Annotated in this window: 780 protein-coding genes, 6 tRNA genes and 4 pseudogenes (2 of these 790 running past the window's edge); 405 read left to right on the top strand and 385 right to left on the bottom strand. The window is 37.0% G+C overall.

All coding sequences use genetic code 11. The features are described from left to right. Positions 1–606, top strand: partial view of a TonB-dependent receptor family protein gene (locus tag IWB64_RS07375; protein ID WP_194533395.1) — the 3' portion only. 1476 nt of this gene lie to the left of the window's left edge; 606 of the gene's 2082 nt are visible here — the last part of the coding sequence; the start codon falls outside the window, past its left edge; the stop codon is at positions 604–606. Here IWB64_RS07375 and IWB64_RS07370 read toward each other — a convergent pair. After that, a complete protein-coding gene (locus IWB64_RS07370; RefSeq protein WP_194533394.1) occupies positions 603–2153 on the bottom strand; it encodes a glycine--tRNA ligase in 1551 nt (516 codons plus the stop codon). The genes IWB64_RS07375 and IWB64_RS07370 overlap by 4 nt on opposite strands. 37 nt (positions 2154–2190) lie before the next feature. Beyond that, positions 2191–3087 carry a hypothetical protein gene (locus IWB64_RS07365; protein ID WP_155597866.1) on the bottom strand — a complete coding sequence of 299 codons (897 nt, stop codon included), beginning with the start codon at positions 3085–3087 and terminating at the stop codon, positions 2191–2193. 56 nt (positions 3088–3143) lie between these two features. On the opposite strand from IWB64_RS07365, the gene IWB64_RS07360 reads away from it, so the two are divergent. Beyond that, positions 3144–3839 carry a ComF family protein gene (locus IWB64_RS07360; RefSeq protein WP_194533393.1) on the top strand — a complete coding sequence of 232 codons (696 nt, stop codon included), beginning with the start codon at positions 3144–3146 and terminating at the stop codon, positions 3837–3839. A gap of 86 nt (positions 3840–3925) precedes the next feature. Then, positions 3926–5500 carry an Ig-like domain-containing protein gene (locus IWB64_RS07355; protein WP_226975827.1) on the top strand — a complete coding sequence of 525 codons (1575 nt, stop codon included), beginning with the start codon at positions 3926–3928 and terminating at the stop codon, positions 5498–5500. On the opposite strand, the gene IWB64_RS07350 is transcribed toward IWB64_RS07355, so the two are convergent. Genes IWB64_RS07350 through IWB64_RS07340 form a run of 3 tightly spaced genes read right to left on the bottom strand, consistent with a single transcriptional unit; the run spans position 5487 to position 7369 of the window. Beyond that, the gene (locus tag IWB64_RS07350) at positions 5487–6260 is read right to left on the bottom strand and encodes an amidohydrolase (protein ID WP_194533391.1); all 774 of its coding nucleotides are present in this window, start codon (positions 6258–6260) and stop codon (positions 5487–5489) included. The genes IWB64_RS07355 and IWB64_RS07350 overlap by 14 nt on opposite strands. An 8-nt stretch (positions 6261–6268) precedes the next feature. Continuing rightward, positions 6269–6883 (bottom strand): NUDIX hydrolase, encoded by a 615-nt coding sequence (locus IWB64_RS07345; RefSeq protein WP_194533390.1) that lies wholly within the window; start codon positions 6881–6883, stop codon positions 6269–6271. Positions 6884–6895: 12 nt separating this feature from the next. Then, positions 6896–7369, bottom strand: a complete 474-nt coding sequence (locus IWB64_RS07340; RefSeq protein ID WP_194533389.1) for an ankyrin repeat domain-containing protein — start codon at positions 7367–7369, stop codon at positions 6896–6898. Positions 7370–7769: 400 nt separating this feature from the next. Here IWB64_RS07340 and IWB64_RS07335 point away from each other — a divergent pair, with 400 nt between their 5' ends. The 3 genes from IWB64_RS07335 (at position 7770) to IWB64_RS07325 (ending at position 10864) form a co-directional block, all read left to right on the top strand. Further along, on the top strand, positions 7770–9974 hold the full coding sequence (locus IWB64_RS07335) for a PAS domain-containing sensor histidine kinase (protein ID WP_194533388.1): 2205 nt from the start codon (positions 7770–7772) through the stop codon (positions 9972–9974). 9 nt (positions 9975–9983) lie between these two features. Then, positions 9984–10394, top strand: coding sequence for a response regulator (locus IWB64_RS07330; protein ID WP_194533387.1), 411 nt, complete (start codon positions 9984–9986; stop codon positions 10392–10394). A 77-nt stretch (positions 10395–10471) separates the two neighbouring features. After that, entirely contained in the window at positions 10472–10864 is a 393-nt protein-coding gene (locus IWB64_RS07325) for a response regulator (protein WP_194533386.1), read from the top strand. Between the two features lie 9 nt (positions 10865–10873). On the opposite strand, the gene IWB64_RS07320 is transcribed toward IWB64_RS07325, so the two are convergent. Next, positions 10874–12253 carry a DUF5689 domain-containing protein gene (locus tag IWB64_RS07320; protein ID WP_194533385.1) on the bottom strand — a complete coding sequence of 460 codons (1380 nt, stop codon included), beginning with the start codon at positions 12251–12253 and terminating at the stop codon, positions 10874–10876. A 10-nt stretch (positions 12254–12263) separates the two neighbouring features. Continuing rightward, positions 12264–14993 carry a TonB-dependent receptor gene (locus IWB64_RS07315; RefSeq protein ID WP_194533384.1) on the bottom strand — a complete coding sequence of 910 codons (2730 nt, stop codon included), beginning with the start codon at positions 14991–14993 and terminating at the stop codon, positions 12264–12266. Positions 14994–15114: 121 nt separating this feature from the next. On the opposite strand from IWB64_RS07315, the gene IWB64_RS07310 reads away from it, so the two are divergent. Beyond that, complete coding sequence (locus tag IWB64_RS07310) at positions 15115–16173, top strand: endonuclease/exonuclease/phosphatase family protein (protein WP_194533383.1); 1059 nt, start codon at positions 15115–15117, stop codon at positions 16171–16173. 83 nt (positions 16174–16256) lie between these two features. Here the strand turns inward: IWB64_RS07310 and IWB64_RS07305 are convergent, their stop codons facing one another. From IWB64_RS07305 to uvrC, 10 genes are all read right to left on the bottom strand, one after another. Next, positions 16257–16850: a 3-keto-disaccharide hydrolase gene (locus IWB64_RS07305; protein ID WP_194533382.1), complete on the bottom strand. Its 594-nt coding sequence runs from the start codon at positions 16848–16850 to the stop codon at positions 16257–16259. Between the two features lie 31 nt (positions 16851–16881). Further along, positions 16882–17322, bottom strand: a complete 441-nt coding sequence (locus IWB64_RS07300; protein WP_194533381.1) for a hypothetical protein — start codon at positions 17320–17322, stop codon at positions 16882–16884. Between the two features lie 95 nt (positions 17323–17417). Then, a complete protein-coding gene (locus IWB64_RS07295; RefSeq protein WP_194533380.1) occupies positions 17418–20120 on the bottom strand; it encodes a TonB-dependent receptor in 2703 nt (900 codons plus the stop codon). A gap of 171 nt (positions 20121–20291) precedes the next feature. Further along, a complete protein-coding gene (gene pgi / locus IWB64_RS07290) occupies positions 20292–21929 on the bottom strand; it encodes a glucose-6-phosphate isomerase (protein ID WP_194533379.1) in 1638 nt (545 codons plus the stop codon). Positions 21930–22007: 78 nt separating this feature from the next. Next, the gene (locus IWB64_RS07285; protein ID WP_194533378.1) at positions 22008–23303 is read right to left on the bottom strand and encodes a M23 family metallopeptidase; all 1296 of its coding nucleotides are present in this window, start codon (positions 23301–23303) and stop codon (positions 22008–22010) included. A 1-nt stretch (position 23304) separates the two neighbouring features. Beyond that, the gene (locus tag IWB64_RS07280; protein ID WP_194533377.1) at positions 23305–24276 is read right to left on the bottom strand and encodes a tryptophan 2,3-dioxygenase family protein; all 972 of its coding nucleotides are present in this window, start codon (positions 24274–24276) and stop codon (positions 23305–23307) included. 7 nt (positions 24277–24283) lie between these two features. After that, entirely contained in the window at positions 24284–25063 is a 780-nt protein-coding gene (locus IWB64_RS07275) for a DUF3108 domain-containing protein (protein ID WP_194533376.1), read from the bottom strand. Positions 25064–25541: 478 nt separating this feature from the next. Next, positions 25542–26684 (bottom strand): 4-hydroxyphenylpyruvate dioxygenase, encoded by a 1143-nt coding sequence (gene hppD, locus IWB64_RS07270; RefSeq protein ID WP_194533375.1) that lies wholly within the window; start codon positions 26682–26684, stop codon positions 25542–25544. A 193-nt stretch (positions 26685–26877) separates the two neighbouring features. After that, the gene (locus IWB64_RS07265) at positions 26878–29145 is read right to left on the bottom strand and encodes a patatin-like phospholipase family protein (protein ID WP_194533374.1); all 2268 of its coding nucleotides are present in this window, start codon (positions 29143–29145) and stop codon (positions 26878–26880) included. A gap of 21 nt (positions 29146–29166) precedes the next feature. Further along, positions 29167–30954, bottom strand: coding sequence for an excinuclease ABC subunit UvrC (gene uvrC / locus IWB64_RS07260; protein ID WP_194533373.1), 1788 nt, complete (start codon positions 30952–30954; stop codon positions 29167–29169). Positions 30955–31384: 430 nt separating this feature from the next. Here uvrC and IWB64_RS07255 point away from each other — a divergent pair, with 430 nt between their 5' ends. Continuing rightward, positions 31385–31948 (top strand): 5-formyltetrahydrofolate cyclo-ligase, encoded by a 564-nt coding sequence (locus tag IWB64_RS07255; protein ID WP_194533372.1) that lies wholly within the window; start codon positions 31385–31387, stop codon positions 31946–31948. A gap of 4 nt (positions 31949–31952) precedes the next feature. On the opposite strand, the gene IWB64_RS07250 is transcribed toward IWB64_RS07255, so the two are convergent. The 4 genes from IWB64_RS07250 to ileS form a co-directional block, all read right to left on the bottom strand. Further along, complete coding sequence (locus IWB64_RS07250; RefSeq protein ID WP_194533371.1) at positions 31953–32603, bottom strand: lipoprotein signal peptidase; 651 nt, start codon at positions 32601–32603, stop codon at positions 31953–31955. Between the two features lie 37 nt (positions 32604–32640). Beyond that, the gene (locus IWB64_RS07245; protein ID WP_194533370.1) at positions 32641–33255 is read right to left on the bottom strand and encodes a DUF4097 family beta strand repeat-containing protein; all 615 of its coding nucleotides are present in this window, start codon (positions 33253–33255) and stop codon (positions 32641–32643) included. Positions 33256–33326: 71 nt separating this feature from the next. Next, a complete protein-coding gene (locus tag IWB64_RS07240) occupies positions 33327–33710 on the bottom strand; it encodes a TraR/DksA family transcriptional regulator (protein WP_194533369.1) in 384 nt (127 codons plus the stop codon). A gap of 4 nt (positions 33711–33714) precedes the next feature. Further along, positions 33715–37113, bottom strand: a complete 3399-nt coding sequence (gene ileS / locus IWB64_RS07235; protein ID WP_194533368.1) for an isoleucine--tRNA ligase — start codon at positions 37111–37113, stop codon at positions 33715–33717. Positions 37114–37303: 190 nt separating this feature from the next. Between ileS and IWB64_RS07230 the strand changes: the two genes are divergently transcribed. After that, positions 37304–37657, top strand: a complete 354-nt coding sequence (locus IWB64_RS07230) for a hypothetical protein (protein ID WP_194533367.1) — start codon at positions 37304–37306, stop codon at positions 37655–37657. Between the two features lie 77 nt (positions 37658–37734). On the opposite strand, the gene IWB64_RS07225 is transcribed toward IWB64_RS07230, so the two are convergent. From IWB64_RS07225 to IWB64_RS07210, 4 genes are all read right to left on the bottom strand, one after another. Then, positions 37735–40146, bottom strand: a complete 2412-nt coding sequence (locus IWB64_RS07225; RefSeq protein WP_194533366.1) for a TonB-dependent receptor plug domain-containing protein — start codon at positions 40144–40146, stop codon at positions 37735–37737. A 1-nt stretch (position 40147) separates the two neighbouring features. Then, entirely contained in the window at positions 40148–40867 is a 720-nt protein-coding gene (gene recO / locus IWB64_RS07220; RefSeq protein ID WP_194533365.1) for a DNA repair protein RecO, read from the bottom strand. Between the two features lie 145 nt (positions 40868–41012). Next, positions 41013–42356, bottom strand: coding sequence for an NADP-specific glutamate dehydrogenase (gdhA, locus tag IWB64_RS07215; RefSeq protein WP_194533364.1), 1344 nt, complete (start codon positions 42354–42356; stop codon positions 41013–41015). A gap of 89 nt (positions 42357–42445) precedes the next feature. Further along, positions 42446–43600, bottom strand: a complete 1155-nt coding sequence (locus IWB64_RS07210) for a cystathionine gamma-synthase (protein WP_194533363.1) — start codon at positions 43598–43600, stop codon at positions 42446–42448. 86 nt (positions 43601–43686) lie between these two features. On the opposite strand from IWB64_RS07210, the gene IWB64_RS07205 reads away from it, so the two are divergent. Further along, positions 43687–44427: a DUF3298 and DUF4163 domain-containing protein gene (locus tag IWB64_RS07205; protein WP_194533362.1), complete on the top strand. Its 741-nt coding sequence runs from the start codon at positions 43687–43689 to the stop codon at positions 44425–44427. 3 nt (positions 44428–44430) lie between these two features. Here the strand turns inward: IWB64_RS07205 and IWB64_RS07200 are convergent, their stop codons facing one another. Next, positions 44431–44892, bottom strand: a complete 462-nt coding sequence (locus IWB64_RS07200; protein ID WP_194533361.1) for a DinB family protein — start codon at positions 44890–44892, stop codon at positions 44431–44433. Positions 44893–44978: 86 nt separating this feature from the next. Here IWB64_RS07200 and IWB64_RS07195 point away from each other — a divergent pair, with 86 nt between their 5' ends. Then, positions 44979–45332: an arsenate reductase family protein gene (locus IWB64_RS07195; protein WP_194533360.1), complete on the top strand. Its 354-nt coding sequence runs from the start codon at positions 44979–44981 to the stop codon at positions 45330–45332. Then, positions 45329–46231: a DMT family transporter gene (locus IWB64_RS07190; protein ID WP_194533359.1), complete on the top strand. Its 903-nt coding sequence runs from the start codon at positions 45329–45331 to the stop codon at positions 46229–46231. The genes IWB64_RS07195 and IWB64_RS07190 overlap by 4 nt, the downstream gene beginning before the upstream one ends. Here IWB64_RS07190 and IWB64_RS07185 read toward each other — a convergent pair. Continuing rightward, a complete protein-coding gene (locus IWB64_RS07185) occupies positions 46206–46682 on the bottom strand; it encodes an acyl-CoA thioesterase (protein ID WP_194533358.1) in 477 nt (158 codons plus the stop codon). The genes IWB64_RS07190 and IWB64_RS07185 overlap by 26 nt on opposite strands. A 123-nt stretch (positions 46683–46805) precedes the next feature. On the opposite strand from IWB64_RS07185, the gene IWB64_RS07180 reads away from it, so the two are divergent. After that, the gene (locus IWB64_RS07180) at positions 46806–47780 is read left to right on the top strand and encodes an NAD(P)H-dependent flavin oxidoreductase (RefSeq protein ID WP_194533357.1); all 975 of its coding nucleotides are present in this window, start codon (positions 46806–46808) and stop codon (positions 47778–47780) included. A gap of 83 nt (positions 47781–47863) precedes the next feature. Here IWB64_RS07180 and IWB64_RS07175 read toward each other — a convergent pair whose 3' ends face one another. Both IWB64_RS07175 and IWB64_RS07170 read right to left on the bottom strand, forming a co-directional pair. Continuing rightward, the gene (locus IWB64_RS07175; protein WP_194533356.1) at positions 47864–49516 is read right to left on the bottom strand and encodes an FAD-dependent oxidoreductase; all 1653 of its coding nucleotides are present in this window, start codon (positions 49514–49516) and stop codon (positions 47864–47866) included. A gap of 3 nt (positions 49517–49519) precedes the next feature. After that, positions 49520–49795, bottom strand: coding sequence for a UBP-type zinc finger domain-containing protein (locus IWB64_RS07170; protein WP_194533355.1), 276 nt, complete (start codon positions 49793–49795; stop codon positions 49520–49522). 111 nt (positions 49796–49906) lie between these two features. On the opposite strand from IWB64_RS07170, the gene IWB64_RS07165 reads away from it, so the two are divergent. The 3 genes from IWB64_RS07165 to IWB64_RS07155 all read left to right on the top strand — a co-directional run bounded on the left by IWB64_RS07165 (position 49907) and on the right by IWB64_RS07155 (position 52652). Then, positions 49907–50869 carry a YheT family hydrolase gene (locus IWB64_RS07165; RefSeq protein ID WP_194533354.1) on the top strand — a complete coding sequence of 321 codons (963 nt, stop codon included), beginning with the start codon at positions 49907–49909 and terminating at the stop codon, positions 50867–50869. A 75-nt stretch (positions 50870–50944) separates the two neighbouring features. Then, positions 50945–51430 (top strand): c-type cytochrome, encoded by a 486-nt coding sequence (locus IWB64_RS07160; protein ID WP_194533353.1) that lies wholly within the window; start codon positions 50945–50947, stop codon positions 51428–51430. A 106-nt stretch (positions 51431–51536) separates the two neighbouring features. Beyond that, complete coding sequence (locus tag IWB64_RS07155; protein ID WP_226975826.1) at positions 51537–52652, top strand: glycoside hydrolase family 88/105 protein; 1116 nt, start codon at positions 51537–51539, stop codon at positions 52650–52652. Positions 52653–52710: 58 nt separating this feature from the next. Here the strand turns inward: IWB64_RS07155 and IWB64_RS07150 are convergent, their stop codons facing one another. Both IWB64_RS07150 and IWB64_RS07145 read right to left on the bottom strand, forming a co-directional pair. Further along, positions 52711–54288, bottom strand: coding sequence for a SulP family inorganic anion transporter (locus IWB64_RS07150; protein WP_194533352.1), 1578 nt, complete (start codon positions 54286–54288; stop codon positions 52711–52713). 260 nt (positions 54289–54548) lie between these two features. Further along, positions 54549–55460: a nicotinic acid mononucleotide adenyltransferase gene (locus IWB64_RS07145; RefSeq protein ID WP_194533351.1), complete on the bottom strand. Its 912-nt coding sequence runs from the start codon at positions 55458–55460 to the stop codon at positions 54549–54551. Between the two features lie 180 nt (positions 55461–55640). Between IWB64_RS07145 and IWB64_RS07140 the strand changes: the two genes are divergently transcribed. Beyond that, positions 55641–56636, top strand: coding sequence for an NAD(P)H-dependent glycerol-3-phosphate dehydrogenase (locus tag IWB64_RS07140; protein WP_194533350.1), 996 nt, complete (start codon positions 55641–55643; stop codon positions 56634–56636). 99 nt (positions 56637–56735) lie between these two features. Here IWB64_RS07140 and IWB64_RS07135 read toward each other — a convergent pair whose 3' ends face one another. The 5 genes from IWB64_RS07135 to IWB64_RS07115 all read right to left on the bottom strand — a co-directional run bounded on the left by IWB64_RS07135 (position 56736) and on the right by IWB64_RS07115 (position 63072). Continuing rightward, a complete protein-coding gene (locus IWB64_RS07135; RefSeq protein ID WP_194533349.1) occupies positions 56736–58403 on the bottom strand; it encodes a glycerol-3-phosphate dehydrogenase/oxidase in 1668 nt (555 codons plus the stop codon). Between the two features lie 40 nt (positions 58404–58443). Continuing rightward, the gene (gene glpK, locus IWB64_RS07130) at positions 58444–59925 is read right to left on the bottom strand and encodes a glycerol kinase GlpK (RefSeq protein ID WP_194533348.1); all 1482 of its coding nucleotides are present in this window, start codon (positions 59923–59925) and stop codon (positions 58444–58446) included. A gap of 102 nt (positions 59926–60027) precedes the next feature. Further along, positions 60028–62373 (bottom strand): penicillin-binding protein 1C, encoded by a 2346-nt coding sequence (gene pbpC, locus IWB64_RS07125; protein WP_194533347.1) that lies wholly within the window; start codon positions 62371–62373, stop codon positions 60028–60030. Then, the gene (locus IWB64_RS07120) at positions 62370–62678 is read right to left on the bottom strand and encodes an antibiotic biosynthesis monooxygenase family protein (RefSeq protein ID WP_194533346.1); all 309 of its coding nucleotides are present in this window, start codon (positions 62676–62678) and stop codon (positions 62370–62372) included. Before IWB64_RS07120 ends, pbpC begins: the two co-directional genes overlap by 4 nt. A 40-nt stretch (positions 62679–62718) precedes the next feature. Next, complete coding sequence (locus tag IWB64_RS07115; protein WP_155597820.1) at positions 62719–63072, bottom strand: hypothetical protein; 354 nt, start codon at positions 63070–63072, stop codon at positions 62719–62721. A gap of 84 nt (positions 63073–63156) precedes the next feature. Here IWB64_RS07115 and IWB64_RS07110 point away from each other — a divergent pair, with 84 nt between their 5' ends. The 4 genes from IWB64_RS07110 to IWB64_RS07095 all read left to right on the top strand — a co-directional run bounded on the left by IWB64_RS07110 (position 63157) and on the right by IWB64_RS07095 (position 66114). Beyond that, on the top strand, positions 63157–63693 hold the full coding sequence (locus IWB64_RS07110) for a CvpA family protein (protein WP_194533345.1): 537 nt from the start codon (positions 63157–63159) through the stop codon (positions 63691–63693). 46 nt (positions 63694–63739) lie between these two features. Then, positions 63740–64786, top strand: coding sequence for an acyltransferase family protein (locus tag IWB64_RS07105; RefSeq protein WP_194533344.1), 1047 nt, complete (start codon positions 63740–63742; stop codon positions 64784–64786). A 74-nt stretch (positions 64787–64860) separates the two neighbouring features. Next, complete coding sequence (locus tag IWB64_RS07100) at positions 64861–65610, top strand: glycosyltransferase domain-containing protein (RefSeq protein ID WP_194533343.1); 750 nt, start codon at positions 64861–64863, stop codon at positions 65608–65610. A gap of 84 nt (positions 65611–65694) precedes the next feature. Continuing rightward, positions 65695–66114, top strand: coding sequence for a lipocalin-like domain-containing protein (locus tag IWB64_RS07095; protein WP_194533342.1), 420 nt, complete (start codon positions 65695–65697; stop codon positions 66112–66114). A gap of 74 nt (positions 66115–66188) precedes the next feature. Here IWB64_RS07095 and IWB64_RS07090 read toward each other — a convergent pair whose 3' ends face one another. Beyond that, positions 66189–71708: an alpha-2-macroglobulin family protein gene (locus IWB64_RS07090; RefSeq protein WP_194533341.1), complete on the bottom strand. Its 5520-nt coding sequence runs from the start codon at positions 71706–71708 to the stop codon at positions 66189–66191. Positions 71709–72050: 342 nt separating this feature from the next. On the opposite strand from IWB64_RS07090, the gene IWB64_RS07085 reads away from it, so the two are divergent. From IWB64_RS07085 to amaB, 5 genes are all read left to right on the top strand, one after another. After that, positions 72051–72527, top strand: a complete 477-nt coding sequence (locus IWB64_RS07085; RefSeq protein WP_194533340.1) for a CAP domain-containing protein — start codon at positions 72051–72053, stop codon at positions 72525–72527. Positions 72528–72663: 136 nt separating this feature from the next. Further along, positions 72664–73203: a 3-hydroxyanthranilate 3,4-dioxygenase gene (locus IWB64_RS07080; protein ID WP_194533339.1), complete on the top strand. Its 540-nt coding sequence runs from the start codon at positions 72664–72666 to the stop codon at positions 73201–73203. Between the two features lie 91 nt (positions 73204–73294). Beyond that, positions 73295–74905: a CHASE domain-containing protein gene (locus tag IWB64_RS07075; protein ID WP_194533338.1), complete on the top strand. Its 1611-nt coding sequence runs from the start codon at positions 73295–73297 to the stop codon at positions 74903–74905. 46 nt (positions 74906–74951) lie between these two features. After that, complete coding sequence (locus IWB64_RS07070) at positions 74952–75308, top strand: DUF1304 domain-containing protein (protein WP_194533337.1); 357 nt, start codon at positions 74952–74954, stop codon at positions 75306–75308. Positions 75309–75441: 133 nt separating this feature from the next. Continuing rightward, entirely contained in the window at positions 75442–76995 is a 1554-nt protein-coding gene (amaB, locus tag IWB64_RS07065) for an L-piperidine-6-carboxylate dehydrogenase (protein ID WP_194533336.1), read from the top strand. Positions 76996–77140: 145 nt separating this feature from the next. Here the strand turns inward: amaB and IWB64_RS20530 are convergent, their stop codons facing one another. Further along, complete coding sequence (locus IWB64_RS20530; protein WP_262893339.1) at positions 77141–77269, bottom strand: hypothetical protein; 129 nt, start codon at positions 77267–77269, stop codon at positions 77141–77143. Between the two features lie 422 nt (positions 77270–77691). Between IWB64_RS20530 and IWB64_RS07060 the strand changes: the two genes are divergently transcribed. Beyond that, positions 77692–78609 carry an OmpA family protein gene (locus IWB64_RS07060; protein WP_194533335.1) on the top strand — a complete coding sequence of 306 codons (918 nt, stop codon included), beginning with the start codon at positions 77692–77694 and terminating at the stop codon, positions 78607–78609. Positions 78610–78633: 24 nt separating this feature from the next. After that, a complete protein-coding gene (locus IWB64_RS07055) occupies positions 78634–79221 on the top strand; it encodes a hypothetical protein (protein ID WP_194533334.1) in 588 nt (195 codons plus the stop codon). Positions 79222–79565: 344 nt separating this feature from the next. Here IWB64_RS07055 and IWB64_RS07050 read toward each other — a convergent pair whose 3' ends face one another. The 4 genes from IWB64_RS07050 to IWB64_RS07035 form a co-directional block, all read right to left on the bottom strand. Further along, positions 79566–80564 (bottom strand): acyl-ACP desaturase, encoded by a 999-nt coding sequence (locus IWB64_RS07050; RefSeq protein ID WP_155595498.1) that lies wholly within the window; start codon positions 80562–80564, stop codon positions 79566–79568. 63 nt (positions 80565–80627) lie between these two features. After that, positions 80628–81353, bottom strand: a complete 726-nt coding sequence (locus IWB64_RS07045) for a metallophosphoesterase family protein (protein WP_194533333.1) — start codon at positions 81351–81353, stop codon at positions 80628–80630. Next, the gene (locus tag IWB64_RS07040; RefSeq protein WP_194533332.1) at positions 81350–82435 is read right to left on the bottom strand and encodes a DNA helicase PriA; all 1086 of its coding nucleotides are present in this window, start codon (positions 82433–82435) and stop codon (positions 81350–81352) included. The genes IWB64_RS07045 and IWB64_RS07040 overlap by 4 nt, the downstream gene beginning before the upstream one ends. A gap of 63 nt (positions 82436–82498) precedes the next feature. Continuing rightward, entirely contained in the window at positions 82499–83632 is a 1134-nt protein-coding gene (locus tag IWB64_RS07035) for an SPFH domain-containing protein (RefSeq protein ID WP_194533331.1), read from the bottom strand. Between the two features lie 326 nt (positions 83633–83958). On the opposite strand from IWB64_RS07035, the gene IWB64_RS07030 reads away from it, so the two are divergent. From IWB64_RS07030 to IWB64_RS07020, 3 genes are all read left to right on the top strand, one after another. Continuing rightward, positions 83959–87174 (top strand): SusC/RagA family TonB-linked outer membrane protein, encoded by a 3216-nt coding sequence (locus IWB64_RS07030; protein WP_194533330.1) that lies wholly within the window; start codon positions 83959–83961, stop codon positions 87172–87174. 18 nt (positions 87175–87192) lie between these two features. Further along, complete coding sequence (locus tag IWB64_RS07025; RefSeq protein WP_194533329.1) at positions 87193–89004, top strand: RagB/SusD family nutrient uptake outer membrane protein; 1812 nt, start codon at positions 87193–87195, stop codon at positions 89002–89004. Between the two features lie 241 nt (positions 89005–89245). Continuing rightward, positions 89246–90193: a carbohydrate kinase family protein gene (locus IWB64_RS07020; protein WP_194533328.1), complete on the top strand. Its 948-nt coding sequence runs from the start codon at positions 89246–89248 to the stop codon at positions 90191–90193. Between the two features lie 79 nt (positions 90194–90272). Here the strand turns inward: IWB64_RS07020 and IWB64_RS07015 are convergent, their stop codons facing one another. The 4 genes from IWB64_RS07015 to IWB64_RS07000 are packed head-to-tail and all read right to left on the bottom strand — an operon-like array spanning position 90273 to position 93725. Beyond that, positions 90273–90908: an MOSC domain-containing protein gene (locus IWB64_RS07015; protein WP_194533327.1), complete on the bottom strand. Its 636-nt coding sequence runs from the start codon at positions 90906–90908 to the stop codon at positions 90273–90275. 42 nt (positions 90909–90950) lie between these two features. Then, positions 90951–92087, bottom strand: a complete 1137-nt coding sequence (locus IWB64_RS07010) for an ATP-binding protein (RefSeq protein WP_194533326.1) — start codon at positions 92085–92087, stop codon at positions 90951–90953. Beyond that, positions 92084–92839, bottom strand: coding sequence for an SDR family NAD(P)-dependent oxidoreductase (locus tag IWB64_RS07005; protein ID WP_194533325.1), 756 nt, complete (start codon positions 92837–92839; stop codon positions 92084–92086). Before IWB64_RS07005 ends, IWB64_RS07010 begins: the two co-directional genes overlap by 4 nt. 10 nt (positions 92840–92849) lie before the next feature. Beyond that, positions 92850–93725 carry an aldo/keto reductase gene (locus IWB64_RS07000; protein ID WP_194533324.1) on the bottom strand — a complete coding sequence of 292 codons (876 nt, stop codon included), beginning with the start codon at positions 93723–93725 and terminating at the stop codon, positions 92850–92852. A gap of 157 nt (positions 93726–93882) precedes the next feature. On the opposite strand from IWB64_RS07000, the gene IWB64_RS06995 reads away from it, so the two are divergent. The 21 genes from IWB64_RS06995 to IWB64_RS06895 all read left to right on the top strand — a co-directional run bounded on the left by IWB64_RS06995 (position 93883) and on the right by IWB64_RS06895 (position 117913). After that, complete coding sequence (locus IWB64_RS06995; protein ID WP_194533323.1) at positions 93883–94884, top strand: AAA family ATPase; 1002 nt, start codon at positions 93883–93885, stop codon at positions 94882–94884. A gap of 89 nt (positions 94885–94973) precedes the next feature. After that, positions 94974–95840 (top strand): DUF58 domain-containing protein, encoded by an 867-nt coding sequence (locus IWB64_RS06990; protein WP_155595489.1) that lies wholly within the window; start codon positions 94974–94976, stop codon positions 95838–95840. Continuing rightward, complete coding sequence (locus tag IWB64_RS06985; RefSeq protein ID WP_194533322.1) at positions 95840–97507, top strand: BatD family protein; 1668 nt, start codon at positions 95840–95842, stop codon at positions 97505–97507. Before IWB64_RS06990 ends, IWB64_RS06985 begins: the two co-directional genes overlap by 1 nt. Then, on the top strand, positions 97508–98506 hold the full coding sequence (locus IWB64_RS06980) for a vWA domain-containing protein (protein ID WP_194533321.1): 999 nt from the start codon (positions 97508–97510) through the stop codon (positions 98504–98506). A gap of 60 nt (positions 98507–98566) precedes the next feature. Then, positions 98567–99613, top strand: coding sequence for a VWA domain-containing protein (locus tag IWB64_RS06975; protein WP_194533320.1), 1047 nt, complete (start codon positions 98567–98569; stop codon positions 99611–99613). Continuing rightward, positions 99614–100471: a tetratricopeptide repeat protein gene (locus IWB64_RS06970; RefSeq protein ID WP_194533319.1), complete on the top strand. Its 858-nt coding sequence runs from the start codon at positions 99614–99616 to the stop codon at positions 100469–100471. It abuts the gene before it with no gap. Between the two features lie 41 nt (positions 100472–100512). Beyond that, positions 100513–102255, top strand: a complete 1743-nt coding sequence (locus IWB64_RS06965) for a BatD family protein (protein ID WP_194535830.1) — start codon at positions 100513–100515, stop codon at positions 102253–102255. A 38-nt stretch (positions 102256–102293) separates the two neighbouring features. Further along, complete coding sequence (locus tag IWB64_RS06960; protein ID WP_194533318.1) at positions 102294–103052, top strand: tetratricopeptide repeat protein; 759 nt, start codon at positions 102294–102296, stop codon at positions 103050–103052. A 155-nt stretch (positions 103053–103207) separates the two neighbouring features. Continuing rightward, positions 103208–103408 carry a hypothetical protein gene (locus tag IWB64_RS06955; RefSeq protein WP_194533317.1) on the top strand — a complete coding sequence of 67 codons (201 nt, stop codon included), beginning with the start codon at positions 103208–103210 and terminating at the stop codon, positions 103406–103408. A 75-nt stretch (positions 103409–103483) separates the two neighbouring features. Next, entirely contained in the window at positions 103484–105076 is a 1593-nt protein-coding gene (locus IWB64_RS06950; protein ID WP_194533316.1) for a SulP family inorganic anion transporter, read from the top strand. Between the two features lie 5 nt (positions 105077–105081). After that, positions 105082–105927: an adenine nucleotide alpha hydrolase family protein gene (locus IWB64_RS06945; protein WP_194533315.1), complete on the top strand. Its 846-nt coding sequence runs from the start codon at positions 105082–105084 to the stop codon at positions 105925–105927. Positions 105928–105940: 13 nt separating this feature from the next. Next, positions 105941–106567 carry a carbonic anhydrase family protein gene (locus IWB64_RS06940; RefSeq protein ID WP_194533314.1) on the top strand — a complete coding sequence of 209 codons (627 nt, stop codon included), beginning with the start codon at positions 105941–105943 and terminating at the stop codon, positions 106565–106567. 97 nt (positions 106568–106664) lie between these two features. Then, a complete protein-coding gene (locus IWB64_RS06935) occupies positions 106665–107291 on the top strand; it encodes a carbonic anhydrase (RefSeq protein ID WP_194533313.1) in 627 nt (208 codons plus the stop codon). Between the two features lie 93 nt (positions 107292–107384). After that, on the top strand, positions 107385–109265 hold the full coding sequence (locus tag IWB64_RS06930; protein WP_194533312.1) for a SulP family inorganic anion transporter: 1881 nt from the start codon (positions 107385–107387) through the stop codon (positions 109263–109265). 78 nt (positions 109266–109343) lie between these two features. Beyond that, positions 109344–110363: a phenylalanine--tRNA ligase subunit alpha gene (pheS, locus tag IWB64_RS06925; RefSeq protein WP_194533311.1), complete on the top strand. Its 1020-nt coding sequence runs from the start codon at positions 109344–109346 to the stop codon at positions 110361–110363. Positions 110364–110372: 9 nt separating this feature from the next. Further along, positions 110373–110768: a hypothetical protein gene (locus IWB64_RS06920; protein WP_194533310.1), complete on the top strand. Its 396-nt coding sequence runs from the start codon at positions 110373–110375 to the stop codon at positions 110766–110768. Positions 110769–111023: 255 nt separating this feature from the next. Next, the gene (locus tag IWB64_RS06915; RefSeq protein WP_194533309.1) at positions 111024–111506 is read left to right on the top strand and encodes a GbsR/MarR family transcriptional regulator; all 483 of its coding nucleotides are present in this window, start codon (positions 111024–111026) and stop codon (positions 111504–111506) included. A 102-nt stretch (positions 111507–111608) separates the two neighbouring features. After that, on the top strand, positions 111609–112694 hold the full coding sequence (locus tag IWB64_RS06910) for an efflux RND transporter periplasmic adaptor subunit (RefSeq protein ID WP_194533308.1): 1086 nt from the start codon (positions 111609–111611) through the stop codon (positions 112692–112694). Between the two features lie 37 nt (positions 112695–112731). Continuing rightward, complete coding sequence (locus IWB64_RS06905) at positions 112732–115878, top strand: efflux RND transporter permease subunit (RefSeq protein WP_194533307.1); 3147 nt, start codon at positions 112732–112734, stop codon at positions 115876–115878. Positions 115879–115885: 7 nt separating this feature from the next. Next, the gene (locus IWB64_RS06900) at positions 115886–117289 is read left to right on the top strand and encodes a TolC family protein (RefSeq protein WP_194533306.1); all 1404 of its coding nucleotides are present in this window, start codon (positions 115886–115888) and stop codon (positions 117287–117289) included. A gap of 18 nt (positions 117290–117307) precedes the next feature. Then, complete coding sequence (locus tag IWB64_RS06895) at positions 117308–117913, top strand: TetR/AcrR family transcriptional regulator (protein ID WP_194533305.1); 606 nt, start codon at positions 117308–117310, stop codon at positions 117911–117913. 10 nt (positions 117914–117923) lie between these two features. Here IWB64_RS06895 and IWB64_RS06890 read toward each other — a convergent pair whose 3' ends face one another. Both IWB64_RS06890 and IWB64_RS06885 read right to left on the bottom strand, forming a co-directional pair. Then, a complete protein-coding gene (locus IWB64_RS06890; RefSeq protein ID WP_194533304.1) occupies positions 117924–118391 on the bottom strand; it encodes a CYTH domain-containing protein in 468 nt (155 codons plus the stop codon). Beyond that, positions 118384–119058 carry an NAD(P)H-binding protein gene (locus tag IWB64_RS06885; RefSeq protein ID WP_194533303.1) on the bottom strand — a complete coding sequence of 225 codons (675 nt, stop codon included), beginning with the start codon at positions 119056–119058 and terminating at the stop codon, positions 118384–118386. The genes IWB64_RS06890 and IWB64_RS06885 overlap by 8 nt, the downstream gene beginning before the upstream one ends. A gap of 28 nt (positions 119059–119086) precedes the next feature. Between IWB64_RS06885 and dinB the strand changes: the two genes are divergently transcribed. From dinB to IWB64_RS06870, 3 genes are all read left to right on the top strand, one after another. Next, complete coding sequence (gene dinB / locus IWB64_RS06880; RefSeq protein WP_194533302.1) at positions 119087–120187, top strand: DNA polymerase IV; 1101 nt, start codon at positions 119087–119089, stop codon at positions 120185–120187. A gap of 236 nt (positions 120188–120423) precedes the next feature. Next, complete coding sequence (locus IWB64_RS06875) at positions 120424–121245, top strand: AraC family transcriptional regulator (RefSeq protein ID WP_226975825.1); 822 nt, start codon at positions 120424–120426, stop codon at positions 121243–121245. A gap of 75 nt (positions 121246–121320) precedes the next feature. Beyond that, positions 121321–123795 carry a TonB-dependent receptor domain-containing protein gene (locus IWB64_RS06870; RefSeq protein WP_194533301.1) on the top strand — a complete coding sequence of 825 codons (2475 nt, stop codon included), beginning with the start codon at positions 121321–121323 and terminating at the stop codon, positions 123793–123795. A gap of 63 nt (positions 123796–123858) precedes the next feature. On the opposite strand, the gene arfB is transcribed toward IWB64_RS06870, so the two are convergent. From arfB to IWB64_RS06835, 7 genes are all read right to left on the bottom strand, one after another. Further along, positions 123859–124263 (bottom strand): alternative ribosome rescue aminoacyl-tRNA hydrolase ArfB, encoded by a 405-nt coding sequence (gene arfB / locus IWB64_RS06865; protein ID WP_194533300.1) that lies wholly within the window; start codon positions 124261–124263, stop codon positions 123859–123861. 3 nt (positions 124264–124266) lie between these two features. Beyond that, positions 124267–125247 carry an ABC transporter ATP-binding protein gene (locus IWB64_RS06860; RefSeq protein ID WP_194533299.1) on the bottom strand — a complete coding sequence of 327 codons (981 nt, stop codon included), beginning with the start codon at positions 125245–125247 and terminating at the stop codon, positions 124267–124269. 94 nt (positions 125248–125341) lie between these two features. Continuing rightward, on the bottom strand, positions 125342–127471 hold the full coding sequence (locus IWB64_RS06855; protein ID WP_194533298.1) for a prolyl oligopeptidase family serine peptidase: 2130 nt from the start codon (positions 127469–127471) through the stop codon (positions 125342–125344). A gap of 98 nt (positions 127472–127569) precedes the next feature. Then, on the bottom strand, positions 127570–128559 hold the full coding sequence (locus IWB64_RS06850) for an aspartate-semialdehyde dehydrogenase (RefSeq protein ID WP_194533297.1): 990 nt from the start codon (positions 128557–128559) through the stop codon (positions 127570–127572). A gap of 210 nt (positions 128560–128769) precedes the next feature. Continuing rightward, positions 128770–129174 carry a large conductance mechanosensitive channel protein MscL gene (gene mscL / locus IWB64_RS06845; RefSeq protein ID WP_194533296.1) on the bottom strand — a complete coding sequence of 135 codons (405 nt, stop codon included), beginning with the start codon at positions 129172–129174 and terminating at the stop codon, positions 128770–128772. A gap of 98 nt (positions 129175–129272) precedes the next feature. After that, positions 129273–130382, bottom strand: coding sequence for an alanine racemase (alr, locus tag IWB64_RS06840; RefSeq protein WP_194533295.1), 1110 nt, complete (start codon positions 130380–130382; stop codon positions 129273–129275). After that, positions 130375–131019: a thymidine kinase gene (locus IWB64_RS06835; RefSeq protein WP_194533294.1), complete on the bottom strand. Its 645-nt coding sequence runs from the start codon at positions 131017–131019 to the stop codon at positions 130375–130377. The genes alr and IWB64_RS06835 overlap by 8 nt, the downstream gene beginning before the upstream one ends. Positions 131020–131186: 167 nt before the next feature. Between IWB64_RS06835 and IWB64_RS06830 the strand changes: the two genes are divergently transcribed. The 9 genes from IWB64_RS06830 to IWB64_RS06790 all read left to right on the top strand — a co-directional run bounded on the left by IWB64_RS06830 (position 131187) and on the right by IWB64_RS06790 (position 138720). Next, positions 131187–131897, top strand: a complete 711-nt coding sequence (locus IWB64_RS06830; protein ID WP_194533293.1) for a hypothetical protein — start codon at positions 131187–131189, stop codon at positions 131895–131897. Positions 131898–132016: 119 nt separating this feature from the next. Next, the gene (locus IWB64_RS06825; protein ID WP_155595460.1) at positions 132017–132373 is read left to right on the top strand and encodes a DoxX family protein; all 357 of its coding nucleotides are present in this window, start codon (positions 132017–132019) and stop codon (positions 132371–132373) included. Positions 132374–132377: 4 nt separating this feature from the next. After that, positions 132378–133049, top strand: coding sequence for a 16S rRNA (cytidine(1402)-2'-O)-methyltransferase (gene rsmI / locus IWB64_RS06820; protein ID WP_194533292.1), 672 nt, complete (start codon positions 132378–132380; stop codon positions 133047–133049). Between the two features lie 5 nt (positions 133050–133054). Next, the gene (locus IWB64_RS06815; RefSeq protein ID WP_194533291.1) at positions 133055–133399 is read left to right on the top strand and encodes a HopJ type III effector protein; all 345 of its coding nucleotides are present in this window, start codon (positions 133055–133057) and stop codon (positions 133397–133399) included. Between the two features lie 6 nt (positions 133400–133405). Next, entirely contained in the window at positions 133406–133978 is a 573-nt protein-coding gene (locus tag IWB64_RS06810) for a uracil-DNA glycosylase family protein (RefSeq protein WP_194533290.1), read from the top strand. A 578-nt stretch (positions 133979–134556) separates the two neighbouring features. Next, on the top strand, positions 134557–134985 hold the full coding sequence (locus IWB64_RS06805) for an OsmC family protein (protein ID WP_194533289.1): 429 nt from the start codon (positions 134557–134559) through the stop codon (positions 134983–134985). A gap of 72 nt (positions 134986–135057) precedes the next feature. Further along, positions 135058–136746: a single-stranded-DNA-specific exonuclease RecJ gene (recJ, locus tag IWB64_RS06800; protein WP_194533288.1), complete on the top strand. Its 1689-nt coding sequence runs from the start codon at positions 135058–135060 to the stop codon at positions 136744–136746. Next, positions 136743–137129, top strand: coding sequence for a VOC family protein (locus IWB64_RS06795; protein WP_194533287.1), 387 nt, complete (start codon positions 136743–136745; stop codon positions 137127–137129). Before recJ ends, IWB64_RS06795 begins: the two co-directional genes overlap by 4 nt. Before the next feature lie 331 nt (positions 137130–137460). Next, positions 137461–138720 (top strand): MFS transporter, encoded by a 1260-nt coding sequence (locus tag IWB64_RS06790; RefSeq protein WP_194533286.1) that lies wholly within the window; start codon positions 137461–137463, stop codon positions 138718–138720. Here the strand turns inward: IWB64_RS06790 and IWB64_RS06785 are convergent. After that, positions 138710–139483, bottom strand: a complete 774-nt coding sequence (locus tag IWB64_RS06785) for a UDP-2,3-diacylglucosamine diphosphatase (RefSeq protein ID WP_194533285.1) — start codon at positions 139481–139483, stop codon at positions 138710–138712. The genes IWB64_RS06790 and IWB64_RS06785 overlap by 11 nt on opposite strands. A gap of 39 nt (positions 139484–139522) precedes the next feature. Beyond that, positions 139523–139975: a 6-pyruvoyl trahydropterin synthase family protein gene (locus tag IWB64_RS06780; protein WP_194533284.1), complete on the bottom strand. Its 453-nt coding sequence runs from the start codon at positions 139973–139975 to the stop codon at positions 139523–139525. An 87-nt stretch (positions 139976–140062) separates the two neighbouring features. Here IWB64_RS06780 and IWB64_RS06775 point away from each other — a divergent pair, with 87 nt between their 5' ends. Beyond that, positions 140063–140704, top strand: a complete 642-nt coding sequence (locus IWB64_RS06775) for a 2OG-Fe(II) oxygenase (RefSeq protein ID WP_194533283.1) — start codon at positions 140063–140065, stop codon at positions 140702–140704. A gap of 179 nt (positions 140705–140883) precedes the next feature. Here the strand turns inward: IWB64_RS06775 and IWB64_RS06770 are convergent, their stop codons facing one another. The 3 genes from IWB64_RS06770 to IWB64_RS06760 are packed head-to-tail and all read right to left on the bottom strand — an operon-like array spanning position 140884 to position 143535. Beyond that, on the bottom strand, positions 140884–141651 hold the full coding sequence (locus tag IWB64_RS06770) for an enoyl-CoA hydratase/isomerase family protein (RefSeq protein ID WP_194533282.1): 768 nt from the start codon (positions 141649–141651) through the stop codon (positions 140884–140886). A gap of 38 nt (positions 141652–141689) precedes the next feature. After that, complete coding sequence (locus IWB64_RS06765; RefSeq protein ID WP_194533281.1) at positions 141690–143024, bottom strand: MATE family efflux transporter; 1335 nt, start codon at positions 143022–143024, stop codon at positions 141690–141692. Positions 143025–143034: 10 nt separating this feature from the next. Continuing rightward, the gene (locus IWB64_RS06760; RefSeq protein WP_194533280.1) at positions 143035–143535 is read right to left on the bottom strand and encodes a GNAT family N-acetyltransferase; all 501 of its coding nucleotides are present in this window, start codon (positions 143533–143535) and stop codon (positions 143035–143037) included. Positions 143536–143585: 50 nt separating this feature from the next. On the opposite strand from IWB64_RS06760, the gene IWB64_RS06755 reads away from it, so the two are divergent. The 7 genes from IWB64_RS06755 to IWB64_RS06725 all read left to right on the top strand — a co-directional run bounded on the left by IWB64_RS06755 (position 143586) and on the right by IWB64_RS06725 (position 150436). Beyond that, positions 143586–144386, top strand: coding sequence for a universal stress protein (locus IWB64_RS06755; RefSeq protein ID WP_194533279.1), 801 nt, complete (start codon positions 143586–143588; stop codon positions 144384–144386). A gap of 74 nt (positions 144387–144460) precedes the next feature. Continuing rightward, positions 144461–144537, top strand: a tRNA-Ala gene (locus IWB64_RS06750). 148 nt (positions 144538–144685) lie between these two features. Then, a complete protein-coding gene (locus tag IWB64_RS06745) occupies positions 144686–145012 on the top strand; it encodes a hypothetical protein (RefSeq protein WP_194533278.1) in 327 nt (108 codons plus the stop codon). A 172-nt stretch (positions 145013–145184) separates the two neighbouring features. After that, positions 145185–145502, top strand: a complete 318-nt coding sequence (locus IWB64_RS06740; protein WP_194533277.1) for a hypothetical protein — start codon at positions 145185–145187, stop codon at positions 145500–145502. Positions 145503–145760: 258 nt separating this feature from the next. Continuing rightward, positions 145761–148142, top strand: coding sequence for a TonB-dependent receptor (locus tag IWB64_RS06735; protein WP_194533276.1), 2382 nt, complete (start codon positions 145761–145763; stop codon positions 148140–148142). A 59-nt stretch (positions 148143–148201) separates the two neighbouring features. Beyond that, on the top strand, positions 148202–149092 hold the full coding sequence (locus IWB64_RS06730; protein WP_194533275.1) for a DUF4625 domain-containing protein: 891 nt from the start codon (positions 148202–148204) through the stop codon (positions 149090–149092). Positions 149093–149107: 15 nt separating this feature from the next. After that, on the top strand, positions 149108–150436 hold the full coding sequence (locus IWB64_RS06725) for a DUF5074 domain-containing protein (RefSeq protein ID WP_194533274.1): 1329 nt from the start codon (positions 149108–149110) through the stop codon (positions 150434–150436). 98 nt (positions 150437–150534) lie between these two features. Here IWB64_RS06725 and IWB64_RS06720 read toward each other — a convergent pair whose 3' ends face one another. Beyond that, positions 150535–151620, bottom strand: a complete 1086-nt coding sequence (locus tag IWB64_RS06720) for a purine-nucleoside phosphorylase (RefSeq protein WP_194533273.1) — start codon at positions 151618–151620, stop codon at positions 150535–150537. A gap of 290 nt (positions 151621–151910) precedes the next feature. On the opposite strand from IWB64_RS06720, the gene IWB64_RS06715 reads away from it, so the two are divergent. Together IWB64_RS06715 and IWB64_RS06710 are read left to right on the top strand one after the other, a co-directional pair. Next, a complete protein-coding gene (locus IWB64_RS06715; protein WP_194533272.1) occupies positions 151911–155231 on the top strand; it encodes a TonB-dependent receptor in 3321 nt (1106 codons plus the stop codon). Between the two features lie 289 nt (positions 155232–155520). Next, the gene (locus IWB64_RS06710) at positions 155521–157059 is read left to right on the top strand and encodes an adenosine kinase (protein WP_194533271.1); all 1539 of its coding nucleotides are present in this window, start codon (positions 155521–155523) and stop codon (positions 157057–157059) included. Between the two features lie 77 nt (positions 157060–157136). On the opposite strand, the gene IWB64_RS06705 is transcribed toward IWB64_RS06710, so the two are convergent. From IWB64_RS06705 to IWB64_RS06660, 10 genes are all read right to left on the bottom strand, one after another. Further along, on the bottom strand, positions 157137–158054 hold the full coding sequence (locus tag IWB64_RS06705) for a metallophosphoesterase family protein (protein WP_194533270.1): 918 nt from the start codon (positions 158052–158054) through the stop codon (positions 157137–157139). Between the two features lie 135 nt (positions 158055–158189). Beyond that, positions 158190–158750: a type 1 periplasmic binding fold superfamily protein gene (locus IWB64_RS06700; protein ID WP_194533269.1), complete on the bottom strand. Its 561-nt coding sequence runs from the start codon at positions 158748–158750 to the stop codon at positions 158190–158192. An 18-nt stretch (positions 158751–158768) separates the two neighbouring features. Next, a complete protein-coding gene (locus IWB64_RS06695; protein WP_194533268.1) occupies positions 158769–161168 on the bottom strand; it encodes a TonB-dependent receptor in 2400 nt (799 codons plus the stop codon). Between the two features lie 38 nt (positions 161169–161206). Further along, complete coding sequence (locus IWB64_RS06690) at positions 161207–161539, bottom strand: hypothetical protein (protein ID WP_194533267.1); 333 nt, start codon at positions 161537–161539, stop codon at positions 161207–161209. 138 nt (positions 161540–161677) lie between these two features. Further along, positions 161678–163024: an exopolysaccharide biosynthesis polyprenyl glycosylphosphotransferase gene (locus tag IWB64_RS06685; protein ID WP_194533266.1), complete on the bottom strand. Its 1347-nt coding sequence runs from the start codon at positions 163022–163024 to the stop codon at positions 161678–161680. A 527-nt stretch (positions 163025–163551) separates the two neighbouring features. Further along, positions 163552–164817, bottom strand: a complete 1266-nt coding sequence (locus IWB64_RS06680) for a purine-cytosine permease family protein (protein WP_194533265.1) — start codon at positions 164815–164817, stop codon at positions 163552–163554. 11 nt (positions 164818–164828) lie between these two features. Beyond that, positions 164829–166274, bottom strand: coding sequence for an aminoacyl-histidine dipeptidase (locus IWB64_RS06675; protein WP_194533264.1), 1446 nt, complete (start codon positions 166272–166274; stop codon positions 164829–164831). After that, complete coding sequence (locus IWB64_RS06670) at positions 166274–167542, bottom strand: cytosine permease (protein ID WP_194533263.1); 1269 nt, start codon at positions 167540–167542, stop codon at positions 166274–166276. Before IWB64_RS06670 ends, IWB64_RS06675 begins: the two co-directional genes overlap by 1 nt. Next, the gene (locus tag IWB64_RS06665; RefSeq protein ID WP_194533262.1) at positions 167542–168594 is read right to left on the bottom strand and encodes a M29 family metallopeptidase; all 1053 of its coding nucleotides are present in this window, start codon (positions 168592–168594) and stop codon (positions 167542–167544) included. The genes IWB64_RS06670 and IWB64_RS06665 overlap by 1 nt, the downstream gene beginning before the upstream one ends. Before the next feature lie 34 nt (positions 168595–168628). Next, positions 168629–170950: a TonB-dependent receptor gene (locus tag IWB64_RS06660; protein ID WP_194533261.1), complete on the bottom strand. Its 2322-nt coding sequence runs from the start codon at positions 170948–170950 to the stop codon at positions 168629–168631. A 120-nt stretch (positions 170951–171070) separates the two neighbouring features. Between IWB64_RS06660 and IWB64_RS06655 the strand changes: the two genes are divergently transcribed. From IWB64_RS06655 to IWB64_RS06640, 4 genes are all read left to right on the top strand, one after another. Then, complete coding sequence (locus IWB64_RS06655; RefSeq protein ID WP_194533260.1) at positions 171071–172300, top strand: hypothetical protein; 1230 nt, start codon at positions 171071–171073, stop codon at positions 172298–172300. A 486-nt stretch (positions 172301–172786) separates the two neighbouring features. Then, entirely contained in the window at positions 172787–173671 is an 885-nt protein-coding gene (locus IWB64_RS06650) for a UDP-2,3-diacylglucosamine diphosphatase (protein WP_194533259.1), read from the top strand. Then, entirely contained in the window at positions 173672–174685 is a 1014-nt protein-coding gene (locus IWB64_RS06645) for a glycosyltransferase family protein (protein WP_194533258.1), read from the top strand. After that, complete coding sequence (locus IWB64_RS06640; protein ID WP_194533257.1) at positions 174686–176101, top strand: GH1 family beta-glucosidase; 1416 nt, start codon at positions 174686–174688, stop codon at positions 176099–176101. A gap of 237 nt (positions 176102–176338) precedes the next feature. On the opposite strand, the gene IWB64_RS06635 is transcribed toward IWB64_RS06640, so the two are convergent. From IWB64_RS06635 to uxaC, 4 genes are read right to left on the bottom strand one after another with little or no spacing between them, the layout of a single operon-like run. Beyond that, on the bottom strand, positions 176339–177634 hold the full coding sequence (locus IWB64_RS06635) for a TRAP transporter large permease (protein ID WP_194533256.1): 1296 nt from the start codon (positions 177632–177634) through the stop codon (positions 176339–176341). Between the two features lie 5 nt (positions 177635–177639). After that, positions 177640–178098, bottom strand: coding sequence for a TRAP transporter small permease (locus IWB64_RS06630; RefSeq protein ID WP_155595426.1), 459 nt, complete (start codon positions 178096–178098; stop codon positions 177640–177642). Position 178099: 1 nt separating this feature from the next. After that, a complete protein-coding gene (locus IWB64_RS06625; protein ID WP_226975995.1) occupies positions 178100–179041 on the bottom strand; it encodes a TRAP transporter substrate-binding protein in 942 nt (313 codons plus the stop codon). A 51-nt stretch (positions 179042–179092) separates the two neighbouring features. Beyond that, the gene (gene uxaC, locus IWB64_RS06620) at positions 179093–180490 is read right to left on the bottom strand and encodes a glucuronate isomerase (protein WP_194533254.1); all 1398 of its coding nucleotides are present in this window, start codon (positions 180488–180490) and stop codon (positions 179093–179095) included. Positions 180491–180795: 305 nt separating this feature from the next. Between uxaC and IWB64_RS06615 the strand changes: the two genes are divergently transcribed. Next, a complete protein-coding gene (locus IWB64_RS06615) occupies positions 180796–181506 on the top strand; it encodes an SDR family oxidoreductase (RefSeq protein ID WP_194533253.1) in 711 nt (236 codons plus the stop codon). Between the two features lie 20 nt (positions 181507–181526). Here IWB64_RS06615 and IWB64_RS06610 read toward each other — a convergent pair whose 3' ends face one another. The 4 genes from IWB64_RS06610 to IWB64_RS06595 form a co-directional block, all read right to left on the bottom strand. After that, positions 181527–184283: a PD-(D/E)XK nuclease family protein gene (locus IWB64_RS06610; protein ID WP_194533252.1), complete on the bottom strand. Its 2757-nt coding sequence runs from the start codon at positions 184281–184283 to the stop codon at positions 181527–181529. Between the two features lie 62 nt (positions 184284–184345). Beyond that, entirely contained in the window at positions 184346–185704 is a 1359-nt protein-coding gene (locus tag IWB64_RS06605; RefSeq protein ID WP_194533251.1) for an OmpA family protein, read from the bottom strand. A 113-nt stretch (positions 185705–185817) separates the two neighbouring features. After that, entirely contained in the window at positions 185818–187011 is a 1194-nt protein-coding gene (gene kbl / locus IWB64_RS06600) for a glycine C-acetyltransferase (RefSeq protein WP_194533250.1), read from the bottom strand. A gap of 4 nt (positions 187012–187015) precedes the next feature. Further along, positions 187016–190123 carry a UvrD-helicase domain-containing protein gene (locus IWB64_RS06595; protein ID WP_194533249.1) on the bottom strand — a complete coding sequence of 1036 codons (3108 nt, stop codon included), beginning with the start codon at positions 190121–190123 and terminating at the stop codon, positions 187016–187018. Positions 190124–190242: 119 nt separating this feature from the next. Here IWB64_RS06595 and IWB64_RS06590 point away from each other — a divergent pair, with 119 nt between their 5' ends. Beyond that, positions 190243–190851 carry a superoxide dismutase gene (locus IWB64_RS06590; protein WP_194533248.1) on the top strand — a complete coding sequence of 203 codons (609 nt, stop codon included), beginning with the start codon at positions 190243–190245 and terminating at the stop codon, positions 190849–190851. A 1216-nt stretch (positions 190852–192067) separates the two neighbouring features. Here IWB64_RS06590 and IWB64_RS06585 read toward each other — a convergent pair. From IWB64_RS06585 to purN, 4 genes are all read right to left on the bottom strand, one after another. Next, positions 192068–193966 (bottom strand): amidophosphoribosyltransferase, encoded by a 1899-nt coding sequence (locus tag IWB64_RS06585; RefSeq protein WP_194533247.1) that lies wholly within the window; start codon positions 193964–193966, stop codon positions 192068–192070. 45 nt (positions 193967–194011) lie between these two features. Continuing rightward, positions 194012–194938 carry a PfkB family carbohydrate kinase gene (locus tag IWB64_RS06580; protein WP_194533246.1) on the bottom strand — a complete coding sequence of 309 codons (927 nt, stop codon included), beginning with the start codon at positions 194936–194938 and terminating at the stop codon, positions 194012–194014. 187 nt (positions 194939–195125) lie between these two features. Next, positions 195126–195761, bottom strand: coding sequence for a ribonuclease H1 domain-containing protein (locus IWB64_RS06575; protein WP_194533245.1), 636 nt, complete (start codon positions 195759–195761; stop codon positions 195126–195128). Beyond that, positions 195761–196330, bottom strand: coding sequence for a phosphoribosylglycinamide formyltransferase (purN, locus tag IWB64_RS06570; RefSeq protein WP_194533244.1), 570 nt, complete (start codon positions 196328–196330; stop codon positions 195761–195763). Before purN ends, IWB64_RS06575 begins: the two co-directional genes overlap by 1 nt. 159 nt (positions 196331–196489) lie before the next feature. Here purN and IWB64_RS06565 point away from each other — a divergent pair, with 159 nt between their 5' ends. From IWB64_RS06565 to pyk, 5 genes are all read left to right on the top strand, one after another. Continuing rightward, positions 196490–196723, top strand: a complete 234-nt coding sequence (locus IWB64_RS06565; RefSeq protein WP_008269813.1) for an acyl carrier protein — start codon at positions 196490–196492, stop codon at positions 196721–196723. Positions 196724–196837: 114 nt separating this feature from the next. Continuing rightward, on the top strand, positions 196838–198091 hold the full coding sequence (fabF, locus tag IWB64_RS06560; RefSeq protein ID WP_194533243.1) for a beta-ketoacyl-ACP synthase II: 1254 nt from the start codon (positions 196838–196840) through the stop codon (positions 198089–198091). Positions 198092–198097: 6 nt separating this feature from the next. Next, positions 198098–198835, top strand: coding sequence for a ribonuclease III (gene rnc / locus IWB64_RS06555; RefSeq protein ID WP_194533242.1), 738 nt, complete (start codon positions 198098–198100; stop codon positions 198833–198835). A gap of 110 nt (positions 198836–198945) precedes the next feature. Further along, positions 198946–199410 (top strand): IPExxxVDY family protein, encoded by a 465-nt coding sequence (locus tag IWB64_RS06550; RefSeq protein WP_155595412.1) that lies wholly within the window; start codon positions 198946–198948, stop codon positions 199408–199410. A 3-nt stretch (positions 199411–199413) separates the two neighbouring features. Continuing rightward, positions 199414–200841: a pyruvate kinase gene (pyk, locus tag IWB64_RS06545; RefSeq protein WP_194533241.1), complete on the top strand. Its 1428-nt coding sequence runs from the start codon at positions 199414–199416 to the stop codon at positions 200839–200841. A gap of 42 nt (positions 200842–200883) precedes the next feature. Here pyk and IWB64_RS06540 read toward each other — a convergent pair whose 3' ends face one another. Then, positions 200884–201393 (bottom strand): PAS domain-containing protein, encoded by a 510-nt coding sequence (locus IWB64_RS06540; RefSeq protein WP_194533240.1) that lies wholly within the window; start codon positions 201391–201393, stop codon positions 200884–200886. Positions 201394–201573: 180 nt separating this feature from the next. On the opposite strand from IWB64_RS06540, the gene IWB64_RS06535 reads away from it, so the two are divergent. From IWB64_RS06535 to IWB64_RS06520, 4 genes are all read left to right on the top strand, one after another. Then, entirely contained in the window at positions 201574–202419 is an 846-nt protein-coding gene (locus tag IWB64_RS06535) for a helix-turn-helix domain-containing protein (RefSeq protein ID WP_194533239.1), read from the top strand. Positions 202420–202513: 94 nt separating this feature from the next. Beyond that, entirely contained in the window at positions 202514–202666 is a 153-nt protein-coding gene (locus tag IWB64_RS06530) for a hypothetical protein (RefSeq protein WP_194533238.1), read from the top strand. A 69-nt stretch (positions 202667–202735) separates the two neighbouring features. Next, complete coding sequence (locus IWB64_RS06525) at positions 202736–203284, top strand: carboxymuconolactone decarboxylase family protein (protein WP_194533237.1); 549 nt, start codon at positions 202736–202738, stop codon at positions 203282–203284. Positions 203285–203392: 108 nt separating this feature from the next. Continuing rightward, on the top strand, positions 203393–203782 hold the full coding sequence (locus IWB64_RS06520) for a cupredoxin domain-containing protein (protein WP_194533236.1): 390 nt from the start codon (positions 203393–203395) through the stop codon (positions 203780–203782). A gap of 89 nt (positions 203783–203871) precedes the next feature. Here IWB64_RS06520 and IWB64_RS06515 read toward each other — a convergent pair whose 3' ends face one another. After that, positions 203872–204030: a hypothetical protein gene (locus tag IWB64_RS06515; protein ID WP_194533235.1), complete on the bottom strand. Its 159-nt coding sequence runs from the start codon at positions 204028–204030 to the stop codon at positions 203872–203874. A gap of 203 nt (positions 204031–204233) precedes the next feature. Between IWB64_RS06515 and IWB64_RS06510 the strand changes: the two genes are divergently transcribed. Then, positions 204234–204692: a COG2426 family protein gene (locus IWB64_RS06510; RefSeq protein WP_194533234.1), complete on the top strand. Its 459-nt coding sequence runs from the start codon at positions 204234–204236 to the stop codon at positions 204690–204692. 15 nt (positions 204693–204707) lie between these two features. Here IWB64_RS06510 and IWB64_RS06505 read toward each other — a convergent pair whose 3' ends face one another. From IWB64_RS06505 to pdxA, 8 genes are all read right to left on the bottom strand, one after another. Next, on the bottom strand, positions 204708–205157 hold the full coding sequence (locus IWB64_RS06505) for a 3-oxoacyl-ACP synthase (RefSeq protein WP_194533233.1): 450 nt from the start codon (positions 205155–205157) through the stop codon (positions 204708–204710). 169 nt (positions 205158–205326) lie between these two features. Next, on the bottom strand, positions 205327–206448 hold the full coding sequence (locus IWB64_RS06500; RefSeq protein ID WP_194533232.1) for an NAD(P)/FAD-dependent oxidoreductase: 1122 nt from the start codon (positions 206446–206448) through the stop codon (positions 205327–205329). A gap of 43 nt (positions 206449–206491) precedes the next feature. Then, a complete protein-coding gene (gene accC / locus IWB64_RS06495; protein ID WP_194533231.1) occupies positions 206492–207844 on the bottom strand; it encodes an acetyl-CoA carboxylase biotin carboxylase subunit in 1353 nt (450 codons plus the stop codon). An 84-nt stretch (positions 207845–207928) separates the two neighbouring features. After that, positions 207929–208420, bottom strand: coding sequence for an acetyl-CoA carboxylase biotin carboxyl carrier protein (gene accB, locus IWB64_RS06490; RefSeq protein ID WP_194533230.1), 492 nt, complete (start codon positions 208418–208420; stop codon positions 207929–207931). A gap of 33 nt (positions 208421–208453) precedes the next feature. After that, positions 208454–209446: a beta-ketoacyl-ACP synthase III gene (locus IWB64_RS06485; RefSeq protein WP_194533229.1), complete on the bottom strand. Its 993-nt coding sequence runs from the start codon at positions 209444–209446 to the stop codon at positions 208454–208456. 179 nt (positions 209447–209625) lie between these two features. After that, a complete protein-coding gene (gene rpmF, locus IWB64_RS06480) occupies positions 209626–209823 on the bottom strand; it encodes a 50S ribosomal protein L32 (RefSeq protein ID WP_155595399.1) in 198 nt (65 codons plus the stop codon). 7 nt (positions 209824–209830) lie between these two features. Further along, positions 209831–210352 (bottom strand): YceD family protein, encoded by a 522-nt coding sequence (locus tag IWB64_RS06475; protein WP_194535828.1) that lies wholly within the window; start codon positions 210350–210352, stop codon positions 209831–209833. Between the two features lie 162 nt (positions 210353–210514). Next, on the bottom strand, positions 210515–211561 hold the full coding sequence (pdxA, locus tag IWB64_RS06470) for a 4-hydroxythreonine-4-phosphate dehydrogenase PdxA (protein WP_194533228.1): 1047 nt from the start codon (positions 211559–211561) through the stop codon (positions 210515–210517). A 59-nt stretch (positions 211562–211620) separates the two neighbouring features. Between pdxA and IWB64_RS06465 the strand changes: the two genes are divergently transcribed. Then, positions 211621–212217, top strand: a complete 597-nt coding sequence (locus tag IWB64_RS06465) for a riboflavin synthase (RefSeq protein WP_194533227.1) — start codon at positions 211621–211623, stop codon at positions 212215–212217. A gap of 1 nt (position 212218) precedes the next feature. Here IWB64_RS06465 and IWB64_RS06460 read toward each other — a convergent pair whose 3' ends face one another. Beyond that, positions 212219–216019: a transglutaminase domain-containing protein gene (locus IWB64_RS06460; RefSeq protein WP_194533226.1), complete on the bottom strand. Its 3801-nt coding sequence runs from the start codon at positions 216017–216019 to the stop codon at positions 212219–212221. A gap of 239 nt (positions 216020–216258) precedes the next feature. On the opposite strand from IWB64_RS06460, the gene IWB64_RS06455 reads away from it, so the two are divergent. Next, on the top strand, positions 216259–216675 hold the full coding sequence (locus IWB64_RS06455) for a hypothetical protein (protein ID WP_194533225.1): 417 nt from the start codon (positions 216259–216261) through the stop codon (positions 216673–216675). A gap of 24 nt (positions 216676–216699) precedes the next feature. Here IWB64_RS06455 and IWB64_RS06450 read toward each other — a convergent pair whose 3' ends face one another. After that, positions 216700–218511, bottom strand: coding sequence for a sodium:solute symporter family protein (locus tag IWB64_RS06450; protein WP_194533224.1), 1812 nt, complete (start codon positions 218509–218511; stop codon positions 216700–216702). 83 nt (positions 218512–218594) lie between these two features. On the opposite strand from IWB64_RS06450, the gene IWB64_RS06445 reads away from it, so the two are divergent. After that, positions 218595–219350 carry a sulfite exporter TauE/SafE family protein gene (locus IWB64_RS06445; RefSeq protein WP_194533223.1) on the top strand — a complete coding sequence of 252 codons (756 nt, stop codon included), beginning with the start codon at positions 218595–218597 and terminating at the stop codon, positions 219348–219350. Positions 219351–219680: 330 nt separating this feature from the next. After that, positions 219681–222245, top strand: coding sequence for a zinc-dependent metalloprotease (locus tag IWB64_RS06440; RefSeq protein ID WP_194533222.1), 2565 nt, complete (start codon positions 219681–219683; stop codon positions 222243–222245). 4 nt (positions 222246–222249) lie between these two features. On the opposite strand, the gene IWB64_RS06435 is transcribed toward IWB64_RS06440, so the two are convergent. The 21 genes from IWB64_RS06435 to cobA all read right to left on the bottom strand — a co-directional run bounded on the left by IWB64_RS06435 (position 222250) and on the right by cobA (position 246863). After that, on the bottom strand, positions 222250–223311 hold the full coding sequence (locus tag IWB64_RS06435) for a mandelate racemase/muconate lactonizing enzyme family protein (protein WP_194533221.1): 1062 nt from the start codon (positions 223309–223311) through the stop codon (positions 222250–222252). After that, entirely contained in the window at positions 223308–224381 is a 1074-nt protein-coding gene (locus IWB64_RS06430) for a DUF1611 domain-containing protein (protein WP_194533220.1), read from the bottom strand. The genes IWB64_RS06435 and IWB64_RS06430 overlap by 4 nt, the downstream gene beginning before the upstream one ends. Positions 224382–224392: 11 nt before the next feature. Beyond that, positions 224393–225454, bottom strand: a complete 1062-nt coding sequence (locus tag IWB64_RS06425; protein ID WP_194533219.1) for a pyridoxal-phosphate dependent enzyme — start codon at positions 225452–225454, stop codon at positions 224393–224395. A gap of 92 nt (positions 225455–225546) precedes the next feature. Further along, complete coding sequence (locus tag IWB64_RS06420; protein WP_194533218.1) at positions 225547–226587, bottom strand: Kelch repeat-containing protein; 1041 nt, start codon at positions 226585–226587, stop codon at positions 225547–225549. Between the two features lie 39 nt (positions 226588–226626). Then, entirely contained in the window at positions 226627–228066 is a 1440-nt protein-coding gene (locus tag IWB64_RS06415) for a rubredoxin (RefSeq protein WP_194533217.1), read from the bottom strand. A 12-nt stretch (positions 228067–228078) separates the two neighbouring features. Beyond that, entirely contained in the window at positions 228079–231609 is a 3531-nt protein-coding gene (locus IWB64_RS06410; RefSeq protein ID WP_194533216.1) for a nitrate reductase, read from the bottom strand. 142 nt (positions 231610–231751) lie between these two features. Further along, positions 231752–233095, bottom strand: coding sequence for an alpha-amylase family glycosyl hydrolase (locus IWB64_RS06405; RefSeq protein ID WP_194533215.1), 1344 nt, complete (start codon positions 233093–233095; stop codon positions 231752–231754). A gap of 48 nt (positions 233096–233143) precedes the next feature. Further along, positions 233144–233815 (bottom strand): response regulator transcription factor, encoded by a 672-nt coding sequence (locus IWB64_RS06400; RefSeq protein WP_194533214.1) that lies wholly within the window; start codon positions 233813–233815, stop codon positions 233144–233146. Between the two features lie 228 nt (positions 233816–234043). Beyond that, entirely contained in the window at positions 234044–235348 is a 1305-nt protein-coding gene (locus IWB64_RS06395; protein WP_194533213.1) for an alginate export family protein, read from the bottom strand. 35 nt (positions 235349–235383) lie between these two features. Beyond that, the gene (locus tag IWB64_RS06390; RefSeq protein ID WP_194533212.1) at positions 235384–236208 is read right to left on the bottom strand and encodes an ABC transporter ATP-binding protein; all 825 of its coding nucleotides are present in this window, start codon (positions 236206–236208) and stop codon (positions 235384–235386) included. 14 nt (positions 236209–236222) lie between these two features. Continuing rightward, a complete protein-coding gene (locus IWB64_RS06385; protein WP_194533211.1) occupies positions 236223–237062 on the bottom strand; it encodes an ABC transporter ATP-binding protein in 840 nt (279 codons plus the stop codon). Between the two features lie 21 nt (positions 237063–237083). Further along, the gene (locus IWB64_RS06380; protein ID WP_194533210.1) at positions 237084–238184 is read right to left on the bottom strand and encodes an ABC transporter permease; all 1101 of its coding nucleotides are present in this window, start codon (positions 238182–238184) and stop codon (positions 237084–237086) included. 39 nt (positions 238185–238223) lie between these two features. Next, a complete protein-coding gene (locus tag IWB64_RS06375; protein ID WP_194533209.1) occupies positions 238224–239609 on the bottom strand; it encodes a CmpA/NrtA family ABC transporter substrate-binding protein in 1386 nt (461 codons plus the stop codon). A 281-nt stretch (positions 239610–239890) separates the two neighbouring features. Continuing rightward, positions 239891–240607, bottom strand: coding sequence for a cytochrome c3 family protein (locus IWB64_RS06370; protein ID WP_226975824.1), 717 nt, complete (start codon positions 240605–240607; stop codon positions 239891–239893). Between the two features lie 2 nt (positions 240608–240609). Further along, positions 240610–241638, bottom strand: a complete 1029-nt coding sequence (locus tag IWB64_RS06365) for a 2Fe-2S iron-sulfur cluster-binding protein (RefSeq protein WP_194533208.1) — start codon at positions 241636–241638, stop codon at positions 240610–240612. Between the two features lie 6 nt (positions 241639–241644). Continuing rightward, a complete protein-coding gene (locus IWB64_RS06360) occupies positions 241645–242124 on the bottom strand; it encodes a hypothetical protein (RefSeq protein ID WP_194533207.1) in 480 nt (159 codons plus the stop codon). Between the two features lie 16 nt (positions 242125–242140). After that, positions 242141–242971 (bottom strand): c-type heme family protein, encoded by an 831-nt coding sequence (locus IWB64_RS06355; RefSeq protein WP_194533206.1) that lies wholly within the window; start codon positions 242969–242971, stop codon positions 242141–242143. Positions 242972–242994: 23 nt separating this feature from the next. Then, complete coding sequence (locus IWB64_RS06350) at positions 242995–243408, bottom strand: globin family protein (protein ID WP_194533205.1); 414 nt, start codon at positions 243406–243408, stop codon at positions 242995–242997. A 235-nt stretch (positions 243409–243643) separates the two neighbouring features. Beyond that, a complete protein-coding gene (locus IWB64_RS06345) occupies positions 243644–244363 on the bottom strand; it encodes a Crp/Fnr family transcriptional regulator (RefSeq protein ID WP_226975823.1) in 720 nt (239 codons plus the stop codon). A 40-nt stretch (positions 244364–244403) separates the two neighbouring features. Continuing rightward, positions 244404–245825 carry an MFS transporter gene (locus IWB64_RS06340; protein WP_194533204.1) on the bottom strand — a complete coding sequence of 474 codons (1422 nt, stop codon included), beginning with the start codon at positions 245823–245825 and terminating at the stop codon, positions 244404–244406. A 264-nt stretch (positions 245826–246089) separates the two neighbouring features. Then, positions 246090–246863: a uroporphyrinogen-III C-methyltransferase gene (gene cobA / locus IWB64_RS06335; protein WP_226975822.1), complete on the bottom strand. Its 774-nt coding sequence runs from the start codon at positions 246861–246863 to the stop codon at positions 246090–246092. 124 nt (positions 246864–246987) lie between these two features. Here cobA and nirB point away from each other — a divergent pair, with 124 nt between their 5' ends. The 5 genes from nirB (at position 246988) to IWB64_RS06310 (ending at position 253063) form a co-directional block, all read left to right on the top strand. Continuing rightward, a complete protein-coding gene (gene nirB / locus IWB64_RS06330; protein WP_194533203.1) occupies positions 246988–249504 on the top strand; it encodes a nitrite reductase large subunit NirB in 2517 nt (838 codons plus the stop codon). 39 nt (positions 249505–249543) lie between these two features. After that, positions 249544–249924: a nitrite reductase small subunit NirD gene (nirD, locus tag IWB64_RS06325; protein ID WP_194533202.1), complete on the top strand. Its 381-nt coding sequence runs from the start codon at positions 249544–249546 to the stop codon at positions 249922–249924. A gap of 97 nt (positions 249925–250021) precedes the next feature. Then, entirely contained in the window at positions 250022–250615 is a 594-nt protein-coding gene (locus tag IWB64_RS06320; RefSeq protein WP_194533201.1) for a DUF4202 domain-containing protein, read from the top strand. Between the two features lie 29 nt (positions 250616–250644). Continuing rightward, the gene (locus tag IWB64_RS06315; protein ID WP_194533200.1) at positions 250645–252495 is read left to right on the top strand and encodes a PAS domain-containing sensor histidine kinase; all 1851 of its coding nucleotides are present in this window, start codon (positions 250645–250647) and stop codon (positions 252493–252495) included. After that, complete coding sequence (locus IWB64_RS06310) at positions 252482–253063, top strand: precorrin-2 dehydrogenase/sirohydrochlorin ferrochelatase family protein (protein WP_194533199.1); 582 nt, start codon at positions 252482–252484, stop codon at positions 253061–253063. Before IWB64_RS06315 ends, IWB64_RS06310 begins: the two co-directional genes overlap by 14 nt. Positions 253064–253102: 39 nt before the next feature. On the opposite strand, the gene IWB64_RS06305 is transcribed toward IWB64_RS06310, so the two are convergent. The 13 genes from IWB64_RS06305 to mce form a co-directional block, all read right to left on the bottom strand. After that, the gene (locus IWB64_RS06305) at positions 253103–254104 is read right to left on the bottom strand and encodes an LLM class flavin-dependent oxidoreductase (protein ID WP_226975821.1); all 1002 of its coding nucleotides are present in this window, start codon (positions 254102–254104) and stop codon (positions 253103–253105) included. A 197-nt stretch (positions 254105–254301) separates the two neighbouring features. Beyond that, on the bottom strand, positions 254302–255327 hold the full coding sequence (locus IWB64_RS06300; RefSeq protein ID WP_194533197.1) for a Gfo/Idh/MocA family protein: 1026 nt from the start codon (positions 255325–255327) through the stop codon (positions 254302–254304). Positions 255328–255337: 10 nt separating this feature from the next. Beyond that, positions 255338–256606: an MFS transporter gene (locus IWB64_RS06295; RefSeq protein WP_194533196.1), complete on the bottom strand. Its 1269-nt coding sequence runs from the start codon at positions 256604–256606 to the stop codon at positions 255338–255340. 6 nt (positions 256607–256612) lie between these two features. Beyond that, on the bottom strand, positions 256613–257998 hold the full coding sequence (locus tag IWB64_RS06290; protein WP_194533195.1) for a four-carbon acid sugar kinase family protein: 1386 nt from the start codon (positions 257996–257998) through the stop codon (positions 256613–256615). Between the two features lie 5 nt (positions 257999–258003). After that, positions 258004–258642: a cyclase family protein gene (locus IWB64_RS06285; RefSeq protein ID WP_194533194.1), complete on the bottom strand. Its 639-nt coding sequence runs from the start codon at positions 258640–258642 to the stop codon at positions 258004–258006. A gap of 5 nt (positions 258643–258647) precedes the next feature. Next, positions 258648–259727 (bottom strand): tartrate dehydrogenase, encoded by a 1080-nt coding sequence (locus IWB64_RS06280; protein WP_194533193.1) that lies wholly within the window; start codon positions 259725–259727, stop codon positions 258648–258650. A gap of 323 nt (positions 259728–260050) precedes the next feature. After that, entirely contained in the window at positions 260051–261073 is a 1023-nt protein-coding gene (locus IWB64_RS06275) for a LacI family DNA-binding transcriptional regulator (protein ID WP_194533192.1), read from the bottom strand. Between the two features lie 166 nt (positions 261074–261239). After that, on the bottom strand, positions 261240–263741 hold the full coding sequence (locus IWB64_RS06270; protein WP_194533191.1) for a heavy metal translocating P-type ATPase: 2502 nt from the start codon (positions 263739–263741) through the stop codon (positions 261240–261242). A gap of 70 nt (positions 263742–263811) precedes the next feature. After that, positions 263812–264369: a helix-turn-helix domain-containing protein gene (locus tag IWB64_RS06265; RefSeq protein WP_194533190.1), complete on the bottom strand. Its 558-nt coding sequence runs from the start codon at positions 264367–264369 to the stop codon at positions 263812–263814. Positions 264370–264515: 146 nt separating this feature from the next. Beyond that, complete coding sequence (locus IWB64_RS06260; protein WP_194533189.1) at positions 264516–265112, bottom strand: hypothetical protein; 597 nt, start codon at positions 265110–265112, stop codon at positions 264516–264518. A 40-nt stretch (positions 265113–265152) separates the two neighbouring features. Continuing rightward, positions 265153–265680, bottom strand: coding sequence for a leucine-rich repeat domain-containing protein (locus IWB64_RS06255; RefSeq protein WP_194533188.1), 528 nt, complete (start codon positions 265678–265680; stop codon positions 265153–265155). A 224-nt stretch (positions 265681–265904) separates the two neighbouring features. Beyond that, positions 265905–265978 (bottom strand) — tRNA-Ile (locus IWB64_RS06250). Positions 265979–266221: 243 nt separating this feature from the next. Then, positions 266222–266626, bottom strand: a complete 405-nt coding sequence (mce, locus tag IWB64_RS06245; RefSeq protein ID WP_194533187.1) for a methylmalonyl-CoA epimerase — start codon at positions 266624–266626, stop codon at positions 266222–266224. A gap of 71 nt (positions 266627–266697) precedes the next feature. On the opposite strand from mce, the gene rbfA reads away from it, so the two are divergent. Next, complete coding sequence (gene rbfA / locus IWB64_RS06240) at positions 266698–267090, top strand: 30S ribosome-binding factor RbfA (protein WP_194533186.1); 393 nt, start codon at positions 266698–266700, stop codon at positions 267088–267090. Between the two features lie 2 nt (positions 267091–267092). Next, positions 267093–268286, top strand: a complete 1194-nt coding sequence (locus IWB64_RS06235; RefSeq protein ID WP_194533185.1) for an ABC transporter permease — start codon at positions 267093–267095, stop codon at positions 268284–268286. Positions 268287–268289: 3 nt separating this feature from the next. On the opposite strand, the gene dusB is transcribed toward IWB64_RS06235, so the two are convergent. Both dusB and IWB64_RS06225 read right to left on the bottom strand, forming a co-directional pair. Next, the gene (gene dusB, locus IWB64_RS06230) at positions 268290–269294 is read right to left on the bottom strand and encodes a tRNA dihydrouridine synthase DusB (RefSeq protein ID WP_194533184.1); all 1005 of its coding nucleotides are present in this window, start codon (positions 269292–269294) and stop codon (positions 268290–268292) included. A gap of 175 nt (positions 269295–269469) precedes the next feature. After that, positions 269470–271872, bottom strand: coding sequence for a TonB-dependent receptor domain-containing protein (locus tag IWB64_RS06225; RefSeq protein WP_194533183.1), 2403 nt, complete (start codon positions 271870–271872; stop codon positions 269470–269472). Between the two features lie 310 nt (positions 271873–272182). On the opposite strand from IWB64_RS06225, the gene lepA reads away from it, so the two are divergent. Then, a complete protein-coding gene (gene lepA / locus IWB64_RS06220) occupies positions 272183–273979 on the top strand; it encodes a translation elongation factor 4 (protein WP_194533182.1) in 1797 nt (598 codons plus the stop codon). Positions 273980–274034: 55 nt separating this feature from the next. On the opposite strand, the gene IWB64_RS06215 is transcribed toward lepA, so the two are convergent. Further along, positions 274035–274400, bottom strand: coding sequence for a hypothetical protein (locus IWB64_RS06215; protein WP_194533181.1), 366 nt, complete (start codon positions 274398–274400; stop codon positions 274035–274037). Between the two features lie 253 nt (positions 274401–274653). On the opposite strand from IWB64_RS06215, the gene IWB64_RS06210 reads away from it, so the two are divergent. Beyond that, the gene (locus tag IWB64_RS06210) at positions 274654–274887 is read left to right on the top strand and encodes a GTP-binding protein LepA (RefSeq protein WP_194533180.1); all 234 of its coding nucleotides are present in this window, start codon (positions 274654–274656) and stop codon (positions 274885–274887) included. Positions 274888–274971: 84 nt separating this feature from the next. On the opposite strand, the gene IWB64_RS06205 is transcribed toward IWB64_RS06210, so the two are convergent. Next, positions 274972–276840, bottom strand: a complete 1869-nt coding sequence (locus tag IWB64_RS06205) for a cation:proton antiporter (RefSeq protein ID WP_194533179.1) — start codon at positions 276838–276840, stop codon at positions 274972–274974. A gap of 112 nt (positions 276841–276952) precedes the next feature. Here IWB64_RS06205 and IWB64_RS06200 point away from each other — a divergent pair, with 112 nt between their 5' ends. The 3 genes from IWB64_RS06200 to IWB64_RS06190 are packed head-to-tail and all read left to right on the top strand — an operon-like array spanning position 276953 to position 282401. After that, positions 276953–277816: a universal stress protein gene (locus IWB64_RS06200; RefSeq protein WP_194533178.1), complete on the top strand. Its 864-nt coding sequence runs from the start codon at positions 276953–276955 to the stop codon at positions 277814–277816. Then, positions 277813–280041 carry a SulP family inorganic anion transporter gene (locus IWB64_RS06195; RefSeq protein ID WP_194533177.1) on the top strand — a complete coding sequence of 743 codons (2229 nt, stop codon included), beginning with the start codon at positions 277813–277815 and terminating at the stop codon, positions 280039–280041. The genes IWB64_RS06200 and IWB64_RS06195 overlap by 4 nt, the downstream gene beginning before the upstream one ends. Before the next feature lie 50 nt (positions 280042–280091). Beyond that, positions 280092–282401, top strand: coding sequence for a type IA DNA topoisomerase (locus IWB64_RS06190; RefSeq protein WP_194533176.1), 2310 nt, complete (start codon positions 280092–280094; stop codon positions 282399–282401). Between the two features lie 15 nt (positions 282402–282416). Here the strand turns inward: IWB64_RS06190 and IWB64_RS06185 are convergent, their stop codons facing one another. Then, positions 282417–284444: a cation:proton antiporter gene (locus tag IWB64_RS06185; protein WP_194533175.1), complete on the bottom strand. Its 2028-nt coding sequence runs from the start codon at positions 284442–284444 to the stop codon at positions 282417–282419. 203 nt (positions 284445–284647) lie between these two features. On the opposite strand from IWB64_RS06185, the gene IWB64_RS06180 reads away from it, so the two are divergent. The 6 genes from IWB64_RS06180 (at position 284648) to gloA2 (ending at position 291964) form a co-directional block, all read left to right on the top strand. Then, positions 284648–285508, top strand: a complete 861-nt coding sequence (locus IWB64_RS06180; protein ID WP_194533174.1) for an MBL fold metallo-hydrolase — start codon at positions 284648–284650, stop codon at positions 285506–285508. 391 nt (positions 285509–285899) lie between these two features. Beyond that, positions 285900–287531 (top strand): S8 family peptidase, encoded by a 1632-nt coding sequence (locus IWB64_RS06175; RefSeq protein WP_194533173.1) that lies wholly within the window; start codon positions 285900–285902, stop codon positions 287529–287531. Between the two features lie 6 nt (positions 287532–287537). Beyond that, on the top strand, positions 287538–289397 hold the full coding sequence (locus IWB64_RS06170; protein ID WP_194533172.1) for a M1 family metallopeptidase: 1860 nt from the start codon (positions 287538–287540) through the stop codon (positions 289395–289397). An 86-nt stretch (positions 289398–289483) separates the two neighbouring features. After that, on the top strand, positions 289484–289873 hold the full coding sequence (rnpA, locus tag IWB64_RS06165) for a ribonuclease P protein component (protein ID WP_194533171.1): 390 nt from the start codon (positions 289484–289486) through the stop codon (positions 289871–289873). A 54-nt stretch (positions 289874–289927) separates the two neighbouring features. Then, positions 289928–291559, top strand: a complete 1632-nt coding sequence (locus IWB64_RS06160; protein WP_194533170.1) for a S41 family peptidase — start codon at positions 289928–289930, stop codon at positions 291557–291559. A gap of 18 nt (positions 291560–291577) precedes the next feature. Then, a complete protein-coding gene (gene gloA2, locus IWB64_RS06155; RefSeq protein WP_194533169.1) occupies positions 291578–291964 on the top strand; it encodes an SMU1112c/YaeR family gloxylase I-like metalloprotein in 387 nt (128 codons plus the stop codon). 9 nt (positions 291965–291973) lie between these two features. On the opposite strand, the gene IWB64_RS06150 is transcribed toward gloA2, so the two are convergent. Both IWB64_RS06150 and IWB64_RS06145 read right to left on the bottom strand, forming a co-directional pair. Beyond that, positions 291974–292768, bottom strand: coding sequence for a 3-keto-disaccharide hydrolase (locus IWB64_RS06150; RefSeq protein WP_194533168.1), 795 nt, complete (start codon positions 292766–292768; stop codon positions 291974–291976). A 40-nt stretch (positions 292769–292808) separates the two neighbouring features. Next, positions 292809–293915, bottom strand: coding sequence for an acyltransferase family protein (locus IWB64_RS06145; protein WP_194533167.1), 1107 nt, complete (start codon positions 293913–293915; stop codon positions 292809–292811). A 95-nt stretch (positions 293916–294010) separates the two neighbouring features. On the opposite strand from IWB64_RS06145, the gene IWB64_RS06140 reads away from it, so the two are divergent. After that, positions 294011–294874: a fructosamine kinase family protein gene (locus IWB64_RS06140; RefSeq protein ID WP_194533166.1), complete on the top strand. Its 864-nt coding sequence runs from the start codon at positions 294011–294013 to the stop codon at positions 294872–294874. A gap of 32 nt (positions 294875–294906) precedes the next feature. Here the strand turns inward: IWB64_RS06140 and IWB64_RS06135 are convergent, their stop codons facing one another. Then, positions 294907–296100, bottom strand: coding sequence for a C40 family peptidase (locus IWB64_RS06135; protein ID WP_194535824.1), 1194 nt, complete (start codon positions 296098–296100; stop codon positions 294907–294909). Positions 296101–296158: 58 nt separating this feature from the next. Here IWB64_RS06135 and dcm point away from each other — a divergent pair, with 58 nt between their 5' ends. From dcm to IWB64_RS06120, 3 genes are all read left to right on the top strand, one after another. Then, positions 296159–297385, top strand: coding sequence for a DNA (cytosine-5-)-methyltransferase (gene dcm / locus IWB64_RS06130; RefSeq protein WP_194533165.1), 1227 nt, complete (start codon positions 296159–296161; stop codon positions 297383–297385). Between the two features lie 30 nt (positions 297386–297415). Continuing rightward, a complete protein-coding gene (locus tag IWB64_RS06125; protein ID WP_194533164.1) occupies positions 297416–298030 on the top strand; it encodes a hypothetical protein in 615 nt (204 codons plus the stop codon). 261 nt (positions 298031–298291) lie between these two features. Then, positions 298292–298666: a hypothetical protein gene (locus IWB64_RS06120; RefSeq protein ID WP_194535823.1), complete on the top strand. Its 375-nt coding sequence runs from the start codon at positions 298292–298294 to the stop codon at positions 298664–298666. Positions 298667–298709: 43 nt separating this feature from the next. Here IWB64_RS06120 and IWB64_RS06115 read toward each other — a convergent pair whose 3' ends face one another. The 3 genes from IWB64_RS06115 to IWB64_RS06105 form a co-directional block, all read right to left on the bottom strand. Next, the gene (locus IWB64_RS06115; protein WP_194533163.1) at positions 298710–299156 is read right to left on the bottom strand and encodes a GNAT family N-acetyltransferase; all 447 of its coding nucleotides are present in this window, start codon (positions 299154–299156) and stop codon (positions 298710–298712) included. A gap of 4 nt (positions 299157–299160) precedes the next feature. Next, positions 299161–300087 carry a cation diffusion facilitator family transporter gene (locus tag IWB64_RS06110; RefSeq protein WP_194533162.1) on the bottom strand — a complete coding sequence of 309 codons (927 nt, stop codon included), beginning with the start codon at positions 300085–300087 and terminating at the stop codon, positions 299161–299163. A 168-nt stretch (positions 300088–300255) separates the two neighbouring features. Then, complete coding sequence (locus IWB64_RS06105; protein WP_194533161.1) at positions 300256–300687, bottom strand: RpiB/LacA/LacB family sugar-phosphate isomerase; 432 nt, start codon at positions 300685–300687, stop codon at positions 300256–300258. Between the two features lie 650 nt (positions 300688–301337). Between IWB64_RS06105 and rnr the strand changes: the two genes are divergently transcribed. The 3 genes from rnr (at position 301338) to IWB64_RS06090 (ending at position 305060) form a co-directional block, all read left to right on the top strand. Continuing rightward, positions 301338–303527: a ribonuclease R gene (gene rnr, locus IWB64_RS06100; protein ID WP_194533160.1), complete on the top strand. Its 2190-nt coding sequence runs from the start codon at positions 301338–301340 to the stop codon at positions 303525–303527. Positions 303528–303588: 61 nt separating this feature from the next. After that, positions 303589–304269 carry a head GIN domain-containing protein gene (locus IWB64_RS06095; RefSeq protein WP_194533159.1) on the top strand — a complete coding sequence of 227 codons (681 nt, stop codon included), beginning with the start codon at positions 303589–303591 and terminating at the stop codon, positions 304267–304269. A 122-nt stretch (positions 304270–304391) separates the two neighbouring features. Then, positions 304392–305060, top strand: coding sequence for a LysE family translocator (locus IWB64_RS06090; protein WP_194533158.1), 669 nt, complete (start codon positions 304392–304394; stop codon positions 305058–305060). A gap of 97 nt (positions 305061–305157) precedes the next feature. Here IWB64_RS06090 and IWB64_RS06085 read toward each other — a convergent pair. The 6 genes from IWB64_RS06085 to IWB64_RS06060 form a co-directional block, all read right to left on the bottom strand. After that, positions 305158–305228, bottom strand: a tRNA-Cys gene (locus IWB64_RS06085). A gap of 147 nt (positions 305229–305375) precedes the next feature. Next, positions 305376–305738 (bottom strand): dihydroneopterin aldolase, encoded by a 363-nt coding sequence (folB, locus tag IWB64_RS06080; RefSeq protein ID WP_194533157.1) that lies wholly within the window; start codon positions 305736–305738, stop codon positions 305376–305378. 104 nt (positions 305739–305842) lie between these two features. Then, a complete protein-coding gene (locus tag IWB64_RS06075; protein ID WP_194533156.1) occupies positions 305843–306796 on the bottom strand; it encodes a PorP/SprF family type IX secretion system membrane protein in 954 nt (317 codons plus the stop codon). A gap of 31 nt (positions 306797–306827) precedes the next feature. Next, positions 306828–321401 (bottom strand): T9SS type B sorting domain-containing protein, encoded by a 14574-nt coding sequence (locus IWB64_RS06070; protein ID WP_194533155.1) that lies wholly within the window; start codon positions 321399–321401, stop codon positions 306828–306830. Further along, a complete protein-coding gene (locus tag IWB64_RS06065; protein ID WP_194533154.1) occupies positions 321401–323608 on the bottom strand; it encodes a PorP/SprF family type IX secretion system membrane protein in 2208 nt (735 codons plus the stop codon). Before IWB64_RS06065 ends, IWB64_RS06070 begins: the two co-directional genes overlap by 1 nt. Positions 323609–323618: 10 nt before the next feature. Then, entirely contained in the window at positions 323619–325874 is a 2256-nt protein-coding gene (locus IWB64_RS06060; RefSeq protein WP_194533153.1) for a T9SS type B sorting domain-containing protein, read from the bottom strand. A gap of 221 nt (positions 325875–326095) precedes the next feature. Here IWB64_RS06060 and IWB64_RS06055 point away from each other — a divergent pair, with 221 nt between their 5' ends. The 4 genes from IWB64_RS06055 (at position 326096) to IWB64_RS06040 (ending at position 329086) form a co-directional block, all read left to right on the top strand. Next, a complete protein-coding gene (locus IWB64_RS06055) occupies positions 326096–327778 on the top strand; it encodes a glutamine--tRNA ligase/YqeY domain fusion protein (RefSeq protein WP_194533152.1) in 1683 nt (560 codons plus the stop codon). Between the two features lie 412 nt (positions 327779–328190). Beyond that, positions 328191–328520, top strand: coding sequence for a YtxH domain-containing protein (locus IWB64_RS06050; protein WP_194533151.1), 330 nt, complete (start codon positions 328191–328193; stop codon positions 328518–328520). 3 nt (positions 328521–328523) lie between these two features. Continuing rightward, entirely contained in the window at positions 328524–328874 is a 351-nt protein-coding gene (locus IWB64_RS06045; RefSeq protein WP_194533150.1) for a hypothetical protein, read from the top strand. Next, a complete protein-coding gene (locus IWB64_RS06040) occupies positions 328871–329086 on the top strand; it encodes a DUF6327 family protein (RefSeq protein WP_194533149.1) in 216 nt (71 codons plus the stop codon). Before IWB64_RS06045 ends, IWB64_RS06040 begins: the two co-directional genes overlap by 4 nt. Before the next feature lie 76 nt (positions 329087–329162). Here IWB64_RS06040 and IWB64_RS06035 read toward each other — a convergent pair whose 3' ends face one another. Both IWB64_RS06035 and gltX read right to left on the bottom strand, forming a co-directional pair. Further along, entirely contained in the window at positions 329163–330092 is a 930-nt protein-coding gene (locus IWB64_RS06035; RefSeq protein WP_194533148.1) for an SPFH domain-containing protein, read from the bottom strand. 156 nt (positions 330093–330248) lie between these two features. Next, positions 330249–331757 carry a glutamate--tRNA ligase gene (gene gltX, locus IWB64_RS06030; RefSeq protein WP_194533147.1) on the bottom strand — a complete coding sequence of 503 codons (1509 nt, stop codon included), beginning with the start codon at positions 331755–331757 and terminating at the stop codon, positions 330249–330251. On the opposite strand from gltX, the gene IWB64_RS06025 reads away from it, so the two are divergent. The 6 genes from IWB64_RS06025 (at position 331756) to IWB64_RS06000 (ending at position 340254) form a co-directional block, all read left to right on the top strand. Further along, positions 331756–335361 (top strand): DUF4175 family protein, encoded by a 3606-nt coding sequence (locus IWB64_RS06025; RefSeq protein ID WP_226975820.1) that lies wholly within the window; start codon positions 331756–331758, stop codon positions 335359–335361. The two genes, gltX and IWB64_RS06025, sit on opposite strands and share 2 nt — an antisense overlap. Continuing rightward, positions 335354–335773: an rRNA maturation RNase YbeY gene (gene ybeY, locus IWB64_RS06020; protein WP_194533146.1), complete on the top strand. Its 420-nt coding sequence runs from the start codon at positions 335354–335356 to the stop codon at positions 335771–335773. Before IWB64_RS06025 ends, ybeY begins: the two co-directional genes overlap by 8 nt. Positions 335774–335847: 74 nt before the next feature. Beyond that, a complete protein-coding gene (mnmG, locus tag IWB64_RS06015) occupies positions 335848–337716 on the top strand; it encodes a tRNA uridine-5-carboxymethylaminomethyl(34) synthesis enzyme MnmG (protein ID WP_194533145.1) in 1869 nt (622 codons plus the stop codon). Between the two features lie 428 nt (positions 337717–338144). Continuing rightward, positions 338145–338564 carry a hypothetical protein gene (locus IWB64_RS06010; RefSeq protein WP_194533144.1) on the top strand — a complete coding sequence of 140 codons (420 nt, stop codon included), beginning with the start codon at positions 338145–338147 and terminating at the stop codon, positions 338562–338564. Then, positions 338542–339372: a class I SAM-dependent methyltransferase gene (locus tag IWB64_RS06005; protein WP_194533143.1), complete on the top strand. Its 831-nt coding sequence runs from the start codon at positions 338542–338544 to the stop codon at positions 339370–339372. The genes IWB64_RS06010 and IWB64_RS06005 overlap by 23 nt, the downstream gene beginning before the upstream one ends. Positions 339373–339747: 375 nt before the next feature. After that, positions 339748–340254, top strand: a complete 507-nt coding sequence (locus IWB64_RS06000) for an OmpH family outer membrane protein (RefSeq protein WP_194533142.1) — start codon at positions 339748–339750, stop codon at positions 340252–340254. A gap of 56 nt (positions 340255–340310) precedes the next feature. Here the strand turns inward: IWB64_RS06000 and IWB64_RS05995 are convergent, their stop codons facing one another. After that, entirely contained in the window at positions 340311–340709 is a 399-nt protein-coding gene (locus IWB64_RS05995) for a DoxX family protein (protein WP_194533141.1), read from the bottom strand. A gap of 64 nt (positions 340710–340773) precedes the next feature. After that, the gene (gene holB, locus IWB64_RS05990) at positions 340774–341925 is read right to left on the bottom strand and encodes a DNA polymerase III subunit delta' (protein WP_194533140.1); all 1152 of its coding nucleotides are present in this window, start codon (positions 341923–341925) and stop codon (positions 340774–340776) included. Between the two features lie 141 nt (positions 341926–342066). Here holB and IWB64_RS05985 point away from each other — a divergent pair, with 141 nt between their 5' ends. The 3 genes from IWB64_RS05985 to IWB64_RS05975 all read left to right on the top strand — a co-directional run bounded on the left by IWB64_RS05985 (position 342067) and on the right by IWB64_RS05975 (position 346061). Continuing rightward, positions 342067–343257, top strand: coding sequence for a phosphoglycerate kinase (locus IWB64_RS05985; RefSeq protein WP_194533139.1), 1191 nt, complete (start codon positions 342067–342069; stop codon positions 343255–343257). Positions 343258–343403: 146 nt separating this feature from the next. Next, entirely contained in the window at positions 343404–345047 is a 1644-nt protein-coding gene (locus tag IWB64_RS05980) for a lytic transglycosylase domain-containing protein (RefSeq protein ID WP_194533138.1), read from the top strand. A 12-nt stretch (positions 345048–345059) separates the two neighbouring features. Next, positions 345060–346061: a DUF4837 family protein gene (locus tag IWB64_RS05975; protein ID WP_194533137.1), complete on the top strand. Its 1002-nt coding sequence runs from the start codon at positions 345060–345062 to the stop codon at positions 346059–346061. 510 nt (positions 346062–346571) lie between these two features. On the opposite strand, the gene IWB64_RS05970 is transcribed toward IWB64_RS05975, so the two are convergent. Continuing rightward, on the bottom strand, positions 346572–349226 hold the full coding sequence (locus tag IWB64_RS05970) for an OmpA family protein (RefSeq protein WP_226975819.1): 2655 nt from the start codon (positions 349224–349226) through the stop codon (positions 346572–346574). A 362-nt stretch (positions 349227–349588) separates the two neighbouring features. After that, entirely contained in the window at positions 349589–349771 is a 183-nt protein-coding gene (gene tatA, locus IWB64_RS05965) for a twin-arginine translocase TatA/TatE family subunit (protein WP_155595309.1), read from the bottom strand. Between the two features lie 196 nt (positions 349772–349967). Between tatA and IWB64_RS05960 the strand changes: the two genes are divergently transcribed. The 23 genes from IWB64_RS05960 to purD all read left to right on the top strand — a co-directional run bounded on the left by IWB64_RS05960 (position 349968) and on the right by purD (position 374868). Next, positions 349968–350834, top strand: a complete 867-nt coding sequence (locus IWB64_RS05960) for a M23 family metallopeptidase (RefSeq protein ID WP_194533136.1) — start codon at positions 349968–349970, stop codon at positions 350832–350834. A gap of 76 nt (positions 350835–350910) precedes the next feature. Further along, positions 350911–352407, top strand: a complete 1497-nt coding sequence (locus tag IWB64_RS05955; protein WP_194533135.1) for a GH3 family domain-containing protein — start codon at positions 350911–350913, stop codon at positions 352405–352407. Positions 352408–352514: 107 nt separating this feature from the next. After that, positions 352515–353096, top strand: coding sequence for an acyltransferase (locus tag IWB64_RS05950; protein ID WP_194533134.1), 582 nt, complete (start codon positions 352515–352517; stop codon positions 353094–353096). Between the two features lie 224 nt (positions 353097–353320). Beyond that, a complete protein-coding gene (locus tag IWB64_RS05945; protein ID WP_194533133.1) occupies positions 353321–354259 on the top strand; it encodes a Gfo/Idh/MocA family protein in 939 nt (312 codons plus the stop codon). Between the two features lie 12 nt (positions 354260–354271). Continuing rightward, the gene (gene wecB / locus IWB64_RS05940) at positions 354272–355321 is read left to right on the top strand and encodes a non-hydrolyzing UDP-N-acetylglucosamine 2-epimerase (protein ID WP_194533132.1); all 1050 of its coding nucleotides are present in this window, start codon (positions 354272–354274) and stop codon (positions 355319–355321) included. 185 nt (positions 355322–355506) lie between these two features. Next, positions 355507–357192, top strand: coding sequence for a DUF6909 family protein (locus IWB64_RS05935; RefSeq protein WP_194533131.1), 1686 nt, complete (start codon positions 355507–355509; stop codon positions 357190–357192). 4 nt (positions 357193–357196) lie between these two features. Continuing rightward, on the top strand, positions 357197–358201 hold the full coding sequence (locus IWB64_RS05930; protein ID WP_194533130.1) for a hypothetical protein: 1005 nt from the start codon (positions 357197–357199) through the stop codon (positions 358199–358201). 40 nt (positions 358202–358241) lie between these two features. Beyond that, complete coding sequence (rfbB, locus tag IWB64_RS05925; RefSeq protein ID WP_194533129.1) at positions 358242–359291, top strand: dTDP-glucose 4,6-dehydratase; 1050 nt, start codon at positions 358242–358244, stop codon at positions 359289–359291. 26 nt (positions 359292–359317) lie between these two features. After that, on the top strand, positions 359318–360184 hold the full coding sequence (gene rfbA, locus IWB64_RS05920; RefSeq protein WP_194533128.1) for a glucose-1-phosphate thymidylyltransferase RfbA: 867 nt from the start codon (positions 359318–359320) through the stop codon (positions 360182–360184). After that, a complete protein-coding gene (gene rfbC, locus IWB64_RS05915; RefSeq protein ID WP_194533127.1) occupies positions 360184–360729 on the top strand; it encodes a dTDP-4-dehydrorhamnose 3,5-epimerase in 546 nt (181 codons plus the stop codon). The genes rfbA and rfbC overlap by 1 nt, the downstream gene beginning before the upstream one ends. Further along, positions 360726–361583 carry a dTDP-4-dehydrorhamnose reductase gene (gene rfbD, locus IWB64_RS05910; RefSeq protein WP_194533126.1) on the top strand — a complete coding sequence of 286 codons (858 nt, stop codon included), beginning with the start codon at positions 360726–360728 and terminating at the stop codon, positions 361581–361583. Before rfbC ends, rfbD begins: the two co-directional genes overlap by 4 nt. 8 nt (positions 361584–361591) lie before the next feature. Continuing rightward, positions 361592–363019: a lipopolysaccharide biosynthesis protein gene (locus IWB64_RS05905; RefSeq protein ID WP_194533125.1), complete on the top strand. Its 1428-nt coding sequence runs from the start codon at positions 361592–361594 to the stop codon at positions 363017–363019. Between the two features lie 11 nt (positions 363020–363030). Next, positions 363031–364095, top strand: coding sequence for a nitroreductase family protein (locus tag IWB64_RS05900; RefSeq protein ID WP_194533124.1), 1065 nt, complete (start codon positions 363031–363033; stop codon positions 364093–364095). A gap of 9 nt (positions 364096–364104) precedes the next feature. Then, positions 364105–365244, top strand: coding sequence for a polysaccharide pyruvyl transferase family protein (locus tag IWB64_RS05895; RefSeq protein ID WP_194533123.1), 1140 nt, complete (start codon positions 364105–364107; stop codon positions 365242–365244). Positions 365245–365269: 25 nt separating this feature from the next. Next, entirely contained in the window at positions 365270–366406 is a 1137-nt protein-coding gene (locus IWB64_RS05890; protein WP_194533122.1) for a glycosyltransferase family 4 protein, read from the top strand. 16 nt (positions 366407–366422) lie between these two features. After that, positions 366423–367190 (top strand): glycosyltransferase family 2 protein, encoded by a 768-nt coding sequence (locus IWB64_RS05885; RefSeq protein ID WP_194533121.1) that lies wholly within the window; start codon positions 366423–366425, stop codon positions 367188–367190. 398 nt (positions 367191–367588) lie between these two features. Continuing rightward, positions 367589–368482 carry an O-antigen ligase family protein gene (locus IWB64_RS05880; protein WP_226975818.1) on the top strand — a complete coding sequence of 298 codons (894 nt, stop codon included), beginning with the start codon at positions 367589–367591 and terminating at the stop codon, positions 368480–368482. After that, entirely contained in the window at positions 368457–369098 is a 642-nt protein-coding gene (locus tag IWB64_RS05875) for a DapH/DapD/GlmU-related protein (RefSeq protein WP_194533119.1), read from the top strand. Before IWB64_RS05880 ends, IWB64_RS05875 begins: the two co-directional genes overlap by 26 nt. 36 nt (positions 369099–369134) lie before the next feature. Then, on the top strand, positions 369135–370250 hold the full coding sequence (locus IWB64_RS05870; RefSeq protein ID WP_194533118.1) for a glycosyltransferase: 1116 nt from the start codon (positions 369135–369137) through the stop codon (positions 370248–370250). After that, positions 370237–371511, top strand: coding sequence for an O-antigen ligase family protein (locus IWB64_RS20575; RefSeq protein WP_317171956.1), 1275 nt, complete (start codon positions 370237–370239; stop codon positions 371509–371511). Before IWB64_RS05870 ends, IWB64_RS20575 begins: the two co-directional genes overlap by 14 nt. Continuing rightward, positions 371483–372238, top strand: a complete 756-nt coding sequence (locus tag IWB64_RS05860) for a glycosyltransferase family 2 protein (RefSeq protein ID WP_194533116.1) — start codon at positions 371483–371485, stop codon at positions 372236–372238. The genes IWB64_RS20575 and IWB64_RS05860 overlap by 29 nt, the downstream gene beginning before the upstream one ends. Positions 372239–372249: 11 nt before the next feature. Further along, positions 372250–373440 carry a glycosyltransferase family 4 protein gene (locus tag IWB64_RS05855; RefSeq protein ID WP_194533115.1) on the top strand — a complete coding sequence of 397 codons (1191 nt, stop codon included), beginning with the start codon at positions 372250–372252 and terminating at the stop codon, positions 373438–373440. A gap of 156 nt (positions 373441–373596) precedes the next feature. Further along, on the top strand, positions 373597–374868 hold the full coding sequence (purD, locus tag IWB64_RS05850) for a phosphoribosylamine--glycine ligase (protein ID WP_194533114.1): 1272 nt from the start codon (positions 373597–373599) through the stop codon (positions 374866–374868). A gap of 51 nt (positions 374869–374919) precedes the next feature. On the opposite strand, the gene IWB64_RS05845 is transcribed toward purD, so the two are convergent. After that, on the bottom strand, positions 374920–375141 hold the full coding sequence (locus IWB64_RS05845; protein ID WP_194533113.1) for a DUF6341 family protein: 222 nt from the start codon (positions 375139–375141) through the stop codon (positions 374920–374922). A gap of 318 nt (positions 375142–375459) precedes the next feature. On the opposite strand from IWB64_RS05845, the gene IWB64_RS05840 reads away from it, so the two are divergent. Genes IWB64_RS05840 through IWB64_RS05830 form a run of 3 tightly spaced genes read left to right on the top strand, consistent with a single transcriptional unit; the run spans position 375460 to position 377955 of the window. Further along, complete coding sequence (locus tag IWB64_RS05840) at positions 375460–376284, top strand: hypothetical protein (RefSeq protein ID WP_226975817.1); 825 nt, start codon at positions 375460–375462, stop codon at positions 376282–376284. Between the two features lie 32 nt (positions 376285–376316). Beyond that, complete coding sequence (locus tag IWB64_RS05835; protein WP_194533111.1) at positions 376317–376919, top strand: DUF4254 domain-containing protein; 603 nt, start codon at positions 376317–376319, stop codon at positions 376917–376919. A 34-nt stretch (positions 376920–376953) separates the two neighbouring features. Then, a complete protein-coding gene (locus IWB64_RS05830; RefSeq protein WP_194535820.1) occupies positions 376954–377955 on the top strand; it encodes a glycosyltransferase family 9 protein in 1002 nt (333 codons plus the stop codon). Between the two features lie 7 nt (positions 377956–377962). Here IWB64_RS05830 and IWB64_RS05825 read toward each other — a convergent pair whose 3' ends face one another. Then, on the bottom strand, positions 377963–378580 hold the full coding sequence (locus tag IWB64_RS05825; protein WP_194533110.1) for a TetR/AcrR family transcriptional regulator: 618 nt from the start codon (positions 378578–378580) through the stop codon (positions 377963–377965). Between the two features lie 350 nt (positions 378581–378930). On the opposite strand from IWB64_RS05825, the gene IWB64_RS05820 reads away from it, so the two are divergent. From IWB64_RS05820 to IWB64_RS05780, 9 genes are all read left to right on the top strand, one after another. Continuing rightward, positions 378931–379641 (top strand): TIGR04282 family arsenosugar biosynthesis glycosyltransferase, encoded by a 711-nt coding sequence (locus IWB64_RS05820; RefSeq protein ID WP_194533109.1) that lies wholly within the window; start codon positions 378931–378933, stop codon positions 379639–379641. A gap of 91 nt (positions 379642–379732) precedes the next feature. Continuing rightward, on the top strand, positions 379733–382951 hold the full coding sequence (locus tag IWB64_RS05815; protein WP_194533108.1) for a SusC/RagA family TonB-linked outer membrane protein: 3219 nt from the start codon (positions 379733–379735) through the stop codon (positions 382949–382951). Positions 382952–382990: 39 nt separating this feature from the next. Next, a complete protein-coding gene (locus IWB64_RS05810; RefSeq protein ID WP_194533107.1) occupies positions 382991–384433 on the top strand; it encodes a SusD/RagB family nutrient-binding outer membrane lipoprotein in 1443 nt (480 codons plus the stop codon). Between the two features lie 80 nt (positions 384434–384513). Next, positions 384514–385737 carry an ABC transporter substrate-binding protein gene (locus IWB64_RS05805; protein WP_194533106.1) on the top strand — a complete coding sequence of 408 codons (1224 nt, stop codon included), beginning with the start codon at positions 384514–384516 and terminating at the stop codon, positions 385735–385737. Then, on the top strand, positions 385727–386581 hold the full coding sequence (locus IWB64_RS05800) for an ABC transporter permease (protein ID WP_194533105.1): 855 nt from the start codon (positions 385727–385729) through the stop codon (positions 386579–386581). The genes IWB64_RS05805 and IWB64_RS05800 overlap by 11 nt, the downstream gene beginning before the upstream one ends. Continuing rightward, complete coding sequence (locus IWB64_RS05795) at positions 386571–387344, top strand: ABC transporter permease (RefSeq protein WP_194533104.1); 774 nt, start codon at positions 386571–386573, stop codon at positions 387342–387344. Before IWB64_RS05800 ends, IWB64_RS05795 begins: the two co-directional genes overlap by 11 nt. Further along, positions 387344–388063 (top strand): ABC transporter ATP-binding protein, encoded by a 720-nt coding sequence (locus IWB64_RS05790; protein WP_194533103.1) that lies wholly within the window; start codon positions 387344–387346, stop codon positions 388061–388063. The genes IWB64_RS05795 and IWB64_RS05790 overlap by 1 nt, the downstream gene beginning before the upstream one ends. Before the next feature lie 51 nt (positions 388064–388114). Then, positions 388115–389035 carry a nucleoside hydrolase gene (locus tag IWB64_RS05785; RefSeq protein WP_194533102.1) on the top strand — a complete coding sequence of 307 codons (921 nt, stop codon included), beginning with the start codon at positions 388115–388117 and terminating at the stop codon, positions 389033–389035. A gap of 41 nt (positions 389036–389076) precedes the next feature. Next, the gene (locus IWB64_RS05780; RefSeq protein WP_194533101.1) at positions 389077–389862 is read left to right on the top strand and encodes a patatin-like phospholipase family protein; all 786 of its coding nucleotides are present in this window, start codon (positions 389077–389079) and stop codon (positions 389860–389862) included. 43 nt (positions 389863–389905) lie between these two features. Here IWB64_RS05780 and IWB64_RS05775 read toward each other — a convergent pair whose 3' ends face one another. Next, the gene (locus tag IWB64_RS05775; RefSeq protein ID WP_194533100.1) at positions 389906–390955 is read right to left on the bottom strand and encodes a ferredoxin--NADP reductase; all 1050 of its coding nucleotides are present in this window, start codon (positions 390953–390955) and stop codon (positions 389906–389908) included. Between the two features lie 266 nt (positions 390956–391221). On the opposite strand from IWB64_RS05775, the gene IWB64_RS05770 reads away from it, so the two are divergent. The 19 genes from IWB64_RS05770 to IWB64_RS05685 all read left to right on the top strand — a co-directional run bounded on the left by IWB64_RS05770 (position 391222) and on the right by IWB64_RS05685 (position 409286). Further along, complete coding sequence (locus tag IWB64_RS05770; RefSeq protein ID WP_194533099.1) at positions 391222–392691, top strand: DUF5687 family protein; 1470 nt, start codon at positions 391222–391224, stop codon at positions 392689–392691. A gap of 52 nt (positions 392692–392743) precedes the next feature. Further along, on the top strand, positions 392744–393472 hold the full coding sequence (locus tag IWB64_RS05765) for an ABC transporter ATP-binding protein (RefSeq protein WP_194533098.1): 729 nt from the start codon (positions 392744–392746) through the stop codon (positions 393470–393472). 426 nt (positions 393473–393898) lie between these two features. Next, positions 393899–396454 carry a type IX secretion system periplasmic lipoprotein PorW/SprE gene (gene porW / locus IWB64_RS05760; protein ID WP_194533097.1) on the top strand — a complete coding sequence of 852 codons (2556 nt, stop codon included), beginning with the start codon at positions 393899–393901 and terminating at the stop codon, positions 396452–396454. 3 nt (positions 396455–396457) lie between these two features. Next, the gene (locus IWB64_RS05755) at positions 396458–396904 is read left to right on the top strand and encodes a bactofilin family protein (RefSeq protein ID WP_194533096.1); all 447 of its coding nucleotides are present in this window, start codon (positions 396458–396460) and stop codon (positions 396902–396904) included. Then, the gene (locus IWB64_RS05750) at positions 396882–397106 is read left to right on the top strand and encodes an AtpZ/AtpI family protein (RefSeq protein WP_194533095.1); all 225 of its coding nucleotides are present in this window, start codon (positions 396882–396884) and stop codon (positions 397104–397106) included. Before IWB64_RS05755 ends, IWB64_RS05750 begins: the two co-directional genes overlap by 23 nt. Before the next feature lie 2 nt (positions 397107–397108). Then, positions 397109–397495: a DUF6168 family protein gene (locus IWB64_RS20615; protein WP_226975816.1), complete on the top strand. Its 387-nt coding sequence runs from the start codon at positions 397109–397111 to the stop codon at positions 397493–397495. 95 nt (positions 397496–397590) lie between these two features. Beyond that, positions 397591–398769, top strand: a complete 1179-nt coding sequence (atpB, locus tag IWB64_RS05745; RefSeq protein WP_194533094.1) for a F0F1 ATP synthase subunit A — start codon at positions 397591–397593, stop codon at positions 398767–398769. 38 nt (positions 398770–398807) lie between these two features. Continuing rightward, the gene (gene atpE, locus IWB64_RS05740; protein ID WP_076453121.1) at positions 398808–398999 is read left to right on the top strand and encodes an ATP synthase F0 subunit C; all 192 of its coding nucleotides are present in this window, start codon (positions 398808–398810) and stop codon (positions 398997–398999) included. Positions 399000–399087: 88 nt separating this feature from the next. Continuing rightward, the gene (locus IWB64_RS05735; RefSeq protein WP_194533093.1) at positions 399088–399588 is read left to right on the top strand and encodes a F0F1 ATP synthase subunit B; all 501 of its coding nucleotides are present in this window, start codon (positions 399088–399090) and stop codon (positions 399586–399588) included. Between the two features lie 66 nt (positions 399589–399654). Beyond that, entirely contained in the window at positions 399655–400194 is a 540-nt protein-coding gene (atpH, locus tag IWB64_RS05730) for an ATP synthase F1 subunit delta (RefSeq protein ID WP_194533092.1), read from the top strand. Positions 400195–400249: 55 nt separating this feature from the next. Next, on the top strand, positions 400250–401830 hold the full coding sequence (atpA, locus tag IWB64_RS05725) for a F0F1 ATP synthase subunit alpha (RefSeq protein ID WP_194533091.1): 1581 nt from the start codon (positions 400250–400252) through the stop codon (positions 401828–401830). Positions 401831–401916: 86 nt separating this feature from the next. Further along, positions 401917–402777 carry an ATP synthase F1 subunit gamma gene (atpG, locus tag IWB64_RS05720; RefSeq protein WP_194533090.1) on the top strand — a complete coding sequence of 287 codons (861 nt, stop codon included), beginning with the start codon at positions 401917–401919 and terminating at the stop codon, positions 402775–402777. Between the two features lie 141 nt (positions 402778–402918). After that, complete coding sequence (locus IWB64_RS05715; RefSeq protein ID WP_194533089.1) at positions 402919–403365, top strand: hypothetical protein; 447 nt, start codon at positions 402919–402921, stop codon at positions 403363–403365. Positions 403366–403445: 80 nt separating this feature from the next. Next, positions 403446–404912, top strand: a complete 1467-nt coding sequence (locus IWB64_RS05710) for a lipopolysaccharide biosynthesis protein (RefSeq protein ID WP_194533088.1) — start codon at positions 403446–403448, stop codon at positions 404910–404912. A gap of 77 nt (positions 404913–404989) precedes the next feature. Continuing rightward, positions 404990–405424 carry a dUTP diphosphatase gene (dut, locus tag IWB64_RS05705; RefSeq protein ID WP_194533087.1) on the top strand — a complete coding sequence of 145 codons (435 nt, stop codon included), beginning with the start codon at positions 404990–404992 and terminating at the stop codon, positions 405422–405424. A 42-nt stretch (positions 405425–405466) separates the two neighbouring features. Further along, a complete protein-coding gene (locus IWB64_RS05700; RefSeq protein WP_194533086.1) occupies positions 405467–406408 on the top strand; it encodes a tetratricopeptide repeat protein in 942 nt (313 codons plus the stop codon). 14 nt (positions 406409–406422) lie between these two features. After that, a complete protein-coding gene (locus IWB64_RS05695; protein WP_194533085.1) occupies positions 406423–407217 on the top strand; it encodes a DUF4292 domain-containing protein in 795 nt (264 codons plus the stop codon). Beyond that, positions 407207–408436: a murein hydrolase activator EnvC family protein gene (locus IWB64_RS05690; RefSeq protein ID WP_194533084.1), complete on the top strand. Its 1230-nt coding sequence runs from the start codon at positions 407207–407209 to the stop codon at positions 408434–408436. The genes IWB64_RS05695 and IWB64_RS05690 overlap by 11 nt, the downstream gene beginning before the upstream one ends. Positions 408437–408443: 7 nt before the next feature. Next, complete coding sequence (locus tag IWB64_RS05685; RefSeq protein WP_194533083.1) at positions 408444–409286, top strand: aldo/keto reductase; 843 nt, start codon at positions 408444–408446, stop codon at positions 409284–409286. Positions 409287–409293: 7 nt separating this feature from the next. Here IWB64_RS05685 and IWB64_RS05680 read toward each other — a convergent pair whose 3' ends face one another. Beyond that, positions 409294–409806 (bottom strand): acyl-CoA thioesterase, encoded by a 513-nt coding sequence (locus IWB64_RS05680; RefSeq protein ID WP_194533082.1) that lies wholly within the window; start codon positions 409804–409806, stop codon positions 409294–409296. Positions 409807–409936: 130 nt separating this feature from the next. Further along, positions 409937–410896 (bottom strand): HU domain-containing protein, encoded by a 960-nt coding sequence (locus tag IWB64_RS05675; RefSeq protein ID WP_194533081.1) that lies wholly within the window; start codon positions 410894–410896, stop codon positions 409937–409939. Between the two features lie 105 nt (positions 410897–411001). Here IWB64_RS05675 and dprA point away from each other — a divergent pair, with 105 nt between their 5' ends. Next, positions 411002–412105 carry a DNA-processing protein DprA gene (gene dprA / locus IWB64_RS05670; protein WP_194533080.1) on the top strand — a complete coding sequence of 368 codons (1104 nt, stop codon included), beginning with the start codon at positions 411002–411004 and terminating at the stop codon, positions 412103–412105. A gap of 182 nt (positions 412106–412287) precedes the next feature. Here the strand turns inward: dprA and trpS are convergent, their stop codons facing one another. Continuing rightward, entirely contained in the window at positions 412288–413256 is a 969-nt protein-coding gene (gene trpS / locus IWB64_RS05665) for a tryptophan--tRNA ligase (protein WP_194533079.1), read from the bottom strand. A gap of 72 nt (positions 413257–413328) precedes the next feature. Between trpS and IWB64_RS05660 the strand changes: the two genes are divergently transcribed. Further along, complete coding sequence (locus tag IWB64_RS05660; protein WP_194533078.1) at positions 413329–414069, top strand: lysophospholipid acyltransferase family protein; 741 nt, start codon at positions 413329–413331, stop codon at positions 414067–414069. 16 nt (positions 414070–414085) lie between these two features. Here the strand turns inward: IWB64_RS05660 and IWB64_RS05655 are convergent, their stop codons facing one another. From IWB64_RS05655 to recA, 6 genes are all read right to left on the bottom strand, one after another. Then, positions 414086–415006: a YeiH family protein gene (locus IWB64_RS05655; protein WP_194533077.1), complete on the bottom strand. Its 921-nt coding sequence runs from the start codon at positions 415004–415006 to the stop codon at positions 414086–414088. A gap of 75 nt (positions 415007–415081) precedes the next feature. After that, complete coding sequence (locus tag IWB64_RS05650; RefSeq protein WP_194533076.1) at positions 415082–415966, bottom strand: LysR family transcriptional regulator; 885 nt, start codon at positions 415964–415966, stop codon at positions 415082–415084. Between the two features lie 92 nt (positions 415967–416058). After that, a complete protein-coding gene (locus IWB64_RS05645; protein WP_194533075.1) occupies positions 416059–417684 on the bottom strand; it encodes an outer membrane beta-barrel protein in 1626 nt (541 codons plus the stop codon). A gap of 56 nt (positions 417685–417740) precedes the next feature. Further along, a complete protein-coding gene (locus IWB64_RS05640; RefSeq protein WP_194533074.1) occupies positions 417741–418313 on the bottom strand; it encodes an RNA polymerase sigma factor in 573 nt (190 codons plus the stop codon). Between the two features lie 85 nt (positions 418314–418398). After that, entirely contained in the window at positions 418399–418827 is a 429-nt protein-coding gene (locus IWB64_RS05635) for a hypothetical protein (RefSeq protein ID WP_194533073.1), read from the bottom strand. A gap of 141 nt (positions 418828–418968) precedes the next feature. Next, on the bottom strand, positions 418969–419979 hold the full coding sequence (gene recA, locus IWB64_RS05630; protein WP_194533072.1) for a recombinase RecA: 1011 nt from the start codon (positions 419977–419979) through the stop codon (positions 418969–418971). Between the two features lie 520 nt (positions 419980–420499). On the opposite strand from recA, the gene trhO reads away from it, so the two are divergent. After that, positions 420500–421531: an oxygen-dependent tRNA uridine(34) hydroxylase TrhO gene (gene trhO / locus IWB64_RS05625; RefSeq protein WP_194533071.1), complete on the top strand. Its 1032-nt coding sequence runs from the start codon at positions 420500–420502 to the stop codon at positions 421529–421531. A 3-nt stretch (positions 421532–421534) separates the two neighbouring features. Here trhO and IWB64_RS05620 read toward each other — a convergent pair whose 3' ends face one another. Next, positions 421535–422704, bottom strand: a complete 1170-nt coding sequence (locus IWB64_RS05620) for an MFS transporter (RefSeq protein WP_194533070.1) — start codon at positions 422702–422704, stop codon at positions 421535–421537. Between the two features lie 175 nt (positions 422705–422879). On the opposite strand from IWB64_RS05620, the gene IWB64_RS05615 reads away from it, so the two are divergent. The 6 genes from IWB64_RS05615 to IWB64_RS05590 all read left to right on the top strand — a co-directional run bounded on the left by IWB64_RS05615 (position 422880) and on the right by IWB64_RS05590 (position 428883). Next, complete coding sequence (locus tag IWB64_RS05615; RefSeq protein WP_194533069.1) at positions 422880–424163, top strand: PSP1 domain-containing protein; 1284 nt, start codon at positions 422880–422882, stop codon at positions 424161–424163. After that, the gene (locus tag IWB64_RS05610; protein WP_194533068.1) at positions 424156–424641 is read left to right on the top strand and encodes a gliding motility lipoprotein GldH; all 486 of its coding nucleotides are present in this window, start codon (positions 424156–424158) and stop codon (positions 424639–424641) included. The genes IWB64_RS05615 and IWB64_RS05610 overlap by 8 nt, the downstream gene beginning before the upstream one ends. A gap of 3 nt (positions 424642–424644) precedes the next feature. Beyond that, the gene (locus IWB64_RS05605) at positions 424645–426987 is read left to right on the top strand and encodes a penicillin-binding protein 1A (RefSeq protein ID WP_194533067.1); all 2343 of its coding nucleotides are present in this window, start codon (positions 424645–424647) and stop codon (positions 426985–426987) included. Positions 426988–427104: 117 nt separating this feature from the next. Beyond that, positions 427105–427806, top strand: a complete 702-nt coding sequence (locus IWB64_RS05600) for a CoA transferase subunit A (protein WP_194533066.1) — start codon at positions 427105–427107, stop codon at positions 427804–427806. Positions 427807–427834: 28 nt separating this feature from the next. Beyond that, entirely contained in the window at positions 427835–428188 is a 354-nt protein-coding gene (locus tag IWB64_RS05595; protein ID WP_194533065.1) for a four helix bundle protein, read from the top strand. A gap of 41 nt (positions 428189–428229) precedes the next feature. Next, positions 428230–428883, top strand: a complete 654-nt coding sequence (locus IWB64_RS05590; protein WP_194533064.1) for a CoA transferase subunit B — start codon at positions 428230–428232, stop codon at positions 428881–428883. A 370-nt stretch (positions 428884–429253) separates the two neighbouring features. Here IWB64_RS05590 and IWB64_RS05585 read toward each other — a convergent pair whose 3' ends face one another. Further along, positions 429254–430411 carry a methionine aminotransferase gene (locus IWB64_RS05585; RefSeq protein WP_226975814.1) on the bottom strand — a complete coding sequence of 386 codons (1158 nt, stop codon included), beginning with the start codon at positions 430409–430411 and terminating at the stop codon, positions 429254–429256. Between the two features lie 111 nt (positions 430412–430522). On the opposite strand from IWB64_RS05585, the gene IWB64_RS05580 reads away from it, so the two are divergent. Further along, positions 430523–431497, top strand: coding sequence for a ThuA domain-containing protein (locus IWB64_RS05580; RefSeq protein WP_194533063.1), 975 nt, complete (start codon positions 430523–430525; stop codon positions 431495–431497). Then, complete coding sequence (locus IWB64_RS05575; protein ID WP_155595227.1) at positions 431498–431887, top strand: DUF2721 domain-containing protein; 390 nt, start codon at positions 431498–431500, stop codon at positions 431885–431887. Positions 431888–432148: 261 nt separating this feature from the next. Here IWB64_RS05575 and IWB64_RS05570 read toward each other — a convergent pair whose 3' ends face one another. Together IWB64_RS05570 and IWB64_RS05565 are read right to left on the bottom strand one after the other, a co-directional pair. After that, positions 432149–433138 carry a succinylglutamate desuccinylase/aspartoacylase family protein gene (locus IWB64_RS05570; protein ID WP_194533062.1) on the bottom strand — a complete coding sequence of 330 codons (990 nt, stop codon included), beginning with the start codon at positions 433136–433138 and terminating at the stop codon, positions 432149–432151. Positions 433139–433182: 44 nt separating this feature from the next. Next, positions 433183–434067: a RimK family alpha-L-glutamate ligase gene (locus IWB64_RS05565; RefSeq protein WP_194533061.1), complete on the bottom strand. Its 885-nt coding sequence runs from the start codon at positions 434065–434067 to the stop codon at positions 433183–433185. 258 nt (positions 434068–434325) lie between these two features. Here IWB64_RS05565 and IWB64_RS05560 point away from each other — a divergent pair, with 258 nt between their 5' ends. The 5 genes from IWB64_RS05560 to IWB64_RS05540 all read left to right on the top strand — a co-directional run bounded on the left by IWB64_RS05560 (position 434326) and on the right by IWB64_RS05540 (position 438950). After that, a complete protein-coding gene (locus IWB64_RS05560; RefSeq protein ID WP_194533060.1) occupies positions 434326–434994 on the top strand; it encodes a succinate dehydrogenase cytochrome b subunit in 669 nt (222 codons plus the stop codon). A gap of 2 nt (positions 434995–434996) precedes the next feature. Beyond that, positions 434997–437000, top strand: a complete 2004-nt coding sequence (locus IWB64_RS05555) for a fumarate reductase/succinate dehydrogenase flavoprotein subunit (RefSeq protein WP_194533059.1) — start codon at positions 434997–434999, stop codon at positions 436998–437000. A gap of 6 nt (positions 437001–437006) precedes the next feature. After that, complete coding sequence (locus tag IWB64_RS05550) at positions 437007–437753, top strand: succinate dehydrogenase/fumarate reductase iron-sulfur subunit (protein ID WP_194533058.1); 747 nt, start codon at positions 437007–437009, stop codon at positions 437751–437753. 90 nt (positions 437754–437843) lie between these two features. Continuing rightward, the gene (locus IWB64_RS05545; RefSeq protein ID WP_194533057.1) at positions 437844–438305 is read left to right on the top strand and encodes a very short patch repair endonuclease; all 462 of its coding nucleotides are present in this window, start codon (positions 437844–437846) and stop codon (positions 438303–438305) included. 99 nt (positions 438306–438404) lie between these two features. Beyond that, entirely contained in the window at positions 438405–438950 is a 546-nt protein-coding gene (locus IWB64_RS05540) for a type 1 glutamine amidotransferase domain-containing protein (protein ID WP_038236965.1), read from the top strand. 368 nt (positions 438951–439318) lie between these two features. Here IWB64_RS05540 and IWB64_RS05535 read toward each other — a convergent pair whose 3' ends face one another. Then, on the bottom strand, positions 439319–442207 hold the full coding sequence (locus IWB64_RS05535; protein WP_194533056.1) for a VPS10 domain-containing protein: 2889 nt from the start codon (positions 442205–442207) through the stop codon (positions 439319–439321). A gap of 383 nt (positions 442208–442590) precedes the next feature. Here IWB64_RS05535 and IWB64_RS05530 point away from each other — a divergent pair, with 383 nt between their 5' ends. Together IWB64_RS05530 and aqpZ are read left to right on the top strand one after the other, a co-directional pair. Continuing rightward, positions 442591–443883, top strand: a complete 1293-nt coding sequence (locus tag IWB64_RS05530) for an aminopeptidase P family protein (protein WP_194535818.1) — start codon at positions 442591–442593, stop codon at positions 443881–443883. Between the two features lie 81 nt (positions 443884–443964). Further along, the gene (aqpZ, locus tag IWB64_RS05525) at positions 443965–444654 is read left to right on the top strand and encodes an aquaporin Z (RefSeq protein ID WP_194533055.1); all 690 of its coding nucleotides are present in this window, start codon (positions 443965–443967) and stop codon (positions 444652–444654) included. 32 nt (positions 444655–444686) lie between these two features. Here aqpZ and brnQ read toward each other — a convergent pair whose 3' ends face one another. The 4 genes from brnQ to IWB64_RS05505 all read right to left on the bottom strand — a co-directional run bounded on the left by brnQ (position 444687) and on the right by IWB64_RS05505 (position 449873). Beyond that, entirely contained in the window at positions 444687–445973 is a 1287-nt protein-coding gene (gene brnQ / locus IWB64_RS05520; RefSeq protein WP_194533054.1) for a branched-chain amino acid transport system II carrier protein, read from the bottom strand. 791 nt (positions 445974–446764) lie between these two features. Next, complete coding sequence (locus IWB64_RS05515) at positions 446765–447805, bottom strand: alpha/beta fold hydrolase (protein ID WP_194533053.1); 1041 nt, start codon at positions 447803–447805, stop codon at positions 446765–446767. Between the two features lie 8 nt (positions 447806–447813). Then, complete coding sequence (thiL, locus tag IWB64_RS05510; RefSeq protein WP_194533052.1) at positions 447814–448863, bottom strand: thiamine-phosphate kinase; 1050 nt, start codon at positions 448861–448863, stop codon at positions 447814–447816. A gap of 59 nt (positions 448864–448922) precedes the next feature. Then, a complete protein-coding gene (locus tag IWB64_RS05505) occupies positions 448923–449873 on the bottom strand; it encodes a glycosyl transferase family 90 (RefSeq protein ID WP_194533051.1) in 951 nt (316 codons plus the stop codon). A gap of 316 nt (positions 449874–450189) precedes the next feature. On the opposite strand from IWB64_RS05505, the gene IWB64_RS05500 reads away from it, so the two are divergent. The 10 genes from IWB64_RS05500 (at position 450190) to IWB64_RS05455 (ending at position 458737) form a co-directional block, all read left to right on the top strand. Then, complete coding sequence (locus IWB64_RS05500; protein ID WP_194533050.1) at positions 450190–450519, top strand: HesB/IscA family protein; 330 nt, start codon at positions 450190–450192, stop codon at positions 450517–450519. A 63-nt stretch (positions 450520–450582) separates the two neighbouring features. After that, positions 450583–452028 (top strand): Fe-S cluster assembly protein SufB, encoded by a 1446-nt coding sequence (sufB, locus tag IWB64_RS05495; RefSeq protein ID WP_194533049.1) that lies wholly within the window; start codon positions 450583–450585, stop codon positions 452026–452028. A gap of 60 nt (positions 452029–452088) precedes the next feature. Beyond that, positions 452089–452841, top strand: coding sequence for a Fe-S cluster assembly ATPase SufC (gene sufC / locus IWB64_RS05490; RefSeq protein WP_133685917.1), 753 nt, complete (start codon positions 452089–452091; stop codon positions 452839–452841). A gap of 74 nt (positions 452842–452915) precedes the next feature. Next, a complete protein-coding gene (gene sufD, locus IWB64_RS05485) occupies positions 452916–454232 on the top strand; it encodes a Fe-S cluster assembly protein SufD (RefSeq protein ID WP_194533048.1) in 1317 nt (438 codons plus the stop codon). 141 nt (positions 454233–454373) lie between these two features. Further along, positions 454374–454964: an outer membrane protein gene (locus IWB64_RS05480; RefSeq protein ID WP_194533047.1), complete on the top strand. Its 591-nt coding sequence runs from the start codon at positions 454374–454376 to the stop codon at positions 454962–454964. 141 nt (positions 454965–455105) lie between these two features. Beyond that, complete coding sequence (locus tag IWB64_RS05475; protein WP_226975813.1) at positions 455106–456320, top strand: aminotransferase class V-fold PLP-dependent enzyme; 1215 nt, start codon at positions 455106–455108, stop codon at positions 456318–456320. A gap of 74 nt (positions 456321–456394) precedes the next feature. Then, positions 456395–456817 carry a SufE family protein gene (locus IWB64_RS05470; RefSeq protein WP_194533046.1) on the top strand — a complete coding sequence of 141 codons (423 nt, stop codon included), beginning with the start codon at positions 456395–456397 and terminating at the stop codon, positions 456815–456817. Between the two features lie 55 nt (positions 456818–456872). Then, a complete protein-coding gene (locus IWB64_RS05465) occupies positions 456873–457202 on the top strand; it encodes a DUF59 domain-containing protein (RefSeq protein WP_194533045.1) in 330 nt (109 codons plus the stop codon). Positions 457203–457210: 8 nt separating this feature from the next. Continuing rightward, positions 457211–457717: a DUF2480 family protein gene (locus IWB64_RS05460; protein WP_194533044.1), complete on the top strand. Its 507-nt coding sequence runs from the start codon at positions 457211–457213 to the stop codon at positions 457715–457717. 66 nt (positions 457718–457783) lie between these two features. Beyond that, a complete protein-coding gene (locus IWB64_RS05455) occupies positions 457784–458737 on the top strand; it encodes a DUF3078 domain-containing protein (protein ID WP_194533043.1) in 954 nt (317 codons plus the stop codon). 898 nt (positions 458738–459635) lie between these two features. On the opposite strand, the gene hflX is transcribed toward IWB64_RS05455, so the two are convergent. Further along, positions 459636–460847: a GTPase HflX gene (hflX, locus tag IWB64_RS05450; protein ID WP_194533042.1), complete on the bottom strand. Its 1212-nt coding sequence runs from the start codon at positions 460845–460847 to the stop codon at positions 459636–459638. 76 nt (positions 460848–460923) lie between these two features. On the opposite strand from hflX, the gene IWB64_RS05445 reads away from it, so the two are divergent. Further along, the gene (locus IWB64_RS05445; protein ID WP_194533041.1) at positions 460924–461898 is read left to right on the top strand and encodes an endonuclease/exonuclease/phosphatase family protein; all 975 of its coding nucleotides are present in this window, start codon (positions 460924–460926) and stop codon (positions 461896–461898) included. A 6-nt stretch (positions 461899–461904) separates the two neighbouring features. On the opposite strand, the gene IWB64_RS05440 is transcribed toward IWB64_RS05445, so the two are convergent. The 11 genes from IWB64_RS05440 to hemA form a co-directional block, all read right to left on the bottom strand. Then, a complete protein-coding gene (locus IWB64_RS05440) occupies positions 461905–462618 on the bottom strand; it encodes a 3'-5' exonuclease (RefSeq protein WP_194533040.1) in 714 nt (237 codons plus the stop codon). A gap of 437 nt (positions 462619–463055) precedes the next feature. Further along, a complete protein-coding gene (locus IWB64_RS05435; protein ID WP_194533039.1) occupies positions 463056–463529 on the bottom strand; it encodes a methylated-DNA--[protein]-cysteine S-methyltransferase in 474 nt (157 codons plus the stop codon). 49 nt (positions 463530–463578) lie between these two features. Beyond that, positions 463579–464685: a CNNM domain-containing protein gene (locus tag IWB64_RS05430; protein ID WP_194533038.1), complete on the bottom strand. Its 1107-nt coding sequence runs from the start codon at positions 464683–464685 to the stop codon at positions 463579–463581. A 51-nt stretch (positions 464686–464736) separates the two neighbouring features. Then, positions 464737–466068, bottom strand: a complete 1332-nt coding sequence (locus IWB64_RS05425; RefSeq protein ID WP_317171954.1) for a serine hydrolase domain-containing protein — start codon at positions 466066–466068, stop codon at positions 464737–464739. A 22-nt stretch (positions 466069–466090) separates the two neighbouring features. Next, positions 466091–467080: a porphobilinogen synthase gene (gene hemB / locus IWB64_RS05420; RefSeq protein ID WP_194533037.1), complete on the bottom strand. Its 990-nt coding sequence runs from the start codon at positions 467078–467080 to the stop codon at positions 466091–466093. 192 nt (positions 467081–467272) lie between these two features. After that, on the bottom strand, positions 467273–467923 hold the full coding sequence (locus IWB64_RS05415) for a hypothetical protein (RefSeq protein WP_194533036.1): 651 nt from the start codon (positions 467921–467923) through the stop codon (positions 467273–467275). Positions 467924–468102: 179 nt separating this feature from the next. Further along, positions 468103–469005 carry an oxygen-dependent coproporphyrinogen oxidase gene (gene hemF / locus IWB64_RS05405; protein WP_194533034.1) on the bottom strand — a complete coding sequence of 301 codons (903 nt, stop codon included), beginning with the start codon at positions 469003–469005 and terminating at the stop codon, positions 468103–468105. Between the two features lie 118 nt (positions 469006–469123). Then, positions 469124–469675 (bottom strand): GNAT family N-acetyltransferase, encoded by a 552-nt coding sequence (locus tag IWB64_RS05400; protein ID WP_194533033.1) that lies wholly within the window; start codon positions 469673–469675, stop codon positions 469124–469126. Positions 469676–469687: 12 nt separating this feature from the next. Continuing rightward, positions 469688–470722, bottom strand: a complete 1035-nt coding sequence (hemE, locus tag IWB64_RS05395) for a uroporphyrinogen decarboxylase (protein WP_194533032.1) — start codon at positions 470720–470722, stop codon at positions 469688–469690. Between the two features lie 59 nt (positions 470723–470781). After that, on the bottom strand, positions 470782–472365 hold the full coding sequence (gene hemC, locus IWB64_RS05390) for a hydroxymethylbilane synthase (RefSeq protein ID WP_194533031.1): 1584 nt from the start codon (positions 472363–472365) through the stop codon (positions 470782–470784). Further along, positions 472362–473618, bottom strand: coding sequence for a glutamyl-tRNA reductase (hemA, locus tag IWB64_RS05385; protein WP_194533030.1), 1257 nt, complete (start codon positions 473616–473618; stop codon positions 472362–472364). Before hemA ends, hemC begins: the two co-directional genes overlap by 4 nt. Before the next feature lie 204 nt (positions 473619–473822). Between hemA and IWB64_RS05380 the strand changes: the two genes are divergently transcribed. Both IWB64_RS05380 and IWB64_RS05375 read left to right on the top strand, forming a co-directional pair. Further along, positions 473823–474713 carry an AraC family transcriptional regulator gene (locus IWB64_RS05380; protein ID WP_155595191.1) on the top strand — a complete coding sequence of 297 codons (891 nt, stop codon included), beginning with the start codon at positions 473823–473825 and terminating at the stop codon, positions 474711–474713. Positions 474714–474890: 177 nt separating this feature from the next. Continuing rightward, complete coding sequence (locus IWB64_RS05375) at positions 474891–477701, top strand: ThuA domain-containing protein (RefSeq protein ID WP_194533029.1); 2811 nt, start codon at positions 474891–474893, stop codon at positions 477699–477701. A gap of 191 nt (positions 477702–477892) precedes the next feature. On the opposite strand, the gene IWB64_RS05370 is transcribed toward IWB64_RS05375, so the two are convergent. The 3 genes from IWB64_RS05370 to IWB64_RS05360 form a co-directional block, all read right to left on the bottom strand. Beyond that, positions 477893–478738, bottom strand: a complete 846-nt coding sequence (locus tag IWB64_RS05370; protein ID WP_194533028.1) for an N-acetylmuramoyl-L-alanine amidase-like domain-containing protein — start codon at positions 478736–478738, stop codon at positions 477893–477895. Between the two features lie 28 nt (positions 478739–478766). Continuing rightward, positions 478767–482291: a TraB/GumN family protein gene (locus IWB64_RS05365; protein WP_194533027.1), complete on the bottom strand. Its 3525-nt coding sequence runs from the start codon at positions 482289–482291 to the stop codon at positions 478767–478769. Between the two features lie 143 nt (positions 482292–482434). Next, a complete protein-coding gene (locus IWB64_RS05360; RefSeq protein ID WP_194533026.1) occupies positions 482435–483508 on the bottom strand; it encodes a mechanosensitive ion channel family protein in 1074 nt (357 codons plus the stop codon). Positions 483509–483769: 261 nt separating this feature from the next. Here IWB64_RS05360 and hemH point away from each other — a divergent pair, with 261 nt between their 5' ends. Together hemH and IWB64_RS05350 are read left to right on the top strand one after the other, a co-directional pair. Beyond that, positions 483770–484801, top strand: a complete 1032-nt coding sequence (gene hemH, locus IWB64_RS05355) for a ferrochelatase (RefSeq protein ID WP_194533025.1) — start codon at positions 483770–483772, stop codon at positions 484799–484801. A 39-nt stretch (positions 484802–484840) separates the two neighbouring features. Continuing rightward, positions 484841–486229 carry an MATE family efflux transporter gene (locus IWB64_RS05350; RefSeq protein WP_194533024.1) on the top strand — a complete coding sequence of 463 codons (1389 nt, stop codon included), beginning with the start codon at positions 484841–484843 and terminating at the stop codon, positions 486227–486229. A gap of 36 nt (positions 486230–486265) precedes the next feature. Here IWB64_RS05350 and IWB64_RS05345 read toward each other — a convergent pair whose 3' ends face one another. Then, positions 486266–487594, bottom strand: a complete 1329-nt coding sequence (locus IWB64_RS05345; RefSeq protein WP_194533023.1) for an alpha/beta hydrolase family protein — start codon at positions 487592–487594, stop codon at positions 486266–486268. A 59-nt stretch (positions 487595–487653) separates the two neighbouring features. Continuing rightward, positions 487654–488469, bottom strand: coding sequence for an EcsC family protein (locus IWB64_RS05340; protein ID WP_226975812.1), 816 nt, complete (start codon positions 488467–488469; stop codon positions 487654–487656). 145 nt (positions 488470–488614) lie between these two features. On the opposite strand from IWB64_RS05340, the gene IWB64_RS05335 reads away from it, so the two are divergent. The 7 genes from IWB64_RS05335 (at position 488615) to IWB64_RS05305 (ending at position 495640) form a co-directional block, all read left to right on the top strand. Further along, complete coding sequence (locus IWB64_RS05335; RefSeq protein ID WP_194533022.1) at positions 488615–489298, top strand: TlpA family protein disulfide reductase; 684 nt, start codon at positions 488615–488617, stop codon at positions 489296–489298. A gap of 76 nt (positions 489299–489374) precedes the next feature. Beyond that, positions 489375–489917: a CopD family protein gene (locus IWB64_RS05330; RefSeq protein WP_194533021.1), complete on the top strand. Its 543-nt coding sequence runs from the start codon at positions 489375–489377 to the stop codon at positions 489915–489917. A gap of 159 nt (positions 489918–490076) precedes the next feature. Then, the gene (locus tag IWB64_RS05325; protein ID WP_194533020.1) at positions 490077–491486 is read left to right on the top strand and encodes a sensor histidine kinase; all 1410 of its coding nucleotides are present in this window, start codon (positions 490077–490079) and stop codon (positions 491484–491486) included. 43 nt (positions 491487–491529) lie between these two features. Beyond that, on the top strand, positions 491530–492309 hold the full coding sequence (locus IWB64_RS05320; protein WP_194533019.1) for an enoyl-CoA hydratase/isomerase family protein: 780 nt from the start codon (positions 491530–491532) through the stop codon (positions 492307–492309). A 22-nt stretch (positions 492310–492331) separates the two neighbouring features. Further along, entirely contained in the window at positions 492332–493882 is a 1551-nt protein-coding gene (locus IWB64_RS05315; protein ID WP_194533018.1) for a hypothetical protein, read from the top strand. Between the two features lie 57 nt (positions 493883–493939). Beyond that, positions 493940–495013, top strand: coding sequence for a PA0069 family radical SAM protein (locus tag IWB64_RS05310; RefSeq protein WP_194533017.1), 1074 nt, complete (start codon positions 493940–493942; stop codon positions 495011–495013). A 66-nt stretch (positions 495014–495079) separates the two neighbouring features. Continuing rightward, the gene (locus IWB64_RS05305) at positions 495080–495640 is read left to right on the top strand and encodes a porin family protein (RefSeq protein WP_194533016.1); all 561 of its coding nucleotides are present in this window, start codon (positions 495080–495082) and stop codon (positions 495638–495640) included. 289 nt (positions 495641–495929) lie between these two features. Here IWB64_RS05305 and IWB64_RS05300 read toward each other — a convergent pair whose 3' ends face one another. From IWB64_RS05300 to IWB64_RS05285, 4 genes are all read right to left on the bottom strand, one after another. Continuing rightward, complete coding sequence (locus tag IWB64_RS05300) at positions 495930–497354, bottom strand: Gfo/Idh/MocA family protein (protein ID WP_194533015.1); 1425 nt, start codon at positions 497352–497354, stop codon at positions 495930–495932. Positions 497355–497429: 75 nt separating this feature from the next. Then, on the bottom strand, positions 497430–498110 hold the full coding sequence (locus IWB64_RS05295; RefSeq protein ID WP_194533014.1) for an HD domain-containing protein: 681 nt from the start codon (positions 498108–498110) through the stop codon (positions 497430–497432). Then, positions 498110–498853, bottom strand: a complete 744-nt coding sequence (locus IWB64_RS05290) for a lysophospholipid acyltransferase family protein (RefSeq protein WP_194533013.1) — start codon at positions 498851–498853, stop codon at positions 498110–498112. Before IWB64_RS05290 ends, IWB64_RS05295 begins: the two co-directional genes overlap by 1 nt. Positions 498854–498939: 86 nt before the next feature. Next, positions 498940–499350 carry a BrxA/BrxB family bacilliredoxin gene (locus IWB64_RS05285; RefSeq protein ID WP_038237079.1) on the bottom strand — a complete coding sequence of 137 codons (411 nt, stop codon included), beginning with the start codon at positions 499348–499350 and terminating at the stop codon, positions 498940–498942. Between the two features lie 202 nt (positions 499351–499552). On the opposite strand from IWB64_RS05285, the gene IWB64_RS05280 reads away from it, so the two are divergent. The 4 genes from IWB64_RS05280 (at position 499553) to IWB64_RS05265 (ending at position 503118) form a co-directional block, all read left to right on the top strand. Continuing rightward, on the top strand, positions 499553–500290 hold the full coding sequence (locus IWB64_RS05280; RefSeq protein WP_194533012.1) for a TerB family tellurite resistance protein: 738 nt from the start codon (positions 499553–499555) through the stop codon (positions 500288–500290). A 40-nt stretch (positions 500291–500330) separates the two neighbouring features. Then, positions 500331–500915, top strand: coding sequence for a HupE/UreJ family protein (locus tag IWB64_RS05275; protein WP_194533011.1), 585 nt, complete (start codon positions 500331–500333; stop codon positions 500913–500915). Between the two features lie 125 nt (positions 500916–501040). Further along, entirely contained in the window at positions 501041–501484 is a 444-nt protein-coding gene (locus IWB64_RS05270; protein WP_194533010.1) for a deoxycytidylate deaminase, read from the top strand. 8 nt (positions 501485–501492) lie between these two features. Next, a complete protein-coding gene (locus tag IWB64_RS05265; protein ID WP_194533009.1) occupies positions 501493–503118 on the top strand; it encodes a S41 family peptidase in 1626 nt (541 codons plus the stop codon). Here the strand turns inward: IWB64_RS05265 and IWB64_RS05260 are convergent. Both IWB64_RS05260 and IWB64_RS05255 read right to left on the bottom strand, forming a co-directional pair. Beyond that, positions 503115–503321 carry a hypothetical protein gene (locus IWB64_RS05260; protein WP_194533008.1) on the bottom strand — a complete coding sequence of 69 codons (207 nt, stop codon included), beginning with the start codon at positions 503319–503321 and terminating at the stop codon, positions 503115–503117. The two genes, IWB64_RS05265 and IWB64_RS05260, sit on opposite strands and share 4 nt — an antisense overlap. 52 nt (positions 503322–503373) lie before the next feature. After that, on the bottom strand, positions 503374–503952 hold the full coding sequence (locus IWB64_RS05255; RefSeq protein WP_194533007.1) for a MarC family protein: 579 nt from the start codon (positions 503950–503952) through the stop codon (positions 503374–503376). A 118-nt stretch (positions 503953–504070) separates the two neighbouring features. Here IWB64_RS05255 and IWB64_RS05250 point away from each other — a divergent pair, with 118 nt between their 5' ends. Further along, positions 504071–504643: a DUF3109 family protein gene (locus IWB64_RS05250; protein WP_194533006.1), complete on the top strand. Its 573-nt coding sequence runs from the start codon at positions 504071–504073 to the stop codon at positions 504641–504643. Here IWB64_RS05250 and IWB64_RS05245 read toward each other — a convergent pair. Further along, positions 504633–506420 carry a tetratricopeptide repeat-containing sensor histidine kinase gene (locus IWB64_RS05245; RefSeq protein WP_226975811.1) on the bottom strand — a complete coding sequence of 596 codons (1788 nt, stop codon included), beginning with the start codon at positions 506418–506420 and terminating at the stop codon, positions 504633–504635. The two genes, IWB64_RS05250 and IWB64_RS05245, sit on opposite strands and share 11 nt — an antisense overlap. A 203-nt stretch (positions 506421–506623) precedes the next feature. Next, positions 506624–507358, bottom strand: a complete 735-nt coding sequence (locus tag IWB64_RS05240) for a LytR/AlgR family response regulator transcription factor (protein ID WP_194533004.1) — start codon at positions 507356–507358, stop codon at positions 506624–506626. 364 nt (positions 507359–507722) lie between these two features. Between IWB64_RS05240 and IWB64_RS20525 the strand changes: the two genes are divergently transcribed. From IWB64_RS20525 to IWB64_RS05195, 10 genes are all read left to right on the top strand, one after another. Continuing rightward, positions 507723–507854 carry a hypothetical protein gene (locus tag IWB64_RS20525; protein ID WP_262893338.1) on the top strand — a complete coding sequence of 44 codons (132 nt, stop codon included), beginning with the start codon at positions 507723–507725 and terminating at the stop codon, positions 507852–507854. 44 nt (positions 507855–507898) lie between these two features. Beyond that, entirely contained in the window at positions 507899–508486 is a 588-nt protein-coding gene (locus IWB64_RS05235; protein WP_194533003.1) for a hypothetical protein, read from the top strand. A 684-nt stretch (positions 508487–509170) separates the two neighbouring features. Continuing rightward, positions 509171–509518: a hypothetical protein gene (locus tag IWB64_RS05230; protein ID WP_194533002.1), complete on the top strand. Its 348-nt coding sequence runs from the start codon at positions 509171–509173 to the stop codon at positions 509516–509518. A 20-nt stretch (positions 509519–509538) separates the two neighbouring features. Further along, positions 509539–510159 (top strand): hypothetical protein, encoded by a 621-nt coding sequence (locus IWB64_RS05225; RefSeq protein ID WP_194533001.1) that lies wholly within the window; start codon positions 509539–509541, stop codon positions 510157–510159. 34 nt (positions 510160–510193) lie between these two features. Continuing rightward, positions 510194–510565 carry a DUF4870 domain-containing protein gene (locus tag IWB64_RS05220; RefSeq protein WP_194533000.1) on the top strand — a complete coding sequence of 124 codons (372 nt, stop codon included), beginning with the start codon at positions 510194–510196 and terminating at the stop codon, positions 510563–510565. Positions 510566–510632: 67 nt separating this feature from the next. Beyond that, positions 510633–511133 (top strand): hypothetical protein, encoded by a 501-nt coding sequence (locus IWB64_RS05215; protein WP_194532999.1) that lies wholly within the window; start codon positions 510633–510635, stop codon positions 511131–511133. 624 nt (positions 511134–511757) lie between these two features. Next, a complete protein-coding gene (locus IWB64_RS05210) occupies positions 511758–512240 on the top strand; it encodes a T9SS type A sorting domain-containing protein (protein ID WP_194532998.1) in 483 nt (160 codons plus the stop codon). A 4-nt stretch (positions 512241–512244) separates the two neighbouring features. Beyond that, positions 512245–514944 (top strand): tail fiber domain-containing protein, encoded by a 2700-nt coding sequence (locus tag IWB64_RS05205; protein ID WP_194532997.1) that lies wholly within the window; start codon positions 512245–512247, stop codon positions 514942–514944. Between the two features lie 274 nt (positions 514945–515218). Then, positions 515219–516205: a ribonucleotide-diphosphate reductase subunit beta gene (locus IWB64_RS05200; protein ID WP_155595158.1), complete on the top strand. Its 987-nt coding sequence runs from the start codon at positions 515219–515221 to the stop codon at positions 516203–516205. Between the two features lie 118 nt (positions 516206–516323). Beyond that, positions 516324–518810 carry a ribonucleoside-diphosphate reductase subunit alpha gene (locus IWB64_RS05195; protein ID WP_194532996.1) on the top strand — a complete coding sequence of 829 codons (2487 nt, stop codon included), beginning with the start codon at positions 516324–516326 and terminating at the stop codon, positions 518808–518810. 834 nt (positions 518811–519644) lie between these two features. Here IWB64_RS05195 and IWB64_RS05190 read toward each other — a convergent pair. The 3 genes from IWB64_RS05190 to IWB64_RS05180 form a co-directional block, all read right to left on the bottom strand. After that, entirely contained in the window at positions 519645–520562 is a 918-nt protein-coding gene (locus tag IWB64_RS05190; RefSeq protein WP_194532995.1) for a hydroxypyruvate isomerase family protein, read from the bottom strand. Between the two features lie 100 nt (positions 520563–520662). Beyond that, entirely contained in the window at positions 520663–521310 is a 648-nt protein-coding gene (locus tag IWB64_RS05185; protein WP_194532994.1) for a gluconate 2-dehydrogenase subunit 3 family protein, read from the bottom strand. Further along, complete coding sequence (locus IWB64_RS05180; RefSeq protein ID WP_194532993.1) at positions 521310–523022, bottom strand: GMC oxidoreductase; 1713 nt, start codon at positions 523020–523022, stop codon at positions 521310–521312. Before IWB64_RS05180 ends, IWB64_RS05185 begins: the two co-directional genes overlap by 1 nt. 140 nt (positions 523023–523162) lie before the next feature. Here IWB64_RS05180 and IWB64_RS05175 point away from each other — a divergent pair, with 140 nt between their 5' ends. From IWB64_RS05175 to IWB64_RS05160, 4 genes are all read left to right on the top strand, one after another. Further along, the gene (locus IWB64_RS05175) at positions 523163–524158 is read left to right on the top strand and encodes a sugar phosphate isomerase/epimerase family protein (RefSeq protein ID WP_194532992.1); all 996 of its coding nucleotides are present in this window, start codon (positions 523163–523165) and stop codon (positions 524156–524158) included. 21 nt (positions 524159–524179) lie between these two features. Continuing rightward, entirely contained in the window at positions 524180–524620 is a 441-nt protein-coding gene (locus IWB64_RS05170; RefSeq protein ID WP_194532991.1) for a damage-inducible protein DinB, read from the top strand. An 11-nt stretch (positions 524621–524631) separates the two neighbouring features. Beyond that, positions 524632–525858, top strand: a complete 1227-nt coding sequence (locus tag IWB64_RS05165) for an MFS transporter (protein ID WP_194532990.1) — start codon at positions 524632–524634, stop codon at positions 525856–525858. Between the two features lie 84 nt (positions 525859–525942). After that, on the top strand, positions 525943–527082 hold the full coding sequence (locus IWB64_RS05160) for a Gfo/Idh/MocA family protein (protein ID WP_194532989.1): 1140 nt from the start codon (positions 525943–525945) through the stop codon (positions 527080–527082). A 92-nt stretch (positions 527083–527174) separates the two neighbouring features. On the opposite strand, the gene IWB64_RS05155 is transcribed toward IWB64_RS05160, so the two are convergent. From IWB64_RS05155 to IWB64_RS05145, 3 genes are all read right to left on the bottom strand, one after another. Then, on the bottom strand, positions 527175–530387 hold the full coding sequence (locus IWB64_RS05155; protein ID WP_194532988.1) for a glycoside hydrolase family 2 TIM barrel-domain containing protein: 3213 nt from the start codon (positions 530385–530387) through the stop codon (positions 527175–527177). A gap of 179 nt (positions 530388–530566) precedes the next feature. Continuing rightward, positions 530567–531031, bottom strand: a complete 465-nt coding sequence (locus IWB64_RS05150; RefSeq protein ID WP_194532987.1) for an ASCH domain-containing protein — start codon at positions 531029–531031, stop codon at positions 530567–530569. Between the two features lie 128 nt (positions 531032–531159). Then, complete coding sequence (locus IWB64_RS05145; protein WP_194532986.1) at positions 531160–532863, bottom strand: GMC oxidoreductase; 1704 nt, start codon at positions 532861–532863, stop codon at positions 531160–531162. 157 nt (positions 532864–533020) lie between these two features. Here IWB64_RS05145 and IWB64_RS05140 point away from each other — a divergent pair, with 157 nt between their 5' ends. Together IWB64_RS05140 and IWB64_RS05135 are read left to right on the top strand one after the other, a co-directional pair. Then, on the top strand, positions 533021–534076 hold the full coding sequence (locus IWB64_RS05140) for a sugar phosphate isomerase/epimerase family protein (RefSeq protein ID WP_194532985.1): 1056 nt from the start codon (positions 533021–533023) through the stop codon (positions 534074–534076). A 96-nt stretch (positions 534077–534172) separates the two neighbouring features. Beyond that, positions 534173–534928 carry a 3-keto-disaccharide hydrolase gene (locus IWB64_RS05135; protein ID WP_194532984.1) on the top strand — a complete coding sequence of 252 codons (756 nt, stop codon included), beginning with the start codon at positions 534173–534175 and terminating at the stop codon, positions 534926–534928. A 10-nt stretch (positions 534929–534938) separates the two neighbouring features. Here the strand turns inward: IWB64_RS05135 and IWB64_RS05130 are convergent, their stop codons facing one another. Continuing rightward, positions 534939–536246 carry a TolC family protein gene (locus IWB64_RS05130; RefSeq protein ID WP_194532983.1) on the bottom strand — a complete coding sequence of 436 codons (1308 nt, stop codon included), beginning with the start codon at positions 536244–536246 and terminating at the stop codon, positions 534939–534941. A gap of 471 nt (positions 536247–536717) precedes the next feature. Here IWB64_RS05130 and IWB64_RS05125 point away from each other — a divergent pair, with 471 nt between their 5' ends. The 20 genes from IWB64_RS05125 to IWB64_RS05065 all read left to right on the top strand — a co-directional run bounded on the left by IWB64_RS05125 (position 536718) and on the right by IWB64_RS05065 (position 547711). After that, positions 536718–538484, top strand: coding sequence for a helix-turn-helix domain-containing protein (locus tag IWB64_RS05125; RefSeq protein ID WP_194532982.1), 1767 nt, complete (start codon positions 536718–536720; stop codon positions 538482–538484). 472 nt (positions 538485–538956) lie between these two features. Then, positions 538957–539127, top strand: coding sequence for a hypothetical protein (locus IWB64_RS05120; protein ID WP_194532981.1), 171 nt, complete (start codon positions 538957–538959; stop codon positions 539125–539127). Between the two features lie 253 nt (positions 539128–539380). Further along, positions 539381–539530, top strand: a complete 150-nt coding sequence (locus IWB64_RS05115; protein WP_194532980.1) for a hypothetical protein — start codon at positions 539381–539383, stop codon at positions 539528–539530. Positions 539531–539584: 54 nt separating this feature from the next. Further along, positions 539585–539917, top strand: a complete 333-nt coding sequence (locus tag IWB64_RS05110; protein WP_194532979.1) for a hypothetical protein — start codon at positions 539585–539587, stop codon at positions 539915–539917. Between the two features lie 338 nt (positions 539918–540255). Continuing rightward, complete coding sequence (locus IWB64_RS05105) at positions 540256–540399, top strand: hypothetical protein (RefSeq protein ID WP_194532978.1); 144 nt, start codon at positions 540256–540258, stop codon at positions 540397–540399. Between the two features lie 47 nt (positions 540400–540446). Continuing rightward, complete coding sequence (locus tag IWB64_RS05100) at positions 540447–540599, top strand: hypothetical protein (protein ID WP_194532977.1); 153 nt, start codon at positions 540447–540449, stop codon at positions 540597–540599. 4 nt (positions 540600–540603) lie between these two features. After that, complete coding sequence (locus tag IWB64_RS05095) at positions 540604–540741, top strand: hypothetical protein (protein WP_194532976.1); 138 nt, start codon at positions 540604–540606, stop codon at positions 540739–540741. Between the two features lie 383 nt (positions 540742–541124). Then, positions 541125–541286 (top strand): hypothetical protein, encoded by a 162-nt coding sequence (locus tag IWB64_RS05090; RefSeq protein ID WP_194532975.1) that lies wholly within the window; start codon positions 541125–541127, stop codon positions 541284–541286. Positions 541287–541333: 47 nt separating this feature from the next. Further along, the gene (locus IWB64_RS20520) at positions 541334–541462 is read left to right on the top strand and encodes a hypothetical protein (RefSeq protein WP_262893337.1); all 129 of its coding nucleotides are present in this window, start codon (positions 541334–541336) and stop codon (positions 541460–541462) included. A gap of 161 nt (positions 541463–541623) precedes the next feature. Further along, complete coding sequence (locus tag IWB64_RS05085; protein WP_194532974.1) at positions 541624–541767, top strand: hypothetical protein; 144 nt, start codon at positions 541624–541626, stop codon at positions 541765–541767. Between the two features lie 176 nt (positions 541768–541943). Continuing rightward, positions 541944–542075 (top strand): hypothetical protein, encoded by a 132-nt coding sequence (locus tag IWB64_RS20515; protein ID WP_262893336.1) that lies wholly within the window; start codon positions 541944–541946, stop codon positions 542073–542075. A gap of 47 nt (positions 542076–542122) precedes the next feature. Continuing rightward, positions 542123–542257 carry a hypothetical protein gene (locus IWB64_RS20510; RefSeq protein ID WP_262893335.1) on the top strand — a complete coding sequence of 45 codons (135 nt, stop codon included), beginning with the start codon at positions 542123–542125 and terminating at the stop codon, positions 542255–542257. A 107-nt stretch (positions 542258–542364) separates the two neighbouring features. Then, entirely contained in the window at positions 542365–542490 is a 126-nt protein-coding gene (locus IWB64_RS20505; RefSeq protein ID WP_262893334.1) for a hypothetical protein, read from the top strand. Between the two features lie 53 nt (positions 542491–542543). Beyond that, entirely contained in the window at positions 542544–542669 is a 126-nt protein-coding gene (locus IWB64_RS20500; RefSeq protein WP_262893334.1) for a hypothetical protein, read from the top strand. A 53-nt stretch (positions 542670–542722) separates the two neighbouring features. Then, positions 542723–542848 (top strand): hypothetical protein, encoded by a 126-nt coding sequence (locus IWB64_RS20495; RefSeq protein WP_262893334.1) that lies wholly within the window; start codon positions 542723–542725, stop codon positions 542846–542848. A 53-nt stretch (positions 542849–542901) separates the two neighbouring features. Further along, entirely contained in the window at positions 542902–543027 is a 126-nt protein-coding gene (locus IWB64_RS20490) for a hypothetical protein (protein WP_262893334.1), read from the top strand. A 311-nt stretch (positions 543028–543338) separates the two neighbouring features. Beyond that, positions 543339–543851, top strand: coding sequence for a hypothetical protein (locus IWB64_RS05080; protein ID WP_194532973.1), 513 nt, complete (start codon positions 543339–543341; stop codon positions 543849–543851). 30 nt (positions 543852–543881) lie between these two features. After that, positions 543882–544958, top strand: a complete 1077-nt coding sequence (locus tag IWB64_RS05075; RefSeq protein ID WP_194532972.1) for an HlyD family secretion protein — start codon at positions 543882–543884, stop codon at positions 544956–544958. Between the two features lie 20 nt (positions 544959–544978). After that, positions 544979–547135 (top strand): peptidase domain-containing ABC transporter, encoded by a 2157-nt coding sequence (locus IWB64_RS05070; RefSeq protein WP_194532971.1) that lies wholly within the window; start codon positions 544979–544981, stop codon positions 547133–547135. A 195-nt stretch (positions 547136–547330) separates the two neighbouring features. Continuing rightward, on the top strand, positions 547331–547711 hold the full coding sequence (locus tag IWB64_RS05065) for a hypothetical protein (protein ID WP_194532970.1): 381 nt from the start codon (positions 547331–547333) through the stop codon (positions 547709–547711). 39 nt (positions 547712–547750) lie between these two features. Here the strand turns inward: IWB64_RS05065 and IWB64_RS05060 are convergent, their stop codons facing one another. Continuing rightward, entirely contained in the window at positions 547751–550789 is a 3039-nt protein-coding gene (locus IWB64_RS05060) for a lantibiotic dehydratase (RefSeq protein ID WP_194532969.1), read from the bottom strand. A 187-nt stretch (positions 550790–550976) separates the two neighbouring features. Between IWB64_RS05060 and IWB64_RS05055 the strand changes: the two genes are divergently transcribed. The 3 genes from IWB64_RS05055 to nadD are packed head-to-tail and all read left to right on the top strand — an operon-like array spanning position 550977 to position 553061. Beyond that, complete coding sequence (locus IWB64_RS05055) at positions 550977–551834, top strand: YicC/YloC family endoribonuclease (protein ID WP_194532968.1); 858 nt, start codon at positions 550977–550979, stop codon at positions 551832–551834. A gap of 26 nt (positions 551835–551860) precedes the next feature. Continuing rightward, a complete protein-coding gene (gmk, locus tag IWB64_RS05050) occupies positions 551861–552445 on the top strand; it encodes a guanylate kinase (RefSeq protein ID WP_194532967.1) in 585 nt (194 codons plus the stop codon). 31 nt (positions 552446–552476) lie between these two features. Continuing rightward, entirely contained in the window at positions 552477–553061 is a 585-nt protein-coding gene (gene nadD, locus IWB64_RS05045) for a nicotinate (nicotinamide) nucleotide adenylyltransferase (RefSeq protein ID WP_194532966.1), read from the top strand. Position 553062: 1 nt separating this feature from the next. Here the strand turns inward: nadD and IWB64_RS05040 are convergent, their stop codons facing one another. From IWB64_RS05040 to IWB64_RS05025, 4 genes are all read right to left on the bottom strand, one after another. Beyond that, entirely contained in the window at positions 553063–554130 is a 1068-nt protein-coding gene (locus IWB64_RS05040; RefSeq protein ID WP_194532965.1) for an amidohydrolase family protein, read from the bottom strand. A 195-nt stretch (positions 554131–554325) separates the two neighbouring features. Continuing rightward, positions 554326–554730, bottom strand: a complete 405-nt coding sequence (locus tag IWB64_RS05035; protein WP_194532964.1) for a hypothetical protein — start codon at positions 554728–554730, stop codon at positions 554326–554328. Between the two features lie 109 nt (positions 554731–554839). Further along, on the bottom strand, positions 554840–555793 hold the full coding sequence (locus IWB64_RS05030; protein WP_194532963.1) for a CAP domain-containing protein: 954 nt from the start codon (positions 555791–555793) through the stop codon (positions 554840–554842). Between the two features lie 119 nt (positions 555794–555912). After that, positions 555913–558162, bottom strand: a complete 2250-nt coding sequence (locus IWB64_RS05025) for an inorganic phosphate transporter (RefSeq protein WP_194535814.1) — start codon at positions 558160–558162, stop codon at positions 555913–555915. Positions 558163–558530: 368 nt separating this feature from the next. Here IWB64_RS05025 and IWB64_RS05020 point away from each other — a divergent pair, with 368 nt between their 5' ends. After that, positions 558531–558890 carry a toxin-antitoxin system YwqK family antitoxin gene (locus tag IWB64_RS05020; RefSeq protein WP_194532962.1) on the top strand — a complete coding sequence of 120 codons (360 nt, stop codon included), beginning with the start codon at positions 558531–558533 and terminating at the stop codon, positions 558888–558890. Between the two features lie 77 nt (positions 558891–558967). Here the strand turns inward: IWB64_RS05020 and IWB64_RS05015 are convergent, their stop codons facing one another. Continuing rightward, positions 558968–559363 carry a carboxypeptidase-like regulatory domain-containing protein gene (locus IWB64_RS05015; RefSeq protein WP_194532961.1) on the bottom strand — a complete coding sequence of 132 codons (396 nt, stop codon included), beginning with the start codon at positions 559361–559363 and terminating at the stop codon, positions 558968–558970. Positions 559364–559524: 161 nt separating this feature from the next. On the opposite strand from IWB64_RS05015, the gene dgt reads away from it, so the two are divergent. Further along, a complete protein-coding gene (dgt, locus tag IWB64_RS05010) occupies positions 559525–560868 on the top strand; it encodes a dGTP triphosphohydrolase (RefSeq protein ID WP_194532960.1) in 1344 nt (447 codons plus the stop codon). Here dgt and IWB64_RS05005 read toward each other — a convergent pair. Beyond that, complete coding sequence (locus IWB64_RS05005; RefSeq protein ID WP_194532959.1) at positions 560865–562001, bottom strand: DUF3078 domain-containing protein; 1137 nt, start codon at positions 561999–562001, stop codon at positions 560865–560867. The two genes, dgt and IWB64_RS05005, sit on opposite strands and share 4 nt — an antisense overlap. Further along, positions 561994–563769, bottom strand: coding sequence for a 1-deoxy-D-xylulose-5-phosphate synthase (locus IWB64_RS05000; protein WP_194532958.1), 1776 nt, complete (start codon positions 563767–563769; stop codon positions 561994–561996). Before IWB64_RS05000 ends, IWB64_RS05005 begins: the two co-directional genes overlap by 8 nt. Before the next feature lie 178 nt (positions 563770–563947). Here IWB64_RS05000 and IWB64_RS04995 point away from each other — a divergent pair, with 178 nt between their 5' ends. Next, positions 563948–564397: a nucleoside deaminase gene (locus IWB64_RS04995; RefSeq protein ID WP_194532957.1), complete on the top strand. Its 450-nt coding sequence runs from the start codon at positions 563948–563950 to the stop codon at positions 564395–564397. Positions 564398–564445: 48 nt separating this feature from the next. Here IWB64_RS04995 and IWB64_RS04990 read toward each other — a convergent pair whose 3' ends face one another. From IWB64_RS04990 to aspS, 3 genes are read right to left on the bottom strand one after another with little or no spacing between them, the layout of a single operon-like run. Further along, positions 564446–564697, bottom strand: coding sequence for a hypothetical protein (locus tag IWB64_RS04990; RefSeq protein ID WP_194532956.1), 252 nt, complete (start codon positions 564695–564697; stop codon positions 564446–564448). Between the two features lie 32 nt (positions 564698–564729). Then, entirely contained in the window at positions 564730–566514 is a 1785-nt protein-coding gene (locus IWB64_RS04985) for a chloride channel protein (RefSeq protein WP_194532955.1), read from the bottom strand. Between the two features lie 59 nt (positions 566515–566573). Then, a complete protein-coding gene (gene aspS / locus IWB64_RS04980; protein ID WP_194532954.1) occupies positions 566574–568328 on the bottom strand; it encodes an aspartate--tRNA ligase in 1755 nt (584 codons plus the stop codon). 188 nt (positions 568329–568516) lie between these two features. Between aspS and IWB64_RS04975 the strand changes: the two genes are divergently transcribed. Next, positions 568517–571195: a TonB-dependent receptor gene (locus IWB64_RS04975; protein ID WP_194532953.1), complete on the top strand. Its 2679-nt coding sequence runs from the start codon at positions 568517–568519 to the stop codon at positions 571193–571195. A gap of 70 nt (positions 571196–571265) precedes the next feature. Here IWB64_RS04975 and IWB64_RS04970 read toward each other — a convergent pair whose 3' ends face one another. Genes IWB64_RS04970 through IWB64_RS04955 form a run of 4 tightly spaced genes read right to left on the bottom strand, consistent with a single transcriptional unit; the run spans position 571266 to position 577945 of the window. Then, complete coding sequence (locus IWB64_RS04970) at positions 571266–574772, bottom strand: efflux RND transporter permease subunit (RefSeq protein ID WP_194532952.1); 3507 nt, start codon at positions 574770–574772, stop codon at positions 571266–571268. Continuing rightward, the gene (locus tag IWB64_RS04965) at positions 574762–575946 is read right to left on the bottom strand and encodes an efflux RND transporter periplasmic adaptor subunit (RefSeq protein ID WP_194532951.1); all 1185 of its coding nucleotides are present in this window, start codon (positions 575944–575946) and stop codon (positions 574762–574764) included. Before IWB64_RS04965 ends, IWB64_RS04970 begins: the two co-directional genes overlap by 11 nt. 31 nt (positions 575947–575977) lie before the next feature. Further along, positions 575978–577339, bottom strand: coding sequence for a TolC family protein (locus IWB64_RS04960; RefSeq protein ID WP_194532950.1), 1362 nt, complete (start codon positions 577337–577339; stop codon positions 575978–575980). After that, positions 577340–577945: a TetR/AcrR family transcriptional regulator gene (locus tag IWB64_RS04955; protein WP_194535813.1), complete on the bottom strand. Its 606-nt coding sequence runs from the start codon at positions 577943–577945 to the stop codon at positions 577340–577342. 190 nt (positions 577946–578135) lie between these two features. Between IWB64_RS04955 and IWB64_RS04950 the strand changes: the two genes are divergently transcribed. Continuing rightward, the gene (locus IWB64_RS04950; protein ID WP_194532949.1) at positions 578136–579110 is read left to right on the top strand and encodes a polyprenyl synthetase family protein; all 975 of its coding nucleotides are present in this window, start codon (positions 578136–578138) and stop codon (positions 579108–579110) included. Between the two features lie 9 nt (positions 579111–579119). On the opposite strand, the gene IWB64_RS04945 is transcribed toward IWB64_RS04950, so the two are convergent. The 7 genes from IWB64_RS04945 to IWB64_RS04915 all read right to left on the bottom strand — a co-directional run bounded on the left by IWB64_RS04945 (position 579120) and on the right by IWB64_RS04915 (position 594365). Continuing rightward, a complete protein-coding gene (locus tag IWB64_RS04945) occupies positions 579120–580805 on the bottom strand; it encodes a CRTAC1 family protein (protein WP_194532948.1) in 1686 nt (561 codons plus the stop codon). Further along, positions 580802–582160, bottom strand: coding sequence for a vanadium-dependent haloperoxidase (locus IWB64_RS04940; protein ID WP_194532947.1), 1359 nt, complete (start codon positions 582158–582160; stop codon positions 580802–580804). Before IWB64_RS04940 ends, IWB64_RS04945 begins: the two co-directional genes overlap by 4 nt. 17 nt (positions 582161–582177) lie before the next feature. Further along, a complete protein-coding gene (locus IWB64_RS04935) occupies positions 582178–585522 on the bottom strand; it encodes a VCBS repeat-containing protein (RefSeq protein ID WP_194532946.1) in 3345 nt (1114 codons plus the stop codon). 66 nt (positions 585523–585588) lie between these two features. Beyond that, positions 585589–587466, bottom strand: a complete 1878-nt coding sequence (locus IWB64_RS04930) for a RagB/SusD family nutrient uptake outer membrane protein (protein ID WP_194532945.1) — start codon at positions 587464–587466, stop codon at positions 585589–585591. A gap of 9 nt (positions 587467–587475) precedes the next feature. Further along, positions 587476–590700, bottom strand: a complete 3225-nt coding sequence (locus IWB64_RS04925) for a SusC/RagA family TonB-linked outer membrane protein (RefSeq protein WP_194532944.1) — start codon at positions 590698–590700, stop codon at positions 587476–587478. A gap of 133 nt (positions 590701–590833) precedes the next feature. Continuing rightward, complete coding sequence (locus IWB64_RS04920) at positions 590834–591982, bottom strand: lycopene cyclase family protein (protein ID WP_226975810.1); 1149 nt, start codon at positions 591980–591982, stop codon at positions 590834–590836. A 61-nt stretch (positions 591983–592043) separates the two neighbouring features. Next, positions 592044–594365, bottom strand: coding sequence for a TonB-dependent receptor (locus IWB64_RS04915; protein ID WP_194532943.1), 2322 nt, complete (start codon positions 594363–594365; stop codon positions 592044–592046). 78 nt (positions 594366–594443) lie between these two features. Between IWB64_RS04915 and IWB64_RS04910 the strand changes: the two genes are divergently transcribed. The 3 genes from IWB64_RS04910 to IWB64_RS04900 all read left to right on the top strand — a co-directional run bounded on the left by IWB64_RS04910 (position 594444) and on the right by IWB64_RS04900 (position 597342). Continuing rightward, positions 594444–595100: a metal-dependent transcriptional regulator gene (locus IWB64_RS04910; RefSeq protein ID WP_194532942.1), complete on the top strand. Its 657-nt coding sequence runs from the start codon at positions 594444–594446 to the stop codon at positions 595098–595100. Between the two features lies 1 nt (position 595101). Next, positions 595102–595923 carry a ZIP family metal transporter gene (locus IWB64_RS04905; protein WP_194532941.1) on the top strand — a complete coding sequence of 274 codons (822 nt, stop codon included), beginning with the start codon at positions 595102–595104 and terminating at the stop codon, positions 595921–595923. Between the two features lie 189 nt (positions 595924–596112). Next, entirely contained in the window at positions 596113–597342 is a 1230-nt protein-coding gene (locus IWB64_RS04900; RefSeq protein ID WP_194532940.1) for a sensor histidine kinase, read from the top strand. Positions 597343–597379: 37 nt separating this feature from the next. Here the strand turns inward: IWB64_RS04900 and IWB64_RS04895 are convergent, their stop codons facing one another. Beyond that, a complete protein-coding gene (locus tag IWB64_RS04895; RefSeq protein ID WP_194532939.1) occupies positions 597380–600013 on the bottom strand; it encodes an MGH1-like glycoside hydrolase domain-containing protein in 2634 nt (877 codons plus the stop codon). A gap of 229 nt (positions 600014–600242) precedes the next feature. On the opposite strand from IWB64_RS04895, the gene IWB64_RS04890 reads away from it, so the two are divergent. From IWB64_RS04890 to IWB64_RS04880, 3 genes are all read left to right on the top strand, one after another. Beyond that, entirely contained in the window at positions 600243–600674 is a 432-nt protein-coding gene (locus tag IWB64_RS04890; protein WP_194532938.1) for a hypothetical protein, read from the top strand. A 132-nt stretch (positions 600675–600806) separates the two neighbouring features. Continuing rightward, positions 600807–601175, top strand: a complete 369-nt coding sequence (locus tag IWB64_RS04885; RefSeq protein WP_194532937.1) for a nuclear transport factor 2 family protein — start codon at positions 600807–600809, stop codon at positions 601173–601175. A 96-nt stretch (positions 601176–601271) separates the two neighbouring features. After that, a complete protein-coding gene (locus tag IWB64_RS04880) occupies positions 601272–601658 on the top strand; it encodes a DUF423 domain-containing protein (RefSeq protein ID WP_194532936.1) in 387 nt (128 codons plus the stop codon). Here the strand turns inward: IWB64_RS04880 and IWB64_RS04875 are convergent. The 5 genes from IWB64_RS04875 to IWB64_RS04855 all read right to left on the bottom strand — a co-directional run bounded on the left by IWB64_RS04875 (position 601655) and on the right by IWB64_RS04855 (position 606877). Next, entirely contained in the window at positions 601655–603244 is a 1590-nt protein-coding gene (locus tag IWB64_RS04875) for a carboxypeptidase-like regulatory domain-containing protein (RefSeq protein ID WP_317171953.1), read from the bottom strand. The genes IWB64_RS04880 and IWB64_RS04875 overlap by 4 nt on opposite strands. A gap of 134 nt (positions 603245–603378) precedes the next feature. After that, positions 603379–603528 (bottom strand): hypothetical protein, encoded by a 150-nt coding sequence (locus tag IWB64_RS04870; RefSeq protein ID WP_194532935.1) that lies wholly within the window; start codon positions 603526–603528, stop codon positions 603379–603381. Between the two features lies 1 nt (position 603529). Beyond that, complete coding sequence (gene feoB, locus IWB64_RS04865) at positions 603530–605767, bottom strand: ferrous iron transport protein B (protein ID WP_194532934.1); 2238 nt, start codon at positions 605765–605767, stop codon at positions 603530–603532. Then, a complete protein-coding gene (locus IWB64_RS04860) occupies positions 605764–606009 on the bottom strand; it encodes a FeoA family protein (protein ID WP_194532933.1) in 246 nt (81 codons plus the stop codon). Before IWB64_RS04860 ends, feoB begins: the two co-directional genes overlap by 4 nt. Positions 606010–606202: 193 nt before the next feature. After that, positions 606203–606877 carry an SCO family protein gene (locus IWB64_RS04855; RefSeq protein ID WP_194532932.1) on the bottom strand — a complete coding sequence of 225 codons (675 nt, stop codon included), beginning with the start codon at positions 606875–606877 and terminating at the stop codon, positions 606203–606205. Between the two features lie 178 nt (positions 606878–607055). On the opposite strand from IWB64_RS04855, the gene rseP reads away from it, so the two are divergent. The 3 genes from rseP to IWB64_RS04840 all read left to right on the top strand — a co-directional run bounded on the left by rseP (position 607056) and on the right by IWB64_RS04840 (position 609429). Further along, the gene (gene rseP / locus IWB64_RS04850) at positions 607056–608414 is read left to right on the top strand and encodes an RIP metalloprotease RseP (RefSeq protein WP_194532931.1); all 1359 of its coding nucleotides are present in this window, start codon (positions 607056–607058) and stop codon (positions 608412–608414) included. A 76-nt stretch (positions 608415–608490) separates the two neighbouring features. Continuing rightward, positions 608491–608564: transfer RNA gene (locus IWB64_RS04845), tRNA-Asn, on the top strand. Between the two features lie 226 nt (positions 608565–608790). Then, positions 608791–609429 carry a hypothetical protein gene (locus tag IWB64_RS04840; protein ID WP_194532930.1) on the top strand — a complete coding sequence of 213 codons (639 nt, stop codon included), beginning with the start codon at positions 608791–608793 and terminating at the stop codon, positions 609427–609429. A 123-nt stretch (positions 609430–609552) separates the two neighbouring features. Here the strand turns inward: IWB64_RS04840 and IWB64_RS04835 are convergent, their stop codons facing one another. From IWB64_RS04835 to IWB64_RS04820, 4 genes are all read right to left on the bottom strand, one after another. After that, positions 609553–610647: a type I phosphomannose isomerase catalytic subunit gene (locus tag IWB64_RS04835; protein WP_194532929.1), complete on the bottom strand. Its 1095-nt coding sequence runs from the start codon at positions 610645–610647 to the stop codon at positions 609553–609555. A gap of 4 nt (positions 610648–610651) precedes the next feature. Beyond that, positions 610652–611914 (bottom strand): Nramp family divalent metal transporter, encoded by a 1263-nt coding sequence (locus IWB64_RS04830; protein WP_194532928.1) that lies wholly within the window; start codon positions 611912–611914, stop codon positions 610652–610654. Between the two features lie 521 nt (positions 611915–612435). After that, the gene (locus tag IWB64_RS04825) at positions 612436–613770 is read right to left on the bottom strand and encodes a hypothetical protein (RefSeq protein ID WP_194532927.1); all 1335 of its coding nucleotides are present in this window, start codon (positions 613768–613770) and stop codon (positions 612436–612438) included. Continuing rightward, complete coding sequence (locus IWB64_RS04820; protein WP_194532926.1) at positions 613767–615113, bottom strand: hypothetical protein; 1347 nt, start codon at positions 615111–615113, stop codon at positions 613767–613769. Before IWB64_RS04820 ends, IWB64_RS04825 begins: the two co-directional genes overlap by 4 nt. A 338-nt stretch (positions 615114–615451) precedes the next feature. Between IWB64_RS04820 and IWB64_RS04815 the strand changes: the two genes are divergently transcribed. The 4 genes from IWB64_RS04815 to glgP all read left to right on the top strand — a co-directional run bounded on the left by IWB64_RS04815 (position 615452) and on the right by glgP (position 621566). Next, positions 615452–616237 (top strand): universal stress protein, encoded by a 786-nt coding sequence (locus IWB64_RS04815; RefSeq protein ID WP_194532925.1) that lies wholly within the window; start codon positions 615452–615454, stop codon positions 616235–616237. A 20-nt stretch (positions 616238–616257) separates the two neighbouring features. After that, the gene (locus tag IWB64_RS04810; RefSeq protein ID WP_194532924.1) at positions 616258–618096 is read left to right on the top strand and encodes an SLC13 family permease; all 1839 of its coding nucleotides are present in this window, start codon (positions 616258–616260) and stop codon (positions 618094–618096) included. A 24-nt stretch (positions 618097–618120) separates the two neighbouring features. After that, positions 618121–619755 (top strand): phosphoenolpyruvate carboxykinase (ATP), encoded by a 1635-nt coding sequence (gene pckA, locus IWB64_RS04805; RefSeq protein WP_194532923.1) that lies wholly within the window; start codon positions 618121–618123, stop codon positions 619753–619755. Positions 619756–619892: 137 nt separating this feature from the next. Beyond that, positions 619893–621566, top strand: a complete 1674-nt coding sequence (gene glgP / locus IWB64_RS04800) for an alpha-glucan family phosphorylase (protein WP_194532922.1) — start codon at positions 619893–619895, stop codon at positions 621564–621566. A gap of 57 nt (positions 621567–621623) precedes the next feature. Here the strand turns inward: glgP and IWB64_RS04795 are convergent, their stop codons facing one another. Further along, on the bottom strand, positions 621624–622946 hold the full coding sequence (locus IWB64_RS04795; RefSeq protein ID WP_194532921.1) for an ATP-dependent 6-phosphofructokinase: 1323 nt from the start codon (positions 622944–622946) through the stop codon (positions 621624–621626). Between the two features lie 751 nt (positions 622947–623697). On the opposite strand from IWB64_RS04795, the gene IWB64_RS04790 reads away from it, so the two are divergent. From IWB64_RS04790 to IWB64_RS04725, 14 genes are all read left to right on the top strand, one after another. Continuing rightward, the gene (locus tag IWB64_RS04790; protein ID WP_226975809.1) at positions 623698–625089 is read left to right on the top strand and encodes an exopolysaccharide biosynthesis polyprenyl glycosylphosphotransferase; all 1392 of its coding nucleotides are present in this window, start codon (positions 623698–623700) and stop codon (positions 625087–625089) included. Positions 625090–625189: 100 nt separating this feature from the next. Next, a complete protein-coding gene (locus IWB64_RS04785) occupies positions 625190–626011 on the top strand; it encodes a polysaccharide biosynthesis/export family protein (RefSeq protein ID WP_194532919.1) in 822 nt (273 codons plus the stop codon). A gap of 102 nt (positions 626012–626113) precedes the next feature. Then, positions 626114–628636 (top strand): polysaccharide biosynthesis tyrosine autokinase, encoded by a 2523-nt coding sequence (locus IWB64_RS04780; RefSeq protein ID WP_194532918.1) that lies wholly within the window; start codon positions 626114–626116, stop codon positions 628634–628636. Between the two features lie 224 nt (positions 628637–628860). Then, on the top strand, positions 628861–630009 hold the full coding sequence (locus tag IWB64_RS04775; protein ID WP_194532917.1) for an O-antigen ligase family protein: 1149 nt from the start codon (positions 628861–628863) through the stop codon (positions 630007–630009). Between the two features lie 24 nt (positions 630010–630033). Further along, positions 630034–631407, top strand: coding sequence for a lipopolysaccharide biosynthesis protein (locus IWB64_RS04770; protein WP_194532916.1), 1374 nt, complete (start codon positions 630034–630036; stop codon positions 631405–631407). Between the two features lie 42 nt (positions 631408–631449). Further along, entirely contained in the window at positions 631450–632712 is a 1263-nt protein-coding gene (locus IWB64_RS04765) for a glycosyltransferase family 4 protein (RefSeq protein WP_194532915.1), read from the top strand. Between the two features lie 72 nt (positions 632713–632784). After that, the gene (locus tag IWB64_RS04760) at positions 632785–633990 is read left to right on the top strand and encodes a glycosyltransferase (protein ID WP_194532914.1); all 1206 of its coding nucleotides are present in this window, start codon (positions 632785–632787) and stop codon (positions 633988–633990) included. Between the two features lie 91 nt (positions 633991–634081). Continuing rightward, a complete protein-coding gene (locus tag IWB64_RS04755) occupies positions 634082–635209 on the top strand; it encodes a glycosyltransferase family 4 protein (RefSeq protein ID WP_194532913.1) in 1128 nt (375 codons plus the stop codon). A 67-nt stretch (positions 635210–635276) separates the two neighbouring features. Then, positions 635277–636374, top strand: coding sequence for a glycosyltransferase (locus tag IWB64_RS04750; protein WP_194532912.1), 1098 nt, complete (start codon positions 635277–635279; stop codon positions 636372–636374). Positions 636375–636484: 110 nt separating this feature from the next. Continuing rightward, on the top strand, positions 636485–637600 hold the full coding sequence (locus IWB64_RS04745) for a glycosyltransferase family 4 protein (protein WP_194532911.1): 1116 nt from the start codon (positions 636485–636487) through the stop codon (positions 637598–637600). 59 nt (positions 637601–637659) lie between these two features. After that, positions 637660–638658 carry a heparin lyase I family protein gene (locus IWB64_RS04740; protein ID WP_194532910.1) on the top strand — a complete coding sequence of 333 codons (999 nt, stop codon included), beginning with the start codon at positions 637660–637662 and terminating at the stop codon, positions 638656–638658. Between the two features lie 186 nt (positions 638659–638844). Next, the gene (locus IWB64_RS04735) at positions 638845–639906 is read left to right on the top strand and encodes a heparin lyase I family protein (protein WP_194532909.1); all 1062 of its coding nucleotides are present in this window, start codon (positions 638845–638847) and stop codon (positions 639904–639906) included. A gap of 655 nt (positions 639907–640561) precedes the next feature. Then, complete coding sequence (locus IWB64_RS04730; protein WP_317171952.1) at positions 640562–641575, top strand: MBOAT family O-acyltransferase; 1014 nt, start codon at positions 640562–640564, stop codon at positions 641573–641575. Next, positions 641572–642384 (top strand): hypothetical protein, encoded by an 813-nt coding sequence (locus tag IWB64_RS04725; RefSeq protein WP_194532907.1) that lies wholly within the window; start codon positions 641572–641574, stop codon positions 642382–642384. Before IWB64_RS04730 ends, IWB64_RS04725 begins: the two co-directional genes overlap by 4 nt. Positions 642385–642399: 15 nt before the next feature. Here IWB64_RS04725 and IWB64_RS04720 read toward each other — a convergent pair whose 3' ends face one another. Beyond that, positions 642400–642981 (bottom strand): serine O-acetyltransferase, encoded by a 582-nt coding sequence (locus IWB64_RS04720; RefSeq protein WP_194532906.1) that lies wholly within the window; start codon positions 642979–642981, stop codon positions 642400–642402. A gap of 355 nt (positions 642982–643336) precedes the next feature. Between IWB64_RS04720 and IWB64_RS04715 the strand changes: the two are divergent. The 3 genes and pseudogenes from IWB64_RS04715 to IWB64_RS04710 form a co-directional block, all read left to right on the top strand. Next, positions 643337–646594, top strand: a pseudogene (locus IWB64_RS04715) (PKD domain-containing protein); the annotation flags it as partial. 44 nt (positions 646595–646638) lie between these two features. Next, positions 646639–646710 (top strand): annotated as a pseudogene (locus IWB64_RS20610) (hypothetical protein); the annotation flags it as partial. Next, positions 646711–647625, top strand: coding sequence for a heparin lyase I family protein (locus tag IWB64_RS04710; protein WP_194532904.1), 915 nt, complete (start codon positions 646711–646713; stop codon positions 647623–647625). A gap of 52 nt (positions 647626–647677) precedes the next feature. Here IWB64_RS04710 and IWB64_RS04705 read toward each other — a convergent pair whose 3' ends face one another. From IWB64_RS04705 to IWB64_RS04685, 5 genes are all read right to left on the bottom strand, one after another. Continuing rightward, positions 647678–648748 carry a hypothetical protein gene (locus IWB64_RS04705; RefSeq protein ID WP_194532903.1) on the bottom strand — a complete coding sequence of 357 codons (1071 nt, stop codon included), beginning with the start codon at positions 648746–648748 and terminating at the stop codon, positions 647678–647680. A 231-nt stretch (positions 648749–648979) separates the two neighbouring features. Then, positions 648980–650044 carry a glycosyltransferase family 2 protein gene (locus tag IWB64_RS04700; RefSeq protein ID WP_194532902.1) on the bottom strand — a complete coding sequence of 355 codons (1065 nt, stop codon included), beginning with the start codon at positions 650042–650044 and terminating at the stop codon, positions 648980–648982. 189 nt (positions 650045–650233) lie between these two features. Continuing rightward, positions 650234–651199: a polysaccharide deacetylase family protein gene (locus IWB64_RS04695; RefSeq protein ID WP_194532901.1), complete on the bottom strand. Its 966-nt coding sequence runs from the start codon at positions 651197–651199 to the stop codon at positions 650234–650236. Positions 651200–651223: 24 nt separating this feature from the next. Next, positions 651224–652534, bottom strand: a complete 1311-nt coding sequence (locus tag IWB64_RS04690; RefSeq protein ID WP_194532900.1) for an NAD(P)/FAD-dependent oxidoreductase — start codon at positions 652532–652534, stop codon at positions 651224–651226. Continuing rightward, positions 652531–653538, bottom strand: coding sequence for an NAD-dependent epimerase/dehydratase family protein (locus IWB64_RS04685; protein ID WP_194532899.1), 1008 nt, complete (start codon positions 653536–653538; stop codon positions 652531–652533). The genes IWB64_RS04690 and IWB64_RS04685 overlap by 4 nt, the downstream gene beginning before the upstream one ends. A 384-nt stretch (positions 653539–653922) precedes the next feature. Between IWB64_RS04685 and IWB64_RS04680 the strand changes: the two genes are divergently transcribed. From IWB64_RS04680 to IWB64_RS04635, 10 genes are all read left to right on the top strand, one after another. Then, the gene (locus IWB64_RS04680) at positions 653923–654603 is read left to right on the top strand and encodes an NUDIX hydrolase (protein ID WP_317171951.1); all 681 of its coding nucleotides are present in this window, start codon (positions 653923–653925) and stop codon (positions 654601–654603) included. A 99-nt stretch (positions 654604–654702) separates the two neighbouring features. Further along, on the top strand, positions 654703–656397 hold the full coding sequence (locus IWB64_RS04675; RefSeq protein ID WP_194532898.1) for a ribulokinase: 1695 nt from the start codon (positions 654703–654705) through the stop codon (positions 656395–656397). Continuing rightward, the gene (locus IWB64_RS04670) at positions 656390–657094 is read left to right on the top strand and encodes an L-ribulose-5-phosphate 4-epimerase (RefSeq protein ID WP_194532897.1); all 705 of its coding nucleotides are present in this window, start codon (positions 656390–656392) and stop codon (positions 657092–657094) included. The genes IWB64_RS04675 and IWB64_RS04670 overlap by 8 nt, the downstream gene beginning before the upstream one ends. Before the next feature lie 21 nt (positions 657095–657115). Then, positions 657116–658681, top strand: coding sequence for a solute:sodium symporter family transporter (locus IWB64_RS04665; RefSeq protein ID WP_194532896.1), 1566 nt, complete (start codon positions 657116–657118; stop codon positions 658679–658681). A 23-nt stretch (positions 658682–658704) separates the two neighbouring features. Next, positions 658705–660207: an L-arabinose isomerase gene (gene araA / locus IWB64_RS04660; protein WP_194535809.1), complete on the top strand. Its 1503-nt coding sequence runs from the start codon at positions 658705–658707 to the stop codon at positions 660205–660207. A 217-nt stretch (positions 660208–660424) separates the two neighbouring features. Next, positions 660425–660961, top strand: coding sequence for a RidA family protein (locus tag IWB64_RS04655; protein ID WP_194532895.1), 537 nt, complete (start codon positions 660425–660427; stop codon positions 660959–660961). A gap of 2 nt (positions 660962–660963) precedes the next feature. Beyond that, positions 660964–661974 (top strand): TRAP transporter substrate-binding protein, encoded by a 1011-nt coding sequence (locus IWB64_RS04650; protein ID WP_194532894.1) that lies wholly within the window; start codon positions 660964–660966, stop codon positions 661972–661974. After that, positions 661964–662428 (top strand): TRAP transporter small permease, encoded by a 465-nt coding sequence (locus tag IWB64_RS04645; protein WP_194532893.1) that lies wholly within the window; start codon positions 661964–661966, stop codon positions 662426–662428. The genes IWB64_RS04650 and IWB64_RS04645 overlap by 11 nt, the downstream gene beginning before the upstream one ends. Continuing rightward, positions 662425–663699: a TRAP transporter large permease gene (locus IWB64_RS04640; protein WP_194532892.1), complete on the top strand. Its 1275-nt coding sequence runs from the start codon at positions 662425–662427 to the stop codon at positions 663697–663699. Before IWB64_RS04645 ends, IWB64_RS04640 begins: the two co-directional genes overlap by 4 nt. Positions 663700–663793: 94 nt before the next feature. Beyond that, a tRNA-Arg gene (locus IWB64_RS04635) sits at positions 663794–663865 on the top strand. A gap of 144 nt (positions 663866–664009) precedes the next feature. Here the strand turns inward: IWB64_RS04635 and IWB64_RS04630 are convergent. The 3 genes from IWB64_RS04630 to IWB64_RS04620 form a co-directional block, all read right to left on the bottom strand. Beyond that, positions 664010–667348 carry a VCBS repeat-containing protein gene (locus tag IWB64_RS04630; protein ID WP_194532891.1) on the bottom strand — a complete coding sequence of 1113 codons (3339 nt, stop codon included), beginning with the start codon at positions 667346–667348 and terminating at the stop codon, positions 664010–664012. A 91-nt stretch (positions 667349–667439) separates the two neighbouring features. Beyond that, on the bottom strand, positions 667440–669047 hold the full coding sequence (locus tag IWB64_RS04625) for a RagB/SusD family nutrient uptake outer membrane protein (RefSeq protein WP_194532890.1): 1608 nt from the start codon (positions 669045–669047) through the stop codon (positions 667440–667442). A gap of 19 nt (positions 669048–669066) precedes the next feature. Continuing rightward, positions 669067–672144 (bottom strand): SusC/RagA family TonB-linked outer membrane protein, encoded by a 3078-nt coding sequence (locus IWB64_RS04620; protein ID WP_226975808.1) that lies wholly within the window; start codon positions 672142–672144, stop codon positions 669067–669069. 275 nt (positions 672145–672419) lie between these two features. Between IWB64_RS04620 and IWB64_RS04615 the strand changes: the two genes are divergently transcribed. Then, entirely contained in the window at positions 672420–672656 is a 237-nt protein-coding gene (locus IWB64_RS04615; protein WP_194535807.1) for a universal stress protein, read from the top strand. Between the two features lie 305 nt (positions 672657–672961). Here IWB64_RS04615 and IWB64_RS04610 read toward each other — a convergent pair whose 3' ends face one another. Next, positions 672962–673693 carry a hypothetical protein gene (locus tag IWB64_RS04610; RefSeq protein WP_194532889.1) on the bottom strand — a complete coding sequence of 244 codons (732 nt, stop codon included), beginning with the start codon at positions 673691–673693 and terminating at the stop codon, positions 672962–672964. A 451-nt stretch (positions 673694–674144) separates the two neighbouring features. On the opposite strand from IWB64_RS04610, the gene IWB64_RS04605 reads away from it, so the two are divergent. From IWB64_RS04605 to IWB64_RS04560, 10 genes are all read left to right on the top strand, one after another. Then, a complete protein-coding gene (locus tag IWB64_RS04605) occupies positions 674145–675617 on the top strand; it encodes an arginine decarboxylase (protein WP_194532888.1) in 1473 nt (490 codons plus the stop codon). A gap of 1 nt (position 675618) precedes the next feature. Further along, a complete protein-coding gene (gene speB, locus IWB64_RS04600; protein WP_194532887.1) occupies positions 675619–676560 on the top strand; it encodes an agmatinase in 942 nt (313 codons plus the stop codon). Continuing rightward, the gene (locus IWB64_RS04595) at positions 676550–677524 is read left to right on the top strand and encodes a deoxyhypusine synthase family protein (protein ID WP_155595554.1); all 975 of its coding nucleotides are present in this window, start codon (positions 676550–676552) and stop codon (positions 677522–677524) included. The genes speB and IWB64_RS04595 overlap by 11 nt, the downstream gene beginning before the upstream one ends. Beyond that, positions 677521–677850, top strand: a complete 330-nt coding sequence (locus tag IWB64_RS04590) for a hypothetical protein (protein ID WP_194532886.1) — start codon at positions 677521–677523, stop codon at positions 677848–677850. Before IWB64_RS04595 ends, IWB64_RS04590 begins: the two co-directional genes overlap by 4 nt. A gap of 114 nt (positions 677851–677964) precedes the next feature. Beyond that, entirely contained in the window at positions 677965–679494 is a 1530-nt protein-coding gene (locus IWB64_RS04585) for a bifunctional GNAT family N-acetyltransferase/carbon-nitrogen hydrolase family protein (RefSeq protein ID WP_155595068.1), read from the top strand. A 1-nt stretch (position 679495) separates the two neighbouring features. Continuing rightward, a complete protein-coding gene (rimK, locus tag IWB64_RS04580) occupies positions 679496–680866 on the top strand; it encodes a 30S ribosomal protein S6--L-glutamate ligase (RefSeq protein WP_194532885.1) in 1371 nt (456 codons plus the stop codon). Between the two features lie 457 nt (positions 680867–681323). After that, positions 681324–681818 (top strand): CAP domain-containing protein, encoded by a 495-nt coding sequence (locus IWB64_RS04575; protein WP_194532884.1) that lies wholly within the window; start codon positions 681324–681326, stop codon positions 681816–681818. 364 nt (positions 681819–682182) lie between these two features. Further along, entirely contained in the window at positions 682183–685161 is a 2979-nt protein-coding gene (locus tag IWB64_RS04570; protein ID WP_226975806.1) for an Ig-like domain-containing protein, read from the top strand. 42 nt (positions 685162–685203) lie between these two features. After that, positions 685204–686127 carry a PorP/SprF family type IX secretion system membrane protein gene (locus IWB64_RS04565; protein ID WP_194532882.1) on the top strand — a complete coding sequence of 308 codons (924 nt, stop codon included), beginning with the start codon at positions 685204–685206 and terminating at the stop codon, positions 686125–686127. 12 nt (positions 686128–686139) lie between these two features. After that, positions 686140–688092: an OmpA family protein gene (locus IWB64_RS04560; protein ID WP_194532881.1), complete on the top strand. Its 1953-nt coding sequence runs from the start codon at positions 686140–686142 to the stop codon at positions 688090–688092. A gap of 142 nt (positions 688093–688234) precedes the next feature. Here the strand turns inward: IWB64_RS04560 and IWB64_RS04555 are convergent, their stop codons facing one another. Next, positions 688235–689176, bottom strand: coding sequence for an NAD-dependent epimerase/dehydratase family protein (locus IWB64_RS04555; protein WP_194532880.1), 942 nt, complete (start codon positions 689174–689176; stop codon positions 688235–688237). A gap of 64 nt (positions 689177–689240) precedes the next feature. On the opposite strand from IWB64_RS04555, the gene IWB64_RS04550 reads away from it, so the two are divergent. Further along, entirely contained in the window at positions 689241–689735 is a 495-nt protein-coding gene (locus IWB64_RS04550; protein WP_194532879.1) for a hypothetical protein, read from the top strand. A gap of 63 nt (positions 689736–689798) precedes the next feature. Here IWB64_RS04550 and IWB64_RS04545 read toward each other — a convergent pair whose 3' ends face one another. The 5 genes from IWB64_RS04545 to IWB64_RS04525 form a co-directional block, all read right to left on the bottom strand. Then, positions 689799–691100 (bottom strand): esterase-like activity of phytase family protein, encoded by a 1302-nt coding sequence (locus IWB64_RS04545; protein WP_194532878.1) that lies wholly within the window; start codon positions 691098–691100, stop codon positions 689799–689801. A 153-nt stretch (positions 691101–691253) separates the two neighbouring features. Continuing rightward, positions 691254–691964, bottom strand: a complete 711-nt coding sequence (locus IWB64_RS04540) for a tetratricopeptide repeat protein (RefSeq protein WP_194532877.1) — start codon at positions 691962–691964, stop codon at positions 691254–691256. 139 nt (positions 691965–692103) lie between these two features. Beyond that, entirely contained in the window at positions 692104–692475 is a 372-nt protein-coding gene (locus IWB64_RS04535; RefSeq protein ID WP_194532876.1) for a hypothetical protein, read from the bottom strand. 117 nt (positions 692476–692592) lie between these two features. Continuing rightward, positions 692593–693396, bottom strand: a complete 804-nt coding sequence (locus tag IWB64_RS04530) for an SDR family oxidoreductase (protein WP_194532875.1) — start codon at positions 693394–693396, stop codon at positions 692593–692595. Then, on the bottom strand, positions 693389–695674 hold the full coding sequence (locus tag IWB64_RS04525; protein ID WP_194532874.1) for a M28 family peptidase: 2286 nt from the start codon (positions 695672–695674) through the stop codon (positions 693389–693391). The genes IWB64_RS04530 and IWB64_RS04525 overlap by 8 nt, the downstream gene beginning before the upstream one ends. Before the next feature lie 204 nt (positions 695675–695878). Here IWB64_RS04525 and IWB64_RS04520 point away from each other — a divergent pair, with 204 nt between their 5' ends. Further along, a complete protein-coding gene (locus IWB64_RS04520) occupies positions 695879–696346 on the top strand; it encodes a CBS domain-containing protein (protein WP_194532873.1) in 468 nt (155 codons plus the stop codon). Between the two features lie 90 nt (positions 696347–696436). Here IWB64_RS04520 and IWB64_RS04515 read toward each other — a convergent pair whose 3' ends face one another. The 6 genes from IWB64_RS04515 to IWB64_RS04490 all read right to left on the bottom strand — a co-directional run bounded on the left by IWB64_RS04515 (position 696437) and on the right by IWB64_RS04490 (position 699715). Continuing rightward, positions 696437–696787, bottom strand: a complete 351-nt coding sequence (locus IWB64_RS04515; protein WP_194532872.1) for a hypothetical protein — start codon at positions 696785–696787, stop codon at positions 696437–696439. A 4-nt stretch (positions 696788–696791) separates the two neighbouring features. After that, complete coding sequence (locus IWB64_RS04510; protein WP_194532871.1) at positions 696792–697280, bottom strand: DUF6265 family protein; 489 nt, start codon at positions 697278–697280, stop codon at positions 696792–696794. Between the two features lie 153 nt (positions 697281–697433). Next, positions 697434–698009 (bottom strand): pentapeptide repeat-containing protein, encoded by a 576-nt coding sequence (locus tag IWB64_RS04505; protein WP_194532870.1) that lies wholly within the window; start codon positions 698007–698009, stop codon positions 697434–697436. Positions 698010–698071: 62 nt separating this feature from the next. Continuing rightward, complete coding sequence (locus tag IWB64_RS04500; protein WP_194532869.1) at positions 698072–698284, bottom strand: hypervirulence associated TUDOR domain-containing protein; 213 nt, start codon at positions 698282–698284, stop codon at positions 698072–698074. Between the two features lie 170 nt (positions 698285–698454). After that, positions 698455–699000 (bottom strand): DsrE family protein, encoded by a 546-nt coding sequence (locus tag IWB64_RS04495; protein WP_194532868.1) that lies wholly within the window; start codon positions 698998–699000, stop codon positions 698455–698457. 85 nt (positions 699001–699085) lie between these two features. Then, positions 699086–699715: a chloramphenicol acetyltransferase gene (locus tag IWB64_RS04490; protein WP_194532867.1), complete on the bottom strand. Its 630-nt coding sequence runs from the start codon at positions 699713–699715 to the stop codon at positions 699086–699088. 661 nt (positions 699716–700376) lie between these two features. On the opposite strand from IWB64_RS04490, the gene IWB64_RS04485 reads away from it, so the two are divergent. Further along, on the top strand, positions 700377–701102 hold the full coding sequence (locus tag IWB64_RS04485) for an energy transducer TonB (RefSeq protein ID WP_194532866.1): 726 nt from the start codon (positions 700377–700379) through the stop codon (positions 701100–701102). An 80-nt stretch (positions 701103–701182) separates the two neighbouring features. Here IWB64_RS04485 and IWB64_RS04480 read toward each other — a convergent pair whose 3' ends face one another. The 18 genes and pseudogenes from IWB64_RS04480 to IWB64_RS04400 all read right to left on the bottom strand — a co-directional run bounded on the left by IWB64_RS04480 (position 701183) and on the right by IWB64_RS04400 (position 715008). Continuing rightward, positions 701183–701902, bottom strand: coding sequence for a 3-ketoacyl-ACP reductase (locus tag IWB64_RS04480; protein ID WP_194532865.1), 720 nt, complete (start codon positions 701900–701902; stop codon positions 701183–701185). 14 nt (positions 701903–701916) lie between these two features. Beyond that, a complete protein-coding gene (locus IWB64_RS04475; RefSeq protein ID WP_194532864.1) occupies positions 701917–703446 on the bottom strand; it encodes a Dabb family protein in 1530 nt (509 codons plus the stop codon). Positions 703447–703475: 29 nt separating this feature from the next. Next, complete coding sequence (locus tag IWB64_RS04470; protein ID WP_194535806.1) at positions 703476–703964, bottom strand: GlcG/HbpS family heme-binding protein; 489 nt, start codon at positions 703962–703964, stop codon at positions 703476–703478. 91 nt (positions 703965–704055) lie between these two features. After that, the gene (locus IWB64_RS04465) at positions 704056–704628 is read right to left on the bottom strand and encodes a Crp/Fnr family transcriptional regulator (protein ID WP_194532863.1); all 573 of its coding nucleotides are present in this window, start codon (positions 704626–704628) and stop codon (positions 704056–704058) included. Positions 704629–704874: 246 nt separating this feature from the next. Beyond that, complete coding sequence (locus tag IWB64_RS04460; protein ID WP_194532862.1) at positions 704875–705633, bottom strand: alpha/beta hydrolase; 759 nt, start codon at positions 705631–705633, stop codon at positions 704875–704877. After that, a pseudogene (locus tag IWB64_RS20605) lies at positions 705585–705722 on the bottom strand (hypothetical protein); the annotation flags it as partial. The pseudogene IWB64_RS20605 and the gene IWB64_RS04460, both read right to left, overlap by 49 nt. A gap of 267 nt (positions 705723–705989) precedes the next feature. Beyond that, complete coding sequence (locus IWB64_RS04450; protein WP_194532860.1) at positions 705990–707450, bottom strand: sulfatase; 1461 nt, start codon at positions 707448–707450, stop codon at positions 705990–705992. A gap of 221 nt (positions 707451–707671) precedes the next feature. Then, a pseudogene (locus IWB64_RS04445) lies at positions 707672–707998 on the bottom strand (DMT family transporter). Between the two features lie 68 nt (positions 707999–708066). Beyond that, positions 708067–708630, bottom strand: a complete 564-nt coding sequence (locus IWB64_RS04440) for a Crp/Fnr family transcriptional regulator (RefSeq protein WP_194532859.1) — start codon at positions 708628–708630, stop codon at positions 708067–708069. A gap of 185 nt (positions 708631–708815) precedes the next feature. Next, complete coding sequence (locus IWB64_RS04435; protein WP_194532858.1) at positions 708816–709214, bottom strand: hypothetical protein; 399 nt, start codon at positions 709212–709214, stop codon at positions 708816–708818. 230 nt (positions 709215–709444) lie between these two features. Further along, a complete protein-coding gene (locus tag IWB64_RS20400; protein ID WP_317171995.1) occupies positions 709445–709873 on the bottom strand; it encodes a suppressor of fused domain protein in 429 nt (142 codons plus the stop codon). Next, positions 709834–710106: a hypothetical protein gene (locus IWB64_RS20395; RefSeq protein WP_226975805.1), complete on the bottom strand. Its 273-nt coding sequence runs from the start codon at positions 710104–710106 to the stop codon at positions 709834–709836. Before IWB64_RS20395 ends, IWB64_RS20400 begins: the two co-directional genes overlap by 40 nt. Before the next feature lie 90 nt (positions 710107–710196). Then, on the bottom strand, positions 710197–710820 hold the full coding sequence (locus tag IWB64_RS04425) for a hypothetical protein (protein ID WP_194532857.1): 624 nt from the start codon (positions 710818–710820) through the stop codon (positions 710197–710199). A gap of 294 nt (positions 710821–711114) precedes the next feature. After that, the gene (locus IWB64_RS04420; protein ID WP_194532856.1) at positions 711115–711861 is read right to left on the bottom strand and encodes a hypothetical protein; all 747 of its coding nucleotides are present in this window, start codon (positions 711859–711861) and stop codon (positions 711115–711117) included. Positions 711862–711957: 96 nt separating this feature from the next. Next, complete coding sequence (locus tag IWB64_RS04415; protein ID WP_194532855.1) at positions 711958–712218, bottom strand: hypothetical protein; 261 nt, start codon at positions 712216–712218, stop codon at positions 711958–711960. A 342-nt stretch (positions 712219–712560) separates the two neighbouring features. Next, on the bottom strand, positions 712561–713094 hold the full coding sequence (locus IWB64_RS04410; RefSeq protein WP_194532854.1) for a hypothetical protein: 534 nt from the start codon (positions 713092–713094) through the stop codon (positions 712561–712563). Between the two features lie 214 nt (positions 713095–713308). Then, positions 713309–713683: a hypothetical protein gene (locus tag IWB64_RS04405; RefSeq protein WP_194532853.1), complete on the bottom strand. Its 375-nt coding sequence runs from the start codon at positions 713681–713683 to the stop codon at positions 713309–713311. 437 nt (positions 713684–714120) lie between these two features. Continuing rightward, a complete protein-coding gene (locus tag IWB64_RS04400; protein WP_226975804.1) occupies positions 714121–715008 on the bottom strand; it encodes a hypothetical protein in 888 nt (295 codons plus the stop codon). A gap of 261 nt (positions 715009–715269) precedes the next feature. On the opposite strand from IWB64_RS04400, the gene IWB64_RS04395 reads away from it, so the two are divergent. From IWB64_RS04395 to IWB64_RS04385, 3 genes are all read left to right on the top strand, one after another. Further along, entirely contained in the window at positions 715270–715602 is a 333-nt protein-coding gene (locus IWB64_RS04395; RefSeq protein WP_038237398.1) for a single-stranded DNA-binding protein, read from the top strand. Positions 715603–715687: 85 nt separating this feature from the next. Continuing rightward, on the top strand, positions 715688–717808 hold the full coding sequence (recQ, locus tag IWB64_RS04390) for a DNA helicase RecQ (RefSeq protein ID WP_317171950.1): 2121 nt from the start codon (positions 715688–715690) through the stop codon (positions 717806–717808). A gap of 62 nt (positions 717809–717870) precedes the next feature. Further along, a complete protein-coding gene (locus IWB64_RS04385) occupies positions 717871–718194 on the top strand; it encodes a GIY-YIG nuclease family protein (RefSeq protein ID WP_194532851.1) in 324 nt (107 codons plus the stop codon). 167 nt (positions 718195–718361) lie between these two features. Here the strand turns inward: IWB64_RS04385 and IWB64_RS04380 are convergent, their stop codons facing one another. From IWB64_RS04380 to IWB64_RS04225, 32 genes are all read right to left on the bottom strand, one after another. Beyond that, positions 718362–719648, bottom strand: coding sequence for a phenylacetate--CoA ligase family protein (locus IWB64_RS04380; protein ID WP_194532850.1), 1287 nt, complete (start codon positions 719646–719648; stop codon positions 718362–718364). Beyond that, complete coding sequence (locus tag IWB64_RS04375) at positions 719648–721324, bottom strand: C45 family peptidase (protein ID WP_194532849.1); 1677 nt, start codon at positions 721322–721324, stop codon at positions 719648–719650. The genes IWB64_RS04380 and IWB64_RS04375 overlap by 1 nt, the downstream gene beginning before the upstream one ends. Before the next feature lie 48 nt (positions 721325–721372). Continuing rightward, the gene (locus IWB64_RS04370; RefSeq protein WP_194532848.1) at positions 721373–722254 is read right to left on the bottom strand and encodes a cupin-like domain-containing protein; all 882 of its coding nucleotides are present in this window, start codon (positions 722252–722254) and stop codon (positions 721373–721375) included. Then, positions 722254–723801 (bottom strand): phytoene desaturase family protein, encoded by a 1548-nt coding sequence (locus IWB64_RS04365; RefSeq protein WP_194532847.1) that lies wholly within the window; start codon positions 723799–723801, stop codon positions 722254–722256. Before IWB64_RS04365 ends, IWB64_RS04370 begins: the two co-directional genes overlap by 1 nt. After that, a complete protein-coding gene (locus tag IWB64_RS04360) occupies positions 723801–727487 on the bottom strand; it encodes an MMPL family transporter (RefSeq protein ID WP_194532846.1) in 3687 nt (1228 codons plus the stop codon). Before IWB64_RS04360 ends, IWB64_RS04365 begins: the two co-directional genes overlap by 1 nt. After that, positions 727480–728625, bottom strand: a complete 1146-nt coding sequence (locus IWB64_RS04355) for a DUF2062 domain-containing protein (protein WP_394370090.1) — start codon at positions 728623–728625, stop codon at positions 727480–727482. Before IWB64_RS04355 ends, IWB64_RS04360 begins: the two co-directional genes overlap by 8 nt. Positions 728626–728739: 114 nt before the next feature. Next, positions 728740–729243 (bottom strand): hypothetical protein, encoded by a 504-nt coding sequence (locus IWB64_RS04350; RefSeq protein WP_194532845.1) that lies wholly within the window; start codon positions 729241–729243, stop codon positions 728740–728742. A gap of 5 nt (positions 729244–729248) precedes the next feature. Beyond that, the gene (locus IWB64_RS04345) at positions 729249–729617 is read right to left on the bottom strand and encodes a hotdog family protein (protein WP_194532844.1); all 369 of its coding nucleotides are present in this window, start codon (positions 729615–729617) and stop codon (positions 729249–729251) included. Next, on the bottom strand, positions 729607–730209 hold the full coding sequence (locus IWB64_RS04340) for a porin family protein (protein WP_194532843.1): 603 nt from the start codon (positions 730207–730209) through the stop codon (positions 729607–729609). The genes IWB64_RS04345 and IWB64_RS04340 overlap by 11 nt, the downstream gene beginning before the upstream one ends. Further along, entirely contained in the window at positions 730206–730817 is a 612-nt protein-coding gene (locus tag IWB64_RS04335; protein WP_194532842.1) for a hypothetical protein, read from the bottom strand. The genes IWB64_RS04340 and IWB64_RS04335 overlap by 4 nt, the downstream gene beginning before the upstream one ends. Then, positions 730798–731415: a LolA family protein gene (locus IWB64_RS04330; protein ID WP_194532841.1), complete on the bottom strand. Its 618-nt coding sequence runs from the start codon at positions 731413–731415 to the stop codon at positions 730798–730800. The genes IWB64_RS04335 and IWB64_RS04330 overlap by 20 nt, the downstream gene beginning before the upstream one ends. Then, on the bottom strand, positions 731408–732184 hold the full coding sequence (locus tag IWB64_RS04325) for a polysaccharide deacetylase family protein (protein ID WP_194532840.1): 777 nt from the start codon (positions 732182–732184) through the stop codon (positions 731408–731410). Before IWB64_RS04325 ends, IWB64_RS04330 begins: the two co-directional genes overlap by 8 nt. Continuing rightward, on the bottom strand, positions 732178–733242 hold the full coding sequence (locus IWB64_RS04320; protein ID WP_194532839.1) for a beta-ketoacyl synthase N-terminal-like domain-containing protein: 1065 nt from the start codon (positions 733240–733242) through the stop codon (positions 732178–732180). The genes IWB64_RS04325 and IWB64_RS04320 overlap by 7 nt, the downstream gene beginning before the upstream one ends. Beyond that, entirely contained in the window at positions 733242–734444 is a 1203-nt protein-coding gene (locus IWB64_RS04315) for a beta-ketoacyl-[acyl-carrier-protein] synthase family protein (RefSeq protein WP_194532838.1), read from the bottom strand. The genes IWB64_RS04320 and IWB64_RS04315 overlap by 1 nt, the downstream gene beginning before the upstream one ends. A gap of 114 nt (positions 734445–734558) precedes the next feature. Continuing rightward, the gene (locus tag IWB64_RS04310; protein ID WP_155595020.1) at positions 734559–734816 is read right to left on the bottom strand and encodes a phosphopantetheine-binding protein; all 258 of its coding nucleotides are present in this window, start codon (positions 734814–734816) and stop codon (positions 734559–734561) included. After that, a complete protein-coding gene (locus IWB64_RS04305; RefSeq protein ID WP_194532837.1) occupies positions 734813–735421 on the bottom strand; it encodes a 3-oxoacyl-ACP synthase in 609 nt (202 codons plus the stop codon). The genes IWB64_RS04310 and IWB64_RS04305 overlap by 4 nt, the downstream gene beginning before the upstream one ends. Beyond that, a complete protein-coding gene (locus IWB64_RS04300; RefSeq protein WP_194532836.1) occupies positions 735418–736566 on the bottom strand; it encodes a beta-ketoacyl synthase N-terminal-like domain-containing protein in 1149 nt (382 codons plus the stop codon). Before IWB64_RS04300 ends, IWB64_RS04305 begins: the two co-directional genes overlap by 4 nt. Then, the gene (locus tag IWB64_RS04295; RefSeq protein WP_194532835.1) at positions 736559–736996 is read right to left on the bottom strand and encodes an acyl-CoA thioesterase; all 438 of its coding nucleotides are present in this window, start codon (positions 736994–736996) and stop codon (positions 736559–736561) included. Before IWB64_RS04295 ends, IWB64_RS04300 begins: the two co-directional genes overlap by 8 nt. Beyond that, on the bottom strand, positions 736986–738254 hold the full coding sequence (locus IWB64_RS04290; RefSeq protein WP_194532834.1) for an ABC transporter permease: 1269 nt from the start codon (positions 738252–738254) through the stop codon (positions 736986–736988). Before IWB64_RS04290 ends, IWB64_RS04295 begins: the two co-directional genes overlap by 11 nt. Continuing rightward, positions 738247–738990 (bottom strand): ABC transporter ATP-binding protein, encoded by a 744-nt coding sequence (locus IWB64_RS04285; RefSeq protein ID WP_194532833.1) that lies wholly within the window; start codon positions 738988–738990, stop codon positions 738247–738249. The genes IWB64_RS04290 and IWB64_RS04285 overlap by 8 nt, the downstream gene beginning before the upstream one ends. A gap of 64 nt (positions 738991–739054) precedes the next feature. Next, positions 739055–740050: a BtrH N-terminal domain-containing protein gene (locus tag IWB64_RS04280; RefSeq protein ID WP_194532832.1), complete on the bottom strand. Its 996-nt coding sequence runs from the start codon at positions 740048–740050 to the stop codon at positions 739055–739057. Positions 740051–740058: 8 nt separating this feature from the next. After that, positions 740059–740457, bottom strand: coding sequence for a hypothetical protein (locus IWB64_RS04275; RefSeq protein WP_194532831.1), 399 nt, complete (start codon positions 740455–740457; stop codon positions 740059–740061). Between the two features lie 35 nt (positions 740458–740492). After that, positions 740493–740945 (bottom strand): ABC transporter permease, encoded by a 453-nt coding sequence (locus tag IWB64_RS04270; RefSeq protein ID WP_226975803.1) that lies wholly within the window; start codon positions 740943–740945, stop codon positions 740493–740495. A gap of 1 nt (position 740946) precedes the next feature. Then, complete coding sequence (locus IWB64_RS04265; protein ID WP_194532830.1) at positions 740947–741384, bottom strand: hypothetical protein; 438 nt, start codon at positions 741382–741384, stop codon at positions 740947–740949. A gap of 1 nt (position 741385) precedes the next feature. Then, positions 741386–742519 carry a beta-ketoacyl-ACP synthase III gene (locus IWB64_RS04260; RefSeq protein ID WP_194532829.1) on the bottom strand — a complete coding sequence of 378 codons (1134 nt, stop codon included), beginning with the start codon at positions 742517–742519 and terminating at the stop codon, positions 741386–741388. Positions 742520–742528: 9 nt separating this feature from the next. Continuing rightward, positions 742529–743452, bottom strand: a complete 924-nt coding sequence (locus IWB64_RS04255) for a dialkylrecorsinol condensing enzyme DarA (protein WP_194532828.1) — start codon at positions 743450–743452, stop codon at positions 742529–742531. 72 nt (positions 743453–743524) lie between these two features. After that, the gene (locus IWB64_RS04250) at positions 743525–744412 is read right to left on the bottom strand and encodes an LpxL/LpxP family acyltransferase (RefSeq protein WP_194532827.1); all 888 of its coding nucleotides are present in this window, start codon (positions 744410–744412) and stop codon (positions 743525–743527) included. Between the two features lie 23 nt (positions 744413–744435). Continuing rightward, a complete protein-coding gene (locus tag IWB64_RS04245; protein ID WP_194532826.1) occupies positions 744436–744678 on the bottom strand; it encodes an acyl carrier protein in 243 nt (80 codons plus the stop codon). 12 nt (positions 744679–744690) lie between these two features. Continuing rightward, on the bottom strand, positions 744691–745908 hold the full coding sequence (locus IWB64_RS04240) for a beta-ketoacyl-[acyl-carrier-protein] synthase family protein (RefSeq protein ID WP_194532825.1): 1218 nt from the start codon (positions 745906–745908) through the stop codon (positions 744691–744693). A 17-nt stretch (positions 745909–745925) separates the two neighbouring features. After that, positions 745926–746681 (bottom strand): 3-oxoacyl-ACP reductase FabG, encoded by a 756-nt coding sequence (fabG, locus tag IWB64_RS04235; protein ID WP_194532824.1) that lies wholly within the window; start codon positions 746679–746681, stop codon positions 745926–745928. A gap of 107 nt (positions 746682–746788) precedes the next feature. Then, on the bottom strand, positions 746789–747916 hold the full coding sequence (locus tag IWB64_RS04230; protein ID WP_194532823.1) for a WG repeat-containing protein: 1128 nt from the start codon (positions 747914–747916) through the stop codon (positions 746789–746791). Next, entirely contained in the window at positions 747913–749451 is a 1539-nt protein-coding gene (locus IWB64_RS04225) for an HAL/PAL/TAL family ammonia-lyase (protein WP_194532822.1), read from the bottom strand. The genes IWB64_RS04230 and IWB64_RS04225 overlap by 4 nt, the downstream gene beginning before the upstream one ends. A 207-nt stretch (positions 749452–749658) precedes the next feature. On the opposite strand from IWB64_RS04225, the gene IWB64_RS04220 reads away from it, so the two are divergent. Beyond that, positions 749659–750912, top strand: coding sequence for an NAD(P)/FAD-dependent oxidoreductase (locus tag IWB64_RS04220; protein WP_194532821.1), 1254 nt, complete (start codon positions 749659–749661; stop codon positions 750910–750912). Between the two features lie 39 nt (positions 750913–750951). Here IWB64_RS04220 and IWB64_RS04215 read toward each other — a convergent pair whose 3' ends face one another. Then, positions 750952–751371: a hypothetical protein gene (locus IWB64_RS04215; RefSeq protein WP_194532820.1), complete on the bottom strand. Its 420-nt coding sequence runs from the start codon at positions 751369–751371 to the stop codon at positions 750952–750954. Positions 751372–751482: 111 nt separating this feature from the next. Then, on the bottom strand, positions 751483–751893 hold the full coding sequence (locus tag IWB64_RS04210) for a hypothetical protein (RefSeq protein WP_194532819.1): 411 nt from the start codon (positions 751891–751893) through the stop codon (positions 751483–751485). 212 nt (positions 751894–752105) lie between these two features. On the opposite strand from IWB64_RS04210, the gene IWB64_RS04205 reads away from it, so the two are divergent. The 4 genes from IWB64_RS04205 to IWB64_RS04190 all read left to right on the top strand — a co-directional run bounded on the left by IWB64_RS04205 (position 752106) and on the right by IWB64_RS04190 (position 756938). Beyond that, positions 752106–752981: a DMT family transporter gene (locus tag IWB64_RS04205; RefSeq protein WP_194532818.1), complete on the top strand. Its 876-nt coding sequence runs from the start codon at positions 752106–752108 to the stop codon at positions 752979–752981. A 161-nt stretch (positions 752982–753142) separates the two neighbouring features. Beyond that, positions 753143–754318 (top strand): imelysin family protein, encoded by a 1176-nt coding sequence (locus tag IWB64_RS04200; RefSeq protein ID WP_194532817.1) that lies wholly within the window; start codon positions 753143–753145, stop codon positions 754316–754318. 69 nt (positions 754319–754387) lie between these two features. Then, positions 754388–755818 carry a di-heme oxidoreductase family protein gene (locus tag IWB64_RS04195; RefSeq protein WP_226975802.1) on the top strand — a complete coding sequence of 477 codons (1431 nt, stop codon included), beginning with the start codon at positions 754388–754390 and terminating at the stop codon, positions 755816–755818. Between the two features lie 13 nt (positions 755819–755831). Further along, positions 755832–756938 (top strand): imelysin family protein, encoded by a 1107-nt coding sequence (locus tag IWB64_RS04190; RefSeq protein ID WP_194532816.1) that lies wholly within the window; start codon positions 755832–755834, stop codon positions 756936–756938. Between the two features lie 161 nt (positions 756939–757099). Here the strand turns inward: IWB64_RS04190 and IWB64_RS04185 are convergent, their stop codons facing one another. Then, complete coding sequence (locus tag IWB64_RS04185) at positions 757100–759169, bottom strand: M16 family metallopeptidase (RefSeq protein ID WP_194532815.1); 2070 nt, start codon at positions 759167–759169, stop codon at positions 757100–757102. A gap of 73 nt (positions 759170–759242) precedes the next feature. After that, entirely contained in the window at positions 759243–760565 is a 1323-nt protein-coding gene (locus IWB64_RS04180) for a M16 family metallopeptidase (protein WP_194532814.1), read from the bottom strand. A gap of 167 nt (positions 760566–760732) precedes the next feature. Between IWB64_RS04180 and IWB64_RS04175 the strand changes: the two genes are divergently transcribed. The 3 genes from IWB64_RS04175 to rpmA all read left to right on the top strand — a co-directional run bounded on the left by IWB64_RS04175 (position 760733) and on the right by rpmA (position 762369). Beyond that, a complete protein-coding gene (locus tag IWB64_RS04175) occupies positions 760733–761197 on the top strand; it encodes a DUF4199 domain-containing protein (RefSeq protein ID WP_194532813.1) in 465 nt (154 codons plus the stop codon). 185 nt (positions 761198–761382) lie between these two features. Next, on the top strand, positions 761383–762030 hold the full coding sequence (rplU, locus tag IWB64_RS04170) for a 50S ribosomal protein L21 (RefSeq protein ID WP_194532812.1): 648 nt from the start codon (positions 761383–761385) through the stop codon (positions 762028–762030). Positions 762031–762108: 78 nt separating this feature from the next. Next, positions 762109–762369, top strand: coding sequence for a 50S ribosomal protein L27 (rpmA, locus tag IWB64_RS04165; RefSeq protein WP_155594997.1), 261 nt, complete (start codon positions 762109–762111; stop codon positions 762367–762369). A 327-nt stretch (positions 762370–762696) separates the two neighbouring features. On the opposite strand, the gene ahcY is transcribed toward rpmA, so the two are convergent. Next, positions 762697–764013 carry an adenosylhomocysteinase gene (gene ahcY / locus IWB64_RS04160; protein ID WP_194532811.1) on the bottom strand — a complete coding sequence of 439 codons (1317 nt, stop codon included), beginning with the start codon at positions 764011–764013 and terminating at the stop codon, positions 762697–762699. Positions 764014–764095: 82 nt separating this feature from the next. Between ahcY and IWB64_RS04155 the strand changes: the two genes are divergently transcribed. From IWB64_RS04155 to IWB64_RS04100, 12 genes are all read left to right on the top strand, one after another. Next, positions 764096–764728 (top strand): 4'-phosphopantetheinyl transferase family protein, encoded by a 633-nt coding sequence (locus IWB64_RS04155; protein WP_194532810.1) that lies wholly within the window; start codon positions 764096–764098, stop codon positions 764726–764728. A 66-nt stretch (positions 764729–764794) separates the two neighbouring features. Next, a complete protein-coding gene (locus IWB64_RS04150; RefSeq protein ID WP_194532809.1) occupies positions 764795–765055 on the top strand; it encodes a thiamine-binding protein in 261 nt (86 codons plus the stop codon). After that, complete coding sequence (pnuC, locus tag IWB64_RS04145) at positions 765039–765677, top strand: nicotinamide riboside transporter PnuC (protein WP_194532808.1); 639 nt, start codon at positions 765039–765041, stop codon at positions 765675–765677. Before IWB64_RS04150 ends, pnuC begins: the two co-directional genes overlap by 17 nt. Then, positions 765632–766198, top strand: a complete 567-nt coding sequence (locus IWB64_RS04140) for an AAA family ATPase (RefSeq protein WP_194532807.1) — start codon at positions 765632–765634, stop codon at positions 766196–766198. The genes pnuC and IWB64_RS04140 overlap by 46 nt, the downstream gene beginning before the upstream one ends. Then, on the top strand, positions 766195–767733 hold the full coding sequence (locus tag IWB64_RS04135; RefSeq protein ID WP_194532806.1) for a DUF4301 family protein: 1539 nt from the start codon (positions 766195–766197) through the stop codon (positions 767731–767733). Before IWB64_RS04140 ends, IWB64_RS04135 begins: the two co-directional genes overlap by 4 nt. 230 nt (positions 767734–767963) lie before the next feature. Next, positions 767964–768272, top strand: a complete 309-nt coding sequence (locus IWB64_RS04130; protein ID WP_155594990.1) for a hypothetical protein — start codon at positions 767964–767966, stop codon at positions 768270–768272. A 363-nt stretch (positions 768273–768635) separates the two neighbouring features. Then, on the top strand, positions 768636–768953 hold the full coding sequence (locus tag IWB64_RS04125) for a hypothetical protein (RefSeq protein WP_194532805.1): 318 nt from the start codon (positions 768636–768638) through the stop codon (positions 768951–768953). A 507-nt stretch (positions 768954–769460) separates the two neighbouring features. Then, positions 769461–769772: a hypothetical protein gene (locus IWB64_RS04120; RefSeq protein ID WP_194532804.1), complete on the top strand. Its 312-nt coding sequence runs from the start codon at positions 769461–769463 to the stop codon at positions 769770–769772. Positions 769773–769842: 70 nt separating this feature from the next. Next, complete coding sequence (locus IWB64_RS04115) at positions 769843–770145, top strand: hypothetical protein (RefSeq protein ID WP_194532803.1); 303 nt, start codon at positions 769843–769845, stop codon at positions 770143–770145. Between the two features lie 69 nt (positions 770146–770214). Then, positions 770215–770526: a hypothetical protein gene (locus IWB64_RS04110; protein WP_194532802.1), complete on the top strand. Its 312-nt coding sequence runs from the start codon at positions 770215–770217 to the stop codon at positions 770524–770526. 69 nt (positions 770527–770595) lie between these two features. After that, positions 770596–770907 (top strand): hypothetical protein, encoded by a 312-nt coding sequence (locus tag IWB64_RS04105; protein ID WP_194532802.1) that lies wholly within the window; start codon positions 770596–770598, stop codon positions 770905–770907. A gap of 179 nt (positions 770908–771086) precedes the next feature. Further along, entirely contained in the window at positions 771087–772469 is a 1383-nt protein-coding gene (locus IWB64_RS04100; protein ID WP_194532801.1) for a sigma-54-dependent transcriptional regulator, read from the top strand. On the opposite strand, the gene IWB64_RS04095 is transcribed toward IWB64_RS04100, so the two are convergent. Next, positions 772444–774939 (bottom strand): hybrid sensor histidine kinase/response regulator, encoded by a 2496-nt coding sequence (locus IWB64_RS04095; protein ID WP_194532800.1) that lies wholly within the window; start codon positions 774937–774939, stop codon positions 772444–772446. The two genes, IWB64_RS04100 and IWB64_RS04095, sit on opposite strands and share 26 nt — an antisense overlap. Before the next feature lie 371 nt (positions 774940–775310). On the opposite strand from IWB64_RS04095, the gene IWB64_RS04090 reads away from it, so the two are divergent. From IWB64_RS04090 to IWB64_RS04080, 3 genes are all read left to right on the top strand, one after another. Beyond that, positions 775311–777476: a TonB-dependent receptor gene (locus IWB64_RS04090; RefSeq protein ID WP_194532799.1), complete on the top strand. Its 2166-nt coding sequence runs from the start codon at positions 775311–775313 to the stop codon at positions 777474–777476. A 111-nt stretch (positions 777477–777587) separates the two neighbouring features. Continuing rightward, on the top strand, positions 777588–778568 hold the full coding sequence (locus IWB64_RS04085; protein ID WP_194532798.1) for a Gfo/Idh/MocA family protein: 981 nt from the start codon (positions 777588–777590) through the stop codon (positions 778566–778568). A 59-nt stretch (positions 778569–778627) separates the two neighbouring features. Beyond that, positions 778628–779287, top strand: a complete 660-nt coding sequence (locus IWB64_RS04080; protein WP_194532797.1) for a hydrolase — start codon at positions 778628–778630, stop codon at positions 779285–779287. A gap of 7 nt (positions 779288–779294) precedes the next feature. Here the strand turns inward: IWB64_RS04080 and IWB64_RS04075 are convergent, their stop codons facing one another. Further along, positions 779295–779732 (bottom strand): Rieske (2Fe-2S) protein, encoded by a 438-nt coding sequence (locus IWB64_RS04075; protein WP_194532796.1) that lies wholly within the window; start codon positions 779730–779732, stop codon positions 779295–779297. Between the two features lie 145 nt (positions 779733–779877). Here IWB64_RS04075 and greA point away from each other — a divergent pair, with 145 nt between their 5' ends. Together greA and IWB64_RS04065 are read left to right on the top strand one after the other, a co-directional pair. Next, positions 779878–780354, top strand: a complete 477-nt coding sequence (greA, locus tag IWB64_RS04070) for a transcription elongation factor GreA (protein WP_194532795.1) — start codon at positions 779878–779880, stop codon at positions 780352–780354. A 12-nt stretch (positions 780355–780366) separates the two neighbouring features. Then, positions 780367–780756 (top strand): HIT family protein, encoded by a 390-nt coding sequence (locus IWB64_RS04065; RefSeq protein WP_194532794.1) that lies wholly within the window; start codon positions 780367–780369, stop codon positions 780754–780756. 5 nt (positions 780757–780761) lie between these two features. Here the strand turns inward: IWB64_RS04065 and IWB64_RS04060 are convergent, their stop codons facing one another. Together IWB64_RS04060 and IWB64_RS04055 are read right to left on the bottom strand one after the other, a co-directional pair. Continuing rightward, positions 780762–781103 (bottom strand): hypothetical protein, encoded by a 342-nt coding sequence (locus IWB64_RS04060; RefSeq protein WP_194532793.1) that lies wholly within the window; start codon positions 781101–781103, stop codon positions 780762–780764. 51 nt (positions 781104–781154) lie between these two features. Beyond that, on the bottom strand, positions 781155–782303 hold the full coding sequence (locus IWB64_RS04055) for a sensor histidine kinase (RefSeq protein WP_194532792.1): 1149 nt from the start codon (positions 782301–782303) through the stop codon (positions 781155–781157). A gap of 141 nt (positions 782304–782444) precedes the next feature. Here IWB64_RS04055 and IWB64_RS04050 point away from each other — a divergent pair, with 141 nt between their 5' ends. From IWB64_RS04050 to aat, 4 genes are all read left to right on the top strand, one after another. Beyond that, positions 782445–783329 (top strand): flavin reductase family protein, encoded by an 885-nt coding sequence (locus IWB64_RS04050; protein ID WP_394370083.1) that lies wholly within the window; start codon positions 782445–782447, stop codon positions 783327–783329. A gap of 90 nt (positions 783330–783419) precedes the next feature. Further along, positions 783420–784088: a hypothetical protein gene (locus IWB64_RS04045; protein WP_194532791.1), complete on the top strand. Its 669-nt coding sequence runs from the start codon at positions 783420–783422 to the stop codon at positions 784086–784088. A gap of 101 nt (positions 784089–784189) precedes the next feature. After that, positions 784190–784567, top strand: coding sequence for a DUF3127 domain-containing protein (locus IWB64_RS04040; RefSeq protein ID WP_194532790.1), 378 nt, complete (start codon positions 784190–784192; stop codon positions 784565–784567). 96 nt (positions 784568–784663) lie between these two features. Next, positions 784664–785338 carry a leucyl/phenylalanyl-tRNA--protein transferase gene (gene aat / locus IWB64_RS04035; protein ID WP_194532789.1) on the top strand — a complete coding sequence of 225 codons (675 nt, stop codon included), beginning with the start codon at positions 784664–784666 and terminating at the stop codon, positions 785336–785338. Here aat and IWB64_RS04030 read toward each other — a convergent pair. Genes IWB64_RS04030 through IWB64_RS04020 form a run of 3 tightly spaced genes read right to left on the bottom strand, consistent with a single transcriptional unit; the run spans position 785312 to position 787161 of the window. Next, the gene (locus tag IWB64_RS04030) at positions 785312–785998 is read right to left on the bottom strand and encodes a DUF2490 domain-containing protein (protein ID WP_194532788.1); all 687 of its coding nucleotides are present in this window, start codon (positions 785996–785998) and stop codon (positions 785312–785314) included. The genes aat and IWB64_RS04030 overlap by 27 nt on opposite strands. After that, entirely contained in the window at positions 785979–786566 is a 588-nt protein-coding gene (locus IWB64_RS04025) for a hypothetical protein (protein WP_194532787.1), read from the bottom strand. Before IWB64_RS04025 ends, IWB64_RS04030 begins: the two co-directional genes overlap by 20 nt. 31 nt (positions 786567–786597) lie before the next feature. Then, the gene (locus tag IWB64_RS04020) at positions 786598–787161 is read right to left on the bottom strand and encodes a DNA-3-methyladenine glycosylase I (protein WP_194532786.1); all 564 of its coding nucleotides are present in this window, start codon (positions 787159–787161) and stop codon (positions 786598–786600) included. Between the two features lie 202 nt (positions 787162–787363). On the opposite strand from IWB64_RS04020, the gene IWB64_RS04015 reads away from it, so the two are divergent. Both IWB64_RS04015 and IWB64_RS04010 read left to right on the top strand, forming a co-directional pair. Next, entirely contained in the window at positions 787364–790528 is a 3165-nt protein-coding gene (locus IWB64_RS04015; RefSeq protein WP_194532785.1) for a TonB-dependent receptor, read from the top strand. 118 nt (positions 790529–790646) lie between these two features. Further along, on the top strand, positions 790647–791966 hold the full coding sequence (locus IWB64_RS04010; protein ID WP_226975801.1) for an alkaline phosphatase family protein: 1320 nt from the start codon (positions 790647–790649) through the stop codon (positions 791964–791966). Here IWB64_RS04010 and IWB64_RS04005 read toward each other — a convergent pair. Beyond that, positions 791917–792576 carry a Crp/Fnr family transcriptional regulator gene (locus tag IWB64_RS04005; RefSeq protein ID WP_194532783.1) on the bottom strand — a complete coding sequence of 220 codons (660 nt, stop codon included), beginning with the start codon at positions 792574–792576 and terminating at the stop codon, positions 791917–791919. The genes IWB64_RS04010 and IWB64_RS04005 overlap by 50 nt on opposite strands. A 208-nt stretch (positions 792577–792784) precedes the next feature. On the opposite strand from IWB64_RS04005, the gene IWB64_RS04000 reads away from it, so the two are divergent. Together IWB64_RS04000 and IWB64_RS03995 are read left to right on the top strand one after the other, a co-directional pair. Further along, entirely contained in the window at positions 792785–793915 is a 1131-nt protein-coding gene (locus IWB64_RS04000; RefSeq protein ID WP_194532782.1) for an esterase-like activity of phytase family protein, read from the top strand. A gap of 183 nt (positions 793916–794098) precedes the next feature. Next, positions 794099–794725: a thioredoxin family protein gene (locus IWB64_RS03995; protein WP_194532781.1), complete on the top strand. Its 627-nt coding sequence runs from the start codon at positions 794099–794101 to the stop codon at positions 794723–794725. On the opposite strand, the gene IWB64_RS03990 is transcribed toward IWB64_RS03995, so the two are convergent. The 5 genes from IWB64_RS03990 to IWB64_RS03970 form a co-directional block, all read right to left on the bottom strand. Next, positions 794702–795385, bottom strand: coding sequence for a hypothetical protein (locus IWB64_RS03990; RefSeq protein ID WP_317171948.1), 684 nt, complete (start codon positions 795383–795385; stop codon positions 794702–794704). The two genes, IWB64_RS03995 and IWB64_RS03990, sit on opposite strands and share 24 nt — an antisense overlap. 117 nt (positions 795386–795502) lie before the next feature. Beyond that, on the bottom strand, positions 795503–796216 hold the full coding sequence (gene truB / locus IWB64_RS03985) for a tRNA pseudouridine(55) synthase TruB (protein WP_194532779.1): 714 nt from the start codon (positions 796214–796216) through the stop codon (positions 795503–795505). Positions 796217–796258: 42 nt separating this feature from the next. After that, positions 796259–797053 carry an undecaprenyl-diphosphate phosphatase gene (locus tag IWB64_RS03980; RefSeq protein ID WP_194532778.1) on the bottom strand — a complete coding sequence of 265 codons (795 nt, stop codon included), beginning with the start codon at positions 797051–797053 and terminating at the stop codon, positions 796259–796261. Positions 797054–797055: 2 nt separating this feature from the next. Further along, positions 797056–797325 carry a DUF3098 domain-containing protein gene (locus tag IWB64_RS03975; RefSeq protein WP_194532777.1) on the bottom strand — a complete coding sequence of 90 codons (270 nt, stop codon included), beginning with the start codon at positions 797323–797325 and terminating at the stop codon, positions 797056–797058. 67 nt (positions 797326–797392) lie between these two features. Next, entirely contained in the window at positions 797393–798271 is an 879-nt protein-coding gene (locus IWB64_RS03970; RefSeq protein ID WP_194532776.1) for a cell division protein FtsX, read from the bottom strand. A gap of 81 nt (positions 798272–798352) precedes the next feature. Here IWB64_RS03970 and IWB64_RS03965 point away from each other — a divergent pair, with 81 nt between their 5' ends. The 3 genes from IWB64_RS03965 to IWB64_RS03955 all read left to right on the top strand — a co-directional run bounded on the left by IWB64_RS03965 (position 798353) and on the right by IWB64_RS03955 (position 802561). Next, positions 798353–801382: a leucine--tRNA ligase gene (locus IWB64_RS03965; RefSeq protein WP_194535800.1), complete on the top strand. Its 3030-nt coding sequence runs from the start codon at positions 798353–798355 to the stop codon at positions 801380–801382. A 35-nt stretch (positions 801383–801417) separates the two neighbouring features. Continuing rightward, a complete protein-coding gene (locus IWB64_RS03960; RefSeq protein WP_194532775.1) occupies positions 801418–801672 on the top strand; it encodes a SemiSWEET family sugar transporter in 255 nt (84 codons plus the stop codon). 193 nt (positions 801673–801865) lie between these two features. Then, positions 801866–802561 carry a zinc metallopeptidase gene (locus IWB64_RS03955; RefSeq protein WP_194532774.1) on the top strand — a complete coding sequence of 232 codons (696 nt, stop codon included), beginning with the start codon at positions 801866–801868 and terminating at the stop codon, positions 802559–802561. 83 nt (positions 802562–802644) lie between these two features. On the opposite strand, the gene IWB64_RS03950 is transcribed toward IWB64_RS03955, so the two are convergent. The 4 genes from IWB64_RS03950 to IWB64_RS03935 form a co-directional block, all read right to left on the bottom strand. Continuing rightward, the gene (locus IWB64_RS03950; protein ID WP_194532773.1) at positions 802645–803157 is read right to left on the bottom strand and encodes a ferritin; all 513 of its coding nucleotides are present in this window, start codon (positions 803155–803157) and stop codon (positions 802645–802647) included. 103 nt (positions 803158–803260) lie between these two features. Further along, entirely contained in the window at positions 803261–803587 is a 327-nt protein-coding gene (locus IWB64_RS03945) for a hypothetical protein (protein ID WP_194532772.1), read from the bottom strand. Positions 803588–803627: 40 nt separating this feature from the next. Next, on the bottom strand, positions 803628–804098 hold the full coding sequence (locus IWB64_RS03940) for an Lrp/AsnC ligand binding domain-containing protein (RefSeq protein ID WP_155594960.1): 471 nt from the start codon (positions 804096–804098) through the stop codon (positions 803628–803630). An 87-nt stretch (positions 804099–804185) separates the two neighbouring features. Next, the gene (locus IWB64_RS03935; RefSeq protein ID WP_194532771.1) at positions 804186–805565 is read right to left on the bottom strand and encodes a saccharopine dehydrogenase family protein; all 1380 of its coding nucleotides are present in this window, start codon (positions 805563–805565) and stop codon (positions 804186–804188) included. An 81-nt stretch (positions 805566–805646) separates the two neighbouring features. On the opposite strand from IWB64_RS03935, the gene IWB64_RS03930 reads away from it, so the two are divergent. Then, entirely contained in the window at positions 805647–806033 is a 387-nt protein-coding gene (locus IWB64_RS03930; RefSeq protein ID WP_194532770.1) for a DUF423 domain-containing protein, read from the top strand. Between the two features lie 86 nt (positions 806034–806119). Then, the gene (gene pckA / locus IWB64_RS03925) at positions 806120–807718 is read left to right on the top strand and encodes a phosphoenolpyruvate carboxykinase (ATP) (RefSeq protein WP_194532769.1); all 1599 of its coding nucleotides are present in this window, start codon (positions 806120–806122) and stop codon (positions 807716–807718) included. An 85-nt stretch (positions 807719–807803) separates the two neighbouring features. Here pckA (IWB64_RS03925) and IWB64_RS03920 read toward each other — a convergent pair whose 3' ends face one another. The 3 genes from IWB64_RS03920 to IWB64_RS03910 are packed head-to-tail and all read right to left on the bottom strand — an operon-like array spanning position 807804 to position 810880. Further along, entirely contained in the window at positions 807804–808550 is a 747-nt protein-coding gene (locus IWB64_RS03920; RefSeq protein WP_194532768.1) for a uroporphyrinogen-III synthase, read from the bottom strand. 6 nt (positions 808551–808556) lie between these two features. Next, positions 808557–809213 carry a DUF4271 domain-containing protein gene (locus tag IWB64_RS03915; RefSeq protein WP_194535799.1) on the bottom strand — a complete coding sequence of 219 codons (657 nt, stop codon included), beginning with the start codon at positions 809211–809213 and terminating at the stop codon, positions 808557–808559. Continuing rightward, entirely contained in the window at positions 809213–810880 is a 1668-nt protein-coding gene (locus IWB64_RS03910; protein WP_194532767.1) for an ArnT family glycosyltransferase, read from the bottom strand. The genes IWB64_RS03915 and IWB64_RS03910 overlap by 1 nt, the downstream gene beginning before the upstream one ends. 162 nt (positions 810881–811042) lie before the next feature. On the opposite strand from IWB64_RS03910, the gene IWB64_RS03905 reads away from it, so the two are divergent. The 3 genes from IWB64_RS03905 to IWB64_RS03895 are packed head-to-tail and all read left to right on the top strand — an operon-like array spanning position 811043 to position 813531. After that, the gene (locus IWB64_RS03905; protein WP_194532766.1) at positions 811043–811771 is read left to right on the top strand and encodes a polyprenol monophosphomannose synthase; all 729 of its coding nucleotides are present in this window, start codon (positions 811043–811045) and stop codon (positions 811769–811771) included. Position 811772: 1 nt separating this feature from the next. Further along, complete coding sequence (locus IWB64_RS03900) at positions 811773–813107, top strand: dihydroorotase (RefSeq protein ID WP_194532765.1); 1335 nt, start codon at positions 811773–811775, stop codon at positions 813105–813107. Position 813108: 1 nt separating this feature from the next. After that, the gene (locus tag IWB64_RS03895) at positions 813109–813531 is read left to right on the top strand and encodes a DUF4296 domain-containing protein (protein ID WP_194532764.1); all 423 of its coding nucleotides are present in this window, start codon (positions 813109–813111) and stop codon (positions 813529–813531) included. On the opposite strand, the gene IWB64_RS03890 is transcribed toward IWB64_RS03895, so the two are convergent. Further along, the gene (locus tag IWB64_RS03890) at positions 813512–814519 is read right to left on the bottom strand and encodes an NAD-dependent epimerase/dehydratase family protein (RefSeq protein WP_194532763.1); all 1008 of its coding nucleotides are present in this window, start codon (positions 814517–814519) and stop codon (positions 813512–813514) included. The two genes, IWB64_RS03895 and IWB64_RS03890, sit on opposite strands and share 20 nt — an antisense overlap. Positions 814520–814621: 102 nt before the next feature. Between IWB64_RS03890 and tyrS the strand changes: the two genes are divergently transcribed. Continuing rightward, positions 814622–815917, top strand: coding sequence for a tyrosine--tRNA ligase (tyrS, locus tag IWB64_RS03885; RefSeq protein WP_194532762.1), 1296 nt, complete (start codon positions 814622–814624; stop codon positions 815915–815917). An 86-nt stretch (positions 815918–816003) separates the two neighbouring features. Further along, complete coding sequence (locus tag IWB64_RS03880) at positions 816004–816534, top strand: hypothetical protein (RefSeq protein WP_194532761.1); 531 nt, start codon at positions 816004–816006, stop codon at positions 816532–816534. Here the strand turns inward: IWB64_RS03880 and IWB64_RS03875 are convergent. Continuing rightward, positions 816531–817508: a LuxE/PaaK family acyltransferase gene (locus IWB64_RS03875; RefSeq protein WP_194532760.1), complete on the bottom strand. Its 978-nt coding sequence runs from the start codon at positions 817506–817508 to the stop codon at positions 816531–816533. The two genes, IWB64_RS03880 and IWB64_RS03875, sit on opposite strands and share 4 nt — an antisense overlap. A 267-nt stretch (positions 817509–817775) precedes the next feature. On the opposite strand from IWB64_RS03875, the gene IWB64_RS03870 reads away from it, so the two are divergent. After that, a complete protein-coding gene (locus IWB64_RS03870; RefSeq protein ID WP_194532759.1) occupies positions 817776–818207 on the top strand; it encodes an FKBP-type peptidyl-prolyl cis-trans isomerase in 432 nt (143 codons plus the stop codon). Positions 818208–818336: 129 nt separating this feature from the next. Here the strand turns inward: IWB64_RS03870 and IWB64_RS03865 are convergent, their stop codons facing one another. Continuing rightward, positions 818337–818660, bottom strand: coding sequence for a T9SS type A sorting domain-containing protein (locus tag IWB64_RS03865; protein ID WP_194532758.1), 324 nt, complete (start codon positions 818658–818660; stop codon positions 818337–818339). A gap of 222 nt (positions 818661–818882) precedes the next feature. After that, positions 818883–819191, bottom strand: a complete 309-nt coding sequence (locus IWB64_RS03860) for a T9SS type A sorting domain-containing protein (RefSeq protein ID WP_194532757.1) — start codon at positions 819189–819191, stop codon at positions 818883–818885. Between the two features lie 358 nt (positions 819192–819549). Here IWB64_RS03860 and IWB64_RS03855 point away from each other — a divergent pair, with 358 nt between their 5' ends. Beyond that, positions 819550–821481 (top strand): tetratricopeptide repeat-containing sensor histidine kinase, encoded by a 1932-nt coding sequence (locus IWB64_RS03855; RefSeq protein ID WP_194532756.1) that lies wholly within the window; start codon positions 819550–819552, stop codon positions 821479–821481. A gap of 12 nt (positions 821482–821493) precedes the next feature. After that, positions 821494–822159, top strand: coding sequence for a DNA-binding response regulator (locus IWB64_RS03850; RefSeq protein ID WP_194532755.1), 666 nt, complete (start codon positions 821494–821496; stop codon positions 822157–822159). A 480-nt stretch (positions 822160–822639) separates the two neighbouring features. On the opposite strand, the gene IWB64_RS03845 is transcribed toward IWB64_RS03850, so the two are convergent. The 4 genes from IWB64_RS03845 to dnaE form a co-directional block, all read right to left on the bottom strand. Continuing rightward, positions 822640–822713, bottom strand: a tRNA-Asp gene (locus IWB64_RS03845). Positions 822714–822785: 72 nt separating this feature from the next. Next, entirely contained in the window at positions 822786–823715 is a 930-nt protein-coding gene (locus tag IWB64_RS03840) for a DUF58 domain-containing protein (protein WP_194532754.1), read from the bottom strand. A 121-nt stretch (positions 823716–823836) separates the two neighbouring features. Continuing rightward, positions 823837–824154: a thioredoxin gene (gene trxA, locus IWB64_RS03835; RefSeq protein ID WP_038237640.1), complete on the bottom strand. Its 318-nt coding sequence runs from the start codon at positions 824152–824154 to the stop codon at positions 823837–823839. Positions 824155–824293: 139 nt separating this feature from the next. Beyond that, positions 824294–828733, bottom strand: a complete 4440-nt coding sequence (gene dnaE / locus IWB64_RS03830) for a DNA polymerase III subunit alpha (protein WP_194532753.1) — start codon at positions 828731–828733, stop codon at positions 824294–824296. Between the two features lie 306 nt (positions 828734–829039). Between dnaE and IWB64_RS03825 the strand changes: the two genes are divergently transcribed. Both IWB64_RS03825 and rimM read left to right on the top strand, forming a co-directional pair. Continuing rightward, entirely contained in the window at positions 829040–829591 is a 552-nt protein-coding gene (locus IWB64_RS03825; protein WP_194532752.1) for a 30S ribosomal protein S16, read from the top strand. A 16-nt stretch (positions 829592–829607) separates the two neighbouring features. After that, the gene (gene rimM, locus IWB64_RS03820) at positions 829608–830138 is read left to right on the top strand and encodes a ribosome maturation factor RimM (protein WP_194532751.1); all 531 of its coding nucleotides are present in this window, start codon (positions 829608–829610) and stop codon (positions 830136–830138) included. Between the two features lie 44 nt (positions 830139–830182). Here rimM and IWB64_RS03815 read toward each other — a convergent pair whose 3' ends face one another. The 3 genes from IWB64_RS03815 to IWB64_RS03805 form a co-directional block, all read right to left on the bottom strand. Beyond that, a complete protein-coding gene (locus IWB64_RS03815; protein ID WP_194532750.1) occupies positions 830183–831226 on the bottom strand; it encodes a sugar phosphate isomerase/epimerase family protein in 1044 nt (347 codons plus the stop codon). A 241-nt stretch (positions 831227–831467) separates the two neighbouring features. Beyond that, positions 831468–832925, bottom strand: a complete 1458-nt coding sequence (locus tag IWB64_RS03810; RefSeq protein ID WP_194532749.1) for a SusD/RagB family nutrient-binding outer membrane lipoprotein — start codon at positions 832923–832925, stop codon at positions 831468–831470. A 28-nt stretch (positions 832926–832953) separates the two neighbouring features. Continuing rightward, positions 832954–836076 (bottom strand): SusC/RagA family TonB-linked outer membrane protein, encoded by a 3123-nt coding sequence (locus tag IWB64_RS03805; RefSeq protein ID WP_194532748.1) that lies wholly within the window; start codon positions 836074–836076, stop codon positions 832954–832956. A gap of 599 nt (positions 836077–836675) precedes the next feature. On the opposite strand from IWB64_RS03805, the gene IWB64_RS03800 reads away from it, so the two are divergent. From IWB64_RS03800 to treF, 3 genes are read left to right on the top strand one after another with little or no spacing between them, the layout of a single operon-like run. After that, positions 836676–837335 carry a tRNA1(Val) (adenine(37)-N6)-methyltransferase gene (locus tag IWB64_RS03800; protein ID WP_194532747.1) on the top strand — a complete coding sequence of 220 codons (660 nt, stop codon included), beginning with the start codon at positions 836676–836678 and terminating at the stop codon, positions 837333–837335. A gap of 55 nt (positions 837336–837390) precedes the next feature. Next, positions 837391–838569 (top strand): acyl-CoA dehydrogenase family protein, encoded by a 1179-nt coding sequence (locus IWB64_RS03795; protein WP_194532746.1) that lies wholly within the window; start codon positions 837391–837393, stop codon positions 838567–838569. A 42-nt stretch (positions 838570–838611) separates the two neighbouring features. Further along, the gene (treF, locus tag IWB64_RS03790) at positions 838612–840210 is read left to right on the top strand and encodes an alpha,alpha-trehalase TreF (RefSeq protein ID WP_194532745.1); all 1599 of its coding nucleotides are present in this window, start codon (positions 838612–838614) and stop codon (positions 840208–840210) included. Positions 840211–840554: 344 nt separating this feature from the next. On the opposite strand, the gene IWB64_RS03785 is transcribed toward treF, so the two are convergent. Next, positions 840555–843392 carry a glycoside hydrolase family 2 protein gene (locus IWB64_RS03785; protein WP_194532744.1) on the bottom strand — a complete coding sequence of 946 codons (2838 nt, stop codon included), beginning with the start codon at positions 843390–843392 and terminating at the stop codon, positions 840555–840557. Positions 843393–843597: 205 nt separating this feature from the next. Between IWB64_RS03785 and IWB64_RS03780 the strand changes: the two genes are divergently transcribed. Continuing rightward, entirely contained in the window at positions 843598–844749 is a 1152-nt protein-coding gene (locus tag IWB64_RS03780) for a helix-turn-helix domain-containing protein (protein WP_194532743.1), read from the top strand. Positions 844750–844764: 15 nt separating this feature from the next. On the opposite strand, the gene IWB64_RS03775 is transcribed toward IWB64_RS03780, so the two are convergent. The 21 genes from IWB64_RS03775 to IWB64_RS03675 all read right to left on the bottom strand — a co-directional run bounded on the left by IWB64_RS03775 (position 844765) and on the right by IWB64_RS03675 (position 882791). Then, positions 844765–846270, bottom strand: a complete 1506-nt coding sequence (locus IWB64_RS03775) for a sulfatase family protein (RefSeq protein ID WP_194532742.1) — start codon at positions 846268–846270, stop codon at positions 844765–844767. 7 nt (positions 846271–846277) lie between these two features. Next, entirely contained in the window at positions 846278–848551 is a 2274-nt protein-coding gene (locus IWB64_RS03770) for a sulfatase-like hydrolase/transferase (RefSeq protein WP_194532741.1), read from the bottom strand. 570 nt (positions 848552–849121) lie between these two features. Then, positions 849122–850594 carry a sulfatase family protein gene (locus tag IWB64_RS03765; RefSeq protein ID WP_194532740.1) on the bottom strand — a complete coding sequence of 491 codons (1473 nt, stop codon included), beginning with the start codon at positions 850592–850594 and terminating at the stop codon, positions 849122–849124. A gap of 43 nt (positions 850595–850637) precedes the next feature. Further along, on the bottom strand, positions 850638–851978 hold the full coding sequence (locus tag IWB64_RS03760; RefSeq protein WP_194532739.1) for a sulfatase: 1341 nt from the start codon (positions 851976–851978) through the stop codon (positions 850638–850640). A gap of 15 nt (positions 851979–851993) precedes the next feature. Further along, entirely contained in the window at positions 851994–854111 is a 2118-nt protein-coding gene (locus tag IWB64_RS03755) for a sulfatase-like hydrolase/transferase (protein WP_194532738.1), read from the bottom strand. A 31-nt stretch (positions 854112–854142) separates the two neighbouring features. Beyond that, positions 854143–856026 (bottom strand): alpha-1,3-galactosidase-related protein, encoded by a 1884-nt coding sequence (locus tag IWB64_RS03750; RefSeq protein WP_194532737.1) that lies wholly within the window; start codon positions 856024–856026, stop codon positions 854143–854145. A 163-nt stretch (positions 856027–856189) separates the two neighbouring features. Further along, the gene (locus IWB64_RS03745; RefSeq protein ID WP_194532736.1) at positions 856190–858016 is read right to left on the bottom strand and encodes an alpha-1,3-galactosidase-related protein; all 1827 of its coding nucleotides are present in this window, start codon (positions 858014–858016) and stop codon (positions 856190–856192) included. A 9-nt stretch (positions 858017–858025) separates the two neighbouring features. Continuing rightward, positions 858026–859507, bottom strand: coding sequence for a sulfatase family protein (locus tag IWB64_RS03740; protein WP_194532735.1), 1482 nt, complete (start codon positions 859505–859507; stop codon positions 858026–858028). A 97-nt stretch (positions 859508–859604) separates the two neighbouring features. Continuing rightward, positions 859605–862985, bottom strand: a complete 3381-nt coding sequence (locus tag IWB64_RS03735; RefSeq protein WP_194532734.1) for a VCBS repeat-containing protein — start codon at positions 862983–862985, stop codon at positions 859605–859607. A gap of 238 nt (positions 862986–863223) precedes the next feature. Next, positions 863224–864762 carry a RagB/SusD family nutrient uptake outer membrane protein gene (locus tag IWB64_RS03730; RefSeq protein WP_194532733.1) on the bottom strand — a complete coding sequence of 513 codons (1539 nt, stop codon included), beginning with the start codon at positions 864760–864762 and terminating at the stop codon, positions 863224–863226. Between the two features lie 21 nt (positions 864763–864783). Next, positions 864784–867903 (bottom strand): SusC/RagA family TonB-linked outer membrane protein, encoded by a 3120-nt coding sequence (locus IWB64_RS03725; RefSeq protein WP_194532732.1) that lies wholly within the window; start codon positions 867901–867903, stop codon positions 864784–864786. Between the two features lie 352 nt (positions 867904–868255). After that, the gene (locus IWB64_RS03720; RefSeq protein WP_194532731.1) at positions 868256–868819 is read right to left on the bottom strand and encodes a gluconate 2-dehydrogenase subunit 3 family protein; all 564 of its coding nucleotides are present in this window, start codon (positions 868817–868819) and stop codon (positions 868256–868258) included. Between the two features lie 2 nt (positions 868820–868821). Then, a complete protein-coding gene (locus IWB64_RS03715; protein WP_194532730.1) occupies positions 868822–870534 on the bottom strand; it encodes a GMC oxidoreductase in 1713 nt (570 codons plus the stop codon). A gap of 162 nt (positions 870535–870696) precedes the next feature. Beyond that, a complete protein-coding gene (locus tag IWB64_RS03710; RefSeq protein ID WP_194532729.1) occupies positions 870697–871116 on the bottom strand; it encodes a hypothetical protein in 420 nt (139 codons plus the stop codon). 305 nt (positions 871117–871421) lie between these two features. Continuing rightward, positions 871422–872171, bottom strand: coding sequence for a GDSL-type esterase/lipase family protein (locus IWB64_RS03705; RefSeq protein WP_194532728.1), 750 nt, complete (start codon positions 872169–872171; stop codon positions 871422–871424). Between the two features lie 152 nt (positions 872172–872323). Beyond that, on the bottom strand, positions 872324–873880 hold the full coding sequence (locus tag IWB64_RS03700) for a sulfatase family protein (RefSeq protein WP_226975800.1): 1557 nt from the start codon (positions 873878–873880) through the stop codon (positions 872324–872326). Between the two features lie 204 nt (positions 873881–874084). Continuing rightward, the gene (locus IWB64_RS03695) at positions 874085–878218 is read right to left on the bottom strand and encodes a hybrid sensor histidine kinase/response regulator transcription factor (RefSeq protein ID WP_194532727.1); all 4134 of its coding nucleotides are present in this window, start codon (positions 878216–878218) and stop codon (positions 874085–874087) included. Positions 878219–878426: 208 nt separating this feature from the next. Further along, complete coding sequence (locus tag IWB64_RS03690; RefSeq protein ID WP_194532726.1) at positions 878427–879491, bottom strand: phosphotransferase enzyme family protein; 1065 nt, start codon at positions 879489–879491, stop codon at positions 878427–878429. Next, positions 879491–880381, bottom strand: a complete 891-nt coding sequence (locus IWB64_RS03685) for a nucleotidyltransferase family protein (RefSeq protein ID WP_194532725.1) — start codon at positions 880379–880381, stop codon at positions 879491–879493. Before IWB64_RS03685 ends, IWB64_RS03690 begins: the two co-directional genes overlap by 1 nt. A gap of 252 nt (positions 880382–880633) precedes the next feature. Beyond that, entirely contained in the window at positions 880634–881596 is a 963-nt protein-coding gene (locus tag IWB64_RS03680; RefSeq protein WP_194535797.1) for a helix-turn-helix transcriptional regulator, read from the bottom strand. A gap of 169 nt (positions 881597–881765) precedes the next feature. Further along, positions 881766–882791 carry a LacI family DNA-binding transcriptional regulator gene (locus IWB64_RS03675; RefSeq protein WP_194532724.1) on the bottom strand — a complete coding sequence of 342 codons (1026 nt, stop codon included), beginning with the start codon at positions 882789–882791 and terminating at the stop codon, positions 881766–881768. A 196-nt stretch (positions 882792–882987) separates the two neighbouring features. Between IWB64_RS03675 and IWB64_RS03670 the strand changes: the two genes are divergently transcribed. The 7 genes from IWB64_RS03670 (at position 882988) to IWB64_RS03640 (ending at position 893308) form a co-directional block, all read left to right on the top strand. Beyond that, positions 882988–885666, top strand: coding sequence for a TonB-dependent receptor domain-containing protein (locus IWB64_RS03670; RefSeq protein WP_194532723.1), 2679 nt, complete (start codon positions 882988–882990; stop codon positions 885664–885666). 94 nt (positions 885667–885760) lie between these two features. Continuing rightward, positions 885761–887071, top strand: coding sequence for an amylo-alpha-1,6-glucosidase (locus tag IWB64_RS03665; protein WP_194532722.1), 1311 nt, complete (start codon positions 885761–885763; stop codon positions 887069–887071). Positions 887072–887373: 302 nt separating this feature from the next. Next, positions 887374–888978 (top strand): sodium:solute symporter, encoded by a 1605-nt coding sequence (locus IWB64_RS03660; protein ID WP_194532721.1) that lies wholly within the window; start codon positions 887374–887376, stop codon positions 888976–888978. 10 nt (positions 888979–888988) lie between these two features. Next, on the top strand, positions 888989–890113 hold the full coding sequence (locus IWB64_RS03655) for a glycerate kinase (RefSeq protein WP_194532720.1): 1125 nt from the start codon (positions 888989–888991) through the stop codon (positions 890111–890113). A 157-nt stretch (positions 890114–890270) separates the two neighbouring features. Further along, on the top strand, positions 890271–890777 hold the full coding sequence (locus IWB64_RS03650) for a DinB family protein (protein ID WP_194532719.1): 507 nt from the start codon (positions 890271–890273) through the stop codon (positions 890775–890777). 316 nt (positions 890778–891093) lie between these two features. Beyond that, on the top strand, positions 891094–892455 hold the full coding sequence (gene hemN / locus IWB64_RS03645) for an oxygen-independent coproporphyrinogen III oxidase (protein WP_194532718.1): 1362 nt from the start codon (positions 891094–891096) through the stop codon (positions 892453–892455). Between the two features lie 31 nt (positions 892456–892486). Beyond that, positions 892487–893308 carry a universal stress protein gene (locus tag IWB64_RS03640; RefSeq protein ID WP_194532717.1) on the top strand — a complete coding sequence of 274 codons (822 nt, stop codon included), beginning with the start codon at positions 892487–892489 and terminating at the stop codon, positions 893306–893308. A gap of 59 nt (positions 893309–893367) precedes the next feature. Here IWB64_RS03640 and IWB64_RS03635 read toward each other — a convergent pair whose 3' ends face one another. Beyond that, a complete protein-coding gene (locus tag IWB64_RS03635; protein ID WP_194532716.1) occupies positions 893368–894759 on the bottom strand; it encodes a Gfo/Idh/MocA family protein in 1392 nt (463 codons plus the stop codon). Between the two features lie 187 nt (positions 894760–894946). Here IWB64_RS03635 and IWB64_RS03630 point away from each other — a divergent pair, with 187 nt between their 5' ends. The 9 genes from IWB64_RS03630 to IWB64_RS03590 all read left to right on the top strand — a co-directional run bounded on the left by IWB64_RS03630 (position 894947) and on the right by IWB64_RS03590 (position 903258). Continuing rightward, positions 894947–895459, top strand: a complete 513-nt coding sequence (locus IWB64_RS03630; protein WP_194532715.1) for a c-type cytochrome — start codon at positions 894947–894949, stop codon at positions 895457–895459. 54 nt (positions 895460–895513) lie between these two features. Beyond that, entirely contained in the window at positions 895514–897475 is a 1962-nt protein-coding gene (gene nosZ / locus IWB64_RS03625; protein ID WP_194532714.1) for a Sec-dependent nitrous-oxide reductase, read from the top strand. A 119-nt stretch (positions 897476–897594) separates the two neighbouring features. Further along, positions 897595–898239 (top strand): hypothetical protein, encoded by a 645-nt coding sequence (locus IWB64_RS03620; RefSeq protein ID WP_194532713.1) that lies wholly within the window; start codon positions 897595–897597, stop codon positions 898237–898239. After that, entirely contained in the window at positions 898236–898682 is a 447-nt protein-coding gene (locus IWB64_RS03615) for a nitrous oxide reductase accessory protein NosL (protein ID WP_194532712.1), read from the top strand. The genes IWB64_RS03620 and IWB64_RS03615 overlap by 4 nt, the downstream gene beginning before the upstream one ends. A 13-nt stretch (positions 898683–898695) precedes the next feature. After that, positions 898696–899148 (top strand): pyridoxamine 5'-phosphate oxidase family protein, encoded by a 453-nt coding sequence (locus tag IWB64_RS03610; RefSeq protein ID WP_194532711.1) that lies wholly within the window; start codon positions 898696–898698, stop codon positions 899146–899148. Between the two features lie 150 nt (positions 899149–899298). Further along, complete coding sequence (locus IWB64_RS03605) at positions 899299–900537, top strand: nitrous oxide reductase family maturation protein NosD (RefSeq protein WP_226975799.1); 1239 nt, start codon at positions 899299–899301, stop codon at positions 900535–900537. Next, positions 900534–901244 carry an ABC transporter ATP-binding protein gene (locus tag IWB64_RS03600; protein ID WP_194532709.1) on the top strand — a complete coding sequence of 237 codons (711 nt, stop codon included), beginning with the start codon at positions 900534–900536 and terminating at the stop codon, positions 901242–901244. The genes IWB64_RS03605 and IWB64_RS03600 overlap by 4 nt, the downstream gene beginning before the upstream one ends. Further along, a complete protein-coding gene (locus IWB64_RS03595) occupies positions 901237–902019 on the top strand; it encodes an ABC transporter permease (RefSeq protein WP_194532708.1) in 783 nt (260 codons plus the stop codon). Before IWB64_RS03600 ends, IWB64_RS03595 begins: the two co-directional genes overlap by 8 nt. A gap of 27 nt (positions 902020–902046) precedes the next feature. Then, positions 902047–903258 carry a hypothetical protein gene (locus IWB64_RS03590; protein ID WP_194532707.1) on the top strand — a complete coding sequence of 404 codons (1212 nt, stop codon included), beginning with the start codon at positions 902047–902049 and terminating at the stop codon, positions 903256–903258. A gap of 5 nt (positions 903259–903263) precedes the next feature. Here the strand turns inward: IWB64_RS03590 and IWB64_RS03585 are convergent, their stop codons facing one another. From IWB64_RS03585 to IWB64_RS03510, 16 genes are all read right to left on the bottom strand, one after another. Next, on the bottom strand, positions 903264–903590 hold the full coding sequence (locus IWB64_RS03585; RefSeq protein WP_194532706.1) for a 2Fe-2S iron-sulfur cluster-binding family protein: 327 nt from the start codon (positions 903588–903590) through the stop codon (positions 903264–903266). A 32-nt stretch (positions 903591–903622) separates the two neighbouring features. Continuing rightward, positions 903623–903970 carry a hypothetical protein gene (locus IWB64_RS03580; RefSeq protein ID WP_226975798.1) on the bottom strand — a complete coding sequence of 116 codons (348 nt, stop codon included), beginning with the start codon at positions 903968–903970 and terminating at the stop codon, positions 903623–903625. A gap of 52 nt (positions 903971–904022) precedes the next feature. Next, positions 904023–904757: an iron-sulfur cluster repair di-iron protein gene (gene ric / locus IWB64_RS03575; protein ID WP_194532705.1), complete on the bottom strand. Its 735-nt coding sequence runs from the start codon at positions 904755–904757 to the stop codon at positions 904023–904025. Between the two features lie 66 nt (positions 904758–904823). After that, positions 904824–905258 (bottom strand): RrF2 family transcriptional regulator, encoded by a 435-nt coding sequence (locus tag IWB64_RS03570; protein ID WP_194532704.1) that lies wholly within the window; start codon positions 905256–905258, stop codon positions 904824–904826. A gap of 79 nt (positions 905259–905337) precedes the next feature. Next, the gene (locus IWB64_RS03565; RefSeq protein ID WP_194532703.1) at positions 905338–905733 is read right to left on the bottom strand and encodes a group III truncated hemoglobin; all 396 of its coding nucleotides are present in this window, start codon (positions 905731–905733) and stop codon (positions 905338–905340) included. A gap of 163 nt (positions 905734–905896) precedes the next feature. Continuing rightward, positions 905897–907351: a vanadium-dependent haloperoxidase gene (locus IWB64_RS03560; RefSeq protein WP_194532702.1), complete on the bottom strand. Its 1455-nt coding sequence runs from the start codon at positions 907349–907351 to the stop codon at positions 905897–905899. Between the two features lie 66 nt (positions 907352–907417). After that, positions 907418–907906, bottom strand: coding sequence for a GTP-binding protein (locus tag IWB64_RS03555; RefSeq protein ID WP_194532701.1), 489 nt, complete (start codon positions 907904–907906; stop codon positions 907418–907420). Positions 907907–907933: 27 nt separating this feature from the next. Beyond that, positions 907934–908638: a sulfite exporter TauE/SafE family protein gene (locus IWB64_RS03550; protein WP_194532700.1), complete on the bottom strand. Its 705-nt coding sequence runs from the start codon at positions 908636–908638 to the stop codon at positions 907934–907936. A 7-nt stretch (positions 908639–908645) separates the two neighbouring features. Then, on the bottom strand, positions 908646–909092 hold the full coding sequence (locus tag IWB64_RS03545; protein ID WP_194532699.1) for a FixH family protein: 447 nt from the start codon (positions 909090–909092) through the stop codon (positions 908646–908648). Positions 909093–909109: 17 nt separating this feature from the next. Beyond that, on the bottom strand, positions 909110–910528 hold the full coding sequence (gene ccoG / locus IWB64_RS03540; protein ID WP_194532698.1) for a cytochrome c oxidase accessory protein CcoG: 1419 nt from the start codon (positions 910526–910528) through the stop codon (positions 909110–909112). A gap of 46 nt (positions 910529–910574) precedes the next feature. Beyond that, a complete protein-coding gene (locus IWB64_RS03535; RefSeq protein WP_194532697.1) occupies positions 910575–911528 on the bottom strand; it encodes a cbb3-type cytochrome c oxidase N-terminal domain-containing protein in 954 nt (317 codons plus the stop codon). Continuing rightward, positions 911525–911716: a CcoQ/FixQ family Cbb3-type cytochrome c oxidase assembly chaperone gene (locus IWB64_RS03530; RefSeq protein WP_194532696.1), complete on the bottom strand. Its 192-nt coding sequence runs from the start codon at positions 911714–911716 to the stop codon at positions 911525–911527. The genes IWB64_RS03535 and IWB64_RS03530 overlap by 4 nt, the downstream gene beginning before the upstream one ends. Positions 911717–911728: 12 nt before the next feature. Then, entirely contained in the window at positions 911729–913927 is a 2199-nt protein-coding gene (gene ccoN, locus IWB64_RS03525) for a cytochrome-c oxidase, cbb3-type subunit I (RefSeq protein WP_194532695.1), read from the bottom strand. 2 nt (positions 913928–913929) lie between these two features. Further along, a complete protein-coding gene (gene ccoS / locus IWB64_RS03520) occupies positions 913930–914139 on the bottom strand; it encodes a cbb3-type cytochrome oxidase assembly protein CcoS (RefSeq protein ID WP_194532694.1) in 210 nt (69 codons plus the stop codon). 173 nt (positions 914140–914312) lie between these two features. Beyond that, entirely contained in the window at positions 914313–914819 is a 507-nt protein-coding gene (locus IWB64_RS03515) for a DoxX family membrane protein (RefSeq protein WP_226975797.1), read from the bottom strand. A gap of 74 nt (positions 914820–914893) precedes the next feature. Further along, a complete protein-coding gene (locus IWB64_RS03510; protein ID WP_194532693.1) occupies positions 914894–917290 on the bottom strand; it encodes a heavy metal translocating P-type ATPase in 2397 nt (798 codons plus the stop codon). A gap of 122 nt (positions 917291–917412) precedes the next feature. Between IWB64_RS03510 and IWB64_RS03505 the strand changes: the two genes are divergently transcribed. The 5 genes from IWB64_RS03505 to IWB64_RS03485 form a co-directional block, all read left to right on the top strand. Continuing rightward, positions 917413–918102 (top strand): Crp/Fnr family transcriptional regulator, encoded by a 690-nt coding sequence (locus IWB64_RS03505; RefSeq protein ID WP_226975796.1) that lies wholly within the window; start codon positions 917413–917415, stop codon positions 918100–918102. 89 nt (positions 918103–918191) lie between these two features. Next, positions 918192–919094: a universal stress protein gene (locus IWB64_RS03500; RefSeq protein ID WP_194532692.1), complete on the top strand. Its 903-nt coding sequence runs from the start codon at positions 918192–918194 to the stop codon at positions 919092–919094. Between the two features lie 125 nt (positions 919095–919219). Then, complete coding sequence (locus IWB64_RS03495; RefSeq protein WP_194532691.1) at positions 919220–920497, top strand: NAD(P)/FAD-dependent oxidoreductase; 1278 nt, start codon at positions 919220–919222, stop codon at positions 920495–920497. Positions 920498–921147: 650 nt separating this feature from the next. Continuing rightward, the gene (locus IWB64_RS03490) at positions 921148–922305 is read left to right on the top strand and encodes a homogentisate 1,2-dioxygenase (protein ID WP_194532690.1); all 1158 of its coding nucleotides are present in this window, start codon (positions 921148–921150) and stop codon (positions 922303–922305) included. Between the two features lie 44 nt (positions 922306–922349). Further along, a protein-coding gene (locus tag IWB64_RS03485; RefSeq protein WP_194532689.1) for a nitroreductase family protein crosses the window boundary here: on the top strand, positions 922350–922746 show its 5' portion. Its footprint extends 158 nt past the window's final position; only the first 397 of its 555 coding nucleotides appear in the window; the start codon lies at positions 922350–922352; its stop codon lies off the right edge, out of view.

Below are 922746 nucleotides of genomic sequence, written 5' to 3'. Positions count from 1 at the left end.
AATAAGAAACTTCACGTAGACCTCGCCGTCTATCGCATGAACATTGAAAACCTTTTGGTGGACCAAAGAATTGGCGAAGACCAGTATATTGGAAAAAATGCAGGAAGCACCAAACACCAAGGAATAGATTTAGAATTAAGCTACACTATTGCACTCACCCCTAACCTTCAAATGAGACCGTTCATAAATTATACGTTGAGTGACTTCAGCTTTGTAGAATTTATTGATGGAGAAAATGATTTTTCTGGAAACCCGTTAACAGGTGTGCCAAAAAACCGATTAAATTCTGGTCTTCAGATGCAAATGAACAACGGATTCTATTGGAATACCACTCACCAATATGTAGATAAAATATCATTGACAGATGCTAACACGCTATACAGTGATGCATTCAATGTACTAAACACAAAAATTGGATACAAAAAGCAACTATCCTCGCGTTTCACGATTGGGCTTAATCTCGGTATCAATAATATTTTTGATACAGAATATGCCCAATCGGTTCTAATTAACGCTACAGGATTCGGTGGCAGTGAGCCTCGTTATTATTACCCTGGAAACGGGCGTAATTGGTACGGAAGCCTGAAATTAGGGATACGAATCTAAGACTCTTCCATCTTCATTAACCAGCCTTTCATATCTACAGCTGCATGAATAATCGATTTTAATTTCGATATTTCAACACGTTCTTGCTCCATAGAATCACGGTGACGAATGGTTACCGTATTATCTTCTTTTGTCTGGTGATCAACAGTTATACAGAAAGGAGTACCATTGGCATCTTGTCTTCTATAACGGCGTCCAACAGCATCTTTCTCATCATATATAACATTAAAATCCCACTTAAGGTCTTTAATAATGTCATGTGCAATCTCAGGTAAGCCATCTTTTTTTACCAATGGAAATATTGCAGCTTTAGTAGGTGCCAAAACAGCAGGTAATTTTAAGACCGTTCTAGTTGTTCCATTCTCTAACTCTTCTTCTTTTAAAGAATTAGAAAAAACAGCCAAGAACATACGATCTAGACCAATGGAGGTCTCAAGTACGTACGGCACATAACTTTCCCTAGTTTCAGGGTCAAAATATTGTAGTTTTCTACCAGAAAATTTCTCGTGACTGGATAAATCAAAATCGGTTCGTGAGTGTATTCCTTCAAGTTCCTTAAATCCAAAAGGAAAACGGAATTCTATATCCGAAGCAGCATCTGCATAATGAGCTAATTTCTCGTGATCATGGAAACGATAGCTGTCTTGCCCCATTCCTAAAGAGAGGTGCCACTTCATGCGCTTCTCTTTCCATTTTTCATACCATTCTTGCTGTGTACCTGGTTTAATGAAGTATTGCATTTCCATCTGTTCAAACTCGCGCATACGAAAGATAAACTGTCGTGCTACAATTTCGTTACGGAATGCTTTTCCTGTCTGGGCAATACCAAAAGGAATTTTCATTCTACCCGTTTTCTGAACATTCAAAAAGTTTACAAAAATACCTTGAGCAGTTTCAGGGCGCAAATAAAGATCCATTGCGGTCTCTGTAGTTGCTCCCAGTTTAGTACCGAACATAAGGTTAAACTGCTTTACATCTGTCCAATTCTTAGAACCTGACATAGGACAGGCAATATCTAACTCCTCAATCAGTCTTTTGACATCTGCTAAATCTTCTTTTTCCAAAGATTGACCCAACCTTTTTAAAATAGTCGTTGCTTGTTCTTGATAATCAACAACTCTTGGATTTGTAGCCAAGAACTGCTCTTTATCAAATTTATCACCAAAGCGTTTAGCTGCCTTGGCCACTTCTTTTTCTATCTTACCTTCAATTTTTGCTACGTGATCTTCAACTAGCACGTCTGCACGGTATCTTTTTTTAGAATCCTTATTGTCTATTAATGGATCACTAAAGGCATCTACATGACCGGAAGCTTTCCAAGTAGTAGGGTGCATGAAAATTGCGGAATCAATTCCCACAATATTTTCATTTAGCTGTACCATAGCCATCCACCAATACTCCCTTATATTTTTTTTGAGTTCAGAACCGTTCTGCGCGTAATCGTAAACGGCACTTAACCCGTCATAAATTTCACTAGATTGGAATACATAACCATATTCCTTTGCATGGGAAATTACCCTCTTAAAATCGTCTTCTTGTTTTGCCATGCGGCAAAAATAGAATATTAGGGCAATGACAGAAAATTTATTTTAGTTCAAATTCACTTGAGGATAGAAGTTTTTGGTTTTCAAAAACGTTAAGCCTGTAGATACCTTCCTCCAAAGAGCCTTGGGGCAGGGTAATGAAGTCGCAGACGTTAGTCTCTTCTCCACTAAAAGTAAACTCTACTCGTTTACTATAAATATTACCATTTACTGCAATAGTATTGGCATTATCTTCAATAACCCGCATATTTGGGCCTAAAAATTGAAAATAAACTACCTTTTCGGCATTTAATTCATGACCGTCTGCGGCTACGGTAACACAACCGCGAAGCTTTTCTATAAGCGATGCTTTGTTTGTTTTAATAGGCTTACCGGAACGCAATCTAAAACCACTTCCTTCAGTATTTTGCAAAGCCAAATATTTCTTTGCTTTGAGCTCTTTGTTTAACTCACTTATCTTTTTTCTTTGAAGTGCTTCTGCCTCGGCAAGGGAACTACTTTTTCCCCTTAAAACCTCTATCTGCTTTTTTGTTTCCTCGTACTTATCGGAAAGTAACATATTGTTGTACCTCAAGAAATTGTTCTTAAGCTTTAAACTATCGTTTTTGGCTTCTAACCTACGTAGTTCTGTTTTGTACTCTCGTAGTTTTTCAACAGTGAAGTTTAATCGGCCAACAGAATCTAACAATTGTTGTACCCTATATTTTGAACTTTCAAGTTCAATTTCATTTACTTCATTGAGAGCTGAAAGTCTATCCACATCAGTTCTCATTATAGTAAGATCCTTAACAAGTAATTCTTTCTCCTGCTCTAGATACATGATTTGACTTCTAGACTGGGCATAGCTATAGTAAAATGCTATTAAGATACCTATAAGGACCGCAACTAGTGCAGTAAGTATTATTTTGTAGTTAAATTTAGTATCTTGAACGTCCATTGGGGCGTGTGGGGCTTTTAAGTAGGTTGCACTAAGGCAAATGTTTGGTGTTTAAAATGTTAACAAATATACTAAATGATATCAATTCCGTCTTAGCGCCAAGGGTGTGTTTTGGATGTAATGCTCATTTAAACGGAGGAGAGAAACTACTCTGTACCATTTGCCGAAACGATTTACCGCTTACCGATTACACTTTTAACGATGAAAACCCAGTTGACCGTATATTTTATGGTAGAATTAACATAAAAAAAGCAAGTTCAATGCTTTTTTTCTCTGAAAAAGGTATCGTTCGTGAGCTTATTCACCATTTAAAGTACAAAAATCAAGAAGAGGTAGGCACATTTTTGGGAGATTGGTATGGGCAAGTCTTAAAAGAAAATCATGAACTCCTAAATAGTATAGACCTCATTATACCTGTTCCTTTACACAAGAAAAAACTTAGACAACGCGGATACAATCAAGTAGCATCTTTTGCACAACGGCTGGCCTTTCATCTTAATGCTGATTATGTAGATAATATTCTAATCAAAACAGCAAATACAAAAACACAGACCAAAAAAGGAAGAATTGGCAGGTGGCAAAACACCAAAGACCTATATACGTTATCAGATCCAAGTTATTTAAAAGACAAGCGTATTCTACTTGTGGATGATGTTATCACTACCGGTGCCACTATGGAAATTTGTGCAAGAACTTTGGCACAAGCAACAAATACAACTCTGTACATTACAAGTATGGCCGTAGTGCCATAAGTGTGGAATTAAAGAAAATTAGTTGTTTCTTTGTGCTATAGTTTAGTCATATGGTCCGCCGGTTTGTAACCTTTTTATTTTTATTTATGATTGTTGCCGTATTGTGGCAATGTGCACGGAGGGGAAGCCCTACCGGAGGCCCAAAAGACCTTACTCCTCCAACCCTGACAAAGACTGAACCGGATAGTATGACCACCAACTTTAAGGCAAGTCGTATCCGACTTTATTTTGACGAGTTCATTAAACTTATAGATATCCAAGAACAACTAATAGTTTCTCCCCCTTTAAAATATCAACCAGATATTAAACCCCAAGGTGGTGCCAGCAAGTATGTTGAAATTAAGTTCAAGGATACTTTACACGAAAACACCACGTATACCCTTAATTTTGGACAGAGTGTTCAAGATAATAATGAAGGCAACCCCAGTAGTTTTTTAACGTATGTTTTTTCTACTGGAGATTATATTGATTCTCTGGGTCTTACCGGAGCCGTTAAAGATGCCTTCAAGAAAAAAGCCGATGATTTTATTAGTGTAATGCTATATAAAATTGACACTGCTTATACTGATTCTACTATTTTTAAAAGACCGCCTAATTATATTACCAATACACTTGATAGCGCGGTGATTTTCAAACTTAAAAATCTAAAGGAAGGGCAATACAGACTTTTTGCCCTAAAAGACGAAGCTAAAAATAACATGTTTGACCAGAACGTGGATAAAATTGCTTTTCTTAATGATACAATCACTTTACCCACAGATTCTACTTACGTACTTACTCTTTTTAAAGAAGTACCCAATTATAGCATGGCCGTACCGAGTTTAGTAGCTAAAAACCGCATTATTTTTGGCTATTATGGCGATGCTGAAGATGTTGTTATAAAACCAATAACGGTTATACCGGATACTGTTAAGACCAAAATATTAAAAGAAAAAAATAAGGACACGCTAAATTTTTGGTTTACACCTTATGAAATGGACTCCATAGTCTTCACGGCTACTAATGAAAGACTAGAAAAGATTGACACGTTTACGGTAAAAAGTAGAAAAGTAGATGTTGACTCCCTACGGCTAAGCCCCAATCAAAATGGATCTCTTAATTTTAACGACCCATTTTTCATTTCTGCCAGTACTCCGATCAGTGCTTTAGATTCAACCCTATTTTTCATAACGAACCAAGATTCGCTGGCAGTAGATTTTACTACCAAATTAGATACAATTGATAACAAAATTGATGTTGATTTTGAAATTGAGCCCAATCAAAGCTATCAATTAGATATATTGCCAGGTGCTATTAAGGATTTCTTTGAGCAGGCGAACGATACCATATCTTACTATTTATCTACCGGAAGCTATGCAGATTATGGTAATTTAAGATTTAATATCACAGGAGGTGAATACCCATTAATCGTTCAGTTAACGGATGAACAAGGAGTGATAAAAAGGGAGATTAAAGCCACCGAACCAAAATTGTTTGAGTTCAATAACCTTGAGCCTGCAAAATATCTGATTCGAGTGATTTTTGACACTAATGGTAATGAAAAATGGGATACAGGTAGCTTTCTTAAAAAGCAACAACCAGAAAGAATTAGCTACTACCCAGATGTTATTGAGGTACGTGCCAACTGGGAAATGGAACAAAACTTTGTTATTCCAAAGTAAAGTAATCTCTATCATTCAAGAACTTTAGCTTATTCCGAACTTCATGAATATGTTTTTTTGATAAGGAAGTGGTCACAATTTCTTCTTTTGTTGAAAACACCAATTCTTTTCCCAAACCATCAAAAACTACCGAATGCCCTGGATATTTATGTCCAACCTCATCAGAGCCTATTCTATTTACTCCAATACAATGAGTCATATTTTCAATTGCCCGTGCTTTTAGCAAGGTATCCCAAGCCGTAATTCTTGGTTCTGGCCAGTTGGCTACATAAATCAATACATCATAATCTTCCGTATTTCTTGCCCATACTGGAAAGCGCAAATCATAACAAATCATAGGGCAAATCTTGAAGCCTTTATAGTTTACGATAAGACGTTCTTTCCCTGCTTGGTAGACCTTATCCTCTCCTGCAAGAGTAAACGTATGGCGTTTATCATAGATTGAGGTTTTACCATCTGGTTCAACAAAAAATAGTCGGTTTGTATAGGCGTCATTTTCATAGAAAACAATACTTCCCACCAAGGCAACATCTTTTTCTTTTGCTTTTTGTTGCATCCAAGCTAAGGTCTTTTGTCCTTCTTCTTTTCCTATGTTCTGGGGAGACATCGTAAAACCAGTCGTAAACATTTCAGGAAGAACTATTAAATCTATATCAGAAGTAAGTGCTTCCAATTTTGTATCCAATTCTGCTCTATTGGCTTTTGGGTCTTCCCACGCTAGTGACGTTTGCACTAAAGCCACATTTAATAGTTCATCCATAGAAAAAATCAATCAAAATATACATCCATTTTATTTTCAACTGCCATGGTATACAATTGCTTTATTTGTGATTCTAAAATGCGGTCCGTAGATAGTTCCGGCAAATCATCAATATCAAAAAAAGCAGCACCTTGCATATCAAAACCATGATTAAGCTCACCTCCAGCAAGCTGACAAAGAAAGCATAATTTATAGATATAAAAAGGTTGTGGAGGATGCGGGTGAAATTGTTTATCATACACCGCCAACAGCCTCACAACAGTTGTATTTAAACCGGTTTCCTCCTCTATTTCCTTTGTGACACAAGTTGAGGGAGGATAACCAACTTCGGCCCATCCGCCAGGTATCGTCCATTTACCATCAATACTTTCCTTGGCCATTAAAATCTGATTTTTTTCGTTTAGCACAAGTCCGCGCACATCAACTTTTGGTGTGGGGTAATCTGTAACAGGCATGTAGAAATCATCCAAAACAGCTAAAGGTTTGTCAGCAACAGAAGCCATCAACTCTAAAGCAATCTGTTTGAGTTCTTCATAGCGTTCACGATTGTATTCGTCTTCAGCATACACAAGTCCCGTCTCTGCCAATGTTTTTATTCGTTTAATTTGCTCTAGTTGTTTCATCTAAATCCTATATTAATTGGCAGCACTCAATAATTTAATTAGCTCCGGCGTACCCTGATTCTCCGCATGGGCCAATGCTGTATTTCCTCTAGCATCTTTAACCGTAGTATCCGCACCATGTTCCAGTAATAACTTAGCAATTTCAGGCCTATTAAAAGTAGCGGCATAAATGAGGCATGTTCCCCCCATAGAATTTCGCTCATTTACATTGGCCCCTTTATCAATTAACATTTTAGCAATGGCAGTAAAACCTTTAAAGCAGACTCCCATTAAAGCCGTATTCCCAGAGTCATCAACAGCATCTATTTTCGCGCCACTGTTTACCAACAATTCTGCAATTTTTATATGCCCGTAGTAGGTTGCCAAAATAAGTGGCGTGGACCCCCTTTTATCTACAACATTAACTAATTCTGGATTATCGTTTAATATTAAAGCAACCTCTTCCGAGTTGCCCAAGCGTATTTCGTTAAAAAACTTATCGTTCATACTTAATATTTTATCATGATTTTTAAGGTATCATCAGAGGCCGAATTACTTCATTTTATAAATTTAAACAAAAGAGTACCAGTATGTGTTGTGTCTCTTCTATTTTCTAAAATAGATTCATCTCCCAATCAAAACTAAACCCCTAACTCTCAGCCCTAACGATAGAATTGATGTGAACAACATCTTTTTCAAAGCGATTCCATTAGTTTAATTGGCAGCATAAAACAGATTTATTGTCGTTAAACTATTCCGTTAGAAATTTTCAAATAGTTTTTTCTGACAGATTTTTCGTATATTATTCTCGTATGTATCATTGAGTCATGCTAAACGAAAATGTAAAGCTATTTGTGAAATCACGCAACTCACTGTTAAACCCTATTTTTACATAAACAACTAGAAATTGCAAACCCTTTCCATAACCTCGTTAATTAAAGATTCTCCTAGCGCAATTGCTATTTTAGATACTCAAATGCGTTTCGTAGGAAATTCCAAAGTGTGGACAAATAATTTATGTCCCAACTACGAATCTATTACAGGAAAAAATTATTTTGATGTCATTCCCCGAACGCCTGAAAGGCTAAAATCTACACTTACAAAATGCTTGAATAACGGAGAAAAAAGCCTTAATGATGGCGAGAAATTCATTTATCCCAACGGTGAAATACAATGGTTAAAATGGAAAATAAATGCATGGACCAATGCCAACAATGAAATTGGGGGCCTCATTGTTCTTTTAGAAGATGTGACCGCAGCTAGACGTCGCGAAGAACTTTATGCAAAATCAGAAAGAGTTGCCCGAATAGGTGGTTGGGAGGTTGATATGCAGACTAACAATGGGTATTGGACAGATTTAACAAAAGACATACACGAGGTTCCTAAAGATTTTCAACCCAATTTAGAGAGTGGCCTAAACTTTTATAAAAAAGGAGAACATAGAGAGAGAATTACCAATCTAGTAACCAATGCCATAACTGACGGTACCCCTTGGGATACAGAATTAATACTCATTACCGCAAAAGGAAATGAACTTTGGGTGCGAGCCAAAGGTGAGGTAGAATTTATCAATGGCAAGTGCATCCGCCTTTTTGGCACTTTTCAAGACATTGATGAGAAAAAGAAAACTGAACTCGACTTCATAAGAATAAGTAATCGGTTAGCATTAGCTACACAAGGTGCCAACGTAGGTATTTGGGAATATGATTTAATTTCAGATTCATTGGTATGGGATGACATTATGTACAACCTTTTCGGAATTGAGAAAATTGCAAATCAAACAACCTACGATACCTGGCTTAATAGTGTTCACCCAGATGATATGAAACGTAGCAATCAGGAAGTAGAAGCTGCAATATCTGGTATAAAAGACTTTGATTCACAGTTTAGGATTATTTGGCCCAATGGAGAAATAAGACATATTAGAGGCATAGGCGTAACACAAAAAAATGCGCAAGGCAAAGTAGTGAAATTAGTAGGGACCAACTATGATATTACTGAACTAAAAAACACCCAAATGATGCTCCAAAAGAGCGAGGAATCATTTCATGGTGCTTTTGAGAACTCAGATACTGGTATGGCAATAGTAGCTTTGGATGGCTCCATTGAAAAAGTTAACCAATGCCTCTGTGTAAGCCTTGGCTATAATGAAGAAGAACTACTAGCCATGAACTTTAAGGACGTGACCCATCCGGAAGATTATGATAGCGATCTTTATTTGGTAAACCAGATTCTTAAAGGCAAAAAATCTAGTTACAAGCTTGAAAAAAGATATTTTCATAAAGACGGCCATATTATCTATGGTATATTAACGGTTACAGCCGTAAAGGATACCAATGGAGAGATTCTCCACTTCGTCTCCCAAGTAACAGATATAACGCCCCGAATTAAAAACGAAAAAAAACTGAGCCGTTTAGTAGATATCACTACGGAACAAAACGATAGCCTTTTAAATTTTGCTCATATTGTATCCCATAATTTACGTTCTCACTCCAGCAACCTATCCATGTTGACTAATTTTCTAATCAAAGAAAAGAGTGATTCAGAACGTGAAAATCTTCTAGTTATGCTTCGCGGTGCGACCGATAGCCTTAATGACACCATATTACATTTAAATGAAGTGGTTCAGGTAAAGGTGGGGGCTTTTGAAAAGATGAAGAATATTAATCTTTATGACACTATTACAGATGTGCAAAAGAACCTAAGCATCTTAATACAAGAAAAAAATGCTATTTGTGAAATAAATATTCCCAGAGACCTCAAAGTTAGAGTGATACCAGCTTATTTAGACAGTATTATTTTGAACTTATTAACAAACAGCCTTAAGTATAGCTCTCCAAAAAGAACACCTTTAATTCAAATAAGCTCTAAAATAGAATCTAATGCCATTACCGTTTCTTTTAAAGACAATGGTTTGGGCATAGATTTAAAACGAAATAGCGACAAACTCTTTGGCATGTACAAAACCTTTCATCGCAATAAGGACGCTAAGGGAATTGGGCTTTTTATCACAAAAAACCAAATGGAGGCCATGAACGGTAAGATAGAAGCGGAAAGCACCGTAGATGTAGGTAGTATTTTTAAATTATATTTTGAAAAACCATTAACATAGATTGTAATTATGAACATAACAAAAATTAGAAGCGTCTGCATTATAGATGATGACCCAATCTTTATCTACGGTACCAAGCGGATTATGAATGAGGCCGATTTTACAGATGAAATCCTTGTTTTCAATGACGGTCAGGAAGCCTTTGATGCATTAAAAACTATCACAGAAAAAGGTGAAGAATTACCTTCTATGATTTTTTTAGACATTAACATGCCAATAATGACCGGATGGGAATTTTTGGATGAGTTTATAAAATTGCCTAATAATAACAGTGAAAATATTATTATCTACATCATAAGTTCTTCTGTAGACCCAAGAGACATTGAAAGAATTCAACAATATAAAATCGTTAACAATTACATTTTGAAACCAATTTCAATAGAAGACCTTCATAATATTCTCAAAAGCGTTGGTAACTAAGAGGATTTGATTAATTTAGAGGATGATGGGTAACATATCATCACTCTCAAAACCTAGCAAACCTTACCACAAATTAAATGAGTGATTTTAAAAAAGTTTGTATTGTAGATGATGATGCAATCGTTGTTTTTGGATTAAAACGAGCTATGCAAACTATGGAATTTACACCAGAGTTGCTTGTTTATGAAAATGGTCTTGACGCTATTGAAAGTTTTCAGGAAATGATTAACGCAAACGCGGCATTACCATCTCTTATTTTAATAGACATTAATATGCCTGTAATGGGCGGATGGGATTTTATTTCAGAATTGCGCGAAATTTGGCCTGAGGAAAATGAGGAACCAACCATTTATATGATGACCTCCTCTATAAACCCGCAAGACACAGAAATCGCGAAGAGCTTTAATCTTGAGAACAACTATTTGACCAAGCCCATTTACTCAGAGCAGTTAAAAACTATTCTTCTTTAAGCACAATTATTATTCCCTACTTTTTGGAGAGAAATCGTCAGGAGCTATTTTTAGTTGCTTAACTGTTCCGGCATCGCCACTATCATTAGATATTAGCCACTCTTCTATATTATAAACAGAGTTGCCTATTAGTATTTCTGCTCGCCTAACGGCACTACCATCTTCAAATTCATGGTTAGTACCCGAACCGTCTTCGCCTACTACACCAAAAACATCTATAACCGTTTCAAAAGGATCTACCAATTGTAAATTATCATCTCCATTGGAATCTGCCGGGCTATTAGTTCCCACTCCTAAATCCGGAGCAAACCCATAAACAGTTTCAAACTCGTCTGCATTTGGCGAAATCACCAAGAAACCATTCGCATTAATAGTTAAATCTGATAAATCGATTTCTGAACTCACTTCTGTATTTGCGTTGGTATAGCGTTTCAGCTTCCAGCCTTTTAAGCTTATATCTTCACCTGAAGAATTATAGAGCTCCACAAACCGTGCTGAAGCATTATTATCGGGATCGGCCAGTTCTGAAATGAAGATACTATCCGAAGTAAACTCATCTATTAATTCGGCACAACGCTCTTTGTCAAAGTTGATATCAGAAGTACTGCGGATACTAATTTGATAACTATCATTTTCCCGAAACAAGACACCTGTTACAGTTCCTCTTCCATCAGGAAGTATCTCCGACTGAAAATCGGAATAACCACTATTGGACATCACAATCTGGTTATCATTACAATCTGTCAAAATGCGTTCAGTCTCCTCACCTACTTCAGCAAAAGGCTGCCCTAACTCGGCTTCTTCAAACTCTACATCATTAAAGGTCACCAAGGTATTCGTTAATTCCTTTTTGAGGTCTGTAATTGTAATTACCGTAGGTTCAATAGCAACTTCACCATCACAAAATCTAAAAACATGTTCATTTACGATTGCGGCGGGCAACCTGCCTACCGAAACATTTCCAAAAGAAGTGAATGTTGCCCCTAATTTAAATACATCCTTACTTTTACCCAGATATAGTCCTTTAAGTTTGATTCCTATTTTTGTTCCCACGGGATAAAACAAATGAGAATCACGAACATCTATTTCAATCCTAAAACCTTCTTTTGGATTTGCAGGACTATCCTGAAAATATAGCACACTAAAAAAATTACCCTCAACATCCGAAGAAGCTACAAACCCTTCAATAATTAAATCATCCTGAATTTGCAAAGTATTCCCTTTATAGAGATTTTTAACCTCTGTATACGTGGTATTAGCTACCAATCCCGAAACACAATTATCCGATGGCACATCATAACTACGGCTCTTTACGCAACTGCAGAAGCATATGGTCAAAATGACGGTAAACTTCAGAAGTAATCTGCTTAAATTAAAATATCCTATCATAAGTAATTTCTTAAAAACTATATGCCAAGTTTAAAAAATAGGTGCGGCCGTAACCGTACCAATATTTGGGAGCAAATGATGGGGTGCCACTTAAATTATCTTGCTTGAACTGACCATAATTGCCATTCCGGCTCTGTTCGTATCCTCCCGTTCGGAACACCCCATCAAAAAGATTATTGATACTCCCAAAAACACTGATATATTTTCCTTTTTTCAACCAAGATTTACCTCCTACTAGATTTAGAAGATAAAAGTTCTCCAACGGCTTTTGGGCCAATGCTTGGTTGACATTTTCTTCCGTAGCATCTACAAATGAAAGATTTGTTTCCGGATCTAAATAAAAACTTTGGGTTCTTGTAAGCGTAGAGATATTAGCATAGTTGCTTGCCAAGTAATTAGTTGTTGCACTTACCCACCAATATTTTGGATCACGATACTCTATACCAATTGCATAAGCTTGTTGCGGACCTTGCGCCAATTTATAATCTTTAATTTTGGCTACACCCAAATCAACAGTGCCCTCAAGATTTATAAGATCCTCTTCTCTTCCTGCGGTATCAAAATTAATAGCCACATTAGGATTGCTGGCATAAACATATTTCCCTACAGCGGCCACAGCGGTTAATTTTACCGCAGACGACAATTGATACTCAAGACCTAATTCCGTGCCCATATGCAGCTTATCCAACCCCGTAAGCACCTCCTGAACAAAGTCTGACCCAACACCAGCATCTGCAAAAAAGAAATTTACATCCGTGGTGTTTTGAAAACGGGTATAAAAGCCCGTAAGCCTACCCGTTAATTTAGGGAGGCGTAAGAAATAGTTAAGGTCTACCGTGGTATTGGTTTCACTTTGAATATTAGGCACTACACTATTATTTTCCCTTGGATTGATAAAAACATTTTGAAGCACCGGCGGCCTCTTCATATACGAACCGTGAGCAGATAGCCAATGTCTTTCGGTTAGCTTATAAGTGAAACCTGATTTCACCCCATATGTCTTGAAACTAATTTCTTCACCTTCTCCTAACGAACTACCTGAATAACGGTCATTCTTAAAAAGACCTGTCCGTTGGTAATTTGTAGTCCCATATTTGGCAGACATAAAAGCACTCCACTTTTCATGGTTATACTTAAATTGAATAAACGATTCAAACTGATCGGCATTCATTCGATAGTTATAATTGAAAATATCATCTTCTCTTTTTTCAATCGAGCCTTCGCTATCATTTAGCGTATCCGAAAAGGGGTCTACATCGGCATGGAAATCTGCTCCAAGCAAATCATTTATTCTTGCATAGTTTTCAGAATCCAAGTTTTTGTAGGTCAAACCAAAATCCATTAAAAGTCTATCGGTCAGAATCAGATTCCCGACCGTATTTACGCTAATTTGAGTATCGTCAACTACATCGTCATACAGCACATAAGCTGCTTGCCCGTTTGAGTTGGCGGTATAAATTTGATTCCAATCCATTTGAGGACTATTCAACAACCCCTCTTTTGCCGTATTGGCACTTATAAAATTTGCGCCAATTGGGCTATTCGTATAAAAACTCGGGAGATATCTATAATATGTTGGGTCCGGGTTTGGAGCATTATAATACCCTAATCTACTTCTAGAGTTTTTTCCAAACTGATATGCTATACCTGTATTTAAACAAAACCTCTCCGAATTGAAATAATGATTGAACATAAAGACGGGATCCGCAATTTTACGTTCTCTAGAATTTCTGACTTTTCCGTCTTGTTCTCCCCAATATGGATTATATTTTTTACCCACCAATTCAAAAACCTCTTCGGTAATAGCAGATGAGCGTCCTCTCCGGTTTGATGCCCAAAGTGCAGTAAAATTTATACTGTTCTTTTCATTAAATTGATATTCCAAAGCGCCAAAAAATGAAAACGCATCATACAGCGTACCATCTATATAACCCTGTTTTGCCCATCTTCTTGAACCAGATACCGTATAAGCCAAACCATTTTTTTGAACACCAGATGAATATGTTGCCATTAACCGACCTGCATAAGTTCTATTAGAATATGAAGTGGACAACCTGGTACCGGGACGCAAACCTGAAGGCCTCGTATCTATATTGGTATTACCTAAAATACCGCCAAAAGTATAATCTGATGCCTCCAATCCATTCGTGAATTGTTGATTTCTGGTTACATCGTTCATTCCTCCCCAGTTGTTCCATTGAGGCCTGCCGTCATAAAACTTGTTCATAGAAATACCGTTTAAAAGAACGGTCCCGTTTTGAGAATCGTAACCACGTACACGAAAAAAAGCTTGACTGAAATCAAAAGCTGCTCTGTTCAAAAACAAGTCTCTTGTAGCTCTTAGAAGGCCAGATGAATTTGAGCTCACTTCGTCATCCAATAATTCCGAATCGCTTAACGAAATGAGATTATCGGCCTGCTCTATTTGAATATTCTGTTCTAAAGAAAGTGCACCTAAATCTAAATTTGCGTTCTCTACAGAAATAGGTAATCGCTTTACTATATAATCAGTAGCTTCAATAGATATAATATACTCTCCCTTTTGAGGAATGGTTAGGCTAAATTTTCCATCACTATCGGATTGCGCTGAAATCAAAAAGCCTTCTATACTAATTTTTGCGTTTACAATTGGTGTTTTTGACCGAAGGGAAAGAATTTCACCTTCAACTGAAAAACTCGTTTGAGCGCACATGGTACTTTGCCATAAAAGAAAAAGGATAGCAATAAGAGAAAATCGCATTAACGGGGGTTTAATGGTCGGTGAACCCAAACAAGATATCGAAAACTTGAAATGACTTGCAAAAAACCCCTACAAAATCCATCGTTTTTTCGTTAATTGGTATTTATATCTATCTGATTATATGAATTTTAGACTTATACCGCTTTTTCTTTTACTTACTTTTTGGGCAAATTCGCAGGAAAATAAATCATATCGAATTCGGACTATTGCGTTCTATAATCTGGAGAATCTATTCGATATTGAAAATGACACCCTCATATTTGATGACGATAGAACTCCAGAAGGAAAAGATCATTGGACTTTAGAACGCTACAATAAAAAACTTGACCATCTTTCACAAGTTCTCTCTGAAATTGGATCAAGTACCAGCAAAACTTCTCCTGATATCATTGGTATTTGTGAAGTTGAAAACAGAAGGGTGGTTGAAGACTTAATTAATCACCCCAATTTAATCTCTAAAGGATACGGCATTGTTCATTATGATTCACCAGATGAACGCGGTATAGACGTCGCGCTGCTTTATAAGAAGTCCGTATTTCTGCCCACCTCTTCCACTAGCCATAGATTATTACTTATTAATAACGATGACGAAAGAAATTACACCAGAGACCAGCTTATAGTAGGCGGATTATTAGATGACGAGCAACTATTCTTTATGGTCAACCATTGGCCGTCCCGTAGCGGAGGTGAGGCCAGAAGTAAGCCTAACCGCATGGCGGCTGCAAAACTCAGCAGACGTATTATAGATTCTGTTCAGCGGTTAGATGCCAATGCAAAGATTATTAGTATGGGCGATTTTAACGATGACCCCAACAATGATAGTTTCAAAAAAATTCTAAAAACTATTGGCAAGCCCAACCAATTAGAAGGTCAAAGCCTATATAACCCCATGGAAAAGTTATATAAACAAGGAATAGGCTCTCTCGCTTACCGCGATAAATGGAATTTATTTGATCAGATTTTCTTCACAGAGAATCTTTTGCATCCTGAAGAAGGGAAGTACAAGTTTTGGAAAACCAAGGTTTTTAACGCACCTTATTTAATCTCCAAAAAAGGACAGTACAAAGGATACCCACAAAGAACCTATGCTGGCGGGAGTTATACCGGAGGATATTCTGATCACTTTCCTGTTTATATGTATTTGATTAAACCAACTTCCGAAGAAGAAACTCCCGAGTAAAAACCTACACCCATTCTAAAACAGAAAGCTGCCTATTGGTTTATAAACCAATAGGCAGCTTTCTTATCTCCTGTAATTAGGTACTATTCTAATTCGGTAACTTTAATATTTCTCCATTGTACTTTAATACCTCCGCCGTCATGAATTTGAAGAGCTATAGAGCCTTCGCCCGCACCTATTATTTCATCAGTAAGGGTAATCATTTCCGTACCATTTAGCCAAGACGTAATTTGATCGCCATTCACACGTATTTTCATGGTATTCCATTCACCCATTTTAAGGGCTTTATCTTTTTCAGGGGCAGGCTTGACCAACCAACCACGACCATAAGATTCGTACACACCGCCGGTATCATTTCCTGGAGGAGCTACCTCTACTTGCCAACCACTAACTTTGGTGCCATCAACAGTTGAACGAATAAAAACACCGCTATTTCCATTGGCTTCCTGCTTGAAATCTAAAGTTAATTCAAAGTTTTTGTAATGCTCCTCAGTTCCCAAGTAGCCATACTGTTCATCAGGACCGCTTTCACATACTAGAAGACCATCTTCTACATACCATTTCTCGGTACCATAGACCGTCCAACCTTCTAAGTTTTCTCCATTAAAAAGATCTGTTTGTTGACCAAACGTAAGTGACGTAAAAATAATTAATACTGCTGTTAATGCGCTTTTCATATAATCCATTTGCTTTATTAATTGTTTGATATTAACCTAACCATTGTCCCCAAGGAATACGACTAAGTATCAACACAAGACCAAGACCATAAAAAATGGCGATACTCTTGAATTTCTTTTTACCATCTACAAACTTTTTGTGACGCGACCAGCCTATGGTAATCAAAACAATTGCAATAATATTAATGAAAGGGTGTTCTACAGCTAACAATCTAGATGCCGAATTAAGGCCGCCCATACCCAAAGCCTGAATAGCCTGAAGGCCGCTTGGAGAAACAAAATAAAGTATTAACCCTACCAATAGCTGAATGTGAGCCAAAATTAAAGTAAATAGACTTAGACGGAAATCTTTTTCAATAGTAAATATTTTATTGCCTACTAATCCCATAATAGCATTGGCTACAGCAAAGAATAAAAGAGCCAAAACAACATAAGCCAAATAAGAATGAACAACCTGAATAACTTCGTACATAATATTTTTATTTTAAGGTTTAAATGTACTGATTTTTGCGCATAAAAAACCCTGCCAACTGGCAGGGTTTTTTTTATTAGTCTATAAATTTAATATTAGAAACTATAACGAGCACTCACGTTAAAAGTTCTTCCAAATCCAAAAAATACTTTATTATCAGTAGAAATTCCTTCGTACAAAGTGTCTCCACTTTCTGCAAACGTATTCGTTAAAGATTCAGCAATATATTCAGTATTAAAAAGGTTGTTTACGTTAGCAGCAATACTTAATTTGTTGCTTCCTCCTAAACCAAAAGTATAATAAGCACCTAAGTCAAAAAGAGTGTAACTAGGTAAACGTAATGAACCTTGATTATCAGCAGAATCAAAATCTTCAGCATTCAAGAATGCATATAATCTAGATGCGTTGTAAAGATTAGCGCTGATTTTAAGATCTTCTATTGGTCTAATGATCATTTCTAAATTAGTTGTGAACTGAGCAGCATCTCCAACTTTAACACCATCTAAGAATAAAGTTACATCTGGATCAATAACATTTCTGTCATCATCTAAAGCTTGACCAAATGCATTACCTGCATATTCCCAATCACCTAAAGAAAGCATACCTCTAAATTGTACAACATTTGATGCACGGTAATCTGCTTCAATCTCGATACCTTGGTGAATTTGTTCAACACCGTTAATGTTCGCGTTACCTTCATCTCCTGTTGGGGTTTCAATACCGACCCTTTCGAATCTATCTTTCCAAGTAGTTCTGTAAAGGTTAACTTTTGCTCTAAAATCACCAAGATTAAGACCGTAACCTATTTCTAAACCAAGAATCTTTTCATTAGTCAAATCTGGATTTAAATCATTTTGAAAGTTTATATAAACTGCATCAAACTGAGGTTGTTTTGAATAATAACCAGCGTTGAAAAATACGTTGTTAGCTTCATTTAGGTTAAAGTTAGCACCACCTTTAATGTTCCCTCCTAAGATGTTCTCCCAATCTGTTTCTTGTAAAGGATCAGAATCTAAATAATTGAAATAATCGATTCTCTTAAACCCTTGATTAGAAATACCACCTTGAACAAAAGCAGATACCACATCATCGGTATATTCTAACTGTCCGAAAGCACCAGTCCATCTTACTAGACCATCATTGTAGTAGTCAATTTTTTCCTCATCATCAATGCTCTTAAACACATTTAGGATAGAACTAAAATCAGAATCTATAACATCACCTTCACGGATAACATGAGTAGGGTCATTAATATTGTCATCATCCAAATAACCGTCTGCACCTAACAAGTTATCCATTCTTCTATAGTGAATACCTTTGTAGCTTCTTAAATCTAATCCAACATCATAGCTCCACTTTTCATTAATCTGAGTATTAAAGTTAGCAATAACACCAAACCAGTTATGTGAGTTTATAGATGCTCTTCTTGCCAAACCATCTCCGAAACTTGTTGTAATATATTCACCATCACCATTTGCAGATAATTGGTAATCGTTACCATCGTAAAACGTAACCGCTTCACCACCGTTAAAACGAGAGATTAAATCGTAATCAACTTGTCCTGTTGCAGGAATTCTATATCTGCTAGAACTAGCAAAACCAAAGTTCGGTCCTGAACCAATATCACCAGTACCACCACCACGGCCAAAAGATGCGTAAGCAGAAGTAGATAATGTAGATTTTTCAGATGTTTTCCATTCCCATGTTAAAGAAACAATAGGCTTATGATAGAAGTTTCTTCTCCATCCAAATTCCTCACCATTCAAAGTACCACCGTTAAAGTTGTATTTAGCACCATATTCCAAGTGATCTGCTAAAGTTGCCACATTAAAGAAACTTGATGTTCTTTGATTGTGAACTTGAGGAGCACCTGTTAAAACAAATTGAATGTTGTGTTTCTCGTTTGGCTCGTAACCCAAACCAATGAAATAGTTGTAACCTTCAAATTCCGTACCTTGAATATAACCATCACCAGAAGTTCTACCCAATAGAATAGAAGCTGCAAAACCTTTATCAGATTTTCCAGTATTGTATGCAACAGTAGTCTTTAAGTAGCCGTCATTACCACCACCTAAAGTTACCGTACCACCTTCTTCTTGTTCGGTAGACTTTGTAATAACGTTAATGGTACCACCAACAGAAGATATTGCCAATTTAGAAGAACCTAAACCTCTCTGAACCTGCATAGCAGTAGTAACATCGCCTAAACCAGCCCAGTTACTCCAGTATACAGCTCCATTTTCCATATCGTTAACAGGAATACCGTTAACCATTACAGCAGTGTTTCTAGAATCAAAACCTCTTACGTTAACTCTACCATCACCAAAACCACCACCTGTTTTGGTAGCATAAATAGATGGAGTAGATTTAAGTATTTCAGGTAATTCTTGTGAACCTAATTTTTCTTGTATTTCAGAAGCTCTAATAGTTGAAACCGCTACTGGGGTTTCTCTATCCTTAGCTATATCGATCACACCACTTACTACTACACCTTCTAATTCTTGTGCGTTTGGCTCCAATACAATTCTACCAATATCACCGTCACTAGTGTAAGCTACTTTTTTGGAAGTATACCCAATGTAAGAAACTAAAAGCGTTCCTGCATTTTCTGTAATTTCGATTTGAAACTTACCATCAAAGTCAGTAGAGGTTCCATTAGTTGTTCCTTGAATTACCACACTAGCACCAGGTAGTGGCTCATTAAGCTCACCGTCTATTACGGTACCTGTGATAGTTCCTTGTGAAAATGCCATGGTCGTCATTAAAAATAAGACCAAAGCGAAGTACATCTTTTTCATTTGTTCAGTTTTTACGTTTTCTCAATTTGCTGCAAAAGTGCGGCGTTTTAGGCATGCGAATGTTAAGTAAAGGTTAAATAACACTTTCGCAAATATACTATATGAGAGCTTAACTTCTCTTAAAAAAAAAGAAGTTAAGCTAGAATTGTAAAAAACTGAGGATACCCTAGTTTAACCCTTAAAATATTTTAAAAGTTGTAAAGTAGAGCTATCATGATCGGCAATTTCTGAACCTTGAATATCTTTCAAAATAGTGCCTGCTAATTGCTTACCTAACTCTACACCCCATTGGTCATAACTAAAAATATTCCAAATGATACCTTGCACGAATATTTTATGCTCATAAAGTGCGATTAAACTACCTAGGCTTTTTGGTGACAACTTATCTATTAGAATAGTGTTGGTAGGTTTATTACCTTCAAACACCTTGAAAGTTAATAATTTTTCTATTTCACTTTTAGCCATGCCTTTGCCTTCTAGCTCTTCACGAACCTGTCCGGCGGTCTTTCCGTTCATTAAAGCTTCGGTCTGGGCAAAATAGTTGGCCATTAATTTATTGTGATGATCAACATCACCATGCAATGATTTTTTAAACCCAATAAAATCTACAGGAATCAGTTTAGTGCCTTGGTGAATAAGCTGAAAGAAAGCGTGTTGTGAATTGGTGCCCGGCTCGCCCCAAATAATTGTACCCGTTTCGTAACCTACACGCTTACCGTTTCGGTCTACGCTTTTACCGTTACTCTCCATAATACCTTGTTGCAAGTAGGCTGAAAATCTACTTAAGTATTGGGCGTAAGGAATAATAGCTTCGGTCTCGGCTCCATAAAAATTATTGTACCAAACGCTCAAAAGCGCCAATACTACAGGAAGATTATCTTCAAAATCGGTGTTTTTAAAATGTTCGTCCATTTCATTAGCTCCCACCAATAGTAAATCAAAATTCTCAAAACCTACCGCCAATGCTATTGATAAACCAACCGCACTCCATAAAGAAAAGCGACCGCCCACCCAATCCCACATTGGGAATACATTTTCTGGAGCAATACCAAACTCTGAAATGGCTTCTGTATTTGTAGATACCGCCGCAAAGTGTTTGGCTATATCTGCCTGTGTGCCGTGTTTTAGAAACCATTTTTTAATGGTCGTGGCATTTGTTAATGTTTCTTGTGTAGTAAATGTTTTTGAAACGACAACGAAAAGCGTTGTTTCTGGATCAAGTTCTTTTAAAACTTCGTTCACATGATCTCCATCCACATTGCTCACAAAATGAAGCTTAAGATGGTTTTTATAGAATTTTAGAGCTTCGGTTACCATAGCGGGACCCAAGTCCGACCCTCCAATACCAATATTCACTACATCAGTAAAGGCTTTACCAGTATAACCCGTAGCACTTCCTGAAATAATAGTCTCTGTAAATTTCTTTATATGGTCTTTAACCGCGTAAACTTCTTCTACCACGTTTTCACCGTCCACTAAAATGGTGTCAGACTTTTTAGCACGAAGTGCTGTATGCAATACTGCCCGACCCTCTGTCTGGTTTATCTCGTCTCCGCCAAATTGTTTTTGAATTGCATCGGCCAAATTAACTTCTTTCGCTAATTGAAGAAGCAACTGTAATGTTTCGTCGGTAATTCTATTTTTGGAGAAATCTACTAAAAAATCATTCCACTTTAAAGTGAATTTTTCCGCCCTAGATGCATCAGACGCAAAAAGGTCTTTTAACTGTTCTTCTTTAGTGTTTTCAAAATGCTGTGCAAGTTTCTTCCATGCAGAAGTTTCAGTAGGATTTGTGCTCTGTAATGACATTTTCGGGTGTTTTAGTGTTAACAATTGTCTACGGCGAAAATAAGCCATATTCATTCTAAACCAAAACCCTATGTGCCGTTATTTTTCTGCGGATGCCAAATCTTCAGCTAGAATATCTTCTTCTATTGGACTTTCAGGATATTCCATACAGTCTAACTGATCTTTTATTGGATTAACATAGTTAAAGTAATCTGGCTGTAAAGTCTCGTCCAGAGGTTCTGCTAATGGAAGTTCTTCTTTTAACGGATCTACCTGTTTTCCATTTCTCCAAAAACGATAACAAACATGAGGTCCACTCGTGTTCCCGGTCATACCTATCCAACCGATAACATCTCCCTGTCTTACATAAGCCCCTCTTTTTACGTTCTGCTTGCTCATGTGCAAGTATTGCGTAGAATATGTAGCGTTATGTCTAATTTTTACATATTTACCGTTACCACCCCTTCTTGTAGATTCTGTAACAGTACCATCTGCAGTTGCCAAAATAGGCGTACCTCTTGGCGCTGCGTAATCCGTACCCATATGAGCTCTTACTTTGTTTCCGTAATAACGGATTTTTCTCTTCAAATTGTACCTTGAAGAAATTCTACTAAACTGAACCGGAGCCCTTAAAAATGTTCTTCTAAGGTTATTAGCTTCTTCATCAAAATAATCAACTATATTCTTTAACGAATCATTCTCATAGGCAAAGGCATAAATAGGCCTTCCGCTATGCTCAAAATAAGCTGCCTCTATCTCACCTGCTCCCGCGTAGATAGAATCATTAATGTACTTTTCTTTATAAATAATCTTGAACTTGTCCCCTTTTTGAAGACGAAAGAAATCTATTGTCCAAGCATATACTTCAGATAAACTATTCGTAAGGGTATAATCTATACCTTGATCTAAAATTGCCTGAGACAAAGAAGTTTCGATAACTCCAGAAGCTTCCCGCTCCACATAAGTAACTTCTTTCTTATCTCTATAAGCTTTAACAGTATCCCTTAAATCAACTACAGTATAGTTAATTGGATCATTTTCATAAATAAAAACTTGAGCGGCCTCTGTAGTATCTTTGGACTTTAAAATAAGATATGGTTTACCCACACGAATTCTTCTAACGTCAAAAGTATCTTTAAATTCTTGGGTAATTTTGGCGATTTTTGGGTAGTCTACTTTATTCTGAAGCATTAACTCTCCAAAACTATCTCCATTTTTAACCGTATCCAACTGCACGGTAAACTCATCTAGATTAAACCCAAACTGTTTTAGAACAGGTTTATCAGGAACAATGGAAGCCATCTGCTTAACAACCGGCTCTTTTAAGACAGGTTTGTCATGCTTACAAGAAATAGATACTAAAATAACGAAAAGAAGGCCCCAATATTTGTTCATGTTACTCTGTTTGTTTCTTATCCGGGTTAAAGATATGGTCTACCCATTCTTTTCCCCAATCATTTAACTCTTGTTTTGAATATAATCCAGGGAAAAACACGATTTTCTGAAAACTTGGAGGTAAATATTCCTTCCAATTCGTTCCTCCTGTAGCATCTATCTGCTCCTTATCTTTTCCTAAATATCTATGAGCAGACCCCATATGCATTAAAGGCCAATTTACATTGGCATTCATATCCAAAGTCTTTAACGCTTCTATCAACTCTTTATTATCTTTCTTGTCCGCTGATAATTGCTGGTATTTTTGATAAATAGTACTTTGTTCTACTTGCTTGGCAATTCGTATCAAACGTGGGGTATATCTGTACTCAAATTGCTTTAACGTTAAGGTCTTTTCACCTGTTGCCAAATCAGTCGCACCTTTCTTCCAATAGATTTGCTCATAAAGCTCCTCCAAACTATTTTCTGATGAAAAAGTATCTCGCTCCGTATGGTGAACCAAATTCTCCAAAGGAGTAGCATAAATCTCAATCATTCTATATTGAGCCGACTGAAAACCACTCGCCGGAAGCAACGCCATGCGGTATTGAAGAAACTGTTCTCTCTCCATACCTTTTATCATAATACCAAAAGAAGATATCAATGCCTTAAAATAGCTATTGATTCGTCTTGCTTTTTCTATAAAAAAATCGATGTTTTGAGATTTATCATCAACCAATTGTTTTTGCTCATGAAGAATGAGCTTAAAATACAACTCAGTTATTTGATGGTACATGATAAAAATTTCCTCATCGGGGAAATAGGTCCTAGGCACCTGAAGGCTTAAAAGAGTATCAAGATGAATATAATCCCAATAAGTAAGGTAACGCTGATAAAGAAGCCCATCTAAATAAGAGCTTAAATCCTGACCGGAATCTTTATACTTCTCTTCTAATTTTGAAATTTGTGAATCTATTCGCTCTTTATCTCTCATTGGGTTGTTAATCCATTATTATCTTGAACTGATGTTTCAGTCCGTTATATCCGTCAAGGTCTGCCTTTATAGCCCCTACACTTAAATTAGCTTGTATACGTACAGGTATCCTATTATCATCTGCCGAAACCCATAGCGAAAGACTTTCTTGTTCCTTAAAAACACGTCCTGACTGAACCAAGGGCCTAAATTTAAAACATTCTACCTTACCGAACTTAGTTTTAAGCACTTCTGTACCTAAATATTTAAGTTTGAAGTTAAAAATACCATCATCATCATACAACATCTTCAAATTTACAGCCTCTCCTATCACTAAATCGCTAGGCTCATAATTGTTTCGCAAATAATAAAACGCAGATATTAAATCTTGGATGCTGTCCTGTAGTTCAAAATTATATTTTTTGTTATGCTTTTTATCGTTCAGAACAGCTTTCTCTTCCTCATGATCAAAATTTATCTCAATGTCTTTTGTATACCCACCCTCATTTATCTTTCTAATAAATTTATAAGGCTTTCCATCTTCCTTTCCAAAATAGCTCTCATAAGTATCATCTACCTTAAAAAAGACACTGGCAAACCCAGTGGTCTCACCACGACCTACTACGTGATATACAGGAACATCATCTACCACGGCAGACTTTACATGTAAGGTTGCATAACTGGCATTTAGAAAACCATAATGCATTCTAAATTTCAACCATTCACCAGGATCAAAAGCAGACTCACTATTCTGCGAATGAGAAGAAAAGATGACAAGAAGAAAAAGTAATGTAAATGCTTTTTTCATAGCTATAGTATTACGATAAAAATACAAAATGCTCTTGTATTATTTTAAGGGCTTACAATTACTTAAACAAAATTTATTCCAAAGTATTGTATGCATAACACAACCATATCATTTTGGTCTTTTAAGCATTGAAAAGAAAGTTGGTGATTTTTAATAAACGCTTGGAAAAACGAGCTTAAAAAAAAGCCCTGACATTACATGCCAGGGCTTTTCCTAAATAACCAACCAAACTTTAAATTATGAAAAACCAATACTTAAAGTTGTAAGGGAACCACCCCTTACGAGTACAAATTTAAGGCATACTTTGAATCCTCAAATCGTTTTAACTTACTTTAACTATTACATTAACAGTTCTTTTTACTTACGGCTTAGAATTTGGCATTTCATTAAGAAATTTTACCCTTTTCGGGTCTAAAATATGTCTTATTTGAGACTGAATAGCCTTTTTGGGCATCCAAAAAACTCATCAAAAATTAAATTATAACGTACCTCTTGATTCTTGTTCTCTTTCTATTGCCTCAAAAAGTGCCTTAAAGTTTCCTTTTCCAAAAGATTTGGCTCCTTTTCTCTGAATGATTTCTATAAACATCGTTGGGCGATCTAAAATAGGTTTAGTAAATATTTGAAGTAAGTACCCCTCTTCGTCCCTGTCAATGAGAATTCCTAATTCACTAAGAGGCTCCAAGTCTTCATCTATTTCACCTACGCGGTCCAATACATCCTCATAATAACTAGGAGGTACGGTTAAAAATTCAATACCTCTTTCTCTTAAGGCTGTTACCGTTTCAATTATATTATCAGTAGCAAGAGCCATATGTTGTACTCCAGACCCATTATAGAAATCTATATATTCTTCTATTTGCGATTTTTTTCTGCCGTCTGCAGGTTCGTTTATCGGAAATTTTATTCGGCCATTACCATTACTCATCACTTTACTCATGAGGGCGGTATATTCTGTAGAAATATCTTTATCATCAAAAGACACTAACTGAGCAAAACCCATAACCTTAGCATAGAACTCACACCATTTATTCATTTCGTTCCATCCCACATTACCTACAATGTGATCTACAAACTTTAGACCAACATCCGTAGGTTTATAATAAGGGTTCCATGCTCTATAACCTGGCATGAACACACCTTTGTAATTTTTTCTTTCTACAAAAATATGAACGGTTTCTCCATATGTGTGAATACCCGAAAGTACAACTTCACCACTCCCATCTTTAACGGTTTTAGGCTCCAAATAACTTTCGGCTCCTCTTTTTGTTGTTTCAACATAACTCTTAGAAGCATCATCTACCCACAAAGCAATGGCTTTTACCCCATCTCCGTGGGCATCTATATGTTTATTGATTTCACCCCCAGAATTTAAAGGAGAGGTTAGAACCAATTTAATCTTATCTTGTTGAAGCACGTAGGACACCCTGTCTTTTAAACCCGTTTCAAGGCCTGCATAAGCCAATGGCTGAAATCCCCAAGCGGACATGTAATAATGGGCCGCCTGCTTGGCGTTACCTACGTAAAGTTCTATATAATCTGTACCCAACAAAGGAAGAAAATCTTCTGCTTCTAGGTTCTCTTTGGGTAAATGCAATGAGGTATTATCTAAAGTTGACATGTGTAAATGTATTTTAGTGAAGTAATCATTTTAAAAAAGTTGAGAAACAATACAATTGAGTTCACACCTAAATATGAACTATTGTTAACATGGCTAGTTACCACATGGCTCTAAGATGAGCAGTAATATCAACTCTAAATTGCAGCATACAACACAAATATCGGAAAAAAACTTCAACCTTAATTCAAGAACATTAAAACCAATACCCTAAACTAAAAAAGAAGTTATTACTCTTACCTTCAGGAGACCAAGAATAATGCATTTGCATGGGACCCATGAAAGACTCCCAACCATAACCAATTCCGTAACCGGAATAATTTGGCAGGGTGAACCATTCTCCTGTTCTAAAAAGGTCATCATCTACATTGGCATAATTTGCTGTAAACATTAAATGATTTTTTGGCGTAAACTCATAATCTAACCTACCATAAGCCTTTACAAAGGAATTTCCCGGCAAAGCCAAAAAATCGTATCCAAAGAAGGGCGTAAAATTATTTATAAGATTGGTTCCAAAACCTCCTAAGACAAAATCAAAACTAGAAACGTTAGATGTTCCTAACTTAAAACCACCTTCTGCCTCCACATTAAACGAAAAATTGTTTAAAAAAGGTACTGCCGTTCCAAGTTTTGCCTTTGCAATTGAAAACTCTTTGAAATTGTCATTAAAATCGGATGAGAACACATAAAAGTGGAAATCACCATCAAAATACAGTCCCTTGGAAGGGAAATATTTGTCATCATATGAATCAAAAGTCAACTGCCCAAAAGCGCTGTAGAAATTACTTTTTTCAAGAAACGTTCTATCACTAGAGCTACTACTTGTTGCGCTCGCCTGCGCATCTGCATTTTGCCCCAAAGTAGTAGTACTAACCTTCAAGAGCTTATGTTCCATACCCATCCTAAAAGAAAACTCTTCCCGTAATACCGTTTGGACGTAAACCTGATTGGTAAAGTCAGTTATATCTAGATTTATGGAATTTAAATTCGCCGCGGCCTGAAAATCAAAATTACTACGTACCAAATCAAAACTTACATCTTTTTCAAATTCATTAAAACTAGAATTAAATCCGTAACTCCAATAAAATCCTTTATCTACATAATACCGTAATTTATATCTAATATTGTCTCCAATAATAAAGTCGAACGAAGAAACGTCATCTCTAGTAATTAAACTTTTTCTTGTATAATTTAGAATTGCTGCAGTTTTATAAAGGTTATCATAATGCGCTCCCAACCGTATAAATGACTTGCTCTTATTTTCATCTAAATCAAGAATCATCTCTTGCTCATCGCTATCCGCATTATCTTGCAATTTATAATGAATTGTATGAAAATTACCCGTTGCCGCCAGATTACTAATACCTTGATGAACCCTTGAAAATGTTGTTGGTTTATCTACGTCAAATCTCAATTTTCCTTTTACGTAACCCCTAGAATAATTTTCACTTTCCCTTATAACCAAATGACTAATACTTAATGTATCTGTAGAAACAATATGCTCTCTTTCCTCATTTCTCTTGCTTTGCGTGGAAGCTACCTCTTTTAAGGCATCAAACTTTTCCCGTGCTGCATCTTCGCCACTTTTGATAATAACATCGTCTAGATTAAAATCAATTATGGAATAATCATCCATATTAGGTTTTATGTAGATATCAGTCTTTTTAGACTTTTCTACCATATCTAGAACGGTTTGGTAATTATTGATTTGCAATAAAATCTCCGTGGCGGTTAAAAGAGATTCTCTATCTCTTAAACCGTGCTGCACATCAACTCCTATTATAATATCAGCACCCATTTTTCGGACTTCTTCAATAGGGTAATTGTTTACTACTCCGCCATCTATTAAAACCTTTCCGTTAATTCGTGCAGGCTCAAAAAGTGAGGGCAATGTGCCACTTGCCATAACAGCTTCCGGCAGATATCCATCTTTTAAAATTACTTCCTCTCCTGTTTCTACATCCGTGGCAATACAAACAAATGGTATTGGTAAATCATTAAAGTCATTTATGTTCCGCACTGGATATAAAAATTTGACTAACTCATTATAAACATTCTGACCACCTGAATACGCTGGCGGAACCGATATTTTAAAATTATCGAAAGGCAGGGTAACCGCATACTTTTCAGAATTCTCTTTTTCGTAAAAAGTTTTAGCACTTCTAGGTAAGTTATCTTGTATAAGGTTAGTGAAATTGGTTGCCCTGAAAATAGAATCTAATTGATTACCCGTATAACCCGCGGCATATAAAGAACCTACAATAGCCCCCATGCTGGTTCCACCAATATAATCAACCCTGATACCAGCCTCTTCCAATACCTTAATAGCACCAATATGAGCCATTCCCTTAGCGCCACCGCCACTGAGCACTAAGCCCACCTTAATATCCTTCTTCTCCGAATCTTGCGCTACGGAAAACAAGGTAAAAAAAAGTAAACCAATACTTAAAATGGCTTTTTGCATACTATTGTATTCGTCGTAATTTTAGTGAAAAGCTTCATAAATTTTTTTAGCCCTAGACATGCCAACGATTTCCGTCAGGTTTTCTATGGAAGCTTCTTTTATACGTTTTACTGACTTGAATTTCTTTAACAAATCCTCGGCCGTTTTCTCACCGATACCTTCAATACTCTCTAATTTAGAATTTATTGCAGCCTTACTCCTTTTATTTCTATGAAAAGTTATACCAAAGCGATGCGCCTCATTTCTTAATTGCTGAATAATCTTTAAACTTTCTGACTTTTTATCTAAATAAAGTGGGATAGGATCTTCCGGAAAATAGATTTCTTCCAATCGCTTTGCTATTCCCACAATGGCTATTTTTCCTCGTAACCCAAGAATATCCAAACTTTTTAAAGCGGAAGACAACTGCCCTTTTCCCCCATCAATAACAATTAATTGCGGTAAAGCTTCATCTTCGGCAAGCAAACGTTTGTAGCGCCTAAAAACCACCTCTTCCATAGATGCAAAATCATCCGGACCATCAACGGTCTTAATATTATAATGACGGTATTCTTTTTTGGCAGGTTTTCCGTTCCTAAATACTACACAAGCTGCAACTGGGTTGCTCCCTTGAATGTTACTATTATCAAAACACTCCACATGTCTTGGCTCTTCAGAAAGATGTAAATCTTTTTTCATCTGTGCCATAATCCTGTTAGTATGCCTATCCGGATCAATTATCATACTTTGTTTGAAACGTTCTTGCCTATAGAATTTGGCGTTACGCTCAGACAGTTCAAGAATTTTCTTTTTATCACCTAATTTAGGTACCGTAATTTTTAAATGTGCCTCCACCGGAACTTCAAAAGGTAGATAGAGTTCCCTAGAAAGAGAATTAAATCGTTGTCTAATTTCTATTATGGACAGTGCCAGAAGATCAGCATCTGTTTCATCAAGCTTCTTTTTTATTTCTAGTGTATGAGAACGTGTTATGGAACCATGAGACAATTGTAGGAAATTAATATAAGCATATGCCTCATCTGAAATAATCGAAAATACATCTACATTATTAATTTTTGGGTTAACGACAGTAGACCTTACCTGATAATTCTCTAATACTTCTATCTTCTCTTTTACTTGCTGAGCCTCCTCAAACTTCATTTCTGATGCCAAGGTTTTCATTTGAGACCTGAAATAATTCAATGATGACTTAAAATCTCCTTTAATTATTCTTCTGATATCCTGAATCTGCTCATCATACTCCTCTAAACTCTGGAAACCTTCACAAGGGCCATTACAGTTTCCTAAATGATATTCTAAGCATACTTTGTATTTATCCGCTTCTATCTTCTCTTTTGAAAGGTCATAGTTACATGTCCGCAATGGATAAACACCTTTTATTAAGTCTAGCAAAATCCTAACGGTCTTCATACTTGTATAAGGACCAAAATACTCACTACCATCTTTAATTAATTTTCTGGTAGGGAAAATTCTAGGATAGCGTTCATTTTTAATACATATCCAGGGATAAGATTTATCATCCTTTAAAAGAACGTTATACCTTGGCCTATACTTTTTAATAAGATTGTTTTCCAGAAGTAAAGCATCAGACTCCGTAGGAACCACAATATGCTTAATGAGCTTTATTTTTTTTACAAGAACACGTGTCTTGCCATACTCATGATTTTTGGTAAAGTAAGAGGATACCCGCTTTTTTAAATTTTTAGCCTTTCCTACATATAGAATTTTATCATCTACGTCGTAAAATTGATACACTCCAGGGCTCTGGGGCAATGTACGTAATTGAACTTCTACAGGCACTTGGGGCATTACAAAAACGGTTTAAATAATTAAGTTGTGGGGACTTTTCTTTCTATCTGGTTAAATTACTACGTTTTATTAAAAGGGCTCCGTATTTTACTCTTTTTTAACGCATATCATTCCCTCACTCAATTTTAAAGAACCGAGGAGAAGGTTAAATCCTAATAGCTATTTATAAAATTTTGCACCTGAAAACGTGCAAATTTGTTAAAAAAACACTAAAAAACGCATTTCACCGATAAAAAGTTGCCGTTGACAGTGTTTTGGTTGATTTTTTTATTTAGCTTTAAGAATCAAAATCAATATACCACATGGATAAATACATTATAACCCTCGGCTTGTATCTCATCTTGATGATTTCTTTTAAGATTTATTACACCGTTTCAGCAAAAGAATAGGCTTATTTAGAGTTTCCCCAATTGTACTGAGGTCGTAATCAATGCTTAAAAAAGATTTAAGATCACTATACATAAACCGTAGATATGCAATAGATGAAGAGTCGCTAACAGACTCTAGTTTAAGTATTGCAAACGAACTACTCAGATTGCCGGTATGGTCACATGACTATTATCACATTTTCTTACCGATTTCGGAAAATAAAGAAATTGACACTACATTTATCTTGTCCATACTTCAAGGAAAGGATAAAAATGTAGTCTTACCTAAGGTAGGAGACAATACCACACTACAGCATTTCTTGCTCACTGATTCTACACGTTTAAAAAAAAACAAGTGGAACATACCTGAACCAGTTGATGGCATAGAAGTTCCCACTAATAAAATTGATGTTATTTTTATACCGCTACTTGCCTTTGATAAAAATGGAAATCGTGTGGGATATGGAAAAGGATTCTACGATACATTTTTAGCAGAATGCAGAGATGATGTCATTAAAATAGGATTATCCCTCTTTCCAGTAGAAGAAGACCTCATTACGGATATCTACGAGAATGATGTTCCTTTAGATTACTGTGTGACCCCTTCTGAAACCTACTCTTTTTGATAGATTAAGTCGTTTCTTCTATAGTTGTCTCTTCCTCATCTTCAGCCTTACCAAAAGCTCTCTTGTTGAAAACTAGAAGAACGCCTACACCAGTGCTAATAGCCATATCGGCAATATTGAATACCGGTTCAAAAAAACGAAAAGTAGAGCCCCCAAAATAAGGTACCCAATCCGGCCATGTAGTATCTACCATAGGAAAATAGAGCATATCTACTACTTTACCATAGAAAAGACTACCGTATGGTTGATCTGAAAAAGCGGTGGCCAATTGCTGATAGCTATCACTAAAAACAACTCCGTAGACCACAGAATCAATAATATTACCCAAAGCTCCGGCAAAAATTAAACAGACCGCTAGAATTAAGGTTTTAGAAGATTTCTTCTGTATGGTATCATATAACCAATACCCTATACCTGCAACGGCAAATAGCCTAAATACTGTTAAAACCAATTTACCCGTGGGTTCGGAAATAGGAAGGAAATCACTCAATTTGGCACCCCATGCTGCGCCAGAATTCTCAATGAACAGTATCTTGAACCAACTAAAAACTTCAACGGAATCCCCTAATATAAAATGGGTCTTTATATATATTTTGCTCAACTGATCAATTAACAATACTGCTATGATAATGAGCAATGACTTCTTTAAATTCATAGTACATCTACAACTTGAATGGGCAAAAATAAGTATATTAATCGGTTTTATTTATTCTGATATTTCCCGTTACGGAAGTCAGCGTATACTTAGCATCCCCTTCTGGAAGGTATTCTTTGGTTATTTTACCGTATTTACTAACAGCATTTATATCTGCATTTATAGCATGTACAAAAATACCTCCGCTTTGCGTATGAACTTTTACCTTTTTAGATACATTAAAAAGCTCACAACTACCGTCGCTTAACGAAACATCCAGCCCTTTATAATCTCCTTCTGCAGTTATATTACAACTTGTACCGAAGACGGTAACATATTTATGGCGAGGCAACATAACCTTTAATGAAATTGAGACTACTTTATGAGCACTAAGCTTGTCATTAGGATTATGAAAATTGGGCTGAAATCCACTACTTATCATTATAGAGCTACCTTCCTCTTTTACCGACAATATAAGGTCTTTTTTATATTCACCATCAATAATTGCCTCAACAGACATTTCATGACTCTCCGACGTTTCTAAAACTAACTTGTAACAGTTGTTTACGTCAATATTAATTGCCGTAACCGCATCATTGATCAGTGTTTTTTTCACCACCTTTTGCGCAGTCAAGAGATTGACGAAGAAAAAGAAAACAAGGAAACTCTTCATTTTTTTGGATGTAAAAAAAGCCTACAAGAACTAATTTCTTGTAGGCTCCCAATATTTTAATCTCGCTAAAATTACTTCTGCATATTCTTTGCCTCAATACTTAAAGTAGCATGAGGGACAAGTTTAAGACGCTCTTTAGCAATTAATTTACCTGTAACACGACAAATACCATAGGTTTTGTTCTCTATACGCAAAAGGGCATTTTTTAAATCTCTAATGAATTTCTCTTGACGTATAGCTAACTGTGTGTTCGCTTCTTTACTCATCGTTTCAGAACCTTCTTCAAATGCCTTAAACGTTGGCGAGGTATCATCTGTACCATTATTACCATCGTTCATATAAGAACTCTTCAATAAGTCTAAATGACTTTTTGCCTTTTCGATTTTGTCCTCGATCAATACTTTAAATTCGGCAAGATCCTTGTCCGAATACCTAACTTTTAAATCTTCTGCCATTATATTAATGTTTTTCAATAAATAATTTAGTTGTTACTTCATCAAAAGAAACCTCCGTTCCTTCATCCAATTTTTCCTCAAAAACAAGTTCGGCGGTCAGTGTTTCAGTCTTAATATAATCTAAATTATTAAATACCGCTTTTTCCACAAAACCGTCTTTAAGAATTTTCACGTCAATTCTATCGGTCACTTCAAATCCAGAATCTTTTCTTATGTTCTGAATTCTATTTACAAGCTCCCTAGCAATACCTTCTTCTCTTAAATCTTCGTTGATTGTTACGTCCAAAGCTACAGTAATAGGTCCTGAACTAGCCACCAACCAACCTTCAATATCTTGAGAGGCTATCTCTACATCTTGCAATTGTAATGTAATAATTTTATCGTCAATATCAAGTGAAATTTCGCCGTTCTGCTCAATTTTTTGGATATCATCTTGATTCAACTGACCAACTGCTTGGGCAATTTTCTTCATATCCTTCCCAAATTTAGGGCCCAAAACCTTAAAATTAGGCTTAATCTGCTTCACCAAAATACCAGATGCATCGTCCAGTAATTCTATTTCCTTAACATTAACCTCAGACATAATAAGATCAGCAACAGCTTCTATCTCATGCTTCTGATTTTCATCCAAAACAGGTATCATTACCTTTTGTAAAGGCTGACGCACTTTTATTTTTTCTTTCTGACGGATAGAAAGCACCAAAGACGAAATAGTCTGCGCTTTCTCCATCTTACTTTCCAGGTCCTTATCTACAATTGCCTCATTATATACCGGAAATTCCGCCAAATGTACACTTTCAAAAGACTCTGTATGAGTCGTATTTGTTAAATCTTTATAAAGTCTATCCATAAAGAACGGAGCAACGGGTGCCGACAATTTAGCCACCGTCTCAAGACAGGTATATAGTGTTTGATAGGCAGAGATTTTATCTTTCTCATACGTACCTTTCCAGAAACGCCTTCTACACAAGCGCACATACCAGTTACTTAAATTCTCCTGAACGTAATCTGAAATAGCACGTGTTGCCTTAGTAGGCTCATAATCGGCATAAGCTTCATCAACCGTTTTAATCAACGAATGAAGTTCCGATAAAATCCATCGGTCTATTTCTGGTCTTTCGTTCAACGGAATTTCATCCTCCGAATAATCAAAAGCATCTATATTGGCATACAGACAGAAAAAAGAATAGGTATTATAAAGTGTCCCGAAGAATTTTCGTTTTACCTCAACTATTCCTTCTGTGTCAAATTTTAAATTATCCCAAGGATTGGCATTAGAAATCATGTACCAGCGCGTAGCATCTGCTCCGTGCTCGTTCATGGTGTCAAAAGGATCTACCGCATTCCCAAGACGCTTAGACATCTTCTTACCTTCTTTATCCAATACAAGGCCGTTAGACACTACATTTTTATAGGCTACGGAATCAAAAACCATAGTACCAATAGCATGTAGCGTATAGAACCAACCTCTGGTTTGATCTACTCCTTCTGCGATAAAATCTGCAGGAAACGTCTTACCCTCATCAATGAGTTCTTTATTTTCGAATGGGTAGTGCCATTGCGCATACGGCATGGAACCACTATCAAACCACACATCAATAAGATCGCTTTCGCGTTTCATGGGCTTACCTGATGCTGAAACCAAAATAACACCATCCACAATATTCTTGTGAAGGTCTATTTTATCGTAATTTTCTTCGGAAAGATCACCGACGATAAAATCATCAAAAATATCTTTTTCCAGGACTCCCGCAGCAACTGCTTTAGCCATTTCTGACTTCAACTCAGCTACTGACCCAATCATTATTTCTTCTTTACCGTCTTCCGTTCTCCAAATAGGAAGCGGAATGCCCCAATACCTTGATCTAGAAAGGTTCCAGTCATTAGCATTAGCCAACCAGTTACCAAAACGGCCTTCGCCAGTTGATTTTGGCTTCCAGTTAATTGTCTTGTTCAATTCGAACATGCGGTCTTTAACATCGCTGATCTTAATGAACCATGAATCTAACGGGTAGTATAAAATAGGCTTGTCCGTACGCCAACAGTTAGGATAACTGTGAACATACTTCTCTACTTTAAAAGCCTTGTTCTCTTCTTTTAATTTTATAGCAAGCTCAACGTCTATTGATCTTTCTGGTTCTTCACCTGTTTCATAATATTCGTTTTTGACGTATTTACCGCCAAACTCTTTCATTTCAGGACGAAATCTACCTTGTAGGTCGACCAAAGGAACCGGATTATTATTTTCGTCAAGTACTAATAACGGTGGTATTTCTGGGGATGCCTGTTTAGCCACCAAGGCATCATCCGCACCAAAAGTAGGCGCTGTGTGTACAATACCGGTACCGTCATCTATAGTAACAAAATCTCCTGAAATTACACGAAATGCATTTTCAGGATTTTGGTAAGGGAGAGCATATTCTAATAATTGCTCATATTTTATACCGACCAAATCTTTACCAACAAATTCTTTTACGACATAGAAAGGTATTTTTTTGTCTCCAGATGTATATTCTAATAATTCTGGTTTAGTCTCAACTTGCTTAAACTTTCCAGAAAACTGTTTACCCACCAAGTTCTTGGCAAGTACCACGTTCATAGGTTTAAATGTGTACTGGTTGTACGTTTCTACCAAAACATAATCAATATTTGGACCAACGGTCAATGCCGTGTTGGAAGGAAGCGTCCACGGTGTAGTTGTCCAAGCTAAGAAATAAACATCACCTTCGTTCTGAAGAAAATCTGGTAATGATTCTTCTATAGCTTTAAATTGAGCAACCACGGTAGTATCCGTAACATCTTGATACGTTCCTGGTTGGTTTAATTCATGCGAACTTAGACCTGTACCTGCTTTTGGCGAGTAAGGCTGAATTGTATAGCCCTTATAAATAAGACCCTTGTCATATATCTCTTTTAATAGCCACCAAACGGATTCCATGTATTTTGGCTTGTAAGTAATGTACGGGTCTTTCATATCTACCCAATACCCTACTTGCTCCGTCATACGGTTCCATACATCAGTATAGCGCATGACCGCTTTTTTACAAGCTGCATTATATTCTTCTACAGAGATTTTTTTTCCAATATCCTCTTTGGTGATACCTAGTTCTTTCTCAACACCCAACTCAATTGGTAGTCCATGGGTATCCCATCCGGCTTTTCGTTTTACCTGAAAACCCTTCATGGTCTTATACCTAGGAAAAATATCCTTAATGGTTCGCGCCATTACGTGGTGAATACCAGGCATACCGTTTGCCGATGGCGGACCCTCGTAAAATACATAACTAGGTTTACCCTCTCTAGAGGAAACACTTTTCTCAAATATTTGGTTTTGTTTCCAGTAATCGAGTATATCCTCAGCTACTTTTGGCAAATCCAATCCTTTATATTCCGCAAACTTCATAATAAGTGGCTCTACTGCATTAATTTAAGGCTGCAAAATTAGGGATTTTTACCCGAATTAAATCGATTTGAAAGAATTGAAATACGGCTCGGAAAACAACTTTGTAAGAAAATGTTAAAATATAGCGTCCAAAATGTCGTTTGATACGTATATCACAAAAACAATTAAACAAAACTTTAAACACAAAATCATGAAAAAAGTAATTTTAGGTTCCGTTTTAATGCTTGCCTTGAGTATGTCTTTCGTTTCTTGTAGAGAAGCTGCTGATAAAGCAAAGAGTGCTACAGACGAAGCTGGTGCTGCAATGGAGCAGGCTGGTGAAGATGCTAAAGAAATGGGATCTGATGCCATGGATAAAGCAAGTGAAGCAGGTAGCGAAGCTATGGACAAAGCTGCTGAAGCAGGTGAAGATATCAAAGCTGGTGCAGAAGATGCAGCTAGCGATTTGAAATCTAAAGCTGAAGCTGCTGGTGACGACATCAAAACAAAAGCTAATGACGCTGCTGATGACGTTAAAGCAAAAGCAAAAGCTGCTATCAACTAATTATTAGTTATACTTATTATAACATAAGAACCCCGGCCTATGGCTGGGGTTCTTTATTTTTAGACTTTTCTGTAGTATTAAAACCGGTATCCCACCCCCAGAACCAAATTTATACCTGGGGCAGAAATTCCTGAAGAATATGAACGATACCGTTGATCTGTAAAATTCTCAAGGTTCAAAGAAACTTTAAGAGCATTGGTAACTTCATACTGCGAACGAATATTTAACGTATACCAAGACGGAGAATACGGATTTCCATCATTATCCAAAGCATATAAGTATTCTTTACTGCGTTCAGAAGTTGCCAAATCATAAAACAGAATCTCTCCGTTATAGTTCAAGAACAAATCTGTTTTTAGTTTTTGGTTCTTATAAACTAGATGTAAATCACCAAAAGTAGGTGAAACATGCCTTCCTGGGGACTCTGTACCATCTTCCTCTTCCTCTATACCCTCGGTGATAGTCAAATTAGAAACTATTGATATATTATCCGTAAAGAAAGCTTCAACCCCAAATTCAAAACCATAAACAAAAGCCTTCGCAGCATTCTGAATAGCTTGTACGCTACTCAATTCACCATTGTACATAATTTCATCTTCTCCATCAAACAAATAATCTCTACGTACCAAAGCATCTACCAAGTAGGTATAGAACGCCGCACTTTTAAAAACCAACTTATCATTAAAGTTTTTTTGAACACCTAATTCCATATTATAAGCATACTCGGGCTCTAAGTCAGGATTTGGGACCACTACGGCACCAGGCTCGGAATCAAATATTTTACCAACGTCATCTATATTAGGCGCTCTAAACCCTGTTGAACCATTTAAAGTAATCTGTAAATCTGCCTTTGGAAACCAGCTGAAACCCAAACTACCGGTTAAGGCGCCATTATTAAGATTGGCATCGTCAAAAGGAAACGAGTAATAAGTCTTATCAAAAGTAGCATCAATCCAAACATGACTGTACCTAAGGCCGGAAAGTAAAGTAAAATTAGGCTTGGCTTTATATTCTCCATTTACATAACCTGCCAAAGTTTGCCAAGTTGAGCCATCAGGATATCTAGAAGCTGTACCAGAAACTATATTGGTTTCTATATCTTCTTGACTACCCACAGAACCAACTTTGTTAAATATATACTCACCTCCATAATACAGGCGCAGGTTACCTATCTTCTTATTTTCAAAATCGATGTTAGTAGAAATTGCATCTACTTTCTCTTCTGTTGAATATCTAATTACATCCTGAAAACCCCTGTCATTACGGCTTTCCTCAAAATGTTGATACGCGGTAGTTATTTTTAATCCGTCGTAAAAAATACCCTTACCCCTTTTATTCATTTGTAAATTACCCATGAACCACTTCTGAGGCCCGTAAAACCATTCTGCAGAACGAAGCCCGTCTCCAGAACTATTAGGCCGTATTAAACGATCATATCTGTCGTAATCTGATGTTTCAGAATAATGAATACCTAAATCGTATTGCCAGGTATTATTAGGTTTATAGGCTATTTTTTGCATCAAATTAAATTGATTATAACCCGTAGGATTCTGTTCTTTAGGATTTTCATTGGACACAAGAACATCGGTTCCGTTGACGGTTGATACATATTGATTTCTCAAATACGACTCAGGGCCGTGAGATCCCATTTTCATATTATCAAAACTGTTGTAAGAAGCGCTCGTTAGAAAGGCCCACTCCTTTTTACCCAAATTAAAATCTACATGAACCGTATTTTCTGTATTGACCGAAGCAAAACGATAGCTGGCATTACCGGAAAAAGTAAGGCTATCGGAATTTGAAAACTCTGCTTTTTTTGTATAAAAATTCATAACGCCACCAATAGCATCACTACCGTAAATAACGGAACCCGGACCAAATATTATCTCCGTGCTTTTTATTGAATAGGGGTCTATTGAAATTACATTTTGTAAGTTTCCTCCCCTAAAAATGGCATTGTTCATACGTACCCCATCTACGGATAGCAATAAACGATTGGTAGCAAATCCTCTAATCATAGGGCTACCACCTCCTAATTGGCTTTTTTGAACAAATACTTTACCACTGTTCTGCAATAAGTCTGCTGAAGTCTGTGGGCTTGAAAAAGCTATGTCTCGCGCATCTATAACCGTAATTTTATTGGGAATATCTTTTTTCTGCTGCTCCCATTTTGAAACGGACATGACCACCTCATCAAGCTCTTCTGCTTTCATGACCAAAAAAAATCGGTTTCCATGCCTACGAATCTGACCCGGTGTACTCTTTCTTAACTGATAACTGAGATGACGGAAAGTAATCCGTTCTTCTGATTTAAAAATACTTAGGTTCACCTTTCCATCAAAATCACTAAGTGCTGTTTTTGTATGGTCATTATTATAAATAGCAACGTTCCCTATAGGTTCTCGAGTATCTACATCCAAAACCGTGATTTGCTGCGCAAACCCCACTTGAACACATAAAAAAATAAGTAAAAACAGAACTTTGTTCATACTAGCTAAAGACTTCGTTTAAGATGGCAAGGGATTTTGGTTTTCTAAACCCCTGTAAATGCAACTCATAGAACAGTACAAGCGATTGTAAAAGTTCTTGACGGTTGCTTTTATTCATTTTGATATGATGTATCTCATCAAAATTTATGCCCAAGAAGGTTTTAAAGTACGTAAGATTCTCCCCGGTTAAAATTGGATTTAACGAAAGTATGTTAGTAAACTCACCTTCTAGTAAATCAAAACAACTAAAATCCATCTCTTGCGTATCAGGATAAAACCCCAAATACCGGGTTAGACGAATTAAAAAATAAATATGAAAATTAGAAAATCCGCTTTGTGAATCCAACCATTGCAAAGAGGCTTCAATGAATTCAAAAAGTAATTCATTTGTCTCCTCTTCATGAATACTGTTTGCTAACATTTCTGCCAAAAACAACGTCATGGCATTTTTTGAAATATCTGAATGTAATGTCTGATAGGGATAATTTATTTTAGCTTCCTTAATACTTTCCAAAGACCCTTTATTCCTATGATTAGCAACAATTTCTAACTGGGTCAGTGGCTGGAAATAAGCCGTTTTCAATTTCCCTTTTTTAGAGGACAAAACGCCTCTTAGCAGATATGACTTTACTCCTCCAGATTCTGTAAACGCCTTTACAATTAAACTTGTATCACCGTATTTAATAGATGTAAGAACAATAGCTTTAGTAGTTACCTGCATTTATATGGGTGGCTTTACAACAAAGATAACTTTAAATAGCACGAAATTGAACATATCAATTTCAGGATAGAAAGTAGTGTATACTGAAATAAAAAGGCCTGCAACTTTTAAAAGTTACAGGCCTAAATTATAATAGTGTGTTTCTTTAAATAACACCTTGCGCTAACATGGCATCGGCAACTTTTACGAAACCTGCAATGTTTGCACCTTTTACATAATTACAAAAGCCGTCTTCTTCTTTTCCGTATTCAATACAAGAGTCATGAATGTCTTCCATAATATCACGAAGTCTTTCATCTACTTCTTCTCTTGTCCAGCTTATACGCAATGAGTTCTGTGACATTTCAAGACCCGAAGTGGCCACACCACCAGCATTGGAAGCCTTACCCGGAGCGAACAAAATTTTTGCTTCATGGAATGCGTGAACAGCGTCTGTATCACAAGGCATATTTGCACCTTCAACTACACACATACAACCATTAGCCATCAGCTTTTTGGCGTCACCAACTAGCAGCTCATTTTGAGTTGCACACGGTAGTGCTATATCACATTTAACTTCCCAAGGGGTTTTGCCTTTATGAAATTCAGAACCCTTATACTTTTCGGTATATTCTGATATTCTACCACGTCTATTATTTTTCAATTCCATTACAAAGGCCAACTTATCAGCATCAATACCTTCTGCATCATAAATATAACCAGCAGAATCAGATAACGTAACAACTTTACCTCCCAATTGAATGACTTTCTCCGCAGCGTACTGAGCTACATTACCAGAACCAGAGATAACAACGGTTTTCCCGTCAAAACTATCATTCTTTGTTTTAAGCATACTCTGAGCAAAATATACCGTTCCATATCCTGTTGCTTCTGGGCGGATTTTAGAACCACCCCAAGAAAGACCTTTACCTGTAAGAACACCTGTAAATTCATTTCTAATTTTTTTGTACATACCAAATAAGAATCCAATCTCACGGGCACCCACACCTATATCTCCAGCAGGTACGTCTGTATTAGGACCAATATGACGGCAAAGTTCCAACATAAATGCGTGACAAAAACGCATAACCTCATCATCGGACTTTCCTTTTGGGTCAAAATCAGAACCTCCCTTTCCTCCACCCATAGGCAAAGTAGTTAGACTGTTTTTGAAAACTTGTTCAAAAGCCAAGAACTTTAAGATACTTGCATTTACCGAAGGATGGAACCGCAAACCACCCTTGTAAGGCCCTATTGCCGAATTCATTTGAATACGATACCCCCTATTTACGTGAATTTCTCCTTCATCATCTACCCAAGCTACTCTAAATGAAATAAGCCTTTCTGGCTCAACCATTCGTAACAAAATATTCTTACCATTATATATTTCATTCTTAGCAATATATGGAATTACCGTTTCGGCAACTTCTTGCACCGCTTGAATGAACTCGGGCTCATGCCCGTTTCTCGTTTTGACTTCCTCCATGAAGTCTCTAATCTTAATGTCCATAACGAAATTTTTGTTGAATTTTGATTATAACGACAAAATTATGTTATTTATATAACTCATAGGCCCTTTTTTTAAAAATCCACTAAAATTTAATTAATTGCCTGTTCAAGATCAGTAATGAGGTCTTCAATATCTTCAATACCAACACTCAACCGTATCAATGCATCAACAACTCCGCTTTTTTCTCTTTCTTCCTTTGGAATACTACCATGGGACATACTGGCGGGGTGCCCTGCTAAACTTTCAACTCCTCCTAAAGACTCGGCCAAGGTAAATACCTCTAATTTCTCTACAATCTTAATAGCATCTTCATAACTACCTCCTTTGGTAACAAAAGAAATCATACCACCAAAACCACTCATTTGACTTTTAGCAATGTCATGGTTTGGGTGACTCTCAAAACCAGGCCAGTATACACTTTCTACTTTAGGATGTTTCACTAAATAGTTGGCTATTGCTTCTCCATTTTCACAATGCCGCTGCATACGAACGTGAAGTGTTTTTATACCCCGCAACACCAAAAAGCTATCCATAGGGCCGCAAATAGCACCACTTGCATTTTGAATAAAATAGAGCTCGTCGGCCAATTCTTTATCCTTCACAATTAATGCCCCAGCAACCACATCACTATGTCCACCTAAATATTTAGTGGCAGAATGCATAACGATATCAGCACCCAAATCTAACGGAGTCTGCAAGTAAGGCGTTGCAAATGTATTATCTACCGCCATTAGCACATCATGCTTTTTAGCCAGCTGAGCAACAGCTTTAATATCTATGATGTTCATCATTGGGTTCGTAGGAGTCTCTACCCATATGAGTTTGGTATTTTCAGTAATGGCAGATTCAATCGTTGTGGCATTTTGCATGTCTACGAAATTGAACTTAATTCCAAATTTCTCAAATATCCTTTTAAACAACCTATAAGTGCCACCGTACAAATCATTTGTTGAAACTACTTCATCACCAGGATTGAGCAATTTTATCACCGCATCCATTGCCGCAATTCCACTAGAAAAGGCCAAGCCATAGGTACCATTCTCAATACTAGCCAAAGAATTTTCCAAGGCCGACCTCGTTGGATTAGCACTTCTAGAATACGCATAACCCTTATGCCCACCCGGTGTAGACTGTGCATAGGTAGACGTTTGATAAATAGGAGGCATCACCGCACCATAAGCTGCGTCCGGTTTCTGACCTCCATGAATTGCCTTACTATTAAATTTTAACGTTTTTTCGCTCATTTTTTATAATTATTCGTGTAAATCTATCGTTATATTTGATATTGGATAACCCATTATCGTTTGCTTCACCCCAATGAACTACCTATATGAGAACCCAAGTTACCTATATCATTTTGCTTTTAGTCCTTGTTGGATGCCAAAAAGAGAACAAACTAACCTTTGAGACATTAAGTCTTGATGAGACCCGTTGTTCTGAATGTCCCAACGTAGAAATTAATATTCCTAAGGCTCTGGAAAACTCAAAAATCGCAGAGAGTATTAATACTGCCATTGATGAGGAAATCATAGAAACACTTAATTATGATGATGAACTAGAAGCTACCTCCATTAAGGATGCTGTTCAATCCTTTAGTAATGGATATTGGGAACTTAAAAAATTATATCCAGAAGAAGCCACAAGCTGGGAAGCTAAAATAGAGGGCAAAGTTTCTTATGAGAATGCAGATTTTATTTCGGTGGAACTCAACTCTTACATTTTTACCGGAGGTGCCCATGGCTATAGTTCTCAGCATTTCTTGAATTTCGATAAAAACAAAGCAAAAGAACTGCAAAATTGGGAGATTTTTAAAGACCGAAAAGACTTTGAACAATTTGCTGAGCAAAAATTCAGAAACCAAGAGCAAATTCCCCTAGAAGGCCCAATTAACAGTACCGGGTTTATGTTTGAAAGAGATACGTTTTACCTCCCCGAAAACATAGGGTTTACCGAGGAGGGTATAAAATTGCTTTACAACCCCTACGAAGTTGCATCATATGCCGATGGCCCAATAGTTTTGACGTTGCCTTTTACAGACCTCAAACCTTACTTGGTCAATAGCAAATCGTAATTTTTATTTACCTACTACTTTTAGCAAAGCAACAATTGCACCTGTATGCAACCCTTCATGGTATGCGTTAAAAGCAAGGGCATCATCCGTTGAACTTAAAGTTACTCCAGCACTAGTGGTATACTCCTTATATTCTTGAAAAAGACCGGCTTCATAGTCTTCAACCATCCATTCCAAGGTAGATATTAAGAAATCCGCAATTATCATCATCTCTTCTTCTGTGGCAGTTCCATCAGGTGTGGTTCCCTTCATGAACTTTTGAACTAGTTCATCCGAAACACGCATTTTAAGATGGCTAAACTTATACACCAAGACCTGAGTTGTAATTACCGTATGAGCTATATTCCACCAAATATTGTTATTGAAGCCCGCTGGAATTTCAAGTAGTTGCTCCTTGGGAGTTTCAGTCAATATTTTATATAAACGTTTTCTATTCTGTAAAGTAACATCAAAAAGTTTTTTCAAAGCATTCTCGTTTTAAAGTGGAGGTTAAAAATAGTACAATTGAACTGAATTGGGTTTCTTTGTAAAGTGAAATTATGTTAAGAAAGATGAAAAAAATCTACCACCTCAGCACCTGTGACACCTGCAAACGTATACTTAAAGAACTACAACCTTTGGATGGTGTTGTTCTTCAAGATATTAAAACCGAAGCTATGACTACCGAACAGCTAGAACAAATGCACAAACTCGCCGGAAGCTACGAAGCCCTTTTCAGTAAAAGGGCCCGTCTGTACAAAGAAATGGGACTTAAGGAGAAACAGCCGTCAGAAGCAGAATTAAAAGATTTGATTTTAGAGCATTATACTTTTCTTAAACGACCCGTCATAATTGTAAATGACCAAATTTTTGTGGGCAATAGCAAAAAAGTAGTTGAAGCGGCAAAAGACGCCTTGCACAATTGAATAAACGCACACTCGCCATATTAGCCGCTGTAGGAGCAACGATTATTTACGCCCTAAACCACACCATTGCCAAAGGAGTAATGCCAAATCATGTGCAACCATTTGGGTTTATCATGTTACGGGTTATTGGAGCATCTATATTATTCTGGAGTATTTCATTTTTTGGACCGAAAGAAAAAATAGAAAAAAAAGATTACCCAAGAATGTTTATTTGCGCACTGTTGGGAATGGGTCTGAACATGCTAGTTTTCTTTAAGGGCCTTGCCCTTTCTACTCCAATTAACAGTGCGGTCCTAATTACTACAACGCCTATTATCGTTGTATTGCTTTCTGCAGTTTTGATTAAAGAAAAAATTATTCCCCAAAAAATAGTAGGCATCCTTGTTGGCCTTTTAGGTGCATTGGGCCTTATTTTTTTCGGAACTGAAACAAGACAAGATGCCCCTAATATTCCTTTAGGGAATTTTCTTATCCTAATGAACTCCGTATTTTACGGCTCTTACCTGATTGGAGCAAAAACTCTAATAGCTAAATACCATCCGTTTACTTTTATGAAGTGGTTGTTTACTATGGGGATATTTATTTGCCTTCCGTTCGGGTATCGTGAATTTATTGCCATAGACTGGCCCAACCTGCCTTTTGAAGCTTTATGGAAAATTGTATTTGTAGTCTTAGGAACTACATTTTGCACTTATTTATTTAATATTTTCGCCTTAACCCAACTCAAAGCCTCTACATTAAGTGCCTTTGTATATATTCAACCCTTAATAGGCATTCTTTTTGCGGTTGCCACAGGGCAGGACAAACTAACCACGCTTAAAATAATAGCGGGATGTTTAGTCTTTTTAGGAGTGTATTTGGCGAGTAAAAAACCTAAACCAAATCCTTTGGGGTCCTAGCGAACTTTCTAGTATCTTCCTTGGTAAGCACTCTAAAACCTTCAGCTTTTTCAACAGTACTGAACTTCTCTAACAAATCATCTGTTAAACCAGTTAACTTTCTAGTTTTTAAATCTATCCATGCTCCCATCATCTCACAATGGGCAAAATTTCTTCCCTTGTAATCGTAGAAATTATGATGAAATTCAAAGAACTGGGCATCTTCGCTCATTCCCATAATTTCCATAGAAACTTTTACGGGTTTTCCTGGAAAAGCCTCTTTAAAATAATACATATGCTCATAAAAAACGACAGGACCTATCTCTTTTTCCAACAATGTTTTATGGCTAAAGCCTATTTCGGTTAGATAAGTCATTCGCACGTGGCTCATAAAATTCAAATAAGCAGAATTGGCCAAATGGCGGTTCGCATCAACGTCGCTCCAGCGTATTTCAAAGTCTTTTAAGTACATATTTTATGAATTAATTTATTATGCATGCATAAGAATAACAAAAATAGCATAGTTTTGAAAAAGAGAGGAATTTCTAACCTTAAAATTTAAAGCTATTTTTAATTGTTTTTAAAAACTGATGATATGAGCACAAAACCTTCTTTTATAAACGAATTGGCACTACCTGTCATTGCCGCCCCTATGTTTTTGATATCAGGGCCTAAACTGGTTGTTGAATGTTGTAAAAATGGAATTGTAGGAACCTTTCCGGCATTGAACCAACGTACTAGCGAAGGTTTTGAAGAATGGCTCATAGAAATAAAAACAGAGCTTGATAAATTCGAAAAAGAGACCGGTAAAAAAGCGGCTCCTTTTGGTGTAAATCTCATTGTTCACCCTACCAACCCAAGACTTGAAGCAGATGTAAAACTATGTATAAAACATAAAGTACCCCTTGTCATTACTTCTTTGGGTGCGGTTTCTATGGTTGTAGATGCTATTCACAGTTACGGCGGACTCGTATTTCACGATATCATCAAAAAACGTCATGCAGAAAAAGCTCAAGAAGCAGGAGTAGACGGGTTAATTCTAGTTGCAGCTGGTGCAGGCGGCCATGCGGGAACTATTAACCCTATGACTTTGGTTGCGGAAATAAAGAAGTTCTTTCACAAGACTATTATTCTTTCAGGATGTATCAGTACTGGTCGCGATATTGCTTCAGCCTTGCAAATGGGAGCTGACTTAGCTTATATGGGTACCCGATTTATTAATACCGATGAAAGCAAAGCATCAACCGAGTATAAGAAAATGATTATTGATGCCGGTGCAAATGACGTGGTATATACTGCTTCCATTTCGGGCGTTCATGCCAATTTCTTGGGAGCTAGTTTAAAAGCAGCTGGAATAACCGAGGAAGACCTGAAGAAAGACACTAAAATAGACTTTGGAAAAGAGCTTGATACCGAAGCAAAAGCATGGAAAACCATCTGGTCCGCAGGCCAAGGCTCTGCATTAATCGAAAACACCCTATCCGTAGCTGACCTAATTTCTGATTTGAAAACGGAATTTAAATCTGCTGTTCAAGATCAAATCATGCTTTTAGAGAAATATCCGAAGTAAAAAATTCTTAAAAGTAAGAACGTGGTCATTAGCTTTACATTTTCATAAGCCTAAGACCACGTTTTGTATTTTGATTTATAAGTCTATAACGCAGCTTCTATTGCCTTTATCTCACCCAAAAATTGATGTACTTGACTAACGGCCATTGAGCCTTCTCCTACCGCGGAAGCAACTCGTTTTACGGAACCTTTACGCACATCGCCCACGGCAAAAAAACCAGGTATACTGGTTTCTAGAGATTGTGGCTTCCTTTTCATATAAATATCACACATGTACAGGTCTTCTTCATCAATGCCGGGACCAGTACAAACAAAACCTTTTTCATCTGTGGCTACAATGCCTTCTAACCACTCCGTACATGGCTTCGCGCCAATAAAAGTAAATAGGTTCGTAATATTCATTTCGGTTTTTTGACCGTCATTCTTTTCCAAAACAAGGGATTCTAAATGATGGTCCCCATGCAATTCGGTTACCTGAGAATTTAATTGCACATGAATATTTGGCGCCGCCACAATGCGTTGCACCAGATAGTCGCTCATTTTTGAACCTAAATCGTCTCCCCTTAAAACTACATGTACCTCTTTAGCGTAATCCGCTAAAAATAATGCAGCTTGACCAGCCGAGTTCCCTCCGCCTACAACACCTACCAACTCGCTTTTACATGCAGAAGCATTCATTCCCGTAGCGGAATAATATACGCCACTGCCCTCATATTTATTGATATTCTCAATCGGCAATTGGCGGTAATTGGCCCCCGTAGCTGCCATTAAAGACTTTGCTCGTATTACTTTTCCATTGGTAGCGGAAAGCACAAAATGAGTTCCTGTATGTTCAATTTTTTCAGCTCTGTGTGGAATGGATATATTACATCCAAACTTTTGAGCTTGTACATAAGCTCGATTAGCAAGATCTCTTCCAGAAATCCCCGTAGGGAAACCCAAGTAATTTTCAATTTTAGAACTCTTTCCTGCTTGGCCACCAGGCGCGTTACTGTCTATAGTTACAACACTCAATCCTTCTGAAGCTGCATATACACTGGCCGCTAAACCAGATGGTCCTGCTCCAATAACCAGTAAATCAAAAACCTTATCTTCAAAATCCATCAACACCCCTGAAAAACGGGCAACCTCGTCCAAAGAAGGTTTCATATGCAACTGACCACCGTTACAAATCATAAGAGGTAAGTCTTTACCAGAAAGATCAAAACCTTTGAGCAAGTCATTAGCCTCACTGCTCTTATCTACATCCAAAAAATTGTACCAGATGTAGTTTTTATCCATAAAGTCACGAATGACATAGGCTTCTTTAGAATTACCGGAACCTACCAACTTAATGCCACCTACAAATTCGTTCAAAATTGTATCCTGACGCTGTAAAAAAGCATTAAGAAGTAAATCACTTAGATTACTATGCTGGGCAATGGCTTCTTTTAATTTTGAAGGACTAATCCGAATAAGTTCAGAACCCGCTTTGGCAACAGCTCTAAATTGTGCTCCACGATCAGATAACATACCACTATCTCCTGAAAACTCATTCTTACCATGAGTGACAATTATCTTTTGATCGTCATTAGGGCTAAGTATGGCAATTTCACCTTCCAGAACAACGAAAAAATCGTATCTAAGTTGGCCCAGTTCAAAAACTACGGTTTCTTTAGGGAAAGATTCTATCTTCCCATATCCCTTTAAAGTATTGATATGGCTTTGCGGTAATTCTGGAAATCTAGGGTCGTTCATCATTTAGTAATTAGCAATTTGTTCATCTTCATAACACCAAAGCCATCTCTCACCCGGCTCTGCGCTACTTATTACTGGGTGACCGCTTAATTTTGCGTGTTTACTTGCATGTTGGTTGGGACAGCTGTCACAACAAAGCGTAACACCACAGGTTTGACACGTACGTAAGTGCAACCAATTATCTCCTGTTTTCACACATTCAGAGCACTTATGCGTTTTTGCCTCTTTTACTTCTGCGACCGCATCTAAATGATCACAATTTCGTGTTATTTTTGACATGGCTAAATTTACAATAAAGTTTCACATGTGAGATTATGCTAAAATGTCATTTTTCTCCCGTTGTATAATCACTAAATTTACGTTACTCAGCTTCTAAATAATTAACATTAAATGCCAGTACTAGCTTCAGATTACAACCCTACTTTTATATTCAAAAACGGACATCTATCCACCGTTTATTCAGGTCTTTTTAGGCGAATAGAAGGGTTGGAGCAACAGCGAGAACGTTTAGAGTTAGCGGACGGTGATTTCATAGATTTAGATTGGAGTTATTCCAAAACCAAATCGGAGAAAGTGGTCATACTGTTGCATGGCCTGGAGGGCAATGCGCAACGCCCTTATATAACCGGAAGCGCGAAAGCTTTTAATGTTGTGGGAATTGATGCCTGCGCTGTGAATTTTAGAGGATGTAGCGGAGAAACCAATCGTCTTTTTCGTTCGTACCATTCAGGAGCAACAGAAGATTTGGATGCTGTTGTCCAATCTATTTTAAAGAAAAAAAAATATACAGAAATCTATATAAAAGGGGTGAGTTTAGGTGGCAATATGGCCATGAAATATGCTGGTGAAGAACGCGTACTGGCTCCAGAAATAAAAGCAGTAATAGGTGTTTCCGTACCCTGCGATCTTCATAGTTCACTAAAAGAATTAATGTCTACAAAAAACTACCTCTATTCCAAACGCTTCAAAAAACATCTGGTTGAAAAATTATACCCTAAACAAAAAATATTCCCAGATAACATATCTTTAAGTGACATCTCCAGCATTAGAACCTTAAAAGATTTTGACGATATTTATACGAGCCGAGCACACGGTTTTAAAAACGCATTAGATTATTATGAGAAATGTAGCTGCCGGCAATTCTTGTCTAATATTAAAATACCGTCTTTAATAATCAATGCTAAGAACGATTCTTTTTTGGGCGAGGAATGTTACCCATACAGCGAAGCCGAAAAAAACCCGAATCTTTATTTAAGGGTTCCTGAATTTGGAGGACACGTAGGCTTTATAGCCCCTTCTAACATCTATTACTCAGAAAAAACAGCAATTAAATTTATCCAAGACATGGTTTAAATTTAGTGAATCATTATATTAGCATCATTAATAAATGGCCCTCAAGCCAACTCGAATATTGAAACAAAGCATAAGATGAAAAAATTACTTAGCGTATTGGCACTTGGTGCCCTACTTGCCAGTTGTGGTGAAGAAAAAAAAGAAGAGAAAAAAGGTGGTTTTGAAATGAACAGAACCAAAACTGAAACTAAAGCAGTAGAAGCCAAATCAGAAGGTGTACCTGTTGATATGGATAATCAAGGTGTAGGTGACTACAAAGACATTTCTTTTGATGCTGATATTAATGCTGAAATGGCTGCTGCGGGTGAAGCAAAATTCAAAGCAGTTTGTACAGCTTGTCATATGGTAGATAAGCGTTTAATAGGCCCTGCATTAAAAGGTGTTTATGAAAGAAGAAGTCCATCATGGGTTATGAACATGATTGCGAACCCTGATATAATGTTGAAAGAAGATCCAATTGCACAAGCACTTCTTAAAGAATACAACAATGCTATTATGCTAAATCAGAATCTATCTGAAGAGGACACGAGAGCCGTTGCAGAATACCTGCGTACGCTTTAAGAGCTATAATTTTTATAATACTATGCCGTTATCCTGATTTTTTAGGGTAACGGCATATTTTTTTTCAATATATTAGTAGCTCTCAATCCACTTAAACCAAATTAAATTGAAACTACTACATCGTTTTCTTATCGTAATTATCGTTTTTTCGTGCACGGGCACGTCTTTTTCTCAAAAGATAAAACCTAAAAAAGTAAAAGAGTCCATGCAACAGGTTGCCGATTGGCAAATTGCCAATTTTGACGGCTTGTACAGCGACCGCAAAAAACCACACCACCCATTAGATTGGACAAATGCCGCACTCTATGTAGGCATGGCAAAATGGGCCAGCATGGCAGATAATGATACCTATTATGAATGGTTAAAAAATATAGGTGAAGAAAACGAGTGGCACTTACACAAGCGAAAATATCATGCAGATGATCATGCTGTGGGTCAAATGTATGTTGAATTATTCCGAAAGTATAACGATGAAAAAATGATTGCTCCTACCAAAGAGCAGTTCAATTTTTTAATGTTTCACCCTTCACAGAGTGCATTAAATTGGGGGACACCCTATCATCAAGACCGATGGAATTGGTGTGATGCCCTTTTTATGTCACCACCAGTTTGGGCTAAATTATATAAGGTTACAGGCGAAAAAAAATATTTGGATTTCATGATGTCCGAATTTAAAGCCTCCACTGATTTTCTTTTTGACGAGGAAGAAAATCTATACTATCGTGACGAACGTTATTTTGATCAGTTAGATAATGGCACTAAAGTTTTTTGGTCTAGAGGCAACGGTTGGGTATTTGCCGGCCTTGTTAATATCATGAACGAGCTTGACCCTCAGAGTGAAGAGTATGCGTATTTCTTGAATCTCTACAAAAAAATGGCAGAAAAACTAATTGAAATACAGACTCCTGAAGGCCATTGGGCTATGAGTCTATTAGGTCAAGAGTTTTATCCCACACCTGAAACGAGCGGTTCATCTTTTTACGTGTATGGATTGGCTTGGGGTGTCAACAACGGCATCTTGGACAATGAAACTTATGAACCCGCCGTAAAAAAGGGCTGGAATGCCATGGCAAGCCATGTTACCAAAGAAGGTATGTTAGGTTATGTACAGCCCATAGGAGCTGCGCCAGGAAAAGCTTGGCCAGATAAAACGGAGGTATACGGAACAGGCGCATATTTAAGTGCCGGTACTGAAGTTTATAAGCTATATGGCGGTGAGTAATTAACCCCTACTTATAAAAACTATCAAAGACTTTACTTATAAATGGTGCCTAGGAAAATTAAATATTTGCCCTGTCAGTTACTACCTTGTAAGTAGGGTCCTCTAAAACATTTACGTCAATGATATCAACTGCATTCTCTAGAAGAAGGATACAGTCTTTACTTAAGTGCCTTAAATGAACTTTCTTACCTTGATTGGCATATCGCTCTGTTAATCTATTTAGAGCTTCAATTGCCGACATATCGGAAACTTTACTTTCTGCAAAATCTATTACCACTTCGTCTGGATCATTTATCACATCAAACTTTTCATTAAAAGCAGTTACAGAACCGAAAAATAAAGGTCCATAAATTTCATAGTGCTTAACTCCGCCTTCATCTATGTACTTGCGAGCTCTAATACGTTTTGCGCTTTCCCAAGCAAATACCAATGCTGAAATTATTACCCCAATCAGTACAGCTAACGCCAAATTGTGTAGAATTACGGTAATTAAAGTAACCAATATCATTACAAAAATATCTGGTTTAGGCATTCTTCTTAATGCCCTAAAACTTGCCCATTCAAAAGTACCAACAGCAACCATGACCATAACTCCAACCAATGCAGCTATAGGAACAAGTTCTATTACCGATGCTCCAAATAATATGATTACTAATATAGTTAATGCAGCAATTATTCCTGATAATCTTGCTCTTGAACCAGCCGATAGGTTAACTAAAGTTTGTGCAATCATTGGGCAACCGCCCATTCCTCCAAAGAAACCATTCAATATATTTGCTCCTCCTTGTGCCAAACACTCTCTATTGCTACTACCTTTTGTACCTGTAATTTCATCTACCAAATTCAAAGTAAGCAACCCTTCAGTAAGACCAACTGCCGCCATTATTAATCCGTAAGGCAAAATGATTTTAAAGTCTTTGAATGTGAAGGGAATATTTGGTATGTGAAAAGAAGGCAAAGACCCGCTAAGCGACTTAAGTTCTTCTCCTGGTAAAGTATCTTGATTAATGATATCTACTACTTGCTTGGTATCTATATTTAAAAAATATACAACAGCAAACACCACAATAATTCCTATTAACGAAGCTGGAACTGCTTTGGTAATTTTGGGAACAAAAACAATTATTGCAATTGTAAACAGCACCAAGCCCACCATAGTATACATTGCAGGACCAGTAAGCCAAACTGCAGCATCCCCTTGTCCTACTTTAAATTGGTCCATTTGCGCCATAAAAATAATAATGGCCAAACCGTTAACGAACCCAAACATCACAGGCTGAGGAACTAAACGAATAAATTTACCCAACTTTAAAAAGCCTACAATCAATTGAAAAACACCGGCTAAAGCAACTGCTCCAAAAACATATTCTAAACCGTGAGAATTCATTAATGCCATTAGTACAACCACGGTTGCACCAGCTCCACCAGAAATTAGCCCAGGCCTCCCTCCAAATATTGCTGTAACCAGCCCCATAATAAAAGCTCCATACAAACCTACTAATGGTGAAAATCCTGCAAGAATCGCAAACATCAATGATTCTGGAATCATTGTCATGGCGACTGTTAATCCCGCTAAAATTTCATTTTTGTAATCTACTTTCTGTTTGAAATCGAACAAATTCAAATACTTCTTCACAACATCAAGATTTTAAGCGGGCAAAAATACGCCAAAATACCCTATAAGCCATAGACTTAGCAGCTAAATACATTTGAACAAATTACAAACCAAAATCATTAATTATCAACAAGTTAATATCAAAAATTATTAAAATTTAGAAGTATTTAATGAGGAGTTCATAATGAACACCGTCATTGAAAAATACAATTAAACAAAAAAACCGCCCTAAGCATTGCAGCTAAGGGCGATTTCTAACTAAATAACCAACCAAAAAACGTTTATATATCTCTACTTCTTTTCACCTTCATTATGGGATTGGAAGTCTTTTTTCTCTTTTTTTCCACTGCGCCTTTTCCGGCTTTTAAGTACTCTTGATATCCTTTTCCCCTGAACTCATATACTGTTTTACTACTCGGGTGATAAAGCTCAATTGTGCTCTCATTAATAACGTACAATTCAAAGTAATCATTGCTCGATGAACGGTAGGCCAGTGTTAAAGTTTTGAGCGTTTCATCGTCTACTATGTCATACACCGAGTAATCTCCTTCAAAATCCCATTGAAGGTTAACTAAGCGTGTTCCAACTGGATCAATAGACGACCTAAAGAAGGTAGGATTGAACTGTAAGAAGTTCTCATTATCAAACTCATTTAATGCTCCCTCAAGACTTGTGTATGTTTTTTCCCAAGCATTATATTCTTGTAAAAAATAATTGATATTGTCATAGAACAGCATGTCATAATCAAAATTACCTATTTGATATCCTCTTAAATAGTACGACGTATCTGAACGGGAATCATATAGTTCTATAGTATTTCCGTTTACCGCAAATACATCTAAAAACCATTGCCCATCTATATCATGGTCAATTTCTACAGCACCACGCACCGTATCATAATAACCTACATCTATACCAAAACCATTTCCGGTCTTACCTATACCTACTATATTATTGTTAGCGTATAATGTACCTTGGTTAAAAGAGATAGTGAATGCGCGTTGTAGAAAAGGAACCTCTCCGTTTCCGTTGGTAACGTTTATATCTACATACCAAAGGTCATACGATTGCAACACTTGACTTGTATTGTATACCGGCTCCTCTATAAACTCATCTTCAACAATAACCTCTGTATAACATGAGGTCATTAAAGTGGCTATAAAAACGGATAATAAAAGTAGTTTTGTCTTCATAATTTAGGTCTTGTGATTCTAACTAGATAAAACAAGCACCATGCCATTATTCATAACACACTGTTAAACAGTATTTAAGGTTTAAATTTTTAAATTACCTAATTTTGTATGGAGTGAAAGCCCAATACCAATACCCATAACCCACCAATTAACAGTAACTAAGTCATTTATTATAGTGCTATGAACCAAAAATTTACAGTATTAGGCGGCGGAAGCTGGGCTACAGCCATCGTAAAAATGCTTTGTGTGAACCAGGAAAAAGTAGGTTGGTACATGCGAAATTCAGATGCGGTAGGCTTCATTAACATTCAAAAGCATAACCCTAACTACCTTACTTCGGTAACTTTTGACACGGACCAATTGGAGTTGACAGATGATATTAATAAGGCCGTTAATAATTCGGACATTTTAATATTTGCTATTCCTTCTGCTTTTCTTGAGGGAGAACTGAAGAAAATAACTAGTTCGCTAAAAGATAAAATCGTGTTTTCTGCCATAAAGGGAATTGTACCGGAAACGGGATTAATCGTTGGGAAGCATTTTCATGAAAAATACGGTATACCTTTTGAAAACATAGGCGTCATTACCGGTCCATGCCATGCAGAAGAAGTTGCCTTGGAGCGTCTATCTTATTTGACCATTGCTTGTGCCGATACCGAGAAAGCCGAGTATATATCCAAAAATTTAAGCAGTGACTATATTAAGACCAAAGTTACCAAGGACATTATAGGAACTGAGTATGCAGCAATGCTTAAAAACATTTACGCTATTGCAGCTGGTATTGCACATGGTCTAGGATATGGCGATAATTTTCAGAGTGTGCTTATGAGCAACGCTATTCGTGAGATGAAACGTTATACGAAACGAATACATAAAATAGACCGAAACATTAATGAGTCTGCCTATTTAGGGGATTTATTGGTTACTGGTTATTCCACTTTCAGTCGTAACCGTATGTTCGGTAATATGATAGGAAAAGGATACACGGTAAAAAGTGCCCAAATGGAAATGCGTATGGTAGCCGAGGGCTACTATGCTGCCAAAAGTGCGTATGAGATTAAATCTAAGTTTAAAAAGAAGGTGAAAGTGCCTATTATAGATGCTGTATATGCTGTTCTTTACGAAAATAAAAGCGCTAAAAAAGTATTTAAAGCCCTGACGGACAAACTTGATTAACTTTTTAAACCAATAGGTATGAAAACAAAATCGGCCCGTTTCTTTGGGGAACGGACCGATCTCTCACTCAACACAATTTCTGAAAATATCTTAGACTTCTTATACCCTATCTAAGGAGAAGTTAGAATGCTCATCTAATTCACTAAGCAAAGTTTCACGCCATTCAGCTATCTGCGCATCATCAACAGCATAAATTGCTTTGAACTCTTCAAGAATAGGTTCCATTAAAAGTCGAACGCTATCAATATCAAAATACAACCTACCGGTTCTTCTAATGAAGAAATCCATTGGGTTCTGTACCATTTCGTAATCAATGCCAAAACGAAGCTCGGCTTTAGCCATACGAACATATTTGTCACTATCCTTTATTGTGGCGTAGTTTTCTAGTATCATTTCCGTTTGCTTTCCATAATTGGTTACCAAGAACCATGCATCATGTTTGGTAAAACCTTCTGGTTTCATACGGCCATAAATTTCAGCGATGTACTTTTCAACATGTTTAAATTTCTTGAAATCAACATTACCACATAAGAATATTTTTTCGGTAAAGCACTCCTTCAATTCAGTGCCATCTTCTTCATGCATTTTCTTGGCTATACGATCTACTACACGCTCAGCCATTTTACGGTAACCCGTAAGTTTTCCTCCTGCAATACTGATTAAACCAGTATCCGAAGTAAAAATTTCATCCTTTCTAGAAAGTTCAGATGCAGATTTTCCTTCTTCGTGAATTAACGGTCGCAAACCAGCCCATGACGAAACGATATCTTCCATTTCTAGGTTTATACTTGGGAACATATTGTTTACTGCAGAAATCAGATAGATAGCATCGGCTAAATCTGTACGAACATTATCTTTATCCTTATTAAAATTGGTGTCTGTAGTACCCACATATGTTACCTTACCACGTGGAATGGCAAACATCATCCTACCATCCGGAACATCAAAATATACCGATTGTTTTATAGGTAATTTTTTCTTTGGAAATACTAAATGCACCCCTTTGGTTAAGTGCAACTGCTTTCCTTTTTTAGAATTATTGGTACTTCTAAGCTCATCTACCCATGGGCCAGCTGCGCTAATGACATATTTAGACTTAATGCTAAAAGTAGCACCGCTCACACCATCTTTTACCTTTACACCGGCTACTTTGTCATCTGCATAGATAAAGTCTTCTACAGAAGCGTAATTCAAGGCCTGAGCCCCAAACAATAAACTTGACTTAATATTCTCAATGGTCAAACGCGCATCATCCGTACGGTACTCCGCATAATAACCGGCACCTTTTACTATTTTCTTGGGAAGTAAGGGCTCTAGTTTCATTGCCTCCTTCTTCTCTAACATCTTACGCTTATCCTCACCAGTTACCTGAGCCAATATATCATAGACCTTCAAACCAATGGATGTTAACCATTTTCCATAAGAACCATTTTCTATAAGTGGTAACAACATTTTTTCTGGCAATACCAAGTGTGGCGCTAGTTTATGAACAATTGCTCGTTCAGAACCAACCTCTTTCACCAACCAAAAATCGAATTGCTTTAAATATCGTAATCCACCGTGAATTAACTTGGTAGATTTACTACTAGTACCCGATGCAAAATCGCCTTTTTCAACCAAAGCAACCTTTAATCCCCTAGAAGCTGCATCAAGTGCAATTCCACCCCCTGTAATACCTCCACCAATAACAACCAAATCGTAGGTGTCGTTGGTTAATTCCTGGATTGTTTTTGCTCTATCTAAATTAGAAAACCTTATATTTTTCATAGCTTATTATGTCTTTCTATGTACAGTTTTTTACTATTGCTTATTTGTCATCCCATCCTTTGGTACGCTCAACAGCCTGCTTCCATTTTTTGTACAGACGTTTTCGTTTTACGCGGTCAAAGGTAGGCTTAAAGATTCTGTTCATTGGTCTATTTTGATCAACATCTTCTTGTTTCCATAACCCCACTTGAATACCTGCCAAAAACGCGGCACCCATAGCTGTAGACTCTATTACTTCTGGACGGTGCACCTCGGAATCTAATATATCTGCCTGAAACTGCATTAAATGGTTGTTTGCGCATGCCCCACCATCTACACGAAGGTGTTTCAACTGAATTCCAGAATCATCTTCCATCGCTTTTAAAATATCTTTTGTCTGGTAAGCCAATGATTCTAATGTAGCTTTCGCCAAATGCGCTTTGCCTGTATCTCTTGTCAATCCAAATACCGCTCCTCTGGCATACATATCCCAATAGGGTGCTCCCAAACCTGCAAAAGCGGGAACCACATAAACTGGGTTTTCGCCTTCAACAGAATCTGCCAAAGCTTCGGTTTCCTTTGCGTCAGTAATCAATTCCAATCCATCACGAAGCCACTGGATAGCAGCTCCTGCAATAAATATACTTCCTTCAAGTGCGTAGTTCACTTTACCATCCAATCCGTAAGCAATGGTGGTAAGAAGACCGTTTTTGGAAAATTGAGGTTTTTCACCCGTATTCATCAACATAAAACAACCTGTACCGTATGTATTCTTTGCTGTACCCTTTTTAAAACAACCTTGACCAAAAAGTGCAGCTTGTTGGTCTCCCGCTATCCCGGCAATTGGAATTTTCTTTCCGTCTATTACATAATCGCCAAAGTGATGCGCGGATGGTTTAACCTCTGGCAACATTAATTTAGGAATTCCCAATGCTTTCAACATTTTATCATCCCACTTTAGGTTTACGATATCGTAAATCATGGTACGTGATGCATTCGTATAATCAGTAACATGGCTTGCACCATTAGTCATGTTCCATACCAACCAGGTATCTACGGTACCCATTAGCAAATCCCCATTTTCAGCCTTTGCACGTGCACCTTCCACATTATCCAAAATCCACTTTACTTTGGTTCCAGAAAAATAGGAATCAATTACAAGTCCGGTCGTCTGTCCGACGTGATCTGATAATCCACTCTTTTTTAAATGTTCACAAATATCTGCCGTACGCTTATCTTGCCAAACAATAGCATTGTAAACTGGCTCACCGGTAGTTTTGTCCCAGACCATTGTGGTTTCCCTTTGGTTGGTAATCCCTATAGCCTGAATATCATTAACATCTACCTTCTCTTTTTTCAGCAATTCGTTTAAAACTCCTATTTGAGATTCAAGAATTTCTTTTGGATCATGTTCTACCCAACCTGATTTAGGGAAAATTTGCCTAAACTCCTTTTGAACCATGCCTTGAATCTTACCATCTTGGTCCACAAGCAGTGCACGAGAACTAGTAGTACCTTGGTCTAACGATATTATGTATTTCATATGATAAATGTTTAAAGCTAGAATTCCACACAAAGTAGCATAGTGTAGCACAGCAAATATAGATAAATATAAGCAATAATTCACAGAGGAAAAGGGCAAATTTTATTGAATCGATATTGATACAGCAATCTCATTCCCATATGCATCCAAAACCATTACTCTATGATTACCTTTTGAGGGAAGTACTGCCATTTCATGAAAGTTCCGAGTCTGGCCCACAAATGTTTCATCTATGTACCAATAAACTTCCGTCTCGGGCTTAGCATGAGCCAATTTTAAGATGAGCTCATTTGTTTTACCATTAAAATCTTTTGTTAGCGTAATGCTACTTCCGTTTTTAGGATATATAAAATCCATAGGAGATGCACTATTATTGCTACATCCTTTTTTAAAAGGTGGTAGTACTTTATATGATGGGTGTTTAGGTCGATAATAAAATTGCATTAAAGGAGGCAGGATAAACCAAGATTCGGACACCTCGGAAGCCAATTCGGCACAAGAAGAATTAACTCTAAATTGTTTTGCCTGGTCCAAATAAACCATCTGATGATATCTACATTCCGTAACATAATTTTGTTTATTAGGAATAGATATTGTCTTAGTTGGGCAAATATCAGTGGCCAGATATCCACTTTGGGCACACACCTCTATATCCGTAAACTCATCCAACGGTTTTTGAAACCATTTACTCCTTGGAAGCACATCAAAAACATCAAATAAAAGTGGTGCAGCAGACGTTACTCCAGTCACATTTGGTCTTCCCTCTCCATCTGCGTTCCCTATCCAAATACCGACTACATGGTCTGTAGTTACTCCAATAGCCCATGCATCTTTATTCCCAAAACTAGTTCCAGTTTTCCAAGCAATCTCTTTACTGCTATCGAAGAACTGCCAAGATTCATCGCCTTCTGGTCTGTTTACCTCCTTCATAGCCTGGAATGTGAGGTAAATGCTACCTGCATCAAAAACAGTTTTTTCAGTCGATAATTTTCCAAAATCGACCGTCTGGTTTGTTTTTAAAATCAAATCCGTGAACTCATTTTTAAAATATTCACTAGAACTTGTATTGAAATGATTCAGCGTAGAAGCCAAGTTCGCATAGGTTTTACAAAGATCCCATAAATTACTTTCCGCACCGCCCAAGATTAGAGTAAGTCCGTAATGATTGGCAGGTTTATTAATACCACCTAGTTTAAAAACATTCAATTGATCTCGAAATTTTTCTAGTCCGTATTGTTGCAACAAACGAACCGCAGGAATGTTCAATGAACGCGCCAAAGCTTTTTTTGCTTCTACGGCACCACTGTAGCTTTCATTAAAATTTTCAGGTGTATAGCCTGCTATCTGAGTTGGGACATCGGCCACCAACATATCCGGCAATAATTCACCCGCATCTAACATTGCCGCATAAAGCAACGGTTTAATGATACTTCCCGTGCTTCTATTGGCTTGAACCATGTCCACATCTTTCTGATGCTCTTTTGTTGTAGCTGTATTGCCTACATAGGACAACACCTCTCGCGTATGTACATCAAGCACCAAAACGGCGGCATTGTGAACTTGATTTTGTTTCAGGTTTTGATAATGTTTTTGCACTATGGCATTTACATTGCGTTGTAAATTCTCATCTACAGTTGTTTTGATGCGTTCACCCTTGTTCTTTTTAGCTAAATACTGCACTAAATGCGAAGCTATTTTGGGCAGAGGATAGGGTTTCTGTGGCAGCTCTTCTAATAAGGAAAGCTTATAAGTTGTTTGGTCTATGACCTGCTTTTCAAAAAGCTTCTTTAACAGACGGTTGCGTTTAGCTAGAAGTTTTGTCTGGTTTTTACCGGGGTAAATAAGACTTGGTGCATTTGGCAACACCGCCAATGTAGCAGATTCCGCCCAAGATAACTGATGCGGCCGCAACCCAAAATAACGCCATGAAGCAACATCAATACCAACTACATTTCCTCCAAAAGGAGCATGACTAGCATAAAGCTTAAGAATATCTTCTTTAGATCCATTTAATTCTAGCCGAGTAGCCCATATCAATTCAACAAACTTCTCAAAATAAGAACGACTTTTCCCGTTTCTTGCCAGTCTGATTACTTGTTGTGTGAGGGTACTACCACCCCTAACCGTTCTACCTGCAGATATATTGGCCCCTACAGCCTTGACTATAGCAACTGGGTTAAAACCAGGATGCTTATAGAAATGGGCGTCCTCAAATTGAAGAATACAGGCCTTAAACTTATACGGAACACTATCCACTTCAGAAAACCGCCACTGGCCATCATTGGCAATCATAGCCCCCAATAAAGTGCCTTGCTTACTTTCTACTACAGTAGCCGTCGGAGATTTGAATAAAATCTTGGGAAGGCAGAAATAATACGCAATAAGCAAAACCGCCAATAAAACTAGCTTCTTTGGATGCCTTCTACCAAATGAGCCAACTTTTTTCATTTTGTAAAATCATACTCCCGCTCTACAGCACAAATGCGCACCTTATACCATGAATACCAATCTTTAATTCCCTTTTGCTGTGCGAAAAGATGATCTGTATTAGCCTTCCAATTGGCTATAGACTCCATGCTTTCCCAATAACTTACGGTTATACCCACTTGCTCCCGAGCACTCTCAATACCCAGATAACCGGGCTGTGATTTGGCCAAGTTTTCCATTTGGTCGGCCATTTCCGCATAGCCTTTATCTTCCTCCGTAAGTAGAGAGGTGAAAATTACTGCATAATATGGAAGTTTGTTTTTCATTTTGAATGGTTACAAGTTCCAAAATTGACTTTTAGAAAAATTAGATATATTCTCGTTCTACGAAATAACCTACAATGGCTTCTTTCATTAAAACGGATTGCTCACCTGCCTTCAATGCAGGTAATTCTTCCTTAGTAATATAATGAGGCCAACCTTCTTCATCAAAAAACTCAAACTCATAATACCCATAAGGCTCCAATAAACGACAAATAGCAATATGCATTAAGTCTAATTTATCGTCCTTTTTGTATTTTTTATGGTATTGGCCCAATTCCTGAATCCCTACCAAATATATAATTGCGTCAAGCTCCAAAGTATCTCCATCTGCAAATTGGGCAGATAATTTCTCCACTAACACATTCCATCTTTCTTTTAACTCTTCGTCTCTTGCCATTAATCTTTTTGCATTTATCCGTTGAATGGATATAAGTCGCAAAGGTACAAATCAAAATACTACTTTTGCGTAAACACATTTGCCATGAGCTTCTTAGATATTATTTTAGGATTACTTCTTTTATACGGACTTTGGAAAGGTTTAAAAAACGGACTTTTCGTAGAGCTTGCTTCCATTGTTGCCTTAATTGCCGGGATCTATGGGGCTATTCATTTTTCATATTATGCAGGCAATTACCTTTCAGAAAATATGGAATGGAACGAACGATATATTAATATTGCTGCCTTTGTTATAACGTTTGTTGTCATTGTTCTTGCTGTACAACTAGCAGGACGGTTTTTAACTAAAATAGCCAATTTTGCCATGCTTGGCTTACTCAATAAACTTGCAGGTGGTATTTTTGGCGCCCTCAAGGTTGCTGTAATTTTAGGCGCACTACTCATTTTCTTTGAACGCATAAACGACTCTGCTGATGTTGTTAAAGATGAAACTATGAAAGAATCCGTACTTTATGGTCCTATTAAAGAGATTGGAGCATTTATATTCTCAAAGGTTTTAAAGGAGGATTCTCATATTGAAATTAAAAAAGAGACTGATAATGCCGAAAGCCTAGTCATCTAAAATAGATTGATAGTAGTAATTTGATTCCCCCATAATCAAACTTTCTATGTACTTAAATTCAATTAATACCTACAGGGGGATTGCCATATTACTTATTGTCTCAGCACATTGCTATACTATTTCGGAGCTAAAAATAAACACTTTTCCCGAAGCCGTATTTGCAAATCTTACCGCAGGCAGTACCATTAATTTTGTTTTTATTTCGGGCTTTTTGTTTCATCATGTTTTTTATATGAAGCAAAAAACACATCATTTTTTTAAGAGTAAAGTAAAGCGGCTTTTAATTCCCTATACCATTTTATCAATAATACCAATCTGCCTTAAAATGCAGTTAGAGCCCCACTTCTGGAATCAATATTTTACCTTGAATGAAGAAGGAGTGATCAACGAGTACATCGCTCCTATATTTCTGTATTACTTTACTGGAGCTCATCTGGTAGCATACTGGTACATAACTTTTGCTATTTGTTTATTTCTACTGTATCCTATTCATGTTAAGTTCATAGAATTAAAGCCGATATATCAATTCATTAATCTTTTATTACTATTTGTTATCGCACTTTTCATACATAGACCGGTAGACGAACTTAATGTAATTCAGTCCGTAGTATATTTTACGCCAATTTTTCTGTTGGGTATTCTTTGTTCAAAAAACAAAACCATTATTTACAAAGCACTAAAAAACAAAGAGTTTGTACTATTAGCAATTGTTCTCTGCATTGCCTCGCTACAGGCTTCACTCGGCAGGTACGATAACTATCAAAAGCGTGCTTTTGAATATGACGGAATTGATTTAATACTGCTTCAAAAATCAATACTTTGTATTTTCTTTATGTTATTCTTACATCGTTTTGAAAACACTAAGAATAAATTACTGAGCCTACTGGCCTCAACAAGTTTTGCCATATATTTTCTTCATGGTTACGTATTGCAATTATTCACCGTCTTAAAAGTCAAATTTCATATTCTAGTCCCATATCCATGGGCAACATATTTCATGGTATGGGCTGCCCTCATGGTTTGTAGTATAGTATTGGCTATCTTGGTTAAAAGAATCGTACCCAAGTACTCTAAATACATTACAGGGTATTGAACAATGTATTTTGATGTTATAGCTACTTTTTCAAAATTGTTAACGAACTTTGACCAAATAATCTAAAAATATACATGCGTAAGCTTGTCATTTATACTATAGCCCTTGGACCCGACTTCGGCTTTGTTCCGCAAAAAAGCATTGAAGGTGTAGACTTTTTTGCTTTTACGGATGACCCTAAAAAAGTCTGTAAACCGTGGAAACCAATTTTGGTAAAAGATGACATAAAGGACAAAGAACGTCTAAGGTCTCGCCACCCAAAGTTATTACCACATCTTTATTTTAATGATTACGATACTAGCATTTATATTGATAGCAATTATCTAGTTATAGGTGATATAAAAAAATTAGTGTCAAGTTTGGGTGATTTTCAAATGGGGGTTTTTGACCACAATCAATGTGATGATGCCCGGAACTGTGTATATGAAGAGCATCAGGCTCTACTTGAATTAGGCAAGCAACGGGGAGCTTACAAAGACAAGCCCGATATAATGGAAAAGCAAATACAATTTTTTAAATCCGAAGGGTATCCCACCGAAAACGGACTCATATTCGCTGCAGTTCTTATTAGAAAACATAATGACCCACAGGTTATAAAAGTTATGGAAGATTGGTGGGCTTTTGTCTCTACACAAAGCCTTCGTGACCAACTAAGTTTCAATTACGTTGCTTGGAAGAACAAATTCAACTACACAATAATCCCTGGAGACTTACGAACCGGGAACCCATATTTTTATTTTTTAGCATCAAATAGAAAAAGTTATCTTTGGCGGCTTATAAAATATCGCATAAAGAACTTATTGAACTATAAACTTCACCCTTAAAAGCTGCATTTGCTCTAAAACATGTCTTTTTATGTAATTTCCAAAATGCAAAAACGTTTTGATAGTTCACCAAATCAGATAAAAATGAAAAAACCAATACTTTTATTAATCTTAGCCATAGGCTGTACTTTCACCTCGTGTAAACAAGATGACTCCGGTGGTGACGGTGATTTATTAGGTACATGGCTCCTCACTGCATACGTTGTTAACGAAGTTGAAGAACCGGCCGACGAATGCCAAAGCATGAACATTATGCGCTTTAAAGATGGAAACATTTTTGATTACGAATTTCATACCACGGATAGTGCAAGCGGCGATTGTATAGAAGGGATTCATGATTCTGGTACGTGGTCATATCTATTTGACGGAAAAGTTCAATTAGACTATGGAACTGAGGGAAGATCAGACGTAACCGTTGCAAAATATAAAATTTCCGGAGATGTTCTAACGCTTACCTTTGATGAAGGTAACGGCGAATACCATGAAAAATATAAAAAAGAATAAAAGAATATCACATATTTTAAAACTCAAAAAAGACCCTTTATAAGGGTCTTTTTTTTTTAGATATCAACAATATTTTATTGAACTACCTCTACCCATTGGCCTTTGGTACGCACCATATATTCATTATCATACATGGCCTCTGCTTGAACACCAGGTAAATAATAACGCCCTAAATAAGATGCATTCATTAGCACTCTAAGCGTTTTACTTTCGTTCTTCTTCATGTCAAAATAAAAATTACTTCGGTCATCGCGAATATCTGTATACGTAACCTTATTGTCTGCAAATTCTCCAAAGTCCGTAAAACGAGTGTTTACAATTTCCCACCCACTTGGAAAAATCTCGGTGAGAGCTATATCCTTAATTTCTTTGCTAGTGGTATTGGTTAAAGTAACCTCAGCAACGAAATCTGTACCCTGTGTCATTTGCGTAACATCTAACTGAGACCCATTGCGACCTTTAAATCCTATTTTTGCAACCAAATTTCGCTGTATTACTTTCTCTTCTCCTACCGGTAAAATTCCTTGATTTACGATGGTAACAAACAAAGTACTAGCTTCATCATTTTTCAACTCCATAGTATTGGCACCCTTTTTTATTGAGAGCTCCCGTGTTGCCAGAGTCTTTGGTGTTACCACATTTTTAGAATGGCCATTTACGGTTACTACTGCTTTTATACCCTTACCTCCCACTAAATTGGCAAATTTGGCCATTGCAATTAAACTATATGCCGTAGTCTGGGTGCTCAACCACCTAGATTCAGAAATGCGTTCGGCAATAGTTTTCGCTAAATCCTGAGCTTTGCCCTTATCCTTACCTAAAACGTAGGTTTCTAAAGCCATAGCCCTATTTCTATCCGATGACCCGTACGTATGATAATCGTACTTGGAGTTTTCAAAATCAAGTTTTGCCATGCTCAGAACATCCTTGGCCACATTGTTTTGACCAATTAATGCATAGCAAACAGCTAAACGGAATTTCGCTTCATTGGACAAGCCGTTGCTTTCTCTCAACCGGTTCATACTAGACACATCTGCATTTCCGGATAAAGCCAGCGTATATAAACGATATGCCTGTGCTAAATCTGAGCTATCGTTATCCGAACGCCATTGTTTTGCACTATTCTGCTGGTACTTTAACCAACTTGACTTAAACCCAATTGGCAGCACATACCCTTTCTTCTCTGCCTCTATCAAGAAATGTCCGGCATACGAAGTACCCCAATCATTAGAATAGTTTTGGCCCGGCCAATATGAAAATCCTCCTGTAGCATTTTGATAACCGCCTAAAAATTTAATAGCACGTACCACATTCTGCTGAATACTTTTCTTCCTATTCCCGTCCAAGTCAAAAATATCCGAAAGATATAACTGCGGAAATGCTGCGGATGTAGTTTGTTCTAAACACCCGTGAGGGTAGCGAATCAGGTTTTGCATGCGACCATTAAAATTCATTGGCGGCAAAGTAGACAGCTCAATTTCTGCGGAATTGCTTCCTGAAATCCCGAAAGTTTCTAAGTTTATGGTCTGTGAAGAATTAGGCTCCAAGATTACCTTTTGCATTTCTGACGTAACCGGATTAGGATTTACCACATCAATAGGAATTTCAAAAAAAGCTGTTTCTCCATTACCAGAAGCTTCAACAATGACTTTTCCTATCCCTTTAAAATCAGCCACTTTCAATTTAAAATACGCCATTTTTTCATCAGGCTGGTCAAAAGTAACCACTTGAGTAACATCCCCGGAAATAGTAAACGATGGGTCCGACTTCAATTTTAAAGTAACATTTTTTATTTTCTTTTCCATAGCAAATACAGTGACTGGAAGGGTCACTTTTTCACCAGGTGTGATTTTTCTAGGTAACGAAGCCAACACCATCAAAGGTTTACGTACCGGAGTGGTCTTTTCTGCCATTCCATAAGCTTCAGTTTGAGAATTGCCCGCTACCACCATGGTCCGCACGGAACCAATATATTTAGGTATCTTAATCTTATGTGATTTGGTTTCCCCTTCTTTTAAACTAAAAGGACCTAAATGAACTACCATAGGTTCAAAACGGTTGGCCTTTTTATTTTTTGCTCCTGCGAGCTCTCCATCACCACCAATAGCAAATACTTGATTTACCTTGCCACCAAAAGCTCCAATAACATCATCAAACACATCCCAAGTTTTTACACCAAGCGCTTCGTGAGCATAGAAAATATCCCATGGGTCTGGGGTTACAAAACGTGTTAAGTCTAATAAACCTTCGTCTACTATTGTAATGCTATATGTCATTGCCTTTTTGTTCTTCTCACCAACCTTAACCGTTATGGTCTCTTCGGGTTGTAATATTTCGGGCATTGTAATAATAGGCTCAATTTTCGTAGCTGGGTTCTCTACCGAAACCGGCACAACACCATATAATCTAATTGGATTATCGTTCAAAGTACTGGCATGAGGCTGCAACAAAGAAATATGAATAAACACATTGGGCGCATAAAGCTCGCTCATAGCTAATTCAAATTTCGTTTCATCTTTTGCCGTATCTATCCAAAGACTTTTTAAAACCTCCGTACCGTTCTCTATGGTAACCAAAGCACGACTCCCTTCAGAACTAGGGAAAGTCACTGTAGCTGTTTCACCAACATTATAGGTTTCCTTATCTGTAGAAAACACCAACATAGTAGCAGCCGACGGATCCGTTTTACGAGATTTCCCTGCCCAGCCCGGCCAATCTATATACATAGTTTTTGCAGTTGAATGACCTCCGTTAGAGTCTTCCACACGCACTAAATAACGCCCCCATTCAGGATACTTTAATTCAAATTTAAAATTAGCCTTACCACTGGCATTTGTACTGATTACCTTTTCAAATACCTTCTCGTGATACTGACTACTGCTATAATTAGACAAATTATCAGCAGAAGTATCCCACCACCATCTCCAACTTACTTTATGGATGGTTACATTTAAATTTTTTGCAGCCTTGGGATTACCTTTTTCATCTACGGTAACCACATCAAAATTATGGGGTGTGTCCGTTAAAAGCATCCCCCTATTTTTATCACCTTTAGGTATGGTCAATCCAACATAAGTGTCATAGGGCGAATATGTTTTTGAAAACACGTCCGTACTAAAATCACCTCCATTTTCATATACTTTGGTGATAAAAGCTGCTTTTAGCATACCTGGTGCCTGACTTGTAAGCTGAGGATTCATGCTGAAGCGCGTCTTACCTTCTGCATCTACTTTACCATCAAAAACTACTTGGTCCTCTACCGAAAAATTACGAGTTGGGTCATCAAAAACATAACCGGGAAATTTACTGAATGTAGTGTTAGATGCATTAAATTTTGCTGTAATATCAGCTTTCAGATTTTTTGCAATTGCACCATGCAACCACTTTACTTCCATCTTACCAGTAATGGGCTTGGTTGCATTTAAAATTTCGTCATCAAACTCGGTTTTAATTTTTAAACGATTGGGTTTAATGGTTTCAATTTTCAGTGATTTTATAAACGTAGCGCCACCAACCGAAATTTTAGCCGACCAATTTCCAGTAGGCGCATTTTCATCTGTTTTTAGATTAAACTGATAAAAATTATTAAGTCCGTTTGTTCTAACCTCACGTTGAACAACTTTGTTATACGGGTCCAACAATTCTAATTTTACGGGATGGTTTTCTGGTAGTTTATGCGCGTTATCATTCAGCATAAAAGAAAGGAAAATTTCATCTCCCGGACGCCAAACACCTCTTTCACCAAAAATAAAACCTTTAAGTCCTTTTTGAAGCTCTACTCCTGATACCTTGAACTTACTTACAGAAAGCGCATTACCGTCATTTAGTTTTACATAGGTTTTTTGACCATTACTTTCGGCAACCGCAAAATAGGCTGGTTTTCCCGAATCAAACATAGATATGCCCTCAGTATCCGTTACCACATGCCCTAACGACTGTTGTTGATAATTGAAAAATGTAACCTTAGCTCCAGCAACAGGTTTGGTATTTAAAATGTCCGTTACGGCAACAAAGTAGCTTTTATTAATTCCCTTTTTGACAGTAACACCTAAATCTGACGCCAGAACATTCATTCCTACCTTTTTGTTGTAGTAATAGGATTTGTCACAAGGGTTTTCTCTTTCGTTCCAATTATAATCGTAGTAGTAATCATCATAGTAATAGTTCTCTACATTGTCCCAAGAACTACTCTCATTCTCTTCATCAAAATCTTCCTCATCTTCAGCCACAGACTCAAAATTGGAATTTTCACAACCATAGGCGCTATCTTCAGGGCCAAAATCTAATTCAACCCTATAAATAGCACCAACGTCAGGCGTAATAAAGGTTTTAAGGTCAAGCGCATGCGCCACCCATTTGCCGTTAGAACCAGATAAATTGTCTAAAGTTATTTTCTTGCGTGCAATAGGTCTTGCTACGGCCCGTAAATCTCCTTGTCCGTTTAAATTACTATTCTGCAGAAACTGTAGAATGTTATTTTCATAAATTTTAAAAACAGAAACTTTTACCGACGCTAAACTTACCGCCTCAAAATTGACTTTAAGATTATTGGAAGAAGGTAAAATTGTTCCATTGGAAAGAAATCGTACCTGTGGCTTAAGCTTTTCAAAAGCAATCCTATCCGTAAATTTGGTTTTCAATTTATTACCGTCCGTGCTCTCAATACCCTCATAAACTTCTAGTGCCACCGTACCTTCAATATCTTTAGAAGGGTATACTTTTAAGGTATTTCCGTCTACAGCATACTTAACGTTATCATCTTGCTCCAATACTACCAGCCCCTTAAAATTCTGACCTTTCTTTAATGGGTCTGAAAAATTGATGGTTACTACGGCACTTTCACCCGTCTCCACAGAAGCATCCAAAACAGTGAAGTTATTTTTACCCGGTATGGTAATGCTTTCAGAACCGCCACTTTCTATATCAAACTGCTTGCCGCTCCATGAAACTTCTAGTTTGGAGTCTTCATAATACCTCTGAATACTATCTATTCTAAAAGAAAACTGAGTCCCTTTTTCTGTTCCTGCATCGAACTTAATCTGGATTGGTTTTCCATTTTGGGTCGCAGAAACCAATTGCTCCGATTTTTTGAGAGGAAAAACATCTGCCATGCGCAACTGACCTGTGATGTATTGGTATTCCTTTGAGTACGACTGCGGGGCATTCGTATAAATATTAAACTGTTGTTCTAAAGTTTTTACACTGAAGTTCAATGCACCTAAATCACCTGGCAAATCACTTATAATATCATTTAAATTCAAGGTGAATTGATATTCTGTATTCTGTTCAAAACCATTTAAAGGAACGAAAGCTATTGTGCGGTTATCAAGAGCTACTACTTTACCTTCTACTTTTGGAGATACGTTGAAGAAATCTTCATTTAACTCATCACCGGCATTCCATTCTTCAACAGGCGTATTCAGAACTACTCTTACACTACTCTGAGCTGAAATAATTCCGTGAGAAACCTGACCTACGTAATCTTGAAAACGATTAAGGTTATCCTCCTGCTGGCTTACATCTTCCTTTTTAGAGGTACATGCTGTAAAAAAAACAAAAAGGAGCAGAAAACGAAAAAGAGAATTGACCTTCATAGAAAGATTGTTTTACACAAAAATAGCAGTTAATAAGTAGATTTTGTCACGGTTTTCCTTGAATTATGGATAGATAAAAACCCTGTTTTCAGTAGGGGAAAAATAAATCCATTGTTGTTTTCTTAACTCCAGAAAGCAAATAATCAGCGTACTTCGAGACTTGAACTTAACTAATAAAAAGGTGTATTTCATCGAAAACAGAAAGTAATCAACTGGAGTAAACAATATATTTTGGATATTCGCCTCACGATAACACCCCCTTATCAATTCGCTGAACACGAGAACTCCCCACTTTTCTCTCCTACTTTTTAAGAACACGCCTACTTACAAATAGAACTTTGTATGAAAATGAGAACGCACTATATTGCACTCGTTTTATTTGTATGCACATTGGCCTCTTGTAGTAAAGAGTCCGTTGAGGCTGCAGATATAATCGAGAAAGAAAATGCTGAAACCGTAGAGAAAGAACTTCTTGAAGCCGTTAATGGACACCGGCTATCTATTGGAGTAAATTCACTGGAGTTTAGCTCAGTAGCCTATTTACAAGCCAATAAACACACGGATTATATGATTTCTAAGGGCGCATTGAACCACGATAATTTTAGTTCACGTGCATCTGAAATATCTGCCGTAGAAGCTGCTGAATTCGTTGCCGAAAATGTGGCAAAAGATTATGCTACTGCTTCTGAAGCCCTTTCTGGATGGTTAAATAGTAGCAGTCATAAAAGAACTATGGAGGGTGAATTTACCCATACAGCGGTAAGCGTTAAAAAAGATAGTGACGGAAAATTGTATTTTACTCAAATATTTTTTCGTTAGTTTTTAAGTGTTAAAATCCACTATATACTACACACACTAGTAATACAACATACTTTTTCATAGCTTTGAGATGAAATGACCACCTTTTGCGCATGTACAAACATGAGCAAGAGGTTTTGGTTCTAAATGTCTAGATATGCCCATTAAAGCTCCTTTTAATCTCAATCGCTGGATAGAAGAAAACAGGCACACCCTTAAACCTCCTGTTGGCAATAAAAACCTTTACAAAGATGCCGGAGACTATATTGTTATGGTGGTTGCCGGGCCCAACGCCAGAAAAGATTACCACTACAATGAAACAGAAGAACTTTTCTATCAATTAGAAGGGAACATTGAAGTTCATATACAAGAAGACGGGCAAAAGAAAACAATGACACTTGGTCCTGGCGATATGTATCTACATCCAGCCAAAATACCACACTCACCTGTTCGTCATGAAGGCAGTATTGGTTTGGTTATTGAGCGTAAACGAGCCGATATGAACGTAGATGATGGTCTACTTTGGTTTTGTGACAATTGTAATCATAAACTTTACGAAGCTTACTTTACCCTAAATGATATTGAAGTTGACTTTTTAAAGCATTTCAAGCACTATTATGGTTCTGAAGACCTACGAACTTGCGATAATTGCGGCACAGTTATGCCCGTAGACCCAAGATTTGTTAGTAGTGATTAAAGATTATTTAATTAGTAAAACAAAAATTGCCGTTCTTTGGAAATAGCCCCAACCTAGCCGGTTTCTACAGATGTCCCCACATTAACCACTTATGACCAAACAACAAATTCTAAAATACCTGGCTATACTACTAGTAGGAAGCAGTATTTCTTTATTTATCTTCTTTTCTATAAACACTAGATATCTCCTTCGGAATAAAGCGACGATAGATAATGCGGTTAATAAATCTACAATAAAGTTAGAAGATGAACTCAACAAGATAAATCTAGTTGTTGAATCAATGGCCTTTTTTTACGAAAACAAAAATTTCATCCCGCAACATCTATTTGAGCGTTTTACCGATCCTTTTTTAAAAGAGCTTAAAGGCATAAAAGTACTTGCTTGGGCACCAAAAATCGAAGACTCGCAAAAAAATAAGTTTGAAAAAATTACTTCAATTAAAGAGGCTAATTCTCAAAATAATCTGGTTCCTTCCAAAAAAAGAGATCTCTATTATCCAATAAGGGTTCTAAATCCGTTAGAGCCTTTTAAAACAATAATAGGATACAACCTTTACTCCAATAATATTAAAAGAGATGTAATTCTCCAGTCCATCAAAACTAACAAACCGGCCATTACAGGACCAATAACATTGCTCGCAGCCAATAATTATGCAACGGGTATTCTTGCAATAAAGTCAGTAAGTGATTTAAAATCCACAGAGAGTAAAGGAATTGTTGTGGGAGTCTATCGTATGGATCAGCTTATTTCGGAAACCCTAAAATCAGAAGTTAAGGTCTTTGACATTTGCATTCATGATTCCACTGATGATGCGCTTCTATTTTCAAATGTTGATGAAAGTAAGATAAACGATAAAAAATTCTACAAAACAGCTATTGAAAAGACCATTAATGCGGTAGATAGGAAATGGGATGTTCATTTTGTTCCCAAAACCGAGTATTTATCCTTTCCCCATATTTTTGAATCTTATGTAGTACTCATTTTAGGTTTTGCCACAACATGTTTACTAATCTTGCTTGCTCGCAGAAGAGATAACCATAATGATCGCCTTGAAGCTCGTGTTCTATTGCGAACTGCGGAACTTGAGGAATCAAACAAACAGAAAGAAAATTTACTTAGGGAAATTCATCATAGGGTAAAAAACAACCTCCAGATAACTTCTAGCCTAATTAATATGCAGAAGCGGAAGTTGGTCAGCAAAGAAGCTATTACCGCCCTACAGGACAGTCAGGCAAGAATATCGGCCATTGCCCTTACACATCAAAAAATTTATCAAGATAAAGATTCAAAAGCGGTAAACCTTCACGAATACCTGAAGGATTTAATGGAGTATCAAAATAAAATATCTCCAACATTTAGTTATAAAATTAATTGCCCAGAAATTTCTATAGACCTTGATCGCGCGGTACCGCTTGCCCTTATTATTTCAGAATTGGTTACTAATGCCGTAAAGCATGCTTATCCGGACACCACCAAATACAATGAGCTTAGTATAGACGTTGATGTGCTGGACGATGGAATGGCCGCATTCTCAATTAAAGATAATGGAAAAGGACTACCTGAAGGTTTTGCGATTGAAAACGCAGAAGGTATAGGTTTTGATATTATAAAGGCTCTATGTAGACAAATTTCAGCTGAATTAACTTATAATTCAACCGATAGCGGAACCCATTTTACCGTAACTTTCGACAATAAAGTATAACTTACATCTTCCGGCAGTGGCCTGTAAACTTCAATATACAAAAGATATGGTACATAAAATACTGATTGGTTTTATCGCTTTCTTACATCTTTACTTTCTCTATTTTGAAATGTTTGCATGGACTACCAAAGGCCCTAAGATATTCCGCAAGTTCCCGAGGGAACTTTTTGAACCTACCAAGCCAATGGCCGCAAACCAAGGGGTGTATAATGGTTTTCTTGCAGCAGGTCTTATTTGGTCACTCTTTATAACTGATGTTGTATGGCAAACCAACGTATCCCTTTTCTTTCTTGGTTGTGTTTCAATAGCAGGCCTGTACGGTGCCTTTTCCGTTGAAAAGAAAATATTCTACATACAGACAATGCCCGCATTAATTACTATTGCTCTTATTTTATTTAGCTAACTACTTTTACCAAGAATACACCAACATTAAAGAAACCATTGCACATTAATGCATCTAGAAAAACCTGTTTTTTCTGGTCTAGAAAAAGTATCTTTATAAAAAATATAACAATACGTACTAAAAAAGTTATAAAATGTCAAAAGTAGCATCGCAATTCGGTATTGATAAAGCCTTAAGAGATTTAGGAATTCAAGATATAAATAACGGAACATCAACAGGGTCTTTAAATTTTGGTTCTGGTGAAATTATTTCGTCGTACTCGCCTGTAGACGGAGAGTTAATTGCAAAAGTAAAAGCTACTACCAAAGAAGATTATGAAAAGGTAATGCAGGCAGCAACGATTGCATTTAAAACTTGGCGAACCAAACCTGCACCTCTACGTGGTGAGATTGTACGCCAATTTGGAGAAAAATTACGAGAGAAAAAAGAAGCCTTGGGTAAACTGGTTTCCTATGAAATGGGAAAAAGTTACCAAGAAGGCTTGGGCGAGGTTCAGGAAATGATAGACATCTGCGATTTTGCAGTAGGCCTATCAAGACAGTTGCACGGTCTTACCATGCATTCAGAAAGACCTGGTCACCGTATGTACGAGCAATACCATTCCTTAGGAGTAGTTGGTATTATATCTGCTTTTAACTTTCCTGTAGCCGTTTGGGCATGGAATACTGCTCTAGCTTGGATTTGTGGCGACGTGTGTGTTTGGAAACCATCTGAAAAAACACCGCTTTGTGGAGTTGCTTGCCAAAACATTGCTGCCGAAGTCTTTAAAGCCAATGATTTACCAGAAGGTATTTCTTGTTTGATCAATGGCGATTACAAAATTGGTGAAATAATGACTTCTGATAGTCGTATTCCTTTGATATCCGCGACCGGATCTACACGTATGGGAAAAAATGTGGCGCAGACCGTAGCTGCTAGGCTAGGTAAGTCTTTATTGGAACTTGGTGGCAATAACGCCATTATTGTGACTCCAGATGCAGATATAAAAATGACGGTTATAGGCGCTGTATTTGGTGCTGTTGGTACAGCAGGGCAACGTTGTACTTCTACCCGAAGGGTAATTATTCACGATAGCATTTATGACAAAGTCAAAACAGCCATAGTGGAGGCGTACAAACAACTTAGAATTGGTAATCCTTTAGATGAAAACAATCATGTAGGTCCTTTAATAGATGTTGATGCCGTAGCTTCCTATAACACTGCACTCACTAAAGTTGTAGATGAAGGCGGAAAAATAATTATAGAAGGAGGCGTTCTAAAAGGTGAAGGTTATGAGAGTGGTTGCTACGTAAAACCTGCTATAGCAGAAGCTAAGGCCGATTTTAAAATCGTACAACATGAAACTTTTGCACCTGTCCTCTATCTTTTAAAGTATTCAGGAACTATTGAAAATGCAATTGAAGCACAAAATGGTGTGGCACAAGGGCTATCTTCAGCCATTATGACCAACAACCTTAGGGAAGCGGAACATTTTCTATCCGTTGCAGGAAGTGATTGTGGAATTGCCAATGTAAATATAGGAACATCGGGAGCAGAAATTGGCGGAGCTTTTGGCGGTGAAAAAGATACCGGTGGCGGTCGTGAATCCGGTTCAGATGCATGGAAAGTATATATGCGCAGACAGACTAATACCATAAATTACACAACAGAGCTTCCTTTGGCTCAAGGCATAAAATTTGACTTATAAGATTTAAGTTATTTTCAAATTTGAAAACCCGCCTTTAATCATTTGTCCTTCCCCCGAATAGACAAACGAAAAATTAGCGGGTTTTTAAAACACTAACTCAAATAACTATTTAAAGAACGTTTTAGTTTTACTTCTATAACTAAGATTAATTATTATGGTCTCTTCCTATTGGTTCTGTCTCATTTACCTTCCAACTTCCTTGAAGTAGCGTCTGCATGCCCAAGACAATAAACATGCAAAAAAAGGTAACTACCTTTACTATTTCAGCTTTCATAACCTGGGTCTTTTAGTCTTCTTTATTTCGTTTTATAAATGTATCCATCTTCGGTTAGGACAAAAAACGATTATGTGTAAGCCCATGGTATTTTCACATAACTAGTTCGTTTTTATGTATAATCGGCATTACTGCAAAATATTTTTTTTTGCATTAAGAGCTAAATATCAACCCAATAGACTTCTTTTAAGAATTACATTCAATTTCTCTCTCCAACAAACTAACCCTCTCATTACAAGTACTATACAAATTTACTTTATAAGCTCCAGAAAATTGGTATACCCTATTAACACAACTTTAATACAATTTGAACGTTTAATCCTAAAATTATAATTGTAGTACTTTACCTATTAATTTAGTAGATTTAGTACGAGTTATGATTTTTTTAATACATTGTAGTCTAAACACTTAACCCATTAACAATGAAAAACACCACCCTTTACCTACTTGGTATTATCATTACCATTGTAGTAGGCACCTATTTTTATTTTTCTTGTTGTAGTTATTGCGGAGCGGCAGTAACACAAAAAGAAGAGCCTAAAGAACAAGTTGCTCCGGCACCGGTTGCACCAAAAATCACATCCTACCCCTTTGCTTTGGGTGATGGTGATTTTGCTTATTCCACAGAAGACAATTTTAACTTCAACATGTCTTCGTCTGATTATCTGGAACCTGTTTCAGAAAACGTTAGAAACGGAATATTACCTGGTCTAAAAGATCATTTGACCAGCAACGAAAACAAGGTTTTTAACATCACCGGATATTATACCAGTGATGAAGAAAACAATTCAGCCTTTCCTAACTTAGGTCTTGCCCGAGCAAATTCGGTAAAGAACTATTTTGTTTCACAGGAAATTCCATCTTCGCAAATTAATACTAGCGGAAAATTGGTTGATGACATGGTTGCGGACAAAAATATATACCGTGGCCCAGTAGGCTATGCTATTGAAGAAGCTTCTGCCGATGCTGAAGACCAATTAAAGGCCCTTTACGACAAAATTACTGGGGACCCTTTAATTCTATACTTCGATACTGCCGAAGCCTCTATAAACCCTTCTGCAGCTCAACGTCAGAAAATAGCGGACATCACACATTATCTTGATAAAGTGGAAAAGGCAAAATGCCAGGTAATAGGTTATACCGATAGTCAAGGTAGCCGAAAAACCAACATGAGACTGGGACAAGAAAGAGCCGATTTTGCAAAAGCTTATTTAATGCAGAACGGTATTGCAGATCAAAAAATTAAAACAGACTCTAAAGGACCCAAAGACCCAATTGCCAGTAATGCTACTGATGAAGGTAGGGCCAAGAATAGAAGAACCGTAATTACAATAAAATAATCAACAAACTAAAATTGAATTAAAATGGAATCAGGAAATATAAATATTTGGTGCTGGCTAATCCCTCTTCTTGTAGGTGTAATTTGTGGCATTCTAGGTTATCTAATTGGTAAAGGTAATACCAAGGTAATAGACAACTCGGAAGATCTAAAACGCTGCCATGACAAGAATGCGAAATTAAAGGCAGACCTAGAAGCGTGCAACCGAAAGTTACTGACAATGCCTGAAGCACCAAGTGTATCATCCTCATTGGGAGCAACGGCGGCAGCAGTGGCGGCACCTATTGCCATGGCTCCCGAGCCTGTTACTATTCCTTTTGATGCTGCAGCTGCAAAAGCGGCCATTGGAAAAACCGTAAAAGAAAATGATTTAAAGGTTGTTGAAGGTATAGGTCCTAAAATTGAAGGCCTCTTTCAAGCAGCAGGTGTTAAAACTTGGAAAGCTCTATCAGAAACCTCTGTAGCCAAATGCCAAGAGGTTCTTAAAGGCGGAGGTGACCGTTATAAAATTCACGACCCTGCATCGTGGCCTATGCAGTCAAAAATGTGCTACGAAGGTAAATGGGCCGAACTTGCCAAATGGCAAGATGAACATGACCACGGAAAGTTATAATTTCAACTTTTGCTATTCCTACAAACCCTCCCTCAACGGAGGGTTTTTTTATGGCTATATGTTATTCATCGACTAAATAGAACATCTTATATTTTTCACAACACAGTTGGGTAAGTTCACAACAATAATTTAGATGAACAATAAAACGACCGTAAGTTTACAGTGTAATTAAGTGATAGTCTTGACCCCAAATCTACTCTTGAACTTAACCGAAACAAGTAACGAATCCCAAGTCCGCTACTTGACCTATAAAAAAAGAATTTACCTACTTAAGCAAAAAAAATCCGGTTCATAAATGAACCGGATTTTTTTAATTTTATCAAATGCCATAAAAGCATTTTAGCTTACACCATGCCGTTGGCATCTACCCATTTAAATTTATACTGATCTTCTGGAAATTTCATTCGCTCAGAAATACGCTCTAATCTGGCCGGAAGCTTAATTAGATAATCACGCGCCTTCTCTGCTTCATCAGAAAGACTTCTTACGTTGTCCAATTCCCAATATGCGTTTAGTTTTCTAAGAATTTCTACATAGTCTTGTGCCGTATAAACACCTAAGCGTTGTGCACAGTTAGAAAAGTTCTCAAAAGCAGTACCTATAGTTCCTCCAGACTCTCTTAAAAAGTGTGCCGGCATAACAATTTTTTTCTTCATCATATCTGCAAAGGCCAACATCATCCCAGATGGGTCTTCACCAAAAATTGTTTTCACGAATTCTCTATATGCCAAGTGGTGACGCATTTCATCACCAGCAATAATTGTACACATTTTACCCAATAAAACATTTCCTTTCTTTTTTGCCATTTGGCCTACTCTCTTATGAGAAATATTGGTAGCCAACTCTTGAAAAGAAGTGTATACGAAGTTTTTATAAGGATCTCTATCTGTACCAATATCAAAACCATCTGATATTAAGTGCTGAGTAGTAATTTCTATTTCACGCATATTTACCCTTCCGGACAAATACAGATATTTATTAAGTACATCTCCATGACGATTTTCCTCTGCAGTCCATGCTCTAACCCATTTAGACCACCCGTTTGTCTTGTTAGGTCCGTGTTGGTCAATTCCCTCAACGTCCATAAGCCAAGATTCGTAAGTTGGCAAAGCTTCTTCTGTAATGGTATCCGCTACCATGGTTACCCAAAAATCGTAACCTAATTCTTTTGCTTCTCCCCTAAGTTCTTTTACCGCTTCTAAAAAACCATCACTTTCTGAATCAGGTAAAAAATCAGTCGGTTGCCAGATGTCCTCTGGTTTAATTAAAAAAGAATCCATAAATCCATCCACCTGCGGCTCAATAGCCTGCATTACCTCTAATCTTATGTTCTTTTGGGACATATTCCTGTTTTTTGTAAAGATCGTTAATTATCTAGTGAAAATATAAAAATAAAACGGCTTTTTTCAATTTCTACCGGGTTCGTTTGGATACAATGTATCTACCGGGTCACTCTGCCAAACCTTCTTTGTATCAACGTCTAACATAGAAAGTGGCCCTTTAAATGCTGCTCCTGTATCTACATTCCATACATTAGCAGCTTGCTTAGGTACAGCAATGCCTGTTTTAGAAATAGGCGTATGGCCAATAAAAATCTCCTTGTAATGTGTTAATCGCTTTGGGTAATGTGCATCATTTATTTTTAGGTCTGGATTTAAAGACCTTGCCAATTCCCACAATGTGCGGTCCCAGTAAAAAGTTTGCTTAAAATATTCATGCTCAACACCCTTTAAATTAGTGAACCCAGCATGTAAAAACAATCTTTTCTCCGTATCTAAATAGTAGTTTTCAAGACTTTCATAAAAATGGATATGGTTCTCTTTTGTCTTCTTGTCTGCCTCCTTATAAGAAGCCAACGTAGCACCACCACCATGTTGCAACCAAAGCGGATTATCTTTACCGTCTCGCAACCATTCTAAGCAAAGCTCATCATGATTACCTCTAATAAACCTACAATTATGATTACTTTTTAAATCAATCAGGAAATCAACGGTTTCCACTGCTTGGCTCCAGCCGTCTACATAATCGCCTAAAAAAATAAGCTGGTCTTCTGTGGTTACTTGTCCTCTTTCAAGTACCTGTTTCAATCCCTCTAAACCAGAATGAATATCACCTATTACCAATGTTCTCATTGTGCAAAAATCGCAATTATCCCAAGGATAGCAATGATAAAAAGCACCAAAAAGAATATTTTCCAAAAAGAATACGGTCTTGTACCGCTTAATTCACCTGTTTGTCCATTAATATAGAAGTTGTAATCTTTATTATTATATCGATAGGAACTAATATATACAGGAAGCAAAATATGCTTAAAAGTTTCATCTGCTAGTTTTATATCTGCCTGAGAAATTCGTTGGGTATCTCCGCCAATATCTTTACGGATCCAACCATTGGCTATCTGTTTGGCTTTTTGAAACGATGAATGATGCCCCTCTTTTAGGGAAACGGTATATTTTTCGGTTACAAAGCCCGATAAATATTTTGAGTTGAAAGGAACCAACTCCTTTACATTCCAAAAAGCAATCTTAGCGGGAATATCTCTCCGCTTCTTTTCGGATGCATTGATAAGAATATCATCTACAAAACCATTTACGGCACCCGATACAGATGACCACCGTGTTTTTCTCACTTGCCGCGTCTGTGTACCGTTTTTTGTACGCACCCGCTCTGTTTCATAATAATAGTCGCCTCTTTGTCCTTTATACTGCGCATTTAAATTAGCATCAAAGGTCCAATAAGGCAAGTATAATCCATGTAAACCCTCGGGGTCAAGAGCAGCCCGTTTGAGCTTATTAGGCGCAAACCAAATTCCGCCTACCCATGTTTTGAAAGTGGCTTTGGCTTTTTGCGCATCTATTTGAAATGGAACGAGTGCCCCGGGTACAATCCACCCCTCTCTTTCAACATCTGCAAGAATTAAGGGCTCACTACAATAAATACAATCCAGCGATTTATAATTTTCTCCCACGTGCTGGTTCGCACCACAATTCTTGCAATGCAGAATGTCAATTGTTTCCGTATATGCATTCTCGCCTACCACTTTAAGATAGTGCTGAAGCTCCAGCTCCTCAAAACTACTTTTGGCCTGTTCTATAAATTCTTCGTAACCGCAATATTCACATTTAAGTTGATGTGAACCTGGTTTGAATTTTAACTCGGCACCACAATTGGCACATGCCTTTTTATGTTCAGATTGTTTTGTTTCTTCTTCCATTAATCAACGTATCTCAATTTCTACACAAAGTGTATTCATCACGAGACAAAAACGGTTTAGATATTAGATTGGTAATGGTGGTGGTGTATTTCCTCCTAAAAAGGATTTCAATTCTTCGACCTCTTTTAAGGCTATCCAATTTTGTATTCCTTGTTTCCAAACTAAAGAGTCCTTGTTAATGGTCCTACTGGCAAAAAGCTCTTTTAATTTATCAAAAGGAACCGGTCCTTTCTGTTTACCGTTTGCAGCATAGTAATATTGCACTTGAACAGGCATTGGTGGTGGCCCGCCAGCTGATGGTGCTTGACCTCCAAAAGGTTGTTGACCAGCTTGGGGATTCATCATACTGCCCATTTGTTGTGCAAGCACAAAACCCATGCCCATACCCATTCCGGCGCCAGCAGTACCACCTTCATTTTTTGCAGCAGCTTCCATTGCTTTGGCCGCTTTAAATTGAGAAAGTTTTACCATATCCAACTTATCTAGCCTACTATATTCAAAAATCTCTTTTTTTAGTTCTTCAGGCATTGACACATTTTCAATATAGAAGCGCTCTAGCTCTATACCTACTCTTCCAAATTCTGGTTGCATCACCTCTGTGCAAGTTTCTGAAAGTTCACTTGTATTTGCTGCATACAGTTCAATAGGGAGGTTTGCCTCGCCAACAGTATCCGTAAAACGCGTAACTATTAAACTTTTAAGATGTTCGTTTACTTCATAATTGGTAAAATTACCATCAGTACCCACTACATCAACAACAAATTTGCCCGGGTCATTTATTCTAAAACTATACGTACCAAAAGCACGTATCTCCACTAATCCAAAACGCTCATCACTTAACATCACAGGATTTTTAGTTCCCCACTTTTCATCGGTAAACAAATGGGTGTTCACAAAATAGACCTCAGCCTTGAACGGACTATCAAAGCCATATTTCCATCCCTTTAGCGTAGTAAGAATAGGAAGGTTCTGCGTATTGAGTGTATAGGTACCTGCCTTAAAAACATCTGCTAGTTGACCTTCATTAATAAAAACCGCAGTTTGCCCTTCTCGCACTATTAGCTTCGCATTATTCTTAATTTCATTTTGATACCGTTCAAAACGATGCACAATAGTTCCATTGGTATTGTCCAGCCATTCAATAATGTCAATAAACTCATGACTCAGCTTCTTTTTTATTTCGTTGAATAGATCCATTTCTAAGGGCGTTTAAATTTTTTAATAAGGTAGTGGATTTCTAGAAAATGGGCAAAGAAGGGAATAGGCAATTTTTCACATATAGTATGCAAATAAAAATACCAATTCAAAATTGTACAATAGCCTTACATTTCCATTTTAAACATCGCACCACTCTTGTCAAGAGTAGATAATGTGATACTAAATTTGCATCCTAACAATATATTTGTGCAATTTTTTGTAATTAATGCATTTTTTTGCAAAAAAATTGCATTAATCATAAGATTTTAATTACGTTTATACACTCTAAAACTTTAACAACATTTAACAACTAAACCTCTCTCAACATGAAAGACAAAGAACAAGCCTCGCTGCCTATAGCTAAAATATTGGCGGGTAGGTTAACAAAAATCTTTACTACAACACTCTGTTTTTTAATTTTTATAAGTACGGAAGTGCGGGCAAACGAAAATAACATTCCACTTCAACAACCAACCATTTCAGGAACTATTTATGATGACCTAGGAGCGCCGTTACCCGGTGCCAGTATTGTTTTAAAAGGAACTACTGTAGGTACAACCTCGGATTTTGATGGGAAATTTGAGTTAAATATATCAGGCAATAACACTATTTTAGTAATCTCCTATATTGGTTATAAAACCCAAGAAATTAATGCTACTAATAAAACTTCTATTGAGGCGACAATGGAAACAGATGCCGCCGCTCTGGATGAAATTGTAGTAGTTGGTTATAGTAGCCAAAAAAGAGCTACTGTTACCGGAGCCATAAGCACTCTTAAAGGCGGAGACATAGCTCAGGTTCCTGCAGCAAACATCTCACAATCACTGGCCGGTAGAATGGCCGGGGTTAGTATGCGCCCTAATGGCGGAACCCCAGGTAATGACAATCCAGATATTCATATTAGGGGTATTGTTACCACCGGTAACAATAAGCCTTTAATTGTTGTAGATGGTATTAGACGGGATAATATTAGCCAAGTTGACCCAAGTGTTATTGAAACCATAACCGTTTTGAAAGATGCCGCAGCAGTAGCGCCCTTTGGTATTGGAGGTGCAAACGGTGTAATCTTGATAACCACTAAAAAAGGTAAAGCAGGAAAGCCGGTTGTTAGAATCAATACTTCTTATGCCTTCCAAAAACCCACCTACCTTCCTGAAATGTTGAACGCACAGGATTACATGGCATTACAGAACGAGGGATATTTTAATCTAAATCCCAATGGTGATACCCCTCCAAATGACGCAGATTTAATTGCCAATTATCCTTCTTTACACAAACAAGACCCTTACAGGTATCCCGATGCTAATTTTCCTGAAGTATTCAAGAAAAATTCTGGAATACAAATTACCAATGCAGAAATTAGCGGTGGAGGCGAAAATGTTAGATATCATGCTGGTATTGGTTATTATGACCAAGGCGGTATTTTTGAGCCTTTAGGATACAAAAGATATTCATACAATCTTAATATAGACGCCAACCTTAGTGCCAACACCAAAGTAGGTATGTCTCTACTTGGAACAATTGAAAATACAGACGGTATTGATGCCGACGAATCACCAACCCATTTAATGCGAAGTTTTTACAAATTTGTCCCTACCCAAACTTTGCTTTATCCCGAAGGCGATAAATGGGGCGAGTCATCTGCAAATACACCATTAGGGGTACTAAGGTCCGATGGATATAATAGAGAAGAAGACAATACATTGCTTAGCTCTGTATATTTAGAACAACAACTTCCTTTTATAGAAGGCCTTAGTGTAAAGGGCGTATTCAGTTTTGATAACTCCCAAGGAAACGATAAACTTTGGCATGTTCCCTACAAATATTACAACATAGACCTCTCTCAACAGCCTTACACTTATACAGAAGCCATTTCATTACAAGAAGGCAATGGTGCTCCATATACTTGGCTTCAACTAAAAAATGAGCGATCAAAAAAATTCACTTATCAAGGGTATATTAATTATAACCGAACCGTGGGTGACCATGCAATCTCCGCATTGTTTGTAGCAGAAGCACGAGAAACCAAAGATGATTACTTCAATACCAGAAGGAATAATTTTGCTATTGCCATAGACGAGTTGAGTTTAGGAAGTTCTGATAAACTAGATTATGATAATGCCGGCTCTTCCAGTACAGCTTCAGAACTTGGTTATGTATACCGAGTAGGATACACTTATAAAGACAAGTATATTTTTGAGGCTTCAGGTAGGTATGATGGACACTACTCTTTTGCTCCAGGAAACAGATGGGGTTATTTTCCTGCATTTTCTGGTGCATGGCGTATTTCTGAAGAAAAATTCATGCAAAATGTTACAAGCGTAAACAACCTAAAATTAAGAGGTTCATGGGGTAAATCTGGTAACCTACCCTACATAGACGGAAATCTAGCTGCATTTCAATACTTAGCTGGATATGATTTACGAGGTAATGCTTATGCCTATGGTAATGGCGTTTTGGTTCAAGGTTCCAAAATTGAAAATGAACCAAATCCTAATATAACCTGGGAAATTTCTACAAAATTAGATATAGGTTTTGACCTTTCCATGTATAATGGATTACTAAACGTAGAATTTGATTACTTCCATGAAGACCGAACAGGTATGCTTTTAACGCCTCAAGTAACTTTACCAGTTGAGTATGGCCTCTCCCTGTCTCAAGAAAACAAAGGAGAAATGAACAATGATGGTTTTGAATTTAGTGTAGGGACGCAAAAACAATGGGATAGCGGTTTGCAATTGTCCGTAAACGCTAATATGAGTTATTCTGAAAACAATATGATCGAAGTTTTCCAAAGTGATGCAGAACGTGATAATCCTAATAGAACCAGAGTTGGAAGACCTTTTGGAACTCCATATGGTTATCAATCATTAGGATTGTTCTCTACTGCAGATGACATTAATAATGACGGTATTATTAATGCTACGGACGGGTATAACGTTGAACAATTTGGAGATTTGCACCCTGGAGACGTTAAGTATGCAGATTTGAGTGGCCCAGATGGTGTTCCTGATGGAATAATAGATGCCAATGATCAAACCGTAATAGGCAAGCCTGTATATCCTTCCACTACCTACGGACTTAATACAGCCGTTAACTACAAAGGATTTGATTTATCTCTATTTTTTCAAGGTACAGCTAGCTCAGATATAAATATTCAGACTTTTCTAACCTCCCCGTTTGCAAATAATGGTAGTAATACTTCGTATGAATATTATAATAATAGGTGGACACCGGACAACCAAGGAGCGAAATATCCAAGAGCAACTCCATCTCCCTATTCCAACAACACTCAGAGTTCTGATTTTTGGATGGTAGACACCAGTTATCTTCGTTTAAAGACTGCGTCTCTTGGATATACCCTACCTCAGAGCGTAACTGAAAAACTTAATGTTTCTTCTATTGGTTTTACGCTTACCGGACAAAATCTTTTGACGATTAGCAAACTAGACTTTATAGATCCTGAACTGGGGTATGATGCTCGCGAAAATTCCTATCCGATAATGCAATCATTATCCTTTGGAATGAATGTTTCTTTTTAATTAAAATTTATACAAATCATGAAATATTTACAAAATATAACATATTTAAAAGCAGCCTACTTCCTGCTTGTATTGATATCATTTTCGTGTGACTCAGAAGAGTTTCTAGAAAACGAAAATAAATCCAAACTTACTGATCAAACCCAATGGCAAACTGAGGGCAACGCAGACATATTTGTCAACGATGTATATAGTGAGATACCACGTGTATGTACGCTTGCCGAACAACTAGATTACTATACTGACGATTACAACATAAGTCATTATTACACCGCATCTAACTGGCGACAAGGTATTTGCCAAGCACCAGGTTCTAGTAATACTAGCCCTTGGGGTGGGACCTACGGGCCAACAAACGGGTATTCTTGGGAAAGCTTTTTTGTAAAAGTCAGAAAAAGCAATACTGGTATAAAAGAATTAGAAGCTAATAAAGAGAACTTCACAACAGAATATTTTAATCAGCGTATAGATGAATTACGATTTCTAAGAGCGTTTTTCTACAGCGAATTTTTTATGCACGTGGGCGGTTTACCTATTATAACCGAACCGTTGGACAGAAATACGATGAACGAAGAAGAGCTCCTAGTACCAAGAGCAACCTTCGAAGAAACATTTGACTTCATTACCGGAGAACTTGGCTCAATAGTAGACAATGGCCACCTAGAAGTTAAGTACAACAGCGGTGACGGAAATGCTGGCCGTGCTACTCTAGGTGCTGCATTAGCATTAAAAGGGTGGTTAGAACTTTTTACCGCCAGTCCTCTTTTCAACAGTGGTTCAGCATACCTGCCAGACACCGGTAATTTTGTACACTTTGCAACTGCAGATGATAATAGATGGGCAATAGCCGCTGCGACTAATAAAAAATTCATTGATGAATACGGTGGAGTTTATGATTTATTCGATGACCTTCCTAATTTATGGAGAGCTTCTAACGAATATAATTCTGAAGTTATTTGGGATCGTCAAATTGTAGCCAACATAAGTGGAATGGGAAGTAATTATGAGAGACGTGGTGGCGCAACTTATGTTCTTGGCCAGTACATGTCTTGGGGAAATTACAATCCTACTCAAGAAATTGTAGACCAGTTTGATATGGCAAATGGAAAGCCAATTACTGACCCTACTTCGGGCTATGACCCACAAAACCCCTATGAAAACCGAGAAAAAAGATTTTATGACTTTATCGTTTATGATGGTGCACCTTATAAACTAGACTGGATGCCAGAAGAAGATATCATTTACACAAGAATTGATGAAACTTATACCAACCCTGACAAAACTAACCAAATAGACCTTGCAGGCTCTACAGACGTTGGTGATTCTGGCTACTACCAAAAGAAACGTTTGAACCCAGATGCTGCTCCAGGCAATGATGCCAGTGGCCAAAACGATCTTTTTTACAGATATGCAGAAGTTCTATTAAATTATGCGGAAGCGCAAAATGAGGCATCCGGCCCTGATCAAACCGTTTATAATGCTATTAATAAAATTAGAACACGTTCAGACTTACCTAATCTTCCTACAGGCCTCAGTAAAGAAGATATGAGAGAGGCAATTCACAAAGAACGTAGAGTAGAGCTTTGTTTCGAAAATAAGCGATATTATGACAATAAGCGCCTCATGCAACAAGAAGAGTTTATGGGAGTGGCAAGAAACAACATGGTCATTAGAAATACGGTTCCATCCGATAATTCAGGAGTGTGGACATACAGTGTAGAACCAGAGGTAAAATACACTCCTAAATTTGAGGCACGACAATATATGAGTCCGATACCTCAAAATGTAATAGACCAAAATCCCAATATTTCTCAAAATCCCGGTTACTAGTTAATACTTATTTTAAAAGTTCATAAAGCCACTTAATAAATTAAGTGGCTTTTTTGTATCATAATTATAGACAACAGGTCTCTTGGTAAATAATCTCCCCAAAGCCCGCACAAAATTCTTAATTTTGATTTTGTTATCTTGACTTAATAAAATAAGCATCCAATATAATATTTAACACAAATCATTATTCTTTTGAATATGATAGTTAATTAGCATTCGTTTACACAAATCATCCCAAATAATGAAAACCATATACTGCATAGGAGAGTTACTTATAGATTTCGTAGCCATAAAGCAAGGCAACGACCTTTCTAAAGCTAAAGAATTTACTAAAAAAGCTGGTGGTGCACCTGCTAATGTGGCTTGTGCTATTTCTAAATTAGGGGGTAAAGGTCAATTTATTGGTGCAGTAGGAAATGACCCTTTCGGGACATATTTATTGAATGTACTTAAAGAGAATAGAGTTGACATTTCACTTGCACAACGTTCTAAAACCTTCACCACCATGGCATTTGTGTCATTAGCAGAAGATGGCGAACGCGATTTTGTATTTAGTAGAGGTGCGGATAAAAAATTGAAATACGACTCTAAATTAAAAAAACAGCTAAAAGGTAACATCGTACATTTTGGTGCTGCAACTGGATTTTTAGGCGGTGGATTAGAAGAAGCTTACGACCGTTATATATTTGATGCCATAACACAGAATGCTTTTATCAGCTTTGATCCCAATTTTAGAGGTGACCTTTGGAAAGGAGAAGAAGAATGCTTTATTAAAAAATGTTTAAGGTTCATTGGAAAATCGCAATTATGCAAGTTTAGTAATGAGGAAATTCAACTTATTACAGGAGAACCGGATATTGAAAAAGCCTGTAATATTGTTCACGAACTAGGTTGTCCTATCATATGCGTTACCCTAGGTGGCGAAGGCACTCTGGTAAGTACAGTAGACAAAAAAACAACTGTAAAGAGTATAGAAGTAACACCACTAGATACTACAGGAGCCGGTGATGCATTTATTGGTTGTTTGTTATATCAAATTGCCAACATTGGAGACCCACACCTTATCCTAAAAGATTATGACCAATTAATTGAAATGGTTTCCTTTGCTAATAGAGCAGGAGCTATTACGACAACTGGCTACGGGGCTATTCCTTCTTTACCCGAACATGATGCTGTATTTAAGAGTTAAGTGTATGAAGTCAGGTGTTTAAAAAATACTTTCATTTTTGGCTGAAGAGATAGCTGCGTTTAAATATTTACTTTGGTTTTTACTTTAGATACTTTTCTAATAATATTCTTTTCTTAGGAGGGATAGCTTTACTCATCATGGCTATTTTTAATAGCTTTTGATTTTTTTCTTCAGCAAATACCAAATGAAATAGTTCGGCTACTGTCAAAGTAGTTTTTAGACGTTCCATTAATGTGAATTCATCATTTACATTAACATATCCTTCTTCTAATACACTTAAATATGTGCCGCCCAAGCCATGTTGAATAAATTGTTTTAGTATTTTCTGAGTTCCGAATTTATACCCAAATTTATAGCAAGGCTCTCTATATTGAGACACTTGAACCAATGCTTCCCCTACTTTATAGATATCACCCAGAAAAACTTTTGTCTCATCAAATCCGGATACAGTTAGATTTTCACCAAACATCCCCCAAGTCCAGTCCAGATTAGGGTATAACTCTTTCCAATATGAATACTGGTCTGAAGAAAACAAGTAGCAAGCTTTATAAAATCCTCCATGATTTAAACGGTTTGAGATTTCATCATTTAGGACATCATTTTTTGTTAAGTAAATTGGTTTATCGGTAGGTTTCTTATAAATACCTGTTGATTCTTCTTTTCCCTTCCAAATAAATGTGGTTGGTTTTGAGGTGTTTACCGAAATTACTTTCATTAGTATTCTTACTTAAGTTATTAGAAAGGTCAAAATAAGCCTTTAACTATATCTTACTTTCCTTAAAATTCGTAAAGACTCTTTTATCCCTAAATATATTTTTGGGTACAGGTCTTTTAATAAGCTACGGGCTACTTCCATCTGTTCTTTAGCCTCTTCAAAACCGTTTAAGTAACAAATGAGATAGCTGTCGGGTAAATATTCCAAATCTACTGTTTCAGATGATTTTAAGCCTATACCTTTCTGAATTTTATCCAAAAGGGCGTTGTTGGCATTCCAAATATGAAAGAGATTTTTTTTGTTGTACCTAGGTGGTTCAAAAATTAAGTTACTTTCTATTTTGTATGTTCCATTATCAAAAAAATTAATAACTACTTTTTCTAATTGAAAATATCTTTGTTTAGAACCCAAGCCTAGCTGAACATATTCTATCATCGTAAACGAATGCTCATCATAGGCAATACTTATTTCATCTAAAGCCGAATAAAAAAGCTTCACTTGCTCATTGATCAATTCAATATCTACCCGAGAAAAAAAGAAATTATTCTTAACCTTTTTCTTGTTTCCCGCCCAACAGACTACAAATTGCTCCTTAAAAACTTTATAATCACTATTTAAGTTTTTATGTCGGTTGTTGATAAAGTCAATTACACCATCTAATGTCAGCTCAATATTATTACGAGCATGTTGTTCTATGGTGGCAACGGTATCAGAATTTATATCCTGAAGCTCTACACCGTAAGCTTTTGGCATACTAATGCTCCCTTCTCTAAAGAAAACCATACCTCCATAATATTTCCAAATATTCTTACGAAGGGCACAAACCTTTTCGCTAGACCTAATAGTAACCAAGCCCACAACCTTACCCTCTCGTAAATTAGGAAAAGGTATGTTCTCATATGAAATTAAGGGTGGATTATCTAAATAGGCATTGACCAAGTTTTGAATCTTACTGTCATCAAAAAAATCTACACCTACTATTTTGTTATCCTCGTCCTCTACCCCAATAACTATAAAAGAATTGTTTTTGGGATTACTATTGGCCAAAGCACAGACGTGTTTTAAAAACTTGGCTTTACCCTCTTTTTCTCCAATTGATATAAAACGCTTCTTGTCATAAAAACTATTCTCGTCATTATGAGCTAGCAGATTTTTTACAAGAAGGCGTTTATTAATCATAACGACCTATTCAATATGGTTGCAGAGGCTTGTGCGGTAGGCATGACTATTAAATCTGCAATATTCACGTGATAAGGCCTAGTTACTACAAAGTGAATAATTTCGGCAATATCTTCTGGTTTTAAAGGTTCAAATCCGTCGTAGACTGAATCCGCTTTATTATCATCACCTTTAAAGCGTACATTACTAAACTCGGTTTCTACAGCACCAGGGTTAATACCTCCTATCTTAATTCCGTAAGGGTTAAGATCCATTCGCATTCCTTTGGTCAGGGCATCAACCGCATGTTTACTAGCACAATACACATTTCCGTTGGGATAGACCTCTTTGCCGGCTGTAGACCCAATATTAATGATATGACCAGACTTTTTCTCCACCATATTGGGTATTATCGCTTTGGAAACATAAAGTAGACCCTTAACATTAATATCCAGCATAGCATCCCAATCATCTACATTACCCTTATCAATAGGATCAAGACCATGTGCATTACCTGCATTATTAATTAAAATATCTATCTGAGCGAAGTTTTCAGGTAACGAACCTATCTCTTTAAATACGGCATCTTTATCCCGAACGTCAAAATTTAGGGTGTGAACTTCGCATTGTTTACTTAATTCAGATTGAAGCGCATCCAGGCGCTCCTGTCTTCTTCCACAGAGCACCAATTTAAAGCCCTGAACAGCAAAAAGTATGGCTGTTGCACGACCAATTCCACTAGTTGCTCCTGTTATTAACACGGTCTTACTCATATTTCTATATTTACGCAACCTCCTGGCCGTTAGATGCCTCTAACATAATAAACCAATCAGTTTTTTCTATATTTATTCTTGTTGCATCCATAGCTGCGGACAAACGTGATTTTGTAGCTGTACCCACAACAGGAAGTATTCCGCAAGGGTGTTTCATAGCCCAAGCTAATAATAACTGATCTTCAGTAGCCTCATATTTCTCCAACATGGGTTTTATAGCTTTTTTTATCCGTTGTGAAACCTTGTCATCTTTCCTGAAATATGACCCAAGCGGACTATAAGACATTGCCATTCTCTTGTTGGCCAAAGCATCATCTAATGTGCCATCGTTCATTACTTCGTTCTGGGTCAGGGAAAATTCCACCTGATTCCCTTCAACGGGAAGAGCTGTCTCTATAAGTGCTATTTGGGATGGCAAAAAATTAGAAACTCCAAAACTCTTAATTTTACCCTGATCTTTTAATTTAGTTATTGCCCCTGCTATAGCATCTGGCTGCATTAATGGGCTAGGCCTATGTAACAAAAGCATATCTAAATATTCCGTTTTTAGTTTTTTGAGCGATTGTTCTGCAGACCAAATGATGTATTCTGTATCGTAGTTATAATGTTTTACATGGTTTTTACGGGCGTCGGCATCCATTTGAATACCACATTTAGAAATAAACTGAACATTTTCACGAGAGATGTTACTGTCCTTGAACGCATTCCCAAAGTCTTCTTCTGTGGTGTAACCCCCATAAATGTCAGCATGATCAAAGGTGCTTATGCCTTCATCCACGCAGTGGTTCATCACTTCAATTATACTAGATTTGGAAAAACCTTTTCCCCAACTGCCCCAAGTCATAGTTCCTGCTATAACTCTGGAATAAAAAGTGTTCTTTTGCATAGAGCCGTTAAATTAAAAAGAAATCCCTTAAAAACTTCATAAAAAGAGGGGTTCTCTATTTTTTTTAACCAATCGTTAACAGCGAAGCAGCTAATAAATTTTCAATTTGCATGTCTGTTAAAAAACAGTGGGCCCAAACCAAAATTTGTAAGGATATATGGAAGAAAATACTACGGTAGATATTAATGCGGTTAACGAGAAAATTGCACAAGAAAGTGCATTCATCGACCTGTTGATATTAGAAATGAACAAAGTAATCGTTGGCCAAAGACATATGGTTGAAAGATTACTCATTGGTTTACTTGGTCAAGGTCACATTTTATTAGAAGGTGTACCTGGGCTAGCAAAAACATTGGCCATTAATACCCTATCTAAAGCGGTAAAAGGAAGCTTTAGTAGAATTCAGTTTACTCCTGACCTTTTACCTGCAGATGTTACTGGTACTCTAATCTACAATATGAAAGAGAATGACTTTTCTATAAAGAAAGGTCCGATTTTCGCCAATTTCGTGCTCGCAGATGAGATTAACCGTGCTCCGGCCAAAGTGCAATCAGCTCTTTTGGAGGCCATGCAGGAAAAACAGGTAACCATTGGTGACGAAACTTTTGTTCTAGATAAGCCGTTTTTGGTAATGGCAACCCAAAACCCGGTAGAGCAAGAAGGAACTTATCCATTACCAGAAGCACAGGTTGACCGTTTTATGCTAAAGACCGTAATTGATTATCCTAAGTTGAACGAGGAGCAACTAATTATGCGCCAAAATCTAGCGGGATCTTACGAAACAGTAAATGCAGTAGTAAGCATAGAGCAAATATTAAGCGCACAAAAGGCTGTTCGCGAAGTATACATGGACGAAAAGATAGAGAAATACATTCTTGACATTGTTTTTGCCACGCGTTACCCAGAGAAATACAATCTTGAAGAGCTAAAGCCGCTAATTAGCTTTGGTGCTTCGCCAAGGGGTAGTATAAACCTAGGTATTGCAGCAAAATGTTACGCCTTCATTAAAAGAAGAGGTTACGTGGTTCCTGAAGATGTAAGAGCTATAGTTCATGATGTATTACGCCATAGAATAGGTATTACTTATGAGGCTGAAGCTGAAAATATTACTTCCGAAGAAATCATCAACAAGATTGTTAACGAGATCGAGGTACCTTAAAAGGTAAGCGGTTGGCAGATGCTTTAGGTAGTAATAGACCCTTTGTCACTACCATTGAAAACTGCTTGCCAAAAACTGTTTGCTGAGAAATGGATACTAAAGAACTACTTAAAAAAGTACGGAAGATCGAGATTAAGACGCGCCGTCTGTCCGATCATATATTTGGCGGGGAATACCACTCCACCTTTAAAGGTCGTGGTATGACCTTTAGTGAGGTACGTCAATATCAATTTGGTGATGATGTCCGGACTATAGATTGGAACGTTACTGCACGTTATAATGAACCCTATATAAAGGTTTTTGAAGAAGAACGTGAGCTTACCATGATGCTTATGGTAGACGTAAGTGGCTCAGAACATTTTGGAACCACTAATCAGTTTAAAAAAGATATAATTACAGAAGTATCGGCCACTTTGGCCTTTTCTGCTTTACAGAATAATGATAAAGCGGGCTTGATTCTTTTCTCTGATCAAATCGAACTTTACATTCCCCCTAAAAAAGGAAAAAGTCATGTTCTACGTATCATCAGAGAGTTACTGGAATTCAAACCAAAAAGTAACAAAACCAATCTTGCCGAAGCCTTAAAGTTTCTAAGTAGCGTAATGAAGAAGAAAGCAATAGTTTTTGTGCTATCGGATTTTATTGATGAAGACTATGAGAAGACTTTGAAGATTTCGGGCAACAAGCATGATGTTACGGGAATTAGAATATACGATGAGCGCGAAGAGAGTATTCCTAATCTAGGAATGGTTCAGATGCAGGATGCGGAAACCGGAAAAGTAAGCCTAGTAAATACACAGTCAAAAAGTGTACGTATGGCGTACAGTAAATACTACCAACAACGGGTAGATTATTTTAAAGAAACGTTTACCAAATCTGGCTGTGGTGTACTCAGTTGTAGGGTAGACGAGAGTTATGTTAAAAAATTATTGGGCTATTTTAAGCGACGAGGTTAATGCTAAATATATACTTTACAAACTACTATAATAACAACGGAACATCGCTCTTAAAGCGGTGTGTTTTACTTTGCGTTTTATTTATAGGGTTTTCCGCTTTTTCACAAACCACGCCTAAAGTAATTACCAAGGTTGATACTACCTCCATAAAAATTGGAGAGCAGATACAATTTACGGTAACCGTTGAGGCAGATACTACCGCACAAGTTATTTTTCCTGAGGGACAAACATTTTCTCCGTTAGAAACAGTAGAAGCTTTTGCTACGGATACGACTCGTAAAAACGATCGTATGACCCTGCAGAAAATCTACGCCCTTACCCAATTTGATTCTGGTTCTTATAAAATACCGGCTCAGCGTATAGAGATAAATGGAGAAGGCTTTTTGACCGATTCCACTAGAATTGTTAATGTTGCAAACATTGCCGTAGACACCTTGGCTCAAAGGATGTACGACATTAAACCACTAATGGAAGTTGAAAAAAACAACTCCAGACTTTGGAAAATTATTTTATTCGTACTCCTTGGACTCCTTGTTATAGGAGGGTTAGTTTATTGGTTCTTCTTTAGAAAAAAACAATTGTCAGAAGAAGAAAAAGTGGCGCTTTTGCCGCCTTACGACCGCGCCCTGTTGGAACTTAAAAATCTTGAAAAATCTAAATACCTTATTCAAGATGAATACAAGGAATATTACTCTGAACTAACAGGTATTGTTAGGTCATATCTAGAAGAGGATGTAAACGTTTCGGCCTTAGAAAGTACAACGGATGAATTGATTACCAAGTTAGAATTGCTAAGGGATGCCGGAGAGTTAAAAATAGACGATGAGACCCTGCAACAGTTTAAACGTATTCTTCAGACAGCGGATTTAGTAAAATTCGCAAAATCAAAACCGGACACCTCAGTCGCTGAAAATGACCGTCAATCCATTGAACAAATCGTTCACAAAACCCATGATGCACTTCCAGAGCCCACAGTAGAAGAATTGATGGAGCAAGAAGAATACAAAGAAGAGCTCGAAAAAAAACAACAAAAGAAAAAGATTATTTACGCAAGTGTTGCCGTTCTTGGGGCACTTTTTATTGCTTTAGGTGTATCTACTACATATTACGGCTTTACGTACGTAAAAGATACCATTTTGGGCCATCCTTCAAAAGAACTGCTAGAAGGAGACTGGGTATCTAGCTCTTATGGTTATCCACCAATAAGCTTAGAAACTCCGCGTGTTCTCAAAAGGCAAGAAACAAAGCTTACCCCAGAGATGAAGGCCAACATTAAAGACCTGCAAATGTTTATGTACAGAAGCGAAAAAGGTTTTTTCAGTGTAGGTACCACGTCAACTACTTTAACACAGGAAGTAGAGCCCGAGTTTAATAAATCCATTGAAGCCTTTATTAAGAATCTAGAAAAACAAGGAGCAAAGAACATTATAACCAAACAAGAAGAATTTACTACCGTTACGGGCGTAAAAGGAATCAAGGTTTTTGGTAGTGGCGATTTTCCTGTTCCAGGGTCTGAGGAATTAGTAGATGGCAAATACAGTATTTTACTATTCGGTGCAAAAGGGCTTCAACAGCAAATCATCATAAATTGGCTAGAAGACGACACCTATGCACAAGAAATAGCAGATAGAATATTAGGTTCGGTAGAAGTAAAAACAGAATTATAGATGTTGGATAATATATCATTCGCAAATCCGGAATTTTTTTGGTTGCTATTATTGCTTCCTCTGGCCGTGCTGTGGTATTTCTACAAGCGCAAAGAGCAGGTAGCTTCTTTAAAAATACCTACGATTAAAGGTTTTGCAAATACGGGTTTTCTCCCAAAATTAAAACCACTGTTATTTGTACTGCGTCTATTAGCTCTTGCAGCAATTATAGTTGCCATAGCCAGACCACAGACCGAAGACATTTCAACAAAAACAAAAACTACAAAGGGTATAGATATTGTAATGGCTATAGATGTTTCTTCTAGTATGTTGGCAAGGGATTTAAAACCCAACCGTTTAGCCGCCCTAAAAGAAGTTGCTGCAGAATTCATTAAAGAACGCCCCAATGACCGTATTGGTTTGGTGGCTTACGCAGGTGAAGCTTATACCAAAACACCTATAACAAGTGATAAGGCAATTGTTCTAAGGGCACTACGCGATATAACTTATGGGCAATTAAATGATGGTACTGCCATAGGAATGGGCTTGGCTACTTCCGTAAACCGCCTAAAAGAGAGTAAAGCTTCTAGTAAAATTATTATCCTATTGACGGATGGTGTCAATAATTCCGGGTTTATAGAACCACAAACCGCAGCAGACTTAGCTATTGAGTATGGTATAAAAACATACACTATAGGATTGGGTACCAATGGTAACGCTCTTTCTCCGGTAGCATATAACAGTGATGGATCTTTTAGATACGGTATGCGCCAAGTTGAAATTGATGAAGATCTTTTGAAGGATATTGCAAAATCTACAGGAGGTAAATTTTTTAGAGCCACAGATAACGAAAAGTTAGAGGCTATTTACGACGAAATAAACAAGCTAGAAAAAACAGAAATAGAAGAATTTAAATATTACAAATACGAAGAAAAGTTTAGGTCATGGGTGCTTTTGGCCGGTGCCCTGCTTTTATTGGAATGGCTCCTGAGGAATACCATTTTTAGAAGTTTTATTTAAGAAACTTTTAGCGCAATATTTAATAAACTTGTATTAGCTTCAAACTAGGAACAAAGCAGAATGATTCAATTAGACGAAAAAATATATTTCTATTTACTGGCCATAATACCGGTCATCATCGTCTTGTTCGCACTTTTGCAAATTTGGAAAAAGCGGACACAGAAGAAATTTGCCGAGAGCCCCCTTTTAAAAAGGCTATCTCCGGACAAATCTAATTTTAAATCCAGTCTAAAACTCTTGTTCTTTTTATTGGGTCTCACTTTCCTTACTCTGGGATTGGTAAACCCAAAAATTGGAACAAAATTAGAGACGGTAAAACGTGAAGGTGTTGATGTCGTTTTTGCGGTAGATGTTTCTAAAAGTATGTTGGCGGAAGATATTGCGCCCAACCGTTTGGAGAAAGCCAAACGTCTAGTTTCAGAAATCATAAATCAATTGGCAAGTGATCGTATTGGTATCATAGCTTATGCCGGTCAAGCATTCCCGCAATTACCTATTACAACAGATTATGGTGCTGCCAAAATGTTCTTACAAAGCATGAATACAGATATGCTTACTTCACAAGGAACAGCTATAAACGAGGCAATTACCCTTGCTACTACCTATTACAATGATGAAGAGCAGACCAATCGTGTGCTTTTTATTATTTCCGATGGAGAAGATCACTCAGAAGGTAATACCAAAGATGCTGTGGAGAAAGCCATAGAAGAAGGCATTCAGATTTTCACTATTGGTGTTGGTAAACCTAAAGGTGCTCCTATTCCCATTAAAAGAAATGGCGTTGTAGAAAGTCTGAAGAAGGATTCCCAAGGAGAGGTAGTTATTACCAAGCTGAACGAAGACGTACTTATAGACATTGCAGATGATGGTAATGGTGAATATATTAACGGTTCCAATACCGAAGCTGCTGTAGAGCGTATAACGGAGCTGCTTCATCAAATGGACAAAAAAGAGTTTGAAGCCAAGCAATTTGCAGAATTCAAAGATCAATTTCAATGGTTTCTTGGTATTGGCTTGTTGTTTTTACTTTTAGATATCTTTGTTCTTGACAAGCGAACAAAATGGTTTAAAAAGCTAAATTTATTCAACGAAAAAGAAATAGAATAAATGAGAAATATTGTTTTCATATTGTTTTTTATCGGTTTCGTTTCTTTGGCGCAAGAAGAGGAAAAAGCGCGCGAGCAAGCGCTTGACGAATCAAAAAATCTAACCTGGGAAGCTAACAAAGAACTTTCAGAAGATAATTTTGTAGAGGCCGAAGTAGATTACCGAAAGGCAATAGCCAAGAGTGAAGAGAATTCTGCTGCACCTTACAACCTGGCCAATGCATATTACGCCAAAGAAACCTATAGTGAAGCTTTTGGCCGTTACAAGCAAGCTGGTGAATTGGCCACTGACAAAGCCGATAAGCATCGTGCCTATCATAACATGGGCAACGTGTTTATGAAAAGAAAAGACTATCAAAAAGCAGTAGAAGCTTATAAGGAAGCCCTCCGCAATGACCCAAAAGATGAGGAAACCCGTTACAATCTAGCTTTGGCCAAAAAAATGCTCGAAAAAGAACAAGAGCAGAACGACCAAAACGAAGACAACAAGGACCAAGAAGATAAGAACGAGGATAATAAAGACGAAAACGAGGACAAAAAAGACGGAGACAACAAAGAAGAAAACCAAGATCAAGATAAAAAGGACGAAGGAGACAAGGGAGACGAAGGAGACAAGAACGAAGAACAAAAGGACGAGAACAAAGAGGGTGAAGGCGATGAAAAGGAAGAACAGAAAAAACAGCCTGAAGAAGGTGATAAGCCCCAAGAACAACAGCAACAGCCTCGTCCTAATCAATTAAGTAAACAGCAGGTGCAGAATCTTCTGGAAGCCATGCAGAACGAAGAGAAAAAAGTACAAGAAAAAATAGACGCCAAGAAAGTAAAAGGTGTTAAGGTTAAAAACGAAAAAGATTGGTAAAGACCAGTATACATAGAATTCTTTTAGCATTATTTTCTATAATGTTCCTTGTCTTTTCAGTGAACGCTCAAGATGGCAAAGGCATTACCTTTGAAATGAAACTCAGTAAAGAAAAACTGGGTATGAACGAGAGATTACGGGTAGATTTTACCATGAATAAAGACGGGGACAATTTTAATCCTCCAGATTTTCAGGGCTTCCGGGTTTTGATGGGACCATCACAATCTATAAGCTCCTCATGGATAAATGGTGTGCGTAGTTATTCAAAAACATACTCATACACCTTGGCTCCTACTACTAGGGGAAATGTGACCATTAAGCAAGCATCTATTGTGATTGATGGAAAAACTTATAAATCATTACCAAAAAAGGTAGAAGTTACAGCTGCAGTAGACAAACCCAGCGATCAAATGACCGCAGACGATGTAGCGGACGAAAGTCTACATCTTGTTGCCGAGGTTTCTAAAACGGACCCATACCTAAACGAAGGCCTAAGCGTGGTCTACAAACTATATGTGAGCCCGTCTATTAGTGTATCTAACTATCAACCATTAGACAACCCTAAGTACAATAATTTTTGGAGCCAAGATATTCCCGTTTCTCGCCCAGTTGCTGAAAACGGAACTTATAAAGGAAAGCCTTATAGGTATGTTATATTAAAGCGAGTTGTACTCTACCCTCAAAAATCAGGGAAGTTAGAAATAGAACCCCTTTCATTGGATGTTACTGTAGATGTACCGTCCAACAAACGGGATTTCTTTGGAGGTAGAATTTACTCCCAAACCAACAAAACGGTTTCAGCAGGAAAACGAACCATTAATGTAAAAGCTTTACCTGAAAAAGGGAAACCTGTTAATTTTAGTGGGGCAGTTGGTAATTTCGATTTTTCGGTCACTAGCAGTAAGACGGTTTTGAATGCTTCTGAATCATTACAGGCAAAAGTTGAGGTGAGTGGTAAAGGAAATTTAAAACTCTTTCAGTTGCCCGACCTAAATTTACCCGCTTCATTGGAGGTATACGAGCCTGAATTTGATGAAAAAGTACGTACTACCTTATCCGGCTCACAGGGTAAGGTGAGTAATAGTTATACGGTTGTACCTTCCTTTAAAGGCAAATATCCTATTCCTAGTATATCCTTCACTTATTTTGACCCTAGCGCTAAAACGTATAAAACGGTTACTTCAGATGAAATCGTAATCAATGTAAAAGAAGGTCCTACAGACTCAAGCATAGGTAGTGCAGTAGCTGGTGGAACTAATAATAAGCAAACCGTTGCAGTAGGAAATCAATTTAATTTCCTAAAACTAGACGCCAATTTGGTACCTATTGGTTCTAGCTATTTTTTAGGGACTAAAAGCTATTATTTATGGTTATTACTGCCATTAATATTGATTCCCTTTGCCATTTTACTAGGTAAAAAGCGTGAAGCAATTGCTAGTGACGTGGTGGGCAATAAAGTTAGGAAGGCCAACAAACTTGCTAAAAGATATCTCTCTAAAGCCAAAAAAGAATTAGGTAATAAGGAGGCGTTTTACGTTGCCTTAGAAAAAGCGTTGCATAATTATTTAAAGGCAAAACTTAAAATAGAGACCTCAGAATTCAGCAAAGACAAAATAGCATCTCTCTTAATCGAAAAACAGGTTGATAACACAACCAATGAAGGTTTTATTTCGCTACTTAAAAATTGCGAAATGGCACGTTACAGTCCCTTTTCCGAAGTGCAGATGCAACAAGATTACGATAAAGCAAGTGAGGTAATTACATATTTAGACAAACAACTCTAACGAAAAAGTTATAAATTATTCAATTTGAAAATCACAAAGTGAAAAACATACTTTTCATACTTATTTCCTTATTAACCTTCACGGTTACCGCCCAGAATAATGCTCTGTTTGATAAGGCTACGGAAGCTTATAATGTAGGCGAGTACCAAAAGGCGGTAGACAACTATATGGAGATTTTGGATAATGGTAAACATTCCGCAGAGCTCTATTACAACCTGGGCAATGCCTATTATAAGCTTAACGAGATTGCGCCAAGTATCTATTATTACGAAAAAGCACTTTTGCTAAAGCCCAATGACAGCGAAATAAAGAATAATTTAGGATACGCCAAGAACATGACTCTTGATGCCATTGATGAAATGCCAACTACAGGCCTTTCTAAAATTTACGATAGCATCATTGGTACATTGTCTTTTGATCAATGGGCATATCTATCTATTATTTTTATGGTAATATTTGTGTTTTTATACATTGCATTCTATTACTTTCATTATTCATCTAGAAAAAGACTTGCGTTTATCTTTAGTGTAATTTCACTACTTATCATGATAACTTCCGTAGTTTTTGCTTTTCTTCAATACAACAAATTTAAAGCAGACCAACCCGCTATTGTCTTTGCCAAGGAAGCCAGTGTAAAAGCTGAGCCTAACAAAAAAGGTCTTGAGACTTTTGCACTCCACGAAGGCACTAAAGTCCAAGTTGTTGAAGAACTAAACGACTGGAAAAAAATCCGTATTTCTGACGGAACTACAGGCTGGATCCCATCCGAAGACATAAAAACATTAAAAGATTTTTAATATTTCCTTAACGCGTAATAAAATAGTTGGTGCTATATTTGCGTTTGTTACTAACTGCTATGAAAATTTTCGCTCGTTTTCTTTTGCTTGCTCTATGGCTATTAGCCATTACAGCTCCGAGCGTTATAACTTTACTAGACGTTGATAATCCTGTTATGATAACGAACCTCAATGAAGAGGAACAACAAGAAGCAGGCAAAAAGTCTTCTCTAGAAGAAAAATTCGTAAAAGATAATTACTTTGACTATTCTCTGATAGCTTTATCAGAACAATCTGTTATGGGCGATTACCATGTTATGGATTATATTGATTTCACACTCGAAATCCTCCTTCCTCCCCCTGAACATATCAGTTAATTTTTTTCAGGAAATTTATTTCGATTAGCTAAAAACTTGTCCCCAATTGCCATTGAGGGCTAAATTATTATTTATATGTTTAAAAATCTAAAGAGCGACCTTCCCGCAAGTGTCGTAGTATTCTTCGTTGCTTTGCCTTTATGTTTGGGTATTGCCCTTGCCAGTGGCGCACCATTGTTCTCAGGATTAATAGCCGGTATAATTGGTGGTGTTTTCGTTGGAGCACTCAGTGGTTCAAAAATTGGAGTTAGTGGTCCTGCAGCAGGATTAGCTGCCATAGTTTTAACCGCTATTGGAACCTTAGGTGGTTTTGAGAATTTTCTAGTTGCCGTAGTTTTGGGTGGCGTTATTCAAATGGTATTCGGTTTTTTAAAAGCGGGTATTATTGGATACTATTTTCCGTCTTCAGTTATAAAGGGAATGTTAACGGGAATTGGTATCATTATAATTCTAAAACAAATTCCACACTTTTTTGGTTATGACCCTGACCCAGAAGGGGACTGGGCTTTTTTCCAAGTAGATGGAGAAAATACCTTTTCGGAAATTTTAAATACAGTCAATAATATTAGTCCCGGTGCTACATTGGTAGCTATCATAGGTCTTTCTATTCTTTTGTTATGGGATAAAGTTCTTTCTAAAAAAGGTAGAATTTTTCAATTGGTACAGGGACCATTAGTTGCCGTTGCCATTGGTATTATATTTTACATTGTAACTCAAGATAGCGGAACATTGGCTATTTCTTCAGAACATTTGGTAAGTGTGCCTGTTCCTGAAGATGCCGCTTCTTTCTTAGGTCAATTTAGCTTTCCAAATTTTGGAGCCATTACAAACCCTCAAGTTTGGATTACTGCTTTTACCATAGCGCTGGTAGCCAGTTTAGAAACATTACTGTGTGTAGAAGCCACAGATAAATTAGACCCACATAAGAATGTAACTCCAACAAACCGAGAGTTACTTGCCCAAGGCGCCGGTAATATACTGTCCGGTTTAATTGGAGGACTGCCTATAACTCAGGTAATTGTTCGTAGCTCAGCCAATATACAATCTGGCGGAACATCAAAACTATCTGCTATTTTGCATGGTTTTCTTTTATTGATTTCAGTAATTCTTATTCCAACTTTGTTAAATATGATTCCGTTATCCGTATTGGCAGCTATTCTTTTCATAGTTGGTTACAAATTGGCAAAACCTGCACTTTTTGCAACGATGTACAAACTAGGATGGAAACAGTTCGTTCCTTTTATGGTAACGGTGCTAGGGATTGTGTTTACAGATTTGCTTGTTGGAATTAGTTTGGGCTTAGCTGTTGGAATAGTTGTTATTCTATTAAAAAGCTATCAAAATTCTCACTTTCTTCATATTGAAGATGTAAGCAACGGAAAGCATAAAATAAAAATGTCTCTTGCAGAAGAGGTTACATTCTTTAATAAAGGCGCTATTCTTAAAGAACTAGATAGTCTTCCAAGAGATACCTATTTGGAGCTAAATCTACTTAAAACAAGGTATCTTGACATTGATATTATTGAGATTCTAGACGATTTTTCAATAAAAGCCAAAGAACGTAATATAGATATTAAACTGGTATCTAAACGTGGCGTTATAGAAAACCCTATTAGTTATAGTGAGTTTTTTAGAACAAGACCAAAATCTAACCTAAGTTTAAGTTAAAGGCTATGGAAAAAAATAAATATAAAATAGCATTACTTTCAGATTTGACGGATGGTATGCACAACCTTTTAAAAAGCTCGGTTAGCTTAGCTAAAATGGTTGATGCCGAAATTGAGGTTTTCAATGTGAGAAAACCAACTGATATTGTTGGAAAAGACAATCAATTATCAGCTATACGGACAATAAACCACGAGTATATTGTAACCGACAAGCGCATGAAGAATTTAATTGCTCCATTCTCTAAAGATTACGGGGTTCCCATTCGTTATTCAAGCACTTTTGGCAATGTAAAAACTGAAATTTCCCGATATTTAGATGATAACACTCCAAATATTATAGTTCTTGGTAGAAGAAAAACAAAACCTTTTAATACTGTAGATGATAGGATTATCAATTTTGTTCTAAGTATTTTTAAGGGATCCGTAATGATTGTTTCAGAAGAAAATGGTCTAGAGCCTAACATGAATATAGGGATTGGTACACTGAACTGTTCTAACGAGTTATTGAGTTCTTCTTTTCCAGAAGCCCTCTTTGCTAATGCAAACAGTCCTCTAAAGGCTTTCAGCATTGTTAATGGACCTACAACACAGCCTCAATCCCATGAATTTTTAGGAAAGAAAATTGTAGATTATGTCTTTGATTATAATGACAATACAATGAAAAAGCTTCCAATCTACTTATCTAAGAGCAAAGTTGATTTATTATTTGTGGAGCGGAAAAAAAAGGAAAAAATAAATACTTCTACGCCATCAAATATTTACGACATGGTGAAGAAATTAGATATCAACCTTATGATTGCAGGCGAAAAAAATTCGCAAGGCAATTATCAAAGTAAACTAAACATAGCATAATTAAAATAAACATATGAAAGCACATACTAAGGAGACACAAGCAACGATGACTCCAGAAAAAGCACTTAATTTTTTAAAAGAAGGAAATCAACGTTTTCAAAATAATTTAAAAGCTAACAGAAATCTTTTAGAACAAGTAAATGATACTAGCGATGGACAATTTCCTTTCGCTACTATTTTGAGCTGTATAGATTCTAGAGTTTCGGCAGAATTGGTTTTTGACCAAGGATTAGGCGATATCTTTAGTATTCGTATCGCAGGAAACTTTTCTAACGAAGATATCCTAGGAAGTATGGAATTTGCATGTAAGCTTGCTGGCACTGAACTAGTTGTTGTTTTGGGTCATACTAGTTGTGGTGCAATAAAAGGTGCTTGTGACCATGCCAGATTAGGCAACTTGACAGCTTTAATAAATAAGATAGAGCCAGCGGTTGATGCAGTTAAAGAACCTACTGACGAAAGTCTTAGAAATTCTAAAAATCTTGACTTTGTAGATAAAGTTTCTGAAAAGAATGTGCTTTTGACAATAGATAGTATCCGTAAGAATAGCCCAGTTTTATCTGAAATGGAAGAAAACGGAGAAATAAAGATTGTAGGTGCCATGTATGACATATCTAATGGTGAAGTAACTTTTTACTAATAAGCTTAGATTCAATAATATACAATGGGCCAACAATGCATTGGCCTTTTTTCAAGTATTGCCGTAGAATTAGTCTTATTTTGTAAAAAATAACACCATGAATCTAGATACTGTTTTTGACAACAATGAAAAGTGGATAGCGGAAAAGCTAAAAACAAGTTCAGATTATTTTGAGCAGTTGGCCAAGGATCAAAGTCCTGAATTGCTTTATATTGGTTGTTCAGACAGTAGGGTTACTGCAGAAGAAGTGATGGGCGCAAAACCCGGAGAGGTTTTCGTACATCGTAACATTGCGAACATGGTAATCAGTATAGATCTTAACGTACTATCTGTTTTAAAGTATGCTGTAGATTATCTGAAAGTAAAACATATAATAGTTTGTGGTCATTATGCATGCGGAGGTGTCAAAGCTGCCATGCAATCTAAAGATTTGGGTGTTCTAAACCCATGGCTACGTAATATTCGTGATGTATATCGTCTTCATAAAGAAGAGCTGAATGCTATTGAAGACGAAACAAAAAAATACGATAGATTAGTAGAACTGAACGTAAAAGAGCAATGTGTAAACCTGATCAAAACAGCAGTGGTTCAAAAAGCATATCGTGATCACGGATTAAAAGTACATGGGTGGATATTTGACGTTCATACCGGAAAATTGATAGACTTAAAAATAGATTTCGAAGGCTACCTTAAAAATATTATGGAAATCTATCATTTGGATTAATCCAAAGCTGATTTGTAGAAACCAGACGTTCAATTAGCCATCTACACTTCTTCACAAAGCTTAAAACAATCTCTTAGCATTAAACTTAACTCTATGAAAAATCTTTTCTCAAACTTTAAAGGAGACTTATTTGGAGGAATAACAGCAGGAATTGTTGCCCTACCCTTAGCATTAGCGTTTGGTGTTAGCTCAGGCCTTGGGCCCAGCGCGGGATTATACGGAGCCATATTCATAAGTTTTTTCGCTGCTCTTTTTGGCGGTACTAGTACACAAATCTCCGGACCTACCGCACCAATGACAGCGGTTAGTATGGTTGTTATAGCAGGTATTATAGCTCTAAACGATGGTAGTCTCGAAAAAGCGCTGCCCGCTATTTTAGTTGTATTCTTATTGGCCGGCCTTATGCAAATAGGTCTTGGACTTCTAGGTATAGGTAAATACATCCGGTATATCCCATATCCAGTTGTTTCCGGTTTCATGACCGCAATTGGCGTTATTATTTTGGTTACGCAAATATTACCTGCAATAGGATATTACCCTAAAGAAGACCCAGAGTTTGTAAACCAGTACAAACCCATGGCCGAAGAAATTATATTAGATAATATTTTAAAGGAAGAAGCTGGGGAAGGTATTCTAGTTTTAGAAAATTTTGAGGAAACCATCAAACGTGCCGAAGGCATTACCGAAGCAGATATGCTCAAAGAAGCGCGTACTTTGGCAAAATCTGAGGCTTCTGGTGTATTGGGAGCTCTTAAAGTAATGCCCAGGGCTTTGCAAAATATTAATTGGTTAGAATTTATTCTCGCCCTAACTACCATTGCCATTATTTATGGCTTCAAAAAAATAACTACTGCTATACCAAGTGCGTTAGTAGCTTTAATTGTGGTCTCTGGGGTAGCGTATGGTTTTGGATTGAACTATAGACCAATAGAAGAAATACCAAGTGGTTTTCCGATGCCTAACTTGGGTATATTCACCAGTTTTGAACTTGGGTCGGTAACGCCCTATATTTTTACGGCACTAACGCTGGCTTTATTAGGTGCCATAGATTCACTTTTAACATCGGTAGTTGCGGACAACATGACAAAGACCAAGCATCAACCTAACAAGGAATTAGTAGGCCAAGGAATTGGGAACAGTATTGCCGCTATTTTTGGGGGGATTCCAGGAGCAGGTGCTACAATCCGTACCGTTGTTAACATTAACGCAGGTGGTAAAACCAAATTATCCGGTATGGTAGCAGGGGTTTTACTTCTAGTTGTTCTTTTGGCTTTAGGGCCTGTTGCTTCTCAAATACCCGCCGCTGTACTTGCTGGTATTTTAGTAACCGTAGGTATTGGCGTTATGGATTATAAAGGATTAAAAGCTATACCTAGTTTACCTAAGGACATGAGCTTGGGTCCAATAAAATTCAGTTCAGAGGTAGTTATTATGCTAGTTGTACTTGTTCTTTCCTCTGTTTGGAACTTGGTATATGCAGTAGGTGTTGGTTTAGTTATCGCTTCTTTAATGTTCATGAAGAAAATGGGTGATCTTACAGCAGAAAGGTCCGATGTAAAGTCTTTGGAAAAAGAAGAAGGCTGGGCAGATGAAGTTGGTTTCCCTAAAAACCTGAGGGACCAAGTCTTTATTAAACACCTTAAAGGACCCTTATTTTTTGGTTCTACCAGCGAATTTCAAATATTGGCAGACCAAATACCCAGAACGGCATCTACCGTTATCATTCGTATGGACCGTATGCAGTATATGGATCAATCCGGGCTATATACATTGGAAGATGTGTTAATAGATTTACACAATTCTGATATTGAAGTCTTGTTTGTAGATGTCCTTAAACAACCAAGATATATGATGGAACGTGTAGACCTTATTCCTGATTTAATTCCTACAGAACATATTTTTGACACCTTTGCCGAGTGTTTACGGTACTTGGAACGTAAGACTTCAAAAAAGAATATTGAAGCTTCTGCATAACATTTAGACCAATTTATGATGAATTATGTATTCGGTAATGCCGCAAATGTCCTAAATTTGCGGCATTAGCCGAACATCATGATCGATACTATTAAAAAGCATATTACTGAGGTAGAAAAGTTTACTGCTACCACCAAAGAGGAGCTAGAAAGCTTCCGTATTAAATACTTAGGCAAAAAGGGACTTTTGACCGATTTCTTTGCGGAGTTCAAAAATGTACCTAACGAGCAGAAAAAGGAATTCGGCCAAACAATAAATCAATTAAAGCAAGCCGCAAACGATAAACTGAATACCTTAAGGGATTCGCTTGAAAGCAAAACCGAGGAAAAAGGTATTTATGGCGATTTGACACGGCCAGGTGAACCTTTAGAGCTTGGGGCAAGACACCCTATTTCTATTGTAAAGAACCAAATTATAGAAATTTTCTCCAGAATAGGTTTCAATGTATCGGAAGGTCCGGAAATTGAAGATGATTGGCACAACTTTACTGCCTTGAACCTACCTGAATATCACCCTGCCAGAGACATGCAGGATACATTTTTCGTTCAAACCGATCCAGATATTCTATTACGAACCCATACCTCCTCGGTACAGGTTCGTTACATGGAAAATAATAAGCCGCCTATACGTACCATCTCTCCAGGAAGAGTATATCGTAATGAGGCTATTTCGGCACGTTCACATTGTTTCTTTCACCAAGTTGAAGGCTTATATATTGATAAAGATGTTTCCTTTGCAGATTTAAAGCAAACGCTTCAATTCTTTACCACGGAACTTTTTGGTAAATCCAAGATTCGTTTACGTCCATCATACTTTCCATTTACGGAGCCTAGTGCAGAAGTAGATGTATATTGGGGACTTGAAACTGAAACCGATTACAAGATGACAAAAGGTACCGGTTGGTTAGAAATCATGGGCTGTGGTATGGTTGACCCCAACGTACTTGACAATTGTGGTATTGATTCCAAAGAATACTCCGGTTTCGCTTTCGGAATGGGTATTGACAGGATTGCCTTATTACTTCACCAGATATCTGATATTCGCTTGTTAAGCGAAAACGACGTGCGATTCTTAGAGCAATTTAAAAGTGCCTTATAATTCAGTTCAGTGAAAAAAGACATAGAAATACCAATTGCCAAAGATGTTCAAGTAGCCATTATTAGGGAATGGAACGAAGAGTTTCTTTCAAAAGACTGGAACGCCTACATCATAAATAATAGAGCAGACCAAATTGAAATGGTAATGGTAGTTTCTAAAGGCTTTGATGAAGAACGCCAAACAACGACCATGCGCCATAGCATGGGCACGATTTTACCTAATGACATTAAAAAGATAGAATTACTACAAGAAGAAGTTCTTGCACTAGACAATGAATTCTTTGTTACGTTTTTCGCCGAAGGCAAGCTTTTTGAAAAACGTTTCTTATTCCCAAAAAATACAGTCTCCGAAAAAAATCTTAGCACCATTCCGATAATTGAAAAGGATGGAATTTCCGCAAAGTAACTTGCACTTCCATTTTTCTTCTTCCATTCTACTTACCATTTTTTCAAGTTTACACAGTTTCTTTCTTCTCCGAAAGCATTTACTTACAAATACTTTATCGGTCAAAAACTATATTTATCCAGTTAATTTTCAAACAGTTACCTCTTTACCTTGCATTACTCTAACAAAACTTTAACTCATTTTAATAAAAATTAAGTTCTTTTAGTTTGTTTGGTTCCGAACTAACATTATCTTTGTCCCTTGAATTTTTCAATTATGAAAATAGAAGAAATAAAGAATAAGTTAATCGAGGAGCTTGGGGTTCATTTTGAATCTGAGTATGATCTACCACCATTGGCTGCTAGAATCTTTGCGAACCTAGTTATTACAGAGGAAGACGGTCTTACTTTTGAAGATTGCCTTAACAAAAGAGGCGCTAGCAAAAGCTCAATATCAACGTCGTTAAACCTTTTGTTGCAAATGGATTTTGTAAACTATTTCACAAAATCAGGAGATAGAAAAAGGTATTTTAAAGTTGCTGAAAAAAATACGTTCTTCATCAAGAAGCTAAATCGCTCATTAAATCAGCTGGAAAGGGAAAAAGAAATGATTCTTAAAATAACCGCGTATAATAAGCAGTACCGTCCAGAGAAGCATGAAGAGAACAAAAACAAAATAACAGTTTATGGTAAGTGTATTTCAGACATGACCACAAGTCTAAAAACAACTATCGAAGAATTAAAAAAGCAACAAAAATAATTTTTTTATCAGAATGGTTCGTTTTTAACCGAACATTCTGAATTAACAAAACCTTAACAAGACCCAGTCAACAATCTAATACAATTAAATATCCCTTTAAAAATGAAAAAGTTATCAATCATAGGATTATTAAGCGCAGGACTTCTTTTAAGCTCCTGTTTTGGAACAACGCCAACGGCCCCTGCGGCTGGCGCAACGCCTCCTCCTCCAAGCTTGAAGGTTGGTGAATTAAAAAAACAAGACCTTACGGTATATAATGAATTTGCTACTACCTTAGAAGGTAAGCAGAATGTTGAAATATGGCCTAAAGTTGCTGGTTTTGTGCAAAAGGTATATGTAGAGGAAGGTCAGAAAATTAAAAAAGGACAACCTCTTTTTAAATTAGAAACCCAAACTTTGAACCAAGATGCCAATGCTGCTAAAGCTTCTGTGAACGTGGCACAGGTAGAAGTAGATAAACTTAAACCGTTAGTAGAAAAAGGCATCATTAGCGAGGTTCAGCTAGAGACTGCCAAAGCGCAGCTTGTTCAGGCCCAAGCCAATTACCAAAGTGTTGCTTCAAACATTGGTTACTCTCGTATTACAAGTCCCGTTGACGGTTATATTGGTGAAATTCCTTTTAAAATAGGTGCCTTGGTAAGTTCTGCCATGAGTCAACCATTAACTACTGTATCTGACGTTAGTGAAGTTCGTGCTTATTTTTCTTTAAACGAAAGAGAGCTTTTAAAGTTAAAAGAGTCCATGCCTAAAAATGAAAAAAACTTAGTGGATCTTGAAAAAGCACCAAAAGTAACACTTGTTATGATTAATGGCGAAGAATATCCAGAAACAGGTAAGATTGCTATGATCAATACCATCATTAACAGTACCACAGGAAGTGTAACCGCCAGAGCTGATTTTGACAACAAAAATAACCTGTTAAGCAGTGGTAGCACCGGGAAAATTAAAATACCCACAATTTATAAGGAAGCATATGAAATTCCACAAGTAGCTACAATAGACCTTCAAGGTAAGAAACTTATCTATATAGTAAAAGATGACAATACGGTTACAACTATGCCAATAGATATCATTGCAAACACCCAAAAAGGTTTTATTGTTGAAAATGGAATTGAAGAGGGAACTACCATTGTTCTTGAAGGTGTAACTAAAATTAAAGACGGAATGGCCATAAGCCCGGCCAAGTAAGAATCCGCTATTCATCATAATTTATAAATAGAGAACAATGTTTCAAAAATTTATAGATCGTCCCGTACTATCTACGGTTATATCGATCATTATAGTTATTCTAGGTGTTTTGGGTTTAACAACCCTGCCTATAGAACAATATCCTGAAATAGCACCGCCAACCGTACAAGTTACAGCTACCTATACGGGAGCAAACGCAGAAACAGTACTTAATAGTGTTGTCACTCCTTTGGAAGAGCAAATTAATGGTGTGGAAGGCATGTTATACATGACCTCTAACGCTAGTAATGATGGTGCCGCTACCATAAATGTATTCTTTGAACTTGGTACAGACCCAGATATTGCTGCGGTAAACGTACAAAACAGGGTGGCTCGCGCCAACAGTGTTCTTCCGCAAGCTGTAGTACAGACCGGTGTAATCACGCAAAAATCTCAGACTAGTGCGCTTATGTTCTTTTCATTGTTTTCAGACAATGAAAATTACGATGCCACTTTTGTTGAAAACTACGCTAGAATCAACTTGGTACCTAAATTACAACGTATAAAAGGGGTTGGTAACGTAACTGTTTTTGGTGCCAAAGATTATTCCATGAGAATATGGTTGAATCCAGAAAAGATGGCTGCTTACAACCTTATGCCATCGGATATTCAAAGTGCACTTAATGAGCAAAACCTTGAAGCAGCTACCGGTAAAATAGGTGAAAATGCTGATGGTGTTTATGAATATGTATTAAAATACAAAGGACGTCTTTCAGAAGAAGCCCAGTATGAGGACATAATTATTAGAGCTCAGGAAAACGGACAGTTTTTACGTCTTAAAGATGTTGCTGAAGTTGAATTAGGTGCCTTTAACTATGGTACCAAAAACGAAGGTATGGGTAAACCCGGTACTGCCGTTGGTATATTTCAAACATCTGGCTCCAATGCAAATGATATCATTAATTCCATTCAAACGATTTTAAAAGAAAGTAAGCAAGATTTTCCAAAAGGACTTGATTATGTAATACCGTACAATACTAAAGATTTCTTGGATGCATCTATAGACCATGTTGTCATGACTCTTATTGAAGCATTTATATTAGTATTTATTGTGGTATTTCTGTTTCTTCAAGATTTCAGGTCTACTTTAATACCCGCTATTGCAGTACCAGTAGCAATTGTAGGTACGTTCTTCTTTCTCTCTTTATTTGGATATTCTATAAACATGTTAACGCTTTTTGCGATGATCCTTGCAATTGGTATTGTGGTGGATGATGCCATTGTAGTGGTTGAGGCCGTTCATGCCAAGATGGAAGAAGGGGCCAAGGATGCAAAGGTCGCTACCAAGTCTGCCATGTCAGAGATTTCTGGAGCTATTATATCAATAACCTTGGTAATGTCGGCCGTATTTATTCCGGTTTCCTTCATTTCTGGTTCTTCGGGAGTTTTCTATCAGCAATTTGGTATTACACTGGCTATCGCTATTCTTATTTCTGCAGTGAATGCGCTTACGTTAAGCCCTGCACTTGCAGCACTTTTCTTAAAGCCGCACAACCCATCAGAAGAACATAAAAAAGGGATAACCAAGCGTTTCTTTGGTGCTTTCAACACTGGTTTTGATGCCATTACCAACAAATATGTAGGATCTGTTAAATTCATTGCCAAAAGAAAGTGGATTACCATAATAGCATTGGTATTGTTTACCGCTGCAACTGTTGTATTATTTAAAACAACTCCTGCAGGGTTTATACCAAATGAAGATAGAGGTCTTGTTTTTGCTGATATTAGTTTACCTCCGGGAACAACTTTAGAGCAAACTCAAAAAACCGTGAAGAAATTAGATTCTATTTATGCTTCAATGGATATTATAGAGGCTAGAATGAATATTACTGGTTTTAGTTTATTGAACAGAGTAAATGGTGGTTCTTATGCCTTCTCTGTACTTCGTCTTAAAAACTGGAGCGAGAGAACAGATCCATCACAATCTGTGGATGCCGTAGTTGGTAGTCTTTTCGGAAAAACTGCCGGCCTAAAAGATGCTAAGGCATTCTTCTTTACACCTCCAAGTGTACAAGGTTTTGGTAACTCTACAGGTTTTGAAATGAACCTACAAAGTAAAGATGCAGATGACTGGCAAACTGTAGGCAAAACCACAAATGAGTTTTTAGCTGCATTGAATGCTAGGCCTGAAGTTAAATATGCCATTACACAGTTTAATCCTAATTTCCCTCAATATGAGTTGAAGGTAGATGTTGAAAAAACCAAAACAGCAGGTTTAGCGGTTACGGATGTTTTCAATGCTATGCAAGGTTACTATGGAGGTCTGTATACCACCGACTTTAATAAGTTTGGTAAGCAGTACCGTGTAATGATTCAAGCAAAACCAGAAGACAGAGCAGATGAACAATCGCTTAATCACATTTTCGTTACCAATTCAAATGGAGAATCGGTTGCTGTATCTCAATTCGTTTCTTTGGAGAAAATTTACGGTCCTGAAATCGTAAGTAGGTTTAACCTATTGAGTTCCGTTAAAATTAACGGCGCCATGAATCCTGGTTATTCCACAGGTGATGCCATTAAGGCTATTGAAGAGGTTTCCGCTCAGGTATTGCCTTCTAATTATACTTATGAGTATTCAGGTCTTACAAAAGAAGAGAACAGTGCAGGTAGCCAAACGATTATCATATTTATATTGAGTTTGGTATTTGTTTACTTCTTATTGAGTGCGCAGTACGAATCTTATATATTGCCGTTTGCCATATTACTTTCATTACCCGTGGGTATTGCAGGTGCTATTGGATTTATAAACTTGGCAGGACTCGAAAACAACATCTACTTTCAGATTGCATTAATTATGTTAATCGGTCTACTTTCTAAGAATGCTATTCTTATTGTAGAGTTTGCGCTTCAGCGTAGAAAGCACGGCATGTCTATAGTAGAATCGGCATTAGATGGTGCTAAGGCACGACTAAGACCTATTTTGATGACTTCTTTCGCCTTTATTTTCGGTTTGATGCCACTTGCCTTATCAACTGGTATTGGAGCTGTAGGTAACAGATCTATTGGAATGAGCGCTGTAGGCGGTATGTTAATAGGTACCATATTTGGTGTGTTTGTGATACCCGCGTTGTACGTTATTTTCCAAACCATGCAAGAGCGTATAACCGGTGCGCCACAAGAAACTATTGAAGAATCAAAGAACTAGAGAAATCATGAAGAAATTAACAATAAATAAATTCTTATTGGTAGCTGCATTGCCGCTCTTGTTACAATCATGTTTTGTAGCAAAGAATTATGATCGGCCTGAAGTGCAGACGGATAGTCTGTACAGAACAGATAACCTACCGCAAGACAGTGTGTCGTTCGCATCGGTCTCTTACAAGGATGTTTTTACGGATTCACATTTAAAAACGTATATCCAAAGAGGGCTGGACAACAACCTAGATATCCGCATCGCGTTGCAAAGTATTGCAGCTGCACAGGCTTATGTTAAGCAGGGAAAAGCAGGTTATTTACCTACTTTAAATGGTGCTGCTAGTGCAACTAGAACAGCAAGGACCAGTGAAAACGGACAATTCGGAAGTTTTTTTACGCAACCTTTTAATCAATATGAAGCTTCAGGAACAGTATCGTGGGAAGCTGATATTTGGGGAAAAATAAGAAGTAGTAAGCGCGCAAGCGATGCAAGTTACTTGCAGACTGTGGCAGCACACCAAGCCGTGAAAACGGATTTGGTAGCTCAAATTGCTACAACCTACTACCAATTATTGGCTTTAGACAAGCAGATTTCGGTTACCGAACAAACTATTGCAAACCGTCAAAAAAGTTTAGAGACTATTGAGGCTTTAAAAGATGCGGGACAAGCAAACCTAGTAGGTGTTGATCAGACTGCAGCACAATTATATAGTGCACAGAGTCAATTGTTAGATCTTAAAAATTCGCTTTATCAAACAGAAAATACGATGAGTATTCTTTTGGGCGAAAAGCCACAATCCTATGTACGAAGTTCTTTAGATGAGCAATCTTTGGTTAATGAAATGACACTTGGTGTACCTGCCTTATTATTACGTAATAGACCTGATATCATGCAAGCGGAATATAACTTAGTGAACAATTTTGAGCTTGCTAATGTAGCGAAGAGTAACTTCTATCCTTCTATAACATTATCTGCACAAGGTGGTTTTCAAAGTTTGGAATTGGATAATTGGATAGATAGTAGTTCTATTTTTGCTAACCTTGTAGGTGGTCTTACTCAACCTATCTTCAACGGTAGAAAAATAAGAACTGCTTATGAAGTTGCTAAAACACAGCAAGAACAGGCATTGTTGATGTTTAAAAAAGCGCTTTTAAACGCTGGTCAAGAAGTATCAAACGCTTTATATGACTATAATATTTCTGTTGAAAAAGAAGGTTATGTTAGTAAACAAGTGGTAGCCTTGAAAAGAGCGGAAACCAATTCAGAAGAATTATTAAACAGTGGATACTTAACCTATTTGGACTTGTTAACCGCAAGGGAAAATGCTTTGAACGCTGAGCTTAGCTTAGTAGACAATAAGTTTTCACAACTATCTGCAACAGTAGAATTGTACCGTTCCCTTGGTGGTGGATGGCATTAAACACCTTCTGCATGCATCATGGATAAAGACAAGTTTTTAGAATTTGCACTTTCTAAATTTATAAGATTCGGAAGCAAGCGGTTTACGTTGGACGACCTCGCACATGAGATGAGTATTTCGAAAAAAACGATTTACGAAAATTTCAACAGTAAAGAAGAGGTTGTGCAGGAGAGCCTAATTGCATTTTTGAACAAGCTTCGCTCTGAAATTCATGAAAGTGTTGAGAAACAAAAATCCAATCCTATTCTAGCTGTCATTGACGTGTATAGAATAGGATTGGATTCTATTAAATCTTTTAGTCCCTCGTTTTTTTTCGGCTTAAAAAAATATTATCCTAGTGCATATGCTTCTATAAGCGAATTCCGAACCAAAGATTTAAATACTTTGGTAAAAAGTCTTCTGCAAAGTGCCAAAGAGGAGGGTCAGGTAAGAAACGATGTGAATATAGAACTTGTCTGTGAGCTATACCTCAACCGACTTGAACTCATCCTCTTCTCCACAAAAAATCTTTTTGAGAAATATTCCGTGCAAGAACTTGTAGAGCATATTATCATTAATAATCTTCGTGGTATAGCCACCCCAGATTATTTAGAAAAAAGCAATTACATACTAGTAATTAACTAGTGTCCTTTGGCTACCAATTTTTAAATGGATTTTTGCTTAGTTGAGAGTTGTAGTAGGCTACTTCTCCCGTTACTTCCTTACCCAACCATGATGGTTTTTTAAACGCTTGGTTTTCAGATTCCAATTCTATTTCTGCCACAACAAGACCTTTATTTTCACCATGAAATTCATCTACCTCATATTCGTGCGAACCTGATGGAACCCTAAACCGTACTTTATCTATAATTCCAGGTTCACAGATGAGCAACAGCTGCTCTGCATCGGAAACCGAAATTTCCTTTTCCCATTCAAAACGGATGGTTCCTGCATCGTTTGACTTTCCTTTTACCGTTAAAAATCCCGATTGGTCTTTTATACGAACCCTAACGGTTCGCTCTTTATCGGTATTTAAAAAACCCTGAACAATTCGTTCTTTAGATGAGGCCTGCTCTTGATACGCCGTAGACGTTACCAAGAATTTACGTTCAATTTCAATCACTTAAAGCTGCTATTTTATTTATTTGATCAGATTCTATTTTATTTACCTCGTAACCTGTATTAGCTACTATTACCAAAGCTTTTGCAATTGCGTCAGGTTCAATAGAACGGTATTTTGCCAGTGGCCCCACCAAAACAAGATTCATCACCTTCATTAACTGTTTAAACAACAATTCTCCGGTTCGCTTTTCTTCTCGTTTACCACCAATTAATGATGGTCTAAAGATATAGGTATTCTTAATTTTTTCATTAAGGACAGCATCTTCCATTTTACCCTTTACTTTATTGTAAAAGACAGTACTTTTTGCACTCGCTCCCATTGCAGAAACTACCAAATAAGTAGAAATTCCGTTTTGAGTACAAAGCTTGGCTGCCGTTACGGGAATACCGTAATCTATATTTTTATACGTCTCCTTATTAGGTGTTTTAGACTTGGTAGTACCAATGCAACAAAAAAGTTCATCTCCCTTAAAATCTTCTTTAAATTGTTCTAGGTGCATCAAATCGCCTAAATGCTCTTCTATTTTCTTGTGCGAGAGACCCACACTGGAACGAGAGAACAATTTTATTTTCCCATAACGATCATCTTCAAGTAATAACTGCAACAAAATACCTCCGGTAAGACCAGTTGCTCCTAGTATAATCGCCGTTTTTGTTTGTGTTTCCATCCAACTAAATATAACTTAATTTTGCAGTATGTCAAACGATTTTCCATTGCGAAAAATTATTCATGTTGATATGGATGCCTTTTATGCATCTGTAGAGCAATTGGATAATCCTGAATTGCGAGGAAAGCCCGTTGCCGTTGGCGGAAGTTCAAAAAGAGGTGTAGTAGCCGCAGCAAGTTACGAAGCCAGAAAATATGGAGTTCGTAGTGCCATGAGCAGTGTTATGGCTCAGCGTAATTGCCCTGAACTCATATTTGTAAATGCGCGCTTTGATAGATATAAAGAAATCTCTAAAATCGTACGCGGTATTTTCTATCAGTATACCGATTTAGTAGAGCCCCTTTCCTTAGATGAAGCCTATCTTGATGTTACAGTCAATAAAAAAGGAAATCCATCTGCTTCTTTACTGGCGAAAGAGATACGGCAAAAGATTTTTGATGCTACAGGCCTTAATGCATCCGCCGGAATTTCTATAAACAAATTCATTGCAAAAGTTGCCAGTGACATCAACAAACCAAACGGACAAAAAACGGTTAATCCAGAAGAAGTATTGCAATTTTTAGAAGACCTTGAAATCCGCAAATTCTATGGTGTAGGAAAGGTTACTGCCGAAAAAATGTACAAGCTAGGTATCTTTACCGGTAAAGACCTAAAACTAAAAACAGAAGCCTTTTTAGAAGAAAACTTCGGAAAAAGCGGTAGTTACTATTACAACGTTGTTCGCGGTATTCATAACAGCGAGGTTAAACCCCACCGTATTCCAAAATCTGTGGGTGCAGAGCGTACTTTCAATGAAAATCTGAGTAGTGAAGTATTTATGTTAGAGCGTTTGGACCATATTGCGGAAGAACTGGAAAAGCGTTTAAAAAAAGCCAATATTGCCGGCAAAACCGTCACCTTAAAAATTAAATACAGTGATTTCACACTTAATACCAGAAGTAAGACCTTAACTTACTTTATCTCTGCCAAGAGCCTTATCCTAGAAACGGCTAAAGAACTTCTGTATCAGGAGAAATTACAAAACTCCGTACGTTTACTTGGTATTTCTCTAGCCAATCTCAATACGGAAAAGGAAGAAAAAGACTCAAAAAAGGAAGTAGTCTCGGTGCAGTTAAAATTTGAGTTTTAAGCTTCACACTACTTTTAGACGAAAAAATTAACATTATTTTAAATATTTATCCCAAAGTGCTACAAATTAAACACTTTGTGTTAGAATTTGCTACCATTCTGGAGTGGTAGGAACCTGCAGGCGGCACTATAATCCGTTATCTTTATATCTAGCATAGAATGCGAATTACGCTATCTAAAAATATGTGTTGATTCAACAGATGATTTCAGCAAACAATCTTGTTAAAACCAGTCCGATTGATACGAACCAAAATTAGAACCTATTCCAAAATTTCTGCTCTGGCGGATATTAAAATCGAGCCGTTCGATGTTAATAAGCGCTACACCAAACCACACCGTCACAACAAGTATATGGAGCTGGTTTATTTTAGCGAGGGCAGTGGTATGCATTACATGGATGAAACAGGATATGCTATAGAGCCACCCGTAATTTTTATTATCAAAAAGGATGAAGTCCACCACTGGGAAATAGATACTGTTCCTGAAGGTTTTGTTATCATTATAAAGGAAGGTTTTTTAGAAAAGACCTTGGACAAACATATCAACTTACAACTAAGGCAGCTAGGGAACAAAAGAGTAATCAACCCCTCTTATGATTCTAGTATTCAGTCACTTTTTGAAATTGCATCAAAAGAAATCCAGGAAAACTGTGCCAGTAGAGATATTTTGGTAGAAGGTGTTCTCAAAGCCTTATTCTCTAAAATATTGACCTATGTAGAGATTGATGAAAAGGTGTCCGCAAACAATTTAGAAGAACGTTTTGAAGAATTGCTGCAAACCAAATTAAAGAACGATGTTGCATATTATGCGCAAAAACTAAACACCACGGCACAAAATCTCAATGCACTTTGCAAACGAAAACATGAGAAAACGGCTTCTACTGTAATTGCCGACCATATATTGAAGGAAACAAAACGCCTTTTACTTTACACTGACCTTTCGGTTACCGAAATTGCATACAAATTCGACTTTACGGATGTTTCTCATTTTGTCAAATATTTTAAACGTCACGAAGGTCAAACACCATTACAATTTAAAAAAGTAGCGATCGTACCTTAACTTTTTCAAACAGACCATAATTCAATAGGGGTTAAGGGTATTTTTGACACCTAATTAATACCAAACCTATTGAACATGAAGTTTTATCATTTATTAGTAGTAGTAATTTGCTTGGTTCCGCTATCAATATCGGCCCAAATTACCGGTAAAATTACGGACGGAGCTAATGAGTATCCTCTAGAGTACGCAACTGCAGCCATCTTTAACCAAGAGAATGGCGAACTAGTTACCGGCGTTATTACAGACCTCAATGGTTTCTTCACAATTGAAGGCGTTAAAAACGGAACGTATTACCTAGAAACTTCTTTTATCGGCTTTGAGACGAACACTATAAAGGACATTACAATACAAAATAGAAAAAGTGTAGACCTTGGCACTATAATGCTTACGATTGGAGGTACCCAATTAGAAGAAGTAGTCATAAAAGGCCAGCGTGCAACCGTCATCAATAAAATAGACCGACAGGTATTTGACACGAAATCGTTCCAAAACAGCCTTGGTGGTAGCGCCACAGATGTGGTTAAAAACATACCATCCGTAAGTGTTGATGGACAGGGAGAAATTAGTGTTCGTGGTAGTATGGGTTTTGTGGTTCTACTTAACGGAAATCCGGTTCAAGGCAATGCTTCTAACTTATTGAACCAGCTTCCTGCGAATGCCATAGAGCGTGTTGAAGTGATTACCGCACCTTCTGCAAAATATGACCCCGAAGGTAAAGCAGGCATCCTGAACATCATTACCGTAAAAGGTGCTGCAGACGGGACTTTTGCCCAAGTAAATATAAAAGGGGGACTTCCTTCTTTTGAAACCTACGGCAATGACAAAGCCCATCAACGTTACGGTGCAGATGCCACTTACAATATTCGTAAAGGCGATTGGAATATCTCTATGGGTGCCAGTTACCAACGTAACGACCTTGGAGGTAGACGTGAAGGTGATGTTTTTACAATCATAAATGATACTCTCACCCAATTCCCTTCTAGTGGAGAACGTAGTTTTGATGAAATTAATTATAGCGGACGGTTTACTGTTGATTATGCTCCAGATGATAAAAACTCCTATTCACTGGCGTTTTACGGGGGGAAAAGAAAAAAAGACCGCCTAGCCGATATCGTGTATTACGATAACCATGGGATTACCCCAGCCGTTGGGGGTGAACGATTTTATACCTTTCAGTATTACAATCATAATTTAAGAACTAGAAAAAGCGATTTTGCATTGGGAAGCTTTGACTATTCGCATGTTTTTGACAACACGTCCAAACTATCAACTTCATTTTTATACGAATACACATTGTTGGGCGGCCCTACGGAAAGTGATAACTTAGGGGAACCTGATAGAAACATAATATACCAACAAGAATATAATACTAATGACAACCCACTGAACGGTATTCGCCTCTCCTTAGATTATGCTTGGAAACCATTTGCAATTGGTCAATTAGAAACAGGCTACCAATACCGAAACCTAGACCATACAGGTGATTTTGTTTACGAGAGAAAAGATGATATAACTGGTGGTGCATTTGAACTTGTTCCGGAATTTTCAAGTGAAGTAGACCTTCAGAGAAGTATTCATTCCGGTTATGTGCAATTAACGGGTGCTAAGGATAAATGGGAATATGCAGCAGGGGTACGTATTGAAGCTATGGACCGCGAACTTGACCTTCGTGACAAGCAAGGTCTTATTGATACTACCTATGCTTACGATTATGTAAAACCGTTTCCATCGGCATCGGTTCAATATACTTTTGAGAACAATATAAAGTTAAAAGCGGCTTACAGCAAAAGAGTGGAGCGTACGGCAACCTTTAAAATGAATCCTTTTCCAGAACGCGAGCACTCAGAAACTTTAGAACAAGGAGATCCAACCCTAAAACCTGAATTTATAGACTTGTTTGAAGTGGGTATCAGTAAAAATTTTGATAGTGGAAATTCTGTTTTTGCCACGGCCTACTATCGTGATACCAAAAACTTGGTAAATAGAGTAAACACAATCTACAACGATACGATTCTAAACCGAATTTACTCTAACGTAGGTAATGCAAAATCAATAGGATTGGAGATAGGTACCCAGCTAAAAGCTACCGAAAACTGGTCCAATTTTATTGGGACAAACCTTTATAATTATTCCATTGACGGTGAATATGATGGTCGTGATGTAGACAGCAACTCCTTTGTGTATTCTATAAATGCGAACAGCACCTATACTTTTTCAGAAACCGCTTCTTTACAATTTACATTCAATTACCTCTCAGAAAGAGTTACGGCACAAGGTGAAGATTCCCGTTTTTATTCGCCTAACCTAACCTTTAAAAAGTCGTTTTTAGATAACCGCTTAACGGCTACTTTGCAATGGCAAAATATAGATATGGGGTTATTGGACACGAATGAACAACGTATTACAACCTACCGCGAAGGTGAATTTTTTACCACTACAAATTATGTGTATGAGGTAGATATGGTGTTATTGAACCTATCATATAATTTCAATAAGAACAAGAATAAATCCAAATTCATTGATAGTGAATTTGGTAAACAAGAATTCTAAAAACTAGTTGATGTTTAGTTGAGTATAGGGACCAAATCCCGGACAAGAAAGCCCCAATGATTTTTAATCGAGTTGGGGCTTTCCTCTATTTGTCTTTTTCTGTGCGTTCTTCTTTTTGTGCTTCAACCGTTTTTCAATAGATGATCTTGACGGTTTTGTTTTGCGACGTTTCTTTTTAACCTTTAGCGCATCTTCTATGAGGTTCAAAAAACGGGCAATGGCCAAATCCTTATTTCGGTGCTGACTTCGACTTTCATCACACTGCATTTGTAAAACGCCTTCTTTAGTAAGCCTATGGCCTATTTTTCTATGAATACGCTCTTTCTCCGTATTGGTAAGTCCATTAGAGTCTTCAACAGAAAAGCTAAGATCTATTTTTGTAGATACTTTATTTACATGCTGACCACCGGCACCACTGCTTCTAACAGCCTTGAAATTCAATTCTTGAAGCAGTTGGGATTTATTCATAACTCAAGAATCTCCCATACGTTGGTTAATAGTCTCAATGGAAATATTTAGATAAATCACTTTCCCAACTTCTAGAGGCTTATCATGATGAAAATAAATATCTTCCCCCTCGTAAACACCAACAATCATAAAATGGCTTCCCATATAATAGGCTCCTTTTACAACAACCTCTAAACCGGATTTACCTGAAACCTTAAACTCATGCGCATAAACGATAATACGTCTTTTAGTATCTGCATATGATTTTACAATATTTATAGGAATTTTATTGGCTTCGCCGAAAAGAGAAGCTACATAGAGATCTTTAGGATGCTCATAAAGGTTTTTAGGACTATCCTTAGCAACAATGAACTTATCTTTAAGCACGACTACTCTATCTGCAAACGGAAGCATATCCATATGATCATGTGTAGCCGTTAGTACGGTTATTTTTTGACGCCTTAGATAACCAAAAAGATTACGGCGTAAACTGTTCTTTCTAAAATTGTCAATATTACTAAAGGGTTCATCTAACAATAATACTTTGGGCTCTTGCGCCAATACTCTTGCCAATGCAACACGTTGCTGTTGCCCACGACTCAACAACTTCACTTTTGTTTTGGCAAATTTGGTCATCTCGATCATCTCCAAAAGTTCAAACGTGCGCTCTTTCAACTCTTCGGGTTCAAAAACGGACAAAAATTGGCTAATGTTCTCTTCTACCGTAGTAAAAGGCATCAAATCAAAATCTTGCGAGAGATACTTCATGTACGGCTCACCCGGCACCAAATTATGAAGAGGGCCTAAAACTTGGTTTTCATTCCAATATACTTCGCCAACTTCAATATGTAAGAGTCCGTAAATAATTTTTAAGAGCGTACTTTTTCCACAACCGCTTTCGCCTATAATGGATACATGTTCGCCTTTGGCCACTTTTAGGTTGATGTTTTCCAATATGGAAACACCATCTTCATAGTTAAAAGACACATGATCTACTTGTAACATATATTAGTGTTCTATAAACCGGAAGACTTTATACTAAAAAAGTCAAATCGGTATTTAATTTTTCTTAATAAAGCATTATTACCTTGAACTGAGATTAATACGGTAGTTTTTCAAACCCCATGTTGTACAATGTAAACGCAAAAATATCTGCGTACTGTTCAATGGTCTTACTTACCGGTGTACCTGCTCCGTGACCTGCATTGGTCTCTATTCGAATCAAGGTAGGATTTTTTCCCGATTGTTTGTCTTGCAGTTCTGCTGCAAACTTAAAACTATGTGCTGGTACCACACGATCATCGTGATCTCCTGTGGTAACCAAAGTAGCCGGATACTCCACACCTTCCTTGATAGTATGAACGGGTGAATACCCCTTTAAGTATTCAAACATCTCCTTGCTATCTTCGGATGTACCATAATCATAGGCCCATCCTGCGCCAGCGGTAAAAGTATGATAACGTAACATATCTAAAACTCCAACAGCAGGCAAAGCCACCTTCATAAGGTCTGGTCTTTGTGTCATAGTAGCACCAACTAAAAGTCCGCCATTACTACCACCACGAACGGCTAGATAATCAGAAGAAGTATACTTATTATCAATTAAGTATTCAGCAGCGGCAATAAAATCATCAAAAACATTTTGTTTTTGCATTTTAGTACCGGCATCATGCCATTTTTTACCGTATTCACCACCACCTCTTAAATTAGGTACAGCGTAAATCCCACCTTGCTCAAGCCAAACAGCATTCGCAATACTAAATGCAGGTGTTAAACTGATGTTGAAACCACCATAACCATATAAGATAGTTGGGTTTTTACCATTGAGTTCCAGTCCTTTTTTATGCGTAATAATCATAGGAACCTTAGTACCATCCTTTGAGGTATAAAAAAACTGATTAGATTCATAATCATCGGAATTAAAATCTATACTAGGCTTCCAATACGATGTGTATTCACCAGTTTCTACATTGTATTTAAAGGATGAACCGGGAATGATATAATTGGTAAAAGAAAAATAAAATTCCTTATTCTCTTTTTTGCCCCCAAAACCTGATGCACTCCCCACACCAGGAAGTCTAACTTCACGAATTAGATTTCCTTCGTAATCATACTGAAGCACCTTACTGATGGCGTCTACCATATATTCAGCAAAGAAATAACCACCGCCCGCACCAGCCGTTAATACGTTTTCGGTTTCTGGGATAAAATCTACCCAATTTTCCTCAGCTGGATTATCAGCATTAACCGTAACAATCCTTTTATTTGGAGCATTTCTGTTGGTAACGATATAAAGTTTTGAACCTTCGTTTTCGATAATATAATTGTCAGAATCCGTATCCTCAATTATAGGAACTAGCGGACTATCTTTCTTTGAAAGGTCTTTAATGAACAACTTGTTTCCTGAAGTTGAAACAGCTGCAGAAATTTGCAAATAACGTTCATCTTCAGATACCGATGCACCTATATATCTGTGCTTCTCAGCATCTACTCCCCCATATACCAATTGGTCTTCTTTTTGAGAAGTACCTAATTTGTGGTAATACACTTTGTGCTGATCGGTCTTTGCAGAGAGCTCGCTTCCTTCCGGCTTATCATAGCTAGAATAATAAAACCCTTCATTTCCTTTCCATGAAATTCCGCTGAACTTAATATCGGTAAGCGTATCTTCAACTACTTCCTTGGTTTGGGCATTTATAACAATGGCCTTTCGCCAATCGCTACCTCCTTCTGATATCAAATACGCAGCAAGCGAACCATCTTTGGTAAAACTTAATCCGGCTAGAGATGTAGTTCCATCTTCGGAAAAGGTATTCGGGTCTAAGAAAACCTCTTCGCTACCTTCACCTTGCTTTCTATAGATGACATACTGATTTTGTAAACCATTATTTTTATAGAAATAGGTGTAATTACCTTCTTTAAAAGGAGAACCTAATTTTTCATAATTCCACAGCTTCTCCAACCTCTGTTTAAGCGCCTCGCGAAACGGAATTTTTTCCAGATAATTAAAAGTAACCTCATTCTGTGCTTTTACCCATGCACCGGTTTCTTCGCTCATATCATCTTCTAACCAACGATATGGATCTGCTACGGGAATCTCAAAATAAGTATCAACAATCTCTGATTTATGGGTTATAGGGTAATTCACAATGCTCGTCTCTGTTTTTGGTTGTGATTTGCAGGCAAAAATACTTGCCCCCAATGAAAATAATACAAGGTATTTCTTCATGATTTAACGATTGAAATTCGCTAAAAGTACCATAAAAAAACCTATGCCGGCATTGCACAGCATAGGTTTTAACTAAAAATTTAGAAAGTATATGATTTTTATACCAAACGGTTTTCTAGAAGATACTCAGCAATCTGTACTGCATTTGTAGCAGCCCCTTTACGAAGGTTGTCTGCAACGATCCACATGTTTAAAGTATTACGTTGCGACTCATCTCTACGAATACGTCCTACAAAAACTTCATCTTTGTCATGTGCATAGATTGGCATTGGGTACGTATTCGTATCTGGATTATCCTGAACAGTAACACCAAGAGTATCATTCAACATTCTGCGAACTTCGTTTAGATCAAAGTCGTTTTCAAATTCAACATTTACAGATTCTGAATGACCACCTGCAGTAGGAATACGAACTGCCGTTGCACTTATAGAAAAACTACGGTCATTGAATATTTTTTGTGGCTCACGTGCCAACTTCATTTCCTCTTTAGTATATCCATTTTCTAAGAAAACATCACAATGTGGCAATGCATTTCTATTGATAGGATAAGGGTAGGCCATTTCACCTTGTACCCCAGCCATCTCGTTCTCTAATTGACGTACAGCCTTGACACCTGTTCCTGATACCGATTGGTATGTAGAGATAACCACACGTTTCATCTTATATTTCTTGTGTAATGGAGCAAGCGCCATTACCAACTGAATAGTAGAACAGTTGGGGTTAGCTATAATTTTATCTTCTTTGGTTAATTCACCTGCGTTTATTTCAGGAACCACCAATTTTTTGGTCGGATCCATTCTCCAAGCAGAAGAATTATCTACAACTGTAGTTCCTGCTTCTGCAAATTTAGGAGCCCATTCCAATGAAGTATCACCTCCAGCAGAAAATATAGCAATATCCGGCTTTGCAGCTACGGCATCAGCCAAACCTATGATTGTATATTCTTTGTCTTTATAAGAGAGTTTCTTACCTACTGAACGCTCAGAAGCTACCAATAGCAATTCCGTAACTGGAAAATTACGTTCGCTCAATACTTTGAGCATCACCTCGCCAACCATACCGGTGGCACCTACAACGGCTACTTTCATCTTTAAATAATTTAGAAGCACAAATGTAGTGCAACCCTATTGACTTGACAAGCATTTTAAATCCGTATCATCATTATTTAACAAATTGTTATAAATAAAACAATCAAGCAAAAAAGAACCGTCAAAGAAGTTGCGAACTTCAATGACGGTTTTAAGACTAAACTGCAGTGCAGCGGTGGTATTCCCTAAAAACTAGGAAAACCTTTATTCTTATTGCTTTTTAAGCAAGTCTCTAATTTCAGCCAATAAGTCTTCTTGAGAAGGACCTGCTGGAGCAGCTTCTGGCTCTGGAGCTTTTGTTTTGTTGTAAGCTTTAACCATTAAGAACATTACAAATCCAACAATGATAAGGTTAATGATGCTATTAATCCATGCACCGTAACGTATTTGGTTTGCAGGTGTAGTAACTGTACCATCTGCAGCAATAACAGCTGGGTCAAGTGTAATAGCCATTGCTGAAAAATCAATACCTCCTGCAAAGTGACCTACAATCGGCATAATCATATCCGCTACAAAGCCGTTTATAACTAGCCCAAGAGCGGTAGCCATAATAACTGCAACAGCGAAATCAATGACGTTGCCCGTCATAATAAAATTCTTAAATTCTTTTAACATGATAATTAGTGTTTATAATGGTTATTTAATTAATGGCGCAACTTAATGCACTGCAAATTAACAAAAAAAGGATTAATTATGGCGTGATGCCCCTGGTTTTAATTATCAACAACCACGCGAGCGACCCTTTGCGATATACCAGTTAGTATTTCATACGAGATAGTTTTAGCACCGCTCGCAAACTCTTCGGCAGTTGGACTAGTACCGAAAACAATGACCTCATCACCCTCTTTACAATCAATTCCAGTAACGTTTACCATGATCATATCCATGCAAACATTTCCTACAATTGGCGCCTTTTTTCCGTTGATGGTTACATATGCTTTTCCGTTACCATATTGTCTTCCAATGCCATCTGCATGACCAATTGGCAAAGTAGCCGTTACAACAGCCTCTTCTGCCTTGTAGGCTCGGTTATACCCAATACTTTGACCTTTATCAATTATATGGATCTGAGAAATAACGGTTTTTAGTGTTGCCGTAGGCTTAAGCTGGGCATCTATAGCTGCTTCGTTTCCAAATCCATAAAGTCCAATTCCACATCGTACCATATCATATTGAGCCTTTGCATAATTGATGACACCAGAGGTATTTAACAAATGAAGCATAGGTGTATGCTTTAATTTGGGAAGAAGCTCCTTGGTAAGGTGTTCGAAAGTCGCAATCTGGTTTTCGGTAAACTCCTGCTCTTTTAAATCTTCGGATGCTGCTAAATGTGAAAAAACAGAAACGACCTTGATTTCATCTTGATTCTCCAATACACCTGTTAAGACATCTATCTCACTTTCTACAAAACCCAACCTATTGAGGCCTGTATTGAATTTTAAGTGAATAGGGTATTGTTTTAATCCCTTATTTTGGGCGACCTGTAGAAAATTGGTCAATATTTTAGGCGAATAAATATTGGGCTCAAGATTATAAGCCACCAGATTATCAAAACTTACCGGTAACGGGTGTAACACTAAAATCCGAGTCTTTATTCCAGCTTCTCGCAAAGCAACTCCTTCGCTTACATAGGCAACAGCAAAGTAATCTGCTCCTAAAGCTTCTAGCTTTTTTACAATCGCTACAGAATCGCTTCCGTAAGCAAATGCCTTCACTACCCCTAAAAATTTAGTTTTAGGGTCTAATCTTGATTTCAAAAACCTGTAATTATGTTCTAGAGCCAAAAGGTCTATTTCTAAAACGGTTTCACCTGCTTTAGCCATCGATTTTCTTATCGTTAGATTTTATTTCTTCACTCTTCACCTCTAAATGCTTTACTTTTTCTTGCAATCTTGCCTTATAATATGCACCACGGCTCAAAGGTTCGTACTCTTCCGTTTCACCTAATAACACCAAATTATCATTATTGGACTTTCTATGACTGTAATTGGCTAAATTACCAGTACGTGTACAGATGGCATGTACTTTGGTAACATATTCTGCAGTAGCCATTAATGCGGGCATAGGACCAAAAGGATTTCCTTTAAAATCCATATCCAAACCAGCTACTACAACACGTACTCCTTTGTTGGCTAAATCGTTACAAACAGTAACAATTTCATCATCAAAAAACTGGGCTTCATCAATACCAACAACATCGCAGGTATCTCCTAGAATACGGATATTGGCGGCTGCAGGTACAGCTGTAGAACGTATTTCATTAGCATCATGAGATACAACCATGTTCTCATCATAACGATTATCTACCGTTGGTTTAAAAATTTCAACCTTTTGCTTGGCGAACTGAGCACGTTTTAACCTACGGATTAACTCTTCGGTCTTACCGGAGAACATAGAACCACAGATGACTTCTATCCACCCGAATTGTTCTTTATGATTAACAGTATTTTCGAGAAACATTTTGTAATTTTAGACGAAAATATAGGGTTTTTCGTTCTTAATATTGTAGAACCTTAGTGGATACATTGTTTTTATTAAAACATTCCGCTAAAGTTCAGAATTTAATGTTAGCAAAGATAGAGATACCTTTTTTACCCCAACCCGGTAGAATTAGAAAAAATTGACCGATGAAGAAAAAATTGAAGGAAGAGCTACGAAAATTATCTACTGATATTATCACGGCTCGTGATATGGATATGAGCGAGATGTATGATGTCGCTAAAAACTTATATGAAAAATTAGCGGTTCTTAAATACATAGAAGAGCAGCTAAACGATATAGAAATAGATGTTTCAAAAAATGTGATTGCTGCCAAATTCGAGAAAATGGCCAATGCCGTGCTTAACGAAAATGCTTCGGTACCCGAAAGCAATCCACACCAAGAAGATATAATGATACCTGGTATGGATACCATAAAAGATATGATCTCTGAAATGCCTAGCCACGATCAACGTGTAGATGAAGTATTAGAAGAGTTCATGTCCAAACCGGATTACATGAAAAACGATCAAGAACTTTTTGAACCTCAAAAACCAGTTGCACCTCAGCAGAACGGTGCCGCTCCAAAGAAAGAGGTACATACAAAATCTCTGAACGATAAAATTTCTAACAAAGAACTTAAAATAGACCTTAACAATAGGCTGGCTTTTGTTAAGCACTTGTTTAACGGTAGTATGGAGGATTACAACAGGGTTCTCTCCCAGTTAAACACCATAGATAGTGAAGAGCGCTCCATTGCTTTTATTAATAACATGGTAAGGCCAGATTATAATAACTGGGCTGGTAAAGAAGAATATGCAGAGCGATTTATGCAATTTATTGAACGAAAATTTTCTTAGATAAATCTCCATCCGAAATCCAAAAAAATATAGACCCTTTGTTTTGAACGAAGGGTTTTTTGTTGGAAATTAGTTTCAGATAGCAGTTTTCTTTATTTTATCGCCAAAACCTTACCACCATGAAAACCCAAAAAGCCCTTTATTGGTCTGCTTTAGTTTTGCTTACGGCCATTATGCTCTTTTCCGCATTTAATTATTTCACCAAATACGAAATGATAGCCGGTTTTTTTGAGCATTTAAGTTATCCCACCTATCTCATATACCCATTGGCCATTGCTAAAATTCTAGGCTTGATAGCCATATGGGGCAATTTCTCCTCATGGCTTAGAGAATGGGCGTATGCAGGTTTCTTTTTTGATACACTTTTAGCGTTCTTTGCACATTATATAACAGATGGCCAAGATTATCTATTCGCCTTTATTGCGCTAATAGCTACATTAATCGCCTATTTTACCGGTAGAGAGCTACGACCTTAAATTTATGGGAAAATTATATTTGGTACCAACGCCTATTGGCAATCTTGAAGACATGACTTTGCGTGCAATTCGCATTTTAAAAGAAGTGGATTGTATTCTAGCAGAAGACACCAGAACCAGCGGAAAATTGCTTCAGCATTTTGAAATTACCACTCAGATGCAAAGTCACCATATGCATAATGAGCATAAAACTGTAGAAGCGCTTGTTAGACGTTTACAAGCCGGCGAAAATATTGCTTTGATTTCAGATGCAGGTACCCCTGCAATATCAGACCCTGGTTTTTTGTTGACTAGGGCTTGTGTAGAGAAAAACATTGAGGTTGATTGTCTTCCCGGTGCAACGGCATTTGTACCTGCTTTAGTAAATAGTGGTCTTCCAAACGATAAATTTGTTTTTGAAGGATTTCTTCCTCCTAAAAAAGGACGGCAAACCCGCTTAAAGCTACTTGCCGAAGAGACGCGGACTATTATTTTCTATGAATCGCCTTATAAGTTGATTAAGACCTTAGGGCAATTTGCCGAATATTTTGGAGCGGACAGACAAGTTTCCGTTTCAAGGGAACTTTCCAAACTTTACGAAGAAACATTGAGGGGCACAGCCGAAGAAATGGTACAGCACTTTACCGAAAAACCACCAAAAGGTGAGATTGTAATAGTTGTTGCAGGAAAAAAATAATAAAGATGACATTAGATACTTTTATACAAAAACTAAAAACCGACCCTGAAACCATTGAGTTTTCAGAAACTATGGCGGTAATTGATACTAATTACGACTTTACTCCTACTGCTTTTACCAACGGTACATTAGAAAATGCCGAAGGACAAAATTCAGGTTCTTGCAAACTTTTTGCTTTTGCCAAAGAACAAAAACTTAGTAAAGATGAAGCTTTAGCCTGTTTTGGAAGTTATTATTATAATGATGTTCTAAAAGATGCCGAAGGTAAGGGACACCAAAATATCCGTAACTTTATGAAAAGCGGTTTTGACGGACTCTCCTTTTCGCAAGACCCGTTGAAAAAGAAATAGTCTCGTATGCTAAAACTGCTTTCTGAAATACGTTCGTGTAAGGTTTGCAGCTCCCATTTGCCTTTAGAGCCTAGGCCCATTTTAGCTGGCACTAAAAAATCTAAAATCATTTTAGTCAGCCAAGCACCTGGCAGAAAGGCCCATGACCATAATAAAGCATGGGATGACCCTAGCGGAAGAAAACTTAGGGAATGGTTAGGTGTAACGGAAGAACAGTTCTACAATCCGGATAATTTTGCGGTTTTACCTATGGGATTCTGCTTTCCAGGAAAAGGAAAAACTGGTGACCTCCCTCCTCGTAAAGAATGTGCACCCTTATGGCACGATGTTTTCTGGAGCCATTTAGAGCAAGTACGGTTGACACTTGTAATTGGCAAATATGCACAAGACCATTATTTAAAAGAATTGTACAAAAGAAACCTCACCGAAAATGTAGCTAGTTATCATGAATTTCTACCCAAGTTTTTTCCTTTACCACATCCTTCTCCAATAAATCGTTTTTGGATGTCAAAAAATCCTTGGTTTGAGTCCGATGTGGTACCGGAGTTACAAAAGCGGGTCAAAATGATTTTAGATTAGCCTTAACCTGATATTTTACAATTCATCAAAACTAAAGCGCAATTAAAACATTAGTAAATTTTTCATTGAACGAAACGACAAGGATAAATAATACTATTATAATGAAGGAAATACAAAATACTATCAACTTTATAGATTTATAAAGATATTTCCCTTTTAACTTAGTCAATATGTTCATATCAAAGTTCATTTTAAAATATATCCAAAACACAATGGAATAAAACCATACAGAAACTGTCTCAAACTTGCAGAGATCTGCTCATCCAGAATGATAAGTGAAATTAGACTTATCAAAATGAGTACATAGGCTAATAAATCTTTGTTATCTTTCAACGAATCTTATTATTGATTAGAGTAAATGACTTCCGCTCAATCATATAACGTAAAACTTGGATTATTGGCTAATCATAAATGCTTAATTCTATAAAAAAAATTTAGAAAGTGACTTGTAGTATCAGTAATCTCGGTATTTCTTCAAAAACATTCTTATTCATCACAAATACAGACAAGATCAATTTCCAACTTCAAAATCTATCTATTAATCGTATTTTTGATTCTTACTAGAAACATAAAAAATTATGGGTACTACAAATCATATTACAACCAAATGGCTTGGCAACATGCAGTTCGAAAGCACGAACCCATCAGGTCTAACCTTAAAAATAGATGCGGGTCCGGATGATGGCGGCGAAGGAAAAGGATTGCGACCAAAAGCTTTAATGCTATCTGGTCTGGCAGGTTGTTCAGGTCTCGATGTAGCCGCGCTTATCAAAAAAATGAAGCTAGAGGTAGATGATTTTCATATTGAAACTATCGCCAATCTAACTGATGAGCATCCAAAATTTTACGATGCCGTTACCATAGAGTACCATTTTCACGGAAAAGACCTAGCGGAGAAAAAATTACAAAGAGCCGTAGACCTATCTGTAGAAAAGTATTGTGGTGTAATGCAGATGTTCCGTCAATTTGCAACATTAGAAATCAAGACTATTTTTCATAAGGACTAAGTTTAAAACCTAAAGTTAAAGCTCAAAATTAAAGTTCAAGAGTTAAACTTGATACTTAAACTTTCACACCCTATGCGCTGGACCATTAAACCAAAACCTCAACAAGATGCTATTGACCAATTGGCTAATGCGCTCAAGGTTGACGATTTAGTGGCTCAACTTTTATTGCAAAGGGGTATAACTACTTATGAGGCGGCTAAGAACTTTTTTCGACCAGAGTTAACTCATTTGCACGATCCTTTTTTAATGAAGGACATGCACATTGCGGTAGAACGCATTGAAGAAGCCATTGCCAATAATGAAAATATTTTGGTTTATGGCGATTATGATGTGGACGGTACCACTTCAGTAGCTTTGGTTTCTTCCTATTTGCTAAGCTATTACCCCAATGTTGCCACCTATATTCCAGACAGATATACCGAAGGGTATGGTGTCTCTTTTAAAGGGGTAGACTTTGCCGAAGACAACGATTTTTCGTTGATTATCGCACTAGATTGTGGTGTAAAGGCTATTGACAAGGTGGCTTATGCGAAAGAAAAAGGAATAGATTTTATTATTTGTGATCACCACAGACCCGGTAATTCGCTACCAGATGCGGTAGCAGTTCTTGACCCTAAACGTGATGATTGCAACTATCCATACGATGAGCTTTGTGGCTGTGGCGTTGGTTTTAAACTGATTCAGGCGTTAGGCTCCCGACAAGGGGAAACTGTTGAGGACCTAATTCCTTATCTTGATTTGGTTGCTACGGCCATTGGTGCAGATATTGTTCCGATGACAGGCGAGAACCGCGTATTGGCCTATTTTGGACTTCGGGTAATTAATACCAATCCCAGAATTGGCTTCAAGGCCATTATTAATCAAATAAAAAAATCGGTACTTACTATTACAGATGTAGTGTTCATTATCGCTCCGCGGATAAATGCCGCTGGCCGAATGGAACATGGGCAACATGCTGTAAACCTGTTGACCGAAACCAATTTCACCCAAGCCGAAACCTTTGCTGCCCAGATTGAAAAATTCAATCAAGACAGGCGTGGACTCGACAAAGAAATCACTGTAGAGGCCCTTGAACAGATTCTTCATAATAAAGAAGAAGAACGTTTTACTTCTGTAGTTTATAAAGACTCGTGGCACAAAGGCGTTATCGGTATTGTTGCTTCGCGACTTACCGAAACCTATTACCGTCCAACACTGGTCTTTACTAAAAGTGGCGATAAGTTGGCAGCTTCCGCACGTTCCGTAAAAGGTTTTGATGTGTATAACGCCTTACAGGGCTGTGCAGATTGCATTGAGCAGTTTGGAGGACATAAATATGCTGCCGGACTCACATTACTAGAAAATCAGTTCGAAAACTTCAAAGCACAATTCGAAAAAGTAGTCTCCGAAACCATAGACCCAAAATTGTTGATTCCAGAAATCTCCATAGATGCTCAATTAGATTTTAAGGATATTTCACCAAAACTGATGCGTATCCTAAAACAGTTCGCTCCTTTTGGGCCTGGTAACATGACTCCAACATTCATGTCAGAAAATCTAATAGATACAGGCTATGCAAAAGGTGTAGGTGAAGATGGGGCACATCTTAAGTTAGCTGCTACTCAAAACGGAATTGGTCCTATTGGAGGCATTGGTTTTAATATGGGTGATAAACTCCCCATAGTAGCCAACAAGAAACCTTTTAGTGCTGTCTTTTCTCTAGATGAAAATGAATGGCAAGGAAATATAAGCTTGCAGATGAAATTAAAAGACATACAATGAAAATAGAACACCTCGCCATCTGGGTATCTGACCTTGAAGCCACGCGTCATTTTTACGAGCATTACTTTGATGCTGTTTGCGGAGAACGGTATCACAATCCAAATAAAAACTTCACGTCTCACTTTTTAAGTTTTGATGAAGGCTCGCGATTGGAGCTTATGCACAAACCGGAAATCACAAAGGCATCAGATTCTACAGAAGAACATTTGGGCTTTATTCATTTTGCGCTCTCCGTAGGTTCAAAAGAAAAAGTAGATGCCATTACCGAGCAACTTAGGTCTGACGGATTTCAAATTCCTGGTGAACCGAGAACTACAGGAGACGGTTATTATGAAAGCGTTATCCAAGACCCAGAAGGCAACCGGATTGAAATTACCATTTAACGGATTTCTTACTACGCAGTCCATCGATAAGCCCTATATAAATTAGGCTTGTTAATGCTTTTGCTCGGTTACTCTAAATAAAATTACAAACTACTTGGTTGGTTTTGATTTCTACAGTGCTTTACAAGCATATAATTATCACATTTCGCATTTAAAAAATAACCGTTCGTCGATGAAGTGCCCTTACACAGTGAATTCAAGGCTTTAAAAAACTGACTACTCAGTCGGTTTTAGGAAACAGTAACTTAAACGGCCTTTTGTATTTTAAGCGTACCGTTCATCGGATTATAATAATATCTTTGCGCCTTATTTCTATCGAAAAAGCGCGTTTATGGATCCTTATGCAGCCTTACGTTATAAAGAATTCAACATCTTTTTGTTGGTTCGTTTTGCTATGGTATTTGCATGGTCTATGCAGTTCATTGTTATAGAGTGGCAAGTATATTCCATGACCAAAGACCCACTTTCTTTGGGTATTATTGGGCTTATGGAAGTGATTCCAGCTGTATCCATGGCTCTTTTTGCAGGGCATATTGTAGATCAAAAAGAGAAACGTAATCTTTTAATAAAATGCATTTTGGGTTTCTCAGTAATCAGTTTTGGGCTCTTTATGCTCAGTTGGCCTTCTATGGAAGATAAGCTAGAAACCAAGACCATTTTATACGGTATTTACTTTTTGGTTTTCCTAGGTGGTATTGTTCGTTCGTTTCTTGGGCCAACCATATTCTCTTTAATAGCCTTAATCGTTCCTAAGAAAATATACCCCAATGCTGCAACATGGAGCAGTACTACTTGGCAATTGGCTTCCGTTTTAGGACCTGCTTTAGCTGGGTTTTCTATTAGCTGGATTGGCGTTCATTGGTCTATGTGCCTCATTTTTGGTTTCTCAATACTGGCATTGATATCCTTATTTCAAATTTCGACAAAACCCATTCTTAACCCTAAAATAGGAGAACCGGTATTTGAAAGTTTACGAGAAGGACTTCGGTTTGTATTCAGTACCAAAGCTGTTTTTGGAGCATTAACATTAGATATGATTGCAGTACTTTTTGGAGGCGCGGTAGCGCTTTTACCAATCTTTGCACAAGATATTCTGCACGTAGGTTCAGAAGGCTTTGGTGTTTTACGAGCCGCACCAGCGGTTGGCGCAGCACTTACCATGTTGGGGTCTACGCGATTTCCATTACATAAAAATGCCGGTAAGAAATTACTGTTCGCGGTATTTGGTTTTGGCCTCTGTATGATTGTTTTTGGCCTTTCTACCTACTTCTGGCTTTCAGTAATCGCCTTGTTCTTAAGTGGTGCAGTAGATGGTGTTTCTATGATTATTCGTCAGACAATATTGCAACTTAAAACTCCGGATAACATGCGAGGACGTGTTGCATCCGTTAACTCTATGTTTGTTGGGTCTTCTAATGAACTAGGAGCTTTTGAAAGCGGAGTAACAGCAAAACTGATGGGTACGGTAACCGCAGTGGTTTTTGGTGGTGCTATGACCTTAATTACAGTAGGTGCCACAGCTATTGTTTCACCTTCATTTAGAAAACTAGACTTACAGAAAGATATTGATGAGCACGAAGCTAATGAGTAGGTTCATATTTTTCAAGGCTTAGCTTTTCCCCATCAAAAACAGCATAAGTATAATAATGAATCCAATCGCCTAAATTGGTGTATTTTGAATTCTCACCTACCTTTATTTCCATAGGCAAGTGGCGGTGACCAAAAATAAAATGGTCATAATGCTCTGTTTCTAGCTTACGCTTGGCATACTGCACCAACCATTCATTGTCTTCGCCTAAAAACTTGGCATCGTCATCTCCTGAAATCAATTTATTTTTAACAGATAAATGTTTTGCAACTCGTACACCTATATCTGGATGCATCCATCTAAACAGCCATTTAGCTAAAGGATTGGTAAACACTTTCTTCATGCGTTTAAAGCCAATATCATTAGGTCCCAACCCATCTCCATGACCAATAAAAAAGGAAACTCCGTTAATATTGAATTGCTGTGGTTTATGAAAAACAGGAATATTAAGTTCTTCTTCAAAATAACCATCCATCCACAAATCATGATTTCCAACAAAGAAATAAATAGGGATACCAGAATCGGATATTTCGGCTAGTTTTCCCATTGTACGGGTAAAACCTTTAGGTACTACGGTTTTGTACTCCGCCCAAAAATCAAAAAGGTCACCCATTAAAAAAATGGCTGCGGCATCTTCTTTGATTTCATCTAACCACGCAACAAATTTCTTTTCACGCGGACGGCTTTCCGCCATAGTTGGCGCACCTAGGTGATTATCACTGGAAAAATAGACTTTTTTGCCTTGAGGAACGGTAATGGTTTTCATCTGATGTCAAATATAACGAATACCCTTTTGAGGAAGGTGTTATTGATTATCGGATGCGTACCACTCGGCAAACGAAGTATCGGTCTCTTGAAGCTTCAAAGAATGTAAACTTATATTCTCGGGCAACCTAGCTTTAATTTTCTTTGAAAAATCAATAACCATATTTTCACTGGTCGGTTGGTAATCTGCCAAAATAACGCTATGCCCTCTATCGGTCAATTCTTTTGCAAGCTCTACGTGTGGTGTGTTTTTATTAAAAACCGTAGCGTGATCAAACTGGTCCACAATTTCTTCTTTAACGATTTTCTTTAAATCACCAAAATCGATAACCATACCCTGCTTTACATGGCTTGTATCCGTAATTGGACGACCAATTACCGTTACCGATAATTTATAGCTGTGGCCATGCACATTTCTACACTTTCCGTCATAGCCGTAAAGCGCATGTCCGGTCTCAAAATTGAACTGTTTGGTAATTCTAATTTTACTCATGAAATAGGATTGTAGTGCAAAGGTATTCAATTTGTAAAACCAATCCGTTTATAGATTACATTTGCCGGCTTTTAAATTTTGTCCTAAGTGGAAGAACTGTATAATCAATTAGACTTTGCGGTGAAACCGCATTACGAAAAGATAATTTCTGATATCCTAGAAAACGGCTACAGTGTAGTTGATGATTTACTTTCCCCTGTCACTGTGAACGCCCTGCGAACAGACCTTTTAGAGAAATATGAAGATGACTTGTTTAAAAAAGCAGCCATTGGAAACCGACTAAACGAAGTGGTACAAACCGGAATACGCGGTGATTTTATTCTTTGGATGGACGAAAATGTAATAAATACCAGCCATAAATTTTTCTTTGACCGCATTAATGATTTAGCCTCTTATCTTAATAGAACCTGTTTTCTTGGCATTATGAGAAAAGAATTTCATTACGCCGTTTACCCTGAAGGGAAGTTTTACGCAAGACATCTAGACACCTTCCAAAATGATGACCGACGAAAACTTTCTATTGTCTGCTATTTGAACGAAGATGACTGGCAACCTGAACACGGTGGCGAATTAGTACTTTATCTGAATGGGGAAAACGGCGAAATTCCGAAAACCATCTATCCGCTTCCTGGCAGAGCGGTAATTTTTGAAAGTCGAGATATAGAGCACGAGGTGAAGCCTGCAAAACGCGAACGGCTGAGCATTACTGGCTGGCTAAAAACCCGCTAATCCGTTTAAATAAAGGGAAACTATCTCCTATATCTTTTTTTTGCGCGAACGCGATTTACAAAGTATATAACTACTACAAAAAGAGCGAGAAGTGGAAAAACAAGGTCGCCATTCAGGAAATCTAAAATATTCATAACTGAGATTTAAAAAAGTAAAACGTCAACGACAGTCGGTTATTGTTATTTTTTGAATTTAGATAATGCATTACGCGTAAAATCTGAAAGTACTAACTTACCACTTATGGCCGCCCGCTCAACCAAAAGATCGTTCCAATGATCCGTACCATGCCAAAGTGCTTTTTTCCATTCTTCAAGGGCTTCGGGATTGTAATCGGCTAGTTTCTGTACATGAAAATCCAGGTCCTTATCCAATTCCTTTGTATCATCAAACACTTTAGAAAAGAGACCCTTTTCCTGTGCCCAATAAGCACTCTTCCATTCGGTAGGTGCCAATGAGAGCTCAGAAATAGCGGCCGTTCCTATTTTTCGTTCCACCGCTGGAGCAATGACCAACGGAGCAATACCAATAGTAAGCTCGGACAAACGTATTGACGCCGCTTCAGATGCATAAACATAATCGCACGCAGCAACAAGACCTACGCCTCCACCTACTGTTTTACCTTGAACACGGCCTACAATGACCTTTTTACATTTGCGCATAGCATTGATTACATTGGCAAAACCACTAAAAAATACCTTGCCCTCTTCTAAAGTAGACACCGCCATAAGCTCATCAAAAGATGCACCTGCACAGAAAGCACGGTCTCCTTCAGATTTCAATACAATAACGGTTATATCATCATTATTAGAGAGTTTATCAATCTCCGCAGTCAAACGGCCCAATAGCTCAGCAGTAAAAGAATTACTGGCCGGATGACCAAACTCTATGGTAGCTATCTTATTATCTATTTTGATATAAAGGCTTCCGTTTTCTCGGGTAGTTCCCATAATTGTGATTTAAATGTTGAACAAATGTATCATCAAAATTACTCGTTTTGCACTAGAGGTCGAAACTTTCTGATAAACTTAACGACCAGAGCTCCCCCACGGATGACCATCCACACGGTAAAGGCAATCCAGATTCCGTATAAACCCAAATTCATATACTTTCCTATGAAGAGAACAGGAACAAAACCTAAAAAAGTAGCAGCTAGCAAGGTGTTTCTTAAGTATTTCATTTCACCCATCCCTTTAAAAATTCCATCAAAAATAAAGGCAATGGTATTCATTGGTAAACCTAAAATAATAATAAAAAATATGGCGTAAAAGGCATTAAGCACTACTGTTTCCTTAGAAAAAATAAGACCTATAGGTTTATAGAATAAAAACCCTACTACCATTAATAGTAAACTTACCAACAGACCATATAGCATTATCTTTTTTGCCAATTGCCATAAACCTTTATAGTTTTTCTCTCCCAAAAGCCTACCGCCCATAATATTTCCGGCAGCCGCATAGCCATCAATAAAAAAGGCAGAGAACAACCAAATATTAATTGCAATGGTATGTGCTCCTATAAATTTAGGACCCAGTTGCGTTGCTTCGCGAACTGCCAAAATCAATGCTGTATTTAACGCCAGAGCACGTACAAACAGATTAAGGCTCATGACTACCAACCTACCTAACTCATCGTGAATCGGTAATTTTAACTTAAGACTAATAGCTGTCTTGGTTACCAAAAGTATAAAGGCCATAACGGCCATGATTCCTTGTGCCAAAAGGCTTGCCCAAGCTGCACCTTCCAAATACATGGGTTCAATAATCCCTTCTATCCCGTAAACAAAGGCAAAATCAAGCCCAACATTTAGAACGGCCCCAACAATAGCAATCAGCATGGGATAGTAGGTATTCTGTAACCCGCGAAAAATACCCATAACGGCAAATACAAAAAGTGTGAGCGGAAAGCCCCAAACCCTTATAGAATAGTAAGAAACGCAATACTCTAGAATCTTGCCTGTGGCATTAAGTAGTTCAAAAATATCTTTGACGATAAAAATAGTAGACAACAGAACGACAATACTCAAACCTATATTCAAAAAGATAGCTTGCGCCGGCAACGTTTTTACCTCTTCTATACGTCCGGCACCTAAATATTGAGAAATAATGGCCGATATAGCGCTACGGGTCTGACCTAAAATCCATATTAACATGGAAAGAAAAGAACCAACAATACCAGCTGCTGCTAGCGATTCTAGCCCATCTACAGGAATATTACCCACAATAGCCGTATCCGTAATAGACAACAGCGGTTCTGCAATACCTGCAATCGTTGCTGGTATTGCTAATTTATTAATGGACTTAAAATTGATTTCGGCCTTCAAGGGGCCAAAATTACAACACTAATTCATAACAATGAAAGGGATGCTCGCTCTGTTTTGGAAAGAAAATATCACCCAAACGTTCAAAACCTCTAGTCTCATAAAATTTCTGGTTTCGCTTATTTTGGCTGAAAGTGTCTAGCCGTACCGATGCAAATTTATTTTCCCGCGCATAGTTTTCAGCAAAAGCCATCAACTTTTGGGCGTAGCCCTTACCCTGTAAATCAGGATGTACCGAAACTCTATGTATGTAGATATTATTGTTTGATGGTGTCAACCACTCAATAGGCACATATTCTTCGTCCATTAGTGTGGAGAGCACGATAGTACCGATTATTCGTCCATCTTCTTCCAAAACGTACAGTTCTCCTCGTTCAATATCTAACTCAAAAGCCTCTTTATTTGGGTAATCCTCGTTCCATTGGTAAATGCCGTTTTTAATCATTGCAGCGGCACATGCTCTAGTAATGTTGAGAATCTGAGGTATTTCCGATAACTTTGCTGACCTTACCATTTTTAGGATCCTATTTTAATTGTAAATTTAAACGATAAATCCAATAACATATGAAACATATACTAGTACCCATAGGTATTTCTCCCGATGCACACCAAACTTTACAATACGCTGTTGATTTTGCTGAGCAATTCGATTCTCGAGTTTATGTAATGGAGGTTTTTAATGTTTCTGTGGGAGCTGGTAAAAGTTTGGCCAATGTTACAAAAAAAGTAGCAGAAAGTGGAAAAGAACGATTAAAGGAAGTAATTGATAAAATTGATGCGAAAGGCGTTAATATCACTATTGCTACGTATAACGGTAGTATTGTAGATGGTTTAAAGGATATTGATAAAGAACTAGGCATAGATCTCATTATCATGGCTCCAAGAAGTAATGATGTTACGGAGGAATTTTATTTAGGCTATACCTCTGGAAAAATAATTAAACAGACAGATATACCAACTTTAATAGTTCCTAAAGGTCACGTAATGACGCCACCAAAGACTATTTTGACGGCTTTTAAATCTGGTATTCTTAAAAGAAACCGTATTCTATACCCGTTATTGGAAATCAAAAAGAAGTTTGGTTCTACGGTAAACTTGCTTTTAGTAAAGACACCTGGCTATTCCGATGATGATTTACGAATAAATACCGCATTGATGGACGCAAGCTCGCAAATAACCATGACAGAGGCGCCTACCACCTATCTTGGTGTTCTAGAACGTTTTGAATCACAACAACCAGATATGTTATGTGTTTTTAGACGTAAAAGAGGGTTTTTCAAAAAACTATGGGAAAAGAATACCATACAAAAATCTGAGTTTTCGGCCCGAGTTCCTGTACTTGTACTGAGCGTAAAAAAGGATTAAATAGGCAGCAGTAATTACTTGGCTCACAATTTTGATACTTAGTATAAAAGTATTTTCTTTACGCCAGCCTAAATGGGGGATTAGCTCAGCTGGCTAGAGCGCTTGCCTGGCAGGCAAGAGGTCACCGGTTCGACTCCGGTATTCTCCACCAAAAAAACCATCAATTTTTTATTGATGGTTTTTTTATATAAATTGATTCCTATCTTGTTAAATTATCCTGTTGGACAATCCTTTCATTTGTTTTTGTATCCAGACTTTCTATATTTGCTGCTAGCAGAAAATTCCCAAAAACAAAAGAAGTGAATCATAGTAAGCAAATAGTAAAATCAATTACAGCATTCTTGCTGTTTTGTGCATTACTGTTTCCTTCTACTGTTGAACTTTTTCACTTTTTTGAAGGTCATGAACATGAAGTTTGTAACGATAGTAGTGAGCATTACCACGAGGCTCCTACAGATTGTAATGTTTACCATATACAACTAACTTCATTCAATTACGACTTTTCTGTATTACCGGATATTATTCGTTTTGAATATGCTCAACGTGATGAGCAGCTTTTTTCTTCCGTAGTCATTGACTCTTATTCAAAGACTAATTTCCAATTAAGGGCACCCCCAATAGTTTAGTAAAATACTTCTTATTACTATGTGAACAAGCCGGTTTGTATCGTTTAAAAAACGACACTGACAATGCAATTTATTATTCATTTCGAATAATATTATTACAGATGCTTGCTTTAACTATAGTAGCATATTACTCTATTTATTTAAGAGACATTACATCCACTAAACTTTTATTTTGGGAACAAATTTGAAACGTAATATTTCCTATTTTCTCTTAACTGCCTTTATTTTATTACGGGTAGTTAACCTGCACATGGCTTCTCATGCTCTAACCGATTCGGAAATGGAGCATTGTGAGCTGTGTACGCTTATTTCTAGCTCCAACCAAGATACTCCCATCTACCAAGACGTTTTGGTATCAAAAATTGTCAAAACTGATTTTTCTATACTACACGAACAGAAATCAGAAAGTAAGTACCTTGCACCTTATCATAAAAACATACTCTGGGTATATTTCTACAACAAACCACCTCCTGTTATTTTCTTGGGATAAATACGTCTTTTCGCAAACTATTTTTATATAACCGCCTGCCTATATATGTGATTTTTAGGTAGAATTGGCTGTATAAAAACATCCTTGTAGACGCTTACTATCCCTCTTATTTTCGGACTCTTTCTACTCCTTTTTTGGTCTTTTATAACTACACCTATTCAACTGGACTCAATCATTTATTGGGAAAATTGATTATCAGTCAATTATAAAAAATCTCTAGGGCAATTTTATCAATCTCAAGTGATTCAACATCCATTCATGCACAAAACTAAAATTAGCTTTAAATGGCGATTCTTAATTTTTTTAGGCGCTCTAAGCTTTTTCTATATAGGGTCATCACAAGAAATTAATGGTCATGTTTTGAACGTCAAAGGTTTTCCTATCATAGGTGCCACGGTCAAGACATCACCTAGCTCAAAGTATACGACAACAGATTCGGAAGGATATTTTCAAATACACATTCAGCCTAACGATTCCATTCTATTTCTAAATATAAAGCACTTAGCTCATGCTCCAGTACAAATAACCTTAAGTGAATTGAAAACCTCATCTTCCATGACTATTACCATGCCAGATGCCGTTACAAATTTAGACGAGGTAACCGTGGTACAATCTAGAATATTACAACGGGCCATTAATCAATCACAGTCCATTGTCATCATTGACCAAGACTTTATCTCAAAAAATAATACGGGAACTTTTGCAGGTGCCCTAGCATCTATACCAGGAATAAACACTATGAATGTAGGGGTTGCTATTGCAAAACCCATCATAAGAGGAATGGGTTTCAATCGCATCTTGGTAAACAATCGTGGTATTAAGCAAGAGGGGCAACAATGGGGTGCAGATCACGGACTTGAAATAGACCCCTTCGATATTGAAAACGTAGAAATAATAAAAGGCCCAGCTTCCTTACTCTACGGGTCAGATGGTATGGGTGGGGTCATCAATATTACAGAAGGCACACGATTAGCTGAAAATGGCAATAATATTGAACTGAGTTCTTCCTATCAGACCAATAACGGTGCTATTTCAAATTCTCTTGAATGGAAAGGAAAGCATAACAACTGGTTCTATAGTGCCAGGTCTACCTATCAAGACTATGGCGATTATACCGTTCCTTCCGATGAGTTCACCTATGCCGGTTTTAACCTACCCATTTATGACAACAGGCTTAAAAATACCGCAGGCAAGGAACTTCATTTTAGTGGTGCTATTGGTTATGATTCTGAAAATTTCGAATCCAGTTTACATCTATCCAGCTTCAACCAAAAAGCGGGAATTTTTACTGGGGCAATAGGACTACCAAGAGCTTACAACCTTCAGCATAATGGTGAGTACAGAGATATAGATGTTCCTCGCCAAGAAAATAGTCATCATGCCATTACAAGCAATACCACTCTAAATTTTGGACCTCATAGTTTAGAATTGGACTTAGGATATCAGAGAAATAATAGAGAGGAATTATCGTTTCCCGGGGCTCACGGAATATCGCCAGAACAGGTAGACTCCAATCTTGCACTAGGTCTTTATTTAGACACCTACACCGCCAATTTACGATTTGGTCTAAACCCGAACCCCAATCATCAACTCATGTTTGGAACGCAATTGCAACATATGCGGAATAACAAAGATGGTTTTGAATACTTACTCCCCGTTTTTAAAAGTTTTCAGCTTGGCCTGTACCATTACCAATCTATAGATATTTCTAATAATTGGATGACAAATTTTGGTGTTCGTTACGATATAGGCTCTCATGATATTGAACGTCATTTACAACCAATATATGACCCAGGAACATTATTGCCAACAGGAGAATTCACAGAAAGAACGCCTGAATTCGAGCGCAGCTTTGACAACATAAGTGCATCGGCAGGCCTATCATATAAAGCCAATAGTCAAAACCATATAAAACTAAACCTGGGGAATAGTTTTAGGTTTCCTACGGCCATAGAATTATCTAGCAACGGAGTTCATCATGGTAATTTCAGACATGAATTGGGCGACCCTAATTTAGGTGTGGAAAGGGGCTATCAAGCAGATGTTACGTATTTGCACCAATCTAAATCCCTATTTCTAGAAGTAGCCGCTTTCTATGGATATTACACCGATTATATCTATCTGTCTCCGACCGGAAATTTTTCACCTCTAGCATCAGGAGGAACCTTGTGGGAGTACAGGCAAGACAATGCGATTTTTAACGGTTTTGAAATCACCGCAGGCTATGAATTCCCTTTCCAGCTACATGCCGATCTGGCCTTAGATTTTGTTCAAAACCTAAATCTGAACAGTAACCTAGGCCTGCCATTGACTCCCCAACCGGCAGTAGTGGGCAAACTGGAATATGATTTTGCCGAATTCAAACGTGTAAAAAACACTTCGTTTTATCTTTCCGGTCGCTACAATTTTCAACAGAACAGAACGGACAGAAACGAAAGGGAAACCCCAGACAGTTTCATTCTTGATATGGGAATTGCCTTTGATGTAATAATTGCCAATCAAAAAATTAAATGCATCCTAGGCGCCAATAACTTACTCAATACGGCCTATTTCAATCATATCAGCCGTTACCGGTTACTGAATTTACCAGAACAAGGGCGCAATTTCATATTTACTGTAAATGTCCCCATAAGCCTCTAAATCCACCTATAAATTATATAGAACAATAAATCCAATATGAATTCAAAAATGAAAAACAGATGAAAAAAATTACACTATTATCTCTCTTCTATCTATTTCTATTTTCCTCTTGTTTAAACGAGGATAAAGAAGATGAAATTGACTTAGAAGCTCCCTCTATATTACCCTACGCTAGCAACGCAAGTGTGCAACCGGAGTATTTTCTTAAGACGGACACCAATACCAATGAAATTCCCGTAGCTTTTTCCATTACGGATGCTACAGGTATTCAAGAAATAAAACTAGAATCGCATAGTGGTTTTGATGGTCATACCCATGGAAAAACAGCTTCTACGGTAAATTTAAAATTCAAGCTATTTAGCCATAGCGAAGTCATTGAAGCGGAACAAATAACAGACCCTACACTTTTTAACTATTCTACTAGTATTTTCTGGGATGACCGTAATCCGGACATAGATGAAGATGAGCTTATTTTGGGTGGACCCTATCACTTTTCAATTCAAGCGACCGATGTAGAAGGGAACGAGACGAAGTATTCCGACAACTCTACCTATCACACTACGCTATATCTTAATACAACCTACGCACCGCAGGTAGAACTAACAGATTTAGATATCGCCAACGAGAACATTGTGGGTAAAGTATATCGCAATACAGATCATAACGCTTCATCTGATATTTCTTTTCTATGGATTTATATAGAAGAACCAAGTACAGAAAATACGGGTCAAGAAGGTACCATTCTAAAGGAATGGGTCTGGGGTGAATCAAATTGGCCGCATCAGTACCGAGCAAATGAAGGCGACACCCTTCCTGACGCCCAGGAGATTGACCTACAAAGCCTATTCGCCAACAATTCTGACTTTTTCACAAAACTACAAGGCAATACGCTGGTAGTATGGGCGGAAGACACTAACGGAAATATATCAGTAAATCAATTTAATAACTAACTAAAAATGAAAAACATGAAACAATCAATTTTAAAAATTTCTGTCTTTGCAGTAGCATTCGGTTTATTTACCGCTTGTAGTAATGATGACAACATTATTGTTGACGACGAGTCGATTATTGAAGAACCTTCCGATACCGATTCGGAAGAACTGGAATTCCAGGATATGGAAAGTGACTGGGTACGATTATCACTGTTAACCGATGATTCTATAGACCTTATGCAAGCCGATTCGGGCGAAATTACCTATAGTGTTGATGCCGTATTTGTTGAAGGCGAAAGCTTTTACACCACTAATTCCGGGCGCTACTTAGCAGCTATTGATCGCGCAGGTGGGCAAGTACGCTTTTTTGATTCAGGTATCTCAAACCATGAAGACCATGGCCATGAATATGAAGCCCAATGGGCCAGCGCGGAATTCAGCAGCCTTTTACCAACTCATTATACGGGTTCAGAAGGAGATATTGTAATCTTTAATGATGGCGATGGGTCTATTGTATATGTTGACGAAGAGTCACTAGAAATCCCTTCATATCAACCCGAAGTTTACATGCTTGAAAATACTGTGGCACACCATGGCGCTGCTGTAAGATTGGATAACGGCATGTTCGTTGCAACCTTCAAAAACACTGATGAAGCCGGTGGTATTCCACAAATGGTGAAATTTATTGATGAAGAAGGTACTGTTATAGACGATAATGGTGGCATTGAAGTTGAAAGTATTCACGGAGTTGCTGTGAACGGTGACTATGGCGTTTTTGGTTCTACCGATGGAATAATACTAGTGGATACTGAGACCAATATGGATTTAATTGAAAACATAGAAGGTCTTAATGCTGATTCTGGCAACTGGTTGGCATCTATTAAAGGCCATGACGAATCCGATCATTTCTTTGCTAGAGCAGGTAATTTAGGTGTTTTTATGATTGACCCTGAGACAAAAGAATTAGCAAATATTTATTCAGGTGATGATGTATCCGGAGACTTGTTCAACTTTGATGGTCATTATTATATTCTATATACAAGTGATAATACAATTCATGTTTTTGATGCTGAAACAGGAACTGAACTTATAAGTCGTACGGTTGAAATAGCCAATATTCCAGAACTTGCCAATACAACAGAAGCTTCAAACGCAAACGCCTTAGATGAAGACCTTAGTCCGGTAATAGTGAGTTCCGATAAGTTTCTTTATGTATTAGCCCCTAATAGAGTTCAAATAAAAGTATTACAGATTGAAAACTTAGAGCATGTACATACCATTGAACTAGAAACACCTGTAAACAATATTAAGATTAATGGGTTCTCTATAGAAGGAGATCAAGACGCAGAGCACGACCATTAATTAAAATCAGAATAGTTTTGTTCATAAAAAAACCCACCAATAGTTATTGGTGGGTTTTTAATATTGGCTCTAACATAAAATTCATTATAAACTACCGCTTATTCGGCACTCGGTATATTCAATTTCATTTCGGTCCATTCCTTAACTATTTCATCAACGACAATATTCCCAACAGTATAGGCGGTTTCAAATGCAGGAATCCCTTGCTCAGGATATGGGGCGGTGGTACTCCACGAGGCGGATTGACCTTCTGGAGGCATTGTATAATTACTAACCGTTCTCAAGACCATGACCCTATTTGTTTTCACCAAACCTGCATGTTCTAGGCGCTGAAGTGCAGTTAAGGTGCCACTGTCTTCCATATTTGAGGTCATAAAATTTTTGTTTTTGTCACTATAAAGTTTCACCCAATCATTTGCCCACTGGTTTAAAAGCTTTCCGTGCCAATAGGTACTGGAAGATAATGTTTCGCCCATAGTCACAAAAGGGTCTTTTTGGGCATTAGGGTAGTTTTTGAAAAGTTTTTCAAAATCTTTAGTTTCTTTCCCTATGGTTAAAGGAGCATCTTTGGTCTTTTGGTAAGCCCATTTAGACAACCCTTCATTCAAATCAAATTTAATGGTATCGAGGGTCCATCCCGTGTAAATATCGGAAGGAGATTGAGCGGGTTTCTTAGCACCTAATGGTAAATAACCATATGGCCAATCCTCAGGTATTTCCCTTGCATCAATTTCATAAGCCAAATCACCATCAACTACAACAGTTGCCCAGGCAGCAGATCCTAGTGAAATATCATTGGGGTCTCCACCGGCTATACCCGCTATCAACCAATATGCGGATGATAGGTCAAAACGTTCATCAAGACCCAATGCCGTAATAGATGCGGTAGCATTAGATATACCTCCCCCAGTACAAGTTAGCAGAACATTATCTTCGGTTAGGAACAATGGAAATTCACCCATCTGAAATTCATAGGTCTTTTTAATTTCTTCTCTTTCTACCCATCTTTGTAGTTCTCCTGCAGTATCTCCCGTAGCCTCACCCTTTTCAAACATAGTGACCACGACCACCTTCACTTCAATTGGTAATGGAACAACATTAGATTGGGATGTGGAGAGTTTAGGCAACAAGAACAACAGCAGCACATTAGTTCCAAAAGTCAATTTTGAGAAAAATAATTTCATAGTATTTAAAATAATGGTAGTTAAAAAACACTTCAATACCTAGGTAAATCGTCATAATATAGAAATAAATCACAACACTTTTAATTTCAAAAAAACTTTGCTGGGAAAATAGTTTTTGCATTTATCGCAAAAAAATGCAGATAACAAAAATAAGAGAGGGCTAATTTTTTATACTGATTTTTTAAGGCGGGCTAATTTTAAAATACAGTAATTCTTACGTTAAATTTTTAAAAATAATAAAAACAATATATTTTTAGTTTCCTGAGAACCAACCGTTAAAAATGAAAATCATGTTAAAAAACCCCGTCGTAAAATCGATTGTTACGTCCCCGTCCTTCTTACTTAACTTTCTAAATCTCCGTCAAAATTTACCGCTACTTTTCTTTTTCTTATTATCTATTTCCTCGACTTTTTATGCGGTGGGCCAAGGTACTACGTCTGCAAGAATAACGGGATATGTTACTGATGAAGCAGGAGAAGTACTTCCTGGGGCCACCATTCAAGCAACCCATACCCCTACAGGTTTTAAATATGCTACCGTATCAAACATTGAAGGTCTTTTTACCTTAAACAATGTCAATGTTGGTGGACCATATACTATAGTGGTCTCCTATACTGGTTTTACAAATATTACAATGAACGATGTGTTCTTAAATTTAGGTCAAACACTTTCCTTAGATTTTGTCCTAAAAGAAAATATAACAGAACTAGAAGGCGTAACCATAACCGCTGGTGGTTTGTTTGATGGAAACAAAACCGGGGCAGAAACTAAGGTTACCCTAGAAGATTTACAGACTATACCAACCTCGGACAGGGGATTTTCCGACTACTTGCGCCTAACTCCACAAGCAAATATTGGTAACGCCGGTGCTACCAATAGCGGAGGTATATCTTTTGCTGGTATTAACAATCGGTTCAACGCAATTTTTATAGATGGGGCCGTAAACAATGATGTTTTTGGGTTGGCCAACTCAGGAACGAACGGTGGGCAAGCCGGAATATCTCCTATTAGCCCCGATGCACTTGAGCAAATTCAAGTAGTTTTAGCACCTTATGATGTAACCCTTGGTGGTTTTGCTGGTGGAGGTATTAATGCGGTAACTAGGAGCGGTACGAACACTTTTGAAGGTTCTGCTTACTTTTTTACAAGAAACGAAAACCTTTCTGGTAAAACACCAACGGATGATCCTGATGCAGAACGTACCAAATTAGCTCCCTTTTCATCAAAAACCTATGGTCTTAGACTGGGAGGGCCAATTGTTAAGGATAAATTGTTCTTTTTCTTCAATGCGGAAGTACAACGCGATGAAAACCCAAGGCCTTTTGTAGCCAATGATTACAATGGTAATTCAACTGACATCGTTGGCGACTTAGAAGCAATCAGAAATAAGTTGATCAATACTTACGATTATGACCCAGGAGGCTATTTAGACAACCCACAAACAATCAATGGTGAAAAAGTACTTATAAAACTTGATTGGAACATTAATGAAAAACATAAACTATCTGCGAGACATAGTTATGTAAACGCCGATACGGAAATACACCCAACACCAAATAGCAATACCGTGTATTACGGAAATGCAGGTTATGTATTTCCAACGACTACAAATTCTACTGCAATAGAGCTTAAGAGTAATATTAGCAATAAGATTTCCAATAACCTTATACTGGGCCGAACAAAAGTTGTTGATGACAGGGACATTCTTGGAGACCCTTTCCCCCAAGTTATAATTCCTGATGGTAATGCGCAGATTATTGTGGGAACTGATAATTTTTCTTATTCCAACATTGTAGACCAAGAAATTTACACCCTTACCAACAACTTGAACATCTATAAAGGTAAGCACACCATCACTATTGGAACCCACAACGAACTCTTTAGTATCAAAAATCTTTTTACCATATTCTCTACACCTCAATATGAGTATTTTTTTAATGGCATAGACCGGTTCTTGAACGATGAAGAACCTGATTTGTTTTTATTCGGTCACGAACAAAATTCGACAGGTGACATCCGTTTGGGCGACGAAGCCGAAAACTTGGGACCTACATTTAAAGCCCTCCAAATGGCGTTTTACGCACAGGATGAGTTTCAAGTCAATCAAAATTTGAAATTAACCCTGGGCGTAAGAGCGGATATACCTATTTTTTTAGACGATTCACCATTGGATAACGTAGATTTCAATACAAATACCGTCTCGCTTATTGAAGCCGAAGGCTATGATTTAAAGGGAGCGCAAGCCGGAAAAACGCCATCAACGAAAATCTTATGGAGCCCAAGATTCGGTTTTAACTGGGATCCTACCGGAGAAAAAGAAACACAAATTAGAGGAGGCCTAGGGATATTTACAAGTCGTGTTCCATGGGTTTGGCCTGGTGGAATATTCATTAGAAATGGTTTGAACAGTGCTTTTAACGTAGGTGTGTTTTCTGGTCAACCCATATATAGCGATCCTAATGATTGGGTAAATAATCTGGCCAGTACGGCCAGCCCTACTGGTGATGTAGATTTGTTTACTGAAGATTTTAAATACCCTCAAATCTTTAGATCTAGCCTAGCCGTAGATCAAAATTTGGGAGATGGCTTTAATGCTACATTGGAAGCTACATACACCAAAACAATTAACAACCTAGATGTAAAGAATGTTAATATCAAAGGCCCTATTGATTCTGATATAGCAGCTTTAAATGGAGATGATAGGGCTATTTTTGACCTGTCTGATTTAATTGATGACAGGTACACAGACATTATGCTTGTAGATAATACCAATAAGGGCTATTCCTTCAATTTGACCGCACAGCTTTCTAAATCATGGCAAAATGGTTTTGATGCAAGCGCCTCATATTCTTTTACCAGAGCCGATGCCTTGTTTGATGGTTCCGGTTTTATAAACGGCACCAACTGGGATAATATTCTAAGCGTAAATGGGAATAACAATCCTTCTGTTGGCCGTTCTATTTACGATGCCGCTTCACGAATTACCGGATTCTTCAGTTACAGAACAGAGTATGCTAAGAACTTCGCTACAGGTATATCATTATTCTATAGCGGGCAAAGTGGAATGCCCTATTCATATGTGTATTCCGCTCCTTTTTCGGACGTATCAAACAGCGCTGGATATGACGACATCTTGTATGTTCCAGCAAGTCAGGCCGATATTACTTTTGTAGATCAAACAAATGGTGATGGTCAAGTAATTGCCAGCGCAGCACAACAATGGGAGGCTTTTGACAGCTTTATTTCAGGAAATGATTATCTAAACGATAGAAGAGGAGATTATGTAGAACAGAACAAGGTAAGAACTCCTTTTGAGCATGTAATAGATTTAAAAATTACCCAAGACTTCTTTATAAAATCGGGGAATACAAAACACACCTTACAACTATCTTTTGATGTTTTTAACTTTACTAATATGATAAATAAAAACTGGGGTAGAAGGTATTTTGTTTCTGGAAACACATTCCCGCTATTAACAACGGTTATAGATGATGATGGTGCGCTTCAAGGCTTTCAGTTTAACGACCCGGGCGATACCTATGATATAGTTCAATCTGGAACTTATAGCGCAAGGTGGAATGCTCAATTCGGAATTCGCTACAGCTTTTAATAAAGTTGTATGAATAATAGACACAATTGGGCTTTTACCTATATGGTAAAAGATTTTCAATAAACACTGTTTCTATTTTCGAAACCGTTGGTGGATAACAAACAACCGTACCTATATACTTTATTGAATATAGGTACGGTTTTATTATTGGGAATATTGGTATCTTTAAAACCTTAACGGTTACGATTATTGAGGTTATCTACGAAGGTTTACAACATCCTGTTATTACTTAAATTTTTGTTTTAGCTGTACGATTACGTGCTTTTAAAATCTATTGCAAATGGGTATTATGATTCATATAATAAAGCATAAGTATACGTTTGTAGTACTCATCTTTATCCTTCTATTTGGAGCATGTAAAACTCCATCGCAAAATCTATTCAAGAACAATGCATATGATATTACAAGAGAAAAATTGATTGAAGCCGATAAGGCCCAAAGGTTCTCAGCAGATGTAGTCTTAAACCCTGAAGAGCTTAAACTTAACGAAAAACTTATTGCGTTAAGAAAAAGAATGAAACGGGAATACGATAGTCTTGGAGTCTTACCTCCTGCCCAGCCATTTGAAAAATATAAAGACCACGTTGAGCAAACAACTTTGTTCAAATTATTACAAAAGATGCCAAAAGGCGGTATACATCATTTGCACCCCGCCGCTGGTGTCGATTTTGAATGGTTGATCGATAAAACAATACAAGAACCCAAAAGCTATGTGTATTGGGGGAAATCTTCTGCAGAATACATTAAGGGGCAAATTGAATTTTTTGGTGAAAAGAAAGTTCCTTCAGGGTTTTACTCCATTTCAGAACTTGATAAAAACAACACTCACTTTAAAGAAGAACTTCTTCAATTATTGACCTTAACTAAAGAACCAACTGTTGATTCTCTAAACATTTGGATAGAATTTGAAAAGACATTTCAAAGAATTAATGGAGCCTATCAGTACAAGCCTTTGTATGAAGATTACATGAAAAATGTAATCGGTAATCTTATTAATGACAGTATCATGCATATGGAAACACGCCTTTTTCTAAGCAATAAATATGACATTGATACCAAGGGGCAGCGCATTACTTATCCCATAGACACCACCATACAAACATTAAAAAGAGTAGTTGAAAAAACCAAAATCGATTATCCTGGTTTTACTCATAAAGCCATCTACACTTCATTACGGTTCTATTCAAATAAAAAGATTGCCGAAGAACTTGTAACCGCGTTTCAAATTAGAAAAAAGTATCCCGAGTTTATTAAGGGGTTTGATTTGGTAGCTGAGGAAGACAATGGCCATACAACGCATTATTTTGAACAATCTTGGAAAATGATGGATTCATTAAAACAGGTGTATGGTATAGATATGCCCTTATACCTACACGATGGTGAAAGTAACTCTCAATCTGTAGACAATCTATTCGATGCAGTTTTATTAGGAAGCAAAAGAATTGGCCACGGATTTAATTTGATGAATTTCCCTAAACTCGTTGACCTCGTCATTGAAAATGATATTTGTATTGAAGTAAATCCGCTAAGCAATCAAATACTGGGTTATTCCAAAGATTTACGGCTCCACCCTGCATCGCTAATGCTTAGACACGGTGTTCAATGCTCTATAAGCTCAGATGATCCCGCCATCTTCAATTATACTGGACTTAGTTATGATTATTGGTATAGTATTATGGCGTGGGAATTGGATTTAAAAGACATTAAAAAACTTGTTTTGAACTCAATTACCTATAGTTCTTTGAATTCTAATGAAAAAAGAGAAGCTATGGACCAACTTGAAAAAAGTTGGATGCATTTTGTAAATTACGCCAATGAGTTTCTGTAAACTATAATGGTCCAAAGAGTACCCACAAAATAATATCCAAGAAAATTATACCGTAGCACTTAAATAAAGGCAAGTACTTAATACGTTACCCATTCATGCTTAGATGTTCCGTCCGGAAATAAATCTACTATGGTAAAAGCCGGTTCAAATTCTTGAAATGCTCCTTTCCACCAATTACCTGAAATAGCACCGTTACACAAATACTTTACGTTCAAATATTCAATTTCTTCCTGCATGTGTAGATGACCTGATAAGCAAAGTTTTACATTATCATGTTTGTTGATAAGGTTCTTAATTCTCAAAGGTTCAGAGTTCATAAGTATGCCTTGTGGCAACGTAATTAACTTTCCATCATCTCCAACAAGAAATATTTGATGACAAAAGGATAGCAATGGAATATGTGATAGTATGCAAACAAACTTCCCTTTTGATTCGCTCAAATCCTTCTCCAACCACTCCCATTGTTCTTCATCCAATTTGGCCTGATAAGCCAAATCTTTATACTGTACGGTATCAAGCACTATAAAATGCCAATCGTCATAAGAAAAACTATAATAACGTTTTGCGATACCCAACTCATCCATCGCCCATTGTTTTCCGGTCATTATAGTACTGGCCGTAGGATTTTTCAAAAAACCCCAACCAAAAATATCATGGTTTCCAATACAGGCGTGCATAGGCAAACTGTTCTCTTCTTTCAAAACTGTATGCCAAGATTTCCATTGCTTTTTTGTATCACTTTTTGTTGCCTCCATAGCATCAAAAATAGCATCACCTCCATTTAAAATAAAGTCAGGTTTTCTATCAAGTGCATTTATCTTTCGAAGGGCTCTTCTAAGTTCATTCTCCACATTTTTTTCGCCGTTAACATGGCAATCCGTTAGATGAATTAACCTAATTGACGCTTTTATTTCATCTACCGACTGAATTAATGGGGCGGCACATGTTGCAGCCGCTGCAACTGTGGATTTTGAGAGGAAATGTCTACGTTTCATATATGTATTGATATGATTCGAATATATAAAATTATAGGCTTTTAAGTATTACCATATGTATCAAAAATAAAGCCTCGACAATCAAAACATTTAGATTGCCGAGGCATAATTATAAAGGGGGATGTATTGTTATGTCTATTCTATTTCTACACTGAACATAGCTTCAACATCAGTTTCTCCACCTGCATCTGCCAAAGTTCCATCATTTGGTTTAGTTGGCTCGTGGCGTAAAGTAAATGTAAGTGTACCAGAACTAGCTTCACCTGTAGTAAGAGTAAATTCTGTTCCTAATGGGTTACCATCACCGTCAAAATTTGCATATTCCGTAGTTAAATCCAAACCACTTTCAACTGTATAGAAAAACTGGTGCTCATCGCTTTCCTCTTCAACTTCTTCGGTAATATCCTCTGCAGGACTTTCCGTTTCGTTCAAAAGAACTATGCTTCCGTCATAGACCATATTAGCCACTAAGCTACCTGACACTGTATAAACAGGCTCACCTGATCCATCACCATCAAGATCCTGTAATTGCAATGTAACGTCAGTTCCATCATCTTCCGGAGAAAGTGTAACGGTAACCGTCGTAATGATTTCTTCTTCATTTACAATTTCTGGCGTACTGTCATCATCATCTGAACAAGCAACAAATAAAGATCCTGCTAATACTAACGCACTAAATAATTTAATCTTTTTCATTTTTTTGGAGTTTACTAATTAATAATTGAATTTAAGGTTTAACAAATAGTTTCTACCCAACTCGTCTGCATAGTAGCGCAAACGATTCAGGTAATTTCGATATGAATTGTTAAGTAAGTTCGTGACTTTAAAACCTACTGTTAATTGCGATTTTTGGGTAATATTAAAATCAATACTAGAATTAAAATTTAAAAGGTGATATGCCCCTGGCGGCGTGCTTACATCTACTATTTCATAAGTTTCCGTTTCCGGTATATACACCTCAAAATTATTATCTGGATACTCGTTCTGTCGAAATACAAATTCGCTCTGCAACGCCAATCGTAAGTTATTGATCTTCGGGTTTTGATATGCCAAACTGTTTTTTGTATTGACAGGCGGCATACTTATTAAGGGTTCGTTTTGACTTTGATCATACCCCTTAACGAAAGAAAACTGGTGGTCTAAACGGAAGTTGTTGGTGAACGCATAAGAGGCATCCAAATCAAAACCTAACAACAGCGCATTGGTCTGGCGGTACTCCCAAACTTGAAAATTACCTCGTATGGTCTGCTCGATTGATGTGGGTTCAATAACCATAAAATCATTGATGCTATTGATAAACGGATTGACAGAAAAACTAAAAACCGGGTTTTTGCGCTCTAATGTTACAGCAACTTTATGAGCAACTTCTGACTTAAAACCAAGGTCTCCCATTTCTATTCGTGAAGCCGAATGGTGCAAACCTTCGCTAAATAATTCTGAAGGATTTGGTGCACGAGCGGCCAGCGAATAATTAAAAAAGATTTTGTATTCCTCACCAAAAGAATATGTTGCCCCTGCGGTAGCGGATGTGTTATAAAAATTTAATTGTGGATTCGTTAAAATCTGATTTCCCGTTTCCTCTATTACAATATCTGCATATAGTTGATCATAATTACGATTCTCCCAAGTTGATGTACGATAGAACTTAAATGCATCTATATACGTATAGTCAAAACGTGCTCCAAACTCAAGAAGAAAATTTTCATTCAAGTCGTAATCTGCAACGGCGTAAGCACCCAAATTATACATATCATAATCTGGTATTAACCTTCGAATACCCGTATTAGGATCGGCAAAATTAGTTTGGTATCGTGCCATTAGCCCGGTCTTCAAATTAATTTTATCAGAGAGGTCGCTATCTAAATCAAGTAAAACCGTATGCGTGTCCAGTTCTAAATCTATAGAAGCTTTATCTGCATCGTCACCTACACGAATGTCATATTCCAAGCGATTGTTCCGCTGAAAATCATATTGCAAACTTAGTTTTCCAAGACCATCAAAACGATAAAACATTTTAAGACGAGCCAAATGATGCGTAACATCTTGCCTAGGTTCCCCAACATCATAGGTAAAATCCTCAATTACAGACGGAACATCACTATTTATTGCCGCTAACTGGTCCGAAGCTCCACCAACATGAGATGCTCGGAGTATTCCTATTTCATTTTTAAAGAATGAATAATATCCCTCCAATCCATATTTAAAACGGTTCACACCAAAATGTAATGAAGCACTCCGCTCAAAAACGCCCGTATTGCTCAAAACATAATCTGGTGTTTCAAAATCACCATAGCGTTTTACTGTTCCTTGTGCCGTAGCATACCATCCATTTTGAAAGCTTTTGGTTAATTGTGATGTAACCGATGAACCTCTCCCGTTGGAAGCCAAGTTCATGAGTGTTTTACCGTACAAACTATCCTTTACCGGGACTTTTAATGCATCTGCAACTATGACCCCACCTATGGCATCACCACTATATTGTAAAGCTCCCGCTCCTTTTATCAAAGTTAGATTTGCTATGGAATTCACATCAATATTCGGTGCATGTTCCGCCCCCCATTCTTGATCTTCCATCCGGACCCCATTATTGATAATTACTACACGACTACTGTGCAGGCCGTTAACCATAGGTTTAACAACAGTACTACCTGTGTTTAGTGAGGAAACCCCACTTAAGCTGTTAAGTGCATCCCCTAAGGAACCGTTACTAAAATCTTCTAACTCGCTGGTGGATATCTTAGTCTTAGCTATGGTTTTTGCCTCATTTTGGTAGGCTTTCCCTTTAATGGTCACTTCATTAAGTTCTTCTAAATGATGCTCTAAGCGAAAGGTTTTTGAAGTATTTCCAGACACCTTTACCGTATAACCTTGTGTGGTACAATAAGGATGCGAAACTTGAATGGAATACGTGCCATCACAAAGCCCTGTTATTATAAATTTTCCATCTACATCAGTCTGAACGGCTTGTTCGGTTCCCGCAACAATAAGTAAGGCCCCAGATAATAGAGAACTATCGTGTAAATCTATTACTGTTCCTGAAAGAGTATTGTCACAATCTTGGGAAATAGGAGATATGCTGCCAAATAGCAGCATAGATATAGCGTATAAGAGCATATAAATTCTTAAATTAAATAAAACGGAATCCGTGTATTTTAACTAAGAAAATATGGGGGCGCCCTTAATTGGGTATTGGTTATTTTAAAGGAATGGAATAGTAATGAAGAAAACTGATTTTCTACTTTTTTAGGAATAGAAGAAACTATAAAATCAAGATATTCCGGAACTTTATAGTCAAAAGAAGCTAGATGAAAATGGCAGATTTGACAATCAGGTATATCCTCATGAATATGGGTGGTCAACTCATGACAAACTTTATGTTCATGTTCATCAAAGACATGGGAAAACTGCACGAGCATAGGCAACATTAATGCTGACATGAGCAATAATGCGACAATATCCTGCCCTATTTGTTTCCTTGTTTTCATTGAAATTTCACTACTCTCTTACTATAAGAGCCGTTTTTTGTAAAGGGCAAAGATATAAAACTATTTTCACAGTGAAAATTAATGATAAACAACTAACACCAATAAACTTGTGGTATTATAAGCCTTTCTTATAATTATTTAATACGCTTTTTCCTCTCCTCTTACCGCATTGACCACAGTAGAGAAAATAATACTTAAATCAAGTCCCATAGACCAACTTTCCGTGTAAAATATATCCAACCGAATACGGTTTACGATATCTGCTTTTTTAATAATTTCTCCACGATACCCTTTTATCTGAGCCAAACCAGTAACACCTGGTTTTACAAAATGCCGTACCAAATACTTATCTATAGATGTTTCATACTTCTCCGTATGAGACTCCATATGCGGTCTTGGACCAACAACACTCATCTCCCCAAGAAAAACATTAATAAATTGTGGCAGTTCATCAATACTGGTTTTACGCAGTATTTTGCCAATACGAGTTACCCGCATATCATTTTTAGTTGCCATAGCCGTATTAGCTTCTTTATTTACCGTCATGGATCTAAATTTGTAACACCAAAAAGCCTTTCTGTTTACACCATTTCTTTTTTGCTTGAAGAACAATGGCCCTTTAGATTCAGATTTCATTAAAACGAATAATAATGGAGTAAGCCATGATAGAACCATAAGAATAACAAGCGATGAAAAAACGAAATCAAAAGCTCTTTTTATAACTGGTGCATAATCCAACTCGAGAGGAGATTTCCTCATCGCCAACACAGGTATAGTGTCATATAGTTGAATTGACATAGACCGAGAAAAAATTTCTTTGTTATCCGGAATAATCATTAATTTTTTCAGGTTATTGTCCGCAAAGGTTACTAAATACTCCAGTTCTTTTTTTGATAATTTTGAAGCAATACAATAAATGTAGTCAATATCATTTTCAAGAATGTATTTAAAAGAATCATTCATCTTACCCAAATAAGTAGGGCTTCCAGAAGGTTTGTCATCAAAAAATCCCTTATACCTATAACCCAGTTCTGGCTGATCAAAAACCTTTCTAATTTTTTTTAAATTCTTATCCCTTCCGACAACTACTACATTTCTGAAGTTGCCTCCGTACAATCTATATTTTGTCCGCATCCAATAGAAAAACGATCTATAAGCAGTCAAGAAAAAACAAATAATAAGAAATACCGAAGCTCGGTACTCAAAAGGATAAACCACATTACTTTTAAAACCGTACAAGGCAAAATAAGATAATCCAAAAAGACCTAATAATTTAAAGTAACGTGCAAGATTAGTTTCAAACCGCTCCCTTCGCTCTGTAGGGTAATAGTTAAAACTAAAAGTAATAAAGAGCCAGGCTAAATTATAATAGAGCACATTACCTCCTGCCAAATATGTTGCAGGAGTCATGAAATAAAGAACACTATTGATTATACAAAGATGTACAAGAACCGAGAAAGGAATAACTAATAAAGACTTTTTCATAAGCATAAATTTTTCAAGTTGAAAAAATAAATAGTTTGCACTATCACCTACAATAATTGTCGTCTATCTCGTGATAATATATTGGCCCCAACTAAAGCCCAATCATATCGTTTTGCACTTGAATAGACTTCGGCAAAAAATGAATACGTAATGAGTTCAAATAAGAACATGGGGGAAATCAATCTAGAAAATCCATATTAAGCCCTCACAGGGTTGATACTTTTTTCTTAACGTAACATAAGTAGGTGTGCTTATAAGATTTAAAATAAGTACATCTTTATCAGATATTGAAGTGATTTGAAGAGTTATTTATAACAGTTTAAATACATCAGTGCATATTCATCAATAAAATACATGAAAATGTAGGAATAGTTAAAATAAGAAGTCAGTAATCTAATATGAGACATAAAATAGCCCACAAAATCAGAGATTCTATAATTAACATTTCATTAAGAAATTAACGAAGGTGTTGCTACGTTGGGGATGAATACAATTAACCCTAGCTTTTCAAGTATTAACAGACGGTTTTATTGTTTTGCTTCTCTAATTTCTTTCCACTTTAAGAGGATATAAGTCAATCCACCCATCAGAAACGAATCAACAAAGTAGGCGTGCGTTAATTGAAAAACGTCTAAATAGGTAAACACGGTTATTCCCGAGCTAATAACCCAACTGATCAATGCCTTTGGCTCCCATTCCGCAATTTCGTTCAATACGTAGTGTTGTCTTTTTACCCAATAAAAATGGATGATATAAATAGCAGAAATGGAAGGCGCCAAAACACCCAGAAAACTAAGAAAATCGAACAGATAATTTGAAAAACCGAGCAGCGCAAAAAGAATACCAAAAACACTTGATAACAAGGTCGTTTTCTGAAAAGACCAACCTGTTTTTACCGTAGAGAAAGTGAGTGCCGTAGAATAGAGATTACATGCGTTGCCCACCCACGTAGAAACCAACAATAAAACAAATGCAGGCAATACAAGGTCAAATTCCTGCATTACCTTTATAATATCTACTTGTCCCGTTTGTATAGATGGAATGGCACTTAAAATTAATGCCACAGGAAAACCAATAGTAATGCCCAGCACGGCAATCATACTTTGCCTGTCATTGTATATAAACCTAGAAAAATCTGCCATTAATACAGGGAAAAGAATAGAGGAACCAACCAGTATTGACGTAGCTTCGAACAAAGTCATGGTAGGATTTTCCGGTACAAAATCTAACACCTCCTGAAAAGACATGCCTTGATCGAACGAAACATAAATAACATAAATTAAAAACAATGTAAGAACAGGTACAGCCATATTTGCCAATCGTTCCAAACTTCGTATACCGCGAAAAGTGGTTGCGGTGATTAACATCCCCATTACCAAGATTATAATCCACTGTGGCAATACTACAGAAAACGTAGCGAATGCAGTGTCTGCGACCGCTATAGCCAATAACTCCAAGGCTACGGAAAACCAGCCCAAAAGAGTGATACCAAAAATGGTGTTCATAATCTTGGCCCCTTGCCTACCAAAGCTAAAATGAAGTATCATATAGGTAGAAAGACGAGAACGATTACCAATTCTAGTGGTAGCCAGACACATTATCGTTAATACGGCTGTACTTATACCAAAAGCCCATAAAGCACCTTTAAGCCCAATACCCAACGCAACTTCAGACCCCAAATAAAGGATAGGGAGCGTTAACCCTGTGCCGGCAATGAGCAATGCAATAAGCCAACCAGAAGTAAAATCTTTAGATTGTACTTTAGTGTTTGTATATTGATTATTCTCGGCCATCGTTTATGGGGTTATTCCAATTCTTTAAGTAATTTGACCAAGAGTTTCCAGAATTTTTGAGTGGAACTTATCTGTAACCGTTCTTCAGGTGAATGAGCTCCTAAAATATTAGGACCAAAAGAAACCATCTGCATAGCAGGAAAAGTCCCTGATAAAATGCCACATTCCAGACCGGCATGTATTGATTTAACAATTGGCGTCTCACCATTCAACTTTTCATAACACTTCTTAGTAAGACTTAAAAGTTCACTATTGGGTCTAGGTTCCCAACCTGGGTAAGGGCCAACTTCTATGACCTCTGCAAATGAGAAACAATCTTTTATTTTTCCCGCCAATTCATCCCGTTCACTATCTACAGAACTACGGGTGTGACATGCCGCATGAAAACGACCTTCGCCAATATGGAGTATAGCAATGTTATTAGAAGTCTGCACCAAGTCCGCAATACCTTCGGTCATTGAATACACCCCGTTTGGGGTGAGCAAAATAGCTTTTACTAATTGATTCTGTGTTTGTACATCTAAAACCGCTGTGGTGGTTTCTGTTTTTGAAAATGCTAACTTTAGATCTGCATCCGTAGCATGATATTTTTTCTTAAGCTTCTCGGCGATAGCTATAAACGCTTGTGAAAACAAATCGCTTTTATCCTTTGCAACTGCCACTATTGCCCAGCCATTTCTAGGTATTACATTGGTTAATGTACCCACATTCACGCTATGTAATCTACAACCTGTTTTAGATATCAAATCATCTAAACACTCGGCTAATACAATTATAGCATTTGCTTGGTTCAAATGTATCTCTACACCAGAGTGGCCCCCTGTTAATCCACTGAGCTTAATTTTAAATAAGCTATACTTCTTTGCATTTAAAAGTTCTGTCTTATATGAACCATCTATCGTCACATCAACGCCACCGGCACATCCAATGGTAATCATATCATCTTCTTCAGAATCCAAATTCAATAGAATACTTCCCTTTAACTGGTCATTAGTCAATGCCATGGCACCGGTCATACCCATTTCTTCATCTATGGTAAACAAAGCCTCAATAGGAGGGTGCTCCAAATCATTAGAGGACAAAACCGCCATAATCGCCGCAACACCAATTCCGTTATCCGCTCCTAATGTGGTTTCTTTTGCCTTTACCCAATCTCCATCAACGAACATTTCTATGCCTTGGCTTGCAAAATCAAAATTTGAGGTCGCCTCCTTTTGATGTACCATATCTAAATGCCCCTGTAAAACAACGGTTCTAGCATCTAGCTTTCGCTTAGTGGCCGGTTTCTTGATAATAACGTTCCCAATTGCATCAACAGAAGTTTCTAAGCTTAACGACTTCCCAAAGGCAACCATAAACTCAATAATTTCTTGTTCTTTTGTAGAAGCTCGTGGTATAGTATTAATGGCTTCAAAATGATGCCAAATAGCATTTGGTTCTAATTTGGTTATTTGCATTATTTCCAGGTTTTTTTTAGGATAAGATATAAGATGAAGGCCACTAAAAAGGAATCAAAAAAAGAAATAGCTGTTAGTGTAATATGATTGTAAGAGCCCAAAAAAGCTACTACGCAGGCCACCAACCAACTAATAATTGCCGGTATACCAAATGCTGGTAATTTATTAAAATCTTTTAGATCATAATCTTGATTTCTAATGAAGAAAAAATCAGCTATAAAAATTGCAGAAATAGGAGGGATTAAAATACTTAATACGTTTAATAGGGATATAAAATGAGTAGCAATACCAATTACAGCTACTAAAGTTGCAACGCAACTACCAATAAGTCCTAAAACAGCATACTTCTGCTTCTTAAAAACAGTAGATAGGGTAAGTTGAGTGGAATATAGATTAGAGGTGTTTGTGGTCCATGTAGAAAAAATTAAAATAACAAATGCAGGTACCGTTAAACTTAGTCCGATCATTATCTTCATAATATCAATCTCACCGGTTGCCAAACTAGGAATTGCCCCTGCCAACAAAATCAAAGGAAAACCAAATGCTAATGCCAAAACAGATATTAAACTATCTTTATCAGTACGGGCAAAGCGAGTAAAATCAGGCATCAAAACCGGTGTTAAAATGGTCATACCTACAATAGCAGAAATGGCCTGTATAATGGTCATGTTTCCATTACCCTCAATAGCCAACAGACTCCCAATACTATTCTCATTTGTACATACGTAAAGTACATACACCAGAAAAACAATCATTAAAGGTACTGCAATTGCCGAAAAACGTTCTACAACCGTAAAGCCATAAATAGAAGTTAGTGTCATTAAAATACTTCCTGAAATAATACTGACATATAATGGTACATCAATATCCAAAAGGTGTTTAAAAGCATCGGTAAGTGCTTCCCCAAATATTTCAACCGTTACTGCATACCATCCTAAAAGGGTTATTCCTATTAAAAAATTTATAAGCAAGGTTCCTTTTTTTCCGAAGGAAAAATGCAAAAGCATATAGGTTGACAATCTTGTTCTATTGCCTATAATAGCCGTAATGCCACAAAGCACACTTAAGACAATGTTTACCCCTAGAAAAACCCAAAAGGCATTTGAGAGCCCGATGGATTGTGCTACTTCTGCCCCTAAAAAAAAAGTGGGTAAGGTTACACCTATACCCACAATTATAGAAGCTATATGAATACCATGGACAGTTTTATCTTGAGGTACTTTTGTTTTTGAATAATCATCAACACCTACTTCTGCTGCATTTGACATTACGAGTTGTTTAGTAATTTTTCTGCTAATGGCTTTAATTCAGGATGGCAAACGACACCGTCATCCACGATTTGAATAGCGTCTAAAAAGATACTTACTTTTCCGACAACACCATCAAAATGAGATTTAGCCGGCTGGCCAAGAGGTGGCATATCCATTGGACTCGTATGACCGAAACCAAAATCTACGCCCCCCCAAATACGTTCATCTTCCACAATTTCTCCACATAATTTTCTAATATTTGGACCAAAGCCAAACATATTATGAGAAATCTTATACATATTTGGATCATCGAAAGAAGCTAAATAGGTCTTGTATTTTTCAGCTTCAGACCCACCTTTTACATCAGCAACCCTTCCGTCTTTCATTATAAATTCTAAATGATTGTCTGTGTTATACACATCTGCATGCTGTATCATATCAAAAACAATATTGCCATTCATGCTATCTGTTTTTGGAACAACGTTGACATAACCCGGCGCAGTACCAAATATGGGTTTCGAATAATCCCCACTATCAATATCGAACGAATAATCAGAATCCGTTTCATAAGTAAGTTTTGTGCCATTGGCACTGGTTATGGTAATGACTTTTGTTTTCATAGTCATTACTTTAATTTTATTCAAAAACTCTTCTAAAATATCAATCTCAAAACCTACAAACGTGCGTATTAAAGAAGGAATAGAACTTTCGCCAATAATTAAATATCTCAATTTCTTGTTGTTCTCAAATGCTTTTTCCCAAATGGTTGAATATAGGAAGACTTTAGAATTTAATTCAATCCAAACATCAACATGACTCAAAGCAGCTGTTAGGACTTCTGATGGCCAATCTTTCATACCGGCTTCTCCGTCTTGTTCTGCTTTTGGGGTCCATAAAATTAATGATTTACCTCCTGCAGCTTTGGTCTCTGCCGCCAAAGCATCGGCTAAATCTCTATTTGAACCATTATCTCCCGTTATAGCAACGGTCTCACCGAGTTGCACTTTAAACATCTCCACTATCATTATTTGAGAGAGTTTTGCTGTTTCTGAATTATATGTGTTACTCATAGTTTTGTTTTGTTTATTACCTATCAATCTCTTTTTAAAAGCTAAAAGTAAATGTAGTTCCAACTGTAGCAGGTGTTCCTAACCAACCAAATCCAGATTCAGAATATTCTAAATAATACTTTTTATCTAAAATATTACGTGCCCATAAAGACAACTTAATCTTGTTGATTGATAATGTTGCTTGCGCATCCAACAGTTGATAGGCATCTGATGTGTAATCTGCCGAATTGGAATCTTCCCAATATATTTTTCCGGTTCCGTTGTAGTTCACGCTAAGATCTAGAGTAGTTTTCTCATTGAACGGAATGTTTGACGCCAAGCCTAAATTGAAGTTGTTTTGAGGCACCAAGGAGGTGTTTTTATCATTAAACTGATTTAGGTCTCTTTCGGTTCCGCTTTCGCCTCCGGTAGATCCGCCTTCAGTTATTTTAGATTTCACGAATCCGTAATTGAACAAAATATCTAAATATTTAGACACTCTGGTTTTGGTGTCAAATTCAAATCCAACAATAGTACTCTTATCATAATTAAAATTACCGGGTGTAAAATCATCACCAGTAATAGCAAACTGTTGTCTGTTGGTAAAGTCAGAAAAGAATACTGAGCCATTCAAGATAAAACGATTGTTCCATGAAGACGTTTTAAAACCAACCTCATAATTATCGGAAAATTCTCCTTTAAAATCCCTATTGAATAGTGGGGTTACTTTTGGGTTAAACCCTCCTGCACGATATCCACGTCCATAATTTGCATAAAGCAATACGTTTTCTGTAGATTGATAAGACAGGGAGACTTTAGGTTGGAGTACATTCTCTTTTTTCTCATCGGTTTGGTCATTTAACAAATCATCCAAATCAAATCTATCGCTATCAAAACGTAGCCCTGCTGAAGCAGTCAATTTATCTGTTAGCTTATAATCAAAGAAACCAAAAACTGCCAACGTCTTAAAAGTGGCAACATAATCTGTAACGGCCCATTCATCGCTTAAAAAATAATCACTTTGAAAAAATGGACGCTCTATATTTTGATAAAAACCTCCTAAGCTCCAGTCAAATTTTGTGTCTGTTCTTCTATTTGTTAACCGCAGCTCTTGGTTAAAAGATTTGGTATCATTGGTTTCGCCTTGATCGAGCCAAAAAACTTCGATAAAATCTAAATCACCAACTGTTTTTCTTTTCACGTTATTATAAGATGTAATACTTTGTAGTTTTACATTTTCTAAACTGTATTCCAAATTAAGATTGGTATAGAAATTCTGCATTTCAGAATCTCCAAAAGTATCTTGCGAAATAACGTTATCACCTTTATCCGGGTTTGGATTCAAATAATCTAAACCAACAGCAAAGAAATCATTGTCCGCAGAACTAGGATTTGTAGAATAATATGTAGCTCCACCTTTAGAATCAATATATTGAGCCGTAACACTTGCCTTAAATTGTGATGAAAGTTTAAACATCATTTGCCCTCTAAGGGTAAACTCTTTTCTGAAATCTACTTTTTTATCTAAAAACTCGTTAGTCAACAGGCCGTCAAAATTTTTGTACTGTGTTGAAAGGCGGTAAAAAATCTTATCCTTTTTAACGGCTCCCGATGATACCAAACCTCCAGTTATTGCATTACCGTTACCATAACCCAAGGTTACTTTATTCTGCATGGTATTGGTAGGTTCCTTAGAGTAAATATTAATGGCACCTCCAATAGCGTTCTTTCCATAAAGAGCACCTTGTGGTCCTTTTACAACTTCTATCAAAGCCAAATCAAACAATTCTTGATTTAACAGACTAGGATCTGCTATTGTAACCCCATCTATTACAAATGCAACAGGAGCATCAGAATTTCGAATTTGAGGTATCCCTCTAATTACTAAAGAATTTACCCCGATAGCCTGACTTTCGCTCAACTTAAGGTTAGGCACTAAATTGGCAAAGTTGGCTACATTATTTATACCCGCTTTTTCAATCCCGTCAGAATTAAAGGCTGTAACGGATTCTGGAGTTGTCTGAATTGAAGCGGTACGCTTTCTAGATTTACCCATTACACCAGCAAAGCCCTGCACCACAACATTGTCTAATTGCTGTGCATCTTCTTCCATAACAATGTTTATGGTAGCGTTCTCTCCTATCGTTACTTCTTGTTTTTTGAAGCCGATATACGAAATCTCCAATACTGCATTGGTAGTGGTGGTAATCTCATAGTTTCCATTGAAATCTGTTGTTACCCCGTTGGTTGTTCCTTTTTCAACAATGTTTACCCCCGGCAAAGGCTCTCCGTTAAAATTTACGGTGCCGCTTACCGTCTTTTCTTGTGCCAAAATTACGATTGGCATCAACATTAAAATAAATAGTAGTTTTTTCATAAGTGACTGGCTTATATATGCTTTGAATTAGTTTGATAAAAGTAGTTCGCACATATTCTTATCAATTATTTACGATTACTAAAAGTTTATTTAATAATTTTAAAACATAAATCGGAATTCATGAAAAAACAGGAATTTTTTAGTCTGCCCCTCACCGCTGCGTATTTTGAAATTTTGATAGTGCAATTAAAAGAAACCTTCAAAAAAAAGCATGGTATAAAAGAGATACCGAAATCCATGCAATTCTATGGGTATGGAAATTATGATTCCGAGAAGCCAAACCTTAAAGAAGACTTAGAACATATTGGAAGCGATTTTATCAATGGAAAGTATCTTTATGACAAAGTTAGGGACTTTAGAAAGGGAAAACCGGTCATAAAAATCAACCAATATTACAAATCCGTTCTACTTTTATACTTAGGTTATGATTCCGTTGATAGTTTTCTTGATGAAAACCGGCTAGAAGAATCAAAGGAAAAAAAACAGCTTGCCCTATTGTATGATGAGCAGGCAAACAAAACTTTTTATTACATAAACTATTACTATGGGGAGGATGATGTTATCCTAAAAGGAGAAACAATTATATCCAACAACTGGAAAAAGATAAAGCATACCTATGTATACCCTCAAGAAGATGGAACGAAAAAAGAGCATTACAATTTTGGAAATATAGTCCGGAGAGAAGACACCTTGCACATTAATTCCAAAACCTTGTTAGACGGCAAATTGGTGGAGGGAGCCAGTGAAATCTATTACATAGGGCATACCGATCCCTCTAACGTAAGGTATTTAATAGGTACCTACTGTACTTTTGACATCTACACAAATACCGTGGCAGGGCAAACAATTCTTGAAAGATGTGACTCCAAGGAAGATATGGAGGAGCGGTCTAAAAATCCTAATATCCCCCCGTATATTGCCATGGAAATCAGGAGCAAAAGAATTGTAAACAAAAGCATAGTACCCAAGCACTTTCTTGAAATTTCCGAAGCTAGCCCATATGCATCAATATATGAAAGCCTTACTGGCTCCTATATGTTGACTTTCTATTTTCCTAACGGATTTGAGGAAAAACTCTATTTTAAAATTTTGTCTACCAATTATAAAATGATTGTTCAAACAGAGAATGTCTATTTTGAAGAAGATAATCTGGATTTACTCAACAAAGGTTCCGTAGTACATTTTAGTTTTAATTTTGCAGGTATTATAGCCTTTGACCATGTAGATATTTACTTTAAAACCTACTTCTTAAAAGACGACAGCGAAAGACATGATGGTGTTTTTAGCGGGATTGATAATGAAAATAGATTGGTTAGTGGTTCCGTATCCATAGCGTTTAGTAAATCATAGGTTAGGAAAGTAGAATCAACAGCTTCCTAAAGAACCTATATTTTCATAATGATAGCTTGATATTAAGTTAACTCTTTTACCACCTCTTTGACCGAATTTTGCGGTGTGATTATTTGAGTTAATCTAGTTTGAGTTAGTTTAGTAAAACCGATGTACGTCTCATGCATCGGTTTTTTCTTGTTTAAAATACAGTTCTTCTATTCAAATCACTGTTTACGGATAACTCTCATTGTACCCTAAAAAAAGAGACAACACCTCCACAGAACAAATCCTAAAATGTAAAGATTAACTAACGAATTGTTAATCTATAGTTTACGGTAGACCAAACTAAAAGAACAACCTTTATATAAACTTGTTTTCTCAGATGAAAATAGTTTCAATGTACTTGTCGGCCCTATTGACAAACCTTCTAATCTTACAATTTAGAGGCTACGTTTCGCCTCTAAAATTCAAAAAAACAAGAAAGTATAGCAACCCCTCTTTACCATGAAAAAAAGACCAGTAGATATTGTTGTCATTTCAGACATACACCTTGGCACATACGGTTGTCACGCAAAAGAACTTATTCAGTATTTAAAGTCCATCAACCCTAAGCAAATAGTACTCAACGGCGATATTGTAGACATATGGCAGTTTAATAAACGGTATTGGCCAAAATCCCATATGAAAGTTGTAAAACTGCTTATGGAGTGGATTACCAAAGGAGTAAAAGTGCACTACATTACTGGTAATCATGATGAAATGATGCGTAAGTTTTCAGGTTTTAACCTAGGTTCTTTCAGTATAGTTAATAAACTAGTCTTACCTGTTCATGGCAAAAAAGCTTGGATTTTTCATGGCGATGTTTTTGACGTTACCATGCAACACTCTAAATGGCTAGCAAAACTGGGTGCTATTGGGTACGACACCCTCATACTCATAAATAGCGCGGTAAACTTCTGTTATAAAAAATTGGGAAAAGGTCCTGTTTCCATGTCCAAAAAAATAAAGAACAGCGTAAAATCTGCTGTGAAGTTTATTAATAATTTTGAGCAAACTGCGGCCGACATTGCCATAGAGAATGAATTTGACTATGTCATCTGTGGACATATTCACCAGCCGGAAATTAAATCTATTAAAACCGATAACGGTTCCGTAATGTATCTAAATTCCGGTGATTGGATTGAAAACCTCACCGCGTTAGAATACGTTAAAGGCGAATGGACATTATACAGATATGAAGATGACAAGCACATTCAAGCAAATAATTCAGATAGTAATGACCACGTTGAAATGTTGGAAAAAAAAGAGCTTTTCCAAAGTTTAATGGCGGAGTTCAATGCCATGGTAACATCAAAAGTGAGCAAAGATCAACCTCAAAACACACATTAGATGAAAGTACTCTATGCTATACAAGGCACGGGAAATGGACATCTAAGTAGGGCCCGTGATATCATTCCCGCTTTACAGAGCAGAAATATTGAACTAGATATATTGGTCAGCGGCACCCAAGCAGACATTAAGTTACCCTACCCCATAAAATATCAACTCAATGGTTGGAGTTTCATTTTTGGAAAAAAAGGCGGTGTTGATATGTGGCGCACCTATTTAAAAACAAATGCCGCCAGAATAAAAAAAGAAATCAAAAGTATTCCCGTGGCGGAATATGATTTAGTGATAAACGATTTTGAACCTATATCTGCTTGGGCCTGCAAAGCCAAGAACCTACCATGTGTGGCTCTTAGTCATCAATCGGCTGTTTTATCTCGCTATGCTCCCAAACCGAAACAAAAAGACCATCTGGGCAAAATTATACTTGAAAAGTATGCGCCTTCTACCTCACAATACGGATTTCATTTTAAGAATTATGACGATAACATATTCACACCCATTATTAGGCAAGATGTAAGGTCTACCAAAACTACCCTGGGAGAACATTACACAGTTTACCTTCCTTCCTATAGCGATGAAAAAATTCTAAAAATGCTCTCGCAAATTAAGGATGTAAAATGGCAAATATTCTCAAAACATAACCAGAAAGAGTTTCTCTCAAAGAACATTACCATTAGACCCATCACCAACGAAGCTTTCGTTAACAGTATGGCAAGTAGTAGGGGTATACTTTGTGGTGCAGGATTTGAAACCCCCGCCGAAGCTTTATACATGCAAAAGAAATTATTAGTTATTCCTATGAAAGGCCAATATGAGCAACAATGTAATGCGGCAGCATTAAAAGATATGGGTGTTCCGGTAATTAAATCGTTAAAAATGAAGCAGCTGGACAAAATTAAAACTTGGATTAACACGGAGGCCAAGATAGATGTGAACTACCCTGACCTAACAGATGAAATAATTAAATCCGTTTTAGAAGAATCATTAACGTTTGAAAAAGACAAACAATTTTAAATGACGCATACAAGTGAGCAATCATCATTTAATTTGGATTCTAAGGATTTTGGTGAAGATTTTGTTTGGGGGGTTTCTACCGCTGCTTATCAAATTGAAGGCGCACATGATGCGCATGGAAAAGGAGCTTCTATTTGGGATGAATTTGTTACTAAAAAAGGAACCATTTTTGAAAATCAGCACGGACAGATAGCCTGTGATTTCTACAACAAGTACAGAGATGATATCCTTTTAATGCAATCGATGAATATTAATCACTTTCGGTTTTCATTGTCCTGGTCCAGAATACTACCAGAAGGAACGGGAAGAGTAAATCAAAAAGGAATAGAATTCTATAATGATGTTATTAATTTTTGTTTGGAATGTGGTGTTACGCCATGGATAACACTTTATCATTGGGATTTACCCCAAGCTCTAGAAAAATTGGGCGGTTGGACAAATCGGAAAATTTTAGATTGGTTTGAAGATTATGTAAAAATATGTGCAGACACCTTTGGTGACCGCGTAAAGCATTGGATGGTGCTAAACGAACCTATGGTATTTACCGGAGCTGGTTATTTTTTGGGTGTGCATGCTCCAGGAAAGAAAGGGCTTAGAAATTTTATACCCTCCATACATCATGCGGTTTTATGCCAAGCTTTAGGAGGACGATTACTACGTAAAATAGTGCCGGGCGCAATTATAGGAACTACTTTCTCATGTTCTCAAATTACGCCGCGATCAAATAGTAAAAAAGACCTTAAAGCAGCTGATAAGGCAGATGCTCTTTTAAACCGTCTTTTTATTGAACCTAGTTTAGGTCTCGGTTATCCTGACCAAAGTATTCCCGTGCTACGGAAAATTAAAAAGTACGAAAGACCGGAAGATGCGCAAAACAGTATTTTTGAGTTTGACTTTATCGGTATTCAAAATTATACCCGAGAGGTGGTTAGGCATAGTTATACCGTACCTTATCTAAGAGCCAAAATTGTAAAAGCACCTGTACGAAACGTTCAGACTACACTAATGGACTGGGAGGTTTACCCACCTAGCATTTATGAGATGTTGAAAAAATTCAACACTTACAAAGGTGTTAAAAAGATATTGATTACCGAAAATGGAGCTGCTTTTGAAGACACTTTAAAGGATGGAGCAGTTACCGATTTAGAACGAACCTCCTATCTTCAAAATTATTTAAAACAAGTACACAAAGCCAGCTCAGAAGGACTTAAAGTCTCAGGTTACTTTGTGTGGACTTTTACGGATAACTTCGAATGGGCCGAAGGGTATTACCCTAGATTCGGTTTGGTACACATCGACTTTAAAACTTTAAAACGGACTATTAAGACCTCTGGAAAATGGTATCGTGATTTTTTAGGAAAGAAAGAACAAAAAGAAGTCTTTAAAACCAAAAAAACCGATGTCCCCATCGGCTAAATAGTATTCAAGCTAATTCAAATAAGAACGTATGCCAGATAGCGCAAGGCAAAGATGCCTCTTATCCATGCCCTTGTCGTAATGTTAAGATTAGGGCTTTATTACGCTTGTGTTAAGTCCTTACAATTCCTCTCTTCTTGACTTATGTCCAATAAAAAAACTAACAATTATAGAGTGTCTCTCTAAACACCTCATACAATCGTTAGTTTTCTCAAAATTAAATTATCGTTCTATATTCTACAAATCAAACAAACTAGGCAACCAAAGGCTTAGTGCAGGAATGTAGGTTACTAGTAACAGTGCTATTACCATAGCTATAAACAGCGGCAACAGCGGTTTTATCACTTTTTCTATGGTTGTGTTGGCAATACCAACCCCCACAAAGAGTACAGAGCCTACAGGCGGCGTACACAGACCAATACAAAGATTCAGAACCATGATGATTCCAAAATGTACTGGATCCAATCCTAATTTTGTTACAACCGGTAAAAAGATTGGTGTAAAAATCAATACTGCTGGAGTCATATCCATAAAAATACCCACGAACAACAATAGTAAGTTGATGATAAGAAGTATGACAATTTTATTATCGCTTATACCAAGAAGACCTGAACTAATTTCTTGCGGAATGTTCTCGTATGATAAGGCCCAAGACATACTCATAGAAGCCCCAATCAGTAACATTACAATAGCTGTAGTAGAAGCGGAATCCAATAGAATTTTTGGAAGCCTAGGAAGTGATATCTCCTTGTAGAAAAATCCTAACAACATACTGTATAATACCGCGATGGCCGATGCTTCTGTCGCTGTAAAAATACCAGCCACGATACCACCGATAACTACTACCAGCATAAAAAGACTAGGCAATGCATCAACAAAAGTTTTAAAAACCTCTTTTAACGTGCTTCGTTTTCCAACTTTATAGCCCTTTTTCTTAGCCCAAAATGAAGCAATGATCATCAGAAAAAGTCCTGTTAATATACCCGGAATATATCCTGCTAAGAACAGAGCTGCAATAGAAGCCCCACCACTTGCCAAAGAATACACGATAAGTACATTACTAGGAGGAATAATAAGACCTGTAGTAGCTGCAGTGATGTTCACGGCCGCACCAAATTCACGAGAATACCCTTCCTTTTCCATTTCGGGACCTAAAATACTTCCCATAGCGGAAGCAGCTGCCATGGCTGAACCAGCAATTGCTCCCATGAGCATGGCGGAAACAATATTAATTAGTGCCAAACCACCTGGTAAGGAACCCACCAATGTTTTTGCAAAAGCAATTAACCGGTGTGCGATTCCCCCTTTGTTCATTAGTTCACCCGAGAGAATAAATAAGGGTATGGCTAAAAGGGCAAAACTATCTAGACCTGTGCCTATTCGTTGAGAAACTGTCGTAAATGCCGGTAACACAGGAATGCTTACCAACATGGTAAGAACAGATGATATGGCAATACTCCATGCAACGGGAGTTCCTATGGCCAATAGAACTACAAAACTCAGGACCAAAACTATAATTGGTAAATACTCCATAATACTTAGTCTTTAAGAAGGTCAGAAATTTTATAATAGATAATTAGCACTCCGCTAATAGGAATCACAAGGTAAACAAGAGATAATGGCACTTGTAAAGCTGGCGAATGTTGGTCCAAAACGTGAGTAATGTAAACCAATCTAGAACCACCAATAACCAAAGCTCCAAGACTAAACAGAATGACCAACCAATGCACTATTAATTGTAATTTCTTTTGTGTTCCCTCACTGAAACGCTTTGGCAACACATCAATTGCAACGTGAAGATTTTTACCTGATACGTATGCGGCACCTAAAATTCCAACCCAAATCATTAGGTATCTGGCTAGCTCATCTGTAAATGAACTTGGTGAACCCAATAAAAACCGACTGAATACCTGCCACAGTACGTTTAAGACCATTATTCCCATTATCGTGACGAGAAAATAGGCCAACACTTTATCAATGTTTTTCCTTAATTCCATATTATTTGGTTGCTTGAATTTCTTGAATCAATTTGTAGATAACTTCGTCATCCTTGTATTTGTCAAACGAGTCTTTTATTTTTTCCGAAAAGAGCGTTTTATCTGGTCTAATAATTTCAACACCAGCTTTTTCCACCTCAGCTAGGGCTTCATCTTCCGCCTCTCCCCATAATTTTCTTTGGTAACCCACTGAACCATCAACAGCTTTCTTTAACCATCCTTGCTCTTCCTCAGAAAGGCTATCCCATAAATGAGTACCTGCTAATAAGACATCTGGTAGTACGGTATGTTCATCTAAAGTGTAAAATTTACAAACCTCGTAGTGTCTGGAAAGATAGAAACTAGGCGGATTATTTTCTGCTCCATCTACCACGCCCTGTTGTAATGCCGTGTACAATTCACCCCAAGAAATAGGTGTTGGCGAACCTCCAAGGTCCTTAACCATATCCATGGCCGTGACACTCTCCATAACCCTGATTTTTAATCCCGCAAGATCATCCGGATTATTTATAGGTCTGTCTTTCGTGTAAAAACTACGGCTTCCCGCATCATAATACCCCAATCCTTTAAGCCAGTACTGTTCTCCGTCATTCAATAACTCTTGGCCAATAGGACCGTCAAGCACATCAAACGAATGTTGTCTATCTCTAAATAAGAAAGGTAAACCCAACACTCTCATTTTAGGTGCAAAATTTTCAAGGGTTCCCACAGACACCTTGGTCATATCTAAACTTCCTATTTGAAGCAATTCAAGACATTGGCGCTCGGTGCCCAATTGTTGGTTTGGATAAATTTCCAATAGCATTTTACCACCAGAAAGTTCCTTTAAGTCCTCACCCATTTTAACCATGGCCTTATGTACAGAATGGTTAACGTCTAACCCGTGGGCCAAACGAATAGTGCGGTTTCCACCAAGTTCGCCACAGCCGCTAATCAAAAACATACCCAGACAGAAAAAAACAAATTTTACATTCAATTTCATATAATAATCAAATTAGAGATCAAAGTACTCCTTAGCATTATTGTAGCAGATATTCTGTATCATTTTACCAATCCACTCCATATCGTTAGGCAATTCTCCTTTGGCCATTTCATTGCCAAAAAGATTACAGAGAATACGACGGAAATATTCATGTCTCGGAAAGGAAAGGAAACTTCTAGAATCCGTCAACATTCCCACAAAACTACTTATTAGGCCCATGTTAGAAAGGGTATTGATTTGCTCTATCATACCATCCTTTTGGTCTAAGAACCACCAACCGGAACCCCATTGAACTTTTCCTTTAACGCTACCATCATTAAAGTTGCCCGCCATTGTTGCCATTAAAGCATTATCACGCGGATTCAAATTATAAAGTATGGTTTTGGTAAGCTTATTTCTACGATCTAGGGTGTCCAGAAATTTAGAAAGACTTTCGCCTTGCGTATAATCACCAATAGAATCCCAACCGGTATCAGGACCTAGTTCGGCTAACATTCTTGTATTATTATTACGAAGCGCTCCTAAATGAAACTGTTGCACCCAACCAAACTCGTGATAGGTTTCTGAGAGATACAACAAAATAGCACTTTGGAACTTTGCGGCCTCTTCTTGGGTTACCTGGTGTCCCTCTCTCCTTTTCTTGAAAATTGCTTTCACTTCTACTTCCCTAAAATCTTCTGCATAGAGGTGAGACAAACCGTGGTCGCACACGAAACAACCGTTAGCATTAAAAAATTCGATACGATTACGCAATGCATCACAAAGCTGGTCATACGTGTTGATAGCAGAGTTAGAAACCTTCTCTAAGCTCTCAATATATTCATTGTAAGTTTCGCTACCAATCAAAATGGCTTTATCTGGTCTAAAGGCTGTGCTCACTTTGGTTGTAAAGTCGCTTTTGGCCAACTGCCTGTGATATTTTAAAGTATCCGTTGGATCTTCAGTAGTACAAAGCATATTTACATTCATCTTACTAATCAACCCTCTAGAAGTAAATTCTGAAGATTGTAACATTTCTGTAGTAGCATCGTAAACTGCAGAAGCATTTTTTCCGCTTAAGGTATCGGTTATACCAAAGTATCTTGAAAGTTCCAGATGTGTCCAATGATACAAAGGGTTTCGCATGGTATGTGGAACGGCTTCTGCCCATTTCACGAACTTTTCCTTATCCGTTGCATCTCCTGTGATATACTTTTCGTTAATACCAAGAGTTCTCATTGCCCTCCATTTATAATGATCCCCATCAATCCAAGCTTTTGTAATATTTGTAAAAACCCGATTCTCTGCTAAGTCTTTTGGCGGGAGATGATTATGGTAATCTATTATAGGCATTTGAACAGCATACTCATGATAGAGCGACTGTGCCTGCTTACTCTCTAGTAAGAAATTATCGTCTAAAAATTTCGTCACTTGTTATAATTTTTACTTCGGTTATATTATTCTTTGAAATACTATTTTGCATTATATTTCAAACAACCTTAAGCCTCTAAAATAGGTTTCTATTCTGGTATTGACAAGAAAAATTACAGAATCAACACTCAGGTGTCTAAGTCAGTGCAAATATTAACAATTTTGGTTGTTAAAATTGCATAAATAGTATCGATAGAATGATTTTACCCCCTTTTTAGAACGGACAACTTCTTATTTAAGAAAAGAATAACGTCCAAGACTTCTTCTTCAATCTTTATAGATTTAATTTTATAAAAAAGAACGATATGAATTTAAATGATAAAGTAGTTTATATAACAGGAGGTTCAAAAGGAATAGGGTACGGTGTTGCTGTTAAATTATTAGAAGCAGGAGCTAAAGTGGCCATAAGCGGAAGAACCCTTAAGACAGTTGAGGAAGCTGCAAAACAGCTAAATGCCCAAGACCACGTTCTTGCTTTGGCTTCAGATGTTTCAAAACACGGCGATGAAAAGGCTGCTGTTAAAAAAATATTGGATAAATGGGGCCAGTTAGATGTTGTTGTAGCAAACGCAGGTGTAGGTCATTTTGCACCCGTAGACGAGCTTACGGAAGACGCGTGGCATCAAATGATAGATACTAACCTTAGCGGTGTTTTCCATACGTTAAAAGCTTCGGTTGAAGCTTTAAAAAAATCAAAGGGATATTATATTACTCTGGCAAGTTTGGCCGGCACAAATTTTTTCGCATCCGGAGCAGGCTATAACGCTACTAAATTTGGTGTAGTTGGTTTTACGCAAGCAGTCATGTTAGACCTACGCAAGTATGATATTAAAGTTTCTACAATTATGCCAGGTTCTGTTTCATCCCATTTTGCAGGTAATGAACCAGATGAAAAAGATGCTTGGAAAATACAGCCTGAGGATATTGGCGAACTTGTACTGGACTTATTGAAAATGAATCCGCGTACCTTGCCCAGTAAAATAGAAGTGCGACCTACTAGACCGGATAAAAAATAGAATTTCTACTGGGTTGGGAGTTATACTTCTTTCTCCTCGAACGGAACTTTAATATTACAAATTTCAGTAATTAAAGCTGTGAGCTCAGTATAAAATAGGGAAAGAGTTTCTTTCCCTATTTTTGTTTCTTTTTTTGCGCCATTGCCCGCCTTATCCTTTGTCGCGAACTTCATTACGCCAGAACTCAGCTTTTTAAAGGATATAATTCCTGCTTCCATAAGTACTTCCGGATGTTCAGAAGCGTACATTGTGGCATAACAAAGGAGCTGAAAAGCTTTACTGAATTTATAATCTGATGTTATGGATATACCATCTACAATTTCCAATTGATTCCGTTCAACTCTTCCCGTTTTATAATCTATGATTCTTAACGTTCCATCTATTTCATCAATCCTATCTAATTTACCTTTCAGATTAATTGGAAAGTCTACCGAAGGAATATCTAGCGATATCTTAAGATTAGCTTCTAAGCCTACTATTTTAATCTGATGTTTTTTGACATCGTCAATTTCCAAATTAATAAAGTTCTCCATGTAACGAAGAACCACGTTAAAGGCAATGAGATTTTTACCTCTAGAGATATCACCATCTAAATAGGTCTTAGCAAAGTGTTTTTTTACTAATTCTGCTACTTTAGTTTTAGCATCCACTAGTTTTTCTTCAGTCAAAATACTTCCGATGAAAGGAGTATAGAGGTCCTCTAAAGTATCATGAACAATAGTACCAAAAGTATTGGCTGCTATAGTTTCTTCAACCTCAAGCACATCATCAATACCAAGTAAATTCCTTTTATAAAAATCAATAGGATTTCTAACGTAGTTGCTAAGCGATGTAGGCGAAAACCCCTTTAAAGCGTGCGCCTTAATGAGTTCTAGCAAGCAACTGTCTTTCTCAATAGACTCTAAAACATGTTGCTTAGGTGATATGATTGGCGATGCTACGCTCTCATTAATAATAGAACTTCTGTTCTCATCAGTCAGCAATTGGTTTATAAGTCTACTACGCTCTCCTCCTTCTAATACGTCTGGTTCTGTGTTATACAGGACATAGATATTTTTAGCACGCTGCAATAACCTGTAAAAGTGATAGGTATATACAGCATCCTTTTCCTTAAAGGTTGGAAGCCCTAATTGTACTTTTAAGTCGAATGGAATAAATGAATTATTTGATTTTCCTGAAGGAAGTATTCCTTCGTTTACGGAAGTAATAATAACCGTTTCAAAATCCAGGTTACGACTTTCTAGCATTCCCATTACTTGTAATCCTTCTAATGGTTCCCCTTGAAAATCAAGTGTTTCAGAAGATAATAGCTCGCGATAAAGGCCCAATAAGGATTTAAGGTCCGTTATAAAATCATACTTCTCCACCAAATCAGACAACTGGTTGAATAAATTAAAATATCTATAAAGATACTCTAGAGACAAAGCATCTTTGGTATCATGAAGTTTGTCTTTAAGCGCTGCTATTATACGCAAACAGTGTTCTAGAATTTCTTTTGGAGTAGGTGTTTTTTCATGAAATAGCAATGTGGAGGCCATAGTGCCATTTTTTTCCACTTGTTTAATATGATCTGTATTGATATACACCCAATTCTTATTTTTTATAACTTCTTCAATAGACTCTACGTTGTGACCTTCGTTATCATTTCCTAAAAGTATATGCACATAAGGGTGCGCCAAAAATGATAGTATATTCTGATAGAACCAACCTTGTTCGTTCCTATTGATATACAGGTTTAAAAACTGATCAAATAAACTAGCCAATGGAATCTTATTTAAAGGGTAACCCATGGTTACGTTGACCCTTTCAATACATTCAGGTATAGAATTTAAAATTGGGTTTAAAAGAGATTCATCACCTAGTACAACAGCGGTTCGTTTTAAATCAGAAGCTTTCTGGCCATGAATACTCTCAAGTAAATGGGCAGTATACTTTGCTTGTGAGACATTCTTGGGCACTCCGATCACGTTAATCGCTTTATCTCCTAGATAGTATGAGCTTACACCTTTAAGTGCATTTTCTTTTAGATAAGGCCACGTTTTAAGGTGTTGTCTCAAAAAGAAACCCGCGTCATGAACCTTATCCTCTAAAAAGTAAGAATCTATATCCCAATAAATATCAGAATTGGCATGATCAAGAATATGTTGTATTATTTTAGTTTCTGCCGTATTCAAAGCATTGAACCCTATGAATACAAAAAACTTCTTTGGGTTCTTTTCTAAGTAAGTTTCCAACTCAGAATGGGCTTTGCGGTACACCAAACCTTGATGTCCAAGACCCACGCTCAATAAAGCCGTATTAAAATTACCGTATAATGATTCCAGGTTATTCCAAAACCGAAGGTAATCCTCCATCATTTTGGTCTTTTCCTTCTGTAGGGACCAATGGGTTAATTCCTGTATTGCAGCTAAATTAGAAAAGAGTTTTTTGGCATCAACCAGATAACGGTCAATCTCATTAAAGTCTTGTAAAAGGGTTTGTGCCCAATTAGAAAAACTATAAAAGCTGTCTCTATCTTGTGAAGTTTCTTTTAGGTAAGTATTGTAGAGAATAAAAAGCTGCTGAGTATTACTAGCGTAGGATAAACCAGATATCTGCTCAATAAAGGTTTCAATACTATATATATCAGGAGCAAAAAAAGTGCTGTCCGCAGATTTTGCTATGGCATTTTTGAGGAAAGTACCGGCCCGCTTACTTGGAAGCACAAAAACGATATGCTCGTGCGAACTGTATTTTTCCCATACTTCTTTGACTACTTCTTCTAGAAAACTCTGCATAGTCAAAAATAAAAAAAGCCCTGACAAATGTCAGGGCTTTTAAACTTATTTAGTTAAGAGAATTACTTTACTAAGTTAATCTCAACTCTTCTGTTTTCTTTTCTTCCACTTCTTGTGTTGTTAGAAGCGATAGGCTTGTCTTCACCGTAACCGATAGCAGACAATCTAAATTCTTCAATACCTTTTTCTACTAAGAACTCTTTTACAGAAAGTGCTCTTGACTCAGAAAGGCTTTGGTTCAATTTCTGGCTACCAACGCTATCAGTGTGACCTTCTACTGTAAATTTAGCATTAGGATACTCTTTTAAGATAGTGATGATGTCAACCATTACAGAAGTAGACTCAGCTTTGATAGAAGACTTACCTGTGTCAAACAAGATAGTTCTAGCATAGTCATTCAATTGCTTCTGTACTTCTTCAGTTACTTCAGGACAACCAGCGTTAGCTACTGTACCTGCAACCTCAGGACATTTATCATCTTTGTCTAATACACCGTCGCCATCACCGTCAGCCCAAGGACAACCCTTGTTCTCAGCAGGACCTGCTTCGTTAGGACACTCATCGTCACCATCAGCAACTCCGTCACCGTCAGCATCAGGACAACCTGCTAGGTTAGCCAATCCAGCTTCGTTAGGACATTTGTCATCTTTATCAGCAACTCCATCACCATCAGCATCAGGACAACCGTTCATTTCTTTAGAACCAGCTTCGTTAGGACAAGCATCTTTGCTATCTTCGATTCCATCGCCATCAGCATCAGGACAACCGTTGAAAGCTTCAAGACCAGCAACCTCTGGACAAGCATCATCTTTGTCATATACACCATCACCGTCAGTATCAGTACCACCAAACTTAACAGAGATACCTGCTAAATGTTGCCAGTGCTTACGACCGTAATCTTCAAAAGCGTGCTTGTAAGTAGTCTGTACAGTAAGACCGATGTTTTCAGTAAACCAGAAGTTTACACCAACACCACCATTAACAGTACCAGCACCAATTTCATCAACCCAAGTGTAACCACCACCTACTTCAACGAATGGATCTACAACTTTTTCCTTAAGGAAGTTATATTTAATTGTACCATCTAAAGCGTAGTGAGAAAGATCGTCTACACCAATATCGCCTAATTTGCTGATTTTGTTTAAAGATCCTCTTACACCAACGGAGATACCGTCACCTACAGATCTAGATACACCAACATAGGAAATAGAAGGAAGAATATTCCAGTGATCCGTAGCGTTGAAAAGCTCATTACCGAAAGAACTAGTCTGTGTCGGGAAATTGTCATCGCTAGTCGGGTACACATCTATGGCATTAACTCCGAATTGTACTTGCCATGGATTATTCTCGTCTTGCGCTTGCATGTTGTTGATGCCTACAATAAGGACAGCAACAACGAATAATTTGCTAAGATGTTTCATGTATTAATTTTTAAGTTTAAGTGTTTATTAGCTGCAAATGTAAGTTGTTAAATATTATTAACAAAATCAATTTCTTATTTTTTTTAACGCATTTAATACCGTAAATAATGCAGTTAAACGATTTTTAACTCCTTTCCAACGGCAATAAAAGCCTCTATTGCAAGGTCTAAGTGCTTGATATCATGGGCGGCAGACAACTGAACACGTATTCTTGCTTTGCCTTTTGGCACCACTGGGAAGAAAAATCCTATTACATAAATTCCTTTTTCCAACAAACGACTTGCCATTTGTTGCGCTAATTTAGCGTCATATAACATTACAGGTACAATAGCCGATTCACCATCTATAATATCAAAGCCTGCTTTCTTCATTCCGACCTTAAAATAAGCGGCATTTTCCTGGACCTTATCACGCAAGGAAGTATCATCTTCTAAAAGTTCAAACACCTTAATAGATGCACCCACGATAGCAGGGGCCAAAGAGTTAGAGAATAAATACGGTCTTGAACGTTGGCGTAGAATCTCAATAATTTCTTTTTTCCCTGTAGTATAACCACCCATGGCCCCACCAAGTGCTTTACCTAACGTTCCCGTAATGATGTCAATACGGCCCATAACGTCTTTTTCTTCTAACGTACCTTTTCCCGTAGGACCTATAAAGCCTGTGGCATGACATTCATCTATCATTACCATGGCATCGTACTTATCTGCCAAATCGCAAATTTTATCTAAAGGAGCCACAAGGCCGTCCATAGAGAAAACACCGTCAGTTACTATTATTTTAAATCGTGCTTGATCTTCATTGGCTTGTATCAGTTGCTTTTCTAGATCCTGCATATCACTGTTCGCATAACGGTAACGCTTCGCCTTACATAATCTAACCCCATCTATTATTGAGGCGTGATTAAGTGAATCTGATATAATAGCATCTTCTGCAGATAGTAATGGTTCAAAAACTCCACCATTGGCATCAAAGGCCGCTGCATATAATATGGTATCTTCCGTACCATAGAAATCAGCAATTTTCTTTTCCAGTTCCTTATGAATATCTTGAGTACCACAAATAAAGCGTACTGAAGACATACCAAAACCATGACTGTCCAATGTGTCTTTTGCCGCTTGAATAACTTCTGGGTGCGACGAAAGACCCAAATAGTTGTTCGCACAAAAGTTTATAACCTCTTCTCCTGTAGAAATTTTAATAACAGCACCTTGAGGCGTTGTTATTATTCTTTCACTTTTATAAAGGCCGTCTTCCTTAATACCGGTAAGTTCTTTCTCTAGGTGTTCTTTGATTTTTCCGTACATATTATTATATGAATTCTGGTGCTACTTTTTCGTTTATATAAACTATAACCTTATTCTCTACAACATACCCCATATCCTCTAAAGCATCCGCATAGGAATATAATTGTTCTTTATATTTAGGATTTGATTTACCCGTTTTATAATCTATTAGTGTTGCGCGTTTTTCTCTAATTACTATTCTATCTGGCCTTAACATCTTGCCGGCAGCAGTAATAATATCTTTTTCATTCTTTATAATACTTCCTTTACTATAATAGACGTTGAGTTCAGGATGTTTTACCACACGTTGCAGCTTGCTCCTAATCTCATCTACTTCCTGGCTTTCTATTTCGCCCTGTTGCACTGCTTTCTGTAGCGCTGGTTCAATATCATCTTCCGTTTCTATGAAACCTAATATATAATGTATAAGATTACCTTTTGAAAGCGCAGCCTCGCGGTCCGTATCCCAAAGCATTCCGGAACGTGTCAATATTTTAAAGCTAGACCTGTCCTTATGCGTATAACTGTAATCTATTTTCTGTTGTTCATTTGGTTCGTGAATGACTGGAGCTTCCTCCAAATCACCAAAGCCATAAACTAATTGGTCATCCGACCATAGGTTCTTGCCTTTTAAGTAATCAATAAATAAGCCCGAATAATAATCGGTTTTATGTTCTCCTCTTGCCAAGTCTTTTTCTGAAATGACATAAAGGGCTTTCTCCGCACGTGTTAATGCTACATATAATAGGTTAAGTGCATCAAGCTCCATTTTATGTTCTTCTTCAGAATAGATTCGGGCAGCTTCTTCACCATAATTCTCAACTTCCTTTTTCTCGGTTATAAGAATTTCTTCAAATCCGTCAAAAGCATCGGCATTAAAAGGAAGCCATATTTTTTTATCCATCCGCTTATAAATATGCTCATTGGCGAAAGGAAATATCACAATGGGAAATTCAAGTCCTTTAGACTTATGCACCGTCATAATGCGTACTGCATCTATATTATCAGGAGCCGAAATACTAAGTTTCTCTTTCTTCTTTTCCCAAAGGTTCAAAAAAGCCTGAACGCCTGTTCCTTCCTTTTGTTCGGTTTCAAGGACAAAATCCATAAAAAAGGTAATATAGGCATCAGAACCTTCTACTAAATTACATTGACGTATAGCCCGCTCCAAACCATCATAGACTGAGAGTTGTTTTAGTTCATTAACGTCAAGACTATATTCCTTTAATAAAAGGTATTCTAAGTTTTTTAGATTTTTATAGATATATTGATGTCTGTTCTTTCCGTTTTTTGAAAGAAAGGCCAGTATATCATAGACTATCTCCAGATTACTGGGATTGCCAATGTACGTTATAAGGTTTGCCAGAAAACGTACTTTTTCACTGCTATTTAGCAGTAGGCTTTCAGACGAAATAGTTGGGATTTGTTGTTGTGTAAGAAAATCTGCTAATAATACACCTTGCCGGTTACCCCTTACTAGAATACAAATGTCTTCATATCCATATTTTTTTTCAATTACAGCTGCTATGGTGTTCAATACCTCATCGCAATACTGCTCATCCCTTGTTTTATCTTCGTCCTTATCAATAAAATTAAGCTGTACCGTTCCGCCTTTTTTAGAATTATAGCCTTGTTGGTTTCCATCAACAAACATGGTATTATACATGGCGTTATTCAAAAATGGACTGGTAGCTGTAAAAAAATCGTTATTAAACTTGATAACCTCATCATAACTCCGCCAGTTTGTTGGTAGAGATTCTGTTTGGGCCGGTATTGCGAAAGGACTCGCCGTCTGATTCACCAAATCCAAAAATTGTTCGGCACGGCCACCACGCCAGCGATATATTGCCTGCTTGGCATCTCCCACTAAAAACAATGAGCCTTTGTCCCCCTGCAGATCCTCTCCTTCTAAGGCGTGACCGATAAGAGGGATTAGGTTATTCCATTGTAATGTTGATGTATCTTGAAACTCATCAACAAAATAATGACGGTATTTTTCACCCAAACGCTCATAGATAAATGGCGCAGGCTGATTTTTTATTTCTTTTGATATAATGGTATTGAACTCTGCTATAGAAAGTTGGTCACGTTCATTCTGTAAGTTTTTAACTTCCTTTTGTATGGCATTCAAAACCGTTAAGGGCACCAGATTAGAATAGGCATTCTTTAAAAAGGAAAGTTCATAAAAAGTATGCTTTATCTTGTTGAAAATTTCAGAAAACTGAGGATGCAAATCATCTAATGTAGCTTTAGTGCCATCTGGAGTAGACTTGTTGTACAAAACAGCATCAACAAAATTTTGTTTCCAAGCTGCATTAAAATCCATTGTCAAATCTCCAGCAGCAATCTTGTCCATAAACTTTGGAAAATATGCTCCCTTAAAATCTTTGTATTCCAACCCGTTTTCCTCCATTAGCTGCAACGCTAGAGAAGCAAAATCCACGAGACTTTCCTGAGCAGCCTTTATTCGTGAGCGTAAAGTTTTTTTCAACTCTACAAAATCTTTAATATCCTTATCTTTTAAGTTTTGAAGGTGCTCCGCATGATTTTCCCTAAAAAGTAACTTACCAATATTCCCAAGATCATAAGCAATATCCCAGCTTTTATCATCATCAATCTTTTCTAAGGCAAACTCCAGCAAAACCTTTGTCAGTTGCTTATCTGTTCCCGCTTTATGAACCAATTTGGCAACTGCCTCATCCAACAATAAATCCGTATCCAATACCACCTCAAAATTTTGGGGCAGTTTCAAGTCTTTTGCAAAAGTTCTAATTAATCTATGCGTAAACTTATCTATAGTAGAAATATCAAAAAAAGCATAGTTGTGCAGAATCTCCTTTAAGGTCTGCTTGGAGCGTTTGCGTAGTGTTTCTGCATCTACGTTCAGTTCTTGCATCAGATCCAAGAAAAGCGGGGGAGCCCCAACTTCATCAGTTACTTTGCCAAATTTGAACAAACTGTCCAGAATTCGGTGTTTCATTTCGTTCACAGCTTTATTCGTAAACGTAATTGCCAAAATTTTACTGAAACGATCACCCGTAGAAAGAACAATTTTAAGGTACTCCTTGGTTAACGTATGCGTCTTTCCTGAGCCCGCGGAAGCGTTATATATTTTAAAAGTGCTGTGTTCCAAGTGCTTTTTTACGCAAATTACTAATTCTAAAAAGGTTCTTAACAAATTATTTAGTGAATTTGTATGTTAAAAAATGTAAATTTGGCTTCACTAAATTTTGAACTAAAAACATATATAACATGGCTTTTGAACTACCAAAATTACCATATGCATACGATGCATTGGAACCACATATTGATGCTAGAACAATGGAGATTCACCATACAAAACACCATAATGGTTACACGACCAAATTAAATGGTGCTATTGCAGGTACTCCACTAGAAGGGAAATCAATAGAAGATATATTAGAGAACTTAGACATGTCTAATGCGGCAGTTAGAAACAACGGTGGCGGTTTTTACAATCACTCTCTTTTCTGGGAAATTATGTCTCCTAATGGCGGCGGAAACCCATCTGGCGAACTTGCTTCTGCCATAGACAGCGCTTTTGGTTCTTTTGAAGGCTTTAAAGAAAAATTTAGCGGTGCCGCAGGTACTCGTTTTGGTTCTGGCTGGGCTTGGCTTTGTGTACACAAAGGAGGTAAATTAGAAATATGTTCTACGCCTAACCAAGATAACCCATTAATGCCGGAAACCGGTTGTAGTGGTTTTCCTATTTTAGGTATTGATGTTTGGGAACATGCATACTACCTAAACTATCAAAATAAGAGACCAGATTACATCAATGCTTTTTTCAATGTTATCAATTGGGATAAAGTAGCTGAATTATACGCTGCCAACAAATAAGAGCAGAGTAAGCATTTTCTTGAGATAAAGAAGAATTAAAAAAACCCATCCTGATTTGCTTCAGGATGGGTTTTTTTGTCTTTTAAAAATAGAAAAGGGCGGAGTAAACTCCACCCTTTTCGTCCCAAATCTTACCATAAACTTAACCTACTTATGCTATGGCGATACTAAAATACTGGTATTGTGGGAAATAAAAAAGAAATATTTAGGGTTTTTTTTTAAGCGAATTGTTGATAAGAAAATCTGAACATGCCTTAAGGCCGCATGTTTGCGAGGATTTTGTCAATAAAAAAGGCGGAGCATAGCTCCACCTTTTTCCCCAAATCTTACCATGAACTTAACCTACTTATGCTATGGTCCTACAAAAGTACTACTACAAAAGCCTTTAAAAAAAGGTTTTGGACAAACGATCAAAACTCTAGGTGAAATACATTTATGTCCAAAATCACTCATTTTTTTGAATTAAAAATGAAAGTTGAAAAAGTAATATATATAGTGTGAAGAAATCTTGAATGTGGAAAGTATAGAAAATAAAAAAGGCGGAGTATAAACTCCGCCTTTTCCCCAAATCTTACCATGAACTTAACCTACTTATGCTATGGTCCTCCAAAAGTACTGCTACAAAAGTCTTTAAAAAAAGGTTTTGGACAAACGATCAAAACTCTAGGTGAAATACATTTATGACTAAAATAAAACCCTTTTTAAATTGAAAAATGAAAGTTGAAAAAAGAGGAATATAGAGTGTGGAGAAATCTTGATTGTGGAAAGTATAGAAAATAAAAAGGCGGAGTATAAACTCCGCCTTTTTCCCCAAATCTTACCATGAACTTAACCTACTTATGCTATGGTTCTCCAAAGATATAGTGGCATTGATCTTTATGAAAACATCTTTGCCAAACTGTACGAAAATCGGTTAAAGGGTTCATGAATGAACGACGAGAGACCAACACGGTGAAAAAACAAATAAATAAAGAGGAATCTAGATTTTTTGGAGGGGTCGTAAAGAAAAAGAGAAAACAACTTTACAAAATAGTGGAAAATAAAAAGGTGGAGAAATCTCCACCTTTTTGCCCCAAATCTTACCATGAACTTAACCTACTTATGCTATGGCAAGACCAAATGTAATCTGACCTCCGCCCAAGCGGCTAAAAAAACGCCAAATAGCCAATATTATCGATGAAATACCTTTATTAGTGTATTTCATCGATAATGTTAATTAGTACGCACGTTCGCTCTTGCCTTCATAAAAATTAATAAAGGCCCTATTCACTACTCGGTTACCACCCGGGGTTGGATAGTGTCCGGTAAAATACCAATCTCCTAAATTATCTGGACAAGCTTCGTGAAGTGCTTCTACGGTTTGGTAGATAATCTCAACTTCTGCATTAATATCTTCTGGACTTAAAAGCTCCCCTATTTTTGCCGATATTTCTTCTGCAGTAAACGGTGCATAGAATTCCCTAACGTAATTAATAACATCTGTATCCTTATTATTAACCTGTTTTAGACACTTATCATAAATGTCATCTACTATATTCATAGTGAGTCGCTCTTCATGTAAAGCTAAAGCCGCTTTAAAAGCAATAAAATCTTCCAACTTAGCCATGTCGATACCGTAACAATCTGGATATCTAATCTGTGGAGCAGATGATACGACGATTATTTTTTTCGGAGACAATCGGTCTAAAATCCGAAGTATACTTTTCTTTAAAGTCGTTCCCCTAACAATACTATCATCTATAATAACCAGATTATCACCTTTCTTTACTGAACCGTAAGAAATGTCATATACATGTGCAACAAGATCATCCCTGCTACTATCTTGTGTAATGAATGTACGCAGCTTCGCATCTTTAATAGCTACTTTTTCTATTCGCGGACGAACTTCTAAAATTTCGTGAAGCTCCTCACTTGTAATTTTTGAACCTATAGCAAGTATTTGTTCTTCCTTTCTTTTATTCATATAATTCTGCGCTTCCCTTACCATTCCAAAGAAGGAGGTTTCAGCAGTATTAGGAATGTACGAAAAGACAGAATTCTTAATATCGTGATCAATAGACTTCAATATTTGCGGAAAGAGAAGTCTTCCTAATTTTTTTCGTTCTTCGTAGATTTCCTTATCACTTCCCCTAGAAAAATAGATACGTTCAAATGAACATGCCTTACGCTCCACAGGCTCTAAGATTTCGGTAACAGCAGAAGATCCATCCTTTTTAATAATAATGGCATGACCTGGATCAAGTTCCTTAACTTCTTCAAAAGGTACATTAAATACAGTTTGTATAGCAGGACGTTCAGAGGCTACAACTACCACCTCATCATCTTGGTAATAATAGGCTGGTCTAATACCAGCGGGATCTCTAAGAACAAAAGCATCGCCGTGACCTAAAAGGCCGGCCATGGCATAACCACCATCCCAATTTTTAGCAGCTCTTCTTAATATTTTATGAAGTTTAAGACGCTCTGCAATAATAGGCGAAGCTTCTTGTTTTGTATATCCTTCTTTTTTGATTTGCTTATACAGCTTAGCAACAGCATCATCCAAAAAATGACCTATTTTCTCCATCACCGTTACCGTATCGGCCATTTCCTTAGGGTGCTGTCCTATTTGAATCAAATTATCAAATAGCTCATGAACGTTGGTCATGTTAAAGTTACCCGCCACAATAATGTTACGGTGCATCCAATTGTTCTGTCTTAAAAATGGATGAACACTTTCAATACTGTTCTTTCCAAAAGTACCATAACGCACATGCCCTAAAAGTACCTCTCCTATATAAGGAATGTTCCTTTTCTGTGCAGCAACATCATCAACATACTCTGGGTGCTCCTGAAGTGTTGTGTTTATACGATCATTAATCTGCGCAAAGATGTCCTGTATAGGTTGTTGGGCAATTGACCGTACTCTACTCATGTACCGTTCGCCTGGAGCAACATCTAATTTAATACTAGCAAAACCTGCACCATCTTGACCACGATTGTGCTGCTTTTCCATCATTAGGTACATTTTATTAACCCCGTAAAAGGCAGTACCGTATTTCTTTTTGTAATACTCTAACGGTTTAAGTAACCGTATTACCGAAATACCACATTCATGTTTGATCGCGTCACTCATAGTAAATCTATGTATTAAAAAAGCCCCTAATATAGGGGCGTGTCATTATTTTAATTCTATATCAAACTGGGTCAAGGCCTTAAACTGATGCAGCCTTTTATTGACCTCTTCCTTTTTTAAGCCCTCCATACGTTCAGTTCCAAATTGTTCCACAGAGAACGATGCTAAATTTGAACCGTGTATGACGGCATTCTTCATATTATTAAACGAAATATTCCCGGTAGCAGCTAAATATCCTGTAAACCCTCCTGCAAATGTGTCTCCAGCACCAGTTGGATCAAAAACTTCTTCTAAAGGTAAAGCGGGTGCAAAGAAAATTTCCTCTTCATGAAACAAAAGCGCCCCGTGCTCTCCTTTTTTGATTACCAAATATTTAGGACCCATTTTCTGAATAGCTTTGGCCGCCTTTACCAAAGAGTACTCATTGGTTAATTGTCTAGCCTCTTCATCATTTATGGTAAGAACATCTATATGTTTTATAACCTCCATTAACTCAGGCAAAGCATTGTCCATCCAAAAATTCATAGTATCTAATACTATTAGTTTTGGTTGTTTTTTCATCTGATTAATAACACTTAACTGAGTGCTTGGGTGAAGATTACCTAACATTACCACATCTGCATCCTTAAAATCTTCCGATACTACAGGATTAAAGTCCGCTAATGTATTTAGTTCTGTTACTAACGTATCCCTAGAGTTAAGATCGTTATGATACTTTCCTTTCCAATAAAAAGTTTTTCCACCTTTTACAACCTCCAAGGAACTGAGGTCAATATTCTTGTTCTTTAAAACATCTATATAGCTCTGCGGAAAATCTTCGCCTACAACAGAAACAATTCCAGATTCTACGTTATATTGAGAGGCCGCCAAACCAATAAAGGTAGCTGCACCGCCCAAAATCTTATCGGTTTTGCCGAAAGGAGTTTCAATTTCGTCAAAGGCAACAGTGCCTACGATTAGAAGTTTACCCATGTAATTTTAAGTTTAAGCTGCAAATATACGCTTTTGTAATGCTATTTCATGCAAATATACCCTTACAAAAAAAGCCTAGGAGTATTACCTTTTTAGATTTTACACCCTTATACAAAACAGTTATTTATCCTCTAAAAAAATCGTAAAATATATTTTATATTAAAAAATGCTGTGGGTCTGTTTACGACTACTTTCGTCCGAAATCTGCTGGTATTTCACCCCATACTTTTGTTTCCCATTTTACCACTGGAGTACTATATGAATTGTTCTTAAGCCAATCTAAAGCCCTACGGATCAAATCAAAAACTTCTTTGTTCTTTGGAGTCTCCGGTAATTTGGTGTTACAGGTTTTCTTGCGCACCCAACTCATGGCGGTACGGGAATCCGTATAGATTATCCTATCACTTTTATTGTTCTTTAAAAAAGCAAGGCCGTGTACGATAGCCAAAAACTCGCCTATATTATTAGTACCCTGTGCAAAAGGTCCTTGTCTAAAAAGTTTCTTTCCCGTTTTGGTATCTACGCCTTGGTATTCCATAATTCCAGGGTTACCACTAGAGGCAGCATCTACCGAGATAGAATGGTAATTGGGTGTTCCAAACCGTTGTAGTTGCTCTGGCGTTATAGCTGGCTTGCCTTTTTTCTTTACTGTAAAGTCCGCATAATTTCCATTGAAAGCTTTTTTTGCTTTATCAAAAGTTTCGAAGGATTTGTATTGAGCTCCTTTAAAACCGCTAATTGCTGCTTTACAATCTGACCAAGAATCATAAATTCCGGGTTTTTTACCCTTCCATACCGTATAGAATTTCCCTTTTTTCGCCATTATTCCACCTCTAATATTTGGGCTATTACCTTAGGAAAATATTCGTATTCAAGTTGATGAACTTTATGTGCGATAGTTTCTGGAGTATCATCTGCAGAAACGGACGTTTTTACCTGCCGAATTATCGCTCCCTCGTCATAATTTTCGTTTACATAGTGAATAGTAATGCCAGTTTCGGTCTCATTATTGGCTCGTACGGCTTTATGTACATTATCCCCGTACATTCCCTTACCTCCGTATTTTGGCAAAAGTGCCGGGTGTATATTTACAATTTTATTTGGGAAATTAGCTATCAGATTTTCAGGCACTTTCCAGAGAAAACCCGCCAATACAATTAAGTCCGGTTTAAAGGTTTTTAGAATATCCAGCACACAATCGGTTTCATAAAAAGAGTTTCTGTTGAAATATAAACCATTAATATTTAGACGATTACACCTGTCCAAAACTTTTGCCTGCGTTTTATTAGTTAACACTGCAGAAATGTTGACTTCAGAATTTTCTTGAAAATATTCAACAATATTTTCAACGTTAGAACCTGAACCGGAAGCAAATAATACAATATTTTTCATGTGCCCTTTGACGTTACTGGTAGCAAAATATTTCGGTCAAAAATACCGCTCTTATCCTGAAATTTTATAAATTACAAGACATTTTAACGACAAATAGTGGTTTTAGTCCAAAGTTTTTTATTTTTGCAACCAATTTAATTTTTTAAAAACAATATTATTATGTCAGACATTGCATCAAGAGTAAAAGCTATCATCGTTGATAAATTAGGTGTGGATGAGAACGAAGTAGTAACGGAAGCTAGCTTTACTAACGACTTAGGCGCAGATTCATTAGATACCGTGGAATTAATCATGGAATTCGAAAAAGAATTTGACATCCAGATTCCAGACGATCAAGCTGAGAACATCGCAACAGTTGGCCAAGCCATTAGCTATATAGAAGAAGCGAAGTAATCTTTATGATTTCTTGAACAAGATTCAAAATTATCCATGTGGTAACTATTATCGCATGGATAATTTTTTTAATTTACGCTTGACTTATACTAAGTAAATCAAAAATTAGGTTCAATGCAATTAAAGCGAGTTGTAGTTACCGGGTTGGGTGCGTTGACGCCCATCGGGAATAATATTGATGAATATTGGGAAGGTCTTAAAAACGGAAAGAGCGGTTCTGCTCCCGTGACCTATTACGATACTGAAAAATTTAAGGTAAAATTTGCTTGCGAGCTGAAAAATTTTGACCCTCTTGAGCATTTTGATCGCAAAGAGGCAAGAAAACTAGATAAATTTGCGCAATATGCCTTGGTCTCTTCTGATGAGGCTATACTAGATTCTGGGCTTAACCTAGATGTAGTAGACAAATTTCGTGTTGGAGTTATTTGGGGTGCCGGTATTGGCGGTCTAGAAACTTTCCAAAACGAAGTAATGAACTTCGCCGAAGGCGATGGTACACCAAGATTCAACCCATTTTTTATACCTAAAATGATAGCAGATATTGCTCCTGGGCATATTTCTATTAAACATGGTTTTATGGGGCCAAACTATACGACTGTTTCAGCCTGTGCCTCTTCTGCGAATGCGATGATAGATGCCTTAAACTATATTCGTTTAGGTCATTGTGATGTAGTAGTTACGGGAGGTAGCGAAGCTGCAGTCACCATAGCTGGTATGGGCGGTTTTGGAGCTATGCACGCTCTATCTACCAGAAATGATAGTTATGAAACAGCATCCAGACCATTTGATGCTACCCGAGACGGATTCGTTCTTGGTGAAGGAGCTGGTGCTTTAATTTTAGAAGAATACGAACACGCCAAAGCGCGTGGCGCAAAAATATATGCCGAGGTTGCCGGTGGCGGCCTTTCGAGCGATGCATACCATATGACTGCTCCGCATCCTGACGGAATAGGAGTGGTACAAGTAATGAAAAACTGCCTAAGGGATGCCGGTCTAAAACCGGAAGATGTAGACGCCATAAATACCCATGGTACTTCTACACCCCTTGGAGATGTGGCAGAACTAAAGGCTATTAGTGAAGTCTTTGGCGATCATGCCCCTAACATCAATATCAACTCTACAAAATCGATGACCGGTCACCTATTGGGTGCTGCCGGAGCTATTGAAGCTATTGCATCAATTTTAGCTATGCAACATAGTTTGGTTCCACCAACTATAAACCATACTACTGTAGATGAAAATATAGATCCTAAACTAAACCTGACCCTAAACAAGGCTCAAAAACGTGACGTAAATGTCGCTTTAAGCAATACTTTCGGTTTTGGTGGTCATAATGCCTGCGTTATTTTCAAAAAATTTAGCGAGTAATACATTATGGGTTTTCCTTCCAATATATTCAATTCCCATCCTAAAGAGGATGGGGATTTTTTTGGAGGAATCTCTTCTATTTTGGGTTTTAAACCCAAGAATCTAGCCATATACAAAAAAGCCTTTGTACACCGTTCAGCTAATGAAAAGGACAAAGAAGGGAATCCTCTAAACTATGAGCGTCTTGAGTTTTTAGGCGACTCCATGTTGGGCACTATAATTTCCAAACATTTATACGACGAAGTTCCTGAAGGAGATGAAGGCTACCTTACTAAGATGCGTTCAAAAATAGTAAGCCGGAAACATCTTAACGAACTCGGTAAAGATTTGGGTCTTATTGATCATGTCAAAAGCCGTATTCCAAAATCTCACTTTGGAGAAAACATACACGGTAATGTTTTTGAAGCACTGGTTGGTGCAATTTATCTAGATCGAGGCTATAAGTATTGCGAAAAATTTATCAGCCAAAAGGTAATAGAGCCTTATGTAGATATTGAGCAATTAGAAGGAAAAGTCATAAGCTACAAGAGCCTTGTTATAGAATGGTGCCAAAAGCAGAAAAAAACGTTCGATTATGACGTTTATGATGATACCGGTAATGACAGCCTAAAACACTTTGCGGTAAAACTCAGTATTGCAGACACGGTTGTAGCAAAAGCTAGAGCTACCTCTAAAAAAAAGGCAGAAGAAAGAGCATCAAAAAGAGCATATTATGCGTTGCAAGACAAGATGGATAAGTCTTGAATCGTAGTTTTATGTAACCAAAATGTTATAGTTTGTTCAAAATTAGCATTAGCGCTGCCTAATCTAGGCGTTGTACGGTATTAATATTATCTTTACCACTTTGTGCCCATATGGTAGCAGTACATAAAATTACGAACGACTTTTACGAAGACTCATTCGATTTAGTTGCATTGCATAGTAGCCTTGAAGATTATTCCATAGCCTATGCTCTTAATCTTCATTTAAAATCGAGCTTTAAGAGGTCTAATGAAGATCTTGACCTTTCCGGTCATATTACAGTTCCAATTTTTGAATGGAAAGATGATATCAACGATAGGTATTGGACGTTGTTTACCAATAACGGTTTGGTAGAAGACACAGCAAACCAAAAAGGGTTATTTAAGGATGAACCGTCATTCACAGCGTTCCACATGGTACCCGAACACCGAGATGTAGACTATTTTTTAAAAATAGAACAAGATGGGTTCATTAATATGGAAAACCTTGTAAGAACACTGCAAAATATACCCAACATTATAACGGCTTACGCAATAGAAACTGACAAACTCAAATCTAAGAACAATTTAATTTTTTGATCAATGCCAATTAACAAAAAGACAAAAATTGTAGCTACCCTAGGGCCAGCTACAAGTAAAAAAGAAGTACTAAGGGATATGATGGAAGCTGGTGTGGACGTTTTTCGCATCAACTTTTCACATGCCGATTATGAAGACGTTACCGAACGCGTAAAAATGATTCGTGAGCTAAACGAAGAAACTGGTCGCAACACCTCTATTCTTGGAGATTTACAAGGACCTAAGTTAAGGGTAGGTGTTATGGCAAGCGAAGTTGTAGTTGCTCCTGGTGATGAAATTACGTTTGTAACCGGTGAGCCTTTTGAAGGTACCGCCGAAAGGGTATATATGAACTATGCCGCCTTTCCTCAAGATGTTAAGCCTGGTGAGCGCATCTTACTTGATGATGGAAAGCTAATGTTTGAAGTTGTTACTACAGATGGTAAATCTGAAGTAAAAACTAAAGTAATACAAGGTGGTCCGTTACGCTCTAAAAAAGGCGTTAATCTACCCAATACAAATATTTCTTTGCCTGCCTTGACAGAAAAAGATGTTAAAGATGCCATTTTTGCCATTTCACTTAAGGTGGATTGGATAGCACTTTCATTTGTCCGTTTTAGTCAAGATCTTATTGATCTACAAGCTATAATTAAGGAACATGCAGACGAAAAAATTCCGATTATCGCTAAAATTGAGAAGCCGGAAGCTGTTGAAAATATAGATAAGATTGTTGCGTATTGTGACGGATTAATGGTTGCCCGTGGCGATTTAGGTGTTGAAGTCCCAGCCCAGGAAGTTCCTTTAATTCAAAAACAATTAGTTCTTAGAGCTAAGAAAGCTCGTATACCAGTAATAATCGCTACCCAAATGATGGAAACGATGATTACTAGCCTTACACCAACACGTGCAGAGGTAAATGATGTTGCCAACTCTGTAATGGATGGTGCTGATGCCGTTATGTTATCTGGTGAAACATCTGTAGGAAACTATCCTGTTCAGGTTATTGAAAAAATGGCCAGTATTCTACAAAGTGTAGAAAATTCTGAACTTATTAAGGTTCCTCATGATCCACCACACATTCGCACAAAAAGATACATTACAAAATCTATTTGTTACCATGCTGCCATTATGGCCAATGAGATTAAAGCAAAAGCAATATCTACATTAACCAATAGTGGGTATACAGCATTTCAGATTTCTGCATGGAGACCAAGTGCACATATTTTAGTGTTCACTTCAAACAAACGTATACTTACACAATTAAACCTTTTATGGGGTGTTCGTGCTTTCTATTATGACAAATATGTTTCTACTGATGAGACCATAGATGACGTAAATGAAATGGCGTGCAAGAAAGGCCTTTTAGAAACGGGAGATATGCTAATTAGTTTAGCAGCAATGCCTATGAAAGACAAAGGAATGGTTAACACTTTACGTGTTACCGAGATATAAAAGAAGTAATTTATTGTAGATAGAACATGAGAGAAGTGGTTTTTAGGCTACTTCTCTTTCAAATGCAATATAGTTTACGAGCTGCCCACGGTTATTGAATATAGGCTCTGCCTTTATTTGGCAATTATAGGTGCTTCCGTCTTTTTTATAGTTTAAAATAACGGCCTCGAAAGGTGATTTACTTTCGATGGCCGTTTTTATTTTAGCCAAAGTTTCTTGGCTTGTTTCTTTGCCTTGAAATAATTTAGGGGTCTTTCCTATAATTTCTTCTGCCTTATATCCTGACATTGAGACCATATTACTGGTAGCATGTACAATGGTTAGTTTACTATTTGTAATAACAACCACTTCTCCTCTTTGTAAAGACAAACTATCTATTTTACGATAAGACCATCTGTTACTTTCAGCTATATTCTGTATAAAAATTGCATCTTTTCCGTTTTCACATAGCTCATGAAAGTTAAAACTATGAATATCCCATGAAGCCAGAGGCACAGGACTAATACTTATTTTACTATAAAACTTATCCGCTGCTGCATCGTACGCCTTCATTATGTTGGTAGTTAAGTTAACTAACTATGCTCATTTACTTCGCCAATAGTACAAAAAGCCTTTTTGTTTAACAAATACTTATAATTGTTTAACATATAAGTTTGATACTTATCATAATTTCACAGGTAAGGTTTTTATGTAAACGAGACTAATTTAGCCAAACAATCTAACCTATTCCAAATGAAATTTGAGTTCAATGATACCAAGCTAGGCTCTCATTTAGGGTTCACCAATGATATTAAAAAGTACCAGAGTCAATTTTCAGTAAGTTCAGGAAACATTTATATGTTATGGAACAGAAACCAACAACCCCTTGCTTTATATATTGATGGGATGGCAATAGAATTATTGCCAGACCAGTTGGTTACTACCACTTATTTGCAACATGTTTCATATGAAAAAACGGAGTTGCCATTAACTGCTTTTCATTTTAACAGAGAATTTTATTGCATTAATGATCATGATCACGAAGTTTCTTGTAACGGCATCCTATTTTTCGGAACCCAAGATCTTCCTATTATATCTATCCCCCAAGAACAAAAACGCAAGTTTGACACCCTTTATGAGGTATTTCAGGACGAGTTTTCCACTCCCGATGGCATTCAAGGAGATATGCTTCAAATGCTATTAAAACGATTAATTATCATTTGCACTCGTTTAGCCAAGGAACAACTCATTGTTAAAAAATTGGATAATGATCAAGTTGAAATCATCCGGAAATTTAATGTCCTTGTGGACACACACTATAAGACCAAAAGAAAAGTAAGCGATTATGCCAAGCTATTATTCAAAAGCCCAAAAACACTATCGAACCTTTTTTCTATTTACAACCAACAATCACCTCAGCAAATAATATTGACTCGCCTAGCTCTTGAAGCAAAGAGACTAATCAATTTTACAGATAAGCAAAATCAAGAAATTGCATATGACCTTGGTTTTAATGACCCAGCTCATTTTAGTCGGTTTTTTAAAAAAATGACAGGTGTTTCCCCCTCTCAATATAGAGAAACAGCCCCAATTTCCTAGTTACGGGAAATTTCTACAAGCGGTCGGGCAATCCCGCCTAACAAACAACTTCACTTACTTCTCATCTTTGCAGTGTAATTAAAAACAAAGCAAGATGAAACTAAAACATATATCACTTTTTAACCTTATTGAGATTTTCTCACGCCCTACTAGACAACTACAAACTGTAGATGTGCAAACACATTGTGAGCAAAAACATCACCATGATTTTTATTGTGATGCCGAACAATCTCACCAAAAATTTTAAAATAATAATAGTCATTGACCGAAGCGATAAAGCACCGCTCCAAGAGTATGACACAATATCATAAAGATTATGAGCAAATTTAATGTACCCACAAGAGAAGAAGTAAGCAAAACCAATCAAACAATTTTTGACAACTTAGAAAAAGGTGTTGGATTTGTACCCAATCTTTTTGCTACTTACGCTTATTCAGAAAATGCGTTAGCTAATTATTTGGCACTTAGTAATGCCAAAACATCTTTGAACGCTAAACAAAAAGAAGTTGTAAACCTAGCAGTAAGCCAAGTGAACGAATGTAGCTACTGTCTTGCAGCGCACACAGCCATTGGTAAAATGAATGGTTTTAGCGATTCGGAAATTCTTGAGCTTAGAGCTGGGAAAGCATCTTTTGATAACAAACTAAACGCCCTGGCCAGTTTTGCTAAAAACGTAACAGAAAACCGTGGTGCAGCAGATAGTTCAGTGGTTGAAAACTTTTTAAATGCAGGATGGACAAAAGAAAACCTAGTAGATACTATTGTATTAGTAGGTGATAAGACTATCTCTAACTATTTACACAAAACTACTGATGTACCTGTAGATTTTCCAGAAGCAGCCCCATTACAGGCAATTATAGCATAAAATACATCCTGTGCAATTTATAATTGCACAGGGTAACTAATCAAATTTTAAAATTCAATTCCTTTTAACAATCCGTCTTTTTAAAATAAAAGACAAAAACTAAAAATTATGAAAAATATAATAGCAGCAGTATTATTAGTATTTACGGTAGCATTTTCAGCAAATGCCCAAAACGAAATGAGCAAAAAAGATGTGAAAACAATTGCCTTAGAGCAGACTCCTGGTGAGTTTACTAAGAAGCAACTTACCGTTACTCCAGGTACTTATGTTTTTGAAATTGCGAACAAAGGTGTTGGTCATGATGTTGGTTTTGTTCTTGTAAAGAAAGGTGAAGATATTAGCAAGCCTGAAAACCACATTCAGACTGCCTATGTGACAGAAGTTGTTGCAACAGGTAAAACGCAATTATCTAAACCCACTGTATTGGAAGCTGGAGAGTATGTATATTTCTGTCCTATGAACCCAACTGCTACTGACAATACTATTCTTGTACAGTAATTGGCATACAGCCAAATTCTGAAAACTTTAGAGCATAAAAAAAGGGAACCTTTTCAGGTTCCCTTTTTACTATTTGTGTTGCAACAAACTTATTTGTTATCTTCCAATTTGATCACTTCAGTTCGTGCATCGTTGTTTTCCTCTTCTAGCTCATCGGCAATGTCTTCCAATTCAGATTTTACACTACATGAAAAGGCAGTCATTGATACAAAAGCAAGTAAAAATAATTTAGCGAATAAAGGTTTCATAGGTCAAAAGGTTTGGGTTATTAAATATATCTATAGTCTAAAACACAGATAGATAGGGAATATTGTACCACTCATCGAAAAGTTAAAAACTGTTAAAACAGGTTGTCTACTTTTGAACGGCACAATTTTTGAATTTATTTGTGAGTTAAAATGGTGCTTCAGACCCGTTGTATTAGTACTTTTGCCCGTTCAAAAAAATAGTTGTGATTATAGATTTTGTTATTGCCATATTATGGAGTATTTCTCCTTTCGGAGAAGCCAAGGTAGGCATACCTTATGGTCTGCTCAATGGCCTTAATATCTATTTGGTGTTTGTTTTTTGTTTTGCAGCTAACGTACTTGTCTTTCCTTTAATGATGTTCTTTCTTGAGAAGATAAATCGTTATTTCTTGAAATGGGATTTTTATAAAAAATCTGCCATATATGTTGCTCGAAAAGCAAAAGTAGGTTCGGGCGATAAAATAAAACGTTACGGATTTTGGGGTCTTATCTTTTTTGTGATGATTCCTTTTCCTGGCACAGGAGTATATGCAGGCAGCATAGCTTCCTATCTCTTCAAAATTGAAAAAACAAAGGCTTTTTGGGCCAACACTATTGGTATTTTCCTTTCTTCGGTAATTGTTTGGTCAGCTACTTTGGCCTCTATGAAAGGTATGGGCTAAAAGAACTCTTTCTTATTATTTTATTGCTATAATTTTTATCTCTTGACCGTTGAAGATTACGGTATCCCCTATTTGCTTCCCAAAAAGTATTTTAGCAATTGGGGTAGCGGCAGAAATACAATACATAGTTTTATCGTGTGCCTTATACTCACCTGCAGAAATTGCCAGAAAATAATCCGTTTTCGAAGTAACCACCCAACTACCCAGACCAACCACGGCAGTATTACTCTCCTTGGGTACTTTAGATAATACTTGTTTCATCTTTTCCGCTTCGGCCAATTGCTGACCTAATTTTTCACGCTCCAACTGTAACATAGCACGTCCCGTCTCATGTTTGTCTCCTGCGCTACTTTTAGTTTCTGAGGTCAAAGACGTTTGGATATCCGCTATGTTTTTTTGAATTCTGGCAATTCGTTCGGCAACGAAAGTGGCACAAAATTGATGTAATTGCTCTTTTTCTATCATATTCAATTAATACAAAACCTGTTTTATCTTTTCCAGTAAACCACTCGTCATTTCTTGTGTCTCATAAACTAATAGGAAACTAGACCTGGAACTACTTAAATTAAATGTAATAGTTCCGTAGACAAAACAAAAAAGCCATTTACTCAGTTCTAAGCATATTTCTTCTATTTCACAGCCTACTCGTTATATTTGCCAAATCTTTACCTATAGCGCTTCCTATGGCGATACCCATGCCTCCTAAGCGCACTCCGCAATACACATGGTTAGAGATTTGTTTAACAATAGGTTTCTTCTGCTGACCGACGCCCATTATGCCACTCCATCTCAAATCTATTTGATGAGGAGTGTTTGGTAGAATGACTTCTTTGAGTAATTTCTTTAAATTATCTTGAATTTGTTTAGAAGATCCAAACTGGCTAGTTTCCTCTCCTTTAAAGTCTAGGTTTCTTCCTCCTCCAAACAAAATACGATTGCCTACATTCCTAAAATAATAATACCCTTCATCAAAATGAAAAGTGCCTTTTATAGCTAAGTTTTGAATAGGTTCTGTAATCAACACTTGTGCTCTTGCCGGTTTGACTTCTTCATTTAGTAAACTAGCTGCGAACCCATTGGTGGCAATCAGTAATTTTTTGGTTTTGAATTCAAATAGATTGGTTTTGACATCCACTCCCGCTACACCTTCGGAAAAACTTTCAACTGTAATTGAATTCAATATTTTTATACCTGCCCGATGAACCAATTGCAATAACGAGTTCATCATTTTACCCGTGTCCAATTGTCCTTCAAAAACATTGGTGATGTACTTTTCTTTCACCTTATTAAAACCGAAGGTATTAGGCCCCAAATGAAATGCATCTGCACCATAAACCGGTCTTAAAAGCCTGTTGATTTCGACAAGCCTATTTTCGCATTTCTGAAAGAGTTCATCCGCTGAATTTAGAAATAATTCATGACCACCATGAACCTGAAAATCCATGGTATCATCACCCACGTTCTTACGAAGAAATTGAACGCCCTTCCAGCGCTGCTCCACCAACGCGACTACTTCTTTCTCTCTATGACACTCTAAGTCTGACAAAACCTCAGAAATACTACCAAAACAAGCAAAACCAGCATTTTTAGTACTTGCCCCTTGCGGTAGAAAGCCTTTTTCTAAAATCAGAATTTTAGCCTTAGGAAAACGCTTATAAAGCTGTAAAGCACAGTTAAGTCCTACGATACCACTACCAACGATAGTAAAATCGATATCTGACAACCAAGTCTTATATTCCCAATAGCTTAAATTCATTTTTATGCATAAAAAAACCCCAATGCATATTGGGGTTTTATTCTTAATCCGCTGGCTGAGGATCCATTTTAAAGTCATCCATAAATGCAGTGGTATAATTTCCTGCCAAATAATCTGGATGATCCATTAACTGCCTGTGAAACGGAATAGTTGTTTTGATACCTTCTATCACGAATTCATCTAATGCTCTTTTCATTTTATTGATAGCCTCTTCACGTGTCTGCGCAGTGGTTATCAATTTTGCTATCATAGAATCATAGTTAGGAGGAATACTGTAACCGCTGTATACGTGAGTATCCATACGAACACCGTGCCCACCTGGTATGTGCAAAGTCGTTATTTTACCTGGAGAAGGCCTAAAGTTATTATAAGGATCTTCCGCATTAATTCTGCACTCTATAGAATGTAGTTTTGGTAAATAATTTTTACCTGAAATAGGCACACCGGCAGCAACTAGAATTTGTTCACGAATTAAATCGTAATCAATTACTTGTTCTGTAATAGGGTGCTCTACTTGAATACGGGTGTTCATTTCCATGAAATAGAAATTTCGGTGTTTATCTACCAAAAATTCAATTGTACCCGCACCTTCGTACTTTATAAATTCTGCAGCTTTTACCGCTGCTATACCCATTGCATCACGAAGTTTATCTGTCATGAATGGTGATGGAGTTTCTTCCGTTAATTTTTGATGCCTACGTTGTATAGAACAATCTCTTTCTGAAAGGTGACAGGCTTTACCGTATTGATCTCCAACAATTTGAATTTCAATATGTCTTGGCTCTTCAATCAATTTCTCCATATACATGCCACCATTACCAAACGCAGCGGTAGCTTCTTGAACAGCACTTTCAAAGAGGTCTTGCATATCCTCTTCTTTAAAAACAGCACGCATACCTTTACCTCCACCACCTGCAGTTGCTTTGACCATAACGGGATAACCCATTTTCTTAGCAACCTTTATAGCATCGGCAACATCTTTTAACAAGCCATCGGAACCTGGAACCGTAGGTACGCCAGCCTCTTTCATCGTCTTCTTAGCAGAAGACTTATCTCCCATACGATCTATGTGTTCGCCAGAAGCCCCAATAAACTTAATATCGTGCTCCGCACAAATCTTAGAAAATTTAGAATTTTCTGAAAGAAATCCGTAGCCTGGGTGAATAGCGTCAGCATTCGTAATTTCTGCCGCTGCAATTATATTAGGTATTTTTAGGTACGACTCGCTACTTGCCGCCGGACCAATACAGACAGCTTCGTCAGCAAAACGAACATGCAAACTTTCCTCATCTGCTTTAGAATAGACCGCAACGGTTTTGATACCCATTTCCTTACAGGTCCGTATAACACGAAGCGCAATCTCTCCCCTATTTGCAATTAATATTTTCTTGAACATACTTTTTCAATTTAAATTCCAAAATCTAAGTACCAACAATTCATTCCCGACAGGGAAAACTCATTTGGGATTCAGAATTTATATTTATGATGGATCTACCAAAAATAAAGGCTGATCAAACTCTACTGGAGAAGAATCTTCTACCAAAACCTTTACGATTTTACCAGAAACTTCAGATTCAATATCGTTAAAAAGTTTCATCGCTTCAATAACACAAAGCACATCTCCTTTTCCGATAGTACTACCCACCTCAACGAAAACGCTCTTATCCGGTGATGGCTTTCTATAAAAAGTACCGATTATAGGTGATTTGATAGTAATATACTTGGAATCTTCTTCTTTATCAGATTTTGCCGCGTCTCCTGAAGCTGCTTCAATATTTTGAACGGGAGCTTGTTGAGAGGGCATCATTTGAGCTTGCGGCATAGGGATTTGCTGCACGTAGGTTGTTTCGTTTCCAGAATCTGCAGTACCTGTTTTAATGGTGATTTTTAAATCCTCCATTTCCAACTTTACTTCACTGGCACCTGATTTTGCTACAAACTTGATCAGGCTTTGAATTTCTTTAATATCCATGGAATGTTATTTATTTTAGTGATCGGTATTTATTTAATAAGCCCATTTTAGGTAAATGGAACCCCAGGTGAAACCTCCGCCAAAAGCGGCAAAGACAAGGTTATCCCCTTTTTTAAATTTACTCTCAAAGTCGGCCAATAACAACGGTAAGGTGGCCGATGTAGTGTTACCGTATCTTTCTATGTTCATTAGAACCTTAGAATTGTCGAGTCCCATTCTATTGGCTGTCGCATCTATGATCCTTTTATTAGCTTGATGCGGAACCAACCAAGAGACATCTGTATGTTCTAAATTGTTACGCTTCATTATTCTTTCGGCTACATCTGCCATGTTAGAAACTGCAAATTTGAACACTGTTTTACCTTCTTGGTAAATAAAGTGTTTTCTATTTTTGACTGTTTCTTCTGTTGCTGGCATTAATGAACCTCCAGCATCCATACCTAAGAATTGTCTTCCTGTGCCATCTGATCTTAGATATTCATCTTGCAATCCTAAACCTTCTTCATTTGGCTCAAACAATGCCGCACCAGCACCATCACCAAATATAATACATGTAGTACGATCTGTATAATCTATTATTGAAGACATCTTATCTGCCCCGATCAATAAAACTTTTTTATACCTGCCAGATTCTATATAACTCGCAGCAGTAGACATACCGAACAAAAAGCTGGAACACGCTGCCAAAAGATCATAGGCAAATGCATTTACCGCTCCAATTTCTGATGCTACAAAAGCAGCAGTAGACGCAACCATGCTATCTGGAGTTGCAGTGGCAATGATTACCAAATCAATTTCCTTTGGATCAATATCTTTCTTTTGAATAAGGTCTTCCGCAGCCTTGATAGCCAGATATGAAGTACCTTCTCCTTCTTCGGGTTTCAATACCCTTCTTTCTTTAATTCCTGTTCTAGAAACAATCCATTCATCATTGGTATCCACCATCTCTTCCAACATATTGTTGGTCATGACAAATTTTGGAACATATCCTCCTACAGCCGTAATTGCTGCTGTTGTTTTACTCATCTTAAAGTCGATTTGATATCAGAAACCCTCAAAAATGCATCAAAATTGGTGAAAAATAATCAATTTTAACCAATTTTTGGTTTAAAACTATACGTTTTTGAGATTTGAGTACTAGAAATAAAAAACTCCCGTCATTAAATACGGGAGTAGTTTATTCATTAATAAGATAACCGTAACGTTTATGCTTCGGCTTCTTCAGTCTTATCGATCAAAATTTGACCTTTATAATACAATTTTCCTTCATGCCAATGTGCTCTGTGGAACAAATGGATTTCACCAGTAGTTGGGTCAGTAGCTAAAGTTGGTGCTACCGCTTTGTAATGTGTTCTTCTTTTGTCCCTTCTGGTTCTCGATATTTTTCTCTTAGGATGTGCCATTTAAAACTTATTTATCCGTTAACAGTTTCTTTAATTCGTCCCATCTGGGATCACTTTCTTTTTTCTTTTCCTTAGGTTGCAATTCTTCAAGCTTTTTTAATGCTTCCGATTGCAATGTACCATCTAATACCCCTGGGTGAATTCTTTTTTGCGGTACGGCCAACACTAACATTTCGTATACGTATTGTGCAATATTGACCTGATGTTCTCTATGGGGTATAATCAGAATCTCATCATCATCATCATTAAACTCATCCCCAAACTTGACTACGAGCTCCAAATCTGCCTCAATAGGCTGATCAAATGGTTCGTTGGTCAGGTCGCAATTTACATTAACCGTGCCTTGGGCTTTCATCTCTAACTCGAGCATTGTGCTCGTTTTATTCAAAACTACATACAACTTAATGTCTGCTGCATTGAACTCATCATACCCAAAAGATTCAAAGAACGGGTTATCAATCGTATACTCAAATTCGTGTTTTCCTTGTCCTAATCCAGAGAAAGGAATGTTAAACTCCTTTTGCTTCATCATTTCAACACTATTTTTATACACCGCCAGATTAAAGGCGGGTGCAAAGATACTATTATTTAATAAACTTACAACCCTTTTTTAATTGGAATTCAATAAGTTCGCCTATCTTATAGACCTTTTCTTGAAATTAAAGGGGCTCGCTAATAAAAAAACATGCCTTTAGCGTCTAATTCGCTGCTTCTGTAAAGGGTTTTCAGTAAGTTCCATATACTCTTTTCGATTCTTAAAAATATGCAATGCCATAAAGACTGCTTCTTTAAAAGAACTAGGGTCTGCCTTACCTTTTCCTGCAATTTCATAAGCTGTTCCATGATCAGGAGAGGTTCTCACTTTAGATAAACCTGCCGTAAAATTCACTCCTTTACCAAATGACAATGTTTTGAACGGTATAAGGCCTTGGTCATGATAGGCCGCTAAAATGGCATCAAAATTTTTGTAAGCATCAGAACCAAAGAAACTATCTGCGGAATAAGGGCCGAAAACCAAATGTCCTGCATCTGACATTTCTTTAATCACAGGTTTCAAAACCTCATCATCTTCTTTGCCAATTATACCGTTGTCTCCGCTATGCGGATTAATACCCAACATAGCCACTTTTGGAGCGCGTATACCAAAATCCATCTGTAAAGACTTCTCTATGGTACGGACTTTATTTCTAATCAATATTGCGTTTATAGTTGCCGGAGCATCTTTTACTGCAACGTGATCGGTTAGTAAACCTACTTTAAGGTCATCCGTTACCATGAACATCAAACTTTCGCCTTCTAGTTCTTGAGCTAAAAAATCTGTATGGCCTGGGAATTTAAAATCTTCGGCTTGAATATTATTCTTATTTATAGGCGCTGTAACCAAGGCATCTATAGTGCCATTCTTTAGCGCTTCAACAGCTGCACGTAAAGACTTAATGGCAAATTTTCCACCTTCTTCCGTAGCTTCTCCAAAATTTATTCTAGGAACTTCCTTCCAAACATTTACCACATTTATCTTACCATCTACCGCTTTAGAAGCATCAGTAATACCGTGATAATTAATGTCTAGGCCCAACTCTTTTTTCTGAAATGAAATAGTTTTGTTGGATGCGAATATGACGGGCGTGCAAAAATCCAGCATGCGGGCATCTTCAAAGGTCTTGAGGACTACCTCACAACCTATTCCGTTCAAATCGCCTATTGAAATACCCAATTTAATTTTTCCTTCTTCCTGCATCTTATTCTTTACCTTTGCCTAATAATATAGGGTACAAAACTACTTAAATTTAACGGAACATGTTTACGGGCATTATTGAAACTTTGGGCGAAATACAACAATTGGATAAAGATGGTAGCAACCTTCATATTACGGTGAAGTCTCCGTTGACGTCAGAACTTAAAATTGATCAGAGCGTTGCGCACAATGGCGTCTGCCTTACCGTGGTTTCTTTGGATGAAAACACCTATACCGTAACTGCTATTGACGAAACTTTGCAAAAAACCAATCTAGATGAATTAAAAGTGGGTGAAAAAGTAAACTTGGAACGCGCCATGATTCTTGGTTCTCGCTTAGACGGCCATATCGTTCAGGGCCATGTAGATCAAACCGGAACCTGCAAGGCCGTTGAAGAAAAAGACGGTAGCTGGTTCTTTACTTTTGAATATGATGCCGGAACAGGGAACCCTACTATTGAGAAGGGCTCTATTACAATTGACGGTACAAGCCTTACTGTAGTGAATTCAGCAAAGAACAGTTTTAGCGTTGCCATTATTCCTTACACTTACGAACACACACGCTTTAACTCATACAAGGTAGGTACAGTTGTAAACCTTGAGTTTGATGTTATTGGCAAGTATGTAGCAAAGTTGATGTCTTATCAGAACAACGCTTAGATTATTTTTTACCTGAAAAACTAACCTTGGTTTCCTTTTTGTTTTTCTTAAAACCAATGAGTTGTTGCTTAGCATCTAAAGCCGCTTTTACGTAGGCCTTAAAGTCTTTGTAATCACTTGCGGCAATACGCTCTTTTGAGGTTTTAGCTTCTATAGTAATGTGTAGCTCGCTTTCTTTTGCCAACTCATAATCTATTTTAAAATGGTGTTTTTGAAAACTGTAATCCGCACTTTCTGGGATTTCAACAAAACGCTCATCATCTTTTAATTTGATTACGTAGCTAGATTTATAAACATCTGCATTTTCGTAAAGCAAATAGTCAATTGGGAAAGCACGCTCATCATCTTGAATAATTGAAGTATTGTAAGCATTATTCACAGCTGGAATGCGAAACACCTTCATACTCCCAATTTCATCTAACTTTTCGTTTACCGTTAAATTTGATGTGTATTTTAGAACGGGCGAACGAAGTTCATATTTAATATTATGTATGCTGTCAAAAGTAAAATCTTCTGTAATTCTACTTTTGAAATCATCCGTAATACTCTTTTTTACTACCTCATAATTGTCCTCTTTAAAAATAGCCGCATAGTGAGAATTAATACTTCCTCTTAAAGCAGATTCTATTTTTAACTGATGAGAACCATCACCTATTACATACTCCATATTACTCTCCAGCACCGTGGTCGTATGATCAATGTCCTTTAATTTGTAAATCCCTTTTTTAACGTCTTTCAACCATTTATTAGGGATATCCAAAGCCGTGGCACTCTCTAAACTAGTGGGTACTGACTTATAGGGCATGTTATTATCCGTAAGCTCTAAATACTGAGGTTTGCCATCAATAAAGACTTTGGCAATACAGTGATTAAAATCTTGACTAGGCAATACCATTGTACTTTCTCCATAATCTGAAGTAAGCACCAAAACCAAATGCGATTTTAAACCGGCCATTTGAGCCAGCGTGACATACAACGTTGAGAAATCCTTACAGTCGCCCAACTTAGATTTTATAGTTTTTGAAGGTCTTTGCGGAACAAAACCACTTTGTCTAAAACCAACATGGCTGTAGCTAAAGTTCTCCATAATATAATAGTAGATCTTAGATGCCTTTTCGTCTTCTGAGAATCCATCACTTCCTGAAGGGAAAATTGTTTTAAACGCTTCTTGAACATCAGAATTCATGACAATCTGGGGGCGCACCAAATCTGAATACCAATTGGCAATCTCATCCCAAGAACTTATTGTACTTACATGTACATAGCTAGCTACATCACTAAGACTTGGCATATAATTTTCCTCAGGTGTTAATTCTTTCTGGTCAATGGTTTCCCACTCATGATAAACATAATCATCTATATTTCGTTTTTGGTAAGTTACTTCCCCATTAAGGGTTTTAGCAGTAAACTTTTTACCCTTTGGCACCAAAATCTTTAACGTATTTTTATGGATAGGGTGAAAAGAATCAAACTGAAAATAATCTACATGATCTTTATAAAACCTTCCGCTATTGGCGTAGCTACTTTCATAATCTACATAAATGATATCCCCTATCTCTAGATTATTAAAAACAATACTAGAACCATTTTTTGAGGCCGGAACTATCTTTTTGTTGGGCTTAATGATTTCAGATTTGGTAATGTGATAGTTACCACTAAGACCTAGGTTTACTTCTTTTAAAGATTCTATACCACTATCACTAGTAATTTCAACGACGTAACGTGTCTGAGATTTTCCGCCACCTTCTGGATACAGCTGAAGCAAACTTTCATCTAACAAATAATTATAACCATAATTACCTATTACACCTTTGTCTCTATTTTTGGCCATGAACTCATATATGTCCGGCGTCGCTACTTCTTCAAAATAATTTTTGCCATTAGAGAGATCATCTATTTTCTTTCGTAAAGAAGTATTTGCCCCGTTATGTTTCAATGATTTTTTATACCAACCCAAAGCTTCTTTTTTCTTCCCAGATTGCTCAAGAGCAGTTCCTTTTAATTCCATCGCAACAAAAGAATACGGGAAATTTTTGAGCATTTGGTCTATGTAGGTCAGAGACTCTTCATAATTCTTGTATTCATGTTGATAGGCTATGTAATCCGATAAGTAGATGTTATCATGATCCACCAAATTGTATCGTTTTTCAAAAAGAGCCAAAGCTTCTTTTTTTCTATCTTGTTTATTGTAGAATCCGGCAAGCGACTTTAATGCGCCGTAATCAAAATAAGTATCATCAATCTCTTCCAGTATTTTTATGGCCTTGTCATCTTCATTCAAATAAGCCGAATAAATATTGAGATAAACCTTTAAAACACTAAGTTGATCTTTATAGTCTTCAGTAATTGTCTTTAACGTTTCTTTTACTGCAGACTTGTCTTCTTGCCTGATATTAAGTAATAATTGAGCCGATTTTTTCAAGATATCCATATCTGTCGAAGCTGCAAATTCTTCTACAAATTCTTCAAATTCTGGTAAAGGCAGTTTAAACAGTTCCCGCGAATCTTCAAAGCGATAGATGTACGATAAATAATATTTCTCGTCATCGCTTTCTATATTCTTCTGTAACTCTTTTGCAGAGGTATAATCCTTTTCTTTTGTGTAACATTCTATAAGATATTTCCTTAAGAACGAGCTTTCAGGATATGCATCTACCCAAGGTTGCAATGTTTCCTTGGCCTCATTAAATTTTGAATTCCTTAAATAGGCACTTACCAAACATACCGTATTGAAAAAATTGTTAGGATTTTGCTTTAACTTGTTCTGGAAAAAATCTTCTACCGAATGCGGAAGTTCTTTAGGAGCAATAGCTTCTATTGAACTTTTTTTATAGGCACTTGGAGCTGCATTATATTTTAGATCGTTGAAAACATTACCTTCTTCGTCCGTAATTCTAACAATGAAATAAGAAATTCCACTTTGATCGGCACTTTTAACCAAGAGACGGTTGTTGCCAGAAGGAAGGTTTACTAAAACATTATAGGCATCCATATCTGTTATACCATCATTAGTGTTCTCGTAAATCAAAACATCATTTAACCACACTCTGGCAAAAGATGAACTTCCTAAGCGCACCACAGCTTTTTTAGCCGTTGGGTTTGTAATAAAAGTCTGAGCATAATTTACACCGCCACCATACTCCGAGTGGTTAGAATAATATTGGTATGCATCTTTCTCGCGACCTCTTTGGTCATACCAATTAACGAATCCGTTACTGTTGGCATTAAAATCTGTTGTAGACGTCACATTCTTTTCAGGAGCATATTCCGTAGCCAAACCACTACCGTTTAAATTTTCGAAACTTCCGCAAAATTGCCATGCTTTAATAGCTGGTATAGCATTATTCAGTTGGTCATACGTTCCCCAATCATCTGAATGCTGGGCTACGGCAGATTTCAAATACCGAAGCGATTCCTTTACACTCGCATTTTTAATCCGGTCTAATGGTATATCATTTATATTACTAATATTTTTTCTATTAAAACCCGTGCTGAGATAAGAATCAAAAAAGAAACTCTGGTTCCACAAGGCATACAAATAGTACTCAAAATCTGGCTGAGAAATTACATTCTCAATAAACCCATCTGCAGCGGTAAATTTACCGTTCTCGTTGGCTATGATTTCATTAGTTAATATATCTGGTAAACTACCCTTGTTCTTTTTTTGGAATTTAACTTGGGCTTCTTGACGTTGATTCTTTAGGAGAAGCTGCCAATAAGAGTCAATTTTCTTATTTTCTTGTGCTTGGGAACAAGTTGCAGAAAAGACAAAGGCCACTAGTAGAAGACGGTAAAATCTCATGCGCAGGTAGGTTAATTAAGGTTTGGATAATTAATAACGCAAGTTTTCTCTAAATGGTATGCCTGGTTTCATGCCACATAAAAAATCCAGTATATCCAATACTTTCCTTTGTTGAAATTAAAGACCACACAACGAATTTATACAATAAGCCAAAGTAACAGGCGTTGATTCATAAGGTGTTAGAGAGTAGCACCTTCCCAAATCAGGAGACCCCAAATCCTCCTAAAAAAAATAGAATTATGAAAAAGCGCATTGTATACCTACTTTGCAGTGTTGTTCTGGTAATATCAGCAAGCTGTTCAAAAGACAAAGAAGAAGTTAGTCTTGTAAACGGAGAAGCCAAAATTTCTAATGATACTGGAATCTCCTTTGCAAATTCCACAGGGTTTTCAGCAGACTACGTGACTTTTAAACTTAGACATGGTACTGGAGCAGAAAAAGAATATGGTCAAAGCCTAAAAACCTATAGCTTAACAACATTGGAACAAGGACCTCGCACCATTTATCAAGTAGAAGCATTTAACGATGGTGAACAAGTTTCATTCAAATCGTTTACTTATAATGATGATGGTAGCAAAAATGAGGTTAAATCAACTTCAATTATCGAAATAAAAGCGAATGAAGTTCTACAGATTGTTTTAGAAGATGCAGAATAATTGACCTCTTCTTTGCACACCGTACTATAAAATATTTTCTTTCATTTTGTTCCATGCCCGTATTAGCAGAAAGGCAGCTATTACGGCTATTCCCGTAAGTAATAGTGCTGCTTCTGTTCTACCGTATATCCAATAACCTGTTGCGAACATAATGGTGTAGATAAGAATACACCCAAGAAGCATTGCGGTGATACCTTGCGGCACACTCCATTTTTCGTTGTCTTTAGTTATTTTTTGTCCGTCTGCATTGGCATCCATCACCACTTTTGCCCAACCTGGACCACCAGGTTGAATTCGCGTATAAAAAGAGCGAAGGGTCTCTTTAGATTCTGGTTGTGTCATAAATGTCGCCGACAACCATATGGCAGTTGTAACCAATACTACAAAAGGATACTCCATCCAATCTGGAAAAACTCCCGTTGTTTCAGCAAAAAGAAATGCACCCAAAGAAGTAGTTTTTAATAATATCGATATAATTCCTGAAGCGAACATAGCGGTAATTTCACTCCATGCGTTAATTCGCCACCAAAACCATCTCAATATAAAAATGAGTCCGGTACCCGCTCCAAAGGTCAATAGTATATCAAATATCTGAAGCGCATTTTCAAGCGCTAAGGCCAGTCCCGCACTTAAGATCATAAGCACTACCGTAGAAATTCTACCTACGGCTACCATTTGCTTTTCTGTAGCATTAGGGTTTACCTGTTGCTTGTAAAAATCAAATACAATATAAGATGAGCCCCAATTTAACTGGGTTGAAATGGTACTCATGTAAGCAGCAATTAAAGAAGCAAGAACCACACCTAAAAGCCCACTTGGTAATTTGGTCAACATGGCAGAATATGCCAAATCATGACCTAATTTATCCTCTGCAATATGCGGAAAAGCTTCATGAATACTTGCAACATCTGGATATACTACCAATGAAGCCAAAGCCACTAAAATCCATGGCCAAGGTCTAAGTGCGTAGTGCATAATATTAAAGAAGAAAGTGGCACCAATAGCATGGTTTTCATCTTTTGCAGCCAACATTCTTTGTGCAATATAACCTCCACCACCTGGTTCTGCCCCTGGATACCAAGAACTCCACCATTGTACCGCTAGCGGAATAATAAAGAGGGTAATCAGTGCTTTCTTATTGCTAAAATCAGGTAGAATATTCAGTTTGTCCGTTACATTTTCATTTGCCATCAACGCCTCTATACCACCTACTTCTGGAATATTCACCAAATAATATGCAGCTCCAATAGCACCTGCCATAGCAACAAAGAACAAAACAAAATCAGTATAAACAACACCCTTAAAACCTCCAAGCGCACTAAACGTAACAGTTATTAGACCAGCGCCAACAACAGTTTCCCACGGCTCAAGACCTAACATGATACCACCAATCTTTATAGCTGCCAAGGTTACGGAAGCCATCGTAATAATATTGAATAATGCTCCTAAATAAATGGCACGAAATTTTCTCAAAAAACTAGCAGGCGCACCTCCGTAACGCATTTCATAAAACTCTAAATCCGTATTTACGTTAGATTTACGCCAAAGTTTAGCATATACAAAAACGGTCAAAAGACCAGTAATTAAAAAGGCCCACCAAACCCAGTTACCGGATACACCGTTTGTTCTAACAATATCAGTAACTAAATTGGGCGTATCGGTAGAAAACGTTGTCGCTACCATTGAAAGTCCAAGCAACCACCAAGGCATGGTTCTACCAGAAAGAAAAAACTCAGATGAATTCTTTCCAGATTTTTTGGAGACATAAAACCCAATACCTAAAACAATAGAGAAAAAAACAATGATAAAACTGTAGTCTAAAGTAGATAACTCCATTAATAATAAAGGGTTTTAGGTGAATCGCTAAAGATATTGTTTTTTTAGGATACTTTTGCCCTTTATAAACCAAACCTATTCTCGTGTTTTTAACTACCACTTTTGATATTACACTTACCGCTTGGGCCCTTGCATTTACAGCCGCAACCGTTATCGGACTCTCAAAGGCTGGTATTAAAGGAATTGCGATTGTTAATGTGACACTTATGGCCCTTGCCTTTACGGCAAAAGCATCTACTGGCATAGTAGTTCCACTACTGGTTGTAGGCGATATTTTTGCTGTAATTTATTATAATAGGCACGCCAATTGGGCACATATTTTGAAATTTTTACCTTGGATTCTGGTGGGCATTGTCTGTGGTGTCTTTATTGGAAACGATTTGGATGAAGGTCTTTTTAAGATTGCCATGGCCATGATAATCTTGGTAAGTGTGGTCATGATGTACTGGTGGGACAGAAGAAAATCACAAGCCGTGCCCACGCATTGGCTCTTTGCAGGCCTAGTAGGAACTATTGCAGGTATTACTACCATGATAGGTAATTTAGGTGGTGCATTCAGTAACATTTACTTCTTAGCCATGCGCGTCCCAAAAAACGAATTTATAGGTACTGCCGCTTGGTTATTCCTTATAATCAATGTACTTAAATTACCCTTACACATTTTTGTTTGGGAGACCATAACCGTTGAAACCCTTTTATTTGATTTGAAGTTGGTACCCGGTATTATTTTAGGGGTTTTCTTAGGTATACGTCTAGTGAAAATTATTAAAGAGGATTTTTATCGAAAAATGATTTTGGTATTAACAGCCTTGGGTGCCGTAATGATTCTAATACGATAGAAGATTTAAAGATTGCCGTTTCATCCAGTCACCAAAACAGTTCTCTTTGTTGTTTTTCAATTTTAAAATTGACATCCACCTAACAGAATTGTATATTAAACTCGTCTTTTTTATTGAGATTGCCGTATATAACTAGGGTTGTAGCCGCAGGCTTGTTAAAGCCAATGCAATTTTCTGTTAAAAGCGAATAAGACTCAACCACAACCATACTAAAGTAAGAACTGACACGTTCGCTACTTATACGAAGACCCATCACGGGCACATTTTAAGGGGCGAATACCGACTACTACCTGTAATCCCAAATTATAGGAGCGGTAAATTTTTATATCAATGAAACAACTTTTTACATACATAGGGTTGCTACTGTTGGCTGTATCTTGCAGCACCATTGGCGTGGCTAGAAAATCAAACAAAAAAGGTAAAGTAGAAAGCCTAGCGGCAACAGGTGCTAAAGCTTACGACCGTTTAATTACTAGTGAGGCCATATCTAAAACAGGGCTCTTTGATGTTCATAAAGTAGGAGATAAGTATTATTTTGAAATACCTGATAGTCTTTTCAACCGAGAGATGCTTGTGGTGACAAGATTTATAAAAACACCGTCTGGAGGCGGAAACTATGGTGGAGAAAAAATTTCAGAAAATACTATAACCTTCGAAAAAGGCCCTTCAAATAATATTTTCCTTCGTATTGCCACATTAGTAAGTGCAGCGAGCGAAGACGATGCCATTTCAAAAGCGGTAAATAATTCTAACATCACTCCTATTCTTGAAGCTTTTACTATTAAAGCTACCAATGATGACAAGCAATCTCATGTAATAGATGTAACGGATTTCATAAATGGTGAAAATCCTCTATTAGCACTTAACGGAGACAAAAAAGACGACTACAAACTGACTTCCCTTGAAAAAGATAAGTCCTATATAAAGGAAATAAATTCGTTTCCATTAAATACCGAAATAAAGACCGTTAAAACCTATAAGGCCAAATCTGGATTAGACAAAAGAAAAGAGCTTCCAGCAGCGATTCTTGCAGGAGTAGTTACTTTAGAAATCAACAATTCCTTTATTCTACTTCCAAAAGTTCCTATGAGAAAAAGGCTGTACGATGACCGTGTAGGTTATTTTGCAAGCTCATATTTAGAATATGGTGATGATCAACAACAAGTAGATCGCAACACGTATATTCACAGATGGCGATTAGAACCTAAAGCTGAAGATTCCTTAAAATGGAAACAAGGCGAGTTGGTAGAACCAAAAAACCCTATTGTCTATTATATTGATCCTGCTACACCTAAAAAGTGGAGACCTTTTCTTATACAAGGAATAAACGATTGGCAAGTGGCTTTTGAACAGGCCGGATTTAAAAATGCCATTATAGGTAAGCCTTGGCCAGAAAATGATAAAAGCATGAGTCTTGAAGATTCGCGTTTTTCAGTTCTGCGCTATTTTGCTTCACCTTCAAAAAATGCTTACGGACCCAATATTGTAGACCCCAGGAGTGGCGAAATATTAGAAAGTCATATTGGATGGTATCATAATCTTATGAGCTTATTACACAGCTGGTATATGGTTCAGGCCGGTGCTGTTGACGAACGTGCTAGAAAAATGGAGTACGATACGGAACTTATGGGAAACCTCATCCGTTTTGTGGCCTCTCATGAAGTTGGTCATACGTTAGGACTCAGACATAATATGGGAGCTAGTTCTGCAACTCCTGTAGAAAAATTACGTGATGCAGCATTTCTAAAAAAGAACGGACATACAAGTTCAATCATGGACTATGCTCGTTTTAATTATGTGGCACAACCAGAAGACAGTATTCCTGTAGAAGATTTAATGCCGCGCATAGGCGATTACGACAAATGGGCTATTCAATGGGGGTATTCTAGATTTGCAGATGATTTGTCTATTAAGGACGAAAAAGACCTTTTAAGCCAAATGGTAGTAGACAGTGTTTCATCCAATCCAAGGCTTTGGTTTGGTGGTGAGGGCCGTGATTTTGACCCTAGGTCTCAGACCGAAGATTTAGGTGATGATGCCATGCAGGCTAGTATGTACGGCATTCTAAACTTACAACGAATTGCGCCGTTCTTGAAAAAATGGACACAAGAGAAAAGTAGCGATAATTATGCTAATCTGGATCAAATTTACAAGGATCTTGTTGGGCAGTATAGTGATTACATTTTTCACGTCTCCAAAAATATTGCAGGTATTTATGTTACTCCAAAAACCATGGGAGAAGAAGGTGAAGTGTACCGCCCTGTGGAAAAACAAAAGCAAAAGCAGGCATTGGTCTTCTTGAATAATTATATCTTCAAAGAGCCTAAATGGTTGTTACGAAACGATATACTAAATGCCATACAATCTCCGCAATCAAAAGAATCCGTTACGAAGACTATGGAAAGTATTATGCTCAATCTTTTAGGCGGAAGTCGTTTAAGTAGAATGACATTTATTGCCGAACGTTACGAAGACGAAGACCCTTATCTTCCTCAAGATTATATGGATGATTTGAACCAGTTGGTTTGGGGTGATATGAATGTTTTCTACCAAACGAACGCCTATCGAAGAAAATTACAGAAATCATATGTCTCTAACCTAATTACCCTCTACAAACCCGACGAAGCAGAAGGGATGGTAGAAGGTATTTTAGCTAAACTTTCTGAAGGCTATACGTCCAATACAGATGTTCGTTCTTTAGCATTAGATAACCTTATAAACCTTCAAGGTAAAATTAAGAGAACAATTCCCGTAATGACGGACAGGCTAACTATTGCCCATTTAAATTACCTGAAAAGAGAAATAGAATCGGTAGTTGGTGAGACAAAAGATGTTGATCCTCTGTTTATTCCTTTCCGAAGAGATATCTCTATTCAAGAGAGTGAAGAAAACTAGTTTATTACAAACTTATTTTTCCTAATCCGGGAGCATCCGATGGGTATAGTACACCCTTTTCTAAATTGAACAAACCTTTAAAAGGGTCATCCACAACATCTAAATGCCCATCTAAATCAGCATACCGGATGTTGGGTCTGGAGAGTGCAAAATGCAGTCCTGCAGAAATACCCAAAGCACATTCATCATTGCAACCCACCATAGTTTCAATACCTGCTGATTTCGCTACGGAGTTGATATGCATCCCTTCAAAAATACCACCAACTTTCATCAGCTTAATATTCACCATATCTACCCGTTCATTTTGGGCAAGTCTAAAAACATCAGTAAGAGTTTTTAAACTTTCATCAGCCATTAACGGTATGTCTATCTGATCCATAATTTGACCCAAGCGTTCTTCCTTTTCCTGTTTCGTAGGCTGCTCAAAAATTTCAATTCCAATTTGGCTTGTTGCCTTTACAAACGCAACAGAATCAACTACTGAGTATCCTTGGTTTCCATCGAATCGAAAAGTAACTTCAGGAAATTTTTCATGGAGCAACGTCATTTTTTCGATATCATCAGCTAAGCTATGTCCGCCTTTAACTTTAAGGATAGAAAAACCCTGCTGAACAAAATCTTTTGCTTGCGCCAATGTTTCATCCAACGATAAAATACCAATCGTTATACTTGTGGCAATGCTCTTACGATAACCACCTAAGAACTTATAAAGCGGCACATCTGCCTTTTTGGACATTAAATCGTAAAGCGCCATATCTACCATGGCCAAGGAAGACGATTTTCTGCCTAAAAGCTTTTTAAGTTCCATTAAGATAAAGGCATATGTAAAAGGATCCTTACCTTTTAGGTAGGGAATGATAAGTGCTTTTAGAGCCATCTCTACCTCTTTAGGGTGTTCTCCCGTAACTATCTTGTCCGGAGCTGAACACCCGTAACCTACAATGGTGCTATCTGTCTCAATTTTAAGTATAAAATTTACCGTATTATCTATCGTTTCATAAGCGATAGTGTAAGGCTCTGAGAGTTTTAAATCTAGCCTTTCATAAGACACATTGGTTATTTTCATTGAATTTTTTCCTTTAATAATGCCACTAGTTCTTTTGCTCCATACTTTAAAACATCAAAAGCAGGGAGTTTTGTTTCTAGGGTAATTTGTTTGCACGCCTCTAGAATCTCATCTTCTTCCATATCTTCATGGTTTACAGTAATGGCTATTACCTTTTTACCAGAAATAACTTCAATAGCATTTATCTGCTCTGCTAGAGAATGCATTTTATAGCCTGGAAATCCATCATATTCCAATCGTTTTGGGGCATGTTGCAATATGACATAATCAGGTCTTCCGGCTGCCAAAATCTCAAAACCACCTGGGTAAGCAGGGTTCATAAGACTGCCCTGACCTTCAATAACGATAACATCAGGGTCTTCATTTTTATATGCACTTACAACGGCATGTTCAATCTCACCCGAAACAAAATCGTTGATGCAACTATCCATAACCATACTATATTTTGCACCTTGCATCCAAGCAGTTTGCCCGGTACCTATCATCTCCGCTTTTTGACCTGCATCTCTTAAACCATGAACTAAAAGCCATGCTGTTGTACGTTTGCCAAGTGCAGAATCTGTACCCAAAACAGCCAATTTAAGACAATCTACTTTTTCTATTTCTCCTGTAAAAAAATGGAGTTTATCCCTGTCCGGTGTTTTACGTACATCACGAATGCGACAGTTATTTTTGGTAGCTATTGCCATCAATGCAGTATCGTTGGTCAAAAAGTCATGTAGTCCGCTATCAACATTCCAACCCATTTCCAAAGCTTTGGAAATAGTAGCTTTTGCTTCTTGTGGCAATCGACCACCATCAGGTGCTAAACCAATAACAAGTGATTCAGGAGTGTTACCCGAAGCTTTTAAGGTTTCAACACCCTGATCTATAGTTGCAAAAACCGGAATTCCACTAGGTTTCCCATCAAGTACTTCACCTGCATCCCTACCGGCATAATTAGCATCTATCACTCCTACAATATCGTAACGTTCCGTAAAACGAACCAAGCCGTGTGCGGTTTTCCCATTAGGTGTATTGAAAGCTCCATCGCAATAAACTAGAGCCTTTCCATCAATTGATTTTTTCATTCTCTTAAATATTAATTTTTTGCTGTCAGTACCGCTACAAAACGGTCTGGTTCAAAATTCATTTTTTCATCAAGTTCTAGCAACGCAATAAGTCCTGCAGTAGATGCCGGCAAAATGCGAAAGCCTTCTTTCTTTGCTAATAAGGCCGTCATGTCTTTCAGCTTTTTATCACTGATATTATATGCCTCACCACCAGACTCTTTTAAAGCGTACAAAGCCTCTTCGCCATCAAAACTATGCCAGTTAATTAGAGGTTCATTGTACTTGGTTTCTTTGATTACATCCGGATTCAAATCTTTACAATGGTCTAAACCTTGCAAGAACGATTGAATAATAGGATTTTTTCTAGAGGAAGACGCTGCAATCATTTTTGGTATTCTAGAGGTTTTCCCTCTCTTGTACAGACTAACAAACCCACGATAAATTCCCGCGAAAAGCGTACCATTGGAAACCGGAACTGCGCAATACTTAGGTGCATCTCCTAAATCTTCGAAAATCTCTGTTGCAATCTGGGAGTACGCACTAATCTGTAAAGGGGTGTTCGCTCCTCCAGGATTAGCATCATACCAATCGTTATTTTTTGCGAGTTCGCTACTTTCCTTTACAACATCTTCATAACTACCGGACATACGAATAATCTCTGCGCCCAGCAGTTGCATCTCAACAACACGGTCTGTATGGAAGCTTTCAGGAATATATATTTTACAGGCTATTCCCGCCAAATTTGCTGCCAAGGCAACAGCAACCCCATAATTGCCGCAAGTAGCCAAAGAAACCACTTGAAACTCTCTTCGGAGTGCATCGTAGATTTGTGCAAAAGCAATACGATCCTTTTGCGTACCAGTAGGGTTATCACCTTCATACTTTATATAAAGCTGGCGAATATCAAATTCGCGCTCCATGGTTTTGGCACGGTGTAGTCCCGTATCTCCCACCTCAAGATTTATAATATCTTCATACGACTCCAAGCGGTCCACCAAGGATTTACTTTTGTCCTTGACAAATTCGCTTAATTTTTTAGTCTCGGAAGACACCTTGTTTTCTGCGGTTTTAACACCGTCTCTTAAATCCATTTGTATAATTTGATATGGGGAAATTCCCTATCAAATGTAATATGTTTTTCATCACGATTTAAAAAATAATTTTAAAATTATTGGTCTGAAAATCAATCTTCTACACCAAATTTTTCCATAGTAGTCAGTTCAGGTGAACCTCCTCTACTTCCACATCCAGAAGCTATATACAAATCATCTTCAAAAAGCACCAGACCACTACCGTGTCTGCCCTCTACCATAGTAGGAAGCGTATGCCATTTATGTGTGTTTAAATCCAAAACCTCAACTTCAGCATGTGCTTTTTCCTGCGTTGTAGATTCACCCCCAACAACTATCAATTCATTATTATAAAGTGCAGCCGCATTACCTGCTCTTGGAGTTGGAATATTTTCTGGTAAAGTCTCCCAAGTATTACTTTTTATATCATACACATCAACCTCTCCTATGGTTCCCCCAAAAACAGAATCAGGATCAAGACCCGAATTTCTACCCGCTGGGGCGTAAATTTTACCATCTGCTAAAACCGCTTGAAAATGGTCTCTTGCACGAGGGGCATCTGCCAAAATTTCCCACTCGCCCGTACTTGGATCGTAACTATCCATCCATTTTTTATGGTCTCCTATATGACCATTTTTTATTCCGCAAGAAATGTAGATTTTACCCTCGTAAAGCACATTCCCTGTAGAACCACGTCTTCTCTCTTTTGGGATTTCATCTCCTTGCGACCATTCATCATTGGCAGGGTCATAAATAAAGATATGTTCCGTTGGAGTTTCAGCAGGGTATTTACCCGTCAATGCCGAAATAAGGTATATTTTATTCTGATAAGTTACAGGTTGAAAATGATGCAATTCAATAGGCGGCTTAGCACCTTCTGACCAAACTTTAGTATTGGTATCATAAATACTAACAGGGCGAATGTCCCTTCCTCCCAATAAATAGAATTTATCATCTACGCGAACAAATGCAGCTTCATGACGAGCCACAGGTTTACTATCATCTGCGGACGCAACTTGCTCCCATTTCAATGTTGGTTTTTGAATGGTTATCTCGTCTACCGGATTTTCAACTTTCGTTTTTTTGTCAGGATTGTTCTTGCAAGCCGTGAATAGTAAAATACAACTTAACAGGCCAATATACTTTTTGTTCATTTGGAATAATATTTAAGTACTATCCAAATTTAGCAAAAATCAGCTCGAAAATTTTAGTTCGGCTTTTTCAAATTGAGATTTAGGAGCTTCACAGACCGAGCAAACATACATATCGGGCAAATCTTCAAAAGCAGTATCTTTTGGAATACCAGCTATTGAATCGCCATATAAAGGGTCATAAACGGTAAAACATGATTGACATTGATGAATAGTCTTTGTCTCTTGCTCAATTGCCTTTTTAGGCGCTTCAGTTTTTTCTACCTCTCTCCCTAGTTGGTCAAAATACTTTTTACTGAGTTCCATTAACAAACCTGGCAACTCAATCTTATCCACATCTTGTGCGTATGCTAAATATTTTTGGGTGTTAGGGTCGAAGTTTACAAAGTGAAGTACGTTATACGTAGGGCGGACATCAAAATCTTTTACAATTGTAGGCGAACTATTCTTCTCTATAATTACCGATGCAAAATGAGATCGCTTGCCCACATCATTACTTATACCAAATGTAAGGCCGTAGGTACTAATATCATTCTGATCAAAACTACGTACCAAGAACTTTTTTAGTTCTAAAGCCTCATTATCATCTACCGGCAGGTGCCAGTTCATTTCTAATTGCGAATGTCTAACGTTAATTCCCCATTGCCCTAAAAAGCGCTCCAATGCTGGCCTACTCTGCTTTTGAATACCTTTTACAACAAATGATTTCCAAGGTGTAATACAGATTTTACCTATACTGTTATCTAAACAAAAACCACAGAATTCTTTTAAGAACGACAAATCATATCTATTGTTTCTCCAATACAGACCTAGCCAGTATTGATCTAATCCCATACGGTTCATACCTTCGTAATAAGGGAAAGTTAAATAAGGTACTTTTAGCTCCTTTTCTATGGTCTTGTTGTTGGTATCAAGATTCTTGTTCAAGATAAAAAACAGTTCTTCTACATCTTGAATTTCCTCATAAATTTCTTCAATGGCCTTAGAAACAGTAGTAATATCCCAACTGTAAATCAGTACAGGATAATACGCGGCTTTATCCCAATGTGGTAACTTAATGTTCAAGTACCAATAATCTTCATTTTCAGAAGCTATAAAATTAAGGTTGCCACTAAATAGCGGAACCAACCTTTGTTTAGGGTCTGTGATATTTACCTTTAATTCTGGCAGAAAATCAAATCCCTCCAAAATATAGAGATATGTAGAACCTTTAAGCCAGTGGGTCATATCAAAAATATCAGCAGCAACATAGGAGCTTACAATATTCTGATACTGCCTTTCGGTAATGATATTAGTGTTGAATTTTGAAATATGCTCAAGCTGACCTTCTTCAACCCCTTTTAAAGGGAAAAGCAGATCTTGTCTGGAACCAAAGTAGACTTCATTCAATCCCGCGGCCTCCAACAAGCCTATAATATCCTTGAGTTCCCCTGGTGAGGTAACTCCTCCTTTTATCAATATACGGTGCAGATCATCGTTCATAATCCCGATTTTTTAATTTGCTAATTGTAGTTGTTTGTTCATTATGGCCTTTACTTCTGGTTTACAGCTACCACAGCCTAATCCTGCTCCTGTTTCCGAACATAATGCGTTAAATTCAGAACAACCACCGGCTATAGCATCAATAATGTTGCCTTCACCCACTTGGCTGCAAGAACAGACCATTTTTCCTTTTAAAGGAACAGTGGTTGATGCCCCTCTAAGCAACTCGTTGCGCTTTTCTGATAATTCTATTTCTTCTTCTATCAGGCGTTTGAACTCGGCGAACTCATTCTTATCGCCCATCAATATCGCTCCTTTTAAAGTATCATCTTTAACGATACATTTTTTATAGAAGCGTTTGCTAACATCCATTAAAATAATCTCTTCATAACTACTATCTCCTGAAGGTGCATTCACCATACCGATACTACACAAGTCAAGATTTTCGAATTTTAGAATATTCATAAGTACAGAACCGTTATAAATACTACTATAATCTCCTAAAATATAATTTGCGGCAATATCTGCCTGTTGTTCCGCAGCCGATGTAATTCCGAAAAGCGAGTTGTTGAATTCTGCAATTTCACCCAAGGCGAAAACAGATGGATCATTGGTCTGTAAATATGAATTGACAATTACACCTCGTCTTGTATTTAAATCGGCTTTTTTTGCCAACTCAATATTTGGCCTTGTACCTATAGCGTAAACAATTGCATTACATTGAATGGTTCTTCCTGTTTTTAGGTTAACCAGTAATCTAAAAGGATTCTCTTTTTCCTCAAAAACAGTACTTACCTCACTATCAAAATAAAGGTTAATGTTTCTTTCGAAAACATCTTCTGCCAAAAGACGACTAGCAACACTATCTAACTGACGCTCCATAAGGCGCGGTGCCCTTTGTACAATACTAATATTGATATCTATCTTTTTAAGCGCTGCGGCTAACTCCAACCCTAACAAACCACCACCAACAATAACTACATGTTGTTCGTTTGCTGGTAGTCCTGTTTTTTGCAGGTATTGCTTTAATTTATCGGCATCTCCTCGTTCTCGCATCGTAAAACGACCTGGCAGGTCTATCTGCACTTCACTAGGAACAAAAGCACGGCTACCCGTAGCCATGATAAGCAAATCATATGAATGAATCAATCCTGCACTATCCGTTACTTGTTTCATGGAAGTATTTACATCTGAAATACCTATACCGGAATGCAACGTAACATTCATTTTTTGCAGTTCCCCCTTTTTTAGTTTCTCCAAGGCCTCCCATGAAAGCTCATCACTTACATATTCTGGTAACAAAACACGGTTGTAAAAAGGGTCTTTTTCTTTAGAGAAAACATGTAACTCGTCTTTTTTATTTTTTTCCCGATAAGATTGTATAAAACGATACGCAGCGGCACCCGCTCCTATAACTATAATTTTTTGAGCTGGTTTTACAAACTTCTCTACCTGAACAGCACAGTATTTGAAATCCGGTTCTTTAGAAATAGGATCAATCAAATCACTGGTAAGGTTGTTTGCCCTACCAAAATCATTATTCAATACTTTACCCCAATGCATAGGAAGAAAAACTACACGCTCACGAATATCAAAATTAATTTTCACCTTAACCTGTACTTCACCCCTTCTGCTCTTAATAACCGCAATATCCCCTTCTTTTAACTTCCGTAGAAAAGCATCTACTTTGTTCATTTCTAGGTACGGTTGCGGAACATGGGTAAGCAAACGCTTTACTTTTCCTGTTTTTGTTCTGGTATGCCATTGATCTCTTACCCTTCCTGTATTCAATATTAAAGGAAAATCAATATCTGTTTCTTCTGATTTGTTGTAAAGACTCTTTGGCGCATTAAAATGTGCCTTATTATCATTAGTAGGAAAGTTGAGATCCGTAAACAAACGTGGTGTACCCGGATGCGTTTTATGAGGAACCGGCCATTGGAAACTCCCCTCATTTTTAAGGCGTTCGTGCGATAGACCTGTAATATCTATATTGGTACCCTTTGTTAAAAGGCAATGTTCATCATAAACTTCAGCGGCATTTTTATAATCAAAACCTTCATAGCCCATAGCTTGAGCAAAACGCCAAAGAATTTCTACATCTGGCAAAGCCTCTCCTGGGGCATCAATAACCTTAGGTAAATAACTAATTCTTCTTTCAGAATTGGTCATGGTGCCATCTTTCTCTAACCACCCTGCAGCTGGCAATACTAAATCGGCAAACTTAGTAGTTTCGGAATTATGGCTAATATCTTGAACTACAACAAATGCAGCATTCTTTAAAGCTTTTTCGATCTTATTGGCATTTGGCATACTCACCACGGGATTCGTACAAATAACCCATATAGCTTTCATTTTTCCACTTTCCAGAGCATTGAACATTTCTGTTGCGGTATAGCCCGGTTCGGAATTAATTTCTTTTCCTCCCCAAAAATCGGAGACTTCTTTTCTATGTTGCGGATTACCCAAATCTTTATGCGCTGCCAAAAGGTTTGCCATACCACCCACTTCACGACCACCCATAGCATTAGGCTGACCGGTTAATGAAAACGGGCCACAACCAGGTTTACCTATTTGCCCGGTTAATAAAGAAATATTTAATAAGGCTACGTTTTTAGAAACCCCTATCACACTTTGGTTGAGGCCCATTGTCCACATGCTAATAAACTTATTAGCATCGCCAATATACTGTGCTGCCTTACGGATATCTGCAACTGGCACTCCACATTTTTCGGCTGCTTGGCGTAGAGAAAGTGTAAAAGCGCTTTCTTTACAAGCATTAAAATTAGAAGTATGTTTTTTAATAAAACTCTTATCTATCTTTTTCTTTTCAATGAGCCATCTAGCTATGGCATTGAAAAGAATAACATCCGTTCCCGGAAGGATTTGTAAATGCAAATCTGCAGACGCACAAGTCTGCGTTATTCTTGGATCTACTACTATTATTTTTACATTAGGATTATCTTCTTTATGTTGTTCTAGACGTCTGTAAAGAATAGGATGACACCAAGCAGGATTTGCTCCTGCAATCAAAAAACAATCGGCCAATTCAATATCTTCATATGAAATGGGAACTGAATCTTCACCCAGTGTTTTTTTATAACCCACCACAGCAGAACTCATGCATAGACGACTATTCGTATCCACATTATTAGTTCCAATGAAACCCTTGGTTATTTTGTTCACCAGATAATATTCCTCCGTAAGGCATTGTCCAGATACGTAGAAACCAACACTGTCCGGTCCATGCTTGGCAATGATACTTTTAAAAACGGCAGCAGCACGTTCAAAAGCCGTATCCCAAGTTACTTTTTCCAACGGATGGTTTCTACTCCATCTCATTTGTGGATGCATGATGCGGTCGCTGGTGTCTTGCGCTACGTAATTAAGATTTCTTCCTTTAGAGCATAACATACCTTTATTGGAAGGGTAGTCCGGATCACCATCTACCTCAATCTTACCTTTGCTGTCTACATCCACCAGTATACCACAGCCTACGCCACAGTATGAACAAACAGTCTTATGTGTTTTCTTTTTCAACATTGCTTTTCCTTTTTGATGCAAAACATCAAAATTAGATACAGCAAGTTATAAAATTACGTATATATACGTAGTGTTTTTTTCGTAATAGTTTGAGGTTATAATCCCACATCAACAAAAAAAGTGCCTTTTCACTACTTTTCGATCAATGGCTCAAGATACGTCCCCAGCATGGCGGAACTTCTATAGAAAGAGCTGTTTTATTGGATATTGAGGTATATCCGGCGTTCAGAAGGTCCGTATAAACTCCTAAGGGCAGTCCTTTCAAATCAATATTTACCTTAGCTACTTTTGTTGATGCATTTACTATTACAACAATGGTCTTATACGTATTTTTTCTAAAGAAGGCCAATTGTTCATTGGTAACCAACAACGTCTCATAAGATCCATTTACAAGGACTTTACAATTCTTTTGAACTTCTATGAATTGTTTTATGGCATCTAACAGCTTTGGATGCTTTGCCTGCCTCCCTAAGTCATTAAGCTTTACCCGTGGACGTAACAAATCATCGCTATGGGCTGTTTTCTTTCCTTCAAATCCCCACTCACCTCCGTAGTAAATAGCTGGTATTCCTGGCAACGTAAATAGTAGAAGGTATAATGGAAATAAATGCTCTGGTTTCTTCAAAGTACTGGCGGCACGGTTAACATCATGATTGTCCACAAAAGAATAGAGCGCTAGGTTCTTATAAACTCCTTTGGGACCGAACTCCCGTTCCACCGTTTCGGAAATTTTACCGAAATCCTTCAAATTAAAACTTTCATAAATAGGAGTGTGGTAATCATAATTGGTAACGGAATCTAACATGGTGGAATTTACCCACCGATTATAATCGCCATGAACTACTTCTCCCATTAACCAAAACTCCGGGTTTTCCTTTTTACAAAAGAGTGCAAGTTCTTTCATAAAATCAAAATCTAACACATCTGCAGTGTCCAAACGTAGCCCATCTATTTTATAAATAGCTATCCACTTTTTAACCGCACCGAAAAGATAATCACAGACCTCCTTATTTCTAAGGTTAAGTTTTACCAGTTGATAATAGCCTGCCCATGTATCATAAGTAAATGAATCCTTCAGCGGGCTTTTCTTCTTAAAATTTACATTTGAAAACCAATCAATATATTTTGAGTTCTTTCCGAATTTCTGAAGATCTCTAAAAGCGAAGAAATCCCTGCCCACATGATTAAAAACACCATCCAGAACCACTTTTACACCCATTCTGTGAGCTTTATCAACCAAAGCGATTAACGAAGTGTCGTCACCCAATCTACGGTCTATTTTATAATAATCTACAGTGTCGTACCCGTGGGTTGATGATTCAAACACCGGGCCTACATAAAGCGCGTTGCACCCTAAGTCTACCATGTGCTCTAACCAACCATTAAGTTCTGACAACCTATCAACCGGAGTAGAAACTAAATCATTGGTTTTTTCAGCACCCAAAAGTCCTAAAGGATAGATATGGTAAAAAATAGCGTGTTTCATGTACAGAAATAGTACCGACTTAGTTAATCATAAAGTAAAGATGAAATACTAAACCAAATTAAACTGCTGCGCCTTTTTTGAAAGATCTATTAAATTCTTGACCTCCATTTTACGCATAAGGTTAAACCGGTGTGTTTCTACGGTGCGCTTGCTATTCTGGAGTTTTTCGGAAATTTGTTTATTCGTTAAACCGGATAAAACCAATTCCAACACCTGAAGTTCCTTATTGGTCAAATCAAACTGATTGCTGGTAGAGGTAACATTTTTAGGAGTTTCATCGATTTTAGTGGTAGAACCCAATAAATTATTCACCAGAACATTAGAAATATCACCGCTGTAATACTTACCTCCGTCTCGAACGGTATGAATTGCCTTAATAAATTCCGTTTTCCCAGTATCTTTTAAAAGGTAACCGAGCGCTCCGGCCTTGACCGATTTTAAAATATACTCCTCCGAATCATGCATGGAAAGGATAATACATTTTACAGGCGAATTTTGGGCACTTAACTTTTCTACTGCTTCTATACCAGTCATTCGCGGCATTCTGATATCTATAATCAATAAATCAGGTGTGTTTTTATTCACCATTTCAATCGCCTCAATACCGTCAGAAGCCTCTGCAATAACTTTTAAGTCAGATTCGCTCTCTAATAAAGCTCTGATGCCGTCGCGAACCAAAGAATGGTCGTCCGCTAAAATGATACTTGTTGTTTGATTCAAAATATGCGTATTTATACGTACAAATATACTAGATTTTTACAAAGGTAGATTTTCAATAACCTATGACTATTCTTAGGCTAAGAATAAAAACCTAATTATTATGCCTGTATGTATACTCCGTGCAATCTATTATTATGAAATACACACCATTCAAGTAGAATTATAAAAAAGAACCGCTACAACAAAAAGGTTGTAACGGCCCTATCGAAGCATCTTTATAAATATGAACTATTTTTTTGCAGTGTTTAAAAACTTAGGTTTCATGGTCAATTGTACCCATGCCCAGTTTTGAACACTACCGGCAGCATCTTCAGTAATTCCCTTTAATTCGTACATGCCATCACTAGCAAACATTTGCGAATACCCTATGGCCAATCCGTATCCTTTGAAGTTTTTAGCAAAAACCAAGTCAACTTCGGTACCAAGTGATTTTTCACCACTTCCCAATTCTTGTTCTCCACTAAAATTCAAAACTTTCACCAATAAGCTAGAAGTTTCACTTAGTGCAAATTTGGCACTAGCATGAATATCTGTAAGTCCTATTGAGTTGGCATGATTACCTACGTAGAAATAATCCATAAACCCATTGAATTTATGATTGGTTCCGTATAATGGAAAGAAAGCTTCTGTCTTATCTGTGGTGCTTGCATCGTTTCCGCTAATAATCTCAGCTCCAAGCCCTAAAGAAACACCTTTTGATACTTTGTAGCTTAGGTCTAATCCTAAAAGATATGCCCCGCTAACATCTACACTATTTTGGCGCTCCCCGGTTTGCAAATACCCATTAAATGCAGCTCCAAAGCTTCCTTTTTTATAGTCTAAGTGCGTACCTAAAGTAATTAAATTGCTAACACCATCCGCTACAAGTGCATCTGCTTCGCCTGTAAAATTCTGGAAACCGTTGTTCAATATGAGACCGCTAATAGAAAAGGCTTCTCCTTTATGTTTTAAGTATAAGTACTGCATACTTTTATACGAGAAGAATCCCGTGGTATTATAAGCCGTGCCTGCAGACTGAAATCCTCCCGGATTTGCAGTGGTAGCTGTAAAATCTTGATTAAAAGCCAGACCAAGATCTATCATTAACTTTCCTTTGCTATACTTTAATAAAGCTGCATCATGATTACGTGCTTGCATAGCCCAGTCAACTCCACCAAGAATTCTTTGGTCATCATATACAAGCATTTGGCGACCTATTTTTGTAGAGAACCCTTCACTTAATTTGATATCTGCCCATGCTTGAAAAACAGAAAACGAATTATTACTGTCCTCAGGTTTTAATTGTCTGTTTTCTCCCCAAACCATAACGTCTTGAAGACTCATATAAAATTTAAACGCTTCCGTTTGGTAGCCCGCGTTCAAACGTAATCGCGTAGCGATTGCAAAGCCCGCATCTGCAGCATCTGGAATAATACTACCGAAACCGTTACGGTATTCGGTACGGGGCTTAAACTCCCCATCGAGTTCAAATTGTGCAGTAGCAAACTGAATCGATAGGACTAGTAGGGTTATTAATGTGTACTGTCTTTTCATAATCTAGGTATATTAAAAAAGTTTGTTGTTATGGTTTAATGTTCTAAAAAGTCAATCAAATGTTTTCTATAGGTGTAGTAGTCGTCATGTTCTAGTACCGACTTTCGAGTACGCGGTCTTTCAAATTCGATATCAAGAATATCCCCGATTTTTGCACTTGGCCCACTGGTCATCATTACTACCCGATCGGCCAAGAAAATAGCCTCGTCCACATCATGGGTAATCATCACCGCAGTAATTTTCTCTTTGTTCCAGATTTCAATTAATATATCTTGCAATTCTCCTCGGGTTAAAGAATCAAGCATTCCAAAAGGCTCATCCAACAACAGCACTTTAGGCTTAATTGCAAAAGCTCTTGCAATACCAACACGTTGCTGCATACCTTGTGACAATTCAATAGCTTTTTTATCAAAAGCGCCATCAAGACCTACCTTATGTAAGTAGTATTTGGCAATATCTTTGCGTTGTGCTTTGGTAGCATGAGGAAATACCTGGTTCACGCCTAAAAGCACATTTTCCAAAGCGGTCATCCAAGGCATTAAACTGGGAGATTGAAAAATAACGCCACGATCTGGTCCCGGCCCTTTAACAGGGTTTCCTAGAACGGCAATGTTTCCACCAGAAATAGGATTCAAGCCTGCAATCATAGAAAGCATAGTAGTTTTTCCACAGCCCGAATGCCCGATGATGGTCACAAATTCTTCCTTCATAATCTGAAGGTTTAAATTTTCCAGTACCACATAGTCACCTTTAGGTGTAGGGTACACTTTCTTTAGGTTAGATAAATCAAGCATCACTTTTGAAGGGAATACAATTCCGTTCTGCGTTGTGCCTTTGTTAAGTATGGTTTCTGTGCTCATAGGTTATTTTTTTATTAGGCCACAAAACTTTTAGGTGCTATATCAGGAAGCTCATAGGTTTCGTTAGAAACCGATTTACGTGCCTCACCAATATCCATTAAATATTCTATGATGGCATTTCTAGTCTTTTTGAAATTAGGATTGTCATTCATTGCGGTTTTATCACGAGGCCGTTCAATATCAATTTTAAATTCTGGACCTAAAGTAGCATTGGGACCCGGTTTTAAAGGGATAATTCTATCTGCCATATAAATACCCTCATCCACATCATTAGTAATCAATAAAGCCGTACGCTTGTCTTGGCTCCAGATATTCAATATTTCATCTTGTAAATTTCCTCGAGTCAAGGCATCTAAAGCGCCTAAAGGCTCGTCCATGATTATCATTTCCGGATTCATCGCTAAGGCCCTTGCAACCGCAACACGTTGGCGCATTCCCCCAGATAATTCTTTGGGTCTTTTATTAATGGCCGGTGTTAAGCTTACCATCCCAACATAGTCCTTTACTCTTTTCATTAGAAAAGCCTTGTTCTCTTTTGGAAAAGCCTCTTTTACCGCCATATATACGTTCTGTCCAACGGTTAACCACGGTAACAAAGAGTAGTTCTGAAAAATAACCCCTCTTTCATGACTGGTATCAACTACCGGTTCTCCTTTAAATAAAACCTCGCCACTTGTGGGTTTTAATAGGCCGTTAATTAAGTTTACCAAGGTTGTTTTACCGCTGCCTGTAAAACCTACAATGGCTACAAACTCCCCTTCTTCTATAGAAAGGTTAATGTTGGATAGTACATCCGTTCGGTTATCTCCTTCTCCGTAGGATTTGTAGACGTTATTTAATTCTAAGTATGCCATCTTCTATTGTTTTAGGTGAGGTTATACTCCTTCGTTTTTATTAAAAGACACCATGTTCTGAACACTTAACATAATTCTGTCTAATAGAAAACCGATAATACCAATAACAAACATGGCGACGATAATCTTGGCGTTGGAATCGTTAGCTCCGTTTTGGAATTCCTCCCAAACGAATAAGCCTAAACCTTGACTTTGTGCTAATAGTTCTATAGCAATCAATACCATCCAAGCCACCGAAAGGGTGATTCGTAACCCGGTAAATATTAACGGTAATGATGAAGGTAAAATCACTTTAAAGATTTTTTGAAAAGTTCCTAGTTTTAAAACCTTTGCTACATTGATATAATCTTTATCTACGGAGGAGACACCCATTGCTGTGTTAACCAAAGTGGCCCACATGGCACACAGGCCTACACTTATAAATGAAATCACAAAAGCATTATCAGAGCTATCACCGATGTACAAAGTTTTTACGATCATGAACACAAGCAAGTACCAAACTACAGGAGAAACCGGTTTAAAGATTTGTATGAACCAATTAAAAGCACTCCGTAATGATGGACTCAAACCTATTACAACACCAATGGGTACCGCAATTAAAAGGGCCAATAAGAAACCTGCAAAAACCGTTTTTATACTTGTAAGCACAATATCAACAAACGAGGCACGACCGGTATAAACAATAGCATTTTTACCTTGTGCTACTAATTTGGCGTTTGTTGCGGCCATCTTTTCATTAAAAGCGGCTTTATCTGCATTAATTACCTTATGATCTGCAATTAAAGTTTGCAACGACGCCCAAACCTGAGTAGGAGACGGCAAAGTATTAGGCTGGCAACTACTATCGCCGGAAGCGATACAATCACGTTCTGCATCAGCAGCTGCCTGACCTTGTTCTGTCAATGCTTTTTCGATTTTGTAATTCGCCTCTTTATTATATAATGCTTTAGAACCCATGTGCCAGAGCCCTAAAAATAACAGGATAGATAGTAAGGTAATGCCCGATTTTTTAAGCCATGGTAATAAATCTCCCTTTTGAAACTTAGGAGTAAATTTGGCTACCAAAGTTTTTAAAAACGCTAGGCCTTGTCCTTCTTTTTTTAATGTGATGTCTTGTTCCATGATAGTATGCTTTTGCTTCGATAAATTGTACTGTAAACCTTAATCTTTGTTTCCGATTGAGAAACTATTGATGTAACCAATTGGGTCTTTTGCATCATAAGAGGTACCGTCAATGAAATCTGTTGTTGCTGCTTTATAGCCATCCGTTTCAGGAACATCCGCTGCAGGAATTTGTCCTTCGGCAACTAGTAAATCTGCTGCTTTTTTCCAGATGTCAGGACGATAAATATCTTTGATCGTTTCGCTATACCATTCTGTAGTTTTTGTTTCAGGAATTTGTCCCCATCTGCGCATTTGTGTCAAGAACCAAATACCATCTGAGTAGAAAGGATAGGTAGCATTGTACTTGTAGAACACATTGAAATCTGGCATATCTCTTTTATCCCCTTTTTCAAATTCAAAAGTACCCGTCATAGAATTGGCTAATACCTCTTCTGGTGCACCAACGTACTGAGACATGGAAAGAATTTTTACTGCTTCTGCTCTATTTGATGGTTCATCTAACCATTTTCCTGCACGAATCATTGCTTTGGTAACTGCAATTGCAGTATTTGGGTTATCCGTTACGAATTTCTTCGTCATTACAAATACCTTTTCAGGGTTGTTTTTCCAGATATCATAGTTGGTTACTACAGGTACACCAATACCTTTAAAAACCGCTTGCTGATTCCAAGGCTCACCTACACAGTAGCCGTAAATAGTACCAGACTCTAAAGTGGCCGGCATTTGTGGCGGAGGTGTAACAGATAGTAAAACCTCAGCATCTATTTGACCTTGAACATTATCCGCAGTATACATACCTGGGTGAATTCCGGCAGCAGCTAACCAATAACGTATTTCATAATTGTGTGTTGAAACAGGAAATACCATTCCCATTTTAAAAGGCTTACCGCTATTTTTGTATTCCGTAATTACAGGCTTTAAGGCATCTGCTTTAATAGGATGCACTGGTTTACCATCTGCCCCAACAGGTACATTAGGCTTCATTTTAGACCAAACATCATTAGAAACGGTAATTCCATTTCCATTTAAATCCATTGAAAAAGGAGTCACCAATTCAGCTTGTCTTCCAAAACCTGCACCAGCGGCAATAGGCTGACCTGCTAACATATGCGAGCCATCTAATTGACCATCAATAACACGGTCTAAAACATTTTTCCAGTTGGATTGTGCTTCAACGGAAACAAAGAGGCCTTCATCTTCAAAGAATCCTTTTTCCTTTGCAATGGCTAGAGGTGCCATATCTGTTAGTTTGATAAAACCGAACGTAAGTTGTGGTTTTTCAATATCTAGTTGTTTTGTTTTTGAAGCGACTGCTTCTTCCGTAGCGGCTGCATCTGTCTTTTTTGTTTCTTTTCCTCCACAAGCCATAACTACTGCAGCTATAGTTGCTAGTAATGATGCTTTTGTAAAAATGGTTTTCATAATAGTATGGTTTTTAATTTAACTACGTATTAGTACTTACTTTTGACAAATGTATACGTAATTAACTTCTCATATAATGCAATAGGACATAAACATTTATCTTTTTATAACATATAAATAACTGCATAAAAACAGGTTTAACAGATAAAACCCTGATTTACAGAATACAAAAACTGCGTATCACCACTTTCTGAAGAAAGTATAAATACGTAGTATTAAAATTTAAGCGTTTGTAGAAACAATATTGAGAAAGCTACACCCCTCAGGTAGTGGATATTTTGTTATTTCTTTTGAAGCGTTTTAATCCATTCAGGTTCAGACAGCCCTAAGTATTTTTTGTCCGTTCCATACGGATCTTTGCCACCATCAAGATAATTCTGTATGATTTTTAGTGGTATTGTATCCTGAAGCTTAGTGGGCACATTATACCTATGGTTACCATGAAAATCATGACATTGAATACATGTAAACCATTGTTCGTTGGCTATTAGTTCTACATGGGATATATCTATAGGGTCATTCTCCATTTCTAAATCCTGGTGGCAATTCATACAGTAATTAATTGCAGCAACACTAACCCGCTCCCCATTGTGTTCCGTATGGCAGGTAATACAGGTAGTAGCATCAATTTTCTTTATTACCTTTCTGAATCTAGGTTCGGAAAATCTATACGTAGGATGGCGGTCATTGGGACGGTCATGGCATTCCAAACAATTTTTTACGGTTACGTCTTTGGTGCCAAAATCCACTCCATTTTCTCTCATTCCAAAGGCATGCGCCATATTGGATTGTATTTGCTGAGACAAATTGCCATTAGCATCTGTGTGACAAGCGGCACATGATATCTCATTATGACCATTATTCATCGGACCCAAGGAAATATATTCTTCTGATGTTTTTAGAGATAAAAACAAAATGATTCCTGCTCCTAAAACGAGGCCTGATAGACCTCCCAAAATTTGTCTCTTTCGTAAAGGTGATACTTTAAATATACCCATGTTTATATTGAGATTACGATATTTTCGCTTGCAGGATAGCTTATGCAAGTCAGAATTTTACCGGCATCAACTTCTTTCTGCCCCAAAAAATGACCGTCGGTCATATTAACTTTTCCAGATACACAGGAAGCCAAACATGTAGAGCACATACCGGACCTACATGAATAAGGCATATCAATGTTTTGTGCCATAGCAGCTTGTAGAATAGACTTGTTATTGGCAATATTCAACTCATGGCTGGTTCCGTTTAGCTGTATTTGCACCTTGCTCATCATACCATCGCTCTGTATAACAGTGTCCGGTCTTTTAAAAAGTTCTTCCTTTATTCTCGAAGGAGAAACACCATTTACATTCAGAATACTTTTTACCGCCTCCATAAACCCAAAAGGACCACAAATCATGTATTCACCATTTTTAAAGGATAGCTTATATTTATCTAGAATTCCCACAACCAAAGCATCAGTTATTAGTCCTTTATGATAGTGTGGTTTTGCAGGTGCGTTTTTGGAAATAAGATATTCTATTTTAAACCTATCTCCATATTGCTTTTGAAGTTCAACGAGTTCTTCATGAAAGATTATAGACTCAAAAAAACGGTTGGCATAAACCAATACAATACTAGATTTAATCTCTTTTTGTAAAACTGAATTTATGATTGAAAAAATGGGCGTAATCCCGCTTCCTGCGGCAAAAAAAACATAACTTTTTTGCTGTTTTTTTTCTGGTTCTATGAAAAAGCTTCCGTTAGGTTTATCAATTAGTAACTTATCGCCCACTTTTAAATAGTCATGAATGTAATTAGAAACCAATCCGTTCTCTACACGTTTAATTGTAATTTTCAAATCTTTGTCCGTAAAAGGATTACTACTAAAAGAATACGCCCTTTTGTGAATTTGATCAGCTATGGGAAAGTGCAGGGTAATGAACTGCCCTGGCTTATACTTTACCTTGCTGAAAAAGCCCCCATTGGTAAAACCAACGCTTATGACATCTTCTGTTTCCTTGATGATATTTTTTACTATTAGTTTCATGCTTTTTTATTTGTAGTAGAAGACCATGGTAATATGGAAAAACATCAGAATAGTAATAATGAGAGAAAAGGCTACGTGCAATATCATCCATCCCTTAAAAAGCAACTCACTATTATTTTTTATGACATCTAAATTGATGTATCCTAAAAGCGCATTTGCCAAAAATATATAAGACAACAAAGCAAGATATCCATAACCCATACCCATACTGTGCATATAAAAAAAGATTGGGCTTAAGGCTCCTGCCCACTTATGTAGTCCAGCCATATACATGGAGTGCTTTCTAAATTTTACAATCACCCTACTAAAGGTTAGCGCCCATTGGAATGTTATGAAAAGTGCTAAAAATAGCCCAGACCATCTCTTGTACATTTCTTCTTGCTGCAGTTCTTTTAACCACTGCCATTCTAGTTTAAAAAAAAACTGTACGAAGAAAAGTATCAAAAACAACAAGCCAACAAACGATGTCAAGTTTTTGTTTTTCAAAAAATAAATTTTATGGTTATTTACTTGCAATCAAGCTTTTCAGGGTTTCATATGAAGATAGTTTTCTAACGCTATCCAAGAAAACTTCCGGTGTTGGAAGGTAATTCCCATCCTCCGGCCATTTATCTCCAATTGTTGGTTTTTCCGAAGATTTAAATGCAGCGATTTCATCCAAATATTCTACATAGACATCTACTGTACCCTTGGCGTATGCATTAAGAACATCAAGCGCACCGGTATACGACAAGGAATCCTTTGGGTATTGCCAAGTAGTAGCCCCCATAACATCTCCCAACTTCCAGTCAGTTTTAGCGGTTTGAGGATGATCATTATGACAAGTAACGCATGCTTGGGCACTAGCAAGGTCCACAAACATTGCTGTATGTAATTTTTGAGATTCATCATAAAAGAATTTAGGGTCTTGAGTTTCTTTGATTTCTTCAAAAAGTTTCTCCTGCTCTCCTTCAAATTTGTTCGCATTGTTAATTGGAAAATCCGACCCTAAATACAGACCTAACGGTATAGGTCCTTTACGAATACTAGTAGCAACGCCACGAAGAAATAGGGCGGGTAGCGGACCGGCCTCAACATCGTCTTTACGCCAATCTTCGTCAAACTTCATACCCTGTAGTTTTCCTTTTCCGACTATTGCCTTTGTGTACAATGTTCTGGTTACATCATTTTCTTTTGACACCATTTCTAAAACTTCATCAACGGAAAAAACATTCCCTTCAGAAGCAGCACTCGTACTATTTTCTTCAGGAACACCTCCACAGGAATTCAATAAAACAAAACTTAAAATAAGCACTATCAATACAAGAAATGGTGAGGATTCTGGTTTTTTCATAATAAGGTGGTTTAAAAGATTAGTTAGTAGGACGCATTTATCATTACCGAAGACATAGTACCATATACTGATGCCCATGCTTCTTTTACTTCAGATGTAAAATCATCGCCAAGACCTGCTTCAAGTGTTCCCAATAATGCCGTGCCCACCGTCTCGTAATGTGAAGGTTCTACTTTGTATTCTATATGTCTTTTTCCTAGATTTTCTAAAACAGGTACCAACATCTCTAAATTGTTCAATCCGGCAACTGCACTAGAAAGCATGCTCATAAGTTTGTTTCCCTGAGCGGCAATCGCTTCCTCTCCCTTTGGGAATATTGCCCTTAAAGAAGGGTCCAAATCAAAGAGTTTATCATAAAATATTTTACCGGCTGCATTAGAAATTGGTTTTACTTTTTCGAAAGATTCCTGTACGAGGTCAATAGTAGTTTGTTCCATAGTTTTCTATATGATTTGATTAGTACTTAGACAAAAAGTAAGTATTAATACTTATTGTTTGAAGCAAATATAAAACCTAGACTACGTATGTACTATGTTGAAAAACAGGAAGAAAAATTCTTTTTAGCAGAAAAATATCTGCCTTATCATAGTTTTATCATTTTGTATAAAAAAAGCTTCTGCCCATCTATATTGAAATAGTGGGCAGAAGCTAACAGAGCCAGCACAAAAAGTACTAGCTATCTAAATAAAAGTTGTGTTCTGAAATTTCTTTTTGAAGTGATTCTAATTGCACTATACCAATACGCTTGCCACGGGCTACAATTAGATTTTCTTTTTTTAATGCGGAAAAAGCACGTATGACCTGCTCCTCGGTAGTACCTGCATAATCGGCATATTCCCGTCTACTTAATATGATGGAAATAAAGTCATTATCCTGTCCAAACTTTCTGTATACGTAGAGCAACGTATCTATAACTCTTTCGCGTACCGTCATTTGAGAAAGAGATTTTACTTTTACCTCGCTTTTACTCAACTCATTAGCGTAGAAAAGCATTAAATCGTAGGTAAATAATGGATCTGTTTTCAAGACTTCTTGCAATCTATCTTTTGCAAAATAACAAAGCGTGCAATCTTCCAAGGCTATCGCACTAATAGGGTATGATTCTTCTGTAGTAAAACCCCTATGGCCAATAATCTCACCTTCTTTGGCAAAGCGAACAATTTGCTCTTTTCCATGGAGACCTGTTCGTAATACCTTTACACTTCCTTTAAGAACAAAGAAGAGTCCGGTAACCGGCGCGCCCTCCATTATAAATTGTTGTCCTTTTTTACACCTGATCTCTTTTCTGTGTTCCGTAAAAGTTGATACGACTGGCGACTGATAGTTTTTCTTTATTAAACAATCCATATTAGAGCAGGTCCCACAAGCAGTGTCAACCATGCCTTTATTCATATGAATTTTATTTGTCAAAGTAGAAATCACGCTATCTTTTTTACTTGTCTCCTAAAACATATTTAGGTGTATTAGATTTATTCATTTCCAAAGCAGTAGCCTTCTCGTCTTCCGTAGAAAATTTTATTGCCAAGGATAGCCCGGCTGCAAGAACCACACAAATACCAATTACAAAATAGCCCGCAGAAACGGCCGTAGATGCAGCGGAAGCTTGAGCAATTCTAACCGCTTCTTCTCCTAAAGTACTATTCAAAGAAATGGCCTGTGTCTCTGCCATTGCCGATTTGGACTTAAGAAACATGGCAGCAATAAACGCTCCTACGTTACCACCGGCCCCCACAATACCTGAGATGGAACCAATTGCTTTTTTATTAATAAACGGTACTACTGAAAAGGTAGCTCCCTCCGCCATTTGAACAGATAAACTAAAGGCTATCAAAAAGAAGATACCCAAACCTATACTTGTTGTAGTTGAAAAAACAGTAAGCATAAAACCTTCTACAGCAAGAATCAAAGCAAGGAACATAACTCTTCCTCTTAGTCCTCTTAACCTTCCAAATCTATCTCCGAAAAATCCGCCAAGAGTCCTTGCAAAAATATTCATCAAGGCAAACGACAATACCAAATTACCAGCTGTGGAGCGCGTTAATCCAAAAGTATTTTGTAGATAATCATCCATCGTACCGTATACGGTAAGTTCCATTCCAAAAGAAGCAGCATATATAACGAACAAAATCCAAACTCTATAATCCTTTAATACACTTACAAAACTTTCTTCGTCTTTCTTAAGGGTAGGCATTTTACCTTCTTTCTTAAGTTGAGCGAAATTACCCTCGGGAGTATCTTGTGTGAAAAAATAATACACAACGCCCATAAGCATGGCAATAACACCAGCAATCATCATAGAATAACGCCAAGCAACCTCATCTGCAACACCAAAACTAACAACAGCAGCAGCTATCAAAGGCATCCCTAAACGATTGGCTCCACCACCTAAATTTCCCCAACCTGCAGATGTGGCATTAGCCGTACCAACAATATTAGGTGCAAACATTATAGAAGTATGAAACTGAGTGATAACAAAGGATGCTCCAATAAAGCCAATGAACAAACGGCAAACTAAAAATTGCGTTGGGGTTTGTACAAACCCTAAAAGAATAACTGGTATAGCGCCAATAACCAATAAATAGGTATAACATAGCCTAGGACCGTACTTATCACATAATTTACCTACTAACAGTCTAGCAAATACAGTTCCTGTTACCGCTAATATAATAGAGTTCCACTTCTGCTCTGGAGTAAGACCTAGATCTTTAACCACGTCGGGCATGAAAGGTACAATACCGAACCAAGCAAAAAAGCAAATGAAGAATGCTATTGAAGTAATCCAAAACGTACGGATAGGCATACTTTTTAGATCGGTCAGTTTTAAGGTAGTCGCTTTTTTAGATTGTGTTTCCATAATACTAATGTTTTAGGTTTAAGGATATCCAAAACTACGTATTAATATACGTAATAGTACGTATATTTAGAAAAACTACTCGTTTTCTAAGTATTTTTATGAAAACAGAAGATATAAGGAAGAAAAAATAAGGGATTACAAAAAAATCCAGGAAGATTTTAATTAAATGAAATTTTACCAAAGCAAATCGCTCTATATACTACTTAATATAAGTAGTATATAGAGCGATAATATAAAAAAATACGTACCTATTTAGGTAAATAATTAGAAACTAGAATGTAGTACACGTTGCACCTCTTCCTCAAAAAAGGAAGGGTGTTCAGCAACCACATCTCCTATTACAATAATGCCAGGTTTAGAAATATCTATATCTAAAATACCAGATTTAATACCTCCTAAAGTACTCAATACACATGATTCATTTTGAATTGTGCCATTTTGAATTACAGCCATTGGTGTTAAAGAACCCCTATATTTGCTAACTTCTGCAGATATTTCAGATAATTTTCTAACTCCCATTAGTATAACCATCGTGGCAGAAGATTGTGAGGCGAATTTTAAATCTTCGGAAAATGAGCCATCTCTTTTCGTAGCGGTCATCACCCAAAAACTACTACTTACTCCTCTACGGGTCATTGGTATGCCTTGACTAGACGGTACGGCAATAGCACTAGAAACACCAGGAACTACTGTAACAGGAATACCAAAAGATTCTACATAAGCTATTTCTTCATGAGCCCTACCAAAAACAAAAGGATCACCTCCTTTTAAACGAACTACATGTCCATGTTCAAATGCTTTTTCCACTATCAACATATTAATATCATCCTGATTAAACGAATGCACTCCACAACGTTTTCCTACGTATATTTTTGGAATACTTGCATCAATCTGCATTAATAAATCTTCGTCTATCAAAGCATCATATAACACTACATCTGCAGCCTTTAAAGCCTTTAAACCCCTAATTGTTATAAGGTCTGAGCTTCCCGGACCTGCTCCTATTAATGTAACCTTTGGCTCCTTCATTGATTTCATAACTAGTGATTTTATAGGGTTGTATTGGTAATTCCTCAACAAAACTACGTAATTATTTCGATAAAAACAGATGACTTATACGTATTTATACGTAATATTGCTAAGTAGTTTAAAATCGAAGCCTATGAAAACTATTATTGTTGTCGGAAACGGCATGGTCGGATACAAGTTCTGTGAAAAGCTCGCAGCTAAAGAAGAATCTAAAAACTTTAAAATCATCGTTTTCGGTGAAGAGCCAAGGCCAGCGTATGACCGTGTTCATTTAAGTGAGTTTTTTGAAAATCAAGATGCAAAAGCCTTAGAAATGGCTCCTGCAGAATGGTATGCTGAAAATAATATTGATTTAGTTGTTGGTGAACGTGTTTCTGACATTAATAGAACAGATAAAACAATAACCACAGCCAAAGATCGCGAGTTTTCATATGACTATTTGGTTTTAGCTACTGGTTCTTCCGCCTTTGTTCCTCCTATTAAGGGGGTTGAAAAAGAAGGTGTTTTTGTTTACCGTACGATTGAAGATTTAGAAGGTATGCTTGCGTATGCTGCTAAAATAAAAGAAAACAACCCTAATGCTAAGGCAGCAGTTCTTGGTGGTGGTTTATTGGGGCTAGAAGCAGGTAAGGCTGTTATGGATATGGGCTTAGAACCTCATATTGTAGAATTTGCCCCAAAACTTATGCCAAGACAATTAGATTCTAGAAGTAGTCAAGTACTACAGCTTAAATTAGAATCTATTGGTTTAAATATTCATTTAAGTAAAGCTACAAATCAAATATTAGGTGATAAGGCCATAACAGGAATGGAATTTGGCGAAGATGATGTTTTGGATGTTGAAATGTTGGTTGTTTCTGCCGGTATTCGTCCTAGAGATGAATTAGGGAAGTATTCTGGTTTGGAAATGGGTACTCGTGGCGGTATTGTTGTAGATAACAAAATGCAAACTTCAGACCCAAATATATATGCCATAGGAGAAATTGCTCTTTATAACCAAATGATATATGGTTTAGTTGCCCCTGGTTATGATATGGCAGGAGTTGCTGTAGATCAAATCTTGGGATATACAGAAACCCTTATGCCAGACGAAATAGATATGTCTACCAAATTAAAGTTAATTGGTGTTGATGTTGCTAGTTTTGGCGAACCTTTTATGCCTGCATCAAAAGGACATTCTATAATTTTTGAAAACAAGACACAACACTTATATAAAAGGATTAATGTAAGCCTTGACGGCAAATCATTATTAGGTGGTATTCTAGTTGGTGATGCATCAGATTATAGTATGTTACATCAAATATTTTTAAATGGAATGGCTATTCCTGAAGACCCGGCCCAATTGATTCTACCAACAACCGAAGGTGGAGCATCATTTGGTGATGTAATGGACTTACCGGAAGAAGCCCAAATATGTTCTTGTGAAAATGTAACAAAAGGGCAAATTTGTGGTACTATAGAAAGTGGAGAATCTAAGGAATTAGCAGATGTTGTTAGTTGTACTAAAGCAGGTACTGGTTGTGGTGGCTGTAAACCAATGGTAAAAGACCTCACTGAGGCAACTTTAAAATCTCTAGGTATTGAAGTTAAAGACTCTATTTGTGAACACTTCGATTTTAATAGACAAGACTTATATAAAATAATTCAAGTAAAAGGATATAAGACATTTAATGAAGTATTAGATAACCATGGAAATGATGGTCATGGTTGCGAATTGTGTAAACCTGTAGTTGCCTCATTAATGGCAAGTATTAATGCAGACACAGCTAACAAAGAATATGCTATTCAAGACTCAAATGATAGGTTTTTAGCCAACATTCAGCGTAATGGCACATATTCTGTGGTTCCTCGTGTTCCTGGTGGCGAAATTACTCCAGATAAGCTAATCGCTCTTGGAGAAATTGCTAAAAAATATGATTTGTACACCAAAGTTACTGGTGGTGTTCGTATAGATTTATTTGGTGCAACCTTAAACCAATTACCATTAATCTGGAAAGATTTAATAGATCATGGATTTGAAAGCGGACATGCGTATGGTAAATCATTACGTACCGTAAAAACCTGTGTAGGATCAACATGGTGTCGTTATGGAATGGCAGAAAGTGTAAGTTTTGGTATTGAACTAGAAAATAGATACAGAGGTATACGCGCACCGCATAAAATTAAAGGTGGAGTTTCCGGTTGTATTCGTGAATGTGCAGAAGCAAGAGGTAAAGATTTTGGTTTAATCGCTGTTGAAGGTGGTTGGAACTTATACCTTGGTGGAAATGGTGGTGCAACACCACGACACGCAGAATTATTTGCAGAACAAATTGATAATGAAACTGTCATTAAATATATAGATCGTTATTTAATGTTGTACATGCGTACTGCAAAACCTTTGCAGAGAACGGCTGCGTGGCAAGAACGTTTAGAGGGTGGCCTAGATTATTTAAAAGAAGTAATTATTGAGGACAAATTAGGTATTGCTGAAGACTTAGATCATGAAATGCAAACATTGGTCAATAAGTTTGAATGTGAATGGACTCAAGCTATTAATGATCCTGAAATGATGAAACGTTTCAATCACTTCGTAAATAGTGAAGAAGACGATGATAATTTAGTGTTCGTTCCTTTAAGAGAACAGAAAATGCCTGAAAAGTGGGTCTAATTAAGTTTTAAAATAACCTATTTCTAAATTAGAATTAAAATGATAAATATAGTTTCCGATAAATATAAAACAGTAAAACCCGAAGATGTAAAATTCTGGTTTAAAGCCGCTAGCACAAATTTATTTCCTAAAAATGGTGGTGCATGTGTTAAGTATAAAGATTTACAAATTGCAGTATTTAATTTTGAAAGATTAAACAAATGGTATGCATGCCAAAACCTATCTCCTGAAAAGCAAGAGATGGTTCTAAGTAGAGGAATGATAGGTGACCATAAAGGAATTCCTATGGTTGCTTGCCCATTACATAAAAAAACTTTTTCATTAGAAAATGGAGAAAATTTAAACGGTGATTTAGATGCCATTGCCACATACCCAGTTAAAGTAGAAGACGGATTTGTATTTCTTGGATTTTCGGAATAGGTTTTTTGGTTAAACTTTGAGAAAAAGATACGAATAGGTATTGAATAGATTCCGTACAGGTCTGAAGGTATTTGTATCTTAGGCCAAAATTAGACCTATGTCAACTTCTGATAAATTACAGCAAGCCTTTACATTGTTCGATAAGGCAAATGAGCAAGATCCTCATACAGAAACAGCTCCTTCAGGAAAAACATATCCAAAAGAGCTACTTTATGCTCTTCGTATGACGGAGAAGCTTAACGATTTTGCACCTAAAGCACCTGAAGCTTTAAAGTTAACAGCCAGGTGTCAGCATATTTGCCGATGGGAGATTCCCCGAGAATCCTATGAAATGAATCGTGCAGGATATTTAAAATGGCGCCAAGACCTAAAAAAATTCCATGCAGAAAAAGCCACTTCTATTTTAGAAGAAGTTGGTTATGATCAAGCTACCATTGAAAAAGTAGCATTTTTACTTGAGAAAAAACAATTAAAGAAAAACGAGGACACGCAGACATTGGAAGATGTTATCTGTTTAGTATTCTTAGAGCATTATTTTGAGCCTTTTGCTTCTGAACATGAAGATGCCAAGGTTATTGATATACTTCAAAAAACATGGCGAAAAATGTCTGAAGAAGGACACAAGGCTGCATTGAAATTACCCCTTTCAAAAAATTCACTTGAGTTGGTCACAAAGGCCATAACAAGTTAATTTACAGGTAGTAAATTGATATTTGTAACATGCAGAAAGACAAGACCCAATTACCGCTTGACTCTGAAACTTTTTTAAGTATAAGAAAGTGGTACCTATGGGCTTTGGCCGGTATAGCCGTAACCATAATTGTCTCTCAAATTTTGATTCAATTGCATCTAAGTTCGCAATTGAGCGATTCCCGTGTTATTAATGTCGCGGGATTCCAAAGGGCTTACAGTCAAAAGTTGACAAAGGAATTATTGCTTATTAAAAGTGACTTTTCCAAAGGTGAGATCGATCCAAAAATAAAGGAACTTTCTAAGACCATTGCCATTTGGAAACACTCTCATATTGCCTTGCAAAATGGTGATATAGACAAAGGACTTCCCAATGAGGATGATACTGAGATTTTAGGGCTGTTCAATAAGTTAGAGCCACATCATTCGGCTATGGTACAAGCCGCAGAAACCATAATTACTTCCTATCATAACAACAGCCTCTCTGAAGCTAGTTTAGAACAAAATGTAACTATTGTTCTACAAAATGAAGACCGTTTTCTACAACTGATGGATGACATCGTAAATCAATATGATGAGCGTAGCAAGGCCAAACTAAAAAACTTAAAGCAAAAAGAATATTTACTTCTTTGCATTTCACTCCTCATCTTAATACTTGAAATTGTATTTATCTTTAAACCCCTTTCATTACAAATTCGTAAGACTATAGGGGATTTAATGCAAAACCAGGTGAATTCAGATGCGCGTGCCAAAGAGGTGCAGCAACTTTATTCCGAAAAAGAAAAATCACTCCAAGAATTACAGGAATTAAACTTTGTAATAGATAATGCCTCCTTATTTGCAAGTGCAAGAAAAGATGGTAGCATCGTTTTTATCAGTAAAAAATTTCAGGGTTTATTGGGTATTACTGAAAACCAATTGAATAAGCCCTTAGCGGAAATTCTTACGACAGACTCTGGCCAACAAGAATATCTTAGAGAGGTCCTGAAGAGTAATAGAAAAAATGTAATCCGTACAGAGGAAATCAAAATCACCACTTTAGAAGGAAAGGATTTTTGGCTAGATATGTCTATCGTACCCATGCACCAATCCAGCAGACAACAAAGTATTCTTATCCTGTGTTCGGATATTACGGAGCGTAAGGAAAACAGCATTAAGGTAGAGCAACTTACCAAACAGAATTTTGAAGAGCGAATGCTTCAGAAAAAAGTACAGGCAAGCCAAATCGTGGAAGGGCAAGAAGAAGAACGCAAGCGTATTGCTAAAGATATTCACGATGGTATAGGGCAAATGCTGACGGCATTAAAATTTAATATTGAATCTATCGATCCCGAGAATAAAGATAAGACAATAGAAAAAATTGCCTATTTAAAGACCTTAGCTTCGGATCTTATTAAAGGTGTGCGTACGGCTACATTCAACCTTACGCCCCCAGAACTTAGTGACCATGGCATTTTTCCTGCACTTCAAAAAATGACTGTTGAACTTTCAAAACTGACAGGGAAAACCATTCTTTTCGACAACAAGACCGATGAACACATTAGATTTGATTCTTTGGCCGAAACAAATGTCTATAGGGTAGTACAAGAGGCGGTCAATAATGCTATTAAATACGCAGAAGCAAGTTATATTTTGGTGACCATTAATTTCAAAGATGATATCTTAAGTGTTGTTATTGATGATGATGGAAAGGGTTTTGACGATTCTATTTTAGGACAAGTACCAAAGAATAATAGTGAAGGTGGAATGGGGCTCTTTTTCATGAAAGAGCGAATAGATTATATAAACGGAAGACTATTTATTAATTCTATTCCAGGAGAAGGAACTCGTATCACCATCAATTATAAAACAGAAAAAGAAGAAGAACATGGAGCGGAATGAACTGTACCCGGTATTTCTTAAAGTATCGAATTTAAATATTTTAATTGTAGGCGGCGGAAATGTAGCTTTAGAAAAATTGACTTTTTTATTGAAGTCAAGCCCTAATGCTCAAGTAGAAATGGTATCACCCATGTTTAGGGAAGAAACAATTGCATTGGCCAATAAATTTGGCATTACTATGCATTCTAACAACTATAACAAAACCTTCCTTGGAGGTAAGCATATGGTGGTAGCCACTACGGACAAAGTAGAAATAAACGAGCAGGTGTACCATGATTGTAGAGCACAGAGCATCTTGGTAAATGTAGCGGACAACCCTCCTTTTTGCGATTTTTACATGGGTGGTATCGTCACCAAAGGAAACGTAAAAGTGGCTATTTCTACGAACGGAAAATCGCCCACTACGGCAAAACGTTTACGTCAATTTTTTGAGGATGTTATTCCAGAAAATATAGATGATTTAGTGAAAAACCTCAACGAATATAGAAAAACTATAAAGGGAGATTTTGAGGAAAAGGTAGAAACCCTAAATGAATTTACAAAAGGGTTAGTCAACAAAAAAGATTAAAATTAGGCTACGATTTACGCAGCCTATACTCAATCGTTTTTACATTTCTTTCATCGCTTCAGAAAAAAGTCGGAATGAATTGATTCTGTCTTCTTGATTGTAAATATGCGAAACCGCAATAATTTCGTTTACACCAGTCTGTTTGATGAATTCCTCTGTTTTTTGCTTAACGGTAGCTTTGCTCCCCACAAAAGAATACTTCAACATCCGCTGAAATGCAGGGTCTACCGAAATCTGTTTTAGTTCTGGTGTCATTTTTACGGGTGGCTGCATATAATCAATCTTACCGGTCATTACCCCCAACAACAAACGCAACATAGAAGTAGATACCGTTTCTGCCTCCTCATCGGTTTCTGCGGCTATCACATTTACAGCTGCTATAGAATAAGGTTCCTGTAAATATTTTGAAGGCTGAAAATTATTATAATAAATATTCAAGGCCTCCATAAGTTGGGTGGGTGCAAAGTGACTGGCAAACACATAAGGAAGCCCCTCTTTTGCTGCTAAATAAGCACTATCTGTACTTGAGCCCAGAATATAGATGGGTACATCCACACCCTCTGCTATAGGCGCCCTAACTTTTGCATCCTGGTTATCTTTTGAAAAGTACTTCTGAATATTATGCATTTCTTCCGGAAAGCGATAAACGGCCTGCATTCTATCTGGCCGAATGGCGTTTGCCGTAGTCTGGTCTGTTCCTGGGGCCCTTCCTAAGCCTAAATCTATACGGCCTGGGTATAATGACGCCAAGGTTCCAAACTGTTCTGCTATAAGCAAAGAAGAGTGGTTGGGTAGCATAATACCGCCTGAACCTACGCGTATTTTTTTGGTACCCCCGGCTATATAACCCATGAGTACAGAAGTGGCTGAACTAGCAATACTTAACATATTATGGTGTTCTGCCAGCCAAAAACGATTGTATCCAAACTCTTCGGCCTTTTGTGCCAATTCAAGACTATTATCAAAAACTTCTTTTGGTTTAAAACCAGCTCCAACAGTTGCCAATTCTAATATGGAATACGGTACTTTATTTGTTTTCATTTCTTTCATAATCAATCTATCATCAAAATTACAGAATACCCTCTTTTTGAACTAAATTAATGTAGCTCAGTGCGTTGCAAAAAATTCATTTTAAAAGGGAAATATAAGTCGTTCTAAAAGCCAAAACCTTACAACCAAAAGGACCATAAGAATACAAGCAAAATTAGAAATTAAGACTTAATTGGTAGGGGATAAATTTAAACCTTTAAAGGCATTTTTTTAGCGCTGGATTCGTAGATTTTTTCCAATACTAAAATATTCGGAATGTAACTGGCAACGTCAGTTTCAAAGGGAGTTCCTGCAATAAGGTTAGAGACAAAATGTTGCTGCGTGGCAAAAACACAGTCTCCTGCAAAATTTTGTTTTTTAAAGCTATACTTGTGTTCTTGCTCTTCTTTACCCAAAAGTTGAATGGTAATCTTTCCGTCATCATAAAGACGTAGACTACCCCTGTCTCCTTCAACAAGTACGGTACCAAAGGTTAACCTTGGGTCTTCGGAAGTGTTTTCATTATATCTATTTGCATCTAAAAAACCAAGACCGCCATTGGCAAAATCAAAGTTGACCCAAGCAAAATCTTCACCTTTAATATTTGTATTGAGCGTTCTAAGTTTAGCGTATACCTCCGTGATTTCTCCTCCCAAATATCTAAATACATCTATAAAATGAATTCCAGTTTCGTAGATAAGCAACCGCTCCATTTCCCTGAAATAAGGTTGTCTGTTCATATATGCATCGGTCTGCCAACCGTCGCCCATTCGCATACGCAAATTGATGGTGTGTAATTTGGAACCAATTACCTGAGTATCCAAAAGCTTTTTAAGCTCCCGGTGCCAGGGTTGAAATCGGAAATTTTCATGCACCATCATCCTAACATCTGAATTAGAAATAAGCGATCCAATCTCTTTGGCCTCTTCTAAAGTTGGCGCCAACGGTTTTTGACAGATGATATGAATATTATGCGTAACGGCTAATTTACAAAGCTCCAAATGGCTTTCAGGAGGAGTTACGATATCTACAAAATCGGGTTTCTCTTTAAGAAACATTTCCTCAACATTAGTGTAAGCCTTCTTAAAACCATAGTTTTTGACAATGTCTTCCGCCCGCTCTTTAACCGAGTCACAAACACCTACAATGTCCACAGTATCCGTTCTTTTCCATGCCTCAAAATGAAACTGACTAAAATAACCTGCTCCTATACAAACTCCTTTTAATTTTGCCATACTGCCTTTGTTAATAGGTAGAAAAATGCCTTTGTGGCTTCATATTAAACCACATTACGATTGCAATAGTATTCAATACTGCACCCACCACAAAGAACGGAGTGGTAGATTCTGTCCAAGACTGCAAGTATGGAAATGCCAGTGCGGTTAAAAATGCCCCAATGTTTCCGGCCATATTCATTGTCCCCGATACTGCTCCGGAATGCTCTTTACCAATATCTACGCAAAAAGCCCAAGACGATGGTAAGGTCATATCCGCTCCAAAAATTGCAAGGCTCAAAAATAAAATAGCACCTTCAACAGTAACCATATAAATACTGCCTATAAGCCCAACAGCTGCTAGAAAAAACCCGATTGAAGCGGGAAGAATACGAGATCTGTCCCAATTACCTTTTTTATAGATTCGGTCACTAAGCGCTCCTGATGTCCAGTTTCCAAAAGCACCAAAAATTAAGGGAATTGCCGTATATAAACCGGCCTCCATGGTGTTTAGACCATACTCGCTTTTTACATGTGGAAAAAGCCATGTAAGCGCAAAGAAGAAAGTAAAGTTACTGCAGAAGTATTGCCCCATAGCCAACCAAATGTTTTTTGACTTCAACAAGTCGCCTACATTTATTTTTTTGGTTTTTACCCCTGTATCTTGTGGCTGCCTTGTGGCTAAAATGAATTCTTTTTCTACGTTTGAAATATTAGGATGTTCTTCTGGCATATCTCTGAAAAACAGAAACCAAGCAACTGCCCAAGCTACACCAACGACCCCTAAAATCATAAAAGAAGACCGCCATCCAAAATCATCTATCATCCAAGCTACCATAGGAAGAGCGAATGCCGCCCCCAATCTAGACCCGGAAAAATTAATACCCGTAACAAGACCCCTTTCTTGCAAGGGAATCCACGTATAAATAGCTCTTGACATTCCTGGAAAAGCACCAGCTTCTCCTGCCCCAAAAAGAAACCGAACTACCAAGAGGGACATAAAATTAAATGCAGCCCCAGTTAATGCGGTAAAAACTGACCAAACAGCTACAATAGCCGCAAGTACTTTACGCGGGCCTAAAGAATCGGAAAGCATGCCGGCCGGAGTTTGAAAAAGAGCATACCCCAAGGAAAAGGCAGCCAAAACCCATCCCATTTGTTTATCGCTCAAGTCCAAAGCTGCAGAAATTGGCTCTTTGGCCACTGAAATACAAACACGGTCTACGTACAACAACAAGGCCAATAGAAATGTCCCTAAAACCATAAAATACCGCTTCGGAAAATAGCCCTGTGTTTTCATGTTTTTTTATTTCAATAAGGAAATCAGTTCATATAGTGCAGTATCATCTCCAACATTGCCAGGAAATACAATATAGGGCATATCAGGAAATTTTGCATCGCTGTCCAATTGCCAAACAGGTATGCCTTTTAGCACCTGTCCTAAAACATTTGCGCGGCGTACATTCAGACCTTTTGTAGCAACATCACTAGAAGTAATACCACCTTTTGCAAGAATATATTTTGGTCGTACCCTTATCTTTTTAACTATGGATATCAATGCATTAGAAACCCTATTTACAATTTCAAGACTCTCGCTTTTTGAGGTTCCTTTTTTGACTTCTCTACTGGTGAAAACTACAACGTCTTTACCCACTTTAAGATGGTTTTCTACTTTCTCCACCAGTAAGACCAATTCTTTACAGAAAACTCCAATATCGAACATATTGGTCACATTTAATTCAAGAAAAACTGCATTACTTCGCTCTTTTAAATACACCAGTTGAGCAGTAGTTTTGGGAACGTAAGAGCCAATTACTACAAGTGCACCATTTGACGACGGTTTTTTTAGAATTTCATCTTTTGTTAAACATGGTTTTATGGCAATACCAGAAATTGCATTAATAAAAGATGCCGCAGTTCTAAAAATAAAAGAACTTTCACTCTTTAAAATTGCAAGCGCCATGGCCTGCAAATCGGGATATGATGTGGCGTTCGCTATAATATGCGTTATCTCCGGTTGTTCTATTATCGATTTTATTTCTTCGGATGATGTATTTCTAAGCGCGTGAACCGAAACACTTGCAATATTTTTTCTGTTTACTTTTTCTTCCGATTTTTCTATTATCCAGTCTTTTAAATTGGATGCTGAATAACCAAAAGTGTTGTCTTGTGCAAAAGGAGTTTTTGCCGCAGGAATGAACTCATCTCCTTCTTTCACATAATGAATATCCTCATACGTGTAACGTCCACCTTCAAAAAAGGCGGGAGCTAATATGTGCTTTGTTTTTTTTAAGCCCATGCCTTTTTCCAAGGCATCAACTTCGTTGGGGTAATGCCCCCTTAAAGTAGAATCGCTTCGACTAATGACAATCAATTTTTTTTGATGTTTTTCGGCTACTTTCTGCAGTCGTTCTCCCAATAACTCACTTAAAGCATCTGCTTCATCTGCCTGTAAACTTCTAGAATTAGTGAGTATAAAAAAAACAGGGCTTACTAAAAGTTCGTTCTCCAATATTTCCTCGGTCCATTCTGTAATAACCGGAACATCGTGCACGGTTTGAGTGCCCGTTGGGTCATCATCTAAAACAACTATGGATTTTGGATTTTTGGCTAGTTCTGCACGAATTTCTTTCTCTAGGCCCAAAAGCCCCGCTCCCTCTTCAATTGATTTTAAAAGTGCTGAGTGCGACATGAAATTCAATTTTCTATTGCAATGATACGCGCGGGAGCGCCATCGCCATTTTCGACTTTCAACGGTAGTGCTACAAGCGTAACTTTTAATTGTGAAAGTGCTTCTAAGTTGGTAAGTCCCTCAACTATAATGATGTCGTTTTTCATTAAAATGGTATGTACCTCCGTAACTTCCTCGATATTGTTTACATCTGCTACAGAAGGAGGTTCAACGCCAAGAATATTTACCTTTTTCTCACCCAACCAATGGGCCAGTTCAGGGCTAATTCTTGGCAATGCATCGCGATACTCATCCGTACCCAACTTTTTACTCCAACCTGTGTGCAAAAGCAAACTTTGTCCTTCTTTTACTTCTTCAGCAGTCGCGCCCAAATGTGCCACCGTAATGGATTCTTTAGGTTTAATATCCGTGAGATTAACCACCCAAGCTTCGGAGACAAAACGTGCAACCGGAAGTTGGTCTATAGTCTGATCATTGACCTCAAAATGTACCGGAGCATCCATATGGGTGCCACTATGCGAATACAGATGCAAGGTTGTGGCGTTCCAACCATCGTTAGCCAAAGTTCTGGCCTGGTCTATAGCTACTCCCTTAACACCCGATTTGATGGGTAATGTGAGGTCAATGATTTTTCTATTTACCATTATACTTATATAGTTGATAATTTAGTTGCGTTGATAAATTGCACCACGCTTTCCGCAACTTCAGATGTTGAGGCCGTACCACGAAGGTCTTTTGTTAAATTGCCTTTTGCGGTCGTTGCTTCTATACCCGCCATAATTTCTTTTGCAGCTTCTGTTTCTCCCAAATGATCCAACATAATTGCTGCAGACCATATTTGCCCAATAGGGTTGGCTATATTCTGTCCTGCAATATCAGGTGCGGAACCATGAATTGGCTCAAACATAGAAGGAAAATCTTTCTCAGGATTAATATTTCCACTACCACCAAGACCTAAACTTCCCATGATAGCACCACCAAGGTCGGATAAAATATCTCCAAAAAGGTTAGTTGTTAGAATAACATCAAAAACTTCTGGACGCAATACAAAACTTGCCGAAGCATTATCTATATACATTTTGCTGTATTCTACATCTGGGTATTCTTGCGCTACTTCTGCAATTACCCTGTCCCAATACGCTAAGCTATTGATAAGCGTATTAGATTTGGTTACGTTAGTGACTTTATGGTTTCGTTTACGCGCCAATTTAAAAGAATAATGAGCGATGCGTTCAATGCCGAATCTAGTAAAAATACTAGTATCCATAGCCATACCACCGGGTTTATCAGGATGCATAATTTTTCCACTCTGAACGAACTCCCCTTCATTATTTTCCCGAACTACCACAAAATCTATGTCTTTTTCCGTCTTATAGCGCAACGGACTTTCTACACCTGGAAATAATTTTACCGGACGATAATTTACATACTGTTGAAAAGAGGTTCTTACCCGAAAAGTATAATCTCTTGCCGGCAACGTATCGTCTACCTCTGGCAAGCCTACCGCTCCGAAAAAGATAGCATCAAATTTCTTGAGGGTTTCTAAAGCATCATCTGACATAAATTTGCCATGCTTTTTAAAATATCCCGCTCCAAAGGGGAATTCTTGCTTATCTAGTGTAAATCCATATTTATTGGCTACCGCATCTAGTACGGAAACCCCGGCAGGAACAATTTCAGCCCCAATTCCGTCGCCATTAACTACAGCGATTTTGTACGTTTTTCCCATTTTAATTCTTTCTAATTGTAGTTATACTATATTTTGTGCAATATTTGTGCAAAAAAATATTAAATTGATAATATCAACGAATATAGTATAAATATCTATAAAAAGTATTACAAAATATAACCGAACATATATTTAAAACTACAAATGCGCAATATTTTGCATAAAATAAAATAGATTTACTATATCCTGATAACTGAAAAAAATACGTTTGAATACCTAGAGATAAGGTTGAGCACTCAGTGCTTCTCGAGAAGGATTGCCAAATTGAAAAACCATATTTAAACATAGTTTTTCCGTTTATGTGAAAGAAATTTTTACTGACTCTAGGACTTATTCTTGTTGGTAGAATTACGAATAACCAATTCTGATTTTAAGACCATACGTGATACGTCTTTATCGTAATTTTCAATCCGATCTATAATCAACTTTGCCGATTCTACACCCATTTCATAGCTGGGCTGATCAATACTGGTAAGTGAAGGCTCTAAAAGCTCATCAATAGGCTCATTATTAAAGCCGATAATTGCTAAGTCTTCTGCCATTTTCAGGCCGCGTTCTTTGGCTGCTAGCATTACTCCTATGGCTACTTGATCACTAAAGGCCAAAACACCGTCCGGGTGTTCAGGTGAATACAACAATTTTCTTGCGGTACTTAAATTTCCTTCCCGCGTAAAATTGGTGCTTTCAATAAGTTTCTCCTCCACTGGTAAGTTGGCGTCCACTAGGGCTTTCTTATAACCCAAAAGTCGTGTTGAGCTAATTTGTAAAATCTTTGGTCCGCCTATATATGCAATGCGCTTACATCCCACAGAAATTAAATGCTGCGTGGCATCGTAAGCTGCTTTAAAATTGTCAATGATAACTTTATCGGACTCAACCTCATCACAAAGGCGATTGAAAAACACTAATGGAATCTTCCTTTTCTTAGCTTCTAAAAAATGGTCGAATTCCTTGGTTTCACTTGCTAAAGACACAATCAGTCCTGATACACCAATATCCAAAAGCTCTTTCACCAATATTTTCTCCCTCTCATAGGACTCGTTGGATTGGCAAATAATGATTTGCATTTGGTGTTTCTCCAAGATTTCTTCTATACCGGAAATGGCCATAGCGTACAGGTGGTACTTTATGCTAGGTACAATAACACCCACCGCCTGTATTTTCTTTTTAGCAAAAGGATTTATGTGTTTGGTCTGGAAATAATTGTACTCTTTTGCCAACTCAAGTACTTTTTCCCTCGTTTGAATGCTAATGCGGGGGTTACCTTGTAATGCTCTGGAAACAGTAGAAATAGAAACATTAAGTTTCGAGGCAATATCCTTTAAGGTCGTTTGTTTTTTGTCCAAATCACTAATAATGAGAGCGACAAATATAACTTAAATTTACCATCGTATAGCTCCTGAGCTAAATTCTGTTTTTCCAAACCACTATTTATTTAGCACAAAATAGGGTGCTCATAGACAGTTTAGTATCATTTTCATATAAACACTCCTTTAATTATACCACCTTGTGTTACTCAATTTTAACCGTTCGTAGCCTTAGTGCATTCGCAATTACCGATAGCGAACTAAAACTCATGGCCAATGCGGCAATCATTGGAGATAATAAAAGTCCAAAAACGGGATATAGAATTCCCGCCGCAATGGGTATTCCAATAGTATTATATATGAGTGCGAAAAACAAATTTTGCTTGATGTTCTTCATTACGGCTTCACTTAAGTTTCTTGCTTTTACAATACCGTGCAAATCACCTTTTACCAAGGTTATCATGGCGCTTTCTATGGCTACATCCGTTCCGGTTCCCATGGCAATACCTACATCACTTTTGGCTAATGCAGGTGCGTCATTAATACCATCTCCTGCCATTGCTACTACATGTCCTTGTTCCTGCAGTTTTTTAACCTCTGCTAATTTATCTTCAGGCAGCATTCCCGCTTTAAAGTCGGCAAGACCGAGTTCTTTGGCGACTGCTTGAGCTGTATCGTGATTATCCCCAGTAAGCATAACGACCGCTACACCTTTATCTTGAAGTGCTTTAATAGCTTTGGCACTTGTTTCTTTTATTTTATCGCCAATAACAACAAAGCCAACAACCGCTTCATCAATAGCTAAATAGGATACTGTTTTGCCTTTCTTTTGGTGTTCATTGGCCTCGTTTTGAAAGTCGGTACTTATAGTCGCATTAACATGTTCCATCATTTTGATGTTACCCAATGCCACTTTTTTGCCATTAATCTTTCCCTCTACTCCTTTTCCTGTTACAGCATTAAAGTTTTCTGTTTTCAATACTTCAACATCTTGTTCTTTTCCGTATTTAACCGTTGCTTCCGCAAGTGGGTGCTCACTAGAACTATTTAAGGAGGCTATGTATTGTAATACTTCGTTTTCGGAATAATCTTTTCTTGAGGTGCCAATAGCTTCCACTGTTGGTTTTCCTTCGGTGATAGTTCCTGTTTTATCTACAATTAACGTATCTACCTTATACATTTTCTCTAGGGCTTCGGCATTTTTCACCAATACACCATTTTGAGCTCCTTTACCAACCCCAACCATAATAGACATAGGTGTAGCAAGACCTAAAGCACAGGGACACGCAATTATTAAAACAGCAATGGCATTAACTAATGCAAATACATACGCAGGTTCTGGACCATAAATGGCCCAAACCGTAAATGTGATTACTGAAACAACGACCACAACAGGCACAAAATAACTAGAAACCGTATCTGCCAACTTTTGAATAGGAGCACGACTGCGACTGGCGTCGTTCACCATTTGTACAATTTGGGACAATAAGGTTTCATTACCTACTTTTTCCGCCTTCATTAAAAAAGACTGGTTTCCGTTTATGGTACCACTACTTACTTGGTCATCTTCTGCTTTATTAACCGGAATAGGTTCTCCCGAAATCATAGATTCATCAACGGTGGTCTGCCCTTCCGTAATAACGCCATCTACAGGAATTTTTTCGCCTGGTTTCACACGTAGCGTATCCCCTTTTTGTATTTTATCAATGGAAACCTCTTCTTCATTACCGTCTACAACACGTACCGCTTTGTTGGGAGCGAGTTTCAATAATTCTTTTACCGCAGAATTTGTCTTGCTGTGTGCTCGTGCTTCCAGCACTTGCCCCATTAATACCAACGTAAGAATGACGGTTGCCGCCTCAAAATAGACATGTACTGCGCCAGAGTCTGTTTTAAACTGTGGAGGAAAGAAGTCTGGAAACAACATTCCAAAAACACTGAACAACCAAGCCACACCGGCACCAATACCAATGAGGGTGAACATATTTAGGTTCCAAGTTTTTATACTACGGTAGGCACGTTCAAAAAACATCCATGTAGCATAGAAAACAACTGGAATAGAAAGTGTAAACTGAATCCAGTTCCACCATTTCTGCTCCATAATATCGTACAGCGGATTGTTAGGAATCATCTCGCTCATGGCCATGAGAAAGATGGGCAAGGTAAAAGCAAGCGCTATCCAGAATTTTTTTGAAAGTTTTTTATACGTTTTCTCTTCCGCGGAAAGACTTGGCTTCATAGGCACTAAATCCATTCCGCAAATAGGGCAACTTCCCGGTTCATCGTGAATCACTTCGGGGTGCATTGGGCAGGTCCATTGCTCGGAAGAAGTGGGCGTTAAGTTTTGCTCTTCCACCAAATCCATTCCACAAACGGGGCAATCACCAGCCTCATCATAGGTTTTATCATCCTCACAATGCATTGGACAATAGAAAACACCGGTTCCCTTACCTTTTGGGCTTTGGGCTTTCTCTACTGGATGATGTTGATGTTCTCCTGCATTATGAATACTGTATGAACCCCCATCATCTAACAGCGCTTTTTGAAAAGTTTCAATAGGGATATGAGATCCCATCTCAATAGTAGCCTCAGCCTTCTCTAAATTTACCGAAGCATTGGTTACACCAGCAACCTTAGAAAGCGTCTGTTCTACATGACTGCGACATCCGTTGCAAGTCATTCCGTGTATATGATAGGTATGTGTCATTTCCTCATAATTTTAGAGTGTAAAATTACTAAGAGGTAATGCAAATCGTTTATATAATTACGATTCTTATTTATACAATTTTGTCCAGCGTTTTTCTATTCCAGCTTTTTAGATTTTTATACTCGGTCATAGACATGCCCGTACTGGTTTTGAACTGCCGCGCTAAGTGACTGCTGTTTTTATAATTTAAGGAATATGCAATTTCGGAGAAGTTAAGCTGCCCTAATTGTATATATTCTTTTACTTTTTCAATTTTTAGATTGATGGTGTATTTCTCTAGAGTCATTCCTTCCGATTTACTGAACAACTTGCTCAGCGCTGTTTCGGTCTTACCAAATTCTTCCGCTAACGATTGAAAAAGGTGTTCCGTTTCACCTGATTTGATCTTGCTTATCAATTTCACTTTTATTTGCTCTACCAGTGTTTCGGTTTCGTTGTCTATAAGTTCAAATCCTATTTCTTTTAATTTACTGGCTAAGGCAGACTTATTGGTTTTTTTACCTGCCGTCGCACTTACTTTACCTAGTTCTACAGACTCTACAGTATAATCTTCCTTGCCAAAAATATCTAGAACCGAGGCGATACAACGGTTACAGACCATGTTTTTTATGTAGAATGTTTCACCCATCTTCTTTCTTTTCTGTTACTTAATACAACTATGTACCAAGGTTTTTACAAGGTAGATTTTGTTGTCTAGTTTGTCGGGGTTTGAGGTGAAAAATTTCAATTTAAACACGTGATAAAGAAGTGAAATCACTCAAAAATTTTTGATGCTCAATTAATATCAATCCCCACCGAAAGTCCCACATTTTCAAAATTATAGGTATCATACAACCTTTGTGAGTTGTCAAAAGATTGCTCTAAATTCTGATAGGTATAAATTATTGAAACATCAGAAAATACAGTCTTATAAACCCGAAACCGATACCCCAGTAAAAACCTATGAAAACCGCCTCTTTTACTACTATTTGTAAAGTGCCCTCCTATTTGGAGCTCCGTATGAAAACTACTTCTTTCTACACCTCCGTTCAGAGCTATTCTTGTATATAATGGTACATAGTTAAAATTGGGTTGCGTAAATTTTTCGATGCCACTTCCGACACCTACCGAAAGACCATTTATAATATTGTAGTTGACTGAAATATTTAACCCGGTAAGCTTGGTATTGTCTGTAAAATCATAAGGATTGTCTACCTCTAATTCTGATTTTTCTCCATAATTGCTAATAAATGCTAGAAAACGTGTCCCTATAGTAATACGCTTAAATTTAAAGTTTTGCTCTTCCTCCTCAGGTTGCTGAGAATACCCGTAAGCCATAAAGAACAGTAATATAATGGCTAAGGATTTTCTAAAAAATGATTCTATTACCATATGCTTTTTGATTAATTATTCAGATGGTGTTTTTTACTTGCTATTCTGTTCTATACCCAATTTCAATATTTGGGTTTTCTTTTCTCCACGCTTCTATTTCGTTATTATCAATATGATTTCCGGAAAGGTATACATACTGAAGTTTCTTTAATCTTTTTAGTTTAGGGAGTTCATTGGAAATAGTCAGTTTATTATTAGATAAATCTAGATGTTCCAAGTTTTCTAATTTATCAAAATCTTCCGGGAGTGTTTTAATATCGAGGCCAATTAATGTTAGTTTTTGGAGTTTCTTAAGGTTTAATAATTCAGATGGAATAGTTCTGAACGGTGGCATATCTACCCATTGATCAGCAGCACTAAGGGGCGGATAAACTGTCCAATCATCGGTTCGGATAATTTCTAACTCTTTGACATTTTTAAGGGTTCCTATTTCTTTGGGTACACTGTCTAGCCCATACAAATTCAGTACAATAAATACCTTTTCTTTATCAACAAGACTTTTAAATTTATGATCAGATTCACAGGAAACCGTAAATATTAAAAGTGTAAGAAAACTAAAGCTCTTCATTTAATGATTTTGGGGATACCATCATAAATATCGGTATTTGTAGTAAAATACTGCCATATTCTCATACATTTTCTACATTAGTTTAACTGTTATTTGCGGAATCCTATGAAATTATAGAAGAAGGAATCTTAGCCCCAGACCAAAGGTTAACAATAGAAGAGCCTATAATTACCACCCTGAAATGAAAAAACCTCTCAAGAACAGATGTTCTGAGAGGTTTTTTGTGGTCCCACCTGGACTCGAACCAGGGACCACCTGATTATGAGTCAGGTGCTCTAACCAGCTGAGCTATAGGACCGGTTACAATTCAAAATTTAGCTTAGTAAATCCTTTTTTCGATTAAAATCGATAAAGACTGGTGCTCAAACCAGCTATTACATAACTCGCGAATTGCGGATGCAATATTACTACTTATTTTTAACTGACACAAGATTTTTATGCATAGTTGTGGAATACATTGGGTCATACCCAAAAGAAACTTATTAACCTATAGCGGCCTTAAACTACGCTAAGTATTACACTAGCTTTAAAAACAGCATATCTACTCCGCAATTTCTTGACACAACTCTATCAATACCCCATTACTACTCTTGGGGTGAAGAAAAGCAACTAGCTTATTATCAGCTCCTTTTTTAGGTTTTTCGTTGATCAAAATAAAACCTTCGGCCTTTAATCTTTTCATTTCTTTTTCAATATCATCTACGGCAAAAGCGATATGATGCATACCCTCTCCGTTTTTGCTCAAAAACTTGGCAATTGGCCCATCAACATCAGTAGCTTCTAAAAGTTCAATCTTGCTTTCTCCCGTTTTGAAAAACGAAGTGCGGACACCCTCAGACGGCACTTCTTCAATCTTATAATGTGGTTGCCCTAAAAGTTTACCAAAGCGTTCGTTTGCTGCCTCTAAATCGTTTACGGCAATGCCTATGTGCTCTATTTTTTCCAATTGAAGGGTGAATTTTGTCCGTATCGGTGTTTATCCCCCTAAATTACGCTATTTCTACGTATTTTTGCGGTATGGAAACACAACGACAGAAAAAGATTTCGGGGGTCATACAAGGAGATATCGTAGATATTCTACAACGTGCCGCCATTGAAGGTGGGTTGAAGGGTACGTTGATTTCGGTTTCGAAAGTTTCGGTAACTACCGATCTCTCTATTGCCAAGGTATATCTTAGTATTTTTCCTAACAAAGACGCCAAAGAGCTGATGGAAGGAATTAAATCTAACCAACCGCTTATAAAGCACGAACTATCTCAGCGTACAAAAAACCAATTGCGGAGAGTACCTGAATTGTTGTTCTTTTTAGATGATTCATTAGATTACATCGAAAATATTGAAAAGTCGCTTAAAGGCGAAGACAACCCTATTGAGAACAGAGACCTTTTGGACAAAAGAAAAAAGATATAAGGTTGAATTTTCCGTTCTACATTGCCAAACGCTATGTCCGTTCTAAAAGCAGCCAAAATGCAGTGAACGTCATCAACTTTATTACCTTTTTGGTGACGGTTATAGGCTCTGCGGCATTATTTGTAGTGCTTTCCGGTTTTGCAGGACTAAAAACCTTTAGTCTTTCCTTTAGTAATACTTTTGATCCTGATTTAAAAGCTTTGCCTGCTTCTGGCAAATTCTTTTCCATTTCGCCCAACCAAGAAGAACAACTTGCCCAAATTGAAGACCTTGCTTTTTACTCTAAAGAGCTTGAAGAAAAAGTATATCTAAAACATCGTGAAAAAGGGCATATTGCTTTTATAAAGGGCATAGATACCAATTACACCCATGTCATGGGTATGGATAGTATGCTGTTGTACGGTACCTGGCGAATAAATAGCCAAGAAGCCGTAGCTGGTATTGGAATTACGAACATTCTTGGCCTTACCGTTAACCAATACCAAAATCCTTTGGTGGTTCTTGCTCTAAAACCAGGAAAGGGTTCGCTTACCCAAAAATCGCTTAAAACAAAATCCCTTGTCCTTAGTGGTGTTTATTCCGTGGAAGAGAACCTGGATAAAAAATACGTTTTTGCTGAGCTGCCCTCTGTTCAACAGCTATTAGAAAAGCTGCCCAACCAAGTATCTGGTGTAAATTTTAAGGTGAAGAATAAGACGCAATTGGCAGATGTTAAAAGTAAAATTGCTGCCGTTCTCGGGAATGAAGTAATCATAAAAGACCGGCAAGAGCTTAATAGTACATTACACCGTATGCTTAACACGGAAAATTTAGCCACTTACCTTGTCTTTACCTTAGTTTTGATTATTGCTCTTTTTAATGTAGTTGGTGCGATTATCATGATGATTTTGGACAAGCTCCAAAACCTAAAAACCCTCTATAGTTTAGGTACTACACTAAAAGAATTGCGAAGTATTTATTTTGTTCAAGGTATATTGGTTACAGGCCTAGGCGGACTTATTGGTGTGGGATTGGCATCGCTTTTAATATGGTCTCAAATAGCTTTTGGTTGGTTGAAAATTATTCCAAGCCTACCCTATCCTGTAGAATATCAATTTATAAATGTCCTGATTGTTTTTGGTACGATATTCATTCTGGGAGTAATTGCTTCTAAAATTGCAAGTAGTAGAATTACCAAAAAAATGATTTCGATTTAAAGACTAGTCGATAGAAGATGCGAAGTCGTAATCGCCAAATTTCTCAAGAACCTCATCAAAAGCTGAAAATACGTCCACAGAATCATCACTAGTGACCATTTTCATGCGATACTCCTTAAAATTTGGTATGCCTTTAAAGTAATTGGTATAATGCCTTCTGGTTTCAAAAACACCTAATTTTTCACCTTTCCAGTCAATTGACATTTGTAAATGGCGTCTAGCAGCATCTACACGTTCTTGCATTGTTGGTGGTGCTTTATGTGTTCCTGTTTTAAAATAATGCTTTACCTCATTAAAAAACCATGGGTAACCAATACTGGCACGGCCGATCATAGCGCCGTCCAACCCATATTCATCACGCATTTTTATGGCGGCTTCCGGTGTATTTACATCTCCATTACCAAAAACGGGTATATGCATGCGCTGGTTGTTCTTTACGTCGACAATAGGTTTCCAATCTGCATCGCCCTTATACATTTGTGCACGGGTTCTACCGTGAATAGCAATAGCCTTACAGCCTACATCTTGCAAACGTTCCGCTACCTCAACAATTTTAATAGAATCATGGTCCCAACCCAAACGGGTCTTTACCGTAATTGGTAAGTTGGTGTGCTCCACCATAGCTTTGGTAAGCGATACCATTAAATCGATATCTTTTAATATTCCCGCACCGGCACCTTTACTAACCACCTTTTTAACAGGGCAACCAAAATTAATATCGATGATATCCGGTCTTGATTTCTCAACAATTTCTACAGATCGCAACATGGATTCTAAGTTGGCACCAAAAATCTGAATGCCTACAGGTCTTTCTTTTTCATAGATATCTAACTTCATAACGCTTTTTGCAGCATCGCGAATTAATCCTTCCGAAGAAATAAACTCAGTATACACCACATCTGCACCTTGCTCTTTACAGAGGGCGCGAAATGGTGGGTCGCTTACATCTTCCATTGGTGCAAGAAGCAACGGAAAATCAGGCAGTAGAATGTCTCCTATTTTTGGCATGGCCGCAAATTTACAACTTATCTACAAGCCGTTAAAATGCCCAACATAACTATCGTGTCTGAATTCTATGGATATTACCCTATATTCTAAATTCATACTCTTTGGTATAAAATAGAACATGCACCCAATTACAGTGTATTTGTCATCTTTAATTACCCGAATATTTTAATGAAATTTAGATACGGTTACGCTCATCAACTCTTTTAGACTTCTTGTTATCGCGCATTTTAGAGTTACCAAACTTATAGCGAAGGCTGGCAACAAACAATCGGTTCTCTCCTTTTTTTAAGGAGGTTCCGTTTTGGTCTTGGTAATTTCTGGTATTGAACTGGTTTCCTTGATTGAAGATGTCTTCAATACCCATAGACACGCTCAATTGTTTATTGTAAAACGTTTTTCTCATCATTAAGTTCACTGCCCCAAATGCATCAAATATGGCATTCTCCGATATTAATGCAGATGAATAAAAGAAATTAATATCTGCCGAGAGAGATTGATCGTTCAAAAATAAAAAACTGTTACTGTTTCTTATAAACCAACTAAACTGTTGTTGGTTTACCTCTATGTTAGTAGTGCGGTTCTTAAAATTAGAAGTCTCGTTATAAAAACTAGCTAAGAAGTAGCAATTGTAAAATTTGGAAAAGCTTTTATTAATGGTGAAATCAATCCCGTAAGCTACATTTTCATCCAAATTAGAAGAAATAAATTGCAATAAATTATTGTCGTTATTCTGAAAGATTAAGTTTGCGAGTCCATTTTTGGCCTTTTTATAAAATAATTCTGCCGTATACATTTTGTTAAATGTATACCCACCGGCAATGTAATATCTGGTAGCCGGCAGTAATTTTGGGTCACCTTCAATAGTTGAGAAGGTACTTTGAAAAGTCTGAAAAGGATTAACACTATTGTACCTTGGTCTACTGACCTTTCTAAAAGAATATACTTTAAAATCATGTTTTTTACTCGGAGAATATTGAAGCGAAGCAGAAGGGAACAGTCCAAAATTATGGTTTTCGTTTCTTTGCAATCCACCGTCCCAAGTTCCGGCAGTTTCTGCATATTCTGCTCGTACTCCAGATTTTAATTTCCAATGATCCCATTTGCCCGAATATGAGATATAAGCTGCATAAATAGATTCGTCATAATCAAAAGTGCCCGAATCAGTAGGTGCAACTCCTGGTTGGTCTCTATCAAAACCCCGTTGAATAATGGTGTTTCGAGATGAAATTCCCGCATAACGCAGACCGGTTTCTATTCTTCCTGCCTCACCTAAAGGCGATTCATAATCTCCTTGAACACTATATAGATTAATCTTTTGTTCCGTATCCGTAGTAAAATCGTTCATACCAAAGACACTATTATCCGTATTAAAAAAAGTAGAGTTTAAATCCTGTTCATTTTTATCGTCAAAAAAAGTATAGTGCCCGTTGAAGGATAATTGAGCTCCCTTGTCATTTAAGTCCTGTATATAATCTATGTAATATGAAGTATTCAACTTCCGTTGTTCTGAATTATTAATCGTGTGAAAATCTGACCATGAACTTGGATTAGACACATCTGTGTCCGTATCATAAATACGAGACCCATTTGGCTGCCAAAGATTAATAGTTGTAAAGCTCAGTCGTCTCTTTTTATCAATATCGTAATCAAAAAACAGAGAAATATTATGCTGTTGCTGGTTTTTAAGATATTCCTGCTCTGCCGTCCAAGTTGAAACCGTACCGTTATCTTGAGAAAAGTTTGTAATGTCCGTATAATACGTAACACCCCTATCTTGGCGAAAACTATAGTTTACTGACAACTGTGTTTTCTTACCCTTAAAAAAATGATCTGTACCAACAGTGTGTTTGGGCAGAATACCCTGAGTGTATTTATTATAGATTGCGCCATTATAACCCGCAACTATATTCTTTTTCATTACAATATTAATCAAGGCATTATCTTCTGCTCCATACTTTGACGGAGGGTTGTTTATAATCTCAATAGACAATACATTGGCGGCAGATGTTCCAGACAAAAGATTGACAATATCTTCATAAGGTATATTGATTTTCCGTCCATTAATTAAAACGCCTATGGCAGAACTTCCCTGCACCGTTAACCTGTTATTTAAAACCATAACACTAGGTGTTATTTTAAGTAAGTCCCAAACATCGCCATCAGCATAGGCGGTATTTTCTACATTAAAAACCAATCGGTCAATTTTTCTTTCTAATCTAGGTTTTTGTGAAGTAACCACCACCTCATCAAGCCTCTGATCTGATTCATCTAGTAGTATTGGTTCTAGCTCTTTATCCGCATCAATTTTAAAAGCTGTTATAGCACTTTCATTACCAATAAAACTAGCCTTGATCAAATAATTGCCTGCAGGTATTTTTATAATTTTAAAAGTTCCGTCTTCGCCAGTAGAAGTTCCTGAAATTAAGGTAGAATCGGCAGCGTTTAATAAGAGTACATTCGCATAAGAAATCGCATTATCCTCTTGACTCTTTACAACGCCAGTAACGGTAAGTTCTTGGGAATAAAGTAGGCAATTGAGGGATAATAGGAAAAATAAGGGGCAAATAAAATTCTTCACTAAATGCTAGGTTCTGTTTCAAATCTAACACTTTTTAAGGATAAAATCTTACAATAAATGTAATTTAAGATTCAGCACTCTATATAACTACCTTACAAATGAGTAAGGACAATACATTCTATAGCATCTTTAAAAAAGTCCCTAATTACAATTTCGGCTTATACAGTTTTGTTTATTTCAAATCAGCCAGCCCTCAAACATACTATTAAATGTCCCGCCTACATACGCTTTGATGATACAGGATTAAAATAACGTATCTTTGCCCACTTATACGCAATAGAATTCGCTTGCCTAAATCAGTTTATCATCAATGAAGAATATTAGAAACTTTTGTATTATAGCCCATATTGACCACGGTAAAAGCACCTTGGCAGATCGTTTATTAGATTTTACGGGAGCTGTTACCGATCGAGAGAAGAAAGAACAGCTACTTGACAGTATGGATTTGGAACGTGAACGTGGTATAACCATAAAGAGTCACGCTATTCAAATGGAGTACACTTATAAAGGTGAGGAATATATTCTTAATTTAATAGACACTCCTGGCCATGTTGACTTCTCTTATGAAGTGTCTAGATCAATTGCTGCCTGTGAAGGCGCTCTTTTAGTTGTAGATGCTGCCCAAAGTATTCAAGCACAGACCATTTCTAATTTATATTTAGCATTAGAGAATGATTTAGAAATCATTCCTGTTTTGAACAAGGTAGATTTACCAAGTGCCAATCCAGAAGAAGTTACTGATGATATCGTAGATCTATTAGGCTGTAAAGCGGAAGAAGTAATTCCTGCAAGTGCTAAAACAGGGATTGGTATTGAAGAAATTCTTTCGGCTATTATAGAGCGTATTCCTGCGCCTACGGGTAATGTAGATGAGTCTTTACAAGCACTTGTTTTTGATTCTGTATACAATCCGTTTCGTGGCGTTGAAACCTATTTTAGGGTTATTAATGGCGAAATAAAAAAGGGACAAAAAATAAAATTTGTTGCTACTGATAAAGATTACTACGCTGATGAAGTAGGAACTTTAAAGTTGACACAAGAAATAAAGAAAAGTGTAAAAGCCGGTGATGTAGGGTATTTGATTACAGGTATTAAAGATGCACGTGAAGTAAAAGTTGGTGATACTATTACAGACGCGGCGAACCCTACAAAAAATGCAATAGCAGGTTTTGAGGATGTTAAGCCTATGGTTTTTGCTGGTATTTACCCTGTAGATACGGATGAGTTTGAAGAATTACGTTCTTCTATGGAAAAGTTGCAATTAAATGACGCCTCATTGGTGTTTGCTCCTGAAAGCAGTGCTGCCCTTGGTTTTGGATTCAGATGTGGTTTTTTAGGAATGCTTCACATGGAGATTATTCAAGAGCGCTTAGAGCGTGAGTTTAATATGACCGTAATTACTACGGTACCAAACGTTAGTTACCATGCATTTACGCGTAAAAATCCTGATATACCAATTGTTGTAAACAACCCTACTGATTTACCAGATCCGTCAAGTATTGATCATGTAGAGGAGCCTTATATAAAAGCTACGATTATTACGAAAGCCGATTTTGTAGGTAACGTAATGTCTTTATGTATTGAAAAAAGAGGAGTGATAACAAATCAAACCTATTTGACCACGGAACGTGTTGAGCTTACTTTTGACATGCCTTTGGCCGAGATTGTTTTTGATTTCTATGATCGCTTAAAAACTGTTTCAAAAGGGTATGCCTCTTTTGATTACGCTCCTATAGGAATGCGTCCTTCTAAACTAGTACGTGTAGATATTTTACTAAATGCACAGCCCGTAGATGCCCTTTCGGCTTTACTACATGCAGACAATGCAGTGAACATTGGTAAGAAGATTTGCTCAAAATTAAAAGAACTTATACCACGGCAACAGTTTGATATTCCGATTCAAGCGGCTATTGGTGCAAAAATAATATCTAGAGAAACTACCAAAGCCTTACGAAAAGATGTAACGGCCAAATGTTATGGTGGTGATATTTCTCGTAAACGTAAACTTTTGGAGAAACAAAAGAAAGGTAAAAAACGTATGCGCCAAGTAGGTAATGTAGAAGTTCCTCAAGAAGCCTTTATGGCAGTGTTAAAGTTAAACGATTAAAAATAATCCCTTGCTCGAAAGAACAAGGGATTTTTTCATATAATAGTTTTTAATGCTACTCCTTTATAGCTAAAATATTCTCACCTTCCATAAGTGTGGTGTTACCTAATAATTCTCCTACAGTAAATGTATCCGTCCCTTCATCATCAGCATATATAACAATATAGGAATCTTCTGATTTCATCCAAGTAAATGTAGTTTCAAAATCTAATTCACCATTATAGCTCTCTGAATAATCACCAGATAAATCTGATTTAAACACCCACTTATCTTCATAATTTGTGGTTGATTGTCCATCAAAAGTGGTACTTGATTCCATTAACCAAGTACCGATAATTACATCAGTGTCATCTTCATCTTTAGAACAACTAGTAAAGGCTACGGTACTCGCTAAAGCGAAAAATAAAAATAGTTTCTTCATAATAGATTTGGTTAAAATAGTATAGATTAAGTGATAATAAAACGGCTCATACTTTAGAATATTGCCGTAATACAATTAACAAAAAAAATCTATGTCATACCCTTTACGAAATGGTGTTCAATGTAAATTATTCTAAATCAAATACTTCTGTTATTCCTACGTATAAATATTCTTTTTCTTACAAATATTTCAAATTTTGGGCAATTTTTAATGTTAGTATCTGTTTTAATAGTGTAAAACTATTTCGCAAAAAATGACCACGTATATAGCCCATTTTAACGCAAAGCACAGAACGATTCCTTCGGAACAGAATTCCATATTTATCTGGCAACAAGAAAGTGGTGAGATAGATATTAATCTACTGGAAGATAAAATTAAAAGGGAATCATCTATACATTTTTATAGCCTTGCAGGAGATGAATACATAGACGTGAAGCAAGATGATATAGATATATTTGTTTACAAGACCATGCCTTTTTCAGGCTAGTCTTAGAGTATTACTTCCTCCAAATCATTATTCAAGAAGAATCATAAAACGTATTTAAGTATGGATATGCCTAATTATCTTGGTCTATTCTTCTTCTTTTTGGTCAATTTCAACTTCGTCCTTTGTTTCATCAACATCAAATACTTTTCCTAAGTAAACCAATCGGTATTTATCTGTGATGTCCTCAAAGTCAGTGCTAAAACTAGAAATGATCTGTAAATCACCTTTTGGCGTTTTCAAGAAGATAGGTACAATATTTTCATCTGCTTTGGTAATTTCTATTAGTGCCTCGTAATGTTCCTTATCCTTTAATTCTATCTCATGCACTGCAGGAAATTTTCTTGCGGTTTCCGTTAATTTGATAAAGTCATCGGTATGTGAAAACAGTCCTTCTTTAGGATTATTTTCTGGATTATTCATCTCATCGGCATTTACCAACCTAAAAGAACCATTAGCTCCAAAATCTTTACTAAAATTATTAACCGCATACTTATTAATCTCAGAGTTCCCTGTCAATGCCATAAGATAGCCTACATCATTAAGTTCTATATTGTCTGTCAGTGTATCAGAATAAATATTTGCGGTAAAAGCCTCAAGGCCTAATTTCTTGGCTTTGTTTATGTTTGTTTGATTATTATCAATTAAAACTACATGACGGTTGTTCTTATTAAGATAATCCGCAATAAGACGAGATGCTTTTGATGCTCCTATAATTAGTATACCTTCCGATTTGGTCAAAAACACACCTACAGATTTCGCAAATAAACGTGCTGTAGTGGCGTTCAAGAGAACCGTTCCCAATACAATCATGAATACCAAAGGTGTAATAAATTCAGCACCAGGCTCTCCTTTAGCGAGAAGCTTAGAACCAAACAGTGAGGCAATACCGGCAGCAACGATACCTCTTGGCCCAACCCATCCTATAAAAAGTTTTTCATTGAATTTCAGGTTTGAACCGGATGAACTTAGAAAGACACCTAGCGGTCTAATCACAAAAACAATAATAGCAAACAGAGCTGCAGTTCTCCAATTAAAAATCAATTCAAGGTCAGAGATATTAATATTCGCGGCCAATAAAATAAACAAGATAGAAATCAATAAAATACTTAATGATTCTTTGAAGTATAAGAGTTCTTTAATGTTTGGAAGATCCGTATTACCCATAACCATACCCATAACAACGACTGCTAAAAGACCAGATTCATGTGCAAAGGAATCGGACATTACAAAAACAAGAAGCACTGTAGAAAGCGATGCCACGTTCAATAAATAATGCGGAATAAAATTCTTTTTAATAGCAAAGGTTAGCGCATGTGCGAATGTAAAACCAAACGTGAAACCAAAAAGTAAAATCTTACCGAACTCTATTAAAGCGGTTATTGTATAGGCTTTCCCCTCTCCTACACTTATGAATTCAAAAACCAATACGGCTGCCAAAGCTCCAATGGGATCAATTAATATTCCCTCCCATTTCAATACTGCCGAAACATCTTTCTTTAAAGGGATATTTCTTAAGATGGGTGTTATTACCGTAGGTCCCGTAACAATAATTAAAGCCGAAAACAAGAAAGAAACCTGCCAGCTCAACCCAAAAATATAGTGCGCGGCAATCCCTGCACAAACAAATGTGACCAATGACCCTAACGTAATTAGTTTCGTTATAACTGGACCTACATTTCTAATTTCCGAACGTTTTAGAGTTAACCCGCCTTCAAAAAGAATAATACTTATGGCAAGCGAAACAAAATAGTAGAGTGAATCGCCAGGGAAGAGTCCTATTTCTCCATTCCAGATAGGCTCTATGAGTTTTTGTCCATCAATAGTATACAAAGAGGCGATTGGCCCCACTAACAGCCCAATTAGGATTAAAGGAAGAATTGCAGGTAACTTTAGACGCCATGCAAACCACTGCGCTAATATTCCTAAAATGATGATTCCTGCAAGTTCTACCATAGCTTTTTCATTAAGATTGAAAAATAACTATTTTATCTGAAAAAATAGAATTGAATAAGTCAAGATATTCCTTTTTTATTATTATGCTATATTGGGCTCCCGTTATCTAATCATGGCATCAGAACTACAACCGTTTAAAACTATTTTATTTGGCTTTGCTTTCTCTCCTTCTTTGAGGGCTAATGTTATTGAAACTGCGCGTATCGCAAATTTCTTTGGTGCGAAGCTGATATTATTACATGTAGGAGAAAAGTCATCGGAGAAATCGAATCAAATTAATCAGATTCTTGAGCAAACGGCGCATAAAAATTTAGAAGTAGAAATTCAATGGGAAAGTGGTGATCCATATGATGTGATTTCAAATACTTGCAAAACATCAAAAATTGATTTATTGATTCTTGGTGCCATGCAACATGAAAACATGTTTAAGTTTTATGTGGGTTCCATAGCAAGAAAACTAACCCGTAAAGTGTGTTGTTCTGTTTTGCTTCTCATAAAACCATCTGCCGAACGCGTACCTTGTAAGCATATTGTTGTAAATGGCCTTGATGCACCTGAAACCCATTTTGCCATAACCAATGCTTTTTATGCCGCTAATGCCCTTGGTGCGCAGCAGTTGACCATCGTAGAAGAGATATTACAAAAAGAAATACATGTAACGGTAGAAGATGATCGCTCGCTTAAAAAAGCGAACCTAATGAAGGAACGCTTAAAGCATCGCGAAGAATCTAGAGTACGTAAGATAATTAATAACCTACCTCCATATCTAACAGATAACATTACCGTAAAAACACAAAGTATTTTTGGTAAAAGAGGGTATTCTATTGGACATTATGCAGAAGTGGTTAGGGCTGATCTATTGATTATGAACGCCCCTTCTAAAACCGGTTTTTTAGACCGTTTGTTTCCTCATGATATTGAATACATACTTTCAGACCTACCAACCGACCTTTTAATCATAAGAAAAACTAATTGACTCAAAAAACCAGTCACTCCAAGACTTTTACAAAAGCACTTCCTAAAAATTTATTTTCTGGTTTTGTAGTATCTCTAATAGCCCTACCATTAGGTTTGGGTCTGGCTTTAGCAAGCGAGGCTCCGCCTATATCAGGTATTATTGCGGCGGTAGTTGGTGGTCTGGTGGTCTCTATCCTGGGTGGTTCCAACGTCACAATTACTGGTCCGGGTAATGGATTGGTTATTGTACTCTTGGGTGCTATTACAACTCTTGGTGGTGGTAATATGTACCAGGGCTACCTATTTACCCTTGCGGCCATTGTTATATCCGGTATTTTGATGTTACTCTTAGGATTTCTTAAACTGGGAAGGTTGGCCGACTTTTTTCCTGCTTCCGCCATTGAGGGAATGCTTGCTGCAATAGGACTCGGAATCTTATCAAAGCAATTTCATATCATGGTCGGAAACAATGAGGCCTCTGGAAGTATTGTTGCCCTTTTAGGAAAAATACCAGTGGCTATCGTTGCGTTATTTCAGAATCCTGATAGCAGTATGCTTATTGCGGCGGCAATAGGTATTATCAGTCTACTAATTATGATTTTTTATTCCAAAATAAGGAATCCTTTCTTCCATCTAGTACCTGCCCCAATGTGGATTTTAATTCTATCCATTGGATTTAGTTACTTTTTTGTGTGGACGGATGCTCCCTACCCAATGAATGATGAATATTTGGTAAACATACCTGATGATGCCATTAGAAACATGGCTTTTCCTGATTTCTCCAAGATTTTAGAAACAGATTTTATTCTTGCTGTTTTAGCTATAACCCTAATTGCCAGTATTGAATCCTTATTAAGTATTAAAGCGGTAGATAAGCTTGATCCTCTTAGCAGACGTTCAAATGTTAACAAAGACCTTAAAGCTCTTGGGCTAGCAACAACACTAAGTGGTTTAGTAGGCGGTTTAAATGTAGTAACCGTTATTGCCAGAAGTTCTGTAAACGTAAATAACGGCGCTACAAATCGCTCGGCAAATTTATTTCATGCGCTCTTTTTGGTCATCTTTATTTTGCTGTTTCAAGACCAATTAAGACGAATTCCCCTCGCAGCATTAGCTGCAATTTTAGTCTATACGGGTTATAAATTAGCAACCCCAAAAACTCTTCAAAAAATTGCTAAAATCGGTAAAGAACAAATTCTCATATTCTTGGCCACGCTATTAACTACATTGTTCACCAATTTAATTACAGGAATAAGCGTTGGTATTTTGGTGACATTTATTGTTCATGTGCTGATGAACAAAAGCATGTCCTTGTTTCTTAGCCATATTTCAAAACCAAACGTGCTTCTTTTTAAGGAAAACGAAGGCGGAAATTTTTATGTGAGTATTAAATACTTCTGTAACTTTTTGAATTTCTATAAGTTGAAAAATAAATTAGATGTTATTCCAGAAACCGAGAACGTCATTTTAGATTTTTCACTCTGCACTTTCGTAGATCATACTGCTATGGAAGGTTTGGAAAACTACGCCGAAACTTTTTCCAAAAAAGGAGGTAGTTTAGAAATTATTGGCCTTGACAAGCACGGAGCTGATTCAACACATCCTTTTGCTATACGAAAAGTGCTTCCAATTCATAAACTAAAACAAATTGGTCGGTACTTTACCAAAAGACAAGGCCTATTAGAAAGTACTGCAAAAGAGCTTAAATGGACCTATAACGCTAAGAAAAACAAAAAAACTAAGTTCTTAAGTAGCTTTGTTTTCTTTAGAAGACGTCAAATTCCATATATCTACAATACCCTGTCTGATAAACAAGGTAAATACAATCTGTTTGACGTAGAGTTTACAGAAGGTGCCTTTATAGCCTACGAGGTGGTAAAAACCACTGTAATGCATATGCAACTAGAAGATGAAATTCCTGTTTTCACTTTAGATAAAGAAGGCCTTTTAGACTTTAAATACAGCTTAGCTGGTTTCAAAGATATTGACCTTGATGACCACCCTGATTTTAATAAAAGATTCTACCTAAGCGGAGAAAATCCAGAAAATATTAAAGCATTGTTCACTGATGAGTTAATTTTGTTTTTAGAAAGTAACCTTTACTATCATATAGAATCTAATGGCTCATCCCTTTTAATTCTAAAGAAAGAAAGGCTACTTAGTGTTACTGAAATAAAAGCAATGCTCTATTTCAGCAAGCAACTTTGTGAGTTGGTTAGCAGTACAGTCGTCGTCAGCGCATAATTACAATACCGTTTAAACTAGCTTCGCATTATTAAATTTCAGCATATAAAATGAAAGTCTGTATAGCCGAAAAACCATCTGTAGCAAGAGAAATTGCTTCCGTTCTTGGGTGCAACACCAAGCGTGATGGGTATTATGAAGGTAATGGTTATGCTGTAACATATACGTTTGGGCACCTTTGCACGCTTAAGGAACCAAACGATTACAAACCGCATTGGAAAAGCTGGGATTTAAACAATTTACCCATGCTTCCAGAACGCTTTGAAACTAAAGTTTCTAAAGATTCTGGTATTACAAAACAGTTTAAAATTATAAAACAGTTATTTGATAAAGCAGATGTTGTTATAAATTGTGGGGATGCCGGCCAAGAAGGAGAGCTAATACAACGTTGGGTTTTAAATCAAGCAAATTATAAGGGTAAGGTGGAAAGACTTTGGATTTCTTCGCTTACAACCGAAGCCATAAAAGAAGGTTTTACTAACCTAAAGCCATCTGAAGATTACGATAATTTATATTACGCAGGTTTTTCCCGAGCCATCGGAGATTGGCTTTTAGGCATGAATGCCACTCGTTTATACACTTTAAAACATGGTGGTTACAAGCAAGTATTATCTGTTGGCCGTGTGCAAACACCAACATTAGCTATGTTAGTTAACCGGTTTAAGGAAATAGAAAATTTTAAACCACAACCGTATTGGGAATTGCAAACTCTCTATCGCGATACTTTATTTAGCTACGAAGAAGGGCGTTTTCTTAAGGTTGAAGACGGAGAAAAACTAGCAAATATTGTAAAAGAACACGATTTTGAAATTGTATCTATCACTAAAAAGGCAGGAAATGAATACGCTCCAAAGCTGTTTGACTTAACCGGCTTACAAGTATATTGTAATACGAAATTTGGCTTTTCTGCAGATGAAACTTTAAAGATTGTCCAAAAACTATACGAACAAAAAGTAGTTACTTATCCTAGAGTTGACACCACGTTTTTACCAAACGATGTATACCCAAAAGTACCCGGAATACTTCAAAAATTAACGAATTACGCAGCTTTAACAGCGCCATTGCATGGAAAAAAATTAAAGAAAACGAAAAAGGTTTTCGATGATAGTAAAGTAACGGATCACCACGCAATAATACCAACTGGGCAGCAAATGAATTTGCAATACAACCAGCAACAGGTTTATAATATCATTGTACGCCGTTTTATTGCCGTGTTTTATCCAGATTGTAAAGTCTCAAACACTACAGTAATTGGTAAAGCCGAAAAAGTAAAGTTTAAAACTACAGGAAAAGAGATTTTAGAAAAAGGTTGGCGTGTTGTTTTTGAAACTCCAGATTCTCCGTCTAAAGAATCAGGAATACTACCAACTTTCGTAAAAGGCGAAAAAGGACCACATGAGCCCTCGTTTTTAGAAAAACAGACCAAGCCACCAAATCAATTTACTGAGGCCTCCCTCCTACGCGCTATGGAAACCGCAGGAAAGCAGGTTGATGATGACGAGCTTCGCGAGATTATGAAAGAAAACGGTATTGGCCGTCCTTCTACTCGCGCCAATATTATTGAAACATTATTTCGAAGAAAGTATATAAAACGAAATAAGAAGCAAGTCATCCCAACAGTTATTGGCATACAACTAATAGACACCATTCAAAATGAACTATTAAAATCTGCTGAGCTCACTGGTAAATGGGAAAAGCAATTAAAAGACATTGAAAAAGGAACGTTTAGTGCTGGAAGCTTCATTAAACAGATGAAACAAATGGTAGACCGTTTGGTGTACGAAGTACGAAGTGAAACCAAGAAAGCCAATATCTCGTCCGTAAATAATAAACCTGCTGGCGCAAAGAAAAGAGTAACCAAGAAAACCTCGGGAATAACGGCAGAAAAATGTCCAAAATGTAAGAATGGATCACTTCTTAAAGGGAAAACAGCCTATGGTTGTTCCGAATTTAAAAAGACTTGCGACTTTGTTATTCCATTTATATTTGAGGGTAAAACCATTTCAGAAAAACAATACGTAAGATTATTACAAAAAGGGTCTACCGTAAATCTAAAGGGCTTTAAAGTGAATGATGCCACTGTTGAAGGACTTGTTAGATTTGATGATGATTTTAAACTAAAGTTAGAGCCTAAAAAACATTTACCTCCTAAAAATGTTAAGGTTTCAACAACCACTTCAGAAGAAAATATTTGTCCAAAATGTAACAAAGGCACTATTTTAAAAGGGAAAACGGCTTATGGTTGCAGTGAATATAAAACTGGTTGTGATTTTAGATTCAGTTATGATGAGATTCGTAAAAAAGCTAATGGGCACCAACTAACAAAGGATTTGGTTTATAAAATACTTCAAGAAAACTAACCGTATTGGTATTCCTTATGGGTAAATAATTATTCTACTATAAGAGTTGAAGTATCCTTCTATTTTTTTTGGAATATTATCTAATGCCCCTATATGAGAAACGCTTCCTTTACGGGCAGAAACAAGAATAAAAAGGTCATTAACCTGAATTTCTTTGGAAATTATTAAAAAGTCATCCCAATTGGTCAGGTTATTAAACGTAAGGGATAATTTAATCTTCCTGCTTGTTAAATACTCTTTTATATACTTTTCGGTATCATCGTTACAATACAGCACTATAGGCACACTTATTTCAGAAGCTAGTAATACAATTTTGTCTACCCACTGTTTAAAACCTTTCTCCCTTTCAGCCAATTTTGGAACTGCTAATAGTATACGTCTATGGTTGGTTAAAGGCACATGAAAGTGGCAAATAAATAAAAGTTTATCTGTTTGGTTCAATACGCTATCCATCTTTTCGCCAACTAATTTTTCTATGAACCCGGTGTTTTCCGGCCAACCCATAATAATAGTATCTACCATAGTTTCACGAGCTGTACGCACAATTCCCGCAGCGGGGTTTAGGTCTATTGTTGCCGCTAAATTGGCTACCGTTTCTGAGGCTGTTGCTTCTTTTACCAAAAGCTCTAAACGCTCCTTGGATTTCATAATATTCCTTTCAGCCTGAATGTTGTTTGGTACTACGGTTAGAATGGTAATGGGGTGCGTAGATTTTTTGTCCTTTATTAAAATAGCGAACTCTAAGGCTTTATCCATATTAGCAGGATTCGCAATAGGCATTAGTATGTGCTCGTTTTTAAATACAGTAGTCATTGATTCTTCGTCAAATTCTTCAGCCTCTGAATCAACAACAATTCGTTTTGCCGCTTTTTCTGTAACAAAAGAGGCTATGATGCAGGTAAAAAGTATAAGAATTACGGTTCCGTTTAAGATATTACTATCTAATATTTTCGCTTTATAACCCACCAAGATTACCGCTAATGTTGCCGCGGCATGGGCGCTACTTAGTCCAAAAATCAAATTGCGTTGGTTAACAGAGTATTTATACACCACTTGCGTTACAAAAGCAGCTAGCCATTTCCCAAAAATTGAAACTACCGTTAATGTTGCAGCAATAATAAGTGCCATGGGACCGCTAAGAATCACCTTTATATCTACTAACATGCCAACGCTAATCAGGAAAAAAGGGATAAAAAGTGAGTTGCCAATAAACTCTATGCGATTCATAAGTGCGGATGAGTGCGGTATAAGCCTATTTAATGCTAAACCTGATACGAATGCACCTATTATGGGTTCAAAACCTGCAACTTCGGCTAGAAAAGCAGCAAAGAAAATAATAGCTAACACAAAAATGTAATGCGAGTGTTTTTCGGTCTGCATTTTCTGAAAGAACCAAGCGGCTACTTTTGGTACCACCTTGAACATTATCAATGAAAAGACAATGAGGGAAACAATCATCTTAACCCAGAAACCTAAACCTAAGTTACCTTCATGAGACCCCATAATAACCGCTAAGATTAGCAGAACGGCAGTGTCTGTCAATATCGTCCCGCCTACTGTTATGGCCACAGCCTGATTCTTAGAAACCCCAATCCTACTCACTATAGGGTAAGTCACCAAGGTATGTGTGGAAAACATACTCGCGGTTAAAAAACTGGCATCCACACCATACCCTAAAATATAATGGCAAACCGGAAAACCTACAATCAAAGGAATACTAAAGGTTAGAAGGCCAAAAAGTAAACTTTTGTTTCTGTACGCCCTGAATTCGTTAATATCTAATTCAAGTCCTGCTATGAACATAATATATAAAAGACCAATAGTAGAAAAGACTTGTACAAAGAGTCCTTCTTCCAATAACTGTAACCCGTGAGGTCCTATAATAATGCCCGATAGAATGAGGCCAATAATTCCGGGTACACGAATTTTGCTCAGCAAAATGGGCGCCAGAAGTATGATAAAAAGAATTAGGGAAAATATTAAAACGGGATTGTCCAGTGGTAACCTGAAGTGTTCACCCAAATGATTTAAAAATTCTTCCATAGATTTCCAAATTAAAAATCACATAAACTCAAAGTCAGTTTTTTCGTAAAAACTCAACTTATTCTCGCTACAAAAGTGAATCAAGAGCAATGGCTAAAAAACAACAAAAATCGATCTGTACTTGTTAAATAAAACCCAATAAAATGCCAATGGTTCAAATATCTATAGCGCTTTTAATACTTTGTTATTCTCAATATATCTAGATGGAACTATACCCCATAGAAACAGGAAATTTTAAACTAGATGGTGGTGCTATGTTCGGCGTAGTACCAAAAGCCATTTGGCAACATACGAACCCCGCAGATGCCAACAATCAAATAGATATTGCTGCTCGCAGCTTACTTATTGAAGATGGTAATAGACTAATTTTGATTGACACAGGAATGGGCAACAAACAGTCCGATAAATTTTTTGGCTATTACAACCTTTGGGGAAACCATTCTATTGATAGCTCTCTAAAGAAATTGGGTTTTCATCGGGATGATATTACCGATGTCTTCTTAACACATCTGCATTTTGACCATTGCGGAGGATGCATTCAATGGAACAAAGACAGAACGGGCTATGAGCCCGCTTTTAAAAATGCTGTGTTCTGGACAAACGAAGACCATTGGAAATGGGCTACGGAACCCAATGCACGTGAAAAAGCTTCCTTTTTAAAGGAAAATCTTCTACCGATGCAAGAAAGCGGACAGCTGAAATTCATTGAAAGAACATCTGACAAGTTCCAGAGTGAATCAGAATTAGGTTTTGGCTTTCACTTTGTAGATGGCCATACGGACAAGCAGATGCTACCCCAGATTTCGTATAAAGGAAAACAATTGGTGTTTATGGCTGATTTATTACCTACCGTAGGACATATTCCTTTACCGTATGTGATGGGTTATGATACCAGGCCACTTTTAACCCTTGCAGAAAAAGAATTGTTTCTAAATAAAGCTGTTCAAGAAGAATACCTTTTGTTTTTTGAGCATGATGCACACAATCAGCTAGGTACTCTTAAGCAAACCGAAAAAGGAGTGAGATTAGATGACATCTACACCTTTGACCAAATTTTTAATTAAGGTCGTTAGTTCGTTCAACTAAAAAAGGACTTAATCACGAAAAATAATTTCGTATACGAAACTGTATTTTTACCAGTGTTTTATGGTACTAAGGTTAATAACCTATTTTTTTATAGCCGATTTTTAAAAAAGCATTTGAAACTAAAAATAAGTAGTTGAAATAGTAAAATGAAGGTTGTCATTTTGTTCCGGGTTCAAAATTATTCAACCTTTTTCAGATAAAAAAATCATAAAAACATTATGATTTGGTTAAAAAATTGTGCCAAATCTTACCTTTGCAGCCATTTATGTTAAACTACTGAGTTGGTTCATGGGCAGATAAAGCCTTTTTTTAACCATTCACTCACTATAATTTTAAAACTAAAACAAACACTAAACTCAATTCAATAATATGACTTCATTTTTTTCGAAACCTTTATTAGGTTTATCTGCTGCCCTTGTTCTTATGGGTTGTGGCTCTACAGCGTTAGTATCTACTCCAATTGAAAGTATTGATACTACTCCATTAAAAATATCCGATTTATCAGATGCCCAGAAAAAAAACTGGGGACATTTAGACCTTGTTTCCGATACCATTCCAGGTATGAGCGTTGATAAGGCCTATGCAGAAATTATAAAGAACAAAAAAGGTGAAACGGTTATCGTTGCCGTTCTTGATTCTGGTATGGATTTAAAGCATGAAGATTTAGATGATGTGCTCTGGACCAACAAAGGAGAAAAAGCTGGTGATGGTATTGACAACGATAAGAACGGTTATGTTGATGATATTCATGGATACAATTTTTTAGGCGAATCATACAATGAGCAACTAGAAGCTACGCGTATAGTGAGGTTAAAATTGGGCGATGCTTCACTACAGGCCAAAGCCAAAACAAAAGTTGATACCGAATATGCTAAAGCATTGCAACAAAAACAACAGTACGAGCAAATTTTTCAAACTGTTAAGAATGCCGATGATGCCGTTAAAAAGGAATTAGGCAAAGACCTTTACACCGCAAAAGACTTAGCGGGCATTGAAACAACAGATGAAGGCATGCTGCAAAATATTGCCATTTTAACTCAAATGTTGAGCTACGAAGATTCTATTCCTGAGGTTCTAGAGCAAGTTGAAGCAGGAGTAAAACACTTCTCCGATCAGTTGAACTATAACTACAATGTAGATTTCAATGGCCGTAAAGATGTAGGTGATGATCCTTATGACATTAATGATCTTGGTTATGGTAACGGAAACCCACAGAATCGCCAAGAAGATGAAAGCCACGGTACACACGTTGCCGGTATTATTGGAGCGGAGCGTAATAATGGCAAAGGAGCTAACGGTGTTGCAAACAATGTTGCAATAATGAGTATCCGTGCCGTTCCAAACGGTGATGAATATGACAAAGATATTGCTTTAGGTATTCGCTATGCAGTAGATAATGGAGCAAAAGTGATTAACGGTAGTTTCGGAAAATCTTTTTCTCCTGAAGCTAAATGGGTTTATGATGCTATTAAATATGCAGCAGAAAAAGACGTTCTTTTTGTACATGCAGCAGGTAATGAAGGTGCGGATTTAGATGATCCTGCCAACCCTAACTTTCCAAATGATCAAGTAGACAACGGTCCCGAAATTGCAGACAATGTTCTTACGGTAGGTGCATTATCGTCTAAATACGGTTCTGAAATGGTTGCTTCTTTCTCTAACTACGGTGATGTAAACGTTGATGTTTTTGCCCCAGGCGATGAAATTTATTCGTCAATGCCAGGTAATGACTATGAATTTCAAGGAGGTACTTCAATGGCATCCCCTGCCGTTGCCGGTGTTGCTGCCCTAATTCGTTCTTACTATCCAAAATTGACTGCTTCTCAGGTAAAGCATATAATTATGGAATCTGGTCTTGCGCCAACAACAAAAGTAATTTTGAGCGGTGATGCTTCTAAAACGGCTACCTTGGATGAAGTTTCTACTTCAGGTAAAATCGTAAATACTTACAATGCACTTATCATGGCCGATAACGTATCTACCGGTAAAATAAAACTATAATATACCATGAAGTATTTTTTTAAAGGGATTGCTGCCGTAATGCTCTTATTGAGCCAAGCGGCTATTGCACAAAACGGTTCGTACTGGCAACAGCATGTGGATTACAACATGGAAGTGGACATGAACGTAGAGAACTTTCTGTATACTGGTACCCAAAAACTGGTCTATACGAACAATTCTCCAGACGAGCTTACTCGCGTGTACTACCACTTATTTTTCAATGCCTTTCAACCTGGAAGTGAAATGGATATGCGTTTACAAAGCATTCCTGATCCAGATGGTAGAATGACCGATGAAGAAAAGAATAGCCGTATTGCTGCATTGAAGGAAAATGAAATCGGTTATCTCCATGCTACGTCACTAACTCAAGATGGCGTTAAAGTAGATTTTGTTGAAGAGGAAACCATATTGGTAGTTGAACTGGCAAAACCACTTCCTCCTGGTGGCAAAACCACTTTTGAAATGGAATTTAAAGGACAAGTTCCTGTTCAAGTACGTCGCTCAGGAAGAAATAGTGCGGAAGGTGTTGCGCTATCTATGAGCCAATGGTATCCAAAACTGGCCGAATATGATTTTGAAGGCTGGCATGCTGATCCATACATTGCACGTGAATTTCAAGGCGTTTGGGGCGATTTTGATGTAAAGTTGACTATTGATAAGAATTATGTAGTTGGAGGTACTGGTTACCTTCAAAACCCTCAAGAGATTGGTCATGGGTACGAAGCACCGGGCACCAAAGTGAAAAAACAAAAAGGAAAAACCCTTACTTGGCACTTTAAAGCACCAATGGTACATGATTTCATGTGGGCTGCCGATCCTGAATACATACATGATACTTTACAAGTTGAGAATGGGCCTATGCTTCACTTCTTGTACAAAGACAATAAGGATATTTTAGATAACTGGAAGAAACTTCAACCTAAGACTGCTGAGTTTATGAAGTTCTTCAGCAAGAATATTGGCGAGTATCCTTATGAGCAATATTCAGTTATTCAAGGAGGCGATGGTGGTATGGAGTATGCCATGGCAACTTTAATTACAGGAGAACGCAAATTTGGAAGCTTGGCTGGTGTTACTGCACACGAATTAGCGCATTCTTGGTTTCAGCATATTTTAGCTACCAATGAATCCAAACACGAATGGATGGATGAAGGCTTTACCACTTTTATCTCTACATTGGCTATGAACGAAGTAATGGAAGAGAACAAGGAAAACCCTTTCGAAGGCTCTTACAAAGGATATTATAGTTTGGTAAATTCTGGTAAGGAACAACCACAAACTACGCATGCAGACCGTTATGACCTTAATTTTGCCTACGGTATTGCTGCCTATAGCAAAGGTTCCATTTTCTTGTCTCAACTCGGTTACGTCATTGGACAGGATAAATTAATGGAGACTATTCATAAATATTATGAAGACTTCAAATTCAAACACCCTGTTCCGAATGACATTAAGCGTACTGCCGAAAAAGTATCCGGTATGGAACTAGATTGGTATTTAACAGATTGGACCCAAACTACGAACACTATAGATTACGGTATTACCGAGGTTAAGGATAATGCTGGTAAAACCGAGGTTTCTATGGTCCGTACAGGAAATATGCCAATGCCTCTAGATATTTTGGTCATCTATGAAGACGATACAAAAGAGACGTTCTATGCGCCATTGCGCATGATGCGTGGCGAAAAAGAAAATCCATTTCCACAAATAGACCGAACGGTATTAGAAGATTGGCCTTGGGCACAATCTAACTACAGTTTTACAATTAATAAGCCAATTGCTAGTATTAAGGCAGTTGTAATAGATCCTTCTCAACTTATGGCCGATATTAACCAAGAGGATAATGTTTGGCAGAATATAAAGTAATTGACAACGAAAAGTCGTTATCCTTTATTCAATGATTAGATTTGCAATTGCCCCCGTTAACGGGGGCAATTTTTTAAAATACCTTTATGGCCGACTTCACTTTCCCGAAAAAAGAAAAGCTGAAAAGCAAAAAGCTTATCGAGCAATTGTTTGCTGAGGGGAAGCCTGTTTCTGCATTTCCTATAAAACTTATTTATCTTCCTACTGACTTTATAGAAGACACCCGCATAAAAATCGGTGTGGCGGTTCCTAAAAAGAATTTTAAAAGTGCTGTAAAAAGAAATCGCATCAAGCGTCTTATGCGAGAAAGTTATAGACTTAACAAACACCTAGTTTTTAACAATAGTGAAGGCTCTTTTGCGTTTCTATTTTTATACCTTGGTAGAGAGATGCCGTCTCAAAGCAATGTTGAAAAAGCCATGAAAGACGTAATGAAACGTTTTTTGAGCAAAAACATTCCAGATTCAGGCAGCTAGATTTAGAAACATAAAAATGGTCCACGACCAAAAACTCATCAAATTAGAGAACAAATGAAAAAGATGCTAGGCAAAAAAATATTAATTCCAGCCTTTGCAATAGTCATTTTGGTGGCAGGTAGTAGTTTCGTGAAAAGCGATTTTTTCGAAATTGCCAAGCAAATAGAAATCTTTACTACCCTGTTCAAGGAATTGAACATGAACTACGTAGATGAAACCAATCCGGCAGAACTAATGGATACCGCCATAAAGAATATGCTAGATGACCTTGATCCTTATACCAAGTTTTTAAACGAACAAGACGTAGAAACCTATCGTATTAACAATGCTGGGGAATATTCCGGTATTGGCGCTTTGGTGCGTTCATTTGAGGACAAGTTGTTGATTATTGAGCCTTACAAAGATTATCCTGCAGATAAGGCTGGACTAAAAGCTGGCGATGAGATTATTAAAATAGGCGCTATTAGTGTTTCGGACTTTGACAATAACGCTAGTGAACTCCTAAAAGGAGCTAATAATACTGCTGTTGAAGTTACGTACAACAGACAGGGCGAAACAAAAATAGCAACCATTACCCGTGCAGCTGTAGAAGTAGATGCCGTACCATTTTATAAGATGATAGATGACAAGACAGGGTATATTGTTCTGTCTAGATTTAACGCAAAAGCCTCTGCCCAAACAAAAGAAGCCCTTATTGACCTTAAAACTAAGGGCGCTGAAAAGATTGTATTGGATTTAAGGGACAATCCTGGTGGCCTACTTTCGGAAGCTATAAATGTTACCAACCTTTTTATTGAAAAAGGGGAGCTGATCGTAACGACCAAATCAAAGGTCAAAAAATTCAATTCAGAGTACAAGACCAAAAACAAACCAGTGGATACAGAGATTCCGCTAGTGGTTTTGGTGAACGGCAGCAGTGCATCGGCAAGTGAAATTGTATCCGGGGGATTACAGGATTTAGACCGCGCTGTAATTATGGGTGCACGTAGCTTCGGGAAAGGGTTAGTACAGCGTCCGTTGAAGCTAACTTATGGTACGCAGTTAAAAGTTACTATAAGTCGCTATTACACGCCTTCTGGGAGATGTATACAATCATTGGACTATTGGAACCGGGATGAGGACAATAATGCGGTTAAAAAGAGCGCTTTTAAGGACTTTACTACCCGTAACGGTCGTAAGGTGCAAGATGGTGGTGGTGTTTTACCGGATATTGAAGTTGCGGCAACCAAAGCAAATGAACTCACTACCGCCCTACTGAACAACAATGTTATTTTTGATTACGCTACAAACTACTTCTACAAGCACCAAATGGATGACGTGGCTAACTTTAAATTTTCCGATAAGGATTATGCGGATTTTAAAACCTTCGTTTCCAAAAGCGACTTCTCATACGAGACCAAAACCGAAAAAACTTTAAGAGCGGCCATGACCAACCGTGAAGAGGTTATTTTTAACGATGCTATAGAAAATGACTTTAAAACGTTATTGTTAGATATCGAGAAAAGTAAAATTGTTGCTTTAGATGATTATCAACGTGAAATTAAAAGTAAGCTTCAAGATGAAATCGTTAAGCGTTATTTCTATCGTGAAGGGTTGTATGATTATTACTTAAAAAATGATGATGCCATTTTAGCGGCCACCGAACTTCTAAGTAACGAAACCAAATATTGGGGTATCTTAAAATAAGAACTATCACCATTAGCTATGGCCTTCAACAAAGTACATCATATTGCTATTATATGCTCTGACTATAAAAAGTCCAAACATTTTTATGTTGACATTTTAGGTCTAGATATTATGACAGAAGTGTTCAGAGAAGAACGACAATCTTATAAACTAGACCTTGCCCTTAATGGAGAATACATAATAGAGTTATTCTCGTTTCCTAATCCACCTCAGCGCCCTTCTAGACCCGAAGCGCAAGGTCTCCGTCATCTAGCTTTTGAAGTAGATGATGTAATAAGCGAAAGGCAAAGGCTTATGGGTAAAGGTATAGCCGTAGAACCCATCAGAACCGATGAGTTCACGGGCCGCAAATTTACTTTCTTTGCAGACCCGGATGACCTTCCTCTTGAACTGTATGAAAAATAGCTTTTTGAATTAAGGCTTTAAGTTTTTGATTTTTACATTCCTAAAATCTATAGGCTGCCCTTCACTCTGCAAAGCAATCATGCCTTCTTTTAATAGTTTTCCGTCTTGTTTAACCTTCGGGTCAAAACCAACTACCGTACCACCACCAATTTGTGGTTTGGTGTATTCTAAAACTACTTCTCCGTTTATAATCTGCGTTACCAAAGAATCTCCTCTTACAATTAATTCCGCTTTTACCCATTGGTCTCCATAGTAGGTTTTAGATGAAGAGCTTAAACAGTGACTTGGGTATATTTTTCCATCATAAACAATCTCAGTTCCCGGAGAACACATGTTACCCGTTGGTCTTGCCTCACCTTCATTAATACCTCCTAAAAATTGCATCTCTACGGATATAGGCCAGTTCTGTTCTTTCAACATCGTTCTTGGGTCTTGCGAATGGTACATAACCCCACTATTCATTTCAGTAAAAACAGGGGCTCCAGGGTGCAAATTCCCAACAAATCTATATTCCATTGAAAGGTGAAAACTTGAGTAAGGTTTATCAAAATAAAGATGTCCAAACCTGTCATTAAAGTCCCCCTCATATTTATCATAGCGAACTTTGATCATACCATCTTCCGCACGAAACGTATCTCCAAAATTATCACCGGTTTCATAATGATGGATTTTAGTGGTCCATCCATCTAAGTTATTACCATTAAACATGTCCTCCCAGCCGGCTTCGGCAACGGTTGGCTTGGTAGAATTACAAGCCATAAGGGCAATAGAAGAGATAAAGAGAGTAATTTTAATGCGATTCATAGTATGCGTATTGAGTAAAAATATAATTGAGATATGAGTTTTATACTTTAAAGTACACCTTGTGCTTGTCCAAAAAGTAAGTAATGTACCAGAAGATGTACAGTACAAAAAAAGCATTGATGACCATGATTACTTTTTCGGAAATACCAATGGGAGCCAGCAAGCCCTCTGTCCAGATAAGACCAAATCCTTGAAACCATTGAACACCTACTGTTTCGGCAAATAGATAGATAAAAATTGAATTCGTACCTACTACAGAGAAAATCTTAAGCCAGTTCTTTTGATATCCTTTTATATCAATAAGCCAATAGAAAAGTGTTAATGTAAGAATAGCGAAACCTCCTGATGCCAAGGTAAAAGAGCTTGTTGCAATACGCTTAACTATTGGTGTGATGCCTGAAAAATCCATGGCAAAACCAAGAACTACCAAAGCCGTTCCCCAAATAAGAAATGGTTTTATTTTTTCAGCCGAAGACATATGTGATAATAAAACCTTTCCACAGACTACGCCCCAAATCGTATGGGCGGCAGTAGGAATAAAGTTTACGAACACCCAATATCCGTCATTTACCTGTCCCATGACCAACATATCGACATAAGCACCAAAGCTGTCATGTCCTTGCACATAGGGCGCTTCAGGATTATAGGCACGGTAAAGTATCTCTGTTAAAACCAATAAACCTAAAGATATACCAATCTGTATTTTATTAGGGAGGCTCATTACCGCATAGGCGATTAAAATGGTAAAGCCCAATTGTACCAGTACATTCCAAAGTTCCCAAACCAGCGCGTGACTGTACACACAATGCAATAAAACACCAAAAGCAAACAGTAAAAAGCATCTACGTAAAATATGCTTGGTTACACCTTTTCTATCTCCGGAAGCCAGTCGCTTGCGTAGGGAAAATGGCATGGCCACACCCACAATAAACATGAAAAAAGGTTGAATCAGATCCCAAAACCGGAGACCGTTCCAAGGGTGATGATGCAACTGATGTGCAAGACCTGAAAACGCCGTTCCTTCCGTTAGTTCTGAAAAGTTATGGTGAAAACCTGCCGCCTCGGCAATAAGTAAGAACATGGTTAGTCCTCTAAAAACATCTAAGGAAAAGAGACGCTTTGAGACATTATCGGCTAGTTGAGACATATTAAACATTAAGTTGGTTGATTCTTCTAAAATAGGGAAAATATTAGAGTTAGAGGCTCTTCATAATTTTCAGTCATTATACTTATCTTGGTTAAATGGATAACGACCTGAAGAAACATATTGAATATTTGCTTTGTATAAAGATTCAAACAATGCAATCTGTTTCTGGGGGTGATATTTCCGTAGCCTACTTACTGGAGACCGAAACGGAACGTTTCTTTTGCAAAGTCAATCATGGGGAAAACGGCTATGACCTGTTCAAGACCGAAAAAATGGGTTTGCAAACCATTGCCCAATCCAAAACCATAGGTGTACCGAATATTTTACTGTGTGAGCCCTTAGAAAAGGGCGGGTTTTTGGTGATGAATTATATCGAACCCAAACGACCCACAGAAACCGACTATGAACTTTTAGGTCATCAATTGGCTGCATTGCACCATAATGCTACACAAGATAAATTTGGGTTTTCTTCCGACAACTATATTGGCAATCTTGAGCAGTCCAATTCAAATCACACACAATGGGCTGAATTTTATGTTCAAGAACGACTTGTTCCCCAATTGCAACTAGCAAAAGATACTGGCAGGCTGAATGATAGCGAAATTCCTTCCGAAAACCAGCTTTTAACAACTTGTAAAAATCTATTTCCCAACACAAAACCATCTTTATTGCATGGCGATTTATGGAGCGGCAATTACCTTATATCAAAAAACGGTACCCCTTATTTAATAGACCCAGCGGTGTATTACGGCCATCATGAAGTAGATTTGGCCATGACCCGTCTTTTTGGAGGTTTTGGCAATTCTTTCTACAATGCTTATCAAGAACATTTTGCACCAATTGGTAATGAAAAAGAAAGAACGGATATCTACCAACTTTACTATCTCTTGGTACACCTCAACCTTTTTGGAAACTCGTACAAAGCCTCAGTTACGGAAATACTGCTGCGTTATTTTTAAGTTTTTAATTTCATTTCCCTAATAACTATAGCCTAATCCTTAAAAACAGGGTTTTTAACCAAACTGATCAAGGCTTCGTCATTTTCTTTTAAGATGCGTTTTGAGCGTAGATAACGGTTGTGATTATGCTCGTCATAATTATCTGCATTGGGATCCATACTGTTTATGCGTACCATCTCTGAGGCATGAATAAACTCATTATTACCAATCCACATACCTACATGTACCACTTTTTCTGTGGTAGAATCCGTTGCTTCTCTTCCAAAAAACAATAAATCGCCTTTTTGTAGCTTATCAAAGTTTTTGACGGAATCAATGGCTTTACCCGTATGTACTTGCTGTGAGGCATCTCTGGGAATGACCATTCCGTTAAGGAAAAATATAGTTTTAGTAAATCCGCTACAGTCCATTCCTTTAGTTGAGGTTCCTCCCCATAAATAAGGAACACCCATTAAAGTTTTTGAAGTAGCCACAAGACTTTCTTGGGTTGGTTCCAATTTCTCTAACCAAATATCATAGGGTTCTGATTCTTCCTTTCTAACCACCGCTTTACGGCCATCTGGGTACTGCACTTCAAAAAAATCATCGGTCTCGCCCGTCATTTCAATAATATCTCCTGCAACCAAGTCAGAAACACGTTGGGTTGCCTCCGTATCTTGATATGAATATCCAGCGGTTTGGGTATAAATTAGCTTTGCTGTGCTTTTGTATTGTTTTGCTTCCTCTTCATCCATCAGAACAATTCCACCTACATTAACCCATGACAGATATTTATCAGGCGTTTGAATGTAATACCAATTTTCTTCTTTTTTATACACTCTTACCGGTGTACCTAATGTAGCCTGTGTTGCCAGTTCTGCCGAGTGTTTTGGATTACTCCTAAGATTTGCCACTGAAATATTGATAACGGCCTGGGTTTTACCTTCAAGTTGTTTTGAGGGTAGTATTTCTATTTCACTGGTGTACTTAATATCTTGTTTATCCAAGTTAGCTTTTAATGCCTCAACAGCCTCAGCCATATTAGTCTCCCCTCTTAAAATATACTTTTCGGTATCTATATAAGTGTGCACATCAAAAAGAGCTGTTCTTTTATCCGGAGCATATTCTTTTCTTATTTGAGTAATAGTTTCTAAAAGCTTTGCTTCCTTCTTACTTTTTTCAGTACAGGAACCTAAAAACAACACCAAAAAACCAGTGAGCAAAACTGCTATCTTATATCTCTTCATTCTTAAATCTATTATCATGTTTACTTTGCTTTAGTGAAATTATGTAATTTTATCGCAAATGAGCAAACTCAAGGCAATAGAACTTTTTGCAGGGGTCGGAGGATTTCGCCTCGGACTAGAAAAAACCGGACAATATGAGGTAGTCTGGAGTAACCAATGGGAACCTTCTACAAAAGCGCAACATGCTTCTATCGTTTACGAAGAGCGTTTTGGTAAAGAAAACCATTGTAACCAAAACATATCCGAAGTTTCTACAGGTGTTATTCCTGATGGGGATGTACTCGTGGGCGGATTTCCTTGCCAAGATTACTCCGTGGCGACCACTTTACAGAACTCCAAAGGATTAATTGGTAAAAAAGGGGTGTTATGGTGGAGTATTCACCGCATATTATCTGAAAAGAAAAATCCTCCTAAGTACTTGTTTCTTGAAAACGTAGATCGTTTGCTAAAATCGCCATCTGCCCAGCGCGGACGAGATTTTGCCATTATGTTGAAAAGTCTTGATGACTTGGGTTATGCTGTTGAATGGCGCGTTATTAATGCCGCCGAATATGGTATGCCCCAAAGACGTAGGCGCATCTTTTTCTTAGGCTATCACAAATCTACATCACTTTATAGAGCACTTAAAAAGTCCAGTCCAGCAGATTGGGTACTTTCTGAGGGAACAATTGCTTCGGCTTTTCCTGTGCAACAAACCACTCAAAAACCAATTTCTTTTGAAATTAAGGACGATTTAGTACATATCTCAGAAAACTTTAATCTAGGCGAAAAGCTTTCTCCTTTTCAAAATTCAGGGGTTTTCATAAATGGTAAGGTGTTTACGGTAAAAACGCAGGCCAATTATGATGGTAAACGTACCGTTTTAGGAGATGTGCTTCAAAATGGAGAAGTAACATCAGAATTTTTTATTCCAGAAGAGGATTTCCATAAGTGGGAATATCTAAAAGGGGCTAAAAAAGAAGTGCGAACGGCTAAAACCGGATTTACTTATAATTATAGTGAAGGCGGAATGATTTTTCCAGATGCATTGGATAATGCTTCAAGAACTATTATTACTGGTGAGGGCGGAAAGTCCCCGTCTCGATTTAAGCATGTGGTACAGACTAAAAAGGGATTGAGGCGTTTAACACCTGTTGAATTAGAGCGTTTAAATATGTTTCCTGATAATCATACGTTATTAGAAGGTGTAAGCGATACCAAACGGGCCTTTTTTATGGGTAATGCCTTAGTTGTTGGTGTTGTTGAAAGAATTGGCAAGGCACTGGCCGATAAAATTGAAGTTTAGTTCTTTAAATTTCATACTAACAAATGTAATATGCCCCTTAAAAGTAATTTTAAGTCAGATTTAGAAAGGGAGCAGGAGCTTTGCATTTTATTGGACCGTTATTACAAACAGTATCTGAAGCATTATACCTTTGAGCGAGTATCCGATATGCCAAAGCAATTGGCCGGTATAGATTTGATTTTTATTCATAAAACGAATGGAAAAAAATTCTATATAGATGAAAAAGCACAACTGGATTATATAAACGAAAACCTACCCACTTTTGCCTTTGAATTGAGTTATGAAAAAAAGGGTATTCTAAAAGAAGGTTGGCTTTTTGATACCTCAAAAAAAACAGAATTCTATGCGTTAATAACTTCCATCTATGCAGATGACCCCAACACATTTACTTCTTGTAAAATCACCTTGGTAAATCGTCAAAAATTACTTGATCTTTTAATGGAACGCTCCATTACATTATCGGCTTTAAAAAAGTACATATTGCCAGAACAACGTACACATGGTAAAATAAAAATTGATGAACTGCACCACAGAAGTGAGGGATATCTCTTTGCTTCGACAAAAAATAAAGCTGAAAAACCTTTGAACCTTATTTTGAAACTAGATTTTCTAGAGGAATCAGGAGTTGCCAAAAGGTTGGCTTAATAAATTTTACAAACCAATTGGTTTGTAAAATTGATATTATTCTAAGATTCTTGACTAGTATGCACTTACAGCGATTTAAACCAGTATTTTATCGCCCAAAAAGCATACAATTTATCAAACCCATACATAGCCAACAAACCGATTGGTCTGTTTCTTGTGTCTAATAGAATTTAATGAATGGAACGTTTTTCAGTTCTTAAAATGCTGTTAATCAACACTCAAAACTTTTTTATTGCACTTTGTTTTACTATCTTCTCCGTTATGGTAACAACAGAAAAGTCAGAAAACAAGGAATTTTTAGAGAAGTCAATTCACCATCTAGAAGCCACCGGCTTCGAAGAAATTAAAGCGGATATTGACGGGTATGCAACTCCAAAATCGTACGTTAGAAAAGGTACTGATTTTAAGATTACACCAGATATTGTTGCGCTTAAAAATGGAAGAAAATATTACTTTGAAATAAGCCTTAAATCTTCTAAGCCTAGACTTCTAAAAACCAAGTGGCTTTTCTTGGATACTTTAAGTAGAATGAACTCTAACCGGTTTCGTATTATAACAACTAAAGGTCATTATAAGTTTACCGATAATATGTTGGAAGATATTAACCTTACGAACAAAGAACCTATTCGTATTTAATTTCACATAGTCATATAAAAAATAAGGTCCGCAATTGCGGACCTTATTTTTTTCTTCTAACCATACCAATATGTGGTATGCCATCTTCTAAATAACCATCTCCTACTTGATCAAAACCAAGTGTATGATAAAAGCGTTCTAAATATAACTGAGCAGATAATTTAATAACATCTTCTTTAAAATGCTTTTCTATAGCTGTAATCGAGGCTCTCATAATTTCTTTTCCGTAGCCGTATTTTCTTTCGGTAGGATTTACCACTACCCTTCCTATACTCGCTTCTTCAAAATAATCTCCTGGTTTAAATATTCGGGTATAAGCAACTAACTCACCTTTTCTAGTTCCTATTACGTGTAATGCTTTTTGGTCCTTACCATCTACATCTTGGTAAACACATTCTTGTTCTACTACAAAAACTTCTGATCTAATTCTTAGTATGTCGTACAGCTCTTCTGTAGTGAGCGCTCCAAATGATTTTACCGTTATTTTCATAATATCAATCTTGTACAATTATTTGCTTACTGTCGCTTTTCCCGTGTTCCGGTTGTATAGTAACGTGATTGATACCGAATTTGTGATAAACGACTTCCTCTATTACTTGAAGAATGTTGTCAAACTGCGAAAGCCTGATGTCTTCATTGAAATCTACGTGCGCCTCTAAGTGTACTTCATCTTCATTTAATTGCCAAATATGTATATGATGAATATTCTTTACACCGTCTATTAAACCTACTTCTTCCACAATTTGCTGTACTTGTATCGTATTTGGCGTAAAAAGCATAAGCACACGTGTAGCTTCTTTTAATAAATCATAACCTACAAAAATAAGATAGATGGCAATGGCAAAGGTTAAGGCTGCATCTATCCAATACACTTCATAGAACTTCATTAACAAGCCTCCAATAAGTACAGCTACAGATGCTAACATATCTGTTAATAAGTGCAGATAAGCAGATCTCATGTTCATATTGCTCTTTGAATCTTTTTTGAGCAAGAGTACACTAAAACCATTGGCAGCAATGCCCAATAAGGAAAGCCAAATAACCACATCAGATTCTATTTTCTGCGGTTCAAGAAATCGTACTGAGGCTTCTTTTATTAATATAATAGCTACAACTATTAACGTAGCAGCATTTACAAAAGCTGCTATGATTTCAGCTCGTTTATAGCCGAAGGTCTTATTGGTAGAAGCCTGTCTCTTAGCTAATAAGGTAGCTATATAACTAACAATAAGCGAAAGTACATCGCTAAAATTATGAAGCGCATCCGAAAGCAATGAAAGACTTCCCGAAACAACTCCACCAATTACCTGAGCTACTGTAATAAGTATATTTAATAGGATAGATATAATTAAATTCCTTCCCCTTAAATTAGAATGGTTGTGACTGTGCCCATGAGAATGGTCTTCGCGAGAATGCCCCATTTAATATGGAAAATAATTAATACGTTAATAAATATGTAATGGTACCTAAAATGCCTTCTTAACAAGGAATACCCAAGTTATGAACAACTAGTGTTACGTATGATGAAGTGGTTGGTTTGGCAAGACTTTATAAGAGTCTACTATATTTAAAAGTAAAGCTTTGAATGTTTACTTACAAGGAATTTTTTCTATTCTTCTTTCATGCCTACCACCCTCAAAATCTGTATCTAAGAAAGTCTTAACCATTTCTAGCGCCTGAGGTAGAGAAATAAACCTAGCGGGTAGGCTTAAGATGTTAGCATCATTATGTTCTCTACTTAATTGAACAATCTCTTTGGTCCAACAAAGGGCACAACGCACTTGTTGATGTTTATTAGCGGTCATTGAGGCTCCATTACCGCTTCCACAAATAATAATACCAAAATCAACAACACCTTTATCTATATCTGAAGCTACGGGATGAACAAAATCTGCATAATCAACACTATCCGCTCCATCGGTACCATAATTATTAACCTCTATGTTCATAGATTTAAGTAAACCTACTATGGCTAATTTGTAATCCGTACCTGCGTGATCATTTCCAATAGCTATTTTCATTATGCGTAATCTTGTTTAAACCTTTTTTTGAATACGGTTTTACTGTTATATAAAACCTTCTAATTGTTCACAAAGGTACGAATACTAGTACTTCACCACAATAAACATGGTGGTCACAACATTAGTTTTCTTCAAACAGGTATTCATTGTTAATTTGTTATTGTTAAAATGTGTTTATAATGTTAATAACCTTACGACAGAAAGTAGATCTTAAATTTTGATTTCTCACTAGAATAGTACTCTACAAAACTAATCTCTAATTGAGAAATTTACTTTTACTCTTTTTATAATGGGCTATTAAAATGTTATTGCCAGTAATTAACATTAAATTTACGTTTACTTATTAAATAATTTATGTTGATATCGTTTATCAACGAATATTGATAATTACGTTACTACCCTGATTCTGTGCTATATTATAATTGTAAAGATTGTCAACAACTTCTTTAAGTCGTTCAGAGCAACTATTTCCACATAATTTTATAAGCCTTATTAACACGCTATCATAATCACCATTTTAATTTTTAAAATTTAAAAGAAAAAGAAATATATAATATAGTTGTTGATAACCTTGTTTTCAGGTCAAGGTTCGTCAATAACAGGGTAATGAATTATAATTCGTAATTTACCCTATAAATTAAAAATAGTTAATGTCAAATAACAAGAAGAAAGCTCGTAACCATAAAGCGAACGAGATAACAAAAGGAATCTTTACCGTATTGGAAAAAGACCCTAAAAAGAGTTTCAATTATAAACAAATAGCCGCTAAATTAGGCTTAGATAATACCCAAGACCGTAATCAATTGATTAAAAGGTTAGGGCAACTTAAGGAAAAAAATAGAATACAAGAAGAAGGTAGAGGTAATTATATGGCACTGGAATCAACTAAAAAATACCAAACAGGTAAGGTTGATCTTACAGGACGTGGTAATGCATACGTTGTTATAGAAGGTATGGATGATGATGTCTTTGTACAAGCTAATAAAGTGAACAAAGCTTTTCATGGTGATATCGTAGAGGTATATATATTCCCAAGAAGAAAAGGGAAAAAGCTAGAAGGTGAGATTGCCAATATTATTGAACGTAAAAAGACTGAATTTGTTGGGATTGTAGATATACAAAAGACTTTTGCTTTTGTTCGTCCTACAGATTTTAGAATGTATACAGATTTCTTTATTCCAAAAGATGGAATAAAAGGAGCAAATGATGGCGATAAAGTAATTGTTAGATTAGATAGTTGGGATAGTAAAGATGATTCTCCTACTGGAACCATCATAGAAGTTTTAGGAAAACCAGGAGAACATAATACCGAAATTCACGCCATTTTGGCGGAGTACGGTCTACCCTATGATTTTCCTACCGAAGTAGAACGTTTTGCAGATACCCTTGATACTTCTATTAAAGAAGAAGAGATTGCAAAAAGAAGGGATATGCGAGATGTATTGACCTTTACTATTGACCCAAAAGATGCCAAAGATTTTGATGATGCACTTTCTTTTGTGGTTCTTGAGAACGGTAATTATGAGATTGGTATTCACATTGCCGATGTTTCTCATTACTTGGTTCCGGATACTATTTTAGATGATGAAGCTTATGAAAGAGCTACTTCCGTTTATTTAGTAGATCGTGTGGTTCCTATGCTTCCTGAAGTATTGTCCAATAATGCGTGTTCATTAAGACCAAACGAAGAGAAATACACCTTTTCTGCAATTTTTGAGATGGATAAGGATGCTAATATCAAAGATCAATGGTTTGGTAGAACGGCTATAAATTCTAATGAGCGTTTTGCTTATGAAGAAGCACAGCATATTATAGAAACCAAAGAAGGCAGTATACCAAAAGAAATATCTATCCGCGAAGATGCTTATACCGTTCAAGAAGATGTGGTAGAAGCAACTTTAGAAATGGATCGTATGGCTAAAATCATGCGTGGTAGACGTATGCAAGAAGGTGCACTTTCTTTTGATAAGGTAGAAGTACGTTTTAATTTAAACGAAGAAAGTGAGCCGGTTGGTGTTTACTTTAAAGAATCTAAAGATGCCAATAAGTTAGTTGAAGAGTTTATGTTGTTGGCTAACAGAAAAGTTGCTGAATTCATAGGAAAACAAAAACCGAAAAAGACTTTTGTATATCGTATTCACGATGATCCTAATGAAGATAAACTAATAGCCCTTAATAGCATTGTTTCTAGGTTCGGGCATAAGTTGGACTTTAAAGATAAAAAATCCATTAGCGCGTCTTTAAATCAGCTTTTGAGTGACGTTAAAGGTAAAAAAGAACAGAATTTAGTAGATACGCTTACTATACGTAGTATGAGTAAGGCCATCTATACTACCCAGAATATTGGTCACTACGGTTTGGCGTTCGATTATTATACACATTTTACATCGCCTATTAGAAGATATCCAGATGTAATGGTACATCGTTTATTACAACATTATTTAGATGGTGGTGCCTCTGTTAAAGAAGAAGTTTACGAACAGAAATGTAAGCATTCCTCAGATATGGAATATTTAGCTTCTAGTGCAGAACGTGATTCTATTAAATACATGCAGATTAAGTTCATGCAAGATCACCAAAATCAAGAATTTGTTGGTGTTATTAGTGGTGTTACCGAATGGGGTATTTATGTAGAGATCATTGAGAACAAGTGCGAGGGCATGGTTAGGATCAGCGATATAAAGGATGATTATTATACCTTTGACGAAAAGGAGTACGCAATTGTAGGAGAAAAGACAAAGAAAACCTACCAATTGGGTGATGAAGTTGTAGTTATGGTAAAGAATTCCGATTTAATAAAACGTCATTTGGATTTCTCTTTAATAGGGAAGCATGAGTAGTTATTAGTTTTTTGGAACGGATTTTGTCTTTGACTATCAAAATAACCTAAAAAGGTACATTATGAAAAAGTTCGTTTTGCTTGTCATTTGTATTCTTGGGCTGCAATTTAGTTTTGCCCAAGACGCAAGTATGACACAAGACCTAACTAAATTCTCGGAGGTTAAAGCTTTTGACGGTCTTTCTGTTAAGCTTATAAAATCTGATGTGAACAAAGTGGTCATATCTGGTGAGAATATAGATAAAGTTGCCATTGTTAATAACGATGGTGTACTTAAAATACGAATGCAACTAGGTAAGATTTTTAGTGGATATCGCACATTTGTGGATTTATATTATACTGAAGATCTTGTTGTAATAGACGTTAATGAAGATGCGCGTATTGCCTCTGAAGAAATTATAAAACAGGAAATTCTTGAATTAAAAGCACAAGAAGGTGGAGAATTGGTAATTAATGCCGAGGTAGAACAGATGCTGATTAAAACCGTAACTGGTGGAAGTATATCTACTATTGGTTCCTCTAATTTACAGGATATTGTTATAAACACAGGTGGTATTTATGAGGGTAAGGAGTTCAAAACTAAATTTTCTACCATAAATGTAAATGCAGGATCTCGTGCAGAAATTTATGCATCAGATTACGTAAAGGCTAGTGTAAAAGCTGGTGGCGAAGTATTGGTATATGGTGATCCAAAGAAGATGGATGAGAAAACCGTATTTGGCGGTACTGTAACGCGTATGTAATCGGTTTCATTTCCAATTTTAATCACTTAGCTTTGCATAGCAGCTAATACTAACTTGTACAAGAGTCATAGTAGCTGCTATTCCTTAGCTAGATTAGTAATGTAAAACACCCAGAATAATACATGTGGGAAGATATTCAGGCAGCAGTTCCATTAGGCTTTTTATTAAGTTTTATGATTGGGCCGGTTTTCTTTGTCCTTTTAGAAACAAGCGCAATTAAAGGTTTTAGAGCTGCTATTGTTTTTGATTTTGGAGTTATTCTTGCCGATGGTGTTTTTCTTGTTATCGCTTATTTTAGTAGTTATCAGCTTTTAGAGAATTTAAGTAACCAGCCAGGACTATATGTTTTTGGTGGCGTAATTCTTTTGGTATATGGTATTACCACTATTTTTAAAAAGCCTCCTAAGCATATAGATAGTGATATAAGGGTTAGTAAAAGTGATTATTTAGGTCTCTTTGTAAAAGGTTTTCTGCTCAATTTCATTAACATTGGTGTTCTTGTTTTTTGGCTGGGTATTATCATTGTTGTTGGACCAAGTTTAAATAATGATCCTAATCGTATAGTAGTATTCTTTTCAACCATGGTGGGAGCCTATTTTGTAACCGATATCTTTAAGATTCTATTAGCGAAGCAATTGAAGAAAAAGCTAACAGGAAATAGAATTTATTTGATAAAGAAAGGACTTGGTGTTATTCTAATTATATGTGGTATTGTACTTATTATAAAAGGATTTCTACCTAAAGATCAGTTCAATATAGAGAATGGTATTGAGCGCATGGAAAAGTTATAGTTCAGTATATAAATAATCTGATCATGTTTTCATTTTAAGGGATACCAGAAGTTATAAAACAAAAAAACCTTCGTATAATCACGAAGGTTTTTTGTTGAGGCATCGAGCAGATTCGAACTGCTGTACAAGCTTTTGCAGAGCTCTGCCTAGCCACTCGGCCACGATGCCATTTGCAGGTGCAAAGATAGTTTTTTTGATGGAAATGCTATTTTTACTTTACTTTTTTTTCACAATGAATATTTTCAAGGTGTAAGAAAATAGGTAAGTGTAAAGATTTGCAGTTATTTAGGATGCGAAATTAAGATGTTTGGATAGTTATTTTTTTCGCTTTTGCTTCAAAACTATGGTCACTTTTTCAACATCACCACCTATAGGAGGGTTAATTTTTGAAACCTCAACCTCAGCTTTTTTTACAATTTTTATTTCTAAGAAGATACGATCTAAGATACGCTTGCCAACATGTTCCAATAGTTTAGAAGGGATTTTCATTTCCTCCTTTACAATATGGTTAATATGAACATAATCTACCGTGTCAGATAATTTATCGGAAATTGAAGCTTTGGTTAAATCAGCATCAACAGATACGTTTACCAAATATTCACTTCCTATAGCGGTTTCTTCTTTTAAGCAACCGTGGTGGGCATATACCCTTATATTACTAACTTTAACCTTATCCAAAATCAAATATATTTTTGCAAACTTAATTCAAACGGTTCAAATAAAGGATAGAAAGCTAAGATGTAATTTTTATAAGTACAGAGATATTCAAAATAGTTCTTTTTTTAGTATGTACAACGACAGTTACTAAGCCCTTGGAACAAGTCTACACCTATGGTTACAACATGGGTACCTGTACTGTAGGTAAGTAGTTCATTAAGAATTATTTGATATGAATATCCAAAATAGAAGTTATTTTTCTTTAGACCGGCAAAAGGAGCTATAAAGAGTGGGCTACCAATTTGATCATTCAAAAAACGATAGTTTACACCAGCGTAGAAATAATCATCAAAATTATACCATCTAAATTTTAAGTTTAAATCTGTTTCAGAACGGCCATCACTTTCAAACATTTTAAACAATATAGAAGGCTCTATTTCTAAATCACTGTTCTTATTTTTTCTGTAACGGTAACCGGTATACACGTAATAGTTTCTTAACTCATTAGGCTCATCGGCATTAAAAGTAAAATTACTTGGATCTTTGCCTAAAAGGTTAGATGCATTACCACTTATATAAAATTTACCATATCGGTATAAAACACCCACATCAAAGTTATGGTTACTAGTTTGGCGGTTGTTTATAACTCCTGGATCAAGATTAGCATCCACAAATTCATCAATGTCTATTCTAAATTGGTTAAAGTTATAAGAAAGACCAAACGATAGAAACTCATCATCATATCTATCAAGAGTCAAGTGATGGGCAAAAGAAACCCTAGCACCTTGTTGTTTTGTATAACCGTTCTTATCATTATATAAAAACAGACCTATACCAGATTGTTCACCGAGTCGCATATCCGCTGCCAAAGACTGTGTTTGCGGAGCATCTTTAATGCCCACCCATTGGGTTAGACCGTTAAGTCTAATTTTTACATGGTCTCCTATACCAGCATAAACTGGTGATAGAACAAACGGGTTATCTGCCAAATATTGAGTAAGTTGGGGCGAATTGAGCTCCTGACCTCTAGCGGTTATAATGCCGGATAGGAGCAGCAAGGTCCATATGAATTTGCGCATGGTACTGTAGGTTGTAGGTTAAGTATTTTATTTAGCGATATAGGGTAAAGTGTCCAACGAATTCTCTGTCGTCATTCTCTCCGTTGAGTTTGATAACGTACCAGTAATCTCCTGAAGGAAGTTCTTTATTTAAATAAAGACCATCCCATCCTGAATCTCCGGCACCCATTCGGTACACCTCTCTACCATAACGATCAAATATGATGGTTAGTATCTCTGGGAAGCCATCTTCATTTTTAGGTTTCCAAGTCTGATTTTCCGCATCTCCATTTGGGGTAAAGAAGTTTGGAATATCAAGGTCAATAAACTCCATAAAGATGCTAGCTACTACTTCGCAACCATTTTCATCTGTTACGGTAACCACATAAGTATCAGTATGATTAATATAGAATGTGTTGTCAGAACCGTTATTTTTATCACCAAATGTGATGTTATAAGTACCTCTACCTCCGGTAACATTTGCAGTTATCTCGTTAATATTAGTTTGTTCTAACACAATGGTCAAAGGTTGGTAATCTTCTATCTCTATATCATAAGTTATGATACATCCATTTTCATGAGATATTGATATATAATGTGTACCAGGTGTCAGGTCTCTAAAGAACGGATTCAGTTGCATTTCTGCTGGATCTGTAGTATCCACTCCAAAAAGAACTTGGTCCGCAATACTAGTATCTTCCATCACAATATTAATGTAGTTATTTGGTGTGTTTCCATTACAACCATATACCGGTTCTACCGACGCATTCAGATTAACACCTGCATCTACCGTTATGGTTATATTTTCTTCACAACCTTGAGCATCACGAACAAATATGATGTAGTTTCCTTCGGCCAAATCAGTAAATGTTGTTCTGTCTTCTACAAAATCAGCTTCTGTATGCATTCTAGTACTGTAAACTGGTGTACCACCAGTAATAGTAAGCTCTATGGTTCCGTTTTCTTCACCTACACATATTTCTGGTGTGGATGTTCCTAAAACCTCAATTATAGCAGGCTCATCAATAGTATATTCCAATTCTATGAAACAACCATTCTGATCTTGTGCAATTACTCTGTAGTCTCCAGGAGCAAGGTCTTCAAAAGTATTATCATCATCAAACTTATTAAGGTTTGGTGATATCGCATATTGATAACCACCTGAACCACCGGATAGAGTAACGGTTATACTACCGTCTTCTTCACCATTACAAGTTACATTTATAACGTCATCTGTATAATCTAAAGCTGTAGGCTCAGAAATATCAATACGTTCTGGTGCAGCAATCGTACAATCTTGACTTGTAACATCTACATAATATGTGCCTGCTGTTAAGCTACTGAATGTTCCATTACTTTGCGGACCTGCTATACGAGAAGCAACGTTTAAAGAAACATCTGTATATAAAGCATATTGATAGTTTCCTAAACCACCATCTGCGGTTGCATAAATGGTAGCTGTATTATCTCCATTACAATTAATAAAAGCTGCAGTGGTATCTATTGTCAAAATAAGTGGATCAATAGGATCTTCTTCAATAGAATTAGATTGAACAGCTGTACATGAGTTAGCCTCATCTCTTACGTAGTAACGGTAGACACCGGCACTTAACATACCGCTTAGAGGCAAACTAACGCTGTTTCCGACCATCGTTGTCCAACTTACATTGTCTGTACTATACTCATAAGATCCGCTTCCGCCAGTGGCACTTAATTCGAATTCTACGCCTGTTGTACATGTCAACGGGCTAGTTCTAATTAGTGATGCTTCTACTTCCGTAGGATTAACGATTTCAATAATACGTGTTTCTTCAGAACACCCTACTTTATCACTAACGGTAACACTATAGAAACCAGCAGCCAAATTATCAAAGTCACCTGTAGCCTGCCCTACCGAAGTAGTCAACAAGATGCTTCCGGCTATATCTTCATACACATTTAATTTGTATTGATATGTAGGTGTAATATTTCTTGGATCAACAGTAGTAGATATACTAGCAGTATTTCCGTTAAAACATGATAAGGTCGTAGCTGTTATATCAGCTACAATATCATCAGGTCTAGTTAAAGTAATGTTATCAGAGAATACACATGAGAATACATCCGTAACAGTCACATGGAAATCGCCAGCAGATAAGTTTTTGAAAATAAATGCCTCAACATTTGTTTCAGTATATGTAGTAGAAGTAGTTGTATTTTCTAAAACAATAGTATATGGACCTTCACCACCTGTTGGATCAACAAATATCTCTCCTTGGTCATTGCTACATGAAACATTAGCTTCTTCTCTAAACGTTGCTGTAATTGGAGCACTTGGAGCCAATACTGTTATTACATTAGAATCATCATCACACAATGGTGCGGTAGTTTCTGTAATACGTATGTAATAGCTTCCTCCAACAAGATTTGAAATAGTCAAAGGCGTACTAGTGTTTCCAGTTCCACTAAATCCAGCTACAGGAATATCATTTAAATCATAAACTTGGTAACTGTAAGGACCAGTATAGTTGTTGATAACAACACTGAAACTTCCGTCATCTACGCCATCGTTCAAACATTGTTCGTCTGTTAATTTGGTTGCAATAACTTCTATAACATCTGGGTCGGCAATTGCATGAACCTTTTCAATAATACAACCTGTATCTACATTGGTGATGCTTATACTATAGTTGCCAACTTCTAATCCTGTAAATGTCTCAGGATTATTGGTAGAAGTAATTGTCTGTGTTGGGTAGGCTACATTAATACCAGTAACCGAATATTCTAAAGTAGGTGTTGCACCAGAAGGACTAACCGTTACGCCAACTTCTATTTCACCGTTGTTCAATGGAGAACAAGCGGCTTCTTCAGTAGTAGTAACTGTAGCATCACTGATTTCTACAAAAGGTACGACAGTTTCAGTAGCTGAAAGTGCGGAACATCCTGCATCGTCATATACTTGTAATTCGTATGAACCGCCTAGACCATCAGTTTCAAAATAGGTAGTGTTAGAACCATCCTGAACAACACTTCCATTTCGGATGAATACATATCTATTAAAAGTATTCGTACCACCAGATGCAGTAGTAAAAGAAACACTGGCATTATCGCCATTGTTTCCAACTGCACAACCATATTCAAGCACACTAATCGCATCTACAGTAATAACATTTAATTCAGTAATAGTAACATCTGTAGTTATGGTACAGTTGTTAGCACCTCTGGCTTCAATAGTATAGGTTATTCCAGCAATAGAACCTTCTAGTCCATCAAAGAAAGCTGAGGTTGCTGTTGAAGATGTCCCTGCTATTGGGAAGGTAGCCGAACTACCAGTACCCGTAATTATACTGAACGTATAAGGACCAACACCATTGTCGGTTACACTTACGGAGATTGTTCCGTCATCTAAGCCATTACATGTTACATTAGTAGAAGAATTTACACTCATAATAGGAATCACTGCTGTTTCTAATCGTTGTGTAATAGTTGAAATACAACCGTGGTTAGGGTCTAAATCGGTAATTGTAAATATATAATCACCTACTTGCGTAAGACCTGTAAAAATACCTGTATTGTTGGTATCATCTACGGTAGCTGGAGCTGATAATGGGTATTGTACATCATATCTGAAGCTTCCAGAACCACCTGTTTGTGAAATGGTAATCTGTCCACCAGGATCTGTAGTAGAACAATCAATTGTTTTAACTACGGATGCCAATGGTGAAATAGGTTCGTGTAAGTCAATGCTTGTATTTGTAGTACCTACACAACCCCATTGATCGCTAACAACTACTTGATATTCGCCTGCACCTAAGCCGCTAAATATAGCTGAGGTTTGTATAGGTCTCATATCTTCAAAAGTAGAAGTACCTGTATTGAATAGCTGTAACTGGTAACTATAGTTGCTACCTTGACCGTTTAGCACGTTGAAAACTTCAATTTCACCTTCTAAGTCGGTACAGTTAGGCTGATTTATTCTTAAATCTGCCGTAATTGGTGTTGGATCAGCCAGAACGACATCTGCTAATTGCTCAGCACATCCTCTAGAATCCATAACCCAAACTTCGTAGGTAGCTGCGGTTAGGTTTTCTTCTTTCTGGTTTGAAATATAACTTGCAGGGTCAGTAGTGTCAATAACTGGACCGGCCGCATCAAAGATGAGATACGAATAACCGCCCCATCCGCCAGTAATATCGGTAATGGTAATGGTTCCGTTGTTGCCAGGTACGCAAGTAATATCGGTAAATATCCTATTTGCGCTAATTGGGTCACTAGGACCTGCAATGGTAAATAATTCAGAAGCTACACAAGAAGGGTTACTGTCTTGGGTAACCTCAACACGGTACTCGCCCGCGCCAATGGCATATGGTGTAGTGGGACCTACGTTGGCCGAGGTTCCGGTTGCTGCAACAATGATAGTATCATCACCTATAGCGGCCGTTCCTTGTGAATTATATATTTGCCAAGTGAAACCGTCAGTGTATGGATTGGTAGCATCGCTTATAGTAAAGCTTACAGAACCATTATTTCCATTACATACTACATCTACAGTAGTAGCATCGATTTCAAATGTATTTGGATCTTCAATTTCAAAAGTAGTTTTTACGAAACATCCGGTATCCGAATTGGTTATGGTTACTTCGTAGTTTCCTACGCCTATTCCAGTAAATGAATTAGTAGGTTGATTTAAGTTGCTATATGCATTATCGGTTCCAATAACAGAATATTCTAGTGTTGGTGTTCCTGAAGGAGGAGTTAAATCAACTCCTATTGAAATTACAGCATCATCACCAGGATCACAGCTTACATCGGTATCAATGGTAACCGTAGGATTACTAATTTCAACAAAAGGAGCAATTGTTTCTGTAGTAGTACCAGAACAACCATTATCGTCATAAACGTTTATGGTATATGCACCACCTAATACATCGGTTTCAATATAGGTGTCATTAGAACCATTTTGAACCACAATATCTGCTTCAACAGCTACTGTAGCTGGATTATCATTTTTAATGAATTCATAACGAACAAAGGTATTTGAACCTCCTGCTACACTTGCTACCGTGATACTTGCATCATTTTGATTGTTAGCAGTTGTACAACTAAATTCAACCACCGGATCCATTGTTACAACAATAGCTGTTGGTTCTGCAATGGTAATAGCAGCACTATCTGTCGTACAATTGTTAGTAGTAGAATTACCTGTAAGGGTTACTACATATCCAGCAACGGTAGTTGTTGGTGCAAGACCAGTAAATGTGGCCGTAGTATTAGTAAAGCTTGTTGGGTTGATACTTGTTACAGCACCATCCATAGAAGTAATCTCAAAAGTATATGGTCCTGTTGCATTGTCTATTGCTGAAATAGTAATAGTACCGTCAGAATCACCTAAACAAGTAACGTCGGTAAATGCAATTGTATTCACAACAGGCTCTACTCTAGTTGGAACGTTTACAACAAACTCTCTATTACAAATTACACTACTAGGTGTATTGGTATCATAGATAGTAATTGTATAATCTCCTGCAGCAGGCGCTTGGTAATTGAATGGGTTACCCGGAATAACTGTTTGCATAACCGCTGGAGCTCCGGCAGTATTTGTAATTGAGTACTCATAACTACCTGAACCATCTAATACTTCAATTGCTATTATGGCATCTGGCGAAGCAGTACAATCCAATATTTTGGTGAGCTCTGCTTTTGCAGAAAGAACAGGGTTTACTGTGTAATTAGATTGGGAGTTAGTACAACCGTTTCCATCAATAATATAGACATCATAAGAACCAGCGGTTACATTTTCAAATAAACCGGCATTATCAAGATACGTTGTAGGTACAGGGTCACCTGCAAGTACAATAGCATAACGGATATTCCCAGCGGCTGAACTTCCAACAACAGTAAGGTCAATTGGTGCACTACAGTTATCCTGAGTAATTGACGTGAAAGTTGGATTTGCCGATAAACTTAAATTAACCGGTAACATGGTAAACGAACATCCGTATTGATCATTAATTGTAACCGTGTAAGCTCCTGCTGGTGAGTTTACAGGAATTTGAACCGGGTTAGTATTTAGGTCTGTTAAAGCTGTAAAACCTAGAGGTCCGGTTACATCATAGGTATAAGGAGCTCCACCACCGCCAGTGATATTGTCAACAGTAATTAAACCTGGCAAGTTACATGAGATGTCTCTTGTTGCAGTTGCTGTAGCATCTAATACCCTTAATTCTGGTACATAGGTGTTTTCACTACCTCCTGTACATGAATCTGTTGTTCCGTCAGACTGTACTATTTCTATATAATAATTGCCTTCGGGTAGGCCGGTAACATTTATAGTATTGTTATAAAGGATGTTTCCTCCACTGGTCTGAAGAGCAGTAGAATTGCCTACTTCAAAGAATTCCCAACGCATATGTGAGTATGCTGTAGTTGGGGTTATTGTATATTCTATTTCACCAGTTGAAGAACCAAAACAAGTAGGAGTAATTTCCGTAGTGATGGTAATGGGTTCAACAATTAGGTCATTTACGTTTACAAGACTTTGACGAACACATCCGGTATTATCTCTAACATAGAATACATAAGTTCTACCTGGTGTTAATCCTGTCCAAGTATAAGAACCTTCACCTGCAGGAACGGTAGCACCACTAGAATTTACTGTTCCACCTGGCTGCCAAGTGGTGGTAGCTGGATCAAAATTAGCCGGATCTTCTGAAAAAGCATATTCGTAGGGGGCAATACCAGCTGTTCCCTGAACACGTACTTGTAAATCATTACAGTCTACGACTATTGCACTAATACTGATATCTAAATTATCTAATGGATAAGGAATGATGTATCTATCAAAATCCATTTGGCAAATAGTGCCACTAGGTAAAGTAACTCTGATAGAAGGGAAAACTTCTGTACCAGAAATAGTACCTCTCAATTCGTTAGACAGTTGCCAAGATGTACCACCATCGTTACTATATTCAATAATACCACCGGATGGAGATGTTACATTATCAAACCTAAATCCGTATTCATTCGTATCAGGATCATTACAAGCCGCAGGTAAAATCGGAACGATATCTGCTGTTATTTCCGTGGCATTGTTAATGGTAATTGTAGCCGAAGTAATAGAACAACTGTTGGTGTCAGTAACCGTAATTTCGTAGTCACCAACTCCAATACCATTGAACGTCAATGTTGTTGTGGCTATGTTGGTATTTGTTATTCCGTAATCAATTCCATCAGCAGGACTCAAATCTACCAATTGATAAGTAAACGGACCTGTTCCTCCACCAGCTGTGGCATCAATAGAACCCAGACCATCAAAACACTCAGGGTCGGTTGCTGTTCCGCTTGCGGTTAATGTGGCAACAGGAGTTAAAATAATATCTTCTTGAACGAACGAACATGATGGCGATGCACCATTATTATCCAATACATGCACATCATAACCTGCTGGGTTGGCCGTTGCCATAGCACTAGTTATAGTCAATGAGTTTGTTGTCGTATAAAGACCAGAAGGGTCTGTGTTGGCAGGTACAATGGCATATACCAATGTTCCATTTCCACCCGCAGCATTAACGGTTATTGAACCGTCACTACATGCGCTAATATCAACAACAGCTACGGAGACTACTAATTGTGGGTCTATTGTAATCGTTTGTTGAACGGCTGTACACCCAAAGGTATCTCTAACGTCTATGGTATATGTACCATTTGCCAAGTTGTTAAAAGTATGAGTTGTTCCAGTAGCTGGAGTTGCCGCTACAAAAGGACCGCCATCAATACTGAAACTGTATCCTCCATTACCAGCAGTAACATCAACCAGTATAGAACCGTCATTGGTACCGGAATAACAGGCCGTGGTAGTGGTGTCAAAAGTTGGTACAATAGGAGCAGAAACGGTTATTGCCGTATTAATTTGATCACTACAGGTATTTGTATCTCTTGCTCTTACGATATAATCTCCTGCAGTTACTCCGGTAAATGTTGTTTCGGTTTGATAAGCAGTTAAAATTCCACCTGAATTATCTTCTAACTGATATTCATAAGTTGGAGTTCCTCCTATTGCGCTAGCGGTAATAGTAGCACCTGTATTGTTACAAGTAAACTGTTCTGTAATGCTTGCCGAAGCAACAATTGCATCCGGTTCGGTTAAAGGTTGATTTAATAGAACAGTGCAACCAGGAAGGCTTGCAACAGCATTGTCAACATCCCGTACTTCAATTGAATGTGCTTGTGCGTCAAGACCCGTAATTTGTTCTGCAGCTGTAAACGGACCAACAAATACAGCTCCGTTTAGGCTATATTCAAATCCTCCTGTTCCGTAGTTATCTGCGTTAATCGTAATGGTTCCAGAATTATCTGCATTACAATCTAGATTTTCAAAAGCAGTAATAGAAGCTTCAAAAGCATGTCCGTCTTCTACAATTTCAGTAATATCAACAGTACAATCACTACCGTAATTTACAACAATGGTATGGCTGCCTAACGCTACATTACTAAATACATTTGGTGCTTGAGCTATTGCTCCATCTATGCTATACGTATAAGTAGCATCATTTGGTAACACCGTAATATTTCCTGTTCCGTCACAATTGTATGTTACAGAAGTTGAAAGCGTTGGTTCTGTAGGTAATGGTAAAATTATAACATCAGACAAAGTAATCTCGCAAGAAGTGGCATTGGCATCTCTAACACGGATACTATATGTATTATCTGTTAGGTCCGTAAATGTATGTACTCCCGTTGAAGAAGAAGCTGTCCAAGCACCTCCGTTAATACTGTATTGATAGTTTGTTGAACCACCTGTTGTTGGAGTAACGTTACCAACAGTGATTTCTCCATCAATAAGACAGGTATAATTTTGTGTAATGGTAGCTTCTGCAGCCAATTGTGCTGGCTCCGTTACGATTACGTCTTCCGCAATAGTTTCACAATCATTAGAATCTTTAATACGCACAGGGTATGTACCAGCGGCAAGATTCGGGAAATTATTTTCTGTAACGTATGTAACTCCATTATCAATACTGTAAGTAAATGGTGCGTTTCCACCAGAATCTACGATTATAGAAATAGCTCCGTTTGATTCTCCGAAACATGTTACTGCTGTTAGTGTTGGAGTGATGTCAATAGGGTCATCTTTATCAACGGTTATGGTATAAACTGCAGAGCAATAATCCGTTCCTCCGCTGTTATCACGTACATGGACATCATAATCTCCAGCAGCCGAAACTGTAACAGGATTTGTTGTGTTAAAATTTCCGTCAAGAACTGCAGTACCATTAGTTACAACAGCAAATACATAGTTGTTGTCTCCACCTGAAGCTGCAATAGTAATATCAGTATCAGTTGCACAGGCTGTAATTGTTGGAGCCGAAGCACTGACCGTTAGTTGAGGGTCAATTGTAATATTTTGCAAAACACCAGTACATCCAAATCCATCTTGAACATTGATGGTATAGGTACCGTTTGAAAGACCGCTAAATGTATGAGTTACAGCATTGGTAGGAGTTGGAATTACCCAAGGGTTTCCGTTTAAACTAAAAGTGTAATCTCCATTTCCGTCTGTAACATCTACTTGAATCGTAGCGGTATTTCCACCAGGATAACAGGCGGTAGGCGTAACATTAAAAGTAATCGGGTTGGCAGCAGCAACTGTCAATGCAGTATTAATTGCATCTTCACAAGTGTTAGCATCTCGTACTTTAACAATATAATCACCGGCCGCTAAACCAGAGAAAACTGTATTTGCTCCGTTGGTTGCATAATCGAACAATCCAACAATAGCGCCTGCATTATCTTCTAATTGATATTCGTATGCTGCAGTACCACCAGTAACGCTAGCCGTTATAGTAGCACCACCATTTGTACAACTTAATTCTGTTGTGACAGAGGCCGAAGCTACAAGCGCATCAGGAGCGTTTATTGTTTGTGTCAGCGTTCTAGAACAGGTGTTTTCATCCGCTTTTCTTACCACCAATGTATGAGAACCAGCACCAAGGTTGGCTGGAGATGTTACAGGTGATAAAGTAGAGGCTACGAAAGCACTTCCATCTATAGAATATTCAAATCCGGCAGCATTAAAATTCTCTACTTCAAAGGTTATTGAACCATCTGATAGACCGTTACAACTTGCATCTGTAGAACCAGTTATAGCTGCTGTAAACACATTACCGGCAACAACGGTTACAGCCGTTTCTACAGTTTGCTCACAGACTTCAGGTACTTGAAAAACACTAATATCATCAATAGCAACATCATTACCTCCGTTACCTACTTTTTCTGTTCTGATAACAAAATCTAAAGAAGTATTGCTACCAGGATTTAAGTTAGCTGCAAATTCTATCCAGTTGCTAGCTCCCGTATTTTTGGCAATATCTCCTGTTCGTATAGATGCTACTACAGCATCTGTACTTGGGTTGCGAACTTCAATAGTTAAATCAGGATCCAAACCACTAGCACCATTTTTTAAAAGGTTGATTAACCAAAGGGAAATGCTTAAAGGTTGGTTGGGAATAATATCGTTTATAGCCTTTCTGTATATGATTTGGCCAGGGCTTGGCGTACCTACGTTTATAACTAAATAACGACCTTGAGATGCTTTTGTACCTGATGTATGGTCAATTGGGTTTATCCAAGAACCAAAAGGTCTTTCTATATTGCTTGTTACGGCATATTCATAGTCGTTTACGAAGGCTCCGTTGTCTATTGGAGCACCACTTGGAGTTGTATTATCAAGCTGATTTTCATAAAAATACCCAGATGTATTTGGGTTAGGTATTGTAGAGCCGCTTCCAAAGTCTTCGGTCAATAATAAACTTGGCGTTGGTGGTGTCTGAGATACATAGTTAGTACTTACCGTATATGTACCAGGCCCTACGTTTTCAAAAATATTGCTTGCTGGATCTGGTGAATTTACTACACCATCTAAGGCAAAAGTATAATTGTATGTTGAAATATTTGGCGTAGCAGTTACTGTGGCCAATCCATCACAATCATAGCTTACTTCTGGTGTAAGCGTTACTTCTGGCTCGTCTGGTACGTCTTCAACAGTAACGGTCATAGGAAATTCACAAGCAGCATCTTTTACGATAACCGTATAATCTCCAGGTGGAAGCGTTGCCGTACTAGAAGCACCATAACTGGCACCACCGTCAAAACTATATTGGTATGGAGCTGTACCGCCGGTAACATTCGTTACTCTTACTTCAGCACCATTAGGATCACAGGTAGCATCTCTTGAAACGCCAGCAGAGGCGCTTAACGGAAACGGCTCAGTTAAATCTACTGTTTCTGAAAACGTACAACCGGATGAATCCGTTACAAAAACTTCATAAGTACCAGCAATAAGGTTTACGAAATTTGGTGTTCCTTGCGTAGTTGTTCCACCATCAATACTGAATTGATATGGTGCAACACCACCGGTTGTATTAATTATTATTGCTCCGTCTGAATCACCACTACAGGAAGGTGCGGTTTCATCAATAGAGTCTAGGGTCATTGCCCCGTTATCATTTATTGTTACTTCGTTAGAGAAGGCAAAACAGTTATTAGAATCTACGATTACAAAAACATAATCTCCGTCTTCACCTGCAAAATATTCATCAACATCATCAGCATCTGTATCTCTCCACCCAAAAGTAAATATAGGATCGGTATCATAAGCATCACCTGGAATAGAGGCTACATCGGCATATAAATTGGTTCCGTTTTTACTCCAAATGGCATACGAATAATCAGGATTAGGAAGTCCACCAGCACCTGTAAGAGTTATAGTTCCAGCAGTACAACCAATATTTCTTGTGGTTAATGCCGTTATAGTTGGGTCTGGTGTTCTGGTAACTGTTACATCTTCAGAATAGGCACAACCATCTGCGGTAGAAACTTCTATGATGTAGTCTCCTGCATTTACATTAAAAGAGTGTGTGTTATCCGGATCTGCAGTTTCGTCATCAATTAAGGTTCCATCACTTCTTTTTAGGATATACGCATAGTTGGGCTCTACATTAAGAACGTCAATCTTTATAATTCCTTGAGCATTACAATTAGCTGGTGTGGTAGTTACGTTTACTTGAAAGTCTCTATCTAGTATACCAATGTCTGGAGTACTAAATATACAGGCATCTTCAATAGGGCTTCCAGAAGCATCTAATTGAGTAACGTCAACTCTGTAAGCTCCATTAGTAGAAATATCAAAACTAGGTCCGTTGTTAGCACTAAATGGAACTACAATGGAGTTGTTGGCTACATCTACAAGTTGGTAACCGTAATTGCTACCTAAATTGGTTATGGTGATATTACCATCTGTAGAACAGATAATGTCTCTATCATTATATAGAATATCTAAATTGTTCTGAAAAACATCGAAGTAAAAACGACTAAAACACCCATTGGTATAATTAATAACCAAACGGTATTTTCCTGCTGTATCTGCGTTATAATCGCTTCCTGTAGCCACTTGATTCCACGTACACCCTAAATTCTTATTCGCACAATCATCAGGTGCAGCTGTACAACTTCCTTCATCTAATTTCTCCCAAGCAATACTTTGAGCGTCTAGAATATCTAATGTAATAGCTTGTGTATCTGCCGTACCACAAAGAAATATTTTGGGTAAAAAATCACCATCAATACTACATTCAACAATTTCACCTTGAATATCATTGGTAGGATCCGCATCACTATTTGTGTCGTTAAAAAAGTCTACTAATGGATTAGTTTGAGTAGCGCCAAAACGCTCTACAATCATAATTTCTCTAAAGCCTTTACATGGAGCAGGTATAATCTTATCTACAATATAGGTTCCCGGTTCTGTTACAACAAGTGTGTTGGAAGTGCTATTTTGTAATACGGTATCTGTAGAATCAAAACTACCGTTGCCGTTATCATCACTTACCCATATATAAGAATCAAAATTTTCTCCTGCGTTTAGGGTTACACTATCACCACAAAGTTGAACGTTTCGGGTAAAATTACAATCTGATAAATCATCCAATAAGAAATTGGTCGCGCCAGGTGTAACGAATCCACAATTATCAAAATCAGATACACTAGGATCATCAGTAATACGGTTATCGTTTATTGCGCCTTGATAGGTAGAGTAGGCCAAGTTTTGTATGAGGTCTGTACAGGCATCTATAAAGTCAAAACAGTTTTCCGCAACTTTAACTCGCATACGAATCTGTGCCGGAGTATCACCCTCTTCCACGAATGTATCGGGAATGAAAAAATCAACTTCCCTTGTTGCTGGGTTATAGGTGTATGTTGTTCCAGCAGGCATATCTATATTTGCCTCATCCAATGTTACATTTATGGGTAAAATGTCACGAATGGTATAATTTACGGCATCATCATTACCTGTGTTTGTAAATGTGAGTACGTAATCTAAAATTTGACCGAGGTTTACACCTTGCCCGGTAATGTCATTACCTGCAATATCTTCTACCTTTTTTTCTAGAACAATATCTGGTTCGATAATTTCAATATTGAACGAGTTGAAAAACGGATAATACTGATCACCATTGGTCTGAAAGCTAAAGGTTGCAGCAGTCTCACTATTAGGTATAACGGAATTGGTTGGGTTGTTTAAATTAAAGATATCACTGTCAAAACCTAAGGTGTTTAGGCTAAATGGATCTCTATCATTAGCATGAACACCATTTCGTGTAATATTACTATTAAAGAAGTTGTTCGAAGGGTTGGTACCATTGCTTAACGTGGTAAAATTTGTTCTGCTCGCAGCTCTAATTCTTAATCTATCTCCTGTAATTCTAAAGTCGCCTTCAAGCGTAGCAGCACCAATATTTGCGGTCACAGGACCTACTGGAATGGTATTGAAACCTGTATAATTTATATCTACATTACTGGTGCCGGTAACCCTAGCAAAACCATCAAAAGTGGTAATAAGTTTACCACTAGAATTGGGGTTTTCATAAACAATAACAAGAGTCCAACCTCCGGCTGCACCACCTGTCATGCGAGAGGTTCCATTAAAGACACCATAACCTTGGGCACTAGGTACGTTAGCAATAGTATAATCCCCTTGAGGATTAGCTAAAGGGGTTATTAAACTGGTTACATCTGCGTAACATGCGTATGGGGCGTTAGCGCTAAGAGCTGGATTCGTTAGACCGTCATGGAGTATTTCATCTGCTGTAATATCTACATAGGTGCCATTAGGGACTTTAAATTTTATTTGGTCTATTTGGCGTGTTCTGGCTGTACCTACTGGGTCTGCAGTATCATCTCTTGGATACGTTGCAGACCAATATAGACCTGCATATCTTATAAGATTACAGTCGGCATTTGGAAATGAAAATGTCGCCGTACTAGAACTAAATGTAGAGGTATCACTATCTACATCTATGTACTGCATGTTTTTATAATCATTGTAGTTATAATAACCACCTGTTTCTGCGTTACGATTACTAGAAGGCCAATAATTGCCACTCGTGTTGAGGTTATTGTAAGGGTCTTCAGGTTCGGTAGCAGTAGTGCCTCCGTCCCTATTTACAATAGTGTTCGAAATAAATGTTAGATCCCCCTTAATGTTGTTCTGATAGCGAACTTCAAAGGAGTTGTATTCTTGTGAAAATCCTGCAAATGCCAATAAAAATAGAGCGCCCGCAAATATTTTTTTAAAGGATTTTGGTTTCATTAAGCTAGTAGGTTAGGTTTGACGCGCATAATCCACATTTTGTCATTGTACGCATCATTTAGGTTGGTATAGTAGGACAAGAGGGCGTTGTTCCAAGATTGGTGTCTTTTTAGATAAACATATCTCCAGTTATTATCTGGGTTTATGAAGTAACTGGCACTAAGCCCGTAAGAATTTAAAAGTTTTACAAAACGATTTGCATTTTTAGGATTTGCAAATACATTGGCGATGATATAATAGCCGGAGCCAATACCATCTATTTTATGAGTTTTAGGATCTAGCTCATTAGATACCATTTGGTCTTTTACTACTGCATTTGTGCGTAGTACGTCAGTATCATATTTAGCAGATTTTTCTTTTAGTTTATCTACGTTAGAAGCGTAAGCTTCGTTGGAGTAGCGGTTGTCAACATCCATAATCCACATTGCGCCATCATAGGCACCGTTCATGCCACTGTTGTGTGCGGCTACCGCTTCCTCCCAAGTATCATAACGTTCTAAATACACGTATTTTAAACCGTTACTAGGATTGTCTATATAGTCCGAAGAAAAACCATCGTTATTAAGTTTGTTCATAAACTTGTCCATATACTGGCCGCCTTTATAAACATTGGCTACTACATAGTAACCGTCTTTTACACCTTCTAAATTTTTGAATTTTCTACTTTTTACATCACTTCTATCAGCAACTGCTGAAGTTGTTCCAGAGGTTGTTCTACTATTGGCAGTTGAATTGTTTTGAACCTTATCTTTTACAATAGCAGGCCTAGACTGAGTAGTATTATTTGAAGCTAGGGTAGTTGTTGGAGTACTATTATTAGAAGAGTTGCTATTTATATTGTTGCTAGGTGTTTTGCTTGTGGACCCACCGTTGTTAGATGTGCTCGCGGATAATGTACTATTTGGTATACTATTGCTGTTTTGCGTATCATTGCTAGCAATAGCAGGGCGATCGTTATTACCCATAAATAAATTCTGGGCGCGGTCTTCAAGATCAGGACGCTCACCATTGGTCTCGTTGCGTACCATGCTCATCACCATATTAAAGCGATTCTCTAAATCCTTTTGACGATTAGATTCCAAGGAATCTTGACGGAACATTAGCTCTTGAATGATGGCATCGTTTTCTGCTAATTTCCGTTTTAGCTCTTCTATCTCTTCATTATCTACAAGATCGTTTTTATCAACTTCTTCGTTGTCAACTAAAGAGTCTTCATAATCATCTTCTAACATTACACGGTCTTCGGTAAGGTTAGGAGTAAATGAGAATGCGAATGAAATTTCATGAGTAACACCAAAATTATCAAAGTTGGTTCCAAAGCCTTTTTCCATGGTATATCCTAAGGAAAGTCTTTTGTTGATGTTGAAACCTGCACCTGCAGATGCACCGTAAAAACTGTCATAGCCACCTTGTAGCCAACCTAGTTTAGGTAAGTCCAAAATAACCGCACCTCCATAAGTCATATCTTGGGATTCTTCGCTTGCTGCCGCTAATCGGTTTTGCCCGTTCATACGTACTCTTGCAATTGGCATTAACCTGCTGCCCTCCATAATACCCTCATTATTATCAAAATGATGGGTATATTGAAGGTGACTAGAATATGTTTTATCGCCAAACTCTGTTAACGACTTGCTTGTCTTTAGATTATAATCGAATAAGTTTTCGGCAAAAACACCAAAATCTATGTTGCCATAAGAGATGTTGAAACCTGGTTGAAATGAAAGGACATTACTATCTTCAGTACCGGTTAAGCTATAGTCATTAAGATCAATAACATCAATGCTGTTCTGATCAAGCCCCGTACTGTAGTAGGCCAAATTACCACCAAATGTAAAATTACTTTTGTCGCTCAACTTTATCCCGTAGGCATAGTTGGCCAACACACCAATATTAGATACAGCTCCAACACTTTGCGTATAAAGACTGAGTCCTAAACCACTTTTATCTCCTATTCTACCACTGTAGCTTAAGAAGTAGGTCTGGTCATTATCCTTAAATTGTACCGATTGGTTTCGATGTAATAGGTTAATGTACGACTTGTCTTCCTGTACGGTAGAAAAGGTTGGGTTAATCAAGAATCTATTAAATTTCAATAAATTCTGTGACGCCGGACTATACAATAGAACTGGGTCATCTTCCTGCGCCTGAACGCTTCCAAACGTCAGGGCAGCCAGCAAAGTAAGTGCTATGTATTTTACAAATTTCATGGTGGGGTGGTTATCTAATAACTGTTATGGTACCTTGTTTCAATGTCTCGCTGTCATTTTTAACTACATAGTAGAAAACCATGTTTTGCTTAGCGAAGCTAATTGAAGACTCAGGCCAGTTATTTTGGTAGTTGGTTGAATTAAGTACTTCTTCTCCTTGGGCGTTATATATGATTACACGCACATCAGATTTATTAGAATACGAATTCGGTAGTATCCATTGATCGTTGGCGCCGTCACCATTAGGGGTTATAACGTTAGGTATATTAAATAGGTCTAAATAGGTTACGGTAATTGGTTTACTGATTTCACAGTTATCGATATTTGCAATCAATAAGTAGTTGCCCTCTGTAGTAAAAGTTGCTGAAGAAGAACTGCTTATTTCAATATTGTTGGCATCTAACCATCTATAGGCGGTACCACCATTTGCATTTACAGTTTTAGAACTTCCTTCTGGAAAAATAACATCTCCATCAACATCCAATGTAATAAGCTCAGGGTCTAAAGGAATGATGCTAATTTCATTTGATACTTGAGAACACGTACCTTTTCTGATTACCAAACGGTATGTTCCTTGTTGAGTAACTGACAAAGAACTATCTGTGGAATTAATAGCTTCACCATCACGTTCCCAATCAAAAGTTTCAGAAGTTAAGTCTGTAGTAGTTGATATAGTAATTACATCTGAAGAACTACAATAAACGGTACTAGTACTACTAATTGTTAGAGCTTCGCTTGCTAGTTGTACCGGCAAGTTGTTCGATGTTGTAGCCATTCCACTTAAATCAGTATTCACTGTGTAGTCTCCATTTTCATCGCTATTCGTCAAACTGATGGATTGTGAAGTTTCGCCCACTACGTTAGTTCCGTCCTTCTGCCATTGATAAGTAAAAGATGAAGCAACGTCTGCAGTAACATCAATTTCACTCGAATCAGTTAACACAGCATATATTTTGTCAACAGTTAAAGCAATGCTCGTACTAGTACATGACTCATAAGAAGTAGCATACGCTATTTCTGTTTTGAAAGCTGTAGGAGCCACAATTTCTGTCTCTTCAGAATTTACTGTAGTAGATGAACAAGTTCCTCCTGTTTGGGTGATGGCGGCGTGGTAAGTTCCAGCTTGGCTAACGGTTAAAGAAGAATTGTTAGAGCTAGGTATTGGAGTACCATTTCTAAACCACTCATATGTTGGTGAATTGGCGCTTGTTGTAATACTTAAGGTTTGAGACTGAGAAGGAAGCACTACAAGGTTAGCATTATTGTTTCTGGTAACCGTAAATGCTCCTGAATTTGTAATTGTAACTGCAGCAGATGTTTCCGTACAGATACCTGTTCCTTTTACTTCTACCGTATAGTCTCCTACAAAAGCGGGATCGGTTGTGTCAATGGTATAAGTAAAACCACCTACTTGAGAAGCTTGTATTTCAGTACCATCTTTATACCATGTATATATATAGGTAGCATCTTGTACGTTTGCTTCTAAAGGGGCAACAGTATCTCCTGCACACAAGGCAGTGGTTGTAGGCGTGTTAATTGCAATGCCTGTACTTGTACCAGAATTAATAATGATATGATTAGACTCTGTATTAGCAGAACCTGTACAATCACCGTAATCTATAAAAACAAAATATTCCCCCGTTCCATCTGTTACTATAGATGGCCCGTTATCAGAAAGTTTTGTACCGCTTCTGTACCAAGAATACTGATAGGTATTTAAATCTGCAGCCGGTATGTTATCTACGGTTAAAGTAATTTGTGTGCTACCGCAAGCTTGTAAACTTCCAGGGGTAGTTCCATCACCATCCGGACTCATGTGTAAGTTGGTATCAAAACCTAAATAGTACATGGAGTATCCAGCGGATGCCATTCCTGTTGATGCAGGACTAGTACTTCGTACGCGCATCATATAATTAGCACCTCTGGTATTATCAGGAAGGATAAAACTAGTAGTAAACTCGTTATTACTATTTTGATCGCTTACAGTTGAAAGTTCTAAAGGACTACCGAACGAACCATTAGGATCGGATAGCTCTAGTATAAATGAATTATCGGAATTTGCGGCTCCAGCCCATTCTATGGTAACAAAGAACTCGTTAAAGTCAGTATCTGCACATGCTCTTGGCCAAGTGTTCGTTCCCGATAGATTGGGGTTATCAGCAGGCACTGGTGCTTGCAATGCAATTTGCGCAGAGATTTGTGTGGTGAGCAGCACTAATAATGCTGTCAAAATTGTTCGCGGAATGTTAATTCTTTTCTGTCTCATAAGTAGGCGTAGTTTTGGGTTTACTACAGGTTTCAATGTCAGATTTGGGTTATGACATGAAGAATACACTAACAAATATGAGCTATAATACACGCGTAGAGAATTTAATGTTGTATCAAGGGATATAATTGTTGTGAAATGCAGGTATTTGTATGAATGAAGATTGAAAGCTGCCCGATTACTGCATTTTACGTACCTTTGTGGCACTAAAAATTAACCCTATGAGCGAGGCAGTTGAGTCGTTAAATTTCATTGAACATATTGTTGAAGAGGACTTAAAAAACGGTTATTCGGAAAAGGATTTGCGCTTTCGTTTTCCACCGGAACCAAACGGCTATTTACACATTGGCCATGCAAGCTCTATCTGTTTAAATTTTGGACTAGGATTACGGTATAATGCACCTGTTAATTTAAGGTTCGATGATACCAATCCGGCAAAAGAAGAACAAGAGTATGTAGATGCTATAAAAAAAGATGTGGAATGGTTGGGTTTTAAATGGGATACTGAACGGTATGCATCTGATTATTTTCAGCAATTATATGATTGGGCCATTGAACTTATTAAACAAGGAAAGGCGTATGTAGACGAGCAGTCTTCTGAAGACATGGCTATCCAAAAAGGGACACCAACACAAGAAGGAACTAACAGTCCATTTAGAGATCGTTCTGTAGAAGAGAATCTCACTATCTTTCAGCAAATGAAAGATGGAAAATTCGCTGAGGGAACACATGTACTTCGTGCAAAAATTGATATGGCATCTTCTAACATGTTGATGCGTGACCCTATTATGTACAGAGTACTTCATAAAGCGCATCATCGCACAAATACCGATTGGTGTATTTATCCAATGTATGACTGGACACACGGGGAGAGTGATTATATAGAACAAGTTTCGCATTCATTTTGTACGTTAGAGTTTGCCATGCACCGTGAGCTTTATGATTGGTTTTTGGACCAAGTTACAGACACTAAAAAGTTACGTCCTAAACAACGTGAATTTGCACGTAGGAATCTTAGTCATACAGTTGTTAGTAAACGAAAGTTGCTACAATTGGTAGAAAATAATGTGGTAACTGGTTGGGATGACCCTAGAATGAGTACTATTTCTGGTTTACGTAGACGGGGTTATACACCAGAGTCTATCCGTAATTTTGTTGATACAATAGGTATTGCCAAACGGGATAACCTTATAGATGTTTCTCTTTTAGAATTCCATTTACGTGATCATTTGAATAAAATTTCACCTAGAGTTATGGGTGTTTTAGATCCAGTAAAGGTGGTAATTACAAATTATCCAGAAGGAGAAGTGGAGTGGTTAGATACAGAAAACAATCCTGAAGATGCTTCAGCGGGCACGCGCCAAATACCTTTTACCAGAGAAATTTATATTGAAAAGGAGGATTTTAGGGAAGAAGCAAATCGTAAGTTTTTCCGCTTAAAACTAGGAGGTGAGGTTAGATTAAAATCTGGATATATTATAAAGGCGGAAAGTTGCACGAAAGATACCGATGGGAATATTACTGAAATTCAATGTACATATGACCCTAAGAGTAAAAGTGGTAGTGGTACGGAAGAGAGCCTTCGTAAAGTAAAAGGTACTTTACATTGGGTATCTGTTGCTCATGCTTTAAAAGCCGAGGTTAGACTATATGACCGATTATTTACAGATGAAAGTCCGGATACACATAAGGACAAGGACTTTATGGAATTCATAAACCCAGATTCATTAAAAGTGATTACTGGATTTTTAGAACCTAGTCTTTCACAAGCAAAATCTGGAGATCGTTTTCAATTTCAACGTTTGGGTTATTTTTGTGTTGACCCAGATTCAACTAACGATAAATTGGTTTTTAATAAAACGGTTGGCCTAAGAGACACTTGGGCCAAAATTCAGAATAAATAGATTTTTGTTTTTTTAAAAATTCTGGACTCCTTAAAGACATTTTGTTTTTTAAGGAGTTTTTTTTCGAATTACAACCAAAATATTGACTATAACTTTTATCTATGATAAACTGACTTTGTATTGATAACTTAAATTTAATATCACTAATTGTAATGCGATTTGCAAGGAATACAGATTTAAGCTTATTAATGTATCCAGTAATCAGGTTTTTGGCTATTAAAACGCTTTAAAACCGTTAAATGTCAGTTAAAATGATGTAAACGTTAATTTTCAAATTGATTGAGGTAATATCGCTGGAATGTTTGGTGTAAATTGCATTGTATATAGGAGATTGAATTGTTTAGCCACTTTAAAACGGAAAAATAATCACCTTATATTTTTAGTAGAATATTAATTTTAAAAAATACAGATTATGTCAAACGATAGTGGAAATGTTTTATTGGCCGTTATAACGGGAGCAATTTTAGGAGTAGGGGCTGGAATTTTATATGCACCGGCTAAAGGCGAAAAGACAAGAAAGAAGATTAAGAAGAACGCTCTGAAAACTAAAGACGATATCTCACACAGAATTTCTCAAGCAACAGATGAGTTAACCAAAACTGCTGAAGAAAAAAAGGTAGATTTTGAACTTAAGTTAGAAGATACTATTTCTAACATGAGCTACAAAGCAGACGATATTATCATGAGCTTAGAGAATAAGTTGGCCGAGTTAAAGAAAAAGAACGCTCAATTACAGAAATAGCATATGGCTTTTGAAGAACTAAAAGAGAGCATATCAGAAGCTGAAGCAAGTGCTAAGTCGTATATAGACAGTAGCACTGAGTTTTATAAGTTAAAGGCTTTTAAACTGCTTATGAAGGGTGTTACAGGGTTTGCCCAAGCAGCTTTTATAGGAATAGCTGTGGTTTTATCGCTTTTATTCTTATCCGTAGCCGCAGGTTTTTGGATTGGTGCCGAATTGGAGAATACGGCCTTAGGTTTTCTATGCGTAGGAGGGTTTTATATACTTCTAGGTATATTGGTTTTTGTTTTCCGTCGTTCTCTGGTAAAACCACTTATGGCTCGTTTTTCCGAACTTTATTTTGAAGAGATATGATACCAAAAAAATATACTTCTTTTAAGCAGATAAATCAAGATTTAAAAATCTTGAAACTACAGCAAGATATAGAACGCGAAAACCTAAAAATGCAGGTTCAGATAACAAAGAATAGTTTGTACCCAACGCATTTATTAGGTGGTTTTAGTGGCATTATTCAAAAACTAACTATTTCGATGGTAGCTAAAAAGCTATTGAAAAAGTTCAATTAAACCAAATATACAATACAAAACGGCCCTCAAGAATTTGTTCTTGAGGGCCGTTTTTTTGTTTTAGAAAAGTTTTATATTATTCTTTTTTCTTCTCTTTTTGCGTCTTTTTCATAGATTCACCAATCATATTGCTTGCGGTAAAGGACGCGACCATGTTATTTAGCATGTCACTACCAGCTTGTGGAGAGTTAGGTAAAAGAATTAAGTTCGTATTAGTTTCTTCCCCTATAGATTGTAACGTATCATAGTGTTGTGTAACTACGATTAGGGCAGAGGCCTCTTGAGAGTTTATACCCACCTTGTTTAAAACTTCAACGGATTCTTCTAATCCACGCGCTATTTCACGACGTTGATCAGCAATACCCATACCTTGAAGTCGCTTACTTTCTGCTTCAGCTTTAGCTTTTTCTACAATCAAGATACGTGCAGCATCACCCTCAAATTGTGCGGCTATTTTTTCACGCTCAGAGGCGTTTATACGATTCATAGCTTCCTTAACCTGTGCATCTGGGTCTATGTCCGTTACCAAGGTCTTAATGATGTCATAGCCATAATCTAACATAGCTTCCTGCAATTCGGACTTTACGGCAATGGCAATATCATCTTTCTTTACAAAAACGTCATCTAACTTCATTTTAGGCACTTCGGCACGTACTACATCAAATACATAAGAAGTAATCTGCTCATGCGGATACTCTAACTTATAAAAGGCATCATATACTTTCTCTTTAATTACTACATACTGAACGGAAACCTTAAGTTTCACGAATACGTCATCCAAAGTTTTGGTTTCAATAATTACATCTAGTTGTTGAATTTTAAGGCCCATTCTTGCTGAAATACGCTGTACAAAAGGTATTTTAAATTGAATTCCAGATTGTCGGACACTCGTAAATCTCCCAAATGTTTCTATTAAAACGGCCGTTTGCTGTTTAACAATAAAGACTCCGGAAAGCACCGTTGCAATGACGAAAAATATGATTGGTATCCAGATAAGATTTCCCATAATTTAGATTTTTTAGTTATTGATTGAATTTACGAAACGCTTCGTATATATGTAGTACTTTTCTTGAGTTTGTTACACTTGACTTCAATAAACGAAAAAGGAGCAGAGATTAGGGTTAACCAATTTCTGCTCCTTTTTAAAAAATATAAATCGATTTTAAGCTAAATCTGCAATCGCTTTTTGAATACGGGCAATGCTATCTTCTTTACCAATCATAGCCATAATATCAAATAAATGCGGGCCTTTCATATCACCAACAATTACCAAACGTAGTGGTGGCATTACTTTTCCAAAAGATAATTCTTGTTCTCCAATCCAAGCCTTTACAGTGGTTTCGACGTTTTCGGACGTGTAATCGGTAATTCCTTCTAATACAATTACCAAACGGTTTAAGATATCTGGGGTATCTTCTTTCCATTGTTTTTTGGCAGCCTTTTCATTGTATGAAGTAGGGGCTTCAAAAAAGTAGTCAGATAAGTTCCAAAAGTCAGAAACAAATACGGCACGCTCCTTAATCAGTCCAACAACTCTTTCAAGATAATCCTCCGACTTGTCATCAATTGAAACTGATTTAGACACTAGAATTTCAGCATAAAGGTCGGCCAATTCTTTGTTGTCCTTGCTTTGTAAATATTGTTGATTGTACCATTTGGTCTTATCAGGGTCAAAACGAGCACCAGACTTGTTTACACGTTGTAAACTAAAGGTTTCAACCAATTCATCAAGACTAAAAATTTCTTGTTCTGTGCCTGGATTCCATCCTAAAAGGGCTAAGAAGTTAACAACAGCTTCTGAAAAATAGCCTTCTTCTTTGTAGCCTTTAGACTCGTTCCAAGTCAGCGGAAATACAGGGAAACCCATTTTTTCGCCATCACGTTTGCTTAGTTTCCCTTTTCCTACCGGTTTCATAATCAATGGTAGATGAGCAAATTCAGGAGCTTTCCAGCCAAAGGCATCATATAACTGTTGGTGTAGCGCCAAAGATGGTAACCATTCTTCACCACGTATAACATGGGTAATTTCCATTAAATGGTCATCAACAATGTTAGCAAGGTGGTAAGTAGGCATTCCATCACCTTTAAATAGAACTTTATCGTCGAGAACGTTGGTATCTATATCAATGGTTCCGCGAACTATGTCTCTAAGATGTAATTTTTCATCTGGAGCCGTTAAAAAACGAACCACATAATCTTCACCCGCATCTAAGCGTTTTTGAACTTCTTCAGGTGTTAAGGAAAGAGAGTTATCTAATTTTAAACGGTTGTGCCAGTTATAAATAAAAGTCTTACCATTGGCCTCATGGTCTTTACGGTGAAAATCAAGCTTCTCTGCTTTATCAAAGGCATAGTAGGCCTTTCCGTTGGCTATTAGCTCTTCTGCATATTGCTTATATAAATGCTTACGCTCACTTTGTCTGTATGGGCCATAGTCTCCTTTTAAACCTGGGCCTTCGTCAAAAGTTAGTCCACACCAGTTTAGTGCGTTTATAATGTACTGTTCAGCACCTTCAACATAACGGTTTTGATCAGTATCTTCTATTCTCAGAATAAAATCACCACCGTGTTTTTTGGCGAAAAGATAGTTGAATAGGGCGGTGCGGACACCACCAATATGCAATGGCCCTGTTGGGCTGGGTGCAAAACGTACGCGTACTCTTTGGCTCATGGCTAAAAATTTATGGCGCAAAGGTATAAAAAGCACCCTAGCTCCCAAAGGTATACTTCTTAAACCGCGGTTATATGGGATAGATTGGTTGCTATATGCTCAGGTGCTTTTTTCCTTATCTTTACGTTATATGGAAGGTTACCAGAATATACTTCAGAAACTTAATGTTTTCGTTAGAAAGTACTATACCAAAATGCTCATAAAGGGCATGTTGCTTTTTATAGCGTTTGGTTTGCTGTTCTTTTTTGCTGTTTTGGGGGTTGAATTCCTCCTTTGGCTTAATTCTACAGGCCGTTTGGTGCTTTTATTGACATTCGTAGCCATAGAGCTGTGGTTGTTGTTTAAATACATTCTAACTCCCTTATTTTACCTTTTTAGATTAAAACAAGGTATTAACAACAGGCAAGCGTCCGTTTTAATTGGTAAGCATTTTCCAGAAGTAGGAGATAAGCTGTATAACTTAATAGACCTTGGTGAGGACAAAAACCAATCGGAATTATTACTTGCCAGTATTGATCAGCGAAGTATACGAATGAGCTTAATCCCTTTTACTAAAGCAGTAGATTTTCGGGATAACTTTAAATACCTAAAATACCTAGCTGTACCGGCTGTGATTCTATTGTTTATTTGGATAAGTGGAAACCTCACATCTTTTTTTGGTTCTGCGGACCGAGTTGTTAACTATAACTTGGCTTATGAGCCACCGGCTCCTTTTTCATTTTTATTGATGTCCAATGATATGAGTGTATTAGACTCAAAAGAGTATACTCTGGAAGTTACAACTGAAGGCAGTATTAAGCCAGAAACAGTATCTATTGTTATTGATGGCAAGCAATCCGTTCTACAGGAAAATAACGGTCGGTACCGATATACATTTACTCCGCCATTAAAAAGCGTGGAATTTTACTTCTTGGCTAACGGAATTCGCTCAAGAGCTTATGATTTAAAGGTGCTTAAGACCCCAGTTATAGGAGATTTTCAAATGAAATTGGATTACCCTAGTTATACAGGTAGACCATCTGAAACCTTAAAGAGTACGGGGAATGCACTATTTCCAGAGGGCACTAAGGTTACTTGGAGAATAGCCGGGGAGAATACAAAAACCATTCATTTAGTTACTAAGGATTCTGTTCAGGATTTTTCAAACGATAAAGGTATATTTTCTTTAGATAAACGGGTATATACAGACCTTGAATATGAGGTTACAACTTCTAATGAGAATGTAGTTGATTATGAGAAACTGGGGTATCAGTTCACAGTAATTAGAGATGCTTACCCAGCTATAAAAGTTAAACAAGTCTTAGACTCACTTAACCCTAATGTTGCGTATTACGCTGGTGAGGCTTCAGATGATTATAAACTGAAGAGTATAAAATTAGTTTGTTATGCTGATGATAATCCTGAAAACAAGCAAACTATATCATTAAGCAGCCCTAATAGTAATTTTAATCAGTTCTATTACACCTTTCCTTCTGGGCTTGAATTACAAAAAGACAAGAAATATAGCTTCTATTTTGAAGCAGTAGATAATGATGCTATCCACAAGGGAAAATCAACTAAAACACAAGTCTTCTCTCTGTCTTTATTGGATGAAGATCAATTACGTAACAAGGAACTAGAATCGCAACAGTCGTTAATTAACAATCTTGATAAATCTTTGGAAAAGTTCAAAGAACAGCAGGAAAACCTAAAGGATATTAATAAAGAACAGAAAGAGAAGAGCCAGTTAGATTTTACGGATCAGAATCAGGTTAAGGATTTTTTGAAGAAGCAGCAACAGCAGGAGAGTCAAATGGAAAAATTCAGTAAGCAGCTGAAGGAAAATCTAAATAAGTTAGATAGTGACGATAAGTTGAATAAACTACTCCAAGAACGTCTGGAACGACAGGAAATACAGGCAAAGAAGAATGAGAAGTTATTGGAGGAACTAAATAAGATCGCTGATAAAATTAATAAAGAAGAGCTTTCAAAACGGTTGGAAGAGTTGGGTAAGAAGCAGCAAAGTAGCAAGCGTAATCTTGAGCAGTTGTTGGAATTGACCAAACGGTATTATATTACAGAGAAAGTAGATCAGTTGGCTCGAGATTTAGAAAAATTAGCGGAGAAACAGGAAAAAGCTGCTTCCAATAAGGATGAGGAAAATAAAAAAGAGGAGCAAGGGAAACTTAATAAATCCTTTGAAAACCTAATGAAGGAGTTGGATGAACTTCAGAAAGATAACGAGGACCTAAAGAAGCCGCTTGATTTAGACCGCGACGAAGATAAGGAGGGTGATGTCAAGAAAGAGCAAGGAGAGGCTTTAAAAGAGTTCGAAAAGCAAGAATCAGAAGAATCTAAAGCACAGGAAAAGGAGGAATCCTCTAAGAAAGCAGAACAAAAGCAGAAGTCTGCTGCCCAAAAAATGAAGGAAATGGGCGAGCAGTTAAGTAAGTCTTCTGCCGGAGGTGGTAGCGAGTCTACCATGACTGAAGACGCGGAAATGCTTCGACAAATACTGGATAATCTAATCACTTTCTCTTTTAAACAAGAGTTGTTGTACGATAGTTTAGAGGATGTTGATTCTGACAGTCCACAGTTTTCTAACGCTATTCATAAACAACAAGAACTTCGTGAACTTTTTGAACATGTAGATGATAGTCTTTTTGCATTGTCCTTAAGACGTGCAGAACTTTCTGAGTTTGTTAATGAGCAAATTACCGAAGTGTATTATAATGTTGATAAGACCTTGGAGAGCGTAGCTGAGAATCAAATATACCAAGGTGTATCATATCAAAAATATGTGTTGAGTGCATCTAATAGTTTAGCAGATTTTCTTGCTAATATTTTGGATAATATGGAACAGAGTATGATGTCTGGAGAAGGGCAAGGAGAGGGCGAAGGTTTTCAGTTGCCGGACATAATTAAGGGACAACAAGAGTTAAAAGAGAAGATGGACGGTATGGGTAAACCTGGTGAAGGAAAACCCGGAGAAGGTAAGGCTGGAAAAGGTGAAGGTAAAGGTGAAAAAGGAAAGGGAACGGAAGAAGGTGAGGGTGAAGGAGATTCCAAAAAAGGTGAAGGCGAAAAAGCAGGAGAAGGACAAGGTGGAAGTAAGGGTGAAGGAGGCGAAGGTAAAAATGGCCGAGGTAAAGGAGGTCAAGAACAAGGTGGAGAATCTGGACAGGGGGGTAACGGACCGTCCGAAGCTGAATTGCAGGAGATTTATGAAATTTACAAAGAGCAGCAAATGTTACGTGGCCAATTGGAACAGCAGCTTAAGGACATGATGCATGCTGAAGATAAGCAACTAGCTCAAAAGCTCATTAAGCAGATGGAAGATTTTGAGAATGACTTACTTGAAAATGGGGTTACTCAGCGTAGCCAATCTAAAATTAATAACATTCAGTATCAAATGCTGAAACTTGAGAATGCAGCCTTAAAACAGGGCAAGAAACCAGAAAGGGAGAGTAATACAAATACCAATCAGTTTCAAAACCCCATTACTACTAAACCCTCATTATTAGAGAATTATCGGAATGAAATTGAGATTTTAAATCGACAAAGCTTACCTTTGCACCAAAATTTTCAAAACAAGGTTAAAGAATACTTTAAAAGCAATGATTGAGTTTCATTATAATACCAATTTTTCCTTAGAGAACGAACAAAAGTTTACTGATTGGCTTTCAACAGTCATAGATTCAGAAGGGGGTGTACTAAATCGGATTGATTATGTTTTTTGCGGTGATGAAGAGGTTTTGGAAATGAATAAAAAATACCTAGATCACGATACGTATACAGACATTTTGACGTTTGATTATACAGAGGATAAACTCATTGCTGGCGATATTTTTATATCTATAGATAGGGTTAAGGATAATGCCCATGAATTTAATATAATTTTTGAGGAAGAAATCCTTAGAGTTATGGCACATGGTGTGTTACATCTTTTTGGTTTTAAAGACAAATCAGAAGATGAAGTTGCTTTAATGCGGAGTAAAGAGAATGAGAAAATCAAATTGTTCCACGTGGAACAATAGAATATACCATTTGCTTTTTACTTAGTTTAGTATTTATAGTTTAGAGAGTAGTCACATTTTATATAGGAGAAGAGATGTTTGGAGAGGAGTATGATGTTATAGTTGTTGGTGGTGGTCATGCGGGAGCAGAGGCTGCAGCTGCAGCTGGAAATATGGGTTCAAAAACCCTTTTGGTTACCATGAATTTACAGACCATCGGTCAGATGTCCTGTAATCCCGCTATGGGAGGAATTGCTAAAGGACAGATAGTTCGTGAGATAGATGCATTGGGTGGAATGAGTGGAATTATCACGGATAAGTCTGCTATTCAATTTAAAATGTTGAACAAATCAAAAGGACCTGCAATGTGGAGTCCACGTGCTCAGAGTGATCGTATGCGGTTTGCTGAAGAGTGGCGTTTGGCTTTAGAGAATATACCAGGTGTAGATTTCTATCAAGAAATGGTTAGCGGTTTGCTAATTGAGAATGGAAAAGCAGTAGGTGTAAAGAGTTCTCTTGGTATAGATATTAGAGCTAAATCTGTTATCCTAACGAATGGTACTTTTCTAAATGGACTCATTCATATTGGAGAAAAACAGTTTGGTGGAGGTAGAGCAGGAGAGAAAGCTGCGACCGGAATCACAGAGCAATTATTACAATTAGGGTTTGAAAGTGGTCGTATGAAAACCGGAACGCCGCCAAGAGTTGATGGGCGTTCTTTGGATTATTCTGTTATGACTCCTCAGCCTGGGGATGCTATTCCTGAAAAATTCTCTTATTTAAAGACGCCAGTTTTAACTACACAGCGGGACTGTTTTTTGACGCACACAAGTGAATTAGTTCACGATGTATTGCGTGAAGGATTCGATCGTTCACCTATGTTCAACGGTAGAATAAAAAGTGTTGGACCACGTTATTGTCCTTCTATAGAAGACAAAATTAATCGTTTTGCTGATAAGAATAGTCACCAGATTTTTGTTGAACCAGAAGGTTGGGATACGGTAGAAGTTTATGTAAATGGCTTTTCTACTTCTTTGCCAGAGGATGTTCAATTTAAAGCTTTGCGTACTGTAAAGGGGTTTGAAAAGGTTAAGTTTTTTAGACCTGGTTATGCAATAGAATATGATTATTTTCCGCCTACACAGTTGAAGCATACGCTAGAAACTAAGCTGGTTGAAAATTTGTATTTCGCTGGTCAGATTAATGGAACTACAGGTTATGAGGAAGCAGCTTCACAAGGTTTAATGGCGGGTATAAATGCCCATCTTAAGGTTAATGAGAAAGAGGATTTTATATTAAAAAGAGATGAAGCGTACATAGGTGTTCTTATAGATGATTTGATTACGAAGGGCACGGAAGAGCCTTATCGCATGTTTACTTCTAGGGCAGAATATAGAACTTTGTTACGTCAGGATAACGCGGATTTAAGACTTACGCCTAAAGGTTATGAAATAGGTTTAGCTAAAAAAGAACGCTTAATTAGAATGGAGGAGAAGGAGTTAAAGTCTGATTCTTTCGTTAACTTTTTTAGAGAGACTAGTGTTAAGCCGGAAGAGGTAAATCCAATTTTGGATAGCGTTGATTCTGCTTTAGTTAAACAATCTGATAAGATGTTCAAAGTCTTTTCTAGGCCAAAAGTAACCATGAATCACATGCTTCAATTAGAGGCGGTTTCTGGTTTCGTAGAAGAGAATAATCTGGATAGGGAAGTGCTAGAACAGACGGAAATTCAAGTTAAATATTCCGGTTATATAGCAAAAGAAAAGAACAATGCAGACAAGTTATTGCGTCTTGAAAATGTAAAGATACCTGCTAATTTTGATTACTCGAATCTTAAATCTTTGTCTTATGAAGCACGAGAAAAACTGAATGCTATTCGACCAGTAACGATAGCTCAGGCGGCTAGAGTAAGTGGCGTGAATCCTTCAGATATTAGTGTGCTTTTAGTTTACTTAGGAAGATAAATTCAGCAACGTTCCACGTGGAACATGTGTATCTTCCATGCTATTTTCTTAATAAAAATAACACGGTGCTATAATAGCGATATATGCTCCATGGCCAATAAGAGGCGTGCTGGAGATTTGTATGTTGCGGTTAAGAAGTATTTAAAATAAAAGGGTTTCTCGTTTTGTCCTATTGTCAGGATTAACAAGAAATCCTTTTTCTTTTCCCTTAATATAGAACGAATGCAATGTCTTAAAATTGCTTTAGGCTCAGTTTTTATTGCAGTATAATTTTAAACAAAAACGGACTCGGAAATGAAACCTACTCTTCTTGTTTGTGCTTCGCCTTAATAGTTCATTCTTGTATTCCCGCCAGAATTGCACCGACGATAAAAGACAATAAATTAACCAAGGGAAAGAAATTTAAAAGAAGTCTTTCTAAACGGACCATGTTCATATTTGAGGCCCCGAAAGATGCGGGACATTTTTACAATTATGTGAACACAAAGTTTATGTTGAATGATGAAAATGTCTACGATGATATCCCGTTTCTTATTGAAGGTGAAAACTACATTTTTGCTTTTTATGAGATTGACATTCTATCTAAGGTTTTAAATTTAGCACCTGCAATTTTTAGAGCAACTTTGAATGCTGCATTAGATAATGAAGGAGATGATAATAATGTTGATAGTGAAGATATGTCGCGAACCGATAATTGGTATATTGCTATTGAAGTGTACAGTGATAAAGAAAAAGATTGCCTTCATCAAGATTCGTTTTCTAGAGAGCCAGTTTTAAATTATCTTCGGACTCTCAAAAAGGAATATCTTACCACGCACAACTATAATGAAACCGTTTTTAAAAATTAAGGACTTCTCAATTTCTGGTGAAAACTTTGAATTACTTTTAGATGAAGAACTAGAAATGTTGGTGACCAAACCCCAACCAAAAAATCTTCATAAGTATTACGAAAGTGATGCCTATATTTCACATACAGACGCTTCTAAATCTCTTCTTGATAAAATGTATCAAGCGGTCAAGAAATTTAGTTTGGCTCAGAAAGTGGCTTTGATAAATAAGTATGCAAACAAGAATAAAACCTTGTTGGATTTTGGTGCTGGAACTGGAGACTTTTTGTTGGAAGCCAAAAACAGAGAATGGTCAGTTCAAGGAATAGAGCCAAGTGAAGATGCAAGGGCTCGCTCACTTCAAAAAAAAATGGAGTTGCTTTCTAATATAGAGGAATTGCCCAACTCCAAATTTCAGGTTATTACGCTTTGGCATGTTCTGGAGCACTTGCCAAATTTAGATAAGCAAATTATAAATATCCTGAATCGGTTAGAAGATGATGGTACGCTCATTATTGCCGTTCCTAATTTTAAATCTTACGACGCAAAACATTATAAAGAATTTTGGGCAGCCTATGATGTGCCAAGACACCTTTGGCATTTTTCGAAAGATGCAATAAAAAGAGTATTTGCCAAACACGATATGGAATTAGTAAAAACAAAACCCATGTGGTTTGATGCTTTTTATGTTTCCATACTTTCTGAGAAATACAAAACAGGCAAACAAAATTTCATCAAAGCTTTTTTTGTTGGCCTATGGTCAAATAGTGTTGCTGTTTTCAATGGGCAACCTTCTTCAGTAATCTATATTCTTAAAAAGCAGTCATAAGCTTTCATTTTGGCTTAAAACTTATTTTAAGGGTTTTTAACGCTAGTTGAGAGGATGTAGCCTGTAACAGGGTGATTTGTTTGAAATCTCTCATGAGCGTCGTTTTTATGATGCCGTTTTTAATCATTTTCATTTATGGATACGTGTTTTTGCTATAAGTAATCCTTATGAGGTGTTTTTTAACCTTTTTGGGAGAAATAGAAATTACTTTTTTAATAATTGTTTCTTAAGTCACATTTATGAATAAGATGACAACAATTAGAAAAGCTTTTCTATTTTTGCGCAACTCGAAAATTAAATTCTTCTGAATTTAAGTAGGACAGATTTTAATATTAATTAGCGAAGAGTAAAAAGAAGATTAAAATAAATTGAATTATGAAAAACGTAGTAGTGGTATTTTTAATGTTGGTAGCAGTTTCTTGTCAACAAGAAAAAATTGGATTTGTAGATAATGTAAAGTTGATGGAAGAATATCAAGAGAAGATTGATGTTGAAGCTGCTTTTAAAGTAAAGGCTGATGCTCTTACAAAAAAGAGAGACAGTATTACGCAAGCTTTTCAAATGGAAGCACAAGCTTTTCAAGCGCAAGCTCAGAAGTTGCCTCAGCAAAAAGCTCAGGAACAATATGCAGCTATGCAACAGAGAGGTCAAATGATCGGTCAGCAATTACAACAAGAAGACCAACAACTTCAATTGATAGGCCAAACAGAAATGGATAGCATTATCGGTAAAGTAAAAAAAGAAGTAAAAGCATACGGTAAGTCTAAAGGCTATTCTTATATCCTTGGTGGTGGTGATGGCGGTAGTGTCTTATATGGTGCAGAAGCCAATGACTTAACTGCTGAAATCGTAAAACTTTTGAACGATAGTTACAAGAAGTAATTACCAATTACACTTATTAAAAAAGCGTCTACAGATTTTATCTGTAGACGCTTTTTTTATGTCTGAAGAATATAGACCAAAAGTATAGCCGGAATAAAATAGACAGCAATGGTTTTTGCTCCTTCATAGTCTTTGGCCATACGTTGGCCAAACATAAGCATTAACAAAGAAATACAAGATAGTATACTTCCATAAAGCGCAATGCTACTCTCTCCCAGGATTATTATTTGGTATAGTCCTATAGCGCATAAAATTCCAGATGCAGTTTCAATTAGGAGTAATGTAGCCAATAGTAGCGGAACTAAATTTTCTAAAGGAGTTTCTGAAAAATGTTCTTTGAGCCAGGAAAGGTTTTCTTTCCAATTGAATACTTTATCAATACCACTTTGCATAAAGACAATAATCAAAAATATTAAGATCAATAGCTCGGTAGCAGAGTGGAGAAAAGCATCCATAGTCGTTTGGTTTAGTGGTTGGGCACCATTAAGTTACCAAAAAAAAATGGTAGTATAGTGTAGACTAGGCAGATTTTCTGTGCAAAAGACGTGTTAACTTTATAGATAAATCGGTAAGTATAATCTTAGAATTGCCATTTCGTTCCACGTGGTAAATAGCATCCTCAAGTTCCTTTACAATAGTCACAATATTATTTTCATGAACAAAAGGCGCAAATTTATCCAAGCTAAAACCATCGGCATGTATGCGCATAAAAGCAAGCTCTCTTGCATTAAAATTAATGAGCATTGCTTGGCGCATTACTGCTATACAATAATGTAGAAATTTCTTTTGTGTTTCACGACCGGTCTTTGCTACTTCGTCACTCCACATAATAAGATCTTGAATGGCACTTTTGTTGCCCTTTGCCTTAAAAGCACTTCGGACCCATTGTACGAACCATTTTTCAAAGATCAGATCTTCAGAATCCTCGTTCATTAAATCTAACGCCTTGTTAAAGTTTCCGTTTGCTTCGTGAGCAATTCGCAGCGCTTCTTCCCTTAAAGCACCTTTTTCTACAAGGGCATTGGCCATGGCTTCTTCCGCAAGAGGCGGGAAGTGTAAAACTTGACAACGAGAACGAATGGTCTGAATAATTTGTTCCTCGTCTTCTGTTATGAGAATAAAGACTGTTTTGTTAGGTGGCTCCTCTATGAGTTTTAAAAGTTTATTGGCGGCAGCGGTATTCATTTTTTCCGCCATCCAAATCAGCATCACCTTGTAACCACCTTCGTATGATTTTAAGACTAGTTTTCTAACTACGTCCTGGGCTTCATCAACACCTATTTGGCCCTGTTTCTTTTCAATACCAATTAAACGGTACCAATCAAAAAGGTTGCCGTATGGTTGCTCTTTTACAAATTGTCGCCATTCTTCCATATAATGGTTGCTAACAGCGTGGCTTTTTATCTTGTCGGAATTGGCAACAGGAAAAGCAAAATGCATATCAGGATGTGAAAGAGAATCGAACTTTAAATTACAGCTTTGGTTCTCTCCATTGTTTTCCCCATTATTATTTTGGCAAATAAGATATTGGGCGTAAGCAATTGCCATAGGAAGGGTGCCTGAACCTTCAGGCCCTACAAATAATTGGGCATGAGGAACTCTGCCAGCATTAGCACTGGTGGCCAAATGGTTCTTGATATGGGATAGCCCTAAAATGTCATTGAACAGCATGGTCCAAAGATAACTTTTTTAATATATAAGATCTTCTGGGGGCAACTTCTTAAATATGGTTAATATCTATAGTCTAATGATTTTGGACTTCCAGTCTAACATCCTTTTTATTACATTTGCCACTCGCTAAAACCGCATAACATGAAAACTGTAAACGACTTTAATTTTGAAAATAAGAAAGCTCTCATTCGCGTTGATTTCAACGTTCCGTTAGATGAGAATTTCAAAGTAGTTGATGCTAACCGTATAGAAGCGGCCAAGCCAACAATTATAAAAGTACTTGAAGATGGCGGCAGTGCTGTTTTGATGAGCCACTTGGGAAGACCAAAAGGACAGGTAAATCCAGATTTATCTTTGCAACATATTTGCAGCAAAGTTTCAGATGTTATTGGTGTTACCGTAAAATTTGTTTCTAATTGTGTTGGTGAGGCTGCTGAAAAAGCGGTTGCTGAACTTCAGCCAGGTGAAATACTTTTATTAGAAAACCTTAGGTTCCACGCTGAAGAAGAAAAGGGTGATGAAGCCTTTGCGGAACAACTTTCAAAACTAGGTGATATTTATGTTAATGATGCTTTTGGTACAGCACATAGAGCTCATGCTTCAACAACTATTATAGCCAAGTTCTTTCCAGAAGCAAGATGTTTTGGTCTGCTTATGGCTAAAGAAATTGAAGCTATAGATAAGGTGATGCAAACGGGAGAGAAACCAGTTTTGGCAATTTTAGGAGGAGCTAAAGTTTCTTCAAAAATCACCATTATAGAAAATATACTAGATAAGGTAGATCACTTAATTATTGGTGGTGGTATGACCTATACCTTTATTAAAGCACAAGGAGGTAAAGTAGGTGACTCTATCTGTGAGGATGACAAGATGGATTTGGCTATGGATATTTTGAAAAAAGCCAAAGAGAAGAATGTTCAAGTACATATTCCCGTGGATGTTTTAGCGGCAAATGATTTTTCTAATGACGCCAATACACAAATTGTAGATGTAGATAAAATTCCTGACGGATGGCAAGGTTTGGATGCAGGTCCAAAAACGTTGGCAATTTTTAAAGAGGTTATCTTAAAATCAAAAACTATCCTATGGAACGGTCCTATTGGTGTTTTTGAAATGGAAAGTTTTGCAAAAGGAACTATTGCTTTGGGTAATTATATTGATGAAGCTACGCAAGGTGGAGCATTTTCGCTTGTTGGTGGTGGTGATTCGGTTGCAGCTGTTAAACAATTCGGTTTTGCAGACAAGGTAAGTTATGTTTCTACAGGCGGAGGTGCTATGTTAGAAAGTTTAGAGGGTAAAACCTTACCGGGTATCGCTGCAATAATCGGCTAACAAAGGCGTTATCGATAAACGGCGCGTAACGTTTAATTGAATAAAAATTTTATTTTTCAGAAAAAAAGTACGATTTTAGTAGGGTTACAGTTCGCTGTAACCCTATATTTATAAGAACTACCCGCATCGCTACATAAGCACTTTAGATGATAAAAAATAGAAAACGTTTCCTTACGGTATTTTCAAGTCTTGTTTTGTCCCTGCCTTTGGTGGCCCAAGAACAAGAAAAAGATTCTGTTGTAATTTCTCAGAACCCAACAGATGAAATTGTCGCGGATACCTTGGCAATGGATTTAAAGGGTATTGATCAGATGGAGAAAATGGCTCTGGACAGTACGCATATTAATGACAGCCCCATTGCCCTTAAAAAAGATAGCCTGGACTTAACAGTCCGGCTTAAAGATTTACCTGAAGCTGCCAAATATGATAGTCTTTGGATGAAGGAGCTTTACGCGAATGCATCGCTATCTGATGAAATGTTTCGTGAGATTGAGAAATTAGATTACGATAAGACCTACCCTACTTCCCTCCCTACGGACACCCTTAAGGCCCGTTTGGAGAGGTTGAATCAAAAAACACCTTTCAACATAGCTTACAACCCTTCTTTGGAGAACGTTATTAAGTCGTTCCTTTTTAGAAAGAGAGATCTTATGGAGCGTATGTTGACAACGAGCCAATTCTATTTTCCAATGTTTGAGCAAGAATTGGACAACTATGATATTCCTTTAGAAATGAAATATCTTTCTATTGTAGAATCGGCATTGAACCCTCGCGCCCGATCTCAAGTGGGAGCTACCGGTCTTTGGCAGTTCATGTATCCTACGGGTAAGCAATACAAGCTAGATGTAAGCAGTTATGTAGATGAACGTAGTGACCCTTTAAAATCGACTGTTGCCGCTTGTCAGTTCTTGGCTAAGCTTTATGATATTTATGGCGATTGGGATTTGGCACTTGCTGCCTATAATTCTGGCCCAGGTAATGTAAACAAGGCTATTAGAAGATCAGGGGGTTATAAAAACTATTGGAATATTCGCCGCTATTTACCTAGAGAAACTGCAGGTTATGTTCCCGCATTTTTGGCTACAATGTATCTTTTTGAATATGCCGAGGAGCATGGCTTAAGAGGAAAAAAAATAGAAAGACCTTATTTTGAAACAGATACCGTGCACGTTAAAGGTCTTATTACCTTTGACCAGGTTTCTGAGCTTACAGGTGTTGGTAAAGAGGAATTAAAAGTTCTAAACCCGTCATACAAGCTTTATGTGATTCCTTATATAGACGGAAAGAACAATGCCTTACGTTTACCAAAACACGCCGTTGGAAGCTTTGTTCATAATGAAGGGGCAATCTATGACCATGTTAAGAAAGAAATAGAAAGTAAGGAAGGTCCTTTACCGCAATTGGTAAAACAATCTGAGCAGAATAGAATTAGGTACAAAGTACGCAATGGGGATTTTCTTGGTAAAATTGCCGAACGTTATGGAGTTAGGGTAAGTCAAATAAAACAATGGAACGGTTTGCGTAGTAACAATTTAAGAATTGGACAGCGTCTTACTATTTTTCCTAGAAAAACTTCTGGAGCGGCAGTTGCTTCATCAAGTTCATCAACTTCTTCCAAAAATTTTGCGCCGGGTACGAAGACCCATACAGTACGCAGTGGAGACTCTCTTTGGACGATTTCAAGAAAATATCCTGGAATTTCTGTAGATAATTTACGAAAATGGAACGGTATTAGCGGTAAGAATCTGAAACCGGGCACAAAATTGAAATTGTGCGAATGCTCATCGTAAATCAAAACCAAAATGAAACAAGCTGGAACACTAATTTTACTATTTTCCCTAGCACTTTTATCCTGTAAAGACTCTAAGAAGACTAACTACCTCCCCTCTTCTATTGGAGCTATTAATTCGGTAGTTGTGATTATGGATAACGAACTTTGGAACAGTAGTGTGGGCGATAGTCTCAGAAGTCATTTTGCAGCCCCTGTAGTAGGCATGCCTATGGATGAGCCTTTGTTCACCATGGAACAATTAGCACCTAAGTTTTTTACGGGTACCATCAGAAATACGAGGTCTATTCTCTATGTTGAGCAAGATTCTTTAAATCTAGCACACATTAAGAGCGATATGTACGCTACACCGCAACGTGTTGGTGTTATTAAAGGGACTACAAAAGAGGAACTTATTGAAAATATTGATGCAAAAGCAGACGAGATCATAGCTTCTTTTAAAGACATGGAAATTGAAGCGGTCCAAATACGTTTTAATCGTTCATTGAATAAAGAAACTGTCTTACAGGAGAAGTTTGGTATTTCTTTAAAAGTGCCTTCTATATACAATGTAAGTAAGCAAGAAGACAATTTTGTTTGGATTGACCGTGAAATTCAGAAAGGCACCGCCAATATAATCGTTTATCAGATGCCTGAGGACAGTTTTAAAAATGATTCTACCTTGGTAAAGGATATTGTAGCTATGCGCGATTCTATAGGTGCTAAATACATTCCTGGTCCGGATGTTACTGGAAAGATAACCCATATGCACACAGAACCTGCATTTGCGCCGTATGTTTATCCTGTAGAAATTGCCGGTTTAAAAGGAGTTGAGGTTAGAGGCCTTTGGGATATTAAGAACTATCCAATGGCAGGTCCTTTCCTTACCTACATATTGAATGATAAGGAACATAATAGAAAGTTAGTACTGGAAGGCTTTGTGTTTGCACCAGCAACCCAAAAGAGAGACGATTTGTTTCAATTAGAGGCAATAATGAAGACATTGCGATTCGAAGAACCTGCAGCTAAGAAATAAAATACCTTAATTCTATAATAAAGACGCCCATCTCATAGAGATGGGCGTCTTTAGTTTTAACTACTTCTCATAAGTTATGCGAATGTGAGACATGTAACAGTTCTTTAAGTTATTACTGCTAAAATAGCCCTACAAAGTAGGACGAGTTCAAGAGAAGCGTTTAAAATACTCCTTACACTGGGTAAAATGGTCTATATCTAGAAGCAATTAAATGAAATCACTGAGGATATAGGAATTCTCTTGTATAATTATTTTAGAACTTGCGATACGACTTTAGGCTAATAGACTGTTCAATAACCATTTTATACCAACTGTAATATTCTCTTCCCTAGGTTAGAAATGAATTTGGGCAATAGTACTCTAGGCTGTTTCTGGTAATTCATCACTACCCTGGTTATTAAACCTGAGCATATTAATAAGAATCGAATGGCGAGGTACTTGCCTATAGTTTAGACACAAAAAAACCGCTGCGATTAAGGCAGCGGTTTTTAGATATGGGGTTTATATATTTTACATGTTTAGTATAATAAATTCTGACCTTCTGTTTAGCAAGTGATCTGCCTCTGAACAAGGTAATGAGCCATTACAATCATTAAGTAATCTATTTTCTCCGTAACCGGTAGCACTTTCTATACGGTTAGCATCAATTCCTTGAGATATAATATAGTCTCTTGTAGATTTAGCCCTCTTGTCTGACAAGTACTCGTTATAGGACTTGGTTCCACGCGAATCCGTATGCGATTCTACTTTAATAACAATAGTCGGGAATTCTTTCATCACACTAACTAACTTATCCAATTCTTTGGCCGCATCCGGTCTAATGGATGATTTGTCAAAGTTGAAGTAAATCATTTCAGTCTTGATTTTCTTAATCCCATCTTCAATGGCAATCATCTCTTCAAGACGCTTCATAGCTATATCAACTTTTACGGTATCGTTTACCGTGGTTGTTACTAGCCTTTCATTATCTATAAATTTAGGTTCAACTGTTTTTAAAGTATATTGAGTTGAATCGTTTAAGTCTTCAAAAATAAAGCTTCCGTCATCTTCGGTGGTCATTTCTTTAAGCTTGATTCCGTTTTCATCTAAAAGCTGTACTAGTGCTTGTGGCATTATATCGCCCGTCACCATTTCGGTTACTACACCAGCAATAGCATTGTTGTTTTCAGGAACTTCTTCCAACATCAATCGTTTGAAAGAGTAGATATCATCATCACCCTTACCACCTTCTCTATTAGAAGCAAAATATCCTTGTTGGTTTTCTTCATTTATAATATATGAAAAATCGTCCTTATTACTGTTAACAGGCTGACCTAAATTCTTAACCTCTGCAAACCCTTCTTCTGCATCATAGGCGCTTTCATAAACATCAAGACCACCTAAGCCGGTAAATCCGTCAGAAGAAAAATACATTTTAGTTCCGTTAAAGAATGGGAACATTTCTCGCTGTTCCGTATTTATTGTTGGACCTAAATTTCTAGGTTCTGTAAAACTACCGTCTTCTGTAACATCAACAACAAAAATATCTGTCTTACCTAAACTACCTGGCATATCAGAAACAAAATAAAGTTGTTTTCCATCAGGACTTAATGCTGGGTGGCCGGTAGAATAATCATCGCTATTAAAGGATACTTCTACAGCTTCGGTCCACTCGTTATCTACTTTGGTAGATTTATAAATTTTAAGGTGGTTTATACCTTTATCATCTCTCTTTAATTTTTTACCGTAATTATTACGTGTAAAATACATGGTGCTATTGTCCGGAGAAAAAGTTACCGAAGCTTCATGATATTTTGTGTTTATCTTTTTAGAAAATTTAAGTGCGTTTTTAAGATCGTTAGATTCTTCGTTTACTTTTGCTACATATAAATCTAAGTAAGGTTGATCATTCCATTTATACCGTCTGGTATTAAAAAATGATGAATCCTTAGCAGATGAAAATACCACTTGATTAGAATCTAAGAACATTGGAGAGAAATCTGAATATTCTGTATTGACCGCTAAGTTTTTAATTTCAAAATCTTTTTTGGAATTCAAGATGTTGTCTAAGGCAGTTTCATTCTCTTGGACATTATTGGCCAATTCGATAGCGGGCACATCTTTCATTTTTTTGTTGTAAAGACGCATAAGGCGTTTTGATCTTGCATATTTTCCTGTTCCTTTTAAAGAGTGTGCGTACTTAAATATGTTCTCAGATGACATTTCCTTGCCATAGTTTTCATAAAGCACGTTGTACCATTCGTACGCTTTCTCCATATTGGTGTTGAAGTAATACGAGTCTGCCGTCTTTTGAATAACGTCTTTTGAACGATTCTTTCCACCTTTCTCTAAAGCCTGCTCATAAAGATCAGCAGCCTCAGTGTACCACATTTTATCAAAGTAGTGATCTGCTCGTTGTAAAAGCTTGGTCTTGTCAGCTGTTTCTGCAATGTTAGTTATAGGTGCTTTTGTCTCTAATTCTATTTCTTCTTCTATTTCTGTTTCTAAAATTGTTTCTGTTTCAGGAACAACATTGGTAACAGTAGCAGTAGTAACTTCCGTTTGTATTTCTTCGAATTCCATTGCTTCCTCTACTGCTCCGATTTTCTCTAGTTCTGATAAATCAGAAGTTTCAGTAACAGCTTCTAATGGTGCAATTCCGTTTTCAATAGACTCAGCCTCTTCGTTTAAATCAACTTCCTCTCCTCCTATGGCAACACTATCTTCTATTTCTAATATCCATTTGTCATCTGTATAAGTGTCATCCAAATTAGAAGCCCAAGCATCTACTGCTTCTAGGCCAAAAGGATAGTAAGCTAAATAAACATAGTTAAGATCATTTTCTGGATTTACAATATAGCCAGCTGAATCAAAACCTTTCTTGCGTAGTTTCTTGAGTGTTTTGTTCAGTGTTTTTTCTTTACTAAAAACTCCTGATATAATATAATAACCATTCTCAGTACCAGAAATACCACTAAAAGTCCTGTGTGGAATTTCATGCCTGTTAGCAGCTTCTTCAAATGTTTCGGTAATTGAGAAGGTTTCAGTAGCTACAGGTGTAAAGCTTACCGTTTCAGTTTCCGTCTCGGCAGTAGTTACAATTTCTTCTGAATCCATATTTTCAAAATCCTGGGCGAAACTACCAAGGGATAGAAGAAAAATAAAAGCGGTTATTAGTTTTTTCATGATTGGGTTTTTAAAAAAATCAACGGATTTTTAAAATTTGGCTTGTGGTTTTTTATAGAAAATAGAGGTGTAAGAAGGACTGATAGCTATATATCTTACCTTAATACTATCTTTTGATAACGTAAATTTCGGGTGAAGGTTACGTATGTCCTGCTTTTTGTTGTGAAACCCTAATTTATAGAAGTGAATGCCTGTTAGGGTGTTGTTTGAATAACGGACTAAAGAATTATCTAATCCTTATCAAAGAATGAACTGTGTGATAAATCTGACAAATAAAATATACCATAAGGTATTAATGTAGAAAACAAAAAACCCCTTGACGTAAATCAAGAGGTTGTAATTTATAAAAATCAGGTATAAACCTATTCTTTTTTCTCTTCTAGTGCATCATCTTCCTTAGATGCATCTTTAAATTCTTTGATACCACTACCTAGTCCACGCATCAATTCCGGAATCTTTTTTCCTCCGAACAATAAAAGAACCACTAAAACAACGATTCCTATTTGCCATGGGCCTATCGCTAAAAATATTTGTAAACTTGTCATATTTTCATTTTTTGAACAGATTCAAAGATACTAAAAAAGTAACTTGATTAACCTTAAATGTAAAGTCATGCTGATTATTTTAACAGAATTTGGCTGGTTTTCTTAAATGTGATGAATGGATTGCCTTCGTATTTGGAAGAATCATTAATTTAGAGCAACGGTATAAGAATCCGATTCCATCCTTTATATTTGCTCCATGGCGAAAAAAGTCAAAAAGAGAAAAGAAATTAAACGCAAACTGCTACACAAGTATCGTTTGGTTATTCTCAATGAATCTACTTTTGAAGAGAAAATCTCTTTTAAATTAAGTCGTCTTAACGTCTTCGTTACAGGCTCACTTTGTATTATTGGACTAATTGCCTTAACAACTTTACTTATTGCCTTTACCCCATTACGGGAGTATATTCCTGGATACTCAAGTACCAAGCTTAAAAAACAGGCAACAGACCTTACTTATAAGACGGACTCCTTAGTTGCCTCATTAAATAATACCAATAGGTATTTAGAAAGCATTCGTATGGTGTTGCGAGGTGATGTTGCTTCTCAAGAAATCAATCTTGATTCGTTAAGAGAACAATTTAAGATAGACCCGTCTAGTGTAGATTTAACTCCCATTAAAGAAGATTCACTTTTAAGGGCTGAAGTTGCTTTAGAGGATAAATACAATCTTTTTGAGCGTAGTGCAACAGCATCTGAAATTGAATTATTTCCTCCTTTGAGCGGGGAAATATCCAATAATTATGATGCTGAAAAACGTCATTATGCAGTAGATGTTACCGCGCCTAAGGATACGCCTATTAAAGCAGTTGCAAATGGCACGGTCATTTTTTCCGAATGGACGGCAGATACAGGCTATGTTATTATTCTAGAACATAAAGATGGACTTTTGAGCGTTTACAAACACAATGGTTCGTTGAACAAAAAACAGGGTGAAGTTGTTAGGGCGGGTGAAGTAATTGCATCTGTAGGTAATACCGGTGAGTATACAACTGGACCTCACCTTCACTTTGAATTATGGAGTAATGGTAATGCCGTTAACCCTTTAGATTACATAGATTTTTAATTGGCGCACTTTTAAACCAATTAACTTTCAAAAGAAAAAAAGCGCACTTGCACTTTAACTGATACCTGATTTTTCTATGTCAATAAAATCACTAGGAGCCAAAATATTCGCGAAACGTATTGCTAAGCAAACGGCAAAATGGCGAGATAATCCAGTAGTTACACAGGAGAAAGTGTTTCGTGAATTACTTAAAAAGGCGAGCGCCACAAAGTTTGGTGTTGACCATGGTTTTGACAAAATAAAATCGCACGAGGACTTTGTAAATAAGGTTCCCATACGTGATTACGAGGCCTTAAAACCCTATGTAGAAGAAGTTGTGGCTGGTAAGGAAGACATTCTTTGGCCAGGAAAACCAGTGTATTTTGCTAAAACTTCAGGAACTACTTCTGGTGCAAAGTATATTCCAATTACGGATACCTCTATAAAGCACCAAGTAAATGCTTCAAGGAATGCCATTCTTAATTATATTGATGAAACCGGCAATGCGGATTTTGTTACCGGAAGAATGATTTTTCTTCAAGGAAGTCCTGAACTAACTGAAAAGAACGGTGTGAAATTAGGACGACTTTCAGGCATATCCGCTCATTATGTACCCAACTATTTACAAAAAAATCGATTACCAAGCTGGGAAACCAATTGTATTGAAGATTGGGAAACCAAGGTTAACACCATCGTTGATGAGACAATGAATGAGGACATGACCGTTATCGCGGGCATACCTTCTTGGGTACAAATGTATTTTGAAAAATTAGAAAATAAGTCAAGTAAGAAGGTTGGGGACCTATTCAAAAATTTTCAGCTTTTTATCTACGGAGGTGTCAATTATGAGCCTTACCGAGCCAAATTTGAAGGGTTAATTGGTAGGAAGGTAGACAGTATAGAGTTGTTCCCGGCAAGTGAAGGCTTCTTTGCGTATCAAGATTCCCAGACAGATAAGGGAATGCTTCTTTTGTTGAATTCTGGTATATTTTATGAATTTGTGAAGGCGGATGAGTTTTTTGAAGAGAATCCAAAGCGCTTAACAATTAAGGATGTAGAGCTTAACGTAAACTATGTAATGATTATCTCTACAGATGCGGGTTTATGGGCATATAATTTAGGAGATACCATTCAGTTTATTTCTTTAAAACCCTATAAAGTCATCGTTTCCGGGCGTATTAAACACTTTATCTCTGCTTTTGGAGAGCATGTAATTGCTAAGGAAGTAGAAGAGGCAATGCAATTGGCCGTAAAAGAAACTGGTGCGAGTATAAATGAGTTTACCGTTGCTCCACAGATTACACCAGAAAGTAATCAACTACCCTATCATGAGTGGTTGGTAGAGTTTGAAAGGGAACCGTCAGATATGGATAGATTCATAGAGCTTCTAGATAACTCACTACAAAAGCAAAACAGTTATTATTTTGATTTGATTGACGGAAAAGTTCTTCAGAAATTAAAAGTGACTAGTATTGCAGAAGGAGGCTTTAACGCATATATGAAATCTATAGGCAAATTGGGAGGACAAAATAAAGTTCAAAGGTTGGCTAACGATCGTAAAGTAGCCGACGGCTTATCTTCTTTTAAAAAATAGTTTATACTTATTGGTATTTATTATGGTCCTTTCAAAGTTCCAGTTTATTGTAATTTTGAAAACAAATAATGTAGGCGCTTAAAAATAACACACTAAAGCTTTTCAATATGTCTTCCGATAATTTTTTTGCTCATAAAACCGCGATTATAGATGATGGTTGTAACATAGGCGAAGATTCCAAAATATGGCATTTTTCACATATAATGTCTAATTGTATTATTGGAAACAACTGCAACATTGGTCAAAATGTAGTAGTATCACCAGAAGTTGTGCTAGGCAACAATGTCAAGGTCCAGAATAATGTTTCTATTTATACAGGTGTTATCTGTGAGGATGATGTTTTTCTTGGTCCTTCAATGGTTTTTACAAATATTGTCAACCCTAGAAGTGCAATTATTCGCCGTGATAGCTATCAAAAAACACTTGTAAAAAAAGGCGCTTCAGTTGGGGCTAATGCTACTATTATTTGTGGTAACACGTTGGGTAAATTTTGTTTAGTAGGCGCAGGAACTGTTGTTACTAAAGAAGTTCCGGATTATGCATTAATTGTAGGGAACCCTGGTAGACAAATAGGTTGGGTTGGTGAGTATGGACATCGTTTGGAGTTCAATAAAAAAAATTACGCGTTATGTCCAGAAAGTGGTCAAGAGTATGAGCTGAAGGATGATATTGTTGTGCGTTTAAAATAGTGCTTCCTTCTTTTAACCGGATTAAAGATAAATTACGATTTACAACACTTTTCTACCTTAGAAATAAACTTCCTAAATCTTAAAAAGATATTGTATTTCTGAATAATATATTAGAAGATTCTCTGTCCAAAAAGACGTCTTACCTATTTTATCAGGGGGATCGACGAAATACATGTGATAAAAATGAAAAGAATATATAGTTTCGAAAACTATAAACAGTTTAGATGAAAAATTTCGCACTTATTGGAGCAGCAGGTTATATTGCGCCCAGACATATGAAGGCTATCAAGGCCACCGGCAACCATTTAATAGCCGCTTTTGATAAAGGGGATAGTGTTGGTATAATTGATTCTTATTTTCCCAACACGGACTTTTTCGTGGAATTTGAACGTTTTGACCGTCATATTGAAAAACTAAAATACGAGACAGAAACTTACCTTGATTTCGTTAGTATTTGCTCGCCAAATTATCTACATGATGCGCATATTAGATTTGCATTACGAAGTGGTGCGGACGCCATTTGCGAAAAACCATTGGTGCTCAATCCGTGGAACGTAGACAAGTTACAACATGTTGAAGAAAAGACAGGTAAAAGAATATATAATGTTCTGCAATTAAGAGTGCACCCTAGTATAATAGCCCTTCGTGAAAAAGTAAAGCAAGCAAAGAAAGATACTAAGTTTGAAGTAGACCTTACATATTTGACCTCAAGAGGGCATTGGTATCAAACCTCATGGAAGGGTGATGCGGAAAAGTCTGGGGGAATAGCTACCAATATTGGAGTTCATTTTTATGATATGCTATCATGGATTTTTGGGGATGTTCAGGAAAATGTAGTGCATGTTCATGAAAGTGACCATGCTGCGGGCTATTTAGAGTTTGAGCATGCAAGGGTTAAATGGTTTCTCTCAATCAATTCTAAGTACTTACCTAAAGAAATCAAGGACGCAGGGCAGACTACTTTTAGGTCTATTAAAATTAATGATGAAGAGTTAGAATTTAGCGGAGGCTTTTCAGACTTACATACTATGGTATATAAGGATATTCTTGCAGGAAAGGGTTATGGACTTGATGCGGCCAGAACAGCAATTGAAATTGTCCATGATATTAGAAATTCAAAACCTATTGGGCTTAAGGGTAATTACCACCCTCTTCTAAAATAGAAAAACTATCACATGAAAATAGTAGCTATAATTGGGGCTAGACCACAATTTATTAAGCATTTTCCCTTTGAATTAGCAAGTAAGGGTAAAGTAGAGCTTATAACCGTGCATACTGGGCAGCATTATGATGAGAATATGAGTGATATATTTTTCACTCAGCTCAATATGAGTCCGCCAAGTTTTACGCTTCATGTTGGAAGTGGACCTCATGGGGAACAAACAGGTAAAATGATGATCGAAATAGAGAAAATCATAGAAGAGACAAAACCTGACGGTGTTGTGGTTTATGGCGATACTAATTCAACTCTGGCTGGCGCGTTGGTTGCATCAAAATTACATATACCCTTATTTCATATTGAAGCAGGCTTACGAAGTTTCAATAAAAAAATGCCGGAAGAGGTAAATCGTGTACTTACCGATCATATTTCTGACCTATTATTTGTTCCTAGTGGTATTGCTGTGCAAAACCTTAAAGACGAGGGTGTGGAGCAAGGCGTATATGAGGTAGGTGATATAATGAAGGATTTAGTTCAATACGTTACAAAAAACGACTTATTGAGAGACCACGCCCCAAAAGAAAAAAACTTTTACTATGCAACAATACACAGACCATATAATACTGATGATAAAGAGAGGTTAACGTACGTTTTAGAAACCCTTGAGCAACTTGATAAAAAGGTCATCTTCTCGCTTCACCCTAGGACAAAAAACCTGGCTTCTTATTATGGTTTGAATCTTGAAGATTATATCAACATTAGTTTTATAGAACCACAATCTTACTTTTCTAATTTGGCTTATCTTCAAAATTCCGAAGGTCTTATAACGGATAGTGGCGGTATGCAGAAAGAAGCATACTGGCTTAAAAGGAAGTGTATAACAATACGCAAAGAAACAGAGTGGAAAGAGACGCTTGAGGACAATGCAAATATTCTCCTTTTTCAAGATTTATCGAAGATCAATGATGAATTAGAGAAGAAGCCTCTTAGTTACAACATCAACTTATATGGTCAAGGCAGTAGTGCTTCAAAGATGGTAGATAAGATTATTCAGTTTATAAACTAAATAAGATTTTTTAAAACATTCTTTTAGGGATCATAAAACAGTTCTAATAATATATTCACATAAAGAGGCCTCTGTAGAGGTCTTTTTTGTTTCTGCCTGTTAATGTAGTATAATATAAAAAAGGCAAGAAAAATCTCATTCGCTACTACTGAAAAATTTATCGTAATTTTGGTTGAAATTTGTTTATGAGCAATACAACTACAACTACTCGCGCTCAAGAATCTACTAGTGCTATTGAGCGACTTTATATAACAATGAGACATTTGTTCAACCGTGGTTTTTATAAACCAACGGGTGTATCTGGTGAATCTTTAAAAAACGCATTATTACAACTAAGACCTGAGATTTACGGTTCTATCGCTGAAGAAAAGGCAGAGCTTAGTGGGCTTATTTATGTTTTAGAGCGTCTTCCTAAAGGGATTGAACAATGCCGTTTTATTAACTTGACTTCAGATGAGGGCTATAGTAAATCTCATTTTAAGCCAATTGTACCGCCAAAACGTCGTAGAAACTGTTATCGGATAGATGATGAGCAGATGAACATCGAAATTACTCGAGGTCGTTCGGATATCTATGATATTCTTACACACTTAACGTTCCTGTTTATTGAATCTGAAAAAATCTGTAAAAGAGTTTTAATTGAAGATACCGATAGGACTATTCGAGACTGGGCTAAATTGGAAAATGCTGTCCAAAAAGATGAATTAACTTTAGCAGAGAGAGAGGTAGCCGTTATTCATACAGCTAATATTTTGGGTCGTTCTTTTATCGAAATTATGGCCGTTCACAAGAATTTTGCAACTAAGGAACAGCCTGACCGTTTTTTAGAAATAATATATTGGTTGGGTAAATTGGCTATTGAGGAGGAAATAACAGGTGAAAAAAGGGCAATTACTTTTAGTGCTTTGCTGAGAGAACGTCTTGGTCACCACATTCATGGAGAGCGTTGGGCGGACATCGTAAAGGAAACTTTACAGAAAAATGGTCTAATACACCGTCCAATACACATTATTAGTGCAAATATGCACAGTGTGATGAACACCCTTTTTGCCAAGAATGCACTGAAGAAAGAGTTTTCCAATAAAGAATCCTTAAAAATATATGAGGCTTTAAGCTCGTCTTCGAATGAAGAATTACGTTCAAAAGTAACCAAGGTTGCCACAAAGAATGGAATGATTGCTATAGATGATCTTTCAGGAACGAATATTGACGTACAATTGTTTGATACTGCCAAAATGGGTTCAGATGTTTGTTGTTATCAATTGCCTAAAGGCTTAGCAGATAAAGATAAGCCTGTAATTTTTGTTATGGATTACGCTTTTGGTGAACAAGCTTATGAAACAATAGATGAATTATTGAAACCATATAAAGGAGCGGGAGATGAACCTATTTTCCTAGATGTAGCCTCCATTTCTATTATGGGAAAAGCTGGTATACTTGAAGGTGGTAAAGGTGATTTGATGATTCCATCCGCACACATTTTTGAAGGTACTGCAGATAATTACCCTTTTAAGAACGAATTGTGTGCAGAAGATTTTAAAGGTCATGGATTAAAAGTGTTTGAAGGCACTATGGTGACCGTTTTAGGAACATCTTTGCAAAACAAAGATGTATTGAAGTTCTTTCACCAATCTACTTGGAACGTTGTAGGTCTGGAAATGGAGGGAGTTCACTATCAAAAAGCAGTACAATCTGCTTCTAAGATACGCAAGAGTGTTCGAGAAGATATTAAGGTGCGATATGCATATTATGCCTCTGATAATCCATTAGAAACGGGCAGCACGTTGGCTTCTGGTGGTCTAGGTACAACAGGAGTAAAGCCAACATATTTGATTACTGAGAAAATATTAGAACAAATTTTTAATTCATAATTTAATGTCTGACAATAAGCCAACTAACGCCAATACCTCAGATGAAATTGATTTGGGGCAGTTGTTTAAAATTTTAAGGAAGGCTTCCAATCGTTTTTTTTATGGCGTACTTAAGATTTTTTTGTATTTAAAAAAGAACTTATGGAAATTGGTTGTTCTCATTGTAATTGGAGTTGGAATAGGTCTTTTCTTAAATACTATAATAGACAAGCGCCTCAAAAACGAAATTATTGTTAAACCAAACTTTGAAAGCAATGATTATTTATATAGTGTAATAGAGGAAATTCAAGCGAACATTCGGGCTAAGGACACCTTGTTTTTTAAAAACATAGGGATAGACCTAAAAGATTTAAGTAGTTTTTCTATAAGTGTTCAACCGATTGATAATAATGAACTTGATATAGAAAAGAGAAAGGAGAACAATAAATATCTTGAAACCTTACAAAATTATAAAGACAATGATTTTGTCATCGATGTAGTCAAATCTGAAATATTGAAAAAAAGTGTATTGACTTATCGAATTATATTCTCACACAAAAAACATAAGAAAGGGGAGAAAATTGCTTCACAATTAATGAAATATATTAATTCTAATCCCTATTTTAATGAGTTAAAAGAGGTTTACTTTAAAAATGCGAAGACACGTATAATTAAAAACCAACTGCTGATTGATCAGATTGACGGATTAGTCCAAAGTTATTCGATTAAACTATCACAAGATAGGCTAACTAATCAAAACAGTACCTTGGTCATAGAGGGGGAAAAAGGATTGGATATTACGGGGTTATTATCCCTAAAGAGCAGGCTTATTAAGGAGATAGAGAAAAAAGAAATAGAGTTGTCTGAACAGCAAGAACCAATTAAAATCATAAGTTTTGGTAAAACACAGATGATAGCCACACAATTTTTTAGTAATGGTGTTGTAATCATTCCCGCGACCTTTCTCTTCTTTTTTTGTTTGTTAGGAGTATTTTCTTATTTAAATAGAAAATCTAAAGAACTCCTATAGATTGGATTTAAGAGGTAGGCTTAATTTGAAAATTGTAGATATGAATGTTTTAATAACCGGAGGAGCAGGATTTATAGGGTCACATGTGGTGCGTAGATTTGTAAATAGTTATAAAGAATATTCTATATATAACTTAGATGCACTGACGTATGCTGGGAATTTAGAAAACCTAAGAGATATAGAGAATGAATCAAACTACAATTTTATCAAAGGAGATATTGTGGATGCAGATTTTGTCGATTCTATGTTCAAAAAGTATCGTTTTGATGCCGTTATTCATCTAGCAGCTGAATCACATGTTGACCGGTCAATTACAGATCCTCTGGCTTTTATTAGAACAAATGTATTAGGTACAGCAAATTTGTTGAATGCATCTAAAGCACTATGGGGTAAGAAAGCAAAGGATAAACGTTTTTATCATGTAAGTACTGATGAGGTTTATGGTTCTTTGTCAGAAGAAGGACTATTCACCGAGACAACTTCTTATGATCCAAATTCGCCTTATTCCGCATCTAAGGCAAGTTCAGACCATTTTGTTAGGGCTTATGGAGAAACTTTTGGGATGCCTTATGTAATAACCAATTGCTCCAATAATTATGGACCAAATCATTTTCCAGAAAAACTCATTCCTTTATTTATAAATAATATTATAGAAAACAAGGCATTACCGGTTTATGGGGATGGTAAATACACAAGAGATTGGCTTTTTGTTGAAGACCACGCTCTTGCAATAGATTTAGTATTCCATAAGGGAAGAAACCATGAAACATATAATATTGGAGGTTTTAACGAATGGCAGAATATTGATTTGATTAAGCTTCTATGTTCTATTATGGATAAGAAGTTAAATCGGCCCGTGGGAACATCAAAAAAACTAATTTCATACGTAAAAGATAGACCAGGGCATGACTTAAGGTATGCAATTGATGCTAGTAAAATCAATAAAGAATTGGGGTGGAAACCTTCTGTAACTTTTGAAGAAGGGCTAGAACGAACAATTGATTGGTATTTGAACAATAAAACATGGTTAAAAAATGTAACCTCAGGGAAATATAAATCATACTATAAAGAAATGTACCCTTCGGTATAGTCAAATTGTAAAAATTACGCAACACAATGAAAGGAATAATATTAGCAGGTGGATCAGGAACCCGTTTACATCCACTTACCTTAACCGTAAGTAAACAGCTAATGCCGATTTATGATAAACCCATGATTTATTATCCACTTTCTACATTAATGTATGCAGGGATAAGGGAAATATTGATTATTTCAACACCTAAAGACCTTCCATTGTTCGAAACCCTTTTAGGAGATGGTAAAAAGTTCGGTTGTGAGTTTTCTTATGCAGTGCAAGATGACCCAAACGGTCTTGCAGAATCATTTATTATTGGAGCTGATTTCGTGGGAAAGGATAAAGTAGCTTTAGTTTTAGGAGATAATATATTTTATGGCTCAGGATTAGCCAAATTATTACAGTCAAACAATGACCCGGACGGAGGGATTATCTATGCTTATCGTGTAAACGATCCAGAGAGATATGGAGTAGTCGAATTTGACAGTACCGGAAAAGCTATCAGTATTGAAGAAAAACCTTTAGAACCAAAATCTAATTATGCGGTACCTGGTATATACTTTTATGATAATGACGTTATTGAAATTGCTAGAAACATAACCCCAAGCCATAGAGGTGAACTTGAAATAACCGATATAAATAAAGTCTACCTTGAGAAGGGAAAACTAAGTGTAAGTATTTTAGATCGTGGAACAGCATGGCTTGATACCGGAACATTTCAATCGCTCATGCAGGCATCTCAATTCGTAGAGGTTATTGAGGAACGACAAGGGCTTAAAATAGGCGCTATTGAGGCCGCAGCGTATGAGATGGGATTTATAAATAAAGAACAGTTTAAAGAACTTGCTGCACCCCTTATGAAAAGCGGTTATGGAACTAATCTTTTAGGAATTTTAGATAAAGATTAATGAGAGTAACAAAAACTGAATTAGAAGGGTGTTTTATTTTGGAACCTAAGGTCTTTGAAGATGATCGGGGATATTTTATGGAGTCGTATAATTCTGAAATGTTTAATGATATCATAGGGAGAAAAGTAACTTTTGTACAAGATAACCAAGCTTTTTCTACCATAGGTGTTGCTAGAGGTTTGCATTATCAGATAGGGGAATATGCTCAAGCAAAACTGGTTCGAGTAATTCAGGGCAAAGTTTTAGATGTTGCTGTTGATGTTAGAAAGGATTCCGTAACTTTTGGTAAACACATAGCTGTAGAGCTAAGTGCCGAAAACAAAAAACAGCTTTTTGTACCAAGAGGGTTTGCTCATGGTTATGTTGTTCTAAGTAAAACCGCAGAGTTTTTTTATAAATGTGATAATCTTTATAATAAAAACGCTGAAGGTGGAATTATTTACAACGATAGATCGCTTAATATAGACTGGATTTTACCTCACGATGATTTAATTATTTCAGAGAAAGACCTTGTACTACCTTCTTTAGAAAATGCTTCATTATGAAAAGCATATTGGTTACTGGTGGTTCAGGTCAACTAGCTACTTGCGTTAAAGAGCTTTCGGAAGGTTATAATAACCTAGAGTTTGTTTTTATGGATTCGGCGGGATTAGACATTTCCCAAAAAGAGCAAATAGCCGAATATTTTGAAACTAATACTGTAGACTATTGCGTAAATTGCGCGGCTTATACTGCCGTTGATAAAGCTGAATCTGAAGAAAAATTAGCGAAAGCAATTAATACTAATGGGGCCAAAAACCTGGCAGAAGCTTGTAAAGAAAACAATTCGGTACTTATTCAGATTTCTACGGATTTTGTTTTTGACGGGAAAAAGACCGAACCATATAATGAAAAAGACGGCACTGCACCACTTAATATATATGGAAGCACAAAACGCGATGGGGAAATTGCAATTAGTTCTACCATGAAAGAATATTTTATTTTAAGAACAGCATGGCTTTATTCTGAATATGGGAATAATTTTTTGAAAACTATGTTGCGTTTAGGAAGTGAAAGAAAAGAATTGAACGTTGTATGTGATCAAATTGGAACACCAACTTATGCTAAAGATTTGGCGAAAGTTATAATGAAAATTATTTCTGAAGACATTAAAGAGTTTGGTTTGTATCATTTCAGCAATGAAGGCCAAGCAAGTTGGTCCGATTTCGCAAAAGCAATTTTTGAAGAGAGTGATAAAAATGTAAAAGTTAAACCTATTCCGACAAGTGAATATCCAACAGCAGCCGAACGCCCTATGTATAGTGTTTTAGATAAGTCAAAAATTAAAAATAAGTTGGGGGTTCAAACATCTCATTGGACTAAAAGTCTGAATGATTTTTTTAAACGCACCACAGAATAAGTGAACCTTTGGAATCAAAAAAAATAGTATCTGGTATTAAGTGGGCCGGTATTCAGGTCATTCTAGATACTTTTCTTCGGTTTTCTGTCAGACTTATTTTGGCCAAATTACTACTCCCTCAGGAATTTGGTCTTGTCGCTATGTGTACAGTTTTTATTGCCGTAGCGGAAGCTACTTCGGAATTGGGTATGGGTGCTGCTCTTATTCAAAGAAAGTCAACTGAAGAAAGTGTTGCCTTATATAATACTGCATTTTGGAGCGGTATTGTTTGGGGGTTAATGGTATTTCTTATTATGGCCTTTATAGTGGGGCCTTTTACCGCATATTTTTATGAGCAACCCAAGTTAGTACAAATTGTACCTCTCCTAAGTTTAGGCATTCTTGTAAAGCCCTTAGGCTTGATTCATGTGGTAAAATTGACTCGGGCTATGGATTTCAAAAAAATTGCCAAATCGTACAATATATCTGCACTAATTGCGGGTACGGCAGGAATAGTTCTGGCATATTATGATTTTGGGGTATGGGCACTTGTCGTGCATCAAGTCTTATCCTCGATTTTACCAATACCATTACTTTATTTTAGTACGAAATGGAAACCAGTAATGGAGTGGAACAGGCAACATTTTAATGAAATTTTTGGCTTTGGTGCTTATTCAACGGGAACGAGTGTCTTTAGTACCATAACGTATAACATAGATAATTTATTGATTGGCAAAATATTGGGAGCCAGTTTATTAGGGTCTTATTCGCTTTCATTTTCCTTAACGGAAAACCTTAGACAGATAATAAGTAACGTTCTAAACCGCGTTATGTATCCGGTATTTTCTCAAAGCCAAGACGATAAGCAGAAATTGAGAAATTATTTTTTAAAGATAATTAATATCAACGCACTTATAATTTATCCAATGATGACCGCTCTAATCCTTTTCGGGGACGAAATTATAAACGGTTTTTTTGGTGAACGATGGCTAAATAGTATCATGCCGCTAAAAATTCTTGCGTTTGCAATGATGGTACATTTACTGGTAAATTCATTTACTTCTCTTCTTAGAGGAATTGGCAAGCCAAAATTAGAAATGAAAATCATCATGGGTCTTACCATATTTGTACTTTTACCCTGTTTGTATATTGGAATAACATATTATGGCCTAATTGGTGCGGCTATAGCGATACTAATAAATAAAATAGCACTTGTATCTATTGGCCTTATCGTTTTAAAAAGAGAAATAAATCTATCCGTAGTAGCAGTGCTGAGCGCCATTAAAAATATTATCCTAGCGATTTGTATTTCGGCACTTGTTGTTGTTTTGGCTAGGAATTATCTTGGTTTTGAAAACAATATCATTCTGTTTGTGATATATATCCTAGTATATTTGGGCTTTATTTTTAAGCTAGAAAAACAAAATCTAATGGAACTAACGAAAAAAATTGGTTAAACCCTTGTTTAATGAAGAAAATTCTTGGCAAAATATATAGAAATCTGCTTGATTTCAAGAATGAAACTTTACCTAGGTATTTTATGGGCTCACCATTCATGGCAACAGTATATTACCTATTTTTTTCATCTAAGTTTCGAAGAGAGCAACATGCGGTCATTCAGGGAAAAGTTGCGCATATAAGGCAACTTAAGGTTGATAAGGAAAATATATACACACTTATAAGAAATACCCACAGGCTTGAAAAAGGACTGCTCATGCGTCCAAGGCGGAAAGTGTATGCCTTGGATTACATAGGCGAAACTGTAGATGCTTTTGTAAATATTTGGAAACCGGAAATGATGCTGGAAGATGCGCAATACAAATGGTTTCATGATGTGCTCTCGGAATACTTCTTAACTTCCGGGGATAATGAATTAGTTCATAATTTATCCTTGAAGTTTAGTTCCCACATAGAGAGTTACCCCTCATTAGAATTTAATCCTAAAAAAAATACAGATAAAAAAATTCCGTATTTACGAATACAGGAAATGAAACCCAAAATTTCTTTCGAAGACTTTTATAAGTTGAACAGATATAGAAGATCAGTGCGTTGGTTTTTGGATAAAAAAGTTCCTCGTGAATTGGTAGACAAAGCTATCCTTGCTGCTAATCAGGCACCTAGCGCGTGCAATAGACAACCTTACCAATACAGGGTTATAGATGACCCAGAATTGTTAGCAAAAGTGGCTGCGTTGCCAGGTGGAGTTAGGGGGTATGAGAAGGGAATCCCAATGATGGTGGTGGTTATTGGGAATTTGGACGCGTATTTTGATGAAAGAGATCGTCATGTAATTTATATTGATGCTTCGTTGGCCAATATGACTTTTATGTTGGCATTGGAAACGTTGGACCTGAGTAGTTGCAGTATAAATTGGCCTGATGTAGAGTATTTGGAAAGGCAAATGGAAAAAACATTGAAACTAAAGAAGCATCAGCGTACTATTATGTGTATGGCCGTAGGATATGCAGACCCAGAAGGAAAAGTAGCCTTTTCAGAAAAAAGAGACCTAGACTATATTAGAACCTATAATTAATTTATACTAATGAAAATTCAGATTGATGGTACTAATACACTGAATAAGGGGGCCGAGTTAATGTTGGTCGCTATTTATCAGCAAATAATCAAGAAAATACCTGCTGCAGAGATATTATATATTCCAAATGAGATAGAAGTAGGTTTGCCTATTTTTCTCCAGAATAAAAATGTAAAGAGAAGACGGGCTGTTGAGAAGGGTAGGATACCTTCCGCAATTTTACGAAGGTTACGTTTACCATACGCTTATTTTACTTCGAAATACGCATCTAAAAATATAGATTTGGTACTTGATGGGGCTGGCTTTCAGTTTTCCGATCAATGGGGTTATACTAAAGAAAGATTAGATATTTTAGAACGCTATTATAAAAATCTTAAAAACCAAGGTACAAAGATTGTATTATTGCCTCAGGCTTTTGGTCCATTCGAAACAAAGCAAGGGAAGCGAATGGTGAAAATCATCAATGACTATGTAGATATAATAATAGCCAGGGAAAAAATTTCCTATAAATTTATTGCCGATGCTGGGGCGAACAAAGAAAAGCTCTGGCTTTATCCTGATTTTACTCTTCTAGTAAAGGGAACCTTTCCTGAAAGATATGAGTCCATAAGGAATAAAGTATGTGTTATTCCTAACAAGAAGATGATTACCCACACCAAAAATGCGGCTAAGCATTATGGTGATTTTATTAAAGAAATTATCGTACATCTAGAAAATAGTGGTGAAGAGGTGTTTTTGCTTAACCATGAAGGAGCCGGCGATTTAGAAATATGTAAGCAAATAAACGAGAGTCATGGCAATACTCTAACTGTAGTCAACAATCTTACGGCTACTGAGGTAAAAGGGGTAATAGGAGCTTCTAGAATGGTCGTCTCTTCTAGGTTTCATGGTGTTGCTAGTGCTCTTAATCAAGGAGTTCCTTGTTTATCTACCAGCTGGAATCATAAATACCAGATGCTTTTTGAAGATTTTGGCCAACATAATACCGTTTTGGCAGTAGATGGGGAGTGGAATGAAGAATTAAAAAAAATTGACGACATTCGAACCAATCTCAATGCGGTTAAATCAGTGCTGGTGGAAAGAAAAATGGTATTAACAATTGAGGCCGAAACCATGTGGAATAGGATTTGGCAGGAAGTGGAAATTTAAAAGTGAACAGGGAATATCTTTTAATATGAAAGTTCTTTATATAACTCATTATGCAGGATTTTATGGGGCTAACCGGTCTTTATTAAAACTTATTTGTGAGTTGCGGGAGCTACATGATGTAGAACCATTGGTCATTATACCAATGCATGGAACCGTTGTTAAGGAATTGGTTAAAAATAAAATACCTTATAAAATATATAAGTTCTATAACTGGCAGGATATTAATAGTACTTGGTTTAAGGCAGCAATAAAGCATTTTCTGAATTGTTGCCAATTCCCGCTCATTGCTTTAAATTTAAGAAAAAACCATTTTGATATTATTCATACCAACACAAGTATTTGCAATCTGGGAGGATATTTATCAAAGAAAATGAACAGGCCCCATATTTGGCATATTCGTGAATTTGGAAAGCCAGATTTTAATGCGGAGTATTTTCAAGGTATTGTTAAAGCGGGTAAGTTTTTTACTCGCAACGCAACAGTGGTAATTGCTATTTCAAAAGCTATAAAAGAGTATTATAAAGATTATATAAACCCTGATAAAATCGAAGTTATTTACAACGGAGTAGAAGTTGAGCCGGATTTAGTAAAGAAAAACAACGAAAACAGACCGTTACAATTGTGCTTTACCGGAGTTATAACTGAAAACAAGAATCAAATGGAGGCGATTTTGGCTTGCTTATATCTGTTAAAAGAAAAAAAGGAATCCAACTTCATGTTAAATTTTATTGGTGATGGCCCGGACGATTATTATCCGTCGTTAGTTGATTTTGTTGAAAAAAACGGATTGAGCAATCATGTTAAGTTCTTTGGTTATGTAAATAATATAGATAATTTGTTGAAAGGTTTCGACCTTGGAATTGTATGTTCTAAAAGAGAAGCTTTTGGAAGGGTTACTGTAGAGTATATGGCTAGAAAAATTCCGGTTATCGCTTCCAATTCGGGGGCTAACCCTGAGATTATAAAGAATGGGGTTACAGGTTATTTGTATTCTCCCGGAAATCATGAAGAACTAGCTAATTACATTTACGAGGTTATCAATGAAAGATCAATACTGAAGGATATGGGTAGTGCAGCTTATAAAGATACAATTGGCAGGTTTTTGTCTACAACAAATACAAGTAACATTATAGAGCTCTACAATAGAGTTTGTAACAAATAAAACTCCAAATATTTGTATGATAAGCTTATCCGTAATAATAGCAACTTTTAATAGCGAAAAAACGTTACGGCGCACATTAGACTCACTTTTGGACCAACAAATTAGTACGTTTGAGTGTGTCGTTGTAGATGGCGGCTCAAATGATGAAACAATACATATAATAAAGGAGTATGAGCCGAAATTTAAAACAGGAAAGATTTCCTTTGAATGGCTTTCAGAACCCGATGGCGGTATTTACGATGCTTGGAACAAGGGTCTGAAACTAGTAACTGGCGATTGGATTTCTTTTTTAGGATCGGATGATATATACCTACCGGATGCATTAACACAATATCAAGAATCAATTATTTCTTTACCGAAAGAGAATGCACCTCATCTTCTGTATTCAAATGTTGATTATGTAAAAGGTAAGGTAAAGATTATGACAATTGATGGGGTTTGGTCATGGAAAAAATTTCAGCGTTATATGTGCATAGCGCATGTTGGATCTTTTCATAACAGACTGTATTTTGCTGAGTATGGACATTTTGATACCAATTATAAAATTTGTGGCGATTACGAATTGCTGCTTAGGGCAAAAAGTGAATTAAGAACTCTAAAAATATATAAGACAACTGTTCATATGGAAGCTGGGGGGATAAGTAATAATTTAGTAGTAAAAGCTTTTAAGGAAACATATAAAGCAAAAACTACTTCAGGGGGTTTATCTAAAACAATTGCAACACTAGATTATTATATGGCTCATTTAAAACATGGTGTTAAAAGAGTTTTGAGTTATCAATGAGTCAATATATGCGAGATTTTATCAACAAATTGGCTTTTTTTTTCGTTTTTCTGGATAACCTTTACCTACCGCTCAATTTAGGTTTTGATTTTCGGCTTAATTACCTGATTTACTTTGCTTTTATTATTTATTATATCTTTTCCTACCGCAAGTTAAGAATTACAGTAAGTGTGATTGTAACTACTAGTATAGTTGTGGTCGCACTCTTTTTAGTGCCCTTGATAAATGGAGGGGGTATTTCAGGTTACATAAAACAAATAGTCTTGTTAGGCTTAAACGTTCTCTTTTCTTATCTGTTATTAAATGCATATAGCTTTAACCTTGAAAAGATTTTAAAAGATTATTTTTCAATAATAAATATTCTTGTTTTAGTTGTTTTCGTGCAATTTGCCTCCTTAATGATAGGGTTTCACTATGGAGCAGATTTCTCATATCTAGGTTTTGAAATGGGAAATTTTTCATTCATTCAAAATCGGGCTCAAGCTTGGTTTCAAGAGCCTTCTTTTTTGGTTTATGCCATGATGCCAGCTTTATTTGTAGCATTAGCTAGATTTTTCAATATACATAAAACCATAAGCAGATTTCAAGCACTATTAATTTTGATCGCTTTTTTACTTTCGGTGTCGTCCGTTGGTTTCATAGGCTTGTTAATATCGTTATTAATCATCGTGTTTGGTAAGTTCCCAATACTAAAAAAGCCGCACTATCTAGCTGTTTTGATACTATTGGTGCCAATTACAAGCTTTTTTCTCTATCAAATGCCTGATGTAAAAGAACGAGTAGACGATTCTATTGAACTTTTCTTTAAAGAGTACCCTACTACTGCCGATATTAATAAGACAAACTTAAGTACATATGCGCTTTATAGTAATTTTAGAGTTACTCAAAAGACATTTTATACAAACCCATTTTGGGGTACTGGTTTAGGTTCTTATGAATATGATTATGATAAATATATAACTCAAGTAATTCCAGAATCTCCTGTTAGAGAACGTTATCAATTGAATAAAAAAGATGCGAACAGTCTGCTCTTTCGCCTATTGGCGGAAACAGGTTTAATCGGACTTTTCTTTTTTTGTCTTTACCTTTACAATAAAAGGGTGCGATTTAATGTAGTTGCTAATGGATCTGGTTTTTTGTGGGCAGTAAGTAATGGTATTTTTGTATTAGTACTTATACGCCTTTTAAGACAAGGGCATTATACATCGTTGGGGTTTGTTTTATTTTTACTGTTATATTATTATTTGAAAAATGCTATTGTAGAGAATGAAAGAGATTATAAGACTTTTTAAAAATTATTATTTTCTTGACGTATGTCGTTTGATAAGAGATATGGTTTTCAGCAAGCTTTTATTTCCCTCAGCAGTTCGACTTATAAGGCAACCTGCGTACATTGTCGGAAAAAAGCATATCTCTTTTGGCGAGAATTTTAGATCAGGGCCTAATCTAAGACTAGAGGTTTTAGATGAAAGTTTTGTGAGATCAGAAATTCACTCTAAAATGGGCACTCCAGAACTCATTATAGGGAATAATGTAAGTTTGAATTTTAACGTTCACATAGGTGTAATAGCTAAGGTACAATTAGGTGATAATGTTCTAATAGCTAGTAATGTTCTAATTATTGACCATAATCATGGCAATTACAAGGGAGAGGTACAGGATAGTCCCTTATTGGCACCAAAAGACCGGAAATGTATAGCAGAACCTATTTTTATTGGAGATAACACTTGGTTGGGTGAAAATGTTTCTATTCTTCCGGGAACTAAAATTGGTGAAGGATGTATTGTTGGAGCAAATTCAGTTGTTTCTGGAGTTTTTGAAAAGAACCAAATAATTGCAGGTGCTCCTGCAAGACCTATAAAAAGGTATGATTCGGAAACCTCTAAATGGGTTCTAATTAAAAAATAATAGAATCTTATTATACAAGAGTTGATTAAAATTTAGATGAAGAAGACAATTGTAGTATCGGCAATTAATTTTACTTCTGGTGGCCCCTTGTCCATTTTAAAAGAAAGTTTGGCTGAGTTGTCTCAGAATTTTGCTGCGAATTATAGAGTTATTGCACTTGTTAATAGTAAAGAATTGCTGTCGTTTGACAATATTGAATTGATCGCATTTCCTTATTCTAAAAAGTCTTGGTTAATACGCATGTATTATGAGTACATCTATTTTTACTTTTTATCCATTAAACTAAAACCAGATTTTTGGGTTTCATTACACGACATGTCCCCTAATGTAAAATGTAAGAATAGGTTCGTCTATTGTCATAACCCTTCTCCTTTTTACGAATCAAAAAAAACAGATTGGTATAAAAATACGAAAGCCTACCTTTTTTCTAAGTTTTATAAATATTTATACGGTATTAATATTAAAAAGAATACTTATGTTATTGTTCAACAAAGTTGGCTTAGAGACTATTTTATTAGTAATTGGAGCTTAAGCAATGTAATTGTTGCCTATCCACATGTGGTCATTAATAGTTTGGATAAAGATCAATATCAAATAGGTGTAGATACGTCAAATAAACCATTGGAGTTCTTTTATCCAAGCTTTCCTAGACCTTTCAAAAATTTTGAAATTATTTGTGAAGCGTACTCATTAATGTCCGAAGGTTATCGTAATCAGATAAAGGTTTATCTAACGCTGAACTTAGAACTCAATAGCTATGCAACTGAAATTGTAAATAAGTATAAGCATCTGCCTGGCATTGTTTTTTTAGGTCTTTTATCTAGAGATGAGGTTGAGAATTACTATACTAAAGCAGATTGTTTGATATTTTCATCAAAACTTGAAACTTGGGGACTACCGATTACCGAGTTTAAATCTACAGGAAAGCCAATTTTACTCGCTAATTTGCCGTACGCTAAAGAAACTCTAGGTAATTACGATAAAGTAAGTTTTTTTGATATTAATAATCCAGAAGAGTTAAAATCAAAAATGATTGGCATTCTTGAAAACCAGCCTATTTTTGTAAAAAATCGAAAGGTAGATGTTAGGCAACCTTTTACCGAAGGTTGGCCTGAATTGTTTAATTTGATTTTAGAGAATGAGAATCGGTAATTTAAAATTAAGCTATTGGGCCCTTTGCCTAGTAGTTCTTTTTCCTTTGTACCAAGTTCATTGGAATTCGTATGCAATTATTATTCTAGCTCTAGCATCATTTTATGAAAGTTTAAAAGACACTGATAGTAGAATCTCTTTTCGCTCTAGGTTATCTGCTAATAAAACTGTTTTTTTTAAAGCTACGTTATTGTTTTTTCCTTTTGTCATGAGTTTAGTATATACTGATAATATTTCATTTGGTGTAAAGGGTTTGCAGCATATTCTACCCATGATTATTTTTCCCTTACTACTGTTCTTTTTTATGAATGGTCTTTCAAAAAGGGAAATGTTCAATCTCTGTAAATTTTTTTTTGTGGGGTGTTTGTTACATGTAATATATCTCCAATACAATTTTATTCAACTAGAGCTTTTCAATAGTCTTGATCAAATAAGCTTCTACAATATGCCATTTCGTGAGGCGGTTTTATTACTAAAATTCGAAGCATTGCATCCAACATATATTTCGTTATGGTATTGCTTTGCTATATGCATTGCTTTTTACCATTTCAAAATCAGTAACTCAATAATATACAGGGTAATAATTGTTTTAGCAATTACTTTATTTCTCTTTACAATTGTACTGCTATCTTCAAGAATCGCAATTTTGTCGCTAGGTTTTCTTTCTTTTTTTTGGCTAATAAGGATGAAAAAAACCAATCAAAAATTAATTTTTAGTATTGCTCTTATGGGCGTAATTGCCTTCGGCCTAACCAAAGTTAAATTCATTTCATCTAGACTCATAGATGAATTCAAGCAGACCGAATTAGCTCCACCAATTGGTAAACGCCATAATTCAATAAATATACGAGTGGGCATATACCAATGTGCTGCAGATTTAATTAGAATGAACTCAATATGGGGTGTTGGTATAGGTGATGTTCAAGACCAATTAAACAGGTGTTATTCACGGTATGATACAAATGTATACCAACTAGATGAATACAACTCTCACAGCTACTTTTTACACGTTTACTTAGTGGGTGGTCTAATTGCTTTTTTTGCTCTACTTTATATGTTTTATGTTTTTATTGGAATTGCAATAAGTAGTAAGAATATATTGTACGGCTCCTTCTTAATTATTGTAATTTCGAGTATGCTTTTTGAAAATGTTTTAAGCCGCAACCACGGTATATTGTTCTTTGCAATTTTTAACAGTATCTTTATTTCCCATCTTTACTTAAACCGAATACATGCTAACGGCGGCGATAGTTCTCTATAATAATAACGAAAAAGTGCTTAGGCAGGCAGTCGATAGTTTTTTGTCCGTACCGCTCGAGAAAAGGCTATATTTAGTAGATAATAGTGAAACAGATGCGTTTAGAACGTGTTTTGTCTCCGATGAAATAACATATATTCATACGGGTAAAAATATTGGATTCGGTAAAGGACACAACTGGATTTTGGAGGAGTTGGAGGCAAAATCTAAATTTCATTTAATTTTGAATCCAGACGCATATTTTGAGCCCAACACCATTCCTCAGTTAATAAAGGAAATAGTGAATAGAGATAAAGTAGGAATTATTGCTCCCAAAATACTTTATCCTGATGGTAGTTTTCAATTATCTATTCGTAGATTCCCCAAAATCTATGATTTTTTTTTAAGAAGGATTCCTGGAATTAAAAATATATTCAAAGACACGTTCAAGAAAGGAAATTACCTTAACGGGCCGCTGGATAAACCAATGAATGTAGAGGCTGTTTCTGGATGTTTTCAGGTTTTTGATACCAATGTTTTTACTAAGATTAAAGGGTTTGACGAACGATATTTTATGTATATGGAGGATTTGGACATATGCAGAAAGGTTCATGAAGCAGGATATAATGTTTTGTATTACCCCTTAGTAACTGTTTATCATCATTCGGCCTATGATTCTAAGAAAAAACCTAAGCTGCTCTTGATACATTTAAGCTCAATTGTAAAGTACTTTATTAAATGGAATACTTAAAATTTTAAGATTTGTTTTTTCTAGAAACTGCCATATCATTATTTATAGGAGCTTTTCTTCTCACTTATTTAACAATACCAAAAATTATAGGTGTAGTTGAACATAAGCGGTTAATGGATGACCCTGACCACCGTAGTTCCCACTCTTCTAGAACTCCGACTTTAGGAGGGGTTGCATTTTTTTACGTACTCGTGTTAGCTCTTTTCGTTATAAGGGATCGTGATTTATTCGATGAGGCAATGTACATAATACCCGCACTTACGATACTCTTTATAATTGGACTAAAAGATGATTTAGTAGTGATTTCCCCTGGCGCCAAACTTTTGGCTCAAGTGTTTGCTATAATTTTTATTCTTATTAACCCTAGTTTTACCATACACTCCCTTAACGGATTTTTGAATATAAATGAAATACCATACTATTTATACTTGATTATTGCTGGGTTTATGATGCTCACTATTATAAACTCTTATAATCTTATTGATGGTATAGATGGCTTAGCATCCGTTGTGGGTATTGTAATAATGGTAATTTACACCACCATATTTTATATGACTGGAGAGTATTTTTTTGCACTGATTAGTATCACTATGAATGCTAGCCTTATGGCATTTTTGGGCTTCAATTTGTCTTCGGATAAAAAGATTTTCATGGGAGATACGGGGTCGCTAATGGTTGGTTTGATTATTAGCATTCTGACTTTGAAATTCTTGGCCTTAAGGCCAACATCATATACAGAGTTACCTTTTCTTCTTGAAAATGCTCCGTTGATTGCTATTAGTATCTTGATTGTTCCACTTTTTGATACGGCTAGAGTATTTACTATTCGAATAGCAAACAAAAAAGGTCCGTTTTCACCTGATCGTAATCATACGCATCATGTCCTAATTGACTATTGGGGCCTTTCTCATAAGCAAGCTAGTTTTATTATTGGTTGTTTTAATTTGCTCTTTGTAATGCTGTTTATTGTATTAGGTAGCACGGCAAAGAACATGGGTATGGTAATCATGTTGGTTTCTGTGGTTATTGTTTTAGGTTATATCTTCTTTAAGTACAATTATAATTTTGCGACCCTAAAGCAAAAGATACTTATAAAGAGAAAGGTTGATCGAATAAAATCTAAAGTAGAAGAGTCTAATCTTTCTAAAAGAAAAAAAGACCGCCAAAAACCCGAGGATAAAGAAGAAAATATTGAAGAATAAGATTTGTTAATTCAAGTTTTTTAAATGCTGTTCTCTACAGTTTATAGTAGTTAAGTTTTTATCTATTACGAGGTCTTTGAGAACTTTTCCGTCAATAATATATTTTCAATACCTAAAATTCCACTTCAAAACGTATTTTTGCGCAAACCTTAGAACATGAATATTCTTATTTTAGGTGCTGGCGGTCGCGAGCACACTCTTGCTTGGAAGCTTAGCCAAAGTCCAAAACTAAAGAACCTTTACGTTGCACCTGGTAATGCGGGTACTTCAAAAATCGCTACTAATATACCAGTTGGTGTAAATGATTTTGAAGGTATAAAGAATGCTATTCTAGAGAATGACGTAAATATTGTCATAGTTGGTCCTGAAGACCCATTAGTAAATGGTGTTCATGATTTCTTCCTCAATGATTCGAAATTAAAGAATATACCCGTAATAGGGCCGCAAAAGGCAGGAGCAGAACTTGAAGGAAGTAAGGAGTTTGCCAAAAAGTTCATGATTAGGCACAATATACCTACCGCAGCTTATGAAAGTTTTACTGCGGAGACACTTCAAGAAGGATTTGATTTTCTTGAAACCTTACAACCTCCATACGTATTAAAAGCAGACGGACTAGCAGCAGGTAAAGGAGTTGTTATCCTTGAAGATATAGCAGAGGCCAAAGAAGAGTTGAAAACCATGTTGGTAGATGCCAAATTTGGTGATGCCAGTACTACTGTGGTTATAGAAGAGTTTTTAGCCGGTATTGAATTAAGTGTTTTTGTTTTGACAGATGGTAGTGGTTATAAGGTTTTACCAACTGCAAAAGACTATAAACGTATTGGTGAAGGCGATGCTGGACTAAATACAGGGGGAATGGGCGCTATTTCGCCGGTTCCTTTCGCTGATGAGGTTTTAATGGACAAGATACACCAGCGTATTGTTAAGCCTACCGTAGAGGGTCTTAAAAAAGACAATCTACCCTATAAAGGTTTTATATTCATCGGTTTGATTAAGGTTGGCGATGAACCTAAGGTTATAGAATATAATGTACGTTTAGGTGATCCAGAGACGGAAGTGGTTATCCCTAGAATAAAAAATGATTTGGTTGAGGTTTTTGAGGCTGTTGCCAATGGAACTTTAGATGATATAAACTTAGAGCTAGATCCAAGAACGGCATCTACCGTTATGTTGGTTTCGGGAGGTTATCCTGAGGCTTATGAAAAGGGTAAAGAAATTACCGGATTTGATTCAGTAGAAGATTCATTGGTATTTCACGCTGGTACTCAATTAAAAGAAGGTAAAGTTGTAACTAGCGGCGGTAGGGTAATGGCAGTGACTTCCTTTGGAGATAATTTTAAAGAAGCATTGGCTACATCTTACAAGAACATAGAAAATATCAAGTTCCAGGACATGAACTATAGAAAAGACATTGGATTCGATCTATAAAAGAAGGAATCCAATGTCTTTAACGTAAGTTATCAATAAACTTGAAAAGGTTTATAGGTAAGAGTGAGAAGAGACAGACTTATCTTCTTCGTCATTGTCGCTAAATTTTTTAAGTTGCAGCATCCAATAAACAAAAGCGGCAAAACCAATTGCAGCAAGAGTCCAGTTTATAAAATTGGCGCCCCACCAGCTGTGCATATGACGCAACTGATCTAATGGCCAAAATAAATGGTTAACGAACAAATCTCCTATTCCTTCAAAAAATGATGTCATCTTAGCTATATTTACACTTGCAAAAGTATAAAAAGCTTAGGAACTTTCTAAATTTTAATTTTGATGAATTAGTTTGTTAATTTGAATGTGCTATCAAAATAGGATTAAGGATAAAAGCTATAGGTTCTTTTGTTAAATTTGGTTTCCGGCTTTGAAGTGATTAAAATGTAATACCGACCGGTGAAAATTTAGATAATTTTTCAAATGATATCAATCATTTTTGGCAAGACAAAGCCAATTAACTACATAATAATTCTTTCGTTTCTCTTTGTTTTCTATTGGTTCGTACACTTTTCTATGTTCGATAGAATCTATAGCATGAGCCAAACATTTTGGCAGATGTCTATATTGGCAGTTCTATTTTTTAGCATTTTCATAGTAAATTTTATAGTGAAGCGTAATAAGGTTACGGGCGCTAACTCTTTTTCTATTCTTTTTTATGGACTGTTAATGGTTGTCTTTCCGGAAACACTTCTAGATTCTAATGCCATTTTTTGCAGTTTTTTCCTATTGTTGGCCACTAGAAGACTCATTAGTATTAGGTCGTTAAAAGAGATTAAGTTCAAAATTTTTGATGCTACCATTTGGGTTTTGGTTTCAAGTCTCTTTTATGATTGGGCCTTGTTGTTTTTAATTTTAGTATTGGCCGCCATATATTTTTATGAACCAAAGAATATTAGAAACTGGTTGGTGCCGTTTGCCGCCATTTTTACCGTGCTTATGATTACAGAATGTGTTTTGGTTCTATCTGGCACCCAAGGTTTTTTCGCCGATCATTATAAGTTTACGGTCTCACTTAATATCACATACTTCTCGTATTGGGGGCATAGCACAAAACTTGTTTTATTCGCATTGACCACTTTTGTAGCTGGTCTTTTGGCTTTTTTGAAATTGGGAAAAGCCGGGTTCGGAAGAGTAATTACCATGCGCTTAATAGCCCTTTCTTTTATCATAGGTCTAGTTTTAAATATACTGCTGCTTTCAGACAATGTGTATCCGATTATGATAACTTTCTTTCCTGCCGTTGTTTTTATGACCAAGTATATTGAGTCGTTAAGGAGAGCCAATATTCGCGAGATTATACTCATGGCCGCAGTAATTATTCCATTTTTGGTACTGATGACTGCCATTGCGATAAAATAATTATGAATAACTTTGCGCTAAAGCAATAAAAGATGTTCAGCAAGTTCGCCTATACTATTTTTACGGAAAGTATTCAGAAATATCATGTTAAGGATGATGTTTATCAGTCTTTTACAAACCCCTACCCTAAAGATGATATTGCTCATTTGCTCTATCGTAAAAACTGGATAGATACGGTTCAATGGCATTATGAAGATATTATTCGTGATCCTGCAATTGTACCTACTGACGCGCTGGTTTTAAAAAGAAAAATCGACGCAAGTAATCAAGACAGAACCGATTTAGTAGAGTTTATCGATGGTTATTTTTTCGATAAATATAAAGACGTTAAGGTTAAGGAAGGTGCTACCATAAATACAGAAAGCCCTGCTTGGGCTATAGATAGGCTTTCAATTTTATCATTGAAAATCTATCATATGCAAGAAGAGGTTGGCAGAACGGATGCCTCTGTTGTGCATATTGAAAAATGTACTCAGAAACTGAATGTACTGCTTGAGCAACTTAAAGACCTATCTTCTGCAATAGACCAATTGTTAGCGGATATTGAGGCTGGCGACAAGTATATGAAAGTATACAAGCAGATGAAGATGTATAATGACGATGAGATGAACCCTGTTCTCCGTGGACAAAAATAAACCACATCACGTATTAGTCATTAGGCTTTCGGCCATGGGCGATGTTGCAATGACCGTACCTGTGCTTATTGCTTTAACAAAACAGTATCCCGAACTGAAAATTACCGTACTTACGCGGAAATTTTTCAGTCCAATGTTCAATACACTGCCAAATGTTACGGTTTATGAAGCTGATGTAAAAGGAAGGCATAAGGGTGCCTTTGGATTGTGGAAGCTATATAGAGAGCTCAGAAAATTAAAAATTGATGCTGTAGTCGATTTGCATAATGTACTGCGAAGCAAAGTTTTGAAGCGGTATTTTAAATATGGTAAAATTCCGGTTCAGCAGATTGATAAAGGTAGAGCTGAAAAAAAGGCGCTGACCAAAAGTACTTCTAAAGTTTTCCAACTTTTAAAAACAACCCACCAACGTTATATAGATGTATTTCAGGAATTAGGTTTTTCTATAGATTTATCAAAAGATTCGGTGTTACCTAAAGAAACCCTGTCGGAAGATGCTCTTAAAATTATTGGTTCAGATTCAAAAAAATGGATCGGGATAGCCCCTTTTGCAGCGTTTGAAGGGAAGACGTACCCTTTAGAATTAATGGAAGAGGTTATTACATCGCTTAATGATACCGGAAAGTATAAAATATTTCTTTTTGGTGGCGGTCCTATTCAAGAGGAAAAGTTAGAAGCTTTTGATAGAAAGTTTAATAACTGTTTAAGTATGGTTGGTAAACTTTCGTTTAGTGACGAACTTGCCCTAATTTCAAACCTAGACACCATGTTGTCTATGGATAGTGGCAATGCACACTTGGCTGCTATGTACGGTATTCCCGTAATTACAATTTGGGGAGTTACCCATCCGTATGCTGGGTTTTATCCGTTTGGTCAGGATATGGATAATGCTCTTTGTTCCGACCGGGAAAAATTCCCTCTCATTCCAACATCGGTATATGGTAATAAAATGCCAGAGGGTTATGAAATGGCAATGCGTACTATTCTACCAGAAACCATTGTAAACAAACTGCAACTCGTTTTAGATAAAGTATAAGTCGGTTTTATACTGTTGCTGTCTTAGGCTCTAAAGATTTGAAATATTGACGCAATTGAGACATAAATCTGTACTTACGTGCACTAGGAGCTGTTTCTACCATTAAGGTTCTAACACCTATGTAAGAGCTCATAAGATAAACGGCAACACCTTCACTATCTACATGTCTATCAATATGACCATTAAATTTGCCACGTTGTACGGCAGATACTAAATTCACCTCCCAAATACGAAGAATATCGTTCAGGTGCTTCATTATAGTTTCGTTCTTACCGTTAAACTCGTTGATAAAGTTACTCAGCACAAAACCAAAGTCGAATTCATTATGAACCGCAGTCTCTAAAGCCTCTTCAAAACATTGCGTAATAAGATCTAATGTATTGTCATGACCTTCAATAGGCTCAATAAGCTGACTGTACATTTTTCTTACCAATAGATTTTCAATAATCTGAACGAAGAAATCCTCCTTTGAATCAAAGTGATAATAGAAGGCACCCTTAGATAAGGACAACTCTTTTAATATATCATCAATACTTGTGTTATAGTATCCGTTTTTGTAAAAATATTCTAATCCTGTTACTTGCATTCTTTGCATGGTAGCCATACGTTTTAAGCTCTTGGTCATAATTTCAAATTTGGGTTAAACAGACCGTTGGGTCTCATACAAATAACCCCTGCAATGAATGCTATGTTCGAGAAGAGGGGTCATGCGACCAAATTTTTCGATAAAAGGACCAAATTGGCTAATATGTGGTCATTCAACGAGTGACGTACAAACCACATAGTCGGTAAATAGTGTCGATTACCGAGCTTAAATTGGTTGTATGTCATTAGAAGAATCGGCTTTTATGCAATAAACACACCACAGAGATGTAAGAAAATATACACAGGGACATGAATTGAATATCACTTCTTTAGTATCTTGCACCCAAAAGTGAAGTAAGGTTAAAAAACTATTACGACGAAAGTTGTTAGATGGGGCAAAAAAATAAGGATACTGCGATATTGATATTCTCGCTTTCGGCAAAGCTGGAGTCAGAACGGAAGTCGCTTTTTGGCAAACGCAACAAAAAATCCTCTAAAGGGTTTTTTGAAATCCTTATCAACCGTACCCACGAAATTGCCACCTCTACAAAGGCCGATGTTTTTGTAATAGACGAAAGCCTACAGAAAGGAACCTCATTTGGAGAACGGTATGCGAATGCTTTTCAAGAGCTTTTTGACCTAGGGTACACTAAAGTGCTGTCCATAGGTAATGATACCCCAGATTTAACTGCTAAAGTACTTGAGCAGGCTATTGACCGCATACAACATAATGACTTGGTCATTGGTCCTTCAACAGATGGAGGGGTGTATTTATTGGGAATGCGTCGCGAATTCTTCAATCTAAAGGAATTTAAGGCTTTGCCTTGGTTGCAATCTAGTTTGTTCAATACGCTGGTTAAGGGTGATTTCTGGATAAAAGCGAAGGCACATTATTTTGGTAAACTTTCTGATATTGATAGCGCTCATAGCTTACATCAATTTTTATATAGTTCCGATGATGTTACTTTAGTAGACTTCATCTTAAATCATTTAACGGTCTTTACAAACCGTGCTTTTCACTCAAAAATATTCTTCTTTTCAGATAATTATTCATCTTCTTCTCAATTAAGAGGTCCGCCTGCAGTTCTTTTAGCAGCATAGTTTAAGCCTTACATAGGTTAGAAGAGGATTGTTATAATATTATGGCATTTTCCTTTTCGCAAAACAAATAACAACCCTTTATTGAATTTTGATGAAAATAGCTATAATAGCGCTTATGCAGCTATGTACAGTATTGGCATACTGCCAAACCAATTCGTACACTGCAAAATTAATGGATACCGATAGCCAACCTGTGCCTTATGCCACGGTGAACGAGTTAGGTTCTAATAATTATGTAGTATCGGATGAATTAGGATTTTTTACGATACAGACCGAAGCAACAAATTTTACGATCAGTATTGCATCCATAGGATATATAACAAAAGAGATTACAACGGTTAACAGAAGCTTACCTGAGGTAATTACACTAGAACTTTCTTCCGAGCAACTAGATGAAATTGTGGTTACTGCATTAGGAATTGAACGAGAAAAGCAATCGTTAGTCTCTGCAGTAACCACTGTGAAAGCAGAACAACTCACAGAAGTGCCACTTACGAATATGGTGAACAGTCTTGCTGGTCGCGTAGCTGGAGTTCAGATCACGAACGGCTCATCTGGTATAGGTTCTTCATCTCGAATTGTTATTAGAGGTGAGAATTCCTTGGGCGGTAGCAACCAGCCTTTATTTGTGGTTGATGGTGTCCCCATCAGCAATGAGCAGATAACCAGTAACCTAGTAAATGATGGAGCTCTACAAGAAGTAGATTTTGGTAATGGCGGTGCGGATATAAGTCCAGATGATATAGCCTCTATCTCTATACTAAAGGGAGCCGGTTCAGCGGCTTTATATGGCGCGCGCGCAGCAAATGGTGTAGTTGTTATTACTACTAAAAGAGGCCGAAAGAAAAAGGGACTTGGTATAAGCATCAATAGCACGTTAACGGTGGAAAGCTTATTGACCTTGCCTGATTATCAGAATGAGTATGGTGGTGGTTCTAATGGTGAGTATGCTTTTCAGAATGGAATAGGTGCAGGTGTAAACGATGGCGGAATTAGTAGTTATGGTCCACGTCTAGATCAAGGACAACTTATTGCTCAGTTTGACAGTCCTTCGGTAGATATTGATGGAAATCCAGTGCGTGCAGGTGATGTCATTTCTCGTACCAGACCTGACGGTTCGTTTACAGATATAACGGGTACTCCTTGGGAATCAAGACCAGACAATGTTCGGAATTTCTTTGAAACGGGGGTAACCTACCAGAACAATATTTCTATTAGTACAGGTGGAGAAAAAGGAAGTGCACGATTATCATATACGAATTTAAAGAACGACGGTATTGTACCCAATACCGATTTAAAAAGAAACGGGTTGGCTTTTAGTATAGACCAAAATGTACATGAAAAGTTTAAAGTAAAAGCTTTTTTAAACTATATCAATACTCGAAGTGGTAATCGGCCCAATTTGGGATATGGCTACGAAAACCCGCTTTATGGATTTAACTGGACAGGTAGAAACACCAACGTTGAGTCGTTAAAAAATTATTGGCAAGCAGGCCAAGAAGGCATTCAACATTATGATTTTAACTATTTATGGTTAACAAACCCCTATTTAACCGTTTTTGAAAATACCAACAGTTTCAATAAAAACCGAATTCTAGGAAATGCCTCTGCTACCTATGATATAACAGATAAATTAAGCCTTAGCGTTCGTGCTGGTATAGATACCTATGATGATAAAAGGGAATTCCGTAGAGCGGTCAGTACCAACCAAAATCCATTGGGTACCTATCGTGAAGATGATGTTCGTTTTAGGGAACTGAATACGGATGTTTTATTTTCCTATTCGGATAAGATTAATGAGGATTGGAAATACAACATATCTGCAGGTGCCAACCGTTTTGATCAGGACATTCAATATAAATTCTCGGAAGCCTCTCAATTGGCAATTCCTGGTATTTACACTTTGGCCAATTCAAGAACACCGTTAAAAGGCGATAGTCAGAAATTTAATAAGCGTATTAATAGTGTATACGCAAGTGGGAACCTTTCCTATAAAAATTCACTTTATTTTGATGCTACATATAGAAATGACTGGAGTAGTACACTGCCCAGTGATAGTAATTCTTTTGGTTATTACTCTGCAGGCCTTAGCTATGTGGTAAGCAATATGTTTATGTTGCCCGAAGCTATTTCTTACCTGAATCTAAGGTTTAGTGCAGCTAGTGTTGGTAACGATACGGACCCATATCAAAACGTACAGAACTTTGTTTTCAATCAAAATTACGGGTCCAGTTTTCGGGTAACCAATGAAACGGTTTTAAAGAATGCCAATCTAAGACCAGAACGTTTGAATGCGCTTGAAGCTGGTTTGGAAGCATGGTTTTTTAATGGAAGATTTCAATTCGATCTTGCGGGTTATCAGAATACCAGTATTGACCAGATTATTTCAAGGCCTATATCGCAGACTAGCGGTTTTTCAAACTTTAATGTTAACGGAGGTGAGGTACGAACAAGGGGTTTTGAAGCCTTAGTAAGTGCAGAAGTGGTTCGTTCAGAAGATTTCAGTTGGGAATCTTCCGTAAACTATTCTACATATAGAAGTGAAGTAACCAAATTGCCAGATGGTGTAGATCAGTTTGTAACGGGTACTGCCGATATTTTTTCGGGTGGAGGTGGTTCTAATACCGTTTTTTACATCGCCAGGGAAAATGGTCGCGTTGGCGATATGTACGGTACTGGTTTTCTAGAAGTAGATGGTCAAACGGTCTTTGGAGCAAATGGTCTGCCTGTGCAAGACGGAAACCTACGACTTCTAGGGAATTACAACCCAGATTTTACGATAGGTTTTAATAACAAGTTTTCCTATAAAAATATTGATATGACCATCCTTTTTGATTGGCGAAAAGGCGGAACTATTGTTTCACGAATAAAAGCATTGGGAAGTACTTCCGGTGTTTTACAAGAAACCTTGGTGGGTCGCGAAGACGGAGTCATTGGTGATGGTGTAGTGAATGTTGGTACGGTGGATAGCCCGCAATATGTTGCTAATACCACCTCGGTACCTGCAAGTCAATTTTATAACAATTATTTTGACCGAGGTAATGAAGATAGCGCACTTTATAGCGCGTCGTATGTTAAGCTGCGTCAAGTAGGCCTGTATTATAACTTTCCAAAAAAATTATCAAAGTCTATCGGTTTTCAGAATATAAAATTGGGCTTGATAGGCAGCAATTTATTATTGTTCACCGAAAACCCCCATTTTGACCCAGAGCTAAATGCTTTACAAGGGCAGCGAATCGTTTACGGTGTGGAAGACTTTTCATATCCTTCGACCCGAAGTTTCGGATTCAACATCAAAACCGATTTTTAAGACGAGGGAATCATGATAGGAACTCAAAAAATAAATATAATGAACAAACTATATATACTAAGTTTCATTGGTTTTACTGTTTTATTAGGTAGTTGTACTGATGAGTTTGATGAGCTCAATGAAAACCCAAATTCACCAGAAACCGTGGATCCACAGTTTTTGTTGTCAAACATTATTTCGGTAGAAGCAGACCAAAATGCCTTTTCTCAAGGGTTTCGTCTAGCAAACTATATCCAACAATTTGCTGCTAGTGTAGAATTTGAACGAATTGACCGTTATGAGATGGGTACGAATAGCGAGTACTGGAATACGATTTTTCAGTTGTTGAGCGATATTAAATCCATGCGAGAGTTGCAAGGTTCTAATGATGCTTACAATGCTGTGGGTGATGTTATGCAAAGTTTTCTATTCTCTCAACTTACGGATATGTGGGGAGATGTTCCTTATTCAGATGCCGTAAATGCACTAGAGGGTCAGTTTACACCTACCTATGACACCCAAGAGCGTATTTATACAAACCCTGATACTGGTATTTTGGCAGTGTTGGAACAGGCTTCTATTACTTTAGAAAATTCTAATGCCACTATCAATGGCGATGTACTTTTTAACGGAGACTTGAACAAATGGATGCGTTTTGCCAATTCTTTACGTTTGCGTTACCTCATGCGTATCAGTAAGCGATTAACTGATTATTCAGAGATTCAGGCGTTGGCCTCTTCAGGTAAACTGATGCAATCAAATGCAGATAATGCAGTATTGCCATATTTGACATCAGCACCCAATCAATACCCAATGACATTATCAGCCTTGGGCTTATATCAAGAACACCGTATGACCACCACGGTAGATTCGGTATTAACATTGTGGAACGACCCAAGGGTTAATGTACTATACAAGCCTACTCAGGCCAGTGTTAATAATGGTGTTCCGGAATTTAAGGGGTTACAGAATGGCCAAGGTCGCGAAACAATTGCCGCGAGGGGAATTGATTTAAATGACGTTTCTTTGTTCGGTGCTATTTTTAGGGATGTACCCGATGGTGTAGATGCACAGTTTATGCAATATTCCGAAGTGCAGTTCGCTTTGGCCGAAGCTGCAGAAAGAGGTTTTATTTCAGGTGATGTACAGGCATATTATGAGGCGGGCATTGTGGCAAGTTTTGAGTATTATACTGTTGAGTTACCGGTTACGTATTTGTCACAAGAAACAGTTGCACTAAACGGTACAGATAATCTCAATAAAATTTTGACGCAAAAGTGGTTTAGTTTAATTGCAAATGGACATGAAGCTTGGTTCAATGTTCGCAGAACAGGCATTCCCAGTTTAAAACCAGGTCCGGACAACTTAAATAATAATAAATATCCCGTTCGGTATTTGTATCCTGAATCTGAGCAAGCAACTAATAGTGTTAATTATAAGACTGCTGCAGAACGAATTGGAGGGGATAACATCAATAGTCAAAATTGGTGGGAAAAAGAATAAGTTGGAAATAAACATTTTTTTTAAAGTTATATCCAGTTTTAACGACTAATAAATCTGTAAAATAAATAGAAGTAATCTTAATGAAAAGGATTAAATATATACTGTTCGGTTTTTTATTAGGTGTCACAGTCCTTTCTTGTAAAGAGAAAGTAAGGCAAGATGACGATAAACTCAAAAACGCATCTTGGGAAGAGATTGAGGATTATGCTGATGGCACAACCGTTAATTTTATGATGTGGCAAGGCAGTACTGCGATAAACGACTACATCAATAATTACGTGGTGCCCAGTGTTAAGCGAAAATATAATATTGATTTGCAGATTAGTGGAGGTCAAGGGCCAGAAATCGTACAGTTGGTTATGGGCGAGAAGCAGGCAGATATAGAACAAGGGCAAGTAGATATGGCTTGGATTAACGGAGAGACCTTTTTTCAGCTAAGAAAAGTGAAAGGTCTATGGGGTCCGTTTGTAGGATTACTCCCGAATGCATCTTTGATTAATTTTAAAGATTCATTTATCAGTACAGATTTTCAGCAACCTGTAAATGGCATGGAAGCACCGTGGAGCATTAATCAATTTGCAATCGTATACGATTTTGAGAAATTACCAAATCCTCCAAAAAATATTCCGGAGCTTAAAAAATTTGTTAAAGAGCACCCAGGTACGTTTACCATATCTAACGACTTTACCGGCATGACGCTTTTAAAGAGTTTTATGGCAGAATTGGGAGGCGGGCCTAACTCTTTGGACGGTAAGTTTGATGAAGACAGATACACTGAAATTTCTGAAAAACTTTGGAGTTTTATTAATGAAAACAAACGGTATTTTTGGAAGGAAGGGAGCACTTTTCCAAAAGAACAATCTAAAATGAATCAGCTTTTTGCTAATGGCGAATTGCTTATTACGTATGGGTTTAACGAAGGTGGTATTGAGGATAAAGTACTGAACGGTCTTTATACCCAATCTACTAAAGGTTACGCTTGGTCTAATGGTACAATAAGGAATTCTAATTACTTGGGTATTCTTTATAACTCACCTGAAAAGGCGGGAGCAATGCAAGTCATTAATTTCTTGCTTTCCCCTGAGGCCCAATTGAAGAAGGCAGATGCCAAAGGAATGGATTCCAATACCGTTCTAGCGATGGATAAGCTGGAGTCCGAATGGAAAGATAAATTTCTAGATGCGCGAAAACGCGAATACGGCCCTACCTTAAAAGAGTTAGAAGTTAACGCCATTGCCGAACCGGCACCGGAATATATGATACGCCTGTATGAGGACTTTAGAAAAAAGGTAATTGAAAATTAAGAAACTAAACATAGGTATTCTTTTGTTTGTATTGGTGGGTGTATTGCCTTTTGCCGCTGCATTCATTTATGCGCTATTGTATAGTTTTGGAATAATTGGTGTGGCCAATAATGGATTTACATTGCAATTCTGGAAGTCAGTTATAACTTCTGGGACATTTTTTAAATCTTTTGGGTACAGTTTTTTGATAGCGCTAGTAGCTGTGGTTATTTCTGTTGGAAGTGCGCTTTGGATTACATCAAAATTTAGACAGCAACTAGAAAAACGTTTCATGTCTTTTATAATCTATTTACCACTGGCAATACCGGGTATTGTTACCGGGTTTTTTACGTTTCAATTGTTTTCTAAGGGAGGCTTTTTTGCTCGTATCAGTCATAAATTAGGTTTCATTACAGAGGCTTCACAATTCCCTGATTTGGTAAACGATGGTTTAGCAATCGGGATTATATTTTCTTTCATCACCATGATTACGCCATTTTTTGTGCTGCTTTTTTTGAATGTTTACAAAAATGAGCGAGTAGAAGAACTTTCTTTATTGGCGCAGTCCCTTGGTGCAAATGCCAATCAGATTACACAGCGGGTTTTTCTACCTATTCTTATAAAAAAGACATGGGTGCTTATCATGCTTTATTTTATCTTTTTATTAGGCGCTTATGAGGTGCCGTTAATTTTAGGTCAAGAATCACCACAAATGCTATCGGTACTGATTATTCAAGAAATTAAACAATACGATTTAGATAAAATTTCAGAGGGATACGTGGTTGCCGTGCTATACACGCTAATTGTCTCAGTTGCCGCTATTTTATTGTTTCTCCCCAAAAGAAAAAGACCTTATGCAAATTAACTGGAAACCCTTTGTATTGAGTTTAGTGGTGCTGTTGATTCTGTTTCCATTCGTCTATCTCGTGTTCCTATCATTGGCCTCGGAATGGCGTTTTCCGGATGTTTGGCCTTCATATATTGGTTTCAGAAACTGGGTAACGGTTTTTAGTTCTGAAGTTGGATTATTAAAGAGTTTTTTCTCATCTCTGCTCATATCTCTGTTGGTGGCGGTGTTTTCTACGACTTCGGGCTTTTTAATCAGTAAAGCTGTTTTCTATCACCCTAAAAAAAGAATATTAACGCTGTTGGCTTATTTCCCTTATATATTGGCGCCTGTTGTTTTCGCCGCTTGCCTAAGTTTTTTCTTTTTGAAAATGGGTCTTTTCGGAAATACTACTGGAGTTGTAGTTGCACAATTTATTATCGCTTTTCCTTATGCTCTTCTGTTTTTTAGTAGTTTTTGGAACGAAAAGGTAAAAAGCTATGAAGACTTGGTTGCTACCTTAGGTGGTAATAAATGGCAGACCTACATAAAGGTATTGCTGCCTTTGGCAAAAGGACTTATACTCATCTGCTTTTTTCAAACGTTTCTTATTTCTTGGTTCGAATATGGATTAACCTCTATAATAGGCATCGGAAAAGTACAGACACTAACAATAAAAGTATTTTTGTTTATTAAGGAAGCTAACTATTATTATGGAGCTTTAAGTTGTTGTTTATTGATTTTTCCGCCTGTAGTTTTATTATATTTTAACAAGCGTTATGTGTTTAAAAAATTTGTCTAATGTTTCTTGAGGTTCAACATATCGTAAAGAGTTTTGGTGATGAAAAGGTGGTCAAAGACCTTAATTTTTCACTGAAAGCTAAACATACTTTAAGTATTTTGGGTAAATCTGGTTGCGGCAAGACTACTATGCTAAAGACTATTGGAGGACTCGTATCACCTGATTCAGGTAAAATTCTATTGAACGGAGAGGATATTACGGAGACCAAGCCGGAAAAGAGAAGCATTGTTTACTTGTATCAAGAAGACCTACTGTTTCCTCATTTAAATGCTTTTGAGAACATTGCCTTTGGTCTTAGGCTAAAGAAAATACCAGAAGGTTTAATTAAGGAGAAAGTGGAGCATATGCTCCATAGCCTAGAACTTAAGGGGCAGGCAGATAAAATGCCCACCCAGCTTTCTGGAGGACAGAGACAACGAGTTTCGTTTGGTCGTGCTATTAGTACCAATCCGTCACTTTTGTTATTGGATGAACCTTTTGGAAGTTTGGACACAGGTACCCGGCAACGTATGCAGGAACTTTTTAAGAAGTTGACTGCAGAATTTGATATTACATCACTTTTTGTGACCCACGATTTAAAGGAAGCAGTTCTGATGGGTAATCAAATTGGTTTTATGGCGGATGGAATTTTAAAAGTATACGAGGATAAGAAGGATTTCATTCAAGATCCACAAACCGGTGTACAGAGTGAAATAGAGTTTTGGGGTGGATTGATATAGCTTCAATCAATTTTAATAATAGTAATAAAAAGGATAGTAAAAATAATAGAGATGACGAAGAAGAAAGTATGGATAGACACAGATCTTTCCGTAGGTATGACCAGAGATAAACGTGACGGCTATTGTGATGTAGATGATGGTTTTGCTGTTTTACAATTGATGAAAGCCGAGAATGTTGAGATATGTGGAATAAGTGCTGTCTTTGGGAATACTAGTATTAAAAATTCATATCCGCTCAGTCAAGAAATGAGCAAGGAGTTCGCTATGGGTGAAATACCTGTTTTTAGAGGAGCAGGCGAAGCTATAAATTTGAAAGATGCAAATAGCAATGAAGCGGTTGAAGCTTTGGCTGAAGCTCTCCGAAAGCAACCTATGATCATTATGGCCATTGGTCCGGCAACTAACGTTGGACTGTTACTCTTAAAATATCCCGAGTTAAAGAATAAAATACAAGAAGTGGTTCTTGTTGCAGGACGTAGAACTGCGCAGGATTACTTTAAAATCGGTAATAAAGGAAACCACGCACAGGATTTGAATTTCGACTTGGATAATGATGCTTTCAGGCTAATGTTCGAAAATGGTGTTCCTGTAACTTTATGTCCATTTGAGATATCAAATAAGGTTTGGATTAAGGCAGCTGATTTAGATGCTTTGGCAAACGGAGATAAAGGCAACAAGTGGTTGGCCGAGGCTTCACAAGCATGGTTGCAACAATGGGTAGATCAAGGAGCAGATGGTTTTAATCCGTTTGACGTTTTGGCGAGTCATTACATTATTTCTCCTGAAGATATTGTATCTGAAGAATTGAATGCACGGCTAGAAATTCACCAAGACGATACGGTTAAAGAGAATAATAAACAGGTGTTTAAATCCTACTTATTATGTGATAAAGAAGCAGGTTCCCCTGTTAAGTACTGTTATGATGTTGTTCCCAATTATCATAAGAAGTTAATGGATAGTCTATTGAAATAGATACCTTCGTAGCATAAAATGCGTACAATCTAGGTACTATTATGAAAGACATACAATCAACATCTATTGGGCTTGTGCTTTCTGGCGGTGGCGTACGCGGTATGGCGCATATTGGAGTAATACAGGCAATGAATGAGTTTGGTCTATCGGCAGACGTGGTTGGCGGCAGTAGCGTAGGAGCCTTGGTTGGCGCGTTGTATGCTAACGGTAATTCTGTTTTGGATATGATGGAGTTCTTTAAGGAAACACCGTTATTTAAGTATAATTTCCTGACTATTGTAAAACCTGGATTTTTAGATACCGATAGGTATTTTGAAGTTTTTAAGGCGTATTTTCCTGAGAATACTTTTCATTCACTTCAAAAGAACTTACATGTAGCGGCTACGAATCTTCAAAAAGGTGATCTTGAATATTTTTCAGAGGGCGAACTCATTCGTCCTTTATTGGCATCTGCTGCGATACCTCCTGTTTTTAGTCCGGTTGAGATGAACGGCGAGCTTTATGCTGATGGTGGGATTATGAACAATTTTCCCTTAGAACCCGTAATGGGCAAGGCCGATTTTATTATTGGTAGCAATGTATCCGTTGTAGGTGAACTCAACAAAAATGCCCTTAAAAATTCATTACAACTTGCCGGAAGAGTAACGGGTCTCATGATTTACGCCATTAACCGAACAAAACTTGATGCTTGTGATCTGTTAATGGAGTTTAAGGAACTGGAAAAGATTGGTGTTTTAGACCGAAAAGGTATTGAAAAAGCATACCTCGTGGGATATGAAAACACATCGCGTAGGCTAGAGGAACTATTAAAAAAGCCACTACTGTAAGTTACAATCGTGGCTTTCTCTATTTTCCTAATCGATGTATTAATTAAACATCGTCATAATCAATTTTTAGTGTCGGAGTTGTTGGGTGTGCCTGACAAGTAAGTATCAAACCTTCCGCAATTTCACCATCGGTAAGAATCTGGTTTTTCACCATTTCCGCTTTACCTTCTTTTATTCTGGCGATACAACTACTACAAACACCACCTTGGCAAGAGTAAGGAGCATCAATATTTTGTTTTAAAACAGCATCAAGAACAATTTCCTTTTTGTCCATTGTTAAAGTAAACTCCTCATCGTCTACCACTATAGAAACCACGGTTTTGCCTTCTGGCTGTTCCGGCATTTCGTCTAAAATTTCAGTAGTTGTAAAAAGTTCAAAATGTATTTTATCCTTTGGGACATCGTTTTCTATCAAAGTATCGGAAACCAAATGTATCATGGCCTCTGGTCCGCAAAGGTAATAGCCATCAAAATCTACATCTTTATGCTTGTTCTTAAGCGCATAATTAACGGTAGAAACATCTATACGTCCAAAAAGTGAATCATCTTCTTGGGCTTGGCTAGTTACGAAGTAGGCTTTGAATCGCCCTGCGTAATCCAATTCCAATTTTGCCAAATCTGTATAGAACATCGTTTCCTTATGCGACTTGTTTCCGTAGACAAGAACAAATTTACTTTTAGGATTATCTGCTAAAACCGACTTAGCAATACTCATTATAGGCGTAATACCACTACCTGCGGCAAAAGCAGCTATGTTTTTGACTTTTCCAGTTGGTTGAAATGTAAACCTACCTTCAGGAGGCATAACTTCTAGTACATCACCAGCTTTTAGCGTGGTGTGCGCGTAATCTGAAAATCCGCCTTTATCAACTTTTTTTACGCCAATGGTAAAGCAGTCGCTTTTTGGTGAAGAACAGATAGAGTAAGCTCTTCTGATTTCTTTTCCTTTAAGCTCCATTTTAATAGTAATGTATTGCCCAGGAACAAAATCAAAAGTTTGTATAAGGTCTTTAGGTATGGTAAAAGTTATAGCAACCGAACTAGGTGTAAGCGGTTTAATATGTTTTACGGTCAAGGAATGAAAATGTACCATTGTATCTTTTTTAGTCAAATGTGACGGTAAAAATAAGCATTGATAGAGCCATTTGAAACGGAAACTGTAAAAAAAGGACTTAAATTTTATTTTTAATCGATGACGTTTTTGGATTGGAGGCTACTTGTAATATAGTTGAAGTTTACGTTCTTAAAAACGATTATAATTCTTCACTAAAATGAATTTGAAATAAAAAATGTAGAGTTTTATTGTAACAAATCTTACCTTCCCAAACACTAACTTACTGCACTAGTAATCTATTTCTTATGTTTAAAAGCTTTAGTAAGCTGCAATGGAAATCTTTCTTTCGTTCTTCATCAATGGGTAAAAGCCTTGGTATAAAGATAGTAATGGGCTTCTTTGCATTATATTTTTTGGGAATGTTGGCCTTTGTTGGCTCATCGTTATTCTTTGTTTTAGAAAAAGCAATCCCTAATACGGATCCGTTAGCTACCCTAAGTCAGTATTTATTATATTGGGTACTTGCAGAACTGTTTATAAGATATTTTATGCAGAAACTTCCAGTAATGGACATCAAGCCGTTTTTGACCCTTCCTATTAAAAAAAGCAGTATTGCCCATTATATTTTAGGGCGTTCAGCAGTTTCTTTTTTTAATTTCTTGGCATTATTTTTCTTTATACCCTTTGCTATTGTATTACTTGTAAAAGGATATGCTTTTATAAATGTGTCATTTTGGTTATTGGCAATGATAGGCATCGTATTGAGTATTAATTATATCAATTTTATAGTAAACAAGAGCGATAAAGCTTTAATCAGTATTGCTAGTCTTTTGGTAGCCTGTTATGGCTTAGAATATTTTAAGATTCTTCCTATAAAGGAATATGCGGGCAAGGTTTTTTATGCCCTTTATGAAAACCCGCTTTATGCCATCATACCCTTGGCAATAGCTGGGTTATCATATTACTTTAATTATTCATTTATACGAAATAGGATTTTTTTAGATGCCTCCCTAAAGAAGAAAGCCACAGAAGCCACTTCTTCAGATTTATCTTGGACAAACCGTTTTGGAGCGATTGCACCATTTTTACAATTAGATTTAAAGCTTATTTGGCGTAATAAGCGGACTAAAACACAAGTTTTTATGTCATTGGCTTTTGCTTTCTATGGGTTGTTTTTTTACGGTATGGATGACATGGGAATGGGTTCTGGAATGCTTGTGTTTGTTGGTATATTTATGACAGGCGTTTTCTTAATGAACTTTGGGCAGTTTATCCCTGCTTGGGATAGTTTTTATTATAGCATGATGATGTCGCAGAATATTCCCTTAAAGAAATACCTTGAAGCCAAGGCAGCACTTATTTATGTTAGTATAGCAGTAATGTTCTTACTTTCCGTACCCTATGTGTATTTTGGTTGGGATGCACTTGCAATTAATTTTAGCTGTGCACTTTATAATTTAGGCGTAAACGTTCCAATTATTCTTTTCTTCGGCTCAAAAAATAAAAAGCGAATAGATTTAAACAAAAGTGCAATGGGAAATATGCAAGGTATGAGTGCCACCCAGTTTATAGTAGGCATTCCTTTGTTTGGACTACCAATGCTTATTTACGGCCTTTTGGCCATTTTTGTTTCCTTTGAAGCCGCGCTTATTACATTAAGTTTTTTAGGGTTGGTTGGCTTTGTCTTTAGAAATGTGGTGTTAGATAGCATAACTAAGATATATCGAAAGAAAAAATATGGTATGATTGCAGGTTTTAAAGAGCAGAACAGTTAGCAATGTCTTTGTTTTAGAGTTATAAATTGAAACGCGAACTTTATTGAAAATTATGATAACAGTACAAAACCTTACTAAAAAATACGTTGGCAAAACTGTTTTGAACATAGAGCAGTTAGAAATATCAAAAGGACAAAGTTTTGGTCTTGTTGGAAACAACGGAGCAGGTAAAACTACTTTTTTTAGTCTTCTATTAGATTTGATTCAGCCTACCACGGGACATATTAATAATAACGAAGTGCAAGTAGATCAAAGTGAAGCCTGGAAGACAAATACCTCTTCTTTTATTGATGAAACTTTCCTGATTGGTTATTTGACACCAGAGGAGTACTTCTATTTTATTGGAGAGTTGCGTAACCAAAATAAGGCCGATGTAGATGCATTACTCGCAAATTTTGAGGATTTCTTTCATGGCGAGATATTGAATCAGAAAAAATACTTGCGTGACCTTTCTAAAGGGAACCAAAAGAAAGCAGGTATTGTAGCTTCATTTATCGGCAACCCAGAAGTAGTTATTTTAGATGAGCCTTTTGCCAATTTAGACCCTACAACTCAAATACGGTTAAAGAGCATTATTAAAGATTTGGCATCCAAACAGGGAGTCACGGTATTGGTCTCCAGTCACGATTTAATTCATGTAACCGAGGTTTGTGAACGTATTGTAGTATTGAACAAGGGTGAAGTTGTGAAAGACATTGAAACTTCAGAAGCTACTTTAAAAGAATTAGAACTGTTTTTCAGCGGAAAAGAAGAGTCTCAGGAAGATGTATCGGTGCAGTAATCCATTTTATTAAAACCGACTACCTGGTCTATATTTCTTTCTTCAACTTTTACCACGCTTAGAATTTTTATCGATAACCTGCCATTATCATCTATTTATGGGTAATAAAACCCTTTGTTAATCGGTGAACGGGGCAAACACAAACCGGTTAGTCGGTGAAAATTGAAATCTTCTATTTCTACTTTATGTAAACTTCACGTACTTTGTGATAAAGGAAAGTTGGTATAAATAAAAATTCTATTCCCCATTAGGAGGTAACAGGAGTATGAGGTTTGTCTAAGAGTTGGCATAAAATAAAAACAAAATTGTCTTAATAATCATACTTTCGGTTACGTTTGTAAACCCCGAACCTTAAACTTTTTATCGACCAACTGCATAATAATACCGTTCTTTTTTAGTTAATGTAAAGTACGTAGATATACAATTTTGAAGTCGCACTATAAACTTATCTTATTTTCAATTCTTGGGGGCATCGTTTTAAACGCATGTTCAACCAAAAAAGACGCATTTGTCAATCGTAATTGGCATGCGCTCAATACCAAGTACAACACCTTGTATAATGGTAATATAGCTTTTGAAGAGGGTCGCGAAGAACTTAATTTAAATTATAAAGATGACTATTGGGAAGTTCTTCCCATAGAGCGTTTGGAAGTTACGGAAGATATAAAGTTAGATTCAGAAGATAACAACCCCAACTTTATTATTGCCGAAGAAAAAGCTACAAAGGCCATACAAAAGCATAGTATGGAAATAAAAGATGAAGAGCGTAATCCACAGACGGACGAAGCCTTTTTGCTTTTGGGTAAGGCTCGTTATTTTGATCAGCGTTATATGCCTGCTCTGGAAGCTTTTAATTATATCATAAAAAAATACGATTATAGTGACAAGCTGAACGAAGCTCACATTTGGCGAGAGAAAGTGAATATTAGATTAGAAAATGATGAGTTGGCTATTAAGAATCTGAAAAGGCTTTTAAAATTTGAACGCCTAACAGACCAAGAATATGCAGATGCCCGTGCTATGATAGCGCAAGCTTACATTAACGAAAAGGTGATTGATACTGCAGTACAACATCTTAAAGTGGCATCTCATTACACCAAGAAAAATGCAGAAAAAGGACGCTATCTATACATTATTGGGCAGTTGTATAACCAAATGAATCAAAAGGATAGTGCCAACTATGCTTTTACTAAGGTAATTGATCTAAACAGGAGGTCACCCAGAGTATATATGATTAATGCGGAAATTCAGAAAATCCGGAATACTAAAATTAATTCTGAGAACAGTGAAGAAATGTTGGAGTTCCTTACGGAGTTAGAAGAGAATCGTGAGAACCGCCCATTTCTAGATAAAATTTATCGCCAAGTTGCAGAATATCATTTGGAGCAAGAGAATGACAGTATGGCTTTGGTATATTTCAACAAATCTCTTCGAGCTACACAGAACGAACCTAAGTTAAATGCACTTAATTATGAGAATTTGGCGGTCTATAATTTTGATCGTAACGAGTACAAACTTTCGGGAGCTTATTATGATAGTGTTCTGCCAAACCTAGAAGAGAATACGAAGAAGTTCAGGTCTACCAAGAAGAAACTAGATAACCTTGAAGATGTCGTTAAATATGAAGATATCGCCCATCAAACAGATAGTGTTATTACCCTGTACAATCTTCCGTTAGCGGAACGCACAGTTTATTTTGAGGAGTATATAGCCGATTTAAAAGCAGCAAAAGAAGCTGCAGCAAAGAAAGAAGAAAGAAGAATCACTTCTGGTTTTGCAGAATTTGCAAAAAGCAAGGGTGGTAAAGAGAATAAAGGTAAATTCTATTTTTATAACCTTACGAGTTTAGGCTATGGTAAGAATGATTTTGTCCAAAGGTGGGGTAAAAGACAGTTGGAGGATGATTGGAGATGGAGCAATAAAAAAAGAGCCTTGCCACAGGAGAATACAGATGATGCCCTTGCTACAAACGACACTATTCCAAGTGAAGTTGGTGAAGAAGAAAAGTTTTCTGTTGATTATTATCTAAATCGAGTTCCTACGGATGTAGCCGTTATAGATAGTTTGAAGGACGAGAGAAATTTTGCCAATTACCAATTAGGATTAATCTATAAAGAGAAGTTTAAAGAGAACCTCTTGGCAGCAGGTAAATTGGAACATGTTTTGGATTCCGATCCAGAAGAACGTTTGATTCTTCCATCTAAATACAACCTGTACAAGATTTACGAAGAAGAGGGCAGTCCGCTTTTAGCCTCCATGAAAGACAATATTCTTTCGAATCATGCTGATTCCCGTTATGCGGAAATCATATTGAATCCTAGAGCCGTTCTTGAAGATGATGCCGATAGTCCAGATGCACGTTACGCTACCCTATATCGTAAGTACAAGCAGCAAGAATTTTTAGAGACTATTACAGGTGCCGAAGAGAATATAGAAAAATACACAGGCGATCCTATTGTGCCTAAATTTGAAATGTTGAAGGCAAATGCCATTGGAAGACTAAATGGCTTTATACCTTTTGAGGAAGCTTTGAATTACGTTGCATTAACCTACCCCAACAATCCGGAAGGTAAGAAGGCAGAGCAAATGGTTGCCGAGCAACTTCCTAAACTAGCGGTCAAAGAATTTTCTACGGAACTTGGTTCATCAGGTACTGGCAATTGGAAAGTTGTTTTTCCCTTTAGAAGAAGCAATGATGAAATTGCTAAAAGGGTAAAGAAAGCATTAGAAGATGCTATTGTAGACTTAAGATATAAGAATATAGTTTCAAAAGATATCTATACCTTAGAAGACCAATTTGTGGTAGTACATGGCTTTAAGTCTAAGGACTATGCACTTGGCTTTGCAGAGCTTATAAAGTTTAACAAGGATTACCGCATTGAGAATGAGAATTTTGTTATTTTATCTACCAATTATAAAATTATTCAGGTACATAAAAACTTACAATCTTATAAAAATCAAATTTTAACCCCAAAACCTTAAACAATGTTTTCTGACAACAAAAAACCACGAACTATGAACGAAATTGGCGCACAACCTAACAGGATTTCTAAGCACACAAAAATTAAAGGCGATATCGAGTCTGAAGCTGATTTTAGAATCGACGGAAAATTAGACGGTAACGTAAAGACTACTGGTAAAGTAGTTATTGGTAAAGACGGCTATATACATGGCAAAGTAGAATGTGTAAATGCAGATATTGAAGGTAGCTTCAATGGAGAGCTACTAGTATCAGACCTACTTTCCCTTAAATCTTCGGCTGTAATAGAAGGTACGGTTTCTGTAACTAAACTGGCAGTAGAGCCAGGTGCTACATTCAATGCCTCATGTACCATGAAAGGAAAGGGCGGTTCACTGAACAGTGCTCCAAACAGCTTCAAATCCTCATTAAGCAGTTCTAATAGAAGTAATGAGCAAGCAAAAGCCTCGTGATAATTCTAATTTAGTACGCACTGCGGCTAGTTTTTCAGGTATTGCTTTGCAAATGGGTGCTACTATCTATTTGGGCAATCTTTTGGGGGCTTGGTTAGATGTAAAATTTGAAAAAACATTTTTAGAGGATACAATTACTTTACTTGCCGTATTTTTGTCAATGTATATCGTTATCAAAAAAGTGATGACCTTAAATAAATAGCATTGATCAAACAAATAGTACAATATATAGTCGTGTTCATTTTGGTGGGCACGACTTCTTTTTTTCTTCATCAATTTCTCCTGCCAGATGATAATTTAAGCTTCAATAGACTACTTCAAGAAGCTTATATTTTTCATTTCATTTTCTCTTTATCGGTAATTGTTACTTTTAAACTGTTCTCAAAAAACGAAAAGTTTTTTGCTCAATTGGGTTTCATTTATATGGGGACTTTAGTTTTTAAAATTGCAGCTTATACAGCCATGTGTTATCCGCAACTTATGGGAGACCAGTATTTACCGAGATTTTACAGGGCTTCACTTCTTATTCCTGTGTTTGTTTTTTTAGGCTTGGAAGTATTTTTTGTTTCAAAAATTTTAGAACGTAGATAGTTTCAAAATTTTATAGAATAAAAATGCTTTGTATTACAGCAAGATTACCTATTTTTGCGCAAAATTTCAGGAGCATAATTTTTTGATAAAAAATAATGAAGGAAGTTTCAAAAATGATCAGAACACTAGTATTACTTTGTACACTTTGCATTTCTCTTCAAGGTTTTGCGATCTCTGAGGGAGGCGATCAAGGGGCAGTTGACACAAAAGATGAGGTGGACGCGTATATTCAGCACCACATTAAAGATGCTCATGATTTTCATTTGTTTTCTTATACCGGAGACAATGGCGAACGCAAGCACGTAGGTTTTCCATTGCCGGTTATACTCTGGTCAAGCAATGGGTTGGCAACTTTTATGTCTTCTGAATTTCATCATGATGATGCAGGAAAGGTTATCGTAGAAAAAGGCGGATCAAAGTTCGTAAAGCTTCACAGTAAAATATACGAATTGAATGCAGGTGCTTCCGAAGTTCAATTTGATGATCATCACCATGCAGAAAATGCAGCTAAAGTTTTAGACTTTTCAATTACCAAAAGTGTTTTTGGAGTATTGCTTGTAGGTCTTCTTATGCTTTGGGCTTTTTCTTCATTAGCTAAACAATATGCTAGTAAAAAAATACCTACTGGTTTTGGTAGAGTATTAGAGCCTTTAGTAATCTATGTAAGGGATGAAATTGCTAAGCCAAATATTGGTGAGAAAAAATACCGTCAATTTACGGGATACTTATTAACTGTGTTTTTCTTTATATGGATTTTGAACCTTCTAGGATTAACTCCATTTGGGTTTAATGTAACAGGCCAATTAGCTGTAACCGCAGCTTTGGCAATTTTCACTTTGGTTATTTATACATTTAGTGGAAACAAAGATTACTGGATGCACATGTTGTGGATGCCGGGTGTGCCTTTTTTGATTAGACCTATTTTGGCTATTATTGAATTGGCGGGTGCATTTGTAATCAAGCCATTTTCATTATTGGTGCGGTTGTTCGCTAACATATCTGCAGGCCACATTGTGGTAATGAGTTTAATTGCCATCATGTTTACACTTAAGAAAAGCTTGGGTGTAGTTGGTGCAACAGGCCTATCATTGGTATTATCATTTTTTATTACGCTTATTGAAGTATTGGTTGCCTTTTTACAGGCTTATATCTTCACTATGCTATCAGCATTGTTTATTGGTATGGCCGTTGCAGAGCACGACCATGATCATGAGCAAGATGCAAAAGGACATGAAGTTCCAGACGCGGAAGACGTTAGAGGGGATTTTATCTAAAAGAGAGTTTTTTAATTTAATTATATAAATCAATTACTATGTACAACTTAATTGGAGCTGGTTTAATCGTAATCGGAGCAGGTATCGGTCTTGGTCAAATTGGTGGTAAAGCAATGGAAGGTATTGCTCGTCAGCCAGAAGCAACAGGAAAAATCCAAACTGCGATGATTATCATTGCTGCACTTTTAGAAGGTTTGGCATTTGGTGCCTTGTTCTTAGGAAAAGCTTAAGAACTTAAAACCTAAAGGCATTTTCCTGCAACGGTTGGTTGCAGGAAATGTTTTTAATCAAGTTTAGAATTTTAAAGTAATATTATATATGGAAACTTTATTAAACGATTTTTCACCAGGCCTTTTCGTAGTTCAGACGATATTGTTATTAGGTTTGATTTTTCTATTGGTGAAATTTGCATGGAAACCAATATTGACTTCATTAAACGAACGTGAGTCAGGTATTCATGATGCATTGGAAGCAGCGGAGAAAGCCCGTGCAGAAATGCAGAACCTTCAAGCTGATAACGAGAAATTGTTAAAAGATGCTCGTGCTGAGCGTGAAGCTATGTTAAAAGAAGCTCGTGAAATCAAGGATAAGATGATCACGGATTCTAAAGAGCAAGCTAAAGTTGAAGGCGATAAAATGTTGAAGCAAGCTCAAGCTGCTATAGAAAGTGAAAAGAAAGCCGCTGTTGCTGATATTAAAAATCAAGTAGCCGAACTTTCTGTTGAGATTGCAGAGAAAGTTTTAAAAGAGCAACTATCCAACAAAGACCAACAATTAAAGTTGGTTGAAAGTATGTTGGGTGATGTTAAATTGAATTAAGTAGCTATATTGCTTTTTGTTATGCCGGTTAGTTTCGGATAGCAGGACAATAAAACAAGATAAAAAATGAGCGATTCTAGAGCAGCAATACGTTACGCAAAAGCAGTTTTGGACCTAGCGGTGCAAAACAAGGCTACGGGTGCAGTCGAAAAAGACATGCGTTCTATTGTGGCAACTATTGCCGATAGTAAGGAGTTGAGAGCAATGTTGGCTAGTCCTGTAGTAACTGGGGAAACCAAGAAGAAAGCTTTAGCTGCTGTGTTTGAAGGTAGCGACCAGATTACCTTAGGTTTAATCAAAACACTTGTTGCTAACAAAAGAATATCTATTTTAAACGAGGTTGCTTTAAAATATATCATTCTTAATGAAGATTTAAAAGGAGAGGGTGTAGCTTATGTTACTACCGCGGTACCTTTAAGTGCTGATCTTGAGAAAAAAGTTCTTAAGCAAATAGCACAGATTACCGGTAATGCGGTGACCATCAAAAACAAAATTGATGAAAGCATTATTGGCGGATTTATTTTACGTGTTGGTGATTTACAATATGATTCCAGCATTTCAAATAAATTGAATACTATTAAAAGAGAATTTACAAGTAGTTTATAATAATAACTAGGGCTTAAGGTATATTTCTTAAGTTCGATGTCTTATATCTATCAAAATGGCAGGAGTAAAAGCCGCTGAGGTATCAGCAATTTTAAAGAAACAATTATCAGGATTTGAAGCCACCGCTACATTAGATGAGGTGGGAACAGTACTGCAGGTTGGTGATGGTATCGCCAGAGTCTACGGTCTATCTAATGTCCAGTACGGAGAATTGGTAGAATTCGATGGCGGCCTTGAAGGTATCGTTCTTAACCTTGAAGACGATAACGTTGGTGTGGTTCTTTTAGGACATTCCAAGACTATCGTAGAAGGTTCTACAGTAAAACGTACCGAACGAATTGCTTCCGTCAAAGTAGGTGAAGGCATTGTTGGTCGTGTGGTAGATACTTTAGGTAACCCTATTGATGGTAAAGGACCTATTGCTGGTGAAACTTATGAGATGCCATTGGAGCGTAAAGCGCCTGGTGTTATCTTTAGAGAGCCGGTAACTGAGCCAATGCAATCTGGTATTAAGGCAATTGATGCAATGATTCCTGTTGGCCGTGGGCAAAGGGAACTTGTAATTGGTGATCGTCAGACTGGTAAGACTACTGTTTGTATCGATACCATTTTGAATCAAAAAGAATTTTACGATGCTGGTAAGCCAGTATATTGTATATATGTTGCTATTGGCCAAAAAGCTTCTACCGTAGCTGCAATTGCGCAGACTTTAGAAGATAAAGGTGCTATGGCATATACGACTATTGTAGCTGCAAATGCTTCTGATCCTGCAGCAATGCAGGTTTATGCTCCTTTTACAGGTGCATCTATCGGAGAGTATTTCCGTGATACAGGTCGTCCAGCTTTGATTATCTATGATGATTTATCAAAACAAGCTGTAGCTTATCGTGAGGTATCTCTTCTTTTAAGAAGACCACCGGGACGTGAGGCTTACCCGGGGGATGTTTTCTTTTTGCACTCTAGATTATTGGAACGTGCTGCAAAGGTTATCAACGATGATAAGATTGCACAGAACATGAACGATTTGCCAGATGTATTGAAGCCAATGGTAAAAGGTGGTGGTTCTTTAACTGCACTTCCTATTATTGAAACGCAAGCAGGTGACGTTTCTGCATATATTCCTACAAATGTAATTTCTATTACAGACGGACAGATTTTCTTGGAGCAAGATTTATTTAACCAAGGTGTAAGACCAGCTATTAACGTAGGTATTTCTGTATCTCGTGTGGGTGGTAACGCTCAGATTAAATCCATGAAAAAAGTAGCAGGTACTTTGAAGCTGGATCAAGCACAGTTCCGTGAATTGGAAGCTTTTGCTAAGTTCGGTTCTGATTTGGATGCTGCTACGTTAAACGTTATTGAAAAAGGACGTCGTAACGTAGAGATTTTAAAGCAGGCTCAAAATGACCCTTACACTGTTGAAGATCAGGTAGCGATTATCTATGCAGGTTCTAAGAACTTGTTACGTGATGTTCCTGTTGAAAAGGTTAAGGAATTTGAGAGAGATTATTTAGAGTTCTTGAACGCTAAGCACAGAGATGTATTGGATACCTTAAAATCAGGTAAACTTACAGATGGGGTAACAGACGTTTTAACTGCTGTGGCAAAAGACCTTTCAGGTAAATATAGAAGCTAATAAAAGTATTGCATACCAGGTTTGGGGCACAACACAGAAACAAGTTAATTGTACTGTTTTGTGCTCGAAACTTATAACTTGAACAAATGGCGAACTTAAAGGAAATACGAAACAGAATAGCATCGGTATCATCAACCATGCAGATTACCAGTGCCATGAAAATGGTATCTGCTGCAAAGTTGAAGAAAGCGCAAGATGCCATTACTGCAATGCGACCTTATGCCGATAAGCTTACTGAGTTGTTGCAGGGCCTAAGTGCAAGCCTGGATTCTGATTCCGGGAGTGTATATGCTGATAACAGAGAGGTGAATAGAGTTTTGGTTGTTGCTATAACTTCAAACAGAGGTTTAGCGGGTGCCTTCAACTCTAACATCTTAAAGCAGTGTACGATTTTAATTAATGAAAAATACGCTGGTAAGCAGGTAGACTTTGTTGCGGTTGGTAAAAAAGCTAATGATTTCTTGGCAAAAAAATCTAATGTAATTGCGAATCATAGTAGTGTTTATGATGATTTGACTTTTGATAATGTATCGGCAATAGCTGAGGATTTAATGGAGCAATTTACTTTAGGAAATTATGACCGTATTGATATTGTTTATAACAAGTTCAAGAACGCTGCTACTCAGATTATAATGACCGAGCAGTTTTTACCTATTGTTCCTGTTGAAGGAGCGGAAAACTTGAGCAGTGATTATGTTTTTGAACCATCAAAAATAGAAATCATAGAGCACTTAATTCCTAAGTCTTTGAAAACACAATTATACAAAGGTATTCGTGATTCTTTTGCTAGTGAGCACGGAGCACGGATGACTGCAATGCATAAAGCAACGGATAACGCAACAGATTTAAGAGACCAATTGAAGTTGTCTTATAACCAAGCAAGACAGGCTGCTATTACTAACGAAATTCTTGAGATTGTTGGTGGAGCAGAAGCATTGAACAATTAAATAAATTACACACTTTGACAATGTCAGAGTATGTTAATTATAGAATATGTAACTCCACAGTAATGTGGGGTTTCTTTTTTGGTGGTAGTCTTACGACCTTCTTTACTCGTATGTATACCCAAATACATTGAAGAGACTAGTATGAAAAAATACATTTATATTTTAGGCTTAAGCTTATTTATGATTGTGGGATGTGCATCAAAAATGAAACTTGAAATGATTGCGCCATTCAGTTTGGGAGATGCATATGCTCAAAAATGGTCGGTAGAAACTCCTAAAGGTAGAGATGGGTACGAAGTAGTTGTTACTATTTTAAGTTTAAAAAACGATAAGGCCAAGCTTAAAAATATGTATTTCAAAGGTAAGAAGGCTCCAGTTTCAATCCTAATGACTGAGAAAGGCATCGTGGGTGTCGCAGAGTTTGGCGATGCGGCTGATAGTATTGAAGATTTTCCTTTTAATCTAACCGAAACGCAAGCCATTATTACATATATGCAAAAGGGTAAATTAAAATATTATAAAATAAATGGAATTAGTCAAAAGCTCCCTATTTCTTATCCGAACTTGAGGAAAAAAAATAGTCGATAGAAAAAAGAAAACTACGGCGGTTTAACTTCACTTTGCTACATCCCTTTAAATAGGTACTTTTGGATTAAAATGCAGCACTATTGAATCCGCTTAAAAAATTGTTCAAACAAACGGCTATCTACGGTCTCGCCACTGTATTGCCTAGAATGATTTCTTTCTTTTTGGTGAGGGTGCATACAGATGCTATGCCTCCGGAGATATACGGTGAACTAGCCGTAATTTTCGCTTATTTCGCTATGTTTAACGTGGTGTTGGCCTATGGTATGGAAACTGCTTTTTTTCGGTTTTACACCAAATCTGATGATAAGGAAACGGTTATTTCCACTTCGTTGACTTCTATTCTGGCGTCAACAATGCTGTTTCTGGTATTCTCGTTGATTTTTCAAAACGGAATGGCAAGTTTGTTGAACATTGACCCAAAGTACATAAAGTACGTTATTTTCATTCTTACGTTAGATGCTTTGGTAATCATACCTTTTGCGTGGTTGCGGGCTAATGAAAGACCGCTACGGTATGCAGTGGTGAAGATTTTGAATGTGGTAATTAATTTTGGTCTCACGCTATTTTTCCTTTTGTTATTGCCTAGTATTTCGGGAAGTAGTCCTGAAAGCTTCTTAGCGACCCTATACAAACCCAATTTCCAGATTACATATATAATCATAGCCAACTTGGTTGCTAGTGGTGTAACGCTCTTATTAATGTTAAAGCCATATTTGATTAGCAAGTATACTTTTGATAAGAAACTTTGGGAAGAAATGATGAAATATGCCATTCCTGTTCTGATTGCTGGAATAGCATTTTCCATAAATGAAGTTTTTGATAGGGTAATGTTAGAAGCCCTATTACCTGAAGATATAGCTAACAAAGAAGTAGGTATGTACAATGCCTGCGTAAAACTAGCATTATTCATGACGTTATTTTCTACGGCGTTCCGTATGGGTATTGAACCCTTCTTTTTTAGCCATGCGGGTACGGAGAATCCTCAGAAGGCCTATGCCCAAATCACCAACTATTTTGTAGTTCTGGGTAGCGTTATTCTTTTAGGAGTTGTCGTATTTGCGGATGTACTGAAGGTACTTTTTGTTAAAAATCCTGCATATTGGGAAGCCATGTCCGTGGTACCAATAATTCTATTAGCTAGTTTCTTTTTGGGTATCTATCACAATCTTTCAGTTTGGTATAAAGTGACTGATAAAACGCGTTATGGCGCCTTTATATCAGTGTTTGGGGCATTTATAACTATCGGTATAAATTATTTTTTTATTCCACATATTGGGTATATGGCAAGTGCTATAGCAACGGTTATGGCTTATGGCAGTATGATGGTGCTTTCGTACTATCTGGGAAAATCACGCTACCCGGTTCCATATAATTTTAGAAAAATTCTTTTCTACCTGGGCGTTTCTATTCTATTTTCCGCTCTCTCCTTTTATGTTTTTGATAGGAATTTAATTATTGGCAGTGTCTTACTTTTGTGTTACCTAGGTTTGGTGTATAAACTAGAAAATGATAAGTTGAAACAGATATTTCTAAGGCAGAAAAGTTAAGTCCGTTTTAGCTAAAGCATCCCAAAATAGTACTCGAATATAAAATCAAATTGATATTTTACAATTCAAAAAATAATATGAAAATTAAAATCATTAATAAATCGGAACATATCCTTCCACATTACGAAACCGAAACATCGGCAGGAATGGATATCAGAGCCAATATAACAGAAACGGTAACGTTACAGCCTTTGGAGCGTGCCATCATTAAAACAGGCTTGTTCATAGAGCTTCCAGTAGGTTTTGAGGCTCAGGTGAGACCAAGAAGTGGCCTTGCGGCCAAAAAAGGAATTACAGTTCTTAATGCACCTGGTACGATAGATGCAGATTACCGAGGTGAGATTGGCGTGATTTTAGTCAACCTATCTAACGAAAGTTTCGCAGTAGAAAACGGTGAGCGTATTGCCCAATTGGTAATTGCCAAGCATGAACGTGCCGAATGGAAAGAGGTTAATGAATTGTCCGAAACCTCAAGAGGTGAAGGTGGTTTTGGGAGTACGGGTGTAAAGTAACTAGCTCTTAGTTTTCAATAATAATAAGGCAGGTATTGTAGCATGAATATAAGTTCAATTATATCGACTTTTTTCTGGGGAATGTTATTCGTCTCCATAACTATCAATGCCCAAGAAACACCAGAAGTTGCAGAAAACCAAAGTGCGGAAGTTTTTCTAGATGACTATTCAGATGATTTTCAGGAGAAATTCTTTGAGGCTCTGAAACAGAAGGGCATTGAAAATTATGACAGGGCTATTAACCTCATGTTAGTATGCAAACAGTTGGATGACAAAAATTATGTGGTAGACCATGAGCTTGCCCAATTGTATTTGAAAGAGAAGCAATATGCTGTTGCAGAGCCGTATGCTTTAACTGCATTATTGGCCGAGCCCGAGAATTTGTGGTACACAAATACTTATGTAGAGATATTGCAAAAGCAGCAAAAATCCGTTGAAGGATATAAAGCACAATTACCTTTTGATAATGCTAAATTCAAGGAAAATCTTGCACTGGTCTATTACAGAAAAGGACGAGCAAAAGCTGCACAGTCTATTTTAAAGGAAACACCAGAATCTAGTTTCACTCAACAGCTGTCCGTAAAAGTAGAAGATTTGATAGCGGCTCAAGAAGCTGCAATCAAGAGCAGTTCATTTACAGTTACAAATGAAAGCAGAGCAGAATCTGGCTCTTTTGAACAATATAAAGCTCGCATTCAAGGTATGCTAAGGACCAATAACTTTCTAGCTTTGGACCAAGTTGCAGGAGAGGCTTTGGAAAGTTACCCGTCCCAACCTTATTTTTATTATGCCCAGGGGTATGCGTTCAATAAAAAAGCTAAACCACGTGATGCTATTGAGGCATTGGAAACAGGGTTGGATTATCTGGTTGGTGATATTGCTTTGGCCAACAAAATTTATCAAGAACTGGCAGATGCTTATAATTCCGTTAACAATTCAGTCAAGGCAAATATGTATCTTCGTAAGATAAAACCTGGGTTTTAAACTTTACAAAGACTATGGCGTTACCCTTACGAATTGCTTTGCGCTTAATGGCGCTGGTTTCACTTTCCTTTTTTCTTTCCTGTAAATCAACAAAAGTATTGGCTGACGGAAAGGTTGATGACAATCTTTCTGCGAAAACCATTGTGAGAAATCACTATGCAAATACAACCAATTTTAATACGTTAACCGGTAAAATGCGGATTGATTATTCCGATGGAGAATCGTCGCAAGGTGTTTCCGTGAGCTTGCGAATGGAAAAAGATAAAGCTATTTGGATGAGTGCTCCGTTAGGTATGGTCAAAGCCTATATTACGCCTGGTAGAGTTACTTTTTATAATAAATTGCAGAATGAATATTTTGATGGCAATTTTGAGTACCTCAGTAATTTTTTGGGTACCGAACTGGATTTTAAGCAAGTACAAAATATGCTAATGGGCCAAGCACTTTTTAATCTTAGAGATGCCAAGTATGATGCATCGGTAGTAAATGGAGATTATCAGCTGAAGCCAAAAAAAGCAATGGACCTTTTTAAGGTGATGTTTCAAATAGAACCCAAGAACTTTAAAATGGCCTCCCAGCAGCTTTCTCAACCTTTAAAGAAAAGATTGTTACAAGTAAATTATACGGATTATCAGAAGATTGGAAAGTATGTTCTTCCGCAACGTATTGCTGTTGCCGCTATTGAGGGAGAAGAACGAAAGACTGTTGATATAGAATATAAGAACATTGAATTTGACCAGCCAATAAATTTTCCGTATAAAATACCGAAAGGTTTTAAAGAAATCTCATTAACTGACGATGCGCGGTAACAAGCACTATATCGTTGTTTTTCTTTTTGTCTGTTTGTTTGGATTGAGCTTTGTTTGTGCTCAAAATGCCGATCAGGAAGCTCTTGAAGCGAAGCGTGAGAAATTGCAAAAAGAGATTGAACAGATTAATTACTTGCTTTTTGATCAAAAGAAAAAGAAAGGTAATGTAATTGATCAGATGGAGGCCTTGGATAATAAAATCAAGGTGAGGCAAGAGCTTATAGATGTCACCAACAAGCAATCTAATCTTCTCAACCGTAGAATTAATGCCAACATCAAGGTCATTTCCGGTTTAAGAAATGAGTTAGATAAGCTCAAGGATGATTATGCAATGATGATCCAAAAGGGATATCAAAGTAAAATTCAACAAAGTAAATTAATGTTTTTGTTGTCTTCTGATGATTTCTATCAAGCATTTAAACGTATACAATATATTAAGCAATACACAGAATTTAGACGAAAGCAAGGGGAACAGATAGTTGTTAAGACGGAAGAACTAAGTAAATTGAATATGGACCTTAGTGTCCAGCAAAAAGAAAAAGACCGCTTAATTGCAGAAAACTTAAAGGCAAAAAAAGCGATGACGCAGGAGAAGGAAGATCATCAAGCACTTTTGGGAACTATTCGTAAGAGCGAAACAAAATTTGCGGCACAGATTAGGGATAAGCAGAACCAAGCCAAAGAGATTGATCGGCAGATTGAACGATTGATTCGTGAAGCCATTGCTGCATCAAACAAAGAGGCTGGAAAGAAAAGTGATGACCCTAGCAAATTTTTATTGACACCAGAGGCTGCTATCGTAGCCAACAGTTTTACCGCTAACAAGGGTAGATTAATATGGCCGGTTGAAAAAGGTTTTAAAAGCCAAGGGTTTGGGGTGTACGCAGATGCTATCTATCCAGGTATAAAACACCAAAGTAATGGTGTGGTTATTACTACGGATCAAGGTGCTAAAGCTCGTGCTATATTTAGGGGTGAGGTAATTGCTATTCTCTCTATTCCTGGCGGTAATAAAGCTGTGCAGTTAAAGCATGGTAACTTTATAAGTACTTACTATAACCTCTCTATTTTATATGTAAAGAAGGGAGATAATGTTGAAGCTAAGACGGAATTGGGTGAGATTTATACCAATCGGTCTAACGGACAGACAAAACTGAAGTTTTACTTACACCAGAACACTTCTAAATTAAACCCTGAGGAGTGGGTGTACCAATTATAAGAACACTATGAAAAAGATAACAGACTTGCAAGGCTCGTTTAGGTTAAACAACGGTGTAGAAATGCCTTATTTTGGATTGGGAACCTATTTGGCAGACAATGACCAAGAAGTTATTGACGCCGTTAAAAATGCTTTGAACACTGGTTATAGACATATTGATACGGCTGCCGCTTATAAGAATGAAGAAGGAGTAGGTAAAGGTATTAGGGAAAGCAATGTAGCTCGTGAAGAGGTGTTTCTAGTTTCAAAACTATGGAATGCAGACCAAGGTTACGAAAGTACTTTAAAAGCCTTTGAGGAGAGTTTGGAGCGTTTAGGAGTTGATTACCTAGACCTGTATTTAATTCATTGGCCCGTGGCAGGAAAATACAAGGATACTTGGCGAGCTATAGAGAAATTGTATCGTGAAAAGAAAATTAGAGCTATTGGGGTAAGTAATTTTTTACAGCACCATTTAGAGGATTTATTGGAAACCGCTGAAGTTGTACCGATGGTCAATCAAATGGAGTTTCATCCATATTTGGTTCAACAAGATTTAATCGACTTTTGCAATTCTAAAGGGATTCAGTACGAATCTTGGTCGCCTTTTATGCACGGTAGACTTTTTGATGGAAAATCAGAGGTGTTTTCTGAACTAACAAACAAATATAACAAGTCAATAGCACAGATTGTTTTACGTTACAATTTGCAGAAAGGAATTGTGGTTATTCCAAAAACGGTACATGAAAATAGGATCAAGTCAAACGCCGATATTTTCGACTTTGAGCTTTCTGAAGCCGATATATCTTGTTTAGATAGTCTGGACAAAGGGGAGCGAACGGGACCTGATCCTGATAATTTTGATTTCTAACAAAGTATTAGTCCATAAATAGGGCTTTTAGTTCTGTGGCATCATGAGGGTCCATTTTACCTGCTAAAACCAGACTTAGTTGCTTTCTGCGTAAAGCACCTTCATAGCGTTCTTGTTCAAGTGCGGTTTCAGGTTGTAAAGGTGGTACTACTGTAGGTCTTCCAGTATCATCTACAGCTACAAAGGTATAAATAGCCTCATTGGCTTTAGATTTTTCACCAGTAAAACGATCTTCCATCCAAACATCAATATAAACTTCCATAGAAGTTCTAAAAGCACGTGAAACGGCTGCGTCTACCGTAAGGACACTTCCTACAGGTACCGATTGATTAAAGGCAACATGGTTTACCGAAGCGGTAACGGTAATACGTCTACTATGACGACGTGCAGCAATACTTGCGGCGCGATCCATTCGGGCCAAAAGCTCACCGCCAAATAGATTATTAAGGGGGTTGGTCTCACTTGGGAGTACCATATCGGTCAATATAGTTCTAGAATCACGGGGATTTTTAGCCTGCATATATCAATTTTTGGGCAAAGATACCTATTTTATTGGGCATAATGATGTAACAGTAAACTACGGTTTAGGGGTTAAATCGAAAAGCTTGAAATTAGCTTTTTATGAAGAAAATTATAAGATAAATGGATTACTAGTGACCTGATTTCAACCAAGCATCTTTCTGCGTAAGTTTAATTTGACGAAGTGCCTCTAAAGCTTTATTCGAATCAGTAAAACTATCATAAGCAACCAAATATAGACCAAAAGGATTTGTGCCAATATAAGAAGGGTTAAAGCCTTTGAGCTTAAGTTGCTCTATCTTCTTATCAGCATTGGTCCGGTATCTGAATGCACCTGCAATAATATGATGCATGCGTGCTTCAGCTATATTTGTAACTGCTTTTTTTGAAGTTTTAAGCGTAATGGTTGGTAACTCTAGTGGTTGTGCATCAAAAAAGGTAGCTTCTTGAATGCGTTGTGACACTTGTTGTTCAGCATCTTGGCGAGCCAATTGTTGGTTATTCTCGTTAGATTTATAAAATTGGAAACCTGTTACACCCAGCGTCAAAGCAATAAGGGCAACTGCCGCATATTTCAAATAAGGACGAAGTGTGAGTGCTTCACGTTTTTCTGGTGTAAAGGCAAACGGAACTTTTTCTTCTAGTTTTGCTACTTCTTCTTTTAGGACTTCGCGGGTTACCGGTGCCGAAACAAAAGAAGACATTCCAAAAGAAGCTGTTAGGTAATTAACATTACCTGAAGGTTGAAATTGGATTTTATCTTCTGAACTGTACCAAAGTGTTCCGATATCGGATAACTGTAATTGTCCGCCTTTTTTGAGGTCAGCTTTCCATTCAGCTACTATATCACTTACTTCCTTCAACATTTCTTCAAAAGAAATATTTTGGGCCTCAGCGGCATATGAAACCAATAGTCCGTCATTTGACAACAATTGTTGGTTGAATGAAACGGTCTTTACCGGTGGATAAAAAGTGTTAGTACTTTCATGTATAACAGCCGATTTTTGTTCCGTTAAAAAAGCTCCAAAACCTGGTACAACTACACAGTTATAGCGGTACATTAATTCGGAGATATAGCGTTCTAGTCCCATAGAACACAAATATGGAAAAAATTATAGGGTCAGACCAGTGGCAACATAACTTTTTATTAACATTATAATTTGTGTATTTTGTGGATAACTTTGATGCTTCTATAAATGACTACAGATGAATTGCTTGCGATTTTACGATTACAAGGTGCTCCAAAAATTGGAGATGTAACAATTAAGAAACTTATTGGGCATTGTGGAAGTGCCAGTGCTGTCTTTAAAGAAAAAAGACAAAACCTTTTAAAAATTGACGGTATAGGAACGCATGCTTTAAGAGGTTTGTATGATGGAGAACATCAGGAATCTGCCGAACAGGAATATGAATACATAAAAAAGAACGGTATTGGTTTTTCTTATTTTATGGATGACGATTATCCGGCTTACTTAAAACATTGTATTGATAGTCCGGTGTTACTTTATAAAAGGGGTAACATTGATTTAGAAGGGCGTAAAGTTATCAGTATTGTAGGAACACGTAATATAACCAGTTATGGTACGGCGTTTTGCGAGAAGTTCATAGAAGACATAGCCCCATTAAACCCTATTATAATAAGTGGTTTTGCCTATGGTGTTGATATTACTGCTCAAAAGGCAGCCGTTAAGCATGATTTGCAAACTATAGGTTGTTTGGCGCATGGACTCAATCAGATATATCCTAAGGTGCACAACAAGTATGTTCAGGATGTAGAAAAAAATGGTGGATTTTATACGGAGTTTAGAAGTACCAGTAATCCAGATCGTGCTAATTTTTTAAAACGGAACAGGATTATTGCCGGTATGAGCGAAGCTACGGTGGTTATAGAGTCTGCCGAAAAAGGAGGTAGCTTGGTTACCGCTGATATCGCGAATAGTTATAACCGAGATGTGTTTGCCGTACCGGGAAGAGCACAAGATAAATATAGTTCTGGTTGTAATAATCTTATAAAACAGCAAAAGGCACATATGATGACGTCCGCTGCAGATTTGGTGTATTTGTTAGGATGGGACATTGCCGAGAAAGAAACTAAAACAATTCAAAAACAACTCTTTGTAGAGCTTGAACCTGCAGAGCAATCCATTTATGATTATTTACAGAAAAATGGGAAGCAATTGTTGGATAGTGTGGCCTTGGAATGTAAGCTACCTGTATTCAAAGTATCTTCTACACTTTTGAATATGGAAATGAAAGGTGTCATACGTCCCCTACCCGGAAAACTCTTCGAAGCTATTTAACATAAACAAAAAATAAAACTTTAAAACTACCGACTGACTGGTTTGTAAAATTACTCCCAAAGCTCAAAGAATAGCTTTATTGGGGCTTTATCGGTAAAAAACCTCCTGAAAACCGAGCGATTCTAGTTTATTTTAAAGCATTATAAAAACAAAACCGACCAAGTGGTCGGTTTTGTTAAATTTTAATATCCCAGTTTTGCGCGTACTCTTTGGAGTACACCATCCGCAACTTTATGTGCTTTTTCAGCACCTATTGCTAGGGCATCATCAATTTCTTTAGTGTTGTTCATGTAGTAATCATACTTCTCCCGAGCATCACCAAATTTGTTAACAATGACTTCGTAAAGTGCTTGTTTGGCATGACCATAGCCATAATTACCAGCAAGGTAATTGGCGCTCATTTCTTCAATCTGTTCTTGAGCGGCCAGTATTTTATAAAGTGCAAAAACGTTATCGTTAGTTGGGTCTTTTGGTTCTTCCATTGGCGTACTATCTGTCTGTATGCCCATGATTTGTTTTCTCAATTTTTTATCGGTCTGAAAAAGGTTGATGAGGTTGCCTCTACTCTTGCTCATTTTCTCACCATCTGTTCCAGGAATGTACATTGTATTTTCTTGAACCTTTACTTCTGGAATGACAAAGGTTTCACCCATTTGATTATGAAAACGAGAAGCTACATCCCTAGTCATCTCTAAGTGCTGCATCTGATCTTTTCCTACCGGAACAATATTGGCATCATATAAAAGAATATCTGCGGCCATCAACATAGGGTATGTAAATAATCCTGCGTTCACATCATCAAGACGGTCCGCTTTATCTTTGAACCCGTGAGCTAATGTTAATCTCTGAAAAGGAAAGAAACAACTTAAGTACCAAGAAAGTTCAGTGGCCTGGGGAACATCGCTTTGACGATAAAAAACAGTCTTTTCAATGTCCAATCCAAAAGCAAGCCAAGTGGCAGCAATGGAGTAGGTGTTTCTGCGTAATTCTTCCGCATTTTTAATCTGTGTGAGGGAATGCATATCCGCAATGAACAAAAACGATTCGTTCTTTGGGTCTTGCGCCATTTCTATTGCTGGCATGATTGCACCTAAAATATTTCCTAAATGTGGTGTGCCTGTACTTTGTATTCCTGTTAATATTCTTGCCATTTGCTTGTTTTCAAAGAAGCCCAAAGATAAAAGAAATGTATTATACCTCGTAAAATTGTTACTTTTGATTTTATGCCCAGACTACTTAAAAAAATAGGCTACACCTTGTACCGTATTTGGTTCTATATTTTGGTTGCCTTGCCCATCCTATTATTTTTTCCGTTTTTATTGATTAGTACTTTGTCCGAAAAGTGGTATCCCCAATTTTTTTGGATGGCTAGAAACCTCTGGGCTACACCTATTTTATATGGTATGGGCTGCCCGCCAAAAGTATTTTGGGAGCAAAATATAGAAAAGAGAAAAAGCTACATGCTTGTGGCGAATCACACTAGTATGTTAGATATTATGCTGATGCTCTACATTAGCAAAAACCCTTTTGTTTTTGTGGGGAAGAAAGAATTGGCTAAAATCCCTCTTTTTGGATTTTTCTTTAAACGGGTCTGTATTATGGTGGATCGTAGTGATGCCAAAAGCAGAACGGCAGTTTATAGACGAGCCCAAAAACGGTTGGCTCAAGGTTTAAGTATCTGTATTTTTCCTGAAGGGGGCGTTCCTGATGATGAAAGTATTGTTTTGGATTCTTTTAAAGATGGTGCTTTTAGAATGGCCATAGCTCATAAAATACCGGTCGTTCCAATTACGTTCTATGATAATAAAAAGCGATTCTCTTTTTCTTTTTTTAGCGGTGGCCCGGGCCGAATTCGAGCTAAGGTGCATAAGTTTTTCAAAACTGAAAGTCTTTCCGAACCCGATAAGGTTAACCTGAGAGAAAACGTTAGAGCTGTTATTCTGAAAGAACTTCAAACAAGATAACCAGTGTATACTAAAACTAATATAGAATATACGTTAAGGAAAGGACGGATATAAAAACCCAAAGTAAAACCGCCAGAACCATGGGCTTTACACCTGTTTGTTTTAAGTCTCGTAAGGAGATGGTAGAACCCACAAGAAACAAAGTAAGTATTAGCAAGTGCTTAGAGCTAGATACTAAAAAACTAGTTGCTGGGGCTGGTATGAGATGATAGCTGTTTATGATGATGGCCCCTATAAAAAGAAGAATGAAATAAGGCATTTTTACTTTTTCGCTTTTCGTTTTAAAAACAAACATAGAAAGTAAGGATAAAGGTATTATCCAAAGCATTCTAGATAATTTTACGGTTGTTGCAATCCGCAAAGCTTCATCGCCATAACCAATTGCCGCACCAACTACAGAACTTGTATCATGAATAGCAACCGCACACCAAAGACCAAATTGATGTTGGGTTAAGTTGAGGTAATGCCCAACTGCCGGAAAAACAAACAAGGCTACGGAGTTTAGAAGAAAAACAACGGCCAACGCAATGCTAATGACCCTACTCTTAGCATTTATTACAGGCGAAATAGCTGCAATAGCACTACCACCACAAACCGAAGTTCCGGAAGTAATAAGATGCCCTAACTTAGTGTCTAATTTTAAAAATCTAGTTAGTAAAAACCCAAGGCTTACAGTTAATATAATAGAGAGAAAAGTTAAGGTAAATCCTTCTTTGCTGGTTTCCAACGTTTCTTTTAGGAACATACCAAAACCAAGACCCACTACTGCTATTTTAAGAAATGAATGAATAGCTTTATGACAATGGTCTTTAAAAGGATTGTCAAAGAATAAAGTAAATCCAAAACCAAGTAGCAAGGCAGTAGGGCTATTGACCCATCCGCTAAAAACGAAAAGAGCAATACCTAAAAACACCACTTTTGCTATTCTATCTTTCATATTACCCTGATTTGATAATACAAAAGTAAGCGAGTTAAATTACTTTTAAGCAATTTAAAATGCTATATGAAATAACTAAAAGTTATAGTTGTTTCTGGCGAATTTTTCAAAGTAGTCCATTACATTGGACTGGTAACCAGTTCTTGATACAAAATAAAACCAGCGTTCAATGGTCACATTCTTAATGTCTATAATTTTAAGTTTGTTGGCAACGAGGTCTTCATTAATGGCGTGAATTGAGAGCAACGCAAAAGTATCTGAATGGTTAAGGTAGTTTTTAATGGCCTCCGTGCTGTTCAGGGTTACTATATTGTTCAGTTTTTTAATCTGATATTCTTTTATAAACTCATATATGATTTCTCTGGTTCCCGAACCCATTTCTCTCTCGATCATGGGTAGTTTTTGAAGCGTTTCTGTGCTTATGGTACTTTGTTTGAACGCATGGTTCTTGACACTGGTAACCAATACAATTTCGTCTTTTATAAACTTTTTATAATGCAGTTTGCGGTTGGTATTGCTTCCTTCGGTAATACCAAAGTCTAATTGTTGGTTCAGTATAGACTCTTCTATTTCTTCTGAATTACCACTTTTAATATCAAAATTGGTATGCGGATGTTGCGTTCTAAACTTGGCAATAATCTTTGGAACGATATGATTGACTAATGTGGTACTGGCCCCAAAATGGATTGAATCTGGAATATGTTCTTTTTGATGTAGAAATTGATTCTCTATTTCGGCATGGATTTCTAATATTCTATTGGTATATACTAAGAACGCTTTGCCATCTTCTGTAAGTTCAATAGAATTACGTTTCCGAAGAAAAAATGTAGTTTTATATTCATCTTCAATACTACGGATGGCTTTAGAAACGGCAGGTTGCGAAATAAATAACTGTTCAGCTGCCTTTGTAAAGCTAGAGTGCAATGCTACCGCCTTAAAAATTTGAAGTTTCTGTTTCATCAACTTAAATAATCAGATAATTATTTGGTAAACCTATGCATAATTAAGGAAAATCAATAAATTCAGGTAATTCGAAATGCTTGGATGAAATTTTAGAATTTGAAATTAAGACCGCTATACACCCCAATTGAAAACGGTCTAAAATCGCCCGATACATCTGAAAAGGTATTTAGTTGATATTTAAAAACGGGTTCTACGTTGAAGCGAATCTTGGGTGTAAATTTATAATTAACCCCAAAACCAATGTTCGTACTAAAGTTAACAGAGTTCACGTTGTTTGCCTCACCTATTTCCGTAGTTAATTCACCAGAAGTGAGAGTTACAGAATTGTCAATTAAGAAGAGCGAACTAATTCCGCCAAGGATATTTAATCCAAACTTACGGTCTATTAAAGCATAATCTAGCTCTAATGGCACTTCTAGATAGTCAAATTGCTGTGCCATAGTTCCGTCTCTCTGCGAGCTACTAGCATTAGATATCTCAAAAGCGAACATAGAATCAGAAGTTGGTGAACTACTAAAATTACCGCTTTGGCTGGTAACCACTATGTTTTTGGCGGTACTAGTATAGTCTATATTTTGTATTTTTTCGGTAGAAGCTTCTTGTAGGGTAGATGAAAAACCCACGCCATTAGTATCATACCCGTAATCTACTTTATTCAGCCCTGATCGGATGCTTAATTTTTTATTTATTGCATAGGCAACAGTAAGCCCGTAGCTGAGGTTGGTATTACCGGACTTTGAGTTTTCGTTAAAGATGGAATTAACCGGTGATCCTTCACCAAGGGCATTGTAGTAAACCGGAGCAATATTGGGTCCTGCAGACCAACGCCCACTTTTATCTGCGTTTATAATTTCTTCCTCAGTTTCATTTTCATCAAAAATAGATTTCTTTTCTGTCTCCTTTTTTTCTTCTGGTTCTAAGGTGTTTTCCGTAACCACAGATTCACTTATTATATCAGGGTTATCGACTATATTCCTTTTGCTAGTCGAATTTTCAAAATCATCTGTATTAGCTTTTTGGTTGTTAGAACTGTTCTCTTTTGATGCAATACTTGCCGCTTCAGCTGGATTATTTTTAGATGAATTAAAATCATCATTTGACCGAGAATCGTCTGATGAGATAAGGGCTTTTTGATTTTTTTCAGACCCAAAAGCATAATCGACTTTATCTGAATTTTTGGTGTCGGTTTTTGCGTTTACCGCATCTTCTATTTTGTCGACTTGAGCAAGCTCAGTGTCTTGAGCCGTTTTAAAAGCTGGAGTATGGCCACTCTTATTTTTAGCATCTTTTTTGGCTGCCTCCGCACTTAAGGCATTAGAATTCCTATCTTCTTTTTTCTCTTGATAAGAGTTAGTAGTCGTATTAGCAACATTGTCTGCTTTGGAACTAATTACAACTGCTTCATCTATATTTTCAGCTGGCTTTATAATAGACTCATTGGTATTTTTTAACGAGTCATCCTTAGTGGTATTAACCTTTTCGGTGTTAGATATAATATTTGGAGCTACGTCATTTTTTGAAAAAGGGTAGAATGCAACAAGAGCAATAACCAAAGCTGCCGCTGCGCCACCTAATGTCCACCAGATAGGAATGACCCTTTTCTTTTTCTTTTTATCCAAAGAGGCCTCAATGCCGTTCCAGACCTTTTCGTCCGGAATTTCCTCGAAGTCGCGAAACTTCTCTTGGAACAAATTATCTATATTTTTCTTACTCATCCTTCAATGCTTAGGTACTCGGTATTTTGTTTTTTTGATGTACTATTTTCCAAAGGCTAAACGCAAAATCCTAATAAAAAGAAGATGAGTAGACCAATGATGGCTTTATTCTTTGTAATTTCTATTTTTTCTCTTAAAAGTTTTCGGGCACGGGCCAGGTTACTTTTTGATGTGCCTTGTGTGGTGCCTAAAAGCTCACTGATTTCTTTATGGGTATATCCGTCAAGAACATAAAGATTGAATGTTAGGCGATACTTATCCGGCAGTTCTTGAATGTGCTTCAGTAAAGTGTCTAAATTTACGTGTTCATAATCTCCGTCTACCTCCGGTTCTGCCTCTTCCGTATTTTCTGTCACCAAACTAAGTGGCTCCTCTTTGCGATACTTTTGAAGAACCGTATTCACGGTAATACGTTTAAGCCATCCTTCAAAAGAACCTTTAAACTTAAATTGATCAACTTTTTTATAGATGACCATAAAACTGTCATGTAGGTTGTCTTCGGCCTCTGTTTTGTTGCGCGAATACTTCAGGCAGATACCAAACAATATTCGGGAATAATCCCGGTACAATTGTTCTTGTGCCTGTCTGTTGCCCTTCTTACAGTTATTTATGAGTTCTTCTAGACCCAAAGCGGTATGGTGTTTTTAAAAACTTGTGGTTTACAGGCTTTGAAAGAATGTATTAGAAATTTTTAATGGCTTAGGTTAAAGATAATTATTCTTTTACCGGCACTTCTATTTCTAAAAATTCGGGTTCACTTTCCGTATTATCACCGGTATAAAATCTAAAAATATACGGTTTGGTATAGAGTACCTCAAATTGAAATCCGTCTTGTAATTCGTCATTAACTTCAATACAGTTTTCTTTATCCAGCGTAATACCTACTGCAGATACGGTTCTAATTTGTGTACTATCCGTAAACGAACGTCGTACATCAAACTGGTCTAGTAGGGTGCAATCGTCCGGTCTAAGAATATTCACATCTACAGTATACACTCGACCTAATTCAAATGTATCAGGTAAACTGGCATTGGTTATGTGAAGTGGTGTGTATTGAAAGTTTACGCGATCGTCATCTAAGCTACAAGATGCGATAATTAGCAAGGATGCTAAGCCTAAAATCTTAAGGTATGATTTCCTCATAGTACTTCAATTTTTCTTAGTAGATGAAAAATAGATGCAAGGGTTGCGTGAAGTAGCTTTAAGCTATAATAAAAAGTTGCGCCGATAAGAAACAACGATGTTTGTTGTTTCTTATCGGCGCAAATATATAAGAAGAAGTATTTATGCGTCTTTAAGGGCTTTTATAGCAGCTCTTATTTTCCCATCTAATTCTTCAAAAAGTTCTGGATTATCTAGTAACAAAGATTTAACTGCATCACGACCTTGTCCTAATTTAGTATCGCCATAACTGAACCATGAACCACTTTTCTTGATTATTTCATACTCTACACCAAGATCAATGATCTCACCAACTTTAGAAATTCCTTCGCCGTACATGATATCAAACTCAGTAGTTCTAAATGGCGGAGCTACTTTGTTCTTTACCACTTTTACACGTGTTTTGTTACCTTGAACATTACCGTCTGTATCCTTAATTTGTGTAGATCTACGAATATCAAGTCGTACTGATGCGTAAAATTTTAATGCGTTTCCACCAGTAGTAGTTTCAGGGTTTCCGAACATTACACCAATTTTCTCACGTAATTGGTTAATGAAAATAACCGTACAGTTGGTTTTGCTAATAGACCCAGTAAGTTTACGAAGTGCTTGCGACATCAACCTTGCGTGAAGTCCCATTTTAGAGTCTCCCATTTCGCCTTCAATCTCACTCTTTGGAGTTAAAGCAGCAACGGAGTCAATCACAACAATATCAATAGCTCCTGAACGGATAAGGTTATCGGCTATTTCTAATGCTTGTTCACCATTATCTGGTTGAGAAATAATAAGGTTGTCTATATCTACACCAAGCTTTTGCGCATAAAAACGGTCAAAAGCATGCTCTGCATCAATAAACGCAGCAATACCCCCATTTTTTTGAGCTTCCGCCATGGCATGTAGCGTTAAAGTGGTCTTACCAGATGATTCTGGACCATATATTTCAATGACTCTGCCACGTGGGTAGCCGCCAACTCCTAAGGCTATATCTAGGCCTAATGAACCGGAAGGAATGACTTCAACATCTTGAACCACACTATCTCCCATTTTCATTACGGCACCTTTTCCGTAAGTCTTGTCCAATTTATCCAAGGTCAACTTAAGGGCCTTGAGTTTTGCATCTTTTTCCGAGCTCATATTTTCTTTTTTTTAAGGGTTGCTAAATTACCATTTCTTTTATCATAATGCCAGTTCTATGCTTCATTTTCTAAAAAAGGGCAACTAGTTTTTAACTTATTCTCAATACGTTAAAATTTTCAAAATTGATATTTAAGCCTGTAAGGCATAAGATTATTAACCGTCTAAAGATATGTGTTTATTAAAAGTTGTTTCTCTGACGCAACCCTTAGAATGGCGTCGTATCTTATTTAAAATATTGTTTTGATTTAATAATCGGAAACTAACTCAAATAAGCTTCCCTTTTTAGTGTTAGGGAGCAATGGAGACCAGTTCCTTTTTTATGTGTTTTTGAAAGATGCTATGAAAAAGAAAAATAGGAACGGTCAATTAGAGCCTTGGTATTTTACCAGGGCTCTTTTTATTTTTACTGTGGATGTTGGTCTGGGAGACTTAATTCTATACATAGAAAAGAATTATCAATATTTCTTATCTTTGCGGCCTTAGAAAACTCTTTATAAACTTAAAACATTGGTATAGCATGCAACTGTACAATAACTTAAGTGCAAAAGAAAGAGCGGCTCTTATTGAAGAAGCCGGGCAAGAACGTTTGACCATCTCTTTCTACAAATATGCACAGATTGGCAATCCTGAACTATTAAGAAATCACCTTTTCATTAATTGGAACGAACTAGACGTTCTTGGGCGTATCTATGTGGCTAATGAAGGTATAAACGCCCAATTATCTATTCCTGCGGAGAATTTTGAACTGTTTAAGGCTCATTTGGACAGCATCACCTTTTTAGAAAATGTACGATTGAATATAGCCATAGAGCAGGATAATCTTTCCTTTTTGAAACTGAAGGTTAAGGTTAGAAAAAAGATTGTTGCAGATGGCCTGGTAGATGAAACTTTTGATGTTACAAACAAAGGAATTCACGTTGGTGCTGAAAAATTTAATGAACTAATTGATGACCCAGATACCATTTTGGTAGATATGCGTAATCATTACGAGAGTGAAATTGGTCATTTTAAGAATGCCATAACTCCGGATGTAGATACGTTTAGAGATTCGCTAGATATTATAGAAAAAGACCTCGCAGACCATAAGGAAGATAAAAAACTGGTAATGTACTGCACCGGTGGAATACGTTGCGAAAAAGCAAGTGCCTATTACAAGCACAAAGGTTTTAAACAAGTCTATCAATTAGAGGGCGGAATAATTGATTATACCCGCCAAGTAGAGAACAAAAAACTGGAAAATAAATTTCTAGGTAAAAACTTTGTCTTTGACCACCGCCGTAGTGAGCGGATTACAGATGACGTTATTGCGAATTGTCACCAATGTGGGAATCCTTGCGATAACCACGTAAACTGCGCCAATGAAGCTTGTCATCTTTTGTTTATTCAATGTGAGGAATGTGCTGAAAAAATGAATGACTGCTGTTCGGACTCATGTAAAGAAGTGCATGAATTGCCTTTTGAAGAGCAGAAAAAATTACGCAAGGGTAAAGGGGCCAGTAACAAAATCTTCAAAAAGGGGAGGTCAGAAGTACTTAAGTTTAAAAACTAAGTTTTACATATTCTTATCGCCGTATATTAAATGGGCTACTAGGGTTGTGACCGAAAGGATAAGCCCTAAAATGGAGACACCTACCCATTGGTAATGTTGCCATGCGAAGGCACCTAAAATTGTTCCCAGAGCTCCTCCTAGGAAAAAGATAACCATGTACACGGTGTTTATCCGGTTGCGGGCATTTTCGTTTCTAGAGAATATAATATTCTGGTTGGCAATATGAAGCGATTGTTGCCCAAGGTCTACCAAGATAACCCCAATGACAATGCCCATGATAGAATGATGAGAAAACAAAAATACAGACCAAGAAAGAATTAGAATAAGGGTTGATGAAATAATGATTCGGTTTTTACTCATTCGATCACTTAGCTTCCCTACTACGGTAGCCGCCAAAGCCCCTACAATACCAATGAGGCCAAAAGTTCCGGTAATGCCGCTACCATAACCAAAATTATCTTCCATAAGAAAAACCAAGGTGGTCCAAAAAGCACTTAAACCAGCAAATGAAAGTCCACCTCGTATTGCGGCAAGGCGCAAAGGCTGCTCGGTTCTGAAGAAATGAATTAATGATTTCATTAAATCCATATACTTGCCTTTGTAGACCGGCTCAACCTTTGGCAGTTTAAATTTCAGAACTATGAATAAAACAAACATCATAGCCGTCGCTACAAAATACATGGTGCGCCACCCAAACTGTTCGCCAACAAAACCACTAATTGCTCGGCTCCCCAGAATACCGATAAGCAAACCGCTCATAACTATTCCTATGGCACGGCCTCTATTTTCAGCGTTAGACAATTGTGCGGCCATGGGAACGAACAACTGTGGCAAGGCAGATGTACACCCTATAAAAAAGCTAGAAACAACAAGAAGCCATAAGGAGGTAGAGAAAGCAGCGGCCAGTAATGAGAGAAGCATGAATAGAAAATCAATTTTCAATATTTTTTGATTGGAAACCATATCACCTAGCGGAATTACAAACAATAAACCAAACGCATAACCCAATTGTGTGGCCAAAGCAACATTGCTTACTGCAGATTCGGTAACACCAAAACTCACAGAAATCATGTGTAGTAAAGGCTGGTTGTAGTAGAGATTTGCCGCGACCAAGCCTGCTGAGAGGCTCATGAGGTAGAGAACGGTATTACTAAGTGTTTTTTGTTTTTCCATGTAATGCAGCATCAATTTTTTAAAACAGAGCCAAATTTGGCGCAAAGGAACGAAGAACCTGTGTAAGTTGAGATAACTTTCTATCACATTAAAAATTTAGTACCTTTACATATAAAATTAGTAAGAACCCTATTTGGCCCAAAACCCCCGTTTAGGCCAAACCAAGATATAATATATGGGCTGTAGCAGTTGTTCGACCGGTAAGGACGGACAACCTTCTGGTTGCAAGAATAATGGAACTTGTGGTACCGATGGTTGTAATAAATTAACCGTCTTTGATTGGCTTTCCAACATGTCGCTTCCTAACGGTGAAAAACCGTTTGATTGCGTTGAAGTTCGATTTAAGAATAGTAGAAAAGAATTCTTCAGAAATAGTGAAAATCTGTCTATTTCAATAGGTGATATTGTGGCAACACAAGCACAATCCGGTCATGACATTGGTATGGTTACCCTTGTAGGTGAGTTGGTGAAAGTGCAAATGAAGCGCAAAAAAGTTGATTATAAAGACGAAAATCTTCCTAAAGTTCACCGTAAGGCGTCTCAAAATGATATCGATAAATGGCAGAAATGCCGTGACCGAGAAGAAGAGATCAAAAAGCGAGCAAGAGAAATAGCGATTATCTTGAAACTTCAAATGAAGATTTCTGATGTTGAGTTTCAAGGTGATGGTTCAAAAGCCACATTTTATTACACAGCGGAAGACCGAGTTGACTTTAGACAGTTGATAAAGGATATGGCTAAAGCTTTTGGTATCCGTATTGAAATGCGACAAATTGGTTATCGGCAAGAAGCCCAACGTTTAGGCGGTATTGGTTCTTGTGGACGTGAATTATGCTGCTCTACTTGGTTAACTGATTTTAGGTCTGTAAGTACGTCTGCCGCCCGTTACCAGCAATTATCTTTAAATCCACAAAAATTAGCTGGGCAATGCGGGAAGCTTAAATGTTGTTTGAACTATGAGCTAGATATGTACTTGGATGCCTTAAAAGACTTTCCTTCTCAAGATACCAAACTGTTTACTGAAAAAGGACTTGCCTTCTGCCAAAAGACCGATATTTTTAAGGGTATGCTTTGGTTTTCATATAGGGACGACCCAGCAAATTGGCATACGCTTACTAAAGAGCAGGTTCAGGAAATTTTAGAAAAAAATAAAAAGAAAGAAAAAGTTGCCAGCCTAGAGGAATATACGGTAGATAATTTCGTTAAGGAAGAAAAGGTGTTTGAGAATGTTGTTGGGCAAGATAGCCTTACGCGTTTTGATAGACCTAAGCAATCTAGAAACAGAAATAACCGTAAGAAGAATAAAGCCAAAAGGACTAGAGGTAACGCTAATAACAATAATAAGAGTACCAGTAACAACAACAATAATAACAATAACAGGAATAAAACGGGTAATGCAAATACTTCTAAAAATAAAAGAAGGAGAAACAACCCTAAAAAACAGCAAGATAATGGCTAGGATTTTACTGGTTTTTGCTGTGGCGGTATTGTGCTTTGCGTGCAACGATAATTTGGTGAAATCTGAATTTCAGGCTACAAAAGGTGGAGTGTGGAACAAGACGGATAATATTCTTTTCTCGTTCTCAGAAATAGACACTACAAAAAGGCACAATATGTTTATTACTGTTCGTAATGATGCTACTTTTCCGTATAATAACTTGTTTCTGATTGCAGAATTGGAATATCCTTCGGGGGAAACCGTAAAAGATACCCTAGAGTATGAAATGGCATTGCCAGATGGTACTTGGTTGGGGAAAGGATACGGCAGTATTAAAGAAAATAAATTATGGTTTAAGGAAAACATCGTTTTTCCTTCTTCGGGCGTATATAATTTACGTGTTTGGCATGCCATGCGTAAAAATGGTAGTGTAAACGGTGTTGAAAATTTAAAAGGCATAACCGACGTCGGTTTTGAAATAGAAAAAAGTAACGAGTAACGTATGGCCAAGGTTGTTAAAGAGAAAAAAACCAATGGGTATTTTAAATACATCAAGTGGTTTTGGATCCTGTTTATTTCAGGAATTCTATTAGTTGTATTGTTGTTTTTGTCCGCGTCTTGGGGACTATTGGGCGATATGCCAGAATATGAGTATCTGGAGAATCCGCAGACTAACTTAGCTACCGAGATTATTTCTTCGGATGCAAAAACATTGGGTAAGTTCTATTTAGATGATAACCGAACTCCTGTACCTTATGATAGTCTTCCACAAAATTTAGTGAATGCACTTATTGCCACAGAAGATGTTCGTTTTTATGATCACTCAGGAATTGATGGATTCGGTGTTTTAAGAGCTGTTGCAAAATTGGGGAAAAATGGTGGTGCCAGTACTATAACACAACAGTTGGCACGACAACTTTTTGTTGGGGTGCGGTCTAAAAATAAACTTGAGACCATCAAACAAAAAGCAATGGAATGGGTACTCGCTACCCGATTGGAAACTCAATATACAAAGCAAGAGATAATTGCTATGTATTTCAATCAATATGACTTTCTTAATAACGCAGATGGTATACGTTCTGCTTCAAAAATTTATTTTGGTAAAGAACCGCAACAACTAAAGACAGAGGAGTCTGCGGTATTAGTGGGTATGCTTAAGAACTCTTCTTATTTCAATCCAATTAGAAGACCGGAATTAGTGACCAATCGTAGAAATACGGTATTGGGACAGATGGCCAAATATGATTTTATTACCGAGCAGGAGAAAGATTCATTACAGGCTATGGAGATGGATATTAATTTTAATCCAGAATCTCATAAAGAAGGTTTGGCTACCTATTTTAGGATGTACCTACAAGGGTTCATGAACGATTGGATATCTAAAAACCCCAAGCCAGCTTTGGAAGGTGGTAGAGATAAATGGAATCTGTACTTAGATGGATTAAAAATTTACACGACTATAGATTCACGAATGCAGGCCAATGCAGAGGATGCTGTGCGTAAACATATGGCAAATCTTCAAAACGAATTCTTTCATCAAAATACGCCAAAGAGAAATCCTACGGCTCCATTTTTAGATTTGGAGAAATCTGAAATAAATAAAATTTTAGAGCGAGAAATGAAAAACTCTTCTAGATGGCGAGGCATGGCGGATGAAGGTAAATCTGAAAAGGTGATCCGTGAATCGTTCACCAAAAAAAGAGAGATGACCGTTTTTGATTGGAATAGTGAAGGACATGAACGCGATACTATCATGACTCCAATGGATTCAATCAGATATTATAAAACGTTTTTAAGAGCTGCAATGATGTCTATGGAGCCACAGACGGGCCACGTAAAGGCTTGGGTTGGTGGTATTGATTATAGACACTTCCAATATGACAATGTTATTCAAGGCTCACGCCAGGCAGGATCAACGTTTAAGCCTTTTGTATATGCTGCGGCTATCGATCAATTAAGACTATCACCTTGTGACTCTTTGCCGGATACGCAATATTGTATAGAGGCTGGAAAGCATGGCAACACAGAGGCTTGGTGTCCTAAGAATGCTGTAGGTCAATATTCGGGTAAAATGTATTCGCTTAAAGATGCGCTAGCAAACTCGGTAAATACGGTAACGGCACAGTTGATTGATAAGGTTGGCCCAGGCTCGGTAGTTTCTATTGCTAAAAACTTGGGTATTACTGGAAATATTCCTGAAGTGCCTTCTATTGCACTGGGTACCCATGATACTAATGTCTACGAAATGGTTGGTGCTTATGGAACATTTGCAAACCAAGGAGTCTATGTTAAACCAGTAATGGTAACGCGTATAGAGGATAAAAACGGAACGGTTTTATATGAATACGTGCCAGAGACTAAAGATGTACTGAGCAAAGATGTTTCTTACGCTATGTTAAATTTAATGGAAGGTGTTACACATGGTGGTTCTGGTACAAGACTTAGACATAGGGGTATGCAGAATACTACAGTTTACAAAGAAATTATTACTGGTTATCCATATGGATTCAAAAACGCTATTGCGGGTAAAACAGGTACAACACAAAACAATAGTGACGGGTGGTTTATGGGCATCGTTCCTAACCTTGTAACCGGTGTTTGGGTTGGTGGTGATGATAGATCTATTCACTTTGAATCTATAAAATATGGTCAGGGTGCATCTATGGCACTACCTATTTGGGGGCTCTATATGAAAAAGAACTATGAGAATGAAAATTTAGGAATTTCTGATAGTGAGTTTGAAAAACCTTCAAATCTGTCAATTAATATAGATTGTGACAGAGTCGTAGAGAATAATGACGAAGAAGATGGTTTGGATGATGATATAGATGATCTAAATTTCTAATACATAAAAGCAGATTACAGCTTGTTAAATTGCCCGTGACTTTCATTGAAAGTCACGGGCAATTTCGTTTAAAAATTGTAACTTGACTGCAACAGAAATCTTTTATTCCTTTATAGTATGATCTCTAAGAAAGTAGCTGATGTAAAAGAAGCCATGCAAGGCATTCAAGACGGAATGACCTTCATGTTAGGTGGTTTTGGCCTTTGCGGAATACCGGAAAATGCCATCACGGAACTGGTTTCTTCCAATATTAAAGATATTACCTGTATTTCTAATAATGCTGGGGTAGATGATTTTGGTCTGGGACTTTTACTTCACAAACATCAGATAAAAAAAATGATATCTTCTTACGTGGGTGAGAACGAAGAGTTTGAACGGCAGATGCTCAGTGGTGAGCTTGAGGTTGAATTGACGCCTCAGGGTACTTTAGCCGAAAAATGTCGTGCTGCGCAAGCAGGTTTCCCTGCGTTTTATACGCCTGCAGGTTACGGAACCGAAGTTGCAGAAGGTAAGGAAACTAGAGAGTTCAACGGAAAAATGTATGTGTTGGAAGAGGCTTTCAAAGCCGATTTTGCTTTCGTAAAAGCATGGAAAGGAGATGAAGCGGGGAACCTAATTTTTAAGGGTACCGCAAGAAATTTTAATCCTTGTATGTGTGGAGCAGCTACGATTACCGTTGCTGAGGTAGAAGAACTTGTGCCCGCTGGTGAGCTAGACCCAAATCAAATTCATATTCCTGGAATATTTGTGCAGCGTATTTTTCAAGGAGAGAACTATGAAAAACGTATTGAACAACGAACGGTTAGACCACAACAATAAAACAATTTGAAAATTATTCAATTTGAAAATGAGGAATGATAAAGAGAATTTAATTGTAAAATTAACTTTTGATTTAGCCCTTGAAGTTGTTAAGTTTTCTGAGGAAATAAGAGCTGATAATCGATTTGAAATGGCTTCGCAAATATTCAGAAGTGGTACTTCTATAGGGGCAAACATTAGAGAGGCGCAGAATGCAGAAAGTAAGAGAGATTTCATTCATAAGTTTAAAATTTCGGCAAAAGAGGCTGATGAACTTAAGTATTGGCTTCAGATATGTATGTCTTCGGAATTTTATCCAAACCCAGATGAAAGTTTAATGAAGAATTTAAATTCTGTCATTTTAATTATCTCGAAAATTATCTCAACTAGTAAAAAATCATAATTACCTAATCTTCAAATCAACTCATTTTCAAATCAATCATTATGTTAGATAAAAATGGAATCGCAAAGCGAATTGCAAAAGAGGTCAAAGACGGTTATTATGTTAACCTAGGCATTGGTATTCCCACCTTGGTTGCCAACTTTGTAAGAGATGATATAAATGTAGAATTTCAGAGCGAAAACGGAGTTTTGGGCATGGGTCCATTTCCGTATGAAGGAGAAGAAGATGCTGATATTATAAATGCGGGAAAGCAAACTATAACAACACTTAATGGAGCTTCTTTCTTTGATTCGGCTACGAGTTTTGGAATGATCCGTGGGAAACACGTAGACCTCACTATTTTGGGAGCTATGGAAGTTTCTGAGACCGGCGATATCGCTAATTGGAAAATTCCGGGCAAAATGGTTAAAGGAATGGGCGGTGCAATGGATTTAGTTGCTTCTGCCGAAAATATAATTGTGGCCATGATGCATACCAATCGCGCTGGTGAATCCAAGCTTTTAAAAAAGTGTAGTTTACCACTTACTGGAGTAGGTTGTGTAACCAAAATAGTTACTAATCTAGCAGTAATAGAAGTAACTCCAAAAGGCTTTAAGCTTCTTGAACGTGCTCCGGGAGTTTCTGTAGATGAAATTAAGGAAGCTACGGAGGGCACTTTGATTGTTGATGGTGATGTACCCGAAATGAATTTGTAAGTAAAATCCACCTATTTTTTTAGCGTAATTTTTGTGAGAAAATCACCAATTTGATTCTTCACAACAGATTAATGCTGCTTCACAACAAGATTTTTTTTAGTTGACGGTTAGGTACTATTTTTATAGTATTATTAATTGAAAGTCGCGTCCCAAATTCGATTTTGTCCAAAACTAAAACCTATGGAAGCCCAAATTAACCAATCATCAGAAGAGATTCAAGTGTACAAAAATGATTTTTTCAGCGGAATAGTAATGCTGGCTAGAAAGTTATTTATGCTTTAAAATTCTTTGAAAAAGAAATTAAAAGAAAGTGGCTCACCCAAAGGCCGCTTTTTTTGTGCCTTTATTTTTAAGTTTTTTTAGTAAAGAATTAAAGTGATTTTAGGATTTTTAAAGCTTGTTCTAAAGTTTCATTTTTCTTTGCAAAACAAAACCGTAAAACACCATCTTGCCTATTGTGCTCATTAAAGGAAGATATAGGTATACTTGCCAACTTGTAATCAACAATCAAGCGTTTTGCAAAATCTTCATCATTTTCTTTTGTGATTTCAGTATAGTCCAAAAGCTGAAAATAGGTTCCTTCTGAAGGTTTAAATTTAAATCTAGAATCTTTTAACCCCTCCAAGAACAAATCTCTTTTTTCTTGATAGAATGAAGGTAAGCTTAAATAGTTTTCCTCATTCTTAAGATAGGCTGCCATGGCTCGTTGTACAGGATGGTCTACACAGAATACCGCAAACTGGTGTGTTTTTCTAAACTCATTCATTAACTCTGCGGGTGCTACGCAATAGCCTATTTTCCATCCGGTAACATGAAAGGTTTTTCCAAAAGAAGCACACACAAAACTACGTTGTGCTAGATCTTCAAATCGCGATGCACTTTGGTGCTCGTTTCCTTCAAAAATAATATGTTCGTATACTTCATCACTTAGAACGATACAATTCGTGGGTTTTAGAATTTCTTGTAACTGAAGCATATCTTCTTTGGAAAAAACACGGCCGCTTGGGTTATGAGGTGTGTTTATGATAACCATTCGGGTCTTCTCCGAAATTTTGCTTTTGAAAATTTCCCAATCCACTTGGTAACCATCGGCATCTAACTGTACATATATAGGAATTCCTCCGTTGAGCGCAATGGCCGGTTCGTAGCAGTCATAGGCAGGTTTCAGTACAATAACTTCGTCACCTTTGTTCACGAATGCGGTAATGGCTGTAAAAATAGCCTGTGTTGCACCTACGGTAACTGTAATTTCAGTTTCAGGATTATAAGCTCTATTATGGAGTTTTTCAATTTTTTGTGAAATTATTTCCCGTAAGCCATAATAACCCTGCATGGCAGCATATTGGTTATGTCCGTTTTTCATGGCATGCGTAACAAGGCTTTTGAGTTTTTGGTCTACCTTAAAATTAGGAAAGCCCTGAGATAGATCTACAGCATTGTGCTTGCGAGCTAAATTGCCTACCGTTGTAAAAATTGTAGTTTTTGCATTTGGAAGTTTGGAAGCAAATTTTATGTTAGAAGATGCCATTTGTTGCTATTCGGTTAAGGTTTCAATTTACAACTTTATAGAGTGTATACTTTTTCTTTTTGTAGAATCTTAACTACAATCCCTTATATTTATACATCCAAAATATTTGATATGCGTAATTTCCGAACTTTAATTTTATTGCTTACGATGACTTTTGTCACAAATGCTCTTTTCTCTCAAACCTCTCCATCTAAAAAAATAAAAACACTTATTGTTGATGGTCAAAATAATCATGATGAGTGGCCGAAGATTACGTATATGTTGAAAACAGATATGGAGAACACGGGTTTGTTTACCGTTGAGGTGGCGCGTTCTGCATTTACGTGGAAAGGTGATAAGTTCATTTCTGAATTTCCAATAGCCAATCTTCCAAAAACCGAAGCTAAGGAAGAACCACAGGCAGATCCAAAGTATAGTCCGGATTTTTCAAAATACGATTTGGTGATTTGTAATTTTGGATGGAATGCTGCACCATGGCCGGAAGAAACGCAGAAGAAATTTGAAAAGTATATCAAAACGGGAGGTGGGTTAGTTGTTTTTCATGCAGCCGATAATTCGTTCCCTGAATGGGGAGCTTATAACCAAATGATTGGTTTGGGTGGTTGGGGAGACCGTACCGAAAAAGATGGCCCATATGTATATTATAATGATGCCGGTGAGTTAATCAGGGATGATTCTGCTGGAAGCGCAGGTGCTCATGGTCCACAAAGCGAATATCAAATTCAAATTAGAGAAGATCACCCAATTACCAAGGGAATGCCAGAAGTGTGGTTGCATACCAAAGATGAACTTTATAATAGCCTTCGTGGTCCCGCAGAAAATATGGTGGTTTTAGCAACTGCATATTCAGACCCTGAAAATAAAGGTACCGGCAGACATGAGCCAGCACTTATGGCTTTAGAGTATGGAAAAGGCCGTATTTTTCACAACATTATGGGTCATGTAGATTATTCGGTTGAGTGTGTTGGCTTTATGACCAGTATGCTTAGAGGAGCGGAATGGGCTGCTACCGGGAAGGTAACTCAAGCGATACCAGAAGATTTTCCAACTGCTGATGAAACAAGCTCAAGAAAGTTTAAAAAATAGATGGAACTGACCTTAAGTATACCTGCGCTACTTTTTCCGGCTATTTCATTGACCATGTTAGCCTATAATGCAAGATACTTGGCTATTGCAGCATTAATTAGGCAACTTCACCAGAAATATGAAGAAACATCATCGCCCGCCATTGCTTTGCAGGTAAAAAAGTTGCGAAAGCGGCTAACTATTATCAAGAACATGCAGGCATCGGCTATTTTCAGTTTTTTGTTAGCGGTGATTACGATGACTTTAATTTATGTTGAATTCAGCTTTTGGGCCAATCTGGTTTTTGGTGTCAGTCTTTTGGCACTAATGGTTTCTTTAATGTTGTCATTAGTAGAGGTTCAATTGTCTACTAAGGCACTTGAAATTCAGCTAGAGGATATGGAAAACTAATTTTTTAGGCTAAAGCACTGAAATTTAGAAAACAGACTATGCAGTTGGTTGAGGTCATATATCAGTTAAATGACCTCTTGGTAAGACTCCGTTTTCCGTATGTCAATCGTCGATGAACTACATTATTATATGATGTTCACCCAATAATAAAAGAATTTACAAACCACTTAGTCGGTTAAGTGAAACCTCTTTTTGAAAGTCTAAGATTAAGTCCTTTATTTTTACTCGATAAAACTTAACGGATATCAGATGAAATCAATCTTATCTATCCGCTTGTATCACACCTTCGTTAGTAGGCACGCCAATATGAAAAAGCGCATCGCCTCTATTTACTACAGCTTGGTGATTAATACAAAAGACCAACCCGTCCATAGGAGCTTTAACGATTTTACTTCGTTTAGCATAGGGGCCGGATACGATACCTAGGATTTGCCCTTTTTTAATTTTACTACCATTTTCTGTTTTAGGAATGAACATACCGGCAGTAGGTGCACGCAACCATTTTCGGTCATCAAGATGTACCGTTTTGTTTCGTTCAATGTATTTTGGCTCTATTGTTTCGATCATACCAAAGTGCTTCATTACATTTAACACGCCTTGCATGCCTTCTATAATGGAGTAATCATCAAACCGCATACTTTCGCCTGCCTCAAACACCACAGTAGGTATTTTTAGTTGATGCGCAGCATTTCTAAAAGACCCTTTTATTAATTTTGATGAAAAGGAAATTGGCGCATTAAATACTTTGGCCAGTTGTTCACTGCGTTCGTCATTATCGGTATATCTAATTTGAGGAAAGTTGTGTCGTTGTCCTCCGCCGGTGTGCAAGTCTATTCCAAAATCTACTTGAGAAAGAATTGCTGAGGTATAATGATAGGCAATACGTCCTGCCATGGAACCTGTTTTTGAACCAGGAAAACTCCGGTTAACGTCTTTTCCGTCAGGAACATCTCTGGAATAATGAATAAACCCAAAGATATTTAGAATGGGAACTGCAATCACAGCACCACTGGTAACGTTAAAGCGTTTTTCGGTCATCATACGCCGTACGATTTCTATTCCGTTTATTTCGTCACCATGCAAACCAGCTTGTATTAAAAGTGTTGGTCCTGGTTTTTTGGAGTTAAAAACATATACGGGAATGTCAATTAGTGTTCCCGTAGGAAGTCTGTCAATGCTAATATTTAAAAGCTTAGACTCACCTGGTTTTACATTTTCACCTTCTATGGTGATGGTTTTGTTGGTTTCCATATACTATTTGGATGTTCTCTTTTCCCTATTTATTAGGGGTTGTTTTATTTTTCCCTACAGTTTTGTTCTACAAACTGTATTATCTCCTTAGCAACGTTTATACCAGTAGCCGCTTCAATACCTTGAAGCCCTGGAGACGCATTCACCTCTATCAACAAAGGGCCTTTTTTTGAACGGATCAAATCTACGCCAGCTACTCCTAATCTTATGTATTTAGCAGCATTAATTGCCATTAATTCTTCATTGGGAGTTAATTTTACTGCAGAAGTTTTCCCTCCGCGATGTAAATTGGAGCGAAACTCGTCGTTCCCGCTGGTACGTTTCATACTCGCTACCACCTTATCACCAATTACAAATACACGAATATCTTCGCCATTGCTTTCCTCAATGAACTCTTGCATAAGAATATTAGTATCCATCTTATAAAAAGTATCGATTATAGATTTAGCCGATTTCTTGGTTTCGGCAAGAATAACACCTAGTCCATGGGTCCCTTCCTGTATTTTAATAATCATTGGTGTGCCCCCTAATAAGTCTATTTGTTGCTCAATATTATCTGGGTCTATAGAAAATAAGGTTTCTGGGATTGGAATTCCGCAATTTGACATAAGCTGTAGCGTCTTTGCTTTGTTTCTGGCTTTGGAAATACTAGCGGAGTTGGCAGTGCTAAAAACCTTGTTCATTTCAAATTGATTGACGACAGATGCACCATGACGTGTGACATTAGCGCCAATACGGGGTATGATGGCATCAAAAGAATCTAGAATATTTTCTTGTCTAAAGAGAACTTGAGGTTTGATGCCGCCTATTTTTATGGAACATTTGGTATGGTCTACCCATTCTATATGGTGGCCTAGTTTTTTGGCTTCATCAGCTATCCTTTGGGTTGAATAGACATTCATGCTTACGGAAAGAAGTCCAATGTTCATAATAAGAATATAGGTTTGGTGTTGTTAATTACTTGAATATCGGTCAAAAAATGCAGATGTCGAAACTAGATGTTAAATAAAACACTTTGATTCACTTTGTGTTTCAAAACCTCTATTTAAACGCTAATTAGTCTAATTTTTTACAGGCTTGCTTAAAACGTTTCTAAATACTTTACTAAACCGTCACAAAGTTTGTTAAAGCCAAGCTTATGCCCTAATTTCGTAGAAGTTTTTTAATTAACTCCAACGTATTATAAAATGAGCGGATTGATAAAATCTTCGATTGCCCGAAAAGTGGTCATGGCCCTATCGGGTCTTTTTTTGGTCTTTTTCCTTGGGCAGCACTTTGTGATTAACATTACATCTGTAATTGCACCCGATACTTTTAACGAGTGGTCGCATTTTATGGGCTATAACGTTTTGGTGCAATATCTCTTGCAGCCTGTACTTATAGCTGGTGTAATCGTTCACTTTGCTATGGGTATTGCACTTGAGCTAAAGAACAATAAAGCACGAGCAGTAAAGTACAAACAGTATAACGGAGGTGCCAATGCTTCTTGGATGTCTAGGAACATGATTATTACCGGTTTGGTAGTTCTTGCTTTCCTAGGTTTGCACATGTATGACTTTTGGATACAAGAAATATCCTATAAGTACATTGCAATGAACCCAGAAGATCCAACGCGTTACCTTGAGGAAACAGTTCATAAATTTGAGCCTTTCTGGCGTACAATTATTTATGTGATTTCTTTTGTTTTGCTAGCATTGCATTTATGGCATGGTTTCGCTTCGTCTTTTCAGACGGTAGGTTTGAACAACAAGTATTCTGCGGGCATTCAAACGTTCACAAAAATATATTCTATAGCCATTCCTTTAGGATTTATATTTATCGCTCTTTACCATCATTTTAACCCACTAACACATTAATTATGGGCATAATGGATTCAAAAGTTCCAAAAGGCCCGTTGGCCGCTAAATGGACTCAACATAAAAATGATATTAATCTTGTAAACCCTGCTAACAAACGTAATATTGATATTATAGTTGTTGGAACTGGACTTGCAGGTGGTTCTGCCGCTGCTACTCTAGCAGAATTAGGTTATAACGTAAAAACTTTTTGTTACCAAGATTCACCACGTAGAGCGCACTCTATTGCAGCTCAAGGTGGAATTAACGCAGCAAAAAACTATCAAGGGGATGGTGATAGTGCCTACCGCCTTTTTTATGATACTATAAAAGGGGGCGATTATCGTTCTCGTGAAGCTAACGTATATAGGTTAGCAGAAGAATCTACTAATATTATTGACCAATGTGTTGCACAAGGGGTTCCTTTTGCAAGAGAATACGGTGGGCTGTTAGATAACCGTTCTTTTGGAGGTGTATTGGTGTCACGTACTTTTTATGCTAAAGGACAAACAGGACAGCAACTTTTATTAGGTGCTTATTCTGCAATGAACAGGCAAATTAATCGTGGAAAAATCCAATCGTTCAACCGTCATGAAATGATGGATATGGTTCTTGTTGATGGAAAAGCAAGAGGAATCATTGCACGTGACTTGGTTACGGGTAAAATTGAACGTCACTCTGCTCACGCAGTTGTTTTGGCAACAGGAGGTTACGGAAACGTATTTTTCTTGTCTACTAACGCAATGGGTAGTAATGTAATGGCAGCTTGGAGAGCACACCGTAGAGGAGCTTTCTTTGCTAATCCATGTTTTACACAAATTCACCCTACTTGTATTCCGGTCTCTGGTGATCATCAATCTAAACTGACTTTAATGTCAGAGTCGCTTCGTAATGACGGACGTATTTGGGTTCCAAAACGTATGGATGATGCAATCGCAATTAGGGAAGGTAAGTTGAAACCTATTCAGCTTAAAGAAGAAGATCGTGATTATTACTTAGAAAGAAGATATCCTGCCTTTGGAAACTTGGTTCCTCGTGATGTTGCATCACGTGCCGCTAAGGAACGTTGTGATGCTGGTTTTGGCGTTAATAAAACTGGTGAGGCCGTTTATTTGGATTTTGCTGCTGCAATTCAGCGTTACGGTACCGAAGAAGCGCTTACACAAGGTATCAAGAATGCAGATGATAAGGAAATTACACGTTTAGGTAAAGCTGTTATTGAAGCTAAATACGGAAACCTTTTTCAGATGTACGAGAAAATCGTTGACGAAAACCCGTATGAAACTCCAATGATGATATACCCTGCAGTTCACTATACAATGGGTGGTCTTTGGGTTGATTATAACTTACAGACAACTATAGAGGGATGTTATTGTGCAGGTGAAGCTAACTTTAGTGATCACGGTGCTAACCGTTTGGGTGCTTCGGCATTGATGCAAGGTTTGGCCGATGGTTATTTTGTTTTACCTTACACTATAGGTGATTACCTTTCTAAAGATATTAGAACTGGTGCTATCCCAACAGATTCTCCAGAATTTGATGATGCTGAGAAATCTGTTCAAGATAGATTAGATAAATTAATGGCTGGTAGCGGTCAGAATTCAGTTGATTTTTATCACAAGAAATTGGGTAAAATCATGTGGGATAAATGTGGTATGGCAAGGAATGCGAAAGATTTGCAAGATGCAATCGATGAGATTTCTGCTTTACGAACTGATTTCTGGGCGAATGTGAAAATTCCAGGGAAAGCAGAAGGCATGAACCAAGAATTGGAAAAAGCAGGTCGTGTGGCCGATTTTCTAGAGCTTGGCGAACTGTTCGCTAAAGATGCACTTACAAGAAACGAATCTTGTGGAGGTCATTTCCGGGAAGAGTATCAGACTCCTGAAGGTGAGGCTTTACGTGATGATGAGAACTTTAAGTTTGTTTCCGCTTGGGAATATAAAGGTGAGCCTAAAGATGCAGTTTTGCATAAGGAGGAGTTGAAGTACGAGAATATTGAGTTGAAGACAAGAAGTTATAAATAAGTAACTATGAAGCTTAATTTAAAAATATGGCGTCAAAAAGATGCTAAGTCCCAAGGTCAGATAGTAGACTACCCTATTAAGGGTATTGAAGGCGATATGTCTTTTCTTGAAATGATGGACGTTCTTAACGAAGAGTTGATCAACAAAGGAGAAGAGCCAGTACAATTTGATCACGATTGCCGTGAAGGTATTTGTGGTGCTTGTTCATTGCAGATCAATGGTGAACCTCATGGGCCTGACCGTTTAGTAACCACGTGTCAATTGCACATGCGTAAGTTTAACGATGGTGATACTATCGTTATTGAACCGTTCCGTGCTACGGCGTTTCCGGTAATAACAGATTTGATTGTAGATAGAAGCTCTTTTGATAGAATTCAGCAGGCAGGTGGTTATATTTCTGTAAACACTTCTGGTAATACGGTAGACGCGAATGCTATTCCTATTAACAAACACGCTGCAGATGAAGCTATGGATGCCGCTACCTGTATTGGTTGTGGAGCATGTGTAGCTGCTTGTAAAAACGCAAGTGCTATGTTGTTTACTTCTGCAAAAGTATCGCAGTTCGCTTTATTGCCTCAAGGGCAAGTAGAAGCAGTAGATCGTGTTCAAAATATGGTACGCCAAATGGATTTGGAAGGATTCGGAAACTGTACGAATACAGGCGCATGCGAAGTGGAATGTCCTAAAGGAATTTCTCTAGAGAACATTGCCCGTTTGAACCGCGAATATATGAGCGCGACTACAAAAGGATAAAATGCATACGAGTGCTAACGGCACTTTTACAATTATTAAAAATCCCAAACTCCTCTTTATGGAGTTTGGGATTTTTTGTTATTTTATGGTATGTCCAAAGACTATTCCATAGAACGTATTAAAGTACCTCGGTTCAATGAAGAATCGGGTTTCTACACCACACCCCAGCGCTCTAAGATTATGAGTAAGATTAAGGGGAAGAATACGAAGCCAGAACTTGCTTTTAGAAAAGCGCTCTATGCAGCGGGTTACCGGTATCGCATAGACTACAAAAAACTTATTGGTAGACCTGATATTGTCTTAAAAAAATACAAGACGGTCATATTTGTAGATGGCGAATATTGGCACGGTTACAATTGGGAAGAACGAAAACCCAAAGTAAAGACCAACCGCGAATTTTGGATTGCTAAAATAGAACGGAACATACAACGTGATCAAGAAGTGAACGAAGAACTGGATCGTTTGGGTTATAAGGTATTCCGATTTTGGGAGACCGAAGTAAAGAAGGAGCTGGATAGATGCTTAGACGAAGTAACCCAATATTTAGAATAGTATCAATAGAGCAAATATCTATTTGTTTTCCGTTAATCTGAACTGTCTATTGCTGTTATCTTGCAGTATAATAAATTAATAATCATTAAAATTATACATATGAAGAGGATAGCAATTTTAGCTACAAATGGATTTGAAGAAAGCGAATTAAAATCTCCAAAAGAGGCCATGGAAAAAGAAGGTTTTAATGTAGATATCGTAAGTCTGGAATCAGGAGAGATAAAAGGATGGGCCGATGGTAATTGGTCTAACTCGTACAAAGTGGATAAAACCATAGATCAAGTAACTGCGGAAGATTATAATGCATTAATGTTACCTGGTGGAGTTATCAATCCTGATAAACTAAGAAGAGAAGAGAAAGTATTAACCTTTGTAAGAGATTTTTTTAAGCAAGAGAAGCCTGTAGCGGCAATATGTCATGCATCATGGACGCTTATTAGTGCAGATGTTGTAAAAGGCCGTAAAATGACTAGTTTTAATTCTATTAAGGATGATTTGGTAAATGCCGGAGCAAACTGGGTAGATGAAGAAGTGGTAGTAGACCAAGGTTTTGTAACAAGTAGGAACCCGGATGATTTACCGGCCTTTAATTCTAAATTGATTGAAGAAATCAAAGAAGGTAAGCACGAAGAGCAGCACGCATAAGACACATTGCGAAATACATAGAGATTAATTTGAAGCCCTTGCAGTTTGCGAGGGCTTTTTTATTTTAAAAACATCGCATTTTATCGATGAAATTAACCGCTCGTATTTTTCACAACAGAGTTGAGCAGGTTCACAACAATATTTTAGATAGGAGCGTAAACGGCCGTAAGTTTACAGTGTAATTAAGTAATAGTCTTGACCCCAAATCTACTCTAGAACTTAACCGAAACAAGTAACGAATCCCAAGTCCGCTACTTAACCTACTGAAGCTTACAAAAACACACCGGTCCCCACCGGAAAATCAAAAAAACCTACTTAAAAAGAAAAGCCCCAATTAGGGGCTTTCTTTTTGTTTACTATTGTCTTAATTATTCAATAGTGAAAGATACTTCAGATTGGTTTCCTTTCCCTTTTAAGTGAACTGTATAAGTGCCTTTTGTTAAATAAGTCTTTCCGTCTTCTGCTGATTTTAAATCAATTTTATTCTTTTTTTCATAAGCTGCTTTTCCACTATCTGTAAAGGACAAATCGTATGAAAGTACGTTTAATCCTTTGTCAGCTTTGAGCTCGGTTTCACTTACTATAATACCTTCATCCGATTTAATTACAGCCTCATAAGAATTTGGTTGGGCACTATAAAAAGTGATATCAAGACCGGGTGTATTGGCTTTTGCCCAAGAACCCGGTGGGTTACCCCAATTTTTGGAATGTTTAATATCATCTAGCTCAAAAACAACCAATTCCTTTTTGAGAAGTTCAGGAGTCATCTTTTGCAAAGCGGAAATATCTGCTTTGTAGATACTTCGCCCATGTGTGCCAATTAAGAGGTGTTTGGCCTCAGATTGAATAACCAAATCATGCACTGCCACATTGGGCATTCCGTTTTGCAAGCTTTCCCAGGAAAATCCTTGATTAAAAGAGGTATAAAGACCATTATCCGTTCCAACAAAAAGAAGGTTTTCGTTTTCAGGGTCTTCAATAATTACATTAACAGGCGAATTAGGAATGCCTGTTGAAATGGTTATCCAGGTTTTGCCATAGTCATCGCTCTTAAAAATATAAGGTGTAAAATCATCCCAACGGTAACCGTTTAGAGCAAGATAAACCCGTTCTTTTTTGTGTTTGGAAGCGACAACTCTGCTCACCCAAAGATTCGCCTCTTTTTGAACCTTTTTAAGGGCTGCAAATTGAGACAAGTCAATATTCTTAATAATATTTTCCCAATGAGCCCCGCCATCCTTGGAAACATTTACGAGACCATCATCACTTCCTGTATACAATACCCCAAAGGTGAATGGAGATTCTGATAAAGTTGTAAGCGTGCCATAAGCTACGTTCCCTTTCTTTCCGCCATGTGTCAAATCAGGAGAAATGACTTCCCAATCATCACCTTGGTTCATAGACCGGTGTAATTTATTGCCACCTAAATACAGAATATCTTGATTATGCGGAGACAGCAGAATGGGTGTTTGCCAATTGAATCTATACGGGTTTTCACCCAATTCATGTTTGGGCTGAATGTAATGTCGCTTCTCTGTATTTTTGTCAATGCGATAATAGTTTCCGAATTGATATCCCGTATAGACTGTATTATGGTTCCGACTATCAATTTGAATCTGCATACCGTCACCGCCCATAAGTGATTTCCATGGGTAATGGCCAGTTTGATGCCATTTGCTATTTTCTTCGGCATTATGAGGTCCTTCCCAAACGCCATTATCCTGTAAGCCACCATATACATGATACGGTTCTTGGTTATCTACATTTATGGCATAAAACTGACCAACGGAAGGCGAGTTGTTTTTTATCCAGTTTGCACCATCGTCATAAGAGATGTTGATTCCACCGTCATTTCCATTTATTAAATGACCAGGCATTTTCGGATTTACCCATAACGCATGGTGATCCGCATGAACATTGTCTCCATTTATAGACGTATAGGTTTTACCGGCATCTGCTGATTTAATAATAGGTACGCCACCCAAGTATATTTTATTTACGTCATTGGGGTCTACTCGTATTTCTCCAAAATAGTAACCATAACTATAGAGCAAACCATCAATAAAATCTTCGTTCTGTTTTTTCCATGTTTTTCCGCCATCGGTGCTTTTATAAACCTCGGCACCTATTACTGGAGTATCAAATAGTACAGTATTTGCATTTTCTAGGTATTTGGTGATGTCATAGGGTTTGGCCACACCACTGCGTATCATTTGCTTTATATTTTCGGCACGATACTTTTCTTGAAAATTATTGGTTTTGAGAAAAGCATTGAGCTTCTTGTCATCAAGTTTAAGAAAATCAGCTTCTGACATCGCTTTAAAATCTTCTTTTGATAATTCATTGGATTTCTCTTCGGACTCTTCAGTTTTCTCACGATGATTTTGGTTATCCAGAAGAGCATAAATGGTATTCTCATCAAAGACAGCTAAACCAATTCTGCCTACACCATGTCCAGTAGGGAAACCACTTCCGTCATTAGATATTTTCTTCCAAGAATTTCCTCCATCCGTACTCTTATAGATACTAGAGTCATTACCGCTGCCTAGAAAATCCCATGCTTTTCTATCCTTTTCCCATGCTGCGGCATATAGAACATTAAAGCTTTCGGGAGCTTGAGCAACATCTATTATTCCCGCAGTATCGCTAATAAACAAGGTTTTTTGCCAAGTTTTGCCTCCGTCAATAGTTTTGTAGATACCCCGTGCTGTATTCTTAGAATAGAGATGCCCTATAACACCTATTACCACTTCATTAGGATTATCATTATTTATAAGGATACGACCAATATGGTGTGAATCTTGTAATCCCATATTCTGCCAAGTTTTGCCTTGGTCTGTAGATTTTAAAATACCGATACCTGCATAAGAAGATCTAGAGGCATTATTTTCACCTGTCCCCACCCAAATAGTGCCCGTTTTCCAATGTACAGCTATGTCACCGATGTTCTGGGTTTGTGAGGAGTCCATTACAGGAGAAAAGGATGTGCCATTGTTATTGGTATACCACAACCCTCCACTGGCGTAGGCTGCGTAAAATTCAATTGGGTTGTTTGGGTTTACATCTAAATCTACTATCCTCCCGCTCATTACCGATGGGCCAATGTTTTTCAATTTTAGATGCTGCACCAATGATTTGGCGGCCATCTGTTCTTTAAGTTGAAGCGCCTTTTGAATACTATCTTTGGACGTGGATTCTATTTGACCAAAGGCCATTAAATAAAAAAGCATAAGGCAAGGAAGGATAGAAGATTTCATGAAAATCGTTTTCTTTGTAAATGAAAGTTAGCAAAACTGAATTGTAATGGTAACATAGTATGCAGAAATTACCAATTATACTTACGGTTTGTAGTTGATATGTCATCAGTTGACGTGAAAAAAGTGAATAATGGCGGATTATATTGTGCCTTAACTTAAATTTTTGTTAATTTATTCATATGAAAAACTGTAAAGCATCTTTATAAATCAAGATGTTGTACTAAATAAGACATTGTTCGTTCGCAATTTTAAAAAGGGGCGAACACTTTACAAGTAACATAACCAACTTTAATTAGGGACCCCAAAGGTTTTAACAAACCTTTGGGGTCTTACCATTTGTGGGTTGTCGTAAATCATTAATTTTGATGAAATTCAAGATTGATATGAAGTACGAGCAAATCAAGAACAGTCTATTTATAAAAAATAGAAAGAAATTTATGGCAGCGATGCAGCCAAAAAGCATTGCAGTCTTCAATTCTAATGATATTTACCCGATAGGGGCAGACAGTACGTTGCCTTTTGAACAACATAGAGACTTGTTCTATTTAAGTGGTGCCGATCAAGAAGAAACTATTCTGGTATTGTTTCCGGATGCGTTAGCAAAAAAGCATCGCGAAGTATTATTCGTAAGGGAGACCAATGACCATATTGCGGTTTGGGAAGGAGAAAAACTAACCAAAGAGAAAGCAACTGAAGTTTCAGGTATTGAGACCATCTACTGGTTACAGGATTTTAATAAGGTTTTTTTCGATTTGATGACAGAGGCCGAAACTATCTATTTCAACACAAATGAACATTACAGACAATCTGTCGAAACACAAACACGTGAAGACCGTTTTATAATAGATTGTAAGCATAAATTCCCTGCTCATAAAGTAGCTAAGAGCAATCCGATTTTACAAAAGATTCGCGGTGTAAAAGAGCCCGAAGAGATAGACTTGATGCAAACGGCTTGTGACATTACGGATAAGGGATTCCGTCGTGTGCTGAGTTTTACAAAACCGGGTGTTTGGGAGTATGAAATAGAGGCAGAATTATTGCACGAGTTCATTCGCAATCGGTCAAAAGGTTTTGCGTATTCGCCTATTATCGCGTCCGGTAACAACGCCAATGTACTGCATTATGTTGAAAACAATCAGCAGTGTAAAAGCGGTGATTTAATTTTGATGGATACCGCCGCGGAATATGCGAACTACTCGTCTGACTTAACACGGACTATTCCCGTAAACGGGAAATTCACACCACGACAAAAAGAAGTTTACGATGCTGTTCTTCGTGTGAAAAACGAAGCTACTAAAATGCTAGTACCCGGAACAATTTGGGCAGACTATCATGTAGAATGTGGAAAGCTAATGACCTCGGAACTTTTAGGTTTGGGTCTATTGGATAAAGCTGATGTTCAAAACGAAAGAAAAGATTGGCCAGCCTATAAGAAATATTTCATGCATGGTACGAGTCACCATATAGGATTGAACACCCACGATTATGGAGAATTGAAGAAACCAATGGAGGCTAATATGGTTTTTACCGTAGAACCGGGAATCTATATTCCGGAAGAAAAAATGGGAATTCGTATAGAGGATGATGTGGTTATTCAGAAGAATGGTGAGCCCTTTAATTTGATGGCCAATATCCCAATTGAAGTTGAAGAAATAGAAGACCTAATGAACAAGTAAGTATTTACTTGCAAATTAAATCTTAAAATTTTGCTACCTTATGGATGTATTTTTTTATAACCATTAACTAAATATTTCAAAATGAAGAAATTAGTAGCAGAATTTATTGGAACCCTTTGGCTAGTTCTAGGGGGTTGTGGAAGCGCGGTATTAGCTGCAGGCTTCCCAGAATTAGGAATTGGCTTCGTAGGTGTGGCCCTCGCATTTGGTCTAACAGTTATTACTATGGCTTATGCCATTGGTCATATATCTGGTTGCCATTTAAACCCCGCGGTATCTATTGGCCTTTGGGTTGGTGGCCGTTTTGATGGCAAGGAATTGGTTCCTTATATTATTGCTCAAGTATTAGGCGGTATAGCCGGCGCAGGTATTTTGTATGTCATTGCTTCTGGGCAACCAGGATTTGAGCTAGGAGGCTTCGCGGCTAACGGTTATGGAGAACACTCTCCAGGCGGCTATAGTATGATGGCGGCATTGGTTTGCGAATTAGTTATGACCTTTATCTTTTTGTTTGTAATTCTTGGGTCTACATACACTAAGGCACCAGGAGGTTTTGCCGGTGTGGCCATTGGTCTTTGTTTAACTTTGATACATTTAATTAGTATTCCAGTAACAAATACTTCTGTTAACCCAGCTCGTAGTACTAGTCAGGCTTTATTTGTTGGCGATTGGGCATTAGGAGAACTATGGTTGTTTTGGGCAGCACCAATTGCAGGAGCTGTTTTGGCAGGATTTGTATACAAAGCATTATCCCCGGAAATAGTAGAATAATATTTTAAATGGAATAGCTGGCAGAGGTAGTTTTAGGATTTCTTTTTATTGAGCAAATTCGTGATTATAAAAACCACCACTGCTGGCAATACCCATCCTAGGCTATAAGGACTTAATGGAATAAAAAATTGAACATTAGATAGCGTCTCGGTAAAACCGATGCTGCCTAAGAAATCGGGAATGCTAAAAATAATGGTGGTAATGACCACTGCTTTAAACACTTTTTCAGAAGCAAACTTATCCGGTACTATGTTCAAAATAATAAGTACTATAGTTATAGGATAGATAAACATTAAGGCAGGTAAGGCTACTGCAATAATGTATCCCACATTAAATTGACCCATTATTACCCCTAGAACACAACCCAAAATAGCTGTGGTTAAATATACAGGCTGGGAATCGTGAAATCTATATTTTATAAAATCTGCCGTTCCGGTAACTATACCCACAGCAGTAGTAAAGCAAGCTAGACTTACTAATATACTTAAGAACAGATTGGCCGTTCCTCCCAAGGTTTTTGTGCTAATACCACTAAGTAATGCTGTTCTTGAAATGTCCGCACTAAATTCACCGTGCATAATTGCGCCGGTAACTATAAGTCCTGCATAAATAAGAAATAGGCTTAAGCCTGCCAACCAACCTGCACGTCTTATCAAAATCTTTTTTTCTTTGTAGGTAGCTTCCTTTTTCTTCAGGTTAATCGAAATAATAATTACTCCACCTACTACAACAGCACCTATGGCATCAAAAGTCTGATAGCCTTCAAGGATACCTTCGGACAATGGATTATGAAATACGGTTTCGCTAAAAGTAAAATCATAAGAAAATAGTGCCGTACCTATTATAAGGAACAAAATAAGAATAATTGCGGGCGTCAAAAGTTTTCCGAGAATATTTAGAATCTGTGAACGGTTGATGACGAATACAAAAACCAGAGAAAAATATAAAATGCTAGTTAGTAGAGGAGGTGTGTCAAAAAATGGTTGGATTGCCATTTCGTGTGTAACTGCTGCCGTCCTTGGAGATGGTAGGCTAATAGAGATAGCATAAATAAGTAAAGAATAGACAAGGCTAAAAGTGGGCGAAACCTTTTTTCCAAAATCGAATATGGTACCCTGGAGTTTGGCGTGGGCCATAATACCCATAATAGGTATAAGTACAGCCGATGCGCAGAAGCCCAATGTAACGAGCCACCACATGTCACCAGACTTGTTACCTAGCAAAGGAGGCAGTATAAGGTTGCCTGCTCCAAAGAATAAGGAGAACAGGGCAAAAGCAGTAACTAAGACTTCTCTGGTTTCCTTTTTTAGGATAAACATGGATTAATAATATTAATGGAAATTAGTTCTACCTATCTATATTGTTTCTGTACTTTATCGAAAAAACGGGAGGTTATTCATCCAGATCGATGAACGGCAACCCAAAACTTCGCATGTTATTCTTATTGGGAGAAAACCGCAGCAAGATACCGTAAATTCAATTGATAACAAATGATAGAAAAGACCGATTTAAAGGTGTTGTTCATCGAATAAAATGTATTTCATCGAAAAAACGGTACAATGATAGAAAGGCATCCAATAAACAAAGATACGATGGCGTTCAAGTAAAAGAGTGCCTAAAAACATTCTAAAGTTCAGACCCAAATTTTTGCAGTAAGCGGTTTCCCAAAGACCGATTATGCGTTTTAAACCTACAACCATGAAGAAATTTTTTTGCAGTTTATTCGGACATCACTACACAGTATCAAAAAAAGTTACACTCCACATCAAAGAGTATAAATGTATTCATTGTCAAAAGCAAGTGACAACAGATGTAAGTGGAAACCTTTCAACTTTGACTCCGGAACTGCAGGATATAAATAAAACACTAGAAAATATATTTCAGAAGAGACATAGGGCAGCAGAGCATGCCGCCTAACTATGCTTTGGCACCGAAATTCTGAGCCGTTAAAGGTCTTGGAATTTTAAACTTTTTCCCGGAAATTTTGGAAACAGCCTCGTTCTCCACTGTCGTTCGCCCCACAACAGTATTAGTTAGGTATGCCCTTTGTTTTCGGGAATTTTTTGTTTTTCTACTTACGAAAAACTAATGTAAGTATCAGTTATTCAGTTTATTGAATATTTTTATCTTCTATTGTTTCCAAGATTTTAGCACTAATAAGGTCTATTTCTGCATCGGGTAAATCATGCCCCATATTGTCTACCCATAAACTATTTGCATTCGGAATAACCAATGCCATTTTTTTACCGTGTTCAAAAGGTATAACAGGATCTTGTTTTCCATGAATCACCAATACCGGTATTTTAAGTTTGGACAGTGCTTCATACCTAGGTTTGGCCGTTTCCATTGCTTTTTGATGTTGCCTACCAGCTATAAAATGATATCCATCTCGTTTCTTTAAATTGTATAAGGCTGCTTCTGCAAGAGGTTTACTTGCAATATCTCCTGTGGCTTTACCCATCAAAATTCTCTTGTGAACGAACTGTAGTTTTATTTGACTTTTCTTACCTCCAAAAATCCCATATTTTATTACCGCACTTATCATTTGTGGTAAGACTTCTGAAGAAGGAGCTGGAAGCGTGGAATCAAAAATATCTGCCGATGACATAATGGAAGTAAGGCTTTCAAATCGATCTTCATGTTCAATTGTCGCAAGCTGTGAAATCATGCCTCCCATGGAAACCCCAATAATATGGGCTTTCTCAATATTTAAACTGTCTAGAATCGTAATAGGATCATTTGCCATATTGGCAAGCGTATACGCTTTATCCGTCTTTTTAAGACGTTGAGTCAAACCCGTGCCTCTATGATCGTATCGTATTACTTCGTAACCGGCATCCGTAAATTTTGAAATGAAATTTGGCGGCCAACTCAGGGCATCATTGGCTGCGCCCATTACTAAAACAACAGTACCTTTTTTAGATGTTTTAGGTGGAATACGCTCATACCAAACTTTCCAACCATTGGAAATGGCAAACCCGGTTTTGCCCGTTACCATTTCGGGTATGGGCTCGTGCATTACCGTTTTGATCAGTAATTCCGTTTTATCGGATAGTTTTGGTACCGATGCACAGGCATAAAAGAGAAGAGAAATTATAGCAAAAACGGTCAATCGTATAGCTACTTTTTTTCCTCTTTTATGCTTTTTCATATTAAAAACTAGTTGTCCGAATTGAAAGAGTTCCAGCCTTGAGCGGTTAGTTCTATTTTGGTATTACCTCTTGTAACCAAATAGGCACCTTCTCTTTCGTCAGTCATGTGACCAATTACGGTTAAGCTAGGGTTTCCTTTTATTTTATCAAAATCGTTTTGTGAAATGGTAAAAAGAAGCTCATAATCCTCACCACCGCTAAGGGCTACCATAGTACTGTCTACATTGAACTCCTCGCAAGCAGAAATTACAGTTGGATCCAAAGGAATTTTCTCCTCAAATAAATTGCACCCTACCTTACTGCTTTTACATAAGTGAAGAATTTCCGAAGAAAGTCCGTCACTAATATCTATCATAGAAGTAGGCAGGACTTCCATCTCTTTCAAAAGTTCAACAATATCTTTTCTTGCCTCCGGCTTCAACTGTCTTTCAACAATATAAGAATATGGCGAAAGATCGGGCTGGTTGTTGGGGTTCACCTTAAAAACTTCTTTTTCTCGGTCTAAAACCTGTAAGCCCATATACGCCGCACCCAAATCACCACTTACTACAAGCAGGTCGTTTGGCTTAGCACCACTACGATACGTAATTTCTTCTTCTTTTGCCTCGCCAATTGCTGTAATACTAATAAGCATTCCAGAAGTAGATGAGGTGGTATCTCCACCAATAAGATCTACATTAAAAACCTTTGCTGCTAGGGCAATACCTGCATAAAGTTCTTCTAGCGCTTCTAATGGAAAGCGGTTAGAAACAGCCAATGAAACCGTAATTGAAGTTGCGGTTGCATTCATGGCATATACATCAGAAAGATTTACCATTACTGCCTTGTAACCCAAATGCTTTAGGGGCATATAGCTGAGGTCAAAGTGCACACCTTCTATTAGTAAATCTGTGGTTAGTACCGTCTTTTCTGTATGATCAAAAACAGCGGCGTCATCGCCAATACCCTTTACAGTAGATTTGTGATTTAGCTTAAAATTTTTGGTCAAATGGTCTATGAGTCCAAACTCGCCCAATTTTTCCAGAGACGTACGTTCTTGGTTTTTATCTTCTAGCATTTTGCAAAAGTAAGAAGTATAAATTTATACCGATTCATTTGAAGCGTCCAATAACAGTATTAAAATCGCAAAGCATCTTTTTGACCTGTTATTTCAGTATATCTTTCTAATACCTTTAAACACAATAAGTCTTCCAATTGTTTATTTTGAAATCGTTTTACGTGTTTGTGGGCGTTTTTTATAATATTCTCGGCTTGAGAGGTGTGTAATGTGTAGTATTGTATTTTTTCTTCTAAATCCGAATAATCATCCTTTACTTCAACATAATGTACTCCAGAAATTAATGTGCCTTCCATAAACCAAGTTTCATATTTTGGTTTGGGCATTAAGCATAATGAGTTTGATGACATAGCCCATTTTAAATTTGTAGCAACATCATTACCCTCAGGACAAAAGATGAATTTATATTTTAAGTGTTCTTTTTTAGATAAGAACTTTTTCATCCACGGTTCATCGTTATGTTGTTTTTTAATTTGTCCAATATTACAAAGTGGATGATTCCAGAATTTTTTAACAAAATTTGTGCGTAAAGGGTGTTTAGCTTTACCCCTCCAAACTAGGATGTCTTTTTTGTCTGAGAATTGAAGATCATCATTTACCCACTGGAAATGACGTCTTTTGTTTAGTTTGAATAATACTGAATTTTCATTGTCTCCGTGAATTGGTCTTGCTTTAAATAGTGTTGGGTATGTATTTATATGAGTTTCATCCCCAAAATGATAAGCAAACGAAGTGTTAGGTTTAAAATAATGTAGGAACTCTTTTAAATCTAAATAGTAAAAAGTACCCTTTGTTTTTTTGAAATTTCTAACTGAAATTGCCTCTTTAGGAACTTCGAAAGAGTCTTTTGTTTTAATGTAATACGCCAGTCTTTGGTCTAGCTCATTAATGTCACATAGCGCTTCATAAGCTCTTATTTTTTTGTATAAAAATTTAAAATAAATATTAGGAAATGCATTGCGGCCAAATCCTTTTATATAGCATATTACATTAATGTCATCTAGTTTCATGACAAACGAATATGGAGAAGTAGTTCACCTACCTGTTTATAATTTTTATACTTCAGCTTCATGTTTTTAAGAAAGAAAAACCTCGTAATTTTCATTAGAAATGAACATAGTTTGTCCAAAACTATTAAAATTAGTTTTAATACTACTACTTGGATTTTTGTTCTTTAATATTCTTCTCTTTTATGGAAGAGTTTTATATACCGTTTGGTCATAGAAAAAGCTTATTGGAATATACGTTATAATAATGTTAGTTCTTATTGTAAAACCCTACTAATGCCATATATTTGTGAACTATTTAGAATAAATCCAAATGCTTATGATTCAAGTATCTGAAACTGCGAAAAAGAAAGTCATAGACTTAATGACCGAAGGGGGTTTTGATTCCTCTACGGACTATGTTCGCGTAGGTGTTGAGAGTGGTGGGTGTAGCGGCTTATCGTACAAACTCGATTTTGACAATAAAAAAGATGAAGCCGATAAGGTTTTTGAGGATAATGATGTGCGTATTATTGTAGATAAAAAGAGTTTTCTCTACTTAGTAGGTACAACCCTGGAATATTCTGGTGGACTGAACGGAAAGGGATTTGTATTCAATAATCCTAATGCGCAACGCACCTGTGGGTGTGGGGAAAGTTTTTCGTTATAAACGAAGAATAGTAAAAGAACTAATTATTCAATTACCCTAGTGTAATTGGTATAAAAGGAAAAAATGGCATACACAGAAGAAGAACTAAAAAAGGAACTCGAAACTAAAGAGTACGAGTACGGTTTCTATACAGATATTGAATCTGATACTTTTCCAATTGGCTTGAATGAGGAAATCGTCATCGCCATTTCTAAAAAGAAGGAGGAACCAGAGTGGATGACGCTTTGGCGTTTGGAAGCTTTTAAAATTTGGAAAGAGATGGAAGAGCCTACATGGGCAAATGTGCATTATGAAAAACCAGATTTTCAGAAAATCAGTTATTATTCTGCGCCTAAATCTGCTGACCCTAATAAAACATTAGATGATGTAGATCCAGATTTGTTAGAAATGTATCGTAAGCTTGGTATTTCTGTTGATGAACAAAAGAAATTACAAAATGTAGCTGTTGATATTGTTGTCGATTCTGTTTCTGTAGCAACAACTTTCAAAAAGACACTTGCTGAAAAGGGTATTATTTTTATGCCTATTTCAGAAGCAATAAAAGAGCATCCGGAATTAGTGAAAAAGTATATGGGTACAGTAGTGCCAAAAACTGATAATTTTTATGCTGCATTAAATTCGGCTGTTTTTACTGATGGTTCTTTTTGTTATATCCCAAAAGGCGTAAGATGCCCAATGGAGCTCTCTACGTATTTTAGAATCAATCAAGCGGGTACGGGTCAATTTGAGCGTACGTTGCTTATTGCAGATGAAGATAGTTATGTAAGTTACCTTGAAGGCTGTACTGCTCCATCAAGAGATGAAAATCAATTACACGCTGCCGTAGTAGAGCTAATTGCCTTAGATGGTGCTGAGATAAAATATTCTACTGTTCAAAACTGGTTTCCTGGTAATAGTGAGGGTAAAGGTGGTGTTTTTAACTTCGTTACGAAAAGAGCTATATGTGAGAAAGACGCTAAAGTATCTTGGACACAGGTAGAAACAGGTTCTGCAGTAACTTGGAAATATCCTTCTTGTATTTTAAAAGGAGATAATTCGATCGGTGAATTTTATTCTATTGCCGTAACGAACAATTACCAACAAGCAGATACAGGTACAAAAATGATTCATCTTGGTAAAAACACCAAGAGTACTATTATATCTAAAGGTATTTCTGCAGGTAAATCTCAAAACAGTTATAGAGGTTTGGTACAGGTTAATAGCCGTGCCGATGGAGCTCGTAACTTCTCTCAATGCGATTCTTTGTTAATGGGTAACGAATGTGGTGCACATACCTTCCCATATATCGAAGCGAAGAATAAAACAGCAATGATAGAGCATGAGGCTACGACTAGTAAAATTGGTGAAGATCAAATTTTCTATTGTAACCAAAGAGGTATACCAACAGAGAAAGCGATTGCATTAATTGTAAACGGTTTCAGTAAAGAAGTATTAAATAAATTACCAATGGAATTTGCTGTTGAGGCACAAAAATTATTGGAAATTAGTTTAGAAGGTTCTGTAGGATAAAAAAGTAATTAAGATTTTAGTAAAACGCCATTGGCGCCACAATATTTAAAGTAACACATTATGTTGAAAATTAAAGATCTACATGCTAGCGTAGATGATAAGGAGATATTAAGAGGAATAAACCTAGAGGTTAAAGCAGGTGAAGTACATGCTATTATGGGCCCTAACGGTTCTGGTAAAAGTACATTAGCTTCTGTAATTGCCGGAAACGAGCGTTTTGAGGTTACTCAAGGTTCTATTGAATTAAGTGGTGAAGATTTAGAAGAAGTTTCTCCAGAAGAAAGAGCACACAAGGGTGTTTTTCTTTCTTTTCAATACCCAGTTGAGATTCCAGGTGTTTCTGTAACCAACTTTATGAAAACTGCTATTAACGAATCTCGTAAGGCTAAAGGTCTTGAAGATATGCCTGCAAAGGATATGTTGAAGTTGATTCGTGAAAAATCTGAGTTATTAGAAATTGACCGTAAATTTTTGTCTAGATCATTGAACGAAGGTTTTTCTGGTGGTGAGAAAAAGAGAAACGAGATTTTTCAAATGGCAATGCTAGAGCCAAAGGTTGCAATTTTAGATGAAACCGATTCTGGATTGGATATAGATGCTTTACGTATTGTTGCTAGCGGAGTTAACAAATTAAAAAGTAAGGATAACGCTGTAATATTAATTACACACTACCAACGTTTATTGGAGTATATCGTACCTGATTTTGTTCACGTTTTACACAATGGTAAAATTGTAAAATCTGGTGGTAAAGAACTTGCTCTAGAGCTTGAAGAAAAAGGATACGACTGGTTAAAGCAAGAAACAGCGGTTTAAAAATAGTACAGAGTACGTAGTTGTTAGTAAAGAGTACTTAATACTTTGTACTAACTACTTAATACTAAAAATATATGGATTTAAAAGATAAATTGATTTCCTCTTTTATGGCGTTTGAGAACAACGTGGATGTTGAACATCCGGTACACGACGTTCGTATGGAAGCTATAAAAAACTTTGAGGAAAAAGGATTTCCTTCTAAAAAAGAAGAAGCTTGGAAATATACTTCCTTGAATAGCCTTCAGAAAATAGATTTCAGCATTTTTCCTAGGGAAGAAAATACCCTTGAGTATAAAGATGTCAAGAAATATTTTTTACACGAGATAGATTCCTATAAAATTGTTTTTGTAGACGGTATTTATAGCTCATACCTTTCGGAAACTACCCATGATGGTGTTGATATATGCTTGATGAGCGCAGCGCTTACAAAACCTATGTATAAGCCTGTTATTGATGTCTATTTCAATAAAATAGCTTCAAAAGATGAGTCGCTTACTACGTTGAATACGGCATTCAGTAGAGAAGGAGCGTATATTTACATTCCTAAAAACAAAATGCCTAAAAAGCCTATCGAAATTATACATTTCGCTACGGGTAATGAGGCATCAATCTTGTTGCAGCCAAGAAGTTTGGTTGTTGTAGAAGAAAATGCTGAGGTTCAAATTATTGAGCGTCACCAGAGTTTAACATCAAACGACACACTTACTAATGCAGTAACCGAAATATTCGCTGCAAAAAGTGCTATTGTTGATTTTTATAAAATTCAGAACGATGCGGCTACAGCTTCATTAATTGATAACACATACGTTGACCAAAAAGATAAAAGTGTTGTTAACGTTCATACTTTCTCTTTTGGAGGGAAATTGACACGTAACAATCTTAACTTTTATCAAAACGGAGAGTATATAGACTCTACTATGAATGGTGTTACTATTCTAGGGGAAAAACAGCATGTGGATCATTACACATTAGTGCATCATATGCAACCGAATTGTGAAAGTCATCAAGATTATAAGGGAATTTATGGCGATAGCTCTATAGGTGTTTTTAATGGCAAAATTATCGTAGATAAAATTGCTCAAAAGACAAATGCTTTCCAAAAGAATAATAATATTCTAATTAGTGATAAAGCAAGCATCAACTCAAAACCTCAGTTAGAGATTTTTGCAGATGATGTAAAATGTTCTCACGGTTGTACTATTGGTCAGTTAGATGAAGATGCTTTATTTTACCTACAATCTCGTGGGATTCCTAAAAAAGAAGCTCGTGCTTTGTTAATGTACGCTTTTGCTAATAACGTTTTAGAAAGTGTACGTATACCTGAATTAAAAACACGTATTAACAAATTGATTGCTAAGAAATTAGGGGTTAATCTTGGGTTTGATTTATAAGCGATTGTAAGCTCTTTTTTAACAAGAGATTATCTTAAAATATAGAATTTATTTAACGGCACTTTAATAGTGCCGTTATTTTTTTGCCCGAATTTTCCTATAGATTTACGGACTAATTTAAACCACTAATTATTAGTTCGTATGAAAAAAATCTACTTTTTATCAGTTTTAGTATTCTTCTTAAGTGTAGGCTTGTTCGCCCAAGACCAGAAATGGAGTGTGGAAGCAAATTACCCGATTTCCGTTGGAGATGAACTGGGAAATGATACACCAGCAATTTTAGACATAGGATTAAAATACAGGTTTTTAAATTTGAATAAAGTAAAAATAGGAGCAAGTATAAATACAGGATATTTTCGACAAAATCATAATTACTCTGTTAATGAGGAATCGTTTGATTTCACGGAAACCCATTGGTTAATTCAGCCAAAGTTATTTGCTGAGTTCACTATTCCATCAATTCAAAAACTTCACCCTAGCGTAGGATTGGGATATACTTTTACAGAATCTAAAAACAAGGGAATTGCTTTTAATGAACCTTCTGAGTTGACACGTTCACCAGGAGGGTTAAGTTTTAATCTAGGGCTTTCTTATGATGTAACTAAGCGATTTTTTTTACAAGTGCAATGTGATTATACCAGAAGTACTGGTACGGTAGAGGGTGAAGGATACACCGAAAATATTAAAGATAATTTAGGTTTTGTAAAAGTGGGAGTCGGTTTTAGGTTCTAAATCAAACTATTAAGCCTAAAAAACCTCCAAGAAAACTTCTTGGAGGTTTTTCCTTTATAAGAATACTTCTAAATTAGAAAGCTTCTTGTTTTCTCTATAATTTAAGGCATAGTCGGTATCTTTGTGCTCAATTTAATTACTATGATAGACGTTACTAAAATTCGCAAAGATTTCCCTATTCTTAAAAGAGAGGTTAACGGGAAACCTTTGGTATACTTGGACAATGCCGCTACATCGCAAACACCACAACAGGTCATAGATGTTATAGTAGATTATTACCAAAATTACAATGCCAATATACATCGTGGTGTGCATGCGCTTTCGCAAGAAGCAACTGACCATTATGAAGTAGCGCGGCAGAAAATCCAGAAGCACTTTAATGCGAAAAACTCGTATGAGATTATATTTACTTCGGGAACAACCCACAGTATAAATATTGTAGCAAACGGATTTTCAACGCTTCTTGAAAAAGGCGATGAGATTTTGGTTTCCGCTATGGAGCACCATTCCAATATTGTGCCTTGGCAAATGTTGGCCGAAAGAACAGGTGCCGTTCTTAAGGTTATTCCAATGAACCTTGCCGGTGAGTTGCTGATGGATGTCTACGATGATTTACTTTCCGATAAAACCAAACTGGTATTCTGTAATCATATTTCAAATGCATTGGGAACTATAAATCCTATTAAGGAAATTATAGATAAAGCACATGAGGTTGGCGCTGCTGTCTTGATTGATGGTGCACAAGCTGCCCCACACATTAAAGCAGATATGCAAAAACTAGATGTAGATTTTTACACTGCTTCTGCACATAAAATATGTGGACCAACAGGAGTTGGTATGTTGTACGGAAAAGAAGAGTGGCTCAATAAATTACCTCCTTATCAAGGAGGTGGCGAAATGATTGCAGAGGTTACTTTCGAAAAAACTACTTATGCCGATCTTCCGCATAAATTTGAAGCAGGTACACCAAACATTTGTGGAGGTATTGCCTTTGGTGCTGCCTTAGACTACATGAATGCTATAGGTTTTGACGCCATTGCTGCATACGAGCACGAATTGCTTGAATATGCTACGCAAGAACTACAAAAAATAGAAGGGCTTAAGATTTATGGAACTGCAAAGAACAAAACCTCGGTTATTTCTTTCAATATAGAAGGGTTACATCCCTATGATATTGGTTCTATTTTAGACAAGCTTGGGGTAGCCGTACGAACTGGTCACCATTGTGCGCAGCCAATTATGGATTTCTACAAAATTCCTGGAACGGTAAGAGCTAGTTTTAGCTTTTATAATACTATGGATGAGGTAGATGTGCTAGTTAAGGCTGTTCTTAGAGCTAAGGGCATGCTAGAATAGCCATAAGCGTTATGATTCTCTTAAAGAATTGAAATCCATAGATACTTATTGTATTTTTACCCAAAACAGCAACAATGCAGATAAAGGAAATACAGAACGAAATAGTAGATGAATTCTCCATGTTTGATGATTGGATGCAGCGTTATGAATATATGATTGATTTAGGCAAGAGTCTTCCGCTTATCAATGAAAAATATAAGACTGCTGATAATATTATTAAAGGTTGCCAAAGTAAAGTGTGGGTTCATGCTGAGTTAGAAGAAGATAAGTTGGTTTTTACTGCAGATAGCGACGCTATTATAACGAAAGGTATAATTGCTATTTTAATACGCGCTTTTAGCAATCAGAAACCACAAGATATTATTGATGCAGACACCGATTTTATTGATGAAATTGGTTTGAAAGAGCATCTTTCTCCTACACGTGCAAATGGTTTGGTAAGCATGATCAAGCAATTGAAACTATATGCAGTAGCATACCAAACCCAATTAAATTAGGACACTGTTCGTAATTGAAATAGCCCTAAATTTTTAAAGAATTAATTCCAAGAAGATGAGCGAAGAAACAGCAGTAGATACCCAAGAATTGGGCGAAAAAATAGTAATAGTACTCAAGACGATTTACGATCCGGAAATCCCTGTTGATATTTACGAATTAGGTTTGATTTACGATGTCTTCGTGAATGAAGATAATGAGGTCAAAATTTTAATGACACTTACATCTCCAAACTGCCCTGTGGCGGAATCTCTTCCTGCCGAAGTAGAAGAAAAGGTGAAGTCTTTGGATTTAGTGAAAGATGCCGAGGTTGAAATTACTTTTGATCCACCTTGGACGCAGGATCTTATGAGTGAAGAAGCCAAATTAGAATTAGGGTTGCTTTAAAACAAAATATGTCAGAAGAAATCGTTAATAAAGTAGCTCAGAGCAAACTCATTACATTTAACCTGGAGGATTACTATCTCCCAGGAAAGCGTGTGCTTTTTGATATTTCAGAATGGTTGCTGGAAGGCTTTTTGCTAAAAGAGAAGGATTTTAGAGCGAAAGCTGCAGAACATGACTGGTCTCAATATCAAGATGCTTATGTAGCCTTACATTGTTCCACAGGCGCCATAGTGCCAAGTTGGGCCTATATGTTATTGGCAACTAAACTACAACCTTTTGCAAAGAGGTTTATTCAAGGCTCTTTAGAGGAATTAGAGACCCTTTTATACACAGAAACCCTAAAAGATTTAGATGTTTCAGGATTAAAAGATAAACTGGTTATTGTTAAAGGATGCAGCAATAAACCAGTGCCTCCCAATGCTTACGTATTGATAATAGGAAAGTTACAACCTGTTGTAAAATCTCTCATGTATGGTGAGGCATGTTCTTCTGTACCTCTCTATAAAAGAAAGTAGACTTTTATTCTCAAAATAAGTGACAATTAGTACTTTTGTGGTTCTAATTAATAAACACACATAACCATGAGAAAATTACTGCTTACATCTTTGGCGTTACTTACCTTTTCGGTGAGTTTTGCACAAACAATAGATGATTTAAAAACTGAACAGGCTACTAAAAAGGATTCTATTGCTGCCATTCAAGGTAGAGTAGATGCGCTACAAGGGCAAATTGATGCTTTTCCAGGTTGGAAAATAAATGCTTTTGGTACTATTGGTGCTAATCTTTCAAAATTCAACAATTGGTATTCACAAGGAACGCCAGATAACTCTGCAGGAAATATTGGAGTTACAATTAACGCTATTGCTAATTTAGATAGAGAGAAGTTCTTCTGGAGAAACTCTGCTAATGTTAATTTGCAATGGGTTAAACTAGATGACAAAAATAACCCAGCAGACGAAGAAGGATTTGGTAACACTACAGATGTTTTCACTATCAACTCTCTTTACGGTTACAAGTTGAACAAGAATTTTGCTATCTCTGCTTTGGGAGAATACAGAACGTCTATTGCTAATAACTTTAATGATCCAGGTTATTTGGATTTTGGTATTGGTGCTACTTGGACTCCTATTCCTGATATGGTAGTTGTTATTCACCCATTGAACTATAACTTTGTATTTGCAGATAACGATGCAGCTTACGAATCTTCTTTAGGTGCTAAAATTGTAGTTGATTATACTAAGCAATTAGGCGCTATTAACTTTAAGACTAACTTTTCTACTTTTCAGAGTTATAAAACCAGCGATTTATCTAACTGGACGTGGACCAACTCTTTTGGTTACACACTTTGGAAAGGTATTGGTGTAGGTTTTGAATTTGGATTAAGAAATAACAACCAAGAAACTTTGGCTAATGCAATTGATGTAGCTAAAGCATTGGATGCAGCTAATGGTACAACAACTCCATCTCCAACTTTTGACAGTATTGACAATAGCTTACAGAGTTTTTACCTTTTTGGTCTGAACTACGCTTTCTAAGAAAAAAATTAAGTTATATATAATGGAAAACGCCCCGATCTATATCGGGGCGTTTTTTAGTTAAGTAGGATACGTTAAGCTTGGTTATACAGTCAAATAATAAATCAAACCTTGGATTAAGTAATTTTTTGGGACATACACTAAAATTTCAAATACAAGACGAATGTAGATGGCAACTCCATAATTGTTAAACTTTTGTTGTGAACATGTCTTAATTTGTGGTGTAACTCGTTAAAATAAACATATCTCCGATGAACTACACTGTAAATAACAGGATTCGGAGCGATTGAGATTTCTAAAAAACAAAAAAGCCCGTGTGAACGGGCTTTTTTGTTAAGTAGGTTTACTAGTAAAATTTTGATTGCAATTTGGGGTCGCAATTTTAAGCTTTTCGTAGGTCAAGTTCGGATTTGGGATTCGTACTTGTTTCGGTTAAGTTCAAGATTCGATTTGGGGTCATTACTATCACTTAATTACACTGTAAACTTACGCTCGTTTACTGCTCTATCTAAATTATTGTTGTGAATCTAGCCAAGTCTGTTGTGAAAAATACCAGTGGTGCGGTATCTCCGATGAACGGTTTATGAGAGCTAGTAAAAAGTATGTTTCAGAAAATACAGAGCATAAAAAAACCCTCTGGTAAGAGGGTTTTTTTATCAAGTAGGTTTGGTCAATTTGGTATTATTTTTTTAGTCAAGCAATGGGTTTGGGTTCATTACTTGTTTCGGTTAAGTTCAAGATTCGATTTGGGGTCATTGCTATCACTTAATTACACTGTAAACTTACGTTGGTTTACTTGCCTGTCTAAATTATTGTTGTGAATCTAGCCAAGTCTGTTGTGAAAAATACAAGTCGTCCGGTATCTCCGATGAACGGTAAGTTCAAATCAAAAAATTAGCTAGTACTCGTCTAAATTTTCTGGGTATAGAAAATTATTGTACGGAAAGCGAGTTACATGAATATCCCTAACTTCGTCATAAACCCTTTTTCTAAATTCATCTAAGTTTTCTTTATTCAATGCCGATATAAAGAGTGCTCTGTCTCCCACACGTTGCATCCAAGTCTGTTTCCAATCTGCAATGGTAAAATGCCTTCCGGTTCTTTCGGTTGTCAAATCATCATCGTCTATTTCAGCATGTTCGTATTTGTCAATTTTATTGAATACCATAATAGTGTTCTTATCGGCACTATCTATTTCACCTAAAATCTTATTTACAGATTCTATATGCTCTTCAAACTGAGGGTGCGAAATATCAACTACATGAAGCAACAAATCTGCTTCGCGGACTTCATCCAAAGTACTTTTAAAGCTTTCTACTAGCTGAGTAGGCAGTTTACGGATAAATCCAACAGTGTCACTTAATAGAAAAGGTAAATTCCCTATTACAACTTTACGCACCGTTGTGTCTAGTGTTGCAAACAACTTGTTCTCGGCAAATACCTCACTTTTACTAATCACGTTCATTAAAGTAGACTTGCCCACATTGGTATATCCTACCAAAGCTACACGTACCAAAGCACCACGGTTACCACGTTGGGTCTCCATTTGCCTATCTATTTTAAGTAATTTCTTTTTTAATAGAGAAATACGGTCACGTACAATTCGCCTATCCGTTTCAATTTCTGTTTCCCCTGGTCCGCGCATACCAATACCACCACGTTGGCGTTCAAGGTGAGTCCAAAGTCCGGTTAGGCGAGGCAGTAAATATTCATATTGAGCCAATTCTACTTGCGTTCTAGCGTAGCTCGTCTGCGCGCGTTGGGCAAAAATGTCCAAAATAAGGCTAGTACGGTCAACGATTTTGCAACGTAAGATCTTTTCTATATTTCGTTGTTGAGCGGGCGTCAGTTCATCATCAAAAATTACGGATCCTATGTCGTTAGCTCTAACGAATGTTTCCACTTCTTCCATCTTACCGGAACCAATAAGTGTCTTTGGGTTGGGAACATCCATTCTTTGCACAAAACGCTTCAAAACCTCTCCACCTGCGGTGTAGGTCAAAAACTCAAGCTCATCAAGATACTCGGTAACTTTGTTCTCGTTCTGTTCACGGTTTATAATACCTATTAATACGGCCTTTTCGTGGTCTATGGTCTTCTTTTCTAACATATCTAAACTAAATTGCAAATTTAAGCAATACTGACCGAGCTATTTTCGTAATTTTAAGATCGCAATCGAGAAATTTATGATTTTTTCATTTTTCAGAAAAAAAAAGGGAAGCCGTTTAAATACAATTAGCTTCTATAACCTAGAAAATCTATTCGATACTATAGACGACCCTAATACTCTGGACGATGATTTTACCCCTAAAGGACGTAAAAAGTGGTCTTTAAGAAGGTACAAAAAAAAGTTGTATAAACTGGGTAAGACTATAGCCGAAATCGGGAATTCGGAAACGCAAAATCCACCCGTACTTGTGGGTGTGGCAGAGATTGAGAACCAGCAGGTTATGGAGGATCTTCTTGCTACGGAACATCTTGCAAACATTAAATATGATTATGTACACTATGATTCTCCAGATGAAAGAGGTATTGATTGTGGCCTAATTTATCATAAAGATCATTTTGAGGTTTTACATTCAGAGCCTATTGCGTTATTACTTTATGAAGAGAATGGAAGAAGGGATACTACACGAGATATTCTATACGTAAAGGGAAAGCTCAATAAAGAGGAGATACATATTTTTGTAAATCATTGGCCGTCCCGAAGAAGCGGCAATTCTACAACCGAGCATAAGCGTATGGTTGCAGCAGAGACTATAATTAAGTTTATGGGCAAGATTGAAGAGGAGGAGGCCAACCCCAATTATATTATAATGGGTGATTTTAATGACGGACCAAAATCTAAAAGTGTACGGTCCTTAATTGAAACCAAGACGTTGTACAATCCCATGGAAAAATTACTTACACCCAACCGCGGTAGTGCAAACTATAAAAGATCATGGATGCTTTTTGATCAAATTATGGTCTCACACAGTTTTCTTAATTTTGAAAAGGGTACCCATAGTTTTGCCCACGCCAATATTTTTGACGAACATTTTTTGACTGAATTTGAAGGCAAACACAGGGGTTCACCATTCAGAACTTATGTTGGTAACAAGTATATAGGTGGATACAGTGATCATTTCCCGGTGTATATTCAATTGAAGTATAACACTTAAATTCTGCTAGATACTTTTTATGTTGTTATCATCCAACAACTCATCTCCGCGCAAGCGTAAAAACACTTGTGCCGTTGTAACTACATCAAGCTCACAATACGTTACGATTCTATCTAGGTCATTTTCTTTGTAATAAACCTCGCGTACCATACTACCATCAATATCTTGTTTGGGGGAAGGAATACCTAAAATATTCGCTAATAATTTAAGCGAAGTAAAATTCTTGTAGTCACCAAATTTCCAGAGTTCCATGGTATCTAAATGCGTAATTTCCCATGGTTTTTTACCAAAAAGATTAAGTTTGTACGGTAGTTGAATTCCATTAATGATCATTCTACGTGCAATGTAAGGAAAGTCAAATTCTTTTGCATTATGCCCACAAAGTAAATGTTTCGGTGAGCCAAAATGGCCATCTAACAGGTTTTTAAACTCTTTTAAAAGTTTTGCTTCGTCACCATGAAAGGAAGTGGTTCTGAAGGTTTTGGTTTCTCCGCTTATACGAAAGTAACCGACAGAAATACAGACAATTTTACCAAATTCTGCCCAAATACCCGCACGCTCATAAAACTCTTCAGCAGTAAATTCATCTTTTCGCTGGTATCGAGTTTTCTGTTCCCACAGTTCTTTCTTCTCATCGTTCAATGTCTCAAAATCCGCTTCTTCTGGAACGGTTTCAATGTCTAAAAAAAGAATATGTTCAAGGTTAATTTTGTATAACACAGTGTAATGTAGTTTAATAGCTACTGAAATATACAAACTTATCCTATTGGTAGGCGTACTTGATACAAATACCTCGTTCACCTGTCTCATAGTCTCGGTAACCCGAAGGAGACGGTTCAACTAAGCAATGAAAAATGGTTTTGTTTCTAACAACATTTAATTGTAATGTGTATATATATGTTCTTTTCAATACTGCAAATACCCAAGCAGACGGAATTTTGGAAGATACTGGTGCAAGTAGAACTACCTACAACTAACAGAAAATCTATTTGATCCTATTTTATCAGAACCGACTGTTGAGTTGGTTGCTTTTAAGAGAGAATGAAATGGAGTGTAATAGAAAACAATTAAAAGAAATATTTTCATCGATGAACCGCAGGAAAATGAGGGTTTCGGTCAACTTTAATCCAAGGAACAAACTAGGTAGTCTTTAATCTTTAAAAGAGCGATTGTTGTTTTACTGGATTTTCATGGTCTAGTAGCCACTTCTTACGATGTAGACCACCTGCATACCCCGTTAAAGAACCGTCGCTGCCAATAACACGGTGACAAGGAACCACAATCCATAATGGATTTTTTCCGTTTGCTGCTGCCACGGCACGAATGGCCTTTACATCGCCCATGGTTTTGGAAAGGTCCAAATAAGAGACGGTCTTGCCATAAGGTATTTTTAATAATGTTTGCCAAACCCGTTTTTGAAAATCAGTGCCTTGCGGGTTTAAGTCAAAGTCAAAATTGTCTCGGGTACCAGCAAAGTATTGATGCAATTGTTTCGCAGCAATTTTAAGGTTTGGTGGAATATTGGTAGTTACCGCTTCTTCGGCATCGGTTACCTTAATTTCAGATAAACCATTACCGTCGCCTATAAGTTTGGCTACGCCAAGAGGTGTATGAATAAATGCCGTTTCCATAGGTAATGCGTTTAATAGGTGATTCGGAAACAAACCGTTTCGTCAAAATCTATTTATCAAGTATTCCGGAGCGCTTTGCGCGTGTTTCCCAATTTTTCCTAGCTAGGTCTTGTAAATCGGCTACGTTGTCGCTCTCATCCATTATTTCTAACCCTAGAAGGGTTTCTATAACATCTTCCATGGTCACTAACCCACTTACGGATCCGTATTCATCCACAACAAGGGCAATATGTATCCTTTTGGAAATAAATGTATCAAAAAGTCGGGGTATGGGCGTATTTCTTTCGGTAATTAAAATCTCCCGCTTTATTTGAGAAAGCGGAATATTTCCGTTATTGTTCACCATTTCTTCCAGAATAGTATCCTTCAATACAAAACCATCTATATGGTCCATCTTATCCCCATAAACAGGAATACGTGAAAAACGCATTTTTGGGTTGGCTTCAAAAAATTCGGCAATAGTTTTACCTTCAGAAGCAATTTTCATAACCGCTCTTGGTGTCATTACGTCTTTTACCAAAACTTGGTCAAAACGTAATAGATTCTTTATAATAGTAGATTCTGATTTTTCAAAAACGCCTTCTTCGCGAGCAATATCTGTCATAGCAGTAAAATCTTCACGACTTAGAACGCTACCATGATGACCTTTGCCACCTACCAGCTTTGTGAAAAGCTGTAAAATCCATAACAAGCCTGTATATTTTAAAGCAATAACCATAATTTTTAAGGCTTTTGCCGTAAAATTGGCCAATTGTCTCCAATAGGTTGCACCGATTGTTTTAGGAATAATTTCTGAAGCGACTAAAATTAGGATGGTCATTATAGTAGATACTACGCCAACCATTAAATCTGCTGTGAAAGGGATTCCAAAAATACTACTAGTTGTAGACCCATACATTTCTGCATAGGCAGCTTTAGCTTGTACCCCTACCAAAATAGCCCCTACCGTATGGGCAATGGTGTTTAATGTTAAAATAGCGATGAGGGGTTTGTCCACATCATTCTTCAATTCTTCAAGGGTTAAAGCGTACGGCTTTCCTTCCTTCTTCTTCAGATTCACGAAAGTTGGGCTAATACTTAGCAGAACCGCTTCTAAGATAGAGCAGAGAAATGAAATGAAAATTGATATTAAAGCGTAAAAAATTAATAAGCCCATGTAGGAGTTTTAGTAAAACGAAGATACCAATTAAAGTGTAATCTTAATATCTTATTTGCTTGGTAATGTGGCTTTATAAAATACTTGCTGCAATGCAGGTCGTATATTTAGGTTGTAGAGATTTCTATTTTCCCTAGTAGGATTCACTCGGTTTGAAAGAAAAATATATACCATTTGGTTTTCGGGGTCTGCCCAAACGAAAGTGCCAGTAAACCCGCTATGTCCAAAGCTATCCGCACCCACTTCTGGTGCGGGGTACGCCTTAGGTAAAGGCTGCTTTGCATTATCTAAATAGGGTTTATCAAATCCTAGGCCTCTGCGGTTATCGTTCTCTGGAAACTGTACGCGTGTAAATTCTTTTAGCGTAGCTTCGGAAATATAGCGTTTGCCGTCGTAAACACCGTATTGCATGTACATTTGCATCAGTTTTGCTAAATCTGTTGCGGTAGCAAAGAGACCGGCATTACCGGATACACCACCTAAAAGTGCTGCATTTTCGTCATGAACCCAACCTTGGGTCAAGGTGTGGCGAAACAGTGTGTCTACTTCTGTGGGTACGATTGTATTGGAAAAACCTTTTGTTTTGGGTTTGAAACCCATAGTGGGAGCATTCAACGGTAAATAGAAATTTTTCTCCAAATAAAACTCATAAGAATCACCGGTGAGTTGTTCAATGAGTTCAGGAAAAATCAAAAAAGCGAGACCTGAATATTTATATTTTTTTTCAGCCGATACTTCTGAACGGTCAATCAGACGGTACATTTTTCGATTGAACTTGTTTTTAACGAACAACTGGTCGTACGCCTGATGTTGAAATCGGCCATTTGGTAAAGTTCTAACAAACCTTTTTTTCAGTTTTTTGTTCTTTTTAAAAACCTCATTTAGAAAAACGATGTATGGTTCAAGTCCGGCTTGATGCGCCAGAATTTCACGAAGGGTAATATCTCGTTTGTCTTTTTCCCTTTTCCAAGGTTTCCAGTAGGTACTAAAAGGAACATCTAAACTAAGTTTTCCTTCGTCAACAAGTTTCATTATTGCGGGAAGGGCCGCCGTAACTTTGGTTACTGAAGCTAAGTCATAAATATCGTCTAAAGCTACGGGTTGAATACTGTCGTAGGTGTGATATCCATAGGCTTTGTGAAATATTATTTTACCGCTTTTGGCAACTAAAACCTGTGCTCCAGGAAAAGCATTATTTTTTATACCGTTTGTTATTATGTCTTCAATATTAGTATTGATGTAAACCGAATCTAAGCCAACTTCAAACGGATTGCCATAAACTAACGCATCACTAACTTCAATATTTAATGGTATTGGAGTTCCTTCCTGAGCTTGTGTAAGCTGGATTGTAAATAATAGAATTAACAGTTGAATTATCTTCACAAGCAAGCTTTTAAATTTTTATTTAGCCTAACAACCTCACCGCGTCTTTGGCAAAATAACTAGCGATTATATTGGCACCAGCACGTTTCATTGCAGTGAGTTGTTCCATTACTACAGCATCATGGTCTAACCACCCTTTTTCAGCAGCGGCTTTTACCATTGCGTATTCTCCACTAACTTGGTAAACGGCAACGGGCACATCTACTTCATTACGAATTTCACGTACGATGTCTAAATAGCAAAGTCCGGGTTTTACCATAACAATATCTGCGCCTTCATCAATGTCCATTTCGGTCTCTTTTAATGCTTCAAAACGGTTGGCATAATCCATTTGATAGGTCTTTTTATCCTTCGGTACATTTTTAACGTCCACAGGGGCGGAATCCAACGCATCTCTAAAAGGACCATAAAAAGCACTGGCGTATTTAGCACTATAACTCATGATGCCTGTGTTTATAAGATTTTCATCTTCTAAAGCTTCACGAATGGAAAGAATACGTCCGTCCATCATATCGCTAGGCGCAACAAAATCTGCTCCGGCTAGAGCATGAGAAACGCTCATTTCTGATAAGAATTCCGAAGTTTCATCATTAAGTATTTGTCCGTTTTCCACAATACCATCATGACCAAAAGATGAATAAGGGTCCATGGCAACATCGGTCATAACCAACATTCCAGGACAGGCATCTTTAACCGTCTTAATGGCGCGTTGCATTAATCCATCATCGTTTAAAGCTTCTGTACCCTTGTTGTCTTTTAAGTTCTCAGGAACTTTTACAAAAAGAAGTACGGCATGTAATCCCATATTCCAAAGCTCCTTAACTTCGGCCCCAAGATAATCAAGGCTCAACCTATAGTAATCAGGCATAGACGCAATTTCTTCTTTAATGCCCTTGCCTTCTGTTACGAAAAGAGGCACCAGAAAATCCTTAGGGGATATAATGGTTTCGCGCACTAAATCTCTGATAGAGTCGTTTGTTCTTAATCTGCGGTTTCTTTTAAGTGGGTACATGTTTTGCCTATTTTTGAATAGACAAAGTTACTTATTATCCTCCTAAAAAACAGAAAACAGACCAACTCTTGATTCAACTAATGTATAACCTGAAATTTAAGCTTGACTGGCGCAGTTATCAGCAGAACTTTCTCGATAATTTTGAGGATTATCAGCGTATTAATAACGTGGTGGAAGAAGTATTAGAAAAAATCACTTGGAAGTAATACGTTCGGTATTTTCTCTACAGCGTATCATTTGATTGAACTGTTTGCGATAACCATATGCCGACCATAAGGTGGAGTCTTCCTTGATTTCTACAGGATTTTCATCGGCATCTATAAATCGTTTAGTCGCGCCAACCAGAGGATGGTCTAAACTCTTTATTTTTATAATAGAACTGTTTCCAGGTATGGTCAATCCTCCTTCATAATCATAGCAGAAGACCAAAACTTTATTTCCCACATTAATATCCATATTACTGAAACAATCGGTAGAAAAATACTTCTGATTTGCATAACTGTTGTTACCCATATCTTTTATTTTATAAACCTCGTCAACGGCTATCGTTCCTTTTTGCGAGATGTACAAGGGGGCGGCATCGTGGTTGGCTTTATCTAAGTTTACGACGGTACCCGAAAACACAAGGGCATATTCTTTACCACAATACCCAATAAATGGACCAGATTCTTCCCACCAATAGGTATATCCTACATCTAGCGTATCTTGGACGAAAGTAATATCTATATCACTTTTTGCACGTTTGGAGTCGCAGGAAGTTCCTAACGCCAGAATCGCAAGCGCGAAAACCAACTTATAAATAAGGTGGTTTTTAATATTCATGGCAAAAGAGATTCTAATCATTTTCACGGGGTAAGTCCGGGGTTTTATGGCTTTGTTTTATAATTTCTTTCAAGCGCAATTTGCGCATTTCTTGTTCTGACTTTAATTTGGCCTTCTTTCGATTTAAAAGCTTGGTATGTTTGGCTTTATTGACCGTATTCTTTGCTTTTCCTTTTTTAGGCATAATTTGACTATTGTGGCTAAACCCAAATCTTAGGTTTCTTTAAAATTTCTACCAATCGGTATTCTTCGGTGTCTTTTTTAGGGTGATGGTCGTAATGCCACTGTACATGGGGCGGTAGGCTCATTAAGATACTCTCAATTCTACCGTTTGTTTTCAGGCCGAATAAAGTGCCTTTATCATGAACAAGATTAAACTCAACATAGCGCCCTCTTCGGACTTCCTGCCAATCCCGTTGTTCTTTTGTGTATTCTAAGTTTTTTCTTTTTAAAACAATCGGTACATAACTTTCTAGGAAGCTGTTTCCTACCTCGGTTACAAAGTCATACCAGTTTTGCATAGTCATCTCTTCCGTAGCCTTGCAATAGTCAAAGAAGAGTCCGCCTATACCGCGAGCTTCATCTCTATGGGTATTCCAAAAGTAATCATCGCATCTCTTCTTGTAAGTAGAATAGAATTCTGAATTATGTGCGTCACAGGCTGCTTTGCAAATGGTATGAAAATGAGTAGCATCTTCATCAAATAAATAATAAGGCGTTAAATCTTGGCCACCGCCAAACCATTGGTCTACAATGTTTCCTTCTTTATCGTACATTTCAAAATAGCGCCAATTGGCATGAACTGTAGGTACCATTGGATTTTTAGGATGAAGAACCAAACTTAGGCCGCAGGCATAAAAATCTGCATCTTCAACACCAAAATAGGTTTGCATACTTTTTGGTAGAGCTCCATGTACACCAGATATATTTACACCTCCTTTTTCAAAAACAGCACCGTTTTCTATTACTCTGGTGCGGCCGCCGCCACCTTCAGGTCTTTTCCATAAATCTTCGTGAAATTTAGCTTCACCGTCTATCTCCTGAAGCTTAGAAGTAATGGTATCTTGAAGATTTTCTATGTAACTAAAGAATTTGTCTTTCATTAAAAGAAATGGTTTTGTGCAAATCGTCTGTAAATTTACGATATACAAAGGAAGGTATGAAGAGATAAGGACTACAAAAACCTTTTTGCCGGATTTTATTTAGGGATATAGTTATTTGTTAAGCGTAAAGCTCATATAACTCCATGTCTAAAGGAACTTCATTTGGTGGAGTATGTTCTTTTGGGAGGGTTTTTTGCCAGGTGTATCCAGATTTTTCAGCTATTCTTACACTTCCAATATTAGTTTTATGAACAATAATTTGAAGGGTTTGAAGTCCTAAATCACTAACAGCATATTTGGATAGCGCATCTATTGCCAATGAAGTGATACCTTTACCTTCATATTGATAACCGATACAATAGGCGAGTTCTGCCTGTTTTTTGTTCCAATCTAGCTCTTTAATATAGGCTAGGCCAATAACGGTGCGGCTTTCATAATCCTTTAGGACAAAAAGAAACTCCTCTTCTTTCCGATATTCGCGGACTTTCTGTTCAACGAAAATTTCAGAAAGGGTTGGTGTTAGGTTCTTGGCTAACGTTTTGGGAAAATAGCGCTGTAAACGTTCAGAGTTTACGGTAACAAAGTCGCAAATCCGCCAAGCGTATTTTTCGTGTATGGGTTCTATGGAAAAGTCTTCGAAATGGGCAATTGAGCTATTTTCGTTCTCCATATCCAACCTATTTTAGCTTATTGGCTTCCACTCTTTTACCGCATCTATAAAAGCTTTCGCATTTTCAACGGGAACGTTCGGTAAAATACCATGACCTAGGTTTACAATGTAACTATCCTTCCCGAATTCATTAATCATTTGGGTAGCCATCTTCTTTATTTCGGATGGAGGAGATAATAATCTAGCAGGATCAAAATTGCCTTGTAGCGTAATTTTTCCTCCGGTCAGGTAACGTGCATTTCTTGCTGAACACGTCCAATCTACACCAAGAGCCGAAGCACCTGATTTGGCCATGTCTCCTAATGCAAACCAACACCCTTTGCCGAATACGATAACGGGAGTTTCATCTTTAAGAGCATCTATAATCTGTTGGATATACTGCCAAGAAAACTCGTTATAATCAGTTGGGGAAAGCATGCCTCCCCAAGAATCAAAGACTTGCACTGCGTTTACACCTGATTTCACTTTCGCTTTTAAATAAGCAATAGTAGTATCCGTAATCTTCTGTAAAAGTTCGTGAGCAACAACCGGTTGAGTAAAGCAAAGTTCTTTAGCCTTATCAAAGGTTTTACTGCCTTGCCCTTGTACACAGTAGCACAAAATAGTCCATGGAGAACCGGCAAAACCTATAAGCGGGACTTCATCGTTCAGCTTTTCTTTGGTAGCTTTTATAGCTTCCATAACATAACCTAAAGCGTCATCCACATCAGGAACAATAACACTATCAAGGTCTTTCTGCGAACGGATGGGATTTGGCAAATATGGACCGAAATCAGGCTTCATCTGTACCTCAATATTCATGGCTTGAGGTATAACAAGTATATCACTAAAAAGGATTGCGGCATCCATACCGTATCTGCGGATGGGTTGAACCGTAATCTCAGAAGCCAATTCCGGGGTCTGACAACGCGTAAAGAAATCATATTTCTTTTTGATTTCCATAAACTCAGGAAGGTATCTTCCGGCTTGGCGCATCATCCAAACGGGTGGACGATCAACGGTTTCGCCCTTTAGGGCTCTAAGAAAAAGGTCGTTCTTTAGTGACATAGGTATAATTTGATTCCCATGAAGCGGGAAGTCCGTTCATTATTCTATCGTAAAAATAATTAATTCTTACTGTAGGTTTGGTTAACAAGTTCAATGACGCTCTCTACTGTTGGCATTTTAGCTACATGAACCGTTTCAAAATGTTTCTTTGCTTCCGTTGCAGTGGTTTCGCCAATGCAGTAAGCTACTTTGTTCGGTGTGTTTTTTAACAAATAGCTGGTAACCGTTGATGGGCTAAAAAATAGAACACCCTCAACACTATCTTCAACTTCTGCAGGTGCGAGTTTTGTTGTATAAGCCTCAATCTCGTTAACTTTAATTTTGTTCTCTTCCAAGATGTTCGGGAGGTCATCAAGTCTAAGGTTGCTACAGAAATAAGTAACCTCGGCACCTTCCATATACTCAACCAAATAATTAGCTAGTTTTTTAGCATCTTTTTCTTGGTGTTTCACAGGGCCGATATACTTTTTTATCATGCGTTTGGTCTTCCCTCCAACACAATAGATATTGGTAAATTTTAATTCTTCCGGTGATATACTTTTAATAAGCGACTCCACAGCATTTTGGCTGGTTAGGATTGCGTTTTGAATTTCTTTCTTCAAGATAATAGTAGAAATTCGGTTAGAGCTTATTTTAATAAAGTCTTCCGATTTCACCTTAATTTCCGCATCAAAAAGTTCTTCTTGAGCTGGGGTCAAGTTCTTAGTAGAAAATATTTTGGTATTTTCTAAAGTACCTTCTTTGTAGGTCATAAGAAGCTTACCACCACGGCTAAGAATACTGTTTGCACAGTCTTTTGCCAAATAGGTGTGTTTGCCTAGCGGAGCAGTAAATTCTGCTTCTAATTTTTTCTTGCCATCTACAGTTAAAAGAACTCCTTTAAGAGTTACTTCATTTTCTTTGTCTATAGTAGCTATAGCTCCTATAGGTGCTGAACAACCCCCTTCTAGAATACGAAGAAATTCTCTTTCTAGTTTAGTACATATATCCGTTGGTTCGTGGTTTAGCTCTGCGCAAGCTTCACGAATAAATTCATCATCTTCCTTGGCTACAACCATAATAGCGCCTTGCGCAGGTGCAGGTACCATCCAAGTTAGCCCAACAGTTTCTTCTGGTTCAAGTTCTATACGTTCAAGACCAGCAGCGGCAAAAATGGCTCCGTTCCAATCGTTGTCCAATAATTTCTGATAGCGGCTATTAATATTACCACGAAGGTCTACTACTGTATGTGTTGGGTAGCGATTAAGCCATTGTGCTTTTCTTCTAAGGCTTCCGGTAGCTATAACAGCGTCCTTTTCACCCATGAATTCTTCATTCTTCTTAAAAGCCAAAATATCAAGAAAATTGGCACGCTCAAGTACTGCTGCTTGAACTATACCTTGCGGTAATGCGGTAGGTACATCTTTCATGCTATGCACGGCAATATCAATATCGTCGTTTAGCATAGCCACGTCTAGGGTTTTGGTAAAAATACCGGTAATACCCATTTCGTATAGTGGTTTGTCAAGAATAAGGTCTCCCGTAGATTTTACAGAGATTACTTTTACTTTATGACCTAAAGCTTTTAGCTTATTTTTGACGGTATTCGCCTGCCATAGCGCTAATTCGCTATCGCGTGTACCAATTCGTATGACCTTGCTCATGGAGTGTCGAGTTCGAGTTGAAAGACTTTTTGAATGAGTTCTAGACTAGTGTCAGAATCGACATTATCGTCTTTAAGATGATTTGCGAACTGCTTCGTTATTTTTTGAATGATTCTATTAGATATTACATCTGCCTGCTCTTCGTTGAAGTCCGATAGTTTTTTAGATTGATAATCTATCTCTTCGTCCTTCATCGTTTTTAGCTTCTTTTTCAAAGCTTTAATAACAGGTGCAAATTTACGTGTTTCAAGCCATTGGATGAAATCACCTTTTACTTCATCTATTATTACTTCGGCTTCAGGAATATATTGTTTTCTTCGCTCTAATGTGTCATCGGTAATTCTGGAAAGCTGATCTAAATGCACTAAAGTAACATTGTCAAGTTCCTCTACCGTTTCCGAAACATTTTTTGGAATAGAAAGGTCTAAGATTAAAAGTGGCTTTTTAGTATGGATAAGCTCTTTTGAAATGGTAGGTGATTGCGCGCCCGTAGCCACGATCAAAACATCTGTAGAACGAATTTCTGTTTGGAGGTCTCCGTAATCTTTTACCACCAAATGAAACTTGCCAGCAATTTTTTCTGCCTTATTCTTCGTACGGTTGATAAGGGTTATATGTGTGTTCTTGGTATGCTTAATAAGGTTTTCGCAAGTGTTTCTGCCAATCTTTCCAGTACCGAACAACAAAATGTTCTTGTCAGAAATATTAGCAACATTTTCCATAATGTAACGTACGGAAGCAAAAGATACCGATGTAGCACCTGATGAAATTTCCGTTTCGTTCTTGATACGCTTGCTTGCCTGTATTACAGAATTACAAAGACGCTCAATAAATGGATTGGCAATACCGTGTCTTTTAGAGCGGTTAAAACTTGCTCTTAACTGACTGATGATTTCAAAATCTCCTAGAATCTGACTATCCAATCCTGTACCTACGCGAAAAAGATGACTAATAGCATCGTTGTTCTTATATACGTAAGCAACTTCCTGAAACTCCTCTACAGAGCCCGATGTATTATCGCAAAGTAATTTTATAAGTTGAAAAGGATGTTGTGCAAAACCATTCAGTTCGGTACGGTTGCAAGTTGAGGTCACTAATAGACCGTCAATTCCCAATTCTACGGATTTAACCATTATGCGTTCCATGGCGGCATCATCTAAACTAAATTTGCCACGTACTTCGGCATCAGCTTTTAAGTAGCTAAGACCAATGGTGTAGAATGAGTTGTTTTTTGAAATGTGGTAATCTTTCATGAAAGCTTTTCAAGCGCAGGCAAAAATAAGAGGCCTGAAGCAATAAAAATAACGCTAGAGGAACAATAAGTATCGATGAGGGGTTTTTTGGATACTTATGAATGTAAATCCATTGAAAACCAGTATTTTTGTAGGAAATACTACGCTTTACAGCATATCTATTTAGAACGTTTCTAAATAAAAACAAACCAATTCGTGTTTTATATGGAAGGTAAAAATATCGCTCAAGGTTCATTTCAAGAAGTACTTATAGAAGACGGCTTTTATGTGCTCAAAATTCAAAATGACACGTTAGAAACCCAACATGTGGTGCGCGATATTGATAGTAGTTACATACAATTCCACTTTTGTTTAAAGGGGCAAGCTAAATTTATCTTTAACGAGGGGCGTTATAACCTTGAAGTTTCAGAAGAAAATTCTTTGTTGCTTTACAATACACAAATAGATTTACCAATGAATTTGGAATTAGAGCCCAATTCATGGTTGGTCTCTGTAGTAATGACTATTCGCAAGTTTCACTCGCTCTTTTCTCGCGAGGCAGACTACATTCCTTTTTTAAGTGCCGATAATAAAGATAAGAAGTACTATGCTCAAGAAGGAGTAAATCCGGGAATTGCAGTTGTTCTAAGTCAGATGATGAATTACAATCTTCATCCATCTATAAAAGAACTATATATAAAAGGTAAAGTGTATGAACTTATCTCTTTGTACTTTAATAAAAGTGATGATGCGGACGTAGAACAATGTCCTTTCTTGGTAGATGAAGACAATGTGCGCCGTATACGCAAGGCCAAAGAAATTATTATTTCTCGCATGGCAGAGCCTCCTACGCTTACGGAGCTATCTGAGGAAATTGGGCTTTCATTGAAAAAATTGAAAGAAGGTTTTAAGCAGATTTATGGCGATTCTGTATTCAGTTTCCTGTTTGATTATAAGATGGAATATGCCCGAAAGATGCTAGAAACAGGAAAGCACAATGTAAATGAAGTGGGTCTAAGAGTTGGCTATAGTACGGCCAGCCATTTTATTTCTGCTTTTAAGAAGAAATATGGTACAACGCCTAAAAAGTACCTAATGGCATTAGCAAACAATTAATAATTCTTCTCCCTTAGTTTATTTGGTCTTCATCAGTTTAGATATTCTGATTTTACCGTGTGTGCTATTTTGTTAATAACCTTAGTGTTAAGGCTTATTTTTACCAATAAAATTTCTGAATTTTGCTAGTGAGAAACTATAGTTACAAATTCACTTTACAAACGTCCCCCATTAAAAATGAAAGAAAGACCCATTGTAGGCCTGCTTTCCGCACTTTTTATGTGCATTTTATTATTTTTTATTGCCTGTGATAAGGACAAGAGCGACGACACTGTTGCCATTGCGCCAGATGTAGAGGCGCCTCTTCCTCCAGAAAAATTAGAAGCTGTTCAGGTTACAGACTCTTCTATAACCGTTACTTGGAAGGCTTCAAAAGATAATATTAAAGTTGTTCAATATGCGGTTTACCAAGATAGTGTAGAGGTTGTCAGTGATTCTATTATTTCCTATGTGGCAAAGAATTTAAAACCGGCTACGGAATATATTTTTGCGGTTCGTGCTGCAGATGCTGCTGGGAATAATTCTAAATTCAGTGAACAAATAAAAGTGCTTACAGAGGCTATCATAGCAGAAGATACGATAGTCAAAAATGATAGTATTGGAGGTTTTAGTTCAATTTTACGATCACCGTTGTTGTCCTTGGGTAAGGTTTTGACAAATTCCGTTGAACTGACATGGGAATTGGAAATCAATGCATCGGTAGTTAAAGAATATAGGATATTTCAAGATACTCTTCAGATTGGTAATGTCAATACCAAGTCCTATAAAGTAACTGACCTGATTGCGGGCGACAGCTATAAATTTAGTGTGGCAGCAGTAGATTTAACGGGGAAGGAGTCAAAACCAAGTAATGTTGTTGAAGTTGAAACCCCTCTTGAGAATATACAAGAACAGGACACTATTGCACCTACCGTTCCAATTGGTTTGAATGCAAGTGACATTCAAATGAACAGTATGAAGTTAGCATGGAATGCCGCTACTGATAGTGTGGGTGTTACTAATTACACCATTTATAACGATACTATATTTGTAGCCAAAGTTGCTGATACATTGTACTTGTTAGAAAATCTGGAAGAAGGTACTGAATATGGTTTTCGAGTGAGCGCTTCAGATGCAGCAGAAAATGAATCAATGCGCAGCGAGGCACTTTTTGTTAGCATTATTGAAGATGTAGAGACAGATAGTATTGTGCTTGAGGCTCCTAAGGATATACAAGTTGCTGAACTAGGTTCTACCATGGCAAGTTTTACTTGGTCTGCAGAGAATGATAGTATTCAGGTTTCTGAGTATACTGTTTATGTAGATAGTGTACTTGTTGCAAATACGACTAAACCGGAGTATGTAGCCGAAAGTTTAAATCCCAATACAACATATAGTTTATCGGTGGCAGTAACAGATAATTTTGGGAACAAGTCGAATAAAAGCGATCCTTTAAATTTCACGACTTTAGATGAGAGGGTAGTTTTTAAAGATACCATAGCGCCAACCGTACCTAAAAGTATAACAGTTGATACACTTACTTCTTCTTCACTAAAACTGACTTGGACAGCTTCATTTGATAGTATTGGTGTAGTTAACTATCGAGTTTTTCAAGATGAAAAATTAATAGACACTACCACCGAACCGAATTATTCCGTAGAAAACCTTGAGGCCAGTACGGAGTATATATTTTCTGTTTCCGCAACGGATGAAGCTCAAAATGAATCGCAACTAAGCGAACCTGTTTTGGTTAGAACCGAACCGGAAATAGCAGAGAGAAAAGCCACAGATGTAACCGCGCCCACAGTACCGCAGTCTTTAAGTTCAGATGAAATTACGCATACTACCGTAGATTTAAGTTGGGAAGCATCCAGAGATAGTGTGGGTGTCTCTGGGTACAGAGTGTTTCAGAACGGAAAGTTTCTGGTCATGACAACTAAAGTTGCATATAAGTTTGAAAACTTAGCGGCTGGAACGGAATATGCATTTTCCGTTTCTGCTATAGATGAGGCTCAAAATGAATCAAAACAAAGCACTTTATTAGAATTGACAACAGAAGCAGAAGTGTATGTAGATGATGTTTCACCATCTATTCCAGCTAGTTTAATGGCGGGAGAGATTACGGAAAACAGTATTAATTTACAATGGGGTACCGCAACGGACAATATTGGTGTGACCGAATATATTATCTACCAAAACGGACAAAGAGTTAAGGCCGCTACGGCAACAAGCTCTGTTGTAAATGGATTAGCATCAAATACGGAGTATAGTTTTAGTATTTCGGCTACGGATGCTGCTCAAAACGAATCACAACAAAGTGAAACGCTCACTATCTCAACATTAGAGGAGGAGCAAACGGTAGATAAGATTCTGGTATTCACCAAAACTGCTGAATTTCGTCATGGTTCTATTGAAAAAGGAATATCTACTTTCAATTCATTAGGAGCGGCCAATAATTTTGAAGTTGACCAAACGGAGGATGCAACCGATTTCACTCTCAATAACTTAAGCAGGTATAAGGCCGTAGTGTTCCTAAATACTACGGGTGATGTTTTAAATGCGAGCGAGCAAATTGCTTTTGAGAGATACATTCAATCTGGAGGTAGTTATATGGGCGTTCATGCTGCGACTGATACTGAATATGATTGGCCTTGGTACGGGGAGCTTGTAGGTGCTTATTTTAATGGGCATCCAGATATACAGGAAGCAACATTAAATGTCGTTAACCGCAATCATAGTTCTACATCTCATTTACCTAGCAATTGGGTACGAACTGAAGAGTGGTATAATTTTAAGGATATCAATAGTGATATTATTCCCTTGATACAATTAGATGAGTCCACCTATACAGGAGGAACAAATGGTGTTGACCATCCATTTTCCTGGTATCATACTTATGATGGAGGAAGAGCTTTCTATACAGCAGGAGGTCATGCCAATGCTTCTTATGACGAACCCGACTTTAGGAATCACTTATTGGGAGGTTTGATGTATTGTTTAGGGCGATAATTTTGTAATCGGCCAATGTCTATAAAACCGACCGAGTAGTCAGTCTAATGAAGCGTTATTGAAAGTACCAGTTATCATGGAGTAGGCGAGTGTTATGAAACTTTCGGTGAAAAGCGGAATAACTGTTGTTGGGCGTAAGGTTTTGATTAGAACAAACTAAGCAGTTGGTTCTTATTGGTATTTTAGATTAGTTAATTAGTAGGCCTAGCCACCATAATACCCGTATTTTTCTTGATTTTCTTCAGATATTCAGCAAGGGGTTTTTTGGAGACTTCTACTTTCATTGAACCCGTTGATGCATGAAGTAAATGAATGCGTCCATCTTTCTCTCTTGTGGCAATTCCGGTGTGGGTAATGTCCAATCCGTTAATTGCTGTTGTTAAAGCAATGATATCTCCTGTTTGAATTAAATGTTCATTGGCTGCAATCTCATCTTGCGCCAAAATACAAATAGGTCGATTGTTGAGGTAGTTTTCAGAAGCCTTTACTTTTTCAAAATTCTTGTCATCCTTTAAAAAAGGATAAAGGTCACGATGCGTACTCATAAAATTAATAGGCTTGGTAATTTGCTTACCCCCAATTTCAGCAGTAATATCCTTTAATAACCCTTTCTTTTCATTGTTGGCAATCCATTCTGAAAAGTAGTGTAGACGAGAGGCATATCCATCAAGCTCACCATCCTTATAGCGAACGCTTTCCAGAGTCTCTGTGAAATCATCAAAGCTGGATTCTCCATTTTTCAATATTAGGCCAAAAGCCAATACATTTTCTACGTAGGTTGTACAATCTAAACCCTGTAAGTTTATCACCAAAGTTTCTGTATCGCCAATCTCTAATGTTTTGGCAACATAGGGCGTATCCATAAACGTTTTCCCAATTGCAACCAGCGTTTTTCCGAAGTCTTTTTCTAAAAGCCCGTCAATAGCAATGAGTTTGTTTTCTACGGCCTGTTTATCTGCTGGAGAGCAGGTAATCTGTTGGGAGAAACACAAGGTACTTGTTAGAGTAAGCAATAAAAAAAGACCAAATTTGGACATAGTACGGATTTAATGTAAAAATACAATTTTATAACCCATGATGGCCATACATGCCATAGCCATGAGGTCTGTAAATATCTGCTCGTTTTCTGTCTTTAAGTTCAAAGGCTTCGGTGAGGTATTCAATAACATCCTTATCTCGGTCCGTATCTTCAATACGCATAGCGTCACTTTCATAAAAAGGCTTGGTTTGTAATCCCTTTCCATTTTCAAATATCAATACATACATAGAAAAATTCTTATCATAATCTTCTTTATTACGCTTTTTGAAGTAGTACCCGGTGTATTGTTTTTCTTTAAATTGTAATGATTTCTGGGTTACAAACACAACAGAATCTTTAGCGGGATTATATTTTGAACCTTCAAAAAGAAGGGCTTCTGCCAAATATTGTTGTGAATTATATGCAGGAGGAAAATGGCTTAGCATATCCGTTTCTTTCAGTTTATTGAACAAAGGCAACCTACCGTTTATATCCAAAGCCATATCTGTTAACTTCTGTTCTGAAACGGGCTTTCCGTTTTTAAGTAACTGGGCTAGGTAAGTAGCTTGTACGCCTGGGTCTTCAATTAATGAAATTTGATTGAAAAATTGTTCTACTGACCTATCAGTGTAAAAAGGGTATAGTAGGATAACATAGTCTTCTAATAATGAGGTGTTGGTTTTACTAGTCCGAGGATTATAAAAATCATTAGGGGTATTTACTATATCCCTACTAAGTTGCCTTTTAATCAGCGTTTTGGCATCGTTTAAAATCTGTGTTCTATACTTTTTATATAGTTTGGGTTTTATGGTATTGGTCATCAATAATTCAGAGAGTAATGAAAAAATAGGTTCCTTGTATTCTGGAATTGAACTGTAGTCCAATAGTTTTGGATATAGTTTTTTTGCCAATTCTAAATTCTCTCGGTAAGGTTTGAAAATAAGGCTGATATTGAATGTATTGGATAGCAGAGGTAAATCAGTCTCCATTAATTCCAACAATAGCTTTGTTGAGGCTTCATCAGATTTTTTGGCAATTTCTTGAAGCAATACTGCCTGTGCGGTGGAGTTATTATAAGATTTCGCATAAAAAATTTTATAGAACTCGGTAAGGTCAATATCTTTTAATTCTGCTAATTCGCGTATAAGGTGCAGCTGAATTTGCCGTTCACCTTTACTTAGATCAAACTCCGAAATATGTTTTTTAAGAGCATTGGCATGTTTGGTTTCGAATTTTATATATCTATAACCGTCAAGAGCAATGCTATCATTAGTGTCCAGTGCATTGAAGAATTCAGGCACTTTATCTTCAAACAAATCTCGACCTATTACAGTATCCTTCGGTACAAAATTGGCAAAGAATTCGGTAATGAAAGTACTCGGTTTTTCAACGGTATCAACTACGCCTTTTAATTCGTAAAGTAGTCCATCTTTCAAAATGTTCTTCACTAAAACACCCCGTGTGCTGGCCGTATCTGTAAGTGTCATTTGCAGTTCGTGGTAACCTTTTGTAGAACTTTTAGTCTCTTCGTTAATTATGGTATATTTTTTATGAGCGTACAGTTTCTTGCGTAAAGCCCAAGCGGAATCCAAATTCTTGAACATCAAAAAATCATGAGATTTGTTCAGTTCTACAGAAACAGCCTCGCCATTTTCATTTTTATAAATTGTTTTTTTATGAAACGCGTCGTATGGTTTTGTTTTGGGCGCGCCATTATAATAATTAGTACTGCTTTCCACAAATTTTGGCGGTTTCACGGTGCTTTTAGTAGTGAAATATAAAGCGGTGTCAATAACAGTTTCAAAAGGTTTTTGTGCTTTACTATTTTTTAGATTGAAACAATCAAAATACAAGGATGCTTCTTTTTCGTTTTCTCCTACCATACCTAACAGGAAGTATTCCCCTCTACGCAAGGCAGTCATGAGGTATAGGCGTTTATTGGTCTTGTGGTCAATTTCAGCAGATGAGGTAAGCCTCCTGCCATTGTAAGAATCATATTCAGGCTTCAGTTTTAAATCCTGATAAAAACGCTTCTGTATTTGTTTCAGTTCAAAAGTATCAACTTCGATAAAATTAAAGTCATTCAAAACAGATTTACGAAGAAAGAAATAATTATCAGCAATAGAATCATAACCTTCAATCCAACGATTACCGCTTCTACTGCGATTTGTAAAGCTATAAAGTGAGGGCATCTGAACCTCAAAATCTTCATATATAGAAGAAATTATTTTAGGACCTTGAACGGAATCCGTTCTAAACTTTAAACTATTAAAAACGGTGTCCGAAAATTTGGTAACGTAATCACCCTCGCCACCCATTTTTATGATGACAAGTTCTAAAGGTGTTTCAAAAATCTGATACCGTTGGCAGTCTCCATTTTTTAATAAGTTCTTAATATCAAGTCCCCTAAACTGACCGTTTTTAATAGCCTTTTTTTCTAGTATTTTACCAGGAATGTTTTCAAAAAGGAGTTTGTCTATTTCCTCTAACGAAAATAGGGCATCTTTCTTTAGAAAAGAGTAGGTAGGAATTCTATTAATAACCACAAAACTACCGTTTGCCAAGTCTGGTGAGACATAGGTGGTCTTACCAATATCAGAAATAGGATATAACTTATTAGGAAGGGCTACACTGAAAAAATTATCCTCAGGACCATGGGTACTGTATTCATTTTCGCGTTTCTTTTGTTCAAATTTAAGTTTTAGCTTTTTGCCTCTAGAAGTCGCTTTTGATAACAAGGGTTTTACGGTATAGCCCTTTTTTCGCAGGAGTGAAATAACACCTTGGTCTCCCGGTAAATGTGCTGCACCTATACCTGTAAAGACTTTTCCTTTTCGCATAACAGAATCCATACGTTTGGCCATGTTAGCGTTCCTTATGAACAACATGTTTTTCATATAATGCGGTGTATACATAGCTCGGTCAATAGAATCTAATAAAGCTATGTTACGTTCCCTGTATGCATCTTGAAGCAAGAACAAAGGGTCTGATTGCTGCATTTTCTTTTGAAGCCATTCGTCCGGTTTTTGTTTGACAGCATTTAGACTGGCCCTGCCTACGAGAGCGGCAGACTCTTCCATGTCTTCTAAGGCAATAATAGGCTTGTTGAATTTTCTGCCTGCTTGATAAATGAACATGTCAAGATAGGTTTCCTCTTCAAAATTCTGAGAAAACTCATTGGTACGGTATAGAATATTGTTCACAATGCGGTCTTCGTAGGCTAAATATGCACCCAATATCTCTTTTCTAGGATTTTCTACTTTAAAAGATCGGGCATAAAAACCTCTGGTAACAAAACCGGCTTCGGATCCGTATGGTGTAGATCCTATTATATTTTCTTTTTCAAGCCAAAGACCTGGATCTGATTCTAGGGCAACCATATCACTTTTATCCAAAGCATCAAAAAAGACATCATCTAGCCTAAAAGCAATTTTTTTGCTAACGTGCATGGTACCGTACAAGTACGATGATTCTTCTAAGCCGTTTCCTGAAATTTCCCATAGAAGACTATTTTTTTCTTGGGCCTGGCCCGAGAAAGAAATAAGCAAAAGAAAAATCGATACGAGTCGCATAAATGCTTTTTTGGTGAGGGATTACTCAATACTTCTGGCATGTGCCTGAAAATCGGAGCTTTATACAAAAGTAGAAAAGTGCCTAGAGCAATATATCCCTATAAACCGTTAAAATAAATATAGGTTTTAAGGTATAACGGCTATTATGGGGTTGTATTTTCTGCAGCTTCCATATTTTCTAAACGCAGTCTGGTACGTGGCAGGCTTTCAGGATAATTTTGTTGTAAGAAGGTAATTAATTTTTCACGAACAAGAACTCGTAAGTCCCATGCAGTAGGTGAGTCTTTAGCACTTACAAGGGCTCTAATTTCAACAGAATTCGTTTTTGAATCGGTAACTTGAATAACATTAACCTCACCATCCCAGAGGTCAGTATTTTCTAGAACTCGAGTTAGTTCTTTCCGAAGCTCATCAAAAGGAACGGAATAGTCGGTGTAAAGAAAAACGGTGCCTAAAATATCGGAAGAGGTTTTTGTCCAGTTTTGAAATGGTTTTTCGATAAAGTAGGTTGTAGGTAGTATCAATCGCCTTTTGTCCCAAATCTGTACTACGACGTAGGTAAGCGTAATTTCCTCAATACGGCCCCATTCTCCCTCAACTACTACAACATCGTCTAATTTGATTGGTTGTGCTATGGCAATTTGGATACCGGCCAGAATGGTGCCGATCATTTTTTGAGCAGAAAAACCAATGATAATACCTGCAACACCTGCAGAAGCAAATATGCTTACCCCAATTTCTCGAATGTTATCAAAGCTCATAAGAGCTATTCCTGCAGCAAGGATAATTATGATAAAAATGACAATTCGTTCTAATATATTAAACTGCGTAGCAACTTTACGGGCGCGCAAATTGTTTGTGGTGTTCATGTCGTAGGTGTGCATGACATGCTCTTTTACTATTTTAATCACTTGGATGATGAGCCAGGTAAAAGCAAAAATAAAAAGTAACGTACTGGTTTTTCTAAAATAGTACTCAAAGTGGTTTAAGCCCAGTAATTGCCTTAAGGAGCCCATTCGTAGTAATATTGAAAGTAAGATAAGGATAATAGGCGTACTAACCTTTTTTACTGAAGAAGGAGGGATTAAGTATTTTGGGTCTTTTCCAAGTCTTCTAAGTATTTTTAGCAATACAAAATAAGCGACCAGTAATACGGTCAATGACCCTAAAAGTAAAAGAAGGGACTTGTAGTTTTCATTAAAAAAATCGTTCAACATAACAGATGGTTCAAGAAGTAATATTAGTTTGTTTTTTTAATCCAACAGGTCTAAATCGCTTATATAATTGATGTTATCTATAACAGCATCAAAAAGTATTTTAATAACATGCAGTTTAGATAAGTTTCAAGGCTTATTTTTGTTAAAATAATACAATTGTCCAAGTAAATGGGCATTTGAAGATAGCCATATTCACTTAAAGCTGAAAGTTCTCTGCCGTGAAATAGCTTGTCTTACAAACCAAAAAAGTATTGCTACACTATGAAAGGAGTTTTATTGGTTAATTTGGGTTCTCCAGACAGCCCTACAGCAAAGGATGTTAAGCCTTATCTAGATGAATTTTTAATGGATGAACGCGTGATCGATGTGCCTAATTGGTTACGTAATATTTTGGTTCGCGGAATTATTCTGCAAACACGTCCTAAAAAATCTGCGGAAGCTTATGCTAAAATTTGGTGGGAAGAAGGTTCTCCGCTAATCGTCCTTTCGGAACGGTTTGCTAATAAGGTAAAAGAACATTCAGATATTCCTATAGCTTTGGGAATGCGTTACGGTAGCATGCCTATAAAAGGTGCTTTGAAAGAATTAAACGATAAAGGTGTAGATGAGGTTTTGTTAGTTCCTTTGTATCCGCATTATGCCATGTCATCCTATGAAACAGTGGTAGTAAAAGTTATGGAAGAGCAAGAAAAGCTTTTCCCTAATATGAAACTTACTACGCTTCCTGCTTTTTACAAAAACCCGGAGTACATACGCGTTCTTTCAGAACGAATTGCCGAAAGCCTGGAAGGTTTTGATTATGACCATATTCTGTTTTCATATCACGGAATTCCGGAAAGACATATTCGTAAGTCAGACCCAACGCGATTTCATTGTAAAATTGATGGCAAATGTTGCCAAACGAACTCTGTAGCACATAATACGTGCTATCGTCACCAGTGTTTTGATACGACCGAATCTGTAAAGGCATATTTGAACCTTCCTGCGGATAAAGTGAGTAACTCTTTTCAATCGCGTCTTCCTAATGATCCGTGGTTAAAGCCATATACAGATTTTGAATTTGAACGTTTTCCAAAAGAGGGTATAAAAAACCTTGCAGTAATTACACCGGCATTTGTTGCTGATTGTTTAGAGACACTAGAAGAAATTGCCATGGAAGGACAACATCAATTTCAGGAAGCTGGTGGTAAAGAATACAAACATATACCCTGTTTGAACGAAAGTGATGCTTGGGTAAAGGTTATGGCCAATTGGATTAAAGACTGGCAAAAAACGGGTGCTTTGCCCGCGTAAGATAGTGTAACGGCTTGTGCAACGTCTAATTGATTAAAAATGGCTAAAGTATCTGCAGAACAATTAGGGTCGGAACCAATAGGGAAGCTTTTGGTGAAACAGGCCTTACCCGCTTCTATTGGTATTTTAGTAATGTCGCTCAATATTTTGGTCGATTCAATTTTTGTTGGCAATTGGATAGGCTCTATTGCCATTGCAGCTATAAACGTAGTATTACCAGTTTCTTTTTTTATTGCCGCACTGGGCATGTCCATTGGTATTGGTGGGTCTAGTATTATTTCTAGAGCACTTGGGGCCGATAACCACGCCAAAGCCATAAAGACTTTTGGCAATCAAATCACTTTAACTTTGCTGATCACTATTATAATGGTAGTGCTGGGGCTTTATTATGTTGATGAGCTAATTCCTGCTTTTGGAGGAAAAGGAACCATTTTTGAACCTGCAAAAATATACTATACCATTGTGCTTTATGGAGTGCCTTTTTTAGCGCTTTGTATGATGGGGAATACGGTAATCCGTGCAGAGGGGAAACCCAAATTTGCAATGATTGCAATGATTATCCCTTCTATTGGTAACCTTTTGATGGACTATGTGTTCATCTATATATTTGATTGGGGAATGGAAGGTGCCGCTTGGGCTACAACCATTGGGTATGTGCTATGTGCGTCCTACATACTTTACTTTTTTCTCTCCGATAAATCTGAACTGAAACTAAAGCCAGCCTGTTTTAAGCTGGAGTTACCTATTATTAAAGAAATTGGTTCTTTAGGCTTTGTTACGTTGTCGCGTCAAGCAACCACAAGCGTAGTTTACCTTTTGATGAACAATATACTTTTTGACCTTGGAGGTGAGGCAATGGTTGCTGTTTATGCCATTATAGGACGTATGTTAATGTTTGCTCTGTTTCCGGTGTTTGGAGTTACTCAAGGGTTTTTGCCTATTGCCGGATTTAATTATGGATCAAAAAAATACCAAAGGGTACGAGAATCAATTATAACCGCCATTAAATATGCTTCATTACTGGCAGCGTTGGTATTTGTTGGGCTCATGATTTTTCCACAAGAAATAGCATCATTGTTTTTAAGTGATAGAGCAGGGCAATCGGCCGGTGATTTGGCAGCGAATGCTTATGTTTTGGAACATATACCTTTAGCTATGCGTTTGGTGTTCGCAGCAACCCCTATTATTGCGTTACAATTGATTGGCGCAGCCTATTTTCAAGCGATTGGAAAGGCAATTCCAGCATTGTTACTCACCTTATCTAGACAAGGTTTCTTTTTTATTCCACTGATTCTAATTTTGCCTGATTACTTAGGTGAACTAGGAGTTTGGCTTTCCTTTCCAATAGCAGATGTGTTAGCTACAATTGTAACCGGTTTCTATCTTAGAAGGGAGATTAGGAATACTTTAGTCGAAAAAGAGACATAGATTCTGCCTCTTCTCGACTTATAATTTTCAATTGTATTATTGTTTCATATTGGCTTCTGCAGCTTTAGCGTGCATCAACTGCATACCTGTTGATGATCTAGGTTTGAAGCCATTCCAATCTTTCTCATTAGATTCCACAGGAACGTCCAAATACTCGGCGTAATCAGCATCTTTTAAGTGGGTTCCCAAAAAAGCAGTAAGAAAGTGTTGGTTGATGTTATTGATTTTTCGCTGATCCCAAGAAGGTTCTGCATATCTGTAGTATTCATCAATGTGTAAACCTGGCTGTAAAGCCTCTGCTGGCGGAGGGTTTGGAGCTACGTTATGTCTCGCATTTTTATAGGTAAGCATATATCGGTCTGCGTTAACAGCACCTTCAAAAATTGCTTTAATACCTTTTTCGTAACCCGAAATATCATCTTGATCACCAGCCACGAATAATGTTGGTTTTTTTAATCCTGCCAGTCCATTAGCATCCCATACACCGCGTTCCATTCCCCATGGGGCAAAGGCAACAACCGCTTTGATTCTTGGGTCTACTTGTTTTTGATATTCGGTATTACTAGCCGCTAAGGTAGAAATTGCAGAGCTTCCACCTGTCATTTGTCCAAAGAAAGCAGTCATACCATCACTATAACCGGCGCCACCAACATTAAGTACACCATAACCTCCCATAGAATATCCAACGATACCAATATTTTCAGAATCTACCATCCCTGAAAGCTGGTCTTCTGATGAAGAGCCTCCTTTTTCGGCAATAGTATGAATTACAAATTTGATGTCTTTTGCACGGTTGAGCAATGTACTCTGAAAAGCATTGGCATCCTTAAAAGTTGAATCCGTATGGTCTATTGAAACCACCACATACCCTTTTGAGGCTAAATTTTCGGTTAAGTAGGTCATAAGATACCTAGAACCTACATATCCGTGAGATACTACTATTAAAGGATATCCACCCTCATTTGCTTTTACTGATGCATCCCGATAAGCTCTACCTTTAAAAGAAAAAGGAACCAATGGGCGTAATGAATCACCTCTGGTACCCATTACCTCTTCATAAGAAACTGTAGCTGTTTTGTTTGCCGGAGCTTCAGAAGGATACCAAACTTCTATGGTAAGTGGTCGGTCATACATAGGGTCTTTGCCCTCCTTTGAGTTTAATATATCTACTTGGTCTTTATGGACCAAGTTAAGTGTGCGCACTCCAACGGTGTAGTCTCCTCTTTCTGCTAATTTAGGTGCGTCGGGGAGTGCATCGCCATATAAAAAATCTTGGGCTTGAATTGTGAGTGTTGCGTATAAAAATAGCAAGGTCGCAGTTATTTTCACGTTTGCTTTACGGGCGAAGGGGACTTTAATTTTCATAGTGTTGAAATTGAGTTGAGTCTAAATGTAATGAAATTACATAAGAAGTTTATGAGACATTAGATTTTTGCAACGGACAGTTCTTCATATTGTAATCTAATTAGCTCTTCGCCATATTTGCGTTCCAGCCTTCTAATGCTAAAATGAGCATGCGCCATATTTTGAAAGTGATCAATGAAGGCAAGATTAATGGTAGCACCTCCTGCAGCGCCTACAATAGGTATGGCTTGGGCTACAAATTTCTCTGAAACCTGTACGCTAAATCTAGATGCTACTTGAGCTATTAATTGTAGTAGGGGGTTGCCCGTGGTGTTCAGTAAAGTGGTTACAGTTTTCCCTGCAATTCCACTAGCGCCTTTAACCGCAGAACTTATGGCTAATTTTGTAGCATAATAGCCGGTATCCAAATTGTCATCATGTTTGCTCTTTCCACCTAAAGCAAAAACTTGTAAACAGGCTAACTGTGAATCAAGGGAATTTAAATCCTCTCCCTCGCTGCGGGCGATATCCATAATGGAGCGCATCATGAGTTTAGTGGCTAATGTAAGGTCTACTGCAAAAGCACTTGCCCCCAATGCTCCACCAATGGCGCCAGAGGAAGTTACCAGCGCCTTGTATAAATTGTTCATGGGCGTAGTTTTGACTTTTTTATTCATCGAAATTAAATTTGTCTTTACTACGGTATGCAACACTTTATACGTAATTTGCTGTAACCAGTTGCGTTGCTTTTGGGGCAACAATTGAATACGACTGTCTATAAGGTTACCCATTTTATTCAGTCCTTGCATGGCCCAGCCTATTTGCTCCATTTTTAGCTTAGCTGAACGTAGCGTAACCAAATCTTCTGGAGTCAATGTGTTTTTTGTAATTTTCAAAATATCTGTTTTATATGGGTAGCTCTAAAATACGCATTACTGCAATTTATTGGGCTAATTAAGGCTACTTTTGTAATACGTTCATTTTTATTACATTTAAGGAAATGAATAGCAAAAATAAGTCTATTCGCATGCCATACCAACCATGAAAAACATCCCCACTTTTTTAGTATTCGCCATTCTATTCTGCACTCAACAAATAGTAGCCCAAAAATTTTTTAAAATAGCAAATGACGTGGTCGATGAGGCTACTTTTAAAGAAGGATTGGCGCTTATTGCACAAGAGTACGATCCGCAAATAGTTACGTATAAAACTTTTGAGCGTGTAACTTCAAAAGATAGTATTATTGAGAATATTTCTATTGTTGTTTTGCAGGAGGACGAGGAAGAAGAAGTTTATAGGGTATTTGATTTTTTAGGAAAGCCTTTACCGGATTTTGAGTTTAGTGACATAACCGGAAGTTCTATTTCAAAACAAAAATTCTCAGGAAAATATACAGTAGTGGGTCTCTATAAAGATGCCGCGCAGGTAAGAAAAGCACATATAAAATCATTGAATGCTTTGGTTAATACAGGGGAGTACAACGCTGTGGCACTTATAGCAAAAAATGGAAATATGGCGGGTATAGCTAAAAGAGCGGATTTCCCTGTTTTGAACGAGTGCATTTCATGGTATATTGATAATATTTCAATACCTGAATCGCCAAAATTTCTGGTCTTGGACGAAACTGGTAATCTGAAGTATATTTTTCAAGAATTTCCACAAAAAGAAGATATCATACAACCTATAGATCCAGTGCACTTAAAGATATATGATATTTTAAGATAGAAACCTTACCGTCTTTTTAGGGAGGAAATTCTTGTTTTTCCTAACTTTGAGGCGATAATACTTAAAGCTAGAACCAGTGTACCAATACATTAAAGCATTGCATCTTATTTTTGTGATTACATGGTTCGCCGGGTTGTTCTATATTCCTAGGTTGTTCATTTATCATATTGAAGCTTCGGCTAAATCTTCTCCTGAAAAAGAAATTCTTACCAAACAGCTAAAGCTAATGACTAAAAGACTTTGGTTTATTATAACATGGCCTTCGGCCGTACTAGCAACTGTTTTTGGTATTTGGTTATTAATTTTAATACCAGTTTGGTTAGAACAACCATGGATGCATGTAAAACTCGCATTTGTTGTATTATTGATTGTTTACCATTTAAAATCGCATCAAATCTTTAAGCAATTGCAAAGAGATGAGATAAAATATAGCTCTAAGTTCATGCGTATTTACAATGAGGGAGCTACTCTTATTTTGTTTGCTGTCGTATTTTTAGTTATTCTCAAAAGTGCTTTTAATTGGATTTTTGGTGTTATAGGTATTATTGTACTTGGTATTCTATTGATGTTAGGTATTAAATTGTACAATAGAATCAGGTCTAAAAACCCTGAGGCGTAGAATAGTTATATGTTAGGCAAGACATTCTCAACACATTAAATCGAAACCATTTTAAGCAGTTAATAAGCATGCGTAGAATGGTGTGATATTTGCTACCTTTGAGTAAACTCCAGTCTTTTGCTTACAAAATTTTCGCTAAGATCACGCATCTTCCTATCTATGATCCTTCTTGTGGTCGTGGCTTCTATTTTGATTGCAGGCGTAACTGTTTACCAGTATAAAGAACAATCAGAAGACTACCATTCAAACCGTTTAGAGCGTAAAGAAGAACAGGTAAGGCAGAGTTTGGAGTATGTTCTTAAGAAAACCACATACCCCGTTACTACCGAAAATCTAGGTCTAATTTTTAATGAAGAGATTTATGAGATTGCCAATGTGCAAAATCAACGGTTGAATATATACGATTTAGAGGGGCAGTTGATTAAAACTTCCAGAGCTAAGTTCGAGGTAGATTCTATATCAAATTGTCTGAGCCCTTACATATTATTCAAGTTAGGGTCTAGTCCAAATAAAAGGTTTGTAGACGAGAAAGCATTGGCTGGTGATAACTATAAAGCGTCCTACACGTATATCACTGATAAGAGATTTAAACCAATTGGTATTTTGAACCTGCCCTACTACGAAGACGATTCGTTCAACAACATGGAGCTCAGGGAATTTCTTTTGCGTTTAGGAGGGGTTTATTTTCTTATGTTGTTAATTGCTATAGGTTTAGCCTATTTCATATCTACATACATTACTCGGTCTCTTCAGACCATTTCTGATATGTTGGACAGGACTGATTTAGGGAAAAGCAACCATAAAATATTGATTGACAATCCTAGCGAGGAAATAGAAAAATTGGTAACCTCTTATAATGCCATGATAGATGAGTTGGAGCATAGTGCCGTAAAATTGGCCCGTAGTGAAAGAGAACAGGCCTGGAGAGAGATGGCAAAACAGGTGGCTCACGAAATTAAAAACCCGCTTACTCCAATGCGCCTTACCGTTCAGAGTTTCGAACGAAAATTTGACCCACAGGATCCCAATATAGATACTAAAATTGCCGAGTTCTCAAAAACGCTCATTCAGCAAATAGATACCATGAGTAGTATTGCCTCTGCTTTTTCCAACTTTGCCGAAATGCCAGCTCAACAGAATGAAACGGTAAACATAGTTGAGATTGTACGTTTGGCTTTGGATATTTTTAATGAAGATTACATTCATTTTATTTCGGAGGAAAAAGAAATTATAACGAAATTAGACCGTACCCAATTGATACGTGTAGTTACCAACTTGGTCAAGAATGCCATACAGGCCATTCCGGAAGTTGACGAGCCTCGAATTGTAGTGTCAGTTTCGTCCGACGGGGATTTTGCTAAACTTTGTGTAGCTGATAACGGAATTGGCATAGAAGAAGAGTTCAAAGAAAAAATATTTGAACCAAAGTTTACCACAAAATCAAGCGGAATGGGCTTGGGTCTGGGGATGGTTAAAAACATTGTAGAGACTTATAAAGGACACATCACTTTTACATCACAACCAGGAAAAGGAACGGTGTTTTCCGTCAAATTTCCAATTGTGAAATAGATTTAAATAAAGTACAAAACATACTACTAAAAAATAACGCGATATGAAATTCAATAATGTTCTGGTAGATGATAAGCAATCTACTGCCATCGTAACCATTAACCGTCCTACAAAACTGAATGCTTTAAATCGTGAGACTATTCTTGAACTCCACGATGCGTTTAAAGCGCTGGAGGCTGATAAATCCATAAAGGTAATTATCTTAACTGGTAGCGGCGAGAAGGCTTTTGTAGCCGGTGCGGATATTTCTGAATTCTCTGACTTTTCAGTAAAAGAAGGCGGTAAATTATCTGCAAAAGGGCACAAAGTTCTTTTTGATTTCGTAGAAAATCTTTCTAAGCCTGTTATTGCTGCAGTCAATGGTTTTGCTTTGGGTGGCGGATTAGAGTTAGCTATGGCATGCCATTTTAGAGTTGCAAGTCATACTGCTAGAATGGGACTTCCAGAAGTTTCTCTTGGTGTTATTCCGGGATACGGAGGTACGCAGCGTTTACCACAATTAGTGGGTAAAGGCAGGGCTTTTGAACTTATTATGACTGCAGGGATGATTGATGTAGAGCGCGCCTTGGATTATGGTTTAATAAACCACGTCGTGTCGCAAGAAGAACTCATTGGGTTTTGTCAGAAGTTGGCAAGTAAGATATCGAATAACTCGCCGGTTGCACTCAGTTATGCAATAAAAGCGGTAAATGCGGGTTTTAAGAACAGTAATGGATATGATGAAGAAATAAAGGCTTTTGGTGCTTGTTTTGGTACCGAAGATTTTAAGGAAGGTACCTCCGCCTTTTTAGAAAAGCGGAAGGCCAATTTTCCTGGCGAGTAACATATCCGCTTAAAACCTACTTATGCGAACCCGAAGAAGCCTAACAGTATTACTGTTTTTGGCTACCCTAACTTTTTCAAATGCACAGGACATTCCTGTAGACTATAAGCTTGGAGAAAATTATTCCGATAGGTATAAATACTCTACAGTACTAGCAATAGACCGTTCCGCTAAAGAACAGACCGTATTGGTACGTACGTACTATGGCGGTATGCCACTAAGGCCAAAAGGTCATTTTATTGAGGTATACGATACCGAACTTAATTTGGTAGCCGACTATAATTATAAATATGCCGGGAAACATATGGTAGACGGTTTTGTGAAAAATGGTCAGCTTTATTTGTTAGAACTGGTTTATGATCATAAGGATGAAGCCTACAACTATGTAGTGCACCAAAGTCCGTTAGATGAATTCAATTTTACAGAAAGAAAGTTGCTTTCCATTCCTTCTAAAGAAGTCATCAATCCGCTTGCAGTTAGCAAATACAATCAAAAATTTGGCAACGGATTTTCAACAGCAACTCATTTTAATGATGACAGGTCTGCTTTTGCAGTAACGGTTCATCACAGGGAAGGGAAAGAAGAAAAATATCACATCTACCTATATGGAACAGATTTAAAACTTCAGTTGGACTATGATTTTAGCGCCAATATTGAAGAAAAGAACTATGCTTTTGAAAATATTGAAGTTTCAAAAGATTTAAAGGAGTTGTACTTAATGGGTAAAGCCTTTTTTAAGAAAAGAAGGTTTGATGTTAAGGAGAGAAGATTTCAATATGAATTGGTTCGTATTACCCAAGATGGTTTTAAAACTCAAGAATTTGCAGATGCTGGAAGGTTTTCAGAATCCTTAAAACCGGTATTGTCTGGTAACGACATGAAGGTAGTAGGCTTCTACGCAGATAGAAAGGATAACAGATATAATGGTTTAGTTTATTTTAATTTGGATGCTAATTCATTGGCTATTAAAGCAAAAAAATACAATCCATTTTCGGATCAGTTTATGTTGGACAAATTTGGCCGCGAGGTAGATGCTGAAATCAAGAACCTTATTTTTAAGAGTTTTCATATTACGCCTAACAATGATATTCTCTTTAGTGCCGAAGAGTATTTTGTAACAGCCGGACAAGACATAGGAACGGGTGCCACCAAAAAGGTAGATCGTTTTCATTACAATGACATTGTGTTAGCAAAGCTGAATGCTTCCGGAGCCATGGAGTGGGCCCGTAACATCAATAAGGCTGAGGTTACCCAGGGGGATGCTTCTTACGCTTCTTATACGGCGTATGGCGAAGGAGAAGACATGTACTTCTTTATCAATTCTGGTGAAAACCCTCAGAAAATGAGCAAGGAGCGAATCTTGTTCAAACAAGGTTTTAGCAGAAACCCTAACATGTTCGTTATTAAAGTGGATGGCTCAGGCGACCTTTCCTATAAGAAATTGATTGATGATAAAGATGTGAGGTTACCTATAATGGTATCTAGACCGTTCATAGATGAGGCTTCTGATCACCTTTTATTTTATGCCAAACGTGGTACAAAAAAGCAATTGGTAGAAGTAACTGTTAAATAGCAGAAGTCTTTATTTAATATTGGATTATTTCCATAAATTTGGAATAAATCCATTAAATTGAAACCTGAATCATACATAAAGGGTCGTGGTGCCCAACAGAACGTTCACAATAAATTTCTTCAAAACGTCTATGAAACGCGAGACGATTTTCTTGAATTCTGTCATATAGAAGGAGAGGAAGCAGATAGGAACAAAACCCAGTACATTCCTATTTTTCCAAAGACTATAGTTAATAAAGTGACCAGCCCAGATGTTGGTATGCTATATTCCATGAATCCCTACCAAGGTTGTGAACATGGTTGTATTTATTGCTATGCTCGTAATACCCATGAATTTTGGGGTTATAGCGCCGGATTAGATTTTGAGCGAAAGATTTTAGTTAAGAAGGATTCTGCCAAATTACTGGAATCTAAATTAAAGAGTAAACGCTGGGAAGCGAGTACCATTGTGCTTTCGGGTAATACGGACTGTTATCAACCAGCCGAGAAAAAGTTTGAAATCACTCGCGATTGTCTCAAGATTTTTTTGAAGTACAAACACCCCGTTGGCATCATAACAAAAAATGCTTTGGTACTTCGTGATTTGGATATTCTAAAGGAACTGGCCAAAGACCAACTGATAGGGGTTAATATTTCGGTGACCTCATTATCTGAAGAAACCAGACACATTCTGGAGCCCAGAACTACGACTATTAAAAAGCGACTGGAAACTATTCGCATATTATCCGAAAATAACATTCCTGTAAATGCTATGTTGGCGCCAATTATCCCGGGAATCAATAGCCATGAGATTATGAATTTAGCGAAAGCGGTTTCTGAAAATGGAGCAAAGTCATTCGCATTCACCGTAGTCAGACTCAATGGCGCCATAGGCCAAGTTTTTACCGATTGGATTCATAAAACCTTGCCGGACAAAGCAGACAAAGTATTGCATCAAATTCAAGAATGCCACGGAGGCTCTTTAAATGATAGTCGTTTTGGTGTTCGCAGTAAAGGTGAAGGTAAGATTGCTACACAAATTCATGATTTGGTACGTCTGGCGCGGCACACTTATTTTAAGAACAAGTCTTTTCCTCCGCTCAACCACGAATTGCATGAGCAGTTTAAAGATGGGCAACTACGATTGTTTTGATAGATGTGTTAACCTTTTTTATATGATGACATTAACAGGGAAACTGTTAAATAAAACATGTAGATTATGAAAAAACTAGTATTCTTTTTAACCGCACTTTTAACTATTACCGCTATCAATGCTCAAGATTTTAACTTTGGGGTAAAAGGAGGGATTAATATTGCTTCAGTTGGAGGTAGTGCATATTCCAGTTTAGGAAGTTTAGGTACAAAAGTCAGCTTTCATTTAGGAGGAGTTGCAGAATTTCCTATTTCCGAAAAAATATCGGTACAACCAGAACTGCTGTATTCTTCTCAGGGAACAAGATGGAATTACGGCACTAACGATGACAATTTAAAACTGGACTATATAAATTTACCGATTTTAGGGAAGTATTATATTTTAGAAGGTCTAAGTGCAGAAGCAGGACCGTTAGTAGGTTTTTTATTATCAACCAATGAAGATGATGATGACCGATTTAATTCTCTAGACATTGCCTTTGCCATTGGTGCGTCATACAAATTGAACGAAAACATATTTTTCAGCCTTAGGTACAATAAAGGTATTGCCAATATTAATGATGATTCTTATACAGGAGGAAAGAGTCAGAACAATGTGTTTCAGCTTTCTGCCGGATACGCATTTTAAATAAATTTTGACTGGAATTTTGAGCGCAATAGAGAGTTATCTTTTAATAGGTTCTCTATTGCGCTCATTTTATGTTTTCTATTTTGACTTTCTATTTTTTAGCGTTTATCTACTGCTTATTTATTAGCAGAATCTTAAGTTAATAACTTCATTTTCAGCGTTATCATCAATAATTTTCTTGCAAAAAAGTAAATTTAATTTTTGTATAATCGAATCTAATAGTTTGGTTTCGCCCATTTAATGTTAAATTTAAGAAGAAGGCATTACTACAATTTCTTACAGCCTTTCTTTATTTCAATTCCCACCCTTTACGGTACTTCCCTTTAACCCATTCGTTGGCAAGGTCCCAGTTGGTAACATTCATATTGGCGCCATCCCAAAGAATTTTTCTTCTTCCAGGGTATTCAAAAGGATCCCAGTCCCCTATTTTTTTACCGTCTTTCAGTTTTTTGTACTGAAACGCTTTAATGGCCAAGTTGCCCATTAATACAGCTTCTGTTAATGGCCCTGATTTTTTAAAGTCTGATGAGGTCTCAGTACCGTTTAAGCAACCTTCTACAAAATTTCTCTGGTGTCCATCTACATCACCATCAATTCTACCTAAATAAGGCGCAGGCGCTTTAAACATATCCATGTTTTGGCTTGGTAGCAATCTTGCATTTCGTGAGTAGGTATCTGTAACTAAAATACCTTTGGTTCCATAAAATACAGAACCGCCTCCACCATCACCAATAGTTTCGCCATCTGCCAATTCATCCGGTAAATCAGGCATAAGTCCACCGTCATACCAGTTTAGTGCAATATCACCATGTTGCTCTGTATTGAATTTTAAACGTACGATAGAAGATGCAGGGCATGATTCACTGTAATCAGCTTCCACAAAATCGCCCACCCAATTGGTAGTACAACTAGCTTCAGCTTCTGTAGGATATCCTAAATTAAGTACGCTAAAAGGAGTTTCCATAATATGGCATCCCATGTCACCAAGGGCTCCAGTTCCAAAATCCCAGAAACCTCTCCATTTAAAAGGAAGATAGGCCTCATTGTAATCCCGTTGTGCAGCAACACCTAACCATAGGTCCCAATCAAGACCTTTGGGAATAGGTTGTTTCTCCGTAGGCGCTGGAACACCTTGTGGCCAGACCGGACGGTTCGTCCAGCAATCTACTTTATATACTTTTCCGATAATACCGGAATCTATCCATTCTTTTGCCTCACGGCTACCATCACTAGAAGCGCCTTGGTTCCCCATTTGAGTTACAATGCCATGCTCTTTGGCAACTTGGGTCATCATACGTGCTTCGTTGATATTATGCGTCAACGGCTTTTCAACATAGGCATGTTTTTTTTCACGCATAAAAGGCAGTGCAATAGAAGCATGCATATGATCTGGTGTTGCCACCATAATCGCATCTATTTCGCTGAGGTGCTTATCATAGACCTTTCTATAATCCTTGTATCTTTTTGCCTTCGGATATTTTTTATAAGTGTCGGCCGCTCTTCTGTCATCAACATCACAGAGTGTTACAAATTTTACTTTGCCGGTTCCGTCTAGCCCCTGCATAACTCCCGATCCACGACCGCCAATACCAAAAGCGCCTACATAAAGGGTATCGCTAGGTGCAACATGGTTCTTACCCATAACAAAACTTGGTACGATGGAAAATACGGCGGAGGCCGCTGCAGTATTCTTGATAAATTTTCTTCTTTGCATCTTCAAAAATTGGATTTAGGTTCTGAACTTGAAGGTACAAAAAAAAGTGAGGTCGCGGAGGTGATTTTTAATAGGTTAAGGTGTGAACCCTGTGTTTGACACTAGTGGGTCCCATTCTTTGTAAAACTGTTTGAGGAAATCTTCCATATATTGGTGGCGTTCTTCGGCCAACTTTGTGCCAGTTTTGGTATTCAATTTATCCTTTAGTAAAAGCAGTTTTTCATAAAAGTGATTAAGCGTAGGAGCGCTGGATTTTTTATATTCCGCTTTGCTCATTTTTAAATTTGGCGCAATCTCAGGGTTATAGAGCTCTCTATTTTTAAACCCTCCGTAATTAAAGGCTCTGGCAATACCTATGGCGCCTAAAGCATCTAGCCGGTCTGCATCTTGAACGACTTCTAATTCTAAAGAAGAAAACTTCTCCTCAGTTTTTTCAAGGGAATTTTTAAAGGAGATATTTTCAATAATCTTAATGACGTGGTTAATTGTCTCTTCGTTCACCTTTAAATCGTCCAAAAAATTTTGTGCGAGTTTGGGTCCAACGGTCTCATCGCCATTATTGAATTTTGCATCTGCTATATCATGTAATAGCGCACCAAGACTAACTACTAATATATCTACTTTTTCTTCTTTGGCGATAAGCAGTGTATTTTTAAAAACGCGTTCTATATGAAACCAATCGTGTCCTCCTTCGGCTCCTTTTAAAGTTTCTTTTACAAAAGCAATGGTCTGCTCTACTATTTCGGTGTCTGTCATTATGTTGATTTGAAAGAGGTGATACCTGAGTTAACCTTTTGTTCGGTCTCAGCTAAAACAGAATCAAAATTGGAGTTAACTTCAATAGGCTCGTGTACTTGAAAGGTAATATGGTTACCAATGCCATTTGGGAATTTCCCGTATTTGAGCATTTTCCATGAGTTATTGATACTTATGGGAACTACCAAGGCGGAAGGTGCATTTTTCATAAGAAGCTTAAGTCCTGTGGCCTTGAACGGTTTTGGATGGCCGGTGCGGCTTCGGGTTCCTTCAGGGAATATTACTGCACTTCTTTTATGCTTTTCTATATACCGCCCAAGTTTTGCAATTTCGGATAGGGCCTGTCTGCTATCGTTTCTGTCAATAAGAACAGAACCTCCGTGACGTAGGTTATACGAAACGCTGGGTATGCCTTTACCAAGTTCTTTTTTACTAACAAATTTTGGCTGGTGTTTACGCATGAACCAAACAATAGGGGGTATGTCATGCATGCTCTGGTGATTGGGTACGATGATTAATGGCCTATCTGTTGGAATGTCATACGGGTTATTAAACTCATAGGTAGTTCCCAATATATGCGTGCACCGCATAAGGGAAAGATTAAGGAGGGCTACGCTCATCCTATGGGCATCATACCCAAAAATATTAAAACAAACCCATTGAATAGGGTGATATATCAATAGACATAATCCAAAGAAAATTATGTAAATGAAAGTAAGTGGGTATGCCAATAGTTTTTGCATGGTACAAAAATAAAAAACCGCTTCAGAGGGAAGCGGTTTTTTGTATTCTTTTATACTCTCTTATAAAGAGAAGTGTTTAAACACTTCTAGCAGAACTCCTCGTAAGCACCAACAAGGTTTTCAGCAATCAATTCTGCCGGTCTACCTTCAATGTGGTGACGCTCAATCATATGAACCAATTCGCCATCTTTAAAAAGAGCCATACTTGGCGATGATGGAGGAAAAGGAATCATTAGGTTTCTTGCTGTATTTACGGCCTCAATGTCAACACCGGCAAAAACCGTAACGATATGGTCAGGTTTTTTAGCGTTGTGTAAACTTAATTTTGCCGCAGGTCTAGCGTTTGCCGCTGCACAACCACAAACAGAGTTTACTACAACTAAGGTAGTACCTTCTTTTTTGATTGCATTTTCGACTGCTTCTGATGTATGTAATTCTTCAAACCCAGCTGATGCCAAGTCTTGTCTCATAGGTTTTACCAATTCTGCGGGATACATATTTTTATATTTTATGATAGTTATCAAAGATACTTAATTTGTCGCGTTTAGTTGATAGACTTAACTTTTCGTTAGCGAAAAGTCTAAAATTGCTGCTGTAGATGGCTGTATTTACCAACAATTGTTTTTTAGTTGTCTCTCTGTTTTTTTAGAAGCTTAGTTCTTGTCGCTTTTAATATCTTTGCCCAAATTTAGAAAAGGCATGATTAAATGGTTCGCGGCCATCGCAGGGTATTATTTTTTTAGGTTTCCAGGAGCAATTTTGGGATACCTTATCGGTAGCTTTATTGATGGTCTTAAGATTAGTGGTGGGGGTGGAGCACAGTCTGTTTTTGGTGATATGACGCGTCAGAAAGTAACGCCGGCAGATTTTGAGCTGAATTTACTGTCTTTATGTTCTATAGTAATTAAGGCAGATGGTACGGTAAGCCAACGTGAAATGGATTATGTGCGGCAATATTTTGTTAGCACTTATGGTAAGGACAAGGCTAATGCCATATTCAGGACATTTAATGAAATCAATAAAAAGCATGAGATTTCTGCCCAGCGTATCTGTACGTTTTTAAATCAGCGTACTAGGTATGAAGTTCGTTTACAGTTGCTTCACTTTTTATTTGGTATAGCTCAGGCAGATGGTTCTGTAAGTACTCCGGAGATTCAAAAAATCCGTGAGATTGCAGGTTATTTGCGGGTGAGTCTTAGAGACTTTGAAAGTATTATGGCCATGTTCATCAAATCTGTGAACAATGCGTACAAAATTTTGGAGATAGAAAAATCGGCGAGTAATGACGAGGTAAAAAAAGCCTACCGTACTATGGCCAAGAAATATCACCCAGACCGTGTGAACACAGAAAACGAGGCTATTAAGAAGGGTGCCGAGGAAAAATTTAAGGAAGTGCAAAAGGCGTACGAAGAAATTCAGTCTGAAAGAGGTTTGTGAAAGTATTTTGGTTCTTTCATCGCCTTAATGAAGTTTGAAAATGCAAGAATTCTTTTTCTATATACAGATGGGTTTGGAGCATGTGCTGGATTTCAGTGCATATGACCATATTCTTTTTTTAGCGGCATTGGCCATTCCCTTTTCTTTTAAGACTTGGAAAAAAGTAGTTGTATTAGCTACTGTGTTTACAATTGCACACTGCTTATCACTTGCCTTGAGTGCCTATGGTGCAGTAACGGTAGATGTTAGCCTTATTGAATTTTTGATTCCCGTAACTATAATGATGACGGCTATCTTTAATTTTGTATACATGCGTAAAACGGCAACTACTCAAAATATGCAGGGTCATGTGCTGGCCACACTAGTTTTTGGTCTCATTCACGGTTTCGGTTTTAGCAATTACTTTAGAATGCTAATGGCCGAAGAGGATAATAAATTAGTTCCTCTTCTTGGTTTTGCTACAGGTATTGAAATTTCGCAAGTCGCCATAGTTTTGTCCGTTTTATCGGTGAGTTGGGCTCTAATTGCAGCTACGAAAGTAAAGAAAGCGCTGTTCGTCGTAATTACGTCAATTTTAATTATACTTCTAACAATACCAATGCTTATTCATACGTTTCCGCTTTAGTAACTAATTTATTTTCACTTAAAATTAACCCCTAATTATTGTTGGGCTTTTTTAAAGCAGGTATCTTAGTTGTATTGCAGGTAAGATAATTAGCACATATGTCTATTGTTGTATCTTCGCATTACATGAAAAAGTCAAAACAAGAAAAATACGATAAGGCCTATCTGCGCATGGCAGATGAGTGGGGTAAGCTATCCTATTGCCAACGTAAACAGGTTGGTGCCATCATTGTAAAAGATAGAATGATTATATCTGATGGGTACAATGGTACACCAACAGGTTTTGAAAATATTTGCGAAGACGATGAGGGGTATACCAAATGGTATGTTTTGCATGCAGAAGCAAATGCAATAAGTAAAGTAGCCTCTTCAACCCAGTCATGTGAGGGAGCAACACTTTATATTACGCTTTCTCCATGTAGGGAATGCAGTAAATTAATACATCAGTCAGGTATAAAACGAGTAGTATATAAAAGAGCTTACAAGGACGATTCTGGATTACAGTTTCTAGAACGTGCCGATATAGAATTAGTGCATTTACCGGAAATTGAATCTACGGTAGACGAGTAAAAATAATTATGAAAAAACAACAAAACTACATATGGCCTACTGTAATAGCTGCAGCACTTGCGCTAGGTATTTTTGTTGGAGGGAAACTGCATTTTGCAGACTCCCCTGAAAAACTCTTTACTACCAACTCTAAAAAAGACAAACTCAATAGACTCATAGATTATATAGATTATGAGTATGTAGATGATATTGATACGGATAGCATTGTAGATGTAACCGTTAATCAGATTCTTGAGAAATTAGACCCACATTCCGTTTATATTCCTAAAAACGAAATGGACCGGGTTTCGGAAAACATGAAGGGTGATTTTGTAGGGATTGGTATTAACTTTTACCCGTATAAAGACACTATTTCAGTAATTAGAACAGTTCCTAATGGCCCTAGCTATTTAAAAGGAATAAAAGCAGGAGACCGTATTCTGATGGCCAATAAAGACACTTTATATGGCAAAGACCTAGCTAGTCAAGATATTGTTGGCAAGCTGAAAGGAGAAAAAGGTAGTGCTGTAAAATTGAAAGTCTTTAGAAAATCAGAAAATAAAACATTCACGGTCAGTGTAAAAAGAGATATTGTACCTATTAAAAGCGTAGAGGCATACTATATGTTAACGGATGATATGGCCTATATTAAGGTGAATCGTTTTGCAGAATCTACATACAAGGAATTCAAATCGGCATTATCAGAATTGACCAAGCAAGGTGCCACGAAGTTAACTTTAGACTTAAGAGATAATCCCGGAGGTTATTTAGGTGTTGCCGAGCAAATGGCAGATGAGTTCCTTAAAGATGGTAAACTTATTTTGTTTACCAAAAACAAAAAAGGAAACATCAATAAAATATATGCTACCTCAAAAGGGAAGTTTGAGGATAAACCTATTTATGTATTAATCAATGAAAGGTCTGCATCTGCAAGTGAAATAATAGCAGGTGCTTTACAAGATAATGACATTGGTACTATAGTTGGTCGTCGTTCATTTGGTAAGGGTTTAGTGCAACGCGAGATGGAATTAGGAGATGGTTCTGCAATACGGCTTACAGTTTCTAGGTATTATACACCTACAGGTAGAAGTATTCAGAAGTCATATGAAAACGGAAATGAAGATTACTACAAAACGTTCACGGATAGATATCATAGTGGGGAATTAGTTACTGTAGATAGTATAAAAGTGGCCGATTCCTTGAAATTCACAACACCTAAAGGTAAAGTAGTTTACGGTGGAGGCGGAATTATCCCAGATGTGTTTGTTCCAATAGGTTCAAACGAGGAAGAAGCTGTGGAAAGCATGGATAGTTTTGGATGGCTTTCCTACTTTATTTTTGAACATTTAGATGATGATAGAAAACGTTACAATTCGTACACAAAGAAAGAGTTCATTACAGATTTTAAAGTAGACGATATTCTTTTTGAAAAATTTGTGGAATATTCGGTTCAAAGAAATCTAAGAATGAATTTCTATGAATATGAGAATAGTATTAAGCTTTATCTAAAAGCTGCACTGTCAGAACAGTTGTTTGGAGCCAATGTACATGCCCAAATAAAAAGCGCCGAAGATAAAATGTTACAGGAGGTGCTAAAGTTAGACAACCCAGTTTTGGAGCAAGAAGAAGCTGAAGCTATAGAAAGCAACAACTAACTACGTTGCTCTACTTTTTTCTGTATTTTTTTACTTGTTCTAAAAATTAAAATGAGCATTATAGCACAAAGTGAAGCTACAATACCAATTAAGGCAATAGTGCTATCTCCATTAAAAGGGTTCTCAAAATCAATCATCGTTACATTATAAGCTATAAGTGCAATGGCTGCTATGACTATGATAATAGTTAGTGTCTTATTCATTTTAATGTTTTTTACAGGTTTGAAAAATGGAGTATATAGCCTGTTGATTCTACTAGAATAACTCGTTAGCGTTCGCTGCGAATAGTTTTACTGCAATGGCCAATAGAATAACCCCAAAAACCTTTCTTATAACGTTAAGTCCATTTTTACCTAGTACTTTCTCTATCCTTCTTGAGGATTTTAGAACTAGATATACAAAAATAGTGTTTAAGGTGATGGCAACAATAATATTTTCTACGCGAAATTCAGCTCTTAATGAAAGTAACGCTGTTAGTGTACCTGCACCCGCAATTAATGGGAAGGCAATAGGAACTATAGAGGCACTTTCTGGCTCATCCTCTTTATAAAGAGTAATCCCCAATATCATCTCTAAAGCAAGAAAAAAGAGAATGAAAGACCCTGCAACAGCAAAGGAATATACATCTATACCAATTAGCTTTAGTATTTTTTGACCAACAAAAAGAAAGGCAATCATAATAACCAATGAAACAAAAGAAGCCTTTTCGGACTCTATATGCCCTACTTTTTTCCGTAAGCCTATAATTATTGGAATACTTCCTAAAATATCAATAACCGCAAAGAGTACCATAGTAGCGGTCGCAATCTCCCGTAAATCGAATTGTATGTCCATACCTTAAAATTTTTCGCAAAATTACATTTAATTAAACCGATAGAAAGCATAGATATGTAATTAATTTACGGGTAAAAATCCTCTTTAAAAAGTATCTTTGCGGTTCTAAACCCGCAGTATGTTTCAATTAGGTAATACCATAGTATCAGAAGAAATTATCGAAAAGGATTTTGTCTGCAATATTACGGCTTGCAAAGGCCAATGCTGTATAGATGGAAATGCTGGAGCACCATTAGAAGAAGAGGAAACTGAGATTATTGTAGATATCTATAGTAAAGTAAAACCTTTCTTGAGAAAAGAAGGTATTGATGCTATTGAGGAGCAAGGAGCTTTCGTTAAGGGAGATGATGGGGAATGGGAAACCCCATTAGTAAACAATAGTGAGTGTGCTTATGTTATTTTTTCTGACAATGGAACTGCAAAATGCGGTATTGAAGAGGCCTATAACCAAGGTGCCGTAAAGTGGAAGAAACCTGTTTCATGCCACCTCTACCCTGTTCGTATACGAGAGTATACAGAACTTACTGCTGTTAACTACCATAAATGGAGCATTTGTGATCCTGCCTGTGCTTTGGGGGATGAACTTAAAGTGCCAATATATAAGTTTGTAAAGGAAGCACTGATACGGAAGTTTGGTGAAGCTTGGTACAAAGAATTAGAACAAGTAGCCATAGAGCATACTAAACAGTAGGGATGTGAAGTATTACCTTGGTTCCCAAAGGTTCTTGATTTTCATCATATAAATCCACAATTTCCACATCAAAAGTATTTTGAAGGTCTTTGGAAAAGTTGGCAAGTCTTTCTTTTGTAATATCAATACCTACAGACTTCCGTTTTAAGACTTTGTTTCTTTTTATTTTATCGGCCATAACCCTTCCGACACCATTATCTGATATGGCAATGTGGATAAAATCTTGTTTGTCTTTTGAAATATGAAGGTCAATGATTTTCTCACCTTTTTTTGGAGAGAGTCCATGCCAGATAGCATTCTCAAGGAATGGTTGTAAAATTAATGAAGGAATTTTTACGGTGTGAGTATCTATATTTTTATCCACACGAATTTTAAAATCTATCTCGTTCGAAAAACGGATGTTTTCTATATTCATATAGAGATCTACAGTCTCTAACTCTTCGGCCAAGGGAATTTCTCGCATCGATGAGGATTCTAGAATCTTCCGCACCAATTTTGAGAATTTGTTTAGATAGTGAACAGCATTCTTCTGTTCGTTATTTATGATATATAACTTTATGGAATTGAGTGAGTTGAATAAAAAATGAGGATTCATTTGGCTACGTAGCATGCTTTGTTCCAAAGTCAATACCTTTTTTTCATTTTTAAGCTGATATTGTCTATAGAGGATGTAAAAAATACCCGCTAACAATGCTAGGGCAATACTGCCAATGAGAAGCGTTGTGTAACTATTACGGAGTTTCGTTTGAACCGCCTCCTTCTCTTTGGCCAAAATCTGAATTTCGCTATTTTTCTTCTCAGAATCATACCTATAGGTAATATCGTTTACGTAGCGAACGGTATTTTCATTTACGATTTCTTTTTCAAGTTCTGTTGCTTTTATATTGTATTCAAGTGCTTTTTTATAATCACCAGTTTCCTGGTATAGGTCTGTCAATAAGTTACTTGCCCGAGCGGCTTCGTTTCTAATATTAAATTTTTCAGCCACACGGAGTCCTTCTAAAATATTCTTTTTGGCATCTGCATAGTCTCCATTTACCATCTTTCCCCAGCCGAGATTGATATATATAGGAGATACAAGAAAGCCGTCACCTATTCTTTTAGCAGTAGGCAGTGTTGGTAACAAAAGTTTCTCGGCCTCGTTTATACGGCCTTTCTTTAGGTACACGCTTGCTATGTTTGTTTTGCAAATAACCAGGCCTGTATCGTCATTAATTTGCTCATTATAGGCTAACGACGTTCGGTAATTTTCTAATGCCTCGTCTAATTCACCTAAGGATTCTTGGCATTTTCCTATATTTCCATAATTAATTGCCATGCCCAAGGTATTGCCAAGTTCGGTTTCCAAAACCAAGGACCGTTTAAAATAATCTATAGCCTGATTATATTGGTTAAGCCTACTATATAGGTTACCAATGGAATTTAGAGATACGTTAATACTTTTTTGTAGATTCTTGGACCGATTCTCCTTTTTAACGGTCTCAGCAAGCTCTATTGCCTGTTGGTTATAATCCATTGCTTTTCGTATGGAAGATATTCTACGGTAAACGACGCCTAGATCATTTAAGCTAGCCACTTTAAACTCAATATGGTTGGTTTTACTGGCAATTTGCAAGGCTTTTTTATGCAATTCAACCGCTTGTACGTACTGAGATTTATTTCGGTAAGCCCTGCCTAGTTCGTTATAAGAATAAATTTGACCTGAAGTGTATTCTTTGTTTAGCGAAGCCGCAGAGAAATAACGCATAAGAAGGGTGTCCGTCTTATATTTTCGCATCACTGAGTGGATATCTAAATAGTTGGTTGGAGCTAAAGTTATAAGGCTGTCAACCGTTTTTTTAAAAGATGCGGGTATGGTTTGGGCATTAACTTTAGCTGGATAAAAAAAGCTAAATAAAAGTATAAACAATTTGCCCAAAAGGATTAGGTGTCTGAAGATGTAGGACTTTTTATTTTTGAGATTCGGACTCATTAATTAGGTTAGAGCATATCCAAAAAATCTGATTTTTTCTGTCTGGAAACGGGAATCTTATGATTGGATTCCAAGATAACATATCCATCGGTTTTCAAAAACTCTTTTATTTTAGTAAGGTTGATAATATATGAATTGTGAATTCTAAAAAAAGAATCTGCTGGTAAGAGCTCATTTACCTCTTTGAGTTTTTTGGTAAGTACAATCTTGTGGCCATCGGCTAAAAAAATGGTACTATAATTTCCATCAGACTCGGCATATAAAATTTCATCGCTATCTAGAAAAACTAACTTCCCATCTGTATTAAAAGTTATTTTTTTGTGCTTTGCGTTGGAGTTGAAATTTAATAATAACCTTTCCAATCGCTCTGCCGTAAAATTTTTGGCATTATGTTTCCTGATTTTTACGATAGTTTCTCTAAGGTCATCCGTATCAATAGGTTTTAGAAGATAATCTATAGCCTCGTTCTTTAAGGCTTTTATAGCATATTGATTATAAGCGGTTGTGATTACTACAGGAAAATTTTTATTTGTCAATTTTTGAATAAACTGAAAACCATCCATCGTTGGCATTTCAATATCCAGAAAAAGGCAATCTGGCGTATTTTTTTCTAGATAGGTCAATGCCTCAAAGGGGTCGGTAAAGGAAGCCTCCACTTTTATTTCATCGCTAAAATTGGTCAATTCCCAAGAAAGGCTTTGCAAGGCTTTGATTTCATCATCAACGATTACGGCTTCTATCATAGAACAATACTTTAAGGTAAAGTAAACAAAATTAATGGTATGGCATGTTTTATGATTATAAAGATGTATCGATGGATATAATTAAAGTGTGTTTGGTATAAAAATTGGTAAAAACGGTTCTGAAGGCTTTACATCAGACTTTCTAAAAAGATATTTGCGTTGAAATAAGCATTTTTAACCCATGTGAAGCCTTGTAAAACAAGGTAGTTGCCATTTATACAGAAAAGTAGACCATTTATACATAACCACGATAATCACGGGATGTTCAATATTACATTAGCCTCATGAATGTATGATGGTTATTAATGTTTCCCCAGGATTTTTATAACGGATTCTAATAAGGTAAAACTAAATAACAATAGCAATGAAAAAATGTCTGTTCATGTTCGCATTACTTGTAGTTACTCTAGTAGCGGCAGCTTTGACCGATACAAGTGAGATTAAAGAATTGAATAATGATTTAGTTGTTGGGGAGCAGGTTGCAGAAAATAGGTAATTAAGCTAACAAGAGTCAATTAAGAAATATAAAAACTAGTAGCTATGTATAGTTTACTATTTCAATTTTTCAGTAACGCAACCAAAGCTGGGTTTTGGTTGGTGTTCTCGGTTTTCTCTTTTTCGAATTCTGGAGTAGACCATAAGTTGTCACCTTCTTTTCTTTTGGAGGACACTTATGTATCAAACAATTTGGGAATAGCAGATAGTATAACTAATATTTTAGAACGCTCTTTAGTTTTTGAATCACGTACGATGGTATCTAGTAGCGGTATCTCATTTACAAGTATTGAGTTAAAACCAGATTTTGACGTTACGGAAAATAAGCAACTTTTTGGCATGGTAATTTCTAAACCTACAAAAGATTTAAATACGGTAATAGGTAGACATGAAGTTGCGGAGAGTTCAAATAGTCTATTGAGCGAGTTTAATGGCGTATTCGGTTTTATTAATATCACCAATCTTGATGAGAAACCCTATTTTACATATAAAGGCTCTGTAAATATTAAAGAAATCAATCAACAATGGATAAGGGGGCGTATAGATTTGTCTTTTAAAAATACAGAAGGCAGAATGGCATACGTTAGTAGAAAGTTTGAAGCTCAAAGAAAAGAAAGTTTAACCTTACAATAGAGGAACTGTTTAATCGTTACTTTAGTGTAGACTTGTGATGTTTATAACGATCTACGAATGATCACGTTAGAATCAATATTTATAGTGGTCTATGGTAGTCCGTGTTAAGAAAATGCTTATTTTTACAACCCCCCAAATTGGTAATCACCAATATTGAATATAGTACAAGTTTAGATACATATAAAAATACCAAACCAACAATAAGAAAAAACTACATATGGGGAACTATCTTACAATTTTATGAAACTGCCAATCCAAAAAGGTACGGTTCTAGGTAACATGTTATGAAATAGAACGTGTTTAGTCCGCCTAATGACACCATTTTGGGTCATCTATTCAACTTGTTGAAGAGATGATTGCCGATTATAGGTTTCGGGGGAACTACCTGAATCAGCACCCTTTCTGGTACCAATCGATTTTGATACATTAGAAGGACCGTACGGTTTGGTGGTATCATACAGTATTAAAGTTTGTCTAAGCCAGAAAATTATTTTTCTGGCTTTTTTTATGCGCTATGGTTTAGGAAATTTTACCACTCCTAAAATTTTAATCTTTAGAAAAATCAACCAGCATGTTAACCTTTTTTAGTTTGGGACATTAATTATTGTAGAAAGTGTTGAATCAGGGATTTTCCCGTAGAGAACACTACAAAATATAATTGATTAACAAATTAAAATTAGAATCATGAAAAATTTCAAGAGACAAATTCTTTTAGCTGTTTGCGGTGTGGCTGTTATGTTAACCTACAGCTGTAGTAAAGACAATCCATTAAATCCTGCAGGTAACTGCTTTGGAGGAAATTGGGCAGAAGGGTATACAGATGAATTAACTGCATGGACAGCGGCCATACAGGAATATAGTGATAATCCAACAGTAGAAAGCTGTACGAACTATAAGAGTGCAGCCAAGAATTACTTAGATGCCCTAGATGATATTTATGATTGTATACCTACTGCTAGTAGAGCAGAAATTGACCAAGAGATAAAAGAAGCCAAAGCAGATATTGATCAAGAAGATTGTAACAATTTATAGAAACCGTAAAATTTTCAAAGATGAAAAATATAGGCAAGTATATTGTTCTTGTAGCAGTGTTGATGGTTTTTGAGTCTTGCGTGGGCGAGGTCAAAGAAAAATTATCAAAAGCTACGGAAGGGGTATCAAACGTCAGCGCTTTTGTAAAAGAAGCTAGAAAGGTAGAGGGTAGGATAGAAAAACTTAAAGATGCTACTCCGCTAACCAATGAGCAACTAAAAGACTGGTTACCTCCTAATTTAGGAGATTTAGAAAGAACCGGATTCAAAGTAGGACAAGCGGGCATGTATCAAGTAAATTCTGTAGAAGGAACGTTTAAAATGCTCGATAGTAAAAAGAAGCTGACCATAATGATAATTGATGGCGCTGGGCCAACTGGCAGTATGATGGCCAGTGGTTATGGACTGTTGGGTAATTTTGAAATGGAGACTGAAGATGAATACCAACATCAGCAAACCGTTGAGGTAAATGATATAAGGGCTCAACAGACTTATAAGAAGAAAAGCAATGATACGCAGTTAATTTTTGCTTTTGCAGAGCGTTTTCTAGTGACCGTAAATGCAAATGATATGCTTCCCGATGAAACCTGGGATATGGTGGATAACCTTGAGTTAGAGCAATTGACCGATATGGCCGAATAAAAATCGAATTTTAACCAGTTAAAACAAAATACTAATGGAAAATACAGATACAAACTTAGATGCAGCTCAAACCACTGCTGCAACAAGTGAAAATGACAAGACAATGGCAATACTATCTTATATAACCATTATTGGTTTGGTGGTAGCTTTTGTAATGAATAACGATAAAAAACAAGAATTTGCCAGTTACCATATTCGGCAGTCAGTAGGGCTTTGTCTTACAGGATTGTCATTGGGAATTATTGGTATGGTACCAATTTTAGGATGGATAATAAATATACTCGGCATTTTTGTATTGCTATATATGTGGGTAATGTCACTTATGAATGCACTAAATGGCAAAGAAAGGCCGGCACCTATTTTAGGAAAGAAGTATGAAATTTGGTTTGCCGGAATCCAAGAATAACAAGCTTTAGCTATAGGCTTTCCGTTGGATAAGAAGATGGATGCCAGTTTAATAATTAACAAACGAAATGAAAACACTTGTTCTAATGCTACTCTTTGTTTCAATCTGCCAAAATAGTTTTTGTCAAGAAAAAGTATTGAGTATTGTAAATCAAACCCTCAGTAAAGAAGTGCTTTTAAAAGAACACCGAAGAATAAAGTTAGTTACTAAGCTGGGTGAAAAATACGAAGGTAAATTCAGGATTCTAAATTACAATACCATCAAGGTAAATGGTGTTATTATTGGCTTAAACGAAATTAGTATCATAAGAAAAAACCCTTTAGCGCTTACTATTTTGATTAAAGCTAATTTTTTCCACATGGGTACAGTTGGTCTATTTTTCTCAGCCCTGTTATCTGGCTTTTCGGAAAATGTTTCATTTGTTTTGGTGGGAGTGGGTATTCTTGCAAGCGATATATATGGTGGGATAAAATCCCCCAATATCAAGAAGGGGTATAAGGTTTCGGATAACTGGACATTCGCAATTACGAGTGGTAAAAAGGGAGTGAAAGAGCCCAATATAAAATAGCTGTAAGGCATACATTATATTTTCCTTTTTAAACAGATTATACATAAGTAGCTTCCAGTTGTACAATTTTAATTTATTAAAATAACGCTTACTGGTATATTGTCATTGATTTTAATGAAGCAATGTATCAACTGGTGTATATCTTCCCAAATCAGTTTCCCCCTATTCGCCGCAAGGTCTTGTCTTTAATATAAAGAATAAACAGATGGAACTGATTAATTCACACATACTTCGTTTTAGCTTTCTAATATCATATACAGATAAGTATGCTGTATTTCTGATTAAGAACAATTACTATAAAAGGCTTTATTGAATCCGATAAACTTTTAGTATCCCATTTGTGGATAACAATACTAAAACCCAAAACCCACAGCTATGAAAATTACATTTCTTTTACTTGCAGCCTTACTGGTCAATACTTCACGCATATTTTCTGAATCGCTTTTTTCACTCGTAAATTTTATTCATCCGCTATTCTTACTGGGTATTGAGGTGGTGTTACTTTTTCTTTTTGCAAACCATAAATTCTCGTCGGACTTCTCGAAAACTAAAAAAGGGAGATAATTATTCTGCACCCGAGTTAACCTCAGGCTCAGAATAACATTAATAGTAAAACAAACGAAAATGAAAGAAAAACTACTCCTCTTTTTTCTAATCCTAAACACCACATTTTCTTTCGCTCAGTCAATAGAGCGCAGTGTTATTAGCAATGTGGGTGGTGTAATGAGCAATACGGATATATCCGTGAGTTTTACTGTTGGCGAACCTGTAGTAGGCCTGATAGCGGATGCTAATTCTGTAGACCAAGGTTTTTGGGCAGGAAAGGGCATATTAATAATACCATTGAGCCCGGGTGAAGAACCTTCGGATATTTTAGTTTACCCAAACCCGGTTGTGGAAGAAGTTACCGTTTTTACAAGTGAAAATAAGGTGGTGGGAATAGAGCTATTTGCTGTAAATGGGCAACGGGTGTTCAGTCAGAAAATAGAAGAGAATAAACTGGAATACAAAATAGATATGGCCTATATGGCCAAAGGTGTATATGTTTTAAAGGTCTTTTTGGAAGGCAAATCCGAAACTAACGTGTATAAACTTATTAAAGAATAGAACCATGAAGAAAAACTACGTTTTAATATTTACCGTAATAACCATTATGTTTTTAGGAACATTTATGGTTCAGGCGCAACAGAAAAATTTCATCAATTACCAAGGTGTTGCCCGTAATTCTGAAAATGAATTAATGGAGCAAGAAACCCTGAATATTGGTATAGCACTAAAATTTGGCAGTGCAGATGCAACTGATCAATACAAGGAAAGCCATTCGGTAACTACAGATGCCAATGGTGTTTTTAACTTACAGATAGGAAGTGGAGTTAGTAATGGAGGCAGTTACGCTAATCTACCGTGGGGAGATGCTGTCTTTGTTACGGTTTCATTTAATGGCGCTGAGGTAGGCACTACAGAACTTATGGCGGTGCCTTTTGCAATAGCATCAGGTGATAATGTTTGGAAAGCAAATGGCAATGACATCGAAAATAAAAATGTTGGGGAAGTAAAAATAAAAAGCGATTTGAGAATTTTAGGTGGGTTCAATCTTAACTCTGGTAATCAAGTTAATGAAATATCTGATGATGGTGCGTTGGTAGAGAACAGTAACGGTATTTTACCTACGCAAAGAGCTGTTAAAACGTATGTAGACAACCGTTTGTTTAGTGGTGGCGGAGATGCTCAAATAGCATCTGAAGTACCTTATGACAATACAGATTCCGGACTTACAGCCGATAATGTTCAAGATGCTTTGGATGAGTTTGTTAGTACAAGTGGTGGTGGAAGTGATGCGGACGCCGACCCAACGAATGAATTACAAGATATAAGTCTTTTGGGAACAGATTTGAGTATTACAGATGGATCCACAATAGATTTATCCGCAATTATCCCGCCAGGAGGCACGGATGACCAGAATGCATCGGAGGTTCCTTTTGATAATACGGGTACAGGTCTTGCCGCAGGAGACACTCAGGCTGCTATTGAAGAATTAGCTTCTGGTGGGTTAGTAGATACTGATGATCAGAATTTATCCCTTTCGGGAACATTACTTGAAATTACTGATGGTACTGGAGTTGATTTATCCGCAATTATTCCACCGGGAGGCACGGATGATCAGAATGCTTCCGAGGTTCCTTTTGACAATACAGGTACAGGTCTTGCCGCAGCTGATACTCAGGCAGCAATTGAAGAATTGGCCTCGGGCGGATTGGTGGATACGGATGATCAAGGTCTGATTATGACTGGTGATGTATTGAGTATTGAAGATGGCACAGGATCGGTAGATTTAAATGATTATGTTGATGTTACAGGTGAAAGCGGATTACTTTTAGGTGATGGCTCTGTTATTGGCGGCTTGGTGGGTAGTGTAGATGGACAGGTCGTCAAGTGGGATGCCGGAACCGGAGAATGGGTTGCCGGTGTTGACGAAACCGGTGGAGGAGGGGGAGGCTCGGTGTGGAGCGTAAGTGGTAACAGAGTATATTATGAGTCAGGAGAAGTGGGTATAGGTATAAGTACCCCAAATAATGTGTTTCACGTGCATTCTGCAGGGGCTTCAGGAACCTTGTATACCCTTGATGGCTATGGTGATAGTGCCGTAGATGGTTTGAGGGTTGGTATATCTGAAGGTTTAGGCACTGCCGTAGGCTCAATTTCAATGAATGAAAATGGTCCTTTGTTTTTAGGGACGAACAGGGAAAATAGAATAGCTATTCGGGAAGATGGAAAAGTCGGAATAGGAGTGGCCCTGCCTGACACCCCTTTACATCTAAAAACTAAATTTCAGGGACATAGCTTAAAGCTAGAGACCGAAAATAATGACAACTGGATGTCTTATTACACCTCTGAAGGCTATGTGGGGTATTCGGGTGTGTATTCAGGGGATATGGATATGGATTTTGGTACCGGTGCATTGAATACTACAGGTAAGGTGCACTTGGTGACGGGGTCAACGCCTAAACTCACGGTAATTGCAAACGGGAATGTCGGCATCGGAAATACAAACCCAGAAGGGGCATTACATATTCTAAATAATTCATCGTTAACCAAACCCTTACTTAAACTAGAAGAAGAAGGCAATGATTTTGCCCGGTTGGAATTAACCAATAATGCGTCTGGGGGTGCTTTTTGGCACGTAGCAGGTTTACCGTCATCAACGGCGGCCAGTGCTAAACTTAACTTTTATTTTCGAAATGCTAGTGGTGGTGGTGATCGGATGACAATTACAGGAAATGGACAGGTAGGTATCAATACCAGTAATCCTTCTGCTCGTTTAACAATAAACCAGGCTGGTCAAGAGGTAGGTACCGGTCTTAGTTTTAGGGATGGTACAGCTAACAAAGATTGGCATATTACCCATGGTTTTGCCCTAATGTTTCATTATGGCGATGAATTACGAGGCTTTATTAACGCTAATACCGGAGCGTATACTTCTGCTTCAGATAAACGCTTAAAGTCTGAGATAAGAGAACTTCCAGATGTTTTAGAGCGGGTATCCTTGCTTAAGCCATCTAGTTATATTTTTAAAGCAGACAAATCACGGACAAGAGCAATTGGCTTTGTAGCTCAGGAGGTGCAACCATTATTTCCTGAACTGGTTAGTGAGAGCGGGGATGATGATATACTAGGAGTTAATTATGCGGGTTTTAGTGTAGTGGCTATAAGAGCTATACAAAAGCAACAAGAAATTATTTCAGAGCAATCAAGAATGATATCAAAACTAGAAGAAAGGTTACAAAGGTTAGAAGCTGTAATTACAAAATAGCCCGCTTAGATGGTGTTTTTATTTTTAAACCAAAAAGTATGTTTTTAATATACTTTTTGGTTTATTTTTTGTGTTCATCTTTCAGGTAAAATTTAGGCTAATTGTCGATTCGTGCTAAGGTCATGTATATTCAATGCCAGCCCACATTTCAACAATCTCTGTTAAAAACTTTGTACTGGAAATGATTGAACAATATGAAATTCCAGCGCTTTTTTGCGACCTTTGTTTCCGTCGCAAAGGAAGAATTTTCTTCTCAACACTCAAACCCTTTAATATGTCCGTAGCCTTAGAGCCTATTCTAGAAGAAAACAACGATCGCTTTGTAATCTTTCCTATTAAGCATGACGATTTATGGGAATGGTACAAAAAATGTGAAGCGTGTTTTTGGACAGCGGAGGAAATAGACCTTAGTGAGGATTTAAACGACTGGAACAATAAGTTAAGTGATGACGAGCGTTATTTTGTTAAACATATATTAGCTTTTTTTGCAGCTTCGGATGGTATCGTAAACGAGAATTTAGCCGAGAATTTTGTTAGCGAGGTACAGTATGCCGAGGCTAAGTTTTTCTACGGGTTTCAGATTATGATGGAAAACATTCACTCTGAAACGTATTCGCTTTTAATCGACACTTATGTGAAAGATGAGAAAGAGAAGAATACACTTTTTAAAGCCATTGAAAATTTTCCTGCTATTAAGAAAAAAGCGGATTGGGCCTTGAACTGGATTGACTCTCCAAGCTTTGCCGAGCGATTAATTGCTTTTGCGGCTGTTGAAGGTATTTTCTTTTCTGGTGCATTCTGTTCTATCTTCTGGTTAAAGAAAAGAGGGCTTTTGCCTGGGTTAACTTTTTCTAATGAGTTAATCTCAAGAGATGAAGGTATGCATTGCGATTATGCAGTTCACTTACATAACAAACACTTAATAAATAAAGTTCCAAAAGAGCGTATTACTGCAATTCTAGTGGATGCTTTAAATATAGAAAGAGAATTTATTACTGAGTCTCTTCCCGCAAGTCTTATTGGGATGAATGCTAAATTAATGACACAGTATTTAGAATTTGTAACGGACAGGCTTCTTGTGGAGCTTGAGTGCGATAGAGTATACAACGCTACCAATCCGTTCGATTTTATGGATATGATTTCTCTTCAAGGAAAAACCAATTTCTTTGAAAAACGCGTTTCTGAATACCAAAAAGCCGGGATTCTGAATAAGGATAACGATGAAAACGCGCAAAAAATAAGTTTCGACGCAGATTTTTAAGTATACTATAGAGAATCCTTTCTTGAAAGGGTTCTTGTCCCCTATTTTAAAATTGTTAAAATTTTAACAATTTACCTTAAACAAACCAAACGTTTAACCCCACTAAAAAAGTATTCACATGTTTGTAGTTAAAAGAGACGGCAGAAAAGAAGTGGTCATGTTCGATAAGATCACAGCCCGAGTAAGAAAATTGTGTTATGGTCTTAACGGTTTAGTAGATCCCTTAAAGGTTGCTATGCGTGTTATAGAGGGGCTTTATGATGGTGTAACAACATCTGAACTAGATAATTTGGCTGCAGAAATTGCGGCCACAATGACTACAACACATCCAGATTATGCTAAGTTAGCAGCCCGTATCTCGGTTTCAAACCTACATAAAAATACAAAGAAGTCGTTTTCTGAGACTATGAAAGACCTTTATCTGTATGTAAACCCACGTACAAATAAAAAGGCACCTTTATTATCTGATGAGGTTTTTAAAGTAATTTCTGAAAATGCGGAAAGACTAGATTCAACCATTATCTATAATAGAGATTTTGGATATGACTATTTTGGCTTTAAAACTTTAGAACGGTCTTATTTACTAAAACTTAACGGTAAGATTGCTGAGCGTCCGCAACACATGCTTATGCGAGTTTCTGTAGGGATTCATCTAAATGATTTAGACTCGGCTATTGAGACATATGAGCTGATGTCCAAAAAATATTTTACACATGCTACACCTACACTTTTTAACTCTGGTACGCCAAAACCACAAATGTCTTCTTGCTTCTTATTAGCAATGAAAGATGATAGTATAGACGGTATTTATGATACGTTAAAGCAAACTGCAAAAATTTCACAGTCTGCGGGCGGTATTGGCTTGTCCATTCACAACATACGTGCTACAGGGTCTTATATAGCCGGTACAAACGGAACATCTAATGGTATTGTGCCAATGCTTCAGGTGTTTAATGATACCGCACGTTATGTAGATCAAGGTGGCGGGAAACGTAAAGGTAGCTTTGCTATTTATATGGAACCATGGCATGCAGATATCTATGCGTTCTTAGATTTAAAAAAGAACCACGGTAAAGAAGAAATGCGTGCACGTGATCTTTTCTATGCCATGTGGATTTCTGATTTGTTCATGAGAAGAGTAGAGGCTAATGAAGATTGGACGTTGATGTGTCCTAACGAATGCCCAGGGTTGTTTACACGACATAGTGAAGAATTTGAAGAACTTTACATCAAATACGAAACCGAAGGAAAAGGAAGAAAAACCGTAAAGGCCCGTGAGCTTTGGGAAAAAATATTAGAGTCTCAAATAGAGACCGGTACGCCTTACATGTTGTACAAAGATGCCGCTAACCGTAAGAGTAACCAGAAAAATTTAGGCACCATTCGTTCATCCAACTTATGTACCGAAATTATGGAATATACCTCTCCAGATGAGGTAGCGGTATGTAACTTGGCATCTATTGCATTGCCAATGTTCATTAAGAACAAAAGCTTTGATCACAAAGAATTGTTTAAAGTAACAAAAAGGGTAACTAGAAATTTAAACCGTGTAATAGATAGAAATTATTATCCTGTAATAGAAGCTAAAAATTCTAACATGCGCCACAGACCAATTGGTCTTGGGGTACAAGGGCTTGCAGATGTGTTTATCTTATTAAGATTGCCTTTTACTAGTGAAGGAGCTAAAAAATTAAATCAAGAGATTTTTGAAACACTTTATTTTGCAGCTGTAACCGCTTCTATGGAAATGGCCAAAGAAGAAGGGGCGTATTCTACTTTTGACGGGTCACCCATATCTGAAGGAGATTTTCAGTTTAATCTTTGGGGTATTAAAGATGAAGAATTATCAGGAAGATGGGATTGGGCCAAACTTCGTAAGGAAGTTAAGAAAAATGGTGTTCGCAACTCACTTTTAGTAGCGCCAATGCCAACGGCTTCTACTTCCCAAATTTTGGGCAACAATGAATGTTTTGAGCCGTATACCTCCAACATATACACCAGAAGAGTGCTTTCTGGCGAGTTTATTGTAGTGAACAAGCACCTTTTGGAAGACTTAGTAGATTTAGGTCTTTGGAATGAGAATATGAAGCAAGATCTAATGAGAGCCAATGGTTCTATTCAGCATATAGAAACTATTCCTCAAGACATTCGTGATTTGTACAAAACGGTTTGGGAGCTCAGCATGAAAGATATTATTGACATGAGCCGTCAAAGAGGGTATTTCATTGACCAAAGTCAGTCTTTGAATTTGTTCATGGAAAATGCAAACTACTCCAAGCTAACATCAATGCACTTTTACGCATGGAAAAGCGGCCTAAAGACGGGCATGTATTATCTACGTACCAAAGCGGCTGTAGATGCTATTAAATTTACATTAGACAATAGCAAGAAAAATGCCGCACCAGTTAGTGTAGCTGCGGAAGCCGAAGCAGCAGCAACTACACCACCGCTAGAAGCAGCAGTAGCAATGGAAGTAAATACAACTTCAACAACGCCACAGGTTGAATCGGACATTCAACCCATGACCCCGGAAGAAATGAAAGAAATGATTGCTAGGGCCAAAGAAGGCGAAGCAGACGATGATTGCTTGATGTGTGGCTCTTAATTAGAAAGATTTGAATATAAAGTAAAAATCCTGACTCTAGAGTCAGGATTTTTTTTATGCCTTTAATTCAATGAATTTCAATTGGATGTAGTATTGGAATTTCGTGTAAAAATAAAACTAAATAGATTTAAGGAAGAACCGGTAGAAGTGAAAAACGTTTACACAATGGCGTATAGTCAAACATTACCCAAGAGGATAGTACTAAATTCTAAAGAGAAATTGTTATTTCTCTAAATATGGTCTTGCTACTGCTGAGAAAATATACGCAGCAATATATACGATTAATATGATGATGTACTTATCCATTGTGCCCCAATAAATGATTGTATATAATATACGTAGTAATAGGGCTGTATAGATTACGTGAAAATGTAGAAAAAGATAAATTTTGAGAGAACTTTAAGAAAAATGTTCTCTATTAAAGGGTTTCATCCCTTTTCTGACGAAACTGCAATAGTTTTGGCTTAGCAAAAGATATGCAATGTATTATTCTTTATTCGTAGTCACGGTTGAATTTCAACTATTCCAATTGGCTTTTTAAACCTTTTCGCTTGAAATAGTTAAACGCTAGTTTTGAGATTAGCATTAGTGCCGTGTAACTGATAAGTAGGTATATATATGAGTTCATATAATAACAACGGCTCTGTTAGATGCAATCTTATTCCTGTAGTATGTAGAACGTCGAAAAAGGTCAAAAAACTCGTTATAATGCATTATTCGCATCACGGCTTCGATGAAACGCATCACTTTGCCCTTGAAATACACATGTATGTAAAAAAATCAGCCTCTACTTTCAATTGAATGTAGAGGCTGATTAAGCATAAATGTTCACTATTATAGAAAAGAATCTTCTTGTATGTACGCATCTATTACGGCTTGCTCACCAGCTTTGCCATCTTTAGAATTGCCGTGTTCCATACCAAGTACGCCATTATATCCTTTTTCATGTATCCATTTAAATACGTTTTTGTAATTTATTTCTCCCGTAGTAGGCTCTTTTCTTCCAGGGTTATCTCCAATTTGGATATAGGCTATTTCATCCCAAGTAAGCTCCATGTTATGAATTAAATGTCCTTCTGTTTTTTGCATATGGTAGATGTCAAACAATATCTTGCATGAAGGACTGTCAACACCTTTGCAGATCATATAGGTTTGGTCTGAATTCTGTAGATAAAGGTCAGGAGAATCTGAAAGGGGTTCCAATACCATGGTCAGGCCATGTGGCTCCAATATTTCGGCACCTCTTTTTAAGGCTTCAATGACATTACCGTCTTGTACGCCTATGGGTAGTTTTCTTTCAAAGCCACCAGGTACAACGGTCATCCATTTAGCATTCACACGTTTTGCTGTTTCCACAGCTCTTCTACATCCATCTAAAAAAATATCAATGTACTCTTGTTTTCCAGCAGCCAGTGTATTTTTCATATTACCGCCTTTGTCTACAACAAAAACACCCATGGTCATACCTCTTTTTGCAAGAGTTTCTCCCATTTTGGTCTGCAGGGCAACATCGCGCTTCATCATGCCATTATCTTCAAATGCAGTAAAACCTTGGTCTGCCATAAAGTTAATTTGGTCAATGGGGTCATCGCCGGCCAATTCTTTGAACATACCCAAATGCGGAGCATAGTTAAGATTGAATTTATGTGATTTTAATGGGTTGCCGGTTAAATTGGAATAGGCAAAATTGCCCCCCAAAGAAATAGCACCACCTGTCAATGCTGTTTTTTGAATAAAATTTCTTCTTTTCATTTTGTGTATAGGGTTGAGAGTGTAATAAAAAAATAAAAAAGAGCCGCAAGTAAATAGTAATTTACCAACGGCTCTTTTTCTAAATACTATTGTTGTTATGTTAGAGTGACCAAGCTTTTCCGCCAGTCAATTCTTGTGTGTCTGCACAAGCAATATATTCACCAGGAATAGGCAGGTAGGCTAAAACTTTTTCGCCAACATATTCAGAGGTTTTGTAACCCCAAATTGTCATTCCTCTTAAGTTGTTTGCAAAAGCAAAACGAGCAATACCATCATCAAGAAGGGCTTCTTTTCCTTCGGCTATCGCCTCATTATATTGTTTGACAGCTAAATTATTTGTCACCTGGTCTTCTTTCGTCACCTTTAGAGCAGCAGCAAGAACAGGTTCCAATTCTTCAGGAGTTAAATCAGCAGCTTTCTCTTTGCCAACATCTTTCAACGCTTTTTCAATAAACCGATCCATAGACATTTTAAAGAAATCTTGTTGTTCCTTTTCCATTACCTGATCAGCAAAGCGATCAATGAAAATGTTTACTTGCGTTTCAGAAGCAGAAGGGGTATCTGTTTTTGGAAGAATAATATCTACCAATTTTGTCAATACCGCTCCTTGGTCCTTAGTAAAAAACTCAGGAGTCCATTCTAGTACGGTCTCATTTTTACAACTTTGAACAATACTTAGCAAAGTTGGGGTGGCAACGGTGTAACCCAACGCCATACCCATATTCTTGAGTGCTTTTCTTCTATCCATTATATGTTTCCTTTTTTAAGTTGTTTTACAGCATGATCTGCAGCCCTTGCTGTAAATGCCATATAGGTTAATGATGGGTTTACACAACTTGCAGAAGTCATAAATGAACCATCGGTTACGTAAACGTTAGGAACATCATGTACTTGGTTGTTGCCATTTAATACAGATGTTTTTCTGTCTCTACCCATACGGGCAGTACCCATTTCGTGTATGCCCAGACCTAAGCCAGTTTCGCGATCGTGACCTTTAACATCTTTCACACCAGCTTTTTCAAGCATGTCTATGGCAGATTGCATCATGTCCTTACGCATATTTAATTCGTTTTCTTTGAAGCCAGCATCAAATGTAATGGTAGGTAATCCCCAATCATCTAATTTTTCATAGTCAAGGGTCATTCGGTTGTCTTCGTAAGGAAGTACCTCACCAAATCCACCAATACCAATAGTCCATCCGCCTGGTTTTAAAACGGCATCTTTTAATTCTTTTCCGTAAGATAGTTCGGCAACTAAATCTTCCCAGTCTCCTCTACTTGCACCACCTTGGTAACCAAAGCCACGCTTGTAGTCTTTTCTTTCGGTATCACCGCCAATATTCCTAAATCTTGGAATGTAAACACCATTAGGTCTTCTACCTTTATAGTATTTATCATCAAAACCATCAAATTTACCAGAAGCACCTACACCTAAATGGTGATCCATAATGTTACGACCCAATTGGTCAGAAGCATTACCCATACCATTAGGAAATTCGTCGGATTTTGATTGCATTAATATAGAAGTAGAAGCTATGGATGAAGCACAAAGGAAAATAACCTTTGCTTTAAACTCATGAGCTTCTTTAGTAACTCTATCTATAACCTTAACACCGGTAGCTAATTTTGTTTCTGGGTCATAAATAACTTCATGAACAATAGAATCTGGGCGTAATGTCATGTTTCCGGTAGCTTCTGCTGCAGGCAACGTAGAAGAAAGGCTACTGAAATATCCTCCAAAAGGACACCCTCTAATACATCTGTTTCTGTATTGACATTTTGTACGACCGTCAAAGTTTTTAGTGCCGGTAATATGGGCAACTCTACCAACAGTTACAGCACGGCCATCAAACTCTTCACCTACCTTGGCTTTAAAGTGTTCTTCAACACAGTTTAAATCCATTTGTGGTAAAAAGTTACTATCCGGTAATTGTGGAAGGTCTAACGCTTCGCCACTAACACCAATAAAGTCCTCAACTTTTGCATACCAAGGTTCAATATCTTTATAACGTACCGGCCAATCTACGGCGATACCGTCTTTTTTATTTGCTCCAAAATCAATGTCGCTCCAGCGGTAACTCTGACGCCCCCACTGTAATGAACGCCCACCTACATGGTAGCCTCGCATCCAATCGAAACGTTGAATTTCATTATAGGGGTGTTTTAGATCGTTCACGAACCACATCTTACTGGCAGCATTGGTCGTATAACCCGTTCGGTTTTGTTTTTCCTGTTTTGCGATGTCCTCTTTTGTTGGCTTTCCTGCATTAGGGAAGTCCCAAGGGTCCATGTTCGCAGTTTCATAATCTTCGATGTGCGTCACCATACGTCCGCGCTCCAGTACCAAGGTTTTTAGTCCGGCTTCACACAGCTCTTTTGCTGCCCAGCCTCCACTTATACCTGTTCCTACCACAATCGCATCGTAAGACTCCTGCTCTTCGTTGTAATAAAATTTGCTCATGTACAAAATTGTTTAGTCCCTAAATTTATTAAATATTAAATTAATTTTCTACATTTAATCGCTATACATCTTGTTAAGGTGGCATATTTAAGAGTAATCTACCTCCAAATCCTTAAATTTCAATAAACTAATCACGAATAATGAAAAGAAGAAACTTTATAAGAAACAGTTCTCAAGCCGGTTTAGCATTTTCAATCTTAGGATTCGCTGCATGTAAGGAGACAAAAAAGGGAGAAAAAGTAATTGATGCTACTTCAGAAGGAGCAGAAACGGTCATAGAACCTTTCTTTAAATTGTCTCTAGCTCAATGGTCTATCCATAGAATGATTAGAGAAGATGGTGTTGATCCTTTCACATTTGCAGAGAAAGCAAAGAATTGGGGCTTTTCAGGTTTAGAATATGTAAGTCAATTGTACAATCCTGAATTAGAAGATGCTGGATATTCTGAAGAAGCAATGGCAGCTTTTGTAGAGAAATCTAATGCCGAGGCTAAAAAGCACGGTATGGAAAATGTTTTGATCATGATCGATGGTCAGGGAAATCTTGCTGTGAGTGATGAAAAAGAGAGAAATGAGACTGTAGAAAAACACAAGAAATGGGTTGATGCAGCAGCAGCAATGGGATGTCACTCCATTCGTGTCAACTTGAGTGGGAGCAATGATCCCGAAGAATGGAAAAAGAATTCCATAGATGGTCTTACAAAACTGTGCGCTTATGCAAAAGGAAAAAACATTAATATTCTTGTAGAAAACCACGGTGGACTATCTTCTAACGGAGCTCTTCATGCCGAAGTCATGAAAGCAGTAGCACTGGACAATTGTGGAACGCTACCCGATTTTGGAAATTTCTGTATTACCCGTAAAAAGGATAGTCGTGAGTGTGAGGTTATGTACGACAAATATAAAGGTGTAAAAGAATTGATGCCTTATGCTAAAGCAGTAAGTGCTAAAACACACGATTTTGATGCTGAGGGTAACGAAACTGAAATTGATTATGTAAAAATGCTTCAGATGGTAAAAGACCATGGATATACAGGTTTTGTTGGAGTGGAATATGAAGGCAATAAAATTGGAGAGGAAGATGGAATCATTGCCACCAGAGAATTGTTGCTAAAAGCATCAAAAGAAATTAGCTAAACCTTATTAATATCTGTTGCCGTGAAAGTATTATTCAATCAGCTGTTCGACTATAATTTCTATTGCAACAAAAAAATTATTGAGGCTAGTGCACTCAATGTTATGCCGGAGAAAAGTGTTGCGCTATTTTCTGAAATGTTGAATATTCACCATATTTATAATGAGCATATTTCCAAACGAAAACCTCAATATAAACTAGGCCAATTACATGAGGTAAGCACTTGGGGTGATATTCACTATGAAAATCAACGTAATTCATTTGATATTACCTCTGAAGCCGAAGATTTTGATAAGCGAATAGATTATGAAAACAATGAGGACAAATTGTTAATTCATACCATGCAGGACATGCTTTTTCATATTATAAACGAGTCCACTCACTATAGAGCCCTAATTGATGTCGATTTTGCGGCAAATGGTTTGGAATCACTTCGAACAAATTACATTACGTACAAACATTAGCACGCTTATCAATGACCATAAAGATCAAAGCACAGCTTTCAATAATGATGTTTTTGGAATTCTTTATCTGGGGCGGTTGGTTCGTTACCTTGGGTATATATCTCCCTAATACGCTAGGTTCTACGGGAAGTGAAATAGCTTTAGCGTATTCAACACAATCATGGGGCGCTATTTTAGCGCCCTTTATTATTGGTCTTATTGCCGACAGGTATTTTAACGCAGAACGTATTTTAGGTGTGCTACACTTAATAGGCGCTGCGTTAATGTATGCCATGTACCAAGCAACAGATTTCTCGGGATTTTTCCCATTTCTGTTGGCTTATATGATTATGTATATGTCTACTTTGGCTTTGGTTAATTCGGTTTCTTTCAATCAAATGAAAGACCCGGCCAAAGAATTCTCTCTTGTGCGTGTTTTTGGTACTATTGGATGGATAACCGCAGGATTGCTTATTAGCTATTTTAATTGGGATTCTCAAGATGGTATTATGGAAGGTTTTTTACGAAACACCTTTTTAATGGCCTCAATATCATCTGCCATATTGGGTGTGTTTAGTTTCACCTTACCTAAAACCCCGCCTACAGCAGACAGGTCGCAGAAAATAAAGTTGGCAGATATTCTAGGACTAGATGCATTGGCACTTTTAAAAGACCGTAATTTCTTTATTTTCTTTTTGGCTTCGGTTCTTATTTGTATTCCCTTGGCTTTCTATTACCAACATGCTGGTCAGTTTTTAGGGGAAATTGGAGTTGAAAACCCGGCAGGTAAGATGACTATTGGTCAGATTTCAGAAATCCTTTTTCTTTTACTCTTACCGTTCTTTTTTAAACGTTTCGGTTTTAAAATGACTATTGTAGCGGCAATGTTGGCTTGGGGGTTGAGATACTTAATGTTCGCTTATGGAAATACAGGAGAACTGGTCTTTATGTTGTTGACGGGAATTGCTTTGCATGGTGTGTGTTATGACTTTTTCTTTGTTTCCGGCCAGATTTATACGGATAGTAAAGCAGGTGCAAAATATAAAAGTGCGGCTCAAGGTCTGATTACTTTGGCTACTTACGGGATAGGTATGCTCATTGGTTTTTGGGTAGCTGGTGCTATTACCGATGCTTATTTAATTGATGGCGGACAACATGACTGGAGCATAATTTGGTTGTATCCTTCCGCTTTTGCATTTTTAGTGCTAGTACTGTTCGTTATTTTGTTCAAAAATGAAAAAATAGCCTATAAATCATAGTTATTTTATTAAATTCAAACTCTTAAAAAATAAGGAACACAAAAGTCCCAATATGGGTTTTTTACAAATTAAAAAGTTTACAAAATGCCAAAGAAAATCAGACTCGGAATTTTAGGTGGAGGTGGTGACTCTCTAATAGGTGTACTACATCGTGTAGCATCTCATATAAATGATAACTATCAAATTGTTGGGGCGGTTTTCAACCCAGATTTTGAGCAGAATATGGCTTTTGCCAAAGAAATAGATGTGCCTACAAATCGTATCTACAAGGATTTTGATACGTTGATTGAAGAAGAAATGAAATTGCCGGAAGATGAACGTATTCAAGTATGTTCTATTCTTACACCTAACTTTCTTCACTTTCCAATGGCTTTAAAATTGTTGGAAAACGGTTTTAACGTTATTTGCGAAAAACCAATGACTACCACCTTGGAAGAAGCTAAAAAACTACAAGCGGCTCATGAAAAGGCAGGTACTGTTTTTGCCTTAACGCATACGTATACCGGCTACCCTATGGTTCGCCAAATGCGCGAAATGATTAAGAACGGAGAGCTAGGAAGGATTCATAAAGTAGATGCTGTGTATTACCAAGGTTGGATCAATGAAATTATTCATGATCAAGAAAAGCGTTCTTCAGTTTGGCGTTTGGATCCTAAAAAGGCTGGTATCAGTTCTTGTATTGGAGATATCGGGGTGCATGCCTTTAATATGGTAGAATACACCACAGGTTTAAAAATTAAGTCTATTTTGAGCGACTTCAACTATTTGTATGAAGATAACCAGATGGATGTTGATGGAACGGTTCTTATTAGAATGAGTGATCATGTAAAAGGTATCATCCGAAGTAGTCAAGTTGCTACAGGTGAAGAAAACGGACTTGCCATAGCTATTTACGGCGAAAAAGGGGCTTTCAAATGGGAGCAGGAGAATCCTAACTATCTGTATGTAATGAGTGATACAAAACCAACTCAGATATACAAACCAGGTCATGCGTATAACAGTGAACTATCTTTAGGAGGAACAAAACTTCCTCCAGGGCACCCTGAAGGTATTTTTGATTCTATGGCTAATATCTACCTTGGTGTGGCGAAAGCCATAAGAGGAGAGCAATATGACAGTGGTGAGTATCCAACCATGACCGATGGTGTTCGTGGTATGAATTTCATTGAGGCTACAGTAGAGTCCAATAAAAACGGAAATACTTGGGTAGAATTGGAAGATTAAATCGTCTAAATTTCTACATCACATAAAAACACCCCGAAAGTATTTAGCTTTCGGGGTGTTTTGTTTCTGATCACATTAGCTGATATATACCCTTATTTTACCGGTAGTATCATAAAACTAAAAGATAAATTATCTGGTTTAATTTGATATTCTTCGTGTGGTAATAGTCCCCAGCTGTTATCGCCTCCAACACCCATTTGACTATAATCAATGTTGATGTTGATAAGGTCTCTTTGAGGAATATCATAGGTATGGCGCTGTTGTTTTTCCATGCCCTCATCAAAATCTGAATTGTATTGGTTATGGGCGCTAAAACCAAACAGTTTTGATGAAGAAATTTGAATTCCTTTACCGTTTTTATTTAAAAATGATAACGTACGGATATCGGTTCTGTTCCCATTCTCTTGTGGACGTATGTACTCAAAGTATAGGTCCTTTACTTTTGCATTATAGGTGCCCACCATTGCCGAAGTTTTTCGGTCTTGGTAATTCTCATGTGGACCTCTACCGTACCAGCTCACATTATCGTATGCCGAGTTTATGATAAAGTTATTTCCAAAACGAGGAACAATGGGCAGGCTATTCTTAATGTTAGAAAGGTCTGTACTTACTAAAATATCTCCCTTGTTATTAATAGCATAGGTTACTGTTGCTTCTCCTTGTACAGAAGGTAAATTATACGTGGCCGTAAGCTTTAAATCGTTTTTAATTTTAAACGGATTCTTACTAAGTTTTACAGCGTCAATGACTTTTTTGCCGTCATTGGAGTTCAGTTTTAAACTCGTCAGGTTTTGAGTTTCGGTAGCCTCTTTCCAGACGTTTAAACGTTTAGGCATATTGTACCCATAATCATTATCGGTAGGTGCGCGCCAGAAGTTTACGTTCGGTCCTTTTTTAATTAGGTTGCCTTGGCCGTAGTCTAATGTTGTCAAGCTACCATCAGTGCTATTAAAACCGATTTCAAATCCTTCTCCTTTAATTTTTACGGTGCCATCTACATTAGTAACCGAAAGTCCACTGGTTTCCATTTCAAAAACGCTGGGGGTAAAATCGGTCAGCTTAAATTGCTCATAGGCTAATAAGTAATCTTCAGGTATAAGAGCGTCAGCGCTTTTAGTGGTTGTATAAACATTCAAGAAGTATTCAGCTTTTTCGTCGGTCAATTCCGGTAGGGCAATCTGAAACTCTTTAGACTCATACGGAGCTACTGCTACATCAGGAATGGTTCCAGCATGTATCTCAATACCGTCTTTGAACAATTTCCAATTGAAATTATATTCTGAAAGGTTGGTGAAATCATATTTGTTGGTAATCGTTATTTTACCTGATTTAGGGTCATTCGATTTAAACTTTACATATTGATATACCTTTTTTACCTCATATAAAGCGGGGTGAGCCGAACGGTCAGGATTCACCAATCCGTTTAAGCAAAAATTATTGTCATTTTGTAGGTCCGAAGCACCAAAATCTCCTCCAAAGGCATAGAATTCAACACCGTCTTCATTTTTTGTTTTTAGGCCTTGATCAACCCAATCCCAAATAAAACCACCTTGCAACACGTCGTATTTTTCAATAACATCCCAATAATCCTGAAGATTACCAACGCTATTCCCCATGGCATGGGCATACTCACATTGAATAAGAGGTCTTTTAGGGTCGTTTTCGGCATATTTAATAGTCTGTTCTATAGTTGCGTACATTGGCGCTTGAATGTCCGTATTCGCATATTGGGTGGCTCCTTCGTATTGAACAGGGCGAGTAGCATCATGTTTTTTAAGCCATTCATAAGTAGCAAAGAAATTTTCTCCATTACCCGCTTCGTTACCCAAAGACCAAGTAACAATAGAAGTGTAGTTTTTGTCGCGTTCGTACATTCTTTTGGTACGGTCTAAATGCATGGCTTTCCATTCTGGTCTGTAGGCTGGGTGTATTTTCTTAGCTTCCTCATCGTTATCAAGACCTTGGTTGGTAGTTCCCATACCATGGATTTCAATATTGACTTCATCAACTATGTAAAAACCATATTTGTCTGCCATGCGATAGAAAAACTCATTTTTAGGATAATGACTGCAACGTATAGCATTTAAGTTGTTGCGCTTCATTACCTCCATATCTTTTAGTGTTACCTCTTTGCTAATAACATGACCCGTGGTTTCATCATGATCGTGTAGGTTGGCACCTTTAATAAGAACAGGTTGACCGTTGACCAAGAACTGGTTGTTTTTGATTTCAATTTTTCTAAAGCCTATTTTAGAACTTACGGCCTCGGTTACAACTCCTTTTTTGTTTTTAAGAACGAAAAGTAAAGTGTAAAGGTTAGGTTTTTCGGCATTCCAAGTTTTTATGCTTTTTAGGGATTTTTCAAAAGTTACTATAGCTGAATCTCCATTGAAAATGACTTCTTTTTCTTCGGAATAGAGTTCTTTGTCACCGTCTAAGAGTTGCACGGTTGCTTTAAATCCTTTTGCTTTTTTGGCTGTGTTTTCCAGTTCCAGGCTAACGTTAAGAAGACCATCAGAATAATTGTTTTCTAGGTCGGCAATAGCACGGTAGTCTTTAATGGTGGTTGCCTTCGTGGCATATAGGTAGACATCACGGTCAATACCGCTTAGACGCCAGAAATCTTGATCTTCCATATAACTTGCATCGGACCAACGAAGCACCTGTACGGCAAGTGAATTTTTTCCTGCTTGAATATATTTGGTAATATCAAATTCAGCAGGTGTTTTACTGCCCTCGCTGTAGCCTACTTTTTGACCGTTTACCCAAACATACATTGCTCCGCTAACACCTCCAAAATGTAAATAGATCGTATTGCCATCCCAGTCATCGGAAACCTCAAAATCGCGCTTATAACTTCCTACGGGGTTTTTGTCATGAGGAATGAAGGGAGGGTTCTTTGGAAATGGATATACTACATTAGTATAGATAGGAGTGCCGTGTCCTTCAAGTTCCCAATTGGAAGGTACTGGAATGGCATTCCAGGAGGACGAATCAAAATCAGGATTCTGAAAATCTACAGGTCTAGCCATGACATTTTCAGCATAGTTAAAAAGCCAATCTCCGTTTAATGATTGGTAAAAGGGAGAATTTTCCCAACTGTCATTTTTTAATGCGTTCTGGGCGGTTTCATATCGATAAAAAGAAGCTGTAGACGCTTCACGATTAATTTGAAATATTTCGGGATTTTCCCATTCAGGATTTTCCCATTTTGGAGCTTGACCTTGAGCAGATAAGAATAAAAAGAAACCGAACAAAGAAAAAATTATGCTAAATGCTGGTATTTTGGGCGTTGAGATGCGCATAGTTGAATTTGTTTACATTGATGCTGTACAAGGTAAAAAAACTTTATAATAAAGTAGCTCTTAGTATCACAATATAGCATAAGTGCTATTTACGGCGTATTCCCAATGAAGAATTAGGCTCGTTACAGATGTAATGGAGCTTTTCTGATGATATTTTGAGTGATTTCTTTTGGAATAGATTACCGAGCAAAAACTTTTTCAAATTCTTGGCAGACAATAATCATGCTTTCGTTAGGCTTGCGATTAAAAGCGGCTAATTCTTTGGTGTAGTAGTCCCAATGTACCTTTTTCCAATAAGCTAAGCTTTTATCGCCTTCACCTTCTAATTCGGCATAAGCTGCATCAATACTAAAATAAGGTTTCAGTTTTACGGCCGTGGTTCTAACAATGCACTGTGCTTCACCTTCCCAATTGGTTACAATCATGAAGTCGCCAATTTTAGGTAATGGTTGGTTAAGGTTCTGAAGGCCTAGCAAACAAGGAGATGTTGCTCGTTTGATGCCTTTTTTGACTAATGCCGCACATTCGTTGGCATCCAATTCATTATTGCAAAAATGAACTACTTTGGGTGTATCTACAAAAGCATGTTCTAAGTGCTTATCTAGGTAGTCTCCCCATAAATTTCGGGCTGAAGCGTTTTCCATATAGTTATTGCGGTTAGCGTATTTTTCACGGTTAACGTGAGAAATATATTTCAGCAAGATACAAACGACCGAACAATTTTAGTGAAATTTTAGAATATCAGGTTGATTTATCGGTCGTTATACATCATTTATGAAAATTTGCCCGCTTTTATTTGTTCTGCGGCATGGTTTGCTGCCCTAGCTGTAAATGCCATATAAGTAAGCGAGGGGTTAACGCAACTTGAAGATGACATAAAAGCGCCATCAGTCACATACACGTTCGGTACGGTATGAATCTGGTTATTTTTGTTGATGATAGAGGTTTTAGCGCTATGGCCCATACGTGCACCACCCATTTCGTGAATACCTAAGCCTGGTCCGCTAGATTCTTCATAAGGTTCTACATCTTTGAAACCAGCAGCTTTGAACATGTCTACGATTTCCTGTTTGATGTCTTTGCGCATATTATATTCGTTTTCTTTAAACTCCACGTCAAAATCCAATTGAGGTAAACCCCATTTATCTTTTTTAGTTTGGCTAAGTGTTACGCGGTTATCATCATAGGGTAAAAATTCACCAAAACCTGTAACTCCAATTTGCCAGTGGCCGGGTTTAAGAATAGACTCTTTAAGGTCTTTACCATAACTCATTTCGGCAATGTCTGCAGACCAATCTTCGCGACTTGCACTCCCCTGATAGCCAAAGCCTCTTAAATAGCCTTCGCGTTTGGTTTTTTGATCAAGGTTTACGAATCTCGGAATATAAAATCCGTTGGCTCTTCTTCCTTTATAATATTTATCTAAATGTCCATCTACTTTGCCAAATGCACCAAGTTTGTAGTGGTGGTCCATAATGCCACGCCCAAGCGCATCAGAATCATTGCCCAGTCCGTTTGGAAAGCGCTCGCTTTTTGATTGTAAAAGAATGCCCACGGATGCCATTGCAGAGGCACATAGGAAAATAACCTTTGCTTTAAATTCTATTTTTTCATTTGTCTCGGCATCAATAATTTTAACACCGGTAGCTTGTTTTGTAGTATCGTCATACATCACTTCGTAAACAATAGAATGTGGACGTAGCGTCATATTTCCGGTACGTTCCGCAGCAGGTAAAGTAGAGGAGTTACTACTAAAATATCCCCCGAAAGGGCAACCTCTCCAACAACGATTTCTGTTTTGACACGTACCTCTACCTTCAAAATCGGCTTCAGGGTCAGTTATGTGTGCTGTACGACCTATAGTAATCAAACGACCATCTTCAAATTTCTCGGCAACTGAAGCTTTAAAATCTTCTTCAACACAATTTAAGTCCATTTTAGGTTGAAATATTCCGTCTGGTAATTGCGACAATCCTAGAGCTTCTCCGCTTACCCCAATATATTTTTCTACTTTGTCGTACCAAGGTGCAATATCTTTGTAACGTACGGGCCAGTCTACACCAATACCCTCTTTCCTGTTGGCATCAAAATCAAGATCGCTCCATCGATAGCTCTGTCTTCCCCAGGTTAAAGATCTACCACCTACTTGGTAACCTCTAATCCAGTCAAAACGTTTGGTTTCAACATACGGGTGATCTAAATCATTAACGAAAAAATGCTTAGAGTCTTCGGTTGGTGCCCAGCCTACCCTGGCTTGCACATGGTATTTAGCTTTATCTTCCTTAGAGAGTTCTCCTTTTAAAGGATAGTCCCAAGGGTCATCGTGCATAGTGGTGTAATCTTCAATATGCTTAACCATAGGACCTCTTTCCAGTACTAACGTTTTTAATCCCTTCTCACATAATTCTTTAGCCGCCCAGCCACCACTAATTCCAGTTCCGATGACTATAGCGTCGAATGTTTCTTCTTTATTCACGGTAGTATTTTTTGTTTTAAACCTGTTGTAATGCCTATATTTATATTTTCCCTAAAGAAAAGGGTATCAAAAACACTTAAGAGAAATAAATATAGGGTTTTTCTATAAAAGGTTATCAAAAAGAATCTCCCCTTTACTAAACACAAAAAATGGAAGTATGAAGACAATTAAAGGTCCCGGTGTATTTTTAGCGCAATTTGTAGACGGTAAGGCACCGTTCAATACATTGGATGGCATGTGTAAATGGGCTGCAGATTTAGGTTATAAAGGTATTCAAATCCCTACTTGGGAAAGTTTTTTAATAGATTTGGATAAAGCAGCCGAGAGCCAGGATTATTGTGACGAGCTTAAAGGGAAAATAAATTCCTATGGTCTTGAAATTACTGAACTTTCAACGCACCTTCAAGGACAGTTGGTTGCTGTTAACCCGGCTTACGACCTTATGTTTGACAGTTTTGCTCCCGATGCAGTAAAAAACAACCCAAAAGCACGTACCGAGTGGGCCGTAGAAACGGTAAAAAAAGCGGCTACTGCAAGTAGAAGATTAGGACTTAATGCTCATGCTACTTTCTCTGGTGCACTGCTTTGGCATACTTGGCACCCATGGCCGCAAAGACCTGCTGGTTTAGTAGAAATGGGTTTTGAGGAGCTAGCAAAAAGATGGATGCCAATCTTGAATCATTTTGATGAACAAGGGGTTGATGTTTGTTACGAAATTCACCCAGGAGAAGATTTGCACGATGGAGATACTTTTGAGCGTTTTCTTGCCGCTACAGGAAACCATAAACGAGTAAATATCCTATATGACCCAAGTCACTTTGTTTTACAACAGTTAGATTATATAGAGTACATAGATCACTATCATGAGTTTATAAAATCCTTTCACGTAAAGGATTCAGAATTCAACCCTACAGGTAAAAAAGGGGCCTTTGGTGGTTATAACGATTGGGGAGACAGAGCTGGTAGATACCGTTCTTTAGGCGATGGTCAAATAGATTTTAAAACCATTTTTTCTAAACTTACGCAGTACGGTTGTGATGTTTGGGCTGTTATGGAGTGGGAATGCTGTATTAAAAGCCCTGAGCAAGGTGCTCGAGAAGGAGCGATTTTTATTCAAGACCATATTATTGAAGCAACGGAGAAAACTTTTGATGATTTTGCTGGTTCAGCAGTTGACAAAGAAATGCTTAAAAAGATATTGGGTATCTCTTAAAAAGGAGAGAACAATAGAAGTAAATAATACAGAACGATTCTCTTGTTTTACAGGCTAGAGAATCGTTTTTTTTTAAATATCTAAATCTCAAGAATTATGAAGAATATAGTACTTATTGTTTTTATGGCAGTAGTAGCCTTTGGTTGTAAAGAAAAAGCAGAAAAAACTCAAAAAGAAATGGAATCTGAACGCGTAGCGGAAGCGGAAGCCGAAAAACCACCTACAGAGTGGACGGTTCTTTTTGATGGCTCTTCATTTGACGGATGGAAAGAATATAATAAAGAAGGTGTTTCCGAGAATTGGAAATTAGAAGACGGTGCCATGGTTTTTTATCCTCCAACGGAAAAAGAAGAAGGTGAGGCATTTAATCTAGTAACCAAAAAAAATTACACAGATTTTATTTTGTCTTTGGAATGGAAAATTTCAGAAGGTGGTAATAGTGGTGTGTTCTGGGGTGTAAATGAAACTCCTGAACTATCTGAGGCCTACCAGACTGGTCCGGAAGTACAGGTGTTAGATAATGAGAAACATCCTGACGCCAAAAATGGTACAACTCACCAAGCAGGCTCGTTGTATGATATGATAGCACCTTCTGCAGATGTTACCAAACCTGTAGGCGAATGGAATAATATGGTAATTACCATAAATCATAAAGAGCAAAAAGGAAGTATCTCTTTAAACGGAACTGATGTTGTTGACTTCCCGGTTGGTAATGAAATGTGGAATGTTATGGTGTCCAAATCAAAATTTGCAGATTGGGACCATTTCGGAAAATTCACTACCGGAAAAATAGGTTTACAAGACCATGGTAATATGGTTTCTTTTAAAGATATAAAAATTAAGGAGCTTTAGTGGGTAGAGTTTAGTTTAAGCTAAAATCGTTTCCTGCATAAAACTGAAGCACTTTAACTTTAAAGATGTAATCGTATTTAGATTGGGCCACGCTAGATTGAGAACTGATAAAATTATTTTTTGAGGTTTCAAAATCAAAGTTATTAACTGTCCCTGTTTTAAATCGTTTTTCAGTAAAGTCTAGGGAAATTTCTCTAGACTTTAATGTTTTTAATGAAGCTTCATATGCTTTTCTAGCATTGAGGACATCAAGATATGCCGTCTCAATGTTTTGTCTGAGATTAAATTTCTCGTTGGCTAAATCCAGTTCTGCATTTTCTATATTTAGTTTTGCTATTTCTACATTGGTTTTATTACTAAATCCGGTGAAAATGGGAATACTTAATGATGCAGTTATTGCATGGCCTAAGTTATCTTCTAACTGTTTGCTAAAGTTGTCATGTTGCGCTCCTTTTATGTAAGAATAAGTAGCTCCATAGCCGTAACCTAGGGTTAGACTTGGTAAATAGTTAGCTAAAACAATCTTTAAATTCTTGGAAATACTTTCTATGCCTAACTCTGCCGCTTCAATTTCAGGTCTACTTTTTTCCGCTTCTTGATAAACAGTAGCTGGTGTTCTCACCTCTAGTTTATTAAGTAATTTATCTGCTAAAAGCTCTGCTACGTCAAAAGGCTCTTCAACAGGAAGCTGTAATTGTTGCTTTAACAATAATAATGATGATAGGAGTGTATTTTCCTGTTGCACTAAGGTTTGTTCATCTCTTGCTACTGTAGCCTCTACATCGTACACATTGGCTTCAGAGGTAACACCAGATTTTAACTGCTGCTTGCTAATGTCCAATTGTCTTTTTGACAGTTCTAATTGATTTTTCGCAACATTCAGTAACTCTTTATTGAGTAGTACCTGTAAGTAGGTATTTGCAATATTAAGAGCGACGTCATTAGACAAGATTTCAATATTTTTAGAGGCAATTTCGCCATCTATAAGAGACTTTTTATAATTGTTCAAGTTTTTAAACCCGTTAAAAACCGTCCAATTTGCATCAAGGAAATTTAAGGTAGTAGAGAAATTATCTCCTCTGGTACTAACGCTTCCAAAATAGTTGTTCTGCTGGCTGGCACCGGAAGATAGAGTTGGCATTAGAGAACCTTTATTTGCTTTAATAGATTGTATTTGGATATCAGCATTAACCCGCAACTGATTAATGGAAATATTATTTTCTAGTGCGTAAGAAATACACTCTTCTAAACTCCATTTTTTTTGGGCGCTTGTTATGCCAGTAAAAAGAATGAATAGTATGAATAGAATTTTTTTCATTAGGTTTAGTTGGAAATTGTAAAAAAAAAGTGAAGGTCGAGGTATCGACCTTCACTTTTAAGTTATTTGTAGGTTATATTTAATTAATATGCCCACATATACATGAACTAATGTTTTTTAGAGTCGTAGGGAGATTTTTGCCTCCTCCATTTACTTCTCTTAAGGAATTTTGATTTAATTCTAAAAGTGTGTTCTTGTCGAATTTCAATTTTCCTTTTTCAAAAGTGTTTTTCTTAAATTTCATAATGCTTGAGATATTATGTGGTTATTAATTATTTGATGTGATGAAAGTATAGTGAGTGATAGTTATTTCAAAATAAGAATTACGGATATTTATAAAAATAGGTTATGTTTTACTATCTTAAACCTCCCAAATCAAAGGCGGCTATGGTAATTCACATTATAAAAATTTAAATTTTGCAAGGACAGGCATTTAAGAAGGTGATAACAGTGTTTTTCGGTTTTTTTCTAATGAATTTTTCTTTTAGCCAAGAAATCTCGGAAGACTTAAAAAAGAAAATTGATTTTATTTATGAGCTTTCTAGTATTAATTTAAATCAAGCTTTGGTTGAATCCTATAAGCTTGAAGGTAAATTTGAACATTATGATTCATTCAATCAAGTTAGTATTTATCTTCTAATAATTGATTTACAGATAATGAACTCAGAATATAATAAAGCTATTAAGTACTGTGAGAAAGCTCTTGAAATATCTGAAAAAAACAATTTTGACCGCTACAGTCTTAATATTTATTATTACATGTCTATAGCGTATGACAATTTAAATCAAATTGAAAATGCATTAGCCATATATAATAACTTATCTACAGAGATGGATAAAACAGATTTGTCCTATATCTATAACTTGATGCAAATAGATTTTGGTTTGTTGAATAAAAAATTTGGAAATAATAAAAAAGCACTTTCTATTTTTGACGCACTTTTACGAGATAGTAATGAAATTTTTAACGGTGATGTAGAGCATCACGAGATACTATTACTGAATTTGGCTGATTTATATAATAAATTGGAAAATTCTGACTCATCTCAAGTATATTTAGAAAAATTCGAAAAATTGCATCTAGAAAACCCAGAAACGGCAAACTACTATTCTCTTAAGGTTAAAGGCGATATAGCTTTTGATAATCAAGAGTATAATGCTGCAATAGATTATTATAGTGAGTGCTTGGCTATCTTAAAAGAGTCTTACGATTATAATGATTTAGAGGTAATACTGAAAAAGAGTCAATCTTTCTTCTATTTAAATAATCTGGATAGTACTATATATTATAGAAACCATCTTATAAACGAAGAAAATTTTTCTAACCGACTTTCTGCGAAAGATTTAATGGATTTTTATGAACTAAATTCGGAAATTTTTAAAAGTCAAAATAAGACGGAAGAAGGAGATTTCTATTATAAAAAGTATTTATCAGCTAAGGAAGATTTTAATAAGCTTAAATTTAAAACTCAAGAAGGGCTAAATGAAATTAAAACTAAGGAAATTATTGCTGAAGGGAAACAGACCGAGAAAAAATATAAAAGTTATATAGCTTTTATATCTTCAATTTTAGGGTTTCTATTAGCTGCAGGTCTCATGCTGTATGTTTTTAATTATACAAAAAACAAAAAGAAATTTGCTCAATTAATGGCTACGGTTCAGAAGTACGAAGAAAGAAAGAGTATTGAACCGGTAAATAAAACAGTTTCTATTGTAGAAGAACTGCCACGAAATATAGAAAAAGAGCTCGTCAAAAAAGAAGAGGCTAAAAAACAGCCGGTTGAAATTGTAGAAGAAAAGGAAGCCGAAAAAATAGAGCAACAATCTAGTTCTACTACCAGTACAATTGTGGATGACAGTACATCTCCTATAAAAGATGAAAAAATCCAAGAGCTATTAGATAAGTTAGATAAGCTCAAAGATAGTGGCTATTTCTTGCGTCAAGATAGTTCTCTCTACAATACAGCTAAAAAACTTAAAACCAATACCTCATATCTTTCTAGTGTAATAAATAATACTATGGATACGAATTTTAATAGATTCGTTAATGATATCCGAATGGACTATATCATCTTAGAATTAAAGAATAGTAAACGTATGCGTTCATATTCCGTAAAAGGTATTGCAGAAGAAATTGGGTATAAAAGTGCAGATTCTTTTAGCAAATATTTTAAAGAAAGTACGGGTTTAACTCCATCTGCATATGTTAGAAACCTTAATAAAGAGTTCAAAGTATAGCATAAATACTTAAAAAGGTACTTCTACTTCATTTCAGTTTTATTTACAAATAAAAACCTTTTAAACAATTGAAATTCAATTTTTTAAAAGGTTTTTTTAATTTACTTCATTTATAAAAACAAGGTGGAACCGTTTGGTTTTCACCCTTTTTCCTTCTTTTCTTTGTGAAAGAATGCAGCTAACAAATTGCATTTAACTCAAGTTGCTATTTTTAGTTGTGCGCTCACACAAGAGCTTGCTTGAGAGAAAAGAAAGGGGAACAAAGGAGAAATACCTCCCCTTTCTTTTAATTGAAAGATATCATTAGTAGTAGTGATAAAAATTTTGCCTACTGAAGCTTAATTATAAAGTATTCTAACAAAGGGCCATCAACAAAAGGAGTAGGTGTCTGCATGAAACTTTCAGAACCGACCAATAAACCGGCCTATTCCTTTTGTTTTTAATCAAGATGTAATCAATTAAACCCTATATAATGAAAAACAAAAATGTAAACCCAAAAGAACTTCAATTTGAAAAAAAATCTCTGGTAGAGCTGGATTCTCTTGAGAAGGTGAATGTTGAGGGAGGAGATATTTCTAATGCTTTGGGAGCTATCTCTGATAGATTAAAAGAAATTGAGAAATATAGATATACTCAGAAGTAGGCTCAGAGAAGTAAATAACCAGGTTGATAATTAAAATAAATATAATGAAAGACAAAAATGTAAAAAAGAACAACCTGATTTTTAAGAAAAAGTAGTTGACAGAACTTCAAAAACAAGAGGATCTCTTGCTAAACGGAGGGCAGGCCCGTCAAGATACCCAGTATCATGATTATGACAAGTTTTTGAAAATAAAATTACCTAAGTAAAAATAGAAATCACAAAAAGTTTTAATATAAATCCTAAATATAAAAACATGAAAAATGTTTCAGAATTAACATTGCAAGAGTCAGTAGCACTTAACGGGGGAGTTTGGATTGGTCTTCACGGGCATGGTTGTGTTCCCATTCCTAAAGTGCCAAAAATGCCAGTAATACTTCAGGTTCAAGAACTTGGTGTAAGATAAGTGTATCTGAAAAGATGGTAATAAGTAATAACAGATAACCTTAAAATCATAATTATGCAGCAATTAACCAAACAGATTTCTTTGATCGAGCGTATAGATCAATTGGTAAGATTACATGCTACCGGTACACCGGAAGAATTGGCGGCTAGATTAAATATATCTAGAGCCAAGTTATATAGGGTCATAGATGTAATGAAAGCATTAGAAGCTCCTATAGTGTATGATATAAGCAGGCAAAGCTTTATGTATGAAGATGAAGTACGTTTTAAATGTGGTTTTTATGTAAAATCGCTGCGTGAAAATGAAGCCATTAGTATTAATGGTGGTACAATTGTTATGTCTTCTACCATTGCCTTTTTATTTTACCACCACAGAATTAGTTGTTGAGCGCATAGCAACTTTTTAAGTCTGAAAAGCCCAAGAGAAATCTTGGGCTTTTTTTTATGTAAAATTTTACTGGTCTCAGAAAATGAGACACTACGGCAATAGGTTTGAAACATGAAAGCGATAAGCTGCTTATAGCGTGTGATTATAAAGTTCTTATGGTTTAGAAAAAAATTAAGAGAGTCTCAAAAAATGAGACAAACGGGTTCTAAGTTTGAATCAAGAAAGGAGATAGGGCAGATATAAACATCTTAATTAATTCTTTTTAAAAATAAATATAGAGTCTCAAAAAATGAGACAAGCTGAAATTAGGTTTACAACAGAATTAAAAATAAAAGATTATGAAAACATCAAACTTATTCAAGGTAATTGCTTTACAGAAAACAGAACTAATCTCAATTGAAGGCGGAAGCGTAGACCCTGACGCATTACGGGAATATATAGAACACAGGTATCCAGAAGAGGCGGGTTTTGGCTTCAACTAGTAACATTAATAGTACTACTGTTTAACAAATAATAAAAAATTAGAAAGATGAAAAATTCAAAAAAGACGGAAAATTTAAAAGTTAAAGTATTGGCTCTTGAGATGTTAAGAAAAACTGAAGGTGGTATAACTAGAATTGATATCGGTATTGGGCAAACCTTAGGTATGATTGGAACAGGGCAGGACCCAATTAAATTCTAGAGATATGAAAAATCAAGAAAAAAAGAACATAACCAAGGCTAATGTAAAAGAATTGGCACTGGAGAAGTTGAGAAGTACTGAGGGAGGAAGGAATATTATTGATGAAATAAAGGAAATTATTTTTTTAGGAGGATTTTTTTAGGAACCCACCTTCGCTCTAGTAGTCTTGCGATAATAAGCGTATTTAAATAATCATTAAAACAAAGTTGTATGAAAAATTTAAGAGAATTTGAAATAAGCGAATTGTCTCTAGATGAGATGAAAAGCATAGAAGGAGGTTCCATAAATTTTGACCCAATACATATTTACATACCAAGAGAGCCCGTAATTATAAGGAGGAACCCTCTTAGGTTTAACAAATTGATTTTGTGGTCCTAATCTAAAAACTAATAACATGAAATTAGATAATTTAAAAAACGAAGAACTTATGCAAATTACTGCAGGCTTAGCATGTCCTAAAAGGTATTTAGATGAGGCTTATGTTAGAATTGTATTGGGTTCTTTAAGTAAATAAAAATAATAAAAATGAAAAACATAGAGAAATTTAGAGTTGAAGAAATTTCAACTTTTGAGACACAAGACTGTAATGGCGGAAGATTATTTGCCTATGGCTCATTAATGGATACTATTTGCACTGTAGTGGCAAAGGAAAGTTATAAAGCATTTAATGATTTTCTGGACAAATAGAAAATTGTGATTTTGATTATCTGAGGTATTAATTAAAAACTAAGAATATGATAGACTTAAAAGAATTAAACAATGAAGAAGCAGTAAAAATTGAAGGAGGGGGTTTTATCGAAGCTGTTGAAAATGCCTGGAGTCGATTTAAAGATTATGTCAATAGCATGGGGGGCAGGAATTAAATATTAAAGATGATATGGAACATTTGGTAGAATTAAGTAAAGAAGAAGCTAGTCAAAATTAAGACGGTAGTATTCTAATTATCATAAGAAATGGCATTGCTGTTTATAGTTTTATAAGAGAATTCCTTACTGGACTTCCTCAAATTTAAAAAATAAAAGTTATGAAAAATTTAAAGGTACAAGAGCTAAACTATCAAGAAAAGAAACAAACAGAAGGCGGTTTTTTTCCTGAAGGGTCATTCTTAGATAATTATTTTATGGCAAATTCAAGTAGTTACAGAGATTTTAAAGCTTTCTTATCATAGAAAAAAGATAAATATTCAAGATTGTATTTAGATATAAAATAGAAAGCCAAAACATAACGAGAAGTAAATACTTCCTAAATAAAGGGGGTGATTCTAGATAAATCTAGTACGTATAAAGGACTGCTGAAGCCTAAAATTTCAGAATAATCAATTATAGACCTTAAAAAACTAAAATTATGAAATTACAAAATTTGAAAGTAAAAGAACTATCAAAACAGGAAGAGAAAGAACTAGATGGAGGTTGGATTATGATACCAATTGCGCTATGGTTGGCATTATCTAGATATGATCATGACAATGGACATTAGTAGAATATTAATTTGAATCATTATCACCTATTTTAAAAACTAAAATTATGAAATTACAAAATTTGAAAGTAAAAGAACTATCCAAACAGGAAGAGAAAGAACTAGATGGAGGTTGGATTATGATACCAATTGCGCTATGGTTGGCTTTATCGAAATATGATCATGATAATGGTCATGAATAAAAAGTGGATGATAGAATTAATCACAGTAGTAGTTTTTTTGTATTTAGCAATAACTGGCTATACACATGAATTTCATTAGAACAAATAATCAATAAAAAATAAGAATTATGAAAGTTACAAATTTTAATAACATAGAAGAATTGACAATTGATGAGCAGTTAGAAATCGGTGGTGGAGAGTGGTGGTGTCCATATTGCTGGGTAGATGCTGTAAGGGACTATTTTAGCGAGTAATAGTCATTAACAAAGGTTTCATTAGAACAAATAATCAATAAAAAATAAGAATTATGAAAGTTACAAATTTTAATAACATAGAAGAATTGACAATTGATGAGCAGTTAGAAATCGGTGGTGGAGAATGGTGGTGTCCATATTGCTGGGTAGATGCTGTAAGGGACTATTTTAGCGAGTAATAGTCATTAATAAAGGTTTCATTAGAACAAATAATCAATAAAAAATAGGAATTATGAAAGTTACAAATTTTAATAACATAGAAGAATTGACAATTGATGAGCAGTTAGAAATCGGTGGTGGAGAATGGTGGTGTCCATATTGCTGGGTAGATGCTGTAAGGGACTATTTTAGCGAGTAATAGTCATTAATAAAGGTTTCATTAGAACAAATAATCAATAAAAAATAGGAATTATGAAAGTTACAAATTTTAATAACATAGAAGAATTGACAATTGATGAGCAGTTAGAAATCGGTGGTGGAGAATGGTGGTGTCCATATTGCTGGGTAGATGCTGTAAGGGACTATTTTAGCGAGTAATAATTTAGCAAAAGGTAGTCTCCGTTATATTTGAATCAAATTAATGGTAGGAGTACTAAGATTTAATTATTACTGTTCTTAAAATCATAGCCGTTCATAAATTGTGAACGGCTTTTTTTATATAGTGTGGATAGGTGCATAAACCCCGTTTTTATAAAAACGGGGTTCTTCAGTTTGGTTTATAGTGGTTTGATAATGTTACTTTACAAAAGTTAAAGAGCTATAATTATTCATTTATATAACCATACTATATGATCCTTATTAAAAAGAATATCGTCACACAGAGCCAAAAAGTTCAACTTGATGTTTATATGGAAAAAAACTTTTCCATAACTGTAGTTAACAATAAAAAAAAAGTACTTTTTCTTACAGACAGTGCTATATCTCTGATAGTAAATGAAAATCAGAAAAAGTTGTTGCCAGTCCCTAGTCCCGAGAAACATCTAGGCAAATTAAAAGAAGTATTGGGTGAAGTTTGGTTAGATGAAGCATTTTCGTTGCCAACCCAGTTTAGAAATCGTTCGTACCACATTACTAATAATTTTATACTATCTGCGGCTAAATTAACTGGTGAGGTTTCTATATGTTCAGACGATAGGCTTTTAGCTACTGTAAATGAAGTTCAAAATAGCTCAGAATTAAAAAACCAACTTTTTGATCTTTCACTTGCCTCAAATGAAATTCTATCACATTTAAAAACAGAAATAGAAATTAACGGTCAAAAGATAATTTCTGAAATGGAGGTGACATCTATTGAAGAGGTTATTATGCCAGAGGCGTATTATCAATTTCTAAATTATACGTTTACCTCAGAAGCGGCATAATTCAATACTAAATTTTAAACCAACTCAACTATGCGTATAACTTACGTAAGCACCTTAGCGTTTTTGGTAGCGGTTTTTATCGCAAGCTTTTTTATACATGTAAATGTTACAACCCAAAGTAGGTCGGTCGTGAGAAGCGCTGGCGAAAATACCCAATTGGTATCTGTAGTAAGTGGTAGAATAACTTTTATAGATCTTGAGAATAATCAAGTGGTAAAAAGAGGTGATACCTTACTATTGGTAGAAAGCGATAACCTTAATCTTCAAAATCGTTTAAAGGAAGAGCTACTTGAAAATTATTTGTCTCAGCTGTCTGATTTACAAAAACTGGCAACAGGGCAGGTAAAGAACTTCAGCCAATTGGAAACTGGTATCTACCAAAAACAGTTCATCAGTTTTCAAGAACAATTACGAGAGCTACGTTTAAAAGTGGGCCAAGCTGAAACCGTATATCTCCGTTACAAAGAACTTTTTGAAACCGGGGTTATCGCAGCAGTAGAATTCGATAATTATAATAGTAGTTGGGTAAACGCTAAAGCTTCTCTAAACAGTTTTAGAAATCAACAAATCAGTTCATGGCAAGCCGAAAACAGAAGCCTTGAGGACCTTATAACAAACACAACTTCTGAAAAACAACAAATTTTAGAGGAAAAGGAAAAGTACGCCATTATCGCACCAATAAATGGTACGGTTATGAATTACGGTGGTCTTCGGGAACAGAGTTTCTTGTCAGCAGGGCAACAAATAACAGAAATATCTCCAGATGATAATTTGGTAATAGAGTCTTATGTTTTGCCAAAAGATATTGGCTTTATTAAAGAAGGCCAAGATGTAAAATTACAGATGGATGCCTATAACTATAACCAATGGGGTTTAGCTACAGGAAAGGTTATTCAGATTGATCGGAACATTACCATTAGCGATCAAATGTCATATTTCAGGGTTTTGAGCAGTATAGATCAAAGCTATCTTGAGTTAAAGAACGGTTATAAAGGAGAGATCAAAAAAGGAATGACCCTTACTGCCAGATTTAAACTTACTGAAAGAACCATATTTCAATTATTGTATGATGGTGTAGACGATTGGATGAACCCTAAGCGAAATTAATAACCTACCAAGACTAAAGAATGAGCATAAAAGTAAAACAGCATGATATTAGAGATTGCGGTGCAGCTTGTCTGGCATCAATATCTTCATACTATAATTTAAAGATTCCTATTGCGCGTGTGCGCCAAATGGCACATACGGATAAAAGAGGAACAAATGTTCTGGGTCTTATTAAAGGTGCCGAGGCTCTAGGCTTTGATGCTAAAGGTGTACGAGGGGCACTAGATGCCTTACCAAATATACCGCTGCCAGCTATTGCACATATAATTGTAAATCAAAATTTGCATCATTTTGTGGTAATCTATAAGGTGACCGACAAATATGTACAAGTGATGGATCCAGGCGTAGGAAAAATGGAAAAATATACGCTAGATGATTGGGAAAAAACATGGACAGGCGTTTTGGTACTCATGCAGCCTAATACTAATTTTGAGGCTAGAGATGAGAAAACCAGTATGTTATCTCGTTTTTGGACTTTGGTTAACCCTCATAAATCTATTCTTTTTGAGGCGTTGTTCGGAGCTATTATTTATACCATATTAGGGCTATCTACATCCATTTACATTGAAAAGATTACGGATTATGTGTTGGTTGACGGCAATACCAATTTGTTAAACCTTATGAGTATTATTATGATACTTTTATTGGTTTTCCAAATATTCATAGGGAGTGTACAGAAGATTTTTGTTCTTCGTACGGGTCAGAAAATAGATTCTCAGCTTATTCTGGGCTATTACAAACATCTTTTAAAGCTACCTCAACGCTTTTTTGATACGATGAAAGTTGGTGAAATAACCTCTAGGATTGGTGATGCCGTAAAGATTAGAGCTTTTGTAAACGATGCGTCAATAACCTTGTTCGTTAACATCTTTATTGTGATTTTCTCTTTTGCATTGATGTACTCTTATTACTGGAAACTGGCTTTGATTATCACTTTAATTATACCACTTTATCTGGGGATATACTTTTTGATGAATCATCTCAACAAAAAGATTGAGCGTAAACTAATGGAAAACGCTGCAGATTTAGAATCACAGTTGGTAGAATCGCTTAATGCCGTAAAAACCATCAAGCAATTTGGAGTAGAAGATTTTGCAAACTTTAAGACGGAGACTAGGTTTACCAAGCTGTTGAAGTCTATATATTCATCTGGATTGAATTCTATTTTTAGTGGAAATTCTACTGAGTTTTTATCGCGATTATTCACTATCGTTTTATTATGGTCAGGATCTTATTTTGTTATAGAACAAGAAATTACGCCAGGAGAACTTCTCTCTTTTTATGCCTTGATAGGTTATTTTACGGGGCCTTTCACTTCTATAGTAGATATGAACAAGACCATACAGAATGCTATGATTGCTTCTGATCGTCTTTTTGAAATCATGGACCTAGAAAGGGAAGCGGTGGAGAATAAAATGGATATTACTGCAGATGATATAGGAGATATTGCATTACGTAATATAGATTTTAGTTATGGTACACGTGTAGATGTATTTGAAGACTTTAGCATGACTTTTAAAAAAGGAAAGGTATCAGCAATTGTAGGTGAGAGTGGTTCAGGTAAAACAACTTTAATTTCTTTGCTTCAAAATCTATACCCTATTAAAGGAGGAAAAATAACTATGGGGGAATATGATATAGCTCAAATTACGCCTAAAAGTTTACGCGATCTTGTAGCAGTAGTGCCTCAGAAAGTAGATCTTTTCTCCGGTAATGTAATAGATAATATTGCACTTGGTGATTATGAGCCGGACATCAAAAAAGTAATTAGCATAAGCCAGAAATTGGGCATAACAGAATTCATTCAAACCTTACCTAATGGTTTTGAAACGCATTTAGGTGAAAACGGGGCAATGTTATCAGGTGGCCAACGGCAACGTATTGCAATTGCCAGAGCACTTTATAAGGAACCGGAAGTTTTAGTATTAGATGAAGCAACAGCGTCTCTTGATACGATTTCAGAACAAATGGTACAAGGAACTCTTAGAGCACTTAAAAATCAAGGGAAAACACTAATTATTATTGCGCATAGGTTGAGTACTGTAGCCTTCGCAGATGAGATATTTGTTCTCGAAAAAGGAAAATTAATAGAGCAAGGCTCACATAATGAGTTGCTTAAAAATAAAGATGGGAAATATGCCGATCTATGGAACAAGCAAACTTTAGTAATTGAATAATATAAAATGAGTTAAATAACCTTAAAAACCCAGAATCATGAAAAATGAAACCGAATTTGACAACGCGTACTTATTGCCAGGAGAGGAAAGCAACCCAATATGGGACGATCTTCATGAATTTTTTCAAGACCACGATGATGAATTCTTAGAGCTGTAGTTTAAAACCTTCTAATTGTTAATTCTAAAAATAGAATCATGAAAAAATTTGATTGTCCTAGTTCACCTCCAATGCCAAATAGTAAATTGTTAGGGGTGTTCAACGAAGAAACCAACCGAATGGAAATTTTGCCAGAGCCTGTTCCAATAGACGAAGACATACGTAAGGAATTAGAAAGATTTGGAGATAAGAAGATGAAGACCGTTAGGTTAACCAACACATGTGCAACAAAGGCATGTGGCCAATGGGATGGTCATAAGTGTACGTTAATAGGTGGTATTCTTGAAAAAATTGAGGAGAAGAAAAGAGAAAAAGGATTGCAAGATTGCAGTATTAGGCTTACTTGTAGATGGTATGCACAAGAAAAAGAAGAAGCTTGTAAGGTGTGTACTTTGGTACAGTATGATCAGGCTAGTTAGCTGAAGCAACGCATAGTCGCGAATACCTATGCGTTGTTTTTATTTCTTTCTGTAACTTTTTCTTTTATAGTATTGGTAAAGAAAATCATAGACAATAGCTTCTTGTTCACGTTGCTTGGTTATAAACAGACGATTGCACAACATATGAATGTGGCTTCCCACGATTTGATGATTTAGCACCTTATTGGTTTTAATATATTCAATAATGCTTGGAAGCACTTTTTCATTTTGTGCCGACCGTTCTTTGACCAATTCAGCTAATGGGTAGAACGGGTGGTTTTTGTTAGAAAGCTCTAGTATTTCGCAAATATCTTTTTCATTTTCCTTATAAACGGCGTTGACTTTTTTGTTTACAAATTTGTCTTTCTTGAATTCACTACCAAAGCCATCTTTTAGGCTTTTCATAATAGCTAATTTTTGAGCTTCATTAATTTGAAAATCGTCAAGATAATTGTCTATTGATAAAAGAGAGAAAATCCAACGTATTTTTTCTCCTTCATCACCTTCTATCATATTCAAAAAGGCTAATGTACAATCGCTGTCATTCTGAAATACAGTTTCCGTCTCTGACATTATTTCAAGGCCGTAGCGCTCGTATTCTGGATGATAAGATTCTGTTTGAACTTTCCAAACTGTCTTAGAATCTGTGAAAAGCTTCATTTTTTCTTGTACTAACGTTAAAACTTTATAAATTTCTTTATTTTTTGGGATTTTGAACCGAAGTCTTAAATGGTGGCCTTCTGTATCATTATAGCGTATAAAGAACCATTTTTCGCAAACCTTATCTTTTTTTAATTTTTCTATTAACGGAATTATAGCATCTTTTAAAACCTGCTCTGCCACAGATGGACCACAGTAGAATTTAAAGTAAAGCCAATCAGGTTTTGGAGGAAATTCTTTTGTGAGGGTAAAGTTTGAAGTAGCTGCGGGAGAGCTTGAGATTTCATCTTTACTGCCAAATGCAATGAATTCATTTGCATAGCCTTTTGTAGCAGATGTATCGGTCATTAAATATTCTTGTAGAATTACCCTCCTTTTGTTTTTAATTAAAGAGAGAAATACAGAACAACTTAGTTTTATTTTAAAATTAATAACGACCTCGTTGTCTCCTTCAACAAAAACAACTAGGTTGGGTAGTTTTTTATTTCTGACAAAATTTCTCACATCATCTTCTGAAGGTCGTTTGTTGGATAGTAGAGCATCTATATCTTCCTTGCTTATATTCCACTGTGCTTTTGATAGAATACAGTTTTTATACTCTAACCTTGGCAAAAAAGGAAATGTCGCCGCCATTTCTCCCCAATCGAAAGCAAAACCTGAGCTGTATTGATTTTGTATGTCGCAAAGGAAATTATATATGGGTAACGCCATAAAAGAATAATTGTGGGCATTCCCTAATCTTGGAATCACCTCTTTCCTATGCTTTTTAGAGTATAGTATAACCTTGTCGTGTTTTACTGTTATATACAAATCAGTTAAATAGATTTGGTTTTCTTCAGGTAGTGAGGATTTTGCCAGATATGGAATTTCATACTCGCGTTGAAACTTTCGATGAAGAATGTTTCCTGTTCTGGCCTCGGGTAAGTGAATGATTTCTGCAATTAATTTATTGGGATGATTTCTTTGTTCAAGTTCACAAATTTCTTTTGAGATACCTAAAATGTCATCATGTAAATAACCAAAACGGCCAATTAGATTGTTAGCAGACGGACCTGAAACTGATTTTAGCTCAATTTTTTCTTGTTCAGCATCTCTAAAAAGACTGAAAAGAACTGAAAAACTATCAGGATATACCTGACTATCCTTTTCAAAAGAATTAAGTTCTTTTGGTTTTATTTCAATGGAGGTTAAGTTGTTTTGATAAGTGTAAAGAATTTTTTTTAGTAGAAAATCTTCACGTTCTCCATGATTTATGACTTTGTTTTTTGCAGTATTTTTTGTTAAATGAATTGTGTTTAATAGCGGAGTTTTTGCTCCTGAAATATTCATGTAATTTATACCTGCATCTGGGTCTAATGTGCCAGAAAGAGGCATCATTTCGTGGCCGTAACGGCGTATATATTCGGATTTAAAGTTTTTTAATTTTGCATTTTCATGATGGCTACTTAGCTTATTTAGAGCATGTATGCCATTTTGAAGTGTTTTTAATGTATTGTTGTTTAAAGTGTTGCCTGATAAAGGTTTGTAAGTGTCAATTTGAAATAATCTGTTCAGCTCAAGAGTATCTACACCTACTAGTTTTTTTATTTTTTGGAATAACTCTAAGTAATTTGGGATAGTTGTTGATGGCTTCTGAAGATTTTTTAACCCTTGTTTTAAAAATGTAAGATTACTTCTAACAGATTTACCTTTTGGAAAATTAAAACGAGGTTCTCCAAAAATTTCAATTAAAGAATCTAGATAATCGTTACCGGTAAGAGTCACATCTAGCTCACTAACCAAAAATTGCGCATCTATGATGCTTAAAACAAAATCTTCGGCTTCTTGAAATGAGATAGAGTCATCGGTTAATTGTTCGCACAATTCATTAACCGTTATTCCATTTTTGGCAGCTATTAATATTTTAGCTAAATACTCGTTAAAAGCTACTTCTGCTAATCTGTGAAACCTTTTATTATTGGCATAATAGAATTCAACATATCTAAAATTATCTAATATTTGGTACAAGGAGTTGTTAGGGTAGTAGCGTAACTTGTTCCTTATGTCTGCTTCAGAATTGATTTGGTCATTTAACAATCCCAAAAAAAGCATATCATATCTAATATTTTTCTCAAGGGTAGTTTTGTTCAACTCCAAATTTGTATGATCGGAAACATCAACAAGACCAACTGAGGCAAATAACCCAAAAGGCGTGCATCTATTGCTGAATCTTGAGTAATATTTATAAAGAGTTAGCAATTGTTTCTCCGTAAGCTCGTCAATAAGTAAGCTTTGGAAACTTGGAGAAGCAATGAAAAGTGCTTCCTGTATTTTTGGGTCTACTAATTTTTTTCGGATTTTAACTTCAGTGATTTGATTTTCAGTAGGTTCTAATGGTGTTCGGAGTAAAACTTTTTTAAGAAATGAAATATTTTGCATATGTGTATTCAATATGAGGGCTGTTAAAGTAATTTATATGTGTTTAAAACGCAACAGAATTTTTAACACTTTTGCATTATTGGAAAGAGTTTGAAAGGGTAAAAGAGAAATTGGAATACAACATGAAGTCGATGAAGTATTAAGAAGTTTCAAATTTAACTACCTTTGCCAAAATTCATAGCAATTTATGATTCAGTCCATGACCGGTTTCGGCAAGTACGTTATACAGCTTCCGACAAAAAAGATTACCGTAGAGCTCAAATCCCTAAACAGTAAAAGTCTAGATTTAAACGCACGTATGCCTTCTGCATATCGTGAAAAAGAATTGGAACTCCGTAAGACTATCGCTAGTTCTTTAATGCGTGGTAAGGTAGATTTTGGTCTATATTTAGAACTGACTAGTGGTGAAACTTCTACAGAGGTAAACGAGTTGGCGGTAAAGAACTACATGAAGCAATTAAAGAATATTGCTGATGGCGATGATATAAAGCTGCTAGATATGGCTCTTAGAATGCCCGATTCCTTAAAAACGGCACGTGAAGATATTGATGAGACGGAATATGAGTCTATAAAGCTGGCGCTTACAGAAGCTTTGAAAGAGATCAATACGTTTCGTTCAGAAGAAGGTGAAGTACTTGAAAGAGACTTTATTGAACGCATTCAGAATTTACAAAGTTTGTTGGAACAGGTAAAAATAATGGATCCCGATCGTCAGTCAGACGTTCGCGAACGATTGAATAAAGCCGTTAGCGACCTTCAGGCAGATATTGATGCCAATCGTTTTGAACAAGAACTTATCTACTACCTAGAGAAGTATGATATTACTGAAGAAAAAGTTCGTTTGGCTAACCACCTTGATTATTTTACTAGTACGTTAGAATCGGATGATTCTAATGGTAAAAAACTGGCTTTTATCGCTCAGGAAATTGGCCGTGAGATCAATACAATTGGGTCTAAAGCTAATTATGCGCCAATGCAACAATTGGTAGTGCAGATGAAAGATGAACTCGAAAAAATAAAAGAGCAAATGCTTAACGTGCTCTAACGTATTCAACCAAACTAAACGAACTCATGAAAGGCGGCAAACTAATAATATTTTCGGCACCCTCTGGAAGTGGTAAGACAACTATAGTACGTCACCTTCTCAAGCAAAAGGAATTAAACCTAGCATTCTCCGTATCTGCTACTTCAAGACCTAGAAGGGCTAAAGAAAAACAAGGAGAGCATTATTATTTCATGTCTATTTCCGCATTCAAAAATCACATTAAACAAGATGATTTTCTGGAATGGGAAGAGGTATATCGTGATAATTTTTATGGGACTTTGAAAACTGAAATAGAGCGACTTTGGTCGGAAGGTAAAAACGTGATCTTTGATATTGATGTAGCCGGTGGTTTGCGTATAAAAAGAAAGTTTCCGGATAAGACCTTGGCTGTTTTCGTAAAGCCTCCAAGTGTTGATGAGTTGAAAATACGACTTAAGAAACGTAGTACCGAAAGTGAAGATAAAATCAATATGCGTATTGCAAAAGCTTCAGTAGAACTAGCAACAGCACCTCAGTTTGATAAGGTGATAAAGAATTACGATCTTGATACGGCTTTGAATGAAGCCCATGATTTAGTAGCTGAATTTGTTGGTGCTAAAAGGGAAGAATAGTTCTTTGGGAAAATCAAATTTGTTTTAACGCATGAAAAAAGTAGGTCTCTATTTTGGCACGTTCAACCCAATACATATAGGGCATTTGGTTATCGCGAACCATATGGTAGAATTCTCTAATTTAGATGAGGTTTGGTTTGTGGTCACGCCTCAAAGTCCATTTAAAACAAAAAAGACCTTACTGGCCGACAATCATAGATATCAAATGGTGTACGAGGCTACAAAAGACTACCCCAAACTTAAACCCAGTAAAATAGAATTTGGATTACCGCAGCCAAATTATACCGTAAATACATTGGTTCATTTGCGAGAAAAGTATGGTAAAGGACATGATTTTGCACTAATAATGGGCGAGGACAACCTTAAGGGATTCCATAAATGGAAGAACTATGAGGTTATTTTAAGCGATTACAATCTCTATGTATATCCAAGGATTTCAGTAGGTGAAATTGAACACCAATTTAAGGGTCATGCAAAGATTCATAAGGTAGATGCGCCCATAATGGAAATCTCTTCCACTTTCATACGTAAAAACCATAAGGAAGGTAAAAATGTTAGACCGTTACTTCCTGATGCGGTTTGGCAGTATATGGATGAGATGAATTTTTACAGATAGACTATCGTTTCAGTAATTTTTTACCAGTCTCGTGGTAAATCTTTTTCAAGGTCTCGTCACCTAAATCCAGTCCATTAAGAGGCAAATGGTATGAGAAATAATCCCAAGCATAAAAATGTTCATCAGAACTTTCAAGAATCCTGAATGTAGTTTGGTACATGTCAGCCGCCATACCCATATCTGTTCCATATACCAACCGGTCTTTGTATTTAGTAAAGAAAGCCTTGGTACTTCTAGGGACCGGCGCAACCTCTGCGTAACGAGCAGATATATCCGCATATAAATTAGGGTGCTCATCCAATAGTTTGCCTAAAATGGTTAGGTCATAGCTGGTATTCGCTAAGTGGCACGCTATAAAGGTGGTTTCCTTATTATTTCTGACTGCGTTTGATAAGGTGGAGAGCAATTCTTCATGGGTAAGAACACCTTCTTCTGATGTGTTTACTTTCCAAGTATAGGCATTCATAAGTCCATCGTTCTTTTCATCCATTGGCAAGTACATCCAATAAGGGTCAGCAACATGAACGCTTATAGGCATACCTAGTTCGCCACACTTTTCTAGAAGTGGTTGTAAACGAGGGTCGTCTAAATGAAGGCCAGGCGCTATGGATGGTTTTGAATAGAAAAGCCCAAGACCCTTATCGCCTAGCTCGCCAACACCTCTTGCTCCTTTGGCAAAACACCTTTCCAACTCTTTTACAGCTTTTTTCGTCCATCCTTTTTCATTGTATCCTGTATAGTCAAAACCGCACCAAACTTCAATTTGATCACCATATTTAGAGTACATATCATAAATGCTGTCAAAACGAGACCCAGTGGAGTAGGTTAGGATGATAGATTTCTCAATGTTATGGCTTTTCATTGTGTCAATCCATTCGTCTAGTTCTTTTTCTGATTTAGCATCAGGATGTGAGTGGAAATCTATAACAGGATATTTTGCTCTTGTAATCTTTGTTTCAGGAGTATTGTAAATGCTTTGAGGTCTAAAATCTTTAAGGAGAAGGTTCTCCTGCGCAGACAAGGTATTAGTAAGAAAAAGGATTAGAATGAATGACGCCAATATTTTCATTGTAGGAAGGATATAGTTGATAGAGTTTGATGTTAAAAAGGTACTGAAAAGCTTCGGTTCTTCATAGGAGGATATGGACCGATTAAAAAAAAATGGGGGAAATTTGGTATTCTAAGTAGGAATAATTTTAAGTCTAGATTGGGAAGTAAGCGCTGCAGGAAACAATAAAAAAAGGAACGAAAAGGACGATTAATATTACTCTTCTAAATTTTTCACAACCCAATCATAAGCTTCATCCAGTTCATGGAATACAGCAATTGGTTTTTTTATAAACATTCTTTCTAAAGTAGCTATCATACGGCGATACTTGTTTTCTGAAACTATAGCCATTCCCATTAGATTAGGGAACATATCTACTATTTCTTTATATCCCATGGGATCCATTGAATATGAATTTTTCCTGTGCGAGACATAAATAAACGGAGTGGTTTTTCCGTATTGGCGTTTCAAAAGCCGAATAGGGCCAAGAGAATCTACCTGACTTACATCCGCACCTTCTGCAAACTCTCCAACCAAGAAGTTCGAATAGAACCAGAATTTGGCGAATCCGAAATCGTGTTCGGCCAATAGTTCGTGCTTGATTAATGTGGACGTTTTCATAATGTATCTTAGACGTTAAGATACAATTTTAACTAATTAAAATTGGCAGAATGCTAGAAAAGAAACAAAAGTGATATTTAGATATGAATTTATATTAGCTTAAATAAGGTTATTTCTCTGGGTCAAAAAGGGTTACTTTATATTGAAATTGCTGTGGCTCGGAATTGATAAGTACATTGTCTATAGTAATACTGTATGTGGTGTCTTCTGTTATGGAATTACCGTTTACCTCAGGTTGCCATACAATAGTGTTATCTCCGTAGATAGCTGTAAGTTCTTCTGTTTGCAGAGAAACGGAATTTCCGTTCTCAGTTTTCATTGAAATTGTTGTTTCTGAGAAATCTGCGTTTGCGATGGAAAAAGACCATCTGGAATAGGCCAGTCTTGCGGGTAGGTACCCTTCTGGTGGCCAAGCAACAAATTCAGGAGCATCTGCTGGAGCGCTTCCAGGATTTCCTAGAACCCAGACTGCATTATACTGACTGGTATTTCCTATGCCAATTTCTTGTAGTCTTGGCCATAACAACCATCTTCTATGCCCTACGGGGTAGTTTTCATTACCCTGATCACGCATGTATGAATCTATAGCGGCTGAATTTTTTGTTGATGTTAATAGCGAATTAGCTGCGGCTTCTTTTCCGTCGCTTGTAAAGCAGCTCCATGTTTCGGGAGGAAAATGGTTCAATGTGCCATTTGCATGCATCATTAGTGCCGCTTGTTGCGATTTAGCACTCTTAGTGGCATCTTCTTCAATGGTATTGTTTAAACCTACCGCCTTTCGGAAATACTGCAATCGCATTAAGATTTTATTTCTAATAGGCTCTGGGGCAGCACCAGGTTCACAAGTCTGCTCATTACCGGACCAAGCGACATCAGTATTTGTATTGCTAGAAGCTAAATAGTAGTCTTCGTATAATTTTTTGGCAACGTCTCTTGCACCAAGATTTAGAGTGGTAGTCAGCTCTTCCTCTTCTTCCTGAATAGAGGAACTACTCTCCTTACTGCATGATAGAAATAAGGCAAAACAGCACACTGCAGGCGCTACGTAGTTTATAAATCGCATTAGATAAAGATTTGGGTATCTTTTTACTAACGTCTAAATTTTTGGAAAGGTATTTTTTTTCGATGAAGTGAAGACAGTACTAAAATAGGGTTATTACAAAATACAGCAAACACCAAAAATTATACTTTGGTATTTGCATGTTGGTCGTAAGTCTCAAGCAAGTTCATTGTAGCCACAAGAAGATCTTTAGTTTCCAATAGTAAGCTAAAGTATAAAGCAGTGTTTTTAGGACTGGATTCATCATTCCGCGTACGTTCTACCTGTTTGTGAATTTTCAAATCAACTTTTTTAAACAACGCTTGTTTGTTAATAATGAGCTCTGTAAGTTTTAAGAAATCTTTTGTTTCAAATATAGTTTCGATTTCTTTAAAAAGATCATCCAGATATCCATCAGTCTCTTTAAGGTCTTTAATTTGGTTGAACCTTAATTTTTTATGGTTGTTATGTACGTGCTTATATCCTGCTTTAGCAATATATTCTAGGGATTGAGTCATATCCTGTAAATAGCTCAAGATAGAGATGTAGAAATTACTGGTGCTTACGCTAGATTCATCAAGGTTTTTAATAAAGTAAAAAATATTATCTCGGAGGTCCTCTACCTCTTTATCAAATTTTCTTATCCCTTTTTTACTTCTCTTAAGTGTCTCTATGTCATGTTTGGCCAAACCATCTATACTTTGTGTATAAATTTTATTCGCTCTTTTTATAGCGAGAGAAATATTAGTGGCACTTTCATCAATAACTCCTATGATAGAGTTGCTTTCGGCTCTTTCTAGCTTCTCCTCTAATTTGGTCTCTTTCATCTTTTTGGTGTGAGAAAGATAGTTTTTTCCAATTAAAAGGAAGGCGATAATCAGTAATGCACCAATAGCCCAAATACCCCCTAAGTGGATAATGTAAGCTATAATAGCTGCTGCGGTAAAGGCACTGATTGCGGTAAAGAACCATCCGCCAATAACATTAAGAACACCTGCTACACGGTAAACCGCACTTTCTGCACCCCAAGCTCTATCGGCCAAAGAAGTTCCCATGGCAACCATAAAGGTCACATAAGTAGTGGAAAGCGGTAATTTCATTGAAGTAGCCAAAGAAATTAGAACACTGGCAACCATAAGGTTTACGGATGCGCGAACCAAATCAAATGCAGGGAGATCTTGAACCCTACTTTTTGGTACATACACATAAGGTTTCTCAAAACGAGTATCCATTTTTTTCAATATGGAATCAGGAATAAGACCGGATATGTTTTCAGAAGCTGTGATAGTAAATTTTACGATTTGCCTAGATAAAAAGTTAGGTTGAAAACGTTCATCACCTTCATCTTGTCTAGATAAATCTACACTAGTTTTAACGACATTCTTTGCTTTTGAAGAGAACCAAAGGGTAATAACCATTATTATTCCCGATAACAATAACAGATACGAAGGTGTCTGTACGGCTGACGCAAGCCCTTCCATAGTATATTGATCTGCTGCAATGCCAGAATTGCTCCAAGAAGTATAAGATTCCATAGCGGCCAATGGAACACCTATAAAATTTACGAGGTCATTACCGGCAAAAGCCATAGCAAGGGCAAACGTACCCACTACAATTATTAATGTATAAATATTGATTTTTGTTAATGTGGATATCAACCAAGATAATAAGGTCCAAACTACGAAGTTGCACAAAATGAACAAGAATTGTTTGTTGGCTATTATTTCTAGAACCTCAGGACTAAAGACAGAAGCGCTTTTAAGTCCTTTAACAAGGATAAAGTAAATGATAGAAGTTAGCGCAAATCCTCCAAAAATAGCGCCTACCCATTTTGGTTTTTCTTCAAATTTAAAAGAAATCAGTAAACGGGAAACGAATTGTACTAACGCCCCTACACTAAAAGCGATAACTACCGATAGTAGGATTCCTAAAATAATTTCTGTGGCCTTATCCGTATTGATATAGGTCCATAGATCTGACATGCCGCCATCAATACCTACAATTTTAACCAAAGAAATGGCCACTGCTGCACCTAAAAGCTCAAAAACTATAGAGACAGTTGTAGAAGTTGGCATTCCTAACGTATTGAAGAAGTCTAATAAAAGGATGTCCGTAATCATAACCGCCATGAAAATGATCATGATTTCTGAAAAAACGAAATGCTCGGGATTAAAAATACCCTTTCTGGCAACCTCCATCATGCCACTTGAAGATATGGCACCAAAAGCTATACCAACGCTGGCAACAATCATTACCGTTTTAAAGGAAACGGCTTTTGAACCAATTGCAGAGTTTAAAAAATTCACAGCATCATTACTTACGCCAACGACTAAGTCAGTTATAGCAAGCACGGCCAGTGCAATAATCATAAAAAGGTAAAGGTTCTCGCCCATCAAAAATAAAATGTGCACAAAAATGATGTTATAATTTATTATTTACGTTAAAATAAGGTTATGAAGTAACAGTTGGTATCTGTTTGAATACTCCGGATTATTTTAAAGTACTATGTAATGGTCGTATTGCTCTCAAAGTTATATGTATTAAGAGTTTTATTAATATTTTGAGGGTAATTTAGGTTATTCATAGCATTTAAAAGAATGTATAATTAGCTTTTTTTAGAATAAGTGTTGCAGTTCAAGCAATATTTTGAGGATTACAACGTTTTCAATGTAAATTTAATGTTAACTAATGATGTTTTTAACGTAAATTTTTTTATCTTTGAAACAGTAAACAGGTATAGAACTATTTTAAAATCAACGACATGAAAAATTCAATCATACTTTTCGCCTTAGCATTAACAATGACAGTAGGGTATGCTCAAAAAGAAAAGGAAGTAAAATTAAATAAAGAAACCAATTTAGTAGAAGCTACTTATTTCCATGATAATGGAGAGGTTAGTCAAAAGGGAACTTTTGATTTAGCAGGAAAATTACATGGCCAGTGGATTAGCTTTGATGAAGTGGGAGAAAAAGTTTCTAAAGGAAATTACAATAAAGGTGTTAGAACCGGAAAGTGGCTTTTTTATAGCGATGGTGTTGTTAAGGAAGTAGAGTTCGATAACAATGTTATTGCAAATGTTATTAATAAGGAAAAGAAATCAGCAGTGGTTTCTAAGGACTAACAATTTTATTGAATAAAAAAAGGGAGTTTTCACACTGTGGGAACTCCCTTTTTTTTTTATGACTATTTTGGAAACGACTATTTTTCTAAACTAGTAAGTGCGGTTTCTGAATTTTGTATTGTGTTTTCATCTGCAAAAGACATATCTGATAAGCTTAGCGTCTGGGCTTGTAATCCCTGGGTAATTTCTAAAGTATTAGAAGCTAAAATCTCTACAGGAACCTCGTAAGATTCATAACCTAAAAAGGTAATCTTAAGTATATAGCTTCCAGGTTCAACATTAGAGATTTCAAAGTTGCCACGAAAATTGGTCTGGGTCTTAAATTTTGTATCCTTAATTTCTACATCTGCAAACAATAAAGGCTCATTGTTCATCTCCATATCAAAAATGGTACCTCTAATAGCTCCTCCTTCTTCTTGAGCAAAAAGATTTATGGTACATATAAAGGCAAGAAAGAATAACGTCTTTTTCATTGGTTCTTATTTTCTTGGCAAAGAAAACGTTAGTGTGTTAAATTAGCGTTATCTGAAGTTTAAGTATTGATTTTCTTAAGGTTAAATAACGGTGCGTTCTTTTGGTTTGAAAAGTATATTGAAATCGAAAAAATGTAACTTGCAGGACATAAAAAACTATTATGAACTGGGAAAATTTATTGTCTCTTAAACGTCAAGGTGATACGCACAAAAGACTACGAAAGGAGCAAGATGAAACAAGGTTAGGTTTTGAAGTAGATTATGATCGTATCATTTTTTCTAGTGCGTTTAGAAGTTTACAAGATAAGACCCAAGTTATACCCTTGTCAAAAACAGATTTTGTTCATACCCGTTTGACACATAGTTTAGAGGTTTCGGTTGTTGGAAGAAGCTTAGGACGTATTGCAGGAAAGAAAATTTTGGAAAAACATCCTTTTTTAAGTGAGATATATGGGTACAAGTTCAATGATTTTGGTGCTATTGTCGCCGCAGCCGCATTAGCTCATGATATTGGAAACCCACCTTTTGGTCATAGCGGTGAAAAGGCAATAGGTGAATACTTTATCACCGGAAACGGAAAAAAATATCAATCCATTCTATCTGGAAAGGAGTTTCAGGATATTGTAGATTTTGAAGGTAACGCCAATGGTTTTAGGTTATTATCCCAATCACGAGAAGGCGTGACAGGTGGTTTGCGATTAAGCTACGCTACTTTAGGCGCATTTATGAAGTACCCAAAAGAGTCCTTGCCTAAGAAAGCCACAAAACACATAGCTGATAAGAAATTTGGATTCTTTCAACCTGATAAAGAAGCTTTCCAAAATGTGGCAGCAGATTTGGGCCTTTTACAGACCAGAGATGGAGAAGACATCTCTTTTGCAAGACACCCGCTAACATTTTTGGTAGAGGCTGCAGATGATATTTGTTACACTATAATAGATTTTGAAGATGGTATTAACCTTGGGCTCATCTCTGAAGATTATGCTTTGGAGTACCTTATTAAATTAGTTAAAAATAGCATAAATACCAAAAAGTATAATTCTTTAAAATTTAAAGAAGATAGGCTTAGTTATTTACGGGCACTTGCTATAAATACTTTGATAAGCGATGCAATTTCTGTGTTCATTGAAAACGAAGATAAAATACTGAATGGTACTTTTCAAACCAGTTTGCTGGATCAAAGTGCTTTTAAAGCCCAGATTGAAGATATAATTTCTTTAAGTGTAGAAAAGATATACCGTTCTCAAGAAGTTATTGAAAAAGAGATTGCGGGCTATAAAATAATTTCTGATATATTGGATGTGTATACCAATGCCCTTATTCGCAAGAAAGAAGATAAAGCTTCTAATTATGATGCTTTAATGCTCAAAACGCTTCCTGAGTTCTATAGAGATACAGATAATTCTGTCTATCATATTTTATTGAATATCTGCTGCTATGTTGCAAGCCTTTCAGATAGTGCCGCAGTACATATTCATAATAAAATTATGGGTAAGCAGCTTTAAAAGATATAAGAGACGCCAACTCCAAGTAATTGTTTGAATTGTATACGGGTTTTGCCTGGGTTTAATACGCTGCCATTGGCATTTAGTTCTTCGTCAAAACGAATGTCATCATCATATATAATATGAGTGCCTATGGTGGTTAAAACATACTTGTTGACTTTTAAGTCAAAATTAAGTTCCCAATCTATATCTATATTCCCAAACTTTCTGAGGTAATCCGTATAAAGGCTTAAACGATTTTTTAAAATCATATTTTTCATTATTTCTTTCTCGTACTGATTCGTAACTAAGAAACCAAATTCTAGAAAAATCTTTTCCCCTTCTTTAACAACGTTACCATCATCATCATAAATTGCCCTTTCCACACCAAAAGAACCTTTATTGGCTAAGTCCTCATCTAAAACAAATGTTGCCTTTTGAGTGATAGGCGAAATGTAAAGATTAAATTTTTGATTTTTAGTAATGTAGGATGTTCCTGCTCCTAAAAATGAATAGCCCGGTGCCATAAAACGAGAAATTGGTGTTGATCTATCAGGGTATGAATAACCATTGGAAAATTGCGTGTTGAAGTTGGCTTTTGCTGAATAATACCAATTACTAATGGTGTCTCGTTGAAGACCAAAGGTGGAACTAAAGCGGATGGCATCATCTGTTTTCCTTAATTTCTGCTCGTCCTGTACGTTAAGGCCGTAGCGCATCTCCATATAATTATCCCACTGTATATAACGAAATTTGTAATTTCTTTCAAAACGGGCATTTCCCAAGGCAGATATGGAGTTGTTACCACCCGCGTTCCAGTTTACGAATGCCACCTCACTAAAATTGGCGCCAAGTTTGTTGACCGTTGTCCAAAAAGATGGAATCTTAAATCTATTAGGTTTCTCGTCTAGAGCATTAGTGCGATTAAATGAAATAACAGGATTCATTAAATCTACACTACGCGGAACAAATTTTATTTTGTCTTGTGTTTTTCTTATCACTACGGTGTCTACTACAGTTGTGTCTATTACCACGTAATCAACAAATTCTTTTTTTACAGGAGGTATAGAGTCTTGGGCCTGCCCAGAAACTTGGTGAAGACAAATGCAGAAGAGAAAAATAAATAGGTAAAAGGTAGTAGGGGAGTTATTCATTAAGTAGCATTTTTATTTGTTTTGTTATACTTAGTTGGTCAATTTTGGCTTGTTCGTGTAATTGTTCTACAGTGCCATGTTCTAAGAAAATGTCATCAATACCAAGAATATGAATCTTTTGGGTGTACCCAAGTTCATTTGCTAATTCCAGGATTGCAGACCCAAAACCACCTATTTTACTGCCATTTTCAATGGTTATTATGTGTTTGTATTCCTTAAATATATTAATAAGTAGCTTTTTATCCAACGGTTTTATAAACCGCATATCGTAATGACCAATTTTCTCCTTTTCTGCAATTTCTTCTATAACAGTAGAAACGGTATTTCCGATATGACCAATAGTTAATATAGCAACTTCAGAGCCTTTTTTTAATTCTCTAGCTCTTCCAATTTTTATTTTTTCAAAAGGAGTCTGCCACTTTTTTTGAATGCCCCTACCTCTTGGGTACCTAATGGCTATAGGATGATTCAATCCCAACTGAGCAGTATACATCATATGGCGAAGTTCGGTTTCGTTCATAGGAGCAAAAACATACATGTTGGGTATACACCTCAAATAGGCAATATCATAAACACCATGATGGGTTGCGCCATCTTGGCCAACAATACCAGCTCTATCTAAACAAAAAATAACGGGTAAGTTCTGGATAGCCACATCATGTATAACTTGGTCATATGCACGCTGCAGAAAAGTAGAGTAAATAGTGCAGAATGGTACTAGACCTTCTGTAGCCATACCTGCGGCTAAGGTTACGGCATGCTGTTCCGCAATACCAACATCAAAAGCCCTATGCGGTATTTGCTCCATCATATATTTTAGAGAGCTTCCGGTAGGCATAGCTGGTGTTATACCAACAATATTTTTGTTTTTTTGAGCCAATTCTACCAACGTATGTCCAAACACATCTTGGTATTTTTGAGGTTCGTTCGCGACAATTGGTTTCTTTTGAAGTTCACCCGTTAGCTTGTCAAATTTACCAGGTGCATGGTATGTCACTTGGTTTTCTTCGGCTTTTTTCAAGCCTTTCCCCTTGGTGGTAATAACATGCAGTAATTTTGGTCCGGCTACCAACTTCAAATGGTCTAGCTCACTTACAAGTGTATTAAGGTCATGTCCATCTAAAGGACCTGTATAATGAAAGTTGAGACACTCAAATATGTTCTCGTCTTTTGCAATACCTTTTTTTACGTTAGTCAGGTATTTTTTTAAAGCTCCTACACTTGGGTCTATTCCAATGGCATTGTCGTTTAGGATGACCAATACGTTAGAATTTGTAGAGCCAAGATGGTTCAGCGCTTCAAAGGCCATACCGCTAGCTATAGAGGCGTCGCCAATTATAGCAATGTGTTGTCTGTTGTTTTTATCGTTTAATTGGGCGGCCATAGCCATACCCAAAATAGCCGAAATAGAAGTGGAACTATGTCCGGTACCAAAAGCGTCGTAAATGCTTTCGCTTCGTTTTGGGAATCCACTTATACCCCCTAATTGGCGATTGGTATCAAAAATTTCTTTTCTACCCGTTAGTATTTTATGCCCGTAAGCTTGATGGCCAACATCCCAAATAAGTTTGTCATCCGGAGTGTTAAATACGTAATGCAAGGCAATGGTAAGTTCAACAACTCCTAGGCTAGCACCTAAATGCCCCTCTTTGGTAGCAACAATATCAATTATAAACTCCCTTAATTCTTTCGCAAGTTGCGGAAGTTGTTCCTTTGGAAGCTTGCGTAAATCTTCGGGATAAGTAATATGGCTTAAAAGTGATTCCAAATTAGAGGTGTAAGTTGCAAAAATACGTGTTTAGCAGTGCTGAGACAATTTTTTTTAGCTCAGCCTTGGGTTTGAGGGAAGCTAATTATAGTGGGTTTTTAGGTTGCGGATTCTTAATGATCACAAGTTATGTGGATCTTTCGAAAAGTATGGCATAAATTTGTGTTAAACCCTTGTTATGATACAGCCTTTTGATGACACCTATTACATGAAAAAAGCACTTCAAGAAGCAGAAGCTGCTTATGAAAAGCAAGAGGTGCCGATTGGGGCTATTATAGTTATACAAGACCGGATTATTGCTCGTGCACATAACCTTACGGAACAATTGAATGATGTTACGGCCCACGCAGAGATGCAAGCTATTACAGCTGCAGCTAATTTTTTAGGGGGTAAATATTTACAGAACTGTACCCTTTATGTAACCCTAGAGCCTTGCCAGATGTGTGCTGGCGCACTGTATTGGAGTCAGATATCGAAAATAGTATATGCCGCAAAAGACCCACAAAGAGGTTGCGGGGTTATGGGAACGAAATTACATCCAAAAACGGAAATAGTAGGTGGTCTTTTAGAAACCGAAGCAAGTGATTTATTAAAGCGATTTTTTGCTGAAAGAAGAAACAAGAACTAAAAACCCTAACAGAACACGGGTAATAGTTAGTTTAGTGCAGATAAAACATTATTGATTATTAGTCTTTTTAGGTTCTTCTCCCCTCATTTTTCTAACGTTTTCATCAGTTAGCATATAGTCTTTCATTTTCTTTCCTTTACTATAGGTGAAAAGAAATAAAGGCATCGCAACAAGAAACAGTCCCAACGTGCCCGAGCCTATGAATTTGTGACTTAGGGGTAGATTTTCTTCCTGAATATTAAAGCCGTAGATAATTGAGGCAAAACAGACTAGGGTTATAAAGGATACAAGATATTTCATAGTTCTTGTAAAATTACAAAACCTTTTACATCTTATCTTGTAAAATTTATAAGTTCTCTTCGGTAAGCGGTCAAGAGTTTAGACTTCGAAACAAAACCTATATACTTACCTTTTTTAATAACCGGAAGGTTCCAAGCGCCACTATTCTGAAATTTATCCATCACTTTTTGCATACTATCCTTTCCGTGGAAAATGTGTTCAGGAGCATTGTGCATAAAGGTCTCTACTTTGGTGGTTTCATAAAGTGAGGTATCAAACATAAATTCTCTAATATCATCTAATAAAACAATACCTACCAAAGATTGGTTTTTATCAACTACAGGAAAAATATTCCTAGCTGATTTTGCAACGGACTTGTGTAGCATGTCTCCCAATGTCATATCAGGATTTACAGTTTTAAAATCTTTTTCAATAACATCATCTAGCTTCATAAGAGTTAATACCGATTGGTCTTTATTGTGTGTCAGTAAATCTCCGCTTTGGGCTAGCTCTCTTGTGTATATGGTGTAATCAATTGCATTTTTAGTTATGAGATAAGATATGGATGAGGTAATCATTAAGGGCACGAATAGTTCGTAGCCGCCTGTAATTTCCGCAATTAAAAATATTGCAGTTAAGGGGGCATGAAGCACACCGGCAATAAGACCCGCCATTCCTATTAATGTGAAGTTACTTTCTGAAACGGAAAAACCTAAACCGGAATGGTTAATAATTTTGGCCATTACATTACCAAGGGCACTACCCATTACCATAGTTGGTATAAATATTCCACCAGCACCACCAGCAGCCAACGTAGTGGTCATAGCAACGGCTTTAAATATGGTAATCCCAAATAAAAGGGCAATAACCACCCAAATGTTTTCTATATATTTATCAAAGGGTGTTTTACCCAGTGCTTTAATATGGTCTCCGTGTAATAGGTCGTTGATAAAGCTAAAGCCCTCCCCGTATAATGGTGGAATAAAGTAGAGCATGATACCTATGGCCAAACCACCTACGAGAAGTTTATACTTAGGTGATTTTAATTTAGCAAATAGTTTCTGTATACGAAAGTACATCCTCGTAAAATAGATAGAAGCAAAAGCTGTTCCTATTCCTAATAAGATATAAAAGAAGGTATCCTTTACTTCAAAATTCTGTGTAAGGGTAAAATTGAAAAGTACCTCATTGCCTAGAAAAAAATAAGAGGTTAGTACTCCTGAAATGGAAGCCAACAATAACGGAAGCATGGAAAGCATGGTAAAGTCCAAACTAAAAACTTCTACGGCAAAAATGATTGCGGCTATGGGCGATTGAAAGATAGAAGCGATTGCTCCAGCAGAAGCACAGGCAATTAAAAGCGATCGGGTTTTGGCGTTAATATGAAAAAAGCGACCAATATTTGAGCTTATAGCGGCTCCCGATGCAACAGCGGGGCCTAAAAGACCGGTGGACCCTCCAAAGCCAATAGTTAAAGGTGCTGCAATTAATTGAGTATAAATATGATTTGGCTTAATTACGCCTTTCTTTTTTGAAAGCGAAAAAAGTATAGAAGAAACCGCATGTTGTAATGGTTCCTTATGGATGTACTTTACATAAAGGTAAACTAGGGTTAGACCTATAATCGGTAAAATAAAATAAAGTCCGTTGTTCGAGATAAAAATCCCTTTCTTCAAAGAGACCTCAATGAAGTATACAATATTCTTTAGGGTAACTGATGCTAGACCCGCCAAAAGCCCCACTAATACGCTCATAATCTGCGTAAAAGTCTTGTTGGAGATATTTTTATATCGCCATTTTAAAAATTTGGTAGATAGTCTTTGTAGTTTGGTGGGCATTAGACAGGTTTGCTACCTAAAAGTATGAAAAAATCCCACTTCAAAGCGGGATTTGTTTTCTATGCTTTGATATCTAGCTTTAAATTTAGTTCACGAAGCTGTTCTTGGTCAATAGCTGCAGGAGCATCAATCATAACATCACGTCCGCTATTGTTCTTTGGAAAGGCGATGAAATCCCTAATAGTTTCTTGTCCACCTAGGATAGATACCAATCGGTCTAAACCAAATGCAATACCTCCATGTGGTGGAGCTCCGTATTGAAAAGCATCCATTAAAAAACCAAATTGCGCTTCTGCTTCTTCCGGAGTGAAACCTAAGTGTTTGAACATTGTGCTTTGTACATCTCTATCGTGAATACGAATAGAACCGCCACCTATTTCATTGCCGTTTAAGACTAAATCATATGCATTGGCACGTACTGCGCCTGGATCAGTTTCCAGTAATTCTAACTGACCAGGTTTTGGTGAAGTAAATGGGTGGTGCATGGCATGATAGTTTCCGGTCTCTTCATCAAGTTCCAATAATGGAAAATCAATAACCCATAACGGAGCAAATTCCTCAGGATTTCTTAAACCTAGTCTTTCGGCAAGTTCCATCCTTAGGGCGCTTAGTTGAGCCCTGGTTTTGTTTGCATCCCCAGAAAGAACGCAAATAAGGTCTCCTGGTTTTGCTTGTGTAGCTTCGGCCCATTTGGCCAAATCTTCTTGGGCGTAAAATTTATCTACGGTAGATTTAAAGCTTCCGTCTTCATTATATTTTGCGTAAACTATTCCCATGGCGCCCACTTGTGGTCTTTTTACCCAATTCACTAAGGCATCCAATTCTTTACGTGTATAGCTTGCTGCACCGGGTACGGCAATACCAACTACCAGTTCTGCAGAGTTAAATACACCAAACTCTTTATGTTGAGCTACGGCGTTCAATTCGCCAAACTCCATCCCAAAACGAATGTCTGGTTTATCATTACCATAGATTCGCATAGCATCATCATAGGTAATTCTTGGAAAGGCAGATATTTCAAACCCTTTAATTTCTTTTAGCAAATGCTTGGTAAGACCTTCAAAAGCATCAAGAATATCTTCTTGTTCAACAAAAGCCATTTCACAGTCAATTTGCGTAAACTCTGGTTGTCTATCTGCTCTAAGGTCTTCATCGCGAAAGCACTTCACAATCTGAAAATACTTATCCATGCCACCAACCATAAGCAATTGCTTAAAAGTTTGAGGCGATTGAGGCAAGGCGTAGAATTGACCTTCGTTCATACGGCTAGGTACTACAAAATCACGAGCTCCTTCTGGAGTTGATTTTATCAAATAAGGTGTTTCAACCTCTATAAAATCTTGCTCGCTGAGGTACTTTCGTACTTCCATGGAAACCTTGCTTCTAAAAATAAGATTGTTTTTAACAGGATTTCTTCGGATATCTAAATAACGATATTTCATCCGTAGGTCTTCACCGCCATCGGTTTCATTTTCTATGGTGAAAGGAGGTGTTTTTGATTCGTTTAGAATAGTAACCTCGTCTACCAAGACCTCTATATTTCCAGTGGATAGTTTAGGGTTTTTAGAAGATCTTTCGATCACCTCACCCGTTACTTGCACTACGAATTCACGTCCCAAAGACCTTGCTTGTTCTAATAATTTTGAAGACGTACGGTCTTCATCAAAAACCAACTGCGTTATACCATAACGATCACGAAGGTCTACCCAGACCACAAAACCTTTGTCTCGGGTTTTTTGTACCCATCCGGATAGGGTTACCTTAGTTTCAATATGCGATTCTCGTAATTCTCCGCAAGTATGGCTTCTGTACATTATTAAATAGGTTTAAAGAACAAATGTAAGAAGATATGATGGTATCGTCTAAAAAATTATGCCAATCGTTTTAGTTGGTCATATCTTAATTAATTGCCCTTGTAAACACCAAAATTTAACAGATAGTTTAGTTTTATGGCAATTCTTGATTAACTTGGTAATAAAATGATGAATTTAAAACATAGAAAATGAAGAAAGCTTTACTTAAAAAGTTATATCTCCTTGCACTTTTAACACTGCCAATTACGGTATTTGCTCAAGGAACGATTACGGGGAATATTATGGACCAAAATGGAGAGCCACTTCCTGGTGTTAATGTCGTTTCTAAGGGAACAACGAATGGAGCCACTAGCGATTTTGATGGAAATTACAATATTGAAATTAATAGTTTTCCTGGGCTTTTAGTTTTCTCTTCTATTGGATTCAATACAAAAGAGGTTAACGTTACTGAAGCAGGAGAGGTAAATGTAACTTTACAAGAAGGAGTTGCTCTTGATGAAGTTATATTAGTGGGCAACAGATCTAAGCCTAGAACAATTTTAGACTCTCCCGTTCCAATTGATAATATTGGTGTTTCTGAATTGCGTAATACTGGGCAGCCCACCATTGATAAAATGTTGACCTATAAAGTGCCTTCGTTTAATTCAACTACACAAACCGTATCTGATGCTACGGCTCATTTTGATCCAGCAGATTTGAGAGGCTTGGGACCAAGTAGAACGTTGGTTTTAGTAAATGGAAAAAGGAAGAACCAAAGTGCTTTGGTTTATATCAATGATACACCAGGTAAAGGTGAGGTGGGAGTAGACCTTAAAAGTATACCGGCTGCTGCAATATCTAGAATTGAGGTTTTAAGAGATGGGGCTTCTGCTCAATATGGTTCTGATGCAATTGCGGGTGTTATTAATATGGTTTTGAATAAGAATGTTGAGTATACTACTGTAAATGTTACATCTGGTATTACAACTGAAGGAGATGGCTTTAAGCTTGGTGCAGATGTTAATACTTCTATTAATCTTGGTGATAATGGAGGGTATCTTAATTTAACAGTAGGTTATTATGAGCAAGAAGAAACCAATAGAGCTGGTACACCAGGAGATGATGTACTTTTTGGTGTTTCTGCTGACGACCCTACCTGGTCTTCTTGGTTATCATCTAATCCAGATTTGGGTATGACTGTAGGTCAGCCTAAATTAAATAAAGCGGACATTTTCATTAACGCTGGGGTTCCATTTAAGAATGGGAAAGGTGAGTTTTATACATTTGGAGGATTCACGTATAGAAAAGGAAAGAGCTTTGCTTTGTACAGACCGCCATATTGGGTATCTGACCCTTCTAATTTACTTCACGAAGCGGGTACAGAATACCAAGGCTTTCAACCAACTTTTGAAACAGACGTCAGGGATAATAACGCTACTGTTGGGGTAAAAGGAGAAGTCTTAGGTTTTGATGTTGATTTGAGTGGTACATATGGTAGAAACGCTATTGATTACGAAGTTAATAATAGCCTGAACGTTGATTTAGGGGCGAATAGCCCAACTTCATTTGATGTAGGTGCGTATTCGTTTAGCAATACACTTGCTAATTTAGATTTTTCTCGTATTCTAGGTCAGGTGAGTATTGCTTTTGGTGCAGAGATAAAAGAGGAACGTTTTACAGCAGAAGCGGGTGAACCCGCCTCATATTTTGGAGGTGGAGCACAATCTTTTCCTGGGTTACAACCTGCTAATGCCGTTATTGCCAAAAGAAGCAATTTTGGTGTTTATGGAGATTTGGAGTGGGAGCCAACAGAACAATTTTTGATTGGCGGAGCTATTAGATATGAAGATTTTAGTGATTTTGGAGATAATGTTTCTTGGAAGGTGAACGGAAGATATTCTTTGGGAGAAAAAGGAGCTTTGAGAGCTTCATATAGTACAGGTTTTAGAGCACCATCTTTACATCAGATTTACTTAAGTAATATTCAAACATTAGTATCAGGGGGAACCATATCTAATCAAGGTACGTTTAACAATGTTGACCCCGTTATTAGAGAAGGTTTGGGCGTGCCACAATTAACAGCAGAAACATCAAAGAATATTTCTGCGGGTATAACATTTGAACCGATTAATAATTTTACTGCCTCCCTGGATTTCTATAATGTTAAAGTAGATGACCGAGTACTTTTTACTGGAGAAATCGGTAATGATGGAGATGATACTACCACCAATCCGATTGAACAGATTCTTAATGATAATAGTATTACCAGTCTTAAATTCTTTGTTAATGCTGTTAATACAAATACTACTGGGATAGATGTAGTTTTGAATTATCGAAATATGAAAATAGGCAGTGGTATATTTTCTGCTACTTTGGCCGCCAACTTTAATGAAACAAAAATAGAAGGGCAAATTGATACGCCACCTTTATTGGCTGCAAATGATTATATAATTTTCAATAGAAAAGAACAATCAAGAATAACATCGGCGAGGCCAAAGAGTAAAGTTTTACTTGGTCTTGATTATAATATTGGAAAAATGAATTTGGCACTTAATAATACTTATTTTGGAGAGGTAAGCTGGATGCATAGTAGTAACGGACTTAATGGTGTTGATTTGGGGAATGGACCTCTGCCAACAGAGGATGAGGCTTTTGACCAAACTTTTGCAGGTAAAGTAATAACCGATTTAATTATTGGTTATAATTTTACTGATAAGATTTCAGGTTCGATTTCGGCAAATAATCTTTTCAATGTCTATCCGGATGAAATAGATACTAAAGGCGATTTTGTCACTGACTTAGGGGGTAGATTTAAATACCCATGGGAAGTGAATCAATTTGGTTTCAATGGAACGGTGATTAATGCTGGTTTGACTTTCAAATTTTAGTTCAGTACAGAATATAGAAAATTAAAAACCCGCCAATTGGCGGGTTTTTTTATAAAGTAAAGCTTAGTTTTTAAACTGATGCTTCTAAACTTTTTTCTGTAGTTCCGGGTCGTTCCTTTTTTCTTCCCCAAACAGCAATCTTTATTCTGTAGGTAATGTTGAATAATACCGGTACAATAATCAAAGTTAAAAAGGTTGCTACAATCAATCCAAAAATAACCGTCCATGCTAATGGTCCCCAGAAAACAACATTGTCACCTCCCATATAGATTTTTGGGTCAAATTCAGAGAACAATGAGAAGAAATCAATATTAAGACCAATTGCCAACGGAATAAGCCCTAAAACAGTGGTTATTGCCGTAAGAATTACAGGGCGTAATCTAGCTCTACCACCGGTAGTGATAATTTCGGTTACTTCTTCCAATGAAATAAGGTCTTTGTCATTAAGGCCCAATTCTACTTTCTTTCGGTCAATAAGTATTTGGGTATAATCTAATAGTACCACTCCATTATTCACCACAATACCAGCAAGTGAAATAATACCCATCATGGTCATCATAATTACAAAAGACCATCCGGTAATCATCAATCCACCAAAAACACCAATGAAGCTTAAAAAGATAGCAATCATAATAATAAGTGGCTTGGAGATACCTCCAAATTGGAAAATCAATATCAACATAATTAAACCAAGTCCAGAGAAAAATGCACCAACTAAGAATTGCATTTGCTTATTCTGCTCTTCGATTTGTCCGGTAAAGTCAATTTTTACATCGGTAGGAAGCTGCTTAAAATTCTCCATTTCTTTCTGAATCTCTGCTACAATAGCACCTGCGTCACTAAAACCAGGTTTTAGTTGAGAGTATATGGTAACCACCCTTGCTTTGTCCTTATGCTTTATGGCGCTAAAACCAGAAGAGTTTTTTTGTTTGGCTACCGCCGAAACAGGAATCTCTTTTATCTGACCATTTGCTGGGTCTCTAAAAATAATATTCTGATTGAAAAGAGCATTTTTATTATATCTAATATCTTCATTAAAACGCACATTTATGTCATAATCATCACCATCAAGCTTGTAAACACCTGCTTTTTCACCAAACAATGAACGTCTTAATTGAAGTCCCACTTGACCTACAGAAACACCAAGTTCACCAGCTTTCTCTCTGTCAACCACAACCTGCATTGATGGTTTGCTCTTGTTTACATCAATTTTCAACTCTTCAATACCAGCAATGTTCTTGGTGTTGATGAAGTTTCGAACGTCCTCGGCAGCACTGATCAATTCTGTATAATCTTTTCCTTCTAACTCAATGTTGATTGGGTATCCCGCCGGTGGTCCGTTAGAATCTTTTTCTACCGAAATAGCTACCCCAGGATAAATACCGGTAAGTGCCTCTTGTATTTCGCCACGAAGTATCTCCGTATCACGACCATCTCTATACTTATACTCGCGCATAGATACGGTTACTTTTCCACGATGCGGCATTTCTGCTGCAGAACCACCGTCTGTTTGTGGGTTTCCTGCTCCTTCGCCTACCTGAGATACTGCAGATTCAACTAAATAGTTAAAATCGCCATCGGTGTATTTATCTTGATTAACAACGGCAAAAACCCTTTCTTCAATTTCCTTAGTAAGCTTATTGGTTTTTTCAATAGCCGTACCCTGAGGGTATTCTATGTAGGCATATATCTCATTTGGTTTGTTATCAGGAAAGAATTCTACTTTTGTCCGCCCACTTCCTAAAGATGCTCCAAATGCCATAAATACGGCAATCAAAAGAAGGAAAGTAATTCCAAAATACCAATAGACATTCTTGCCTCTTAGAGAATGAGCAATCCGTCTTTCATACCAATTTTCAAAACTTACCATAGCCCCATTTTGAAAGCTGATAGCCCATTTTTTCAAGGCGTACTTATATACCCAGAACATAACTGCAGTTAAGATCATAACCGATCCTAAACCGCTCATCGTTCCACCAAAAATCAATATAAAAATCCCGGATCCACATAATATGGCACTAATACGGATTAAAGATTTTACGGTAAGTTCTTTTTCACCAATTTCCATGAACTGTGAAACCAACATAGAGTTCATGAATATTGCCACGAAAAGTGATGAACCAAGTACTACGGATAAGGTTATTGGGAAATAAATCATGAATTGTCCAAAAATACCTGGCCATAGGCCCAATGGTACAAATGCTGCCACTGTAGTCAAAGTTGATATAATAATAGGAAAGGCAATCTCACCAATACCTTTTTTAGCGGCTTCGGTACGAGACATCCCTTCGCTCATCAACCGGTACACATTCTCAACAACAACAATACCGTTGTCTACCATCATACCCAGACCCATAATCATCCCGAACAAAATCATGGTGTTTAATGTGTAGCCCAAATTATTCAATATCATAAAGGACATGAACATAGACATAGGTATGGCAAAGCCAACAAAAAGGGCATTTCTAAATCCTAGAAAGAACATAAGAACTGTAACCACCAAGATGATACCAAAGATAATGTTGTTTACAAGGTCATCTACTTGGTTAAGGGTTCTGCCGGAAGAATCATTGGCAATAGTGATGTTTAAATCTGCAGGGAAATAGTTTTCTTGTTCCTTTTTTACAATCTCCCTAACCTTGGTGGTTGCTTCGATCATATTCTTTCCAGAACGTTTTTTGATATCAAGCATCACAACGCTTGTACCAAATTCACGCGCAAAAGTGGTTTTTTCCTCTTCTGAGAAAGTAACCTCGGCAATATCTTTTAGATAGACTGCTCCATTTTCGGATTTTACTACAAAATCTTTTAATTCCTTAGGGTCCTTTACTTCACCTAGAATACGAATGGTACGCCGTTGACCACCAGAAAGAATATTACCTGCGGACATGGTAGAATTGCCATTTCCTATAGCACTTATTACATCTTGAAAACTGACCTTTGAAGCCATCATTTTATAGACGTCTACAGCAATTTCTACCTCTTTTTCCTGTGCACCACGAATGTTTACTTCCTTAACTTCCGGAAGGTCTTCAATTTCATCTTGCATGTATTCTGCAAACTCTTTCAACTTCTCTACAGGATAATCTCCGGTAAAATTCACGTTCATAATCGGGAACGACTCAGAAAGGTTCAGGTCAAAAACGTTGGGTTCAACCTTTGCATTATTAAAAGTAGGCCAGTCTTCACTAGCCTTTTCGCTGTCTACCTCATCTTTTACCTTTTGTTTAGCTTGTTCTACGGTTAGTTCCTCATCAAATTCAACTGTAATAATTGAATAATCTTCTTGCGAAGTTGAGGTTACTTCTACCACATTGCTCACATTCTTTAAACGATCTTCTAGCGGGTCTGTAAGTAGACGTTCTACATCTTCCGCAGTGTTACCTGGATATATGGTGCTAATGTATATTTTAGTCTCAACAATCTCTGGGAAATCCTCCCTAGGCATGGCAAAGTAAGACGATAGCCCAAGCCATAAAAATATAGCGATCATTACATAGATTACCGAGGGATTGTCTATAGCCCAAGATGATAGGCCAAACTCTTTACTAGCGTTTTTTTGCTGTTTACTGCTCATTGGTCTGGTCGTTTAGAATTTTTACCTTCTGGCCATCTTTAACGCTTCTTGCGCCTTCTTCAATAATATAATCACCATCGTTAATACCAGATAGAACTTCAATAAAAATTCCTTGCGTTTTACCTGTTTTAATGATGCTTTTCTTTAATACCGCTTCATTTTTTTCTCCATCTAGTTCCGCTATGAATACGTATTGGTCACCTTCTGCATTTTCTGAGATAATGCTCTGTGGAATAACAATTGCCTCATTGCTTGTGTAGTCGTTAATGTTAACCTTTGCCGTTAGGTTGGGCTTAATATTTCCTTTCTTATTAGGAACGGGAATTTCTACAGTAAAGGCTCTGTTGCTAGGGTTGATAAAGTTGCCAGTCTGTCTTACTTTAGTAATGACGGTGTCTCCAAGTACAGGAAAATATACTTTAGCTTCTTTACCTACTGTAATGCCACCTAAATAAGTTTCAGGAACATCTACTTCAATATACATGTCTGAAAGGTTTACGATACGAAAAACTTCAGAGCCTGGTCCTGGAGAAACTACAGTACCTTGGTCCTTAATCACATTATCAATAATACCAGCAAATGGTGCTCTAATAGTTGATTTTCCTAATTGACTTTGTGCTTGCTTAATAGAAGCTTCAGCGGCTTCGTAATTAGTTTTAGCTGACAAATATTCTATTTCTGAACCTATTTTTTGTTCCCACAAACGTTTTCTGCGCTCAAAAGTAGTTTTACTCAGTTCTGCCTGTGTTTTTAACTGAGATAATTGACTGCTACGGCCGCCGTCATCTATAGATGCCAATAGCTGACCAGCACTTACTTTTTGGCCTTCTTTTACGTAAACACGTTGTAAAGTACCGGACATTTCCGGGTAAACAAGAACGTTCTGTTTGGTCATAACGTTTCCTTGAAGTTCTAAGAAGTGATCAAACTTGGCTTCTTTGGCAGTTACCGTAGTAACTAGCGGAAGTTTTTCATCATTGTTCTTGGTGGCAATAACAGAATCTAGCTGATGAAGCTCTGCTTCTATAGCTTTTTGTCTTTCTGAAAGCTCGGTCTTTTTGGCTCGAATACTTTCTAAATCACCTTGTGCAATGATATCGCTAACAGAGGCTTCCTTCCCGCCGCAAGCGGAAAAAAGTAAGGCGGCAGTTGCTAAGTATAGTATTTTTTTCATCGTAAAAAGTTTGTTGTGTTATTTATCTTAATTACTTAAGATTAGAATTGGGTTCGTTTATAATGACCTCTAAATCGGTCTTTTTATTAATGACTTCTACCATTGATTGAAGATATCCTTGTTGGGCATCATAAAGTTGTGTTTGTGCCTGGCGTAGATCAAAACTACTGGCAATACCTTCTTTATACTTAATTTGGTTTTTGTTTTCTATGCGCTCCGCCAAACCAAGGTTCTGCTTAGCTGTCTCATACTCTTCAATGGAAAGAATATAATCGCTTTTCGCTTTTGCCAGTTGAAGACGTATTTGCTCTTCTGCTTCGGATAGCTGTGTTTTTGCTTTTTCCATTGCAATCTTAGCCCGTGCTGTACTGGCAGAACGTTTTCCGGAACTGAATAGTGGTATGTCAAGACTAACACCTAATATAGATGAGTCAAACCATTCTTGGTCACCTTTAAAGAAACTAAAGTCATTAGAATAAGCAGAGGAACCGTAGTTAATGAAAGTACTCAAAGTGGGTAGCGCTTTACTTCTTGCCAATTTCCACTCGTAGTAACGTTGCTCCGTTAGATTCATGGCCAATCTATAGTCCACATTGTTGGCCAAATTAAAATCGGTTTCCATTAGGGTGAAGTCAATTTGAGTTGTGACAAGGTTGTCTAAATCTTCCTCTAATTTGGTAGGTGCATCAATGGCAATACCCATAACAAGGTTTAGCATTTGACGCGTTATAGTTTCTAGTCGAATCGTATTTTTCAACTGGCTTTCAACAGATGATAAAGTAATTTGTAACTGTTCAACACTTTCTTCATCACCAAGTCCATTTTCATACAGCTTGTTTGTTTCAAAAAGATTTTTATCCAAGACGGCTTTATTCTTTTCTAGAATTGCTACACTTTCTTGTGCTAACAATACATTGCCATATGCCTCTACAACAGATTTTCTGACCTCTTGATCCGTTTTTTCTTCATTATTGGCACTATAACTTAAAAATGTCTTGGTAGCCTGTACACCTACGATATAAGAACCGTCAAAAATCTTTTGAGTTAACGTTGCAGTTGCAGTTGCAGATTGAGATTGGCTAAAGATTACATCTGCATATGTTCCTGGCTCACCTCCAAAAAATTCTGCGGGTATTACTGTAACAGGCTGCTTTAATTGGTTCTGATAACTCACAGAACCACTAATTTGTGGAAGCCCATCTGCAATGGTTTCCCATTTCTGTTTTCGGGCATCTATAACGTCGCGATTAGCGTTAATTGCGCTATAGTTATTTTCTAAAGCAAAAGCTATAGCCTCGTCTAGTGTAAAACTGTATGTTTTTTCCGGTGGATTTTGAGAAATTCCGAGCACGTTTATTAGCAGTGCTAGCAAAGTCAAATATATAGTCCTCATTTATTCATGGTTTGAGTTGATAATTTCATTTAATACTTTTCTTCCCTTTGGAGTGACAATACCCCGTATATGATATTCTAAATAATTATCCATTAAAGTGCGTACAGGAAACTGTTCCTCAGGAAATAGACGATAATCCTTAATGCTTGTTACACCAGAAAAGTAAATTCTGGACACGAATTCTATATTTAAATTTGCTCTATAGATTTCTTTTTCTACACCTCTTTTTATGTTAGCCACTACACATTCCTGCATTACCTTAAATTGCTGGTCTCTTAATGTATTGTGAATTTTTGGATAGTATTTCTGCAATTGGTACTGTGGTGACGATTTTTCATCTTTTAAATGAATCATCACAAATTTCTTTATGTCATAAAGTTCTTCAATGGGGTCTTTATGCAGTGCACAGATTTGGTTTATGCCTTGAGATATTTCACAAAAAAGATTGCCGGTGCATTCTTGAACCAGAGCAGTTTTGTTAGCGTAGTGAGTATAAATGGTCTTTTTAGAAATACCCATTTCATTGGCAAGATCATCCATAGTAACGCTCTTGAATCCTAAATTCAAGAACATGTCGGTTGCTTTGGCTAAAATTTTTTCTTTCATAGAAGCGGCAAAGATAAGTTCGGAAACTTTAAAAACATAAAAAGTTTCCAAAGTTTTACAATTATTTAACTTTTCATTAAGAAGGCTATGATTGAGTTTTAAATGCTTTTTATAAGGTTATTTTCTTACTAAATCCTCTAAAGGCCTGTTCTTTGTTTAAATGGTCTTATTTTTGAAAAAATTTTCTTGAATGCATTCCATAGAATTTTACCGTTCAGAGTTTATTTCATTTTTAGAACAACAGGCAACTAAAAAGGAGCCTAAGAATCTTTACGACCCTATAAACTATATTTTAGGGTTAGGAGGTAAACGACTACGACCAGTTCTTACGCTACTATCTGCCGAAATATTTGAAACCGATTATAAAATGGCGTTAGATGCTGCCTTAGCGGTAGAGACTTTTCATAATTTTTCATTAGTTCATGATGACATTATGGATGATGCTCCTTTACGTAGGGGGAAAACAACAGTTCATGAAAAGTGGGATATCAATACAGGTATCCTTTCAGGAGATGCTATGCTAATTACCGCCTATCAGTTATTTGAAAACTATGATGGGGAAACGTTCAAAAACTTGGCGAAACTTTTTAGTAAAACCGCTTTGGAAGTTTGTGAAGGTCAGCAATACGACATCGATTTTGAAGAAAGAGATGATGTTACTTTGCCGGAGTACCTTAAGATGATAGAGTATAAAACGGCTGTACTCGTAGCCGCAGCTTTGCAAATGGGAGCGATAATCGCCAAAGCATCAGAAAAAGAACAAAGTGATATCTATAATTTCGGGTTGAATTTAGGTTTAGCTTTTCAGTTGCAAGATGATTATTTAGATGCTTTTGGTGATCCAGAAACTTTTGGAAAACAAGTTGGCGGGGATATTATTGAGAACAAAAAAACGTATTTGTACATAAATGCCATAAAATTGGGCTCATCTGAACAGAAAAAGGAATTATTGGATATGTATTCTATTCAGCCGAAAGACCCATCTGCAAAAATAGAAACGATAAAAGAAATTTTTGTAAAAAGTGGTTCTGCAGAACACACCCAAAAAGCTATAGAAGACTATACCCAACGTGCTTTTAAACTTCTTGAAACTCTAGATATTTCAGCAGATAAAAAGGAACTCTTGCAAGAGTTTGGAGAAGGGCTTATGCGTAGAAGGGTTTAATTAAGTCTTCTATTTAATTACTGATTTTCTGCGATAGATTAAAAGAACTGATAAGCAGATGCCAGTTGCTACAATACCAATCAACCAATAGGATTGTTTTTTTTCTACTGGAATTTCAGTTATAGTTATTTGTTGATTGACTTTTTGGTCAAGTAAAACTTGCTTTTCCCCGCCTACCCAAGTAACTATTACCGAATCCACTTTTGTGGTGCTGGAGAGCCCAAAATGGGCTATGAGTGAGTTTTGAGACAGGTGGCTGGATCCTCCACCGTCAATTTCACGTATCATACGTTGGCCATTGGCCACTATTTCAACTCTAGACCCAATACCGTTTTTTTCGGCATTCACTCCCTTTAATACTACTTTCAGCCAGTTTCCAGTTGCAAAATCATTTCTGTACAATTTAGTTCTTGACGGAGTTGGGTATTCTAAAGTTGGTTTTTGATTTACAACTAATAAATCTAGATCGCCATCATTTTCTATATCAAAAACTACAGAGCCTCGGCCTATACCATAGTCGTTTAAACCTTTTGACCTTCCTTTTTCGGTAAAAGCAGCATTTTCATTCTCAAAATAAAAGTTGCCCATGGGTGTGCAATTAGGGTTCAAATCTCCATTTGAAACAAAAAGGTCTAAATCTCCGTCATGGTCAAAATCTGCGAAGTTTGCTCCCCAGCTTATGGCTAGATTATAGGTTCCCAATTCCTTGGCCTTATCTATAAAAGGCTTTCCTTCACCTTGGTTTTGCATTAAAAGGTTGAATTTTATGTTCGTGACGTAATAATCCAATAGTCCATCACCATTAAAATCTCCAACAGAGGAACCCATAGCGTTCTCCTTTAGATCCATACCCTTTTCTTCGCTAACATCTAGGAATGATTTCTCAGGATATAAGTTCTTATATAGAAAATTAGGAACAGCCTTATAACCAAAATCTTGATTGACCAGTAAATCTTGGTTACCATCGTTATCATAATCTGTAAAAACTCCACCAAAACCAAAACCCTTATGGCCTAGGTTATAATCTTCGTAAACGTTTTCAAATGTTTTTCCATTCTTGTTCAGTAGTAGGTAGCTTTTTGATGTCTGGTTTGCACTTACTATGGTAGCGTCTTTTAAAACTCCAAGTTCGCCCTTAAACTCTTGGAAATAATTACCAACAAAAAGGTCAGGATATCCGTCAGCATTTATATCTCCAAAACTTGGGCCTGTACTGAAGGAGTTTAATTCACTTAGTTGATATTCTGATGTGGCATTTCTAAAAGTTGAGTTGCCGTTATTAAGGAAAAGCAAATTTTCCGCCCTAGGAATAATATTCGTACTGTCAGTTGTATTGATTGTTGTGATGAAAAGATCGCGAAATCCATCACGGTTTATATCTGCACTAACCGCGCCTTGAGTAACATAGTTTTTACTAGCCTCTAAACCTGAATTCTCATAAATATTTTTAAATGTACCATCTCCGTTGTTGAAGTATAGTACGTCTGGTTTTGTGCCGCTGGTTATAAATACATCTTCAAAACCGTCATTATTAAAATCAAAAACAGTGGCGCCTCCACCAAATGTTCCTTCATAAACTTGAAATTGATGATTAATTCCAGCTGCTTCAGTAATGTCCGTAAAAGCTGTTTGACCTAAACAAGAAATGAAGGTTATAAAATTAAGAAGTAAGAAAGAATAAAACTTTTTTCTCATGGGTCTGTTTTTGTCCAGTCTAATTCAATGATATTTTTGGCTATTTTAATTCCTTCTTCCAAGCCTACGCTATTATCCTGAGGCGTATGAATGCCTCCATAGAATCTTGAGTCTGCTGTTTCTTCTGCGGCTTCCCAAAATGAATTGAATACTCTTGGAACAAAATCAGTGTCCCGAACATCATCACGCTCTCTGCCCTCATGGGCTTTATCTATAAAATGAAATTGTTTCCCAAAAGAATCTTCTAGAACAGTGGCAGCCGCAGCAGCTTGGATAGCATGACCTGAGGGAAATGCAGGAAAAGGCGGGTCTGGCCAAAAGGATTCCCATTCTTCATCTATATGTTTTGGAATAAACGTATTGGCTCGTTCTGAAAAAAAGTGAAATTTCCATTCCCAACACTTAATAAAAGAATCTGCAACGGCAATACTTGTTTTTGCATAGACCTCTGCACATTTAATGAAAGATGGTTTTTTTTGTTCGATAGCCAAGGAGGCTATATAAAAGGAGTGTCCAGGAGGTGTAAAAGTTACATCAGGATCATCTCCCCACCATATAGCTGCTTCTTTTTCTAATTTAGTAAGTGCTAAATCTTTCTCGTAGACCTGCAAAAATTCTTGGTAGTAAGGAGAATTTGATAAGGTGTCATAAGGTATAAAATGAGGTAGTGGTAAGGAACGGTTTTTTTTGTCAAAAGTTCTATTCTCGCCCCAATGTGGGTGTAATGGATGGTGACTAAAAGATTGCGCGAATAAAGGAGGTTTCCATGATCCCGGACGGTTTGGATGAATCATTTTCTTGTCAAAATTTTCTAGATAACCTCTATGGCCTCCATCCGTTTTTGACCATTCAAAAATAGCAGATGCAACGGCTTTCCCGTAAGCCGCCGATCGCTCAGCAGTTTCTTTGTTGTCCAATAGATTCGAATACTGCTTATGGATAGCATTTTCTAATGAATCTATACGTACTTTATTCTCGTTAGAAGTCTGTACATAAATGCTCCTTAAAATATCTGCCTGTGCTGCATTAAATGAAAGTACCCAATCATAAGTTAGCGATGGGTCTGGCTTAGGAAGGTTTGTAAGCCCATCTAACTGACCTTCTAGAGATATGTTTGAAGCATAGCCATTAACGATAGATTCGTACATTGTTAATCCAATATACGCGAAACCACGAGAGGCAAAAGTTGGGGAGTTTGATGGTGTGTATTGTGTTATGAAAAGTGACATATCTGCCCATTCAATTGCCACATCCTGTTCTGATAGTTGCTTTTCACTAGAAGTTGAACAACCAAGGTTAAAGAGTATTACTACTATTGATAGGCCATAAGAAATGGCTAAAATTACTTTCTTCATAGTTTTTATTCCAAATGCTATTTAGCAAGTTCGTAGGTCTGTATCTCGCTGCCATAGATTCCTAAATATAATTGGTTGTTATCCCAAATAGCGCTTTGTACAGGGCCCTTAACCTTTAGGCCAGATTCAATTTGTGTTCGGTAATTAAAATTACCTTTTCCATTTCCATAGAAAAGAGCACCATAATTTGCATCAAATTTTCCCAAACGTAATTTGTAATGGTTATGATTTCCAAAAAGTAGAAGGTCTTGGTTTCCATCAATATTAAAATCGCTTACAACTATAGAATGTGTTGGTGCATATTGAGCTTCCAAAGGTAGTTTTGCTATGTCATAAGTACCTTTTGTATTAGATAGTAATAAGGATGTTTCCATTTCATTTGCTGTAAGCTTTTGAGCATCTTTTAAATCATAATCAGAAAAAATAGTATTTATGTTTGCGTCTGCATAGCTTTTATAACTATTAAATTTATTTCTTTTACCGGGTAATTGACCCAAAAGTTCATCTCGGGTAAGATAGGGATAATTGGAACCCTGAATATAGAAAGTAAACAGAGGGTCTATAGAGCCGTTTTTATCAAAATCTTTAAAATATAGTTCAGCAGGTTCCTTCGAAGAAACTGAAAATTGGGTGTTAGTTCCTATGTTGCCTACAATAATATCTGGTTTTCCGTCAGAATTGAAATCATCTATTTTTATGGTGTTCCACCAGCCTTTTAATGGTTGGCTAATTAAAGAACTAGTTTTATTTACCAACTTACCATTTACATTTACGAAAATTGAGATAGGCATCCATTTGCCCACAATTATAAGATCCTTTTTGCCATCATTATTTACATCGAACCACTCTGTATCCGTAACCATTCCAAGATGTTCTGCTTCGGGAGCCAAGAACTTTATTTCGTTCTTAAAGATTCCGTTACCATCGTTAATTAGAAGGTAGTTGTCTGCTGTTTCCGGGTATTTCCCGGGTATTATACTTCCTCCTCCAAAAATATCAGGAAAACCATCTCCATTTACGTCTTCTACCGCTATAGAGCCCGTAGTTGAAAAGATTTTAGGAAGAGCATTCCTTTTTCTAGTAAAATCTCCTTTGCCATTACCAAGATAAAGCCGGTCTTCTAATAAGGCATCATGTTGTTGGTAATCGTGATAGCCTCCACTGGCTATATAAATATCAGGATGGTTATCTCCATTGGCATCAAAAATCATTACATCTGTATCATGACTTTTTTTATCGGTTTCAAAGTCCGGAACAGATTGACGAATAAAACGGTTATTTTTGTGTTGAAGGTACAGGGCTGTACTTTGATTTTTACCTCCCCCGATAATAAAATCTTTTAAACCATCATGATTAATATCTTCATTAATCATGCACGGTCCAGTATGGGAAAGTTGAGAGATTAGTAGTGATTGTCTTTTAAAATCATTAATTGAAGAGCCTTGGTGCAGGTAATCTATTACCTGACTCTTTTTTTTGAAAACAACCTTTTGGGATAGGGTTTTTTCATTTATCAGTTCTGCATTTTTTTCATTGGCTATTATTGTTTGGTTAGCTACGGCATTGAATATAGTTTGGCTTTTCCCTGTATTCCAAAGTATTTTTAGAGAATCAATTTCATTTGTCTTACCAAGTCCAAAATGTAAAACAGAGGAAACGGTAGATAAATACCCTCTAGTGGGCATTTGCTCTATATTTTGCTGATTGCCATCTGTATAGATAGTTATTTTAGAGCCAATTCCTTGAGTATTATGGCCTTCCCCTTTAAGTTGAATATTAAGATAATTAGATTCGGTTTTGTTTGCTTCATTTCTATAGACAAATGCAGGTTTATTAATATTATTGACAATTAAATCTAAGTCCCCATCATTATCTAAATCTGCATAGGCGGCACCATTACTGTTAGAAGGTTGCCCCATGCCATTACTTTCCGTTTCGTTGCTAAAAGTCTTTCCTTGTTGATTTGAAAAATAGTAGTTCGTTAAATTAGAAGATGGCATTTGCTGAATTATTTCTAATACATCTTCTCGCTTTAATCGTCCTTTAGATTTTACATAATCTTCCATGTAATTTATAAAGTCCAGATTAGTGTAATCCTTAAAGTAACCATTGGTTACATATAAATCTTTGTATCCATCATTATCATAGTCCGCAAATAGTGCCGCCCAGCTCCAATCTGTGTTAGATATACCAGCCAGTTGCCCTATTTCGCTATATGTACCATTACCATTATTTAATTGCAACATATTACGCATGTATTGGTAATGAAACCCACTGCGAATGTTCAAATCAAATTTTTCATAGTTATCCGGTGCTAAGAGTAGCTTTTGTCTGTTGTTACTCTCTGGGAGCATATCTAAAGTAAAAATATCAGACCAACCGTCATTATTTATATCAGCAATGTCGTTACCCATTGAAAAATGACTGGTATGCCCAATCTGTTCTTTTATTGAGTTGGTAAATGTTCCGTCTTTATTGTTAATATATAAATAGTCTGGTATAGTGTAGTCGTTAGATACGTAAAAGTCTGACCACCCGTCATTATTGAGGTCACTGATGCCTATACCTAATCCATAGGTAAGCGCTGACCCACTAATTCCAGCTATAGTAGTGATATCTGAAAATGTACCATTGTTCTGTTCGTATAGTCTGACCCCTTGTAAAAGGTCGTCTTTTTTTAATAACTCTTTAGAACTTCGTTCATTTAATACAGGAAGAGATTTTGGATTATGATTGAGCAATAACATATCCAAATCATTATCATGGTCGTAATCAAAAAAGAAACCTTGATTACTAAAGGCTTCACTATCAAGACCGTATTTTTTAGCTTGCTCTTCGAATATAGGTGTACCGTTTTGGTCATTACCTTGGTTAATGAAGAGTTGATTACTACGTTTTTGTGGCGGTAGAGCACCAGAATAACAAAGGTAAAGGTCTAATTTTCCGTCGCCGTTAACATCGGCGGCAGAAACACCAGTTTTCCATGGTCCCGGTCTGCCACCTACTTTTGCCGTTTTGGTAGCATCAAGAAATGTCATTTCACCTTGGTTGATGTAGAACTTGTTTTCTCCCATATTGGAAGTAAAGTAAATATCAATTTGATTATCACCATTAAAATCTCCCGTAGCAACACCTCCACCGTTATAAAGATATTCATATACCAACACATTGGCATTTAAACCTTCATTAAGTTCATTTTGAAAATGAATATTTGTCTCCTCTGGAGCCAATAGAGTAAATAGTTCACTACTGTTTTTTTCTAGATTGGCTTCGGGTGTCTTCGTTTCGTTTTTACAGCTAAGAGCCAAAAAAACAATCAATAAATATTTCCATTCAAAGTATGAGGTAAGAGATGTGGTCATAGTATAAAAGTAAAAATCTATCCGCTAAGTAACGGATAGATTTTCAACAAAAATTATTAAGTGGGATTAATACCCAGGGTTTTGAGTCAATAAATCATTACGATTAATTTCATCTCTACTTATAGGCATAAAATACATCTTATCATCCCAAGTTCTGGTCTCATTGTCCGTATTGTCTACCACATTATATGTGTAATCATAAACAGCTGGGTCATATTTGTACGGGGCATGAGCCGTTGCACCAGGCTTTAAGGTTGCCTCGACTTTCATGGTTTTAATCACACGTCCTAAGGTTTCTCCAGCAATCATCCAGCGTCTTGCGTCGTGATAACGATGTTCTTCGTATGCAAGTTCTACTCTACGCTCGTTTCTATATGCTTCTACTAGTTCGTCACCTGAAGCTGTTATCTCGGGCATTCCTACTCTGTAGCGTATTTTATTTAGCCAAGCTCTAGCTTCACCTTCGTCACCAAGGGCAATTGAAGCTTCTACATAATTTAGGACTATTTCCGTATAACGAATAAAAGGCCATGGAATTACCTGTGCGCTTGATTGGTTGTCAACGATTGCAGGATCGGCATCAATAAATTTACGAACGTAATACCCGGTTCTACTACCGTTCCAGTTTTCAATTGCCGAACTACGGGTATCTACCCCTGCAATTTTTTCACCTTTTCCATCGTCATAAGATCCGGTTTGTATCTGATTATTAGGATCTATTGCGATTACATCATCAGGTCGTGGCTTCCAGTCAGCACCATCATAAAGTATTGTTGCTTTTAGTCTAGGGTCACGGTTAGCATATGGGTCAGCAGCATGAGCAGGGTTTTCCCAGTCAAAATCAGACCCATCCATCATTTGGTAATCGTCTACCAACTGTTGAATAGGAGTGTTTCCGGCCCAGTTGTGATATCCATTAGGCCCATTGTTAATACCTTGGTGTATGCCTCCTAGAGGCCAGTTGCTTTCTTGTGTAAATAATGGTGAGTGTGTACGTTCAAAAAGAAGTTCAACATTAGCTGCGGCATCTCCGATTGCACTACCACCACCCATTGAAACAGACAAGTAATTTTGAAAACCTTCTTCTGCAGATACGGGTGCAGAAAGGTTTAATTTGTACCCTGAGGTCATATCCAAAATTTCCTTGGATGCAGTTCTAGCTGCTGTCCATCTTGCATCACGATCACCGGATGGGTAGGCCACTAAATCTAAGTTAGAGTAACTACTAATAACTGAAGATTTAGAAGTGGCTGTGGGACCATCACGTAAATCACTGGCGGCATAAAGCAAAACTCTAGATTTTAAACCCATTGCGCTAAGTTTGGAAGCTCGTCCGCGAGTTTGGTCTTTACCGTCAAGAAGTGTTATGGCCATTTCTATATCATTAAGTACAAAATCTACGTTTTCAGCATAAGTACCTCGAGCAATAGAATAATCTTCATTAAGATCATAAGGCTTGTCAATAAGTGGTGCGCTACCATAATAACGCATTAGTTGATGGTAGTAATATGCTCTTAAAAAATAAGATTCACCCATTAAGCGATCTTTAAGATCTGCATTATCAAAAGTTGATTCTGGTAATTGCTGTAGAGCGATATTAGCTTTTCTAACTGCCGAGAAGAGTTCGTTCCACTGTGGAATTATGTTAACGTTTCCGGTAGTTGCAGCAGATAGCGTCCCCTCATTTATAACGTTTATACCTCGTCCAGAGTGAGTAAACATAGCTTCATCTGTAAGAGAGGCTAGACTTTCTTCCTCAAACCCACCATAGCCCAATGATGCATATACATTGAATACGAATGCTTCAGAAAGCGCTCCGTCAGACCATGTGGCATCAGCCGAGATTTTGTCTAAGGGTTGGGTATCTAGAAAATCCTCTTTACAGGAAATTGGTAGCATAGCAACCACCAATAGTCCTAAAATTAATAATCTTTCTTTTTTCATGACTTTTTATTAAAATGTTAAACTAAACCCTGTGTTAAATACGGATTGCTGAGGATAAAACTGTCCATTCGTTACCGTTGACTCAGGGTCATAAATATCTTGTTTAGCCCACGTAACTAAATTCAACCCGCTTACGTAAACTCTAAATTTTGAAAGACCGAAGGGTTCAACCAATTTACTTGGAAAATCATATGCCAGTTGAACATTTTTCAACCTTAAATAATCTTTATCATACAAGTTATATGTATTGTTGCCATAAGCGCCTCCAGAATAGTAGGTGTCACCTCTACTTGCTAATCTTGGGTGTTCGCTGCTTGGGTTGTCAATACTCCATCTGTTATCATAACTGTACTTCAAGTAGTTTCCGATATCACCGGATTCCGTCTGAATAGGAAGTTTTGCTCCAGTGGCACCTTGAAAAAGAACGGAAAGGTCCCAGTTCTTATATGAAGCATTAAGGGTAACACCGTAGTTGAAATTAGGAAATAAACTCTCGTCCAATCTTACTTGGTCTAAATCATTAATGGCACCATCTCCGTTAACATCTTTAAACTTCATATCACCTGGTTCCAAATCACCTTTCACGGCACTATAATCTAGTGTATTACTAGAAATATCAGATAAATCTTTGAATACCCCATCAGACTCATAGACTAAGAATGAACCAATAGGCTTGCCTTCCATTTTTTGGTAGTCAGGAATTCCTGGAACTTCATCCAAAAAGTCTACAGTGTTTTTGGCGTAGCCTCCATTGAATCCTATTTCATACTTGAAGCCATCTTCGTTCCCGCCGTAATAGTTAAATGAAAATTCAAAACCTTCGTTACTTACTTTTCCTGCATTTACAGGAGGTAGAAGGGTTGATATACCTGATGAGCCTGGTGTAGACCCAGTTTCTTGAATTAAAATTTGATCTCTCTTGTTTAGGAAATATTCTAATGTGAAGCTTAGACTTCCGTCAATAATAATTCCGTCAAGACCTACATTCAGGTTATTTGCTTTCTCCCAAGTAAAGCTAGAATTGGGTAAAACTGTTTCTTGTAAGGTAGTTACAACATTTCCATCTATTGGATACTCTCCAAACCCGTATGTATTCAAAAAGGCATATTCTTGTAATTCATCATTAAAGAAAACTTGGTCATTACCCATCTGTCCATAAGAAGCTCTCAGTTTTAGGAAATCAATTGCTTTTACATTAAACCAATCTTCTTTGGAAATGTTCCATCCTGCAAGTACACCTGGGAAAAATCCAAAACGGTCTGCGCCTGGAAAGATATAAGAACCATCATATCTCCAAATGATTTCAGCCAAATACTTTTCTTTGTAATCATATTGAAATCTACCATAGTACCCTAGTCTGGTTCTATTGAAACCACTACCATTGGTATTTTGTTGGTCAGATCCACCGGCAAACAACTGATCGACTGCAGGAGAGAGGTAATTTCTTCTAAATGCAGAGAAGAACTCTCCTTGGAAAGATTCTCTTGTTACGCCGGCCAATAACCCCAGTGCGTGATCATCTCCAAAAGTTGTATCATAAGTAATAAGCCCCGTTAAATTTACATTAAGATTATTGGCTGAAAATTGAGTTAATCTTGGGTCTGTGAAGTTTGATTTAATAGCTCCTGTTAAAACTGGATTTCCCGTAGCAACGTAATTGTCTCTATCTAGAGAATAGAGGGTCCAAGGAGTTTCCCATAGTTTCTGACGTTGTTGGCTTTGGTCTACACCTGTTAGCAAAGTCATCTTCAGACCTTTTACCCATGGATTAGTTATGTCTACCGACGCAGTTAATTGAAGGTAATCTGTTGGGCGTTTATCGTAACCTGTTGCATTTGTTGTAACAACTACAGGCTGCTGTCCATTTTCAATATCCGGACCTGGAAGTCCATTTGGCCATACGGCAGTTTCATTTGGTCTACCACGCATAAGCATTCGGAAAATAGCACCCGCTCCTTGAGTTGGAAAAGTCCTGTCTTCTTTACGATAAGAAAAACCAAGTTTTGTTTTTATGTACTCATTTACTTCAATATCCGTATTGATACGAAAATTGTACTGCTGATACCTATTCGCTGAATTTTTATAGATAGCATCTTGATCAGTGTAACCTATAGAAGTATAAAACCTAGCGGCTTCACTACCGCCGCTAACCGAAAGATTATGGCGACTTTGCTCAGCATAATTCTTGAAAGTAGAATCAAACCAATCGGTGTCCGGATAAAGCCAAGGGTCAAGACCTTCTCTATGGCCTCTAACGGTTTCAGGGCTAAATGCAGCATTAACCGTTTCATCGGTACCCGGAATCGTATAGTTGCCTTGAGACTGCATATTGGCCCAAGCAGCATCCCATTGATCAACAGGAATGTTACTATTAAAAATTGATAATTCGTTCATAATTGTCAAATACTCAGAAGCATTTGCCATGTTAGGAACGCTCGTAGGTCTTGCTAAACCAAAATCTGCCTTATAGGTTACTGTTGTTTTACCCGCTTTACCTTGTTTCGTAGTAACTATTAATGCACCATTCGCAGCTCTTGCACCATATATGGCTGCAGAAGCATCTTTAAGTACCGAAATGTTTGCAATATCATCTGGGTTTAATCTACCCACACCACCATCTCTGTCAGGAATACCATCAATAACTATTAAAGGTTGATTGTTACCTAAAGTGTTTTGGCCTCGAATGTTAATACTAGACTCATCATTACCAGGCTCACCACTAGTCTGTATAATAACTACACCTGGTAGACGACCCGCCAAGGAGTTAGATACACTTATTGCAGGAGAGCTCTCTAATATTGCTCCTTGTACTGCTGTTACAGCACCCGTTACCGTTGCCTTTTTTTGCGTGCCGTAACCAACGACTACAACTTCATCTAGATTAGCAACATCTTCTTCCATTGCTACATTAAGGGTTTTTTGACCATTTACTGGAGTAATAAGTGGCTTAAAGCCGATGTAAGAAAATCTTAGGCTAGTATTGCCATTTTTTAAAGAGATAGTAAAATTTCCATCAAAATCAGCGACAACGCCCGTTGATGGGTCTTCAGTGTCAAGGACAGAAACACCAGGAAGTGGAAGTCCATCCGATGCGGAGGTAATTGTACCGGAAACAGAAATTTCTTGTGCGTAAATAGACGGAAGTGAAATTCCTCCAAGAAATAAAAATAGTGTTAAGAAACGGCAAAGTTTGAGCAAGCCGCCCTTCCTCCTAAAAAAGGGTTCGTAATTCATAAATTATTGTTTAGTGAGTTAAATTGAGTTAAAAATAGTTAATTATAATTAAAATTATAATTTTTTGTTAAATAAATAATATTGAAGTATATTAATTATGAATTTGAAAATAAGGTGAGGCGAATCTTATTGCTTAAATTCTTCTTAACAATGCCTTTACAAAGGGTTTTGTAGGACAAGCAGATATAAATTTGAAATCTTCCAAGAGGGTAGTGTCCTCATCTAGAAATTTAAATATTAATTGTGGCGGGCAGCTTTTAAAGAGCGATTCAAATATTTTATGTCCCTGGTCATTGTGCTTGGCTAGTACATCTAGAAATAATAAATCGTAGAACCCATACCTATTCTTAAAACTCAACTTGTTTAGAGGTTTTCCTGTCTTAATGAATTCAATTAACACCGGAACTTTCTTGGCAGTACTCATAAAGGTATAACCTGTACTGGGTTTTGCCCATCCGCCAGCAGTACCTATATAACGTATGTTTTTTGTATGGTGTTCTCTGAAATTATAAGCGGTCATCGGTATGCTGCCCCGTTCCGTTTCGGTGATTTCGTAAGTGCCACAGTCCAAATTATTTTCTAAATAACGGACCAAAGCTTCTTCATATTCTTCTTTTTGTAAACGATTTTCGGAAAATAGGGTGTATTCCACTAAAGCTTCGTTTTTAGAAAATGGAAGGATATACATAAAACGGATATTTCCTTTCTGTGGAATGGAAAAATCCATATAAGTGGCTTGATCAGGATTAAAAATAGGTTTTTCCGTTTTTATGGTCCACCCTAAAAAATGCTGTTGTAGTACAGGATATTTTTTTTGATGGGTTGCCATTTTGTAATCAAAACTACTTGTAAAGACTTTTGACGCGGAATAACTGGAATAGTCTGTGGTAATAATTACTATAGAACCTTCATCTATTACGCTTGTGACCTGTTCTTGCCTAAAAGAAATATTTGGTTTGTCTTTTAGTCTATCAAAATAAGCCCTGTAGAAATCAGCTCCATAGACCATTTTGTATTGGTACGGGGCAATCGCATAGTCTTGTGAGAATTCTGTGCTTCCAAAGTAAATGTTGTTCCATGTTTTAGAAACGATAGATTTAAACTCTCCTTCGCCTTTTTCCCAAAAACACCAAGTTCTATCGTTAGCTATTTTAGCATCCTTATCTAACAACAAAATAGACTTGTTTAAGAAAAAGTCATCTTTGACCATGGCACTAGCGAGCATTAGACCAGCTGCGCCCGCGCCTATAATGATGTAGTCAAAATTTGTTTCTTTTTCCAAGACTTATTTTAGAGTAGTTACTTTCTCAAAAATAGCGATTCTATTCAAGCTCATTCAATTTTTAATTAATGCGATAGCGTAAACCAAAGAAACCACGAATACCTTGGTTGGGTCCATATACATAAGATGGGTCAAAAGTTAACGCGTTTGGGTTGTTTGCTGTAGCTACAGCGGAAATACCAGAAGCAGATTCAGGTATATTTTGTGCACCAACATACTTATTGCCACTTTGGTCCTCAAAGGTTACATTGTTATCAAACGGGTCGTTCGCACGGGCAATGATAAAAGGGTTTCCACGGTTAGGCGTCCAATCCAAAAGGTTTTTTATACCTCCATAGAACTCAAAATTTTCAAGTCCTTTATAGGTGAATTGTATATTTTGAATACTCCATGTAGGCGAATACTCGCTACGGGGGTCTAAATCGCCCAGAAGTGGTAAGCGCATGGGTCCATAAAGGTTTCCGGAATAGTCTACTGATAAATTAAGTCTTTTAAATTCGTAAGAGGCACTCCATGTTCCAGAATAACTCTCGGTGAGTATTTGCCGTTGGGTGATGCCATCCTCCGTTTGACTCACATCTTGATATGTAGCACCTACCAAAAGTTTTAATCCGCTTGGAAATGAAAAGTCAACATTGGCACTTGCTCCTTTTGAAACCGATTTGCCATTTAGGTTGTCATAGATAATTTTATTTGGGTCCGTATCGTAATCCGGCAAGATGGCATTACTAAAATGAGTGTAAAAAAGAGAAGCATCTATACTAACAAAAGTACCATTGTCCGCATATATCTTTTTTAGGTAATTTAAATTGATGTTTAACGATTTCTCTGGGTTAAGCTCTTCTGTAACCACAACTTCTCGGGCACCAGTTAGGGCGGCGTGTTCTTCAGTAAACAGATTAACAACCCTAAAACCTGTACCGGCATTAAGTCGTAAAATATCGTTATCTGTTATCTTGTACCTGTATGCCATTCTTGGAGTGTAAATACTGCCGTGTCTTTTATCATAATCGTAGCGCATGCCCAGTAAAAGGGAGTGTTGCTCTGTAAATGATATTTCATCTTGTACGAACAAGCTGGGTATAACCACTTCATCCGCAGCTACGGTTGCGGTAGTATTATCATCGTAATAATTATACCTCAAAGCAGTTCCCACCAGAATATCATGTTTGTCTAGAGTTTTATCCCATGTGAATTGCCCAAATCCAATACGTTGATCGGCCAAATAGGGTACGTTTCCATAAACTGAGTTTTGGCTATGGTCATTATAGGAAAATGAAAAAAGCACTTTTTCTTTAATAGGTAACTGGTACTTTCCTAAAACTTCCCATCTACGGGTATATATACTTTCTCCGTAAATCTCATCTCCTCCTCTAAATTCTGGTGTCCATTGCATCTCTCCGCCCCAACGGTCTTCGTAGAAAAAGCGGCCCGCAAGGGAGAAAATCCGATTTTCGTTACGTTCAAAGTTCCATTTCTGAAAAATCGAAATACGGTCTTGTAAGGTTAGGTCTGTGAAATTATCACCGTTGTTATCAATAGGGTTTGAGTAATTAAAATAGTTAATGCCCAATAACACATCTGTTTTTTTGCCAATACTGGCTTTTGTGCCTACATCAAGATTTACTTCTCCCCAACCGGTTACGAAGGTATCCGCAAAAAAAGTAGGTGCGTCAGAGGTGTTTTTTGTAATTATGTTTATGAGTCCGCCAACAGCTTCGCTACCATAAAGACTAGAGGCTGGTCCTTTTACAATTTCTATCTGTTCAATTAAAGAATTTGGTATTCCGGAAAGGCCATATACTGTACCTAACCCACTAACAATGGGCATTCCATCAATAAGTACTAGTGTATAAGGGCCTTCAAGTCCATTAATATGAATATCACCGGTATTACAGACATTACAGTTAATTTGTGGTCGTACACCATTTACATTTTGTAATGCTTCAAAAATACTAGCAGTTGGATTTTTCTTAAGAAATGTGGGGCTGTAAACTTCTACGGGAACAGGACTTTCAGATCTGCTAACTGCTTTTAGTGTTCCGGTGACAACCATTTCTTCTAATTGCTCAGAAGCAGGGTTTATCTTAATATCGAGCGTTTTATTTTCATTTGATTCCAAAGTGATTTTTGTAGAGAAATCTTGATATCCTATGACTGAAACTTTTAGTTTATATGTTCCGGCGGGTATATCCTTCAAATTATACGTGCCATCTTCTGAGGATGAAGTCCCAAGTTTAGTGCCTTTTAAATAAATATTTGCAAACGGAACCGTTCCTTGGTCATCTGTAATAATTCCAGTAATGCTACTATTTTGAGCATTTACTAAACCTGTTAGTAGAATACATAATAAATATAGATTCGATTTTAATTTGATTTTCATCAGTATAAACAAATATTTAGACAAAGCTAAATATTTGTTTTTAGATATAAAAATGTATTTTTGTATGATTGAAATTTTATGACACTATCAGAAGAAGATTATATAAAAGCTATTTATCACCTAGGAAAGGGAGAGAACAATATTGTTTCAACCAATGAGGTTGCGGAGCAAATGAAGACAAAACCTTCTTCCGTAACAGATATGATGAAGAAACTTTCGGAGAAGGGCGTTGCTAACTACAGAAAATATAAAGGGGTCTGTCTCACGGAACATGGTCTAAAAGTGGCCTTGACTCTTGTTAGAAAGCATAGATTGTGGGAAGTTTTTTTAGTTGAAAAATTAAACTTTGCTTGGGACGAGGTACATGAGGTTGCCGAGCAATTGGAGCACATTAAGAGTGAAAAATTAACGGATAGCTTAGATAAGCTTCTTGGTTTTCCGCAAGTAGATCCCCATGGGGATCCTATTCCGTCAAAAAATGGGGAATTTAAAAAGGCTGTAAAAAAGCTTTTGAACGAAGTACCGGTAGGTACAAGTGGCACCTGTGTTGGTGTCAAAGATTCGTCCGCTCCATTTCTTAAATTTCTGGATAAAAATAGAATTGCTTTAGGGGACACGATTTTAGTATTGGAAAAGGAAGAGTTTGATGGATCGTTGCATATTCAGGTGAAGGGGAAGGATATTCGTATCTCTGATCAAATTGCGGCAAATTTATATCTTAAAATAACGGAATAATATGCAAGAGGTAATTGATTATTTTGAATCTATAGACCCGGTTTTAGCAGCATTTTACGCTACGCTATTTACTTGGGGTTTAACTGCTGCAGGCGCAGCTTTGGTATTTTTATTTAAAGGTATGAACCGCGCACTTTTAGATGGTATGCTGGGTTTTACTGGGGGTGTTATGGTAGCGGCCAGTTTTTGGAGTCTTTTGGCCCCAGGGATAGAAATGAGCCCTGGTGATGGATTCGTGAAAGTGATTCCCGCCGCTGTTGGATTTCTTCTAGGTTCGCTCTTTATATTTGGGTTGGATAAGATACTCCCGCATTTGCATATTAATTTTAAAGAAACTGAAAAGGAAGGTATTAAAACGCCGTGGCATCGAACCACATTATTGACCTTGGCTATAACACTTCATAATATTCCCGAAGGTCTGGCTGTAGGTGTACTTTTTGGAGGTGTTGCCGCAGGTTTTGAAGGAGCCAGCATAGGTGGTGCCGTAGCTTTGGCTTTGGGTATTGGTTTACAAAATTTTCCAGAGGGTTTTGCTGTTGCAATGCCGTTAAGAAGACAGGGGCTCAGTAGAACAAAAAGCTTTATGTATGGACAAGCTTCTGCTCTGGTTGAACCTATTGCGGCAGTTTTAGGTGCTTGGGCCGTTATGACTTTTCAACCAATTTTACCTTACGCTTTATCTTTTGCTGCAGGAGCCATGATTTTTGTTGTTGTAGAAGAAGTAATACCGGAAACTCAACAAGACAAGTATACTGATATTGCTACTATGGGCTTTATTGGCGGCTTTATTGTAATGATGACGCTAGATGTTGGTTTGGGATAGGTTCAAGATGAATCTGGTTTCAAAAGTAGCTGTTCATTGTACCGTTCGGTTTGGTTAATTATGTTAAATGTAAGAATAAGTTTACGTTTATTTTTTTAACTTTATCAGACACAAGATAAACAGAAGAATTCCGTTTTATTTAAGGATTAGCGTTTTTTCGATAAATCTAGTCCGTGAAAACTTACATTTATGATAGCCCCCAAAAACCATGAACGTGAAGCAGAACGACTAGCACTCTTAGAATCATATGCTATTCTGGATACAGAGTTAGAGGAAGATTATGAGAATTTGGTCTTACTGGCTTCTGAGATATGTGGTACACCAATTTCTGTTATAACACTATTAGATAAGGATAGACAATGGTTTAAAGCACACCATGGTCTTGATACCAGCGAGACAGAAAGAAAATATTCTTTTTGTGGGCATACCATTCATGAAACAAATAATTTATTTGTAGTTGAAGATGCCAGAGTTGATGAACGGTTTCATGATAACCCCATAGTAGTAGGTGATCCCAATGTAGTTTTTTATGCAGGTGTAACTCTTAATGGAGCTAACGGTTTGCCTTTGGGAACACTATGCGTCATTGACCATGAGCCTAAAAAACTTTCTGAAAGTCAACTTAGCGCTTTAAAGATACTTTCTGATCAAGTAATGAACTTGTTGGATCTTAGAAAGAAAAAAATGGAGTTGGAAAAGGCAAATGAAGATCTTAAACTTGCCAATCGCGAACTAGATAATTTTGCTGCTGTTGCTGCCCATGATTTAAAATCGCCGTTAAATAATATTATTACATTGTCTAATTGCTTGCAAGATTTTTATGCACCCAAAATCGATGATGAAGGAAAGCAAATTATTGAATTTATTAAGAGTTCTTCAGAAACTTTGAAAAAGCTTATTACCGGCTTACTTAATTATAGTAAATCTGGTCAGTTTAACATAGACGATAAAACTACCATACTTCTGACTGATTTACAAAGGACCATTAATGAACTGTTTGGTGGCCAGAAGGAGTGCACCATTAAGGTAAAAAGTAATTTAGAGTCTATTTATGCGAACAAGGTGGCGGTTGAACAAATCTTAATTAACTTAATCGCCAACGCCATTAAATATAACGATAAGCCTAACATTGAAATAGAATTAGAGATAAGAGAGCAGGATGCTTTTTATGAGTTTTTAGTAAAAGATAACGGACCAGGTATTCATAAAGATGATCAAGAGAAAATCTTCAAGATATTTGAGGTGATCTCTGAACAAGATCGTTATGGAGAAAAAGGAACAGGAATTGGTCTGGCTACAGTAAAAAAGGTAGTTGAAGGTTTAGGTGGAAATATTAGCGTTCTCTCCCAACTTGGTGAAGGTGCTACATTTACCTTCACCATTAAGAGTCCTATAGTACTAACACCTACTATGGTGTAATTCCCACTTTTTGCTAATACAGTTTGTTGTCTTAGTCTTATCTATTGATTTCTTCAATAAGATTTGCAACCAAAGCAGTCCACCCAGTTTGGTGTGAAGCACCTACACCGCGGCCGTTATTCCCATCAAAATATTCGTAGAACAGAATTAAGTCTTTAAAATGCTCATCGGTATATTTCTCTTTATCTAACTCATTTACAGGACGGTTTCCATTTTCATCTTTTTTGAAAATACCAATCAGTCTTTTACTTATTTCAAATCCTATTTCTTTTAGGTTCAGTTGGTTATCGCTTCCGGATGGATAAGCGAATTTTAAATCATCACCATAATAGTTATGATATTCTTTTAGGGAACTTATAAAAAGATAGTTCATTGGCATCCAAATAGGTCCACGCCAGTTGGAGTTTCCACCAAATAGGTCAGTTGACGATTCTGCAGGTTCATAGTTTATACCATATATAGAACCGTTTATTTCTATTTGATATTTGGTTTCATGTGCTTTTGATAATGATCGAATACCGTAATCGGCCAAAAATTCTGATTCGTCTAATATGCTATGTATTAATATATCTAATCGTTTTCTAGGAACCAAAGACAACAATACGTCTTTGTTAGGATCATACTCTTCTACAACTTGATATTTCTGTTTTTCTACTCGGTATGTACGGTACCAGTCCATACTAGCTTTAAAGCGTGGTAATTTTGCCAAACATTCTTTTCTAATATTCAAAACAGCAGCCATAGATAACAGGCCGGAAATCGATCGGACTTTAATTGGTATTTTTTTGCCGTCAGGAAGGATTAAGGTATCGTAGAAAAACCCTTCTTTTTCATCCCAGGAGCTCATGGATTCTTCGGTAATTTTATTTAAGGCCTCAGCTATAAATACAAAGTGCCCAAAATATTTAAGGGCCATATCTTCAAAGGTATCGTCGTGCAGTGAAATTTCAAGGGCAATTTCAAGCATATTTAAACAGTAAAGTGCCATCCAAGAGGTGCCATCTACTTGTTCTAGAACACCACCACCAGGTATGTCGTTACTACGATCAAATACTCCAATATTATCCAAGCCAAGAAATCCGCCTTCAAAGACGTTGTTGTTTAAGCTATCTTCTCTGTTCACCCACCAAGTGAAGTTCAAGGCCAGTTTATTGAACATACGTTTTAAGAAACTTAGGTCTCCTTTACCTGTTTTACGCAGTTCCATCTGGTAAATCTGAATGGCAGCCCATGCCTGGACAGGAGGGTTTACGTCACTAAAATTCCATTCATAGGCAGGAATTTGACCATTTGCGGCCATGTACCATTCTTTGGTGAAGAGCAGAAGTTGTTTTTTTGCAAACTCGTGGTCAAGCATAGAGAAGGTAACGCAATGAAAAGCAGAATCCCAAGCTGCAAACCAAGGATATTCCCATGCATCGGGCATAGAGAGAATATCATGGTTTCTAAAGGTCTGCCATGTGCTGTTACGGCCATGTTTTCGTTCATGCGGCGGGTTAGTGCCAGGGTCTCCTTTAATCCATTGTTCTACTTCGTAGTTGTAGTATTGTTTGGTCCAGAGTAGGCCTGCAAAAGCTTGTTTCTGTATTTCTCTTTCTTCTTCTGACGAGTTTTCAGTTATGGATTCTAAGAAAGAGCGTGATTCTTTAATTCTTTCTTCAAAAACAGCCTCAAAAGTATCATCAATAGGGGAGTCAATATCTTGGTTAGAGAGCCTTAATTTAATAACCTTAGTTTCACCAGGAGCTAAGTTCAATTCGTACATAGGAGCACACTTGGTACCCTCCTTATTTTTTTCAGCTAAAGAAAAATCATTTTCTATAACGGCGTCATGGAATAAATCTTTTTTAAACGGATGCTCATTGGTTCCGTTAAAAACCCGTTCCGCATTGGTTTCGTTTTCAGTAAATAGTACTCTAGAAGGCTCGTCAAAATACAGGTTATATTTGCCAACATAACTATGGTCTACAGTAACATGTGGTGCTTTTTTACTGCCTTTTTTCTTAATTATGGGCTTCTCCTCCATTCCGGTGAAACTCCAAAAATTTCGAATCCATATGGTAGGTAAAACAACCGCCATTGCTTCTTTTGGGCCGCGGTTACTGACAGAGATTTTTACTAAAATATCCTCTCCTTCGGCTTTTGCGTATTCCGTATGAACATCAAAATACTCGTTGTTGTCAAAAATGCCAGTATCTAGCAGTTCAAACTCCGTATCGTGTTTTCCTCTATTGCGGTTTTCTTCTACCAATTGATTATAAGGAAACTCATTTTGAGGATATTTATAAAGGTGTTTCATATAGGAATGCGAAGGCGTATTCTCTAAATAGTAATAGAGTTCTTTTACGTCTTCGCCATGATTTCCTTGCGGGCCGGTTAATCCAAATAAACGTTCCTTTAAAATAGGATCTTTGCCGTTCCAAAGAGCCACAGAAAAACAGATATTGCAATAGCGATCGGAAATACCTGCAATACCATCTTCTCCCCAACGGTAGGTTCTACTTCTGGCATGGTCATGTGGTAGGTAGTTCCATGCATCTCCGTTAGCACTGTAATCTTCCCGTACCGTTCCCCATTGTCGTTCGCTTAGGTATGGTCCCCACTTAAGCCAATCTTTTTCTTTACTATAATGGTCTTTTAGTCTTTTGTCTTCTTTGGTATTCTTGGTCATAAAATTGAAATATGAATGGGGGTTAATAGCTCAAGGACTTTTTTATGGGGACTGTCCGTAAACTGATACCTAAATTAGGTATATAATGAGGTCTTAGCAAGTTATAAATGATGTTGTCAATAAAATTTTAACCACCATCGGAAATTTTCGCCACTTTTGTGCGTTCATAGAGTAATTGGTACTGGTGTAGAATGCTTACCAATATTCAAAATGAAAAATTACTATTGATATGCAGAAAAAGGGTCATGTATTATGGAATGTTTTGGGCGTAATAACGGTAATTATTTGTTTGTTCGCCTTTGTTCTTCATTTTAAAAATTGGACAAAAACAGATGCTTCTGGTTTTAGAGTTTTATCTGGTTTTTATTTACAGGAAATTCCCTTTTCAGCTTTGGATAGTGTAGAGTTAATTCCGAAAATTCCCGGTATGGTACGTCTTAATGGTTTTTCTGCAATGGAAAAGGAAAAAGGAATTTTCAGGGAGTTTAAAGATTCACTTACGGAAAATAAAGTATATGTTTACGTTGATAATTTAGAGAATCAAAAAATAAAAATTGTTCATCACGATTCACTAAAACTTTTCATCAATCTTAAAGATTCTACAGAGACTCAACAGTTGTTCGATTTACTTTCGAGCAAATTAGTGATAGAGCCAAACTAAGGAAATAGGTTTTATATTCTACAAGTATTTTCTTCACTCCGTTATATTAATTTCATTTTAAATAATTTTCAGTTCTTTGTTAATCAGGGGAATGTGTTGTATTTTGTTGAGATAATCATAAAACAAACAATCATGGAAACAGATGAAATTGCCTCTAAATTGGTAGCATGGTGTAATGCCGGAGATTTTGAAAAACCTTATCAGGAATTGTATAGCGATAAAATTGTGAGCATTGAAAATGACGGTAAGGCCGAAGGTGCTTATGTTGAAGGTTTTGAAGGTATAAAGAAAAAAGGAGAATGGTGGCAGGAGAATTTTGAGGTTCATAGTAGTAAGGCCTCAGACCCTGTTGTAGCAGATAATTGGTTTTCTGTAAAGTTTACCATGGATACGACTCATAAACCATCTGGGCAACGTTCAAAAACTTCTGAGATAGCTGTATATGAAGTGCAAGACGGCAAAATTGTAAAAGAGCAGTTTTTCTACAATGAAAAAGGATAAGATTTTTTAGAATTTTATATAAGAAGAGCCAATCGATAGTCGATTGGCTCTTTGTTTTGGAATCGGCAACGCCTATCTTCGCTTCAAAATTTATTTATGGTTCTTTTGGCTCAAATAGTTGGTGCATTATATGGTCTTTTAGCGGTAATATTCGGTGCTTTTGGAGCCCATGCTTTAAAGAAGTTGCTTTCTGAAGAGCAGCTTAAGAGTTTTGAAACTGGTGTTAAATACCAGATGTACCACGCTATTATATTGCTGCTTATAGGTTTTAATTTTAATATGGATGTGGCCTTTCAGCAGTATATGGTCTATTGTTTTGCTATTGGTACGTTCTTGTTCTCTTTCAGTATCTATGCTTTGGTTATTAGCTCTGCAAAAGGAAAAAAATTACGATTTCTAGGACCTATAACACCACTTGGCGGGTTACTCTTAGTATGTGGTTGGGGACTATTGCTATACAGCTTTGTCCGTAACCTCGTTTAGTTTTCTGATTGTGTTACTGAAGTAAACTCCTTTATGGCTTGGTTGGGTTCTATAATGTCATGTCCCTTCCAGAAATTGGGGTCGTAATCTGGCATATAAGTGGGAAGAACCCCTGTTTTTTCCTTAAATGCTTCAAATTGACCTGAATTGATAGGGTCTTCATCAAAAACAATAAGCTCATATTGATTAATATTTCCAAAAGCAGCATCTACTTTTAAAGCTAGTTCGTTTTGCTTACGTCTTCCTTTAACATGTTTGTTCTTTTCAATAATAGTCAATGGCCTTTTAAAGCCTCCGCGAATACCTTTAATTATATTATAGTATCGTAGATGGTATTTTTGATCCGCACCTTTATCAAAAAGAATGCTTCCCTTTGCTAAATATTCATTCACGGAAACACCTAACAGTTTAAAATCACGAAGGGATTCCGTATTCTCAAAATCCATTCGTATTAAAGCAAAATCATCGGAGTTTATGTACAGCATTCCCCCATATTCAGGAGAGCCATCTGGTACAAAGCGGATGACATACACAGCTTGGTCACCCAAATAGGTGTGGTTTTCCAGAGTTAGTTCATAGCGTCCCGGTTTAAATATAACATTGTAATCGGTGTCATCAAAAATGGGTAGGTTCTCAAAAAGGTTGCCCAGTGTTTTTCGTTTGTATTCTAGAAAAAATTCGCGCCTTTCTTCTTTCTTTTTCTTCTCTTGCTCAAGGTGTTCATTTAATGCTGCGGCATCTGTAGAATCTACCTCTTCCTTAAAGATATCACTCATGTCCTCGGCGTCTACCTTAGTGCCGAAAAGGCCTGACTTTACCTTAAAGTAGGAGTCAGTTTTAATATTTTCTTTGGCAATTTTATTGAATTTTTCTTCTAAGATTTCTACATCAAGTTCCTTGCTTTTGTCATACAGTTCAGAGGCTTTTATGAGGTCTAACTTTTGCTCATCCGCATCGTCGGCACCATAGAGGTCGCCTAACATTTCAGTATAATAAATATTGTTTTTAGGAATGGTCTGAATTACACTGTCCAAGAAATTCTTATTAAAAGCATCAATCGTAGATTTCTTGATTTCGTAATCGGTCTTTATAATATTGCTTTGGTAGGTTTCCCTTAAAAAAAGTCGTTTTTTAGAAAACTCGGTAATGTAGTTTTTTTCCAGGTTTTCTTCAACAAGCTCAACAATTTCTTCTGGAGTATAATTTTTGTTAGAAACAATAACCTCTTGAAGCGCTATGGCTTTTGGTCTCAGGGTGATAAGGCTATCAGTAAACTCTGCAATAGGTCTTCCTATAGATTCGTACCCAATACAAGAAATGAAAAGTGAATCAGTAGCCTCTATTGCGTCCGATAAAAGAAATTTAAATTTACCTTCTTCGTTTGTAATCATACCCCTGTTATTCAGCTGCACGGTGGCGTAGGGCACAGGTTTTTTTGAAACGGAGTCTACAATGATAGAACTTAAGCTTTGGGCATGTTGTGTTGTGGTGAAAAGAAGGAAGAAAACGGACAGATAAGCGAAGGATTTTGGCATATTCATGGCTAATGGCTTTTCAAAAAAAGCGATAGCAATTGAAGTAAGCACGATTTTTTTGATTTATTTAATACCGATTTATCCTTTTATTAACGAATTAACCTACAAAAGGAGGAAGACAGGAGTGCTGAATTTAAATATGTTTTAGTTTGAAGACAAACTTTACAAGCAAGTTGATTCTAAAATTAGTGACAACCACAACCATCTTGTCCGCAAGCTTTGGTGTTCTCTTTCTTGTGGGCGAACATTGTTTTTGGCAAAAAGAATTTCTTCACTAAATAGCCAACTGAGATTGCTAAAACTATATAAACCAATATGGGTTGAAGTATGCTCATTTTATTTTAGTATTTGATATGCTACCAAGGCAACAATATACGCAAAAGCGCTCATAAAAACTAGTTGTGCGGCAGGCCATTTCCAAGTATTTGTTTCTCGTTTTACTACTGCCAATGTACTCATACATTGCATGGCAAACGCATAAAAGAGTAAAAGAGAGACTCCAGATGCCAGATTAAACAGTGGCTTTTTTGTCTTAGGGTTTATTTCTGCGGCCATTCTATTTTGAATGGTTTGCTCTTCATCGTTACCAACGCTATATATTGTGGCTAATGTGCCCACGAATACCTCACGTGCCGCAAATGATGTAAGAACTGCAATACCAATTTTCCAATCGTAACCCAATGGGTGTACAATAGGCTCTATGGCCTTACCCATGTAGCCCATATAGGAATTTTCTAACTTATAACTGGAGATTTCTTGATGCAGGGCTTTTTGCTCAAGATAGGTTTGTTTTTGTGCTAAAGAATCAGATAGGGCAGAGGCATCCATACGGTATGCATTGGTGCTGATACTATCTTTTAAAGCCAATTCATAAGCGCCTAATGCACTTACGATACTGGTTTGGTTAAAGTCTGAAAATCCCTCGTTTTGAACGCGGTTAGCAACAATTTCATCGGCATTCTTAAAATCGTCTGCATAACCATTGGAGCCCAAAAACCATAGTACTACGGAAATGGCCAAGATAATTTTTCCTGCTCCCAAAACAAAACTTTTGGTCTTTTCCCATACCGTGTAAGCAACATTCTTAGGTAAGGGTAATTTGTAATTTGGCATTTCGACGACAAAGAAAGACCTGCCTTTAATTTTTAATATTTTGTTCAGTATCAAAGCTGAAAATATTGCGGCGCCAAAACCAAGTAAATACAACAACATTAAGGTAAGCGCTTTATAACCCAGCCCAAGAAAACTACCTTCCGGTATTACAAGGGCTATAATAATAATGTAAATAGGCAACCGTGCCGAACAAGTTGTAAAAGGTGTAACAAGAATGGTTATTAACCTTTCTTTCCAATTTTCAATGGTTCGGGTGGCCATTACGGCAGGTATGGCACATGCTGTTCCAGATATTAAGGGCACAACACTTTTACCGCTTAGACCAAAAGGACGCATTAGGCGGTCCATTAAGAAGACCACACGGCTCATATAGCCGGTTTCCTCTAAAAGAGATATAAACAAGAACAAGAAAGCAATCTGCGGAATAAACATGGCAATACCGCCAATACCTGTTAAGATTCCTTCTGCAATTAAATCCGTGAACACACCTGGCGGAAGTGTATCCTTTACCCATGAACTTGCAGAAGCAAAAAACGTTTCTATTAAATCTTGGGGGTATCCGCTCCACTCATAAATTCCCTGAAATATGGTAAGGAGAATAATCATGAAAATTACATATCCAAAAACCTTGTGTGTAAGAACCTTATCTAATGAAGCCCTAAAACCTTTGGCAATGGCCAAATCTACTTTGTATGTGCCTTTAAGGATACCATTAATAAATTGGTATCTAAGAATGGTTTCTTTCTGTTGTAGTCGTTTTAATTCTGATTTAGATTTGGTAGCAAAAGACGATGCATCTTTAAAAAGTTTTTTCTCAATGGGCATAAAATTGACGTCTTGCGTAATAACAAGCCACAACTTATACAGGTCTTCATTAGGAAAAGCTTCTTTTAATTTTTTAAAATACCCGGGATCTATTACCGTAATATCTACATTTTGTACTGTAGATAGATTTTTATAATCGGAAATTAGCTCTTTAAGTTTGTCAATACCAACACCTTTTCGGGTACTGACCAACGCAATCTTGGTATTTAGCTTTTTCTCTAAAAGTGGAATATCTACCGTTATACCCTTGCGCGACATACGATCTGCCATATTAATAACAAGAATGGCAGGTATTTTAAGGTCTTTTATCTGTGTGAATAAAAGAAGATTTCGTTTCAAGTTTTCTACATCAGAAACAACAATAGCCACATCTGGGTGATTCTTGTCGTTTTTGTTCAGTAGCAACTCCACGGCAACACTCTCATCCAAAGAGGTTGTATTTAAACTATAAGTGCCCGGTAAGTCTAGTATGTGTGCTTTTATTCCCCTAGGTAATTTGCAGATACCCTCTTTTTTTTCAACAGTAATACCTGGATAATTACCTACTTTCTGATTAAGTCCGGTCAGTTGATTAAAAACGGAAGTTTTACCGGTATTGGGGTTTCCTATAAGTGCAACATTAATTTGTTTACTCATAAAACCGGGGTGTCTTCTATAATTTCCAGCTCAATGAGCTTTGCTGTTTCACGTCTTATAGCAATATGTGAACCATTTACGTTTATATAAATAGGGTCTTTAAAAGGGGCAACCTGAACCAATTCTATCTCATTACCGGGCAAACAACCTAATTCTAGCAATTTAATAGGCAGGGAGCCATCAGAGAATTCTTTTATAATTCCCTTTTGTCCTTTCTTTAGTTGTGCGACCGTAATTCCCAATGTTTATTTAGATTGATTACAAGTAAGGGCAAAAGTAGCATAAATTATCCTAAAAGAGACGGGTTGAATCCCAAAAAATCCTAAAAAAGGTGAAGTTTTCAGGTTGATTAAAATTGACTTGAAGAATTAAGAGAGATATAGATTTAATTTAGAAAGATGCATTAGAGAATTAGAGTACAAACTTGCTGGTTTATTACTCTTTATTTGAGGTCATTAGAATTTTTAAATCCCCCATTAATTTCTCTATCTCTTCTTCATTGGTGCCGTCGTAAAACCCACGGATGCGCTTTTTCTTATCCACTAAAATGAAGTTTTCGGTATGAATCATGTCAAAAGGACCGCCATCACCATCATCTTTTACGGCTAGGTATGATTTTCTGGCCAGTTCGTATATCTGTTTTTTATCACCTGTAACCAAGTTCCATTTGGAATCATCAACACCTTTTTCAATGGCATATTTCTTTAATTGCGCCACAGAATCAATTTCTGGAGTGACGGAATGTGACAAAAGCATCACATCATCAAAATCCTTAATGCGTTCCTGAATACTAACCATATTCTTGGTCATAATTGGACAAATGGTAGGGCAGGTAGTGAAAAAGAAATCAGCTATATAAATTTTATTGGCATAGTTATCCTGCGTTATGGTTTCCCCATTTTGATTGGTCAAAGAAAAATCTGCAATGGTATGATATTTTCTTTTGTATTGAACAGTACTATCCACAAGTTCAGGGTTGACCATGGTAGGTTGGTAAACCGTTAATATTTCAGGCGGTTGTAGAGCATTATAAAACAGGTACATGATTACGGCAGAGAGCCCTAAGAGTACAAGACCAAAAAATTTATATTTTGCGAAAAAAGAGCGCATAATCTTTTTGGTAAAGATACGTTAGTCAATACAAGCATTCAACCGTTAATGCCTTATAGTGCTGCTAAATGTTTCTTAAAATCAAATGGCTGTTATCAGTTCTTTTTTTTAAGCGACTGTAAAAGTGTACTTTTGTCGGCTGAATTCAAGATGAGTTCATTAATTATAGAAAACATAGATGAGTCCCTTTATTATTAAGACTATACAATTTCTTTTAAGCCTTTCGTTGTTGATCGTACTTCACGAAATGGGTCATTTTATTCCTGCTAAATTATTTAAAACTCGTGTAGAGAAGTTCTACTTGTTCTTTGATGTTAAGTTCTCCCTTTTTAAAAAGAAAATAGGTGAAACCGTTTATGGTATTGGCTGGCTTCCGTTAGGTGGTTATGTAAAAATATCCGGTATGATTGACGAGAGCATGGATACCGAGGCAATGAGCGAAGAGCCTAAGGAATGGGAATTTAGAAGCAAGCCGGCTTGGCAGCGACTTATTATTATGTTGGGTGGGGTAACCGTAAACTTCATTCTTGCGTTGGTTATTTATATTGGTATGGCTTATGCTTATGGCGATACGTTTATACCCGCAGACGGTTTAAAAGATGGCGTATATGTTACTGAAAAGACCATTGGTGATGAAATTGGTATTCAAACAGGAGATAAAATTCTTGCGGTTGACGGTGAGAAAATCAAAGATTTCAATACTATCTTCATGGATATTATTAACGGAAACAACATTACAATAGACCGTAATGGGGAAACTATAGAAAAGGAAATTCCTGTTGATTTTATAAACACTTTGCTTGATGATAAAGACCGTATCCGGTTTTTAAGTTTTCGTTTTCCATTTCTAATCGGGGAAGTTTCACCAGAATCTTTAAACGTTGATGCTGGCCTTGAATCTAAGGACGAAATAGTGGAGATTGCCGGTACGAAAGTCACCTATTTTGATGAGGTTAAACCTATTTTAGAGCAGCATAAAGGAGAGAAAATTAACCTTACCGTTATTCGTGATAATAGTGTTCGTAAAGTTATTCCAGTAGTGATCAATGATTCTGCGCAAATTGGAGTACGTCCGGTTATGCCATCTATGGATGAAATGGAGAAAAGAGGTCTTTTAAGTATTCAGAATGAGAAATATACTTTTGCTGAATCTATTCCTGCAGGAATAAATAAAGGTGTAACTACATTTACTGGCTATTTAAAGCAATTAAAAAAGATTTTTAATCCAGACACAGGCGCTTATAAGGGTGTTGGTGGTTTTGCGGCCATTGGCGGACTTTTTCCTGAGGTTTGGAACTGGCAGGTATTCTGGGGCACTACCGCCTTCTTGTCTATTATGCTGGGTGTTTTGAACTTACTGCCTATACCGGCGTTAGATGGTGGTCATGTAATGTTCTTGTTATACGAGATGGTTTCAGGTCGTAAGCCAAGTGATAAGTTTTTAGAATATGCACAGGTTGTTGGCTTCTTTTTATTGCTTGCATTAATACTGTTTGCAAACGGAAATGACCTTTATAGATACCTAATGGAAAAATAGATTGTAAAATTTATTTGGGACATTAAAAAAAACTATTATATTTGCACCCGCTTAGGTAATCTAGGCGGACATATTTTCCTCCTTAGCTCAGCTGGTTAGAGCATCTGACTGTTAATCAGAGGGTCCTAGGTTCGAGTCCTAGAGGGGGAGCAACAAAAAGCTAGTCGAAAGACTGGCTTTTTTTGTTTTACCACTTTCCTTTTTTGATCTGTCTGTATTTCGCAAATAAACCTTGGCTCTTTTTTGATAACATCAGAAACAGAGGTGCTAAATTTATATATTGCTAATAGTCATGTTTTTAGGTGACATTATTGACTCTTCACCAATCATAATCACACGTAATTCACTACTTTGTGAGGACCAACCTATTTGATAAATGATTCCAGCGTGTCTCCCGATTGCTTTATTACAAGAAGCAACATCCATACAATCTTTTGTATTGGATGTGGGACCGCTTTTATTAGGGACAATAGCCTTTCCTTCTATTTTGTTTTTCTTTTGGTATTTTGGGGTAGAGCTATCCGAACAAAGGATAAAAGCAAAGTTATGGTTGGTTGAAAATATAGGGCTGGTACAGCGATATAGAACGTTGGGAGGCCATCTTGAAGGTCTTGGAAAAAAGACTACTATCTGTAAAAACTGTAAATGTGATAAGATGCAGCTTTGGAATTATCAGCAACATAAATTGTTGGTGGTACGCTGCAGGTCCTGTAAAATGAGTTACACCTTAACAAAAGAGCATAATGAATATATTCAGTTGATTCTTTCTGAAATGGATGGTACGGTTACCCTTGTTAATACCCTTATTAGATTTAGATATCAGGAGCTAGGTAAACTTTTGGGGAATAAGCTAGCCATTGACCCTTCTAAAATGGATGCGAATGTTAATCCATTAGAGGTTTTACATTTTACAGCAAAAAAACCAACTAAGGCTGAAGAAAGAGCGACTATAACTTCTTATGAGAAAAATAAACACAGACATTATAAGCGTAACGTAAGTGTTGAATTTGGATAAAAAAAGGACGGAAGTACAATTTGTACCTCCGTTCTTTTTTTAATATAAGATATTCTTTTAATGTATCTAGGGTATATTTATGTACCCATATCATTAGAAATGATACGTAAATACAAATGGTTCTTAACTAGGAGGGTAACAAAGTAAAAGTTTGGAACTCACGGTAGATTTAAAAGTTATATTTTCAATTGCCGCGGAAATAAAAATTTCGTCGCCTTGTGCATACATATATTCTTCACCATTACAAATCATAGTGCCCTCTCCAGAATAGACTACAACCACATAGAAGCTTCCGTTTGAGGTAATGGTGTGTTCACCATCTAAATAGAGTTCACTAAGGCCAAAACAATCCGTATGGGTCTTATTAAAGATTGTATTTAGGGTATGCCCTTCCGAAGAATCATGGGTTTTAGGTTTTATCTTCCATTTGTCCATTGCTTCCTTTAACGTATAATCGTCATAATGAAAACAATCTAGCATGGTTTTCTCTCCCACACCCTGGTGAATAAGTTCTGGAGAAATTTCCAGTCCTGCAGGTGTGATTTTCTCAACACGCATGGTATAATCAGTAGGTTCTTGCACTTCCATTAAAAAGCATCCGCTTCCAATAGCATGGGGCACCCCACCATAAATCATGAATGCATCGCCTGGTTTTACTTCAATCTTATGAAGACTGTTCAACATGCCTTCTATATCTTGGTTCGTGAAGTGTTCTTCCCATTCTTTACGGGTAACCCCTTTTTTGAACCCCATGTAGACCACACTTTTTTCGCCGTCTATTTCTCGGGTGTTAAGCACATACCAAGATTCTGTTTTTCCAAATGAAGAATTTAAAATATCTTTTGCATACGTTTTGTCAGGATGTACTTGGATGGTCAAACGTTCCTGTGAATCGAGCATTTTTATCAATACACCCGTTGATCCGAATTTATCGGCCACTTTTTTTCCTAAGAACAGCTCTTTGTCTGTGTCAATTAAGCTCTTAAGTGTGACTAGTCCATCTGCGGTATGCACTTTGGTAAGACCTTCATCATCAGGTCTGTTTTTACCTCTGGCAGTTACGGTAGACATAATCCATTCTTCAGGAAAACTATTATCTACTTCAGGAGTATCTTTTTTCCATTTATCTATTAATGCTCCTCCAGAGTAGGTGCGCCATACTCGGTTTGAAATTTGCTTTAAAGGAATTTGGGCGTATTTCTGTAAATCGTTATCCATGTTTTTAGTTTAGGAGTTCAATAACACCTTTAATACCAGTAACTGAGGTGAAAATTGCAAAAATTAATATGAGGGTTAAAATAACATTCGATTTCATATCGGCCTTATAAGTGCCCATTAAATCTTTTCTGTTTACCAAGTAAAAAATACCTAGAACAGTAAGAGGTAAAATAATAGCATTCAACGCTTGACTGATAATCATAACAAAGACCGGTTGAGCGTCAAAAATGGGTACAACCAAACCTAATAGCGAAATTAGAAATACGATAAGCCTGTATTTAGGCAAGCTCATATCACGTTCAGATTCGTTGTAATCGCAGATGAGCCAGGGTAGCATTAAAATATTAGGAAACTGTGAGGATACACCTGCAGAAACTATACCTACCGCAAAAATTGAAGTGGCAAAACTACCGGCCAAAGGCTCTAATAGTTCAATCATTTGAGAAGCTCTTGAGAGCTGTATGCCTTCTACGAACAAAGTACCTGCAGCAGCAGCCATAATTGAACCACTTATTAGAAACATTAGAGTTACGGAAAACAATGCATCGTTTCTTTGTTTTTTTAAATCATCAATAGTCCAGCCCGCTTCTTTAACTAAGGTAGTTCTGATAATAAACAGACCTGAAAATACAGTTGTGCCTATAAGAGAAGCAATAATCAAAAGTGGGCCTTTTTCACCACTTATTGTTTCTGGCACTGTTGGTATTAAACCTTTAATGATATCCATAGGAGGTGGCATCATAATAAAGAAATTAATTAAAAAGCTGGCGGACATTATAGCTACTATAACAGCCAATGCCCTTTCAAAAAATTGGGTCTTACCGTTCCAAAATATAAAATATACCATGGAAATAAAGAGAAGAGCAAAATAAATGGGAGATATACCACCATCTACTATGGTTTTAGACCACTCAAAACAGATATCTGCAACAATACCCATAACCCCCATAACACTACCGCAAACGCCTACTGTTAGTGCAATGATAAAAAATATACCCACTGCAGGGTGTATGTGTTTCTTGAAAGCTTGTAACGCTGTTTCACCTGTTACGAGCGTATAGCGTCCGTAAAGGTTAATCATGAAATAGGTGGTAAGACAAGAGGCTAGAATAGTCCATAGTAAAGACATACCATAGTCCGCTCCTGCTTTGGCCATTGAGGTAACACTGCCCGTGCCTATGTTTAGTCCAAGTAAGAAGATGCCCGGCAAAAATAGAGCGATGTAAGCGGAGAATTTAGTACGCCAATTTTGCTTTTTAAGATCCATACTCAGTAGTTTTTATACTATTCTTCAAGTTGATAAGTTCAGTTTTTTATTCGTGATTGATAGCTGAAAGGTAAGAATAGATATATTTCTAGACTTTGGAACAGCTATAAAAAAAGAATTTACTAATCTGTAATAGATTAGTAAATTCTAATAGCTAACTCAAAACAATTTATATTAAATAAGACAACTGAAAGGTTGTCTATAATCAACTTATATTTTATTGGTAAACCAGATTGGTTAACCAAATATATCATTATTTCATTAATAATCAAGGGAATTAGAGATATTTGACTAATGTTTTTGTTAGAATCATAAAACATATTATAATAATTGCCGATTTTGGAATTTGAACTTTAAGTAAAATCCGGCCTGCATTAAGTTTATGCGACTTAAGTAGGTCTCTTTTGAGCCGTTACGGAATTTTATAGATTGTAGAAAAATTTAAAGAAAAACCAGTTTTAAATAGGCTGTGATGTTGAGGCTTCAACCTTTAGGAGAAGTTATTTTTCCCAACGAATGAACTAATCAATCCTAAATTGATATTGCATAACGAACATCCATTTGCGACCATCTTTTAGTATGCCTTCTGCGGAGTTACTATAAACAGGTCTGTTTTGAGCGTTTATTGATAATTTAGATAAATGGCCGTTAAAATACCAGTTCATACCAAAATCATATTGAAGTATACGAGATGGAATGGCATCAAAATCTGAGTATTGAGCAGATATGTATGGCTGTAACCTGCCTTTATTGTCTTCTTTACCCATAGATGGGAAAAGATATCCCAATTGGCCCCATAATGCTTCTCCTGTACCTAATACAGGGTAGCTATTTCCTTTGGCACTATAAGTTTCTTCTGTAGATAATAAACCATTTACAGGGTTATTGGCTCCTATTTGCCTTATATAGCCTGGACCAAAGTCATAGTTGAAGTAGCCCAAATATGCCATAATTACCATTTCAGGATTAAATTTTAGGGGTAGGTCTAGGTAAACATCAGCGGCAAAAAGTTTTAAATCATGAAATTGATTCTCGTTGCTCCTCAAAGACCATAAGGCATTGGGTTGAAGTGTATAGCCTATACCTAGATTAAGTACTCTTTTTTTTCCAAGGTAAGAGCCGCTAAGAAATGGGGAGGCATTACTTTCGGCATCTAAAAATTCATATTTTATATAGCTAGAGTATTGTACATTGGGTTTATTACTGGTAAAACTTGCTAAACCTTCTACCGGTTCAGCGGCTGTGGTTGTACTCTGAATGGCTAAGGGCTTTGCCAAAACTAGACGATAATCTAGCTTGCCTACTTTTCCTTTCGCATAGACGCTTAGTTTACGGGTAAGGTCATCTGTACCATTTAAGGTGGGCAGAGCAATAAAACTTATGTCATATGCAATCATTTTGGAAGAACTTGGCGATGTATATCTAGACAATCCGTTCCATGCAGACTTCCCTCCACCCACAGCAATATAGTTAGATAATTTATGCTCCACATAAGCATCTAATAGGTCTACCGAAGTTCCTCGAGAAGATAGATAATTGAGGTTGTTAACGCCTAATTGAAAGAAGAATGTTGTCTCTGGCCAAGGGCTTGTACTTACCCCAAGTCTAAAACGTCTTATGGAAAGATCTGTAGTTGTAGATGCAGGTCTGTCATTTATGGTGCTTCCAGGGTTGTTTTGCGTATTACGTGCCCAAATTTGGGCATAGGCACTTATTTTAAGCCATTGCTCTTTTTCATTATCTAAATAAAAAAGAAGCTTATTGTTGCTTGGTTTGGACTGCGCCTGAAGAGTAGAAAGACAAGGACCATGTACCAAAAAGTAGAGTAGTATTCCGTATGTTCGCCAGTATTTCATTCAATTCGTATAATATATTGTAGCACAGCAGACCATTTTCTAGAATCCACTTCAAGACCTTGATCGGTAGAATTGTAAATAGGTCTATTCTGTAAGCTGAGGGAAAATTTAGAAAGGTGATCTTTTAGAAACCAATTAATACCTAGGTCATAATAGGTCATGGGTTCGTCCAGACGGTCAAAATCTGAATACTGTACAGCGGCATAGGGTTGTAATTTTCCATAGTATCTAGTGCGCCCCATACTTGGAAAAAGGTATCCCATTTGCATATATATTGAGTTACCACTGCCAACTGATGGAAAAGCGTTTCCGGCGCCGTTAAAGGAGGCTTGGCTATTATCTAAGGTTAGCGTGGTATTATTGGTGGCCGTATTACGTATGTAATTAGGTCCAAAATCGTAATTGAAATAGCCTAAGTAAGCCGTAATGGCTGTTTTTTTAAAAGTATCTATCGGTAAATCTAGAAATGCATCTACAGACCAGAGTACCATGTCATGAAATACTTCGGTGTCGTTTTTTGTAGTAGACAACGCGTCATTCTGGTATTCGCCACCTATACCAATAGAAAGTATTTTCTTTTCACCCAAGTAAGTTCCATTGCTAAAGGGAATACGGTTTGCTTCGGCATCCCAAAATTCCCATTTTAGATAGGTGGAGTAGATGCCTCCCTTCGTTTTATCATTAAACTTTGCGATATCTTCTTCAAGCTCTTCCTCTGTATCACTGCTATTGCTGGGCAAAAACGGTTTGGAAGCTACTATACGGTAATCTAGTTTCCCCAACTTTCCCTTAGCGTAGACACTTAGTTTACGAATAAGGTCATCTGCCTCGCCATCTGTTGGAAGCGCCAGTAAGAGTAAGTCATTGGTGAGTAATTTAGAAGTATTGGGTGCCGAATAGCGAGAAAGCCCTGTCCATGCCGTTTTTCCAGCACCGATGTATAAGGATTTGGCTACTTCAAACTCTGCGTATGCATCTAATAAATCTAGTGATGTGCCACGAGGTGACTGGTAGTTGAGGTTATTTATTCCAAACTGTGAGTAGACCCAAAGTCTATCGCTAACCTGCGCTTGAAATCCCAATCTAAAACGTCTAACGGAAACATCATAGGTGTAGTGTTCTGGTACGTCTGAAATGGTGCTGCCTGGATTGTTATCGTTCATTCTCATCCAAAGTTGGGTGTACATGTGCACCGCTAACCAATGAGTCTTTTCTTCATTTAAAAAGAATTTTAATTTTTTAGTCCTAAGTGCCGTACTATCGCTTGTCTGTGCAAAAACCTGACCGGCACTAAAAAGAATAAAAATGAACACAGTAATTTTTTTTACTAAAGCTTTGTTCATTATATGGGGATTACGTCAATTATAAGATAAATCTTATTTAATTAGATTTCGTTTTATGAACCTTATCATCTTTTTGATTCAGATTTCATGCCTTTGAACTTCGCAAAAGAATAGAAATTTTCTGTGATTGATTTCTCTCCTCTTAAAGATAATAGCTTGGTAACATAAATTTAAACATATGTAAAGTTCTGTAATTAAGGTGTTTTTGTAATCTTATAGAAGGTTGTTAATTATGGTGCAATTTATATCAAACCTATTTTTAACTATATGACATCTGTCATATTATAGGCACGAATCAGGACTTAACTTTGGCAATGAATAATTAAAATACTAGCAAGATGAAAAAAAATCCTACAATTCTAATCCCGTTTAATTTTTCAAAAACCGCTAAAAAAGCATTGGACTATGCTGTACACTTTGTAGGCCAAGATAAAGACCTTAAGATTATTCTAGGGTATGTTTCTGAGTCTCACGATATAGATATACTTAAAGAGGCTTTTAAAGCTGTAGAAGAGGAATATGCCAAGATTCTTAAAAATAAAATTGAATGGATTGCCATTAAAGGCGAGTTAACCCAATCATTGGTTAAAATTCAGGAAGATGAGCAAGTAGACCTTATTATAATGGGTACGTTTGGTGCATTTGATAATGAAGATTCCTCGCCAACCAATACTTCAAAATTGGTTTTGGAGATTGACTGTCCGGTTTTAGTTGTTCCTTTTGTTACTAATAAAACTGAGATTAAGAATATTGGTTTGGTACTGGGGAAAGAAGAAATAGAAGACAAGAGTGTTCTTGATACCTTGCTTAAGGTGGCAAGAAGATTTAATGCAAAGGTATATGTAATCACTATTGAAAACAGTGAGGGAATATATGGTTATTCTTCAACAGAGGAAAAGAACGAAAATTCATTAGAGTATTATCTTGAAGATTTCTACTCAGAACACGTATTTATAGAAAATCCTGATGTGGTAAAAGGGGTTCTTGAGTATGCGTCTAGTAAAGAATTGGATATGATCGCAATTCTTCCTAATAACCATGCAAAAAAGAGTGAACCTTCAAAAGGAGCACTTACGGAAATGTTCACATTACATTCGCAAATCCCAGTATTAGCTATTGATTAGCACCTATAAATAAAGACTTCATGACTATATTGTTTGTGATTTTGGCAGTAACCATCGCTTTATTTGTTTGGGGGCGTTTTCCTCCGGATGTGGTGGCTTTAATGTCTATGTTGGCACTATACCTAGTTGGTGTTCTTAATATGGAAGAAAGCCTGAGCGGTTTCAGTAACCCAACGGTAATAATGATTGCGGCGCTATTTATTATTGGAGAGGGTCTTGCAAGAACGGGGTGGACTGCCCTTGCTGGTAAAAAGTTTGTGGAATGGGCCGGTAAAAGTAAATCTAAACTATTGATTTTGGTTACTTTGGGTTCTGGGGTTCTTTCTGGTTTTGTTAGTAATACTGGTACGGTAGCAGCATTGCTTCCGGTTACGGTTTCAGCCGCTTGGAAGGCAGGAACTTTACCATCAAAATTACTTATGCCCGTGGCGTTTGGATCTAACACGGGTGGTCTTTTGACCTTGACGGGAACGCCGCCAAATATTATAGTAAGTAATGTATTGACTGAAAATGGAATTCCTTCATTCTCGTTTTTTGAGTTTGCCTTGGTAGGTCTTCCTTTATTATTAATAGTGATACTCTATTTTAAGTTTATAGGATACCGTCTTTTACCAAATCATGAAACAGAAGATAAGCCTGTAAATATAGATTCAGAAGTTCATAAATGGATTAAGAACTATAGTATTGGTGATAATATGTATCGCTTACGTATTCGTTCTATGTCAGAATTGATCGGTACAGAAATTGGCAGTTGGGATTTTGAGAAAAAATACAACGTTTCCGTTATGCGCTTACGCCGTAGACACCCAAGTGTTTTAAAAGGTACACCGCCTTATGTTGAGTTTCCGGAACCGAATACACAGATGCGTTACCATGATATTATAACAGTTAAGGGTGCGGCCAAAGATGTAGATAGGATAATTTTAGAGTTTAAACTAGGGCTTATTCCTAAAGAATTTAAATCATCTGAAGTAAAAAGAGAGCTGATTAACCAAGAAGTTGGTATGGTAGAAATGATTGTTACTCCCACCTCTTTTTTTGTTGGTAAAACCTTGCCAATGGGTAAATATTTGAACAAATGGAGCATACAATTATTAGGAGCTTCACGAGACGGTAAACCAATTGGAGATAAGAATGTAACCATTAAAGCGGGTGATGCATTTGTAATTAGAGGGTCTTGGGAAAATATTGAAGCATTGAACAATGTGTATGAAAACTTGGTAGTTTCTGGTAGTCCGGAAGCAATGGCCAAAGACGTAGATGTCCTAACGCCAAGATCCTATATCGCATTGGGGACTTTAATATTAATGATCTTATTACTGGTCTTAAAGCTAATGCCAAGTGCTATTGCTGCTTTAATATGTGCAGGAATAATTATGATTACAGGCTGTGTTCCTATATCAAAGGCGTATAAAGGTATCAGTTGGACGAGCGTGGTTATGATCGCTGCCATGATACCTATGGGTATTGCCTTACAAAAGACCGGGGCTGCCGAAATGATATCTAATGGACTGGTGAGTTATTTAGGGGATATTCATCCAGTAGTGCTTTTGGGAGGGATATTTTTGGTAACCACTGCTTTTAGCCAGACGATTAATAATTCCGCTACCGCAGTTTTGATGGCGCCTATTGCACTCATGGCGGCACTTTCTTTAGGAGTTTCTCCTAAACCTTTTATGATTACTGTAGCTATTAGCGCTTCTACAGCTTTTTTAACTCCTGTGGGAACCACCACAAATGCCATGGTTATGGGAGCAGGAGGATATCAATTTATAGATTATGTAAAAGTGGGTGGGCCACTTTTACTGTTGCTTTTTGCAGCAACAATGCTTTTGGTGCCAGTAATATGGCCCTTTTAATATGAACCACTAAAAAACAGAATTATGGAAACATTATCACGAATGCCCAAGAACGCAAACCTTGAAAAGTACGGGCTGAAAAATGTAAAAGCTAACTGGAACCTAGACGGAGAAACTCTTCAGAAAATAACTGTTGAGAAAGGTATGGGTACAGAAACAGAAAACGGTACGTTATGTGTAAATACAGGAAAATTTACCGGTCGGTCTCCAAAAGATCGTTTTATTGTAAAAGATGACTATACCGCAGACAAAGTGTGGTGGGGTAGAATAAACAAACCTATAGATTCTGCAAATTTCAATAAGCTCTATGATGAAGTTGCTGATTATTTGTCAGACACAGAAGTATATGTGCGTGATGCTTATGTAGGCGCTGCACCAGAGTATAGAATGAATGTCCGTACGATTACGGAATACCCATGGTCAAATTATTTTGTCAAAAATATGTTCATTCAATTGAACGATAATGAAATTGAAAATTTTGAAGAAGAATGGGTAGTTCTTTGTGCCCCTGGTTTTGTGGCAAAAGACCCTGAAGCTTCGGGAATAAGAGCTGGAAATTTCTCCATTTTGGATTTCACAAGAAAAGTAGCCTTGGTTGCTGGGTCTGCTTATACCGGAGAAATGAAAAAAGGTATTTTTTCTGCGTTAAATCTTATTCTTCCAATTGAGAAAAATGTATTGCCAATGCATTGTTCTGCTAATTATGGACAGGATGGTGACACGGCTATCTTTTTTGGACTTTCAGGAACCGGAAAAACTACCTTGTCTGCAGATCCTAACCGTAAACTTATAGGAGATGATGAACATGGTTGGACAGCAGATAACATCGTATTCAATTTTGAAGGAGGGTGTTATGCTAAGGTGATTGATCTTACTGAAGAAAAAGAGCCAGATATTTTCCGTGCTATCCGTCCAGGTGCTTTGTTGGAAAACATAGTTTTTAAAGAAGGAACGAAAGAGGTTGATTATTCAGATAGTTCTATCACGCAAAATACAAGGGTTAGTTATCCTATCGACCATATTGATAACATACAAGTACCTTCCTACGGAGATAATCCAAAGAATATTTTCTTTTTAACCTGTGATGCTTTTGGGGTATTGCCACCGGTATCAAAACTTACACCTGGGCAAGCTGCATACCACTTTATATCTGGGTACACTGCTAAAGTTGCAGGTACAGAGGCTGGTATTAATGAGCCTGTTCCTTCTTTCTCCGCATGTTTTGGAGAGCCATTTATGCCATTGCACCCAACTAAGTATGCAGAAATGCTAAGTAAAAAAATGACTGAGGCCGGTGTTAATGTATGGTTGTTGAACACAGGTTGGAGTGGAGGTCCTTACGGCGTAGGATCAAGAATAAAACTGAAGTATACACGAGCCATGATTTCTTCAATTTTGGAAGGCGAGTTAGAAAAGGTAGATTTTGAACAACATCCTATTTTTGGTTTACATATGCCTAAATACTGTCATAATGTACCTACAGAACTTTTGGATCCAATGAACACTTGGCTTCAAAAAGGGGCATATATCAGTAAGGCTATACAATTAGCACATTCGTTCCATTTAAACTTTGATAAATTCATTAACCAAGCTTCGGATGAAGTTATAAACGGTGGCCCGTTAATTGACGCTCACCAGATAATGGATAATGATATCTAGGATTTATTTTTAAACGAAATCGTGTTACATTTTTAAAGAATGAATTGGTCTTGACTTTTGTGTTTACATAAAAAAGTCAAGACCTTTTCAATAGGTTCATTTAAAGAAGTGTATCAATTAAATTGAATTTTATAGTTATGGAAACAACTCTTGATAACAACGTAAAGAATAAACTTGGTACTTGGAACCATCCTTATAAAGTAGCCAAGGAGTTCGACAAAAGAACAGCCTATTTTAGCATGGAGTTTGCCGTACACCAAGGTCTAAAAACCTATTCTGGCGGTTTAGGCTTCCTTGCAGGTTCACATATGAGATCTGCTTACGATTTAAAGCAAAATCTGATTGGTGTGGGTATTTTGTGGAAATATGGTTATTATGACCAAAATAGAAATAAAGATCAAACTCTGCGGGTAGATTTTGTTGAAAAGAACTATAGTTTTTTAGAAGATTCTGGTCTTGAGGTAGAAGTTAGGGTAAATAACAATTACCAGGTTAAAGTTCGCGCTCTTGTGCTTAAACCTGAAGTGTTTGGTTCTGCTCCTATTTATTTCTTAACTACCGATGTTGAAGGCAATGATTTTCTTTCTCGCAGCATTACCAATAATTTATACGATTCAAACCAAGAAACTCGTGTGGCTCAAAGTATAGTTCTTGGTATTGGGGGAGCGAAAATTATTGAAGCATTGGGTGGTGCTGATGTTTATCACCTTAACGAAGGTCATGCCTTGCCCGCTTTCTACTATTTGCAAAACCAAGGCAGCAAAGCCCAAATGGCTTTTACGACCCACACTCCTGAAAGAGCTGGTAATGTGGAGAACAATGCGTATTATTTAAATAATTTAGGCTTTTTTGGAGAACGCTTTTCTGATGAACAAGTACGTCAGAAAATGACAAACGGTGATAATGTTAACCATACAGTTGCGGCATTAAGGTTTGCAAAAAAAGCAAATGCCGTATCAAAATTACATGCTGTAGTTGCAGCTAACATGTGGAAGGATTTTTCAGGAACAGCCAAAATTATACCTATTACCAATGCTCAAAACTTACTTTTTTGGCAGGATGATGAGGTGAAAAAAGCATGGAAAAAGAAAGATGCTAAGGCTTTTGGTAAGAGAAAAAAGGAATTGAAGAATAGTCTTTTTGAAGAGGTTCTTCAGCAAACTGGCAAAATTTTTGATCCTGAAGTTTTAACCATAGTTTGGGCAAGACGATTTGCGGAGTATAAAAGAGCGGATTTATTATTGCGTGACCTTAACCGATTTGAAGAGCTATTAAGCGATAACAAACGCCCCGTTCAGATTATATGGGCAGGAAAGCCTTATCCTACTGATGGTTATGCCATTGATGTTTTCAATAGATTGGTGAATTACACAAAATATAGACCAAATCTAGCCGTATTGACCGGTTATGAAATTGAACTTTCTAAAAAGTTGAAAGAAGGATCAGATGTTTGGTTGAGTACGCCAAGAATCACTAGGGAAGCTTCTGGTACAAGTGGAATGAGCGCAGCATTTAATGGGTCGGTTAACCTCTCTACAGATGATGGTTGGATTCCAGAATTTGCTCAAGATGAAAAAAACTGTTTTGTGCTACCAGCAATAGATTTCAATTTACCCACGCAACAGCAAGATTATATAGATAGTAATAATTTATATGATATTTTGATAGAAAAGATTTTGCCTACTTTCTATGATAAGCCAAGCGAATGGAATAAAATTGTTTTCAAAGCTATTGATGATATTGTTCCCGAATTTACGAGTGAGCGTATGGCTAAGCAATATTACAAAGAACTATATTTACAAGAAAAATGATAGTAATTTGAATGCAATAAAAAGGGGAAGCTAATTGCTTCCCCTTTTTTATATGTATTACATGGTAAAAGGTTGGCCGGTACTTTGTAAGACACTAAACCAGAATTCACCCTCCATATTAATTTTTTTTCGCTTATTAACAACCTTCAAAATGGGTAGATAAACAAATTTATTATTTAGCCTACCCACAACAAATTTGGTTTTTCCGGCCATGGCTCCGTGTACGGCATGATAGGCTAATCTATTGCAGAAAAGACTGTCGTTGGCATTGGCGGGAGCACTACGTATAATGTAACTCGGATCAATATACTTAATAGTGCACTTCATGTTTTCGGCATCAAAATATGCGTTAATACGATGCTTCAACAGTAAACCAATGTCTTGGTGGATAATATTACCGGATGCGTCTGTATAGGTCTTACTATCTTCTCCAAACAAATGCTGACCAGCTCCTTCTGCAACTACGATTACGGCATGCCGTTTTTGATTAAGCCTTTCCTTGAGAGCTTCTAAAAACCCGTTTTCACCTTCAAGCTGAAAGTCCATTTCAGGAACGAACACAAAATTAACTACAGGCATAGCAATTGCAGTTGAAGCTGCGATGAAACCGCTATCCCTACCCATTAATTTTACAATAGATATACCGTTGAATGCTCCCGTGGCCTCATTATGTGCATCTCTAATAATAGGACTGGCAACATCAAATGAGGTTTCAAAGCCAAACGATTTGTCAATAAGATCAATATCATTGTCAATCGTCTTAGGAATGCCTATAATTGAAATGTTAAGTCCTCTTTTTTCTATCTCATCACCAATGGCATTTGCTCCTTTAAGAGTACCGTCTCCACCAATGGTGAATAATAGGTCAATTTTATTTTTCACAAGAGAATCTACCATTTTTTCAACAGATTGAGCTCCTCTAGAAGAACCGAGTATGGTACCTCCAAATTCATGTATGTCTTTTACCTTGTCCGGGACAAGTTCTATAAACTCATGTCCGTTTTCAGGAATAAGACCTTCATATCCATATTGTACACCAAGAATCCGTTTTACGCCGTAGAAATAATGTAACGCCATGACAAGGCCCCGTATAACATTGTTTATTCCAGGGCAAAGTCCGCCGCAGCTAACAATTGCAGCGGTAGTATTTTTAGAGTCAAAAAAGAGTTTTTCTCTGGGTCCAGCCTTTTCCAAACATGCAGGTCTAGTCTTGTTATCAATACAGGTATTAAAACTCTCTACAGAAACGTCTGCTAAAATTCTATCATGTTCCTCTACAAAATTGAATATTTTATCTCCTGTGGTCTTACTAAGGTTTATGGGAGATGGAAAAGTATTTGCTCCTAGTGAGGAAATATTAAAATTAGTTTCAGAGCTCATAGTCTTGATGGGTTTTATGTACACGTAACTTGCTTTAAAATTACGCAGTATATCTTACGCGGACGATAAAAATAATTTTTTTATATAAACTGGAAAAATATGTCGGAATAAGTGCTTTTAACTCAGTTTCTTCAAAAGTAATTGACGATTTATAAAATCTGGTTTTAAAAATTGTCAAGGTGGCTCCGGCTTGGTAATGTAGAAAGATGTAAAAGATGGTGTTTTGTGACCTGAGTTTGTAACTCAATTATATTTTTATGTTGTTAGTTATGATTTTGAAGGTTTTAAATAGGTGATATAAAACCAATTTTAAAAGTTGCCTTTTTTCGGTATGTGTAAGTGATATGAGGATTAGATTTAGTGAGATAAATTAATAAAGAAAAGAACTCGAAAGAAATACAGAATTTTCATACTACGTGTTGATAATTTTGTACGGTTTGAGTGTAATTAACTGATTAATAGTAGGTAGTGGATAAAAATAGACTATCTTGTCTGAGCCTCAATTATACTATTCCTATTCTGCACTAAAACATTTTTGGAGAAGAGAATTTTGTAGTGTTTAAATGAATTCGTCTAAACATCTAGTAAAATTTTACTTAATAAAATGCCGATTGACTAATATTTAAGTCAATTGTCGTGGTAGAGGTTATAATCGTCAAATGTTAATTAATTCATTCATATATTTGGTAGCTGCTTTATGCGCTGAAAAATATTAACAACTATTTTATCTTTAAAAAATTAGTTCACCCCCATGAATTCAAAAAATAGGTTCATACTTATAAATTTACTAGCGTTTGAGTTTGTTCTCCTGAATGTAGTATTGACAATTTGTTTCATGTTCAATCTACCGGATTTCACTTTTAGTGATACGGCCATTCTTTTTAATATGGTTCGTTTAATGATTATTTACAATATTACTTGGTTAGTAATTATTATGTATATCCGTAATAGTGAATTTTATTTTGATCCCAATTTCGGGTATTTTAAGAGTATTGTTACTTCCCTATTCTTCTTTGTTGGTTTCGTAATTAGCGTAGTCATTTTGTTGAAAATTAGATATTTTTCTAGGTCAACCTTTATAATTCCAATCTTTATATTTTCCTATCTTAACCTTGTTAGTCATAAGTACTTGTTGAGATATTTAAAGAAAAGAGCTTCGCATCTTTTTTCCGATACCTTGCTTATAGGTTCTGGTTATGATGATAGCAATATTAAAAGCTTTACCAATGCAATGACCCAATATGGTTATAATATAATGGGCTACTTGGAGAATAAAGAGGAAAAACCTAAGAACGTTATGAATTTCAATATTTTTGGAGGTATTGATGATTTATCGGAAGCCTTGGGTAATAATCGTATAGACGATATTTTTATTGCCATGGCAGGTATGAAGCACGCTAAAATCATGGAGACTATTAAAATAGCCGATAGTTTTGGGGTACGTGTAAAGTTGATTCCTAAAAACCCACTTCTTAAATCAAAAAATTACAAAGCGGTTACCATGGGTGATCTTGCTGTTTTTAAGCTTAGAGAATCACCACTCGATCATTTTAGGTCAACTATATTGAAGCGATTGTTTGATTTTTGTTTTGCTTTTTTTGTATTACTTCTTCTTTCGCCATTGTTTCTAATTATTGCTATTCTCATCAAAATAGATTCTAAAGGACCGATTTTTTATACGCCAAGTAGAAAAGGTGAGGCAAGTAAAACATTTAAATGTTTTAAATTTAGAACTATGTCGGTATCGCAAGATCCCAAGAGTGGCATGCAATCAACAATAGTTAATGACCCTAGGATAACTCGTGTAGGTAAGTTCTTAAGAAAGGGAGATTTGGATGAATTACCGCAGTTCTATAATGTTCTGAGAGGAGAAATGAGCGTTATTGGTCCAAGGCCACATAGGATAAATTTACAAAACGATTTTAGAAAAAGTGTTAACCATTATATGGTTCGAAGCTATATTAAACCGGGTATTACCGGTTGGGCGCAAGTAAACGGATGGCGTGGTCCAACTGTTACTGATGAACAGAAAAACCAAAGAGTAAATCACGATTTGTGGTATATAGAAAATTGGAGCCCATGGTTAGATTTAAAAATAATTTTCTTAACTATTTTTGGAAGCCATCACAAGAAAGCATTTTAGAAATATCCTCTAGAGGCTTGATCAATATTTTGATTCTAAACGTATGTTCTATTCAAGCTTGAAACAATCAAAAAAAATAGACCAAAGTAAAATTTAAAACATGACAATTAAACCAGGCATGAAAAAACGGGCAATCAATTTTTTTAAAAGTATATATGGGGTGTTATCTATACAACGCATCATTATAGTATTGGTTACTCTAACGTTGACATCTTGTTATACTTCCAAAGGGGTTAATTACCTTCAAAGTGAAAGTCATGAAATGACTTTACGTTTGCGACCTACTGAATACGGTGTGCAACCAAATGATGTATTAAGTATTAAAGTTCAGAGTAGAGATCCTGATCAAGTAGCATATTTTAACAACTCAACAGCTGCGGACATAAATTTGCAAGCTAATCCTGCTTCTTTATTTTTGACCGGTTATACTGTTGATAAAGAAGGTTCTATAAATTTAGCAATTGTAGGTGCGGTTAAAGTGCAGGACAAGACTGTAGAGGAGATTAGAGATTTGGTGCAAGCCGAAATAGATAAATATTTATTGAATGCGGTTGTCTCTGTGAAAATAACCAGCTTTAAGGTCTCTGTTTTGGGCGATGTAAGCAACCCAGGAACTAACTATATCTATAATACACAAGCCACTATTTTTGAGGCGTTAAGTGCAGCAGGAGACCTAAATATATCAGGTAAACGGAAAAATGTAAAATTGATTCGTCAACATGGTGATAAATCTATTGTAGTCGATTTAGATCTTACTAGCCCTGACATTATAAGCTCACCATATTATTTTTTACACCCGAATGACGTATTGTATGTTGAAACATCTAAAGAAAATCTTTTTCAAAAGAATTTGGGTGTTTTCAGTCTAGTTTTATCGGCAATATCTACGACTATATTGGTGTTGAGTTTCAATTCCAACTAAATATAAAATTTAAGTATTTTCTTAAGTGTAAGGCTTTGGTCTCACAACAGCTTAAGCATAAAATATATGTTCAAGCTTTGAGAAAATAATAATGATAACGAAATGAAAGAGAATAAGAATAATCAAGTTAACCCTCAGGAGGAGATTAACTTAAAATTATTTTTTCGGAAGATATATAAGAATAAAATGTTCTTTATAGCAAGTATTGGTCTCTTCATACTTTTAGCTTTAATCTATATAGCCACCGCTACCCGGATATACGAAGTGTCAACCTCGGTACTTATTGATACTAAAGGAACAAACCGTGTCTTGGGAGAGAGTAAATACGTAGACGGAGGAGTGAGCTTAATAGAGATGGAAAAAAACCTTTACAACGAAATAGGTATTTTAAAGTCGTTCAGTCTAATAAGACAGACTATAGAAGATTTGAATTTTGATGTATCCTACCATACTTCTACTTTGTTTTCATCAAATGAAAGTTACGGTTATTTTCCTTTTGAAGTAGCTTTAGATCGTGCTAAACCTCAGTTGTATGGAGTACCTTTTGAGGTTAAATTACTACAGGGAGATAGTTATAAATTAACGATTAACGGTGATGAATTTGGTGTTTCCAACCCATTAAATGGCTCAGTTAGAGATGTAGAAAGAAGCTTTAACTTTTCTCAGGAGTTTAAGCTCGGAGATAAGGTTGAACATGAGTATTTTACATTTACGCTAAATAAACCACAGTATAATGTAAGCAGAGAAGATTTTGACGGAAAAAACCTAAGCTTTGAGGTTAGTAACGTAGAGAGTGTAGCTAAAGGTTATATGGGCAAGCTTGAAGCTAATAATATAGACATTCAAGCTAGTATTTTTAAAATAGTATCCTCCGGGCCTATCGTGGCCAAGGAAGTTGATTTTCTTAAAAAGTTAACTCAAAACTATGTGCAAAACGAACTTTCTTCTAGAAATGAGATAGCGGCAGGTAAAGAAGCGTTTATTAGAAATCAATTAAATGTAATATCTGATTCTTTAACAAGGTTTGAAGTAGAGTTAGAAGCCTTTAAAATTGATAAAAAAGCAATGAATTTAGGTGCTACAGCTTCAAATGCGCTCGATCAGACTAACAATTTACAGGTGGAGGCGGCTAAGATTAAGATGAGCATCAACTATTATAATTCTATCATACGAAGCGTAAGGAATAACAGAAATAGTGATGATTTTATAATGCCCTCAGGCATTGGTGTTGAAGATGCTTCTATCAATCAGAATATTCAGGAGCTGAAAAATCTCTATGCAGAACGTTCTAAAAAGAAGTTTTTCGTAACAAGTAATAATCAAGAAATGACCATTTTAAATGGTCAGATTAAAGAGTCTACTGAGATATTGTTAAGCAACCTAAAAAGTGCTGTGAGGTCATCACAAGCAGCTTTGGGCGGTATTACTTCACAATTAGAAGGTATAGATGAAGAAATTAGTTCCTTGCCAACTAGGGAAATACAATTACTGAATATACAACGCCAAAATACGCTCTATGAAAACCTCTATAAATACTTAAGCCAAGAGTTGGCAAAAACAGGTATAGCCAGGGCTGAAAGCACTTCTGATACTCGAATTTTAGATGAAGCAAGAATGGATGGTAGTGGTCCAGTCTCTCCTCAAAAATCTTTATTGTTAGGACTTGCCGTAGTGTTAGGAACATTAATACCACTTGGGTGGTTGATTTTCTTCTCACCAGATGATACCATAGAGAATGTACACCAAGTTATGGCGAATAGTGATATGCCAATTATTGCTAGCATAATACACTATGATGGTGACGATGATGCGAAAGAAAGGGCATCTAGTATACCTTTTGTGGGTGAAAAACTTGGGAAAATAATTAAGAAGATAAAAGGTAGTGGCAAATTATTTGATATTGGAGATGAAAAATTTAAGACCTCTGATACTGATGCTGAGGTTTCACTTTGGAAGCTTAAAGAATCTTTTCGAGACCTTTCTACAAACTTAAAACTTGTGAACTCTACAGGTACGGGAGTTATTGGTATAACCTCTATTCTGCCGGAAGAAGGTAAAACGTATAACGCCATTAACTTGGGTATAACACTAGCTGAGGCTGGTAAAAAGACTATTATCGTAGATGCGGATTTAAGAAACCCTAGTCTGGTTAAAGGTATCCGTAAAATAAAGGGGAAAGGCTTGTCTAATTATTTGAAAGGCGAAATCAACTCTTTGAACGAGGTTGTTCATTCACACGAAAAAGTAAAAAATTTAAAATTTATTCCGACAGAGATAGTAGATGGAAATGTGCAAGAATTGCTGTCAGGCAATAAAATGAATACTCTAATTGAAAAGCTTAAAGAAGAGTATGATTATGTTATACTAGACACCCCGGCGGTTGGCTTAGTTTCAGATTTTTTACTGCTTTTAGATGTTATGGATATTAATTTGTTCGTGGTTAGAAGAAATGTTTCTAAAATTGAATTTCTTGAAGATTTGGATAATTTAATTCCAAGAGATAAAAAGAAGAAAAGCTATATCATTTTTAACGATGCCCTTAAGGAAGACCATAAGTATGGTTATGAGGCAAAGTACGGTTTGAACAAAGAAAAGCAATTGGTTGATAAGTCCTTTTCGGTATAATTGAGTTGTATTGTTTCCTAAAAAAATGTGTTATAGGTATTAAGGTTTAATTGATTATGAAAAACTTGCCGAAGTTTTTATTTTTTCTAATTCTACTCCTATATCCACTTTTTAGCTATATGGTTTATAAAACGACGGGTATGGAACCTAATTATGTATTAGGTATGATATGCTTTGTATACTTGGCATATGTAGTATATACCTTGTACAAAACTAACCAAAGCTTGAAGATCCCAAACTATATACTGTTTTTTGGTATTTTCACCCTGTACGCGTTGCTTTGTAATATGTTCGTTTCAGAGGAACTTAAGGAAGGTGGAATTGTAAAATTCATCTATTCAGACCCTCTTATCCAGACCTTTGTAGCCTTTTTAATAGTAGAAAATATTTCTTTTCCTTCTAAGTGGATGGACTGGGCTTTAAAAGTTTTTGGTTTTACTCTTATTATAGCTGCCATAGCTTCTGTCGTTCAAACTTTCAAACCTTTCTTTTTGCTAAAAACAGATGGCCTAATTCAGGGCTTGTCTTATGCAAGAATGCAAGAATACTATATTAACAATCCACAAGAAGTTACGGGTGATGTTAATAGGTTTATGGATGGCTATAGGCATTCTATTTTCTCATACATTAGCGAGGTTTCTGTTGGAGTTGATACTATGGCGATATTTAGCATATTGATTGCAATTAACTCTAAAAAATGGATAAGAACAGTTTTGATTTTTGTTTCGGCGGCAACGGTTGGGTTTTTGTCTAGCGCACGTTGGATAATGTTAAATTTTCTAGTGGTCTCCAGTCAGAAAGTATGGGTAGGTAAGAATAAATTGGTAAAAGCTCTTCAATATGGATTGTATGGACTTGTTCTTCTTACTCTAATAGTAGTGGCCCTAAGTTTTTCTGGAATAAATTTAGAGAAATTTGTTGAAGAAAGACTTTTGTCAGATAGTGCGGGTACCCGTTTGTTGGCCTTTGAAGTATTTTTTAAAGTATTCCCTCATAATCCTATTTTAGGGACGATGGGTGTTGATACAGAGGAGGTTACTAGATTATTAGGAGGACGTAGCTCTCAGATTCATGTGGGTTATTTAAAGTTGTTCTATTACTATGGTTTAGTGGGCGGACTCATTTATTTGACTTTTTTAGGTCTGCTTTTGAAACGTATGTGGAGAATAGGATTGAAATCAGGGTATTGGGGCGGTTTTTTCGCTTTTTTCGCTTTTGCTGTAGCTAATCTTACTTTAGTAATATTTGATTTATTTCATTACGGGTTAATGTTCGCTATTGTTTTTACAAATTATTACAGTACTCATAAAGACCAAGCACTTTCTTTTTCTACGGAAAGTAATTTAGCAGGTTCAAAGATAAATTATGAATAGAATTATAGTCCAGACAATATATTGATGTATAAAATCCTAAAGAACTTCCTAGATAATATAGGACAACGTCTGAATAAAGGTCAAAAAAGATCTGTAAAAGCTAAAAAAAATATATTGGCGTCCTTTTTAATTAAGGGTACTAGTATTTTAATTGGTTTTTATATGGTCCCTTTGACCATAGGATATGTTGATAAAGAACAATACGGGGTATGGCTTACGCTTTCGTCTGTAGTTGGTTGGTTCAGTTTTTTTGATATTGGTTTAGGTAGTGGTCTTAGAAATAAATTAGCTCTAGCCTTGGCTAATGATGAGATGGAAAAGGCCAAATCCTACGTCAGCTCTACCTATGCGATTTTAGGAATGATAATTTCTGCTATCCTGGTCGTTTTCTTTGTGATTCAGCCTTATTTAGATTGGCAATCCATTTTAAATACTACAGAGGTTAGTGGTCCAGAACTACGTCTTGTAGCGATTGCTACTTTCGCTTTTTTCTGTATCAATTTTATATTGAAATTAATTTACTCTATTTTTTTAGCATATCAGCGACCCGCATATCAAGGTCTATATAACTTGTTAAGTAATATACTCGCTTTGATAATTGTATTTACACTTACTAAGACAACAGAGGGCTCTCTTTATTATCTATCGTTAGCTCTTGGGGTGTCGCCGATGGTAATTTTATTGTTAGTCAGCATTTATATGTTCTATGGTGGTTATAGGTCTATAGCTCCATCCTTTAGTTATGTAAGGAGAGAGCAATTTGGTGAGCTATGGGGTATAGGAGGAAAGTTTTTTATAGTACAAGTATCATCTATTATAATTTTTTCTACTGATAATGTGATAATCACGCAGCTATTAGGTCCGTCCGAAGTGCCTGCATATGCCATAGCATATAAGTATTTTGGATTGATTACGGCAGTATTCGCTATAGTTTCATCTCCTTTTTGGTCCGCATACACAGAGGCATATGCAAAAAAGGATATGCAATGGATTTTGGCTACGAATAAAAAACTTATTAAAGTTTGGATGGCGTTATTCGCCTTTAGTATAGTTATGTTATTGGGGTCTACTTACTTTTACCATTTTTGGGTGCCTGGAATTGAAGTTCCATTTTTACTTTCGGTAATAATGTGCGTCTATGTAAACGTTCTCGCTTGGGGTAATATATTCGTGGTATTTATTAATGGGGTAGGTAAAATTAAGTTGCAGTTAGTTGTCGGTATTATTAGTATGTTAGTTAATGTTCCTTTGTCCTATTTCTTTGCAAAAACTTTAGGTTTGGACTCGGCTGGCGTTATTTTAGCAAGTATTATTTCAGTAGCTTATGGGCCAATTTTGGCACCAATACAGTTTAAGAAAATTTTGAATGGTACAGCTACTGGCATATGGAATAAGTAGTGGATTAAATCATAAATAAAAAGCTTACAAAATAATTGAATTATGCGCGTACTCTGGTTTTCAAATAGACCTCCTTTAGGAGCATCTAACTCTAAAAATAGAGTTGGAGGTAGTTGGATTGAGTCATTGGAGCAAGAAATAATGGATAACTCAGATATTGAGTTGGGTATAGTTTTTAGCGAGCTTGAAAAAGAGGCTAAGGAAATTATATCAGAGACTTCACGTACCAAGTATTTCATGGTGCCAAGATATCCGTTTGGTAAGTTTGATCGTTGGTATAGTCGTTTTTTTGCTACGCCCCCTTCAGAGAATTCATTAAAACATTATTTGAAGGTCGTTAATGATTTTAAACCAGATGTTATTCTTTTTTTTGGAACAGAGTCAGACTTTCCTTTAATAATTCCAGAACTAAAAGTTCCGTCTATTATTTGGTTTCAAGGTAATCTTACGGTATATGAAATGATGTATGAGAATGGACTTAAGGTGAAAAAGACTTTAGCTCTAGAATCTTTAAAGCATATGTTATCTGGTGATACCATGTATCATAATTTTTTGAAATTTAAACATCTTGTGACAAGAGAAAAACGTATTTTTTCTTTTGCAGAAAACTTTATAGGACGAACGACTTGGGATAGTAGATTGGTGAAAACAATGGCCCCTCAGGCTAAATATTTTCATTGTGATGAGGCTATGCGCCCTCCTTTTTTGACAAACCAATGGAAGCAATGGAGCGATAGAGATAAGTTTGTAATTACCACAACAATACGGGGTAATTTGTATAAAGGCTTAGAAAATGTTTTTAGAACAAGTGAAATTCTAAGTAATAAAATAGGAAAACGTTTAGAATGGCGGATAATTGGAATAGCAGAAGGTACTGTTTATACCAAAGCCGCTAGAAAGGAGGCTAATTTTCCCTTATCTCGTCCTGAAGTAAAGTTATTAGGAAACAAGACAGGGCCTGAAATGATAGAGGAATTACTTAATTCAGATATTTACGTTCACCCATCGCATATTGAGAACAGTCCTAATGGTGTTCAGGAAGCTATGTTGCTGGGTATGCCAGTAATTGCCACTAATGTTGGAGGAACTCCAAGTATGTTAGTTGATGGAGAAGAAGGACTTTTAGTACAGAATAAAGATCCTTATGCAATGGCCGGTGCTATTTTGGAATTTTCTGAATCCCCAGATAAGGCAAAACGTATGGGCGATAATGCTAGAAAATTAGGTCTGGTGAGAAACAGTAGTAAGAAGATATGTGACGATTTATTGAAAATATTCGATGAGTTAACTCAAACAAAGAAATAGTTCATCGCTATTGGTTGTATATAAAAAGACACTGAAAATTACATTGAGAATTGTCTTGAAAAAAAGTTGAAATTGGAAAAACAAACACAAAATACTACGGCACATATTGTATTTATGGGAGAAATAAGGTTTCCTTACGGATTAGCCGCAGTCCAAAGACTTACTTTAATGGCAAAAGCCTTTATACATGAAGGCTGTAGGGTTACGGTTATTTGTAGAAAGGGATCGTGGAACCAAGACGAGCATAAAGATTTTGATTATAAAGGCAATTTTGAAGGAATTGATTACATCTATACATCAAAAGATGTACATAGGCCAAATAGTTTTTTGGGCCGCAATGTTCAAAAAATAAAAGGTATTATTGGTGAAATTAAATATTTAAGAGAACTAAAGAAACATGATAGGATAGATTTAGCTATTGTTCCTAATAGAGAAGTAAAGCATGCTCTTCGTTACCTTTTGTTTTCATATTTCTATAAAATACCTACTGCGACCAATTTTGTAGAAATGGCTTCTTCAATGGAGCATAGAACAGGGTTTTTACAGCGCATTAATGATCGTTTGATAGATAATTGGGTTCTAAAACAATATAATGGGGCTCTACCTATAAGTGACCGATTAATGAACCACTATCATAAAGAATCACCGTCCAAGCCTACGTTGAAACTACCTATTTTATGTGATTTTGAAAAATTTAATATTCCTAAAGGTAATCAAGAAGAACCATATTTTCTATACTGCGGTAGTATTCGTTACAAGGAAGTGTTCAATTTTATTATAGAGTCTTATAAAAGCTTGAATGTAGACGAACATACCAAGTTATACATGATTGTAAGTGGTGGCAGTAAAAAAGAAACTGCGCAACTTGAAGATGAGATAAACAAGTCGTTTACTACCCAGCCAATAAAATTGTATACCAACATCCCTTATGAAAAGCTTGTGTATTTGTATACGAATGCAATAGCCCTTCTTATTCCATTAAGGCCTACAATTCAAGATACTTCTAGATTTCCTCATAAAATAGGGGAATATCTGGCTTCAGGAAATCCTGTGATAACAACAGCAGTTGGTGAGATAATGAATTATTTTGAGGACGGGAAGACTGCGTTAGTCGCAGATAATTATGATGTGGCCTCTTTTGCTCAAAAGATGAGGTATGTTATAGATAATCCAGAAAAGTCTGTAGAAATAGGGTTAAACGGAAAAGAACTTGGATTAAGAGAATTTGACTATCGCGCACACGGCAAACGAATGCTAGATTTTCTAAACACACTATAGTATTTATAAAGTCTTTTGAAGGGTCTTGTGCGTATATGAAGAAGACTGAAATAACTGTTCTTAATACTGAAAAAGCTTAAAAAGTAAACTTATGAAGTTATTCTTAGTTGGTGATTTTCCTGAAGATAATAAGGCCTATGGTGGTGTTCAAGGTGTTTTGGTGAATATGGCCAATGAACTAATAAAACGTTCGGATATAGAACTTGTTTTAGTATCTACATCTTCTGATAGCGGGTTCTCAAAATTTGAAAATACGTGTTCCGTCTACAGATTGAGTTTTAGGTCGTCTTTTTTGAAAGCTAGAAAAGAATTCAACGATATTGTTACAAAAGAAGAACCAGATATTATTCATCTTCAAGGAGTAGTGCCCGGGGTACTTTTATATAGATCTAGTTATAGAAACTTTTTTGTAGTGACTCAACATGCCATTCTTAGTGAAGAGCGCTTGTTACAGGTAACTAGTAAAAGAAAAATCTTATTCAAGATAAAAGAGAAGGTAGAAGACTACTATCTGAACAAGATAAAAAATATCATTTTTATATCGGAATACAATAAGGGTATATATTTTAAAAAGAACGGTGATAGCGACGACGTTAATTCAGAGCTCATTGTTAACCCAGTTAATGAAATATTTTATCAAAACACTGCGGTTTTAGAGAGCCAGGTTCCAAATGAAATGTATTTTGTTGGAGAGATAAAGAAACGTAAAGGCCTTCATATTCTAATACAAGCTTTGCACTTATTGGATAAGAAAGGGATAGACAGTAAACTTCATGTTATTGGTGGGTATAAAGAAATGGAGTATAAAAAGGAGATTGACGATTTAATAAGCTCACTCAATATTTCAGAAAAAGTGATATTCGGTGGCTGGAAAAATCAATCTGAAGTTTTGTCCTATGCTCAAAATATTCCAGTCTTTGTGTTGCCATCTTTTCAGGAGACATTGCCTTTAAGTATAGCTGAAGCCATGACTCAAGGAAAAATTGTTGTAGCCACAGATATATGTGGTATCCCTGAAATGATAAAAAATCATGAATCCGGGTATCTTTTTCCAAAAGGAGATTCTGAAAAACTGGCAGAAGTTCTAGCGCATATTTTTCAAAATCCTGACAAACAAAAAGTTGTATCAGATAATGCTAAACTGGCCAGTAAGAGGTTCCAGCCAGAGACTGTTATAGAAAGAACGATCAATTTTTACGAACGTATTTTATCAAAATAAAAGAATATTTCTGGCCATTAGGTAACTAACAGAAAAAATAAACCCTAAATAACCAGCTATTTTAAATATGAAAATATTAATACTTATTGAGAGCCTTACTTCAGGCGGAAGGGAAAGAAGACTGATTGAGCTGTTGAAGGGTAGCAAAGAATACAAAGATATAGAGCTAGGTTTGGTGGTTTTTTCAAATAGAATTCACTATAAAGAAGTTTATGAGTTAGGTGTGCCCATTACTATATTAGAAAGAGTGCCTAAAAAAAATCCAATGGTCTTTTATAGGCTCTATAAACTTTGTAAAAGCTGGAAACCGGATTTACTTCATAGTTGGGGGTCAATGTCTACTATTTTAGGGATACCATCTTCAAAATTGCTGGGTATACCTCTTATAAATGGAAGTATAGTTGATGCACCGGAAAATCTTAATTTATTCAATAAGGATTATTTTAGGACAAAGTTGGCTTCGCCTTTTTCAAAAGTTATTGTTGGCAATTCTTTAGCGGGTTTGAAAGCCTATAATATCCCAAGTAAAAAAGGTCTTTGTATATACAATGGTTTCGATTTAAATCGAATCTCAAAATTGAATAGTGAAGCTAACATTAGGCAGGAATTCAACATAATGACTCCTAAAATAGTAGGTATGGTTGGTAACTTTTCTGAAAGAAAGGATTTTAAGACCTACATTAAAGCTGCAATGATCGTATTGGACCAAAGAGAAGATGTTACTTTTTTGGCTATTGGCGGAGGTCCAGATTTAGAGGAGTGCAGAAAAATGGTACCGGAAAAGCATGTGGAGAGGTTTGTTTTTACAGGTTTGCAGACAGATGTAGAATCTATTGTTGCCACATTTAGCCTAGGAGTTCTGTCAACCAATATGCAGGTTCATGGCGAGGGTATATCCAACGCTATATTAGAATATATGGCACTAGGAAAAGCTACGGTTGCCACTACAGGAGGAGGGACCAATGAAGCTGTTGAAGATGGTAAAACAGGGTTTTTGGTAGCGCCAGCGTCGCCCGAAGCAATGGCTGATAAAATATCACAGATTCTAGATGATGAACAATTATGTCAGGCAATGGGGGTAGCAGCAAGAAATAGAATGGAAAATATGTTCGGACTCAAGAAAATGACTAGTTCATATGTTCAATTGTATAAAAAAAACGTATAAGTAATCATGTTTTTTAAGGTGTAAAATCTTTAGCAATGAGTTGGTTATATCTATATAGGGCTTAAGAAAAAGCGAGTTTTATGGATTATAAAATATAAAGTACAACGAAAATGAAAAACAAACCGCAAATTGCATTTTTTGGTATCAAGTATTTCCCTTCAAGGGGAGGGACAAGTAGAGTAGCGGAGAACCTGATTATTAATTTGGCAAACGATTTTGAGATTACGGTTTATTGTTATAAAAACAAAGATGCTAAAAATCATATACCAGGAGTAAAGGTTATAGAATTTCCTGAAATTAAATTTGGGAGTCTAGGTGTCTTCCTTTACTACGGTCTTTGTTATATGCATATCAGACTTTTTGGTACATATGACATAGTACATGCTCATAAAATAGATAGTTTCTTTTTTCTTGATGGTCTTTCAAAAAAGTCCAAAGTAATTGCCACGGCCCATGAAGCACCTTATAAGCGTGATAAATGGGGTCGTGTGGCCAAGAAATTCTTTAAATTGTGCGAAAGACGTTTTCTAAATTTCAAAGGAACTAAAACCGCTATTTCTAAGCCTCTTTGTGAGTTTTATAAAGAAACGGAGAACATAGACGTTCTTTTTGTTCCTAACGGAATTAATCTTTCTGAAAACCGATCGGTAGCTCTTGGTGAAAAATTCTGGCCAGCTCAACTGCCAAAATCCACACCTTTTGTATTGTTTGCGGCACGGAGGATTATGGGTACTAAAGGTTTGCATACTATGCTCAAAGCCTATAAAAAAATAGATTATAAAGGCCATATTTTTGTTGCGGGTGAGTTGGACAATTATCCTGCATACATTAAAGAAATTAAAGAATTAAGTAAGGGGCTTAACGTTCATTTTCTTGGTTTTGTTAATCCGCTACCGGCGTTATTGGCCTTGGTAGATTCATGCGAATACTTTGTGTTTCCATCAGAAACAGAAGGCATGTCTATAATGTTATTAGAAGTAGCAAGCACTGGTAAACCTATTTTGGCAAGTGATATTCCTGAAAACACCCAAGTTTTTAATGAAGATGATGTACTCTTTTTTGAAAATAAAAATGTTGATGACCTTGCTGAAAAAATAAAGTGGTTGGAGAGTAACACCAAAGAATTTGAATTACTTGGGCAACATGCAGAGACCAAAGTAGCTAATAGATATACTTGGGATCGAATAGCCTTAGAGTATAAGGACCTTTATGAGAGTCTTTTATAATGCACTCTGATTTACGGTACATTATTTGATTGTAAACAGAGTAATTCTTTTAACAACCAATGAAACTCATAACAATACTTCTTATTATAGGAACACTCTCAATATCAAGTGATATAAGTAGTGTGGTTTGTTGGTTTCAGGATTCCATAGAGCTTAGCAAACAGGCTTTTTTACAAGAAAAAAGTTATAATATGAATCTTGATCGTTATAATTCAAAAGGAGATTCAATCTGTAAAACAAAAGGAGGGGAAGCGCATGATACAGGTTTAAAAGTTTGGTGCTGGGGAGATGTTAATATTCCGTCCTACAAAGGAGAAAAGTCCGTTAGTTTTAGTGATAACCAACTTAAGGTAGATTCTGAATGTTCTGAGCAACAGGTAACAATAGAAAAAGGAAAGATTAAATTTACTATTAATCCTGTAGTTCCTCCTTCTGGTGATTGGTGTGATAATGAATTTAATATGCGAGCAGAGATCAGTACCTCGCCGTGGTTGGTAAATCACCCTAAAGGAACTGAAGAATGGTTTGGTTGGAGTTATACATTGAGTGATGATTACATAATTGATGAGGATAATCCTTGGCTTTTTTTTCAAGTACATGAAGGCACTAGAGGAAAAACACCCCTAATTGCTTTATGGTTTATGAATAAGGGTGGACAAGGCAGTGGCAATGCGGGTGAAATACATGTTGTAAACTCATCCAGTAATTATGGTAATCACTTTTATCCTTCTAAAATTATTCCGAAAGCAGGCCAAACATTAAATATAGTAGTACATGTTGTTTGGGGTGACGCATATAACGGCCTTTTACAGGTTTGGATTGATGGGGAAATCGTTCACGACCGTCAAGCTAGGACCATTCGTTTTTCAAATCCTGTTGGGGGTAATGCAAAATGGGGTATCTATAAATGGCCATGGCGCAGTATTGAGGGAGTAACAAAATCGCAAAAACAAGGCATTACTGACTTACAGACATTCATGGGGCCTTTAAGAATTATTACCAGAAAACCAGAAGATAAAGATTATCTTAACAACTCATATATGCTGGTTTCCCCATAGTTTTTTACTCCTCGATCCACATTATTTTTAATTGAACACTTTATCGATAAAAATAGATGATATTTTTTCGATGAGCGACATCTCTGCAAAGTACTAAACGCATTCATGCCTCCGTTAGGTTTATACCCAAATCCAATAGTTAAGATTGCTTTAGCCACTTCTTAACTATAGTTAAACCTACTTGTTATGAAAGTGTTGAAAATAACTCTATCTATTCTCGTGTTGAATTGTTTTTTTTCCTGTGGTAAAGATGAATCTATTGTACAGAAAGATGAGTTATATGGAAAAAATGAAGTAATTGAGCCTGAAGGTTCCGATTCAGTAGAAGAAGTGATAGACTCTGAAGAAAATGAGGTTTTAACAGATGACATTCCTGTTCAGGAAGAAGGTCCTATTAGTCAAAAAGATGAAGTTATTTGTGAAACTAAAGGAGCGATGGGAGATGAGACTGGTCTAAAGGTCTGGTGTTGGGGTGATGTGGTAATTCCTGATTATTCTTCAAAAGTAGGTGTTCCCTTTAGTAATGGGCAATTGAAAATCAACTCTGAATGTTACGAAAAACAAGTTACAAAAGAAGATAGCCGACTTAAGTTTAGTATAAACCCTACTTATCCAGAAGTTGGTAATTGGTGTTCTAATGCATATAATATGCGTGCAGAAATAAGTACAGAGCCATGGAAGGTTAATCATCCTGCAGGAACTGAAGAGTGGTTTGGATGGAGTTATAGTTTTGGAGATAATTATATTATAGATAAAGAAAATCCTTGGGCATTTTTTCAAGTACATGAGGGTACAGCTGGAAAAACACCTCTTATAGCCATGTGGTCTGTAAATGAAGGAGGTGCAGGTTCTGGGAACGCAGGTGAAGTTCTCGTGGTAAATAATTGTGACGATAGTAAAAGTACTTATTATTCTACAGGAATAATACCTAAGGCATCCCAGACCCTAGACATAGTAATCCATGTAATTTGGGGAGATGATAATAACGGTCTGCTTCAAGTTTGGATAGATGGGGTCAATGTAGTAGATGCACAAGAACGTACAGTACGAGCATCTCATCCTGTGGGTGGAAATGCGAAGTGGGGCATTTATAAATGGCCATGGAGAAGTGGTGATGATGTTCAAAAGTCAAGGGATCTTGGAATAACCAATTTGGAAACTTATATGGGTGCATTACGAATTATTACAAGAAAACCTAGTGATTCAGATTATAAGAAAGATTCTTTTTCGTTAGTTGTACCAAGATAGTTTGTTTCATGATTTGCGGGTTTATTATGATTTCCTGAAGATTACTAATTCACTTTTTAATTATTTCCCATTATTAATGGTTGATAACTGTGATAGCGGGTCAAAAGAAAGTAGCTTGTTATTGTTAAGTGAGAAAATAGCGTTAATTTTGACGGCCTGAACGCATTATTATTGAGGTTCAGGTTTTGGATATTTTTTTATTCGAATTGTAAATATATAATAACAGTTACAGCCAAACCACAAGGAAGTGTTATTCAATTCCATAGAATTTCTTATTTTTTTACCGATAGTTTTTTTTCTCTATTGGTCTGTTTTCAATAAGAGTTTAAAGTCTCAAAATTTATTTGTACTAATAAGTTCCTATATTTTTTATGGTTGGTGGGATTATCGCTTTTTATTCTTAATTTTTCTTTCTACTGTGGTAGATTATTTTATAGGTAAAAGCATTCCTCTCCAGACTCAAGAAAGTAGGAAACGGTTTCTTTTGTGGGGAAGCATGCTGTTCAATCTAGGTGTACTTGGGTTTTTTAAGTACTATAACTTTTTTATAGAATCTTGGGTTGAACTGATTAGCTCTCTAGGGTATGAAATGCAAAGCACTTGGACTTTGAATATTATATTACCAGTTGGAATATCATTTTACACGTTTCAAACAATGTCCTATACTATTGATGTGTATCGCGGTAACCTTAAGCCTACCAAAGATTTTGTTTCCTTTGCTTCTTTTGTGTCGTTTTTCCCACAATTGGTAGCTGGGCCCATTGAGAGGGCTACTAACTTATTGCCTCAAATATTAAACCGAAGGGTGTTTAAGTCCGAAATTGCCGCTCAAGGGTTGCGGTTGATAGTTTGGGGTATGTTTAAAAAAGTGGTGATTGCAGATTCATTAGCCCCTGTTGTAGATAATATTTTCTCGGGTTTTGATACCTACGGAGGTGGTACGCTTATATTAGGGTCAATTTACTTCGCTTTTCAGATTTATTGTGATTTTAGTGGGTATTCGGATATAGCCATAGGTATATCAAAGCTGTTTGGGTTTGAGCTTATGTCAAATTTTAAATTCCCCTACTTCTCAAGAAATATAGGTGAATTCTGGCGTCGTTGGCATATCTCTCTTTCAACTTGGTTCAGAGACTATTTGTATATACCCTTGGGCGGATCAAAAGGAGGACGATGGATGTCACTTAGAAACATTTTTGTAATATTTATCGTTAGCGGTTTTTGGCATGGAGCTAATTGGACTTTTGTAATATGGGGGTTGATTCATGCTATGCTTTATATCCCATCTTTTGTTTTAAATACCAATAGAAAATACTTAACAGCCGTTGTTGCAGAAAATTCCATATTCCCTTCTTTGAAAGAGGCTTTTCAGATGGGTGTTAATTTTTGTTTCGTAACAATAGGGTGGGTATTCTTTAGAAGTGAGAGCACAGAAAAGGCAATTACAATTATTGGAAAGTTTTTTACTGAGTTTTCATATCATACACCATATAAAGATTATTTATATTATTACATAGTGCCATTTGTCATTCTTGAATGGTTATTCAGAAGGGATGAGCGTCTAACAAATGTCAATAAATTACTATGGTTAGTGCTTACGGTAATATTTTTAATCTTTATAACAGCAAAATTCGGTAATCAACAATCATTTATATACTTCCAGTTTTGAAAAATTTCTTGATACATTTTTTAAAGTATTATGGAGTTCCCATGGTTTTTGTGGTGTTCTTTTTTCGTGTGCCCGTTTCTTTGTACTTAAATAAGGCTAAAGGAGTGTATGATCTTGTATCTAATGTGGCTACAGGAGAGATATCTACAAATACAATCCTTCTAGGAGATTCTGTGTGTAAACAGTTTTATAAGAAAGTAAAGAATGATGAGTATTATTGCCTTTGCGAGAATCAAAGTTATGAATTACCTGGTAACTATTTGTTGTTGAAATCTTTGGTTGATGGCGATTCTAACTTTGAAAAGCTGATTTTAATGATTAATCCTTTAACATTAACTTCATCTTTAAATCAGGATTATACTTATAATTATTTTATAAAACCATTTAGAAATCAATTGGAAGGTCTTGAGCAGAGCGAATTGGATTATATAAATACTACGTTCCCGAAAGAGGAAGTTTTGAAATATAAGTTTTCAAATTTTAAAATGCCAAATGCTTCAAACACATCAGAGATAAGCCAGTTGGATTCTTTGAACATTTCAGATATTAATATGAAATATTTAAAGAAAATTGATTCTTTATGTAATGAGCGTGGAATTGTTTTTAAAATGGTGAGTCCTCCTTTACCTTTAAATAATAAAGAGGTAGTTGAGAGGTTTTCTAAAAGGCCAGAAGCATATTTAAAGGACTATTTCCTGTCTGTTGTTTATTATGACTCTATAGATAGTAAGGATGGTATCCATCATAAAGATGCAGATAAGTATATACTTGAAAATAGCCCACAACTGGATGCTTTACTACGATTTTGAGATAAACAACTATTCTTAATCGGCGTAGGGAATTACATTTTTAATATCAATTTCTTTGATAATTTTGGCTGGAGACCCGCCTAATAAAACATTATTTTCAATGCAAGATTTACTTACGGATGAATTGGCAGCTATAGCTATATTGTTGCCTAGAGTTATATCTCCGTATATTTTGGCTCCCGGGCCAATATAAACATTGTCCCCAATTTGAGGTGCTTTAATACTGCCGCCAGATGCCCCTATATTTGTACAGGCCTGTATTCTACAATTCTTACCTACTTTAGCTGCATTGTGAACTACTATGGTGCCATAGTGAAGAATTGCTAGACCAGGTCCAAAAACATTTGGTGCTATGGAGAAACCTAATTTTACTGATATTTTTTTAAATCTAAGACGTAAATAAGCATAATATAGCTTACCTAAAATATCCCTTCTACAATTTTTGTAATACTCAAGTTTTCTAAGTTTTTTTTGAAATTGCCATACATAGCGAGGAGCAATAAATTCTTTAAGAGGAGTTTTCCAATTACTCTTTATGTCCAAAGCCTCTTGGTCTAACCTTAGATAGTCTAGATAGTCTTTTTTTGATTGTATCATTAAGGTGTTATTGTGTACCTATTAAATAACCATGCCCATTTTGATTGACAGGTCAGCAAGTTAATATTTTTATCTACTATTTTGAATCGAATTAGGCTGCTTTTTCAGGAGCCGAATATTTGTGCAGAATTTTATTGGTTAACTAAATAAATTTAAATGAAAATTTCTGTCCAGAGTTAAATTGTTTTTTGAGGGGTGTTATTGTACTACCACAATTAATTATTATATCAGTTTTACACTAAAAAGTGTATTTCATCGTTTTTTTTGAATACTTCGTCGACCAAATTGTAAATTGGCAACGTATATAGCCCGAGTTGTATAGTAAATTTTTAACCCTGCCCCAATAGGATTATTTATGAATATCACCCCCAAACGGACTTTGTCCTATTTTTTGTGTTTTATAGGAATTACTTTTTTATTAAACCTTGCATGTAGTAAAGATGCAGATACTCTAAGAGATGTAGTAATTAACGAGGAAAATAGTCCCGTTATTAAACAGGAAGAACCTACTAATAATCCTGATATTCCTCAAATTGAGGATTCGGTTGTTGTGGAAACAGAGATTAGGACTGCTATTCTTTATCCCATACATGATGCGTACATCCAAAATGGAAAAGGATATGACGAATCAATCATTCGGTTAGAAGAGGAAGAGCGCACAAGTTATTTGATGTTCGATTTTAGTCCTTTGGACTCTATTGGAGGCTCAATTAGTACCGCAACTTTAATGTTCGTTATTAATACCTACGACGGAAGTGGAGAAGTTGATGTCTACAAAGGCGAATCTAGTGATTGGTTAGAAACAGAGCTCAGTGAAAAATCTGCTCCAGAAGTTGGTGAATTAATAGGAGTCACGAAACAAGATTATATAATTGATACAGAGGTTTCCATTGACTTAGAGGTTGAAGCACTGGATTTAGAGCCTTTTACCTTTATTTTAGATCATAAAGATGGTGATCATTTTGCTTTTGCTTCAAAAGAGAACAAGACACAAGAAGGAAGTAGTTTGATAGTTGTATATGAGGTAGCTGTTGGTGCTGACGATATTGATTTATATATAGTAGAGCCAGAGGAAGTAATTAGCGATACTGATATCCCAATCGAGGAAGAGGAAGGAACAAATGAGGTAATAAGAGATGATGGAGATGGTTCAGAAGAAGAAACCCCATCCAACGAAGAAGAGGAGGTTACAGATAGTGTTGAGGAAGATGCTCCTGCAAGTGAAGAGGTTGCAGAGGAGAATGAGAATACTGATACTGAAGAAGAGGTAGTTGCGGAAGAGCAAGAAACTGATTCCGAAGAAGGAGTCCCCTCTAACGAGGAAGAAGTAGTGGTAGAAGTGGAGAGTCCAGATAGTGTAGAGGAAGAGCCTGAAGAAGTTACTCCAACAACTGAGGAGGCAGAACCTAAAACAGAGGAAGAAACTCCTGTAAACGAGGTGCCAGAAGATAATACGGATACAAACATTGATCCGCTTCCTAGTTCTCCATTTCCAACAAATGAATCTCCTGTGGCAGTTGCCAACGGTTCCCCGATCAATGGTGAAGCTCCTTTAAAGGTTTCTTTTAATGCTATAGATTCATCTGATGACAAGGCTATTGTTTCATATGTCTGGAATTTTAAAGATGGTCAAACGGCTAGTACGGTAGATACTGAGCATACCTTTGTTGAGGCCGGCAATTACGAAGTTACCTTATTGGTAAAAGACGAAGAAGGGATATCAGCTTTAGATGTTATAATTATAAAAGTAACCGGTCCGGAAAATACCGCACCGGTAGCCAAGATAAGTTCGAATAAAATTTCAGGAACGGTTCCGTTGGAGGTTGCCTTTACGGGCAGCGGATCAACTGACGATACTGGCATTACTGGATATTCATGGGATTTCAAGGACGGAAACGGTTCGGACCAGTCGGATGCATCGCATACGTTTGAAACCGCTGGCATTTATGAAGTGGAGCTAACGGTTACGGATGCGGAAGGTCTGACGAACACGGAAACGGTTTCCATCACTGTAGAATCAAAAGAAAATACCGCACCGGTTGCAAAAGCGAGTGCGGACAAGACATCAGGAACACTTCCATTGGCGGTTGCTTTTACGGGCAGCGGATCAACGGATGACACGGGCATTACGGGATATTCATGGGATTTCAAGGACGGAAACGGTTCGGACCAGTCGGATGCTTCCCATACCTTTGAAACCGCTGGCACTTATGCTGTTGAGCTAACGGTCACGGATGCGGAAGGTCTGACGAACACGGAAACGGTTTCCATCACTGTGGAATCAAAAGAAAATACCGCACCGGTTGCAAAAGTGAGTGCGGACAAGACATCAGGAACAGTTGCGTTGGAGGTTGCCTTTACGGGCAGCGGATCAACTGACGATACTGGGATTACGGGATATTCATGGGATTTCAAGGACGGAAACGGTTCGGACCAGTCGAATGCATCGCATACGTTTGAAACCGCTGGCATTTATGCTGTTGAGCTAACGGTCACGGATGCCGAAGGTCTGACGAACACGGAAACGGTTTCCGTTATAGTAGAAGAGCAGGAGTCCGGTCCAGAGGAAGATAATACGGATACAAATATTGATCCGCTTCCTAGTTCTCCATTTCCAACAAATGAATCTCCTGTGGCAGTTGCCAACGGTTCCCCGATCAATGGTGAAGCTCCTTTAAAGGTTTCTTTTAATGCTATAGATTCATCTGATGACAAGGCTATTGTTTCATATGTCTGGAATTTTAAAGATGGTCAAACGGCTAGTACGGTAGATACTGAGCATACCTTTGTTGAGGCCGGCAATTACGAAGTTACCTTATTGGTAAAAGACGAAGAAGGGATATCAGCTTTAGATGTTATAATTATAAAAGTAACCGGTCCGGAAAATACCGCACCGGTAGCCAAGATAAGTTCGAATAAAATTTCAGGAACGGTTCCGTTGGAGGTTGCCTTTACGGGCAGCGGATCAACTGACGATACTGGCATTACTGGATATTCATGGGATTTCAAGGACGGAAACGGTTCGGACCAGTCGGATGCATCGCATACGTTTGAAACCGCTGGCATTTATGAAGTGGAGCTAACGGTTACGGATGCGGAAGGTCTGACGAACACGGAAACGGTTTCCATCACTGTAGAATCAAAAGAAAATACCGCACCGGTTGCAAAAGCGAGTGCGGACAAGACATCAGGAACACTTCCATTGGCGGTTGCTTTTACGGGCAGCGGATCAACGGATGACACGGGCATTACGGGATATTCATGGGATTTCAAGGACGGAAACGGTTCGGACCAGTCGGATGCTTCCCATACCTTTGAAACCGCTGGCACTTATGCTGTTGAGCTAACGGTCACGGATGCGGAAGGTCTGACGAACACGGAAACGGTTTCCATCACTGTGGAATCAAAAGAAAATACGGCACCGGTAGCCAAGATAAGTTCGAATAAAACTTCAGGAACAGTTGCGTTGGAGGTTGCCTTTACGGGCAGCGGATCAACTGACGATACTGGGATTACGGGATATTCATGGGACTTCAAGGACGGAAACGGTTCGGACCAGTCGGATGCATCGCATACGTTTGAAACCGCTGGCATTTACAGGTTGCCTTTACGGGCAGCGGATCAACTGACGATACTGGGGTTACGGGATATTCATGGAACTTCAAGGACGGAAACGGTTCGGACCAGTCGGATGCATCGCATACGTTTGAAACCGCTGGCATTTATGAAGTGGAGCTAACGGTTACGGATGCTGAAGGTCTTACTAGTACTTCATCTTTAAGTATTAATGTAATTGAAGCTGTAGAGGTAGGCCCTCTTGATTGTAGCACTGGTGGTAAAACAGCCGGGGAATCAGGAAATAAAGTCTGGTGTTGGGGAGATATTGCATTTCCTACATGGTCAGGAAGCTCGGGAGTTTCGTTTAGCGATAAACAGTTATATATTGATTCTCAATGTGACGAGCAGCAGGTAACTAAATCAGGGGATAGACTTAAATTTAGTGTAAACCCTAATAGTCCTAATGTTGCAAATTGGTGTAGTGAAGATTATAATATTAGAGCAGAAGTAAGAACGGAACCATGGAATGTTCGCCATCCAAAAGGAACCGAGGAATGGTTTGGGTGGAGTTATTCATTTGGCAATAACTATGTTATTGATGAAAATAATGAATGGCTATTTTTTCAAGTTCATCCGGGAATATCAGGAAAGTCTCCTCATACGGAGCTAATGGTTAATAGAGAAGGTCAATATGGTGGTAAGGCAGGTGAAATATACATAGTGAATCACGTTAATTATCCTGATTATATTGCTACTGGTATTATTCCTAAAGCAGGTGAAACTATAGATGTTGTTGTCCATGCTATTTGGGGCGATAGCTCCAATGGTCTATTGGAAGTCTGGATAAATGGGCAAAAGTTTTATAATAAACAAACCAAGACTATTTATGATTCACACCCTTGGGGAGGAAATGCCAAATGGGGTATTTATAAATGGCCATGGAGAGATGGTGATAAAGTGCAAAAGTCTGTGGAACAAGGGGCTTCCCAACTTGAAACATATCTTGGAACGGTACGGATGATAACCCGTAAGCCTGGAGATACAGATTATGGAAAAGACTCTTATTCTATGGTTGCTCCCAATTAATAAGATATAAACCCAGAAAATAAAAAAGGATTATACGGGTTATTTATAAACGTCAATTTTTTTCACTTACAATAGATATCTTAATCACTTTAAGAAAATGATAGGCAATGAACAACGTCATTGTAGGGACCATAACTATAAAGTTCCTACCCCTACCATCTAATAATATAATGCCACAGGCATAGATTAGTGTAAATAGCATCAGAGCTTTTATGGCAAAAGGCGCGTGTTTTCTATTTATTATGAAAGGGTAAAGGCATAAAATCCAAAAGAATAAAACGAACATGTTAGGAATGGTATATCCATAGGTGTTCATATTTTGATTTCTATATGAGAATGGATAATGGAATACTAATCTTCCAACGTTTGCAACAGTGTTCTTTATGTATTTAATTGGGTGAGATTTCATATTAGCAATAGCCATTGACTTCAAAGCGCTATCTCTTTGAATATTAGTCAGCGGTTCTAACTTTATAAAGGCATCTCTGTGGTTTAAGGATAGTTTTTCGAGATTATCATATGCGCCATCAGGTTCATAGCTTTTGCTATTTCCATATAGAACGTCATCAAATGAAAACCAATTTCCGAGTTCTTCTTCATAAGGGCTTGCGCGATGGTATAAAATTTCTCCTCCAGCGGTACCTATATATAATAACTTGCCAGTTATGGAATATGCATATAGTAGGTATGGAGATATAAGTGCAAAACCACATACAAGGATTAAAAAGCATTTTTTTAATTGAGCCCTGTTACTTTTTGAAACTATTGCAAATGCTAATATTAGCAGTAAGCTTAGCAAAACTACATGGAGGAAGATAACCTTTACCAGTATAAGTAGTGCCAGAAATAGTGATGGTAAGGCAAGGCTTTTAAGGGTGAATTTCTCACTTTGAAATATTTTTACCACGTAATACAATAATCCGCATGTAGCAAAAAATGCCAAGGTTTCCGAATAAAGGTAGGGTAACCATCTTATTACAGGAGGGTAAAGACCCAATAGGTAAATAAAATAAATGTTGTTTTTACTATTAGAAAAAATTTCGATAGTTTTTTTAAAGTAAACTATTGAAAATAAAAGAAGTAACGCATTAACTAGTTTTGGGTATAAGAGATTTGTTCCCAAGGCAATAAAAGGTGCAATGATTGTAGGGTAGGCCGGGCCGTTACCAAAACTTGGATTTTCAGTTTCCTCAAAAAAGCCATTGGAAATGTTTACCGCATAGTGATAGTACCTACTCTCGTCTCCTATTAATTTGTTGGAAGAAAACAGTACTACTACAAGAGTATATAAAATGAATAAAGGTAAAAGAGGTAAAAAATCTTTCTTAAATATTTTTTTGACCATCGACCGTTCTTATGATTTTTTGGTTTCTTTGAGTATGGCTGAATTTAGATGAAACAGTTCATCAAAATATCTTTTCTTCTGCAAAGATATGAAGCCAAGACCCAATAATTGAATAGATATAATCATAGTGGTACCACCAACAATAAACGAATATGGCCTTTGTCTGAAAACTTCGGACACTGCGTAAGAAAAACGATCTTCAAAACCATGTGCTAATTCTGCTGTCATAGGATATACACCATAGGTATTAATGAAAATCCATATAATAATATAAAGGGAGAGAACAAAAGTAATCGACCCCAATACCCAAAAGAACATATACGGTCTAAAAATAAAGCTATTGGCAAGACCATTAAATATCCCCATTACAATGCGGAGACTTGATGTACGCGTTTTACCAAGCTTTTGTTGTTCGGACCAGTCTAAATGTGCTGGTATTTCAATAACTCTGGCTCTTAATATGTATGCTTTTAGTATGATTTCGGTATTGATGTCAAAGGTGCTTGATTTGGTGTTTAATGACCGTATAAAATCACCATTGTAAGCCCTGACCATTCCAGTAAAAGTATAAATTTTTAAACGTGATGCTACTCGCATCATGTAGTTTACAGTCTTACTTAATAGTAACCTTAAACGCGGCACTGCTGTGTTCTTGCCTCCTTTCATATAGGGAGAAGCAATAACCACATCGGCTTCTGTAGTCATTATCTCTGATAAAAGTTTTCCTATATGGTCTGGTGAATAGCTTAGGTCAATATCTAAAACAATAACATATTTACCCTTACTATGTTTAAAGCCTGTTCTTAGGGCTGTGCCTAGATTTCTGTTCACTATATGATGATAGGCGCGTAAATTGTCCTTTGACTTTGCAAGTGAATTGGCAATTGTCATGGTGTTATCCGTACTTCCGTCATTTATGATTAAGACTTCCCAGTTATATGAATTATCTAACGTATTCAAATAATCATACAGAAGTGATACATTTTTTTCGAGTATCGCTTCTTCATTATATGCAGGTAAAATAATAGAAACAAGGGGCTTTTTTAAATCAATCTTGTCGGATATGGTTGGCATATTGGTATTTTGTTTTGGTATAAGAGCTTGAATGTGAGAATCTAAGCTATTTGTAAAGGGTACAAGTAAATTATTCAAAATTATGAAAAATAACGAGGTATACATATAGATACCGACAAAGAGATAAATCAATACGATAAATTTCTGCCATTCTTCATTAAAGGAGAAGAAACTTTATCTTTTCACTTTTTAGTTTGGCACTTGCACTGTTTTTAAGCTCTTCTTGTCTATTATGGCATCTACGTGCCCGTTCATGTCGGTTAAGGTGAAATGTTTACCCAGTTTCTTCATTACTTTTTTAAATATGAACACTTTTCTTTCGCTCGAAACATTCATTCCTGGGAAAAATGCCAAACTTGTTATTTGGTCTCCCCCGATCAAATCCAACGGATGTAATAAAAAGCTAGGCTCTGTCTTCGTTATTTTACATAAGAAAATCGCAATATTTAAATACAACATCATCAAATTGGATGAGATGTTACTAATATAAATAAGGTAGCTAAGGTGAAAGGGTATTCTAAATACAGGCATAGTTGTTACTGGCAACTCCAACAATTGCTGATTCTTATTGGTCTTCCAAAAGTAGGGCTTCAATTTTTTGAATCCATCGGAAAATTTACCAAAAATTTCTTTTCTGTCTTCTTTTTCCTCTTTAGTTAGATTAGATGTACTGAAATAGTATAATCTAGCTAATGGACCTATTACTGTTGGTAGTGTAGAGGCATCATATTTATAGCCTTTTTCCGCTAAAACCTCCAATAGGGTCCCACTCCAGCTGAAACCAGGCCCTCTAAATCCACTAGGGGCTTTTCCGGTAACCTCATAAATAATATCATGTGCAGAATCAATTTCGGTTTTCATCTCCTCCTTCGTATAAAGATGAAGCCATGTTTCATGCTTAAAGGAATGGTTGGCAATATCATGCCCTGCATCTGCAATTTGCCTTAGATATTGATGATTTTTCGCGAATGCGGCATCTTGGCCCACAATAAAAAATGTAATTTTCAAGTCCAGCTCTTCTAGTACTTGAAGTACATGCGGTACAAAAATGTCTAGATAAGAAGGGTATTTTTCCCATCCTTCTTCACCGTGTATCTTCATATAAGACCACTGGTTGTCCATATCTAGTGAAAGACTCAAATAAGGCTTGCTCATACGTTCGGTTAGATGTTGTATGTGTTATTGTAAATTGGATTCTGTCTTAAATTGGGTAACAAATTTCTCTACATGATTTACAACCGTATTGTTGTTTAGGGTGTCATTTACAAATTGAGAAGTATTTAGTATATAGAAATCCTTATGTTTGGTTTTTACATCAGGAATGGTTTCTGAATAGTTCAAAACTTGAAGTGGCTGTACTTTAAGAGCCTTGTGTAAATGAGCAGAAACAATGTCATTTGTATCAAAATCAGGATATAGTTTTGATACGCCTTCTAAAAATAGCGATTTTAACTCTTCATCTGATTTTTTCCAATAAGGGTCGTTTGCGCTTACATATTTTGGGAAATATGTCAAATGTTCACCACTGGTCTGATCCAGGTCAACTAATGAACTCATTCCTATAACTCCTGTAAACGGAATTTCTTTATCCGCAATATTAAGTACATAATAAGGTGTTAAAGAATTCTTAGTTATCAAAACTAAACAAATAACGCCAAGATATTCTACTGGAGCGTCAGGCTTAGATGATTCAAATAAATCAGGATTCGCAACCTTAGAGAGTATGTTAAGAGGCGAGGTAAAGATAACCTTGTCAAAATGTTCTTCCTTGTCATCGCAAGTAACCGTAACTCCTCCTTGAGGATTAGCTTTTACATTCTGAACCACACTATTAAGGGAAATCTCTGACCCTTTCTCATGTAGATTATTTTGTAAGGTGTCAAAAAAGGTCTTGTAACCTCCTTCTATATAGCCCATATGCTCTTTTTGAGCAGCTGAACTGCGGGCTTGAAAGAGTCTTTTAATATAGCTCCAAATGAATACCGCAGAAACTTTTTTATGGTTTTCGCCTAGTTTGGCCAATAGTAAAGGTGACCAAAATTTTTCGTAGGTAGCTCTGCCGCCCATTTTAATTAGCCAATCTTCAACTGTAATTTTTTCTAATTTCTTCCAATCCTTAATTTTGGAACCATAGAAAATAGTAAATGCTAGCATGGCCTTATCCCACAAGTTTAAAGCAGGAAAAAGTAAAAACTCTTTTGAGCTACTAATGGAGTAGAATTTTTTCTGAACGTAATACCCCGTATAAGAGCGTCGCCAGCACAATTTATCGCCAAGGCCTAAATCATCAATAAGGTCTATTAAGAAATTATCGGTAGGTAGGATGACGTGATAGAATCGATCCCAAATAAAAGGACCGTAATCTTCATGTGTTGACAAGCCGCCCATTTGAGCAGCGCTTTCAAAAACTTTGACGGTGGCATTGGTTTTTGCAATTTCATGAGCTAATGTCAAGCCCATGAAACCGCCTCCCACGATGCCTATTTTCATAATACCTCTGCTTTTGTTGAAGTAATATTTTTTTGCCATTCAAAAGTTATTCGAAGGCCTTCTTTTAATGAAGTCTTGGCCTTAATACCAAGTATTCGCTCTGCTTTTGTATTGTCAGGTACGCGTCTCATGACGTCTTGATATTTTCTCCCAGCAGATATTTCGTTGTACGGAATCAGTTTTACTTCTGAAGTTGTTGGTTCGCCAGAGATTTCTTTAAGTAAAGTAGCAAGCTCAAGAATGGTAATTTCTTCATTTGCTCCAATATTAAAAACCTCTCCGTTGGCTTCTGGCTTTGTAGTTGCGGCGTAGATGCCCTCTATAGTGTCATTTACGAAAGTAAAGGTTCTAGTTTGCTGTCCATCACCATGAATTGGGATTTCTTTGTTATTCAATATACAATCTATAAAAACAGATTGCGGGCCTCCCCACCATGAAAGATTTTGGTTTGGTCCATAAGAGCCAAAGAATCTTAGGATAACAACAGGAAAATCATAATCTTCCATATAAGCCAAGGCTAAATGCTCATCAAAAAGTTTTGAAACGGCATAAGCCCAACGCGGCACTTTTGAATCTCCTATAAGACAGTTTCCATCTTCCTTAAAAGGAATATCAGGACTCATGCCATATACATCAGATGTTGATGCAAGAACAAATTTACATTTAAGTTTTCGGGCAAGTTCAAGCATATTTTCGCTTCCCTTGGAGTTGATTTTTAATGTATCAACAGCGTTGCCGTATCTTGGTATTTTAAAAGCTGCTAGATGAACTATAACGTCAAAGTCATCATCTAGTCTGTCTATTAAGGTAGTGTCTAGAACATCACCTTCTATAAACTCAAAGTTTTTATGGTCAAGGCTATCTTGAATATTTTGAAGAGAACCCATAGATAGATTATCTATCCCGACAACGCAGTGTCCTTCGTTCAACGTTTTAACTAAAAAATTGGAGCCTAAAAAGCCTGCAACTCCGGTAATTAGAATTTTTTTACTTTCAGTAATCATATGGTTAGGTTTTAATAAAATGTATGCTTTGGTATGGGGCACAAGATACTCCATTAGAACAATCCTTTAAAATGTGTTGACTGTGTTTCATAGATAAAAAGGGGACTCATGTCGAAAATTTGGAGTAGGACAGTGTTTCGTTAACTGTTTTGCGAAAAAACCAAGAAATTAGTATTCATTTTACGATGCTACAAGGATGACACATGAAATCATTGTAAACTCAATTTTTAATAGCCGAAAATTATGCTCCTTTAGGCTACTGGGTGATTCAAATGAACGTCAATTAGTGATTTTTTCATAGGATAAAATTGAAAATGTTACACATACACTTACAACCGGATTCTTTCCGTATTTTTGATGAAACCGTTAACTTAAGTTTAAATTATGATGGACAGAACATATAAGGATATACAGCAAATTACCCTTGCTGTGGATTGTATCATCTTTGGGTTTAATGATAATAGGTTAGAAGTGCTGTTGGTCCAAAGGGGCTTTGCACCTGAAAAAGATAGATGGTCTCTTATGGGTGGTTTTGTTGGTAACCATGAAGATCTTGACGATGCGGCAAATAGAGTTTTAAAAGACCTATCAGGTCTAGAAGATGTTTATATGGAGCAGGTCCGTACTTTTGGTAAGGCCAAACGTGATCCTTATGAACGTGTAGTGTCTACAACTTACAGCGCATTGATTCTTAAAGACAAGTATAATAAGGATCTTATTGAGGAATATAGGGCCAAATGGTATCCTATAGATGAACTTCCTAATTTAATTTTTGATCATAAGGATATGGTTGAGTCTGCCATAAGAAGGCTTCAGAGAAGAGTACGTACTTTTCCTATAGTCTTTAACCTTCTTCCTGATAAGTTTACCTTACCCCAACTACAAAAGCTATATGAAGGTATTTTTCAGGAGGAAATGGATAAGCGTAATTTCCGAAAGAAACTTGCTACGATGGATTTTTTAATCAAATTGGATGAAAAAGACATGTCTGAATCTAAAAAAGGCGCCTTTTTATACCGTTTTAACGAGAAAAAATATAATAAAACAAAAAACTTTACAATTTAAGCATTAAGTGTTTTTGAAACACTTGTAAAAAGTTCTATATTAGTTTCTTTTACAAAAGGATTCTGTTAAAACGCTACCTTAAATTTAAAGTTTTTACATATGAGGTCACAAACCGCCTATAGTCTGGGCTTGGATTTTGGTTCGGATTCCGTCCGAGCTGTTTTGGTCAACACAAAAACAGGTCAAGAGCTTTCCACGGCGGTACATTATTATGTACGTTGGAAAGAAGGCAAATACTGTGTTCCTTCCGAAAATAGTTTTCGCCAACATCCTTTAGACTACATAGAAGGTATAGAATCTACGGTAAAGTCCGTTGTTGCTGAAGTAGGTCCTAAGGTTGCGGCACAAATTGTTAGCATAGGTGTAGATACTACGGGAAGTACACCCGTTGCGGTAGATGCTAATGGAACTCCATTGGCACTTTTGGATGCATTCAAAGAGAACCCGAACGCAATGTTCGTGCTTTGGAAAGACCATACCGGTATCCAGGAAGCCAATGAAATTAATGCATTATGCGCTACATGGGATATCGATTATTCACAATATGAAGGCGGAATTTATTCTTCAGAGTGGTTTTGGAGCAAAATACTTCATGTTTCTAGAGTAGATAACAAGGTGTATGGAGCTGCCTATTCTTGGGTAGAGCATTGTGATTGGATTCCGTTTTTATTAACTGGGGGCAACGATGTTCGTGAAATGAAACGTAGCAGATGTGCAGCAGGGCATAAAGCGCTTTGGCATGAAAGTTATAATGGATTGCCTTCTAATGATTTTCTTGTAGCATTAGATCCGCTTTTGGACGGACTAAGAGAACGTCTTTTTGATAAGACCTATACTTCAGACATCTCAGCGGGTACTTTAAGTCCGGAATGGGCTGAGCGATTGGGTCTTTCTGCGGAAACTATTGTTTCAGTGGGGGCTTTTGATGCCCATATGGGCGCCGTAGGCGCTAAGATTGAGCCATACTATCTAACAAAAATAATGGGGACATCTACTTGTGATGTTCTGGTAGCTCCTATGGAAGGGGAAGAAAAATTGGTAAAAGGTATATGCGGACAAGTAGATGGTTCCGTCATTCCTAATATGTTAGGGTTGGAAGCTGGTCAGTCTGCTTTTGGGGATATTTATGCTTGGTACAGCAGGGTTTTGGCGTGGCCAATTCAAGAACTTATATCTAAGTCTTCTTTAATTGATGAAGATACCAAGGAAAAATTAATTGCAGAGGCACTTAAAAACCTGATTCCCGAACTTAGTAATGCCGCAAGCAAAGAGCCTATTGGTGCTTCGGGAGAGTTGGCGCTAGATTGGATGAATGGAAGAAGAACACCAGATGCCAATCAGAATTTGAAAGGAGTAATTGCAGGTATAAATTTAGGGAGTACATCGCCTAAAATATTTAGAGCTTTAGTGGAAGCTTCCTGTTTTGGGGCAAAAAAGATAGTAGATAGGTTCCTATCCGAAGGTATACCAATTAAAGGGGTTATAGCTTTGGGGGGAGTGGCCAAGAAATCACCATTTATAATGCAAATGATGGCCAATGTACTTAATATGCCTATTAAAGTAGTGGAGTCAGAACAGGCCTGTGCATTAGGTGCGGCAGTTTTTGGTGCTGTAGCTGCGGAGGTCTACACCAATGTTCCCGAAGCTATGGAGAAGATGGGTAGCCCTTTTGAGATTATTTATCAACCGAATGAAACAGATGCAATAGCCTATGAAAAAGTATATGAAAACTACAGTAGGCTAGGCGATACGATGGAGAAACATATCATGAACGAAACCAGAAGAAATGGGTAAGTATACATCATTAAAAGAAGAGGCCTTTGAGGCAAACATGCAGCTTCCGGAACTAGGTCTGGTATTGTTTACATTTGGAAACGCAAGTGCTGTAGATAGAGATAAAGGGGTTTTCGCTATTAAACCAAGTGGCGTACCTTATAATACATTAAAGGTTGAGGATATTGTCATTTGCGATTTTGATGCAAAGATTGTAGAAGGTAAAATGAGACCCTCATCTGACACAAAAACACATGCTGTTCTTTATAAAGAATGGGATAAAATAGGCGGAGTGGTTCACACACATTCAACTTACGGTACTGCATGGGCACAAGCAATAAAAGATATTCCTATCTTCGGAACGACTCATGCCGATCATTTGATTGCTGATATTCCATGTGCTCCTCCTATGAAAGACGAGTATATAGAAGGAGATTACGAGCATATGACGGGCTATCAAATAATTGATTGTTTAAAAGAAAGAGGGTTAGATTATAACGAAATAGGTATGATACTGGTTGGTAGCCATGCTCCTTTTACTTGGGGTGCAACCGCCGCCAAAGCAGTATATAATAGTGCTGTATGTGAAGAAGTAGCTAAAATGGCACATCTAACCTTGCAGATAAATCCTAACGCAGCTACGTTAAAAGAGGCTTTAAAAAAGAAGCATTTTGAGCGCAAGCACGGTAAAGATGCCTATTACGGACAAGGGTGTTAAGTTTTAATTGAAATATATTTTATGGGAATAGCAACGTTCATCGGGTTTACATTACTAGTAGCAATCATAGCATATTTATCAACTAGAAAAACGGATGAAACCTCTTCGGACGGTTATTTTTTAGGTGGTCGTAGCCTTACCGGACCAGTAATAGCAGGATCGTTGCTTTTAACAAATCTGTCAACAGAGCAAATTGTAGGTATGAACGGTATTGCCTATAGCGAGGGTATTCTCATTATGGCTTACGAGGTATTGGCTGCTATAGCTATGGTCTTTACTGCATTGGTGTTATTACCTAGATATTTAAAAGGAGGTATTGCTACCATTCCTCAATTTTTGGAAAAACGATACGGAAAATCCACAAAAACCTTAGTGTCCCTTTTGTTCTTAGGAGGGTATGCCATTTCTATGTTGCCTACTGTGCTGTATTCTGGTGCTTTGGCAATAAATACCATGTTTGATTTACCCGAAGCAATGGGCATGGGCGAAGAAAGCGCTTTATGGGTTACTGTTTGGGGTATTGGTGTAATCGGAAGTATCTATGCTATTTTCGGTGGATTGAAGGCAGTTGCGGTATCGGATTCTATTAATGCTGTAGGTTTAATCATTGGTGGTTCGCTTATACCTATATTCGGGTTGCTATACGTGGGCGATGGAAGTCTTACTGCTGGTATGGATGTCCTGACAACCAATTTTCCTGAAAAGTTCGATGTTTTGGGTGGCCCTGATTCCTCAGTGCCTTTTTGGACACTTTTTACAGGTATGATTATTGTAAATTTCTATTATTGGGGAACGAACCAAGCTATCATTCAAAGGGCTCTTGGTGCCAAGAATTTACGTGAAGGTCAAATAGGGTTGAGCCTTGCCGCATTCGTGAAAATATTAGGACCATTTATTGTGGTATTACCAGGTATTATTGCCTATCAGATTTTTAATGGTGAATTGACCAATGCGGATCAAGCGTATCCTATGGTGGTGAAGAAGGTTTTGCCGACTGCCTTTATAGGATTTTTTGCGGCAGTCCTTTTTGGTGCTATTTTAAGTTCTTTCAATAGTGCACTTAACAGTTCCGTTACCCTTTTTGGACTCGACTTTTACAAAGAATACATTAATAAAGAAGCTTCTGAGAAACAAATCGTAAAGGCAGGTAAAATATTCGGTATTTTCCTTGCTATAATTTCTATGATTATAGCACCGCTATTATTCGGGGTGGAAGGTGGTATATTCAATTATCTACAAGAATTAAATGGGTCGTATAGTGTGCCTATTTTAGCTATAATCTTAGTAGGTTACTTAACTAAAAAAGTACCAGGTATAGCTGCCAACATTGGTATAGTCTTCGCAGTGGTTACCTATTTAGTAACTCTTTATATTGTTAAGCCAGACATCAGCTTTCTGCATGTTATGGGCATCTTGTTTGTTTTGGTGGTAGTACTAATGTTCATTATTGGGAAATTCTGGCCTAGAGAAACGGAATATGTTGAAGTATATACTGAACAAGTGGATATTACGCCATGGAAATTTGCCAAACCTGTTGGTTTTGTAATATGCTCCATTGTATTGGGTATGTACGTGTATTTTTCCTAATGATAAATTTATTTTGATAAATGATGATTGATTTAAATAAGAATGAAATTTGGTTCGCAACGGGCAGCCAACATCTATACGGGCCAGAAACTTTAGCGCAGGTAGCGGAGCATTCTGCTGAGATAGCCCAGTATTATGATGGCAACAAGATAATTCCGGTAAGGGTTATTTTTAAACCCGTGGTTAAAACTGCTGGTGAAATAAGTATTTTATGTAAAGAGGCCAACAATACGGATGCCTGCGTAGGTTTAATTTTATGGATGCATACCTTCTCTCCGGCTAAAATGTGGATTGCTGGTCTGCAAGCACTTCAGAAACCATTTTTGCACCTACATACACAGTATAACCGCGATATTCCGTGGAATGCGATTGATATGGATTTCATGAACCTGAACCAGTCGGCGCATGGTGGACGGGAATTTGGTTTTTTAGCGTCAAGAATGCGATTGAACCGAAAAGTGATAGTTGGTCATTGGAAAAATGAATCCGTTTTACAGAAAGTGGGTAATTGGTGCCGTGTGGCATGTGCTGTTGCTGATTCAAAAGATATGAAAGTGGCTCGTTTTGGTGATAATATGCGCCAAGTAGCGGTCACAGAAGGTAACAAGGTTTCTGCTCAATTAAAATTCGGTTACGAAGTAAACGGATATGGAGTAGGTGACCTAGTTAAATATATAGATGGAGTTTCCGATGATCAAATAAATACGTTAATTCAAGAATATGAGGATTCGTATACTATGGCAGCTAAAATTAAGTCCGACGGAAGTATGCGCAATTCTTTAAGGGATGCAGCCAAAATAGAATTGGGTATGCGTGCTTTTCTTGAGGAGGGTGGTTATACCGCTTTTACCGATACTTTTGAAGATTTACACGGAATGAAACAATTGCCGGGTATCGCTACACAAAGACTAATGGCCAGTGGTTATGGTTTTGGTGGAGAAGGTGATTGGAAGACCGCCGCACTAGTTCGCACCATGAAAGTTATGGGTGCAGGTCTTGAAGGCGGAAACAGTTTTATGGAAGATTACACCTATCATTTTGATCCTGAAAATACTACAGTTTTAGGTTCGCATATGTTGGAAATTTGCCCGTCAATTGCCAAAGGAAATGTTTCTTGCGAAATCCATCCTTTGGGAATCGGTGGAAAAGAAGACCCTGTGCGTTTAGTGTTTAATGCGAGTGCCGGTAAGGCTTTGAATGCATCGGTTGTAGATATGGGTAATCGGTTTAGAATGTTGGTCAATAAAGTAGAGGCTTTAGAAATCGAAAATGATATGCCAAACCTTCCTGTAGCTAGAGTGTTGTGGGATGCCAAACCAGACCTCCAAACTGCTGCTGCAGCATGGATTTATGGCGGAGGAGCACATCACACTTGTTATAGTCAGAATATTTCCGCAGAATCACTAGAGGATTTTGCCGAAATCATGGATATAGAATTTTTGTTGATTGATGAAAAAACAGACCTCTATCGCTTTAAACAAGAATTACGTTGGAACGATGCTGCTTATGGTATTAAAGGAATTTAAATAAATTATTTTTCTAGTTTAATGTTTCATTAGAATACATCAGTTTACATACAATTTAAAAATATACAGATACCTTATTCTAAATCCATGCTTTTCTGAAACTAGTTTCATATTTGAAATAATATGTACTTTTGTTGTTGTTTATTTTCTGTTTTCGAAGATGTTAAGGGAAGTAAGAAATTCTTATCTTGTAGTTTCAAGAAAGAATTCAGACCATATGAAAAACCTAATTTTAATTACCTCAATTTTTGTTTTTACTTCATTTAATGGATTTGCCCAAAATGAAACCGAGTATGATCCGGAAGCCAGGCTTGTAGAACTTGGTATAGAGCTTTCTGAACCATCTGCCGCCATCGGTAATTATGTAAATGCCGTACGCACAGGAAACCTTATTTTTCTTGCGGGTAAAGGTCCAACGAAACCTAACGGTGAAAACATAACTGGAAAGCTAGGAGCTGACCTTACTATTGAAGAGGGATATGAAGCTGCTAGAATTACAGCAATTAATCAAATCTCGGTTTTAAAATTGGAATTGGGAGACCTTAAAAAAGTAAAGCGCATTGTTAAAGTTCGCGGTATGGTAAATGCCGTTTCTGATTTTACAGATCAACCCAAGGTAGTTAATGGGTATTCAGATTTAATGGTAGAAGTTTTTGGTGAGAGAGGTAAACATGCACGTGCCGCAGTGGGTATGGGATCTTTACCCGGTAATATTGCTGTTGAGGTAGAAATGATTGTTGAGGTAGAAGATTAGATATGGACCATTGGTTATTGTCAAATTCTATTTTCCGAAAAACGATTCTTTGTTTTTTTATTCTCTTAACCTTTAATAGTTGTAAGCCGGATAAAGCCGAACCAGAATTCCTTTTACGCACCGCTCTTTTGGTGAATGAAGAACACACTTGGTATAAGGCCTTTGTCTATTTTTCGCAAATTCTTGAAGAACGCTCCAAAGGAAGAATTAAGGTAGAAGTATATCCGTCCGAGCAGTTAGCTAAAGAAATTGAGGCCATTAGACTTATTCAAGCCGATGTTATTGATATGACCACTACAGGTTCTACGCTTACCAATTGGTTTGAAGTAGCCACTTTCTGTGAACTTCCTTTTTTGATGCAGGATTCAACTGATATGAATAGGTACATTAATGGACCTATAGGTAAGTTGATGGAAGAAGAAATGATTAATAAGTCAGGCTTACGTTCGTTAGGTCACTTTGAGCGAGGTCCAAGACATTTAACATCAAATAGACCCATAAGACACCCTGATGATTTGGACGGACTTATTGTTAGAGTGCCAAACGTACCATCATTCGTAACCCTTTGGAAAGCTCTTGGGGCAAAACCTACGCCCATGGCCTTTTCGGAGGTTTTTACTTCTTTGCAACAAGGTACTATAGAGGCACAAGAGAATCCGTTTGCATTAATTAATAATGCCGGTTTTGCTGAGGTGCAAAAGTACTTAAACCTAACTGGTCACGTCATAAGTTGGGTTTATCCCGTTATTGGCGAAAAGCAATTTCAAAGACTCCCGCCTGATTTACAGAAAATTTTTTTACTAGCGGCAAATGATATGCAAGCCTATGAACACCATCTTTTTTTAGAGAATGAAAAGGAGGTTCAAAATCAACTGAAAGCAAAAGGAATGGAGTTTATTGAGGTGGATAAAGATGCTTTCCAACAAAGGTGTGAAGAAGCCATTTACAATAGTCTTTCCCCCGAAATGAAAAAAATATACGATCAACTTAAAGTAGAAAAGGATGCTTCATAAAACTATTGGGCGCATTTTAAAGGTTGGGGTGTTATTAAGTACTTGGGGACTCATATTTACCGTGTTATTGCAGATTTTCTGCAGGTTTACGCCATTAGATACCCCAACGTGGACAGAGGAAGCTTCGCGTCTATTCTTTATTTATGCCATGTCTTTTGGTGCTGGCCTAGCTATGAAAAATGAGTATTATGTTCATTTAGATATGTTCTTTAGTAGTTTTCCTGTAAAAATGCAGCGCTTATTGGTTAAAGTTATTCCCATAATCTCATTGTTTTTATTTGCTGTCATGGCAATCTATTCCATACAATTTATGTTATTGGGTATTTCGGAAAAATCACCCAGTATGGGTTTTAATATGGGAATTGCCTTTTTTAGTATGTTCATTATGTCTGCTTCCGTCAGTTATTACCTCTGGAAAAAAATCCAAAGAAATTATAAAAATTCTAAATCATGATTTGGGTTCTTGTTCTAGTATTTGTGGTATGTCTCGTTTTACGTTTTCCTATAGCTTTTGCACTTGGACTCTCATGCTTGAGTTACATTTTGGTAAAAGGTATTCCGTTGATTATCATTCCAATGAAAATGTATTCGGGTATTGATGTATTCGTTTTACTAAGTGTTCCTGGTTTTATTATGGCAGGAAATCTCATGAACCAAGGTGGTCTGACGGAGAAAATAATCACATTCTGTAATCATTTGTTGGGGCACATTAGAGGCGGACTTTCATTGGTTAATATTGGAGCATCTATGTTGTTCGCAGGTATTTCAGGTACAGCTATTTCCGATACGGCAAGTATGGGGTCTATTATGATTCCTGCAATGAAAAAGGAAGGTTACGACACTGGTTTTTCATGCGCTGTTACGGCGGCTTCTTCAACTATTGGTCCTATTGTTCCTCCCAGTGTACCTATGATTATCGCCGCGACATTAAGTGGACTTTCGGTAGGTAAATTGTTTCTTGCAGGTGCTTTGCCAGGCTTACTTTTAGGTATTGGGCTATTGATTACTGCCTATGTAATATCTAGAAAGCGAAATTATCCCAAACATGCTAGAAGTACGCTAAAGCAGGTAACCCTTGGCTTTGTTGATACATTTTGGTCGCTTTTAATGACCTTTATCATTCTGTACGGTATTATTGGAGGACTTTTTACACCTACAGAAGCATCTATAATTGCTGTAGTCTATGCTTTGATCATTGGTAAGTTCGTTTATAAAAAATTGAATTTCAAGAACATTCAGGTCGTCTTTCTGGATAGTATGAAAACCTCTGCTTCCCTTATGGTTTTGGTAGGTTTTGCCAACCTGTTTGGTTATATACTGATTACAGAACAGATTCCGCAAAGTATTTCCAGTGAAATTCTAGGTTTTACAGACAACAAGTATGTAGTATTACTATTGATTAATCTCTTGTTGATTATAGTGGGTACTTTCATGGAGACGGTTGCAGCTCTTTTAATTCTGTTTCCAATTTTATTGAAAGTGGCTTTAGCTGTAGATGTTGATCCTGTTCACTTTGCCGTAATAGCTGTATTGAATTTAATTATAGGATTGACCACGCCACCTGTGGGAGTATGTCTTTTTGTAGCATCTAGCATTGGTAAAATATCTATTGGGGAAGTAAGTAAGGCAGGTCTGCCCTTTTTGCTGGTAAGTTTTGTGGTGTTAATTCTAGTTACTTTGTTTCCTTGGTTTTCTTTAGCACTTCCTAATATGTTTATTGATTAGTGGCCTTACAATTTGGGACAAAAATAAGGTGAAATTAGTTACTCGGTTTTTTCTGCAAATACAAAAAAACTTTACTTTTGCCCCTTAGTTAAATGGCCTCGTAGTTCAATGGATAGAATAGAAGTTTCCTAAACTTTAGATGCAAGTTCGATTCTTGCCGAGGTCACTTTTTAGTGTTCAAAGAAGTGCAGAACAATTCATAATAGTGCCATATATTTTTAGTTGTCAGAATTCCACATGGTAGTGTGGTAATTTCTGAAACCTTATGTTATACCCAGCATCTATACCTATTTTCATATGAACTCTTCTATTATTTCTTTAAAAATACTTTTGCTTCCTCATTATATTGGGTGGCCATTAAAAATTGCTTCCCATTTCTATCGCTTCCTTTAATTAGGTGGTTAGATTGCCCTGGGACGTAAAAACCAGATTCTTTACTTCTTACCACCATAAAATCATTATCAGACCGCTTAATTAATAGGCCAGTTAATGCATCTTGATTTCCGTAAAGTGTTTCTGAAGTCACATCATTACCCACAATTAGAATATCCAAATTACTATCGCCGTCAAAATCATCTATTAATATATCTTGAACCGGAGCTACTTGGCATTGACTGGGAAGCGACGACAATCTAAATTTTCCTTTGCCTAAATTCTCTGCATAACTACTCTCAAAAATAGTTGCTTGTAATGTTTCTTCTGCTAAGTCCTCAATTTTAAGTAGCTCTTGAAAATTTGCATTCGTAAAAGATTCATAGGTTGTATATTCATTTTTTAGAACAGTCAATTGTTTCATGATATCGTCTCTAGTATGTACCGGTAATAAGATGTCTCCTTTTTCGGTATTAAAATATTTTGCCAAAACAGGATCAAAACTTCCATTTTTATCAAAGTCGTTCTTATATAGATAAATTGGTTGGGCTTGTGTTGGTTTCATAAAACCATTTATACCCTGATTTCCGATTATAAAATCTATATCGCCATCTTTATCAATGTCAGCGGCAACTATCTTGTTCCACCACCCAGAGGTATTTATTTGCTGGTCATTTTCATTTAACCAGGTAATAGCCATTGGTTGTAAGCTACCCTTGTGATTTTTAAAAATAATAATTTCCATAAACTCACCAACCACAATCAAATCTTTCCAAGAATCATTATCTACATCTTCCCATACAGCGCTAGTTACCATACCTAAGTTTGAAAAGAGTGATTCGAATTTCTTGCTGCAACTACCTTTGTCATTAATTAAAAGGGAGCTTTCCGGTAACAATGGATATGCTTTTGGCGTTAACCGTGCCCCCACAAAAACATCTACGTCACCATCTTTGTCAAAATCTTCTGCGGCAATCACACTTGTACTTTGGCCTCCTTTAGGCGCTATATTTTCACTTTTAGCAAAGACGCCTTCACCATCGTTTAAATATATTCGATCTTGATAATACTTGGATTCTTTTTCAAATCTATTACCACCACTCGCTACATAGAGGTCTAAATCACCATCCATATCAATGTCGAAAAACACAGCCTCAACATCATCGAATTCCGGTTCTAAAAATTGAGATGGCATATACACACCTTCCTCATTTTGAAACCAAATACTACCTGGTTTTCCTCTATAACCTCCAATGAATAATTCATCACCAGCTACCCCGTCAACGTTGGCGGCAACAATACAAGAACTTTTTGGCGTATGTTGTTTTACCAATAAATGTTGAAAAGTATATTCGTTTAAAAGAGTATCGTCTTGTTTGTGATTTACCATTGTTGTATCTGATGTGAACAACAATTTTTTCTCTTTAGGGTATGCAGCTATATCAGATGCTTCGGTCTGAATCAATGTCAAAACCTGATTGGCAGCTACATTATGTTTTATCGTAGTTTTACCGTTAGGCCACTTTACTTTTAAAGAGTCTATTATAGTGTCTTTTAATCCGAAATGTACAATGGGCTCCATTGAAGATAAATACCCTCTGATAACAGATTGATATTGATTTTGTTCGATGCTCTTATTATATAATGAGATTTTAGCCCCAATTGCCTTTGAGTTTTGCAAGCCCCCGTTAAGTCGAATTCTAAGATAATTTGCTTCGTTAGTTTTTGATGTTGTATTCTCTAAAACAAAGGCCTTCTCATTAATATTATTGACTACCAAATCTAAATCTCCATCATTATCTAAATCTGCATATGCTGAACCATTGGAGAAAGATGCTTTCTCACTTATCCAGGTTTTAGACACATCATTAAAGTGCTCATCAGCAACTTGCTCATAAATAAAATTGGGAAGATGAATACCTGGTAATTTAGATACTGACTCCTTTACCCTTTTACTTCTTGCTTCTTGTGTGCCAAATATGCCGTTATCATTTGAGTAGTTGATAAAATCTAAATCTGTAATATCTTTTACATAGCCGTTGGTAATGTAAATATCTTTATCCCCATCATTATCAAAATCTACCATTAACGGAGCCCAGCTCCAATCGGTACTTGAAATGCCTTTTTGAAAACCAACTTCGCTATACTTTAATGGCTTTTTTCCTATGAATCCGTTGCCCAATTGAAGCGTGTTGTGCATGAATTGATTTGTATACGCGTTAGTTTGCGACAGAAGATATTTATCATAATTCATACTCCCTAACATCAACTTCTGCCTTTTGTACTGATTTGGCAACATATCAACCACCAAAATATCTGGTGCAGCATCGTTATTGATATCTGCAATATCTACACCCATTGCATTATACGTTTCATGGGACAGATAATCTTTACTAGATTCTATAAAAGTTGGATGATCAGTCGTAATAGTTGCATTATTAATATACAGTAGATCATCTGTAATGAAATCATTGGACACATAAATATCGGGCAAGTTGTCTCCATTAAAATCATGTATGCCTACACCTAGACCAAAGCCTTTGCCCTTAATATTTAAACTGTCTGACACATTTCTAAACACCGGGTGCCCTACACCTTCAATAGTCTCGTTCTTTAGTAGATAATCTGCCAAATGACCGAGCAAGTATTTTTTGGGCATTGGTGTATTTTTATCATGGGTAGTATTACCGTTATGAACTATGTAGACATCTAAATCACCATCTTGATCATAGTCGAAAAATACTGCTTGCTGTGCATAGTTCGTATCATCTAGACCATACGCCCTTGCCTCTTCTTTAAAAAACGGACTACCTTCTTGGTCTAAACCTTGATTTACGAATAATAAATTCGGACAATCATTATTGCAATTTGCCCCACCTACGTTTAGGTAAATATCGTCCCAACCATCAGAATTTATGTCTACGATTGAAACACCTGTAACCCAAGAATCAGTAAAAAACTTAGCTTTTTCGGATATATCCGAAAAAGCTAAGTTTCCATTATTTAAATAGATTTTTGAAGAAACTTGGTTTCCTGTAAAAACAACGTCTTGTAATCCGTCATTATTAAAATCACCTATACCAACACCACCTCCGTTATAGCAATATTGAAAATCGATAATGTTTATCGAATCATTTTCGATAATGGTGTTTTGAAAGTGTATTTGGGAATGTTCAGCAGTTATTGAAACGAAACGTGACGGTTTTTTCTCATATTTGGATGAACATCCGAAAAGAAGTAGTACTCCAAAAATCGGGTATATGGCTTGTCTAAACATATTTGTCTTTTAAAAATAGTCTATTTTTAATAAAAGCCAAGCAGACTACGCTACTTGGCTTTTGAACTCAACAAACTACTCATAAAACTTTTTAATATCCTTGATTTTGGACTAAATTGGGATTTGACTGTAATTCACTCTGTGGAATGAAAACCAATTCATGCTTGCCAGATTGGAAAGCGCCACCTGCAATAGACTTTGGATGTGGACCTTCATGCGCTGAATTAGCACCTAAATAGGTTTCTGCTAGATTCCACCGTACCAAATCAAAGAAGCGGTGGCCCTCTCCTGTGAGTTCCATTACACGTTCATCTATGATTGCCTGACGCATGTTTTCTTGATTCAACCCAGTAACAGCAGTTATTTGGGCCCTAGTTCTAACTTCGTTTAAAAAAGGTTCAGCTTCGGTCGGTCTATTTTGTTCATTAATAGCCTCTGCTAACATTAGCAAGACGTCTGAATAACGTATGATTCTCCAGTTTGCACCGTAATCGTCACCTAAGAAACCGGTGGCTCCAACAGGTAGTTCTAGGCCGGAATATTTACGGGTAAATATCGGCTCCAAGCCAGTATTCTGTGGTTGGTCCAATAACGAATTTACTGTCTCAATATCAGTTGCAAGACCTTCTGAAAAAGGTATGTCTACATTAACAACACTGTTTGGATAATCATATGCCAAGGTTGCATTTCTTCTTATTTCATCATTGTTTGTTTCAAATACATTTTTTACCCACGGGTTGATTACATGGCCATTATCTGGTGTCTGACTTGGCGGAGCATACTCAATAACAAAATTACCTTGGGTTCCTGCTCTTGGTATGTCTTGACCCCAAACAAAATTACCATTACCAATTGGATGGTATTGCAATTCAAAAACAGATTCACTATTATTCTCGTTTGTTTGTGTAAAATTTTCTTGATATTGCTCAGAAGGCAACAGATTGTATGGGCCGTTATTCACAACTTCTTTGAAAGCAGCTTCAGCCAGGGCATACTCGTCAGTATTAAGCAAACCACTTCTGTACAGATGGCTTTTACCCTTTAACGCAGTCGCAGACCAACTGGTAGGCCGACCCAAATCTTCTGAAGACCAACTATCTGGCAACATAGACTCTGCTAGTTGCAAATCTTCAATAATTAAATCCCACACGGCCTGCTGTGATGCCTGAGTTGGAAATAACTCATCATCGTTCTTAGGGTCCGGGGTTTTATCCACTAAAGGAACATTCCCATATATATTTACCATGTAGAAATATACGAAGGCTCTAAAAAAATGAGCTTGTCCTAATATTTCATTACGATCACTTGTATTAGGAACATTTTCTTCATTAACGTTCTCAAGAATTGAATTTGCTCTAAATATTGATTTATAAGCTTCTTCCCAAGGCTCTTGTGCCCAACGGGCTACACCAGGACTTCCCTGAAAAGTAGAAAGCGAAGTGTTTCCTCCAGAAGGAATAGGATTTATAGCATCTGTTCTTAACAATGCACCAACATGTACAATACGCCCCCAGAAAAATGTTCCGGTGATTGGGTGGTACATTCCGTTGACAGCTAATTTCGCATCTTCTGCGTTTCTCCAAAATCCTTGCGTTGCAATTTCATTTGGATTCGTTTGATCAAGAATTTCATCACTACATCCGAAAGGAATGAGTAATGCGATCACCGCAATGATCTTAAATTGTTTTATAGTTATCATAGTCTTTATTTTTATTTTTTTAAAATCCTACTTCCAGTCCAAAAATAATTCCAGTAGGTCTTGGATATGCTCTAATATCAATACCACGACCAGTTACTGAATTAACAGTAGGCCTGAATCCGAAAAAACCATCGTTTTCATTAGAACGAGCTCCATTCGTAGAGGCAACATCAGGATCATACCCTGAGTAATTGGTAACCACAAACAAATTTTGACCCGTAACGGATAAACGGAAACGTTTTATCCATTCTGTTTTAATATATTCTGAGAAATCGTAGCCTACAGTAAGATTTTGCAAGCGAATAAAAGAACCATCTTCAACAGCATACGATGAAGGAAGCCCATTCTGACCTGGGTCTGTTGATGTTGGCCTAGGTAGACTACCTGTTGTATTTTGAGGACTCCATCTATCTAAAACGTCTGTAAACTTATTACCATCCGCACTTAATGTGTTAAAGACACGCGCTTGGTTATAAATTTCGTTTCCTTGAACACCATTAATAAAAATACTGAAATCAAAGTTTTTATACTCACCATTAAGATTGATACCGTAAGTGAAATCAGGAACGGGACTACCCAAAATAGTTTGGTCTTCATTATTGATTTGCCCATCACCGTTGATATCCTTTTTAATGAAATCCCCAGGCGAAAGAGCAGAGATGTTAGGGTCATTGCTTCTGTTAGGGTCACTATCTATTTGAGCTTGATCGTCATAAACTCCATCAACTACAAAACCATAAAAGGATCCTGGGTCTTCACCCGCTCTAAATATATTCACGCTTTGAATTCCCTCGTTTACTGAAGGACCAAAAAATTCACTTGGAACTTGGGTTAAAGTACTCTTTTGAGTAGCGAGATTAATTCCAATATCAAATTTAAAATCTCCTTCGGTCTTTTTATAATTTAACAAGAATTCTATACCGCTATTCTCTAAACCACCTGCATTTTGTGTTAGAGGTACATTGGTACCGTTTGAACTAGGGATAGGTACAGCTACCAATAGGTTTTCAATATCCTTTTTATAATATTCAGCAGAGAAGGTTAAAGCATTATTGAATAAACCAAGATCAATCCCGAAATTCACGGTAGAAGACGTTTCCCATTGCAGTCCGTCATTGGCAAACGACGTTTGTGCAAAACCAGGTGCTATAGAATTTCCAAATGAAGCGGAAGAGGTGGTGCCCACAACGGACTGGTAAAGGTAATTGCCGACATTTTGAGCACCTAACTCACCGTAACCCCCACGTAATTTTGCTTCTGAAATAATACCGTCTTGAGGAAAAAATTCTTCGTCACTAATTCTCCAACCTAAAGAAAAGGAAGGAAAAACATCAGAACGGAAGCCCTCTGCAAACTTGGAAGATTTATCGCGTCTAATCGTTCCAGTAAATAAGTACTTACCCGCAAACGAATAATTGAGACGACCAAATGTGGAAATTAATCCGTCAACTTCCTTAAAACCGGCGCTTCCAATAATGTTATCAACTCCTGCAGCACCAGTTGTACGTATGTCATTGGATGGAAGATTGCCAACGTAGTTTGCCAGCAAGTCATATCGTGTTCTTAATTGTCCGTAACCAACAACAACGTCTACTTTATGATTGCCAAATTCCTTGTTATAATTTAGGGTAGGTTCAATCTGAGTTTTTAAGAACTCGGAACGAACATGGGTCAAGTCATTTTGTGGATTATCATTAAAACGTGCATCTGTAGGGCTCATAAAATATGTAGGCCTGAATGTTTCCCGAAAACTGTTTGTGTAATCTAAACCTAGATTTAGTTTCGCAGTTAATCCATCGACTATTTCATAAGCAACACTTACATTTCCTAATAAGTTTCTTCTGGTCTCAAGATTGTCATCTAATGTTGCTAGAGCATAATTATTTATGCCGCCGAAACCTGAGGTTTCTCTTACCGGTGCCTCAAACCCACCTTCATTCTCAGGAGCATTAAAACGTAAAATAGGTGATGTGGCAGCTTCAAACCCAAAATATTCATTCTCCTGAATTTTACTTTGAGTTAAACCAATGGATTCCGTAATGGTAAATTTCCCTATGTTAAAATCACTATTTACCCGCGCATTGATTCTTTCAAAGCCTGATCCAACAAGAATACCATCTTGGTTATAATAATTAGTAGAAAAAAAGAATCTAGACTTTTCGTTGCCTCCTGCTACAGAAACGCCGTAATCTTGAATTGGCCCGGTACCTAAAGACTTATCTTGCCAATCAGTGTAGGTAAGACTTCCGTTCTCAGAAAAATTAGCAGGATCAATTTGGAAACCGCTCGCGTCGTTTGTCTCAAAGTCCCTTCGATAATCCAAAAATTGTTCGCTGTTCAAGAAATCTAGTTTTTTTGATGCAACTTCAAACCCTCCTCTTATGTTTAGATTGACTGAAATTTCGTCCCGAATTCCTTTTTTTGTTGTAATCAATACTACACCATTAGAGGCTCGAGACCCGTAAATTGCTGCAGAAGATGCATCTTTAAGTACTTGAATCGACTCAATATCGTTTGGATTCACGAAATCCATATTTTCTGCAAAGGTTCCGTCTATTACATATAATGGAGAAGAATTGGTTAGAGAACCAATTCCACGCACGAACACGTTTGCGGAACCACCAGGCTGACCGCCAAATGTTTCAACTTGTACACCTGCCAGTTTACCTTGCAGGGCAGCCGTAGGATTGCCTGTAACCACCTGGGCAATATCTTCTGCCTTTATAGAAGCAATAGCACCGGTAACCTCTCTTCGGCTTTGAGTACCATAGCCCACGACTACCACTTCATCTAGTAGTGCGGAATCTTCACTAAGCTCTACATCAATAGTAGAACGATTTGAAACGGTAATTTCTTGAGTTGAAAACCCAATGTAACTAAATACTAATACGGCATCAGCGCTTAAATCGGAAATGGTATAATTTCCGTCAAAATCCGAAGTTACCCCGTTTGTGGTTCCCTTTACCACAATGTTAACTCCGGGTAATGGTCCTTGCATATCAGATACCGTCCCAGATACCTGTGTGGTTTGCGCAAAAGCAATACTACCAAGTAGTGCAAAAGCAAAACCCATAATTTGTTTGAGTAATTTTCCCATAATAAAAATAATTTTAATTAAGAGTTTTTGTTAGTTTATATAATATGCTATGATAGGCTATGCTACTATACAAATATAGAACAAATTGCCTAAAACCAAAATTTATCTTAATAAAAATGATATTATCTTAATATATAAGGTTAAAAATACAAACATGATAATTTTTGAAAATGGATTATAGCTATTAACTACAGGCAAGTTTTTTTTGTGTTAAAAGGGGGCTATATTGAGTGCTGCTGTAATAGTTTACTTCAAATCATGAGACGAAAGAGGATATTGACGGTCTAGAGAAGTACGAAAAAAGACTTGAACAATTGGGGTATGAAGCAAAAGATAAAATAGGATTTGGAAATGCTCCTCATGAAATTGCCAGAATAGTTAAGGATGAAGAAATAGATTTTCTGGTTATGGGCGTTCATGGCCATAAAGGAATCAAGGATGTAATCTTTGGGACTACTTTAGATGCTGTTAGACACAAAACAAAAGTGCCTATTTTGATAGTGAATTCTTAAAATGGATAAAGTTGGATTTATACTAACGTGGAAATCCTTCAAAGCTTCTCTCTAGATTTCATAGACATCGAACTTTTTAACCAATTCGTTTATCCTTTTTTTATTTTCTTCTAGTTTAGCTTTAAGTTTCTCGATCTGTTCTTTCTGTTCTTTCGTAAGGGGGTTCATGGCATCATTATTATGCTTGTCCGTTTATAACGGAGCATGAAGGCTTACATTGTGTACTTTTTAATCAATTATGAAATTTTTATCACAAAAACTGTTGATAACTTAATATTAGCATGTATTGTTCAACCACAATAATTTTAATCCTTTCTCTTTGTCCAAATCTCGTACATAGGTTCTCCTTTACTGTTTTTTCCGGTATGATGCCAATCGTTTTCTTTTAGGTCGTAATTGAACTTTAAAGTAGCTCCAACTCGTGAATCATCTTTAGAGAAAAATTCAATATTTTCCGTGTATTTTCCATCTTCTGATGTAAATGAACCGCCTCCGGTTCCAGAGAATTTCATTGTTTCGGTTTGGTAGGCAATCCATTGGAAACGACCATCTTTTAATATTTTCAGCGTTTTTCTAGGATTTTCTTCTCCTCTTCGTTCTTGGTCTTCATCTGGGCCACGGGTGGCAAAAAGCCATTTACCATCTAAGTCTTGGGTAAGTAAAGGAGCTGGTTTAAATGATTTTTTAGTTTTCATATCAAGGATAAGCTCATCTTCCTTTTCCTCAAAGGGGATACTAAGTATTCTCAGTTGGTCATTTTCATAATTAGAATTGAATTCTAAAAGAACGACTAGTCGGTTTTCTTCAATTTTTACAAAACCTCCACGGGTCATAATAAACCGAGCTGGATTTTTTTCATAAATGGTATGAGTTAGGTAATCATCAATTATATGAAGCTCATGAACGACACTTTTTTCATCAACGCTCTCTTCAGAAAAGTAGGTTTCTGATGGTAGTTGGGCTTGCATTAAATTTGTTACGATCAAAAAGAGGCATATGACCATGCTTTTTGAGGAGAATGTGATGCTGTTTTTCATTTTTTATTTGCATTTTAATACCTTAAAAATAAGGTAATTACAGAATATTTTGTATTATTATTTCTAGTGAGAAAACTTTTTTTTGCGTTTTGTCGTAATTTCTCTGAAAACGCTTGTTTTTACATTTTTTTTGTTTTCATTTGTCCTGTCTTTAGCAATATAAAACTAAAGGCATTAAGAGCTTTTAGCTGAACAACATGCAATGTGTTTCTATGTTCGGGCTATGGGAGATTAGGAAGTCAAATCTCATAGCAACCCATCAGATGGGCCGCCGAATTTTAAAGCTAACTTCCGATTTTTCTACATCTATTGTGCAAAGCCAGCACATATACTTTTTCATTCCTACTACTCAGGAACAAATTCTTATATGATACCATCGGTAACAATTTCATAACTTATAGAGCACACATTAGTTAAAAAATATCCCGATTTTCATTCACAAGAATTCACGATGAACAATAAATATATCGATTTAATCGATCAAACTTACTTTTTCCCTCAAGAAGAGTTTACTCTTGAGAACGAGCATTTAAAATTTCACAACATACCGCTTCAAGAGTTGGTAGAGAAATATGGTAGCCCGTTAAAATTCACCTATTTGCCTAAAATATCCGAGAATATTGCTAGGGCAAAGAATTGGTTTGCAAACTCTATCATAAAGAATGAGTATAAGGGCAAGTACCACTATTGCTATTGTACTAAAAGTTCTCATTTTCAGCATATTTTACATGAAACGCTTAAGAACGATATTCATATTGAAACTTCTTCTGCTTTTGATATTAATATAGTAGAGCAACTGAAAAAAGACGGCAAATTAAAAGACGATGCTTACGTTATTTGTAACGGCTTTAAACGCGACCAATATATTGAGAATATTGCAAGGCTTATTAATAACGGTCATCGCAATTGCATTCCAATAATTGATAACTACGAAGAAATAGACCTATTGTCTGATGTTATCGAAGACACTTATAAGATTGGTATTCGTATAGCTTCAGAAGAAGAGCCAAAATTTGAATTCTATACCTCTCGTTTGGGTATTGGGTACAAGAATATTGTACCTTTTTACGAAAACCAGATTAAGGATAATGATAAGGTAGAGCTTAAGATGCTTCATTTCTTCATCAATACCGGTATTCGTGATAACGCTTATTACTGGAACGAACTTGTAAAATGTCTAAAGGTATACACTCGTTTAAAGAAGATGTGCCCCTCTTTGGATAGCTTAAATATTGGCGGAGGTTTTCCTATCAAAAACTCTTTGGCTTTTGAATACGATTATCAGTATATGATTGATGAGATTTTAAATCAAATCAATATTACGTGTCAAGAGGCAGATGTACCTGTGCCAAATATTTTTACTGAATTCGGAAGCTTCACAGTTGGTGAGAGTGGTGGGGCCATTTATGAAATCCTTTACCAAAAACAACAGAACGACCGTGAAAAATGGAATATGATAGATTCATCTTTCATTACCACGTTACCAGACACTTGGGCTATTAACAAGCGTTTTATTATGTTGCCTATAAACCGTTGGAACGATGAGTACGAGCGTGTTTTATTAGGAGGGCTAACTTGCGATAGTGATGATTATTACAATAGCGAGCAGAACATGAACGCCATTTATTTACCCAAATATAAACGGGATAAACCTTTGTATATAGGCTTTTTTAATACAGGAGCTTACCAAGAGACCATAGGTGGTTTTGGCGGTTTGCAGCACTGTTTGATCCCACAACCCAAACATATCTTAATAGATAAAGATGCCAATGGCAATCTTACTTATGAGGTTTTTAGTCAGCAACAAAAGGCAGAAGACTTACTAAGCATTTTGGGTTACGAAAAGAAAAAACCAGCCAATGACGGCAGCGATAATATTGTCGCAAATACAATTACATCAAACATATCAAATTCACTTAATTAAGATGAGCACAACAAAGAATTATGCGGGTATCCCCGATAAATTCGCACAGTTAGAAACGGCAAAGGTCATTTTAATACCTGTGCCTTACGATGGAACAAGTACTTGGGGTAAAGGAGCCGATAAAGGTCCTCAGGCATTTCTAGAAGCTTCGGAGAATATGGAGCTTTATGATATAGAGACCAATACCGAGGTTTATGAGCAAGGCATTCACTTAGCCGAAGCCATAACCGAAAATAGTTCGCCAGAAGCGGTAGTAAATGCCGTTCATAAAAGAACCAAAAAGTATATTAAGCGTAACAAATTTGTTACCTTGTTTGGTGGTGAGCATTCCATTTCTATTGGTACCATTCGTGCCTTTAATGAGTGTTTTGATAATTTGACAGTTTTGCAGATTGATGCCCATGCAGATTTGCGTGAGTCGTATGAAGGTACTAAGTACAATCATGCCTGTGCAGTTCATGAAGCTAGCCAGACTACGAATCTTATTCAAGTAGGTATCCGTTCTATGGATGCTATTGAGCGGACGTTTATGGATGAGGAGAAAACATTTTTCGCACATGACATGGCCCAAGATGAATACTGGATGGATAAAGTAATTGAAGCAATGACAGACAATGTGTTGATCACATTTGATCTTGATGCTTTTGACCCATCTATTATGCCTTCTACAGGTACTCCTGAACCAGGCGGCCTTTTCTGGTATGAGACCTTAGAGTTTTTAAAACAGGTATTTGAGGAAAAGAACGTAGTTGGTTTTGATATTGTAGAGCTTTGTCCAAATCCATCAGAAAAATCTTCTGATTTCTTGGCGGCAAAATTGTATTATAAAATGCTTAGCTATAAATTTATGGGTGAGGCAGCAGATGACGATTACGATAACACTTACGATGTAGATAGCAAATCTGCTAACAACGGTTCAAAATTTGAAGATGATGAAGACTAAAGGAGCAATTTCAGAATTTATAGAAAAGTACTACTTGCACTTTAATGCAGCTGCTTTGGTGGATGCCGCAAAAGGCTACGAAGCACAATTGAACAAAGGTTCTAAAATGCTTGTTTCGTTAGCTGGTGCCATGAGTACGGCTGAATTAGGTAAGATTTTTGCCGAAATGATTCGCCAGGATAAGGTGCAAATTATATCATGTACTGGTGCCAACCTTGAGGAAGATATCATGAACTTGGTAGCACATTCACATTACAAACGTGTACCTAACTACCGTGATTTAACTCCTAAGGATGAGTGGGCTTTACTTGAAAAGGGACTTAACCGTGTGACGGATACTTGTATTCCTGAGGAGGAAGCTTTTAGAAGGTTGCAAGAGCATATAGTTAAAATATGGAAAGATGCCGAGGCAAAAGGCGAGCGTTATTTGCCGCATGAGTATATGTACAAGATGTTGCTTTCCGGTGTTCTTGAAGAGCATTATGAGATTGATTTAAAAGACTCTTGGATGTACGCTGCCGCGGAAAAAAACCTTCCTATTGTTTGCCCAGGTTGGGAAGACAGTACTATGGGTAATATTTTTGCTTCATACGTGTTAAAAGGTGAGTTGAAAGCTAGTACCGTTAAATCTGGTATTGAGTATATGACCTTTTTAGCAGATTGGTACACAGATAATTCTGAGAACGGAATTGGTTTCTTTCAAATTGGTGGTGGTATAGCAGGAGATTTTCCTATCTGTGTAGTGCCAATGCTTTACCAAGATATGGAAAGAACCGATACACCTTTCTGGAGCTATTTCTGCCAGATCAGTGATTCAACTACAAGTTATGGTTCGTACTCAGGTGCGGTACCAAACGAAAAAATTACTTGGGGTAAACTAGATATTGATACTCCTAAGTTTATTATTGAAAGCGATGCAACTATTGTTGCACCATTAATATTTGCATATCTTCTTGACTTATGAGCAATAAACGAGACACCTCAAATTTAAAGCGCGTCATAGTAGACTTTAAAAAATTAACGCCAGAAGTATTAAAACTTTTGGTAGCAGCTTACCCAGATGGGTATGATGATAGAAATATCATTTCTTTCAGAAACGCCAGTGGCGAACGTATTGAAGCAGTTGAAGTATTGACCGAAGACACCAAATATTTGGTAAAGATCAGTGCAAAGCTTGAGTATACCATGGAGAATTATGATGAAGACGATTATGAAGATTTTGAAGATGATGATCCAGAAGCAGTGGGCGAGCCAGACCCAGAAGATATGGCTCAAGATGACGATGAATAATATTGTTATCAGGTTTGTAATGAACCTTTCTGTGCTTGGTATTCAGGCTAAGAAATCCCTTGTTCTATTCCAAGGTTTTGTTGATAGAGATACTAATTATTTAAGGTCCATTCAATGAAAATAGAAGAAATAGAAAATATAGAATTAAAGTTTTTAGACCTTGATGATTATCAAGAGCTTAAAAGCGCCATGATTTCTGCATATACTAATATGCCCGGATCGTATTGGAAAGAGGAGCATATAAAATCGCTAATCGATAAATTTCCAGAGGGTCAGGTAGTTATTAAGATCAATGGACAGTTAGCCGGTGTGGCCCTGTCCATTATCGTAGACTATGATAGTTTTGATGATGAGCATACCTATGAGCAGATTACAGGTAACTATTCTTTTTCCACGCATAATGATGAAGGAGATGTGCTTTATGGTGTTGAGGTTTTTATAAAGCCTCAGTTCCGTGGTCTTAGATTAGGAAGGCGTTTGTACGATTACCGAAAGGAATTGTGTGAAAAGCTAAACCTTAAGAGTATTGCTTTTGGAGGTAGAATGCCCAATTTCCATAAATATATGGATGAGCTTACTCCAAAAGAGTATATAGCCAAAGTGCGTAGAAAAGAGATTGCCGATCCTGTATTAAACTTTCAGATTAGCAACGATTTTCACCCTGCCAAGGTTATGAAGGGTTATTTGGAAGGTGATAAAGCTTCTAGTGACTTTGCTATCTTAATGGAATGGGATAATATTTACTACCAAAAACCATCTAAAAAAGCTTCGGCTAAAAAGACGGTTATACGTTTAGGACTTATACAATGGCAGATGCGTCCGTATAAGGATTTGGAAGAATTGTTGCAACAGGCTGAGTATTTTATTGATGCCGTATCTGGTTATCGGTCAGATTTTGCATTGTTTCCGGAGTTTTTTAATGCACCTTTAATGGCAAAGGACAATCATTTGTCTACGCCAGATGCTATTCGTGAGTTAGCTAAACATACGGATGCTATTGTACAGAAATTTTCGGAATTTTCTATTTCGTACAACATCAATATCATTACCGGGAGTATGCCCGAAATGATTGATGGACGTCTATACAACGTTGGTTATTTGTGTAGAAGAGATGGTAGTATGGAACGTTATGAAAAGCTGCATGTAACACCAGACGAAGCTAAAGTTTGGGGTATGCAAGGCGGGAATCAATTAAAGGCTTTTGATACGGATTGTGGTAAAATCGGAATTTTAATATGTTACGATTCGGAATTTCCAGAGTTAAGCCGTTTATTGGCAGATGAAGGAATGGACATATTATTCGTTCCTTTCTTGACCGATACGCAAAACGGGTACTCAAGAGTACGACATTGCGCTCAGGCAAGAGCAATTGAAAATGAATGCTATGTGGCTATCGCAGGTAGTGTAGGCAACTTGCCAAATGTTCAGAACATGGACATACAGTTTGCTCAATCCATGGTATTTACACCTTGCGATTTTTCATTTCCAACAAATGGTATAAAGGCAGAAGCCACACCAAATACGGAGATGATTTTAATTGCTGATGTAGATATCGATTTATTGCGAGAACTCAATCAATTTGGGGCAGTACGCAATTTAAAAGATAGAAGAAAAGATATATTTGAACTTAGAAAAAAAGTATAGTTTGACAGACTTAAAGATTATAGGTAGTGAAGAATGGTGTGTGTTTGAGAACCTGGGTATTCCAGCCATAAAGGCAAGGGTAGATTCAGGAGCTAAAACATCCTCTATACAAGCAACCAATATTAAAATTATTATGAAGGGCACCCAAGAATGGGTAAAGTTTGAGGTGAGCCCTTTACAAGAGAATAGGAGTATAGCTATACCTTGCCAAGCTAGATTAGTAGACCGTAGAATGGTAAAAAGTTCTTCTGGTATTTCTGAAGAACGTTTGGTGGTACGTACGCCTGTTAGTATAGGAGAAGATACTTTTGAAGTAGAACTTACCTTGGCAAACCGCGATACTATGGAGTTTCGTATGCTGTTAGGTAGAGAGGCTATTAATGAACGGTATATTGTAAACCCGGCATTAAACTATCAAATTCAAGATTTTGATGATGAGGCTGTAAACAAAATGTATGCTCCTTATTTTAAGGAAAAGTCGGGTCTTAAAATAGCATTACTTGCTAGTAACCCTAACCTATATAGTAATAAACGTATTATAGAAGCGGCTGAAGCTCGCGGACACGAAATTGTTTTTCTTAACGTAGAACATGCATATATGAAGTTAGATGCCCACTCACCTGAAATACGGTACAGAGGGGGAAATATTCTAAATGCTTTTGATGCAGTTATTCCTAGAATTAAACCATCGGTTACGTTCTATGGTTGTGCTTTGATCAGACAGTTTGATAATCTTGGGGTGTATTGCCAAAATACCGCTGAAGCTATTACACAGTCTAGAGACAAACTTTTTGCATCGCAGTTGTTCTCTAAGAATGACATACATATACCAATTACAGGTTTTGCAAAATCTCCAATGGATACCAAAGACCTTATTAAAATGGTAAACGGTGCTCCACTTATTATTAAATTGTTGGAAAGCACCCAAGGTAAAGGAGTGGTGCTAGCAGAAACGAATAAGGCTGCGGAGAGTGTAATTAATGCGTTCAAAAGTGTGAATACTAACATTTTGGTGCAAGAGTTCATTAAAGAAGCCAATGGGCAGGATATTCGCTGTTTCGTAGTAAACGGAAAAGTGGTGGCATCAATGCAACGTCAGGCAGAAAAGGGTGAGTTTAGGGCTAACATTCACCAAGGTGGTAAGGCTTCTATAATTAAGATTACCTCGGAAGAGCGTAAACTGGCACAGAAAGCTGCAAAGGTCCTTAACCTTGCAGTAGCTGGTGTAGATATTATTCGTTCAAACAAAGGACCGTTATTGTTAGAGGTAAACTCTTCACCGGGTCTTGAGGGAATTGAAAATGCTACAGGTAAAGATATAGCTAACGAAATGATTGTGGCTATTGAGAAAAAGTTGAGATTTAGTATCTAATCCTATTATATAGGTACAAAGGTTAATCCAATAGTAAAGTATAATGCGATTGTCGCTACTGATAAGTAGATGGCAATCGCATTTTGCATTCCAGAGAAGATATTTTTTATAAATATTAGGCCAGTTTTATCAATTCAATGAAGATTGTCTTCTTACAGGATAAAAACATGCGATTTTCAAAAAAAGTGTCTTTCATCTGCTATTAGTTGTGCCTTACCGATACTCAGGTTTTAGTGCCATCGCCTAACGCATTTCTTTCCCCGTTTAAGTGTAAAATCATCGGTAGAGTACATCATTTATCCGATGTAAAATCGATTATTTTAGGTTTTATCTTATTGACTTACAGTTTTTTACACTTTAACGAGTAAAACTTACCGTTTAATAGAATTTCCTCAGGCACCCTACAATGTACCGTTCATAAATAGAGGAAACGAATTACAAAAAACAGATTTCAACTATGGTACGATTCAACATTTTAATTCTTATTGCACTTGCAACTTTAATGACTTCGTGTTCAACTTCTACTACTGAAGAAGATGATTTGTACAAGGCTGTTGCAACTACAAATGAAGAAGTAACGATTTCTGCTATAGAACAAGACGTTATAGATGTTGTAAATGATTATAGAGTTTCAGTTGGTCTTAATGCAGTAGAGTTTAGTGGTGTTGCTTACGGTTATGCAAATTCTCATAACGAGTATATGATTTCTGAAGGTATTATCAGCCATGATAATTTTGATAAAAGAGCTTCTAAATTATCTGAGGAAGCAAATGCCGATTTCGTTTCTGAAAACTTAGGTATGGATTATACAAATGCTGATGATATTCTTGAAGCTTGGAAAAATAGCCCAACGCACAAGAAAGTAATGGAAGGTAACTTTAAATATACAGCGGTTAGTGTTACTGCAGATGAGAACGGTGTTCTTTACTTTACTCAATTATTTTTCCAATAAGATAATAGTACTGAATTAGTTCTTAGTTAATTACAAAATTCTGACCTCCTATTTCGTATGAAGTAGGAGGTTATTTTTTTTATAGTCTCTATATGCTACTGCATCTATATAGAATTAATAGCAGGAATGCGAGTGTAAATCTAAATCATATGCTATTGTAATATTTTAATCGATTAAATGTAGTCTAAAACTGTATTTTGTTTTGAATATTACCGTTCATCGAAAAAAATGACATTTTACCGAAGGTATATAATAGCATAGACAATAAATAGTAGGCGAACCCTGTTTTTTATAGGACTTAACCTACAATTGTTTGCCTATGATACGTAAAACTACTCTAAAGCAAAATTTTATATGTTTATTAATGTTTTTTTGCGCTCTTACACACGCGCAAGACAAAGTATATGCTGATGCCGTTTCAAGCGAAGATCAAGTAGACCTATCCAACAATGCCATTGATTCCGATTTAACGACCAATGCAACCATCCGGGCTAACTCGGGTTTAGCTTTAGGTCTTGGTGCTTATGATGGTCATTTGGAACTTACTTATCCAACGACTTTACCTGCAAACACCACTAGTTATATTAAAGTTGATTCTGAAGAGGATATACTTTCAAGTTTATTGGGCGGCAGCTTAGGCGGTTTACTTTCTGATATTACTGGTGTTGTGCTAATTGGTAATCAGGAATTTTCTGTAGAAACTCTTAATAATACCAATGTAGTACAGCAGGCCAACTCTAGTGCTGCAAATGCTTTTTCATCTGATGAGGCACGAGTTATTATGGATAAAAACGGAGATTACTTTCTTGCCTTAACTCCATCTAGTCCGTATGACAGAGTACGCTTAACGAATAGCATGGGGTCATTAATAGGATTAGGTCAAGAACGTGACTTAGATGTCTATGGAGTTTTTTATGGAGATGGAGATACACCTTGCGGTGCACCTGATTATACTTCTTATAGTGGTAATGGTATTTCAATAGACTTACTGGATCTAGGTGGAGCCGGGGTAACAAACCCAGATTTGGCCATAGATGGAGATAGAAGTACCTTTTCTAAGTTAGGTCTTGGAATTATAGATGTTGCAGCAGATGTTGAGCAGACTATCTATTTTAATAGTGCAGATGATACAAATGATAATTATTACGTAGAGATTGGAATAGACCCGTCTTTATTGCAATTAGATATTACTAATTCAATAGAAGTAATAGGTCAAAATGGAGCAGATGCACCGGTGTTTTCGGAGAATTTATCTAATTTATTAGATTCAGACTTATTAGGTATATTACAAAGTGGCGAAACAGTCATTATAGATTTTGACCCCGCAACTCCCGTTGATAGAGTAACGGTGCAGTTATCATCTTTAGTAGGTGTTGGTATTGATCAACATATTAGAATTTTTGATGTTTATAGGGCACCTGCAACACCAGAAATCACTTCTACGGCAGATGATTTAAATATCTGTGCTGGTTCAAGTACTACTATTACAGCAGAAGTTCAAAACGCCAACAACGTTGAGCTAAGATGGTATGATGCCGCGGAAAACGGGAATTTATTAGCAACTACAAATTCAGGTGATGCTTTTGCTACGCCAATTTTAAATTCGGATACTACCTATTATGTAGCTTCTGCTGAAATAGGATGCGCTCAGGAATCACCACGAACTGAAGTTGAAGTGAATGTAGAACCTATACCAACTGCCGCAGATATTACTGTTTTAGGTAATGAGAATGCTATTTGTTCATCAAACAATGTAGTGCTTGTTCCGTCAAGTTCTATTGATGGTACTTTTTCATGGTATTTAGATGCAAATAAGACCACTGAAATTACAGACGGCATGGTGTCTGGCAATGTCACTTATGAAATAGATGACAATGGTGTAATGACCATAACCGGACTTACCGAAGCAGGTGGACCTTACAATTATTATGTATCTGTAAAAGATGATTTAGCAGGTTGCGAGAACGCTTCGGGAGATTTACAATCTGTTGAAGTAAATGTGTTAGACGTTGCAAAAACAATATCTATTGATTCAAACCCTATGATTAGTCTAGATGGTTTGCTAGATATTTTTAACGGTACCAATACGGTAGATGTAACCGGAACTGTTTCTGGTGATGTTATTCCAGGAGAGCCTATATCTTTAGCCGTAAACGGAAAACTATATGATGGTGTAGTAGCGGCAGATGCCTCTTTTAGCGTAGAGGTAGATGCTTTAGATTTAGTTTCCGATTTAGATAATACACTCGAAGCTTTTCTACAAGGTGTCCTTTGTACCGTGTCTGATGAGATTTTAGTAGACCTTCCTGATTTGTTAATAGATGATGTACAACCGGTATTTTGCGCTTCTGATTTTGCTACGGTAGCAGATTTACAAGTAGGTCTAGAAGATATAATTTTATTTGATGCCCTAACAGATGGGTTGCAATTAACAGCTGAGACACCTTTGGTGGACGGCCAAGTTTATTTTGCAGGAATTTTAGATATACCTACATCTATATTGGCAAGAGTGCAGATAGAAGTTAGTGTTGTTGATGTTCCAACACCAACTACAAATTCTACAGACCAAACTTTTTGCGATAGCGATACGCCAATGGTGGCAGATATTCAGACGGATCAAACCAATGTTGTCTTCTACGATAGCGCTTCAGGAGGAGATGCAATTGATCCTTCCTCAGCAATAGAAAATGGACGTAGCTATTATGTGGCAGCTGTTGAAAATGGTTGCGAAAGTAGTGAGCGCTTAATGATAACCACTACTTTGTTTAATGATGGTTCTTCTCCTATTGCCTTAATGGGAGAATCTGTAAAAGTTTGTCAAAACCGCTCGTACACCTACGTTACCAATAGTGGTAAACAAGATTACTCTTGGACCGTAGTAGGTGGTACAATTACAGAAGGCGGTACTTCTACAGATGATTTTGTGACCATAACATGGACGGAGTTAACCAATACAGATCTTAATGTTTCTTACGTAGATGATTCAACCTGTAGCCCAAATAAGATGATGTTTCTTGCTGTTGAGGTAACTACTTGTGGAATGGTTCTGGGCGAAGAATTCTGTCTAAAGGTATTCAATGAATTTTCTCCTAATAATGACGGTTTCAATGATTTCTTTACTGTTCAATGTATTGAAGATTATTCAAATACTGTAGAAATATATAACCGTAATGGCAACCTCGTTTATAAAACCGCAGACTACCGCAATACTTGGGATGGTACGGCAAATGTAAAAAGCGTTTTAAACAACGGAGACCATTTGCCATCAGGAACGTACTATTATTTTATTCAAATACCGGAATTAGAAAGAAACCTAGTTGGCTGGTTACAACTGGCCAGATAACACATTGTGCTTTAAACTATTCATACCAAACCTTTATCAATTATGAAATTACTTTGCACTACTATAAAGATAGTTATGCTCAGCTATCTTGCCTTTAATATGAATACAGCTTATGGGCAACAACCTCCACAGTATACACAATACATGTATAATACAGCGGTATTGAATTCAGGTTATTCGGCTAGAGGTATTCTGGAAGCTACTGTTTTACATCGTTCACAATGGGTGGGTATAGATGGTGCTCCAGAGACGCAATCTTTATCCGTACAGGGAAGATTGAGAGAGAGAGTTGGTCTAGGACTTACCATTGTTAACGATAATATTGGAGCTGCAAATGACCTAGATGTAAATGGTACTTTTTCGTATGAGATACCAACTGGGTATTTTACAAAACTCTCTTTGGGAATTAATGCGGGAATAGATGTTCTAAAAGTGGACTGGTCCAAAGGAACTTACCAAGATGGGCAAGATCCAATATTTGCTGAAAACTTGAATAAAATCCGACCAGTTTTTGGCGCCGGAGCATACTTTCATAGCAGCAATTGGTACGTTGGGGTCTCTACCCATAATTTCTTGAATTCCCAAATTTACAGTGATGATCAAGAAATGGTAACCAATAGAAAAAGTCAGTATTATTTAATGGCAGGTTATGTTATGGACCTTTCTGATAATTTAAAATTCAAACCGGCTGTTTTAACCAAACATGTGGCAGGAGCTCCAATAACTGTAGACGTATCGGGAAATTTCTTGATAAAGGAAACTTTGGTATTGGGCTTGGCATACCGTTATAATGATGCCGTTAGTGCTTTGGCAGGTCTTCATATTGCTAAAAGCTTCTTTTTAGGGTACTCTTATGATTACTCTATAACGGGCTTGGAAAGTTACAATGACGGTTCACACGAAATCATTCTCAAATACAATCTATTTGATGCTAAGAAAAGAGCATTGTCACCTAGATTCTTCTAAAAACCTACAATCATGAAAAAACTAGTACTATATATATTTATGGGTACATGCCTTATGGTTACTGCTCAGAGTAAGGAAGAAAAAGCAAATGCCTATTTTGAAGATTTTAAATTTGACAAAGCAATTGATTTATATAGCGATCTAGCGGCAGAGAAAAAAAGACCTTCTCTAGATGTTATTCAGCATTTGGCGGATAGCTATTTTAATATGAACAGGTATCAAGAAGCAGTTAAGTGGTATGAGAAATTATATAGCATTAAGGGCAAGGAAGTTGGCGAAGGCAACATTATTAAATTAGTACAAAGCCTTAAAGCAAGTATGCAGAATGAAAAGGCGGATGAATTGTTAAGAGATTTTTATACAGATGAAGATAGGTTGAACATGATGTTGTCTCAAAAAAAGCATTTGGATAGCATGCTAAGTCAAAAAGAGAAATATACCACAAAGAATCTGCCTTTTAATAGTAGAAAATCAGATTTTGGACCTATGTTTTTTAACGATGGATTAATCTTCGCTTCGGCTAGAGATACTGTCAAGTCTAACGGAGAATTGTATCCATGGAACAAACAGCCTTATTTAGACCTCTATATTACTAAGCCAAATAATTCAAACTACATTCCGGAAAAATATTTAGAAAATTTGGAATCTTCTTATCATGATGCAACTTTGACGTTCTCTTGGGACGGACAAACGGTATACTTTACGCGCAATTACCTTAAGAAGAAAAACAAGTTGAGTGCCAATGATGATGGCTTGTCTAACATGCAAATCTTAAGGGGAACGATACATAATAATGAACTTATTAATATAACCTCGTTGAGTTTTAACAGTAAAGAGTATTCTTGTGGACATCCGGCACTAAGTCCCGACGGGAAACATTTGTATTTTACGTCTAACATGCCAGGAGGATTCGGAGAAAGCGATATTTATGTGGTTGACTTGAATAATGATGGAGATGTACTGTCAGACCCTATGAACTTGGGTTCTACAATAAACACACGTGGTAGAGAAATGTTTCCTTTTGTGAATAATGAGGTGTTGTATTTTTCATCAGATAGTCATTACGGACTTGGAGGATTGGATATTTTTGGTTCAATAATTTCTTCTAAGACCGAGTATTCTTTACCACTTAACATGGGCAAGCCTTTGAATAGTAATATGGATGACTTTTCATTCATACGAGAAAATAAAAAGGGTAACGGATATTTTGCTTCTAACCGTTCTGGAGGTAAAGGCGATGATGATATTTATCGCTTTGAAAAAGTGAAAGCAACAGATTGTTTAGAGTATTCAGGATACGTATTGAACAAGCTAACAGGCGAACCTATTGTAGATGCCAATGTAGAACTCAAAAATTCAGTAGATGAATTAGTTTCTATTTATAGAACGGATGATTCCGGTTATTATGAGATAATACTTCCGTGTAATAAAAAAAATACATTGGTCTTTTCAAGAGCGGGATTTTCTAAAGAAACCGTAATTATTGAAACAGGAGAAAATCCTGAAGCACCTTCCAAGGATAACAAAGTGTATTTAACTCCTTTTGATAGTTTGGTAGAAAAAGATGGTGATATGGAAAAAATTAAGGTGAATCCCATCTATTTTGAGTACGATAAATCCGATATCACTACAAGGGCAGAAATAGAACTGGAAAAGGTGCTTTTTGCGATGGAAACATTCCCTGAAATTAAGATTAAAATTGAATCACATACAGATGCCAGAGGTTCTGATTCGTATAATTTGGAGCTATCGGATAGTAGGGCAAAGTCTACTAGACGCTACTTACTTTCAAAAGGTATTGATGCGGATAGAATTGAAAGTGCCCACGGTTATGGGGAGTACCAACTAAAGAATGAATGTGCCAATGGCGTAAAATGTAGTGACCAAAAGCATTTGGAAAACAGACGGTCTAATTTCATTATCGTTTCCAAACAAGTTGATGAGGTTCGCAACGCAAAAAAATAACAGTACTAAACATTTCAAAAATGCTAGATACAGAACTAGCATTTTTGGGATGTGACTTTAAAAACTTTTTTAGCCTGTAGACGGGTTGTACTTTGGGTTAAATGGTTTTTAATTTATTACGATAGAATGTTGGGTCTTTGACTTAGGGAGCCAAATTTCCCAACATCTCTTTCGTGGTTTTTTTGAGGTCATATTCTGCTTTCCAACCCCAATCACGTCTTGCTTCTTGATCATTAATGCTACTAGGCCAAGAATCAGCTATTGCCTGACGAAAATCTGGTTCATAAGACATTTTAAAATCGGGAATATGGTTTTGAATGCTTTTCGCTATTTGAGAAGGCGTAAAGTTCATTGCCGATAGATTATAAGAAGAGCGAACTTTTACGTTTTCGGAATCGGTTTCCATTAGCTGTAAAGTGGCTTTAATGGCATCGTCCATAAACATCATAGGTAATTCGGTATCCTCTTTTAAAAAGCATGTATATGCTTTTTTTGATAATGCTTTGTGGTAGATTTCTACCGCATAATCTGTAGTTCCACCACCAGGCATGGTTTTCCAACTAATTAACCCAGGATAACGAATACTCCGTACATCAACTCCAAACTTGTGAAAGTAATAATCGCACCAGCGTTCTCCTGATTGCTTACTTATGCCGTAGACGGTACTTGGTTCCATTATGGTGCTCTGCAAAGTGTTTTCTTTTGGTGTGTTAGGTCCAAAAACGGCAATACTGGAAGGCCAGAATATTTTGTCTATTTTTCTCTCTTTGGCTAGGTTAAGGACGTTGAAGAGCGAATTCATATTCAAATTCCAAGCACGCATAGGAAATTTTTCTGCTGTAGCGCTCAACATAGCTGCCATTAGGTAGATTTCGGTAATTTCATAATAGGCTACAATCTCTTCAAGAGAATCATAATCCGTGGCATCTAAAATCTCAAATGGGCCGGAATCCATCAAATTTTCATTACCCTCACGAATATCACTGGCAATTACACTTTCATTGCCGTAAGTGTCGCGTAGCGCCATAGTTAGCTCAGTACCTATTTGGCCACAAGCACCTATAATTAGAATAGATTTTTCCATTAATATCTCGTTAAATGAATTGAGGAATAAAGATAGCGCTTCTTAAAATTTGTACATTCGCTTTATGAAAAGAATCTTTTTCTTTAGTTTGATGCTCGTATTGGCACTAGCCTGTAAAGAACAGAAACAAGAATTGGTCGTAGAGGATGCGAGTGCCCAAGAATTAAGGAGTGAAAAATGGGCAAAGAAGCTTCCAATAAAACCAAAAGCACAAGCTATTCTAGACAATTGGATAGAATTTGCATCTTTTGAAACTAGTTTTGATGCGCTTCATACGGTTGCCAATAGGGAAGATTTACGCCTGGTCATAGAAGAAATGATTACCAAGCAAAACCAATTGGAAGAATCAACCTACCCCAAAGAATTCAATATTCCACAGGTAAAAAGTCGTCAAAAAGTATTTAAAACTTATATGCTTAAGGTAAAGGGCGATTTATTTTATAGAATAGACCCGCATGAATCTGTTGTTCAAATGATGGAAGCATATAATGCTTTCCGGAACCAGTTCAACGTTGTAGTGAATAACACTTTAGATACGGATTTGATTTTAGACTTCTAAGAATAAAAGCGACCTACACCAGAATGGGTAAGCCGCTTTCTATATGTATTAGGTAAGATAGGTTTATTTAAAATTGGCTTTCACCATATACAAGGAACTGGCATCTATGTCTGTGCTCCCTGGTAATATTTTTTGTTCTATAACACCGTCTCCATCATTATCTGACACAGCAAAATCATCATCGTTTATAAAACCAAGCGTATTGTTGTCCATAATCCATATGCCTTCTAGCTTATCGTGAGGGTAACCTAATTCGGCTACCAAGTCAATCACTAATTCTTTATGAACGGGAACAATATTAGCCGCAGTTAATTCTTCTGGAGTGGCTTGTTCTATGGTTTTATCACCAATCATTAATCCAAACTCTTCCTCTGGGTTGATACCACTAATATCCGTAGCTCCACTTAGGTTAATTTTATAAATGTGTTTTTGAGCAGCTTCCTCGCCGGCGAATTTACCATCGCGTTCTACTACTAAAAACTCTGTATTGGAAATGGCAGTAATTTCTGAGTTGGAAAGATTGGCTTCTTCCTGAACGTAAACGAATTGTTTTGTGTATCCTGTTTCCAAATTAAAGGTAACAATACGTGTGATGTTAGATTGAATTTTCTCTGGGTTGTACAGGGTAGATTGCATAATGCCTACCAAGGTCTTTTCGTCTGGTGTGATGGCAAGACCTTCCATTCCCCTATTTGCTCTTCTTTTGGCAAAGACAGCTGGCAATTTACGGTCTCCCGTTCCTTCATTGACTCCAGTAGGAGATATCCGTTCTAATTGAACACCGTTAGCTGAGTAATGAACTATATGAGGTCCGTACTCATCAGAAACCCAAAAAGTACCATCCTTAAGTGCTACAATCCCCTCAGAATCTAAACCGAAGTCGTCAAAAGCAATTTTATTTCCTGAAGCATCATAAGGTATTTCTCCGGTGGCTCCTTTTCCTTCAGGGTTAGGTATGCCCGTAATTAATTTACCAGAAGGGTCTTTTAAAAGAATTGACTGTAGAAGTGTAATTTCTCCTGATGCTGTTACCGCAAAATGTCCGATACGTGGTGTGTAATCTGCAACCGGAAATTTTTTCCCTTCTAAGAAGTTAGTATTCGGTCCGCGATCAGTAATGGCATAAAACTCATCTTCATTGTTAGGGTGAGCCGTAGCGCCAGAGCCAAAACCACCATTTCTGATTTCGACGTTGCTATTTATGGTAGATAATACGGAATGGGGTAAGGGATACTGAATATTATTCTTAAGGATTGTTGTTGGAGAAACGGAAATTGGTTCTGGTGTGTCGCCTATAAAATCATCAATGTAGTCACAAGAATTTAAGAGGCAAAGGCCTACACAGAGCAGCATTAGTTTTTTCATCGTAAGTATTGGATTAAAGGTTATTAAAGATGGGCTTAAAGTTCCAATATTTATAAAGGGTCATTGTTAAACTAAAATGAACAGATGGTTATAAAAAAAACCGCGCAAAGCTTGGTGGCTATGCGCGGTAAAAATGTCTTTCAGAAAATAAATTTATTGCTTCTTTTCAGGCTCTGCAACCGCTGGCGGATTCTTTCTAGATTCAAGAGCTTGTTTACTTAAACTAGCCAAGTTAAAATTAGGGTCTATAGCAAGAGCCTCATCTATTTTTGCTATTGCAGCATCTATATCACCACTATTGTTATCATAAATAGTAAGTGCCTTTAAATGAAGAAATGCAGCTTTTAGAGGAACCTCGTAAGGTTGTTGTCTCTCATAGAAAGCATATTTCATATCATCTTTTGCATTTGCCATTCCATAATCAATATTGGTAACAGCCTCAGAATTTGCTCCCGTTTGAATCTTTAGATCAGCAAGTTCATATGCCAAATAAGGGTTAGGAGTTCTTTTGAAAAGTTCTTCAAATTGCTCTAATGCTCGCTTGGGTTGGCCCAAAGCTTTTAATGAAATAGCTTTTACCTGAACGGCCATATCAGAATCTGTTGCTTTCTTTTCAATACCAATGGTATTCAATGCCTGCATATGCTGATTATTGTTCGCATAGACGAATGCCAAGGTGTCTTTTCGCTGATCAGAAGGGTCAATTACATTAAGATGGGTAAGCGCACTAATTACGCCGTTTACATCTCCTTGAACTCTCATTTCTTGATAAAAGGCCTCATAATGCTTTTGCAAGTCGCTTTTAGATTGTGCTGTGGCGGAAAAACTTATGCTCAAAAGCAGTACGATAATTAATTTTTTCATGTGTTGCTATTTTACGATTCTATCGTTTTGGTTGCGGTTTGCAAAATTAGCAATATTATCTGTATGTAACTGTGAATAAAAGCATAATGAAAAAAGGATGCCCTAAGGCATCCTTTTTATGTCGGTCTGGTTGTTTGTACTAAGCAACAAGTGAATTCTCGTTGTTTTTATACGATTTTAAAAGCATAGCATAAAGCGCTAAGCTTTTAGGGTCTTGATCAATACATGATACTAAAAAATCATATAAATTTTTAAACCACAGGTTGGTATGTAATGTGGGAATAGAAAGATTTACCGTTTTAGGGTCATAATCTTTATCATCCATAATAATGTCCATCTCAACCCTGCGTCTATGATAATCCATAGACACGTTTGCCGCATTGTAATGATTTTTCAAAATCGATACATGCAACTTTTTCATTTTTGGGGGAACTTTTTGCTTGGTACAGCTTGAAGCAATCAGATTCTTTATTTCTATCAGAATCCGGCTTCTTAAACCTGAATCTTCCATGGCAAATAGTTTTAATTTATATACCAAAGTTACCTTTTTATCGATGAAATGCACAGTTCATTAACAATTATAGAATTAGTTTGTTGTGAAATGGTAGATAGCTGTGGTGAAAATTAACTACAACGTTGTAGTAAACTTAAACTCTTTAACGTTTGTAAGGTTGTAGGAACGTATAAGTTTGCCTTTTTTATCTATATCGTTAGCATATTCGGGTAATTGAAGCTTATTCTTAATTGCCTGTAAGCTGTAATAGTCTTTTTTATCTGGGTGATAGGGAAATACGGCATTAAACAAATCTTGTCCCCAATTTTCCTTTACCGATTTATAGATGATTCGTATACAATCGTTTAAATGAATTAAGTTGATAGGCGCATTCCCATTCTTTAAGTTTTTTCTTTTGGAGAGCATTGTAACCGGATTTCTATTAGGGCCGATCAAACCTCCAAATCGTATAACGGTGGTTTCAAGTTCCGGTTCGTTTTGAAACAACTCTTCACATTCCAAAAGCTGTCTTCCGGATTCGGTTGAAGGTTGGGGTTTGGTATCTTCGGTTACCTCTCCATCAATATCACCATATACAGATGTACTGCTTACGAAGACTATTTTACGAACTGTAGCGGATTTTATGGCCTTTAGTACCAGTTGCATTTTTTTAACGTAGTTTTCTTTGTTCTCGCCTCTTAATTTTGGGGGGACGTTTAATATTAAAACATCGGTACGGCTTAAAAAAGAATTGATATCTCCTTTTATTTCCGTTTCCGAAAGTGAGATGAGAAAAGGATGAATACCTTCTGCGGCTAATAGGGAGATTTTATTTTCTGATGTTGTCGTGCCATTCACACTATATCCTTTTTTTATAAACTTTTGGGCCAAAGGAAGGCCAAGCCAACCGCAGCCCATAATGGCTATGTTCTTATTCAAATTTTATGGTTTTAGTGGTTATAATAGCATCATTAAGCACAAATGGCATAGGAATGCTGGTTTTTGGTCGTTCGGGTACTGTAAAAAGGGGGTGGCTTAAAAGGTTATTGGAAGCTTCATTAAAGGTGAGCTCAAGAACACTATCTTTTGGTATGGTCATTTCAAGCTCGGTATAAGCATTGTCCCTTATGTAATGGGTAACCAACTTACTGGTTCTTCTATCCTTTAAGTAATAGGGAGAAAGCTCAATCTGATTGATTTTTACTTTTTCCAGATGTATACTTTCAGTAAAGATATCCAAACGGTTTACTGCGCGTTGTGGTGTAATGCAAAGTTCTATGGTTCTGCTGTCTCCAATAATCGTATCTCTTAGGGTTTCAATTTTAGGGCCTTCAAGTTCTTTTAATGGGGCATCTGCAGACCGATTAAATAGCGTGTTGTATTTGCTGCTAATGGTGTTTTTATTCAGTTTCTGTTCAGTTTTGTTATCCGTTTCTAAAAAGGCTTTGTTCCAATCAATTAATACGTGGTCGTAACTAGCCCATTGTGCTGTGTTTTTATCTGTGTCAAGAAGATATACCAGACTGCTTGGTTTACCATTTTCAGTATCAAAACCTGAATGCATATGAGCGTATATTACAGTAACTACAAAAGCGAGTAGCCCAAAATAGGCCCACTTTTTTTTACGCTTGTACATCCCGAAAATAGGAAGAAGCAGAAAGAAAATTAAGGTAACTAATGCAGTACAGCCAACCATCATTTTAAGACCTAATCCTACAGGGAGACCTTTAACTAAAGGTGTATACAGCCATATAGTCGGTAATGTTAGAAATACCATAAGCAGTACACTGGGCACTTTTTGATTCAAAATCACATACCATGAGGCAAGTAATGCGAATACAGGGATGACAAAGAAATTAGCGCCCGGTAAATATTGAGCAACTGCTCCACAAAGGATCAGCCATAAAACTAATGGAGCCACAACTAAATCTGTCGTGGGTGTTTTTCTGAATTTATGATATATACCAAAGCAAATGGCTAAAGAAAGGCATACGAATGCAAAAATATAAGCGTAGCCGTTATAAGTGAAACCATGCAGAATATCATTGTAAGTTGGGTAAATCCGTTTTAAAACGGGCCAACTGAAATGCCCAATAAGGCCATTAATACCTAAGGACAAGAACAGTGGAACAAAACCAATAATAACTCCTTTACTTGTTAAGGTCTTTTTTCTGAACCCGTAGACTAGAATACAAACGAAAAATAGAAAGGCTAGTGCTAACATAGGCCAAATCCAATCAAACGGATAGGAAATAACACCAAATAGAGGTATGTTAAAATAAACGTAGTCGTTTAGGCTTGCTAATTGGTTTAGCTCAATAGTACTAAAATGCTCCAGTAAAGGTGCCAGGTAACTGCCTTGGTGTGCTAAGGTCTTTTTGTCTAGACGCGCATAGGTGTCTTGAGCGGTGTGGTAATCAAAATGGTCATCTATAAATGCAAAATTAAACCCTTGAATATCCCTACCTTCCCTAAAAACAGTCAAGTCAGTATCGTTTGGAAGCATTTTATAAATACTGTAGTACAAGGAATTGGCCATTGGGTATTTTGGATTGGCCTTAATAAATTCACGTATCAGATGTTGGTTACCTCTGTTTGTTTCTATGAAAGTATAACTTGGTCCACCGCTACCCCTGGCCTCAAAATTAAGGACCAAACCTATATCTTTTGCCCATTTATGTTCGTTTACAAAGAGGTCTGCGCCGTTCAGACTCAACTCTTCCCCATCTGTAAATAAGATGATAATATCATTTCTAGGCTGCTTTCTTTCGGATAGATAGGCTCTTACGCTCTCTAAAACGGTAGCAACACCACTACCCGCATCACTAGCGCCAAAAGAAGAGTGTGGGTGGCTATCATAATGAGAGAGAAGCAGTAATGCCTTACCTGTTCCACTACCTTCTATTTTGGCAATTATATTCTCCGGTTTACTCATGTTTCCCCAATCCCCAATGGTATAACCCGTCTGTAGTGAAGTTTGGAGTCCCATTTTTTCAAGCTCAGAAACAATGTACTCCTGTACTTTCTTATGGGCAGGAAAACCAATGGCATGGGGCTCTAAAGAAAGTTCTTTAACGTGTTTTAACGCACGATCTGTGGAAAATGAACTTGCCGGCGCCGAAAAGTCTTCTTCATAAACTGGCATAGAAGTATGAAACCCCCAATATATAGCAGCCAATAAAAGGAGGAAGGAAATGGTGGAGGAAAATCTTTTCATTGGATAAAGTTCTCAAATTAAAACATAGAATTCTAATGGAAAATCTATTTTATTAGAGCGAGTTAAAAATGAATATTTATATTTTTTTATTAAAATAGTAAGAATACAATTAGTAATACGTCGAATAAGTAAATATTCCATTAAAAAATTCACTATCTTTAGTAATTAACCTAACCTGCCGCTAGGCAATAAAAACGAAATTATATGGGAATAAAAAGTTTTCAAGGCCCACGGGCAAAAGTAGACGTGAAGAAAGAATACAACGCACCCATATTGGTATCTGATTACATGACCAAAAAACTGATAACTTTTAAGCCAGACCAGTCTATCCTGGAAGTTATGGAGCAGTTTACCAAGTATAACATTTCGGGTGGACCTGTCATGGACGACAACGGTTTCTTAGTAGGTATTATCTCTGAGGCCGATTGTATGAAGCAGATTTCCGAAAGCAGGTACTTTAACCAACCTATTCTTGATAAAAGTGTAGAGAAATTTATGACGAAAGAAGTTGAGACCATTCCCCATGATATATCAATTTTTGACGCTGCAGGTATTTTTGATAAACACAATAGAAGAAGGCTTCCGGTAATGCAAGATGGTATTTTGGTTGGCCAGATAAGTCGAAAAGATATTGTAGTTGCTGCTCTTAAGTTAACCGGCCATAGTTGGTAGTGTCTCGTTAACCCCAAACGCATTACTTAAAAAATAAACACGAAATGCTTTCCTCATAAGGGAAGCATTTTTTTATGGGTGTAACTCAATTTATTCTCGTTTAACAATCATATAAAAATCATTGTCTAGCGGTAGATAGCCTAAGTCATACACAAAGAAATATACAGACCCTTTTTTTGTCGTGTAGAGACTGGTTATGAAATCAAAATCAAAGCCTTTGTCTAGAAGTTTCGCTTTGGTCGTAGTGGTTTTGCCATCCTTTAAGTTGAAGCTATCTAGAATACGGTAATTCTTTCGCATACGGTTGTTCGTATTACGAATTAGGTTGTTACTATCCTTATTGGCGCTGTTATGATATGCATTACGGCAGTAATCAGAACAGAATTTCTTGTCTGCTCTTCCCTTAATCTCAGTACCACAATCCAAACACTTTTTTTTCAATCTGCTACTTTTTAAAGTTGAAGGCTACCTCTTCGGTAGAACCATCTTCATTATCAATTTGTGCATAGATATTGATTTCATTGTCGCTTACTTTTTCAAAAGTAAATCCATCAAAATATACTCGGTCACCATCTACTTTTACCAATTTAAACGAATGCACTTCATCTTTTTCTTCCCACCCTTTTAAATCGTCATTAAAATGTTTAAGCTCATATACCAAGGTTTTATTTATCTCGCGAATATGTCCTAATTCATAAAAAGATACTTCACCATCAACCACTAGTTTAAAAGAGAACATCATAGAACCACCTAGCGGTGGTGTCCAAATTTCTTCCGTAATTCCGCCAAAAGCTTCACCAGTCCAATACCCTTGCATCCAATAAATATCGTTCAAACTAGCGTTGGGTGATAGGGTGCCTTTTGGAAGGGTAGTGGTGTTTTGAGCCTGAATGCCCAAGGAAACAAAAAAGAAGACAAATAGAAATCGGTTCATAGACTACAAGTATATAAGTCAGTAAGATACTGATTTATCCGTTTGTAAACGTATTTACTCGATAATCGAGATTAAATGCTCCGAGGCTTGCCTCGAAATTAAAGTGTATTCTTTTTAGTGCCTCGTGGGCTTGCCCAGAGGTAGTTTACCGATTTAGGGTTCTATGGATAGGTTGTATTTCTTCAGAAGACCTATTAGACCATCTTTTGAAAAGCGAGCCTTTTTAAGATTGCTGGTTTCTGGGTCTATTACAAAGTTAGTAGCAGTTCTAAAATCTGCTTTTTCAAGGTTCGTACGATTAAAAATAGCACTTTGCAGGTCACAAGAATCAAAATTGGCATTTTTTAGAGTTGCCTCTGTAAAATCCGTTTCAATCATTTTACAAGAAATGAATAGTTGCTTTAACAGCGTTAGCCCATAAAAAGAAGTGTAATTTAAATTGCAATCGTTAAAACTAAAGTCTATCAAAAACGTATTACAATCTTCAAATTTAAGTCCCATCAGTTTACAATGAGAAAAACTAACTTCTTTAAAGGCGGTATGACGAATGTTAGCATTGCTCAGGTTACAATCTATAAACTCACACTCCATGAAATTCTGGTTGTCCAAATAAGCATCAGCAAAATTGCAACCTTCAAAAACGCAGTTCTCATACTCTCCCTTAGCCAGTTTACTGCCAGTAAAATCTTTGGATGTGTAGGTTTGGTCAGTAATGAAAGGCTTGTCCATAGACAATATAAAGTAATTAGTAATTGTGTGCAATTTCCTGAAAGGAAATTTAATATCCCAAATTAATCCGCACGTTCAACCTCGCTCTCCAATTTTAATACCTCGCTACCATCATCCTGTTTGATGTAAAGTGCCTTATCATCTTTTGAACCGTTGCGTGTGACTTCATTGCCTTCAATTTTCCGGGTAACCGATTTTTCATAGGTATTTTCTACTTTTCCTTTGGCGCTGCCAGAACCCCATTTCCATTGTACTTCTGTTCCTTTTCTAATCATAGCATTTATTTAAAAAATTAATACCACCAATTAAATGAAAAGTTGATATATCCGTTAGGGCAAAAAAAAGAAATAATAGCGCAATAAAGATGATATAGGGATATAACCAAATTTACGGCCACGAATCTGGACATATATAGTTGCTTTCGGGTTTTTAGACGAATAAGAACCTAAAACTTAATCAATGAATATCCTTCAGACTGATATACTGTTAATACCGTCATAGCAGATAAGGCAATTTTAATTTCGGGCATAATCTCAGACTTTGAAATACCGGAATAAGATGCAGATTGTCCACATAAAAACATGTCCACTCCATGTTCGGATAATGTCTTAATCAAATTGGTGTTGGGATTTTTAGTTCCGTATTTCTTCAAGTAAGCTTCATCCGTTAGAGCATCTTTTGTTGAGTCTCCATGCAAAACAAACCCAAGTGAAATGTTCGATTCCTTTATGCCACTTTTTACGTGCATATTCAGATACCTATGAAGGCTGGAAATCAAAGAGTTTGAAGCCAAAGAATCCTTTGGCATATAATCAATGTCAAAAATAGCTTTTAAGACAGATGTGGAATCCGGGACAAAATCAGCATTTTTAAGATTATACGTTGGCCCTATATCGTCAAAGACTGGTCCATATTCTGGCTTTGAACTTTGTCCTAAACAGGTGTTATAAAAAATACTCAAGAAGAGCATGGATAAAATAGTAGGTTTCATGTTTGTTATAATTAGGATTAAAGAAAGCATCTGTATATAATCTTAATAGGTGAAAATATAAAAACGGTTGAATTAAGATTGAAGTTCAAAGCGGTTCTTGCATTAATTTTTTGAGTTCCTCCATAAACTGTCCCACATGATAACCATCTACTAATGCGTGGTGCACGTGAACGGAAACAGGCATAAATAATTTGCCATTATCGGAGGTCATTTTTCCAAAAGCTATTTTTGGGCAACTATCGGGATGGGCGTAATGTCTAGCGTGTGAAATTGAAGTGAAATCTATCCAAGGAATAGCGGAACAGTGTATCACGTTCTCTCCGGATTCATCAGGCATAAGTCGGTTTGAGTTTCTTACTTTTTCTATTGCAGGAAGGGCTAAGGAAAGAAAATCCTCAAAATTTTCACGATACTTTAAATGTGAAAACCCAAAAGTGCCATTTTCTCTATTTATAGTTGGTGAGGCATCTATGGTTTCGTATTCATACAATTTACCATCAATAATTCTGTATCGGAACTGAACCGTTCTGTTTACGGCAACCAAAGTTTTATGTAAATAAGAGAGAAAAAAAGAATGGCCATTTTCTTTTGCACTATGGTAGGTTTCAGTACAATCTACTTTGGCGGTTATTCCGTAAAACGGTTCATCAAATTTTGAAAAGAATTCAAAATGGTCTTTTCTATACCAAGTCTCAACATTAATCTCTTTACGCATAGTACGTTTTTGGGGAGTAGATATATTTCGTTTTGGAAAAATAATCAATGTAGAGGAATCCACGTAAAGAGATGTTATTTTTTTTAGATAGGGTTAGGCTTTTGAAGCTGGGGTATTTGCCAAATCAATGTAATTCAATTGTAATTGTAGATAAGAAAGAACAATTGTTTTATCAATTGCTATGTTCGGTTTTTGCGCTGGGTCATTAAAATGTAATTTGAACACCTCGCCATATGCATACCTTTTTTTAATCCTAGCCGGGCCATTTTATGTACACTCATATTTAAATGTGACAGCTGTCATAAGATACTTAACTACCAAAATTGTTTTTGAACCCAAGCTTAACATATAACAAAATTACGGGTTCTAAGATTGTGTAGTTCTCAATATATGTCTAGTGTTATTAAAAATTTCGCTTTTTCATAGAAATTTTTAAGCCTTTTTTTGCGATTTTATTGAAATAATCATTTTTATTAGTTCATGACCATAGCTATTATTTTAGACACTTAGCTAGGCGTAGCAGTAGTAGAACCCAGGGCTAAGGAGTTATTAGAGCTTTTGCGTTATTGTTGTAGCTGTCAAAAGCTTTTTGAAAACATGATAAATGTCATTTAAATCCTATTGTAAGTATCTTATTTTTAAGGTATTAAATCGATAAATTATGGAACTCAAAAAAAACCCACAAGCAGATTTGAACCGAAATAGTGGCCTGTATTTTGTAATTGGCCTAACCCTTGTTCTCTTAGTTGTTTGGAGAGCCTTGGAATATAAAACGTATGATACTCAGAGTGAATATGTTCAAGTTATGAATGTACAAGATGAGCTAGATGAAGATATACCCATTACAAAAGCCCTTAATACGCCTCCACCACCTCCACCGCCATTAGCACCGGAGATTATAGAGATTGTAGAAGATGCTTCTGAAGTTGAAGAGACAATTATAGAAAGCAGCGAGATTAACCAAAATACTGTTATTGAAGAAGAAGTTGCTGTAAACGATGTTGAAGTTGCAGAAGAAGAGGAAGAAATTTCTGTGCCATTTGCTGTTATTGAAAATGTACCTGTATTTCCTGGTTGTGAAAGCATGAAAACAAATGCAGAAAAGAAAGCTTGTTTTCAAACAAAGATTCAGGAGCACGTAAAGAAAGAGTTTAAGTATCCGGCAACTGCATTAGAACTAAATATACAGGGTAAGGTCTTCGTTTATTTTGTAATTGATCAAAAAGGTTACATAACCGGTATTAAAACAAGAGGACCGGACGCTAATTTAGAGAAAGAAGCTTCTCGTATTGTAGCTGCATTGCCTAAAATGAAACCAGGTAGACAACGTGGTAATAATGTTAAAGTGCCTTACAGTATTCCCATTAATTTTAAAATGGGAGGATAGGTCTCATAGAAACTAAAAAGTCCGCTATTTTATAAATAGCGGACTTTTTTATGGGTTATTGTTACGAAAAAAAAGCTGTATTATGGATTTGTTGACCACAACGCGGCACTCTTAAGCATTGCCCTTCTTGATAATTTTAGACCTGCAACGATTAATTCCGCAAAATCTTCGGGTTGTAATACGCTATCTGCAGAACCCTTTTCTGCAATACCTGCTTCAATAGACATATCTGATTCTATTGTGCTTGGGGTCAATGTAACAACCCTAATATTATTTTTACGTACTTCCTTCATCAAGGATTCGGACATGCCAATAACTGCAAATTTTGATGCTGAATATGCCGATGTAGTTGCATTTCCATTTAATCCTGCTGTAGAAGACACATTAATAATATCGCCTTCATTCTTAGCAATTAAAAACGGTAAAACTTCCTTGGTCACATGATACATTCCCATAAGGTTGGTTTGTATAATTTGAGACCATTGTTCAACCGGCATGTCATTAAATGAACCAAAGCCTCCAATGCCGGCATTATTAACCAAAATATCTACGCCGCCTAAAGTGTCTATGACATTTTTAATACTTGTTTTAACGTTCTCATAATTACCGACATCAAATACCGAATAGATTGCCTTAACGCCAAAAGATTCTAATTCGGCAACAGTTTTTTTTAATGCTTCTTCATTTCTGCCTGTAATGGCAATATCAATACCTTCTTTAGCAAATGCTAGCGCAGTAGCCTTTCCTAGTCCTCTACCGCCTCCGGTTATGATGGCTTTTTTATTCTTAAGATTGTTCATGAAATTCGTTTATATTATTCAATAGTTGTCCAATAATCCATTACCAAAACATCTTCTATAATTGGCCCAATTTTGCTTACTAAGTCTAAATGTGCCTTATGAAACAGGTATATTTCTCTACCATGTTCGTTGGAAAAAGTTAAGGTGAAAGTATGTGTAAATCCTTTGGTGGCACCTTCCTCACTGTCATTGATTCCCCATTCTAAACTTTGAATTTCAGAAATTTCATTTTTTAGGTTTTCAAAAGCCATTTCCGCTTCGTTTGCCTGTTCTTTGGTGGCATCTGCTTTATATTTTAGGTTTACTATATGCCTAAGTACTTGACCTTCTCTATTTATTTTTGGCGAAATATTATAGCTAACCACCTTATTCATATCAAACTGATTGGAACCCGCAATAAGAAAATCTTGATTATCAATCCTATGAGACCGTAAACCGTAGTAGATAGAAAAACCGGTTTCTAAATAGTTTATGGGACTCAAAATTCCTTCTTCGTTTAACTTTACCAATTGTATGCTGGCATCATCTCTAGTACCAACCGCAAGAACGGCTTCTGTAGCATTTGTAGAAACTACTTCAATCCGTGTTTGCCCTGATAATTTAGTATTTTCATCATCTTTTAAAACAAAGTGAGAAACTAAAGCACCCTTTTTATTCACTTTAAAAACACTAACACCATCACCATGATAGGTGAAGTCTTTTCGTTTGATAAAGTTGGTAGTGGCATCGTAATATTTATGATGACGATGACCAACAACAACATACTTATTGTTGCCCAACGTTACGCCCGTTACAGGATAGGCACCGGTTAAATAGCGGTCCGTGGTATTATCACTTATGTTATTTATGTTTTTAAAAGTTCCATTCTCGTAAACCCTAAAACTACTTACACCATTGTCTTGGAAGCCTCCGGTGTACAAAAAGGTCTTTCCTTTTATTTGGTGAATGAACATCCCAATAATACCATCTGTATGAATGTTCTCGTCATCTTTCATAGACTGAACATGGGTTAGTTTGCCATCATCCTCAATTTTAAAACAACTTAATCCCGGTGTATTTTCTAAGCCACCAACAAAGAGAAAAGAAGATTGTTTCATATGAACCACTTGCAAGGTAATAGCCGTTCCAAGGTGGGTTTCTTCTGTATCTTCAACCAAAGAAACACGTTTAAGAGAACCGGAGTCCAAAATTTTAAAGGTTTCAATAACATTACCGTGCTTGTTGGCTACAAATAGGAAATCTGTGCCATTAATATTATCCGCAACCATACCTCTAGCAGGACCTTTTTTCTTATAAAGTTCGTGGTTGCTTATAGGGTTTAACTGCCCTTCTTTATTTAAACTATAAACGTCAATATTACCGGCGCCGCCAGCAAATACGTAGTGAGTACCTTCTTTTTCATAGCTGGTAACAGAAACCGTATTTTTCCCGGATATATTTTTAAAGTCTTTTCGGTAAAGCGTTAGTTCATTGGAAACTTGAGCAGAACCTATTTGTGATAACAATGCCATTCCTATTAGAAAGTAACCTTTTAAGCTATTCATAATCTTTGTTTTTTTTAAAATCTAATGTGTTACTCTATTATGGATTCTGCTCCTGCAATGGCAATAGCACGATCTTGTTCTATAGTGCCACCACTAACACCAATGGCACCTATAATTTTACCATTCTTATTTTTAATGGGAACTCCTCCAGGGAATGTTATTAAACCATCATTGGAATGTTCAATATTATAAATTATGCCTCCCGGTTGGGTTAATTCTCCCAATTCCCCCGTATCCATATTAAAATACCGTGCTGTTTTTGCTTTCTTAATAGCTACATCAATACTCCCCAAATAGGATTCATCCATGCGAATAAAGGCCTTTAGATTAGCGCCGGCATCTACCACTGCAATATTGACCACCACTTCTGAAGCTTCGGCATTTTTCTTAGCTGCTAAAAGTGTTTTAAAAGCTTCATCGTGAGTAATGTCATTGGTAATCTGTGCATAAACGGTAACAGATGAACCCATTAGGGTAATTGCAATGACCAAAAATTTTATTTGCGTAAGTAAGAACATCATTCTCTTTTATAATTTTATGTTGCAAAAATTATAAACTGAGCTTAGAAAAGAGTTGAACAAGTTCAACTTAATTCAAATTTTATTGAATTTAGGATTGCTTTTTAATCTTACTTAAAAATTCATGTGTAATTCCAAGATAGCTAGAAGTTTGCCTATCCGTTAGTTTAGAGGCAATATCAGGGTAGTTTTTTATAAAATGGGAGTATCGCTCTTTTGCGGTTAAACTGTGGTTTCTAACGAGCCTACGTTGCCAAGCAACAATAGATTTTTGAAACATAATCCTAAACAGTTTTTCTGTTTTTGGGATGGATTTATAAAGTGCAGCCTTATCTTTTTCAGAAATAATAAGCACTGTGCTGTCTTCTAAAGCTTTTATGTTTAAGGCCGATGGTTCATGGTTCATGAAACTATCTATATCCATCAGCCACCAGTTTCTAGCAGCAATGTATATAGTATTTTCATTTCCTTTTGCATCTATTGTAAAGATCCTAAAACAACCTTCTAGTACAAACCCCTCTAATTTACAGACTTTACCTTGCTCCAAAAGAAACTCCTTTTTTGAAATAGATTTAGGTTGAAAGTAGGAACAGAACTCCTCTTGTTCTGATTTAGAAAGAAGGCCGTTTTCGTCTATGTTCGCTATTAACAAGTGATTTATCATTAGAAATATTCTACTTTGGATATGTAATAAAGTGAGGTGATGTAGGCTTTATATTTTGAGACTAAATTAATAAAACGAAACTATTTCTTAGCATTCTTATACTGCTTCTTGAACTATCCTGACTAGGAACCATGTAATGTTGTAATTTCTTCAATAGCTCAATTATTAACTCTTTTGAACAGCTTTATTATGCAGATAGAACAGAGGACTTTTGACTAATTTCCGTTATAATAATTACACTATATTTTAAATCCCAATTATTTTTTTAAAGAACGCTATTACATCAGCCGATAAAAGTTCGGGCTCTTCAAAAGCAGCAAAATGGCCACCTTTAGGCATCTCTGTCCAATGAACAATATTAAACCCTTTTTCAATATATTTTCTTGGGGGCACGGGTATTTCCTTTGGGAAATTTGCAAAACCCACGGGAAGATGCACAAAATCGTTTTCCTTAAACACCAATGGCTTTAAGCTTGTTTCATGATATATCCGAATGGAAGAATGAATGGTCTGCGTAAACCAATAGAGGCTTACGTTGGCAAGCAATTCATCTTTTGTAAAACTATTTTCAATATTCCCATTGTTATCGCTCCAAGCATTGAATTTTTCAATTATCCACGCGCAAAGTCCAATAGGAGAATCGTTCAGGCCATAAGCCAAGGACAAAGGTTTTGTGCTTTGAATTAGGGCATACGCAGCTTCCTTTTCGTTCCAGTTTTTTAAATACGCTTTGTACTGTTGGGTTTCATTAATAATATCTTCGGTCAAATCGGGTTGATAGGAATCCGATATATAATTTAAATGTAACCCGATAATATTCTTGGGGTGTTGTTGAGCTAATCTTATGCTAATGCCAGCACCCAAATCTCCGCCTTGAAGCCCATATTTTTGATAATCAAGGCTAATCATAAGTTTGTGCCATAAGTCCGCTACACAACTATAATCAACACCACCTTTTATGCTTTTTTCTGAAAAACCGAATCCAATAATAGAAGGGATGACCAAATCAAAGGAAATGTATTTAGACTTGCCATAATTCCGTCTTTCACATAGGACTCAATTTGCTCGTTTTCCAAAAGATTTTTAATCATTCCGGCTTCCCATTGTGTACCTTAAAAGACTGGTACGGACTTTATGTTATTGTTTGAATCCATAATTAAATTAGTTTCCAACTGTTTTTCGTTTACTACTAATTAAATCAAATTATACATATCGCCAATATTTGTAGGAAAACAAGTAAGAATTACACGTATAAAGCATCTTCCCAAACCTTTAAAAGGTTAAGCAATTTCTTTTAGTAATCAAGCGAAGTTTTTCTAGGTCTAAGCAGTCCTAGCTTTATGGAAGGTTACCTATTACTGTTAAAGCCTATCCAGATTAAAAGGAGTGGTTGGTACTTGTCCGCTTACATTTTCTTCTAAAAGCGTTTTGAGTTTAGCCTTTATTTGCTGGTAATTGGGGTCACTTTCTAAATTGTTAAACTCTTTTGGGTCTTTTATTTGATCATACAATTCCTCGCCTTCTTTGCCTTCGTTCCAATCTGTGTAGCGCCATTTGTTGGTACGTACACTTCTACCCATAACAGGGTTTCCATTGCCTGGTCTAAGAACTTGCGTGTAGGCGTGGCCTTCCCAATTCAGGAGGGGGTCATTTAATAAGGGCATTAGATTCTTTCCGGGCTGTTCATTTGGAGGGTTTATATTGCACAACTTGGCTACTGTTGGGTAGATATCAATAAATTCTACAACTTGATCAGACTTGATGCCATTACCTGCTGCACCAGGCGCATAGATAAGTAAGGGCGCTTTAGATGATTCTTCAAACAGGCAGCGCTTTTGCCAGATACCTTTGTGTTCTCCTAAATGATAACCGTGATCACTCCATAGGACAATAATAGTATTGTCCATCAACTGGTTGTCTTCCAATGCATCCAATAATAATCCTACTTGGGCATCTATAAAAGAAACTGTGGCATAATAGGCCTGTTTAGCCTCCAAACAGATAGATTCTGGTAAGCCGTAGTGCGCTAGTTTACAATTATGGGCAAGAGCGGCATAGGGGATGTCAGCTCTGTCATCTTCAGGCGCGTATGGGATACTTATGGAATCTATAGGATAGAGGTCAAAATACTTTTTAGGTGCGATATAAGGAGTGTGGGGCCTGAAAAAACCGACACCAAGAAAAAACGGATTCTCTTTATGTTTTTCAATTTGTTTAATGGCTTCCGTAGTAACCATACCATCTGTCTGCTCGCTATCTTCACCTTCGGCTCTCAGCCAACTCAAGGCGGCACTTATCTTACGGTGAGGCTCTGCATTTGTAATAAGATGTTCCTCGTCTTTATCCCGTCCTTTAGGATTAAAAACTTCGTGCCAAGAAGCAGGGTCATCATGACCATTTGTACCAATGGCCGCTGGAACATTGTAATGATATAACTTTCCTACTCTTCCAACCCAATACCCTTGGTCTTTAAAAAGTTGGGGGAGGGTAGTAACATTGGGAATTTCATCTCTAAAGTGCGCATCAAGATCATAAACCTTTATTGCATCTGGTCTTAAACCGGTCATGACCGAAGCTCTGGAAGGGTTGCAAAGTGGAATCTGGCAATATGCTTTATTAAATTGAACTCCCATCTTGGCTAGCCGGTCAAAGTTTGGTGTCTTGGCTAAAGGATCACCATAAGAAGCTAAACTAGTGGTGAGGTCGTCTACTGCAATAAATAGTACGTTGGGTTTTGTGTCATTCTTTTCCTGACTGGATAAAAAGAGAGGAACAAAAACAAGTAGGGTAAGTAATCTAATATTTAGTTTGAAAAATGACATCTTTTAAGAGTTAGTTTTATGACAGCAAGTATAAGAGTATTTTATACACTTAATATAGCAAATATAACCTAATTAAAAAACTGAGAAGATTTGCGTATGAAAACTAGCGCTTAAAAAAGATACTAAATTTTGGCGACTTTTAGAAAACGCGCAAACTTTTGGTAGCAAAGGACTTGGACTATTTTTACAAGCTATGTTATGTGTTGGTGACTTTCTCTATTTTAGTGAGATACTACTTTTAACCCAACAGTTGAGCAGATTAATGTAGAGATAAAAAGCAATCTTAAAAATGTTGCGGGTTCTTTAAACACGACTATTCCATCTAAAACGGTTCCTACGGCACCAATTCCTGTTTAAACAGCATAAGCGGTTCCTATAGGTAATGCTTGCGTTGCCTTAATTAAAAGAATCATACTAATACTACAGGTGATAAGAAACCCCAAATACCATAAATACATCTCATTTCCGGTGGTTTCTTTTGCTTTGCCCAAACAAAATGCAAATGCTACTTCAAATAAACCTGCAATAACCAAAAAAATCCAATTCATAACTTTTTTTTTGCAAAGTTGAGAAATGAGATCAAAGGAAAATTTTACAAATGATAAAGAATACGAACCTATTTTACTTCTGCTCTTATTCTGCTTAAACTTACTTGAGTTATGCCCAAATAAGAGGCGATGTGGCCTAATTGAACACGTTTATTTAAGTCCGCGTTATTGGTTAGAAGCTCTATATAGCGTTCTTTAGCTGTCCGGAATTCCCGAAAAATAAGTCGTTCTTCTGTTTTAATAAGTTCTTGCTCGGCAAACTTTCGTCCCCAATTTGCTATAGCTATGTCTTTCTCAAAAAGTTGCTGTAAGTTTTGGGTTTTCAGTTCGTATAAATCACAGTTTTCTAATAGCTCAATATCTTCGTATCCTTTCTCATTTGCAACATAACTTTTCATGGAGATAACGGTATCTCCTTCTTTTCCGAAGAAAAATGTTATTTCATTATCGGCAGAATTAGCATAGGCACGAACAATTCCTTTTTTGATAAAATAAATGCTTGTTTCAATTTTGTCAGCTCTCAGTAGAATGTGCCCTTTAGGATAGCTTATTTCCGAAATGTACTTTTTTACTACTGATTTTGAAGACTCAGGCAAAGGGTATATGTTATTAAGAATCTGGTCTATTTCCATTTAGCGCATTGTTGTTTTAGCATAGTAAATAAAAGTTTAGCTAAGCGTATAGAAGAGGTGATGGGTATTTTTAGTTCTATTTTTTCTAGTCCAAAGCTTAATCAATAAGATTTCGCTTAGCGACATTATAAATATATACAGACCTTTGGGTTTTGTCCTAAAGTCAGCATTACATTTAGGCAATGTTATCTGCTGGCTTTTTCTACATTCCGGTTGCGATTTCTAATTGTCCATATAACATTGAGAAGAAATACTACGATGGAAATAATATTCAACATCACAATTAGTCGCAAGTCCATACATAGTATGTCCTCGGTTAGAAATACTAAACTGAGTAAAACTAAATGAAGAATGGAAAGGAACTTATTTGTCCAATATTTTAGAATTGCAATTATTCCATAACCAACTACAGAAATTAAATAAGTCCAGCCTTTTATAAAGAAAATCCAGTTTGAAATGTCCCATTGCCAATTAACAGTTTTGTTAATTCCCATTTGTTCATTTCCACCAAAATATGTTGAAACCATTAAAAGGAAAATGGCTAATAAGAACATCTTTTTCTGGACTAATTTGTCAAATGTCATATTTTGAATTGAGTAATTTCAGCTTGCAGATAACGATTTGGCTATGAGCAGCACGGGAGCAAACTAGCGTTTGCTTTCCGCCACGCACATAGCGAAATCTTTTTGTTTTGTTTTTTCTTTTCCTTGTTTAAAGCAAAATCCCAAAGATTTTGCAGACTTCATAAAAATACACAAGCCTTTCGATTAAGCCCGAAGCCTAAATTGTTTATAGGTTGTGTTGTGTGTAGCCTTTATTTTACAGGCTCTCTATCCAAATCGCTATATGGATAGAACCCTTTTTCTTTTAATATTTTAAATAATTCATCACTCCCATTTTGTCTTGCATAGTCCATCTCACTTCTGAAAATTTCCATACAAAGTAATAGGTGGTGCTCTCGATTACCTATTTTGAATTTTTTGCCATCAGGTTCGTATAAATCGAAAACTAAACAAGTATTTTCTTCATTCTCTCCATTGGGTATTTCAATAGTTTCTTTTGGATTCAGCGAGGCCTGGGGCGAATACTGTCCAATTGCGGTTAAAAATCCACAGGCTTTTCTTTCGATTAGATTAAATGGAGTTTGTTCATTTTTATTTTCATTGAAATCATGTTTCGTAAACGCAACTAATTCATATGTGCCTAACCGATTTTTTTTGGTCCATTTCCGTCTGGGTCTAATAACTCCATTGTTGCAAATCCAGTTCCTTTGATATGATTTGGATAGTAGTACATATCGACGGCTCCTCCCACCGCAAAAGGTATTATAGCGTGACCTACAAGATTTTGCATTTTTCCAAGAACATTTTCAAGTCCTTTAGATTTTAATTCATAATCTCTTTCGTGTTCTTCTTCTGTAAAATCTTTTTCAATTGGCGTTTCACTTTTGCCAAATAATCTCTTAAAAAAACTCATATTATAATTTTAGTTCGATTTTTTCAGTTGTTCGTTAATATACACAGACCTTTCGTTTAAACCCGAAGCACTTATTGTTTATAGGTTGTGTTAGCAACTGCCTTTTTTTAGTTCCATTTTATCTTTAAAGCCTTTTGCTTTCTCGTTATTTAAGAATTCAAGCTCTGCTGTTACTATGGAAATGTTTTTAATTCTCTCATAGGTTTTTAACTTCTCAATTTCTTCAAGATTTAGCGTCCATTTCGTAATGTTTTCAGTAATTTTTTTAGTGTGACCATTTTTAAAAATTATTTCCTTTACAGAGGGATTGTTGAAATGACTTTTGTTTAAGTAGTTTATCGGGTATAGATGTTTTATAAATCCATCAAGGATAGCGACTGAGTGAAATGTCCATACCCCATCATGTTCATGACTTCTTACAGAAGTTGAGAATAATCCTCTCTGTATTTTTCTTTCTGTAATAGAGTCATAATCTTCTGGAAGTTTGGTTATGTAACCATATTCAAATTCATAACTTTCAATTAATTTCTCCGCAATATTTTCTATAGAGTTCTGTGATGTAAATTCAAACCCAATGTTGATACAAATATCAACTTTGGAATTATTAGGTTTTTCTGTATAGTTAAGCATCGGGTTGCTTATTGTAAAATTGGTGTTGGAGTTGGCTGAACCAAAATAGACAGAACTGTAAACTATTTCTTTCTGTTTTTTCAAAGCTTTTTTAAACCCGTTTAAGGTCCTTCTAGAATTTCGGTAGTTTAAGTCAAAAAAAGTCGCATTTAATTTACTGCTAAAACTTATGTCCTCTATAGATGAAATTATACAACCTTCCATGTCAAATTGTTTCGCCGATATTTTGTCGGTTATTTTGAATAGCTTTATTATCCAATTCTCTTGTCTATTTTTTCTGAAGAAGTTCATTTTTCAGCTGTTCGTTAAAAAACACAGATTTTTCGGTTTTGCCCTAATGTCCGTATTACGTTTAGGTTGTGTTAGCAACTGGCTTTTCTACAATTGATTTTGATAACCGATTTCTTCCAAATCTGATTTTAATTTCTCGAAATCTTCTAATTGGGGATTTATTTCTTTTACTATCTCTTTTGTAATTATAAAACCATTATAAATTTTCTCTACAAGTTCTAGCCTCAACTCGTTTTCCTCAAATTCTTCTTCATAATATTCCTCAGCCCAATTCTTGTAAGTTTTAGGGTGTCCATCAAGTAGTTGTAGTAAATCTGACGAACCGTCTTTATATTCATTGTTTGGTAATTCAATATTACCTGTTAACCATTCCGTGTCACTTTTATTTTGCCAAATGCAAAACGTTGTCCCAATACTTTTTATTGGTTCTCCAAATACAAACTCTTTAAATGTTTCTGGTAGTTTTTCGATTAAACCTTTTGACAATTCTTGGATTAATTCTGTTTTCTGTTCCTTTTTTGAACCGAACAACTTTTCAATAAATGTCTTTTTTTCTTTAATTGGAATATTTTTCCAGCCATTCATTTCACTCTCGTGTGCAAATCCATTGATGCAGGTACCATCATTGCTGAATACAATTAACATTTGGTCTCCCTGTCCGTCTCGCATTTCACAACATTCTTCTGTTTCACTCCAATCTTTTTGATACGAATAATATCTGTATTCCCAATCAGGACTGATTATAGCTTCCAATGCAGAAATCGATTTGCATATCTTTTGTAGCGCATTTGGGTTTGGTAGAAGATTTAAGTTTTCAGTCGAAATTTGGTTCATTGGTAGGATTTATATTTAGCGGACTTTATAAATATACACAAACCTTTCGTTTAAGCCCGAAGCCCGTATTGTTTATAGGTTTTGTTGTAAACAGTATTATTTTTCCGCTTTTACAAATTCCAAAATATTATCAATCCTAGGACTTGTTGCGTGAACTTTATAGCCTTTCGAGTCCGTACTTATTATTTCTACGTTTATGGCTTGTCCAATCATATGACTGGCATCTTCGGGATAATTTAGGATTTTAGTATAAGTCATTACATATTCACAATCAGATTTCCATTCAATCGATGAATAGGCCTCTACTTTAGTTATAGGGTTTATTTCAACTTGTGTTGAGTCCGTCCTTATTATCAATTCCGGTCTGTTTTCTAAGACATAATTAAAGTTTCCTGTTTTATAATCCAGACACTCTTTTTCTTGTGCTTTGCAGTTAAAGCAAGTAATAATTAAGATTAAATAAATACAGTTTTTCATATTGTTTACAACGGCGAGGCTAAGCGTAGTGCGGTGGCAAGGAAACTTTTCGTTTCCGTCTGCGTACGAAGCTAAAGCTTATTGTTTAGTTTTATTTTTTTGTCCAAAGCTAAATCCATAAGATTTAGCGACCTTATAAATATACACAGACCTTTCGGTTTTGCCCTAAAGTCCGCATTACGTTTAGGCATTGTTGTGGTGCGTTTTTTTGCGTTCTGCTTTTCAGTCAATTTTTGTCCATTCTCCTTTCCGAAAATACATGTTGCTGAATTTGGGGGAATCAAACACCATAAAAAACCCCCAACTCTCTCGGTAAATAGTCGGATTCGTATTTAATATATGATGACTGGGTTCTTTCATTTTTATTACAAGTCTTGCAGATTTATAAGGAGCAAGAGTTGATATTTTTCCTTTATAAGTCTCAATTATTTCAGGTCCATCTGTAACATAGAAATAGATTGAATCATTTTCTCTAATTTCAAACCTGAAATTGTTGTATTGCCAATCCGCTTGTTTTCCAGCAAAGTAATTTCGGTCAATTGTATATTCTCCGTAAAAGTCCTTTTTTTCGAGTACTTTCTTAGAATTAAAGAAGTGTAGAGCATACATAACAAAGTAAAGAGTAAAGATTCCGCCCCACAAATATAAAATTGCTTTTCCGTTAGCTTTCTTCTTGGTTATCGCCCAAATTATAAGGAGTATTACGGTAATAATTATAAGAATAAAGAGAACAATCAAAAGTAAAATTCCACCCATTTATTCTTTATTTTTTAAAATGCACCACAACGCTTGAGCTAAGCGTAGTGCGGAGGCAAGGAAACTTTTCGTTTCCGTCTTTGCACGAAGCTAAAGCTTATTGTTTAGTTTTATTTTTTCTTGTTCAAAGCTAAATCCATAAGATTTAGCGACTTTATAAATATACACAGGCCTTTAGATTAAGCCCTAAAGTCCGCATTACGTTTAGGTTTTGTTAGCTGCTGGCTTTTTCTCCGCATATTTTTTTCACGTCCGTAATTAGTCCGTCAATATTAAAATCCGGCTTATTCCGTTTTACCTTTTCTTTTACCAATACAAGTTTTGCAACAATCTTTTCGTTTAGGAAATTCCGTTGTTCATTTTCATTCAATCGAAAGAAGTTTTCGTTATCAAGAATTGTTGGTATTCCTATCGACTTTTCTTTTTTCCTGTAGCTGCCGATTTCTTTTAAATTCCCGCGTAGATAGGGAATAGGATTCACGTAAAATTCAAATAGAATTAGAACAATATCAGTTCCGTATTCTTGCCATTTTAAAGATGAAAATTGATTTTTAAGTCCATTTTCTCCCCAAAGACATTCTTTAACCAATTCCTTATTTGTTTCTCCAAATCCGAAACTAGCATAAACTCCGATTATATTGTTTTCCGTTTTTTCGATTGTTTATTATTTTTGAGCTTGCAGCTAACGTCTCGGCTATGATTAGTACGTGAATTAAAAAGCAATTAATTTTCGATTAAGCACTTAGCCAAAACTTTTTGTTTGTTTTTATTTTTTCATTTTAAAAGCCAAATCCAAAAGATTTGGCGGGCATTCTAAATTTACCCAAGCTTTGGGTTAAGCACCAAAACCCGTATTAATTATAGGCATTGTTAGCAGCTGGTTTTTATTTTTTTAGAGTATAATTGAACTTTGAATTTTGAATCTTTTCTTTGGTTTTATCAAAATTCAATGAGTCATTTAGTTTTTTATAGATTAGATTTTCTTGAATACTAACATTGATATTGTTGTAAGTTAAATCTTTGCACTTAGAATATGTTTTCAATGCAGATTCTAAATTCCCCATAAGATATTCCTTTGTTCCCTTTTTTGAACAGAGACTCATAAGATTTTGTGATATCACTTGTTTTTTGATTTACTTCTATTTTTCCATTTACATTTTTTAAATCAGGAAATACGATGTAATGAAATAAAACTTCCTTAAGAACTTTTACTTTTTTCCCATTTACTATTGGGGAAATCCACATTCCATTAGTTTTTGAAATTGCTTTTTTCAAATTTTTGTCATATGATTTATTGATGTGATGATGAATTTTAATATCGCTGACTTTTCCATCTGTATTTATCACAAATGTAGAGTAAGATAAATGCTCTTTCCCATTTGAACGTTCTTCTACAAATGGTTGAATAAAACTCTTCACATCAGCAAAGTCTTTATTCCTAAATTTTGGATAAACTTTTTGATTTTCAATATGTAAATAGTCTTTTCCTTCCTTAATAATATCCTTTTCGTTAAGAGCTAATCCATCCAAATACACTTGCTCTCTAGTAAAAAACATCCTTGTCGAACTAGGACTAATTTTATTATTATTTAGCTCAATTAAAACAAGTTCTCTAGCATCTATTTTTTCAATCTTAAACTTGTTGAATAATAAATCTATAATATCATTCTTAATGGTGTATTTAATTTCATTGCCCTTTTCGTTGTATACTGAGGAAATATACATTTGACCATTATTTTCAAAAGTATACTTGATAAATTTTTCATCTCTTTTTTCAATAAATGGGTCGCTTTTTTTATCAAATGCCTCCATTTCTGTTTTAATCCAAGAGCCAAGAATAATTCCACTATTTTGACTAAACAGAGATGTAGAAAGTGTAAATAAAAATATTGAGTAAATTATTCTAATATTCATTTTTTTCAACTTGCTGCTAACAATTGTATAAACGTACATAGGTACGTTTATTTCTATTTTACCCGTAATTTAAACAAATCCTCCAAAACATACTTATATACAGTCTTTTAAAGTACTACTGGGGTTTTTATTCATTTTCAAACGTTTACAAACGAAAACAATTGTTTTGTAACCGAATACAATTTGGTGGCCGTTCTAAGTTTGTACCGTTGAATCATAGTGGTTCAATTTTAAAAACTATTTCACATAAACATCAATACTATGAACGCCTTAAAAAACAAAGTACAGTTGATTGGTAATTTGGGTCAAGACCCAGAAATTGTAAACATGGATAATGGCAACAAACTCGCCAAATTTTCCATAGCTACTACAGAGAGTTATAAAAACGCACAAGGAGAGCGTGTAGATGATACCCAATGGCACAATGTGGTAGCTTGGGGAAAGACCGCAGAAATCGTAGAAAATTATTTAACCAAAGGAAAGCAGGTAGCCGTAGAGGGCAAACTTACCCACCGCTCGTACGAAACCAAAGAAGGTGAAAAACGATACATTACGGAGGTACGTTGTAACGAACTTTTAATGTTGGGTAAATAGAATATGCCGTTCTTTGCAAACGAAGCCTTAACGGAGTGGTACCATACGCTACTTTCGGTCCGCTTCGTTTGCTAAAACGGCTCTTTTGAGCAAGAATCTCTATACGTATTACATGACGCTTACAACAGAACAAGAACTTCTCCCTCTTTTAAAAACAAATTTTGGTTACGATTCGTTTCGGGCCAACCAATGGAATGTCATTAGCGATGTACTTGCTAAAAAAGATGTGCTGGCCATTATGCCTACGGGTGGTGGAAAATCGCTTTGCTTTCAACTTCCGGCCTTGGCTATGGAAGGTACGGCTATTGTAATTTCTCCGCTTATTGCTTTAATGAAAGATCAGGTAGATGCTTTGACTGGGAACGGTATTTCTGCAGCTTATTTTAATAGTTCATTGGAAGCTTCAAAAAAGGAAGAAGTAGAGACCAAATTGTTTAAGGGTGAGCTGAAGTTATTGTACGTAGCACCGGAGAGTTTAGCGCTATTGCAACATATTATTTCGGAAATAACCATTAGCCTTTTTGCCATAGATGAGGCACATTGTATCTCTTCTTGGGGTCACGATTTTCGCCCTGCTTATACCCAACTTGGGAGTCTAAAACAACGTTTTTCAGAGGTGCCTATAATTGCATTGACCGCTACGGCGGATAAAACAACGCAGGACGATATTTTAGACCAGTTACGAATTCCACAGGCGCTGCGCCATCTGGCATCTTTTAATCGGCCTAATATTTCGTTGGAAGTACGTCCGGCACAGGATAGGATTACCCAGATTTTGGAGTTTCTAGCAGAGCGACCCAACGAAAGCGGAATCATCTATTGCCTAAGCCGAAAAAGTACCCAGACCATTGCGGATAAGCTTGTGGCTTCCGGTTTTAATGCGAAAGCCTACAGCGCGGGTCTTCCTGCGGATGAACGTAGCAAGGTGCAAGAAGATTTTATTACAGACCGCGTGCCCATAATTGTAGCGACCATTGCTTTTGGAATGGGAATAGATAAGAGCAACGTACGTTGGGTCATCCATTATAACTTGCCTAAAAATATAGAGGGCTATTATCAAGAAATAGGTCGTGGAGGCCGGGATAGCCTGCCTGCACAAGCTTTGCTATTTTATAGTTTTGCCGATGTAGCACAATTGCGAAGGTTCATTAATACCAGCGAAAATGCAGATGTGGAGTATGCCAAGTTAGAGCGCATGCAGCAATTTGCCGAAGCTTTAAGTTGCCGCAGGATTGCCTTGCTCAATTATTTTGGGGAGCACATGACCCAGAATTGTGGTAATTGCGATATCTGTAACCGTCCGCCCAAATATTTTGATGCTACTGTACTCACACAAAAAATCTGCTCAGGGGTTGCTCGTTTAAAGGAACGGGAGGCCATGGGAATGTTGCTAGATGTGCTTCGCGGGGCGCAAAATGCCCAAGTGATGGAAAAAGGGTATCAGCATATAAAAACGTACGGCGCCGTAAAAGAGGTGTCTTGGCAAGATTTACAGCAATATATAATTCAGTTGTTGAACCAAGGTGTGCTTTCCATCAATTTCAGGGAAGCCGGTCGGCTGTCGCTTACGCCATTGGCAAAACAGGTGCTGTATGAGAAGAAGCAGATACAACTTGCTATTTTAGAGAAGAAAGAGAAAGGTAAAGCCAAGAAAACTAGCCAGTCCAAAACAGCAGCCACCGGGTTGTTCGAAAAACTACGGGTATTGCGACAACAAATTGCAGCTGAACAAAATGTACCCGCATATGTGGTTTTCAGTGATGCCAGTTTAAAGGATATGGAAGAAAAACGCCCCAAAAACGAAACGGAATTCCTAGAAATTTCTGGGGTAGGACAAGCGAAGCTTGAAAAGTATGCCGAAGCATTTCTTAAGGAGATAAACGCGCCAAAACCAAAAAAGAAACCAAAGAAAAATCCGAGTCACCAACTTTCGTTTCAACTGTTGCAAGAGGGGTTTTCGGTTCAGGATATTGCCATGCAACGGGGCATACAGGAAGGTAGTGTTTACAACCACCTCCAAAAAGCGCATGCTGAAGGTGCCGATGTAGATTTGAATACATTTATTTCCAAGGATGAAGTGGCAAGCATCAAAAAAGCCCATTCCGAACTTGAAAATCCCGAGGGACTAAAAGTATTCTTTGAACATTTTGAAGAGAAGATGCCCTATTGGAAAATTCAAATGGGGCTGTATTTGATAGGGAAGTAAAATGCGGGGCTTCGGCTGCGCTCAGCCGCGCATTTTACGCTCACGCTCAAAAAGCAAATTTCATGGGACCCTATTACATCTGCATACTGGAATGCTCCGATAAAAGTTTTTATACGGGTTTTACAAATGATGTTGACCGTAGGCTAGTTGAGGGTCAAACTGGGTTTTATGAGAATGCATACACTAGCACAAGACGTCCGATGAAGTTACTGTACCATTTACAATTTCCAAAAGCACATGAAGCTCTTAAGTTCGAAAGGCAATTGAAAGGCTGGTCACGGGCTAAAAAGATAGCATTGATGAACGGGAAATTTAATACCCTTCAAATCCTTTCTGAATGCAGAAACTATACACATTCAAAGTATAAGCCAGATGGGTGTCCCTAAGCCCTCGACTGTGCTCGGGGTGACATTCCGTAAAAGCTATGTTTTTGGCTTTGTGTACTGTAACTGACGTTAGTTTTGCGTGTTGTGCTTGTCTGAGCGCAATCTGAAACAATCATTTATTACGTGAATAGCACCATATGGCTGAGCGCAGACGAAGCCAGGTGCTACTACCGCTTATCAATCACGCTAATAGGCTTCCTTCCCAATTTAGACATCCTCAACTTCTGAATCTCTTCATTAGGACAAAGTTCAATGTTGGGAGAAACTCTCAGTTTAGAACGAAAATGGTCTTTTATGGCCTGCATCAATTTATGGTCCGCCGAAGATGAAGCGATTTTTATTAGAATCTCATCCGTACCAATTTCGTTATGATAAATCTCGAATACATAACCTTCCACTTCCTCAAAATCGTTCAAAAGGTTATCCATGGCAGGAGGGTAGAGCGTGGTGCCTTTGTATTTGATCATTTGCTTTTTTCGTCCAACCACAGGTCCTAAGCGAATGGTGTTTCTACCACATGCACAAGGCGAAGTATGGGCAACCACAATATCCCCTGTTTTAAAACGAAGCAACGGCATAGCTTCAACCCCCAGCGTGGTAATCGTAAGTTCACCTTCTTGACCATCGGCAACAGGTTGATTATCCTCATCCAAAATTTCCGCAATAATAAGCTCGGGATGATGGTGTCCTCCTTGCTGTTCTGAACATTCGGCAAAAGCCGTACTCATTTCAGTAGAAGCATAGGTGGAATACAACTCAATATCCCATTTTTCTTTTATTTTTTGAGCAAGAACGTTCAGTGAAAAATCTTGGTTCCGCAAAGATTCACCAATACAAATAGCACCTTTTACTCCAGAAGCATTAATGTCTATACCATGCGTTTCTGCATACTGAATTAGTTTTAATAAAAAGGACGGAACAACAATCAGGTAGGTGGGTTTGAACTTGGTAATCGTATCCCATTGCAATTCAGGAATACCGGCACCCACACGAATAATTCCCGCTCCCAGTTTTCTAACACCCATAAAATAGGCAAGACCGGCCATAAAACGGCGATCCATGGTAGTGGTCATTTGTATAATATCATCTTTGTCAACACCAGAGCAAGCCAAGGAAATAGCTTCGTTATGCGCCAATCTGTCCAAGTCTTTATCCGTCTGGCCAAGAATTACAGGCTCTCCAAGGGTTCCTGAGGTAGTTACAAAATCTATGATTTTCGACTTTGGTACACATAGAAAAGCGTCATTGTTGTTCTGTAACTGCTCTTTGGTTGTTACGGGTATTCTAACCAAGTCTTCAAGAGAATTAATATCCGAAGGAAGTATTTTATACTGCCTAAAAAGACGCCTGTAGTAGGGCGAGTTAGTAGTCACGTATGCAATAACCTCTTTTAGCTTCTCTCCTTGAAAGGCCTTTATTTCTGGTATGGATGCTTTTTCTATTTCTGGAATCATTATTTGAGCTTCCTTTTAGATTTTTTAATATACTTGTTGATGGCCTCTGTATCTGGTACTGTGGTTACTTCTTTAGTCTTGGCGGTTTCAAAAGATTTTAGGGCTTCCTCAAACAATCCGTTTTCGTAGTAATACTGTCCCACAAGAAAATGGACTTCCCAAAAATCGGGATTTACCGCTATAAATTCTGTTAAGATAGACGGTTCAATTTTTTCTTCGGCAACAAGCGCAGCTGTAACTTGACTATTTAATTCTCTATAACGTTCATAATGACGATAGGCCAAAGTACTTAGAAAAGGGTCTGCAGCTATGTTCTTATTTGCCGATGATATAGGTCTTGCCTGTTGGTTTTGATTAGCATTCTTAAAAACCTCATTTAGGTCGTAAGCCACAAATTCGCCCAATTGATACGGATTACTTGACACCCAAACCATAAGGTCTTCTGGTTGAAAAACGATGCCGTGGTGTGCCAACATTTGGTTCAACGCCTTTTCATTTCCGTAACCAATACGTTGGTCTTCAAGTCCGTTTTTGTTTCTTAGAATGTCTATGGCGATCTCTGGGGTTACTTTTGGCTCTTCGTTCAGAAGTTCTTCCATACGTTCGTAACGATATTCAGAGTGGCTCTCTAAAATATGTTTTTGGTTCTTTTTATCATTGGCATAGGCCGCACTCTGAAAGTGATTGGAACAAACAAGTTGGTTCCCATTCTCCACTTCATAAACCCCAAAATTATGTGGAGAAACCTCAATAACGGCAGCTTTTTTATCCTTGGCACTTCCCACGAAAATAGATTCTGAAACAAAGACTTCCCGTTTTTTGGCAATGGCAATTGCCTCTTCTATAGTTGAGGCGTATTGCAAAATTTCCCGTGTGACTAATGATATAGGTGTTTTGGCCACCAGTGGAAATTTAGATTTTCCCGCATTAATCGTTACGGTTAAACCTTGGTCGTTCATTCCAGAAACCACCCCGATCATACCACCCCAGGTAACCGACATAAATTTATGGCCCTCATCTGGAGCTACAAAAGCAATAATTTTATTCTTAGCAAAATCATCACCTGCATAGAAATCAAAATTACGGGCAATGAGAAGTTTGCCGTCTTCAGTATGGTCGCCCCAAGCGGCAAACGATGAACAGCCCACCAAAGCTAAATCTTGTAGCGCATGACCAATATCGTGGGCTCCATGAAAATACATGACACGTGGGTAAGGAGCTGCAATGCGGTCATAATCTTTTGAGGCATAATGAGAAATACCATAAATCTCTGCTTTGTATTGCTCATCAACATTTTTGTACATTTTCCGGTTGAACCAAGCTAAGAATTTGCGAAGTAGTTTTTGTTTTCCTTTTTTAGGAACCAACTCATCTATCTTTTCAATAAAAACCCGTTCTTGTTCTTGAAAAAGTTCTTGCGTTAGACTTCCCGTCTTGAGACCCAGTTCATATGGGTTTCCTGAAACATAAAGTTCGTAAAGACCCTGTTGATTTTTGGTCAAAAAGTTATTTTCTAGTACATATGTGGAATCCGTAAGTTGTTGCCGTTTGGCCACATCAACTTCATACTGACTAATATTCGGCAGGTCTTTCAATGATTTTGAAACGCCACATGACCCTAAAAGAAAGGCCAAGCCTATAAGAACGAATATGTTTAGGAAGAATTTTTTCGGCATTACATCAATCGGCTATACAACAAACAATAGTGGCAAAAGTACGATGCTCTAGCTATCTTTTTTAGCTTTTAGATTCTTTTCAGTGCGTTTTATTGCCCATCGGTCTTTATAATCCAACCATTTTTGACCACGATATTTTCGAGTAATATTGTCAATATTTCTCATAATGACTACGTTGTACAGCATATTGGCAAAACGGCCAGGGTGCCTTGGTAATGCCCGTAACGTCATAGAAAATCCGCCGTTTAGATATCGGATGGAGTGCCAATAGCCACTAGGCATATAAAGTGCATCACCATGTCTCATTTCCGCACGTATTTCTTGCGCATATTGCAGTGCCGGATATTTTTCAAAATCCGGATTATCCATATCTATATCTTCAATATTATGAATAGCAAAAGGAACTCTGTACAGGTATTGAGTCTGCTCTGGCGAGAAGAGATTTACGACCTTATCACCATCAAAATGAAAATGCATGCTATCTGGCAAATCAATATCATAATGCATGAATACTTTAGATGTTCCTCCTCCAAAGAAAAGTGCGGGTAGTTTTTTAAAGAATTTTAATCCAATATCCGGGTACTCAAAATCTTTGAGGAGTTCCGGCATTTCTTTCAAAATATTATAAAAGAAAATCCGTAGATCCGTAGGTTCGGTTTTTAGAATTTCTATGTATTCGCTCAGCTTCATTTCCTTCTTCGGGGCGTATACACTTTCCTTGTCTTTGGCAGGTTCATTATTATACAAAGGCACAATTTGGTCTCCTGCTCGTTCTTGAATATAATCTAGCTTCCACTTTTCGAAGGCTGGCCAATCTTTAGTCAAACCGGTAATCAGAACTGGTTTTTGCGGTTTGTAATAGTTTTTTATAAAGTCCGCCTTTGAGATGTTTTCTACTCGTTCTACTGGAGTTGTTTTAAACTGTCCCATTATGCATCTATTTTTTCGTTGGTATTCGTACTCCCTTTAATAATTTTATCTAACAAATATTCACTGCCCAAAATTTCGGAACAGGTAACCACGCTACTAATGGTCACTCCTAAAATTCCGTGCATATTAATACTTTGGCCTGTAAAAAACAGGTTTTTTATTTTGGTTCGGGGCGAAATAAAAGTCTTTAGCGGTATGTTGTAATCTTTGGCGTAACCGTACATGGAACCTTCATTGCAGCCAATATAATCTCTGTAAGATAATGGGGTAGAGGTATGAACAGATTGTATGCTTTCGCGGATATGCGGAAATTTCTCTTCAAGAACCTTTAAAAATGCTTCTATTTTGGCTTCTTTGAACTCTTCGTAGGTTTCCCCGCGACTATTCTTGTGAGATACGGTGTTGAAGGTGCCAGACCAAGGTTTTAGCTCTTCATAGCGCATATAGGTAATAGCGGTAAGCTGATCAGCCCATTCTCCTTGGTTCTTACGTGTACCCATAGAAACCATATAGGCTTCTGGCCATGATTTTTGGGTGTAATTATGCGAGTTCCAAACCGATTTATGGTCTTTAAAATGATAGTAGTTGTGGTTTAGATATTTGAACGTCTCTGGCTTTAGTACAATATGGATACTAAAAGCCGAAACAGTGCTATCTATACTTTTTATGCGATTGGCATATGATTTTCTAAAATGCGCTTCTCCTACCATTTGGAGGGTGATTTTAGGTTCTATGTTTGAAATGAAAAGGTCTCCTTTTATAACATTACCCTTTTTTGTTACGACCGATGCTATTTGCTTGTCTTCAACATTAAATTGGGTTACCTCACTATGTTTATAGGCTTCTCCACCACTTTCCTTTAGTCTTTTAATGAGTAGTTTGGTAATCTGGCTACCACCATCTGCACATCTGTACGAGCTTTGAATGTATGAATTTACAGAGAGCGCATGCACGTAAAATGGAGTTTTATCTGCTTCGCCCGCGTATAAAAGGTTGGAACCGGCAAGTACGGCCCGTAGTTTTTCGTTTTGGGTTACGGAGTCAATATATGCTTTGGCAGGCAAGGAAAAAAGCTCAGTATCTTCATGATATGGCTTGCCGTGTTTTAGATTATAAAGCGGAAATTGATTGCAAATATCCTGTAGTTTTTTACAGTATTGATGAATGGCTTCTTTCTCTTCCGGAAATTTTTCTACTAGTTGGCGTTCAAAATTTGGATAACCTTGTGCATGTGGGTATTCTTTTTCATCGCCATCAAAAGTGATGAGGTCAAAACCATCTTCATTCAATCTGGTAAGGTGAAGTCCGTCTAAAATATCCAGATACTCAAAGTAACGATAAAGATTTTGGCCTTTTTCCAATCCGCCTAAATAATGAACACCTGTATCAAAAATAGTACGTTCACGAACAAAGGTCTGTAAGTTGCCGCCGTACTGATTATTTTTTTCCAATACGCAGACACTCTTACCTTCGCGCGCCATGATAATAGCAGAAACGAGACCGCCCATGCCACTACCCACAACCACTACGTCATAATGCTCTTTCATTAACTGCGTATCTTATTTAGTAGCCTAAAGTTATCATTTTGTTCGCTAGTAATGAAACCTAATGCTTTTAGCGTAGCTAAATCTATATGCCGTGCTTCTTTCAGTAAGATAATAGTTTCAAACTCATTGACCATAAACTTGGTGAGTTGTGCGATTTCTATTTTCATATCGATTATTAGTACATCGGCAACCGTTGCAAGGGCTTTTTCTAAACTATCGGTAACTTCAATTTTACTATAATGCTTGGTAAGAAAATTGTTTTTGAGTAAAACCGAAGCTTCCTTATCTGCGAGACTTAAGGTTATTTTTCTATCAAAAGAATCTAAGGCAAGTAGCAAATCTAATTGCCCAAAATCTTCGGATAAATGAACAATTTTATTCTTTTTCCCTATTTGTTGCAGTAGGGAATAGTACGTTTTTCTATTGGTCTCCAAATCTAGCTTAACCGCTTTGTAAATGGCATCACCTTTATATCTATAGTTCTCCAGAAGTGCTTTATCCCAATAATTCTCATCTTCAATCTCATCTCTAAGTCTTCTAAACTCACTCCTAAAATAGGCTCCTAGCTGTTTGGCACGCTCACTATAATTTTTGCCATATTGCGTATCGTGTGCATCAATTCTTGGTAAAAGTTCTATTGTAATTTTACCATCACGAATTATAAAACTTCCTTTAGGTAAGACTTCTGAATTACCGTGAATGAGGACGGGAAGAATATCCAATTCAAACTGTTGTGCCAAATAGAAAGCGCCCTTGTGAAAACGTTTTATTTTGTTGGTTGATGAACGCGTACCTTCCGGGAAAGCAATAATACTGAACCCTTGTGCAACTTTTTCTTTTAAAAAGGCTTCTCCGTTTTCAATACCGCCAGATACGGGGTATGCACCGGCCAACTTTGCTGCACTTCCAAAAACAGGAGAGTTATAAACCCAATCGTTTACCATGAAGATAATCTTTGGGTGCAACATACCAATAGCTAGAATATCCAAAAAACTAGTGTGATTGGCGATAATCATTACGGGTTTTTCAAAAGTCTCGTTATATGTATTTCTAATTTCTTTGGATACAAAAGGATTAGTGTATAAAACAGAACCCATCAACTTTGAAACCGATTTATGGAAACCTAAGTTCTCATTCTTCCGGCTCTTTGGCGATAATTTTAATTTAACTACGCCATAAATGGAATGTAAAAAGCCTCCCATGCCAAAATAACCGAAGGATAACACGGAGTGTATAAAATAACGCATAGAAATCGGTCGCTTATCTGCACTTCCAATAAAGAGCTTGAACAATAAGGGCTGAAGGGTGAAAGCCACGAATGCTGCAGATAGAATACCTATTAGCGACACCGTAGAAATCGTATATAGAACAGGGTGTTTTGCAAAAATCAACACACCTACACCGGCAATAGTAGTAATGACCGATAGTAATATAGAGGTTTTATGGGTGTGGAGTACCTTTTCTCCAGTTCGGTATTCCGTAAGTAATCCGTTGGTGATGAAAATACTATAGTCAACACCAAGACCAAAAATAAAACTACAGATAATAATATTGAAAATATTGAATTCAATATGGAAAAGGCCCATAATACCCACGGTCAAAAACCAAGTGAGAAAAATGGGAATACTCGTTATTACAGTCAATGAAAGGCTGCGGTAGAATAGGAGTAGGATAAACAAGACAACCAGAAATGAATACCCGATTAAACTGTTGAAGTCGTTTTTTAAGTTCCCCAAAAACGTTTCATTTACCTGTTGACGGTCAATGAGTAGGGTGTTGGGTGAGTTTTCAAAACGTTCGCGTAGCGTATTAATATGGTCGTCATCTACTTTAACCAGAGAGGTGATGGTAGTCCCGTTTTCATCGTTTACAATATAATCATCAAGTGAAAACGATTGTATAGAATCGAACGCCGTAACCTCCATAGGTTTGAAGTCGTCATTCAGTAAATTGTAAAATTGGGAGAATGTGGTAGGTTTAAAACCAAACTCCTTACTACTTTCAATAAGGTTTTCTTTGGTTGTATTGATTTTGGACGGAGTCCAGAAATCATTCCATCTACCAATTTTTTCCTCTTGCGTTTTTTTGGCGCGAATGAGTCCGCCAACGGAGCTAAAGCTCAATATCTCTTTTTTCTCTTCAAGAATTTTTAGCTCGTCATAAAGCGAATCGTTTTGTGTTAAAACAGTTTGGATATCCTTCCCGTATGTTGATAGATATATAGACTTTGAACTAATATCGGTCAAGGTTTCCAATCGTTTCCGTGCATCGCGTAAAACCTCGGTTTCGTAGTTCAACTTGGCAATATCCTTATTGAAAACAACCTTATTATAGGTAAAAATGCTAATAACAGAAAATAGAACCAATACTATAATGGCCCATTTTGATTTGTTAAAGTCGAAAGATGCCACACGATCTAAAATTGTCTTTCTTGCGCTAACCGCTTTTTTTGCGGAGTAGACTTGTGGAATGAACAGCAAGGCAAAAACCGAAGCCCCAAGAACACTTACAGCAGCAAAAATACCAAGATCTTGTAATGCCTGAGACTCTAGAAATAAAAGACACAAAAAGGCAGATGCCGTGGTTAGGCTACTCATTAAAATAGAAGGTGCTACTTCTTTATAGAGGCTCTCTGCGCCATTTCCGTTTCGTATATGTGTAAGTATGTGCAGGGCATAATCTAGCGTAACGCCTAAAAGGACAGAACCAATACCTAATGAAATAGCAGAAATCTTATCCCGGATTATACATAGAAAAGCAATTGACAATAACGCACCTACCAACGTGGGTAGAAAGAGAATAAATGGCAATGCCAGCTTTCGGTAGAAAAGCATTAGAATTATGATTAGCAAAGTCATGGCAATGCTTACTGTAAACTGAATGTCGCTTCTAATCTGTTTGGCATTGGCTACCGCAACCAATGCTGCTCCATAATATTCACTACGTACTTTTGTCTTGTAAGCTGTATTAAGTTTGTCTTGCAGGTCGTAAAGCGCATTTGAAAAAGGTAGATTTTTATCGGTTTCATTTGAGCCATAAGCAGGGGTAAGAAAAAGGAGAATATTTTTTTCCTCTTTATCTAATAGAAAGCCGTTTTTTAGTTTAAAATCATCACCAACACCTAGTTCTTGCAACCGTTTTAGGGCAATAAAGGAAAGCCTTAAGGGATCTTTTACAATGGTTTTCTTAGCAATAATACCCGATGGGGAAATGAGCGTCCGGTAATTTTCGGCAGTAACTTTAGCAATACTGTCCGGTCTTATTTTTTTAGTAATACTAGGATAGTCGTCCGTTTCTAAAAAGAGCGGCAAGTTCTCATAAACTAAATCTAACGTTTTAGGTATATCATCAGAATTTACCCTGCCTTGTATATTTTTGATGAATTCCGATTGATTTTGCTCTAGACTATCCAGCAAATTTTTGGCGTATCGCGTAAGGTCATCTACAGTGCCATCTTCTTCTTTTTGAATATTGATGATAATCTTATCCGTAAACGTAATAGATTTTAAAACCTTTTGAACGCGTTGCGCTTCTTCGTTTGCGGGAATTAAAGAGGTTATATCATCTTCAAACTGAATTTTAGATACAATGATAGATAGCCCTATAAGAAGAACAACAAGTGCCGATACGGATAACACCCGTTTCCGTGCAATAAATTGATATGCTTTAAAGAAGAAACTACCCATTGTCTACGACCATTTTTTTCTTTCCTAAATAGAGAATCGTGAAATACCCAACGATGCCAAAAAGTAGAGCAGATGCAGTAGCTAGGATAAGGCTGCCAATGAGATACGTTTTAAGGTTTTGCAGTATGTCAAAGTTTTCGGTCATATTTTCTATTGAAAATAAAACCTCTTCACCCGTAATCAATACACCTATTTTAAGACTGAAAAATATAATAAACGGAATTAAAGGAGGCAAGCTAACGTTAGAAAAAGCAAAGGTAATAGCCTTGTTCAAGCCAAAAAGGGCTGCGAGTGCAAAAACGAGTATGGTCTGAAAACCCCAGAATGGAGCTATTCCCAAAAATACCCCTAAAGCAATGGACAGTGCTTTTGTCTTTGGGGAATCATCACTACGGAGCAAGTCTTCTAAAAGGAAATTTTTAAATCCTTTTTTTTTTATTTTCCTGATGAAGTTACGTGGCTTTATATAGAAAATAGTAACTATAACCAACCAAGTATTCAGTACACTTATGCGCGCAAAATCGGGTACTGTTCTAAAGTGAGATACCCTTTCCGTTTCATCGTACAAAATACGTACAGGAACATTTTTTACTGTGGTACCGTTCCATGCCAAACGCACGATTATCTCTATTTCAAACTCGAATTTTGGGGTATAAAACTTTAAATCCTTTAGCTCCTTCAAGGGGTAAAGTCGGTAACCACATTGTGTGTCCTGTAGTTTGGTACCCGTTTCAAACCAAAACCAAAAGTTAGAGAACTTATTACCAAAACTACTTTTACCAGGTACATCTTCCTGTTGCATGTTTCGCGAACCAATGTAGAGCACGTTGGGAGATTCTTCCGCTTTCAACTCATCCAAGAATACAGAAAGGTCTTCAGGAAAATGTTGCCCGTCAGAATCTATGGTAATGGCATAATCATACCCTTTGGAAATAGCAGCTTTAAATCCTACTTGAAGGGCGTTACCTTTGCCTTTATTCTCCGGTAAATGAATTTGCTGTAGGGTTGGATATTCTTTTAAAATATCCGTCGTATTATCCGTAGCTCCATCATTAATAACAATGATAGAAGTAGTCCGTTCCAAAATACTGTCAAGTACCCGCTTTAAGGTGCCCGCATTATTATAAGTCGGTACCATTACACAGCAATTAAGTTGCTGCATGGTGTTTTGAAGTGTTGGAATAGGGGTTGACACGAGCAATTTTTTCAAAGGGTTCAGGAAACCGGTTCGAATTTTCTACAAAGATACGTATTACGACCCTTGTAGCAATTGCCTTTCCGTTTCGGTAAAAGCCTCAGATTTTATGATATATCCTTTAACGAAATTCTTACTGTTTTTATTGGAGATGGAATTGAAGTTGTTGAGTATAAATTGCTTGTCTTCCTCAATATTTTTAGTGTAGCCTGTAATTTTGGGTACATTCTCTTGTACGCTTAACCTAATACAGTGTATTTCTACATTATTTGGGTCTGCTTCTAGAGCATACTCCAAAAGTTCCTTACCCTCTTTTAAGAAGATTTTTTTGTCTTTTATGCCTTTTGCATATTTAGCCATCATAGCGCTTACCGCACCTTTAAAGGCAACAAGTGTTTTGTCATCAGTTTTGGAAACTGAAATCAAATCTTCATGAAGCGCATTGGTAGCACTTTCATTGTCCACCGCTTCAATATAGGCAGATCTTGTTTCCTTTAAATCTATTGCAACGGCAATAGTTAAGAAAGAAAATATTGTAAATAGTACTAGTTTTAAATTCATAACATCTAAGTTAAAACAGTAAAAGTAGCGCTAAGCTTTAAAGCTAATGTATCGTCAAAAGTAGTGGTGTTCTTCACTTTTACTGTACCACCTTCCTCTGTAACGTTTAATGTAAGTTGAATGGTGTCATTCTTCTCTGGATTGATAATGGCCATAAATTTAACGTTCGAAGCAACTGAGAGAAATAAGGTTTTATCTGTGGCTTGTTCAGTTAATTCTTTAATTATTTGAATCATACAAACACCTGGCATCACAGGGTTTCCAGGAAAATGGCCTTTAAAAACCTCATGTGCAGCATTCAGTTTTACAGTTGCCTTTACTGTTTGCTCTTCTTTTTCAAAACTTTCTACGGTGTATAACCCTTCAATCAGCATTTTTATACAATTTAAATTTATACGCGGCACCTATTTGAAAAACGCCATTTAGGTTACTCCCTGTTTCTTCATAAAGGTCATCTTCACCAAAGAAATCAACGCTTATGGTTCCTTGCTTGTATCGTGCTTCAATAATCAAACCAAAACTGAACTCGTAGCCTATTCCTCCAATTACAGTAACATCAACAGGAGAGATTTCGTCGTCACCGTTAAAGTTGGTCAAGTTAACAAAATTGTTCTCAAAGTTAATGTCTAACCCTAGTCCTAATGTAAAATGAAAACCTTTATCTGGGCTCACATAAAATTTGTTCGGTAAGCCAATAGAAAAGTAGTTTATGTTTACGTCACCATATAACGGTGAATTAGAATTGCCACCTTGGCTAGAATATAATAGTTCTGGTTGCAAAGAGTAATAATCCGTTATTGGAATGTCTGCAAAGGCGCCTATGTAAATCCCTGATTTTGTATCTAATGATGTATTGCTGATATTTGAGCTGTTCAAACCTGCCTTAATACCTGGGCGGGTTTGTGCCATGGCTGTTCCTATATTGCAAAGAGCCATTGCGAGTATAAAAAATTTTAATGTTTTCATTTGAATGCTTTTAGTGCAATGTGAAGTTTGAAATTATGGTGTGCTATTTCAATTTCTTTTGCAAATTGGCCATCTATGTTGGTAAAACTAAAATCTACTTTTTCTTTGTTTCGGTCTACTCTGGCAATCTTATGTAGTTGCCCATCGGTATAATAAAAATAATGTTTTTTAGAGAGGATATCCGTCTGCAGTACATCATCGTTCTTTAGTGAGAAGTGATTTTTTACAGGAGATTGCTCTTGTATCAATACTTTAAAATCCCTTTTTAAAATATTGATCAGTATTTTTCGGTCTAACTCTTTTAAAATACGATTTACTTTAAAATCATCTCCTTGAAAAGTGAAGTCGAAAATAGTATTTCCTATTTCTGTAGTAAAAGCAATACGATGATGTTTCGGGCCTAACTTTTTAACGATAAAAATACCACCGAAAGATTTATTGAACGCATCTATTTTGGCCTTGTAGACGTAATCTTTCTCGGCATTCGCAAAATAGGGGTTTGACGTTTCTTGAGGTGAATCGTTTTTAGGCTCAAACCCATTTTGAACAGGGTAAGAGGCGCATCCTAGCAATAAAAAAAAACAAAGACTATTGAGTAAAAACCGCATCAGACAAGTTTTTATTAACGACACGATCAGTAAACTTAATTTGTGTGTAGTCATCTGAAGGCTCAATCATCTTCACTTCGGTTACATCGCCAATCGCGTTAAAAGAAAGGTGGAAAGCTTTAATAAATTTAGAGAATTGTTCGTCTTTTGGTAGGAAGTACACCAAACTAGAATCGTTGATTTTGAAATATTTGATATTGAATTCATCATCATTAAACATGTCACCACGAATACTGGCTGTAATAAGTTGGTTCAGCTGTTTGAAAATCTTGTTGGAACCTACATCCATATTACTCTTGTTACCATCATCGTTAATGAACAATGTTTCGTTTTTAAACAAAACCGAATAAGCAAAGGGTTTAGTGTATTCCCATTTTACCAAATTAGGCACTTTAAAAGCAAGTTTACCTTGCGATACGATATCATCGGACAAGAAGTCTAAATGCTTGTATTGCGTAAATTCACTCATTACCGTGGTAGTAGCATCTGCTCTGGTCTTGACTTTGGCCTTTAAGGCAACAGCCTCTGTTGGAGTCATTTCCTTTTGGGCAAACGCTCCAAGGGAAACAAAAAATATAAGAAAAAGTATCTTATGCATACGCTTCGATTTCTAGTAGGCGGTCAACCGTGACCGAACTCAGATTTTTCTCTCGCAAAAATAACAATAACTGTTCCAAAACGACTATTGTTTTTTCACTGGTATCGTGCAGTAGTATAATATCACCCTTTGAAACCTTACGAATAATACGTTTCAAAATGGTTTTTTCCGACCTGAAAGTGGTGTCTAATGAACGTACATTCCAGCCAATAGAATGTATTTCTTTATGTTCTAACGCTTTTGCAATCTGTGGATTTGTTACGCCAAAAGCAGGACGATAGAGCTTTAATTTTTTTCCAATTAAAGAGGATACTAGGTTTTCTGTTCGGTTCAGTTCGTTTAGAATTTTATCAAAGGGGAAAAAACCAAAGCTTTTGGAATGGGAGTAGGTGTGGTTGCCAATACTATGACCTTCAGATAGTATTCGCTTTAAAACTTTGGGGTGCTTTTCAATTTGTTGACCAACACAGAAGAAAGTTGCTTTTGCATCATATTTTGCTAATAAGTCTAGTACTCTGGGAGTAAATTCATTGTTTGGGCCATCGTCAAACGTTATTGAAACCCAATTATTTGGAGTGTTTTTATTCGAGCTTAACGAAGTAAGGTGATAATTCCATCGGATAAAAAACGAACCAAAAAGTGTAATAAAGAACCAAATAATCAAAATTGAAAAAATGGGCCATAACGGTACGTAATCTAAAAAATATAACGCAGCCAAGGGCAGCAAAAGAAAAATAACAGCGGTATTTACCCTATTCCGCTTTAACATTCTCGAATTAAGGTGAGGCTATGGTTTTCTCCTCTGTATTGATTGTAAATCAATATAGTTTTTAAGTTGGATGGCTCAATAGCATTCAGTTTCGCAACATCAGGAATGTTCTGTGCCTTTAGAATTTTATTGGCCAACCAAAATGCGAATCCGGTTGCGGTATCAAACTCGCCCGAAAGATGCTTGTAATAAGCTTGAGGTGTGTCTTTAAATAGGGAACTACTCAATTGCTCGTAGTACCCATCATAGTTAACATCGCCATTGTTACCAAGTATAACCAGGTCTATATCGTTTATGTTAAGATGTTGACGTTCTAGAAAAGCGAGTATTTTTCCTTTTATCCGTTCTTTAGAAAGGGTGTTAAAGGTTTTAACCGCAACCAATTCTGAATACGTAGAAGGCGTTTTTTCTGTTGAAAGCACAAAAAAGTGAGAGCCTTCGCCCATTACCATGCCTTCGGTTTTTGAGTGTAGTAGGTCCTTTGAAGCTACAGGTTCATTTTTAATATGACCAATTAAACGGTGTGTGGTCACGTGATGTTCAACAAGCTCGTCTACACCGCCTACCAAAACGGTTTCGACTTCATTATTTTCGAGCATCAGTTTAGCGTCAATCAAAGAAGACTCAAAAGAAATAGCAGAATGCACAAAAGTGAAATTATGTCCTTTACAACCTAAACCCAGGGCAATTTGTCCAGCCACAGTATTGTGTGAGGATTGTATAAAACGCGTTGGTGTTAAATACTGTTCGTCATTTTTGATGATATCGCTAACAAAACGTTCCGAGTCTCCAATACAACCTAACCCGGTACCTACAATAATAGCGTCTACATTTTCCAGACCAGCCTCCGTAAGGGCATTTTTGGAGCTAACGGTACTCATTTTAATACCGCGGGCCATACGGCGTGCAGCTGCAGGCGGAATGTATTCTTTATAGTTGGGCTCTATTACATTAATAGTAGTGTCATTATAATCCCTAATCTCATTAAGAAACTCACTATTCTCAAAAGTTTTTTGAACCGAAACTGAACCTACGCTATTTATATATACTGGTTTCATTAAGCTTCTTTGGAAAAAATTAGAGTAGAGCAATTTCCTCCAAAACCGAAAGAATTAGAGAGAACATTGCGTAGTTCTTTTTGTTTGACCGTAGTTTGGGGAAGGAGGTCAAATTCCTTCATTGGGTTCTTAAAGTTAAGATTGGGATATATGATATTATTTTGAAGCGCCATAATGGAATATACAGCTTCTAGACCACCTGCCACGGCCAACGTATGCCCGGTAAATGCTTTAGTTGAACTGAATTCTGGAACGTTATCACCAAATATGCGCAAAAGTGCACGACCTTCTGAAAGGTCATTGTTTGGTGTAGCGGTACCATGGGCATTTACATAGTCAATATCAGACGGATTTAAGCCTGAAACCTTGAAAGCTTTTTCCATAGCTAGAACGGCTCCATCCCCATTTTCCGAAGATGCGGTTTGGTGAAAGGCGTCATTGGCATTGCCATAGCCTTTTACATAACCCAATACTTTTCTATTTTTCCTTTTTACAATTTCGTCTGATTCTAGAACCAAATAAGCAGCTGCTTCACCAAGATTAAGTCCTTTTCTTTCGTCATCAAAAGGTGTATTGTATGTGTCGGATTGAATCATTAAAGTCTTAAAGCCGTTAATGGTGAACTTGCAGAGACTATCCGTTCCACCAACGATAACGCGGTCTAATTGCCCCGATTTTATCATTCGTGCACCCAACATAATTGCGTTAGCTGCAGATGAACAAGCTGTACTTATGGTGGAAACAAAACTCTCGGTAAGTCCTAGATGATTAGCCAGTTTCTGAGTAGAATCTCCGGCATGAAGTCCGTTTATATGACCCCAGTGCTCATCACTTTCTAGGTATTCAAAATAGTATTTTTCGGATTGGTCCATACCACCTACTGTGGTTCCTGAAATCAGTCCGGTTTCGCAATCGTTTATATCGGTAACTCCAGCTTGTGAAATAGCTTCATCAGCAGCAAGCATGGCTAAGAGAGCTGTTCGTGATACGGCGTCTTCTTTGGCGATTCCCAATTTTTGTTTTAATTGGTCATTGGTCATTTCTATTTCGCCAACCATAATATCGTCCTTATGAACGGTATCTATTTTTGAAATTCTAGAAATGCCTACCTCACCAGAAACCAACGCATCATAGTTTTCTTGCACATTGTCTCCAATGGCAGAAATAGCACCCATGCCCGTAATTGCTACGCCCTTTCCCATATTAACTTGGAAGTATTATAGATATAATAATAAAAATACGAATATTGGTCTTAAGTGCGATTCTTAAATAGCGCTTGCGATTGTTTAATGGTATGCTTAAAAGCGATGTAGTTCTTAGTTAGTGCGATTTGCAGTAATATAAGCCGCCATGGTATCGATAGATTCAAAAATTTTGCGACCTTCTTTGGGGTCTGCCAATCTAATGCCGTAATCTTTATCGAGCATAACTATAAGTTCCAATGCATCAATAGAGTCAAGACCAAGACCTTCGCCAAAAAGTGGGTCGGTATCTGCGATTTCGTCAACGGAAACATCTTCCAAGTTTAATTGCTCGATGATTTTTTCCTTCAATTCTAGTTTAAGTTCGCTCATTTTGTTCTGTATAATTTAGTCAGTTCTTCTGTATCATGGGAGAACAAACCTTTTTTAGCGATAACGTATAAAAACGCATCATATTTTCCTTTATCATAATCAACCCAGCCACAAAGTACTTCGTTTGCCTTACCTGTTTCTAGCAAATCATTGGCATAATCTGACAATAAATGGGGGTTAAACTCGGCAAAGATAAAGAAACTATTTTCAGAATACAGTTTGTGGCGAATGCTAATTTCACCCATACAGATATTTGGAAGGGTGTAAACAAATACGGCGGGACTGGCATATGCACCTGATTGGTCACTAATGGCAGCTTGATGTTTGCGATCAGTATCTAAACTAGAAGCCCTGTTTGAAAGTACAAGGGCGGTATTTTCTTCGTTGCTATTTTTTAACAGAACCTCGGCACCTATAAAAGCCAACTTGCTGAGATTATCCATTTTGAAAAACTTTGAATAATCCGTTTCAAAATGTTTGTATGCTGCCTTTATAAAAGCGGGGAACTCTTCCAAATCATTTGAAAAGAGAACTTCTCCATTTCTGGAAATCTTGCCGTTAGCAATGTGGCAGTACGATTTTATAAGGTAGTCTGGCGTACTCATGAATTGACTTTTTGAAAAATTGCAGCCGTATTACAACCGCCAAAACCAGAAGCGGTCTTTAGAAAAATGCTGTTTTCTTTTGCTGTAGTTTCTTTTATAATGTTCAAAGGTTGGGAAACACCAAGTTCCTGAAAGCCCAGCGAGGCAAAAAGTGTGTTTGAATGCAGGGAATACATGCCGATGATGGTTTCCAAAAGACCGGAAGCACCAAGGGTATGTCCAAAATATCCTTTTAAACTATTTAGAGGGGTGTTTTGCAAATTGGCCCGGTTAAATGCTATGGCTTCCATTTCATCATTGAACATGGTAGCGGTACCATGTGCAGAAATATAATCTATAGCTTCAGCTTCTATGTTTGCTTGGTTCATTGCGGAAACAACACTACGGCAAAGACCTTCGCCTGTTCGGGAAGGGCCAGATATATGGTTGGCATCATTGCATGAAGCTTCACCTATAATACGAACGGATTCGTTTACAAGATGGTCTGCATCTGTAGTAACAAGTACACTACAACCTACTTCTCCAATATTAATTCCCGCACGGGTTTTACAATAAGGTCTGCATGGTAATTCGCTCAAAGCTTGAAACGAGTTAAAACCCGTTAAAATAAATTGACTCACTAAATCTCCAGCAACCACAAAAACGTGGTCATAACGTTTTTGATGAATAAACCGTTTAGCTACGGCTAGTGCTAAAACTCCAGAAACACAGGCATTAGATAGTACAATAGCTTCGTTTTTAAAACCGAAAAAAGTTTCTATTTTTTTACCTAGTTCACTTAGATATGCCCTGTTTTCATCAAACAGACTATCGGCATCCAATACATCAATATTACCTTTTGTGGTGGATACGATTAAACCAACCCTGTCCGTAAGTTCTAAACCTGATTCTTTAAGGGTTTTCGCCAAAGAAACCAGAAGTATTTGCTCTAGTCTTGTATAATCTTCTTGTGGATTCAGTTTTTTGAATGCTTCAGATAAATTGTTTTGAGGAATTAAGGAGGAATAAAAAGGATTTGGTAGAATTTTGGAATCATCTACCAATGATAGCCCAGATATCTCATTTTTAATGCTATCAACTGCAGAAGCGCTATCAAATCCGTAAGCGGAAACAATGTTGTTATGTGATAGGTAAATATTATTCATCTAAAAGGCCTACTTTTTTCTTCCATTCGGCAAAAAACTCTGGAATTACCAAAGATAGTTCGCCGCCCAATTCTACAAATACCTGAACGGTCTGTCCAGTACAGACAACTGCTCCTTTAGGATTATAGATTTCATATTTGAAAATCAGCTTTGCTGCTTGGGAATCTATGTATGTTGTCTTAATTTTAGCTACATCTCCATAAGTCAAAGGAAGCTTATGCTCACATGCCGATTTTACGATTGGCGTAGAGAAATTATGATTTTTTTGGTCTAGGTAAGAAATACCATGGTGGCGCCCAAAAGCTTCACGACCATCTTCAAAATATTGAATATAATTACCGTGCCATACAATACCCAATGGGTCCGTTTCGGCAAAACGTACGCGGACTTCACTAGTGAAACTAATTTCTTTTTTGGTGTTAGACGGCATTTTTTCTTTCGTTATATATAATAGCTATGAGCGTGGTAATCACGAAAAATATCAGTAAAAGAGATATTTCGGGGATAATTTCAACAAAGGTTGCGTTGCGCAAAAATACATCATAAAATGCATTTAAACCCCAATTCATTGGTGATAGGTTAGACAGAACCTGCATAAATTTAGGCATGGCAAATACCGGAACCCAGACACCGCCAATTGCCGCAAGAATAACTACAAAGGTAGCCCCAAAAGGGGCCGATTGTTCTTGGGTCTTGGCAATAGTTCCTAATAACAAACCAAGGCCAACAGCCGCTAAACCAGCAAAGAAGGCTACGATAAATAAGAGAGATAGTCTACCTGTAACATCTAGTTTAGGCAAGCCAATTAGTGGAAAGAGAAAAATTCCAACCGCTAACATAAGCGCAAATTGTACTAGGGAAACCACTAAAAACACAATGGTTTTTCCACCAAGAACTGTGGCATACGAGACGGGATTGGTTCTTAAGCGTACAAAAGTACCTTGGTTTTTTTCCTTTACCATATTTATTGCCAAAGGCAGAATAATGAAAAATATAGCAAAGAGTGTCCATGCAGGAATATTGTGCTGCGTAGAGTTTGGAATTAGTGCCTCTTTGTGCTTGCTTGGCACAATTTCGGTAAAGGTGATGAACTTTTCAGTTTCAAAAATATCTTCGGAAGGATCATCTGTTAATTGCTCTTGAAAGGCTGTATAGATGGTCTCTGTTTCTATTTTAGAAATCATCTTATCAATATTATTCCGAACAGAGCTTTTAAAAGACTGTTGTGTGGCGGGGTCAAAATAAAGCTTAACCTCCTTGGGCATCATCTTAGACTTTACCTCAGGAATACTTTCTTCGTTATCACTGAATTTAGCAAGAATACCATCTACATTTTCGTTGATTTTAATCTGGAGGTCCGATGATAGATTTTCTGGTATTACTATGGCCAGTTGGTAATCGCCTTTCAACACCTGTTGCTTGGCCTCTTCATCAGTAGCTGCCATATCTACTTGAAACAATCTGGATTCTGCTAAGCTTTTTAAAATATCTTCGGATACTTTCCCTTTGTCCATATCTACTAAAAGAATGGGCAACTTGGTTTCTTTGATACTTTTGAATGAATTGTCTTGAATTGTGGTAATGACTATAACCAATAACAAAGGCATTAGAAATAGCACAGCCAGTCCGCCAAGATCACGTGTAACAAGTAAAAATTCTTTATATGTAGATGCCCAGAGTTTATGCATGATCCCGAAGTGCTTTACCGGTTTTGGCCAAGAATACCCCTTCTAAGTTTTCGGTATTTTCTTCTTGAGCTATAAGTTCTTGTGGTTTTCCTAAGCAAATAAGCGTTCCGTGGTCAATAATGCCCACACGGGTACAAAATTTCTCAGCTTCATTTAAATGGTGAGAGGTGTAGATAATTGTCGTTCCTGCTGTATTTAATTCCTTTAAATGTGCCATAATCACATTTTTGGACTGTACATCAACACCCACTGTAGGTTCGTCTAAAAATAGTACTTTGGGATTATGCAGAATACTTGATATAAGGTTGATGCGTCGCTTCATTCCTCCTGAAAAGGCGTCTATTTTTTTATTTGCGAATTTCGCTAGGCCCATTGCTTCAAGATGTGTATTGACGTCATCTTTCAATGACTGGCCTTTTAAACCGTACATACTTCCAAAATACATGAGGTTTTCATAAGCGGTCAAAGAAGGGTAAAGCGCATATTCCTGAGGGACAATTCCAATCAATTGCTTTAGTTGGTTTTTATTGTCTTTGTAGTTCAATCCATCAATAGTAAAATGGCCTGAAGTTGGTTTTAGCAATGAGCTGAGCATAGAGATTAAAGTAGTCTTGCCGGCACCGTTTGGGCCTAGAAGTCCAAAAATCTCACCGTTTTCTATAGTCAAGTTCAAATCACGGACGGAAAAATCGTCCGCTCCTTTGTACTTTTTTGAAAGCTCATTAATCTGAATCATGATGTCAAAACTAATCGAAATTTATAAGATAAAGTATGATTTCTCCTGTTTAGGGCAACAGAATTTAAATTGCCTTTTTTAGCTTCTTGAAAAAGGCTGCTTCACTATTGGCAATGGCCTCAAGTTGGTCTGCAACTTTATTATAAGCATCATCTTGGGCACTACGGTTTTTGTAGATACGTGATGCGTTTACTGCAAAATCACGCCAATCGTCACCAATTTGTGTCATTTCTTTTGAAAGTTCCTTTAGTTTTTCATTATCAAGAATTTGGCTAGCCTCTTGCAGAAATGCAGCATAGATATAACGGAAACCCCCGCCACCAGTGCCTATTTCTTCTTGCATGCGTACAATTTGGCCCAGAAAATGGTTGGCGACTTTTGGACCTTTTTTCTTAGGCCACTTACGAATTAGTTTTGAAATGGTCTTAATGCCATTGGTTCCCACAATAGGGAAAGGAGCGGTCATTTCACGACAGGTCTGTTTAATGCCTTTTATAATAGCACTTTTTAATTCCAGTTTTTCTGGAAACGCAGTAGGGTAGTAAATGTGGCCTTTTGGAGCAAAAGCTCCTTTGGCAAAACGAACCTTTTCAAGTTGTTTTTCGGTCAGACTTGTAACCTGTTCCATAACAGGGTCACTAATGAGGTAGTTGTCGTTCTCTTTACCGTAGACCACTAAATTGTGGGCGTTAAAGTGAAACCGATATTCATCCGGAAAGTATAGTAGATTGTAAACCCCAACTTGTAAGCCAACAGGATTATTCTTTTTAAGGTTTTCATCCAAACAGGTTTTTGCGGATTCAGGATTGCTGAATTTTTCACGTTTTATCTTGATACCTACTCTCTTTGCAAACCTATTGAAAATAAAACCAGGCATAGCTCTGTAGGTTACTACGGGAGCGTGGTTCACTTTTAAAAAGGGAATGTAACAGAACAATAGGCCTGACCCTATGCCGAACACCATAGGCTCGCTTACTTCAAAACCGTTGTGGCGCATTAGGTTGCTTACCACACCATTTTCGCAATGTGCCGATTGTTTATGGGTAAATTCTATTTGCATGGAGATGTTTAAGAAATGTGTTTCAGTTCTTCAATGCTAATGTCAAAAACATCGGCATACTTTTGAAGAGTCTTTTGATTTAATTTTTGAAAATTCTTCGGCTTAAAATGTCGCTTTACTCGCCATTGCCAAAGGCCAACATAGCTAGATAAAATGGGTAGATCCATTTTATGTAGTTCCATGTAATATTCAATTGGGCTAGTCTTGTTTTTTTCCACACGCTCTTTGGCATTAGCCACGCGTTCTTCTATATCTTTAATAGCATTGCTAAGGGCAATAGTCTTAGGGTCCCAACCAGAGCTTAATTCTGTAGTGTACTCACCGTTTTCATCTACAGCATAGGTGAGTTCTTTAGTTTGGGCAGATTCTAATAAGCCTTTGTCTTGTGGTACTTCTTCTTTTTTCACTGGTCGTTGTTTTGGGGGATTATTAAATTTCCCTCTTAAACTTCATGGATCAAAAAGTTCAATGTACAAGCTACGATTAATTCTCCGTTTCTGAAAGTTTCAGAAGCTATGGTGCAGCTGCTAAAGGCATCGTTATCATATCTAGAAACAAGCTTGCCTTTGGTAGATATGGTTTCGCCTATTTTTGGCAAAGCTGTAATGTGTACTTTTTTTACGGCACTAATATAACCTATGACTTTACTCTTGCTACCGTCCTTGTCGTCATCGTCAAAAAAACTTTGACCAACAATGGCAGCACAGGTTTGAGCAGCATTTTCAATAAGTCCGGTTTCTGATAAGTACCCGTTTTTCACGAAAATACAGGATTCTTCCACCTTAAAGCGTGTTTCAACAGAGGTTTCATCAAGATACGGAGTTACACTAGCCATGAGCATAGGTTCACGGTGCGGTAGGAAATTCTTGATGTCTATGTTGATTCTTGCTTCCAAATTAGTTTGCCAATGCGGTTTTCATTTCACTTGAAGCCAATACAATTCCTTCGCAGGTTACTGTAGCAGATACTAACGTAATGCCCATAATATCGTGTAGAATTTCTACCGTAGTTTCTAATTCCTGACCAACAAATGGTAAGGCGTTTACAGTAGCTTTCTTTATAGCGCCAATATACCCGATAGGAGCTGGTTTTTGAGCTAGGTAATATTTGTATCCCGTATGTAATGCAACGGTTTGTGCCATATTTTCAATAAGGCCTGGAGCCATGAATCGGTTCTCAAAAACGAATAAGTTGTCTTCTGGAACGATAAAGCCAGATACAACCTTAGTGTCTGAATATTGAAGTAATTTACCCACCATTATAAAAGGTGGTTTCTGCGGAATGAGATTTTGTAGAAACTCTTGATCGGTTATGGTTTCTTTTAACAAGTTCATGTTAGCAAACAGTTAAATAGGCATAGGTATAAGAAAAACGTGCGCTTTCGGGCACATGTAATAAAATTTTATCCCCTTTTTTTAATTTGCCAGATCCAACCAATTCTTCTAACATAAGATATATGGATGCAGCACCAACATTACCTACAGATTCAAGGTTTAAAAACCATTTGTCCCAAGGCATTTCTACGCCTCGATCTTTCATTTCGTCATATAGTCCTTGTTTAAAGAAATATGAAGAAATATGAGGTAAGTAATAATCAACATCATCTGGACCAATACCGTATTTTTCGTATACCAGTTTTAGGCAGTCTACTCCTTTTTTTAAGATGTTTTCACCCAAAAGTTTTACATCTTGTTTAATAGCAAAAACAGATTTCTTTGCCCAATCTTCAGGTGCGAATTCGCTCCATGGTTTTAGTTCACCGTTTTCTAGTTTTTCGCCACCGGCGTACATGCAAGTTTCCATCTCAAAAGCGTATGAAAATCCTTCCATCCACTCAATTTTTAATGGGGTGTCTCCATTAGGTTCGTTTTCTACTAAAATTGCTCCTGAACCATCAGAGAGCATCCATCGTAAAAAATCTTTATCAAAGGCAATCATTGGATTATCCTCCAATTCCTTTAGATGCTCAATTTCTTCTTGGTAAAAATCGGCTTTAGTCCAAGTTGAAACTTTTTCCGAACCGGTACAAACCGCATTGTTGACTGAGCCAACCTGTATGGCCATGTAGCCATACTTTAAGGCATTCATGCCTGAGCAGCACACTCCTGAGGCAGAATTAATCTCCATGTTACCGTTTTTCAATACACCATGAACCATAGCCGCGTGAGACGGTAAAAGTTGGTCCGGTGTAGAAGTTCCGCAAGAAAGGAGTTCTATATTTTCTTTGTTAAAATCAGTACTACAAAGCTCTTCTATCGCTGCCGCAGTAAGCTGGGCATTGTTATGGGTAACGTTGCCATCTTCATCAATGGCATAATACCTTGTTTTAATCTTATTGTTGCGTAGAATTATGCTTTTTGCCCTTGACTTTTGCCCGTCAATAAACCCTAATTTTTCTTCAATTTGGTCATTTTCGACAGGTGAGTTGGGCAGAAATTTAGATATTCTGGTAATGTAAGCGTTTTTCATGTGTCAGTCTTACTCCTTATAGGCTACAGAGGCGTAATATTTGTTTTCCCTTTGAATCTTTCTGTACATAGGGATATAAGTCAGCAAAAATACGATAAAAACTATAGGTGCGATTAACCAAATGGCAAATATCAGGTAATAGTTGAATAAACGTAGCCATTTTTTTCGGGCAGGGTCTCCTTGGTCTCCCTTCTTCTTGATGAGGTTTGCCCATTTAGAGAATAGCATGTTGCCACGTTTGTCCATCTGAACCAGTACGTTACTGATTTTTGATGCATCTAAATCGTTCAGTTTTTCTTGTAAGGTAGAAAAGTCAGAAACCATAAGGGCTTCCTTGATTGGATGACCAAATTTATCTGCGGATGCTATGGTGTTGTCGGAGACACCAGGTTTTGGAAAAATACCCCACTTGCGGTCTTTCTTTCCTTTTAACATCCAATGTACAATAGTTATTACACTAACATGATTAATGTTTTTATCCACTAAAGCAATATTACCTACAAGTTTTGCATTTAAGCCGATGAGCATTTTTTTTACCTTTTCTTGAGACATGGCCCACATGTTACGAACACCGATTACTGTAATTACCGGAGTATCGTTCAGTATTGTTTTGGCTTCTTCCGATTTTAAAAATGAATTTAGGGGGATGGAAGGAGTTAGATACCAAACTTGATGCCCTAATATCACCAAGTCATATTTTTTAGACAATACCGAAGCATCTGGTTTGTTGATTGCCGTAGGAATTTGAAGGAAGGATTCTGGGAAAACATCAAAGAATCTTTCTTTTTTCCATGGAAACTCATAGGGTTCGTCAGGAATAATTTGATGATAGGTAATGTTAACGGATTCTTGGTCTAATGGGGATAGTACAGAATCTATAATTGTACGTAATTGTCCTGTTTGAGAGTAATAAACAACGAGTACTTCTTTCATTTGCTTCAGGTTATGATACGGCCGTTGAACAAATTAACAATTCGCTGGCACTTTAGGGATAGTTCAAATATCTTACTTATTTGCTTTATCTTCCCAAAAATCAAAATAATTAAACCATTGCAACGGATATTTTTCGATGATCCATTCCAGGTTGTCGGTATATTTTTCTAGTAGACCTTGGGCATCACCGCGTTTTACTTCGGCAGTTCGTGCGTATAAATGATAATGTTTTTTGGATTCCTTCATCACGTAAACGAACAAGACAGGAACTTTTAGGCGAGAGGCCAATAGGTAGGGCCCCATTGGGAATTTGGCAGTAGCACCCAAAAACTGCTGCTCTAAGAATTTTGTACCTTCAATATAGCGGTCACCTGTAAAGCAAACGAGTTCTCCATTAGTTAAGGCCGTATGTATTTCAAAGATATGAGACATATCTTCTTTAATTAAAATGAGCTTGATGTTAGATTTTGACGTAACACTATCTAAATAGGCTTTGATTTCTTCGTGTTCACGGTCCCAAGTAACTAAATTGATAGAAGAAAAAGCATTAACGTCTTGTAGAAAATGTTGTGCTACTTCAAAGTTCCCAATATGCGCACTTAAAAGGATACCACCTTTTTTTTGAGAAAGTAGGTCTTCAATCTTATCTATTCCATCAAAATCGTAGGTAAACCTATCTCTAAGTCCTGCTGATATAGCGGCCTTGTCAATTATAGTTTGACCAAAAACATAATAGTTTCGGTATACATTGAAAAGACTTTTTAAAGTAGATTGTCTTAGTCTTTTATGAAAATAGTAGAAAATAGCTCTTGTGCTCGCCACTGAAAAAATACAGTAGTAAAGAACTACGAAATGAAGGAGTGCATAAGAAGCGCCTAGTCCTAGTTTTTTGATAAAGAAAATATAGATTCTATATCCTAAAACGGTGCCTTTGGATTTACCTTCCCATTCTGTTGCCATTTTTGGGTTTTGTCTGGGAGATATCAGTGAAGTTTTCGCTCAATAAGGTCGTAAAAATTCTGTAGCGTGGTAACGTTTACAAAGTCTTCACCCACTAATTTTACACCAAAATTGCTTTCTACAGCCACTACAAGATCAACGAAGTCCAAACTATCTAGACCTAGAGTGTCTTTAAGATTAGCATCAGCAGCGATATCATCTTCCTCAACTTCAAATTCGTCGATCAGGAAATCATCTATTTTTTGAATTATATCTTCTTTGGTCATCACCATCTTTCTCTAGCATTTTTTTAATATCAAAGCGGAATTTGTACCACCAAATCCGAATGAATTCGACAAAAATACGTCAATTTTTTTATTTAACGTTTCCTTAACTATGTTTAATTTCGCTGCATCCTCATCAACATTTTCAAGATTGATGTTAGGAGCAACAAACGAATTCTGCATCATAATCATACCGTAAATAACCTCACTTGCGCCTGCCATCCAACATTCATGGCCCGTCATAGATTTGGTAGAGCTAACCGGAGTATTACTCTCGCCAAAGACTTCATAAATGGCCTTTGCTTCATTGCTGTCGCCCACTGGAGTAGATGTTGCATGAGCATTTACGTAATCTATAACCGAAGCATCAATATTTGCATCATGTAATGCATTACGCATAGCTCTTGAAGGTCCGTCAACATTTGGTGTGGATATATGTCCTCCATTTGATGAAAAACCATATCCTATAATTTCACCTAAAATTGGTGCACCCCTTTTAACTGCGGACTCGTAACTTTCTAAAATTAGAGTGGCTCCGCCACCGCTGGGTACTAATCCATTTCTAGCTTGATCAAAAGGTCTTGATGCTTTTGAAGGATCACCATCTACAGTGGCAAATACCCCAAGACCATCAAAACTACCCATGGCCAATTTATTTATTTCTTGTGCTCCACCCGTTATGATGCAATCTTGAAGACCGCTTTTTATAAGATGGTAACCCATACCAATGGAGTGAGATCCACTTGCGCATGCGGCACTAATTGTAAAATTAACACCCCTTAGCCTGAATATAGTGGAAAGGTTCATGGTTATGGTAGAGTTCATTGCTTTAAAAATAGCTCCTGAGCCTACCAGCGTGGTATCCTTTTTTTCTCTTAATATATCTGTAGATTCTACAACTGATCTTGCAGTGCTATCGTTGCCGTAAATTACACCAACTTCGTTCTCGTCAAAAAAACTGTCTTCGATCTTGGCATTCTTTAAAGCTTCAATTGTAGCCATATAGGCATACCGGCCTTCTTCGCCAAGACTAAGGCGTTGTCTTCTTGATAATAGTTTCTTCAGTTCAGGTTCATCTACCATTCCTGTGAGCCCAGAGCGATAGCCAAAATCAAGACGTTCTTGGTCATTAACGATACCTGATTTTCCTTCGTACAGGGATGTCTTAACCTCGTCTAGGTTTTTGCCTATACAAGAATATATACCCATACCTGTAATTACTACTCTTCTCATTGCCCCTTTTGTAATTTTTAAGAATAAATACCGCCATTTATATTGATGACTTCACCAGTAATATAACCCGATTTTTTTGATGCTAGAAAAGATACAACATGTGCTACTTCTTCTGCTTCTCCAAACCTGTTTGCAGGAATCATTCGTTTTAATTCCTTTTCATCAAGGTCGTTTGTCATATCGGTTCTGATAAAACCAGGTGCAACAGCATTTACTGTAACGTTTCTTTTTGCAATTTCTTGTGCAAGTGCTTTTGTTGCACCAATAACCGCTCCTTTAGCCGCTGAATAGTTGGTCTGGCCAGGTGTGCCCTTAAGGCCTGAAACGGAAACCATATTAATGATACGACCATATTTATTGACCAAAAGTTTTTGAATAAGGGCATTGGTTACATTAAAGAAGCCATGAAGGCTAGTATCTATAACTTTGGACCAGTCTTCGTATTTCATCCACATGAACATACCGTCCTGCGTAATTCCGGCATTGTTAACGATTACCTCTACAATATCATTTTCATGAGCTTCCTGCCAGTTTTCTAAAGCGGCCTTTACAGCATTGGCATCCGTAACGTTAAAAGGCATTAATTCTCCCTTTCCGCCAGCTTCTTCTACAAGCTTAAGCGTTTCTTCTGCTGCTGCCTTATTACTATTATAATTGATAAGAATTTGGTAGTCTAGGTCCTTGGCTAGTTGTACACATACTGCACGGCCTATTCCTCTAGATCCCCCAGTTACCAAGGCATATTTTTGTTTTTCCGCTTTCTTTTCTTCCATTTAAGAATTGTAAGTTTTCAAAACTCCGTAACTACGGAGCGTGTTGTTAGGTTCGCTAGTTGTTACTTAAAGCTAGCGATATTTTGTAGTTAAAAAAAGAAATGATTTTATTTAACAGATACGAATGGCTCTGCATTCTGAAACCATTTGTCACCTAATAATTCACCTTTTTCATTAAAGAAGCCCCAACCTTTTTTAGATTTTACTCTAGCCACACCATTTACAAAGCCTTTTTCTTCTGAACCTTTTAAGAAAGCAAAATTACCTGAAATACCGTATTCCATAGGAATGATGACCTCGCCAGAAGTGTTTATGAAACCCCACGCTTTATCTTTTACAGGAGCAAAACCACTTACTGAAAACACTTCTGCATCACGAAATTGAGGTTCTATGACCATTTCTCCTTTTTCGTTGATGTAACCCCACTTTTTGCCTTCCGCAACAGGAGCTAAACCATTAGAAAAAGCTCTGGCCTTATCAAATTTAGGTTCAAGAACCCATTCCCCATTGCTATTTACAAAGCCTGTTTTTTTCTCTCGAGAAGCATAGGTTAGTTTTGAATCTCCATAAAAGTTATGCACTTTGGTGGCATTATCAATTGGATTAAAACTTCCATTATGTACGATTCCAAAAGTTCCATTCTTTTTTGCATAGACGCCTGCATCTTTATAGGTGTTTCCTACTTCTTCATATTCAACAGGAATAATAACTTTTCCGGTGGCATCAATCATTCCCCATAATTCCCCATTATTCACTTTAGCATGGCCGTTTCTAAATTTTTTTATAACGTCATAAGTAGGCTCTAATACTAGTTTGCCACTGGTTCCTAAAAGCCCAACTTTATCTCCTGCGCGAAAAAGGGCGACTCCATCTTCAAAATCATAATATTTTTCACTGTTTGGAGTTTCAAGTTTTTTACCTGTCGTATCAATATAATTCCACTGGTCATCCTTTAAAACCAAGGCATAACCTGAATTGAACATTTTTACTCGGTCATAGTCAGGTTTAATTGCCCATTCCCCTTTCGTGTCAACAAATCCCCAGAAATCATCTTCCAAGACCGCTGCTAAGCCGTTTGAAAAGCTACCTGCTTTTTCGAACTGTGGCTCAATTGCATAAGCGCCTGTTTTGTCTATAAAACCAAATTTATCATCTTCTCTGACCAAGGCATATTCTTGTGCACAAAGAGTGAATGTGTTTACGATAAGTACCAATAAAAATGCTAGCTTTTTCATTTTACTTCTTTATTTTGATGGTTAATAATATAGTCTTTTACCTCGTTTACATAAGGATACATGATAGTGTCATCTTTAAACGGGGGAACTATTTTACGAACCGCGTCGTACATCATTCTTGTCTTAGAAGAAACCTTGTCTTTTAAGTCTAAGTATTCTATAGCTTGGACTACGGTAATCATTTCAATAGCTATTACTTCAAAAGCATTTTCAATTACTTGCTTGGTAATATTGGCGGCATTCGTACCCATACTAACAATATCTTGGTTGTCATTGTTATTAGGAATACTGTGAACATACATTGGGTTTGATAGCATTTGGTTTTCGGCGGTGGTTGATGTTGCCGTAAACTGTACCCCTTGCATACCAAAGTTGAGGCCTAGAGTTCCTAAGTTTACAAAAGGAGGCAGGATATCGTTCAGTTTTGAATTTAAAAGATAATTAAGTTGCCTTTCTGCCAACATGGTCATTTTGGTAACAACAAGTTTCAACTTATCCATTTCTAAAGAAATATAGTCCCCGTGGAAATTACCACCATGATATACATTCTTCTTTTCTACGTTAACAATAGGGTTGTCATTGGCAGAATTCACCTCTTCTATGAGTGTTTTTTCTACATTTTGCAAAGTATCCAACACTGGTCCTAAGATTTGCGGTACACAACGTATAGAATAGTACTCTTGTACTTTTTCCTCAAAAACGGAAACTCCATTATTATCAACATATAAATGATGTTCTCTTTTGCGTGTAAGCGTGCTATCTTCTAAATGGCTTCGCATTGCTCGTGCAATTTCGCGTTGCCCTTTATGTCTTTTCGTATGGTTAAGCTCTTCTGATAAATGATCGTCGTAAGCTTGTACAATTTCATTTATTGCAGAGGAGCAGCAGATAGTCCATTCTAATAACCTACGCGTATAAATGGCGTTCACGATTCCTATGCCGGTCATTACGGATGTTCCGTTTATTAGACCAAGACCTTCACGCAATTCTACCTTTATAGGTGTGATGTTCAATTCTTTAAAAACATCTTGGGTAGGTCTTCTTTCTCCTTTGTAAAAAACTTCACCTTCACCAATAAGAACAAGGGCTAAATGTGCCAGTTGAACTAAATCGCCACTTGCACCTACACCACCATGTTCAAAAATTAGAGGCGTAACGTCTTCATTGATTAGAGAGGTCATTACTTCTAGTGCCGAAGGATGAACTCCGGAATTACCAAGACTTAAAGTGTTTAAACGAGCTAACATTGCTGCCTTCACATACTTGGGAGGTATAGGGTTGCCCGTGCCTGAAGCATGGCTCCGAATTAAGTTATACTGTAGCTGAATGGTTTCAGAATCTTTGATTTTATACTGAGCCATTGGGCCAAAACCAGTGTTTACTCCGTAAATAACTTTATTCTTTGAAAATTCCTTTAGGAAATCAAAACTGTCTTTTACCGTCTTGATTACTTTGTCATCAATTGATAAAGGTTCTCCTTTGAAAATGATACTATAAAACTCTTCAATTCCTAACTTTCCTTCTATTTTCGGCATCTATGGTTGATTCTATGAGGTATTTGTAATATTTTAGTGACGTCTTCAAATAAGACTTGGGAACCTAAAATTAGCGATTTTGGATTGCAAATTTATAATAATTAGTGAATCAATGTCTTAATTTAGCAGACAATACACTTCTTTTAGCAAGGTATCTTTAGTTTATTAGTGTCGGTACTTGTAGAAGGTTAACATTAAATCTAGTAAATGCAGCAAGAGAAAGTAGATGTTTTGGTTATTGGAGCAGGTCCATCAGGGTCTGTTGCATCCGCATACCTTCATAAACAAGGGCTAAAAGTAAAAGTGGTTGAGAAGAGCAAGTTTCCTCGCTTTGTAATAGGCGAAAGTCTTATACCGCGCTGTATGGATAGTTTTGAGGCAGTGGGTTTGTTGGATTGTCTTAAAGCTATGAATTTTGAAGTGAAAGGTGGTGCCCGTTTTATGAACGATAAAGGGGTAGTCTGTAATTTTGATTTTAGTAAGAAGCACGGAAATGGCTGGGATTGGACATGGCAAGTACCTAGAGCCGACTTTGATAAAGCCTTGACCGATGAGTTACAATCTTGGGGTGTGGATATTGCTTTTGAAAAGGAGGTAACCGCAGTAGAATTTTCTGAGGATGGCTCATCGGTTACGACCATAAAGGATGTAGACGGAAATGAATCTACCGTTCATGCAAAGTATATTGTTGATTCCAGTGGTTTTGGTAGGGTATTGCCTAGATTGTTGGATTTAGAGAAGCCTTCAGAAATACCTAAACATTCTTCCATATTTACACATGTAGAAGATATTAAAAGACCCGAAGGGGAAGAGGGTACCATAATTACTTTTGATGTAATTGATACGGATACTTGGCTTTGGGTTATTCCTTTTTCTAACGGCTCTACGAGCATTGGTTATGTTGGTAAGACTGAATATTTAGAGTCTTTTGAGGGAACCAATACGGAGAAACTTCAGCAAATGATGAAGCTTTCAAGTTATTACTTTGATAGGTTTGATGGCGTAGACTATACGTTTGAGCCTAGAATGATAAAGAACATTGCCAAGTCAGTTAAGCAACTTTGTGGAAAAGGATATGTGCTAACTGGGAACAGCGCAGAATTTTTAGATCCTGTATTTTCTTCAGGAGTAACTTTTGCTGTGGAGTCTGCTTATTTGGCTTCCCAATTAATAACTAAAGAGCTTAAAGGAGAAAAAGTAGATTGGCAAACAGAGTACACAGATTATATGTTAGAAGGCGTAAATGTATTTTCTACATATGTTAAGGAGTGGTACACCGGAAACTTGCAGACTATTTTCTTTCACAGTACGGAAAACCCTGTAATAAAAGAGCAGATTTGCGCAGTGTTAGCTGGCTATGTGTGGGATAAAACAAATCCGTTCGTTAAAAAACATAATAGGTTAGTGAAAACAGTGGCACATATTGCAGATATGGAGATGGAAGCGAAAGATGATTCTTGAAATAGAGTTTAATCGAGGTCTATTTGCAGAGGTGTTATTTTAATTATTCAAAACAGCTTCTGCTTGGTCAATACTTAAGTCTATTTCTTCGTCCAATAGAGAAACATTTTCTTCTTCTTCAAGTATCCATTCTTGTTTTTGAGGGGTAAGTTCTTTGCCTTTCAACATTTCATCTGCGTTAAAACGCTTACCAAAACTCTCCATCCAGGTCATCATAGACTTGTTCGCATTTTTAAGGTCTGCGATAGCATCTTCGTATTTTTTCTTTTCGTAAGAAGCGTTCGCTTTGGTCTGTAATTGATTTATAAGCTTAGAAATCAAAGGCATTTTATCCATAACCACGTCATGAGATGCCATTACCTGTTCCATTTTGGTAGGTTCAACAGCAGTATCTTGTGAGCTCATAGAAATGGTACCCAAAACCAAAACTGTAGTAAGCGTTAAAAATAAGTTCTTCATAGCAATAGGACTTTTGTAATAATGTACTAGGTAAAAATACGGGTTAACTGCCTCAAATGCTTCTATTTATCTGCTAACGCTGTGTTTTTTCGGTATACTGCGTGATATGACTTATTTCTTCAATAGTTCTTCAGCGGTTTTAATGCTTCCGTTGATGTGTTCGCGTAAATCTTCAATTTTTACTTGCTCTTCGTTCAACCAAACCTGCTTCTCATCAGACAGTTCTGCGCCATTAAGAATTTCATCAGAAGTAAAACGAGTGCCAAAATTTTGCATCCAGGTCATCATGGATTTATGGGCTTCCTGTAAGTCCATACGTGCTTGTTTGTATTTTAGGCCAACTGCGGTACTATCTTCTTTACTACTAAGCTCACCTACCAATTTACCCATTTTACCCATTTCTGGCATCACTTCGTCATGTACGGCCATAACGGTTTTCATTTGGGTACTGTCTGTTTTTGAATTACACGAAATGGTTAAAGCGGCAAAAGCGAGTACCATTAATATGATTGTTTTTTTCATGTTATGTTTTTTGCAAAGATAATACTCCCGTGACGGTTAAAACAGCTGATTGAAATCAAATTAGGCTGAGGTTCTTGAATTTTATTTTATCGATGTATGAATTTAATAAGATTTAAACTAGTGAGAAATATGATGTGATAGTTTTATTCAATTTTTCTAAAAAATCCCCACCTTTACTTTTTGGTTTCAAATAACCTTAACCCAACAAGACCTTGAACGATTATAATAAAAAGTGGCTTTACCTGATTTTGTTATCATTGGTGTGGGGCTCTTCGTTTATCTTGATAAAGAAAGCTTTGGTTGGGCTTACACCTATACAATTGGGTGGTTTACGAATTGTATTCGCGTCTCTTATTCTTTTTTTATTCGGCTTTAGAAGCATTCGTACTTTGAGTATTAAGGATTGGAAATGGGTTACATGGGCAGGTTTATTGAGTTCCTTTTTTCCTCCTTTTCTGTTCGCTCTTGCACAAACGCAGATTGATAGTGGTGTGACTTCTATTTTAAATTCTGTGGTACCCTTATTAACTACGCTAGTAGGCGTGCTCCTTTTTGGTGCTCTAATAACTAAAAGGCAGGTGGCAGGGGTTTTTATTGGTTTGGCAGGAACAATTGCATTAGTTGTTGCCGGAATGGATTTTAATCCTAATCAAAATTATTGGTATGCTATCTTCATCCTACTTTCAGCTTTAGCGTATGCCCTGAATATTAATATTATAAAGAAGCATTTAAATCATTTAAGCCCATTGGCAGTCACAACAGCTAGTTTTTCCATAGCTTTTTTGCCTGCTTTAGTGTTGGTTATTTACTCGGGTTTTTTTAATGAAGTTCAAGGGAATATAACCATGCAATCTTCGCTTTGGTATCTTTTGATACTCGCCATTGTAGGAACCTCAATTGCCAATATATTTTTCAACAAATTAATACAATTGTCTAGTCCGGTTTTTGCAGCATCGGTTACTTATTTAATTCCTCTAGTCGCCATTTTTTGGGGCGTTTTAGACGGAGAATCTTTAAACGCTTACCAACTTATTGGTGGTTTAGTTATTTTGTTGGGTGTCTGGATGGTTAACAGGCGAAAAAAGTAAATTAATTTAATCTTCTCTGCTTGTATGGGTTACGGTTTATATCCGTAATGTACTGCTAGTACTCATAAAATTATTTGTATTTAATCTAAATAAACGTTGGTTGTTTCGTTTTGAAAAAATATATTTGCGGACTATTTAAAAACAGTCTAAATAATAATCGAATGAAAAGACCAATTTCAAAGTTATATGTATTAAGTGCTTTTGCCCTTGTTTTATCTGCTTGTTCTAGTGATGATAATGGTACTAGTGAGGTTGACGAAAAAGAAGTTCTGGTACGTGCAGAGGTAATGGAAAATTATACTGATGTTGTTCAGGCCAATTACGCTGCGGCACTTGCAGATGCTCAGGCATTACAAACTGCTATTGACACATTCGTTGCTGATCCAACTGAGGTCAGTTTTGAAGCCGCTAAGACTGCTTGGTTGGCATCTAGAGAGTCTTATGGAACAACAGAGGCTTTTCGTTTTGCAAATGGACCAATTGATACTGGAGATACAGAGGATTTAGAAGGTTTACTGAATTCATGGCCAATGGATGAGGCTTATGTAGATTATGTTGAGGGAGATGCTACAGCAGGGCTAATAAATGATACAGATGCCACTTTTGAGATTACCAAAGCTAATCTGGTTGTTAAGAATGGTGAAGGTGATACAGAAGAAAATGTTTCTGTTGGTTACCATGCTATTGAATTTTTGCTTTGGGGCCAGGATCTTACCGATCCATCTGAAAAAATTAGCGGACAAAGACCTTATACAGATTTTGTAGATGAAGGTACCGCGGCTAATCAAGATAGAAGAAGAACGTATTTGCAAGTGGTAGCAGCATTATTAGTAGATAATCTTCAAGAAGTGGTTGATGCGTGGTCAACAAGTTACGAAGCCACGTTTTTGGCTTTATCTGAAAAAGAGGCATTGAATAATATGTTGGGTAGTATTGCTGAATTATCAAGCAGCGAATTGGCGGTAGAACGAATGGCAGTTGCATTAAATAATCAGGATCAAGAAGATGAGCATTCTTGTTTTAGTGATAATACGCACCGAGATATTAGATTGAATCTTGAGGGTGTTAAAAATGTATATACAGGTGCATACGGTTCAGTAATTGGACTTTCATTAGCTGATTTGATTGCAGAAGTTGATGCAGATTTGGCTTCTGAACTAGATACATTGCTTGCCGCTGCTGAAACGGCGGTGAACGCAACGGCAATACCATTTGATTTTGCTATCGTGCAGGGTAAAACAGGTGTTGAAGGAGCTAAAGTGCAAGAAGCGGTTGTTGCTCTTCAGGCTTTTGGAAATAAGCTTTTGGAGGCTAAAACACCTTTGGAAATTAATTAGTAAAAGTCTTTTGTAATATTTAAAAACAGGGTTGCTTAGTTGCGGTCCTGTTTGCTATTTTATTGTATTATGAACTTATTAAATAGTAAAAAAAAGGGTAGTAGACATAATTTATTATTCAAGTACGGTATGTTGTTGTTGCTTATAGTTTCGGCTTCGTGCAGTAATACGGATGATTATACCCCTTTGGTTCCGGAAGAAGATGAGGAGTTGTCCGGGGGTAGTGCAACATCTTTTATATTTTCTCCAGATGCTTTTGGTTTTTCTGTAGACGGCTTGTCATTAGATGATCAAATTACTTTTGGAGTGGGTAATTCGTTGTTTAATCAGAGTTGGGTTACAGCTCCGGCATCTACAACAGCACGAGATGGTTTGGGACCTTTTTTTAATGCGCGTTCGTGTTCCGGTTGTCATTTTAAGGATGGTAGAGGTCGTCCTCCTGCTTTTGAAGGGGAGTTGGCGCATGGCTTGTTACTGCGATTGACTTTGCCAGGAATCGGTGTAAACGGAGGAACTATCCCTGACCCTATTTATGGTGGACAATTTCAGGATAATAGTATTTTTGGGATTGATAGAGAAGGTGTTCTAAGTGTAACCTATGAAACAGTGGTGGTAACTTATTCTGATGGTAGCTCGGTAGATTTACAAAAACCCATTTATGAAATGGTAGACTTGAATTATGGCGCAATGAATGCTGGAGTTCAGGTGTCTCCTAGAGTTGCTAATCAGATGATAGGTCTTGGACTGTTAGATGCTATTCCTGAGGCGGTTATTTTAAGTTATGAGGATGAAAACGATGTAAATGGTGATGGAATTTCGGGTCGCCCTAATTATGTGTATGATGTTAATACTGCAAATCTTAAATTAGGAAGGTTTGGTTGGAAAGCTAATCAGCCTACTGTAAAACAACAAGTAGCGGCCGCTTTTTCTGGAGATTTGGGTATTACTTCTTCTTTGTTTCCTGAAGAAAACTGTAATCCCGAGTTAAATTGTGATGAAATTTCCAATGGCGGAAGTCCGGAAATTCCAGATGAAAATTTAGATAATGTGGCTTTTTACGCGGCTACCTTATCTGTGCCTGCCAGACGTGATTTTGATAATGAGGAAGTACTTCAGGGTAAAGAACTTTTCAATTCTATAAATTGTTCTGGGTGTCACATCGCAACCTTTGAAACGGGCGCTTATGCGATAGATGCTTTAGCAAACCAAACTATTAGACCTTATACAGATTTACTTTTGCATGATATGGGGGATGCCTTAAGTGATGGTGCTCCTGAATTTAGAGCTACAGGAAATGAATGGAGAACACCACCTTTGTGGGGTGTTGGTCTTATTGAGACGGTTAACGACCATACCAATTTATTACACGATGGGCGAGCAAGAAATATTGAAGAGGCCATATTGTGGCATGGAGGCGAGGCAGAAGCCATTAAGAATAGTTTTATGGCTCTAAATAAAGAGGAACGCACGAAAATTATAGCATTTATTGAAACATTATAATCCAATTAATAAAATGAAATACCAAAAGGCAATAGTATATGTTAGTCTATTTTGTGCCGTTCTTACGCTAAATATTTCTTGCGGGTCCGACGATAATCAAGTCGTAGTAGAAATGACCAGTATAGAAGAAGGACGTAGATTACAGATTGCAAATTTGTATGACAATCAAATAGAGCCACTACAGATAGAGCATATCCAATTGACTCAAAAATTATTAGAGGCTTCCAATGCGTTTATAGAGCTTCCTACGGAAAAATCTTTAACTGACCTTAAAAACAGTTGGTCAGAAGCATTTATGTTTTGGGAACAAGCAGAAGGTTATAATATAGGAGTCGTAAGAAATTCTTTTGTCCACTCTCAAATTCATGAGTGGCCAATAGATTTAGATGCAATAGAGGAAAGCATTGACGGTGAGACACCTATTGATGAAGATTATATTGCTACTTTGGGAGTTTTGTCAAAGGGATATGGAGCTATTGAGTATTTGCTTTATTATACCTCTGAAGCCAAGGTTTTAGAAGAAATGAGTATTGGTGAAAATGCTCAAAATCGGATGGATTATTTGGTGTCAATAGCTGAAAATCTAAATACGAATGCCAAGAGTTTGCAAGAATTGTGGATTGCTACGGAATCTTCTTTTAAGACACGTCTTGAAAGCGGCGTAAACGGGAGTCAAAATTTGATGGTAAATGCTGTTATTGCAGAACTAGAGACGATAAAGCTAAAAAAACTAGAACAGATAATAAATAATTCTGAAAACCCGGAATTACGTTTAGAGGCATTTTATAGTGAAACTTCTAGGGAGGCTATACTCGTAAATCTAGAAACACTAAAGAAAACATATACAGGCAATTTTGAAACCGAGGGTTTTGGAATGGAGGATTATTTAGTTGATGTTTTAGATCGAGCTGATTTGAATGATAATATCTTGGCTACATTTAATGAAGCAATAGCTTTGTTCAGTGAAACTGAGGTAAGTTTAAAAATTCTTGCCGTAGATAATCCTGAAAAGATTGTGGAGTTAAGAGATGCAGTTACAGAGATTATTGCATTGTTGAAAAACGATTATTCAAGTGCCGCTAACATTGTAGTAACGTTTAACGACAATGATGGAGATTAAAAACTGAACGGTATTTTTTATGGTATAATTATTTAAACCATAGTAATGTGGCCAAGATAGGATAGTTTGGAATAAATGTAAAATGCAGTACGGTCGTAAAGTAGGGGAGGTAATTTCCCAGACGCTACGACCGCACATAAAATACTATTCAAATATTGCTTTTATTCAAAATCGGTATCTGAAATACCTTCATTGACCTTTATTTCTGAAACAATAAATTCAAATCTTTGCGGTCCTACTGATTGCGCCATAAGAAAAGGAAATTGAATTCCAGAAACCTCTTTATAATCAAGATAATTAATGGTGCTAGTGATACTCTGTCCGCCCATGTCAGCTGTCGTGGCTTCTTGTACTTTTAGACCGGTTTCAACATCATAGAACGCTGTTTTTTCTTCGGATATTTTCAGTTTGTAGGCCTTTTTGCCATCAATACTTTCTATACCTTCTAAAGTAACATCCGTGTTGAGGTAATTCAGTTCGGGAAAAGGAGCAGATTCATCTTTTACTTTTTCTATTTCATCAGGACCCATATCTTTTTTCTGTCCCTGCATTACCATGTAGCCCTGGTCTCCATTAAAGACTTGCTTGCTCATTGAGTTTCCGGACACTTTCACATCTTGCATAAACTGGTCCTTATTGGTTTTTTTAACCTCTAAGTTTAGTTTCATGCCTTGCATTTCGGCTTCAGCCAAAAGGGAATAGGAGGTTACAGCTTCCAATTTTTCTTTTCCTCCTATGGATTCAATGTATTTGTTCAATACGGTATTGGCCGTTACATCTGTAGGTACACTAGCAGCGTAATCCGCTTTTTTAGTAGCGTTAGCATATTTGTCAAAGTAGCTAACAGGTATCTTTTTGCCTTTAAAGGTTACATTTTCCAAGTTGTTAACTACTTCGCTCCCTTTTCCTGCAACTACAATACGAATATTATCGGGCTTTATGTATTTCTGTGCAGCCTGTTGTACCTCTTCAACGGTAATGGCATTGATTTTTTCAAGGTATGTTTTGTAGAAATCCTTAGGTAAATTCTCGGTTTCTATTTCTAACGCATAGTCAGCTATGGTAGAAGGGTCTTCTAATGCCATCACAAACCGACCGGTATATTTTGCCTTTGTGTTTTCTAACTCTTCTTTGGTAACTGGTTCAGTACGGATGCGTTCAATTTCTTTTAAAATTTCGACAACAGAGCTATCGGTAACGGCATTCCTTACGCTTGCAGTAGCTCTAAAGCGAGCAGGGACATACTTATCATTACCCAATCTTGAATATGAGCCATACGTGTATGCTTTATCTTCGCGAAGGTTTAAGAACAAGCGACCTTCGCCACCACCACCTAAGATTTCGTTTGCCATAAGTGCCGATAAATAATCAGGGTCTTTTTTCTGAAGGTTGACCAAGTTTTCTACTGTGATTTCGGATTGAACAGCATTAGGTACGTCAACAAAATTGATTTGCGCATATAATGCATCTGATGGTTTGGAGAAGCCAAAAGAAGGTGGTGTTGCTTTTGTCCATGGCGTAAATTGTTCTTCAACCAAAGTTTTTACATCATCAAATTTTATATCGCCTACAACAACCAAATAAGCATTGGCTGGAACAAAATAATCTTCGTAGAACTGAATAACATCCGTAAGTGTAACTTTATTTATACTCTCTTCCGTCATGAATTCGCCGTAAGGGTGCTTCGTGGTATATGCCAAAGCCAAACCAACTCTTCCTGAAATGGCAGCAACGCTTTTTTCCTCGGTCTTTAATCCTGTTAGTATTTTCTGTTTTTCTTTATCGAACTCTTCCTGGGTAAAATTTGGGTTCAATCCGGCATCGGCCATGAGTTCCAATATTCTTGGAAAATATTTGGAAAGTGAACTTGCAAAAGCACTCTGAGAACCAAAATTGATACGAGCTCCTAGGAAGTCTACTTCTTCGTTAAAATCGTCTTTTTTGATATTTTTGGAACCTTTACCCAGCAGACTGCCTGTAAGTGCAGAAACACCTGCCTTTGCTCCTTCTAAAACTGGAGGGTTGTCAATACTTAATTGAATAGATACTCTTGGTAGTTTATGGTTTTCTACCACTAGGACTTTAAGTCCGTTTCTAAGTTCAAAAGTCTGTGGATCTTTTAGATTTATTTCTGGCGCGGGGCCTGCTTCCGGCATTTGGGTACGGTCTATCTGAGCTTGTGCAACTAGGGCAAAAGCAAGAAAGAATAGAGTTGTAAATATATTTTTCATGTATAGTGTTTTTACTTTATAAGAAAGTGCAAAAAAAATGGAGCAGCGGTATAAAAGACATGCTCTAAATAAATTAGTTAGATTGAGGTTCTTCTGGAAGGTAATCTATAATTACCCGCTGATCTGGTCTCAGATATTTATTGGCTACTTCCATAATTTCTTCACGTGTAATAGATCTAAAGATGTCAATTTCTTTATTAATTAATTCAGTATCACCATAAAGTAAATAATTACGTGCCAATGAATTTGCAATACCCTCAACGCTAGAGTTTGAGTTTACAAATTGGTTTTCGAACTTATTCAATAGTTTTTGATGATCTCTCTCTGAAATTAGACTGTCCCTAACCTTAGCAATCTCTTCTTCCATTTCGGTAACCAGAGTTTCTAAAGCGGTTTCTCCTACTGGAAGCGCATAAACTAAATACATGCCATAATCTTCTTGCCCTACATTAAAAGCGCCAACTTGTAATGCCTGCTTCTGGTCATCTACCATTTTCTTATACAGTTTTGAACTACGCCCGTCACTTAGGTAAGTAGATATCATATCTAGAACATATGCATCTCTTTCCTTAAAACCTGGGGTTCTGTAGGAAATAACAGAGGCAGGAATCTGTATGTTGGCGTCATAAGCCTTGGCTCTAACTTCCTTTAAAATGGGGTCTTCTTTTGGGTAATTACGTGTTACGTCTGCTCCTTTAGGTATGGGACCAAAATAGTCTTCTACCATTTTCTTGGTATCCGTAACATTAATATCTCCGGCAACTACTAAGACTGCATTATTTGGTACATAATACTTGTGATTATAAGCAATTACATCTTCCAAAGTTGCAGCATCCAAATCTTTCATATAACCAATATTAGGGTCTTTATAGGGGTGCTTTTTAAAGAGATTTTTGCCCACTTCATTAATAAGTTCACCATATGGGCTATTGTCATAACGTAATCTTTTTTCTTCTTTGACTACTTCCTGCTGAGTGTCAATACCTTTTTGGTCAATAACCGGATGCATCATACGTTCAGATTCTAACCAAAGTCCTAGTTTAAGGTTGTTGGAAGGAAAGACTTCATAATAATAGGTTCGATCTTGAGACGTATTTGCGTTATTCTTGCCACCATGAGACGAAACGATTTCGAACCACTTGCCACGTTCTATATTATCAGTGCCTTCAAAAAGTAGGTGTTCAAAAAAGTGAGCGAAACCAGTACGGCCTTCAGTACGGTCTTTGCCACCCACATGGTACATTACAGATGTGGTAACCAGAGGTGCGGTTTTATCTTGATGGAGTATGACGTGAAGACCATTATCTAATTCGTACTCTTCGTAGGTTACCTCTTGTGCTTGAAGGTAAAACCCAGCTAGGAGAAGAAAACCTCCTGATAGTAATTTGTTTTTCATAGTATAGTGTTTAGATGCTAAGTTAGTAGCCGAGTATTTAGGATTGTTACACGAATATATCTTTTTTGTAAGAAAAGTTAACTCTATCGCTTCTAATTAACACGCTTTTGTAGCATCGTTTTAAAATAATTTGTAATTTAAAGAACTGAACTTCAAAAACTTATAAAATGAAACAATTCGCACAACCCATTCGATTTGGAATCGCCACTAGCGGTTGCCTAATTGCTTATTTTTTGATTCTGTCTTTATTTAACTTACACACAAATATTTTTTTCAGTCTGTTTAATGGTATAATTACGGCAGGAGGAATTTACGAGGCTATCAAGGCTTTTAAGCTAAAGCATCCAGATAGTTTTGACTACGGAAAAGGATTTACTGCGGGACTTATAACTGGTTTTGTGGCGACTTTTGCATTTACGATCTTCTTTGCATTGTATAGTACAGAAGTTAATGTGTTGTTTTTGGAAGAGCTTTCTACAGTCTGGTTTAAGGATTACAAAAGTTTTGAAGGTATAGTGTTTTTCACTGTTGCCGTTATGGGTTTTGCAACAACAGTGGTGTTGACATTATCATTCATGCAACTGTTTAAAACTAGCCGTAATCTTAAAAGAAAATTAGTCAATAATACTTGAGAAATATCAGAAAAAAAATAAAGTTAAAGCTGCAAAGATGATTTGCGGCTTTCTTTTTGTCCTTTTTGCCCCAAAAACAAGGGTAAAATTTACAAAAAACACTTGTGGGTTAACGATTTAGACGTATATTTGCATCCGCTAATTGAAAAAATTAGCGAAAACAATAAACTAATATATACACAATTATGTACGCAATCGTAGAGATGGCAGGGCAGCAATTTAAAGTTGCGAAAGACCAAAAAGTGTATGTTCACCGTTTACAAGCTGAAGAAGGAAAAAAGGTAACTTTTGACAATGTACTTCTTTTAGCAGACGGATCGGACATTACTGTAGGCGCCCCGGCTATAGACGGAGCCACTATTGAGGCAAAAGTCGTTAAACACCTAAGAGGTGACAAAGTAATCGTCTTCAAGAAAAAGAGACGTAAAGGGTACCAAGTTAAAAATGGTCACCGTCAAGCTTTGACCGAAATCGTAATCGAGAGTATCGTTGCGAAAGGTGGTAAGAAAGCTGCTGCTCCTAAGAAAGAGGAGAAGCCTGCTAAAAAAGAAGTTGCACCGAAAGCTGCTGCTCCTAAGAAATCTGGAAAAGCAGATGACTTGAAAAAAGTTGAAGGTATCGGACCAAAAATTGCCGAAACTTTAGTTGCTGCAGGTATTTCTACATTTGCTGAATTAGCAAAAGTTGATGCCGCTAAGATTTCTGAAATCATCGCAGATGTACGTGGTAACCACGTAACTGATACATGGCCTGCACAAGCTAAATTAGCTGCTGAAGGTAAGTGGGATGAGTTGAAAAAATGGCAAGACGAATTAGACGGTGGTAAAGCATAACTGCTAACCCCTTAAAGTATAATCAATATTGTGCAACCTATAGTTTACTAACGGTAGCACTTTTTAAAACCTAATATCATGGCACACAAAAAAGGTGTAGGTAGTTCTAAAAACGGTAGGGAATCGGAATCGAAACGTTTAGGCGTTAAGATTTTTGGTGGCCAAGCTGCTATTGCCGGAAATATCATCGTTAGACAACGTGGTACAAGACACAATCCAGGTGAGAATGTGTATGCCGGTAAAGACCATACATTGCATGCCCGTGTAGACGGACTGGTAAAGTTTGAAAAGAAAGCAGGAGGGAAATCATTTGTTTCCATTGAGCCTTTTGAGGCTTAAATAGTCTTTCTTTTATCGTATAAAAAACCCTTTCCAATCTTTTGGAGAGGGTTTTTTTGTTTAAACGTGAGATTTTTTAAATGAGATTTATACTCATATACTTTATTGTAAAGTATCAAATGTTTGTACTGCTATAATCACGTATTAACTTTATTATATTTTTACTGTGTGAGTCTAAATTGCCTTTATTCATCCAATAATTATTGTTTTAGAAAACAAAAAACCCTCACATTGCTGTAAGGGTTTTTGAATCTATTTTTATTAAGACCGAGCACAGTTTAGTGAATTAGAACTGTGCGCAGTCGAAGGTCTAATTTAGTCGAAAGCCTAATATCTGTAATACTCTGGCTTAAATGGGCCTTCTACAGTTACACCAATATATTCGGCTTGTTCTTGTTTAAGTTCTGTAAGCTCAGCACCTAAACGAGATAGGTGTAACGCAGCTACTTTCTCATCTAGATGTTTTGGTAGCATGTATACTTCGTTCTTGTAATTAGCGCTGTTCTTCCAAAGCTCTATCTGTGCTAGAGTTTGGTTTGTGAAGGAATTACTCATTACAAAACTTGGGTGGCCTGTAGCGCAACCAAGGTTCACTAAGCGACCTTCTGCCAATACAATAATATCTTTACCGTCAATAGTATACTTGTCTACCTGTGGCTTGATTTCGTCTTTAGAGGCTCCATGGGTGTTGTTCAACCAAGTCATATCGATCTCATTGTCAAAATGACCAATGTTACAAACTATGACTTTATCTTTCATAGCTTCAAAATGCTCTGGACGGATGATGTCTTTGTTACCTGTAGTGGTGATAATAATATCAGCTTTACCAACAACAGTTTCCAATTTTTTAACTTCAAAACCATCCATACATGCTTGAAGAGCACATATTGGGTCAATTTCAGTAACGGTAATAATTGATCCAGCACCTCTGAAAGAAGCGGCAGTACCTTTACCAACATCTCCGTAACCGGCAACTACAACTTTTTTACCTGCAAGCATGGTATCTGTAGCACGACGAATAGCATCAACTGCACTTTCGCGACATCCGTATTTATTATCGAATTTCGATTTAGTAACCGAATCATTTACATTAATGGCTGGCATAGGTAAAGTTCCCTTTTTCACACGCTCGTATAAACGGTGAACTCCAGTAGTAGTCTCTTCAGAAAGACCTTTAATAGCTTTCGCTAATTCAGGATAATCATCCAATACCATATTTGTAAGGTCTCCCCCATCATCCAAAATCATGTTTAATGGCTTGCGGTCCTCTCCAAAGAACAAAGTTTGCTCAATACACCAGCTAAACTCCTCTTCGGTCATCCCTTTCCAAGCATAAACAGGTATGCCAGCAGCGGCAATTGCAGCAGCGGCATGATCTTGTGTAGAGAAAATGTTACAAGAACTCCAAGTAACATCGGCACCCAAGGCTACCAATGTTTCAATAAGAACAGCAGTTTGAATGGTCATGTGAAGACATCCGGCAATTCTAGAACCTTTTAAAGGTTGTTCTTTTCCATATTCTTCACGTAATGCCATAAGACCTGGCATTTCGGCTTCTGCAAGTTCTATTTCTTTCCTTCCATAATCCGCCAAAGAAATATCTTTTACCTTATAAGGTACATAAGAAACAGTTTTGGTATCCATATTCTTTTTTATTTTTTACTTTCGTTATATTAGCTATTCTGCTATTTGTGGATGCAAAGTTAAGAAAAACGTATAGAACCCTATGCCTCTTTATAAGATAGTAAAGGTAAATAAGGACACTAAGGTGTATATCTGGAAGGTTACCGAATCAGAACAGGAACTTTCTAAAGATATAGACCTGACTCAATATTGCCAAAACCGAATGTTGGGTATGAAATCTGAGATGCACCGCAGGGGGTTCTTAAGTATCAGACATTTAATGGCAGAAGCTGGTTATGTTGATGCGGATTTGCAGTATGATGAATTTGGAAAGCCCCATTTAAAAGATGGTAATAAAATAAGCATCACCCATTCCAACCACTTTACAGGAATTATCGTGAGCACCAAAAATGAGGTTGGGATAGATGTTGAGATGCAAAGGGAGAAAATCCTACGGATAGCACACAAATTTACGCCTATTGAAGAATACCGAACTATAGCGAATACTGATGCTTTAATACGAAAACTTACTATTGTTTGGGGTAGTAAAGAGGCGCTTTATAAAATATATGCTCAACAGGGTCTAAGCTTTATCCATCATATTAATGTGAAAGATTTCACTTTTGATAGTGCGGCTACTACTGCTGACATTTTATACCACGGAGATTTATCGACTTATCAAATAAGATTTATGGAGTTTGAAGGTTTTACCTGTGTCTACGCTTTAAAGAGTTAAAATCTAGTATTTCAATAGAAAAAACTACAATCAATTTTATTTCTTTTTAATAAATAATCAAAGAAAATGAACATATCGGTAGAACTCACCTTTTCCCCTCTACAAGACGATTTTGAGGAACACATTATCAATTTTATAAAAAAACTGCGTGCCTCCGGTCTTACGGTTTTAGAAAACCCATTAAGCACACAAGTTTTTGGAGAGTATAATGAGGTAATGGATGTTCTTAAAAACGATATTAAAGAAGCTTTTGAGCTGATGGATAAAGGTCTGTTGTTCATGAAAATTGTAAAGTCTGACCGAAGCGAGTATGAACCATTTTTTTGATTGGATATTTGCCCAATACCAAGGTACGCCCGTACATCTGGTAGTCTTGGAAATTGTTGGGGTAGTCTTTGGCTTTCTTAGTGTTTGGTTTTCAAAAAAAGAAAACATTTTAGTTTTCCCTACGGGGATAATAAGCACAGCAATTTTTGTTTATATCCTTTTGGTGTTTGGTCTCTTGGGTGATATGCTTATAAATGCATATTACTTTTCTATGAGTATATATGGTTGGTACATTTGGACGCGTAAAGTAGATGCTACCCATTTCATACCTATTACCCGAACAACAAACAGCGAGAAGAAATGGTCCGTGCTGTTCTTTGCTATTACAGTTGTATTTGTGTGTCTAGTTTATTTGTATTTTGATAAATTCAATAATTGGACAGCTTATGTAGATACCATTACCACTGCAATTTTCTTTGTGGGTATGTGGCTTATGGCAAAAAAGAAATTAGAAAATTGGGTGTATTGGATTATAGGTGACGTTATTAGCGTTCCCCTTTATTGGTACAAAGGCCTTATATTTACCTCTCTGCAATACTTTTTGTTTACAATTGTTGCAGTTTACGGTTATCTCGCATGGAAAAAAAGTTTGAACAAGAGCCCTCAGACATTATTAAAGTAGTGTTGTTTGGTCCAGAATCTACGGGTAAAACTACACTCTCTGATCAGTTAGCCCGCCATTATAATACGGTTTGGGTTGCTGAGTATGCACGAGAGTACTTACAGGATAAATGGAACAACGAACGCAAGACTTGCGAACCTAAAGACCTTTTGCCTATTGCGGAAGGACAGATGAGACTAGAAAATCAACTGGCAAAAAAGGCTTCCAATGTGCTTATATGTGATACGGATTTGCTTGAAACTAAAGTGTATTCTGAAGCATATTATCTTGGTTATTGTGATCCAGCTTTGGAGAAACATGCATTAAATAATCATTATGATTTATATTTTCTTACTTATATAGATGTGCCTTGGGTGGGCGATGATTTAAGAGATAAGCCGCAAGAACGGGAACGTATGTTTCAATACTTTAAAGAAACCCTTGAAAAATATAATAGGAAATTTGTTATATTAACCGGTAATAAACAAGAACGCTTAACTGCAGCTGTAGAACATATAGATAACTTATTGAAGATTAAATGATACTAACAGAAAAGGATTTGGCCTTACTGGCTAAAAAAGGAATTTCAGAAAAAAAGGTGCACGATCAAATAGAAACTTTTAAAGAAGGTATTCCGTTTGTTCAATTAGAAAAGGCCGCCACGGTGGGTGAAGGTCTTTCAAAATTTACCGATGCAGAAGAAAAGGGATTGATACAGAAGTTTGATGCTTCTCAAAGCAATTTGTCTTTATTGAAGTTCGTTCCGGCATCTGGGGCCGCATCCCGTATGTTTAAGGCTTTATTTAATTTCTTGGACTCATACAACCCAGCAAACGAAACACTTGATAGTTATTTTGAACGTACAAATGATAAAGCCCTTAAAGAATTTTCTGAAGGGATGACCAATTTTGCTTTCTATGATTTGGTAAAGCAACGTATTGCAGGAAAAACTTCCTCAAAAGATGAAGAGGTTTATCTTTTTGTAAAAGAGATGATGTCAGAAGATGCTTTAAACTATGGGTTTTTCCCAAAGGGTTTATTGCCTTTCCATAATTATGGTGACCATACAGCTACACCTTTTGAAGAGCATCTGAACGAAGCATCGGTATATGCAAAAACTGGCGATACGGCAGAGTTACACTTTACTATTAGCGAACAGCATGGTGATATGTTCAATAAGGAGTTCAATGACGTAAAAGAACGTGTTTCTGGAGCTACCAATACTTCCTTTAAGGTAACCTATTCCAATCAAAAGCCATCTTCGGATACTATTGCTGTGGATATGCAAAATGAACCTTTTAGAAATAGTGACGGTTCTGTTCTATTTAGACCAGGTGGGCATGGTGCATTAATAGAGAACTTGAACGAGCAAGATGCAGACATTATTTTTATAAAGAATATAGATAACGTAACCGTACCAAAATTTGCGACCGAGGTTGCAGATAGTAAAAAGGTATTGGCTGGTGTTCTTATAACGGCTCAGGAGAAAGCATTTGCTTATGCCAAGACTTTGGACAACGATGAGTTGACATCAAATCAGTTAGATGAAATTAAGAGCTTTTTAGAAAACGACCTTAATGTTCGTTTCTCGGATAGTTTTTCTGGTTTTAGCATTGGCGAGCAGATCGAAATATTAAAAGATAAGATTAACAGACCCATACGTATTTGTGGTATGGTGGTCAATGAAGGTGAGCCAGGTGGAGGGCCATTTTGGATTAATGACAGAAAGGGTAATATATCACTTCAGATTATTGAGTCGGCTCAAATAGATATGGACAAAAGCCAGCAGGCTAGTATTCTCAAAAATTCTACGCATTTTAACCCTGTAGATTTAGTTTGTGCCGTTAAGAATTATAAAGGAGAAAAGTATAACCTTATGAATTTTGTAGATGTTAAGCAAGGTTTCATTACCGGTAAGACTAAAGAAGGTAGAGAGTTAAAAGCATTAGAGCTTCCTGGTTTATGGAATGGTGCAATGGCTTTTTGGAACACCATTTTTGTTGAAGTACCTTCTTCTACTTTCAACCCTGTTAAGACCGTAAACGATTTATTGAGACCTGCACATCAGGTTAAATAAATTATCGATTTAATAATTAAACAGTTAATTACTCAAAACGTGTGTATTTTTTACACACTTTTTTTTATGTTTTACACATCTGTATACACGTTGATGTTTGTGTGATTTTATATTAAAATATTGATAATCAGTATGTTGATTTGTTTTTGAGGAGAGATGGTGCTGTTGGCATCATTTTCTCTTTATACTAATCGATTGTCAAAACAAATAATAATTTTAAAACACACAAAATGAAAAATTTAATGTTTGCTGCAGTATTGTCTTTAGGTACAATGACTGCTTTTGCTCAAGAAGAAGAAACTGTAGTTGCAGAAGAAGTAGTAACTGAAGTAGTTGAAGCTCAAGATGCTTACGCTGAAGTTGCTGTGGAAGAAGTTCCTGCTGCTATCTCTGAAGCTCTAGAGGCTGCTCACCCAGGTGCAACTATTTCTAAAGCTTACTTAAGCGAAGAAGCTGAGTATAAATTAGAAGTTGCTAAAGAAGACGGTGAAACTGCTGAATTGTATGCAGACGCTGAAGGAAACTGGATTGAAAAATAAGAGTATTCTTATTTAACTGTATAGTTAAAAAAGTTAGTAGAAAAGTCCCGTCTTCATATGAAGTCGGGACTTTTTGTTTTTTCACTAGTCTTAATTTAATTGGTTAAGTGAAAATTTTTAAAGGTTGAAATCTTACTTAAGATTTTAATTGAGGTAATTGGTAGTATGTTGGTTCATCTGGCTGCTCCTGGCTATTCGTGTATATTTTACACAAGTTTTAATTACGAATACACACTATTACACACTTTACATAGGCGCTAATATTGTTATATAACTGATTATCAATTATTTGTATAGTATTTTCTTTTTTGGTATCATTATTTCTTTAGTAAAAACAGAACATTTAAAATAAAGCATACGATTATGAAAAAAATATTTATCACAGCAGTTTTTGCATTAGGAAGTCTTTCAGCTATTGCTCAGGAAGAAGTTACAGTAATTGAGAATGCAGAAGTAGAAGCAACTGAAGCCGTAGCAGCTACACAAGATGATTTTTCTGAAGTATCATCTGATGAGTTACCGGAAGCAGTAACTGCTGCAGTTTCTAAAAACTACCCTACTGCATCAATAGATAAAGCATATACAAACGAAGCAAATCAGTTTAAGTTAGAAGTATCTCTAGAAGATGGTACTGCTGGTACTTTGTATGCTGACGAAAATGGTAACTGGATTGAAATGTAAATAACTTGAGTTATTTGTTTTGTATCAAGTTGGTTTGGTCAGAAAGGGGTTGCATTTGCAGCCCCTTTCTATTGTGTATATGGTAATATGTTTAAATACTGGAAACGTAGAACTACTAATTATTGATAGTGATTTCTTAGGGTAAAATTGAAATACAGCATAACTTGTTCTTGTAGAAAGTCTCCCGGCGAATATATTCGACCGGATTTTTTATTTTCTGGTATAAGGTTCTTTTCTAAAATTGAAATTACTTAAAAATTATATTGAAGCTAGTTTGAATTTTATAAATAAGGCTTCTACCAAAGCATAAGTGTGGATTGTGTACTGTGTATACTGTGGAATTATTACCCAAATGAAACAAAATTTTACAATAATACACACTTTTAAAAATCGACAAAAATTATAACTCACTACGTATCAAGTAATTAAATGTTTTTATGATTGTTGGTATCATATTTTCTATATACTAAGGGAAATCAATTAGTAATAAACTTAATACATTATATCATGAAAAAATTATTTATCACATCTGTATTCGCATTAGGAAGTTTAACTGCATTCGCTCAAGAAGAGCAAGCTACTGAAGCTGTTGAAACGGCTACTGAAGCTGTAGCACAAGAGCAAGACGCTTTTGCTGAGGTTGCATTGGAGGAAGTTCCAGAAGCAGTAACTGCAATGGTTGCAACTAACTACCCAGGTGCTACTATTAATGCAGCACACAAAAATGAAGCTAACCAGTACAAATTGGAAGTTTCTTTAGAGGATGGTACTTCAGGTGCGCTAATCGTTGACGAAGAAGGAAACGCTATAGAGCAATAAGAATTGGCTTAAAAGTCCCCAAAGACAAAGCATTTTACCATTAATTATACACATATAAAAATAGAACATTATGAAAAAATTATTTATCACGTCTGTATTCGCATTAGGAAGTTTAACTGCATTCGCTCAAGAAGAGCAAGCTGCTGAAACGGCTACTGAAGCTGTAGCACAAGAGCAAGATACTTTTGCTGAGGTTGCATTGGAAGAAGTTCCAGAAGCAGTAACTACTATGGTTGAAACTAACTACCCAGGTGCTACTATTAACGCAGCACATAAAAATGAAGCTAACCAGTACAAATTGGAAGTTTCTCTAGAGGATGGTACTTCAGGTGCGCTTATCGTTGACGAAGAAGGAAACGCTATAGAGCAGTAAGAATAAGGTTATTAGTTCCCCCAAATAATACTATTACCATTAATTATATACATATAAAAATAGAACATTATGAAAAAATTATTTATCACGTCTGTATTCGCATTAGGAAGTTTAACTGCATTCGCTCAAGAAGAGCAAGCTACTGAAGCTGTTGAAACGGCTACTGAAGCTGTAGCACAAGAGCAAGATACTTTTGCTGAGGTTGCATTGGAAGAAGTTCCAGAAGCAGTAACTACTATGGTTGAAACTAACTACCCAGGTGCTACTATTAACGCAGCACATAAAAATGAAGCTAACCAGTACAAATTGGAAGTTTCTCTAGAGGATGGTACTTCAGGTGCGCTTATCGTTGACGAAGAAGGAAACGCTATAGAGCAGTAAGAATAAGGTTATTAGTTCCCCCAAATAATACTATTACCATTAATTATATACATATAAAAATAGAACATTATGAAAAAATTATTTATCACGTCTGTATTCGCATTAGGAAGTTTAACTGCATTCGCTCAAGAAGAGCAAGCTACTGAAGCTGTTGAAACGGCTACTGAAGCTGTAGCACAAGAGCAAGATACTTTTGCTGAGGTTGCATTGGAAGAAGTTCCAGAAGCAGTAACTACTATGGTTGAAACTAACTACCCAGGTGCTACTATTAACGCAGCACATAAAAATGAAGCTAACCAGTACAAATTGGAAGTTTCTTTAGAAGATGGTACTTCAGGTGCGCTTATCGTTGACGAAGAAGGAAACGCTATTGAGCAGTAAGAAGAGTTAAATTGTAGGAAGAAATTCCGAACCAATTTTAAGAAAGGAACCGTGATATAACGGTTCCTTTTTTGCGTTTTGACATTTTTCTAAAAGTATCTTTTATGATAAAATTAGAAAAGAAAGAGCTTTGTTGTGCTATTTTTACGTAGATAGATACAGAACATTAGAATGCTTTTATGCCAAACCTTTTAATCATTGAAGATGATGCCGCATTTTGTCAGATGCTCCAAAAGTTTTTGACAAAACACGGTTACGAAGTAGAGACCAGCTTCACCGCCCCAGATGCCAAATCAAAATTTGGAAAAACCAATTTTGATCTGATATTGACCGACTTGCGTTTGCCCGATTATGACGGAATACAATTGTTATCCGACATAAAAGAGGTAAGTCCAAAAACCCAAGTGGTCGTTATGACGGGCTATGCAGAAGTGGGTACGGCTGTAAATGCCATGAAAAAAGGTGCATTCGACTATATTTCAAAGCCTTTTACTCCAGATGAAATTGTAATGATTTTAGATAATGCCTTAAAGGTAGAGGCTAATTCAACCCAAGTTGCTACTTCTGTAGCACAGGAGTCAAAGGAAAGTTCAAATCAAAAAAGTGCAAATCCAGTTGCTGAAAAAGTAAACCCGAAGTCTATAGTTAAAGGAGTTAGTGATGCTTCTAAGAAACTAGAAGATTATATAAAACTGGTAGCCCCAACAAATATGTCGGTTTTGATAACTGGTGAAAGTGGTACCGGTAAAGAAGTGACGGCTAAGGCTATTCATGATAACAGCAAAAGAAAAGACTTCAATTTTATAGCCGTAGACTGTGGTGCGATACCTAAAGAATTGGCTACAAGTGAGTTTTTTGGACATATAAAAGGGAGTTTTACGGGTGCTGTGGAAGATAAAATAGGAAATTTTGAAGCCGCTAATAAAGGAACTTTGTTTTTGGATGAGGTGGGTAATCTGTCTTACGAGAATCAAATACAATTGCTTCGTGCACTTCAAGAAAGAAAAATAAAGCGTGTAGGTAGTACCAAAGAGATTGATGTTGATTTACGTATCATCACTGCTACCAATGAAGATTTGACCGAAGCCGTTGAAAAAGGTACTTTTAGGGAAGATCTTTTTCATAGGTTGAATGAGTTTTCTATTCAAATACCTTCTCTGGAAGAGCGATTTGAAGATTTAATGTTATTTGCAGAGAATTTTTTGAATAAGGCGAATACCAGTTTAGATAAAAACGTAGACGGTTTTTCACCAGAAGTTTGGGAGGCTTTTCAACAGTACCATTGGCCTGGTAACCTTCGTGAATTACAGAATGTTATTAAGCGTGCTGTTCTATTGACTAGTGGTGATGAGGTTCTAATGGATGCTTTACCTCGCGAGGTACTTCAGCCTAAAGAAAGGGAAGCTACCGTAGAGAATTTTTCAAAATCTGAATTTGAAAAAGACCGCATAATAAAAGCTTTAAAAAAGACCAATTTCAATAAATCCAAAGCGGCAAAATTACTTCAGGTAACTAGAAAGACCCTTTATAATAAAATCAACCATTATAATCTGGATTTATAGCCAAGCGTTCTTCTAGTTCTGCTACCAGTTCTTTAACACTGTGTTTCAGGACAACAAAGGAACTTGCCAGAATATCTTGGTCAAGATTTTCGGGTGTGCCCAGTTCCATTCTTTCTAGTATAGTCACACAATTTTCAACTTTTAACTGCCTGAACATGGGTAGCATACGGTGTGCTACATGGTTAACTTGTTGGTAATCTTTTGCGGTAACCGTTTCTTCAAGAAGTTTCATGTTGGTTTCCGTATCGCTTAAAAAAGTACCCAATACATCTTGAATGGCATCTTCGTTCCTTCCTAAAAAGGAATGTATAATGTCTAGATTATACAGTTTTGGCTCTTGTTCTGGAATTTCTACTTTTTCTTCTTGCGGCTCTTGTTTTTGGGTAGCTATACCTAGTAATTTTAAAGTAGCTATGAGTTCGCCTTTTGTAAAAGGTTTTTGCAAAACTTGAGAAAAACCAACTCCTATATAGGCCTCTGGACCTAAATCTCTTCTACCCGTCATGGCTACTATTGGTTGGTTCGAGTAATGTTTGTACGCACCAGATTGCAACTTTTTCAGCACTTCAAAGCCGGTTACCTGTGGCATTTGAATATCCGTTAGAACAATGTCATATGCAAGGTGAGAGTCTTTCTCAATGGAAAGGAAATTGGTAAAAGTATGTGCTGTAATACCCATGCTTTCCGCAAGTTCACGTAACATATGCAATAGCGCAGTATCGTCGTCTATAATTAGCATACGTAGTTTTGGCGCCATATAAGGCATTTCCTTACCTGGCTTTTCAACGGCATCGGTAATTTCTAGTGGTAATTGCAAAGTAAATGTACTTCCGGCCCCTAGTTTACTTTCAAGAGTCAGCTTGCCCTTAAGGAGTTCTGCTAATTTTTTGGATATGGTGAGACCCAATCCATGTCCGCCGAATTTCTTTTCGGTAGTTTTTTCGGCCTGTGTAAATTCTCTGAATATCAGGTGCTGTTTATCCTTGGCAATACCAATACCTGTATCCGCTACTTGAATCCGCGCAATTATAGCTTTATCTTTTCCTTTTTCGGTAGTTGCCGTAATTTTTATTGAACCATTCTCCGTAAACTTAAAGGCGTTGCCCATGAGGTTAGTGATTATCTGCCTAATTCTAAAAGGGTCGCCCAAGACCGTTTGTTGCAGTTGTGGCGCTATTTCCAGAATTAGTTTTAATCCCTTATTAGCATGAATAGCCTGAAGATTCTCGGCAGTTTCCTGAATAAGATGCGCTGGGATAAATGGGACTTTTTCAATTTTGAGTTTGCCGGCCTCCAGTTTGGAAAAGTCCAATAGGTCATTCACCAGATTACCCACGTATTCCGAAGCAGATTTTACGTTCTTAATATACCCGCTTTGTTTCTTGGATAACTCTGTACTTTCCAACAGTTCCGAATAACCACTAATGGTATTAAGAGGCGTACGCAGGTCATGGCTTACGGTTGAAATGAGTTGCTCACGACTTTTTAAAATTGATTCTGAAAATTTCTTTTCTTTCTCCAATCGCACTCGGTAGGTCTGCACTTTCCAGTAATCTTTTGTAATCAAGAAAGAAAATATCCCAACGATTAAAAAGCCGAGTAGTGCGGCTATTCCTGCAATTCGGGTTGTTCTTTTTAACGTCTCCCTTTTAACAATGCTGGTATTGTAGCTGCTAGATATAATTTCTTTTTCAAACGCAGCAATGATATTTTGAAGTTGACGAGACAGTTCTAAGTCATTACGGTTTACCTCAATTTCTTTTTGTGCCAATGAACGTTGCGATCTGTAATCGGCTAATTTTGCTTTTCTCAGGATAGATTTTGAAACGTTCAATATAGAATCTACATAAGCAGAATTTTTAATACTATTGTCTGATTCGGGAACGTTTTTACTAATTAAAACGGCATATTCTCTTAGTGACTTCTGTACTTTAGGGGATAATTGGTCAAAATTGGTGAATAGGTTTTCAGCGGAAAATTTTCCGAAAGATTCTTCTATTTTTTCAAATTCTTTAAGAGCTTGGTCTAATGAATGTGCTGAATTGTTTTTGACCTTCAGGCTGCGCAATTCATTGTTGTTGTTAACTTTTTGACCCAATAATATTTGGAGGCTATCCAATAAGCTTTTCTGCTCTTCACCTAACATAAGCTGCTTCAAAGTATCTATTTCTACCTGAATAGAATCAATTTTGAGGGCGTACCCATCAAAATTCACTTTCTCGTTGCTTTGCAATGCCAATTTTGATAGACTTTCTGCCTCATAAAGATTAGTCATCAATGAGCTTGTGCGTAGCAGCTTTTCATCGTTTACATCAGAGGCCTCAGTAGAAATATAGGTCTGTATTTCTGTATAGACAAAATAGCCGACACTTGTTGCCAATAGTGCCAAAATAAGGTAGCTAGTGACAATTTTTAAGGTGAACTTGTTTTTCGATTTATTAGAAGCGTTTACCATGTTCTTGTGTTGCACAAAAAGTGTTTCTAAAAATACGTATATAAAGCTGATAGGGTTTATAAATAACCGTTAATTGTTTGACTCATATATCTCAAAGACCGCCTGTAGTGGGTCTTTTGATTGAATTAGTTATGAAATGTAAAAGGCTAGACCTATATTTGCCAAATCTCAAAGGGGTGCGAACTCTTGTAATTGTGGTTAGGCGGAGTAATGTTTAAACTAAATTCAAGATAAGCTGAGATTATACCCAATGAACCTGGGCGGGTAATGCTGCCAAGGGATAGTGATTTTTCACTTCTTGGAATTTTTATGCCTGTCCGCAATCGGACAAAATTCAATTTAAAAATAAGAATAATGCCCCTTTTATTCGTAGCTAACGTATACGAATGAAGTACTTTGTAATGTTTTTGGTCAGTTTAGGGATTACCAGTCAGATATCCGCTCAAGAAAAGGAAATTGATTCCGTTACCGGAAAAAAAATAAACCTAGATGAGGTTTTTGTTTCGGCTATTAGGGTCAATAATGCAACTCCCGTAACTTTTTCAAATCTAAAAAAAGAAGAATTTGCCTCTCGTAATTTAGGTCAGGATATTCCAATTCTTATGAACTTTTTACCAGGGGTAGTAACTACTTCAGATGCCGGTGCCGGTGTAGGTTATACTGGTATTCGTGTGCGAGGTAGTGATAATACCCGCGTAAATGTGACTATTAACGGTATACCTTATAACGATTCTGAATCTCATGGTACCTTTTGGGTGAATATGCCAGATTTTGCTTCCTCTACGGAAAGTTTGCAATTACAGCGTGGTGTGGGTACATCTACCAATGGCTCCGGAGCTTTTGGTGCTAGTCTCAATTTATTGACGGATGCTGTTGCAGATGAAGCTTTTGCCCAAATTTCATCTTCTGTAGGTAGTTTTAAAACACTTCGTAATAATATCAAATTTAGTACAGGATTATTAAATGACCATATTGAAATTTCAGGGAGATTGTCTAGAATAACTTCAGATGGTTATGTAGATAGAGCTTCTTCAAATTTGGATTCCTATTTTTTACAAGCGGCCTACACAGATGATAAAACACAATTAAAAGCATTGCTCTTTGGTGGTCATGAAGTTACTTATCAATCTTGGAATGGTATTGATGGTACAACTTTAGTGGAGGATAGAACCTATAATTCTGCAGGGGCCTATACGGATGAAAATGGTGTAGACCGGTTTTATGACAATGAGGTGGATGACTACAAACAAAACCACGCACAATTTCTTTGGAATCAAAAGCTTTCCGACAATTGGAGTTCTAATGTAGCGCTTCATTTTACAAAAGGAAGCGGCTTTTTTGAACAGTATAAAGAAGATGAGGATTTTGCCGATTACGGTTTTGAGTCTATTATAGTGAACGGGGATTCAATAAACACCACAGATTTAATTAGACGCAGATGGTTGGATAACAAGTTTTATGGGGCGGTTTTTTCTGCAAACTATACCAAAGACCGTTTAGATGTTATTTTAGGAGGAGGCTGGAACTCCTACCAAGGTGATCACTTTGGTGAGATTATTTGGGCGCGCTACGCTACTGATAGTGAGATTCGTGACAGGTATTACGAAGACGATTCTAATAAAACGGATTTTAATTTTTACACTAAGGCAAATTATGGCTTAAATGATAAGTGGAGTCTCTTTGGGGATTTGCAATACAGAAGAGTTGGTTATTTGGCAAATGGAGAAGAAACGGGACTTGTAGATGATACGTTTCACTTTTTTAATCCTAAAGCAGGTGTTGTTTTTGACTTGAACGCAAATAATAACTTTTATTTCAGTTATGCCGTTGCCAATAGAGAGCCTAATAGAAATGATTATGAGAGCGGTAGCCCAAAACCTGAAAAATTGAATGATTTTGAACTGGGTTGGCGTTATGTTTCCAATGCCTTTCAGTTGAATGCCAATGCCTATTATATGCGGTATAGAGACCAATTGGTTCTAACCGGGGGGCTTAACGATGTTGGTGCTCCGTTAAGAGCAAATGTTGGGGATAGCTACCGTGCCGGTATTGAGTTGGACGCTAATATCTTTCTAGGTGAAAAATGGCAAATTCAACCGAACATTGCTGTCAGTTCTAATAAAAACTTAGAGTTCTTTTTTGAAAGAGATGGAGTGCTTCAGGATTTAGGGAATACCAATATTGCGTATTCTCCTAATGTTGTCATAGGTAACCGTTTGGCTTTTTCGCCAGTTAAGAATTTTCAAATATCTGCTTTGTCTAAATATGTGGGTGAGCAGTATATGGGAAATATAGATTCAGAAAATTCTGTGTTGAATGCCTACTCTCAAACGGATTTAAATATACAGTATGTCATTAATTTCAAGTCCGTAATTAAGAGCATCACTTTATCTGGTTTAGTAAATAACATTTTTGATGAGGATATAGTTTCCAATGGTTATTTCTATACGTATGATGATGATTCTTCTGGATCGGTTCAAACTTTTGAGGGAGCTGGCTATTATCCGCAAGCAGGAACCAATTTTCTATTAGGAGCAACCGTTAGGTTTTAATCTTTTTGTTAGAATTTGATTGGGTTAAAAACTTGTTGAATTAGTTTCATCCGTCCTCAGAAGCTGTCTTTAAATCCGTTATTTTTACTACGGATTCAAAGGGACGACAGTATGGAAGAAAGAAAAAAAATCCGCTGGGGTATTTTAGGTTGCGGTAATGTAACTGAAATTAAAAGCGGACCTGCCTATCAAAAAACAGATGGTTTTGAAGTAGTGGCTGTAATGCGCCGTGATGCGGAGAAAGCGGCAGATTATGCTAAAAGACATGGTGTTTCTAAGTACTATTCAGATGCCGATGCACTTATAAATGATGATGAGGTAGACGCGGTTTATATAGCTACACCTCCTGATAGTCATAAGCTATACGCACTAAAAGTTGTCGCAGCGGGTAAGCCTTGTTGTATAGAAAAGCCAATGGCTCCGAGTTATGCTGATAGTCTTGAGATCGAGCAAGCCTTTGCAAAGAAAAATTTACCACTATTTGTTGCCTATTATCGCCGATCGTTACCTCGTTTTTTAAAGGTGAAGGAATGGTTAGATGCTAATAAAATTGGACAAGTACGCCATATTCGTTGGTTTTTGGGTAAGCCACCTAGCGATATAGATTTGAGTGGGGAATACAATTGGCGTACGGATGCTAAAGTGGCTCCTGCAGGTTATTTTGATGATTTGGCTAGTCACGGACTAGATCTCTTCGCATATTTATTGGGCAATTTTAAAAATGCTTCTGGTACGGCTGTTAATCAACAAGGGCTTTATACAGCTAAAGATGCCATTACGGGACATTGGCTTCACGAAGAAGGAATTACAGGTTCCGGCACATGGGATTTTGGCACTCACCAAAGAGAAGACTTAGTTGAGATTTACGGTAGCAAAGGTAAAATTAGTTTCGCAGTTTTTGAAGAGGCCAATGTTGTATTGTTAAATGATAAAGGTGAAGAAAGGCTTTTCATTGAGCACCCTGAACATGTTCAAAAATTCCATGTAGAAAACTTGAAGAAAGATTTATTTGGGAAACAGACTCATCCATCAACCGGAAAAACGGCATTACATACCAGTTGGGTAATGGATAGTATTTTGGGTAACCTATAATTCAAGTTATCGCCAAATCGTTCTAAAGAACAAATTCACTACTAATACAATTAATCGATATGAAGAAAGTACCTGCTTTTGGTAGCAAGCTGCGCAAGAATATCGTTGCTGTTCCCGAGATTATTGACGAATGCTCGGGTATTCGTGTTTTTGGACAATTGCTGAAGTCTTTTCTCTTTAGTACAGATGTTGCCATTATTCGAAATACAAACGCCAACGCCATTATTGCTGTATATCCGTTTACACCGCAGCCCACTATTTCCAATGCATTGATCTTGGCAGCAGATAAGCCTATTTTCTGCGGAGTAGGAGGTGGAATTACTACAGGTAACCGATCGGTTGAATTGGCAGTTCATGCAGATTTTCAAGGTGCGTTGGGCGTAGTACTGAACAAACCGGCGCCTAATGACCTTATTAGACAGTTAAAGGATAAAATAGACATTCCGGTCACCATTACCATTGTCTCGGAAAAAGACGATATAAAGGGGCGGATAAAGGCTGGTATTGATGTTTTTAATGTTTCAGGAGCAGGAAAAACTGCAGACATCATAAAACGCATACGGGATATTGATGATGAGGTGGCAATAATTGCTACAGGAGGCAAAAGTGATGAAACTATATTAGCAGCAATAGAAGCTGGTGCAAATGCTATATCCTACACGCCGCCTAGTACGGGAGAATTATTTAAGGTAATTATGGACAGGTATCGAAATGAATAGACTTAGTCTAATTCGTGATCAAAACTATGTTGCCACTTTGTGTAGCACGGTATTCTAGCATGTCGTAATATCTTTCTCCATCATCTGGCCGATTCAGTAATTGTCCGGTAAAAAGGCTGTACTCATAGTCTTCGCAAGAACAAGTAACGTTCTGCCCGTTTAAGGTCATAGTAGAGCATTCATTGGGTACGTGATTTGGACAACTTGCTTCAAACGCTCGGAATTGGTCAAAACTAGATTTAATAACATATACTCCTCTATTGCCTATTCCGGAATTGTCTATATATACTACGTTTCCCAGATTGGTTAGGCCACTATAAAGAGGTAAATTTAGATTCATATCAAACCGAAACCCAAGTTCTTGTATATAAGGATTGCGGACTACGCCATCATTACTACACGATAACAGTAATAGGACAAGAAGAATACTCCAAAAATGCTTCATACGGGGATTATCATTTAAAATACGTCCAACAAAAGTGATCAAAATTTATGTATATTTGCGTTAAATCCTCTCTAAAAATAGTCGGTTATATATCGTCTTGTGCAGAGGATTTTCCTATTTTACAAGATTATTAAATGAGTTTAACATGAGTAACGTATCTTACTATACAAAAGAAGGATTGCAAAAATTAAGGGACGAGGTTAACTATCTTAAAGATGTTGAGCGTCCAAGAGCTTCTCAAGCAATAGGCGAAGCCAGGGATAAAGGCGATTTGTCTGAAAATGCCGAGTATGATGCTGCTAAAGAAGCACAGGGTCTGTTGGAAATGAAAATCTCAAAGATGGAGGAAACCCTATCTAATGCACGTCTTATAGATGAGTCGCAATTAGACACATCTAAAGTTTTGGTTTTGTCAACCGTAAAGTTGAAGAACCAGAATAACGGCATGGAAATGAAGTATACGTTGGTCGCTGAAAGTGAGGCCGACATTAAGACAGGAAAAATATCCGTTAATTCTCCTATCGGTAGAGGTCTACTTGGAAAAAAAGTAGGTGAAACAGCAGAGATAACGGTACCAAATGGTACTTTGAAATTTGATATCTTAGAGATTACAAGAGCTTAAAAAAAATCAGTTATGGCCTCTATCTTCACAAAAATCATTAACGGCGAAATTCCTTGTTATAAAATAGCGGAAGACGACAATTATTTTGCTTTTTTAGACATCAATCCAAATGCTAAAGGCCACACCTTGTGTATTCCTAAAAAAGAGGTAGATAAGATTATGGACCTAGATGAGGATTCATATATGGGTCTTATGGCTTTTTCGCGGAAAATAGGGAAAGCTATAGAGACTTCTATTGAGTGTAAAAGGGTGGGCATGACCGTTATTGGTTTAGAGGTGCCTCATGTTCATGTACATCTTATTCCGCTTACCAATATGCAGGATGCAACTTTTCAACATAAGGTTTCGCTTTCGGAAGAAGAATTTAAGGAGACGGCTGCTAAGATTATAGCCGCACTCTAATAATCTTATTGCAGCAAGAAATAAACACCTGCAGCCACTACAGCAACTAATAAAAGGGTAAGTATCCAGAATAAGGAGGTAAATGTTACCGTACTTCTATCTGGCACCACCATTTTTTGGTAGTATTTAAAGCTTCGCTCAATATCGTCTGTCCAACTTACGGGGTAGATATCAGTTCCGCATTTGTTGCAGACAATTTTGTAAGTAACTTCATTGGTGATGGAATTGAAAAGTTTGCCTTGCTTGTGCTTTTGATAAAATGAAAGCTTTAAATCTTGACTAAAACACTCCGGACAATTGTTTGTCAAGTCTGCCTCTTTAATAATCACTAACTTTTCATTTGCCATTTTACTGCGTATCAAAAATATAAAATTACACTATCCTCTCAATTGAACCTTCTAACTTAGTGTCTTTAGAGTAAGTTGCATAACTGTACCCTGTTTATTCGACGAAAGTACTTTTATTTTCCCCTTATGGTACTCTTCAACGATTCTTTTGACCAATGAAAGACCTAAACCCCAACCTCTTTTTTTACTTGTTACCCCCGGATTAAAAATGGCTTGGAAGTTACTTTTTGGTATTCCATGACCTGTATCCGAAACTTGAATGTGAACCTGTTTGCCTTCATTAATGATTTTAATATGAATGCTTCCCTTGCCTTTCATTGCATCAATTCCATTTTTAACAAGGTTTTCTATGGTCCAGTTAAAAAGGGTATGGTTAAGCATCACAGGAATTTCTTCCTCATCTGAAGTGAAAGAGAATTCTATGAGTTTAGAGCTTCGCAATTTAAGGTATTCATAAGCATCTTTGGTCTCTTTAACAATATCATAGGTGTCTAATTTGGGTAACGACCCAATTTTAGAAAAGCGTTCGGTAATAGTTTCAAGCCTAGTAATGTCTTTCGCTATTTCTTTTGTGATTTCTGGATTGATATTTTCCGTTTTCAAAAGTTCGTTCCACCCTAGCAAAGAAGAAAGAGGCGTGCCAATTTGGTGAGCGGTTTCCTTGGCCATACCGGCCCATACTTTATTCTGCTCCGAGGCCTTGTTGGTTTTAAAGAAGAAGAAAATTACCGCAGCGAATAGAAATATAATAAGCAAAAGGGCTATGGGGTAATACTTTAGTTTATTCAGAACCTCAGAATTTCCGTAGTATAGGGTGGCTAAATGTTCTCCTTGCTGATCAATGGAAATGGGAATGTTCTCACTTTGAAACTTCAGTATCTGTCGTTGTACATAAACAGAATCAATACTCTTTTCTGGGTCTATATTATTGGTTTTGACAGATCCATCTTTATTCACCAAGATCATTGGGGTAGAGGTGTTGTTCTGAAAAACTTTAAGGTGAAGGTTTCCCAAATCTGCATCTTCCGAAGATTGTTGAAATTCTGATTGCGCCGTGGCCCAGATTTCCATTTTTAGGCGCTCTTCTTCCTTAAATTTTTTAAAAAAACTATTAGTGTTCAATAAGATGAGACTCACAATAGCAAATGATGCAATGAGTAAAGTAAGATTGGAAGACCTGTTCTTAGGATTAAAATTCATCCGGATAACTTTAAGAATCGGTTCGAGCCTACGATTCATTATAGGAAGAACTAATCAAAGATAACGTAAATATGAGGAAAATGCAGCACATCCCGTTTGTGGAGGTGTTTTTAATGCACCCAATTTCCTTACCTTTATACTATGGCAAAAGAAATGATTTCAATACTTCCAGAGGCGGTTTCTACCGCGCAATTACATGGTTATCTTTTAGGGGCTGTAGGTCCAAGACCAATTGCATTTGCGAGCACAGTAGATGAAAAAGGTAATCCCAACTTATCGCCTTTTAGCTTTTTTAATGTGTTTAGTGCTAACCCTCCAATTTTAATTTTTTCTCCAGCACGTAGGGTGCGAGATAATACTACAAAACATACATTACAAAATGTATTGTTGACCATGGAAGTGGTTATAAATATTGTCAATTATAAGATGGTACAGCAAATGTCCTTGTCAAGTACCGAGTACGGAAAGGATGTAAATGAATTTAAAAAATCTGGATTAACGATGTTGCGTTCAGATATTGTAAAACCTTTTAGAGTTGCAGAGTCTCCGGTACAGTTTGAATGTAAAGTAACTAAGGTTGAAGCCTTAGGCCGTGAAGGTGGAGCAGGCAATTTAATATTTGCCGAGGTTGTGAAAGTTCACGTTGATCCAGACGTTCTAGACGAAAATGGAGCTATTGATCAACGTAAGATAGATCAAGTAGCTCGTATGGGCGGTAATTGGTATAGCAGGGCCAATTTAGGTCTTTTTGAAGTGCCTAAACCTTTGTCTTCTTTGGGTATTGGAATTGATCAGATACCTGAGCATATACGTTTAAGCAAGGTTTTGACGGGTAATGATTTGGGTATGTTAGGTAATGTGGAAGAAATTCCTGACCATAAAGCTGTAGAAGAATTTATTTCATCACATATAGAAATACGATCTATTATAAGTGGAGGTGAGAGGGAACCGTTAGAATTAAAAGCAAAAGAGCTTTTACAACAGAATGATGTGCTTTCTGCTTGGAAGGTATTATTGGCGGAGTAGAACTACTGGAAAACCAGTATTTTAGTAGGGTTTATGCGGTTGGGAAGTGTTCTGGTTAAAACTGGAATAAACTAAAAACCGACAAACCTTATGAGAACTCATGTGCTTGTACTTATTATTTTTTCTTTTTCCGTGCAACATATGATTGCACAAGAGGATGACGGAAAAAAGAGCCCTGATACTGATTCGTACCTCACTTTCAGTCCGCTTTCTCTATTAGATTTTTATTCGCCCAGATTACGTGTGGGCTATGTTCAACACATAGAAGGTCATTGGAAACTTGGTCTTGACCTTGGTGTGGGGGGTGGAACAGGTCTATTTTCACAAAGAGAGTCTGAAGATGGAACACTCTTTGAAGTGCGGCCAGAAATATATTATAGATTAGGGAAGGGTTCAAGAACGCCTAAATACATCTCTGCCGAAATTTTTTACATAGATGAATCAATTACATTGTTGAACGATGGGTACCAGCGAAAAGATGGAGTGGATTTTCTTTATGACAAGGCCGATTTTAATCGCCAAAAATACGGGATGCACCTAAAATTTGGGCTGTTCTTAAATTTAGGTCGTCATTTTGGATTCAATTTTTATGGAGGTCTTGGTTTCCGATTTAAAGATGTTACGTTCGGGAATTTGGTGAATGCCCGCGAAGGAATCGCGGAGCGCCCCAGACATGGATTTACGACTATATATGAAAAAGAGGAGAGCGATTTTAGGCCTAACCCTACTCTAGGAGTGAAGTTTTTTTATAAACTATAGCTAATAACCTTTAATAACTTCTGCTTATTTTTCTAGGTGATTTATAGTTTAAAAAGTAATTTTATCCCTATAAATAATTAGTGCACATATAATTCATAATCATGGAAGTTCAAGGAAAAGTAAAGATGGTAGGAGAAACCCAAACATTTGGTAACAATGGGTTCAGAAAGCGCGAGATTGTATTAACTACAGATGAGCAGTATCCGCAACATATAATGGTAGAGTTCGTACAGGATAAAACGGACTTATTAAACAATTTTAAAGTTGGTCAGGATGTAAAAGTAAGCATCAACTTAAGAGGTAGAGAATGGACCAATCCACAAGGTGAGGTGAAGTACTTTAACTCTATCCAAGGTTGGAGAATTGAAGGTGTGCAGACTGAGCAGAGTGCAGCAGGAATGCCTCCTGTGCCACCAGCAGAAGCTTTTCAGCCAGCTGATAATCTTAACGAAGAAGATCACGACGATTTGCCTTTCTAAGCGTATAATCGATTAATGAAAATTTGAAAAGCCCCTTAGGTATGGATACCTAAAGGGGCTTTTGTTATTTTTGAAATATTTTAAAAACAGAAAGTAGTGGACCGCGAACATGAGAATTCATTAATTATTTTATCTGACGCAATAGTGTTTCCTTCTGTAGAGAATGCAAATTACGAAGGCCTTTTGGCTGCAGGTGGAGATTTATCTGTAGAACGATTGCTGTTGGCTTATAAAAGCGGAATCTTTCCGTGGTTTAATGATGATGCCCTAATTTTATGGTGGAGCCCCAATCCACGAATGGTACTATATCCGCATAAAATAAAAGTATCAAAAAGCATGCGTAAAGTAATGCGCGATGGTCGTTTTCGATTAACAAAAAATACTTGTTTTGAGGCGGTAATTGATGCCTGTTCCAGTATAGAAAGAGAAGGTCAAGATGGCACTTGGATTACCCAAAAAATGAAAAATGCCTATTTGCTAATGCATGAAAATGGGTTTGCAACATCTTATGAAGTTTGGGAAAATGACGTACTCGTAGGTGGACTTTACGGTATTGACCTTGGGACCATTTTTTGTGGTGAAAGTATGTTCAGTACCGTAAGTAATTCTTCTAAATTCGCCTTCATTAAGTTGGCGCAAGAGTTGGAAGGTAAGGACTATAAACTTATCGATTGCCAAATACATACGGACCATCTTGAGAGTCTAGGTGCAGAAGAAATACCACGTAGTGAATTCATTACAATATTACAGGCTGAAAATAAGGGAGGTTAGTAAAAAGAAAATATGTTCTGTGGTCTGGGTGTAATTTTCTGCACGGTACTCTGCGCCAACCTCTAACTTGGTTTCTCTGTTCAGTAACCACCCCAAGTGTGATGTAAGTCGCTGGTCATATATCGGTTTCTCACTTTTGGCAATACTTAACAGACTTTCTGTAGAGGCTGAAAAATAGGGCTCTCCAATGTCAAGTTTTTCACCTTTTAATGGGACTTCAATAGATAAACGATATCGAAACCGATGAGTGGTTGATGAAAGACTAATACGCTGCTCTGCCCTAAAACGGTTTCCTATGGTTAAGTTTTCATAAACTCGCGAAAGTTTATATTGTTCGGTTATTCGTAGTTCATTTTCTCCGTTATCATCAAAAGTATCTCTAAAACGGTATTGTAGACCAAGCGCTAAACTTTGTTCAAAACCGATTTTCACTGTCGAAAAATGCGAAATATCAAGTTGTTTTACGCGATAAAGAAGATCATCTTCGTAAATATAAGCACGCTGGGCAATCTTAAAATTATGTGAGTAATTGGCGCTAACCTTGTAATTCAATGAAATATCTGGCTGAAAATAGCCTGTTGTATTTTCTTGGCAGAAACCAAAACTGCTCAAAAGAAGACCAAAAATGAGGAGGGCCGTTCTAGTAAAGTACGTGGTCATAGTTTGGAGGTAAAGACTTTTTGATCAGTTCAAATTTGCCGTCGGCATCAAAGAGTATTTCAAATTCTTCAAAGCCTTTATCATTCTTTCCGTCAATAATAAACTCATATTTAATAGAAGGTAGCATTAAATTTTGAAAAGCATTTTTTAAGGTTTTATCTACATCTACACCATCAGAAAGATACTGTTGTTGAATTTTTCGTACCCTGTATTTTTTAAAATTGTTTTCTAAATACGTCGTTATCTTGGCATAGGCATCGTTAGGTATGTCTAGTGACTTAATCACAATTTCAATGTCTTCAAGTTTTCCTTCTGGGTTAAACTCTATACTGTACTTTAAGCGGTCTTTTTTGAATTTTGCTTCGTAACTAATTTTGTTACCATCAATTTCCTTGTAAAAGCGTATGCGCTTGGCGTTAACAAGCTTCTGATGTATGAAAAGAAGTGCATTTTCTGGAAATTGAGATTTTCTGATACGGTGTTCACGCTCGTCCTTTATTTGGGCAATAGCCGTGCCTGTAATAAAGACAGTAAATAAGATGAAAAAAGAAACAGATTTTAAATTCATACACTTAAATTTCTAAAATAATTAGCTTCAACTATACTTCGTTATACCTAAAGCAAGAAATTTCATGGTCATTAACCATGCCCACGGCCTGCATAAATGCATAGACCACGGTACTGCCCACAAACTTAAAACCTCTTTTCTTTAGGTCCTTACTGAGTGTATCGGAAAGTTCTGTGTTTGCAGGGGCAGTTTTGTAATCTTCAACACTATTCTTTAAGGGTGTTTCGTTTACAAATCCCCAAGCATAGTTGCTAAAACTTCCAAACTCATCTTGCACTTTTATAAACGCTAAAGCATTGGAAACTGTTGCACGAACCTTTAATTTGTTTCTGATAATTCCAGCATCCTGGAGCAATTTTTGAATTTTATCCTCTTCATAAGTTACTATTTTCTTATAGTCGAAATTATCAAACGCCTTTCTGAAATTTTCGCGTTTTTTCAAAATGGTAATCCAGCTTAAACCTGCTTGAAAGGTTTCTAAAACCAAAAACTCAAAAAGTAAATCATCATCTTTTACGGGTGAGCCCCATTCTTCATCATGATAGGCTTCATAAAGGGTATCGCCTTTGCACCAACCGCATCTTTGTTTTTCCATGTAGAATTTTTGAGTTATAAAAATACGTCTTTATGACCAAAAGGTTACGGATGCAGACGATTCAATTGGCTATTAATTACTCAATATTATTAAATCACAAACTTAAGGTTAAGAAGAAAGCTGATGTTAAAAACTAACATGGGTAGGTTTAGGTTAAAGGTAATTTTGCGCCTTTAAATTTTATAAAAACCACAGAACAAAAATGAAAACAAATTATTTAAATTATCTAGGTACAATGACCATGTTCCTGATTTTTGGAGCAATGCACATGTCGTTTGGTCAAGCAACTAATGCTTCGGTGAGCGGCACGGTTAAAGATGATATTGGAGAGCCCTTGTTAGGAGCCGAAATCATTTTGAAAAATAAGGCCACAGGATTTGTTTCGGGGGCTATTACTAATGAAAACGGGAGTTTTAGAATTTTACAATTGCCTTTAGGTGGGCCTTATGAAATAACTGCCCGTTACCTGGGGTTTGCAGATGTTAAGCAAGAGGGTTTTACATTAAATTTGGGAGATGCTCTCACGGTGCATTTTGACTTACAAGAATCTTCTACTGCATTAAATGAGGTTATTGTTTCGTCAAACAGCCTATATAAGAGAATTGAACAAATGGGTGCGTCTACGAAGATTGGCGCAGGCCAGATCAAAAAACTGGCGACGGAAGGTAGAAACTTTACCGGATTAACCAGTTTGTCTCCCTTACAAGGGGCTGGTAGTATTAATTTAGGCGGACAACGTAGAACTTCTACTAATGTTACTATAGACGGGCTGAATGCTAGAAATACCTTAACCGCCGGTGAAATAGGCCGTGGGCCTTATACGATTTCACAAGAGGCGATTCGTGAATTTGAAGTATCAACAAATGATTATAACGTTACCGAAGGTAGACAGGGTGGAGGCTCAATTTCGGCAGTTACCAAATCGGGTACTAACGAATTTAGCGGAAGTACTTTTTTCTACCATCGCGCAGACGGATTACAGAGTAAATATACCATACAAGGGCAAGAACGTGATGCTGATTTTTATAACTCTCAGTATGGGTTAAGTATTGGTGGTCCTATTATAAAGGATAAGCTGCACTTTTTCGCGGTTTTTGAAAGACAAGATGCGGGTGAACCGGTAAGTATAGCCGAAATCCAGAACGATGATGATGAGAACAGGCTGGGTATTACTGAAACTAATTTAGACCGGTTTTTAAACATTGGTCGCGAAGTTTATGGTTTAAGTGATTCACAACAAGTAGGTCAGTTCGATAGGGAGACCGAAGCTAATAACTTCTTTTTAAGATTAGATTGGCAGATTAATGATAAGCATCGTTTAACAATTAGAAACCTTTATAACAAATGGGAAAACCCTTTTAGTGTAAATGATAATTCTAGTATTGACGTAGCCGAGTCATATTCTGATTTTGAGTCGCAAGAGAATAGTATTATGCTATCATTACGCTCTATGTTCAGCTCTAAGGTAACCAATGAGTTTAAGTTTCAGTATCAACATGCAGAAAGGGCTTTTACACCCAACCTTGAGTTGCCTCAATCTAATATTCCGCGTGCTATTGTTCAGGTTTCATCTGCATTACCAAATGGAAATGATAGAACGATAAGTGTTCAGTTGGGAGGTCAGCGTTTTACACCTGAAACTAATCAGGAGAACCAAATTCAGTTTACAAATACTACATATGTGAACACTGATAATTACAACTTTACTTTTGGTACGGATAATATGATCACCAATTTGGAGACCTTACTTTCTAATGAACAAAACGGGCGTTTTTTCTTTGATTCTTTAGATGATTTTGAAAATCAAATCGCATCTAGATATGCTAGAGAAGTACCTCTACAAGGTCTTCCTATTGTAAAGCAGACTGTATTAGATCTTTCTTTATTCGCCCAAGTAGAAACCGATATCACACCTAATCTAAATTTAGTTGCGGGTGTTCGTTGGGATGCGACTAAGTTTTTGGACGAAGCTGAGTTCAACCCGGTAGTTTTTCAAGAATTGGGTATCCGTACAGATGAAAAATTAGATGATTATAATAATATTCAGCCCAGATTTCAACTAACATATAACTTGAAAGGGCAGAATTCCGATATTTTTAAACTTGGTGGAGGTATATTCTCTTCTCAACCGCACTATTACGCACAAGTGAACAATATTCAAAATAGCGGGACACTTTTAGGAGCAATTGATGTTACGGGAGCAAATGTGCCCACACCAGACTTTCAGTCATATCGTAATGATCCCAATACGGTACCGGGTGTGCCGGCTGGGGTCACTCCTTTTTCAACTATCAATACTGTTGGGTCAGATTTTCAGGTTCCCACAATCTATAAAGCAAACTTGAGCTATACCCATTTTTTTAGTGAAAGATACAGTTTGGGTTTTAACGCGCTATACAGTCATACCAGTAACAACTACATCTATCAAGAAGCCAACTTGGTTATGGAACCTTATTTTGTAACTCCTCAGGGTAGAGAGGTTTTTGTTCCTGCAAATACCATTTCTGAAAATGGAGGTACGGATTGGACCAATTCAAGAATTTCTGATCAAGTAGGTAGAACTTTGGTGTTCTCTTCTGATGGGGTTCTAGATAATGTAGCCCTTGTAATTGAAGGTGCCGCGCAGATAGGTCAAGATGGTTATTTAAATGCCAGCATTACTTTCAATCGTTCTAAAGATAATTCGTCATATAATTGCTGTGTTGCAAATACTTCTACATTTATTCCCGTAGAAGGAGACCCGCGAGATTTGAACTATGGTTTTTCAGATAATAACTTTGATACAAAAATGGTAGTGAACGGGGCCACTCCAACTTGGAAAGGTTTCACTTTGGGGGCAACAATAATTGGCCAAGGAGGTACAAGGTATTCATTTCATGTAGATGATAATACAAGTGCAAACGGTGATTTTACTTTGAGAAATGATATTGCCTACATTTTTGACCCAAACGACCCAAGCACCCCACAGTCTGTAATTGATGGTTACAATCAAATATTGAACGACCCTGATACCTCAGAAAATTTTAAAGAATATTTAAGAGATAGCTACGGAGGTTTTGCGGAGCGTAATGGTGGTAGGAACCCTTTTGCTGCCAATATTGATTTACGACTACAAAAAAGATTTGAGAGCAAAAACAAAAAACAAGGTCTAGAATTATCTGTAGATATCTTCAACTTTGCGAATTTGCTGAACAAGGACTGGGGCAGTACAAATAATTATGGGAGTAGAATTGACTTTATGAGAATCAACGGCTTTGATCAAGCAACTCAAGGATATGATTACTCAGTGCAAACGGGTGCAGGTACAGAACCTATTAACGGTACACCTTGGAGATTGCAACTTGGACTACGGTATACATTTAATTAATCATTTTTTTTCTCAATCTAGAGGGATTCAAAAATCCTTTGGACCCTCTAGTTTTTATAATATAATCTAAGACATGAAAAACAATACTATTTTATACTCGCTATGCTTATTTCTATGTATGGCGCAATTTGCAAAGGCGCAAGAGAAGTCCTTGGCTGAACATGTAGTTTTAATCTCGGTTGATGGTTTTAGGCCTAATTTTTATTTAAAGGATAAATGGCCTACGCCAAATTTAAAGAAAATGGTCCGGGAGGGTGTTGCCGCTGATGGTGTAAGAGGAGTTTTTCCATCCGTCACTTATCCTTCTCATACGACTATAATAACAGGTGCCTATCCTGCGGAGCATGGTGTGTTTTACAACAGTCCTTTTGAAGAAGGAGGTCAAACGGGTCGTTGGTATTGGGACAGTAAATTAATTCAGACCAAAACCTTATGGCATGCCGTTAAAGAAGCCGGAAAGACTAATGCCAGTTTTATATGGCCGGTTTCCGTTGGTGCCCCAATCGATTATAATATTCCTGAATTTTGGCTTCTCAATAAAGACGTTAGTAGAATAGAATCTATGCGTACAAAAGAAAATCCAAAGGGATTTTTAGAAGAGATGGAAATAGCGGTCTTGGGTAAGTTGAACGATAATACTTGGAATGGCGATTACTTGAACAGAGAAGACAGAACGGGCGAAATGGCAGCTTACACTTTGGAAAAATATAAGCCGAACTTTATGACATTGCATTTAATTGCTACAGATCATTTTCAACACGAACAGGGCAGAGAAGGCGAAAAGGTCTTTACCGCGATTGCAGCAGTTGATCGTGCCGTAGGAAAAATTATGGAAGCTGCAGATCGTGCTGGGATTCTTGGAAAAACAACATTTATTGTTACGGGAGATCATGGTTTTGTTGATGTACATTCTGCTTTGAATCCTAATATTTGGTTAGTAGAAGAAGGATTGATGGAAGATTCTCATGACCGTGGTGATTGGAAAGCCGCTTTTCATACGTCTGGAGCTTCTGCTTTTTTATTGTTGAAGGATAAAAATGACAAAAAGACGATATCAAAAGTCCGTGCAAAATTAAATGATTTACCGCCTTCTATAAAGAAATTGTTTCGTGTAGTAGATAGAAAAGACCTAGATGCTATTGGCGCGGATCCCAATGCAGTTCTTGCATTGGCCCCTATACCCGGAATAGCCATGTCATCAGGAACAAAAGGCAATATACTTTCCCCAAGAAGAGGAGGTACTCATGGTTTCTTTCCTGATTTTAAAGAAATAGAAACTGGTTTTCTTGCATTTGGCGCAGGTGTCACCAAAGGCAAGAAAATAGAAAAAATGGGCCTTGAGGATATCGCACCAGTAGTTAGCGAATTGTTAGAATTAGACTTTCAAACTAAAAATGGCATTCTGTATCCTGGAATCTTAACCCAGAAGAAGAACTGATTTTTTTTTTTAGTGCATTGGCAATTGTTTGACGGGTGGCCCCGATAAGGTCACCCTTGTCTTTTTGAGTGAGTAAATCATACAGAATATGTTCATCACCATGTATGTCGGTTACGTTAATATTATAATGACCCTGTAGAAATTCCAGCTTTTGAAGGGTTGATCTTTCATTTACTTGGCCTAATTTTTTTTCGGCTAGACACCATCGTTTAAGGAGGTAGGCAATGAACCATTCAGAAGTAACTGGGTTTTCAATAATAGCTTTTTTAAAGAAGGTTAAATCATAAATACGAATTCTACTGTCTATCAGTGTTTTTGAAAATTCAAAGAATTGTCCATTCAAATATTTTAAGTTTCCAAAATAGTCGCCTGTATAGATTACATCATAGGTGTTTTCTTCTCCTGTTTCTGAATAACCACCTAGTTTAACAACCCCTTCTACTAACTCATACATGTAATTTTCTGTAAGAGGAGGTTTGTAAATGAATTCGTTTTTGGAAACTGTAATCTCTTTAACCGAACTAAAAAAATCTGGGTTCCCTGATTTTTTTAAATAACCATAAAGGCAAAGTGAATGCTTTTTGTGTAATTGTGGACGGATGTTTTTCATAGCTCATCAACATATATCATTATCGAAACCCACAAATCTATTTTTAAATAGTTAATGTAATGTTAGTTGAATATTAAGATTGTCGGAAGTAATAGGTCTTTAACAAATGGAGCATGAAAATAATACTAGATTAATCTAATCGTAATCTCCAGTTAAAGTTCTTGCAAAAATTATGTGTCTTCTTGCTGAACCAAAAATAGATGAAAAAATGAAAAACTATACTTTAGAAATTGTGGGTCTACTAATTCTCACAACAATTATTTCCTGTGAGCATATAGATGATTTTATAGGGCATGGAGATATGCAGGATCAGAGCATAACAAGCCTGCAGTATATAGATGAATATGTTCTGCCGGATGGTTCAATGTATGCAGGTACTGAGGTTGGTGGTCTGTCTGGAATAGATTATGCAGATGGAAAGTGGTACATGATTAGTGATGATGCCAAAGCACCTATTCGGTTTTACACGGCGGACATTCAATTTAATGAAAACGGATTTGAAAATGTAACAATTAATGGGGTTACGGAATTATTGAATGGTAGTAATCTACCTTTTGCAGATGGTGAAGTAGATCCGGAAGCTATTAGGATTACTACTGGCGGTAGCGTATTGTGGTCAAGTGAAGGAAATATTAATGGAGGTGTAGACCCAGTTATTAGGATAGCGAATATGAAGGGCACTTATAAATCTAATATTTCATTATCTGAAAAGTTCAAGGTGTCTAAAGAAGAGAACCGTGGCCCAAGACACAATGGGGTTATTGAGGGTCTTTCTGTGTCCTTTGACAAAGCTGGTTATTGGGCTTCTATGGAATTACCTCTTTTTGAAGATGGGTCAGAACCACTGGTAGAAGATACAGATTCTCCGGTTCGGATGGCTTTCATAAATACTTCTGGGGCATTCGGAAAAGAGTTTGCTTATGAGTTGGACCCAATTGCTAGAAAGTTTGATGAAACTGCTTTCACGGTAAACGGCGTTGTAGAAATTCTAGAATATGATACAGATAAGTTTTTGGTCTTGGAACGTTCCTTTTCAACAGGATATGCAGATGGTGGTAACGACGTAAAGATATATAATGTTGATGCTTCGGATGCAACGGACTTAAGTGGTATGGATAGTCTTAAAGGTGCGGACTATAAAAAAGCGACCAAGGAGTTGTTGTTCGATTTTGAAAGTGTTAGAGGTCAATTAACGGATGGAGTTGTAGATAATATCGAGGGAATCACTTTTGGTCCTGTATTAAAAAATGGTAATCGTTCATTGGTGTTGGTAGCGGACAATAATTTTAGCGCATTTGGGCCACAATTGAATCAGTTTATACTTCTTGAAGTAAAATAAGAGGATAAATAAAGTTGTAGAAAGTCCGTTGTACTATGGTATAACGGATTTTCTCGTTTCCAAAAGGTAGTTGAACGAGAGGTTTGTAAGTTCTTGTAATAAAATACTACCAATGTGACCCATGTTACCAAATCAGACATAGCAGAGTGTTAACTTTGTTATCAAATTTTAAAGAAGATTAAAATGGCATTACCTATAACAGAAAACAGTACACAAGAATTAATAGGAAAAGCGCTTTCTCAAGCTATTTCATATGAAGATTACCGGGCAATGGTAAGTCAGTTAGTTCTTGAAGGAAAAGCAACAGGGCCAGAACAAACGGAAGCCTTGGCTAATTATACGATGCTTAATGACCGCCGCATGAAGCGTTTTGATAAAACGGTAAAAGTAAGTGCAGAAGATGCAGATGCAATAGCCAAACTTGATAGAAAAGTACAACTGATTGTCCTAACCGAAAGTTGGTGTGGAGATGCTGCTCCGGCATTACCAGTAATTAATAAAGTGGCACAGTTAAATGACAATATAGATCTTAAAGTGATTTTGAGGGATGAGAATGTAGACTTAATGAACCGTTTCTTGACTAATGGGGGAATGTCTATTCCTAAATTGATTTTTTGGGATGCGGAAAACCAAGAAGTACTTGCGGATTGGGGTCCAAGACCTAAGCTAGCTGCAAAGTTGGTAGCAGATCATAAGGCAAAACATGGCCAATTGTTACCTGAGATTAAAGAGGAAATTCAACAGTGGTATAATAAGGATAAAGGGCAATCAACGCTGAAAGAAGTATTAGCGAGCTTTCCCTTGAAATAGGTAGGTGATGGTTCCTTTTTGAACCGATTTTTCACCAGAACTAAATTTAGCTTTATAAGCGTAAGCAATGGCATTGTCTATCAAACAACCGTTAGAAGTGCCAGAGCTTTTTGAGTTGTAATCGGCATCCACAACGTTGCCCATTGCATCTACTTGAATATTTACAACAACTTTTCCTCCAACGATACAAGTGTATATTGGGGGAGGTAATCTATAATTACTACGGTTTACTAATGAGTAGGAAACCGATGTATTTCTTTTTGCTAAATTATTGGTGAATTCTTTCTTTTGAGCCTCTTTTTCGCCTAACAGTTGCTTGGCTTCCTTACGTTTCTTTTTTAATTCTTTTACGCGCTCTGCGTATTCAGAATCAGAAAGTAGCTCATTAGGGTCATTGCTATTTTCAGCAGCCATTTTTTCCTCTAATAACTCTTCAAGTGTTTTTAAAGGTTCTGGGTTACCGTAGCTTGGTTTTGCGGTTTCGTTATAAGCCATGTGGCTTTTTACCGGGTCTAATTTTTGACTTTCTTTCTCTAATTCTTCCTTTTCTTTAAGAAGCTCTTCAATATCTTCTTCAAGTACCATTTCTACCACATAGTCGTCTACCTCTTTATCTTGCCCTAAGTGTATGTTGTACAGTGCCAACACAATAATAGACATCGAAAAAAAGGTAATAAGGAACGCTAAATGTTTACGGTTCAAGGTCATAGTGATATAACCACAATTTTAAAAAAATATTTTAATTATTCGTTGAACGGAAAGGCTAGGGTATTCTTTTTATGATTCTGATGTTTTTCCCAGTAGGTTTTCCGCAAATACATTAGGGTCAATGGCATTATTTACGTTATAGTCACCTATTTTGGTTCTCCTAAGTTCAGATAAATGCCCTCCACTCTGTAGAGCTTGCCCCAAATCATGTGCCAAAGATCTAATATAAGTGCCTTTGCTGCAAACAATTCTAAATTTAACATCTGGGAGCTTCATTTCGGTAATTTCAAAAATAGAGACGTTAACACTTCTCAGTTTTATCTCTACTTCTTTTCCTTCTCTGGCATACTCATAGAGCCGTTTACCATCTTTTTTTAATGCTGAAAATACAGGTGGGCGTTGTTCAATATCACCTATAAATTGGGGAAGGGTTTCATCTAATAGTGCTTCCGTGATATGTCCGGTAGGGTACGTTTTATCCACTTCGGTTTCCAAATCGTAAGAAGGAGTTGTGCCACCTAGAGTAATGGTACCTGTGTATTCTTTTGCTTGTCCTTGAAGTTCTGTTATTCTTTTGGTGAATTTACCAGAGCAAATTATAAGTAGTCCGGTTGCCAAAGGATCTAAGGTTCCTGCATGACCAATTTTAAACTTCTTAAGTTTGAACTTTGTGCGAATAGCCCATTTTAATTTATTTACCGCCTGAAAAGAAGACCAACCAAGTGGTTTGTCTATAAGCAATATTTGTCCATCAAGAAAGTCCTCTTGGGTACGAGAATCCATATAAATAAGTATTAACCTCTGTTCTGAATAACTGGAAACGGTCTAGCCCAAATACCCGTAGGCAATAGCAATCAGTCCCACAACAAAGCAGTAAATGGCAAAGTAAGAAAGTTTGCTCTTTTTTACTAATTGGATCATCCAAGTACAGGCAGCAAGACCGGCTACGAAAGCAGCAATAAAACCTGCGCCCATAGCAAGGTTATTTCCACCATCAAAGTTAAGGTCGCCACTCATAAGGTCTTTCCCTATTTTACCAAAAATAAGAGGAACAACCATTAAGAATGAAAAACGAGCTGCTTTGGTCTTGTCAACACCTAATAATACAGACGTAGAAATGGTAGCGCCACTTCTAGAAATACCTGGCAACATAGCAATGGCCTGAGAGACACCTACAATGAATGCGTTCTTGAAACTTACTTTTTTATCGGTGTCTTTGGCTTTATCGGCAAAATATAGAAGAACTGCCGTAATCAAAAGCATAAAACCTACGAAACGAACATTACCGCCAAAAAAGGCTTCCAGTTGTTCTTCAAAAAAAAGACCTACAAAAACTGCAGGCAACATAGATATGATAATTTTAACAGAGAACTGCGCTTCCTCGTTCCATTTAAAAGTAAGGAGTCCACTAATAATTTCCCATATATCCTTTCTAAAAACTACAATAGTACTCAAAGCGGTTGCTGCATGAAGTACAACTGTAAATAAAAGGCTTTCTTCAGGAACGGAATTGTCACCTAAAATAGCTTTTCCTAATTCTAAATGTCCACTTGATGATACAGGTAAAAATTCGGTCAATCCTTGAATGATACCGAGAATGATTGCGTCTAGCGTCTCCAAAATTATTTTTTCTTCTTATGAGGATTCAACAATATGGCATATATCTCAATACCTAATCCAATTAATACTAGGGTAGGTGCTAAGCGTATTCTTCTAAAGCTGTAGATGTCTTCATTAAATACGTTAGGGTCGTCACTGCCACCACCACTCATGAGTATAAAGCCTAAGGCTATAAATGCAAGACCCACAAAAAAGAAGGTATAGTTCTTTTTTTGAAAAATGAATTCTTGTTTATCCTGCTGGCCTGTATGTTCTACTTGTTTCTTACCCATGCTGCAAATTTAACGAAGTTCTACTTAAAAAAGTTTATGGTCGTAAAGGTTTATTGTTAGGATGTTCTTAATAGTAAAGTTCATCGGTTCGGAGGTTCAAAAACCGTTGTGTCGCGAAAAAAGTACTGATTAACGAGATGAATATTCCTAAAATAAAGATGGCTCCGTAGAGAATACCTAATAGCTCAAGGTCTTTAAAAAGCTCTAGTTCAGGGAAGTTTTGGTCTAAATAATACAATGCTCCCGTTAGCGCTAAAAGTGCAGTTAGGGCACCTAGAATCCCCAGTTTAATATTCATCCAAATAAAAGGCCTACGTATAAAAGTCTTTGTAGCACCTACCATTTGCATGGTTTTGATGATAAAACGTTTGGAGTAAATGCTCAAACGGATGGAGCTGTTGATAAGTAAAATAGCGATAAAAGTAAGAACGCCGCTGGCAATCAAAATCCAAAAACTGATACGTTTTACATTTTCGCTCAACAGACCAACTAAAGGTTTATCATAACTAACTTCTTCCACATAGGTCTTTTTGGCAAGATTGGTAGCTAAAGAATCTATTTCTTGTGGTGTAACAAAATCTGCTCTTAACTGCACATCAATGGAGTTTTTAAGCGGATTGTAACCTAAGAAATTCTGAAAGTCCTCGCCTATTTCCTCACTATGTTGCTTGGCGGCATCTTCTTTGGAAACAAAGACAGCACTTTTAGTGTGTTCTTCTTGTAAGAGGTTTTTTTGGAGTTGGTCTATTTCAGACTCTTTTGCTTCGTCCTTTAAAAAGATAGAAATAGTGATTTGCTCTTTAAAATGATCTGCCATTTTTTTGGTATTGATAACCAAAAGCCCCAAAATACCCAGTAAAAATAATACCAAAGCAATACTCAGTACCACCGAAAAATACGATGATATTAATTTTTGTTTCTGGTACTGTTCAAAAGACTTGCCCATAATCGCGTATACAGGCGTAAATTTAGGAAAGTAAATTGAATAAACTTATTTTTGGCGAACATTGAAAAGAAAGATATCAGCATGCACTACGATTTCAAGGAAATAGAGAAAAATTGGCAAGACTTTTGGGCCAAAAACCAGACGTTTAAAGCCGAAAATAATTCCGATAAGCCAAAATACTATGTTTTGGATATGTTTCCTTACCCCTCGGGTGCCGGTTTGCACGTAGGGCATCCGCTTGGTTATATTGCAAGTGATATTTATGCACGCTACAAAAGGCATAAAGGTTTTAATGTTTTACATCCGCAAGGGTATGATTCTTTTGGTTTGCCTGCAGAGCAATATGCAATTCAAACAGGGCAGCATCCTGCAGTAACTACCGCTGCTAATATTAAAACATATAGAAGGCAGTTAGATCAATTAGGCTTTTCTTTTGATTGGAGCAGAGAGGTGCGTACTTCTAGTCCGGAGTATTACAAATGGACGCAGTGGATATTCATTCAAATATTCAATTCTTGGTATAACAAGGATACGGATAAGGCGGAAGATATAGAAACGTTGATTTCTAAATTTTCTGCGGATGGTAATGCCAATGTAAACGCTGTTTGTGACGATGATATAGAATTTTTTTCTGCGGATGATTGGAAAGCTTTCTCTATTGTTAAAAAACAAGAAATATTATTACAATATAGATTAACGTATTTGGCAGATACTGAAGTAAACTGGTGTCCGGCACTAGGTACGGTATTGGCAAATGATGAAATTGTAAACGGTGTGTCAGAACGTGGTGGTCATCCGGTTATCCGTAAAAAGATGACCCAATGGAGTATGCGTATTTCTGCATATGCTCAGCGTTTGTTAGACGGATTGAATACGGTAGATTGGCCACAACCATTAAAAGATTCGCAAACGAATTGGATTGGTCGTTCTCAAGGAGCTTCAGCAGTTTTCAACGTAAAGGACCACGATGAAAAAATAGATGTTTTTACAACCAGACCCGATACTATTTTTGGGGTAAGTTTTATGACTTTGGCTCCAGAGCATGAATTGGTTTCCAAAATAACGACTGCAGCCCAAAAAGCTGAGGTACAAGCGTATATAGAAGCAACTGCAAAACGTTCGGAACGCGACCGTATGGCAGATGTGAAAACTATTTCAGGTGCTTTTACCGGTGCCTATGCAGAACATCCATTTACAAAAGAACCTATTCCAATCTGGATTGGGGACTATGTATTGGCGGGTTATGGAACTGGAGCGGTAATGTCCGTTCCATGTGGTGATCAACGAGATTATGACTTCGCGAAGCATTTTAATATTCCTATTCCGAATATTTTTGAAGGCGTAGACATTTCGGAGGAGGCATATGCAGATAAGGATAAAACGGTCATTGCTAATTCTGATTTCCTAAACGGATTGCCGTATAAGAAAGCTATGAAATTAGCAATCTATGAATTGGAAAAATTAGGACAAGGAGAGGGAAAAATTAATTACCGATTACGTGATGCCGTATTCAGTCGTCAACGCTATTGGGGAGAACCTTTCCCGGTGTATTATGTAGATGGTATGCCGCAAATGATTGCAAAAGAATTTCTGCCTATTGCGTTGCCAGAAGTTGAAAAATATTTACCCACCGAGACAGGAGAACCGCCATTAGGTAATGCTGAGGTTTGGGCTTGGGATACGGTAACCAATACCGTTGTAAACAACAGTGAAATAAATAATTCCACTGTGTTTCCGTTGGAATTAAATACCATGCCGGGTTGGGCTGGTAGCTCGCAGTATTTCAATAGGTACATGGATCCGCATAATGAGAATGAAATTTTCTCTAAGGAAGCAATTGACTACTGGCAAGATGTAGATTTATACATTGGCGGTAGTGAGCATGCTACAGGCCACTTGTTGTATAGCCGTTTCTGGCAGAAGTTTATGTTCGATAAAGGTTTGGTGCCCAAAGATGAGTTTGCTAAAAAGCTTATCAATCAGGGGATGATTACTGGGACTAGTGCTTTTGTTTATAAGGTTGCATATGAGGTGAGTATAATTGTTGATGGTTATTATGATGAAAAGGAGATAAGTGATTTTCAATCAAAAGTTATAAGCGATAACCCAGTATTTATTTCTAAAAATGTTAGAGACAAAATTGTAAGTTGTGATAAGGCTGAGTTCAAAAACTTAACTGAGTCCGTAAAACAGATGACAAATAAGGTTGGAGAAAAGTTGGCTGAGAGGTTTCCTGAATCACAAATCGAAATTCGTTTGTGGACAGGGCAGAGTTTTGATATGCCTTTACATGCAGATGTATCTTTCGTCAATTCTTCGGATGAGTTAGATATTGAAGGATTTAAAAAATGGAGATTAGAATACGCTGATGCAGAATTCATCACTGAAGAAGATGGAACGTTTAAAGTATCTCGCGAGGTAGAAAAAATGTCCAAGTCCAAATACAATGTTGTAAATCCAGATGCCATTTGTGAGGAATACGGGGCAGATTCATTGCGTTTGTATGAAATGTTCTTGGGGCCTTTGGAGCAATCCAAACCTTGGAACACGGCAGGTATTACAGGAGCGCATGGTTTCTTGAAAAAACTTTGGCGTTTGTATCATTCAGGTGCAGAAGGTGCTTTTGCAGTTTCAGAAGATGAGCCATCAAAAGACAGCTACAAGACCTTACATAAAACCATTAAAAAGGTAGAAGAAGATATAGAGAACTTTAGTTTTAATACATCGGTATCTACTTTTATGATTGCGGTGAACGAATTGGGTGCTCAGAAATGTAATAGTAGAAAGGTGTTAGAGCCGTTGGCTATTTTAGTATCGCCTTATGCACCTCATATTGCAGAAGAACTTTGGAAGCAATTAGGTCATGAAGGTTCAATTTCTACGGTAGACTTTCCAAAATTTGAGGAGAAGTACTTGGTGGAAAGTAGTAAAGAATATCCGGTTTCTTTTAATGGAAAAATGCGTTTTAAACTAGAGCTTCCTTTAGATTTAAGCAAAGATGAAATTGAAGCAGCGGTTATGGCCCATAAAAAAACAGCGCAGCAGTTACAAGGGCGTACGCCTAAGAAAGTAATTGTAGTACCAGGTAAAATTATAAATATCGTAGGGTAAGTATCAGGCATACGGCCACCAACTAAGCATAGCAAATGGATAAGATTGAAATTCTTGGAATGGTGGCCGCTGTTTTAACAACGGCCGGTTATGTGCCGCAGGTCTACAAAACGTGGCGTGATAAGTCCACTAAGGACATTTCACGTAGTACATACCTCATTCTTTTTTTAGGAGTCGTCTTGTGGTTTACATACGGACTTATGATTAACAGCCTACCAGTTACTTTGGCAAATGCTATAACAGGTTGTCTTCTTTTCTTCATGTTAGTATTGAAATTCAAGTACAAATAACCCATAGACATTTTGGCAGAATGATTACCTGAAATCACGCCAAAAGAAATTGGCGGGGTTTTTGCTTTCCAATATAACAGATAATTAAACGTTTGTTAATCAAAGCTGCCTCATTGAGCGTAGTCGAAATGAGCGCAGTCGAGGTGAGAGTTTTTGATTATCTTTAAATTCAAACTTTAAAAAGAATAAAATTATGATGGGATATTATATATTAATCGGAGCAATAGCTTTGGTAAGCTGGCTGGTGAGCAGGAAGCTCAAGAGCAAGTTTAAATTTTACTCCAATGTACATTTAAGCAATGGCATGAGTGGTGCCGAGATTGCCGAAAAAATGTTGGCAGATAATGGTATTCGTGATGTAAAGGTAGTTTCTACTGCAGGTATGCTAACGGATCACTATAACCCAAAGAATAAAACAGTAAATCTAAGTGAAGGTGTTTATAACCAAAGAAATGCCGCCGCCGCCGCAGTAGCGGCTCATGAATGTGGTCATGCTGTGCAGCATGCGCAAGCTTACCGATGGTTAACCATGCGTTCAAAATTAGTACCAGTTGTTAGTGTTACTTCCGGCATGTCTATGTGGGTTGTTTTTGGTGGCCTTATGTTAGGTGCGGCAGCAGGTGTAGGTTTTGGATACTGGGTGGCAGTAGCTGGTCTTGTTATGATGGGTATGGCAACTTTGTTCAGTTTTATAACCTTACCCGTAGAATATGATGCCAGTAATCGTGCCTTAGCTTGGTTGAAAGCTAAAAATGTGGTAACGCCAGAAGAATATAAAGGTTCAGAAGATGCTTTAAAATGGGCTGCACGTACCTATTTGGTTGCAGCAATTGGTTCATTGGCCACTTTGGTCTATTGGGGCATGCAAGTGCTTGGTGGTAGGGATTGATTTTCGAAATCTATTAATATACAAAAAGGCTGTCTAGAAATTTTTAGACAGCCTTTTTTTGCTTGAGTTAGCATGAAAATTGTTTATTCAGCAGATATGCGTTCGTCTATAAGTTTCAATGCAATACCATCTCTTCCCATAATTTCAAATAGGTCAAGGATATCACGCATTGTTTTTTCTTCTTCTAATTGTTCGGTAATAAACCACTGCAGGAAATTCTCAACACCAAAATCGCTGTTCTTTTTAGCAGCTGCAACTATTCTATTAATTGATTTAGTTACATCTATTTCTTGGCTCAAAGCAGTTTCAAAAACCTCCTCTAAAGATGAGAAATCATGATTCGTGCTTTCTATGGCAGGAGATATGGCGTTACCACCACAATCATTAACAAATTTAAAAATTTTCATCATGTGCTCTCTTTCCTCGGCAGCTTGCTTATACATAAAGTCTGCACTTTGGTTGTAACCACGTTGATCGCACCACGAGGCCATGGCTAAATATGAGGCAGATGCTTTACCTTCCATCTGTATTTGGGCATTGAGCATGTCCATGCTTTCTACCTTAATACTCATTTGTTGTCTAGCTATATCTTTCATTGTCTTTTTCTTTACTTAACGTAAAGTTATCACAAAAGAGTGCGTATAACTAAGGCATTAACCTATTTATAACTGATTTTAGACTGATTAAAAATAAAGAAATCTACGCTCTAGGGGTAAGTGAAGGAGTCTGGGCAGCAATATCAAGCAAGAAAAAGGCACCTGTAAGCAACTCTTTAAGGTCTAGAATTTCAAGTGTATTTAAGATAAAAAGGTGTTCTCTATTGCAAAGTGATACTATTTCGAACCCATGCGGATTAGCATCCTCGTCAAAATGGTCTTCAATGTTAATGCTCCAAACCTTTTGCCTAAGGGCAAGTAGTTGGCAAAATGATAAACGCACCAGCTTCTGACCAAGGTCTATATAAAAGCATCTCTCCTTATCGGATTGAAAAAATGTATAGTAATGTGATGAATGAATGCGTTCCATTGAGAACAAAAATAATCCTTATTTAGATTTAATACAAATATTAGATCTGAATTTGTCGATCAATTTGTTGCGCCAAAGAAATAAAGGTTTCCGTACGCGAAACACCTTCTATTTGTTGAATTTCTTTGTTTAGAACATGCATTAGGTGTTCATTGTCTCTACAAAGCACTTTTATGAGAATAGACCAGTTGCCCGTGGTGTAATGACATTCAAGGACTTCAGGAATTTTCTCTAGTTGTTTTACAGCAACAGGGTTACTCATTGCTTTATCTAAGTAAATACCAATGTAAGCCATGGTATGATAACCCATTACTTTTGGGTTGATAATAAATTTTGAACCGGCAAGCAATCCGGAAGATTCTAGTTTCCTAAGACGTTGATGAATAGCAGCGCCAGATATACCAATATTTCGAGCAATTTCAAGAATAGGCTTTCGGGCATCTTCCATAAGATACCTTAGAATCTTTTTGTCAATTCCGTCAATTTTAACTTTATCGTTACCTAGTTTCATAAGCTGAGTTTCAAATTGATGGTAAAAGTAGCTATTATTGTTTGAATTTTAAAGTATGGAAAAGGTGGGTGTAATCGTTTGTAATGACTAATCTCCATTGGAAACAGAGTCAGGATTATAACCTAAATAAGGAACTTCCAATTCTTTAAAATCGATACCGTAAGACTTTAATTCTTTCAAAATAGGTTCGTATACCTCTTTTTTGATAGGAATTTGAACGCCTGGAGTGGTTATTTTTTTATTCAGAATGGCCAAGGTCGCAATAGCAACGGGAAGACCAACGGTTTTGGCCATGGCAGTATACGTTCTGTTTTCTCCTATTACCACCATATTAGCATCAATTTGATGTTTTTTACCATTTAGCTCATAACCAAACTTGTGATACATAACAATCATGTCCTTATCGGAATCGGCTAACGTCCAGCTATCTTCAAGAATATGTTGTAATATTTGTGCCGGTGTAGCATTTTTTAATGGGATAATTTTTTGGTCGTCAAAGAGGTTTAGCTCCAGTACCTTTTCCCACATTCTATCATCCTGATCAATTTTAAGATAGTGGCGTAGTTTTAGCTCAACAGAATCTGTGGGTGAATAGGGCAGGAATAGGTTTGTGAATTCACGATAGGACATGTTTTCGGAATTCTCAACAGAGTAACTGTCATCGGTCATGCCTAATTGCACGAACATGTTCCATGCTTTAGAGAAACCTGTTCTGCGCATAGTACCTCTATATAAAGTAAGCACATCTTCAAGACCGTATGCCTCTCTGTAATCTAGCGAGTTTCTGTTGGCATAACCTTCAAAACGGCCATAACCCTTTACATTAAAAAACTCCGTACGACGAAATAGTTTGTGATAGGGTACGTATTTATAAGTACCCTCTTGGATAAATTTAGCAGCACCACCTTGTCCTGCTAACACTACGTTTCTTGGATTCCAGGTGAATTTATAGTTCCAAAGGTTATTATCACTCTCAGGAGCTACCAATCCGCCACAGAAGGATTCGAATAATACTATTTTTCCGCCTTGATCTCTAATCCGATCAATGATTTGCATGGCACTCATATGGTCTATGCCCGGGTCTAAACCAACTTCATTCATAAAGACAAGTCCTTTTTCTTTTACGGCTTCATCTAAACCTCTTAAGGTATCACTAACATAGGAAGCGGTTACAAGATGTTTGCCTAAAGCAAGGCAGTCCACGGTAATTTTGCTGTGTAAAAATGCCGGGAGCATAGAAACCACTATATCACTTTTTTTTATAGTTTTCTGTCTGGCAGATTCATTTTGTATGTCTAATTGAATTACGGTACAGTTCTTATGATTTCTAATGACCTCCGAAATAGAATCAGGTTTTAAATCACCAATGGTTAGGTGAAGTTTTTCTTCTTCCGATTTTTCAAGGAAATAGTCTAGAAGGTAGGAAGTAGATTTTCCTGCACCGATAACAAGTATATTTCGCGACATTTAGTTTTGTACTTTTAGTATGTGTAACGGTTGACTAAGGTAGTGATTGTTATATTTATAAAAAAATAGAGTATAAAAGTTATGAACAAAACAATTTGTTTCACTGGAATTGTATTGGGTGGTACTGCGGTCATTTTAGGTGCTTTTGGTGCCCATGGCTTGGAAAAGTTAGTAGATAGCAATGCTATCCAAACTTTTGAAACGGGGGTAAAATACCAAATGTACCATGCCTTGCTTTTATTGGTTTTGGGCAGTATGAACCAATTGCCCAAAGCTAGTAAAAAGTTGATTTTCTATTTTGTCTTAGTGGGCATTTGTTGTTTTTCTTTTTCCATTTATTTGTTGGCAACAAATAGTCTGACCGCTTTTGACTTTAAAGCCATAGGCTTGGTAACGCCACTTGGAGGTACGCTGCTCATTATTGGGTGGAGTATATTCGGGCATCGAGTTTATAAACATTTTGACTAATAAATTCTCATTTATAAGTATATAAAGTTATTATTTTGATAATTTTAGCGTCTAAAATAAACTCTCAACTAACAATTATTTAAAAAATGGAAAAATCTATTTCTTTAAAATCGTACGGTATTACGCACGAGAATCTGCATTATCAGTTATCGCCTTCTGAATTAGAAGCCATCACGCTAGAAAAGAAAATGGGCAAAAAAGCATCGTCTGGTGCTTTGGCCGTAAACACAGGTGAATTTACGGGAAGGTCGCCCAAGGATCGGTTTATTGTAAAAGATGCCATTACCGAAGAAAAGATATGGTGGGGTGACATCAATATTCCATTTGAGCCAGCTAAATTTGATGCACTTTATGATAAGGTTATTGCCTATCTAAACGAAAAGGAATTGTTTGTTCGTGACTGTTATGCATGTGCAGACCATAATTACCGGATGGATATCAGGGTAATTAACGAATATCCTTGGTCCAATCAATTTGCATACAACATGTTCATCCGTCCTACGGAGGAAGAACTTAAGAATTTTGATGCTGAGTGGACTGTTATTAACGCACCTGGTTTCATGGCCGATGCTAAAGTAGACGGAACAAGACAGCATAATTTTGCCATTTTGAACTTTACACGAAAAATTGCCTTGATAGGAGGAACCGGTTATACTGGGGAAATCAAAAAGGGGATTTTCTCAGCTCTGAACTTTATACTTCCAGTAGAGAAAAATACCATGCCAATGCATTGTTCTGCAAATGTTGGTAAAGATGGTGATACAGCTATATTCTTTGGTCTTTCAGGAACAGGGAAAACAACCTTGTCTACAGATGCTTCCCGAAAACTTATTGGAGACGATGAGCATGGTTGGAACAATGAAAATGCGGTCTTTAATTTTGAAGGTGGTTGTTATGCAAAGGTTATAAACCTATCTCAAGAAAATGAACCTGAAATCTTTGGTGCCATTAAGAAAGGAGCAATCTTAGAGAATGTTGTTATGGATGAGGCCGGTAATGTTGATTTTGCCGATACTTCAATTACTCAGAACACTAGGGTTAGTTATCCTATTTATCATATAGACAACGTGCAAAGACCGTCTATAGGGAAGAATCCTAAGAATATTTTCTTTCTAACTGCAGATGCTTTTGGAGTACTTCCTCCAATTTCTAAGTTAACACCTAGTCAAGCAGCATATCACTTCATTTCTGGTTACACGGCCAAAGTTGCAGGTACGGAAGCAGGGGTTGTAGAGCCTATACCTTCTTTCTCGGCTTGTTTTGGTGCCCCGTTTATGCCATTGCATCCCGCTAAGTATGCGGAAATGCTAAGTAAGAAAATGAAAGATGCTGGTGTTAATGTATGGTTGGTCAATACCGGTTGGACAGGTGGTCCTTACGGTGTTGGAACTCGAATGAAGCTAAAGTATACCCGTGCTATGATTAACGCTGTTCTAAACGGTGATTTAGGACTTTATAATTACGATGATTATCATATTCACTCTGTATTTGGAGTAGCGCAACCAAGGGAATGTCCAGGAGTACCTTCAAGTGTGCTTAGTCCGCGGACTACTTGGAACGATGATAAGGCATATTACACCACGGCTTTTAAGTTAACGAATGCCTTTAGGGAAAACTTCAAACAATTTGAAGATTTTGCTAGTGAGGAAATCCGTCGCGGAGGCCCGCAACGTTACGCTTTTTAGATTTTCAAAAAGTATAATTCCATTAAAAAACCCTTTATTCATGAATTTGAACAAAGGGTTTTCATATTTTACTAAATAAGAGTTCTTACTTCTTATTTGCTGAGTGAATGTACTTTTGGAGTGCCATGGTCATAGATGGTGTTTCTGGCGTTGGAGCCTTAATATCTATACGAAGACCGGCAGTTGTAGCAGCATCAACAGTTGAGTTGCCAAATACAGCAATTCTAGTTTCTTTCTGTTCAAAATCAGGGAAGTTCTGTAATAACGATTCAATGCCTGAAGGGCTAAAGAATACTAAGATATCATAATACACATCTCTTAAATCAGATAAATCACTGATTACTGTTTTGTAAAAAACAGCTCTTTTCCACTCAATGTCAATTCCGTCCAATATTTCAGGTACAATTGGTTTCAAAGCATCAGAAGAAGGTAATAAAAACTTCTCGCCTTTGTACTTTTTGAACAAAGGAACCATTTCTATAAAATTACGCTTACCTACATAAATTTTACGCTTACGGTAAACTACGTATTTCTGTAAGTAGTACGCTACGGCTTCCGACTGACAAAAATATTTCATAGAATCAGGAACCTTAAAGCGCATTTCTTCAGCAATCCTAAAAAAATGATCAACAGCGTTTCGGCTGGTTAAAATAATTGCCGTATAGTTGTTTAAATCTATTTTTTGTTGGCGTACATCTTTAGCGTCAACACTTTCAACATGAATAAACGGTCTGAAGTCAACCTTAACTTTTTCTTTATCTATCAGTTTCGAATACGGTGAGTTCTCCATCTTCGGTTCTGGCTGAGAGACCAAAATTGTCTTTACTTTCATATAAACCTATTGTTTAAGATAACTACCAATGATTACAAACGGGGAAATTTCGAGAGCGCAAAGGTACAAAATAAAATAGAAAAAGTAGGAGGTGATAAATTTTTGGTGATTCCTTAACACTGTTACCCACCCAATTACATTAATTAAGAGGATTAATAATATCGCAACATACACTACAACCTCCGAGCCCTGCGTCACATAGGCTAACATAACGTTGGCTAAGAACATGATGATTCCACTATAGTTTAGGTAGGATAATTTCTTGAAAATTAGCTCGCTTATGGTCTTTCCCGATCCAAAAATGAAGCCGTTGCTCATCTGTAAGATTATTTTTACGACGATAAACCCTAATATGCACGCTAAAATAATAGGATACATAAACGGGTAGGCATCAGTAGTGTCTCCCCTTAAAATTTGTCTAGCTAAGAAAACGAACAATGAAAAATTAATCACTTGGAAAATTGTGAAAAATATATGGAACCAGTTTATCAACTTTTCTTTTTTGTTGTACATAAATATGTACTTGTTGTTAAACGGGAGTATAATGAAATTCAAAAAACGGCTATAGAATAAACTCTTGGCAAGTACTAAGAACACTATGCTGCTTAGAAGTATAATTGTAATCCAATCGGCAGTGCCTGCAGTTCGTAGTATGGGATCCATCATTTTACTTTTGTGTTTTTTCCGTTAATCCCATAAATAAGCTTATTCTCCATAACACCTATTCTAACGTAGGTCGGGTCTTTTAATTCTCTGGGTTGCGGAAAATTAAAGGTATAGGTAAGGGTGTCTTTGGCTCCGATACTGGTAATATTGGGGTTGTTTAATTTAGGTTTAATAGGCAGCCTGTCCTTTACGATTTTAAAATCGGTCATGTAGGCCACATTAAACTGTAACTTGTTTAAGTCTATGTCAAAATCATATGGATTGTACAATTGAAAAACCTGTTCTTGGCCCGCTTTAAAATCTACAGGTTCCTCTATGAGGGTCTTAAGTTTTCTAAAAGACTCAAAATTATCTATGTATTTACCGTACATTTTACTACCATTATCCTTGGTGAATATTTCATCTGCATCTGTGGCGCGACCCGATAAATACAAAATCTTTTGATGCTGTACTTTGGATTCAGAATCATCAATTGAATATTGATTAAGTCGGTAGCTTTCATTATTCAAAGAATAGGTGTTGTTTCCTGAATAGAATTCAAAAATTGGAGCATTTCTGTATGAATTTTCAAAAACCAAAGGCATATTGCCAATTTTTTCTGCTACATCTTCAACAAGACCTATATTACCGTGAGTTTCATAGTAAATAGGAGACATAGGTTCGTAAACGAGTCCAATTCTTAAATAAAGGATAATGGCAATATTTACCAATCCCATTCTATAAATCCATTTTTTAGCAATTTCGTTTTCCATCATAAATCGGAAAACGATTATAATTAATGGAATGGAAATAACAATAATCCACTGTGTTTGTATTCTCCGGTTAAAGCTTGATATAAAGAAAAAGATAAGTACACCATAAACTAAGAATAGTAGAGCTCTAGTGAATTTGTCATTTGCCTTGGCTTTAAAAAGACCCCAGTAAACCCATGGGAATGTTAAACCAAACAATGCTACTAGGTTTACAAAGTAACCAAGGGTGTATTTTTTGAAATTGTAAGGGTCATTAGGACGGTCAAAAAGATGATAGTTTATAGTAACGTAGTCATTTTGGGACAGCCATAAAAAATGTGGTACATAGCAAAGTAGTGCAACAAAAACAGAAAGCCACGCATATTTGTTAAAGACTAATTTTATGTTAGATAGTAGAATAAATATGATAACAAGAGCCGCATGGTATTTACTGTACATAAGGCCCGCCATGGTAATGCCCATTAGTACCCCCCATAATAAGCTAGGTTTCTCTAGGAATCGTTTGTAGACATATAGCAAAAGGGCTGTAAAAAATAGTAGTGGTGTATCTGGTAGGGTAAAAAATCCATAAGCGTTCAAAAGTGTCATAGAGTAGGCGAGTACAAAAAAGTGTACTACGTAATCTTTCTTTTTTGGATTGTCTATGGTACTCCAAAGAATAAACAGTGTGGCGGTAGAGAGTACACAACTCATAAAGCGGACTCCAAGCTCCCCGTCAAAAAAGAAACCACTAATTTTAATAAGTAAGGCCACTAAAGGAGGGTGATCAAAATACCCCCAAGACAGTTTTTGAGCATAATGCCAATAGTAAGCCTCGTCAAAAATAAGCGGGGTGAAATAAGACTGAAGTAGGTTGATTAAAAAACCAATTCCTAACAGAATAATAAAAATTCGGGGCAGTTTATACTTCATTGTTTAATCGGTATCTCAAATTTAGGCATAGCCTATCATATTAACAACGCTCAAAATTACAAATTCTGATAGATAGCGAACCTTTAAAAATATCACAATTTGATAGTTGGCATTTTTCGGTGACTTTTAAAATGCTATTTTTGTCTAAACTCAAGCGAATACGTGTCAGACAGTATAGTTATTATCCCCACTTACAATGAGATAGAGAACATTGAAGCTATTATAAGAGCTGTCTTTGGTCTTAGTAAAGATTTTCATGTTTTAATAGTTGATGACAATTCACCTGATGGTACCTCTAAAAAAGTAACGGAGTTGCAGGAGGAATATGTAGGAAGACTCTTTTTAGAAGTTAGAAAAGAAAAGGCGGGCTTAGGTACAGCATACATACATGGTTTTAAATGGGCTATCGCAAAAAAGTATGACTATATCTTTGAGATGGATGCCGACTTCTCTCATAACCCGCAAGATTTATTAAGGTTGTACAGAGCGTGTGCCAATGGTGCAGATGTTGTAGTTGGCTCCCGTTATAAAAAAGGGGTAAACGTAGTAGACTGGCCATTGTATCGCGTATTGTTATCTTACGGGGCGTCTTTTTACGTTAAGATAATAACCGGGATGCGCGTACACGACCCTACGGCTGGTTTTGTAGTTTATAAACGCCAGGTTTTAGAAAATATCAATTTAGATTCCGTTCGTTTTATAGGGTATGCCTTCCAAATTGAAATGAAATTTAGGGCCTATCTTAAGAATTATAAAATTGAAGAAGTGTCCATTATATTCAGGGATAGAGTAAGAGGGCAATCAAAAATGACATCATCTATTATAAAAGAGGCCATCTTTGGTGTTTTCATGATGAAAATACGAAGTATGTTCCAAAAATCTAGATTTTAGTATGGGGAAAGTATTGATTAAAAATGCCAAAATCGTAAACGAAAATTCAACTTTTGAAAGCGATGTATTGCTTCAAGATGATCTAATCGTGAAAATTGCGGTCAATATTTCCGATGATACCGCAAAAGTTATCGATATTAAAGGCAAGTATCTTTTGCCGGGAGTTATAGACGATCAGGTTCATTTTAGAGAGCCGGGTCTTACTCATAAAGGTGATATAGCCTCAGAAAGTAGAGCTGCTGTAGCTGGCGGTATAACAACTTTTATGGAACAGCCCAACACTATTCCGCAAACAACCACCATAGAGAAATTAGAAGAAAAGTTTGAGATGGGAGCTAAGTCTAGTTTCGCTAACTACTCTTTCCTTTTTGGAGGTACCAACGATAATTTAGAAGAATTAAAACGATTGGATAGAAATGGCTGCTCTGGTGTTAAACTATTCTTAGGTTCTTCTACGGGGAATATGTTGGTTGATGATGAGGTGGTAATAGAAGAAATTTTCAGAAATACCGAAATGGTAATTTCTACCCACTGTGAAGATGAAGGAACAATAAAAAGAAACCTTGCGGAGTATAAAGAAAAGTACGGAGATGACATTCCTATAAAATATCATCCTAAAATTCGTAGTGAAAAGGCCTGTTATCTTTCCTCATCAAAAGCCATAGAGTTAGCGAAGAAAACGGGAGCTCGTCTTCACGTTTTTCATTTATCCACAGGAAAAGAAACGGAATTGTTCAGAAATGATATTCCGCTTGAACAGAAAAAAATTACCGCTGAGGTCTGTGTACATCACTTGTGGTTCTCTGAAGCAGATTATGACACCAAGGGCACTTTGATCAAATGGAACCCGGCAGTGAAAACGGCAGCAGACAGAGATCAGTTATGGAAAGCATTATTGGACGACCGTTTGGATGTAATTGCTACAGATCACGCACCTCACTTGTTTAGCGAAAAAGAGAATGTTTATACGAAAGCTCCTTCTGGCGGTCCGTTGGTACAACATGCGCTTACAGCACTATTAGATAAGGTTCATGAAAATGTAATTTCTTTAGAAAAAGTGGTACAGAAAATGTGTCACAATCCGGCTATACTTTTTCAGATTGAGAAACGCGGCTACATTAGAGAAGGGTATTATGCAGATTTGGTAGTTGTAGATATGAACGCTCCTTATGAGGTAACCAAAGCAAATATTGCATATAAATGTAAATGGTCTCCTTTTGAGGGTACTACGTTTAAGTCCTCTGTTACACATACTTTTGTAAACGGTCATTTGGCGTATGAAAACGGAAATTTCTCTACAGAAAAAAATGCCAAGCGATTAACATTCAATAGATAACATGAGGGTTTTAGTAATAGTTTTGATATTTTTTTCATTTACTTCTTGTAATGAAACCCTTTTGGAGAAGCCTAAAAATATTATTCCAAAAGAAAAAATGGTTGAGATACTCCAAGATCTAGCCATTGTAAATGCAGCTAAAACAACCAATTTGCAGGTGCTTAGGGATAATGGTGTAGAACCTATGGACTATATTTTTAATAAGTATAGTATAGACAGTCTGCAATTGGTAGAAAGTGATCGTTACTATGCTTCGCTCCCGGTAGAGTACGAAAAAATCTATAAAGAAGTTGAAGCCAATCTTGAGCGTGATGCGAAAGCGTTAGAAGATCAGAAAAAGATAAATGACAGTCTTAGAGTAGCGAAAGAAAAAATTAAGCGAGAAAAAGAAAAGGCTGAAAAAGCTATTGATACTCTTCCTTAAACCGTTCACAGCAAAACGAAATGGTCTCGTCTAGCGTTTCGAACTCAAAATTGATATCCTTTTTAATTTTTGTATTGTCGTAAACTTCGCGATGCTTTAAAGAGTGAATGGAATTTTTAGTGATTCTCCTTCCATTTTTTAGAAACAAGTTTTTAAGCCAATCTAACCATCTGCCTATTTCAAGTTGCCAAAATTTCAATTGAACCGATGGAGGTTTAATGCCAAACTCTGTAGTGATTTTCGTAAGGATTTCCTTGAATGTTAAATTCTCTGCTACGGCAATATAGCGCTCGTTTATAATCTCGGAATCCATTATAGAAACCATCATCTTAATCACATCATGAACGGTTACGAAGCCTGTTCCACCAGGAGGGTAAAACCGATATCCTTTTTTAGCAACAGTAAACAAATCGCCGCTACCGCTATTCCAGAATCCCGGGCCTACAATTACACCAGGGTTAACCATAACTACAGGAAGTCCTTCTTGTGAGCCTCGCCAAACTTCCATTTCTGCAGCCTGTTTTGTGAGTCCGTATACATTTGCTTCTCTAGGTGTCCAGGCGTTTTCTTCGTCTGCCATAGCATCACCTAAGCTTTTGCCTATGGCACCTATAGTACTAGTATAGCATAGTTTTCTTACCCCATTCTCAATACAGAGGTTTACGATGTTCGCAGTTCCTTCCGTGTTTATTTTTTCGAGGATATCAAATTTTTGTGGATCAAAAGAAATTAGTGCGGCAGTATGGTAGACTTGGGTAATCTGGTCAAAAGCAATTTCTAGGGCAGGAACGTCAATAATATCAGCTTCTACCCATTCAATTTTATTAAAGAGAATTTTGGCATCGTCTGTATAATAACCAAAAATCTTAACTACGCGCTTAAGATCACTGCCCTTTCTGTGTATGGCCCTAACGGAAATACCGTTTTGTACCAATTTCAATAAAAGATGTGAGCCTACTAAGCCCGTTCCCCCTGTAACCAATACCATGTGCCAAAGTTAGCGAATAGCGGGGAATAATTTCCTGTATTAATCAAGGGTCAGGCAATGATTTACTTTTATATTTGTAGTCAAATTTCAGATTAAACGGACATGACTTCAAACTTTGTAGAAGAATTAAAATGGAGAGGCATGTTGCATGACGCAATGCCGGGAACCGAAGAACACCTAATGAATGAAATGCAATCTGCTTATGTTGGTATTGATCCAACTGCAGATTCATTACATATAGGCCACTTGGTGGGGGTGATGATGTTACGTCATTTTCAGTTGGCAGGCCATAAGCCATATGCGCTTATTGGTGGTGCTACAGGTATGATCGGAGACCCTTCTGGGAAATCTGCAGAGCGTAACCTATTAGATGAGCCTACTCTTAGACATAATCAAGAAGCCTTAAAAGGACAATTATCGCGATTTTTAGATTTTGATGGTGAAGCAGATAATGCTGCCATCTTGGTCAATAATTACGATTGGATGAAAGATTTCTCGTTTTTGGATTTCATTAGGGACGTGGGTAAACATATTACCGTTAATTATATGATGGCCAAAGATTCGGTCAAAAAGAGACTTTCATCAGAATCTAAAGAGGGGATGTCTTTTACCGAGTTTACCTACCAAATGGTACAAGGTTATGATTTCTTATACTTGTACCAAAACCATAATTGTACGTTACAAATGGGTGGTAGTGATCAGTGGGGGAATATTACTACTGGTACTGAATTAATCCGGAGAATAGGTGGCGGAAAAGGCTATGCTTTAACCTGCCCGTTAATTACAAAGGCAGATGGCACCAAGTTTGGGAAGACAGAAGGCGGTAATATTTGGTTAGATTCCGAAAGAACATCACCATATAAGTTTTATCAATATTGGTTGAATACGTCAGATGTAGATGCTGAAAAGTATATTAAAATATTTACATTTCTTTCAAAAGAGGAAATTGATGAGTTGATAAAGGAGCATCAAGAAGCGCCTCACATGCGCGTTTTACAGAAACGTCTTGCTGAGGAAATTACTGTGATGGTACATTCTCAAGAAGATTTGGAAAATGCCCAAAAGGCCAGTAATATTCTCTTTGGGAAGTCAACATCTAAAGACCTTAAAGGCTTAAATGAAAAGACATTTTTAGATGTTTTTGATGGTGTTCCTCAGGCGGAAATTTCTAAGTCAGAACTTACATCAGGATTAGATATGATTGGTGCATTGGCTGATAAAACAGGATTTTTGGCTTCAAATAGTGAGGCAAGAAGAGAGTTAAAGCAAAATTCTATTTCAGTAAATAAAGAAAAAGTAAAGAACGACTACCTGATTACCGAAGATGATTTGATCAACGGCAAGTTTGTGTTGTTGCAACGTGGTAAGAAGAACTATTTTGTTTTAGTTGTTAAATAGCCCGTTTAGATTATTAACTACATAAGTAGACTAAGTTGGGTTTGAAAGACGTTATCTAAGGAGTAACATTTTTCAAACCCAAATAGATGCGCAAATTTTTACTGATTCTTACCGTTTTTTCTGCACTTGTTTCTTGCGATAAGTTAGATGAGCTTACCAAATTTAATCTTGATTATAAGAGTCAGGTTACTATTCCCGCTTCTGCTGTTATAGATCTTCCGTTTGATATGTTCACTCCGGACATGGAAACCAACTCAGATTCTCAGTTTGAAGTAAACGACACACGTAAAGACCTTATAGAAGAGATTAAGTTAACAAAGCTTCAGCTGGAGATTACGTCGCCAGATGATAGCGATTTTAGTTTTCTTGAGTCTTTAGAAGTCTATATTTCTGCAGATGGTCTTGATGAAATCATGATAGCTTCAAAAGAAGTAGTAGATGAAAATGTAGGTGATGTATTGGATGTAGATGTCTTGGATGTTGATTTAAAAGAATACATCAAAAAAGACAATTTTAATCTTAGAATGAACACCGTTACGGATGAGTTGATTGCTACAGATCATGAGATTGATGTGAACACAACGTTCTTTGTAGATGCTAAAATATTGGGCCTTTAGAGTACCATTAAATTACATCCTCTAACATCGGAATGATCAAAACGCCCCAGTACCTCAAAAGTATTGTTGGCATAGGTTTTACCTAAGTCTTGTGTGGCAATAAATGCACAAGAATCAATATTAGCCAAGTCTATGACGTTTATACCTCCCGTTTTTTTGTGGTCTTGAAAGGCTAGTGGATCCTCGGTATCGCGTATGAGGATTTTCATCCAAGGGGGAGTTTTAAAAATACCGTTTCCTTTTGAGTAGCCTTGAGATAATAGTTCTGTCATACCATATTCTGAATGTATAACCGGTACGCCAAAGCCTGCTTTAAGAATGTCATGAAGCTCTTCTCGAATTAGTTCTTTTCTACGGCCTTTCATACCCCCAGTTTCCATAATAATAGTATTCTTTAGTTGTAGCGGGTGTGTTTCAACCATATCCAAAAGGGCAAAAGAAACCCCTATAAGCAGTATTTTTTGACCTCTTGCATCCAGTTGGGTCAATTTCTTTCGTAAACTATCAAGGTCATTAAGGTAAAACCCACTATCAACGTGTTTGCTTTGTTTAATCATATCATCTACCATGTAGATGAGTGATGACCCTTCTCTTTCAAGATAGGAAGGTAGCAAGGCCAGAACGCAATAGTCTTCAATTTTTCCGTAGAAATGTTCAAATGCCTCTCGGAAACTCTGTTCGTAGAGCGCAATTCGGTTTACAAAATGTTTGCTGGTTTCGCTTCCGGTGGTTCCACTACTTGTAAAAATAGCTACGGGATTCTTCTCTCCAGAAATAATTTCTTTCGATTTAAAAAAGGAAATAGGCAAAAAGGGTATCTCGGAAACTTGAGTCACATTCTCTTCTGTTTTTCTGAAGTACGAGCAAAATTCCTGGTACACGGCATTATGGAGATATTGATGTCTATAAACTTTAAGAGCCTGTACATCAAATTCACTCGTTGAATTAATTTTAAAAATTTCGCTACCGTTCATAATCATATTGCTTTTGCAAAAATAGTAATAACCTTTTCCGTAGAAAATAAAGAACATGGGTAAAAGTGGTTAATTTTGATTAAGTTCAAGAAGTACTTCCGTGATGCATCAATAGATGTTAATTTCTATATACAACACATTAGAATATGTTAATTTTTTCTTAATACCAGTGAGGCTGGGGTTAAAGATTTTGTAACCGGTTATATACCTGTACCTTTGTGGTAATAGCTATAAAATAGCATTTTGCTGTTTTTTTAAAATGATATTATGAGTCAAGTTAAAGAGAACGATAAAGTAAAAGTACATTACACAGGTAAACTGGCTACAGGAGAAGTTTTTGATAGTTCTGTAGAAAGAGGAGAGCCTATTGAATTTACAATGGGTCAAGGTCAGTTAATACCAGGTTTTGAAAAAGGTCTTATTGATATGAAGGTCAACGAGAAAAAAACCGTGAATATTCCTAAAGAGGAAGCTTACGGAGAGCCTAAGGCAGAGTTGATCCAAGAAGTTCCTAAAAGTCAATTGCCACAGGACGTTGAGCCAAAAGTTGGTATGGGTCTTGTTACTCAAACTCAAAGCGGACAAGAGATTAACCTACTTGTAACTGATGTAAAAGAAGAAAGTGTTGTGGTTGATGGTAATCACCCTTTAGCCGGTAAAGATCTTATCTTTGACTTAGAAGTAGTTGAGATATTATAGAAATAAATCTTCTCATTGATAATTTTTTTGAGCAATATGCTGCAAAGAGATTTATTGAGAGGAATTAAGAATATTTATTTTTTGATTGAATTAAAATGGCTCCCGAGAGGGGGCCTTTTTTATTTGCTATTATTTTACGACGAGCTTTCGGTTACTTGTCTTTTTGTTTTCAGTTACCTGCATTACATAAACCCCGGGTATGAGTCTAGAGATATTTAGATTGCTTTTGGAAATTTGTTGGGTAAGTACAATTTTACCGAATACATCGTAAACTTTAATCTGTTTAAGTTGATTGTCTCTTGTAATGACATTCACCATGTCGTTAAAAGCAGGGTTGGGGTAAAGCTTAAAACCCGGAATTTCTTCTTTTTTTTGATTTTGAAAATCATATGAATCCTGGGCAGACATATTAATGGTAAATACCATTAAAAGCAAAAAGTAGGTAGCGCGCATAACTATTGATTTGGGGTCAACAGTTTAAAGGTAACTAAAGGGTGCTGTAGGTGTTATAAAATGTTGTGAAAGTGGTCTAGTTGTTGGTGAATGGCATGTTAGGTTTCATTCATCGCTTTTTTGTTACCATTCATCGACAGGTATTTGTCCTAAATGAATGAATATTATAGCCTGAAGGTGGTGCTTTGGAGAGAGAGAGAGAGAGAGAGAGAAAGTGTTGAACTACTTAACAATTAGTTTTCTCGTAGCCACTTTATTGTTTTGGTAAACACGTAGAACGTATACACCGGTATCTAAATCATAAAGATTTAATTCATCACCAATTATTTTGGTTTCTAAAACCTGCATGCCCAAAACATCATAAATTAAAATTTGTTTTGGTGAGGAATCAGAGGTGCTAACATATACCTTTCCGTTAGTTACGGGATTTGGGTAAAGTTTAAAATCTTTAATATCGCCATTGCTCTGGGATTCTTGCCCATAGGAAAAGGAAATACATAAGAAAGTAATTAGTAAGTAAAAGTGCTTCATATGGTTATGTGAGCAAATAATATACCACAAATATACGAAATCTTTATTTTGATCGTTTGTGCAAATTTTAAAAAGCAGGAAAACATGTATGTTAGGTTATTTTAAAGCGATAAATGGTTCTAATTCAAGTAACTATCGTTTTGGATTAGAGGTGTTCTTGCTATTTTAGAAGCGTGGCTTTTGGTTACTCAATATATCCCACTATTAAAGTGTAAGTTAGATTCAAAATTAACCATCAAAACAATTTATTGTTAAAATCATATCTATGTACTTTAAATAAAAGACGATTAATTTCACTAATTTGAGCCCTACTTTAGAGTTTAGCTTTTTTAGTTAGACCTCACAATTACCTCTGCTTTTGAATAAGTTTTTGTATTTAGTTTTTTGTTGTTTACTAGTATCCTGTACTTCTAAAAATGAAAGTGGAGCTAAAAAGGTTGGAACTACTCTGGATAGTACACTTGTGTATTACAATAGCTCAAAAAATAAATCACTCTCAATTCAGGAAAGGCAAAAAGCTATAGATAAATCGTATCAGATATTAAAAGGGTTGGTTTCAGATTCTCTTTATGGGTATGTGCTTGATCAAAAAAGCCTGCTTCATTTTACCTCTGGCCAATATGATAGTCTTCTATTCTATAGTAATCTACTTTTACGTAATAGATCTGAAATTGATAAAACATCCCTTTTAGCGGAGCACTATTATTTAAGAGGTTATTATTTTGCGGAAGTAAAGCATGATTACTTTAAGGCTGTTGAAAATTATTCGGATTCTAAGGAATATTATACAAGGGTAAATGATAGTGCGCAGATTGGTGAAAATCTCATGAATATAGGTATCATCCAAAAGAATAATAATGACTTTTTTGGTAGCAAAGAAACGCTAACAGATGCTTTAAGGTTCTTGAAAGCACCGGGTAAAATAGCCAATTGTTACAATACCTTGGCAACAAACCACAGGAAATTATTGAACTATTCCGATGCTGTGGGTTATTATCAAAAAGCAATTAAGATAACAGAATCCATAAAGGACAGAATCATTTACGAAAATAATTTGGCGGCCAGTTATATTGATAATAAGGAGTTTCAAAAGGCTATTATATTACTTCAGAAAATAGAGCGGGATTCTACGGCCACTGCAAATCAAATAGAATATGCGCGTATTCAAGATAACCTGGCTTATGCAAAATGGTTGTCAGGTTTGTCTATTGAGAGCTATGAGTTTGAAGAACCGTTAAAATTAAGAGTTGAAAAAAAGGATAGAAGAGGGCAAATCGCTAGTTATACACACTTGGGTGAATTTTATAGTAATGATAACCCTAGAAAAGCAAGCACTTATTTTGATTCAGTACTACAAATAGCAAAGCCTTTAAACATACCTCGTGCAGAAAAGGATGTTTTAAAGCTGTTAATGGAACTGGAACCTGCTAACATTCATGTAAGGAATCGTTATGCGTTTTTACAGGATAGTCTATATAACCAAGAGCTGAAAGTAAAGACTCAATTTGCCAAATACAGATATGATGATAAGCTTAAGCAAGAGTCTATTCTTAATTTAGAGAAGGAAAATGCAGAACGCCAATTAGAAGTAGAGAAAGAGCGCAACCAAAAAATCATTTCTTTTTCTAGTTTGGCTTTACTTCTACTCATTTCAGTATTTGCAATATTCTTTTCAATTCAGAGAACCAAGCGTTTAAAGCAGGAGAATAGGACTTCAAAAATGGAAGCTATTTATGAAACCGAGGCAGAACTTTCAAGAAAGCTGCATGATGATTTTGCAGGCAAACTAAATCATGCGATGGTTTTGCTTCAAACCGGGTCCGATAATTCCAAGGTGCTTAATGTAGTAGATAGTCTTTATAGTCAAAGTAGGGATTTTTCTAGGAAAATAAACGATGTAGACACTGGGCCTAAATTCAAAGAAGTTCTTTTTGGTATGTTAGGTAATTATTGTAGAGATACGCAACTAATAGTTACTGGTAGCTCAGAAGTAGATTGGGTCAAACTTACTGCTCTAACAAAGAAAACGCTTTATAAGGTGCTTCAGGAGTTTATGATAAATATGCAAAAACATAGCGGAGCTTCTATTGTTTCAATACATTTTGAACAAACTAAGGCTAAGTTGAAAATCAGTTATAATGATAATGGTAAAGGTGCTGCAAAAAACAGCTTGAATAATAAAAATGGTCTATGGAATACAGAAAAGCGTATTCTAGCCATTAATGGAAGTCTTACTTTTGATTCAGAGAAGGGTGAAGGTTTTAAAGCCCAAGTTGAAATACCGAATTAAATAGTGCAGACTATGTTCAAAAAAATACTGATTGCAGAAGACTTTCAAGACACCAACAAAGGCATTGTAAATACTCTTGAAGATAGACTTCAGATAGAAGAGATACAAGAGGAGCTGTATTGTGATAAAGCTTACAATAGGTTTAAGCTAGCTTTTGATCAAAACGAGCCGTATGAATTGTTAGTAACAGACCTGTCTTTTAAAGAAGGCCCTGTGGCTCGTAGATTAACTTCTGGACAATCCCTTATTAAGGCCATTAGGAGAGTAGACCCCAATGTAAAAATCATTGTGAATTCAATGATAGATAACCCGGCAGAGATTAATCCTCTTTTTAAAGATCAAAAAATAAACGGTTATGTCTGTAAAGGACGTAACGGGCTCAACGAACTTGTTATAGCAATTCAAGAAGTGCATCAAAACAGAACCTATGTCTCACCTCAAATTAACCTGAACAGTACCAATGCTCTTTTTGAATTGGATAAATATGACCTTCTGATTTTACAGGATTTAGCTGAAGGCTTTACCAAAAAGGAGATTTCAGAAAAACTTAAGAACCAAAATATTTCTCCTAATAGTGAGAGTACTATTGATAAAAAAGTAAGCCGTTTGTTTGATGCCTTTGGGGCAAAAAACACCCACCATCTTATTGCAAAACTTATTAAGCAGGGTAGGATCTAAGGTTTTGTCTTATTGTTTCTCCGCTATTTATTTAAAAATTCACTCCCCTTACGGATATCTGTAAGGGGTTATCTTTTTATGGTGGTAGTTTTGGTCTAGCCAAACAGATAAATAGCTAAATACTATGTTAACGATACAGCGCAATCCAATGAAGGTAATGATGTACATAAGCAAGACTGCAATTTGCTAGCATTTATGATAAATACGACCGATTTAAGATATCCTACTACGTGGTTTTGCAATTCTTGAAGTTAAAAAATCATGCCCAATCTAATATCTGTATGCGGTGTTTTAAAAAGTGATCTACTCAATATAAAATTTAATTAAGATATAGACCGGCCTGTTTAAGAGATGTTTGGGGGAACATTGAATTTTGCAGGTTTGGTCTTTATAAAGATTCTGGACCAGAATAAAATATAATCAACTAATCATTATATTTTAAAACTAAAAAAGCCTCCAACTTGCGTTGAAGGCTTTTCGCGGTCTGGACGGGACTCGAACCCGCGACCCCCTGCGTGACAGGCAGGTATTCTAACCAACTGAACTACCAGACCGTGGCGTTTAGCGAGTGCAAATATACACCGCATTTTCAATTGCACAAACAATTTTCAATAAAAATTTCATCATTATACAAATTTCTTTCGCTCTACTAAATAGGTGTTGAGTATTTTGGAGAAATCTCCCTTTACATCAACCTCTACATATTTAATCTTGTACTGGGCGCATTTTAGTTTCAAATCTTCAAAATAGGAAGTGACACTGCGTTCGTAAGCTTCTTTTATATTGCTGGAGTACAAATCTATATGCTCTCCAGTCTCTACGTCTAAAAAACGTTTGGGTGCATTGTCAAAATCAAAATGGTACTCTGTAGATTTATCTAAAAGGTGAAACAATACTACTTCGTGCTTGTTGTATTTTAAATGTCTGAGGGCATCAAATATTTTTTCATCATTTTCGGAATTTTGAAACATATCCGTAAAAAGAAAAATTAGGCTTCTTCTTTTTATATTTTCCGCTATTTGGTGTAAATAGGTATAAGTTTCCGTTTGTTTGGCCGGTTTGGTATCCAAGCTAATTTCACTCAATTTTGCTAATAGCATTTGATGGTGCCTTTCACTTCCCTTTTCAGGAGAGTAAAAGTTGTAGCTGTCCGAATACACACTTAGTCCAACGGCGTCTCGCTGTTTTTTAAGAATGTTCATCAAGGCGGCAATGGCTAACACCCCAAAACCGATTTTATTCAAATTGGTGGCCGATAAATCCTTTACTTCCGGGTAATACATAGAGGCTGAACTGTCCAGTATCATATGACACCTTAAGTTGGTCTCTTCTTCATACCTTTTGGTGTACAATTTATCTGTCTTCGCAAAAAGCTTCCAGTCTATATGCTTTGTGCTTTCGCCATCGTTATAAATCTTATGCTCTGCAAATTCCGCTGAAAATCCATGAAACGGACTCTTGTGTATACCACTAATAAAACCTTCCACTACCTGGTTGGCTAAAAGCTCTAAATTTGAGAAAAGTGAAGTTTTATTTAATTCGGATTGCAGGTTCATATTACTAAGATAGGCATTAAAGCTAAAACTAAAATTGAGGGAAGCGTCAGTTTTGGGCACAAAAAAATCCCACTAAAAGCGGGATTTTTTTCTATAGCTCCCTTTTTAAGGGAAAACAATATTATAAAGCTGCGTCAATCGCGTCTGTGTATACTTTCTTAGGAGAAACTCCAACCTGACGGTTAATAATCTCACCATTTTTAAATACCAATACAGTTGGAATGTTACGCACACCGTACTTGGCAGCAAATTCTTGATTTGCATCAACATCTACTTTACCTACAACGGCTTTGCCTTCGTATTCTGAACTAACCTCTTCAATGATAGGGCCTACCATTCTACATGGTCCACACCATGCTGCCCAAAAATCAACTACTACTGGTTTGTCACTTTTTAATACTACTTCGTCAAAAGTAGCGTCTGTTATTTCTAATGCCATGATTTTCTGTTTTTAAATATTGTACAAAGTTAGTCAAATATATGCCTGTTTCCTTACTAACGATACATTGCTTTTAGCTATTGTGCTATCAATGTAATTTATAGGGTTAAAATTGGTATTGGACATATAAGAGGTTAGCCTAGTTCAGTTTATAGTGTACCTCGTTTTCTTTTAGGGTTGCTAATAGCTCGCTGCTTATCTGAACCTTTTGTTTTCTACTCGTTAGGCTTACTTTTATCTCTTCTTCCATTTCATATACTATGAAGTTAAGAGGGTGGTTGCCTTGGTGAGAAACAATGGTTTCTTTTAATTGGTGAATATTTTCTTCCTTTAAATCATCAATATTTAGTTTGATTGTAAGTTTTTTGGCATAGGTTTCCATTACCTCTTGAAGTAACATAAAACTATTAAACTGAATACGAGGGTCTCCTTTTTTGCCGGTATCCCTGTTCGTCCATCCATCTTTGACAAAAACTTTAATGTAGGCAAATGAATTAATCATAAGGAAGTGGCGGAACCTTAGGTATTCTTCACCAAAAATCCTGAATTCAAATGATTCTGTATAATCTTCTACAGTGAAAAGTGCCCAGCCCTTTCCGTTTTTGGACACACGATGCTGTACATCCGTAATAACTCCGGCAAAGGCTAATTCACGATTAACAACGGTTTCAAGATTGTTTAAATCGGAAAGTGAAGCATTACAGAAGGCATTTACTTCTGTTTTAAAATCGTCCAAAGGATGGCCAGAAATATAAATACCTACCACTTCTTTTTCACGACGTAGTTTTTCCATAGTACCCCATTCCTCGCAAGGTGGCACAACGGGTTCTGGTATTTGTACATCACTAGCCTCGCCAAAAAGGCTCACTTGACTAGAGTTTTCGCTTTCTTGAAATTTGGCGCCATACTTTATTGTTTTTTCTAAAAATGTGACTCCATCGCCCTCATCATGAAAATATTGGGCTCTATGGGTATCTCCAAAAGAATCGAACCCGCCGGCAACAGCTAAACTTTCGAATGCTTTTTTATTGGCGGCACGTAAATCTATTCGCTTTGCGAAATCAAAAACAGACTTAAACGGACCGTCTTCATCTTTTCTACGTTCAACTATGGTTTCTACTGCGCCACGACCAACTCCTTTAACGGCACCCATTCCAAAACGAACAGCACCGGCATCGTTTACCGCAAATTTGTAGTAGGATTCATTTACATCTGGTCCTAGAACATCAAGCCCCATACGTTTGCATTCCTCCATGAAGAATGTTACCTGCTTAATGTCGTTCATATTATTGCTCAATACCGCAGCCATATATTCGGCAGGGTAGTGGGCCTTGCAATATGCGGTTTGGTATGCGATCCAAGCGTAGCAGGTGGAGTGGGATTTGTTAAAGGCATAGGCCGCAAATGCTTCCCAATCCTTCCAAATTTTCTCTAATTTATCAACGGCATGTCCTTTGGCAGAAGCTTGTTCAATGAACTTTGGCTTCATTTTATCTAGTACGTGCTTTTGTTTTTTACCCATCGCCTTACGCAAGACATCGGCTTCACCTTTTGTAAAGTCGGCCAATTTTTGCGATAGTAGCATCACTTGCTCTTGGTATACGGTAATACCATAGGTTTCTGCTAAATATTCTTCACAGGCTTCAAGGTCATAAACAATTTCTTCAGTACCATGTTTACGAGCAATGAAACTTGGTATGTATTCCATCGGACCAGGACGATACAAGGCGTTCATGGCGATTAAATCTGCAAAAACGGTAGGTTTTAACGCCCTCATGTGTTTCTGCATTCCAGGAGATTCATATTGGAACACGCCAACAGTTTCTCCTCTTTGAAAGAGCTCGTATGTTTTTATATCATCTAACGGAAAATTCTCTGGGTCTAACTCAACTCCGTGTTTGGCTTTTACGATTTTAACGGTATCCTTAATTAAGGTTAGCGTCTTTAATCCCAAGAAATCCATTTTTAATAAACCGGCATCTTCTACGACCGAGTTATCAAATTGGGTACAATACATTTCAGAATCTTTGGCCAAAGCTACCGGAACGAACTTCGTAATATCATCAGGTGTAATAATAACTCCACAAGCGTGTATTCCTGTATTACGAACAGACCCTTCAAGAATATAAGCTTGATTCAATGTTTCTGCTTCAGGACCATCGCCCTCAGAAATTGCCAAAAGTTCATTAATCTTCACTAAATCTTCTGCCCTAAATTTCGCTCTTAAGATTTTTTCATCGACCCCAATTATCTTTTTCAGCTTAGACATATCGGGTATTAGCTTCGCCATGCGATCTGAATCTTGCAAAGGCAAATCTAACGCACGAGCCGTATCTCTAATGGCAGATTTAGCAGCCATGGTACCATAAGTGATAATCTGTGCTACTTGATTTGAACCATATTTGTCGATTACATAGTCCATAACACGACCACGCCCTTCGTCATCAAAGTCAATATCAATATCGGGCATAGACACACGATCCGGATTCAAGAAACGCTCAAAAAGCAGATCGTACTTAATTGGGTCTAAATTGGTAATCCATAAACAGTAAGCAACAGCAGAACCTGCTGCAGATCCACGCCCAGGACCTACGGAAACATCCATTGCTCTTGCGGCCCTAATGAAATCTTCCACAATCAAGAAATAACCAGGGTAACCGGTTTTTTCAATTACTTTAAGCTCAAAGTCTAATCGCTCATCAATTTCGGGTGTTATTTCACCATATCTTTTTTTGGCACCTTCGTAGGTAATGTGGCGTAAAAATTTGTTTTCACCACGCTTGCCATTGTCTAGTTTATCTTCTTCAAATTGAAATTCCTCTGGAATATCAAAAGCAGGTAATAATACATCTCGGGCTAGTGTAAACGTTTCAACTTTGTCTACAATTTCTTGAATATTGATGATTGCTTCTGGAATGTCCTTGAATAGCTCCTTCATCTGGTCCGAAGACTTGAAGTAGTATTCTTGGTTAGGCAATCCGTATCTATACCCGCGACCACGACCAATTGGTGTAGCTTGTTTTTCACCATCTTTAACACACAAAAGAATATCATGCGCATGTGCATTTTCTTTTTCTGCGTAGTAATTGTTGTTGGTGGCTACTAGTTTTACATTATGTTTTTTGGCAAATTGAATCAATACTTGGTTTACCCGGTCTTCATCTTCTTGACCGTGGCGCATGATTTCTATGTATAAATCGTCACCAAAGGTTTCTTTCCACCAGATTAAAGCCTCTTCTGCTTGATGCTCACCAATATTTAATACTTTGCTTGGTACCTCACCATATAGGTTTCCAGTAAGGACCATGACATCCTCTTTGTACTGCTCTATGACTTTTTTATCAATCCGCGGTACGTAGTATTTTCCACTTACGAAGGCAATAGAAGACATTTTCGCCAGATTCAGGTATCCTTTTTTGCTTTTTGCAAGCATAACAATTTGATACCCGTTATCTTTTTGCGATTTATTGGTGTGGTCTTCACAAACTTGAAACTCGCAACCAATAATAGGGGTAATTTCCAATTCCGGTTCCGGTAATACATCTAAAGGCTCTTGCCCTTCTTCAAGAGTTCCGTTTTGGGTAGCCTCATAACGCTTTAAGTTTTCTTTGTTACGAGAAACCACGCCTTTGTTATGATTAAGAACACCATTTACAAAATGGAAGGCTCCCATCATATTCGCGTGATCTGTCATGGCCACGGCAGGCATTTTTGCCTTAGCGGCAGCAGCTACTAAATTAGGTACGCTTATCGTGGACTGAAGTATAGAAAACTGAGTATGATTGTGTAAATGAGAAAAACTAGCGGACTCTAGTGTAGCTAAGTTTTCTTTAATTTCTTCTTGGGAAATTCCACCCGTATCTTTATCCCAAAGCGCATCGGCTATTTTTTTCGATGCTTTTTTTAGGTTGATATGTTTAAGACCGATGAGCTGAATCTCTTGCGGATTAGCTTCCGAGAAATTCTTGAAATAATCGGGTTTAACATCTAATTGCTCAGCGGTATATTGCTGCTTGCGGATGAGCTCTAGAAAGCAACGTGTAGTTGCTTCAACATCGGCAGTGGCATTGTGAGCTTCGCCAAAAGGCTTGCCAAATAAAAATTGATGCAATTCCGTTAGTGTAGGAAGCTTGAATTTGCCACCACGTCCGCCAGGTATTTGACATAATTTTGCCGTTTGCTCAGTACAAGTATCTAAAACAGGAAGTTCTTGCAACGGATTCTCTACACCCATACGGTGAAATTCCGCACCCATAATGTTTAAGTCAAAACCAACATTTTGCCCAACGACAAATTTTGTTTTTGACATGGCTATGTTAAATTTCTCTAAAACCTCAGATAGTGAAATGCCTTTCTGTTCAGCTAATTCCGTAGAAATGCCATGAATTTGCTCGGCATCATAAGGGATGTTAAAGCCGTCCGGACGCACTAGGTAATCTTCATGTTCAATACATCGGCCCATATCGTCATGCAACTGCCAAGCTATCTGTATACAGCGTGGCCAGTTATCAGTGTCGGTATAAGGGGCGTTCCAGTTTTTTGGAAGACCGGTGGTTTCCGTATCAAAAATAAGGTACATAGAGGTTTGTGTTTGAGCTCGAAAAGAGACTATAAAATTAAACAAAAAGAACACTTATAAAGTCAATGAGTTGTTAAGAGTTATTAACGAATGATATAGAGGTAGATTATTTGTGAACAAACAGTTCATTGCGTGTAGGTTATGTTCAATTGCGCTTATCTTTGAAAAAAAATGGAAGCGGGTCATATTTTATTTAAAACAAGTAGGATTACCTCAAAAAGAAATTCTATATTTGCACCCCTTTTAAAGGGAAGATTTTAAAAAGAATTAATAACAAGGGTCGGGCACCCTACAAATTAATGTGATATGCCAGTTAAAATTAGATTACAAAGACACGGTAAAAAAGGAAAACCATTTTATTGGATAGTTGCTGCAGATGCAAGAGCTAAAAGAGATGGTAAATTCTTAGAAAAATTGGGTATTTATAACCCAAACACTAACCCTGCTACTATTGAATTAAAAATAGATGACGCAGTAAAGTGGTTACAAAACGGTGCACAACCAACTGATACAGCTAAGGCAATTCTTTCTTATAGAGGTGTGCTTTTAAAGCATCACTTACTAGGTGGTGTTCGTAAAGGTGCATTAACCGAAGAGCAAGCTGAAGAAAAATTCACTGCTTGGTTAGAAGAAAAAGAAGGTAAGATTGCTTCTAAAGTTGGTGGTTTAGACCAAGCGAAAGCTGATGCTAAAGCAGAAGCTTTGAAAGCTGAAAAAGAAGTAAACGAAAAGAGAGCACAAGCAGCTGCTGAAGCCGCATTGCCAGAAGCACCGGAAGGTGAAGAAGCAGAGGCAGAAGTTGCAGCAACTGAAGAGGCTCCATCTGTAGAGGCAGAAGCTTCTAAAGAAGAAGAATAAATAAATTTAGAAGCGAATGCGTAAGGAAGATTGTTTCTACCTCGGTAAGATCGTTTCTAAATATAGTTTTAAGGGTGAGGTACTAGTTAAACTAGATGCCGATGAACCTGAAATCTATGAAAATATGGAATCAGTATTTGTCTTGATGAAAGGCAATGTACTGGTTCCATTTTTTATTGATAGATGTCGCCTGCATAAATCAGCACTTTTAAGAATAGATTTCGAAGAGGTGAAAGATGAAGCAGCTGCTGACCGTATTATGGGTCACTTACTTTATTTGCCCTTGACAGCTTTGCCTAAATTAGAAGGTGATAAGTTTTACTTTCACGAGGTTATTGGGTTTGATGTGATAGATGATACTCATGGCAATATTGGCAAAGTAACCGGAGTAAACGATACAACCTCTCAAGCTATTTTTGAAATAGAAAAAGACGGGAAAGAAATCTTGGTACCAATTATAGATGAAATCGTGAAGAAAGTTGACCGCGATAATATGGTAGTTCACGTTAGTACTCCAGAGGGTCTTGTAGACTTATATTTAGGATAAACCAAACTTGGTTTAGTCTGGCTTACCCCTAATTTTATTCCAATTTATTTTAGTGCATTCTCGCAGAAAGCCAAGCACTTTTGAACTTCTGCTACGGCATTTGAACCTTCTGGTATATCGTACTCAAGTTCTACTGTACCCGGAAAATTATATTTGTTATCACGTATTAATTGCAAAGCAGCTGGCAACGGAGTATCTCCACTTCCCCAAACTAAATTGCCCTTACCATGTTCAGGAGTTTGTCTGTCTTTAAGATGCATACTTTTAATGTGCTCATGCTTACTTTTTATAATATCTAAAGGAGCTGCGTTTCCTGCAGCTACAAAATGACCTAAATCTAAATTTAAGGCATTGTATTTTGATTGCTCTAAGGCGGTATCCCATAAGGTAGGAGTTTGTTGTTCATGACCATGATAGCCAACATAGATACCGTGTTTTTTGGCAAAATTTCCTAGCCTAAGTGTTGTAGCATCATCGCTTGGATGTTCTACGGTAACGTGACTAGCTCCTAAAACTTTTGCCGTTTTCATTCCCCAATCAATATCTGCATCAGAATTATCCTTGCCAAATGTATTTCTAGGCTTAAAGGCATATATTTCTACACCTGCATCATTATACATTTTACGGAATTTCTCAAACCTTTTCATGTCCGCAGTTTTTCGCCACTCGGTAACTTGTGCGTTATATGCGGCTTGTTCCGCTTGTATTTCTGCAAGTTCTTTAGCTTCGTCATTTGTAATGCTTCCACTTCGTTTCTTCTTCATCAATCCAGAAAACACAGTTCTATTCAACTTGTTTTCCGGTCTTCCTGCAAAAGTCTCTGCTGGGTCACCTATTAGTTCAATGGCATTTATACCGCAATCTAAAATATATTGTAATGTAGCTTCTGCACTTTGGTCCTCCATGCTTCTAAAGGAATAGGTGATAACGCCTATTTGTACTCCATTAAATTTAGAGTTCGGTTTGTTATAATGTTTTAAGATGGATGGAGCTCCAAAAAGAGACGGGGTAATCAGAGTTGAGCCTGCTGCTACCGTTAGGGTGTTTTTCAAAAATTTACGCCTTCCGGCCTTTGAATCGTTCTGCATTTAAATAGGTCTTTAGTTTAAGTTGTAATTGTATTCTAGAGATAGAAAAAATCTCTAGAAAATTAACTATTTTCAACTCTTAAGACAAGTTTTGTGCATATAATTACAAAATATTGCATTGCGAAATATTGTTAGTCTTTTGATACATGAAGGTTGCTGAATTACCCTTGGTATGTTCAATGAAAAAAAGCCATGTCCTAAAAAGAACATGGCCTTGATATTATTATCGAAATCTAAAGTATCATTTTTTAGTTATAGGGTGCGGTACGTCCCACCATAGATTTGTATTTAGATTGTCTGGCCCTTGAGCACTTACTGCCGCTTTGTAATTTTCAGCATTATTTGTTGGGTAGTCAACGTCGTAGCCTTGTCTAACCGGAATGTCATCTCCATTTAAGGGAAGCGTTGCAGGTTCAAGTTCTGGATAGCCAAGTCTTCTCCACTCACTCCAGGATTCCCAACCTTGAAGGTAAAGAGCTTTCCATTTTTCTTCAGCTATTTGTTGCATTGCGGTTTCAGGGTCGGTACTCAAAGGATTTGCTGCAATATATGTATCGGCATCTTCTGCGTCCCATAAATCAAATGAAGCTTCTATTCCTTCTTCGAAATAAGTACTTGAGTCACCACCTGTCCAGCCAAGTTGTACCGCTTCTGCCAAAGAAAAAGCAATTTGAGAATAGCTGTAAATTATTCCTGGGGCAGTACTTTCATAAATAACGTCGCTAGAGATAAAAGAAACGTCTGCAGCCAACCATTCAGAATTAGGAATACCGTAGGGCATACCCAAATATTCAGGGGACCCTAAAGAGACGGATGTTCTCGTGAACTCCGCATAAACTGCAATTCTAGAGTCGTTGTCATCAATTAATCTATCAATCAATACATCGCTTACAGCGTAATCTTCACGAGTTTGAAAATTATCTTGCCAAGGGTTGTCATTATTGTCGTCCGAAAGGAAGGGATAATAAATAGTTTCATCATGCGAGCTTATAGCACCTGAGACGGCCTCATTGAATTTTGTGGCCGCATAACCAGAAGGGTCTGGATAGATGTTAGATAGTCTTAAGGCCATGACCAATTTAAGTGTATTGGCAAATTTTTTCCAACGCTCCATATCTCCTCCAAAAAGAATATCTCCAGTTGGTCCTGCTCCATCATCTATAAGAGCCAATGCATCATCAATATCGGTAAAAAGCCCATCGTAGATTGCTTCTTGAGTATCAAAAACAGGATAGGTGTTTTCAGTTCCCTGAAGCGCTTCGGTATAAGGCATCATTCCCCACCGATCGGTCATGAATTGGTAATAGTAGGCCATGAGAATTTTAGCTACCGCAATTTGGTTGGCGTTGGACCCGTAAGCAGATTGTTCAAGCGAATATTGCTCATCTGAGTTAAAATCAATTATCGTTTTTAAATTGATTAATGGGTTTTGATATAAGTAATCGGAGTCTGCACTTAAATCTGTATATCTGGAGCCATCTGTATAGGTGATCTGTGATATATGTTGGGTATATAGGTCTCCCATTTCGTCTGTTACAACATCGCCTATGTAGCGCTCTGCAAAAGTTAGTAAGCCGCTGCTGACTACCGTTGTGGTAACGTCTGGGTCTGAATTGGTGTCTCCAAAATCCACATTTTCACACCCTAGAAATACTAGGGATAAAAGGATAGGTTGAATAATTTTAGAATATGTTTTCATAATATTTGTTGTTTTGTTTCACGAGAAGTTAGAAAGAGAGTTTAACACCTAGGCCAAATGTTCTTTGGTTGGGGTCTTGTGCATTTTCTGTCCAACGAATATCGTCATCAGTACTATTGTAAGCCTCAATTTCAGAAGGGTCAATACCATCTATTTCTGAATAGATTAACCATAAGTTGTTAGCATATAGGTTAATCGTGATTGCATCTAAAGGCAATTTTTCAATTGTCTTTTTTGGAATACTGTACCCCAGAGACAATTGCCTAAGCTTAACATAGCTGGCGTCATAAATCCACTCGCCCGCTTTTCTGTTCATGCTCTTGAAATAGGAATATGAGCTTGTATAATAAGAAACAGGGTTTCCTGTAGCTTCATCTACACCTTCTACAAGGACACCTCCAGAGCCAGTTCCTACATTTGAGGCTAGTACTTGGTTAACTTCATTGCCGCTAACATCTAATACAGGGTCTCTTAGAGGGTTGCCCAGGCTATTGTCACCAACTGTAAAGTCTCCCAGACCTGAATAGGCCAATAGTTGTCTAGTGACGGAATAGTATTCGCCACCACCTTGAAAATCTATAGATATACCTAGGTTAAAGTTCTTGTAACGAAAATAATTGATAAGTCCCCCGTTAAAATCTGCCTGTACATTACCAACTTTTTCAAAATTGTCCGAATACACTCGAAGGCCATTGCTATTAATTAGGGGTACTCCGGCATCATTGGTCACTACATTATAACCATAAATATTTCCCCAATCGTCATTTGCATCATGTACTAGATATGCAGTTCTACCTTCTGCAACTTGTACGGATGATACGATGTCATTAATCTTTATTACTTTTTTATCAAAATTGGAAATATTAAAATTTATGTCCCAGTTAAAATTATCCGTTCTAATTGGAGCTAGATTTAAAGCTAATTCCCAGCCCTTGGTCTCTATTATAGATCCGTTACCTACCGTTTCCGCATAGCCGGTAGCTCCGGTTAAGGTGAGATCTGTTGGAAGATTTTCGTCATTCCTTGTGAAATAGGTAAAGTCAATTCCAAATCTATTTTGAAGGAATTTTAATTCCATACCAATTTCTTTTTCTTCCCTTACACCACCGGTTAATAATGGATTGGCCAATGTTTCAGGAACACTTAATGCAACGCTTGAGCCATAAGGATTAGAAATAGAGTAGGAGCTTTGAAGTTGATAAACATCTGGGAAACTAGGCGCTTGGCCAATACCGGCACGTAATTTACCAAAGCTGACAAAACCTCCAGGATTAAGTAGTTGGGAGAAAATAAAACTACCGGTTAACCCATAAGTGTTCAATTTATTGTCATCTGCTGTTGCTGTTGATCCCCAATCCCTTCTAAAAGAACCGTCTAAATAAAGCATGCTTTTGTATCCGACTGAAGCAGATGCAAAGAGCGAATTTAATTTTTGCTCTTCCGTGTCTCTGTCATAGTCAGGAGTGTCTACAGAAGTATTAATGCTGTAGTAGCCCGGTATTTGTAATCCTCCTACGGTTTCTGCCCTTAACCATTTATATTTTCTTTGGTTTGTTTGTCCCCCTACGCTAGAAACGACATCTATATCTCCAAAATTTTTGTTATAACTTAATTGGGCATACGCTTCCGTGAAGCTATTTTGTTCAGTGAGCTCTTGAAACCATGGCACAGATAAACCTCCCCATGCGCGTTTATCATCAAAGTTGGTTAAGTCAAAAGTTCTTCTTAGATCAACTAGTGCTTTCAAATTGTCATTTATGTCATATTCCAATCCTATACTACCATAAATTGCATTTTTAGTTTCGTTATTTATGTTTTCATATACTTCAAAATAGGGTGAATCCCAATATAAAGGTGTTGGATTGTCATATGATCTCATGTTCCATGAAACAATTTGACCATTCTGTTCATAGTCTCTCAGTCGGTCAATATTTAATTGTCTTTGCCACCATTCATTAAAATTCCCGGCATATCCTCGTGTTTCAGGATTGTTGAAAGTAGATCTATATTGATAGTTAAAAACACCCTTGAATTTAAGTTTGTCAGTAACGTTGTAATTCCCTTTCATGGAAATTGTTGTTTGCTTTCTATCGTTATTAGGGTTGATGAGCGTGGTGTTGAGATTGTTTATAGTAGTCTTAATATCATAATTTTCACCACCTTTTAAAAAGCCAATTGTAATATTTTTAGTGACACCCGTTTTGTAAAAATCGCGAACATCACTTGTTGTTGGAGACCAAGCTCTTAGTTTTCCAAATTCAGAAGTTCCGGGTACCCAACTGTCCCAATGTCTTACTAAAGTACCATCAAGCTTAGGACCCCATGATTCATCAGCAGAATAGTTGGGTATATTTTGTCCATTTAATTCTGAAAATGACTGTGTGTAACCTCCGCCGTATTCATTTTGATATTCAGGTAATAAGTAAAGGTTGGATACAGAGGTTGCAACGTCTAGGGTAACTTTGGTTTCTCCACTCTTTGCTGTTTTGGTGGTTATTATTACTGCTCCGTTTCGGGCTTCGGGACCATATAAAGCGGTACCTGCAATACCTTTTAGCACTGATATATTTGCAACGTCCTCCATGTTAATGTCACTAGAGGAGTTAACTTTTATACCATCAACTACATATAGCGCTCCTACTTCTCCCCTTAACCTTATATTAGATGCTTCATAAGTAGAACTGGGAGAGCCTACCAGCTGTACACCGGCGATCTTTCCAGCAAGACCTTGACTGATATCGGTTTCTTTACCCATTACAATATCTTCACCGGCAATACTTTGTTGGGAAAATCCTAGGCTCTTTTTTTCTCTTTTTATTCCAAGCGCCGTAACAACTACTTCGTCCAAGGCCTGAGCATCTTCTTCCATCATAACATTAATGATCTGGCCAGATTCTACGGTAATTACTTTGTCTCGTTGACCCATATAGGTAAATAACAGGCTTTGGCCTTCGCTTGCTTCAATGGTGTAGTTTCCGTCAAAATCTGTTTGTGTTCCCGTTGTGGTACCTTGTACAAGAATATTAACACCTGGGAGTGGAAGAGAATTGTGGTCGGACACGGTTCCGGTAATCGTGTTTGTTTGGGCTGTGGCATTGTACATTACAAGTAATGAGAACAATGCAAACAATAATTTTTGTTTTTTCATCATTTTAAGATAGTTAGATTGGTAATCTTTGTTACTATGTTAAATGTTTAACAAAAATTTACGTTATTAAAGAATTCGCTGAAAAAATCTCATCAACATCAACGTATTTGTCAAATGCGTAAATAGCCGATATTTAATTTTTTTATAAGAGAATATTCAGTGATGATTTTTATCATTTTAGAGATAGAAAAAAAGCACTAAAAATTTTTTTTATTTAATGAAAATCAATACCCATATAAACAATGAAAGTGGGTTGTATAATGAGATTTTTCAGTCGTTACAGTATGAAAATAATTCCAAAATGGTTTTTGTACGATGAATAATGTAGTGGGATGAGGAAGTATATTGTTAATTGAAAATTTCACAGATGAGTACTATTATCAAACCAGCATATCTCATTAAATGTTTTCCATACCTTAACTTTATCAATTCTATTTTACTTTAAAGCGGACGATGGAGAAATTGAATTGGTCTAGGTAGCACTGCCAAGCTCTTTTTTTAGTTTTAATATGAAAAAGTAAATTTTAAATAATTTAATAAAGTGAGATTTGGTAAACTCTTTTAAATTCAAACAATTCGAGATAGAACAAGACCGTTGTGCCATGAAAGTAGGTACAGATGGCGTCTTATTGGGGTCTTGGGCATCTATAGATAATAACCTGGAGACCATATTAGATATTGGTGCAGGTACAGGGCTGATAGCGTTAATGATGGCCCAACGTAGTACCGCCGAAACTATAGATGCGTTGGAAATAGATGAAGATGCTTATGAGCAATGTGTTTCCAATTTTGATAGTTCTGATTGGGCCGATAGGCTTTTTTGCTATCATGCAGGCCTGGATGAGTTTGTTGATGAGTGGGAAGAGCCTTATGATTTAATAGTGTCTAATCCGCCTTTCTATTCCGAAGAAGTTTCCAGTGGAGATGCTTCGCGAGATAAAGCGAGACAAAATCAATCCTTACCGTTTGATGAATTGTTAGAAGGTGTATCAAAACTAATGGCTCCAAAAGGTTCGTTTGCAACGATAATTCCTTTTAAAGAAGAAATAGGGTTTTTGCAATTAGCCAAAACTTTCAAATTATATCCAAGACGCATTACTAGGGTTAAAGGGAATGCCACTTCTGAAATTAAACGTAGTTTGATTCAGTTTGGTTTTGAAAAACTGGAGCTTGAAATCAATGAGCTAATTATTGAAATAATCAGGCACGAGTACACCGAAGACTATATTTCATTGACTAAAGATTTTTATTTAAAAATGTAACAATTAGTATGCATAATGTTACGTTTCATCATTATATTTGATTAAAATTCACCCTATGAGACCTGATTTGTTCGAAGCGCCAGACTATTACAATCTTGATGACCTTCTTTCTGAAGAGCATAAATTAGTACGCGATGCGGCACGCCAGTGGGTAAAAAGAGATGTCTCACCCATAATTGAAGAATATGCCCAAAAAGCAGAATTTCCGAAGCAAATTCTAGGTGGATTGGCCGCAATAGGGGCATTTGGACCCTATATTCCCGAGGAGTATGGCGGTGCCGGATTAGATCAAATAAGCTACGGACTTATCATGCAAGAAATAGAGCGTGGTGATAGTGGTGTGCGTTCTACAGCTTCGGTACAGTCATCATTGGTAATGTACCCTATCTATACTTACGGGTCCGAAGAACAACGAAAAAAATATTTACCAAAATTGGCTTCGGGTGAAATGATGGGCTGTTTTGGACTTACGGAACCCAACCATGGTTCAAACCCTAGTGGAATGGAAACTAAATTCAAGGATATGGGAGACCATTATCTTTTAAATGGTGCCAAGCTATGGATATCTAACTCACCCTTTGCGGACATTGCCGTGGTATGGGCTAAAAACGAAGAAGGCCGTATTCATGGGCTTATTGTAGAACGTGGTATGGAAGGTTTTACTACTCCCGAGACCCATAATAAATGGTCTTTGCGAGCATCGGCTACCGGAGAATTGATATTTGATAACGTAAAAGTCCCCAAAGAAAATATATTACCCAATAAATCTGGATTAGGAGCACCATTAGGCTGTTTGGATTCTGCTCGTTATGGTATAGCATGGGGAGCCATTGGCGCAGCTATGGATTGTTATGATACGGCTCTTAAATATGCTAAAGAACGTATACAATTTGGCAAACCTATTGCCGCCACCCAACTTCAGCAGAAAAAATTGGCCGAGATGATTACTGAAATTACAAAGGCACAGCTATTAGCTTTTCGTTTGGGTCAATTAAAGAATGAGGGCAGAGCTACAACCGCTCAGATTTCTATGGCCAAGCGTAATAATGTGGATATGGCTATTAATATAGCAAGGGAAGCAAGACAAGTTTTAGGTGGAATGGGAATAACAGGGGAGTATAGCATCATGCGGCACATGATGAACTTAGAGAGTGTAATTACCTATGAAGGTACGCACGATATTCACTTGTTAATTACTGGAATGGATATCACGGGACATTCTGCGTTTAAATAGTAAAAGCTTACTTTTAAATCGTAACCAAAATTCCAAATTGCTATGCGATACTATTTGTTATTTTTCTTATTCACCTTTATTTCCTGTAAGACCGAACCGGATAAAAAGGCCGTTGAGATAACAAACACAACCCACAAGACCTTAGAAAAAGGGGAAACACTTCAAACTCTTGATGTTTTACTTGGTCAGCTATTCGTAGACGTACAATTAGAACAGGTTTTTCCGGACAGCAAGACATTCGTTGATTGCATTGCCAAAAGACCTTACTCCGAAATTAAAATAGCATATGAGCAGGAAAGCGATTCTGCAAATTTTGATTTGAAGGCATTCGTACTCAAGAATTTTGAATTACCGGAGACTATAAGTTCAGACTTTAAGACGGACAAGAGCAAATCTGCAGCGGAACATGTTGTCTCGTTATGGCCGGTTCTAACGAGAGTCTCAGATGCCAAAAATGAGGGTAGTACACTTATTCCCTTGCCTGATCCATATATAGTTCCAGGTGGTCGTTTCCGAGAAGTTTATTATTGGGACAGTTATTTTACGATGTTAGGCTTAGCCGAAAGTGGAGAATTCGACCTTATTGATGACATGCTTGAAAATTTTGCGCATTTAATAGAAACTGTAGGTCATATCCCCAACGGTAATAGAACCTATTATATCACAAGGTCACAACCTCCTTTCTTTGCGCAGATGGTTGCTTTGTTAGCCACGAGTAAGGGTGATTCTGTCTATACCAAATATAAAAGTGCTTTAAGAAAGGAGTATGATTTTTGGATGGACGGTAAGGATGCCACCGATACTCCTATTTATCATTGCGTGAATACAACTTCAGGTATAATGAATCGCTATTTTGACCGTGGTACTTTACCGCGTCAAGAATCCTATCGCGAAGATTATAATCAGGTTCAAAAAGTAAATGGAGGCGAAAAAATGTATAGTGACCTGCGTTCTGGAGCGGAATCCGGTTGGGACTATTCTTCAAGGTGGTTTGCTGATGGTAAATCAATTGAAACCATTATTACTACAGATATCATCCCTGTTGATCTTAATGCACTTCTTTACGGCTTAGAATCCGTATTGTTAAAGTGCTATCCCGAAGATGAAGAATTTAAAAAGACACTTGAGGAAAGTATGGCGAACAGAAAGAAATTTCTAAATGATTTTTGTTGGAATGCATCCGAAGGTATTTATGAAGATTTTAATTGGGTCAAGGAAAAACAAACTGGCGAGCCTTCATTGGCCATGACCTTTCCCTTGTTTTTCAATATGGCATCTCAGGAGCAGGCAGATAGCATTGCAGAATACATAAAAAATAATTTTCTGAAACCAGGTGGTGTAGTTACTACTTTAAAAAATACAGGTGAGCAATGGGATGCGCCTAACGGTTGGGCGCCATTGCAATGGATGACCATTGTTGGCTTGGAAAATTATGGTCATGACAAACTCGCAAATACCATTGCTCAACGTTGGGTGAAACTCAATGAAAAAGTATATGCCAATACAGGAAAATTCGTTGAAAAGTATAATGTGGAGGATATGAGCTTAGATGCTGGTGGAGGAGAATATCCGGTGCAAGATGGTTTTGGATGGAGTAACGGAGTGTATCTGGCATTAAAAGCGAAAACCGGCAAGAAATAAATAATATAGATACTTACTTTTCATGCTTATTTGCTGAATAAGCGTAAATTATTATTGCTTTTAATATATAAAAGTACCACTTCCTTCATAACGGCCAACCACCTTTCCTTAAGTGTTACACTTCAATTTCTGAGCTTAAAAATCAATTAAATGCGTTTTCACAACAGAAATCGGCTAGTTCACATCATTTTTTTTCAAAATGAACACTGCCGCCGTAAGTTTACAGTGTTAATCAAACAGAAATAAAATTTTTCATTTTCATATAGTGTTCTCGTAAAAGAGTCTTGTCGAAACCGGCGAGACTCTTTTTAGTTTACAGTATTTCGTTTCTAATTATCTATATTTTAAAATTCAAAAGTTAAATCTATACTTATAGGTTCATCATCGTTACCAAAGTAGTTTTCTGAATTACCCTGAGGCCCCATTTTATCTCCCGTTTGAAACTTAGTTCCTATTGCAGGTATATTTTTAACAAAGGAAATATCACCTTCAGGGAAGTCTACAGAAACCCTATGGTTTGGGTCTTCTTTTGGTTGCTGAGGGGTAAGCATCCGTAAAAAGGTATTTTCGGAACTACAATACACCGTAAAACCGTTGTTGTTTTTACCTTTAATCTTTACCCAGTACAGATTAGAGAAATACCCCTTAAATTCTGGGTATACGAAACCTGATTCTCCAGTAACGGTATTGTTATAATCATTTTTCCAAACTTGAAATTTGGTACCTTTCATTCTATTTCGCCATACACGGTAAGGTCCGTCTCCTAACCACTTCATACCACTAACTTCAGATTCTGGAAACGAGAACGTAATACCTTTTAATCCTGTTACTATCTTTTTACCTTTAATTTCAACGTGTAGGTCTAACAAGCCGTTAGAGTTTATGGTCCATTTTATAACATCGGAGCTGTACTCTTTATGACTTGCCCATCCGGGGGATTTATCCGTCTTTTCAAAAACGGTAATAATCTCTACTTTGTCTTTAAGCTTGTTTACATGTATAGATTCTATTTTGTCTTTATGGTCAAAAATCATAGGTCCATTAGTAAAGGGGACACTGTTATTTTCTTTTTTAACCCCCTGTAACAAGCTGGTTTCTTCTGAAAAGGTGTACTCAATTCCGTTTGCTGCAACTTTAATAAGTCCCCCATCAACTTGGGTCGTAACCGCTCCTTGTTCTGTATTAATACTATTGCTTTTATTTATGTCCTTTGGCACTTTGATAGGGTAGCTCCATGTAAATATTTCTAAGCCATTGTGGTCTGTTGCCGTTAAAAATAAAGCATCTGCAGTTTGCCAGTTTTCAGGTAAATCTACTTTGAACGCTCCTCTGGTTTCGGGTTTTAAGTCTGGTAATGTAACAGTACTTTCAGAGACTAATTTAACTTTATCTGTTCCTTTTGGACCATCAAATTGTACCCATTTGGCAGCCATTTTAATATCATTTAAATTGGTAAAATGATATCTGTTTTCAACTCTAAAAACACCATTAAAATCTGATTTTATATAGCGGTCTTCTATGTAAACCGGAGACCAAATTTCCTTAATACTAAAATAACTAGCCTCTTTTTCTCCATAAGGTCCCACAATTCCATCGGCTGCATGATTGCCGTCTGTATCTAGTATTCCTTTTTTATCTGTTCTAACCACGGCTTCATCTGCAAAATCCCATAAAAAACCTCCGGCAGCTAATGGCATATTCCACATCTGTTTCCAATAATCATCTAGTCCGGCACCATGCCCACCATCGTACAGACCATGTAAAAACTCGGTTGGGAAATATATTTTATCCTTGGCATAAGTATCATACGCAAAGACATGATAGCTAGGATAGTGCATGGTATTTGTTTTATTAAAAATATTCCAAGGGTGAATAACTTCTCTTTGTTGAATGTCCCATTTGGCATAATCACCATCTAACTCCGTATTCCAACCTGTTTCGTTTCCATTGGCCCAAAGGAGAATAGAGGGGTGGTTTACGTCACGAACCACGGTTTCTTCAACTATTTTTCGACCTACTTTTGTGTCTAAATACGGTGAGTGCCAGGTACAGACTTCGTCTATAACAAAAAGCCCTAGTGAATCGGCAACATTTAAAAAATGCTTGTCAGGTGGGTAATGAGACATACGCACGGCATTCATGTTCATGTCTTTCATCATTTTTACATGCTCAATGCTTAGTTCTTTTGATGTAGTTCTGCCTGAGGATGGATAGAAGGAATGCCGATTTACGCCTTTGAATTTTATTCGTTGCCCGTTTACGTAGATTCCGTCTCCCTCACGAACTTCAACCGTCCTAAAACCAAGACGTTGCGAAGTTGTATGAAGCACTTCATCTTTTTTGCCCAGAAGTTCTATGTTTAAGAAGTATAGTTGAGGTGATTCCGGATTCCATGATTTTATGTCGTTTGCTTTTGAGGTAACATGCCATTTGCCATTTTCTTTACTGATGTCAATAGCGGCTAAATCTTCTATCTTTTTATTATGGATATCAGATAACGAAAGGCGAAGAGATTTAGCTTTGGTAGATGCAGTGTAAATATTGGCTTCTATGCTTCCATCTGCTTTGGCATTGATGGCAACTCGCTCAATATTTTCTTTAGGGAAGGCCTGTAAATAAACGGGTCTAAAAATTCCGCCGAAAATCCAAAAATCCGCTTCTCGTTCAGCATGATTGATAGAGGTATTGGAAGAGGCTTTGTTCACTTTGACTTCTAGCAAGTTTTTTTCGCCGTATTTCAGGAGTTTAGAAATTTCATACTTGAATTCATAGAAAGCTCCCTGATGTATTTCTCCAGCAAGTTGGCCGTTAATTTTTACCTCGGCATCGGTCATGACGCCTTCAAAAACAATTTTCACTTCCTTTTCATCCCAATTTTCTGGAACATTAAATTGATGCTTGTAAAGCCCGTATTCATTCTTACGCACCTTAAAATTATCTTTGCCATAGTTGTAGTTTCCAAATCCCTGCAATTCCCAACAAGAAGGAACACCTATGGTAGTCCATTTGCCACTGTTCATTCCATCGGAACAAAAGAAATCCCAGTCTACCATATCATCTTTGCCCGTACCTGATAGATAAAATTCTTGCGTTTCAATATCCGCTGGTTCTGTTTTGGACTGCATGGCATTTACTCCAATAAAAGATAGCCATAGTAGTATAAAAATGGTGGTGGTTTTCATGAGTTTAATTTTTAATTTAATCTGTCTGGCCTTTCTTATATACTTAAAAGAAACTTTTGTAATAGTGTTGCCTTTCTAAAAAGCGAATTAAAATGATTGTAACAAATGTATGTTTCACACTTTATTATTTGTACTTTAACCTCTCTTTAACGGTAGCTATAACGGTTAAACTTGTCTTGTAGCTGCCTATTTTACGGTATTCCCCATGCAGCTGACGGAAAAGATAGAACAACATGTAGTTTATAAGATAAAGGATAGCGAGACCTTTAAAAATGCGCCAACAAGCAGAGGATTGTTGCAATATCTCTATGAAGCCACAAAGAGGGGAGAACATTTAAAGGAGGCTGTAATAGAATTAGAATTTTTTAGAAATGATGAGAACCAAGAGAAGAACAATCCTAGGGTAAGGGTTAATGTTTACAACCTTAGAAAAAAGCTGACGGCATATTACGAAACGGAGGGTAGTACAGATAGCTGGCAATTAAAAATAGATAAGGGGCAGTATAAAGTTCGATTTATAAAAAGACAAGCTCCAGCAGGTTGGATGCGAAAGGTAACTTGGTCACAAATTCTTCCGTATTGTTTATTCCTGGTTGCCCTAATAATGCTTGTGGTAAGCAACATACCATCAAAAACACCATTGTTATGGGAGTCGTTTTTGGATTCCGAAAAATCTACCAACCTTATTCTAGGAGACCATTTTGGCACCATGGGAGAAACAATGACCGGAGGTAGGGGGTGGACTAGAGATTTTGAGATAAATAACGTTGATGAATTTTATGATTTACTCGAGGTAAAACCCGAATTGCAAGGTGTGCTTCACCCCGCAAATTATAGCTATACCACTCGGATGGCGGCAATGGCAACCCAGCAGTTTCAACAGTTTTTTCAAGCAAATGATAAACCGATTTCAATTCGTTTTTCTACGCAAACTACGCTACCTGAAATTAAGGAAGGTAATGCCATTTACGCTGGGCCGATAAAAAATGAAAATCAATTTATCGGCTTTTTTAATGACGCTAACCCATACTTCAATCTATCGGGAAAAACCTTAAAACTATCTGGGCATCCAACAATGAAGGATAGCCTATTTACCTTTGGTACTTCTTTGGTGGACCAAGAATATGCTATTGTAGCAAAGTATCCTAGTATTGGTAATTCAGAACATTTTGTATTCTTTTCGCAACACGATATAGGCGTAAGCGCAACGGTTGAATACTTCACGAACAATGACAGCCTTCAAAAGTTTCAAAAGGAACATCTAAAAGGTAAAAAGTACTTTACGGCACTATTCAAAGTTAAAGGTCGGAATAGGGTTGACACCGATTTAAAACTTGAAATGGTGGTCGGTTTTTAACGAGTTAACTGGTTTTTATTTACTCATAGCTCTTATAATCTTCTCCATCTCAACTTTTGAAGGGCGAGGTCTTTTTCTGAACGAATTAGATTTGCCCGTATCACGATCAAACTCATCTGGCGTTCTAAAATCCGGTAAGCTATCCTTAGAGGCTTTACGAATACTATTCATTTCAGTACGTAAGGTCTTTAATGTAATTTGATGCGCTGGGTCTCGTGCAAGGTTTTTAAGCTCGTAGGGGTCGTTAACCACATCATATAATTCCTCTTCTTGTCTTGGTGTAATAAAGCAAGCCAATTGCGCTTCGTTTAGTTCACCTTTCTTTTTTAGTGCCTGCATAGATTTAAAGGTGCCGCCAATAAACGCATCTGCAGAAGGCGTATTCGGTAAATCTGTGTAAAAGTTTCGTATGTATTTAAATTCTTCGGAACGTACAGCTCGCGTGTAGTCTTCGTAATCATGCCAGTGGTCTTCCGCATAAATGATATCTCTGGTTTTTGCTTTTGTGTCTTCTAGTAATGGAGAGAAATCTTCGCCTTCAAAACTTGGTAATGTTTCTAAATTCGCAAGTTTTAGGAATGTTGGAGCTATGTCTATTGAGCTTACCAAGTTGGTATTAACCGAATTAGATTCTACTTCATTTGGCCATTTCACAATCCATGGGGTTTTTATGCCACCGTCGTAAAGTGTAGTCTTGTCGCGAGGAAAAGGTCTGCCATTATCACTTATGAATAGAATCATTGTATTATCTGAAATTCCTTGTCTGTCCAACTCCGCAACTACTTCGCCAACATAATTATCAAGACGGGTAATCTCATTATAATAATGCGTAAAATCTTCACGTACCTCTTTGGTATCAGGAAAATAGGGGGGCAGTACTACATCTTCCAAAGCATGGGGATTCTCTATAGTATCTTCGGTATAGGGTCTGTGAGGGTCTACGGCAGCTAACCATAAGAAGAAAGGTTGATTTTTTGGTCTTTGTTTAAGAACGGGTATCCATTCTTCGCAACCACTACCATCGCCCATTTGTTTGGTTTTTTCTCCGGTTGGCGATAACTGAAAACCGTGTGTACCCACATCTTTTACCAAATCAAAACGTGTTTTTATGGAGTCTCCTAAGTGCCATTTTCCTGCCTGAGCCGTCCAGTATCCAGACTTTTTTAATTCCTCAACAAAAGTAACCTTGCTTGCGGGTAAAGGCCAGTGTAGTTGCTCCGCATCTGTATTGTGTGGGTAAAGGCCAGTTATAATACTGGTTCTGCTCGGGCTACACGAACTGGCGGTCAAGAAAGCATTGTCAAAACGCATACCGTCCTGGGCCAGTTGGTCTATATTGGGAGTTTTTATGTTTGGGTGCCCATAAGCACCGCTATCGTCCCAGGCCATATCATCGGCAATTATGAGAACTATATTGGGGCGTTCTTCTGTGACTTTGGCTTCCTCTTTTTTCTTCTCTGCACAAGATGAGATAAGTAAAAGACCTAGTGAAAGAATAGATAAAGTGTAGTTTTTGTACATGGTGGTCTTATTTAGAATAGGGTCTTAGGTTTACTCTTAGAAGGTAATCATCTGCGGTTATAAATAAATATCTTCCATCATCGCTAAATTCGCAATTGCCCGTGTTTTTATCGGTTCTGATAGTTCCTAAATGCTTGCCTTTGGGAGAAATAACCAAAACACCATCAGGCCCCGCTAAGAAAATATTACCCTTGTCATCAATCTTCATTCCGTCCGGAGATTGTTTGCTAATACTTGCTTCACGTAATTTAGTAGCATCAAAAAATATTCTTTTGTTGGATACCTTTCCATTCCCAACAATGTCGTATGCTAAGATTTTAGGTTGTTCCTTAAAAGAATCAGCAACATATAAAGTCTTATTGTCGTTGGATACGGCAATACCGTTAGGAGCTTTTATAGCGTCATCCAAAAGAACTAATTCTTTGTTTTTTCCACAAAAATAGACTCCGTTGAAACCAATGTCACTTTTGCCATCACCTAAACCAAAAGAAGGGTCGGTAAAATATAGATTTCCATCTTGGTCATAATCCATATCGTTAGGCGAGTTGAATTTTTTACCCTTAAAATTGGTAATTACCGGTTCAAATTTAGGGTGAAGAGAATCCGTCAAGCTTGTGAGTTTACTAATTCTACGGTCGCCTACTTGGCACAGTACTAATTCCCCTTCTGGGTTAAGAATAAGTCCGTTGGAACCTTTGCCGTTACTTACTTTTTCAATACCTGTATCACCGGAAGGAGCCATGTATAAACTTAGTCCATCTAAATTGTGCCACTGGTAAATTTTGTTCTCGGGAACATCGGAGAAAATAAGTTTTTGCTCTTTAGGAAGCCATACCGGACCTTCTGACCAATTGAAGCCTTCTGCAACTAATTCTATACGGGCATGTTTTGATACCAACGAATCAAACTCAGACGCTAGACGTTCAATCCAGCCATACGTTGGATATTTTCTTAACGAATCTAAAACCGTTTTAAATTTTTTTTTTAGCTGTTTTTCTTTAGAAGATAGTTTGTTAGATGGCAACGAATCGTTTTCCAGAACATCTTTTTTGATGTTATAGAATCTACCGTCTCCGTAAAGTTTATAGTTTTCGTTTAATACAAATTCTGCCGGTGCGAATTGTTTTTTGTCCCAACCCGGTTTAGGGTCGTAACTCATAAATACCCAGTCTCTACGTTGTACAGGTTCTTCTTTTAAAACAGGTAGAAAACTTTCTCCATCTGGTTTAAAACCGGAAGGAGTAGGGGTATTTGTAGCTTCAAGAATAGTGGGCATAAAATCTATAGCATCAATGAATTCGTTTGATGCAGTACCTTCTTTAATATGACCTGGCCAGTTGGCAATAAAAGGGACTTTAATACCAGCTTCGGTTGTTAGGCCTTTACCACCTTGAACCGTTCGATTTCCCATCTTGGAAAAAATGGTTTGGTGTGTTCCATTATCGGAATACAACATTAAAAGGGTGTCTTCTCGAAGTCCTTTCTTTTCAAGATTATCTACAATATCTCCAATAATTTTATCTAGATACTCCACCATATCCTTGAAGTATATAGTTTCGTCATTCAATCTTTTTATAGCATATTTCCAATCGCCGCTGTTCGGTGTTGGATTGAAAGGACCATGGGTCAATGCCATTGGGTAATACACGAAAAACGGTTTACCCGCTTGACGGTCAACAAAATCGTTTAAGTATCGAGAGAAAATGTCCGGGCCATATTTACCATCTGTTTCCTTTAGGAATTCTCCATTTTGATAAATGGTTGGATTGGCGAAACGGGAGCCTTTATCTTCTGTGTGGAAGGCGTGAAACATACTGTATTCATCAAAACCAGCATCTTCTACTTTCATGCCAATTCCCCTTCTGTGCTCACCTCCAGGATAACCAGGCGGGTCATAACTTTGCAATTGCCATTTACCCACCATGCACGTGGCATAACCGGCATCTTGCATGATGTGGCCAAAAGTTTTTTGTTTTGGATTCAAAATTCCAAAGGCTTCCCAATTCCTAAAATTGTACTGCCCAGTCATAAGTTTTACTCGAGTAGGCGTACAGAGGGGTTGGGCGTATGCTTGGTTGAATTGCATGCCCGTGGCCGCAAGTTTATCAATATTTGGTGTGTTGTATGAGGTTCCGCCGTAACTACCAATTCCTTCATATCCCAGGTCATCAACCATAATAAGAATGATGTTGGGGCGTTTTTCGTCCAAAACTTCTTTGGTTTGTTGCGAATGACTATAAAATGAGACTAAAAAGAAAAATAAAAAGTGGATTGGTTTCATAAGGTGGGCGGTTGTGTTTTTTAAAATCGATATGATTAATTCTGAGAACTTACGGGTGTTAAAATAATCGGTGTTGCAGGTTTATTACTTTACAGAGTTAGGCACTAGGCAATGTAATAATTTTACCTTTTATAGTTTAGGCCTTTGATCATCTGTTGCATACTTATAGCAAATTGATCATATCATTTGTAGATTATGTATTCCACAATACAATTCTTGTACTCTTATGTACATCTGTTCTTTTGCATCCATACAAGCACAATCTTCGGAGGCTATTACTGGTAAGGTGTTTTCTGAGGGTAAGGAGTCTCTGGGAGTCATTTCGGTAGTCTTATAGAGTATAAACAATTCTAGTTGTGTCGATTATACGATTACGGCGGTAAAGGGTGATTTTAATATAACAGGGGTTACGGAGAGAGTTACCTTAACTGAAATATCATAGCTTTCAATACCTAATTGCTTTAAAGTAAACCTAGAAAGAGGTAGCGAATATTTGGGCCTAAAAAAATCCCCAAAAGCATATGCAATGGGGACTTTTACTACACTAACTAACAAACAACGTTTAAATCCTTATTTAAGGCTTTCCTTATACCCTTGAACGGCCTTTTTAAAGCCTATTTCTTCACCGTCTACCATCCTCCGGTATTCTTCTGGTCTTTCTTCTTTTACCCATTTTAGGGCATCTACAGAAATAGCATGCTCAGGATGGTATATGGTGTTTACGGGTTTCATTTCTTTATCATAGACTAAGGTCGTAGCTCGCATCTTCTCAAGTACATCTATGTACTTTGGATTTTCTGCTAAATTGTGCAGTTCTTGTGGGTCATTTTTAAGATTATATAATTCTTCTTTGTCTTTATTGGGTGCGAAGAACAGTTTCTGACTTTCGTTAAGTTTGCCTTCGGCCTTTAGGGCGCGCATTCTGTGCACTGCAGGACGATAAAATTCCAAATACGCTTGTCCTGCGTCAAAAGGAACTTCGGGTTTGTCATTTCTAATATATTTCCATTCTCCCGAGGTAATGGCACGGGATTTTTCTTCTATCTCGTCCCAAAGGTCACGTGCTCCGTAGACAAACTCACGTTTAAAATTAGAATCGAATATAGGTTTTCCGGTCATGTATTCAGGAACGTCTACTTGGGCAAAATCCAATACGGTTGCCGTAATATCCGTTGCGGAAACCACATCTTTTCTAACTTGACCTGCTTTTAAATCTTTAGGATAATACACAAGTAGCGGAATGTGCAATCCCGGATCTTGTAAATATCCTTTTCCGCGAATATTGCAACGGCCATTGTCACCAATGAAAATAACAACGGTATTATCGGCCATTCCCTTGTCTTCCAATTCTTGAAAAATCATACCTACTTCATTGTCTAAAAACTCTATCTGGTCTAGATATTTAGCCCAATCCAAACGAATTACTGGGTCATCAGCCATAAATTCAGGCAATTCCACATCTGCAGGGTCTACAGGGTGTTTTGAGTTTTCGCGAACCTCGTCCCACCAATCACCTCTGTGACTAGCTACTAATTGAATCTGCGCAAAGAATGGTTGGTCTTCTTTCTCAAACGTATCGTACTTGTCAAAAATTCCAAATTGGGTCTTTCCATCCCAAGGACCTATAGGTTCGTGTTTAAAGTTGGCATCTATTTTCCGACCTTGTCCCATAACACCGTGATGGCCTAAAATAGTAGTGTAACCAGCTTCTCTTAACCAATAAGTAAATGGTTTGAATTGTTCGTCCAACGGCACATCTCTATTGCTACGATGATGATGTGCGTTTATTTTAACCTGATGTGTTCCTGTTAACATAGCAGAACGGCTAGGTGAGCAAATAGGGTTGGTTACAAAGCAGTTTTCGAATTTAACGCCTTCTTCTGCCATCTTGTTCAGGTTGGGAGTTTTGACACCCTTCATGCCGTAGCACTCAAGGTCAACACTCATATCTTCGGCCATGAGCCAGATAATATTTGGTTGTTCTTGGGCAAAAGTCAAACAGGTAAATAATAAATAAAGACCAGTCGTTATTATTTGTTTCATTCGTTTGTTTTTAATTTTCTACGTGTCTCGTTTTATAGCTTATCTAAAACTCAGGAACAGCTTCTTTTTCCCATTTCACAAGCTGTTTCTTCATTTTCTTTGCTTGGTCAACTTCTATATCGATGAGGTTTTTAGATTCGCTCTTATCGTTTTTTATATTAAATAGGTCATGTCTGCCGCTGTGGTATTTAACCATCTTCCAATCACCGTTCATAATGGCGGTATATTGGTCTTCATAACTGCGGAAGAAAAATAGATTACGTTCTTTTAATTTCTTGCCTTGTAGGAGATGCATCAAACTCTTGCCTTGAATATCTTTTATCTTTGGTTTTTTACCTGAAGCTATCTCAACCAAAGTTGGAAAAACATCTATAGATTGCACAGGAACATCACATGAAATCCCAGGCATAGTAACCCCAGGATAACTAATGATAAACGGAACTCTAGCTCCACCTTCACCTAAAGTGTTACCGCCTGTTTTTCCTCCGGATAGAGGAGCGTTGCTAAAATAACCTCCTTGGTCGGACAGAAGAATAACTACCGTGTTCTCCGCTATGCCTTTTTCATCTAGTGCCTTTCTAACCTTCCCTACGGATTCATCCATAGCGCTGACCATAGCTGCGTATTCCGCATCTTTACCAGATAAACCTTCCTTTTTATAACGCTCTACCCAATCGTTTCGACCAATATGTGGCCCGTGTACGTTATAGTACCAAAGCGATAACATAAAGGGCTGTTCTTTGTCATAATCGCCAATGAACTTCTCAGCTCCATCGGTTAAAACATCGGTTAAATAGGTGCCTTCTGGTGAATCCGGTAACGGATTACCTGTTTTAAAGAACGGCGCATAGTAGTTTCCGGGGTGGCCATGGTCTCCTGTGCCGTATTGGGCATCAAAACCTTGATGTACCGGATGGTATTTTTCGCTGCCTAAGTGCCATTTACCAATGAACATATTGTAATAGCCAAATTCTTTGAGTCGCTCGGCATAGGTAACCTCTCCTAGAGGCAACCAATTTCTAGATGGCATCTGAACGGGATCCATAGGCCATAAATTGAATTCTCCTCCGGCTACATTATTTTTAGCTGCTTTCTCTTTATTATCGATAATATGACGAGGCATTTGAAAACGTACCGGTTCTTTGCCTGTTAAAAGCGATGCTCTACTTGGACTGCAAGTAGGGGTAGCAATATAGGCACGGTTGAAATTGAAGCCGTCTTTTTTAAGTTGGTCAATATTGGGTGTGTGGAATTTAGAATTTCTAAAGCCAACATCGGCCCAGCCATAATCATCTACAAATAGCAGTACAATGTTAGGTTGTTCTTGAGCTATGCCTTTAAATATACCGATAAATAGGGCTGCTAAAAGAAAGATATTTTTCATGTTGCTATGGTCCTTTTAATTTTTAGAGTAAAATACAGATTCAGGAATGTTGCCTTTCTTAATGGATGGGCCGCTCCACTTTAAATCTAGAGTGTTTTGTACTCCTGTTTTCTTTTTAGAATAAATCCGAATAGGATGATAACCTGCTTTTAGCTTCATGGTGCCTTCTCTTACAGAGCCAGCTTCATAACCATAATCAGCATCAATAACACTTGCTTCATGAATGCGGACAAAGGTATTGCTAGAAGCGCTTAAGGAAAAGGTGTAACTACCTGCTGTAGGGACTTTAATAAAGCCTTCAAATAGAAAAATATCTCCTTTATTTTCAATTTCTTTCAATGTTGCTGTTCCGGATTTACCACTTTCTATAGGAGCTAAATCATCAACTTTCGGCAACCAAGGCGCAGTGTTTTTAAAGGCGCTCCATTTCAAGCCACTATTTAGATTATGTACTGAAACTGCCGAAACTGCGGCATTGTCATATGGTCTGGCAGCGTTCGTATCTGGCATGCGTACTTGAAGAACACGTTCCTTCATTTGTAGTTGAAGGGCTTCCATATTTGTTAAGGTTGCCAAGTTTAAGGTTTGGTGTGTGTCTTCCACAACATTGTAGAATTCAAAGTCGTCATCTGCTCCTTGAATATTGTAACGCAACCCAACAATATCACCTTCGCGCATCATTTGCATCTGCTTGCGTAGTCTACCACGGTTGTTTGGTGAAAATTCTTCGTATTTAGGAGTTTTTCCACCTTGGTTGTACTCTACGTAAATAAGGCTTTCCTGTTGTTTACCTTTGCCGGTTAGGCTTGGTAGAAGAGAAACCCCATCGCTATTTGCTGGAGCCGGATAACCTGCAGCTTCAGTAAAAGTGGGAAGCCAGTCGTAAGAAATACTTGGTGATTCTATAACTAGGTTAGCTGGGATATTGTTAGGCCAGCGCGCAATTAAAGGGGTGCGTTCACCACCTTCAAGAACATCTCTTTTGATGCCGTCAAAAGGTCCGAAACTATTAAAAAAGTCGGCTGCATATTCTTCCTCCAGATAAGACTCCATAGAAGGGCCGTTGTCCGAATTAAAAATAACCAATGTATTTTCGTCTATATTAAGGTCTTTCAGTAATTGAAGTAAATCGCCCACTTCATTGTCAATTCGTCTTGTGCTACTTGCATAACGTTGGTATACATCTGGCCATGCCTCCTCTGGAGTACTTGGGTCTTTATCATGGTCATAAGTAACATTAGCGTAATCAGGGTGAATGTATGAATCCACTTCACCTGAAGCTGTATTAATCATATTTCCTGGTTTTCCAACCCATTGCAATCCGCCATTTAAACCTCCTCCTTCGGGGTAGGCTTGCGTTGCGAGTTCTAGAACAGCATGGGGAGTATCAAAAGCTAAGTACATAAAGAAAGGTTCTTGCTTTTCTTTTTTCTGCACCTGTTCTACAATCCATTTTTTAGCAACGGCTGTCCATAAATCGCCTGTATAGCATTTGTCCAGCCCTTTACTTACTTCATTTTTATTCTCGTAAACTTCTTTTTTACCGCGGTACACACCTTCAACGGGATAATGTTCATGACCATCCCTATGACGCATATAGCCATAGTAGTAATCAAAACCTCTATTGTTGGGGTGTGCCGGCCATGAATCGCCGTTTTCTGACCATTTACTAGAGCCTTGAAGACCCCATTTTCCGATTGCGGCCGTTGTATAACCTGCGCGTTGCATTATGTTACCAAGCGTATTATTATCTGCTAAAGCTTTGTCAAACTGACCATCGCGAACATTAGCATGCCCTTGGCTAACACCTAATAGTACCGATGAGCGTGATGGTGCACATACAGGCGCCGCCGTATAATGATTGGTAAGCATAGCACCTTCCGAAGCCATTTTGTCCAAATGTGGGGTTAATGCATAAGGCTCGCTACGGTCATCTGTTTCTTTTCTTTGGTTTTGAAAAAATGCACCAATGTCTCCATACCCCAAATCATCTGTAAGAATATAGATGATGTTAGGTTTCTTTGTGGCCTCTTCAGTTTTAGTTGGTTTTGGTTCTTGTTGAGCGAAGGAACAAAACACGGTGCTAAATAAGATGATGGTTAAAAAATGTAATGAAGTTTTTAAATGCGACATAGTATTTATTTCTGTTTACTGAAACATTGTGTTATCGAAATTTTAGTTTGGGCATAGAATCATCAGTCTCTAGTATGTTCTTTGCCTTTCCCTTGTATTCATTTTTCTTGAAAACTATATTTTTTGAGGCCTTTACACGAATAGCAGGATTAGTGGGATGTAACATTGGGAAGGTACCGGAATTGGTAATTTTGTTCCCTTCAAATAACAATCCATCAACATTTGAGATTTCCAATATCATGTTGTCAAATTGATTGAATTTGTTATCAGTTATCTGAATGTTTTTAAAGGCGATGTTGTTGTTGTCATCATCGGTAACAAAACGAATTACACCTCTATTAAATCCGCTGTGTTGACTGTCCTGAAACGTGTTGTTTCTAATAGTAAGATTGGCAGCATTGCCTGATTCAAACCAATGGCTACTCTCTACAGGTACTAAGATAGCTTCCATTTCTGTACTGAAGAAATTATTTTCAATCAAGGTTTTTTTAGGATTGGATATCAATAAACCACGAGCCCTATTCCGACTTATAGTACAGTTTTGAACCAATAGATCAGGATAGCCTTCTAAGTTTTCAATAAGGTCACCAACTTTTAAAGTTGAAGGTAGGTTTTCATTGAACGTAATAATCTGATACCTCCCATTGATAGGGGTAATACTTTTTAAAGTAAGATGATTGTAACCAAAAAATGATTTCTGAAGGTCTACCAACCCAATAGTGTCGTTCACCTTTCCTATGGCAAAACCTTGTTGCTGTGCATGACCCATACGCACACCAATGCTATTATCGCCTAAAATATCGATTACCTCTTGGTATGTGCCATGAACGTTGGTGGCATCATCCAATTGATTGTTGAACGTACAGTTTTTTAGTACTACTTTGCCACGACAGCCTACAAAATGTGTTGCATCTGCAGAGGTCGAAACCATTCTTCCATGAGAAGGTTTTACATGAAAACCATCCAAAATAAGGTCGGAAGAATTTTCGGCTATCAAGCCCATGCCACCAGCATGGTGTACCGTTATATTGTTGGCGTTAAAACCATCCGTTCCTGTAACACGAAATGCTGGAGCCAACCGATTTAAACTTTGGTCTCCTTTACAAACTAAAATCATGCCTACAGGTGGTAATTTTTTCCTGTGATTGAAAATGCGGACCGTGCCAGGCTTTAATTCTTCTACCCGTAAATTATCTTCTTTCCCACGAACTTTTTCTACTTTAGAGCGTGGGTCAGTTTTATACTTGTAATTTATTTTGTCTACGTTATGCTGTACTTTTGAGTTTCTAATAGTTGTTATGGATGTATAAGCTTCCGTATTAAAAGCAATTGCTTTTCGTTCAGGGTCGTAAAGAATAGATTGCCCTAAATCATGCTCATAAAATTCTTTGATAAAAATTAACTGTTCATTCCTAATTTCGTACGGATATTCATCGGAAAATTGAATATCGAATGAGTTGTTCTTCTCGTCATTGGCTACAATGGTTCCTTCACTATGAAAAGGCATGGCCCAATCTATGGTAACATTTTGTACGGTAATATTTTTGGAGCTCTCAATGAGAAAAGGAATCATTCTGCCGTGATAAATAAACGTAGAGCCTTGGCCATCAATAGTAAGATTATCAAAACCTAAAAGAGGCATGGCCGTTTTGGCCATAACATCATCATGGTTAGAAATACGGGTAAAACGTTCGTAAGCCTTATCCGGATAAAAGTGATAGGTGCCTTTTTCGAATTTTATTTCGGAAATAGGTTCTTTATCGGCAATCATTATGCGTGCTAAAACTGCGGGAGTAGCATCATCTGAAATAGAAGTAGTAAAAAGCACTTGCTCGCCACTATTCTGTTGGGCGTTACTATTTAAAGATATTAAAGCCAGTATAAGAACGGACCAGAAGGCTATAGTTATTCGCATAATTTTCTAATAGTTTGACGAGGTCATTTAATACACGGCAAATTATAGGTTCATTGAAGTTTATTTGTCGTCAGGGGTAAATATGATGTCTGCGGCTATTCAAACCACTGATTTTACGGGGCTTAAAACCCAATATAGTTGTCTAATAGTGAATGAAAGTTTGCTATTTTTTAATTTTAGCAAACCCTTTATTATGTTTGTATTTTACTTTTTCAGCGGATATTCCTTCTGATTTAAGAACCTTATCTGTATTACCTTTATAGCTATTGTTTGAAATCTCTAAGTTTATACAATTTTTAAAATCGAATTGATATCCATCAGGGTGTAATGAAGGTGCCATGTTCGTCTGTTCAATTACATTACCCGCTATGGTGAGTCCGTCTACGCGGTCCGCCCATACAATCCTATTATCAAAAGTTTTAATGTTGTTATTGATGAACCTGATGTTTCGGTCGTATATTTCCGTCTGGTTAAAAGTCTTTCCAAGGCGTGGAGTGATATTTAAAATAACATGCTCCATTCCGCTGTAAGCGCAATATTCAAAATTATTATTCTGTATCAATACATCTTCAACGGCGCCAGATTCATACCAAAAATAGGTTTCTCCCCTAAAGAAAATGGATGACATCATAGATGAAAAATTGTTGTTCTCTATAACGGTTTTTAAAGGTGTTTTTAAAACAATATTCCGTGCCCTGTGGTCTTTTATGGTACAGCCACGCATGGTGAAAGTGGGGTTCCACGTTTTGTTTTCCAAAATATCTCCCACGACTAAATCAGCAGGAAGTTCATTTTTAAAAACGATGTCCGAGTATTTGTCGTTAACAACGGAAACACTGGCAACCACATTTTCCGAAGCTCTTTTGGGGCTTGGTTGTTGAATGAACCAGACTTGATCATCGGAAGCAGCAAACTCAAATCCCATTTGTTCAAAATGTTGAAGGGAAACTCGTAGGGTGTGTTTATCCAAAATTTTATTTACAACCACATAGGTTCCGTGTACATTGGTGCCATCATCCAACATATGTTTAAAAGTCGAATTCTCTATTAGAATATCACCCTTGCAATTCGCAAAATGAGTAGCATCGGCAATCGTAGAAACTACACGGTCAGAACCCTCACGGACATAAATACCACAATTGTTGATGGTTATATTTTCGGTTCGTTCGAATAGAAAACCCATTCCCAAGGCGTGATGAATAGTTATATCCTCTAAGTAAATATCTTTTGAAGTAGTAATTTGAAAAGCCGGAGCATAACGGTTGTGGTCATGGTCTCCTTTGGAGTTTAAAATAGAACCAATTGGCGGATATTGTTTTAAATGTTCATAAAAACGAAGTACACCATTAGGGCGCTCTTCCACCCAACGCGGGCGGCTGCTCATATCCCAAGCACCATGGGCAACCCTTTTGTGTTCAGCATTAAATGCTAATGTGCTTCCCAATTCTGGAAATGAAAATCCATCTACATTAGGGAAGAAAATACGGTCTTTTTTAAGCTCCCAAGAAAATCCATTAGTAAAGGGTTTGATGTCTCGCCACCCCTCTATTTTGTCTACGGCTAGCACTTCCCCTTGAAAAAGAAAAGGAATGTCCCAGTCCATTTTTAGATTTTTGACTGTAAGTTGATTGCAGTTCCGAATCTGAAAAGGAGCTACTTGACCGTGAAACATGAATTCAGCACCATTGCCTTCTATCGTTACCGAATCAAAATCTTCCAATAAAAAAATGATGTTCTTTAGCCCATTTCCATGGTTGGTGATATAAGAGTATTGCTGAGTAGCGTAATCAGGTAAAAAATTATAAGTGGCTTTTTCAAAAACTAAGGTTAGATTCTTATCAGTAGTATTTTCCAAAGCTTTGCGGACTATAGGTGTCATGTCCTCGGCTTCGGGTTTTATGTGAATAGTCTGCTGTGCCGTAAGATTAAATACTCCGAAAATTAGGATAGCAAACAAGTAAACTGTCTGTGTAAATTTGAAATTTTTCATCTTATATTTTTAGAGGTTCACACCGGTGCCTTGTAAAGAATTGTCATGGTCCCAAGTAATGAGCCAAGGATCTTTGGTTTTTAATTGAAAAGCTTTCATTTTGTTTTTTAGAGCTTCTAAAACCTCTGCATAGTTTTTATCATTCGCTAAATTTTTACTCTCGTCTGGGTCATTAGATAGGTCAAATAATTCAAATTCAGGTCTAAAGAGATAGTCTTTAACCTTTCGTTTGCCAAAGAATTCCTTATCGCTTCGGTATACCTCTTGCCATGTAGATGCAGCCCAAAGGTCTGATGCAAATGGGTATTCTTGACGCCATGCAATGTTTCTAATAAGTTTATAATTTTTATTCCTTACAACCCGCATAGGGTAGTACATGGTAATTTCATGAAAGGTATGAGAAGCATAAACTTCATTCCACCCTTTAGGATTTTCCTCTCCCATTATTTTTTTGAAAGATTTGCCATGAAATTCGTTGGAATCGTAGGTAACATCTGCCATATCCAGAATAGTAGGCGTAAGGTCCGTCCATGAAACAAGGGCATTGTTTACCGAGCCAACTTTGAGGTTGGCCAAGGGGTCTTTTATAATACAGGGTAATTTAATGCCTGGTTCGTAAACGGTAGTTTTAGCACCTGGGAAAGCCATACCGTTGTCCGAAATATAAATAACGATGGTGTTTTTGTCTTTGCCCGTTTCTTTGAGCATTTTCATGAGCTTGCCAAAACCTTGGTCTATTCTAGAAACACTTTGATAGTATTGAGCAATTTCTTCACGGCTTTCTTGACTATCTGGGAGGAAGCTAGGAACAACCACATCTTTTGGGTCATATGTAATGGTTTCAACCCCTTCGTATCCTTCTTTTTTATTACCAAAGCTGTTCGGTAGATTCCATGGGTCTGATTCAAAAGGAGCGCCACGGTGCGGATCATCCGTACAGAAATAGAGAAAGAATGGTTTATCGGAATTGAGAACTTCTTTACACTGCTCCGCCATTTCTACGGTATTTCGTGGGTCTGCCTCCAAAACTTTTTGAAAATGATAAACTGATTCTGGCGCAACGTGGTATTTGCCAATTCTGGCCGTTTCGTAACCTGAATTTTCAAGAAGGACGGGTAAAGATTTTATATTGTCGTAACTGCTAAAATGATGGTAGTCGTGAACATGTCCATAAGAACCCGTAGCATGACCATAAAGTCCAGTGAGTATAACAGACCTACTTGCAGCACAACTGGCGCTGGTACAATAGGCATTATTAAAACGAACGCCTTCGGCAGCAAGTTGGTCTAGGTTTGGTGTTTTAATGACTTTATTCCCGTAGGCACCAATTGCATCGGTTCCATGGTCATCTGAAACAAAGAGAATGATGTTGGGCGAGTTGTTGGACTGCTCTTCCACCTGGGTTGGTTTTTCTTTTGTACCACAATTAGAAAATAGGAGTACAGATAAAACCAATATAATTACGGGCGAATTAAAAAGTTGTTTTTTCATTTATTTAAAATGATATAGGTTTCAATCATTCAAAGAAAGCTATTGGAGACTAAACTTTTGTTTCTGTCAGTACAAGAAATGTCTCCGCAGATACATACTACTTAAAAGTAGGTTGCCTATAAAACTGAAGGCTATCATTATTGTTGCTGATAACCAGTAACTTTCCGTATTTTTTATTGGTAAGGGTTTTTATATGCCTTGTCTGTCTGTTTAGGAGTAATCCTGATTGGGAGATAGATTTTTCTTTAAACGTACCATTCCCATTATTTTTCAAAAGTGTGCCATAGCCAGCATCATATCTTCCTAATTCTGTATTGGCATCATAGAAATTTTCTCCAAGTAATAGGTCTAACTTTCCGTCTTGGTCATAATCTAGTTTATGAATGGCATTTACTGTAGAGAATTGCGCCGCCGTTGGGAGGGGCGTAAGTTTAAATTTCTTGTCCCCAAGATTTTCAATAAAACATGTTCTGAATTCATACGCTCTTAAAGTCTTGGCGCTTTGTAATTCTTTTGGTGTAAAAATTTCTTTAAAGTCTGCTTGAGCAAAGGCACTGTAGGTAGTAAACTTTTTACGCAGGTATACCATCTGTTTTTCTAGAAGGCTCTTGGAGGAAAATACATGTTCTTTTCCATTGATAAAGTGAGTCGTCACCCCTTCTGGCCAACCGTTTTTATCAAAATCGGCATAGTACATCTGCACGGGTTGATTTTCGGTTGCCCTTAATTTTGAGTTTAGTCCAAGGTTGCCGGCTACCAAATCAATATCACCATCATTATCAAAATCTCCGTATTCTACTGTATTCCACCAACCATTTGAAAGCTGTAAGGAATTCGCCTCTGGGTCAGCTTGGCTGAGACTTCCGTTTGAGTTATAATATATTTTAATGGGTATCCATTCTCCTACTAGAACGAGGTCTTCCCAACCATTACCATCTAAATCTACCCATTTGGCAGAAGTGACCATTCCGCATTTATCAAAATACTTTTTCGACTCAACATCTACCGAAAAATTTCCTTTCCCATCATTTTTAAGTAAATAAGAGTCAGGTGATGAGCCATATTTTCCGGGAACGGAGCGTGAGGATATAAAAATATCACTATCTCCATCTTTATCAAAATCAGCAATGGCTAAATCAGAAACGGTGGTATAGATTTTTGGGAAATTACCTTGTTTTGTAAAGTTGCCTTTTCCGTTGTTTATGTAAAGGCGAGTTAGGCTTTTAGGGTCTGGCTTAATTTCTTGGTTACTGCCGCTACCAACAAGAAGGTCCAAATATCCATCACCGTTAAAGTCCACTAGTTCTGAAGCGGTATCTTCTGAAGGCGCATCGGTTTGAAGTGCGGTTGATTTGGTGAATTTACCATTGGATCGCTGTAGATAAATTTCAGATGCTTGGTTTAGGGCTCCGCCAACAAAAAAATCGTCTAAACCATCATTGTTGAGGTCTCCTACCGAAATTGGTGGCCCCCAAGTAGAATTCATATGTGGAATTAAATGTTCTCTGTTGAACTCATAAAATCGATTTTCCTGATGTTTGTAATTAACACCCAGTGCGCTGCTTTGTATTGAGGTGAAAAGTGATTTAGGAGCTTCTTTGGTTTGAAGTTCAAAGTCTGGCGAATTCTCTTGTATTATAACTAATTCTTGATTTGAGTTGACATCCGTTAAAACCGTTTCTTCTTTATTGGGCCACTGCACCAAAAGGGTATCAATAGTGGTATTCTTGGTAACGGCAAAATTTAGATATGGAGGAGGAGAGGATAGGTAACCCCTAACATTCAATAGCTCTTGGTACTGCTGTTTGCCTTTATTTTTTATAGTGACTTTGCCCCCAATACCGAAGCTGTTACCGGATTTGCCTTTTAATTTTATTCTTAGGTAGCCTTTGTTTAGACTATCGTTCTCTACGGTGGTGTTTTTTAAGATGGATGCTTTGGCGTTCAAGTTATTGACGACCAAGTCTAAATCACCATCGTTATCTAAATCTGTATATGTGGCTCCATTGGAAAACCCTTTTTTTGTGCCGCCCCATTCCGTAGATGTGTTCTTAAAGCTGAGGCCATTATTATTCTTAAAGAAAAAATTCTGCAACGGATAGCTCGGCATTTTATCCGTTAAAGCTGCGCTGAAGTCGTAATTGCCAGAGCGCAGTTGATTTTGAACTTCATCACCCGAAAGGAACTGCATATAGTCCATATCATTGCTCCTTCTGAAAATGCCGTTGGAAATGAATAAGTCTTTATTGCCATCTAAATCATAATCATTAGCCAAAACGGACCAGCTCCAATCGGTAGCTTCAATACCAGCTAACCTTGCTATTTCACTAAAGTGCTTTCCGTCCCTATTCAGTTGAAAGGTATTATGGGCGTATTGGTGTTGGTACCCAAAAGACAGTTTATAGTTAAAAATAGCATACGAGTCTTCACCATGAGAGGCTTTTAAAATTTCAGGTTCATAGGCCTGCATATCCAAAGACAAAATATCTGGCAGGGCATCATTGTTCATGTCGGCAATATCATTGCCCATAGAAAACCGACTGGTATGTTTTATGTAAGATGCGAGGTCTTCGGTGAAGGTGCCATCTCCATTGTTGACGTATAGATAGTCATCTTCATAGAAATCATTCCCGATGTAAATATCTGGGTAACCATCTTTGTTGATATCGGCTGTGCTTATGCCTAGTCCAAAACCTAATGGGCTACTATAAATGCCAGATTCTTTGGTGACATCGGTAAATTTATCTTCATCGTTTCGGAACAGTTTATCTCCATATGGACTAGAAATAAAGCGTTTTTCCGCATTAGGAAGTACCCCATCGTTAAAATTAGAATGTGTCATGATGTAGGCATCAAGGTCACCATCTAAATCATAATCAAAAAATGCCGTTTGAGTGGTTGCGCCTTTTACGGTAAGCCCCATTTGGTTAGAACTTTCCTTAAATTTTGGAGTGCCGTCAGCTTCATTTCCTAGATTGATGAAAAGAAGGTTGTGGCCGTTGTTCTCTAAAATTTCCCCAATCTGGCTCACATAAATATCTAACTTGCCATCTCCATTAACATCTGCAAAAGTAACTCCGGTATACCATGCATTTGTATCACCACCTGTTTTTGACTGCTCTGTTATATCTGTGAACTCAAAATTACCTTTGTTAAGGTAGAGTTTACTCTGTACTTGGTTTCCCGTAAAATAAAGGTCATCAAGACCATCCCCATTTAAATCTCCTGCAGCCACACCTCCGCCATTATAAAAATACATGTAAGAGAAGAGGTTTAGCTTTTTAGTGGCTTCTACAGTATTGGCAAAGCTTACGCCTGTAGTTTTATAAGAAATCTCTTGAAAAAGCGTGTTTTCATCAAGTTGAGTTACTGGTTCTGTTTTTTCTTGACAGGATACAAAGAGCACTCCTAACAAGACCAATACCTTTGATTGTATTGCTAAAAAAGAAAAATTATGTCCAAAAGAAAGTGCGGGCATATGTTTGGTTTAAGTAAACGTGTTTTATCGTTTTACGGAATATCTTTGTTCACGATAGGTTTCTAATAGGTTTGGCATCATATACTGATAGTAAAAATAAAGGTTGAAAATACTATTAATTTATGGTAAAGATTTAAAAAAGCCAGAAGACAACAAGGTCAACTGGCTTTTTTGAAAAAAAACTAACTCAACATTTTAAAAAAACAAATATGCAAATGTTTTCATATTTTCAAAACGATTAATAATCTGGATTTTGCTCTAGTGCTTCATTCTTGTCTATTGCACTTTGTGGCAATGGCCATTTGTAATGCTTAGGTAGAAATATCCTATTAGCATCTACGTGAGAATCGTAAAAACCATTAAGTACTTCTTCTGCTATGCCCCAACGTTTAAGGTCAAAATAGCGTAAACCTTCAAAACCGAATTCATATCTACGCTCATTACGAACAACTTCGCGAAGTTCACCTTGGTCTGTAGTAGTAATTGCAGGATAGGAGCCGGTATCGCCTACTGCTACACCGTAAGCTCTTGCTCTTACTTCGTTAATAGCATCTAGTACGGAAGTATCAATACTACCGGATTCTATTTTACCTTCGGCATACATTAAAAGAACATCTGCGTAACGAATGTGAATGTAATCTGTTCCTTCAGTAAAATTTTGTACGAATGAAGCTCTAGTTTGAGGAGATATCCATTTTAACAATCCAAAACCAGATAATGTTTTTTGCTCAATTTCAGGGTTCCATTCGCCTTCCAGTACTATTTTACTTAGTCTAGGGTCACGATTTTCTAAAGGGGTACTTGCGTCATACAGTGGAGACTCATCTATTGGCAAACCATCAGTAGCTTCAAAAGAATTTACAAAATCTTCAGTGGGTTTAAGGGTTCCCCAAAAGCCAATCATGATTTCACTACCTCTGTCTTGGAATTCTCCAGGAGCGCTCGAGTATTTGGTAGAAAATATAATTTCTGGATTATCAGCCTGTCCAGCGTCAATAAAAAGGTCTTCATAATTAGTGGAGAGGGAAAAACTACCACCATCCATTACTGCTTTTGCCGCTAAAGCCGCTTCGGCATATTTACCTTGGTACAAGTATGTTCTTGCCAATAAGGCACTTGCAGAACCTTTTACTACATAACCGTCATTGTATGGAGCTTCTGATAAATTTGCTGTTGCAAATATGAGGTCTGTTTCAATTTGGGCAAAAATTTCTGCTTCAGAGTTTTTAGGTAAATCCTGATTCTCCAAAGTAGTTGGTTCTATTCTAAGAGGAACCTCTCCATAAGTAGTAACCAAATTGTAGTAGAAAAAAGCACGTAAAGTACTTGCCTGAGCTTTCCAGTCGTTTAGTTTGTCTGCTTCAATGTTCTCAACTTGATCTATGTTGGCTAAAAAGAAATTACATGTTTGAATTCCTTTATAACATACATTGTAAAGTTGAGCAATTGCACCATTGTTTCCGCCAGAGGTAGCTGAAGCTGTACCATCAATAAGCTCTCTAAAGCCATAGTTGAATGTTTGGTAACAGTCATCTGTAAGAGCATCCCAGTTTGGTTTGATGGTTGGAGGCCATCCACCATCGGCACGAATAGCCAACATATTTTGTTGTAAGTTACTATATACTCCGGTCAATGCCAGTTGTGCATCCTGCTCAGTCTTCCAAAAAGTGTCAGAAGGTAATTGAGAAGAAGGCTGCTTGTCTAAAAAGTCGTCCTCGCACGAACTTATCGTAATCCCCAGAAAGGATAGTGCGAATAATATGATTGTCTTTTTCATTATATATTATTTTTTGATTGACTAAAATGTCATGTTTACACCTAGGGTTAATGTTTTTCTGAACGGGTAGGCATCTACACCATTAGCTTCCGGATCTACATCAATAGGGTAGTCTTTTTGAAAAGTAAGGTAGTTTTCTGCTGCAAAATAGAACCTTAACTTGTTGAACGGTGTTTTGTCCAATACATCTGTAGGCAGTGAATACCCCAAAGTAACATTTCTTAATCTAAGGTAAGATGTATCCCATAACCAGAAAGAGTTGTTGTATACTGTAGATCTGCGTGTTTCAGCAGTTTCATAATATACAGCAGGCAATCTAGAGTTTCTGTTTTCAGGTGTCCATGCTTCGGTTAACCATGCTTTGTCCGTACCACCATCTTGTCTAAACGGGTCACGGGCAATATAGTTTTTAGTTCCTTCTACACCTTCCCAGAACATTCTAAAGTCTAGATTTTTGTAGTTTACCGAAAGATTAAGTCCGTATACAAAAGCAGGATATCTACCATCTATATGAATACGGTCATCTCCATCAATGACGCCATCATCGTTTTGATCTTTCAATTTAATGAAACCTACCTTACCTGGTTGCGGTTGTACAGCTGAACTTGCTATTTCTGCTTCATCTTGGAAATACCCATCAGACTCCCACATGTACCAATCTTCAAAGGCAAAACCTTCTTGGTTAATGTTTCTGTCCTGTATCTCTTGGTCTCCAAAAGTTTTTAAGCTGTTTTTAAACCAAGATACGTTTCCGTTTACACTGTAACGTAAGTCTTCGTTTATACTATTGTCATGGCCTATTACAATGTCCCAACCTTTATTGGTCATGGCACCTTGGTTAACTACGGGAGCATCTAATCCACTACTTTCATCAACTTGTAATTGTCTTAAAATATCTACAGTTTCTTTTACGTAGTAATCAGCAGAACCATATAGTTTTCTGTTGAAAAGATTAAAATCTACTCCAAAGTCAGTAACGGTTGTAGTTTCCCAGGTAATATCTGAGTCAACCAAACTTCTTAGACCAACTCCGGCAAGAACGCTGCTTCCAAAAGGATATCCGAACTGATCAAAAGATAAAGTAGATTGGTAAGGATATATACCTGAGTTTAATTCATCATCCTGTACGTCTATACCAATGTTTTGGTTACCTAATTGACCCCAAGAACCTCTAAGTTTTAATTCACTTACCGCTTCAATATCTTGAAAGAAATTTTCTTTATCCAATCTCCACCCAGCAGATACCGAAGGGAAAACACCCAGTCTGTTACCTTTGGCAAAACGAGAGCTAATATCGCCTCTTACGTTAGCCTCAATAAGATATTTCTCTTTATAGTTATAATTGGCTCTACCAAAGAAACTCTGAATAGCCCAGCTTTCAGAAAAACCTGTTGTAAATTGGTTTTCAGAATTCACACCTTCTAAATCAGTGATTTGTCTGTTTGGAATACCTGTTCTCTGCGACCTTGTGAAGTTACGGTCAAAACCTTCTTGACTATACCCACCTAAAACTTTAAAGTCATGATCGCCAATTAATTTTGAATACGTAAGTGTTGAGAACAACGTAGTTTGCTTGCTCCATGTATTGTCAATAGTTAATTGAGATTGGTCACGAGTAGTTCTAAGGTATTCGCCTGTTCTATAGTTATACTCGTCATATTGAATACGTTGATTTTTGTAGTAGTCATAATCAAACTTATAAGCTCCCTTCGTGCTCCAAACTAAATCGTCTGAAAGCTTAACATCAAAAAACAAGTTGCCATTAAAGTTATATTGATTTAAAACTTCACCGTCTTGAACTTCAAGTTCTGCAATAGGGTTGTTTCTGGTAAACCCCTCATCAAAACCTGGGAACTCTGGGTCTGTTCCAGAAAAAGCTTTCCCAGAATAGTGTCCTGTACCATCTAACGTATATACACCCCAAGTTGGTCTAACTCTAAATAAATTGAATAAACCAGATTCTGTACCAGCTTGTTGAGGACCACTAGTTTTAGAGGCAACACCAGATACGGTACCACCTACGGTAAGTTTTTCTCCTATATCCGATTTAACGCTCATAAAGAAGTTATTCTTCTTAAATCCTGAAGAACGAATGATTCCAGGTTGATCCCAGTTTCCCATAGAAATGTTATAGCTGGTAGCATCAATAGCGCCACTAGCTGTTACAACATGGCGTTGTACAATTGGTGTTCTAGAAGCTTCGTCAAACCAATTGGTATTAGGAAATGCAGGATTGCCTTGATTATTTCTATAAGCATCAATCAAATTTTGCGGATATGGATTTGCAGAAGCACCTGGCGTATTTATCAACGCTTGGTTCATTAAGGTCATATAATCTGCAGAATTAGATATCATCTGTGGAACCTTAGTAAAGGTTTCTGTTGATACGCTACCGTTATATTGAATTTGAAAACTGTTATTGCCACCAGTTTTAGTAGTAACTAGTATTACTCCATTTGCTGCTCTAGAACCATAAATGGCTGCAGAGGAAGCATCTTTTAGAACGGATATAGAACTAATAACAGATGGATCTAAATCCTGAAGGTTACCTTCTACACCATCTATTAATACTAAAGGAGAGTTGTTACTGCCAAAAGAGTTAAGACCGCGTATCTTGATGTTCAATCCTTCATTGCCCGGAGCACCGCTGTTCTGTGAGATTTGAAGACCAGCTGCTTGACCTTGAAGCGCTTGAAAGGCATTTTGAACGTTTCTATCTTCTAGAGCTTCTTCGTCTACGGCGGTTACTGAACCGGTCAGATTTACTCTTTTTTGTTGGCCATATCCTACTACAACCACTTCTTCTAGTTTACTTGCATCTTCGGCAAGGGAAACAGAAATTGTTGACTGTCCGTTCACAGGAATTTCTTGAGTAGAAAAGCCAATGTAACTAAATACCAAAGTGGCATCGCTAGAAGCCGAGATGGAATAGTTTCCGTCAAAATCTGTTTGTGTTCCAGTTGTGGTGCCTTTTACAAGTACGTTAGCACCGGGTAGGGGCATTCCTGTATCGTCAGAAACAGTACCATTAACTACGTCATCTTGAGCATGTAGTTGCACTGTAGCAAGCAGGAGTCCTAAAAAGGAAAGTCCAAGCCGTAGCAATAAGGGTTTTTTGATTGATTGTTTTTTGTGTTTCATAAGTTCATTTGAGAGTTTTGAGTTAATAAAGCGAATATAGTTTTAGAGCTGTTTAAGGTGTACAACAAATGGTTTCAAATAGGTAACATATGATTTTGTTGAAAATCTCTTGTGCCTGTATTTTTCACTTGCTTAGCTAGTTTTTTGAAAATAATATTATGGAGAAGTAAGCAAAGATATATGCTTGCAAATACTACATGTAGTTCTGAGTAAATGGAATGTATCTCTGCGTCCATCAACCGCTAATTTTGGGATGTGTTTTTATAGGTCGCTATTAAGCATCCGTGTGTTTTAGACTACAATTGCAATAAAAAAGTCTTATTTTAATAAAGTATGCTTTTAGCCTCTCTAATTAGATAGACCAAGCTTTCCCCCCTGATAATTCATCTAAATCACCACAGGCGATGTATTGCCCAGGAATGGAATCGTAAGCAAGCACTTGCTCACCAACATATTCTGTGCATTTATAACCCCAAATGGTCAGGTCGCGGATTTTTTTAGCAAAAGGAACCCCTTTAGCCTTTTTGTCGGTTAAGGCCTTCAGCATTTCAGGAGCAATGTCTTCTACGGTCAGGTCGCTAATATTTTCTTTTTTTGAACTTTCTAGAGCGTTTACAGCCAACTGGTTCAGGGTAGCCTTGAATTGATCTTGCTGATTGGGTGGCATCACCTCGTTCGCAAAACTGTCCAGAAAAACATGAACGTTAACTTCCGAAGCCGAGAGTGTATCTGTTTTTGGAAGTATACTATCTACAGTGCCGATTAGTATAACACCTTCGTCCGGAGTTAAAAATTGGGGTATCCATGTGGTGGTTTTACTATTGTTACAACTTTGTAAAACACTCATGAATGTCGGTACGGCTACTACGTAACCCATTGACATTCCTATTTGCATCAATGCTTTTCTTCTATCCATGATTATATATTTCCTTTTTTAAGTTCTTCTACTGCGTGATTGGCGGCTCTTGCTGAAAAGGCCATGTAGGTCAATGATGGGTTTACACAACTTGATGAAGCCATAAAGGCACCGTCGGTGACATAAACATTAGGTACTTCATGAACTTGATTATGACCGTTCAAGACCGAAGTTTTTGGGTCTCTACCCATACGGGCAGTTCCCATTTCGTGAATACCATGCCCAATATTATAAGAGCTGTTGTTGGTTTTGATATCTCTTGCTCCTGCTTTTTTCAACATTTCTGCTGCTTGAACCACGATGTCTTCACGCATTTTAAATTCATTGTCACGTATTTCGGCATCAAAAGTTACTGTTGGTAATCCCCAACCATCTAAATTGTCATAGTCTAATGTCATACGATTATCTTGATACGGTAGAATTTCACCAAAACCACCAACACCCATGGTCCAGCCACCAGGTTTTAGAATAGCTTCTTTAAGCTCGGCTCCCATGGCAAGTTCTGCAACAGAATCTTTCCAATTTTTACGGCTTGCACCTCCTTGGTATCCAAAGCCTCGTAAATAGTCTTTACTTTTTGATTTGATGTCAATATTCTTAAAACGGGGAATATAAACGCCACCAGGTCTTCGACCTTTATAATATTTATCATCAAAACCATCAAACTTGCCATTGGCCCCAGCGCCTAAATGGTGGTCCATTATGTTTCTCCCCAGTTGGTCAGAATCATTACCCATTCCGTTAGGAAAACGGTCAGATTTTGATTGCATAAGAATGGAAGCCGATGCAATGGCGGATGCACATAAGAAAATCACCTTTGCTTTAAATACAAATTCTTCTTTCGTTAAATGGTCAATAACCTTTACGCCTGTTGCTTTTTTGGTAGTAGGGTCATAAATAACCTCAGTTACAATAGAATCGGGTCTCAGGGTAAGATTTCCTGTGCGTTCTGCGGCAGGTAGCGTAGATGAGTTACTACTGAAGTAACCTCCAAACGGGCAACCTCTTGAACAACGATTCCTAAACTGACATTTGGTACGTCCTTCAAATTCTTTGTCGCCTGTTATGTGGGCTATCCTGCCAGAAGTAACTACTCTTCCATCTAAATTTTCGTAAACCTGGTCTCTAAAATGTTGTTCTACACAATTCAAATCCATCATGGGTAAAAACTGTCCATCTGGTAATTGGCTCAGTCCCATTTTTTCACCTGAAACCCCAATATAGGTCTCTACCTTATCATACCAAGGAGCAATATCCTTGTAGCGAACAGGCCAATCAACACCATGGCCATCAATATTATTTGCTTCAAAATCAATTTCACTCCAACGGTAACTATGGCGCCCCCAAGTTATTGAACGTCCGCCAACATGGTAACCACGCATCCAGTTAAAGGGTTTGGTTTCATTATAGGGGTGTTCTATATCGTTCACGAACCACTTATAGGAATCTGCGCTTTTTCCCTTATTCGTTCTACTTTGTTTAGGTCTTTTGGCTTTTTCTTCAATAGAAAGCTCCATACCATGCTTAAAGTCCCAATCATCCATATGGGCGGTAGTGTAATCTTTAATGTGCTCCACCATTCGTCCCCTTTCGAGCATTAGGGTTTTTAATCCGTTTTCACACAATTCTTTGGCAGCCCAGCCTCCGCTGACCCCTGTACCTACGACAATGGCATCATAGGAACTTTGCTCATCATTAAAATAAAATTTGCTCATTTTTTATATTTTGAAAATAGGTTTGATTGTTTTTTTATTCGAATTGGATGTGTAAGACATAAGCGGCCTTGCAAAGTTTTGTGCCGTTAAAGAAGATGGTAAGTCCTTTGCCAGTTTGTTTCCACTTCATACTGTTTTTACCGCTTATGAATTCTACAGATATTATTTTTTTTTGATGGTATTGGAACGCCAGTTGTGGAGTTCGGCCAGAAACACTTTTTTTACAGAAGCATATTCGGGATTATCGGCTACATTGAATACCTCATATGTGTCATTTTGTAGGTCATATAGCCCAATTTCGAGTTTTATGGGAGCAAAAAATGCGGCTTGTTCAGGAATAAGTTTTTCTTTAAGATATAGGACACTCATTTCGGTTAGTTGGCCCACGTAAGGTGTATAGATTCCCTTTGTGCCATAGCAGGATAAATCTGGACTCCAATCTTCAGTTGCAATCCATGGGATATTCGGATGGGTAATAACTGTCTGTGCTTTTTCTTTTATAGAACTATGTGCATAGGAGGAAAGCATAAAGGAGCAGATGCATAAAAAGGGGAGACCAAGCTTTTTAACCGACTGAATCATAAAGGTTGTATATTAAATCTGATATCAAATAAAACCTAAATTCAGTTAATTCATGTATGTGTCTGTTTATGCAATGTCTCTCTCTGTAAATTAGGAGCCCATTCAAGAATGAGTAAAAACGGTTCGTGAAACGTTCACCTAAATAAGGATGTTCCATTCTGTGGGGAGTTCTCTTTTAACTGCCATTTCGCAGGCTTTCTTTTTTTATTTTCCTGCTGCGTGTTTTGTTGTGCCTGAATTGATGAAAGATCGAGAATTACTAAGGCAAGGAGAAGGTGACTAAATTGCAATTATAATAGGTGCTATTATTTCATCAATTTTTGAATATCGGTATCAAGTGCTTTGAACATTAGTAAGTGCCCCTCTGCATTGGGGTGTAGATAATCAGGCATAAGTTCCTTGTTGACCTTTCCATTCTCATCAAGATATTCAGAGCTGATATTAATATAGTGGATTTTCGAATTTTTTTCTGGGAAGGAAGAAATCAGTTCGTTCGTTGCTTTGTTTAGGTTATCTCTGTGATTGGGTTTATAACCATAAGGAAGAATACCCATGAGTAGAATTTCGGTATTCGGTAGTTTTTGGGTCAGTAGACTACATATTTTGAAAATACCAGCCGCCAGTTCTTCTGGGGTACTTATGTTTAAATAATGGTTTCCGTCCGTATTGTTTGTGCCAATTAAGACAATGGCCACTTTAGGATTAATACCTTCTAAGGTGCCATTTTCAATACGCCATATGACATTCTCGGTACGGTCACCGCTAATGCCCATATCTACGGTCTGGTATTTGTCTAGGTATTTGGTCCAAACCTCTTTTCGGTCTTCCTCTTCCAAAGTGTGAAAAATGGAGTTACCCACTAAAATTACTTCGGGGTTAGATTTAAGTCGACTTATAATAGTCTCGTGCCGTTTGTTCCACCATTCACCTTCTAGTTGAACGGATTGGGCTGCTAGGTTTTCCTTTGGTGAGCTAAGTTTTGCGCTAGAGCATGATACCAGTAAACAGGTGAGTAAAAGGAGTACGGTATAACTGATTTTGATTTTTTTAAGCATGATATTTCAATTTGGATTTAGACTTTCTTTTGTATCGGGCCAATACCGTTTTTTTACCGTTAAAACCAACATCGGTGTAACCGAGGTCGTCTACAAGGACAAAAAAGCAAGAAAGTATACAGGATGTTTTTTTGAAATTTTGTACCTAGCATTTATTCTGTTTTTTTTGTGTACTTAAGAGGTGCTATACGTTTGCCTGTTTTGTAATCTAGTCGTTTTCCATAATAGATATAATTATCAAAAACCTCTCCTTTGCCTAGAGTTCTAGGGTCGCCCTGTGCTATTAGTTCGGTTTCCATTTGAGTGCGAAGCTTTGCAATGATATTACTGTACTCAGGTTTAGTAGCCAAATTATTGATGCAATGAGGGTCCTTTTGAATGTTATACAGTTCGATTTCCGGTTTTTTATCAAAATTCATCTCAAAGAAATGATATTCTTCATCATCTGGTTGTATGGCGGTGATATAGCTTTTTGTAGGTGAACCATCTGTATTCATAAAACCATATTCAGGATTGCCAACTGGCCACCGTTCAGGTTGAATGTTATGCACATATAGCAGGGAATCATTTCTAATGGCCCGAACGGGATAAGCAAGGTCAATACCATCTTCATTTGCACGTCCTACATCATGACGCTCTTTACCCAAAAGGACATGGTTTCGGGCTGTATCAATTCTACCTGATTCGGAAGTAAAAAGTTGTTTTGTGATACTGCTTCCGGTCATTTGTTGATGAGGAGTTTCTCCAGCTACTTCCATAAACGTGGGTGCAAAATCAGAAAAGCTAACGAAATCGTTCACGGTTCGACCAGAAATAATCTTTCCTTTCCAATACGCAATAAGGGGTATATGAAAGCCTTCTTCATAAATCTGCCCTTTTACCCTTGGGAAAGGCATACCGTGATCGGAAGTTATAATTACCAAGGTGTTCTTTAATAATCCTTTTTTATCGAGGGCTTTAATTGCTTTGCCAACATGGGTATCAAACCATTCTATTTCGTTCGCATAATCTAATAAATCGCCACGTACAATTTCATTGTCAGGATAGAAAGGCGGTACATCTGCTTCCTCTAGCTTTCGTCCTGCTTTTTTCCATGAATCCAATTCGTAAAAACGATGCGGTTCTTTTGCGCCTAACCAAAAACAAAACGGAGTGTCTTTAGGATTATCGTTCAGAAAAACCTCAAAATTTGCAGCATAATCAATATCGGAAATACCTTTGTATGGTGGCTCAAGCCTAATTTCATTGTGTTCTGGGCCTGCAGGGTTGTCTTTGGTATCATAAACCCCGGGTCCCCAACCTTTGCCGGTATACCCTACGCGATAGCCCTTTTGGGCCAATAACTGCGGATAGGTTTTGAATTCTAGCGGAAAGCGACCATTATGGTCTGCGGCTTCCTTAAGCTGCCAACTATACTTGCCCGTTAAAATACAGGCACGTGCAGGAGAGCATTTAGGATTGCCATTGTATGCATTTTGAAACACGACGCCTTCTTTAGCCAAATTGTCTATTGCCGATGTGTTGATAAATGTATCACCATAGGCATCAAAACTTTTCATAGAGGCGTCATCTGCAATACAGAACAGAATATTTGGACGCTCTGCTTCTGCAATAGGTTTCTTATCAGTTAGATTTGTCAAAAGAGTCAGCATCCCAACGAGACCGAATTTCAGAATGGATTGAAAAATTTGAAAAGCATATGTGATCATAATCCTGATTTTTTGATACTAGTGATTTGATTTTTTTGATTATAACTCTTTGTAAAAAATAAGTTATGCCTTTTGTCACTAAGTTCAAAGGTATTTTTCAGGAGGAGAATGATGTATCTATACGTACAAAATATGTATTCTTCAATTCACAAGTGAACTTAAATACATATTGTCGAATATGCTAAGAACTAATAAAAGGTTCTTTTAAAAAGAATTACTGTCTTTACTCTGAGCTGTATACTTACCTGGAGTAGTATGATACATTTCTTTAAAGAGTTTGCTAAAATGAGTTCGGCTTTTAAAACCGGTCATAGTATACACTTCGTTGACCGATAATTCCGGTTGTTCTACCAACAGTTCTGCTGCCTTCTTTAGACGGTACATTTTTAGCATTTCAAACGGGGTATTGTCTGTTAATGCTTTTACTTTTTGATAGAAATGGGTACGATTAAGATAAAGTTGACGTGCAAATTGGTCCATATCTAGGTTTTGATTATCTAGATTTTGAGCCATTAGATGATATAGCTTTTCAAGAAATGCGTTGTCATTTCTAATGTTGAGGTTATTGTCCTTTGTAAGTGGAGTACCAATTTTAAAACGTTCCCGTAAGCGTTTTTTGTTATCCAATAAAGCTTCGGTACGGGCTACCAGTTGGCGTGCGTCAAACGGTTTTTTAATGTAGGCATCAGCTCCATCTTTAATACCTTGAATCTGATTTTCTATATCGTTTAGTGCGGTAAGTAAAATTACTGGAATATGGCTTGTTTTTATATCGGCTTTAATACGTTTGCAAAGTTCAAGTCCGTTCATAACGGGCATTTGAATATCGCTGATAATTAAATCTGGCCACTGGTCTTCCATGGCGTCTAGACACTCCCTGCCATTAGAAAATATTTTTACCTTAAAGAATTTTGTAAGTACTTTTGAGACATAAAGCCGCATATCCAGTACATCTTCCACATAGAAAATAAGATTGTCCGAGTAATCGCCACTCGTCTGTATTTTAGAAATTTCTGTTTTTGCTATGGTTGTTTCTGCGCTAGCAACTTCATTTTCGGCAGATATGATGGCTTTCTCTTTTTTAGCCTGGTCATCTGTAGATTCTTTTTTGACCACAGGTAAGCGTACGGTTATTGTGGTGCCAACACCTATCTCGCTAAAAGCTTCTAAATAGCCATAATGCATTTCTACCAATTTTTTTGAAAAAGCAAGACCTATGCCAGAGCCTGTAGAATGTACACTTTCCCTTTTTCGGGACTGGTAAAATCTTTCAAAAATATGCGGTAGGTCATCATCATCAATTCCTCTTCCTGTATCCGTAACGGAAACCAGAAGGTCTTTATCCTCACTAATAAACTTTATAGTAATAATATCATTGGCGCCGGTATATTTAAACGCATTACTTAATAAGTTGTTGAATATTTTTTCCAGCTTATCGCGATCTGCAGATACAACAATGTTGGAGTCGTCAGAAATGACCTGTAATCTCTTATGACTATTATAGGCTAAGTAATGAAAATCAGGTACAATAGTTTCTATAAATTCATTAAAATAGAATCTGGAATAATCCATCTCCATTAAATTGGCATCCACACGTTCAAAATCATGAATCTGATCTATAAGTCGGCCTATTTTTTTAGACTGCCTAGCAACAATGTTCAGTTTTTCTTGTGAATCAATATTGTCTTTATAACGTTCCGATAAAAGCTTTATCGGACTGGATATAAGGTTGACCGGTGTTTTTAATTCATGGGAAATGTTGGCAAAAAAGCGAAGTTTGGCAGCATTAACTTCTTTAACTTTATCTTTTTCTATTTGCTCTAATTGAATATTATAGCGTAAAGACTGGTTCTTTATAATATAAAACAGAATGGTACCTAATATTAAAATTGTTAGTAGAGCATAAATCACATATGCTAAAGGGGTTTTCCAAAACGGAGGGGAAATAACAATACTTAATGTTTTGGGTTTCGTCCACTCACCAATAGAGTTTGATGCGGCCACTTCAAGCGAATACTTTCCTGGTTGTAGACCATTATAGTTTATCATTCGTTGGTCAGACGTAGTCTGCAACCAATTTTGATCTATTGGCAATAGCCTGTATTTTAAAAAATGATTTTCAGGTGATGCAAAGTGTAGCGATAATGCTTCTACCGTAAAAACGTTCTCGTTATATTTTAAGTTTAAGGTTTGACCGTTATGAAGTCGTTTAGAAAATAAAACCCTTTTGTTGATTGTATCTTGAGGGAGCACTGTTTTATTGAAAATCTTAAAGTCACCAAAGTGCAAAACAGGTAAGGCTTCTGCATCTTTTATAGAGTGGGGCTTAAAAAAAGAGAAGCCTTCAAGACCGGCCAATACCAAATTGCCATTATTCAGGTAGCTCGAAGCATACCAGAAATCTTCAAAAGGTAAACCGTCTTCTATTCCGAATTTCCTGAACTTTTTCTCTTTAGGATAAAATTTATTCAAGCCAATATTGGTGGCAATCCAAAGGTTACCTGCGTTGTCAATATTTATGCTCTTTACAACATTATTGGATAGCCCGTCCTTTTCGGAATATGGAATGAATAGAGGTTCATTCTCACTATTTTCAACTTTACAGATTCCGGCGCCTTCTGTTCCTATCCATAAATTCCCATCTGGTGTTCTGATTATGGCCGAAACAAAATTATTGGGTAGACCACCCTTTTTCTTGTCCATCCGGAGATGCTTGACTTTTGCGTTTTTCAGTAAGGGCTCGTCTTTAATGTTTACTCTAAAGAGACCATCTTCTGCTGTACCTACCCAAATAAAATCATGCTCTGGGTCTGCATATATATAACGGGCCAGAGTTATTTTAAAATTTTTAAAATAAGGGTTGTCGTTCAGGGCTTCTATACTGGTGACCAAGCCTTCTTTATCTACAGATAATTTATAGACCCCTACTTTTGTGCTTAACCAAATGTTTCCCTTTTTGTCTTCTGTTATTTTGTAAGACTCTACTTGTGAAAATTCAGGCAAAGAACTAGTATCAATGAATTGCGGCTTGTCTTCATCAGGATTTAATCTAAAGTAACCCACTTTGGCTACTTTCATCCATGTTCTTTTTTTAGAATCTACGTAAACGGAAGAAATTTGAGACTCATATTTTTCGTCAAATGTAAAGGGTAGAGGTTCAAATCTACCTTCGTTTGTATTAAAAAGTGCAAGACCTCCTTGATTTTTTGTCAGGTATACGTTCTGGTCATCTAAAGCCGATATTTGAATAAGATGCCTATCACTTACTCCAAATTCAAAAGGACTCTTTCCTCTAAATTCTTTAAATGGATTTTTTTTAAGATCAAATCTAAAAAGGCCTTTATCATATGAGCCAATCCAAAATCTATTATTTGATGTCCTGTGAAAACAGCTGATACGAAGTTGTTTGCTACCAAATTTAAATACCGAATAATCAATGTCTGAATCGCTGTAAAGACTTTTAATATCATTAATGCGGACTGCACCGTTATTCAATGTTCCTAACCAAAGATTATTATGGTGGTCAAATCCCGAACTATTGAAATTTTTCGAGGGTAGAAGATTTCTTTTAATTATCTGATAATCATAACCTTCATCCATTTTAGAATAAGATAGGATAGTAATCCCTTTTTCTAAGGTAATCAGAAAAGTAGTAGTATCAACACGCATTACCGACAGGCAATTGTTTATTTCGTTAGAAAGTATTTTAGTGAATTGCAGATCTTTTAAATTAAATGAAAGTAGACCAACGGAAGTAGCATACAGATAGGTACTGTCATCTATGAATAATGATTTGTAGAATTCAACGGCCCCATTTCTATAAAATGCGGTGGGTGAATATTCTTCCTTTAAAGTATAATCTTCGTTGAAAACTAAAATGCCATATTTTTCCGTGGCACAGAAAATTATTTCTTCCTTTTTATTGATGATGATATCTCTAACAACAGGTCCTTTAACTCCTTTTTTGGCGAGTTGATTAGAATAGATGTTCGTGAATTTTTCTAAGTTGTAGTCGTATATAGATATCCCCTCATCAGTACCGATCCAGATATTTCCGTTGGAATCTTCTTTAAGTGACCTAATACGATTACTCACAAAAACATCATCCTTTAGGGTGTTTTTGAAGGTTTTAAATTCATATCCATCATAACGGTTCAGACCTTCAAAAGTACCTACCCAAATGTAACCTCTTGAATCTTCAAGAATGGAGGTTACCCCATTATGCGCTAAACCATTGGAAATCGTATAGTTTTGTGAGAACTCAAGATCGCTTTCTTGTGCGGAAAGGCACAGAAAGAAGAGTAGGCATGCAAGTATGGCGTAAACTTTTTTGGACATAAAACCAGAAACCGATTTAGTATCTATGGAATATTTGAAATAAGATTTCAATGTAGTAAAAATACTGTAGTTGATATTTAGCCAGCTCTTTATTCCTGGTTTGTTTGAGCTAAACTCATAAGTGCAAGTATATAGATCTTTTTTTGAAAACCTACTTTAAGTTTGATTTTCATTTTCCAGAGCTACTTAAATAAGGTGTCTTTTAAGTTTAGGACAGTTTCTCCTTTAGCACATTCTCCATATAATCCATATGATTCAATGCTTTTTGAGTAAAATTATAAAGGCTGAGGCTACGATCTAAATTTTGGTTTTCATAAGCAACTTTATAATAGACATTATTATTTAGATAATCTGTTAAAGCTCGTATACCGTGTAAGAAGGGCATGAGAACGGCACCCCAAGACAACGTTTCAATTTCAGACTTGGTTAAGAAAGAGCTGTTAACGGCAAGGCCATCTATAAAGCCTTCAAATAAATCCTTGTCAAAAATAATTTTACTGTGGTCTTGTTCGTCTTCTGCAGCTGTATTTGCTATAGTACGTACCGCATCGCCAAAATCGTAAAGAAAATAGCCTTTCATAAGTGTGTCCAAATCAATTAGACATAGTGCCTTATTGGTCTCTTTTGAGAAGAGAATGTTATTTAATTTAGTATCGTTATGGCAAACTCTAATGGGTAATTCTTTTAAATTTAAAGCGTTAAGCTTTTCTAAAATTTCATTAGTAAAAACAATGGCCTTTTTTGCAACTTCCAATTTCTCCGGAGCAGCAGTTTTAAGGGCGGATTTAAATTGTTCTTGACGCAAGGTTATATCATGAAAACGAGGAATAGTATCTACGTAATCGTCTAGATTAGCTTCTTGTAAAAGCGAATTGAACTTGGAGATGATTCTTCCCGCTTCAAAAGCAATCTTGGTGTTCTCAGTGGTATTGTATGCCGTGCTACCATCAATAAACGTCATAAGTCGCCAATGGTCCCCAGTAGGAGAAATATAGTGGCTCTGTCCCGTTTTTGGAGATACTAAGGTTATTTTACTGTAATCGTTATCCTCTAAATATTTAAAGGCTTGTTGTATGTTGTTCATCAACCCTTCTACATCTGTAAAGACAAGGTGATTTACACGTTGTAATATGTATAGTGGAGTAGAACCGTCATATATCAAAAAAGTATCATTGATCAAACCGTCCGTTAACGGTTTGATCAAGTACTTTATTTGGGGCATAGAAAATTGCCCTAACAGTTCGTTAAGTTGTTCGTTAGAATACTTACTCATTATTGTTTTGGCCAAAGAGGAGAAGGGTATTTACCCGCATCGGTTTTTTCTTGCAAGTCAGCTACGGCCTTTTCTCTATCGCTAGCATATGTTACACCAAACCAATCACCACCTGATGGTACAACTTTTACTTTTATTTCTTTAGCCTGTAACATCTCTTGAACCATTTTAGGAATATAAAGTTCACTGGTTACGGCTAAATTATCGTCAGCTAAAAATTTTCTGAACTCACTTTCAATTTTATCAAAAATAGAAGGTTGGCATACCCAGAAGTTCATGCTTACCTGCTCTTCGCCTGTGTATTCATTACCAGAATCAAGATCAAGTACTTTACCGTCTTTTGGTTCAAGTTTTAGGCGTTCATCAACAGAAACCAAATCGTCACCACTTACTTGGCAAACCCCTCTAGATACAGAACCATGTTCTGACAAAGTGTTTTTTAAAGTGTACCCAACAAGGGCAAAAGTATCATCGTTATTATGCTCACGTGCAAAATCAGCTGCGTTTGCGTAGGCAGATTGTCCGTAAAAATCATCAGCATTCAATACGGCAAAAGGACCATTAATTACGTTTCTAGCTGTCCAGACTGCATGTGCAGTACCCCAAGGTTTTTTACGATCACCTGAAAAAGAACATCCTTCCGGTAAATCCGTAATTTCTTGAGCCAAAACATCTAGCTTGATGTTGGCTGGTATTCTTGGTCTCAAATGGTCTTCCGCCAAAGAAACATTTTCCTTTTTAGTAATAAGAACAATATGGTCAAAACCATTTTTCAGGGCATCGTAAATACCGAACTCCATTAAGAATTCGCCGTTAGGGCCTAAATCGTCAAATTGTTTCAGTTTTCCGTATCTGCTACCGCTACCAGCGGCCATTAATAATAAGGTCATGTCTTTAAGTTTTTTAGAGTGCCGCTAAAATAAGGTTTTCACATGAAAACTTGTAGGTCATTTCTATTTACATAACAATTTTTTGACATGTTGTTGATTGCGAGCTACACTTATATCTACAGATAAGAAATGTTAGATTTTGTATAAAAACTAAGGTGGAATGCGATGTGGAAGGTTTAAATATTATCAATTGAGTAGAGCAACAATCTAAAATAACTCTAGCTACGAAGTTGGTTGCTGGATATATTGGAATCAATTTGCAAGTCGGTTTTGAGCTTCCTTAAGGATTTCAATTACACGTGCCTTTAGGCTTTTAGGTTCTATAATTTCTGCATAATCACCAAACATTACATACCATCTAGGAAAGCCATTCTCCATATCCGAAGTCATAAAGGTCATGAGAACCTTATCTTCTTTGATTTCTTCGGAAACAAACCCATATTGTTTTCTTCCTATAGAGATGTAACGGGCAATACTTTTATCAACAGAAATTATAATTTTGGTCTTTTCTCTCTCCGGTTGTTTATTCAGATGCTCGTCTAATAAACCATGCTCAAGAGTAAAAGGTTCGTCGCTTCTGGAAATCCTTAACATTCTATCCGTTCTAAATTGTCTGTAATCATTCCTGACATGACAATAGCCCAGTACATACCAAAAGTTATTCTCATGAAAAAGTCCCACAGGTTCAATAAAGCGGTCAGACGGTTTTTCCGAATTTAGGGAGTGATATTTTAGGAACACTTGTTTTTTATCCGCTATACTTTCAAATAGAATCTCCAGTGCGTTGGGTATATTTTCATCAAAAGGTGTTTGAGATGGGTCTATTAAAACCTGAGCTTCCAAAGTTGAAATCCAATCCTTTTCCTTTCCCCTTAAAACCGACTTTACCTTATACATAGCAGATTTGTGGTGAGAACCTAAAGAAGTATCGGTAAATTTTTCCATCAACTTTTCTGCGGCAACAAAGCTACAGGCTTCCTCCTTGGTAAACATAACAGGAGGTAAACGGTACCCTTCCATAATGGAATACCCCACGCCGGCCTCACTGATAATTGGCACGCCCGATGCTTCCAATGAGCGAATGTCTCTATAAATCGTACGCAGACTAACCTCAAAACGATCAGCCAATTCTTGTGCTTTTACTATGCGTTTTGATTGCAATTGAATTAATATAGCAACTATGCGGTCAAATCTGTTAATGGTGTCCAAGCCCATAAGAGTGCGGTATATATTCCAAAGATAAAACTTCAGAGACTGACCTGAAAAATATCGGAATTTCATTTTTTTTTAGCTGTTAACGTAACTTATGTACACTTTGCGAAAACAAAGAAAAAGACGAAAGGTGACAACAGCTTGTCAGCATTACTTTAATAAAATTTTGGAGCTAAGCCCTTAAAGAGGAATCCCTGACCACTAATGTGGTTTTTATTTCAACGGTTTTAGTGATGACATCGTTTGATGGATTTTCAATTTCTTCTATGAGATATTTTACGGAGGTACGACCAATTTTGTCGCCAGGCTGGTCTACGGTAGTTAGTTCAGGTTGAATAATTTTTGAGTTTGCCGAATTGCTAAAACCAACCACCGCTATTTCCTCGGGTATTTTAACCTTGAATTTATTGAGTGCCTTTATAGCACCAATGGCGGCATTATCCGTAATGGCAAAAATAGCATCGGGCCGTTTTTTCATACTTAAAAGAATATTGGTGAGGCGCCTTCCATGAATGAGTGATATATCTTCTGTACTTAAAATAATCTTTTCTCGAATTTTGATCCCGTGGTGCTCCAAAGCACGAAGATAGCCCGCATAGCGCTTTTCGGAATTGTATGAATTCTCGGTTTCTTTAATAATGGCTATCCGCTCTTTCCCTAATTCAATAAGGTGCTCCACGGCATTAAAGGCAGCTTGTTCCTCATCAATAACAATCTGGGTGCATGGTATTTTTTGGGATACTTTATCAAATAATACTATAGGTACGCGGTTCAATGTTTGAAGTAGGTCTTCTATTTTTTCTATTTTTCTAGTGAGGGACATCAAAATGCCATCAACGCCAAATTGGGTCATGGTATTTAGCATTTCGGTCTGCTTGGCTTCGCTGTTGTTGGATTCGGAAATAATAACACGATATCCTTGTATTTCTGCCTCTTCCAAAATGCCTTTTAAAATGGTAGAGGTAAAATAATGTGTGATGTTAGGAACAACTACTCCTATGATATTTGTCTTTTGAGACCGAAAACTTCTGGCGAATAAATTAGGCGAATAATTCATTCTACGCGCTAGGTCTTTAACATTCTGCTTTGTGTTTTCATTAATATCTGGATGGTTGTTAAGCGCGCGAGAAACTGTTGATATAGAAAGGTTTAATTCTTTGGATAAATCTTTTAAAGTGGTGTTATGTCTTTTGCCCATAATGTAAAAAGATGTTGATTTTCAACCTAATGCAAATAAATTTAGGAAAAAATTATGAATTGCAAACGTTTGCGAAAACGTTTGCATAACAAATTTGCAATTTTTTTGTCGAAATAATATGATATTCAAATAGTTTTGGTCCTGTATTAACAAATTAATAATAACTCAAGTTCACTCAACTTTTAAAACTACAATTATGAAGAAAGTTTTTTTTGCGGTAATCGGTCTTCTTCTAGGTACTGGAGCATTTGCCCAGACTGGAATTTCCGGTACCATTACGGACAGTGCCGGGGATCCAATCCCGGGAGCGAATATTATAATAGCAGGTAGTACTTCTGGTACAACATCTGACTTTGACGGTAACTACACATTCTCAACAGACCTAGAAGGCAGCCAAGTATTAAGAACTTCATATTTAGGATTTACTACCTTAGATAAGCCAGTAGAGTTAACCGGAGCAGATGTAACGGTAAATTTTGAACTACAAGAAGGTGGCCAACAATTGGACGAGGTTGTTTTGACTGCTTCTAGTACGTTCAGGTCTCAAAAGCAGGCTCCGTTGTCTATTAGTTCTGTAAAAATGGCAGAGATCACCAAACTATCGGCCAATAGTCAGGCAGATATTTTAAGAAGTGTACCTGGTATTACTGCTGAAGGTGGTGGTGGTGAAACAGCAACTAACGTATTCGTTAGAGGTCTGCCTTCTGGTGGTCAATATGTGTTTAACCCATTACAATATGATGGTATGCCTTTAATGAGCACATTTGGTTTAAACTCTTCCGCGCATGATGTATATGCCAGACCAGATATTGGTTTTAAAGGTGTTGAATTTGTACGTGGTGGTTCTGCTATCTTATATGGTGCGGGTTCTGTTGCAGGTATCATTAACTATACAAGTAAAACGGGTGATACCAATCCTGGTAACATCGTAAACCTAGAAGTTGCTAATATGGGACGGTTAAAAACCGATTTCTACAGTGGTGGCCAATTGGGTGGTGAAGATTCTAATACATACTATGCTTTTACGGGATTTGTAAGACATGACCGTGGACCTATAGATACTGGTTTGCCAACAAAAGGGGTGCAGTTCAGGGCTAATATCAAGAAGAAATTTGACAAAGGTTCGTTTACCGTACATGGCCAGTTTATAAATGATAAAGCACAGTTCTACCTTCCAATACCTTTATCAGGTGGAAGTAGAGAGCGTTTGGCAGGAAATGACGGAGAAGCTGTAGAGCAGTTATTGACAGGGGAATTGGCTAACACTTCTTTTATTACTCCAGGTGGCACATATAATAGCCCAATTGCTGATGGTGTTTCTACAACTGGCGGATATCTTTTAGCTGATTTTGATTACAGATTTCAAGATGATTTAAGATTCAAGTCCAAAGTAAAATATGCTAACTACAAGCACAACTTTGCTTTGTATGTTGGAGGAAACGGAGACAACGGAAACCCAATTACATTAGATAACTATGTAGCTAGTATAGCTCCTGACAACCAAGGGTACACAGCTCGCTATCAGAGCGGAAATCCTAATTCACAAATAAATGGTTCGGATTTGGTAATTGATAACCTTCATGTAGATCGTTTAAGACCAATGACTGATTATTCGGGAGAGGCTTCTTTAACGAAGACTTTAGAGACTTTAAATGGTGGAAGTCACAACGTAACTTTAGGTACTTTTATAGCACGTACTGAGGCAGAAGATGTAAACTATCAATACCGTGTTCTATCTGAATTCAATAACGCTCCTAGATTGGTGAATTTGAATTATGCCGATGCAGCTGGAGGTAATGTAGTATACTCAGAAGGTGGTTTATACAACCGTATAGGTCAAACCTCAAATAATTTCTTATCTCAGAACAGATTGGCTTTCTATTTAACCGATGAGATGATTTTTGACAGATGGCGTTTTGACGTTGGTTTTAGATATGAGCATACAGATGGTGAAAACGCCAAAGGCGGAATAACAAGTGCAACAGTTTATGATAACCCAGAGTTAATTACGGAATTGAGTGATGTACAAACTGCCGATGGTAGTTTCATAAGATCATCTATTCAAGCTTCTGGATGGGCAGTTTCTTTTGCAGGTCTTTATGAATTGAGCGATGTAACCAATTTATATGCTAACTTTTCTAAAGGATATTTCTTTCCACAAATAAGAGGTTTTGCTCCGGTAGCAGGTATTTCTGAAAATGCTTATGATCCTGAAAATATTATTCAATTTGAAGCTGGTGCTAAATTTGGTTCTTCTAAATTCTCTGGATCGGTTGCTGCTTATTATGTGGCTTTGAAAGATAGAATTAAAATACAGCAAGCTATAGTGGGTGGTCAGTTAATAGATGAAACCCGTTCTGAACAGGACACTAGAACTATAGGTTTGGAAGCTACTGGTGACTATCGTGTAGCTAGCAATTTTAATCTTCGTGGTACGGTAACTTACCAGGGTCACGAAATTACTAAAAACACAGATTTTGATTTGGTAAACGGGACTTCTTCCGAGGCTAACGTGGGCAATGAATTGGCAAGACAGCCTAACTTTTTAGGTTCGCTAGGTGCTTACTACGATAACAGAAAGTTCGATGCTAATTTTGGTTTTAATTACACGGGTAGTAAATTCTCTTCTGATGTAAATGATATAGAATTAGACGCTATTCCAATCGGTAGATTGGGTGCAGGTTACACTTTTGGTACGCCAGAAGAAAACCAGAGCGTTCGTCTTGGTTTCTCCATCTTCAATCTTTTTGATAGTGATGGTATTACGGAAGGTAACCCAAGAGCGGGTGCTGCAGGACAGAGTGAATCCGAGTTCTTTGTTGGTCGTCCTATTCTACCAAGAAGATTCTTCTTGACAGCGACTTTCAATTTCTAAAAATGATTTGAATTAGTGCGAGTTTAGTTAGTTTTTAAATCAAAGACACATTGGTGGTGGCTTATTGCCAATGTGTTTTATCCTTATGTACGTTATGAAAGAAAATATAATAAATAGGGCAATTAACGTTTTAGACGCCAATTTTCAAAAAGGTGGTTTTACTATACCTAGTAAAGGACTTTATCCGTTTCAATGGAAATGGGATAGCGGTTTTATTGCAGTAGGCCTAGCCCATTACAATATAGATCACGCAAAAAAAGAAATAGAGACTTTGTTAAATGCGCAATGGGATAATGGTTTTATACCACACATTGTTTTTCATACAGATGACGATTCTTATTTTCCAGGTCATGATTTTCACAGGTCAGACTTACATCCGCTTTCATCAAAAAAATATAAGTCTACAGGAATGACCCAACCCCCTGTTACTGCCTTTGTTCTCCAAGATATGCTAAATATTGTAGATGATAAGGAAGATATGCTCAATTTTATAAAAGGGCAGATAGATAAGGTGTATGACAACCATGTGTATTTTTACGAAAATCGTGATCCACAAAATGAAGGTTTAGTATACATTTATCACAACTGGGAATCTGGTACAGATAATTCTCCTGTATGGGATGATATCTGGGACACCATGAACCCACCGGAATATACTTTTGAACGAAAAGACACAACGCATGTAGATGCTTCTCAACGTCCATCAAAAAGGGAGTATGACCACTATTTGTACATCATAGATATTGCAAAGCAAAATAACTACGATGATGCTAAAATAGCCGAGCTTTCTCCTTTCTTAGTACAAGACCCGTTATTCAATGCCATGCTCATTAAATCTAATAAGGCTTTAATGGAGCTATATGAATTGTTTGGTGGCAATGAAGATAAAATAGCATATTTAAGAAAGAATCAAGAAAGAAGTATTGCTGCTTTCAACCAGAAACTATGGGATAATGAATTGGGTGCATATGTTCATTATGATATGCGAAATGATAAGCCTATACGCCATGTTTCTTCTTCCTCATTTTCCCCTTTATTTGCCGGTATTCCAAGTAAAGAAAGAGCTGAGGTACTAGTAAATACTATGATGGACCGCTTTGGAGGTGATGATAAGTATTTATGTGCATCGTTTGATCCTACAGATAATCGTTTCAATCCTAGAAAATATTGGAGAGGTCCCGTTTGGATCAATATGAATTGGATGCTATACCGTGGATTGAAAGAGTACGGATATAAGGAAATTGCAGCGCGTGTTCAAAATGATTCAATTGAACTTGTTGAACGCGATGGCTTTTTTGAATATTTTGACTGTAGAAAAGATACTGGTGAAGAAATTAGAAAAGGTTACGGTGGCGATAATTTCTCATGGACCGCCGCATTGATAATAGACCTTCTTAAAGGTTAAGAGGTAAATGTTTAGTTTTTTTTTGAGGACAAGAAAGTCTAAGTGTTCGTGCAGCCAACATGTTTGGTTCGCGTTAATTAGTTGCTAGTTGTTGAGCTATTGTTGTTCTCATTTTTGACTCAAAATGGCGGTAAATTGTAATGTGTTGTTCAATTTCCGCCGTGGAGAGTCTATTTTAATGAAATGTAAGATATTTCTGCTGTATTTTAGTTCTTAAAAGCAATTGCGCAGCAGGCGTCTACCATATTCTGTTCATAGAACAAAGAATAAAATAGGAGACCAAACCAATTGAAAAATTACTCATGAATTATATAGATTATATCATAATCGTCGTTTACTTAGTCGGTTTCTTGGGATTGGGTTTTTTGTTTAAAGACAATAATTCCGGAGGAGATTATTTCCTAGGAGGAAGGCAAACGTCATGGTTGCCTTTGAGCCTTTCGGCTATGGCAACGCAACTTTCTGCTATCAGTTTTATTTCGGCACCAGCCTTTGTAGGGCTTAAGGCCGGAGGAGGTATGCAATGGCTTACCTATGAGTTAGGTGTGCCCTTGGCAATGGCTTTTTTGTTGATTGCTGTACTGCCTACCCTATACAAATCAGGAATTGTCAGTGTTTATGAATATTTAGAAACACGTTTTGATGCTTCATCCAGACTGCTGATCAGTTTCGTTTTTCAAATAAGTAGATCGGTAGCTACCGGTGTAATGGTGTATACCATGGCATTGATTCTTCAGGCTACTATTCAGATGGATTTTTGGATATCCATTTTAATCATTGGCCTTATAACCATGGTCTATTCTTACCAAGGAGGAATGAAAGCCGTTATTTGGGGCGATGTAATTCAAATGAGTATTCTTTTTATCGGTATTATCATTTGTCTTTTTTACGGTTTTAGTGAATTGGGCGGTATAGACAATTTTCTTACCCATGTAGACAGAGACAGGATTACGGCTGTAGATTTTAGTAAATGGGGTTTTAATAATGCAGATGGTAATGATGAATTTGGTTTTTGGCCAATGGTCATAGGGGGCTTTTTTTTATATGCTTCTTATTATGGAACAGACCAGACGCAATCACAACGATTGTTATCTTCTAGCAGCATGCCCAATCTTAAAAAATTAATGATGGCCAACGGCCTACTTAGGTTCCCCTTTACTCTAACGTATTGTATTATGGGGCTTGTTTTGGGTACACTCCTAGTTCAGGATGCTAGTTTTCAAGAGCAGATGGATTTAGTGTATCAAGCCAATATTTCTTCTTTAGAGGGAAAAAAGGCTGATTTAATGGTGCCAGTTTTCATAATCAAATATTTGCCAAATGGCGTTATAGGTATATTGATTGTTGCAATTATGTCTGCAGCTATGTCCACCCTAAGTTCAACGGTGAACTCACTTTCTGCAGTTACTATGGAGGACTTCGTAAAGCGATTTCATCCTAATATGCCGGATAAGAAGTACATGACGTACTCAAAATTATTATCTATCTTTTGGGGTCTTGTATGTTTATTCTTTGCTTTTTTTGCTGGAAATATAGAAGGTACGGTTATAGAAGTTATCAATAAAATAAGCTCTGTTTTCTACGGCCCAATTTTGGCTGCATTTATTCTGGCAATTCTTACTAAGAGAACACATGCGCTTGGTGCTAATATTGGAATCGTAGTTGGGGTATTGTTTAATATTTACCTATGGTTATATGTACCGCAAATCTTTTGGTTCTGGTGGAACGCTTTGGGTTGTTTAGTTACTATTGTGGTAGCTCTTGCGGTTAGTTATACTGTTAAAAGAGAAGTTAACGAAGGCTTAGAGGTTGTATACTATTCAGGTAAAAAAGAGGTTGCCATCTTACTGGCCTATTTTGTTGCCATAGTATTGTTTAGTATTTCTTTGCCTAATATTTTGAACTAAAATAAGCGCTATGAAAATTGTAATCGCTCCAGATAAATTTAAAGGTTCCCTCTCTGGATTTGAGTTCTGTGATGCTGTAGAGGAAGGCTTAAAGCATGTCTTTAATAATGCCGAAATCGTAAAAATGCCTTTAGCGGATGGCGGCGACGGAACCATAGATGTGGTAAAACATTACATACATGGCGATAAAATTACAATTACCGTAAACGATCCGTTATTCAGGCCAATAAACGCTTCCTATTTATATGCCACTGAAACTCATATTGCTTATATAGAAATGGCCGAGGCATCCGGACTTAAATTATTAGAGGATGCGGATAGGAACTGTATGAACACCACCACCTTTGGTACAGGTGAACTTATTGCTGATGCTCTTGAAAGAGGTGCTCAAGAAATAATCCTTGGCATAGGAGGAAGCGCAACAAACGATGGTGGTATGGGTATGGCCAATGCTTTAGGGTATATATTCAAGGCAGATTATAGTTTAGATTTAGAACCTATAGGAAGTAATTTGGGTAAGGTTAGAAGTATAGATGCTTCAAACGTTCATCCGTTATTGGCAGATGCACAGTTTAAAATTGCTTGTGATGTTTCCAATCCGTTTTACGGTACTAATGGGGCGGCAAAGATTTATGCTGCACAAAAGGGAGCATCAGAAGAAGAAATAGAAATTCTGGATAAAGGTTTAAAGAACTTTGCAAAAGTAGCTTTGGATACCTACAATATTAACCTTCAAAAACTAAAAGGTTCTGGTGCCGCTGGTGGAATAGGCGGTGGAGCCATCATATTTCTAAGAGGAGAACTTACGTCTGGTATAGATTTGGTAAAAGAACTAGCTCATTTTGATGAGGCAATTGCAGATGCCGATTGGATTATTACTGGCGAAGGTCAGTTAGATGAACAAACGCTTTCTGGGAAAACTATAAATGGGGTAGTTACTTCTGCTCAGAAGCATAAAATACCAGTTGCAGCCTTATGTGGTTCGGTTTCTATATCCATAGAACAACAAGAAAAATTTGGACTGGCTTATGTGAATTCAATAGTAAGGGGTATTTCTACTTTGCCAGAAGCAATGGCTTCCAGTTATACGAATCTGGTAAATGCCAGTTATAATTTCGCCAAGTTAATACAATAGTTTTTTGTTTAATCGCCTTGAAATCAAATTACAAAAAGGAGTTGAGGTAAATTGATTTTAAAAAAAATACTTTATAATTTTACTACTGACAAACTGCTGTCACTAGTCACTTTTACATTTGTTCTTATAAATAGTACGAATCTAAAAAATGTAAATTATGAACACAGCAGTCTCATCCACAGAAAAAGTAACCCAAGTAATTCTTCCTGCCGAACTATTGGCCCATTGGCAAGGGCATAGAACTTTAACCAGAAAGGTAATTGAAGCATTTCCGGAGAAAGATTTCTTTGAATATTCCATTGGTGGTATGCGCCCCTTTTCAAAAATGGTAGATGAACTATTGAGTATAGCTGGGCCTGGAATTCAAGAAATAGTTACAGGTAAGCAGGCTGCCTTTACGGAAGAGGTGGCTCATGGAAACAGCAAAAGCAAAGTATTGGAACTTTGGGATGAAGCCACAGAAGAAATCAATACCAATTGGACTAAAATAGGGGTTGAGAACTTCCATGAAATCATCAAGCTTTTTGGGCAGTATGAAGGTACTGTTCAATCTTCCATTTTATATTTTATTGATAACGAAATACACCATCGTGGTCAGGGGTATGTATACTTGCGGTCATTGGGTATTGAGCCGCCTATGTTTTGGGACAGGAACGAACTTTAATCTACAGAAGATGGTAGTATTGGTTTTTAAAACATCGGTCTTAAAAAATAAACATATAAAAAGATTGAAACCGTTATTGAATCGGGTAGTAGAGCCAGAAGGAAAATGGAATTTTGACTTGGAGGATTGTGATAAAATCCTCCGGGTCGAAACCCGTAAATGTTCCTCTATTGTAACTTCACTCTTACAAAAACAAGGGTTCGTTTGCGAAGAGCTTTAGCTTGTTGAATGAATGCGCTAATTCCCTATACCTGACAATTATCATATTTTAGAAAGGTGAACAAGGCTAGATTTGTATCAAATCAAGATACGATCTATGTGCAGTTTAGTTCAGAAATATAATGTTGCAGGCCCAAGGTATACTAGTTATCCTACTGTTCCATATTGGAATATGGATACTTTTTCTAGTAAAAAATGGCAATCCAGCTTAATTCAAAGTTTTGATGAAAGCAATGCAACAGAAGGTATAAGCCTTTATATACATCTACCTTTTTGCGAGAGTATGTGCACATTTTGTGGTTGTCATAAACGTATTACTCAAAGGCATGAAGTAGAAGAGCCGTACATACGGTCCGTATTAAAAGAATGGAAGCTGTATTGTGATTTATTTTCTGAAAGACCAATTATAAAAGAACTGCATTTGGGAGGTGGTACACCCACCTTTTTCACGCCTCAGAATTTAGAAAACCTTATCAAAGGTATTTTTAGTATGGCAAAAAGAGCTGAAAATTATGAATTCAGCTTTGAAGGTCATCCCAATAACACTACCAAAGAACATTTACAAGCTTTATACGATGTAGGTTTTAGACGCGTTAGTTTTGGTGTGCAGGATTATAATGTAAAAGTACAGCAAGCTATACACCGTATCCAACCTTTTGCGAACGTAAAAAACGTTACGGAATGGGCAAGGGAAATTGGCTATACTTCAATAGGTCATGATATTATTTTTGGTCTTCCTTTTCAAAAAGAAGAGCATGTTCGCGAAACTATTTTGCGAACCAAAGAGTTGCGACCAGATAGGTTGGCGTTTTACAGCTATGCCCATGTGCCTTGGCTAAAAGGAAATGGACAAAGAGGTTATAAAGATGCGGATTTACCTACTGCAGATGAAAAAAGACAACAATACGAAACTGGTAAGGCCTTGTTGGCAGAAGTAGGTTATCATGAAATTGGTATGGACCATTTTGCGCTTTCATCAGATTCACTTTATGAATCTATGGAGACAGGTAGTTTACATCGTAATTTTATGGGATATACCGCATCAAAAACACAAGCTATGATTGGTTTGGGTGCATCGAGCATAAGTGATAGCTGGTATGGTTTTGCCCAAAATGTAAAGGGTATTGAAGAATACCAACATTTGGTAGAAAACGACGTTATTCCTGTTTATAGAGGTCATATCTTAACTAATGAAGACCGAATGATAAGAAAGCATATCTTAAATTTAATGTGTGGTTTTGAAACGTCATGGGCCAATGAGAACCTTCGTTTTGAGAGAACAGAGGAAGTAACCGATAGGTTGCAGGAAATGGAACAAGATAATTTACTTACTATAAAAGAAGATGGTGTGGCGGTAACGGAAAAAGGCCGTCCGTTCATTCGGAATATTTGTATGGCTTTTGATGTGCTTTTACATAAGAAAGAACCAGAAAAAAGACTATTTTCAATGACAGTTTAATATATCCCTAATCTTATAAAATAGAAATATCATGAAAAAAATTATAGTACCTCTAGATTTTTCCGAACAATCTGAAAATGCCCTTAAAGTTGCTGTATCATTAGCTGAAAAGCATGGTTCGGAAATACTGGCATTACATATGTTAGAACTGAATCAGGCTATGATAACTTCTTCAGAAGGTTTTCATCCTGAACAAACTGTTTTTCTAATTAAGCTAGCGGAAAAAAGATTTAATGAATTTTTGAAAAAACCTTACTTACAAGGGGTAAAGGTTACGCCGATCATTAAGCATTATAAAGTGTTTAGCGAGGTGAATGAAATTGCTGCTGAGCATAATGCTGAGCTTATTGTAATGGGCTCTCATGGGTCTGATGGTCTTGAGGAAATCTTTATAGGTTCTAATGCGGAGAAAGTAGTGCGTAATGCAGAGATACCTGTATTGGTCATCAAAAATGAAATACCTGATTTTAAAATTGACCGTTTTGTATTTGCATCCGACTTTAGAGAAGAGAGTGTTCTTGCTTTTCAAAAAGCAAAAGCATTTGCAGAGATGTTAAAGGCTAATTTGGATTTGGTTTATATCAACACACCAGGAGATGATTTCTTAAGTTCAGGTGATATTTATACACGTATAAATAATTTTATTGGTAAGGTAAATGAAGCTTTACAGGTTGAAATATATAATGATTATAGTGTAGAACGAGGTGTTCTAAACTATAGTGAAAATAATAGTGCCGATGCCATAGGTATCTCTACCCATGGTCGTAAAGGCTTATCTCATTTCTTTATGGGCAGTATTGGTGAAGATGTGGTCAATCATTCTAAAATACCAGTGGTGACCTTTAAAATATAGATGCACTTAAACTACGCAACTATTAGGGCGGTACGTTTTACACGGGCCGCCCTTTTTTGTTATACCATTTTCATTTCTGTAGGATCCCAATTTACAGGCTCTTTTTTGTAGTAGCTTTCATTGGCCAATAGTGCGGCTCCGGCAGCTCTAAGTCCAAATGTAGGGTTCTGAATTACTTTTCCGTTCTCACGTATGGCTTTGAAGAAATTGTAAAAATGGTCATGATGTCCACCTTTATAATCCTTTGGTGCTTCCCACTTACTAGTTCCCGTTTTTAAAGCAGATGCTCGTGTTTCCAGATTTTGCTGGGCATACCCGTTCTTAATCTTTTCTTGCATGGCTTCAGGAAAAGAGATCATAGAATACCCACTTGGTACCAAGCTAAGTTTTGAACGCGTAAGGGAAACAGAATTTTGTCCAATTTCCATTTCACCCTCGGTACCCACTAATTTAAAGCCACTACCACCGCCACTTCCGGCAATGAAATTTATACGAAAAGCAGCGTTAAATGCTGCTTGGGTTTCTGTTTTTGGGTAGTCATAAAGGGTAATGCTAACATCGGGAACATCTCTACCATCTTTCCAATAGCGTAGTCCACCGGTAGCCATAGCTCGGTTGGGTCCGTGGGAATCAATTACATGGTTTAGTGTAGAGAATGCGTGAACAAAAAGGTCTCCGGCAACACCAGTACCGTAATCTTTATAATTTCTCCATCTAAAAAAACGTTCGGACTCAAAAGGAACCTTTGGGGCTTTCCCTAAAAAAGTGTCAAAATCAACTGTTTCTTTGCTTGCATCTGGTGGAATTGGGTATTGCCAAGCACCTTCAGCGGAGTAACGGTCGTTGTAAAAATCTAGCATTACAATATCACCAATGGCGCCATCTAAATATAATTGTTTGGCCTTGTCGTTTCCTAAAGAAGACATGCCTTGGCTACCTACCTGACATATTTTCCCAGAAGCTGTCTGCGCAGAAATAATGGCTTGGCCATCTTCCCAATGTTGCACCATAGGTTTTTCGCAATATACATGTTTGCCTGCCTTAAGGGCATCTATAACTATTTTCTTATGCCAATGATCGGGAGTAGCAATGATAACGGCATCAATATCTTTTCTATTTAGAATTTCTCTATAGTCGCGAGTGGTGAAAATAGCATCGCCCCATAGTTCCTTGGCCCTATCCAATCTTCCTGTATAAAGGTCACAGGCGGCAACTAATTGTATGCCTGAAACGGTTAGTGCGGCCTGGGTGTCAAAAATACCTTGAATGCCGGTTCCAATCAGCGCTAGGTTTATATGGTCATTAGAAGAGAATACGTTGGTTTCGTATTCTCGTTGCATAAGGATGCTTTCATTTTTTGATGCGGATAAAATAAAGGGGGCGGAGGTCATTGCTGCTGAACCTAGAGCTGCTTTTTTTAGAAAATACCTTCGTGAGTTGTCTTGTTTCATGTAATAAATTAGGGTTTTGTTCGGTCAATTCATGAATTTACAATTTTCTTGGAAACCCAGTTTCAGTAATAAATTAAAAATAAAGGACAATTTTATCCTTTTTATGCCCAATACTGATTTATATCATGTTTTTGCCTATTCATTCCTCATACATTTACCCAATATATTAATCTATAAACTACTTAAAATGAAGATTGTAATAAGAAGTACCGTGATATTTTTTTCACTCTTACTTATGGCCTGTGGGGGTAAAGAAGAAAAAAAGAAAGAAGGATTTAGCGTAGACCGTGAAAAAACTAAAACAGAGAAACCAGCAGAAGCTGTTGCGGCTACTAGTACGGTTTCACCATCTGAACGTGTTTATCTAGAAAACAAAGGAGTAGGTCCTATAAAATCGGTGACTTTGTCCCCAGATATTGACATGGCATTGGCTAAAAAAGGTGAAGAAACTTACAGCCAAATGTGTATGGCTTGTCATAGAATAGATAAAAAATTCATTGGTCCGGCTCCAACAGGTGTTTTAAAAAGACGTAGCCCAGAATGGGTAATGAACATGATTCTTAATCCTGAAGTTATGGTTAAAGAAGATCCTTTGGCAAAAGAGCTTATGGCAGAATTTAATGGTGCGCCAATGGCCAACCAAGGGTTGACCGAAGATCAAGCTCGTAGCATACTCGAATATTTTAGAACATTAGAATAGTAAACATTCAAAGCTCTTATAGGCTTTAATAAAATAACCACAAATACATATCAGATGAAAAAGTATTCATTATACCTGGTAGCTATACTAGGGTCGGTCCTGTTTCTTTCAGGTTGCGGCGATCAAAACGGCAAAGCTTCATCAAATGGAGCGCTTGCTTCCAATAATGCGGAGAAAGTATATGTAGCCCCAGGCGAACACGATGAGTTTTACGCCTTTATGTCTGGTGGATATAGCGGTAATGTAGCCGTTTATGGTCTCCCTTCCGGACGTATGTTCAAAGAAATTCCTGTTTTTTCTCAATTTCCAACCAATGGATATGGGTATTCGGAAGAGACAAAACCTATGTTAGAAACTTCTTTCGGTTTTATACCTGCAGACGATTCTCACCACCCGGATATTTCTCAGACTAATGGAGAATTAGATGGTAGATGGTTATTTATAAATGGTAACAACACGCCGCGTATAGCAAGAATTGACCTAAAAACGTTTGAAACTGCGGAGATTATAGAAGTTCCTAATAGTGCAGGTAACCACAGTTCATCATACATCACAGAGAATTCAGAATATGTAGTGGCCGGAACACGTTTTTCAGTTCCTATTCCACAAAGAGATATGCCTATAAAAGATTATAAAGGAAACTTTAAAGGTGCCTTGTCTTTTATTAGTGTAGAACCTGAGACTGGCAGCATGGATATAAAATTCCAATTGATAATGCCAGGTTTTAACTATGATTTATCGCATCCAGGAAGAGGAAAATCCCACGGATGGTTTTTCTTTACTACGTATAACACAGAAGAAGCTAATTCGCTATTAGAGGTTAATGCTTCTCAAAATGATAAAGATTTTATTGCAGCTGTAAACTGGAAGAAAATTGAGGAGTATGTAGAAAATGGAGGAGGTACAATGGTACCTGCAAATTATACACATAATGTGTATAGCGATGAGACACATAGTGCTACTTCAACCATGAAAAAAGAAGTGCTTACTGTAGATCCTACAAAAGTACCTGGTGCTATATTCTTTATGCCAACACCAAAATCTCCACACGGGGTAGATGTAAATCCAACAGGAGATTATATTGTTGGAAACGGAAAGCTTTCTGCAGATCTTACGGTATTCTCGTTTGATAAAATGATTGCTGCAATTGACGGTAAAAAATTTGATGGTGAAGCTTATGGTCTTCCTATTTTAAAATTCGAAGACGTGTTGGCTGGTCAGGTAAAAAGTGGAGGATTAGGTCCATTACATACTGAGTTTGATGGTCAAGGTAATGCGTATACCACGTTCTTTATTTCTTCGGAAGTTGTGAAGTGGAAAGTAGGTACATGGGAGGTTATTGATAGAAAACCAACATTTTATTCTGTTGGCCACTGTATGATTCCTGGTGGAAACTCTAGAAAACCTTTTGGTAAATATTTGGTGTCTATGAACAAGATTACCAAAGATAGATACCTGCCAACTGGCCCTGAGTTAGAACACTCTGCACAGTTGTATGATATTTCTGGAGATAAAATGGAGCTTATTTATGATTTTCCAACACATGGTGAGCCACATTACGCAGCAGCTATTCCAGCGTCGATATTAGCGCCCAAATCGCAGAAAATTTATAAACTGGCAGAAAACGAACATCCATTTGCTACAAAGAATGTTTCAGATGCAAGAATTGTTCATGATGGTAATGAAGTACATGTCTATATGGCAATGATACGTAGTCACTTTACTCCAGATAATATAGAGGGTATTAAAGTTGGTGATAAAGTATATTTCCATATTACAAACCATGAACAAGATTTTGATGTACCACACGGCTTTATGATGATCGGACAAAAGAATTCTGGTTTACTAATAATGCCAGGGCAAACCAAAACATCGGTTTGGGAACCCAAGCAAGAAGGCGTATGGCCATTTTACTGTACGGATTTCTGTTCTGCTTTGCACCAAGAGATGCAAGGTTATGTAAGAGTTTCTCCTGCTAAGTCCAATATTGACCTTTCTTGGTCTTTGGGTGAGTAGGTTCAGGAGAAAGTAGATTAATTATTCAAACGAAAAGCAGGTCGCGTACCAAGACCGACCTGCTTTTTTATTTGAAAGCCAAGATGATTGATGGATTTAATTTTTTAAGATGATGTAAGATGAAAAGGGCAAGTATAATAATGATAGTCGGTGCTTTATGTTTATTAGGGTTGTTTGCATTTCCGCTTTGGAATATAATGCTAGGAGCTCCGCAATACCCGGATCCATTGGGTATGAATATTCATATTACGGGTATACAAGGCGTTTCTGAATTCGATTTACAGAATATAGACGGTCTTAACCACTACATAGGTATGAAGACCATTCCTAAAGCTGATGAGATGTGGGAGTTTAATGTCTTTCCTATCGTAATCATCGGTATGGTACTCTTAGGAGTGCTATTGGGTATTTTAGGGTATTTAGGTAAAATTGATTACCGATATTTCTTGGGATGGTTCTTACTAATGTCTATCTTAGGTATTATGGGTATGTATGATTTTAATCTCTGGTTAACGGACTACGGTTCTAACCTAGATCCACATGCCATAATTAAGGTGATTAATGAAGATGGAACACCAATGACCTATAAACCACCGCTTTTTGGCTATAAAAAATTATTGAATTTTGATGTAAGTTCAATACCAGCTACAGGTGCATGGTTAATGTTCGTAGGAATGGCACTTACCGTAGTTGCGTTTTTAGTAGGCTGGAAAAGTACCGGTTCTCATTCATCTCATCAAAATCATAAATTAGCAACATCATGAAGAATCTAACGGTATTATGGGTAATATGTCTTTTGGTATTGTCTTCATGTAACAGTGAGCCAAAACCTATAGAATATGGTTCGGAAGGATGTCAATTTTGCAGTATGACCATTGTAGATAAGCAACATGCCGCACAATATATGACCAAAAAAGGTAGAAGTTATGCTTTTGATGCAACGGAATGTATGTTAAATTACCTACGCGATGTAGAACCGGAAACGGTTGCTATATACCGTGTAAATAATTATACCGATCCAGGGGTTTTTGTTGATGCAACCAAAGCAACCTATTTAATCAGCGAGAACATACCTAGTCCAATGGGAGCGTTTTTAACTGCTTTTGCAAATGAAGACGAAGCAAGTAGGGCACAGTTGAGCAATTCAGGAACATTATATACTTGGACCGAATTAAAGGATAAATTCGAAAAAGATAATCCTTTTTAAATCTGTAGGAACTATGGTAAAAGACTTGGAAATTTCGGAATGTATGTCGCTTTTAAGTGACAATTATGTGGGTCATTTAGCATATATAGGGGGCAGAAGCCCATTTATTGTGCCGGTAACATACTTCTTTGATGCAGAGAATAAAAGTATAATCAGTTATTCTGCTCCAGGTCATAAAATACTATCTATGAGAACATATAAGCATGTTTCCTTACAAGTAGAGGACATAGTTTCTATGTTTACATGGCGTTCCGTATTGATTAATGGCACTTTTGAAGAACTAAAGGGTAGTACAGCAAAAAAATGCCTGCATACTTTTACAAAAGGAGTTAAGGAAACCATTTTTAGAACGAAAGGGAAGAGGCTTGAATTTATAAAAGATTTTTCCAGTAAAATGGAAAAGGAAGCAAGTCCTATTGTTTATCGTATTCACATTTCTGATATCATAGGGAAGTATAGAGACTGAATAACCTAGGGTTTTAAATCAAAGAATATTTTTGAAAAGCGGTGCAAGACAAGCCGCATTTATCCAAGAGAAACCCTTGGCGGTTTTGTTGTGGAGAAACAGATTTAGGAAAAGAACAAACGAGAATTCTAAATTTCTCAAATTAAGATGATGCGATACCAAAGCTTATTAAATTTTACTTTTTTACTTTTTGTTACAGCGCATCTATGGGCAAAACCTATTGTTGTCTGTGAGAGTTGCGAAGTAAAATCTATTTCTGAGGGAATTGAAAGGGCTATAGATTTTGATACACTTATAGTAAAAAAAGGCACCTATAAGGAATACAATATTCTTGTTGATAAACCACTAACCTTAATTGGAGAAGGTTACCCAATAATAGATGGAGAAAAGAAAGGTGAAATCATACGAGTTGTATCCGATGATGTAACGATAGATGGCTTTTTTATCATAAATGTGGGTACTAGCTATACCACAGATTATGCTGCAATCCGAGTAGTAAAAAGCGAAAATTTTCTAATTCAGAATGTAGTCTTGGAAAAATTGTTTTTCGGTATTTATCTGGAAAAATCAAACTACGGAAAAGTATATCATAATAAAATTATAGGTGATGCCAAAGACGAGTATAATTCCGGAAATGGAATTCAACTTTGGTATTCTCACCATGTTGAGGTAAGCAATAATATTGTTCAAGGAGCTAGAGATGGTATTTACTTGGAGTTCTCGGATAACATTATAATAGACAATAACAAAAGCACGGGTAATTTAAGATACGGTCTCCATTTTATGTTTTCTGATGATGATGTTTACTCAAACAACCTTTTTGAGAATAACGGCGCCGGAGTTGCAGTTATGTTTTCTAAAGGGATTATAATGAAGGGGAATACTTTTAGGAAAAATTGGGGTACAGCTTCATTTGGTGTTTTGTTAAAAGAGATTAATGATGCTGAAATAAGTAATAATACGTTTGAGGAAAATACCATTGGTATTCATATAGAAGGTTCTAACCGAATTAATTATAAAGGGAACAACTTTATAAATAACGGGTGGGGCATTAAAGTCCTTGGGGCTTGTTACGCCAATTCTTTTACGGGTAATAATTTCCTTTACAACAGTTTTGATATATCGTATGACAGTAAGTTGAACGATAATGTGTTTGATGGTAATTACTGGAGTGATTATACTGGGTATGATTTAGATAAGAACGGTATTGGCGATGTGCCTTACCGCCCTGTAAAATTGTTTTCCTATATCGTAAACAAAACACCGGAGGCTATTGTTTTACTGCGAAGTCTTTTTATGGATATCATTGATTTTTCCGAAAAAGTATCTCCCGTATTTACACCAGACAATTTATTGGATATTAATCCCCTAATGACCAAAGTACAATGATTCAAATAGAAGGCTTGCAAAAGAAATTCGGAAAGAACGAAGTACTCTCGGGCTTGAACCTAACCATAGAGAAAGGTGGTGTTTTTGCCATCTTAGGACCTAATGGTTCTGGAAAAACTACCTTGATCAAGAGTATTTTGGGTATGGTTGTGCCGGATAAGGGAAGTATTTCTGTGATGGGAGAACCCATTAAAAAGAATTGGAAGTACCGTAAAGAAATAGACTACCTACCTCAGATAGCTAACTTTCCCGGAAACTTAAAGGTTTACGAGCTTATACGGATGATAAAGGACCTTAGGCAAAGCCCTAGTGACGAAGAAAGATTGATTGAGCTTTTTAAACTAGAACCTTTTTTAGATAAGAAACTTTCTACCCTTTCAGGAGGTACCAAACAAAAGGTGAACATCGTTTTGGCCTTCATGTTCGATAGTCCACTACTAATTTTAGATGAACCTACAACAGGTCTTGATCCAGCATCTTTAATTCATTTAAAAAATCTTATACGGGAACAAAGAGACCTAAAAAAAACGGTGTTGATCACATCTCACATAATGCAGTTCGTTGCCGAAATTTCTGATGTAATCGTTTATTTGCTAGAAGGTAACATTTACTTTAAGGGCAGTATAGAAGAACTGAAAACCAAGACAGGACAAACGGATTTAGAACACGCCATTGCGGCCATAGCAACAGCACCCACTCATGCTTAAGATACTAAAATATAGTTTTTACGACCTAATCCGTAGCCGCTGGAGCTACGTATACTTTCTATTTTACCTCTTGTTAGGTTTTGTATTATTGTTTTTGAACAATGATGTTTCAAAGGCCATTATAACTCTCATGAATGTTATAATTATTCTAGTACCCTTGATCAGTACTATTTTTGGAATAATGTATTTCTACAACTCAAAAGAGTTTACGGAACTTTTATTGGCGCAACCTATTAAACGTTCTTCAATATTCTTAGGTCAATATTTGGGTGTAGCGGGTTCTTTAACCTTGAGTCTAGTGTTAGGTCTTGGTATTCCTTTTGTACTCTATGGTCTACTTAAAAGTGATGCTATTTTTGACTTTTCATTACTCTTGGTTACAGGTGCTTTTCTAACATTAATCTTTACCGTACTGGCTTTTAATATTGCGCTGTCCAATGAAAACAAGATTAAAGGTTTTGGGTATGCAGTATTGTTGTGGTTGTTTATGGCGGTTATTTATGATGGATTGTTTCTGATGTCTCTAATTATTTTTAAGGAGTATCCTTTAGATGCTTTTTCCCTTAGCGCTACCATGTTTAATCCTATAGATTTGTCACGGACCTTAATTCTTTTAAAGTTGGATATTTCTGCTCTTTTGGGTTATACTGGTGCTGTATTCAAAAAGTTCTTTGGAACGGACCAAGGTCTATTTGTTTCTATGCTGATGCTTATTTTATGGACTGTTCTACCTATTTGGCGATTGGTATACGTATCCAAGAAAAAAGATTTTTAATTTAGGGCCAATGAAATGGCAAGACAAATGATAAATCTTAAAAAGCATACGAAAATAGCTTTGGTGTATTTTGTCTTGGCAGCTCTTTTAGGTTGTGTACTGCGGTTTTTTAGGGTACTGGACATTCCTATAACCTACAAGTATATTGTTCATGCCCATTCACATATAGCCTTATTGGGTTGGGTGTACTTAGCTCTCACTAGTTTGCTGTACAAACTTTATTTAAGCAAGTCGGAGGTTCATAAGAAATACAATAACATATTTTGGTTCACGCAGCTTACTTTAATTGGTATGTTGTTGACTTTTCCATTTCAAGGGTATGCTGTGTTTTCAATTATTTTTTCCACTCTGTTCCTAATCGCATCCTATTGGTTCTCTTGGTTCTTTTTTAAGAACGTCCCTGTTGAGTATAAGATGACTCAATCATTGCAGTGTGCCAAAGCTGCTATAGTATATTTGCTGATTTCAAGTGTTGGCCCGTGGGCATTAGGAGCAATAATGAATACCCTTGGTGGAGACTCTATTTGGTATCGTTTGGCTATTTATTTCTATCTCCATTTCTTCTACAACGGATGGATGATAATGGCACTCTTAGCTGTATTTCTATATATTTTGGAGAAGCAGCAGATTGTTTGGACGCAAAGTAATTTTAAAAGGTTATTTTGGGGATTGAACCTTGGGATTATCTTTTCTTTTTTTCTGTCTACGTTATTTTCGCATCCATCCGTAGTTTACTATGTATTTGGTGGAGTAGGGGCCGTTTTGCAGTTGTATGCGTTTTATGTTTTATGGATATTTTTATTAGATGTTAAGTTAAAATTAGAGAGATTATTTTCAACGTTTCATCAGAATATATTGAAGACAATAGGTGTGTTGTGGGGTTTTAAAATGATATTGCAAACACTTAGCGCAATGCCTTATTTTGCAGATTTAGCCGTGACCTATTTAGATTTTACCATTGGCTATTTACACTGGACGTTTTTGGGAGTGGTGACTATGAGCCTATTCCTGTTCCTGGACTACTTTAAGTTACTACAGCTTGGCAAGAAATCCTTCTCACTATATATACTAGGTTTTGCACTTACGGAAGCCTTAATTTTTTATAAGGCAATTGTAGCATGGCAATCAACCACATTATTTTCTGCTTACTATCTTATTTTGGCGGTGGCAAGTTTATTAGTGTTATTGGCACTTTTAGGACTGTTACTATCTAGAGAGAAGAATGTGTCTCAGTCTTAAAAAATTTAAACGGCATCGTCTTTTAGTATACTAAAAACAACACCGTTTAAATTTGAATTTAGGGGAATTTGACAAGCCAAACGGCTTGTTTTATCAGCATTAAGAATAGTAGAAAGCGTATTCCTTTCTGTTATATCCATTTTATCCAAACTACATTCGCTATGGATTTTTATATGGCAGGTCGCGCACCAGGCTCTGCCTTGACAATCGCCCCAATCTTGCATGTACTTATCGAACAGTAGCTCCATAAGGCTATGGTATTGATTCGTCACAAAGTTAGCATGGCATTTTTCGCCATACTCGTCAATGTAAGTAAGGCTTAGGTTCTCCACAGGTATAGTTGAGGTTTTATAATGGATGAATGCTAAAGAAGGTTCGCAATAATAATAGAACAACTAAATAGCAAACTTACTAATAGCATATTAAAGGTGGTTTTAGATTTCAGTTGTGCAAGTACTGCAGCATTGTATCCCATACATAAGATGGTTACAAAAAAGAGCAATACCATTTTTGACAAGTCATGTAAGTTACTCATCAATAACACCATTGCAGCAGCAGAACCTATACAGCTTTGTGCGATAATAGCAATAGTGGAATAACCGGTCTGTTGTCTTATAAATTCACCAAGTAGATTGTTGTATATTTTGGCTATACCAGTACTTCTCTGTTGTTTTTCAGAATAACTTATGGGTAATGATGATGATGTTCTCATGATAATCAATTTTAGAAATTTGTAATTAAACTTTTATAAGCTAACCTGATCTCTACGAAATCATGCTCTTTGCCACTGCGGTGAATTCTTTTTCTAACGCACTGGCCTTGGTAAAGAGAATATTGTTCTCTAAGTGAATATGACGGTGCAAGTCGTCTTCAAATTCTTGTAATAACGCGTACGTAACCTTGTAAGTAGAACAGGCGTCAGCAGGTGGTGTATAATCATTGCTCAGTTTTGCAATGGTTCTAAAACGAACCCCTTCGTTATCATGCTCATCCATCATAGTACTAATTGGGTTTGCTACAGAGCCAAAACCAGGAATACTCAAATCCTGTCCTGATTGTTTTGCTTCAACCATCTTTCTAACAAAAGGGAAGAGTATCAATTCTTCTTTTTTCATGTGCGAGGCCAGTTCGCCGGCAGATGCATTAAAAAGTTCTTTGATTTCAAAAAGTTCAGGATGTTTTTCACCATGTACACGGCATAGTTTATCAAGGTATTGTTTCAATACCGTACTTTGCTTTTCAACGTATCTATGGTGTTTTTTTTCAATGTAATCAACAAGCAAGTCCAATGGCCAAGATTTAAAATCAATGTTATCTTCACTATTTTGTTCTGTTACTGCTTTTAGTTCTGCAGAAAGTACATCAACATTTAAATTATTCTTAAGAGCAACCTCTTCAAGTGATCGGTTTCCTCGGCAACAAAAGTCAATTTTATGGTTTTTAAAAACTTGTGCGGTTCGGTAATCTTTAGCTACAATTTCGCCTACTGTTTGTGTCATAATTTCTTTTTTTTATAATTACTTCATTAAATAGGATAAAATTGTCCTATTTATATTCAAATTTTTTTACCTTCTTAAAGCTGTAAGCCCTTCTTCTAAACCAATGGTCATATCATAAAGACTAGTATTTTCTAACATGGTTTTCAAATCGCTCCGTATTTGGACAAATTTATCGTGAACAGGGCAGGGTTCATTAGCATTACATTTTTTTAAACCAAGTCCACAACCCTCATAGACGTTGTTGCCGTCTATGGCAAATACTATTTGGGCAAGCTTTATCTCATTCATGTTAACTTTTGAAATCTGAAAGCCGCCAGAGGCACCTTTTACGGATTCTACAATATGATTTTTAGATAACTGTTGCAAAACTTTAGCGGTAAAAGCAACGGGAGAATCTATCTTCTCAGCAATTTCTTTTAAACTCACCCGAGTACCTTCAAGCGATTTTAATGCTATGTAGGTTGATGCTCTTATTCCGTATTCACATGCTTTTGAAAACATTCAGTTTTGTTTTACGTTACAAAGATATATCCTTTCTTTAATAGGACAAATATATCCGAGTTAAATTTTTCTATTTGTATTATGAAGTTCTACTTCTATGTTGAAACATCTGCATAAATAGCATCGTACTCATTTTTTGTGCCCTGTTTTTGGTAATCCAAGCTTTATCACCTTCAAAAAGTTCGTCTATGGTTGCAAACCAATGATTAAGCCAAAGACCAAAATGCTCGGAGGTTATTGTTCCGTTGGTTTTGTCTTCTACTTCTTGATGGGCCGTTACTGGGTTGCCTTGATATTTTCGTTTCAGAAAAAGTTGGGTCTCCCAAAAATCGGTTAATAATTTAAGATGTACTTCCCAGTCGGTAATAATTCCATTAAAAATAGGACCAAGAATTTTATCCTCTCTTATTTTTCCATAGAAAGTTTCAACAAGTAGCTGTACGTCATCTCGAGTTTCAATTTCTTTTTTTCCCATCGTATCAAAAATACACTATTGACATTACTTTTAGATGCAAATATCTGCAATAGAGGAGCTTTAGAATATGAACAATATCATGTTTAACAAACTATAGGTATAAAAAAGTGGAAAGAGAATTATGCTAGATTTTCTTTCCACTTTTGCAATACATTTTAATTTTCTATTTTCCTAAATGGTCGTTGTAAAATTGCCAAGCTTGGGAAGCCACATCTCTACCTAATTGCAGACCTGCTATATTATCGGCTTGTATGTGGTAACCGCCCATTACCCTAGACATACCCGCCATATTTGCGGTTTCAGTAAAAGTAGGAAAGTTTATAGTTACCGGTTTTCCAAAATGAATGGTATCAAACTCTGTAAGTGAACCTGGTATAAGTTCTATGGATTCGCCAAAGTACTCCTCACCTGTAAAAAGGCGCAGCGCCTCTGCACAAGCCCCGCTAATGGTGCTGTGTCCAGAAGTGTAACTTGGGAATGGAGGGCATAGAAAAATATCTGGGGAGTAAGGACGCCATTCTTGGCCTTTCATTTTAATAATACCTTTTCCAGGTCCGCCCCAGGCCTTTATAGTTTTGTCTTTGTAGTATTCGTGAACCAGCGCATAAGGACGTGCGTAATCATAGAACATCTTAGAATCCCATGAAGCAATAAAAGCATCCATGGCAGTTATTTCCGTTAAGAAATACATTTTTACATCTTCATCTAACGTATGGTTGTCTCTACGTGAAACGTCTTGTGCGAACTTTAACCAGTGGCCAGCTTGCTGTACAGATTGTGGTCCGTCTCGCATGAATTCTACCAAAGCTATTTCTTCACCGGAAAGGTTAGCCTGCAAATCAACTACCTCTTGAACTTCTTTTTTTAATTGCTCTGAACCTACCAACGGTGGTGGCCCTGGTCTAAATTGGTCTGCCGCGGTTAATGTAATAGGTGCTACTTTTTGCCAGTAAGGGGTAAGACAACCGGGAGCATATTGGCCACCTTTACCATCAGAAAAATATTTTGGTTGCCACCTGTTGATGTCCGTATTTTCATCTGCGGAGTTTACCGGACTGTAGTTGGTATAATCAAAATAAGCTTCTCCATTAGAACCTTCAACCTCACCATATTGATTGCTGCCATCGTTTTTTCTAGCTTCTATGGTAGCCATAGCAGCTAGGTTGCCCACACCTTCTGGCGTATTCGGGTCTGTTGATGCATTGTCCGGGTCCAGACCTAAGTCCGTCATAAATTTTCTGAACATTTCAGTATCGGAATAGTAGTATTCCTTCATCGCACCAAAAGCAGCATAGCTGATGGCAATTTCTTTGTTTTTAAGATTCTGTTCACTGGCAGGCTTACGGTCTACACCTTTTAAATAAACTGGTATAGCAGTCTCATCATAAACAGACCATGCATCAAAAATTGAAATAAAAATTAGGCCAAGGTAACGTGAGGTTATTGTGGGTCTAGGCTTAAATTGCTCGGTGTCCGATGCTGTGGCATCCAACGCCATTTTTCCCCACTTGTAGGCAACATTGTCAATTCCTCTTGGTTCTTCTTGTTTTTCCTGGGCATAGGATGCGCCGCAAGATAATAACCCCATCATAAGGGTTAGTACTATAATACGTTTCATGTAATTGGTTATTAGATTGTTGGTAACTTTCAAATATAGGAAAGACATTAAAAATTTTAAAATTTCTTACGTAAGAACTTTCATCATAAATCCATATAATTCTTCCATTTGTGGTTTCCCTTTTCTTTTACCGCTTCGTCCAAAAAAATAAAGTACAAACCATACCACTACTATCATAGCCATTAACCCTAGTTGTAAGTGGTAGGGCTTGTTTAAAGATGCGCTTGAATACGCCCAAATTCCTATGATGATGAATAAGCATGCTACCGCAAAATGGATAAACATAAAGAAGGTCCATAGGGTAGGGTTAGGCCCAAATATACCATGTACACGGCAGTTGGAAGCATCTAATTTATCTATCTGCAAGTGGAGTTGAGGCGACCAGAAATGGTTGTTCTTAACGTCGAATTTAAGAAAGACATGTTCATCTAGTCTTTTTACCAAAAAAGGAGGGTAACCGGCAGTCTCAAACTTTTGAAGAATATGGTCACTGGTTCCGGCAACATCCAATTGAAACCTTGGGCGAAGTACAATTTCGTTAGGTAACGGTTTCATAAGAAAATTGTTTGGTGGCCGCAGCCGTTAATTATGGCAATCTATAGCGCTTGAAGCTATTTGTGTAACAGGTGCTGGTGATACGTAGGGGATACCCAATCCAAGACCTCTAAGGATAAAAAGTAGACCAATTATCACCACAAAAACAGGAATGGCTTTCTGTACTTTTTGACGTATACCACCTTTTAATAAGTTACTAAAATAAATAGCAACCGTCATTAAAGGCACAGTTCCTAAACCAAATAACATCATATACAGGCTACCTTGTAAAGCATTGCCCATGGCAACTGCTCCAAAAAGTGCCATATAAACTAAACCGCAAGGTAGAAATCCGTTTAGGAAACCAATAGTTAAAAAGGTATCCGGAGACTTTTTCTTTAATTCTTTGCCTAGTTGGTTCTTAACTTTAGAGATGACTTTATAAATGGGTTTTGACAGGTTGTATTTACTGAAAGTTTTATATGGAATTAGTACAACTAGAATCATCAAAACTCCAATAGCTATGGAGAGTTTTTGCTGTGCACCAAAAATGGATAATCCTTTTCCTAGAAAGCCAAAAATGAGTCCGATGATACCATAGGCCATTAACCGGCCCAAATGATAAATAAATATCTGGCCAAATTTTTTGACGTTGTTAGAATGGTCTACCGGAAGCATAAAGGCAATAGGGCCGCACATACCAACGCAGTGCAAGCTTCCCATTAAGCCTAATATGACGGCAGATAGAATCATGGTCTTTTTAAAGAGTTATACTTTCTCTGTGTTGGAAATCCTTCCCTTGGTGTTTCCAAGTTATTTTAATATCCCAACGACCATCCAACAAGCGTTTGTCAGGTATGAGCAAATGTGAATCGGATAGACTTATAGGTAAGTCAAAATCCAAGTGCTTATTGGACGGTCTGTATAGGGATACAATGCCTGATACATTTGTGTCTGCATATCCTTCAGGAAAGATAACTAGCAATCCTTCAGGTGTTTTTTTTAATTCTACTTTTTCATTGGAGTTAATGGCATTTTGCTCCGCATCTATTTCTTTTTGATAGCCAAGTTCTGCCTTGTAATACTCTTCAGTAACCAAATCATGATTGGCATCATGGCTTGTAGTCATTCGTATCACGAAGAACAGTATAAAACTGATGAAAATTCCAAAAGCAATTACAATACCTGCACCCCAATTTATTTTCATGATTTCTTACTTAAATACTATTTATAACTACGCGGTGCCAAAAAGCGCGCCGTGGTGGTCTCTATTAATTTGTCATCACTGTAAACACCAATTTTTAAGGTGTTCTTGTCTCCGCTCAAGGCCGAAGCATTGATTTCTATAAACAAGGTTCCTTCTGCCAAAGCTTCTGGTTGTACATCAAAATTATCCGTTCGCACCAGTTTAATTTCTCCTTTAGGGGATATCAATTCAAAATGAACGTTCTCTACAGGCTTAGTGGTTTTGTTCAACAGTTTGTAAGTGAAGACATTACTAATAATGTTACCTTCTTTATGCTCGTAAAGTTGGCCTGGTAACCTCAAAATATTGGCTTCAAGGTCATTTCTCAAGAACATCATACCTACAAGTACACCGGTCAAAATTACCAATACCGCAGTATATCCTTTTAAACGAGGAGTAAATTTAAACTTCTCTTTCTTTGTAATCTCATCTTCACTGGCATAGCGAATCAATCCTTTTGGAAGATCCACTTTTTCCATGATGGAATCACATTCATCTATACAAGCAGTACAGTTTACACATTCTAACTGCGTTCCGTTTCTAATGTCTATTCCCGTAGGACAAACGTTTACACATTGGTTACAGTCAATACAATCGCCATTGCCTAATGCCTCTCGGTCTTCATTTTTACGCCATTTTTTTCTTCCATTTTCGGCTTCACCTCTTACATGGTCATAAGCAACAATAATAGATTGATTGTCTAACAGCACACCTTGCATACGTCCGTAAGGACAAGCAATGATACACACCTGTTCTCTAAACCAAGCGAATATAAAGTAAAACACTCCCGTAAATATCAGTAGCGATAACATGGTGCTTAAGTGTTGGCTAGGACCATCCGTAACATATTGAATCAAGCGGTCGCTGCCAATCAAATAAGCCAAGAAAACATTGGCTATAATAAACGATATGATAAAAAAGATTATCCATTTCAGGACTCGTTTACGAATCTTTTCAGCATCCCAAGCTTGTCTATCCAGTCGCATTTGAGCGCCACGGTCACCATCTATCCAGTATTCTATTCTTCTAAAAACCATTTCCAAGAAAATGGTTTGAGGACACATCCATCCGCAGAAAATACGTCCAAAGGCAACAGTAAAAAGAGCAATAAAGACCACCCCAATAATCATTGAAATAACGAAAAGGTGAAAATCTTGCGGGTAAAACGGAAAACCAAAGATGTTAAAACGTCTTTCTAAGACATTGAACATCAAAAATTGGTTGCCGTTGATCTTTATAAAAGGAGACGCGATCAAGAAGGTAAGAAGAAAATAACTTACGTATTTGCGGTACTCATAAAGTTTACCGCTAGGCTTTTTTGGGTATACCCATGCCCGTTTTCCATCTTCCTTAATGGTGCCTATAGAATCCCTAAAATTTTCTTGATCTTGTGCCATTTCATTATGCTTTATCAGCTAACAGGGCAAACATGTCCCGTTTTATTTAGTTCATAGTAACCGATGTGGAATCTACTTCTTGTTCGGTACTAGATTCTATTGCAGGAACTGCCTGAGCAGGTGCGTCTGGGTCTACCCAAAGGTCACCGTCCGGAGCTTTTGGATTGGCTGGTGTAGTACCTTGAAAACTCAAGACATAACTAGCAACCTGAGCAATTTCTGCAGGCTTCAAACTCTGTTTCCAGGCAATCATACCTTTACCATCACGACCACCTTCTGAAATAGTATGGAAAACATTTTTGATGCCTCCGCCTAAAATCCAGTTTTGGTCCGTAAGATTAGGTCCAATACCACCACCACCATCTGCCATATGACAGGCAACACAGTTACTTTCAAAAATGGTCTGGCCGGCTTTAAGGTCTCCCGCATCTGTAAGTAGTTCTACCGTATTGGCATCAACAAGACCTTTGGCGGTCTTTTTGTACTCCTCAATCTCTAATTGAGCGGCAGCCACTTCTTGCTCATATTCTTGGTCTTGGTTATAGTCATTATATATCTCAAAACGCACTAGGTAAACCACGGCGAACACAATAGAGGCATAGAATAAATATACCCACCATGGTGGTAGATTATTGTCTAGCTCGCGAATACCGTCATAGTCATGGTCAAGAATAATCTCGCCCTCTTTTTCCATAGGCTTAGAACCAAGCATCTTTTTGTAGACTTCCTCTCCCCATTTCCAATGGAACGATTCACTCTTTGCCGTTAGATACCGTTCTTGCGCTTCTTTTGAAAGAGTTTGGTACATTACATTTTCTATAGCTCTTGTAATTATCGCAATGACAATAAGCAAGAATAGAACGAATACAAGAAATACTTGCACCATTGGGAATTTTATAAACGCAGGTAAATCTCCCGAATCAACAACAAACTCCGTTAAGCCGAATATTAAAAAGAAAACAAGTGGTATTTTAAACCACCAAGTTGATGTGTTTTTCATAGTTCTAGGTTTTGTTGGTTATCGTCTTCAAAAGGTAATTCGCTCACTTCTTTTATGTATGTTTTTGAGGCAGTAATAACCCACCAGAATAACAATATGAAAAACACAAAGAAGATAAGTAGTGATATCATGGGGTAGGTTGCTACGCCATCAATAGTTTCCATGTAACCTTTTACAAATTTGAACATGATCTTTAGTTTTTATTTTTCAGATATAATTTCGCCCGTCTCTTTTATCTTAATGTCCGTACCTAATCGTTGTAGGTATGAAATTAAGGATACGATTTCTCGGTCTCTCATTTCTACGAATTCTTCACCATTTTCTGCGGCATAGGTCTTATCAGCCTCATAATTTTTAGCAAAATCGGGATCTGAATATAAGTTCTTCTCGATTTGTTCGGCCTGAGCATCCATAAGAGCATCGGCATTAGCAATCTCCTCATCAGTGTACGGTACACCTAAGGTAACCATGGCTTCCATTTTTGTTCTTATATTGCTACGGTCATGCTTATCTCTAACCATCCAAGAATAGGAAGGCATAATAGAACCTGATGACGTACTTTGAGGATCATACATGTGGTTTAAGTGCCAGTTGTCAGAATATTTGCCACCAACCCTAAGTAAATCTGGTCCGGTACGCTTACTACCCCAAAGGAATGGATGATCATATACAAATTCACCAGCTTTGGCATACTCACCATAACGTTCTACCTCACTTCTAAACGGACGAACCATTTGTGAGTGACAGCTTACACAACCCTCACGAATGTAAAGATCACGACCTTCTAGTTCTAATGGAGTATAAGGCTTAACACTAGAGATGGTAGGTATATTGGATTTTACCAAAATTGTTGGTACAATCTGTATAAGACCTCCAATTAATATAGCTACAGTAGCTAAAATGGTCAATTGAATAGGCTTACGCTCTAACCAAGTATGGAAAGTTTCGCCAGCTGTTCTGTGTTTTGAAACACGGGTAAGAGCAGCAGCTTCTGCCAATTCATCTTCTATTGTGCTACCAGAGCGTATAGTGCGAACTACGTTATAAATCATAACACAAGCTCCTACAATATACAGGCTACCACCAATGGCACGCATCCAGTACATAGGCATGATTTCGTGTACGGTTTCTAAGAAGTTACCATAAACCAATGTGCCGTCTGGGTTAAATTCTTTCCACATTAAAGCTTGGGTGAATCCAGCTACATACATAGGTAACGTATACAGAATAATACCCAAAGTACCGATCCAGAAATGGAAGTTTGCCAAGCCTATGGAGAACAGTTTATTCTTGGTCATTCTAGGAACCAACCAGTAAATCATACCAAATGTTAAGAAACCGTTCCAGGCCAAAGCACCCACGTGTACGTGAGCAATAATCCAGTCACTAAAGTGGGCAATTGCGTTTACGTTCTTTAGCGAAAGTAAAGGGCCTTCAAAAGTGGCCATACCGTAACCGGTAATAGCAACAACCATAAATTTTAAAACAGGGTCCGTACGAACTTTGTCCCATGCACCACGTAGTGTAAGAAGTCCGTTAATCATACCACCCCAAGAAGGAGCTAAAAGCATAACTGAAAATGCTACACCTAAGTTTTGAACCCATTCAGGTAGGGCAGAGTATAATAAGTGGTGAGGACCAGCCCAGATATAAATAAAAATCAAAGACCAGAAGTGAACTATAGACAGTCTATAAGAGTAAACCGGTCTATTTGCCGCTTTAGGTACAAAGTAGTACATAAGACCCAAGAACGGAGTGGTTAAGAAAAATGCCACCGCATTATGACCGTACCACCATTGTACCAAGGCATCTTGAACACCTGCGTAAACCGAGTAGCTTTTTAATGCGCTAACAGGTAATTCTATATTGTTAAAGATGTGTAGAACAGCTACCGTTACGAACGTTGCCAAATAAAACCAGATAGCTACGTAAAGGTGACGCTGTCTTCTTTTTATCATGGTACCGATAAGGTTGACGCCAAAAGCAACCCAAACTACGGCAATGGCTATATCTATAGGCCATTCAAGTTCAGCATATTCTTTTGTGCTGGTATACCCTAATGGAAGGGTAATAGCCGCTGAGACAATAATTGCCTGCCAGCCCCAAAAGTTGAACTTACTTAGAAAATCGCTATACATACGCGCTTTTAGCAAACGTTGCGTGGAGTAATAAACCCCCGCAAAAATAGCATTACCCACAAATGCAAAAATTACCGCATTGGTATGCAATGGGCGCAAACGACCAAAACTTAACCATGATATTCCGTCGGTTAAGTTGGGGAACATGAACATTAAGGCTAACAATAAGCCTACAGACATACCCACAATACCCCAGAACATGGTTGCATAGAGGAAATTTTTCACGATTTTGTTATCGTAATAAAACTGCTGTACTTCCATAATTATACTTGTTTATTTAGTTGGATTTTCTCTTTTTCAAACTTTTTGGCACTGGTTTTTTTAGTCTTAACCAGTTCGTCGTCAAAAAGCATGCGTACAGATGGAGTATACGAATCATCGTATTGACCGCTTTTCACCGAAACGATGAAAGCGATAAAAAATATGACCGCAATAACAATGCTTATGGTCAATAACACAAAAATGACACTCATACCTACCTGAATTATGCCGTAAAACTACGGCTCGTACTATCTATTTAATATGACTTTTGTCAGGTTTTGATAAATATCTTAAACTTTCTTAATTTTTTATCACAACCATCTGGTATGTAAATATATATGCTATTATTATTTTTAGCAGAAAAAAGTTAGAAATAGTGTTCTTTTTAATCTGTAGTAGAACTGTTAAATGCTGCCTTTTCTGCTTTTTTCGTGTTCTGGTAAATGGAAATTAAGGCGGCAATTATAATCAAGTTTTTTATAACGTATTGACCTAGAAGGGTTGGTGCAAACGGGCTATAAGTAAATGAGGCTTCTTTAAGGAGTAGTAAGGAAGAAAAGGTACACACCATATGCAATAAGGTTACAATAATAGTTTGTTTTCTAAATAGGTCGAATAAAAGAAAAATACCAATACCTACCTCTAAAACGGCAAGCAGAAAAATGGAAACGTTGGGAGGAATTAAACCAAAAGTTAGTGAGGTAATGGTTTCTTTTGCCAATTCTTCGGCCGGACTAACATCATTAAAAAATTTAAGTGCGCCAAACCAGAGATAGACAATAGCTATTGAGGTTTGTAAAAAGGAAATTTTTTTGAAATGTTCTGAAATCGATGAGAGACTAAAAGCAGGCATTTTACTTGAGAGGTAATTAGTGAGTTGTTGGTTTTGCAAACGTAACTTTTTAAACGGATTGAATACGTTTTTTAACTATTAACTTGTGGTCTTGAACGTAGTGTCTTACAAGCTTAGTCAATATTTCTTCCTATGAAGTTGGTAGAGATGGTAGCAAAGGCAACCACGCTTATGGAACTCAAAGGCATTAGGATTGCAGCAATAACAGGTTCAAGTTGCCCGGTAATTGCAAAATAGAGGCCTATGACGTTATAGGTCAAGGATAAAAGAAAACTCAGTTTTATAATTTTCATCGCTTTCTTAGAGGCCAAGATATAGTTGTTCAGTTGTTGAAACTTAGAGGCATCCATAATACCATCACTTGCAGGCGAGAACACATTAATGTTTTCAGATATGGCAATACCCACCTCTGCCTGAGCCAAAGCACCTGCATCGTTAAGACCATCACCCACCATAAGAACCTTCTTGCCTTGTTCTTGTAGAGCTTTTATAAATTCTAGTTTATGTTGTGGTTTTTGATTGAAGTACAACGGAGTAAGCTTAGGTAACAATTTTTCTAAACGAGACTTCTCTCCTTCATTATCTCCAGATAAAATAGCGACATCAAAATTTTTGGACATCTCCTTGAATACTTCGGAAACGCCATCTCGGTATTCATTATGAAAAATATACTTCCCCTTATAGGAGTCGTTACTACTAATATGTACAGATGTGTTAAGGGCATCTGAGATTTGTTCATTACCAACAAATGATGCTGAACCAGCTTTTATATGTTCGTCGTCTTTTGAGCCCTCTATACCTTTGCCAATATGTTCTTCGTATTCGTCTAACGTAATAATGTTTTGTTCGGACAGAAGATTATATAGTGTTCTACTCAATGGGTGGTTAGAACCACGTAGTGTATTTTTTAGCAAAGAAGCTTCAGCTTCCGTAAGTGGCATACCTTCATAGGTGGCGGTACTCTTTTTTGATGTGGTAATCGTACCTGTTTTATCAAAAATAGCGGTATCTATTTGCGCAAGCTGTTCTATGGTGCGCGTGTCCTTTAAGTAAAACTTCTTTCGCCCAAAAATGCGTAACATGTTACCTAAAGTAAAGGGAGATGCTAAAGCAATGGCGCAGGGGCAGGCAATTATTAATACTGCTGTAAATACGTTCATGACTTTGCTAGGGTCATAATAGATCCAAAAAACGGCTGATAAGAAAGCAATGCTAAGCACGGCAATCGTAAATCTCCGGCCAATACCATCGGTTATAGTTTGAAACTTACTGGCTTTATCTTCTTGGAAAATACTGTTTCCCCATAATTGGGTAAGGTAACTCTGTGAAACCGATTTTAAGGCTTCCATTTCAATGGCGCCCTGTAGTTGTTTTCCGCCGGCAAAGACTTTCTCTCCAGATTCTTTTGTTACAGGTTCGGATTCGCCGGTAACAAAACTATAATCAATACGGGCTTGTCCATTTATAAGTATACCATCAACAGGAATCAATTCTTCGTTTCTGATGAGTAAGCGGTCTCCTCTTTTTATATCGTGTACTTGGGTAGTTTCTTCTTTTCCCTCTTTAGATATTCTAGTTATGGCAATAGGAAAATATGATTTGTAATCGCGCTCAAACGAAAGAAAGGAATAGGTTTTTTGTTGAAAAAACTTCCCTAAGAGCAAGAAGAATACCAATCCTGTTAAGGAATCGAAAAAGCCACTTCCCCAATCAAAGGTTATTTCTAGCGTACTACGTATAAACAGCACCAAAATTCCCAGGGCAATAGGCACATCAATATTTAATATTTTACTGCGGAGCCCTTTATAGGCCGATATAAAATAATCTCTACCAGCATAGAAAATTACGGGTAATGAAAACAGGAACATGAGCCAACGAAAAACGGGTTCATATTTGTTGAGCCAGAATTCTCCACCCGATGCATCGCTAGAAGAGAGTTCAAAATAATCTGGAAACGATAGAAACATGACATTGCCAAAAGCAAAACCGGCTACGCCAAGTTTGTAAATTAGGCTGCGGTCTACACTTTTCTTTTTATTATCAAAATCATCAAGGGATATATAAGGTTCATAGCCTATTCTTGCTAGTAGCAAAACCACTTCTTTTAAAGAAATAGTGGCACTGCTATAGGTTATACGCACTGTTTTCTTTGGAAAATCTACTTGACCACTCTTTATAGATGGGTTTAACTTGTTCAGATTTTCAAGTACCCATATACACGAGCTACAATGAATATGAGGTATGTAGAGATTTATAATCTGTAAGTCCCCGTCATTGAACTCTATTAGTTTCTCGGCAATTGGCGTTGAATCTAAAAAATCGTATCTTCCATCAAGAGTTTTTGGAGTAGCTCCGGCAGCAGACTGAATGTCGTAGTAGTAATCAAGGTCATTCCCGGAAAAAATTTCATAAACGGTTTTACAACCATTACAACAAAATTTTTTGTCATCCAGAACTATGGCTTTTTTACCACAGTCGTCACCGCAATGAAAACAATTGTTAGAGTCCATTTAATCATTTGCTATACCTTGCACAAAGATGCTGGATATTAGTGTTTAAATATATGACAATTGTCAGGTTTATTATAGTTTGTGAACGGTACCTTTGTAGGGTTAGGTATAAAAAATAGGATATGAGCAGCAGATGTGAAAATTGCATTATAAGGCAATTCAATTCTTTACGAGCTATGAGTAAGGAAGAATTGAAGAAAGTCTCCGATTCCAAAATTTCTAAAACACTTAAAAAAGGCGAAGCTATCTTTAAAGAAGGTGAAAAGCTGGATGGTGTTTTTTGTGTTCGGGATGGTGTCTCAAAACTGTCTAAACTTAGTGAAAACGGTAAGAATCAAATTGTAAGATTGGCCAGTAAAGGAGAGGTTATGGGCCAACGTGCCGTAATTGCCGAAGAATCTACTAACCTAAGTGCAATTGCTGTAAGTGATATGGAGGTTTGTTTTATACCAAAAGAAATTATCTCTAATACTCTAGATACGAATCCTAATTTTGCTGTTGAAGTTTTACGTCATATGGCGCATGACCTTAGAGAGGCAGATGACGTTATTGTGAACATGTCCCAAAAGACGGTGAAACAAAGAATGGCTGAAGCTTTTTTATACCTTAAAAAGAATTATGGTGAGGATACGGATGGTTTCTTAACGCTTACTTTATCTAGAGAAGATTACTCCAACGTAGTAGGTACCGCTACTGAATCTTGTATTAGGATTATTTCTGAATTCAAGAAAAAAGGATTTATTAAAACTTCCGGAAAGAAAATTGGTATTGCCGACGAGCGTAAGCTTTTAGATTTAATAGAAGGTTTTTGACTTTCTTCTTTTCAAAAAACTGATATTTATCATAGTTTAAACATAGTGTTGGTTCTACTTTTACATTGAAGATTTCAATAAAAAAGTAGATGAAAAATATACTGTTACCTACCGACTTTTCTGAGAATGCATGGAACGCTGCAAGCTATGCTGTAGAACTTTTCAAGAACGAAACCTGTACTTTTTACGTATTGAATACTTATACGCCCCACATTGCGCATAGCCGTTTTATGGCTACAAATGTTAGTGGTGATATGATGGAGGATGCTGCACGATCTCAATCGGAAATGGGTCTTTCCAATCTCATTTCCCGTATGCACACAGAATTTAATAACCCACAACATAAATTTACTGCTGTATCATCCTTTTCTATGCTCGTAGATGAGGTAAAAGCAGTAATAGAGGAGTATGCAATAGATCTGGTTATCACGGGAACAAAGGGAGCTTCGGCAATAGATGAGGTTTTCATGGGTAGCAATACAGTGCGTATTATAAAAACGGTAAAGAAGTGCCCTGTGCTTGCCGTTCCCCAAAATTTTAAATTTAAGACACCGGACGAAGTAGCTTTTGCCACAGATTTCAACAGATTTTATACGCAGTCTGAACTCAAACCATTATTAGATATGGCCAAGACCTTTAATGCGGTTATAAGAATAGTACATGTGCAGCAGAAAATCACTGCATTAACCGAGCTTCAGAAGTTTAATTTAAGTATGCTTCGTAAATATTTAAAAGATGTAGAGCATTACGTTCATACGGTTTCGGAACTGAATTCTATTTCTAAAACCTTAGAGATTTTTAGTAATGAATTAGATATTCATTTACTGGCCATGTTACACTATCAACATAGTTATATGGAAAACCTAACTCGTGAGGCAGTGGTGAAACGAATAGCTTTTCATACACAAATACCTTTATTGGTTATTCCTGAATTGGGTATGAGTGGTTCCTCACAAAGTAAAAAAGAGCAGAGTCTTTCGGCTTCTGAATAGTTCGGGTTCTTCTAAAAAGGAAAAGTTTTTTCTAGTTTTTTTATTACGGCAATATTAAATGTGATATTTCTAAAGATAAAAAATTTACTGCGCTCAATCTTCTTAATTTTGTGGAAAATTAAGTTATGAACCTTCCTAATACAGGTCAGAAAAGAATAGTGATTATTGGTGGCGGTTTTGCCGGAATATCGCTAGCCAAGAAACTCAGTAAAATAGATTTACAAGTCGTATTACTGGACAGGCATAACTACCATACCTTTCAACCACTCCTTTACCAGGTTTCTACTAGCGGTTTAGAACCGGACTCCATTGCATACCCTATACGAAAGGTGTTAAGACATTTGGAAAATTTTTATTTTAGGCTAGCCAATGTTGAACGGATTGAACCTGAACAAAAGGTCATTACAACGGACACCGGAAACCTGGAATATGATTATTTGGTTTTGGCCACGGGTACAAAAACTAACTTTTTTGGGAATAAAGAGATTGCACAACATGCCATGTCTATGAAAAGTGTGCCGCAAGCACTGGACATTAGAAGTTTAATGTTGCAAAATTTTGAAAAGGCAGATGATTGCCAAGATTTAGAAGAGCGTAAGGCATTACTTAATTTCTGTATTATTGGTGCGGGACCAACTGGTGTGGAGCTTGCCGGTGCATTCGCAGAACTTAAGAATAATGTTTTCCCTGAAGATTACAGACATCTGAATATAGATGAAATGGAAATTAACTTATATGAGGGTGGCCCTAAAGTACTGCCGCCAATGAGTGAGCATGCAACTAAGAAAGCCATGGAGTTTTTGAAAGAATTGGGTGTTCGTGTTCATCTTAATGCTATTGCCAGTAATTATGATGGGGAACAGGTAACTTTAAAAGATGGAACTACCATACGCACCAAAAATTTTATTTGGACTGCTGGAGTTACTGGTGCGGCCATAGAGGGTTTTGCGCCCCACATTTTGGTAGAACGTTTAAACCGCTATAAAGTAAATCGTTTCAATCAAGTAGAAGGGTATGATTCGGTTTTTGCCATTGGAGATATAGCTTATATGGAAACTGAGGCCTTCCCTAAAGGGCATCCGCAGGTAGCGCAACCGGCAATTCAACAAGGAGAGTTATTGGCCAAAAACTTAGAAAAGTTATTGCAGGGGAAAGAAATGAAACCTTTTACTTATGTAGATAAGGGAACCATGGCCACCATAGGAAGAAACAAAGCTGTTGCAGATATTAAAAAACTACAGTTTGGCGGTTTCTTTGCTTGGTTTATTTGGATGTTCGTTCACCTAATGGCGTTGGTAGGGTTTAGAAATAAGGTCATTGTATTTTTTAATTGGGCATACAATTATATCAATTACGATAAAGCCGCTCGCCTTATTTTAAGAAGGTTTACTCCAAAGGCATAGTTTAGCCATAGAGTTAGCAATTATTTAAAATCCTTTAGTATATTTGTCCTGTTGTGTTGTAACCCAAAACCTGTATAGGTTTGGGCCAATGAAAGGCTTTCCATGTTGGAAGGCTTTTTTTATGTCTAATACATTTAATAGGGTTGTACAAACAAAGAACTGTACAATGAAATAGTTAAGAGGTAATTGTAGGTTTGTTTACGATTTATCATAAAGAATTACCTCACTTAAAATTAAATTAAGAATTAGACTTTTTGTAGTGGACGATCAAGCACAATAGGTTTGTTGTGTTTTGATGTTCTTCGATCCTGGATTGACATCCATGCCTTTTTAGCTTTCTCTGCTTTTACCTGATGATGTGTTCTGTTCATAATGCAAGGTATTAAGTTTATACTTTCAATACTACTTTAGAACCAGACGGGGGTTTTATACATGTCCAGTTTTATGTCGCTCATTTTCATAAACTTAACGACGGTACAAACTTACATTAAATAGATTTCTTTTCATCGATCAAATGTGTTACTATAACGTTTTTTTCATTTTAATAAATTTGCATTGTTGTGATGATTCCATCCATTTATAAAAAGAGTCAAATATGCGATATCGATAAAAAAACCGTAATTTTAAACTAGATTTTTAAAGAATATTACATGCCTTTATATCATAAGCTGGGGAAGTTTCCGCAAAAAAGACATACCACTTTCAAAAAGAAAGACGGCACCTTACACTATGAGCAATTGTTCGGTACTATTGGGTTTGATGGAATGTCTTCTTTGCTGTATCATTTGTACAGGCCTACACAAGTAAAAGAAGTGGGTAAGACTTTAGATGTAGCACCTAGGGCTGCTGTAGAATATAATATAAAATCTAGGTTACTTCAAGGTTTTCAAGTAAAGCCAGAAGATGATTATTTAGAGAGCCGTAAAACCATGCTTTTCAATAATGATGTGCATGTGGGTCTTGCTGCACCAAGAAAATCGCTCACTAATTATTTTTATAAAAATACGGATGCCGATGAGCTTTTGTTTATTCATAAAGGTTCAGGTACGTTAAAGACCATCTTAGGTGAGATTCCTTTTGAATATGGCGATTATTTGGTGATTCCCAGAGGAATAATATATCAGATTGAATTTGATACGGAAGACAATCGTTTATTGATTACCGAAAGCTATCATCCTATATATACGCCAAAACGATACCGCAACTATTTTGGTCAACATTTAGAGCATTCACCTTTTTGTGAGCGTGACTTTAAATTGCCGCAAAATCTACAGACTCATGATGAAAAAGGAGAGTTTTTAATTAAAGTAAAGAAGCAAGGACAACTACATCATATGACTTATGCCACGCATCCTTTTGATGTTGTAGGTTGGGACGGATACAATTTTCCCTATGGTTTTTCTATTCATAATTTTGAACCTATAACGGGGCGCGTTCATCAACCGCCACCAGTGCACCAAACATTTGAAACTAGTGCCTTTGTGGTGTGTTCGTTCTGCCCTAGATTGTATGACTATCATCCACAGGCTATTCCTGCACCCTATAATCACTCTAACATAGATTCTGATGAAGTACTCTATTATGTAGATGGAGATTTTATGAGTCGAAAAGGTGTTGATGAAGGGAGTATTTCTTTACATCCTGCAGGTATTCCTCATGGTCCGCACCCAGGAACTTATGAAGCTAGTATTGGTAAAACCAAAACTGAAGAACTTGCGGTAATGATCGATACTTTTAAGCCATTAAAATTAACCCAACAGGCCATGGATATAGATGATGGTAAGTATTACAAAAGTTGGTTAGAGTAGATTTATAAGAGAAACTGAATTAGAAATTAAACAAAATAAAATAAGTGATTTTTGACCTTATAAAAAACAGACGATCGGTTTTTCCGGCTCAATATAATGACAAGCCTATAGCTAAAGCGGATATTGAAAAAATATTAGAGGTGGCTAATTGGGCTCCTACACATAAGAAAACGGAACCTTGGCGGTTTAAAGTTTTACAAGGCGAGTCTCAAAAGAAATTAGGGCTATTTCTTTCTCTGAAGTATTTGGAAAATGAACCTAATCCAAAGGAATTCAAAGCCAAAAAACTAATTGAAAACCCAAAGCGTGCAGCGGCTATTATAGCCATCTGTATGCAAAGAGACCCTGCACAAAGTATTCCTAAATGGGAAGAAGTGGCCGCTACAGCAATGGCTGTTCAGAATATGTGGTTATGCTGTACAGAAATGGGTATCGGTTCTT

It is taken from the genome of Zobellia nedashkovskayae, from assembly GCF_015330125.1.
In the GTDB taxonomy this organism is placed as follows: domain Bacteria; phylum Bacteroidota; class Bacteroidia; order Flavobacteriales; family Flavobacteriaceae; genus Zobellia; species Zobellia nedashkovskayae.
The sequence above is the reverse complement of the archived record's forward strand: the minus strand, read 5'-3'. Positions and strand labels throughout refer to the sequence as shown.

Coding starts and splice junctions, on each gene's coding strand:
- IWB64_RS07330 (WP_194533387.1), top strand. CDS start 9,984: ATGAACATAACAAAAATTAGAAGCGTCTGCATTATAGATGATGACCCA.
- IWB64_RS06915 (WP_194533309.1), top strand. CDS start 111,024: ATGAAAATAGAAGAAATAAAGAATAAGTTAATCGAGGAGCTTGGGGTT.
- IWB64_RS05770 (WP_194533099.1), top strand. CDS start 391,222: ATGTTTAAAAGCTTTAGTAAGCTGCAATGGAAATCTTTCTTTCGTTCT.
- IWB64_RS04825 (WP_194532927.1), bottom strand. CDS start 613,770: ATGAAATACTGGCGAACATACGGAATACTACTCTACTTTTTGGTACAT.
- IWB64_RS06965 (WP_194535830.1), top strand. CDS start 100,513: ATGTTCCTTGTCTTTTCAGTGAACGCTCAAGATGGCAAAGGCATTACC.
- IWB64_RS03560 (WP_194532702.1), bottom strand. CDS start 907,351: ATGAAACGTATTATAGTACTAACCCTTATGATGGGGTTATTATCTTGC.
- IWB64_RS03680 (WP_194535797.1), bottom strand. CDS start 881,596: ATGGGCTTGGACACCATTAACAGATTTGACCGCATAGTTGCTATATTA.
- IWB64_RS06665 (WP_194533262.1), bottom strand. CDS start 168,594: ATGAGTAACACATATAATTCAGAAACAGCAAAACTCTCTCAAATAATG.
- IWB64_RS04265 (WP_194532830.1), bottom strand. CDS start 741,384: ATGAACTTGTTAAAAGAAACCATAACCGATCAAGAGTTTCTACAAAAT.
- IWB64_RS05875 (WP_194533119.1), top strand. CDS start 368,457: ATGAAAGAGATTATAAGACTTTTTAAAAATTATTATTTTCTTGACGTA.
- IWB64_RS06140 (WP_194533166.1), top strand. CDS start 294,011: ATGGATAACGACCTGAAGAAACATATTGAATATTTGCTTTGTATAAAG.
- IWB64_RS03595 (WP_194532708.1), top strand. CDS start 901,237: ATGCTTAAGATACTAAAATATAGTTTTTACGACCTAATCCGTAGCCGC.
- IWB64_RS06270 (WP_194533191.1), bottom strand. CDS start 263,741: ATGACACATACCTATCATATACACGGAATGACTTGCAACGGATGTCGC.
- IWB64_RS06645 (WP_194533258.1), top strand. CDS start 173,672: ATGAAAGTACTCTATGCTATACAAGGCACGGGAAATGGACATCTAAGT.
- IWB64_RS07135 (WP_194533349.1), bottom strand. CDS start 58,403: ATGAAAAATATAAGGTTTTCTAATTTAGATAGAGCAAAAACAATCCAG.
- IWB64_RS06855 (WP_194533298.1), bottom strand. CDS start 127,471: ATGAAGAAATACCTTGTATTATTTTCATTGGGGGCAAGTATTTTTGCC.
- rnc (WP_194533242.1), top strand. CDS start 198,098: ATGGGTTTTCCTTCCAATATATTCAATTCCCATCCTAAAGAGGATGGG.
- IWB64_RS04955 (WP_194535813.1), bottom strand. CDS start 577,945: ATGAAAGAAAAAATTTTAGCCAAAGCAACCGACATGTTCTTGAATTTA.
- IWB64_RS04175 (WP_194532813.1), top strand. CDS start 760,733: ATGAAACAATTCGCACAACCCATTCGATTTGGAATCGCCACTAGCGGT.
- IWB64_RS04000 (WP_194532782.1), top strand. CDS start 792,785: ATGAAAAACTATACTTTAGAAATTGTGGGTCTACTAATTCTCACAACA.
- IWB64_RS04375 (WP_194532849.1), bottom strand. CDS start 721,324: ATGCCGAAAAAATTCTTCCTAAACATATTCGTTCTTATAGGCTTGGCC.
- IWB64_RS05205 (WP_194532997.1), top strand. CDS start 512,245: ATGAAGAAAAACTACGTTTTAATATTTACCGTAATAACCATTATGTTT.
- IWB64_RS04080 (WP_194532797.1), top strand. CDS start 778,628: ATGAAGAAAGTACCTGCTTTTGGTAGCAAGCTGCGCAAGAATATCGTT.
- IWB64_RS06500 (WP_194533232.1), bottom strand. CDS start 206,448: ATGAATTTAAGCTATTGGGAATATAAGACTTGGTTGTCAGATATCGAT.
- IWB64_RS05635 (WP_194533073.1), bottom strand. CDS start 418,827: ATGAGGAAATCATACCTTAAGATTTTAGGCTTAGCATCCTTGCTAATT.
- IWB64_RS05255 (WP_194533007.1), bottom strand. CDS start 503,952: ATGGACATACAATTCGATTTACGGGAGATTGCGACCGCTACTATGGTA.
- IWB64_RS06565 (WP_008269813.1), top strand. CDS start 196,490: ATGTCAGACATTGCATCAAGAGTAAAAGCTATCATCGTTGATAAATTA.
- IWB64_RS06780 (WP_194533284.1), bottom strand. CDS start 139,975: ATGAGTAAAATTAGAATTACCAAACAGTTCAATTTTGAGACCGGACAT.
- IWB64_RS07035 (WP_194533331.1), bottom strand. CDS start 83,632: ATGGATCTATTCAACGAAATAAAAAAGAAGCTGAGTCATGAGTTTATT.
- IWB64_RS07140 (WP_194533350.1), top strand. CDS start 55,641: ATGAACCAAAAATTTACAGTATTAGGCGGCGGAAGCTGGGCTACAGCC.
- IWB64_RS04360 (WP_194532846.1), bottom strand. CDS start 727,487: ATGGGTAGTTTCTTCTTTAAAGCATATCAATTTATTGCACGGAAACGG.
- IWB64_RS04740 (WP_194532910.1), top strand. CDS start 637,660: ATGAAACTCATAACAATACTTCTTATTATAGGAACACTCTCAATATCA.
- IWB64_RS07010 (WP_194533326.1), bottom strand. CDS start 92,087: ATGATTAATAAACGCCTTCTTGTAAAAAATCTGCTAGCTCATAATGAC.
- IWB64_RS04680 (WP_317171951.1), top strand. CDS start 653,923: ATGATGGACAGAACATATAAGGATATACAGCAAATTACCCTTGCTGTG.
- IWB64_RS04090 (WP_194532799.1), top strand. CDS start 775,311: ATGAAGTACTTTGTAATGTTTTTGGTCAGTTTAGGGATTACCAGTCAG.
- IWB64_RS06265 (WP_194533190.1), bottom strand. CDS start 264,369: ATGGGTGAAACATTCTACATAAAAAACATGGTCTGTAACCGTTGTATC.
- IWB64_RS07275 (WP_194533376.1), bottom strand. CDS start 25,063: ATGAAAAAAGCATTTACATTACTTTTTCTTCTTGTCATCTTTTCTTCT.
- IWB64_RS03915 (WP_194535799.1), bottom strand. CDS start 809,213: ATGGATCCCATACTACGAACTGCAGGCACTGCCGATTGGATTACAATT.
- IWB64_RS03510 (WP_194532693.1), bottom strand. CDS start 917,290: ATGGACTCTAACAATTGTTTTCATTGCGGTGACGACTGTGGTAAAAAA.
- hemN (WP_194532718.1), top strand. CDS start 891,094: ATGTGCAGTTTAGTTCAGAAATATAATGTTGCAGGCCCAAGGTATACT.
- IWB64_RS03750 (WP_194532737.1), bottom strand. CDS start 856,026: ATGCGAATAACTATAGCCTTCTGGTCCGTTCTTATACTGGCTTTAATA.
- IWB64_RS05885 (WP_194533121.1), top strand. CDS start 366,423: ATGATAAGCTTATCCGTAATAATAGCAACTTTTAATAGCGAAAAAACG.
- IWB64_RS04260 (WP_194532829.1), bottom strand. CDS start 742,519: ATGAAAAACGCTTACATTACCAGAATATCTAAATTTCTGCCCAACTCA.
- IWB64_RS06670 (WP_194533263.1), bottom strand. CDS start 167,542: ATGTCAAATGCAGCAGAAGTAGGTGTTGATGATTATTCAAAAACAAAA.
- IWB64_RS06970 (WP_194533319.1), top strand. CDS start 99,614: ATGAGAAATATTGTTTTCATATTGTTTTTTATCGGTTTCGTTTCTTTG.
- trhO (WP_194533071.1), top strand. CDS start 420,500: ATGCAACTGTACAATAACTTAAGTGCAAAAGAAAGAGCGGCTCTTATT.
- IWB64_RS06695 (WP_194533268.1), bottom strand. CDS start 161,168: ATGCTCTTATACGCTATATCTATGCTGCTATTTGGCAGCATATCTCCT.
- IWB64_RS04250 (WP_194532827.1), bottom strand. CDS start 744,412: ATGGCAACAGAATGGGAAGGTAAATCCAAAGGCACCGTTTTAGGATAT.
- IWB64_RS04330 (WP_194532841.1), bottom strand. CDS start 731,415: ATGCATAAGATACTTTTTCTTATATTTTTTGTTTCCCTTGGAGCGTTT.
- IWB64_RS03715 (WP_194532730.1), bottom strand. CDS start 870,534: ATGAGCAAATTTTATTTTAATGATGAGCAAAGTTCCTATGATGCCATT.
- IWB64_RS04970 (WP_194532952.1), bottom strand. CDS start 574,772: ATGAGCAGTAAACAGCAAAAAAACGCTAGTAAAGAGTTTGGCCTATCA.
- IWB64_RS06795 (WP_194533287.1), top strand. CDS start 136,743: ATGAAAATAGAACACCTCGCCATCTGGGTATCTGACCTTGAAGCCACG.
- IWB64_RS04965 (WP_194532951.1), bottom strand. CDS start 575,946: ATGAAAAAAATACTATACTTAGCAACTGCCGCCTTACTTTTTTCCGCT.
- dgt (WP_194532960.1), top strand. CDS start 559,525: ATGAACTGGGAAAATTTATTGTCTCTTAAACGTCAAGGTGATACGCAC.
- IWB64_RS04130 (WP_155594990.1), top strand. CDS start 767,964: ATGAAAAATTTAATGTTTGCTGCAGTATTGTCTTTAGGTACAATGACT.
- IWB64_RS05590 (WP_194533064.1), top strand. CDS start 428,230: ATGTTAGATAAAAATGGAATCGCAAAGCGAATTGCAAAAGAGGTCAAA.
- IWB64_RS05375 (WP_194533029.1), top strand. CDS start 474,891: ATGAAAGAAAGACCCATTGTAGGCCTGCTTTCCGCACTTTTTATGTGC.
- IWB64_RS06135 (WP_194535824.1), bottom strand. CDS start 296,100: ATGAAGAGATATAAGATAGCAGTTTTGCTCACTGGTTTTTTGGTGTTG.
- IWB64_RS04895 (WP_194532939.1), bottom strand. CDS start 600,013: ATGACCAAGAATACCAAAGAAGACAAAAGACTAAAAGACCATTATAGT.
- IWB64_RS06605 (WP_194533251.1), bottom strand. CDS start 185,704: ATGAAACATCTTAGCAAATTATTCGTTGTTGCTGTCCTTATTGTAGGC.
- IWB64_RS05220 (WP_194533000.1), top strand. CDS start 510,194: ATGGAAAATACAGATACAAACTTAGATGCAGCTCAAACCACTGCTGCA.
- IWB64_RS04605 (WP_194532888.1), top strand. CDS start 674,145: ATGAACAATAAATATATCGATTTAATCGATCAAACTTACTTTTTCCCT.
- IWB64_RS05660 (WP_194533078.1), top strand. CDS start 413,329: ATGCCCAGACTACTTAAAAAAATAGGCTACACCTTGTACCGTATTTGG.
- IWB64_RS04555 (WP_194532880.1), bottom strand. CDS start 689,176: ATGGAAAAATCTATTCTAATTATAGGTGCTTGTGGCCAAATAGGTACT.
- IWB64_RS04015 (WP_194532785.1), top strand. CDS start 787,364: ATGAAAACAAATTATTTAAATTATCTAGGTACAATGACCATGTTCCTG.
- IWB64_RS06050 (WP_194533151.1), top strand. CDS start 328,191: ATGTCAAACGATAGTGGAAATGTTTTATTGGCCGTTATAACGGGAGCA.
- IWB64_RS06675 (WP_194533264.1), bottom strand. CDS start 166,274: ATGCAAATAACCAAATTAGAACCAAATGCTATTTGGCATCATTTTGAA.
- IWB64_RS07320 (WP_194533385.1), bottom strand. CDS start 12,253: ATGATAGGATATTTTAATTTAAGCAGATTACTTCTGAAGTTTACCGTC.
- IWB64_RS06735 (WP_194533276.1), top strand. CDS start 145,761: ATGCACAAAACTAAAATTAGCTTTAAATGGCGATTCTTAATTTTTTTA.
- IWB64_RS07185 (WP_194533358.1), bottom strand. CDS start 46,682: ATGTACTTAAAAGACTTTGAAATACGCTGGAGCGACGTTGATGCGAAC.
- IWB64_RS06370 (WP_226975824.1), bottom strand. CDS start 240,607: ATGGGTATATTTAAAGTATCACCTTTACGAAAGAGACAAATTTTGGGA.
- IWB64_RS03825 (WP_194532752.1), top strand. CDS start 829,040: ATGCCAGTTAAAATTAGATTACAAAGACACGGTAAAAAAGGAAAACCA.
- gloA2 (WP_194533169.1), top strand. CDS start 291,578: ATGGCCTTCAACAAAGTACATCATATTGCTATTATATGCTCTGACTAT.
- IWB64_RS03720 (WP_194532731.1), bottom strand. CDS start 868,819: ATGGATAGAAGAAAAGCATTGATGCAAATAGGAATGTCAATGGGTTAC.
- IWB64_RS06975 (WP_194533320.1), top strand. CDS start 98,567: ATGATTCAATTAGACGAAAAAATATATTTCTATTTACTGGCCATAATA.
- IWB64_RS03965 (WP_194535800.1), top strand. CDS start 798,353: ATGCACTACGATTTCAAGGAAATAGAGAAAAATTGGCAAGACTTTTGG.
- IWB64_RS03600 (WP_194532709.1), top strand. CDS start 900,534: ATGATTCAAATAGAAGGCTTGCAAAAGAAATTCGGAAAGAACGAAGTA.
- IWB64_RS03870 (WP_194532759.1), top strand. CDS start 817,776: ATGAGTCAAGTTAAAGAGAACGATAAAGTAAAAGTACATTACACAGGT.
- IWB64_RS05830 (WP_194535820.1), top strand. CDS start 376,954: ATGGGCGATGTTGCAATGACCGTACCTGTGCTTATTGCTTTAACAAAA.
- IWB64_RS04985 (WP_194532955.1), bottom strand. CDS start 566,514: ATGCCCACCAAACTACAAAGACTATCTACCAAATTTTTAAAATGGCGA.
- IWB64_RS05820 (WP_194533109.1), top strand. CDS start 378,931: ATGGGGCAAAAAAATAAGGATACTGCGATATTGATATTCTCGCTTTCG.
- IWB64_RS05125 (WP_194532982.1), top strand. CDS start 536,718: ATGAATTTTTCTTTTAGCCAAGAAATCTCGGAAGACTTAAAAAAGAAA.
- IWB64_RS06850 (WP_194533297.1), bottom strand. CDS start 128,559: ATGAAAGTAGCCGTTGTAGGTGCCACCGGTATGGTTGGCGAGGTGATG.
- IWB64_RS05775 (WP_194533100.1), bottom strand. CDS start 390,955: ATGGTACATTTTCATTCCTTGACCGTAAAACATATTAAACCGCTTACA.
- IWB64_RS05975 (WP_194533137.1), top strand. CDS start 345,060: ATGAAACAAGCTGGAACACTAATTTTACTATTTTCCCTAGCACTTTTA.
- IWB64_RS07360 (WP_194533393.1), top strand. CDS start 3,144: ATGTTAACAAATATACTAAATGATATCAATTCCGTCTTAGCGCCAAGG.
- arfB (WP_194533300.1), bottom strand. CDS start 124,263: ATGAATAAATCCCAACTGCTTCAAGAATTGAATTTCAAGGCTGTTAGA.
- IWB64_RS04950 (WP_194532949.1), top strand. CDS start 578,136: ATGCATTCCATAGAATTTTACCGTTCAGAGTTTATTTCATTTTTAGAA.
- IWB64_RS03970 (WP_194532776.1), bottom strand. CDS start 798,271: ATGGGCAAGTCTTTTGAACAGTACCAGAAACAAAAATTAATATCATCG.
- rfbA (WP_194533128.1), top strand. CDS start 359,318: ATGAAAGGAATAATATTAGCAGGTGGATCAGGAACCCGTTTACATCCA.
- IWB64_RS04930 (WP_194532945.1), bottom strand. CDS start 587,466: ATGAAAAAAGAAAGATTATTAATTTTAGGACTATTGGTGGTTGCTATG.
- IWB64_RS06685 (WP_194533266.1), bottom strand. CDS start 163,024: ATGAAAAAGTCTTTATTAGTTATTCCTTTCTCGGTTCTTGTACATCTT.
- rfbD (WP_194533126.1), top strand. CDS start 360,726: ATGAAAAGCATATTGGTTACTGGTGGTTCAGGTCAACTAGCTACTTGC.
- IWB64_RS06150 (WP_194533168.1), bottom strand. CDS start 292,768: ATGAATCGCATTAAAATTACTCTCTTTATCTCTTCTATTGCCCTTATG.
- IWB64_RS05135 (WP_194532984.1), top strand. CDS start 534,173: ATGAAGAATATAGTACTTATTGTTTTTATGGCAGTAGTAGCCTTTGGT.
- speB (WP_194532887.1), top strand. CDS start 675,619: ATGAGCACAACAAAGAATTATGCGGGTATCCCCGATAAATTCGCACAG.
- IWB64_RS20575 (WP_317171956.1), top strand. CDS start 370,237: ATGAGAATCGGTAATTTAAAATTAAGCTATTGGGCCCTTTGCCTAGTA.
- IWB64_RS04880 (WP_194532936.1), top strand. CDS start 601,272: ATGGTTCTTTTGGCTCAAATAGTTGGTGCATTATATGGTCTTTTAGCG.
- IWB64_RS05980 (WP_194533138.1), top strand. CDS start 343,404: ATGATAAAAAATAGAAAACGTTTCCTTACGGTATTTTCAAGTCTTGTT.
- IWB64_RS04075 (WP_194532796.1), bottom strand. CDS start 779,732: ATGAAGCATTTTTGGAGTATTCTTCTTGTCCTATTACTGTTATCGTGT.
- IWB64_RS06635 (WP_194533256.1), bottom strand. CDS start 177,634: ATGGAGTATTTACCAATTATAGTTTTGGTCCTGAGTTTTGTAGTTCTA.
- rseP (WP_194532931.1), top strand. CDS start 607,056: ATGAGTCCCTTTATTATTAAGACTATACAATTTCTTTTAAGCCTTTCG.
- mscL (WP_194533296.1), bottom strand. CDS start 129,174: ATGTTAAAAGAATTTAAGAATTTTATTATGACGGGCAACGTCATTGAT.
- dinB (WP_194533302.1), top strand. CDS start 119,087: ATGTCAAACGATTTTCCATTGCGAAAAATTATTCATGTTGATATGGAT.
- IWB64_RS07145 (WP_194533351.1), bottom strand. CDS start 55,460: ATGAAGACAAAACTACTTTTATTATCCGTTTTTATAGCCACTTTAATG.
- IWB64_RS05155 (WP_194532988.1), bottom strand. CDS start 530,387: ATGCGCATCTCAACGCCCAAAATACCAGCATTTAGCATAATTTTTTCT.
- IWB64_RS07080 (WP_194533339.1), top strand. CDS start 72,664: ATGCCCATTAAAGCTCCTTTTAATCTCAATCGCTGGATAGAAGAAAAC.
- rfbB (WP_194533129.1), top strand. CDS start 358,242: ATGAATGTTTTAATAACCGGAGGAGCAGGATTTATAGGGTCACATGTG.
- IWB64_RS03895 (WP_194532764.1), top strand. CDS start 813,109: ATGAGGGTTTTAGTAATAGTTTTGATATTTTTTTCATTTACTTCTTGT.
- IWB64_RS07000 (WP_194533324.1), bottom strand. CDS start 93,725: ATGCAAAAGAACACTTTTTATTCCAGAGTTATAGCAGGAACTATGACT.
- IWB64_RS05195 (WP_194532996.1), top strand. CDS start 516,324: ATGTTTGTAGTTAAAAGAGACGGCAGAAAAGAAGTGGTCATGTTCGAT.
- IWB64_RS06700 (WP_194533269.1), bottom strand. CDS start 158,750: ATGAAAAAGATTAAATTATTTAGTGCGTTAGTATTAGCAGGATCTTTA.
- IWB64_RS03755 (WP_194532738.1), bottom strand. CDS start 854,111: ATGTCGCATTTAAAAACTTCATTACATTTTTTAACCATCATCTTATTT.
- IWB64_RS06385 (WP_194533211.1), bottom strand. CDS start 237,062: ATGGCATACTTAGAATTAAATAACGTCTACAAATCCTACGGAGAAGGA.
- IWB64_RS04940 (WP_194532947.1), bottom strand. CDS start 582,160: ATGAAGAAAGTAATTTTAGCCATTTCTTATGGCCTATCAATAGTAGTA.
- IWB64_RS06945 (WP_194533315.1), top strand. CDS start 105,082: ATGGAAAAAAATAAATATAAAATAGCATTACTTTCAGATTTGACGGAT.
- IWB64_RS06045 (WP_194533150.1), top strand. CDS start 328,524: ATGGCTTTTGAAGAACTAAAAGAGAGCATATCAGAAGCTGAAGCAAGT.
- IWB64_RS03975 (WP_194532777.1), bottom strand. CDS start 797,325: ATGGGTAAGAAACAAGTAGAACATACAGGCCAGCAGGATAAACAAGAA.
- IWB64_RS04565 (WP_194532882.1), top strand. CDS start 685,204: ATGAAATTACTTTGCACTACTATAAAGATAGTTATGCTCAGCTATCTT.
- IWB64_RS04545 (WP_194532878.1), bottom strand. CDS start 691,100: ATGAAAAAACTAATGCTGCTCTGTGTAGGCCTTTGCCTCTTAAATTCT.
- IWB64_RS06990 (WP_155595489.1), top strand. CDS start 94,974: ATGGATACTAAAGAACTACTTAAAAAAGTACGGAAGATCGAGATTAAG.
- amaB (WP_194533336.1), top strand. CDS start 75,442: ATGTCAAAAGTAGCATCGCAATTCGGTATTGATAAAGCCTTAAGAGAT.
- IWB64_RS04770 (WP_194532916.1), top strand. CDS start 630,034: ATGTATAAAATCCTAAAGAACTTCCTAGATAATATAGGACAACGTCTG.
- IWB64_RS04065 (WP_194532794.1), top strand. CDS start 780,367: ATGGCCTCTATCTTCACAAAAATCATTAACGGCGAAATTCCTTGTTAT.
- IWB64_RS07255 (WP_194533372.1), top strand. CDS start 31,385: ATGCTTAAAAAAGATTTAAGATCACTATACATAAACCGTAGATATGCA.
- IWB64_RS06940 (WP_194533314.1), top strand. CDS start 105,941: ATGAAAGCACATACTAAGGAGACACAAGCAACGATGACTCCAGAAAAA.
- IWB64_RS06070 (WP_194533155.1), bottom strand. CDS start 321,401: ATGAAACCAAAATCCTTTAAAAAAATATTTGCGGGCGCTCTATTTTTA.
- IWB64_RS04685 (WP_194532899.1), bottom strand. CDS start 653,538: ATGATTACTGAAAGTAAAAAAATTCTAATTACCGGAGTTGCAGGCTTT.
- IWB64_RS04945 (WP_194532948.1), bottom strand. CDS start 580,805: ATGAGAAAAAAGTTTTATTCTTTCTTACTTCTTAATTTTATAACCTTC.
- IWB64_RS07245 (WP_194533370.1), bottom strand. CDS start 33,255: ATGAAGAGTTTCCTTGTTTTCTTTTTCTTCGTCAATCTCTTGACTGCG.
- IWB64_RS06580 (WP_194533246.1), bottom strand. CDS start 194,938: ATGGGTAAACTTCTAATCGTAGGCACTGTTGCCTTTGACGAAATTGAA.
- IWB64_RS20500 (WP_262893334.1), top strand. CDS start 542,544: ATGAAAGTTACAAATTTTAATAACATAGAAGAATTGACAATTGATGAG.
- IWB64_RS04835 (WP_194532929.1), bottom strand. CDS start 610,647: ATGGATAACGATTTACAGAAATACGCCCAAATTCCTTTAAAGCAAATT.
- IWB64_RS06320 (WP_194533201.1), top strand. CDS start 250,022: ATGTCAACTTCTGATAAATTACAGCAAGCCTTTACATTGTTCGATAAG.
- rnr (WP_194533160.1), top strand. CDS start 301,338: ATGTCAAATAACAAGAAGAAAGCTCGTAACCATAAAGCGAACGAGATA.
- IWB64_RS04785 (WP_194532919.1), top strand. CDS start 625,190: ATGACAATTAAACCAGGCATGAAAAAACGGGCAATCAATTTTTTTAAA.
- IWB64_RS04410 (WP_194532854.1), bottom strand. CDS start 713,094: ATGGGTGGAATTTTACTTTTGATTGTTCTCTTTATTCTTATAATTATT.
- IWB64_RS05555 (WP_194533059.1), top strand. CDS start 434,997: ATGGGCATAATGGATTCAAAAGTTCCAAAAGGCCCGTTGGCCGCTAAA.
- atpG (WP_194533090.1), top strand. CDS start 401,917: ATGGCGAACTTAAAGGAAATACGAAACAGAATAGCATCGGTATCATCA.
- IWB64_RS05260 (WP_194533008.1), bottom strand. CDS start 503,321: ATGAATAAGACACTAACTATTATCATAGTCATAGCAGCCATTGCACTT.
- IWB64_RS04630 (WP_194532891.1), bottom strand. CDS start 667,348: ATGTTTAGACAAGCCATATACCCGATTTTTGGAGTACTACTTCTTTTC.
- IWB64_RS06625 (WP_226975995.1), bottom strand. CDS start 179,041: ATGTTTTTGATTAGCGGCTGTGGCGAACTTGGTGGAAACCGCACTATT.
- IWB64_RS05565 (WP_194533061.1), bottom strand. CDS start 434,067: ATGAACATTGGACTTCTTTCCGTAAGCATGAATGTCTATTCAACCCAA.
- IWB64_RS05295 (WP_194533014.1), bottom strand. CDS start 498,110: ATGACAGACACCGAAATAGTAGAGCAGACCATTGCTTTTGTAAAAGAA.
- IWB64_RS05995 (WP_194533141.1), bottom strand. CDS start 340,709: ATGGATGCTTTTCTCCACTCTGCTACCGAGCTATTGATCTTAATATTT.
- holB (WP_194533140.1), bottom strand. CDS start 341,925: ATGCTGTTCAATGACATTTTAGGGCTATCCCATATCAAGAACCATTTG.
- IWB64_RS06210 (WP_194533180.1), top strand. CDS start 274,654: ATGACCACGTATATAGCCCATTTTAACGCAAAGCACAGAACGATTCCT.
- IWB64_RS03880 (WP_194532761.1), top strand. CDS start 816,004: ATGCGCAAATTTTTACTGATTCTTACCGTTTTTTCTGCACTTGTTTCT.
- IWB64_RS06950 (WP_194533316.1), top strand. CDS start 103,484: ATGTTTAAAAATCTAAAGAGCGACCTTCCCGCAAGTGTCGTAGTATTC.
- pheS (WP_194533311.1), top strand. CDS start 109,344: ATGATCGATACTATTAAAAAGCATATTACTGAGGTAGAAAAGTTTACT.
- IWB64_RS05680 (WP_194533082.1), bottom strand. CDS start 409,806: ATGCAGGCTAAAAATCCCCGTGATTCTAGAACTATATTGACCGATATG.
- IWB64_RS05985 (WP_194533139.1), top strand. CDS start 342,067: ATGAAAACTGTAAACGACTTTAATTTTGAAAATAAGAAAGCTCTCATT.
- IWB64_RS04055 (WP_194532792.1), bottom strand. CDS start 782,303: ATGAATTTTAATCCTAAGAACAGGTCTTCCAATCTTACTTTACTCATT.
- feoB (WP_194532934.1), bottom strand. CDS start 605,767: ATGAGTAAACAAATTAATGTTGCACTTATAGGAAACCCCAATACCGGT.
- IWB64_RS20395 (WP_226975805.1), bottom strand. CDS start 710,106: ATGAGTTTTTTTAAGAGATTATTTGGCAAAAGTGAAACGCCAATTGAA.
- IWB64_RS20510 (WP_262893335.1), top strand. CDS start 542,123: ATGAAATTACAAAATTTGAAAGTAAAAGAACTATCCAAACAGGAAGAG.
- IWB64_RS06540 (WP_194533240.1), bottom strand. CDS start 201,393: ATGAAGGCGTACGATGCAGCAGCGGATAAGTTTTATAGTAAAATAAGT.
- IWB64_RS05165 (WP_194532990.1), top strand. CDS start 524,632: ATGACCATAAAGATCAAAGCACAGCTTTCAATAATGATGTTTTTGGAA.
- IWB64_RS04465 (WP_194532863.1), bottom strand. CDS start 704,628: ATGATAAATCACTTGTTAATAGCGAACATAGACGAAAACGGCCTTCTT.
- IWB64_RS04795 (WP_194532921.1), bottom strand. CDS start 622,946: ATGAGCTCTGAAACTAATTTTAATATTTCCTCACTAGGAGCAAATACT.
- IWB64_RS03910 (WP_194532767.1), bottom strand. CDS start 810,880: ATGAAGTATAAACTGCCCCGAATTTTTATTATTCTGTTAGGAATTGGT.
- rfbC (WP_194533127.1), top strand. CDS start 360,184: ATGAGAGTAACAAAAACTGAATTAGAAGGGTGTTTTATTTTGGAACCT.
- IWB64_RS05535 (WP_194533056.1), bottom strand. CDS start 442,207: ATGAAATCTTCTATCCTTCCTTGCCTTATGCTTTTTTATTTAATGGCC.
- IWB64_RS04285 (WP_194532833.1), bottom strand. CDS start 738,990: ATGATTCAGATTAATGAGCTTTCAAAAAAGTACAAAGGAGCGGACGAT.
- pckA (WP_194532769.1), top strand. CDS start 806,120: ATGGAAAAATCTATTTCTTTAAAATCGTACGGTATTACGCACGAGAAT.
- IWB64_RS03770 (WP_194532741.1), bottom strand. CDS start 848,551: ATGAAACCAATCCACTTTTTATTTTTCTTTTTAGTCTCATTTTATAGT.
- IWB64_RS06175 (WP_194533173.1), top strand. CDS start 285,900: ATGACTTCATTTTTTTCGAAACCTTTATTAGGTTTATCTGCTGCCCTT.
- IWB64_RS05230 (WP_194533002.1), top strand. CDS start 509,171: ATGAAAAATTTCAAGAGACAAATTCTTTTAGCTGTTTGCGGTGTGGCT.
- IWB64_RS06065 (WP_194533154.1), bottom strand. CDS start 323,608: ATGAAATTTGTAAAATACATAGCACTTACTTTGCTGGCTGCCCTGACG.
- IWB64_RS05790 (WP_194533103.1), top strand. CDS start 387,344: ATGTTTCTTGAGGTTCAACATATCGTAAAGAGTTTTGGTGATGAAAAG.
- IWB64_RS20490 (WP_262893334.1), top strand. CDS start 542,902: ATGAAAGTTACAAATTTTAATAACATAGAAGAATTGACAATTGATGAG.
- IWB64_RS05240 (WP_194533004.1), bottom strand. CDS start 507,358: ATGATAGAAGCCGTAATCGTTGATGATGAAATCAAAGCCTTGCAAAGC.
- IWB64_RS03785 (WP_194532744.1), bottom strand. CDS start 843,392: ATGAAAACCACCACCATTTTTATACTACTATGGCTATCTTTTATTGGA.
- IWB64_RS04370 (WP_194532848.1), bottom strand. CDS start 722,254: ATGGGACAGTTTAAAACAACTCCAGTAGAACGAGTAGAAAACATCTCA.
- IWB64_RS06095 (WP_194533159.1), top strand. CDS start 303,589: ATGAAAAAGTTCGTTTTGCTTGTCATTTGTATTCTTGGGCTGCAATTT.
- IWB64_RS06110 (WP_194533162.1), bottom strand. CDS start 300,087: ATGGGGCATTCTCGCGAAGACCATTCTCATGGGCACAGTCACAACCAT.
- IWB64_RS05765 (WP_194533098.1), top strand. CDS start 392,744: ATGATAACAGTACAAAACCTTACTAAAAAATACGTTGGCAAAACTGTT.
- IWB64_RS07115 (WP_155597820.1), bottom strand. CDS start 63,072: ATGGCAAGAGACGAAGAGTTAAAAGAAAGATGGAATGTGTTAGTGGAG.
- IWB64_RS04440 (WP_194532859.1), bottom strand. CDS start 708,630: ATGGAAATAGACCAGATTCTTAATAACATATACCCTTTGCCTGAGTCT.
- IWB64_RS04900 (WP_194532940.1), top strand. CDS start 596,113: ATGATAGCCCCCAAAAACCATGAACGTGAAGCAGAACGACTAGCACTC.
- IWB64_RS04840 (WP_194532930.1), top strand. CDS start 608,791: ATGATTCCAGCGTGTCTCCCGATTGCTTTATTACAAGAAGCAACATCC.
- IWB64_RS06205 (WP_194533179.1), bottom strand. CDS start 276,840: ATGGTAGAACTTGCAGGAATCATCATTTTAGGAATATTAGCGCAGTGG.
- IWB64_RS07345 (WP_194533390.1), bottom strand. CDS start 6,883: ATGAAACAACTAGAGCAAATTAAACGAATAAAAACATTGGCAGAGACG.
- IWB64_RS06980 (WP_194533321.1), top strand. CDS start 97,508: ATGTTGGATAATATATCATTCGCAAATCCGGAATTTTTTTGGTTGCTA.
- IWB64_RS04210 (WP_194532819.1), bottom strand. CDS start 751,893: ATGAAAAAAACAATCATATTAATGGTACTCGCTTTTGCCGCTTTAACC.
- IWB64_RS06390 (WP_194533212.1), bottom strand. CDS start 236,208: ATGAGCACAGAAACCATACTTAACAAAGGCACAACGCAGAACGGAATT.
- glpK (WP_194533348.1), bottom strand. CDS start 59,925: ATGAAATACATAATATCGTTAGACCAAGGTACTACTAGTTCTCGTGCA.
- uvrC (WP_194533373.1), bottom strand. CDS start 30,954: ATGCCCCAAGTGCCTGTAGAAGTTCAATTACGTACATTGCCCCAGAGC.
- IWB64_RS05200 (WP_155595158.1), top strand. CDS start 515,219: ATGTCCGTAGCCTTAGAGCCTATTCTAGAAGAAAACAACGATCGCTTT.
- IWB64_RS05380 (WP_155595191.1), top strand. CDS start 473,823: ATGGAAGGTAAAAATATCGCTCAAGGTTCATTTCAAGAAGTACTTATA.
- IWB64_RS04700 (WP_194532902.1), bottom strand. CDS start 650,044: ATGCCAACCATATCCGACAAGATTGATTTAAAAAAGCCCCTTGTTTCT.
- IWB64_RS07205 (WP_194533362.1), top strand. CDS start 43,687: ATGAGAACCCAAGTTACCTATATCATTTTGCTTTTAGTCCTTGTTGGA.
- IWB64_RS03740 (WP_194532735.1), bottom strand. CDS start 859,507: ATGAAAAAACAACTTTTTAATTCGCCCGTAATTATATTGGTTTTATCT.
- IWB64_RS04890 (WP_194532938.1), top strand. CDS start 600,243: ATGCAGAAAAAGGGTCATGTATTATGGAATGTTTTGGGCGTAATAACG.
- hemE (WP_194533032.1), bottom strand. CDS start 470,722: ATGTCACTAAAGAACGACCTTTTTCTTAGAGCCCTAAAGGGCGAAACC.
- IWB64_RS05575 (WP_155595227.1), top strand. CDS start 431,498: ATGGAACTGACCTTAAGTATACCTGCGCTACTTTTTCCGGCTATTTCA.
- IWB64_RS05215 (WP_194532999.1), top strand. CDS start 510,633: ATGAAAACACTTGTTCTAATGCTACTCTTTGTTTCAATCTGCCAAAAT.
- IWB64_RS07250 (WP_194533371.1), bottom strand. CDS start 32,603: ATGAATTTAAAGAAGTCATTGCTCATTATCATAGCAGTATTGTTAATT.
- rimM (WP_194532751.1), top strand. CDS start 829,608: ATGCGTAAGGAAGATTGTTTCTACCTCGGTAAGATCGTTTCTAAATAT.
- IWB64_RS03590 (WP_194532707.1), top strand. CDS start 902,047: ATGATAAATCTTAAAAAGCATACGAAAATAGCTTTGGTGTATTTTGTC.
- IWB64_RS05055 (WP_194532968.1), top strand. CDS start 550,977: ATGATTCAGTCCATGACCGGTTTCGGCAAGTACGTTATACAGCTTCCG.
- IWB64_RS06535 (WP_194533239.1), top strand. CDS start 201,574: ATGAAATTTGAGTTCAATGATACCAAGCTAGGCTCTCATTTAGGGTTC.
- IWB64_RS06630 (WP_155595426.1), bottom strand. CDS start 178,098: ATGGAATTAAGGAAAAACATTGATAAAGTGTTGGCCTATTTTCTCGTC.
- araA (WP_194535809.1), top strand. CDS start 658,705: ATGATTGATTTAAATAAGAATGAAATTTGGTTCGCAACGGGCAGCCAA.
- greA (WP_194532795.1), top strand. CDS start 779,878: ATGAGTAACGTATCTTACTATACAAAAGAAGGATTGCAAAAATTAAGG.
- IWB64_RS05690 (WP_194533084.1), top strand. CDS start 407,207: ATGCGCGGTAACAAGCACTATATCGTTGTTTTTCTTTTTGTCTGTTTG.
- IWB64_RS05750 (WP_194533095.1), top strand. CDS start 396,882: ATGAGCAAGCAAAAGCCTCGTGATAATTCTAATTTAGTACGCACTGCG.
- IWB64_RS04220 (WP_194532821.1), top strand. CDS start 749,659: ATGCAGCAAGAGAAAGTAGATGTTTTGGTTATTGGAGCAGGTCCATCA.
- IWB64_RS03640 (WP_194532717.1), top strand. CDS start 892,487: ATGAAAAAAATTATAGTACCTCTAGATTTTTCCGAACAATCTGAAAAT.
- IWB64_RS05360 (WP_194533026.1), bottom strand. CDS start 483,508: ATGTTGAACGATTTTTTTAATGAAAACTACAAGTCCCTTCTTTTACTT.
- IWB64_RS05530 (WP_194535818.1), top strand. CDS start 442,591: ATGAAGTACGAGCAAATCAAGAACAGTCTATTTATAAAAAATAGAAAG.
- IWB64_RS07045 (WP_194533333.1), bottom strand. CDS start 81,353: ATGAGAACATTGGTAATAGGTGATATTCATTCTGGTTTAGAGGGATTG.
- pckA (WP_194532923.1), top strand. CDS start 618,121: ATGGAAACATTATCACGAATGCCCAAGAACGCAAACCTTGAAAAGTAC.
- IWB64_RS04300 (WP_194532836.1), bottom strand. CDS start 736,566: ATGAATAATATTTACCTATCACATAACAACATTGTTTCCGCTTACGGA.
- IWB64_RS07100 (WP_194533343.1), top strand. CDS start 64,861: ATGCGTAAGCTTGTCATTTATACTATAGCCCTTGGACCCGACTTCGGC.
- IWB64_RS03955 (WP_194532774.1), top strand. CDS start 801,866: ATGATGGGATATTATATATTAATCGGAGCAATAGCTTTGGTAAGCTGG.
- IWB64_RS04610 (WP_194532889.1), bottom strand. CDS start 673,693: ATGAAAAACAGCATCACATTCTCCTCAAAAAGCATGGTCATATGCCTC.
- IWB64_RS03675 (WP_194532724.1), bottom strand. CDS start 882,791: ATGGGCAAAAGACATAACACCACTTTAAAAGATTTATCCAAAGAATTA.
- pnuC (WP_194532808.1), top strand. CDS start 765,039: ATGAACCATTTTTTTGATTGGATATTTGCCCAATACCAAGGTACGCCC.
- IWB64_RS06105 (WP_194533161.1), bottom strand. CDS start 300,687: ATGAAAATAGCTATTGGAAATGATCACGCAGGTACGGATTACAAATTA.
- IWB64_RS03545 (WP_194532699.1), bottom strand. CDS start 909,092: ATGAAAATAAATTGGGGTGCAGGTATTGTAATTGCTTTTGGAATTTTC.
- IWB64_RS05785 (WP_194533102.1), top strand. CDS start 388,115: ATGACGAAGAAGAAAGTATGGATAGACACAGATCTTTCCGTAGGTATG.
- IWB64_RS06450 (WP_194533224.1), bottom strand. CDS start 218,511: ATGGAGTTATCTACTTTAGACTACAGTTTTATCATTGTTTTTTTCTCT.
- IWB64_RS05505 (WP_194533051.1), bottom strand. CDS start 449,873: ATGAAACTAGATGACATTAATGTAATATGCTATATAAAAGGATTTGGC.
- IWB64_RS06170 (WP_194533172.1), top strand. CDS start 287,538: ATGAAGTATTTTTTTAAAGGGATTGCTGCCGTAATGCTCTTATTGAGC.
- IWB64_RS05540 (WP_038236965.1), top strand. CDS start 438,405: ATGAAGAGGATAGCAATTTTAGCTACAAATGGATTTGAAGAAAGCGAA.
- IWB64_RS04085 (WP_194532798.1), top strand. CDS start 777,588: ATGGAAGAAAGAAAAAAAATCCGCTGGGGTATTTTAGGTTGCGGTAAT.
- IWB64_RS05210 (WP_194532998.1), top strand. CDS start 511,758: ATGAAAGAAAAACTACTCCTCTTTTTTCTAATCCTAAACACCACATTT.
- IWB64_RS05465 (WP_194533045.1), top strand. CDS start 456,873: ATGAGCGAAGAAACAGCAGTAGATACCCAAGAATTGGGCGAAAAAATA.
- IWB64_RS03665 (WP_194532722.1), top strand. CDS start 885,761: ATGAAAGAAAATATAATAAATAGGGCAATTAACGTTTTAGACGCCAAT.
- IWB64_RS05335 (WP_194533022.1), top strand. CDS start 488,615: ATGAAAAACATCCCCACTTTTTTAGTATTCGCCATTCTATTCTGCACT.
- IWB64_RS20520 (WP_262893337.1), top strand. CDS start 541,334: ATGATAGACTTAAAAGAATTAAACAATGAAGAAGCAGTAAAAATTGAA.
- IWB64_RS20505 (WP_262893334.1), top strand. CDS start 542,365: ATGAAAGTTACAAATTTTAATAACATAGAAGAATTGACAATTGATGAG.
- IWB64_RS04500 (WP_194532869.1), bottom strand. CDS start 698,284: ATGATTAGAAAAGGAACAGAAGTACAATGGAAATGGGGTTCTGGCAGC.
- IWB64_RS04655 (WP_194532895.1), top strand. CDS start 660,425: ATGAAAAACCTAATTTTAATTACCTCAATTTTTGTTTTTACTTCATTT.
- IWB64_RS04325 (WP_194532840.1), bottom strand. CDS start 732,184: ATGTTAAAGCGGAATAGGGTAAATACCGCTGTTATTTTTCTTTTGCTG.
- IWB64_RS05935 (WP_194533131.1), top strand. CDS start 355,507: ATGAGCAATACAACTACAACTACTCGCGCTCAAGAATCTACTAGTGCT.
- IWB64_RS07240 (WP_194533369.1), bottom strand. CDS start 33,710: ATGGCAGAAGATTTAAAAGTTAGGTATTCGGACAAGGATCTTGCCGAA.
- IWB64_RS04495 (WP_194532868.1), bottom strand. CDS start 699,000: ATGAAACCTACTATTTTATCCATGCTCTTCTTGAGTATTTTTTATAAC.
- IWB64_RS03670 (WP_194532723.1), top strand. CDS start 882,988: ATGAAGAAAGTTTTTTTTGCGGTAATCGGTCTTCTTCTAGGTACTGGA.
- IWB64_RS07195 (WP_194533360.1), top strand. CDS start 44,979: ATGAAAAAAATCTACCACCTCAGCACCTGTGACACCTGCAAACGTATA.
- IWB64_RS06785 (WP_194533285.1), bottom strand. CDS start 139,483: ATGAAAACCATTACCGTTCCTCAAGGCAAAAAAGTCTATTTTTCCAGT.
- IWB64_RS06690 (WP_194533267.1), bottom strand. CDS start 161,539: ATGAAAACAAGGAAACAAATAGGGCAGGATATTGTCGCATTATTGCTC.
- IWB64_RS05185 (WP_194532994.1), bottom strand. CDS start 521,310: ATGGATAGAAGAAAAGCACTCAAGAATATGGGTATGGCGTTGGGTTAC.
- IWB64_RS03695 (WP_194532727.1), bottom strand. CDS start 878,218: ATGTCCAAAAAAGTTTACGCCATACTTGCATGCCTACTCTTCTTTCTG.
- IWB64_RS05930 (WP_194533130.1), top strand. CDS start 357,197: ATGTCTGACAATAAGCCAACTAACGCCAATACCTCAGATGAAATTGAT.
- IWB64_RS07325 (WP_194533386.1), top strand. CDS start 10,472: ATGAGTGATTTTAAAAAAGTTTGTATTGTAGATGATGATGCAATCGTT.
- wecB (WP_194533132.1), top strand. CDS start 354,272: ATGAAAATAGTAGCTATAATTGGGGCTAGACCACAATTTATTAAGCAT.
- IWB64_RS06585 (WP_194533247.1), bottom strand. CDS start 193,966: ATGAGTGACGCGATCAAACATGAATGTGGTATTTCGGTAATACGGTTA.
- IWB64_RS06395 (WP_194533213.1), bottom strand. CDS start 235,348: ATGAAAAGACAGTACACATTAATAACCCTACTAGTCCTATCGATTCAG.
- IWB64_RS05245 (WP_226975811.1), bottom strand. CDS start 506,420: ATGCGAAAATATAAGACGGACACCCTTCTTATGCGTTATTTCTCTGCG.
- IWB64_RS03960 (WP_194532775.1), top strand. CDS start 801,418: ATGGATAAGATTGAAATTCTTGGAATGGTGGCCGCTGTTTTAACAACG.
- IWB64_RS06770 (WP_194533282.1), bottom strand. CDS start 141,651: ATGGGAACTACCCGAGAAAACGGAAGCCTTTATATCAAAATAGATAAT.
- IWB64_RS05095 (WP_194532976.1), top strand. CDS start 540,604: ATGAAAAATCAAGAAAAAAAGAACATAACCAAGGCTAATGTAAAAGAA.
- IWB64_RS07210 (WP_194533363.1), bottom strand. CDS start 43,600: ATGAGCGAAAAAACGTTAAAATTTAATAGTAAGGCAATTCATGGAGGT.
- IWB64_RS07070 (WP_194533337.1), top strand. CDS start 74,952: ATGGTACATAAAATACTGATTGGTTTTATCGCTTTCTTACATCTTTAC.
- IWB64_RS04395 (WP_038237398.1), top strand. CDS start 715,270: ATGAACGCCTTAAAAAACAAAGTACAGTTGATTGGTAATTTGGGTCAA.
- IWB64_RS05950 (WP_194533134.1), top strand. CDS start 352,515: ATGTCTTCCGATAATTTTTTTGCTCATAAAACCGCGATTATAGATGAT.
- ileS (WP_194533368.1), bottom strand. CDS start 37,113: ATGAAGTTTGCGGAATATAAAGGATTGGATTTGCCAAAAGTAGCTGAG.
- IWB64_RS06315 (WP_194533200.1), top strand. CDS start 250,645: ATGCAGAAAGACAAGACCCAATTACCGCTTGACTCTGAAACTTTTTTA.
- IWB64_RS05080 (WP_194532973.1), top strand. CDS start 543,339: ATGGAAAAAAACTTTTCCATAACTGTAGTTAACAATAAAAAAAAAGTA.
- IWB64_RS06285 (WP_194533194.1), bottom strand. CDS start 258,642: ATGGTAAATAGAAAAATCATTGACCTCACATTACCCATCAAATCGGGT.
- IWB64_RS05270 (WP_194533010.1), top strand. CDS start 501,041: ATGAAAAAGTCAAAACAAGAAAAATACGATAAGGCCTATCTGCGCATG.
- IWB64_RS04640 (WP_194532892.1), top strand. CDS start 662,425: ATGATTTGGGTTCTTGTTCTAGTATTTGTGGTATGTCTCGTTTTACGT.
- IWB64_RS05320 (WP_194533019.1), top strand. CDS start 491,530: ATGAAATTCAATAATGTTCTGGTAGATGATAAGCAATCTACTGCCATC.
- IWB64_RS07090 (WP_194533341.1), bottom strand. CDS start 71,708: ATGAAGGTCAATTCTCTTTTTCGTTTTCTGCTCCTTTTTGTTTTTTTT.
- tyrS (WP_194532762.1), top strand. CDS start 814,622: ATGACTTCAAACTTTGTAGAAGAATTAAAATGGAGAGGCATGTTGCAT.
- IWB64_RS07300 (WP_194533381.1), bottom strand. CDS start 17,322: ATGTACGAAGTTATTCAGGTTGTTCATTCTTATTTGGCTTATGTTGTT.
- IWB64_RS04045 (WP_194532791.1), top strand. CDS start 783,420: ATGAGAACTCATGTGCTTGTACTTATTATTTTTTCTTTTTCCGTGCAA.
- IWB64_RS05585 (WP_226975814.1), bottom strand. CDS start 430,411: ATGGCATCTTCTAACATAAAATTTGCTTCCAAACTTCCAAATGCAAAA.
- IWB64_RS04215 (WP_194532820.1), bottom strand. CDS start 751,371: ATGAAGAACTTATTTTTAACGCTTACTACAGTTTTGGTTTTGGGTACC.
- IWB64_RS05370 (WP_194533028.1), bottom strand. CDS start 478,738: ATGTCCAAATTTGGTCTTTTTTTATTGCTTACTCTAACAAGTACCTTG.
- IWB64_RS06440 (WP_194533222.1), top strand. CDS start 219,681: ATGAAACAACTTTTTACATACATAGGGTTGCTACTGTTGGCTGTATCT.
- IWB64_RS06280 (WP_194533193.1), bottom strand. CDS start 259,727: ATGGGAAAAACGTACAAAATCGCTGTAGTTAATGGCGACGGAATTGGG.
- IWB64_RS03775 (WP_194532742.1), bottom strand. CDS start 846,270: ATGTACAAAAACTACACTTTATCTATTCTTTCACTAGGTCTTTTACTT.
- IWB64_RS05570 (WP_194533062.1), bottom strand. CDS start 433,138: ATGGAAACCAACAAAACCATCACCATAGAAGGTGAAAATGTAAAACCA.
- IWB64_RS04155 (WP_194532810.1), top strand. CDS start 764,096: ATGCCTCTTTATAAGATAGTAAAGGTAAATAAGGACACTAAGGTGTAT.
- IWB64_RS03610 (WP_194532711.1), top strand. CDS start 898,696: ATGGTAAAAGACTTGGAAATTTCGGAATGTATGTCGCTTTTAAGTGAC.
- IWB64_RS03890 (WP_194532763.1), bottom strand. CDS start 814,519: ATGGTATTGGTTACAGGGGGAACGGGCTTAGTAGGCTCACATCTTTTA.
- IWB64_RS05895 (WP_194533123.1), top strand. CDS start 364,105: ATGAAAATTCAGATTGATGGTACTAATACACTGAATAAGGGGGCCGAG.
- ccoN (WP_194532695.1), bottom strand. CDS start 913,927: ATGGAAGTACAGCAGTTTTATTACGATAACAAAATCGTGAAAAATTTC.
- trxA (WP_038237640.1), bottom strand. CDS start 824,154: ATGGCATTAGAAATAACAGACGCTACTTTTGACGAAGTAGTATTAAAA.
- IWB64_RS04125 (WP_194532805.1), top strand. CDS start 768,636: ATGAAAAAAATATTTATCACAGCAGTTTTTGCATTAGGAAGTCTTTCA.
- IWB64_RS06355 (WP_194533206.1), bottom strand. CDS start 242,971: ATGAAAAAACCAGAATCCTCACCATTTCTTGTATTGATAGTGCTTATT.
- IWB64_RS03800 (WP_194532747.1), top strand. CDS start 836,676: ATGAAAGTAGGTACAGATGGCGTCTTATTGGGGTCTTGGGCATCTATA.
- IWB64_RS03990 (WP_317171948.1), bottom strand. CDS start 795,385: ATGTCTATTATTGTGTTGGCACTGTACAACATACACTTAGGGCAAGAT.
- IWB64_RS06310 (WP_194533199.1), top strand. CDS start 252,482: ATGGAGCGGAATGAACTGTACCCGGTATTTCTTAAAGTATCGAATTTA.
- IWB64_RS03730 (WP_194532733.1), bottom strand. CDS start 864,762: ATGAAAAAGACAATCATATTATTCGCACTATCCTTTCTGGGGATTACG.
- IWB64_RS04905 (WP_194532941.1), top strand. CDS start 595,102: ATGCAAGAGGTAATTGATTATTTTGAATCTATAGACCCGGTTTTAGCA.
- IWB64_RS06415 (WP_194533217.1), bottom strand. CDS start 228,066: ATGAACGATGATCTGCACCGTATATTGATAAAAGGAGGAGTTACCTCA.
- IWB64_RS04735 (WP_194532909.1), top strand. CDS start 638,845: ATGAAAGTGTTGAAAATAACTCTATCTATTCTCGTGTTGAATTGTTTT.
- IWB64_RS05955 (WP_194533135.1), top strand. CDS start 350,911: ATGTCAATAAAATCACTAGGAGCCAAAATATTCGCGAAACGTATTGCT.
- IWB64_RS04490 (WP_194532867.1), bottom strand. CDS start 699,715: ATGCGTAAAGAGATTAATGTTGAGACTTGGTATAGAAAAGACCATTTT.
- IWB64_RS05880 (WP_226975818.1), top strand. CDS start 367,589: ATGATAGGGTTTCACTATGGAGCAGATTTCTCATATCTAGGTTTTGAA.
- hemH (WP_194533025.1), top strand. CDS start 483,770: ATGAAAGGAGTTTTATTGGTTAATTTGGGTTCTCCAGACAGCCCTACA.
- IWB64_RS04815 (WP_194532925.1), top strand. CDS start 615,452: ATGAAAAAAAATCCTACAATTCTAATCCCGTTTAATTTTTCAAAAACC.
- IWB64_RS06295 (WP_194533196.1), bottom strand. CDS start 256,606: ATGAAAACACAGGGCTATTTTCCGAAGCGGTATTTTATGGTTTTAGGG.
- IWB64_RS03815 (WP_194532750.1), bottom strand. CDS start 831,226: ATGCAGAACGATTCAAAGGCCGGAAGGCGTAAATTTTTGAAAAACACC.
- sufB (WP_194533049.1), top strand. CDS start 450,583: ATGGCATACACAGAAGAAGAACTAAAAAAGGAACTCGAAACTAAAGAG.
- IWB64_RS04475 (WP_194532864.1), bottom strand. CDS start 703,446: ATGAATAGCTTAAAAGGTTACTTTCTAATAGGAATGGCATTGTTATCA.
- IWB64_RS20495 (WP_262893334.1), top strand. CDS start 542,723: ATGAAAGTTACAAATTTTAATAACATAGAAGAATTGACAATTGATGAG.
- IWB64_RS04140 (WP_194532807.1), top strand. CDS start 765,632: ATGGAAAAAAAGTTTGAACAAGAGCCCTCAGACATTATTAAAGTAGTG.
- IWB64_RS06640 (WP_194533257.1), top strand. CDS start 174,686: ATGACGCATACAAGTGAGCAATCATCATTTAATTTGGATTCTAAGGAT.
- aspS (WP_194532954.1), bottom strand. CDS start 568,328: ATGTACAGAAGCCATACTTGCGGAGAATTACGAGAATCGCATATTGAA.
- IWB64_RS03580 (WP_226975798.1), bottom strand. CDS start 903,970: ATGAGAACATCATCATCATTACCCATAAGTTATTCTGAAAAACAACAG.
- IWB64_RS04255 (WP_194532828.1), bottom strand. CDS start 743,452: ATGAAAGAAGTACTCGTTGTTTATTACTCTCAAACAGGACAATTACGT.
- IWB64_RS04110 (WP_194532802.1), top strand. CDS start 770,215: ATGAAAAAATTATTTATCACGTCTGTATTCGCATTAGGAAGTTTAACT.
- IWB64_RS06885 (WP_194533303.1), bottom strand. CDS start 119,058: ATGGAAACACAAACAAAAACGGCGATTATACTAGGAGCAACTGGTCTT.
- hflX (WP_194533042.1), bottom strand. CDS start 460,847: ATGTTAGAAAAGAAGACCATAGACCACGAAAAGGCCGTATTAATAGGT.
- sufD (WP_194533048.1), top strand. CDS start 452,916: ATGGATTTAAAAGATAAATTGATTTCCTCTTTTATGGCGTTTGAGAAC.
- IWB64_RS06815 (WP_194533291.1), top strand. CDS start 133,055: ATGACATTAGATACTTTTATACAAAAACTAAAAACCGACCCTGAAACC.
- IWB64_RS07160 (WP_194533353.1), top strand. CDS start 50,945: ATGAAAAAATTACTTAGCGTATTGGCACTTGGTGCCCTACTTGCCAGT.
- IWB64_RS06460 (WP_194533226.1), bottom strand. CDS start 216,019: ATGAGATTTTACCGTCTTCTACTAGTGGCCTTTGTCTTTTCTGCAACT.
- IWB64_RS05805 (WP_194533106.1), top strand. CDS start 384,514: ATGAAAAGGATTAAATATATACTGTTCGGTTTTTTATTAGGTGTCACA.
- IWB64_RS04885 (WP_194532937.1), top strand. CDS start 600,807: ATGGAAACAGATGAAATTGCCTCTAAATTGGTAGCATGGTGTAATGCC.
- IWB64_RS04720 (WP_194532906.1), bottom strand. CDS start 642,981: ATGATACAATCAAAAAAAGACTATCTAGACTATCTAAGGTTAGACCAA.
- IWB64_RS06995 (WP_194533323.1), top strand. CDS start 93,883: ATGGAAGAAAATACTACGGTAGATATTAATGCGGTTAACGAGAAAATT.
- IWB64_RS05735 (WP_194533093.1), top strand. CDS start 399,088: ATGGAAACTTTATTAAACGATTTTTCACCAGGCCTTTTCGTAGTTCAG.
- IWB64_RS04400 (WP_226975804.1), bottom strand. CDS start 715,008: ATGAATATTAGAATAATTTACTCAATATTTTTATTTACACTTTCTACA.
- IWB64_RS05250 (WP_194533006.1), top strand. CDS start 504,071: ATGTTTCAATTAGGTAATACCATAGTATCAGAAGAAATTATCGAAAAG.
- IWB64_RS03920 (WP_194532768.1), bottom strand. CDS start 808,550: ATGAAAGTAAAGACAATTTTGGTCTCTCAGCCAGAACCGAAGATGGAG.
- IWB64_RS05025 (WP_194535814.1), bottom strand. CDS start 558,162: ATGGGCGAGAACCTTTACCTTTTTATGATTATTGCACTGGCCGTGCTT.
- IWB64_RS05845 (WP_194533113.1), bottom strand. CDS start 375,141: ATGACATCATTTTTTGAAGGAATAGGAGATTTGTTCGTTAACCATTTA.
- IWB64_RS03940 (WP_155594960.1), bottom strand. CDS start 804,098: ATGAAACTAGGTAACGATAAAGTTAAAATTGACGGAATTGACAAAAAG.
- IWB64_RS04915 (WP_194532943.1), bottom strand. CDS start 594,365: ATGAAAATCAAATTAAAATCGAATCTATATTTATTATGTATTCTACTA.
- IWB64_RS05515 (WP_194533053.1), bottom strand. CDS start 447,805: ATGAAAAAGCATAAAAGAGGAAAAAAAGTAGCTATACGATTGACCGTT.
- IWB64_RS04505 (WP_194532870.1), bottom strand. CDS start 698,009: ATGGACAAGCCTTTCATTACTGACCAAACCTACACATCCAAAGATTTT.
- gdhA (WP_194533364.1), bottom strand. CDS start 42,356: ATGGACATTAAGATTAGAGACTTCATGGAGGAAGTCAAAACGAGAAAC.
- IWB64_RS06190 (WP_194533176.1), top strand. CDS start 280,092: ATGAAAGTCTGTATAGCCGAAAAACCATCTGTAGCAAGAGAAATTGCT.
- fabF (WP_194533243.1), top strand. CDS start 196,838: ATGCAATTAAAGCGAGTTGTAGTTACCGGGTTGGGTGCGTTGACGCCC.
- IWB64_RS06475 (WP_194535828.1), bottom strand. CDS start 210,352: ATGAAGCAAAAGGAGTTTAACATTCCTTTCTCTGGATTAGGACAAGGA.
- IWB64_RS04290 (WP_194532834.1), bottom strand. CDS start 738,254: ATGCATAAACTCTGGGCATCTACATATAAAGAATTTTTACTTGTTACA.
- IWB64_RS06180 (WP_194533174.1), top strand. CDS start 284,648: ATGGAACTATACCCCATAGAAACAGGAAATTTTAAACTAGATGGTGGT.
- IWB64_RS06305 (WP_226975821.1), bottom strand. CDS start 254,104: ATGAAAACAAATAAAGTACCGTATTCCATATTAGAATTGGCAACTGTT.
- atpB (WP_194533094.1), top strand. CDS start 397,591: ATGAAGGAAGTTTCAAAAATGATCAGAACACTAGTATTACTTTGTACA.
- IWB64_RS04485 (WP_194532866.1), top strand. CDS start 700,377: ATGGAACTCAAAAAAAACCCACAAGCAGATTTGAACCGAAATAGTGGC.
- IWB64_RS06610 (WP_194533252.1), bottom strand. CDS start 184,283: ATGCAGAGTTTTCTAGAAGAAGTAGTCAAAGAAGTATGGGAAAAATAC.
- IWB64_RS06520 (WP_194533236.1), top strand. CDS start 203,393: ATGAAAAATATAATAGCAGCAGTATTATTAGTATTTACGGTAGCATTT.
- IWB64_RS06145 (WP_194533167.1), bottom strand. CDS start 293,915: ATGTCTCAACTAGCCGATAATGTCTCAAAGCGTCTCTTTTCCTTAGAT.
- recJ (WP_194533288.1), top strand. CDS start 135,058: ATGCGCTGGACCATTAAACCAAAACCTCAACAAGATGCTATTGACCAA.
- IWB64_RS05580 (WP_194533063.1), top strand. CDS start 430,523: ATGCGTAATTTCCGAACTTTAATTTTATTGCTTACGATGACTTTTGTC.
- IWB64_RS05840 (WP_226975817.1), top strand. CDS start 375,460: ATGAGCCAAACATTTTGGCAGATGTCTATATTGGCAGTTCTATTTTTT.
- ahcY (WP_194532811.1), bottom strand. CDS start 764,013: ATGGATACCAAAACTGTTTCTTATGTACCTTATAAGGTAAAAGATATT.
- IWB64_RS04620 (WP_226975808.1), bottom strand. CDS start 672,144: ATGGGAAAATTACTCAAACAAATTATGGGTTTTGCTTTTGCACTACTT.
- purD (WP_194533114.1), top strand. CDS start 373,597: ATGAATATTCTTATTTTAGGTGCTGGCGGTCGCGAGCACACTCTTGCT.
- IWB64_RS05595 (WP_194533065.1), top strand. CDS start 427,835: ATGAGGAATGATAAAGAGAATTTAATTGTAAAATTAACTTTTGATTTA.
- IWB64_RS04690 (WP_194532900.1), bottom strand. CDS start 652,534: ATGAAAATAGGCATCGTGGGAGGCGGTTTCATGGGCTTGACATTAGCT.
- brnQ (WP_194533054.1), bottom strand. CDS start 445,973: ATGTTTATCCTAAAAAAGGAAACCAGAGAAGTCTTAGTTACTGCTTTT.
- IWB64_RS07050 (WP_155595498.1), bottom strand. CDS start 80,564: ATGTCCCAAAAGAACATAAGATTAGAGGTAATGCAGGCTATTGAGCCG.
- IWB64_RS04830 (WP_194532928.1), bottom strand. CDS start 611,914: ATGGATCTTAAAAAGCAAAATTGGCGTACTAAATTCTCCGCTTACATC.
- IWB64_RS05365 (WP_194533027.1), bottom strand. CDS start 482,291: ATGCGACTCGTATCGATTTTTCTTTTGCTTATTTCTTTCTCGGGCCAG.
- IWB64_RS04245 (WP_194532826.1), bottom strand. CDS start 744,678: ATGACCAAAGAAGATATAATTCAAAAAATAGATGATTTCCTGATCGAC.
- kbl (WP_194533250.1), bottom strand. CDS start 187,011: ATGTACGGAAAAATCAAAGAACACCTAGAGAAAGAACTTACCGGTATT.
- ric (WP_194532705.1), bottom strand. CDS start 904,757: ATGACACAAACAGTAGGCGAAATTGTAGCTAAAGATTACCGAACCGCA.
- IWB64_RS05100 (WP_194532977.1), top strand. CDS start 540,447: ATGAAAAATTCAAAAAAGACGGAAAATTTAAAAGTTAAAGTATTGGCT.
- IWB64_RS04105 (WP_194532802.1), top strand. CDS start 770,596: ATGAAAAAATTATTTATCACGTCTGTATTCGCATTAGGAAGTTTAACT.
- atpH (WP_194533092.1), top strand. CDS start 399,655: ATGAGCGATTCTAGAGCAGCAATACGTTACGCAAAAGCAGTTTTGGAC.
- IWB64_RS04540 (WP_194532877.1), bottom strand. CDS start 691,964: ATGAAAAAATTAATTATCGTACTGCTTTTGAGCATAAGTTTTTCCGCC.
- IWB64_RS06900 (WP_194533306.1), top strand. CDS start 115,886: ATGAAGAAATTAACAATAAATAAATTCTTATTGGTAGCTGCATTGCCG.
- nadD (WP_194532966.1), top strand. CDS start 552,477: ATGAAAAAAGTAGGTCTCTATTTTGGCACGTTCAACCCAATACATATA.
- IWB64_RS05550 (WP_194533058.1), top strand. CDS start 437,007: ATGAAGCTTAATTTAAAAATATGGCGTCAAAAAGATGCTAAGTCCCAA.
- IWB64_RS06720 (WP_194533273.1), bottom strand. CDS start 151,620: ATGAAATTATTTTTCTCAAAATTGACTTTTGGAACTAATGTGCTGCTG.
- IWB64_RS04100 (WP_194532801.1), top strand. CDS start 771,087: ATGCCAAACCTTTTAATCATTGAAGATGATGCCGCATTTTGTCAGATG.
- IWB64_RS06465 (WP_194533227.1), top strand. CDS start 211,621: ATGTTTACGGGCATTATTGAAACTTTGGGCGAAATACAACAATTGGAT.
- IWB64_RS03685 (WP_194532725.1), bottom strand. CDS start 880,381: ATGACCTTATTATTAATGGCCGCTGGTAGCGGTAGCAGATACGGAAAA.
- IWB64_RS04345 (WP_194532844.1), bottom strand. CDS start 729,617: ATGCTGATTGAAGGGTTATACACCGTAGAAAGTTTTGAAAAAGAAGAG.
- IWB64_RS05610 (WP_194533068.1), top strand. CDS start 424,156: ATGGCTAGGATTTTACTGGTTTTTGCTGTGGCGGTATTGTGCTTTGCG.
- IWB64_RS04320 (WP_194532839.1), bottom strand. CDS start 733,242: ATGAAACCAGTATATATAAATAGCGTAGGTTCAGTTTCGGTTCAAAAA.
- IWB64_RS05600 (WP_194533066.1), top strand. CDS start 427,105: ATGATCTCTAAGAAAGTAGCTGATGTAAAAGAAGCCATGCAAGGCATT.
- IWB64_RS05005 (WP_194532959.1), bottom strand. CDS start 562,001: ATGAATAACTCCCCTACTACCTTTTACCTATTTATTTTTCTCTTCTGC.
- ccoS (WP_194532694.1), bottom strand. CDS start 914,139: ATGAGTGTCATTTTTGTGTTATTGACCATAAGCATTGTTATTGCGGTC.
- IWB64_RS03945 (WP_194532772.1), bottom strand. CDS start 803,587: ATGGAACGCATTCATTCATCACATTACTATACATTTTTTCAATCCGAT.
- IWB64_RS06420 (WP_194533218.1), bottom strand. CDS start 226,587: ATGAACAAAAAGTATATTGGCCTGTTAAGTTGTATTTTACTATTCACG.
- IWB64_RS04040 (WP_194532790.1), top strand. CDS start 784,190: ATGGAAGTTCAAGGAAAAGTAAAGATGGTAGGAGAAACCCAAACATTT.
- IWB64_RS06655 (WP_194533260.1), top strand. CDS start 171,071: ATGAAAAAACAGGAATTTTTTAGTCTGCCCCTCACCGCTGCGTATTTT.
- IWB64_RS03760 (WP_194532739.1), bottom strand. CDS start 851,978: ATGAAAAATATCTTTCTTTTAGCAGCCCTATTTATCGGTATATTTAAA.
- IWB64_RS07370 (WP_194533394.1), bottom strand. CDS start 2,153: ATGGCAAAACAAGAAGACGATTTTAAGAGGGTAATTTCCCATGCAAAG.
- IWB64_RS05500 (WP_194533050.1), top strand. CDS start 450,190: ATGATTCAAGTATCTGAAACTGCGAAAAAGAAAGTCATAGACTTAATG.
- gltX (WP_194533147.1), bottom strand. CDS start 331,757: ATGAGCCAAAGAGTACGCGTACGTTTTGCACCCAGCCCAACAGGGCCA.
- IWB64_RS06730 (WP_194533275.1), top strand. CDS start 148,202: ATGAAAAAAATTACACTATTATCTCTCTTCTATCTATTTCTATTTTCC.
- rplU (WP_194532812.1), top strand. CDS start 761,383: ATGTACGCAATCGTAGAGATGGCAGGGCAGCAATTTAAAGTTGCGAAA.
- IWB64_RS07265 (WP_194533374.1), bottom strand. CDS start 29,145: ATGCAAAAAGCCATTTTAAGTATTGGTTTACTTTTTTTTACCTTGTTT.
- IWB64_RS04340 (WP_194532843.1), bottom strand. CDS start 730,209: ATGAAAACATTAAAATTTTTTATACTCGCAATGGCTCTTTGCAATATA.
- IWB64_RS03605 (WP_226975799.1), top strand. CDS start 899,299: ATGCGATACCAAAGCTTATTAAATTTTACTTTTTTACTTTTTGTTACA.
- IWB64_RS04670 (WP_194532897.1), top strand. CDS start 656,390: ATGGGTAAGTATACATCATTAAAAGAAGAGGCCTTTGAGGCAAACATG.
- IWB64_RS04365 (WP_194532847.1), bottom strand. CDS start 723,801: ATGAAAGAGCATTATGACGTAGTGGTTGTGGGTAGTGGCATGGGCGGT.
- IWB64_RS07005 (WP_194533325.1), bottom strand. CDS start 92,839: ATGAGTAAGACCGTGTTAATAACAGGAGCAACTAGTGGAATTGGTCGT.
- cobA (WP_226975822.1), bottom strand. CDS start 246,863: ATGAAATCAATGAAGGAGCCAAAGGTTACATTAATAGGAGCAGGTCCG.
- IWB64_RS04790 (WP_226975809.1), top strand. CDS start 623,698: ATGAATTCAAAAAATAGGTTCATACTTATAAATTTACTAGCGTTTGAG.
- fabG (WP_194532824.1), bottom strand. CDS start 746,681: ATGGAAGAAAAGAAAGCGGAAAAACAAAAATATGCCTTGGTAACTGGG.
- IWB64_RS07060 (WP_194533335.1), top strand. CDS start 77,692: ATGAAAAACACCACCCTTTACCTACTTGGTATTATCATTACCATTGTA.
- IWB64_RS05945 (WP_194533133.1), top strand. CDS start 353,321: ATGAAAAATTTCGCACTTATTGGAGCAGCAGGTTATATTGCGCCCAGA.
- IWB64_RS05545 (WP_194533057.1), top strand. CDS start 437,844: ATGTCCAAAGACTATTCCATAGAACGTATTAAAGTACCTCGGTTCAAT.
- IWB64_RS03650 (WP_194532719.1), top strand. CDS start 890,271: ATGAACACAGCAGTCTCATCCACAGAAAAAGTAACCCAAGTAATTCTT.
- dprA (WP_194533080.1), top strand. CDS start 411,002: ATGACTACAGATGAATTGCTTGCGATTTTACGATTACAAGGTGCTCCA.
- IWB64_RS05305 (WP_194533016.1), top strand. CDS start 495,080: ATGAAAAAACTAGTATTCTTTTTAACCGCACTTTTAACTATTACCGCT.
- IWB64_RS05430 (WP_194533038.1), bottom strand. CDS start 464,685: ATGGGCTTATTAATTTTTTACGCTTTAATATCAATTTTCATTTCATTT.
- IWB64_RS05620 (WP_194533070.1), bottom strand. CDS start 422,704: ATGGAAAAACAAAAAACACTTAGTAATACCGTTCTCTACCTCATGAGC.
- IWB64_RS20530 (WP_262893339.1), bottom strand. CDS start 77,269: ATGAAAGCTGAAATAGTAAAGGTAGTTACCTTTTTTTGCATGTTTATT.
- IWB64_RS05300 (WP_194533015.1), bottom strand. CDS start 497,354: ATGCAAAGAAGAAAATTTATCAAGAATACTGCAGCGGCCTCCGCCGTA.
- IWB64_RS06810 (WP_194533290.1), top strand. CDS start 133,406: ATGCTAAAACTGCTTTCTGAAATACGTTCGTGTAAGGTTTGCAGCTCC.
- IWB64_RS06410 (WP_194533216.1), bottom strand. CDS start 231,609: ATGTTGAAAAAGAAAACACATAAGACTGTTTGTTCATACTGTGGCGTA.
- IWB64_RS05105 (WP_194532978.1), top strand. CDS start 540,256: ATGAAAACATCAAACTTATTCAAGGTAATTGCTTTACAGAAAACAGAA.
- IWB64_RS04350 (WP_194532845.1), bottom strand. CDS start 729,243: ATGAATTTAAAACTAGTACTATTTACAATATTTTCTTTCTTAACTATT.
- IWB64_RS05970 (WP_226975819.1), bottom strand. CDS start 349,226: ATGAAAAAACTAATAACCGCTTTTATTTTTCTTCTATCCCTTGGTAGT.
- IWB64_RS04575 (WP_194532884.1), top strand. CDS start 681,324: ATGGTACGATTCAACATTTTAATTCTTATTGCACTTGCAACTTTAATG.
- IWB64_RS06835 (WP_194533294.1), bottom strand. CDS start 131,019: ATGTTTCTCGAAAATACTGTTAATCATAAAGAACAATTCGGGTGGATA.
- IWB64_RS03745 (WP_194532736.1), bottom strand. CDS start 858,016: ATGAAAAATTTCAAATTTACACAGACAGTTTACTTGTTTGCTATCCTA.
- IWB64_RS03765 (WP_194532740.1), bottom strand. CDS start 850,594: ATGAAACAAATAATAACGACTGGTCTTTATTTATTATTTACCTGTTTG.
- dusB (WP_194533184.1), bottom strand. CDS start 269,294: ATGCCAAAAATAGGAGACATTCTACTGCCTGATTTTCCGTTGCTTCTT.
- IWB64_RS05325 (WP_194533020.1), top strand. CDS start 490,077: ATGATCCTTCTTGTGGTCGTGGCTTCTATTTTGATTGCAGGCGTAACT.
- IWB64_RS06935 (WP_194533313.1), top strand. CDS start 106,665: ATGAATCTAGATACTGTTTTTGACAACAATGAAAAGTGGATAGCGGAA.
- IWB64_RS06955 (WP_194533317.1), top strand. CDS start 103,208: ATGATAACGAACCTCAATGAAGAGGAACAACAAGAAGCAGGCAAAAAG.
- IWB64_RS04420 (WP_194532856.1), bottom strand. CDS start 711,861: ATGAACCAAATTTCGACTGAAAACTTAAATCTTCTACCAAACCCAAAT.
- IWB64_RS03690 (WP_194532726.1), bottom strand. CDS start 879,491: ATGAGTAAGTATTCTAACGAACAACTTAACGAACTGTTAGGGCAATTT.
- IWB64_RS03570 (WP_194532704.1), bottom strand. CDS start 905,258: ATGTTTTCAAAAGCATGTGAATACGGAATAAGAGCATCAACCTACATA.
- IWB64_RS07295 (WP_194533380.1), bottom strand. CDS start 20,120: ATGAAAAAGATGTACTTCGCTTTGGTCTTATTTTTAATGACGACCATG.
- IWB64_RS06435 (WP_194533221.1), bottom strand. CDS start 223,311: ATGAAAATAACCAATGTGTCTTATGAAAGGCTAGATTTAAAACTCTCA.
- IWB64_RS04870 (WP_194532935.1), bottom strand. CDS start 603,528: ATGAGCATACTTCAACCCATATTGGTTTATATAGTTTTAGCAATCTCA.
- IWB64_RS04225 (WP_194532822.1), bottom strand. CDS start 749,451: ATGCCGAAAATAGAAGGAAAGTTAGGAATTGAAGAGTTTTATAGTATC.
- IWB64_RS06660 (WP_194533261.1), bottom strand. CDS start 170,950: ATGAAAAAACTACTATTTATTTTAATGTTGATGCCAATCGTAATTTTG.
- IWB64_RS03615 (WP_194532712.1), top strand. CDS start 898,236: ATGAAGAATCTAACGGTATTATGGGTAATATGTCTTTTGGTATTGTCT.
- IWB64_RS04730 (WP_317171952.1), top strand. CDS start 640,562: ATGTCCTATACTATTGATGTGTATCGCGGTAACCTTAAGCCTACCAAA.
- IWB64_RS06115 (WP_194533163.1), bottom strand. CDS start 299,156: ATGAAAATAACGGTAAAATCATTTGGAGCGCTCACTACAGAAGAGCTG.
- IWB64_RS04765 (WP_194532915.1), top strand. CDS start 631,450: ATGCGCGTACTCTGGTTTTCAAATAGACCTCCTTTAGGAGCATCTAAC.
- IWB64_RS07285 (WP_194533378.1), bottom strand. CDS start 23,303: ATGAACAAATATTGGGGCCTTCTTTTCGTTATTTTAGTATCTATTTCT.
- IWB64_RS06830 (WP_194533293.1), top strand. CDS start 131,187: ATGAAGAAAAAATTGAAGGAAGAGCTACGAAAATTATCTACTGATATT.
- IWB64_RS05560 (WP_194533060.1), top strand. CDS start 434,326: ATGAGCGGATTGATAAAATCTTCGATTGCCCGAAAAGTGGTCATGGCC.
- IWB64_RS05120 (WP_194532981.1), top strand. CDS start 538,957: ATGAAAAACAAAAATGTAAACCCAAAAGAACTTCAATTTGAAAAAAAA.
- IWB64_RS07165 (WP_194533354.1), top strand. CDS start 49,907: ATGCCAGTACTAGCTTCAGATTACAACCCTACTTTTATATTCAAAAAC.
- IWB64_RS07180 (WP_194533357.1), top strand. CDS start 46,806: ATGAGCACAAAACCTTCTTTTATAAACGAATTGGCACTACCTGTCATT.
- IWB64_RS05455 (WP_194533043.1), top strand. CDS start 457,784: ATGAGAAAATTACTGCTTACATCTTTGGCGTTACTTACCTTTTCGGTG.
- IWB64_RS06425 (WP_194533219.1), bottom strand. CDS start 225,454: ATGGATTTAAGAGACGGTGTTAAAACCGCAGAAAACAAGGTGTCTTCC.
- IWB64_RS07280 (WP_194533377.1), bottom strand. CDS start 24,276: ATGAGAGATAAAGAGCGAATAGATTCACAAATTTCAAAATTAGAAGAG.
- IWB64_RS06125 (WP_194533164.1), top strand. CDS start 297,416: ATGCCCCTTAAAAGTAATTTTAAGTCAGATTTAGAAAGGGAGCAGGAG.
- IWB64_RS07105 (WP_194533344.1), top strand. CDS start 63,740: ATGTACTTAAATTCAATTAATACCTACAGGGGGATTGCCATATTACTT.
- IWB64_RS06575 (WP_194533245.1), bottom strand. CDS start 195,761: ATGGCGAAAAAAGGGAAATTCTATACGGTATGGAAGGGTAAAAAACCC.
- IWB64_RS04200 (WP_194532817.1), top strand. CDS start 753,143: ATGAAAAGACCAATTTCAAAGTTATATGTATTAAGTGCTTTTGCCCTT.
- IWB64_RS04755 (WP_194532913.1), top strand. CDS start 634,082: ATGAAGTTATTCTTAGTTGGTGATTTTCCTGAAGATAATAAGGCCTAT.
- IWB64_RS04510 (WP_194532871.1), bottom strand. CDS start 697,280: ATGAACCGATTTCTATTTGTCTTCTTTTTTGTTTCCTTGGGCATTCAG.
- IWB64_RS05435 (WP_194533039.1), bottom strand. CDS start 463,529: ATGGAAACGGCATTTATTCATACACCTCTTGGCGTAGCCAAACTTATA.
- IWB64_RS06200 (WP_194533178.1), top strand. CDS start 276,953: ATGGCATCAGAACTACAACCGTTTAAAACTATTTTATTTGGCTTTGCT.
- IWB64_RS04675 (WP_194532898.1), top strand. CDS start 654,703: ATGAGGTCACAAACCGCCTATAGTCTGGGCTTGGATTTTGGTTCGGAT.
- ybeY (WP_194533146.1), top strand. CDS start 335,354: ATGATTGAGTTTCATTATAATACCAATTTTTCCTTAGAGAACGAACAA.
- IWB64_RS06365 (WP_194533208.1), bottom strand. CDS start 241,638: ATGAAACTAATAGTAAAAAATATCATCAAGGAAACAGAAGATGTCATA.
- IWB64_RS04185 (WP_194532815.1), bottom strand. CDS start 759,169: ATGAAAAATATATTTACAACTCTATTCTTTCTTGCTTTTGCCCTAGTT.
- IWB64_RS04935 (WP_194532946.1), bottom strand. CDS start 585,522: ATGACCACATCTCTTACCTCATACTTTGAATGGAAATATTTATTGATT.
- IWB64_RS05150 (WP_194532987.1), bottom strand. CDS start 531,031: ATGGAAAACGCTTCAGCCCGAAATTTATGGGGAGACTACCTAGATAAG.
- IWB64_RS04590 (WP_194532886.1), top strand. CDS start 677,521: ATGAGCAATAAACGAGACACCTCAAATTTAAAGCGCGTCATAGTAGAC.
- IWB64_RS05020 (WP_194532962.1), top strand. CDS start 558,531: ATGAAAAATTCAATCATACTTTTCGCCTTAGCATTAACAATGACAGTA.
- IWB64_RS03735 (WP_194532734.1), bottom strand. CDS start 862,985: ATGCCCGCACTTTCTTTTGGACATAATTTTTCTTTTTTAGCAATACAA.
- IWB64_RS03780 (WP_194532743.1), top strand. CDS start 843,598: ATGCAGCTGACGGAAAAGATAGAACAACATGTAGTTTATAAGATAAAG.
- pdxA (WP_194533228.1), bottom strand. CDS start 211,561: ATGCAGGAAGAAGGAAAAATTAAATTGGGTATTTCAATAGGCGATTTG.
- IWB64_RS04525 (WP_194532874.1), bottom strand. CDS start 695,674: ATGAAAAGATTTTCCTCCACCATTTCCTTCCTCCTTTTATTGGCTGCT.
- IWB64_RS03700 (WP_226975800.1), bottom strand. CDS start 873,880: ATGATCACATATGCTTTTCAAATTTTTCAATCCATTCTGAAATTCGGT.
- IWB64_RS03795 (WP_194532746.1), top strand. CDS start 837,391: ATGAGACCTGATTTGTTCGAAGCGCCAGACTATTACAATCTTGATGAC.
- IWB64_RS03860 (WP_194532757.1), bottom strand. CDS start 819,191: ATGAAGCACTTTTACTTACTAATTACTTTCTTATGTATTTCCTTTTCC.
- IWB64_RS04020 (WP_194532786.1), bottom strand. CDS start 787,161: ATGGAAAAACAAAGATGCGGTTGGTGCAAAGGCGATACCCTTTATGAA.
- ccoG (WP_194532698.1), bottom strand. CDS start 910,528: ATGGCACAAGATCAAGAAAATTTTAGGGATTCTATAGGCACCATTAAG.
- IWB64_RS05285 (WP_038237079.1), bottom strand. CDS start 499,350: ATGTATCCCGCAGAATTGGTAAAACCTATGAGACAAGACTTGGCATCA.
- IWB64_RS06300 (WP_194533197.1), bottom strand. CDS start 255,327: ATGGCAAAATTAAAAGGAGTTTGTATAGGAGCAGGTTATTTTAGTCAG.
- IWB64_RS07020 (WP_194533328.1), top strand. CDS start 89,246: ATGAAAACCATATACTGCATAGGAGAGTTACTTATAGATTTCGTAGCC.
- IWB64_RS04560 (WP_194532881.1), top strand. CDS start 686,140: ATGAAAAAACTAGTACTATATATATTTATGGGTACATGCCTTATGGTT.
- pyk (WP_194533241.1), top strand. CDS start 199,414: ATGCCAATTAACAAAAAGACAAAAATTGTAGCTACCCTAGGGCCAGCT.
- IWB64_RS06185 (WP_194533175.1), bottom strand. CDS start 284,444: ATGGAAGAATTTTTAAATCATTTGGGTGAACACTTCAGGTTACCACTG.
- IWB64_RS20525 (WP_262893338.1), top strand. CDS start 507,723: ATGAAAAAATGTCTGTTCATGTTCGCATTACTTGTAGTTACTCTAGTA.
- IWB64_RS06895 (WP_194533305.1), top strand. CDS start 117,308: ATGGATAAAGACAAGTTTTTAGAATTTGCACTTTCTAAATTTATAAGA.
- IWB64_RS04280 (WP_194532832.1), bottom strand. CDS start 740,050: ATGCAAATAGAATTTACCCATAAACAATCGGCACATTGCGAAAATGGT.
- IWB64_RS05835 (WP_194533111.1), top strand. CDS start 376,317: ATGTTCAGCAAGTTCGCCTATACTATTTTTACGGAAAGTATTCAGAAA.
- IWB64_RS06715 (WP_194533272.1), top strand. CDS start 151,911: ATGTTAAAAAACCCCGTCGTAAAATCGATTGTTACGTCCCCGTCCTTC.
- rnpA (WP_194533171.1), top strand. CDS start 289,484: ATGGCCGACTTCACTTTCCCGAAAAAAGAAAAGCTGAAAAGCAAAAAG.
- IWB64_RS04385 (WP_194532851.1), top strand. CDS start 717,871: ATGGGACCCTATTACATCTGCATACTGGAATGCTCCGATAAAAGTTTT.
- IWB64_RS06905 (WP_194533307.1), top strand. CDS start 112,732: ATGTTTCAAAAATTTATAGATCGTCCCGTACTATCTACGGTTATATCG.
- IWB64_RS03840 (WP_194532754.1), bottom strand. CDS start 823,715: ATGAACCTGCAATCCGAATTAAATAAAACTTCACTTTTCTCAAATTTA.
- IWB64_RS06505 (WP_194533233.1), bottom strand. CDS start 205,157: ATGATAGAAAAAGAGCAATTACATCAATTTTGTGCCACTTTCGTTGCC.
- IWB64_RS06120 (WP_194535823.1), top strand. CDS start 298,292: ATGGTAACAACAGAAAAGTCAGAAAACAAGGAATTTTTAGAGAAGTCA.
- IWB64_RS04150 (WP_194532809.1), top strand. CDS start 764,795: ATGAACATATCGGTAGAACTCACCTTTTCCCCTCTACAAGACGATTTT.
- IWB64_RS05035 (WP_194532964.1), bottom strand. CDS start 554,730: ATGAAAACGTCCACATTAATCAAGCACGAACTATTGGCCGAACACGAT.
- IWB64_RS04595 (WP_155595554.1), top strand. CDS start 676,550: ATGAAGACTAAAGGAGCAATTTCAGAATTTATAGAAAAGTACTACTTG.
- IWB64_RS06755 (WP_194533279.1), top strand. CDS start 143,586: ATGAAACATATACTAGTACCCATAGGTATTTCTCCCGATGCACACCAA.
- IWB64_RS07025 (WP_194533329.1), top strand. CDS start 87,193: ATGAAATATTTACAAAATATAACATATTTAAAAGCAGCCTACTTCCTG.
- IWB64_RS05180 (WP_194532993.1), bottom strand. CDS start 523,022: ATGAGCAAATTTTATTACAACGAAGAGCAGGAGTCTTACGATGCGATT.
- IWB64_RS03995 (WP_194532781.1), top strand. CDS start 794,099: ATGGCATTACCTATAACAGAAAACAGTACACAAGAATTAATAGGAAAA.
- IWB64_RS05175 (WP_194532992.1), top strand. CDS start 523,163: ATGAAAAGAAGAAACTTTATAAGAAACAGTTCTCAAGCCGGTTTAGCA.
- IWB64_RS07110 (WP_194533345.1), top strand. CDS start 63,157: ATGAGCTTCTTAGATATTATTTTAGGATTACTTCTTTTATACGGACTT.
- IWB64_RS06040 (WP_194533149.1), top strand. CDS start 328,871: ATGATACCAAAAAAATATACTTCTTTTAAGCAGATAAATCAAGATTTA.
- IWB64_RS04195 (WP_226975802.1), top strand. CDS start 754,388: ATGAACTTATTAAATAGTAAAAAAAAGGGTAGTAGACATAATTTATTA.
- IWB64_RS03495 (WP_194532691.1), top strand. CDS start 919,220: ATGAACCTTCCTAATACAGGTCAGAAAAGAATAGTGATTATTGGTGGC.
- IWB64_RS06345 (WP_226975823.1), bottom strand. CDS start 244,363: ATGAATAAAGGCATGGTTGACACTGCTTGTGGGACCTGCTCTAATATG.
- IWB64_RS03725 (WP_194532732.1), bottom strand. CDS start 867,903: ATGAAACACAAAAAACAATCAATCAAAAAACCCTTATTGCTACGGCTT.
- pgi (WP_194533379.1), bottom strand. CDS start 21,929: ATGTCATTACAGAGCACAAATCCTACTGAAACTTCTGCATGGAAGAAA.
- IWB64_RS04585 (WP_155595068.1), top strand. CDS start 677,965: ATGAAAATAGAAGAAATAGAAAATATAGAATTAAAGTTTTTAGACCTT.
- IWB64_RS05160 (WP_194532989.1), top strand. CDS start 525,943: ATGCCAAAGAAAATCAGACTCGGAATTTTAGGTGGAGGTGGTGACTCT.
- IWB64_RS04060 (WP_194532793.1), bottom strand. CDS start 781,103: ATGGCAAATGAAAAGTTAGTGATTATTAAAGAGGCAGACTTGACAAAC.
- recO (WP_194533365.1), bottom strand. CDS start 40,867: ATGCAGGTAACTACTAAAGCTATTGTTCTTACATCTATTAAATACGGT.
- rpmF (WP_155595399.1), bottom strand. CDS start 209,823: ATGGCACATCCTAAGAGAAAAATATCGAGAACCAGAAGGGACAAAAGA.
- IWB64_RS05675 (WP_194533081.1), bottom strand. CDS start 410,896: ATGGGACTAGAACGCTATATCTCCGAATTAATGTACCGCTATAACTGT.
- IWB64_RS07315 (WP_194533384.1), bottom strand. CDS start 14,993: ATGCGATTTTCTCTTATTGCTATCCTTTTTCTTTTATGGCAAAGTACC.
- IWB64_RS05225 (WP_194533001.1), top strand. CDS start 509,539: ATGAAAAATATAGGCAAGTATATTGTTCTTGTAGCAGTGTTGATGGTT.
- IWB64_RS07305 (WP_194533382.1), bottom strand. CDS start 16,850: ATGAAAAGCGCATTAACAGCAGTATTAATTATTTTTACGTCACTTACG.
- IWB64_RS03620 (WP_194532713.1), top strand. CDS start 897,595: ATGAAAAGGGCAAGTATAATAATGATAGTCGGTGCTTTATGTTTATTA.
- IWB64_RS04520 (WP_194532873.1), top strand. CDS start 695,879: ATGGGAATAAAAAGTTTTCAAGGCCCACGGGCAAAAGTAGACGTGAAG.
- IWB64_RS04625 (WP_194532890.1), bottom strand. CDS start 669,047: ATGATAACTATAAAACAATTTAAGATCATTGCGGTGATCGCATTACTC.
- IWB64_RS04745 (WP_194532911.1), top strand. CDS start 636,485: ATGAAAAACAAACCGCAAATTGCATTTTTTGGTATCAAGTATTTCCCT.
- IWB64_RS06615 (WP_194533253.1), top strand. CDS start 180,796: ATGAATTTAAATGATAAAGTAGTTTATATAACAGGAGGTTCAAAAGGA.
- IWB64_RS05265 (WP_194533009.1), top strand. CDS start 501,493: ATGAAAAAACAACAAAACTACATATGGCCTACTGTAATAGCTGCAGCA.
- IWB64_RS06985 (WP_194533322.1), top strand. CDS start 95,840: ATGCTAAATATATACTTTACAAACTACTATAATAACAACGGAACATCG.
- IWB64_RS05605 (WP_194533067.1), top strand. CDS start 424,645: ATGGCCAAGGTTGTTAAAGAGAAAAAAACCAATGGGTATTTTAAATAC.
- IWB64_RS04240 (WP_194532825.1), bottom strand. CDS start 745,908: ATGAGAAGAGTAGTAATTACAGGTATGGGTATATATTCTTGTATAGGC.
- IWB64_RS04665 (WP_194532896.1), top strand. CDS start 657,116: ATGGGAATAGCAACGTTCATCGGGTTTACATTACTAGTAGCAATCATA.
- IWB64_RS07230 (WP_194533367.1), top strand. CDS start 37,304: ATGAAAAAAGTAATTTTAGGTTCCGTTTTAATGCTTGCCTTGAGTATG.
- aqpZ (WP_194533055.1), top strand. CDS start 443,965: ATGAAGAAATTAGTAGCAGAATTTATTGGAACCCTTTGGCTAGTTCTA.
- IWB64_RS03810 (WP_194532749.1), bottom strand. CDS start 832,925: ATGAAAACATATTCTAAAATTATTCAACCTATCCTTTTATCCCTAGTA.
- IWB64_RS04750 (WP_194532912.1), top strand. CDS start 635,277: ATGAAAATATTAATACTTATTGAGAGCCTTACTTCAGGCGGAAGGGAA.
- IWB64_RS03530 (WP_194532696.1), bottom strand. CDS start 911,716: ATGTTCAAATTTGTAAAAGGTTACATGGAAACTATTGATGGCGTAGCA.
- rsmI (WP_194533292.1), top strand. CDS start 132,378: ATGGGAAAATTATATTTGGTACCAACGCCTATTGGCAATCTTGAAGAC.
- IWB64_RS06485 (WP_194533229.1), bottom strand. CDS start 209,446: ATGAGTAAAACAACAGCAGCAATTACGGCTGTAGGAGGATATGTTCCA.
- IWB64_RS06525 (WP_194533237.1), top strand. CDS start 202,736: ATGAGCAAATTTAATGTACCCACAAGAGAAGAAGTAAGCAAAACCAAT.
- IWB64_RS06005 (WP_194533143.1), top strand. CDS start 338,542: ATGAAACCGTTTTTAAAAATTAAGGACTTCTCAATTTCTGGTGAAAAC.
- IWB64_RS06825 (WP_155595460.1), top strand. CDS start 132,017: ATGAAAACCCAAAAAGCCCTTTATTGGTCTGCTTTAGTTTTGCTTACG.
- IWB64_RS05695 (WP_194533085.1), top strand. CDS start 406,423: ATGGCGTTACCCTTACGAATTGCTTTGCGCTTAATGGCGCTGGTTTCA.
- IWB64_RS04480 (WP_194532865.1), bottom strand. CDS start 701,902: ATGAACAATCTTAAGAATAAAAAAGCCATCATAACCGGAGGCGGTAGA.
- IWB64_RS04855 (WP_194532932.1), bottom strand. CDS start 606,877: ATGCGCTCTTTTTTCGCAAAATATAAATTTTTTGGTCTTGTACTCTTA.
- IWB64_RS04450 (WP_194532860.1), bottom strand. CDS start 707,450: ATGTCATTTTTCAAACTAAATATTAGATTACTTACCCTACTTGTTTTT.
- pbpC (WP_194533347.1), bottom strand. CDS start 62,373: ATGAAAAAAGTTGGCTCATTTGGTAGAAGGCATCCAAAGAAGCTAGTT.
- IWB64_RS06375 (WP_194533209.1), bottom strand. CDS start 239,609: ATGAAAACCATTTTTACAAAAGCATCATTACTAGCAACTATAGCTGCA.
- IWB64_RS06650 (WP_194533259.1), top strand. CDS start 172,787: ATGAAAAAAAGACCAGTAGATATTGTTGTCATTTCAGACATACACCTT.
- IWB64_RS04910 (WP_194532942.1), top strand. CDS start 594,444: ATGACACTATCAGAAGAAGATTATATAAAAGCTATTTATCACCTAGGA.
- IWB64_RS05445 (WP_194533041.1), top strand. CDS start 460,924: ATGATTTTTTCATTTTTCAGAAAAAAAAAGGGAAGCCGTTTAAATACA.
- IWB64_RS05015 (WP_194532961.1), bottom strand. CDS start 559,363: ATGAAAAAGACGTTATTCTTTCTTGCCTTTATATGTACCATAAATCTT.
- IWB64_RS03505 (WP_226975796.1), top strand. CDS start 917,413: ATGAGCAGCAGATGTGAAAATTGCATTATAAGGCAATTCAATTCTTTA.
- IWB64_RS04550 (WP_194532879.1), top strand. CDS start 689,241: ATGAAAAGAATCTTTTTCTTTAGTTTGATGCTCGTATTGGCACTAGCC.
- alr (WP_194533295.1), bottom strand. CDS start 130,382: ATGGCTAAAGCAGGTGAAACCGTTTTAGAAATAGACCTTTTGGCTCTA.
- IWB64_RS03705 (WP_194532728.1), bottom strand. CDS start 872,171: ATGCTTAAAAAAATCAAAATCAGTTATACCGTACTCCTTTTACTCACC.
- thiL (WP_194533052.1), bottom strand. CDS start 448,863: ATGCTAGAAGATAAAAACCAAGAACGTACGTCTCTGGAAAAATTGGGC.
- IWB64_RS03635 (WP_194532716.1), bottom strand. CDS start 894,759: ATGAAACAAGACAACTCACGAAGGTATTTTCTAAAAAAAGCAGCTCTA.
- IWB64_RS05275 (WP_194533011.1), top strand. CDS start 500,331: ATGCAAGAATTCTTTTTCTATATACAGATGGGTTTGGAGCATGTGCTG.
- dut (WP_194533087.1), top strand. CDS start 404,990: ATGAAAATTAAAATCATTAATAAATCGGAACATATCCTTCCACATTAC.
- IWB64_RS03655 (WP_194532720.1), top strand. CDS start 888,989: ATGAAAATTGTAATCGCTCCAGATAAATTTAAAGGTTCCCTCTCTGGA.
- glgP (WP_194532922.1), top strand. CDS start 619,893: ATGGAAACAACTCTTGATAACAACGTAAAGAATAAACTTGGTACTTGG.
- IWB64_RS05315 (WP_194533018.1), top strand. CDS start 492,332: ATGCGAACCCGAAGAAGCCTAACAGTATTACTGTTTTTGGCTACCCTA.
- IWB64_RS03900 (WP_194532765.1), top strand. CDS start 811,773: ATGGGGAAAGTATTGATTAAAAATGCCAAAATCGTAAACGAAAATTCA.
- IWB64_RS06055 (WP_194533152.1), top strand. CDS start 326,096: ATGAGCGAGGCAGTTGAGTCGTTAAATTTCATTGAACATATTGTTGAA.
- IWB64_RS06760 (WP_194533280.1), bottom strand. CDS start 143,535: ATGGTAAGGTCAGCAAAGTTATCGGAAATACCTCAGATTCTCAACATT.
- accC (WP_194533231.1), bottom strand. CDS start 207,844: ATGTTCAAGAAAATATTAATTGCAAATAGGGGAGAGATTGCGCTTCGT.
- IWB64_RS05115 (WP_194532980.1), top strand. CDS start 539,381: ATGAAAAATGTTTCAGAATTAACATTGCAAGAGTCAGTAGCACTTAAC.
- IWB64_RS04780 (WP_194532918.1), top strand. CDS start 626,114: ATGAAAGAGAATAAGAATAATCAAGTTAACCCTCAGGAGGAGATTAAC.
- IWB64_RS05780 (WP_194533101.1), top strand. CDS start 389,077: ATGAAAGACATACAATCAACATCTATTGGGCTTGTGCTTTCTGGCGGT.
- IWB64_RS07340 (WP_194533389.1), bottom strand. CDS start 7,369: ATGAACGATAAGTTTTTTAACGAAATACGCTTGGGCAACTCGGAAGAG.
- IWB64_RS03555 (WP_194532701.1), bottom strand. CDS start 907,906: ATGAAACCGTTACCTAACGAAATTGTACTTCGCCCAAGGTTTCAATTG.
- IWB64_RS05700 (WP_194533086.1), top strand. CDS start 405,467: ATGAATATAAGTTCAATTATATCGACTTTTTTCTGGGGAATGTTATTC.
- atpA (WP_194533091.1), top strand. CDS start 400,250: ATGGCAGGAGTAAAAGCCGCTGAGGTATCAGCAATTTTAAAGAAACAA.
- IWB64_RS05890 (WP_194533122.1), top strand. CDS start 365,270: ATGAAAGTTCTTTATATAACTCATTATGCAGGATTTTATGGGGCTAAC.
- IWB64_RS03805 (WP_194532748.1), bottom strand. CDS start 836,076: ATGATGAAAAAACAAAAATTATTGTTTGCATTGTTCTCATTACTTGTA.
- IWB64_RS07085 (WP_194533340.1), top strand. CDS start 72,051: ATGAAAATGAGAACGCACTATATTGCACTCGTTTTATTTGTATGCACA.
- IWB64_RS04115 (WP_194532803.1), top strand. CDS start 769,843: ATGAAAAAATTATTTATCACGTCTGTATTCGCATTAGGAAGTTTAACT.
- dcm (WP_194533165.1), top strand. CDS start 296,159: ATGAGCAAACTCAAGGCAATAGAACTTTTTGCAGGGGTCGGAGGATTT.
- accB (WP_194533230.1), bottom strand. CDS start 208,420: ATGGATATTAAAGAAATTCAAAGCCTGATCAAGTTTGTAGCAAAATCA.
- IWB64_RS06075 (WP_194533156.1), bottom strand. CDS start 306,796: ATGCGCAAATTCATATGGACCTTGCTGCTCCTATCCGGCATTATAACC.
- IWB64_RS03490 (WP_194532690.1), top strand. CDS start 921,148: ATGCCTTTATATCATAAGCTGGGGAAGTTTCCGCAAAAAAGACATACC.
- IWB64_RS05415 (WP_194533036.1), bottom strand. CDS start 467,923: ATGATTAGAATCTCTTTTGCCATGAATATTAAAAACCACCTTATTTAT.
- IWB64_RS06215 (WP_194533181.1), bottom strand. CDS start 274,400: ATGAAGAAACTATTTTTATTTTTCGCTTTAGCGAGTACCGTAGCCTTT.
- IWB64_RS05280 (WP_194533012.1), top strand. CDS start 499,553: ATGATTAAATGGTTCGCGGCCATCGCAGGGTATTATTTTTTTAGGTTT.
- IWB64_RS05715 (WP_194533089.1), top strand. CDS start 402,919: ATGAAAAAATACATTTATATTTTAGGCTTAAGCTTATTTATGATTGTG.
- IWB64_RS07040 (WP_194533332.1), bottom strand. CDS start 82,435: ATGGAAGAAGAAACAAAACAATCTGAACATAAAAAGGCATGTGCCAAT.
- IWB64_RS20515 (WP_262893336.1), top strand. CDS start 541,944: ATGAAATTACAAAATTTGAAAGTAAAAGAACTATCAAAACAGGAAGAG.
- IWB64_RS07030 (WP_194533330.1), top strand. CDS start 83,959: ATGAAAGACAAAGAACAAGCCTCGCTGCCTATAGCTAAAATATTGGCG.
- IWB64_RS05345 (WP_194533023.1), bottom strand. CDS start 487,594: ATGAAAATTAAAGTCCCCTTCGCCCGTAAAGCAAACGTGAAAATAACT.
- IWB64_RS03950 (WP_194532773.1), bottom strand. CDS start 803,157: ATGAAAGATATAGCTAGACAACAAATGAGTATTAAGGTAGAAAGCATG.
- IWB64_RS05075 (WP_194532972.1), top strand. CDS start 543,882: ATGCGTATAACTTACGTAAGCACCTTAGCGTTTTTGGTAGCGGTTTTT.
- IWB64_RS06090 (WP_194533158.1), top strand. CDS start 304,392: ATGTGGGAAGATATTCAGGCAGCAGTTCCATTAGGCTTTTTATTAAGT.
- IWB64_RS06910 (WP_194533308.1), top strand. CDS start 111,609: ATGAAAAAGTTATCAATCATAGGATTATTAAGCGCAGGACTTCTTTTA.
- IWB64_RS06530 (WP_194533238.1), top strand. CDS start 202,514: ATGAAACTAAAACATATATCACTTTTTAACCTTATTGAGATTTTCTCA.
- IWB64_RS06790 (WP_194533286.1), top strand. CDS start 137,461: ATGGATCCTTATGCAGCCTTACGTTATAAAGAATTCAACATCTTTTTG.
- IWB64_RS04570 (WP_226975806.1), top strand. CDS start 682,183: ATGTTTTTTTGCGCTCTTACACACGCGCAAGACAAAGTATATGCTGAT.
- IWB64_RS07170 (WP_194533355.1), bottom strand. CDS start 49,795: ATGTCAAAAATAACACGAAATTGTGATCATTTAGATGCGGTCGCAGAA.
- sufC (WP_133685917.1), top strand. CDS start 452,089: ATGTTGAAAATTAAAGATCTACATGCTAGCGTAGATGATAAGGAGATA.
- IWB64_RS04650 (WP_194532894.1), top strand. CDS start 660,964: ATGGACCATTGGTTATTGTCAAATTCTATTTTCCGAAAAACGATTCTT.
- hemC (WP_194533031.1), bottom strand. CDS start 472,365: ATGAGCAAGGTCATACGAATTGGTACACGCGATAGCGAATTAGCGCTA.
- IWB64_RS04820 (WP_194532926.1), bottom strand. CDS start 615,113: ATGAACAAAGCTTTAGTAAAAAAAATTACTGTGTTCATTTTTATTCTT.
- IWB64_RS06430 (WP_194533220.1), bottom strand. CDS start 224,381: ATGAAAAAATCAATTGATGGAAAGGCTCTAGTTTATTGCGATGGAGCT.
- IWB64_RS06255 (WP_194533188.1), bottom strand. CDS start 265,680: ATGAAGAGCTTTAGTTTTCTTACACTTTTAATATTTACGGTTTCCTGT.
- IWB64_RS04180 (WP_194532814.1), bottom strand. CDS start 760,565: ATGAAAAACAAATTACTATCAGGAGGTTTTCTTCTCCTAGCTGGGTTT.
- IWB64_RS04295 (WP_194532835.1), bottom strand. CDS start 736,996: ATGCCGTCTAACACCAAAAAAGAAATTAGTTTCACTAGTGAAGTCCGC.
- IWB64_RS05460 (WP_194533044.1), top strand. CDS start 457,211: ATGTCAGAAGAAATCGTTAATAAAGTAGCTCAGAGCAAACTCATTACA.
- IWB64_RS04315 (WP_194532838.1), bottom strand. CDS start 734,444: ATGGGAAAGGGCGTAGCAATTACGGGCATGGGTGCTATTTCTGCCATT.
- IWB64_RS03865 (WP_194532758.1), bottom strand. CDS start 818,660: ATGCGCGCTACCTACTTTTTGCTTTTAATGGTATTTACCATTAATATG.
- IWB64_RS05650 (WP_194533076.1), bottom strand. CDS start 415,966: ATGAAACAGAAACTTCAAATTTTTAAGGCGGTAGCATTGCACTCTAGC.
- IWB64_RS06725 (WP_194533274.1), top strand. CDS start 149,108: ATGAAACAATCAATTTTAAAAATTTCTGTCTTTGCAGTAGCATTCGGT.
- IWB64_RS07075 (WP_194533338.1), top strand. CDS start 73,295: ATGACCAAACAACAAATTCTAAAATACCTGGCTATACTACTAGTAGGA.
- IWB64_RS05070 (WP_194532971.1), top strand. CDS start 544,979: ATGAGCATAAAAGTAAAACAGCATGATATTAGAGATTGCGGTGCAGCT.
- IWB64_RS07055 (WP_194533334.1), top strand. CDS start 78,634: ATGGAATCAGGAAATATAAATATTTGGTGCTGGCTAATCCCTCTTCTT.
- IWB64_RS05655 (WP_194533077.1), bottom strand. CDS start 415,006: ATGAAAGATAGAATAGCAAAAGTGGTGTTTTTAGGTATTGCTCTTTTC.
- IWB64_RS06380 (WP_194533210.1), bottom strand. CDS start 238,184: ATGGAACAAGACATCACATTAAAAAAAGAAGGACAAGGCCTAGCGTTT.
- IWB64_RS05085 (WP_194532974.1), top strand. CDS start 541,624: ATGAAAAATTTAAAGGTACAAGAGCTAAACTATCAAGAAAAGAAACAA.
- IWB64_RS04435 (WP_194532858.1), bottom strand. CDS start 709,214: ATGACATTTGACAAATTAGTCCAGAAAAAGATGTTCTTATTAGCCATT.
- IWB64_RS04230 (WP_194532823.1), bottom strand. CDS start 747,916: ATGAAAAAGCTAGCATTTTTATTGGTACTTATCGTAAACACATTCACT.
- hemF (WP_194533034.1), bottom strand. CDS start 469,005: ATGAAAGACAAATTCTTTAGTTACATAGAAAATCTTCAAGATACCATT.
- rbfA (WP_194533186.1), top strand. CDS start 266,698: ATGGAAACACAACGACAGAAAAAGATTTCGGGGGTCATACAAGGAGAT.
- IWB64_RS03935 (WP_194532771.1), bottom strand. CDS start 805,565: ATGTCGCGAAATATACTTGTTATCGGTGCAGGAAAATCTACTTCCTAC.
- IWB64_RS06590 (WP_194533248.1), top strand. CDS start 190,243: ATGGCTTTTGAACTACCAAAATTACCATATGCATACGATGCATTGGAA.
- IWB64_RS04030 (WP_194532788.1), bottom strand. CDS start 785,998: ATGACCACGTACTTTACTAGAACGGCCCTCCTCATTTTTGGTCTTCTT.
- IWB64_RS07015 (WP_194533327.1), bottom strand. CDS start 90,908: ATGAAAGTAATTTCGGTAAACACCTCAAAACCAACCACATTTATTTGG.
- IWB64_RS04960 (WP_194532950.1), bottom strand. CDS start 577,339: ATGAGGACTATATATTTGACTTTGCTAGCACTGCTAATAAACGTGCTC.
- IWB64_RS03500 (WP_194532692.1), top strand. CDS start 918,192: ATGAAAAATATACTGTTACCTACCGACTTTTCTGAGAATGCATGGAAC.
- IWB64_RS05810 (WP_194533107.1), top strand. CDS start 382,991: ATGAACAAACTATATATACTAAGTTTCATTGGTTTTACTGTTTTATTA.
- gmk (WP_194532967.1), top strand. CDS start 551,861: ATGAAAGGCGGCAAACTAATAATATTTTCGGCACCCTCTGGAAGTGGT.
- IWB64_RS06350 (WP_194533205.1), bottom strand. CDS start 243,408: ATGGAACAAACTACTATTGACCTCGTACAGGAATCTTTCGAAAAAGTA.
- IWB64_RS07175 (WP_194533356.1), bottom strand. CDS start 49,516: ATGAACGACCCTAGATTTCCAGAATTACCGCAAAGCCATATCAATACT.
- IWB64_RS04695 (WP_194532901.1), bottom strand. CDS start 651,199: ATGAGCAAGCCTTATTTGAGTCTTTCACTAGATATGGACAACCAGTGG.
- IWB64_RS04025 (WP_194532787.1), bottom strand. CDS start 786,566: ATGAATTTAAAATCTGTTTCTTTTTTCATCTTATTTACTGTCTTTATT.
- nirB (WP_194533203.1), top strand. CDS start 246,988: ATGAAAACTATTATTGTTGTCGGAAACGGCATGGTCGGATACAAGTTC.
- IWB64_RS05090 (WP_194532975.1), top strand. CDS start 541,125: ATGAAAAACATAGAGAAATTTAGAGTTGAAGAAATTTCAACTTTTGAG.
- IWB64_RS04380 (WP_194532850.1), bottom strand. CDS start 719,648: ATGATTCCAGAAATAGAAAAAGCATCCATACCAGAAATAAAGGCCTTT.
- IWB64_RS05065 (WP_194532970.1), top strand. CDS start 547,331: ATGAAAAAATTTGATTGTCCTAGTTCACCTCCAATGCCAAATAGTAAA.
- IWB64_RS04990 (WP_194532956.1), bottom strand. CDS start 564,697: ATGAAATATCTTGTATCCTTTATAACCCTAGTCTGTTTTGCCTCAATT.
- IWB64_RS07310 (WP_194533383.1), top strand. CDS start 15,115: ATGAATTTTAGACTTATACCGCTTTTTCTTTTACTTACTTTTTGGGCA.
- IWB64_RS06930 (WP_194533312.1), top strand. CDS start 107,385: ATGAAAAATCTTTTCTCAAACTTTAAAGGAGACTTATTTGGAGGAATA.
- IWB64_RS05480 (WP_194533047.1), top strand. CDS start 454,374: ATGAAAAAAATCTACTTTTTATCAGTTTTAGTATTCTTCTTAAGTGTA.
- IWB64_RS05795 (WP_194533104.1), top strand. CDS start 386,571: ATGCAAATTAACTGGAAACCCTTTGTATTGAGTTTAGTGGTGCTGTTG.
- treF (WP_194532745.1), top strand. CDS start 838,612: ATGCGATACTATTTGTTATTTTTCTTATTCACCTTTATTTCCTGTAAG.
- IWB64_RS06260 (WP_194533189.1), bottom strand. CDS start 265,112: ATGGTAATAGAATCATTTTTTAGAAAATCCTTAGCCATTATATTACTG.
- IWB64_RS05900 (WP_194533124.1), top strand. CDS start 363,031: ATGAAGAAAATTCTTGGCAAAATATATAGAAATCTGCTTGATTTCAAG.
- nosZ (WP_194532714.1), top strand. CDS start 895,514: ATGAAAAAGTATTCATTATACCTGGTAGCTATACTAGGGTCGGTCCTG.
- IWB64_RS05235 (WP_194533003.1), top strand. CDS start 507,899: ATGTATAGTTTACTATTTCAATTTTTCAGTAACGCAACCAAAGCTGGG.
- IWB64_RS07225 (WP_194533366.1), bottom strand. CDS start 40,146: ATGAACAAAGTTCTGTTTTTACTTATTTTTTTATGTGTTCAAGTGGGG.
- IWB64_RS05060 (WP_194532969.1), bottom strand. CDS start 550,789: ATGCAAAATATTTCATTTCTTAAAAAAGTTTTACTCCGAACACCATTA.
- truB (WP_194532779.1), bottom strand. CDS start 796,216: ATGGATTCTCGTACCCAAGAGGACTTTCTTGATGGACAAATATTGCTT.
- IWB64_RS06025 (WP_226975820.1), top strand. CDS start 331,756: ATGGCTAAAAATTTATGGCGCAAAGGTATAAAAAGCACCCTAGCTCCC.
- IWB64_RS06290 (WP_194533195.1), bottom strand. CDS start 257,998: ATGTCGCACTCAGCACTTTTAAAATCAATTGAAGAGGGAGCGGGGCTT.
- IWB64_RS06035 (WP_194533148.1), bottom strand. CDS start 330,092: ATGGGAAATCTTATCTGGATACCAATCATATTTTTCGTCATTGCAACG.
- IWB64_RS04135 (WP_194532806.1), top strand. CDS start 766,195: ATGATACTAACAGAAAAGGATTTGGCCTTACTGGCTAAAAAAGGAATT.
- IWB64_RS06805 (WP_194533289.1), top strand. CDS start 134,557: ATGGGTACTACAAATCATATTACAACCAAATGGCTTGGCAACATGCAG.
- purN (WP_194533244.1), bottom strand. CDS start 196,330: ATGAAAAATATTGTATTATTTGCTTCCGGTTCAGGTTCTAACGTTGAA.
- hemA (WP_194533030.1), bottom strand. CDS start 473,618: ATGAAAGATTACCACATTTCAAAAAACAACTCATTCTACACCATTGGT.
- IWB64_RS05815 (WP_194533108.1), top strand. CDS start 379,733: ATGAAAATAGCTATAATAGCGCTTATGCAGCTATGTACAGTATTGGCA.
- IWB64_RS03630 (WP_194532715.1), top strand. CDS start 894,947: ATGAAGATTGTAATAAGAAGTACCGTGATATTTTTTTCACTCTTACTT.
- IWB64_RS06710 (WP_194533271.1), top strand. CDS start 155,521: ATGATTCATATAATAAAGCATAAGTATACGTTTGTAGTACTCATCTTT.
- IWB64_RS05475 (WP_226975813.1), top strand. CDS start 455,106: ATGATAGACGTTACTAAAATTCGCAAAGATTTCCCTATTCTTAAAAGA.
- IWB64_RS03565 (WP_194532703.1), bottom strand. CDS start 905,733: ATGGGAAAAAAAGAAATTGAAACTCGAGATGACGTACAGCTACTTGTT.
- hemB (WP_194533037.1), bottom strand. CDS start 467,080: ATGTACCCACTTAAAAGAAACCGCAGATTAAGAACAAACGACTCTATC.
- IWB64_RS04355 (WP_394370090.1), bottom strand. CDS start 728,625: ATGGTACCGACTTATAATAATGCGGGCACCTTAAAGCGGGTACTTGAC.
- IWB64_RS05870 (WP_194533118.1), top strand. CDS start 369,135: ATGAAGAAGACAATTGTAGTATCGGCAATTAATTTTACTTCTGGTGGC.
- IWB64_RS03660 (WP_194532721.1), top strand. CDS start 887,374: ATGAATTATATAGATTATATCATAATCGTCGTTTACTTAGTCGGTTTC.
- IWB64_RS04190 (WP_194532816.1), top strand. CDS start 755,832: ATGAAATACCAAAAGGCAATAGTATATGTTAGTCTATTTTGTGCCGTT.
- atpE (WP_076453121.1), top strand. CDS start 398,808: ATGTACAACTTAATTGGAGCTGGTTTAATCGTAATCGGAGCAGGTATC.
- IWB64_RS03710 (WP_194532729.1), bottom strand. CDS start 871,116: ATGATTCAGTCGGTTAAAAAGCTTGGTCTCCCCTTTTTATGCATCTGC.
- IWB64_RS06455 (WP_194533225.1), top strand. CDS start 216,259: ATGAAAAAGCGCATTGTATACCTACTTTGCAGTGTTGTTCTGGTAATA.
- IWB64_RS03550 (WP_194532700.1), bottom strand. CDS start 908,638: ATGATTCTATCTGCCGTCATATTAGGCTTAATGGGAAGCTTGCACTGC.
- rpmA (WP_155594997.1), top strand. CDS start 762,109: ATGGCACACAAAAAAGGTGTAGGTAGTTCTAAAAACGGTAGGGAATCG.
- IWB64_RS04535 (WP_194532876.1), bottom strand. CDS start 692,475: ATGGAAGATTCAGGTTTAAGAAGCCGGATTCTGATAGAAATAAAGAAT.
- IWB64_RS05860 (WP_194533116.1), top strand. CDS start 371,483: ATGCTAACGGCGGCGATAGTTCTCTATAATAATAACGAAAAAGTGCTT.
- IWB64_RS05290 (WP_194533013.1), bottom strand. CDS start 498,853: ATGCAAAAACTATTGGCATACCCACTTACTTTCATTTACATAATTTTC.
- IWB64_RS05030 (WP_194532963.1), bottom strand. CDS start 555,793: ATGCGATTTATAAACTACGTAGCGCCTGCAGTGTGCTGTTTTGCCTTA.
- IWB64_RS07095 (WP_194533342.1), top strand. CDS start 65,695: ATGAAAAAACCAATACTTTTATTAATCTTAGCCATAGGCTGTACTTTC.
- IWB64_RS04995 (WP_194532957.1), top strand. CDS start 563,948: ATGATACAGCCTTTTGATGACACCTATTACATGAAAAAAGCACTTCAA.
- IWB64_RS04305 (WP_194532837.1), bottom strand. CDS start 735,421: ATGAGTACGCCAGACTACCTTATAAAATCGTACTGCCACATTGCTAAC.
- IWB64_RS04645 (WP_194532893.1), top strand. CDS start 661,964: ATGCTTCATAAAACTATTGGGCGCATTTTAAAGGTTGGGGTGTTATTA.
- IWB64_RS03850 (WP_194532755.1), top strand. CDS start 821,494: ATGTTCAAAAAAATACTGATTGCAGAAGACTTTCAAGACACCAACAAA.
- IWB64_RS06870 (WP_194533301.1), top strand. CDS start 121,321: ATGAAGTTTTATCATTTATTAGTAGTAGTAATTTGCTTGGTTCCGCTA.
- IWB64_RS05130 (WP_194532983.1), bottom strand. CDS start 536,246: ATGAAAAAAATTCTATTCATACTATTCATTCTTTTTACTGGCATAACA.
- IWB64_RS06060 (WP_194533153.1), bottom strand. CDS start 325,874: ATGAGACAGAAAAGAATTAACATTCCGCGAACAATTTTGACAGCATTA.
- IWB64_RS04050 (WP_394370083.1), top strand. CDS start 782,445: ATGGCAAAAGAAATGATTTCAATACTTCCAGAGGCGGTTTCTACCGCG.
- IWB64_RS05110 (WP_194532979.1), top strand. CDS start 539,585: ATGCAGCAATTAACCAAACAGATTTCTTTGATCGAGCGTATAGATCAA.
- IWB64_RS04310 (WP_155595020.1), bottom strand. CDS start 734,816: ATGAGCGAACTTAAACTAGAATTGAAGGAAAAAATCATCGAGCAATTA.
- IWB64_RS07350 (WP_194533391.1), bottom strand. CDS start 6,260: ATGGATGAACTATTAAATGTGGCTTTAGTGCAAACGTCACTAGCGTGG.
- IWB64_RS07120 (WP_194533346.1), bottom strand. CDS start 62,678: ATGAAAAACAAACTTCCATATTATGCAGTAATTTTCACCTCTCTACTT.
- IWB64_RS06340 (WP_194533204.1), bottom strand. CDS start 245,825: ATGGAAACACAATCTAAAAAAGCGACTACCTTAAAACTGACCGATCTA.
- IWB64_RS05755 (WP_194533096.1), top strand. CDS start 396,458: ATGTTTTCTGACAACAAAAAACCACGAACTATGAACGAAATTGGCGCA.
- IWB64_RS05645 (WP_194533075.1), bottom strand. CDS start 417,684: ATGAGTAAGAAAAATATAGATAATTTGTTCCAAGAGAAGTTTCGCGAC.
- IWB64_RS03930 (WP_194532770.1), top strand. CDS start 805,647: ATGAACAAAACAATTTGTTTCACTGGAATTGTATTGGGTGGTACTGCG.
- IWB64_RS05960 (WP_194533136.1), top strand. CDS start 349,968: ATGGCGAAAAAAGTCAAAAAGAGAAAAGAAATTAAACGCAAACTGCTA.
- IWB64_RS05825 (WP_194533110.1), bottom strand. CDS start 378,580: ATGACCAAGAGCTTAAAACGTATGGCTACCATGCAAAGAATGCAAGTA.
- nirD (WP_194533202.1), top strand. CDS start 249,544: ATGATAAATATAGTTTCCGATAAATATAAAACAGTAAAACCCGAAGAT.
- IWB64_RS05400 (WP_194533033.1), bottom strand. CDS start 469,675: ATGGAGAACGAAAATAGCTCAATTGCCCATTTCGAAGACTTTTCCATA.
- IWB64_RS06000 (WP_194533142.1), top strand. CDS start 339,748: ATGAAAAACGTAGTAGTGGTATTTTTAATGTTGGTAGCAGTTTCTTGT.
- IWB64_RS04925 (WP_194532944.1), bottom strand. CDS start 590,700: ATGAATTACGAACCCTTTTTTAGGAGGAAGGGCGGCTTGCTCAAACTT.
- IWB64_RS06550 (WP_155595412.1), top strand. CDS start 198,946: ATGGTAGCAGTACATAAAATTACGAACGACTTTTACGAAGACTCATTC.
- IWB64_RS04005 (WP_194532783.1), bottom strand. CDS start 792,576: ATGAAAAACATCCGTCCACAATTACACAAAAAGCATTCACTTTGCCTT.
- IWB64_RS05685 (WP_194533083.1), top strand. CDS start 408,444: ATGAAAAAGATAACAGACTTGCAAGGCTCGTTTAGGTTAAACAACGGT.
- trpS (WP_194533079.1), bottom strand. CDS start 413,256: ATGGCAAGAATATTAACAGGAATACAAAGTACAGGCACACCACATTTA.
- IWB64_RS05350 (WP_194533024.1), top strand. CDS start 484,841: ATGGCTAAAGTATCTGCAGAACAATTAGGGTCGGAACCAATAGGGAAG.
- IWB64_RS03535 (WP_194532697.1), bottom strand. CDS start 911,528: ATGAAAAACACATCAACTTGGTGGTTTAAAATACCACTTGTTTTCTTT.
- IWB64_RS05140 (WP_194532985.1), top strand. CDS start 533,021: ATGAAGACAATTAAAGGTCCCGGTGTATTTTTAGCGCAATTTGTAGAC.
- IWB64_RS04975 (WP_194532953.1), top strand. CDS start 568,517: ATGAAGAAAGCTTTACTTAAAAAGTTATATCTCCTTGCACTTTTAACA.
- IWB64_RS04120 (WP_194532804.1), top strand. CDS start 769,461: ATGAAAAAATTATTTATCACATCTGTATTCGCATTAGGAAGTTTAACT.
- IWB64_RS04335 (WP_194532842.1), bottom strand. CDS start 730,817: ATGCGGTTTTTACTCAATAGTCTTTGTTTTTTTTTATTGCTAGGATGC.
- IWB64_RS07355 (WP_226975827.1), top strand. CDS start 3,926: ATGATTGTTGCCGTATTGTGGCAATGTGCACGGAGGGGAAGCCCTACC.
- mnmG (WP_194533145.1), top strand. CDS start 335,848: ATGTTTGGAGAGGAGTATGATGTTATAGTTGTTGGTGGTGGTCATGCG.
- IWB64_RS06405 (WP_194533215.1), bottom strand. CDS start 233,095: ATGAAACACGCTATTTTTTACCATATCTATCCTTTAGGACTTTTGGGT.
- IWB64_RS06680 (WP_194533265.1), bottom strand. CDS start 164,817: ATGGCCGAGAATAATCAATATACAAACACTAAAGTACAATCTAAAGAT.
- dnaE (WP_194532753.1), bottom strand. CDS start 828,733: ATGTACCTTATTTTTGATACGGAAACCACCGGTCTTCCAAAAAACTGG.
- IWB64_RS03875 (WP_194532760.1), bottom strand. CDS start 817,508: ATGAACGGTAGCGAAATTTTTAAAATTAATTCAACGAGTGAATTTGAT.
- IWB64_RS06860 (WP_194533299.1), bottom strand. CDS start 125,247: ATGTTACAAGTAGATCATGTGTCTTTTAACTATGAAGATGGTGTTTCC.
- IWB64_RS06705 (WP_194533270.1), bottom strand. CDS start 158,054: ATGAAACGTAGACATTTCCTCTCAAAATCCACAGTTGCAGCGGCTGCA.
- hppD (WP_194533375.1), bottom strand. CDS start 26,684: ATGTCAACTTTAGATAATACCTCATTGCATTTACCCAAAGAGAACCTA.
- recA (WP_194533072.1), bottom strand. CDS start 419,979: ATGAGCTCGGAAAAAGATGCAAAACTCAAGGCCCTTAAGTTGACCTTG.
- IWB64_RS05040 (WP_194532965.1), bottom strand. CDS start 554,130: ATGAAAATATTGGCGTCATTCATTCTAATCCTTTTTCTTACTAATACC.
- IWB64_RS05190 (WP_194532995.1), bottom strand. CDS start 520,562: ATGAAAAGAAGAAATTTTATTCAAAAAACAGCATTGACAGGTGGTGCT.
- IWB64_RS06010 (WP_194533144.1), top strand. CDS start 338,145: ATGTTCATATTTGAGGCCCCGAAAGATGCGGGACATTTTTACAATTAT.
- tatA (WP_155595309.1), bottom strand. CDS start 349,771: ATGACAAGTTTACAAATATTTTTAGCGATAGGCCCATGGCAAATAGGA.
- IWB64_RS06515 (WP_194533235.1), bottom strand. CDS start 204,030: ATGAAACCTTTATTCGCTAAATTATTTTTACTTGCTTTTGTATCAATG.
- IWB64_RS07365 (WP_155597866.1), bottom strand. CDS start 3,087: ATGGACGTTCAAGATACTAAATTTAACTACAAAATAATACTTACTGCA.
- IWB64_RS04810 (WP_194532924.1), top strand. CDS start 616,258: ATGACTATATTGTTTGTGATTTTGGCAGTAACCATCGCTTTATTTGTT.
- IWB64_RS06160 (WP_194533170.1), top strand. CDS start 289,928: ATGAAAAAGATGCTAGGCAAAAAAATATTAATTCCAGCCTTTGCAATA.
- IWB64_RS04470 (WP_194535806.1), bottom strand. CDS start 703,964: ATGTTCTTACTTACGCAAATAAAATTTTTGGTCATTGCAATTACCCTA.
- lepA (WP_194533182.1), top strand. CDS start 272,183: ATGAAGAATATTAGAAACTTTTGTATTATAGCCCATATTGACCACGGT.
- IWB64_RS04010 (WP_226975801.1), top strand. CDS start 790,647: ATGGCGCAATTTGCAAAGGCGCAAGAGAAGTCCTTGGCTGAACATGTA.
- IWB64_RS05615 (WP_194533069.1), top strand. CDS start 422,880: ATGGGCTGTAGCAGTTGTTCGACCGGTAAGGACGGACAACCTTCTGGT.
- IWB64_RS05470 (WP_194533046.1), top strand. CDS start 456,395: ATGCAGATAAAGGAAATACAGAACGAAATAGTAGATGAATTCTCCATG.